The organism is Citrobacter sp. RHB20-C16 (genome assembly GCF_013890155.1).
Lineage (GTDB): Bacteria > Pseudomonadota > Gammaproteobacteria > Enterobacterales > Enterobacteriaceae > Citrobacter_A > Citrobacter_A amalonaticus.
The window spans coordinates 742,856-1,665,601 of the sequence record NZ_CP057630.1 but is presented as its reverse complement, the minus strand read 5'-3'; the positions used below and the strand labels follow the sequence as shown (position 1 = coordinate 1,665,601).

At 53.7% G+C, this 922,746-nt stretch carries 826 protein-coding genes, 15 tRNA genes, 3 rRNA genes, 1 other RNA gene, 22 pseudogenes, 2 riboswitches and 2 other annotated features (2 of these 871 only partly in view); of the genes and pseudogenes, 399 read left to right on the top strand and 468 right to left on the bottom strand.

Translation table 11 applies throughout. The features are described 5' to 3' along the window. From kdpB to potE, 7 genes are all read left to right on the top strand, one after another. Positions 1-1,399 carry the 3' portion of a potassium-transporting ATPase subunit KdpB gene (gene kdpB, locus HVX64_RS07980; protein WP_043001385.1) on the top strand. 650 nt of this gene lie to the left of the window's left edge, so only the last 1,399 of its 2,049 coding nucleotides appear in the window; the start codon falls outside the window, past its left edge; the stop codon is at positions 1,397-1,399. An 8-nt stretch (positions 1,400-1,407) separates the two neighbouring features. Further along, the gene (kdpC, locus tag HVX64_RS07975; protein WP_043001386.1) at positions 1,408-1,983 is read left to right on the top strand and encodes a potassium-transporting ATPase subunit KdpC; all 576 of its coding nucleotides are present in this window, start codon (positions 1,408-1,410) and stop codon (positions 1,981-1,983) included. After that, a complete protein-coding gene (gene kdpD, locus HVX64_RS07970; RefSeq protein WP_181825377.1) occupies positions 1,973-4,660 on the top strand; it encodes a two-component system sensor histidine kinase KdpD in 2,688 nt (895 codons plus the stop codon). Before kdpC ends, kdpD begins: the two co-directional genes overlap by 11 nt. Then, positions 4,657-5,334 carry a two-component system response regulator KdpE gene (kdpE, locus tag HVX64_RS07965; protein WP_043001388.1) on the top strand — a complete coding sequence of 226 codons (678 nt, stop codon included), beginning with the start codon at positions 4,657-4,659 and terminating at the stop codon, positions 5,332-5,334. The genes kdpD and kdpE overlap by 4 nt, the downstream gene beginning before the upstream one ends. A gap of 278 nt (positions 5,335-5,612) precedes the next feature. After that, the gene (speFL, locus tag HVX64_RS07960; protein WP_114149115.1) at positions 5,613-5,717 is read left to right on the top strand and encodes a leader peptide SpeFL; all 105 of its coding nucleotides are present in this window, start codon (positions 5,613-5,615) and stop codon (positions 5,715-5,717) included. A gap of 257 nt (positions 5,718-5,974) precedes the next feature. Beyond that, on the top strand, positions 5,975-8,173 hold the full coding sequence (speF, locus tag HVX64_RS07955; RefSeq protein ID WP_044256722.1) for an ornithine decarboxylase SpeF: 2,199 nt from the start codon (positions 5,975-5,977) through the stop codon (positions 8,171-8,173). Next, positions 8,170-9,489, top strand: a complete 1,320-nt coding sequence (gene potE / locus HVX64_RS07950; protein ID WP_044256569.1) for a putrescine-ornithine antiporter — start codon at positions 8,170-8,172, stop codon at positions 9,487-9,489. Before speF ends, potE begins: the two co-directional genes overlap by 4 nt. Positions 9,490-9,545: 56 nt before the next feature. On the opposite strand, the gene pgm is transcribed toward potE, so the two are convergent. Beyond that, positions 9,546-11,186, bottom strand: a complete 1,641-nt coding sequence (gene pgm, locus HVX64_RS07945) for a phosphoglucomutase (alpha-D-glucose-1,6-bisphosphate-dependent) (protein ID WP_043001390.1) — start codon at positions 11,184-11,186, stop codon at positions 9,546-9,548. 23 nt (positions 11,187-11,209) lie between these two features. Beyond that, a complete protein-coding gene (seqA, locus tag HVX64_RS07940; RefSeq protein ID WP_044256570.1) occupies positions 11,210-11,755 on the bottom strand; it encodes a replication initiation negative regulator SeqA in 546 nt (181 codons plus the stop codon). 190 nt (positions 11,756-11,945) lie between these two features. Here seqA and ybfF point away from each other — a divergent pair, with 190 nt between their 5' ends. The 8 genes from ybfF to tcuC all read left to right on the top strand — a co-directional run bounded on the left by ybfF (position 11,946) and on the right by tcuC (position 19,584). Beyond that, positions 11,946-12,719 (top strand): esterase, encoded by a 774-nt coding sequence (gene ybfF / locus HVX64_RS07935; RefSeq protein WP_043001990.1) that lies wholly within the window; start codon positions 11,946-11,948, stop codon positions 12,717-12,719. Between the two features lie 128 nt (positions 12,720-12,847). Further along, the gene (gene ybfE, locus HVX64_RS07930) at positions 12,848-13,141 is read left to right on the top strand and encodes a LexA regulated protein (RefSeq protein WP_043001392.1); all 294 of its coding nucleotides are present in this window, start codon (positions 12,848-12,850) and stop codon (positions 13,139-13,141) included. A gap of 149 nt (positions 13,142-13,290) precedes the next feature. Then, a complete protein-coding gene (gene fldA, locus HVX64_RS07925) occupies positions 13,291-13,821 on the top strand; it encodes a flavodoxin FldA (protein ID WP_044256572.1) in 531 nt (176 codons plus the stop codon). A 280-nt stretch (positions 13,822-14,101) separates the two neighbouring features. Next, the gene (gene fur / locus HVX64_RS07920) at positions 14,102-14,548 is read left to right on the top strand and encodes a ferric iron uptake transcriptional regulator (RefSeq protein ID WP_043001394.1); all 447 of its coding nucleotides are present in this window, start codon (positions 14,102-14,104) and stop codon (positions 14,546-14,548) included. 132 nt (positions 14,549-14,680) lie between these two features. Beyond that, entirely contained in the window at positions 14,681-15,607 is a 927-nt protein-coding gene (tcuR, locus tag HVX64_RS07915; protein ID WP_044256574.1) for a tricarballylate utilization LysR family transcriptional regulator TcuR, read from the top strand. A 97-nt stretch (positions 15,608-15,704) separates the two neighbouring features. Continuing rightward, complete coding sequence (tcuA, locus tag HVX64_RS07910; protein WP_181825376.1) at positions 15,705-17,108, top strand: FAD-dependent tricarballylate dehydrogenase TcuA; 1,404 nt, start codon at positions 15,705-15,707, stop codon at positions 17,106-17,108. Further along, positions 17,095-18,234 (top strand): tricarballylate utilization 4Fe-4S protein TcuB, encoded by a 1,140-nt coding sequence (tcuB, locus tag HVX64_RS07905; protein ID WP_044256576.1) that lies wholly within the window; start codon positions 17,095-17,097, stop codon positions 18,232-18,234. Before tcuA ends, tcuB begins: the two co-directional genes overlap by 14 nt. Before the next feature lie 54 nt (positions 18,235-18,288). Further along, entirely contained in the window at positions 18,289-19,584 is a 1,296-nt protein-coding gene (gene tcuC / locus HVX64_RS07900; RefSeq protein WP_032190702.1) for a tricarballylate/proton symporter TcuC, read from the top strand. A 52-nt stretch (positions 19,585-19,636) separates the two neighbouring features. On the opposite strand, the gene chiQ is transcribed toward tcuC, so the two are convergent. The 4 genes from chiQ to nagE form a co-directional block, all read right to left on the bottom strand. Next, complete coding sequence (chiQ, locus tag HVX64_RS07895; RefSeq protein ID WP_044256579.1) at positions 19,637-19,969, bottom strand: ChiQ/YbfN family lipoprotein; 333 nt, start codon at positions 19,967-19,969, stop codon at positions 19,637-19,639. A gap of 49 nt (positions 19,970-20,018) precedes the next feature. Next, the gene (gene chiP, locus HVX64_RS07890; RefSeq protein WP_043001399.1) at positions 20,019-21,425 is read right to left on the bottom strand and encodes a chitoporin; all 1,407 of its coding nucleotides are present in this window, start codon (positions 21,423-21,425) and stop codon (positions 20,019-20,021) included. Between the two features lie 436 nt (positions 21,426-21,861). Further along, positions 21,862-23,529 (bottom strand): glutamine--tRNA ligase, encoded by a 1,668-nt coding sequence (gene glnS, locus HVX64_RS07880; protein ID WP_043001400.1) that lies wholly within the window; start codon positions 23,527-23,529, stop codon positions 21,862-21,864. Positions 23,530-23,717: 188 nt separating this feature from the next. Next, positions 23,718-25,733, bottom strand: coding sequence for an N-acetylglucosamine-specific PTS transporter subunit IIBC (gene nagE / locus HVX64_RS07875; RefSeq protein WP_043001401.1), 2,016 nt, complete (start codon positions 25,731-25,733; stop codon positions 23,718-23,720). Between the two features lie 324 nt (positions 25,734-26,057). On the opposite strand from nagE, the gene nagB reads away from it, so the two are divergent. The 12 genes from nagB (at position 26,058) to HVX64_RS07815 (ending at position 32,989) form a co-directional block, all read left to right on the top strand. After that, entirely contained in the window at positions 26,058-26,858 is an 801-nt protein-coding gene (gene nagB, locus HVX64_RS07870; protein ID WP_043001402.1) for a glucosamine-6-phosphate deaminase, read from the top strand. 59 nt (positions 26,859-26,917) lie between these two features. Next, a complete protein-coding gene (nagA, locus tag HVX64_RS07865; RefSeq protein ID WP_181825375.1) occupies positions 26,918-28,066 on the top strand; it encodes an N-acetylglucosamine-6-phosphate deacetylase in 1,149 nt (382 codons plus the stop codon). 8 nt (positions 28,067-28,074) lie between these two features. After that, entirely contained in the window at positions 28,075-29,295 is a 1,221-nt protein-coding gene (gene nagC / locus HVX64_RS07860) for a DNA-binding transcriptional regulator NagC (protein ID WP_043001404.1), read from the top strand. Between the two features lie 46 nt (positions 29,296-29,341). Further along, positions 29,342-30,094: a ribonucleotide monophosphatase NagD gene (gene nagD, locus HVX64_RS07855; protein ID WP_181825374.1), complete on the top strand. Its 753-nt coding sequence runs from the start codon at positions 29,342-29,344 to the stop codon at positions 30,092-30,094. Positions 30,095-30,348: 254 nt separating this feature from the next. Continuing rightward, positions 30,349-32,013: an asparagine synthase B gene (asnB, locus tag HVX64_RS07850; protein ID WP_043001405.1), complete on the top strand. Its 1,665-nt coding sequence runs from the start codon at positions 30,349-30,351 to the stop codon at positions 32,011-32,013. Positions 32,014-32,236: 223 nt separating this feature from the next. Continuing rightward, positions 32,237-32,313 (top strand) — tRNA-Met (locus HVX64_RS07845). 8 nt (positions 32,314-32,321) lie between these two features. After that, a tRNA-Leu gene (locus HVX64_RS07840) sits at positions 32,322-32,406 on the top strand. Positions 32,407-32,429: 23 nt separating this feature from the next. After that, positions 32,430-32,504: transfer RNA gene (locus tag HVX64_RS07835), tRNA-Gln, on the top strand. Between the two features lie 36 nt (positions 32,505-32,540). Beyond that, positions 32,541-32,615: transfer RNA gene (locus tag HVX64_RS07830), tRNA-Gln, on the top strand. A gap of 15 nt (positions 32,616-32,630) precedes the next feature. Then, positions 32,631-32,707 (top strand) — tRNA-Met (locus HVX64_RS07825). 47 nt (positions 32,708-32,754) lie between these two features. Further along, positions 32,755-32,829: transfer RNA gene (locus HVX64_RS07820), tRNA-Gln, on the top strand. 85 nt (positions 32,830-32,914) lie between these two features. After that, positions 32,915-32,989 (top strand) — tRNA-Gln (locus HVX64_RS07815). 95 nt (positions 32,990-33,084) lie between these two features. On the opposite strand, the gene ubiF is transcribed toward HVX64_RS07815, so the two are convergent. Then, the gene (ubiF, locus tag HVX64_RS07810) at positions 33,085-34,260 is read right to left on the bottom strand and encodes a 3-demethoxyubiquinol 3-hydroxylase (RefSeq protein WP_044256585.1); all 1,176 of its coding nucleotides are present in this window, start codon (positions 34,258-34,260) and stop codon (positions 33,085-33,087) included. 145 nt (positions 34,261-34,405) lie between these two features. Between ubiF and miaB the strand changes: the two genes are divergently transcribed. From miaB to rihA, 10 genes are all read left to right on the top strand, one after another. Beyond that, the gene (gene miaB / locus HVX64_RS07805; RefSeq protein ID WP_043001407.1) at positions 34,406-35,830 is read left to right on the top strand and encodes a tRNA (N6-isopentenyl adenosine(37)-C2)-methylthiotransferase MiaB; all 1,425 of its coding nucleotides are present in this window, start codon (positions 34,406-34,408) and stop codon (positions 35,828-35,830) included. A 209-nt stretch (positions 35,831-36,039) separates the two neighbouring features. Beyond that, complete coding sequence (locus HVX64_RS07800) at positions 36,040-37,089, top strand: PhoH family protein (protein ID WP_043001408.1); 1,050 nt, start codon at positions 36,040-36,042, stop codon at positions 37,087-37,089. Continuing rightward, positions 37,086-37,553 carry an rRNA maturation RNase YbeY gene (gene ybeY / locus HVX64_RS07795; protein ID WP_044256587.1) on the top strand — a complete coding sequence of 156 codons (468 nt, stop codon included), beginning with the start codon at positions 37,086-37,088 and terminating at the stop codon, positions 37,551-37,553. Before HVX64_RS07800 ends, ybeY begins: the two co-directional genes overlap by 4 nt. Before the next feature lie 97 nt (positions 37,554-37,650). Continuing rightward, positions 37,651-38,529: a CNNM family magnesium/cobalt transport protein CorC gene (gene corC / locus HVX64_RS07790; RefSeq protein ID WP_043001410.1), complete on the top strand. Its 879-nt coding sequence runs from the start codon at positions 37,651-37,653 to the stop codon at positions 38,527-38,529. Between the two features lie 23 nt (positions 38,530-38,552). Beyond that, a complete protein-coding gene (gene lnt / locus HVX64_RS07785; protein WP_044256589.1) occupies positions 38,553-40,091 on the top strand; it encodes an apolipoprotein N-acyltransferase in 1,539 nt (512 codons plus the stop codon). A 379-nt stretch (positions 40,092-40,470) separates the two neighbouring features. Continuing rightward, positions 40,471-41,379 carry an amino acid ABC transporter substrate-binding protein gene (locus HVX64_RS07780; RefSeq protein ID WP_043001412.1) on the top strand — a complete coding sequence of 303 codons (909 nt, stop codon included), beginning with the start codon at positions 40,471-40,473 and terminating at the stop codon, positions 41,377-41,379. A gap of 163 nt (positions 41,380-41,542) precedes the next feature. Continuing rightward, a complete protein-coding gene (gene gltJ / locus HVX64_RS07775; protein WP_044256590.1) occupies positions 41,543-42,283 on the top strand; it encodes a glutamate/aspartate ABC transporter permease GltJ in 741 nt (246 codons plus the stop codon). Continuing rightward, complete coding sequence (gene gltK / locus HVX64_RS07770; RefSeq protein WP_043001414.1) at positions 42,283-42,957, top strand: glutamate/aspartate ABC transporter permease GltK; 675 nt, start codon at positions 42,283-42,285, stop codon at positions 42,955-42,957. The genes gltJ and gltK overlap by 1 nt, the downstream gene beginning before the upstream one ends. Continuing rightward, positions 42,957-43,682 carry a glutamate/aspartate ABC transporter ATP-binding protein GltL gene (gene gltL / locus HVX64_RS07765; protein WP_043001415.1) on the top strand — a complete coding sequence of 242 codons (726 nt, stop codon included), beginning with the start codon at positions 42,957-42,959 and terminating at the stop codon, positions 43,680-43,682. Before gltK ends, gltL begins: the two co-directional genes overlap by 1 nt. A 116-nt stretch (positions 43,683-43,798) precedes the next feature. Continuing rightward, positions 43,799-44,734, top strand: a complete 936-nt coding sequence (rihA, locus tag HVX64_RS07760) for a pyrimidine-specific ribonucleoside hydrolase RihA (protein ID WP_044256591.1) — start codon at positions 43,799-43,801, stop codon at positions 44,732-44,734. A gap of 90 nt (positions 44,735-44,824) precedes the next feature. Here the strand turns inward: rihA and HVX64_RS07755 are convergent, their stop codons facing one another. Continuing rightward, positions 44,825-45,307: a zinc ribbon-containing protein gene (locus HVX64_RS07755; protein WP_181825373.1), complete on the bottom strand. Its 483-nt coding sequence runs from the start codon at positions 45,305-45,307 to the stop codon at positions 44,825-44,827. Between the two features lie 234 nt (positions 45,308-45,541). Here HVX64_RS07755 and leuS point away from each other — a divergent pair, with 234 nt between their 5' ends. Genes leuS through nadD form a run of 4 tightly spaced genes read left to right on the top strand, consistent with a single transcriptional unit; the run spans position 45,542 to position 50,403 of the window. Further along, positions 45,542-48,124, top strand: coding sequence for a leucine--tRNA ligase (gene leuS / locus HVX64_RS07750; protein ID WP_044256724.1), 2,583 nt, complete (start codon positions 45,542-45,544; stop codon positions 48,122-48,124). Between the two features lie 14 nt (positions 48,125-48,138). Next, positions 48,139-48,729 carry an LPS assembly lipoprotein LptE gene (gene lptE / locus HVX64_RS07745; protein ID WP_043001418.1) on the top strand — a complete coding sequence of 197 codons (591 nt, stop codon included), beginning with the start codon at positions 48,139-48,141 and terminating at the stop codon, positions 48,727-48,729. Further along, complete coding sequence (gene holA / locus HVX64_RS07740; protein ID WP_044256594.1) at positions 48,729-49,760, top strand: DNA polymerase III subunit delta; 1,032 nt, start codon at positions 48,729-48,731, stop codon at positions 49,758-49,760. The genes lptE and holA overlap by 1 nt, the downstream gene beginning before the upstream one ends. Before the next feature lies 1 nt (position 49,761). Next, entirely contained in the window at positions 49,762-50,403 is a 642-nt protein-coding gene (gene nadD / locus HVX64_RS07735; protein ID WP_080343225.1) for a nicotinate-nucleotide adenylyltransferase, read from the top strand. Here the strand turns inward: nadD and cobD are convergent. Beyond that, the gene (gene cobD / locus HVX64_RS07730) at positions 50,378-51,463 is read right to left on the bottom strand and encodes a threonine-phosphate decarboxylase CobD (RefSeq protein WP_043001421.1); all 1,086 of its coding nucleotides are present in this window, start codon (positions 51,461-51,463) and stop codon (positions 50,378-50,380) included. The genes nadD and cobD overlap by 26 nt on opposite strands. Positions 51,464-51,560: 97 nt before the next feature. On the opposite strand from cobD, the gene HVX64_RS07725 reads away from it, so the two are divergent. The 11 genes from HVX64_RS07725 to lipA all read left to right on the top strand — a co-directional run bounded on the left by HVX64_RS07725 (position 51,561) and on the right by lipA (position 62,292). Further along, a complete protein-coding gene (locus tag HVX64_RS07725) occupies positions 51,561-52,172 on the top strand; it encodes an adenosylcobalamin/alpha-ribazole phosphatase (protein ID WP_181825372.1) in 612 nt (203 codons plus the stop codon). Positions 52,173-52,430: 258 nt separating this feature from the next. Next, positions 52,431-52,748, top strand: coding sequence for a ribosome silencing factor (rsfS, locus tag HVX64_RS07715; protein WP_012904988.1), 318 nt, complete (start codon positions 52,431-52,433; stop codon positions 52,746-52,748). A gap of 3 nt (positions 52,749-52,751) precedes the next feature. Continuing rightward, positions 52,752-53,219 (top strand): 23S rRNA (pseudouridine(1915)-N(3))-methyltransferase RlmH, encoded by a 468-nt coding sequence (gene rlmH / locus HVX64_RS07710; protein WP_003022725.1) that lies wholly within the window; start codon positions 52,752-52,754, stop codon positions 53,217-53,219. A gap of 29 nt (positions 53,220-53,248) precedes the next feature. Beyond that, entirely contained in the window at positions 53,249-55,150 is a 1,902-nt protein-coding gene (mrdA, locus tag HVX64_RS07705; protein WP_043001424.1) for a peptidoglycan DD-transpeptidase MrdA, read from the top strand. 2 nt (positions 55,151-55,152) lie between these two features. Beyond that, positions 55,153-56,265: a peptidoglycan glycosyltransferase MrdB gene (gene mrdB, locus HVX64_RS07700; protein WP_043001425.1), complete on the top strand. Its 1,113-nt coding sequence runs from the start codon at positions 55,153-55,155 to the stop codon at positions 56,263-56,265. Positions 56,266-56,275: 10 nt separating this feature from the next. Then, positions 56,276-57,391, top strand: coding sequence for an endolytic peptidoglycan transglycosylase RlpA (gene rlpA / locus HVX64_RS07695; protein ID WP_043001426.1), 1,116 nt, complete (start codon positions 56,276-56,278; stop codon positions 57,389-57,391). Positions 57,392-57,539: 148 nt separating this feature from the next. Next, positions 57,540-58,751: a D-alanyl-D-alanine carboxypeptidase DacA gene (gene dacA, locus HVX64_RS07690; RefSeq protein ID WP_043001427.1), complete on the top strand. Its 1,212-nt coding sequence runs from the start codon at positions 57,540-57,542 to the stop codon at positions 58,749-58,751. A 107-nt stretch (positions 58,752-58,858) separates the two neighbouring features. Beyond that, positions 58,859-59,122, top strand: coding sequence for a DUF493 family protein YbeD (gene ybeD, locus HVX64_RS07685; RefSeq protein ID WP_042320704.1), 264 nt, complete (start codon positions 58,859-58,861; stop codon positions 59,120-59,122). A 102-nt stretch (positions 59,123-59,224) separates the two neighbouring features. Then, on the top strand, positions 59,225-59,866 hold the full coding sequence (gene lipB / locus HVX64_RS07680) for a lipoyl(octanoyl) transferase LipB (protein WP_044256602.1): 642 nt from the start codon (positions 59,225-59,227) through the stop codon (positions 59,864-59,866). Between the two features lie 298 nt (positions 59,867-60,164). Continuing rightward, complete coding sequence (locus HVX64_RS07675) at positions 60,165-61,118, top strand: YbeF family transcriptional regulator (RefSeq protein WP_044256603.1); 954 nt, start codon at positions 60,165-60,167, stop codon at positions 61,116-61,118. 208 nt (positions 61,119-61,326) lie between these two features. Then, complete coding sequence (gene lipA / locus HVX64_RS07670) at positions 61,327-62,292, top strand: lipoyl synthase (RefSeq protein WP_042320707.1); 966 nt, start codon at positions 61,327-61,329, stop codon at positions 62,290-62,292. A 97-nt stretch (positions 62,293-62,389) separates the two neighbouring features. Here the strand turns inward: lipA and tatE are convergent, their stop codons facing one another. Both tatE and HVX64_RS07660 read right to left on the bottom strand, forming a co-directional pair. Then, the gene (tatE, locus tag HVX64_RS07665) at positions 62,390-62,593 is read right to left on the bottom strand and encodes a twin-arginine translocase subunit TatE (protein WP_043001430.1); all 204 of its coding nucleotides are present in this window, start codon (positions 62,591-62,593) and stop codon (positions 62,390-62,392) included. A 129-nt stretch (positions 62,594-62,722) separates the two neighbouring features. Further along, on the bottom strand, positions 62,723-63,511 hold the full coding sequence (locus HVX64_RS07660) for a deaminated glutathione amidase (protein ID WP_044256605.1): 789 nt from the start codon (positions 63,509-63,511) through the stop codon (positions 62,723-62,725). Between the two features lie 90 nt (positions 63,512-63,601). Here HVX64_RS07660 and crcB point away from each other — a divergent pair, with 90 nt between their 5' ends. After that, positions 63,602-63,985, top strand: coding sequence for a fluoride efflux transporter CrcB (gene crcB / locus HVX64_RS07655; RefSeq protein ID WP_043001432.1), 384 nt, complete (start codon positions 63,602-63,604; stop codon positions 63,983-63,985). A gap of 53 nt (positions 63,986-64,038) precedes the next feature. Here the strand turns inward: crcB and cspE are convergent, their stop codons facing one another. Next, positions 64,039-64,248, bottom strand: coding sequence for a transcription antiterminator/RNA stability regulator CspE (cspE, locus tag HVX64_RS07650; protein WP_000034826.1), 210 nt, complete (start codon positions 64,246-64,248; stop codon positions 64,039-64,041). Between the two features lie 173 nt (positions 64,249-64,421). Then, positions 64,422-65,000, bottom strand: a complete 579-nt coding sequence (gene pagP / locus HVX64_RS07645; RefSeq protein ID WP_043001433.1) for a lipid IV(A) palmitoyltransferase PagP — start codon at positions 64,998-65,000, stop codon at positions 64,422-64,424. Positions 65,001-65,446: 446 nt separating this feature from the next. Between pagP and dcuC the strand changes: the two genes are divergently transcribed. Continuing rightward, positions 65,447-66,832: an anaerobic C4-dicarboxylate transporter DcuC gene (gene dcuC / locus HVX64_RS07640; protein WP_043001434.1), complete on the top strand. Its 1,386-nt coding sequence runs from the start codon at positions 65,447-65,449 to the stop codon at positions 66,830-66,832. 56 nt (positions 66,833-66,888) lie between these two features. Here the strand turns inward: dcuC and dpiA are convergent, their stop codons facing one another. Beyond that, on the bottom strand, positions 66,889-67,566 hold the full coding sequence (gene dpiA / locus HVX64_RS07635; RefSeq protein WP_043001435.1) for a two-component response regulator DpiA: 678 nt from the start codon (positions 67,564-67,566) through the stop codon (positions 66,889-66,891). Next, positions 67,535-69,196 (bottom strand): sensor histidine kinase DpiB, encoded by a 1,662-nt coding sequence (gene dpiB / locus HVX64_RS07630; protein WP_043001436.1) that lies wholly within the window; start codon positions 69,194-69,196, stop codon positions 67,535-67,537. The genes dpiA and dpiB overlap by 32 nt, the downstream gene beginning before the upstream one ends. Before the next feature lie 389 nt (positions 69,197-69,585). Here dpiB and citC point away from each other — a divergent pair, with 389 nt between their 5' ends. The 8 genes from citC to rna all read left to right on the top strand — a co-directional run bounded on the left by citC (position 69,586) and on the right by rna (position 77,245). Next, entirely contained in the window at positions 69,586-70,662 is a 1,077-nt protein-coding gene (gene citC, locus HVX64_RS07625; protein WP_044256608.1) for a [citrate (pro-3S)-lyase] ligase, read from the top strand. After that, positions 70,659-70,955 (top strand): citrate lyase acyl carrier protein, encoded by a 297-nt coding sequence (gene citD, locus HVX64_RS07620; protein ID WP_044256610.1) that lies wholly within the window; start codon positions 70,659-70,661, stop codon positions 70,953-70,955. The genes citC and citD overlap by 4 nt, the downstream gene beginning before the upstream one ends. Beyond that, positions 70,952-71,860, top strand: a complete 909-nt coding sequence (gene citE / locus HVX64_RS07615; protein WP_044256612.1) for a citrate (pro-3S)-lyase subunit beta — start codon at positions 70,952-70,954, stop codon at positions 71,858-71,860. Before citD ends, citE begins: the two co-directional genes overlap by 4 nt. Positions 71,861-71,870: 10 nt before the next feature. Next, complete coding sequence (gene citF / locus HVX64_RS07610) at positions 71,871-73,403, top strand: citrate lyase subunit alpha (protein WP_043001440.1); 1,533 nt, start codon at positions 71,871-71,873, stop codon at positions 73,401-73,403. 3 nt (positions 73,404-73,406) lie between these two features. Further along, positions 73,407-73,958: a citrate lyase holo-[acyl-carrier protein] synthase gene (gene citX, locus HVX64_RS07605; protein WP_044256614.1), complete on the top strand. Its 552-nt coding sequence runs from the start codon at positions 73,407-73,409 to the stop codon at positions 73,956-73,958. Then, on the top strand, positions 73,930-74,838 hold the full coding sequence (citG, locus tag HVX64_RS07600) for a triphosphoribosyl-dephospho-CoA synthase CitG (RefSeq protein WP_044256616.1): 909 nt from the start codon (positions 73,930-73,932) through the stop codon (positions 74,836-74,838). Before citX ends, citG begins: the two co-directional genes overlap by 29 nt. 25 nt (positions 74,839-74,863) lie before the next feature. Continuing rightward, on the top strand, positions 74,864-76,327 hold the full coding sequence (citT, locus tag HVX64_RS07595) for a citrate/succinate antiporter CitT (RefSeq protein WP_043001443.1): 1,464 nt from the start codon (positions 74,864-74,866) through the stop codon (positions 76,325-76,327). A 111-nt stretch (positions 76,328-76,438) separates the two neighbouring features. Then, the gene (gene rna / locus HVX64_RS07590) at positions 76,439-77,245 is read left to right on the top strand and encodes a ribonuclease I (RefSeq protein ID WP_044256618.1); all 807 of its coding nucleotides are present in this window, start codon (positions 76,439-76,441) and stop codon (positions 77,243-77,245) included. A 38-nt stretch (positions 77,246-77,283) separates the two neighbouring features. On the opposite strand, the gene HVX64_RS07585 is transcribed toward rna, so the two are convergent. Both HVX64_RS07585 and HVX64_RS07580 read right to left on the bottom strand, forming a co-directional pair. Then, a complete protein-coding gene (locus HVX64_RS07585) occupies positions 77,284-77,907 on the bottom strand; it encodes a flavin reductase family protein (protein WP_043001445.1) in 624 nt (207 codons plus the stop codon). A gap of 96 nt (positions 77,908-78,003) precedes the next feature. Then, positions 78,004-78,840: an alpha/beta hydrolase gene (locus tag HVX64_RS07580; RefSeq protein ID WP_043001446.1), complete on the bottom strand. Its 837-nt coding sequence runs from the start codon at positions 78,838-78,840 to the stop codon at positions 78,004-78,006. 274 nt (positions 78,841-79,114) lie between these two features. Between HVX64_RS07580 and rnk the strand changes: the two genes are divergently transcribed. From rnk to uspG, 3 genes are all read left to right on the top strand, one after another. Continuing rightward, positions 79,115-79,525: a nucleoside diphosphate kinase regulator gene (gene rnk / locus HVX64_RS07575; protein WP_043001447.1), complete on the top strand. Its 411-nt coding sequence runs from the start codon at positions 79,115-79,117 to the stop codon at positions 79,523-79,525. A 147-nt stretch (positions 79,526-79,672) separates the two neighbouring features. Further along, on the top strand, positions 79,673-79,762 hold the full coding sequence (yldA, locus tag HVX64_RS24265; protein WP_272482625.1) for a small membrane protein YldA: 90 nt from the start codon (positions 79,673-79,675) through the stop codon (positions 79,760-79,762). Positions 79,763-79,872: 110 nt separating this feature from the next. Beyond that, the gene (gene uspG / locus HVX64_RS07570; protein ID WP_043001448.1) at positions 79,873-80,301 is read left to right on the top strand and encodes a universal stress protein UspG; all 429 of its coding nucleotides are present in this window, start codon (positions 79,873-79,875) and stop codon (positions 80,299-80,301) included. Positions 80,302-80,378: 77 nt separating this feature from the next. Here uspG and ahpF read toward each other — a convergent pair whose 3' ends face one another. Further along, a complete protein-coding gene (gene ahpF / locus HVX64_RS07565) occupies positions 80,379-81,944 on the bottom strand; it encodes an alkyl hydroperoxide reductase subunit F (protein WP_044256621.1) in 1,566 nt (521 codons plus the stop codon). 243 nt (positions 81,945-82,187) lie between these two features. Further along, a complete protein-coding gene (gene ahpC / locus HVX64_RS07560; RefSeq protein WP_004859485.1) occupies positions 82,188-82,751 on the bottom strand; it encodes an alkyl hydroperoxide reductase subunit C in 564 nt (187 codons plus the stop codon). Positions 82,752-83,127: 376 nt separating this feature from the next. On the opposite strand from ahpC, the gene dsbG reads away from it, so the two are divergent. From dsbG to HVX64_RS07545, 3 genes are all read left to right on the top strand, one after another. Then, positions 83,128-83,874, top strand: a complete 747-nt coding sequence (gene dsbG, locus HVX64_RS07555) for a thiol:disulfide interchange protein DsbG (RefSeq protein ID WP_181825429.1) — start codon at positions 83,128-83,130, stop codon at positions 83,872-83,874. 332 nt (positions 83,875-84,206) lie between these two features. Further along, positions 84,207-85,430, top strand: a complete 1,224-nt coding sequence (locus HVX64_RS07550) for a phosphoadenosine phosphosulfate reductase (protein ID WP_043001451.1) — start codon at positions 84,207-84,209, stop codon at positions 85,428-85,430. Then, positions 85,415-86,032, top strand: a complete 618-nt coding sequence (locus HVX64_RS07545; RefSeq protein WP_043001452.1) for a ParB/RepB/Spo0J family partition protein — start codon at positions 85,415-85,417, stop codon at positions 86,030-86,032. The genes HVX64_RS07550 and HVX64_RS07545 overlap by 16 nt, the downstream gene beginning before the upstream one ends. A 48-nt stretch (positions 86,033-86,080) precedes the next feature. On the opposite strand, the gene HVX64_RS07540 is transcribed toward HVX64_RS07545, so the two are convergent. The 7 genes from HVX64_RS07540 to entC form a co-directional block, all read right to left on the bottom strand. Continuing rightward, positions 86,081-86,278: a YbdD/YjiX family protein gene (locus tag HVX64_RS07540; protein ID WP_043001453.1), complete on the bottom strand. Its 198-nt coding sequence runs from the start codon at positions 86,276-86,278 to the stop codon at positions 86,081-86,083. 57 nt (positions 86,279-86,335) lie between these two features. Further along, positions 86,336-88,441, bottom strand: a complete 2,106-nt coding sequence (cstA, locus tag HVX64_RS07535) for a pyruvate/proton symporter CstA (RefSeq protein ID WP_044256623.1) — start codon at positions 88,439-88,441, stop codon at positions 86,336-86,338. A gap of 185 nt (positions 88,442-88,626) precedes the next feature. Continuing rightward, the gene (gene entH / locus HVX64_RS07530; protein WP_043001455.1) at positions 88,627-89,040 is read right to left on the bottom strand and encodes a proofreading thioesterase EntH; all 414 of its coding nucleotides are present in this window, start codon (positions 89,038-89,040) and stop codon (positions 88,627-88,629) included. Between the two features lie 2 nt (positions 89,041-89,042). Then, on the bottom strand, positions 89,043-89,798 hold the full coding sequence (gene entA / locus HVX64_RS07525; protein WP_044256624.1) for a 2,3-dihydro-2,3-dihydroxybenzoate dehydrogenase EntA: 756 nt from the start codon (positions 89,796-89,798) through the stop codon (positions 89,043-89,045). Then, a complete protein-coding gene (locus HVX64_RS07520) occupies positions 89,798-90,655 on the bottom strand; it encodes an isochorismatase (RefSeq protein ID WP_044256625.1) in 858 nt (285 codons plus the stop codon). The genes entA and HVX64_RS07520 overlap by 1 nt, the downstream gene beginning before the upstream one ends. A 13-nt stretch (positions 90,656-90,668) precedes the next feature. Continuing rightward, positions 90,669-92,276, bottom strand: coding sequence for a (2,3-dihydroxybenzoyl)adenylate synthase EntE (gene entE, locus HVX64_RS07515; protein WP_044256626.1), 1,608 nt, complete (start codon positions 92,274-92,276; stop codon positions 90,669-90,671). Between the two features lie 9 nt (positions 92,277-92,285). Further along, the gene (gene entC / locus HVX64_RS07510; RefSeq protein WP_044256627.1) at positions 92,286-93,461 is read right to left on the bottom strand and encodes an isochorismate synthase EntC; all 1,176 of its coding nucleotides are present in this window, start codon (positions 93,459-93,461) and stop codon (positions 92,286-92,288) included. 184 nt (positions 93,462-93,645) lie between these two features. Here entC and fepB point away from each other — a divergent pair, with 184 nt between their 5' ends. After that, positions 93,646-94,584 (top strand): Fe2+-enterobactin ABC transporter substrate-binding protein, encoded by a 939-nt coding sequence (gene fepB, locus HVX64_RS07505; RefSeq protein ID WP_044256628.1) that lies wholly within the window; start codon positions 93,646-93,648, stop codon positions 94,582-94,584. A 49-nt stretch (positions 94,585-94,633) separates the two neighbouring features. On the opposite strand, the gene entS is transcribed toward fepB, so the two are convergent. Beyond that, entirely contained in the window at positions 94,634-95,872 is a 1,239-nt protein-coding gene (gene entS / locus HVX64_RS07500; protein WP_043001461.1) for an enterobactin transporter EntS, read from the bottom strand. Between the two features lie 111 nt (positions 95,873-95,983). On the opposite strand from entS, the gene fepD reads away from it, so the two are divergent. The 3 genes from fepD to fepC are packed head-to-tail and all read left to right on the top strand — an operon-like array spanning position 95,984 to position 98,768. Further along, positions 95,984-96,988: a Fe(3+)-siderophore ABC transporter permease gene (fepD, locus tag HVX64_RS07495; protein WP_044256630.1), complete on the top strand. Its 1,005-nt coding sequence runs from the start codon at positions 95,984-95,986 to the stop codon at positions 96,986-96,988. Next, entirely contained in the window at positions 96,985-97,977 is a 993-nt protein-coding gene (gene fepG, locus HVX64_RS07490; protein ID WP_043001463.1) for an iron-enterobactin ABC transporter permease, read from the top strand. The genes fepD and fepG overlap by 4 nt, the downstream gene beginning before the upstream one ends. Next, a complete protein-coding gene (fepC, locus tag HVX64_RS07485) occupies positions 97,974-98,768 on the top strand; it encodes an iron-enterobactin ABC transporter ATP-binding protein (RefSeq protein WP_043001464.1) in 795 nt (264 codons plus the stop codon). The genes fepG and fepC overlap by 4 nt, the downstream gene beginning before the upstream one ends. A 37-nt stretch (positions 98,769-98,805) precedes the next feature. On the opposite strand, the gene wzz(fepE) is transcribed toward fepC, so the two are convergent. The 4 genes from wzz(fepE) to fes form a co-directional block, all read right to left on the bottom strand. Then, positions 98,806-99,939 (bottom strand): LPS O-antigen length regulator Wzz(fepE), encoded by a 1,134-nt coding sequence (wzz(fepE), locus tag HVX64_RS07480; RefSeq protein ID WP_044256634.1) that lies wholly within the window; start codon positions 99,937-99,939, stop codon positions 98,806-98,808. 211 nt (positions 99,940-100,150) lie between these two features. Then, positions 100,151-104,047 (bottom strand): enterobactin non-ribosomal peptide synthetase EntF, encoded by a 3,897-nt coding sequence (gene entF, locus HVX64_RS07475; protein ID WP_044256636.1) that lies wholly within the window; start codon positions 104,045-104,047, stop codon positions 100,151-100,153. After that, a complete protein-coding gene (locus HVX64_RS07470; RefSeq protein ID WP_044256638.1) occupies positions 104,044-104,262 on the bottom strand; it encodes an MbtH family NRPS accessory protein in 219 nt (72 codons plus the stop codon). The genes entF and HVX64_RS07470 overlap by 4 nt, the downstream gene beginning before the upstream one ends. 30 nt (positions 104,263-104,292) lie before the next feature. Further along, positions 104,293-105,495, bottom strand: a complete 1,203-nt coding sequence (fes, locus tag HVX64_RS07465; protein WP_043001992.1) for an enterochelin esterase — start codon at positions 105,493-105,495, stop codon at positions 104,293-104,295. A gap of 243 nt (positions 105,496-105,738) precedes the next feature. Between fes and HVX64_RS07460 the strand changes: the two genes are divergently transcribed. Together HVX64_RS07460 and entD are read left to right on the top strand one after the other, a co-directional pair. Then, complete coding sequence (locus HVX64_RS07460; protein ID WP_044256641.1) at positions 105,739-108,012, top strand: TonB-dependent siderophore receptor; 2,274 nt, start codon at positions 105,739-105,741, stop codon at positions 108,010-108,012. 51 nt (positions 108,013-108,063) lie between these two features. After that, complete coding sequence (gene entD / locus HVX64_RS07455) at positions 108,064-108,687, top strand: enterobactin synthase subunit EntD (RefSeq protein WP_044256643.1); 624 nt, start codon at positions 108,064-108,066, stop codon at positions 108,685-108,687. Between the two features lie 3 nt (positions 108,688-108,690). Here the strand turns inward: entD and HVX64_RS07450 are convergent, their stop codons facing one another. Further along, positions 108,691-109,626 carry a transketolase C-terminal domain-containing protein gene (locus HVX64_RS07450; RefSeq protein WP_044256645.1) on the bottom strand — a complete coding sequence of 312 codons (936 nt, stop codon included), beginning with the start codon at positions 109,624-109,626 and terminating at the stop codon, positions 108,691-108,693. Further along, a complete protein-coding gene (locus HVX64_RS07445; protein ID WP_044256647.1) occupies positions 109,619-110,449 on the bottom strand; it encodes a transketolase in 831 nt (276 codons plus the stop codon). The genes HVX64_RS07450 and HVX64_RS07445 overlap by 8 nt, the downstream gene beginning before the upstream one ends. A gap of 361 nt (positions 110,450-110,810) precedes the next feature. Between HVX64_RS07445 and HVX64_RS07440 the strand changes: the two genes are divergently transcribed. The 8 genes from HVX64_RS07440 (at position 110,811) to HVX64_RS07405 (ending at position 119,674) form a co-directional block, all read left to right on the top strand. Further along, positions 110,811-111,761 carry a sugar-binding transcriptional regulator gene (locus tag HVX64_RS07440; RefSeq protein WP_043001472.1) on the top strand — a complete coding sequence of 317 codons (951 nt, stop codon included), beginning with the start codon at positions 110,811-110,813 and terminating at the stop codon, positions 111,759-111,761. Positions 111,762-112,111: 350 nt separating this feature from the next. Then, complete coding sequence (locus tag HVX64_RS07435) at positions 112,112-113,632, top strand: FGGY-family carbohydrate kinase (RefSeq protein WP_044256649.1); 1,521 nt, start codon at positions 112,112-112,114, stop codon at positions 113,630-113,632. A 139-nt stretch (positions 113,633-113,771) separates the two neighbouring features. Next, complete coding sequence (locus HVX64_RS07430) at positions 113,772-114,707, top strand: D-ribose ABC transporter substrate-binding protein (protein ID WP_043001474.1); 936 nt, start codon at positions 113,772-113,774, stop codon at positions 114,705-114,707. A 43-nt stretch (positions 114,708-114,750) separates the two neighbouring features. Next, entirely contained in the window at positions 114,751-115,371 is a 621-nt protein-coding gene (locus HVX64_RS07425; RefSeq protein ID WP_044326852.1) for a DUF2291 domain-containing protein, read from the top strand. A 1-nt stretch (position 115,372) separates the two neighbouring features. Continuing rightward, the gene (locus HVX64_RS07420) at positions 115,373-116,917 is read left to right on the top strand and encodes a sugar ABC transporter ATP-binding protein (RefSeq protein ID WP_044256653.1); all 1,545 of its coding nucleotides are present in this window, start codon (positions 115,373-115,375) and stop codon (positions 116,915-116,917) included. Positions 116,918-116,934: 17 nt separating this feature from the next. After that, the gene (locus HVX64_RS07415; RefSeq protein WP_044256655.1) at positions 116,935-118,002 is read left to right on the top strand and encodes an ABC transporter permease; all 1,068 of its coding nucleotides are present in this window, start codon (positions 116,935-116,937) and stop codon (positions 118,000-118,002) included. A 53-nt stretch (positions 118,003-118,055) separates the two neighbouring features. Further along, on the top strand, positions 118,056-118,853 hold the full coding sequence (locus HVX64_RS07410) for an SDR family oxidoreductase (RefSeq protein WP_043001478.1): 798 nt from the start codon (positions 118,056-118,058) through the stop codon (positions 118,851-118,853). Positions 118,854-118,888: 35 nt separating this feature from the next. After that, the gene (locus tag HVX64_RS07405; protein ID WP_044256658.1) at positions 118,889-119,674 is read left to right on the top strand and encodes an SDR family oxidoreductase; all 786 of its coding nucleotides are present in this window, start codon (positions 118,889-118,891) and stop codon (positions 119,672-119,674) included. Positions 119,675-119,805: 131 nt separating this feature from the next. Here HVX64_RS07405 and HVX64_RS07400 read toward each other — a convergent pair whose 3' ends face one another. Then, a complete protein-coding gene (locus tag HVX64_RS07400) occupies positions 119,806-121,839 on the bottom strand; it encodes a choline transporter (RefSeq protein WP_043001480.1) in 2,034 nt (677 codons plus the stop codon). A 126-nt stretch (positions 121,840-121,965) separates the two neighbouring features. On the opposite strand from HVX64_RS07400, the gene betI reads away from it, so the two are divergent. The 3 genes from betI to betA are packed head-to-tail and all read left to right on the top strand — an operon-like array spanning position 121,966 to position 125,736. After that, positions 121,966-122,556, top strand: a complete 591-nt coding sequence (gene betI / locus HVX64_RS07395; protein WP_044256659.1) for a transcriptional regulator BetI — start codon at positions 121,966-121,968, stop codon at positions 122,554-122,556. Positions 122,557-122,573: 17 nt separating this feature from the next. Continuing rightward, a complete protein-coding gene (gene betB, locus HVX64_RS07390; protein WP_044256660.1) occupies positions 122,574-124,046 on the top strand; it encodes a betaine-aldehyde dehydrogenase in 1,473 nt (490 codons plus the stop codon). Between the two features lie 13 nt (positions 124,047-124,059). Then, positions 124,060-125,736, top strand: a complete 1,677-nt coding sequence (betA, locus tag HVX64_RS07385) for a choline dehydrogenase (protein WP_044256662.1) — start codon at positions 124,060-124,062, stop codon at positions 125,734-125,736. A 5-nt stretch (positions 125,737-125,741) separates the two neighbouring features. On the opposite strand, the gene HVX64_RS07380 is transcribed toward betA, so the two are convergent. After that, positions 125,742-126,443: a GNAT family protein gene (locus tag HVX64_RS07380; protein WP_044256664.1), complete on the bottom strand. Its 702-nt coding sequence runs from the start codon at positions 126,441-126,443 to the stop codon at positions 125,742-125,744. A gap of 144 nt (positions 126,444-126,587) precedes the next feature. Here HVX64_RS07380 and HVX64_RS07375 point away from each other — a divergent pair, with 144 nt between their 5' ends. The 3 genes from HVX64_RS07375 (at position 126,588) to HVX64_RS07365 (ending at position 128,794) form a co-directional block, all read left to right on the top strand. Continuing rightward, a complete protein-coding gene (locus HVX64_RS07375; protein WP_043001485.1) occupies positions 126,588-127,703 on the top strand; it encodes a YbdK family carboxylate-amine ligase in 1,116 nt (371 codons plus the stop codon). Positions 127,704-127,772: 69 nt separating this feature from the next. After that, the gene (locus HVX64_RS07370; protein WP_043001486.1) at positions 127,773-128,021 is read left to right on the top strand and encodes a DUF1158 domain-containing protein; all 249 of its coding nucleotides are present in this window, start codon (positions 127,773-127,775) and stop codon (positions 128,019-128,021) included. A 269-nt stretch (positions 128,022-128,290) separates the two neighbouring features. Continuing rightward, positions 128,291-128,794, top strand: coding sequence for a fimbrial protein (locus HVX64_RS07365; protein WP_052443898.1), 504 nt, complete (start codon positions 128,291-128,293; stop codon positions 128,792-128,794). 122 nt (positions 128,795-128,916) lie between these two features. Here HVX64_RS07365 and HVX64_RS07360 read toward each other — a convergent pair whose 3' ends face one another. Beyond that, entirely contained in the window at positions 128,917-129,258 is a 342-nt protein-coding gene (locus HVX64_RS07360; protein WP_043001487.1) for a RamA family antibiotic efflux transcriptional regulator, read from the bottom strand. Beyond that, positions 129,255-130,388, bottom strand: coding sequence for an MBL fold metallo-hydrolase (locus tag HVX64_RS07355; RefSeq protein WP_043001488.1), 1,134 nt, complete (start codon positions 130,386-130,388; stop codon positions 129,255-129,257). The genes HVX64_RS07360 and HVX64_RS07355 overlap by 4 nt, the downstream gene beginning before the upstream one ends. A 191-nt stretch (positions 130,389-130,579) precedes the next feature. Here HVX64_RS07355 and HVX64_RS07350 point away from each other — a divergent pair, with 191 nt between their 5' ends. The 6 genes from HVX64_RS07350 (at position 130,580) to HVX64_RS07325 (ending at position 138,893) form a co-directional block, all read left to right on the top strand. After that, positions 130,580-131,161 carry a TetR/AcrR family transcriptional regulator gene (locus HVX64_RS07350; RefSeq protein WP_043001489.1) on the top strand — a complete coding sequence of 194 codons (582 nt, stop codon included), beginning with the start codon at positions 130,580-130,582 and terminating at the stop codon, positions 131,159-131,161. Next, the gene (locus HVX64_RS07345; RefSeq protein WP_044256666.1) at positions 131,161-131,529 is read left to right on the top strand and encodes an MmcQ/YjbR family DNA-binding protein; all 369 of its coding nucleotides are present in this window, start codon (positions 131,161-131,163) and stop codon (positions 131,527-131,529) included. The genes HVX64_RS07350 and HVX64_RS07345 overlap by 1 nt, the downstream gene beginning before the upstream one ends. 98 nt (positions 131,530-131,627) lie before the next feature. Continuing rightward, positions 131,628-132,281, top strand: coding sequence for an oxygen-insensitive NAD(P)H nitroreductase (gene nfsB / locus HVX64_RS07340; protein WP_043001491.1), 654 nt, complete (start codon positions 131,628-131,630; stop codon positions 132,279-132,281). A gap of 398 nt (positions 132,282-132,679) precedes the next feature. After that, positions 132,680-135,295, top strand: a complete 2,616-nt coding sequence (locus HVX64_RS07335) for a filamentous hemagglutinin N-terminal domain-containing protein (RefSeq protein WP_044256668.1) — start codon at positions 132,680-132,682, stop codon at positions 135,293-135,295. Positions 135,296-135,394: 99 nt separating this feature from the next. Continuing rightward, positions 135,395-137,074 carry a ShlB/FhaC/HecB family hemolysin secretion/activation protein gene (locus HVX64_RS07330; protein ID WP_044256669.1) on the top strand — a complete coding sequence of 560 codons (1,680 nt, stop codon included), beginning with the start codon at positions 135,395-135,397 and terminating at the stop codon, positions 137,072-137,074. 58 nt (positions 137,075-137,132) lie between these two features. Further along, a complete protein-coding gene (locus tag HVX64_RS07325; protein WP_044256670.1) occupies positions 137,133-138,893 on the top strand; it encodes an O-antigen ligase family protein in 1,761 nt (586 codons plus the stop codon). A 638-nt stretch (positions 138,894-139,531) separates the two neighbouring features. On the opposite strand, the pseudogene HVX64_RS07320 reads toward HVX64_RS07325, so the two are convergent. After that, positions 139,532-140,566 (bottom strand): annotated as a pseudogene (locus tag HVX64_RS07320) (IS481 family transposase). Between the two features lie 397 nt (positions 140,567-140,963). Here HVX64_RS07320 and HVX64_RS07315 point away from each other — a divergent pair. Together HVX64_RS07315 and HVX64_RS07310 are read left to right on the top strand one after the other, a co-directional pair. Then, complete coding sequence (locus tag HVX64_RS07315) at positions 140,964-141,572, top strand: helix-turn-helix domain-containing protein (RefSeq protein WP_082010066.1); 609 nt, start codon at positions 140,964-140,966, stop codon at positions 141,570-141,572. Positions 141,573-141,638: 66 nt separating this feature from the next. Continuing rightward, positions 141,639-142,886, top strand: a complete 1,248-nt coding sequence (locus HVX64_RS07310; RefSeq protein ID WP_043001497.1) for a mechanosensitive ion channel family protein — start codon at positions 141,639-141,641, stop codon at positions 142,884-142,886. Between the two features lie 44 nt (positions 142,887-142,930). Here the strand turns inward: HVX64_RS07310 and pheP are convergent, their stop codons facing one another. From pheP to HVX64_RS07295, 3 genes are all read right to left on the bottom strand, one after another. Then, positions 142,931-144,322, bottom strand: coding sequence for a phenylalanine transporter (gene pheP / locus HVX64_RS07305; RefSeq protein ID WP_043001498.1), 1,392 nt, complete (start codon positions 144,320-144,322; stop codon positions 142,931-142,933). 116 nt (positions 144,323-144,438) lie between these two features. Next, the gene (locus HVX64_RS07300) at positions 144,439-146,622 is read right to left on the bottom strand and encodes a TonB-dependent siderophore receptor (RefSeq protein ID WP_181825371.1); all 2,184 of its coding nucleotides are present in this window, start codon (positions 146,620-146,622) and stop codon (positions 144,439-144,441) included. A gap of 63 nt (positions 146,623-146,685) precedes the next feature. Further along, entirely contained in the window at positions 146,686-147,771 is a 1,086-nt protein-coding gene (locus HVX64_RS07295; protein WP_044256678.1) for a YncE family protein, read from the bottom strand. 296 nt (positions 147,772-148,067) lie between these two features. On the opposite strand from HVX64_RS07295, the gene HVX64_RS07290 reads away from it, so the two are divergent. The 3 genes from HVX64_RS07290 (at position 148,068) to HVX64_RS07280 (ending at position 159,880) form a co-directional block, all read left to right on the top strand. Further along, the gene (locus tag HVX64_RS07290) at positions 148,068-149,243 is read left to right on the top strand and encodes a DnaJ family molecular chaperone (RefSeq protein ID WP_181825370.1); all 1,176 of its coding nucleotides are present in this window, start codon (positions 148,068-148,070) and stop codon (positions 149,241-149,243) included. A gap of 554 nt (positions 149,244-149,797) precedes the next feature. Next, positions 149,798-150,370: a LuxR C-terminal-related transcriptional regulator gene (locus tag HVX64_RS07285; RefSeq protein WP_044256682.1), complete on the top strand. Its 573-nt coding sequence runs from the start codon at positions 149,798-149,800 to the stop codon at positions 150,368-150,370. A 195-nt stretch (positions 150,371-150,565) separates the two neighbouring features. Further along, positions 150,566-159,880, top strand: coding sequence for an autotransporter outer membrane beta-barrel domain-containing protein (locus HVX64_RS07280; protein WP_044256684.1), 9,315 nt, complete (start codon positions 150,566-150,568; stop codon positions 159,878-159,880). Between the two features lie 108 nt (positions 159,881-159,988). On the opposite strand, the gene HVX64_RS07275 is transcribed toward HVX64_RS07280, so the two are convergent. The 6 genes from HVX64_RS07275 to HVX64_RS07250 all read right to left on the bottom strand — a co-directional run bounded on the left by HVX64_RS07275 (position 159,989) and on the right by HVX64_RS07250 (position 168,029). Beyond that, positions 159,989-160,576: a LuxR family transcriptional regulator gene (locus tag HVX64_RS07275; RefSeq protein WP_044256686.1), complete on the bottom strand. Its 588-nt coding sequence runs from the start codon at positions 160,574-160,576 to the stop codon at positions 159,989-159,991. 15 nt (positions 160,577-160,591) lie between these two features. After that, entirely contained in the window at positions 160,592-161,287 is a 696-nt protein-coding gene (locus HVX64_RS07270; protein ID WP_044256689.1) for a PilZ domain-containing protein, read from the bottom strand. Positions 161,288-161,822: 535 nt separating this feature from the next. Continuing rightward, a complete protein-coding gene (locus tag HVX64_RS07265) occupies positions 161,823-164,969 on the bottom strand; it encodes a CusA/CzcA family heavy metal efflux RND transporter (RefSeq protein ID WP_044256692.1) in 3,147 nt (1,048 codons plus the stop codon). A gap of 11 nt (positions 164,970-164,980) precedes the next feature. Beyond that, positions 164,981-166,243, bottom strand: coding sequence for an efflux RND transporter periplasmic adaptor subunit (locus tag HVX64_RS07260; RefSeq protein ID WP_044256694.1), 1,263 nt, complete (start codon positions 166,241-166,243; stop codon positions 164,981-164,983). Positions 166,244-166,275: 32 nt separating this feature from the next. Further along, on the bottom strand, positions 166,276-166,620 hold the full coding sequence (gene cusF, locus HVX64_RS07255; RefSeq protein WP_044256696.1) for a cation efflux system protein CusF: 345 nt from the start codon (positions 166,618-166,620) through the stop codon (positions 166,276-166,278). A 26-nt stretch (positions 166,621-166,646) separates the two neighbouring features. After that, positions 166,647-168,029, bottom strand: coding sequence for an efflux transporter outer membrane subunit (locus tag HVX64_RS07250; RefSeq protein WP_043001509.1), 1,383 nt, complete (start codon positions 168,027-168,029; stop codon positions 166,647-166,649). A gap of 170 nt (positions 168,030-168,199) precedes the next feature. Here HVX64_RS07250 and cusR point away from each other — a divergent pair, with 170 nt between their 5' ends. Continuing rightward, positions 168,200-168,883 carry a copper response regulator transcription factor CusR gene (gene cusR, locus HVX64_RS07245; protein WP_044256698.1) on the top strand — a complete coding sequence of 228 codons (684 nt, stop codon included), beginning with the start codon at positions 168,200-168,202 and terminating at the stop codon, positions 168,881-168,883. After that, positions 168,873-170,312, top strand: coding sequence for a Cu(+)/Ag(+) sensor histidine kinase (locus HVX64_RS07240; protein ID WP_044256700.1), 1,440 nt, complete (start codon positions 168,873-168,875; stop codon positions 170,310-170,312). The genes cusR and HVX64_RS07240 overlap by 11 nt, the downstream gene beginning before the upstream one ends. Before the next feature lie 137 nt (positions 170,313-170,449). On the opposite strand, the gene HVX64_RS24280 is transcribed toward HVX64_RS07240, so the two are convergent. Then, positions 170,450-170,548 (bottom strand): DUF4942 domain-containing protein, encoded by a 99-nt coding sequence (locus tag HVX64_RS24280; RefSeq protein ID WP_323135229.1) that lies wholly within the window; start codon positions 170,546-170,548, stop codon positions 170,450-170,452. 183 nt (positions 170,549-170,731) lie between these two features. Here HVX64_RS24280 and HVX64_RS07235 point away from each other — a divergent pair, with 183 nt between their 5' ends. The 3 genes from HVX64_RS07235 (at position 170,732) to HVX64_RS07225 (ending at position 180,682) form a co-directional block, all read left to right on the top strand. Then, complete coding sequence (locus HVX64_RS07235; protein WP_231622283.1) at positions 170,732-171,067, top strand: HAD hydrolase-like protein; 336 nt, start codon at positions 170,732-170,734, stop codon at positions 171,065-171,067. Between the two features lie 3,085 nt (positions 171,068-174,152). After that, positions 174,153-180,386: an autotransporter outer membrane beta-barrel domain-containing protein gene (locus HVX64_RS07230; protein ID WP_228530477.1), complete on the top strand. Its 6,234-nt coding sequence runs from the start codon at positions 174,153-174,155 to the stop codon at positions 180,384-180,386. Positions 180,387-180,487: 101 nt separating this feature from the next. After that, on the top strand, positions 180,488-180,682 hold the full coding sequence (locus HVX64_RS07225; protein WP_044256733.1) for an Hha/YmoA family nucleoid-associated regulatory protein: 195 nt from the start codon (positions 180,488-180,490) through the stop codon (positions 180,680-180,682). 326 nt (positions 180,683-181,008) lie between these two features. On the opposite strand, the gene HVX64_RS07220 is transcribed toward HVX64_RS07225, so the two are convergent. Then, positions 181,009-181,398, bottom strand: coding sequence for a S24 family peptidase (locus HVX64_RS07220; protein WP_174578803.1), 390 nt, complete (start codon positions 181,396-181,398; stop codon positions 181,009-181,011). 178 nt (positions 181,399-181,576) lie between these two features. On the opposite strand from HVX64_RS07220, the gene HVX64_RS07215 reads away from it, so the two are divergent. After that, entirely contained in the window at positions 181,577-182,626 is a 1,050-nt protein-coding gene (locus HVX64_RS07215) for an acyltransferase (RefSeq protein WP_181825368.1), read from the top strand. A 13-nt stretch (positions 182,627-182,639) separates the two neighbouring features. Here the strand turns inward: HVX64_RS07215 and HVX64_RS07210 are convergent, their stop codons facing one another. The 45 genes from HVX64_RS07210 to HVX64_RS06990 form a co-directional block, all read right to left on the bottom strand. Next, on the bottom strand, positions 182,640-184,733 hold the full coding sequence (locus HVX64_RS07210; RefSeq protein WP_181825367.1) for a hypothetical protein: 2,094 nt from the start codon (positions 184,731-184,733) through the stop codon (positions 182,640-182,642). A gap of 57 nt (positions 184,734-184,790) precedes the next feature. Further along, positions 184,791-187,295 (bottom strand): host specificity factor TipJ family phage tail protein, encoded by a 2,505-nt coding sequence (locus tag HVX64_RS07205; protein WP_181825366.1) that lies wholly within the window; start codon positions 187,293-187,295, stop codon positions 184,791-184,793. After that, positions 187,255-187,674: an NlpC/P60 family protein gene (locus tag HVX64_RS07200; RefSeq protein ID WP_181825365.1), complete on the bottom strand. Its 420-nt coding sequence runs from the start codon at positions 187,672-187,674 to the stop codon at positions 187,255-187,257. The genes HVX64_RS07205 and HVX64_RS07200 overlap by 41 nt, the downstream gene beginning before the upstream one ends. After that, positions 187,667-188,137 carry a hypothetical protein gene (locus HVX64_RS07195; protein ID WP_046401571.1) on the bottom strand — a complete coding sequence of 157 codons (471 nt, stop codon included), beginning with the start codon at positions 188,135-188,137 and terminating at the stop codon, positions 187,667-187,669. Before HVX64_RS07195 ends, HVX64_RS07200 begins: the two co-directional genes overlap by 8 nt. After that, positions 188,137-188,631 (bottom strand): hypothetical protein, encoded by a 495-nt coding sequence (locus HVX64_RS07190; protein WP_181825364.1) that lies wholly within the window; start codon positions 188,629-188,631, stop codon positions 188,137-188,139. The genes HVX64_RS07195 and HVX64_RS07190 overlap by 1 nt, the downstream gene beginning before the upstream one ends. Next, positions 188,631-191,573, bottom strand: coding sequence for a tail protein (tape measure) (locus tag HVX64_RS07185; RefSeq protein WP_181825363.1), 2,943 nt, complete (start codon positions 191,571-191,573; stop codon positions 188,631-188,633). The genes HVX64_RS07190 and HVX64_RS07185 overlap by 1 nt, the downstream gene beginning before the upstream one ends. 12 nt (positions 191,574-191,585) lie before the next feature. Beyond that, the gene (locus tag HVX64_RS07180; RefSeq protein ID WP_181825362.1) at positions 191,586-192,257 is read right to left on the bottom strand and encodes a DUF6246 family protein; all 672 of its coding nucleotides are present in this window, start codon (positions 192,255-192,257) and stop codon (positions 191,586-191,588) included. 57 nt (positions 192,258-192,314) lie between these two features. Continuing rightward, positions 192,315-193,058, bottom strand: a complete 744-nt coding sequence (locus tag HVX64_RS07175; RefSeq protein WP_181825361.1) for an Ig-like domain-containing protein — start codon at positions 193,056-193,058, stop codon at positions 192,315-192,317. Positions 193,059-193,120: 62 nt separating this feature from the next. Continuing rightward, the gene (locus HVX64_RS07170) at positions 193,121-193,504 is read right to left on the bottom strand and encodes a hypothetical protein (protein ID WP_032648620.1); all 384 of its coding nucleotides are present in this window, start codon (positions 193,502-193,504) and stop codon (positions 193,121-193,123) included. Continuing rightward, complete coding sequence (locus tag HVX64_RS07165) at positions 193,501-193,965, bottom strand: HK97 gp10 family phage protein (protein WP_181825360.1); 465 nt, start codon at positions 193,963-193,965, stop codon at positions 193,501-193,503. Before HVX64_RS07165 ends, HVX64_RS07170 begins: the two co-directional genes overlap by 4 nt. Before the next feature lie 2 nt (positions 193,966-193,967). After that, on the bottom strand, positions 193,968-194,318 hold the full coding sequence (locus HVX64_RS07160) for a hypothetical protein (RefSeq protein ID WP_181825359.1): 351 nt from the start codon (positions 194,316-194,318) through the stop codon (positions 193,968-193,970). A gap of 1 nt (position 194,319) precedes the next feature. Then, positions 194,320-194,553 (bottom strand): hypothetical protein, encoded by a 234-nt coding sequence (locus tag HVX64_RS07155; protein WP_063137172.1) that lies wholly within the window; start codon positions 194,551-194,553, stop codon positions 194,320-194,322. Between the two features lie 152 nt (positions 194,554-194,705). Next, complete coding sequence (locus HVX64_RS07150; RefSeq protein WP_044856865.1) at positions 194,706-194,876, bottom strand: hypothetical protein; 171 nt, start codon at positions 194,874-194,876, stop codon at positions 194,706-194,708. Then, positions 194,876-195,256 carry a hypothetical protein gene (locus HVX64_RS07145; protein ID WP_181825358.1) on the bottom strand — a complete coding sequence of 127 codons (381 nt, stop codon included), beginning with the start codon at positions 195,254-195,256 and terminating at the stop codon, positions 194,876-194,878. Before HVX64_RS07145 ends, HVX64_RS07150 begins: the two co-directional genes overlap by 1 nt. A gap of 2 nt (positions 195,257-195,258) precedes the next feature. After that, positions 195,259-195,486: a hypothetical protein gene (locus HVX64_RS07140; RefSeq protein ID WP_152960162.1), complete on the bottom strand. Its 228-nt coding sequence runs from the start codon at positions 195,484-195,486 to the stop codon at positions 195,259-195,261. A gap of 11 nt (positions 195,487-195,497) precedes the next feature. Beyond that, positions 195,498-196,580 carry a major capsid protein gene (locus HVX64_RS07135; RefSeq protein ID WP_181825357.1) on the bottom strand — a complete coding sequence of 361 codons (1,083 nt, stop codon included), beginning with the start codon at positions 196,578-196,580 and terminating at the stop codon, positions 195,498-195,500. Between the two features lie 11 nt (positions 196,581-196,591). Then, complete coding sequence (locus HVX64_RS07130) at positions 196,592-197,023, bottom strand: hypothetical protein (protein ID WP_181825356.1); 432 nt, start codon at positions 197,021-197,023, stop codon at positions 196,592-196,594. A gap of 3 nt (positions 197,024-197,026) precedes the next feature. Continuing rightward, on the bottom strand, positions 197,027-198,412 hold the full coding sequence (locus HVX64_RS07125) for a DUF2213 domain-containing protein (protein WP_181825355.1): 1,386 nt from the start codon (positions 198,410-198,412) through the stop codon (positions 197,027-197,029). A gap of 59 nt (positions 198,413-198,471) precedes the next feature. Next, on the bottom strand, positions 198,472-198,648 hold the full coding sequence (locus HVX64_RS07120; protein WP_181825354.1) for a hypothetical protein: 177 nt from the start codon (positions 198,646-198,648) through the stop codon (positions 198,472-198,474). Positions 198,649-198,713: 65 nt separating this feature from the next. Beyond that, positions 198,714-199,709, bottom strand: coding sequence for a phage minor head protein (locus HVX64_RS07115; RefSeq protein ID WP_181825353.1), 996 nt, complete (start codon positions 199,707-199,709; stop codon positions 198,714-198,716). Next, a complete protein-coding gene (locus HVX64_RS07110; protein ID WP_181825427.1) occupies positions 199,636-201,093 on the bottom strand; it encodes a phage portal protein in 1,458 nt (485 codons plus the stop codon). The genes HVX64_RS07115 and HVX64_RS07110 overlap by 74 nt, the downstream gene beginning before the upstream one ends. 28 nt (positions 201,094-201,121) lie before the next feature. After that, positions 201,122-202,597: a terminase gene (locus tag HVX64_RS07105; RefSeq protein WP_181825352.1), complete on the bottom strand. Its 1,476-nt coding sequence runs from the start codon at positions 202,595-202,597 to the stop codon at positions 201,122-201,124. After that, complete coding sequence (locus HVX64_RS07100) at positions 202,597-203,112, bottom strand: hypothetical protein (RefSeq protein WP_181825351.1); 516 nt, start codon at positions 203,110-203,112, stop codon at positions 202,597-202,599. Before HVX64_RS07100 ends, HVX64_RS07105 begins: the two co-directional genes overlap by 1 nt. 3 nt (positions 203,113-203,115) lie before the next feature. Then, positions 203,116-203,322 carry a hypothetical protein gene (locus HVX64_RS07095; RefSeq protein WP_181825350.1) on the bottom strand — a complete coding sequence of 69 codons (207 nt, stop codon included), beginning with the start codon at positions 203,320-203,322 and terminating at the stop codon, positions 203,116-203,118. A 111-nt stretch (positions 203,323-203,433) separates the two neighbouring features. Continuing rightward, a complete protein-coding gene (locus tag HVX64_RS07090) occupies positions 203,434-203,898 on the bottom strand; it encodes a lysis protein (RefSeq protein ID WP_181825349.1) in 465 nt (154 codons plus the stop codon). Continuing rightward, positions 203,895-204,389: a lysozyme gene (locus HVX64_RS07085; RefSeq protein WP_275943505.1), complete on the bottom strand. Its 495-nt coding sequence runs from the start codon at positions 204,387-204,389 to the stop codon at positions 203,895-203,897. The genes HVX64_RS07090 and HVX64_RS07085 overlap by 4 nt, the downstream gene beginning before the upstream one ends. Then, positions 204,361-204,564 (bottom strand): phage holin family protein, encoded by a 204-nt coding sequence (locus tag HVX64_RS07080; protein ID WP_063812804.1) that lies wholly within the window; start codon positions 204,562-204,564, stop codon positions 204,361-204,363. Before HVX64_RS07080 ends, HVX64_RS07085 begins: the two co-directional genes overlap by 29 nt. Before the next feature lie 186 nt (positions 204,565-204,750). After that, positions 204,751-204,828, bottom strand: a tRNA-Met gene (locus tag HVX64_RS07075). Between the two features lie 97 nt (positions 204,829-204,925). Then, on the bottom strand, positions 204,926-205,615 hold the full coding sequence (locus HVX64_RS07070) for a bacteriophage antitermination protein Q (protein ID WP_181825348.1): 690 nt from the start codon (positions 205,613-205,615) through the stop codon (positions 204,926-204,928). Continuing rightward, positions 205,612-205,752: a YlcG family protein gene (locus HVX64_RS07065; RefSeq protein WP_181825347.1), complete on the bottom strand. Its 141-nt coding sequence runs from the start codon at positions 205,750-205,752 to the stop codon at positions 205,612-205,614. The genes HVX64_RS07070 and HVX64_RS07065 overlap by 4 nt, the downstream gene beginning before the upstream one ends. Further along, positions 205,749-206,354: a recombination protein NinG gene (locus tag HVX64_RS07060; RefSeq protein WP_181825346.1), complete on the bottom strand. Its 606-nt coding sequence runs from the start codon at positions 206,352-206,354 to the stop codon at positions 205,749-205,751. The genes HVX64_RS07065 and HVX64_RS07060 overlap by 4 nt, the downstream gene beginning before the upstream one ends. After that, complete coding sequence (locus HVX64_RS07055; RefSeq protein ID WP_181825345.1) at positions 206,347-207,015, bottom strand: metallophosphoesterase; 669 nt, start codon at positions 207,013-207,015, stop codon at positions 206,347-206,349. Before HVX64_RS07055 ends, HVX64_RS07060 begins: the two co-directional genes overlap by 8 nt. Further along, a complete protein-coding gene (locus HVX64_RS07050) occupies positions 207,012-207,182 on the bottom strand; it encodes a NinE family protein (RefSeq protein ID WP_181825344.1) in 171 nt (56 codons plus the stop codon). Before HVX64_RS07050 ends, HVX64_RS07055 begins: the two co-directional genes overlap by 4 nt. Next, positions 207,175-207,612 carry a recombination protein NinB gene (locus tag HVX64_RS07045; protein WP_181825343.1) on the bottom strand — a complete coding sequence of 146 codons (438 nt, stop codon included), beginning with the start codon at positions 207,610-207,612 and terminating at the stop codon, positions 207,175-207,177. The genes HVX64_RS07050 and HVX64_RS07045 overlap by 8 nt, the downstream gene beginning before the upstream one ends. Positions 207,613-207,978: 366 nt before the next feature. Beyond that, a complete protein-coding gene (locus HVX64_RS07040) occupies positions 207,979-208,236 on the bottom strand; it encodes a DNA polymerase III subunit theta (RefSeq protein ID WP_181825342.1) in 258 nt (85 codons plus the stop codon). 505 nt (positions 208,237-208,741) lie between these two features. Beyond that, positions 208,742-209,023: an ASCH domain-containing protein gene (locus HVX64_RS07035; protein WP_181825341.1), complete on the bottom strand. Its 282-nt coding sequence runs from the start codon at positions 209,021-209,023 to the stop codon at positions 208,742-208,744. Further along, complete coding sequence (locus HVX64_RS07030; protein ID WP_181825340.1) at positions 209,023-209,772, bottom strand: hypothetical protein; 750 nt, start codon at positions 209,770-209,772, stop codon at positions 209,023-209,025. Before HVX64_RS07030 ends, HVX64_RS07035 begins: the two co-directional genes overlap by 1 nt. A 3-nt stretch (positions 209,773-209,775) precedes the next feature. Next, the gene (locus tag HVX64_RS07025; protein WP_181825339.1) at positions 209,776-209,949 is read right to left on the bottom strand and encodes a hypothetical protein; all 174 of its coding nucleotides are present in this window, start codon (positions 209,947-209,949) and stop codon (positions 209,776-209,778) included. Next, complete coding sequence (locus HVX64_RS07020) at positions 209,949-210,527, bottom strand: ead/Ea22-like family protein (protein WP_181825338.1); 579 nt, start codon at positions 210,525-210,527, stop codon at positions 209,949-209,951. The genes HVX64_RS07025 and HVX64_RS07020 overlap by 1 nt, the downstream gene beginning before the upstream one ends. Next, on the bottom strand, positions 210,524-210,943 hold the full coding sequence (locus HVX64_RS07015; RefSeq protein WP_181825452.1) for a hypothetical protein: 420 nt from the start codon (positions 210,941-210,943) through the stop codon (positions 210,524-210,526). Before HVX64_RS07015 ends, HVX64_RS07020 begins: the two co-directional genes overlap by 4 nt. Then, positions 210,940-211,353, bottom strand: a complete 414-nt coding sequence (locus tag HVX64_RS07010) for a hypothetical protein (RefSeq protein WP_181825337.1) — start codon at positions 211,351-211,353, stop codon at positions 210,940-210,942. Before HVX64_RS07010 ends, HVX64_RS07015 begins: the two co-directional genes overlap by 4 nt. Further along, positions 211,350-212,204, bottom strand: coding sequence for an ATP-binding protein (locus tag HVX64_RS07005; RefSeq protein WP_181825336.1), 855 nt, complete (start codon positions 212,202-212,204; stop codon positions 211,350-211,352). Before HVX64_RS07005 ends, HVX64_RS07010 begins: the two co-directional genes overlap by 4 nt. Positions 212,205-212,206: 2 nt before the next feature. Continuing rightward, positions 212,207-213,076, bottom strand: a complete 870-nt coding sequence (locus tag HVX64_RS07000) for a replication protein (protein WP_181825335.1) — start codon at positions 213,074-213,076, stop codon at positions 212,207-212,209. 85 nt (positions 213,077-213,161) lie between these two features. After that, a complete protein-coding gene (locus tag HVX64_RS06995) occupies positions 213,162-213,704 on the bottom strand; it encodes a toxin YdaT domain-containing protein (RefSeq protein ID WP_181825334.1) in 543 nt (180 codons plus the stop codon). Positions 213,705-213,721: 17 nt separating this feature from the next. Then, on the bottom strand, positions 213,722-213,955 hold the full coding sequence (locus HVX64_RS06990; protein ID WP_181825333.1) for a transcriptional regulator: 234 nt from the start codon (positions 213,953-213,955) through the stop codon (positions 213,722-213,724). Between the two features lie 41 nt (positions 213,956-213,996). Here HVX64_RS06990 and HVX64_RS06985 point away from each other — a divergent pair, with 41 nt between their 5' ends. Together HVX64_RS06985 and HVX64_RS06980 are read left to right on the top strand one after the other, a co-directional pair. Then, a complete protein-coding gene (locus HVX64_RS06985) occupies positions 213,997-214,749 on the top strand; it encodes a LexA family transcriptional regulator (protein WP_181825332.1) in 753 nt (250 codons plus the stop codon). 73 nt (positions 214,750-214,822) lie between these two features. Then, entirely contained in the window at positions 214,823-215,203 is a 381-nt protein-coding gene (locus HVX64_RS06980; protein ID WP_181825331.1) for a hypothetical protein, read from the top strand. Positions 215,204-215,230: 27 nt separating this feature from the next. Here the strand turns inward: HVX64_RS06980 and HVX64_RS06975 are convergent, their stop codons facing one another. After that, positions 215,231-215,443 carry a hypothetical protein gene (locus HVX64_RS06975; RefSeq protein WP_181825330.1) on the bottom strand — a complete coding sequence of 71 codons (213 nt, stop codon included), beginning with the start codon at positions 215,441-215,443 and terminating at the stop codon, positions 215,231-215,233. Between the two features lie 645 nt (positions 215,444-216,088). Between HVX64_RS06975 and HVX64_RS06970 the strand changes: the two genes are divergently transcribed. The 23 genes and pseudogenes from HVX64_RS06970 to HVX64_RS06860 all read left to right on the top strand — a co-directional run bounded on the left by HVX64_RS06970 (position 216,089) and on the right by HVX64_RS06860 (position 227,933). Further along, positions 216,089-216,388, top strand: coding sequence for a regulator (locus HVX64_RS06970; protein ID WP_125339844.1), 300 nt, complete (start codon positions 216,089-216,091; stop codon positions 216,386-216,388). A gap of 140 nt (positions 216,389-216,528) precedes the next feature. Then, positions 216,529-216,777, top strand: a complete 249-nt coding sequence (locus HVX64_RS06965; protein WP_181825329.1) for a hypothetical protein — start codon at positions 216,529-216,531, stop codon at positions 216,775-216,777. Further along, positions 216,774-216,983, top strand: coding sequence for a hypothetical protein (locus HVX64_RS06960; protein ID WP_180252633.1), 210 nt, complete (start codon positions 216,774-216,776; stop codon positions 216,981-216,983). Before HVX64_RS06965 ends, HVX64_RS06960 begins: the two co-directional genes overlap by 4 nt. Beyond that, positions 216,980-217,138 (top strand): hypothetical protein, encoded by a 159-nt coding sequence (locus tag HVX64_RS06955; RefSeq protein ID WP_177205267.1) that lies wholly within the window; start codon positions 216,980-216,982, stop codon positions 217,136-217,138. The genes HVX64_RS06960 and HVX64_RS06955 overlap by 4 nt, the downstream gene beginning before the upstream one ends. Then, entirely contained in the window at positions 217,135-217,344 is a 210-nt protein-coding gene (locus HVX64_RS06950) for a cell division protein FtsZ (RefSeq protein WP_181825328.1), read from the top strand. Before HVX64_RS06955 ends, HVX64_RS06950 begins: the two co-directional genes overlap by 4 nt. Before the next feature lie 69 nt (positions 217,345-217,413). Next, entirely contained in the window at positions 217,414-217,809 is a 396-nt protein-coding gene (locus HVX64_RS06945) for a hypothetical protein (RefSeq protein ID WP_181825327.1), read from the top strand. Next, complete coding sequence (locus tag HVX64_RS06940) at positions 217,803-217,958, top strand: hypothetical protein (RefSeq protein WP_171862468.1); 156 nt, start codon at positions 217,803-217,805, stop codon at positions 217,956-217,958. The genes HVX64_RS06945 and HVX64_RS06940 overlap by 7 nt, the downstream gene beginning before the upstream one ends. Further along, positions 217,942-218,598 (top strand): exodeoxyribonuclease X, encoded by a 657-nt coding sequence (gene exoX / locus HVX64_RS06935; protein WP_181825326.1) that lies wholly within the window; start codon positions 217,942-217,944, stop codon positions 218,596-218,598. Before HVX64_RS06940 ends, exoX begins: the two co-directional genes overlap by 17 nt. 3 nt (positions 218,599-218,601) lie before the next feature. Then, on the top strand, positions 218,602-219,267 hold the full coding sequence (locus tag HVX64_RS06930) for an ATP-binding protein (protein WP_115614604.1): 666 nt from the start codon (positions 218,602-218,604) through the stop codon (positions 219,265-219,267). 11 nt (positions 219,268-219,278) lie between these two features. Beyond that, the gene (locus HVX64_RS06925) at positions 219,279-219,992 is read left to right on the top strand and encodes a hypothetical protein (protein WP_181825325.1); all 714 of its coding nucleotides are present in this window, start codon (positions 219,279-219,281) and stop codon (positions 219,990-219,992) included. 22 nt (positions 219,993-220,014) lie between these two features. Beyond that, a complete protein-coding gene (locus tag HVX64_RS06920; RefSeq protein ID WP_181825324.1) occupies positions 220,015-220,179 on the top strand; it encodes a hypothetical protein in 165 nt (54 codons plus the stop codon). After that, on the top strand, positions 220,176-221,237 hold the full coding sequence (locus tag HVX64_RS06915) for a DGQHR domain-containing protein (RefSeq protein ID WP_181825323.1): 1,062 nt from the start codon (positions 220,176-220,178) through the stop codon (positions 221,235-221,237). The genes HVX64_RS06920 and HVX64_RS06915 overlap by 4 nt, the downstream gene beginning before the upstream one ends. A 53-nt stretch (positions 221,238-221,290) precedes the next feature. Then, entirely contained in the window at positions 221,291-221,704 is a 414-nt protein-coding gene (locus tag HVX64_RS06910; protein WP_181825322.1) for a hypothetical protein, read from the top strand. After that, a complete protein-coding gene (locus HVX64_RS06905; RefSeq protein WP_181825321.1) occupies positions 221,701-222,831 on the top strand; it encodes a site-specific DNA-methyltransferase in 1,131 nt (376 codons plus the stop codon). The genes HVX64_RS06910 and HVX64_RS06905 overlap by 4 nt, the downstream gene beginning before the upstream one ends. Further along, positions 222,828-223,904 (top strand): DNA cytosine methyltransferase, encoded by a 1,077-nt coding sequence (locus HVX64_RS06900; protein ID WP_125339851.1) that lies wholly within the window; start codon positions 222,828-222,830, stop codon positions 223,902-223,904. Before HVX64_RS06905 ends, HVX64_RS06900 begins: the two co-directional genes overlap by 4 nt. Next, positions 223,901-224,119, top strand: a complete 219-nt coding sequence (locus HVX64_RS06895) for a hypothetical protein (protein WP_125339852.1) — start codon at positions 223,901-223,903, stop codon at positions 224,117-224,119. The genes HVX64_RS06900 and HVX64_RS06895 overlap by 4 nt, the downstream gene beginning before the upstream one ends. After that, positions 224,116-224,307: a DUF1382 family protein gene (locus tag HVX64_RS06890; RefSeq protein WP_022650956.1), complete on the top strand. Its 192-nt coding sequence runs from the start codon at positions 224,116-224,118 to the stop codon at positions 224,305-224,307. Before HVX64_RS06895 ends, HVX64_RS06890 begins: the two co-directional genes overlap by 4 nt. A gap of 91 nt (positions 224,308-224,398) precedes the next feature. Next, positions 224,399-224,620 (top strand): TraR/DksA family transcriptional regulator, encoded by a 222-nt coding sequence (locus HVX64_RS06885; protein ID WP_181825320.1) that lies wholly within the window; start codon positions 224,399-224,401, stop codon positions 224,618-224,620. Between the two features lie 11 nt (positions 224,621-224,631). After that, complete coding sequence (locus tag HVX64_RS06880) at positions 224,632-225,372, top strand: hypothetical protein (protein ID WP_181825425.1); 741 nt, start codon at positions 224,632-224,634, stop codon at positions 225,370-225,372. Next, entirely contained in the window at positions 225,350-225,589 is a 240-nt protein-coding gene (locus HVX64_RS06875; RefSeq protein WP_129318017.1) for a DUF4222 domain-containing protein, read from the top strand. The genes HVX64_RS06880 and HVX64_RS06875 overlap by 23 nt, the downstream gene beginning before the upstream one ends. 9 nt (positions 225,590-225,598) lie before the next feature. Further along, on the top strand, positions 225,599-226,303 hold the full coding sequence (locus HVX64_RS06870; RefSeq protein WP_249418898.1) for a hypothetical protein: 705 nt from the start codon (positions 225,599-225,601) through the stop codon (positions 226,301-226,303). Between the two features lie 239 nt (positions 226,304-226,542). After that, a pseudogene (locus tag HVX64_RS24090) lies at positions 226,543-226,605 on the top strand (DNA-binding protein); the annotation flags it as partial. 164 nt (positions 226,606-226,769) lie between these two features. After that, positions 226,770-227,933 carry a site-specific integrase gene (locus tag HVX64_RS06860; RefSeq protein WP_249418897.1) on the top strand — a complete coding sequence of 388 codons (1,164 nt, stop codon included), beginning with the start codon at positions 226,770-226,772 and terminating at the stop codon, positions 227,931-227,933. 15 nt (positions 227,934-227,948) lie between these two features. Here the strand turns inward: HVX64_RS06860 and HVX64_RS06855 are convergent. After that, a tRNA-Arg gene (locus HVX64_RS06855) sits at positions 227,949-228,025 on the bottom strand. Between the two features lie 242 nt (positions 228,026-228,267). Here HVX64_RS06855 and folD point away from each other — a divergent pair. The 5 genes from folD to HVX64_RS06830 all read left to right on the top strand — a co-directional run bounded on the left by folD (position 228,268) and on the right by HVX64_RS06830 (position 232,796). Next, positions 228,268-229,134, top strand: a complete 867-nt coding sequence (folD, locus tag HVX64_RS06850) for a bifunctional methylenetetrahydrofolate dehydrogenase/methenyltetrahydrofolate cyclohydrolase FolD (protein ID WP_043001513.1) — start codon at positions 228,268-228,270, stop codon at positions 229,132-229,134. Position 229,135: 1 nt separating this feature from the next. Next, positions 229,136-229,348, top strand: coding sequence for a ribosome-associated protein YbcJ (gene ybcJ / locus HVX64_RS06845; protein WP_043001514.1), 213 nt, complete (start codon positions 229,136-229,138; stop codon positions 229,346-229,348). Between the two features lie 250 nt (positions 229,349-229,598). Further along, positions 229,599-231,098 carry a PTS transporter subunit EIIC gene (locus HVX64_RS06840; RefSeq protein WP_043001515.1) on the top strand — a complete coding sequence of 500 codons (1,500 nt, stop codon included), beginning with the start codon at positions 229,599-229,601 and terminating at the stop codon, positions 231,096-231,098. A gap of 84 nt (positions 231,099-231,182) precedes the next feature. Beyond that, positions 231,183-232,199, top strand: a complete 1,017-nt coding sequence (gene malI / locus HVX64_RS06835) for a Mal regulon transcriptional regulator MalI (RefSeq protein WP_043001516.1) — start codon at positions 231,183-231,185, stop codon at positions 232,197-232,199. A gap of 72 nt (positions 232,200-232,271) precedes the next feature. Continuing rightward, on the top strand, positions 232,272-232,796 hold the full coding sequence (locus HVX64_RS06830) for a metal-dependent hydrolase (RefSeq protein WP_044256702.1): 525 nt from the start codon (positions 232,272-232,274) through the stop codon (positions 232,794-232,796). A gap of 91 nt (positions 232,797-232,887) precedes the next feature. Here HVX64_RS06830 and cysS read toward each other — a convergent pair whose 3' ends face one another. Beyond that, positions 232,888-234,273 carry a cysteine--tRNA ligase gene (cysS, locus tag HVX64_RS06825; protein ID WP_044256704.1) on the bottom strand — a complete coding sequence of 462 codons (1,386 nt, stop codon included), beginning with the start codon at positions 234,271-234,273 and terminating at the stop codon, positions 232,888-232,890. 174 nt (positions 234,274-234,447) lie between these two features. Between cysS and ppiB the strand changes: the two genes are divergently transcribed. The 7 genes from ppiB to mnmH all read left to right on the top strand — a co-directional run bounded on the left by ppiB (position 234,448) and on the right by mnmH (position 240,387). Further along, positions 234,448-234,942: a peptidylprolyl isomerase B gene (gene ppiB / locus HVX64_RS06820; protein ID WP_042324369.1), complete on the top strand. Its 495-nt coding sequence runs from the start codon at positions 234,448-234,450 to the stop codon at positions 234,940-234,942. Between the two features lie 2 nt (positions 234,943-234,944). Next, positions 234,945-235,667: a UDP-2,3-diacylglucosamine diphosphatase gene (gene lpxH, locus HVX64_RS06815; protein ID WP_044256707.1), complete on the top strand. Its 723-nt coding sequence runs from the start codon at positions 234,945-234,947 to the stop codon at positions 235,665-235,667. Between the two features lie 90 nt (positions 235,668-235,757). Further along, on the top strand, positions 235,758-236,594 hold the full coding sequence (locus HVX64_RS06810; RefSeq protein WP_125339516.1) for a hypothetical protein: 837 nt from the start codon (positions 235,758-235,760) through the stop codon (positions 236,592-236,594). Beyond that, positions 236,591-237,532, top strand: coding sequence for a DUF1848 domain-containing protein (locus tag HVX64_RS06805; protein WP_044256710.1), 942 nt, complete (start codon positions 236,591-236,593; stop codon positions 237,530-237,532). The genes HVX64_RS06810 and HVX64_RS06805 overlap by 4 nt, the downstream gene beginning before the upstream one ends. Positions 237,533-237,646: 114 nt before the next feature. Next, positions 237,647-238,156, top strand: coding sequence for a 5-(carboxyamino)imidazole ribonucleotide mutase (gene purE / locus HVX64_RS06800; RefSeq protein ID WP_043001520.1), 510 nt, complete (start codon positions 237,647-237,649; stop codon positions 238,154-238,156). Next, positions 238,153-239,220 carry a 5-(carboxyamino)imidazole ribonucleotide synthase gene (gene purK, locus HVX64_RS06795; protein WP_044256713.1) on the top strand — a complete coding sequence of 356 codons (1,068 nt, stop codon included), beginning with the start codon at positions 238,153-238,155 and terminating at the stop codon, positions 239,218-239,220. Before purE ends, purK begins: the two co-directional genes overlap by 4 nt. Before the next feature lie 96 nt (positions 239,221-239,316). Continuing rightward, on the top strand, positions 239,317-240,387 hold the full coding sequence (gene mnmH / locus HVX64_RS06790; RefSeq protein ID WP_044256715.1) for a tRNA 2-selenouridine(34) synthase MnmH: 1,071 nt from the start codon (positions 239,317-239,319) through the stop codon (positions 240,385-240,387). A gap of 66 nt (positions 240,388-240,453) precedes the next feature. Here the strand turns inward: mnmH and HVX64_RS06785 are convergent, their stop codons facing one another. The 3 genes from HVX64_RS06785 to ybbA form a co-directional block, all read right to left on the bottom strand. Next, positions 240,454-241,587 carry a porin gene (locus HVX64_RS06785; RefSeq protein ID WP_044258905.1) on the bottom strand — a complete coding sequence of 378 codons (1,134 nt, stop codon included), beginning with the start codon at positions 241,585-241,587 and terminating at the stop codon, positions 240,454-240,456. A 177-nt stretch (positions 241,588-241,764) separates the two neighbouring features. Further along, positions 241,765-244,179 (bottom strand): putative ABC transporter permease subunit YbbP, encoded by a 2,415-nt coding sequence (gene ybbP / locus HVX64_RS06780; protein ID WP_044258907.1) that lies wholly within the window; start codon positions 244,177-244,179, stop codon positions 241,765-241,767. Next, on the bottom strand, positions 244,176-244,862 hold the full coding sequence (gene ybbA, locus HVX64_RS06775; RefSeq protein WP_044259018.1) for a putative ABC transporter ATP-binding protein YbbA: 687 nt from the start codon (positions 244,860-244,862) through the stop codon (positions 244,176-244,178). Before ybbA ends, ybbP begins: the two co-directional genes overlap by 4 nt. Here ybbA and tesA point away from each other — a divergent pair. The 3 genes from tesA to HVX64_RS06760 are packed head-to-tail and all read left to right on the top strand — an operon-like array spanning position 244,830 to position 247,169. Next, positions 244,830-245,456 carry a multifunctional acyl-CoA thioesterase I/protease I/lysophospholipase L1 gene (gene tesA / locus HVX64_RS06770; protein WP_125339513.1) on the top strand — a complete coding sequence of 209 codons (627 nt, stop codon included), beginning with the start codon at positions 244,830-244,832 and terminating at the stop codon, positions 245,454-245,456. The two genes, ybbA and tesA, sit on opposite strands and share 33 nt — an antisense overlap. Before the next feature lie 28 nt (positions 245,457-245,484). Beyond that, complete coding sequence (ybbO, locus tag HVX64_RS06765; protein WP_043001525.1) at positions 245,485-246,255, top strand: NADP(+)-dependent aldehyde reductase; 771 nt, start codon at positions 245,485-245,487, stop codon at positions 246,253-246,255. Between the two features lie 59 nt (positions 246,256-246,314). Then, positions 246,315-247,169, top strand: coding sequence for a co-chaperone YbbN (locus HVX64_RS06760; RefSeq protein WP_043001526.1), 855 nt, complete (start codon positions 246,315-246,317; stop codon positions 247,167-247,169). A 50-nt stretch (positions 247,170-247,219) separates the two neighbouring features. Here HVX64_RS06760 and fetB read toward each other — a convergent pair whose 3' ends face one another. Both fetB and fetA read right to left on the bottom strand, forming a co-directional pair. Further along, positions 247,220-247,999, bottom strand: a complete 780-nt coding sequence (fetB, locus tag HVX64_RS06755) for an iron export ABC transporter permease subunit FetB (RefSeq protein WP_043001527.1) — start codon at positions 247,997-247,999, stop codon at positions 247,220-247,222. After that, the gene (gene fetA / locus HVX64_RS06750) at positions 247,992-248,663 is read right to left on the bottom strand and encodes an iron ABC transporter ATP-binding protein FetA (RefSeq protein ID WP_044258908.1); all 672 of its coding nucleotides are present in this window, start codon (positions 248,661-248,663) and stop codon (positions 247,992-247,994) included. The genes fetB and fetA overlap by 8 nt, the downstream gene beginning before the upstream one ends. A gap of 145 nt (positions 248,664-248,808) precedes the next feature. Here fetA and HVX64_RS06745 point away from each other — a divergent pair, with 145 nt between their 5' ends. Genes HVX64_RS06745 through HVX64_RS06730 form a run of 4 tightly spaced genes read left to right on the top strand, consistent with a single transcriptional unit; the run spans position 248,809 to position 253,037 of the window. After that, positions 248,809-249,723, top strand: a complete 915-nt coding sequence (locus HVX64_RS06745; RefSeq protein WP_043001529.1) for an SPFH domain-containing protein — start codon at positions 248,809-248,811, stop codon at positions 249,721-249,723. Next, positions 249,723-250,181 (top strand): NfeD family protein, encoded by a 459-nt coding sequence (locus HVX64_RS06740; RefSeq protein ID WP_043001530.1) that lies wholly within the window; start codon positions 249,723-249,725, stop codon positions 250,179-250,181. The genes HVX64_RS06745 and HVX64_RS06740 overlap by 1 nt, the downstream gene beginning before the upstream one ends. A 22-nt stretch (positions 250,182-250,203) precedes the next feature. Next, positions 250,204-252,351 (top strand): hypothetical protein, encoded by a 2,148-nt coding sequence (locus tag HVX64_RS06735; RefSeq protein WP_044259021.1) that lies wholly within the window; start codon positions 250,204-250,206, stop codon positions 252,349-252,351. Then, a complete protein-coding gene (locus tag HVX64_RS06730) occupies positions 252,321-253,037 on the top strand; it encodes a DUF3142 domain-containing protein (protein ID WP_044258910.1) in 717 nt (238 codons plus the stop codon). Before HVX64_RS06735 ends, HVX64_RS06730 begins: the two co-directional genes overlap by 31 nt. On the opposite strand, the gene cueR is transcribed toward HVX64_RS06730, so the two are convergent. Then, positions 253,034-253,444, bottom strand: a complete 411-nt coding sequence (cueR, locus tag HVX64_RS06725) for a Cu(I)-responsive transcriptional regulator (RefSeq protein ID WP_044258912.1) — start codon at positions 253,442-253,444, stop codon at positions 253,034-253,036. The two genes, HVX64_RS06730 and cueR, sit on opposite strands and share 4 nt — an antisense overlap. A 374-nt stretch (positions 253,445-253,818) precedes the next feature. Here cueR and HVX64_RS06720 point away from each other — a divergent pair, with 374 nt between their 5' ends. From HVX64_RS06720 to ybaK, 7 genes are all read left to right on the top strand, one after another. Continuing rightward, positions 253,819-255,213: an MFS transporter gene (locus tag HVX64_RS06720; protein WP_044258914.1), complete on the top strand. Its 1,395-nt coding sequence runs from the start codon at positions 253,819-253,821 to the stop codon at positions 255,211-255,213. A 104-nt stretch (positions 255,214-255,317) separates the two neighbouring features. After that, positions 255,318-256,349, top strand: coding sequence for a LacI family DNA-binding transcriptional regulator (locus tag HVX64_RS06715; protein ID WP_043001534.1), 1,032 nt, complete (start codon positions 255,318-255,320; stop codon positions 256,347-256,349). A gap of 10 nt (positions 256,350-256,359) precedes the next feature. Next, a complete protein-coding gene (locus HVX64_RS06710) occupies positions 256,360-257,343 on the top strand; it encodes a nucleoside hydrolase (protein WP_044258917.1) in 984 nt (327 codons plus the stop codon). Between the two features lie 61 nt (positions 257,344-257,404). Beyond that, positions 257,405-258,118 (top strand): MgtC/SapB family protein, encoded by a 714-nt coding sequence (locus HVX64_RS06705; protein ID WP_043001536.1) that lies wholly within the window; start codon positions 257,405-257,407, stop codon positions 258,116-258,118. Positions 258,119-258,214: 96 nt separating this feature from the next. After that, positions 258,215-260,716: a copper-exporting P-type ATPase CopA gene (gene copA / locus HVX64_RS06700; protein WP_044258920.1), complete on the top strand. Its 2,502-nt coding sequence runs from the start codon at positions 258,215-258,217 to the stop codon at positions 260,714-260,716. A gap of 98 nt (positions 260,717-260,814) precedes the next feature. Beyond that, positions 260,815-261,609: a TraB/GumN family protein gene (locus tag HVX64_RS06695; RefSeq protein WP_044258922.1), complete on the top strand. Its 795-nt coding sequence runs from the start codon at positions 260,815-260,817 to the stop codon at positions 261,607-261,609. Between the two features lie 202 nt (positions 261,610-261,811). Beyond that, positions 261,812-262,291: a Cys-tRNA(Pro)/Cys-tRNA(Cys) deacylase YbaK gene (gene ybaK, locus HVX64_RS06690; protein WP_043001540.1), complete on the top strand. Its 480-nt coding sequence runs from the start codon at positions 261,812-261,814 to the stop codon at positions 262,289-262,291. Positions 262,292-262,399: 108 nt separating this feature from the next. On the opposite strand, the gene ushA is transcribed toward ybaK, so the two are convergent. Next, entirely contained in the window at positions 262,400-264,052 is a 1,653-nt protein-coding gene (ushA, locus tag HVX64_RS06685; RefSeq protein WP_043001541.1) for a bifunctional UDP-sugar hydrolase/5'-nucleotidase UshA, read from the bottom strand. 225 nt (positions 264,053-264,277) lie between these two features. Between ushA and fsr the strand changes: the two genes are divergently transcribed. Together fsr and ybaL are read left to right on the top strand one after the other, a co-directional pair. After that, positions 264,278-265,498 carry a fosmidomycin MFS transporter gene (gene fsr, locus HVX64_RS06680; RefSeq protein WP_043001542.1) on the top strand — a complete coding sequence of 407 codons (1,221 nt, stop codon included), beginning with the start codon at positions 264,278-264,280 and terminating at the stop codon, positions 265,496-265,498. 213 nt (positions 265,499-265,711) lie between these two features. Further along, positions 265,712-267,388, top strand: a complete 1,677-nt coding sequence (gene ybaL, locus HVX64_RS06675) for a YbaL family putative K(+) efflux transporter (protein WP_043001543.1) — start codon at positions 265,712-265,714, stop codon at positions 267,386-267,388. A 119-nt stretch (positions 267,389-267,507) separates the two neighbouring features. Here ybaL and gsk read toward each other — a convergent pair whose 3' ends face one another. After that, the gene (gene gsk, locus HVX64_RS06670; protein ID WP_044259024.1) at positions 267,508-268,812 is read right to left on the bottom strand and encodes an inosine/guanosine kinase; all 1,305 of its coding nucleotides are present in this window, start codon (positions 268,810-268,812) and stop codon (positions 267,508-267,510) included. Positions 268,813-268,953: 141 nt separating this feature from the next. On the opposite strand from gsk, the gene aes reads away from it, so the two are divergent. After that, complete coding sequence (gene aes, locus HVX64_RS06665) at positions 268,954-269,925, top strand: acetyl esterase (RefSeq protein ID WP_044258924.1); 972 nt, start codon at positions 268,954-268,956, stop codon at positions 269,923-269,925. Here the strand turns inward: aes and hemH are convergent. The 8 genes from hemH to HVX64_RS06625 all read right to left on the bottom strand — a co-directional run bounded on the left by hemH (position 269,922) and on the right by HVX64_RS06625 (position 277,985). Further along, a complete protein-coding gene (gene hemH / locus HVX64_RS06660) occupies positions 269,922-270,884 on the bottom strand; it encodes a ferrochelatase (protein ID WP_043001546.1) in 963 nt (320 codons plus the stop codon). The two genes, aes and hemH, sit on opposite strands and share 4 nt — an antisense overlap. Before the next feature lie 163 nt (positions 270,885-271,047). After that, entirely contained in the window at positions 271,048-271,692 is a 645-nt protein-coding gene (gene adk / locus HVX64_RS06655; RefSeq protein WP_043001547.1) for an adenylate kinase, read from the bottom strand. A 185-nt stretch (positions 271,693-271,877) separates the two neighbouring features. After that, positions 271,878-273,752, bottom strand: a complete 1,875-nt coding sequence (htpG, locus tag HVX64_RS06650; protein ID WP_044258926.1) for a molecular chaperone HtpG — start codon at positions 273,750-273,752, stop codon at positions 271,878-271,880. Between the two features lie 110 nt (positions 273,753-273,862). After that, positions 273,863-274,468: a recombination mediator RecR gene (gene recR / locus HVX64_RS06645; protein ID WP_043001549.1), complete on the bottom strand. Its 606-nt coding sequence runs from the start codon at positions 274,466-274,468 to the stop codon at positions 273,863-273,865. Beyond that, positions 274,468-274,797: a YbaB/EbfC family nucleoid-associated protein gene (locus tag HVX64_RS06640; protein ID WP_001515903.1), complete on the bottom strand. Its 330-nt coding sequence runs from the start codon at positions 274,795-274,797 to the stop codon at positions 274,468-274,470. The genes recR and HVX64_RS06640 overlap by 1 nt, the downstream gene beginning before the upstream one ends. 53 nt (positions 274,798-274,850) lie before the next feature. After that, positions 274,851-276,779, bottom strand: coding sequence for a DNA polymerase III subunit gamma/tau (dnaX, locus tag HVX64_RS06635; protein ID WP_044258928.1), 1,929 nt, complete (start codon positions 276,777-276,779; stop codon positions 274,851-274,853). Continuing rightward, positions 275,454-275,518 (bottom strand) — a sequence feature (DnaX frameshifting element). Its footprint overlaps the gene before it by 65 nt. A 112-nt stretch (positions 276,780-276,891) precedes the next feature. Next, a complete protein-coding gene (apt, locus tag HVX64_RS06630) occupies positions 276,892-277,443 on the bottom strand; it encodes an adenine phosphoribosyltransferase (RefSeq protein WP_043001551.1) in 552 nt (183 codons plus the stop codon). A 164-nt stretch (positions 277,444-277,607) separates the two neighbouring features. Continuing rightward, entirely contained in the window at positions 277,608-277,985 is a 378-nt protein-coding gene (locus HVX64_RS06625; protein WP_043001552.1) for a DUF454 family protein, read from the bottom strand. A gap of 69 nt (positions 277,986-278,054) precedes the next feature. Between HVX64_RS06625 and priC the strand changes: the two genes are divergently transcribed. Then, positions 278,055-278,582 carry a primosomal replication protein N'' gene (priC, locus tag HVX64_RS06620; protein WP_043001553.1) on the top strand — a complete coding sequence of 176 codons (528 nt, stop codon included), beginning with the start codon at positions 278,055-278,057 and terminating at the stop codon, positions 278,580-278,582. A gap of 14 nt (positions 278,583-278,596) precedes the next feature. After that, positions 278,597-278,758 carry a pleiotropic regulatory protein RsmS gene (gene rsmS, locus HVX64_RS06615; RefSeq protein ID WP_043001554.1) on the top strand — a complete coding sequence of 54 codons (162 nt, stop codon included), beginning with the start codon at positions 278,597-278,599 and terminating at the stop codon, positions 278,756-278,758. Between the two features lie 119 nt (positions 278,759-278,877). Here rsmS and mscK read toward each other — a convergent pair whose 3' ends face one another. Beyond that, positions 278,878-282,237, bottom strand: coding sequence for a mechanosensitive channel MscK (mscK, locus tag HVX64_RS06610; RefSeq protein ID WP_044258930.1), 3,360 nt, complete (start codon positions 282,235-282,237; stop codon positions 278,878-278,880). Positions 282,238-282,356: 119 nt separating this feature from the next. Continuing rightward, a complete protein-coding gene (acrR, locus tag HVX64_RS06605) occupies positions 282,357-283,010 on the bottom strand; it encodes a multidrug efflux transporter transcriptional repressor AcrR (RefSeq protein ID WP_044258933.1) in 654 nt (217 codons plus the stop codon). Positions 283,011-283,151: 141 nt separating this feature from the next. Between acrR and acrA the strand changes: the two genes are divergently transcribed. From acrA to HVX64_RS06575, 6 genes are all read left to right on the top strand, one after another. After that, on the top strand, positions 283,152-284,345 hold the full coding sequence (acrA, locus tag HVX64_RS06600) for a multidrug efflux RND transporter periplasmic adaptor subunit AcrA (RefSeq protein WP_043001556.1): 1,194 nt from the start codon (positions 283,152-283,154) through the stop codon (positions 284,343-284,345). Positions 284,346-284,367: 22 nt separating this feature from the next. Then, on the top strand, positions 284,368-287,517 hold the full coding sequence (acrB, locus tag HVX64_RS06595) for an efflux RND transporter permease AcrB (protein ID WP_043001557.1): 3,150 nt from the start codon (positions 284,368-284,370) through the stop codon (positions 287,515-287,517). Positions 287,518-288,028: 511 nt separating this feature from the next. After that, a complete protein-coding gene (gene tomB / locus HVX64_RS06590; RefSeq protein WP_042324455.1) occupies positions 288,029-288,403 on the top strand; it encodes an Hha toxicity modulator TomB in 375 nt (124 codons plus the stop codon). 27 nt (positions 288,404-288,430) lie between these two features. Then, positions 288,431-288,649, top strand: a complete 219-nt coding sequence (locus tag HVX64_RS06585) for an HHA domain-containing protein (protein WP_001280991.1) — start codon at positions 288,431-288,433, stop codon at positions 288,647-288,649. A gap of 176 nt (positions 288,650-288,825) precedes the next feature. Then, entirely contained in the window at positions 288,826-289,377 is a 552-nt protein-coding gene (gene maa / locus HVX64_RS06580; RefSeq protein ID WP_044258934.1) for a maltose O-acetyltransferase, read from the top strand. Between the two features lie 113 nt (positions 289,378-289,490). Then, positions 289,491-289,961, top strand: coding sequence for a YlaC family protein (locus tag HVX64_RS06575; RefSeq protein ID WP_043001559.1), 471 nt, complete (start codon positions 289,491-289,493; stop codon positions 289,959-289,961). A gap of 49 nt (positions 289,962-290,010) precedes the next feature. Here HVX64_RS06575 and ykgO read toward each other — a convergent pair whose 3' ends face one another. Further along, entirely contained in the window at positions 290,011-290,151 is a 141-nt protein-coding gene (gene ykgO, locus HVX64_RS06570; protein ID WP_003859006.1) for a type B 50S ribosomal protein L36, read from the bottom strand. 222 nt (positions 290,152-290,373) lie between these two features. On the opposite strand from ykgO, the gene HVX64_RS06565 reads away from it, so the two are divergent. Continuing rightward, a complete protein-coding gene (locus HVX64_RS06565; RefSeq protein WP_181825318.1) occupies positions 290,374-291,924 on the top strand; it encodes an EAL domain-containing protein in 1,551 nt (516 codons plus the stop codon). A 39-nt stretch (positions 291,925-291,963) separates the two neighbouring features. Here HVX64_RS06565 and HVX64_RS06560 read toward each other — a convergent pair whose 3' ends face one another. Continuing rightward, on the bottom strand, positions 291,964-292,317 hold the full coding sequence (locus HVX64_RS06560; protein WP_043001561.1) for a DUF1428 family protein: 354 nt from the start codon (positions 292,315-292,317) through the stop codon (positions 291,964-291,966). 82 nt (positions 292,318-292,399) lie between these two features. Further along, positions 292,400-292,996: a hypothetical protein gene (locus tag HVX64_RS06555; RefSeq protein ID WP_181825317.1), complete on the bottom strand. Its 597-nt coding sequence runs from the start codon at positions 292,994-292,996 to the stop codon at positions 292,400-292,402. A gap of 84 nt (positions 292,997-293,080) precedes the next feature. Here HVX64_RS06555 and HVX64_RS06550 point away from each other — a divergent pair, with 84 nt between their 5' ends. Continuing rightward, positions 293,081-294,508: a PLP-dependent aminotransferase family protein gene (locus HVX64_RS06550; RefSeq protein ID WP_181825316.1), complete on the top strand. Its 1,428-nt coding sequence runs from the start codon at positions 293,081-293,083 to the stop codon at positions 294,506-294,508. On the opposite strand, the gene HVX64_RS06545 is transcribed toward HVX64_RS06550, so the two are convergent. The 3 genes from HVX64_RS06545 to ffs form a co-directional block, all read right to left on the bottom strand. Further along, positions 294,505-294,723 carry a hypothetical protein gene (locus HVX64_RS06545; RefSeq protein ID WP_043001564.1) on the bottom strand — a complete coding sequence of 73 codons (219 nt, stop codon included), beginning with the start codon at positions 294,721-294,723 and terminating at the stop codon, positions 294,505-294,507. The genes HVX64_RS06550 and HVX64_RS06545 overlap by 4 nt on opposite strands. Beyond that, on the bottom strand, positions 294,720-294,971 hold the full coding sequence (locus HVX64_RS06540; protein WP_043001565.1) for a hypothetical protein: 252 nt from the start codon (positions 294,969-294,971) through the stop codon (positions 294,720-294,722). The genes HVX64_RS06545 and HVX64_RS06540 overlap by 4 nt, the downstream gene beginning before the upstream one ends. Before the next feature lie 199 nt (positions 294,972-295,170). Next, an RNA gene (gene ffs, locus HVX64_RS06535) (signal recognition particle sRNA small type) lies at positions 295,171-295,267 on the bottom strand. Between the two features lie 162 nt (positions 295,268-295,429). Between ffs and HVX64_RS06530 the strand changes: the two genes are divergently transcribed. After that, positions 295,430-295,741, top strand: coding sequence for an MGMT family protein (locus HVX64_RS06530; RefSeq protein ID WP_043002001.1), 312 nt, complete (start codon positions 295,430-295,432; stop codon positions 295,739-295,741). 31 nt (positions 295,742-295,772) lie between these two features. Here the strand turns inward: HVX64_RS06530 and HVX64_RS06525 are convergent, their stop codons facing one another. After that, on the bottom strand, positions 295,773-296,342 hold the full coding sequence (locus HVX64_RS06525; protein WP_043001566.1) for a YbaY family lipoprotein: 570 nt from the start codon (positions 296,340-296,342) through the stop codon (positions 295,773-295,775). Between the two features lie 212 nt (positions 296,343-296,554). On the opposite strand from HVX64_RS06525, the gene tesB reads away from it, so the two are divergent. Next, positions 296,555-297,418, top strand: a complete 864-nt coding sequence (gene tesB, locus HVX64_RS06520) for an acyl-CoA thioesterase II (protein WP_043001567.1) — start codon at positions 296,555-296,557, stop codon at positions 297,416-297,418. A gap of 73 nt (positions 297,419-297,491) precedes the next feature. Here tesB and amtB read toward each other — a convergent pair whose 3' ends face one another. The 5 genes from amtB to decR form a co-directional block, all read right to left on the bottom strand. Continuing rightward, the gene (amtB, locus tag HVX64_RS06515) at positions 297,492-298,778 is read right to left on the bottom strand and encodes an ammonium transporter AmtB (RefSeq protein ID WP_043001568.1); all 1,287 of its coding nucleotides are present in this window, start codon (positions 298,776-298,778) and stop codon (positions 297,492-297,494) included. Between the two features lie 31 nt (positions 298,779-298,809). After that, on the bottom strand, positions 298,810-299,148 hold the full coding sequence (glnK, locus tag HVX64_RS06510; protein ID WP_002891893.1) for a P-II family nitrogen regulator: 339 nt from the start codon (positions 299,146-299,148) through the stop codon (positions 298,810-298,812). Between the two features lie 222 nt (positions 299,149-299,370). After that, a complete protein-coding gene (locus tag HVX64_RS06505; protein WP_044258949.1) occupies positions 299,371-301,149 on the bottom strand; it encodes a SmdB family multidrug efflux ABC transporter permease/ATP-binding protein in 1,779 nt (592 codons plus the stop codon). Next, a complete protein-coding gene (locus HVX64_RS06500) occupies positions 301,142-302,914 on the bottom strand; it encodes a SmdA family multidrug ABC transporter permease/ATP-binding protein (protein WP_044258950.1) in 1,773 nt (590 codons plus the stop codon). Before HVX64_RS06500 ends, HVX64_RS06505 begins: the two co-directional genes overlap by 8 nt. Positions 302,915-302,959: 45 nt before the next feature. Continuing rightward, positions 302,960-303,418 carry a DNA-binding transcriptional regulator DecR gene (gene decR / locus HVX64_RS06495; RefSeq protein ID WP_043001571.1) on the bottom strand — a complete coding sequence of 153 codons (459 nt, stop codon included), beginning with the start codon at positions 303,416-303,418 and terminating at the stop codon, positions 302,960-302,962. 112 nt (positions 303,419-303,530) lie between these two features. Here decR and HVX64_RS06490 point away from each other — a divergent pair, with 112 nt between their 5' ends. After that, positions 303,531-304,586 carry a PLP-dependent cysteine synthase family protein gene (locus HVX64_RS06490; protein ID WP_082010111.1) on the top strand — a complete coding sequence of 352 codons (1,056 nt, stop codon included), beginning with the start codon at positions 303,531-303,533 and terminating at the stop codon, positions 304,584-304,586. 43 nt (positions 304,587-304,629) lie between these two features. Here the strand turns inward: HVX64_RS06490 and cof are convergent, their stop codons facing one another. Next, positions 304,630-305,448 (bottom strand): HMP-PP phosphatase, encoded by an 819-nt coding sequence (cof, locus tag HVX64_RS06485; RefSeq protein ID WP_043001573.1) that lies wholly within the window; start codon positions 305,446-305,448, stop codon positions 304,630-304,632. Positions 305,449-305,547: 99 nt separating this feature from the next. On the opposite strand from cof, the gene HVX64_RS06480 reads away from it, so the two are divergent. Both HVX64_RS06480 and queC read left to right on the top strand, forming a co-directional pair. Then, positions 305,548-307,248, top strand: coding sequence for an SgrR family transcriptional regulator (locus HVX64_RS06480; protein WP_044258954.1), 1,701 nt, complete (start codon positions 305,548-305,550; stop codon positions 307,246-307,248). Positions 307,249-307,438: 190 nt separating this feature from the next. Continuing rightward, positions 307,439-308,134 carry a 7-cyano-7-deazaguanine synthase QueC gene (queC, locus tag HVX64_RS06475; RefSeq protein ID WP_043001575.1) on the top strand — a complete coding sequence of 232 codons (696 nt, stop codon included), beginning with the start codon at positions 307,439-307,441 and terminating at the stop codon, positions 308,132-308,134. A gap of 64 nt (positions 308,135-308,198) precedes the next feature. On the opposite strand, the gene fadM is transcribed toward queC, so the two are convergent. The 9 genes from fadM to bolA form a co-directional block, all read right to left on the bottom strand. Beyond that, a complete protein-coding gene (gene fadM / locus HVX64_RS06470; protein WP_043001576.1) occupies positions 308,199-308,597 on the bottom strand; it encodes a long-chain acyl-CoA thioesterase FadM in 399 nt (132 codons plus the stop codon). 103 nt (positions 308,598-308,700) lie between these two features. Next, positions 308,701-309,075 (bottom strand): helix-hairpin-helix domain-containing protein, encoded by a 375-nt coding sequence (locus HVX64_RS06465; protein WP_044258956.1) that lies wholly within the window; start codon positions 309,073-309,075, stop codon positions 308,701-308,703. A gap of 150 nt (positions 309,076-309,225) precedes the next feature. Further along, positions 309,226-311,100 (bottom strand): peptidylprolyl isomerase, encoded by a 1,875-nt coding sequence (gene ppiD, locus HVX64_RS06460; protein WP_044258959.1) that lies wholly within the window; start codon positions 311,098-311,100, stop codon positions 309,226-309,228. A 267-nt stretch (positions 311,101-311,367) separates the two neighbouring features. Then, positions 311,368-311,640, bottom strand: coding sequence for a nucleoid-associated protein HU-beta (gene hupB, locus HVX64_RS06455; RefSeq protein ID WP_042324500.1), 273 nt, complete (start codon positions 311,638-311,640; stop codon positions 311,368-311,370). A 208-nt stretch (positions 311,641-311,848) separates the two neighbouring features. Beyond that, positions 311,849-314,203, bottom strand: coding sequence for an endopeptidase La (gene lon / locus HVX64_RS06450; RefSeq protein ID WP_042285905.1), 2,355 nt, complete (start codon positions 314,201-314,203; stop codon positions 311,849-311,851). A gap of 184 nt (positions 314,204-314,387) precedes the next feature. Continuing rightward, a complete protein-coding gene (clpX, locus tag HVX64_RS06445; protein ID WP_042324505.1) occupies positions 314,388-315,662 on the bottom strand; it encodes an ATP-dependent protease ATP-binding subunit ClpX in 1,275 nt (424 codons plus the stop codon). A gap of 127 nt (positions 315,663-315,789) precedes the next feature. Then, complete coding sequence (clpP, locus tag HVX64_RS06440) at positions 315,790-316,413, bottom strand: ATP-dependent Clp endopeptidase proteolytic subunit ClpP (protein WP_002891804.1); 624 nt, start codon at positions 316,411-316,413, stop codon at positions 315,790-315,792. A 245-nt stretch (positions 316,414-316,658) separates the two neighbouring features. Continuing rightward, positions 316,659-317,957 (bottom strand): trigger factor, encoded by a 1,299-nt coding sequence (gene tig, locus HVX64_RS06435; protein ID WP_043001579.1) that lies wholly within the window; start codon positions 317,955-317,957, stop codon positions 316,659-316,661. Positions 317,958-318,298: 341 nt separating this feature from the next. After that, positions 318,299-318,616 carry a transcriptional regulator BolA gene (gene bolA / locus HVX64_RS06430; RefSeq protein WP_042324511.1) on the bottom strand — a complete coding sequence of 106 codons (318 nt, stop codon included), beginning with the start codon at positions 318,614-318,616 and terminating at the stop codon, positions 318,299-318,301. A 307-nt stretch (positions 318,617-318,923) separates the two neighbouring features. Here bolA and HVX64_RS06425 point away from each other — a divergent pair, with 307 nt between their 5' ends. From HVX64_RS06425 to HVX64_RS06390, 8 genes are all read left to right on the top strand, one after another. Next, positions 318,924-319,502, top strand: coding sequence for a lipoprotein (locus HVX64_RS06425; protein ID WP_043001580.1), 579 nt, complete (start codon positions 318,924-318,926; stop codon positions 319,500-319,502). Between the two features lie 47 nt (positions 319,503-319,549). Then, on the top strand, positions 319,550-321,025 hold the full coding sequence (gene ampG, locus HVX64_RS06420) for a muropeptide MFS transporter AmpG (protein ID WP_044259025.1): 1,476 nt from the start codon (positions 319,550-319,552) through the stop codon (positions 321,023-321,025). Between the two features lie 457 nt (positions 321,026-321,482). Beyond that, positions 321,483-322,439 (top strand): cytochrome o ubiquinol oxidase subunit II, encoded by a 957-nt coding sequence (cyoA, locus tag HVX64_RS06415; protein WP_043001581.1) that lies wholly within the window; start codon positions 321,483-321,485, stop codon positions 322,437-322,439. Between the two features lie 11 nt (positions 322,440-322,450). Beyond that, positions 322,451-324,442: a cytochrome o ubiquinol oxidase subunit I gene (gene cyoB, locus HVX64_RS06410; RefSeq protein ID WP_043001582.1), complete on the top strand. Its 1,992-nt coding sequence runs from the start codon at positions 322,451-322,453 to the stop codon at positions 324,440-324,442. After that, on the top strand, positions 324,432-325,046 hold the full coding sequence (locus HVX64_RS06405; protein ID WP_043001583.1) for a cytochrome o ubiquinol oxidase subunit III: 615 nt from the start codon (positions 324,432-324,434) through the stop codon (positions 325,044-325,046). Before cyoB ends, HVX64_RS06405 begins: the two co-directional genes overlap by 11 nt. Further along, the gene (locus HVX64_RS06400; RefSeq protein WP_043001584.1) at positions 325,046-325,375 is read left to right on the top strand and encodes a cytochrome o ubiquinol oxidase subunit IV; all 330 of its coding nucleotides are present in this window, start codon (positions 325,046-325,048) and stop codon (positions 325,373-325,375) included. The genes HVX64_RS06405 and HVX64_RS06400 overlap by 1 nt, the downstream gene beginning before the upstream one ends. Positions 325,376-325,386: 11 nt before the next feature. Beyond that, the gene (gene cyoE, locus HVX64_RS06395; protein WP_080343218.1) at positions 325,387-326,277 is read left to right on the top strand and encodes a heme o synthase; all 891 of its coding nucleotides are present in this window, start codon (positions 325,387-325,389) and stop codon (positions 326,275-326,277) included. Between the two features lie 148 nt (positions 326,278-326,425). Continuing rightward, a complete protein-coding gene (locus tag HVX64_RS06390; RefSeq protein ID WP_043001586.1) occupies positions 326,426-327,790 on the top strand; it encodes an MFS transporter in 1,365 nt (454 codons plus the stop codon). A 36-nt stretch (positions 327,791-327,826) separates the two neighbouring features. Here HVX64_RS06390 and HVX64_RS06385 read toward each other — a convergent pair whose 3' ends face one another. Further along, positions 327,827-328,318 (bottom strand): YajQ family cyclic di-GMP-binding protein, encoded by a 492-nt coding sequence (locus HVX64_RS06385; protein WP_043001587.1) that lies wholly within the window; start codon positions 328,316-328,318, stop codon positions 327,827-327,829. Between the two features lie 113 nt (positions 328,319-328,431). On the opposite strand from HVX64_RS06385, the gene panE reads away from it, so the two are divergent. Both panE and yajL read left to right on the top strand, forming a co-directional pair. Beyond that, on the top strand, positions 328,432-329,343 hold the full coding sequence (gene panE, locus HVX64_RS06380) for a 2-dehydropantoate 2-reductase (RefSeq protein WP_044258965.1): 912 nt from the start codon (positions 328,432-328,434) through the stop codon (positions 329,341-329,343). Further along, positions 329,306-329,896 (top strand): protein deglycase YajL, encoded by a 591-nt coding sequence (gene yajL, locus HVX64_RS06375; RefSeq protein WP_043001589.1) that lies wholly within the window; start codon positions 329,306-329,308, stop codon positions 329,894-329,896. The genes panE and yajL overlap by 38 nt, the downstream gene beginning before the upstream one ends. Positions 329,897-329,971: 75 nt before the next feature. Here yajL and HVX64_RS06370 read toward each other — a convergent pair whose 3' ends face one another. From HVX64_RS06370 to HVX64_RS06360, 3 genes are read right to left on the bottom strand one after another with little or no spacing between them, the layout of a single operon-like run. Continuing rightward, the gene (locus HVX64_RS06370) at positions 329,972-330,760 is read right to left on the bottom strand and encodes a DmsC/YnfH family molybdoenzyme membrane anchor subunit (RefSeq protein WP_044258967.1); all 789 of its coding nucleotides are present in this window, start codon (positions 330,758-330,760) and stop codon (positions 329,972-329,974) included. A gap of 10 nt (positions 330,761-330,770) precedes the next feature. Then, complete coding sequence (locus HVX64_RS06365; protein ID WP_044258969.1) at positions 330,771-331,316, bottom strand: 4Fe-4S dicluster domain-containing protein; 546 nt, start codon at positions 331,314-331,316, stop codon at positions 330,771-330,773. A gap of 4 nt (positions 331,317-331,320) precedes the next feature. After that, the gene (locus HVX64_RS06360; RefSeq protein WP_043001591.1) at positions 331,321-333,654 is read right to left on the bottom strand and encodes a molybdopterin-dependent oxidoreductase; all 2,334 of its coding nucleotides are present in this window, start codon (positions 333,652-333,654) and stop codon (positions 331,321-331,323) included. Between the two features lie 170 nt (positions 333,655-333,824). Between HVX64_RS06360 and HVX64_RS06355 the strand changes: the two genes are divergently transcribed. Further along, on the top strand, positions 333,825-334,520 hold the full coding sequence (locus HVX64_RS06355; RefSeq protein WP_044258972.1) for a helix-turn-helix domain-containing protein: 696 nt from the start codon (positions 333,825-333,827) through the stop codon (positions 334,518-334,520). 36 nt (positions 334,521-334,556) lie between these two features. Here HVX64_RS06355 and thiI read toward each other — a convergent pair whose 3' ends face one another. Continuing rightward, a complete protein-coding gene (gene thiI, locus HVX64_RS06350) occupies positions 334,557-336,005 on the bottom strand; it encodes a tRNA uracil 4-sulfurtransferase ThiI (RefSeq protein WP_043001593.1) in 1,449 nt (482 codons plus the stop codon). 320 nt (positions 336,006-336,325) lie between these two features. Here thiI and xseB point away from each other — a divergent pair, with 320 nt between their 5' ends. The 4 genes from xseB to HVX64_RS06330 are packed head-to-tail and all read left to right on the top strand — an operon-like array spanning position 336,326 to position 340,389. Beyond that, on the top strand, positions 336,326-336,568 hold the full coding sequence (gene xseB, locus HVX64_RS06345) for an exodeoxyribonuclease VII small subunit (protein WP_042324547.1): 243 nt from the start codon (positions 336,326-336,328) through the stop codon (positions 336,566-336,568). Further along, positions 336,569-337,468, top strand: coding sequence for a (2E,6E)-farnesyl diphosphate synthase (ispA, locus tag HVX64_RS06340; protein WP_043001594.1), 900 nt, complete (start codon positions 336,569-336,571; stop codon positions 337,466-337,468). It abuts the gene before it with no gap. 27 nt (positions 337,469-337,495) lie between these two features. Continuing rightward, the gene (gene dxs / locus HVX64_RS06335) at positions 337,496-339,358 is read left to right on the top strand and encodes a 1-deoxy-D-xylulose-5-phosphate synthase (RefSeq protein WP_043001595.1); all 1,863 of its coding nucleotides are present in this window, start codon (positions 337,496-337,498) and stop codon (positions 339,356-339,358) included. 56 nt (positions 339,359-339,414) lie between these two features. Continuing rightward, positions 339,415-340,389, top strand: a complete 975-nt coding sequence (locus tag HVX64_RS06330; RefSeq protein ID WP_043001596.1) for an aldo/keto reductase — start codon at positions 339,415-339,417, stop codon at positions 340,387-340,389. Between the two features lie 98 nt (positions 340,390-340,487). Here HVX64_RS06330 and pgpA read toward each other — a convergent pair whose 3' ends face one another. The 6 genes from pgpA to nrdR form a co-directional block, all read right to left on the bottom strand. Continuing rightward, the gene (gene pgpA / locus HVX64_RS06325) at positions 340,488-341,003 is read right to left on the bottom strand and encodes a phosphatidylglycerophosphatase A (RefSeq protein ID WP_043001597.1); all 516 of its coding nucleotides are present in this window, start codon (positions 341,001-341,003) and stop codon (positions 340,488-340,490) included. Continuing rightward, a complete protein-coding gene (gene thiL, locus HVX64_RS06320; protein WP_043001598.1) occupies positions 340,981-341,958 on the bottom strand; it encodes a thiamine-phosphate kinase in 978 nt (325 codons plus the stop codon). Before thiL ends, pgpA begins: the two co-directional genes overlap by 23 nt. A gap of 77 nt (positions 341,959-342,035) precedes the next feature. Beyond that, complete coding sequence (nusB, locus tag HVX64_RS06315; protein WP_042285962.1) at positions 342,036-342,455, bottom strand: transcription antitermination factor NusB; 420 nt, start codon at positions 342,453-342,455, stop codon at positions 342,036-342,038. Between the two features lie 19 nt (positions 342,456-342,474). Beyond that, a complete protein-coding gene (gene ribE / locus HVX64_RS06310; RefSeq protein WP_001021161.1) occupies positions 342,475-342,945 on the bottom strand; it encodes a 6,7-dimethyl-8-ribityllumazine synthase in 471 nt (156 codons plus the stop codon). A gap of 95 nt (positions 342,946-343,040) precedes the next feature. Continuing rightward, positions 343,041-344,144, bottom strand: coding sequence for a bifunctional diaminohydroxyphosphoribosylaminopyrimidine deaminase/5-amino-6-(5-phosphoribosylamino)uracil reductase RibD (ribD, locus tag HVX64_RS06305; protein ID WP_044258978.1), 1,104 nt, complete (start codon positions 344,142-344,144; stop codon positions 343,041-343,043). A gap of 3 nt (positions 344,145-344,147) precedes the next feature. Further along, positions 344,148-344,597, bottom strand: a complete 450-nt coding sequence (gene nrdR / locus HVX64_RS06300) for a transcriptional regulator NrdR (RefSeq protein ID WP_042324561.1) — start codon at positions 344,595-344,597, stop codon at positions 344,148-344,150. Between the two features lie 152 nt (positions 344,598-344,749). On the opposite strand from nrdR, the gene HVX64_RS06295 reads away from it, so the two are divergent. After that, positions 344,750-345,289 (top strand): DUF3251 domain-containing protein, encoded by a 540-nt coding sequence (locus tag HVX64_RS06295; RefSeq protein ID WP_043001600.1) that lies wholly within the window; start codon positions 344,750-344,752, stop codon positions 345,287-345,289. A 298-nt stretch (positions 345,290-345,587) separates the two neighbouring features. Beyond that, positions 345,588-346,472, top strand: coding sequence for a nucleoside-specific channel-forming protein Tsx (locus tag HVX64_RS06290; RefSeq protein ID WP_044258980.1), 885 nt, complete (start codon positions 345,588-345,590; stop codon positions 346,470-346,472). A 43-nt stretch (positions 346,473-346,515) separates the two neighbouring features. On the opposite strand, the gene HVX64_RS06285 is transcribed toward HVX64_RS06290, so the two are convergent. The 7 genes from HVX64_RS06285 to queA all read right to left on the bottom strand — a co-directional run bounded on the left by HVX64_RS06285 (position 346,516) and on the right by queA (position 353,207). Then, complete coding sequence (locus HVX64_RS06285; RefSeq protein ID WP_043001602.1) at positions 346,516-347,208, bottom strand: YafY family protein; 693 nt, start codon at positions 347,206-347,208, stop codon at positions 346,516-346,518. A gap of 15 nt (positions 347,209-347,223) precedes the next feature. Next, positions 347,224-347,589, bottom strand: a complete 366-nt coding sequence (locus HVX64_RS06280; RefSeq protein ID WP_044258981.1) for a VOC family protein — start codon at positions 347,587-347,589, stop codon at positions 347,224-347,226. A 153-nt stretch (positions 347,590-347,742) separates the two neighbouring features. After that, the gene (gene secF, locus HVX64_RS06275; protein WP_043001604.1) at positions 347,743-348,714 is read right to left on the bottom strand and encodes a protein translocase subunit SecF; all 972 of its coding nucleotides are present in this window, start codon (positions 348,712-348,714) and stop codon (positions 347,743-347,745) included. A 10-nt stretch (positions 348,715-348,724) separates the two neighbouring features. After that, positions 348,725-350,572, bottom strand: a complete 1,848-nt coding sequence (gene secD / locus HVX64_RS06270; protein WP_071888433.1) for a protein translocase subunit SecD — start codon at positions 350,570-350,572, stop codon at positions 348,725-348,727. A 27-nt stretch (positions 350,573-350,599) separates the two neighbouring features. Continuing rightward, positions 350,600-350,932, bottom strand: coding sequence for a preprotein translocase subunit YajC (yajC, locus tag HVX64_RS06265; RefSeq protein WP_042324569.1), 333 nt, complete (start codon positions 350,930-350,932; stop codon positions 350,600-350,602). A gap of 22 nt (positions 350,933-350,954) precedes the next feature. Then, entirely contained in the window at positions 350,955-352,082 is a 1,128-nt protein-coding gene (gene tgt, locus HVX64_RS06260) for a tRNA guanosine(34) transglycosylase Tgt (RefSeq protein ID WP_012133574.1), read from the bottom strand. Positions 352,083-352,136: 54 nt separating this feature from the next. Beyond that, positions 352,137-353,207, bottom strand: a complete 1,071-nt coding sequence (gene queA, locus HVX64_RS06255) for a tRNA preQ1(34) S-adenosylmethionine ribosyltransferase-isomerase QueA (RefSeq protein WP_044258985.1) — start codon at positions 353,205-353,207, stop codon at positions 352,137-352,139. A gap of 92 nt (positions 353,208-353,299) precedes the next feature. Here queA and acpH point away from each other — a divergent pair, with 92 nt between their 5' ends. From acpH to fba, 7 genes are all read left to right on the top strand, one after another. Continuing rightward, positions 353,300-353,881, top strand: a complete 582-nt coding sequence (gene acpH, locus HVX64_RS06250) for an ACP phosphodiesterase (RefSeq protein WP_044258986.1) — start codon at positions 353,300-353,302, stop codon at positions 353,879-353,881. 204 nt (positions 353,882-354,085) lie between these two features. Further along, positions 354,086-354,688 (top strand): peroxiredoxin, encoded by a 603-nt coding sequence (locus HVX64_RS06245; protein ID WP_043001608.1) that lies wholly within the window; start codon positions 354,086-354,088, stop codon positions 354,686-354,688. A 460-nt stretch (positions 354,689-355,148) separates the two neighbouring features. Further along, the gene (locus HVX64_RS06240) at positions 355,149-355,592 is read left to right on the top strand and encodes a PTS sugar transporter subunit IIA (RefSeq protein WP_044258989.1); all 444 of its coding nucleotides are present in this window, start codon (positions 355,149-355,151) and stop codon (positions 355,590-355,592) included. A 5-nt stretch (positions 355,593-355,597) separates the two neighbouring features. Next, positions 355,598-355,885 (top strand): PTS sugar transporter subunit IIB, encoded by a 288-nt coding sequence (locus tag HVX64_RS06235; RefSeq protein WP_004099415.1) that lies wholly within the window; start codon positions 355,598-355,600, stop codon positions 355,883-355,885. Between the two features lie 20 nt (positions 355,886-355,905). Beyond that, on the top strand, positions 355,906-357,297 hold the full coding sequence (locus tag HVX64_RS06230) for a PTS ascorbate transporter subunit IIC (RefSeq protein WP_044258993.1): 1,392 nt from the start codon (positions 355,906-355,908) through the stop codon (positions 357,295-357,297). 66 nt (positions 357,298-357,363) lie between these two features. After that, a complete protein-coding gene (locus HVX64_RS06225) occupies positions 357,364-358,326 on the top strand; it encodes a PfkB family carbohydrate kinase (protein ID WP_044258995.1) in 963 nt (320 codons plus the stop codon). A 29-nt stretch (positions 358,327-358,355) separates the two neighbouring features. Beyond that, on the top strand, positions 358,356-359,216 hold the full coding sequence (fba, locus tag HVX64_RS06220; protein WP_044258997.1) for a class II fructose-1,6-bisphosphate aldolase: 861 nt from the start codon (positions 358,356-358,358) through the stop codon (positions 359,214-359,216). Positions 359,217-359,316: 100 nt separating this feature from the next. Here the strand turns inward: fba and HVX64_RS06215 are convergent, their stop codons facing one another. The 5 genes from HVX64_RS06215 to HVX64_RS06195 form a co-directional block, all read right to left on the bottom strand. Beyond that, positions 359,317-360,711, bottom strand: a complete 1,395-nt coding sequence (locus tag HVX64_RS06215; RefSeq protein WP_044259000.1) for a DUF3999 domain-containing protein — start codon at positions 360,709-360,711, stop codon at positions 359,317-359,319. Then, positions 360,708-363,380: a DUF2339 domain-containing protein gene (locus HVX64_RS06210; RefSeq protein WP_044259003.1), complete on the bottom strand. Its 2,673-nt coding sequence runs from the start codon at positions 363,378-363,380 to the stop codon at positions 360,708-360,710. The genes HVX64_RS06215 and HVX64_RS06210 overlap by 4 nt, the downstream gene beginning before the upstream one ends. A gap of 114 nt (positions 363,381-363,494) precedes the next feature. Beyond that, positions 363,495-365,363, bottom strand: a complete 1,869-nt coding sequence (locus tag HVX64_RS06205) for an amidohydrolase (protein WP_044259004.1) — start codon at positions 365,361-365,363, stop codon at positions 363,495-363,497. 21 nt (positions 365,364-365,384) lie between these two features. Continuing rightward, positions 365,385-365,930 carry an antibiotic biosynthesis monooxygenase gene (locus HVX64_RS06200; protein WP_043001615.1) on the bottom strand — a complete coding sequence of 182 codons (546 nt, stop codon included), beginning with the start codon at positions 365,928-365,930 and terminating at the stop codon, positions 365,385-365,387. Between the two features lie 139 nt (positions 365,931-366,069). Next, positions 366,070-366,711, bottom strand: coding sequence for a hydrolase (locus HVX64_RS06195; RefSeq protein WP_044259006.1), 642 nt, complete (start codon positions 366,709-366,711; stop codon positions 366,070-366,072). A gap of 269 nt (positions 366,712-366,980) precedes the next feature. Here HVX64_RS06195 and HVX64_RS06190 point away from each other — a divergent pair, with 269 nt between their 5' ends. After that, the gene (locus HVX64_RS06190) at positions 366,981-367,883 is read left to right on the top strand and encodes a LysR family transcriptional regulator (RefSeq protein WP_044259007.1); all 903 of its coding nucleotides are present in this window, start codon (positions 366,981-366,983) and stop codon (positions 367,881-367,883) included. Here the strand turns inward: HVX64_RS06190 and malZ are convergent. From malZ to phoB, 5 genes are all read right to left on the bottom strand, one after another. After that, positions 367,877-369,694: a maltodextrin glucosidase gene (gene malZ / locus HVX64_RS06185; RefSeq protein ID WP_043001618.1), complete on the bottom strand. Its 1,818-nt coding sequence runs from the start codon at positions 369,692-369,694 to the stop codon at positions 367,877-367,879. The two genes, HVX64_RS06190 and malZ, sit on opposite strands and share 7 nt — an antisense overlap. Positions 369,695-369,831: 137 nt before the next feature. Beyond that, on the bottom strand, positions 369,832-371,205 hold the full coding sequence (gene proY, locus HVX64_RS06180; RefSeq protein WP_090048874.1) for a proline-specific permease ProY: 1,374 nt from the start codon (positions 371,203-371,205) through the stop codon (positions 369,832-369,834). A gap of 77 nt (positions 371,206-371,282) precedes the next feature. Then, on the bottom strand, positions 371,283-372,602 hold the full coding sequence (gene brnQ / locus HVX64_RS06175) for a branched-chain amino acid transporter carrier protein BrnQ (RefSeq protein ID WP_044259012.1): 1,320 nt from the start codon (positions 372,600-372,602) through the stop codon (positions 371,283-371,285). A gap of 406 nt (positions 372,603-373,008) precedes the next feature. Further along, positions 373,009-374,304 (bottom strand): phosphate regulon sensor histidine kinase PhoR, encoded by a 1,296-nt coding sequence (gene phoR, locus HVX64_RS06170; RefSeq protein WP_043001621.1) that lies wholly within the window; start codon positions 374,302-374,304, stop codon positions 373,009-373,011. A gap of 41 nt (positions 374,305-374,345) precedes the next feature. Then, on the bottom strand, positions 374,346-375,035 hold the full coding sequence (phoB, locus tag HVX64_RS06165; protein WP_043001622.1) for a phosphate response regulator transcription factor PhoB: 690 nt from the start codon (positions 375,033-375,035) through the stop codon (positions 374,346-374,348). 196 nt (positions 375,036-375,231) lie between these two features. On the opposite strand from phoB, the gene sbcD reads away from it, so the two are divergent. Together sbcD and sbcC are read left to right on the top strand one after the other, a co-directional pair. Continuing rightward, the gene (gene sbcD / locus HVX64_RS06160; RefSeq protein WP_044259028.1) at positions 375,232-376,434 is read left to right on the top strand and encodes an exonuclease subunit SbcD; all 1,203 of its coding nucleotides are present in this window, start codon (positions 375,232-375,234) and stop codon (positions 376,432-376,434) included. Continuing rightward, a complete protein-coding gene (gene sbcC, locus HVX64_RS06155) occupies positions 376,431-379,574 on the top strand; it encodes an exonuclease subunit SbcC (protein WP_044259015.1) in 3,144 nt (1,047 codons plus the stop codon). The genes sbcD and sbcC overlap by 4 nt, the downstream gene beginning before the upstream one ends. A gap of 39 nt (positions 379,575-379,613) precedes the next feature. Here the strand turns inward: sbcC and mak are convergent, their stop codons facing one another. Continuing rightward, on the bottom strand, positions 379,614-380,522 hold the full coding sequence (gene mak, locus HVX64_RS06150) for a fructokinase (protein WP_043001624.1): 909 nt from the start codon (positions 380,520-380,522) through the stop codon (positions 379,614-379,616). Between the two features lie 125 nt (positions 380,523-380,647). Between mak and rdgC the strand changes: the two genes are divergently transcribed. After that, complete coding sequence (rdgC, locus tag HVX64_RS06145; RefSeq protein WP_044259030.1) at positions 380,648-381,559, top strand: recombination-associated protein RdgC; 912 nt, start codon at positions 380,648-380,650, stop codon at positions 381,557-381,559. Between the two features lie 37 nt (positions 381,560-381,596). Here the strand turns inward: rdgC and ppnP are convergent, their stop codons facing one another. The 5 genes from ppnP to HVX64_RS06120 all read right to left on the bottom strand — a co-directional run bounded on the left by ppnP (position 381,597) and on the right by HVX64_RS06120 (position 384,286). After that, on the bottom strand, positions 381,597-381,881 hold the full coding sequence (ppnP, locus tag HVX64_RS06140; protein WP_042324593.1) for a pyrimidine/purine nucleoside phosphorylase: 285 nt from the start codon (positions 381,879-381,881) through the stop codon (positions 381,597-381,599). 70 nt (positions 381,882-381,951) lie between these two features. Then, the gene (locus HVX64_RS06135) at positions 381,952-382,629 is read right to left on the bottom strand and encodes an AroM family protein (protein WP_043001625.1); all 678 of its coding nucleotides are present in this window, start codon (positions 382,627-382,629) and stop codon (positions 381,952-381,954) included. A 253-nt stretch (positions 382,630-382,882) separates the two neighbouring features. Next, complete coding sequence (gene yaiA / locus HVX64_RS06130; RefSeq protein ID WP_043001626.1) at positions 382,883-383,074, bottom strand: protein YaiA; 192 nt, start codon at positions 383,072-383,074, stop codon at positions 382,883-382,885. 25 nt (positions 383,075-383,099) lie between these two features. After that, a complete protein-coding gene (gene aroL, locus HVX64_RS06125) occupies positions 383,100-383,645 on the bottom strand; it encodes a shikimate kinase AroL (RefSeq protein ID WP_061070480.1) in 546 nt (181 codons plus the stop codon). Positions 383,646-383,827: 182 nt separating this feature from the next. Beyond that, on the bottom strand, positions 383,828-384,286 hold the full coding sequence (locus tag HVX64_RS06120) for a YaiI/YqxD family protein (RefSeq protein ID WP_043001628.1): 459 nt from the start codon (positions 384,284-384,286) through the stop codon (positions 383,828-383,830). A 148-nt stretch (positions 384,287-384,434) separates the two neighbouring features. Between HVX64_RS06120 and proC the strand changes: the two genes are divergently transcribed. Further along, on the top strand, positions 384,435-385,244 hold the full coding sequence (gene proC, locus HVX64_RS06115) for a pyrroline-5-carboxylate reductase (protein WP_043001629.1): 810 nt from the start codon (positions 384,435-384,437) through the stop codon (positions 385,242-385,244). A gap of 15 nt (positions 385,245-385,259) precedes the next feature. Here the strand turns inward: proC and adrA are convergent, their stop codons facing one another. The 6 genes from adrA to HVX64_RS06085 form a co-directional block, all read right to left on the bottom strand. Then, on the bottom strand, positions 385,260-386,360 hold the full coding sequence (gene adrA, locus HVX64_RS06110) for a diguanylate cyclase AdrA (protein ID WP_044259042.1): 1,101 nt from the start codon (positions 386,358-386,360) through the stop codon (positions 385,260-385,262). Between the two features lie 116 nt (positions 386,361-386,476). Next, complete coding sequence (gene psiF / locus HVX64_RS06105) at positions 386,477-386,797, bottom strand: phosphate starvation-inducible protein PsiF (protein WP_043001631.1); 321 nt, start codon at positions 386,795-386,797, stop codon at positions 386,477-386,479. A 127-nt stretch (positions 386,798-386,924) separates the two neighbouring features. After that, positions 386,925-388,340, bottom strand: coding sequence for an alkaline phosphatase (gene phoA, locus HVX64_RS06100; protein ID WP_181825315.1), 1,416 nt, complete (start codon positions 388,338-388,340; stop codon positions 386,925-386,927). A gap of 99 nt (positions 388,341-388,439) precedes the next feature. Next, positions 388,440-388,700: an anti-adapter protein IraP gene (gene iraP, locus HVX64_RS06095; RefSeq protein WP_043001633.1), complete on the bottom strand. Its 261-nt coding sequence runs from the start codon at positions 388,698-388,700 to the stop codon at positions 388,440-388,442. 254 nt (positions 388,701-388,954) lie between these two features. Next, positions 388,955-390,160, bottom strand: coding sequence for a multidrug efflux MFS transporter (locus HVX64_RS06090; RefSeq protein WP_044259047.1), 1,206 nt, complete (start codon positions 390,158-390,160; stop codon positions 388,955-388,957). 168 nt (positions 390,161-390,328) lie between these two features. Next, positions 390,329-390,988, bottom strand: a complete 660-nt coding sequence (locus HVX64_RS06085; RefSeq protein WP_082010113.1) for an extensin family protein — start codon at positions 390,986-390,988, stop codon at positions 390,329-390,331. A 128-nt stretch (positions 390,989-391,116) separates the two neighbouring features. Between HVX64_RS06085 and ddlA the strand changes: the two genes are divergently transcribed. Then, positions 391,117-392,211 carry a D-alanine--D-alanine ligase gene (gene ddlA, locus HVX64_RS06080; protein ID WP_043001636.1) on the top strand — a complete coding sequence of 365 codons (1,095 nt, stop codon included), beginning with the start codon at positions 391,117-391,119 and terminating at the stop codon, positions 392,209-392,211. 42 nt (positions 392,212-392,253) lie between these two features. Here ddlA and HVX64_RS06075 read toward each other — a convergent pair whose 3' ends face one another. Next, positions 392,254-392,460: a DUF2754 family protein gene (locus HVX64_RS06075; protein ID WP_043001637.1), complete on the bottom strand. Its 207-nt coding sequence runs from the start codon at positions 392,458-392,460 to the stop codon at positions 392,254-392,256. 257 nt (positions 392,461-392,717) lie between these two features. Here HVX64_RS06075 and HVX64_RS06070 point away from each other — a divergent pair, with 257 nt between their 5' ends. Further along, entirely contained in the window at positions 392,718-393,026 is a 309-nt protein-coding gene (locus HVX64_RS06070; RefSeq protein WP_043001638.1) for a YaiY family protein, read from the top strand. 11 nt (positions 393,027-393,037) lie between these two features. Here HVX64_RS06070 and HVX64_RS06065 read toward each other — a convergent pair whose 3' ends face one another. The 3 genes from HVX64_RS06065 to HVX64_RS06055 all read right to left on the bottom strand — a co-directional run bounded on the left by HVX64_RS06065 (position 393,038) and on the right by HVX64_RS06055 (position 396,019). Further along, positions 393,038-394,132, bottom strand: a complete 1,095-nt coding sequence (locus HVX64_RS06065) for a DUF1615 domain-containing protein (protein WP_043001639.1) — start codon at positions 394,130-394,132, stop codon at positions 393,038-393,040. A gap of 14 nt (positions 394,133-394,146) precedes the next feature. Continuing rightward, positions 394,147-395,367, bottom strand: coding sequence for a peptide antibiotic transporter SbmA (sbmA, locus tag HVX64_RS06060; protein ID WP_043001640.1), 1,221 nt, complete (start codon positions 395,365-395,367; stop codon positions 394,147-394,149). A gap of 118 nt (positions 395,368-395,485) precedes the next feature. Next, the gene (locus HVX64_RS06055; RefSeq protein WP_044259052.1) at positions 395,486-396,019 is read right to left on the bottom strand and encodes an isochorismatase family protein; all 534 of its coding nucleotides are present in this window, start codon (positions 396,017-396,019) and stop codon (positions 395,486-395,488) included. Positions 396,020-396,220: 201 nt separating this feature from the next. Between HVX64_RS06055 and ampH the strand changes: the two genes are divergently transcribed. After that, complete coding sequence (gene ampH, locus HVX64_RS06050) at positions 396,221-397,378, top strand: D-alanyl-D-alanine-carboxypeptidase/endopeptidase AmpH (protein ID WP_044259053.1); 1,158 nt, start codon at positions 396,221-396,223, stop codon at positions 397,376-397,378. Here the strand turns inward: ampH and iprA are convergent, their stop codons facing one another. Further along, positions 397,379-398,002: a hydrogen peroxide resistance inhibitor IprA gene (gene iprA / locus HVX64_RS06045; RefSeq protein ID WP_044259056.1), complete on the bottom strand. Its 624-nt coding sequence runs from the start codon at positions 398,000-398,002 to the stop codon at positions 397,379-397,381. It abuts the gene before it with no gap. Positions 398,003-398,090: 88 nt separating this feature from the next. Then, positions 398,091-401,012, bottom strand: coding sequence for an autotransporter adhesin EhaB (gene ehaB / locus HVX64_RS06040; RefSeq protein ID WP_044259058.1), 2,922 nt, complete (start codon positions 401,010-401,012; stop codon positions 398,091-398,093). Between the two features lie 512 nt (positions 401,013-401,524). Here ehaB and hemB point away from each other — a divergent pair. Both hemB and HVX64_RS06030 read left to right on the top strand, forming a co-directional pair. Further along, a complete protein-coding gene (hemB, locus tag HVX64_RS06035; RefSeq protein WP_043001645.1) occupies positions 401,525-402,499 on the top strand; it encodes a porphobilinogen synthase in 975 nt (324 codons plus the stop codon). A 120-nt stretch (positions 402,500-402,619) separates the two neighbouring features. Beyond that, positions 402,620-404,341, top strand: coding sequence for a GNAT family N-acyltransferase (locus HVX64_RS06030; protein WP_044259060.1), 1,722 nt, complete (start codon positions 402,620-402,622; stop codon positions 404,339-404,341). Between the two features lie 42 nt (positions 404,342-404,383). Here HVX64_RS06030 and tauD read toward each other — a convergent pair whose 3' ends face one another. From tauD to tauA, 4 genes are read right to left on the bottom strand one after another with little or no spacing between them, the layout of a single operon-like run. Then, on the bottom strand, positions 404,384-405,235 hold the full coding sequence (gene tauD, locus HVX64_RS06025) for a taurine dioxygenase (protein ID WP_043001647.1): 852 nt from the start codon (positions 405,233-405,235) through the stop codon (positions 404,384-404,386). Further along, on the bottom strand, positions 405,232-406,059 hold the full coding sequence (gene tauC, locus HVX64_RS06020) for a taurine ABC transporter permease TauC (protein ID WP_044259061.1): 828 nt from the start codon (positions 406,057-406,059) through the stop codon (positions 405,232-405,234). Before tauC ends, tauD begins: the two co-directional genes overlap by 4 nt. Continuing rightward, complete coding sequence (gene tauB / locus HVX64_RS06015; protein WP_044259062.1) at positions 406,056-406,823, bottom strand: taurine ABC transporter ATP-binding subunit; 768 nt, start codon at positions 406,821-406,823, stop codon at positions 406,056-406,058. The genes tauC and tauB overlap by 4 nt, the downstream gene beginning before the upstream one ends. Before the next feature lie 11 nt (positions 406,824-406,834). Then, the gene (gene tauA / locus HVX64_RS06010; protein ID WP_043001650.1) at positions 406,835-407,797 is read right to left on the bottom strand and encodes a taurine ABC transporter substrate-binding protein; all 963 of its coding nucleotides are present in this window, start codon (positions 407,795-407,797) and stop codon (positions 406,835-406,837) included. An 878-nt stretch (positions 407,798-408,675) separates the two neighbouring features. Between tauA and HVX64_RS06005 the strand changes: the two genes are divergently transcribed. The 6 genes from HVX64_RS06005 (at position 408,676) to fbpC (ending at position 416,539) form a co-directional block, all read left to right on the top strand. Further along, positions 408,676-409,305 carry a response regulator transcription factor gene (locus tag HVX64_RS06005; RefSeq protein WP_044259064.1) on the top strand — a complete coding sequence of 210 codons (630 nt, stop codon included), beginning with the start codon at positions 408,676-408,678 and terminating at the stop codon, positions 409,303-409,305. Beyond that, positions 409,305-410,846: an MASE1 domain-containing protein gene (locus HVX64_RS06000; RefSeq protein ID WP_044259065.1), complete on the top strand. Its 1,542-nt coding sequence runs from the start codon at positions 409,305-409,307 to the stop codon at positions 410,844-410,846. Before HVX64_RS06005 ends, HVX64_RS06000 begins: the two co-directional genes overlap by 1 nt. Before the next feature lie 84 nt (positions 410,847-410,930). Then, complete coding sequence (gene uhpC / locus HVX64_RS05995) at positions 410,931-412,235, top strand: MFS transporter family glucose-6-phosphate receptor UhpC (RefSeq protein ID WP_044259066.1); 1,305 nt, start codon at positions 410,931-410,933, stop codon at positions 412,233-412,235. After that, positions 412,232-413,263, top strand: coding sequence for an ABC transporter substrate-binding protein (locus HVX64_RS05990; protein WP_043001654.1), 1,032 nt, complete (start codon positions 412,232-412,234; stop codon positions 413,261-413,263). Before uhpC ends, HVX64_RS05990 begins: the two co-directional genes overlap by 4 nt. 139 nt (positions 413,264-413,402) lie before the next feature. Further along, positions 413,403-415,481, top strand: a complete 2,079-nt coding sequence (locus HVX64_RS05985; RefSeq protein ID WP_044259080.1) for an iron ABC transporter permease — start codon at positions 413,403-413,405, stop codon at positions 415,479-415,481. An 11-nt stretch (positions 415,482-415,492) separates the two neighbouring features. Beyond that, complete coding sequence (fbpC, locus tag HVX64_RS05980; protein ID WP_044259069.1) at positions 415,493-416,539, top strand: ferric ABC transporter ATP-binding protein; 1,047 nt, start codon at positions 415,493-415,495, stop codon at positions 416,537-416,539. 40 nt (positions 416,540-416,579) lie between these two features. Here fbpC and mmuM read toward each other — a convergent pair whose 3' ends face one another. Further along, entirely contained in the window at positions 416,580-417,512 is a 933-nt protein-coding gene (mmuM, locus tag HVX64_RS05975) for a homocysteine S-methyltransferase (protein ID WP_044259070.1), read from the bottom strand. Between the two features lie 352 nt (positions 417,513-417,864). After that, entirely contained in the window at positions 417,865-421,638 is a 3,774-nt protein-coding gene (locus HVX64_RS05970; RefSeq protein WP_052443936.1) for an autotransporter outer membrane beta-barrel domain-containing protein, read from the bottom strand. Positions 421,639-422,221: 583 nt separating this feature from the next. On the opposite strand from HVX64_RS05970, the gene HVX64_RS05965 reads away from it, so the two are divergent. The 3 genes from HVX64_RS05965 (at position 422,222) to HVX64_RS05955 (ending at position 427,164) form a co-directional block, all read left to right on the top strand. Then, positions 422,222-422,998, top strand: a complete 777-nt coding sequence (locus HVX64_RS05965; RefSeq protein ID WP_044259072.1) for an MBL fold metallo-hydrolase — start codon at positions 422,222-422,224, stop codon at positions 422,996-422,998. Positions 422,999-423,017: 19 nt separating this feature from the next. Then, positions 423,018-423,986 carry a helix-turn-helix domain-containing protein gene (locus HVX64_RS05960; RefSeq protein ID WP_043001658.1) on the top strand — a complete coding sequence of 323 codons (969 nt, stop codon included), beginning with the start codon at positions 423,018-423,020 and terminating at the stop codon, positions 423,984-423,986. Between the two features lie 100 nt (positions 423,987-424,086). After that, complete coding sequence (locus HVX64_RS05955; protein WP_044259074.1) at positions 424,087-427,164, top strand: beta-galactosidase; 3,078 nt, start codon at positions 424,087-424,089, stop codon at positions 427,162-427,164. Between the two features lie 89 nt (positions 427,165-427,253). Here HVX64_RS05955 and prpE read toward each other — a convergent pair whose 3' ends face one another. The 4 genes from prpE to prpB form a co-directional block, all read right to left on the bottom strand. After that, complete coding sequence (gene prpE, locus HVX64_RS05950; protein WP_044259075.1) at positions 427,254-429,140, bottom strand: propionate--CoA ligase; 1,887 nt, start codon at positions 429,138-429,140, stop codon at positions 427,254-427,256. A gap of 39 nt (positions 429,141-429,179) precedes the next feature. Beyond that, positions 429,180-430,631, bottom strand: a complete 1,452-nt coding sequence (locus tag HVX64_RS05945) for a bifunctional 2-methylcitrate dehydratase/aconitate hydratase (protein ID WP_044259076.1) — start codon at positions 430,629-430,631, stop codon at positions 429,180-429,182. A 40-nt stretch (positions 430,632-430,671) separates the two neighbouring features. Beyond that, positions 430,672-431,841, bottom strand: coding sequence for a 2-methylcitrate synthase (gene prpC, locus HVX64_RS05940; protein WP_043001662.1), 1,170 nt, complete (start codon positions 431,839-431,841; stop codon positions 430,672-430,674). A 79-nt stretch (positions 431,842-431,920) separates the two neighbouring features. Continuing rightward, a complete protein-coding gene (gene prpB / locus HVX64_RS05935) occupies positions 431,921-432,799 on the bottom strand; it encodes a methylisocitrate lyase (protein WP_044259078.1) in 879 nt (292 codons plus the stop codon). 250 nt (positions 432,800-433,049) lie between these two features. Here prpB and prpR point away from each other — a divergent pair, with 250 nt between their 5' ends. Then, the gene (gene prpR, locus HVX64_RS05930; protein WP_044259079.1) at positions 433,050-434,645 is read left to right on the top strand and encodes a propionate catabolism operon regulatory protein PrpR; all 1,596 of its coding nucleotides are present in this window, start codon (positions 433,050-433,052) and stop codon (positions 434,643-434,645) included. Positions 434,646-434,723: 78 nt separating this feature from the next. Here prpR and yahO read toward each other — a convergent pair whose 3' ends face one another. After that, on the bottom strand, positions 434,724-434,999 hold the full coding sequence (gene yahO / locus HVX64_RS05925) for a DUF1471 family periplasmic protein YahO (RefSeq protein WP_043001665.1): 276 nt from the start codon (positions 434,997-434,999) through the stop codon (positions 434,724-434,726). 879 nt (positions 435,000-435,878) lie between these two features. Between yahO and HVX64_RS05920 the strand changes: the two genes are divergently transcribed. The 3 genes from HVX64_RS05920 to HVX64_RS05910 all read left to right on the top strand — a co-directional run bounded on the left by HVX64_RS05920 (position 435,879) and on the right by HVX64_RS05910 (position 442,297). Continuing rightward, complete coding sequence (locus HVX64_RS05920) at positions 435,879-438,383, top strand: autotransporter outer membrane beta-barrel domain-containing protein (RefSeq protein WP_228530476.1); 2,505 nt, start codon at positions 435,879-435,881, stop codon at positions 438,381-438,383. A 90-nt stretch (positions 438,384-438,473) separates the two neighbouring features. Continuing rightward, on the top strand, positions 438,474-441,536 hold the full coding sequence (locus HVX64_RS05915) for an autotransporter outer membrane beta-barrel domain-containing protein (RefSeq protein WP_249418896.1): 3,063 nt from the start codon (positions 438,474-438,476) through the stop codon (positions 441,534-441,536). Between the two features lie 128 nt (positions 441,537-441,664). Continuing rightward, positions 441,665-442,297: a LysE family transporter gene (locus HVX64_RS05910; RefSeq protein WP_044258897.1), complete on the top strand. Its 633-nt coding sequence runs from the start codon at positions 441,665-441,667 to the stop codon at positions 442,295-442,297. A gap of 121 nt (positions 442,298-442,418) precedes the next feature. Here HVX64_RS05910 and HVX64_RS05905 read toward each other — a convergent pair whose 3' ends face one another. From HVX64_RS05905 to HVX64_RS05890, 4 genes and pseudogenes are all read right to left on the bottom strand, one after another. After that, positions 442,419-445,361, bottom strand: a complete 2,943-nt coding sequence (locus HVX64_RS05905; RefSeq protein WP_249418895.1) for an autotransporter outer membrane beta-barrel domain-containing protein — start codon at positions 445,359-445,361, stop codon at positions 442,419-442,421. 598 nt (positions 445,362-445,959) lie between these two features. After that, positions 445,960-447,504, bottom strand: a complete 1,545-nt coding sequence (locus HVX64_RS05900) for a peptide MFS transporter (protein WP_043001668.1) — start codon at positions 447,502-447,504, stop codon at positions 445,960-445,962. Between the two features lie 517 nt (positions 447,505-448,021). After that, positions 448,022-448,861, bottom strand: a pseudogene (locus tag HVX64_RS05895) (class I SAM-dependent methyltransferase); the annotation flags it as partial. Positions 448,862-448,967: 106 nt separating this feature from the next. Beyond that, the gene (locus tag HVX64_RS05890) at positions 448,968-449,657 is read right to left on the bottom strand and encodes a cyclic nucleotide-binding domain-containing protein (RefSeq protein WP_043001670.1); all 690 of its coding nucleotides are present in this window, start codon (positions 449,655-449,657) and stop codon (positions 448,968-448,970) included. A 331-nt stretch (positions 449,658-449,988) separates the two neighbouring features. Between HVX64_RS05890 and HVX64_RS05885 the strand changes: the two genes are divergently transcribed. Then, positions 449,989-450,303: a PTS cellobiose transporter subunit IIB gene (locus HVX64_RS05885; protein WP_044258851.1), complete on the top strand. Its 315-nt coding sequence runs from the start codon at positions 449,989-449,991 to the stop codon at positions 450,301-450,303. Positions 450,304-450,398: 95 nt separating this feature from the next. Here the strand turns inward: HVX64_RS05885 and HVX64_RS05880 are convergent, their stop codons facing one another. The 6 genes and pseudogenes from HVX64_RS05880 to proB form a co-directional block, all read right to left on the bottom strand. Next, the gene (locus HVX64_RS05880) at positions 450,399-451,295 is read right to left on the bottom strand and encodes a PHP domain-containing protein (protein WP_228530473.1); all 897 of its coding nucleotides are present in this window, start codon (positions 451,293-451,295) and stop codon (positions 450,399-450,401) included. A 364-nt stretch (positions 451,296-451,659) separates the two neighbouring features. After that, positions 451,660-455,760 carry a S6 family peptidase gene (locus HVX64_RS05875; RefSeq protein WP_044258840.1) on the bottom strand — a complete coding sequence of 1,367 codons (4,101 nt, stop codon included), beginning with the start codon at positions 455,758-455,760 and terminating at the stop codon, positions 451,660-451,662. Between the two features lie 418 nt (positions 455,761-456,178). Beyond that, a pseudogene (locus tag HVX64_RS05870) lies at positions 456,179-456,518 on the bottom strand (IS3 family transposase); the annotation flags it as partial. A gap of 211 nt (positions 456,519-456,729) precedes the next feature. Then, positions 456,730-456,805 (bottom strand) — tRNA-Thr (locus HVX64_RS05865). 114 nt (positions 456,806-456,919) lie between these two features. Continuing rightward, positions 456,920-458,173: a glutamate-5-semialdehyde dehydrogenase gene (proA, locus tag HVX64_RS05860; protein ID WP_044258819.1), complete on the bottom strand. Its 1,254-nt coding sequence runs from the start codon at positions 458,171-458,173 to the stop codon at positions 456,920-456,922. A gap of 11 nt (positions 458,174-458,184) precedes the next feature. Continuing rightward, positions 458,185-459,288 (bottom strand): glutamate 5-kinase, encoded by a 1,104-nt coding sequence (gene proB / locus HVX64_RS05855; RefSeq protein ID WP_042324793.1) that lies wholly within the window; start codon positions 459,286-459,288, stop codon positions 458,185-458,187. 287 nt (positions 459,289-459,575) lie between these two features. Between proB and phoE the strand changes: the two genes are divergently transcribed. Beyond that, positions 459,576-460,628 carry a phosphoporin PhoE gene (gene phoE / locus HVX64_RS05850; RefSeq protein WP_042997818.1) on the top strand — a complete coding sequence of 351 codons (1,053 nt, stop codon included), beginning with the start codon at positions 459,576-459,578 and terminating at the stop codon, positions 460,626-460,628. Between the two features lie 79 nt (positions 460,629-460,707). Here phoE and crl read toward each other — a convergent pair whose 3' ends face one another. The 3 genes from crl to gpt form a co-directional block, all read right to left on the bottom strand. Next, complete coding sequence (crl, locus tag HVX64_RS05845; protein ID WP_042997819.1) at positions 460,708-461,109, bottom strand: sigma factor-binding protein Crl; 402 nt, start codon at positions 461,107-461,109, stop codon at positions 460,708-460,710. Between the two features lie 57 nt (positions 461,110-461,166). Continuing rightward, entirely contained in the window at positions 461,167-462,411 is a 1,245-nt protein-coding gene (gene frsA / locus HVX64_RS05840; protein ID WP_044258817.1) for an esterase FrsA, read from the bottom strand. Positions 462,412-462,510: 99 nt separating this feature from the next. Further along, a complete protein-coding gene (gpt, locus tag HVX64_RS05835) occupies positions 462,511-462,969 on the bottom strand; it encodes a xanthine phosphoribosyltransferase (RefSeq protein WP_042997821.1) in 459 nt (152 codons plus the stop codon). Between the two features lie 294 nt (positions 462,970-463,263). Here gpt and pepD point away from each other — a divergent pair, with 294 nt between their 5' ends. Continuing rightward, positions 463,264-464,721 carry a cytosol nonspecific dipeptidase gene (gene pepD / locus HVX64_RS05830; RefSeq protein WP_044258815.1) on the top strand — a complete coding sequence of 486 codons (1,458 nt, stop codon included), beginning with the start codon at positions 463,264-463,266 and terminating at the stop codon, positions 464,719-464,721. Between the two features lie 67 nt (positions 464,722-464,788). On the opposite strand, the gene dinB is transcribed toward pepD, so the two are convergent. Together dinB and lafU are read right to left on the bottom strand one after the other, a co-directional pair. Next, positions 464,789-465,844: a DNA polymerase IV gene (dinB, locus tag HVX64_RS05825; RefSeq protein WP_044258813.1), complete on the bottom strand. Its 1,056-nt coding sequence runs from the start codon at positions 465,842-465,844 to the stop codon at positions 464,789-464,791. 96 nt (positions 465,845-465,940) lie between these two features. Further along, entirely contained in the window at positions 465,941-466,801 is an 861-nt protein-coding gene (lafU, locus tag HVX64_RS05820; RefSeq protein ID WP_172961318.1) for a putative lateral flagellar export/assembly protein LafU, read from the bottom strand. On the opposite strand from lafU, the pseudogene HVX64_RS05815 reads away from it, so the two are divergent. Next, a pseudogene (locus tag HVX64_RS05815) lies at positions 466,782-468,485 on the top strand (flagellar biosynthesis protein FlhA); the annotation flags it as partial. The gene lafU and the pseudogene HVX64_RS05815 overlap by 20 nt on opposite strands. A gap of 105 nt (positions 468,486-468,590) precedes the next feature. Further along, on the top strand, positions 468,591-468,830 hold the full coding sequence (locus HVX64_RS05810) for a hypothetical protein (RefSeq protein WP_042997826.1): 240 nt from the start codon (positions 468,591-468,593) through the stop codon (positions 468,828-468,830). Here HVX64_RS05810 and HVX64_RS05805 read toward each other — a convergent pair. Next, positions 468,827-469,576, bottom strand: a complete 750-nt coding sequence (locus HVX64_RS05805; RefSeq protein WP_071888436.1) for a C40 family peptidase — start codon at positions 469,574-469,576, stop codon at positions 468,827-468,829. The genes HVX64_RS05810 and HVX64_RS05805 overlap by 4 nt on opposite strands. 348 nt (positions 469,577-469,924) lie before the next feature. On the opposite strand from HVX64_RS05805, the gene dpaA reads away from it, so the two are divergent. Next, entirely contained in the window at positions 469,925-470,665 is a 741-nt protein-coding gene (gene dpaA / locus HVX64_RS05800) for a peptidoglycan meso-diaminopimelic acid protein amidase (protein WP_044258808.1), read from the top strand. Here the strand turns inward: dpaA and HVX64_RS05795 are convergent. Both HVX64_RS05795 and lpcA read right to left on the bottom strand, forming a co-directional pair. After that, positions 470,636-471,403: a class II glutamine amidotransferase gene (locus HVX64_RS05795; protein WP_044258806.1), complete on the bottom strand. Its 768-nt coding sequence runs from the start codon at positions 471,401-471,403 to the stop codon at positions 470,636-470,638. The genes dpaA and HVX64_RS05795 overlap by 30 nt on opposite strands. A gap of 45 nt (positions 471,404-471,448) precedes the next feature. Then, positions 471,449-472,027, bottom strand: a complete 579-nt coding sequence (lpcA, locus tag HVX64_RS05790) for a D-sedoheptulose 7-phosphate isomerase (protein ID WP_028017728.1) — start codon at positions 472,025-472,027, stop codon at positions 471,449-471,451. A gap of 239 nt (positions 472,028-472,266) precedes the next feature. Between lpcA and fadE the strand changes: the two genes are divergently transcribed. Together fadE and HVX64_RS05780 are read left to right on the top strand one after the other, a co-directional pair. Beyond that, positions 472,267-474,711 carry an acyl-CoA dehydrogenase FadE gene (gene fadE, locus HVX64_RS05785; RefSeq protein ID WP_042997831.1) on the top strand — a complete coding sequence of 815 codons (2,445 nt, stop codon included), beginning with the start codon at positions 472,267-472,269 and terminating at the stop codon, positions 474,709-474,711. A gap of 109 nt (positions 474,712-474,820) precedes the next feature. Further along, positions 474,821-475,591, top strand: coding sequence for an amidohydrolase (locus HVX64_RS05780; protein ID WP_044258802.1), 771 nt, complete (start codon positions 474,821-474,823; stop codon positions 475,589-475,591). A 62-nt stretch (positions 475,592-475,653) separates the two neighbouring features. Here HVX64_RS05780 and HVX64_RS05775 read toward each other — a convergent pair. Together HVX64_RS05775 and dnaQ are read right to left on the bottom strand one after the other, a co-directional pair. After that, positions 475,654-475,730 (bottom strand) — tRNA-Asp (locus HVX64_RS05775). A gap of 133 nt (positions 475,731-475,863) precedes the next feature. Beyond that, positions 475,864-476,592 carry a DNA polymerase III subunit epsilon gene (dnaQ, locus tag HVX64_RS05770; protein WP_044258800.1) on the bottom strand — a complete coding sequence of 243 codons (729 nt, stop codon included), beginning with the start codon at positions 476,590-476,592 and terminating at the stop codon, positions 475,864-475,866. A gap of 64 nt (positions 476,593-476,656) precedes the next feature. Here dnaQ and rnhA point away from each other — a divergent pair, with 64 nt between their 5' ends. Next, entirely contained in the window at positions 476,657-477,124 is a 468-nt protein-coding gene (gene rnhA, locus HVX64_RS05765; protein WP_042997834.1) for a ribonuclease HI, read from the top strand. Here the strand turns inward: rnhA and HVX64_RS05760 are convergent. Continuing rightward, entirely contained in the window at positions 477,121-477,843 is a 723-nt protein-coding gene (locus tag HVX64_RS05760) for a class I SAM-dependent methyltransferase (protein ID WP_042997835.1), read from the bottom strand. The two genes, rnhA and HVX64_RS05760, sit on opposite strands and share 4 nt — an antisense overlap. A 37-nt stretch (positions 477,844-477,880) precedes the next feature. Here HVX64_RS05760 and gloB point away from each other — a divergent pair, with 37 nt between their 5' ends. Together gloB and mltD are read left to right on the top strand one after the other, a co-directional pair. Further along, on the top strand, positions 477,881-478,636 hold the full coding sequence (gene gloB / locus HVX64_RS05755; protein ID WP_044258798.1) for a hydroxyacylglutathione hydrolase: 756 nt from the start codon (positions 477,881-477,883) through the stop codon (positions 478,634-478,636). Between the two features lie 71 nt (positions 478,637-478,707). Further along, on the top strand, positions 478,708-480,075 hold the full coding sequence (mltD, locus tag HVX64_RS05750) for a murein transglycosylase D (protein WP_042997837.1): 1,368 nt from the start codon (positions 478,708-478,710) through the stop codon (positions 480,073-480,075). Positions 480,076-480,123: 48 nt separating this feature from the next. On the opposite strand, the gene HVX64_RS05745 is transcribed toward mltD, so the two are convergent. From HVX64_RS05745 to HVX64_RS05735, 3 genes are all read right to left on the bottom strand, one after another. Then, on the bottom strand, positions 480,124-480,894 hold the full coding sequence (locus HVX64_RS05745; RefSeq protein WP_042997838.1) for a class I SAM-dependent methyltransferase: 771 nt from the start codon (positions 480,892-480,894) through the stop codon (positions 480,124-480,126). Positions 480,895-480,971: 77 nt separating this feature from the next. After that, positions 480,972-481,772 (bottom strand): endonuclease/exonuclease/phosphatase family protein, encoded by an 801-nt coding sequence (locus HVX64_RS05740; protein ID WP_042997839.1) that lies wholly within the window; start codon positions 481,770-481,772, stop codon positions 480,972-480,974. Positions 481,773-481,903: 131 nt separating this feature from the next. Beyond that, entirely contained in the window at positions 481,904-483,082 is a 1,179-nt protein-coding gene (locus HVX64_RS05735) for an MFS transporter (RefSeq protein WP_044258796.1), read from the bottom strand. Positions 483,083-483,186: 104 nt separating this feature from the next. On the opposite strand from HVX64_RS05735, the gene yafC reads away from it, so the two are divergent. Beyond that, a complete protein-coding gene (gene yafC / locus HVX64_RS05730; protein WP_044258795.1) occupies positions 483,187-484,101 on the top strand; it encodes a DNA-binding transcriptional regulator YafC in 915 nt (304 codons plus the stop codon). A gap of 21 nt (positions 484,102-484,122) precedes the next feature. Here yafC and dkgB read toward each other — a convergent pair whose 3' ends face one another. The 7 genes from dkgB to gmhB form a co-directional block, all read right to left on the bottom strand. After that, positions 484,123-484,926 (bottom strand): 2,5-didehydrogluconate reductase DkgB, encoded by an 804-nt coding sequence (gene dkgB / locus HVX64_RS05725; protein WP_181825313.1) that lies wholly within the window; start codon positions 484,924-484,926, stop codon positions 484,123-484,125. A gap of 164 nt (positions 484,927-485,090) precedes the next feature. Continuing rightward, positions 485,091-485,167 (bottom strand) — tRNA-Asp (locus HVX64_RS05720). Between the two features lie 54 nt (positions 485,168-485,221). Continuing rightward, positions 485,222-485,337: ribosomal RNA gene (rrf, locus tag HVX64_RS05715) — 5S ribosomal RNA — on the bottom strand. Positions 485,338-485,433: 96 nt separating this feature from the next. Beyond that, a 23S ribosomal RNA gene (locus HVX64_RS05710) occupies positions 485,434-488,339 on the bottom strand. 196 nt (positions 488,340-488,535) lie between these two features. Further along, positions 488,536-488,611, bottom strand: a tRNA-Glu gene (locus tag HVX64_RS05705). An 86-nt stretch (positions 488,612-488,697) separates the two neighbouring features. Continuing rightward, positions 488,698-490,239, bottom strand: a 16S ribosomal RNA gene (locus tag HVX64_RS05700). The 16S, 23S and 5S rRNA genes sit together here with 2 tRNA genes alongside, the layout of an rRNA operon. Before the next feature lie 370 nt (positions 490,240-490,609). After that, on the bottom strand, positions 490,610-491,176 hold the full coding sequence (gene gmhB / locus HVX64_RS05695) for a D-glycero-beta-D-manno-heptose 1,7-bisphosphate 7-phosphatase (protein ID WP_042997843.1): 567 nt from the start codon (positions 491,174-491,176) through the stop codon (positions 490,610-490,612). Positions 491,177-491,365: 189 nt separating this feature from the next. Here gmhB and metN point away from each other — a divergent pair, with 189 nt between their 5' ends. The 7 genes from metN (at position 491,366) to HVX64_RS05660 (ending at position 497,833) form a co-directional block, all read left to right on the top strand. Next, on the top strand, positions 491,366-492,397 hold the full coding sequence (metN, locus tag HVX64_RS05690; RefSeq protein ID WP_042997844.1) for a methionine ABC transporter ATP-binding protein MetN: 1,032 nt from the start codon (positions 491,366-491,368) through the stop codon (positions 492,395-492,397). Next, the gene (locus HVX64_RS05685; protein ID WP_042323638.1) at positions 492,390-493,043 is read left to right on the top strand and encodes a methionine ABC transporter permease MetI; all 654 of its coding nucleotides are present in this window, start codon (positions 492,390-492,392) and stop codon (positions 493,041-493,043) included. The genes metN and HVX64_RS05685 overlap by 8 nt, the downstream gene beginning before the upstream one ends. Positions 493,044-493,082: 39 nt before the next feature. Beyond that, positions 493,083-493,898: a methionine ABC transporter substrate-binding lipoprotein MetQ gene (metQ, locus tag HVX64_RS05680; protein WP_042997845.1), complete on the top strand. Its 816-nt coding sequence runs from the start codon at positions 493,083-493,085 to the stop codon at positions 493,896-493,898. Between the two features lie 118 nt (positions 493,899-494,016). Then, complete coding sequence (gene rcsF / locus HVX64_RS05675; protein ID WP_042323642.1) at positions 494,017-494,421, top strand: Rcs stress response system protein RcsF; 405 nt, start codon at positions 494,017-494,019, stop codon at positions 494,419-494,421. Beyond that, on the top strand, positions 494,418-495,125 hold the full coding sequence (gene tsaA, locus HVX64_RS05670; protein ID WP_044255345.1) for a tRNA (N6-threonylcarbamoyladenosine(37)-N6)-methyltransferase TrmO: 708 nt from the start codon (positions 494,418-494,420) through the stop codon (positions 495,123-495,125). The genes rcsF and tsaA overlap by 4 nt, the downstream gene beginning before the upstream one ends. A gap of 111 nt (positions 495,126-495,236) precedes the next feature. Next, entirely contained in the window at positions 495,237-496,955 is a 1,719-nt protein-coding gene (gene proS, locus HVX64_RS05665) for a proline--tRNA ligase (protein ID WP_042997847.1), read from the top strand. A gap of 53 nt (positions 496,956-497,008) precedes the next feature. Then, the gene (locus tag HVX64_RS05660; protein ID WP_044255351.1) at positions 497,009-497,833 is read left to right on the top strand and encodes a YaeF family permuted papain-like enzyme; all 825 of its coding nucleotides are present in this window, start codon (positions 497,009-497,011) and stop codon (positions 497,831-497,833) included. A gap of 78 nt (positions 497,834-497,911) precedes the next feature. On the opposite strand, the gene nlpE is transcribed toward HVX64_RS05660, so the two are convergent. Genes nlpE through HVX64_RS05645 form a run of 3 tightly spaced genes read right to left on the bottom strand, consistent with a single transcriptional unit; the run spans position 497,912 to position 499,604 of the window. Further along, positions 497,912-498,610 carry an envelope stress response activation lipoprotein NlpE gene (gene nlpE, locus HVX64_RS05655; RefSeq protein WP_042997849.1) on the bottom strand — a complete coding sequence of 233 codons (699 nt, stop codon included), beginning with the start codon at positions 498,608-498,610 and terminating at the stop codon, positions 497,912-497,914. Between the two features lie 32 nt (positions 498,611-498,642). Continuing rightward, positions 498,643-499,062, bottom strand: coding sequence for an alternative ribosome rescue aminoacyl-tRNA hydrolase ArfB (gene arfB / locus HVX64_RS05650; RefSeq protein ID WP_044255354.1), 420 nt, complete (start codon positions 499,060-499,062; stop codon positions 498,643-498,645). Next, the gene (locus tag HVX64_RS05645; protein ID WP_044255357.1) at positions 499,059-499,604 is read right to left on the bottom strand and encodes a YaeQ family protein; all 546 of its coding nucleotides are present in this window, start codon (positions 499,602-499,604) and stop codon (positions 499,059-499,061) included. The genes arfB and HVX64_RS05645 overlap by 4 nt, the downstream gene beginning before the upstream one ends. Positions 499,605-499,791: 187 nt before the next feature. On the opposite strand from HVX64_RS05645, the gene HVX64_RS05640 reads away from it, so the two are divergent. Next, positions 499,792-499,992 carry a YaeP family protein gene (locus HVX64_RS05640; protein WP_042323658.1) on the top strand — a complete coding sequence of 67 codons (201 nt, stop codon included), beginning with the start codon at positions 499,792-499,794 and terminating at the stop codon, positions 499,990-499,992. After that, positions 499,979-500,239 (top strand): Rho-binding antiterminator, encoded by a 261-nt coding sequence (rof, locus tag HVX64_RS05635; RefSeq protein ID WP_042323659.1) that lies wholly within the window; start codon positions 499,979-499,981, stop codon positions 500,237-500,239. The genes HVX64_RS05640 and rof overlap by 14 nt, the downstream gene beginning before the upstream one ends. A 28-nt stretch (positions 500,240-500,267) precedes the next feature. On the opposite strand, the gene tilS is transcribed toward rof, so the two are convergent. The 20 genes from tilS to rpsB all read right to left on the bottom strand — a co-directional run bounded on the left by tilS (position 500,268) and on the right by rpsB (position 524,139). After that, positions 500,268-501,575, bottom strand: coding sequence for a tRNA lysidine(34) synthetase TilS (gene tilS / locus HVX64_RS05630; protein ID WP_044255360.1), 1,308 nt, complete (start codon positions 501,573-501,575; stop codon positions 500,268-500,270). Between the two features lie 61 nt (positions 501,576-501,636). Next, a complete protein-coding gene (locus tag HVX64_RS05625) occupies positions 501,637-502,026 on the bottom strand; it encodes a VOC family protein (protein WP_042997853.1) in 390 nt (129 codons plus the stop codon). Between the two features lie 64 nt (positions 502,027-502,090). Continuing rightward, positions 502,091-504,229 carry a lysine decarboxylase LdcC gene (gene ldcC, locus HVX64_RS05620; RefSeq protein WP_044255363.1) on the bottom strand — a complete coding sequence of 713 codons (2,139 nt, stop codon included), beginning with the start codon at positions 504,227-504,229 and terminating at the stop codon, positions 502,091-502,093. A 98-nt stretch (positions 504,230-504,327) separates the two neighbouring features. Then, on the bottom strand, positions 504,328-505,287 hold the full coding sequence (gene accA, locus HVX64_RS05615) for an acetyl-CoA carboxylase carboxyl transferase subunit alpha (protein WP_042997855.1): 960 nt from the start codon (positions 505,285-505,287) through the stop codon (positions 504,328-504,330). 12 nt (positions 505,288-505,299) lie between these two features. After that, the gene (gene dnaE / locus HVX64_RS05610; RefSeq protein ID WP_044255366.1) at positions 505,300-508,782 is read right to left on the bottom strand and encodes a DNA polymerase III subunit alpha; all 3,483 of its coding nucleotides are present in this window, start codon (positions 508,780-508,782) and stop codon (positions 505,300-505,302) included. A gap of 24 nt (positions 508,783-508,806) precedes the next feature. Beyond that, positions 508,807-509,403, bottom strand: coding sequence for a ribonuclease HII (gene rnhB, locus HVX64_RS05605; RefSeq protein ID WP_042997857.1), 597 nt, complete (start codon positions 509,401-509,403; stop codon positions 508,807-508,809). Next, a complete protein-coding gene (gene lpxB / locus HVX64_RS05600; protein ID WP_042997858.1) occupies positions 509,400-510,548 on the bottom strand; it encodes a lipid-A-disaccharide synthase in 1,149 nt (382 codons plus the stop codon). The genes rnhB and lpxB overlap by 4 nt, the downstream gene beginning before the upstream one ends. Further along, the gene (gene lpxA / locus HVX64_RS05595; protein WP_042997859.1) at positions 510,548-511,336 is read right to left on the bottom strand and encodes an acyl-ACP--UDP-N-acetylglucosamine O-acyltransferase; all 789 of its coding nucleotides are present in this window, start codon (positions 511,334-511,336) and stop codon (positions 510,548-510,550) included. The genes lpxB and lpxA overlap by 1 nt, the downstream gene beginning before the upstream one ends. A gap of 3 nt (positions 511,337-511,339) precedes the next feature. Continuing rightward, positions 511,340-511,795 (bottom strand): 3-hydroxyacyl-ACP dehydratase FabZ, encoded by a 456-nt coding sequence (gene fabZ / locus HVX64_RS05590; RefSeq protein WP_003018528.1) that lies wholly within the window; start codon positions 511,793-511,795, stop codon positions 511,340-511,342. A 103-nt stretch (positions 511,796-511,898) separates the two neighbouring features. Beyond that, positions 511,899-512,924, bottom strand: a complete 1,026-nt coding sequence (lpxD, locus tag HVX64_RS05585; RefSeq protein ID WP_042997860.1) for a UDP-3-O-(3-hydroxymyristoyl)glucosamine N-acyltransferase — start codon at positions 512,922-512,924, stop codon at positions 511,899-511,901. A 3-nt stretch (positions 512,925-512,927) separates the two neighbouring features. Continuing rightward, a complete protein-coding gene (skp, locus tag HVX64_RS05580; RefSeq protein WP_042323679.1) occupies positions 512,928-513,413 on the bottom strand; it encodes a molecular chaperone Skp in 486 nt (161 codons plus the stop codon). Positions 513,414-513,538: 125 nt separating this feature from the next. Continuing rightward, entirely contained in the window at positions 513,539-515,968 is a 2,430-nt protein-coding gene (gene bamA / locus HVX64_RS05575) for an outer membrane protein assembly factor BamA (RefSeq protein WP_044255371.1), read from the bottom strand. A 31-nt stretch (positions 515,969-515,999) separates the two neighbouring features. Beyond that, positions 516,000-517,352: a sigma E protease regulator RseP gene (gene rseP / locus HVX64_RS05570; protein ID WP_044255374.1), complete on the bottom strand. Its 1,353-nt coding sequence runs from the start codon at positions 517,350-517,352 to the stop codon at positions 516,000-516,002. A gap of 11 nt (positions 517,353-517,363) precedes the next feature. Further along, complete coding sequence (gene cdsA / locus HVX64_RS05565; RefSeq protein ID WP_042997863.1) at positions 517,364-518,221, bottom strand: phosphatidate cytidylyltransferase; 858 nt, start codon at positions 518,219-518,221, stop codon at positions 517,364-517,366. 12 nt (positions 518,222-518,233) lie between these two features. Then, the gene (ispU, locus tag HVX64_RS05560; RefSeq protein WP_042997864.1) at positions 518,234-518,992 is read right to left on the bottom strand and encodes a (2E,6E)-farnesyl-diphosphate-specific ditrans,polycis-undecaprenyl-diphosphate synthase; all 759 of its coding nucleotides are present in this window, start codon (positions 518,990-518,992) and stop codon (positions 518,234-518,236) included. Positions 518,993-519,305: 313 nt separating this feature from the next. Continuing rightward, positions 519,306-520,502 carry a 1-deoxy-D-xylulose-5-phosphate reductoisomerase gene (gene ispC / locus HVX64_RS05555; RefSeq protein WP_044255378.1) on the bottom strand — a complete coding sequence of 399 codons (1,197 nt, stop codon included), beginning with the start codon at positions 520,500-520,502 and terminating at the stop codon, positions 519,306-519,308. A gap of 92 nt (positions 520,503-520,594) precedes the next feature. Beyond that, positions 520,595-521,152 carry a ribosome recycling factor gene (frr, locus tag HVX64_RS05550; RefSeq protein ID WP_042323692.1) on the bottom strand — a complete coding sequence of 186 codons (558 nt, stop codon included), beginning with the start codon at positions 521,150-521,152 and terminating at the stop codon, positions 520,595-520,597. A 272-nt stretch (positions 521,153-521,424) separates the two neighbouring features. Then, entirely contained in the window at positions 521,425-522,150 is a 726-nt protein-coding gene (gene pyrH, locus HVX64_RS05545) for a UMP kinase (RefSeq protein ID WP_042997866.1), read from the bottom strand. Positions 522,151-522,302: 152 nt separating this feature from the next. Beyond that, complete coding sequence (tsf, locus tag HVX64_RS05540; RefSeq protein ID WP_042323696.1) at positions 522,303-523,154, bottom strand: translation elongation factor Ts; 852 nt, start codon at positions 523,152-523,154, stop codon at positions 522,303-522,305. Between the two features lie 259 nt (positions 523,155-523,413). Then, on the bottom strand, positions 523,414-524,139 hold the full coding sequence (gene rpsB, locus HVX64_RS05535) for a 30S ribosomal protein S2 (RefSeq protein WP_012133990.1): 726 nt from the start codon (positions 524,137-524,139) through the stop codon (positions 523,414-523,416). Positions 524,140-524,461: 322 nt separating this feature from the next. Between rpsB and map the strand changes: the two genes are divergently transcribed. The 4 genes from map to HVX64_RS05515 all read left to right on the top strand — a co-directional run bounded on the left by map (position 524,462) and on the right by HVX64_RS05515 (position 529,388). Then, positions 524,462-525,256: a type I methionyl aminopeptidase gene (gene map, locus HVX64_RS05530; RefSeq protein ID WP_044255381.1), complete on the top strand. Its 795-nt coding sequence runs from the start codon at positions 524,462-524,464 to the stop codon at positions 525,254-525,256. A 108-nt stretch (positions 525,257-525,364) separates the two neighbouring features. Then, positions 525,365-528,037 carry a bifunctional uridylyltransferase/uridylyl-removing protein GlnD gene (glnD, locus tag HVX64_RS05525; RefSeq protein ID WP_042997868.1) on the top strand — a complete coding sequence of 891 codons (2,673 nt, stop codon included), beginning with the start codon at positions 525,365-525,367 and terminating at the stop codon, positions 528,035-528,037. Between the two features lie 30 nt (positions 528,038-528,067). Then, complete coding sequence (dapD, locus tag HVX64_RS05520; RefSeq protein ID WP_042997869.1) at positions 528,068-528,892, top strand: 2,3,4,5-tetrahydropyridine-2,6-dicarboxylate N-succinyltransferase; 825 nt, start codon at positions 528,068-528,070, stop codon at positions 528,890-528,892. A gap of 109 nt (positions 528,893-529,001) precedes the next feature. Next, positions 529,002-529,388 carry a DUF3461 family protein gene (locus HVX64_RS05515; protein ID WP_042997870.1) on the top strand — a complete coding sequence of 129 codons (387 nt, stop codon included), beginning with the start codon at positions 529,002-529,004 and terminating at the stop codon, positions 529,386-529,388. A gap of 94 nt (positions 529,389-529,482) precedes the next feature. Here HVX64_RS05515 and cdaR read toward each other — a convergent pair whose 3' ends face one another. The 3 genes from cdaR to dgt form a co-directional block, all read right to left on the bottom strand. Further along, the gene (cdaR, locus tag HVX64_RS05510) at positions 529,483-530,640 is read right to left on the bottom strand and encodes a DNA-binding transcriptional regulator CdaR (protein WP_044255383.1); all 1,158 of its coding nucleotides are present in this window, start codon (positions 530,638-530,640) and stop codon (positions 529,483-529,485) included. 150 nt (positions 530,641-530,790) lie between these two features. Then, positions 530,791-532,218 carry a serine endoprotease DegP gene (gene degP / locus HVX64_RS05505; protein WP_044255385.1) on the bottom strand — a complete coding sequence of 476 codons (1,428 nt, stop codon included), beginning with the start codon at positions 532,216-532,218 and terminating at the stop codon, positions 530,791-530,793. A 129-nt stretch (positions 532,219-532,347) separates the two neighbouring features. Then, the gene (dgt, locus tag HVX64_RS05500) at positions 532,348-533,865 is read right to left on the bottom strand and encodes a dGTPase (protein WP_181825312.1); all 1,518 of its coding nucleotides are present in this window, start codon (positions 533,863-533,865) and stop codon (positions 532,348-532,350) included. Positions 533,866-533,947: 82 nt separating this feature from the next. On the opposite strand from dgt, the gene mtnN reads away from it, so the two are divergent. Genes mtnN through HVX64_RS05485 form a run of 3 tightly spaced genes read left to right on the top strand, consistent with a single transcriptional unit; the run spans position 533,948 to position 536,099 of the window. Then, entirely contained in the window at positions 533,948-534,646 is a 699-nt protein-coding gene (gene mtnN, locus HVX64_RS05495; RefSeq protein ID WP_044255386.1) for a 5'-methylthioadenosine/S-adenosylhomocysteine nucleosidase, read from the top strand. Further along, positions 534,639-535,439, top strand: coding sequence for a vitamin B12 ABC transporter substrate-binding protein BtuF (btuF, locus tag HVX64_RS05490; RefSeq protein ID WP_044255387.1), 801 nt, complete (start codon positions 534,639-534,641; stop codon positions 535,437-535,439). The genes mtnN and btuF overlap by 8 nt, the downstream gene beginning before the upstream one ends. A 36-nt stretch (positions 535,440-535,475) precedes the next feature. Beyond that, positions 535,476-536,099: a TRIC cation channel family protein gene (locus tag HVX64_RS05485; protein WP_042997876.1), complete on the top strand. Its 624-nt coding sequence runs from the start codon at positions 535,476-535,478 to the stop codon at positions 536,097-536,099. 66 nt (positions 536,100-536,165) lie between these two features. Here the strand turns inward: HVX64_RS05485 and erpA are convergent, their stop codons facing one another. Further along, complete coding sequence (gene erpA, locus HVX64_RS05480) at positions 536,166-536,510, bottom strand: iron-sulfur cluster insertion protein ErpA (RefSeq protein WP_042997877.1); 345 nt, start codon at positions 536,508-536,510, stop codon at positions 536,166-536,168. Positions 536,511-536,591: 81 nt separating this feature from the next. Further along, positions 536,592-538,013, bottom strand: coding sequence for a H(+)/Cl(-) exchange transporter ClcA (gene clcA / locus HVX64_RS05475; RefSeq protein ID WP_044255388.1), 1,422 nt, complete (start codon positions 538,011-538,013; stop codon positions 536,592-536,594). Positions 538,014-538,181: 168 nt separating this feature from the next. Here clcA and hemL point away from each other — a divergent pair, with 168 nt between their 5' ends. After that, on the top strand, positions 538,182-539,462 hold the full coding sequence (hemL, locus tag HVX64_RS05470; RefSeq protein ID WP_042997879.1) for a glutamate-1-semialdehyde 2,1-aminomutase: 1,281 nt from the start codon (positions 538,182-538,184) through the stop codon (positions 539,460-539,462). Between the two features lie 111 nt (positions 539,463-539,573). Here the strand turns inward: hemL and fhuB are convergent, their stop codons facing one another. From fhuB to hrpB, 6 genes are all read right to left on the bottom strand, one after another. Continuing rightward, positions 539,574-541,556, bottom strand: a complete 1,983-nt coding sequence (fhuB, locus tag HVX64_RS05465) for a Fe(3+)-hydroxamate ABC transporter permease FhuB (protein ID WP_044255389.1) — start codon at positions 541,554-541,556, stop codon at positions 539,574-539,576. Continuing rightward, entirely contained in the window at positions 541,553-542,443 is an 891-nt protein-coding gene (gene fhuD / locus HVX64_RS05460) for a Fe(3+)-hydroxamate ABC transporter substrate-binding protein FhuD (RefSeq protein ID WP_044255391.1), read from the bottom strand. Before fhuD ends, fhuB begins: the two co-directional genes overlap by 4 nt. After that, the gene (gene fhuC / locus HVX64_RS05455) at positions 542,443-543,240 is read right to left on the bottom strand and encodes a Fe3+-hydroxamate ABC transporter ATP-binding protein FhuC (RefSeq protein WP_044255394.1); all 798 of its coding nucleotides are present in this window, start codon (positions 543,238-543,240) and stop codon (positions 542,443-542,445) included. The genes fhuD and fhuC overlap by 1 nt, the downstream gene beginning before the upstream one ends. 47 nt (positions 543,241-543,287) lie before the next feature. Beyond that, positions 543,288-545,540, bottom strand: a complete 2,253-nt coding sequence (gene fhuA / locus HVX64_RS05450) for a ferrichrome porin FhuA (RefSeq protein ID WP_044255396.1) — start codon at positions 545,538-545,540, stop codon at positions 543,288-543,290. Between the two features lie 283 nt (positions 545,541-545,823). Further along, on the bottom strand, positions 545,824-548,352 hold the full coding sequence (gene mrcB / locus HVX64_RS05445) for a bifunctional glycosyl transferase/transpeptidase (protein ID WP_181825311.1): 2,529 nt from the start codon (positions 548,350-548,352) through the stop codon (positions 545,824-545,826). Positions 548,353-548,476: 124 nt separating this feature from the next. Next, positions 548,477-550,906 (bottom strand): ATP-dependent helicase HrpB, encoded by a 2,430-nt coding sequence (gene hrpB / locus HVX64_RS05440; protein ID WP_044255399.1) that lies wholly within the window; start codon positions 550,904-550,906, stop codon positions 548,477-548,479. 73 nt (positions 550,907-550,979) lie between these two features. Between hrpB and thpR the strand changes: the two genes are divergently transcribed. The 9 genes from thpR to panD all read left to right on the top strand — a co-directional run bounded on the left by thpR (position 550,980) and on the right by panD (position 558,029). Next, a complete protein-coding gene (gene thpR, locus HVX64_RS05435) occupies positions 550,980-551,510 on the top strand; it encodes an RNA 2',3'-cyclic phosphodiesterase (RefSeq protein ID WP_044255404.1) in 531 nt (176 codons plus the stop codon). A gap of 15 nt (positions 551,511-551,525) precedes the next feature. After that, on the top strand, positions 551,526-552,230 hold the full coding sequence (sfsA, locus tag HVX64_RS05430; RefSeq protein WP_042997887.1) for a DNA/RNA nuclease SfsA: 705 nt from the start codon (positions 551,526-551,528) through the stop codon (positions 552,228-552,230). A gap of 177 nt (positions 552,231-552,407) precedes the next feature. Next, entirely contained in the window at positions 552,408-552,863 is a 456-nt protein-coding gene (gene dksA / locus HVX64_RS05425; protein WP_003829221.1) for an RNA polymerase-binding protein DksA, read from the top strand. Between the two features lie 64 nt (positions 552,864-552,927). Then, on the top strand, positions 552,928-553,824 hold the full coding sequence (gluQRS, locus tag HVX64_RS05420; RefSeq protein ID WP_044255407.1) for a tRNA glutamyl-Q(34) synthetase GluQRS: 897 nt from the start codon (positions 552,928-552,930) through the stop codon (positions 553,822-553,824). 80 nt (positions 553,825-553,904) lie between these two features. After that, positions 553,905-555,302 (top strand): polynucleotide adenylyltransferase PcnB, encoded by a 1,398-nt coding sequence (pcnB, locus tag HVX64_RS05415; RefSeq protein ID WP_205685287.1) that lies wholly within the window; start codon positions 553,905-553,907, stop codon positions 555,300-555,302. Then, complete coding sequence (gene folK, locus HVX64_RS05410; RefSeq protein WP_044255410.1) at positions 555,299-555,778, top strand: 2-amino-4-hydroxy-6-hydroxymethyldihydropteridine diphosphokinase; 480 nt, start codon at positions 555,299-555,301, stop codon at positions 555,776-555,778. Before pcnB ends, folK begins: the two co-directional genes overlap by 4 nt. Positions 555,779-555,897: 119 nt before the next feature. Then, the gene (panB, locus tag HVX64_RS05405) at positions 555,898-556,689 is read left to right on the top strand and encodes a 3-methyl-2-oxobutanoate hydroxymethyltransferase (protein ID WP_042997890.1); all 792 of its coding nucleotides are present in this window, start codon (positions 555,898-555,900) and stop codon (positions 556,687-556,689) included. An 11-nt stretch (positions 556,690-556,700) separates the two neighbouring features. Beyond that, on the top strand, positions 556,701-557,555 hold the full coding sequence (panC, locus tag HVX64_RS05400) for a pantoate--beta-alanine ligase (RefSeq protein ID WP_181825310.1): 855 nt from the start codon (positions 556,701-556,703) through the stop codon (positions 557,553-557,555). A 93-nt stretch (positions 557,556-557,648) separates the two neighbouring features. Next, complete coding sequence (gene panD / locus HVX64_RS05395; protein ID WP_042323756.1) at positions 557,649-558,029, top strand: aspartate 1-decarboxylase; 381 nt, start codon at positions 557,649-557,651, stop codon at positions 558,027-558,029. Between the two features lie 5 nt (positions 558,030-558,034). Here the strand turns inward: panD and HVX64_RS05390 are convergent, their stop codons facing one another. From HVX64_RS05390 to HVX64_RS05375, 4 genes are all read right to left on the bottom strand, one after another. Beyond that, a complete protein-coding gene (locus tag HVX64_RS05390; protein WP_042997892.1) occupies positions 558,035-559,261 on the bottom strand; it encodes a polysaccharide deacetylase family protein in 1,227 nt (408 codons plus the stop codon). Between the two features lie 64 nt (positions 559,262-559,325). Further along, positions 559,326-559,766 carry a PTS sugar transporter subunit IIA gene (locus HVX64_RS05385; RefSeq protein WP_044255413.1) on the bottom strand — a complete coding sequence of 147 codons (441 nt, stop codon included), beginning with the start codon at positions 559,764-559,766 and terminating at the stop codon, positions 559,326-559,328. A 106-nt stretch (positions 559,767-559,872) separates the two neighbouring features. Then, positions 559,873-560,643 carry an ABC transporter permease gene (locus tag HVX64_RS05380; protein WP_042997893.1) on the bottom strand — a complete coding sequence of 257 codons (771 nt, stop codon included), beginning with the start codon at positions 560,641-560,643 and terminating at the stop codon, positions 559,873-559,875. Continuing rightward, the gene (locus tag HVX64_RS05375) at positions 560,640-561,566 is read right to left on the bottom strand and encodes an ABC transporter ATP-binding protein (RefSeq protein ID WP_042997894.1); all 927 of its coding nucleotides are present in this window, start codon (positions 561,564-561,566) and stop codon (positions 560,640-560,642) included. The genes HVX64_RS05380 and HVX64_RS05375 overlap by 4 nt, the downstream gene beginning before the upstream one ends. Before the next feature lie 108 nt (positions 561,567-561,674). On the opposite strand from HVX64_RS05375, the gene can reads away from it, so the two are divergent. Continuing rightward, positions 561,675-562,337: a carbonate dehydratase gene (can, locus tag HVX64_RS05370; RefSeq protein WP_042997895.1), complete on the top strand. Its 663-nt coding sequence runs from the start codon at positions 561,675-561,677 to the stop codon at positions 562,335-562,337. Positions 562,338-562,402: 65 nt separating this feature from the next. Here the strand turns inward: can and hpt are convergent, their stop codons facing one another. Next, positions 562,403-562,939, bottom strand: a complete 537-nt coding sequence (gene hpt / locus HVX64_RS05365) for a hypoxanthine phosphoribosyltransferase (protein ID WP_042997896.1) — start codon at positions 562,937-562,939, stop codon at positions 562,403-562,405. Between the two features lie 205 nt (positions 562,940-563,144). Between hpt and HVX64_RS05360 the strand changes: the two genes are divergently transcribed. Continuing rightward, complete coding sequence (locus HVX64_RS05360) at positions 563,145-565,535, top strand: pyrroloquinoline quinone-dependent dehydrogenase (protein WP_044255416.1); 2,391 nt, start codon at positions 563,145-563,147, stop codon at positions 565,533-565,535. A gap of 107 nt (positions 565,536-565,642) precedes the next feature. Here HVX64_RS05360 and HVX64_RS05355 read toward each other — a convergent pair whose 3' ends face one another. Next, a complete protein-coding gene (locus HVX64_RS05355) occupies positions 565,643-566,164 on the bottom strand; it encodes a hypothetical protein (RefSeq protein WP_044255419.1) in 522 nt (173 codons plus the stop codon). 159 nt (positions 566,165-566,323) lie between these two features. Continuing rightward, positions 566,324-567,883 carry a multicopper oxidase CueO gene (cueO, locus tag HVX64_RS05350; protein ID WP_044255421.1) on the bottom strand — a complete coding sequence of 520 codons (1,560 nt, stop codon included), beginning with the start codon at positions 567,881-567,883 and terminating at the stop codon, positions 566,324-566,326. Between the two features lie 165 nt (positions 567,884-568,048). Here cueO and HVX64_RS05345 point away from each other — a divergent pair, with 165 nt between their 5' ends. From HVX64_RS05345 to speD, 3 genes are all read left to right on the top strand, one after another. Next, on the top strand, positions 568,049-568,396 hold the full coding sequence (locus HVX64_RS05345; RefSeq protein ID WP_000846617.1) for a YacC family pilotin-like protein: 348 nt from the start codon (positions 568,049-568,051) through the stop codon (positions 568,394-568,396). A gap of 104 nt (positions 568,397-568,500) precedes the next feature. Next, positions 568,501-569,367, top strand: a complete 867-nt coding sequence (gene speE, locus HVX64_RS05340; protein WP_042997900.1) for a polyamine aminopropyltransferase — start codon at positions 568,501-568,503, stop codon at positions 569,365-569,367. Positions 569,368-569,382: 15 nt separating this feature from the next. Then, on the top strand, positions 569,383-570,177 hold the full coding sequence (speD, locus tag HVX64_RS05335; protein ID WP_044255425.1) for an adenosylmethionine decarboxylase: 795 nt from the start codon (positions 569,383-569,385) through the stop codon (positions 570,175-570,177). Between the two features lie 46 nt (positions 570,178-570,223). On the opposite strand, the gene HVX64_RS05330 is transcribed toward speD, so the two are convergent. The 7 genes from HVX64_RS05330 to acnB form a co-directional block, all read right to left on the bottom strand. Beyond that, positions 570,224-570,469 carry a YmjA family protein gene (locus HVX64_RS05330; RefSeq protein WP_042997902.1) on the bottom strand — a complete coding sequence of 82 codons (246 nt, stop codon included), beginning with the start codon at positions 570,467-570,469 and terminating at the stop codon, positions 570,224-570,226. Between the two features lie 31 nt (positions 570,470-570,500). Then, positions 570,501-571,268: a DeoR/GlpR family DNA-binding transcription regulator gene (locus tag HVX64_RS05325; protein WP_042997903.1), complete on the bottom strand. Its 768-nt coding sequence runs from the start codon at positions 571,266-571,268 to the stop codon at positions 570,501-570,503. A 9-nt stretch (positions 571,269-571,277) separates the two neighbouring features. Further along, positions 571,278-572,261 carry a D-threonate 4-phosphate dehydrogenase gene (locus HVX64_RS05320; protein WP_080343246.1) on the bottom strand — a complete coding sequence of 328 codons (984 nt, stop codon included), beginning with the start codon at positions 572,259-572,261 and terminating at the stop codon, positions 571,278-571,280. Next, positions 572,251-573,522, bottom strand: coding sequence for a D-threonate kinase (locus HVX64_RS05315; protein WP_044255431.1), 1,272 nt, complete (start codon positions 573,520-573,522; stop codon positions 572,251-572,253). The genes HVX64_RS05320 and HVX64_RS05315 overlap by 11 nt, the downstream gene beginning before the upstream one ends. Continuing rightward, positions 573,519-574,472, bottom strand: coding sequence for a 2-keto-3-deoxygluconate permease 1 (locus HVX64_RS05310; RefSeq protein ID WP_042997906.1), 954 nt, complete (start codon positions 574,470-574,472; stop codon positions 573,519-573,521). The genes HVX64_RS05315 and HVX64_RS05310 overlap by 4 nt, the downstream gene beginning before the upstream one ends. A gap of 180 nt (positions 574,473-574,652) precedes the next feature. Beyond that, on the bottom strand, positions 574,653-575,015 hold the full coding sequence (gene yacL, locus HVX64_RS05305) for a protein YacL (protein WP_042997907.1): 363 nt from the start codon (positions 575,013-575,015) through the stop codon (positions 574,653-574,655). A 174-nt stretch (positions 575,016-575,189) separates the two neighbouring features. Then, a complete protein-coding gene (gene acnB / locus HVX64_RS05300; protein ID WP_042997908.1) occupies positions 575,190-577,787 on the bottom strand; it encodes a bifunctional aconitate hydratase 2/2-methylisocitrate dehydratase in 2,598 nt (865 codons plus the stop codon). 398 nt (positions 577,788-578,185) lie between these two features. Between acnB and HVX64_RS05295 the strand changes: the two genes are divergently transcribed. Beyond that, entirely contained in the window at positions 578,186-579,838 is a 1,653-nt protein-coding gene (locus tag HVX64_RS05295) for a DUF3300 domain-containing protein (protein ID WP_044255437.1), read from the top strand. A 12-nt stretch (positions 579,839-579,850) separates the two neighbouring features. Next, positions 579,851-580,642 carry a DUF2950 family protein gene (locus HVX64_RS05290; RefSeq protein WP_044255440.1) on the top strand — a complete coding sequence of 264 codons (792 nt, stop codon included), beginning with the start codon at positions 579,851-579,853 and terminating at the stop codon, positions 580,640-580,642. Positions 580,643-580,697: 55 nt separating this feature from the next. On the opposite strand, the gene lpdA is transcribed toward HVX64_RS05290, so the two are convergent. From lpdA to pdhR, 4 genes are all read right to left on the bottom strand, one after another. Next, positions 580,698-582,125 (bottom strand): dihydrolipoyl dehydrogenase, encoded by a 1,428-nt coding sequence (gene lpdA / locus HVX64_RS05285; RefSeq protein WP_042997911.1) that lies wholly within the window; start codon positions 582,123-582,125, stop codon positions 580,698-580,700. A 199-nt stretch (positions 582,126-582,324) separates the two neighbouring features. Further along, positions 582,325-584,214, bottom strand: a complete 1,890-nt coding sequence (gene aceF, locus HVX64_RS05280; RefSeq protein ID WP_181825309.1) for a pyruvate dehydrogenase complex dihydrolipoyllysine-residue acetyltransferase — start codon at positions 584,212-584,214, stop codon at positions 582,325-582,327. Between the two features lie 14 nt (positions 584,215-584,228). After that, entirely contained in the window at positions 584,229-586,892 is a 2,664-nt protein-coding gene (gene aceE, locus HVX64_RS05275; RefSeq protein ID WP_044255445.1) for a pyruvate dehydrogenase (acetyl-transferring), homodimeric type, read from the bottom strand. A gap of 288 nt (positions 586,893-587,180) precedes the next feature. Beyond that, the gene (gene pdhR / locus HVX64_RS05270; RefSeq protein ID WP_042997914.1) at positions 587,181-587,945 is read right to left on the bottom strand and encodes a pyruvate dehydrogenase complex transcriptional repressor PdhR; all 765 of its coding nucleotides are present in this window, start codon (positions 587,943-587,945) and stop codon (positions 587,181-587,183) included. Positions 587,946-588,534: 589 nt separating this feature from the next. Between pdhR and aroP the strand changes: the two genes are divergently transcribed. From aroP to HVX64_RS05255, 3 genes are all read left to right on the top strand, one after another. Further along, positions 588,535-589,908, top strand: a complete 1,374-nt coding sequence (aroP, locus tag HVX64_RS05265) for an aromatic amino acid transporter AroP (RefSeq protein WP_086512694.1) — start codon at positions 588,535-588,537, stop codon at positions 589,906-589,908. A 158-nt stretch (positions 589,909-590,066) separates the two neighbouring features. Next, complete coding sequence (locus HVX64_RS05260; protein ID WP_044267419.1) at positions 590,067-591,473, top strand: MFS transporter; 1,407 nt, start codon at positions 590,067-590,069, stop codon at positions 591,471-591,473. After that, a complete protein-coding gene (locus tag HVX64_RS05255) occupies positions 591,473-592,423 on the top strand; it encodes a family 43 glycosylhydrolase (RefSeq protein WP_044255448.1) in 951 nt (316 codons plus the stop codon). Before HVX64_RS05260 ends, HVX64_RS05255 begins: the two co-directional genes overlap by 1 nt. 47 nt (positions 592,424-592,470) lie before the next feature. Here the strand turns inward: HVX64_RS05255 and ampE are convergent, their stop codons facing one another. After that, positions 592,471-593,325 carry a beta-lactamase regulator AmpE gene (ampE, locus tag HVX64_RS05250; protein WP_044255451.1) on the bottom strand — a complete coding sequence of 285 codons (855 nt, stop codon included), beginning with the start codon at positions 593,323-593,325 and terminating at the stop codon, positions 592,471-592,473. Continuing rightward, on the bottom strand, positions 593,322-593,885 hold the full coding sequence (gene ampD, locus HVX64_RS05245) for a 1,6-anhydro-N-acetylmuramyl-L-alanine amidase AmpD (protein WP_044255453.1): 564 nt from the start codon (positions 593,883-593,885) through the stop codon (positions 593,322-593,324). Before ampD ends, ampE begins: the two co-directional genes overlap by 4 nt. Positions 593,886-593,972: 87 nt before the next feature. On the opposite strand from ampD, the gene nadC reads away from it, so the two are divergent. The 4 genes from nadC (at position 593,973) to hofC (ending at position 598,103) form a co-directional block, all read left to right on the top strand. Next, positions 593,973-594,872 (top strand): carboxylating nicotinate-nucleotide diphosphorylase, encoded by a 900-nt coding sequence (gene nadC / locus HVX64_RS05240; protein ID WP_042997920.1) that lies wholly within the window; start codon positions 593,973-593,975, stop codon positions 594,870-594,872. A 206-nt stretch (positions 594,873-595,078) separates the two neighbouring features. Next, positions 595,079-595,516, top strand: a complete 438-nt coding sequence (gene ppdD / locus HVX64_RS05235; protein WP_042997921.1) for a prepilin peptidase-dependent pilin — start codon at positions 595,079-595,081, stop codon at positions 595,514-595,516. Between the two features lie 9 nt (positions 595,517-595,525). Continuing rightward, positions 595,526-596,911, top strand: coding sequence for a type II secretion system protein GspE (gspE, locus tag HVX64_RS05230; RefSeq protein ID WP_042997922.1), 1,386 nt, complete (start codon positions 595,526-595,528; stop codon positions 596,909-596,911). Continuing rightward, positions 596,901-598,103, top strand: coding sequence for a protein transport protein HofC (gene hofC / locus HVX64_RS05225; RefSeq protein WP_042997923.1), 1,203 nt, complete (start codon positions 596,901-596,903; stop codon positions 598,101-598,103). Before gspE ends, hofC begins: the two co-directional genes overlap by 11 nt. Before the next feature lie 56 nt (positions 598,104-598,159). Here the strand turns inward: hofC and HVX64_RS05220 are convergent, their stop codons facing one another. Continuing rightward, on the bottom strand, positions 598,160-599,203 hold the full coding sequence (locus HVX64_RS05220; protein ID WP_042997924.1) for a GMP reductase: 1,044 nt from the start codon (positions 599,201-599,203) through the stop codon (positions 598,160-598,162). Positions 599,204-599,428: 225 nt separating this feature from the next. Here HVX64_RS05220 and coaE point away from each other — a divergent pair, with 225 nt between their 5' ends. The 3 genes from coaE to yacG are packed head-to-tail and all read left to right on the top strand — an operon-like array spanning position 599,429 to position 600,996. Then, the gene (coaE, locus tag HVX64_RS05215) at positions 599,429-600,049 is read left to right on the top strand and encodes a dephospho-CoA kinase (RefSeq protein WP_044255456.1); all 621 of its coding nucleotides are present in this window, start codon (positions 599,429-599,431) and stop codon (positions 600,047-600,049) included. After that, positions 600,049-600,792 (top strand): cell division protein ZapD, encoded by a 744-nt coding sequence (gene zapD / locus HVX64_RS05210; RefSeq protein WP_042997926.1) that lies wholly within the window; start codon positions 600,049-600,051, stop codon positions 600,790-600,792. The genes coaE and zapD overlap by 1 nt, the downstream gene beginning before the upstream one ends. A 9-nt stretch (positions 600,793-600,801) precedes the next feature. Beyond that, positions 600,802-600,996, top strand: a complete 195-nt coding sequence (gene yacG, locus HVX64_RS05205; RefSeq protein WP_042997927.1) for a DNA gyrase inhibitor YacG — start codon at positions 600,802-600,804, stop codon at positions 600,994-600,996. Between the two features lie 68 nt (positions 600,997-601,064). Here yacG and mutT read toward each other — a convergent pair whose 3' ends face one another. From mutT to leuO, 23 genes are all read right to left on the bottom strand, one after another. Continuing rightward, on the bottom strand, positions 601,065-601,457 hold the full coding sequence (gene mutT / locus HVX64_RS05200) for an 8-oxo-dGTP diphosphatase MutT (protein ID WP_044255459.1): 393 nt from the start codon (positions 601,455-601,457) through the stop codon (positions 601,065-601,067). A 63-nt stretch (positions 601,458-601,520) separates the two neighbouring features. Next, complete coding sequence (secA, locus tag HVX64_RS05195) at positions 601,521-604,226, bottom strand: preprotein translocase subunit SecA (protein WP_042997929.1); 2,706 nt, start codon at positions 604,224-604,226, stop codon at positions 601,521-601,523. A gap of 63 nt (positions 604,227-604,289) precedes the next feature. After that, the gene (gene secM, locus HVX64_RS05190; RefSeq protein ID WP_181825308.1) at positions 604,290-604,796 is read right to left on the bottom strand and encodes a secA translation cis-regulator SecM; all 507 of its coding nucleotides are present in this window, start codon (positions 604,794-604,796) and stop codon (positions 604,290-604,292) included. A gap of 276 nt (positions 604,797-605,072) precedes the next feature. Further along, on the bottom strand, positions 605,073-605,990 hold the full coding sequence (gene lpxC, locus HVX64_RS05185; protein WP_000595473.1) for a UDP-3-O-acyl-N-acetylglucosamine deacetylase: 918 nt from the start codon (positions 605,988-605,990) through the stop codon (positions 605,073-605,075). Positions 605,991-606,090: 100 nt separating this feature from the next. Beyond that, complete coding sequence (ftsZ, locus tag HVX64_RS05180; RefSeq protein ID WP_044255470.1) at positions 606,091-607,242, bottom strand: cell division protein FtsZ; 1,152 nt, start codon at positions 607,240-607,242, stop codon at positions 606,091-606,093. Between the two features lie 61 nt (positions 607,243-607,303). Further along, positions 607,304-608,566, bottom strand: a complete 1,263-nt coding sequence (gene ftsA, locus HVX64_RS05175; RefSeq protein ID WP_003018755.1) for a cell division protein FtsA — start codon at positions 608,564-608,566, stop codon at positions 607,304-607,306. Then, a complete protein-coding gene (ftsQ, locus tag HVX64_RS05170) occupies positions 608,563-609,393 on the bottom strand; it encodes a cell division protein FtsQ (protein WP_042997932.1) in 831 nt (276 codons plus the stop codon). The genes ftsA and ftsQ overlap by 4 nt, the downstream gene beginning before the upstream one ends. A gap of 1 nt (position 609,394) precedes the next feature. Further along, positions 609,395-610,315 carry a D-alanine--D-alanine ligase gene (locus HVX64_RS05165; RefSeq protein WP_042997933.1) on the bottom strand — a complete coding sequence of 307 codons (921 nt, stop codon included), beginning with the start codon at positions 610,313-610,315 and terminating at the stop codon, positions 609,395-609,397. Then, a complete protein-coding gene (murC, locus tag HVX64_RS05160) occupies positions 610,308-611,783 on the bottom strand; it encodes a UDP-N-acetylmuramate--L-alanine ligase (RefSeq protein ID WP_044255474.1) in 1,476 nt (491 codons plus the stop codon). The genes HVX64_RS05165 and murC overlap by 8 nt, the downstream gene beginning before the upstream one ends. 52 nt (positions 611,784-611,835) lie before the next feature. Further along, positions 611,836-612,903, bottom strand: coding sequence for an undecaprenyldiphospho-muramoylpentapeptide beta-N-acetylglucosaminyltransferase (gene murG / locus HVX64_RS05155; protein WP_044255477.1), 1,068 nt, complete (start codon positions 612,901-612,903; stop codon positions 611,836-611,838). After that, on the bottom strand, positions 612,900-614,144 hold the full coding sequence (ftsW, locus tag HVX64_RS05150) for a cell division protein FtsW (protein ID WP_044255480.1): 1,245 nt from the start codon (positions 614,142-614,144) through the stop codon (positions 612,900-612,902). The genes murG and ftsW overlap by 4 nt, the downstream gene beginning before the upstream one ends. Then, positions 614,144-615,460, bottom strand: a complete 1,317-nt coding sequence (gene murD, locus HVX64_RS05145; RefSeq protein ID WP_044255483.1) for a UDP-N-acetylmuramoyl-L-alanine--D-glutamate ligase — start codon at positions 615,458-615,460, stop codon at positions 614,144-614,146. The genes ftsW and murD overlap by 1 nt, the downstream gene beginning before the upstream one ends. Positions 615,461-615,462: 2 nt before the next feature. Then, complete coding sequence (gene mraY / locus HVX64_RS05140) at positions 615,463-616,545, bottom strand: phospho-N-acetylmuramoyl-pentapeptide-transferase (RefSeq protein ID WP_042997938.1); 1,083 nt, start codon at positions 616,543-616,545, stop codon at positions 615,463-615,465. Continuing rightward, positions 616,539-617,897, bottom strand: a complete 1,359-nt coding sequence (gene murF, locus HVX64_RS05135) for a UDP-N-acetylmuramoyl-tripeptide--D-alanyl-D-alanine ligase (RefSeq protein WP_044255486.1) — start codon at positions 617,895-617,897, stop codon at positions 616,539-616,541. The genes mraY and murF overlap by 7 nt, the downstream gene beginning before the upstream one ends. Continuing rightward, positions 617,894-619,381 carry a UDP-N-acetylmuramoyl-L-alanyl-D-glutamate--2,6-diaminopimelate ligase gene (gene murE, locus HVX64_RS05130; RefSeq protein ID WP_044255489.1) on the bottom strand — a complete coding sequence of 496 codons (1,488 nt, stop codon included), beginning with the start codon at positions 619,379-619,381 and terminating at the stop codon, positions 617,894-617,896. Before murE ends, murF begins: the two co-directional genes overlap by 4 nt. Next, positions 619,368-621,134: a peptidoglycan glycosyltransferase FtsI gene (gene ftsI, locus HVX64_RS05125; RefSeq protein ID WP_042997941.1), complete on the bottom strand. Its 1,767-nt coding sequence runs from the start codon at positions 621,132-621,134 to the stop codon at positions 619,368-619,370. The genes murE and ftsI overlap by 14 nt, the downstream gene beginning before the upstream one ends. A 15-nt stretch (positions 621,135-621,149) precedes the next feature. Continuing rightward, positions 621,150-621,515, bottom strand: coding sequence for a cell division protein FtsL (gene ftsL, locus HVX64_RS05120; protein WP_012904474.1), 366 nt, complete (start codon positions 621,513-621,515; stop codon positions 621,150-621,152). Beyond that, a complete protein-coding gene (gene rsmH, locus HVX64_RS05115) occupies positions 621,512-622,453 on the bottom strand; it encodes a 16S rRNA (cytosine(1402)-N(4))-methyltransferase RsmH (RefSeq protein WP_044255494.1) in 942 nt (313 codons plus the stop codon). Before rsmH ends, ftsL begins: the two co-directional genes overlap by 4 nt. 1 nt (position 622,454) lies before the next feature. Further along, a complete protein-coding gene (gene mraZ, locus HVX64_RS05110; RefSeq protein WP_044255498.1) occupies positions 622,455-622,913 on the bottom strand; it encodes a division/cell wall cluster transcriptional repressor MraZ in 459 nt (152 codons plus the stop codon). 610 nt (positions 622,914-623,523) lie between these two features. After that, positions 623,524-624,528, bottom strand: coding sequence for a catabolite repressor/activator (gene cra, locus HVX64_RS05105; RefSeq protein ID WP_042997944.1), 1,005 nt, complete (start codon positions 624,526-624,528; stop codon positions 623,524-623,526). 180 nt (positions 624,529-624,708) lie between these two features. Beyond that, positions 624,709-625,200 carry an acetolactate synthase small subunit gene (gene ilvN / locus HVX64_RS05100; protein WP_042997945.1) on the bottom strand — a complete coding sequence of 164 codons (492 nt, stop codon included), beginning with the start codon at positions 625,198-625,200 and terminating at the stop codon, positions 624,709-624,711. Between the two features lie 2 nt (positions 625,201-625,202). Beyond that, the gene (gene ilvI / locus HVX64_RS05095; protein ID WP_044255501.1) at positions 625,203-626,927 is read right to left on the bottom strand and encodes an acetolactate synthase 3 large subunit; all 1,725 of its coding nucleotides are present in this window, start codon (positions 626,925-626,927) and stop codon (positions 625,203-625,205) included. A gap of 318 nt (positions 626,928-627,245) precedes the next feature. Continuing rightward, positions 627,246-628,196, bottom strand: coding sequence for a transcriptional regulator LeuO (leuO, locus tag HVX64_RS05090; RefSeq protein ID WP_042997947.1), 951 nt, complete (start codon positions 628,194-628,196; stop codon positions 627,246-627,248). A gap of 658 nt (positions 628,197-628,854) precedes the next feature. Between leuO and leuL the strand changes: the two genes are divergently transcribed. From leuL to leuD (HVX64_RS05065), 5 genes are all read left to right on the top strand, one after another. Then, positions 628,855-628,941, top strand: a complete 87-nt coding sequence (leuL, locus tag HVX64_RS05085; RefSeq protein WP_042323878.1) for a leu operon leader peptide — start codon at positions 628,855-628,857, stop codon at positions 628,939-628,941. Positions 628,942-629,030: 89 nt separating this feature from the next. Next, positions 629,031-630,602: a 2-isopropylmalate synthase gene (leuA, locus tag HVX64_RS05080; RefSeq protein WP_044255506.1), complete on the top strand. Its 1,572-nt coding sequence runs from the start codon at positions 629,031-629,033 to the stop codon at positions 630,600-630,602. Next, on the top strand, positions 630,602-631,693 hold the full coding sequence (gene leuB / locus HVX64_RS05075; RefSeq protein WP_042997949.1) for a 3-isopropylmalate dehydrogenase: 1,092 nt from the start codon (positions 630,602-630,604) through the stop codon (positions 631,691-631,693). Before leuA ends, leuB begins: the two co-directional genes overlap by 1 nt. A gap of 2 nt (positions 631,694-631,695) precedes the next feature. Then, a complete protein-coding gene (leuC, locus tag HVX64_RS05070; RefSeq protein WP_044255509.1) occupies positions 631,696-633,096 on the top strand; it encodes a 3-isopropylmalate dehydratase large subunit in 1,401 nt (466 codons plus the stop codon). A gap of 10 nt (positions 633,097-633,106) precedes the next feature. Then, positions 633,107-633,712, top strand: coding sequence for a 3-isopropylmalate dehydratase small subunit (gene leuD / locus HVX64_RS05065; protein WP_044255511.1), 606 nt, complete (start codon positions 633,107-633,109; stop codon positions 633,710-633,712). Between the two features lie 89 nt (positions 633,713-633,801). Here leuD (HVX64_RS05065) and HVX64_RS05060 read toward each other — a convergent pair whose 3' ends face one another. Beyond that, positions 633,802-634,980 (bottom strand): sugar efflux transporter, encoded by a 1,179-nt coding sequence (locus tag HVX64_RS05060; RefSeq protein ID WP_044255514.1) that lies wholly within the window; start codon positions 634,978-634,980, stop codon positions 633,802-633,804. 109 nt (positions 634,981-635,089) lie between these two features. Beyond that, positions 635,090-635,212 carry a glucose uptake inhibitor SgrT gene (gene sgrT, locus HVX64_RS05055; RefSeq protein WP_042323887.1) on the bottom strand — a complete coding sequence of 41 codons (123 nt, stop codon included), beginning with the start codon at positions 635,210-635,212 and terminating at the stop codon, positions 635,090-635,092. Positions 635,213-635,307: 95 nt separating this feature from the next. Between sgrT and sgrR the strand changes: the two genes are divergently transcribed. From sgrR to thiQ, 4 genes are all read left to right on the top strand, one after another. Beyond that, complete coding sequence (sgrR, locus tag HVX64_RS05050; RefSeq protein ID WP_044255516.1) at positions 635,308-636,963, top strand: HTH-type transcriptional regulator SgrR; 1,656 nt, start codon at positions 635,308-635,310, stop codon at positions 636,961-636,963. A gap of 33 nt (positions 636,964-636,996) precedes the next feature. Then, positions 636,997-637,216: riboswitch (TPP riboswitch) on the top strand. A 32-nt stretch (positions 637,217-637,248) separates the two neighbouring features. Then, positions 637,249-638,232: a thiamine ABC transporter substrate binding subunit gene (thiB, locus tag HVX64_RS05045; RefSeq protein ID WP_044255518.1), complete on the top strand. Its 984-nt coding sequence runs from the start codon at positions 637,249-637,251 to the stop codon at positions 638,230-638,232. Next, entirely contained in the window at positions 638,208-639,818 is a 1,611-nt protein-coding gene (gene thiP / locus HVX64_RS05040) for a thiamine/thiamine pyrophosphate ABC transporter permease ThiP (RefSeq protein WP_044255520.1), read from the top strand. The genes thiB and thiP overlap by 25 nt, the downstream gene beginning before the upstream one ends. After that, positions 639,802-640,500 carry a thiamine ABC transporter ATP-binding protein ThiQ gene (gene thiQ, locus HVX64_RS05035; RefSeq protein WP_044255522.1) on the top strand — a complete coding sequence of 233 codons (699 nt, stop codon included), beginning with the start codon at positions 639,802-639,804 and terminating at the stop codon, positions 640,498-640,500. The genes thiP and thiQ overlap by 17 nt, the downstream gene beginning before the upstream one ends. 40 nt (positions 640,501-640,540) lie before the next feature. Here thiQ and HVX64_RS05030 read toward each other — a convergent pair whose 3' ends face one another. From HVX64_RS05030 to araC, 3 genes are all read right to left on the bottom strand, one after another. Beyond that, complete coding sequence (locus tag HVX64_RS05030; RefSeq protein ID WP_042997957.1) at positions 640,541-641,308, bottom strand: DedA family protein; 768 nt, start codon at positions 641,306-641,308, stop codon at positions 640,541-640,543. Positions 641,309-641,791: 483 nt separating this feature from the next. Then, positions 641,792-642,748, bottom strand: coding sequence for a hypothetical protein (locus HVX64_RS05025; protein ID WP_228530472.1), 957 nt, complete (start codon positions 642,746-642,748; stop codon positions 641,792-641,794). Positions 642,749-642,845: 97 nt separating this feature from the next. Next, positions 642,846-643,691 (bottom strand): arabinose operon transcriptional regulator AraC, encoded by an 846-nt coding sequence (araC, locus tag HVX64_RS05020; RefSeq protein ID WP_044255526.1) that lies wholly within the window; start codon positions 643,689-643,691, stop codon positions 642,846-642,848. Between the two features lie 340 nt (positions 643,692-644,031). On the opposite strand from araC, the gene araB reads away from it, so the two are divergent. The 6 genes from araB (at position 644,032) to rluA (ending at position 654,127) form a co-directional block, all read left to right on the top strand. After that, positions 644,032-645,741, top strand: coding sequence for a ribulokinase (gene araB, locus HVX64_RS05015; RefSeq protein ID WP_042997959.1), 1,710 nt, complete (start codon positions 644,032-644,034; stop codon positions 645,739-645,741). A 10-nt stretch (positions 645,742-645,751) separates the two neighbouring features. Then, a complete protein-coding gene (gene araA, locus HVX64_RS05010) occupies positions 645,752-647,254 on the top strand; it encodes an L-arabinose isomerase (protein ID WP_044255529.1) in 1,503 nt (500 codons plus the stop codon). 29 nt (positions 647,255-647,283) lie between these two features. Continuing rightward, positions 647,284-647,979 (top strand): L-ribulose-5-phosphate 4-epimerase, encoded by a 696-nt coding sequence (gene araD, locus HVX64_RS05005; RefSeq protein WP_044255532.1) that lies wholly within the window; start codon positions 647,284-647,286, stop codon positions 647,977-647,979. Between the two features lie 84 nt (positions 647,980-648,063). Then, a complete protein-coding gene (polB, locus tag HVX64_RS05000; protein WP_044255535.1) occupies positions 648,064-650,415 on the top strand; it encodes a DNA polymerase II in 2,352 nt (783 codons plus the stop codon). Positions 650,416-650,549: 134 nt separating this feature from the next. After that, the gene (rapA, locus tag HVX64_RS04995; RefSeq protein ID WP_044255538.1) at positions 650,550-653,456 is read left to right on the top strand and encodes an RNA polymerase-associated protein RapA; all 2,907 of its coding nucleotides are present in this window, start codon (positions 650,550-650,552) and stop codon (positions 653,454-653,456) included. A gap of 11 nt (positions 653,457-653,467) precedes the next feature. Next, complete coding sequence (gene rluA / locus HVX64_RS04990) at positions 653,468-654,127, top strand: bifunctional tRNA pseudouridine(32) synthase/23S rRNA pseudouridine(746) synthase RluA (RefSeq protein ID WP_044255541.1); 660 nt, start codon at positions 653,468-653,470, stop codon at positions 654,125-654,127. 163 nt (positions 654,128-654,290) lie between these two features. On the opposite strand, the gene djlA is transcribed toward rluA, so the two are convergent. Next, positions 654,291-655,106 carry a co-chaperone DjlA gene (djlA, locus tag HVX64_RS04985; protein ID WP_042997965.1) on the bottom strand — a complete coding sequence of 272 codons (816 nt, stop codon included), beginning with the start codon at positions 655,104-655,106 and terminating at the stop codon, positions 654,291-654,293. A gap of 255 nt (positions 655,107-655,361) precedes the next feature. On the opposite strand from djlA, the gene lptD reads away from it, so the two are divergent. The 6 genes from lptD to apaH are packed head-to-tail and all read left to right on the top strand — an operon-like array spanning position 655,362 to position 662,102. Further along, on the top strand, positions 655,362-657,716 hold the full coding sequence (lptD, locus tag HVX64_RS04980) for an LPS assembly protein LptD (RefSeq protein ID WP_044255544.1): 2,355 nt from the start codon (positions 655,362-655,364) through the stop codon (positions 657,714-657,716). A 53-nt stretch (positions 657,717-657,769) separates the two neighbouring features. Continuing rightward, positions 657,770-659,056: a peptidylprolyl isomerase SurA gene (surA, locus tag HVX64_RS04975; RefSeq protein ID WP_042997967.1), complete on the top strand. Its 1,287-nt coding sequence runs from the start codon at positions 657,770-657,772 to the stop codon at positions 659,054-659,056. Next, entirely contained in the window at positions 659,056-660,045 is a 990-nt protein-coding gene (pdxA, locus tag HVX64_RS04970; RefSeq protein WP_044255550.1) for a 4-hydroxythreonine-4-phosphate dehydrogenase PdxA, read from the top strand. Before surA ends, pdxA begins: the two co-directional genes overlap by 1 nt. After that, positions 660,042-660,863 carry a 16S rRNA (adenine(1518)-N(6)/adenine(1519)-N(6))-dimethyltransferase RsmA gene (gene rsmA / locus HVX64_RS04965; protein ID WP_044255552.1) on the top strand — a complete coding sequence of 274 codons (822 nt, stop codon included), beginning with the start codon at positions 660,042-660,044 and terminating at the stop codon, positions 660,861-660,863. The genes pdxA and rsmA overlap by 4 nt, the downstream gene beginning before the upstream one ends. 2 nt (positions 660,864-660,865) lie before the next feature. Beyond that, on the top strand, positions 660,866-661,243 hold the full coding sequence (gene apaG, locus HVX64_RS04960) for a Co2+/Mg2+ efflux protein ApaG (protein WP_042997970.1): 378 nt from the start codon (positions 660,866-660,868) through the stop codon (positions 661,241-661,243). A gap of 10 nt (positions 661,244-661,253) precedes the next feature. Next, entirely contained in the window at positions 661,254-662,102 is an 849-nt protein-coding gene (gene apaH / locus HVX64_RS04955; protein WP_042997971.1) for a bis(5'-nucleosyl)-tetraphosphatase (symmetrical) ApaH, read from the top strand. Between the two features lie 92 nt (positions 662,103-662,194). Here the strand turns inward: apaH and folA are convergent, their stop codons facing one another. The 9 genes from folA to HVX64_RS04910 form a co-directional block, all read right to left on the bottom strand. After that, positions 662,195-662,674, bottom strand: a complete 480-nt coding sequence (folA, locus tag HVX64_RS04950) for a type 3 dihydrofolate reductase (protein ID WP_042997972.1) — start codon at positions 662,672-662,674, stop codon at positions 662,195-662,197. Between the two features lie 197 nt (positions 662,675-662,871). Further along, positions 662,872-664,734, bottom strand: coding sequence for a glutathione-regulated potassium-efflux system protein KefC (gene kefC / locus HVX64_RS04945; RefSeq protein WP_044255555.1), 1,863 nt, complete (start codon positions 664,732-664,734; stop codon positions 662,872-662,874). Further along, the gene (gene kefF / locus HVX64_RS04940; RefSeq protein WP_044255558.1) at positions 664,727-665,257 is read right to left on the bottom strand and encodes a glutathione-regulated potassium-efflux system oxidoreductase KefF; all 531 of its coding nucleotides are present in this window, start codon (positions 665,255-665,257) and stop codon (positions 664,727-664,729) included. The genes kefC and kefF overlap by 8 nt, the downstream gene beginning before the upstream one ends. 103 nt (positions 665,258-665,360) lie before the next feature. Further along, positions 665,361-665,594, bottom strand: coding sequence for a YgdI/YgdR family lipoprotein (locus tag HVX64_RS04935; RefSeq protein ID WP_044255562.1), 234 nt, complete (start codon positions 665,592-665,594; stop codon positions 665,361-665,363). Between the two features lie 102 nt (positions 665,595-665,696). Continuing rightward, positions 665,697-667,028 (bottom strand): MFS transporter, encoded by a 1,332-nt coding sequence (locus tag HVX64_RS04930; RefSeq protein WP_044256030.1) that lies wholly within the window; start codon positions 667,026-667,028, stop codon positions 665,697-665,699. A 138-nt stretch (positions 667,029-667,166) separates the two neighbouring features. Continuing rightward, on the bottom strand, positions 667,167-667,454 hold the full coding sequence (fixX, locus tag HVX64_RS04925) for a ferredoxin-like protein FixX (protein WP_042997977.1): 288 nt from the start codon (positions 667,452-667,454) through the stop codon (positions 667,167-667,169). Next, complete coding sequence (locus tag HVX64_RS04920) at positions 667,451-668,737, bottom strand: FAD-dependent oxidoreductase (protein ID WP_044255566.1); 1,287 nt, start codon at positions 668,735-668,737, stop codon at positions 667,451-667,453. Before HVX64_RS04920 ends, fixX begins: the two co-directional genes overlap by 4 nt. 22 nt (positions 668,738-668,759) lie before the next feature. Beyond that, the gene (locus HVX64_RS04915) at positions 668,760-669,701 is read right to left on the bottom strand and encodes an electron transfer flavoprotein subunit alpha/FixB family protein (RefSeq protein ID WP_044255569.1); all 942 of its coding nucleotides are present in this window, start codon (positions 669,699-669,701) and stop codon (positions 668,760-668,762) included. 12 nt (positions 669,702-669,713) lie between these two features. Beyond that, positions 669,714-670,487, bottom strand: coding sequence for an electron transfer flavoprotein FixA (locus tag HVX64_RS04910; RefSeq protein ID WP_044255572.1), 774 nt, complete (start codon positions 670,485-670,487; stop codon positions 669,714-669,716). Positions 670,488-670,965: 478 nt separating this feature from the next. Here HVX64_RS04910 and caiT point away from each other — a divergent pair, with 478 nt between their 5' ends. From caiT to caiE, 6 genes are all read left to right on the top strand, one after another. Then, positions 670,966-672,483 (top strand): L-carnitine/gamma-butyrobetaine antiporter, encoded by a 1,518-nt coding sequence (gene caiT / locus HVX64_RS04905; protein WP_044255575.1) that lies wholly within the window; start codon positions 670,966-670,968, stop codon positions 672,481-672,483. A gap of 32 nt (positions 672,484-672,515) precedes the next feature. Beyond that, positions 672,516-673,658 (top strand): crotonobetainyl-CoA dehydrogenase, encoded by a 1,143-nt coding sequence (gene caiA / locus HVX64_RS04900; RefSeq protein ID WP_044255578.1) that lies wholly within the window; start codon positions 672,516-672,518, stop codon positions 673,656-673,658. 84 nt (positions 673,659-673,742) lie between these two features. Continuing rightward, a complete protein-coding gene (gene caiB / locus HVX64_RS04895) occupies positions 673,743-674,960 on the top strand; it encodes an L-carnitine CoA-transferase (RefSeq protein WP_044255581.1) in 1,218 nt (405 codons plus the stop codon). Between the two features lie 62 nt (positions 674,961-675,022). Continuing rightward, a complete protein-coding gene (gene caiC / locus HVX64_RS04890; RefSeq protein WP_061070536.1) occupies positions 675,023-676,576 on the top strand; it encodes a crotonobetaine/carnitine-CoA ligase in 1,554 nt (517 codons plus the stop codon). A gap of 52 nt (positions 676,577-676,628) precedes the next feature. Continuing rightward, complete coding sequence (gene caiD / locus HVX64_RS04885) at positions 676,629-677,414, top strand: crotonobetainyl-CoA hydratase (RefSeq protein WP_042997985.1); 786 nt, start codon at positions 676,629-676,631, stop codon at positions 677,412-677,414. A 49-nt stretch (positions 677,415-677,463) separates the two neighbouring features. Further along, positions 677,464-678,060: a carnitine operon protein CaiE gene (gene caiE / locus HVX64_RS04880; RefSeq protein WP_181825307.1), complete on the top strand. Its 597-nt coding sequence runs from the start codon at positions 677,464-677,466 to the stop codon at positions 678,058-678,060. A 44-nt stretch (positions 678,061-678,104) separates the two neighbouring features. On the opposite strand, the gene caiF is transcribed toward caiE, so the two are convergent. The 5 genes from caiF to HVX64_RS04855 form a co-directional block, all read right to left on the bottom strand. Further along, positions 678,105-678,494 carry a carnitine metabolism transcriptional regulator CaiF gene (gene caiF / locus HVX64_RS04875; RefSeq protein ID WP_042997987.1) on the bottom strand — a complete coding sequence of 130 codons (390 nt, stop codon included), beginning with the start codon at positions 678,492-678,494 and terminating at the stop codon, positions 678,105-678,107. Positions 678,495-678,744: 250 nt separating this feature from the next. After that, entirely contained in the window at positions 678,745-681,969 is a 3,225-nt protein-coding gene (gene carB, locus HVX64_RS04870) for a carbamoyl-phosphate synthase large subunit (protein WP_044255587.1), read from the bottom strand. Between the two features lie 18 nt (positions 681,970-681,987). Then, positions 681,988-683,136 carry a glutamine-hydrolyzing carbamoyl-phosphate synthase small subunit gene (carA, locus tag HVX64_RS04865; RefSeq protein WP_044255590.1) on the bottom strand — a complete coding sequence of 383 codons (1,149 nt, stop codon included), beginning with the start codon at positions 683,134-683,136 and terminating at the stop codon, positions 681,988-681,990. 457 nt (positions 683,137-683,593) lie between these two features. After that, on the bottom strand, positions 683,594-684,415 hold the full coding sequence (dapB, locus tag HVX64_RS04860; RefSeq protein ID WP_042997990.1) for a 4-hydroxy-tetrahydrodipicolinate reductase: 822 nt from the start codon (positions 684,413-684,415) through the stop codon (positions 683,594-683,596). A gap of 133 nt (positions 684,416-684,548) precedes the next feature. Further along, positions 684,549-685,556 carry a LacI family DNA-binding transcriptional regulator gene (locus HVX64_RS04855; RefSeq protein WP_044255593.1) on the bottom strand — a complete coding sequence of 336 codons (1,008 nt, stop codon included), beginning with the start codon at positions 685,554-685,556 and terminating at the stop codon, positions 684,549-684,551. A gap of 187 nt (positions 685,557-685,743) precedes the next feature. On the opposite strand from HVX64_RS04855, the gene HVX64_RS04850 reads away from it, so the two are divergent. The 5 genes from HVX64_RS04850 to HVX64_RS04830 are packed head-to-tail and all read left to right on the top strand — an operon-like array spanning position 685,744 to position 690,057. Next, positions 685,744-687,489: a class I mannose-6-phosphate isomerase gene (locus tag HVX64_RS04850; RefSeq protein ID WP_044255596.1), complete on the top strand. Its 1,746-nt coding sequence runs from the start codon at positions 685,744-685,746 to the stop codon at positions 687,487-687,489. 4 nt (positions 687,490-687,493) lie between these two features. Continuing rightward, entirely contained in the window at positions 687,494-687,922 is a 429-nt protein-coding gene (locus HVX64_RS04845) for a PTS fructose transporter subunit IIA (RefSeq protein WP_044255599.1), read from the top strand. A gap of 11 nt (positions 687,923-687,933) precedes the next feature. Continuing rightward, positions 687,934-688,428 (top strand): PTS sugar transporter subunit IIB, encoded by a 495-nt coding sequence (locus tag HVX64_RS04840; RefSeq protein WP_042997994.1) that lies wholly within the window; start codon positions 687,934-687,936, stop codon positions 688,426-688,428. Positions 688,429-688,438: 10 nt separating this feature from the next. Further along, positions 688,439-689,239, top strand: a complete 801-nt coding sequence (locus HVX64_RS04835) for a PTS sugar transporter subunit IIC (protein ID WP_044255602.1) — start codon at positions 688,439-688,441, stop codon at positions 689,237-689,239. Beyond that, a complete protein-coding gene (locus tag HVX64_RS04830; protein WP_042997996.1) occupies positions 689,239-690,057 on the top strand; it encodes a PTS system mannose/fructose/sorbose family transporter subunit IID in 819 nt (272 codons plus the stop codon). Before HVX64_RS04835 ends, HVX64_RS04830 begins: the two co-directional genes overlap by 1 nt. A gap of 40 nt (positions 690,058-690,097) precedes the next feature. On the opposite strand, the gene HVX64_RS04825 is transcribed toward HVX64_RS04830, so the two are convergent. The 9 genes and pseudogenes from HVX64_RS04825 to HVX64_RS24085 all read right to left on the bottom strand — a co-directional run bounded on the left by HVX64_RS04825 (position 690,098) and on the right by HVX64_RS24085 (position 698,543). Then, complete coding sequence (locus HVX64_RS04825) at positions 690,098-690,880, bottom strand: glucose-6-phosphate isomerase family protein (RefSeq protein WP_181825306.1); 783 nt, start codon at positions 690,878-690,880, stop codon at positions 690,098-690,100. Further along, positions 690,873-691,436 (bottom strand): glucose-6-phosphate isomerase family protein, encoded by a 564-nt coding sequence (locus HVX64_RS04820; protein ID WP_042997998.1) that lies wholly within the window; start codon positions 691,434-691,436, stop codon positions 690,873-690,875. Before HVX64_RS04820 ends, HVX64_RS04825 begins: the two co-directional genes overlap by 8 nt. Positions 691,437-691,534: 98 nt before the next feature. Further along, positions 691,535-692,449, bottom strand: a complete 915-nt coding sequence (rihC, locus tag HVX64_RS04815) for a ribonucleoside hydrolase RihC (protein ID WP_042997999.1) — start codon at positions 692,447-692,449, stop codon at positions 691,535-691,537. Between the two features lie 66 nt (positions 692,450-692,515). Continuing rightward, positions 692,516-693,466: a 4-hydroxy-3-methylbut-2-enyl diphosphate reductase gene (gene ispH / locus HVX64_RS04810; protein WP_044255605.1), complete on the bottom strand. Its 951-nt coding sequence runs from the start codon at positions 693,464-693,466 to the stop codon at positions 692,516-692,518. 1 nt (position 693,467) lies between these two features. Then, on the bottom strand, positions 693,468-693,917 hold the full coding sequence (fkpB, locus tag HVX64_RS04805; RefSeq protein ID WP_042998001.1) for an FKBP-type peptidyl-prolyl cis-trans isomerase: 450 nt from the start codon (positions 693,915-693,917) through the stop codon (positions 693,468-693,470). A gap of 122 nt (positions 693,918-694,039) precedes the next feature. Next, entirely contained in the window at positions 694,040-694,528 is a 489-nt protein-coding gene (lspA, locus tag HVX64_RS04800) for a signal peptidase II (protein ID WP_042998002.1), read from the bottom strand. Further along, positions 694,528-697,344, bottom strand: coding sequence for an isoleucine--tRNA ligase (gene ileS, locus HVX64_RS04795; protein WP_044256032.1), 2,817 nt, complete (start codon positions 697,342-697,344; stop codon positions 694,528-694,530). The genes lspA and ileS overlap by 1 nt, the downstream gene beginning before the upstream one ends. A 34-nt stretch (positions 697,345-697,378) precedes the next feature. Next, on the bottom strand, positions 697,379-698,317 hold the full coding sequence (gene ribF / locus HVX64_RS04790; protein WP_042998003.1) for a bifunctional riboflavin kinase/FAD synthetase: 939 nt from the start codon (positions 698,315-698,317) through the stop codon (positions 697,379-697,381). A 7-nt stretch (positions 698,318-698,324) separates the two neighbouring features. Further along, a pseudogene (locus HVX64_RS24085) lies at positions 698,325-698,543 on the bottom strand (DUF2575 domain-containing protein). A gap of 102 nt (positions 698,544-698,645) precedes the next feature. Here HVX64_RS24085 and rpsT point away from each other — a divergent pair. Next, positions 698,646-698,909 (top strand): 30S ribosomal protein S20, encoded by a 264-nt coding sequence (rpsT, locus tag HVX64_RS04785; RefSeq protein ID WP_003018940.1) that lies wholly within the window; start codon positions 698,646-698,648, stop codon positions 698,907-698,909. A 60-nt stretch (positions 698,910-698,969) separates the two neighbouring features. Here the strand turns inward: rpsT and nhaR are convergent, their stop codons facing one another. The 8 genes from nhaR to dnaK form a co-directional block, all read right to left on the bottom strand. Then, a complete protein-coding gene (gene nhaR / locus HVX64_RS04780) occupies positions 698,970-699,869 on the bottom strand; it encodes a transcriptional activator NhaR (RefSeq protein ID WP_042998004.1) in 900 nt (299 codons plus the stop codon). A gap of 64 nt (positions 699,870-699,933) precedes the next feature. Next, positions 699,934-701,100: a Na+/H+ antiporter NhaA gene (gene nhaA / locus HVX64_RS04775; RefSeq protein WP_042998005.1), complete on the bottom strand. Its 1,167-nt coding sequence runs from the start codon at positions 701,098-701,100 to the stop codon at positions 699,934-699,936. A 132-nt stretch (positions 701,101-701,232) separates the two neighbouring features. After that, positions 701,233-702,495 carry a cytoplasmic protein gene (locus tag HVX64_RS04770; RefSeq protein ID WP_181825305.1) on the bottom strand — a complete coding sequence of 421 codons (1,263 nt, stop codon included), beginning with the start codon at positions 702,493-702,495 and terminating at the stop codon, positions 701,233-701,235. A gap of 24 nt (positions 702,496-702,519) precedes the next feature. Further along, positions 702,520-703,719 carry an anaerobic sulfatase maturase gene (locus HVX64_RS04765; RefSeq protein ID WP_082010059.1) on the bottom strand — a complete coding sequence of 400 codons (1,200 nt, stop codon included), beginning with the start codon at positions 703,717-703,719 and terminating at the stop codon, positions 702,520-702,522. A 96-nt stretch (positions 703,720-703,815) separates the two neighbouring features. Next, the gene (locus HVX64_RS04760) at positions 703,816-705,309 is read right to left on the bottom strand and encodes a sulfatase-like hydrolase/transferase (protein ID WP_044255612.1); all 1,494 of its coding nucleotides are present in this window, start codon (positions 705,307-705,309) and stop codon (positions 703,816-703,818) included. A gap of 20 nt (positions 705,310-705,329) precedes the next feature. Further along, entirely contained in the window at positions 705,330-706,094 is a 765-nt protein-coding gene (locus tag HVX64_RS04755; protein ID WP_181825304.1) for an outer membrane protein OmpK, read from the bottom strand. A gap of 352 nt (positions 706,095-706,446) precedes the next feature. Next, positions 706,447-707,580, bottom strand: a complete 1,134-nt coding sequence (gene dnaJ, locus HVX64_RS04750) for a molecular chaperone DnaJ (protein WP_042998009.1) — start codon at positions 707,578-707,580, stop codon at positions 706,447-706,449. Positions 707,581-707,665: 85 nt separating this feature from the next. Beyond that, positions 707,666-709,582 (bottom strand): molecular chaperone DnaK, encoded by a 1,917-nt coding sequence (gene dnaK / locus HVX64_RS04745; protein WP_042998010.1) that lies wholly within the window; start codon positions 709,580-709,582, stop codon positions 707,666-707,668. 355 nt (positions 709,583-709,937) lie between these two features. Between dnaK and satP the strand changes: the two genes are divergently transcribed. Next, on the top strand, positions 709,938-710,504 hold the full coding sequence (satP, locus tag HVX64_RS04740) for an acetate uptake transporter (RefSeq protein WP_042998011.1): 567 nt from the start codon (positions 709,938-709,940) through the stop codon (positions 710,502-710,504). Positions 710,505-710,539: 35 nt separating this feature from the next. On the opposite strand, the gene HVX64_RS04735 is transcribed toward satP, so the two are convergent. The 3 genes from HVX64_RS04735 to tal all read right to left on the bottom strand — a co-directional run bounded on the left by HVX64_RS04735 (position 710,540) and on the right by tal (position 713,618). Beyond that, the gene (locus HVX64_RS04735; RefSeq protein WP_044255624.1) at positions 710,540-711,847 is read right to left on the bottom strand and encodes an MFS transporter; all 1,308 of its coding nucleotides are present in this window, start codon (positions 711,845-711,847) and stop codon (positions 710,540-710,542) included. 119 nt (positions 711,848-711,966) lie between these two features. After that, entirely contained in the window at positions 711,967-712,554 is a 588-nt protein-coding gene (mog, locus tag HVX64_RS04730; protein WP_044255626.1) for a molybdopterin adenylyltransferase, read from the bottom strand. Between the two features lie 110 nt (positions 712,555-712,664). Next, entirely contained in the window at positions 712,665-713,618 is a 954-nt protein-coding gene (gene tal / locus HVX64_RS04725; protein WP_042998014.1) for a transaldolase, read from the bottom strand. A 283-nt stretch (positions 713,619-713,901) separates the two neighbouring features. Between tal and HVX64_RS04720 the strand changes: the two genes are divergently transcribed. Then, positions 713,902-715,332: a sodium:alanine symporter family protein gene (locus HVX64_RS04720; protein WP_042998015.1), complete on the top strand. Its 1,431-nt coding sequence runs from the start codon at positions 713,902-713,904 to the stop codon at positions 715,330-715,332. 69 nt (positions 715,333-715,401) lie between these two features. Continuing rightward, the gene (gene yaaA, locus HVX64_RS04715) at positions 715,402-716,175 is read left to right on the top strand and encodes a peroxide stress protein YaaA (protein ID WP_042998016.1); all 774 of its coding nucleotides are present in this window, start codon (positions 715,402-715,404) and stop codon (positions 716,173-716,175) included. Between the two features lie 96 nt (positions 716,176-716,271). Here yaaA and thrC read toward each other — a convergent pair whose 3' ends face one another. The 6 genes from thrC to yjjY all read right to left on the bottom strand — a co-directional run bounded on the left by thrC (position 716,272) and on the right by yjjY (position 722,660). Next, positions 716,272-717,555, bottom strand: a complete 1,284-nt coding sequence (thrC, locus tag HVX64_RS04710) for a threonine synthase (RefSeq protein WP_044255627.1) — start codon at positions 717,553-717,555, stop codon at positions 716,272-716,274. A 3-nt stretch (positions 717,556-717,558) separates the two neighbouring features. Then, positions 717,559-718,488: a homoserine kinase gene (gene thrB, locus HVX64_RS04705; RefSeq protein WP_042998018.1), complete on the bottom strand. Its 930-nt coding sequence runs from the start codon at positions 718,486-718,488 to the stop codon at positions 717,559-717,561. A 1-nt stretch (position 718,489) separates the two neighbouring features. Beyond that, positions 718,490-720,952 carry a bifunctional aspartate kinase/homoserine dehydrogenase I gene (gene thrA / locus HVX64_RS04700; RefSeq protein ID WP_042998019.1) on the bottom strand — a complete coding sequence of 821 codons (2,463 nt, stop codon included), beginning with the start codon at positions 720,950-720,952 and terminating at the stop codon, positions 718,490-718,492. A 25-nt stretch (positions 720,953-720,977) separates the two neighbouring features. Further along, positions 720,978-721,098, bottom strand: a sequence feature (Thr leader region). Next, the gene (thrL, locus tag HVX64_RS04695; protein WP_001386572.1) at positions 721,034-721,099 is read right to left on the bottom strand and encodes a thr operon leader peptide; all 66 of its coding nucleotides are present in this window, start codon (positions 721,097-721,099) and stop codon (positions 721,034-721,036) included. Its footprint overlaps the feature before it by 65 nt. Before the next feature lie 336 nt (positions 721,100-721,435). After that, positions 721,436-722,122, bottom strand: a complete 687-nt coding sequence (locus HVX64_RS04690; RefSeq protein ID WP_042998020.1) for a tRNA/rRNA methyltransferase — start codon at positions 722,120-722,122, stop codon at positions 721,436-721,438. Between the two features lie 397 nt (positions 722,123-722,519). Then, positions 722,520-722,660, bottom strand: a complete 141-nt coding sequence (yjjY, locus tag HVX64_RS04685) for a protein YjjY (protein WP_042998021.1) — start codon at positions 722,658-722,660, stop codon at positions 722,520-722,522. A 95-nt stretch (positions 722,661-722,755) separates the two neighbouring features. On the opposite strand from yjjY, the gene arcA reads away from it, so the two are divergent. Continuing rightward, on the top strand, positions 722,756-723,472 hold the full coding sequence (arcA, locus tag HVX64_RS04680; RefSeq protein WP_001194359.1) for a two-component system response regulator ArcA: 717 nt from the start codon (positions 722,756-722,758) through the stop codon (positions 723,470-723,472). A 66-nt stretch (positions 723,473-723,538) separates the two neighbouring features. Here arcA and creD read toward each other — a convergent pair whose 3' ends face one another. Genes creD through creA form a run of 4 tightly spaced genes read right to left on the bottom strand, consistent with a single transcriptional unit; the run spans position 723,539 to position 727,564 of the window. Next, on the bottom strand, positions 723,539-724,906 hold the full coding sequence (creD, locus tag HVX64_RS04675) for a cell envelope integrity protein CreD (RefSeq protein ID WP_044264842.1): 1,368 nt from the start codon (positions 724,904-724,906) through the stop codon (positions 723,539-723,541). A 58-nt stretch (positions 724,907-724,964) separates the two neighbouring features. Next, positions 724,965-726,389, bottom strand: a complete 1,425-nt coding sequence (gene creC, locus HVX64_RS04670) for a two-component system sensor histidine kinase CreC (RefSeq protein ID WP_044255633.1) — start codon at positions 726,387-726,389, stop codon at positions 724,965-724,967. Beyond that, complete coding sequence (gene creB, locus HVX64_RS04665) at positions 726,389-727,078, bottom strand: two-component system response regulator CreB (protein WP_042998024.1); 690 nt, start codon at positions 727,076-727,078, stop codon at positions 726,389-726,391. Before creB ends, creC begins: the two co-directional genes overlap by 1 nt. Positions 727,079-727,090: 12 nt before the next feature. Continuing rightward, the gene (gene creA / locus HVX64_RS04660) at positions 727,091-727,564 is read right to left on the bottom strand and encodes a protein CreA (protein WP_042998025.1); all 474 of its coding nucleotides are present in this window, start codon (positions 727,562-727,564) and stop codon (positions 727,091-727,093) included. Between the two features lie 211 nt (positions 727,565-727,775). Between creA and robA the strand changes: the two genes are divergently transcribed. Beyond that, on the top strand, positions 727,776-728,645 hold the full coding sequence (robA, locus tag HVX64_RS04655) for an MDR efflux pump AcrAB transcriptional activator RobA (protein ID WP_044255635.1): 870 nt from the start codon (positions 727,776-727,778) through the stop codon (positions 728,643-728,645). Here the strand turns inward: robA and gpmB are convergent. Then, a complete protein-coding gene (gene gpmB / locus HVX64_RS04650; protein WP_042998027.1) occupies positions 728,642-729,289 on the bottom strand; it encodes a 2,3-diphosphoglycerate-dependent phosphoglycerate mutase GpmB in 648 nt (215 codons plus the stop codon). The two genes, robA and gpmB, sit on opposite strands and share 4 nt — an antisense overlap. 49 nt (positions 729,290-729,338) lie before the next feature. Here gpmB and yjjX point away from each other — a divergent pair, with 49 nt between their 5' ends. Then, a complete protein-coding gene (gene yjjX, locus HVX64_RS04645) occupies positions 729,339-729,854 on the top strand; it encodes an inosine/xanthosine triphosphatase (protein ID WP_042998028.1) in 516 nt (171 codons plus the stop codon). Positions 729,855-729,947: 93 nt separating this feature from the next. Here yjjX and trpR read toward each other — a convergent pair whose 3' ends face one another. Together trpR and sltY are read right to left on the bottom strand one after the other, a co-directional pair. Next, entirely contained in the window at positions 729,948-730,274 is a 327-nt protein-coding gene (gene trpR / locus HVX64_RS04640) for a trp operon repressor (RefSeq protein ID WP_042998029.1), read from the bottom strand. A 57-nt stretch (positions 730,275-730,331) separates the two neighbouring features. Beyond that, the gene (sltY, locus tag HVX64_RS04635; protein ID WP_044255636.1) at positions 730,332-732,269 is read right to left on the bottom strand and encodes a murein transglycosylase; all 1,938 of its coding nucleotides are present in this window, start codon (positions 732,267-732,269) and stop codon (positions 730,332-730,334) included. Positions 732,270-732,606: 337 nt separating this feature from the next. Here sltY and ettA point away from each other — a divergent pair, with 337 nt between their 5' ends. Continuing rightward, positions 732,607-734,274 carry an energy-dependent translational throttle protein EttA gene (gene ettA, locus HVX64_RS04630; RefSeq protein ID WP_044255637.1) on the top strand — a complete coding sequence of 556 codons (1,668 nt, stop codon included), beginning with the start codon at positions 732,607-732,609 and terminating at the stop codon, positions 734,272-734,274. Between the two features lie 50 nt (positions 734,275-734,324). Here ettA and HVX64_RS04625 read toward each other — a convergent pair whose 3' ends face one another. The 8 genes from HVX64_RS04625 to HVX64_RS04590 form a co-directional block, all read right to left on the bottom strand. Beyond that, the gene (locus HVX64_RS04625) at positions 734,325-735,068 is read right to left on the bottom strand and encodes an oxidative stress defense protein (protein WP_181825303.1); all 744 of its coding nucleotides are present in this window, start codon (positions 735,066-735,068) and stop codon (positions 734,325-734,327) included. 116 nt (positions 735,069-735,184) lie between these two features. Next, complete coding sequence (gene argO / locus HVX64_RS04620; RefSeq protein WP_044256038.1) at positions 735,185-735,820, bottom strand: arginine exporter ArgO; 636 nt, start codon at positions 735,818-735,820, stop codon at positions 735,185-735,187. Between the two features lie 144 nt (positions 735,821-735,964). Continuing rightward, positions 735,965-736,825 (bottom strand): small-conductance mechanosensitive channel MscS, encoded by an 861-nt coding sequence (locus tag HVX64_RS04615; RefSeq protein ID WP_042998033.1) that lies wholly within the window; start codon positions 736,823-736,825, stop codon positions 735,965-735,967. Between the two features lie 125 nt (positions 736,826-736,950). Then, the gene (allS, locus tag HVX64_RS04610; protein ID WP_042998034.1) at positions 736,951-737,886 is read right to left on the bottom strand and encodes an HTH-type transcriptional activator AllS; all 936 of its coding nucleotides are present in this window, start codon (positions 737,884-737,886) and stop codon (positions 736,951-736,953) included. A 14-nt stretch (positions 737,887-737,900) separates the two neighbouring features. Then, complete coding sequence (locus HVX64_RS04605; protein WP_042998035.1) at positions 737,901-738,677, bottom strand: DUF2877 domain-containing protein; 777 nt, start codon at positions 738,675-738,677, stop codon at positions 737,901-737,903. A gap of 100 nt (positions 738,678-738,777) precedes the next feature. Continuing rightward, complete coding sequence (locus tag HVX64_RS04600) at positions 738,778-740,040, bottom strand: DUF1116 domain-containing protein (protein WP_042998036.1); 1,263 nt, start codon at positions 740,038-740,040, stop codon at positions 738,778-738,780. Positions 740,041-740,055: 15 nt separating this feature from the next. Then, positions 740,056-741,717 carry an acyl-CoA synthetase FdrA gene (locus tag HVX64_RS04595; protein WP_044255640.1) on the bottom strand — a complete coding sequence of 554 codons (1,662 nt, stop codon included), beginning with the start codon at positions 741,715-741,717 and terminating at the stop codon, positions 740,056-740,058. A gap of 12 nt (positions 741,718-741,729) precedes the next feature. Further along, complete coding sequence (locus tag HVX64_RS04590) at positions 741,730-742,953, bottom strand: MFS transporter (protein ID WP_042998038.1); 1,224 nt, start codon at positions 742,951-742,953, stop codon at positions 741,730-741,732. A gap of 335 nt (positions 742,954-743,288) precedes the next feature. Between HVX64_RS04590 and HVX64_RS04585 the strand changes: the two genes are divergently transcribed. After that, on the top strand, positions 743,289-744,194 hold the full coding sequence (locus HVX64_RS04585) for a carbamate kinase (protein ID WP_181825302.1): 906 nt from the start codon (positions 743,289-743,291) through the stop codon (positions 744,192-744,194). Positions 744,195-744,290: 96 nt separating this feature from the next. On the opposite strand, the gene fbaA is transcribed toward HVX64_RS04585, so the two are convergent. From fbaA to tkt, 10 genes are all read right to left on the bottom strand, one after another. Further along, positions 744,291-745,370: a class II fructose-bisphosphate aldolase gene (gene fbaA / locus HVX64_RS04580; RefSeq protein ID WP_042998040.1), complete on the bottom strand. Its 1,080-nt coding sequence runs from the start codon at positions 745,368-745,370 to the stop codon at positions 744,291-744,293. A 90-nt stretch (positions 745,371-745,460) separates the two neighbouring features. Continuing rightward, the gene (gene pgk / locus HVX64_RS04575) at positions 745,461-746,624 is read right to left on the bottom strand and encodes a phosphoglycerate kinase (RefSeq protein ID WP_042324055.1); all 1,164 of its coding nucleotides are present in this window, start codon (positions 746,622-746,624) and stop codon (positions 745,461-745,463) included. Between the two features lie 51 nt (positions 746,625-746,675). After that, positions 746,676-747,695, bottom strand: a complete 1,020-nt coding sequence (gene epd / locus HVX64_RS04570) for an erythrose-4-phosphate dehydrogenase (RefSeq protein WP_042998041.1) — start codon at positions 747,693-747,695, stop codon at positions 746,676-746,678. Between the two features lie 287 nt (positions 747,696-747,982). After that, positions 747,983-748,693: a nucleoside/nucleotide kinase family protein gene (locus HVX64_RS04565; RefSeq protein WP_044255644.1), complete on the bottom strand. Its 711-nt coding sequence runs from the start codon at positions 748,691-748,693 to the stop codon at positions 747,983-747,985. Continuing rightward, the gene (locus tag HVX64_RS04560) at positions 748,690-749,199 is read right to left on the bottom strand and encodes an MltR family transcriptional regulator (RefSeq protein WP_042998043.1); all 510 of its coding nucleotides are present in this window, start codon (positions 749,197-749,199) and stop codon (positions 748,690-748,692) included. The genes HVX64_RS04565 and HVX64_RS04560 overlap by 4 nt, the downstream gene beginning before the upstream one ends. A gap of 15 nt (positions 749,200-749,214) precedes the next feature. Beyond that, entirely contained in the window at positions 749,215-750,186 is a 972-nt protein-coding gene (gene glpX / locus HVX64_RS04555) for a class II fructose-bisphosphatase (RefSeq protein WP_042998044.1), read from the bottom strand. Then, positions 750,183-751,460: a zinc-binding dehydrogenase gene (locus HVX64_RS04550; protein ID WP_044255646.1), complete on the bottom strand. Its 1,278-nt coding sequence runs from the start codon at positions 751,458-751,460 to the stop codon at positions 750,183-750,185. Before HVX64_RS04550 ends, glpX begins: the two co-directional genes overlap by 4 nt. Before the next feature lie 23 nt (positions 751,461-751,483). Further along, positions 751,484-752,863 (bottom strand): PTS mannitol transporter subunit IICB, encoded by a 1,380-nt coding sequence (locus HVX64_RS04545; RefSeq protein ID WP_042998046.1) that lies wholly within the window; start codon positions 752,861-752,863, stop codon positions 751,484-751,486. A gap of 27 nt (positions 752,864-752,890) precedes the next feature. Then, entirely contained in the window at positions 752,891-753,334 is a 444-nt protein-coding gene (gene cmtB / locus HVX64_RS04540; RefSeq protein ID WP_042998047.1) for a PTS mannitol transporter subunit IIA, read from the bottom strand. Between the two features lie 318 nt (positions 753,335-753,652). Continuing rightward, entirely contained in the window at positions 753,653-755,644 is a 1,992-nt protein-coding gene (tkt, locus tag HVX64_RS04535) for a transketolase (RefSeq protein WP_042998048.1), read from the bottom strand. A 278-nt stretch (positions 755,645-755,922) separates the two neighbouring features. Here tkt and HVX64_RS04530 point away from each other — a divergent pair, with 278 nt between their 5' ends. Continuing rightward, positions 755,923-756,681 carry a M48 family metallopeptidase gene (locus HVX64_RS04530; protein WP_042998049.1) on the top strand — a complete coding sequence of 253 codons (759 nt, stop codon included), beginning with the start codon at positions 755,923-755,925 and terminating at the stop codon, positions 756,679-756,681. Between the two features lie 196 nt (positions 756,682-756,877). Here HVX64_RS04530 and speB read toward each other — a convergent pair whose 3' ends face one another. The 4 genes from speB to HVX64_RS24260 all read right to left on the bottom strand — a co-directional run bounded on the left by speB (position 756,878) and on the right by HVX64_RS24260 (position 760,295). Continuing rightward, positions 756,878-757,798: an agmatinase gene (gene speB / locus HVX64_RS04525; protein ID WP_042998050.1), complete on the bottom strand. Its 921-nt coding sequence runs from the start codon at positions 757,796-757,798 to the stop codon at positions 756,878-756,880. Positions 757,799-757,941: 143 nt separating this feature from the next. Further along, positions 757,942-759,918, bottom strand: coding sequence for a biosynthetic arginine decarboxylase (gene speA, locus HVX64_RS04520; protein WP_042998051.1), 1,977 nt, complete (start codon positions 759,916-759,918; stop codon positions 757,942-757,944). Positions 759,919-759,926: 8 nt separating this feature from the next. After that, positions 759,927-760,058 carry an acid stress response protein YqgB gene (gene yqgB / locus HVX64_RS04515; RefSeq protein ID WP_043001726.1) on the bottom strand — a complete coding sequence of 44 codons (132 nt, stop codon included), beginning with the start codon at positions 760,056-760,058 and terminating at the stop codon, positions 759,927-759,929. A gap of 93 nt (positions 760,059-760,151) precedes the next feature. Beyond that, a complete protein-coding gene (locus tag HVX64_RS24260; protein ID WP_269460499.1) occupies positions 760,152-760,295 on the bottom strand; it encodes a hypothetical protein in 144 nt (47 codons plus the stop codon). Positions 760,296-760,712: 417 nt separating this feature from the next. Between HVX64_RS24260 and metK the strand changes: the two genes are divergently transcribed. From metK to ruvX, 8 genes are all read left to right on the top strand, one after another. After that, entirely contained in the window at positions 760,713-761,867 is a 1,155-nt protein-coding gene (metK, locus tag HVX64_RS04505) for a methionine adenosyltransferase (RefSeq protein ID WP_044255648.1), read from the top strand. A gap of 367 nt (positions 761,868-762,234) precedes the next feature. Then, entirely contained in the window at positions 762,235-763,629 is a 1,395-nt protein-coding gene (galP, locus tag HVX64_RS04500; protein WP_042324088.1) for a galactose/proton symporter, read from the top strand. 78 nt (positions 763,630-763,707) lie between these two features. After that, a complete protein-coding gene (locus HVX64_RS04495) occupies positions 763,708-764,208 on the top strand; it encodes a SprT family zinc-dependent metalloprotease (protein WP_044255652.1) in 501 nt (166 codons plus the stop codon). A 91-nt stretch (positions 764,209-764,299) separates the two neighbouring features. Further along, complete coding sequence (gene endA, locus HVX64_RS04490; protein WP_042998054.1) at positions 764,300-765,007, top strand: deoxyribonuclease I; 708 nt, start codon at positions 764,300-764,302, stop codon at positions 765,005-765,007. A 79-nt stretch (positions 765,008-765,086) separates the two neighbouring features. Then, entirely contained in the window at positions 765,087-765,818 is a 732-nt protein-coding gene (gene rsmE, locus HVX64_RS04485; RefSeq protein ID WP_042998055.1) for a 16S rRNA (uracil(1498)-N(3))-methyltransferase, read from the top strand. A gap of 12 nt (positions 765,819-765,830) precedes the next feature. Continuing rightward, on the top strand, positions 765,831-766,778 hold the full coding sequence (gene gshB / locus HVX64_RS04480) for a glutathione synthase (protein ID WP_181825301.1): 948 nt from the start codon (positions 765,831-765,833) through the stop codon (positions 766,776-766,778). Between the two features lie 174 nt (positions 766,779-766,952). Then, positions 766,953-767,516: a YqgE/AlgH family protein gene (locus HVX64_RS04475; RefSeq protein ID WP_042998057.1), complete on the top strand. Its 564-nt coding sequence runs from the start codon at positions 766,953-766,955 to the stop codon at positions 767,514-767,516. After that, positions 767,516-767,932, top strand: coding sequence for a Holliday junction resolvase RuvX (ruvX, locus tag HVX64_RS04470; RefSeq protein ID WP_042998058.1), 417 nt, complete (start codon positions 767,516-767,518; stop codon positions 767,930-767,932). The genes HVX64_RS04475 and ruvX overlap by 1 nt, the downstream gene beginning before the upstream one ends. A gap of 13 nt (positions 767,933-767,945) precedes the next feature. Here the strand turns inward: ruvX and HVX64_RS04465 are convergent, their stop codons facing one another. Beyond that, positions 767,946-768,926 carry a type IV pilus twitching motility protein PilT gene (locus HVX64_RS04465; protein WP_044255660.1) on the bottom strand — a complete coding sequence of 327 codons (981 nt, stop codon included), beginning with the start codon at positions 768,924-768,926 and terminating at the stop codon, positions 767,946-767,948. 17 nt (positions 768,927-768,943) lie between these two features. Between HVX64_RS04465 and HVX64_RS04460 the strand changes: the two genes are divergently transcribed. Genes HVX64_RS04460 through hemW form a run of 5 tightly spaced genes read left to right on the top strand, consistent with a single transcriptional unit; the run spans position 768,944 to position 772,250 of the window. Further along, positions 768,944-769,648, top strand: a complete 705-nt coding sequence (locus HVX64_RS04460) for a YggS family pyridoxal phosphate-dependent enzyme (RefSeq protein ID WP_044255662.1) — start codon at positions 768,944-768,946, stop codon at positions 769,646-769,648. Between the two features lie 18 nt (positions 769,649-769,666). Further along, positions 769,667-770,233 carry a YggT family protein gene (locus tag HVX64_RS04455; protein WP_042998061.1) on the top strand — a complete coding sequence of 189 codons (567 nt, stop codon included), beginning with the start codon at positions 769,667-769,669 and terminating at the stop codon, positions 770,231-770,233. Beyond that, positions 770,230-770,520, top strand: a complete 291-nt coding sequence (gene yggU / locus HVX64_RS04450) for a DUF167 family protein YggU (RefSeq protein ID WP_044255664.1) — start codon at positions 770,230-770,232, stop codon at positions 770,518-770,520. Before HVX64_RS04455 ends, yggU begins: the two co-directional genes overlap by 4 nt. A gap of 7 nt (positions 770,521-770,527) precedes the next feature. Further along, the gene (locus tag HVX64_RS04445) at positions 770,528-771,121 is read left to right on the top strand and encodes an XTP/dITP diphosphatase (RefSeq protein ID WP_042998063.1); all 594 of its coding nucleotides are present in this window, start codon (positions 770,528-770,530) and stop codon (positions 771,119-771,121) included. Beyond that, positions 771,114-772,250, top strand: a complete 1,137-nt coding sequence (gene hemW, locus HVX64_RS04440; RefSeq protein ID WP_042998064.1) for a radical SAM family heme chaperone HemW — start codon at positions 771,114-771,116, stop codon at positions 772,248-772,250. Before HVX64_RS04445 ends, hemW begins: the two co-directional genes overlap by 8 nt. A gap of 31 nt (positions 772,251-772,281) precedes the next feature. Here hemW and HVX64_RS04435 read toward each other — a convergent pair whose 3' ends face one another. The 5 genes from HVX64_RS04435 to trmB all read right to left on the bottom strand — a co-directional run bounded on the left by HVX64_RS04435 (position 772,282) and on the right by trmB (position 776,476). Further along, complete coding sequence (locus HVX64_RS04435) at positions 772,282-773,289, bottom strand: DUF1202 family protein (protein ID WP_044255667.1); 1,008 nt, start codon at positions 773,287-773,289, stop codon at positions 772,282-772,284. Between the two features lie 133 nt (positions 773,290-773,422). Continuing rightward, positions 773,423-774,469 (bottom strand): L-asparaginase 2, encoded by a 1,047-nt coding sequence (gene ansB / locus HVX64_RS04430; RefSeq protein ID WP_042998066.1) that lies wholly within the window; start codon positions 774,467-774,469, stop codon positions 773,423-773,425. Positions 774,470-774,658: 189 nt separating this feature from the next. Then, positions 774,659-775,378, bottom strand: coding sequence for a DUF2884 domain-containing protein (locus tag HVX64_RS04425; protein WP_042998067.1), 720 nt, complete (start codon positions 775,376-775,378; stop codon positions 774,659-774,661). Between the two features lie 52 nt (positions 775,379-775,430). After that, complete coding sequence (locus HVX64_RS04420) at positions 775,431-775,757, bottom strand: YggL family protein (protein WP_181825300.1); 327 nt, start codon at positions 775,755-775,757, stop codon at positions 775,431-775,433. Next, positions 775,757-776,476 (bottom strand): tRNA (guanosine(46)-N7)-methyltransferase TrmB, encoded by a 720-nt coding sequence (gene trmB / locus HVX64_RS04415; protein WP_042998069.1) that lies wholly within the window; start codon positions 776,474-776,476, stop codon positions 775,757-775,759. The genes HVX64_RS04420 and trmB overlap by 1 nt, the downstream gene beginning before the upstream one ends. A gap of 162 nt (positions 776,477-776,638) precedes the next feature. Between trmB and mutY the strand changes: the two genes are divergently transcribed. The 4 genes from mutY to HVX64_RS04395 all read left to right on the top strand — a co-directional run bounded on the left by mutY (position 776,639) and on the right by HVX64_RS04395 (position 780,620). Further along, complete coding sequence (gene mutY, locus HVX64_RS04410; protein ID WP_044255672.1) at positions 776,639-777,691, top strand: A/G-specific adenine glycosylase; 1,053 nt, start codon at positions 776,639-776,641, stop codon at positions 777,689-777,691. Between the two features lie 27 nt (positions 777,692-777,718). Then, positions 777,719-777,994 (top strand): oxidative damage protection protein, encoded by a 276-nt coding sequence (locus HVX64_RS04405; protein ID WP_042998071.1) that lies wholly within the window; start codon positions 777,719-777,721, stop codon positions 777,992-777,994. A 73-nt stretch (positions 777,995-778,067) separates the two neighbouring features. Continuing rightward, a complete protein-coding gene (gene mltC, locus HVX64_RS04400; protein ID WP_072040062.1) occupies positions 778,068-779,150 on the top strand; it encodes a membrane-bound lytic murein transglycosylase MltC in 1,083 nt (360 codons plus the stop codon). 213 nt (positions 779,151-779,363) lie between these two features. Further along, on the top strand, positions 779,364-780,620 hold the full coding sequence (locus tag HVX64_RS04395; RefSeq protein WP_044255678.1) for a nucleoside permease: 1,257 nt from the start codon (positions 779,364-779,366) through the stop codon (positions 780,618-780,620). A gap of 95 nt (positions 780,621-780,715) precedes the next feature. On the opposite strand, the gene HVX64_RS04390 is transcribed toward HVX64_RS04395, so the two are convergent. After that, positions 780,716-782,851, bottom strand: coding sequence for an ornithine decarboxylase (locus HVX64_RS04390; protein ID WP_044255681.1), 2,136 nt, complete (start codon positions 782,849-782,851; stop codon positions 780,716-780,718). Positions 782,852-783,278: 427 nt separating this feature from the next. On the opposite strand from HVX64_RS04390, the gene HVX64_RS04385 reads away from it, so the two are divergent. Then, complete coding sequence (locus HVX64_RS04385; RefSeq protein WP_044255684.1) at positions 783,279-783,986, top strand: DUF554 domain-containing protein; 708 nt, start codon at positions 783,279-783,281, stop codon at positions 783,984-783,986. A gap of 105 nt (positions 783,987-784,091) precedes the next feature. Continuing rightward, positions 784,092-784,167 (top strand) — tRNA-Phe (locus HVX64_RS04380). Positions 784,168-784,708: 541 nt separating this feature from the next. Here the strand turns inward: HVX64_RS04380 and HVX64_RS04375 are convergent. From HVX64_RS04375 to tssM, 5 genes and pseudogenes are all read right to left on the bottom strand, one after another. After that, positions 784,709-785,188 carry an Hcp family type VI secretion system effector gene (locus tag HVX64_RS04375; protein WP_044255689.1) on the bottom strand — a complete coding sequence of 160 codons (480 nt, stop codon included), beginning with the start codon at positions 785,186-785,188 and terminating at the stop codon, positions 784,709-784,711. Between the two features lie 23 nt (positions 785,189-785,211). After that, positions 785,212-786,546 carry a type VI secretion system ImpA and VasL domain-containing protein gene (locus tag HVX64_RS04370; RefSeq protein WP_044255692.1) on the bottom strand — a complete coding sequence of 445 codons (1,335 nt, stop codon included), beginning with the start codon at positions 786,544-786,546 and terminating at the stop codon, positions 785,212-785,214. A 1-nt stretch (position 786,547) separates the two neighbouring features. Next, positions 786,548-787,072, bottom strand: a complete 525-nt coding sequence (locus HVX64_RS04365; protein WP_044255695.1) for a DUF1240 domain-containing protein — start codon at positions 787,070-787,072, stop codon at positions 786,548-786,550. A gap of 9 nt (positions 787,073-787,081) precedes the next feature. Continuing rightward, positions 787,082-787,987, bottom strand: a complete 906-nt coding sequence (locus tag HVX64_RS04360; RefSeq protein WP_044255698.1) for a membrane protein — start codon at positions 787,985-787,987, stop codon at positions 787,082-787,084. A 142-nt stretch (positions 787,988-788,129) separates the two neighbouring features. Beyond that, positions 788,130-791,033: pseudogene (gene tssM / locus HVX64_RS04355) on the bottom strand (type VI secretion system membrane subunit TssM); the annotation flags it as partial. A 21-nt stretch (positions 791,034-791,054) separates the two neighbouring features. Here tssM and HVX64_RS04350 point away from each other — a divergent pair. The 4 genes from HVX64_RS04350 to HVX64_RS04340 all read left to right on the top strand — a co-directional run bounded on the left by HVX64_RS04350 (position 791,055) and on the right by HVX64_RS04340 (position 795,334). After that, the gene (locus HVX64_RS04350) at positions 791,055-792,917 is read left to right on the top strand and encodes a hypothetical protein (RefSeq protein WP_249418894.1); all 1,863 of its coding nucleotides are present in this window, start codon (positions 791,055-791,057) and stop codon (positions 792,915-792,917) included. Between the two features lie 23 nt (positions 792,918-792,940). Then, a complete protein-coding gene (locus HVX64_RS24080; protein WP_249418893.1) occupies positions 792,941-793,936 on the top strand; it encodes an RHS repeat-associated core domain-containing protein in 996 nt (331 codons plus the stop codon). 2 nt (positions 793,937-793,938) lie between these two features. Beyond that, complete coding sequence (locus HVX64_RS04345; RefSeq protein WP_046401887.1) at positions 793,939-794,175, top strand: hypothetical protein; 237 nt, start codon at positions 793,939-793,941, stop codon at positions 794,173-794,175. 214 nt (positions 794,176-794,389) lie between these two features. Then, positions 794,390-795,334, top strand: coding sequence for an RHS repeat protein (locus HVX64_RS04340; RefSeq protein ID WP_181825299.1), 945 nt, complete (start codon positions 794,390-794,392; stop codon positions 795,332-795,334). Here HVX64_RS04340 and HVX64_RS04335 read toward each other — a convergent pair. Next, positions 795,314-796,424, bottom strand: a pseudogene (locus tag HVX64_RS04335) (IS3 family transposase). The gene HVX64_RS04340 and the pseudogene HVX64_RS04335 sit on opposite strands and share 21 nt — an antisense overlap. A gap of 169 nt (positions 796,425-796,593) precedes the next feature. Then, positions 796,594-797,133 (bottom strand): hypothetical protein, encoded by a 540-nt coding sequence (locus tag HVX64_RS04330; protein WP_044255706.1) that lies wholly within the window; start codon positions 797,131-797,133, stop codon positions 796,594-796,596. 350 nt (positions 797,134-797,483) lie between these two features. Between HVX64_RS04330 and HVX64_RS04325 the strand changes: the two are divergent. Continuing rightward, positions 797,484-798,003 (top strand): annotated as a pseudogene (locus HVX64_RS04325) (replication initiation protein); the annotation flags it as partial. 563 nt (positions 798,004-798,566) lie between these two features. Here HVX64_RS04325 and gss read toward each other — a convergent pair. Beyond that, complete coding sequence (gene gss / locus HVX64_RS04320) at positions 798,567-800,426, bottom strand: bifunctional glutathionylspermidine amidase/synthase (protein ID WP_044255709.1); 1,860 nt, start codon at positions 800,424-800,426, stop codon at positions 798,567-798,569. A gap of 195 nt (positions 800,427-800,621) precedes the next feature. Between gss and yghU the strand changes: the two genes are divergently transcribed. Continuing rightward, the gene (gene yghU, locus HVX64_RS04315) at positions 800,622-801,488 is read left to right on the top strand and encodes a glutathione-dependent disulfide-bond oxidoreductase (protein ID WP_042998136.1); all 867 of its coding nucleotides are present in this window, start codon (positions 800,622-800,624) and stop codon (positions 801,486-801,488) included. Positions 801,489-801,538: 50 nt separating this feature from the next. On the opposite strand, the gene hybG is transcribed toward yghU, so the two are convergent. The 11 genes from hybG to yghX all read right to left on the bottom strand — a co-directional run bounded on the left by hybG (position 801,539) and on the right by yghX (position 811,383). After that, positions 801,539-801,787, bottom strand: coding sequence for a hydrogenase maturation factor HybG (gene hybG, locus HVX64_RS04310; RefSeq protein ID WP_042998137.1), 249 nt, complete (start codon positions 801,785-801,787; stop codon positions 801,539-801,541). Between the two features lie 30 nt (positions 801,788-801,817). Next, positions 801,818-802,159, bottom strand: coding sequence for a hydrogenase maturation nickel metallochaperone HypA (gene hypA, locus HVX64_RS04305; RefSeq protein ID WP_042324177.1), 342 nt, complete (start codon positions 802,157-802,159; stop codon positions 801,818-801,820). Next, complete coding sequence (hybE, locus tag HVX64_RS04300) at positions 802,152-802,640, bottom strand: hydrogenase-2 assembly chaperone (protein WP_044255712.1); 489 nt, start codon at positions 802,638-802,640, stop codon at positions 802,152-802,154. Before hybE ends, hypA begins: the two co-directional genes overlap by 8 nt. Next, positions 802,633-803,127 carry a HyaD/HybD family hydrogenase maturation endopeptidase gene (locus tag HVX64_RS04295; protein ID WP_042998139.1) on the bottom strand — a complete coding sequence of 165 codons (495 nt, stop codon included), beginning with the start codon at positions 803,125-803,127 and terminating at the stop codon, positions 802,633-802,635. The genes hybE and HVX64_RS04295 overlap by 8 nt, the downstream gene beginning before the upstream one ends. Beyond that, positions 803,127-804,830 carry a hydrogenase 2 large subunit gene (gene hybC, locus HVX64_RS04290; RefSeq protein WP_042998140.1) on the bottom strand — a complete coding sequence of 568 codons (1,704 nt, stop codon included), beginning with the start codon at positions 804,828-804,830 and terminating at the stop codon, positions 803,127-803,129. Before hybC ends, HVX64_RS04295 begins: the two co-directional genes overlap by 1 nt. Further along, complete coding sequence (hybB, locus tag HVX64_RS04285; protein ID WP_042998141.1) at positions 804,827-806,005, bottom strand: Ni/Fe-hydrogenase cytochrome b subunit; 1,179 nt, start codon at positions 806,003-806,005, stop codon at positions 804,827-804,829. The genes hybC and hybB overlap by 4 nt, the downstream gene beginning before the upstream one ends. Next, entirely contained in the window at positions 805,995-806,981 is a 987-nt protein-coding gene (hybA, locus tag HVX64_RS04280; protein WP_042998142.1) for a hydrogenase 2 operon protein HybA, read from the bottom strand. Before hybA ends, hybB begins: the two co-directional genes overlap by 11 nt. Positions 806,982-806,983: 2 nt before the next feature. Next, positions 806,984-808,102 (bottom strand): hydrogenase 2 small subunit, encoded by a 1,119-nt coding sequence (hybO, locus tag HVX64_RS04275; protein WP_181825298.1) that lies wholly within the window; start codon positions 808,100-808,102, stop codon positions 806,984-806,986. Positions 808,103-808,291: 189 nt separating this feature from the next. Then, positions 808,292-808,579: a DUF2623 family protein gene (locus HVX64_RS04270; RefSeq protein ID WP_042998144.1), complete on the bottom strand. Its 288-nt coding sequence runs from the start codon at positions 808,577-808,579 to the stop codon at positions 808,292-808,294. Positions 808,580-808,663: 84 nt separating this feature from the next. After that, positions 808,664-810,304, bottom strand: a complete 1,641-nt coding sequence (locus tag HVX64_RS04265; RefSeq protein ID WP_044255716.1) for a methyl-accepting chemotaxis protein — start codon at positions 810,302-810,304, stop codon at positions 808,664-808,666. Between the two features lie 194 nt (positions 810,305-810,498). Next, the gene (gene yghX, locus HVX64_RS04260; protein ID WP_042998146.1) at positions 810,499-811,383 is read right to left on the bottom strand and encodes a YghX family hydrolase; all 885 of its coding nucleotides are present in this window, start codon (positions 811,381-811,383) and stop codon (positions 810,499-810,501) included. An 81-nt stretch (positions 811,384-811,464) separates the two neighbouring features. On the opposite strand from yghX, the gene HVX64_RS04255 reads away from it, so the two are divergent. Next, the gene (locus HVX64_RS04255; RefSeq protein ID WP_044255719.1) at positions 811,465-812,505 is read left to right on the top strand and encodes an aldo/keto reductase; all 1,041 of its coding nucleotides are present in this window, start codon (positions 811,465-811,467) and stop codon (positions 812,503-812,505) included. 43 nt (positions 812,506-812,548) lie between these two features. Here the strand turns inward: HVX64_RS04255 and HVX64_RS04250 are convergent, their stop codons facing one another. After that, positions 812,549-813,043, bottom strand: a complete 495-nt coding sequence (locus HVX64_RS04250) for a TIGR00645 family protein (protein ID WP_042998148.1) — start codon at positions 813,041-813,043, stop codon at positions 812,549-812,551. A 71-nt stretch (positions 813,044-813,114) separates the two neighbouring features. Next, a complete protein-coding gene (locus HVX64_RS04245; protein ID WP_042998149.1) occupies positions 813,115-813,618 on the bottom strand; it encodes a hypothetical protein in 504 nt (167 codons plus the stop codon). 104 nt (positions 813,619-813,722) lie between these two features. On the opposite strand from HVX64_RS04245, the gene HVX64_RS04240 reads away from it, so the two are divergent. Together HVX64_RS04240 and HVX64_RS04235 are read left to right on the top strand one after the other, a co-directional pair. Then, positions 813,723-814,130: a hypothetical protein gene (locus tag HVX64_RS04240; protein WP_042998150.1), complete on the top strand. Its 408-nt coding sequence runs from the start codon at positions 813,723-813,725 to the stop codon at positions 814,128-814,130. Next, positions 814,130-814,561: a hypothetical protein gene (locus HVX64_RS04235; protein ID WP_043001747.1), complete on the top strand. Its 432-nt coding sequence runs from the start codon at positions 814,130-814,132 to the stop codon at positions 814,559-814,561. The genes HVX64_RS04240 and HVX64_RS04235 overlap by 1 nt, the downstream gene beginning before the upstream one ends. A gap of 63 nt (positions 814,562-814,624) precedes the next feature. Here the strand turns inward: HVX64_RS04235 and exbD are convergent, their stop codons facing one another. Together exbD and exbB are read right to left on the bottom strand one after the other, a co-directional pair. Then, positions 814,625-815,050, bottom strand: a complete 426-nt coding sequence (gene exbD / locus HVX64_RS04230; protein WP_042324207.1) for a TonB system transport protein ExbD — start codon at positions 815,048-815,050, stop codon at positions 814,625-814,627. A 6-nt stretch (positions 815,051-815,056) separates the two neighbouring features. Beyond that, positions 815,057-815,791 carry a tol-pal system-associated acyl-CoA thioesterase gene (exbB, locus tag HVX64_RS04225; protein ID WP_044255722.1) on the bottom strand — a complete coding sequence of 245 codons (735 nt, stop codon included), beginning with the start codon at positions 815,789-815,791 and terminating at the stop codon, positions 815,057-815,059. Positions 815,792-816,040: 249 nt separating this feature from the next. On the opposite strand from exbB, the gene metC reads away from it, so the two are divergent. Both metC and yghB read left to right on the top strand, forming a co-directional pair. Further along, entirely contained in the window at positions 816,041-817,228 is a 1,188-nt protein-coding gene (gene metC, locus HVX64_RS04220; RefSeq protein ID WP_044255725.1) for a cystathionine beta-lyase, read from the top strand. A 139-nt stretch (positions 817,229-817,367) separates the two neighbouring features. Continuing rightward, the gene (gene yghB, locus HVX64_RS04215) at positions 817,368-818,027 is read left to right on the top strand and encodes a DedA family general envelope maintenance protein YghB (RefSeq protein ID WP_042998153.1); all 660 of its coding nucleotides are present in this window, start codon (positions 817,368-817,370) and stop codon (positions 818,025-818,027) included. A 51-nt stretch (positions 818,028-818,078) separates the two neighbouring features. On the opposite strand, the gene HVX64_RS04210 is transcribed toward yghB, so the two are convergent. Both HVX64_RS04210 and HVX64_RS24225 read right to left on the bottom strand, forming a co-directional pair. Next, complete coding sequence (locus tag HVX64_RS04210; RefSeq protein WP_181825297.1) at positions 818,079-818,978, bottom strand: AraC family transcriptional regulator; 900 nt, start codon at positions 818,976-818,978, stop codon at positions 818,079-818,081. 14 nt (positions 818,979-818,992) lie between these two features. Next, positions 818,993-819,121 (bottom strand): hypothetical protein, encoded by a 129-nt coding sequence (locus HVX64_RS24225; protein ID WP_099433653.1) that lies wholly within the window; start codon positions 819,119-819,121, stop codon positions 818,993-818,995. Between the two features lie 49 nt (positions 819,122-819,170). Between HVX64_RS24225 and yqhD the strand changes: the two genes are divergently transcribed. Further along, positions 819,171-820,334, top strand: coding sequence for an alcohol dehydrogenase (yqhD, locus tag HVX64_RS04205; protein ID WP_044255728.1), 1,164 nt, complete (start codon positions 819,171-819,173; stop codon positions 820,332-820,334). A 104-nt stretch (positions 820,335-820,438) separates the two neighbouring features. Beyond that, positions 820,439-821,266 (top strand): 2,5-didehydrogluconate reductase DkgA, encoded by an 828-nt coding sequence (gene dkgA / locus HVX64_RS04200; RefSeq protein ID WP_042998156.1) that lies wholly within the window; start codon positions 820,439-820,441, stop codon positions 821,264-821,266. A 47-nt stretch (positions 821,267-821,313) separates the two neighbouring features. On the opposite strand, the gene HVX64_RS04195 is transcribed toward dkgA, so the two are convergent. The 5 genes from HVX64_RS04195 to HVX64_RS04175 all read right to left on the bottom strand — a co-directional run bounded on the left by HVX64_RS04195 (position 821,314) and on the right by HVX64_RS04175 (position 828,927). Next, complete coding sequence (locus tag HVX64_RS04195) at positions 821,314-823,485, bottom strand: YgiQ family radical SAM protein (RefSeq protein ID WP_044255731.1); 2,172 nt, start codon at positions 823,483-823,485, stop codon at positions 821,314-821,316. A gap of 109 nt (positions 823,486-823,594) precedes the next feature. Further along, on the bottom strand, positions 823,595-825,007 hold the full coding sequence (ftsP, locus tag HVX64_RS04190) for a cell division protein FtsP (RefSeq protein ID WP_042998158.1): 1,413 nt from the start codon (positions 825,005-825,007) through the stop codon (positions 823,595-823,597). A 122-nt stretch (positions 825,008-825,129) separates the two neighbouring features. Next, complete coding sequence (gene plsC, locus HVX64_RS04185) at positions 825,130-825,867, bottom strand: 1-acylglycerol-3-phosphate O-acyltransferase (protein ID WP_042998159.1); 738 nt, start codon at positions 825,865-825,867, stop codon at positions 825,130-825,132. A 278-nt stretch (positions 825,868-826,145) separates the two neighbouring features. Beyond that, positions 826,146-828,404, bottom strand: coding sequence for a DNA topoisomerase IV subunit A (gene parC / locus HVX64_RS04180; RefSeq protein ID WP_061070588.1), 2,259 nt, complete (start codon positions 828,402-828,404; stop codon positions 826,146-826,148). Between the two features lie 130 nt (positions 828,405-828,534). Further along, positions 828,535-828,927, bottom strand: a complete 393-nt coding sequence (locus HVX64_RS04175) for a YgiW/YdeI family stress tolerance OB fold protein (RefSeq protein WP_042324346.1) — start codon at positions 828,925-828,927, stop codon at positions 828,535-828,537. Between the two features lie 151 nt (positions 828,928-829,078). Here HVX64_RS04175 and qseB point away from each other — a divergent pair, with 151 nt between their 5' ends. The 4 genes from qseB (at position 829,079) to HVX64_RS04155 (ending at position 832,117) form a co-directional block, all read left to right on the top strand. After that, positions 829,079-829,744: a quorum sensing response regulator transcription factor QseB gene (gene qseB, locus HVX64_RS04170; RefSeq protein ID WP_044255734.1), complete on the top strand. Its 666-nt coding sequence runs from the start codon at positions 829,079-829,081 to the stop codon at positions 829,742-829,744. Further along, on the top strand, positions 829,735-831,084 hold the full coding sequence (qseC, locus tag HVX64_RS04165; RefSeq protein ID WP_181825422.1) for a quorum sensing histidine kinase QseC: 1,350 nt from the start codon (positions 829,735-829,737) through the stop codon (positions 831,082-831,084). The genes qseB and qseC overlap by 10 nt, the downstream gene beginning before the upstream one ends. A 106-nt stretch (positions 831,085-831,190) precedes the next feature. After that, positions 831,191-831,772: an NAD(P)H-dependent oxidoreductase gene (locus tag HVX64_RS04160; protein ID WP_044255742.1), complete on the top strand. Its 582-nt coding sequence runs from the start codon at positions 831,191-831,193 to the stop codon at positions 831,770-831,772. 30 nt (positions 831,773-831,802) lie between these two features. Then, complete coding sequence (locus tag HVX64_RS04155) at positions 831,803-832,117, top strand: putative quinol monooxygenase (protein ID WP_042998164.1); 315 nt, start codon at positions 831,803-831,805, stop codon at positions 832,115-832,117. 54 nt (positions 832,118-832,171) lie between these two features. Here HVX64_RS04155 and HVX64_RS04150 read toward each other — a convergent pair whose 3' ends face one another. From HVX64_RS04150 to nudF, 6 genes are all read right to left on the bottom strand, one after another. Further along, positions 832,172-833,356, bottom strand: coding sequence for a PLP-dependent aminotransferase family protein (locus HVX64_RS04150; protein WP_044255745.1), 1,185 nt, complete (start codon positions 833,354-833,356; stop codon positions 832,172-832,174). 176 nt (positions 833,357-833,532) lie between these two features. Next, complete coding sequence (gene parE / locus HVX64_RS04145) at positions 833,533-835,425, bottom strand: DNA topoisomerase IV subunit B (protein ID WP_044255748.1); 1,893 nt, start codon at positions 835,423-835,425, stop codon at positions 833,533-833,535. Between the two features lie 27 nt (positions 835,426-835,452). Beyond that, complete coding sequence (yqiA, locus tag HVX64_RS04140; protein WP_042998167.1) at positions 835,453-836,034, bottom strand: esterase YqiA; 582 nt, start codon at positions 836,032-836,034, stop codon at positions 835,453-835,455. Continuing rightward, positions 836,034-836,861, bottom strand: a complete 828-nt coding sequence (gene cpdA, locus HVX64_RS04135; protein WP_042998168.1) for a 3',5'-cyclic-AMP phosphodiesterase — start codon at positions 836,859-836,861, stop codon at positions 836,034-836,036. The genes yqiA and cpdA overlap by 1 nt, the downstream gene beginning before the upstream one ends. 24 nt (positions 836,862-836,885) lie before the next feature. Further along, positions 836,886-837,308: a DUF1249 family protein gene (locus HVX64_RS04130; protein WP_042998169.1), complete on the bottom strand. Its 423-nt coding sequence runs from the start codon at positions 837,306-837,308 to the stop codon at positions 836,886-836,888. Then, positions 837,305-837,937: an ADP-ribose diphosphatase gene (gene nudF, locus HVX64_RS04125; protein ID WP_042998170.1), complete on the bottom strand. Its 633-nt coding sequence runs from the start codon at positions 837,935-837,937 to the stop codon at positions 837,305-837,307. Before nudF ends, HVX64_RS04130 begins: the two co-directional genes overlap by 4 nt. A 204-nt stretch (positions 837,938-838,141) precedes the next feature. On the opposite strand from nudF, the gene tolC reads away from it, so the two are divergent. The 3 genes from tolC (at position 838,142) to HVX64_RS04110 (ending at position 841,607) form a co-directional block, all read left to right on the top strand. Continuing rightward, positions 838,142-839,626 carry an outer membrane channel protein TolC gene (gene tolC, locus HVX64_RS04120; RefSeq protein ID WP_042998171.1) on the top strand — a complete coding sequence of 495 codons (1,485 nt, stop codon included), beginning with the start codon at positions 838,142-838,144 and terminating at the stop codon, positions 839,624-839,626. Between the two features lie 149 nt (positions 839,627-839,775). Beyond that, positions 839,776-840,441 (top strand): DUF1190 family protein, encoded by a 666-nt coding sequence (locus tag HVX64_RS04115; protein WP_044255752.1) that lies wholly within the window; start codon positions 839,776-839,778, stop codon positions 840,439-840,441. Between the two features lie 5 nt (positions 840,442-840,446). Further along, positions 840,447-841,607, top strand: coding sequence for a glutathionylspermidine synthase family protein (locus HVX64_RS04110; RefSeq protein WP_042998173.1), 1,161 nt, complete (start codon positions 840,447-840,449; stop codon positions 841,605-841,607). Between the two features lie 41 nt (positions 841,608-841,648). Here the strand turns inward: HVX64_RS04110 and ygiD are convergent, their stop codons facing one another. Next, positions 841,649-842,437 carry a 4,5-DOPA dioxygenase extradiol gene (gene ygiD, locus HVX64_RS04105; RefSeq protein WP_044255755.1) on the bottom strand — a complete coding sequence of 263 codons (789 nt, stop codon included), beginning with the start codon at positions 842,435-842,437 and terminating at the stop codon, positions 841,649-841,651. Between the two features lie 132 nt (positions 842,438-842,569). On the opposite strand from ygiD, the gene zupT reads away from it, so the two are divergent. After that, a complete protein-coding gene (gene zupT / locus HVX64_RS04100) occupies positions 842,570-843,343 on the top strand; it encodes a zinc transporter ZupT (RefSeq protein ID WP_042998175.1) in 774 nt (257 codons plus the stop codon). A 19-nt stretch (positions 843,344-843,362) separates the two neighbouring features. On the opposite strand, the gene HVX64_RS04095 is transcribed toward zupT, so the two are convergent. Together HVX64_RS04095 and ribB are read right to left on the bottom strand one after the other, a co-directional pair. Next, a complete protein-coding gene (locus tag HVX64_RS04095) occupies positions 843,363-843,539 on the bottom strand; it encodes a hypothetical protein (RefSeq protein ID WP_042998176.1) in 177 nt (58 codons plus the stop codon). A 212-nt stretch (positions 843,540-843,751) separates the two neighbouring features. Continuing rightward, positions 843,752-844,405: a 3,4-dihydroxy-2-butanone-4-phosphate synthase gene (ribB, locus tag HVX64_RS04090; RefSeq protein WP_042998177.1), complete on the bottom strand. Its 654-nt coding sequence runs from the start codon at positions 844,403-844,405 to the stop codon at positions 843,752-843,754. A gap of 105 nt (positions 844,406-844,510) precedes the next feature. Then, positions 844,511-844,660, bottom strand: a riboswitch (FMN riboswitch). A gap of 132 nt (positions 844,661-844,792) precedes the next feature. Here ribB and ubiK point away from each other — a divergent pair. Further along, entirely contained in the window at positions 844,793-845,089 is a 297-nt protein-coding gene (gene ubiK / locus HVX64_RS04085) for a ubiquinone biosynthesis accessory factor UbiK (protein ID WP_042324283.1), read from the top strand. A 33-nt stretch (positions 845,090-845,122) separates the two neighbouring features. Here the strand turns inward: ubiK and glgS are convergent, their stop codons facing one another. The 4 genes from glgS to HVX64_RS04065 form a co-directional block, all read right to left on the bottom strand. Continuing rightward, positions 845,123-845,329, bottom strand: coding sequence for a cell surface composition regulator GlgS (gene glgS, locus HVX64_RS04080; protein ID WP_080343280.1), 207 nt, complete (start codon positions 845,327-845,329; stop codon positions 845,123-845,125). Between the two features lie 164 nt (positions 845,330-845,493). Continuing rightward, entirely contained in the window at positions 845,494-846,927 is a 1,434-nt protein-coding gene (hldE, locus tag HVX64_RS04075) for a bifunctional D-glycero-beta-D-manno-heptose-7-phosphate kinase/D-glycero-beta-D-manno-heptose 1-phosphate adenylyltransferase HldE (protein ID WP_042998180.1), read from the bottom strand. Between the two features lie 47 nt (positions 846,928-846,974). Further along, a complete protein-coding gene (gene glnE / locus HVX64_RS04070) occupies positions 846,975-849,803 on the bottom strand; it encodes a bifunctional [glutamate--ammonia ligase]-adenylyl-L-tyrosine phosphorylase/[glutamate--ammonia-ligase] adenylyltransferase (RefSeq protein ID WP_044255763.1) in 2,829 nt (942 codons plus the stop codon). Positions 849,804-849,910: 107 nt separating this feature from the next. Further along, the gene (locus HVX64_RS04065) at positions 849,911-851,212 is read right to left on the bottom strand and encodes an inorganic triphosphatase (RefSeq protein ID WP_044255766.1); all 1,302 of its coding nucleotides are present in this window, start codon (positions 851,210-851,212) and stop codon (positions 849,911-849,913) included. Between the two features lie 241 nt (positions 851,213-851,453). On the opposite strand from HVX64_RS04065, the gene HVX64_RS04060 reads away from it, so the two are divergent. Together HVX64_RS04060 and HVX64_RS04055 are read left to right on the top strand one after the other, a co-directional pair. Continuing rightward, on the top strand, positions 851,454-852,074 hold the full coding sequence (locus tag HVX64_RS04060) for a TIGR04211 family SH3 domain-containing protein (RefSeq protein WP_042998183.1): 621 nt from the start codon (positions 851,454-851,456) through the stop codon (positions 852,072-852,074). Between the two features lie 65 nt (positions 852,075-852,139). After that, positions 852,140-853,381 (top strand): multifunctional CCA addition/repair protein, encoded by a 1,242-nt coding sequence (locus HVX64_RS04055; protein WP_044255769.1) that lies wholly within the window; start codon positions 852,140-852,142, stop codon positions 853,379-853,381. Between the two features lie 47 nt (positions 853,382-853,428). Here HVX64_RS04055 and bacA read toward each other — a convergent pair whose 3' ends face one another. Both bacA and folB read right to left on the bottom strand, forming a co-directional pair. Continuing rightward, positions 853,429-854,250: an undecaprenyl-diphosphate phosphatase gene (gene bacA, locus HVX64_RS04050; RefSeq protein ID WP_044255773.1), complete on the bottom strand. Its 822-nt coding sequence runs from the start codon at positions 854,248-854,250 to the stop codon at positions 853,429-853,431. Positions 854,251-854,400: 150 nt separating this feature from the next. Further along, a complete protein-coding gene (gene folB, locus HVX64_RS04045; RefSeq protein ID WP_042998186.1) occupies positions 854,401-854,766 on the bottom strand; it encodes a bifunctional dihydroneopterin aldolase/7,8-dihydroneopterin epimerase in 366 nt (121 codons plus the stop codon). A gap of 106 nt (positions 854,767-854,872) precedes the next feature. Between folB and plsY the strand changes: the two genes are divergently transcribed. Further along, positions 854,873-855,490: a glycerol-3-phosphate 1-O-acyltransferase PlsY gene (plsY, locus tag HVX64_RS04040; RefSeq protein ID WP_042998187.1), complete on the top strand. Its 618-nt coding sequence runs from the start codon at positions 854,873-854,875 to the stop codon at positions 855,488-855,490. 32 nt (positions 855,491-855,522) lie between these two features. On the opposite strand, the gene HVX64_RS04035 is transcribed toward plsY, so the two are convergent. Further along, complete coding sequence (locus tag HVX64_RS04035; RefSeq protein ID WP_042998188.1) at positions 855,523-856,455, bottom strand: LysR family transcriptional regulator; 933 nt, start codon at positions 856,453-856,455, stop codon at positions 855,523-855,525. Positions 856,456-856,667: 212 nt separating this feature from the next. Between HVX64_RS04035 and ttdA the strand changes: the two genes are divergently transcribed. The 10 genes from ttdA to ureG all read left to right on the top strand — a co-directional run bounded on the left by ttdA (position 856,668) and on the right by ureG (position 864,748). Next, complete coding sequence (ttdA, locus tag HVX64_RS04030) at positions 856,668-857,579, top strand: L(+)-tartrate dehydratase subunit alpha (protein ID WP_086512708.1); 912 nt, start codon at positions 856,668-856,670, stop codon at positions 857,577-857,579. Continuing rightward, positions 857,576-858,181 (top strand): L(+)-tartrate dehydratase subunit beta, encoded by a 606-nt coding sequence (ttdB, locus tag HVX64_RS04025; protein ID WP_042324302.1) that lies wholly within the window; start codon positions 857,576-857,578, stop codon positions 858,179-858,181. Before ttdA ends, ttdB begins: the two co-directional genes overlap by 4 nt. 48 nt (positions 858,182-858,229) lie before the next feature. Then, positions 858,230-859,693, top strand: coding sequence for an anion permease (locus HVX64_RS04020; RefSeq protein ID WP_042998189.1), 1,464 nt, complete (start codon positions 858,230-858,232; stop codon positions 859,691-859,693). 123 nt (positions 859,694-859,816) lie between these two features. Beyond that, on the top strand, positions 859,817-860,641 hold the full coding sequence (locus tag HVX64_RS04015; protein ID WP_192926940.1) for an urease accessory protein UreD: 825 nt from the start codon (positions 859,817-859,819) through the stop codon (positions 860,639-860,641). A gap of 9 nt (positions 860,642-860,650) precedes the next feature. Next, positions 860,651-860,953 (top strand): urease subunit gamma, encoded by a 303-nt coding sequence (locus HVX64_RS04010; protein WP_044255776.1) that lies wholly within the window; start codon positions 860,651-860,653, stop codon positions 860,951-860,953. A gap of 9 nt (positions 860,954-860,962) precedes the next feature. Further along, positions 860,963-861,283 carry an urease subunit beta gene (locus tag HVX64_RS04005; RefSeq protein WP_042998191.1) on the top strand — a complete coding sequence of 107 codons (321 nt, stop codon included), beginning with the start codon at positions 860,963-860,965 and terminating at the stop codon, positions 861,281-861,283. Further along, positions 861,276-862,979, top strand: a complete 1,704-nt coding sequence (ureC, locus tag HVX64_RS04000) for an urease subunit alpha (protein WP_044255779.1) — start codon at positions 861,276-861,278, stop codon at positions 862,977-862,979. Before HVX64_RS04005 ends, ureC begins: the two co-directional genes overlap by 8 nt. A gap of 9 nt (positions 862,980-862,988) precedes the next feature. Beyond that, positions 862,989-863,447, top strand: coding sequence for an urease accessory protein UreE (ureE, locus tag HVX64_RS03995; RefSeq protein WP_042998193.1), 459 nt, complete (start codon positions 862,989-862,991; stop codon positions 863,445-863,447). Further along, the gene (locus HVX64_RS03990) at positions 863,447-864,121 is read left to right on the top strand and encodes an urease accessory protein UreF (RefSeq protein ID WP_044255781.1); all 675 of its coding nucleotides are present in this window, start codon (positions 863,447-863,449) and stop codon (positions 864,119-864,121) included. The genes ureE and HVX64_RS03990 overlap by 1 nt, the downstream gene beginning before the upstream one ends. Before the next feature lie 9 nt (positions 864,122-864,130). Next, on the top strand, positions 864,131-864,748 hold the full coding sequence (gene ureG, locus HVX64_RS03985; protein WP_044255783.1) for an urease accessory protein UreG: 618 nt from the start codon (positions 864,131-864,133) through the stop codon (positions 864,746-864,748). A 123-nt stretch (positions 864,749-864,871) separates the two neighbouring features. Here ureG and tsaD read toward each other — a convergent pair whose 3' ends face one another. Further along, on the bottom strand, positions 864,872-865,885 hold the full coding sequence (gene tsaD / locus HVX64_RS03980) for a tRNA (adenosine(37)-N6)-threonylcarbamoyltransferase complex transferase subunit TsaD (RefSeq protein ID WP_042998195.1): 1,014 nt from the start codon (positions 865,883-865,885) through the stop codon (positions 864,872-864,874). A 227-nt stretch (positions 865,886-866,112) separates the two neighbouring features. On the opposite strand from tsaD, the gene rpsU reads away from it, so the two are divergent. The 3 genes from rpsU (at position 866,113) to rpoD (ending at position 870,384) form a co-directional block, all read left to right on the top strand. Beyond that, positions 866,113-866,328 (top strand): 30S ribosomal protein S21, encoded by a 216-nt coding sequence (gene rpsU / locus HVX64_RS03975; protein ID WP_001144069.1) that lies wholly within the window; start codon positions 866,113-866,115, stop codon positions 866,326-866,328. A gap of 232 nt (positions 866,329-866,560) precedes the next feature. Next, positions 866,561-868,306 (top strand): DNA primase, encoded by a 1,746-nt coding sequence (gene dnaG / locus HVX64_RS03970; RefSeq protein ID WP_044255787.1) that lies wholly within the window; start codon positions 866,561-866,563, stop codon positions 868,304-868,306. Between the two features lie 233 nt (positions 868,307-868,539). Beyond that, entirely contained in the window at positions 868,540-870,384 is a 1,845-nt protein-coding gene (gene rpoD, locus HVX64_RS03965) for an RNA polymerase sigma factor RpoD (RefSeq protein WP_042998197.1), read from the top strand. 47 nt (positions 870,385-870,431) lie between these two features. Here rpoD and mug read toward each other — a convergent pair whose 3' ends face one another. Beyond that, a complete protein-coding gene (mug, locus tag HVX64_RS03960) occupies positions 870,432-870,938 on the bottom strand; it encodes a G/U mismatch-specific DNA glycosylase (RefSeq protein ID WP_042998198.1) in 507 nt (168 codons plus the stop codon). A 125-nt stretch (positions 870,939-871,063) separates the two neighbouring features. Here mug and HVX64_RS03955 point away from each other — a divergent pair. Beyond that, a tRNA-Ile gene (locus tag HVX64_RS03955) sits at positions 871,064-871,139 on the top strand. A gap of 161 nt (positions 871,140-871,300) precedes the next feature. Here HVX64_RS03955 and HVX64_RS03950 read toward each other — a convergent pair. The 10 genes and pseudogenes from HVX64_RS03950 to HVX64_RS03905 all read right to left on the bottom strand — a co-directional run bounded on the left by HVX64_RS03950 (position 871,301) and on the right by HVX64_RS03905 (position 882,378). Beyond that, positions 871,301-871,641: pseudogene (locus HVX64_RS03950) on the bottom strand (TA system toxin CbtA family protein). 20 nt (positions 871,642-871,661) lie between these two features. Next, on the bottom strand, positions 871,662-871,979 hold the full coding sequence (locus HVX64_RS03945; protein ID WP_181825296.1) for a type IV toxin-antitoxin system YeeU family antitoxin: 318 nt from the start codon (positions 871,977-871,979) through the stop codon (positions 871,662-871,664). A gap of 18 nt (positions 871,980-871,997) precedes the next feature. After that, a pseudogene (locus HVX64_RS03940) lies at positions 871,998-872,219 on the bottom strand (DUF987 domain-containing protein). Positions 872,220-872,228: 9 nt separating this feature from the next. Beyond that, the gene (locus HVX64_RS03935) at positions 872,229-872,705 is read right to left on the bottom strand and encodes a RadC family protein (RefSeq protein WP_134769035.1); all 477 of its coding nucleotides are present in this window, start codon (positions 872,703-872,705) and stop codon (positions 872,229-872,231) included. 15 nt (positions 872,706-872,720) lie between these two features. Continuing rightward, positions 872,721-873,199, bottom strand: a pseudogene (locus HVX64_RS03930) (antirestriction protein). A 289-nt stretch (positions 873,200-873,488) separates the two neighbouring features. Next, a protein-coding gene (locus HVX64_RS03925) for an IS3-like element ISKpn34 family transposase (RefSeq protein WP_117093564.1) occupies positions 873,489-874,609 on the bottom strand; the annotation gives its coding sequence in 2 pieces (ribosomal slippage) (positions 873,489-874,357 and positions 874,357-874,609; 1,122 coding nt in all). A 675-nt stretch (positions 874,610-875,284) separates the two neighbouring features. Then, complete coding sequence (locus tag HVX64_RS03920; protein WP_181825295.1) at positions 875,285-877,480, bottom strand: DEAD/DEAH box helicase; 2,196 nt, start codon at positions 877,478-877,480, stop codon at positions 875,285-875,287. Next, positions 877,477-878,793, bottom strand: coding sequence for an ATP-binding protein (locus HVX64_RS03915; RefSeq protein WP_015063045.1), 1,317 nt, complete (start codon positions 878,791-878,793; stop codon positions 877,477-877,479). The genes HVX64_RS03920 and HVX64_RS03915 overlap by 4 nt, the downstream gene beginning before the upstream one ends. 3 nt (positions 878,794-878,796) lie before the next feature. Continuing rightward, positions 878,797-881,106, bottom strand: a complete 2,310-nt coding sequence (locus tag HVX64_RS03910; protein ID WP_181825294.1) for a TerB N-terminal domain-containing protein — start codon at positions 881,104-881,106, stop codon at positions 878,797-878,799. A 483-nt stretch (positions 881,107-881,589) separates the two neighbouring features. After that, complete coding sequence (locus HVX64_RS03905) at positions 881,590-882,378, bottom strand: sulfite exporter TauE/SafE family protein (RefSeq protein ID WP_048232744.1); 789 nt, start codon at positions 882,376-882,378, stop codon at positions 881,590-881,592. Positions 882,379-882,486: 108 nt separating this feature from the next. On the opposite strand from HVX64_RS03905, the gene HVX64_RS03900 reads away from it, so the two are divergent. After that, a complete protein-coding gene (locus HVX64_RS03900) occupies positions 882,487-883,254 on the top strand; it encodes a helix-turn-helix transcriptional regulator (RefSeq protein WP_181825293.1) in 768 nt (255 codons plus the stop codon). Positions 883,255-883,527: 273 nt separating this feature from the next. Here HVX64_RS03900 and HVX64_RS03895 read toward each other — a convergent pair whose 3' ends face one another. Together HVX64_RS03895 and HVX64_RS03890 are read right to left on the bottom strand one after the other, a co-directional pair. Next, a complete protein-coding gene (locus HVX64_RS03895) occupies positions 883,528-883,893 on the bottom strand; it encodes a hypothetical protein (protein ID WP_181825292.1) in 366 nt (121 codons plus the stop codon). Between the two features lie 19 nt (positions 883,894-883,912). After that, the gene (locus HVX64_RS03890; RefSeq protein ID WP_181825291.1) at positions 883,913-884,566 is read right to left on the bottom strand and encodes a TetR/AcrR family transcriptional regulator C-terminal domain-containing protein; all 654 of its coding nucleotides are present in this window, start codon (positions 884,564-884,566) and stop codon (positions 883,913-883,915) included. 79 nt (positions 884,567-884,645) lie between these two features. Here HVX64_RS03890 and HVX64_RS03885 point away from each other — a divergent pair, with 79 nt between their 5' ends. From HVX64_RS03885 to HVX64_RS03870, 4 genes are all read left to right on the top strand, one after another. Continuing rightward, complete coding sequence (locus HVX64_RS03885) at positions 884,646-886,091, top strand: efflux transporter outer membrane subunit (RefSeq protein WP_181825290.1); 1,446 nt, start codon at positions 884,646-884,648, stop codon at positions 886,089-886,091. 2 nt (positions 886,092-886,093) lie between these two features. Beyond that, the gene (locus tag HVX64_RS03880; protein WP_181825289.1) at positions 886,094-887,236 is read left to right on the top strand and encodes an HlyD family secretion protein; all 1,143 of its coding nucleotides are present in this window, start codon (positions 886,094-886,096) and stop codon (positions 887,234-887,236) included. 2 nt (positions 887,237-887,238) lie between these two features. Further along, positions 887,239-888,774 (top strand): MFS transporter, encoded by a 1,536-nt coding sequence (locus HVX64_RS03875; protein WP_181825288.1) that lies wholly within the window; start codon positions 887,239-887,241, stop codon positions 888,772-888,774. A gap of 313 nt (positions 888,775-889,087) precedes the next feature. After that, the gene (locus HVX64_RS03870; protein WP_346010953.1) at positions 889,088-890,011 is read left to right on the top strand and encodes an IS5-like element IS903B family transposase; all 924 of its coding nucleotides are present in this window, start codon (positions 889,088-889,090) and stop codon (positions 890,009-890,011) included. A 237-nt stretch (positions 890,012-890,248) separates the two neighbouring features. Here HVX64_RS03870 and HVX64_RS03865 read toward each other — a convergent pair whose 3' ends face one another. The 3 genes and pseudogenes from HVX64_RS03865 to HVX64_RS03855 form a co-directional block, all read right to left on the bottom strand. Next, positions 890,249-890,719, bottom strand: a complete 471-nt coding sequence (locus tag HVX64_RS03865; RefSeq protein WP_004883378.1) for an RES family NAD+ phosphorylase — start codon at positions 890,717-890,719, stop codon at positions 890,249-890,251. Further along, positions 890,716-891,159 (bottom strand): antitoxin Xre/MbcA/ParS toxin-binding domain-containing protein, encoded by a 444-nt coding sequence (locus tag HVX64_RS03860; RefSeq protein WP_032413443.1) that lies wholly within the window; start codon positions 891,157-891,159, stop codon positions 890,716-890,718. Before HVX64_RS03860 ends, HVX64_RS03865 begins: the two co-directional genes overlap by 4 nt. A 100-nt stretch (positions 891,160-891,259) precedes the next feature. After that, a pseudogene (locus tag HVX64_RS03855) lies at positions 891,260-891,489 on the bottom strand (DUF4113 domain-containing protein); the annotation flags it as partial. A gap of 71 nt (positions 891,490-891,560) precedes the next feature. On the opposite strand from HVX64_RS03855, the gene HVX64_RS03850 reads away from it, so the two are divergent. The 8 genes and pseudogenes from HVX64_RS03850 to HVX64_RS03820 all read left to right on the top strand — a co-directional run bounded on the left by HVX64_RS03850 (position 891,561) and on the right by HVX64_RS03820 (position 899,399). Next, positions 891,561-892,729 (top strand): IS3 family transposase gene (locus tag HVX64_RS03850; protein ID WP_181825286.1). Its coding sequence is split into 2 segments (ribosomal slippage): positions 891,561-891,810 and positions 891,810-892,729, totalling 1,170 coding nucleotides; the frame shifts between segments, so codons are not numbered across the junction. A 40-nt stretch (positions 892,730-892,769) separates the two neighbouring features. Further along, a pseudogene (locus HVX64_RS24075) lies at positions 892,770-892,862 on the top strand (hypothetical protein); the annotation flags it as partial. A 346-nt stretch (positions 892,863-893,208) separates the two neighbouring features. Beyond that, on the top strand, positions 893,209-894,441 hold the full coding sequence (locus tag HVX64_RS03845; protein WP_023288221.1) for an MFS transporter: 1,233 nt from the start codon (positions 893,209-893,211) through the stop codon (positions 894,439-894,441). Between the two features lie 129 nt (positions 894,442-894,570). Beyond that, positions 894,571-896,007, top strand: a complete 1,437-nt coding sequence (leuC, locus tag HVX64_RS03840; RefSeq protein ID WP_023288222.1) for a 3-isopropylmalate dehydratase large subunit — start codon at positions 894,571-894,573, stop codon at positions 896,005-896,007. Further along, a complete protein-coding gene (leuD, locus tag HVX64_RS03835; RefSeq protein ID WP_023287222.1) occupies positions 895,994-896,617 on the top strand; it encodes a 3-isopropylmalate dehydratase small subunit in 624 nt (207 codons plus the stop codon). Before leuC (HVX64_RS03840) ends, leuD (HVX64_RS03835) begins: the two co-directional genes overlap by 14 nt. A 16-nt stretch (positions 896,618-896,633) precedes the next feature. Then, entirely contained in the window at positions 896,634-897,503 is an 870-nt protein-coding gene (locus HVX64_RS03830) for a fumarylacetoacetate hydrolase family protein (protein ID WP_023287223.1), read from the top strand. Positions 897,504-897,513: 10 nt separating this feature from the next. Continuing rightward, positions 897,514-898,428 carry an alpha/beta hydrolase gene (locus HVX64_RS03825; protein ID WP_023287224.1) on the top strand — a complete coding sequence of 305 codons (915 nt, stop codon included), beginning with the start codon at positions 897,514-897,516 and terminating at the stop codon, positions 898,426-898,428. 32 nt (positions 898,429-898,460) lie between these two features. Continuing rightward, complete coding sequence (locus HVX64_RS03820; protein WP_023287225.1) at positions 898,461-899,399, top strand: LysR family transcriptional regulator; 939 nt, start codon at positions 898,461-898,463, stop codon at positions 899,397-899,399. A gap of 267 nt (positions 899,400-899,666) precedes the next feature. Here HVX64_RS03820 and HVX64_RS24070 read toward each other — a convergent pair. From HVX64_RS24070 to HVX64_RS03800, 5 genes and pseudogenes are all read right to left on the bottom strand, one after another. Next, a pseudogene (locus HVX64_RS24070) lies at positions 899,667-900,020 on the bottom strand (transposase); the annotation flags it as partial. Between the two features lie 36 nt (positions 900,021-900,056). After that, positions 900,057-900,218, bottom strand: a pseudogene (tnpB, locus tag HVX64_RS24065) (IS66 family insertion sequence element accessory protein TnpB); the annotation flags it as partial. Between the two features lie 296 nt (positions 900,219-900,514). Next, positions 900,515-901,371 (bottom strand): annotated as a pseudogene (locus tag HVX64_RS03810) (IS3 family transposase). Between the two features lie 27 nt (positions 901,372-901,398). Further along, on the bottom strand, positions 901,399-901,611 hold the full coding sequence (locus HVX64_RS03805; protein WP_142861279.1) for a transposase: 213 nt from the start codon (positions 901,609-901,611) through the stop codon (positions 901,399-901,401). Between the two features lie 343 nt (positions 901,612-901,954). Further along, on the bottom strand, positions 901,955-903,106 hold the full coding sequence (locus HVX64_RS03800; protein WP_181368273.1) for a serine hydrolase domain-containing protein: 1,152 nt from the start codon (positions 903,104-903,106) through the stop codon (positions 901,955-901,957). A gap of 86 nt (positions 903,107-903,192) precedes the next feature. Between HVX64_RS03800 and HVX64_RS03795 the strand changes: the two genes are divergently transcribed. Then, positions 903,193-903,675 (top strand): MerR family transcriptional regulator, encoded by a 483-nt coding sequence (locus HVX64_RS03795; RefSeq protein WP_080966873.1) that lies wholly within the window; start codon positions 903,193-903,195, stop codon positions 903,673-903,675. A gap of 191 nt (positions 903,676-903,866) precedes the next feature. Here the strand turns inward: HVX64_RS03795 and HVX64_RS24060 are convergent, their stop codons facing one another. Then, entirely contained in the window at positions 903,867-904,064 is a 198-nt protein-coding gene (locus HVX64_RS24060) for a hypothetical protein (protein WP_244140992.1), read from the bottom strand. Between the two features lie 1,605 nt (positions 904,065-905,669). Between HVX64_RS24060 and HVX64_RS03780 the strand changes: the two genes are divergently transcribed. Both HVX64_RS03780 and HVX64_RS03775 read left to right on the top strand, forming a co-directional pair. After that, a complete protein-coding gene (locus HVX64_RS03780) occupies positions 905,670-906,032 on the top strand; it encodes a VOC family protein (protein WP_117064106.1) in 363 nt (120 codons plus the stop codon). Continuing rightward, a complete protein-coding gene (locus HVX64_RS03775; RefSeq protein ID WP_220186616.1) occupies positions 906,029-906,889 on the top strand; it encodes a class I SAM-dependent methyltransferase in 861 nt (286 codons plus the stop codon). Before HVX64_RS03780 ends, HVX64_RS03775 begins: the two co-directional genes overlap by 4 nt. 227 nt (positions 906,890-907,116) lie before the next feature. On the opposite strand, the gene HVX64_RS03770 is transcribed toward HVX64_RS03775, so the two are convergent. The 3 genes from HVX64_RS03770 to HVX64_RS03760 all read right to left on the bottom strand — a co-directional run bounded on the left by HVX64_RS03770 (position 907,117) and on the right by HVX64_RS03760 (position 909,353). Next, positions 907,117-907,962, bottom strand: coding sequence for an MOSC N-terminal beta barrel domain-containing protein (locus HVX64_RS03770; RefSeq protein ID WP_220186615.1), 846 nt, complete (start codon positions 907,960-907,962; stop codon positions 907,117-907,119). Positions 907,963-908,015: 53 nt separating this feature from the next. After that, on the bottom strand, positions 908,016-908,570 hold the full coding sequence (locus HVX64_RS03765) for an ATP-binding protein (RefSeq protein WP_220186614.1): 555 nt from the start codon (positions 908,568-908,570) through the stop codon (positions 908,016-908,018). A 162-nt stretch (positions 908,571-908,732) separates the two neighbouring features. After that, positions 908,733-909,353, bottom strand: a complete 621-nt coding sequence (locus tag HVX64_RS03760) for a hypothetical protein (protein WP_117064107.1) — start codon at positions 909,351-909,353, stop codon at positions 908,733-908,735. A 987-nt stretch (positions 909,354-910,340) separates the two neighbouring features. Between HVX64_RS03760 and HVX64_RS03750 the strand changes: the two genes are divergently transcribed. Further along, entirely contained in the window at positions 910,341-910,967 is a 627-nt protein-coding gene (locus HVX64_RS03750) for a LysE family translocator (protein ID WP_064188136.1), read from the top strand. Between the two features lie 31 nt (positions 910,968-910,998). Here HVX64_RS03750 and HVX64_RS03745 read toward each other — a convergent pair whose 3' ends face one another. Together HVX64_RS03745 and HVX64_RS03740 are read right to left on the bottom strand one after the other, a co-directional pair. Beyond that, entirely contained in the window at positions 910,999-911,352 is a 354-nt protein-coding gene (locus HVX64_RS03745; protein WP_064175111.1) for a VOC family protein, read from the bottom strand. A 35-nt stretch (positions 911,353-911,387) separates the two neighbouring features. After that, a pseudogene (locus HVX64_RS03740) lies at positions 911,388-911,788 on the bottom strand (transposase). 245 nt (positions 911,789-912,033) lie between these two features. Between HVX64_RS03740 and HVX64_RS24055 the strand changes: the two are divergent. Continuing rightward, positions 912,034-912,135, top strand: a pseudogene (locus HVX64_RS24055) (IS630 family transposase); the annotation flags it as partial. Positions 912,136-912,155: 20 nt separating this feature from the next. On the opposite strand, the pseudogene HVX64_RS03735 reads toward HVX64_RS24055, so the two are convergent. Together HVX64_RS03735 and HVX64_RS03730 are read right to left on the bottom strand one after the other, a co-directional pair. Continuing rightward, positions 912,156-912,853: pseudogene (locus tag HVX64_RS03735) on the bottom strand (IS1 family transposase). 57 nt (positions 912,854-912,910) lie between these two features. Then, positions 912,911-913,177: pseudogene (locus tag HVX64_RS03730) on the bottom strand (transposase); the annotation flags it as partial. 62 nt (positions 913,178-913,239) lie between these two features. On the opposite strand from HVX64_RS03730, the pseudogene HVX64_RS03725 reads away from it, so the two are divergent. Beyond that, positions 913,240-913,494: pseudogene (locus HVX64_RS03725) on the top strand (transposase); the annotation flags it as partial. 106 nt (positions 913,495-913,600) lie between these two features. Here HVX64_RS03725 and HVX64_RS03720 read toward each other — a convergent pair. The 7 genes from HVX64_RS03720 to HVX64_RS03690 all read right to left on the bottom strand — a co-directional run bounded on the left by HVX64_RS03720 (position 913,601) and on the right by HVX64_RS03690 (position 918,451). Beyond that, complete coding sequence (locus tag HVX64_RS03720; RefSeq protein WP_346010953.1) at positions 913,601-914,524, bottom strand: IS5-like element IS903B family transposase; 924 nt, start codon at positions 914,522-914,524, stop codon at positions 913,601-913,603. Positions 914,525-914,570: 46 nt separating this feature from the next. Then, positions 914,571-915,017 (bottom strand): hypothetical protein, encoded by a 447-nt coding sequence (locus HVX64_RS03715; RefSeq protein ID WP_181825284.1) that lies wholly within the window; start codon positions 915,015-915,017, stop codon positions 914,571-914,573. A 23-nt stretch (positions 915,018-915,040) separates the two neighbouring features. After that, complete coding sequence (locus tag HVX64_RS03710) at positions 915,041-915,484, bottom strand: YfjS/YafY family lipoprotein (RefSeq protein WP_105547579.1); 444 nt, start codon at positions 915,482-915,484, stop codon at positions 915,041-915,043. Beyond that, positions 915,484-915,720, bottom strand: a complete 237-nt coding sequence (gene ypjK / locus HVX64_RS03705) for a protein YpjK (protein WP_134769025.1) — start codon at positions 915,718-915,720, stop codon at positions 915,484-915,486. Before ypjK ends, HVX64_RS03710 begins: the two co-directional genes overlap by 1 nt. 36 nt (positions 915,721-915,756) lie before the next feature. Further along, on the bottom strand, positions 915,757-916,458 hold the full coding sequence (locus HVX64_RS03700) for a WYL domain-containing protein (RefSeq protein ID WP_134769024.1): 702 nt from the start codon (positions 916,456-916,458) through the stop codon (positions 915,757-915,759). A 216-nt stretch (positions 916,459-916,674) separates the two neighbouring features. Beyond that, complete coding sequence (locus HVX64_RS03695) at positions 916,675-917,496, bottom strand: DUF932 domain-containing protein (RefSeq protein ID WP_130954727.1); 822 nt, start codon at positions 917,494-917,496, stop codon at positions 916,675-916,677. A gap of 91 nt (positions 917,497-917,587) precedes the next feature. Further along, the gene (locus tag HVX64_RS03690) at positions 917,588-918,451 is read right to left on the bottom strand and encodes a GTPase family protein (protein WP_181825283.1); all 864 of its coding nucleotides are present in this window, start codon (positions 918,449-918,451) and stop codon (positions 917,588-917,590) included. A 408-nt stretch (positions 918,452-918,859) separates the two neighbouring features. Here HVX64_RS03690 and HVX64_RS03685 point away from each other — a divergent pair, with 408 nt between their 5' ends. The 4 genes in view from HVX64_RS03685 to HVX64_RS03670 are tightly spaced (at most 3 nt apart) and all read left to right on the top strand, a layout consistent with a single transcriptional unit that may run on beyond the window. Beyond that, positions 918,860-919,930, top strand: a complete 1,071-nt coding sequence (locus tag HVX64_RS03685) for a nucleotidyltransferase (RefSeq protein WP_181825282.1) — start codon at positions 918,860-918,862, stop codon at positions 919,928-919,930. Continuing rightward, positions 919,927-921,663: a ThiF family adenylyltransferase gene (locus tag HVX64_RS03680; RefSeq protein ID WP_181825281.1), complete on the top strand. Its 1,737-nt coding sequence runs from the start codon at positions 919,927-919,929 to the stop codon at positions 921,661-921,663. The genes HVX64_RS03685 and HVX64_RS03680 overlap by 4 nt, the downstream gene beginning before the upstream one ends. After that, a complete protein-coding gene (locus HVX64_RS03675) occupies positions 921,656-922,126 on the top strand; it encodes a Mov34/MPN/PAD-1 family protein (protein WP_181825280.1) in 471 nt (156 codons plus the stop codon). The genes HVX64_RS03680 and HVX64_RS03675 overlap by 8 nt, the downstream gene beginning before the upstream one ends. A gap of 3 nt (positions 922,127-922,129) precedes the next feature. Beyond that, positions 922,130-922,746, top strand: the 5' portion of a protein-coding gene (locus tag HVX64_RS03670; protein WP_181825279.1) for an SAVED domain-containing protein. It continues 457 nt past the right edge of the window; only the first 617 of its 1,074 coding nucleotides appear in the window; the start codon lies at positions 922,130-922,132; the stop codon falls past the right edge of the window.

Here is a 922,746-nt window from a genome sequence, read left to right as displayed (position 1 = left end):
CGAGATCGCCCTGACCATTCTGCTGGTAGCCCTGACGATTGTCTTTTTGCTGGCAACCGCCACGCTGTGGCCGTTTTCTGCCTGGGGCGGTCACGCGGTCAGCGTCACGGTGCTGGTCGCCCTGTTGGTTTGTCTGATCCCAACGACAATCGGCGGGTTACTCTCCGCGATTGGCGTCGCCGGAATGAGCCGTATGCTCGGTGCGAACGTCATCGCCACCAGTGGCCGTGCGGTGGAAGCCGCAGGCGACGTGGACGTATTGCTGCTGGACAAAACCGGCACCATTACTCTCGGTAACCGTCAGGCCTCGGACTTCCTGCCTGCGCAGGGTGTCGACGAAAAAACGCTGGCCGACGCCGCACAGCTTTCGTCGTTAGCCGATGAGACGCCGGAAGGTCGCAGCATTGTGATCCTCGCCAAGCAGCGCTTTAATCTGCGCGAACGTGACGTGCAGTCGCTGCATGCCACCTTCGTCCCCTTTACCGCCCAGAGTCGTATGAGCGGTATTAACATCGACAACCGGATGATTCGTAAAGGTTCCGTCGACGCCATCCGTCGCCACATTGAGGCCAGCGGCGGCCAGTTCCCGGCGGATGTCGAGCAGAAAGTGGACAGCGTCGCCCGTCTGGGCGCCACGCCGCTCGTGGTGGTGGAAGGTTCCCGGGTGCTAGGCGTGATCGCGCTGAAAGATATCGTCAAAGGCGGGATAAAAGAGCGTTTTGCCCAGTTGCGTAAAATGGGCATTAAAACGGTGATGATCACTGGCGATAATCGCCTGACCGCCGCCGCCATCGCCGCCGAGGCGGGTGTGGATGACTTTCTTGCCGAAGCGACACCGGAAGCCAAGCTGGCGCTCATCCGCCAGTATCAGGCGGAAGGCCGCTTAGTGGCGATGACCGGTGATGGTACCAACGACGCCCCGGCGCTGGCCCAGGCCGATGTCGCGGTAGCAATGAACTCCGGTACGCAGGCGGCAAAAGAAGCGGGCAACATGGTCGATCTCGACTCTAACCCCACCAAGCTTATCGAAGTGGTGCACATCGGCAAACAGATGCTGATGACGCGTGGTTCACTGACCACGTTCAGTATCGCCAACGACGTGGCGAAGTATTTTGCGATCATTCCGGCCGCGTTCGCCGCGACCTATCCGCAACTGAATGCGCTGAACATCATGCGTCTGCATTCGCCGGACTCGGCCATTCTGAGTGCGGTGATCTTTAACGCCTTGATTATTGTCTTTCTGATCCCGCTGGCGCTGAAAGGCGTGAGCTACAAACCGCTTTCCGCCTCCGCCATGCTGCGCCGTAACCTGTGGATTTACGGTCTGGGGGGGCTGGTGGTGCCGTTTATTGGCATCAAAGTAATTGATTTGCTGCTGACCCTGCTGGGTCTGGTGTGAGGTGTCTGATGAGTGCTTTACGTCCGTTGTTTTCAACACTGATTTTCCTGCTGCTGCTGACGGGCGGTGCGTATCCGCTGCTGACCACCGCGCTGGGGCAATGGTGGTTCCCGTATCAGGCCAACGGTTCACTGATTCGGGATGAGCATGGGGTGCGGGGTTCTGCGCTGATCGGGCAGAACTTTACCTCTGAAGGCTATTTCCAGGGACGGCCTTCGGCCACCGCTGAAATGCCCTATAATCCCATGGCATCCGGCGGCAGTAACCTCGCCGCCAGTAACCCGGAACTGGATAAACAACTGCAAAACCGGGTCGCCACCCTGCGCGCCGCCAACCCGCAGGCCAGTCGTAACGTACCGGTGGAACTGGTTACTGCCTCCGCGAGCGGTCTGGACAACAACCTGACACCCGCTGCGGTGGCATGGCAAATCCCCCGCGTGGCGCAGGCTCGTCATCTGACCATTGAACAGGTGACGCAACGGGTTGCAGAATACACGCAGAAACCACTGGTGAGCTTTATCGGTCAACCGGTCGTAAATATTGTCGAACTCAATTTAGCGCTGGACAGCATGAATGGCGAATAGTGAACCAGTACGCCCCGATCCCGATCGCCTGCTTGAGCAGGCGGTCGCCCCCCATCGGGGAAAACTAAAAATCTTCTTCGGCGCCTGTGCGGGCGTCGGGAAAACCTGGTCGATGCTGGCTGAAGCCCAGCGCCTGCGCGCACAGGGACTCGACATCCTGATTGGCGTGGTGGAGACCCATGGACGCAAAGAGACCGCCGCTCTGCTGGATGGTCTCAGCTTTCTGCCGTTGAAACGCCAGGCGCGCCACGGACGTCATATCAGTGAATTCGATCTCGATGCCGCGCTCGCACGCCGTCCGGCGCTGATCTTAATGGATGAACTGGCGCACAGTAATGCACCGGGTTCACGCCATCCCAAGCGCTGGCAGGACATTGAAGAACTGCTCGACGCCGGTATTGATGTCTTTACCACCGTCAACGTGCAGCATCTCGAAAGCCTGAACGATGTGGTCAGCGGCGTGACGGGGATTCAGGTGCGCGAAACCGTGCCGGATCCGTTTTTTGACGCTGCCGACGAGGTGGTGTTGGTCGATTTACCACCTGACGATCTGCGCCAGCGCCTGAAAGAGGGCAAAGTCTATATTGCGGGACAGGCCGAGCGTGCTATTGAACACTTTTTCCGTAAGGGTAATTTAATCGCGCTACGCGAACTGGCGCTGCGCCGCACCGCCGATCGGGTGGACGATCAGATGCGCGCCTGGCGCGGTCGTCCGGGTGAAGAGAAGGTCTGGCATACCCGCGACGCCATACTGCTCTGCATTGGTCACAACACCGGCAGTGAAAAACTGGTGCGTACTGCCGCACGACTGGCGTCGCGACTGGGCAGCATCTGGCACGCCGTCTACGTCGAAACCCCCGCGCTGCATCGCTTGCCGGAAAAGCAGCGGCGCAATATTCTGCACGCCCTGCGACTGGCGCAAGAGCTGGGCGCGGAGACCGCCACGCTATCCGATCCCAGCGAGGATAAAGCGGTGGTCCGCTACGCTCGCGAGCATAATCTGGGAAAAATAGTGCTGGGGCGAACGTCAACGCGACGCTGGTGGCACCGGGAGTCGTTTGCCGATCGGCTGGCGAAACGCGCCCCTGAGCTGGATTTGATGGTGGTCGCCCTCGATGAGCCGCCGGTGCGGACGCTGTCGTCCCTGCCCGATACCCGCGCCTTTAAAGACAAGTGGCGGGTGCAAATTCAGGGCTGTCTGGTTGCCGTTGCACTCTGCGCTCTGACAACGTTTATCGCCAGCCAGTGGCTGGCCGCCTTTGATGCCGCAAACCTGGTGATGCTCTATCTGCTCGGTGTGGTGGTCATCGCTCTCTTCTATGGTCGCTGGCCATCGGCGTTTTCCACCTTTATTGGCGTGGTCAGCTTTGATCTGTTCTTCATTGCGCCGCGCGGCACGCTCGCCGTCTCGGACGTGCAGTATCTCCTCACCTTCGGCGTCATGCTGACGGTTGGACTGGTCGTGGGTAACCTGACGGCGGGCGTGCGCTATCAGGCTCGCGTTGCGCGCTACCGGGAACAGCGAACTCGTCATCTTTATGAGATGTCGAAAGCGTTGGCGATGGGGCGCAGTGCGCAAGACATCGCCAGTACCAGCGAACAATTTATTGCCTCCACCTTTCATGCCCGCAGCCAGATTTTATTGCCGAATGAAGAGGGCAAACTGGCCGCCCTCACCCACCAGCAGGGAATGACCCCCTGGGATGATGCTATTGCCCGCTGGAGCTTTGATAAAGGGTTACCGGCAGGCGCTGGCACCGATACCCTGCCAGGCGTGCCGTACCAGATCCTGCCGTTACGCAGCGCCGACAAAACCCACGGCCTGGTAGTTGTCGAACCCGGCAATCTGCGTCAGTTAATGATCCCCGAGCAGCAGCGACTGTTGGAAACCTTCACTTTGCTGGTGGCGAATGCGCTGGAACGTCTGACCTTAACGGCCAGCGAAGAGCAGGCGCGGCTGGCCAGCGAACGGGAAAGCCTGCGCAACGCTCTGCTCGCGGCACTTTCTCACGACCTGCGCACCCCGCTGACCGTGCTGTTTGGTCAGGCGGAAATCCTCACGCTCGACCTCGCCAGCGAAGGCTCGCCTCATGCCAGACAGGCCAGCGAAATACGCCAGCATGTACTGAATACCACCCGTCTGGTGAATAACCTGTTGGATATGGCGCGGATTCAGTCTGGTGGTTTCAACCTCAAAAAAGAGTGGCTGACGCTGGAAGAAGTAGTGGGCAGCGCGCTGAAAATGCTGGAGCCAGGCCTGGTTCATCCGGTAAACCTTTCCCTGCCCGCGCCGCTGACCCTCATTCACGTCGATGGCCCCCTGTTCGAACGGGTACTGATTAATCTGCTGGAGAATGCCATTAAATATGCCGGACCGCAGGCGCAGATCGGCATCGACGCGCACGTTGAAGACGAACATCTGCAACTCGACGTCTGGGATAATGGGCCAGGCATTCCACAAGGACAGGAGCAGCGCGTGTTCGATAAATTCTCACGGGGGAACAAAGAGTCAGCGGTGCCGGGCGTCGGGCTGGGGCTGGCCATTTGTCGGGCGATAGTGGAAGTGCATGGCGGGTCAATTGCCGTCTATAATCGCCCTCAGGGCGGTGCCTGTTTCCGTGTTACACTGAGGCAAGACGCTCCACCAGAACTTGAAGATTTTCATGAGGATATGTGACAAACGTTCTGATTGTTGAAGATGAGCAGGCCATTCGCCGCTTTCTGCGTACCGCGCTGGAAGCCGATGGGTTGCGCGTGTACGACGCCGAGACGCTTCAGCGTGGTTTGCTGGAAGCGGCAACGCGCAAGCCCGATCTCATTATTCTCGATCTCGGCCTGCCGGATGGTGACGGCATCGATTTCATTCGCGACCTGCGACAGTGGAGCGCCGTCCCGGTGATCGTGCTCTCTGCACGTAGCGAAGAGAGCGATAAAATTGCCGCGCTCGACGCCGGTGCCGACGACTACCTGAGCAAACCGTTTGGCATTGGCGAGTTACAGGCACGTCTGCGCGTCGCCCTGCGCCGTCATTCTGCAACGCCCTCTCCTGAGCCGGTGGTACGCTTTTCCGATGTGGTCGTCGATCTCGCTGCGCATCTGATTCATCGCGGAGAAACAGAAATCCATTTAACACCGATTGAGTTTCGCCTGCTGGCCGTGTTGCTCAACAACGCCGGGAAAGTGCTGACCCAGCGCCAGTTGTTGAACCAGGTCTGGGGACCGAACGCCGTCGAGCACAGCCATTATTTGCGTATTTATATGGGTCACCTGCGACAGAAACTGGAGCGTGATCCCGCGCGCCCCCGCCACTTTATTACCGAAACCGGTATTGGCTATCGTTTTATGCCATGAATGGTTATTCATTATTTTTAAATAAATCTTAAAATTAATTTTTATTATTCTTACTTAGTCGAAATTATATTATTTCGGGTATTTAAGATTTTCCACAAAATTAAAAAATACAGAATTATAACAAATAATAAACAAAACGATATCTTATCGCCAGCCATGCATAAAAAACGACTAAATATTTTGCGAATGATCGTTTTTTATTGATCTCCTTCACGGATTAGGCCGTTTTCCTGGATAAAATACCTTCACCTTCTACTGATAAAGAAAAGGTAATCAAAATGGAAAACAATAGCCGTACTATGCCACATATCAGGCGGACAACACATATTATGATGTTTGCCCACCGTAATAGTTTTGACTTTCATTTCTTTAATGCCCGTTAGTCTTTCGACTATGGGCACTCCAGCATACAGGTCTTCCTGACTCGCTGTATCGCAGGCTCACGCCTGTATTCCTCAGTGCTCACTCTGCTTAAGCCTTGATTTGCCTGTGACCGGACAGGTAAGGTTTTTTGCATCCTGAAAAAAAGCAATTTACTGATTTATTTATCAGGGGACACACTTTGCTTTTATTCCGGCGTTATCAGTTTCTCATTCGGGAAATTGAGGACCTGCTATTATCTGAAAATAAAGAGATGAAAATGTCTGAATTAAAAATTGCCGTGAGTCGTTCTTGCCCTGACTGTTTTTCTACACAACGCACGATTGTGAATGTTGATGAAAGTAATTTTATTGATGTCGCTGCCGTCGTGTTGTCTGTCAATGATATTGAACGTGGGAAGCTCGATGAAATTGACTCGACCGGATACGGTATTCCGGTATTTATCGCAACCGAAGAGGAAGAGCGCGTTCCGGCAGAACATCTGCCGCGCATTTCGGGCGTATTCGAATGCAATGAAGCCCGTACCGCTTTCTACGGTCGTCAGTTAGAAACGGCAGCCAGTCATTACGAAACACAATTACGACCACCGTTCTTCCGCGCGCTGGTTGATTATGTAAACCAGGGAAACAGCGCCTTCGACTGCCCCGGACATCAGGGCGGCGAGTTTTTCCGCCGTCACCCGGCAGGTAACCAGTTCGTGGAATATTTCGGCGAAACGCTTTTCCGCTCCGACCTGTGCAATGCTGACGTGGCAATGGGCGATTTGCTGATCCATGAAGGCGCACCGTGCATCGCCCAGCAACATGCCGCGAAGGTTTTTAACGCCGATAAAACCTACTTTGTGTTAAACGGAACCTCTTCGTCTAACAAAGTGGTGCTGAACGCACTGCTGACTCCGGGCGATCTGGTGCTCTTCGACCGTAACAACCACAAGTCAAACCACCACGGCGCGTTATTGCAGGCGGGCGCAACGCCGGTCTATCTGGAAACCGCACGTAACCCGTACGGCTTTATCGGCGGGATCGATGCCCACTGCTTTGAAGAAAGCTACCTGCGCGAACTGGTCAGCGAAGTGGCACCGCAACGGGCTCGTGACGCACGTCCATTCCGTCTTGCCGTTATCCAGTTGGGCACCTACGACGGCACGATTTATAACGCCCGTCAGGTGGTGGATAAAATTGGTCACCTTTGCGATTACATTCTGTTCGATTCCGCCTGGGTGGGCTATGAGCAGTTTATCCCGATGATGGCGGATTGTTCTCCGCTGCTGCTGGAACTGAACGAAAACGATCCGGGTATTCTGGTAACGCAGTCCGTTCACAAACAGCAAGCGGGCTTCTCCCAGACCTCGCAAATTCACAAAAAAGACAGCCATATCAAAGGTCAGCCGCGCTATGTGCCGCATAAACGCATGAATAACGCGTTCATGATGCACGCCTCCACCAGCCCGTTCTATCCGCTGTTTGCCGCACTGGATATTAACGCCAAAATGCACGAAGGCGTCAGTGGCCGCAACATGTGGATGGACTGTGTCGCCAACGGTATCGACGCCCGTAAGCTGATCCTTGATAACTGCCATCATATCCGTCCCTTTGTTCCGGAACTGGTTGATGGCAAACCGTGGCAGTCTTATCCGACTGCGGAAATCGCCAACGATCTGCGCTTTTTCCACTTCGTCCCTGGCGAACACTGGCATGCGTTTGAAGGTTACGCCGAGCATCAATACTTTGTTGACCCTTGCAAACTGTTGTTGACCACCCCGGGTATCAACGCACGCAATGGCGAGTACGACACCTTCGGCGTCCCGGCGACTATTCTTGCCAACTTCCTGCGTGAAAACGGCGTGGTCCCGGAAAAATGCGACCTCAACTCGATCCTGTTCCTGCTGACCCCGGCGGAAGACATGGCGAAACTGCAACAACTCGTCGCCCTGCTGGTGCGCTTCGAGCGCCTGCTGGAATCTGACGCACCGCTGGCGGACGTTCTGCCGTCTATCTACAAACAGCACGAAGCGCGTTATGCCGGTTACACCCTGCGCCAGTTGTGTCAGGAGATGCACGACCTGTATGCGCGTCACAACGTAAAACAACTGCAAAAAGAGATGTTCCGCAAGTCCCATTTCCCGCGCGTCAGCATGAACCCACAAGATGCCAACTACGCCTATCTGCGTGGTGAAGTGGATCTGGTGCCGCTGCCTGAGGCCGAAGGCCGTATTGCCGCTGAAGGCGCGCTCCCTTACCCGCCGGGTGTGCTGTGCGTGGTTCCTGGGGAAGTCTGGGGCGGTGCGGTACTGCGTTACTTCAGCGCACTGGAAGAAGGGATCAACCTGCTGCCCGGTTTCGCGCCGGAACTTCAGGGTGTGTACATCAACGAGTGCGATGGTCGCAAACAGGTGTGGTGCTACGTGATTAAACCGCGTGAAGCACAAAGCGACCTGTTGAAAGGAGAAGCATTATGAGTAAAGCCAAATCCAATAAAATGGGCGTGATGCAGCTCACCATCCTGACCATGGTCAATATGATGGGCTCCGGGATCATCATGCTGCCGACCAAACTGGCTGAAGTCGGCACCATTTCGATTATCTCCTGGCTGGTGACAGCCGTCGGGTCCATGGCGCTGGCCTGGGCGTTCGCCAAGTGCGGAATGTTCAGCCGTAAAGCCGGCGGGATGGGGGGCTACGCAGAATATGCGTTTGGTAAATCCGGTAACTTTATGGCGAACTACACCTATGGGGTATCGCTGTTGATTGCCAACGTCGCCATTGCCATCTCCGCCGTGGGTTACGGTACCGAACTTTTCGGCGCCACCCTCTCCCCGGTGCAAATCGGTCTCGCCACCATCGGTGTACTGTGGATCTGTACGGTCGCGAACTTTGGCGGTGCGCGCATTACCGGACAGATCAGTAGCATTACCGTCTGGGGGGTGATCATTCCGGTGGTCGGTCTGTGCATTATCGGCTGGTTCTGGTTTAGCCCGACGCTGTATGCCAACTCATGGAACCCGCATCATGTACCGTTCTTTACCGCCGTCGGTTCCTCTATCGCCATGACGCTGTGGGCGTTCCTTGGTCTGGAATCCGCCTGTGCGAACGCGGAAGTGGTGGAAAACCCGGAGAAGAACGTACCGATTGCCGTACTGGGCGGGACGCTGGGCGCGGCGGTGATCTACATCGTCTCTACCAACGTGATTGCCGGGATTGTGCCTAACATGGATCTGGCTAACTCCACCGCACCGTTTGGTCTGGCGTTCGCGCAGATGTTCACACCGGAAGTGGGTAAAGTGATCATGGCGCTGATGATCATGTCCTGCTGTGGTTCATTGCTGGGCTGGCAGTTCACCATTGCGCAGGTCTTTAAATCCTCTGCCGATGAAGGCTATTTCCCGAAAATCTTTTCTCGCGTGACCAAAGTCGATGCGCCGGTTCAGGGGATGCTGACGATTGTTATCATCCAGAGTGGCTTATCGCTGATGACCATCAGCCCGTCGCTGAACAGCCAGTTTAACGTGCTGGTCAACCTGGCCGTGGTGACGAATATCATTCCGTATATTCTGTCGATGGCCGCACTGGTGATCATCCAGAGAGTGGCGAACGTTCCGCCGTCAAAGGCGAAGATGGCAAACTTTGTCGCCTTCATCGGTGCGATGTACAGCTTCTATGCGCTCTACTCGTCAGGTGAAGAAGCGATGTTGTATGGTTCCATCGTGACCTTCCTCGGCTGGACGCTGTACGGCCTGGTATCACCACGCTTTGAACTGAAGAATAAGCACGGTTAAGGCTAGCCAAACAAAAAAGGAGCCTTTCGGCTCCTTTTTTAATTCAGTGGTACAACTCAGGCGTTTTTCAGCACTTCGCTGACGATTTCGACCGCTTCTTTCTCGATCTGCTTGCGATGTTCTTCGCCAAGGAAGCTCTCGCAATAGATCTTGTACGCATCTTCCGTACCCGAAGGGCGTGCCGCGAACCAACCGTTGTCGGTCATGACTTTCAGACCGCCAATCGACGCACCGTTACCGGGAGCCGCCGTCAGACGTGCTGTGATCGGGTCACCGGCCAGCGTACTGGCGCTGACCATCTCCGGAGACAGTTTAGACAGCGCCGCTTTCTGTGCCGATGTTGCGCCAGCCTGCAGACGGTTGTAGCTCGGCGCACCAAAACGGGCGGCAAGCTCGTTGTAGTGCTCCTGCGGGTTCTTCCCGGTGACGGCAGTAATTTCTGCTGCCAGCAGACACATGATGATCCCGTCTTTATCAGTAGACCACGGCGTACCGTCGAAACGCAGGAAGGATGCCCCCGCGCTCTCTTCGCCGCCAAAGCCGAAGCTGCCGTCAAACAGACCATCAACAAACCATTTAAAGCCCACCGGAACTTCAACCAGTTTACGCCCCAGATCGTTAACCACGCGGTCAATCATTGCCGACGAAACCAGCGTCTTACCGACAGCCACGTCTTTGCCCCACTGCGGACGATGCTGGAACAGGTAGTTGATAGCTACCGCCAGGTAGTGGTTTGGATTCATCAGCCCCGCCGGAGTGACAATACCGTGACGGTCATAATCCGGATCGTTGGCGAACGCCAGGTCAAACTTATCACGCAGCGCCAGCAAACCGGCCATGGCACATTCAGACGAGCAGTCCATACGGATTGCGCCATCTTTATCGAGATGCATAAAGCGGAAAGTCTGATCAACCTGATCGTTTACGATGGTCAGATTCAGTTTGTAATGCTCTGCGATACGCTTCCAGTATTCAATACCGGAGCCGCCCAGCGGATCCACACCCAGCGTCAGACCGGCTTTCTGAATCGCCGCCATATCGACGATATCAGCCAGCCCCTCAACGAACGGCTGTACCAGGTCCTGCTCTTTGACATGACCGGATGCCAGCGCCGCATCCAGAGAAATGCGCTTCACGCCTTTCAGATCGTCAGCCAGCAGCGCATTCGCGCGATCTTCCACCACTTTCGTGACGTTGGTATCTGCCGGGCCACCATTAGGCGGGTTGTATTTAATGCCACCATCTTCTGGCGGATTGTGGGACGGGGTAATCACAATACCGTCAGCCAGCGGACCGCCTTTTTTGTTGTGAACCAGAATGGCATTTGACACAGCGGGTGTTGGGGTAAAACCGTTGCTCTCCTGAACAATCACATCAACACCGTTCGCGGCGAGCACTTCCAGCACGGAGATAAACGCCGGTTCAGACAGTGCATGGGTATCTTTTCCCACGTAGCATGGACCCGTAATACCATTTTTCGCACGTTCTTCCGCGATAGCCTGCGCAATCGCCAGAATGTGGGGTTCGTTGAAGCTATGACGGCCTGCACTGCCACGGTGTCCGGAGGTGCCGAACTTCACCGCGTGTTCCGCATTTCCTTTTGCGGGCTTCAGTACATAGTATTGTGACGTCAGTTGCGCGACGTTAATCAAATCACTCTGTTGCGCAGGTTTACCTGCACGGTCGTGGATTGCCATTGCCTGGTCCTTTTCTGCATGGATTAAATTGTTCCGCAAACCTTTTCAATCAATTCCGCCGGGAATTGCATTGACTGCATGATGTGCTCAATCATGCTGCATTTACGGCCGGTGTTGGTGTTGGTGATCACCCAATACGGCGTGCCGGGCACGTGTTTTGGTTTGGTTTGGTTACCGTTTTTCAGTAGCGTCTGTTCATCAGCCGCGAAGTAGACACGCGTACGGCCATGCAACGATTCCGTTGCCTCAGCAAACGCGTGCTGATCCAGTGTATAGAGTGTAGTCAGCACCAGCATAAAGCGGTTAACGGCCTTCTTCTGTTCCGCATATTCATCGGACAGAAGCAGTTCACGCATAGCGCGCACTTTATCTTTGACAAGATTGACGGGTTTCGCCTCAGCAACAACCGGTTGCGCAGCGCGAACCTCTTTTGTCACTGGCGTGACGGGCAGTGATGCGGCGGAAAACTTCAACATACGCCGTAAAATCTCGGATGCGCTCTCGCCAATATGCTTCGTGTGGCTGGCAATATAGCTGTAGAGTTCATCATCAACTTCAATCGTTTTCATCTTAATCCAGTGCGGTGTCTTATCTGATCTGAAATACAAATCGTTGGGAGTATAGGAGCAAATCCCAACAGCGAATAGCGTCAAACCCGGCTGAACAAAAAACTCGGAGAAAACCGAAGTGGTTGCAGCCCAGTGGCAGAATGGTCAACATAATACCCTAACCCGACAGAGCGAAAAAAAGAACTTTGCCATGAAATTGAATATCCGAGCGCAATCCGCACAAAACCTGCACAATAATTCTCCCATCGTACTGGTTCACGGTTTATTTGGCAGTCTGGACAATCTGGGCGTGCTTGCTCGTGACCTGGTGAACGACCATGACATCATCCAGGTCGATATGCGTAACCACGGTCTCTCTCCTCGCGATCCGGTGATGAACTACCCGGCGATGGCGCAGGATCTACTGGATACGCTGGATGCGCAACACATCGAAAAAGCCACCTTCATTGGCCACTCTATGGGGGGTAAAGCGGTGATGGCGCTCAGCGCGCTGGCACCGGAACGCATCGATCGCTTAGTGGCTATCGATATCGCCCCGGTGGATTACCATGTCCGCCGCCACGACGAAATTTTCGCGGCTATCAACGCGGTGACGGCATCAGCGGCAAAAACTCGCCAGCAGGCGGCAGCGGTCATGCGCGAACATCTTAATGAAGAAGGCGTGATTCAATTTTTGCTGAAATCGTATGTTGACGGCGAGTGGCGCTTCAACGTGCCGGTACTGTGGGAACAATATCCGCATATCGTCGGCTGGGAGACAATACCCGCCTGGAATCATCCGGCGCTGTTTATCCCCGGCGGCAACTCCCCATACGTCACCGAGGCGTATCGCGACGATTTACTGGCACAGTTTCCGCAAGCACGTGCGCATGTGATTGCCGGGGCCGGTCACTGGGTGCATGCCGAAAAACCGGAGGCGGTGTTGCGCGCCATCCGTCGTTATCTTAATGAAACAGCTAACTGATTAAAAACTCAGCGTCCGTGCGCGATTACGCGTGTGAACGTTGGCGCGCCTCATTCGCTGATGTATGATGGCGCGCTATCCATCCGGGCAGAGGCCTGGCTGATTGTTTCCCCGAAGTCACCAATATCATGGCCAAAGAACAAACGGACCGTACGACACTAGATCTGTTCGCGCACGAGCGTCGCCCGGGACGACCGAAAACCAATCCGCTTTCACGCGATGAACAGCTGCGCATTAATAAGCGTAATCAACTCAAACGCGACAAAGTTCGCGGTCTTAAGCGTGTCGAACTCAAACTCAACGCAGAAGCTGTTGACGCGTTGAATGAGCTGGCGGAATCCCGAGAGATGAGCCGCAGTGAACTGATCGAAGAGATATTGATGGCCCAACTGGCAACGCTACGCGGCCAGGATCTCGCCTGAAATTATCCTCTCTCCCACTTTCGTGTAGCATGGAGTGCACTCGTATGCGTTTGCTATTTCCGCATACCTGACTGTTCTGCTATGATTGCCCTTATCTGTGGGCAATTCGCCACCACCATTTCAATAAGTTTCAAGAGGTTACTTTACTCATGGCAATCACTGGCATCTTTTTCGGCAGCGACACCGGGAATACCGAAAATATCGCAAAAATGATTCAAAAACAGCTTGGTAAAGACGTTGCCGATGTGCATGACATTGCAAAAAGCAGCAAGGAAGATCTCGAAAGTTATGACATTCTGCTGCTTGGCATCCCAACCTGGTACTACGGTGAAGCGCAGTGCGACTGGGACGACTTCTTCCCTACCCTCGAAGACATCGATTTTAACGGCAAACTGGTCGCACTGTTCGGCTGTGGCGATCAGGAAGATTATGCAGAATACTTCTGCGACGCGTTAGGCACAATCCGCGATATCATTGAGCCGCGCGGTGCAACCATCGTGGGTCACTGGCCGACCGCTGGCTATCATTTTGAAGCCTCCAAAGGTCTGGCGGATGATAACCATTTTGTCGGTCTGGCGATTGACGAAGACCGTCAGCCGGAACTGACCGCCGAGCGCGTGGAAAAATGGGTGAAGCAGATCTCTGAAGAATTGCACCTTGATGAGATCATCAACGCCTGATGTACGGCGGCGCAGACAAGGTTTGCGCCGCATCAATAGACAGAACCAATCAAAATAATTGCTACAAATTTGTAACTTTCTTGCCCATCCCTGTACAATGTGCGGGAGTTTTTAGGTGGCGCTCTCATTTCCAGGCAATACCGACTATTTATTAACATTTGCCAGAGGCTTGCAGTTTTCATTTAGACACGGCAGTCCTATAATGAAACGCATTATCCCGAGTGCAATTTCTGTCACTTCTTGTATGAAGTGAATCGTTTAGCAACAGGACAGATTCCGCATGACTGACAACAATACCGCATTAAAGAAGGCTGGCCTGAAAGTAACGCTTCCACGTTTAAAGATTCTGGAAGTTCTTCAGGGACCGGATAACCATCACGTCAGTGCGGAAGATTTATACAAACGACTGATCGACATGGGTGAAGAAATTGGTCTGGCGACCGTGTATCGCGTGCTGAACCAGTTTGATGACGCCGGTATCGTAACCCGCCACAATTTTGAAGGCGGCAAATCCGTTTTCGAGCTGACCCAGCAGCATCATCACGATCACCTGATTTGCCTTGATTGCGGCAAAGTGATCGAATTTAGCGATGAGTCTATTGAAGCGCGCCAGCGTGAGATCGCGTCGAAGCATGGCATTCGTCTGACGAACCATAGCCTCTACCTCTATGGCCACTGCGCTGAAGGCGATTGCCGCGAAAACGAACACGCGCATGACGCGAAATAATCTGCATTATTCTGAAAAGCCAACCTGCCGGTTGGCTTTTTTTATGCCTGCCATTCCCTACTCAGCGCTTTCTTCTGCCTGCATGTTGCTTTAATGTAAAATATATCACCCTGCTTCGTCCGGAGAATCGAAATGGAACTTCGCCAGCTACGTTACTTTGTCCGTATTGTAGAAACCGGCAGTATGGGCAGCGCGGCGCTCGATCTCGACATCGGCGTGTCCGCCCTGAGCCAGCAGATGACGCGGCTGGAAAACGAACTCGCGATCCGCCTGTTGCAGCGAACCTCGCGCGGCGTCACGCCCACTAACGCCGGTCTGGCCTTTTACTCGCAGGCACAACTGGCGCTACGCCACGCCGATGATGCGATCCTGGCCGCTCGCGAGGCGCGTCTTTCGGGACACGTCAGCGTCGGCATGGCCCCCAGCACCGCCTCCATCCTGGGAATACCGTTTATTCATGCCATGCGGGAACATTACGCCGACGTTCGCCTGCATGTGGTGGAAAGCCTGTCGGGTAATCTGGAACGGATGATCAACACGCGCCAGATTGATCTGGCGGTCGTGTTTCAAAAAGAGAAAATCCTGCGCTGGAGCGCCAGACCGGTTCTTGAGGAGCGCCTGTTTCTGATTGGCACACACGAGCTGCTGGCGGATATTCCGGATGACACCATAACGCCTGCTCAACTGGCGAATATTCCCCTGATCATGCCAAGCCAGGGACACGGCCTGCGTGGCAGACTGGAAGCCATCTGTCAGGAACACGGACTGAAGGTCGATATTGCCACGGAAATTGACGGCCTGACGTTACTGATGCGCGCCGTTGGCAGCGGACTCGGCGCCACGCTGCAACCCGGTGCAGCCATTTCGCATCTTGAGAGGGAAGCGCTAAGAGTGATCGGCGTCCATAATCCTGTCCTCAGCCGCCCCAATTTTCTGGTCAGTCTGTCGGACGATGAACTCACCCCTGCCGGTCTTGCAGCCCGCGTAATACTCACAAAAGTCATGCGTGAACTCGTTGAAACCGGTCATTGGCCGGGCGCAACCCTTTACGCTCCCTAAACCCCTCTTTAGCTATTCGTCATAGCGCCCATACAATCAGCACGTATACATTTCAATTACAAATTTAACAAATAGTTAAATGGTAATGGAGTAGACGATGGTTGATGTACTGGTGATTGGCGGTGGTAATGCCGCGTTATGTGCCGCCTTAACCGCCCGTGAGGCAGGAGCTTCCGTGCTGCTGTTAGAGGCTGCGCCCCGGGAATGGCGCGGCGGGAATTCCCAACACACGCGCAATTTACGCTGTATGCACGATGCGCCACAGGATGTGCTGGTCGAGAGTTATCCCGAAGAGGAGTTCTGGCAGGATCTCTGGCGTGTCACCGAAGGCAATACCAATGAAGCGTTGGCGCGACTGGTGATCCGGACCTCTTCCCAGTGTCGCGACTGGATGCGTCAGCACGGCGTTAATTTTCAGCCTCCGCTCTCTGGCGCGCTGCACGTGGCGCGTACCAATGCCTTCTTCATGGGCGGCGGTAAAGCCCTCGTGAACGCCTATTACCGCAGCGCAGAAAAGCTGGGGGTACAGATTCGCTACAACACGCCGGTACAGGCACTTGAATTGCGCAACGGCGAATTCATCGCAGCCCTGGCAGGTCACGAGCGCATTGAGGCGAAAGCCTGCGTACTCGCCGCCGGTGGATTTGAATCCAACCGCGAATGGCTGCGCGACGCCTGGGGAGAGAACGCTCGTGGCGAATGGCCAGCCGATAACTTCCTCATTCGCGGCACCCGCTTTAATCAGGGCGTCTTGCTCAAGTTTATGATCGATGCCGGTGCTGACATTATCGGCGATCCGTCTCAGTCCCACTGTGTAGCGATTGATGCCCGGGCCCCGTTGTACGACGGCGGCATTTGTACCCGCGTGGATTGCGTCTCACTGGGTGTGGTAGTCAACCGGGACGCGGAGCGCTTTTACGATGAAGGCGAAGATTTCTGGCCGAAACGCTATGCCATCTGGGGGCGTCTGGTTGCCCACCAACCGGGGCAGATTGGCTACTCCATTATCGACAGCAAAGCGATCGGTCACTTTATGCCGCCGGTTTTCCCCGGCGCACAGGCCAATACGCTGAGTGAACTGGCCCGCCAGTTGGGGCTGGATCCCGAACGCTTTACCCATACCTTGGAGCACTACAATCAGGCCTGTCAGCCGGGTCAGTTTGATCACACGAAGCTGGACAACTGCGCGACGCAGGGTCTGACGCCACCAAAAACGCACTGGGCGCGGCCTATTGATACGCCCCCCTACTACGGTTACGCCCTGCGACCAGGGATCACCTTTACCTATCTGGGACTGAAAGTGAATGAACACGCTGCAGTCCACTTCGCAGGCACCCCCAGCCGTAACCTGTTCGTTGCCGGTGAGATGATGGCTGGCAACGTACTGGGCAAGGGCTATACCGCCGGTGTCGGCATGTCCATCGGCACCACGTTTGGTCGCATCGCAGGTAAAGAAGCCGCGCAGGCAGCACGTAAGGAGGCGCATCATGAAGCAGCTTGAAAAACTGATCATCGAGGCCAAAATTCTCACCGAGCCAGAAGCTGAAGTCGAGCGGGTGATGCAGGTGTGTAACGCCTGTCGCTATTGCGAAGGATTTTGCGCCGTGTTCCCGGCGATGACGCAACGGCTGGAATTTGGCAAAGCGGACATTAACTATCTGGCAAACTTGTGCCATAACTGCGGCGCCTGCCTGCACGCCTGCCAGTATGCGCCGCCCCATGAGTTTGCGATCAACGTGCCGAAAGCAATGGCGGAAGTGCGTCTGGAAACGTATCAACACTACGCGCAACCGGCGGCCTTCGGGGCGCTGTATCGCCAGGCTGGCGTCACCGTGACGCTGGCACTGGTCTTTAGTCTGATCCTCTTTTTACTCCTCGCGATGGGGCTGAAGGGATCGCTACTCCATCCGCCGCTGGCCGGTGATTTCTACCAAATCTTCCCGCATAACCTGCTGGCATGGATGTTTGGATCGGTTTTCATGCTGGCGATCGGTTTACTAATGGCAGGGGTGATCCGCTTCTGGCGCGAGATCTCTCCCGTCGGGCCGCGTCCGGCGGAAATTGCCGAAGCGTCGCACAACGCGCTGACGCTGAAATACCTCGACGGCGGACATGGCAAAGGCTGCAACGAGGCGGACGATGCTTTCACATTGATGCGTCGTCGTTTCCACCATTTCACCTTCTACGGCTTTATGCTCTGTTTCGCCGCGACCGTGGTGGCGACGGGTTACCACTACTTCGCCGGTTGGGAAGCCCCCTACCCGTTCTTCAGCGTGCCGGTCATGCTTGGCACGCTCGGAGGAATCGGTTTAATTGTCGGCCCGGCAGGCCTGCTGTGGTTAAACCTTAAGCGCTCGCCACTGCATGGCGACGCGCGACAGAAACCGATGGATCGCGGTTTTATTTTACTGCTGCTCCTGACCAGCCTGACCGGTATAGGTTTGCTGGCGGGAAGAGACACCTCATGGATGGGGATCCTGCTTGCCATCCATCTTGGCGTGGTCATGGCGCTTTTTTTGACCATTCCATACGGAAAATTTGCCCACGGATTTTACCGCTGCGCGTCTTTACTCAAATGGGCGATTGAGAAGCGACGTGGAAAACAGGCGGGGGTCGCAGGCGACTAACCCGCAAACTCTTACCTCTATACATAATTATGATAAGACAGTGGAGCAACTTCAATGACTCAACAACCATCGCGCGCTGGCACGTTCGGCGCAATACTGCGTGTGACCAGCGGTAATTTTCTCGAACAGTTCGATTTTTTCCTGTTTGGTTTTTACGCCACTTATATCGCAAAGACGTTTTTTCCTGCCGAAAGTGAGTTTGCCGCATTAATGCTTACTTTTGCCGTTTTTGGCTCCGGATTTTTAATGCGCCCTATCGGGGCCGTGGTGTTGGGCGCATATATCGACAGGATCGGCCGACGGAAAGGGCTGATGGTCACCCTGGCGATTATGGGCTGCGGCACGCTGCTCATCGCCCTCGTGCCGGGTTATCAGACTATCGGCCTGCTGGCTCCCGTGCTGGTCCTGGTGGGGCGTCTGCTACAGGGATTTTCTGCTGGCGTCGAACTGGGCGGCGTCTCTGTTTATCTTTCTGAGATCGCCACGCCAGGCAATAAAGGCTTTTACACCAGTTGGCAATCGGCCAGCCAGCAGGTGGCGATTGTCGTCGCCGCGCTGATCGGCTACGGTCTGAATGTCACGCTGGGACACGATGAAATCTCCGAATGGGGGTGGCGAATCCCGTTCTTCATTGGCTGCATGATTATTCCGCTGATTTTTGTTCTTCGACGTTCGCTACAGGAAACTGAAGCCTTTTTACAACGTAAACACCGTCCGGACACCCGGGAAATTTTTACCACTATTGCTAAAAACTGGCGCATCATCACCGCGGGTACCCTGCTGGTGGCGATGACGACCACGACCTTTTATTTTATTACTGTCTATACCCCCACTTACGGGAGAACGGTGTTGAACCTGAGCGCGCGTGACAGCCTGGTAGTCACCATGCTGGTAGGGATTTCTAACTTCATCTGGCTGCCGATTGGCGGCGCTATCTCTGATCGGATCGGGCGACGCCCGGTGCTGATGGGCATCACCTTGCTCGCCCTCGTCACCACCTGGCCGGTGATGAACTGGCTTACCGCTGCCCCTGACTTCACCCGCATGACGCTGGTGCTGCTCTGGTTCTCGTTCTTTTTTGGCATGTATAACGGCGCGATGGTGGCGGCCCTGACCGAAGTGATGCCGGTTTATGTCCGAACCGTGGGTTTTTCGCTGGCCTTTAGTCTTGCGACAGCGATTTTCGGCGGCCTGACGCCTGCTATCTCCACCGCATTGGTCCAGTTGACCGGCGATAAGAGTTCTCCGGGGTGGTGGCTCATGTGCGCGGCGCTGTGCGGACTCGCCGCAACGGCAATGCTGTTTGTTCGTCTCAGCCGTGGCTATCAGACAGCAGAGAATAAGCTCTGAAACGCAAGCGGGCGGAGAGATATCTCCGCCCGCTTTATGTTGTCTCTGACGTTTACTTCGCCGTATTGTTACTGCGAATTTCCTGCCAGATCTTATCGCAATCGGCTTTGACAGCCTGATCGTTACCGGTACGTGTCGCCTGAATACACTGCTGGTAATCCAGCACACGAACACTTTCCTGATTTGCAAACTGTTGATGTTGTTTTTCTTTTTTCAGCACATCCAGCACGCTCTGGCAGGCTTCGATTTTCTCGGGCGATCCCTGTGCCGTGTTGATACAGGCGCTATACGCCTCTTTCAACCGACTATCTTCTTTCGGCGCCGTTGACGGTGCGCAGGCCACCAGTCCCGAGGCCATTACGGCGATGAGTATCAGTTTTTTCATAGCATGGTCCTCAACGAGGCGGCAGGCACAAGGCCTGCCGCTGTTGGCATTAGAAGATGGTGAACGGTGCAATCACAATGAACTTCACGTCGCGCTCATCCTGGAAGATGTTGCCGTAACCGCCGCCCCAGCTCGGGATGTTGGAGTGGTTGTCATATTCGGTGAAGTGCAGTTTAAACATGGTGCCTTTCGCACGACCGTCCTGCAGGGTGTAGACCGCATCCAGGCTGTATGACGATTCTTCAATGGTACGGTTTTTGTCGTAGTACGCATCCGGGTTGCTCTGCCAGGTAGACGGTTTCGCGTCCCAGGCATATACATAAGAAGCCCCGACGGCCCAGCCTGGCAGGTTCCAGTTCTTCAGGTCATACATCGCGCCAAAGAAGACCGCTTTTTCGCCGTTGGCGTTGAAGTCTGAACGGTTATCCCACCAGATATCCAGACGACCGTTGGATGACGCATAGGTCGGCGTCATACGTTGCAGGAAGAACCCTTGCTGCCCTTCGGCCTTAACCCAGGTCCCTTCCAGACGCAGGTCAACCACTTCCGCCACTTTATAGCCGAAGGTCAACGCTTGCAGCCAGGCGGTTCCGTCATAGATATCGCTGGCGCTGCGGTCATCAACTTTGTCACGCGCACCGTAGAACTGGTAGCTGGTGGAGAACGGATTGCCACCTAAATCAAACTTGTAGCTGGCTTTGGCGAAGTACTGATCGACATAGCCTTCGGACTGACCAAAGGCGGCTTCCAGCACCAGGTCATTTTTGAAATCATACTTTGCGCCGACAGAATGGAGATAATCGACTTTGGTCTTTTTATCGCCCTGGTAGAATTTATCAACCTCAGTGTGCCATGGCGCTTTATATTCGTTGGCCCACATGTAGGAGAAACTCAGTGCGCCTGCATCGCCGTAGTCAAAGTTTGCGCCCGCTTCAGCACCCTGATAGGTACCTGGCATAAAGCTCCAGTGCGGTGCTAACAGCGTCTGACCAGTAGGCTGAATATAACCGGCACGCGCCCAGGCTGGGCCGTATTTGAATTTCGCGGCGGCCTTGTACAAACTGATTCCGCTCTTATCACCGGAGTAGTCTTCATCGTAGCCTTTGTTCTTTTTCGAGAACGCGATTTCGTTTGGATGGCCGCTGTCGCCGTTTTCTGCCATTTCAATTGCCGTAAACGCCGCCACATCGAGACCGAACATATCTGCTGCATAGCCGGACTGGAAATCCAGGTTGGCGTTCCAGGTCGCGTGAGAAAGGTTGGTTTTGTACTTATCTCCGTCGGTGACATCTTTACGGTCGCGTTCACGCTGCCAGTAATAAATGCCGCCCGTCAGGGTTGAATCATCGATAAAGCCTTCGGCCTGTGCCTGCGGAACAACGACCAGACCTGACAGTGCTGTGATACCGGCGATAGCCAACGCCAGCGCACTACGTTTGCCACTAAACGTACGCATATGTTAATCCTCTTTGACGTATAAATTGCTGTTGCCAAAGGCAAAACAGCGAAAAAATAAAAAAGTAAAAGTAGCACTGAAAAAAACCTCACTGACTACAGTGATAGACTATTTTTCGCGACGCGAATTATCAATATCTTTCTGTAACGAGAATGTAAGAGTATGAGCAACCGCACATAATTCATTGCTTCCTGTTACATTTTATTCATCCATCAAAAAATACCATAAAAGATGCAAATTCTCTTTGTTTTCCAGAAAGATGAACGCGATTTCATGACACTATCTGTTTTTTGCGAGTGTTATCGATAACAGACGGTTGTTAATGGCATTATTTTGTGAATGGGAATTAATTCGCTTCGCAAAGCGAGATTTTTCGTTGAACAGAAGATAAAAAAACGCCGCAGAATGCGGCGCTTGAAGGTAGCATCGCGGCAGTTTATTCGCCGACTTTCGCCCAAGTGTCACGCAGGCCAACGGTGCGGTTAAACACCAGCTTCTCTGCGCTGGCGTAACGGCTGTCCAGGCAGAAGTAGCCTTCGCGCTCAAACTGGAACGCTTTCCCTGCTACTGCGGCTTTCAGCGACGGTTCAGCAAACCCCTGTTTGATCACCAGCGATTCCGGGTTCATCACGGAGAGGAAATCTTCCGCCGCGCCTGGGTTTGGTACGCTGAACAGACGATCGTAGAGACGAATTTCGACTGGCAGCGCGTGTGCGGCACTAACCCAGTGGATCACACCTTTCACTTTACGGCCATCTGCCGGATCTTTGCTCAGGGTATCTGCATCATAGGTACAGAAGATGGTGGTAATAGTGCCTTCCGCATCTTTTTCCACGCGTTCTGCTTTCACCACGTAGGCGTTGCGCAGACGCACTTCTTTACCCATCACCAGACGTTTGTACTGCTTGTTGGCTTCTTCGCGGAAATCAGCGCGATCGATCCAGATTTCACCGCTGAAAGGAACTTCACGCGTGCCCATTTCCGGTTTGTTCGGATGGTTAGGCATGGTGACCATTTCGCTTTCACCCTGCGGGTAGTTCTCGATAACCAGTTTCACCGGATCAATAACCGCCATCGCACGCGGGGCGTTTTCGTTCAGGTCTTCGCGGATACAAGATTCCAGCGACGCCATTTCGATCGTATTGTCCTGCTTGGTCACGCCAATGCGTTTGCAGAATTCACGGATCGCCGCTGCGGTATAGCCACGACGACGCAGACCAGAGATCGTCGGCATACGCGGATCGTCCCAGCCTTCAACGTGCTTGTCAGCCACTAGCAGGTTCAGCTTACGCTTGGACATCACCGTGTATTCCAGATTCAGGCGCGAGAATTCATACTGGCGCGGATGAACCGGAATCGTGATGTTATCGAGCACCCAGTCGTACAGACGACGGTTGTCCTGGAATTCCAGGGTACACAGAGAGTGGGTAATACCTTCCAGCGCATCACTGATGCAGTGGGTGAAGTCGTACATCGGGTAGATGCACCACTTGTTGCCGGTCTGATGGTGCTCGGCAAATTTAATGCGGTACAGAACCGGATCGCGCATCACGATAAACGGCGACGCCATGTCGATCTTCGCACGCAGGCAGGCTTTACCTTCTTCAAAACCGCCGGTACGCATTTTTTCAAACAGCGCGAGGTTCTCTTCGATGCTGCGATCGCGGAACGGACTGTTTTTGCCAGGCTGAGTCAGCGTGCCACGGTATTCGCGGATCTGCTCCGGCGTCAGCTCATCGACATACGCCAGACCTTTGTTGATCAGTTCAACCGCATAAGCGTGCAGTTGATCAAAGTAATCTGAGGAGTAGCGAACGTTGCCAGCCCAGTGAAAACCTAACCACTCAACGTCGTTTTTGATCGAATCAACGTACTCGATATCTTCTTTTACCGGGTTGGTGTCATCGAAACGCAGGTTGCACTGGCCCTGGTAGTCTTGCGCAATACCAAAGTTCAGGCAGATGGATTTCGCGTGGCCAATGTGCAGATAGCCATTTGGCTCCGGCGGAAAACGGGTATGGACTGTGGTGTGCTTACCACTGGCCAGATCTTCATCGATGATCTGACGAATAAAGTTACTCGGGCGGGCTTCAGCCTCACTCATCGTGGATTCCTCAAAGCGTAAACAACGTATAACGGCATATGATCTTATAAGCCGGACTGACTGACAACCTTTAGTTACTGAAAAAGTGGCGTTGAAGAAAAATAGGAGGGATTTTGCTGCAAAAAAAAGCGGCGGAGGTTTCCCCCGCCGCTTCATGTTGCCGGATGGCGTCTTATACCTTATCCGACCTACCCTTTGATCTCATACAGTGGCGTTTGACCGGCAACAACGTGACCGTCGGCTTTAATCACCAGGCCGCTGAAATCGTCGATGTTGCTGCACACCACCGGACTAATCATAGAGCGCGCGTTTGCGTTCAGGTAATCCAGATCCATTTCCAAAATCGGCTGACCCGCGGTCACTTCCGCGCCCTCTTCTACCAGACGCGTGAAGCCCTGGCCGTTCAGCGCGACGGTATCGATCCCCATGTGGACAACGATTTCCGCGCCTTTCTCGGTTTCCAGACAGAACGCATGATTGGTATTGAAGATTTTCACAATCGTGCCCGCAGCCGGAGAAACTACGGTTTTATCCGTTGGTTTTACCGCAACACCATCACCCACCGCTTTGCTGGCGAACGCTTCGTCAGGCACCTGCTCCAGCGCAACCACATCACCGGTTACCGGAGAAACCAGTTCGGCAATGGTCACCGCATTTGGAACCGCCTGCGGTTTAGCTGCTGCCTGGGCAACAGGCGCAGCAGAGGCTTCAGCCGCCGCAACCGGACCGGTGGTTTTCATCGCGTTGGCGATTTTCTCAGCCACGAAGCCGACGATAATCTGCACGCTGGTTTTGTTCAGACGAATCACACCAGAAGCACCCAAGCGTTTCGCCAGACCTTCATTCACCAGCGACGAGTCTTTTACGCTCAGACGCAGACGGGTGATGCAGGCGTCAATACCGGTGAGGTTATCAGAACCACCGATGGCGGCGATGTACTGACGCGCCAGGGCAGAAACGTCCTGCTCTTTATCGCTGCTCACGTTGAGGTCCTGACCGTCCGCTTCGCTGCCAGCCACAGCCAGTTCGCGACCCGGCGTCATCAGGTTGAATTTGGTGATAACGAAACGGAACACCACGTAGTAGATGGCAAAGAACACCAGACCCTGCGGGATCAGCATCCACCACTGGGTCGCCAGCGGGTTACGGGAAGAAAGCACCATATCCACCAGACCCGCGCTGAAGCCGAAGCCAGCAATCCAATGCATGCTCGCTGCGATGAATACAGAGATCCCGGTCAGGACGGCGTGAATCACATACAGAACCGGCGCAACGAACATGAAGGAGAATTCCAGCGGTTCAGTGATACCGGTAAAGAATGCCGCAAACGCACCGGCCATCATAATACCCAGCACTTTCGCCTTGTTCTCAGGACGCGCGCAGTGGTAGATAGCCAGCGCCGCACCCGGCAGACCAAACATCATGATTGGGAAGAAGCCCGCCTGATAACGACCGGTAATCCCGACAACTGCTTTACCCGATTCAATAGACTGGGCACCGCCGAGGAAGTTAGGAATGTCGTTAATCCCCGCAACGTCGAACCAGAATACGGAGTTCAGGGCGTGATGCAGACCCACCGGAATCAACAGACGGTTAAAGAAGGCGTAGATACCCGCACCGGTTGAGCCCAGTTTTTGAATGTGTTCACCGAAGTTAACCAGACCGTCGAAAATTACCGGCCAGATGTACATCATGATGAACGCCACAACGATCATCACAAAAGAGGTGAGGATCGGTACCAGACGGCGCCCGCTGAAGAAGGAGAGCGCTTTCGGAAGCTCAACGCTACTAAAGCGGTTGTACAGTTCAGCAGAGATAATACCCACAAGGATACCCACAAACTGGTTGCTGATCTTTCCGAAAGCAGCAGGCACCTGGTCTGCAGGGATCTTCTGAATCATGGAAACCGCCGCCGGAGAACAGAGCGTGGTCAGCACCAGGAAGCCCACAAAACCGGTCAGCGCCGCAGCACCGTCTTTATCTTTAGACATACCGTAAGCCACACCGATAGCAAACAGTACGGACATGTTATCGATAATGGCGGAACCGGACTTAATGAAGAACGCCGCAAGGGCGTTATCTCCACCCCAACCTACCGGGTCGATCCAATAGCCGACCCCCATCAATATTGCCGCCGCAGGCAGCGTGGCGACCGGCACCATTAGCGCACGGCCTACCTTTTGCAGATAACCTAGAATACTCACTTTCTTCCCCCTTTGAGACCCCGTTAAGGCTCGCTTTAAGCTGTGTTTTTATTTTGTCACTAACTTATTGAAATTCAGTTGTTGCTTTACTGGCATTGTGAGTGTGTAAAAATTTAATTCGTACCGCAAATTAAAAGCGTGTTTTTTGTGAGTTTAGTCACCAAATATCGTTATATTCACTCCCTTTTACTGGCTATGTGGGAAAACTTATTTTATCATTCAAAAAATCAAGACAGATTGACCCAACTGATGCATGCCAGGTTACGCTTTGCCATGCACCTGCACAATCCGTCAACGGCTTACATTTACTTTCTGAGGTGAAGAATGAGACTGATTCCCCTGACTTCCGCTGAACAGGTCGGCAAATGGGCGGCACGCCATATCGTTAATCGCATCAACGCGTTCAAACCGACAGCCGATCGTCCGTTTGTTCTGGGTCTGCCGACAGGCGGCACGCCGTTGACAGCGTATAAAGCCTTAGTCGAAATGCACAAAGCGGGCCAGGTTAGCTTCAAACACGTCGTGACGTTCAATATGGACGAATATGTCGGCTTGCCAAAAGAGCATCCGGAAAGCTACTACAGCTTCATGCATCGCAATTTCTTTGACCATGTTGATATTCCAGCAGAAAATATCAACCTGCTCAACGGCAACGCGCCGGACATCGACGCCGAATGCCGTCAGTATGAAGAAAAGATCCGTTCCTACGGTAAAATCCACCTGTTCATGGGGGGTGTCGGCAATGATGGTCATATCGCCTTTAACGAACCGGCTTCGTCGCTGGCTTCTCGTACCCGTATCAAAACCCTGACGCATGACACCCGTGTGGCAAACTCCCGTTTCTTTGACGGCGACGTGGATCAGGTACCGAAGTACGCGCTGACCGTTGGCGTGGGTACCCTGCTGGACGCTGAAGAAGTGATGATTCTGGTGCTGGGTTCGCAGAAAGCGCAGGCGCTGCAAGCTGCGGTGGAAGGCAATGTGAACCACATGTGGACCATCAGCTGTCTGCAACTGCATCCGAAAGCGGTTGTGGTGTGCGATGAGCCGTCCACAATGGAACTGAAAGTTAAGACACTGAAATATTTCAACGAGTTAGAAGCCGAAAATATCAAAGGTCTGTAATGTAGTCTCCGCCCTGTTTTATGTTCAGGGCGGCATTTTTTTTGAAATCGGGGGTCGGAATGTATGCTTTAACCCAGGGCCGGATCTTCACCGGTCACGAAATTCTTGATGACCATGCGATTGTTGTCGCCAATGGCCTGATTGACCGCGTTTGTCCTGTGGCAGAACTGCTGCCAGAGATCGAACAACGTTCAGTGAACGGGGCCATTCTTTCCCCCGGCTTTATCGATGTCCAGCTCAACGGCTGCGGCGGCGTGCAGTTTAACGACACGGCAGAAGCCGTCACCGTTGAAACGCTGGAGATCATGCAGAAGGCCAACGAGAAATCGGGCTGCACCAACTACCTGCCTACGCTGATTACCACCAGCGATGATCTCATGAAGCAAGGCATTCGCGTGATGCGTGAATACCTGGCCAAACATCCGAATCAGGCGCTGGGTCTGCACCTGGAAGGCCCGTGGCTGAACCTGGTGAAAAAAGGGACGCACAATCCGAGCTTTGTCCGTCAGCCTGACGCTGCGCTGGTCGATTTCCTGTGCGATAATGCCGACGTAATCACCAAAGTGACGCTGGCGCCGGAAATGGTTCCTGCGGAAGTGATCAGCAAGTTGGCGAATGCCGGGATTGTAGTCTCCGCCGGGCACTCCAACGCCACGCTGAAAGAAGCGAAAACCGGGTTCCGTGCAGGTATCACCTTTGCTACACATCTGTTCAATGCGATGCCTTATATCACCGGACGCGAACCGGGCCTGGCAGGTGCGATTCTGGATGAAGCTGATATCTATTGCGGCGTGATTGCCGACGGTCTGCACGTTGACTATGCCAATATCCGCAACGCCAAACGGCTGAAAGGCGACAAACTGTGCCTGGTGACGGATGCGACTGCGCCGGCAGGGGCAAATATTGAACAGTTCATTTTTGCTGGTAAAACAATATACTACCGCAATGGACTCTGTGTAGATGAGAACGGGACGCTGAGCGGTTCATCACTAACCATGATTGAAGGCGTGCGTAATCTGGTTGAACATTGCGGTATCGCACTCGACGAAGTGCTGCGCATGGCGACCCTCTACCCTGCGCGTGCCATCGGTGTTGAGAAACACCTCGGCAGTATCGAGGCGGGTAAAGTGGCGAACCTGACCGCTTTCACACACGACTTTAAAATCATCAAGACCATCGTTAATGGTAACGAGGTCGTTACTGAGTAAGAGAAAGTATGACACCAGGCGGACAAGCTCAAATAGGTAATGTTGATCTCGTAAAACAGCTTAACAGCGCGGCCGTTTACCGCCTGATTGACCAGCATGGGCCAATCTCGCGGATCCAGATTGCCGAACAAAGCCAGCTTGCCCCCGCCAGCGTAACCAAAATTACGCGTCAACTGATTGAACGCGGACTGATCAAAGAAGTCGATCAACAGGCCTCCACCGGAGGCCGCCGCGCCATCTCTATCGTCACCGAAACCCGCAGTTTTCACGCCATTGGCGTGCGTCTTGGCCGCCACGACGCGACCATCACCCTGTTCGACCTGAGCAGCAAAGTGCTGGCGGAAGAGCACTATCCTCTGCCCGAACGGACGCAGGAAACGCTGGAACACGCGTTGCTCAATGCCATTACCGCTTTTATTGACAGCAATCAGCGCAAAATCCGCGAGCTCATCGCCATTTCCGTGATTCTGCCGGGGCTTGTCGATCCGGAAAGCGGCAAGATCCACTATATGCCGCATATTCAGGTGGAGAACTGGGGACTGGTTGAGGCACTGGAAAAGCGGTTCCTCGTCACCTGTTTTGTCGGTCACGATATCCGCAGTCTGGCGCTGGCAGAGCACTACTTTGGTGCAAGTCAGGATTGCGAAGACTCCATTCTGGTGCGCGTCCACCGCGGAACAGGCGCCGGAATAATCTCTAACGGGCGAATTTTTATTGGTCGTAACGGCAACGTTGGCGAGATTGGTCACATCCAGGTTGAACCATTGGGCGAGCGCTGCCACTGCGGCAATTTCGGTTGTCTGGAAACCATTGCTGCAAACGCGGCGATTGAACATCGCGTTCTTAATCTGCTCAAGCAAGGTTACCAGAGCCGTGTTCCGCTGGAAGACTGCACGATCAAAACCATCTGCAAGGCGGCAAATAAGGGCGACAGCCTGGCTTCTGAGGTGATCGAGCACGTCGGGCGTCATCTGGGCAAAACCATTGCGATCGCCATCAACTTGTTTAATCCACAAAAAGTCGTGATTGCCGGTGAGATCACCGAAGCCGATAAAGTGCTGTTACCCGCCATTGAAAGCTGCATTAATACGCAGGCGCTGAAGGCGTTTCGCACGAATTTGCCCGTGGTGCGTTCTACGTTGGATCACCGCTCAGCCATCGGTGCGTTTGCGCTGGTAAAACGCGCTATGCTCAACGGTATTTTGCTCCAGCATTTGCTGGAAAACTGATGCGCTCTTATAGTATCGGATTAATAACACATCTCCTGGGTAGTTCATGACCATTAAGAATGTCATTTGTGATATCGACGGCGTGCTAATGCACGACAACGTCGCCGTACCGGGTGCGGCGGAATTTTTGACTGGCGTAATGGAAAAAGGCCTGCCGCTGGTGCTGTTGACCAATTACCCGTCGCAGACCGGCCAGGATCTGGCGAACCGTTTCGCGACGGCTGGCGTCAATGTGCCGGTCAGCGTGTTTTATACCTCGGCCATGGCGACCGCCGATTTCCTGCGTCGTCAGGAAGGGAAAAAGGCATATGTGGTCGGCGAAGGCGCACTGATCCACGAATTGTATAAAGCCGGTTTCACCATTACCGATGTAAACCCGGATTTCGTTATCGTTGGCGAGACCCGTTCCTACAACTGGGACATGATGCACAAAGCAGCTTACTTTGTGGCAAACGGCGCACGCTTTATCGCTACCAACCCGGACACTCACGGTCGCGGGTTTTATCCGGCCTGTGGCGCGCTCTGTGCAGGTATCGAAAAAATCTCCGGTCGTAAACCGTTCTACGTTGGTAAACCCAGTCCGTGGATCATTCGCGCGGCGTTAAATAAAATGCAGGCGCACTCGGAAGAGACGGTCATTGTCGGCGATAACCTGCGCACCGATATTCTCGCGGGCTTCCAGGCGGGACTCGAAACCATTCTGGTGCTCTCCGGCGTTTCCACGCTGGATGACATCGACAGTATGCCGTTCCGCCCGAGCTGGATTTATCCCTCCGTCGCTGAAATCGACGTTATTTAAAACGAACCACGTCTCAGGACGTGGTTCTTCATTTCTGCCTCATGAAAAAACCACCCCGTTCAACAAAAGTGGCAAAAAAATGATAATCCATCAATGAATATGCTCAATACGTAATCTTTTTTCACCATTCAGCAATAGCAATTGCGTTTTTTCTTTTTCAGACCGCAAACCCCTTGCGCCTCTTGTTTCTTTGCGGCATTTTCTTTAGCAAGCAAACACAAAAAGCATTACGCAACAGGTTAACGGAGAAGGTTATGTGTTCAATTTTCGGCGTATTCGATATTAAGTCAGATGCAGGTGAACTGCGTAAAAAAGCGCTTGAGCTGTCACGCCTGATGCGCCATCGCGGCCCGGACTGGTCCGGTATTTATGCCTGTGATAAGGCCATTCTGGCCCATGAACGTCTGTCGATTGTCGACGTCAACGCCGGTGCGCAGCCGCTGTATAACGAAAAGAAAACCCACGTGCTGGCCGTCAACGGTGAAATCTATAACCACCAGGCGCTGCGTGCAGAATATGGCGATCGCTACGCGTTCCAGACCGGCTCTGACTGCGAAGTGATCCTCGCGCTGTATCAGGAAAAAGGCGTAGAGTTTCTTGACGACCTGCAAGGGATGTTTGCCTTCGCGCTGTATGACAGCGAGCAGGATGCATATTTGATTGGTCGCGACCATATCGGCATTATCCCGCTGTATATGGGCTACGACGAATTCGGCAACCTGTATGTGGCGTCAGAAATGAAAGCGCTGGTGCCGGTGTGCCGCACCATTAAAGAGTTCCCGGCGGGGAGCTATCTGTGGAGCAAAGACGGTGAAATCCGTCAGTACTATCAGCGTGACTGGTTCGATTTTGACGCGGTAAAAGATAACGTTACCGACAAAAACGAACTGCGTCAGGCGCTGGAAGATTCCGTCAAAAGCCACCTGATGTCAGACGTGCCTTACGGCGTGCTGCTCTCTGGCGGCCTGGACTCTTCCGTTATCTCAGCGATCACCAAAAAATTCGCCGCCCGTCGTGTCGAAGATGACGAACGTTCTGAAGCCTGGTGGCCGCAACTCCACTCCTTTGCCGTCGGTCTGGAAGGCTCTCCGGATCTGAAAGCCGCGCAGGAAGTGGCGAACCATCTGGGGACCGTACACCATGAGATTCACTTTACGGTACAGGAAGGGCTGGACGCGATCCGCGACGTGATTTATCACATCGAAACCTACGATGTCACCACCATTCGCGCCTCCACGCCGATGTACTTAATGTCGCGTAAGATCAAGGCGATGGGCATCAAAATGGTGCTGTCTGGCGAAGGGTCGGATGAAGTGTTCGGCGGCTATCTCTATTTCCATAAGGCGCCAGACGCCAAAGAACTGCACGAAGAGACCGTACGTAAACTCCAGGCGCTGCATATGTTCGACTGCGCCCGCGCCAACAAGGCGATGTCGGCCTGGGGGGTGGAAGCACGCGTCCCGTTCCTGGATAAAAAATTCCTCGACGTGGCGATGCGCATCAACCCGGAAGATAAAATGTGCGGCAACGGCAAGATGGAAAAACATATCCTTCGCGAATGTTTTGAATCCTATCTGCCGGCAAGCGTCGCATGGCGTCAGAAAGAGCAGTTCTCCGACGGTGTGGGTTACAGTTGGATCGACACCCTGAAAGAGGTGGCCGCTAAGCAAGTTTCCGATCAGCAACTGGAAACCGCCCGCTTCCGCTTCCCGTACAACACGCCGTCCTCAAAAGAAGCGTATCTGTACCGCGAGATCTTCGAAGAGTTGTTCCCGGTACCAAGCGCCGCAGAATGTGTACCGGGTGGCCCTTCCGTCGCCTGCTCTTCTGCTAAGGCGATCGAATGGGACGAAGCGTTCAAAACCATGAACGATCCATCCGGTCGCGCAGTGGGTGTTCACCAGTCCGCTTATCAATAAGCCACGCTGATGAAAAAGGGCCTTTCGGGGCCCTTTTTTGATCCTGAAAAACGGTTCAGAAAGCGATTAATAACCAATAATTGCCGAATATTGCGCCACGCTGTTCGCAACCTAACCAAACAGTCACATTCCGGGCGTTTTCGATGAAAAAGGGGTTGACGCTTCAAGGCTCAATACGCATAATGCGCCCCGCAACGCCGATAAGGTAAGCGCGAAAAAAGAGGGCTACGTAGCTCAGTTGGTTAGAGCACATCACTCATAATGATGGGGTCACAGGTTCGAATCCCGTCGTAGCCACCATCTTTTTTGCGGGAGTGGCGAAATTGGTAGACGCACCAGATTTAGGTTCTGGCGCCGCAAGGTGTGCGAGTTCAAGTCTCGCCTCCCGCACCATTCCCATAAAAGCGTTGCACGGATGGGGTATCGCCAAGCGGTAAGGCACCGGTTTTTGATACCGGCATTCCCTGGTTCGAATCCAGGTACCCCAGCCATTTTTCTTCGAGTTTGCGGATTACCGCGACGGTCATTGGGGTATCGCCAAGCGGTAAGGCACCGGTTTTTGATACCGGCATTCCCTGGTTCGAATCCAGGTACCCCAGCCATCGAAGAAACACCCTGGCTACGTAGCTCAGTTGGTTAGAGCACATCACTCATAATGATGGGGTCACAGGTTCGAATCCCGTCGTAGCCACCATATTCAGAACACGTTAGTTTCTTTAAACGGGTTCAAAAACAATTTGTTGGGGTATCGCCAAGCGGTAAGGCACCGGATTCTGATTCCGGCATTCCGAGGTTCGAATCCTCGTACCCCAGCCAAATTTCAAGATGTACTGCACTATTGAGGTATCTCCAGGCTGTAAAGCACCAGGCTGAGTCCGGCACGAGATAACCGACATACCATTGGGGTATCGCCAAGCGGTAAGGCACCGGATTCTGATTCCGGCATTCCGAGGTTCGAATCCTCGTACCCCAGCCACATCAGAAAAGCTCGCTTCGGCGAGCTTTTTGCTTTTCTGCTAGTGACCAACGAACAGGCCTGATAAGCGTACCGCCATCAGGCCTTTATCAACACTACAGCCCTAATGCGTATTTCAGCGCCTGACGTTTTAACACGCCAGCGCGTTCAGCCGCCATTAGTCCAAGGTTACGAATAATCCGCAGCGGCTGCATATCATTACTGAATCCGGCGTAGAACAGATCCATCCCGCTTTGCATGATGAAGTTATCTGCCATGCGCCGGGTCTGGTAACGTTTCAGAACCGGCTGACTCGCCCAGGACTCGCCATAACTGCGGGCATTCACCAGCACATCAATCAGCGCATCCACGTCGCGATAGCCCAGGTTTACCCCCTGCCCGGCCAGCGGATGAATGGTGTGCGCCGCATCACCAACCAGCGCCAGCCCCGGCTGCACATATTGTAGGGCATGACGGCGCGTCAGCGGAAACGCACCTGCCGCGACGGGCATCACCTGTCCCAGACGCGCCGGGAAATGCTTCGCGATCTCCGTCTGAAGCTGCGACATACTTAGCCCCTGCAACTGACGGATCCGCGCCGGTGAGTCATACCACACCAGCGATGCCCAGTTATCGAACAACGGCAGAAACGCGCGCGGCCCCTCCGGCGTAAACTGCTGCCAGGTGCTGTCACCAGGGTCATTCTCGCACTGAACGGTAATCAGCATACAGGATTGCGCATACTGCCAGGCGTGAATGCCAATGCCGGCCATCTGCCGCACCTGCGAATTTGCGCCATCCGCGCCAATCACCAGTTTTGCGGTGATTCGCTCGCCACCGGCCAGTTCCAGCTCATGACGTTCGTTATGGCGATGCAGCGCAATCAGCGAAGCCGGAACCCGCAGCGTCACTTTCGGATGCGCTTCCAGCGCCTGCCAGAGCGCCTGTTGCAGAACGTTGTTTTCAACCATATACCCAAGTAGCGGCAGCTTCAGTTCGCTGGCGTCAAACACCACATGTGCGTTTTCCCACTCCCAGGTTTCCAGTCGACGATAGGGATGACTGCGCATCCCCTGCACGGCATCCCAGACGCCGAGTCCCTTCAGCAGTGAAACCGAGGCGGCGCTGATCGCCGAAATACGCACGTCCGGCTGGCTGTGTGCAACAAACGGCGCAGGCGCGGCGTGTTCAATCACCGTTACTGTGAAGCCGTGTTGTGCCAGTCCCAGCGCCAGTGCGCCACCGACCATTCCCCCGCCGACAATGGCAATTTCCGTTGGTTGATTTGTCATGGTCAATCATCCTGTTGCATGAATAAGACAAGTTTACAGGATTTTTTACCCCTTGAGGCTGATAACGGTCATACTGGTCACCAGGGCAGCAAAGCATTACACTATGCGCCCTGCAATTCAGCCACTATTTCGCAAGAGCAAGTCGATGACCAAAAAACTCCATATTAAAACCTGGGGCTGTCAGATGAACGAATACGATTCATCGAAGATGGCCGATCTGCTGGATGCCACTCACGGGTATCAACTGACCGATGTGGCGGAAGAAGCGGATGTGCTGCTGCTGAATACCTGCTCAATCCGCGAGAAGGCTCAGGAAAAAGTCTTCCATCAGTTGGGCCGCTGGAAGCTCTTGAAAGAGAAAAATCCCGATCTGATCATCGGCGTCGGCGGGTGTGTGGCGTCTCAGGAAGGCGATCATATCCGCCAACGCGCGCACTATGTCGACATTATCTTCGGGCCGCAAACGCTGCATCGCCTGCCGGAAATGATTAACTCCGTTCGCGGCAACCGTAGTCCGGTTGTTGATATTAGCTTCCCGGAGATCGAGAAGTTTGACCGCCTGCCAGAACCGCGTGCGGAAGGTCCGACCGCGTTTGTCTCTATTATGGAAGGCTGCAACAAATATTGTACTTACTGCGTGGTGCCTTACACCCGCGGTGAGGAAGTCAGCCGTCCGTCTGATGACATTCTGTTTGAAATCGCCCAGCTTGCCGCTCAAGGCGTCCGTGAAGTCAATCTGCTTGGCCAGAACGTCAACGCCTGGCGCGGACAAAACTACGACGGTACCACCGGTTCGTTCGCCGACCTGCTGCGTCTGGTTGCCGCCATTGACGGTATCGATCGCATCCGCTTCACCACCAGCCATCCGATCGAGTTCACCGACGACATTATCGATGTCTATCGCGACACGCCGGAACTGGTGAGCTTCCTGCACCTGCCGGTACAGAGCGGTTCGGATCGCGTACTGAATCTGATGGGACGTACCCACACGGCGCTGGAATATAAAGCGATCATTCGCAAGTTGCGTGCGGCACGTCCGGACATTCAGATAAGCTCCGACTTCATCGTCGGCTTCCCAGGTGAAACCACCCAGGACTTCGAGCAGACCATGAAGCTGATTGCTGACGTTAATTTCGACATGAGCTACAGCTTCATCTTCTCTGCACGTCCGGGAACGCCAGCCGCCGATATGGTCGATGATGTGCCGGAAGAAGAGAAGAAACAGCGTCTGTATATTCTTCAGGATCGCATTAACCAGCAGGCAATGGCCTGGAGCCGTCGTATGCTCGGCACCGTTCAGCGTATTCTGGTAGAAGGAACGTCGCGTAAGAGCATCATGGAATTGTCTGGTCGTACCGAAAATAACCGCGTGGTGAACTTCGAAGGCACGCCGGAGATGATTGGTAAATTTGTCGATGTGGAAATTACCGATGTCTGGACCAACTCACTGCGCGGGAAAGTGGTGCGTACCGAAGACGAAATGGGTCTGCGCATTGCAGAAACCCCGGAATCGGTGATTGCGCGAACCCGTAAAGAGAACGAGATTGGCGTCGGGTTCTGGCAGCCTTAATTCTGCTGAAAACGTCAAAATGCCCGATAACGCTGCGCTTATCGGGCCTACAAAGCACGACGCTTCACAGGCCCGATAAGGCTCTTGTATTTCCTCTCTGCGCCCCCATCTTTATTCCAGTGCTTGCGCCTTTCACCCGTGGCGTGAATAATTTCCTGACAGGCCGGTGAATGTTCGCCTTCCGGCTCCCTATGCATAAGAGGAACAGTTTGAACACAGACACTCGCGAAATTACCCTTGAGCCCGCAGACAACGCCCGCCTGCTGAGCCTTTGCGGCCCGTTTGACGACAACATCAAACAGCTGGAACGCCGTCTCGGCATCGAGATTAACCGCCGTGACAACCATTTTAAACTGACCGGTCGCCCGATTTGCGTCACCGCTGCGGCAGATATCCTGCGCAGCCTGTATGTGGATACTGCGCCGATGCGCGGCCAGACGCAGGATATCGAACCGGAACAAATCCACCTTGCGATTAAAGAAGCGCGTGTGCTTGAGCAGAGCGCTGAGAGCGTTCCCGAGTACGGCAAAGCGGTCAATATCAAAACCAAGCGTGGTGTGATTAAACCGCGTACACCTAATCAGGCGCAGTACATCGCCAACATTCTCGACCATGACATCACCTTCGGCGTCGGTCCTGCCGGTACAGGGAAAACCTACCTCGCCGTTGCCGCTGCCGTGGATGCCCTTGAGCGCCAGGAGATCCGCCGTATTCTACTGACCCGTCCGGCGGTTGAAGCCGGGGAAAAACTGGGCTTCCTGCCAGGCGATTTGAGCCAGAAGGTCGACCCGTATCTGCGCCCGCTGTATGACGCCCTGTTCGAAATGCTCGGCTTCGAGAAAGTTGAAAAGCTGATTGAGCGCAACGTGATTGAAGTGGCTCCGCTGGCCTATATGCGCGGACGTACACTGAACGATGCCTTTATCATTCTTGATGAAAGTCAGAACACCACTATCGAACAGATGAAGATGTTCCTGACCCGTATCGGCTTTAACTCGAAGGCGGTGATTACCGGCGACGTCACGCAGATTGACCTGCCGCGCAACATCAAATCGGGTCTGCGCCATGCCGTTGAGGTGCTGGCAGAGGTCGACGAGATCAGCTTTAACTTCTTCCACAGCGAAGACGTCGTGCGCCACCCGGTGGTAGCCCGTATCGTTAACGCCTATGAAGCCTGGGAAGAAGCCGAACAAAAACGTAAAGCCGAGCTGGCTGCCGAGCGCAAGCGTGAAGCTCAGGAACAACAGGAACAGAAATGAGTCAGGTGATCCTTGATTTGCAACTGGCGTGTGAGAACAACAGCGGTTTGCCGGAAGAGAGCCAGTTTCAGGCCTGGTTGAATGCGGTTATCCCGCAATTTCAGGAAGAATCAGAAGTGACGATTCGCCTGGTGGACGAGGCCGAAAGCCACGACCTCAATCTGACCTATCGTGGGAAAGATAAGCCGACCAACGTGCTCTCTTTTCCGTTTGAAGCGCCGCCAGGGATTGAAATGCCGCTGCTCGGTGATTTGATCATCTGCCGTCAGGTAGTTGAACAGGAAGCCCAGGATCAAGGTAAGCCGCTGGATGCCCATTGGGCGCACATGGTCGTCCACGGCACCCTGCATTTGCTGGGTTACGATCATATCGAAGACGACGAGGCAGAAGAGATGGAATCCCTCGAGACAGAGATTATGCTTGCTCTGGGCTATGAGGATCCGTACATTGCCGAGAAGGAATAAGCGACCGGCGAATGCCCGGTGGTTTCTGGTGATGCCATGCGCTGAGTTTGCGCGCATTGAGCAAGAGATTAACTAACAAGAGAACCCATACGACGCCATGAGCGACGACAATTCACACAGTAGTGACACGTTAAACAGCAAGAAGGGATTTTTCTCCCTGTTACTGAGCCAACTTTTCCACGGTGAACCGAAAAACCGTGATGAATTGCTGGCGCTGATCCGTGATTCCGGGCAGAACGACCTTATCGATGAAGATACGCGCGATATGCTCGAAGGGGTGATGGACATTGCGGACCAGCGCGTTCGCGACATCATGATTCCCCGCTCCCAGATGATTACCCTGAAACGCAACCAGACGCTGGACGAATGCCTCGATGTCATCATCGAGTCCGCCCACTCGCGTTTTCCGGTGATCAGCGAAGACAAAGATCACATTGAAGGGATTCTGATGGCCAAGGACTTGCTGCCGTTTATGCGCAGCGATGCCGAAGCCTTCAGCATGGAGAAAGTGTTACGCCAGGCCGTTGTCGTCCCGGAGAGCAAGCGCGTTGACCGTATGCTCAAAGAGTTTCGCTCTCAGCGTTACCATATGGCTATCGTCATCGACGAATTCGGCGGTGTCTCTGGTCTGGTCACCATTGAAGATATCCTCGAACTGATCGTCGGTGAAATCGAAGATGAATACGACGAAGAAGATGATATCGACTTCCGTCAGCTCAGTCGCCATACCTGGACCATTCGCGCGCTCGCGCCGATCGAAGACTTCAATGATGCCTTCGGCACCAGCTTTAGCGACGAAGAAGTCGATACCATTGGGGGTCTGGTGATGCAGGCGTTTGGTCACCTGCCCGCACGGGGTGAAACCATTGATATCGATGGTTACCAGTTCAAAGTGGCTATGGCCGACAGCCGTCGTATTATTCAGGTTCACGTCAGAATTCCGGATGACTCCCCCCAGCCAAAACTGGACGAATAACACCGAACGGGAAGAAGAACTCAATGGCTTTTGCCTCATTACTTGAACGCCAGCGCATTCGCCTGCTGCTGGCGTTATTATTCGGTGCCTGCGGTACGCTGGCTTTTTCTCCTTATGACATCTGGCCCGCTGCGATTGTGTCGCTGATGGGCTTGCAGGCACTCACCCTGAATCGTCGCCCGCGTCAGTCAGCTGCTATCGGCTATTTCTGGGGACTGGGACTCTTCGGTACAGGTATCAACTGGGTTTACGTCAGCATCGCGCAGTTTGGCGGGATGCCAGGCCCGGTGAACGTCTTCCTTGTGGTGCTGCTCGCGGCATACCTTTCGCTGTATACCGGACTGTTTGCTGGCGTACTTGCGCGTCTGTGGCCAAAAACCAGCTGGCTGCGGGTTGCCATTGCCGCACCGGTGGTCTGGCAGCTAACGGAATTTCTGCGTGGCTGGGTGCTGACCGGATTTCCATGGCTGCAGTTCGGCTACAGTCAGATCGACGGCCCGCTGAAAGGGCTGGCACCGGTAATGGGTGTCGAAGCCATAAACTTCCTGTTGATGATGGTCAGCGGATTGCTGGTTCTCTCGCTGGTCAGCCGTAACTGGCGTCCGCTGGTGGTCGCCATCGTTCTTTTCGCGCTCCCTTTCCCACTGCGCTATATCCAGTGGTTCACCCTGGAGCCGGAAAGAACAACCCGCGTGTCGCTGGTTCAGGGCAATATCCCGCAGTCGTTGAAATGGGACGAAGGCCAGTTGATGAATACGCTCAAGATCTATCTGGATGCGACGCAGCCCGAAATGGGGAAATCGCAGCTGATCATCTGGCCGGAATCCGCCATTCCGGATCTGGAAATCAACCAGCAGCGCTTTCTGGGCATGCTGGATGACCTGTTGCGTTCGAAGAACAGCTCGCTGATTACCGGTATTGTCGATGCGCGACTGAACAAGCAGAACCGTTACGACACCTACAACACCATCATCACGTTGGGGAAAGACAATCCTTACCGTTATGACTCCACCAACCGCTACAACAAAAACCATCTGGTGCCGTTTGGTGAGTTTGTGCCGCTGGAATCCATTCTTCGCCCCTTAGCGCCGTTCTTTGACCTGCCGATGTCCTCGTTCAGCCGTGGCCCGTACATTCAGCCGCAGCTGCATGCGCACGGTTTAGCACTGACTGCCGCGATTTGCTACGAGATCATTCTGGGTGAACAGGTACGCGATAACTTCCGCCCGGACACGGACTTTCTGCTAACCATCTCCAACGATGCGTGGTTTGGTAAGTCGATTGGTCCTTGGCAGCATTTCCAGATGGCGCGGATGCGCTCGCTGGAGCTGGCACGCCCCCTGCTGCGCAGTACTAACAACGGTATTACAGCGGTGATTGGTCCGCAGGGCGAGATTCAGGCGATGATCCCGCAATTTACGCGCCAGGTGTTAACCGCCGATGTAACGCCAACAACAGGCTTAACGCCATATGCTCGCACTGGCAACTGGCCGCTGTGGTTCCTGACCGCGCTGTTCGGTTTTGCCGCCGTGTTAATGAGTTTGCGTCAACGTCGTAAATAATCGATTTCTCCCTGCATCAGGCCGGATAACCGCGCTTACGCGTCTTATCCGGCCTACCATTCTCCATCCTCTTCTTCCATTCTGGCACGCCTATTGCTTTGTTAACAAAGGCAAACCTGTTTTTGGCGTTCAGCGCAACGTCGTCGCACTAAAGCAGTTCACCGGTAGCACCGAAACGGTGCAACGAGGGATTTTTGCCTCTAAACGGTGCGGCGCACTTCGCAAAAATAAACAATAACGCAGCAATATCTTTACATTAAGCCAGACTAAATGTTAACAAACAGGTAAAACACTGCACGCTTAAGTTGCAGGTGATAACAACACAGACACTCACAATAGGTATCACTGCGTCGACGGCGCAGACGATAAGGAGTTGGATATGCAATTACGTAAGCTAGCCGCAGCAATGCTGGTAATGGGAATGTCAGCCGGTCTGGTACATGCGGAAGATGCGGCCCCTGCCGCAGGCAGCACGCTGGACAAGATCGCCAAAAACGGCGTTATCGTCGTCGGTCACCGTGAATCCTCCGTGCCGTTCTCTTATTACGACAATCAGCAGAAAGTGGTGGGTTATTCTCAGGATTACTCCAACGCCATCGTTGAAGCCGTGAAGAAGAAGCTGAACAAGCCCGATCTGCAGGTGAAGCTGATCCCGATTACGTCGCAGAACCGTATTCCGCTGCTGCAAAACGGCACTTTCGACTTTGAGTGCGGGTCCACCACCAACAACCTTGAGCGCCAGAAACAGGCCGCTTTCTCTGACACCATCTTTGTCGTCGGCACCCGTCTGCTGGCGAAAAAAGGCGGCGACATTAAAGACTTCCCGGACCTGAAAGGCAAAGCGGTTGTTGTCACCTCAGGTACCACCTCTGAAATTCTGCTGCACAAGCTGAACGACGAGCAAAAAATGGATATGCGTATCATCAGCGCTAAAGACCACGGTGACTCTTTCCGTACCCTGGAAAGCGGTCGCGCCGTTGCCTTTATGATGGATGATGCCCTGCTGGCCGGTGAACGCGCGAAGGCGAAGAAACCGGACAACTGGGAAATCGTCGGCAAACCACAGTCTCAGGAAGCTTACGGCTGCATGCTGCGTAAGAACGATCCTGAGTTCAAAAAGCTGATGGATGACACCATCGCCCAGGCGCAGACTTCAGGCGAAGCCGCGAAATGGTTTGATAAGTGGTTCAAAAATCCGATCCCACCGAAAAACCTGAACATGAACTTCGAACTGTCGGACGAAATGCAAGCGCTGTTCAAAGAACCGAATGATAAAGCACTTAACTAACTAGAACGAAATGGGGCGGGAACTCCTTGCCCTCTCGATTGCTATGCAGCACGGACAGACTATATGCCTGATGGTCGTTCCCCATCAGGCCTGAAAACCGAAGTACGCTGGATAACAATCTTCGAGGGTAGCGCTGCTACCCTTATTTTTTCGGAGTAGATGTATGTCAATAGACTGGAACTGGGGCATTTTTTTACAACAGGCCCCATTCGGCAACACCACCTATCTCGGCTGGCTCTGGAGCGGTTTCCAGGTTACCGTCGCACTTTCCATCACCGCCTGGATCATTGCCTTCCTGGTCGGTTCTTTATTTGGCATTTTACGCACCGTCCCGAATCGCTTCTTTTCCGGGATCGGCACCCTGTATGTAGAACTGTTCCGTAACGTACCGCTGATCGTCCAGTTCTTCACCTGGTATCTGGTGGTGCCTGAACTGCTGCCAGAAGATCTTGGCATGTGGTTTAAGGCAGAACTGGATCCCAATATTCAGTTCTTCGTTTCGTCCATGCTCTGTCTGGGGCTGTTTACCGCCGCGCGCGTTTGCGAACAGGTTCGTGCCGCCATTCAGTCACTGCCACGCGGTCAAAAAAACGCAGCGCTGGCGATGGGACTGACCCTGCCGCAGGCCTACCGCTACGTGTTGTTGCCTAACGCCTATCGCGTGATCGTCCCGCCAATGACCTCTGAGATGATGAACCTGGTGAAAAACTCCGCCATCGCCTCGACCATCGGTCTGGTCGATATGGCCGCGCAGGCCGGGAAGCTGCTCGATTACTCGGCGCATGCCTGGGAGTCATTTACCGCCATTACCCTGGCGTACGTGTTGATTAATGCCTTCATCATGCTGGTGATGAGTCTGGTGGAACGTAAAATCCGCCTGCCTGGCAATCTGGGAGGCAAATAATGTACGAATTCGACTGGAGTTCAATTGTCCCTTCCCTGCCCTATCTGCTGGATGGGCTGCTCATTACGCTGAAAATTACCGTCACCGCGGTGATTATCGGTATTGTCTGGGGCACTATTCTCGCCGTTATGCGCCTTTCCAGTTTTGCGCCTGTCGCCTGGTTTGCTAAAGCGTACGTTAACGTCTTCCGCTCCATCCCGCTGGTGATGGTACTGTTGTGGTTCTATCTGATTGTGCCGGGGCTATTACAGGACGTACTGGGGCTGTCGCCGAAAACCGATATTCGCCTGATTTCAGCAATGGTCGCATTTTCGATGTTTGAAGCCGCCTATTACTCCGAAATTATCCGTGCGGGCATCCAGAGTATTTCCCGCGGACAGTCAAGTGCGGCGCTGGCGTTGGGGATGACACACTGGCAGTCAATGAAGCTCATCATTTTGCCGCAGGCGTTTCGCGCGATGGTACCGCTGCTGCTGACGCAGGGCATCGTCCTGTTCCAGGATACGTCTCTGGTGTACGTCTTAAGTCTCGCGGATTTCTTCCGCACTGCGTCTACGATTGGCGAGCGTGATGGTACACAGGTCGAAATGATCCTGTTTGCCGGTGCCGTTTACTTTGTTATCAGCCTGAGCGCGTCGTTGTTGGTCAGCTATTTGAAGAAAAGGACAGTTTAATGATTACCCTGAAAAATGTTTCTAAATGGTATGGTCACTTTCAGGTGCTGACCGACTGCTCCACGGAAGTGAAAAAAGGCGAAGTGGTGGTCGTCTGCGGCCCGTCAGGTTCCGGAAAGTCGACGCTGATCAAAACCGTTAACGGCCTGGAGCCGGTGCAAAAAGGTGAAATCACCGTGAACGGTATTATGGTCAACGACAAAAAAACCGATCTGGCGAAGTTACGCTCACGCGTCGGGATGGTGTTCCAGCACTTTGAGCTGTTCCCGCATCTGTCGATTATTGAAAACCTGACCCTGGCGCAGGTAAAAGTGCTTAAGCGTGATAAAGCCCCGGCGCGTGAAAAAGCGCAGAAGTTGCTGGAACGCGTGGGCCTTGCCGCGCATGCCAATAAATATCCAGCGCAGCTTTCCGGCGGCCAGCAGCAGCGTGTGGCGATTGCCCGCGCGCTGTGTATGGATCCTATCGCCATGCTGTTCGATGAACCCACTTCGGCGCTTGATCCAGAGATGATCAACGAAGTACTGGACGTTATGGTTGAACTGGCCAACGAAGGGATGACCATGATGGTGGTGACCCATGAAATGGGCTTTGCCCGCAAAGTGGCGAATCGGGTGATCTTTATGGACGAAGGGAAAATCGTTGAGGACTCACCGAAAGAAGAGTTCTTCGCTAACCCGAAATCCGAACGCGCAAAAGACTTCCTCGCCAAAATCCTGCATTAATCTTTTCGGCGCGCATGTCAGAGTGCGCGCCATCTCACGCTTTCTTGCCTCGCTCCTCGAATCATTTTCACCCCAGCGTTACCCTTGCCACAATGTAGCATTCATAAGGAGCAACAATGGCACTGCCAATAATCATAGATTGCGACCCGGGTCATGATGACGCGATCGCACTGGTTCTCGCCCTCGCCTCACCGGAACTTGACGTTAAAGCCATCACCTCATCCGCAGGAAACCAGACACCCGATAAAACGCTACGCAACGTATTGCGAATGTTAACGCTGCTGAACCGCACGGACATTCCAGTGGCGGGCGGCGCGCCCAAGCCCCTGATGCGTGAACTGATCATTGCCGATAACGTCCACGGTGAAAGCGGACTGGATGGCCCGGCGCTACCGGAACCCGCCTTTGCGCCGCAGCCATGCACCGCCGTTGAGCTGATGGCAAAGACGTTGCGCGAGAGCACACAACCGGTCACCCTTGTCTCAACCGGGCCGCAAACCAACGTCGCACTGTTGCTGAACAGCCATCCTGAACTGCGTGACAAAATCGCCCGTATCGTGATCATGGGCGGCGCGATGGGGTTGGGCAACTGGACGCCTGCCGCCGAATTCAATATCTATGTCGACCCTGAAGCCGCAGAAATCGTCTTCCAGTCGGGGATTCCGGTGGTGATGGCCGGTCTGGACGTCACGCATAAAGCACAAATTCATGTCGCAGATACCGAACGCTTCCGCGCCATTGGTAACCCGGTTTCCACGATCGTTGCTGAACTACTCGACTTCTTCCTCGAGTATCATAAAGACGAGAAATGGGGATTTATCGGCGCACCGCTGCACGACCCGTGCACCATCGCCTGGCTGTTGAAACCCGAACTGTTTACCACCGTTGAACGCTGGGTTGGGGTGGAAACTCAGGGGAAATACACTCAGGGGATGACCGTGGTGGACTATTACTTCCTGACGGGCAATAAACCGAATGCCACCGTGATGGTGGATGTCGATCGTCAGGGATTTGTAGACCTGCTGGCAGAACGGCTACAGTTTTACGCATGACCAATGCCGGACGGTGCTGACGCTTATTCGGCCTACGTAATGAGTCACCGTAGGCCTGATAAGATGCGTCAACCTCGGCATCAGACTAGATTACGGTTCAAACGGACGACGCTGAAACTGGTCGTGTCCACATTTTGGGCACAATGGCAACACATCCGGCGTATACACCGCCAAGTGAAAATGACACTTTTCACAGACCAGATTGCCCAGGCCCACCACTTCGCCGCTGTGATATACCCCGTGATGACTTAGATCCTGAAACACTTCACGCCATTCGAGCTGCGTTTTGTCGGTGATATCCGCCAGTTCCTGCCACAGGCTCTCTTTGATTACCCGCATAAAGACGCTGTCGGACTCCTCTTCCAGACTCTCTTCGTAGCTGATGGCAAACTCTTCCAGGTCACGTCTGACAGCGCGCGTCAGTTCGTCCACTTCGGTTCGCGTTAACTCCCCGGCCTGCAAAACCCGCTGCCGCGCCTGTTCCACCAGCGCATCGATATCACGCTCGCCATTGCGCAGACGTTCACTTAATGACGCCACCAGTTCACGGTAATATTGAGCAACCTTGTTCATCGTTTCGCCTCCTGGGTCGTTAACTGTCTATAATAATAGACGTTATTTGGGTTGCGCTTTGCAAGACTGTCCACAGAGTATGTAAATTCGTGCAAGGATTACCGTGGCGTGAATTCGAACCTGAATGCGCGAAAGGCTGTTTTGACGCAGGCGTTTGGGCTATGCTATGCGGATCTGAAACACCACATCGAAGCTACGTTTGTAGCTGTATTGAAAACAGGACCACTGGCTGCCATGCAAGAGCAATACCGCCCGGAAGAGATAGAATCCAAAGTACAGCTTCACTGGGATGAGAAGCGCACATTTGAAGTTACCGAAGACGAGAGCAAAGAGAAGTATTACTGCCTGTCTATGCTTCCCTATCCTTCTGGTCGACTACACATGGGCCACGTACGTAACTACACCATCGGTGACGTGATCGCCCGTTATCAGCGCATGCTGGGCAAAAACGTGCTGCAGCCTATCGGCTGGGACGCATTCGGTCTGCCTGCAGAAGGCGCGGCGGTAAAAAACAACACCGCGCCGGCACCGTGGACCTACGATAATATCGCCTACATGAAGAACCAGCTCAAAATGCTGGGCTTTGGCTATGACTGGAGCCGCGAGCTGGCGACCTGTACCCCGGAATACTATCGCTGGGAGCAGAAATTCTTCACCGAACTGTACAAAAAAGGTCTGGTCTACAAAAAGACCTCTGCGGTCAACTGGTGCCCGAACGATCAGACCGTACTGGCGAACGAACAGGTTATCGACGGCTGCTGCTGGCGCTGCGACACCAAAGTTGAGCGTAAAGAGATCCCACAGTGGTTTATTAAAATCACCGCCTATGCCGATGAACTGCTCGACTCCCTGGATAAACTGGATCACTGGCCTGACACCGTGAAAACGATGCAGCGCAACTGGATTGGTCGTTCTGAAGGCGTGGAAATCACCTTCAACGTGAACGATTATGACAACACGCTGACCGTTTACACGACCCGCCCGGACACCTTTATGGGTGCCACCTACCTGGCGGTTGCCGCTGGTCACCCGCTGGCGCAGAAAGCGGCAGAGAACAACCCTGAACTGGCAGCCTTTATCGACGAATGCCGTAACACCAAAGTGGCCGAAGCTGACATGGCGACCATGGAGAAAAAAGGCGTCGACACCGGTTTCAAAGCGGTTCACCCGCTGACCGGTGAAGCAATCCCGGTCTGGGCGGCTAACTTTGTGCTGATGGAATACGGCACTGGCGCGGTCATGGCCGTACCGGGTCACGATCAGCGCGACTACGAATTTGCCACCAAATACGGCTTAACCATTAAACCGGTTATCCTGGCAGCCGATGGTTCAGAGCCGGATCTTTCCGAACAGGCGATGACCGATAAAGGCGTTCTGTTTAACTCTGGCGAATTTGACGGTCTGGCCTTCGACGCGGCCTTCAACGCCATTGCCGATAAGCTGGCCGCCAAAGGCGTGGGCGAGCGTAAGATCAACTACCGTCTGCGCGACTGGGGCGTTTCCCGTCAGCGTTACTGGGGTGCGCCGATCCCGATGGTCACGCTGGAAGACGGCACCGTGCTGCCAACGCCGGAAGATCAATTGCCGGTGATCCTGCCGGAAGATGTCGTGATGGACGGCATCACCAGCCCGATCAAAGCCGATCCTGAATGGGCAAAAACCACCGTTAATGGCCAGCCTGCACTGCGCGAAACTGACACTTTCGACACCTTTATGGAGTCATCCTGGTACTATGCGCGCTACACCTGTCCGCAGTATCAGGAAGGGATGCTGGATTCCAAAGCGGCAAACTACTGGCTGCCGGTAGATATTTACATTGGCGGTATCGAACATGCCATCATGCACCTGCTCTACTTCCGCTTCTTCCACAAACTGATGCGCGATGCCGGCATGGTGAACTCTGACGAACCGGCGAAACAGTTGCTGTGTCAGGGGATGGTACTGGCGGATGCGTTCTACTATGTGGGCGAAAACGGCGAGCGTAACTGGGTTTCTCCGGTGGATGCGATCGTTGAACGCGACGAGAAAGGCCGTATCGTGAAGGCGAAAGACGCGGCGGGCCATGAGCTGGTGTATACCGGCATGAGCAAAATGTCCAAGTCGAAAAACAACGGTATCGACCCGCAGGTAATGGTTGAGCGTTACGGCGCGGATACCGTGCGTCTATTTATGATGTTCGCCTCTCCGGCTGATATGACGCTGGAATGGCAGGAGTCCGGCGTGGAAGGCGCTAACCGCTTCCTGAAACGTGTCTGGAAACTGGTGTATGAACACACTTCCCGTGGCGATGTTGCGTCGCTGAACGTTGACGTGCTGACAGAAGATCAGAAAGCGCTGCGTCGCGATGTACACAAAACGATCGCTAAAGTGACCGATGATATCGGCCGCCGTCAGACCTTCAACACCGCGATTGCCGCCGTGATGGAGCTGATGAACAAGCTGGCGAAAGCCCCGCAGGATGACGAGCAGGATCGCGCGCTGATGCAGGAAGCGCTGCTGGCGGTAGTCCGGATGCTTAACCCGTTCACCCCACACGTCTGCTTTACGCTGTGGCAGGCGCTGAAAGGCGAAGGCGACATCGACAACGCGCCGTGGCCAGTTGCGGACAATGCTGCAATGGTCGAAGACTCCACCCTGGTCGTGGTTCAGGTTAACGGCAAGGTGCGCGGTAAAATCACCGTTCCGGTGAATGCGACAGAAGAGCAGGTTCGTGAACGTGCTGGCCAGGAACATCTGGTCGCTAAATATCTTGATGGCGTTACCGTGCGTAAAGTGATTTACGTACCGGGTAAACTCCTCAATCTGGTCGTTGGCTAAGCGCGGGAGGAAGCGTGCGATATCTGGCAACATTGTTGTTATCTCTGGCGGTGTTAACCACCGCCGGATGTGGCTGGCACCTGCGCAATACCACGCAGGTTCCGGACACCATGAAAACCATGATTCTGGACACGGGGGATCCGAACGGTCCGCTAAGCCGTGCGGTGCGTAACCAACTGCGTCTGAACGACGTTGAGCTACTGGATAAGAGTACGCTGCGTAAAGACGTACCGTCTCTGCGTCTGGGTCGGGTCAGCATTTCGAAAGATACCGCATCTGTCTTCCAGAATGGGCAGACAGCGGAATATCAGATGATTATGACGGTTAATGCGTCAGTATTGATTCCTGGTCACGATATTTATCCTATCAGCGTCCGGGTATTCCGTTCGTTCTTCGACAACCCACAGATGGCGCTGGCGAAGGATAACGAGCAGGATATGATCATCAAAGAAATGTACGACAGAGCGGCGGAGCAATTAATTCGTAAGCTGCCAAGCGTACATGCTGCGGATCGTCTCTCATCGCAAGAAGAGGTTGCCGTTGACGATAAAGAAGCGGCTCCCGCTTCCTCTTCAACGCGTGTCTCCAGCACGCTGGGTAACTGATGATTCGGTTGTACCCTGAACAACTCCGCGCGCAACTCTCTGAAGGGTTGCGCGCGGCGTATCTGCTCCTTGGAAACGACCCATTGTTGTTGCAGGAAGGCCAGGATGCCATCCGTCAGGTTGCGGCAACGCAGGGGTTCGACGAACACCACACGTTTACTCTCGACAACAATACCGACTGGAACGCATTATTCTCGCAATGCCAGGCGATGAGTCTGTTCGCCAGCCGTCAGACGCTGTTGTTGCTACTGCCCGAAAACGGTCCGAATGCCGCGATTAATGAACAACTGGCAACGTTGGTTCAGTTGCTGCATGACGATCTGCTGCTGATCGTACGCGGTAACAAGCTCAGCAAAGCCCAGGAAAATGCCGCATGGTTTAAAGCGCTGACCGATCGAAGCGTACAGATCAGTTGTCAGACGCCGGAGCAGGCGCAACTTCCCCGCTGGGTGGCGGCGCGCGCAAAACAAAATAATCTGCAGCTGGACGACGCAGCAAATCAACTGTTGTGCTATTGCTATGAAGGTAACCTGCTGGCGCTGGCGCAGGCGCTGGAACGTTTGTCCTTGTTGTGGCCCGACGGTAAGCTCACCCTGCCTCGCGTCGAGCAGGCCGTTAATGATGCCGCCCACTTCACCCCATTCCATTGGGTGGATGCGCTGATCATGGGCAAAAGTAAGCGCGCACTGCACATTCTTCAGCAGTTACGTCTGGAAGGCAGCGAACCGGTTATTTTGCTGCGAACCCTGCAACGTGAACTGTTGCTGCTGGTTACGCTGAAACGCCAGTCGGCCCATACCCCGCTGCGCACGCTTTTTGATAAGCATCGCGTCTGGCAAAACCGTCGGGGCATGATTGGCGACGCGCTGAATCGACTGAGTCCGGCGCAGTTACGTCAGGCGGTCCAGTTACTGACACGTACGGAAATCACGCTGAAGCAGGACTATGGCCAGTCGGTCTGGGCGGAGCTTGAAGGGCTCTCACTGCTGATTTGCCACAAAGCGCTGGCTGAAGTTTTTATTGATGGCTGATATGAAATCGTTACAGGCACTCTTTGGCGGCACCTTTGATCCGGTGCACTATGGTCACCTCAAACCCGTGGAAACGCTGGCCAATCTGATTGGTTTATCACGGGTCATCGTGATGCCTAATAATGTTCCCCCTCATCGCCCGCAGCCAGAGGCGACGAGTGAACAGCGCAAAACTATGCTTGAACTGGCAATTGCCGACAAGCCGTTGTTTATCCTTGATGAGCGCGAACTAAAGCACGACACCCCTTCCTATACGGCGCAAACGCTAAAGGCCTGGCGTGAAGAGCAAGGTCCAGATGCCCCACTGGCGTTTATCATCGGCCAGGACTCGTTGCTGACCTTCCCGACCTGGCACGACTACGAAACCATTCTCGACAATACCCATCTGATTGTCTGCCGCCGTCCGGGCTATCCGCTTGAAATGGCGCAGGAACAGCATCAGCATTGGCTGGATCAACATCTGACGAATACGCCGGACGATCTGCACCAGCTACCGGCAGGGAAAATTTATCTCGCCGAGACGCCGTGGTTCAATATTTCCGCCACGATCATCCGCGAGCGGCTGGAAAACGGCGAACCGTGTGATGATCTGATGCCGCACGCGGTGCTGGACTATATCAATGAGCATGGACTGTATCGCTAAGTACTTCGGTTAACGCCGCCAGCAGGCGGTTGTTCTCTTCCTGACTGCGTATTGCCACGCGGAAATAGCGTCCATCAAGACCTGGGTAATTGGCGCAACTGCGGATCAGAATATGTCGCGTCAGCAAAGCGCGCTGGAGATCGGTTTCGCAACGCAGCAGAAGATAATTCGCCTGACCGGGATAGACCGTCAGTCCCGACAGCGCACACAGCTGCTGATAAAAACGTCCGCCCTCTTCCCGCAACCACTGCCATGTCGCCTGTTGATACGCGGTATCCTCCAGCACCTGTTCCCCTGCCAGTGCAGCAAAAGCGTTGATCGACCACGGCATCTGGCGCGCCCTCATCGCCGCGACCGCCTGCACATCGCTGTTAAGGAGATATCCCAGCCGCAGTCCCGGGATGGCATAGAATTTTGTCAGTGAACGCAGAACCCAGATATGCGGGTTATCCTTTAACAGCGGAATAAATCCCGCTTCGTCTGCGATAAAATCGATAAATGCTTCATCAAGAATCAGCGCAATATTTAGCGCCTGACAGCGCCCGGCAATCGCCTCGAGTAACGCCCGCTCCGGCAGTAATCCGGTGGGATTGTTAGGCGTGCACAAAAACAGACAGTCCAGTTCTGCCGTTAACGCATCAAGAATCGCCCCGGTCAGTTGCCAGCCATCCTCTTCACGCAGCATGAACGTATCAATCGCGCATTCGCTCCACTGCAACGCGCGGCGGTATTCGGCAAATCCCGGCGCGACGATCATCGCTCGCCGCGGTTTCAAACCGTTCACCAGAGTAAAGATCGACTCCGTCTCACCGTTTCCGGCGAGGATCCATTCGACGGGAACCTGATGATGTCGGGCCAGTGCCTGATGCAGATGGCGGTAATCGACGTCAGGATAGCGCTCGGCAAGGTGTAAATTGTCGACAATGGCGCGTTTTACCGTTTCAGGCATACCCAGTGGATTAATATTCGCGCTAAAATCCAGCAACTTCTCGGGCGAGATCCCGAGAAACTCAGCCGCCTCACGGATATTACCGCCGTGGGCGCTTTGGAATAGAGACATCGTGCCGCTCCTGGCAAAAGAGGCTATTTTAGAGAAATTAGCGCGCGCATTCAGGGCGAATATCATGTTTTGCGCGAATACGTATCACGAGGGATAAATGCGACTCTGGTTAGTTCGTCATGGTGAAACCGAGGCTAATGTGGCGGGATTGTACAGCGGTCATGCCCCCACACCGTTGACCGGGCGCGGCGTGGCGCAAGCGCAAACGCTGAATACACTGCTTCGCCAGGTTCCCTTTAAGCAGGTGCTGTGTAGCGAACTGGAGCGCGCGCAGCACACGGCGCGCTTAGTGCTTCAGGGACGTGAACTGCCGCTACAGGTGAAGCCTGAGCTCAATGAGATGTTTTTTGGTGACTGGGAGATGCGTCATCACCAGGATCTGGCCCGCGAAGATGCCGAAAACTACGCGGCCTGGTGCAACGACTGGCAAAATGCCGTTCCCACCAATGGGGAAGGATTTCAGGCTTTCGCCCAGCGCGTTGAGCAGGCAATTTCGATCCTCGCTGACTATCAGCACCATGATCATGTGCTGATAGTCAGCCATCAGGGTGTTCTCAGCCTGTTAATCGCCCGGTTGCTTGCCATGCCCGCCGCGGCGATGTGGCATTTTCGCGTTGAGCAAGGCTGCTGGAGTGCCGTTGATTTTACTGGCGATTTTGCCACGCTTCGGGTTCTCAACAGCAGAGCGATATGGACGCCCGGCGAGTAAAATATCTGTTTTTTACTGCCAGCAACGCTCCGCCCATTGACACCCCCGGACAGGCTGCTATTCTCCGCTGCCAGACTTTTCCCGCCCTTCAGCGTTTTGCAGAAATTGTTTTACAAAAATGGCGATGCATTCTGTTGCATGGGGTGGGATGATAGCCCACTTTCCAAAGTCGCCCGGTGACATTTGTCCCGAAAAGCCGGTGGGTTCAGGTATACTGACAGGCTTATTAATACTCATTCATGCACCCAGGGGGAAAACTTGCAGGGTAAAGCACTCCAGGATTTTGTTATCGACAAAATTGATGACCTTAAAGGTCAGGACATCATCGCCTTAGACGTTCAGGGCAAATCCAGTATCACCGACTGCATGATCATCTGTACCGGTACTTCCAGCCGTCACGTTATGTCTATTGCTGACCACGTTGTGCAGGAATCTCGCGCTGCGGGAATGCTGCCGCTGGGCGTGGAAGGTGAGAGCGTCGCCGACTGGATCGTCGTTGACCTGGGTGAAGTGATTGTCCACGTTATGCAGGAAGAGAGCCGTCGCCTGTATGAGCTGGAAAAACTCTGGAGTTAATGCGTGAAGCTTCAACTTGTCGCGGTAGGCACGAAAATGCCCGACTGGGTACAAACCGGTTTTACCGAGTACCTGCGGCGTTTTCCCAAAGACATGCCTTTTGAGCTGATCGAAATTCCGGCCGGCAAACGCGGCAAGAACGCGGATATCAAGCGTATTCTCGACAAAGAGGGTGAGCAGATGCTGGCTGCCGCTGGCAAAAATCGCATCGTCACCCTGGATATTCCCGGTAAGCCCTGGGACACGCCGCAACTGGCGACCGAACTGGAACGCTGGAAACTGGACGGTCGTGATGTCAGCCTGTTAATTGGCGGGCCGGAAGGATTATCCCCTGCCTGCAAAGCCGCGGCAGAACAAAGTTGGTCGCTCTCTGCACTCACGCTTCCCCATCCGCTTGTCCGGGTGCTGGTGGCAGAGAGCCTGTATCGGGCGTGGAGCATTACCACTAATCACCCTTATCACCGTGAGTGATCATTGAGCTTGAGTAGACTAAGCAGCGGATGAAATTACAGAATTCTTTTCGCGACTATACGGCTGAGTCCGCGCTATTTGTGCGCCGGGCGCTGGTCGCTTTTTTGGGTATCTTACTGCTCACCGGCGTGCTTATCGCCAATCTGTATAACTTGCAGATCGTCCGTTTTACCGATTACCAGACTCGCTCGAATGAGAACCGGATTAAGCTGGTGCCTATCGCCCCCAGCCGCGGCATTATTTATGACCGTAATGGCATTCCTCTCGCCCTGAACCGCACCATTTATCAGGTCGAAATGATGCCCGAGAAGGTTGATAACGTGCAGCAAACGCTGGATGCCCTGCGCAGCGTTGTCGATCTGACCGATGACGATATTGCCGCCTTCAAGAAAGAGCGCGCACGTTCCCACCGCTTTACCTCTATTCCCGTCAAAACCAACCTCACCGAAGTACAGGTTGCGCGTTTTGCCGTGAACCAGTACCGCTTCCCGGGTGTGGAAGTGAAAGGGTATAAGCGCCGGTTCTACCCATACGGTTCCGCACTTACCCACGTCATTGGCTACGTGTCGAAGATTAACGATAAAGACGTTGAGCGACTGGATAAAGACGGCAAACTGGCCAACTACGCCGCGACGCATGACATCGGGAAACTGGGGATTGAGCGCTACTACGAAGATGTGCTGCACGGTCAAACCGGCTACGAGGAAGTCGAGGTCAACAACCGTGGTCGCGTCATCCGTCAGCTCAAAGAAGTCCCCCCACAGGCCGGACACGACATCTACCTGACGCTGGATCTCAAACTTCAGCAGTATATCGAGACGCTGCTTGCCGGTAGCCGCGCGGCCGTGGTGGTCACCGACCCGCGCACCGGCGGCGTGCTGGCGCTGGTTTCGATGCCCAGTTACGACCCGAACCTGTTCGTCGATGGTATCTCCAGTAAAGACTATTCCGGTTTGCTTAACGATCCGAACACGCCGCTGGTCAACCGCGCAACGCAGGGGGTTTATCCACCTGCGTCGACGGTGAAACCGTATGTCGCGGTGTCTGCATTAAGCGCCGGCGTTATCACCCGTAATACCAGCCTGTTTGACCCTGGCTGGTGGCAGTTGCCCGGCTCGGAAAAACGCTACCGTGACTGGAAGAAATGGGGTCACGGACACCTGAACATTACTAAATCACTGGAAGAATCGGCGGATACCTTCTTCTATCAGGTCGCCTATGACATGGGGATCGATCGCCTCTCCGAGTGGATGGGCAAATTCGGTTACGGTCACTATACCGGTATCGACCTGGCGGAAGAGCGTTCCGGCAACATGCCTACCCGCGAATGGAAGCTCAAACGCTTTAAAAAACCCTGGTATCAGGGCGATACCATTCCGGTCGGCATCGGTCAGGGCTACTGGACGGCAACGCCGATTCAGATGAGTAAGGCGCTGATGATCCTGATTAATGACGGCGTCGTGAAGGTGCCTCATCTGCTGATGAGTACCGCAGAAAACGGCAAGAAGGTTCCCTGGGTACAACCGCAGGAGCCACCGGTCGGCGATATTCATTCTGGTTATTGGGAACTGGCGAAAGACGGCATGTATGGCGTCGCCAACCGTGGCAACGGGACCGCGCATAAATATTTTGCCAGCGCGCCATATAAAATTGCCGCTAAATCCGGTACCGCACAGGTCTTTGGCCTGAAAGCCAATGAAACCTATAACGCGCATAAAATTGCCGAGCGTCTGCGTGACCATAAACTGATGACCGCATTTGCACCGTATAACAACCCGCAGGTGGCCGTCGCCATCATCCTGGAAAACGGGGGGGCGGGTCCGGCGGTGGGGACCATTATGCGTCAGATTCTTGACCACATCATGTTGGGCGATAACAACACCGATCTGCCAGCGGAAAACCCGGCGGTTGCAGCGGCGGAGGATCAATAACCATGACGGATAATCCGAACAAAAAAACATTCTGGGATAAAATCCATATTGATCCCACCATGTTACTGATTTTGCTGGCGCTGTTGGTTTACAGCTCACTGGTTATCTGGAGCGCCAGCGGCCAGGACATTGGCATGATGGAGCGTAAAGTCGGTCAGATTACGATGGGGCTGGTGATCATGGTGGTCATGGCGCAGATCCCGCCGCGCGTCTATGAAGGTTGGGCGCCGTATCTCTATATTTTCTGTATTATTCTGCTGGTGGCGGTCGATGCATTCGGGGCAATATCCAAAGGCGCGCAGCGTTGGCTGGATCTCGGCATTGTACGTTTTCAGCCTTCTGAAATCGCCAAAATCGCGGTTCCTCTGATGGTCGCACGCTTTATCAACCGCGACGTCTGTCCGCCGTCCCTGAAGAACACGGCCATCGCGCTGGTGCTGATTTTTATGCCGACGCTGTTGGTGGCGGCACAGCCTGACCTCGGGACCTCGATTCTGGTCGCGCTTTCCGGCCTGTTCGTGCTGTTCCTCTCGGGTCTGAGCTGGCGTTTAATTGGCGTCGCTGTGCTGCTGCTCGCGGCGTTCATTCCGATCCTGTGGTTCTTCCTGATGCACGATTATCAGCGTCAGCGTGTAATGATGTTACTCGACCCGGAAACCGACCCGTTGGGTGCCGGTTACCACATCATTCAGTCTAAAATTGCGATTGGTTCCGGCGGTCTGAGCGGTAAGGGATGGTTACACGGTACCCAGTCGCAACTGGAATTTTTACCCGAACGCCACACCGACTTTATCTTCGCTGTCCTGGCGGAAGAGCTGGGTCTGATTGGGATACTGATCCTGCTGGCGCTGTATATACTGCTGATTATGCGTGGCCTGTGGATCGCCGCCCACGCACAAACCACCTTTGGTCGCGTGATGGCTGGTGGCTTAATGTTGATTTTATTCGTTTATGTCTTCGTTAATATTGGTATGGTGAGTGGGATTCTGCCTGTTGTAGGCGTTCCGCTTCCGTTGGTCAGTTACGGAGGCTCAGCACTGATCGTGTTGATGGCCGGGTTCGGGATTGTCATGTCGATCCACACCCACAGAAAAATGTTATCGAAAAGCGTGTAAGGGGTGCGCAATGCGTAAGCAGTTGCCTGGAGTCTGCGTCGTAGCAGGAATTATGCTGCTCGCGGCATGTACGAGTGATGATGGTCAGCAACAGAACACCGTCGCGCCGCAGCCGGCGGTATGTAATGGGCCCGTCGTTGAAATCAGCGGAGCCGATCCGCGTTTTGAACCTCTCAACCCGAGCGCTAATCAGGATTATCAGCGAGACGGGAAGAGCTACAAGATAGTGCAGGATGTCTCGCGCTTTAGTCAGGCAGGGTTCGCGGCGATCTACGATGCCGAGCCCGGTAGCAATCTGACCGCCTCAGGCGAAGCGTTCGATCCTATGCAGCTCACCGCTGCGCATCCGACGTTACCGATCCCGAGCTATGCGCGGATCACTAACCTCGCCAATGGACGGATGATCGTGGTGCGCATTAACGATCGAGGTCCCTATGGCAACGATCGCGTGATTTCGCTGTCGCGTGCCGCTGCCGACCGTCTGAACACCTCCAATAACACCAAAGTGCGTATCGACCCAATTATTGTCGCACAGGATGGTTCATTGTCTGGTCCGGGTATGGCCTGTACCACCGTGGCCAAACAGACTTATGCCCTGCCCTCACGTCCGGATCTGAGCGGCGGCATGGGCAGCGCCTCCTCCGCACCGGAAGCGATGCAGCCTCAGGGTGACGTTCGCGCCATCAGCAATTCCACCTTGCAAAGTGAAGATAATGCCGGCGCACCGGTTCAGAGTAGTGGGTTCCTGGGTGCCCCGACGACTCTGGCAGCAGGTGTACTGGAAGGCAGTGAACCGACGCCAGCGCCACAGCCCGCGGCTGCAGCTCCCGTTAGCGCACCAGTCAGTGCACCGGCAGCAACACCCGCTGCGACGGCTGCGCCTGCCGCCGCTTCGGCCAGCGGCAGTTACGTAGTCCAGGTCGGCGCGGTGAGCGATCAGGGGCGTGCCCAACAATATCAACAGCGCTTAGGCCAGCAGTTTGGCGTACCTGGACGCGTCACGCAGAACGGCGCCGTGTGGCGTATTCAGCTCGGGCCGTTCGCCAGTAAAGCACAAGCCAGTGCGCTGCAGCAGCGCTTACAATCTGAAGCCCAATTACAGTCCTTCATTACCGGCGCACAGTAACGTAACAAGGGCATCTGAAGTGTCAGTTTCTGTAAATGACGTTAACTACGTTAACAAAGTCATGCGGAAAGTCAGATGCCTGCCGGTATTGCATTTGCTATAGTAGGGCACTTTTTTTAATTCCATCACGGACGTCGTAGTTCAGACCATGAAGACCACTTTTTCCGCTCGTTTCCTGCAGCGCATGGCGCTCACCACGGCTCTTTGTACAGCCGCTATTTCAGGCGCGCATGCCGATGACCTGAATATCAAAACCATGATCCCGGGTGTTCCGCAGATCGACGCGGAGTCTTACATCCTCATTGACTATAACTCCGGTAAAGTGCTGGCCGAACAAAACGCCGATACGCGTCGCGACCCGGCCAGTCTGACCAAAATGATGACCAGTTACGTTATCGGTCAGGCAATGAAAGCGGGCAAATTTAAAGAAACGGATCTGGTCACTATCGGTAATGATGCCTGGGCCACGGGTAATCCGGTCTTTAAAGGCTCATCGCTGATGTTCCTGAAGCCAGGCATGCAGGTTCCGGTATCGCAACTGATTCGCGGGATTAACCTGCAGTCTGGTAATGACGCCTGCGTCGCGATGGCTGACTTTGCGGCGGGCAGTCAGGATGCGTTTGTCGGTCTGATGAACAGCTATGTGAATGCGCTGGGTCTGAAAAATACCCATTTCCAGACGGTTCACGGTCTGGATGCCGACGGTCAGTACAGTTCCGCTCGTGATATGGCGCTGATTGGACAAGCGCTAATCCGCGACGTTCCTAACGAATATTCCGTCTATAAAGAGAAAGAGTTCACCTTTAACGGCATCCGTCAGTTGAACCGTAACGGTTTGCTGTGGGACAACAGCCTGAAAGTAGATGGCATCAAGACTGGTCATACCGATAAAGCAGGCTACAACCTGGTGGCCTCGGCGACCGAAGGTCAGATGCGTTTGATCTCCGCGGTCATGGGCGGGCGTACCTATAAAGGACGTGAAACGGAAAGCAAAAAACTGCTGACCTGGGGTTTCCGTTTCTTCGAAACGGTTAACCCGCTGAAAGCAGGCAAAGAATTCGCCTCTGAACCGTCCTGGTTTGGTGATACCGATCGCGCCTCCTTAGGGGTTGATAAAGATGTGTATCTGACCATTCCGCGTGGCCGTATGAAAGACCTGAAAGCCAGCTATGTACTGAACAGCACGGAGCTGCATGCGCCGCTGCAGAAAAATCAGGTGGTCGGTACCATCAACTTCCAGCTTGACGGTAAAACCATTGAGCAGCGCCCTCTGGTCGTGCTGCAGGAAATCCCGGAAGGTAACTTCTTCAGCAAAATCATTGATTACATTAAGTTAATGTTCCATCACTGGTTTGGTTAAAAATTGAACACTTGAAAGTGTGATTTCCATCCCCATATACTAAGCATCAGTAAAACTCCCGCCCTCTGGCGGGAGTTGTTATTTATTTACGTTACGCCGGAGCTGACATGAAAACCAAACTTAACGAACTGCTTGAATTCCCTACTCCTTTTACTTACAAAGTTATGGGGCAGGCGTTACCTGAGCTGGTTGAACAGGTGGTTGAAGTGGTACAGCGCCATGCGCCAGGTGATTACTCTCCGACGGTAAAACCCAGCAGCAAAGGCAATTACCACTCGGTCTCGATTACCATCAACGCGACCCATATTGAGCAGGTTGAAACGCTGTACGAAGAACTCGGTAACATCGAAATCGTCCGTATGGTTCTGTAATACAGGTTCGGGCCCCGACCATGTTCGGGCGCCCACCTCGCCTCCTCTTCACTGTGATATACTTCCCTCCCCCATTGATTACTTCTCTACGGAGATGCTGTTTTGTCTCAGGATAAAATACTGGTCCGCCAGCTCGGTCTTCAACCCTACGAACCCGTCTCCCAGGCCATGCACGACTTTACCAACACCCGCGATGAACAGACTCCCGATGAAATCTGGCTGGTTGAGCACTATCCGGTTTTCACCCAGGGTCAGGCAGGGAAAGCGGAACATGTTTTAATGCCCGGCGATATTCCGGTCATTCAAAGCGATCGCGGTGGGCAGGTCACTTACCATGGGCCAGGTCAACAGGTTATGTACGTTTTGTTGAACCTGAAGCGACGTAAACTGGGCGTGCGGGAATTGATCACGTTGCTGGAACAGACTGTCGTGAATACTCTGGCTGAACTGGATATTGACGCTCACCCGCGTGCAGATGCCCCTGGCGTTTATGTCGGTGAAAAGAAAATATGTTCCCTCGGTTTGCGTATTCGTCGCGGTTGCTCATTCCATGGACTGGCATTAAACGTTAATATGGATCTCTCGCCTTTCTTACGAATTAATCCCTGCGGTTATGCCGGCATGGAAATGGCAAAAATATCTCAATGGGATAGCCAGGTCACGACAGATAATATCCAACCACGATTATTAGCCAATATTTTAGCACTGCTAAATAATCCCCCTTACGAATATATTTCCGCTTAACTTATTGAATGCAATGGCCCAAAAAATCGGGGGCCATTGTCACCCTTCCGGCTCAAATGCTTTACAATGTCTCCTGGTTTCTATATTTTCTGTTTGTCTTAGTTTGAATTTTTAACGAGTTTTCTCCGTCATAAAAAACGACGTAGGATTTTTCTTTATACGAACGTTAAACCTTCAATCCATTGCTATAAAAAGGTTATCGATACCGCGAGATGAACAATAGTGGTGCAAAACGCATGCTTACAACAAATACAAGCATCACTATTATTTATAAAGTGAATTAAATTGGAGTTAGAACGTGAGTGAAAATAGTAAGCCGAAAGGACATTTCTACGAACACCGACCCGAAGATAAGCCGCAAATTTTCAGAACGCTGAGAAATATAGACCTGAACCTGCTGACTATTTTTGAAGCCGTTTATGTTCATAAAGGAATCGTCAACGCCGCGAAAGTTCTCAATCTGACTCCTTCAGCGATCAGCCAGTCCATTCAGAAACTGCGCACAATATTTCCCGATCCCCTGTTTATTCGAAAAGGCCAGGGCGTGACGCCCACGACTTATGCCACCCATCTGCATGAGTATATCAGCCAGGGGCTGGAATCCATTCTCGGCGCGCTGGATCTCACCGGCAGCTACGATAAACAACGGACGATAACTATCGGGACCACTCCGTCTATCGGCGCGCTGGTCATGCCGACAATTTATCACGCCATCAAAACGAGCCATCCACAACTGCATCTGCGTAACATTCCCGTCCATGATGCCGAAACGCAACTCAGTCAGTTTCAGAGTGATTTGATTATTGATAACCACATCTACAGCAACCGCGCAGTAGAGAACCATGTTCTGTTTTCTGACAAAATCGAACTGGTCTGCCGCCAGAATCACCCTTCCCTGACGCGTACCCTGACCCCTGAAGCCCTCGATGACGCTGAACATAGTCTGCTGATGATCGAAGGACAAAGCTTCACGCTCCTGCGCCAACGTATCCAGGAATTGTTCCCCGATCGGCAAATCAGCTTTAGCAGCTACAATATTTTCACGCTGGCATCACTCATTGCTCACAGCGATCTGGTGGGTATTATGCCCGCGCGCTTCTTCACGCTGTTCAGCCACTGCTGGCCGCTTCAGCGGATCCCCCATCCATCCCTGAACCATGAGAAAATCGACTTCTCACTGCACTACAACAAGCTGAGCTTACGCGATCCGGTACTGGAGAACGTCATCGCAGTGATCCGCGACGCCTTCTGAAAAAGAAATGTTGCGACCCGGTCAAAACTGATGCCAGGCAAATGGCACAAAACAACAACTATTTTACATTTTGCCGGTCACTCAGGCTGCTTTCAGGCCCGTTTAAATGATATACTGCGTGTAGTGAATTCAAAAATAGTTGATAAATACAACATTCCCTTGAATCGAAACGCTTTCCCTCGTTATTCGCAACTGGAACACGCACGCTATGAGTAAACCCATTGTGATGGAACGCGGTGTTAAATACCGCGATGCCGATAAGATGGCCCTTATCCCGGTCAAAAATGTGGCAACAGAGCGCGAAGCCCTGCTGCGCAAGCCGGAATGGATGAAAATTAAGCTTCCAGCGGACTCCACTCGTATCCAGGGCATCAAAGCAGCAATGCGTAAGAATGGCCTGCATTCTGTTTGTGAAGAAGCCTCTTGCCCAAACCTGGCGGAGTGTTTCAACCACGGTACCGCCACGTTTATGATCCTCGGCGCTATTTGTACCCGTCGCTGCCCGTTCTGTGATGTGGCCCACGGCCGCCCTGTGGCGCCGGACGCCAACGAACCGGTTAAGCTGGCACAAACGATTGCCGACATGGCCCTGCGCTATGTCGTTATCACCTCAGTTGACCGTGATGACCTGCGTGACGGTGGCGCTCAGCACTTTGCCGATTGCATTACCGCTATTCGTGAGAAAAGTCCTACGATTAAGATTGAAACGCTGGTCCCCGACTTCCGCGGTCGTATGGATCGTGCCCTGGAGATTCTGACCGCCACTCCGCCGGACGTTTTCAACCATAACCTTGAGAACGTGCCGCGCATTTATCGTCAGGTTCGCCCGGGCGCTGACTACAACTGGTCGCTCAAATTACTGGAACGCTTTAAAGAAGCGCATCCGGAGATCCCGACCAAATCCGGTCTGATGGTGGGTCTCGGTGAGACGAATGCGGAAATCATTGAAGTGATGCGCGATCTGCGTCGTCACGGCGTGACTATGCTGACGCTGGGACAGTATCTGCAGCCGAGCCGTCACCACCTGCCCGTTCAGCGCTATGTCAGCCCGGACGAATTTGAAGAGATGAAAGCGGAAGCCATGGCGATGGGCTTTACCCATGCGGCCTGCGGACCGTTCGTCCGTTCGTCTTACCATGCTGACCTGCAGGCGAAAGGGATGGAAGTGAAGTAATTTCGAAATAAATACTTACATTTCGCCTATAAAAAACCCGCTTAATCGCGGGTTTTTTCTCATCAGGGTAAAACGGACAGGCATTTAGCTCCGGGTATTACTCTTTATGAGAGAGTTTCTCAGCCTGAATGCTGCCGTCTGCGTCTTTTTTCGCGCCCGCATCTTCATCATTCATCGCTTTTTTGAACCCCTTAATCGCCGTGCCCAGGTCTCCACCCAGTGTACGTAACTTCTTGGTACCAAACAGCAGAACGACCAGTGCGGCCACCACCAGCAGTTTGGTAATACTAATCTCACCCATAGATACCTTCTTAACTTAAAACAGGCAGCGTAGCGCGCCCTTAGTAACCTGAGAATATTAACGGTCATTTGACGCGCGCACACAATAGCAATCTGTAACAAGGTGAATCAAGCAGTGTTTAAAAAAACGTCATGATAATTGCGGTGGCACAAATCTGCGGTTGCGTAATACCGGTAATTGCGTCCGTACCTGGCGAATTCGCTCAGCGGTGATCTCCGCCATGATAAGCGTCGGGACGTCTGCTGCAGCCGCAATCGTCACACCAAGGGGATCGATAATACGACTCTGCCCGATATTTTTGTTACCACACTCCCCTGCGGCAATCATATAGCAGGTGGTATCGAGCGCGCGGGCAGCCAGTAGTGTCGACCAGTGATGTTCCTTCAGCGCCCCTCTGACCCATGCCGCCGGTAGCACCAGCACTTCAGCGCCCTGCAACGCAAGCGCCATCGACAGTTCAGGAAAACGCAGATCGTAGCAGGTCATCAGCCCCACTCTGAGTCCATCCACGTCAAGCAGCGGTGCGATTACGTTACCCGCATCAACATTGCGGGACTCCTGAATGGAGAAAGCATCATAGAGGTGTAGCTTGGCGTAGCTTGCCACAATTTTCCCCCCACGCAGCGCCACCAGCGTGTTTACCGCACGACCGGGACGCGAAGGAACGTGAACAGTGAGAATAGTGGTCATCGTATTCGACGCGCTTTCCCGCAACAGTTGTTGCAGGAAATCCCCCTCGAGAGACTGGGCGGATTTCACCGACAGGTCGGGATCCGTATCGTCTCGCGCCAGTAATGCCTCAGGCAGAACCAGCAATGACGCGCCGTTTCCCGCCGCCTGCGACATGAGCATGACGCAGGTCTCTGCGTTTTTTTCCCACACAGGACTGACGGCAAATTGCCCTGCAGCAACTAGCATAATTCCTCCGGTCAGGTTTATCAGGCTCGCCAACGATGATTATTCAGCGTTACACTTATCTTATATACCAACCAAAAGCAGGATTATGCAGTGTTACAACTTCTTTTAGCGGTTTTTATTGGCGGTGGCACAGGAAGTGTAGCGAGATGGATGCTCAGTATGCGGTTTAACCCCATGCATCAGGCGATTCCGATAGGAACCCTGACCGCAAATTTACTGGGTGCATTCATCATTGGTGTGGGACTGGCATGGTTTAGTCGAATGACTAATATCGATCCAGTATGGAAAGTCTTGATCACAACCGGCTTTTGTGGCGGCCTGACAACCTTCTCTACCTTTTCGGCGGAAGTGGTCTTTTTGCTGCAGGAAGGTCGGGTGGGCTGGGCAATGCTAAATGTGTTAGTCAACCTGTTGGGATCATTTGCGATGACGGCGTTAGCATTCTGGCTATTTTCCGCCTCCAGCGCGCACTAAAGACCAAAAAAAACCCGCTAATAAGCGGGTTTTGAAATCTTGCTGACGTAAGCTTACAGAGCAGTTACGTTTGCAGCAGAAGGGCCTTTGGCACCGTTAGTGATTTCGAACTCTACACGCTGACCTTCAGCCAGAGTTTTAAAACCATTGGTCTGGATTGCAGAGAAGTGTACGAACACGTCTTTGCTGCCATCTTCCGGAGTAATGAAACCGAATCCTTTGGACTCATTAAACCACTTAACGTTACCTTTAATCTTAGACATCAAAATTACCTTTACATGAAAAATAGACACAAATGCTGTGTCGGGTACCAGTACACCAATTGTGGTTCACTTTGTCCAGTCGAACTTTGGCAAAAAGTGATAAATGTCGCGTTATTTTTTGACACTATCTTATATCACTTTGTTTTATATGAATTTTATTGCCATTAAACAGTTCAAAACTGAAAACGCATCCACGCAAAGTATACGTTACCGTTGTTATAAGTACCGGGGATATAGGTCATCTGAAACGTTGCCGGACCGTAACCGATGGAAGCCAGCGGCAGCAGGACAGGAAGAGGAATATAGTTCCAGTTATCACGCGCCGTCACTCCGGCGGTAAAACCTAACCCCAGGTGGAAATTGTCATCCGGCAGAGGTCGCCAGGTGCTCTCCCAGCCATAACCACCGATCGGCTCCCATTTATTCCATGAATCTTTGAAAGCCATGATATAAAGGCCGTGCCAGTTTCCCTTTTCATCCCAGCGCGACTGGCCAAAACCACCGCCCCACGGACGCTCGTTATAACGATCGGTTTTTTCTTTGTCATAGGCAAAACGCGCATGCCAGGTTATCGCGGGAATATATAAATCATAGTGCTCAGGTTGCTGCCAGGTTTCGGCAACATTGTCTGTAAAGGTATTAAACCACCCTTTTTCTTCTGCCACTGCACGCGGCAGCATCGCTAACTGAATAAAAAGAAATGAAAAAAGGAGAAAATATTTTTTAGCTGTACTCACAACGTTTATTACCATTCTTAAGTTCAGTCTTGATTATACCAAAAATAACTTGAATGAAACCTTAACAGCGGCAATGCTGACCTGAATCAGATTGTTCTAAGATTTTGAATGCTGCAATTAAACCCTATCTTTTGCAGTATTATTTATCGCTGAATTATCAGTCAGATATTGTATGCTTTTCACTCTCTTACGTTGAAAGCACTCTTTCGCCGCCACTCATTAACAACAGCGCTGCATAAACAAAACAAAAATGAAACAATAAGGAATTTTCCTGGAGACTGGAAAATTAAATATTTCACCTTCATCACGGCAACGAAAAAAATAGCCGCCGACCGACGGTTAATCGTTCTGTTTATTGATTTTAATCAGCAAGTAGCAAACACTTATTCGGCACATTTTTACACCAACTTATTGGTATTATCTTAATTTCACTTCTGGGTGTCTACGCGACAGGGGAAACAATGTTGACATTTATCGAACTCCTTATTGGAGTTGTGGTTATTGTGGGTGTAGCGCGCTACATCATTAAAGGGTATTCGGCAACCGGCGTGCTCTTTGTTGGCGGTCTGGTGCTGCTGATTATCAGCGCCCTGATGGGCCATAAAGTGCTGCCTTCCAGCGAGACCACGACGGGTTATTCCGCGACGGATATCGTTGAATACATCAAGATCCTGCTGATGAGCCGTGGTGGCGACCTTGGCATGATGATCATGATGCTCTGCGGATTTGCCGCTTATATGACCCACATCGGCGCGAACGATATGGTCGTGAAACTGGCGTCGAAGCCTTTGCAGTACATCAATTCACCTTATTTGTTGATGATTGCCGCCTATTTTGTTGCCTGTCTGATGTCCCTGGCAGTGTCATCCGCTACCGGACTCGGCGTATTGTTGATGGCGACGCTTTTCCCGATCATGGTCAACGTAGGAATCAGCCGCGGTGCCGCGGCGGCCATTTGCGCCTCGCCTGCCGCAATTATCCTTTCCCCTACCTCCGGTGACGTCGTGCTGGCTGCCAAAGCAGCCGAAATGCCACTGATCGATTTTGCCTTTAAAACCACACTGCCGATCTCCATTGCGGCAATCATCGGAATGGCGATAGCCCACTATTTCTGGCAACGTTATCTGGATAAAAAAGAGAACGCGGCCCACGAAATGCTGGACGTAAATGAAATCACCACCACGGCGCCGGCGTTCTACGCCATTCTGCCATTTACGCCGATTATCGGAGTGCTGATTTTTGATGGTAAGTGGGGACCGCAATTGCACATCATTACGATTCTGGTGCTCTGTATGCTTATTGCGGCAGTGCTGGAGTTCGTCCGGGGTTTCAACACCCAGAAAGTGTATTCAGGTCTGGAAGTGGCGTATCGCGGTATGGCCGATGCGTTTGCGAACGTGGTGATGCTGTTAGTTGCGGCGGGTGTTTTCGCACAGGGTCTGAGCACGATTGGCTTCATCCAGAGCCTGATCTCCATCGCCACTTCGTTTGGCTCAGCGAGCATCATTTTGATGCTGGTACTGGTGATTCTGACCATGCTGGCAGCGATGACCACCGGTTCCGGTAACGCGCCGTTCTACGCTTTCGTGGAAATGATTCCTAAGCTGGCACAATCATCGGGTATCAACCCGGCGTATCTGTCGATTCCGATGCTACAGGCATCCAACCTGGGCCGTACGATCTCCCCGGTCTCCGGCGTGGTCGTGGCGGTAGCCGGGATGGCAAAAATCTCGCCTTTTGAAGTGGTAAAACGCACCTCCGTACCGGTCATGGTCGGGCTGTTGATCGTTATCATTGCGACCGAAGTGATGGTGCCGGGTACCTCTTCCGCAGTAACGGGAGGCTGATTCAGAACCCTTGCCGGATGAGGGCGCGCTATGTCTCATCCGGCCATACGCCGCCATTAACCGTGGTAAATTCGCTGCGGTCTCCCCACCTTGCCGTGCACAATTTCCGCAATAACCAAATGCCGACTGGCACAATATTCGAGGTACCGTCTGGCGGTCGTACGGCTGATGGTCAGCGCCTGCGCGACGGTTTCGGCGGTGTGCTGTACCTGAGGATCAGCAAACAGCTTTTTAACCGCATTCAACGTTAACGCATCAATCCCGGTGGGCAGCTCATCTTTCGGCTCGCCTCGCGCATAGGCATTAAACATCTCATCAATTTGTCGCTGACTGGCGCTGTCGTTTTCTGCCAGCATCCGTCTGCGCTGTTGGTAACGGGTGAGCGTCTGCCCCAGACGCTCATAGGCGATAGGTTTGATCAAATAATCAAACGCCCCGCTGCGTACCGCGTCGGCCACCGTTTCCATATCGCTGGCCGCCGTGGTAAAAACCACCCCGCCGGGATAATGCGACGCCGTCAGCTCATGCAGCAGCGTGATCCCCTTCCCGTCCGGAAGGTAGTTATCCAGTAAAATGAGGCCCGGTTTAAACCGTTCAATCATCATTCTCGCCTGCGCCAGATTACCGGCTAACCAGATCTGATTAAAACCGGGAATATGGCGGATGTACTCTGCATGCATCTCGGCAAGCAGCATTTCATCTTCAACGATTAATAGGGTTAATGGTTCCGTCATTGTTCTTTTTCACTTTCGGAATAAAAAGAGAGAATAAGGTGCCGCAGGGATCGTTATCTTCCAGAGTAATCGTTCCACCACAGCGCCCCACATAACTTGCAATCAGGTACAGTCCGATGCCGTGCTCACCCGGCTCATCGGAACGGGTGCTTACACCCTGTTCGAATATTTTTTCACGCAGTGCCTCAGGGACGCCGCATCCCTGGTCGGCCACTTCTATCACCACATCATCGCCTTCATCGCTCAGATACAGTTCCACGACCTTATTCCCCTGCTCGGTACGCAAACTGGCGTCAAACGCGTTGTCGAGAAGATTTCCGACAATCGCCGCAAATTCGGTACTGTCCAGCCCTTCCGGCAACTGCTGAAGCTGACTGCCAGGAACGATCGTCATTTTGAGCCCCAGTTCGCGCGCGCGCTGAACCTTACCAAACAGCAGGCCCGCCACCTGGCGATCGGCAAACGCCTCGCGCAGGCTATCAATCAACTGTTGCTGCGCCTGCGATTCCCCCTGCACCATCTCCCTGACCCGATCGTACTCTTTCATTTGCAACAGGCCATTGAGCGTTGACATCCAGTTTAGATGCTCATGGCGCAACGTTCGCAGACTCTCCACATATTGCTTAATCTGTGTCAGTTGCGCGTTCAGGGTGGCGATCTCATCTTTGCTGCGAAAGCTGATAATCGCGCCCAGCAACTCATCCCCTGAACGGATCGCCTCACGGTTGGCAATAACGCTCAGACCATTGAAGTTGACCATCGCGTCCACACGCCTTTCGGCAATCTGTTCGGTAAAGAAATCGGATGGGTTAACCACCTCATGAATCGGTTTGCCCAACCATTGTCGACCTGGCGAACGCAGGCCGAGCATCTTTCTCGCACTACGGTTAATGGCCGTAATATAGCCGTCGGGATCCACGGCAATCAGCCCTTCATAAACAGAACTGAACAGCGCTTCCTGCTGACGAACTACCCGGGCAATTTGCTTCGGTTCCATCCCCATCATCTGACGGCGAATATGAGCGGCAAAAAACCAGGAAAGCAACATCAGTACCACCAGCAGCAAAACAAACACGCCGGCCATCGGTAGAATGAAGTCCAGCCGCCAGCTGTCAATTTTGCTGACCAGATAACCGATGGAGACCACGCCAATAACGTTGCCGTCATCATCAAAGATTGGCGTTTTCGCCCGCATTGCCAGGCCGATGGAGCCCGTCCCGGTAATGAAATAGCTTTCTCCCCTCTCCAGCGCGCCAGGCTTGGTAAACTGCATCGGGTAGCCAATTTTCTCCGGGTTAGGATGATAAAGCCGGATAGAGTGACTATCGCCGATCACCACATAGTCAAAATCAGTATCGCTCTGCAGTTTTCCGGCAATGGTTGCCAGCCGTTTGTAATCGCGATCCTTCACCGCCGCAATGATGCTGTCGTTGGCGGCAATAATCTTCGCCTGGTTCATCGCCATATCGCGAACGTGCGTACTCAAGTAATCTTCAAAGCTCGCGGAAAAATACTGTGCCAGCGCGGCAATAATGAACACCGAAAAAACGAGAATAAGCAGAAAAATGCGCAACGGAAATGCCAGTCGGCGAAAAAAAGAAAACGGCTTTTTATTTTTTTGAACCAACATGACGGTTCCTTAATGGGCATAATTCGGTAAAAGCCGCCAGCATATGTAATGAAATTGTTTTATACAGACAGGCAGCAAATAAAGACAATCGTTACAGATTCACCACATTAAATCAATTAAGTCATTTAACACCACGTCACAATCTGTAATAAGAATAATTAAAAAACTTAAAACCATTAAACTCATAAAAACCATCTAAGTGTTTGTGAAATAAATCAAAATTTACCTCGAAAATACTCCTTACGATGTATGCATTCCGGAAAAAAAGAAATAGGTCGTTGCAAAATCGTCTTTTTCCCGGAATGAAAACAAAACGTTATAAAATCGTATTTCCGTACAACATACATACAAAACCGGCAACAATAATATATCTTCAGGACTTATCCACTATGTTTGGTAATAATGTGTTCACGCGAGTCAAACGCTCAGAAAATATAAAGATGGCGGCGATCACGCAATTCCTGAAAGAAAATGATCTGAGCGTCGATACCACCGTTGAAGTTTTTATTACCGTGACTCGTGATGAAAAAATCATCGCCTGCGGCGGTATCGCCGGAAATATCATCAAGTGTGTGGCCATTAGTGAATCGGTACGCGGCGAGGGGTTAGCGCTCACGCTGGCGACAGAACTTATCAATCTCGCCTACGAAAGGCACTGCACGCATCTCTTCATTTATACCAAAACTGAGTATGAATCGTTGTTCCGCCAGTGCGGATTTTCAACGCTGACCCGCGTTCCCGGCATCATGGTGCTAATGGAAAACAGCACCACACGTCTGAAACGCTATGCAGAGTCATTAAGCAAACTGCGTCATGACGGCAAGAAAATCGGCTGCATCGTGATGAATGCCAATCCGTTCACCAATGGACACCGCTATTTAATCCAACAGGCGGCAGCGCAGTGCGACTGGCTTCATCTGTTCCTGGTGAAAGAAGATACCTCCCGTTTCCCGTATGAAGACCGACTCGACCTGGTGCTCAAAGGCACCGCAGACATCCCGCACCTCACTGTTCATCGCGGGTCGGAATACATCATTTCGCGCGCCACGTTCCCGTGTTACTTCATTAAAGAACAAAGCGTCATCAACCATTGCTACACCGAAATCGATTTAAAAATTTTTCGTCAGTATCTGGCACCTGCGCTGGGGATCACCCATCGCTTTGTCGGTACGGAACCGTTTTGCGGCGTAACCGCCCAGTATAACCACGACATGCGTTTCTGGCTGGAAACGCCGACTCTTCCCGCCCCGCCCATTGAACTGGTGGAAATCGAGCGACTGTGTTTCCAGGGGACGCCGATCTCTGCGTCTCTGGTGCGCAAACTGCTCGTGAAAAAAGATCTCACGGCTATCGCGTCGCTGGTGCCTTCAGCCACTTTGCACTACCTGCAAAGCATGCCTGAGCGCACACCCGCTCACGCGACAGTCCGCCAAAAGACCCCCGCATTAGTAACAGGTGAAAAATGAAAATAAACCAGGCTGCCGTCGCAGGCACACTTGAGTCCGGTGATGTGATGATACGCATCGCCCCTCTCGATACGCAGGAGATTGACCTGCAGATCAACAGCAGCGTTGAGAAACAGTTTGGCGAGGCCATTCGCGCCACCATTCTGGAGGTTCTGACGCAGTATGACGTGCGCGGCGTGCAATTGAATGTCGATGATAAAGGCGCACTGGACTGCATTTTACGTGCACGACTGGAAGCATTACTGGCGCGCGCCAGCGGTATCCCGGCCCTGCCCTGGGAGGATCGCCAATGATTTCCGCTTCTCTGCAACAGCGCAAAACGCGCACTCGCCGCAGCATGCTGTTTGTTCCCGGCGCCAATGCCGCGATGGTCAGCAACTCGTTTATCTATCCGGCAGATGCCCTGATGTTTGACCTGGAAGACTCCGTCGCGCTGCGTGAAAAAGACACCGCTCGTCGTCTGGTCTACCACGCACTGCAGCATCCGCTGTATCGCGACGTCGAAACCATCGTGCGCGTTAACGCACTGGATTCCGAATGGGGGATCAACGATCTGGAAGCCGTCGTTCGCGGCGGCGCTGACGTAGTTCGTCTGCCGAAAACCGATACCGCTCAGGATGTTATCGATATCGAAAGCGAAATTCTGCGCATTGAAAAAGCCTGCGGTCGCGAGCCGGGCAGCACGGGTCTGCTGGCCGCCATCGAGTCACCGTTAGGCATCACTCGCGCCGTGGAAATCGCCCACGCCTCTGAACGTCTGATCGGGATCGCGCTGGGCGCGGAAGACTATGTACGCAACCTGCGCACGGAACGTTCGCCGGAGGGGACTGAATTACTGTTTGCCCGTTGTTCTATTTTGCAGGCCGCGCGCTCTGCCGGGATTCAGGCCTTCGATACCGTCTATTCCGATGCCAACAACGAAGCGGGCTTCCTGCACGAAGCCGCCCACATCAAACAGCTGGGTTTTGACGGCAAATCGCTGATCAACCCTCGCCAGATTGACCTGCTGCACAACCTGTATGCCCCGACGCAAAAAGAAGTGACGCACGCGCGTCTGGTCGTGGAAGCCGCAGAAGCCGCCGCCCGTGAAGGCCTCGGGGTGGTCTCCCTGAACGGCAAGATGGTCGACAGCCCGGTGATCGAGCGCGCACGTCTGGTGCTCTCCCGTGCAGAACTTTCCGGCATCCGCGAAGAATAAGGCAAAAACAATGACCCAGAAAAACGAACAGTCTCAACGACAGGAACGGGTAGCAGCCTGGAGCCGCCTGGCTGAAAGCGACCTTTCCACCTATACCAGCGCCGCAAAGCAGGCCCTGCAGGAACAGAAACCGCGCGACCAGAAACTGTGCGCCAGCCTGGAAGAGGCAATCCGCCGTTCCGGTTTGCAGGATGGCATGACTATCTCCTTCCACCATGCGTTTCGCGGCGGCGACCTGACCATTAACCTGGTGATGGCAACCCTCGCCAGCATGGGATTTAAAAACCTGACGCTGGCTTCCAGCTCCCTGAGCGATTGCCACGCGCCGCTGGTCGACCATATCCGTAACGGCGTCGTTAACCGTATTTACACTTCCGGTCTCCGCGGACCGCTGGCAGAAGAGATCTCTCGCGGCCTGCTCGCCGAACCCGTTCAGGTTCACTCCCACGGCGGCCGCGTGCATCTGGTTCAGAGCGGCGAACTTAACATTGATGTGGCCTTCCTCGGCGTCCCGTCCTGCGATCCGTTCGGTAACGCTAACGGCTACACCGGTAAAGCATGCTGTGGCTCACTCGGCTATGCCCGCGTTGACGCTGAAAGTGCTAAACAGGTGGTGCTACTGACGGAACAACTGCTGCCTTATCCGCACAACCCGGCCAGCATTACCCAGGATCAGGTTGATCTGATCGTCCAGATAGACCAGGTCGGCGATGCCGATAAAATCGGAGCTGACGCCACCCGAATGACCACCAACCCGCGCGAACTGCTGATTGCCCGCAGCGCGGCAGAGGTCATCGCCCACTCCGGCTATTTCAAAGAAGGTTTTTCACTGCAAACCGGTACTGGCGGCGCCTCACTGGCAGTCACGCGCTTTTTGGAAGACAAAATGCGTCGCCGCGATATCCGCGCAGACTTCGCGCTGGGCGGTATCACGGCCACCATCGTCGATCTGCATGAAAAAGGGTTGATTCGCAAACTGCTGGACGTACAGAGCTTCGACCGCAATGCCGCAGAGTCACTGGCGCGCAACCCGAATCACATTGAAATCAGCGCGAACCAGTATGCCAACTGGGGTTCAAAAGGCGCCTCCGTTGACCGTCTGGATGTGGTCGTGCTGAGTGCGCTGGAAGTCGACACCCAGTTTAACGTCAACGTGCTGACCGGTTCTGACGGCGTCATTCGCGGCGCGTCCGGCGGACACTGCGATACCGCCGTCGCCGCTGCGTTGTCAATCATCGTCGCACCGCTGGTGCGGGGTCGCATTCCGACGCTGGTGGATAACGTGTTGACCTGCGTCACGCCGGGTTCCAGCGTCGATATTCTGGTTACCGATCATGGTATTGCGGTTAACCCGGCACGTCCGGAACTGGCGGAACGCCTGAAAGAAGCCGGGATGAAGGTGGTCTCCATCGAGTGGCTGCGTGAACGTGCGCAACAGCTCACTGGTGAACCCCGTCCCATCGAATTCACCGACCGTGTGATTGCCGTGGTGCGCTATCGCGACGGTTCAGTGATCGATGTTGTTCATCAGGTGAAGGAATAAGCCATGCACCTGCTCCCTGAACAGGCCACCCGCCACGCCGTTTCAATTCCCGAGCTGCTCGTCAGCCGGGATGCGCGACAAGCACGGCAACACGTCTGGCTAGCGCGCCATCCCATTCCACTGGTCTCCTTTACCGTGGTAGCACCTGGCCCGATTAAAGACAGCGAGCTCACCCGTCGCCTCTTTAATCATGGCGTGACTGCGCTGCATACGCTGGCGGCACAGGCGGGCTGGCATATCAGGGAGCAGGCTGCACTGGCCTCAGCATGCGGGCCGGAAGGCATGCTCTCGATTGAGGCACCGGCCCGTGACATCAAGCTCGCGACCATTGAGCTCGAACATACCCATCCTCTGGGACGTTTGTGGGACATCGATGTGCTCACACCCGGAGGCGACATTCTCTCCCGCCGTCATTTCGCCCTTCCCGCCCGCCGCTGCCTGCTGTGCGAGCAGAGCGCTGCCGAATGCGCGCGTGGGAAAACTCACACGCTCTCCGATCTGATCGCCCACATGGAGGCGCTGCTGCATGCTGCCGATTCCCAATATGCCCGTTGAAACGACCGCTCTTCCTCGTACGCTGTTTGACGCATACGGCCATCTGGCGTGGCGTGCAATGCTGACGGAAGTCAATCTGTCGCCAAAACCCGGGCTGGTCGATCGTCTGAACTGCGGCGCGCATAAAGACATGTCGCTGACGGATTTTCATCGCAGCGCGCTGGCGATTCAGGCCTGGCTTCCGCGTTTTATTGAATACGGTGCATGCAGTGCGCAGATGCCGGCCGATGCCGTATTAACCGGCTTACGCCCGTTAGGTATGGCCTGTGAAGCGGACATGTTTCGCGCCACCGCGGGTGTGAACACCCATAAAGGCAGCATTTTTTCTCTCGGTCTGCTGTGTGCCGCCATTGGCCGACTACATCAACAGCAGCAGCCCATCACCCCGGAAACGATCTGTACCACCGCCGCCCACTTTTGCCGCGGCCTGACCGAGCGCGAACTGCGCAACAACAACCAACAACTCACGGCAGGCCAGCGACTTTATCAGCAACTTGGGTTAACCGGCGCACGTGGCGAAGCCGAAGCGGGATATCCGTTAGTCATCCGCCATGCGCTTCCGCACTATCGCGCCCTGTTAGCCGAGGGACGCGATCCCGAGCTGGCGCTGCTGGACACCTTACTCCTGCTGATTGCGCGCAACGGCGATACCAACGTGGCCTCGCGCGGCGGTGCGGCAGGACTGCGCTGGATACAGCAGCAGGCAAACGCATTGTTACAACAAGGGGGCATCCGAACCCCCGCCGATCTCGATCATCTGCATCAGTTCGACAGCCACTGCATTGAACGCAATCTCAGCCCTGGCGGCAGTGCCGACCTGCTGATCGTCACGTGGTTTTTAGCCCAGATTTCTCAAGTTAAACATTTACACAATTATTGAAAAGATCCTTTCCGGAGAATCACTTATGTCTTTATCGAAAGATAGTATATGGAAGTTGTTGGCTCCCCTGGTCGTCATGGGTGTCATGTTTCTTATCCCTGTCCCGGACGGCATGCCCCCGCAGGCATGGCATTACTTCGCCGTTTTCGTGGCGATGATCGTCGGTATGATCCTGGAGCCGATTCCGGCTACCGCGATCAGCTTTATCGCCGTGACCATCTGCGTCATTGGTAGCAACTACCTGCTCTTTGATGCCAAAGAGCTGGCGGACCCGGCATTCGATGCCGGTAAACAGGCGCTGAAATGGGGTCTGGCGGGGTTCTCCAGTACCACCGTCTGGCTGGTGTTCGGTGCGTTTATCTTCGCGTTGGGCTACGAAGTTACGGGGCTTGGCCGTCGTATCGCGCTGTTCCTGGTGAAATTCATGGGCAAACGCACCCTGACGCTGGGCTATGCGATTGTCATCATCGATATTCTGCTGGCGCCGTTTACGCCATCTAACACCGCCCGTACCGGGGGCACCGTGTTCCCGGTAATCAAAAACCTGCCGCCGCTGTTTAAATCGTTCCCGAACGATCCGTCCGCACGTCGTATCGGCGGTTACCTGATGTGGATGATGGTCATCAGTACCAGTCTGAGTTCTTCGATGTTCGTTACGGGTGCTGCGCCAAACGTGCTGGGTCTGGAATTTGTCAGCAAAATCGCCGGTGTGCAGATTAGCTGGCTGCAGTGGTTCCTGGGCTTCCTGCCGGTCGGTATCATTTTGCTGATCGTTGCGCCGTGGCTCTCGTATGTTCTCTACAAGCCTGAAATCACACACAGTGCGGAAGTCGCAGCGTGGGCGGGTGACGAACTCAAAACTATGGGTACCTTGACGCGTAAAGAGTGGACGCTGATCGGTCTGGTTCTGTTGAGCTTAGGGTTATGGGTCTTTGGCGGTGAAATGATCGACGCCACCGCCGTCGGTTTGTTAGCCGTTTCACTGATGCTGGCGCTGCATGTGGTGCCGTGGAAAGACATTACCAAATACAACAGCGCCTGGAACACGCTGGTGAACCTTGCCACCCTCGTGGTCATGGCAAACGGTTTAACCCGCTCCGGTTTTATTGACTGGTTCGCCAGTACTATGAGCACCCATCTGGAAGGGTTCTCGCCTAACGCGACGGTAATTGTGCTGGTGCTGGTGTTCTACTTTGCCCACTACCTGTTTGCCAGCCTGTCGGCGCACACGGCTACCATGCTGCCGGTGATTCTGGCGGTCGGTAAAGGAATCCCAGGCGTGCCGATGGAACATCTGTGTATCCTGCTGGTGCTGTCCATCGGGATCATGGGCTGTCTGACGCCGTACGCAACAGGCCCAGGGGTCATTATCTACGGCTGCGGCTATGTTAAATCCAAAGACTACTGGCGTCTTGGCGCCATCTTCGGGGTGATTTACATTGCGATGCTGTTGCTGGTTGGCTGGCCGATTCTGGCGATGTGGAACTAGTTCTGACGTAAAACACTGAATGGATCAAGGCCCGCAGGGTAAAGACACCTCGCGGGCTTTTTTTATGGTTAAATAGATACTATTCAGATTTTATATAAGTTCAGAATCATCATGAAACCGACCTGGCAAAAATGGGTGTGGCTCGCCGCCCCACTCCTCCCCCTTTCTACCGCAACCGCCAACGAATTACAGGCAACGCAGTACGGTGACTTTGACCGTTATGTGCTGGCGCTCTCCTGGCAGACAGGCTTCTGTCAGAGCCAGCACGATCGGGACCGCCGTGAGCCTGACGAGTGTCGCCTGCAAAAAGAGACCGCCAACAAAGTCGATTTTCTGACCGTTCACGGATTGTGGCCAGGATTACCGAAATCGGTCGCTTCACGCGGAGTCGATGAACGCCGCTGGATGCGCTTTGGCTGCGCCACGCGTCCGATCCCTAATCAGCCGGAAGCTCGCGCCAGTCGCAAATGTTCTGCGCCTGAAACAGGACTTTCGCTGGAAACCGCCGCGAAACTCAGTGACGTTATGCCAGGAGCAGGCGGACGTTCTTGCCTCGAACGCTATGAATACGCGAAACACGGCGCCTGTTTTGGCTTCGACCCGGATGCGTACTTCGGCACCATGGTGCGGTTGAACAAAGAGATCAAGGCCAGCGAATTAGGGGCATTTCTGGGCGAGAATTACGGTAAGAGCGTCAGTCGCCGCGCCTTCGATGCAGCGGTGGCCCAACGCTGGGGAAAAGAGGCCGTCAAAGCAGTAAAACTGAGTTGTCACGGCAATCCGGCTTATCTGACGGAGATCCAGTTCTCGCTGAAGGCCAGTGCCATTAACGCGCCGCTCTCCGCCGACTCGTTTGCTCCGCAACCCCATCCGGGAAACTGTGGTAAGCAGTTCGTCATCGACAAAGTAGGTTACTGATCTTTTGACCCGACGTGAAATCCGCGCCGGGTCAAAAATCAACGTTTCGCACGCGCATCCGGGCGCACCAGATCAAAACGGTGCGACTCGCTGATCGCATAGTAGGCCGTAGGGCCGCCAGCACGCAGCACGGGCTGTGCTTTTGCGGTCTGGTAAATCCCCTCTTCCAACAGCGTTTCGGCAATATGAATCCCGACAACTTCACCGAGGATCAGCCAGGTTTCGATGGCTTCACCTTGCGCGGTCGTCAGTTGAATACTCTGCGACAGGCGACATTCAAAATTCACCGGGCTTTGCGCAACGCGTGGCACTTTTACCAGCCGACTTTCCGCCTTCGTCAGACCGGCAGCGAAAAATTCATCTTCGCCATGCGGCAGACTGGCAGAGGTTTCATTCATCGCGCTGGCTAATTCTCGGGTGGTCAGGTTCCAGACAAACTCTCCGGTTTCCATGATGTTACGCACGCTGTCTTTCCAGCCGGTGCTGGCAAAACCGATAATGGGCGGCTGATAATTGAAACAGTTAAAGAAGCTATAAGGCGCCAGATTATCCCGGCCTGCGGTGTCCTGAGAAGCGATCCAGCCAATTGGCCTGGGGCCAACAATGGCATTCAGCGGGTCGTGCGGCAGGCCGTGTCCCTGCGAGGGTTGATAGAAATACATAGTATTCTCTGATGAATTTAACGTCGGCGAAGCACGAAATGCGCTCCGCTCATCCCCCTGATGGAAGAGGATCAGCGTAGAGCAATCCGTTAAAGATTACGACTGAATAAAGTTGAGCAGATCCTGATTTATCTGCTGCTTATGGGTGGTGCAGATGCCGTGGGAACCGCCCGCGTAGACCTTCAGTTGCGCGTCGGGCAAGATTTCCGCCGCCACTTTGCCGCAGGTTTCAAGCGGGACAATCTGATCGTCATCGCCATGAATGACCAGCGTCGGAATGGTCATTTTGCGCAAGTCTTCGCGCAGATCTGTTTCCGAGAACGCCTTGATGCAGTCGTACAGCGCTTTTATTGAGCCCTGTAATCCCTGCTCAACAAAACTCTCGCGCACGGCTTTCGACTCTTTCGCTCCCGGACGGTTATAGCCGTAGAAGGCGGCAGTGAGTTCATAGAAAAAGGCGGCACGGTCATTGACAACGCCTTCGCGGATACCGTCGAACACCTCTTTTGGCACGCCGTTTGGGTTGAAATCCGTTTTCACCATGATAGGCGTCACCGCGCCAATCAATACCGCTTTCGCCACGCGCTGCGTCCCGTGTCGCCCAATATAACGCGCCACTTCGCCACCGCCCGTCGAGTGACCGACGTGCACCGCATTTTGCAGGTTCAGGTGTGCGGTCAGTTCAGCCAGATCGTCGGCATACTGATCCATCGTGTGCCCCTCCCACGGTTGCGCGGAACGTCCATGCCCGCGCCTGTCGTGGGCGATCACCCGATATCCTTTCGACCCCAGAAAAAACATTTGATCTTCAAAGGCATCTGCCGTTAACGGCCAGCCGTGGCTGAAGACAATGGGCTGTCCACTGCGATCACCCCAGTCCTTAAAATACAGATAGCTGCCATCTTTGAGAGTAATTTTGTCGTACTGGCTCATGAGATCTCCTGTAACGGAACGCTGAGAAAGTGACGCGCTCGCGGCGCGCGCTTAAAAAGCATAATGCAAATTTGAGAACGATCACGTTTATCCAATAAAATTCATACCAGCGATGCTTTTTTAGCTATTTACCCGAATGTGAACTAAATCACTTCAAACCCAGGGTAAGTCTCAGTATCATCGGGAGAGTTAAACCCTTGCCGCCAGACGGTGAGGGTTTTCTTTTGGGAATATTACCTGCGGCAAAACGCAGTACTGACGACATGGAGTAAAAATGTCCAGACCAACTATCATCATTAACGACCTTGATGCAGAACGCATCGATCGCTTACTGGAGCAACCCGCGTATGCAGATTTACCCATTGCCGACGCGTTAAATGCCGAGCTGGATCGTGCCCAAATGTGTTCGCCAGAGACCATGCCGCATGACGTCGTGACCATGAACAGTCGTGTTAAATTCCGCAATCTGAGCGATGGCGAAATTCGCGTGCGCACGTTGGTTTATCCTGCGGCGATGACCGACAGCAGTACGCAACTTTCAGTGATGGCGCCAGTGGGGGCAGCGCTGTTGGGCGTGCGTGTGGGCGACACCATTCACTGGGAACTTCCGGGCGGCGTATCCACCCACCTCGAAGTGCTGGAGCTGGAATACCAGCCAGAAGCTGCTGGCGACTTCCTGCGTTAATCCCATCTGCATAAGCGAATTTCCGCTTTACCCAGAGGATGCACTCGCATCCTCTTTCCGGCATCTTCCGTAAAATCACCCTTTCTTCCTGGTTCGCCTTTTTCCTGACTCGTCCACACTGAATCGGTTTCATTGGCAGGTGCGGTCATGAACGATACATTCAGCATATTACTGGGATTCTTCATTATGGCGGCGATCATCGTCGGCGCCGTGCTTTACCTGGAGAATCACTGGTAGCGAATGAACAAGGAATCGCCGCACATGCGAAAAATACCCTGCAGAAAGCAGACAGAATTATTATTATATGCTTGAATGATTTAAGTATTAATTAACAGGGAGAAACGGGTATGTATAAGACAATCATTATGCCGGTTGATGTTTTTGAAATGGAACTCAGCGATAAGGCGATTCGCCACGCTGAATTTCTGGCGCAGCAGGATGGCGTCATTCATCTTTTGCATGTGCTGCCTGGTTCTGCCAGCCTGAGCCTGCATCGCTTCGCCGCCGACGTTCGTCGTTTTGAAGAACACTTACAGCATGAAGCCGAAACCCGACTGCAAACGATGGTCGGTCACTTCAGTATCGATCCTTCCCGTATTAAGCAGCATGTCCGCTTTGGCAGCGTCCGTGACGTGGTCAATGAGCTGGGTGAAGAACTGAATGCTGACGTAGTGGTCATTGGTTCACGTAATCCGTCAATTACCACACACCTGCTGGGTTCTAACGCCTCAAGCGTGGTACGTCATGCCACGCTGCCGGTACTGGTTGTGCGTTAATCATCTGATGACTGACAAAAAAAGAGGTGCCAGTCGGCACCTCTTTCATTTTGCAGGTGTAGTCTTACTTTCTTTTTTTATGCCGTCTTCGTACGAATCAGGTAATCAAAGGCGCTCAGGGAGGCTTTCGCCCCTTCGCCGGTCGCGATGATAATCTGCTTGTACGGTACGGTGGTGCAGTCGCCCGCCGCAAATACGCCCTTCACACTGGTTTCGCATTTCGCGTCGATGATGATTTCACCCATCCGGTTGCGTTCAATCGCCCCTTCCAGCCAGGTGGTGTTTGGCAACAGGCCAATCTGGACGAAGATCCCCGCCAGTTCAACGTTGTGAACGTCGCCGCTCACACGGTCGCGGTATTCCAGACCAACCACTTTCGTGCCATCGCCTTTCACTTCTGTCGTCTGCGCGTTCAGAATAATATCGACGTTTTTCAGGCTGCGAACTTTGTCCTGCAGTACCTGGTCCGCCTTCATTTCCGGGGCAAATTCCAGCAGGGTCACGTGTTCCACAATCCCTGCGAGATCAATCGCCGCTTCTACGCCGGAGTTACCGCCGCCGATCACCGCCACACGCTTGCCTTTAAACAGCGGACCATCGCAGTGCGGGCAATAGGTGACGCCTTTGGTACGATACTGATCTTCGCCCGGAACGTTCATGTTGCGCCATTTCGCACCGGTAGCAATGATAATGCTGCGCGCTTTCAGTACCGCACCGGAAGCGGTTTCAATCTGATGCAGACCGCCTTCGCTGGCCGCTGGCACCAGTTTGCTGGCGCTCTGGCTGTCGATGACATCCACGTCATAATCATCGACGTGCGCCTTCAGTGCACCAGCCAACTTCTGCCCTTCCGTTTTCGGGACAGAGATGTAGTTTTCGATATCCACAGTATCGAGTACCTGGCCGCCAAAACGCTCACCCATCAGGCCGGTACGAATCCCTTTACGTGCGGAGTAAACCGCTGCGGCTGCACCCGCAGGACCGGAACCGACAATCAGAACATCATAAGCATCACGCTGGCTCAGCTCTTCTGCGGCGCGTTTTTCAGCGCCAGTATCCACTTTCGCCACGATTTCCGTCAGCGTCATCCGACCCTGACCAAACTCTTTCCCGTTAACGTAGACAGCCGGTACGCCCATCACGTTACGCTCAGTGATCTCGTTCTGGAACGTGCCGCCATCAATCGCCGTATGCTTGATACGCGGGTTCAGCACCGCCATCAGGTTCAGTGCCTGTACCACGTCAGGGCAGTTATGGCAGGAGAGTGAGTAATACGTTTCAAATTCAAAATCGCCGTCAATATCGCGGATCTGCTCGAGCAGAGACTGCGCTTCTTTTGACGGGTGTCCACCGGTCCACAACAGCGCCAGAACCAGCGACGTAAATTCGTGTCCCAGCGGAGAACCTGCAAAACGCGGCCCCTGCGTTGAACCCGGATTGGTGATCAGGAAAGAGGGTTTGCGCACCGACAGGCTGTTGTCTTCTTTAAAGGTGACTTTCTCTGACAGTCCAGCGATTTCAGCCAGCAGTTCCTTGATTTCCGCCGATTTAGCGCTGTCATCCAGCGTCGCAATCAGCTCAACAGGTTTCGTCAGTTTCTCAAGATAAGCCTTGAGCTGGGTTTTCATATTTGTGTCGAGCATTGTTCTTCCCTCTCTGAAAACATCATCATGCAAGCTGATTTGGCTGAGTCTGCATTAATACAACTTGCGTCATGGTGCTGAATAAAACGGGCACCCATAAGCACCCGTATGTGAGGTAAATTCCCAGTATTTCTTGTCACAGGAAGGCAGCAAGCTTATGAATCCCCGGGAGCTTACATAAGTAAGTGACCGGGATGAATAAGCGCAGCCAACACACCTGTGGCATGAAAAACGCCGGAATTTTTAGATTTTACCGACCAGATCAAGGGATGGAGCCAGCGTCGCTTCGCCTTCTTTCCACTTAGCCGGGCACACTTCGCCTGGGTGAGAAGCAACATACTGAGCGGCTTTGATTTTACGCAGCAGGTCAGAAGCATCACGGCCGATACCTTCAGCGGTAACTTCGATCGCCTGGATGATACCCTGCGGGTCAACAACGAACGTCGCGCGGTCTGCCAGACCTTCGTCTTCACGCATGTTGTCGAAGTTACGGGTCAGGGCGCCAGTCGGGTCGCCGATCATCGCATATTTGATTTTGGCGATGGTGTCGGAGCTGCTGTGCCATGCTTTGTGGGTAAAGTGGGTGTCGGTAGAGACGGAGTAAACGTCTACGCCCAGCTTCTGCAGTTCTTCGTAATGGTCTGCAACGTCACCCAGTTCGGTCGGGCATACGAAGGTAAAGTCAGCCGGATAGAAGAAGAAGACGCTCCAGCGGCCTTCGGTATCTTTCTCGGTCACTTCGATGAATTCACCGTTTTTGAACGCCTGGTTTTTAAAAGGTTTAATTTTGGTATTAATCAAAGACATCTGTACTTCCTCCATGTTTTCGTTGAGAGATAAGTTACCGAAGATTGACTGACAGGGCTAATGCGTTTCCTTTATCAAATCAATAAGCGTTAGCTAACAAACCTCTCAATTCAACGTTGTGAACGTGCTACGACGCAAAGTAAAAAGGGCCACCTTTGCAGGCAGCCCCGTTACCTGAACTACCCGTGGGTAACTTCAGCGCCAGTGAAACTGGCTATGTGTTGCGCTCTACATTACCTTAACAAAGGCTGTAACAGCGAGAATGATTACACCACCCCACTCCTCAAAGGGCAACGTTCCAGCCTGAGGTCTTATCTATGGCTGTGATAGGTTTCCCCACCGTTCTCGCAATCGCTCTGATTTATAAGGATAAATGATGTTAAAACGTACGCTTTTGCTCTCCCTGCTCCCTCTTTTTGCCTGGGCCGAAGACCTGCCCGCGCCCGTTAAAGCGATAGAAAAACAAGGGATTACCATTATAAAGTCGTTCGATGCACCCGGCGGGATGAAAGGCTATCTTGGGAAATATCAGGATATGGGGGTCACTATCTACCTGACGCCTGATGGCAAGCAGGCCATTTCAGGCTACATGTACAATGAAAAAGGCGAAAACCTGAGCAATCAGTTGATAGAGAAAGAAATCTATGCGCCTGCCGGACGGGAAATGTGGCAGCGCATGGAAAAAGCCGACTGGCTTCTCGATGGCAAAAAAGAGGCTCCGGTGGTGCTGTATGTTTTTGCTGATCCTTTCTGTCCGTACTGCAAACAGTTCTGGCAACAGGCCCGCCCATGGGTGGAGTCCGGCAAAGTCCAATTGCGAACGCTACTTGTCGGCGTCATCAAACCAGAGAGCCCAGCTACCGCTGCTGCCATTCTGGCATCGAACGATCCGGCAAATACCTGGCATGATTATGAAGCCTCTGGCGGAAAAATGGCACTCACGGTACCCAAAGCGATTTCTCCGGCACACATGAAAATCCTCAATATGAACCAGAAAATCATGGATGATTTAGGCGCAAACGTCACGCCCGCAATTTATTATATGAATAAAGATAACGTTCTTCAGCAGGTCGTTGGCTTGCCTGAAAAAGCGCAACTGGATGCCATGATGACACATCCATAAGTACTACGGGTAATTATATGCCATTAGATATAATTACCCTGAATATTTCTCATAACACGTTGTAAAAATCACTTCGTCATTTAAGCTTTACTTAAGTAACACTCAAACCAGAAAGAAACATTTCTTTGCAAAAACCCTTTGTTTTTAACCACACCAGCTTGTATAGCAAGCATGTAATATCATATTAAAATATATTCAAAACGGATATATGTAAGATAATTTAATTAATTCATTGAATTTATTTAAGTATTGCACGATCCCAAAAAAGTCTTATATTATAGAGGGATATCTATTTCAGGCGAATGACTTTAACGTTTAAGGATAAGCGATACATGTCCGTTTATAAAATATCATTAAACCAAAATGTTCTTGAAGCCGCTGAAGAACGCATCACCTGGACTCTCGAAAATCTTCCCCGCGTATGCGTCTCCTTTTCCGGTGGTAAAGATTCTGGCTTGATGTTACATCTGACGGCCAATATTGCCCGTAAGCTACACAAAAAAATCAATGTGTTGTTCATTGACTGGGAAGCGCAATTTTCCTGTACCATTAGCTATATTACCGCGCTGCGCGAAATGTATGCCGATGTCATCGACCATTTCTATTGGGTTGCCCTTCCGCTCACCACCCAAAACTCACTGTCACAGTTTCAGCCTGAATGGCAGTGTTGGGAACCCAATGCCCAGTGGGTTCGTCAACCGCCGCCAGACGCCATCACCGATCCGGGTTATTTTCCCTTCTATCAATCCGGCATGACCTTCGAACAGTTTGTACGTGAATTTGCCGACTGGTTTTCGAATAAACGCCCGGCAGCGATGATGATCGGGATTCGGGCCGATGAATCCTATAACCGTTTTGTAGCAATCGCCAGTTTACGTAAACAGCGTTTTGCCGATGACAAACCCTGGACGACCGCCGCACCAGGCGGACATACCTGGTATATCTATCCATTGTATGACTGGAAAACAGCCGATATCTGGACCTGGTTTGGTCGCACCAATTTGCCCTGTAATCCGCTCTACAACCTGATGTATCAGGCCGGTGTTCCGGCCCGTTACATGCGTATTTGTGAACCATTTGGCCCTGAACAGCGCCAGGGATTATGGCTCTATCATGTTGTTGAACCGGAAAGATGGGCCGCGATGTGCGAGCGCGTGAGTGGCGTCAGGAGCGGCGGGATCTACGCCGGGCAGGATAATCACTTCTATGGCCATCGAAAAATTCTCAAGCCCGATCATTTGAGCTGGCAGGACTACGCCATGCTGTTACTGCTCAGCATGCCCATCTCCACGGCAGAGCATTACCGCAACAAAATCGCCGTCTATTTACAGTGGTACAAAAAAAACGGCCTCGGTGAGATCCCGCAAACGCAGACGGGTGATATCGGTTCAAAAGATATTCCCTCCTGGCGACGCATCTGCAAAGTGTTATTGAACAATGATTACTGGTGTCGGGCGCTCTCTTTCAGTCCAACTAAACCGAAAAGTTACCAGCGTTATAGCGAACGCATGAAAGCGAAACGCAAGGAATGGGGAATTTTATGCAACAACGATTAACTCAGGACCTTCTTAGCTATCTTTCTGGCTTATCTGATGACGAAAGAATTAAAGCCATCAATGAGTTCAGAAAGGCGATTCACAGCGTCAGTCCATTTCGCAACGAGCCGGTTGACTGTGTGCTATGGATAAAAAACGATCGCATTTCGCCTAACGATTACAATCCTAATAACGTCGCACCACCGGAGAAAAAGCTGCTGCTGAAATCCATTGAGGCGGATGGCTTTACCCAACCCATTGTTGCCACCCAATCCAGTCCGGAAGAGTATGAGATCGTCGACGGTTTTCACCGCCATGAACTGGGGAAAAGCAAAGCCTCGCTTAAATCCCGTCTCAAAGGCTATTTACCCATTACTTGTCTGGAAGGGGAGCGGCATGACCGCATGGCAGCAACTATTCGCCATAACCGTGCTCGTGGCCGTCATCAGATCCACGCGATGTCAGAGATCGTACGTGAACTGGCATTACTGGGATGGGAAGACGAAAAAATCGGTAAGGAACTGGGGATGGACGAGGACGAAGTCCTGCGCCTGAAACAGATCAACGGTCTTCAGGAGCTGTTTGCCAGTCGTCGGTTTTCAAAAGCGTGGACGGTGAAATAACCTGATTATGCCGGATGACGTGCTTATCCGGCCCGAAGATCCTTGAGTTCAACAGCAGCGCGCCCCGCCCTTTCCGCCATAGCGCGCATCCTGACGCTCACGGAAAAACTCCTCATAGGTCATAGGCGTCTGATCCGGATGGGTGATCCGCATATGCTCGACATAGTTATCATAGTCCGGCACGCCAATCATGAGTTTCGCGGCCTGGCCCAGATATTTCCCGGCTTTCGAAAGCGTATCAAACATCATTACCACCTGTCAGAAAATCCCCTCTCCCGATCGGGAGAGGGGTATAATTACACGTTAGTGTGCGCCTTTGGCCTGCGCAACGATCTCTTCCACATTTTCCGGCATCGGCTCATACGGCGTCTCTTTTGCCGTTGGCTTCTCCTCTTTCAGCGCCGCCAGGGCGGTCTTGATGGAGAACAGCGCCAGCACCACCACGACCACCATAAAGAAGATGGTCAGCCCCGCATCCAGACGGTTGTTAAACACCAGTTGCGCCAGCTGCGATTCCGTATACTGCGGCGGGATATTGCCGCTGTCGATCATCGCCTGGAACTTATTGGCAATCGCCAGGAAGCCCACTTTTGTATCCGGGCTGAAGGATTTCTGCCAGCCCGCCGTCAGGGTACAAATCAGCAACCATGCAGTCGGCACCAACGCCACCCACGCATAACGCTGACGTTTCATCTTGAACAGGACAACCGCGCAGAGCATCAGTGCCATACCTGCCAGCATCTGGTTAGCGATACCAAACAGCGGCCACAGGGTGTTAATGCCGCCTAACGGATCCACCACGCCCTGATGCAGGAAGTAGCCCCACGCCAGCACGCACAGTGCGGTCGCCAGCAGGTTAGCCGGCAATGAGTCCGTACGTTTAAGGCCTGGAGAAACGACACCCAGCAGATCCTGCAACATGAAGCGCGCGGCACGCGTCCCCGCATCGACCGCCGTCAGAATAAACAGCGCTTCGAACAGAATGGCGAAGTGATACCAGAAGGCCACATCCATCATCCCACCCAGCGCGCCGTGCAGGATATAGGCCATCCCCACCGCCAGCGTAGGCGCACCACCCGCACGGGAGATAATCGACTGCTCACCCACCTCGTTAGCAATCTGATGCAGCGTGTCCGGCGTAATCGCAAAGCCCCAACTGCTGACCACCTGAGCGGCAGACGCCACCACATCCGCCGTGCCGGCAGGCGCCAGCACGGCCATTGGGCTGTTCATGGCGAAGTAGACGCCCGGATCGATGATACAGGCAGAAACCAGCGCCATGATGGCAACAAACGATTCCATCAGCATACCGCCGTAGCCAATGAAGCAAGCCTGACCTTCGTTTGCCAGCATCTTCGGCGTCGTGCCGGAGGAGATCAGCGCGTGGAAACCCGAAACGGCGCCACAGGCGATAGTGATAAACAGGAACGGGAACAGGTTACCTGTCCACACCGGCCCGGTACCATCGACGAATTTAGTCAGCGCAGGCATCGTCAGCGTTGGACGCATGATCAAAATGCCAACCGCCAGACCAACAATGGTCCCGATTTTCAGGAAGGTCGAGAGGTAGTCACGCGGCGCCAGCAGCAGCCACACCGGCAATACCGCCGCCACGAAGCCGTAACCCACCAGCATCCAGGTTAACTGAACCCCAGTGAAGTCAAAGTACGGCGCCCAGGTAGGACTTTCCGCGACCCAGCCGCCGGAAATAATCGCAAACACGAGGAACACCAGACCGATAACCGACACTTCGCCGATACGACCCGGACGCAGATAGCGCAGATAGATCCCCATAAAGATCGCCAGCGGAATCGTAAACGCGACGGTGTAGGTTCCCCACGGACTGTGGGTCAGCGCTTTCACCACGATCATCGCCAGCACCGCAAGGATAATCACCATGATCATGAAACAGGCCACCAGCGCAATCACCCCTGCGGTTGGGCCCATCTCTTCTTTGACCAGTTCACCCAGCGAGCGGCCATCGCGACGCGTCGACACGAAGAGCACCATGAAATCCTGTACCGCCCCGGCTAAAACCACGCCAGCCAGCAGCCAAATCATGCCCGGCAAATAGCCCATTTGCGCCGCCAGAACCGGCCCGACCAACGGACCCGCGCCGGCAATCGCCGCAAAATGGTGACCAAACAAGACTTTTTTATCGGTGGGGACGTAGTCGAGCCCGTCGTTATGGCGTACTGCAGGCGTCATCCGCGTCGGGTCAACCGCCAGCACATTTTTGGCGATGTACAGACCGTAAAAACGATAGGCAATAAGATAGACACAGACCGACGCCACGACTATCCACAGTGCGTTGATCTGTTCCCCACGGTTTAGCGCAATATAACCCAGAGCAAAGGCACCCATTACCGAGAGCACTGTCCAGATGAGGTATTTCCCTGATTTATTCATGGTTGTTATCCGTTTGCGTGTTCCAGAGAAGAGAGATGTTACATTTTGTTTCTATAACATCTTTTCTGGTTTTAACAACCTGACAACCCAATAAACCTGAAGTATCACCGACTATTTACATTGCATTGTTAACTGGATCACTCCATTCACCCGTTAACGCTGCAATCACATAACATTAAGCGTGCTCAGCCCAACACTGCGGTTCCCAGTCGGCAAGTACAGCAACGCCGCCCTTGCTCATCAAACACCACGATTTCCCAGCTCTGGCTTTGACGCCCCAGATGCAGCGGCTGGCAGACACCGCGCACCTTACCCTGCGAAACCGCCCGGTGATGAGTGGCATTCAGTTCTGTCCCAACCACGCATTGCCCGTCGCGGGTCATCAGATAACCCGCCATTGAGCCTAACGTTTCGGCCAGCGCCGCTGAGGCTCCGCCGTGCAGTAAACCAAAGGGCTGGTGTGTGCGGGTATCCACCGGCATTTCGGCTTCCAGCACGTCGTCACCAAGTCGGGTATAGATAATACCCAGATGCGCCACCATCGTGTTCTGACTGGTGGCGTTCAGTTCATCAAGCGTGAAATGACGTTTCCAGATCATCGTTACGCTCCCAGCGTAGAGCCGCCGTCCACCACGATGTCCTGCAACGTAATGTGGCTGGCCAGATCGGAGGCAAGGAACAGAATGGTGTTAGCGATCTCCTGCGGTCGGGCAATTTTGCCTAAAGGAATACCGAGCTTAAACTGCTCACCAAAGCCGCGAATGCGCTGCTGTTCCGCATCATCACTGACCCACAGCGTGCGCTGCATGTCAGTATCCGTTGATCCTGGCGACACCAGATTACAGCGCACTCCGCTGCCCGCTAGTTCCAGCCCGACGGTCAGCGCCAGACTTTTCAGCGCCGCCTTCGACGCCCCATAGGCGCTCATGCCTATACGTGGCGTATGCGCGGCGTCTGAAGCCACGGTCACTATCGCCCCACCCCGCTGATGGCGAAACTGCGCCATCGTCTGCTGGAACAGATTAAAAGCACCACCAACGTTAACTGCAAACGTCTGCTGCCAGTCGTGCGGACTCAGCGCGTCGGTCGCGCCCATGCGTAAAATCCCGGCAGCATTCACCAGCACGTCCAGCCGGTCGGTTTGCACCAGCAGGCGCTGACAGACCTCAGCTACCTGTCCGGCATCCGCCACATCCATCACTTCGGTAACAAACGGGTAATCCTGCAAAGTGAACTCACGATCAAAGCCCGTGACCTGTGCTCCAGCCTCAACAAACGCCAGCGCCGTAGCATAACCAATGCCTTTACCTGCGCCGGTGACCCACACCGTTTTGCCGTGAAAATCGAATCCAGCCATCAGCGCACCTCACGAGAGAGTAGCGCCCACCAGGCATCAATGGTCGGGTTTTTCGCCAGCATCACGAAGTCGATATCACCATGCACTTTCCGCCAGCGTGCTGCCAGCGCCATCATCCGTACCGAGTCGAGACCGTAATCGATCAGGTTCTCGTCATCCATCGGTTCATCGGACTCATCGAGCAGCGGTAAAATCAGCGCGCGCAGTTCATCTTTGCTGGTTGGTACCGGCGCGGGCAACAACTCCTGAGTCATTACGACCCGACCTGAACGTCCCGCAACATACTTCAGCGACATCAGGTGTTCTTCACGGCTAAAGTCGGCCAGCGCGTCCGCTACCATGAACGGCTTGATATCGCGCATAAAAGCGTCCGTCGCGGTGGTCATGCAACCAATGTGTGCATATACCCCGGTGATAATCAGCTGATCGCGACCGGTTTCTTTCAGCATCAGTTCCAGCGGGGAACGGTGAAACGCGCTGTAACGCCATTTCACCAGTACATTATCAGCTTCATCCGGCGCCAGCGCGGCAACCACTTTTTGCTGCTCTGGTGAGCGTGTCAGTCCGGGCCCCCACATGTCGTTAAGCAGGGCACGATCTTCATCGCTCTGATCTTTCGGCTGTGCGGTGTAATAAACCGGAATATTATGGGCTTTACAGTAGTTGCGCAGCGCGGCGATATTGGAGATCACCTGTTCCATCATCGGACAGTTTTCACCCCAGAAGCTGACGAAGTAGTCCTGCATATCGTGGATCAGCAGCGCTGCACGGTCCGGCTCGAACGTCCAGTTGACCTTATTGACCGGAATATCGAGCGCGGTTGGCAGCGCGTAAGCCTGCAGTTTAGGAATTGCCATTGCGTGTTCTCCTTCAGGCCGAACGTGTTGCCAGCCACTGACGTAATTGTTTTTTATCGACTTTACCCACCGGGGTCAAAGGCAGCGCCTCAACGGTTTCCACCCGGTCCGGTAACTTGAATTCAGCGACGCCCTGCTCACGCAGAAAGCGGCGAACCTGTACCGCGCGCAGCGGTTCTTTCACCACCAGATACGCGCAGCTTTTCTCCCCCAGCAGCTCGTCTTCCATACTGACCAGCGCCGCATGGATCACCGCCTGATGACGCAGTAACAGGTTTTCGATCTCTTCCGCGGCAATCTTCTCGCCGCCACGGTTGATCTGATCTTTCTCTCGTCCCTGAACGGTGATGTAGCCATCCTCGTCGATGGCGATCAGATCGCCTGAGCAGTAAAAACCGTTGTCGTCAAATGCGCTGGCGTTATGCTGCGGGCTTTTGTAATAACCGCGGAAGGTATAGGGACCACGTGTCATTAGCCGTCCCGTTTCCCCTTGTGGCAGCGGGTTGCCGTCGGCATCTGCCACCCACACTTCATCATCCGGACACATCGGACGCCCCTGGGTATTGATTACCCGCTCCGGGCTGTCGTCGAGACGGGTATAGTTCACTAAACCTTCCGCCATGCCGAAAACCTGCTGCAACTGGCAGCCGATTTCGGCTGGGATCCGCGCCGCCAGGGATGCAGAGAGGCGCGCACCACCAACCTGCAACAGCTTCAGCGAAGCCAGCTGCGCATTGCTGCCCCATTCATTAATCGCCTGTAACCACAGGCTGACCGCTGGCGGCACCAGCGCCGTCGCGTTGATCTGATGTTTTTCAATCAGCGGGAAGCACAGCGTGGCGCTCGGGTCCGCGGCCAGTACGACCGTTCCCCCCGCCAGAAATACGCCCAGCGATCCGGGTGAACTCATGGCGTAGTTATGCGCAGCAGGGATGGCGCATAAAAAACGCGTATCGGCGGTGAAGTGACAGATTTCATTACTACGACGCACGCTGTAGTAATAGTCGTTGTGGGTTCGCGGGATCAGCTTCGGCGTCCCGGTCGTGCCGCCAGAGAGCTGGAAGTACGCCACCTCATCCGCAGGCGATGGCGTAGCGGTAAACGCGTCTGCCGGCTGGTTTATCGCCGCTTGCAGGCAGTGCTCGCCGCTGTCATTGAGCAGATGCACCACGCGAATAGAATTATGCTGAGCAATAAACGTATTCAGAAAATCATTGTCGGCAAACAGCGCGTGCTGACGATCGGCAATCAGCAGCGCGGGCTCGATCTGCGTCGTATACGCGGTAAGTTCGGTGCGTTGATGACTGAACAGCGCAAGCACGGGCGCGACGCCAAGCTTCAGCAGCGCAAAGAACGTGATATACAACTCCGCCACGTTGCCCAGTTGTACCAGCGCGGTTTCGCCGGATTTGATCCCCTGACGGCGCAGCGTACAGGCGAGGTTATCCACCGCCTGGTTCAGTTCACGATAGCTCAACTGGCGCTCACCCTCGATGACCGCCGTATGGTCGCTTTCTGCATGGCGGGTCAAAATATCCGTCAGCGGCAGATCCTGCCAGTAGCCTTTTTCGCGGTACCGACGGGCAAATTCGTCAGGCCACCGGGTGAAAGGAATGCTCATCATCGCTCCTTAATGCAATCCAAAAACGTTCAACATGGTGGAAAGTTTGACGCCGGTTTCACGCCATTCCCCCACCGGTGAAGAGGCCGGGACGATCCCTGCGCCTGCAAACAGACGCACCTGGTTTTTCCGTAATGTCGCGCAGCGGATGGTCACTACCCACTCTCCGTTGCCTTCGGCGTCACACCAGCCGACGATGCCACCAAACAGTTCGCGATCAAACGGCTCCAGTTCGGCAATCAGTTGTTTTGCCACCTGATGCGGGAAACCGCTCAACGCAGGCGTCGGGTGCAGCAGACAAGCCAGCGTCAGGGCGTTTTCTCCGGCATTGGCTGTGCCTTCAAACGGCGTGCCGAGGTGCCAGAGCGTGGGCGTGGTGATGAGCTGCGGTGAAGACGGTAGTTGTAGATCCTGACAGCGATCGCGCAGTACGGTTTTCATCGCCTGCGTAACCAGCTCATGTTCATGGCGATCTTTTTCAGAGGCCAGCAGGCGGTTTCCGGCTTCCCGATCCAGTACGTCATCAGGCTGACGGCGCGCGGAGCCCGCCAGCGGCAGCGAGCTGAAGCGATCGCCTTCTTTGCGCAGCAACAATTCTGGGCTCGCGCCGAGCAAAATGCCGCCATCGCGCAGTGGGACATGGAAGTTGTAACTAACCGGGTTTTGCGCCACCAGACGTTCCAGCAGCGCACCGCTGTTGATCTCAGCGTCGGTGGTGATGTCAATCAGTCGTGACAGCACCACTTTGTCGACTTCAGGCGTCGCTGTCAGCGCAGCGGCGCGCGCGACCATCGCTTCGAACGTCTCCTGCTCGGGAATCGCGTTACGCGCCGTGACGTTGAGTGTTTGATGATCGGTAAAGTAACGTGATGATCGCTGCTTTTCCTGACGAGAAAAGGTCTGCCAGCGCTGAGGAATAAACAGCGACGATGGCTGGCGAGTATCGAACGGAATCGCCCCCACCATAACCGGGTTTGCGATACCCTGCGCTTTGGCATCGGTGAACAGTGTGTGTAATTTTTGTTGGAAGGGGCTGTCTGGCGAATCACCGTTAATGGCGGGTTCATCGAAGCGGGCGAAGCATCCTGACGTCGTGAAACTCCGATACGGCGACATAAAGAAAAAACGCTGGGGTGCAAGTGTTGCCATGGTCTGCTGAACTTCCTCGGCCAAAGACGTATCCATATCATCCTCCAAAAATGATAAAGGTTTTAATAATGATTATCATTTATATTTTCGGGCGCTAACCTAAAAGCAAACAGGCGACATGTCAACTCTTGAGGTAGCACAATGTGCGACTAACGCTTGCATCCCTTACGCTTAATAATGAAAATGAGAAGCATTAATAACTCAGCACAGGAATTGATTTGTGAGACTGCCTTCCCTGCTCGTTACGCTCTTCGTTTTCGGATTCTCCTCAGCTCATGCGGCGGACTGGCCGCGTCAGGTGACCGACGTTCGCGGCAACCATACGCTGGAACACAAACCTGAACGCATCGTCTCTACCAGCGTCACGCTGACCGGTTCATTACTGGCGATTGATGCACCGGTGGTCGCCAGCGGGGCGACAACCCCCAATAACCGCGTGGCTGACGATCAGGGATTCTTACGTCAGTGGGGCGACGTGGCAAAAGCACGCAAGTTGACGCGCCTGTATATTGGTGAACCGAACGCCGAAGCGGTGGCAGCACAAATGCCCGATCTCATTCTGATTAGCGCGACCGGCGGCGACTCCGCCCTGGCGCTGTACGATCAGCTCTCGCCTATTGCCCCGACGCTTATCATCAATTACGACGATAAAAGCTGGCAGTCGCTGCTGACGCAGTTGGGCGAGATTACCGGCCAGGAGAAACAGGCCTCCGCACGTATTGCCGAATTTGATAAGCAGCTAACCATCGTTAAGCAGCAGTTGACGTTGCCGCCACAACCGGTGAGCGCGCTGGTCTACACCGCCGCCGCCCACAGAGCCAATCTGTGGACGCCAGAGTCTGCGCAGGGAAAAATGCTGGAGCAACTCGGCTTTACGCTGGCAACGTTGCCTGGCGGACTGCAGCCCAGCCAAAGCCAGGGGAAACGTCACGATATCATTCAGCTTGGCGGTGAAAATCTGGCGGCCGGACTGAACGGCGAGGCGCTGTTCCTGTTTGCCGGTGACGAGAAAGATGAGCAGGCGATCTACGCCAACCCACTGCTGGCGCACCTGCCTGCAGTACAGAACAAGCGCGTCTACGCCCTGGGCACCGAGTCTTTCCGTCTGGATTATTACAGCGCGATGCAGGTGTTAAACCGTCTCGCCACACTGTTTTAATTGTCATTGCCGGATGGCGGCGATAACGCGTTATCCGGCCAGTCTCACACTAAGCGGGTTCCGGCGGCGTCTGCCGGAATCGACGTAATTCACTGAGTAACAGCAGCAGTAGTAGTCCCACAATCACCAGACCAAAGCCGCTAACGCTCGCCGAAGCCACCGGTGTCATGATCGCTCCCAGACCGCCTAATAACGCCGCACCAATGGCGTCCCCGGTGACGTTTTGCGCCGTCCACAACCCGTTGATGCGCCCTAACATATTTTCCGGCGTCTGCGTTTGCAGCATCGTGTACTGTAACAGCGAACTGATGGCGCTCAGCCAACCAAACAGTGCGAGACACACCACGCCTAACGCCCAGACAGGCATCAGGGCAAACAGGCCAATGGCCAGAAACGACCCGATGGTCGAGGCCAGCATAATTAACCCCGGACGCAGGCTGTGCGCCAGTTTCCCGCTGGTGAGCGCGCCAACCGCCGCCCCAAGCGGGATGGCGGCGTACAACATGCCAATCTGCGCCGCTGACATCTGCCAGCTAATCGCCAGTGCCGGATAGAGTACGCGCACAGCGCTTGCCATCGTCATCAAGCCGCCGAGCAGCGCAATACCGCCGACAAGCGGACTGGCAAGCAGGAAGCGAAACGCCGCGAGTAGCGATTTCAGCGGATGTTCACGCGGTTGTGGCGGTGGCGGCAGTGCCGGAAGACTCAATAGCGGCAGTAAGGTGATAAAGGTACCTGCCGCCGCCAGACCGAAGTTCCAGGCCACACCGCCGGTGGCGAGCAACAGCCCACCCAGCATGGGCGAAATCACCGAGCCCAGACGCACGGTCAGCATGGTAATCGCCCCTGCCTGCATCAGGTTTTCACGCCCCACCAGCGCAGGCGTCGCCGCCAGCAATGCCGTCACGCCCAGCGAGGCAAAAAAGCCGTCCCACAGACCCAGCAGATAAATGGCAATCAACGAAGGCTCCGGCAGCATGGCGTTCAGGCATAAACCGATGAAGCCAATACCGCAGGTACCGCGCGCAAGCAGGATCACTTTTTTACGTTCATAGCGATCGGCGAGGACGCCACCGACCATCAGCCCGACAAACATCGCGCTGCCGGTCAGCGTTACCGAAAGCCCCACCTGCCAGGTGGAATGCGTCATCATCTGGATCTGTACGGGTACCGCGACGCCAAGCAGTCCGAGCGAAACAATAGAGATAAAACGGGCCAGGAAGACCGCGCGAAATGCCGGGTGTGTCTTCAGCAAACTGAGGTTCAGCAGCCAGGATTGTCGATTCATTACAACGCCTTAATGCGATCTTTTTTTCATTATCCATTCAATGGCTGCACATGCTAACATAATCAAATAAGATCGATAACGATAATTACTATCATTATCAGGGAAGTTGATATGTCATGTTCTGTTTCCGTGACGCGTGCCCTTGCCGTGCCCGGATTGTTGTTATTACTGGTTATTGCCACGGCATTAAGTCTGACCATCGGTGCAAAATCCTTACCCGTCTCCGTGGTGATGGAAGCGCTCACCGGCACTTGTCAAAGTGCCGATTGCACTATCGTGCTGGACGCCCGCCTGCCGCGAACGCTCGCAGGATTGCTGGCCGGAGGCGCGCTGGGACTCGCCGGGGCGTTAATGCAAACGCTCACCCGCAATCCGCTGGCCGATCCTGGGCTGCTTGGCGTCAATGCCGGAGCCAGTTTTGCCATCGTGCTGGGGGCAGCGCTGTTCGGCTTTTCCACACCGCAGGAACAACTGGTGATGGCCTTTATCGGCGCGCTGGTGGCGTCACTGATTGTGGCGTTTACGGGCAGTCAGGGTGGCGGTCAGTTGAGCCCGGTACGTCTGACGCTGGCGGGCGTCGCGCTCGCCGCGGTTCTGGAAGGTCTCACCAGCGGTATTTCCCTGCTGAATCCTGACGTCTACGATCAGCTTCGTTACTGGCAGGCCGGTTCACTGGATATCCGCAATCTGCAAACCCTCAAGGTGGTTATTCTGCCGGTGCTGATAGCCGGTACCACTGCGCTGATGCTCAGTCGGGCGTTGAACAGCCTGAGTCTGGGAAGTGATACCGCCACCGCGCTTGGTAGCAAAGTCGCGCGTACGCAACTGATTGGTCTGTTAGCCATCACCGTCCTGTGCGGGAGTGCCACGGCGATTGTTGGGCCGATTGCATTTATCGGCCTGATGATGCCGCATATGTCGCGCTGGCTGGTTGGTGCCGACCACCGTTGGTCGCTCCCGGTGACGCTTATCGCCACGCCTGTTCTGTTGCTTTTTGCCGATATCATTGGCCGCCTGATTGTTCCCGGCGAGCTGCGCGTGTCAGTCGTGAGCGCCTTTATTGGCGCTCCGGTGCTGATCTTTCTGGTTCGTCGTCGTCCGCGAGGTGCCGCATGATGTACGTATCGCGTCGTCTGCTGATCGCGTGCCTGCTGCTGACGGTTGGCTGCCTGAGCTTCGCACTCTGGGGTCTACGCAGTGGCGCAGTGACACTGGAAACCTCGCAAATTATTGCTGCTTTTACCGGCGATGCGCCGCGCAGCCTGACGATGATAGTGACCGAGTGGCGCTTGCCACGCGTGTTGATGGCACTGTTGATTGGCGCGGCACTCGGCGTCAGTGGAGCAATTTTTCAGTCCCTGATGCGTAACCCGCTCGGCAGCCCTGACGTGATGGGCTTTAACACCGGCGCCTGGAGCGGCGTACTGATCGCGATGGTGCTGTTTGGCCAGCATCTGACGGCTATCGCACTCGCAGCGATGGCTGGCGGGATTCTGACGTCACTGGTGGTCTGGCTGCTGGCCTGGCGCAACGGTATTGAAACCTTCCGCCTGATCATTATCGGCATCGGCATTCGTGCCATGCTGTTTGCGTTTAACACCTGGCTGTTGTTGAAGGCTTCGCTGGACACGGCACTGGCTGCCGGATTGTGGAATGCCGGATCGCTTAACGGTTTGACCTGGGCGAAAACCTGGCCCTCCGCGCCGATCATTATTCTCATGCTGGCAGGCGCTGCACTGCTGGTACGGCGCATGCGTCTGCTGGAAATGGGGGATGACAGCGCCTGCGCGTTGGGAGTCAGCGTAGAGCGCTCGCGGCTCGCCATGATGCTGGTCGCCGTAGTGTTAACCGCAGCCGCCACTGCGCTGGCCGGACCGATTTCCTTTATTGCGCTGGTTGCCCCACATATTGCCCGTCGCCTGAGCGGCACCGCGCGTTGGGGATTAACCCAGGCCGCGCTCTGCGGCGCACTGTTACTGCTGGCAGCCGATTTGTGCGCACAGCAACTGTTTATGCCTTATCAGCTTCCGGTGGGTGTCGTCACCGTGAGTATCGGCGGTATTTACCTTATCGCCTTGTTAATTCAGGAGTCCCGCAAAAAATGACCGAATCAGTAGCCCGTTTGCGTGGCGACCAGTTAACGCTGGGTTATGGAAAGTTCACCGTTGCCGAAGACCTCAACGTCACTATTCCCGATGGTCATTTCACGGCCATAATCGGACCCAATGGCTGCGGGAAATCGACGCTGTTGCGGACTCTCAGTCGGCTGATGACCCCGGCAAACGGTCACGTCTGGCTGGACGGCGAGCCGATTCAGCGCTATCCCAGCAAAGAGGTCGCTCGCCGCATCGGATTGCTGGCGCAAAATGCCACGACGCCGGGCGATATCACCGTGCAGGAACTGGTGGCGCGTGGGCGCTATCCGCATCAGCCGCTGTTTACCCGTTGGCGCAAAGAAGATGAAGATGCCGTGACGCAGGCCATGCGCGCCACTGGTATTACGCATCTGGCCGGGCAAAGTGTGGATACGCTATCCGGTGGTCAGCGTCAGCGCGCGTGGATAGCGATGGTTCTGGCGCAGGAAACGTCAATCATGCTGCTCGATGAACCGACTACCTGGCTGGATATCAGTCATCAGATTGATTTGCTGGAATTACTGAGCGAACTGAATCGCGAGAAAGGCTACACCCTCGCCGCCGTGCTGCATGACCTCAACCAGGCCTGTCGCTATGCCACTCATTTGATCGCGCTGCGTGAAGGAAAAATTGTCGCAGAGGGCGCGCCGAAGGAAATTGTCACCGCAGAATTAATTGAGAAAATCTATGGGCTGCGTTGCATGATTATCGACGACCCGGTTGCGGGCACACCGTTGGTGGTGCCACTGGGCCGCCGTTAACCGTTGGCCGGAAGGCGCAGAACCTTCCGGTCGGCAATCAGACCAGACGTTCGTTGATCGTGGCGTCATCCCGTTTACGCGATACCATTGCATGCTGGAGAAGTACGCCACCGCAGGCCACAATCCCTCCCAACAGTGCCGCCAGCACGACCACGATCATTCTACCCGGCCCCTGTTTTTTCACCGGTAATGAAGGCTTAAGCTGATATTTGAACGGCGAAAATTTCACGTCCTGAACATTGACGGACTCCAGTTGTTCAACATAATACTGCCGGTTTTTTAGCTCCGCATTCAGTTCAGCCACATCCGTGACTGATTTTTCAATCTCCAGCTTTCGCTGGATCCCATCAGCGCCCAGAGAAATAGAAAAATCAGGATCGTCTTTCACCGCCTGGCCATTACTGTAAACCGGCTTTTTAATTCCGGCGGCATTTGCAATCTCCAGAGAATAATTGAGTCGTTGAATATTGGTATCCAGCTGATTTTTAAGTTTGACGCGCTCCAGAGCCAGACGCTCTTTCTCAAAGCGGGTTTTAACCTCCAGCTGATTGCGAATATTTTCCAGCGAGTCCTGCACGACTATCTCAGAAATAAACTGGATATAGCCCGCCAGTACCTGTTGCGCCTCTTCTTTGGCTGGAGCCGTAAAACTCAGCACCCATGACGTGTACAGTGCTGTTTCATTTTTCTTTCCGACATTGCTGTCTACCGCGCTCATCTTTTCGCTCAGCGCGACAATGGCCCGATGCAGATCCAGTTCATCGATTTTCGCCCCTTTTAACTGCTCCATCACATACGGTGACGAGCGTAAATATTGCTCCAGCAGTGAAGTAGACTGAAATTTCTTGATGAAGAGATTGAAGGTACTGTTACGATCCACACTGACATCGACATCCAGAACCCGTAATCCCGTCAGCGTTCTTTGCAGATCCTGCCACTGAATTGACTCAGCTGGCGTCACCACCGCTTCGCTGGTCCAGCGTTGTGGCAAAAAGAAAGTGACAAATAACCCCACGCACGCAAAGGCGAGCGTGCACACGATAATGCGTTTTTTAGCCTGCCATAAAATATCAATCAGATTTACTAAATCGATTTCATTATGCTGAGTGTGAGGCAACGGAAAATCAGTAAGTTCCGTATTTTTACCCTGCTGAATATTAAGTGACGGCATACTAAATGTCCCGCTACATGTTCCATGACTATATTCCCTATTAACAGCGTAACAAACACTCTGACCATTCCGAAATGTTAATTCAATAATGAGGCTAATTTCGGAATTTAACCTCTGGAGATAATATTCCGAATGCAATAAACTAATATTATAAATAACCCCCGTGTCCATGAACCGTCGTCACGGGGGAAATAGTTAATCAAAACATTAATCAGCGATGTGCATATTTATTACAGCATGCGGCAATGATCGGACCAATATTTTCAAAGGCTGACGGAGAGATAATCTCCACATGCGCGCAGTCCTGGCGATACACATCCAGTTCCGCGATCCACGGCGCCCAACTACGCTCCGGACTTACGCCTTCCGGCAGGGTGCGCTCAGCAACAAACAACGTCGCGCGCCCATCAAAGGGAACGCTGTGCGCGCTGGTCAGTAAGCGAACCGCATCAGCGTAGTTCCCTTCAATAGTGCTAAACAATTCGCCAGAGGCGTTCCCCTGCTGCGCGGCCAGAAAGGCTTCCCGCTCGCGATCAATCTCCGCCAGCACTTCCGGATCGAGTCCATTGGCCTCTTTCTCTGACCAGTTTTGCGTTTCCGGCGGCCAGGTATCCAGCAGGCCGAGGAAGGCGACGGTTTCCCCCCGCATCCGCAGACGTGCGGCAATGCCGTGTGCCAGCGTGCCACCGAGAGAATAGCCCAACAGGTAATACGGGCCATGCGGTTGTTGTTCAAGGAGCGTCGCCAGATGGTGTTCGCAGACCGCGTCCAGATCGGCTGCCGTCTGCATCGGCCCTTGCGGACGCGGCGACTGAATACCGGTAATGGCCCATTGCGGACTGAGATAGCGCGACAGTACGCTAAACTGCCAGGCAAACCCTGATGCCGGATGGAAACAAAATAGCGTTGGGCCGTCGCTTTTGCGTAACGGTAGCAGCGTTTCAAACCCCAGACGCTGTGCCTCTGCGTCATCGTCTGTATCCAGCAGCGCCGCCAGTTGCGCGACCGTCGAGGCCACCATGACCTGCCCCGGCGTCACCTGACGGGAGAAAGTCCGACTCAATTGCGCCGCCAGCTTCATGGCCAGTAGCGAATGGCCGCCCAGCGCAAAGAAATCGGCCTCAACGTCATTGACGTCACAGTCCAGCAGCTCACTGAATGCCTTCGCCACCGTTGTTTCACTGCCTGGCTGCGGGGCTCTTCCTTTGGTTCGTGACGTTAATTCCGGCATCGGTAGCGCTTTACGATCCAGCTTACCGTTGGCGCTGAGCGGCAGTTGCGCCAGCTGCAACAGCACCACTGGCACCATATGCGGCGGGAGTTTTTCCCGCAGCTGTGCCTGGAGCGAGGGGATATCAAGCGGAAGCCCTGACTGCGAGACCAGATACCCCACCAACTGGCGGGCATCGCCCCCTGTTGCCGCCGCCTGATTAAAGACGCAGGCGTGAACCACCGCCTGTTCAACATCAGGCAATGCCTGCATCACACGATCGATCTCGCCCAGTTCGATACGCTGACCGCGGATCTTGAGCTGATTGTCACTGCGTCCCAGATACTCAACAGCACCATTATCCAGCCAGCGCGCAACGTCTCCGGTACGGTACATCCGCTCTCCCGGCGCAAATGGATCGGCGATAAAGCGACTTGCCGTGAGGTCCGGTCGGCCAAGATAGCCCTGCGCGAGCTGGATGCCGGTCAGATAGAGATCGCCCGCCACGCCAACAGGAACCTGATGCATCATCGCGTCGAGGATACGCAACCCGGTATTCCATACCGGGAAACCAATCGGTACGCTGCTACCAGTAACATTTGCCAGTTCATCCCCCCAGGCCGGATACCAGCTGACATCAACTGCTGCCTCCGTTGGACCATACAAATTATGTAACGGCGCATGCGTCAGCCGTGCCCATTCGCGGCATAAATCAGCAGGTAAGGCTTCTCCGCTGCAAAAGACATGCTGTAACGTTGCGCAACTTTCACCGGCGCTCTCAGGCGTCAGCGACGCGACGAATGCCGCCAGCATCGACGGCACAAAATGGGTCGTCGTCACCCCGTAATGGGCAAAGAAACGCTGCATGGCCAGCGGATCGCGATGCGCTTCCGGTTCCGCCATCACCAGCTTCGCCCCGGCGATAAACGGCCAGAAGAATTCCCACACCGAGACGTCAAAGCTGCACGGCGTTTTTTGCGCCACCACATCCTTCGCCGTCAGTCCATACTGGTTTTGCATCCACAGCAGACGGTTAACAATGGCGGTTTGCCCGACCATCACTCCTTTCGGTCTGCCCGTTGAACCAGAAGTAAAGATGATGTACGCCGTATGCTGCGGTTGCGATAACCCCAGCGGCGCGCTATCGCCTGCCGATAGCGGTTCGCTATAGCAGAGGCTTTCCAGCCCCGGAATATCGCTAAAGCGTGGTAACTGTTCCACTGTGGTGATCAGCAGTTTCGGCTGCGCGTCTTCCAGCATCATTCGCAGACGATCGTCCGGATAACCGGTGTCTAATGGCAGCCATGCCGCACCAGCTTCAACAATTCCGTGCAGCGCCAGCGTCAGAAATACAGAGCGCGGTAAGGCCACCGCGACGCTGTCGCCCGGCTGCACGCCGTGTTCACGCAGCACACCGGCGAGCGCCACCACCTGCTCGCGCATTTCGCGGTAGCTGAAATCATAGCGGGCATCCGCCAGCGCGGGCGCGTCCGGCGTTCTGCTCGCCTGTTCCGCCACCAGCGCACTGAGCGTCGTGGACGGGACCTCAACCGCCGTGGCGTTGATCTGCGCCATCTGCTGATATTCAGCTGGAAGCAGCAGATCGGCATCACCACAGCACAGGGCTGGGTTGGCGGCAAATTGTTCGATCAGCGCCATCAGACGCAGCGCATGCTGTTTGAGCGTTGCTTCATCATAACGTTGTTGGTTGGCGAGAAGCTCAATGCTCAGCCCGCCGCCTTCATCCGGGAACAGTGCCAGTTCAAGATCGTTAACCGGTCCCGTCGCCAGCGTATGAGTTTGCGCCGTGACGCCCGGGATCTCCAGTTGATAATCGAAAACTTTGACGTTAAGCACCGGGCCAAACAGCGGCTCTTCTCCGGCCGCCCGGCCACTGTCACGGACGATTTGCTCCGCATCATAGCGCTGATGACGGCGCATTTTCTTAAGCTGAGCGGACAGTCGTTTTGCCAGTTCTGGCAGTTTTTCTGCTGCATCAATACGCACGCCCAGCGGTAACACGTTGAGCACGGGGCCGGTGGCGGTCAGCGCCGCCGATCCCATGCGACGCATAAAGATAAAGCCTGCCGCGTATTCCATCCGGCTGCACAGCCGTCCCAGCCAGAGCGCTACCAGCGCCAGCGCCAGATCGGTTCGCTGCACGTCTGGCAGTTGCGCCGCCAGGTGGCGAAACGCGCCTTCCGCAGCGTTAAACTTCATGCGGTAAATGTCAGACGTCGCCGCCCGTCCCGGCAACGGTGCGGGTGAAAGCGACGCTGGCGGCGGAAGCTGTTTACGTTGCTCGGCCCAGAACGCACCGTCCCGTTGCCAGGCCTCACTCTGACGATACTGCTGATACTCTTCCACCACCCCGGCAAACGGCGTGAAGGATGAGTCAGGTGTCGCGTCACCCCGAAGCCATGCGCTGTAAATCGCAGCTATCTGGCGGGTAATTGCCGGGAAACTGAAACCATCGACCAGTAAATGATGATAGCGCTGATACCAGTACCACTGGTCGTCACCAACCTGGATCAACTGATGATGCACCAGCGGCTTGCCGCCATCGACGCGCAGATTTTGCTGCAGATCGGCCTGCATCAGCGCCAGCGCGGCGTCATGCGGGTTCGCCGCGGTGCGGAGATCGCAAATCTGCGGCTCAGCAAACGTAAAGGCGTCATCAACCCATTGCCAGACGTCGCCGTTATCCTCAGTAAAACGCATCCGCAAGGTATCGGCCTGCTGTAGACCGGTGACGACTGCACGCGCCAGTCGTTGCGCATCCAGTTCACCGGTTAACGCCACATAATGTGCGACGCTCCAGGCGGAAGGTAATGTGGAGAGTTTTTCGGCCATCCAGATGCCGGGCTGTGCGGCGACAAGCGGTAAACGACGGCTCATTGCGCCTCCTGCGAAACGGCATAATAACCGGGAATTAACGTGGTCCAGTGACGCGCCAGCCACTGCTGGCAGGCTTCCTGAGACTGCGGTTCGCATACCACCAGCCAGCCAGCAGGTAATGCGCAATGCTGCGGCCAGAGGCTAAACTGCTGCTGCGAATTTTGCAGAATGTAAAACTGTCCCTGCGGATTATCGAAGGGATTACTGAATTCCATACTCAACTCCTGTCGTGGAAAATCGCTCGCTCAGAGCAGCGGCGTCCAGAGGTCGATCAACCCCTGCGTCAGTCCGCCACGCCAGCAAAGCGCATCATGTCCGCCGTCAACCTGACGCCAGAAAACCGACTGCTGTGTCGTCTGTAGTTGTGTGTAGAGCGCCTGATTCGCGCGCAAGATAACCGGCTCGCGGACTCCCGCCTCGAGAACAATCCGTAGTCCCTTCGCGGACAGCGTGCCGGCGCGGAGTTGCTCAATAATCAGCCCGTTCTGTTGACCGCCACGATGGGGCCACCAGTAAGAACCGGACTGGCTGAGCACGCAGCCAAAGCGTTCCGGCCAGTGCAACCCGGCAAACAGCGATGACAACCCGCCAAAACTTTGCCCTGCAACGATCGTGCGTTCAGGACGATCGCTGAAGGGTGCGGCGCGCCGGACCTGCGGTAATAACTCGTGTTGAACCGCCAGCCAGAAATCCGCGTTGCAGGGAAGTTCACGGCTGCGATGTGTGGTATCGATGGCATCAATAAGCAGATACACCGCCGGTGGAAGTTGCCCCCGCTGAGTGAGTGAAGTGAGCGCAGGCCAGACGGGCATGCTCTGCGCCCAGAATTGCCCGTCGAGGAGAACCGCCAGGGGGCGTTCATCCGGCTGCGCATCACCGGTCGTAAAGACCCATACCCGACGCGTATTACCCAGACGCGCGCTATTCCATTGCAGAACCACCGGCGACGACACTGGCGTTTGTGGGGAGTCCCAGCCCGGTTGCGCAGGGGCGTGCGGCATCTCAAGCGCAGATACGGCGTGCCCTCGTCCCCCTTTCCAGCTCAACGGATTAAGTGGATCGGCAATCGCCTGTGGCAGCAGCTGCCGCCAGCCTTCGCGCAACGCCGCGCGATCCAACACGCCATCAGTCTTCAACGAGGCAAATGACTCCTCCTGCGTTGAGGGAATAAAGCAGTAGCTGCCGCGCCAGTTAGCGCTTAACACGGTCTGCCACTGCCAGACATCCGTTCCGGCAATACGCTGCATCGTCTGAGGAAAGACATTCTGGTGATGATCGGTAACGCCCGTGATGTATACCCAGACTCGCTGAATGGCTGAGTGAAATTCACTCCCCTGCGGATCGCGCCACCAAAAGGTCACCCGGTAATTTCCGTCTGCTTCACGCGTCCATTGCGGACCGTTTTTTGACTGCCACCAGGCCTCGCTGCCTACCGTTAACGCCGTCACCGTCATAACCTCATGTTTATTGTGATTTTTTTCATTGTTTTATGAAATATATTGATAATATTATTGATAACTATTTGCATTTGCAATAGCGTATTGACGCGCCGTGGGAAGCGCGAACAGTTTTTAACCAACCGCGCTGCGGGCTTTTCTGGAACGGAGGGTTTTCGCAGAGGCGGGCGACATCGGGCCGGATACCGATCTCAGGTGTCTGGTACACGTGGCTAAAGAAAAGCAGGAAAGACAATGAACAAGAAGATTCATTCCCTGGCCTTATTGGTCAACTTAGGGATTTACGGGGTAGCGCTGCCCGCAATGGCAGAAGAAACCGCTGATAGCACCGCCGTCTCTCATGAAGATACTATTGTGGTTACCGCCGCCCAGCAGAACTTGCAGGCGCCTGGCGTGTCGACTATCACCGCAGATGAAATTCGCAAAAACCCTCCCGCTCGCGACGTCTCTGAAATCATTCGTACCATGCCAGGCGTTAACCTGACCGGTAACTCGACCAGCGGCCAGCGCGGCAATAACCGTCAGATTGATATTCGTGGGATGGGTCCAGAAAACACCCTAATCCTGATTGACGGTAAACCGGTGACCAGCCGTAACTCCGTACGCCTTGGCTGGCGCGGTGAACGCGATACCCGTGGCGATACGTCCTGGGTGCCGCCGGAGATGATCGAACGCATTGAAGTCCTGCGCGGGCCTGCGGCTGCACGTTACGGTAATGGTGCCGCCGGCGGCGTAGTAAATATCATCACCAAAAAAGGCAGCAACGAGTGGCACGGCTCCTGGAATACCTATTTCAACGCACCGGAACACAAAGAGGAAGGCGCAACCAAACGCACTAACTTTACCCTCAACGGTCCGCTGGGCGGGGATTTCAGTTTCCGCCTGTTCGGTAACCTGGATAAAACGCAGGCCGATGCGCGCAACATCAACCAGGGCCATCAGTCTGAACGTACCGGTACTTATGCCGACACGCTGCCAGCCGGTCGTGAAGGCGTTATCAACAAGGACGTTAACGGTGTGGTGCGTTGGGACTTCGCGCCGATGCAGTCTATTGAACTGGAAGCCGGCTATAGCCGTCAGGGTAACCTGTATGCCGGGGACACGCAGAACACCAATACCAACCAGTTGGTGAAAGATAACTACGGCAAAGAGACTAACCGTCTCTACCGTCAGAACTACTCGCTGACCTGGAACGGCGGTTGGGATAACGGTGTCACCACCACCAACTGGGTGCAGTACGAACATACCCGCAACTCCCGTACGCCGGAAGGGCTGGCGGGCGGTACGGAAGGGATCTTCGATCCGAAAGCGTCACAGAAATATGTTGATGCCGACCTGAACGACGTCACGTTGCACAGTGAAATCAGCATGCCGTTCGATTTGCTGGTTAACCAGAATCTGACGCTGGGCACTGAATGGACCCAACAGCGCATGAAGGATATGCTCTCCAACTCGCAAACCTTTATGGGCGGGGATATTCCAGGCTCCAGCAGCACCGACCGCAGCCCTTATTCAAAAGCGGAAATTTTCTCGCTGTTCGCTGAGAACAACATGGAGCTGACTGACAGCACCATGCTGACGCCGGGCCTGCGTTTCGATCACCACAGCATCGTGGGCGACAACTGGAGCCCATCGCTGAATCTGTCACAGGGTCTGGGCGATGACTTCACCCTGAAGATGGGCATTGCGCGGGCGTATAAAGCGCCAAGCCTGTATCAGACCAACCCGAACTACATTTTGTACAGTAAAGGCCAGGGCTGCTATGCCACGGGTGCCGCGACCGGTATCGGCTGTTACATGATGGGTAACGACGATCTGAAAGCAGAAACCAGCATCAACAAAGAGATTGGCCTTGAGTTCAAACATGATGGCTGGCTGGCAGGGGTGACCTGGTTCCGCAACGATTATCGCAACAAGATCGAAGCCGGTACGGTACCGATGAGCCGTACGTCTATCACCAACAAAGGCAAAACCACCTACACCGATATCTATCAGTGGGAGAACGTACCTAAAGCGGTCGTGGAAGGGCTGGAAGGGACGCTGAACGTACCGGTTAGCAACACCGTTAACTGGACCAACAACATCACTTACATGCTGCAGAGTAAAAACAAAGAGACCGGCGAACGCCTGTCGATAATTCCGGAGTACACGCTGAACTCAACGCTGAGCTGGCAGGTACATCAGGATGTTTCTCTGCAATCCACCTTTACCTGGTACGGCAAACAGGAGCCGAAGAAATACGATTATCAGGGCAAACCGGTGACCGGTTCAGATAAACAGTCTGTCAGCCCCTACAGCATTGTGGGTCTGAGCGCGACCTGGGACGTGACCAAAAATGTCAGCCTGACCGGCGGCGTGGATAACGTCTTCGACAAACGTTTGTGGCGTGAAGGTAATGCGCAAACGACCGGTAGCACGACCGATGTCTCTTATATGCGTGGCGCTGGCGCGCACACCTATAACGAACCGGGTCGTACGTGGTACATGAGCGTTAACACCCACTTCTGATGTCCACTCCCCTCCTCCGTGCGGAGGAGGGGTTTCGGTTTTAATGACACGATGCAGACAACGCACTCCTCTCTCATTCTGGCTCACCACACCTTGCATGGTGTGACGTTTGAACCAGACACCTTCCACGAACACGATCTGCTGTGGCTGCCTCATCATGCGCAACTGGCACGTGCCGGACGTAAACGTAAAGCCGAACACCTGGCCGGTCGTATTGCCGCCGTTCAGGCGCTACGTGAGTGGGGTCATAAAAACGTGCCGGGAATGGGTGAACAACGACAACCGTTATGGCCGGAAGGTCTGTCTGGCAGCATCAGCCACTGCGCCACTACCGCGCTGGCGGTGGTTTCCCACCAGCCAGTGGGAGTTGATATAGAAGCGATATTCACAGCGCAAACGGCGGCTGAGCTGGCAGGCAGTATCGTCACAGAAGCAGAAAAAGTTCGGCTGGCAGGGAGCGGATTACCCTTTGAACAGGCGCTCACGCTGGCATTTTCCGCCAAAGAGAGCGCCTTTAAGGCAACCCCAAAACGCTCGCAGGCAGGCTGCGGATTCATGCATTATCACATTCTCGACGTTCAGCATGACCAGATGAGGTTACAGGCCTTCGACCAGATCTGGCATGTGCAGTGGCTCGTAAAAAATAGCCATGTCATTACCGTGGCAACGGGTTAACCCTCACAGCATTTCCCGGGCCTGGGCCGCAATCGACTGGGCATCGAAACCGTGGTGCTGGCGCATCCAGTTGCGATCTGCTGCCGCAGCGTATTCACCATCCGGGATCCCTAAGCGCTTCAGAACCGCCCCTGTGCCGCCTTCCGCCAGGACTTCCGCCACCAGGCTTCCCAGTCCACCGTTGATATTATGTTCTTCAACGGTAATCACCGCTTTACAGTCTTTCACTGCTGCTAACAAAGCTTTGGTATCGCACGGACGAATGGACGGTACACTCACCACCGTCGCCTGAATACCGGAGTCGGCTAACAGCGCGGCGGCATCGACAATTTCGTGGACCGTAGAGCCCGTCGCCACCAACGCCAACACATCGCCTTCACGTAACGTCACCACGGCACCCGGCACAAACTGATAGCTCTCGTCATGCAGTTCCGGGAGCGCCTTTCCGTCCATGCGAATATACACCGGCCCCTGATAGCCAATGGCATAGTCGATAATCTGCCGACATTCTCGTGGTGAAGAGGGGGCGAAAATCTGAATATTGCCAAATCCACGCATAATAGCGATGTCGTCGATCGCGTGGTGCGTACTCGCCAGCGGACCATAGCTGGCCCCCGCGTTCAGACCAAACAGCTTCACGTTGGTATTGTTGTAGCAAACGTCAACTTTGATTTGCTCATTAGCGCGAGAAATCAGGAAAGGCGCCGCGTTACAGGTGACCGCAACCTTGCCGCCGAGCGCAAGCCCTGCCGCTGTCCCGACCATACTTTGTTCGGCAATCCCCACGTTGACCAGTCTGTCAGGGAACTGCTTAATGAAGGGGCCAATTTTCGCGGTGGAGGTTGAGTCAGCCACAACCGGCACCAGATCAACACCCTTTTCAACTGCATCGATAAACGCCTGAACCATGACGTTCGCGAGATGTTCTGCATTACTCATCTTTCAACTCCTCCAGCGCCAGTTCAATCTCTTCGCCTTTCGGCACCCGGTGGTGCCACTCTGGACGCCCCTGGATAAACGAAATACCCGCGCCTTTTATGGTATTGGCAATCACCACATTAGGTTTCCCTTCCTGTTTCAGTCCTTCCAGCGTACTGACGACCGACGCCATATCATTTCCCTGACATTCGGTTACCTGCATGCCGAAGGCACGCCATTTATCCGGGAGCGGATCGGTATTCATGATTTCACGCGTGGGTCCGGCCAACTGGAGATTATTCTTGTCATTAATGATCACCAGGTTATCGAGTCCATAATGCGCAGCCGCGAGCGCAGCCTCCCAGTTGCTGCCTTCCGCCAGTTCACCATCGCCGGTAATTAAAAAGATACGGCGTGCACTGTTGCTTTTCTTCGCGGCCAGCGCCAGTCCCACCGCAACAGGCAAACCGTGGCCCAGCGCGCCGGTGTTCAGTTCAATACCCGGCGTTTTCTGCCGTACCGGGTGGCCCGGAAGATGAGAGTTGGCGTGCTGGTAGGTGCTCAGCCAGTCAACAGGGAAAAAACCGGCCTCAGCCAGAACACAGTAGTAGCAACCTACCGCATGACCTTTGGACTGGATGTAAATGTCCCGTTCCGCATCGTCGATACGATCCGGCGCGACATTCAAAATTCGGAAATAGAGCGCGGTGAGCAATTCAACCTGGGAGAGGTCCGCACCGGTATGCCCTCCTGCAGGGCTGTAGGCGTTTAATTTGACGATGTGACGGCGCACCGCTCGCGCAGTGCGCTCAAGAGTCTGGATATCATAGTGCCAGGGATTCATTTAACACCTCTGAATTTATTTTCAATATGGAATATTTATTCCACCAGGGACTAAAAAAACCAGAAATCCCTTTGCTTCGCATCACACGGCTTACGCCACGGCATCTTACTCAGGAACATTCTGCCTCCTCACCGCGACCACATTGACGTCGGGAACAATCAGTTGACCTGAAATCACCATGAATATATATTCACAAATGATTCTTTATTCAATTATGCAACCACATTCTCGTATTTGTCCATCCCTGTTTTTGAGGATTGACTAAAGTTAGAGCTTTATCACACTTACCTGCCTTTTGTTTTCGCGTATGATAAAAGTCTCTAAGATAATGGCTGTACGTAAATGATTTTCGGGGAAATATATGGCTAAGCAGGACGAACAACGGCTATTGGTTAAAATCGCCACCCTTTACTATCTTGAAGGACGCAAACAGTCCGATATTGCTCAACTTCTCTCGCTTTCTCAGTCGTTTATCTCCCGAGCCATCACCCGCTGTCAGAAAGAAGGGGTGGTAAAAATCAGCGTCGTACAGCCCTCAAATATCTTTCTGAACCTTGAGAAAGGGATCGAAGATCGTTACGGACTCAAACAGGCAATCGTGGTGGATACCGAAGACGATGCTACGGACCATAGCATCAAACGCGCCATTGGTTCCGCCGCCGCCCACTATCTTGAAACCCGCCTGCGGCCCAAAGATCTGGTGGGCGTCTCCTCATGGAGTTCAACCATCCGGGCGATGGTTGACGAAGTGCATACCCAGAATCTGAAAGCGGGTGGCGTGATCCAACTCCTCGGTGGCGTCGGGCCAAACGGCAATGTGCAGGCGACTATTTTAACCCAGACGCTGGCACAACATCTTAACTGCGAGGCCTGGCTGCTCCCTTCACAAAGTATTGAGGGATCGGTTGAGGAGAAAAATAGGCTGATCGCCAGCAAGGATGTCGCCGAGGTGATCTCGCGTTTCGATAATGTCGATATCGCCATTGTGGGGGTGGGAATTCTGGAACCATCCCAGTTGCTTAAGACGTCGGGTAACTACTACCACGAAGATATGCTCCAGGTATTGGCCGATCGCGGTGCCGTGGGAGATATCTGCCTGCACTACTACGACAAAAACGGTGAGCCGGTCTTACAGGATGATGAAGATCCGGTCATTGGCATGGCGCTCGAGAAAGTCAAAAAATGCCCCAACGTCGTGGCACTGGCGGGGGGAACGGACAAAGTTGCCGCCATCAAAGGGGCGCTTAACGGCGGTTATATCGACGTGTTGATCACGGATTATCCTACCGCGCGCATGCTAGTCACAGCCTGAACTCTCTTCCTCTTCGGTCTTTGCGTAAAACGGACTCAACGCAAAGACCGTGTAAAAATCCCTATATTTCAATAAACTGAAAGGATTCACCTCTGCGTTAATTTCGTACAAACCTGATATTCTTCCCGTTGTGTAAGTGTGATTCCCAGCACAATTGATGATTTTTTCTATAGCCCAACTGAAAGATTCTGGCTAAGGTATTAAATAAATAGTCAGCATCGAATATATATTCAAGACATTAAAAATACACGATGTCACAAACAAGCCTGATTAAGTAAAGACGCGACAGCAAGGGAGTCCCTCTTCCCTTCAACGCCGGGACGCAATGTGACTCAGGAGATAATCAATCTATGTGTGCAGCAACGAAAGAGTTCATCATTGCGCTGGATGAAGGGACTACCAACGCGAAAGCCATAGCACTGGACGCACAGGGTCAGGTGGTCGCCAAATTTTCTCAACCGCTGGCCATTCAGACGCCGCGTGAAGGTTGGGTTGAGCAATCCGGCGAGGTATTGATTGATGCATCACTCGATGTGATTGCGAAAGCGATCAATCATGTTGGCGCCGATAACGTCGCGGCTCTGGCAATCAGTAATCAGCGTGAAACCGCCATTGGCTGGTATCGCCAGACGGGCAAACCGCTGAATTCCGCCATCACCTGGCAGTGCACGCGCAGTGCGGCGTACTGTGAAGAACTACGCCACGCCGACAAAGAACACCTGATTAAAACAACGACTGGCCTGCCGATTGCACCGCTTTTTTCCGCCTCTAAAATGCGCTGGCTGCTGGAGTCGGTAGCCGATGGCTCGCGGCTCGCGGCCCAGGGAAAAATCTGTCTGGGGACCATCGACAGTTGGCTGCTGTGGAATTTAACCGGCGGCGAGGCTTTCTGCTGCGACTACTCTAACGCGGCCCGCACCCAATTGCTCAATCTGCACACCGGGCAGTGGGATGACACCATGCTGGAACTGTTCCACATCCCCCGCGCCGCCTTACCGGAAATTAAACCCTCCAGCGGATTATTTGGCTATACCCGCGGCTTGAACGGTATTGCGGATGGTATCCCGGTGATGTCGATGGTTGGTGACTCGCACGCCGCGCTGTTTGGTCACGCCCTCGGCGAGATGGGGTGTGTCAAAGCCACTTACGGCACCGGATCCTCCGTGATGGCGCCGGTGACCTCAGCCCAGTGCGATAGTGGCGCGCTGGCGACGACCATTGCCTGGCACGATGGTGAGAAGATTATTTACGGCCTGGAAGGCAACATTCCACACACGGGCGATGCGGTGGCGTGGATGGCTGATAGTACCGGGCTGAGCGAACTGTCTGACGCCGAACTGGCTCATGAACTGAATACGCTTCCCGCTTCCGTTGAGTCCACCCTGGGCGTGTACTTCGTCCCGGCATTAACCGGGCTCGGCGCCCCCTGGTGGGATGACAGCGCGCGCGGCGTGATCTGCGGGCTGAGTCGCGGCGTTAAGCGTGCCCATCTGATCCGCGCCGCCCTGGAGTCGATTACCTATCAAATCGCCGATGTCGTGGTCGCCATGCAACAGCATGAGGACTTTAGCGTGTCGGCACTGATGGTCGACGGCGGCCCGACAAAGAATGACTGGTTAATGCAATACCAGGCAGACCTGCTGGGCTGTCCGGTGATGCGCAGCGATGTGCCTGAGTTGTCGGCTATTGGCGCCGCGTTACTGGCACGCAAAGCGCTCCATCCCGGCTCGCTCACTGATTTAAAAGCCTTTTTAACCGTACACAGCGCATTTCAGCCCGACATGGCTCGCCATCATCGCCTGCAAAAAAGATGGCAGGAGTGGCGCAATGCGGTGAACAGAACACGATGGAAACCGGCCCCGTCCGCCTGACGCCTCACCAGGGAAGATGCGTGACACCCCTATTCATTAACAGAAGGAGAACCCCGGACCATTAGCCCTGTTTTACAAGAATTCATGCTTTACGTTGTTTCACCGTACCCGACAATAACAACACAGAGAGAACATTGTCATGAAATTACGTTTAACGCTGTTAACCGCTGCAACCCTGACTGCTTTGTCTTTTTCTGCCCATGCGGCAGAAAAAGGGACAATTATGATTATGGTGAATTCACTGGATAATCCGTATTACGCGTCAGAAGCCAAAGGCGCCAGTGAAAAAGCCCAGGAGTTAGGCTACAAAACCACCATTTTGTCGCACAGTGAAGATGTCAAAAAACAGAATGAATTGATTGATACCGCTATCGGCAAAAAAGTTCAGGGCATCATTCTGGATAATGCGGATTCAACGGCCAGCGTCGCCGCCATTGAAAAAGCGAAGAAAGCCGGTATTCCCGTCATATTAATCAACCGCGAAATTCCCGTAGATGATGTGGCGCTGGTGCAAATTACCCATAATAACTTCCAGGCAGGTTCTGAAGTTGCCAACGTTTTTGTTGAGAAAATGGGGGAAAAAGGGAAATACGCCGAGCTGACTTGTAACCTCGCCGATAATAACTGCGTTACCCGTTCTAAATCTTTCCACCAGGTGATTGACCAGTTCCCGGATATGGTCAGCGTCGCCAGACAAGATGCTAAAGGGACGCTTATCGACGGTAAGCGAATTATGGACAGTATTCTGCAAGCCCACCCGGATGTGAAAGGCGTCATCTGCGGTAACGGTCCTGTTGCGCTGGGTGCTATCGCCGCGTTGAAAGCCGCAAACCGCAATGACGTTGTGGTCGTCGGTATCGATGGTAGCAACGATGAACGCGATGCGGTGAAAGCCGGTACCTTACAGGCTACTGTCATGCTGCAGGCACAGGCGATCGCCGCACAGGGCGTGACCGATCTGGATAACTACCTGCAAAAAGGCGTGAAACCAGAGAAACAACGCGTCATGTTCCGCGGCATTCTCATCACCAAAGATAACGCAGATAAAGTACAGGATTTCAATATCAAGTCCTGATCTCGGGTAGTTGCGCCTCTGCGGAGGCGCAGAGGAGAACATTATGTCTAAAAAAGCCTGGCTGGCGCTGGTGGTATTGACCGTGGGCGGATGCCGCATTGTCTCGCAGCAGGAGCTTGCGGATCTGAAATCTCCGCCAAATCCCCATATGGCCAATATAGACCAGACGTGGCAAAACAAAATTGTGCCGCAAATTGTTGGGCAGGCTCGTCCGGTGGCAGATTTAATGGCTGCGTTACAGGCCGAGAAAGACTTCGATAGCGCCTGTAAAAAACTGGGCTATCGTTCTCAGGAAGAGAACCCCTGCATTTTTTACGTAAAGGTTGAAGGCAATATTGGCACGATCGATACCGCTTCCCGGAGTGGAAAAATGACCATCGCGGACAAAAGCGGCAGCAATATTATTGTTCAGATTGGTCCAACATTACGCGGTACGCAATTACGTGATGCTTATAAGGGCGCGACTTACGGCGATTTTAACGACCAGGTGTTATTTGGCGAGTATGGTCGCGCCATTAACGACCAGGCGATAAAAATGATTCAGACGGCCCAACTTAAAACCGGCGAATCGGCGCAAGTGTACGGTGTATTTTCCGCCTGGGATATTCCTCAGACGGTCCCTGATATTACGCCCGCAAAAATTGAACCTGCAGGAGGACAATAACATGCAACAGCAAGATATCGTCACTCCCCAACCCGTCGAATCGGAAGTCATTATCGAAACCCGCAGCCTGTCTCGTGTCTATCCTGGCGTGGTGGCATTAGATAACGTCAATTATCGGGTATATCGGAATAAAGTGAATGTTCTGATCGGAGAAAATGGTGCGGGTAAATCCACCATGATGAAAATGCTTGCTGGTGTCGAAACTCCATCCTCCGGTGAAATTTTTCTGGATGGTACGCCTGTTTCTATGAATTCGACGCATCAGGCTGAAAAATTGGGTATCAGTATTATTTTTCAGGAGTTGAATTTATTCCCGAATATGAATGTCATGGATAATATTTTCATGGCTAACGAGTTTTTTCAGAAAGGGAAAATTAACGAAAAATACCAGTACGCGTTGGCACAAAGCCTTCTAAAGCGACTGGAACTGGATGTTGATCCATACACGCCCTTAGAAGAACTGGGGATCGGCCACCAGCAACTGGTCGAGATTGCCCGCGCGCTCTCAAAAGATACGCGCGTCTTAATCATGGATGAACCCACCTCTGCGCTGAGTCAGTCTGAAGTCAAAATCCTGTTCAACGTGATTGAGCAACTCAAACGACGCGGCGTCACCATTATCTATATTTCCCATCGGCTGGAAGAGCTCATGGAAATTGGCGACTACATCACCATTTTCCGCGACGGTCACTTTATCAGCGAGCGTCCGGTCAGTGATGCCAGCATTCCGTGGATCATCGAACAGATGGTGGGCGATAAGAAAAAACACTTCGATTATCAACCGGCTCCGCAAGGCAATACGGTTCTCGACGTGCGAGGGCTGACCGCGCTTCACTCCAGCGGCGGCTATAAGCTCAATGACGTGTCGTTCAGCCTGAATAAAGGCGAGGTGATTGGGATCTACGGTCTGCTGGGTGCCGGACGCACCGAGTTGTTCAAAGGACTGGTGGGTCTGATGCCCTGCCAGAGCGGTAGCATTCAACTCAACGGTGAGTGTATCGATAAAGCCCACTTTCAGTCTCGACTTAAGAAAGGGCTTGCGCTGGTGCCGGAAGATAGACAGGGCGAAGGCGTCGTTCAGATGATGTCGATTCAATCCAATATGACGCTCTCTGACCTCAGTCTGCAGGGTTTTCGTCGGGCCTGGAAATGGCTGAATCCGCATAAAGAGCAGACCAGCGTGAAGGAGATGATTCAGCAACTTGCCATCAAAGTCAGCGATCCTGCATTGCCCATCACCTCACTCAGCGGTGGAAACCAGCAAAAAGTGGTACTGGGTAAAGCATTGATGACACAGCCGCAGGTAGTGTTCCTCGATGAACCGACCCGCGGCATCGACGTAGGGGCGAAAACCGACGTGTATCACCTTATCGGCAAAATGGCGCAACAGGGGCTGGCAGTGATGTTTTCTTCATCAGAGCTGGACGAAGTGATGGCGCTGGCGGACCGTATTCTGGTGATGGCTGATGGCCGGATCACCGCTGATGTCCCCCGTCATGCAGTCACCCGCGAGAAGTTGATCGCGGCTTCTACACCGCAAGATTAATCAGGCTGGAATCCATCATGAACCAGAAATATATGATTTACATGTACCTGCTGAAGGCCAGAACGTTTATCGCGCTGCTGCTGGTCATCGCATTCTTCAGCGTGATGGTACCGAATTTCCTGACCACATCTAACCTGCTGATTATGACCCAGCACGTTGCGATTACCGGCTTACTGGCAATTGGAATGACGCTGGTGATCCTCACCGGGGGCATTGACCTGTCGGTCGGCGCCGTTGCAGGCATCTGCGGCATGGTGGCGGGAGCATTACTCACCAATGGCTTGCCCATCTGGGGCGGTAACATCATCTTCTTCAACGTAGCGGAAGTGATCCTCTGTGTCGCCATCTTCGGCGTTCTCGTCGGGTTCGTAAATGGCGCCGTCATCACCCGCTTTGGTGTGGCTCCTTTCATTTGTACTCTCGGCATGATGTACGTTGCCAGGGGATCTGCCCTGCTGTTTAACGACGGTAGCACCTACCCCAACCTTAACGGTATGGAAGCGCTGGGAAATACCGGTTTTGCTACGCTGGGTTCCGGCACGCTGCTCGGGATTTACCTGCCAATCTGGCTAATGATTGCCTTCCTGGTGTTGGGCTACTGGATCACCACCAAAACCCCGCTTGGCCGCTATATCTACGCGATCGGCGGTAACGAATCCGCAGCGCGTCTGGCCGGTGTGCCGATCGTCAAAGCGAAAATTTTCGTGTACGCCTTCTCCGGGTTGTGCGCTGCCTTTGTTGGGTTGATTGTCGCGTCTCAGCTACAAACAGCGCACCCGATGACCGGCAACATGTTTGAGATGGACGCCATCGGCGCCACCGTCCTGGGCGGAACCGCGCTCGCTGGCGGTCGCGGACGGGTATCCGGTTCTATCATCGGGGCCTTCGTCATCGTCTTTCTGGCCGATGGCATGGTGATGATGGGCGTCAGCGATTTCTGGCAAATGGTCATTAAAGGTGTCGTTATCGTCACCGCCGTGGTTGTCGACCAGTTCCAGCAAAAGCTACAGAACAAAGTCATTCTGATGCGTCGCCATGAAGAAAAGCAGACGACAGCACCCTCAGCGAATACCGTATCCAGTTAAGTAGCATCACTCCGCCGGGCATCACCTGTCCGGCTTATACAGGGGAAAGAAATATGCAACGTGATTTTCATGGTAAGACGGTCGTCATCACCGGGGCATGCCGGGGAATTGGCGCAGGTATCGCCGAACGTTTCGCCCGGGACGGCGCAAACCTGGTGATGGTCTCCAACGCGGAGCGCGTTCACGAAACGGCAGAGCAACTGCGCCAGCGCTACCAGGCTGATATTTTATCTTTGCAGGTTGATGTCACTAACGAAGAGCAGGTACAGGCGCTGTATGAGCAAGCCGCTGCGCGCTTTGGCACGATTGACGTCTCCATCCAGAACGCTGGTGTGATCACCATCGATTACTTTGACCGGATGCCAAAAGCTGATTTTGAAAAAACCCTTGCCGTCAATACCACAGGGGTGTGGCTCTGTTGCCGGGAAGCGGCGAAATATATGGTGAAACAGAACCATGGCTGTCTGATTAACACCTCTTCCGGTCAGGGACGTCAGGGCTTCATTTACACCCCGCACTATGCCGCCAGCAAAATGGGGGTGATTGGTATCACGCAGAGCCTGGCGCATGAACTGGCCCCGTGGAACATCACCGTTAACGCCTTCTGTCCAGGGATCATCGAAAGCGAAATGTGGGATTACAACGACCGCGTATGGGGCGAGATCCTCAGTACCGATGAAAAACGCTATGGCAAAGGTGAACTGATGGCGGAGTGGGTTAAGGGCATCCCCATGAAACGCGCCGGTAAACCCGAGGACGTCGCCGGACTGGTCGCCTTCCTGGCCTCTGACGATGCGCGCTATCTTACCGGACAAACCATCAATATTGATGGTGGCCTGATTATGTCGTAATACCCGCCAGGGTATTGATGAAGAGAGTTATCACTATGATCGCAAAAGATTTTTCTCAACAACTGTTTAACCTGCAAGGACGCGTCGCTTTCGTCACGGGCGCTGGTAGCGGCATCGGTCAGACCATTGCCTGGGCGCTGGCCAGCGCGGGTGCACGGGTCGTCTGTTTTGATCTGCGTGAAGACGGCGGATTGAAAGAGACCGCTAATCATATCGACGCGATGGGGGGGCAGTCGGCGCTCTATACGGGAGATGTTCGTCAGCTTAGCGACCTTCGCGCCGCCGTTGCCCTGACCAAAGAACGGTTTGGTCGTCTGGATATCGCGGTGAACGCCGCCGGTATTGCCAACGCTAACCCGGCCCTGGAAATGGAAAGCGAACAGTGGCAGCGCGTTATCGACATCAACCTCACGGGCGTCTGGAACTCCTGCAAAGCGGAAGCGGAACTGATGCTCGAATCCGGCGGCGGATCTATCATCAACATCGCCTCCATGTCCGGGATCATCGTCAACCGAGGCCTTGAACAGGCGCATTACAATAGTTCTAAAGCGGGGGTTATTCACCTTTCGAAGAGCCTGGCAATGGAATGGATTGAGAAAGGCATTCGTGTGAACTCCATCAGCCCGGGATACACCGCCACGCCGATGAACACCCGTCCAGAGATGGTTCATCAGACACGTGAATTTGAAAGTCAGACACCAATACAGCGCATGGCAAAAGTGGAGGAGATGGCAGGTCCGGCGCTGTTCCTCGCCAGCGATGCGGCTTCGTTCTGTACTGGCGTCGATCTCGTTGTGGATGGCGGATTTATCTGCTGGTAGACAGATAATCGCCCGCAGCCAGGACGGACTGCGGGCGAGGTGCTTAAGCGGGTGCCGTCTCATCCAGACCTGACTCGCGGATATGCGGGGATAACTCCCCGCATAACGGCTACTTCTTCGTTTAGCTCGTCCTACATGCCCGGGAACAACACGCCATTTCCTGGCGCTTCGCGATCCAGATGAATGAAGTTCAGATGACGTTCGTACTGGTCGAGGATATCGGTAATCACCTGCTCTTTGCTGTAGTCCATCAGGTCATTGCCCTGGCTGCCTTCCAGCAGGAAGGTCTCCAGCCGGTAATAGGTCGATTTCCCGCTGCGCGCACGGTAGGTGAAACCAGGCACGGCATACTGCTGAGGCCAGATCTGGTAGATAAAGTTACGTTCATCGCCCATATGCACCAGCAGGTCGAGGTGACCAAGATTGTCCCCTTCTTCTGGCGGCATACTTTGCAGTTCCACCCTCGCGCCACGCAACCGCAGCTCCTGCGCGACCTCTTCCATCGCCGGATAACAGACTGTTTTCATCATCTCGCGGGTGTAGCGTGTGCCGGGATAGTTCATCAGGCGTGACAGACGTTTTTTCCAGCTCAACCGATCCTGCACGCCCATGGGACGCGGCGCGGTATGGCGGCTGGCGCTCTCGCGGCGATAATCTTCTACCTTGAGCGATTTATACAACCCGGCCATCACAAAGAAAATCACAAAGCTGAACGGCAGGCCCATGATCACCGTGGTGTTCTGCAGGGCTGAAATTCCGTTCGTCATCAGCATTCCCAGGGTCAGCAGCCCGATGGCCACCGACCAGAAGATACGGATCCAGTTTGGCGCATCGCTGTTGATATCCTTCAGCTTCGAGGTGAAGTTTCCCAGCACCAGCGCGCCGGAATCGGCTGACGTCACATAAAACAGCAGACCGGTAATGGTAGCGACGGAAGCGCTAAACGTGAATGCCGGATATTGTGCCAGCAGGCTATAGAATCCGCGCTCCGGATGCACCATCGCTTCCTGGGCAAATCCCGCATCGCCGTGGATAATTTCATACAACGCGCTGTTGCCGAACACCGACAGCCACAGCAGAGTAAAGGTGAACGGAATAATCAACGTACCGAAGACAAACTGACGGATGGTACGCCCACGTGAGATCCGCGCGAGGAACAGACCGACAAACGGCGACCATGCCACCCACCACGCCCAGAAAAATAGCGTCCAGTTATTCATCCACTCAACCGGACGATCAAAGGCAAAGCTGTTGAGCGTCATCCCCATAAAGCGATTCACATAGTCGCCCACATTGAGCACCAGCGCGTTGAGCAGGAACGAGGTGTCGCCCATAAACAGCACAAACAGGATCAGCCCCAACGCCAGCAGAACATTAAGCTCTGAAAGTACGCGGATGCCCTTATCCACCCCGGAAGTGACCGAAATCGTGGCGATCACCACCGACAAGACAATCAGCGCTGCTTTCGCCGCCATCGAATCCGGGATATCAAACAACACGCTCAGACCGTAGTTGAGCTGAACCACACCAATACCCAGCGTCGTGGCGATACCAAAAATAGTTCCGATGACAGCGGCGATATCGACACTGTGTCCAATCGGTCCGTTGATGCGTTTACCGAAGATCGGATACAGCGCAGAACGGATGGTCAGCGGCAGGTTATAGCGGTAGCTGAAGTAACCCAGCGCCATGCCCATCAGGGCATACATCGACCAGCCGGTCAGGCCGTAGTGGAACAACGTCCAGACCATCGACTGGCGCGCCGCTTCAATGGTCTGCCCTGCCCCTTCTGGTGGCTGCATATATTGCGTCACCGGCTCCGCCACAGAGAAGAACATCAGGTCGATACCAATCCCGGCGGCGAAGAGCATGGCCGCCCAACTGAGCAGGCTGAACTCCGGTTTCGACTGTTCCGGGCCGAGCTTTACCGAGCCAAAACGCGAACAAGCAATGAAAACAACAAAGACGATGTACAGCGTGGCCGCCAGCAAATAGTACCAGCCAAAGGTTTGCGAGACCCAGTTCAGGGTCCGGCCAATCCAGACGGCGGAGAAATCACTAAAAAAGAGGGTGGTCAGGGAAAACAACAAAATCAGCCCGGCGGAGGTGTAAAACACCACCGGATTGATTTTGTCCTTTTCTCTGCTCTGCGGAAGGTCTGACATCAATTATCCTCACTTTTCTTGTAACTATTTGAAATCAAATTCGCAACAATTAAGACACATTTATATTGAACGTTCAATCAATAAAAGGTTAAATACATAAACATTACTGATGAATGGAGCCGCAACATGCCCAAACTGGGGATGCAAACCCTTCGGCGCAGACAGCTGATCGACGCTACGCTGGAAGCGATTAATGAAGTCGGGATGCACGATGCGACGATTGCGCAAATCGCCCGTCGTGCCGGTGTTTCAACCGGGATCATTAGCCATTACTTTAAGGATAAGAATGGATTGCTGGAGGCAACGATGCGCGACATCACCAGCCAGCTGCGTCATGCCGTTTTGCATCGACTCCATGCATTACAGGGAGCACGCGCCGAGTTGCGATTGCGCGCCATCGTGGCGGGAAACTTTGACGAGACCCAGATAAGCCACGCCGCAATGAAGGCCTGGCTGGCATTCTGGGCCAGCAGCATGCACCAGCCGATGCTGTATCGCCTGCAACAGGTCGCCAGTAAACGTCTGTTGTCGAACATTGTGTACGAATTTATGCGCGAACTGCCGCGTGAACAGGCGCAGCAGGCAGGCTATGGCCTCGCGGCGCTGATCGACGGGCTGTGGCTACGCGCCGCACTAAGCGGTAAGCCGTTTAATCTCAGTCTTGCGCAGGCGCTGACCACCCATTTCATCAGTCAGCACTTACCCAAAAGCCACTGACTCACCGAGGAGAATGCATGTCCCGAATGGCAGAACAACAGCTTTACATTGATGGTGGCTATACCGCCGCCACCAGCGGTCGGACTTTCGAGACGATCAACCCTGCCAGTGGCGAGATTCTGGCTACCGTACAGGCCGCAGGCCGTGAGGATGTCGACCGCGCGGTAAAAAGCGCTCAGCGCGGACAAAAAATCTGGGCGGCGATGACCGCCATGGAACGCTCGCGCATTCTGCGCCGGGCAGTGGAGATTCTGCGCGAACGCAATGATGAACTGGCGAGACTGGAAACGCTGGATACCGGCAAACCGTTCAGCGAAACCGCCAGCGTCGATATCGTCACCGGCGCAGACGTACTGGAATACTACGCCGGGTTGATTCCCGCGCTGGAAGGGAGCCAACTCCCGCTGCGCGAGACCGCGTTCGTCTACACCCGCCGCGAGCCGCTGGGCGTTGTCGCCGGGATTGGCGCATGGAACTACCCGATTCAAATCGCGCTGTGGAAATCCGCACCGGCGCTGGCGGCGGGTAATGCGATGATCTTCAAACCCAGCGAAGTCACCCCGCTGACTGCCCTGAAGCTGGCAGAAATCTACAGCGAAGCCGGCCTGCCGGACGGCGTCTTTAATGTCCTGCCGGGCGAAGGCGCAGAAACGGGCCACTATCTGACTGACCATCCGGGCATCGCCAAAGTGTCCTTCACCGGCGGCGTCACCAGCGGTAAAAAAGTGATGGCAAACGCGGCCGCCTCGTCGCTGAAAGCGGTGACGATGGAGCTGGGCGGCAAATCGCCGCTGATCGTTTTCGAGGATGCTAACGTTAATCTCGCCGCAGACATCGCGATGATGGCAAATTTCTATAGCTCCGGTCAGGTCTGCACCAACGGAACCCGCGTGTTCATTCCGGCGCGGATGAAAAGTGCGTTTGAGCAGACCATTTTGTCCCGCGTGGCGCGGATCCGCGCAGGCGATCTGTTTGATCCCGCCACCAATTTTGGCCCGCTGGTCAGCTTTGCGCATCGCGAAAACGTCCTGCGCTATATCGAAAGCGGTAAAAAAGAAGGTGCAACGCTGCTGTGCGGCGGAGAGGTACTGACGGGAAACGCGTTCGATGAGGGAGCCTGGGTCGCGCCAACGGTGTTTACCGACTGCCGCGACGACATGACCATCGTGCGCGAGGAAATCTTCGGACCGGTGATGTCCATTCTGACATACGAGAGTGAAGACGAAGTTATTCGTCGCGCCAACGACACTGATTACGGTCTGGCGGCGGGTGTGGTCACTCAGGATCTCAACCGCGCCCATCGCGTCATCCACCAGCTTGAAGCAGGGATCTGCTGGATCAACACATGGGGGGAATCCCCTGCCGAAATGCCGGTTGGCGGCTACAAACATTCCGGTATTGGCCGCGAAAATGGCCTGATGACGCTTCAAAGCTACACCCAGGTGAAGTCCATCCAGCTCGAGATGGCCCCCTTCCAGTCCGTATTTTAACCAGGAGGTTTCATTGCATTTTGACTACATCATTATTGGTGCCGGCTCTGCCGGTAACGTACTGGCTACACGACTGACAGAAGACAGCAATACCACCGTCCTGCTGCTGGAAGCGGGTGGCCCGGATTACCGTGCGGATTTCCGTACCCAGATGCCGGCGGCACTCGCCTTTCCGCTACAGGGAAAACGCTACAACTGGGCCTACGAAAGCGAACCCGAACCGCATATGAACTACCGCCGGATGGAATGCGGACGCGGAAAAGGGCTCGGTGGCTCGTCTTTGATTAACGGCATGTGCTACGTGCGTGGCAATGCGATGGATCTCGACAACTGGGCGCAAGCACCCGGGCTCGAACACTGGAGTTACCTCAACTGCCTGCCCTATTACCGTAAAGCAGAAGCGCGCGATATTGGTGCCAATGACTATCACGGCGGCGACGGCCCGGTCAGCGTGACCACCTCAAAACCGGGCGTGAATCCGCTCTTTGAAGCGATGATCGAGGCGGGCGTTCAGGCAGGCTATCCGCGGACAGACGACCTGAACGGCTATCAGCAGGAAGGTTTTGGCCCAATGGATCGTACCGTCACGCCTCAGGGACGGCGCGCCAGCACCGCGCGAGGCTACCTGGATCAGGCGAGAAAACGCCCTAACCTCACCATTGTGACCCATGCGCTGACTGACCACATCGTCTTTGACGGCAAAAAAGCCGTCGGCGTGGAGTGGCTGGAAGGCGACAGCACGATCCCGACCCGCGCCAGGGCAAACAAAGAAGTGCTGCTGTGCGCAGGGGCGATTGCTTCGCCGCAGATCCTGCAACGCTCCGGCGTGGGTGATGCTGCGTTACTAAAGGCTTTTGCGATCCCGCTGGTTCACCACCTGCCCGGCGTCGGGGAAAATCTGCAGGATCATCTTGAAATGTACCTGCAATATGAGTGTAAAGAGCCCGTGTCGCTTTACCCCGCTCTGCAATGGTGGAATCAGCCGAAGATTGGTGCTGAATGGCTGTTTGGCGGAACCGGTATCGGCGCGAGTAATCACTTCGAAGCCGGAGGATTCATCCGCAGCCGTGAAGCCTTTGCCTGGCCGAACATTCAGTACCATTTCCTGCCGGTGGCGATCAATTACAACGGTTCTAATGCAGTGAAAGAACATGGTTTCCAGTGCCACGTCGGGTCAATGCGCTCGCCGAGCCGCGGTCACGTCCATCTGAAATCCCGCGACCCACGCGAACATCCGGCAATTCTGTTTAACTACATGTCAACAGAACAAGACTGGCAGGAGTTCCGCGATGCGATTCGTATCACGCGGGAAATCATCAACCAGCCGGCGCTGGATAAATTCCGTGGACGAGAGATCAGTCCCGGCATCGCGTGTCAGACTGACGAACAGCTGGACGCATTTGTGCGCGAACATGCGGAGACGGCGTTTCACCCCTGCGGCACCTGTAAAATGGGCTTTGACGAGATGGCAGTGGTCGACGGTGAAGGGAAAGTGCATGGCGTTGAGAATCTGCGCGTCGTGGATGCGTCGATCATGCCGCAAATTATCACCGGCAATCTGAATGCAACGACCATTATGATTGGCGAGAAAATTGCCGATGCCATTCGCGGACGCGCTCCGCTGGCGAAAAGTACAGCGCGTTATTACATGGCAGGCGACGCGCCGGTACGCAAACCGGCGCGACGGTAAGCGTATTACTGTCGACACTGGGCCAGCGTTTTAATCTGCTGGCCCTGCGCGTCAAAATTCTCCGCCGCTAACCAGCGCTGCAATGCGCGGTCACACTCAGGCCACTCGCCATCAATCATCGATAGCCAGTCACTGTCCCGGTTGCGGCCTTTGCGGACAATTTTCTGGCGAAAGCGGCCTTCAAAGACAAATCCCAGGCGCTCTGCCGCGCGACGCGACGCCAGGTTGAGAGAATCACATTTCCACTCCACGCGGCGATATCCCTGTGCGAAGGCGTAGCGCAACAGCAGCCAGACGGCTTCTGTGCCCAGTACGCTATTTTTCATCCGCGGCGACCAGGTGACATGGCCGATTTCAACGCTGCCGTGCTCGCGTTCGATCGCCATAAAGCAGACTAACCCCACCGCACGTTCTGCGCGGATATCCACCACGGTGAAAGGTACCAGCGCGTCATCATTCGCTTTTCCACTGAGCCAGTGGAACGTCGCCGCAACGCTATCGGGTCGACGGCTTGCCAGCCACGTCCAGTCTCGCTCGTCGTCTGCCTGCGCATAAGCGTCGAACAAATCGGCGGCATGACGTTCAGGATCGAGCGGCTCAAGGCGACACCAGCGACCTTCCAGCACCGTCCGTTGCAGAACGGACGCGCCATGCCAGTCCGGTAGCGCATCGCCCACCGTCTGGCCGTATTCATTGATTTCCGGCACCGATTACTCCTTACACAAGGATAAAAATTGGTTATAGCAGTTCCCGATGCGCCTTCAAAGCACCGGATTCAGATTTCTTCCACCACGCTGAAACCCGCACTCACTTCTATACTCATCTGACAAATCAAAGGAGAAGCGAACACTATGCCACTACCCGATTTTCACGTCTCTGAACCGTACACCCTCGGCATTGAACTGGAAATGCAGGTGGTTAATCCGCCGGGATATGATCTGAGCCAGGACTCTTCGACGCTGATTGCCGCAGTGAAAGACCGGGTACACGCCGGCGAAGTGAAGCACGATATCACCGAAAGCATGCTGGAGATGGCGACTGACGTTTGCCACAGTATCGATCAGGCGGCGGCGCAGTTTTCCGCGATGCAACAGGTGATCCTGCAAGCGGCGGCTAACCATCACCTCGAAATTTGCGGCGGCGGTACGCATCCGTTTCAGAAATGGCAGCGCCAGGAAGTATGCGATAACGAACGCTATCAACGCACGCTGGAAAACTTTGGCTATCTCATTCAGCAGGCCACCGTATTTGGCCAGCATGTTCACGTCGGCTGCGCCAGCGGAGATGATGCAATTTACCTGCTGCACGGGCTGTCGCACTTTGTCCCGCATTTTATTGCGCTCTCGGCGGCTTCACCTTATATGCAGGGCTCCGACACCCGCTTTGCCTCGTCGCGGCTGAATATCTTCTCTGGTTTCCCGGATAACGGCCCCATGCCGTGGGTGAGCAACTGGCAGGAGTTTGAAGGGTTATTCCGTCGTCTCAGCTATACAAACATGATCGACAGCATTAAAGATTTGCACTGGGATATTCGCCCCAGCCCGCATTTTGGCACGGTCGAAGTGCGGGTGATGGATACGCCGCTCACCCTCAGCCATGCGATCAATATGGCCGGTTTAATTCAGGCTACCGCGCACTGGCTACTGACGGAACGACCGTTTAAACATCAGGAGCGTGACTATCTGCTGTATAAATTCAACCGTTTTCAGGCCTGTCGCTACGGGCTGGAGGGGATTCTGACCGACGTGCATACCGGCGACCATCATTCGCTTTCAGAGGACACGCTGCGCCTGCTGGAAAAAGTTGCGCCGTCCGCTGATAAAGTCGGTGCCGCAAGTGCGATTGAAGCCCTGACCCGGCAGGTTAAACAGGGGGCCAGCGAAGCGCAAAAAATGCGTGAGTTTGTCAGCGATGGCGGATCGCTCATCGGGCTGGTGAAAAAACATTGTGAGATTTGGGCCGGGTAAGCGGCGCCGGTTTGCGTTAACGGTGAAGATCCCGGACAATGCCTTTTTTAACTCACGTTTAACATTGCCATGAAACACCCGCTTGAATCACTGATGACCGCCGCCGGTATTCTGCTGATGGCCTTTCTCTCCTGCCTGCTGCTTCCCGCGCCTTCGCTGGGGCTGGTGCTGGCACAAAAGCTGGTTGCGACCTTCCATCTGATGGATCTCAACCAGTTCTACACGCTGCTGTTCTGCCTGTGGTTCTTAGCGCTTGGCGCTGTTGAATATTTCGTGATTCGCTACGTGTGGCGTCGTTGGTTTTCGCTGGCTCACTAAGCCGGTGAACCAACCGGGCGCCACTTCTTTTGGCGCTCACTAACAGGAACCCGAGAGACTCACCACATTACCAATCAGGCGTGATTTGTTAATTTAAATATTAAAACAATAAATATTCTTATCTATGCGCCTTCCACACATTCCATCTTTCCGGCACAGAGATCATTTACTAATAAACCCGAAAGCAAGATACGCCTGCGGGCACCGTCCTGAAAGCCCATTATCTGACGTTCCCGGAAGTGATCGCGTATTGTGATAACGGCATGATAATGAGCTGGGCAGTGGGCGATGGTCCCGGCTCTGCCTATACCCTGCCAATGGGGAAATGGAATCTTATCAATGGCAGTATCACTGCGCTCGCCTGTGCCATACAGTCCGGTAACAGCCTCGCGTTCCCCATTGGGGATGTGCAGGCCGACCAGTTTACCCAGTTGGGTACCCATTCACAGCAAAGCAGCACGGCCAACCTGAAACTCGACTGTGACTCGGACGCCAATATCAATGTGACGTTAACCGGCGCACAAAACCCTGATACCACGGACGACAGCGTGCTCGAGCTCAGTAACCAGGGCGACGACAAGGTTGCCGCGGGGATCGGCGTGCAGTTACTGTACAACGATACGCCACTGGAACTGAATAAGATGCTTAATCTTAAACGCTCGGCTGGCGGCCAGGAGTCGTTCCCCATTACCGCCCGTTATATTCAGACCAAAGATAAAGTACGGGCCGGACAAGCAAATGCGACGGCGACACTCAATCTGACGTATCAATAAAACCCCACAGGCTATATATAGTAAATCGCCCATTATTGGCAAAAATCCTTCATACCCCTCACCTATGTTTTTTAATCCACAGTGAGGAGATGTTTTGCCAAAGAAAGCGTTTTTCCGGGAGATCAGTGTGCCCGACTGTGATTTTCTTTGCGGTAGGCGCCCGGCGGCTGGTTAAACGTGCGGGTGAAAATGCGGGTAAAGGTCTGTTGAGAGTCAAACCCGTAGCGCAGACAAATGTCATACACTTTTTCGTCGGACTCGCGCAGATCCCGCGCCGCGAGCAGCAGTTTACGCTCACGAATATAACGTCCCAGACTCTCCCCTTTGTACTGTAAAAACAGACGCTGCAGATGCCATTTGGAATACCCCGCGTGGCGCGCAATGTCGTCAATGCGCAGCGGCTGATTCAAATTATCATCTATCCACTCGACAATCGTGTCGATAACCTGAGCAGAAATGGTCATTCGGAACTCCTCTCCTGCAAATGTGAGGTCTGCTCCCACCAGACGGTGAACGGCTGCGCCAGATCGTCCAGTTTTACCGGTTCACCCTGCATTGGCGTGAGCAGACGGTACGCTTTATGTCGACTGGCCAGCGCCAGCCGTTTGTAAGGGTCATCCCAGGTATGTTTAGCCAGCACAAAGCGTCCGGCATGACCGGGCAATATCGCTTTTGCCCGCAAATCCTGAGCGGCCTGAGCGGTCTCTTCTGGCATCATATGGATGTACTTCCAGTCCTGGTCATATTGACCGTTCTCCATAATGGCAAGATCGATGCCGCCAAACTGCTCGCCGATGGCCCGGAAATGAGGCCCGTAGCCGGAGTCACCGCTGTAATAAATTTTCTGTTCCGGCGTTTCGAACAGAAAACTGGCCCACAGCGTCTGGTTGCGCTTAATGCCGCGGCCAGAAAAATGCCGCGCAGGCAGAACGTGAATCATCAGCGAATCGTCAATTCGCACGGACTGATTCCAGTCGCGCTCTTCAATGATGTCGCTATTCATTCCCCAATAACGCAGATGCGAACCGACACCCAGCGGTGTAAGCACGCGCTTCACTTTGGGCATTAACGCCTTGATGGTGGCGTAGTCCAGATGGTCATAGTGGTCGTGCGAAATGATCAGCAGATCGATCGCCGGCATCGCCTGCGCCGTCCACGGATAGTCGCCTGCGAAAGCCTTATTGAGGAAGGAAAACGGCGCGGCATAACTGCTGAGCACAGGGTCAATCAGAATACGTTTGCCGTCCAGTTGCAGATACCACGACGAATGCCCGAGCCAGATTAGGATGTCTTCAGTGACCGGCAGACTGGCAAGATCGGTCGCAACCAACGGCAGGGGCTGATCGGGGCGCGCATTCTCACGCTTCGCGACCAGAAACTCCCACCACGCCGCGAGCATACTTTTGTTTCCGGTATAGCCCGGCGTCGGTATCTGATTATGGAATTGCCCGTCCCGGTAGTTTGCAGATTGTTCAACCTGGCTAAGCTGAGCGCCCTGTGGCGCCTGGCCGAAGCCAGCATTGAGGACAAACGGTAACGTTGCTGCACTGGTAATGAGCATAATAACAACCACGCAAACTGTGAGACGCTTCATATCCTGACCTGAAAACGCGCGCCTGTCCGATGGTTTGCGCGACGCACCCTTGATTATGAGTGAGTAAGCACTCATTATAGAAATCAGACGTTTCTCGTCAAGATGATTTTCAATCTTTGACATTCACCGTTGCGGCGCTGCATACGCCGTGTTTCAATCACATTTTTAGACCACATTAAGGGTAAAGTGTAGTGGCTCGTCCGAAGAGTGAAGACAAAAAAAAGGCATTACTGGAGGCAGCAACCACGGCGATTGCGCAGTCCGGGATCGCGGCGTCAACCGCAGTGATTGCCCGCAATGCTGGCGTGGCGGAAGGGACATTGTTTCGCTATTTCGCGACCAAAGACGAGTTAATCAACGAACTGTATCTTCATCTTAAACAGAGTCTCTGCCAGTCGATGATCGCCAATCTGGATCGTTCACTGACCGATGCCAAAGCGCTGACCTTTTATATCTGGCGCAGCTATATCAGTTGGGGGATAAACCACACGCAGGGGCATCGCGCGATACGCCAACTGGCCGTCAGCGAAAAAATCACCAAAGAGACGGAACAAAAAGCCGACGATATGTTTCCTGAACTGCGCGATCTCTGTCACCGCTCAGTGCTACCGGTCTTTATGTCCGATGAATATCGCGCCTTCGGCGATGCGCTGTTTTTAACGCTGGCAGAAACGACAATGGAATTTGCCGCCCGTGAACCGGCTCGCGCTGAAGAGTTTATTTCTCTGGGTTTTGAAGCCATGTGGCGCGCCCTCACCCGCGAGGAAAAGTAATGGACGAAAAAACGCTGCACGAGTGCGCAAAACGCCTGGCATTAGCCTTCCCCTTTACTGAGCACTGCTGGCCGTTCGGCCCGGAGTACGACGTGTTTAAGGTCGAAGGAAAGATTTTTATGATCGTCACCGAATTTAACCGCCGTGCGGTAATAAACTTGAAAGCCGACCCGGAAAAATCCCTGTTAAATCAGCAGATTTACCCCAGCATAACCCCCGGTTATCACATGAACAAAAAGCACTGGATTTCCGTCGCGCCCGGTGACGATATTACCGAGTCGTTACTGGAAGAGCTGGTGAACGACTCGTGGAATTTAGTGGTCGATGGCCTGCCTAAACGCAGCCAGAAACGAATCCGTCCGGTCTGATTAGTCTCAAATAACGAAAACTGTGTTCGCCATTTCTCTCTTATCATCTCCGGGAGAACCCTGTAACCTGCGAAGATTAAAACCAACCGGGAGTCGTTATGGATATCGTTTCAGTTGCCTTAAAACGTCATTCAACCAAGGCATTCGACCCAGCTAAAAAGCTGACCGCTGAAGAAGCCGAAAAAATCAAAACACTGCTGCAGTTCAGCCCGTCCAGTACTAACTCTCAGCCGTGGCACTTTATCGTCGCCAGCACAGAGGAAGGCAAAGCGCGCGTGGCGAAATCTGCCGCCGGTAACTTTGTCTTCAACGAGCGAAAAATGCTTGATGCCTCGCATGTCGTGGTGTTCTGCGCCAAAACGGCAATGGATGATGCATGGCTGGAACGCGTGGTTGATCAGGAAGAGGCCGATGGGCGTTTTGCTTCCGCGGAGGCGAAAGCCGCTAATCACAAAGGTCGCACGTTTTTTGCCGACATGCACCGTAAGGAGCTGAAAGACGATGCACACTGGATGGCAAAGCAGGTGTATCTGAACGTGGGTAACTTCCTGTTAGGCGTCGCCGCACTGGGTCTGGACGCGGTGCCAATCGAAGGTTTCGACGCCGCCATTCTTGATGCAGAATTTGGCCTGAAAGAAAAGGGCTTCACCAGCGTGGTGGTGGTGCCTGTCGGTCATCACAGCGTGGAAGATTTTAATGCCTCGCTGCCAAAATCTCGCCTGCCGCTGAGCACGATTATTACTGAGTGCTAATGTCTTCAGGCACGTTGCTTCGCGACGTGCCTGTTCTCATTACCCTTCCACTCGTTAAGGTTTTTTCAAGTTTCTTACACATTGTGTAACACCTCAGAAATATCTTGAACAGAAATTATCCATATCATTTATCAATCGATTTTCCCATTTTCGACGACGCCTCTCTTTCATATTAATGAATTACCTAATAAACACATTTTTATAATAAATAATTGCGATATTTTTTTGTGCAATTATCAATGTGTTACTTTTCACACCCAGCCAACAATTGCTGTTAAAAAAAAACGAATCGTTACAAGTCCTTTTCTGGATTAAAGGGATTGCATGGTTTCATATCCCCCCCATTTTTCACCAATGAAATGGGGAATTTATATTCAAGGAAATACAAGGATCAGTAAATGAAAAGCAAAAATATTAATATCGTGCGCAATAATCGTCAGGTTTTACACGCAAAGCTGGCTCCAACCTGCTTTGCAACGATGCTTGCGCTTGGAATGATTATGCCAGCTCACGCTGCGGTTGTAGCAGGTAATACTAACCAACCGGGTATTCATACCAACGCAAATGGCACTACCGTTGTTGATATTAATAAAGCCAGTGCGGGTGGCGTTTCACATAACGTTTATTCTGAGTTCAACGTAGACAGTAACGGCGTTATTCTGAACAACAGTAGCAGCAATTCGAACACTCAGTTAGCCGGCCAGATTAATGGCAACGCTAATATGGCGAGCGGCAGTGCAAAAGTGATTCTTAACGAAGTGCGCTCCTCCGATCCGAGCCAGCTTAACGGCATGATCGAAGTCGCCGGTCAGTCCGCTCAGGTCATTATTGCTAACCCATCAGGCATTACCTGTGACGGTTGCGGTTTTATTAACACCAACCACGCAACGCTAACCACGGGGACCGCCACCTACGATAATCAGGGCAACGTAACCGGACTGGACGTCAGCAAAGGCCAGGTGTCTATTACCGGTAAAGGTATGGACACCCGCTCCACTCAGTACACCGACATTATCGCTCGCTCCGTGAAGGTCAATGCGAAACTGCAGGCGAATGAGCTGAACATCATTACCGGTAATAACCGTATTGATAAGAATGGTCGCGTACAGAAAAAATATGACGACAGCACCAGCCCGGAAGTCGCGCTGGATGTATCTGCGCTGGGTTCCATGTATGCCAATAAAATATACATGGAAGGGACAGACAGTGGCGTCGGCGTGCGTATTGATCACGCAGACCTGACCGCGACGGATACCTTGTCTCTCAATGTTGATGGCGTGATTGAAAACAACGGCGGCCATATTAGCGGTAAAAACTCCACTGCTGTAATGGGATCATCTGTTCTGAACCATAATGGCCAGATCACGTCTGATGGGATGGTCTCCGTTTCTGCCGACGAATTACTGGACAACAGCAATGGTCAAATCAAAGGCAATTATGTTGATTTGTCTGGCAAAAACACAGTAAACACCCATGGCAAGATTCAGGGAAACCAGCAGACCACCATCATGGCGGATTCGCTGAATAACACCCAAGGTGAAATCACCAGCGAAGGCGCCCTGAGCATCGCTCGCTCTTCTAACAGCTATAACTCCTGGGGAGCGACCGGCGTCAATAATACAAACGGTCGTATCAATGCTAAAGGCTCGCTGACCGTGGACTCAGCAAATCTGGACAACACGTCTGGCAGCCTGACAAGCAACGGCTCGATGAGTGTTAACGTCGATACGCTGACCAACAATAACGGGGTTATTTCTGCAGGTAATGGCTGGAATATGATTAACGCCTCCATGTTGAATAATGATAACGGCGTTATTCAGACTCAGGGACGTGACAGCCAGTTGCAGGTAAGCGGCAATAACATGCTCTCTAACCATAACGGCACAATTCATAGCGACGGTTCCGTTTCTATCAATGGCGCACTGGATAACATGTCCGGCACGATTTCAGCCGGCAATGATATCTTCATGTATGGTTCGTCTTATTATTCTGATCTTGCCAGCAAGCTGGAAGCGGGTCACAACATTGATATGACGGTGACAAATACTTTCCAGAACGCAGGGACTCTCGCTGCGGGACAGGATATGTCCTTAACCATCGGTTCCAATGGTTGGGGCAGCTACGGTGGCCCAGCCCAGAACAGTGGTTCTATTACCGCCGACGGTAATCTGAATCTGCAGATGAATAGCAGCGTGTTTAATAACAGCGGTGCAATCCACGCTAATCAAATGAATCTGCAACTGTCCGATCTTGCTAACAGCGGTACGATCTCCAGTAACAATGACATCAACGTTAACGCCAACAATGTCTATAACCTGATGTATGGCAACATGACTGCTGGCCATAACATCTACATCACAACCTCTTCTCTGATGACTGACGCAGGAAGCGCTATTCAGGCAGGGGAAGATGCTAGCCTGTCTGTGATGAGCAACCTGAACAATACCGGTGATATCCGTGCCGCGCATGATATCAACCTCAATGTGATGGGAAGTTACGGTTATTCACAGAGCACCTCTTATAACAACGGTACCATTGCCGCTGGTAATAAATTGAATGCCCAGATGGATCGCGTAACGTTGATGAATAGCGGTACGCTGAGCGCAGAAAACGGTATTACGCTGACCACTAATTACCTGAACAACAGCGGCAACATCTCCAGCACCGGTGATGTTAAGCTGAATACGTCTAACGGTATGTTCAACGAAAGCACCGGTACGATTACGGGCGATCACGTTTATACCACGGGTTATGTCACTAACATGGGCGTTATTAATGAAACGGGTTCGGCCAATCAGGATGATGGCGCGAATACCCCTGACAACAATAATACCGATAATGGTGGTTCGACCAATAACGATGATAACACCGTGGTACAGCCTAATGGAACACCTGCAGGTAACGGTGTTTGGGAAAATGGCGTCGTTTATAAACCAGGTGACATGTATTACGGCTACGTCGTGGTAGATATCATCTATTATCCTGGCGGTTATGTTATCTGTACTGGGATTTAATATATTTTAGTTCCAAAGCCCCATGAAGTTATGGGGCTTTATTAATTTATTTTAGAAATGCTTCTGAGGTTCAGTACCTACAGGGAAGAGTTAAATATCATGATTGTTTATCGTACCAGCCTCAGTCTCATTCTTTTCTCACTGTTCGCGATACGCCCTGGCATCGTGGAAGCTGAGCCCGTCTCAGGCCAAGGTGCCACCAGTCAACAACAGGATCAGGCAAGGCATAATCAGCTTGCTCCTCAAAGTAAGACATTGCTCACGGCAGAAAATGTACAGGATAGCGATACACTGATCCTGCCCAAAGAATCCGTCTGCTATGACATGAAACACGTAGTTATCGATAAAACGGTCGCCCTCCCCCACTGGCTGACCTTTAACGATCTTATTCGCCAGGTTGAAAAGCATTGTATCGGAATACAGGGGATCACGGCTCTACATAAAGCCGTCCAGAATCGGTTAATCTCCCATGGATATATTACCAGTCGGGTGTTAGTTCCAGACCAAAATTTAAAAGAGGGAACATTAACCCTGCGAATTTTGCCCGGTCGTATCAGTGAATGGCTGTTACAAAATCAGGAAGGCCGCACCGTTCATCGCTGGAATAACTTCCCGGAAGCTGAAGGCGACGTTCTTGATTTACGCGGTCTGGAACAGGGACTGGAAAATTTGCAGCGTATTCCCGGATCGCAGGCAAGTATTCATCTTGTTCCCGGTGAACATCCTGGCGATACTCGCGTAGAAGTCAGTCGCAGCCAGAATAAAGCATGGCGTCTGGGGACGTGGATGGATGACGCCGGAAGTAAAAAAACGGGGCGTTATGAAGGCGGTCTGGCCTTTTACCTTAATAACCCCACGACGCTGAATGACATTTTTTATGTTGCTTATGGCGGCGGTTTTAAAAATGAGTATGGACGTCGCAACGACAACACTTCCGCCTTCTACTCCGTCCCGTGGGGCTACTGGCTGCTTGAACTCTATGGCAGTAAATATCGCACGGTTCAGACAATCCATAGCGGTGATTACCACTATCAGTACAGCAGCAGTGAAAAATTACTGACTGCAGAAATCAAACGCGTTATCTACCGCAGCGCCAGCCAAAAAACAACGCTGGGTTTTAAAGGCATTAAACGTGATTCACACTATGAGCTCAACGATGTTGAAGTGGAAGTACAGCGCCGGGACACCAGCAGCTGGCAACTCAACCTGGAACATTTAGCTTATCTGCCCTTTGGGCAACTCACCTCCCGACTGGGCTATCAACATGCCGCGCACTGGTTTGGCGAACAAGCCGATGCCGAAGAAATGGTAGGTAGTGCCGATCCCCTGGCACGCATTATTACCCTGAGCGTCGACGGCACATTTCCGTTTAAGGCAGGCGATCTGTCGATGAGCTATGAGCCGCATTTCATGCAGCAAACGTCACCGGATAAACTGACGCAGCCGGATAAATTTACTATCGGTAACCGCTGGACGGTACGTGGCTTCGACGGTGAATCTTCCATTTATGCTGATAAGGGTTGGTATCTGCGTAACGACATTAACCTGAATCTCCCCAGGTGGGGGATGCAGCCCTATCTTGGCTTTGATTACGGGGAAGTCAGCGGTTCGAAAAATGACTACTGGAGCGGCACACGCATCGCCGGTGCGGTTGCCGGTGTGCGAGGTGTTAAAGGCAACGTTGGCTATGATCTTTTCGCCGGCGTTCCGGTGATGAAACCTGATGATATGCAGACCAGTCCGTTTACACTTGGTTTTTCAGTGCAATGGCAATATTAAATCGATGCCTGAATGGATCAGTCTTAGAATGGACAGGACTTAAATAGCGCCATCTTGAGTGGGTAAATACAACATCGATTTACCCACTCAAGAATATTATGCCCGCCCGAATGCTCGCGTTTTGCAAATCTGGGGAAACCTTCACGTCTTCCCGCCTTATGCCGATTTTTTATACTTCCTGCTCAGTTTTTACTGGTTAGTGCTGATACATATTCCCTGGCCAAACAGCGGCGATTACGGCATGAATTTACCGATGAACCTGCTGTCGTGGGCTGCGATTTTGCTTCAGGCGCTGATCGTCTGGCTATCGCTGCAAGCGGATAAAATACGTCTGACACCCACGTTTTTATGCCTGCTATTCAGTGCGATAGCATTTACGTTACCCGTCTTCTGGTCGCCTGATCAGGGACTCGCCATCGCTCTTCCTCGACTAACAGGGATCTGGGGAGGCGTGTTTACCTATCTCACCTTACTTCAGTACCCACCGCGGGAAAAAGAAATTGTTGCTCTGAGCTATATGATCGCTGCGGCAGCTTGCATTGAAACCGTTTATTCTCTGATGGGTTTCTGGTGCCCACAATGGCTTCCCTTCCCGCTTAACGCACTGGCTGAAAATTATTCCGGTGGCGCACCGGGTATTTTTCAACAGCGTAATGTCACCGCCACATTTCTGGCGACAGGTTTATCTCTTCTGCTGGTGTTGATGGCGGACAGGCAGCGAACGCTTAAATCGTTTCGTGCGGAAACTGCGCGGAGGTTCGCAATCTGTTTTGCAATTATCCTCATCTCTGCGACGCTAGTATTATGTCGTTCCCGAATTGGCTGGCTGGGCGGTCTGTGTGGAATTGCCTGCGCGTCGCTTCTTTTCTGTCAACAATGTTGGCGAGATAGAACCACGGCTTGCCAACGCCTTGCGATTATTTTCTTACCGTTCATCGGTGGTCTGTTGGGTTCGGTTTTACTCCAGGGTTCCGTATTAAATTCGTTGGCTCATGAAGGGTCAAATCAACAACGACTCCTGACGCTGGAATACACCGTGCGCCTTATCATGACGCATCCCTGGAAAGGGATTGGTTTAGGCATGTTTGAATCGGTGTATCAAAATTTTATGGCCGATCTTCCTTTCGCGAATCCTGGCCGGGAAATGATGCAGCATCCACATAATGAGACGTTATTTATTCAGGCGGAAGGCGGAATTGTCGCCTTCCTGGGCGGGCTGATTCTTTTATGGGGTTGGATTATTTTATTTCTCCGCCCAAAAAGCTTGTGGCAGTGGGTGACACTGTTAACCACCCTACCGATTTTGTTACACACTCAGGTCGAGTTTCCTCTTTATTACTCCGTTGCGCACTTTTTTCTCATCCTGCTACTGATGAGTGCAACTGAAAGCCGTAAATCCACGTTCACCTTGCCGGTAAAATATCTGCGTCCAGCCCTGGCCGCGACCGCACTGTACGGTATTGTGCTGTCAATGCAGCTCTTTCGCGCCAGTGTGACACTGGGAGAATTCGAAACGGGCCGACTTGAACCACCGGAAAGTATTCGTCAATTATCCGTGCCCTGGCTGATGCAAATACGCTGGCAGCGGGATCTCTCCCGCTTACATCTGATGCATTTTAATCAAAGCGGTAATATTAATGAGCTAGATTTATTTGCTCAGGAGAATGCCAAGTGGATCACAATGCATATGGAAGAAGATGCCTGGAGCGACCAGATTAATATTCTGATGTTTCTGCAAAAGCGGGAAGAGGCACTGGCGCTAAGGCTGCGGGCTCATCGCTTAATGCCATGGGATGAGCGCTTTAATCCGGGTGAGTAAAAATAAAAGAAGCTGGCATCATAGTCGGCTTCCTGCATCATTTCACTGATAAGTCAGGTTTAGCATTGCCGTGGCGTTGGCAGTAGCGGCTTTCACTTTATCTTTAGTCTGAATATCACTGACCGCAACTGTCGCCATCATCGTCGTTGATACAGTTGATTAAGAGTGACAATCTACGCTGGATTCATACACTGTCAGCGCCTGTCAGATAGGTTGATCGCGCTGTACAATTATCTGGGAGCGTTTATCTGTAACGAAGAATGGAATAAGTGCAGGTTATCGATATGGTCGCATAACAGTTTGTGGCACCCAAAAAGAGCATGTCCAACAGAAGGTTCATTCTTCGCCCCCAAACTGATTTTAAAATTGTGTACACACCGAACCTATCTACACACAGTTTTTATCAGGCATAGTTCACCACAAAGGTCACAGAAACATTTGCCCTTCCTGGCGTCACATCATCAACTACAGACTGATAACTCGCTGAAAATTTAAGTTCAACGGAGTCCTCACCTCCTTTTAAGGGGATGCCTTCAGAAGGTTTATCGGGGGGGAGTAATTTCCCCTTACTGTCATAAATTGTATTAGCTCAGACCTGATCTGACAGTTACCGGTTATTTATACAGGTATCTGTCAGATTACATCTGGTTTAAGTTTTTCTCAGCCCAGATGCGTTTTCCATCAAGTAATGTTTCCACTGGCGTCCGGCCACAGCACATTTTCCCTGATGAGTTCGCTCTTTATTATAGTGAGCCAGCCATTCATCAAGATCCGATTGTAATGAAGCAAGATCACCATATAACTTTTTGCGGAACGTTACCTGATAAAACTCGTTCAGGATCGTTTTATGGAACCGCTCGCATATACCATTGGTTTGCGGTGACATTGCCTTCGTTTTCGTATACTCAATGTCATTTATCGCCAGATAAAGCTGGTAATCGTGCTGCTCCACTTTACCGCAGTATTCGGTGCCTCTGTCAGTATCCTCAGCATCGGCAGGCCATGAGACTCATAAAACGGGCAGTACACGATCATTCAGTAAATCAGCCGCTGTAATCGGCGTTTTAGTGACATAGAGCTTGCAGTGGGCCACTTTCGAGTACGTATCAACGGACGTCTGCTTATAGATACGCCCGACGCCTTTCAGATTGCCCACATAGAACGTGTCCTGTGACCCCAAATAACCCGGATGAGCGGTTTCAATCTCACCACAGGCCTCGTCATCGCTGGCTTTACGTTCCAGCGCGGCGATCTGGCTGTCGGTCAGTTCAATACCATGGCGGGCCATTTTCTCTTCCAGCGCATGCAGGCGTTTTTTGAAGTTCTCAAGGTTATGGCGTAACCAGACGGAACGGACACCACTGCCGGAGATAAAACGCCCTGTTTACGTAACTCGTTACTGGTCCGGTGCTGACCGTGAGCCAGGAATTCGACAGCATAATCAACAACGCTCGCTCAGTGGCCTCATCGGTACGGTTCTTTAGGTTAGGAGCACGACGGCTACGATTTAGCAGTGCATCCACGCCACCTTCATCGGCCAGTTCGCGATAACGGTAAAATGTATCGCGCGAGACGCCCATGATTTTGCAGGCTTTCGACACGTTACTGAGTTCTTCAGCCAGATTGAGCAAACCGGCTTTGTGTTTGATGACGGGATTGGTAGTATGAAGCATGAGAGTTACCTCGTGTTTTGTATAAGGATTCGACACCCATATCAAAACCGGTAACTCTCAACCTTTCAAGGCCATGTGTCAGATCAAGTCGCGACTAATACAACTTACTTTTGTGAGAACTGATACTATTGAGTCAGCGCTGTCGGTTGCTTAACTCTGCAGCATGAATGCTGAGGTCAGTTATTTGCGACCTTTTAGACTCATAATCCGTACGTACAAATCCGTACGTACAGCACGTACTACGATCTGTACAACTTTATCAATTTTAATTAGTTTCATGAATTATTCGCAGTCGTAAACTTTAACGCCAAATAAGCTCTTACACTTTCCTCATATAATATTCACCTTATAATATAATATAATCTTCAGATACCTTAATTAGAATTGCTATGCCATTATGAAGCCAGACACTCATGTCATCAATATAATCAATGCCGTTTCCGACACTTCTCGCATTTTGCATGCCCGGGAGCGGCAAATCATATCTCTCGGACACCATGCCGAATCGATGACTTTTGTATTACATAAAGGCACGGTAAGTGTTTACCGTAGCCACGACCAACTGCTACTTAAGCATCTTAAAGCACCTATGATTGTTGGCATGAACTCGTTAATGAATACGAATGCTGATTTCTTCTACAAAGCCAACGGGGAAATCCTTTTCGAAATCATTCCGACATTACACGTAATGAATGTCATTGCGGAGAAAAACCTTTGGCTGGACGCATCCTATACCTATATGTATGCCATAGATAAACTTCTCGAAGCACATCGTACCTCTGCTGGCCTCTCAACCTACGAACTGATCCGCACCAATCTTATTGCATTGATGGCAGAGAAAGAAGAACTGCGTCTTGCGGTTAACGCGAGTGACTACATCCAGGAAAAAACGCATCTTTCGCGTAGCCGCGTGATGAAGATTTTGAGCGACTTGCGGCTGGGTGGCCATATCGAGATGGCGCGCGGTATTCTTACTAAGATCAATCGTCTTCCCGAACAGTACTGACCTGGCTCATTTGCATAATTTCCTTACAGCAGTCATCATAGGTCACTGTTTTGTAAAGGAGAGGTTATGCAGGAATTAATTACTCAGGTCGAGGATTTAGCGGGTATTGAAATGAATCACACCACCTCGCTGGTGATGATTTTCGGTATTATTTTTCTCACAGCCATCATTGTGCATATTATTTTGCACTGGGTGGTATTGCGCACCTTTGAAAGGCGCGCTGTTGCCAGCTCCCGTCTGTGGCTACAAATTATTACGCAGAATAAGTTATTTCACCGTCTGGCATTCACCCTGCAGGGTATTATCGTCAATATTCAGTCCGCACTGTGGTTGCAAAAAGGCAGCGAAGCCGCAGAGATTCTTACTGTCTGCGCACAATTGTGGATCATGATATATGCCCTGCTTTCATTATTTTCGTTACTCGATGTCATATTAAATCTGGCGCAAAAGTTCCCCTCTGCCTCTCAGCTTCCTCTCAAGGGGATATTTCAGGGTATAAAACTCATCGGCGCGATTATTGTCGGTATATTAATGATATCGCTATTAATCGGCCAATCGCCCGCGATTCTGATTAGCGGCCTGGGCGCAATGGCCGCCGTGCTGATGTTGGTATTTAAAGACCCGATTCTGGGGCTGGTTGCGGGCATTCAGCTTTCTGCTAACGACATGCTGAAACTGGGTGACTGGCTGGAGATGCCGAAATACGGTGCTGATGGCGCGGTCATTGATATTGGTCTGACGACGGTGAAAGTCCGCAACTGGGACAATACTATCACTACGATTCCGACCTGGTCGCTGGTCTCTGATTCGTTTAAAAACTGGAGCGGCATGTCGGCATCAGGTGGTCGGCGCATTAAACGCAGTATCAATATTGACGCCACCAGTATTCATTTTCTGGATGATGATGAAAAGCAGCAACTGTATAAAGCGCGCCTGCTGAAACCTTATCTGGAGACGCGCCATCAGGAGATAGATGAATGGAATCAACAACTGGATGCGCCGGAATCGGTATTGAACCATCGGCGGATGACCAATATTGGGACTTTTCGCGCCTACCTGAATGAATATCTGCGCAACCATCCACGCATTCGCAAAGATATGACCTTAATGGTACGTCAGCTGGCGCCAGACGATCACGGTCTCCCCCTCGAAATTTATGCTTTTACCAACACCGTCGTCTGGCTGGAATATGAAAGCATTCAGGCCGATATTTTCGACCATATTTTTGCTGTCGTAGACGAGTTTGGATTGCGCATTCACCAGTCACCTACGGGCAACGATATTCGCTCGCTGGCGGGAGTATTTCAACGATAACGCAAAAGCGCCGATCTCATTACGCGAATGAGATCGGCTTCCTCTCAGCGTACTTTGCGAGAAAGTTTAAACGCAACAAACAGGAAGATGACCCATACCGGCAGCAACATGGCTGACAAACGCATGTCGTCGATGGTGCACATCAGCACAAGGATCATCGCCAGGAAGGCGATGCAGATATAGTTTCCTGCCGGGTAGAGCAACGCTTTGAACTGGGTATCACGCCCTTTGCGACGCATCGCGGCACGAAAACGCAGATGCGCCAGACAAATCATGATCCAGTTCAACAGCAGCGTCGCCACCACCAATGCCATCAGCAGACCGAAGGCCTCTTTCGGCAGCAGGTAGTTGATGAGCACCACCAGCGAAGTGATCGCACCAGAGAGCAGTAATGAATTCACCGGCACGCCACGACGGCTGACACGGGTCAGAAACTTCGGTGCATTGCCCTGGACTGATAGACCAAACAGCATACGGCTGTTGGAGTAAACGCCGCTGTTATAAACCGACAAGGATGCCACCAGAATCACGAAGTTCAGCGCTGAAGCCACGACGTTACTGTTCAGATCGTGGAAAATCATCACGAACGGGCTGCTGTCGGATTTCACTTCCACCCACGGGTAGAGCGCCAGCAAAACCACCAGCGAACCGATGTAGAACAGCAGGATACGGTACACCACCTGATTAACCGCTTTCGGAATGCTTTTGTGCGGGTCACGCGCTTCCGCTGCGGTGATGCCGATAAGTTCCAGCCCACCGAAGGAGAACATGATCACCGCCAGCGACAGAATCAGCCCTTTCCAGCCCGTCGCCAGAAAACCACCATGCTGCCACAGATTATCGATGGTCGCCCGCTCACCGCCGTTCCCCGAGAACAGCAGCCATAAACCAAAGCCGATCATGCCGATGATCGCCAGCACTTTGATGAGCGCAAACCAGAATTCGGTTTCACCGTACAGACGGACGTTCACCAGGTTGACGGCGTTAATGATGATAAAGAAGGACGCGGCCCAGACCCAGGTGGGAACCTCGGGTAACCAGTACTGCATGTAGATACCGGCGGCCGTCAGTTCAGCCATCCCGACCAGCACAAACATGACCCAGTAGTTCCAGCCTGACAGGAAGCCCGCAAACGGTCCCCAGTATTTATAGGCAAAGTGAGCGAAGGAACCCGATACCGGCTCTTCGACAACCATTTCGCCGAGCTGGCGCATGATCAGAAAGGCAATAACCCCGGCGATGCCGTAACCCAGCAGCACCGCTGGACCCGCCATCTGAATCGCGGGCCCGATGCCGAGAAACAGCCCGGTACCAATCGCGCCACCCAGGGCGATTAATTGAATATGTCGATTTTGCAAACCACGTTGCAGCGTCGGACTCTGTTCCGACGACGCTTCAAAACGGCCGTTGTCTGAAGCGGATGACGCGTCTTTCACGCCCTACCCCTGTCTCTTTTTTAGAAGGGGCACGTTTTAACACTTCATGCTGGAGGTAGCAAGTTAAAGGCACTGGAATGGAGGGGGCATCCTTGCCCCTGATAACGAGGTGGAACTCAGAACTCGTAACCAACGGACACTTTAAAGGTGCGCGCTTCTCCCTGGGTGACGTACGTGCCGGAATCATCAACACTGGCCCAGTAGTTTTCGTTGGTAATGTTGTCGATGCCCGCGCGAACGGTCATCTGATTTTGGTTCTGGTTAAGCGCGAAGCGATAGCGCATACCCAGATCCAGAGTAGTGTAGCTGTCGAGCTTTTTGCTATTAGCCAGATCCGCATACTGAGAACCGGAATGGTTCACGCGCGCGGTAGCGGTCAGACCCTCAATCTGCTTGATGTCATACTCGGCACCCAGCACGGCGTAAAAATTCGGCACGCCGATCGCATCATTGCCCTGGTTCAAACCGTTGTTGGTTTTGGTCATCTCGGCTTGCAGCCAGGTGGCGCTGGCGTTCAGACGCATGCCCAGCATCGGTTCGCCGAAGACGTTCAGCTCAACGCCACGGTTACGCTGCTCGGCATCCAGACCATAATGTTTGGTTTCACTGTCAAGAATTGCCGATGGCATCTTGATCTCAAACAGCGCCAGCGAGCCGCCAACACGCCCGAAGTCTACCTTCACGCCCACTTCATTCTGCTTAGAATGGACGATACCGGTGCTCTGACCATAGTTGGTTGCCGTGTTGGGCGCTGTTTTACCCGGCTGTAACGCTTCGGTGTGGTTGGCATAGAAAGATATCTCTTCCCACGGCTTGTAGACGACGCCGTAAGTTGGCATCCAGCGGCTACCGTCAAAACCGTCGGCGGCGTTTTCCGCGCCGGTGATTTTGTCATAACCCCGAATCACCACTTTCTGATGACGTGCCCCGACGGTAAACAGCAGTGTGTCATCCAGCACGCCCAGCGTATCGCTCAGCAACCAGCCCTGAGTCCGGGTACGCCCGCTGGTCAACGGATCGCTGTAGTTACCGCCTTTACCATTCGAGTTAGTACTGGCCGGCGCGTCAACGCCACGGTTGTGATAGATGTTGGTATACGGGTTATCCGCCGCTTTAGACATCTTCCACGCGATTTTTTCGTTTTTGCTTTGTGCCGAGTAGCCAACGTTCACTTTGTGCGAGACAAAGCCGGTCGCGAAATTACCACGAATTCCCGCCATGCCGCTGACCGTGTCGCTGATGCGATTGGTATCAAGGCGACTGACGGTGGCCGTCCCGCTCTTATCCAACAGTTTCGGCGCGCTGTAGAGACCTTCCTCATGCGCGTGCTGTGCGCCAAGTGCTGTGTAGGCAGTCCAGTTGTCAGTGATGTCGTATTCGCTACGCCACATGCCGAACTCATTTTCAATGTCGCTATACGCCCATTTCTGCGAGAAGTTGCGGTCATTTTTTGGCGGCGTTGGAACGAAATCAACCGCAGAAATGTTGACGCTGGTTGGGCTGCCGTGGAAGGTTTTCTTCTGATAACCCACGTCCAGTGAGGTGCGGAAGTTATCGCCTCTGTAGTCCAGACCGGTGGAAAGCAGCGTAGTACGACGGCGATCGTCCTGAATCCGGGTTTCGCCTTCACGGTGGACCAGATTCACCCGCGCACCAAACTGATCGTTGTCGCCAAAGCGACGACCGGCATCCAGCGTGGTGCCAATCTGTGAATCCGACGTGTAGTCCACGCCGACTTTAGCCTGCGGGATGTCGCCTGCATGTTTCGGTTCAAGGTTGATCATCCCGCCGACGGCAGAACTCGCGGCGCCGTTCATCAGGGCGTTTGCCCCTTTGAAGATTTCGATGCGATCCACCATCTGCGCATCCACCACCTGACGCGGCAGAACACCAGACAGCCCGCCAAAGGTCATATCATCGCCATCAAATTTCAAACCACGAATTCGAAAGCTTTCCGCGCTGTTGCCGTAGCCCTGGACATACTGCACGCCCGCATCGTTTGCCACGACGTCGGCGATGGTTTTCGCCTGTTGATCTTCAACCAGTTTAGAGGTGTAGCTGATGACGTTGTACGGTACGTCCATCGCACTTTGTTGACCGAGCATGCCGAGTCTGCCGCCGTTGGCGACTTGTCCATCAAGAAACGCCGGCAGCGGCGTGTCGCCACCCGGTTTGAAATCATTTTGGGTTGTCGCCTGGACCACAATGGTGTCCTCCGCTTTTTTCGCGGTGTCTGCCGCCCAGGCCGAGCCAGAGATTGCGCCCATCGTCAGCGCCAGAATAGTTTTGGTGTTGTTCATGTGAATGCCATCAAAAAGAGTCAATGTGGCGGGGGACAACATCCGTCCCCCGACTGATTTTTATTATTTATTCAGCTCAATACGTACAACGCTGTCCGGCGCATTGGTTGAGTGGTCTTTATTAAATTTCTGTTTCACAGTGACATACAGCGTCTGGCCGTCAGCAGAGAGCAACAGGCTGTTTGGATTCGGCGGCAGGTCCCAGCTTTTTTTCACGCTGTAATCGCTCGCGTTGAGACTGAGCAGCTTCCCGGAATCACGCTGGGTGATGTAAATTTCGTTGCGTTTGGCGTTGAATGTCACCGCCAGAGAATCCCCAACGTCCAGTTGCTTCAGCACCTTGCCGGTGTGGATATCGAGCACCAGCGTGGTTTTCGCTTTGGCGTTATCGGTCACGAACAGACGTCCGGTTTGTGGGTCTTCCGCCATATTCAGCAGCAGCGCCGGCTTGTCGCCCAGCGGCTTCCAGCGTTTCTCAACGTGCTGGTTACGCGGGTTGATTACCAGGATTTCACCACCGCCATTCACGGCGTAGATGCGCTGGGTCGTTTCGGAGTAGTGCAGACCGGTCATCCATTTGCCCGTATTTTTAATGCGCGTTTTCAGCTTCAGCGTTTCGGCATCAACCACCCAGATCACCGCAGGATCGGCGACCGCGCCGATATACAGCAGGCCGTTATGCAGCAACACCTGACGAGCGCCATACGGGAAACCTTCCGCGTTCCGCTCAGGAAACAGGACGCGATTTTTAACTTTGCCATCCGCAGTGTTCAACGCGCTCAGGCCACCGTCCAGCGAGTTGGTGACGTACACCGTTTTGCCATCAGGCGAAATCGCCATACCAAAGTTTTTCAGATCCGTGTGGCTGCGACCGATCGTCTTAAGGGTTTTGGCATCCAGTTTGTAGATCACCCCGCCCTGAACATCTTTAAAGCCTTCGGCACTGGCGACATACAACGCGTCCCCGGCAGGATTTAATGCCATCTCATACAGGCCATCCGCCAGATCGCGTTTTAACGTATCGGTCGCCACCGCGGGCATCGCCGCTTTTTCAACGGTATTTGACGGTGTAGTAGCGGGCGTAGTGGTCGCGCAACCGCTTAATGCCGCCGCGATCAGCACGGCCAGCGCCGTAATATTTTTTTCCATCCTGGGTTCCTTACCAAAAAAGACACGCATTAAATAATAAAGAGAATGAGAACTATACTTATTCTCTTTTTCGAAGCAAGCGTCTTTCGCGCAAAAAATACCCTTAATGAAACAGAGGTTCGAATTGTGAGAGCGCAAACGAAAATGGCGAGTGAATGATAATTTCTGCGAATTATTCTGGACGAACAGGCCCCGCAGGCCACAGAATGCGATTTGCACTTTTTTTATATTTTTCAAACGAATGACTTAACCTAAATATCGTCATTCATGTGTCGGTCACGCCAGGCAACGGTGTCATGAATAAAATCATCAAACGACTCGAAATCATTAAAAGCGCCATCGAACTTGAGGATGAGGAGATCATCCAGCAGCAGCTTGTGCATCTGCAGCGGGAATCTGGCGATCCTGTAATAACGGCAATTGCCCAGGCTATCGAGACGCGCCGCTTCAGTGATGCAATGCGTGAAATTGCTACCTGGCTACAAAATCAGCGCGCCGTAACCAACTGGCAGGATCCGGCGATTGCCGCCAGCAAGCTGGAACTTAAGGCGCTGGAAAATCAGTTGCGTGAGCTGATTGACACCCGTAATACCCGCATTCAGATTCTGGATGAGTTTAACGACCAGTATCATCTGCGCCTCGGGCCATTAATGAGCCGTATTCTCGAGCTGCGTAAACAGCTCGCAGCCAGCGCCCTGCGTCGGCAGGAAGCAGAACGCAGACGTCGCGAGAAAGATTACCTCTCCTGTCAGCAGTACATCTCACTGGCGGTCGATCGGTTAGCCCAGCTTAAACAGCAATGGATGGGCATGGATTCAGCCTCTCGTGCCGCAGTCGACATCCGTCAGCGCATCCAACAGCAAACGGAGCTGATTACCGACCTGCTCGCCGAGATCCGTGAACTGGAAGCAGATTTTTCCCGCCAGGATGACAGCGACACACGGCAGGCACAGGAAGAGGCTGCGCATGAATATGAGGAGTATCAGGAACAGCAGCAGGATGCTCAGCACCGTTTCGCACGCGGTCAGCGCCTTTCACCGGATGAGCGTAATGAGCTTAAGCGCCTGTGGCGTCAGGCCAGCCGTTTGTGTCACCCGGACGTTGTCGCTGATGAACTGAAAGAGAAAGCGCACCAGATGATGGTGCAGCTCAATCTGGCGCGGCAAAACGCCGATCTGGCGGCCATTCGCGCCCTGCTCACTCAGTTGCAAAGCGGTCTGGAGCCAATGATGGCCAGCGACCGGTTGAACAATCTCGACCATCTGCGGCAGAAAATTCAGCAGTTGCGGATCCAGATTGATGCGCTGATAAAAGAGATCGCCGGGCTGGAAGCAGAAAATGCCTGGCGTCTGGCGACCTCGGTTCGCGATAAAGAAGCGTACTTTTCAGAACAAGAACGCGCGCTGGCTGAGCTTCGCGATACGCTGGAGACCCAGGTTAAACATGTTGAACAGGATCTGCTGGCAGGTTAAGTTTTTTTGTAACAAAAGGGTGGCGAAGGAGTGCTGGCCAGTTGCCCGCCCATAAACAGCACAAAAAATCAAAAATAACACTTAATAACGTTAACTGAAAAACTCATAGAGTTTAATTCCACATAAGCATCAATAACCCAGATTTATTCACTTAAAATACGTTAACCTCAAGAGCATTACGCAGAGGGAGTGTTTTTACGGTGACATTACCCAGGAATATTCTTAACTCACGATTCCGCACATCATCACGTTTATCCCCTACCTCCACACCGCATGCCTTTACCTCCGATGGTCTCCGCTATTTTTTAAGACTTTCCCGCAAACGCTCCATTATTTTCCCAGCCGTTTTCATCAATCCATAAGTGAAATCTATCAATCATTCTTCAGGAGGTGAAATAAACGATTTATCTTAAATTTTAACAAAGCGTAATATTTCAATTGAGAATAACCCCAATACAGGTTGTGGATTTAAACAGATTCCCAGACTGGGAAAGAACCCTTTTTTAAAATGTTAAAGAGGGGCAGGATGCTATTGCCGACTCAAGGAGAATTTAATGTCAAAAGCTATTTTTATGGGTGATGATTATTACACCTGGCTTGGCATGAAAAATATTCTGCGCGGCACATCACTCTATTATGGCATACAATATTATGCAACCAGTTCACCGCCCTCTTCTCTCCCGGTTGTTCAGAATAATGATTACCTCATTATTCATCCCGAAGAGACGGATATTCTGAAATACGCCAGCATCATTCGCCGTCTCTCCTCGCGTGCGTCATTGATGCTTTTTGTGCTGACGAATGTCGAAACCTTTGCGGTATTCCAGACCATTTGCGGCATGCAGATGCACTTTCTTGACCGCACATTGAGCCTTGACGCACTACACGGCCGGGTGATTCAACTCATCAACTGCAAGAACACAAGTGTGAACCGACCGCTGGATAATGCCATGAGCGTTAATGAATTTAACGTCATGATGATGTATTCCCGTGGCTGGTCACTGTCCAGAATTGCCACTATTGCGCATAAAAGCGAAAAAACTATCGGTACCTATAAAAGCAATATTGCCAAAAAGCTAGGGCACAACAACACCCATCTGAAATATATATTCTCCCACTATCGCTAACAACCTACTAAGGAAATACAACACGGACGACTGAGCATTAATTAAGACGTTATCAATCACTAAAAATTATTCCGCCCTGCGGAAGGGACTCCTGTTTTCGAAATTTGACAACCCAGGCCAACTCATCGTGAGCCACCCCTAACCACAAACGCAACGTGTCAACCAACTAAAAACAGAAATGCAGACGAGGTTATTATGAATAAGGTTTACAACATCATATGGAATGCGACACTCGGGCTTTGGGTTGTCGCCTCCGAATTATCAAAAGGGAAGAAAAAAAGCAGCTCGCGTAAAACAGGACTGCGTGTTGTTTCCGGTTTAGTTGCTGGCGTTTCTTTCACGGCCGCCGCCATACCGATCGTGACCGATGGCACACGCGATATCACCGTGGATTACCCGAATGTCATCTCCGCCGGTGTCCATCAGAACGTATTCAACTACGGTTTTTTATATGAAAACAAAAACAACGCCAGCGAACTGAATATCACCGGCGCAATCCCCAACATCGCCTACGGACAGACCGGCATTGTGGAATCGTCTACCATCCGGGATCTGTTGGAAAGCGGCAAAATTATTATTACCGCGACCAACCTCGCCCACGAGCAAAAATCTGTCACCACCATTGAAGAACTGGCGGAATACCTAAGTCATACACAGTCGTCTACGCCGCAGCAAAGCGTGGAATTTCAGGTGATTGACCCGGCCGATCCCGAAACAACCTCCACACTGAAGGTGTTTGATACCACAAGCCTGGCAAACTTTATTAGCGTTTCGCAGATTGGCGATGCAGTGCTCAACACGTTTGATGCCAATGTGTCGCAAATCTATAAGCAGTTTGGCTTTGCCCTTGCCAAAGATGGCGCAACCGCCAATCTCAATATTGGCGATAATTCACTGAACGTAAGAGAAAATGCTATCCGTCTGCTGGCAAAAGACTCTTCTCTGCTCAAAGCGCAAGACCCGAACAGCAAGGTCAACTGGCAATCCGATAACTATATCCAGTTTGGTGCTGCGCCAGTCGTTCCGAGCAAAATCTTTGCGGGTTCGAAACAGACCACCGTATTTGGCAAAGACATTACCTTAATGACCTACGGCTACGACGAAGAGGGGAATGTCGTTGAAACGGGTAACCGCACCTTTTCCATCAAAAACACGGCGGATCTGGCGAATTTCAACAACTGGCTGATTGGCGCCGGCAGTGAGAGCGCCAAAACACCCGACGGGCAAGATATCAGCCAGATCCAGCTATGGCTGGATTCTGGCGCTATCAGTAAAGTTTCTGACGCACAGACCTACTACGCGAGCCTGATCAACCAATTGCTGACCTCCAGCACCAATGCCGACCTGCTGACCTGGGATTACGATGTCTGGACTGACGGACAGGCGCACACCAATAACACCACAGCGGCCACTGGGGAACTGCATGCCATCTATGCTAACGGACAAGGCACCACCGGTACATTGGTTGCGGGCGCGACTCTGGCTGTCGATGGCAGTATCAATGGGGCAATGAAGGCCGATGGCGGTGGTTCTGTCGTCAATGAAGGCGCCCTGAACGTGCTGCGAACGTCTACCGGACAGGGGCTGGCGATTGGCATGTTGGCCAGTGATGCCAGCGCCATTAACCACGGCACGATCAACTCCGGTTTGTTTATCGATAAGGATGGGAATCGGAAGGTCAACAGTTACGGTGCCTACGGTATGCAGGGGCTGGGAAACAGCACCGTCGTGAACGAAGGGACCATTAACCAGGCCATCACGACCAACAACTACGGTACGGCGGCGGCGGCCGATCCGTGGTCAACGGATAAACCGGACAGTTCTCTGACGCTCGCTATCGGTATGCAGTTGTCCGATCAAACCAGCGGGATCAACAGGGGTGAGATTAACGTCGTGGACGGACGCAGTAACGACGACTCATTTGGTAAGGGAACGGCTTACGGCGTTGAAGTGTCCGGTGAGGCCACCTTCACAAACACCCTTGATGCCGCCATCTATCTTGGGCGTAACGCTAACGATCTTACACAGGATGTCGATATGGCAGGTGGCGCCAGCCCCAGCGCCGGGATCCTGACCCGCAGTTCAGGCGATGTCACCAATGACGGGACAATCACCCTTGGAACAGGTGTACGTAACGCGGCGGGGATCCTGGTTGGCAACGCCACCGGGAATGTGACCAACACCGGTAAAATCACCCTCAACGGCGACTCGTCATCCGGCACCAGCCATAACTTCGGTATTTCCGTGCGCGACAGCGGCAGCGAAAACGGCCAGCAGATCCGTAACGACGGTGAGATTAACGTCAACGGCCACAACAACATCGGGATCCATCTGACCGCCAGTTCGAAGAACGCGCATGTGACATCCAGCAATACAGGGGCAATCACGGTCGCGGGCGACGGTGGCACGTCGAACCGTAACTATGCAATCTGGGCAGAAGGGAGTAACACTGCTCAGGCCACCGTTGACGTGTCTTCTTCGATCACACTCAAAGAAGTCGGCAATATTGGCGTTCATGTCCGCGATAATGCGGTGGCTAACGTTAACAGTACCAGCAGTCCGCTATTCAAAAATAGCGATCAAATTGGCTACTATCTGTACGGCAAAGGTGCGACCGCCAATATCGGCGAAGCCGTGATGAACGATAACGGTCAGGCGCGCACCACGTTGTTCCGCATTGCTAATGGCGCAAACTTTGCCGGCAATACGTTCGACCCGCTGACGCTCCAGCCATCTAAACTCGAGATGACCTTAACGGGCGAAAAATCGATTGGCGTCTTTGCGACCGGTAAAGGCAGCACCGTGGATACGGGTGAAGCGACATTTACGGTAAGCGGCGACGGCGCGGCGGCGCTGCTGCTCGAAGGGGGTGCAGAAGGCACCATCAGCGATAAGACTCTTATTGAACTGACCGGATCAAATACCACAGCCGGGATTGTCGATGGTCAGGCGCACCAGTTGAACGGTAATAAACAGGGCACCCCTGTCGAAACCATTCTTAACTCCAGCGCCATCATTAAATCCCTGGATACCGGGCTGAACGTCATCGCCTATGTGGCGAAGAATCTTGGCAACATTGTTCTGCAACAGGACGCGGTTATCGATCTCGCCAGTAAAGACAGTATCGGTGTCGACGTGCAGGAAGGAGGACGGTTAACCAACAACGCATCCCAGGCATTGCATGTCAGCAATGGGATTGGCGTTCGCGCCTCTGGCAAAGATGCGCAGATCAAAAAGCTGGGCACCATTGTGGTCGATGACGGTACCGCAGGCGTGCTGCTGACCAATGGCGCAACGCTGAATATCACGACGGGAACCGGTGGAGTAGCCGATACCATTACGACCAACGGCACGGCGGATGGAATTCGCCTTGCCGTTGGTGCGGGGTCGCTGACCGCCAAAGGCGTCACCATCAGCGCATTGGGCAGCGGCGCAGGGATTCAAAACCATGCAGAAAGTTCGGATATCACGCTGAACAACGTAACGATTAACGCCAACGACGGTCCGGGGATCCGCACCAGCGTGGCGCTGAATGTGAAAGATGGCGCCAACAATCTACTCAACGTTACCGGCGCGGGTTCAGGCTTTGCCTTCATGAAAGAGAACGGCGACAACGCGACCGGCGATTTGGTTATCGGCACCGGTTATACGGTGCTGGTGCACAACGATGCCGGAAACGCCACGGGGAACGGGATCGATGCCCGCACCAACGGCAGACTGACCACCCGCGCTGATATTACCATTCAGGACGCAACGGGCGGTTCAGCGATTCTGGCAAAAGACGTTTCCGCCATCACCAACAGCGGCAACATCACCTCCAACAGCGTGAACGGTCCGGTGGTGGATGCCAGTGGCGACAGTAGCAAAACCATCAGCAACACCGGGACGATCCTCGCCGCTACCGACAGGGATGTCGCGATTCAGTCTGGTAAAGGCAATGACACTATCAACATCAGCGGCGGCAATACGCGGGGCGTCATCAATACTGGCGCCGGTAGCGATCGTTTTATCTGGAACAGCGGAACGTTCGCCGGGGAGGTGAACTTCGCCGGGACAACCAACAACAAAGCCAACATCGACAACGTATCGCTGGCGAACACGCGTCACATCACCACGCTCGCCGGTACGGGTAACGCCCTCACCTTCACAAACACCCGGGGTAATATCGGTACGCTGCTGGCGGATGACCTCAGTCTGGGAACCCACATCGGCAGCGGCTGGAATACCTTAACGCTGACGGGCGCACAGGCGGATATGCGCATTGTGGATAGCCTGACGCTGGCTGACGGCACCCTGGCTGTTAACGATGGCGCGACGCTGCGCACGGGCGACCATCGCGATGCCAGTAATACCAGCGCGACTATTGGCAATTACAGCATTACCACCAACGGTATAGCCAGCAACATCATCTTTGATACGCAGGGCAATGACGCTGACAGTCAGATTTATCAGGGCACCATCAGCGGTAGCGGCAACTTTGTCCGCGCAACGGGTGGCACGACGGTGTTCACCACTGACAATAGCTACAGCGGTTCTACGACGATCAAACAGGGCGGGATTTTACATCTTGGTCAGGGCGGTACAACGGGCGGTATCAACCCGGTTTCGCAGATCATTGATGACGGTATTCTGACCGTGAATCGCAGCAATAACGTCCTGCTTAACGGGGTGATTTCCGGTATCGGCGCACTGGAGCAAATCGGTAAAGGTATTACCCGTTTAACCGGCGCCAACAGTTATAAAGGAGTGACTACCGTCGACAACGGCACACTGCTGGTCAATGGCGATCAGTCTGCCGCGACGGGCATGACAACCGTGAACGGCATTGCAACCCTGGGCGGTACCGGCACCCTCGGCGGTGACGTCGTGATGAATGACGCCACCACTCTTAGCGCAGGCGACGGCGGCGCGGGGACGCTGAAGATCAACGGGAGTCTGCAACTGGGCAGCAAAACCACCTCCGCGTTTGAACTGGGAGAAGCCTTCGTGCCCGGTGGCGCACAAAACGATCTGGTCGATGTCACCGGCAATCTACTGCTCGATGGCACGCTGAACGTCAGCCAAAGCACAGGCGGCACGTTTGGCCCAGGCGTCTATCGTCTCTATAACTACGGCGGCACCCTCGACAACCAGACGCTGGAATTAGGCGACGTTCCGGCGGGTCAGGATAAGCGCAATATTTTCGTCCAGACGGTGCTGGATAAGCAGGTCAATCTGGTTAACGCCAACGGCGTCACGCTGCAGTTCTGGGACGGCGCGCAGACGGGTGAAAACCACGGTAAAACCGGGATTGAAGGCAACGGTAAAATCGATGGTGGCGATGGCAAATGGATGGCTATCGGCAGCCTGGGCGATAACAACTGGACGCAGCAGGACGGTATCGGCAACGCGCCGTGGGCGCAAAAAGCCTTCGCGGTTTTTACCGGCAACGCCGGTACGGTCGAGGTCGATCAGAGCGCAGGCAACGTTCAGTTTTCCGGCGCGCAGTTTGACACGGACGGCTATGTCATCAAAGGCGATGCGCTGAACGCATGGGAGACCACCGCAGGCAGCAATGAGCTGATGCTCCGCGTCGGTGCTGGTGGCGCAGGCGAAAACTTCACCGCAACGATCGAATCGACGATCCGCGAAGGTGACAGTACGGATAGCCTGACGCTGGTCAAGACTGACCAGGGGCGTCTGATCCTGAGCGGTGATAATACCTATCATGGCGGCACGCGCATTGACGGCGGTACGCTGCAAATATCGGCGGATAACAACCTGGGCCAGTCCGGAACCGGCGTCACTATCAACAACGGCTCAACGTTCCAGCTGGGCGCGGATTTCACCACTCAGCGCACCCTCACCCTGGGGACGTCTGGCGCGGATGCGGTGTTCGATCTGAATTCGCACCACTTCTCCCCTGTCGGCGATATCACGGGCGCGGGTAACCTGAAAGTCACCAGCAGTACCCATGATGCGGCCAGCACGCTGTCGCTCGATCGGGCAAACCGCTATCAGGGCACGACGCTGATTGAAGGTACCGGACAAGCTCACAACGTCACGGTCAATGCCAGCCAGACGGGAACATTTGGTAGCAATGCCAGCAGCACGGTGAGCGTAACGAAAGGCGCGGCGCTGAACGTCAGCGGCGCGGCAACCAGTCTGCAATCCCTGACGATGGAGTTTACCGACAGCCTGTTAACGCTAAAAGACACGGTCACTGCCGCCGACGCGACGCTGAATCTGAACGGCACCGCAAAGGCGCTGATTGCAGACAATGCAACGGCCGGACAATCCACGATTAACGTCTCAGAAACGAGCACGCTGGCGCTGGAAGAGGATGCCAGCGGCGGCAGCGCAACGGTCACCAACAGCGGGCTGATGTCCTTTGCCGATAGCGCACTGGCGCAAATGACCACGGTGAAAAACCTCTCCGGCGGTAGAGTGGATATCAGCCATGTCGACAGCGCGACATCCGTCGGTTCGCTGTCCGGCGCGGGTAACGTTGAGCTGGGCGATAAAACCCTCTCCCTCGGTAATCTGGGTCTCAACGACACCATCAGCGGCATCATCAGCGGTGACAGCGGCAATCTGGTGAAAATCGGCGACGGCATACTGACCTTAACCGGTGACAACACCTGGACCGGCACCACATCGGTCGATGAGGGCGTACTGCTGGTCAACGGCAATCAGGCGGCGGCGACCGGTGACGTAACGGTCAAGGCAGGCGCGACGCTGGGCGGCAACGGCATTATTGGCGGCGCGGTAAATGTTGCGGATAACGGCCATATTACCGCCGGTTCCACACTGAACAGCGTCGGCAAACTGACCACCGGCGCTCTGACGCTGAATGACCTGTCGCAACTGGATTATCAGTTTGGCCAGGCATATACCCCGGGCGGTGCCTTCAACGACCTGATTAACGTCAACGGCGATCTGGTACTCGACGGCAAGCTCAACATTGAAACCTCACCCGGCGGCAGCTTTGATGTTGGCGTCTATCGCGTCATTAACTACTCCGGCACGCTGACCAACAACGTGATGGACATTGCCAACACCCCAGCGGCGGCAGACAGTCTGTACGTGCAGACATCGGTTAACAATCAGGTCAATCTGGTGAACCACGGCGGTCTGACCCTGCGCTTCTGGGACGGCACCGGCGGTGAAAATGGCGAACTGAAAAACAACGGCGTGATCAACGGCGGCGATGGTATCTGGCAATCCAGCCACGGCAACGATAACTGGACCACCGATGAATCCACGCCAGAAGGCGCGCTGAACGCCCCGTTCACCGATGCCGCGTTCGCCGTTTTCCAGGGGGTGGCAGGCAATGTCACCGTGGATAACAGTCTGGGCGATGTGATCATCAGCGGCGCGCAGTTTGCCACCGATGGCTACCGCGTAGCGGGCGATGCCATCACCACCAACACCGCCAATACGCTGATTCGCGTCGGCGACGGCACCATCGATGGCGCAGGGTATATCGCCACCATCGACAGTGAGATCCGCGGCTCCGGTGGCGTCAATAAGAGCGACCTCGGCACGCTGATCCTGACCGGCGAGAACAGCTACAGCGGCGGTACAACGATTACGGCAGGGACACTACAGGTTTCCGGCGATAAAAACCTCGGCGCAGCCAATACCGGGATCACCTTTAACGGCGGCACGCTGAAGTATGGCGATGCGTTTAATACCGCCCGCCAGGTGACGCTGGAATCCGGCGGCGGGACCTTCGACACCAACGGCTTCAACGTCGAACTATTGACCGACGTTGAAGGCAGCGGCCAGTTAACGAAAACCGGTCAGGGTACGCTCATGCTCACGCTCGACACCTCCTACACTGGCGGCACCCACGTCGAGCAGGGCACGTTGCAGTTGGGTAATGGCGGTGAGATCGGCAGCGTACAGGGCGATATCATCGCTGACGGCATACTGGATGTGAAACGCTGCAACAGCTACACCCTGAGCGGCAATATCAGCGGCGAAGGACAGCTCCACCACACCGGTAGCGGCATCACCACGCTGGAAGGCGCGAACAGCTACAAAGGCGCAACGCTTGTCGCCAACGGGGTTCTGCAGGCCGGTGGCGCCAATACGTTGAGCGCAGCGTCCCATCACATTGTGGCGAGCGAAACCACGCTGAAAACGCAAGGCTACGACCAGACGGTCGCCGGATTAACCAACGGCGGCAATGTGTCGCTGACGGGGGCGGCGATCGGTTCCGCATTGACGGTGAAAGGCGATTACAGCGGCAAAAACGGGACGCTTGAATTAGCCGCAGCGCAGAACAGCGGCGGTCAGGGCATTGCGGACCGACTGGTGATCGATGGCGGTAAGGTCAGCGGCAGCACGCTGCTGAAAGTAGACGGTTCAGGGCTGGGTGCGCCGACGGTGGGAGACGGGATCGAAGTGGTGACGGCGAAAAACGGCGCCACCACCACGGCACAATCCACGCGTGACGGCTTCTATCTGGCGAATAACCGGATGTCTGCCGGGGCGTTTGAATACCAGTTGTATGCCGGCAACGCGAAAGGCCTGGGCGAAAACTGGTACCTGCGCAGTGAATATCGCCCGGAAACCATGCTCTACTCCGGTCTCGCCAGCGTAGTGCGTCAGGGCGACCTGAGCCTGTTAGGCAATATGCACCAGCGAATGGGGGATGACGTACGACCGGGTCTCGATGAAGACCACCGTGCATGGGCGAGAATGATTGGCTACTCCGCTAAAACCAAACTGGACGACATCACCGGCACACAGACCACCAGCCACACGATGGGGATTCAGGCAGGGGTTGACCTTTACGCGGATACCAGCTGGAAAGCCGGTGTCTACACCAGCATTCTGGATATCGACAGCAGCGTCAAAGGCAGCCATGCGGGTAGCGCGGGTAAAGGCGGTAACATCGATGACAACGCGTTTTACCTGGGCGGTTATGCTACCTGGTTCTCCACCGATGGCATGTATGTGGATAACGTCCTGCAATACGGTAACCATGACGCTCGCCTGTCGGCATCCGGAAACAAGGGTTCCCATACCGTGAAAGGCCATACGCTGACCGCCTCGACGGAGATCGGCAAAGCGTTCCGCTTAGGAGCAAGCGCATGGAGTCTGGAACCCCAGGCACAGCTGATCTATCAGTACAGCGATTTTGATGACAGCACGCTGGGCGGCGCGACGAAGACGAAGGTCAGACTCGATACTGCCGATGCCTTTACCGCCCGTGTCGGGTTGCGACTGAAAGCTGACTATGACACCCGTCACGGTAAGATTCAGCCATATGGTCGCGTCAACCTGTGGCAGGGACTGGGGTCAAAAGACAAAACCCACTTCAGCAATGCGGTTGCCACCACAACGCTGGAATCTTCGCAGCAGTACTCCAGTACCGAAGTGGCCGCAGGTCTGAGCTGGAGCATCGACCGCGATCTGCAGGTGTACGGCGAACTGGGAACGCAGTTCAACAACGGTGGGCATAAATCGCAGGTGGAAGCGCCAGTGAATGCCTCCATTGGCTTTAAAAAGTCATTCTGACAACCGCTGAGGGGATCAGGCCGGGTGAAGGCAATGCCTCACCTGGCCTACGTTGTTCAGGACAGCTGTAGGCCTGATAAGCGAAGCGCCATCAGGCTGATGACAAACTCAGGATAAAAAAGAGAACGGATGGTTGAATCTGACAATCAGTTTATTCAGTTCAGTCGAATGGGCCAGACCCAGCTTCGTGATGATTCGCATTTTATGCGTCTGTATCGTTTTATAGCTCACACTGATCAGATCCGAGATTTCATTTGGTGAATATCCACTCACCAGCAAACTGAGGATTTGCTGTTCACGATCGCTCAGCCGTTTTTGTGAACGGAATAAGCGGGGATTCCAGCACTCCCCCGTCAGGGTCGTCAGTCGGCCAAAATCACGCAGCGGTGATTTATCGGTCAGCACAATCACTTTTTCGACATACAGTAACTCAATGCACAATTTCGCCAGACGGTCATCGGCAATCACCACCACGGCATTATCGTAAACTTTAAAGCGATTCTTATTTAAATAGCTGACAAAATCAGCGTAGGACTGTTCGTGGCTGATGATATTAAAAATCATCATCCGATGGCGATAGCGTGCAGAGTAATCTATCATCACCTGCCAGGGGACATCCGTCACCTCAGCATTTTTACTTTTTAAATACGTTGAGACACTGCTACCGACAAAATCTTCATTTCCGCACATCAACATAAAGTTCACCTTCCTTTATAAACTTTTTAATTTATTACTCATCAAAAAATGAATAATGACCTTTTCGACATCCAACGCGTCGCGTGGATGTTTGAATTCGAACTTGCAGGAGATCTGCTGACAGGAATAAAGCTGATTGTTTTCATCAAATTCGTTGATAGCAACAACGTTGACGACCCGGAGATCGCAATGCAAACGACCAAACTGTTCAAAATCCAGAGATGCCCCTTTAATCAGCGCATTTTTATAAAGAAAGCGGGTGTTTATTTTCTGTGAGATCAGCGCGCAACCGCCGCGAGAGATATTCTTAATCTGCAGCAAGTAATTCTCACCATTTTTATAGCGTCCAGAACAGTAGAAATGATACCCCTTTAAAAAGGAGAAACGCTGATGCTGGCGGCGCTGAACCAATAAGATCACTTCAGGTATGCGATACGCCAGTCCGCACTCCAGTTTATCGGTCAGCGACTGACTGAACCGGGCATTGAACCGGATAATGCCGCTGTCGCTGTGCAAGATAAAAGACTGGATAGAAGAGTGTGGGATGTCGCTGTTGTTGGTAATCACGAAGTAGTCGAAGTCAACCTTTTCTAATTGAGTGACCACGCTGGCGTCTTTAAATTTCAGTTCTACCTTCGTTTTTCTGAGAAGCTCTTCGCGAATAATGGCCACGATCTCAAATTTATTGTCCTTTGCCATCCCAAATCCCATAGTAAAATCCTTATTTTATATTTCAGATACTTCTCATTCGTGTTTAATGATAAAAGGCTAAAACTGGCTCCCGCAGATGGTTTTTTGATTACCATAAGGGATTACCTTTCAGATATTTCGCATGATATTAAGTTTTTGACTATTTTTACTGATTAATTGATATGTAAAAACATTCAGTGAAGTGTAAAAGTGGCCCGCATTATGCGTAAAAGAGAATGAACTTAACGAAAACTTGATAACAAAAATGAATAAAATGCGATTAACTGCACGATTCTGAAATATAAAACTGATGTTTACACTATTTGCAACACAAGGATGCGGGCTGTGCTTTTTATGCACAACCCGCTGAGAGGTAACGGCAAAATTAAATATCAGACGGAACGAATAGCAATAACGGGAGATTCATAAAGGGATAACGCTTATCATCAGAAAAAGCATTTTACAGTATTGCAGAATATGTCAGAAAGAATGAAAAATCACCGTTAAAATGATTTTTCCGGCCCGCTTCATTTCAGCAGGCCGAATGATGAAGATGTTAACGGGATATTTTACGGTGACGATGTATCCACATCAACTTATAAGCCGCAGGGATAATAAACAGTGACAGTAGCGGCGCCGTAATCATACCGCCGATCATGGGCGCAGCAATCCGACTCATCACTTCCGAACCGGCTCCTGTCCCCCACAAAATCGGCAGAAGACCGGCAATGATCACCGCTACGGTCATCGCTTTGGGTCGTACCCGTAGCACCGCCCCGTGATACAACGCGTCATCCAGTTTCTCTGTGCTGAACGTCTGCGAGTTGTCCAGTGAAGGATCGGACTCAATGGCATGGCGCAGGTACATTAGCATGACCACGCCAAATTCCGCAGCGACCCCCGCCAGAGCGATAAACCCGGTTCCCGTCGCCACCGACAGATGAAATCCCATCCAGTACAGGAACCAAATCCCGCCCACCAGCGCAAACGGCACGCTGGTGATGATCAGCAGCGCTTCTCCGACCCGGCGGAACGCCAGATACAACAGGACGAAGATGATCATCAGCGTCATGGGCACCATCAGCTTCAGCTTATGGTTCGCCCGCTCCAGCAATTCAAACTGACCAGAAAACGCGACGCTGGTACCGGGCTTCAACTGAACGTTATCGGCAATCGCCTGTTTCAGATCGTTAACCACAGAGACCATATCCCTGTCGCGCGCATCAATGTAGATCCAACTGGTGGGCCGTGCGTTCTCCGTTTTTAGCATCGAGGGCCCCGGCGTGATGTTGATTGTGGCGACATCCCCCAGCGTAATTTGTTGCTTCATCGGCGTCAGGATTGGTAACTGGCGCAGCGCCTGCGGGCTGTCCCGGAAGCTCTGCGGATAACGCAGATTGATCGGATAACGGGCAATCCCCTCAACGGTCTCCCCGACCATCGCCCCACCGACGGCAGAGGTAATAAACAACTGCACGTCCCCCACCGTCATGCCGTAGCGGGCTGCTTTCTCACGGTTGATATCGATGTTGAGATAGCGACCGCCTTGCAGACGCTCAGCCAGCGCAGATGTTACGCCAGGGACGGTGCGGGCAACCTCTTCAATCTGCTCGGCCATCGCGTCGATATCGGCCAGTACGTTACCAGAGACTTTAATCCCAATCGGACTCTTAATCCCGGTAGAGAGCATATCAATACGGTTACGAATCGGCGGCACCCACAGGTTTGCCAGCCCCGGCAGACGAACGGTGTTGTCCAGTTCCTCGATGATTTTTTCCATCGTCATTCCCGGACGCCACTGATCCTGCGGTTTGAGCTGAATCGTGGTTTCCACCATCTCCAGCGGTGCCGAATCCGTGGCGGTTTCCGCTTTCCCGGTTTTGCCAAAGACCCTGGCGACTTCCGGTACGGTCATGATCAGCTTATCGGTTTTCTGTAACATGCTTGCCGCTTCTGCCGCCGAAATCCCCGGCAGCGTGGACGGCATGTACAACAGATCGCCTTCGTTAATCTGCGGTAAGAACTCGCCCCCCACTTTACTCAGCGGCCAGGCCACCGTCAGGATCGAGAGCCCCGCCACCAGCAGCGTGATTTTCGGCCAGTGCAATACTTTCAGCAGTAGCGGATGGTAAATACGGATCAAAAAGCGGTTAAGCGGGTTGCTGCTTTCCGCCGGAATTTTCCCGCGGATCCACAACCCCATCAGGATCGGGATCACCACGATCGCCAGAAACGCCGCCCCCGCCATCGCATACGTTTTGGTGAACGCCAGCGGCCCGAACAGGCGTCCTTCCTGCCCTTCCAGAGTAAAGATGGGAATAAAAGAGAGCGTGATGATCAGCAAACTGATGAACAGCGCCGGACCAACCTCTACAGAGGCATTGGTGATCACCGTCCAGCGCGTTTCGTTATCCGGCACTTCGCCAGGATGCTGGTTTCCCCACTCTTCCAGCCGTTTATGCGCATTTTCTATCATCACAATGGCGGCATCCACCATCGCCCCCACGGCGATAGCGATCCCGCCAAGCGACATAATGTTGGCGTTCAGCCCCTGAAAATGCATCACGATAAAGGCGATACACAATCCCAGCGGCAGCGAGATGATCGCCACCAGCGCGGAACGCACGTGCCAGAGAAACAGTGCGCAGACCAGCGCCACGACGATAAACTCTTCCAGTAGCTTATAGCTGAGGTTATCGATGGCGCGGTCAATCAACTGACTGCGATCGTAGGTGGTCACCACTTCCACGCCTTCCGGCAGACTACTTTTCAGCGTCTCGAGTTTATTTTTAACCGCCGAGATCACCTCACGCGCGTTTTTACCGGAGCGCAAGATAACCACCCCGCCGGCCACTTCTCCCTCGCCGTTAAGTTCGGCAATCCCCCGGCGCATTTCCGGGCCTGTCTGCACTCTTGCCACATCTCGCAGGTACACGGGTACCCCGTTTTCCCCTGACTTCAGAACGATGTGATTGAAGTCATCCAGCGTTTGCAGATACCCGCTGGCGCGGACCATGTATTCTGCTTCCGACAGTTCCACCGATGAGCCACCCGCCTCCTGGTTAGAGGCATCCAACGCACCTTTCACCTCCGACAGGTTGATGCCGTACTGAGCGAGTTTCATTGGGTCGATCACCACCTGATACTCTTTCACCACGCCGCCCACGGAGGCCACTTCCGACACATTCGGGATAGTTTTTAACTCATATTTCAGAAACCAGTCCTGCAACGAACGCAGTTCCGCCAGGTCGTGCTTACCGCTGCGATCAACCAACGCATACTCGAAGATCCAGCCCACGCCGGTGGCGTCTGGCCCCATTTCCGCGCTGACGCCCGCCGGGAGCTTACCCTGTACCTGGTTGAGATATTCCAGCACGCGAGAACGCGCCCAGTACGGATCGGTGCCATCTTCAAAAATAACATAGACATACGAGTCGCCAAACTGCGAGAAACCGCGCACAGTTTTTGCGCCGGGTACGGACAGCATGGTGGTGGTCAGCGGATAGGTCACCTGATTCTCGACAATCTGCGGCGCCTGCCCCGGGTAGCTGGTTTTGACGATCACCTGCACGTCGGACAGGTCGGGCAGCGCATCCACCGGCGTGTTAACGATGGTCCAGGTCCCCCAGACGCTGAGAAAGAGCGCGCCAATGATCACCAGAAAACGGTTGGCAACCGAGCGGCGAATAATCCATTCAATCATCTGCGTTCTCCTCAGTGCGCATGGGCCGCAGGATCGGGCATCGCCGACGGTTGCTGCGTGCGCATCCGGTCTAACGCCCCCGAGATGTTGGCTTCTGAATCAATCAGGAACAGGCCGCTGGCAACCACCTTCTCGCCTTCAGCCAGCCCGGAACGGATCGCCGTTACCCCCTGCGAGGCCTGGAAGACAGAAACGGGTTTAGGGACAAAACGCCCTTCACCGTCCACCGTGATCACCCGCTGCTCGCTGCCGGTATCGATCAGCGCTTTAGACGGGATCAGCAACATCGGCTCACTTTCTGTTTTCAGATTAAGATAAGCGTTCATCCCCGGTTTCAGCGCTTCGTCGGGGTTATCGACTTCCAGGCGCAGTTGCAGCGTTCGGGTGGTGGCGTCGGCGCTGGGCAACAGCGTCCACTTGCGCACGGTGAAGGACTTGTCCGGACGCGCCGGAACGGTCAGCGAAAACGGCGACGCGTCTTTAATCAGCCACGCGATGGATTCAGGCACCGCAGCGGTTACCCATACTGGATCTATCCCCTGAATTTTCGCGACCACGTTATCTTTGGCGATGTTCATGCCAGCACGTAAATCAAAAGCGGTAATTACTCCGTCAATGGGTGCAGTAAGGATAAAGCGGGTCTGAATTTTGCGCGTTGCGGTCAAACGCCGAATATCTGCTTCTGGCATTCCGGCCAGGCGCAGCCGCTCCAGAATCCCCTCAACCTGGGTTGCCGTGCCGCCAGTTTCTTTCAGCAGCAGATATTCACTCTGCGCTTCCACCCAGTCAGGGATCGTGAGTTCAAGCAGCGGTGCGCCTTTTTTCACCTTATCACCCACGGTGAGCGGCCAGACTTTCTCGACAAATCCGGCGGCACGCGCCTGCATAATGACAAACTGATACTCGTTATAGCTGACATTAGCCGGGAACGTCTGGGCAAAAGTGAGGGGTCCGCGACGCACAGCCTCAGTTTTCACACCGAGGTTTTGCGTTTGCGTCGGATCGATACGGACGCCCGGCGCAGTAGCGCTGGCAGACTCTTCATCGGCATATTTCGGCACCAGATCCATATCCATAAAGGGCGATTTGCCGGGTTTATCGAAGCGGGTATTCGGGTACATCGGGTCGTACCAGAACAGCACCTTGCGGGCTTCTTTTTCCGTGACTGGCGGTGTATTCGCCGACGGGTGCGCCGCGGCGAAATACGCGTAGCCGCCCACGGCGATAATGCCGCCCGCCATCATGCTGCCGATAATCAGCGCGATATTTTTCATGAGGTCATGCTCAACGTTAAAATAAGAGAGAATTACTGGCTTTTAATATCCTGCAATAAAGAGAGATTGCCCTGCTGGATAAATGTAAACGCCACGTTGTCACCGGGTTTAATATCGTTGAGCTGCGTTTGCGGTGTGATGGTAAAACGCATGGTCATTGCCGGCCAGTTCAGCGCGGGGATCGGCCCATGTTCAATGGTGACTTTTTTGCTTTGCGTATCAACGCTTTTTACTACGCCAGTGGCGCTGATCGCCGGGCTTTGTTCGGCGGCAGGCATGGCGCTCATCATATCGCCGTGATGGTGTTCATTGGCCTGAGCGTTAATTGCCAGCGTAGAGAAAATGGCGAATACCACCGCTTTACATACTGTGTTCATGTCAATCTCCTGTGATGTGTTTCGGTTTATTCCAGCCAACCACCGCCAAGCGCGGTATAGAGCGTAATTTCGTTAACCTGTCGGGCGTAATTAAGGTCAAGCAGGGTTTGTTGCGTCGCAAATAGCGAACGTTCAGCGTCCAGTACGTTGATATAGCTCACCGCTCCGTTGCGATAGAGCGCTCTCGCACGCTGAAGCGTGATTTGTAGCGAAGTCAGGTATCGCTGCTGACCGCGAATCTGATCGGTAAGGCTCTGGCGTAGCGCCAGCGCGTCGGCAACCTCTTTGAACGCGTTCTGGATCTTCTGCTCATAATTGACCACCGACTGCTGCTGGCGGATTTCAGCCAGATCGAGGTTGGCCTGATTACGTCCAGCATTGAAGATCGGTAGCTCCACTTTCGGAATGAAATTCCACATCCCGCTTGCTGTCGAAAACAGACTCGAGAGATCGCTGCTGCTGCCGGAGATCCCGCTGGTCAGCGTGATGGAGGGGAAAAACGCCGCCCGTGCCGCGCCGATATTGGCGTTTGCCGCCATCAGCGCATGTTCGGCTTCCATGATGTCCGGACGCTGCAACAGGATTTGCGATGACAGCGATGGCGGTAACGTCACGCCGTTGATATCGCCGACATTCTGTCGCGCATCGTCCGGCAGCTTAGCGTAGCTCCCCAGTAACAGCTGCAACGCGTTATTCGCCTGCGCCAGTTCCCCCTGACGTTTCGCAATATCACTGCGGGTACTTTCAATCACGCCACGCGCCTGTTCCAGCGCCAGCACGTTAGTACTGCCGGTAACCAGTTGTTTTTCCACCAGCGCATATGCACGCTCATAATTGCTCAGCGTTTCTTGTGCCACCTGAAGTTGCGCGAAGGCCAGACGCTGATTGAACCAGCTCTGTGCAACGTTGGACACCAACAGGATATGCACCGCCCGGCGCGCCTCTTCGCTGGCGAAAAAGGTCTGTCGATCGGCTTCGCTCATGTTTTTCAGCCGACCAAAGAAATCCAGATCAACGCTCAGGTTCAGCCCGGCCTCATATACACGCGTACTGCGGGTGTCGCCTTTCAGTTTCCCGCTCCAGTTTCCGCTGCTTTCCGCATTCAACTGCGGATAGCGATCGGCATCAGTCACCCGATATTGCGCCCTCGCCTCCTGTACTTTCAGCGTCGCCATACGTAAATCGCGATTGTTACGCAGCGCCTCGTCAATCAGCACTTTCACCTGCGGATCGACAAAAAACTGCCGCCAGCCGCTGTCCTGATAACCTGTCGGTGATGTCACCAGTTGGTTCTGACTGAGAGAAAACTGCTGCGGTACCGGAAGCGCCGGGCGCTGATAGTCCGGGGCGAGTGAACATCCTGCCAGCAGTAACGCCATTGAGAGCGTGAGACGCTTAAAATTACGCATAAGCCTGATTTACATGTGGGTTGATATCAGCCACTTTACCTGGCGCTCTCTGTTCAACCCGTGACAGCAAAATGACAAAGCTGTCATTTTCCCAGAATGCGATTGCTATCCGATCTGGCTTCTCTAGAATTGAGAGGCCCCATGACCGTCGCGTGGCGAAGGAGAATGTGTTGAAAATTTTGATCGTCGAAGATGAGAAAAAAACCGGTGAATACCTGACTAAAGGGCTGACGGAAGCGGGCTTTGTTGTCGATCTTGCTGACAACGGTCTGAACGGCTATCACCTGGCGATGACCGGTGATTACGACCTGCTCGTTCTTGATATCATGCTGCCCGACGTCAACGGCTGGGATATCGTCCGGATGCTGCGTGCCGCGAATAAAGGCATGCCGATTCTGCTGCTTACCGCGTTGGGAACGATTGAACATCGGGTAAAAGGGCTGGAATTAGGGGCGGATGATTATCTGGTTAAGCCGTTTGCCTTTGCCGAACTGCTGGCGCGCGTCAGAACCCTGCTACGCCGGGGGGCGGCGGTAATCGTCGAAAGCCAGTTTCAGGTGGCCGATCTGATCGTTGACCTGGTGAGCCGCAAAGTGAGTCGTAGCGGTACCCGCATCACGCTCACCAGCAAAGAATTTACCCTGCTGGAGTTTTTCCTGCGCCACCAGGGAGAAGTATTACCCCGCTCGCTGATTGCCTCTCAGGTGTGGGACATGAATTTTGACAGCGATACCAACGCCATTGACGTGGCCGTGAAGCGCCTGCGCGGCAAAATTGATAACGACTTTGAGCCTAAGCTGATTCAGACCGTGCGTGGCGTGGGATATGTGCTTGAGGTGCCAGATGGTCAGTAAGCGGTTATCCCGCCCTTTTTCGCTGGCGACGCGCCTGACCTTTTTTATCAGCCTCGTGACCATTGCCTCCTTTTTTGCCTTTGCCTGGATCATGATTCAGTCGGTAAAAGTGCATTTTGCCGAACAGGACATCAACGACTTAAGCGAAATCAGCGCCACCCTCGAACGTATCCTTAGCCCCTCCGACGAGCCGGAATCCCGCCGTCTGGAGATCCTGAAAAACGTGGTAGCCGGTTACTCAAACGTCATTATTTCGCTGGAAGATGCCAACCAGCAGGCGCTCTTTCATTCCCCTCATATGCCGGATATCCGCCAGTTTCTTGCCCGCGCCACGGTGGATAAAACCGTTCCGGGCGGCAACGTCTATTTGATTAATGGTCCGTCGATGCAGATGGCTGGCCACGGCCCCCATTCCAGCTGGCGCATGATCCGCCTGCCGGTCGGGCCGCTGATCGACGGAAAACCGGCCTATACCCTGTATCTGGCGCTGTCGATCGATTTTCACCTGCATTACATTAACGATTTGAAAAACAAGCTCATCATGACCGCCTCGATCATCAGCATGTTGATCATTTTCATCGTGCTGTTTGCCGTGTATAAAGGCCACGAACCGATCCGTAGCGTCAGCCGACAGATTCAGAACATCACCTCGAAAGATCTCGACGTCCGACTGGATCCCCGGTCGGTGCCTATTGAACTGGAACGGCTGGTGCTCTCGTTTAATCACATGATCGAGCGTATCGAAGACGTTTTTACCCGCCAGTCCAATTTTTCAGCTGATATTGCCCATGAGATCCGTACCCCTATCACCAACCTGGTGACGCAAACAGAAATTGTCCTCAGCCAGCCCCGTAGCCAGAAGGAGCTGGAAGAGGTGCTCTATTCCAACCTCGAAGAATTTAGCCATATGGCGAAAATGGTCAGCGATATGCTGTTTCTGGCGCAGGCCGATAACAACCAGCTGATCCCGGAGAAAAAAACGATCAATCTGGCGGATGAAGTCAGTAAAGTATTCGACTTTTTTGAGGCGCTGGCGGAAGAACGGGAAGTCGGGTTGCATTTTGAAGGGCGTCCATGCCTGGTATCCGGCGATTCAGGTATGCTGCGCCGGGCGATCAGCAATCTCCTCTCCAACGCGATGCGCTACACGCCATTGGGCCAGAGCATTACCGTCCGGCTGACAGAGGCGGACGAACAGGTGCACATCATCATTGAAAACCCGGGAACACCTATCCCTGCCGAACATTTACCACGGTTGTTTGATCGCTTTTATCGCGTGGATCCATCCCGCCAGCGTAAAGGCGAAGGCAGCGGCATCGGACTGGCGATCGTGAAATCGATTGTGACCGCACACCACGGAAAAGTGTCGGTGACTTCGGATGTAAACGTGACCCGGTTTACGTTGAGTTTACCGAAAGAGTGGGTCTGAGATCCTACCGGATTCGAATACAGGCCATATAACCATTGTTATTACAGCATTTTTAGCAGTTCGAAAAACGCCGAAGCCCACAATCGTATTTCGCTAAAAACACCCGTGATTTCGAGCCCGGTTATGGTAACAATGAACTATCGCGCTACCAGTATCCCCGGATAATGCTTAGTGAAAATGTCATTCAGTTTTTCTACAAGTTCTGACCGCTTAAAGGTAATGTGCGCAGTCGTCATTCATTCGCGTTGCCCCCGCCAATGCTGTCGGTGAGTGCAAAAATATCACTGAGCTGATGAATAAGGATTTCTGTCAGGCTCAGCGCAGCATTACGTCCGGTGATGATGCGTTCAATGCTGGTGGAGCAAATCACGTCAGTGTAATCGGTTAACAGGGTCTATTCTGAGCTGATGGGATTAAGTGTGGTCACTAACTGTTCGGCGCGCCTCAGGCGAATTGCTGCGGATCTTGTCGGCGTTCCCTTCGATGTCGTCGTGACTTCCGAACAGGCTGATTTTTACAAGCCGCATCCTGAGCCGTATCGTCTGGCGTTGTGTAATACAGGCTTTGTTCCTGCCGAGGCTATATTTGTCGCAGGCTCTGCTTATGACATGCTTGGGACGCAAAAAGTGGGAGTGCCCACGTACTGGCATAACAGGGTTGGGCTGACAGCACCTGAAGGTGCGCCAGAACCTTTCACAGAGCGCGCCACGATCGACACGCTGTTGCAGGATATTGAATCCCTTGGCCGTTCTTAGGCTTCACCCTTTCTGATTGCAATAGGGATTGTCTCCCTCTCGCGCGGATCCGGACGTGTGCTGTTGGCCTGCAAAGAACGGGATCCGGTGAACCGCACCGGCTTTTTTGTCCGAGGTTTCTGACTTGATAATCCATCCATTTATCTAACGGAATGGAAATGTTCTGGGTTGCAGCGACACGAAACAATGAGAAACGCTTGATACACAAAAAATGGGCATGGCATAAGGCTAATTTACTGATACGTCCCCCTTTATCAGGTTATTGTTCAGAAAGAAAAATCTGAATTTTATAAAATTTACCCGGTCAGATTACGAATTACGGCTGCCACCCTCTCGTAACACTGTTTTTTTAACAAATTTTCATATCTAACGAAAAAACAAAAAAAGAATAATACAATCATAACGTTGTGTTTTTTACATGATATAAAAATGGAGATTATTAATTCATAACAACAACTTAGAAAAATATCATTATATACAATCACTTAAATTAAAATTACAAACCACGCCCATTACTTTTTAGCAAATTGTGCTCTCGAGTGACTACTTCCAGCCTCATCTAATGTTTGTAATATTCTTATTGTCAGATGCAAATATCTCAACCTCAAAAGAGCAAGTGAGTGATATTTCCAGAAAAGACGCCCCTCATTTAAAACGACCACCAGGAATTATATAACTGGTTTGTCCAGCTGCGTTAATATTACTTTTTTAACATTTTAGCGCTGCTTGACTCTCTTTTAACACAGTGCAAAACTGCTATTGGGGAATAGCAAAAGGACAGATCCATAAAACCATTTCAACTGATAGTGTGTCGATATCATAAACAGAAAAAGAAAATGTCTTTATGATACTTTCTTATTTGTTCCCTTGTTGTTTTATTTTACAGAGGTCGTAGAAATGTAGACCATTCTCCGAGAATGCAGTTTGTCAGCAGACTGCAATACGTAATGAGTAGTTATATTTGCCGACCAGGCACCGTTCAGGTGCCTGTAAGGGCAGTAATGTCATTTCATTACCCCTTATATAAAACCTTAATGTAGGTAATAGGAAATATAACTACCCTCTCTAAGATTATTTTTTTTCGTGCTTCAGATATTGAGAGGCACCGGAAGTCTTTTATCGCTCTTACGGAAAAGAAAGCATTCGCTTGAACAACAAAAAAAACATAAAAAATCACCAACGAGTATATAGCATGGAACAACTAAAAATTCGCAATATCAATAATTCTTGGGGGCTGATTTCAGTACCGGAGAATTACTCTGGAAGAGGCAATAATCTCATCCGGACAAATAAAAAGACTGCGCCAATGATGCGTAGTGGTACAGGGAAGGCTCAGTACAGTGACAGAGCCGACACCTGTGTAGTCAGTATTGGCACGGTATAAGAGGTGTCCATTATGAACAAAATTTATCGCGTTATATGGAACAGCACGCTGATGCAGTGGGTTGTCACCTCTGAGTTAGGCCGTGGAAAAATTAAACGTGCAGTTAATAAGTCAGTGAAAGCGGCGGGTTTGATGGCTGCAATGTCAGCGGGAGCTTTTGCTGCCACCTGTGATGTTGCCACCTTTAATTGTCAGCTTGGTGCTGCATGGACCCCAACTACAGATAATAACCAGAACGGGGCTGCTGTCATTTCTGACGGGAATACGTGGTCTGTTGCCGGTGTAAACACATGGACAGCAGGAGGCGCCACATTTCAGATAATTTCCACCCTTCAAGAAATTATTGACGCTGGTTATAACGTAACGCTCGGCGGTTCTGCGGTAACGTCATTACCTTATGTCGGAAACAAACTTATTTATCCCGGTTTGACCACCGCAGTGACAGTGTATGATCCTATTACCGCAAGTAACAAAACTGTCATGGTTTACAGTTCTGAGGCATTTAACGAACGGGATGCCTATACCTTTAGTCCAGGTATGAGGTTTGTTTTGCCGAATGCAACCCCCTATATTGATACCCGACTGGCAACGGTCACCAATGGCGTTGCAAATATTGCATTGAATCAGAATGAGTATAACATTGGCGAAGTAAGGGACAGTTCCCTCGTCTTTGTTGACGGTACTACAGCAAATAAATCTACTGCTAACTGGGTTTCACAACAGAAAATCCAGGCCAGATTTGTAGATGATTTATCTGGGTATTCGACACCGAGCATAGTAGACATTCAGAGCGACAGTTATTCAGGTACTTTTACCGCGTTTGATGGTACATCACATACTGTCAGTTCCCTGTCGGACTTTAAAGTATGGAATGACTGGCTTGTCAGTAAATTGTCATCAGGAGAATTAGCCTACGCCAGTTATCAGAGTGAACTGCAAAAAGCATACATATCCACCACGCAGTCTTACCAGGTCTCCCAGTCTCCGGATGGATTTGATGTTTCTGTTTATGGAAACCCTGATACAGCGTTCTTCCGTGCAGATGGTCAGAATGCTCTAATTACTATTGCTGAAGGAGGCTCGATCGATGTGAGTGTTAGTAGCACTCCTGCGTTTAAACTTATTCAACTGGATCATAACGCCACATTTATCAATAACGGCACGGCGATGAGCACCAGTAAAATCGCCCAAGTCAATAGTGGTTCATCCTTTATTAACAATGGTTTCTTGAGTCTGGGTGGTAATGTCTTAACTGGTGAATATCAAAATGTTAGTATCCAGGTTGATGGCACTAATAGTCAGTTTAAAAATAGTGCGCAAGGGATATACACTGTATCTCCACGTTATAACTATACGAATAAAGCCCAGAACTCTTATGTATCAGGAATAACGACAACAAACGGTGCCTCCGCTGAAAACGAGGGAATCATTAATACTGGTTACTGGGCGAATTCAATCGACAAGCTCCAGTCCGGTAATGTTTATGTTGCCAGAACGTTCAACGGAACTACATTCGTTAATACCTCGACGGGCCATATCAATTTAGGTTATACCCAGGACGGAAGTAGCAAAGCCTATCTAAATACTGAAAGTGCCGGTATTCGTACCGAATCTGGAGGCAGTGGCGAAAACCAGGGGACGATAACACTTAGTACTACCGCCAATGGTGTTTATGGCCTGTATGCGGTCAATGGAACGACATTGCTGCAAAATAGCGGCGTGATTGACGTTAACAGCAACGGCGGTGACGGTGAATTTGTTCCTTCTGAAAGTATTGGTATTTATTCCCTCAGTAAAACTGCAGGTACCGTAGCCAGCTCAGGTACTATCAACCTAAACGGCGTTAATAATACCGGTATTAAAGCGCTTACCGGCGGTAAAGCTTCTTTATCAGGCGATATTAATATTGCTGGCGGAGCAGATACCTCAACCGGCCTGCGCAACTATGGCGTCTGGTCAGAAGGTAACGGTTCTCAGGTCGATATTTCTGGCCAGATCAATATGAGCGGTGATGGTGCAATAGGTGTTCATGCCCGTGATGGTGGCTCTGTTACGTTATCCGGCAGCGGAGATATTAACTTTGCCAGTGGCACCAACCAACTCGGCTATTATGTCTACGGCCCCACTGCCTCTATCATCAACAACGGCACTGGTGCCCAGAATGTCAGCACCCAGGATTCCGTGCTGTTCCGCGTGGACGGCGGGGCTGACTTCACCGGTGGTGCGGGTGCAGCCTCGGAACTGACTGCCTCTGGTCAGGGGTCAACCACGATTGTTGCCAATGGTAAAGACGCGACCAGCGGCAATGTGTCTGCCTTTAATTCCGGCGGCATGACCCTCAACCTGTCCGGTGAAGACTCCACCGGCGTGCTGGTCCAGGGCGGTGCGCAGGGCAAAATCACTTCGAACGCCATCATCAACATGACTGCCGAAGGCGCAGTGGCGGGGATTGTTGACGGCCAGGGCTATGATATCAACGGTAACGCGCTGGGCACGCCTGTTTCCGGCGTACTGGCCAATGCGGCGCTGGCAGCAGGGGCCGCGGGCTTCGGGACCGGCACCCTGCTGGTCACGGAAGCCGCACTCAACTCCGCGCTGGATGCGGTGACCGGGTTTATTGCCCGTAATGGCGCTGAAATCAGCAACGCCGGCAACATCACCTTCACCGGTGAAGACACCACCGGCCTGCTGGTTGAAGCGGGTGCCCGTGGGGGGAATACCGGCAGCATCACCATCGGTGCAGGCGGCACCGGTATCGTGGCGAAGGATGCAACCGGCACCCACACCACCGTGGTCAACAACTCGGGCAATATTGTGCTTAACGGCGGCAATGTAGCAAACCGTACCACCGGCATCCGTGCCAGCGGCGCACAAACCACCGTGAATATGACCGGCGGCACCGTGACCCTCAACGGCGACGGCGCCATCGGGGTCCGCGCCTCTGACGGGGCGACGGTGAACCTGTCCGGCACCGCCACGCCGGACTTCTCTGAGTCGGCCACCGACCAGATCCTGTTTGCCATTTCCGGTGCTGGCTCCACCATTAATACTGATGTACCGGCCAGTACCATCCTGGATGCATCCGGAACGCGTTCCACCCTGTTCCGTCTCGAAGACGGGGCGACAATGGACGGCGATATCCAGGTGGCGGCCAGCGGCCAGGAAGCGACGGCGCTCTATGCCACCGGCCCCGGAACCCACGCCACGATCGGCAGCGGCAGTGCGCTGGATATCAGCGGCGCAGGCGCCACGGGGGTGATTGCCTCCGGCGAGGCCACCATTGACATCGAAAGCGGTGCCTCGCTTGCCCTGACCGGCACCGGCGCACGCGCCGGGATTGTGGACGGCAACACCTACGGTTCTGACGGTTCGCTGATTTCCACCAACAGTGGGGCAGTACTGAACAACGCGGCCACCATCACCTCTTCGGTCAACGGTGCCACTGCCTTTACCGCGCAGAACAGCGGTACCCTTGATAACAGCGGCGACATTGTCCTCACTGGTACCGAATCAACGGCGGTGAAGGTGCTGGGCGGTGAAGTCGGTAACAGGGGCAATATCACCGCTAACGGTACCGCACTGTATGTCGGTGCCGGTGACCAGGGGCAGGCCTCTTCGGTGACCAACAGCGGCACCGTGCTGGCAACGGACGGGACTGCGGCCATCAACCTGGCCGCCGGGGTGCTGAACCTGGTCGGCAGCGGCGTGGGCACGGTTGAAGCCCGCGGCACGGCTGATGGTGTGCTGGTAAGCACCGGTGCCACCGGGCTTGATGTGAACGGGGCACACATTATCGTTAACGCGGCAGGCGCCACGGGGAACGGTATTGAGAACGCCGCGAACCTGACCGACCTGCAACTGACGAACACCACCATTGACGTGGCGAACGGTGCCGGGGTACGTACCGCGGTCACCATCGACAAAACCAACAGCGGTCTCATCACCGTCAGCGGTAACGGTGAGGGGATTGCGTTCGAAAATGCCGACGGCAGCGCCACCACCGGTAACCTCGACCTGTCCGGCTCCTCCGGCCTGACCATTAACGTCACCGGCGCGGGCGGTACCGGCATTTATGCCAACACCACCGGCACTGTGGACACGGCGGCGTACGTCACCGTGGGCAACGCGGCGGGCGGCCCTGCCCTGAAACTGGGCAGCGGCGTCACGTCTGCCACCAACCGCGGCATACTGGAATCGGCCAGTGCCACGGCCTCCACGGTTGATACGGCGAATGCCACCACCTTCACCAACGCGGACACCGGGGTGATTACCGCCTCCGCCGCCGGCACACCGACGCTGGCGATGAGCGCGGCAAATGCCACGATGAACAACGCCGGGCTGATTAACGGTGACGTGGTGATGAACGGGGCGAATGCCACGGTGAACAACACCGGCACCGTCAGTAACAACATCACCACAAGCAGCGGCAATAACGCGGTGACGGTGGACGACGGTATCGTGGGCGGCAACATTGCGCTCAACGGCAACGGCACCAACACTGTCCTGCTGACAAACGGCGCGGATGTGAACACCGTCAGCGGCTCTGCGGGTGTGGATATGGTCACCGTACTGGGCAACGGCAACACCTTTAACGCCCTGAACGGCGGTAGCGGTAACGCCACTGTGTTCTTTAAGGGGGTGACTGAAGGCTTCACCATGGACGGCACCGGTACGCAAATCAACAACTACAACCTGGTGAACCTGCGTGAGGCGTCCCTGTTCACGCTGAATAGTGGTTATGCGCTGGGCGGTAAACCCACCGGTGGCGCAGCGTTTGATATCGATGCCACCTCGGTTCTGGCGGTGAACAGTCCCGTTGACCGCACCTTCACCAACAGACTGACCGGCACCGGAACCATGGCGGTGAATGCCAGCGGGGCGGCGTTTAACTTTGCCACCACCACCGGCAGCACCTTCGCCGGGACCGTGGACCTGAGCAACGCGACCCTGTCGCTTGACGGTGTGAACACCACGGCCATGACGAATGCCACCCTGAACGTGAATACCGGCAGCTTCACCACGGTGGGTGACGGTGAACAGGCGATTGGCGGGCTCAGCTTTGAGGGCGGCTATATGGCCTTTAACGCCACCGCGCCGCATGACATCGTGGCCGCCAGCCATGTGACGGTGAACACGCTGGATGCCTCAGGCAGCGGCACGGTACAGGTGAACATTCCCGACCCGTATGTACCGGAAATAGCGACGGACACCACCTCGTCCCTGATGACCCAGGATGACGCCAACGTTGGTGTACAACTGGTCAGCGCAGCGAACGTCACCGGCAGCGGGGGTAACCTGACACTTGTGGACCAGTACGGCCTCGACATCCCGGCTGCGATGCAGGTCGATATTGCCCAGGGCGGGAACACCGTGGCGAAAGGTACCTACGATTACCGCCTGACCACCGCACCAGGTGACGGCCTGTACGTGAACTACGGCCTGACAGAGCTTGAGTTGCTGCAGGACCAGACCCTGACCCTTGACGGAACCCCGGGGGCCACCGGCGCGGCAGCAGACCAGTCTGCCCGCATCACCGGCAGCGGTAATCTGACTGTCATCACCTCCGACAGCGACGTGCTGTCGCTGTCGAACAGCAGCAACGATTACACCGGCAGCACCACCGTGGTGGGCGGCACCCTACGTACCGACGTGGACGGCGCGCTGGGCGACACCGCAAAACTGGCGATTAACAGCGACGCGAAAGCGGACCTGAACGGCACTGTGCAGATGGCAGGTCAGCTGGCAAGCGATGTTAATTCCGTCCTCGACGTGAACGGCGGCTCGCTGAGCCTGGCAAACGGCGGCTACAGCAATGGCAGCCTGACCGGCAGCGGTAAGCTGAACGTGGACGGCGGCGTGCTGTCCATCGACGGTGCCAACAGCAATCTCAGCGCCACCACCACCATCAGCAGCGGTGCGGAAGTCGTCATCAACGATGCTCAGGGTGCGGGTACCGGGGCCATCGCCGATGAAGGGACCCTGACGCTGGACGGTACAACCGGTATGCTGGCGAACAGCATCAGCGGCACCGGTAACGTCGATGCGACGAACAGCACGAATGCGCAGCTGTCCGGTGACAACAGCGCCTTCAGCGGGCTGTTTAACATCGACAGCGGCAGCAACCTGACGGTGAGTGAACAGAACAACCTCGGCACCGCCGCGGTGAATGATGAGGGTAAACTGACGGTGAACACCGCCAGTGACTGGACGCTCAGTAACAGCGTCAGCGGCAGCGGCGACCTGGCGAAGTCCGGCACCGGCACCCTGACCCTGACGCAGGACGCTGCGGCCTACACCGGCACCACGGATATCAACGCCGGCGAACTGGCGCTCGGCAGCGACGCGGCCTCTGCGGTGGACATGGCGAGCGGGCTGGTGAACGTGCACAACGGAGGCACCTTCACCGGTTACGGCAGCACCGCCGGGAACGTTGATGTCATGCAGGGCGGTACCATGCAGATGACCGATTTTCTGGTCGGCGGCAGCCTGACCAACAGCGGCTCAGTCCTGCTGACCCGTGAAGACGGAACGCCGGGTAACACCCTGACGGTGAACGGCAACTACACCGGGAACAACGGTCTGCTGGCGCTCAACACCGTACTTGGCGATGACAGCTCAGTGACGGACAAACTGACGGTAGAGGGCGACACGGCTGGCAATACCCGTGTCAGCGTGACCAATACCGGCGGGACCGGTGCACAGACGGTGAACGGTATCGAGGTCATCCAGGTCGACGGCAACTCAGCGGGGAGCTTCTCCCTGACCACCGGGACCGTGGAAGCCGGGGCCTACGTCTATACCCTGGCGAAAGGGGCCGGAGCAGCGGCGAAGAACTGGTACCTGACCAGTAAATGGAAAGACAGCACACCGCCGCAGGATGAGCCAGATCCGATTGACGTTGACCCGTCGGAACCGACACCACCGGTAGTCGATCCGACCGCCCCGGACGCGCTGCGCCCGGAAGCCGGCAGCTATATCAGCAATATCGCGGCAGCCAACACGCTGTTTCACCACCGCCTGCATGACCGTCTCGGTGAACCGCAGTACACCGATGCGCTGTATAACGGTGAGGAGAACGTCAGCAGCATGTGGATGCGCCACGTCGGCGGTCACGAACGTTCATCTTCCGGTGACGGCCAGCTGCAAACACAGAGCAACCGCTATGTGCTGCAGATTGGTGGCGACATCGCGCAGTGGAGTTCTGACGGACTGGACCGCTGGCACCTGGGCGTGATGGGCGGCTATGCGAACGAGCACAGCAACACCCGCAGCGACCGTGTTGGCTACGGCTCTGACGGACGCGTCAGCGGCTACAGCGCCGGTCTGTACGGCACCTGGTACCAGAACGATGCGGACAAAACCGGCATGTATGTGGACAGTTGGATGCTGTACAACTGGTTTGACAGCAGCGTGGAATCAGACCACCGGGACAGCGACAGCTACAAATCGAAAGGTCTGACCGCATCCGTCGAAGCGGGTTATACCCTGAAAGCCGGAGAGTTTTACGGCAGCGAGGGCACACTGAACACCTGGTATGTGCAGCCGCAGGCGCAGGTCACCTGGATGGGCGTGAAGGATGATGCGCATCGCCGTAAAGACGGAACCCGCATCGAAACGCAGGGCGACGGCAATATTCAGACTCGGCTCGGGGTGAGAACGTATCTGAGCAGTCACCACAAAATGGATGACGGTAAACAGCGTACCTTCCAGCCATTCGTGGAAGTGAACTGGATCCACAATACGGAAACCTGGGGCGTGAAGATGGACGGGACAAAAGTCAGCCGCGATGGCGCGCGTAATCTGGGCGAAGTCCGCACCGGGGTGGAAGGCAAGCTGAGCGACCATCTGAGCGTGTGGGGCAACGTGGGTGTGCAGATGGGCGATAAAGGCTACAGTGATACCCAGGGCATGGTGGGGGTAAAATACAGCTGGTAAGTCATGTGTCTGAAATAGGCGGAGCCGGGAAACCCGGCTCCGTTTTTCGTGAAATCACCGGAGCCGTAATCAGGAATATGCATTTATCAGGAAGAGAGATGATGTCAAAAACAAAGCAGGAATGGCTTTTCCAGTTAAGGAAATGTACCTGTCAGGCAACGCTGGATAAAGTCATCGAAAAAAATAACGATGAACTGGTGAATTTTTACGCAGCAGCCGACCATCGACTGGCGGAGATAATAACGAACACCCTGTATGACAAAGTGCCGGCAGCCGTATGGTCGCTGGTTCGTTAAAAAAGAGGTGATCTTTTTATACCTTCCGGGCGTCCTCTCGCTTCAGGCGAGCCTCATCCAGAGATATATCAGGATTAACACCGACAGGGAGTTTTTTCTCATTTCAGGGAATATAACGGATAAAAAGCGAATTCAGTAGAGGTACATTGACTTCGAAATGGCGCCCCCTACAGGATTCGAACCTGTGACCGACGGCTTAGAAGTTCCTAGGACTATCTAATATAACAGTAACTTACCCCATCACCACGGCGCTCACACGTCCCACCTTCTAAAAAGATAGAAATCGGTCGAAAGGCATATAAAAGCCTTTGCGTCCCATTTTTGTCTCACATCACCGGACAATCATCAAACTCACCTGATCGCGCATCGTTGATGATGTAGGTGATCACTCCGAATACCGGAGATGACACATTGTAGTCTCCAGTCTGCCCTGGTATATCTTCACGCTTTCCGTTCTCCAGATTCACCAGGTGCGGTTTTGGGTGAATACGGTAACGCTTTATCCTTAACTCATCATCTATCCTACAGACGAGCAGAGAACCATCACATGGTGTTAGTGAGCTATCCACGACCAGCAAGGCACCATTCTGGATGCCTTCTCGCCAGTATGTTTGCCCTGCTCTCATGAAGTATGTAGATGCTGGATGTTCAACGAATTTTTCGTCAAGCGATATGCTTCGCTCTACGTAGTCTGCTGCTGGTGATGGAAATCCCATGGCATGCACCTCCATATACTGTTTATTTATACAGTATTACCAATCTGCGTTACAGATCAAGTAGCAGGTGATTGGAACTGAAAAAATATTTCACACTATTATCTATAATTGACTAACGAAGCATTGAATTTCATATGGTTACTGCTAATATTGTGCTGATTTTTTTATGGATACTATAATGATTAAGTCTATACATTACATGCGCGGAATAGCAGCTCTAATGGTTTTCTTCTATCATGAAAGAGCTATGCTGAATGGCGTTTATGCGCAATCTAATTTGGGTAGCTTACTGTTTAGTAATGGCTATTTTGGTGTTGACCTTTTTTTTATGATTAGTGGGTTTGTTATTTTGCTATCAACTGAAAAGGATGGTTCGGCATCATCATTTGCATTGAAGCGTTTTTTTAGAATATTTCCAACATACTGGTTTGGAATATTTCTAATGATGGGTGTTACTATGATTACAGGAGCAAAAGAAATTAATGCTTCCGTGGTGTTAAAATCATTATTACTTATTCCATACGATTCAACAGCCGTCCCGCCATTTTTTGGGTTTTCATTAATAAGCACGGCATGGACTTTAACTTTTGAAATTTTATTTTATTTTATCTTTATGGTGTCAATGACGTTTAGTCATAAATACAGAGCTGAGATTTGTGGTGCAATAATAACTATCACATTCATAGTATTATTTATGCTGTCAGACAGGGAATCAATACTGTCAGCATACGCTAGAAATAACGGTATAATATTCGACAATATTATTGTACTTAAAATACTCGCATCTCCAATGATGCTTGAATTTGTATTTGGCATGTTCGTATTTAAGATCAGAAGACATTTATCATTTATAAGCCCATTTATTCTATATACATCCTCTCTTGTTGCTGTATCAATGCTTTACCAACTGACAGGTCACGGTCCTTTAGGGGTTGCCATCCCTTGTTCGATTATATTTATTTCTGCGATACTAATTGAACAGAAATCGCCTATAAACAACAGCAAAGTGCTAAATAAACTTGGCGACTTATCTTATACATTTTATATAACGCATCCAATTACCTTGCTATTTTTGCATTCATTCAAGATGCCGTTTTACTCAAATAAAGGTGTTGCAAGCATGTTGCTTGTTCTTTCAATTTGTTTATTTGTATCGTGGGTCATACATGTTGCAATAGAGAAAAGAGCCATTTATCTGGCAAGGTATTTAAAGAAAGCCCACATATAGTGGGCTATTATGTTTAACTGACTATTGTCCACGTTGTGCCATTCGATATATACGACGGCATAGATCGTCTGTATCTATTATTAGCTCCTGATTCTGAGTTTCTCTGGAGGGTTGCTGTTCCTGTTGCTGAGCTTGATATGTGTATGTTTTCAATTATCGGGCAGGTTGGTACTTGTAATGTTTGCGTATTATCAATAGCCCATGAATCAGGAAACTGAAATATAATGTTTCTCAATATTGAGCTATTAGCCGCTCCTGTTAAAGATATACGACCACAGTTTGCAAAACCTCCTTGTCTAGACATTTCTACATTATCAATAATTGTTTTATTACCACCAGTAATGCTAATGTCACCACCCCAAAAAGAATCCCTGAAGCGTACATCACCATTACTATTGAACAGGTTTCTGTTTGTTGGTGCGTAAAGATTGCGTATTTCGCTTCCGCGAGTAAAAGGCAGTTTTATACCTCCTGAGTTAGAAAACATTCGATCGCCATCGCTAATCCACTTTCCATTGCCAGCGACAGTGATATTGTTAACATGGTTCTGCCATGAACAACCCTCTGTTGTTATCTGAGCGTTAACACCAGAAACCATGAAGTGACCCTGAGAGAAGTTAGCGGCATTGGCATGCTCAGAAACCGCATTGTCTCTTCGAGATGTAACGCCTTTTACAATAACAGATAGATCGCTCTGCATGTCAGTTGTAACACCGTTATAAACCAGTATTGACGTATTGCAGTCCTGCAATCTACCGCCAATGATATTAACCGCATCCATTCTGAAACCAACAGTCTCGATATGAATTCCGCGATCGTATCCGACGATTCGTGGGCTTATAACTGTACCACCTACCATATCAACTGACGTACCTTCATACACTATTCCAGCCCTGCCGCCTTCTGTCGTAACGATAACTGGGTTCTCAATTGTCACATTCTTAGCGCCAATATAAACCCCGTCACCAAAATTGTCATAAGAGCCAGCAGGAGAAGTAACAAGAAGTTGACCATTGCAGTTATATAAATCTGCGTAGACAATGCTGTTATCACTGTTAGCAAGAAACACGCCGTATCCGTAGTTATTTTTACCTCTAGCCTTAATTACAGAGTTTTTAGCTGATGTGTGTCGAAGTGCTGTATAGCGAATGTTTTTCCCTGGAAATCGCCCCATGCCAATGTTATCGAAATTATAGATAGTATGGATGGGTGTATTCCCTGACAGGTCTTCAAGTTTGAGGATGATCTCAACCACGTCATCAGTAGCACCATTGGTGAAATCATAAGCAAACTTATGTAGCCCTTCGGCAATGAAGCTAACCGCCCCGCCGGTCCAGTCAGCAGGAACCTGAAACAACAGAGGGAAAGTGAACGTCATTTCGCCTTTCTGGAAGGTTTCGTACCGGGTACATCCGTTTGCAAAACCCCACGCCCAGACAGTTTCACACTGCGATTTTGTAGGCGCTACCGGCATGCCTGGAAGAATTCCGAAGTCTGACCAACGACATACACCATCTAAAGTTCTCTTGATTCGTTGTCCAGTAGCGTTTACAAATACAGTCCCGCCATTATCTGATGTAACCGAATCTGACTCATCAACATAAAATTCCCCACCGCCACCTTCAACGCCAAGGTAGTATCCAGAAAGCAGGACAGGAATATTAACATTAATATTTTTTGAGCTTCTCAGACTTGCCACGTCAGTGAATACATTATTCAACTGGCTTCGCAAGGTCGCATCACCTACGCTAAGCCAGGCTCCTGCACCAATTCCTCCCGTTGTATCAGGGGTGGATCCTGGAGGCACAACTTTTGGAAACGCACCATCCCAGCGATAGTATTCTCCGTTTTCCTCTAAGCGAAGAACCTGATTTGGCAACGTCAGAGTATTGCCATCTTCAAAGCTATCCATTGTTATATAACCGAATTGCGCGATAGCCTGTTGAGCCAGCCACCTTAATCCCTCTATGGTGTAATGCTCGGCTCCGAATCGGTCCGTGTACGTCCACCCCATCGAAGTGGCGAACTCATCAATCTTCCCTGCGTTAAACTTCAGGTCGCGCGGAGATTCACTTGGAACTGGCAAATCAGTTGGTTGGGTAGCCATATTTTTTCCATAAAAAAACCCGGCGCAATGGCCGGGTTGTGGTTGTCGGGATTGGTTTTACGAGTAAATCAGGTCGCTGTACTCAGCGAGGGTAATTGCTGTGCCGCCCTGTCCATCAGGTTGCTTGGCGGTGATGGTCCATTGCCCAGCGTCCAGTTCCTCGGATGTGGCAATCACATACCGTGATGGCGACTGAACGTCGAACCCGTCGTAAAGGTTCAGTGGTATGACGGGAACTGCTGCGGTAAATCCAAACTGTGTATCTGAACGAGGTGAAGCCGGAAAACGGGCCGTTGTAGCGCCGGATGAATCTGTGATCTGCACATACATCGAGCCAGAGAAATTAATACGCTCACTGGTTTCGAAGTCGTTACCTGATCGAGAGACAATGTAACCGGCCTGCTGATTGGTATCGTAAGTGTCCGGGACCTGAACCATATCTCCGACGTTCACCCACTCACCGTCTGCCATAGCTGTGATAGCCATAGTCATCCTGGAATAGATGAGACGCTTACACTCACGCAGAGCGCGCTCATTGGCCTGATACCTGTTCCTGATGTATAGCATCTCGAACTTTTTGGCCTTCGTCGGCATCCCTTCCACAATGCTATTTCCAACAATGCGGTAACGAACGAAATCCTGCTTGTTCGTGTCCGGGTTACGGAACTGCACTTCTACGCCGTCATATCCACCAGGTAGCGTCATGTCGTATGACAGTGAGTACCGGTCTGACTTTGTGTTGGAGCGGTTGAAGATTGTCGCTGCTGAGGTTTTCTTACTGTCACGGGTAAACGACAAAACGCCGTTGTCATCATAGACAGTGACGCTGGCAGCATCGCAGATGGTTTCCATCCTTGAACCAAGGGAAACGTCTTCATCATCGAAAGTGTAATCGAAGTACCCAAGGCGCGGATCGATAGCATCAATCTCTGCCTGAATCTGATACAACCCATAAATATCAATGCTTGACTCAGACTGTCCGCCAACCATCAGCCAGTTATGCAACGCGATATCGGCGAACTTACGTGAAGGACGGATCGTATAATCGACCTGTCTGGTCGTCATGTTGTAGCTGATAACGTGCCGGGTGATTAGAGCATTGTATTTCCTGTCCCTGCTGCCTGTGGCGTTTTCAGTTGCCCGAACCCTGATCATTACAGTGGTATCATCAGGATGAACAACGTTACTCCTGATGTTGACAGCATGAATTTCTTCAAGCTGTAGTTTGTTATTATTTGAACTATTATTCACACGACGTACAGAAACAGCGTATCGCCCATATCCAGCAGTTGGGACAACCTTAAAAGTGCGGTAATAAGTTCGTGATACACCCTTTGACCCCGCTTTTATTTGATATGCTATGGTTTGACTGGTCCCTGGAATTTGCCCATTCTCATCATCAACCTGCCATAGAGTCATCTCGAAATTTGCAGTTTGCCCTCCCACGAACCCAGCCTGAATATGTGCCCATATCTGACTTGATCTAATCGGTGAAATAAATGGACCAACGACCAATGCTCCGTTATCGTTTAGTATGAATTTCGTCGTGTTGATGGTTGCATTCTCTACAGGTACTGTCGTTCCTGAGAGTTCATTGAATGTGAATGTGTAATAGTAAACAGGGTTTACTACGGCCCCATTGTTGGTTTCTGCAAACTCAGACAGGCTTGCCGTAATAGTCACATCTTCCGTTTTTGTTCCATCTGGAATCGGATACGTCACATTTATGGTGAAAGTAACTGGATGAGGCAAAATCAATCCAGTGAAATAGTCAAAATCTGACTGTTTCACGATTTTTATCGCTATCTCGCCACCCGCATATGTGCCACTGATTACTGTATTTGCGCTGGCTGACTCGACAGGAACTGCATCATTTTCATTCGGCCCAGGCATTTCCTGACCGTCAACATCGTCAAACTGATACCCTTCTGTTACAGAGGGAATAACCTGCCCAGGTTGATAAATGGTATAGGTAGCGCCAGCCATTGACCCAAGATTTGTTTCTGAAAACCTGACAGAGGAAATGTCATAAACCCCTATTCCGAAATTCATCATCTCTGTTACATATTTAATTCCTGAGTTATCTTGGCCTCCAAGAACATATTCGAACATTGACTCCTGAACCAAATCTGGAAACGCGCGCACCTGTCCGAAATTATCAGGTTTAGCCTCACCGTTACGTGCGGTATTTGTTTGCCCTTTCAGGCTGTTATTCGGTGATGTTTTGCTGTTGCTACTTGATGCGCTCGTATTAGGTTTTGGCATCAGACCGGACAGTATTTTTTGCGTGAACTTTATAGGGTTGAAGTGCTCAAGTGGGTTAAGTATTGTCCCGATCAGCCCGCCGCCTCCTTTAGGCTGATCAAAGATGATTACTCTGTCATTTTCCTGCAGTGGAAATGCAAGTTCATCATCAGGTCCTAGTTCAGTTCCATTTACGCGGATGCGTATGTCCCGGTGAAAACTTTCCTGCTCCAGCCATTCAGAAAACACCGTCCCAGCTTTGACGACATCCCGGTCTTTAGGCAGCCCTGGTACTCGCTGAATTTCGATTACCGGCATAAGAATAGAACTCCACTTTGGTGAATAGTTTCTGAATGGTGCGGATCGCGTCTGACCTGACATGACCATTTTCACCGCGGCTATGTAATACTCGCCCGTCGACAATCATGCCGACATGTACTGGTTGGCTGCCGACCCAGGCGACGAAAATACCGTCATCACAGAAAGACTCCGTGCGGCGCCAGAACACAACATCACTGTCGTAACAGGTCAGGAAGTCACTACCGCTTTCGTAGTCAGCCGTCTGATGTATCTCAATGCCGAGAACGTACCGGTAGTAAAGCACCACTAACCCCCAGCAATCCGCGGCTTCGAAAGAGCAGGCTCGGTTCTGCCAGGGGATACCGGTTACGCGTGAAAGGAAGTCGTCTTTAGACATTCTGAAGCCCCGGATATTCTTCGACGGTGTACAGGCGGCCGACGTTGCGGTTAAGCGGATTGATACGCGTCAGACTGCATGTGACGTCCTTGTCATCCATCGAACAGTCAGACACATAGAGCGTCCATGTTTTAATGGCTGTACTCATATCTGCGGAATCAAACACCTGGTAGGTTGCGGAGATCGGCGTGATGCGCGCATGCGCTTTCCAGAGTTTCAGCTTCTGCTTGAAGTCCTGAGCAAGTCTGCTGAACTTAACCGTGCTGTCGAGTACCGGCGTATTGCTCTGCTGGCTTTCCGTCAGTTCCATCCGGCACGGCGTGAACACCTGCCCGCCAAGAGTTTTGGGGAATATCTGGTTATTCACCAGACGCACATACCCGAATGTCTCGTTGTAGAAGGTGATGGTTTCATACAGGATCCGGTTCGGTCGCTGGCTTTGAAATTCTCGCAATGTAGGCATTACGGCGCCCTCGGGAGACTTTCCGGGTCGCGATCGTCAGGATACCCGGTAACGATAATGTCCAGCCATGACGCCCACGGAGGCGGAAGCTCAACAATGATGTCGTCGAAGTCGTCATCAGAGTTAACCAGTTCACGTGCGATAACGTCACCGCTCCATGTGAAGATTGAACCTGATTGCGACCATGATGGCCAGGCGATGAAGTGCAACTCCTGCACCTCAATACCTGTATCTCCGGTTCCGGTACCTACAGGCATCGTGAACCACTGGTTGCAGTTGTCCAGGTAGTTCGGACTGCGCAACCACTGCATAAACGCCCGGTGCTGGTCGCGCGTGAATATCCATGTCAGCGAGAACGACGTTTTCAGGTCATCAGTCAGTTTCTGGAATATCGGCGCACCGACCGTTGGCTGATCCGTGCGAAAACCAGTATCGGTTGTTGGTGACTTTCCTTTTTGCGCCAGCGGTAGCCAGTCTGGATATGGTATTGCCATTACTCCCTCGCTTTACGTGGTGCCTGATGATTTCGTTGAATTGCCTGACTTGCCGGGCCTCCGTTATCCATGTCGTAAATGAACGCTTCAACCGTCCATCCACCATTACCATCAGGAGTAGCCTGAGCGTCCACAGAGGCACCGGTATAGTTGTTGATATTCACAACCACACCTCCACTTTCTCCACCACCGGAACTCATTTGTTTATTGCTAATGACACGCCCATTATCTCCGGGGATCATGTACTGTTTTCCGGTACTGGCACGGTAGATTTCAGGCATGCCGCCCTCACCTACCTGGTACATCGAGCCGGCTGCAACAGGGCCGCCGTTTTTACGCTTACCAGCCAGACCTCCAGCCAACGCCATAGCCGCGATAAGGGCAGCAATACCGATCGCCGCAGCTCCGCCGAAAGAACCGATTGAGGCGACGGCTGCAGCTGGCGTCCAGACTGCCATTGTTGTCGTGGCCGCCGCGGTGCTTGCCGCAGTGGTTGTCGCTAAACCAGCAGTTTGCGCCGCAGTAGTTGTGGCAATGGCTGAGGTTTGTGCAGCCGCACCCATCACGGCAGATTTAACCCAGTCTACGCCCATCTGAACGAAGCCGTTAATCAGGCTATTCAGGGCGTTGCTGGCGAGAGATTGCATTGCCTCCTGCGCCGACATGCTACCGGTGATGATGCCGGTTAAGGCATTGGAAGCGTTGCCTGCGAGAGAGTCAAAGCTCGCGGCCAGCAACTCATTACCCATACTCTGGTTGCGGAAAATCTCCCACTGGGCAGCGATGCGCGCCTGCTCATACTGCGTGTCAGTTGCAGCACGTAATGCCATGGCATTCTGGTGAGTAATCAGCCCTTGCTGCTCGTATGACTGTATAAGCGCGAGTTTCTTGGCGTTCTCGTTAGCCAGCTGCTGAACAGGGTCAACTCCGCCGACAGCCTCTTGCTGTGGCGTTACAGCCTGTTGTGCCTGTATTTTCGCGAGGTTAGCCTGGTGCGTTGCCGCCAGTCGTTCTGAGGTCTGGTTGTACTGCTCCTGGCTGATTTTCTTCGCTGCCAGCGCCGTATTCAGATCCTCAACATCCTGTTTGTAACTGGCGTTCTCAGCCGCTTCAGGGAGAAGCTTCTGGGCTGCAGCTTCAGCTTTGATGGCGTTGGCTGTATCCCATTTTTTTGCCGCATACTGACCGGCTAGCGCTATCTGCTCTTTAGTGGCTCCTTTCCCGAGCGACTGCTGCGCAGTCAGGATGGCCTGCTCGCGACTCAGCTTATTCGTTGAGTCAGCGGCAAGCTCTGATTGCTGTTTCAGGTTCGCCAGCTTCTGGGCAATAGAATCAGCCTGTGACGCGCCCTTCTTCTGCTCTGACTGAAGCGACTTCTGCGCCTGCGTATTTTTGTACGTAGCTGCAGCATCGTCTTCCATTTGCTTCGCGTGCGGATCATCCTTCGCAAACCCGGCATCTTCGGCGGCGTATTGCGCCTGCAAGCGTGCGCGGGCCTCGCCCTGTAGTTTCGACAGAGCAAGGTTTCGCTCAGACTGCTTGATGAGGTTCTTCTGCCCGGCCGTGAGGTTGTCAGTGGACTTGTTCAGGCTGTCGACGTTTATCTTCGCGTTGGCTGCTTCTCTCGCCAGATCGACAAGTTTACCAGCCAGCTCAGCAATGGCTGACTGCCCATCTTTGGATGAGGACTGCATTTCCTGGAGTTTTTTCGCCAGTTCCTGAAGTGCTTCCGGTGAAGGGTTATTGCTCAGGTCTGATAGTTCTCTTGCCAGATCAAACGCTGACTGCTTGCTGATGCCCAGACGAGAAGAAAGCGTGCTCACCGTTGAGGACAGCGAGTTCACAATACCAGAGGCATATTGACCCTGGCTGTTGGCCTGTTGAATGGCCTGGCTCCAGTCTGTGGTGGTAACACCAAGCGCAGAAAGCTCATCGTTGAATTTCTTGATGCTTGGAGACGCCCCGCCGACCGCCGCGAGTGCGCGATCGCCTAACGTAATGAATGCATCAGACGCGTCACTAATGGCCTTAGGTATCTTCGAGATGGCCTGGTTATACTCCAGCAGTGCCTGATTCCGCAACAAAGTAGCCACGTCAGCATTTACGCGCGCCAGTGCAGCATACTTGTCTGAAAGCGCGGCCACGCCTTGCGAGGAAATGGTGATCACCTTATCCATCGCCTCAGCTGCGTCTTTCAGCGCGTCCATGGCGTTCTTTCCGCCATTCAGCGAAGTAATCAGCACGCCAGCCAGGACTGAACTAAGCGCTATTATGGCCCCAACCACGGCACCGCCAGGACCAAATGCGCCAGCTAGTTGCGAGCCCTGCTGGGCGAACGCCACCAGCGCAGACTGTCCACCCTGCACCTGTACGATGAAGTCCTGAACCTGGTACCCGGCCTGTTGCATGCTGGTTTTCCAGTTGCCAGTTCCCTTTGCGCCATTTTCAACGCCAGTCTTCATGTCATACAGACGGCCGGTCAGCTCGCCGATTTTCTGCTTTTCTTCGTCTGTCGCTTTCGACCCGGCACGCAACTGCGCAGCCAGAACTGCGGCACTACGCGCGCCATTCTCCTGCGCTTCGTCCAGCACAGCCAGCTGGTTACCCAGCGCTTCGATGATGGATTCTGCTCGACTGAATTCACTGCTCGCGCCGCCGGTACCGCTGCGGGCCTCTTCCATTGCGCGGGCGATGCCGCTCACGTTGGTGTTCAGCTTCCGTAGCTGGTTGTCCATGGAGTTGGCATAACCGGCCAGTTCAGTAAACGCGGACCCGGTCTGTGATGCGCTCTGATCGAGGTTATCCATTCCCTTGCCGGACTGCTGGGCTGCAGCATCCAGTTTGTCCAGAGCATCAATGGCCTGTTTTCCGCCCTGCAGCAGCGGCTCAACGTCGGCGCTGATTTCATAAACGATGCTACCGGCGTTCTTCTCACCTGCCATGTCATTCTCCGGTTATTGCTTTGCTTTTGCCCTGCGTGCGGCCTGTTTAGCCAGGTACTCGTCGGCGATGCTGTCGTACTCTTCGCGAGTAAAGCCTTTCTGGTCAGGATATTTCGCCGCCAACAGCATCTGAAATTCGGTCATCGTTAACTGCGAGGCTTCTGCGCGGTTCATTTCAAAGTGGCTCCGTGCCGCGCTGATGTAGTCGAAGGCTTTAAATTCGTTCGTTCTGGCGCCTGTTTCGTGGCGCTGCAGCTGGCGAACCTTGGCTTTTCCGACGACGCCGTGCTGCATGAGGTGCTGCGCCAGCACGATGATGTCGTTCTTCGGCATCTGGCCCGGACGGTAAACAACGCAGTGTCGCCAACCCTTCCACTCGCCAATCATCGGCGTCAGATCGTCATCGCAGCACGCCTGCAGCACCAGCATGCACGTTGATAACAGCTTCTCAGCAGCGCGGTTGAATGATGGAGAAAGCCAGTCAGGAAAACGCCCCAGCGCGCCTGCGCACACCTCAATGAGCTGAGCGACATCATTGCCGTGGATGGTGGCGTACGCCTGCACAATCTCTTCCGGAGTGCCGATCCTGGTCATCGCCTCGAATGAAGGTCGAAGCAGGTAATCTTTCCCGCCTTCGCGGCTGTCGCTGATAGAGAGTTCGCCAATATCGGTTAAAGCGGTCATAGGGCTTCCAGTAAACGGTCATTATCAAGGGCAGCACGCCGCCCTTTTGAATGTCCGTTAGGTAACAGTAACCGTATGCACGGCCACAAAGTTGCCGTCTTCGGTGTTGATGATGATCTGCGCGCTGCCTGTGGCGACACGCGTCACGGTAACGGTGTTGCCTGAGGCGGTAGCCGTTGCCTTAGTCGCATCGGTAGTCGCTACAGTGAAGTCTTTGTTGGTAGCGCCAGTTGGTGCGATATTCACCGTGAAGGTGCTGGTACCGCCTGCCGTACCGGTGCTGGTTGTCGGGGTTACCGTCACGCCAGTCACCGCAACAGCAGTGATTTCGTTCACTTCGATAGTGCTCGCGTCACCGACTTTGAACTCGGTAGAGAACGTTACGATATCGTTGGTACCGCCGTCAGAGCTCAGCGCCGTGATGTTCATGTAGCCGATGAATTCGACCGGGCCGTAGTCCATACGCACCCAGATGCCTGGCTGGCGCTTGGCCTTCAGCTCGTCAGCGAAATACTTGATGAACTTGCCAACACCGTACTGATCAAGCTTGTCCTTCTTGCGCACCTCACCTTCAAAGCTCAGGGTGAAGTCACTGTTGGTGATGATGGTCTCGACATAGCCGCCGCCGTCATCCGCATCAGAGGTAACCGAGTTCGGGTTGAAGTCGAAGCCTTTCGACGTACCAGCGGCCAGCGCCATCCACTCAGCTTCGAGTGGTTTGACGTCCGGGCAGCCATCGGCAACTTCCAGCACGACTGCGCCACCGAAAAGGCGTTCGTTCGAGTTCTGGCAATCAGCCATGTGAAACTCCTCTTTGACGTATAAAAGAAAACCTGCCGTAGCGGGTTATTTGGTTGGTATGGCTATTCGCCGTAAGTGCAGGCGAACTGGAGTCGGAAGACTATTCGCCCTTCTTCTGTGAGCACCGGCGCGGGAATTGCGCCCATGTTCTGGATGTAGCCGACACACTCGTCAGCCATGGGGTTGGCCTGGACGTAATCAACGATTCGCTGCACGGCATTGAGCGCGTCTTTGCGCTTGTCCTTCGCGCCGACGACATCAACCAGGACGTGATACTCAGAGCCGAGATCAGTCCGAATATTCGACCCGCCGTTAGGCCTGAACACCATGATCGCCTTCGACAGATCTCCCGGGTCGTCGTACATCAGCTGCTGCACCGTGAACCCGGCCGTTAGCCCGGCGTCGCCGAACATGTTGCGCACCCGCTCGTGCATCATGGGTGTCATAGCGAAAGCTCCTTGCGCATCACCGCGTCAACGTTATCGCGCTCGTCATTTGCGCCTTTGGTCAGGAATTGCGGCTCACCATGCGGATCCCAGTAGTTGCCCTTTCCGGTGCCTCCGCCGAACTCTTTCGGTTTCTGCGGGCCGAACTCAGACCTGTTGCTGGTCACGCCGAAGTTCGCGCGCGGCTGGCCTTTCAGTTTGCCTGATGCCTCATGAACGTACGCGGCATAGTTGGCTGAGTAACCGATGCGCCCGGTGATGAGCACGCCGCCAGCGTCGATTTCCCGGAACTGACTGTTAATCAGCGTTGAGGTGTCGATCGGGGTGTAATATGCCGCCCGGGTACCGATAAGCATCATCGCTGACTGCAACGCGCGGATTACCTTGCGCCCCTTAACGTCGTTGATGACATCGTTCAGGTGCTTCTTCGCCTGGCTGATGCCCTTTACTTTGATGCCCATGGCTACACTCCCGTCAGAATGGCGTAATCATCCGCCACTCGCTCGAACGTGTCTGCGTAACGGATAACCTGCCGTACCTCGTCGGCACCGGCCACAACCGGGTCGGATTCGGTAGACACGCCAATCAGCAAGTAATCACCCGCAGCCGCCAGCGCGAACTCTGTCCAAACGGTGTTCTTGACGACGATTTCAGCGCCAAGGCTGGCTAACTTCTTGCTGAGCCCGCCCTCGTAATCACAGAGGATTTGCTCTGGCTCGGCATAGCCCAGTGGATCGCCGTATTCGTCATTGCCTTCCAGCTTTCGCCAGATGGTCGCCGTGGCCGTGTATGACCAGTTCGCGGTTGCCGACATATCAGTCCTCAAGCAATTTCGTGATGAATATTGATTCGATGGTTTTGACGCTTATGTAGCGGTCGTTTCCGACAGGAATAAATACCGAGGATGGGTTGCCATTGGTGATACTCAAAAACAGTTCGATGTAATTAGGATTGCTTGTCTCCCCGGTAAACTGCTCATCCTTCCCAGCGATACAGCATTTAACATCGTAAGCAATTCCTTTAATCTTCCTGGCCCTGATAGTTGCCATATTTCACTCCTTCCAGCGCAGCACAACCGTTACACTTCCACCATGGTCTTTAAATCTCTCACTGCGTTTAATGGCGCCCGGTGGGATGCAAGAGTCCATGACCACCTCGCCAACACGATAAAGTCGGCTGCTTTTCAGTAACCCGCCTCGCTTCATTCTTTCCACCTCAGCACCTTCGCGCCCGTCGCCCGGATGCGCGGGCAGTTAATAAACCACTCCCCATCCGATTTCACGTAGCCGGTAGTCTCCCGCCCGGTGTCTGTCATCACCCAGACGCGGACAAATGAACGCGGCAGCCCGTGCTTAACTGATTTGTACGTCATCAGCAGCCTCCGACCACCATGAACAGGCCGACGCTATTACCGGCACTGATTGGCAGCTCACCGGTGCAACCGCTGGTATCGAGACGGGCCAGCGAGTCGCGCAACCAGGTGATGCTGTCGTCGCCATATTCAAACGAACGAGACGCACCCGAAGGAGCGCCCTGCGATTTGATGCGGCGTGCACCAGAGGACGTAGCCATAAGAGCAGCGGCATACATCAGGATCAGCTTCGCGGTGCACTCGTCATACCCCGCGCCATCGAGGCACGGGATAATCTTGTTCACCACGCAGAGAATCGGCTCCAGCAGCGCGCCCGGAATGGAGTAACCCAATTCACCGAGGAGCGCCTGCACGTCTGCCGCTGTGATTTGGTCAGCCATGGTTATTTCGCCTTCTTCGATTTAGCGGAGGTGTCTGCCTGCTCTGCAGCATCATTGTCAGGAGTGGCCACTTCAAGCACGCGATCTTCATCAGTGATGATTTCGACCAGTCCTGCCTTCTTCCAGCGGTGAGCTGTGCTGCGGTCAACCTCCACCTCTGAGCCAACCTCCAACTTGCGGAGATTGGCACCAGAGAACAGGTTATTACCCGTTACTTTAACCAGTGCCATTCACTTTCTCCTTAGCTTCTCGCGAAGAGAACGCCGTGTTTGAGGTTGATGTCCTGCTTAACCATCAGCCCTGCGGCTCCCCAGGTGCGCCAGACGTAGTCGCTGTTATAGAACTGACGAGGATCCGCAACGGTACCCACTGCCTGACCAACCACTGGCGCAATAACGCCTGCCGCCAGCGGCACAACCAACACCTGGTTGCCTGTCAACTCAGCATCTTCTTTCACAGCAGCGATGCCAGAAAGTTTCAGGATCTCATCCAGGACTGTGCGGGTCTTGTTCTGGGTATCAAAGTACTGCTCCCAGTTCGACATGATTTCGCTGGATACGTACCATGTCTGCTGGCCGTACTGATGATTCTGAAGCTTCAACACATCGCGCAGTGCAATAGCGCCTTTACGCATCGCATCAGGATCAGTGCTTGTTGCAAAGTTGATGTTCAGGCCTGAAGCGCCGAGATCGACCAAACCAACACGATCATCAGCCTTAAGCCCTTTCCAGGTCTTGCCGTCAAAGGTTACGAAGTTACCTTCCGAATCGCGGAAGCCATTGAACATGTAATCCACGATTTTACGGCGAACATCATCAACCGAACCCCGTTGAGAGTCAGAAAGAGAGGACAGTGCCGACCCTTTATTGAAAATCGGATCACGCCAGTGAAATTTGAAACCCGAGTCATGAATCGGAACCATGGTGCCGTCAAAGGTGTAGGCTCGTGCATCCAGCGCTGCACCAATCTGTCCGGACATGGAAGTGTGCGCCCAGCCACGGCCGCCAGTACGCGCGTATTCATACACGGACTCTTCCAGACGCACAGAGCGCGACAGAGGCATCAGATCGTTGAACAGGGTAAACTCGGTGTTCGGCTCGAACTGCGCCAGCACGGTCTGGTCATAAGCACGGTACATGCGACGAATGTCATCGACGGCGTTCACTGCGTCCAGGTGACCATTCTCACCGAAACGGGCTCGGGCGATGAAGTCAGCCACGGCCTGAGCGCTCATGTTGCGCGCCATCTCCAGTTCACGGAACTGAGCCTGGTTGACTTCGAGGTTACCGGTGCGTTCACCGATAGAGCGAGAAAATACAAGCATTCAGGTGCTCCTTATTTGAACACAACGCGAATCAGATCGCCTGCCACCGCAGTGACTGCTACATCTTCTTCGACATAAGCGAATACGGCTGCGTCTGCTACAACCGCAGTGATCTGACCATTGGCGACTGCTACCGGTTGACCTTTTTTGTATGTCCCTGCCGCAGCACGTACGTTCAGGAACAACCCTGGGAGCGGATGAATGCCAACCACCAACTCATTAACCGGGATACTGTCATCTACCGTCTGGCAGCGCAGATAGTCAAAATCAGCGACATAGAGGATCGCCGCTTCTGCGCCTGCTACTGATGCAGTGAACTTACCGGCCGTAATGAAGCCAACCGTACCAGGCAGTGTTGCCGCTGCCGCTGCACTCTCACGGTTAAGTAGCGGATTAGGGAATACGCCACCGGCGTGGATTACGTGTTTTCCGTCTTTAGCCATTTTTTACTCCGGCATTTCGCTGACTGATTGGGTGTTAGTAGCCTGGCGGAATGCACCGTTCAGGCCGAAAGAGGTCTGGCACTTGGCATACATGGCGTCGAGCGCCTTGCCGTCCAGATCTGCGACTTCTTCATCGCTCATGTTCATCGCCAGCTTCACAGCTGCGCGCTTTTCGCCTTTCTCTTTGCCAGAGTTGGCATTGATCTGGCTGTTAAGTGCGGTAACCTGCTCAGTAAGGACTTTCGCCCACGCTGGCATCTCTTCGTTATTGGCGGCCTGCTCTTTTTTCTTGGGCTTGCCGGTTTCCGGGTCGATTTCTTCATCGCCTTTTTTCTTGGCGGTGGCTTCTTCGGCCTTCATCTGGTTGTATGCGTCCATCAGCTCGGCGTCGGACTTGCCTTCAGTCGGCTTACCAGCGGCTTGCAGCGCATTGATAATCAGTTCTTTCATCGGATCGTTCTCTCCGTTGGTTTTAATCTCGTACTCAGTGGGTTTGCGCACGACTTCTACAGGTTCGCCGACGAACACGGCCTTGCCGTCATCATCGATGAGGTACTTCTGTTTCAGGTATTTGGTGTCGTCCCGGTAGATGAAGCTGTCCGGCCACACCGTTTCAGGCCAAAGCCACTTATCTTTGGTGTCACCCTCGCGCAGCTTGTCGCTGATAGCGCGGGAGATGTCGTCGAAAGAGAAGTTGGAGGCATTGGTGAAGAAGAATTTGGTTTTGTTGAACAGGCCGTCGCGGGTGCAGTCAATTCCGTCAGCAAGGCGGGCAACTTCGATCTGCTGCTCATCACCTTCTGAGTTAACGAAAATGCCCACGCCCTCTTCCGGCGTACCGGCGCCAGGCTCATCGAGCAGTACCGCCACATGGTCAAACATCATGTTGGTGGCGATCACGTTGTACTTCTTGCCCTTCGACTCACCATTGGCAGCGATACCGGAATACAGCAGGCCGGTGGAGATGTGGATCGGGTCTGAATTGGTACCGGCCAGCATCTCATCCAGGCGGTTGATCAGGCGCTTGCCCTTATCGCTGGATTCGGCGAACTGACGGTTAACGTACATGTCGCCCGTCACCTTCCCGTCTTTGTGGGTGACGTTCTGTAGCCAGGCGCCGACGTGGTACTCGTTCACCGCCCGGACATCGCGTGCTGACACATGCTTGCCATCCACTTTCGGGTGGCCCAGCGGCATCGGGTTACGCTCAAGCGTGTTGTAGGCCTTTTCGATTTCTGCTGCCGGGTACAACTTCCGGTTCATCACGATATCGTCCACGACAGGCGTGATGCCGCGAACCACGATATGTGGCTTGCCGTCGATGGTTTCAGTGGTGATGTTTGAAGCGGAGTTGACGACGGACAGCACGTTAACGCGGTTGCGTTTCATGCTGGGTCCTCATTGGTGGATTTCAGGCAATAAAAAAGGCCGCCGTGGCGACCTTGTTATTATTTTTTATAGCTTACTAGTTCAATCCCTTCTTTGGGGTATCGTTTCTTTAATTCAGCAATTAATGCTGATTCGGTGTCACCGTTAATCGTCAGAAAAGCTATGTGCGTTCGGTGCTTAGCTTTAGTGACTGGCTGCACTCTATCAAAGCGAATATCTTTAAATTTTGATTGCATGTCATTTTCCATTTAATTAAGGAGTCGTTAATTAATAACGGCAAAAATAACATGAACTTTATTGATTATTTAACCCAGTCTTTTCTCTCTTTTGCAAGATTATCAGCCAGCCCCTCGTTGAAGATGCTGCCGTCGTCGTTGAGCAGCACCGGAATCTGGCTGCAGTAGCAGTTGTACCGGTTGCCGTTCTCGGCGTAGAAGTCCCGCACCTCTTCGGTGGTGTAGACCTTGCCGTGACGGCTGGCGTGCCAGCTGCGCGTGGTAGGCTTTAGCGCAGATAGCCACAGAAGACCGGTATTCAGCCCAAGCCGATCCGCCGCCCAGTCCGTTTCGTTCCACTGGGCCTGCCGCAGCGCGCCGACCTGCTCAGTCTGAGCGATGGTCTTGGCCTTCGACATCGACACATCGAGGCGCTTACTGATTACGCTGGCAGTCTCGCGAGGATTCACGCCGCGCGCTACCGCATCGGTGATGATATTGGTCAGATCGCCGCGGGCGGTGTCGCTGATCACCTTCCAGTCACTGAACGTTGTCAGCCTGGACGCCGATATCTGGTTCAGATAACCGGGGCTGCTTAAAAGATGCTGCAGCGTCGTCTGACTGGCGTACACCTGCGACTGCTGCGAGAGGTTGTTGAAGGCCTCCAGCGTGCCGCGCTGTGCTTCTGCGACGACGTAATCCATCGCCCACAGGTTTTGCTCGCCACCATCCAGCAGGTAATCGTCGAGAATGCCCTGCACAGCCTCAAGCAAACCCGCCAGTTCCTGCGCCGACATATCGTAGATGAACTTGCCGGCATTGACCTGGTAGAGCCGCATATCAGCGCCATTGTCGTGGCAGAGGAAGTGCCAGTTATGGCTGTTAACCTCACGCTCTCGCCCGGTCAGGCGCTGGTCGAACAGATCTTTCAGTGCACGCTTGATGCCGAGATACCGATCCTCGATATCCCGGAACATCGCGGTTACCTGCTTTGCCGATCGGGTCGGGTCAACCTTGCTGCGCGGAACTACTGGTGTCCCGACTTTCGCCTTTTGCTCCGGTGTCATCGGAAAGAGGATCATCAGTCGTTACCTTTTTATTTGGATCAGGCGGCTTAACATCTTCACGCGGCTCAAGTTCTCCCGCTTCCCTGACCTCGTTCTCATCAACAGCAGGTGTGCCGTAGGCTTGCTGGGTATCCTTCGCCACCGCAGCCATTTCCTTCATGTTGGCAATCTTCTCTTTCTCGCTTGGAGCGAGTAGATCAGACCATGTCAGAGTGATTTCACCAGACCTCGGCGGCTCGATTACTTCAACAGTCCACAATCGCTCAATAACAGCGGTTACACGACCAGTCTGGAATCCACCACGACGTCCGTTACAACGCTTCGCAAAGTCGTTTTTATCTTGATCTGACGCCAGGCGGCCAGTCTGCTGACCAAAAATAATGGTGAAAGGTATCTGTACGGATGAAGAGAACTGATTTGCACTTACCGTCCATGTAGGGCTCGGGTCGGCAGCGGCCACAGACAGAACCTTAGCCTCTCCGTCCTGAGTAACCAGTGCTGAGTCAGTACCTGAGTTCAGTTTCTGTATGGCGGCGTTCAGAGCTTCGGCAAGACCTGAATATCCTGCTTTCTTGGCTTCATCGACAATAGTCTTGAGGTTTGTATCCTTCGACATGTTAATGCCGAGCTGCCTGCTGGCGTTTTTCAGGAAGCCCTCGGCGCTACCACCGGAGGTCTTTGCCATGTCGAGCAGGTCGTTATAACCAGCACGCAAGAAAGGAATCCCAGCCAGTGAAGTCTCGTCTTCTGAGCCCTCACAGAACATGATGATGCGTTCAGGGTGGATCTTAATAGACCGCATCGGCCCGGAAATATTTCCGTTATCGCCGACCTGCTGTTCCTGGAAATAGTAGAACTTCGGCATGCCGTAGTCTGGAGACTTTTGGTCCTGCTCAAGCTCACCGGGTTTAACCTGCGCTTCCCATGCGGGGATCATCTTGACCAGGCCGCGCTCGCGTGTGTTTCGCATTACACTGCGGTCGACTGGCTCCCACCATTCTTTGCTGTCTGCAAACTGAAGGATAAGTGCTGAATAATGCCCAACCAGATTTCGCCGATCCGCATCCTTCACTTTCGCCCAATGTTTCTTCATGAGCTTAGTGACTTTCTTTTCCCACGGCGTCGACTTTTTGGACTTCTTCGTCTCATCGCCGTCGACGATTACTGGGGTATCAGTCCAGCATGCATCGAGCAACTTATGCACCGCGCCGAACGCAGCGCCGTTACGCTCATACATGTTGTAGAAGTTGTCGAAGTCGAGTCGCTCCGGGTAACCAAATTCGCACCACAGATGGTGACGCTTCGTGTTACCGGATTTCCCAAGCCCTGATGCATACAACTGTCGTGCGCGGCCAACCTCGTTAAGGCTGTTCACAATTAGCCCAGCGAGGACTTGCATTTCTGTAGTGTTACTCACTGAGTTGTCCTTATGTGAAGAATATTGCGCCGACCTGCTTGTGGTTGTTCTTCGCTACCGCAAAGTAGCGGAAGCCGTCAGCACCGTGTGATGTGAAGTCATGAAGCGGTTTATCTTTCCAGCATCCGCGCTTGTCGTCCCACTCCTTGCGGTAGCCTTCGAGGTGAGATATGCCCTCTGCACACTTCTCCTCATCGAAGACGCAAGACGGGAGAATTTCACGTACCGACTCAATGCCGGTATCGACACCAGTTTTAGGCACAACGTTGAAGGTCATCGAGTAAACCTGGCCGTCGATTTCATAGCCTTCCTGCGCAAGTTCTTTACGCGATTTGGCATCAGCGCCGAATTCACGGTTCTCAATGTCGTGCGGCCCCCAGTGCTCTCCGTACTCATAGCCACGGTCTTTCAGCACCTTCATGTAGTGCCTCAGCCCCTCTCCGGAGTTTTCGTAGTAGTCGATGATGTGGAACTCTTCGCCAACCTCGCGAACGAACCAGATCGCAGTGGAGTCGCCAACGCCGATATCCCAGAACGTGTGTACCGGCAGGTGTGAGTTATCCGGGATTTGGCCGATCCGCTTGTTGGTGTAGAGCCAGCGGAACTGTTTGGCGTAGTACGCGCCCTCGACCGACTGCTGGAACGCCTCGGCCGGAATGGTCGGGTATTCGCGCTTCATGTCATCGCCGAGCGTTTTCTCTTTGGCGTAGTACCAGGCTTTCTGGCGCTCATTGACTACTACGCCGTGCTTCGCCTCCATCTCAGCAAAGTATTCAAGCAGGCGTACCGGAAGCGGCTCAACCGGGTCGATGGCGTACTGCGGGTTCTTCCACCAGGAGAAGAAGAAAAACTTCCAGTCCAGCGCGGATAGCGTTTTACCCTGCAGCAGCGCTTTCTCTGCCGTCTGGCAGTAATCGAAGAAGTAACCCGCCCGGCCCTCTGCTGTGCTCTCGATAGTAGAGAAGCATCCGGTCGATACCGCCTCAAACGCACCAGTGACAATCTCACGGGCTTTGTCAGGATACTTGGCGCATATTTTCCCGAACTCGGAAACGTGCAGGTAACGTAACGTGCCGCCACGAAATGACGTGCTGACGTAGAGTGATCCGCCCTTCTTAAAGACGAGTTCTCCGGATGAATCGTTGCTTGCCGGGTTGGCCGCCTTTATCTCTGCTGGCAGCTTGTCGTATGCGTACTTCACCTTTTCGCGGAACAGGCGCTTTGCGTCATTCAGCGTATGGGCGATCAGCGCGCACTTAGCCGACTCGAACAGGGCCGCGTCGAGTTGGATGATACACACCTCAGTCGTGAAACCGAGTTGACGTGCTTTCAGGATGATGTTGCGGGTGTGGATCCCTTCGAAGTATTCCCGCTGCTCAGGCGTCATCCTGAACCGCGTTGGCTTACCCTCTTTGTCGGTGATCCAGTAAAGATTGTTCAGCCGCCAGTCTTTATTCGACAGCAGCTTAAGGTGCTCAGGTTTCATTAAGCCCCCTGAGACAATGAATCCATCAGGTTAGACAGGTCATCAACCGTCTTATTGCCTTCTTCGGTGTCAAGGTTATACGCCTTGCGCTCAGCGTTTATCACTTTGATTTGAGCATCAACACCGGCAGTAATCGAACGAGACATTGAGGCGTGATTATCTTCCGTGATCTCTGCGTCTTCAAGGAAGTCGCGCAGCTTATTAGTGATGCCTCGCCATGCCGCCAGACCTTCACGATGAGCCATGACTACAGCGGCGGCCTCGTCGGATGCCTGGTCAATAATTTGCTCATCAGTAACCACTGGTGACTGGTTACCGTCTTTGGTTACCGACTTGGTTACCTTGGCCTTGGTTGCCGCTCTGACCTTTTCTGTCAGGTCGCGCTGCCATCCTTCTTTGTTCGCTCTCTTCAGGATGGTGGCGTGGTTAACGCCATGCTTTTCACCGATGGCCCTGACTGACAATGAACCAGCCCGGTAAGCCGATTCAATGGCCTCCCAATCTGGTTTGCTCATTAGTTACTCCGTTGTTTGTTCGGTCTGCTCTGCCGGTACTGGCGTGAACTGCACGCGCTTCACATCGGCAGGTGCGAAATACAACCACTCGCCCGTTTCAGTCGCAAGCGGCACAAAGCCGTTAACCAGTTCAGGCTGACTCCTGGTCATCTTTCCTGTGAAGGTTTCGCCTGTTTGGGTAGTGAGGGTGATTTTATAGATGACTGGCATGATTACCTCTTAGCCGTGTCGCAGCGTTCGCTCTGCTTCTCAGATGTGCTTAGCCACTTACGGCTTACCCGTCAGCAAGATGTGATCACCATCCTTGCGGGGTTACACAAATCATTTCAGGCACTGCGCTCTGATGTAGTCCTGCATGCCGCGAATCATTTTGTCAGCGGTTGCGATTCCGTCCCGGTGATAGAAATAATTCCGTCGAGCGTCTGGAGTAAGTTCGGGGGTTCCTGCATCATCCACGCCGGTGGCGGAGGTGGCTTTTGACACTCCAGGGCAGGTTGCGGCGATGCGCAGCCGTTTAACGCCAGAATCGACATCCCGACGCAAATCGTTAATGGTTTTTTTCGCATCGGACAATTCCTTCGTGTATTTGGCATCCAGCGCAGCGACATCTCTCTGGCGGGTTGTCATGTCTGCGATGGTGGCGTTAGCCAGATTTAACGCCTGAGTTTTCTCATCGCGCTGCTTCTTGTATTCGGTAGCGTTGTCGCGGTAGTGATTAACAGCCCAACCAAGCGACACGATGATGCAGACAACCACAGCGATGATGATTGCGGTTAACCTGCTCATTTCTGACTCCAGGTACAAACCTCATATTCAACATCTCGCCGGTTCATTAGCCCCTTCCACTTCTTGCCACCTGCATATACCCAGCGCTTAAGCTCAGAGCATGCTCCGGCGTAATCTTTCGCATTGAGTTTCTTCAGCAGAGTGGAGTTGATGGTTGCGGTAGCGCCGACGTTGTAAGCAAAGCTGTAGATTGCTGCTCGCTGCGTTTCGGTAGTGGGAACCTTGATGTGCGGGTCGACTCGAGCTGCGATGCGCTGCATATCTTTTCTGGTCAGGGCGTCACACTCCTTATCAGAGTAACGCTTGCCCCAGATTATGTCTGAGCCGGTGTGACCATCGCATACGGTGATAACGCCAACGACATCCCGGTATGGAGTGTACTCACGGCCCTCAAGGCCAGCCTTCCCGGAAACCATGACGGTAGCAATGCCAATAGCACCAGTACCCAGGGCACCTATAATGCTATTTCTGAGCGCCGGAGACATTGCCATTTAATCTATCCTCGCGCTCTTTGCGCTTGTAGTACCAGTTCACGCCAAAGGTTCCGATGGTGCAGGCGATACCGATGATGATTGCCCAGTCGTTCAGGGAAAGAACGCCACCCATGGTTGTTAAGCCTCCAACCCAATAACTGAGCCATTCTCTGATTTTATCCATGCGTTGCATGCTCTCACCTCGCGTTGTTAGCGGGTGCTGTGTGTGTTTGAAAGGGGTCAGGCTTCACGGGCTGGATTTTCAACAAAGCACGTAGTGATTGATTCCCGTGAGCCTGAAATAAAAAACCCGCTCGCGGCGGGAATGTGAGGGTGTGGCAATGTCAGCTCTGCGGCTGAAGATACCCTGGCTGGGTTTTGGTGGGCCGTGAAGGATTCGAACCTGTCTACCCTTCCCTTATGAGGGGACCGCTCATACCAAATGAGCTTCCGGCCCGGAAACGAAAAAGCCCCGCATTTAGCGAGGCTCTTAATTCTTTGTCGACCTACGAAGCTATGGCGACGATATCAGATTTACATAAAATATAGGCGTTTCAGTTCGGTTTTGCAAGACTTACATCTAAATTTGTCGCCTTTTGTTGTGAACGTGATCGCGTTACTGAGATAAGCGAGCCGTTATCGAGTCGCTTAAAGCTGTCACGCATAGCTAGCCAGTGGGGCAGATACGTTTCTGTCCAGGTGGATTTCGCCACGCCCGCCAGTTCTGCCAGCGCCTGGTATTCGTACGTTTCACGCCCCGCCAACTCTGCTTTCACGTCCTGCGCCGCCAGCCATATAAGTTTCTTCAGGCGCTCCATCGTCTTGCCCGCCACCTTCTTCGCGCCGAGTTGCTCCCGGAACTCAGTCCACGCCCACTGGGTAATCGTCTCCTGGTGTTCCCAGCGGATATTGTCGCTGTAGGTCCAGAGCAGCCAGGCTTTCTGATGCTCATCCAGCGACAGGACTGCGCGGCGCCACGATGCGGTGCCAAACTCTACCGGGCTTACCAGCGCGATGGATGATCCCTTGGCGCGGGATTGGCTACCGCTCATCGGCGGGCCGTCGGGGTTAACCATGCGCTTTTTCTGCACGTCATAGACTTTCTTCCGGCCCCGGCTACGCGCCGTCGCCTCAAACGTCGCGTTTTCAGCAAATGCGACAAGTTGCCCCTTCGTCGCCCCGCTCAGATCTGCGGTCGCCACAATGAGCTGCTGACGTACATATTCCAGTTGCTGATTGTTCATTGTGTGGCTCCTGCAAGGTGATAAATGCGAACGAAGTTGCGAAGGATGCGGTAATCCACCAGCACGGATCCCGGGCGGCGGTAGATGCGGAGGCGCTTCCAGCGCACGCGGAGTATCTCGATCGTTTTTGGCTTCATGCTGCCTCCTGCTTTTTAAGCTCGCGTAAATCTGCCAGAGCGGTAAGCCTGATTTCTTTCAGCTCTTCAACCGTCCAGCGGTGCGGGATGTTATTGTTCTCGAGTGCCAGCACCAGCTCTTCGCCGTAGCGCTCCACCAGCGCTGCCCGGTATGCCTCGATGTTTCCGGATTTGTAGACGTTGCAGACGTCGCACTGAAGATGAATGTTGATTCGGGTGAAGCGCAGATGTCCGGCGGCAGCCGTGGTTCGGTAATGACCAGCATGCCAGGTGAATGCCTTTTTCGTTCCACAGGAAATGCAGCCAAGTCCCTCTGCTAGTTCGGCCTCGCGGCAAATGTCGTTTACGGCGCGCTGCGTAAGGTCAACCCAGTGTTTCAGAGGTTTAGCTGCGGCTTTACGCTGGCGCCATGCGGCACGCTCTTTCTTCTCGGTGGCGCGCTGATGGATTTGCTCCTTGCGTTGCGCGGCTTCGCGAGCTTTTCTAGTTTGTTCTTTGCCGATCGCGCTGGCGCACTCGAATGAGCAAACTACCTGCCCTTCGCGTACCGGGTGAAACCATTCTCGGCAGTGGGTGCATTTGCGGCGCGCTGGCTTACGCATGGTCACCACCTTGAACCTGTACCAGTGTGAGGTTTCCGCAGAACACGGCACCGGTATCGATGTACATCTGGTTGGCATACTTCAGGGGCTGGCGCGCAGGGGTGTGACCGAAGATAAACAGATCAGCACCGGCTATCGGCGAGACAATGCCGTCCTGAGCGTCGCTAACCCGTTCGCGATTCCAGATGACCATATCTTTCGGGACCGGCTTGTCGAACGCATATTCGTTATGCGGGTAGTCAGCGTGGCAGATAACGATTTTACGTTCAGCGGTAACCAGCTCGATGACGAGTGGCAGATCAGCCGCTTTGTGAACCAGAGCCTTAGCCAGCACTTCTTTGTCATAGTCGAGATTGAAGAACCAACCGCCACCATTCACCAGCCAGTGATTGACGTTTCCATACTCCGACAGACCATCAATCATCATCTGCTCATGGTTGCCACGAACAGCCCGGAACCAAGGCATAGTAATCAGTTCCAGGCACTCGACGTTTTCCGCACCGCGGTCAACAAGGTCACCCACCGAGATCAGCAAATCACACGCAGGGTCGAAGGAGACCTTTTCGAGCTCATTCATCAGCAGCGTGTAGCACCCATGCAGATCGCCAACGACGAAGATATTGCGCCAGTCAGCGCCGTTAATGCGTTGATAGATGCTCATGCAGATTTTCTCCTCGCTGCGAGGCGCAGCCATTTCTGATCCACCAGGTGGGATGTGTAATCTTTGAGAGTGGGTATTTCTGACGGACTCAGTTCCGGCTTGCGCTTGCTGCGAGTCGGTACTTTGTAGATGCCGCTATTCATGACGCGGTTGATGAGGTTAGCCACGGTGACCTCCTAAGCGGGAAGCCCATTCCATAGCCAGGCGAGATTCATCACCCCAGCGAACGTTGCGCTCAGCACCAAAGGCATGAATGAGCTCGATAAGGTCACGCATCTGGCTGACAGTCATCTTGCTGGTTGATTGGCCCAGCACCACGAAGCCGTCACCAGCCAGGTTAGGAACTACTTCCTGCTTAACAAGTGCGGCGGTGAAGATATGTTTCCACGATTCAGATGAGAGCTTGCGTCCATGCCATTCGACCTGGCTGCTGACGTCGCCCAAAATGGCCCAAAGTTTGGCGTTCTGGTCGATGGAACGCGTCATCTCTTTTATCTCAATGACGACCGGGCGCTTCTCATCGAGCTGTAACTGGTTAATCGCATTGATGGCATTGGCGCGGATGTTGGTGTTGCGGAGGAGATATTGCTGCTTCATACGCCACCTCCTGGAGGTAACGCAGAATGCAAAAAATCGCAGGTGCATTTCTGCATCTGTGACTGGAGAAGTGACTTCAGATTTTGTGTGCGCATAAACGTCCCCGTTTAGCGCAACCCCATCGCCGGGTGTTCAGGCCGACGATGGTTAGATTATGGCTTATTGATTATGGAAAATCAAAGGTGGGAGCTTAGTTACTCTCGTCGGAAAGCTCGTCTTCTTTCTCAGGCTGTTTAAATGCTTCAGGCATGTTTGCATAGCCGCAATCGTCGCACTTACAGTCGCCTGTGCTTCCATTCGGTCCTGTTTCTCTGCTTACTTTACCAGAGCCACAGTCTGGGCAAATTCCTCTTCCCATATTGCCTCCTATTTTTTGGCGTTTTGGTCTGCCATTTCAACGTATCTCGGATCATTTGATTTAGGAAGTTGTAAGCTTTTCTCCCGGTAGTACCGGACACGCTCCATGAAATACTCTCTCAGGTGTTCAGGCTGCTCACGAGCCACCTGCTCAGCGATTACGGGCATATTCAGGCGTTCTTTGTACGCGACACCAGAAGCGGCAAGGTCAACATTAACCTTGTCACGGTCTTCCTGGCTCTTTGCTGCTATGTTGAACCTTGACATAAATTAACCTTAAGGTTGCCATCCCATGCCGCAATTTCCAGTTTCGTGCATCCATTTATGTCCGCACTCTCTACAAACATAGTAGCTTTCCTGGGTTGCACGTCCATTCAGACTCATGTACTCGCCTTGCTCTTCAGGGATATACTCCATGCATTCTAGAGGGGGTTGACGGCGCCCTCTGGGCTGTTTTTCACATACCTTACATGTCATAAAAACCTCCACATAAAAAAGCGAAGGCCATACAGTAGCATGGCCTTATACGTTTATCTTTGTATAACATCACTTATATGCGCGGCTTTGCGCTCTGCTGGGGATTTAGCCATTGATCACCTTCCCGCAGCGCTTGCAGTAGATGCCATGAAATGTCTCTGGCCTTGTTTTATCTATCAACCTGATGATGACCGTACCGCTACCTTCCATTGCTCCAAGATTTGCGGCAGGTGCACCTTTGGTGATTGCAGGACGATATGAGTGCCCGAACAGAAAGCCTAAAACACCGCGACATTTATCCATCTATTTTCACCTTAATCGCGAACACCTTAACCGGCTTGTCTCCGAAGTGCGGATGAGTGATCTCCTTGATTTCGTAACCGTCATACGGGACATCGATTCGTCGGCTTGCATCATCACGCTTCGGATAACCGCGAGTGATAATCAGGCGGTCATAGTCCTTACCATGAATGCGGCGACCCCAGTACGGATTCACCAGGCGATACTCTTCTGTCTTCTCGCCTGACTTCATCTGGTCGAAGTATTCACCGTTAACTGCGAGTTGCAGGTTAGCCATTATTCAGCCTCCTGCTTTGGTGCTGCTGCAACTGACACATCCCAGAACTCACGGAATAAAGCATAAGCACCTGACAGGTTCGCAGCAGCGTATGAACCAAGCTCGGATTTAATCTGAACCGCGCGCATTTGCTCTGGCGTCATGTCAACCGGAACCATCACCCAGCCATCCGGAATCACCGGAGAGTTGCCAGACAACGGGATGTATTTCACTCCCCAGGCTTCTGATGGATCATTGCTACCCAACATAAACAGCGGGGCATTCGGATCGCGTTTGTCGTCACTGTTGTAATCACTACGCAGCCAGCCTATGACCGGCAACTCATCACGATTACTTACATGTTCTGCACCCTGAAGCATTGCAGCGCGGCAGGCGTTCCAGCCAGCTGTTCGCCCAAGCGCGTAAACTTCAGATGGCTCAAGATAATCAATGTCATGCCCGTCCTCATCGTCGTTCTCAGGTAATGCAGCAGGTACTACCGGTACTGGCGGAGCGGCGTAGAGCGGAATAACCGCATCACCCATTGGCTCTGATAAGCAGGTAAGGTGAAGCTCACCCATATTAGCGTAAGCAAGCGTTTCCTCTGCTGCGTAAAGAGCAGGCTCCGCTTCGAGCGATGCCAGCGCGATACGCGCCATAGCAACAATTTCACCGGTTTTAATCGAGCCAAATACTTCTTCGTAATCGCATGGCTCAAGCCCAGCGGCGTGAATGATTTCTGCAACTCTTTCTTTGGTAATAGTGGTCATGGGTTAGTCCTCATACCGCGCAAGCTCAGCGCACATAAAACCGAAAATCATTACGCCTGCATGTCCTGCAATTAGCAGCCAGGGCGATACATAAACATTTGCTGCAACCAGGCTTATCGGAATGACTGTCAGGGCAAGGAATGCTATTAGTGCATAAATTGTCCAACGTTTAGCCATCACTCCCCCTTACCGATGCCAGCGGCGCTAAGTTTGGTATTCACATCGCCTTCAAAAATAGGTAGTACGCCAATAGCAGCAGCCCAGTTTTTAGCTAACTCAGGGTCTGATGTCTCATCGGTGTAATCTGACGCCCGCCACCCAATAAGCCGTTTCTGACAAGAAGTCTCAGCTATGCGCTGCTGTCGTTCGAATGACTCTTGCGCAAGTCCTAAATTCCAGTCTCTCAGTTCTGCTATGCGCTTCTCTGCTGCTGCCAACTTGCGTTTTACTTCCTCGTTTTCCTCAACCAAAGAACATGCCGCTTCATGGTCTACTGCTGCCGTATGCTCTGCGGCTTCCAGATCATCCAGCAGCGCCAGCGCAGTTGCCGGGCTGAATGCCGCGATAAAGGCCGCGATTTTTCGCTCGGATATTTCATTAGAAACTGGCTGGTAAGAACGGTAGGTTTCCCCTTTTTCAAGGCTCCCTTTGACGATAACCTGATATTCATCATCGCCATTATCAAGAACCTCCCATTCTTCGCGCTCAATGCTTTCTGCGATATCACGCAGCGCCTGTTTGCCGATGTTGCTCATTGGGTGGACTCCTGACTTACAGTTTCAGAGAACGACTGCAACTCATTGAGAATTGTTTCGGTCTTCTCTGGATTGCATTCGTTACGGATAATCCACTCTATGCGACCGATGAAGTCAGTACGCGCCTGCGCCCGCACTTCTGCCAGGAAAGACTGGTACGCAGGAATCTGCAGCACAGCCAGAGCGCCGACAATCTTCTGTACTCCTGGAGGGCATTGCTCGTAATGAGAATCGGTGATGAACACCGCGTCATTGTGAATGGCATCAATAGCGCTGAGTTCGGCTGCAATCTGAACCAGTCTCGCATTTGACGCTTCCATGCCCTTCTTGTAGCAGTCGGCGTCAATCTTGCTTTGCTTCAATTCCGCAGCCAGCGCAGCGCATCTGGCTTCCAGTTCTTCGTATGTTGGTTTCATGCCCCTACCCTCCCGTAAACCATCATCAGGCGCTGATGCGCTTCGCTTTTCATGAACTCTGCAACCACTCCGTTTTTATCTGGATTGTAGGGCATGAACATCTTCGGTTCGTCTTTGTCAGCCGGCGCATTAGCGATGCCTTTGGCTTGCTGGCCAGCCGCATTTGCCTCGACTGCTCTACGGGAGATCGCTTCCCTTCCGCCGTGTTCTAACCAGGTCTGATGGTCTTCCTCGCTGGCGAATACACCGATGCCGGATACGCTACGCAGCATGCCGAGTCTTCTCAGCGCTTTGGCTTCCTCGTAGTAACGGGATCGACCGATACTCAAATCGCGGATCATGTCTGCTACGCTGACAGGCTGATTGGCTTTCACATAACTGACGATGCGTTGTTTTATGCTGTCCATCATGCTGCCCCTTTTGAACGGTAAGAGTCCCAGGTGAATGACAGCGTGCACCCGCCACCGTCGCTCATGCGGTCAATGACGCGCTCCCCGATAAATGCGGCCAACTCGTCTTTGGTCTGGTTGCTGATCAGGATGGTCGGCTTCATCCGCTCGTACCGGGTGTTGATGATTTCGAACATGATCAGCTTCTCGGCCTCACTGCCGAACTGGACGCCAACCTCGTCGATGATCAGCAGATCAGCGCGGGTGAAATGCGCAATCACATCGTCTTCACAACGGGTTGCTGTTTTCGACCAGGTTGATTTGAAATCACGGGCAATTTTCAGCGCCGTTGTGAAAATAACTGTGCTCTGATACTGCTCAATGACGTGACGGGCGATCGCCAATGCAAGATGGTTTTTCCCGGTTCCAGGCTTACCGCACATCACCAGTCCACCGCCCTGCTTCAGCCGATCAGGCCATTTTGCGGCGTACGCCTGGCAGACACGCAAAGCTTTCTCTGAATCCTTCCCAACAGGCAGGTAGTTATCCAGAGTGCATGACACAAATCGTTCAGGTATTTCCAGCTTACACAGCAGCAGATCAACGTTTTGCTGGCGGGTGCGCTCATCCCATCGAATTTTCTCTTCTCTCAGGAATGCAAGCTCATCGCGCAAGCACCCAGGGCAGCGAGTCGGCATGGAAGGAATCTTAATTTTCCCAACCATAGACTGCCGTTTACGCTGTTCGTATTGACCATGTTTTTCGCAGTTCACCATCTCCAGAAATACCTCGCTATGTTCGATATCTGCAGGCGGCTTACTAAGTTCGGCCAGGTGTTTTTCAATCAGTGCAATTTTTTCTTCCAGTTCCATGATCAATCCCTCGCCCATGATGGAATTTCTGTCTGACCGTAGTCTTTGCCAGCGAAGTTTTCCGATACTCGAGGCGGAACACGAGGAGGCTGTTTAGCACCCTTCGGCTCAAACAACCCCTGCCAGCCATTAGCAATGCTCTGGTTGATGATTTCTTCAGGTTGGTATCCGCTGCACTTACAGCGCTCAAGCAGGTTGATGGCCTGGGTAACCGTCAGTTGAGACTTGATCGGTTTTTTCAGGTCACGACGGTAATCGACCCATGACCTCCAGACTGAAACTGACAGCCATTCAGGAAGGTCAACACCAGCCGGATCGAAAGATGCCGGTTTGGGGGATTTAGGGGGTTTATTAATATTGTCTTTATTGTCTTTTGTAATAGTGTCTTTTGTGTGTCCCCATTTTGGTGACATGGCTGTCACTGTTTTGGTGACACTTTTTGTCACTATCTTAGGGACATTGTCACTATTATGGTGACAGTCACTACTGTGGTGACATTTTGGCGCAGGCTTAGTTCCTGGAATCACCCACTCGCTCAAGTTTTTGTTGGGGCCGATGAGCATGCCCTCGGACACCAAAACATTCATCGCAATGAGTTCGTTTTTGGCAGTGTTAACCTTCTGGCGAGGTAGTCTGGTCAACTCAGAAAGTTGTGAGTCTGCTATGCGGTCCATTTTCTTGTTGAACCCATAGGTTTTGCGGCAAACAGCATGAGCTACCTTGGCCTGATTTTTGGTCAGGTTCGCGCCGATAAGCTCCTCATACAACTCGTTTGCCAGACGTGTGTAACCATCGTCTGTATCGGCCACGCGTTGCTCCTGTATTCCCGAAACAACATCAGGAAAGTTGAGAATTTCTGCGGTATTTGACATACTTACTCCTGCAATGAGTCCACACGATTTGCACCAGAAAGTCGGATCTGTTTGCGCAGACCGGCTTTCGCCATTTCTGAAGTCTTCACATAACCCCCAGCATCGAAGTGACCATCGTCATCAGCGGTCCTACCTGCTCCGGCATGAGGCGGAACAGCGAAGCTATACCCTCGCTTACCTCTTTCAGCTTCTGATGCTCTGGAGCGTCCAGCAGCACAGCTTGCTTTGCTTCTGAACATTCCTTCATGGCAGATGCGATCAGCGACATGGTGTCGTTCTGTGGCGCCAGGCGTGTACGAAACTCAACAGGAAGAACAGCCATGATTGCCGGGGTCAGTTCTCTAACGTTCTCGCGGTACTGATCGGAGTCGAAGCGGTTATCCAGGAAGCGAAACAGCTTCTGACGCGCCCGGCTGATGTCGTCCGGGAAGTTGATGGCGGTCCCGCCCTGCTCCCGGTATTCGTTAATGATCAGCGCCGAGACAACGTCCTGATTGTCCAGCGCCGACGACCATGCCCGCACCGCATCGCGGATCTTTTCGTGGTCTGGTGCCACCTTCGGTTGAGCGCGGTTTATCATCGCTCCCGGAATAAATCCGGTATTGTGTTGATACGCAAGTGAATGCATTGCTTTCCCTTTCGTGGTTAGGCCGCTGAATTACGCGGCGATGAAAATACCAGGCTTTCTTTAAGAACCGGGGCCTGGCGGTGAAAATACTTAGTGGCATCTTCAATAGCCGATGCCATTTCTGGGGATGCCCGACGATTGCCGTAGGCAATCTGGTCCAGGTAACCTGGCGTCGTATTAGCGAGTTTTGCAAGCTGCGCCCATTCTTCGGTTGTGGCGCTCTTACGCCAGCGATGCAGTTCAGTGCTCATTGATGTCTCCGGTTGAGTCGTTTGATTTGGAGTTTAGCGTTATGCTAAATACTACGCAAGCAACATTTAGCAATTTGCGCATTTATCATTTTGCTAAAAGCGGTAACAATGCAGGGATGGAAAATAAAGAAATCAGAAAGGCCAACCTGGAATCGCTGTACGAAAAGCGCCAGAACGAATCTGGAATGACTAAGGCACAGTTCGCCGAACTCATCGAGACAAGTCCTGCTGCGCTTAGCCAGCTTCTTGGACCAAATCCTAACCGCAATATTGGCGATAGGATGGCTCGAAAAATTGAAACTACGCTTAATCTGCCTTTTGGCTGGATGGACGTTTTACACACCAGTGAAAAAACTTCTAATGTTTCCTTTCGAGAAATCAACGATGCGAAAGGTAGCTATCCTGTAATTAGTTGGGTTAGTGCGGGGCAGTGGATGGAAGCTGTAGAACCTTATCATCGCAGGTCAATAGATCGCTGGTATGACACCACCGTAGAGTGTTCAGAGGATTCTTTCTGGCTTGATGTGAAGGGAGACTCTATGACTTCACCTGTTGGGCTAAGTATTCCTGAAGGTGCGGCAATTCTTGTCGATCCTTTAGTGGAACCCAGAAACGGAAAGTTGGTGGTTGCCAAGCTCGAAAGTGACAACGAGGCAACATTTAAGAAGCTCGTTATTGATGCCGGTCGTCGATTTCTTAAACCACTTAACCCGCAATATCCGATGCTTGAGGTAAACGGTAACTGTAAAATTATAGGCGTTGTTGTTGACGCAAAAATTCTGAATATCCCATAAAAACTACCAATTATATTTTTGGCAAAGACGCCGTGTTAGGATGCTTACGATTACAAACAATGGGAATAACATAATGAAAAAAATGGCGATAGTAATACTTGTAGCGTTAACCGTGGCTGGTTGTGCTTCTTCAGGTAATCAGCAGCTTAAGAATGAGACTGAAACCAGCGTACAGACTAAAATCCAAGAAGGTAAAACCACCAAGGCAGAGGTGAAAACTACCTTTGGATCACCTGATGCCGTCTCTTATACTGACGGCGGAAATGAGATCTGGAAGTATTCGTTTGCCAAGGTGAAGGTTAACGGAACCAGCTTTATCCCCTTCTACGGTCTTTTCCACAATGGAACAAATGGTACGAAGAAAGAGCTAACCATCTTGTTTAAGGACGACAAAGTGCAGAAATATACAATGGCAGAGTCTGCTATTAACACTAAATCAGGATGGGCAGACTAAGCTATATCCCCGGTAATGCGCCGGGGTTTATTTCCCTTTCCTCATAAGCTCTGCAGTATCGCGTAATAATCCTTTATGAATGGTGTTCTTCACCGCCTTACGCTTCCCCTCAAGAAATCCAACTATGTTGTCGCGATTGATTTCTATGCTGTTATAAATCAACTCAATTACCACTACCCCGATCTCGCCAGCCATGAAGGCAATGCGATCCTCCTTTAGATCATCCACTTCCTCTTTCATTTTTCTCACCGTATCAATTGTTCAACGTTTTTCCAGTATAGCACCAACCTCATGCATAAAATTTATTCCTTTATTAATCAATACGCTAAATAAAATACGATAATTATTTAGCATTTTGCTATTGCGGAAAATTTAGCATCACGCTAAATTCAACCCATCGAAACGAAACATCGACAGCTGAGCGAAGTTAGCCAGCGGCGAAGTGGAGATTCGGTCAGTCGAACGGCGCGACAGTAAACCATGCGTCGGGAGTGCGGCGGGTTCAGGATGAACGGCAATGCACTTAACGGATTTACCAGCTGGTATTTACGAGTGCCATCCGGCAAATCAACCACCAACTAAGGAGAGCATATGCGACGGCGAATGTTATCAATCGGAGAAGACTAAGACTGCCTGGCGCCGATCAAGATTGATCTAAGCGTGTACTCCCCCGCGATGCGGGGGTTTACACATCAGGAGTGCTTTGGGGTGTGGTGAAGCTCAACGGCGATCTAGGGAATAGGCTTGCGGCAAAAATTCGCGATGAAAACCGCAAGGCGCGCGTAACCCAATCGGCAGCGCACCGATGGAAGCTGGTTCGACTCCAGCCGCCACACCACCAAAGCATTTCTCCCGCATCAGCGGGTAACGACAGAGGGTAAGGCGATGATTGAAGACAAGATAAAGCGGATTGATTCCGCAATATCACTTCTACGCAGCATGAAAACAGACATAACGCGGCTCAGCAAACTTAGCGCCAAAGACTTTCGCGATATGACCCCAAAGCAATGCTCGAAGCGAAACGCAGACGCTGATTGGATAGCAATGGAGTTAATAAAGCGCGGACATGAACTTCATGCACTGGCAGTAGAGCTTGGTTTTGCGGAGCGCCGAATTAGCTATGAAGAAATTGAACTCACAGATAGTTGGCATCGATTTAAATACAAGCCACGGGAACCACAGTAGCCGCTGATCAGCGGCTTTTTTCATACCTCACCGTTCTCGATGAGTGCGGTTAGTTATGACAACCGGCGGCCATCCACCGCCAGATATTGCGCAACCCCATTATTAATGTTCCGTTCGCCGCGATAAGGCCAAGAGGATTTATGAGTAACCCAATCACAGTAGGTTTTTCAGGCCTGACTAAGCGAATTTTCGCTGGCCGATCAAAGCCAAGCAAATTGGCGCCCGGGGTTCGCGAGTTCACCGGTGAGAAATTTGATGTCACTGACGAGGCACTATTTGCAGTGGCCAATCTTCTCGCGGTTCGTGATGACATCCTGATATTCCAGGCAGCTGATGGGAAAGAGATTCACCTCCGCGCCGACATCAAAGAAAAGCGGGAGGCATCATGAGCAAACTCAAACCGGGAAACGTCTATATCGAAATATCCCACAACCAATCTGGTGGCCTATCCCTGTGCGTCAGCAATGACGATTTCGGGTGTCGTATTTCCGGTGACAAGGTTGGCGGGTGCGACACTTTGAAGCGCTTTGAGGTAGATGCGGAAAAGTTGATTTCTGAAATTCGAGAGCACCTCAACGACCGGGAGGCCTCATGACAGTCACCCACAACGGAAAGCAGTACACCGCCAAAAAGCTCAACGATAACGAGTGGCAGCTGACGTCTGTATCGGCACCGCGTGAAAAGCTGACGCTTAACCGCTGGCAGATGCATATCGCTGGCCTCCTGGAACAGGTTGAGGTGAAGGTATGATTTCCCACTACGGCACTACCCCGCTCATTCGCCAGTGTGTAATGCCTGGCATGATGGCATTGCATGAAGGCCGAACCTATCGCGTCTCAGCAGTCATTCAGGAGCGCAAATGGGTTTACCTGCACACCGATGCAGAAATCATCCGCCTTAGTAACTGTGTGATTGACGTCCTCCTGGACGGTCACGGTAACCCTATCCAGCACTAACCATCCTATTCAACCTACCAGGCAGGCTAGACGCTGCCGGGATTTGCTCGCACTTTTTAAGGAGTTTCCATGCAACCTTATGAACGATTAACCGCTGATCGCCTGGCAAGTTTGCCAGAAGGTTCACGCCTCAAACTCGGTGGTCAAATTATCAAACTCACCGGGCGCGGATCATTCACCAACAGCGCCGGACAAACCGAGAATATGATTGAGTACGTCGATTCTCGCGGCGTGCCTGGTAGCTTTTCTGAAAGTATTTTCCTGGAATCAGCAACTGAGCATCTCAATTCTGTGATGTGCGATAACTGCGGCGCCAGGCGGCATCCAAAAGACTGTGTAGTCCGTTCTGTATCCACATACATGTCAACTCGCCAGTCTCACTTTTGTGAAGACAAAGGATGCGCTGACCTCTACTTCCTGAAGCATCCAACCCACCATAAAACAACGCGGAGAACTCAATGGTAATTCAGCAAAACGGATTGCTGATGGTTGCCCTGCTCTGCCTGCTGTATGACCTGCAGCCGGCAGACCTCGAATCTCTGGCCCACCAGCTCGCAGAGTTTGACGCAGTTAACGATCACCTTACGGAGATGAAGCATGTTGCGAGTAATTGATACAGAAACAACCAGCCTGGAAGGCAGCGTACTGGAGATTGCCAGCGTGGATATCGTCGACGGCGTTATCTGCAACCCGATGAGCGACTTTGTGAAGCCCACTGAGGCGATAAGCTTCGAGGCGATGGCTATCCATCACATCACCGAAGATATGGTTGCCGACGCTCCACTGATTAGCGAGGTTATCCATCGTTACCTGGGCGCCCAGGCTTACGTTGCGCACAACGCAAAATTCGACAAATCGAAATTGCCTCAAATCGATGCGCCGTGGATCTGTACTGCAAAGCTGGCTCGTGTCCTTCTCCCTGACCATCCAAGTCACAGCAACCAGTACTTACGTTACAGCCTGGGGCTGAAGCCTGAACTGCCTGAAGGTTTGTATGCGCACCGCGCGCTGTATGACTGCTACGTCACCGCAGAGCTTCTCCTGTATATGGGCCGCCTTGCGAAGTGGACGTTTGGCGAAATGCGCACTATTTCAAACAACCCATCACTGATTAAGGCGATCCGCTTTGGTAAGCACAAGGGGCTAACGTTCGAAGAAATCGCAAAAATCGACCCTGGTTATCTCCGCTGGCTGTCCAGTAACAGCGACGACGAAGACATTCTCTTCACCATCAAACACTGGCTTAAGGGGTGATTTATGGCGGTGATGACACTCATCCTTGCCGACTCCGGGTATGGCAAGACGTACAGCATCCGCAACGTGAACCCGGAAAACGCTATTCTCGCTCGCTGTATTCGCAAGGCCCTGCCATTTCGCAACACTGGATGGAAACTCCACGGCAAACGCCTGCCGGACAACTCCATCCAGCGCGGGAACGTCGTAGATATCCGTAACGGAAGACATCTTCTTGATGTCATTCGTAACGCAGCTCAAAGCAGCCGAAAGATGCTGATCATCGATGATTTTCAGGCTGTCATGCAGCACGAAAACATGGACCGGGCTTACGAGACTGGCTACACCAAGTTCACCGAAATGGCAGAGCACGCCTGGCGCATCATTGAAGCAGCCACCCAATTACCTGACGACTTCCGCGTCTATTTCCTCGCTCACACCGAAGAGAGCGAAGGAAAAATCAGGATGAAGACAGTCGGCAAGATGCTTAACGAAAAGCTCACACCCGAAGGCTACTTCCCTATCGTGCTGCGCATCATCAAGCGCGACGGCAAACACCTTTTCCTGTTGAAGGGCGACGACAACGACACCGTGAAATGTCCACCTGACCTGTTCGGGCCGGAAGTGACTGACATGGATAACGACCTGGCGGCGTTCGACAACGCAATTTCTGAATTCACTGACTTATAAGAGAGATAACGATGAACCAACCAATCAGTTTTACCTGGAATCAGCAGTCTGCAGAAGCAGCGCTCAAGGCTGGCTCCTCCGCTGGCATTTCTGAAACCGGCGCATACGAAGGTGTAATTACGTCTGCTGTGTATGAATTCGGCAAGGATGGCTCACAATCGCAGGCGCTGGTTCTTTCACTCGACGCTGACGGACAGAAAGCAAACTTCCTGCGCATTAACTTCCTCGGTCGCGATGGTAGCCAGACGTTCGGCATGGGCCTGATCGCCGCCATTATGTGGGCTGCGCAGGTAAAAGACGCACAAGCTCAACAGCGACAAGGTCAAAGCGGCCCTGAATGGTGCCTACCTGCTTTAGAGGGTAAACGGGTCGGACTCTTCCTGCAGAAGATCCTCACAACTAAGCAGGATGGCAGCGGTGACAGCTACAAATTCGAGGTTCGCCACGTTTTCCAGCCAGGTTCGCGCCTGACCTACAAAGAGTTCACCGATAAAACACCAGCAGAAGCGATCGCCACGCTCGAGCGCACCATGAAAGACAAAGATGACCGCAAACCTCACGACTCTTCCCGCGGCGGGTGGGGTGCGCCAACACATAGCGGCGGCGGATGGGGCGGTAATCAGCAGGACCCTAACGCGGTTCCTGAGTCTCGACTGCAACAGGCCAATCGCCAGGTATCGCAAAACAATCAGCATCCTCAGTTCGATGACGATATCCCCTTCTAGGATTTAGCCTACGGAGCGCCTTATGAGCTGGACAAAAAAAGAACTGGCGCTCCTGTGGCGCCACACAAACGCAGAAGTCGCTGAGATGACCGGTCGCAGTATCGAAGAGGTCGGAGATAAGCGGCTGCAAACCAATATAGAGCGTAATGGCTGGGATGTTAACGATCCGGAGCGGGAGGATGCATGAGCAAAGTAGGCGATTATTTCTTTGAGTTCCCGGCGTCGCGCGGCATGCAGGGTAGCACGGCGACTTACATGATCACGGCACCTGCCCGCGCGCTGACGCGCATACTTGCCTCCGACAATCACGGCAGCACGCTCGAGCGCTCTCAACGCGAAATCAATCAGGCGCGCGTGAAGAAGTTTTACCAGTACTTAGTCAATGCATACCAAAATAAAGAGCCCTTCATCATCCCGCCGCTGGTCGGCAACTGCGACGCGGATATTGAGTTTGAAGAGTTCGGCAATACGAATGTGGGCGTCGCACGCTTCCCTATGGATGCAGTGATCAAGCTGTTCGACGGCCAGCACCGCGCCGCCGGGTTAGCTGAGTTCTGCCGGACTTACGGAGAGCCAATCAGCATCCCGCTGATGCTGACCCATAATCTCCCACTGAAGGCACGCCAGCAGTTCTTCTCCGATATCAACAACAACGTCTCGAAACCTTCCGCTGCGATCAACATGGCCTATGACGGGCGTAATGAGGTGGCCCAGGGGATGGTGTCGTTCCTGTCTCAGCACGACACCTTCTCAGAGGTTACAGACTTCGAGCACAACGTCGTTCCGGCGAAAGGTAAGTTATGGGTGAGCTTCAAGGCGCTTAGCGACGCGACGGCTAAGTTTGCCAATGCGGGCAGTAAGCCGCTGGAAATGGGCGACATCGAATCCATCTGGGAGGCCTGGTTGGCCCTGACGCAGATCGAAGCGATTCGCCACGGCACCAGCCAGGCAGACTACAGGCGTGACTACATTCAGTTCCACGCGGTAATGATCAATGCCTTCGGCTACGCCGTTAAGCGGCTGATGGCTGACCACTCAATTGTCGATATCGTCCAGATGATTGAGGAACTGGCGAGCAGTGCGGGCTCCACTGAGATGGAAGACTTCTTCCTGATTTCGCGCTGGGGCGGTATCTGCGTGAATGCAGAAAAAGACCGTCCAACGATTATTGCCTCCGTTCCGGCGCAGAAATCTGCTGCTGAGCGGCTCGTCAAAGTTATCCAGGCGAAAAGACTCGGGGAATAGTTATGACAATGCAGATGCACTCAATGCCATGGCCTGAATCTCAGGCCATTTTTTTGTCCAAAACTTATCTGTACATGGATATGGATGAACTGTGCGCAACGTTACAGCGCACCAAAGCGTCTATCCAGATGAAGGCCAGCAGCATGGGGCTTTACCGTTGTGGGAAATTAGCCATCGACGATCTGCAGCTGATTGAAGCCCTGCTTGATGCCGGTCTTGAGCATGCGGTTATCGCCAGAAAGTTCGAGCTCTCAGAGCCTCAGCTAATAAGGGTTCTGGAAACGGGAGCCTTTCATTGCGATATCTGCGCCACGTTCTCCGCGTCTATGCGTTCCTCTTACTGGAAATTCGACGGAGAGCCGCAAAGGACTTATAGCTGCTGTCCGGCGTGTTGCCGGGCGATGGTTGAAAGCTTTAACGCAGGACACGACGGACCGTTGCTGGCACGCAGACGGGAGGCGGCATGACCTATCAACTACACGTCGGGCGTTGCGAGGACGCCCTGAAAACGCTGCCGGATAACTCAGTTGACGCCATCGTGACGGATCCTCCGTACGGGCTCAGCTTCATGAATCACAAATGGGATTACGACGTCCCAACAGTTGAGCAGTGGCAGGAATGCCTGCGCGTTCTCAAGCCTGGAGGACACCTGCTGGCGTTCGGCGGATCGCGAACTTATCACCGACTTGTCGTCAACGTTGAGGATGCCGGGTTCGAAATACGCGACCAAATCCTCTGGATTTACGGCAGCGGCTTCCCCAAGTCGCATAATCTTGATGGCGATTTTGATGGCTGGGGAACGGCTCTTAAGCCTGCGCACGAACCGATCGTCATGGCTCGAAAGCCATTCAAGCAAACCGTGTCCGCCAACATGAACGAGCACGGTACCGGAGCAATCAATATCGACGCCTGCCGGATACCGACCGATGAGGCGCTTAATGGTGGCTCCGGCGGGCTGCTTTCGCATCAGCGTGACGGTACTAAACCGGTTGCAGACTACGAGCAGGCACCGGAAGGACGCTGGCCAGCCAACATCATTCACGACGGAAGTGATGTTGTCGTGTCAGCGTTCCCTGATGCGAAAGGCCAGCAAGGAGCGCTTACCGGCAATGAGCCAAGCTCTAAAATGGGTGCGGCGAATTGCTATGGGCAAATGGACCGGCGGCACGAGTCAACTCCACGTATCGATAGCAGCAAGAGCGCCGCCAGGTTCTTCTACTGCGCAAAAGTGAAACCGAAGGAGCGCGACGAAGGCCTCGAGAGATTCATCGCGACGTCGGCCAGCGACATGACCGGCGGACGTAAAGAAGGAAGCGTCGGCATTAACGATCCGCGCGCCGGTGCCGGGCGAACCAGTGGCGCGAAAAACAATCACCCCACCGTTAAGCCGATCGCTCTGATGAGTTATCTCTGCAGGCTGATTACTCCGCCAGGCGGTACCGTGCTTGATCCGTGGATGGGAAGCGGGAGCACTGGACGGTCGGCTATCGAGGAAGGTTTCAACTTCATCGGCATCGACCTTAACCCTGATTACGTAACCATTGCTTCTGCGCGAATTGCTTACTCCTTCAAAAAGACGACGGAGGCCGCATGACGCCAGCAGCCTATTACAACGAAATCGACCCGTTCGCTGCGCAGTGGCTGCGTAACCTGATCGCCGGCGGTCATATCGCTCCGGGCGAAGTTGATGAAAGGAGTATTGAAGATGTCACACCTGACGACCTACGAGGCTTCACGCAGTGCCACTTCTTCGCCGGAATTGGCGTCTGGTCCCATTCCCTGCGCCTCGCCGAATGGCCGGACGATAAACCCGTCTGGACCGGGTCCTGCCCGTGCCAGCCTTTCAGCGCGGCAGGCAAAGGAGATGGGTTTGCTGACGAGCGGCACCTTTGGCCCCACTTCTTCCACCTCATCAGCGAGCGCAGACCTCAGCATGTCTTTGGCGAACAGGTTGCAAGCGGTAACGCAAACACATGGTTCGACCTTGTACAAGCTGACCTGGAAGGAATGGGATACGCCTTCGGGCTTGTGCCGTTTGCGGCAGCGGGCGTCGGTGCGCCGCACATCAGAGAGCGGGCTTATTGGGTGGCCAACTCCACAGGTGAGCAATATTACCAACGCAACGACAGTGCAGATGAGCGGGGATGGTCGAGAAACTCCGAACAAAATAGGTTGGGCAGCAGCATTGACGGGATGGGTAACGCCGACGTCACGAGACTGGAAGGACTCAGCAGGCATGACTGCGCTGCGGGAAGGGAAGGATCGTCTGAACCAACTACCACGACAAACGTTCATGACAGGCTGGCCTACACCGACAACAAACAACACTCGATCGCCATCAGTGGATGCGGCAATGAACATGTATCGACAGGACGGCAGCAAGACCCAGCAGCGTTTGCAGGACTTCGCGGGGATTACCGGGCCCTTGAGGTTAACGGTTTTTGGCGAGATGCGGACTGGCTCTTATGTCGAGATGGCAAATGGCGTCCGGTTGAACCCGGCACATTCCCGCTGGTTGATGGGGCTGCCGCGCGCCTGGGACGAGTCGAGCCCGGGGTGGCAAGAGTGGCAGGCCGCAACCGCACAGGCCGACTTAAGGGTTACGGCAACGCCGTAAACGCACAGGCTGCGGCTGAATTTATCCGGGCCTATATGGAGGGGTTATGACGCCAGAACATCAAAACATCATCCGATCCCAGGCACGCAAATGCATCGTTGAATGCAAGGCTGCCATCGCCGCTAATCCGGGGAATCGCGATTCAGTGACTCGACCAATCATCCTTCGTCATTACGACCAGATAAAAACCATCTGCCAGCCATTCTCCCTATTCCTTGTAACTATCGGCCAGATTAACGGCATTCTGAAGGAACGTTCCTCATGAACAGAGCCTCACCAGTTGATTTGAGAAAAAGCCTCGAAATAGCCAACCACCTCGCACACATCGGGATTCGCTTTGTGCCGATCCCGGTGGCGACCGAGGAGGAATTCCAGACGCTGGCCGCCGAGTTATCGCGACGGCTTGAGCAGATGGCGGTCGAAGCCGAGAAGAATGAAGGCGGTGCTGCATGAAGGCACTAATCACCCGGGAGCTTAAGGCTCCTTTTTTATTGCTGGCGTTCACCTTCAACCGAATTAACCGACAGTTCTGGGAGCATTGACCATGGCCGATATCATCGATACCGCAGCAGAGATTGAAGAGCTTCAGCGTAACGCTGCCCTTTCAGCTCACCGCATCGACCGCAACGCCGTATCAGCAGAGCACTGCGAAGAATGCGGAGAGGATATCCCCGAGCCGCGGCGCGCTGCCGTTCCCGGCTGCCAGACGTGCGCGGAATGCCAAGGAGCTATTGAGTTGAGGAATAAGCAAAGGGGGATCCAGTGAAAGAGCGTGGAATGATTTTTAATGGCGAGATGGTGCGCGCCATCCTCGAAGGCAGGAAGACGCAGACGCGGCGCATCATGAAGGTTCAGCCGTCTGATGGTTTTCACCCAACGCATAACGGTTACGATCTGGATTTAAACGCCCACTGGTACACGCCCGGCGTGGTCGATAAAAACGGATACCTGCAGCCTGCAAAGAAAGATGTATTTGGAGTTGCTGATGAGAATGAAGGCTACACCTGCCCGTTCGGTGCAGTCGGCGATCGCATCTGGGTGCGAGAGACGTGGGCCCAATTAGGCAATGAAGACGGGTGCCCAATTGACTGGAACGACAACCTTGTCAAAGGCGGCGGGCCTGAAGCAGCACGTATTTATCGAGCCAGTTGCGAGCAGAAAGAAGGTAATTATGGCCTGTGGTCGATTCCCGATGATGCCTACTGGAAACCACATACTGACGATCTTCAGTACGATGGGACATGGTGCCCATCAATTCACATGCCACGCTGGGCCAGTCGCCTAACGCTTGAGATAACCGGCGTGCGAGTGGAACGCTTAGCCAGCGTCAGCGATGAAGACGCGGGAAAAGAAGGTTATCCGGCAAATCCTGCGCCTTACGGCGGGACCATGGATAAATGGCTGTGGTTCCGCGGATTATGGGACGGCATCTATCCGGATCAAAGCTTCAAACACAACCCATGGGTTTGGGTAATCGAATTTAAGGTGGTGCCCAATGTTCAGGATAATCCAGCCTAATACCTGGTACGCCGATCCCCACGGCGCGCCATGCAAAATCCTCCGCGCTACCCACGAAGTAATCCACTACATCCGCAACGGCCGCACCTGCATTGCCAGCATGGGACGCTTTAATCAGGATTTCGAGCCGCTGACCAAAGCACAGGCCGAGCGGATCGCCGAAGAAATCGAAACAGCAGAACATCTGAAGAAGCTGCGCGCCCAGCGTGCGGCGTAAGGAGAAAGAATGCCAAACCACGTAACAAACGAAATCCGCGTTATCGGTGGAACCAATAAACAGCGCCTCGCGTTTATCAGATCAATCACCAATAAGCGCGGGAATATTGATTTCAACAATATTTCTCGCATGCCAAAGAGCCTGATGATTGACGAAAGTTCCTGGGTGGAAAAACTTGCCAGTGCTATCGCTGGCGAGCACATGGGCCGCTTCGCATTCGAGGAAATTGAAAGCCCATCAGCAGTAATCGAAATGATGCGCAAGCACGGAAGCACGGACAAATACATAAAAAAGGTGAAGCAGCACGCATTAATGCGCATCGAGAATAAGCGCCGTTACGGGTTTTATTCCTGGTACGACTGGTCATGCGCCAAATGGGGAACAAAGTGGAATGCCTACAGTGTAGAAATGCCGATCGACAGGTCGCGTGAACGAGTTAAGCGAGGCTACCAGCATCGACCAACGCACGTGCGGGCATACGATAAACGTGTTTTCAAAAAGAAGCTAGCACGTCATGCAGCGAGCGGCGCCCCTCTGGTGATTCGTTTTGAGACGGCATGGAGTTGCCCTGAGCCTGTTTACCATGAGCTCGCCAGCAGATTCCCGCACCTCGAGTTTCATATCCGTTATGCGGATGAAGATATGGGTAGCAACTGCGGAACAGTCCTGCTGAAAGATGGTGCATGGTCAGCAGATGACATTGCTCCGCGCTGAAGTGAACAGACAGAAGAAGAGCATTTCAAATGGCGAAAGTTTGCTTTTCAGGTTCGCTACCCAGGCGACACGCCACAACAGCACGGCATGAATGACCTGTACAAATACGACGAAGACGAAGACGACTGACGCAACTGATAGCCAGTTATGAGCTGGCTATTGGGTGCGAAAGCACTGCTCCGTTATCCCTTGATGTTATTGCCCACTCCGGTGGGCTTCTTTTTGCCTGGAGAAAGCCAGTGGAACAATTCAGCCTTACCCTCGATGAAGCATGCGCCCTGCTCGGCATATCCAGACCAACTGCAACAAACTGGATCCGTTCAGGAAGGCTACAAGCTACACGTAAAGACCCATCAAAACCTAAATCCCCTTACCTCACAACCAGGCAGGCCTGCATTGCGGCACTCAGATCGCCGTTGCATACTGTCGTGGTGAGCGCGGGTGATGCACATAAAGAGGATCGCAAATGTCCATCTTCCGCAGAGGTGAAATATGGTACGCCTCGTACTCGCTCCCGGGCGGGAAGCGAATTAAGGAATCTCTTGGCACAGCGGACAAACGGCAAGCGCAGGAGTTGCACGACAAGCGAAAAGCCGAACTCTGGCGAGTAGACAGACTCGGTGACTTTCCTGATGTGACTTTTGAGGAAGCATGTTTACGCTGGATTGAAGAGAAATCAGATAAGAAATCGCTCGATACAGATAAAGGCCGGATGGGATTCTGGCTTGAGCAATTTGAAGGAGTGAGACTGAAGGATATTACTGAGGCAAGGATTTACTCAGCAGTCAGCAGGATGCATAACCGGAGTCATCTGGAGATATGGAAGGCAAAAGTGGCAGCAGCCAGGAAGAAAGGAAATCCAGAACCGGAGTATGTCGCTAAGCCTGTCACAACCTCTACCAAAGCCAAACATCTTGCATTGATGAAAGCCATTCTGAGATCGGCAGAACGCGACTGGAAGTGGCTGGAGAAAGCACCAGTCATCAAGATACCGGCAGTGCGAAATAAGCGAGTGAGATGGCTGGAGAAGGATGAGGCAAAAAGGCTGATTGATGAATGTCCGGAGCCGTTAAAGTCAGTCGTCAAGTTCGCGTTGGCTACAGGTTTACGGCGTTCGAACATCATCAATCTTGAGTGGCAACAGATAGACATGCAGCGACGGGTGGCATGGGTTAACCCGGAGGACAGTAAATCAAATAGAGCTATTGGCGTAGCGCTGAATGATACCGCATGTAAGGTTCTGCGAGATCAGATAGGCAATCATCATAAATTTGTGTTCGTACACACAAAAGCAGGAAGAAGGCCTGATGGTTCTGTCACTCCTGCGGTCAGGAAAATGAGAGTAGATGATGGTCGCGCATGGAAATCGGCATGCATGCGAGCGGGGATTGAAGATTTCCGGTTCCACGACCTGCGACATACATGGGCAAGCTGGCTTATTCAGTCAGGTGTACCGTTGTCTGTTCTTCAGGAGATGGGTGGCTGGGAGTCGATAGAAATGGTGCGTCGGTATGCCCACCTCGCGCCTAATCATCTGACCGAACATGCGAAGCAAATAGACTCGATTTTTAACGATGATGTCCCAAATATGTCCCACGAGGGAAATATGGAGGCTGGCGGAAATGGTTAACTCGTTGATTTCTAATGGCGCCCCCTACAGGATTCGAACCTGTGACCGACGGCTTAGAAGGCCGTTGCTCTATCCAGCTGAGCTAAGGGAGCATTGAACAGCAATGCGGGTGATACAAAACTGGTCGGTATTATACGTTCACAACCTTAGCGGTCAATGGCTTTCCTCTCAACTGCTTGAGTTATGAGCATCCCGTCTGTGTGCAGGGCAAATCCCCTTCAGATAACCCTCTAAAACAACGCCAATAGTAAGCGGTAACTGACAACCGCCTTCACTTCTGACAAAATAGCGCCATCCCCTTTGACGTGAAGTAACAGATGGAATCCTCTCTCTGATGGCAGCAAAGATTATTGACGGTAAAACGATTGCGCAGCAGGTGCGCTCTGAGGTTGCTCAAAAAGTTCAGGCGCGTATTGAGGCCGGGCGTCGAGCTCCTGGCCTGGCGGTAGTGCTGGTAGGCAGCAACCCGGCTTCGCAGATTTATGTGGCAAGCAAGCGTAAAGCCTGTGACGAAGTGGGATTCGTCTCCCGCTCGTATGACCTGCCGGAAACCACCAGCGAGGCGGAACTGCTTGAGCTGATTGATACGCTCAACGCCGACAACACTATCGACGGTATTCTGGTGCAGTTGCCACTTCCGGCAGGCATCGATAATGTCAAAGTGCTGGAACGAATTGATCCTGATAAAGACGTGGACGGTTTCCATCCTTACAACGTCGGTCGCCTGTGCCAGCGCGCCCCGCGTTTGCGCCCCTGCACGCCGCGCGGGATTGTCACCCTGCTCGAACGTTACAACATCGATCTCTATGGTCTGAATGCGGTCGTGATCGGTGCCTCTAACATCGTGGGTCGTCCCATGAGTATGGAACTGCTACTGGCCGGTTGCACCACTACGGTGACCCACCGCTTCACCAAAAATCTGCGTCATCACGTTGAGCATGCCGATCTGCTGATCGTTGCCGTCGGGAAACCGGGCTTTATTCCAGGTGAGTGGATCAAAGAAGGCGCTATCGTGGTTGATGTCGGCATCAACCGTCTGGAAAATGGCAAAGTCGTCGGCGACGTGGTATTTGAAGACGCTGCCGCACGTGCCTCGTACATTACGCCCGTACCGGGCGGCGTGGGGCCAATGACGGTCGCCACACTTATCGAAAACACGCTACAGGCGTGCGTTGAATATCACGATCCTCAGGACAATTAATATGGCAACCTTTTCTTTAGGCAAGCATCCTCACGTTGAACTGTGCGATTTGCTGAAACTGGAAGGCTGGAGTGAAAGCGGCGCCCAGGCGAAAATGGCGATTGCCGAAGGTCAGGTAAAAGTTGACGGCGCGGTAGAAACCCGCAAGCGCTGTAAAATCGTGGCCGGCCAAACCGTGAGTTTTGCCGGACAGACCATCACCGTAACAGCCTGAGCGGTCTGACACCTCAACCCGATCTCTCTTTCGGAGATGTCGGGTTGAGGCTCCCCTTCTCCTCCCCTGTCACCCTACGACCATAGCGGTTAATTATCGATCAACTTCAAAGAATCACGATTTCATTTGATGAAGCGTGAAATTTCAGTTGCGCAAAATCCACGCCTTCATCACGATAAGTAGAACGTTCTACTATAACGTTCTACTTACAATAACAGCGTCAATATAAACGCTACTCGGGGGAATCAGCATGAGTCTGATATCAGGGTTTGTTAAATCGTTGTCTAAATTATCAATGATTGGTCGCGCTTTAATGCTGCCAATTTCACTACTTCCTGCTGCGGGCCTGCTGCTGGCCTTCGGAGATAAATTCCATCTGCCGCTGATGATGAACGCAGGCGGCGTTATCTTTGATAACCTGCCGATGTTGTTTGCTATCGGCTCTGCCGTCGGTCTCGCTTCAGAATCGGGTATTGCCGCGCTGTCGGCGGCGGTCTCCGTGTTTGTCACCAATATCACCATCAGTACGGTGCTGAGCATCACGCCGGAGATGGCCTCCCAGGGCGGTAAATACGCGATGGTGGTCGGAATCCCGACCCTGCAGATGGGCGTCTTTGGCGGTCTGATCTGCGGTATTCTCGCCGCCTGGTGTTACAACCGCTTTCACACCATGCAGTTGCCGGAATTCCTCGGTTTCTTCTCTGGTAAACGTTTTGTGGCCATCGCCACCGCGTTTCTCTCCTTCGTACTCGGTCTGCTGCTGCCCTACGTCTGGCAACATATTCAGTCCGGTATCGATGCGCTCTCGGTGGTGGTTAACGGCGATAATCAAGCGGTCTCAACCTTTATCTTTGGCCTGGTTGAACGCGCGCTGATCCCGCTCGGTTTACATCACATCTGGTATCCCTCTTTCTGGTATTCCTTTGGAGATTACACCACTCAGGCCGGCCAGGTGATCCACGGCGATCAGACCATCTGGTTCAAAATGCTGGAGGAAGGGGTCAAATCCTTCAGTAGCGATACCTATCAAAACGCCGGTAAGTTTATGCAGGGCGAGTTCCCGCTGATGCTGTTCGCGCTGCCTGCGGCATGTCTGGCGATGTATCACGAAGCACACACGAAGAATAAGAAAATTGCCGCCGGTATTCTGTTCTCGGCGGCACTCACCTGCTTCCTGACAGGGATCACCGAGCCGGTTGAGTTCACCTTTATCTTCGTGGCACCGATTCTGTACGTCTTCAACGCCGTGATGGCGGGTCTGGCCTATATGACCATGTACCTGCTGCATGCGCATATTGCCAAATCGTTCTCCGCCGGTTTCATCGACTACCTGTCGTTTGGCATTCTGCCGTCCTTCAATGGTTATCAGACCAACTTCCTGAACGCCATTATCATCGGTGTGCCGATGGCGCTGATTTACTACTTTACCTTCCGCTTTGTCATTCGCCGTTTCGATATCAAAACGCCAGGTCGAACCGAAGTGACCGCCAATGCCAACGACAAGACGGATACGGAAATTGCCACTGAAATCATCGGCCTGCTGGGCGGTGCGCAAAATATCGACTCCGTCGGCTCCTGCATCACCCGTCTGCGTCTGGAAGTGGCGAAAAGCGACGTGGTCGATAAAGACGGTCTCAACGGCCTCGGCGCGCGCGGCGTGGTCTTTGTCGGCGACAACGGTATCCAGGTGATTTTCGGTGCCAGAGCACAGTTTATCGCCCAGACCATGTCCACGATGATCGGCAAATAATAAGATGTCTGAGTGACACGTCTCCTGTACGCTGGGAGACGTTGTTGTATCAGGCTGATAACCGGTAATTTTCAGGGAGCGATTTTGAAGAAAGTCAGCATTATTGATGTGGCAAAGCTGGCGGGCGTTTCGGTCTCAACCGTTTCGCTGGTGTTACGCCAGAAAGGGAAAATCTCAGAGGCAACCATTGAGAAGGTTCATGCCGCCATCAATACGCTTGGCTATGTCCATAACATCGCCGCGGCGAATCTTCGCGCTAACACCTCTAATTTGATCGGCCTGATCCTGCGCGATTTTAGCGACAGCTTTTCCATCAAGGTAATGGCAAGCATTGTTCAGGAACTGGAAAAAAACGGTTTTATGGTTTTTCTCGGCCAACCGCTTAACGATGGCGATCACCTGGAGCGCTGTCTGCTGTCGTTTAAGCAGCAGGGCGTCGCCGGGGTGATTTACCTCGCCTCTGATAATCGCGCCTCAACATTGCCAGAGAAAATCCGCCACTGCCCGCTACCGCTGGTGGTGGTGTCTCAGTCGCTGCTGGAAGACAAATGCGATCTGGTGATGCGCGATAATCGCCAGGCCGCGAATCTGGCGACCCGCTACCTCATCGAGCGCGGGCACCGTAATATCGCCTATATCGGCGGTCAGGAAGGCTGCCACATTCGTGAGCAACGACTGCTGGGTTTTCGCAGCGCGATGACGCAGAACGGCCTGGTGTATCGCGAAGAGTCCGCACCAGCCTGTAGTGACGACACTCAGGCGGCGGGGCTCGCCACACGCCAGTTACTGGAAAAAAACAACACCTTCACCGCCCTGCTTTGCCATTCTCCCGCCGCGATGATTGGCTCGTTCTCCGGCATTCATCAGGTTGGGCGCACGGTCGGGAAAGATGTTTTCCTCACGCAACAGGTTGCCCTGATTGGGTTCGAAGACATGCTCCACGTGAATCTGACCTCGCCGTCATTGACCTATGTTTCATCCGCCAGTGAAGAGACCGGACGCCAGGCGGCAGTCCTTATGATGCGCAAACTGAAAGAGCCGGCGCTACAAATCCAGCGCATTACCCTTTCCGGTCAACTGGTCGTGCGCGAATCGGCGTAAATTCGGAATTCACCCGCCTCCTCTCCCCGCTTGCCACTGCTATATTGCTATGATTTGCCAGGGATAATGACAATGCCTACCGTTATCACGCACGCCGCCGTCCCGATTTGCCTTGGGCTGGGTCTGGGACTGAAAGTCATTCCTCCACGTTTACTGTTTGCCGGGATCGCGCTGGCAATGCTACCAGATGCCGACGTCCTTTCATTCAAACTCGGCGTGTCCTACGGGAACGTGTTCGGACACCGAGGGTTTACCCATTCGCTACTGTTTGCGTTGGTGGTTCCGCTGCTCTGCGTGTGGATGGGGCGGCGATGGTTTAAAGCCGGGTTAATGCGCTGCTGGTTGTTTTTGACGGTTTCGCTGCTGTCGCACAGTCTGCTGGACGCAATCACTACCGGCGGCAAAGGAGTTGGCTGGCTGTGGCCGTGGTCGGACGAGCGCTTTTTCGCACCATGGCAGGTGATAAAAGTCGCGCCGTTTGCCCTGTCGCGCTACACCACGCCGTACGGGCATCAGGTCATTATTTCCGAGTTACTGTGGGTGTGGTTGCCGGGTGTACTGCTGATGGGGATGCTGTGGTGGTACCGGAAGCATTGAATTGCCGGATAACGACGCAAAACGTTTTATCCGGCACGGCTCAGGTATATTGTCGGCCGGATAAGGCGTTAGCCGCCATCCGGCAAGAACGTTACTTACGACGCCAGGTCGTCCCCTGCGGGCCATCTTCCAGCACGATGCCCATTTCGTTCAGACGGTCACGCGCCGCATCCGCCGCCGCCCAGTCTTTGGCTTTACGGGCATCCAGGCGCTGTTGAATCAGCGCTTCAATTTCCGCAACTTCACCGTCATCCGCCTGCGCACCGCTTTGCAGAAACGCTTCTGGATCCTGCTCCAGCAGTCCCAGCACGCCAGAGATCTTACGCAGATGTGAGGCCATCGCGTTCGCGGCAGCCATATCTTCGCTCTTCAGACGGTTCACTTCACGCGTCATGTCGAACAGTACGGAGTAGGCTTCCGGGGTGTTGAAATCGTCATTCATCGCCTCAACAAAGCGCGCTTCAAACGCCTCGCCACCGGCTGGCGCGACCGACGTATCCGTCCCGCGCAGCGCGGTGTACAAGCGCTCCAGCGCAGAACGCGCCTGCTTCAGGTTCTCTTCACTGTAGTTCAACTGGCTGCGATAGTGGCCGGACATCAGGAAGTAGCGCACGGTTTCCGCGTCGTAATACTTCAGCACGTCGCGTACGGTAAAGAAGTTACCCAGCGATTTGGACATCTTTTCGCGGTCAACCATCACCATCCCGGAGTGCATCCAGTAATTCACGTACTCACCGTCATGCGCACAGGTGGACTGGGCAATTTCGTTTTCGTGGTGCGGGAACATCAGATCAGAACCGCCGCCGTGGATATCAAAGTGATTACCCAGCTGTTTGCAGTTCATCGCGGAACATTCAATATGCCAGCCAGGACGGCCTGCGCCCCACGGTGACGGCCAGCTCGGCTCGCCCTCTTTGGACATTTTCCACAGCACGAAGTCCATCGGGTTACGTTTCACATCGACCACATCCACGCGCGCGCCGGCCTGCAGTTGGTCCAGATCCTGGCGCGACAACTGGCCGTAGTTTGGGTCGGTCGGGACATCGAACATCACGTCGCCGTTATCCGCCACATAGGCGTGACCTTTAGCAATGAGCTGTTCAGTGATTTCAATGATTTCAGCGATATGGTGAGTCGCGCGCGGCTCCAGGTCCGGACGCAGAATATTTAGCGCATCAAAGTCGTTGTGCATTTCGGCGATCATACGATCCACCAGCGCCACAAAGCTTTCGCCGTTTTCATTTGCGCGTTTAATGATTTTATCGTCGATATCGGTGATGTTACGCACGTACTTCAGCTTGTAGCCCAGAAAGCGCAGATAGCGCGCCACCACGTCAAACGCCACAAACGTACGGCCATGACCAATATGACAGAGATCGTAAACGGTAATACCACACACGTACATGCCGACTTCCCCGGCATGAATGGGTTTGAATTCCTCTTTTTGGCGCGTCAGTGTATTAAAGATTTTTAACATCGAAGATTCCGTGTAAGACGTGTGTGGATAACAAAGTCTGTATAATACCCATAATTCGGACGGGAAGCAGCACACTTTGCGAGGTGATCGCAGCGTGCGGTTATGCTATAACACCTCCCTAACTCTGACCCTTAGTTGGGTTAAAGCACTACTATATCGGAACAGGATGCAAAAATGGTTACTTTCCACACTAATCACGGCGATATCGTAATCAAAACGTTTGATGATAAAGCGCCTGAAACAGTTAAAAACTTCCTGGACTACTGCCGCGAAGGTTTTTACAACAACACCATTTTCCACCGTGTGATCAATGGTTTTATGATTCAGGGCGGCGGTTTTGAGCCTGGCATGAAACAGAAAGCCACCAAAGACGCTATCAAAAACGAAGCCAACAACGGTCTGAAAAACACCCGTGGTACGCTGGCAATGGCGCGTACTCAGGCTCCGCACTCCGCAACGGCGCAGTTCTTCATCAACGTTGCCGACAACGACTTCCTGAACTTCTCCGCCGAAAGCATGCAGGGCTGGGGCTACTGCGTCTTTGCGGAAGTGGTTGAAGGGATGGACGTGGTTGACAAAATCAAGGGCGTTTCTACCGGTCGCAGCGGCATGCACCAGGACGTACCGAAAGAAGACGTCATTATCGAAAACGTGACCGTCAGCGAGTAATCGTGACGACACTGTTTATTGCAGATCTTCATCTCTGCACGGAAGAACCGGCGATCACCGCCGGTTTTCTGCGTTTTTTAGCGGGTGAAGCCCGTCAGGCTGACGCCCTGTATATCCTGGGCGACCTGTTCGAAGCGTGGATTGGCGATGACGATCCCAACCCGTTACATCGTGAAATCGCCACCGCCATTAAAGCGGTTGTTGATTCCGGCGTCCCCTGTTTCTTTATTCACGGTAATCGTGACTTCCTGATTGGCAAACGCTTCGCCTGCGAAAGCGGCATGACGTTGCTCCCCCAGGAAAAAGTGCTCAATCTGTACGGTCGCCGGGTGCTTATCCTGCACGGCGATACGCTGTGCACCGATGACGCGGGTTATCAGGCATTTCGCGCAAAAGTCCATCAACGCTGGCTGCAAACGCTGTTCCTCGCCCTGCCGCTGTGTATTCGCAAACGCGTGGCCGCCCGAATGCGTGCCGACAGTAAAGCCGCTAACCGCAGCAAATCGCTGGAAATCATGGACGTCAACCCACATGCGGTGATCGCGGAAATGGAAAAACATCATGTCCAGTGGCTGATTCACGGCCATACTCACCGTCCTGATGTCCACCCGCTCACGGCTAATGGCGAACCCGCCTTTCGCGTCGTGTTAGGTGCCTGGCATACGGAAGGATCGATGGTTAAAGTCACGCCGGACGATGTGGAACTGATCGCTTTCCCGTTTTGAGAAAAACATTCTCATTATAAAATCATGATTCAGATCATTACCCTCTAAGTTTGGTTGGTTATGCTAAAACAAATTTAAAAAGTAAGGGCAATGATGAATATCGATCAAGATTTTATTCGTACAACTGTGCTTAGTTTTCATCGGAGCTTAATGAGGAATGGTTTTTTATGTGACCATTCCGAATTTTTACCTTTGAATGATAACTATGATGACGAAGTCTACCAAAAAATATATGCGTTAAAATACCTTCCCGCCTACTATTTTGAATATTGTATTTTAGCCAATTTGCTTCTGAAAAGGCTAAATAACAATAACGTAACCGACATAAACATTGCCTCTATGGGGTGTGGTTTATACCCCGATTACTTTGCCCTCCTTCATAATCTTACGGGCATCAACTTTAACTATTATGGTTACGATGTATGTCACTGGAAAACAAGACAACTGCTTCCACAAGGAAAAGACAACTTATATCTGACATCACGTGCTGTTAACCAAATCAGCTCGAAGACTCTGGGCAAATTTGATGTGTTTATTTTTCCCAAATCACTTAAAGACATTGAACAGTCATCAGATATTCAACAACTTGCCCATGATATTGTAAAAACCAAGAAAAACAAACTCTACTTTCTCAACTCTTATATAAATACTTCTTTTGAGCAGTCAAGTACACATGTAGGTATTTTCAAAATTATTCATGATGCATTAATAAATAATGGTTTTTCAACAATTGACAAGCATAATGTTACTCAATATATGGGGAACGCTGGCCAGGGCCTGAAAGCGCTAGACATTCATTTTGAATATCCACAGGAATGCCTGATGCTGTGCCTTGAAAAAGACGATAGCTGTAAGTGTAAAATAACTGATAACCCTATATTAACTAACAGATATCTTGACTACCAAATACTGGAATACTCGCGATGATCATTAGTGCCAGCCGTCGCACCGATATACCCGCTTTCTACAGCGAGTGGTTAATGAACCGCATTCGCGAGGGTTTTTTGCTGACCCGCAATCCCTTTAACTATCACCAGATCTCTCGGGTGTCATTGCGGCCTGAAGATGTTGATGCGATCGTATTCTGGACACGCAACCCGACGAAACTGCTTCCCTATATCGATGAGCTCACTGACATCGGTCACCGTTTTTATTTCCAGTTTACCCTCACCGGGTACCCGCGCTTGATTGAGTCTAAAACCTTAAATCCGCATAAAGCACTCGACGTATTCAAACGACTGTCAGCAAAAGTTGGCGCTGAAAAAGTCATCTGGCGCTATGACCCTATTTTGTTTTCAAATCTCCTTCCGTTTGACGAACATATCCGCCTGTTCAGTAAAATCGCCACCGAATTAGAAGGCTATACCCGGCGCGTCGTGATTAGCTTCGCTGATTTCTATCAAAAAACAGAAAAAAACCTGAAGGCGATTGATTCGCTCATTTACAGCGATATCACACAGAACCAGCCACTCTGCTTAGCGCTGTCGCAAAAATTGGCGGATATTGCCCGGCAACATGGGCTGGATATTTACTCCTGTGCAGAAGAAGTCAATCTTACCGGGCAGGGTATTCAACACGGTAAGTGTATTGATGAGGCGCTTATTAATGACTTGTTTGGCTTATTAATACCCAACAGCAAAGATACAGGTCAACGTGAGGCCTGTGGATGTGTCAAAAGTATAGACATCGGTGCCTACAACACCTGCCTGCATGGATGTCAATATTGCTACGCGACTTACAATCAACATCAAGCCAACAGCAATTTCAAAAAGCATGATCCACAGAGTCCCTTTTTGTCAGGGGGCACAGAGGGGGTTGATCCGCTTCTGTTAGAACCGGTACGTTTCCAGCGAAATCTCTTTTGACATCGCAGGAAGCCTTAAAATCCAGCTACGCAACCGTTTTCCTTGGCGTTGTATCGTGCTATTCTCTGTGGCCTCAAAAGCAGCGTGTCCCGCACCACAGGAGTTTTCAGACGCATGTCTTCCCGCAATAATCCGGCGCGTGTCGCCATCGTGATGGGGTCCAAAAGCGACTGGGCTACCATGCAGTTCGCCGCCGAAATCTTTGAAATCCTGGATGTCCCACATCACGTAGAAGTGGTTTCTGCCCACCGCACCCCCGATAAACTGTTCAGCTTTGCCGAAAGCGCCGAAGAGAACGGCTATCAGGTAATTATTGCTGGCGCAGGTGGCGCTGCCCATCTTCCAGGTATGATTGCGGCGAAAACGCTGGTGCCGGTATTGGGCGTTCCGGTACAAAGTGCAGCGCTGAGCGGCGTTGATAGCCTGTACTCAATCGTGCAGATGCCGCGCGGTATTCCGGTCGGTACACTGGCAATTGGTAAAGCGGGCGCGGCTAACGCGGCGCTGCTGGCGGCGCAGATTCTGGCGACGCATGATAAGGCATTGCATCAGCGCCTGAACGACTGGCGCAAGGCGCAAACGGATGAGGTGTTGGAGAATCCGGATCCGCGAGGTGCGGCATGAAACAGGTTTGCGTACTGGGCAACGGGCAGTTAGGCCGGATGCTCCGTCAGGCCGGTGAACCGCTGGGTATCGCCGTCTGGCCGGTGGGGCTGGATGCGGAACCGGCTGCCGTGCCTTTTCAGCAAAGCGTGATTACCGCAGAAATCGAGCGCTGGCCGGAAACCGCGTTAACACGTGAACTGGCGCGTCATCCGGCTTTCGTTAACCGTGATGTATTCCCAATTATTGCTGATCGCCTGACGCAAAAACAGCTTTTCGATAAGCTCGGCCTGGCGACCGCGCCATGGCAGTTGCTGACCGACAAAAGCGAATGGCCTGCTGTCTTTCACCGTTTAGGCGAACTGGCGATCGTGAAACGTCGTGTCGGTGGTTATGACGGTCGTGGTCAGTGGCGTTTACGCGCCAGTGAAACCGATCAACTGCCTGACGATAACTACGGCGAATGCATTGTTGAGCAAGGCATTAATTTCTCGGGTGAAGTGTCGCTCGTTGGCGCACGCGCGCATGACGGCAGCACGGTGTTCTACCCGTTGACGCGTAACCTGCATCAGGACGGTATTCTGCGCACCAGCGTCGCCTTCCCTCGAGCCGACGCGAAGCAACAAGCGCAGGCCGAAGCCATGCTTTCGGCCATCATGCAGGAGCTGGGTTACGTTGGCGTGATGGCGATGGAGTGTTTTGTTACGCCGGAAGGTCTGCTGATCAACGAACTGGCCCCGCGCGTGCACAACAGCGGTCACTGGACGCAAAACGGCGCCAGCATCAGCCAGTTTGAGCTGCATCTGCGGGCGATTACCGGCCTGCCGCTGCCGTCACCGGTGGTGGACAGTCCGTCGGTAATGGTGAATCTGATTGGCAGCGATCTGAACTACGACTGGCTGAAACTGCCGTTAGTGCATCTGCACTGGTACGACAAAGAAGTGCGTCCGGGGCGTAAAGTGGGTCATCTGAATCTGACCGACAGCGATACCGCGCGCCTGAGCGCCACGCTGGAAGCCCTCGCGCCGCTGCTGCCGCCGGAATACGCCAGCGGTATCCTCTGGGCGCAAACTCAGCTCAAGTAAGCCTAAAATGCGGGGAAGTTTAACTTATACTTCCCCGCCCTCTCGTTCCGCGCGTAAAATCCCGTCCATTGCTGTTTGTCTTCTTCAGGATTTCTCATGAACGATGGAACGGACTATCGCGCGATACTTACCGCCGATACGCCCTTAATCGATGTCCGCGCGCCGGTTGAATTTCAGCAAGGTGCCATACCGGGCGCGATAAATTTACCCTTAATGAATGATGACGAGCGTGCCGCCGTGGGTACCTGCTATAAACGCCAGGGGCCAGAAGCTGCACTTGAGCTCGGCCATCAACTGGTCAGCGGCGAGATTCGCCAGCAGCGTCTGGCTGCCTGGCGCAAAGCCTGCCAGCAACACCCGCAGGGCTATCTCTGCTGCGCCCGGGGCGGTCAGCGTTCGCACATTGTCCAGCAGTGGCTACGTGAATCCGGCGTGGATTACCCGTTGATCAACGGTGGCTACAAAGCGCTACGCCAGGCCGCGATTGCCGCCACGGAAGAACAGGTCCAAAAACCGATCGTGCTAATTGGCGGCTGTACCGGCAATGGCAAAACACAACTGGTGCAAAAGCAGGAAAACGGCGTAGATCTTGAGGGATTAGCCCATCATCGCGGCTCCTCTTTTGGGCGCACGCTGGAACCCCAGCTCAGTCAGGCCAGTTTTGAAAATCTGCTGGCGGTGACGCTGCTCAAAAAGCAGGCCACGCGCTGGGTGCTGGAAGATGAAGGCCGGATGATTGGCGCTAACCATCTGCCGGAATGTCTGCGCGAGCGCATGACGCAGGCCGCTATCGCCGTGATTGACGATCCGTTCGGGCGCCGTCTTGAGCGTCTGCGGGAAGAGTATTTCGTGCGGATGCATCATGATTTCACCCATGCGTATGGCGAAGAGCCGGGATGGCAGGAATACAGCAACTATCTGCATCATGGGCTTTTTGCAATTCAACGGCGTCTGGGTTTGCAGCGGTTTAACGAGTTAACCGCCAGGCTGGACGTGGCACTGGAGGCACAGCGTCAGACCGGCAGCACCGAAGCGCATTTCAGTTGGTTAGTGCCGCTGCTGGAAGAATACTACGATCCGATGTATCGCTATCAACTGGAAAAGAAAGCCGGACAGATTGTCTTTCGTGGAACATTTGAAGAGGTTGAGGCGTGGTTGCGCGGTTGAAAAACGCCGGAGGGTGATGATTTGTAGGCCCGGTAAGCGTTAGCGTCACCGGGCACAGCATCAGACTCAGAAGTCGTAACGCAGACGCACCAGGTTCATATCACCCAAGTTATCGGTGCTGGAGGTAAAGACGTGTTCGTAATCAACACGGAAGCCATAATCCAGCTGGAAGCTGATACCCACGCCGTTGTCGGTACGCAGGTAGTTGCGACCATTCACGTATTCAATACGGTCACCCATGAAGTACGGCTGAACGGATTTCAACGCATACTGGTTGATTGGGAATGTATAGCCCGCAAAGTATTCCAGACCCCACGCATCACCGGCAAAGTAGTCGTTAACAGACACTTTTTTGGTGGTCATAAAGTTCTGGTACCAGCCGCCGCCCAGTGAGAAGGTCCAGTTATCCGGGGTCCAGCTCAGGGCAGTACCCACGATGTTCTGATCGTACGTTTTGCTGCCGTTACCGCGCATTTCCGCACGGGTGTAGTTCCACGCCGTACCCCAGCTCAGATCGTCAGTAATGTGATAATCCGCACCCAGTGAACCACCGCCTTTACGCTTGTAGTTCAGGCCATTATTCGGGTTGTAGTCGTCGCTGAACAGATAAGATGCGTAGAGATCAACATCACCAACCGTTTTCTTATATTTCAGCATTTTGCGGGAACGGTAAGAACCATCATAGTCGCCGTTAATCCCGTTACCCGGTGCCTGACCAATCATGTCGTAGTCCCAGATATCGGTTTTCGCACCGACCACATCGTAGTAGATGCTGTTCTGTTGACCGAAGGTCAGCGTACCCCAGGTATCGCTCTTCAGACCGGTGTAAAGCATACGACGCGTGGTGTCATGCGCGCCGTCAGCATAGTGATTGTCCCAGTTGAACTGCGCCGGAATGTTAACGCCCAGCTCGTAGAAGCTGATCCAACTGATGTCATCAAACAGATAGTAATCTGCCGCGAAGCGGAAACGGGTACCGCCGTCGAAGCCATTACGTTTATAGCCATTTGCGCCGTCATCGCCCGTCATGTTCTGGAACTGAGGACGAATACTCCCGCCAACGGTAAAGTTGAGACGGCTCAGCGGATTGCCCGCCTGCGGATCTTGTTTCAGAACGGTGATTTCCGCCTGAGAGGCGAAAGACGTTAATGCCACTGCTGCGCCGATCGATGCCGCCAGCGCTGTTGTTTTTATAGTCATTATTTTTCCTTGATAGATTTCCTGCTAATTATTCAGCGCTTGAATATTAACTGGTATTAACACTGACGTGTTGGCGGGTTTTTAATGATTTGTGCCGTTAAATAGCGAGGGGTTATCAATTTATGCTACTAAGAAAGTACGCGCCAGCATAAAAACCGGCGCGTCATTATCACGGGATTAAACAGTAAACTGACGGAACAACGCTTTCCCTTTTAGCAGACGGACACCGAGCCAGCCCCCGCAAAGAGAAAGTAAAAGCGCGCCGCAAAGAGGCAGGACAATCCACAAGCGCCAGTCAGGTTCCCACGGGAAGTCAAACACCTGCGTTTGCAGCACCGCCAGCGCGGTTTCCGCGCCGATGGACGCCACCAGCCCGGAGACCAGCCCCAGCATGGCAAATTCACACCACAGCGTAGTGCGCAGGAGTTTTTTGCCCGCGCCTAACGTACGCCAGACTACCAGTTCCTGATGGCGCTGGCGCATGCCGACCTGCACCTGCGCCAGTAGCAACAGCATGCCGCAGGCGGTTACCAGCACAACCATGACCTCCAGCGCCCGGCTAACCTGCTCCAGCACCTGCCCTACCTGCTTAAGGATCGCGCCGATGTCTAACAGGCTAATCGTCGGGAACTCACGATTAAGTTGCGTCAGCATGCCGTTGCCGTTTTCCCAGCGGAAGCTGGTCAGCCAGCTTTGCGGCTGACCATCCAGCGCGCCGGACGGAAAGATAAAGAAAAAGTTAGGGCGCAGGCTTTCCCAGTCGACCCGGCGCAAACTGGTCACCTTCGCACTGAACGCCTGAGTGTCACCCATAAAAGTGACGCTGTCGCCGAGTGAAACGTTCAACCGTTTTGCCAGCCCCTCTTCCATCGATACCTCGCCTTTTCCTGGCGGCCAGTTACCGGCGGTGATGGGGTTGTGATCCGGACGGGTATCCTGCCAGGTCAGATTCAGCTCACGATTCAGAGACTCATCTTGTCCCCCTTCTGTCGGCGTGTTGTTTATCGCCGTCAACCGCGCCCGCACGATCGGGTAGAACGCTTCCGGGATCACCTGATGCTCGGAAAGAAATGCCTTCACCTGCGGCACCTGCTCCGGGGCAATGTTGATCAGAAAATAATTGGGACTTTCCGGCGGAAGCTGCTGCTGCCAGCGATCCAGCAGATCACCGCGTAAAACCAGCAGCAGTGCCAGTAGCATAAACGACAGCGAAAACGCTGACAGCTGGCTCAGCGTCGACCACGGCTGACGTAACAGACGACTGACCGCGAGGCGCAGCGGCAACGACGACAGCGTCATCCCACGCAGAACGTTCAGCAGCATCCAGCCCAACACGCCGCACAGCAGCGCCAGCACGACCGCCCCCGCCAGCACCGCCCACAGCAACGGACTGCCCCCCATTAACCCGGCCAGTAACACCACCACCACCACGGTCACGATCGGCAAATAGAATTTCAGCGGCCAGACGTTGGCCACCACGTCACGACGCAAGACGCGCAGCGGCTGGGTAGCTAATAACAAGCGATAGGGACGCAAACCGACCAGCAGCGAGATCACCGTCATGGTGCCCAACGCCCAGATCCACGGCCAGAAACTGGCAGGCGGCAGCGCGGCGGGCAGCACCGGTTTAAGCAGTACCATTAGCATCTTTTCGAATAACAGGCCGATCGCCCCGCCCGTCACGGCGGAAAGCGCCAGTACCATCAGCCACTGCCCGACAATCAGTTTTCGCAGTTGTGCCCTGCCCGCACCGAGCGTTTTCAGAATCGCCACCAGATCATAACGACTGCGACAGTAGTGATTCATCGCCACCGCCACGGCAGCGACGGCCAGTAGCAGTGTTAACAGTGCCGAAAGAAGAAGAAATTGTTGCGAACGCTCCAGGGATTTGCCCAGCGCGCCGTCGTCCTGTTCAAGTCCGTACCAGCGATGTTCCGGCTTCAGCTGCGGTAGTAGCCACTTTTCATAGCCGTCAAGCTGTTGCGGCGTGCCACCAAATTTATAGCGCCACGTGACGCGACTGCCGGGCTGCACGGCACCGGTTTTCGCAACATCCGCTGTATTCATTAACAGACGCGGCGCCATCTGGAAGGGGTTAAAGCCGGAGTCTGGCTCCTGCACCACTTCCCCAGCAATGCGCAGCGTGGCGTCGCCGACATCAATAGTGTCGCCGATTTTCAGGTTCAGCAACGCCATCAGTCGCGGCGCCAACAGTACCGTTCCCTGCTGTGGCTTGAGCCCCGGCGGATTGGTTTCCAGCTCGCCGTACATCGGATAGATGTCATCGACCGCTTTGACGTTCGCCAGCTGTGGCGTATCGCCAGCAAAGGTCATGGTGGCAAAGGTCAGTTGTTCTCCGACCTTCAGACCGCGCTGACGCGCATCGTCAATCCACGCCTGCGGCACCTCGCGTGAGCTGCGCAGTGCCCGGTCCCCCGCCATGAACTCGCGGCTTTGCTGACTTAACCCTTTTTCCATCCGGTCGCTGATGTTGCCCAGCGCCAACACGCAGGCCACCGCCAGACTCAGCGCCAGCCAGACAATCAACAGCGACGGCGAGCGCCATTCGCGCCAGAACCAGCGTGCGATCATGCCTCCTCCTGCAACTGTCCATTCACCAGGCGCAGTCGTCGGTTGCAGCGCGCCGCCAGTTGCGGATCGTGAGTCACCAGAATCAGCGTGGTGCCGTGTTCGCGGTTAAGCGAAAAGAGCAGATCGGCAATTTTTTCACCGGTCTGCCGGTCGAGGTTCCCCGTTGGTTCATCGGCAAACAGGACGTCCGGGCGACCATTAAAAGCGCGCGCCAACGCCACGCGCTGCTGCTCACCACCGGAAAGCTGCGCCGGAAGATGGTCCAGACGCTTGCCCAGACCCAGTTGTTCCAGCAGGGCTTTCGCTCCCGCTTTACTTTGTCCGCTGTTTTCGCCGCGCAGTAGTGCGGGAAGTTCGACGTTTTCCAGTGCATTCAGCGTGGGAATCAACATAAATGACTGAAAGACAAAACCGACATGCTGTGCACGCAGTTGAGCCCGGGCCTCTTCATCCATCTGATGCAACGGTTTCCCCACCAGATTGACGGCGCCGTCGGTGCCATCGTCCAGTCCGGCGAGGATCGCCAGCAGCGTAGATTTCCCCGAACCCGACTCGCCAATCAGCGCAATGGTCTCGGCGCGTTTGACAACCAGGTCAACTCCGGTAAGGATGGAAAGCTCGTGCTCCCCCTGACCGACGGACTTCTTAAGATGATGAACTTCAACAATGTTTTCCGCTGGCATTTGCCTTTCCTGTTCCTGATCCTGTTTACCTGTCGGGCCGCTGCGGCTGACACGTTGTTAATCCTCGGCGACAGCCTGAGCGCCGGGTACCGAATGTCCGCCAGTGCCGCCTGGCCTGCACTGCTCAACGACAAATGGCAGAGCAAAACCACCGTGGTGAACGCCAGCATCAGCGGCGACACCTCCCAGCAAGCGCTGGCGCGCCTGCCTGCGCTACTCAAACAGCATCAACCGCGCTGGGTGCTGGTTGAGCTGGGCGGCAACGACGGGCTACGCGGCTTTGCGCCGCAACAGACCGAACAAACGCTGCGTACCATCGTGCAGGACGTGAAGGCGGCGAACGCCGAGCCGTTGCTGATGCAAATTCGCCTGCCCGCAAACTATGGCCGTCGGTATAATGAAACCTTTAGCGCGCTCTATCCAAAGCTCGCCAAAGAATTTGATATTCCTCTGTTACCCTTTTTTATGGAAGAGGTCTATCTAAAACCGCAGTGGATGCAGGATGATGGTATTCACCCTAACCGCGATGCCCAGCCGTTTATCGCTGACTGGATGGCGAAGCAGCTGAGTCCTTTAGTAAAACACGAGTCTTAACTCAACGGAGATCCTGACAGGTAAAGTTATGCAAAAATCGGTCTTAATAACAGGATGTTCCAGCGGTATCGGCCTGGAAAGCGCGCTTGAGCTGAAGCGTCAGGGTTTTCAGGTTCTCGCCGGCTGCCGCAAACCCGACGATGTCACGCGCATGAATAATATGGGATTCACCGGCGTATTGATCGACCTCGACTCGCCTGAGAGCGTGGATCGCGCCGCTGACGAGGTGATCGCCCTGACCGATAACTGCTTATACGGGATCTTTAACAATGCCGGGTACGGCGTCTACGGTCCGCTGCCCACCATCAGCCGCGCGCAGATGGAGCAGCAATTCTCCGCCAATTTCTTTGGCGCTCATCAGCTCACGATGCGTCTGTTACCGGCCATGCTGCCGCACGGCGAAGGTCGGATCGTGATGACCTCCTCGGTGATGGGGCTTATCTCCACACCCGGACGCGGCGCCTACGCGGCCAGTAAATACGCGCTGGAAGCCTGGTCAGATGCGTTACGCATGGAGCTACGTCACAGCGGAATTAAGGTCAGCCTGATTGAACCCGGCCCTATTCGCACGCGCTTTACGGAAAACGTTAACCAGACCCAGAACGACAAACCGGTGGAAAACCCCGGTATTGCGGCACGTTTTACGCTCGATCCTGAAGCCGTCGTCGCCAAAGTGCGCCATGCTTTTATCAGCGATAAACCCAAACTCCGCTATCCCGTCACGCTGGTAACCTGGGCCGTCATGCTGCTCAAACGTCTGCTGCCGGGACGCCTGATGGACAAAATTTTGCACGGATGAGTTGAAGCGCACGCGTCAGCCCCCATGTAAAAAAGAAATCGACACAAGAGAGTGACTCCATGTCCACACAGAATATTGTCAACATTAACGAAGCGAACCTGCAGCAGACCTTAGAACTGTCGATGACCACGCCGGTCCTGTTCTACTTCTGGTCTGAACGCAGCCAGCACTGCCTGCAACTGACGCCGGTGCTGGAAAGCCTTGCCGCACAGTACAACGGCCAGTTCATTCTGGCGAAGCTCGACTGCGATGCCGAGCAGATGATTGCCTCTCAGTTCGGTCTGCGCGCTATTCCAACCGTCTATTTGTTCCAGAACGGTCAGCCGGTTGACGGCTTCCAGGGACCGCAGCCTGAAGAGGTGATTCGCGCCCTGCTCGACAAAGTGCTGCCGCGTGAAGAAGAGCTAAAAGCGCAACAGGCCATGCAGCTGATGCAGGAAGACAACTACATTGAAGCGCTGCCGCTGTTGAAAGACGCCTGGCAGCTATCTAACCAGAGCAGTGAAATCGGCCTGCTACTGGCGGAAACGCAGATTGCCCTCAACCGCTCTGAAGATGCAGAAGCCGTGCTGAAAACCATTCCGCTTCAGGATCAGGACACCCGTTATCAGGGGCTGGTCGCGCAAATTGAACTGTTGAAACAGGCGGCGGATACGCCAGAGATTCAGCTACTGCAACAACAGGTGGCGGAAAATCCGCAGGACGCCGGACTGGCCGCACAGCTGGCGCTGCAACTGCATCAGGTGGGACGCAACGAAGAAGCACTGGAACTGCTGTTCAGTCATCTGAAAAAAGATCTTGCCGCCGCAGACGGTCAGGCACGTAAAACGTTCCAGGAAATTCTTGCCGCGCTGGGTACCGGCGACGCGCTGGCGTCGAAATATCGTCGTCAGCTCTACGCGCTGTTGTACTGATTTACGTTGCCCGATGGCGCTACGCTTATCGGGCCTACGCAAGTCGCTGGTTACGATTTCTTCAAACGCGTCACCACCAGTTGGTGGCGCGAGTTGTAAAACTTCCGATAGGTTAAATAGCAAGCAATGATGGTCGACAGGCTCGCCGTTGAGAGCAACATAAAGGTCACCATAATCTGATATTTAATCGCTTTGACCGGATCGATACCGGCAAAGATCAGCCCTGACATCATCCCCGGCAAACTCACCAGTCCGACCGTTTTCGCGGAGTCGATCGTTGGGATCAGCGAGGCGCGAATACTGTCGCGGATCAAGCCCGCAGACGCCATTTTCGGCGTGGCGCCAAGACTGAGTTTTTCCTGAATCTGCTGTTGTTCGCTGCTGAAACGCTGACCGAGATTGTTGTAGCACAATCCGACGGCCACCATCGCATTACCAGCGATCATCCCGGAAATGGGGATCACCTGCATCGGGATAAATTCAATCGACCCCGACAGCACCAGCACCGCCAGCGTTAACCCTGCCCCCGTCGTGATGGCAATAAACGAGGAAACAAACGCTTTATCAATATATTTACTGCGCTTCTGCGCGTTATACGCGGCGTTAAAACAGATGAATAACACCATCACTAACGTCAGGACAGCATGATTGACCGCGAAGATATATTTCAGGACATAGCCGACGATAATAAGTTGAACCACGGCGCGAGCGACGCTCCAGAGAATATCTTTCTCCAGCGCCAGTTTCTCTTTATGGCTTATCAGCATCGCCACCACCACCAGCATCATCGCTAATGCCAGTGACTCGTTAGTAATATTATGTTCATTCATTACGCGCTTCCTGCATTTCTCCGGCATGCGGCATCAGAGTGATTATTTCATCCGCATGATTAATTTCGTCTTTATCGTGAGTCACCCACAACACCCCTATCTGCTTATCGCGAGCATAGTGATGAATAATCTCATTCACATTGCGCTTATTGCTTTCATCCAGTGCGCTGGTGATTTCATCAAGCAGTAAAACCTGAGGCAAAAACTGTAAATTGCGGATCAGGGAAATGCGCTGTTTCTCTCCGCCGGAGAGCGCATTGATATTTTTCGCCAGAATCGACTCCGGCAGTTGAAAGCGGGCCAGGTCCGCCAAAAAAGCCCCAGGATCAGGACGCTGGTTACGGATTTGCCAGGGGAAGATCAGATTATCGTAGACCGTATCGCCAAACAGCGCGGGCGTCTGGGCGCAATACGAAACCTGTTGACGATAATGCTCCGGGTTGAGAGTGGCAATATCCTCCCCGCCAAAGCGGATCTCACCGCTATTCGGACTGAGCAACGACGCAATAATCTTCAGTAAGGTACTTTTTCCGCAGCCGGAAGGGCCGGTGATTAATTTAAATTCACCAGGACGTAAGTCAAAACTGATGTTATTCAGAATTTTGATGGTCCCGACCTGGTAACCCACATTGTTTACCTGCAACAACCTGCTATTTTCACGCATTATCTATCCTGTTTTCGCGTTTTATCGCAAAATAGTGTATCCCTCTAATTAACAGGAGGGGAACTCTCTTTAATGAATCAGGTATAATTTCAAGAGTAACATCGCCAATCTCGACATCATGGACAGTTCAACAGGAGGTTTTTCAATGCTTATTGTTATTCCTATTCTCATTTTTGTCGCGCTGGTCATCGTCGGCGCCGGCGTGAAAATTGTTCCCCAGGGGTATCAGTGGACGGTAGAGCGATTTGGCCGCTATACCAAAACGCTGCAACCGGGCTTAAGCATCGTTGTGCCGTTCATGGACCGGATTGGACGCAAAATCAATATGATGGAGCAGGTGCTGGATATTCCCTCGCAGGAAGTGATCTCGAAAGATAACGCCAACGTCACCATTGATGCCGTCTGCTTTATTCAGGTGATTGACGCGCCGCGTGCGGCCTATGAGGTCAGCAATCTGGAACTGGCGATCATCAACCTCACTATGACCAACATCCGTACCGTTCTGGGGTCGATGGAGCTTGATGAAATGCTCTCCCAGCGTGACAGCATCAATACCCGACTGCTGCATATCGTCGATGAGGCCACCAATCCCTGGGGCATTAAAGTCACGCGTATCGAGATTCGCGATGTCCGCCCACCGGCTGAACTGATCTCCTCCATGAACGCCCAGATGAAAGCGGAACGTACTAAACGTGCGTATATTCTGGAAGCCGAAGGGGTGCGCCAGGCAGAAATCCTTAAGGCCGAAGGGGAAAAACAGTCGCAGATCCTGAAAGCTGAAGGGGAGCGTCAATCCGCCTTCTTACAGGCAGAAGCCCGCGAACGTTCCGCTGAAGCGGAAGCCCGCGCGACCAAAATGGTGTCTGAAGCGATCGCCTCCGGTGATATTCAGGCGGTGAATTACTTTGTGGCGCAGAAATATACCGAAGCGCTACAGCAAATCGGCTCGTCCAGTAACAGTAAAGTGGTGATGATGCCACTGGATGCCAGCAGCCTGATGGGTTCCATTGCCGGGATCACTGAACTGATCAAGGACAGCGCCAGCGAACGGAATAAATAATGATCGAGATGATTGTGGGGCATCCCCATATTTTCTGGCTCAGCCTTGGCGGTCTGCTTCTGGCCGCTGAGATGTTGGGCGGCAACGGTTATCTGTTGTGGAGCGGCGTCGCGGCGGTCATTACCGGCATTCTGGTCTGGCTGTTGCCCGTCGACTGGGAATGGCAGGGTGTTATCTTTGCCGTCTTAACGCTGCTTGCCGCCTGGTTCTGGTGGAAGTGGATGGCGAAACGCGTTCGTGAACAAAAACCGGCAGACAGTCAGCTCAACCAGCGCGGCCAGCAACTGGTCGGCCGTCGGTTTGTCCTGGAGTCGTCTCTGGTCAATGGTCGTGGACACATGCGGGTTGGCGACAGTTCATGGCCGGTCAACGCCAGCGACGATCTGCCCGCCGGCACGCACGTTGAAGTGATTGCCGTTGAAGGCATCACGCTCTATATCAGACCCCTTACCCGATAAAACCGATGACAGGAATCGCATGATGGTCAGGAAGACGCCTCTGGCATTTAGCTTTTGTGCATTACTGGCGAGCGCCGCCCCTCAGGCATTCGCCTCGTTTGATATCGCAAACTGCACCTGGAGCGACGCGCGCTGTCTGCTAAAAGGCGCCCCTGTTCTGACGCCCGATAATGATTCACGCGATAACCTGTTGCGCCTGCTGAGTGAGGCAAAGTCGTTTGCTGTGCCCGTTCAGTCGATGCCTGCGGATATCACCCGCTCACGCGATTTCTATTTTGCTTATCACCCGCAGTGGGATGACGATGATGTCCGCACGGACTCGCCTGCACAAACGCAGAATGCACCCAATACACTCGCCCAGCAGATGGCAACGCTGCAGGTAGCGGCGGTTGAATTCAACCACGACGGTGAGCAGGAAAACCGTTTTGTCTCCAATAATGCCGACAGCGTCAGTCAGTTTTTTGCCGCGCTACTGAGCGATGCTACGCTGACAGCAGAACAAAAGCAGGCGCTGGCGCAGGCACGTCTGGGACTCTATTCCGGGGCCAGCGCAGAGCAAATCACGGCCTCTCTCACTACGCTCCCGGCGGACTCACCTGCCCTGGCGTATAAAACCTATCTGAACGCCGCAGCCCATTTTTACGCGGGTGAATACGAAAGCGCGGCGCAGGTCTTCACGTCGCTGCTTAAGAGCGATCGCCCGTGGCTGGCGGAAACCGCGCAATATATGCTGATGCGCACGGCGCTGAACAAAAGCAGCCAGAACAGCGTCGGCGAATATGGCGATTTTGATATCGCGCGAATAAACCGTGAAGACGCCTTACTCGCGCAAAAAGAGGCGCACACCTATCTCCAGTGCTGGCCTGAAGGCCGCTATGCCGATTCCGCACACGGCATGCTGCGTCGCATCCACTGGTATTTGCAGGACTGGGCGTCGCTTGCAGGATTGTATGAGCAGGCATTCCGGCAGGCCGCCGATGCGCAGACGCTGCGAAACCGGGTGATTGAATACGATAATGTCTATGGCAGGCAGTTTTACGATCAATCGGTACAGGAGGCGTTCGCCGACGCCCCTCTCGTCAGCTATACCGAGATGCTACGCGCCCTTCGTCTGAACAGCGACCAGAAGCCAACCCTGACGCAGGCTAACCTGGATGCCAGCAAACCGGTTTTTGAAAAAAGCGGAAAACTGCCGCTGTGGCGCGATCTGCAACTCAACCTGTGGCTGGCGACAGAAAACAATGCTGCGATTCTTCAGGCGGTTACCCCGGCAAAACAACTTCCGGCTCACGATATCCTCGCTTTCAGCGAACAGGTTCTCTACGGTAACGCGCTGATGGGTCAAAAGCAGTGGTCAGAAGCGCGTGATTTCTGGTCGACATTGCTGAAGCTGAGCCAGGATAACGAACAGCAGCAGTATGTGCAGGCAAAACTGACGGCCACGCTGGTGTACAGTGGCGATACGGAGGCGGTTTTTGCCCCGGACAGCGCGGTCACCAACCTGCGTTATCGTTCCCGGGTACTGAAAACCGTGGCGACGCCTGAACAGTTGCGTCAGCAGGTCAGCCAGGGACCGAATAACGAAGAACGCACTATCGCGCTGCATACGCTGCTGGTGCGCGATCTCACAGAAAACCGCTTTAGCGACTGGCTGCAGGACCGCAAACTCGCCAGCGCCATCACACAGCCGGTGATCGGCGAAGCATTCGACGACGTCAATCTGAGCACGTTTGACTGGAACGGTGACGCCGCTGAAGTCGGTTACGTGTGCCGCAGCCTCAATGAGACCGTCGGCACGCTGAGCAAAAATCCCGATGATGCCCATGCGCTGAACTGTCTGGGTGAGTTCTTCCGCACGTCACAAACCCATGCCGATTTGTGGAAAGACAGCGCAGGGAATGGCGTGCTGGAGACCGCTATCGACCGCAAGCGTCCGGTTGGGCAGTATGATCGCCAGAGTTACTACCAGCAGGTCATCACCTCGCCAAAAGCCGAGCACGAAGACAGAAGTTACGCACTGTATCGCGCCATCATGTGTTACGCCCCGTCCGGCACGAATGAGTGTGGCGGAGAAGAGGTGGACAAACAGCAGCGCAAAGGCTGGTTCACGCAGTTGAAAACCCAGTATCCGGGCAGTCCGTGGGCGCAAAAACTCAAATACTACTGGTAATCGCGCTACTGGCGGGACAGGCGCAGGCGGATGAGACGGTTATCGCCCGTGAACATCCCGCCTTCTGGCTCTGGTCAGGGGTGAAAGCCAGCGATGAACTGAGAGGCGCCCAAACGGTCTATCTGCATCAGGGGGAAGTATTGATGCGGGCAAAGGGCGTGGAGTTTCAGCGTCTGGGGCTTCCCGTCAGCCGCCTGACGTTTCCGTCCATCTGGCTTACCGTGCGCTTTACCACGCTCGACGTTCCGGACGCGATTCCGGCACGCATCGTGCGGCTGATGCAGCGCTGGCAGGGGGCGGGAAATCAGGTGGTAGGGCTACAGGTCGATTTTGACGCCGCGACGCATCAACTCGCCGACTACGCCCGCTTTCTGCGGGTATTGCGCCAACAACTGCCACCCGATTTTGCTCTTGGGGTAACCGGATTGCTGGACTGGGCGAAAACCGGTGACATTGCAACGCTGAACGCGCTGCCAATCGATGAACTGGTAGTGCAGAGCTATCAGGGACGGCACACGGTGACGAATTATCAGGACTACCTGCCCGCCCTCTCCCGCCTGCGAATTCCCTTTAAGCTTGGTCTGGTACAGCACGGTAAGCGGGACAGCCAGGCGGAAGCGCAGTTACGCACATCCCCGTGGTATCGCGGCACGGTGGTCTTTATGCTTAATCCCGACGCGCGTTAAGCCTGCGCCTTGTGGTGGCAACAGCCAGAAAGGTTATCAATAATAGGGCATTCCGCGCTGTCATCGCCCGGACACGACTCCGCCAGCGCCAGCAACTGTACGCGCATTGACTGTAATTCGCTGATATGGCGCTCAATTTCAGCCACTTTCTCCAGCGTCCGCTTTTTGACATCCGCGCTGTGACGCCCCGGATCGTTGAACAGATTTACCAGTTCACCGCACTCTTCAAGGTTGAATCCGACCTGGCGCGCCTGGCGCAGCAGCGTCAGTTCATTGAGATGCTGTTGCCCGTAGGTGCGATAACCGTTTTCACCACGCAGCGGCGGCGTGACCAGCCCTTTTTCTTCATAAAAGCGGATCGCTTTACTGGTTAAACCGGTTTTTTTTGCTACATCGCTGATATTCACACGTCCTCCGCACCTTAAGCTGTGGCATGGTGTCATTATAACGTACTTGTGGCTGACACCACACACCCATCCAATAGATGCCAGTAACCTCCTGTCACTTCACAGGTCGCGGGCGTTACCACTGCCACTTTCACATTTCCGGAACCGTCGAACGTTCGTACTTCATAAACAGTGAAGAACATCGAAGCAGGCGTACCTTTTTTTGTAACAATTGCCTGTTATAAGTGATCGCTTTCGCAATTTTAACTCTTTTACTTGATCATTCTACGCGGGTAGATTTATTAATCTCCGGTAAAAATATAATATCTACGCGAGTAGAACGTGAAGAGCACAAGCCTGCGACGTATGTCGACAGATAACTTCAAGGAGTTCTTATGAACACGCATTCATCCTCTGTTCCCCTGACGGATAACCAACAAGCCGCTCAGGAGCGGCTGGAAACCCCCGAAGGACGCCGCGAATTTTGGCGAGCGACATTTTCCTGCTGGTTAGGCACCACGATGGAGTATGCCGATTTTGCCCTGTACGGTCTTGCCGCAGGCATTATCTTTGGCGATGTCTTTTTTCCGGAAGCGACACCTGTCATGGCGTTACTTTCCAGCTTTGCCGCCTATTCCGTTGGGTTTATTGCTCGCCCCATCGGTGCGCTTCTGTTTGGCTGGATAGGCGATAAACATGGTCGGAAGATTGTCATGGTTATCACGATTGGATTGATGGGCTTGTCGACCATGTTAATAGGTTTGATCCCCAGCTACGCCCAGATTGGCGTCTGGGCGCCGGTATGCCTGGTTATCCTTCGATTTTCTCAGGGCCTGGGGGCCGGAGCGGAACTTTCAGGGGGTACCGTGATGCTCGGTGAATATGCTCCCGTTAAACGCCGTGGGCTGGTTTCCTCGATTATCGCGCTGGGCTCAAACAGCGGAACATTACTGGCTTCGTTGGTTTGGCTCATCGTCCTGCAAATGGACAAAGATGACTTATTAAGCTGGGGATGGCGTATTCCTTTTCTTTGCAGCATTCTTATCGCCGCTGCTGCGCTATTCATTCGTCGCCATATGCGTGAAACGCCCGTTTTTGAACGTCAAAAGGCCCTCCTGCAGGCCGAGCGAGAAAAAGTTCTTCGCGAGGGAAAAGCGCAGCAACAGCATGATACACGTAGTTTCTGGAAACGGACCCGTGCGTTCTGGACCATGGTCGGCTTACGCATTGGCGAGAATGGCCCCTCCTACCTGGCACAGGGATTTATCATTGGCTATGTCGCTAAAGTGCTGATGGTGGATAAATCAGTGCCGACCGTGGCGGTGTTTATCGCATCGGTTCTGGGATTTGCCATTATTCCTCTGGCGGGCTGGCTTTCCGATCGATTCGGCAGACGTATCGTCTATCGTTGGTTCTGCTTGTTACTGATCCTGTATGCTTTTCCGGCATTCATGCTGCTGGATTCTCGTGAGCCATGGATTGTCATCCCAACGATCATTACCGGGATGGGAATCGCGTCACTGGGTATTTTTGGTGTTCAGGCTGCATGGGGCGTTGAGCTTTTCGGTGTCAAGAATCGTTATACCAAAATGGCATTTGCAAAAGAGCTCGGTTCGATTATGTCTGGCGGGACAGCGCCACTTATCGCCTCGGCATTGCTCTCGTTTTATGGGCACTGGTGGCCAATCGCTCTCTATTTCGCTCTGATGGCCACAATTGGACTGGTAACCACGTTCTTTGCACCAGAAACCCGTGGACGGGATCTTAACTTACCCGAGGATGCAATTTGAGGCCAGAGAACGTGAGATGCGCGTTCTTTACCAAAGATTTTTGGGTCATAACGCCTTATGCTGTCTGGAAAAAATCACTCTGAACGCAATCAGGTAGGTGCCTCGTGACTCAATCACATTCGCAACGCGTAACACGTTCTGACGTGGCAAAAGAAGCGGGAACGTCCGTCGCTGTCGTTAGTTACGTTATTAATAATGGTCCACGTCCCGTTGCCGAAGCGACCCGGCAACGTGTACTACAGGCCATTAAGAAAACCGGCTATCGACCCAATGGCATCGCGCGTGCGCTGGCTTCAGGGAGTACACAAACTTATGGGCTTGTCGCACCGGATATCTCGAACCCGTTTATCGCCTCTATGGCTCATGCTCTGCAACACGAAGCATTTGCTGATGGCAAAGTACTCCTGCTGGGTGATGCGGGCGACAGCAGCTGCCGTGAACGTGAACTGATTAATAATATGTTGCACCGCCAGGTTGACGGGCTGATCTACACCAGTGTGGATCGCCATCCTTATATCAATTTGATTCAGGAGAGCGGTACGCCCTGCGTTATGCTCGATCGCGTGGATCCTGGACTTAACGTCAGCGTTATCCAGGTTGATGAACAACAGGCGGCGATGCAGGTAACCCAACATCTGATTGATCACGGATATCGCGACATCGGCATCATCTGTGGCCCGCGTGAAATGCTGAATACTCAGGATCGTATCCGGGGCTGGCAGCAGGCGCTGGAAGCCTCATCGCTAATGGTCAATCCTTCATGGATTTTTTCGACCAACTATACCCGCGCCGGAGGTTACGAGGCGACAAAACGTATGCTGCAACGCCAGCCACCGCGCGCGTTGTTCGCGACGAATGAACAGCAGGCACTGGGTTGCTTACGCGCCCTGGCGGAACATGGGCTGCGCGTCCCTGAAGATGTTGCACTGGTCTGTTTTAACGCAACACATGAATCGGCTTACAACGTCCCTTCTTTGACCGCCGTTCTGCAACCGGTCGATAAGATGGCCCGTGCGGCAATTGACATGCTGAAAAATTGGGATGGAGAGGTTCGCCGCGTTGAATTTGAGTTTTATTTACGAACAGGAGAATCGTGTGGCTGCCAGGGACATGAAGTACAACCCGAGACAACGTGAAAATACATCGATGCGTATCATAATTGACTGCGATCCAGGCAATGGCATTCCCGGCGCGAATATTGATGACGGCCTGGCGCTAGCGCTGGCGATTGCCGCTCCGCAAATCACTCTGGAAATGATCACTACTGTCGCAGGAAATACGCCAGCAGATGTGGGATATGCCGTCGCTAAAGATCTCATTGCGCAATTGGCTATTCCCGTTTCTGTTTACCGTGGAGCCTCGCGTGCGCTCCGGGAAGATCCGCTTCCCTGGCGTGAAAAACTGGATCAGGGTGTCGATCAGTTTGGCTTACGGAAACTCTGGTCGGAAGTTCCTGCCCCGGCATTGTGCCAGCAGGTGCCCCCCCATGCACCCGAGGCGATAGGTGAACTCATCTGTAATAACCCTGGTGAAATCACGTTGGTTGCTACCGGTCCACTCACCAATGTGGCCATTGCCCTGCAGCTTTACCCGCAGATTGTTCACGCGGTCAAAAATATCGTTGTTATGGGCGGCGTATTCAATGTGCCGGGCTACCTGAAAGATACCAATTTTGGTCTGGATCCTGAGGCGGCTCATGCGGTGCTTACCAGCGGCGCGCCCGTCACGCTGGTCCCGATGGATGTGACAACGAAAACTCAAATGCTTCACGCCGATTTGGATCGTCTGGCAAAAACAGAAAACGGGCTTAGCCGTTATCTGGCGCAAACCATTCGTCCGTGGATCACCTACTCTATGCAAACCCGCCATCTGCCCGGATGTTGGATCCATGATGCGTTAACCGTTGCCTGGTTACTGGATCCCTCTCTGGCAACAATGGAGGAAGATTACCTGGATGTCTCTCTGGAAGGCATCACGCGCGGTATGACCTGTCGCTATGGACGTGACACGTTGCGTCTCAATGTAGGGATCCCTGAACCAAAAGGTGCGCGGGTAAAAATTCTGCAGAGCATCGATAACCGGCGTCTTCTTTCGCTGATTGAGCACTATATCCATACCTACCGCGCCTAGCGTTACGGGTCAGAAAAGGAGACCTTTTTACGCTGTTTGAGGTGAGTTTTCCGGAGGAAATATGAATACGTTATCCTTCCTCTTATTCGGTGAAGGAGAATCTCTGTTAATTACGCTGGGCAAAATTTGCGTCGCTTTTATCCTCGGCGGGATCATCGGTCTTGAAAGGGAATCGAAAGGAAAGCCTGTCGGATTTAAAACGTGCGTCATTATTTCCGTCGCCAGTTGCGTTCTGACCATCGTCTCTATTCAGTCAGCAGAGTATTACGCGGAAATCTCGATGAATATACGTAGCGATCCGATGCGCCTGGCCGCACAAATTATCAGCGGCGTAGGCTTTCTCGGTGCAGGTGTTATCCTTCATCGCCATGACGACGCCATCTCCGGGCTGACAACCGCAGCCATTGTATGGGCTTCTGCGGGAGTGGGAATTACCAGTGGCGCCGGTTTTTATATGCATGCGCTTCTTGCCACAGGCCTGTTCCTGCTGGCCATAAAGCTCAGCTATTTTGTTATCTTTTTACAAACTAAAAATCAATTGCCCGGTAAAGTTAAGATTCGCATTATTCTTGACGAAAAATCAGGACTACAAACGCTGGTGGAAAGTATTAATCAGCAAAAAAACATTATTGAAGCTATCACCATCCGCGATGTCAAAAAGGGGAAAATAGAGGTTAATCTAAAAGTCGTGATTAGAAAAAAAATGACCTTACCGGAACTTTACAACAACCTTTCCACCCTCGAACATGTCTGCGCCATCGCACTGGAACATTAAAAAAACAGGGTGAAAACAAATCCCTTGACCTTCCCCTTGCTGGAAGGTTTAACCTTTATCACAGTCAATTAATCCCTGTAATAAAGGAGTGAAGTGATGTCTCACACTATCGACCTGACCCTGGACGGCCTGTCCTGCGGTCACTGCGTCAAACGCGTAAAAGAGAGTCTTGAACAACGCCCGGATGTTGAACAGGCTGAGGTTACCGTGACTGAAGCGCACGTCACCGGTACCGCCAGCGCCGAAGCGCTTATCGACACCATCAAACAAGCCGGTTACGGCGCAGAGTTAAGCCACCCAAAGGCTAAACCGCTGGCGGAGTCATCAATCCCGTCGGAAGCACTGGCAGCGGTCCCTCCTGAGCTTCCGGCAGCGACGGCTGAAGATGAGAGCCAACAGCTGCTGTTAAGCGGCATGAGCTGCGCCAGCTGTGTTTCCCGGGTACAAAATGCGCTGCAAAGCGTTCCCGGGGTCACGCAGGCACGGGTAAACCTCGCGGAACGTACTGCGCTGGTGATGGGCAGTGCGTCCGCCGCCGATTTAGTCCAGGCGGTGGAAAAAGCCGGCTATGGCGCGGAGGCGATTGAAGACGATCTCAAACGCCGTGAGCGCCAGCAGGAAACCGCCGTCGCGATAATGAAACGCTTCCGCTGGCAGGCGATTGTCGCCCTGCTGGTGGGTGTGCCGGTGATGGTCTGGGGGATGATGGGCGATAACATGATGGTGACCGCCGACAACCGCAGCCTGTGGCTGGCGATAGGTCTGGCGACGCTCGCCGTGATGGTTTTTGCCGGCGGCCATTTTTATCGCAGCGCGTGGAAGAGCCTGATGAACGGCACCGCCACGATGGACACCCTGGTGGCGCTGGGCACCGGCGTAGCCTGGTTGTACTCGATGAGCGTCAACCTGTGGCCGCAGTGGTTCCCGATGGAAGCGCGTCATCTTTATTATGAAGCCAGCGCGATGATCATTGGTCTGATTAACCTCGGACACATGCTGGAAGCCCGCGCGCGTCAGCGCTCGTCTAAGGCGCTGGAAAAATTACTCGATCTCACGCCGCCAACGGCGCGAGTGGTGACAGAAGACGGTGAAAAGAGCGTACCGCTGGCAGAGGTTCAACCGGGGATGCTGTTGCGTCTGACCACCGGCGACCGCGTACCGGTTGACGGTGAAATCACCCAGGGCGAAGCCTGGCTGGATGAGGCGATGCTTACCGGCGAACCTATCCCACAGCAAAAAGGGGAAGGCGACAGTGTGCATGCCGGTACCGTTGTGCAGGATGGCAGCGTGTTGTTCCGCGCCAGCGCAGTCGGCAGCCATACTACGCTGTCGCGCATTATCCGTATGGTGCGCCAGGCCCAGAGCAGTAAGCCGGAAATCGGTCAGATGGCCGATAAGATTTCCGCCGTGTTTGTTCCGGTTGTGGTCGTGATTGCGCTGGTCAGCGCGGGTATCTGGTACTTCTTTGGCCCGGCACCGCAAATTGTCTACACCCTGGTGATTGCAACCACAGTACTGATTATTGCCTGTCCGTGTGCGCTGGGTCTGGCAACTCCAATGTCTATTATTTCCGGCGTGGGTCGTGCGGCTGAGTTTGGCGTACTGGTGCGTGATGCCGATGCGCTGCAGCGCGCCAGCACTCTGGATACCGTGGTCTTCGACAAAACCGGGACACTGACCGAAGGCAAACCCCAGGTGGTGGCGATTAAAACCGTAGGCGAGACTGACGAGGCGCAGGTGCTGCGTCTGGCGGCGGCGCTTGAGCAAGGCTCCAGCCACCCTCTGGCGCGAGCGATTCTCGACAAAGCCGGTGATGGTGCACTGCCGCAGGTCAACGGTTTCCGCACCCTGCGTGGATTAGGCGTTAGCGGTGAAGCCGAAGGGCATACGCTGTTGTTGGGCAACCAGGCCCTGCTGAACGAGCAGCAGGTTGACACTCGCGAACTGGAAACCGAGATATCGGCCCAGGCTTCTCAGGGCGCTACGCCGGTGCTGCTGGCGATTGATGGTAAAGCGGCAGCGCTGCTGGCCGTGCGCGATCCGTTGCGTAGCGACAGCGTGGCCGCCCTTCAGCGACTGCACCGCGCCGGCTATCGTCTGGTGATGTTAACCGGCGATAACCCGACGACGGCTAACGCCATCGCCAAAGAGGCGGGAATTGATGAGGTGATTGCCGGCGTTCTGCCGGACGGTAAAGCCGATGCCATTAAACGTCTGCAAAGCCAGGGGCGTCAGGTGGCGATGGTCGGTGACGGCATCAATGATGCACCGGCGCTGGCGCAAGCCGATGTCGGGATCGCAATGGGCGGCGGCAGCGATGTGGCTATCGAAACCGCTGCAATTACCCTGATGCGTCATAGCCTGATGGGCGTGGCAGATGCACTGTCTATTTCCCGCGCAACGCTTCGAAACATGAAGCAAAACCTGCTTGGCGCATTCATCTACAACAGCATCGGTATTCCTGTTGCAGCCGGTATTCTGTGGCCGTTTACCGGTACGTTGCTGAACCCGGTGGTTGCCGGTGCGGCGATGGCGCTCTCGTCCATTACCGTGGTGAGCAACGCGAACCGACTGCTGCGCTTTAAACCGAAAGAGTAAGCGATGCCGGATGGCGTTTTAGCGCCGCCATCCGGCAATTCACACATTGCACACCCCTGGGCCACGCGTTAGCATGGGCTTCTGATTAGGGAGGTCGCATGGATCTGTTTTACCGGGTAAAAACATTCTTCGCTACGCTATCCGGCAATCGCTATACCTGGCCCGCCATTGATGTTTCGTTGCCCGGCAACCGCCATTTCCACCTGATTGGCAGTATTCATATGGGCAGTCGCGATATGTCCCCTCTCCCTGCCAGACTGCTCAAAAAGCTTAACAGCGCCGATGCACTAATTGTTGAGGCCGACGTCTCCGGCAATGACAGCCCTTTTGCCGATCTACCCGAATTTGCCGCACTGGAAGAGCGCATCAGCGAGGAGCAGTTGCGCAATCTGCATCGCGCGACCGATGAATTGGGGATCTCTCCGACGCTGTTTTCCACACAACCGCTGTGGCAAATCGCGATGGTGTTGCAGGCCACCCAGGCGCAACAGTTGGGATTACGCCCGGAATACGGTATTGATTATCAGCTGTTGCAGGCCGCGAAAAAGGCAGAAAAACCGGTGATTGAACTGGAAGGTGCCGCCAGCCAGATTGCACTGTTGTGTGAACTGCCAGACAACGGCCTGGCACTGCTGGAGGACACACTAACGCACTGGCACACCAACGCCCGGTTACTGCAACAGATGATGAGCTGGTGGCTTGACTCCCCGCCGCAGGACAATCACCTGACGCTTCCCAACACCTTCAGTCAGTCGCTGTACGATGTGCTGATGCATCAACGCAATATCGCCTGGCGGGATCGTCTGGCGGCACTGCCTGCGGGTCGCTATGTGGTGGCCGTCGGCGCGCTGCACCTTTATGGAGAGGGAAATCTGCCGGAGCTGATGCGATAAAAAAAGTGGCCAATATTTCTATTGGCCCGTCAAAGAGGAATTTCATCATTATTATTATGCCGCCGCTTAATGCGACGGTGTATGTCGATTGTCGCTCAAACTCTGCATCCTGCCAACATAATTGCGCAAGATGGTACTATATTTCGAACATTCGTTAGAGATATGCTTGACTCGTCATTTGGTTTAGCCAGGAAAAATAGCTATGACACCCGCCGTTAAATTACTCGAAAAAAACAAAATTACGTTCAGGATCCATACCTACGACCACGATCCCGCCGAGACCAACTTCGGCGATGAGGTGGTGCGCAAGTTAGGGCTGAATGCCGATCAGGTGTACAAAACGCTGCTGGTGGCGGTGAATGGCGATATGAAACATCTGGCGGTTGCAGTCACGCCCGTGGCCGGACAACTGGATCTGAAAAAAGTCGCCAAAGCACTCGGCGCGAAAAAGGTCGATATGGCCGATCCGCTGGTTGCGCAACGCACGACCGGGTATCTGGTCGGCGGCATTAGCCCACTGGGACAAAAAAAACGTCTACCGACGCTGATTGATGCGCCAGCCCGGACGTTTGACACCATTTTTGTCTCTGGCGGCAAACGCGGGCTGGATATTGAACTGGCGGCGGTTGATTTAGCCGCGATTCTGGAGGCTGAATTCGCCGATATCGCCCGCCGGGATTAAGTGATTATAGAATGATGGCCTGATAGCGCGACGCTTATCAGGCCAGGAAACCGCACTAACCTGTAGGCCGGATAAGGTGCCCGCACCGCCATCCGGCACTCCGCCCTGTTACTGCCAGCTAACTTCCCCCTTCGGCTCATACGCACTGGCATCCAGCGGTGAGTTTTTCTGAATGTATTCCTTCAGCACTTCCGCATCAATAAACCCGGTGTTGACGTACCCCGGTTTGTTATCAATACGCGGATATCCGTCGCCGCCGGTCGCGTTAAAGCTGAGCGTCGCCATACGGTAGGTTTTTGCCGGGTCAACCGGCTCGCCGTTGATTTTCAAATCGTTGAGCTTGCCCTCTTTTGCCACAAAGCTAACCCTGGCAAACTGCGGATAGGCACCGGAGTCCGGTTTCATTTGCGCCACGGCCGTCAGATAATCCGTCACATCCTTACCGTTCATGTCGGCATATACGACAACGTTGCCGAATGGCTGAACCTTCAGCACGCTTTTATAGGTGATATCCCCGCCGTCAATCGAGTCACGAATGCCGCCGCCGCTCATAACGCCAAAATCGGCACCGGTGCGCGCCATTTGCGCAGCCAGAATCAAATGCCCCATGTTGGTTTGTACAAAACGGACCTTGCTGCGATCACCTTCCAGTCGGTCATTCACCGCACCAATTTTCACATCCAACTGCGCTTTTCCTTTATTCTGGAACGGTGACAACAGCGAGAGCATCTGCGCATTCTCCGCGATTTCCGGGGTGTAAAGTACGTGCTCACTTTTCCCGTCTTCCCAGGTCACTTTCTTCTTCAGGTTCACCGGAATCAGCTGATAGTTGACCATTTTCATCTCGCCGTTACGGAACTCAAAGTCCGCGCGACCCACGTATTTCCCCCACTCATGAGCCTGCACGATCCAGATACCATTCTGTTTGTCCGGTGCACACGGCGTACCGGGAACGTAATCCACCTGTTTCTTATTTTCCGCCGCCATGCACACCGGGTCCTGTGAGTGACCACCCACAATCATCGCCAGCGCGCCCTCTGGCAGACTGCGCGCCATTTCAACGTCGCCCGGCGCGTTCGATCCGTGGTTGCCGTTGTCGTAATGCCCCATATGAGTGGTGGCAATCATGACGTCCGGCTTTTCATTCATCTGCAATTCCTGAATCACCACCTTTGCCTCTTCCGCTGGTTTGCGAAATTCAATATCGGTGAAGAACTCAGGGTTACCGATTTTCGCCGTGTCGTCGGTGGTCAAACCGATCACCGCGATTTTCAAATCCTGGCGTTTAAAAATGGCCCAGGGTTTAAACAGGCGCTCGCCGGTACTTTTCTGGTAAATATTGGCTGAGAGAAACGGGAACTTCGCCCACTTCTCCTGCTGACGCAGGACGGTGAGCGGATTATCAAATTCGTGGTTACCGACCGCCATCGCGTCATAACCAATCAGGTTCATCCCGCGAAAGTCGGGCTCAGCATCCTGTAGATCCGATTCGGGTACGCCAGTGTTGATGTCACCGCCGGACAGCAGCAGGACGCTGCCCCCTTCGGCAGCCACCTCGCGACGAATCCCGTCCACCAGCGTTTTTTGCGCTGAGAGACCGTACTCGCCGTATTCGCTGCGCCAGAAATGGCCATGGTGATCGTTGGTATGCAGAATGGTGATTTTATAGGTTTTATCTTTTTCATAAGCCTGAGCAGGCTGACTTGCCAGCGTGAATGCAGCGAACAGTGCCAGCGCCACACCCCGTTTTAAAAATTTCATGTTTCTCTCCCTGATTCCTTCACTCGGCTGAAATTACAATTATCTGAAATAATAGTCGAATAAGTTTTCAGAATTGAGACTTCCTTCAAACCTCGTCCGCAGGTATGTTAGTCAGGTAATAATCACAATGACGATATTCCCCTGTGCGCAACATCATTCACGTTGCATCCGGGTAGCGTGAAGGATAAAGCGCATACATCGCAAATCAGACAGAAGTGACTTTCTATGGCAATGAGTGAACAAACCCAGCCAGCACCTGGTGCGTCCGCGCCAGTCGCTAAGGCACGCACGTCGTTCGGCATTTTAGGCGCGATCAGCCTTTCACATCTGCTTAACGATATGATTCAGTCGTTAATTCTGGCGATCTATCCGCTATTACAGTCCGAATTTTCACTGACCTTTATGCAGATAGGGATGATCACCCTGACCTTCCAGTTGGCCTCTTCGCTACTACAACCGGTGGTTGGCTACTGGACCGATAAGTACCCGATGCCGTGGTCGCTGCCGATTGGCATGTGCTTTACGCTAAGCGGTCTGGTGCTGTTGGCAATGGCCGGCAGTTTTGGCACCGTGCTGTTGGCTGCCGCGCTGGTCGGCACCGGTTCTTCGGTATTCCACCCGGAATCGTCCCGTGTGGCGCGTATGGCCTCAGGCGGACGCCACGGTCTTGCCCAGTCCATCTTCCAGGTGGGAGGTAACTTTGGTAGCTCCCTCGGTCCGTTGTTGGCGGCAGTGATTATCGCCCCTTACGGCAAAGGTAATGTGGCCTGGTTCGTTCTTGCGGCGCTGCTGGCCATTGTTGTGCTGGCGCAAATTAGCCGCTGGTATGCCGCGCAGCATCGAATGAGCAAGGGGAAACCAAAAGCAACGATTATCAATCCACTGCCGCGCAATAAGGTGGTGCTTGCGGTCAGCGTCCTGCTGATCCTGATTTTCTCGAAATACTTCTATATGGCGAGCATCAGCAGCTATTACACCTTTTATCTGATGCAAAAATTCGGATTATCGGTACAAAACGCGCAATTTCACCTCTTTGCTTTCCTGTTTGCGGTTGCTGCAGGAACGGTAATTGGCGGGCCTTTAGGCGATAAGATTGGCAGAAAATATGTCATTTGGGGCTCTATCCTCGGCGTCGCGCCGTTTACGTTGATTTTACCTTATGCCACCCTGCACTGGACCGGCATTTTAACGGTGATCATTGGTTTTATTCTCGCCTCGGCGTTTTCCGCCATTCTGGTGTATGCCCAGGAGCTACTGCCGGGTCGTATCGGCATGGTTTCTGGTCTGTTTTTTGGTTTTGCCTTTGGGATGGGTGGCCTGGGAGCCGCGGTGTTAGGTCTGCTCGCTGACCATACCAGCATCGAGTTAGTCTATAAAATCTGTGCTTTCCTGCCACTTCTGGGGATCTTGACCATATTCCTACCTGATAACCGGCATAAAGCCTGAGTTTTTGCGGCTAAAGCTAAACTTTAGCCGCCCTCTCAGCCTGCTGCCATAAGCCTTTGCTCTGTCTACAACCCATTCGTTTTCCGATCCGTGCTTTTTTCAGCTCAAATTGCAGTTTTCTTCAAAATTCAATAATTATTCATAAACATAATAGTCAAAATTGTCATAAACTATTACCTGGAATTTTGGAAATCAGCTACCAAAGGAGACGGAATGCATCACGCCACCCCGCTTATCACCACCATTGTTGGCGGCCTTGTGCTCGCTTTTATACTCGGCATGCTTGCCAATAAACTGCGTATTTCTCCTCTGGTGGGATATCTGTTAGCGGGCGTTCTGGCCGGTCCTTTTACGCCAGGCTTTGTGGCTGATACCAAACTTGCGCCGGAGCTCGCTGAGCTTGGCGTTATTCTGCTGATGTTCGGCGTCGGTTTGCACTTTTCACTGAAGGATTTGATGGCGGTAAAGTCGATAGCCATTCCCGGCGCGATCGCCCAGATAGCCGTGGCGACGCTGTTGGGTATGGCCCTTTCCGCCATGCTGGGCTGGTCGCTGATGACCGGTATCGTCTTTGGTTTATGTCTTTCAACCGCCAGTACCGTGGTGCTGCTGCGCGCGCTTGAAGAACGACAACTGGTCGACAGTCAGCGAGGGCAGATTGCCATCGGCTGGCTGATTGTTGAAGATCTGGTAATGGTACTGACGCTGGTTCTGCTGCCAGCCGTCGCCGGAATGGTGGAAAAAGGTAACGTCGGCTTCGCCTCGCTGGCCGTCGACATGGGCATTACCATCGGTAAAGTTATCGCCTTTATCGCCATTATGATGCTGGTTGGCCGCCGTCTGGTACCGTGGATTATGGCGCGCAGCGCGGCAACCGGCTCCCGCGAACTGTTTACCCTTTCCGTACTGGCGCTGGCATTAGGTATCGCTTTCGGCGCGGTGGAACTGTTTGATGTCTCCTTCGCGCTGGGCGCGTTCTTTGCCGGGATGGTACTGAATGAATCGGAACTGAGCCACCGCGCGGCCCACGATACCCTGCCGCTGCGCGACGCGTTTGCCGTCCTGTTCTTTGTCTCCGTCGGTATGCTGTTTGATCCGCTGATTCTGATCCAACAACCGCTGGCCGTGCTGGCAACGCTTGCCATCATTATCTTTGGTAAGTCGGTCGCCGCCTTTTTCCTGGTGCGTCTGTTTGGCCACTCGCCGCGCACCGCACTGACCATCGCCGCCAGCCTGGCGCAGATTGGTGAATTCGCCTTTATTCTCGCCGGTCTGGGGATGGCGCTGAACCTGCTGCCGCAGGAAGGGCAAAATCTGGTGCTGGCAGGGGCGATTCTGTCGATTATGCTCAACCCGGTGCTGTTTGCTCTGCTGGAAAAATATCTGGCAAAAACCGAGACGCTGGAAGAACAAACGCTGGAAGAGGCTATCGAGGAAGAGAAACAAATTCCGGTGGATATCTGCAACCACGCGCTGCTGGTCGGTTTTGGCCGTGTCGGCAGTCTGCTCGGTGAAAAACTGATGGCGGCCGGGATGCCGTTAGTGGTTATCGAAACGTCGCGGACACGAGTGGATGAACTACGCGAGCGCGGGATCCGCGCGGTGCTGGGGAATGCCGCCAATGAAGAGATTATGAATCTGGCGCATCTGGACTGCGCCCGCTGGCTGATCCTCACGATTCCGAACGGCTATGAGGCCGGTGAAATTGTTGCGTCTGCCCGCGAGAAATGCCCGAATATTGAGATTATTGCTCGTGCGCATTATGACGATGAGGTCGAGTACATTACCGAACGCGGCGCTAATCAGGTCGTGATGGGCGAGCGTGAAATCGCCCGTACGATGCTGGAATTGCTGGAAACACCCCCTGCGGGTGAAATCGTGACCGGGTGATCGTCGTGGCATCGGCTCGTTTGCCTGATGGCGCTTCGCTTATCAGGCCTACATGATGACACAGATAATGGTTACGCCAGGCCGGATAGGACGTTTACGTCGCCATCCGGCATAATGACTTAACGATCCCAGTACGACTCTTCGAGGCTATCCTCACGCTCCGGCAGTCCACGCGTCAGACGCGGAGAGTGCTGGTTCAGTACCTGATAACTCACACGATTGGCATATTTACACACCTGAGCTAATGACGAATAGGTCAGCCAGGTGAACTTGTGCTTACTGGAATTCGGCACGTTCGAACGGTGATAGCTGTTGGCGGTAATATCGTGCAGCAGCGCCGCCAGCGCGCCGTCACCTGCGCCATTGGTGTTCATGATCTTTTCCGGACCGCCCATATACGGCGCGATATGGGAATAGACGCGCAGCGGATTGCGACAGTCTTTATGGCGCATCGCGCGGCTGAACTCATATTGGTTAAATTCGGCAATCGCCCCAGGCAACAACGGGTGTTGAGTTTTGCGTTTGGCTTCCTCTTCGGTAAAGCCCGCCATGTACAGCCCTACCGGTCCGGCGGTACACAACACCAGATCGACCCAGTCCAGCGCTTTATCAGATGCCAGCAGCGGATCGTTTTCACCGGTCAGCGCTTCGGCCTCTTCTTCATTCATTGCCAGGATTGAGACGTTCTCTTTCAGGAAACCCTGCCACCATTGCGGGTTATCGGCGATCACGAATTTGGTCCCAAGCGTCAGCACCACGGGCACATTGTGCTTTTTAGCGTACTCAATGGCCTTCATGGTGGCTTCCGGCATCGGCTCGCCCGGCTTGCAGCGTACCAGATAGGAGGTCAGCACCAGCGCCGATGCCCCGGCAATCACCGTTTCCGGAATGCTTTCCGCGCGCAACTGGTTCATGTGCCCTGGGCTGATGGCGAAGGTACGCTCACCGGATTCGCCTATCAGGGTAAAGCAGCGGCCAATCGGCCCGTCAACGCCCTGCAGATAGTTGAGGTCGGTCCGGCTGGAGGTGTTGCACAAATAGCGGTAAGCGTAGCTGCCAATTTCGATGTTGCTGCACATCACGCCCAGCAACACCGAACGGTCATCGGCCAGCACGGAGTAGTTGTGCATGGTGTTACCAATCGTGCCACCGGCAAACTGATGGGTGATCAGATTGTCACGCACCAGTTCCTGATACAGCGCTTCGGCCACATCGTCTTCAATCACCAGTGAATGCCCGGCACTCAGTCCATAACGTTGTACAAACGCGTCATCCACTTTCGCTTCAATATCGACCAGCGTTTGATCGATCCCCACCACCCATGCGGCGCTGGTTTCATTTTCAGGCTGGATTTGTTGCAGCAGTGGATCGCGTGCGTTGACAGGGAAATAGTGTTTGGATTTGCGTTTACCGGGAAATTTCATAGCTGTTTTTACAGGTGGATAACTGAGCGGTGCATGGTAGCACATTCCCCTCTGGACGACAGAGTTTCAATAACAGACGAACGGATCGCAGTTTCCACGACGGAAGCTTTTACAATGGGTCGATTTCACAAGGAGCGTTTTATGAAACCAGAGAATAAACTTCCCGTACTGGCAAGCATTTCAGACGAGATGCGCGCAGTGCTGAATATCCGGCAGGACGATTTACCTCCCTGGCCTGCCGCCGATGATGTGCCAGCGATGCGCCAACACTACATTCTTGAACGACGCTTCTGGAATGCGGATGCACCGCAAATGCCAACGCGGGAATATGCCCTCCCTACGCGCTGGGGAGAGGTGACAACGCGCCTGTACAGCCCAACGCCAGACAGTCAGGCCACGCTGTTTTACCTGCACGGTGGCGGTTGTATTCTCGGGAATCTGGATACCCATGACCGAATCATGCGCCTGCTGGCAAGCTATACCCAGTGCACGGTAATCGGCGTCGACTATTCACTCTCACCTGAGGCGCGCTTTCCGCAGGCCATTGAAGAGACCATTGCCGCCTGTCAGTTCTTTTATCAGCAGGCGGACGACTATCAGTTGAACATGACGCACATTGGCTTTGCCGGTGATTCCGCTGGCGCGATGCTGTCGCTCGCCAGCGCGCTGTGGCTGCGCGATAAGCACATATTTTGTGGAAAGGTGGCGGGCGTGCTGTTGTGGTATGGACTGTACGGCTTACAGGACTCAGCAAGTCGACGACTGATGGGCGGCGACTGGGACGGTCTCAGCCGTCAGGATTTGGAAATGTACGAAAAAATGTATCTGCGTGATGCCGACGATCGCGAGTCGCCGTACTATTGCCTGTTCAACAACGACCTGACGCGCGATGTGCCGCCCTGCTTTATCGCCGGTGCGGAGTTTGACCCGCTGATCGACGACAGCCGTCTGCTCTTCGAGACGCTTCAGGCGCACCAACAGCCCTGCGAATACAAAATGTATCCCGGCACGCTGCACGCCTTTCTGCACTACTCACGCATGATGAAATCTGCCGATGACGCCTTACGCGATGGTGCGCGTTTCTTCACTCAGCAGATTAACGCTGCACGTTAGCGGTACGGGGCCGTCAGTTTCAGCATCATATCGATATGTTCCGGCGCGGCATTTAGCGCCGGAATATATTCATACTTTTTACCGCCCGCTTCGAGGAAGATCTCTTTATTCTGCACCGCAATTTCTTCCAGCGTCTCCAGACAATCCGCCGCGAAGCCCGGACACATCACCTGAATATGGCCCGTTCCCTTCTCGCCTAACATCTTCAGCGTTTCATCCGTGTAGGGCGTCAGCCACGGTTCACGACCAAAACGCGACTGGAAGGTCATCATTACTTTTTCTGGCGGCAGACCGAGCGCAGAAACCAACTCACGGGTCGTGTCGCGACAGCGTTGCGGATAGTCGTCACCTTCATCAGCAAAACGCTGGGGGATACCGTGATACGACAACAGCAGCAAATCCGGTTCGCCGTGTTCGGCGAACGAAGCCCGCGCACTGTTCGCCAGCGCGTCAATATAAGCGCGATCGTCGGCGTAATCGCGAATAAACGAAATGCCGGGAATACGACGTTTACGCGCCAGAATGCGCGCCAGCTCATCCCAGACCGCAGCAACCGTTGAGCAGGAATATTGCGGGTACAGCGGCAGCACGACGATATGATCCACGTGGTTTGCCAGCAGCTCGTCCACCGCGCTTTCCAGTGACGGCGAGCCATAGCTCATGCCCAGCGCGACGGGCGTGTCCGCCAGGCGCGCAGCAAGCGCCTGCTGCTGTTGACGGCTGTAGACCATTAGCGGAGAGCCGCCTTCCATCCAGACAGACTGATAAAGCTTTGCCACACGCGGGGCGCGAAGCGGCAAAATCACGCCGCGCAGCAGCGGCCACCACAATACACGGGGCGTATCGACAACGCGTGTATCGCTTAAGAATTGCCGGAGATAGCGTGTTACTGCCGCCGGAGTGGGGGCATCGGGAGTACCAAGATTTGCCAGCAGGATACCGGTTTTCGTCTGACGCATTACCGCCTCTTATCGATTCAAATTGTTGATAATTGTAGCGGAAAAGTGAGTAAGAAGAACTAATTGCTGTGAGAGGTAAAACGAGAATTTGCCTGATGGCGCTACGCTTATCAGGCCTACGCGATAATGGCAGGCCTGATAAAAGGTTCACTACGCGAAAAACTTAACCGAGGATTTTTTCCAGCGCGGCGCGCACGTCAGCAACGGCCTGAGTCCCGTCAACTTTCGCGTATTGCGTGTTACCTGCTGCCGCTTCTTTCTGGTAGTAACCAATCAGCGGTGCCGTCATCTGATGGTATTCCACCAGACGCTTACGCACGGTCTCTTCCTGGTCGTCTTTACGGGTGGTCAGCTCTTCGCCGGTCACGTCGTCTTTACCTTCAACCTTAGGCGGGTTGAATTTGATGTGGTAAACGCGGCCAGACGCAGCGTGTACGCGACGACCAACGATACGGTCAACGATCAGCTCATCCGGTACGTCGAATTCGAGAACATAATCCACCACGATACCGGCTTCTTTCATGGCGTCAGCCTGCGGAATCGTGCGCGGGAAACCATCTAACAGAAAACCGTTACGGCAATCTTCCTGCGCGATACGCTCTTTTACCAGCGCGATCACCAGCTCATCCGTCACCAGCTTACCGGCGTCCATGATGTCTTTCGCTTGTTTGCCCAGCTCGGAGCCAGATTTCACGGCGGCACGCAGCATATCACCGGTGGAGATTTGCGGAATACCATACTTCTCCATGATGAACTGAGCCTGAGTTCCTTTACCCGCGCCCGGAGCGCCAAGCAGAATGATACGCATTACGAAAATCCCCTTAAAGGTTGTCGATATTTTTAAAAAAGCGCTAAACGATACCACCATCACGCATTTGTCTCAAGGAAGGTGCCAGCGCTGAAACGGTTAATGAGGGAAAATTTAGAAAAGAGAGGCGATTAAAAGAAATGCCGGATAGCAATCACGCTTATCCGGCATTCACATCGCAGTTATCAGGAAACCAGCAGTTGGTTCATGCGGCGGATGAACTGGTTTGGATCTTCGAGCGTGCCGCGCTCAGCAAACAACGCCTGATCCAGCAGCAGTTCAACCCACTCGTTGAATTGCGCTTCATCCTGGGTATCCGCCGTGCGTTTCACCAGCACGTGGTCCGGATTGAGTTCAAAGATGTATTTCACTTCCGGTACGTTCTGACCCGCTGCGGCAAACAGTTTTGCCATCTGGGTGCTCATTTCGTCCGCGTCGGTGGTGACAATCGCCGGCGTATCGGTCAGACGGTGCGTCAGACGTACGTCTTTCACCCGGTCGCCCAGCAGGTTTTTCACGCGCTCAACAAACGGTGTCAGCGCTTTTTCCGCTTCTTTCGCGCTTTCATCAACCTCATCGGCCAGCTTGTCGATAGACTCGTCCGCTTTGGCGACGGACTGGAACGCCTTACCGTCAAACTCGGTGAGGTAGTTCATCATCCACTCGTCAATGCGATCGGAGAGCAACAGCACTTCGATGCCTTTCTTACGCAGCAGTTCCAGGTGCGGGCTGCTCTTCGCTGCCGCATAGCTGTCAGCGGTAATGTAGTAAATCTTCTCCTGCCCTTCTTTCATGCGAGAGACGTAGTCTTCCAGAGAGACGGTCTGCGCAGAAGAGTCGGTATGCGTCGACGCGAAACGCATCAGTTTGGCGATGGTTTCCTGGTTAGCATGATCTTCCGCCGGCCCTTCTTTCATCACCAGACCAAACTGCTGCCAGAACGTCTGGTATTTTTCCACATCCTCTTTCGCCAGTTTTTCCAGCATCTGCAGAACACGCTTAGTCAGTGCGCTACGCAGGTTGCGGGTGACGGTGCTGTCCTGCAGGATCTCACGAGAAACGTTCAGCGGCAGATCGTTGGAATCAATAAGCCCTCGCACGAAGCGCAAATAGTTCGGCATGAACTGCTCGGCGTCGTCCATGATAAAGACGCGCTGGACGTACAGCTTCAGGCCATGTTTGTGATCGCGGTTCCACATGTCCCACGGTGCCCGCGACGGGATGTACAGCAGACTGGTGTACTCCTGCTTCCCTTCTACGCGGTTGTGGCTCCAGGTCAGTGGATCGGTAAAATCGTGCGCGATATGCTTGTAAAACTCGTTGTACTCGTCATCTTTGATTTCCGACTTGTTACGGGTCCACAGCGCCTGCGCCTTGTTGATTTTCTCCCAGGTAACGACGGTTTCACCGTCTTTCTCTTCCTGTTTTTCTATCTCAACCGGCAGGGCGATATGGTCGGAATATTTGCTGATGATGGAACGTACGCGCCAGTCATCGAGGAACTCGTCTTCGCCTTCACGCAGATGCAGCGTGATTTCCGTTCCGCGATCGTCTTTGGTGATATCGGCAACGGTGTATTCACCTTCGCCCGCTGATTCCCAGAACACGCCGTTCTCCGGCTTGTCGCCTGCGGCACGAGTGCGGACTGTGACTTTATCCGCGACAATAAAGGCCGAATAGAAGCCTACGCCAAACTGACCAATCAGTTGGCTGTCTTTCGCCTGATCGGAGCCCATGGATTCAAGGAAGGATTTGGTCCCGGACTTCGCGATGGTCCCCAGATGATCGATCACGTCATCACGGTTCATCCCCACGCCGTTATCGGCGATGGTCAACGTACGCTTATCTTTATCGAAGGAGACGCGTACACGCAGTTCACCGTCGCCTTCATAGAGGTCCGGGTTCGACAGCGCGCGAAAACGCAGCTTGTCTGCCGCATCGGAGGCGTTAGAGATAAGCTCACGCAGGAAGATTTCTTTATTGGAATACAGAGAATGGATCATCAGATGCAGAAGCTGTTTTACTTCTGACTGAAAACCACGAGTTTCTTGTCCTTTCATGTAGATCTACCTCAACAATGCCATTTTCAATGGTAAAAACACGTTGAGGGTGAAATGGGGACAACCGGGGGGGATTTCAAGCGGAGGCCGCGAGCACAGCCTCCGTTTGTTCAGAATTTAATCTTGTGGCGTCCTGCCAGAGAATGCGACAGCGTGGTGCCGTCCACCATCTCCAGTTCACCGCCGACCGGCACGCCGTGTGCGATACGGCTGGCGTCAACGCCATATTGCGCGCAGAGTTCAGCAATGTAGTTCGCCGTGGCTTCCCCTTCGACCGTCGGGTTGGTCGCGAGGATCACTTCACTGAGTTGCTCGCAGGACAGGCGCTGCTCAAGTCTGTCGAGACCGATATCATCTGGCCCGATGCCGTCGAGCGGCGACAAATGCCCCATCAGCACGAAGTAGCGCCCGGAAAACTGCCCGGTCTGTTCAATCGCATAGATATCCGCAGGACTCTCGACCACGCAAATCTGGCCGTTTTCCTGACGACGCGGATTTGAACAGATATTGCAAACCTCTTGCTCGGTGAAGGTGCGGCAATCGGCGCAGTGACCGATTTCCGACATCGCCCGGGTGAGCGCTTGCGCCAGACGCATCCCGCCGCTGCGGTCACGCTGAAGCAGCGTAAACGCCATGCGCTGCGCCGACTTCGGGCCAACGCCCGGCAGGCAGCGCAGTGCTTCCATAAGCTGAGTTAACAGCGGGCTGGTTTGCATCAGAACGGCATCTTAAAGCCTGGCGGCAGTTGCATACCGGAGGAGACAGAGGCCATTTTTTCTTTCTGGGTCTCTTCAATGCGACGGGCAGCATCGTTAAACGCAGCAGCAACCAGATCTTCCAGCATCTCTTTGTCATCTTCGAGCAGGCTTGGGTCGATCTCCACGCGACGGCAGTTATGCGCGCCGTTAATGGTCACTTTCACCAGACCCGCACCGGATTCACCGGTCACTTCCAGCTTCGCGATTTCTTCCTGCATCTGCTGCATTTTTTCCTGCATCTGCTGGGCCTGCTTCATCAGGTTACCCAGACCGCCTTTACCAAACATAGGCTTCTCTCTCAATCACGTTAAGGGATGACAATCATAAGCGTCGCTTACGATCAAATGGGGCGGATACTCTCTTCATCCAGATCCGCATCGAAGAACCGACGCAGGGTCTGGATGTTGTTATCCGCAACTATCGACTCACGCGCCTGCGCAAGTTTCTCTTCATAAATCGCCTGACGCCACTCCAGCGGCGTTCGCACCGCCGGATTATCATCTTCTACGATGGTCAGTTCAACCGTTGAGCCCGCAAGCTGACTCAGTGCTTCCGCCAGCTTTTGTTGTGCACCGCTGGAATTCAGGTGACGCTGGCTGGAACGCAAATGCAGACAGACCGCATTATCGTTCTCTTCTTTCCAGGCGTTGAGCGCGACCTGCTCAACCAGTTTTGGCAGCGAAAGCTGGCTGACCTGTGCCGCCCACGGATCGCGTTCAATCGCTTCTGCGGCAAGCTTAGCTGCCAGTTCCGGCGTTTTCTCATGCTCCAGCGCTTTTTTCAGCGCCTTTGGTGTCGCCACCACCTCTTTCACTTCAGCAACCGGCGTGGTCGCCTTCCAGCGATAGGCCTCTTTCTTCGCCGGCGCCTGCTCGAGCGCAGACGGTGCAGGACGAGCCTGTACGCGTTCTGATACCGAAGCCAGTCTTTCCAGCGCAGCGTTATTCACCGGCCGCGCGCGGGGTGCGGCTGCCGGTTCACTCTTTTTTGCTTTGGTTGCTCCCTGCGCACGTTGCAGTTGGTTGCGCGCCGCCAGCACCTGACTGGTGGATTCCGGTAGCGGTGCTGCCGGGGCCGGTTGCGCGGGTGCAGACTGCTGCGGCACCTGGGTCGGCGTCATTACCGCCGTTGGCGCGACAGGGGCAAATGATTGTCGCGGAACCTCGGGTTCTGGTAGCGGCATACGCGGATGAAACGCCAGCGCCCGCAGTAAGGTCATTTCAACGCCCATGCGTCTGTCTGGCGCGTACGGCAGTTCTTTACGGCCAATCAACAACGTCTGGTAATAAAGCTGAACGTCCGCCGGCGGCACGGTGCGCGCCAGTTCACGCATGCGCACTTCGATCGTCGCCATGTCGCCGCCGAGTGCGGCAGGAGACAACTGGACCAGCGCAATACGGTGCAGCAGACCAAGCATTTCGACCAGCAGTGCTTCCCACTCAATTCCCCGCGCTGCGGCCTCGTTGACCAGCGTCATCACCCGTTCACCGTCGGCAGCGATTACCGCCTCCACCAGCGACAGCGCCTGATCGTCATCCAGCGTGCCGAGCATCGCGCTCACCGCCTGGGTGGAAACCTGGCCATCACCGCTGGCTATCGCCTGATCGGTCAGACTCAGCGCGTCACGCAAACTGCCATCGGCCGCACGGGAAAGCAGTTGCAGTGCGCGCGGCTCGTGGGCTATCTGCTCTTCGTTAAGAATGTGTTCAAGCTGATGGCGGATCTGGTCGACATCCAGCGCCTTAAGATGGAACTGCAGGCAGCGGGACAGAATAGTCACCGGCAGCTTCTGCGGATCGGTTGTCGCCAGCAGGAATTTGACGTGCGACGGCGGCTCTTCAAGCGTTTTGAGCAGCGCGTTAAAACTGTGGCGAGACAGCATATGCACTTCGTCGATCAGATAAACTTTGAATCGACCGCGCGCCGGGGCGTACTGGACGTTATCCAGCAGATCCCGGGTGTCTTCAACTTTAGTGCGCGAGGCAGCATCGATCTCAATCAGATCGACAAATCGCCCCTGTTCGATTTCACGGCAGTTATCACACACGCCGCACGGCGTGGCGGTAATGCCGGTTTCGCAATTCAGTCCCTTTGCCAGCAGACGGGCAATGGAGGTTTTACCGACACCCCGGGTACCGGAAAAAAGATATGCATGGTGAATACGCCCTAACGACAAGCCGTTCGCCAGTGCGGTCAGCACATGTTCCTGGCCGACGACGTCAGCAAAGGTTTGTGGGCGCCATTTTCGGGCTAAAACCTGATAACTCATTGGCTGGCTCTGAAACGCTGGAAGGTGGATTCATAGGGGGGAATGCTAACACAACCTCACTAATTCAGCGAGGTCATGTCTTCAGCTAATACGTCAGGTGCTGTTGAGCCGATTAGTGCCCCGGGAAAGGAACCAGGCTATAACAGTTGATGCCCTGCTGCGCCAGACGCTGTTCGCCGCCGAGGTCAAACAGGTTGATGATGAACGCCGCATCGGTCACTTCGCCGCCCAGACGACGGATCAGTTTCACGGTCGCTTCAATCGTACCGCCGGTTGCCAGCAGATCGTCAACCACCAGCACTTTATCACCGGCGTGGATCGCATCAAGGTGGATTTCCAGTTGATCGGTGCCGTATTCCAGTTCGTAGCTTTCAGCGATCGTTTCACGCGGCAGCTTGCGCGGTTTACGCACCGGCACAAAGCCAACGCCCAGACCCAACGCTACCGGCGCGCCAAACAGAAAGCCGCGAGCTTCGGTACCGACAACTTTGGTGATGCCTGCATTTTTGTAACGCTCAACCAGCAATTCGATGCTGAGTGCGTAAGCTTTCGGATCTTCCAGTAAGCTGGTGACATCACGGAAAAGAATGCCCGGTTTCGGGTAGTCCTGAATGCTTTTAATGCTATTTTTGAGAAACTCAAGCTGCTGTGCAGTTGCGGTCATAAGTTTGTGCCTGATTAATACGGTGTTACTTCACGGCGCACTATACACTTCATCCTTCAAGCGGCCTCTTTGTTGGCTGCATTAATTTGACCCAGTGCGCCTGTGCTCGAAAACGGTCGAATTTACTGGCTACCGCTCGCAATTGCAACCGCGATTATTATGCTTCAGTGCTTTTGTTGCTTTTCGTCAATCACAGGTATTCGCCACATAAATACCAGCAGGCAAGCCAGGATCACCAGCAGCAGGATCCGCACCCACCACATCGGGGTCAACCACAGCGATACGGCGAAGGTGATGAGGATCATTACTATCGCGCGGGGCTTAACGCCCGGCGGCATAGCCTTATATTTCTGCCAGAATCGCAAATAGCTGCCAAACCACGAGCGGTAGAGTAACCAGTTATGGAAACGCGGCGATGAGCGGGCAAAGCACCAGGCAGCCAGCAGGATAAACGGTGTCGTCGGCAATACAGGCAACACGACGCCCAGCGTCCCCAATACAACCGCCAGCCAACCCGTGATGATTAAAAGGATTCGTTGCATAATAAAGGCATATCGCAAACCAGAACGCTACTTTAGCATAACAGTTATCATTTTCATCGGAGTGTTACAGTGAAAACCGCCATGCTGCTGCAAAAGCTGGAAGATCAGCTCGCTCTCCTGCGCCAACGCTGTGCGCCGGTGGCGCAGCATGCCACGATCAGCGCCCGTTTCGATCGCCATCTTTTTCAGACGCGTAGCACCCTGCTCCAGGCCTGTCTGGATGAAGCTGAAGGCCACCTTCAGGCGCTACGTCAGGCGGTTGAACAGCAGCAACTGCCGCAAGTGGCCTGGCTGGCGGAACATCTGGCGTCGCAACTGGAAGCAATCTCCCGCGAAACCGCCAGTTGGTCGCTGCGGGAGTGGGACAGCGCCTCACCGGGTCTGGCACACTGGCAACGCAGACGCATCCAGCATCAGGAATTTGAGCGACGTTTGCAGGAAATGACCGCGCAACGCAAAGCGCGGCTGGCTCAGGTCACCCGTCTGGACGAACAACAAACGCTGCAACGCGAAGTGGAAATCTATGAAGGTCGTCTGGCGCGCTGTCGTAAGGCGCTGGACAATATTGAACGTGTCCTGGCGCGTTTAACTCGCTAATCCCTGGAGACGCTATGTCACTTGAAAACGCCCCGGATGAGGTCAAACTGGCCGTCGATTTGATTGTATTGCTGGAAGAAAACCATGTCGCCCCGGATACCGTCTTGAAAGCGCTGGAAATGGTTAAACGGGACTATGAAAAAAAAGTGGCTCAAACTGCTGACAAACTTGATTGATTTTTGCCGGATGGCGCTGCGCTTATCAGGCCTACATTTCTGAGCGGGTATTGGAATTTACCCTGCGTTGTAGGCCGGATTAAGACGCAAGTGACGCCATCAGGCATGCGATCGTTTGATTAAACCGCAGGCGTCGGATCGTCGCCTTTGATCTCGCGTTTCACCTCTGTGACCTCATCGCCCTTCTCGTTGCGCAGATGCACTTCAAGCTGGTTAAAGGCGATATCAATGTTGTTTTCACGGCACAGACGATCGATTGATCGGTTCAGTTCATCAACCGTGTGGCTACGATCGCGAAGTTCACGCACGTACAGACGCAGTTCATGATCCAGGGTACTGGCGCCGAAGGTAGTGAAGAACACCGCCGGCTCAGGATCGTGCATCACCTTCGGATGCTCCATCGCGGCCTGAAGCAGGACTTTCTTCACTTTATCCAGATCCGAACCGTACGCCACGCCAATGCGGATCACCAGACGGGTGGTGGTATCAGACAACGACCAGTTGATCAGGCGCTCGGTTACAAACGCCTTGTTCGGGATGATCACCTCTTTGCGATCGAAATCGGTAATGGTGGTTGCGCGGATACGGATCTTGCTGACGGTACCAGAGAATGTGCCGATCGTCACCGTATCGCCAATCCGCACCGGACGTTCGAACAAAATGATCAAACCCGAGACAAAGTTACCGAAAATCTCCTGCAAGCCGAAACCGAGACCGACCGATAAGGCCGCCGCCAGCCATTGCAGTTTATCCCACGACACGCCGAGCGAACCGAAGACCGTCATCGCCCCGACGGCAATGATGATGTAGTTCAGGATCGTGGTGATGGCGTACGAGGCGCCCTGGCGCATTTTAAGACGCGACAGCACCAGCACTTCCAGCAGACCCGGCAGGTTACGGATCAACGCCCAGGCGACCATCGACGCGATAATGGCAAACAGCAGGCTGCCCATCGTCACGCTTTTCACTACCGCTGCGCCCGCTTCGGTGCCGTTGTAGTGCCAGAGCGTAATGCTGTCGAGATAGCTGAACACGGTGATCAGATCGGACCAAATCGCCCAGAACACCACCGCAAACAGTGAAATCATCAGCAGCATCGTAATGCGTAACGTTTGCTGGTTCACCTGCTCCAGCGCGATGGTGGGTTCTTCCTGTGGTTCCGCTCCTTCGGCCCCCTCTTTCACCAGATTCTGCCGACGCGCCAGTGCACGACGCCAGGCGATACGCCGCGCCGCGACGCTTAAACCGCGCAGCACCGTCTGATAGAGCAGGTTCCAGATGATGACCAGATAAACGGTTTCAATCCAGCGGCCCGACAGGCGCAGCGTGGTGTAAAAGTAGCCAGTTGCCGTCAGCACCATCAGCGCAATCGGGATGATAGACAGGATGGTGATCGTCACCAGGCGCAGGCCATGTGACTCTTTATCACGCCAGCTTTCGCGGCACATCGGCCAGACCAGAAACGCGATCAGCAGCAGGTTGAGGAAAATCATCGCCTGCCCCAGCACATCGTCCATCAGATGCAAGGGAGAAAGCTCTGCCACGACTGACCAGAAATGCAGCGGCAGTAGCGCCAGGCTGATGCGCACAATCTGGCGACGCCAGTGGCTGGTCAGTTGCGCAGGCATACCAAAATGGCGAATCGCCACCCCGTCTTTTTCGAGCACTTTCCAGCACAGTCCGAAAACCAGCCAGAAGATTGCCAGTTTTTTACTGAATGCCCACAGCAGATCGCTGATGTTTAACTGCATGGTCAGCAAAATCAGGCCGACCGCCAGAATCAGCAGACATACTGGCAGCGCGCGAATCAGATCGATCAGAATCGCTTTCGGTGTGTTTAGCTGACTGTCATTGCGCAGCGATCCCACCGCGGCGGCAAGTTGCTGCTGCCAGGCTTTCAGCCACTTCAGACGCCAGCGAATCAACCCGGCAATGAGCAGTAGCGGCAACCCGGCCAGGAAGGCGATAAACACCGCTGGCCACGCTTTTTCCCAGTTCACCGTGATTTTCATCGACTTGAACTGATCTTTCAGCGACTGCGGGAAGGCTTTGATCCAGTCCCAGTCCATTGGCCGGTTGCTGTTTACCCAGAAGATTTGCTGGGTCAGGATCTCTTTCAGGCTTTTCGAGACACTCATTAACTGCTGCTGATTAATTTGCAGATTAATGGCCATCATGAGCTGATTACCCAGTTGCTTGTTCAACTGGTCCAGCAGTTCACGGCGCATATCGACAACCTGTAGCAGCGCATCGTGGACTTCGTCATTCACTTCGTTGCTGTGGCCTTCTTCCAGCTTAGCCACGAACGCATCGTTCTGGAACAACGCGTCACGCTGCTGGTTAATTTCGAACTGCTCCAGACGCAGGTCCGCAATGCGGTTGGTCATGTCAGAGAGTTCATCCGCCGACGGCAGCGTTTGCTGCTGTTGATAGAGAATACGCGACAGCAGCAGACTGCCCTTCAGCACCGCGATTTGTTCTTTGATATTGCGTTCAGATTGCAGCGCGCGGTCCAGCCAGTTTTTGACCCTAATGTTTTGCTGCATCAGCGAGTTGCCATTTTCCGTCGCGGTGATCAGGCGCTGGCTGAGCTGATGGTTGATTTCCAGCTCCTGTTTCACCAGTGGGTTGGCCTGGATCCGCGCGGTTTCATCCGGGGAAATGGCCTCCTGCGCCGTTTTTTCCGTTAAGGTCAGACGCTTGCTGTTGACCGCTTCCTGCAGTAACTGTAACTGGTGCTCGAGCCGGTTGCTGTTTGCCGTAATATAGTCACGCTGTTTTTGCAGGGTGTCTTGCAACACCGTATTGCCTTCCAGGCTTTTACGTTGTTGATCGATCTGGGCGTTCAGTAACGTCTGCTGGGCCTGTAAAAGCACCTGCTGAGTCGGTCGTAACGCCGCTTCGCCCACGCTGGTGCCGTCCAGTCGGTTGCGAATCTGCTGAAGCTGCTGAGAAGCCGTATACATCGCATTTTGTACACGCTCGGGCTGCGTTTGCAGGGAAACGAGCTGGCTGTTATAGGTGGCGAGATCGTTTTGCGCGTTCTGCAAATCATCCAGAACCTGCGCCACGCGCAGTTCTAACTGGCGTAATGAAAGCGTACTGAGCGTCTTACGCGTTTCATCATCATTATCCACATCGCTGAGCGCACTCAGCGCCTCTGTCGCCTGACGCATTTTTTCTGGTGCCTGCGCCACGCGCTGACGGAGCTGGGTCGTCTCGTCTTTCACCCGCTCGATTTTCTCAAGCGTTGCAATGGTCTCGACGAGATCCTGCTGAACCAGTTTATCCTGCGCGGAGAGGTCTTTTTGCTTATTGAGCGTATCCAGTTGGCTTTGCACATCCGCCTTCGAGGGCAGATCGCTGTTTGACGATGCGCGAGCAAGCGCCAGAGACTGGCAGGACAGCATTAAGATGAAAACAGCCACCGTGATAAAAACTCGGTGCTGAGCACGTTTATAGAGCGGCAACATAGTCATGTGAATGAAGGTTTCTGAACCGAAAAGACGACCGAAAATAGTCAACGCGCAAGAATATCACGGCTCTGTCAGACAGAATAGCGGCAGCGAAACCGACCAGGATTATTCCTGGAGTAGTGTCAGGATACGGCGTCAGGCCCCGTCGACTGTAAGGTGGGACAAAATGTTAACATTTCCAGCAAAACGGCGACGTAATCCCGCGCTTCTTTTTTGAGATCAAACGATTGGGGGGCAAAAAGCCAGTTTTCCATCAGACCTGAAATCATGGCGCGCATCATCACCGCCGCCCGCCGCGTAATCAAATTTGCAGGCAACATTTTTGAATGAATACAATGATCTAAAGTTTGTTCAATCCGATCATAGCTTTCGAGACAGATGTTTCTTTGCGCCTGCTGAACTATAGTCATTTCTCCCACAAATTCACATTTGTGGAATATAATCTCCATCAATAAACGTCGCCGTTCTTCTGTCACGGTAGATTCAAGGAGATGAACGAGTATTTCTCTTAACACTGATAGTGGATCGTCGGGGAATTTTGCCTGATACTCAGTCTCAAGCTCACCAATACTGGATTCTGATAGTTCCCAGATTTCACTAAATAAATCCGACTTGTTTTTGAAATGCCAATAGATTGCACCGCGAGTTACGCCAGCGGCTTTTGCAATCTCCGCCAGCGAGGTGGAAGATACCCCTTGTTGCGAGAACAACCGTAGCGCTACATCCAGGATGTGTTGTCGTGTTTCCTGCGCTTGTTGTTTGGTTTTTCGTGCCATATGTCGGTGAATTTACAGGTGTTAGATTTACATACATTTATGGATGTATGTACCATAGCACGACGATAATATAAACGCAGCAATGGGTTTGTGGACTTTTGACCATTGATCAATTTGAAATCGGACACTCGAGGTTTACATATGAACAAAAACAGAGGGTTTACGCCTCTGGCGGTCGTTCTGATGCTCTCAGGCAGCTTAGCGCTTACAGGATGTGACGACAAACAGGCCCAACAAGGGGGCCAGCAGATGCCAGAAGTTGGGGTTGTGACGCTCAAAACCGAACCTCTACAGATCACAACTGAACTGCCGGGTCGCACCAGTGCTTTCCGTATTGCGGAAGTTCGTCCTCAGGTAAGCGGGATTATCCTGAAGCGTAATTTCGAGGAAGGTAGTGATATCGAAGCAGGAGTGTCTCTCTATCAGATTGATCCTGCGACGTATCAAGCCACTTATGAAAGCGCGAAAGGCGATCTGGCGAAAGCCCAGGCCGCTGCCAGCATCGCTCAGGTAACGGTTAACCGTTATAAAAAGCTGCTCGGCACGCAGTACATCAGCCAACAAGATTACGATCAGGCGCTGGCCGATGCGCAACAGGCGAATGCCGCTGTCGTTGCCGCGAAAGCCGCCGTTGAAACCGCGCGCATTAACCTGGCGTACACCAAAGTGACCTCTCCGATTAGCGGCCGTATTGGTAAATCTGCCGTGACGGAAGGCGCGCTGGTGCAAAACGGTCAGGCGACAGCGCTGGCAACCGTGCAGCAGCTCGATCCTATCTATGTTGACGTGACGCAGTCGAGCAACGACTTCCTGCGTCTGAAACAAGAACTGGCTAACGGAACGCTGAAGCAGGAAAACGGCAAGGCGAAAGTCGAGCTGGTGACCAGCGACGGCATCAAATTCCCGCAGACCGGTACGCTTGAGTTTTCAGACGTGACCGTCGATCAGACCACCGGTTCTATCACCATCCGCGCCGTCTTCCCTAACCCGGATCACACCTTACTGCCGGGAATGTTTGTTCGCGCGCGTCTGGAAGAAGGAACCAACCCTACTGCGTTACTGGTGCCGCAACAAGGCGTGACCCGTACGCCGCGCGGCGATGCTACCGTGCTGGTTGTGGGTGCGGATGACAAAGTGGAAAACCGTCAAATCGTGGCCAGTCAGGCGATTGGCAACAAATGGCTGGTGACCAGTGGTCTGAAAGCAGGCGAACGCGTCATTATCAGTGGGCTGCAGAAAGTGCGTCCTGGTGCGCAGGTGAAAGCACAAGAGATTACCGCAGAGAACAACCAGCAAGCCGCTAGCGGTAGCCAGCCTGAGCAGTCTAAGTCTTAACTTAAACAGGAGCCGTTAAGACATGCCTAATTTCTTTATCGATCGCCCCATATTTGCATGGGTGATCGCCATCATCATCATGTTGGCAGGGGGGCTTGCGATCCTCAAGCTGCCGGTCGCGCAATATCCGACGATTGCGCCGCCCGCAGTGACGATCTCCGCAACCTACCCTGGCGCTGATGCCAAAACCGTGCAGGATACGGTCACGCAGGTTATCGAACAGAATATGAACGGTATCGATAACCTGATGTACATGTCCTCAAACAGTGACTCCACGGGTACCGTGCAGATCACCCTGACGTTTGAATCCGGTACGGATGCAGATATCGCGCAGGTTCAGGTGCAGAACAAACTGCAACTGGCGATGCCGTTACTGCCGCAGGAAGTACAACAACAGGGTGTGAGCGTTGAGAAGTCGTCCAGTAGCTTCCTGATGGTTGTCGGGGTTATCAATACCGACGGCACTATGACGCAGGAAGATATTTCGGATTACGTCGCCGCCAACATGAAAGACACCATCAGCCGTACTTCCGGCGTGGGTGACGTTCAGCTGTTTGGTTCGCAGTATGCGATGCGTATCTGGATGGACCCGACCGAACTCAACAAGTATCAGTTGACCCCGGTCGATGTCATTGCGGCTATCAAAGCGCAGAACGCCCAGGTAGCTGCCGGTCAGTTAGGCGGTACGCCGCCGGTGAAAGGCCAGCAGCTTAACGCATCGATTATTGCCCAGACCCGTCTGACGTCAACCGACGAGTTCGGCAAAATCCTGCTGAAAGTGAACCAGGACGGCTCTCAGGTTCGCCTGCGTGACGTCGCGAAAATTGAACTGGGCGGCGAGAACTACGACATCATCGCGAAGTTCAACGGTAAACCGGCCTCCGGTCTGGGGATCAAACTGGCGACCGGCGCGAACGCGCTGGATACCGCCGCGGCGATCCGTGCCGAACTGGTGAAGATGGAACCTTTCTTCCCGTCAGGCCTGAAAATCGTTTACCCGTATGACACCACCCCGTTCGTGAAAATCTCTATTCACGAAGTGGTGAAAACGCTGGCGGAAGCGATCATCCTCGTGTTCCTCGTGATGTATCTGTTCCTGCAGAACTTCCGCGCGACGCTGATCCCGACTATTGCAGTACCGGTCGTTCTGTTGGGGACCTTTGCGGTGCTTGCCGCTTTTGGCTTCTCGATAAACACCCTGACGATGTTCGGGATGGTGCTCGCCATCGGCCTGTTGGTGGATGACGCCATCGTGGTGGTCGAGAACGTCGAACGTGTCATGTCCGAAGAAGGGTTACCGCCGAAAGAAGCCACGCGTAAATCCATGGGCCAGATTCAGGGCGCACTGGTGGGTATCGCGATGGTGCTGTCTGCGGTATTTATCCCGATGGCTTTCTTTGGCGGATCTACCGGTGCGATTTATCGTCAGTTCTCCATCACCATTGTGTCCGCAATGGCGCTGTCCGTACTGGTTGCGTTGATCCTGACGCCGGCGCTGTGCGCCACCATGCTTAAACCGGTTGCTAAAGGCGACCACGGTGAAGGCAAGAAAGGCTTCTTCGGCTGGTTTAACCGCATGTTCGATAAGAGCACGCACCATTACACCGACAGCGTGGGTAATATTCTGCGCAGCACCGGTCGTTATCTGCTGCTGTATCTGATCATCGTCGTCGGCATGGCGTTCCTGTTCGTCCGTCTGCCAAGCTCCTTCCTGCCGGACGAAGACCAGGGCGTATTCCTGAGCATGGCCCAGTTGCCTGCGGGGGCGACCCAGGAACGGACGCAGAAAGTGCTTGATGAGATGACCGACTACTTCCTTACCAAAGAGAAGAACAACGTTGAATCGGTGTTTGCGGTTAACGGCTTCGGCTTTGCAGGTCGTGGTCAGAACACCGGTATCGCGTTCGTCTCATTGAAAGACTGGGCTGACCGTCCGGGTGAAGAGAACAAGGTTGAAGCCATTACCCAACGCGCTTCTGCCGCCTTCTCGCAGATTAAAGACGCCATGGTATTCGCCTTTAACCTGCCCGCGATTGTGGAACTGGGAACCGCGACTGGTTTTGACTTCCAGTTGATTGACCAGGCGGGACTCGGTCACGAAAAACTGACCCAGGCGCGTAACCAGTTGTTCGGCGAAGTGGCAAAACATCCGGATCTGCTGGTCGGCGTTCGTCCGAACGGTCTGGAAGATACGCCGCAGTTCAAGATTGATATCGACCAGGAAAAAGCACAGGCGCTGGGTGTTTCCATTAGCGACATTAATACCACGCTGGGTGCCGCATGGGGCGGAAGCTATGTGAACGACTTTATCGACCGCGGTCGTGTGAAGAAAGTTTACGTCATGTCCGAAGCCAAATACCGTATGTTGCCGGAAGATATCGGTAACTGGTATGTGCGCGGCAGCGATGGTCAAATGGTGCCGTTCTCAGCCTTCTCGTCTTCACGCTGGGAATACGGTTCACCGCGTCTGGAACGCTATAACGGTCTGCCTTCTATGGAGATCTTAGGTCAGGCGGCACCGGGTAAGAGTACCGGTGAAGCGATGGCAATGATGGAGCAGTTGGCCAGTAAGCTGCCATCCGGTATCGGCTACGACTGGACGGGGATGTCCTACCAGGAACGTCTGTCCGGTAACCAGGCCCCTGCCCTGTATGCCATCTCACTGATTGTCGTCTTCCTGTGTCTGGCGGCGTTGTATGAGAGCTGGTCGATTCCGTTCTCCGTTATGCTGGTGGTTCCGCTGGGGGTAATTGGTGCGCTGTTAGCGGCCACTTTCCGCGGTCTGACCAACGACGTTTACTTCCAGGTGGGCCTGCTCACCACCATTGGGTTGTCGGCGAAGAACGCGATACTGATCGTCGAATTCGCCAAAGATCTGATGGATAAAGAGGGCAAAGGCCTGATTGAAGCGACGCTGGATGCGGTTCGTATGCGTTTACGTCCGATCCTGATGACCTCTCTGGCGTTCATTCTGGGCGTTATGCCACTGGTTATCAGCTCCGGTGCCGGTTCCGGCGCGCAGAACGCCGTAGGTACCGGCGTTATGGGCGGGATGGTTACCGCAACGGTTCTGGCTATCTTCTTCGTCCCGGTCTTCTTTGTGGTGGTACGCCGCCGCTTCAGCCGGAAAAGTGAAGATATTGAACACAGCCATTCCGTAGAACATCGCTGATGCTCATCTGATAAAAGGCCGCGCAAGCGGCCTTTTTTTCGAATGAAATCAGCAAAAGGGCTTATTGATACCTTGTTGACTTTTGGTTGTAGATAATAAAGGTTATAATCCACAAGAGGATGAAGGCTATTTCTGGCCATTTGGCTTATGGCTTATTCCCTGCTTAACCACTCATTATTAAGACAATTCCTGGGGGGCATCCGTTTCTGGTTTCGTGCCGGAGGTAAGCGACGAGGATGGAAAGAGAGGATAATCTGATGAATTTCAAAATAATCACGTAATTATCTCATTTCGGTATGGGTTGGCGACATGCTATAATGAGAAAAATCCACAAACCTTCACTTTCTCTCATATTACATTAATTGTAATTTTTCGTAATATAACGATGAAATCTTTTTTAGAGTAGATTATAGTTAAATCATCAAGCGTAGAAGGCAAGTACCAGGTCAGTTAGTTGTACCCATCCCGAAAGGTGTTCGGTTAGTTCAAGCCACTAAGAAGGGGATGCGTTATGGATGAATACTCACCCAAAAGACATGATATAGCGCAGCTTAAATTTCTTTGTGAAACGCTTTATCACGACTGTCTTGCAAACCTTGAAGAAAGCAATCATGGCTGGGTTAACGACCCAACCTCGGCGATCAACCTTCAACTCAACGAACTGATAGAGCATATTGCAACCTTCGCACTTAATTATAAAATTAAGTATAATGAGGACAATAAGCTGATTGAGCAGATTGATGAATATCTGGACGACACATTTATGTTGTTCAGCAGTTATGGCATTAATGCGCAGGATCTGCAGAAATGGCGGAAATCAGGTAATCGCTTGTTCCGTTGCTTTGTGAATGCCACCAGAGCTAACCCTGTTAGTTTGTCTTGTTAAAAATTATTACAATCATAGGTAAGATTTATGTCCGATAAACCATTAACTAAAACTGATTATTTGATGCGCTTGCGACGCTGTCAGACAATTGACACACTTGAACGCGTGATTGAGAAAAATAAATATGAATTATCTGACAATGAATTGGCTGTATTTTACTCAGCCGCCGATCACCGTCTTGCAGAATTGACGATGAATAAACTTTACGACAAGATCCCCTCCTCCGTCTGGAAATTCATTCGTTAATTTGATTACTGAATATCAGGAAATACGGATGTTTTCCTGGGGAACATTTATCTTATTTGCAATAACAATAGCATGGCTATTGTGACTTCTGTCACGGTATAGTTCAGGGATCGTTCCCTGATTAACGCAGACCCTCTACTGTATTGCCTCACCAGTGAACAGGTAGAGAGCGCAGAATGAGTGAAGAGAAGCGTAAAATGATAGCGGGTGAACGGTATCACCCGGCAGATGAGACTCTGCGCCATGACCGATTGCAGGCGCGTCGGTTCGTTCACCGCTACAATCACACCGCCCCGGATGAAAAGGCCGAACGCCAGGCTATTCTCCACGCCCTGTTAGGTCAGTGCGACCGCCCCTACATCGAGCCTTCATTTCGCTGTGACTACGGTTACAATATCTTCCTGGGTAAAGACTTCTACGCCAACTTCGACTGCGTCATGCTCGACGTCTGCCCCATTATTATTGGTGATAACTGCATGCTGGCTCCCGGCGTTCATATCTATACCGCCACGCATCCGCTGGATGCGACAGAACGCAATAGCGGACTGGAGTTCGGCAAACCCGTCACGATTGGCAATAATGTCTGGATTGGTGGGCGTGCGGTCATTAATCCCGGCGTCAGCATTGGTGACAATGTGGTGGTTGCCTCCGGCGCCGTAGTGACCAAAAGCGTACCCGCCAACGTCGTGGTGGGAGGTAATCCAGCACGGATTATTAAAACACTGTAAATAGAATTGTAACTGTTATGCTAAATTGTGGTTAATCTGTTACTTTTTTCAGGCTAATCGCCCACTTAAAATAGGGCGTTCCCCTGTAAGTTGCGAAATCACGAAGGCAAAAAATGACAGAAATACAACGCCTGCTCACTGAAACCATCGACGATCTGAATGTTCGTGAGAAGCGCGATAATAAGCCCCGCTTTAGCATCAGCTTTATTCGTAAACATCCAGGCCTGTTTATCGGGATGTATGTTGCGTGGTTTGCCACGCTGGCGGTCATGCTGCAATCAGAAACGCTGGTTGACTCCGTCTGGCTGCTGGTGGTGCTGTTTGTCATCCTCAACGGTTTTTTCTTTTTTGATGTCGCCCCGCGCTATCGCTATGAAGATATCGACGTACTGGATTTCAGGGTGTGTTACAACGGCGAGTGGTACAACACCCGGTTTGTGCCCCCTACACTGATTAGCACCATCCTTCACTCCCCGGACGTTGACGATGAACGTAAGGCGCAATTACAGAAGATGCTGACGCGTAAAGGCGAACTGTCGTTTTACGATATCTTCACTCTTGCCCGCGCAGAAGCCACACCATAGCCAATTGGTATTGCCGGATAGACTTTCCCTATATCCGGCCCTCTTCTCTCTAACGTCGTTTTTTCCTTCCCTGTACCGCTTTGAAACGCGGGTTGCTCTTACAAATCACATATAAACGCCCTTTCCGCTTTACGATCTGACAGTCGGGATGGCGCTGCTTTGCGCTACGTAATGAATTTAAGACCTGCATGATATCCTCATCAGCGTTGATATTATGTTATAGTATAACATTACTTTATCGCTGAACGCATGACAGTTCAATCCTTTCCGCATTAACGCGCGTTCTTTTGCATTGAAGACGGCGAAAAGTCGGACTCCCCACAAAAAATTCTGCAGATTAACGACATCATTTACAGGGCTTTTTTCCCGATCGGATATACTTTCTCTACAATGCGTTATTAAGGATATTTGCGTGAGAACACGACATCTGGTCAGTCTGGTAACAGGAGTGCTTATCCTCGCCGTATTGGTTCCGGTCGGTTTGAGTGTCTGGCTCGCTCATCGCCAGGTCGAAAAGAAATTCATCGAGGAGCTGGATACCTACTCATCGCGCGTCTCTGAACGTACTGAACGCGTGGTGGCCCAGGCAAAACAGGCATTACAGCAGATTAACGCCGTGAACAGCGCACCGTGCTCGCGTGAACACTTACTGGCGATGCGGAGACTTTCCTTCAGCTATCGCTATGTCCAGGAAGTACTGTATCTGCGAAACAACATACCACGCTGTTCCTCTCTGGAGCAGGAAAGTTATACCTCGGCCTTCCCGCCACCCATGAAAATCACTAACGATGGCTACCGCGCCTGGTTTACCGCGCATAACGATCTGGGGATCGAGCGTTACATGGCAGCACTGGGCTATGGCGACTATATCGTGATGATTGATCCCGCCTCTTTTATCGACGTGGTTCCTTTTGGCGCCTGGCAGATCGATGTCGCGATTATTGGCGTAAAACGCAATACCGTCATTGCCAGCAGCAGCGCGCTCGCACCGAATATTCTGCAATTTACTCAGGAAACCACGCCTCGCCACATGGAAAGTCATGGCATTATTTATGAGATTCGCCCTTTCCCGGAGATGGGCATTACCATTGTCAGTTGGGCGTCGACCCTCCCACTACAAAAAATCTGGTACCGGCAGGCGCTGATCTGGGTTCCCGCCGGCACTCTGATCGGTCTGCTGGCCGCCGCCTTTATTTTGCGCATTCTGCGCCGTCTCCAGTCACCCCATCACCGATTGCAGGATGCCATCAATAACCGCGATATTAAGGTCCATTATCAGCCTATTGTGTCACTCAGCACCGGCAAAATCGTAGGGGCGGAAGCGCTGGCGCGCTGGCCGCAAACTGACGGCAGCGACCTGTCGCCCGACATTTTCATCACTCTGGCCGAAGAGACTGGTCTTACCGAACCTCTCACCCGCTTAATCATTGAAACGGTATTTGAGGATATGGGGAAATGGCTGAAGCAGCATCCCGAACAGCATATTTCCATTAATATTGAAGCGGCGGATCTCGCCTCTGAAAAGCTCCCGACGTTGCTCAGTAAACAGCTTAACCGGTATCAGCTTGCCCCCTCACAGATTGCGCTGGAACTGACGGAACGGGGATTTGCCGATCCGAAAACCAGTTCACCCATTGTCGCCCGCTATCGTAAGGCGGGGCATGCTATCTATATTGATGATTTTGGCACCGGCTATTCCAGTCTTAGTTATTTGCAGAATCTGGACGTAGATATCCTGAAAATCGACAAATCGTTTGTCGATGCGCTCGAATATAAAAACGTGACGCCGCATATCATCGAAATGGCCAAAACGCTGAAGCTGAAAATGGTGGCGGAAGGAATTGAAACGGCTAATCAGGAAGACTGGTTGCGCCAGCACGGCGTCCATTATGGGCAGGGCTGGCTTTACAGCAAAGCGCTGCCCAAAGAAGCATTTATTCTGTGGGCGGAAAAACGCTTATAACGCAAAGATGGCTGGCGGCACGCCGCACAGCCAGTCACGCTAGTCGTCGATAATGGGGGAGAATCCGCCGTAAATCATGCGTTTACCATCAAACGGCATCGACTCACTGAACGCTTTCATGCGCGGATCGTTCATCATCTTCTGATTCGCCGCATCCCGCACTTCTTTCGACGGGTATTCAATCCAACTGAATACCACTTCTTCGTGCTCCTCGGCTTTCACCGCCATACGAAAATCGGTGAGTTTGCCATCGGGCACATCCTCGGCCCAACATTCCACAATGCGGAGCGCGCCAAATTCCTTGAACAGCGGTGCTGCTTTTGCCGCCATCGCCTTATAAGCCTCCTTGTTTTCGGCAGGTACGGCAAGGACAAATCCATCCACGTACTTCATGAGAAAAACCTCCGAAGTCCACCGCGCGACAAGCCTATTCCAGCCGCGTCAGTCGTGAATAAGTTTAGTCGCCCTCTCCTGTCTACGCCGTCTGAATCCGCGCCCTGGGTTTGTAGCGAAACCACGGCAGGCAGATCTGGATCAGCGGTCCAATCGCCAGCGCATACAGCACGGTTCCGACGCCAAGCGTACCGCCGAGCAGCCAACCGCTCAGTAAAACAGAAACTTCAATCACCGTTCGGATCGTACGCACCGACCATCCCGTGCGGGCGTGAATACCGGTCATCAGACCGTCTCTCGGCCCGGCGCCAAACCCCGCGCCAATGTACATCCCCGTCGCCAGGGCGTTCACTACCACGGCCGCCACCAGCACAAGGCTACGCACCGCGAGAGAGGAAAACGTTGGTATCATCGCCAGCGCGGCATCGGCGGCAAGCCCGATCACAATCACGTTACTGAGCGTCCCCAATCCTGGGCGCTGACGCAGGGGGATCCACAGCAGGAGTACCAGCGCGCCGACAATAATCATCACCACGCCAATCTTCATCGACAACAGATTCGCCAGCCCCAGATGGAACACGTTCCACGGATCGGCACCTAAATCCGCGCGCACAAACATCGCGGTTGATACCCCATACAGAGCCAGCCCAAAATAAAGTTGAACCAGACGACGCCCCATTTTCACCCTCCCCGTTCAGATAGTCTTCATCATCGCTGTAATTGGCACTATGATTAATGACCAGTTTTGAAAAAGTGGACTGCAATGTCATCACGTCGTTATGGAAGTCAATCTCTCCAGCGCCTGATTGGGCACTGGCAGGACAGCGCCGCAAGAACTCCGCTCTGGCGGCAACTGGCAGAAGCGTTGCGTCTGCTGATCCTCGACGGGCGTCTGGCACTCGACAGCCGTTTGCCCGGAGAACGCGAACTGGCTGCGGTACTCGACATCAGCCGGACCACCGTGGCCAGCGCGCTGGCGCAATTGCGGGAAGAGGGATATCTGGAGAGTCGGCACGGCAGTGGGTCGCGTGTGGTTCTGCCAGGTCATATCCGCGAAGTGCCGACGCGAACCGGTACCACGATGGCATTGGATCTCTCCACCGCTGCCCTCAGTGCGGGACCTGAAATCCATCAGGCTTATCAACAGGCGCTGGTTGCGATGCCACCGCATTTGCTGACGTCGGGCTATCAACCACAGGGATTACTCGGCTTGCGTGAATCGCTCGCCCGTCATTACTGTGCGCGAGGCCTGCCGACAACGGCGGATGAAATCATGGTGGTCAACGGCGCGGTCAGTGGTCTGGCGCTGATCCTGCGCTTATTGACTGGCCCCGGCGATCGGGTAGTGGTCGATCATCCGACGTACCCGCTGGCAATTGCGGCCATTCAGGGCGCCTCCTGTCGACCGGTGGGCGTGTCATTACCCGAACAGGGTTGGGATACGGATGGACTGGCCGCAACCATCGCCCAGACCTCACCGAGAATGGCCTATCTGATGCCGGATTTTCATAATCCCACCGGGCGGTGTATGGATGATGAGACGCGGCACGTCATCGTGGATATCGCTGCCCGTACGCGTACAACGCTAGTGATTGACGAAACGATGGTGAACCTCTGGTACGACGCCCCACCGCCCCCGCCACTGGCGGCGTATCACTGCGACGCCCCGGTAATTATGCTGGGTTCAGCGGGCAAGAGTTTCTGGGGAGGACTGCGTCTGGGCTGGGTGCGGGCGCCATCACGTACCATCGCCGCGCTGGTGCAAACACGGGATACGGTCGATTTGGGCTCGCCGGTCATCGAACAACTTGCCACCACGTGGCTCCTTGATAATGCTGATTCATTTTTGCCGCAGCGCAGACAACAGCTCGCCGCGCGGCGCGCACTCTGCGACACCCTGATGCGCAAACACTTTCCCGAGTGGCGCTATCAGCAACCACAGGGCGGATTATCCTTCTGGGTTGAACTGCCGGATACGCTGGCGACGCTTTTCGCCACGCGGGCGGAAAGCGTCGGGATCCAACTCGGAACAGGCACCCGTTTTGGGCTCGCGGGCGCGTTTGATCGTTTCTTACGTATGCCGTTTGCCTTACCGGAAGAGCCTCTGCGCGCGGCGTTTAACACCCTGGAACCGATCTGGGAAACACTGCGTCTGCAGTCCGGCAACGCTAAGGTGCGTAAGATTATTTAATGCTGACGAGGAACCGGAAACCCCTTGAGGGAAATCACAAAATTATCGCCCTCTTTCTTTATTTTGGCACCGGCATCGCACCAGTCAGAGGCTATACGGAAAAATTCATCACTACCGACGTTCCAGCTCAGGCAAACATGCTTAACATAACCCGAGCGGAGCAGTTCACAGGCTTCGCCATAGTTACTGGCGATGGAGAGCGTTTGCTGTTTCATTTTTTCTTCTTCAGTAGTCTGCGCAATGCTTTGATTTCTTTAGGAGTAAGTGGCTCAACAAACGACTCTTCCGTGTGTTGGCTATCGATATCGCCAGCCGAGACCCCCGCCTCTGCCGCAACGTCGAAGGCAATCAGCAGCAGTTTTTCTGTCGTGACGCTTAAATTCTCATTATTCAGTTCAGCGTAATGACGAAGTTTTTCTTTTAACGTCTCATCAATTTTGACATTCAGTACTGCAGTAGCCATCGTAAGAATCCTTGTGGACAGGCAAAAGCACGGTTCCGGCGACGACAGGATCGCCATGGCGTGATAAGCGAATTGAGCGCCAGGATTTAACATCCCAAAAACACTTTGCCAGCATTTGATGACAAAAAAATGACAAAACTATGACAACAACAAGAAGAAAAACGAAGATGTGATGCCAGATGGCACAAATGGGTGGGGGCCCTGCCAGCTACATCCCGGCACACGCGTCATCTGCCTTGGCTGCTTCCTTCCGGACCTGACCTGGTAAACAGAGTAGCGTTGCGGGAGAACCAACAGAGCCCCCATTGAGAGCGTTGTTAACCAACGCGCAGGCGCATTATCACTGCTGCCCCCTGTAATTGCAAGCCATCGGCAGTCAGATGCTGGTTTCTTGCGCAATGGAACTTCCCGCGCCCGCCATTCCAGATTATGCTGAAGGATTACCGCAGGAAGAGACCATGGACAGACAAGACACTTTCCCTCAGCGCGTCTGGCAAATTGTTGCCTCCATTCCCGAAGGCTGTGTCACCACTTATGGCGACATCGCATTGCTCGCAGGTTCTCCGCGCGCGGCCAGACAGGTCGGCGGCGTACTCAAACGTTTACCCGAAGGCAGCACCCTGCCCTGGCATCGGGTGGTGAATCGGCACGGCGCGATTTCACTCACCGGTCCCGATCTACAGCGACAACGGCAGGCATTACTGGCGGAAGGTATTGTGGTATCAGGGAGCGGGCTGATTGATTTGCAACGGTATCGCTGGAATTATTGACCCTCTCCGGATGGAGAGGGTCAGACAGGCCTTAGTACTGTGTCGGAGCAGGCACCGCTGAAGACGGGTTGACCTGCGTTGGCGAAGTTGAAGGCACCGTTGTCGCTGCCCCACCGCTTGCCTGTACAGGCACTTCCGTTTGCTGGACCGGCACCAGAGTCAGATCGGCTTTCGTGCCGCCCTGGTTGATGACCGGCTGAACGGTATCGGTAATGAACACCAGTTTGTCATTCACCGTAATTGCCGCACTCAGCAAAATGCGGGCATTCGGCTGCACGTCAGCCGGGTTAAACGGCAGAACGAAGCTAAATGGCGCCTGTTTCCCTTCGGTACGAACCGCTTTCTGGGACAACACTTTCGACGGGGCGTCGGCGAGCGACGCATCCGACAGGGTCACGGTAAGCACGGCGTCAGGCGGCAATGCCACTTTCTGACGGATCCATACGGTACCCGAGACATTAGGTTGCTGAATAGCAGGCTGTGTGGCCGTTGTTGAAGTGTTTGGGTTTGGCGCTGGCGTCTGGATATCCGCGCTTTTATCCGCGCAGGCGGCCAGAGCAACCGCAACCGCTAAACCACTTACCATGTGCATGAGCTTCATTAAATTCTCCTTATCATCTCTGCACCAGCGGGTTTTCCTCCCGCCGGAAGAGTGGTTAACAAAAACGTAACGTAGCTAAGTGTGGCACATATCACTTATTTTTGCCTGGAATTGGCCAGTTTTTCAGACTATTGCACCCATCGGACCACTTCTAAAATTGCGTTATACTCTGCCTATCTCGCTTCGGCGTCGTTGTTACCTGGAGAGCATGTATGAGTCAGGCACTGAACAATTTGCTGACATTGTTGAATCTGGAAAAAATTGAGGAAGGACTCTTTCGGGGCCAAAGTGAAGACTTAGGGCTGCGTCAGGTATTTGGTGGACAGGTCGTCGGTCAGGCGCTGTATGCAGCGAAAGAAACGGTACCAGAAGAACGCCTGGTCCACTCGTTTCATAGCTATTTTTTACGCCCTGGTGATAGCCAGCGACCGATTATTTATGACGTGGAAGTTCTGCGCGACGGCAACAGCTTCAGCGCCCGCCGCGTTGCCGCTATTCAGAACGGAAAGCCTATTTTTTATATGACCGCTTCATTCCAGGCGCCAGAGCCCGGTTTCGAACATCAAAAAACCATGCCGCACGCCCCCGCGCCGGAAGGATTAACATCAGAAACCGACATTGCCCGGTCAGTCGCGCATCAGTTGCCGCCGATTTTAAAAGATAAATTTCTCTGCGATCGCCCGCTGGAAGTGCGTCCCGTTGAGTTTCATAACCCGTTAAAAGGCCATGTGGCAGAACCCACGCGCCAGGTGTGGATCCGCGCGAACGGTACGTTACCCAACGACATTCGCGTCCATCAGTATCTGTTGGGCTACGCCTCCGATCTCAATTTCCTGCCGGTTGCCCTGCAACCTCACGGCATTGGTTTCCTGGAAAAAGGGATTCAGATTGCCACGATCGACCATTCCATGTGGTTCCACCGTCCGTTTGATTTGAATGAATGGCTGCTGTACAGCGTGGAAAGCACGTCGGCCTCCAGCGCGCGCGGATTTGTTCGCGGCGAGTTCTACACGCAGGATGGCAAACTGGTGGCCTCGACCGTGCAGGAAGGGGTAATGCGTAATCACAACGAATAAAAAACCGGATGGCATTGCTGCGCATCCGGCGATATCCCGTGTTGCCCGGTTAAGTTCACCGGGCATTTTTCTGTTATGCGTTGTAGGCATTCTCGCCGTGACTGTTCACATCCAGCCCTTCGCGCTCTTGCTCTTCCGGGACGCGCAGACCAACGGTCATATCCGCCAGCTTGTAGCCGATGAAGGCCACGACGCCAGACCAGACGATCGTGATGGCGATGCTCTCAAGCTGAACCAGCAGCTGATGCCCCATCGTCACCCCTTCAGCAAAGCCCACACCGCCCAGTGCGCTTGAGGCAAAGACCCCGGTAAGAATACAACCGACAATCCCGCAGACACCGTGAACGCCAAACACATCACACGGGTCATCAACGCGCAGCAGACGTTTGAGCATTGTCACGCCCCACAGCCCGGCCACGCCAGCCACCACGCCAATGATTAACGCGCCACCGACACCGATGTAACCACAGGCAGGCGTCACGCCGACCAGACCGGCAATCGCCCCTGAGCATGCCCCCAGCAGAGACGGTTTACCGCGCAACGCCCACTCGCCGAAGATCCAGCCGAGGATCGCGGCGGCCGTGGCAACAACGGTGTTCACAAAGGCCAGCGCAGCAATTTCGTTCGCCGTCCCTGCGGAACCGGCGTTAAAGCCGAACCAACCGATATAGAGGATCGCCGTACCGGTAAAGACCATCGGCAGGTTATGCGGTTTGAACGCCTCTTTGCCGAAACCCACACGTTTGCCAATCAGGTAAGCCCCCACCAGGCCAGCGATGGCGGCGTTGATATGCACGACGGTACCGCCGGCAAAGTCCAGCGCACCGTGCGATCCCAACAGGCCGCCGCCCCACACCATATGGGCAATCGGAATGTAGGAGAGGGTCAGCCAGACCACCACGAAGATCAGGACGGCAGAGAAACGGATGCGTTCCGCCAGCGAACCGACGATCAGGCCGACAGTAATACAGGCAAACGATCCCTGGAAAGCAACGTGAATATACTGGTAGATACTGCCCATTACGGCGGTCAGTTCAATGTTTTTCAGCATCACCCAGTTGAAGTTACCGAAGAAGCTGTTCCCTTCGCCGAATGCCAGTGAATAACCAAACACCACCCATATGATGCACACCAGCGCAAAGGTGACGGTGACCTGCGTCAGCATCGACAGGACGTTCTTCCCGCGGATCAAACCGCCGTAAAACAGGGCGATACCCGGTATGGTCATAAACAGCACCAGCGCGGTACAAATCATCATAAAGGCGTTATCGGCTTTATCCGCCACTGCCGGAGCAGCCATCGCGAGACCTGGCAGCAGCGCCAGCGAAGCAAGGCCCGTTTTCATCGTTGCTATCTTCATTTTGTCGTTTCCCGTTACTGTGTGCCAGGCTTTACAGCGCCGCTTCGTCAGCTTCGCCGGTGCGAATACGAATGACGCGTTGCAGCTCCGCGACGAAAATTTTGCCGTCGCCAATTTTTCCGGTGTAGGCCGCCTTGCTGATGACATCGATCACTTCATCCAGTTGGTCGTCGGCAATGGCCACATCAATCTTCACTTTAGGCAGGAAGTTGACGCTGTACTCTGCACCCCGATATAACTCGGCATGACCCTTCTGACGTCCGAACCCTTTCACTTCGGTGACGGTCAGCCCTTGAATACCAATAGAAGAGAGCGCTTCGCGAACGTCTTCAAGTTTGAACGGTTTGATTACCACGGTAACCAGCTTCATAGATCCCCTCCAGTCAGAATTCGGCATATGGTGCGACTACACGACTGAGGTATTGCAAGGGGTATGCCAGAATTGAAAAAGCGGGCCGATGTCTGTTCTACAGGCCGTCTGACGGGCGATTCAGAATGGAAAACGGAACGGGAAAAGAAAAACGCACCATGACAGTGCATGATGCGTTACATTTTTGCACCACCGCCGAAGTGACCCGGCAGTGGCGGTGCATCAGGCGGGAAGCGACTCCTCGCGAACGCTGGCGGCAAGCTCTTCGCCAGCGAGCTGGAGCTGATACATCTGCCAGTAGCGCCCTTGCGCCGCAAGCAGTTGCTGATGAGTACCACGCTCTACCGCCTGTCCACGATGAAGCACCAGAATGGTGTCCGCCTCAACAATGGTCGACAGTCGGTGCGCAATCACCACCAGCGTGGTGTGTTCGCGCACGGCGGCCAGCGCATGTTGAATGGCCTGCTCGGTACCGGAATCGATACTGGCGGTCGCTTCGTCGAGGATCAAAATTTGCGGCGTTGCCACCAGTACCCGCGCCAGCGCCAGCAGCTGTTTCTGCCCGACGGAGAGATTGTTCCCCTGCTCACCAAGTTGGGTATGAATGCCTTCGCTCATCCCGCGAGCCAGTTCCGCCAGTTGCACCGTCTCCAGGGCTTGCCACACTTGTTCTTCAGAGATATCCCGCCCCAGCGTCACGTTTGCCAGGAATGAATCCGCCATGACCACCGGATCCTGTTGCACCATCGCGACGCCCTGACGCAACGCGCTGTGACTCAGTGAACGTAATGGACGCCCGTCAAGGCGAATCTCCCCCTGACTCAGTGGGTAATAGCCCATCAGCAGACTGGCAAGCGTACTTTTACCGCTGCCGGTATGCCCAACCAGTGCAACAAAACTGCGGGACGGTACGGAAAGGCTGACATTTTGCAGCACCAGATTATCATCGCGGTAGGCGAACGACACATCCTCAACGTCAATCTGCCCGGACGCCAGCGGTCGCGGGTCCTGCCCGTAACGCTGGCGCGGCCCGTCCATCAGTTCAAACACGCGCTCCCCGGCCACCACGGCCTGTTGCAGCATCGACTGCTGAGTGGTCAGTTCGATCAGCGGTTCATTCAGGCGTCCCAGATAACTGATAAAGGCGTAGAGCACCCCGACTTCTATTGTCCCTGCCGACGTAAAACTGAACAACATCAACAGACCGCAGAGAATGAGCGCGGAAAACAGGCTCAGCAGAGGCCGTAATAAGAAGCCATCTAAACGCAACGTCTGCATACGCGCCAGATAATGCGAGCGGCTGGCTTCGCCCATCCTCTCACCAAAGCGCGCCTGCTGGCGAAACTGCTGGATCACGCTCATGCCGTTAATCACTTCGTTGAAGCCGTCATTGATATCGGCGAGATAAGCCCGCACACGACGGACTATCGGCGTGCTGTAACGCTGATAGATAATCATCACCACCAGCACCGCCGGGAAAATCAGGATCGCCACCAGCGCCATGCGCCAGTCGAGACTGAACATTGCCACCAGCATCGCGCCAATCAGGGCCGCGCTGCGCAGAACTGTCGCGACTACCGTGACATACAGATCGCGGATCACTTCGGTATCGTTGGTGACGCGCGAAATGAGCTGTCCGACGGGCTGCGTGTCAAATTCACTCAACGGCTGGCGCAGCGCGGCATCCATCACGTCGGTACGCAATTGCTGCACCACGCCGACCGCAGCGCGGTTAAACAACAGCGACTGAGCATAGTGCAGACTGGCGGCGAGAATCTGCAGCCCAAGATAGGCGGCAATGAGTCCGGTCACCCTCCCCAGCGGCAGATTATTTTTAGCCACCATGTTGTCGATGAAGTAGCTTATCAGTAGCGGCCCGCTGACTTCTGCGGCCGCCGCGACCCACAGCATAATCACTGCAACGCCTAACGGTTTTCGCCACGGCGATCCATAGGCCAGCAGGCGTTTGAGGGTCGGCCATAACTGCCCAAAACTACGCATTTGCCGCCTCCTCGTTATTTTCCGGTGCATCATCAAGCGCCGCTTCCAGTTGCTGATAACGGTACATATCGCGATACCAGCCCGCCTGCTGCACCAGCGCCTCGTGATCGCCGCGCTGCGCGATATGCCCATGCTGCATCACGATGATTTCGCTCGCTTCAGTCAGCGCCGAGAGGCGGTGCGCGCTGATAATCACCGTTCGCCCTTCTCCCCACTGGCGCAGATTGTGCAAGATCTGATGCTCCGTTCGCCCGTCCACCGCCGACAGGGCGTCGTCCAGGACCAGGATTTCGGCATTCAGCAACAGCGCCCGCGCAATGGAGATACGCTGTTTCTGTCCGCCAGAAAGCATCACGCCGCGCTCGCCGACCTCGGTATCGTAGCCCTGCGGCAGACGAAGAATATCCTCATGTACGCTGGCTAAACGCGCCACATGTTCAATATCCTGTTGCGTGGCGCTGGGGCAGCCCAGCGCAATGTTATTCGCCACGGTATCTGAAAACAGGAATGGCGTCTGACTGACCACCGCCAGCCGACTGCGCCAGCTATCCAGTTGCAGGCGTGGCAGAGGGATGTCATGAAAGCGGATATCCCCCTCGGTGATATCGAAATGGCGCTGAATCAGCGACAACACAGTACTTTTACCCGCGCCTGTCGGCCCGCAGATGCCGAGCATCTGCCCAGGCTTAAGCTGAAAATTGACGTTTTCCAGCGTCGGGTGCGTGGTTTGCGGATAGCAGAACGCACGGATCGCCACCGCCAGTTCGCCCCGCCCTTCCGGCACCGGTTCGCTGCCATCATTCACCACCGGCGCTTCGGCCAGCATCGCGCGAATACGACCGTAAGCGGCGCTACCGCGTTCCACGATGTTAAACATCCACGCCAGCGCCAGCATCGGCCAAATCATCAGCCCGAGGTACATCATGAAGCTGGTCAGTTGTCCCAGCGTCAGCGAACCTTGTACGACCATCCAACTGCCGCCACCGATAGCCAGCAGGTTCGCCGTGCCGATGGCGATATAAATCGTCGGATCAAAACGGGCATCAATACGCGCCACGCGCATGTTTTTCTTCCCGGTATCTTCCGCATCAGCCGCAAACAGTGCGGACTGCCGATCCTCCAGACCAAAGGCTTTGATCATACGAATACTGGTCAGGCTCTCCTGGGTACGGTCATTGAGACTGGAGAACGCCGCCTGTGCCAGTCTGAAACGATCATGCAGACGATCGCCGTAGCGTTTGATCATCAGCGCCATTACCGGCATCGGCAGTAGAGCAAACAGCGTAAGCTGCCAGCTGATCTGCGTGGACATCACAATCAGCACCGCACAGCCCATCACCAGCGAATCCACCAGCGTCAGAACCCCTTCCCCGGCGGCAAAGACCACGCGGTCGACATCATTGGTGGCGCGCGCCATGAGATCACCAGTGCGGTGGCGCAGATAAAATTCAGGATGCTGGCGGCTGAGTTGGCGGTAATAATCTTCGCGTAGCTCCACCGCCAGTTGGTAAGACGCACCAAACAGCAGCACGCGCCAGACGTAGCGCAGCAGATAGACCACCACGGCAATCAGGGCGATGGTGCCAATCCACAGCATGATCTGTTGCGGCGTAAAGCGTTGTGTAGATACGCCATCCACCACAATACCGACCACTTTTGGTGGAATGAGTTGCAGAATAGCGATGAGGATAAGCAAGGCAACCGCCCCGAGGTAGCGACGCCACTCCCGGCGAAAATACCAGCTTAATTGAGCAAATAATCGCACGTATTATGTCCTGACCTGATTTTCCGGCAAATCGTGCCGGGAGAGTTATTCGATTGGCAGCGCAGTGGTGTATTTAATCTGTTCCATGGCAAAGCTCGACGTGACGTCCGACAGACCGGGAACGCTATTGACCAGACGTTTATAGAAGTCGTCATAGCGCTTCATGTCGGCCACCTGAACCCGCATCAGGTAGTCGTACTCCCCGGCCATGCGCCAGAAGCCCAATACCTCCGGCATCTCACTGACCACCGTCACGAAGCGGCAATACCAGTCACTGCTGTGATGCTGGGTTTTAATGAGCACAAAGGCAGTTAATCCCAGCCCCAGTTTTTCCGGATCCAGCAGTGCGACTTTACCGACCAGAATCCCCTCATCTTCCAGTCGTTTGAGGCGTTTCCAGCAGGGTGTGGTGGTCAGATTAACGGCATCCGCCAGCGCCTGCAAAGAGAGGGTGCAGTCCTGTTGCAACAATGCAAGCAGCTTACGGTCAATTTTATCTAACATACCGGCACCTCAGAGAAGAATTTTCTCCTTACATTCTATTTTAAAGGCTAAATGGCAACAATTTTTTCCGTGCTTTTCGCTACTCTTGGCACAAAATGACAAATGGATATTAATGATGAACAGCACCTGGGTTAAAAATGCCATCAATGAGATTAACGCAGATTATCAGCGCTCGGCGGATACTCATCTTATCCGCCTGCCATTACCGGTATTTCCAGATATCCAGCTCTATCTGAAAGATGAAAGCACCCACCCGACCGGTAGCCTGAAGCACCGGCTGGCGCGTTCGCTGTTCCTCTATGGGTTGTGCAATGGCTGGATTAAGGAAGGCACGACGATTATCGAATCCTCTTCCGGTTCAACGGCAGTCTCCGAAGCCTATTTCGCGCGCCTGCTGGGGCTGCCGTTTATCGCCGTCATGCCCGCCTGCACGGCCAAACGGAAAATCGAACAGATTGAATTTTACGGTGGTCGCTGTCATTTCGTGGACAGCGCCTGCGAGATTTATGCGGCGTCAGAACAACTGGCGCATGAGTTGAACGGCCATTATATGGATCAGTTCACCTATGCCGAACGCGCCACCGACTGGCGCGGTAACAACAATATCGCCGACAGCATCTTCCGCCAGATGCAGTGTGAACCGCATCCCGTACCGAAACACATTGTGATGAGCGCCGGAACCGGCGGGACCTCCGCGACCATTGGCCGCTACATCCGCTGCCAGGGTTACGATACAAAATTGATGGTGGTGGACCCGGAAAACTCCGTCTTCCTGCCTTTCTGGCAGTCGCGTGATGCTACGCTGCGCAGCCCTGTCGGCAGCAAAATTGAAGGAATTGGACGCCCGCGCGTCGAACCGTCATTCATTGCCGACGTGGTCGATGAGATGCTGCGCGTACCGGATGCCGCCAGCGTGGCGACCGCGCACTGGCTGGAAACGCAACTGGGCCGCAAAGTCGGCGCCTCTACGGGCACCAATATGTGGGGAATGTTGCAACTGGCCGCCCGCATGCGCGAAGCCGGAGAAACCGGTTCGCTGGTGACGCTACTGTGCGACAGCGGCGAACGCTATCTGGACACCTACTACCATGCTGAATGGGTGAGCGCCCATATTGGCGATCTTCGCGCGGCGAAAGCAGAGCTGGTGCGGTTGCTGAATACGCATTAAATCAAAAAAAACCGGGCTGAACGCCCGGTGCTGGTAGGGTCTCTCATTCGGGGGAATAAGGAAGATTTGGATAGTCCAGCCAATGTGTCAAAAAGTGTGATACCGCCTGGTTGCGACAATGACCAATCACCGGTAAATGGGGAAGTTCGGCAATAAGCTGCGGCATGGCATTGCCCATGATCAGGCCACGGCCGACGCTGCCAAGCATTTCGCGATCGTTCATCGCGTCACCAAACGCCATACATTCCGCCAGCGACAGCCCCAGATGTCCGCTCAGGACCTCCAGTGCAGAACCTTTGTTACAGCCTACCGGCAGTACTTCCAGGCAATCGATCGCCGAGTAACAAAGATGGGCTCGTGCGCCCAGTACCTCTTCAAGCTGAATTTTCAGCCTCGTCAAATCGTCATGATCGCCACAGAAGCAAACTTTAGTCACCCGATCTGCCGGAATACGCGCGACATCCACAATCTGATAGCGAAAACCGCTATAGACGTGGGCGTGCAGCATCTCGGGGATCTCTTGTCCGGTAAACCAGCCGTTATCGTTGAAGACATGCATACTCGCCTGTGTGTCCCAGTGCTGATGCAGGACGATCTCAGCAACAGCCGGATCCAGATCCTGACGGTGTAGCACCTCGCCTTCCAGCGAGTGAATGCGTGTCCCGTTACCGGTGATCAGAAAAGCATCGAGAGAAAAAGTGCCGAGAATATGGCGCATTTCCAGTACATGGCGTCCGGTGGCAAACGTCAGGGTAATGTCACGTTCACGCAGACGCGCCAGAGTAGAGAGCGTTTCATCACCCAAAAGGTGATTTGGCATCAACAGGGTGCCATCCATATCAAATGCAGCCAGGCGTGCCATCTCTTTCTCCACTCGGTGACGGATTAACTTGTGATTCAGTATTACCTGAGATATACGGAAGTAATAGTGAATAGATAAAAGAAATTGTTCCGGGTTTATATGCGACTTCTCAATCGGCTTAATCAGTACCAGCGACTCTGGCAGCCTTCTAACGGCGAACCGCAGCACGTGACCGTCGGGGAACTGGCTGAACGCTGCTTCTGTAGTGAGCGGCACGTCCGCACGTTGTTGCGCCAGGCGCAGGAATCGGGTTGGCTGGTCTGGGAGGCGCAGTCCGGACGCGGTAAGCGCGGGCAACTGCGTTTTCTGGTAGCCCCGGAATCATTGCGCACGGCGATGATGGAACAGGCGCTGGAGAAGGGCCAACAGCTTAGCGTACTGGAGCTGGCGCAACTGGCACCCGGTGAACTGCGGGCCATGCTGCAGCCCTTTATGGGGGGTCAATGGCAAAACGACACGCCCACGCTGCGTATTCCCTATTACCGTCAGCTTGAACCGCTGCATTCTGGTTTTCTTCCCGGTCGCGCCGAGCAACATCTCGCAGGGCAGATTTTCTCCGGACTGACCCGTTTTGACAGCCAGACGCAGCGGCCCTGTGGGGATTTAGCCCACCACTGGGATATTTCCGCCGACGGGTTGCGCTGGGACTTCTATATCCGCTCGATGCTGTTCTGGCACAACGGTGACGCGGTAGAAACCACACAGCTTCATCAGCGACTGCTGATGTTGCGCAAACTCCCGGCACTGAACCGGCTGTTTATCAGCGTAAAGCACATTGAGGTGACGCATCCGCAGTGCCTGACGTTTATCCTGCACCGCCCGGATTTCTGGCTGGCGCACCGGCTGGCAAGCTACGGCAGCCTGCTGGCACATCCGGAACACCCCGTCATCGGAACGGGACCTTTTCGTCTGACGCTGTTTACGCCCGAACTGGTACGTCTGGAAAGCCATGACCATTACCATCTCGTACATCCACTGCTCAAAGCCATTGAATACTGGATCACCCCTCAGCTTTTTGAGCAAGATCTCGGCACCAGTTGTCGCCATCCGGTGCAGATAACCATTGGCAAACCCGAAGAACTCGCCACGGTGAGCCCGGTAAGTACCGGCATCAGTCTCGGCTTTTGCTATCTCGCGCTGAAAAAAAGCGCCCACCTGACGCCACTGCAGGCTCGTCGGCTGGTCAGCCTTATTCATCGTTCTTCACTGCTGCAAACGCTGGATGTGAGAGAAAACCTGATTACGCCCTGCAACGAATTGTTGCCTGGCTTGGCCATTCCGCAGTGGGAGGGGCTGGAATCGGTTGAACTACCGAAAAAAATGACGCTGGTTTATCACCTGCCGGTGGAACTGCATACTATGGCAGAACACCTGCGCCACACGCTGGCCGCCCTCGGCTGCGAACTGACGCTGATTTTTCATAACGCGAAAACCTGGGACGGCTGCCAACGGCTTGCCGAAGCGGATCTGCTGATGGGAGACCGCCTGATTGGCGAAGCGCCCGAATATACACTCGAACAGTGGCTACGCTGTGATTCACTTTGGCCGCACGTGCTTGATGCACCAACATTCTCACATCTTCAGGCCACGCTGGATGCGCTGCAAATCAGACCGGAAGAGGATCATCGCTATGCCGCGCTGCGGCAAGTTTTCGCCAGCCTGATGGATGACGCGACGCTGACGCCGCTGTTTAACTATCACTATCGCATCAGCGCACCACCTGGTGTGAACGGGGTGCGGTTGAATCCGCGCGGCTGGTTTGAGTTCACCGAAGCCTGGCTACCACCACCCGCGTCGTGAAGAAGCTGGTCGCCAGGCAACTCTGGCGCTACCATAGCGGCTTTATACACGTCATTCTTCAAACTGCCTCTTTGTCGGCTACGTCTGTTCACCCCTGTCATTTACTTATGTAAACTCCAGGAGATTCTCAGACTTTTCGTCTCGATGCAATTTGAATGGCTTTGTGTACAGTAACTTATCAGGATTAACCATGAAACGTGCCGTCGTAGTATTCAGTGGAGGCCAGGACTCCACCACCTGTCTGGTGCAGGCACTGCATCAGTATGATGAAGTGCATTGCGTGACCTTTGATTATGGTCAGCGCCATCGCGCGGAGATTGATGTTGCACGTGATCTGGCCCTGAAACTGGGTGCACGTGCACACAAAGTACTGGACGTGACGCTGCTGAGTGAACTGGCAGTCAGCAGCCTGACCCGTGACAACATCCCGGTTCCGGATTATGAACCGGATGCTGATGGGATCCCGAATACCTTTGTCCCTGGACGTAATATTCTGTTTCTGACCCTGGCGGCGATTTATGCTTATCAGGTAAAAGCAGAAGCGGTGATTACCGGCGTCTGCGAGACCGATTTCTCTGGTTACCCTGACTGCCGCAATGATTTTGTCGAGGCGCTGAATCACGCCATTAAACTGGGGATGGCGAAAGATATCCGCTTTGAAACGCCACTGATGTGGATTGATAAAGCCGAAACCTGGGCGCTGGCAGATTATTGGGGCAAGCTGGATCTGGTACGTGAAGAAACGCTGACCTGCTATAACGGCATCAAGGGCGACGGTTGCGGCCACTGCGCGGCCTGTAATCTACGCGCAAATGGCCTGAATCATTACCTGGCAGATAAACCGGTCATAATGGCGGCAATGAAGCAGAAGACCGGTTTGAAATAATTGCGGGTTTCGCCGGATGGCGGTGCCTGGCACCTTATCCGGCCAACAGTTGGATCATCCACCCCTACTTCACCATCTGCTCCAGCTTTTCGCGTAACTCCCCTTCCAGCGGCAGCGCTTTTTGCGATTTCAGATCAATACAGACGAACGTAATAAGCGCATCAGCCACCACCTGTCCTTCCGGTTCCAGCGTAATCACCTGGCTTAGAATACCGCTTTTCCCGTTTAGCTGTTGCACCTGACTGGTGACGGTTAGCAGATCACTCAGAACCGCCGGACGGCGATAGTTAATATTGATGTTGACCACCACGAAAGCGATATTGTGGGCAGTCATCCATTGAAAGCTATCGCTGCTCTCCAGGCCATCCCAGCGGGCTTCCTCCAGAAACTCAAGATAGCGGGCATTATTCACGTGCTGGTAGACATCAAGATGATAACCACGAACCTTAATCTGTGTTTGCATAGCGCAGAGACCTTACGTTTTTGTTATAGAGAGACAGGAGTAGAGAGGCCATAACTGGTATGACCTCTCTCAGTCTGGCAAATATTTGCCAGTGCGCAAGTGATTAAAGTGTTAAAGCAGACAGATTGCGCTCCACTAACGCGTTGCCCATCCCCGGTACTTGTTTGAGATCTTCCACCGTTTTAAACGGGCCGTACTCATCACGATAGCTGACGATCGCCTGTGCTTTCTTCAGGCCAACACCGTTCATCGCGCGCGCCAGCTCTTCTGCCGATGCGGTATTGATGCTGACCCTGGTGCCCTCTTCGGTGCTGGCTTTCGCCGGAACCGCGGATTTGTTTTGCCCTGCAACCGGTGCTTGTGCGCTGGTCTCCACCGCTGGGCTTTTCGCTGTCGATGACGCCGCCAGCGCGCTTTGCGTCATACCCGCGCAGGCGAAGGAAAGGGTGATAAGTAACGCTTTGATTCCATGTTTCATACTGTTTTCTCCTTGTTAGTGAACAGTGGAATCACGATAACGAGGTTAAAACCAACGAACAAATGGCAAATGTCAGAAATGGAAAAGGCCGCGAAAGCGGCCTTCAGGTGTTACAACGGTTGTGCAATGATTTGCGAGACGTCTCGACGATTACGGCTGTTGATCCATCGCATCGCCGATTTTGATTTTCGCCGATTTACGCAGGTTACTCATCAATGCCTCAAAGACAATCTGCGCATTGTTCTGGGTGATCCCCTGAACCATCGCTTTCTTCTGATCTTCCGGCATGGAGCCCGCTTTCACGTCGTCCAGAGCCAGCAAAACCACATTGCCCTGCATATCGTTGGCAATGCCATAGCTCGGCTTATCTTTCGCCGGCAGGCTCAGACCAAACGCCGCCTGGCTAACCGGATCCTGGCCCGTACGGCTCAGCGTTTTAGACTCGCCAAAGCTCAGACCAGCGGCTTTCATCGCTTCTGCGCCTTTACCCGCCTTCAGCTCAACCAGCAGTTTTTCCGCATCCAGTTTAGCCTGCTGCTCTGCCTTGTTGTGCTTAACCAGCGCCGTAACCTGATCTTTCACCTCAGACAGTGGCTTCACGGCCTCTGCCTTGTGATCGCTGATACGCAGAACAAACGCGCGATCGCCATCGACGGTGATGATATCGGAGTTTCTGCCCGGCGCGCCGTTTTCACCCACCAGAGCACCATCAAAAATGGCGTCTGATACCGGTTTGAAATTCAGCTCTTCCGGCAGGTTCTCGTGACTGAACCAGCCCGTCTGTACCGCTTTCGCGCCAGCTGCCTGTTCGGCACCCGCCAGAGATTCCGTATCATTGTTCGCCGCATCGCTCACTTTCTGCTGTAAAGCAAAGTAAGCATCCAGCGCTTTTTCCTGTTTCACTTTCGCTGCGATGTCATCACGGACTTCGTTCAGCGGCTTCACAACCGCCGGCTGAATGTCGTCCAGACGCACAACCAGAAAGCCAACAGAGGATTTAATCACGCCAGAAAGCTGGCCCTTCTCTTTCAGCCCGGCATTTTTCAGCTCTTCCGGCGTGGTGGCGTCTTCCAGCCAACCCATATCGCCGCCGTTGCGGGCAGAGATGATGTCGGCCGATTTCTCTTTCGCCAGCGCAGCAAAGTCACCACCTTTGTTCAGCGCGTCGAGTACCGCTTTCGCTTCATCTTCCGTTTTAGTCTGGATGATGCTGTAACGGCTACGCTGTGCCTGGGTGAACTGATCCTGATGCTGATCGTAATAAGACTGGATATCTTCATCGCTAACCGGCTTTTGCATCGAGGCGGCGTCCAGCTTGATGTAGCTGACGCGGAACTGTTCCGGAGTCATGAAGCTGTTTTTGTGCTGCTCGTAGTAGCTGGCCACTTCCTGATCCGTCACCGACTGCTTCGCTGCAAGAGCATTGACGTCAATCGTGGCTTCACGGACGACACGCTGCTGTGCAACCAGCGCCGCCAGCTCATCAGTCTCACCCTTGAGCATAAAATCGGTGCCCGCGACGCCGCTGATAAGCTGCTGTGTAGTCAGTTGGTTACGCAAGGCTTGCGCATACTGGTCAGCGGTCATCCCCATCTGATTAACAATCGCGTTATAGCGGTTGTTATCAAATTTGCCATCGACCTGGAATGCCGGCGTGGAGAAAATCGCCTGCTTCACCTGCTCGTCGCTGATGCCCAGTTTGAGTTCGCGGGCATACTGATCAAGCAGCGCTTCATCAATCAGACGATTAAGCGTCTGCTGGCGCAGGGTTTTCATGTAACCTTCGTTTGCCGCAAGCTCAGAGTACTGATCGCCCAACTGTTGCTGCATGCGATTACGTTCGCTGTTGAACGCATTCTCAAACTGCCCACGGCTGATTTCCTGGTCATTCACTTTAGCGGCGTAGTTGTTGCCTCCGCCAATCAGGTAACCACTCACGCCGGTCAGAATGAACGACACGATAATGATTCCGAAAATAATCTTGAGCACGAGACTGTTAGCAGCCGTGCGTAAGCTGTCCATCATGGTGTAACCACACTCCGCTGTAGGTGACTATACACGGCATCTTTCACGCGGCCTCGTCGTTAACTGCCCCGATGAAACGTGAATGCCTTGTGTATATACGCGTTACGCAGCATAGCGTTTCCTGAACGCTGCGCATAAAGGCCTATTGTGACAAGAAACAGGGGCGATTGTCAGCCCACAACATGTAGAAAATCGCTGCAAAAACAAAAAAGGCACATCAATTGATGCGCCCTTGTACTGAGTCCTGTCCCCGGAAGGGGATCACGCTTAGTTTACTGCGTCTTTCAGTGCTTTACCTGCACGGAAACCAGGTACTTTGGCGGCAGCAATGGCGATCTCTTTACCTGTTTGCGGGTTGCGGCCAGTACGGGCAGCACGCTCTTTAACAGCAAAAGTACCAAAACCTACCAGCGCAACGTCATCCCCTTCTTTCAGAGATTCGGTAACAGAAGCAATAATTGCGTCTAACGCACGCCCTGCCGCAGCTTTGGAGATATCAGCCCCTGCAGCAATTTTGTCGATCAGTTGAGATTTATTCACTCTTCTCTTCCTCATTATAATTTATATCGCACCAGAATCCTTCAAAGTGCGACCGCGCAGCAGTTATATCAGGCCTGCCATGCCCTTACAACACCCGATAATGATGGCAAGCCCAATCCGTCATCTAAATTAGCTATACAAAAAAAGGCTGGCAAGTACGAAATGGCCTGCCAGCCCTGTTTTTATTAGTGCTCTTTGCGCGAGGTCACTATTTTGCCGTCACAACCTGCATTCCAGAGGGTTCATTTTGCAATGCGAGCGTCAGAACCTCTTCAATGCGTTTCACCGGATGGATGTCCAAATCGGCAATAACATTGTCCGGAATCTCTTCCAGGTCGCGTTTGTTTTCATCCGGAATTAAGACCGTTTTAATACCACCACGGTGCGCAGCCAGAAGTTTTTCTTTTAACCCACCGATCGGCAGCACCTGACCACGCAGGGTGATCTCACCGGTCATCGCCACATCGGCACGCACCGGGTTACCGGTCAGGCAGGAAACCAGTGCGGTACACATCGCAATACCGGCGCTCGGACCGTCTTTCGGCGTCGCCCCTTCCGGAACGTGAACGTGAATGTCGCGTTTTTCGTAAAAGTCCGGATTAATACCCAGTTTTTCCGCACGCGCACGCACCACGGTCAATGCAGCCTGAATGGACTCCTGCATCACTTCACCCAGCGAACCGGTGTAGGTCAGCTTGCCTTTGCCAGGCACGCAGGCGGTTTCGATGGTCAGCAGATCGCCGCCCACTTCCGTCCACGCCAGACCTGTCACCTGGCCTACGCGGTTTTCATTGTCCGCGCGACCATAGTCAAAGCGCTGTACACCCAGGTAGTCGTGCAGGTTATCGCCATTGATCACAATGTGTTTCAGTGACTTATCCAGCAGCAACTGCTTAACCGCTTTCCGGCACAGTTTGGAAATTTCACGTTCCAGACTACGCACGCCAGCCTCACGAGTGTAGTAACGAATAATGCCGATAATGGCGCTGTCGTCGACCGTCAGCTCGCCTTTCTTCAGCGCATTACGCTCAATCTGCTTCGGCAACAGGTGCTGTTTGGCAATGTTCAGCTTCTCGTCTTCGGTATACCCGGACAGACGGATCACTTCCATACGATCCAGCAGCGGCGCTGGAATGTTCATGGAGTTGGAGGTCGCGACAAACATCACGTCGCTGAGATCGTAGTCCACTTCCAGGTAGTGATCGCTGAAGGCCACGTTCTGCTCGGGATCCAGCACTTCAAGCAGTGCGGATGCCGGATCGCCACGCATGTCGGAAGACATTTTGTCGATCTCATCGAGCAGGAACAGCGGGTTTTTCACGCCCACTTTCGCCATTTTCTGGATCAGTTTACCCGGCATTGAACCGATGTATGTCCGACGGTGGCCACGAATTTCCGCTTCATCACGCACGCCGCCCAGCGCCATACGGATGTATTTACGCCCGGTCGCTTTGGCGATGGACTGACCCAGAGAGGTTTTACCTACCCCCGGCGGTCCCACCAGGCACAGGATCGGCCCCTTGATTTTGTTCACACGGCTCTGTACCGCGAGATACTCAAGGATGCGGTCTTTCACACGCTCCAGACCATAATGGTCGGTATCAAGGATTTCCTGCGCCTGACGCAGGTCTTTTTTAACCTTGCTACGCGCATTCCACGGCACCTGAACCATCCAGTCGATGTAACCACGCACGACGGTCGCTTCCGCTGACATCGGCGACATCATTTTCAGCTTCTGCAGTTCAGCTTCGGCTTTCTCTTTCGCCTCTTTCGGCATTTTTGCCGCGTCGATCTTCCGCTTCAGCGCTTCGTTTTCGTCCGGCGCGTCGTCCATTTCGCCGAGTTCTTTCTGAATCGCCTTCATCTGCTCATTCAGATAGTACTCACGCTGAGATTTCTCCATCTGCTTTTTCACGCGGTTGCGAATGCGCTTCTCAACCTGCAGCAGATCGATTTCAGACTCCATCATCGCCATCAGATATTCCAGACGCTCGTTCACGTCTGACATCTCCAGCACGGACTGCTTATCCGCCAGCTTCAGCGGCATATGGGCAGCGATGGTGTCCGCCAGACGCGCCGGATCGTCAATGCTATTGAGCGACGTCAGTACTTCTGGTGGGATTTTCTTGTTCAGCTTGATGTAGCCTTCGAACTGGCTGATCGCCGTGCGTACCAGCACTTCCTGTTCGCGCTCGTCAATAGCAGGCGAATCAAGGTATTCCGCTTTCGCAGAGAAGTGCTCGCCGTTATCAGACAGCGCAGAAATACGCGCACGCTGTAACCCTTCGACCAGCACTTTGACGGTGCCGTCAGGCAGTTTCAGCATCTGCAAAATAGAGGCCACGGTCCCGACGGTGAAAAGATCGTTTACACCCGGCTCATCCGTTGATGCTTCCTTCTGGGCGACCAGCATGATTTTTTTATCATGGTCCATAGCCGCTTCCAGACAACGGATAGATTTTTCCCGCCCTACAAACAAGGGTATGACCATGTGCGGATAAACCACCACATCGCGCAACGGCAATACGGGGATTTCAATGCGTTCAGAACGCTCAGGATTCATAGAGCTCTCTCTTAGTTTAGTGTCCGCCAGGTAATCAGATGGCATAGCTGTGCTTCATGCCACCTTTAACATGTATGTCAGTATATGGGGATGTTTCCCACACATTCAACGCCATGATTACGGAAAAAGTAAAGGGGAGATAAAATCCCCCCTTTTTGATTAACTGATTGTATGGATTGGCTAATTATTCACCAGATGCCTGCTGGGCTTCCGGCTTGCCGTAAATCAGTAATGGCTTGCTCTGACCGCCGATCACCGACTCATCAATCACCACTTTTTCGACGTCTTCCATCGAAGGCAGATCATACATGGTATCCAGCAGCGCGGCTTCTACGATGGAACGCAGACCACGGGCACCGGTTTTACGCGCCATGGCTTTTCGGGCAATCGCATCCAGCGCTTCGTCGCGGAACTCCAGGTCAACGCCTTCCAGATTGAACAGCGCCTGATACTGCTTGGTCAGCGCGTTTTTCGGCTCTTTCAGGATCTGGATCAGCGCTTCTTCGCTCAGTTCGCTCAGCGTTGCCACAACCGGCAGACGACCAATAAACTCAGGAATCAGACCAAACTTGATCAAATCTTCCGGCTCAACCTGCGAGAGCAGTTCGCCTTCGCTGGCCTTGTCGGATTTCGCTTTCACCGTTGCACCAAAACCAATGCCGGAGCCGGTTTCAACGCGGTTGGCGATCACTTTATCCAGGCCGGCAAACGCACCGCCACAGATGAACAGGATCTTAGAGGTATCCACCTGCAAGAATTCCTGCTGCGGATGTTTACGTCCACCCTGCGGCGGAACGGCAGCAACCGTCCCTTCGATCAGTTTCAGCAGCGCCTGCTGTACGCCTTCACCGGAAACGTCACGGGTGATCGACGGGTTGTCAGACTTACGGGAAATCTTGTCAATTTCATCGATATAGACAATACCACGCTGCGCTTTCTGCACATCGTAGTCGCACTTCTGCAACAGTTTCTGGATGATGTTCTCAACGTCCTCACCCACGTAACCCGCTTCGGTCAGCGTGGTGGCATCCGCCATCGTGAACGGAACATCCAGCAGGCGCGCCAGCGTTTCCGCCAACAGCGTTTTACCGGAGCCGGTCGGACCGATCAGCAGAATATTACTTTTGCCCAACTCGACGCCATTACTGGTGTCGCCGTTGCGCAGACGTTTGTAGTGGTTGTATACCGCGACCGCCAGCACTTTCTTGGCCTGTTCCTGACCGATGACGTAATCGTCAAGATGGTTACGAATTTCGTGTGGCGTCGGCAGCGCACTGCGTTCACGATGCGGTGCTACTTCCTTAATCTCTTCGCGAATGATGTCGTTACACAGATCGACACATTCATCGCAGATATACACGGATGGACCGGCGATGAGCTTACGCACTTCATGCTGGCTTTTGCCGCAAAAAGAGCAGTACAACAATTTGCCCGAGCCATCTTTGCGTTTATCTGTCATGAGTCAAAACCTCTTCTTTGTTCTTTGTGCCGCACACGACGACGCAAAATGCCATTCTCAGGCGCAACTCGCTTTGTCGCGTTGTGCCGCCCCTGGTAAGTATAGCGGCAGAGTTGCGCCCCGGGCATCAATTACGATGGGTCAAAATCGAGTCGACTAAGCCATACTCAACTGCCTCAGCGGCAGAGAGGAAGCGATCGCGCTCAGTATCACGCTCAATCTGCTCAAGAGATTGACCCGTATGGTGTGCCATAAGTTCGTTCATGCGCCCTTTAACTTTCAGGATTTCACGGGCGTGAATTTCAATATCCGTTGCCTGGCCCTGGTAACCGCCCAACGGCTGATGGATCATTACGCGGGAGTTCGGCAGGCAGAAACGTTTACCTTTCGCCCCGGCCGTCAGCAAGAACGCGCCCATTGAGGCCGCCTGGCCCATACAAATGGTACTGACGTCTGGCTTAATAAACTGCATGGTGTCATAAATCGACATGCCTGCGGTAATTACGCCGCCCGGAGAGTTAATGTACAGGTAGATATCTTTTTCCGGGTTTTCAGCTTCCAGGAACAGCATCTGCGCCACAATCAGGTTAGCCATATGATCTTCGACCTGGCCGGTCAGAAAAATGACACGTTCCTTAAGTAGACGAGAGTAGATATCAAAAGAGCGCTCACCACGTGAGGTCTGTTCAATGACCATCGGCACCAGCGCCATATGGGGTGCAAAGTTATCTCGTTCGCCGCTGTATGACATTTCCGTCTCCTGGATAAAAAATGAAAAAACCTGCTGTACCGATTGTAACCTTATGGACGGATTATCAGCTAGTCCCTCTGTTATGGGTACGGCATCGCCATAATTCAAGCATAACAATCTTTTGCCTGAACGCTAACACCGAAAAGGGCTTTTTCGCACGCTTCCATGCAAAAGTCATGACAAAAAAAAGACCCGCCACCTGACGGTGACGGGCCTTTGAGCGAAATTCGCGCGTTTAAGCGGAATTACGCCTGCTGGTTCATCAGCTCATTGAAGGTCGTGGCTTTTTCAGTCACTTTGGCTTTCGCCAGAACCGCTTCAACCGCCTGCTCTTCCAGAGCGACGTTACGCATGTTGTCCATCAGCTCTTTATTTTTGCTGTAGAACTCGATCACTTCTTTCGGATCTTCGTAAGCAGAAGCCATTTCTTCGATCAGGCCCTTCACGCGATCTTCATCCGCTTTCAGTTCATTGGTACGAATCACTTCGCCCAGCAGCAGACCCACAACTACGCGACGCTTAGCCTGTTCTTCGAACAGTTCACGCGGCAGTTCCAGCGCTTGTTTCTCGTTACCACCGAAACGCTGAGCAGCCTGACGACGCAGAACGTCGATTTCGCTGTCAATCAGTGCAGCAGGAACGTCGATATCGTTCGCTTTCACCAGACCGTCGATTGCCTGAGATTTAACACGGTTACGCACCGCGCCTTTCAGCTCGCGTTCCATGTTTTTACGGACTTCAGTACGCAGACCGGCAACGGAACCATCTTCAACGCCAAAACGTTTGATGAATTCTTCAGTCAGTTCCGGCAGCTCACGCTCTTCCACTTTCTTCAGGTTGATGGCGAATTTCGCCGCTTTACCTTTCAGGTTTTCAGCGTGGTAGTCTTCCGGGAAAGTCACGTCGATGGTGAACTCTTCGCCCGCTTTGTGACCTTTGATACCGTCTTCAAAGCCCGGGATCATACGACCCTGGCCCATCGCCAGTACGAAATCAGACGCTTTACCGCCTTCGAACTCTTCGCCGTCTACAGAACCGGTGAAGTCGAGGGTAACGCGGTCTTCTGCATCCGCAGCGCCGTCTTTATCTTTCCAGGTCGCCTGCTGTTTGCGCAGGGTATCCAGCATCACGTCAACATCCGCATCGGTGACTTCAACAACCGGTTTTTCAACTTCGATTGTGTCCAGGCCGGTCAGTTCAACTTCCGGATAGACTTCGAATTCTACCGCGTAGGTGAAATCTTCACCCAGTTTGTATTCGCCCGGAACGTAGTTCGGTGCGCCAGCCGGATTGATTTTTTCTTTGATGATGGCATCAACGAAGTTGCGGCTCATCAGGTCACCCAGAACGTCCTGGCGAACGGACGCGCCATAACGCTGAGCAACAACATTCATCGGTACTTTGCCTTTACGGAAGCCGTCAATACGCACTTTCTTCGCTACGTTGACCAGCTCGCTTTTAACAGCGGTCTCGATGCTGTCAGCAGCGATAGTAATCGTTACACGGCGGCCAAGGCCTTGAGTGGTTTCAACTGAAACTTGCATCTTGTTACCTCAAAAAATCACAGTGCTCGGTCAACTCTACTCCGCAAGCACAGATTATTAGCTTCGCGGAACCGGGATGTTCTCTTAATCAATCACATTCCCTGTCGTCAGAATCATCCCGAAGACATTCAAATAAGACGCGGCATTATAGCGGCATCACTTTTATGAGTCGAGAACGGTTATTACGCGTTGCTGCGGCATTTTTCACAATTCCCGGCTATTCTTGCCCTGAAAAGGGTTTGACTCGTGCAAAATTCAGACAAAACAAAACGGCCCGCAGGCCGTTTTCACATAATCTTTAGCAACATACTGGAAAAACGCCAGCAGTTGCAAATGCGTTTTTACGCGATGCTTCCCGCACCACGACAGGGAGGTGACGCAAAGATCGTATCCTGCAACCCTTCCCACTCTTTAATGGTATAAGTATGCAGAGCCAGCGCGTGGACCGTCGTAGACAGTTCTGCGGTTAATGTACCGTAGATCATCCGATGACGATTCAAAAAACGCTCGCCGGTAAAGCGATCGCTAACCAGAACGACCTTAAAGTGGCTTTCTGAGCCAGCCGGGACATTATGACGATAGCTTTCATCCACGACCTCGAGGAACACGGGTTGGAACGCTGCCCTTAATTTTTCTTCTATTTGCTCACGTATCATCATGATATATCTCCTCAAACGGCGCTGAGATGTCACCCATCCCTTTAAATATTAGCCGCTTTTACCGGTTCCATTGCGCCATTACAACAAAAATTTAGCCTTCGTCTGATTTTCGCCATCAACGCGATGAAGTTTACTGATTCAACCCGTTGGGGGATGGCATAAATGCCCAATTTGGTCTCTATAACTTCATTATTCCGACAACATGATGAATTTACATGCGTTACCCACTTCCCCTCGCCGTTGGCGATGTTATGATGGCGGGAATTTTTCTCTATCCATATGATTAAGAGTTACTGAGAGCACGAACATGTTAAAAAAAATCCTCTTCCCGTTAATCGCGCTTTTCATGCTGGCGGGCTGTGCGACACCACCAACCACGATTGACGTTTCGCCTAAAATCACGCTCCCGCAACAGGATCCTAGCCTGATGGGCGTGACCGTTAGCATCAACGGCGCCGATCAGCGTCCGGACCAGGCGCTGGCGAAAGTGACCCGCGACAATCAGTTGGTGACACTGACGGCCTCCCGCGATCTGCGCTTCCTGTTACAAGAAGTGCTGGAAAAACAGATGACCTCGCGCGGTTATATGGTTGGCCCGAACGGTGCGGTGAACCTGCAGATCATTGTTAACCAGCTATACGCGGATGTGTCTCAGGGCAACGTGCGTTATAACATCGCCACCAAGGCCGATATCGCGATCATCGCGACGGCGGCCAACGGCAACAAGATGACCAAAAACTACCGCGCCAGCTACTCCGTTGAAGGCGCGTTCCAGGCGACCAACAAGAATATCGCCAACGCGGTTAACAGCGTGCTGACCGATACGATTACTGATATGTCTCAGGACACTAGCGTCCACGACTTCATCAAACAGAACGCTCGTTAATTTCTGCCCCCTGACCCGGCTCCGCGCCGGGTCAGCTTTATATGCCCATGCCTAGTCACTACTTACGCATTTTTCAACAACCGAAATCAGCCATTTTGCTGATGTTAGGTTTTGCCTCCGGCCTGCCGCTCGCGTTGACCTCCGGTACGCTTCAGGCATGGATGACCGTCGAGAATATCGACCTGAAAACCATCGGTTTCTTTTCGCTGGTCGGTCAGGCTTACGTCTTTAAATTTCTCTGGTCTCCGGTCATGGACCGCTACACTCCGCCCTTTTTAGGCCGTCGTCGTGGCTGGTTGCTGACGACGCAATGTTTGTTGCTGGTCTCCATCGCCGCGATGGGTTTTCTGGAGCCCGATAGCCAGTTGCGCTGGATGGCGGCGCTGGCGGTAGTGATCGCCTTTTGTTCAGCGTCGCAAGATATTGTGTTTGACGCCTGGAAAACGGACGTCTTAGCCGCAGAAGAGCGCGGAACCGGTGCGGCAATCAGCGTGCTCGGCTATCGCCTCGGCATGCTGGTGTCCGGTGGACTGGCGCTGTGGATGGCCGACCGCTGGCTCGGCTGGCAAGGCATGTACTGGCTGATGGCAGCATTACTGATCCCTTGTATTATTTCCACTCTGCTCGCCCCCGAACCGACCGACAGCATTCCGGTGCCAAAAACGCTGGAGCAGGCAGTCGCAGCCCCGCTACGCGATTTCTTCGGACGTAACAACGCCTGGCTGATTTTGCTGCTCATCATCCTTTATAAGCTGGGTGATGCCTTCGCCATGAGCCTGACCACCACCTTTTTGATTCGTGGTGTGGGCTTTGACGCCGGAGAAGTGGGCGTCGTCAATAAAACGCTGGGGCTTATCGCCACGATTATTGGCGCGCTGTACGGCGGGGTGTTGATGCAACGGCTGACGCTGTTTCGCGCTTTACTGATTTTCGGCATTCTGCAGGGCGTCTCTAACGCCGGATACTGGCTCCTGTCGGTGACCGACAAGCACATGTTCAGCATGGCTGCGGCGGTGTTTTTCGAGAACCTGTGCGGGGGAATGGGGACGTCAGCGTTCGTCGCGCTACTGATGACGCTGTGTAATAAGTCATTTTCCGCCACCCAGTTTGCCCTGCTGTCAGCGCTTTCTGCCGTGGGGCGCGTCTATGTTGGCCCGGTTGCCGGTTGGTTTGTCGAGGCGCATGGCTGGTCGACGTTTTATCTTTTCTCCGTCGTAGCCGCCGTTCCGGGCCTGATATTGCTGCTGGTGTGTCGGCAAACGCTGGAGTACACGCGACAGAGCGAAAGTTTCCTGCCGCGAACAGAATTCCGTTCGGCCTACCGTCTGGCGTTATGGATTTTGATGGCGGGATGCGTGTTGCTTGCCGTCTGGTTGCTGTTGCTGTCGCTGAACGCGCTGGCGTTCACTAACTTCTCCTTCCTCGCCGGACTGCTGGAAGTCGCAGTGACTATCGCCATTTTCGGCATCGTGTTTGGCGGCTTGCTCGACTATCTGGCGCTACGCAAAACGCGGCTGGTGTAAGCGCCCCTTTATTTAGCCGTTGTAATCACCCTGCGTAATTATATCGGCTAAATAAACAACAACTGAAAAAATTAATATTTGTTGTTTTGTGCGCAATAGAATCTGGAAATTATTGACGCCTTTTATAGGTTTTATTTTCCTTACTCGATTCAGCCGAAACACATTTATTTTTTGTATTTTATTTGTCTCTTTATTGATAATCACTTGTTAACCAATTGTTTTATTTTTGCATTGGTTATACCAATTGCCCTCGCGTCGCCTTCCTGAAGTCCCCTTTCGTTATAACGTGATGTTGCAACAGGTTCTTAATGCTGAAACGACATATCTTGCAACATATGTGACACGGGCGGCAGAACCCGGTAACACAGATCCAATGATGTTTACAGTAATGTAACCTTCCCGTAAAATGCCCACACACTTTAAACGCCACCCGGTCCCGTGGAATTGAGGTCGTTAAATGAGACTCAGGAAATACAATAAAAGTTTGGGATGGTTGTCATTAATTGCAGGCACTGCATTACTCAGTGGCTGTAATTCTGCGCTGTTAGATCCCAAAGGACAGATTGGACTGGAGCAACGTTCGCTGATACTGACGGCATTTGGCCTGATGTTGATCGTCGTTATTCCTGCAATCTTGATGGCTGTAGGTTTTGCCTGGAAGTACCGTGCAAGCAATAAAGATGCGAAGTATAGCCCGAACTGGTCACACTCCAATAAAGTGGAAGCGGTGGTCTGGACGGTTCCTATCTTAATCATCATTTTCCTTGCCGTGCTGACCTGGAAAACCACTCACGCTCTTGAGCCAAGCAAGCCGCTGGCGCATGACGAGAAGCCCATTACCATCGAAGTGGTTTCCATGGACTGGAAATGGTTCTTCATCTACCCGGAACAGGGCATTGCTACCGTGAATGAAATCGCCTTCCCGGCGAACACTCCGGTGTACTTCAAAGTGACCTCTAACTCCGTGATGAACTCCTTCTTCATCCCACGTCTGGGCAGCCAGATTTATGCCATGGCCGGTATGCAGACTCGCCTGCATCTGATCGCCAATGAAGCCGGTACCTATGACGGTATCTCCGCAAGCTATAGCGGACCTGGCTTCTCCGGTATGAAGTTCAAGGCTATCGCAACAGAGGACCGCGCCGCATTCGACCAATGGGTTGCTAAAGCGAAACAGTCACCGAACACCATGAGCGACATGGCTGCGTTCGAGAAAGTGGCTGTGCCAAGCGAATACAACCAGGTGGAATACTTCTCCAACGTGAAACCCGATTTGTTTAAAGACGTGATTAACAAATTTATGGCTCACGGTCAGAGCATGGACATGACCCAACCGGAAGGTGAGCACAGCTCGCACGAAGGAATGGAAGGCATGGACATGAGCCACGCGGAAGCCGCCAACTCAAGGGGCTGAGGAAGAATACGATGTTCGGAAAATTGACACTGGATGCAGTTCCGTTCCATGAACCCATCGTCATGGTTACGATCGCTGCTATTATCATCGGTGGTGCGGCTTTACTTGGCCTGATTACTTACTTTGGTAAGTGGACCTACCTGTGGAAAGAGTGGCTAACTTCGGTTGACCACAAACGCCTTGGCATCATGTATGTCATCGTCGCTATCGTCATGTTGGTTCGTGGCTTTGCTGACGCCATCATGATGCGTAGTCAGCAAGCGCTGGCGTCTGCAGGTGAAGCGGGCTTCCTGCCGCCTCACCACTACGATCAGATATTCACGGCTCACGGCGTGATCATGATCTTCTTCGTGGCAATGCCATTTGTTATCGGTCTGATGAACCTGGTGGTTCCACTGCAGATTGGTGCGCGTGACGTTGCGTTCCCGTTCCTGAACAACCTGAGCTTCTGGTTCACCGTTGTCGGCGTTATCCTGGTTAACCTGTCTCTGGGTGTGGGTGAATTCGCGCAGACCGGTTGGCTGGCGTACCCGCCGCTCTCGGGAATTGAGTACAGTCCAAGCGTCGGGGTCGACTATTGGATATGGGCAGTCCAGTTGTCCGGTATTGGTACAACCCTGACCGGTATCAACTTCTTTGTGACTATCATTAAGATGCGCGCGCCAGGCATGACCATGTTCAAGATGCCGGTCTTTACCTGGGCATCGCTATGCGCAAACATCCTGATTATCGCCTCCTTCCCGATTCTGACGGTTACCGTCGCGTTGCTTACCCTGGATCGTTATCTGGGCACCCATTTCTTTACCAACGATATGGGCGGCAACATGATGATGTACATCAACCTGATTTGGGCCTGGGGCCATCCGGAAGTGTACATTCTGATTCTGCCGGTATTCGGGGTGTTCTCGGAAATCGCCGCGACCTTCTCACGTAAACGTCTGTTTGGTTACACCTCGCTGGTGTGGGCAACCGTGTGTATTACCGTATTGTCGTTCATCGTCTGGCTGCACCACTTCTTTACCATGGGTGCCGGTGCGAACGTTAACGCCTTCTTCGGTATTACCACCATGATTATCGCCATCCCGACCGGGGTGAAGATCTTCAACTGGCTGTTCACCATGTATCAGGGCCGTATCGTATTCCACTCAGCAATGCTGTGGACGATCGGCTTTATCGTGACCTTCTCAGTCGGCGGGATGACCGGCGTACTGCTGGCGGTCCCGGGCGCGGACTTTGTACTGCACAACAGTCTGTTCCTGATTGCGCACTTCCATAACGTTATTATCGGCGGCGTCGTATTTGGTTGCTTCGCGGGTATGACCTACTGGTGGCCAAAAGCGTTTGGCTTCACGCTGAACGAAACCTGGGGTAAACGCGCATTCTGGTTCTGGATCATCGGCTTCTTCGTTGCTTTCATGCCGCTGTATGTGCTGGGCTTTATGGGGATGACTCGTCGTCTCAGCCAGCAGATTGACCCTCAGTTCCATCCGATGCTGGTTGTTGCTGCCTGTGGCGCCGCGCTGATTGCGGTCGGTATCCTGTGCCAGTTCATTCAGATGTATGTTTCTATTCGCGACCGCGAACAGAACCGTGATCTGACCGGTGACCCATGGGGTGGCCGTACGCTGGAATGGGCAACGTCTTCTCCGCCTCCGTTCTATAACTTTGCCGTTGTGCCACACGTTCATGAGCGTGATGCCTTCTGGGAAATGAAAGAAAAAGGTGAAGCGTACAAGCAACCTGCGCACTATGAAGAGATTCATATGCCGAAGAATAGCGGTGCCGGTATCGTCATTACCGCCTTCGCTACGCTGTTTGGTTTCGCCATGATCTGGCATATCTGGTGGCTGGCTATTGCAAGCTTCGCAGGCATGATCATCAGCTGGATTGTGAAAAGCTTTGATGAAGATGTGGACTACTACGTGCCGGTCCCGGAAATCGAAAAACTGGAAAACCAGCATTTCGATGAGATTACTAAGGCAGGGCTGAAAAATGGCAACTGATACTTTAGCGCACGCGACTGCCCACGCGCACGAACACGGGCACCACGATGCAGGCCAGAACAAAATCTTCGGATTTTGGATCTACCTGATGAGCGACTGCATTCTGTTCTCTATTCTGTTTGCTACCTATGCCGTTCTGGTGAACGGCACCGCAGGTGGCCCGACAGGTAAGGACATTTTCGAACTGCCGTTCGTTCTGGTTGAAACTTTCCTGCTGTTGTTCAGCTCCATTACCTATGGCATGGCGGCGATCGCCATGCACAAGAACAACAAGAGCCAGGTGGTTTCCTGGCTGGCGTTGACCTTCTTGTTTGGTGCCGGCTTCATCGGGATGGAAATCTATGAATTCCATCATCTGATTGTTAACGGTATGGGCCCGGATCGCAGCGGCTTCCTTTCTGCGTTCTTCGCGCTGGTCGGCACCCACGGTCTGCACGTGACGTCCGGTCTTATCTGGATGGCCGTGCTGATGGTTCAGATCGCCCGTCGCGGCCTGACCAGCACCAACCGCACCCGCATCATGTGCCTGAGCCTGTTCTGGCACTTCCTGGACGTGGTGTGGATCTGTGTGTTCACTGTTGTTTATCTGATGGGGGCGATGTAATGAGTCATTCTAACGTGAACAGCGGCGCGTCCCATGGCAGCGTAAAAACCTACATGACAGGATTTATCCTGTCGGTCATCCTGACGGTCATTCCGTTCTGGATGGTAATGACAGGTGCTGCCTCTCCGGCCGTAATTCTGGGGACTATCCTGGCAATGGCAGTGGTGCAGATTCTGGTGCATCTGGTGTGCTTCCTGCACATGAACACCAAATCTGATGAAGGCTGGAACATGACGGCTTTTGTCTTTACCGTGCTGATCATCGCCATCCTGGTTGTCGGTTCCATCTGGATCATGTGGAACCTCAACTACAATATGATGATGCACTAAGAGCGGCGGTTATGATGTTTAAGCAATACCTGCAAGTAACGAAACCAGGCATCATCTTTGGCAACCTGATCTCGGTGATCGGGGGGTTCCTGCTGGCCTCCAAGGGCAGCATCGACTATCCCCTGTTCATCTACACGTTGGTCGGAGTGTCACTGGTTGTGGCGTCGGGTTGTGTATTTAACAACTACATCGACAGGGATATCGACAGAAAGATGGAAAGGACCAAGAATCGGGTGCTGGTAAGAGGCCTGATCTCTCCTAAAGTCTCGCTGGTGTACGCCACCCTGCTGGGTATTGCTGGCTTCATGCTGCTGTGGTTTGGCGCGAACCCTCTGGCCTGCTGGCTGGGGGTGATGGGCTTTGTGGTTTATGTGGGCGTTTACAGCCTGTATATGAAACGCCACTCGGTCTACGGGACGCTGATCGGCTCTCTCTCCGGCGCGGCGCCGCCGGTGATCGGCTACTGCGCAGTCACCGGAGAGTTCGACAGCGGCGCGCTGATTCTGCTGGCGATTTTCAGCCTGTGGCAGATGCCGCACTCCTATGCCATCGCGATTTTCCGCTTTAAGGATTATCAGGCGGCTAACATCCCGGTTCTGCCGGTGGTGAAAGGCATTTCCGTCGCCAAGAACCACATTACGCTGTACATCATCGCATTTGCCATCGCGACGCTGATGCTCTCTCTGGGCGGCTATGCCGGATATAAATATCTGGTGGTGGCGGCAGCGGTGAGCGTCTGGTGGTTAGGCATGGCGCTGCGCGGTTACAAAGTGGAAGATGACAGAGTCTGGGCGCGCAAGCTGTTCGGTTTCTCCATCATCGCCATTACCGCGCTCTCCGTGATGATGTCCGTCGACTTTATGGTGCCGGATTCACACAATCTGCTGACCTACGTCTGGTAAGCCAGATAACGGTATTAAAAGGGTGCTTCGGCACCCTTTTCTATTTCTGTCACAAATCTCTCTTCCGGTAATATTTACTCAATAACCTCATGTTTACCCCGCCTGCTTAGCGCTTTACACTAGGCGCGAAATTGAGACAGAGGTGGGAATGAACGATTATAAAATGACGCCGGGTGAGTTGCGCGCCACCTGGGGTTTAGGGACCGTATTTTCGCTGCGCATGCTTGGCATGTTTATGGTCCTGCCGGTTCTGACCACATACGGTATGGCGCTACAGGGCGCCAGTGAAGCCTTGATTGGACTCGCCATCGGCATCTATGGTCTGGCGCAGGCTATTTTTCAGATCCCCTTCGGACTGCTTTCCGACCGTATCGGTCGTAAGCCGCTGATTGTCGGCGGGTTAGCGGTGTTTATTCTCGGCAGTATTATCGCCGCGCTGTCAGACTCCATCTGGGGCATTATTCTTGGCCGCGCGTTACAAGGTTCGGGCGCGATTGCCGCCGCGGTGATGGCGCTGCTGTCAGATTTAACCCGCGAGCAAAACCGCACGAAAGCGATGGCGTTTATTGGCGTAAGCTTTGGCATCACCTTCGCGATCGCCATGGTGCTTGGGCCAATCATCACCCACGCCCTGGGTCTCAACGCCCTCTTCTGGATGATCGCCGTCCTGGCGACGCTTGGGATCGTCCTGACGCTGTGGGTGGTGCCAGACAGTGACAACCACGTGCTCAATCGCGAATCAGGAATGGTGAAAGGCAGCTTCAGCAAAGTGCTGGCGGAACCGAAACTGCTGAAACTCAACTTTGGCATCATGTGTCTGCACATTCTGCTGATGTCCACCTTCGTTGCCCTACCCGGCCAGTTGGCTGATGCCGGGCTACCCGCAGCGGAACACTGGAAAGTGTATCTGGTGACGATGCTGATTTCGTTTGGCTCGGTCGTCCCGTTTATTATCTACGCCGAAGTGAAGCGGCGGATGAAACGGGTGTTCCTGTTTTGCGTCGCGCTGATTGTGATTGCCGAGATTGTTCTCTGGGGCGCGGGCAGCCATTTCTGGGAACTGATTATCGGTGTGCAATTGTTCTTCCTCGCCTTCAATCTGATGGAAGCCCTCCTCCCTTCGCTCATCAGCAAAGAATCTCCGGCGGGCTATAAAGGCACGGCGATGGGCGTGTATTCCACCAGCCAGTTCCTCGGCGTCGCGCTGGGCGGGTCACTGGGCGGTTGGGTCGATGGGATGTTTGACGGTCAGACGGTTTTCCTTGCCGGAGCGTTTTTAGCCGTTGTCTGGCTTGCCGTCGCCAGCACCATGAAAGAGCCGCCGTATGTCAGCAGCCTGCGGGTGGTCATTCCACCGGAGATTGCAGCCGATGACGTGCTGAAGCAGCGTTTACTGGCAACAGAAGGCGTCAGTGAAGTGTTGATTGCACAGCAGGAACATTCCGCCTATGTGAAGATCGACAGCAAAGTGACCAACCGCTTTGAGGTTGAACAGGCCATCAGCCAGGCGTAAAAAAGAAAACGGTCCGGAAAGCCGGACCGTTAAAGATTAATCGCGGAAGTTTTTAAACTGGAACGGCTGTCCCAAATCGCCGCCGCGCACCAGCGCCATCACGGACTGGAGGTCATCGCGGGATTTCCCGGTCACGCGAATCTCTTCGCCCTGAATCTGCGCCTGCACCTTCAGCTTGCTGTCTTTAATCAGCTTAACGATCTTCTTCTGCACGGCGCTCTCGATGCCCTGCTTCAGCTTCGCTTCGACAAACCAGGTTTTCCCGCTGTGCACGAACTCTTCCGGTACATCAAGCGATGCCCCTTCAATGCCGCGCTTAAGCAACTTGGCACGCAGAATATCCAGCAACTGGTTGACCTGGAAATCGGATTCGCTCAGCACCTTGATGGTTTTATTGGCATCATTGAGCTCAATGGTCGCTTCAACGCCGCGAAAATCAAAACGTGACTCAACTTCCCGAATGGCGTTATCTACGCCGTTACGAGCTTCCTGAAGATCAACTTCAGACACAATATCGAAAGATGGCATCTTTTCCTCTCCCTTCATTTTTGATGCGAAGCATAATACCTGCAAAGTGACTCAACAGACAGCGCTATACTATGTTAGCAAACACCTGGTGCTGTTGCGGGTGAGGAGGAAGAATGAAAATTACCGTACTGGGATGCGGAGCCTTAGGACAGTTATGGCTTTCGGCGCTGTGCAAACAGGGACATGAAGTACAAGGTTGGCTGCGCGTTCCGCAGCCCTATTGCAGCGTGAATGTGATTGAGACGGACGGGTCGATATTTAACGAATCCCTGACGGCAAACGATCCGGAGTTTTTAGCCACCAGCGATTTGCTATTGGTGACGCTCAAAGCGTGGCAGGTCTCCGACGCGGTCAAAGCGCTGGCGTCAACGCTGTCGGAAATGACGCCCATTCTGTTGATCCATAACGGCATGGGAACGATTGAAGAATTGCACGCTATCCACCAACCCTTGCTGATGGGAACGACCACCCACGCTGCACGTCGCGATGGCAACGTCATTATCCACGTCGCGAACGGCACCACGCGTATCGGTCCGGCGCGCGAGCAGGATGGCGATTTCAGCTATCTCGCCGATTTGCTGCAATGCGTGCTGCCTGACGTCGCCTGGCATAATAATATTCGTGCTGAGATGTGGCGCAAGCTGGCGGTGAACTGTGTGATCAATCCCCTGACCGCGCTGTGGAACTGCCCGAATGGCGAACTGCGCAACCATCCTGAAGAGGTCAATCTGATTTGCCAGGAAGTCGCGGCGGTCATTGAGCGCGAAGGTCACCATACCTCGGTGGACGACTTACGCTATTATGTCGAGCAAGTTATTGACAGCACAGCAGAAAACATCTCGTCTATGCTGCAGGATATCCGGGCCATGCGTCATACCGAGATAGACTACATTACCGGCTATCTGTTGAAACGCGCCCGTGCCCACGGGATTGCGGTGCCGGAAAACAGCCGCCTGTTTGAGTTAGTAAAACGTAAGGAGAGTGAGTATGAGCGCATCGGCACTGGTATGCCTCGCCCCTGGTAGTGAAGAAACCGAAGCGGTTACCACTATCGACCTGCTGGTTCGTGGTGGAATCAACGTCACCACCGCGAGCGTCGCCAGCGACGGCAGTCTGACCATTGTCTGTTCACGCGGCGTAAAACTGCTGGCGGATGCGCCGCTGGTTGCCGTGGCCGATGGCGACTACGACATCATCGTCCTGCCGGGCGGCATTAAGGGCGCCGAGTGTTTTCGCGACAGCACGCTGCTGGTTGAAACCGTTAAACAGTTTCACCGTTCCGGACGGATTGTCGCCGCCATTTGCGCGGCAGCCGCTACCGTACTCGTTCCGCATGACATTTTTCCCATCGGCAATATGACCGGTTTCCCGGCGCTGAAAGATAAAATACCCGCAGAACAATGGCAGGATAAACGCGTGGTGTGGGACCCGCGGGTCAAATTACTTACCAGCCAGGCCCCGGGGACCTCAATCGATTTTGGCTTAAAGATTATCGACCTGCTGGTTGGGCGTGAGAAAGCCCATGAAGTGGCGTCACAACTGGTGATGGCGGCAGGCATTTATAATTACTACGAGTAAGATGACGCCACACATGTCAGTCTCCAGGCCGGATAAGACGCTTTAGCGTCGCCATCCGGCCTGGAGACCAATCATTCAAAACCAGGGCGCGGAACTCATGACATTGCTGTAAAACAGCATTCTACCGGCCAGTTCTCCCGTGATGATGAGTGCCACCCATAGCCAACTGCGCATCCCGCTGTTCAGACGTGATACTCCCCACACTGCGACGCACACGCTGGCGAACAGCTGCCACCAGAGCAGAGGGCTGGATGCATCGGCACCCGGAACCTGATAGCGAAGGCCCAGTGCGCCTGCACTCAGTACAATGCCCGCCACAATCCCCGCATTACAGACCGTAGAAGGTGAAAGGTGCCAGTACGCTCTGGCAATGGCGACACTCATAAACCCCGTCAGCAGCGCCGTTCCCAGGAAAGCGGCAGGCGTCGCAGCGTTGTGCCAGAGCGGGTGTAACGGCATCTGGTAATAGACCTGCGACGTCACCAGAATAGTGCCCAATCCCACCAGTGCCGTCACACCGCCCAGCAGCGTCACTCCGCGCGGCGCAGGCCTGAACCAGCACAGCAGTAGCCAGCAAAACATCACGCCATTGAGCACAATAAACGCGGCCACTTCCCGACTGAGCCAGGAGCTTCCCAGTCCAGTCAGAGAGCGGTAAGCACCTTCAGGCGCGCCCAGATGCGCCAGCGACGCACAGGACCCCAGCACGGTAATGATCCAGAACCGAAGCGCCAGCGTACGACACTGCATTGCGCTGAATTTCTGTGTGCTGAAAGCCTGGCATAGCGTCAGCGCCAGTACCCCGCCAGTCCCCCACTGAGCAAAGACGGTGAAGAAGACCAACGGCAATTCATACTGTTCCATGTTGTTCTCCTTAATCCCGCGGCGGAATAATGACAATGTTAGGCTGGCTAATCGTGTGATCGGGCAGGTTGTAGCGTTTTTCCAGCACCGTCCATGGCGTCGTATGCTCCTTACGCAGCTCTGCGATCTCGCCAAAACGTAATACGCCTGCAGGACAGGATTCTACGCAGCGCGGCTGCAATCCTTCATCGAGACGTTCAGCACACAGATTGCACTTACTGGTTTTCCCTTCTGCGGGATCGTACACCGGCGCACTCCACGGACAGGCCATGATGCACATCCGGCAGCCAATGCAGCGATCGTGATCCTGCACGACAATGCCGTCGGCGCGTTTGCTGTACGTCCCCGCCGGGCAGACTTTCATGCATTGCGGGTCATCGCAGTGGTTGCACGACATACTGATGAAGGCTTGCGTATTGGGTTCATCCGTATGGCGTTCACGAACCCGACGCCAGAGAACGCCCATCGGCGTCATGTTTTCTGATTTGCAGGCCATGCTACAGGTTTTACAACCGTAGCAATTTTGCATATCAATAAGAAATCCATACTGTTTCATGCAATTAAGCCTCCCTTCTCACATCGACGAGCGTACTGTTGCAACAGTGTCCATTGCCCAACACTTCCACCTGATCGTTAGTCACATGGCTACTGCTTCCGCCCTGCTGCTCCCACCAGCCGTTATCCAGACTCACCACTCCGCGTTTGATATGGGTGGTCACGTCGGCAATCGCCCGATGCTGACCGCGGTGATTGAACACCACGACCCACTCTCCGGACTGAATCTTTCGCTGACGGGCATCTTCCGGGTGGATCATCACATTCGGGCGGTTACGCTGAACCTCCAGGATCCACTCATTCATCCCGTGGCTGGAGTGCACGCTGCGCGCCAGTTTGCGCTGCACCGCCATTAGCGGGTAGGTTTGAGCCAGTTCAGGCGATCCTTTAACCGATTCTTTCACCTGCTTCCAGGTCACCACCGGCAGGAAATCTTTCTTCGCCCACTCCTCAATGTACAGATGCGCTTTGCCGGTCGAGGTGAGGAACTGGCCGTCTTTAAACGGGATCCAGTCATCTTCGACGGGACATACCGGTCCCTTTTTCAGCATGTCGCGGGTAATGCCCGAGCCTTTCAGACAGGTGTCGATATAGTGCTCAATAGGCTGGTTAAAAACCTCGCCAAAACCAAAGCGTTCGGCCAGCCGGGCAAAAATCCAGTAATCGGGTTTGGCTTCTCCCGGCGGCTCCACGGCCTTCTCCATCAGTTGCACATAGTGACTGCGCACTCCCGCCATAAGGCTGACATCCTCAAAAATGGTCGTGACGGGGAGCACCAGATCGGCGTACAGCGCAGACGAACTCATCAGATTGTCGGCTACTACCACAAACGGTACCTTTTTAAAGGCCTCTCTGACCTGGTTGGTGTTGGGTAACTGGGTCATCGCACCCAGCGTCATATTCCACCAGAACTTAATCGCATGCGGTTTTTCATTAACGACCCAGTCACCAATTTTAGGAATAGGAATGGCGGGAATTTTGGCCGCATTTGGCGCCGGAGGAACGATGGGCGAGAATTTTGCCATCTGTCTGACGCCACCCGCATCGCAGACCCCCGCCCCGGCTTTGCCGATATTGCCGGTGATCAACGCCAGATAGAACTGGCTGGCAGCGACGTAAGTCCCAAACTCGGTTCTCTGTGCCCCCGACATGTTCTGAACAATCATCGCCGGTTGCGTTGCAGCGTAATCTCGTGCCAGACGGAGCACCGTCTGCGCGGGCACGTCAGTCTCCTCCTCCACTCTCTGTGCTGTCCAGGGTTTTGCCTGCGCCCAGACGTTATCCAGCACGGTGGTGAATTCACTGTTGGCAGGTAATTCCTCGCTGAGCAATGCGGGTATTACGCCGGGCGCATCATGGCGTTTCAGGGTCTGACTCTGGGTATCAAACACCAGATAGCTGTCCGCGTCATTTGGGTCGGCACGCATCAGTTGCTGCTGCGGATCCACCAGATAAACCGCACCGGTATGCGCGCGCAGGAAATCCGCGTCATAGCGTTTCTCCTGCATGATGATGTTAATCATCCCTAATGCCAGGGCGATATCCGTACCCGGCACGATCGGCACCCATTCGTCGGCTTTGGCCGCCGTTTCGTTAAATCGCGGATCGATCACCACCAACCGTGCGCCGTTTCTCTGCGCCTGTGAGTAGTTTTTAAAATAGGCATGCATGGTGACCGCCGGGTTATTCCCCCAACACAAAATGTAGCGGCTGTCTGCAATGGTATCGCGGGTATCGGCATAGCGCAGGCCAACCATCGGCATCATCGCCGCAGTGACCGCCGCGCAACAGAGCGACCCCGCGGTTTTGGTACTGCCACCAAGATAATCGAAAAAGGCTTTGGCCATATCGTTCTTGATGGAGTCCATGTTCCCGGAAGCGGCAGTGAGCAGTAACCCTTTATTGCCCTCAGTGGCAATGGTCTCCCGGATGTTCTTTTCAATGAGATCCAGCGCGGCGTCCCAGGTGATCGGTTTAAATTTCCCCTCGCCTTTTTCTCCCGTCCGCAACAATGGCTGCGTTAGCCGTAATGGGTGATAGACCCATTTGGTACGGCTAATTCCCCGTAAACAGCACTTCACATTGAAGCCTTTCGTCGCTTCAATTTTCATTAACCGGTCTTTCCAGACGTACGCCGTCAGGTTGCAGTGCAAACATTCCATCGCACAGGTCGAGCGGAACGTCTGGTAGTCCGATTGCTTAAGACGAAATCGGGGTAAAGGCGCACCGTTAGCCTGACGTAGCGTCAGAAACGTCGGTGCTAATGAAGATAACCCCACCACACCGAACCCTTTTAACAGGGTTCTTCTTTTTAAGCGGATATTGCTCAATGCGTCCATGTTCTTGCCTCTAAAATAGTTCATTATTAGTTAACCCAGGTTCACCAGTAATTAACCTGACCCAGGTCAACATCTAACCATTTAGGCGTAGTGCACTTTTTAAATTGCGAAGGCAGTACTGATTTCAGCCGCGATGGTATACTCGCGAAGAATCAAAAAAGAGAACGCATATGGCTGAAACATCGCAAGGGGTCAATTCGGTTGATATCGCCGTCAATATTCTGGCGTTTGTTGCCAGTCAAAACGGCCAGACACGGGCCATCGATATCGCCACGGGATGCAATCTGTCGAAAAGTCGTTTACACAAGTACCTGGTCTCACTCTGTCGAACCGGTATGCTGGGGCAAAACGAAAAAGGACTTTACTGCCTGGGGTCAACCCTTCTTCAGATGGCGGGGAAACCAACGGCAGCACGCGATCCGGTGAGTGAACTCAATACGGCGCTGATCGCGTTTCGCGATACCTTTAACCACTCTACCGGCGTGGTGGTTGAGACGGACGGCGGATTAGTGCTGAAGCACTACAATCGCAGCTTCCGTAATGTAGATATCGATTTTCTACCCAACACGCCCGTTCCGCTTCACGCCAGTTCAGCGGGTCAGGTATTCATGAGTTATTCCACTTATCAGCCGCAAAACCAGGCGCAGGCACAACTGATCGAGCAGATACGCTCTCGGGGCTACGCGGTGCGTCACCATCCGACACAGGGGATCCCTGGCGCACAGTCGATTGCCTGTCCGCTACGGAATAAAAAGGGAGAGCTGGTGGCGATTGCCGTGACGATGGGGTTCTTCAGTGCAGACGACATGCCGCAGATTGCCGGACAGTTAGTGAGAAGCGTCGAAGCGCTTCATCTGCAGGAGTAAGATTCCCCCGGCGCGGATGGCCGGGGAAAATCGCGATTACGGGCGATACACCTTCACATTCTCAAAGCCCTGTTCGCGCAGATACAGCGCCTGCAGACGACTCATCACGCCGCGCTCGCACCACAACAGCCAGGTTTTATTCTGGTCGAGATCGCCGAATTGAGTGCTCAGCTTGTAGAACGGCAGTGAAACCACATCGACACCTTCTACCTTCAGCGGCTTATCGTCCTGCTCGTCGATGGAGCGGATATCCAGAATCACGTCGTTCGGGCCAAAACCGCTGACGGTTTCAACTTCCACCACGTCCTGCTGGGTCTGCTGCGCGATGTCGCGAATATCGATATTACTGGCTTCTTCGACCACTTTGTCGAGGATGCTGAAGTCAAAGTTCTGTTCTTCCGCTTCAATCTTCGCCTTGATGGCTTTCACCGTTGGGCTTTTTGAAATCACGCCGCAGTATTCCGGCATGGTGCGGGCAAAATCTTCAGTCCCAATCTGGCGCGCCAGATTGATGATGTGCTCTTTATCGTAAGAGATCAGCGGACGCAGAATCAGCGTATCGGAGACGTTATCGATCAGACGCAGGTTGGTCAGCGTCTGGCTGGAGACCTGTCCCAGCGCTTCGCCGGTGACCAGCGCCTGCACGCCATAGCGCTCCGCCACTTTCGACGCCGCACGAACCATCATACGTTTCAGTACCACGCCCATCTGCCCGTCATCCACTTTCTCGAGGATCTCGCCGACCACCGGTTCAAAGTTGATAGCGACAAAACGCACGCGATGCGAACTGCCGAAGCGGTTCCACAGATAGTGCGCCACCTGACGAACGCCGATTTCATGGGCCGCGCCGCCGAGGTTAAAGAAACAGTAGTGAACGCGGCAGCCACGACGCATCAGCATATAGCTGGAAACGCCGGAGTCGAAGCCGCCGGAGATCAGCGACAGTACGTCTTCCTGGGTCCCGATCGGGAAACCGCCGATCCCTTCGTAACGGCCTTTGATCAGCAACAGACGATCATCTTCCACTTCCAGATGCACAGTAACGTCTGGATTGGTCAGCTTCACGCGCGCCGATTCAATATGCTGATTTAAACCGCCGCCTACGTAACGTTCCACGTCAATAGAGCTAAACTCGTGTTTACCGCGACGTTTAACGCGCACGCAGAAGGTTTTGCCTTCCAGTTGATCGCGGTACTGTACCAGCGCCTTCTCGAAAATATCGTGCATATCGGTAAACGGCACGTCTTCAACTTCGAGAATGTGGTGAATCCCCGGGATACGGGTCAGCGCGTCGCGGATCGCCAGACGCTGGTTTTCATCTTTCGCGCGAACTTCGATGTTATCCCAGTGACGGACCACGGCGAGGGTCTCATCATAGTGCTTTAAAACGTTACGAATGTTCCCGGTCAGCATTTTTATAAAGCGCAAACGCACAGATTGGCTTTTGATGGTGATTTCCGGGAACAATTTAATGATAAACTTCATGGCGGCAATGGTTCTTTAGCAAGCCAGTTACGGCTTGTCGTGGAGAAATAGTACAGCAACCCCGTTAAGCGGCTGCATCCAGGCGCGGAAGTATACCACTATCACGCGATTCCTGTGCACATTGCGCGTTATACCCTCAATAATTCAAGTTGCAGGCGGGCGGCAAAGGGGAATATCCCCTGGCGCTAAACACGTAAGCGGCTGGAGTGAGCGAATGCGGCCAACGTACATGCAGCCTGAAGTTGGGTGGGTAAATTTGATAATTGCTCTGAGTCCGTTACCATATCAGGGCTGAAAATACTGAGAGTCCGACATTTATTATGGCGAAGAAAAATGAGGCGCCGGTCAGCTTTGAAACGTCGCTGAACGAGCTGGAGCAAATTGTAACGCGTCTGGAAAGTGGCGATCTGCCGCTGGAAGAGGCGCTGAACGAATTCGAACGTGGCGTGCAGCTGGCACGTCAGGGTCAGGTGAAATTGCAACAGGCTGAACAGCGTGTGCAAATTCTGCTGTCTGACAATGAAGACGCATCCCCTACGCCTTTTACAGCGGATAACGAGTAAATGGATTTTTCGCAGCAGCTTCAGGCCTGCGTCGAGCAGGCCAACCAGGCGCTGAGCCGTTTTATTGCCCCACTGCCCTTTCAGAACACTCCCGTGGTCGAAACCATGCAGTATGGCGCATTATTAGGCGGTAAACGTCTGCGTCCGTTTCTGGTGTATGCCACCGGTCAGATGTTTGGTATCAGCCTGAACACGCTGGATGCCCCGGCAGCCGCCGTTGAGTGCATTCATGCTTACTCGCTGATCCATGACGATCTGCCTGCAATGGACGATGACGATCTGCGTCGCGGCCTGCCGACCTGTCACGTCAAGTTTGGCGAGGCCAATGCGATTCTGGCGGGTGATGCCCTGCAAACGCTGGCATTCTCGATTATCAGCGACGCCCCGATGCCGGAAGTTGCTGACCGCGATCGAATCGCAATGATTTCCGAGCTGGCGAGCGCCAGTGGCATCGCCGGAATGTGCGGTGGTCAGGCGCTGGATCTCGACGCCGAAGGTAAACAGGTGCCGCTGGAGGCGCTGGAGAAAATCCATCGTCATAAGACGGGCGCGTTGATTCGCGCCGCGGTTCGCCTGGGGGCGTTAAGTGCCGGAGAAAAAGGCAGAAATGCACTGCCAATACTCGACAAATACGCAGAAAGTATCGGTCTGGCATTCCAGGTTCAGGATGACATTCTGGATGTGGTGGGCGATACTGCAACGTTGGGTAAACGTCAGGGCGCCGATCAGCAGCTTGGCAAAAGTACCTATCCTGCACTTCTGGGCCTTGAGCAAGCCCGGAATAAAGCCCGGGATTTAATCGCAGAGGCTCGCCAGTCGCTAAACCAACTGGCCGCACAGTCACTCGATACCTCGGCACTGGAAGCGCTAGCGGACTACATAATCCAGCGTAATAAATAAACACTCTGTCTTACTTAAAGGCCTCTGATGAGTTTTGATATCGCCAAATACCCTACCCTGGCACTGGTCGACTCCACCCAGGAGTTACGACTGCTACCAAAAGAGAGTCTGCCGAAACTCTGCGACGAACTGCGCCGCTATTTACTCGACAGCGTCAGTCGTTCCAGCGGACACTTCGCCTCCGGGCTGGGCACGGTCGAGCTGACTGTGGCGCTACACTATGTCTATAACACCCCGTTTGACCAGCTCATCTGGGACGTGGGTCATCAGGCTTATCCGCACAAGATTTTGACCGGTCGTCGCGATAAAATTGGCACTATCCGCCAGAAAGGCGGCCTGCACCCGTTCCCGTGGCGCGGTGAAAGTGAATACGACGTCCTGAGCGTGGGTCACTCCTCCACCTCGATCAGCGCAGGCATCGGCGTGGCGGTTGCTGCGGAAAAAGAGGGTAAAGATCGCCGTACCGTCTGCGTGATTGGCGACGGGGCGATTACCGCCGGGATGGCATTCGAGGCGATGAACCATGCGGGCGATATCAAACCCGATATGCTGGTCATCCTCAACGATAACGAAATGTCGATATCTGAGAACGTCGGCGCGCTGAACAATCACCTCGCGCAGTTGCTCTCCGGTAAACTTTACTCTTCCCTGCGCGAGGGCGGAAAAAAAGTATTCTCTGGCGTACCGCCGATTAAAGAACTGCTCAAACGCACCGAAGAACATATTAAAGGCATGGTCGTGCCCGGCACGCTGTTTGAAGAACTGGGCTTTAACTACATCGGCCCGGTCGACGGTCACGATGTCCTGGGACTTATCACCACGCTGAAAAACATGCGCGACCTGAAAGGTCCGCAGTTCCTGCATATCATGACCAAGAAAGGTCGGGGTTATGAGCCGGCGGAAAAAGACCCCATTACTTTCCACGCCGTACCGAAATTCGATCCGTCCAGCGGTTGTCTGCCGAAAAGCAGCGGCGGTCTGCCGAGCTATTCGAAAATCTTCGGCGACTGGTTGTGCGAAACGGCGGCCAAAGACAGTAAGCTGATGGCGATCACCCCAGCCATGCGCGAAGGATCCGGCATGGTCGAATTCTCGCGTAAATTCCCGGACCGCTACTTTGACGTGGCGATTGCCGAGCAGCACGCGGTGACCTTCGCTGCCGGACTGGCGATTGGCGGTTACAAGCCGGTTGTCGCTATCTACTCAACGTTCCTGCAACGCGCATACGATCAGGTGATTCATGATGTGGCGATCCAAAAGCTACCGGTCATGTTTGCGATTGATCGTGCGGGGATTGTCGGGGCTGACGGACAAACGCACCAGGGGGCGTTCGATCTCTCCTATCTGCGCTGCATCCCGGACATGGTCATCATGACCCCGAGCGATGAAAACGAATGCCGCCAGATGCTGTTTACCGGTTATCACTACAGCGATGGCCCAACGGCGGTGCGCTATCCACGCGGAAATGCCGTCGGCGTTGAGCTGACACCGCTGGAAAAACTACCGATCGGAAAAGGCGTGGTGAAGCGTCGCGGCGAAAAGCTGGCGATCCTCAACTTCGGTACGCTGATGCCAGATGCGGCGAAAGTCGCGGAATCCCTCAACGCCACACTGGTCGACATGCGCTTTGTGAAACCGCTGGATGAAGCCCTGATCCTTGAAATGGCAGCGTGTCATGAGGTGCTGGTGACGCTGGAAGAAAACGCCATTATGGGCGGGGCCGGTAGCGGCGTGAACGAAGTGCTTATGGCGCACCGCAAACCGGTTCCTGTCCTGAATATTGGCCTGCCGGACTTCTTCATTCCGCAAGGAACTCAGGATGAAGCCCGTGCCGGGTTGGGTCTGGATGCCGCAGGCATTGAGGCCAAAATCAAGGCCTGGTTGGCATAATCACCACTTCGCTCCTGCTATGCTTACTGAATAACGAGCATAACAGGAGCGAAATAATGCAATACAACATCTTAGGAAAAACGGACCTCCGGGTTTCCCGCCTTTGTCTGGGCTGCATGACGTTCGGCGAGCCGAATCGTGGAAACCACGCCTGGACGCTTCCCGAAGAGAGCAGTCGCCCTATCATCCAGCGCGCCCTTGAGGGCGGCATCAACTTTTTCGATACCTCGAACAACTATTCAGCCGGCAGCAGTGAAGAGATTGTCGGTCGCGCACTGCGCGATTTCGCCCGTCGTGATGAGGTGGTGGTCGCCACTAAAGTGTTTAATCGGGTGGATGACCTGCCGGAAGGATTATCCCGCGCGCAAATCCTGCGTTCTATTGATGACAGTCTGAGACGGTTGGGGATGGACTACGTCGATATCCTGCAAATTCACCGTTGGGATTACAACACGCCGATTGAAGAGACGCTGGAAGCGTTAAACGATGTGGTCAAGGCCGGTAAAGCGCGTTATATCGGCGCGTCATCAATGCATGCGTCGCAGTTTGCCCAGGCGCTGGCGCTGCAAAAACAGCACGGCTGGGCGCAGTTTGTCAGTATGCAGGACCACTACAATCTCATCTACCGCGAGGAAGAACGCGAAATGCTGCCGCTGTGCTATCAGGAAGGTGTGGCGGTGATCCCGTGGAGCCCGCTGGCCCGCGGGCGTCTGACGCGTCCGTGGGGAGAAACCACGGCGCGCCTGGTTTCTGACGAAGTGGGGAAAAAGCTGTATAGCGAAAGCGACGAAAATGATGCGCAAATTGCCGCCCGGCTGGCCGGCGTGAGCGAAGAGCTTGGCGCAACGCGTGCCCAGGTGGCGCTGGCGTGGCTGTTAAGCAAACCAGGGATTGCCGCGCCGATTATCGGCTCATCGCGGGAAGAACAGCTTGATGAGTTGTTGAACGCCGTGGATCTCACGCTGAAACCCGAGCACATCGCCGAGCTGGAAACACCGTATAAACCGCATCCGATCGCCGGATTTAAATAGCCTCACATTGCCCGATGGCGATTCGCTTATCGGGCTCAGGCACACGATCCCTGGCCGGATAAGGCGTTAACGCCGTCATCCGGCACCGACATCACCCGTCAAATAATCCCGATCGGCCAGTGATGTCCGATGAAATAGAGGATCCCCGCGGAAATCACTCCGGCGACAATATCGTCCACCATGATCCCCATCCCGCCATGTACATTGCGATCGAACCAACGGATCGGCCACGGCTTCCACATATCCAGAATACGGAAAATCACAAACCCGGCGGCGACCCACCGCCAGTCGAGGGTCGGCAGCGCCATCAGCGTGATCCACATTCCGATGAATTCATCCCAGACGATACTGCCGTGATCGTGCACGCCCATGTCTTTTGCCGTCTGATGGCAAAGATAGACGCCGATACAGATGCCCAGCATCACCACCAGTGAATAGAGTTGCCACGGCAGAAATGTCATCAGATACCAGAAGGGAATCGCCGCCAGCGATCCCATCGTACCTGGAACAATCGGACTGAGGCCGCTACCAAACCCGGTCGCCAGTAAATGCCACGGGTTAAGCAGATTCAGGCGGCTTTTGGCGACATCTTTATGGCGTGGCAAAATGGTCATATCCTTTCCAGTCAAAAGTGACAGACGTTCCGTCACGCATGAAATGAATCCCTTCCACATCCGCGCTCATCTGCCCAATGCAGGTAAAGGCAACGCCAAGCTGTCCCATAGCCACCTCCAGCGCGCCGCGGTTCAGTTCCGGTACCGTAAAGCATAACTCATAGTCTTCACCACCGGACAACGCCCAGCGCAGCGCCTGTTCGGGCTCGACGTGACGCGTCATCGCGCCTGACCACGGCAGCGCATCGAGATCGACGCGCGCGCCACAGGCGCTGGCTTTAACAATATGCCCAAGATCGGAAATCAGTCCGTCAGAGAGATCAATCGCTGAACTGGCCAGATCGCGCAGCGCCTGGCCCTGCAAAATACGCGGCGTCGGACGCAGGTGACGTTTGAGCAGATATTCGCGGTCACCCTCATCGGCAACCTGCAAACGGTTCTGCAAAATCGCCAGACCTGCGGCGCTATCACCCGGCGTGCCGGTCACGTAAATCCAGTCACCCGGTTTCGCCCCAGAGCGTTTCAGTGCGCGCCCGGCAGGAACAAAGCCGTGGATACCCAATGTCATCGACAGCGGCCCCCGCGTGGTGTCGCCGCCAATCAGTTGCATATCGTAGTAATTCAGGAGATCAAACAGACTGTCGCTGAAGGTTTCCAGCCAGCGTTCGTCCACCTCAGGCAGGGTGATTGCCAGCGTCAGCCACGCCGGATCGGCCCCCATTGCCGCCAGATCGCTTAAGTTCACCGCCAGCGCTTTGTACGCCAGATCGGCTGGATCAATGTCGGTCAGGAAGTGGTTGCCCGCCACCAGCGTATCGGTGCTGATTGCCAGCGTCTGTTTATCAGGGATGTTCAGAAGTGCACAGTCGTCGCCAATACCGGTTTCGACGTCAAGACGAGAGCTTCTGACACGGTCAAAATAACGGGCAATCAGGGAAAATTCGCCGCATGCCATACGTTATGCCTCAGCAGAAAAAAAGAAAAAGCCGCCAGGGGAGAGGAATCGCTTCCACTTCACTGACGGCCTGGAGATTACTTTTTGTTGGGGCGAATCGCAGGCGCTGCTTTATCCAGAACGCCATTGACGAACTTGTGGCTGTCTTCCGCGCCGAACGTTTTTGCCAGTTCAATCGCTTCGTTGATGGCCACTTTATATGGCACATCACTGCGTTTAGACAGCTCGAACAGCGCAATACGCAGTACGGCTTTTTCCACCTGACCCAGCTCTTCCAGCAGACGAGACAGGTAAGGCTTCATCAGGCCATCCAGGTACGCGCTGTTAGTCGCCACCCCGGACAGCAGTTCACGGAAGTACATGACGTCAACATCTTTCACGTCCTGTTCTGCCAGGAACTGGTATTCAACATCAGCGATGTCGTTCTGGGACAACTGCCAGGAGTAGAGCGCCTGAACGGCACACTCACGAGCGCGGCGACGAGCAGCAGGTTTCACGGATTTCCCCTTACAAAAATCAGGCCTTGATGGCTTTCAATACATTAATCATTTCAAGCGCGGTCAGTGCAGCTTCCGCGCCCTTGTTGCCAGCTTTGGTGCCAGCACGTTCGATAGCTTGTTCAATGCTTTCGGTGGTCAGGACGCCAAAGGCGACCGGAATTTCGCTGTCCTGAGCGACATGCGCCAGGCCGTTGCTTGCACCGCCAGCGACATATTCGAAGTGAGCTGTGCCGCCACGAATAACCGTACCCAGTGCAATCACCGCGTCATATTTACCGGTTTTCGCCAGCGCGCCTGCTGCCAGCGGCAGTTCGTAGGCACCTGGAACCCAAACGACGGTAATGTTTTCATCTTTGACCTGACCAATACGTTTCAGGGCGTCAATCGCACCTTCCAGCAGGCTGTCATTGATAAAGTTGTTGAAACGCGCAATGGTGATGGCGACGCGAGCGTCCGGAGTAGCAACGTTAGCTTCAATAATGTTCATATTCTTCCTTCGGGTTCGATATGGCCCCGTAAGGGGGGCGGATTTTATCATAATATTCTGTGCGCTGCTTCCAATAATTCGATAATTCGAAAGCCTCACGCAGGGGTTAAATGCAGGCAAACGTCCGGGCCCACCTGGCGTATCTCATTGAATTTGAAATGGGGGGCGTCAGCCAGTTTCTCAAGCCCTGGCAACACACATAATCCCCTGGCGTCACTGCCTAACAGTTTAGGCGCAAGATAGACGATAAGCTCGTCAACCACTCCGGCCTGCAAGAGCGCACCGGCGAGCGTCGGCCCGGCCTCCACCCACAGGCTGTTAATTTGCTGTTTGCCGAGCAACATCATCAGCACCACCAGATCCAGATGCCCGTTATGCTCCGGCACCAAAATCGTGCGAACCGAATCGGGCCAGACGCGTGCGTCTTCTTTGGTGCGCGCAATCCAGGTTTCTCCTGGCTGCTGTACCAGGCGCTGCTCCGGCGCTACGCGGTTCTGACTGTCTATCACAATTCGCACCGGCTGACGCACGGCATCCTGCGGATAAAGAGCTTGTGTCGCCTCGCCGAGTTCTGACCAGCGCACGGTGAGCTGCGGATCATCCGCCAGCACCGTCGCGCTGCTGGTTAAAATGGCATGGCTTTGCGCGCGTAGACGCTGAACATCACGTCGCGCCTCGGGAGAGGTAATCCACTGACTTTCGCCGCTGGCCATCGCTGTACGGCCGTCCAGCGAAGCGCCGAGTTTCAGTTGCACATACGGAAACCCGGTGCGCATCCGTTTGAGAAAACCTTTATTTAACGCTTCGACTTCACTCATCATCAGCCCGTGGCTGACGTCAATGCCCGCCTGCTGCAAACGGTATAATCCGCGTCCCGCCACTTGTGGATTCGGATCCTGCATCGCCGCCACCACGCGAGAAACGCCCGCGGCGATCAGCGCGTCGCAGCACGGCGGCGTGCGGCCATGATGACTACAGGGCTCAAGCGTGACGTACGCAGTGGCCCCTTTGGCCTTTTCGCCCGCCATGCGCAAGGCATGCACTTCCGCATGCGGTTCGCCCGCACGATGGTGATAACCTTCACCGACAATCTCGCCGTTATTGACGATCACGCAGCCGACGTTAGGGTTGGGATGGGTGGTAAACCGCCCGCGCTGCGCCAGCTTCAGCGCTCGCGCCATGTATAACTCATCCTGCATGGCTTAATCCTGTAGGCGAGCGATCTCTTCGCCAAATTCTTTGATATCTTCGAAGCTGCGGTAAACCGAGGCAAAGCGGATATAGGCGACTTTATCGAGTTTTTTCAATTGTTCCATCACCAGATTGCCAATCATCTTACTGGGGACTTCACGTTCGCCGGTGGCGCGCAGTTGCGACTTAATATGATTCAACGCCATTTCGACGTCATCGGAACTCACCGGACGCTTTTCCAGCGCGCGTTGCATTCCACTGCGCAGCTTTTCTTCATTAAACGGTTCGCGCACGTCGTTGCTTTTCACAACGCGTGGCATTACCAGTTCTGCCACTTCAAAGGTAGTGAAACGTTCATTACAAACCAGACACTGCCGACGGCGGCGTACAGAAGAGCCCTCGCCCACAAGACGAGAGTCAATTACCTTAGTGTCTACGGCGAAACAGAATGGGCAATGCATACGGCGTCCTGACCAGGTGGTTAACAGAAATCTATTTTAACCTGAACTGACGTGACAACAAAGGCGCAACGCTTTTGAGACAATGGATCGATGTCTTTGATCATATTACGAACTACCATTATGGTATCGCGACTATTCAGGAAATAAGAGAGATGACAAGACGTTACCTAAGAATTCTCCTGGTGGGAAGTCTCTTTAGTCTGAGCGCCTGCGCGCAACAAAGCGAAGTGCGCCAGATGCATCAAAGCGTTTCAACGCTGAATAAAGAGATGAATCAGCTTAATCAGGAAACCGTGAAGATTACTCAGCAAAACAGTCTGAACGTTAAATCCACCCGTGGTGTTTACCTGCTCCCAGGCTCCAATACGCCCGCACGGCTGAACAGTCAGATAGGCACACTGCGCATGTCGCTTATCAACATTGCGCCGAATGCCGCTGGCACCCGGGTGACGCTGCGCATTCAGGGGGAATCCAACGATCCGCTGCCGGCCTTTAGCGGCACCGTTGAATATGGGCAAATTCAGGGAACTACTGACAATTATCAGGAAGTGAATGTGCAGAATCAGTTGATCAATGCCCCGGCCAGCGTGCTGGCACCGAGCGATGTGGACATCCCGCTGCAACTGAATAACCTCACCCCAGACCAGTTAGGATTTGTGCGTATCCACGACATCCAGCCTGTTACGCAATAAACCTCCTTGCGGAACGTTTTGTGCGTTCCGCAACATCCCTCCGCCTCTTTTTGTGACTCCACTGACATCCACGTCAGTTTTTGTCAACGTTGGCAATCAGCATGAAAGTCAGTACAATCGCCGCGCTAAAATACACAAACGTGAACGCAATCGATTACGTGAATGATAGAACTGTGAAACAAGACATATTTTTGTGAGCAATGATTTCTATAATAGGCTCCCAGAAACATGAATTATTCAGAAACGCTATTTGCGCCTTTTTCACTCCCGTCAGGGATTTCAAACAGTGGCATACAATATGAAAAAAACATTACTTGCAGCCGGTGCCGTGCTCGCGCTCTCCTCGACATTCACCGCAAATGCTGCGGAAAATGACAAACCGCAGTATCTTTCAGACTGGTGGCACCAGAGCGTCAACGTCGTCGGTAGCTATCACACCCGTTTCGGACCGCAGCTCCGTAACGATACCTACCTGGAATATGAAGCTTTCGCGAAGAAAGACTGGTTTGACTTCTATGGCTACATGGATGCGCCGGTTTTCTTCGGTGGTAACACCGACGCGAAAGGGATCTGGAATCACGGTTCTCCGCTGTTTATGGAAATCGAACCGCGTTTCTCCATCGACAAACTGACCGGCACTGACCTGAGCTTCGGTCCGTTTAAAGAGTGGTACTTCGCCAATAACTACATCTACGACATGGGTCGTAACAAAGATGGCCGTCAGAGCACCTGGTACATGGGTCTGGGTACCGATATTGATACTGGCCTGCCGATGAGTTTGTCTCTGAACGTATATGCGAAATATCAGTGGCAGAACTATGGCGCCGCTAACGAAAACGAGTGGGACGGCTACCGTTTCAAAGTGAAATACTTTGTTCCGATTACCGAACTGTGGGGCGGTAACCTGAGCTATATCGGTTTCACCAACTTTGACTGGGGTTCCGATCTGGGCGACAACGACTTCTCCGATCTGAACGGCAACAAAGCGCGTACCAACGATTCCATCGCCTCCAGCCATATTCTGGCGCTGAACTACGACCACTGGCACTATTCAGTCGTAGCGCGTTACTGGCACAACGGGGGTCAGTGGAACGACGACGCAGAGCTGAACTTCGGCAAAGGTAACTTCAACGTGAAATCTACCGGCTGGGGTGGCTATCTGGTTGTCGGCTACAACTTCTGATAACATTCCTTTCCTGCAAAAGCCAGCCAGAGCGCTGGCTTTTTTATGCGTGCGTTTCGTCGCGGATCTTACGTAAAAAATCACTCAGCGATCGATCGGCGCACTCGCTAAATCGCCTGTCGAGCGGCGTGATGCTTAAACAGCGATCGACACGAAAACAGCGATAGTCCTCGCGCCGTTCGCACCAGGCTACCAGCAGCCAGAACTCTCCCTGGAAAAAAATCCCTAACGGCTGCACGTCCCGCCAGGTGAGCTGCCCCGCCTCATCACGATAATGTAACGCCAGCACCTGTTGCGTGCTCACCGCCCGGTGGATCATATCGAACGCGCTACGTGAATGCTGTTGCCTGCCAAAATCCGGCGCGAAAATACGTGCCTGCTCGGCTTTACGTCGGCTTTCTTCCGGTAATATCGCCAGCACCTTTTCCTGCGCCGACTCCAGTTCTCTGGAGAGCAGATCACCGCCCCAGGTGTGCAGCAGACGAATGGCGGCAATCAGCGCTTCCGATTCCCGGTGCGTTAGCATCAGCGGCGGGAGATCAAACCCCGCCATCAGCCGATAGCCGCTTCCCGCCTCCCCTTCGACCGGCACGCCGGAGAGCGAAAGGTCACGGATATCACGATAGATCGTCCGCTCTGACACCTCAAGCCGTTCCGCCAGCAGCGCTGCCGTTGTCAGCCGCCTGCCACGCAGGATCTGGACTATCTGAAATAAACGGTCAGCGCGACGGGTCATAGTTGCTCTCTGTGATTAAGCCGGTTGATGTAACCCCACACGATTGCCTTCGCTGTCAGTAAACAGCGCGATGGTACCAATCTCTTTACCGAGATCGAGCGGACCAAAAACGCAGTTGCCACCGGCACTGGCGACGCGATCCAGCGTGGCGCTGAGATCGTCCGTATGCAGATAAATAATGGCGCCCTGTAATGAAGGCGCGATGCCATCAAACTTCGCCAACGCCCCACCGGCGGCCGGTTCGTCATACGGGAAAACCGCCAGATCGGCAAAATCCATTTTTTCACGACGCAGCGACAGCCCCATGACCGGCTCATAAAACGCAATCGCGCGTTCCATATCCGTTACGGGAATTTCAAACCAGTTAATAATGCTTTTCATCGTTCCTCCTGCCTGTGTGGGTAAGTTCAGGAAGAGGATAAAACAGGGCTCCTGACAGCATAGTGTCAGGAGTGATTGCAGGACAAGAGAAAGGAAGAAAAGAAAAATCCCGATCGAATGACCGGGATTTCTGAGCGTGAACTGAAAATCGGGTTACGGCAGAATTGACGGCTGATCCGCCCCTTCTTTCTCGACTTTCTGTTGCAGCATATGCTCGCGCTTCATACCAAGTTTCAACGCCAGCGCCGATGCCACATAAATGGACGATGCCGTACCGATGGACACCCCGATAAGCATAGTCAGCGAGAAGCCTTCCAGCACCGGACCACCAAACAGGAACAGCATCAGGATAACCATTAACGTCGTACCGGAGGTAATCAACGTACGGTGCAGCGTCTGGGTCAGTGACACGTTAAAGATTTCGTAAGGCGTCCCGCGACGAATTTTGCGGAAGTTTTCACGAATACGGTCAGACACCACGATGCTGTCGTTAAGCGAGTAACCGATAACGGACATCAGCGATGCCACGATAGTCAGGTCGATCTCGATATGGAATAACGACAGGATCCCCAGCGTAATGATGACGTCGTGCGCCAGCGCGATAACCACGCCCGCCGCCAGTCGCCATTCGAAACGGATACCAACGTAAACCAGGATGGAGATCAGCGCTGCCAGCAGCGCCATCGCACCGGTTTGCGCCAGATCGGCACCTACGCTCGGTCCGACGAATTCAATACGCTTCACCGCTGCGTTCTGGTTGGTGGATTCATTAATCACACTCAACACTTTGCTGCCCAGCACCTGGCCGCCGTTGGCCCCTTCGGTCGGCGGCATACGGACCATGATGTCGTGACTGCTGCCGAAGTTCTGTAAAAGCGGATCAACAAAGCCCGCTTTTTCCAGCGCGTCGCGCATCACGTCCATCTCAGCCGGTTTTTCCAGCGTGATTTCAATCACCGTACCACCGGTGAAATCGAGACCCCAGTTAAAGCCGCGCACGCCCATCACGATGATGGCCAATACCAGCAACAGGCCTGAGATGCCGAAAGCCCAGTAGTCCCAGCGCATAAAGTCCCAGACTTTACGGCCGTGGTTCAATTGTTCAACAGTATATTCCTGTGCCACTTCGCACTCCTCAGATTGACAGCTTTTTGACGCGCTTGCCGCCATACAACAGGTTTACGATGGCACGAGTACCGACGATCGCGGTAAACATCGACGTCGCCACACCGATACCGGTAGTAATCGCGAACCCTTTAATTGCCCCGGTGCCGACGGCGTACAGGATAATGACCTTAATCAGCGTCGTAATGTTCGCATCAAAGATGGAACTGAAGGCGCCCGCATACCCTTCGTTGATCGCCTGCTGCACCGAACGTCCGTTACTCAACTCTTCTTTGATACGTTCGTTGATCAGGACGTTCGCATCGACGGCGACGGCAAGGGTTAAGACGATCCCCGCAATCCCCGGCATACTCAGCGTTGCCCCCGGCAGCAGCGACATAATGCCAACAATCAGTACCAGGTTAGCAATCAACGCGCTGGTCGCAATCAGACCAAACTTCTTGTAGAACAGAATCATGAACAGGATGGACACCGCCAGACCGGCCAGACACGCTTCCAGGCCCTGCTTGATGTTCTGCATCCCCAGCGTTGGACCGATGGTCCGCTCTTCAACAATCTGAATCGGCGCAATCAGCGCACCGGCACGTAGCAGCAGAGAAAGCTGACGCGCTTCGTTCGGGTTGTTGATCCCGGTAATACGGAAGCTGTTACCCAGACGAGACTGGATGTTGGCGATGTTAATCACCTCTTCCTGTTTCACCAGCACCGCGCGACCGTTAGCGTCTTTTTTACCGCTGTCTTTGTACTCCACAAACAGGGTCGCCATCGGTTTACCGATATTGTCCTTGGTGAAGTTAGACATGATGTTGCCACCTGCGCTATCCAGCGAGATGTTTACCTGCGGTTGGTTGTATTCGTCCTGGCTTGAAGTGGAGTCAGTGATATGGTCACCGGTCAGGATAACGCGTTTGTACAGCACAACCGGCTGACCTTCACGCGTCTGTTTCACTTCGGAATCACCTGGAACACGCCCGGATGCCGCCGCAGACTGATCAACGTTGGTGTTGACCAGACGGAATTCCAGCGTCGCTGTCGCGCCAAGAATCTCTTTCGCACGCGCCGTGTCCTGAATACCCGGCAGCTCGACCACGATACGATCCGCGCCCTGGCGCTGTACCACCGGTTCGGCGACGCCCAACTGGTTCACACGGTTACGCAGGATATTGATGTTCTGTTGTACCGCGTATTCACGCGCTTCGCTCAGACGTGCATCGGTCATCACCGCGCGCAGCGCATTGCTGCCCTGACTTGAGATAACCAAATCCGGGTGACGCTTGCTGAGATAAGCAATCGCTTTATCACGTGCGTCAGCATCACGGAAGTTGATGCTCAGGCCGTAATTGTCTTCTTTACGAACGGTAGTATACGGGATGCCTTCTGTACGCAGATCGCTGCGCAGGCTATCGATATTTTGTTCCTGCAGTTTACCCAGTGCGGTATCCATATCCACTTCCATCAGGAAGTGAACGCCGCCGCGCAGGTCAAGACCGAGTTTCATCGGTTCTGCTTTGATGGCCGCCAACCAGCGCGGAGTTGCCGGAGCAAGGTTAAGCGCCACGACGTATTTATCACCCAGCACGTCCACCAGCGCTTCACGTGCACGCAGTTGGGTGTCGGTGGTGTCGAAGCGCGCAAGAATCGCGCCCTCTTCCAGTGCCACAGACTTAGCGGTAATTTTTTCTTTTTGTAACGTATTCTGGACCTGGATCAGCGTTTGCTCACTGGCGGCGACACCGCGCGCGCCAGTGATTTGAACGGCCGGATCCTCACCATACAGGTTGGGAAGCGCATACAGCAGGCCGACGACAATGACGACGATCAGCATGATGTACTTCCACAAAGGATAACGGTTTAACACGGCAGTTCCCTTAGGGAAAAGTTACTATTACAGCGCCTTCATGGTGCCTTTCGGCAGAACGGCAGCTACGAAATCACGTTTGATAACCACTTCAGTGGTATCGTTCAGTGCGATAGCGATGTAACCAGATTCTGCAACTTTGGTCACTCGGCCTACCAGGCCACCGTTAGTCAGGACTTCATCACCTTTCGCGATGGAGGCCATCAGGTTTTTATGCTCTTTAGTGCGCTTCTGCTGTGGACGCAGGATCATGAAATAGAAAATCAGACCAAACACCACCAGCATCAGAATCAGAGACATCGGGCTGCCCTGCGCCGGAGCACCTGTTGCCGCTACCGCATCAGAAATAAAAAAGCTCATTCAAATTCCCTCATTATTAAAATTAATCAACGTTCAAAGGTGGAACCGGTCGACCCTGACGTTGGTAAAAATCGGTCACGAAGCTCTCTAATTTACCCTCTTCAATAGCCTTGCGTAAACCCGCCATCAAACGCTGGTAGTAACGCAGGTTATGAATCGTATTGAGTCGCGCGCCCAATATTTCGTTGCAACGATCAAGATGATGCAAGTAGGCACGTGAATAATTGCGACAGGTGTAGCAATCACACTCAGCATCGAGTGGGCTGGTATCGCTCTTATGCTTCGCATTGCGAATTTTCACCACGCCATCGGTCACGAACAGGTGACCATTACGCGCATTGCGGGTTGGCATCACGCAGTCAAACATATCGATACCGCGACGCACGCCTTCAACCAGATCTTCAGGTTTACCGACGCCCATCAGGTACCGCGGTTTATCTGCCGGAATTTGCGGGCAAACATGCTCAAGGATGCGATGCATATCTTCCTTCGGCTCACCCACAGCCAGACCGCCGACAGCGTAGCCATCAAAGCCAATCTCTACCAGACCTTTCACAGAGATATCACGTAAATCTTCGTAAACACTGCCCTGAATGATGCCAAAAAGCGCATTTTTGTTGCCCAGACCATCAAAACGGTCGCGGCTACGCTTCGCCCAACGCAGTGACATCTCCATCGATCGTTTAGCATAGTCCCAGTCCGCCGGGTACGGCGTGCATTCGTCAAAAATCATGACAATATCGGAACCGAGATCGTACTGAATCTCCATCGACTTTTCTGGATCAAGGAAAATCGGATCGCCGTTGATCGGATTGCGGAAGTGTACGCCCTGTTCGGTGATCTTACGGATATCACCCAGGCTGAAAACCTGGAAACCGCCGGAGTCCGTCAGAATCGGGCCTTTCCACTGCATGAAATCATGCAGGTCGCCATGCAGCTTCATGATCTCCTGGCCTGGACGCAGCCAGAGATGGAAGGTATTACCAAGGATAATCTGCGCGCCAGTGGCTTCAACTTCTTCCGGCGTCATGCCTTTAACAGTGCCGTAGGTCCCCACCGGCATAAAAGCAGGCGTTTCCACAACGCCACGATCAAACACCAGGCGGCCACGGCGGGCGCGTCCGTCGGTGGTATCCAGTTCGAATTTCATTTTTTCTCCAGTACGTCAGAAAAACAGTCCAACGTGTCAACCTGCGCCGCGGATTTACTCCCCGACGCGCTCAGAAATAGCCTGCGGATTGTACGTGATAAACATCGCGTCCCCGTAGCTAAAAAAGCGATAATGTTGTTCTACCGCAGCCTTGTATGCATTCATCGTGTGCTGATAACCGGCAAATGCCGAGACCAGCATAATCAATGTCGATTCAGGCAGATGGAAGTTAGTCACCAGCGCATCAATCACTTTGTATTGATAACCTGGATAGATGAAAATTTGTGTGTCGCCAAAGAACGGTTCAATAAGCGCGTTCTTCGCCGCCTGCGCCGCGCTCTCCAGAGAACGCACTGAGGTCGTGCCAACCGCAATCACCCGGTTGCCGCGCGTTTTCGCCGCCAGCACCGCGTCCACCACCTCTTGCGGCACTTCCGCATATTCGGAGTGCATGATGTGATCTTCAATGGTGTCCACACGCACCGGCTGGAATGTCCCCGCGCCGACGTGCAGCGTTACAAACGCCATCTCGACACCTTTCTCGCGCAGTTTTTCCAGCAGCGGTTCGTCAAAGTGCAGCCCCGCGGTCGGCGCGGCAACGGCACCGGGCTTTTCGCTGTATACCGTCTGGTAAAGCTCGCGATCGGCTTCTTCATCCGGGCGCTCAATGTACGGCGGCAGCGGCATATGGCCGATGGCGTTCAGGATATCGAGCACCGTGCGCGCGTCATCAAACTCCACCTCGAACAGCGCGTCGTGGCGCGCGGTCATGGTCGCTTTGATGCTCTCATCATCGCCCAGCAGCAGCTCCGCACCCGGTTTCGGCGCCTTAGAAGCGCGAATATGTGCCAGAATACGTTTATCATCGAGCATACGTTCGACCAGCACTTCAATCTTACCGCCGCTGGCTTTACGGCCAAACAGACGCGCCGGGATCACGCGGGTATTATTAAACACCAGCAGATCGCCTGGGTTGAGCTTGTCGAGCAAATCGGTGAACGTGCCGTGCGTCAGCTCGCCCGTTGGCCCATCCAGTGACAGTAAGCGACAGCTGCTGCGCTCAGGCATGGGATAGTGAGCAATCAGGGATTCAGGTAGTTCAAAGGAGAAATCGGCGACGCGCATGACGTATACTCGTGACTTAAAAACAGGCGGCATAGTCTAGTGCTCACACCCTCTTGCTGCAACAACTAGCCGCTTCTGGAAAAATAAAACGCATGAATTTTCTCGCTCATCTGCATCTCGCTCATCTCGCTGACAGCTCTCTTTCCGGCAATTTGCTGGCCGATTTTGTGCGCGGCAACCCCGCAGAGGACTATTGCCCGGAGGTTGTCGACGGTATTTTTATGCATCGCCGCATCGATGTGCTAACCGATAACCTGCCCGAGGTAACGGAGGCCAAAGCGTGGTTTCGCCCAGAAACGCGCCGTGTTGCGCCGATCACGCTCGACGTGATGTGGGATCATTTCCTGTCGCGCCACTGGTCACAGCTGTCCCCGGACATGCCGCTACCGGCGTTCGTGCGCTATGCCCATCAGCAGGTGTCGGTTATTCTGCCCGATTCGCCGCCGCGTTTTGTCAATCTGAACAACTATCTGTGGTCGGAAAAGTGGCTGGAGCGTTATCGCGATATGGATTTTATTCAGAATGTGTTGAACGGAATGGCGAGTCGCCGACCGCGTCTGGATGCGCTTCGCGATTCCTGGTATGACCTGGACAACCATTATGATGCCCTGGAAGCGCGCTTCTGGCGGTTTTATCCGCGCATGATGGAACAAGCCAGGCAGAAAACGCTCTGATACCCGTAGTTCAGTCGACCGGATAAAGCAAAGCCGCCTCCCGGCGATTTGCCCGGTGGCGCTTTCGCTTACCGGATCCCCTGAGAATATTGATAGGTAAAAGCTCACTGAACGATTGCCAGTGCCTCTTTGTCTTATTCGCCTTCACCTTCTATACTGGCCCGCGTTGCGTTCTAAAAACCCTTAACTTTGCAGGAGAATAATATGGTACTGGTGACTCGTCAGGCTCCGGATTTCACAGCAGCTGCGGTACTCGGTAGCGGTGAGATTGTTGAGAACTTCAATTTCAAACAGCACACCAACGGCAAAACGACCGTTCTGTTCTTCTGGCCAATGGATTTCACCTTCGTTTGCCCGTCTGAACTGATCGCGTTCGACAAACGTTATGAAGAATTCCAGAAGCGCGGCGTTGAAGTGGTTGGCGTTTCTTTTGACTCTGAATTCGTCCACAACGCATGGCGTAACACCCCTGTCGACAAAGGCGGCATCGGTGCAGTGAAATACGCAATGGTTGCTGACGTTAAGCGTGAAATCCAGAAAGCCTATGGCATCGAACATCCGGAAGCGGGCGTTGCGCTGCGTGGTTCTTTCCTGATCGACGCAAATGGCGTGGTTCGCCACCAGGTGGTTAACGACCTGCCGCTGGGTCGTAACATCGACGAAATGCTGCGTATGGTTGACGCGCTGCAGTTCCACGAAGAGCACGGTGAAGTTTGCCCGGCACAGTGGGAAAAAGGCAAAGAAGGTATGAACGCCTCTCCGGACGGTGTTGCAAAATACCTGACCGAAAACGTCTCCAGCCTGTAATCGGCATGAATTAACGAAAAGGCTCGCCACGGCGAGCCTTTTTTGTTTCTGACCGCCTGACCCTACCATCACGCAACATCTTTTTAACGCATCGCCATACAAATATTGATGTCATCAATGAGTAGGATCGCCCTCGAGCCTGATTTTTGCCAACTCGTTCAAACTTTGTGAAAAAAACGCCCCATTATTTGTGATAAAAATCGCATTTCTTCATTTTAAATTCAGACATTTGACTGCTTATCTTTCCTTTCCATTTCTTCCACGCCAAAAAGGTAAACTCTAACGCATTGATATAAAACAAAATAAAAAATAAAACGTTTGTCGACAAAATAACGCCAACATTCCCCTGATGTGATCGGCTTCAACATTTAAAAATCCATATGTGATCTGTCCCATAATTTTTGTTGCTATATTTGGCCATGATCATATTCAGGAATATGAACGCATTAAGGATCGGATGATGGACATTATTTTTAACCCTGGACTGATCACGCTTAAGCAGAATATTTCCAGCCCCGAGCAGGCTATCGAACTGGCTGGCTCGTTACTGGTCCGACAAAATATTTGTCGCCCGGAATATGTCAGTGAAATGGTTAAGGTCTACCGGGATTTCGGCTCCGCTATTGTTATCGACTATGGCCTGGCGATGCCCCATGCCCGGCCAGAAAAAGGCGCATTGCTGACCGGATTTTCTTTAGTCACCAGTCAACAACCAATTGCCTTTGACCATGAGGAATTTGATCCGGTTAACGTCATCATCGCCATTGCAGGCGCGGATGCCGATAGTCATATAAAAATGATCCAGCTGATCGCCTCATTGATTGAGTCCGATATCGTGACCTTTCTTCAGCAGGAAAATGACATTCATTCAGTATTACATTTCATCCAAAAACAAATGGAGTAGTCATTATGTTAGTTATCAGAACGGTTTGTGGTAACGGTATTGGCAGTTCATTAATGGCTGCGAATAATGTCAAAAAAATATGTGATGAATTAGGCATCAAAGCCGACGTTGCTTCCGTTGATTTCGCTAACGCTGTAGGAGAAAAAGCCGATCTTTATGTCACGATTAAAGAGCTGGCAAACCAGTTTCCTGCGCATTGTAACGTCGCCATTATTCGCAGCTACGTGCATAAAGCGAAAATTGCTGAAGATATTACCGAAGCACTTACCAAAATTGCTGCGACTCACTCTTAATCATTATTGAGGGAACGATCATGCAGGCTATTCTTAGTTTCTTATCAGAAATATTTAGCCAACCCGCATTCCTGATGGGGATTATCGCCTTTGTCGGCTTAGTGGCGCTACGCTCTCCTGGGAATAAATTGCTCACCGGTACCTTAAAACCTATTTTAGGGTATTTAATGTTAAGCGCAGGTGCTGGCGTTATCGTTGCCAACCTGAACCCGCTTGGTGGAATTATCGAAGCCGGATTTAATATTCGCGGCGTAATCCCTAACAACGAGGCCATTGTTTCCGTCGCACAGAAGGTGCTGGGTGTGGAAACCATGAGTATTTTGCTGTTAGGTTTTATTTTTAACCTCATTATTGCTCGCTGTACCAAGTACAAATATATCTTTCTGACCGGCCACCACTCGTTCTTTCTGGCGTGCCTGTTTTCGGCGGTTCTCCAGGCCGCGGAATTCCGCGGCTGGATGTTGGTTTTAATTGGCGGATTCTTGCTCGGCTCATGGTCGGCCATTTCTCCGGCAATCGGCCAGCGTTATACCAAACAGGTGACCGAAGACGGCGGTATCGCGATGGGACACTTTGGCTCCCTGGGCTATTACATCTCAGCCTGGATCGCCACCAAAACCGGTAACCCGGCAAACTCATTCGCCGATACTGAAATCTCAGAAAAGTGGGGTTTTCTGCGCGATACCACGGTCACAACCGGGATTGTGATGTTCATTATCTACTTTGTATGCAGCGCCGTCGCTGGCACTGAATATCTCCGTACGATAACGGATCAGAACATGTTGATCTTCTCTATTCTTACCGGTCTGCAGTTTGCGGTTGGCGTCGCCATCGTCTACAACGGCGTGCGGCTGATCCTCGGCGATCTGGTTCCGGCATTCCAGGGGATTAGCCAGAAGCTGATTCCTGACTCGATCCCTGCTGTTGACTGCGCGGTCTTCTTCACCTTCAGCCCAACGGCAGTCGTCGTAGGCTTTATCAGCTCATTTGTTGGCGGTCTGGTCGGTATGCTCATGTTGGGCGGACTGGGAATGGCGCTGATTATTCCGGGCATGGTACCGCACTTCTTCTGTGGCGGGACTTCCGGGGTATTCGCCGACAAGCTTGGCGGTAAACGCGGCTGCATCATCGCCTCCTTTATCGGCGGCATATTCCTTGCTTTCCTGCCAGCCATGCTGCTTCCGGCATTGGGGAACCTGGGCTTTGAAAACAGCACCTTCGCTGACTTTGATTTCGCAGTGTGGGGAATTATTATCGGTAACGCCTTCACCCAGTTTGGTCAGATCACTATCTACCTGATTTGTCTGGCGCTTATCGTCGCGCTGCTGGTGCCATTCTGCTTCCGTTCGGTTCGCGTAGTCGGTGACACGCTCAGCTATGAGGAGCTCACTGCGGATAAGAAAAATGAATAAGCCGTTTCATTTTTCCCTGCGGGAAGGGATGTCTTCCCGCAGCTGACAAAATAATCAGGAGTTGTTATGGCTATCTTGTCCATCGGGTTTTCATGTTTTGATCAGTTTTTCTTTTTGAACGAATGGCCGCAGGAAAATACCAAAAATTTCTGCCATGACTTTATTGAAAGTGGCGGCGGCCCGGCAGCAAATGCGGCGTGGTTGCTGGGATTATGGGGTGAAGATGTTTATTACATTGGCCATCTGAACCAGGACCTTTACGGTCAGCGTATTATTGATGAGTTTGCCCAGGCGGGTGTCGATACCAGTCAGGTCGTGTTCTCTGATGAAATGATCACACCGCTGGCATCGGTGCTGGTAAACCGCTTAACGGGGTCGCGGACGATAATTACCCGTAAAATGCAAACGCCACCTTCGCTGACTTATGACCAGAAGCTCAAGCTTGATGATTTGGCTGAACGGTTGATTGCGTCAGACGAGCCCGTAACGCTATTAATTGATGGTCATGAAGCCGAAATCAGTGAATATTTAATTAAGAAACTGCCATCGGCACGGGTGGTCATGGACGGCGGTTCATTACGTGACAGTAATATTAAACTAGCGGCCTGGACCGATTATTTTGTGGTCAGCGAGCATTTTGCCCGTGACTATATGGGATATCGTGCCCTGAGTACCGAAGCGGGAATTAAAGCAGCGCTAATTGAGTTAAATAAAATTTGCCGTGGGGAAGCCTTTATTACCCTCGGGGAAAAAGGCTGCGCGCTATTAAAAAATGGTATGCTGCAAATTGTGCCTGCCTGGCTGTGCAATGCCGTTGATACCACTGGCGCAGGAGATGTATTCCACGGTGCCTTTACTTACGGCGTTCATTATTCATGGCATATTGATAATATCATTTTATTTGCCAGCCTGACTGCCGCCATTTCCATAGAGAAAAAAGGTGTCCGCGAATCTATGCCGGACCTTGCCGTTGTCCACAACTCGTTAAATAGCTACGAAAGAAACTTAAAGCAATATTTTGGCGAGTAATTGCTTTTAATGAATATCAAGAGGTGATTATGTTAGTTTCTATGAAGGACATGCTTCGGCATGCCCTACGGGACGGTTATGCCGTAGGACAATTCAATATCAATAATCTGGAATGGGTCGGTGCGGTATTAAACACCGGACAACAGCTACGCTCTCCGGTTATTTTAGGCGTTTCCGGCGGTACAGTTAAACATATGCTGGGATTAAAATGTATTCATGACATCGTGGTGAATGCGATGGATTATTTAAACATTGATATTCCGGTCGCACTGCACCTGGATCATGGGACCACTCGTGAAGCCTGCGAAGCGGCTATCGACGCCGGATTCAGTTCTATTATGTTTGATGGTTCGCACCTGCCGTTTAACGAGAACCTGGCCATTACCCGTCATCTGGTTGAACTGGCCCACAGCAAAGGCATTTCGGTTGAGGCTGAGCTGGGCACCATCGCCGGCAGTGAAGATGGTATTGTCAATTCCGAGGTTATCTACGCCGACCCACAGGAGTGCTATACCCTGGTCAAAGAAACCCAGGTCGATTGCCTGGCGGCAGCGCTGGGTTCAACCCATGGACTGTATAAAGGCAAAGCTAAACTAGGGTTTACGGAGATGAAAACCATTTCCGAGTTGGTGAAAGTCCCCCTGGTATTGCACGGCGGCACCGGTATTGCAGACGATGACATGCGTAAAGCCATTGCCTGCGGGACGGCAAAAATTAACGTCAATACCGAAAACATGTACGCCTGGTGCCAGGAAGTGAAAGCGATATTTGCTGCCGATACCGGTCACGACGTCAATGACCCGCGGAAAGTGATCAATCAGGGGCTAAAACCGGTACGCGAGATGATTGCGCGGCGCATCGAACTGTTTGGCTCGCAAAACCGCTATTAGAAACGTTTGGCCTCATCGTGTGACGCCATCTCAGGGAAAACCCGCCGCCGGTCAACGCCGGGGCGGGCGATATCGTGCTGACGGCGAGCCTTTTTATCGCTTACTGCGTCCCATCCTTTTTGACTTCCCGCCAGATACGCCAGGCCATTAGCGCCAGAATGGCAACACCCAGTATCAGCGCCACCCACACCAGCACCGTTTTCCACTGGCTTTGTTGCTCGGCAGCCGATGTTGCCGTCAGTCGCGCCTCGCCGCCGAGGGCGACCTCATTCTGCGGCGTGGCTCGTGGCAGAGCGTCTATCTCCTGCGTTTTACGCAGCGACACTGGAATCAACAGATCAAGACCGATATCCGCTTTTTGCGCCGCCCGGTTGCCCCAGGCCAGCATGTAAGGCCCTTTTCCCTGAGTATTAAACACCAGTTGATAGCTGTCGCGCGCGCCGCTCAGCGCAGGCAGTCTCTCCGGCAAGCGAGCGTTAATGGTCGTCATCCGAACGGCGTCAACCAGCCCACCGGAAAGACGAATATCCTCCGAACGCTTGCCGTTCAGGCGATAAAGCACGGTTTTCGTCAGTGGCTGCCAGGGCGCTTTTTCAGCGCTACGCCACGCCAGCTCTACCGGTAAAACGCCTTCATCATCCAGAACGATGCTGAGCGAAGTCAGAGGCTGCGGCTGTGTCCAGCGCCAGATCGCTTCGTCATTGGACACCTTTTCCTCTTGCGCGCCGATCTCGATTCGTGCAGATTCCGGCGCGCTGTTTTCGGCAATGGCGGTGACGCTGTTTAACGTCAGCGCCGGGCTTTGCGAATCGAGGATCACCAGCAGATAACGATTCCCATCGGCAGAAAGTCTCAGACTGGCGCTGATGGTATCCATTTTCAGCCGATCGTTATCACGCGTCAGCGCCAGCAGCGGCGCCTCTTCCTGTACGGACCGCCAGTAGCGTAAATCACGACTGGCATAGACCGACGCTTTCCCCTGCCAGTTGCCCGTCGGGGTCTCCCAGTTCAGACGCAGTTGCTCCAGGAAAAAGTCGTCTTTCATCTCCTCCGGCAGCATCAGTAAATAGCTCTGTCCAACCGTTTTAACGTCATCACTTTCCAGATGAATTTCAATGCCGGTCTTCGAGCGTAAGACAAAAGATTCCCCGCTACGTCTCCCCTCCTCACGCGGCGGGACGGGCGACATATCCAGCGGGAAGAGTCTCAGCGTGACCGTTTGCGGTGTAACGGGTTGGGTTTTCTGCGCCACCAGCGTAAACGGCACCGTCTCCCCCGCATGATTAAAAACGCGGACGTCGCGCAAATCTGGCCAGGCGGTCCCCAGGTACACCGCCTGCGGGAGCGACACGCGATACCACGGCGATGTGCCGAGCGTTTCCAGCATAACGCCCGTCGCGTAATCCCTCGGTGACTCCTTCACGTCATCACTGCCGATGGCGGTGCCTGCCACGCCCAGTAGCACACTACATAATACCGCTTTCATCCATTTCATTTTTCTTCTCCAGTTTTGGGCGGTAACGGTGAAAAATACCCGACAATGAGCACCAGTATAGCCACACCGATAAACGCAACCGCACGCGCCAGGCCGCCGCCACGCGCGCTGTCCACCAACATCAGTTTCACAATCACAATCCCTAACAATGCCGCCCCGCACAGCCATTCCCGGCGTGAACGATAGCGAGTCGCGCGCAGCATCACCACCAGCGCCACCAGCATCCAGAACAGCGCAAAACAGGTCTGAATCAGCCGCGAATGCCACAGCGCTTCCATGTTCCACGCCACGTCGCTATACCAGGCCAACGCGCGCAACAGCATACCGTTCAGCCACCAGAAGCCAAGTGCGACCAGGGCAACCACTGGCCACGGACGACATACCGACACCTGCACCGGGAAAAAGCGCAGGCAGGCGCGATAAAACACGATCAATCCCAGTAATGCAAAAGCCGCCCCTTCTTCCAGCGGATTGAGCAGCGGTAGCCAGGTCTGACGGTAGACTACGCCGTCCTGCAAATTGGTCAGCACTAACAGCCCGACCAATGCCGCCGCGACGGGAATCAGCGCCTGACAGGCATACAGCGCGGGCCAGACCCGGAACGGCCAGAACTGACGACGAACGGCCATTGCGACGAGGAAAATCAGCGCACCGCCTGCCGCCATTGCCACACCGCTGCCCCAGGCCGCCATGCCCCACGGCAGGTCGCGGGCAAACCAGAACAGTTCCGCCGCCAGCGCCAACAGAATCATCCAGAAGAATGAGAGATGCGCCAGCCTGGAAAGACGCGGCGGCAACGCCTCAGCATCACGCCAGAGCAACGCCACCGCCGCCGGCAATGCCAGACACCAGGCCAGATTCTGCCAGCCTGCGGCAAAAATCTGCTGCTGAGAAATCTGAAACAGCAGCGCCACCAGCATCATCGGCCACAGCAACCATTTGCAGGCATCCAGCGCCTGCCACGTCAGGCGTGCGGCGGCAAATCGCCAGCCCCAGACCGACACGGCCATCAGCGCCAGCACGCCCGCCATCACCTGCGAATCGGAGGTCAACTGCCACTGCGCCGCGCCCGCGAGCGCCACAATCCAGAATATCACCCCGCCCGCCAGCAGTCCCATGCTGCCGCGCAGATGAATCTTGCGCCACAGCCACGCCCCTGCCAGCCAGCAAACGCTAAGGACGGCAAAGATCAGCATCAGCGAAAGCGCAGTGGTGCCGTTCGCCTGCGCCCACAGCGCGCTGCCGAGCGCCAGCACCAGCAGTGCGGTACCGCTGTAACTCATGCGTCGCTGCTGCTGTTGTACTCCCAGCCACAGGATCCCCACCCCTTCCAGCGCCCAGGCCATGGCCGTCCACTGCGCCGACAGCGCCAGCGGTATCGCCAGCGTGGTAAACGCGCCGCCCAGCGCCAGTGCCGCCAGCACCAGCGGTCGGCCCAACGACGGGTAGCGACGTAATGCCAGCCAGGCCAGCACCAGATAAAAACCGCCGTAGCCCAACGCGCTGAGCGCCGGACCATATTCCCAGTGGCGGATAATGGCGTACTGCATGCCAAAACCGATCAGCGGCGGCGCAAACAACAAAACGCCATCAATAATCTGTTTGCCCTTCGTCTGCGCTCGCAGCGACAGCGCCACGCTCAGCACGCCAAAAAGCAGAATGTTGGCTATCAGGAACAATTGGCAGTTCAGGTAATACGCTGGCTGATAGTCATCCAGCCCCCAGAGGCCGCCAACGCCAAAGGTAAAAAGCAGCCCGAGCAGATTAAGCTCGCGCCAGTGTTGCCAGGCGCTGATCGCCAGAATGCCGACAGAAAGCAGCAAATAGAAAGAGAACAGCGCGACATAGTTACCGCTTCCCGTCGAAAGCAGCAGTGGGGCAAGATAGCCACCGAGGCTTGCCAGCATCGCCAGACTGAGCGCTTTTTGCAGAATCGCCAGTCCTACGCTTGCTGCGCAGATAACCACCAGCAGCACAAAGGCCAGCGTCATCGGCAACATTTGCCAGAGGCGAAACGCGCCAAAGACGGTGAGATAGAGCGCACCTGTCGCCCCACCCTGCAAAATGAGAGCATAGATCGGCTGTTTATGCCGCAGACGCCAGCCTATCGCCAGCAGGACAATCGCAAACAGCGCCGCCGCAACCAGACGCAGCTCAAGCGGGAACAGGGAGTGCTCGACCGTATAGCGCAACAGGAAAGAGAGACCGAGGAAGAGAAGCAGGATCCCCAGCTTAGCCAGCGGATTGCCCTGCATAAACCAGCGCACCAGCGATGACATCACGCCGCCAAAAGCGGAGGGTTGCGCGGCGGCAACAGGGACGTCTCTTTCGACGATTTTCTCGGCGCTTGCCGTGTTCTGCGGCGTATACGAGCGCCAGGGGTTGACGTGAGCCGGTTTGGGTTCAGGTTCAGGTTCTGGCGCCGCCACCGGAATCGGGTCTGGGTCGCGCTCCATAACCGTCTCCGCAGGCTGAACCGGTGCCGCTGCCGCTGGTGTTATCGCAGGGGCAACAACGCCACGTTGTTCAAGCTCCTCTACCCGACGGCGTAAGCGGGCAAGCTCATCACGCGTCGTTGAACTTCGGCTGATGGCGACAATCGCCAGAACAGGCACCACGACCAGTGCGAAGAACAAAATGATGCAGCCGAGGATTAAAAGGTCGTCCATGTATTCACCTTCACTGTACGGGATCGACTAAGATTGACACAAATTGTTGCATTCGCGCTATCTCTGAAGGTGAAAATGCCGGATATGCCGTTAACGACACATCCGGCTGGCGCGTTAAAATGCGAAGCACGAACAGCCGAGCGCGCCCCAGAAGGCTCGATCGTCAGACACCGGGATCCCCGACTGGCGGGCAATATCATGCTGATGACCGTGTACGCCGCAGCTCCCGCAGCACTGGTGCATCTGCACCACGGCGCTTGCTTTCGCGGCGGCTGGCGGCGCCGCGCGATAGTGCCCCGGCACTTTCACCACCGGAGACCAGTCCGGGACGACCGGGATCGCTGGCGGCGCGAGCGGAGTAAACGGTCCGGCGGCATACACCACTTTGCCATCGACAATCGTCATCACCGACTCAATACCTTTGATCTCCTCTTCCGTGACGCTGAAGTAGTCTTTTGACAGCACCACCAGGTCGGCCAGTTGATCTTTGACAATGCGCCCTTTTTTGCCTTGCTCGCTGGAAAACCACGCGCTCCCTGCCGTCCACAGTTCCAGCGCCACGTCGCGCGGTAAACGGTTGTTGTCGTCATACATCGCCGTACCGCCGACCGTGCGCCCGGAAACCAGCCAGTACAGCGCCGTCCATGGGTTATAGCTGGCGACGCGGGTGGCATCCGTTCCGAGCCCCACCGGCACCTCGGCGGCCAGCATTTTCGCCACTGGCGGTGTCTGTTTCACCGCTTCTTTCCCGTAGCGGTCGATAAAGTATTCGCCCTGGAAGGCCATACGATGCTGTACCGCAATGCCGCCGCCCAGCGCTTTCACGCGATCGATATTGCGCTCGCTGATAGTCTCGGCGTGGTCGAAGAACCAGTGCAGGCCATTGAACGGAATATCACGGTTCACTTTCTCGAACACATCCAGCATCCGGCTGATCGATTCATCGTAAGTGGCATGCAGACGGAACGGCCAGCGGTGCTCCACCAGGTGGCGCACCACGCGCTCCAGTTCATCCTCCATGCCTTGCGGTAAATCCGGGCGCGGTTGCAGGAAGTCTTCGAAATCCGCTGCGGAGAAGACCAGCATCTCCCCGGCTCCGTTCGCACGGTAGAAATCGGTCCCCTGGCCCGGCTTGAGCATATCGGTCCAGCGCTCAAAGTCTTCCAGTTCCTGCTTCGGTCGCTGCGTAAACAGGTTATAGGCAATGCGCACCGTCATCTGATTGTTGGCATGCAGTTGCTCGATGATCTCGTAATCTTCCGGGTAGTTCTGAAAACCGCCACCAGCGTCGATGGCGCTGGTCAGTCCGAGACGGTTCAGTTCACGCATAAACTGGCGGGTGGAGTTCACCTGCATCTCCAGCGGCAGTTTTGGCCCTTTCGCCAACGTCGAGTAAAGGATCATGGCGTTAGGTTTGGCGATAAGCATCCCGGTAGGGTTACCGTTACCATCACGGACGATCTCGCCGCCTGCCGGATCGGGTGTCGCTTTGGTGTATCCCACGGCTTTCAGCGCCGCGCGGTTTAACAGTGCACGATCGTACAGATGCAGCACGAAAACGGGAGTATCCGGCGCGGCGTCGTTAAGCTCTTCCAGCGTCGGCATCCGGCGTTCGGCAAACTGAAATTCACTCCAGCCGCCCACCACGCGAACCCACTGTGGCGAAGGCGTTCGGTCGGCCTGTTCTTTCAGCATACGCAGCGCATCGGCCAGCGAGGGTACTCCTTCCCAGCGCAGTTCCAGATTGTAATTCAGCCCACCGCGGATCAGATGCAGGTGGGAATCATTAAGCCCCGGAATCACAGTGTGACCTTTCAGATCAACCACCTGTGTACCGTCTGCGGCAAAACGCATCACCTGGTCGTGCGTTCCCGTGGCGAGAATTTTTCCGTCCTTGATCGCCACGGCTTCCGCCTGCGGGCTATGGCTGTCGAGGGTATGTATTTTTCCGTGGGTCAGAATCAATGAGGCAGTTTGAGACATAACGTTCTCCTGATAAGCCGATCAGGCTTTTTTTAGCCAGCCGGCAAACAGACGGGTTACGATGGGCATCCACAACCAGACCACCAGCGCAACCACACAGGCATCGTTAATCAGATGCAGTAACAGCGTTCCCTTCAGCGACGGCAATAGCATGCCGGTCAGCCACGGCACCAGATTAGTGCTGGGAAAAATAACCAGCAAAGTGATCAGGAATTGCTTCCAGCGCAGCGGTTGACGGACGTGTGGCGCGGGGGGCGTAAACCAGAATGCCGCTTCGGTGTGGATCTCGGTTTTATCGCCTTCCGCCAACAGCGGAGCGATCTCTTCGACCAGGAGCCGTCGCGTATCTGATTGCGTCCAGTTATAGAGATGCTCGAGCGTGTCGAAACGAATGATGATGCTCCACAGATTGTGCCCGTCCGTCGGGCGAATGACGTTCGCGCCAAGGTGTCCGGGAAATTCCGCCGCAACCGGCATAATTTTCCCCAGCCATTGTTCATATCGCGCCGCCTGATTGGGCTGCAAAGTATGCGTAATCACCAGCGTCACAGGTTTATTCTGCGCCATGTCGGGTTCCTTGCTGAAGGTTAATGGCGGGTTACCCCGCCATCAGACTGCTGACAAAGAAGGAAAAAGGTGGTTTTCCCTTCTTTGTGGTTATCAGCCGAGAATCAATGAATTGATTTTCCTGGTTTTTAATTCAGAATCAGGCCTTACGTTCCGGTGCGCCATGCACCATCGTGTAGGCATAATCCACGCCCATGCCGTAAGCGCCGCTGTGTTCACGAACCAGATCCATCACCGCGTCATAGGTCTCTTTGCGCGACCAGTCACGCTGGTACTCCAGCAGAACCTGCTGCCAGGTCACCGGTACGGCACCGGCCTGCACCATGCGATCGATCGCGCGCTCATGCGCATCAACAGAGGTACCGCCGGAGGTATCCGTCACCACATACACTTCGTAACCGGCTTCCAGCGCCATCAGTGCCGGGAAGGTCAGGCACACTTCAGTCCATAGCGCAGAGATAATCAGCTTTTTACGCCCGGTCGCCGCCACGGCGTTCACAAAGGCCGCGTCTTCCCAGGAGTTCATGGAAGTACGTTCGATAGGTTTCACATCCGGATGCACCGCCAGTAACTCAGGCCAGATGTAACCACTAAAACTTTTTGTTTCGACTGAAGTATAAATGACCGGCACATTAAATATTTTGCCTGCTTTCGCCAGTGCGACGGTATTATTTTTCAGCGTCTGGCGATCAATATTCGCAACCCCAAATGCCATTTGCGGCTGATGATCAATAAAAATGAGCGTCGAGTTAGAGGGATTAATCAGTTCCCGAATAGACATAATATACTTCCTTAATCAATGAGTTAGAAATTGACGTCTGGTATCCGCCGTCAGCCATCAAATCCTGAATCAGAAAGCCTGTTTAGTATAGTTGGAAATTTCTAACGACTTATTAAAGAAAACTTACCAGCGTATGAAATAAGCCTTTTCCGGCGATATAGTCTGGCACCTTCAAAAAAATGCGGATCTTCCGTCTAATTTATTCACTGGTTTTGTTTATCGCTATTCGGTACAACAGTGAGGTTTACTTTCAGGGATATATTCAGCCTATGCGCATTAATCTGGACGTTCTGCTTATCCTGGACGCTATCGACAAATACGGTACTTTTGCCGCCGCTGCCGAATCGTTGTTTAAGACGCCCGCGGCGCTCAGCTATATGATTCAGAAGCTGGAAAAAGACCTGAACATCGAGCTGCTTGACCGCTCCGGGCATCGGGCCAAATTCACCGACACCGGACTGATGATGCTGGAAAAGGGGCGTTTGCTGCTCAGTGCGGCAAAAGATCTGGAAAAGCAGGCGCTGCAACTGAGCTCCGGTTGGGAAAAAGAGCTGGTCATTGCGCTGGATGTTTCCTTCCCCTTTGAGGTGGTGTTACCTCTCATCGACGCCTTCCACGCGCTGAACAAACAAACGCTGCTTAAATTTTCGTATCACACGCTGGCAGGGTCATGGGAAGAGCTCACGCATAATGGCGCGGATATCATTCTTGGCGCGATTAACGAACCACCGACCTCTGCCGCGTGGTCCTACAAAATGTTAGGGACTCTGGATAATGTTTTTGTGGTGGCGCCCAATCATCCGCTGGCCGCACTCTCTGACAGACTGACGAATGAACAACTCTGCCTGCACCGCGCCATTGTCATCAGCGACAGCGCGCGTTTTTGCCATCCGCTGCAAACCAACCTGATGGAAGAACAGCCGCAAATCCATGTTGACGATTTTCACAGTAAAGTGGCGCTGCTGCGCGCCGGGATGGGCTGCGGTTTTCTCCCGCGGCATATCGCCAGCCCGTGGCTTGCCACGGGCGAACTGGTCGAAAAAAGCGTCATCTCTTTTCGCGAAAAAGATGTCGCCTATATGGCATGGCGCGATGGTAGCCACGGGCTGGCGCAGCAGTGGTGGCGGGAAACGCTGCTTGCCAGCCGCGACATCGCGCAGTTGTATCAGTGATTCAGCCAGAGGGTGGCGGAAATCGTCGGCAGCGACAGGACGTCCTCAACCAGCTGCCCTTTTCCTTCTTTACAACGCCATTCTGTTACGTTCAGCAGCGGTGACGCCGGGAGCACCACCTCACACGCCTCGCCGCGGTTAATGGCTACCAGCACGCGCTGCTGCTGGTAGACGCGCAAAAATACCACTACGTTGTCTTCCGCATAAACCACCTGGCACCCACCGTAGCGTAACGCCGGGATACTATGCCTCAGTTTCGCCATCCGCTGGTACAGGGCAAGCAATGTGACATCCTGTTTTTCCGCCTGCCAGGGAAACGTCTTGCGGCAGAACGGATCGTTATCGCCATCCAGTCCCACCTCATCGCCATAATAGATACAGGGCACGCCAGGCCAGCTAAACAGCCAGACTACCGCCAGCGGCAGGCGGGCGACATCGTTGCCCAGTAGCGACTTGAAACGGGCGGTATCATGACTGTCGAGCTGGTTGAACATCCTCAGTTGCTGCTGATGAGAGAGCCCGGCGCGATAGTTTTCCATCCACGCCATGCAGGTCTGCGCGTCAATCTGCTGAGGATCGTAAGAGATATCGGTATTGGCAAGAAACCCCCACAGCGGAAAGGTGAAGCCACGATAGTTCATCGCAGCATCTTCTGCATCCGCCTGCAGCCACTGTCGCGCGTCACCAAAGTGTTCGCCAAAGACGTAGGCTTCTGGCTGCGTTTCCTTCGCCGCCTGAACGATCCCGGCGACATGCTTAAGGTTGTTACGCGCTCCGCCCGCTTCACCCAGCATATGCACGACATCGAGCCGCCAGCCGTCCATGTTCCACGGCGCTTTCAGCCAGTGACGAACGATGCTGTCTTCGCCGCGATATATTTCGTTGACCAGACTTTCGGACTGATAATCCAGCTTCGGCAGACTGGCGTATCCCAGCCAGTCCAGCGCAACGCCGTCTGGCGAAAAGCTGTACCAGTCACGCCAGGGGGATTCTGGGTTATGGCACGCGCCGCCGGAGCCGCGCTGATAACGATCGAACCATGTATGAGAGTCGCCGCTGTGGTTAAACACGCCGTCCAGCACCAGCCGCATTCCCTGCTGCTGCGTTTTCTGGCGCAGACGCATTAACGCCTGATCGCCGCCAAACTGCGGATCAACATGACGATAATCTTCGGTGTCGTACTTATGCACGCTCGGCGCAGTAAACACAGGGTTCAGGTACAGCGCGGTGACGCCCAGTTTTTTCAGGTACGGCAGCTTTTCGCTGATACCGTCGAGGTCGCCGCCATAAAACGTGGAGCCGCCAGCCTGCGCAGTCACCGGTTCATCCCAGTCACGTAGCACAATCTCCTGCCCGGCGGCGTGATGGTAATAAACCTTATCCTGCTCTGCGTCGCGTGACGAACTGCGGGCAAAACGGTCAGGAAAGATTTGGTAGAAAACCTGATCGGCCACCCACTGCGGCCCGCTGTCCGGTGCATCTACGGCAAATTGCTCCAGACGAGCAGGCGGAAAACGGCTGAACCCAAGCGGTGTAAACCACAACTGGCGATCGATCCAGAGCAGTTTGAAGCTGTAGCGCCGACGCGGCTGCCCGCTGCGAAGATCAATCGCCGCACGCCAGGCGGTCACGCCCGGGAACGGCTGCGTGCGTAATTTATGCATCGCCAGCGCAATTTCTTCGTTGTCATTCTCCGCACGCAGCGTGACGCGCTGCGGCAGGTTCTCCCCCGTCAGCCAGAGCGTAATGGCCAGTTGGTCTTTGTTTTGCTTAACAAATGGGGCAACCGGTAGGTGCCAGGCGTTCAACATCACGTATCCCCTTTGATGAAAATGAGCACACCTTGCCATAGCGATTTACAGGATAACTCATCATCTGAAGGTTTATTGGGGGAGGAGTTCGGGGGAGGAGAAATGACCGGATGGCATTCACGCCACCCGGTACAATCTTACTGCGCTTGCGCCATCTGGCGATCGTGGCGACGCTTGAACATCCAGCCAATCATCAGCAGAACAATCCAGCCACAACCCACGTACAGCGAGATGCGGGTGTCGGGATGATAGCCAATCAGTCCGATGATAAAGACGAGGAAAATCAGGCCTACAATGGTTGTTGCCACGCCGCCCGGCACTTTAAACTTCAGCGCTTTCACCTCTTCCGGCGGCAGACGACGACGGAACGCGATTTGCGACAGCAGGATCATAATCCACACCCAGACCGTCGCGAAGGTCGCCAGCGACGCAATCACCAGGAAAACATTCTCCGGCATGATGTAGTTCAGATACACCGCAAACAGCAGAGCGATAGTCATCACCATCACCGTGACCCACGGGATCCCCCGACGCGAGGTTTTGGCGAACACTTTTGGCGCACTGCCCTGCTCCGCCATCCCGTGCAGCATACGACCGACGCCAAAGACGTCAGAGTTGATCGCCGACAGTGACGCCGTCAGCACCACAAAGTTAAGAATGCTGGCGGCAAAGGTAATACCGAGATGCTGGAAGGTCAGCACAAACGGGCTGCCATCGGTTCCCACCTGGTTCCACGGGTAGATAGACATAATGACAAACAGCGTCCCCACGTAGAACACCAGAATACGCATCGGCACCGAGTTAATCGCGCGCGGAATGGATTTCTCCGGGTCTTTCGCTTCGCCGGCAGTGATACCAATAATTTCAATACCGCCGTAGGCAAACATCACCATCTGCAACGACATCACCATCCCCAGCCAGCCGTTGCTGAAGAAGCCGCCGTTGCTCCACAGGTTATGGATCCCGGTCGGTTGTCCACCGTTGCCAATCCCCCAGATGATGATACCGAAACCAGCCACGATCATGATGATGATGGTGGCGACTTTAAAGAAGGAGAACCAGAATTCCAGTTCACCAAACACTTTCACGCTCATCAGGTTGATGGCACAGATGATCAGCACCACGCTGAGCACCCAGATCCAGTGCGGCACCGTCGGAAACCAGACGCCCATATAAATGCCGAACGCGGTCACGTCGGCAATGGCGACAATCAGGATTTCAAAACAGTAGGTCCAGCCGGTAATGTAACCGGCGAGCGGGCCGAGGTTTTCCTGCGCATAGCGCGAAAAGGAGCTGGCAGAAGGGTTGTGTACCGACATTTCACCCAACGCACGCATAATGATATAGGCCGCCACCCCGCCAATAATGTAGGCCAGCAGCACGCTTGGCCCGGCCATTTTAATGGCATCCGCAGAGCCATAAAACAGCCCGGTGCCAATGGCTGAGCCCAGGGCCATAAAGCGAATGTGTCGGGTGCTTAGCCCACGCTTCAGCTTGTTATTACTTTCCATCGATTCCTAACCCATCAACACAATAAAAAACCACGGGGCCAGTAATAGCCCCGTGGTTAAAACACTTTTCCGCAATCTTAGTGTGCGCTGGAGGTCACCTGTCGACCTGCTGCGCGATCCCAGACAACCGCCAGGACCACCATCACGACAGTGGGCATTAACCACGCCAGACCTTGTTCCGCCAGCGGTAAGCGCTGGGTCCAGGCTGGTAACACGTCGCCGATTGCCGATGCTTTAATACCATCAAGGATACCAAAAATCAGGCTGATAAACATTGCCGGAGCAATGACGCGGGTCGAATTATGCCACCATGAGCGGGTAAAACTTAATACAACCAGTGCGATACACGGCGGGTAGATCGCCGTCAGCACCGGAATAGAGATCTGAATCAGATGGCTGAGCCCCAGGTTGGATACCACCATTGAGAAGCCGCCAAGAATAAACACCAGCGTGCGGTAGGAGAGCGGCACATACTGAGCGAAGAATTCCGCACAAGCGCAGGTCAGGCCGACCGCCGTTACCAGACAGGCGATAAAGATCAGTGCCGCCAGCAGCAGGCTGCCTGCACCGCCAAAGGTATGCTGAACATAGGCATGCAGGATCGCCGCGCCGTTCGCCGACTGATCGACCAGCGTAGCGCTGTCAGATCCGAGACGGAACAGCGCCAGGTACAGCAGCGTTAATCCGACGCCCGCCATCAGGCCAGCCCAGACGGTGTAACGGGTCAGCAGACGCGCTTCGGTTACGCCGCGAGAACGCGCGGCGTTAACAATAACGATACCAAAGACCATCGCGCCCAGCGTGTCCATCGTCAGGTAGCCATTAACGAAACCATTGGAGAACGCGGCGGTCTGGTACGCTTCCATCGCATGGCTGATCGGACCGGCAGGCCAGATGATGGCCGCAACGGAGAGCACAATCAGCGCCAGAATCTTCAGCGGCGCCAGGAAGTTACCCACGGTATCCAGCAGTTTGCCCGGATAGAGCGAGACCAGAATGACAATGGAAAAATAGACCACGCTGTAGATAAGCAGCGGCATGGCCGAATCGCCGGTCAGCGGGGCGATCCCCACTTCAAAAGAGACCGTCGCGGTGCGCGGCGTGGCGAATAACGGCCCGACGGCCAGATAGCAGACAGTCGCCAACAAAACGCCAGCGACTTTACCGATAGGGGTACTCAGACTATCAACACCACCACCGACTTTCGCCAGCGCGATAACGGTCAACACCGGTAGCCCAACAGCGGTGATCAGAAAACCGAATGCCGCCATCCAGACGTTTTCGCCTGCCTGCAAACCAACCATTGGAGGAAAGATGATGTTCCCTGCGCCGACGAACAGCGCAAAAGTCATAAAGCCCAGCGCAATAATATCGCGCGATTTTAACTGATGGGTCATAAAGCTTACGGCCTGTGGATGTGGTGTTGATTAAATTAACGTAGTGTCTTTCCCAGCGGGAAGAAACAGCGGTTTTTTTAAGCTATTCCAGAGGGATATCTCCCATAACCTGGAAAGCAGAGAATAGTTTTTCGATTTACCGCCTGAATACAGTCAGTCTGACAGCATCTGGGGCGCAATTTAAACGCTTATAACGTTTTAAAGCAAGGAGGGATCCAAAAACCGGAAGATTATAGTGATATCAAATCTCATACCAGTGTAAAACACCATACTACAGAAAAAGTCATGGCTTATCATGCGAACAAAAAACAACCAGACGTTGATAAATTCAGCAGACTTATCTTAGCCGCAAAGAAAATAAGCCAGCATTGGCTGGCTTATGGAAAGAAAACCTTACGATTGCACTTTAAGCACTTTTTTTGGCAATTAATCGTTCCGGCAGCACAAAACTAAAGCGCGTCCCTTTACCCAGTTGACTGTCGATCATCAGGCGACTTTCATGATGATTCACCGCGTGTTTGACGATAGCCAGCCCCAGTCCACTGCCGCCCGTTTGCCGCGAACGCGCTTTATCAACGCGATAAAATCGCTCCGTTAACCGCGGGATATGTTCCGGCGCAATGCCCGGTCCGTTATCCTCCACGCTAAACTCCGCGCCGTGCGGTACCGTCTGCCAGCGGACGGTGATATGGGTTCCCGCTGGCGTATGGTTCACCGCGTTATACACCAGGTTGGACATCGCGCTACGCAGTTGTTCTTCATTCCCCAGCACTTTCAGCTGGTTATCCACCTCAAAGCTAAAAGTGTGCTTCTGCTGACTGAGCGTCTGCGCCTCGCGTTCGACCATGCGCAATATCATCGGCACATCGACCTGTTCATTGAGCAAAAGCGTCGGTGCGGCTTCAATTTTCGACAGCGTGAGCAACTGTTTTACCAGTCCTTCCATGCGCGAGGTCTGGTCGCGCATCGTTAACAGCGCTTTTTCGCGCGTTGCCCCTTCCAGCGTCTGCTCGTGCATCATTTCAAGATAGCCCTGCAACACCGTAAGCGGGGTACGCAGCTCGTGGCTCACATTGGCGAAGAAATTACGTCTTGCACCTTCGAGCTGGTGCATCTGGGTCATGTCGCGCGCCACCATCAGCAGTTGCTTATCGGTATACGGCATAACGCGAATTTCCAGATGTCGCCCAGTATTAAGCACCAGATTCAGCGGCCGACTGAAGTCCCGCTGCTTGAGGTACTGCGTAAACTCCGGGTAGCGTAGCAGGTTAAGGATGTTCTGTCCGCTATCGTCCGGCCAGCGTAAGCCCAGCACCTGTTGCGCCAGACCGTTACACCAGAAGATCCCCCCCTCTTCGGTGGTCAATACCACCGCATCGGGCAGCGACTCCGCCCCGCTGCGAAAGCGTTTAATCAGATTGCCCAGCTCGCGACGACGCTTTTTATTGCGCAGTTGCATCTGATGCAAACCGTACAGCAGCGGTTCCCAACTGCCTCGTCCCGGCGGCGGCGTCATGCTTCTGTCGACCCACAGCCACCATGAGAGACGTAATAAATTCCAGAAATGCCAGATAAGCAGTCCTGTTACCGATGCCAGTAAAAACCACGGCAGGTAACCAAAAAATGCACTTAGGATGAAGGCCGGGATACAGCAAAGTATCAGCTCCAGCACCAACCTTTTCCATGACAGCCGTTCCAGCACGGGTCACTCTCCCTTCAGAGCCAGGCTCTTGTTCTTGCCTTTCAGAAACGGGTCGAAAAACGATACCCTGTCCCGCGAACCGTCTGCACCATCCGATCGTGGCCGCTGGCTTCCAGCGCCTTACGCAGACGGCGAATATGCACATCAACCGTGCGATCCTCAACGTAGACATTGGTGCCCCAGACGTGATTCAGCAGTTGTTCACGGCTGTAAACCCGCTCGGGATGCGTCATAAAGAAATGCAGGAGTTTAAATTCTGTCGGCCCCATGTCGAGTGGGTTGTCGCCGGTCATCACGCGGTGCGATGTGGGATCCAGGCTTAACCCCTGCATCTCGATGACCTCTTCCACCGCCATCGGCGAGATCCTACGCATCACCGCTTTGATACGGGCAACCAGCTCTTTCGGCGAGAACGGTTTGGTAATGTAATCATCCGCGCCAGTTTCCAGGCCGCGTACGCGATCCTCTTCTTCCCCTCTGGCGGTCAACATCATGACCGGAATATCCCGGGTCATCGCTTCACGCTTGAGGTGTTTAATAAACTGTAGACCAGAACCGCCGGGCAACATCCAGTCAAGGAGGATCAAATCCGGCCAGGGTTCATTAAGCTGGTTCACCGCACTGTCATAATCTTCAGCTTCAACGGGTTGAAAGCCATTTTGCTCAAGCACGAAACAGACCATTTCGCGAATTGGAGCTTCATCTTCTACGACCAGAATACGTCTCGCCATGATTTGCCCTGTTATATAAGTTGCTTATCATCATCTGTCTTAATGCGGCGCCATTATGCGTCAGTTTTATGACAGATTTATGAAAATGTATGCTGACGTTAACCTTAGGTTGTTGATTTATGACACCCGAGAAACGAGATATTACAGCTCCCGAATGGTTATAATCCCCTTTATGCTTTTTTGCCATGGAACCGTTATGCGCATCCTTCACACTTCTGACTGGCATCTGGGACAAAATTTCTACAGTAAAAGCCGTGCCGCTGAACATCAGGCTTTTCTTGACTGGCTGCTGGAAACGGCGGTTGAGCAGCAGGTGGACGCGATCATCGTGGCAGGCGATATTTTCGATACCGGCTCACCACCAAGCTATGCCCGCGAGCTCTATAACCGTTTTGTGGTCAACCTACAGCAAACGGGCTGTCATCTGGTGGTATTAGCGGGAAACCATGATTCCGTCGCCACGCTGAATGAATCCCGTGAGATTCTGGCGTTTCTCAATACCACGGTGGTGGCCAGCGCCGGTCACGCGCCACAGTTCCTGCATCGTCGTGACGGTCAGCCCGGCGCGGTGCTGTGCCCGGTGCCGTTTTTACGCCCGCGCGACATTGTCAGCAGTAAGGCGGGACTCTCCGGTCAGGAAAAACAGCAGCATCTGCTGGGTGCCATCACCGACTATTATCAGCAGCAATACGAGGCCGCCTGCGCGTTACGTGGCGATCTCGCCCTGCCGATTATCGCCACCGGCCACCTGACCACCGTTGGCGCCAGCAAAAGTGACGCTGTGCGTGACATTTATATTGGTACGCTGGATGCTTTCCCGGCGCAGAACTTCCCGCCTGCCGATTATATCGCGCTGGGCCACATCCACCGGGCGCAGAAAATTGGCGGTACGGAGCACATCCGCTACTGCGGCTCGCCCATCGCGCTGAGCTTTGACGAATGCGGCAAAAGCAAGTACGTGCATCGGGTGGACTTCCAGGACGGCGCGTTAGCCGGCGTTGAGGAACTCATCGTTCCGGTTACGCAACCGCTGGCAATATTAAAAGGCGATTTCGCCGCCATTACCGAACAGCTGGAGCAGTGGCGTGACAGCCCTCCGGCCCCCCCGGTCTGGCTGGATATCGAAATCACCACCGATGAATACCTGCATGATATGCAGCGGAAAATTCAGACGCTGACGGAAACGCTGCCCGTTGAGGTACTGTTAGTCCGACGCAGTCGGGAGCAGCGCGAACGCATGTTGTGTAACGAACGCCGGGAAACGCTGAGCGAGCTGAGCGTGGATGAGGTATTTACTCGCCGTCTGGCGCTGGAAGAACTTGAGCCGCCGCAGTGCGAACGCCTGACAGCACTTTTTCACCGCACACTACAGACACTGTCCGGGGAGCATGAGGCATGAAGATTCTCAGTCTGCGCCTGAAAAACCTCAATTCGCTGAAAGGGGAATGGAAGGTCGATTTCACGGTGGAGCCCTTTGCCAGCAATGGCCTGTTTGCCATTACTGGGCCTACGGGGGCGGGTAAAACCACTCTGCTCGACGCGATTTGCCTGGCGCTGTACCACGAGACGCCACGCCTGAATACCGTGTCGCAATCGCAGAACGATCTGATGACCCGCGATACGGCGGAATGTCTGGCGGAAGTGGAGTTTGAAGTCAAAGGCGAAGCGTATCGTGCGTTCTGGAGCCAGAACCGGGCGCGCAACCAGCCCGACGGTAATTTACAGGTTCCGCGCGTTGAACTGGCGCGCTGTGCCGACGGGAAAATCCTTGCCGACAAAGTGAAAGACAAACTGGAGATGACGGCGGAACTGACCGGTCTGGATTATGGTCGATTTACCCGTTCGATGCTGCTCTCGCAGGGGCAGTTCGCCGCCTTCCTCAACGCGAAGCCGAAAGAGCGTGCGGAACTGCTGGAAGAGCTGACCGGCACGGAAATTTACGGCCAGATCTCTGCACAGGTGTTTGAACAGCACAAAACCGCACGCACCGAACTGGAAAAATTACAGGCGCAAGCCAACGGCGTCGCGCTGTTAGCCCCCGAGGCGTTGCAGACGCTGACAGAAAGTTTGCAGGCACTCACTGACGAAGAAAAACAGCTGGTCGCCCAGCAGCAGACTGGACAGCAGCAGTTGAACTGGCTGACGCGACAGCACGAACTGCAGACCGACGCGAACCAGCGTCAGCAGATGCTGCAGGTTGCCCAGGAAGCGCTGGAAAACGCCCAGCCACAGCTGGCAACGCTCAGCCTCGCACAGCCTGCCAGAGCGTTGCGACCATTGTGGGAGCGCATTCAGGAGCAATCCGCTACCGTTTCCCGCACTCGCCAGCAGATTAACGAAGTAAATACTCGCTTACAGAGTATATTTACGCTGCGCAACCACATCCGACGCCAGGCAGAGCAACAGTCCACCGCCCTGCTCGCTACGCAACAGACGCTGAGCGAGTGGCTAAACGAACACGATCGCTTTCGCCTATGGAGCAACGAGTCAGGAGGATGGCGCGCCCTTTTTGCTCAGCAGGCCAGCGATAACGTTCAGCTGGCAAAATGGCAGCAACAGCAGGTCAACGATAGCCGTAAGCTGGAATCGCTGCCGCCGGTGACGCTCAATCTGACGGCAGAGGAAGTCGCAGCGGCGCTGGTGCAACATGCGCAACAGCGTCCTCTGCGCCAGCAACTGCTTTCGCTCCATGGTCAGATTGTTCCCCGACTGACGCGTTTGAGTCAGCTTCAGGCGACGATAACGCATAACAAACAGGAACTGGCCCGACTCAATACCCTGCTGGAGGCAAAGCGCCAGCAGTATAAAGATAAATATCAGCAGTATCAGGATGTTAAAACACTCTGTGAGCAAGAGGCGCGGATCAAAGATCTGGAAAGCCAGCGTGCGCAGTTGCAGTCCGGCCAGCCCTGCCCGCTTTGCGGTTCCACCACCCATCCTGCTGTCGCGGCATATCAGGCACTCGAACCTGGTGTTAATCAGGCGCGACGCGATGCGCTGGAAAAAGAAGTCAAAATGCTGGCCGACGAAGGCGCCACCCTGCGTGGACAGTCCGAGGCAGTCAACCAGCAGCTACAGCGTGACGAAAGCGAAGCGCAGACGCTGGCTAAAGAAGAGCAAGCGCTCACTCAACAGTGGCAAACGACGATCGGTGCACTGAACCTCACGTTACAGCCGCAGGAGGATATTCAGCCCTGGCTGAAGGCGCAGGACGAACACGAGCAGCAACTCTACCAGTTGAGCCAGCGCCATGACCTACAGGCGCAAATTACCGCCCATGCACAGCAGGTGGCGCAGTTCCGCCAGCAAATCGACCAGCGCCAGGCGACGCTGGCAGCACAGTTAAGCCGCTATACGTTGTCACTTCCTGAGGAAGGCAGCGAGGAGGCATGGTTAGATGCGCGCGCGGCAGAGGCACAAACATGGCAACAGCGGCAGACGGAGTTGACGGCGATACAAGCGCGCATCGCGCAGCTCACCCCGCTACTCGAAACGCTGCCCGCCGTTGATACCGACGCTGAAGATGATGCAAGCGTGACGCTGGAAAACTGGCGTCAGGTTCATGACGAATGCGTGTCGCTGCGCAGTCAATTGCAGACATTACAGCAGCAGGAGAAACAGGAAACTCAGCGCGCTGCCGATGCGCAGGCGCAGTTCGATGCCGCGCTGTCGCACAGTTTGTTTGCCGATCAGGCAGCATTTCTTGCCGCGCTGCTGGATGACGAGGCGGTCACGCGTCTGGAACAGCTAAAACAGTCGCTGGAAAACCAGGTTCAGCAGGCACAGACGCTCGCCGCACAATCGGCGCAAGCGCTGGAGGCACATCAGCAACAGCCGCCAGCGGGTCTGGATCCCACGCTGTCGATTGAGCATGTTCAGCAAACCGTGGCGCAGCTTAACGATCGGGTACGCGATAACGCTACGCGTCAGGGCGAAATACGCCAACAGCTAAAACAGGACAGCGACAATCGCCAGCAGCAGCAGACGTTGATGCAAAAAATCGACAACGCGATGCAACAGGTTGAGGACTGGGGCTACCTGAATGCGCTAATCGGCTCTAAAGAGGGGGATAAATTCCGCAAATTCGCCCAGGGGCTGACGCTGGATAACCTGGTCTGGCTGGCGAACAACCAGTTGACCCGCCTGCATGGTCGCTATTTACTGCAACGTAAGGCCAGTGAAGCGCTGGAACTGGAGGTGGTCGATACCTGGCAGGCCGACGCCGTACGCGATACCCGTACCCTTTCCGGTGGCGAAAGTTTCCTGGTCAGTCTCGCGCTAGCGCTGGCGCTCTCCGATCTGGTCAGCCACAAAACGCGCATTGACTCGCTGTTCCTTGATGAAGGCTTCGGCACGCTCGACAGTGAAACGCTGGATACCGCCCTTGATGCGCTGGATGCGCTCAACGCCAGCGGCAAAACCATTGGCGTGATTAGCCATGTAGAAGCGATGAAAGAACGGATTCCGGTGCAGATCAAGGTGAAGAAAATCAACGGACTGGGCTACAGCAAACTCGACAGGATGTTTGCCGTAGAATAACAGGTACGACAGGCCGGATAGCGCCGGCCTCTCCTGGCATTATTCCTGCGGCCACAGCCACGCCGCACCGCGCACGCCGCTGGAGTCACCATGCAGAGCCTTACGTACCGGCGTTTCACACTCACCACCAAACACAAACTGTTTAATTAGCGGCGGTATCGTTTTGTACAGGCGGTCAATATTGCTCATTCCGCCGCCGAGAACGAAAACGTCCGGGTCAAGAATATTCACCACATGAGCCAGCGATTTTGCCAGCCGCAGCTCATAGCGGCTGAGCGCCAGTTCGGCCAGCGCATTTTGCTCCTCCACCAGACGGATAATCTCACTGCCTTTTAAGGCGTTACCGCTCAGGCGCTGGTAATCGGTGGCGAACCCGGTACCGGAAATAAACGTCTCAATGCATCCCTGTTTTCCGCAGTAGCAGGGGACTTCTTCACGGTAGCGAAGCTCATCCTCATCCATCCACGGCAAAGGGTTGTGACCCCATTCGCCCGCCGTCCCATTGCCGCCGATGTGCGCCCGACCGTTGAGCGCCACACCTGCGCCGCAGCCGGTACCAATAATCACGGCAAAAACCGTCATTGCCCCGGCAGCCGCTCCATCAACGGCCTCAGAAACGGCCAGACAGTTCGCGTCATTCGCCAGACGAACGTCACGCTGCAGACGGGTGCTGAGGTCTTTATCAAACGGCTGACCGTTCAGCCACGTGGAGTTGGCATTCTTCACCACGCCGGTGTAAGGCGAAATGGAACCCGGGATCCCTATCCCTACCGTCCCCGTTTGTCCGGTGGTCTGCTCCGCCATCGCCACCAGCGTGGCAATGGTTTCGATGGTTTGCTGATAGTCATTTCGCGGCGTCGGCAGACGATGGCGGAACAGTTGTTCACCAGCCTCACTGAGCGCGATCACTTCCGTTTTGGTGCCGCCTAAATCAATACCAATACGCACACGGTGTTCCTCTTTTTTTGGGAATATCAACAGAGTAGAGCGAGGTATAGGGAATGGCAATGCAAGCCTGCCGACAATTCGTTACTATACGCGCTGGATTTAACGACAAGGCCGTGGAAATTATCATGCTGTGGTTCAAAAATTTAATGGTTTACCGTCTTAGCCGCGATATTTCATTGCGTGCCGAGGAGATGGAAAAACAGCTAGCCTCGATGACGTTTACCCCTTGCGGTAGCCAGGATATGGCAAAAACGGGCTGGGTGCCGCCAATGGGATCGCACAGCGATGCGTTGACGCATACTAACAACGGCCAGATTTTGATTTGCGCGCGTAAAGAAGAGAAGATCCTGCCCTCTCCGGTGATCAAACAGGCGCTGGAAGCGAAGATCGCCAAACTGGAAGCCGAACAGGCGCGTAAGCTGAAGAAAACCGAGAAAGACTCGCTGAAGGATGAAGTGCTGCATTCGCTGCTGCCGCGCGCCTTCAGCCGCTTTAGTCAGACCATGATGTGGATCGACACCGTGAACGGATTGATCATGGTGGACTGCGCAAGCGCAAAAAAAGCGGAAGATACGCTGGCGCTGCTGCGTAAGAGCCTCGGCTCTCTGCCGGTGGTTCCGCTGGCGCTGGAAAACCCGATTGAGCTGACGCTCACCGAGTGGGTGCGTTCCGGCACCGTGGCGCAGGGCTTCCAGTTACTCGACGAAGCCGAACTGAAAGCCATGCTGGAAGACGGCGGCGTGATCCGGGCAAAGAAACAGGATCTGGTGAGCGACGAGATCGCCGTGCACATTGAAGCCGGTAAAGTGGTGACCAAACTGGCGCTCGACTGGCAGCAGCGTATTCAGTTTATGATCTGCGATGACGCGTCGATTAAGCGCCTGAAATTCAGTGACGAACTCCGCGATCAAAACGAAGACATCGACCGGGAAGATTTCGCCCAGCGTTTCGACGCGGACTTTATCCTGATGACCGGCGAACTGGCCGCGTTGATTCAGAATCTGGTGGAAGGTTTAGGCGGCGAAGCGCAGCGCTAAACGAAGATTCCCTCTCCGCACGGAGAGGGAAAAAATATTACAGATAGCGGCAAAGATAAGAGGTCGGTTCTGCGACCTGTAAATGAAACTCGCTATGGCCCGGGACGTTAAATACTTCTCCTGCGGCATACACTTTCCATTCGGTGGTATCCGGCAGTAACACATTCAACGCGCCGCTTACGACCGTCATCTCTTCAGGCTCTGCGGTACCGAAGGTGTATTCACCTTCCAGCATCACGCCTACACTGGCACGGCCAGTACTGCTGCTGGTAAAGCCGATTGATTTTACTTTGCCGGAAAAGTATTCGTTACTTTGAAGCATAAACGGACCCTGTCTCGTTGGTAAATTGACAACCAATATAGGGGGCAGCCCTTTGGCCTGTCACGCAAAATTAAACCAGCAATTCTGAAGCCAGTCGCGCAATCAGCACATTAGAGAGCAGTACCGGGACATCGAGCGATTTTTGCAGGACATCGCGGTGGCGCTGATGAAAACCCAGGGAGTCCAGCATGATGACATCCGCCCCTTGTTCCAGCAGGTCTTTACCGGCTTCAATCAACTGCTGGGTACTGCCGTGAACCGGATTCGCCAGCGAGAACAGCGGCGGCGACTGTAAAACCTGCCATTTTTCCGCTTGATCGGCCATCAGATCTTCAACCGGCACAATCACCCCCACCTGATGGCCATCGACAATTGAGGCCACCAGCGGTGGAATAATACGCAGCGGCTCAAGCAGAATGCTGTTACGGGCGGTCATGCTGGCAATCGACACAGTGCTCATCAGTAAAATGACGTCGTAGCCCTGGTTATCCAGCACTTCGATGACGCTTTGCAGATCGCGTTCTACTTTCTGCCGCGAAACATAAGCCAGTTCATTATCGTTAAGCAGGGTTAACAGCGGGTCTTCGTCGGACTCCAGCGCATATTCCGCCAGGACGTCATCACGACTCATTTTTCCGAGCAAGCTGTGATGGGTGATATGTTGTTCGTCGATGTACTCAGTCAGAAGCGGTAAGACTTCACTCATGGGTACAACACCGATTGTGAGGATAGCCAACGACGCACTCATTTTTTCCACCTTCTTTTTTACTTCGTCGTTTATTCCCGGGCAAATGCGCTGCACCACTGCCGACACTTACCTTTTGCAAATGCAAAAAAGCGTAGCAGGCGCAGCGCAAATCGCTGTGTAAAGATTCCAGATCATTCCAGTAATAGGTTGTTATTGTTTGATGTTAGTTTTCAGGTACAACGATTCATCGGCGAAAAATGTGACGCAGGTTGGGTTTACACTCGCTCAGATTCCATTCCGAGCCGTTCAGTCGTCAGGTTTTATCAGGATCTTCGTAACGGGCTTTCGCATCCATCGCTTCCTGCGCGCTGGGATGCTCGCTGATTAACGAATCCGGTTTCGGGTGATCGGCGCGCAACTGGTACCAGGTGACCGTCTGTCCCGGCGTCCCTTTCTCAATGGTGACAATATACGCTTCGCGTGGATATGGCGGTTTGGTTGGCATAGTGCTTCCTTCTGTCGAATGAAGTTTAAGTATAGACCCCGCCTTGCCTGCAGCGCGCGCGCTGCGCCAGCCTGCGCTGAATTTCAGAAATCACCTGGTCAGGTGAATTCGCCGCATCAATGATGAAATGGGCCGCTTCGCGATACAAAATATCCCGCTGTTGCAACACCTCCTGCACCTCTTCGCTCAGGGGTTTACCGGTCAGCGTGGGGCGCAACTCCTCTTCAGGCGAGGCCTCAAGACGATGAACCAACGTGGAAACCGGCGCGCTTAAATAAATGACGATGCCGTTATCACGCATAAAGTGGCGGTTATAATCAGTGAGAATGATTCCCCCGCCGGTCGCGATGACGGTTGACGGTGCAGTCACCGCCGCCAGTGCAGCCGTTTCTCTGGCGCGAAAACCCGGCCAGCCTTCACGCTCGACGATCTCCGCGACGGTCATTTGTACCTGCGACTGCAGCCATTGATCGGTATCGACAAACCGACAACCAATTGCCGTAGCCAGCGCCATGCCAACCGTTGTCTTTCCACAGCCGCGTGGGCCAACAAGATAAAGCGGTTGCGTCATAGTGGTCGTTCCCCAGAAGGCCGCAAAGCGGCAGGATCAGATGTCATTAAAGGAATAATCATACCATCAAACTAGTACAGCGTTAAGTGTAAAGTATTTATTCCATAAAAAGTGAAAATATCAATGTACGCCCTACTATATCAAGAAATAGCGCCGAGGAAAGTGTAAAAAATAAATTACATTCACGCATTTCTGCGCTGAACTTCCAGCCACCACTTTTCCAGTTCCGCCGCAAAATGCTGACGATCGCGGGCAGAGAGGCTATCCGGACCGCCCGTCTGGATCCCGCTGGCGCGCAATGTATCCATAAAATCGCGCATTGTCAGACGTTCGCGAATGGTCGATTCGGTATAGCGCTCACCGCGCGGATTAAGCGCCGACGCGCCTTTCGCCAGCACCTCGGCGGCCAACGGGATATCGGCCGTGATGACCAGATCGCCCGCCGCACACTGGCGCACAATCTCGTTATCCGCCACGTCAAAACCCGCAGGTACACGCAGCGTACGGATATACGGCGACGGCGGCACGCGCAGGCTCTGGTTCGCTACCAGAATCAGCGACATTTGCATGCGCCCGGCGGCACGATAGAGGATCTCTTTAATTACGTTCGGACACGCATCCGCATCCACCCATATGGTCATACTGGCTCCCGTCTCTTGTGCAATCGGCTATTGTCTCGTGCTTTTGCGCTGCGGCAAAGTGCTGTTTACCCTTCATGCGTCTTTCAATCCGCGCTAAGCTAGGCTTTATCAAACAAAACAACAACTATCACCCATAGGGAGTGACGAGATGGAGAAGAAAATCGGTTTTATCGGCTGCGGTAATATGGGGAAAGCAATCCTCGGCGGCCTGATTGCCAGCGGTCAGGTGCTTCCAGGCCAGATCTGGGTCTACACCCCTTCCCCCGATAAAGTTGCCGCGTTGCACGATCAGTATGGGATCAACGTCGCGCAGTCCGCCCAGGAAGTCGCCCAGGTGGCGGATATTGTTTTCGGCGCCGTGAAGCCGGGCATTATGATCAAAGTGCTCAGCGAGATAACCTCCAGCCTCAACAAAGAGTCGCTGGTGGTCTCTATTGCAGCAGGCGTGACCCTCGATCAACTCGCCCGTGCGCTGGGACACGACCGGAAAATCGTACGCGCAATGCCGAACACGCCGTCACTGGTTAATGCCGGGATGACCTCAGTGACGCCAAACGCGCTGGTTACCCCGGAAGACACCGCGGATGTGCTGAATATTTTCCGCTGCTTTGGCGAAGCCGAAGTGATTGCCGAGTCGATGATTCATCCTGTGGTTGGCGTCAGCGGCTCCGCCCCGGCGTATGTCTTCATGTTTATCGAAGCGATGGCTGATGCCGCAGTACTGGGCGGTATGCCGCGCGCACAGGCTTACAAATTTGCCGCTCAGGCGGTCATGGGTTCCGCGAAGATGGTACTGGAAACGGGCGAGCATCCTGGCGTACTGAAAGATATGGTTTGTTCGCCTGGCGGCACGACGATTGAAGCGGTCCGCGTACTGGAAGAGCGAGGATTTCGTGCGGCGGTGATTGAAGCGATGGCGAAGTGTATGGAGAAGTCAGACAAACTCAGTAAATCCTGAGTGAACAACCGGACGTCAGGCCGCCACTTCGGTGCGGTTACGTCCGGCATTCTTTGCTTTGTAGAGCGCCAGATCGGCCGATTTCAACCATTCCCGATAGTGACTGAACTGCGGCGTTAACGGTGCAACGCCTACGCTGATATGTAAAATGACCTGCGGCGCGCAGGCCAGACGTAACCCGCGTAGCCCCTCATGAATCCGTGACATCGCCGCGATGGCGCTCTCGGCTGGCGTACCGCACATAATCACCGCAAATTCATCACCGCCAAAACGCCCGATCACATCGCTCCCGCGCAAGGTGATTCTCAGCTGTTGGGTTAGCGCCAGAATAGCTTCATCGCCAACATCATGACCCCAGGTGTCATTAATACTTTTGAAATGGTCGATATCAATGATCAGCAGCGTGGCCTCCCGATGCTGGCGACGGCAGTGCTCAAATTCGTTGCGCAGTAATATTTCCCAGTGTCGCCGGTTGTAAACGCCTGTCATGCCATCACAGGTACTCATCACCTGTAACCGACGCTTATGTTGCGCCAGCCTGGTCGCGGCCTGATAGCTAATCCAGGAGAATAACAGCGGATAAATCACGATGACCGGCAGCGTCAACACCCCTTCCAGCGGCGCGCTTCTTAAAGCCAGAGAGGTTCCCGTTAACTGCAATGTGACCAGACAGGCAACCACCATCAGGGCCAGTCCGGTAACAAACAGTCGCACACCGCCTGCGCCCATCAGATTCATACAGATGATCATCAACAACGCGGCGGAAGGCAGCGCATTGACGCCCATCAGTCCCATCCACATTCCGGCGAGTACCGCATCCGTTTTTAAATTGGCAAATTCCCGACTCATCGGGTCGACGGCTCTGCTGGCGATTTGCCAGGCCAGATGAGGCCAGACGAACGCCCATCCCACCAGCAACAACCACCAGACGCCGGGGACAGGATTCGCGACCAGCGCGGCGGCGACAGGGAAAAACATCCCTCCCAGCGCCACTGCGCGCGGCACTCTTACTCGCCGGGCGAATCGCAGTCCAGAACGTTGATGGTCGTTTTGCTGCGATGAAAGAGAGGTTTCATCGAGATCGACCGCTTGTTTGTAAAAGTTTTCGTCGTTCATTATTTTTTGGGAACATTCTGAAACAATTTTCCCAAATTATAGAGACTGGTCAGGCGGGGAAAGTATGATATTTCGGGTGAGCGTTTTTCTTTGCTCACCCGTAAGCACTAGGTCGGCTAGGCTGCTTTCTTCAGGCAGGCACTCATAAACTTACTGCGGTCGTCACCTTTTAGCGATTGTTCCGTCGCCTGGACGTTGCACTCGCGCATTTTTTGCTGTTGCGGCGTCAGGCTTTTTTCACCAGGAGCTGACTTGCTGTTTTTAAGGCAATCGCTCATGTACGTCTTACGGGCATCTCCTTTCAACGCTTTCGCCGTCGCCTGTTGATTGCAGGTGGTCATGCGCTGCTGCTGCGGGGTTAACGTTTTCTCAGCCGCACCAACGGTCGTTAAAAAGATCAAACCAAACAATAGGGTAACCAGTAATGTTATTTTCATAGCACCATCCTTTTTTGAGTATTCACTCGACTATCTCCCGCGAATAAACGCCGGGAGATTCAGATAAGTCTGGCTGCTAACGATAAAAAAACCACCCGACAGCAAAAGTTATCCTGCCGGGGGTGGATTATTTCAGGCCGAGTGCCGCTTTCATGGTATAGAACAGGTCGGTTTGATCGGTCAGCCCCACCACGTTGGCCGCATGAGGGCCGTAGGCCGCAATACGCAACTGGCTGCCGGTATGCTCCTGCGATTCCTCTTCGGAGTTGCCATAGCTGATCACCATCACGGCGCCATCTTTGGTGTTTAATGCCTGGGTCAAGCCCGGCGCTTTTGTCTCTGGTGCGACGATCTGGCTGGCGTGAGCGTGATCGGCAGTGACGATCACCAGCGTGTTACCTTCTTTTTTCGCAAAGGCCAGCGCGCGCTGCACCGCTTCGTCCAGATCCACCGTCTCGCCGATCTGTCCGCAAGGATTGGCGGCGTGATCCTGTTTATCGATGGAAGCCCCTTCCACCTGCAGGAAGAATCCCTTCTCATTTTTGCTGAGCAACTCAATGGCTTTGTCGGTCATTTGCGCCAGCGTGGGTACGGTCTCATCGCGTTTTGGATTCGGCGTACAGGTTACGGCAGGCTTATCAATATTGCCGTGATAAGACGCTTTTGGGCCTTCCCAGCGCACAGGCATGTTGCCGTCAGAGAACAGGCCCAGCAACGGTTTGTCCTGACTGGCTTCGCCGATCGCCGCCAGCGAAGCCGCATCGCCGACCAACTGGTAACCCCGGGCCTCGGCCTGTTCACGCAGCGTTTTGCCCTGCCACTCGCCGGCGGTTGCGGTTTCGGCGAACGTTTTCGCACCGCCGCCCAGCGTGACATCCGCGCGGGCATTCAGCAGTTGTTCGGTGATCGAGCCTTTACCGCCATTTTCCAGCGCATTCGACGGGCATTTCTCGCTCGTTACGCTCGGGCCATAGCATTTACGAGACGTCACGTGCGCTACCAGCGCGGCTGGAGTGGCATCCTGCAGCTCGGCGGTTGAGACGTTACCCGTCGCCAGCCCCGCCGCTTTCGCCATTTCCAGCAGCGTCGTATGATCTTTTTCGTGAATATCGACGCCCAGCGCGCCATTGTAGGTTTTCACGCCGGTTGTCCATGCGGTTGCTGATGCCGCAGAATCCGTCACGTAATCCGGTTTACCGTTTTTTTTATTCAGCGCATAGTGGGTGTATTGGCCAGTCAGCGGTAAGGCATCAATCCCTTTAAAATAGCCACCCGCGCCTTCAGCATAATTTCGCGCGGCCGTAATTTCCGAATCACCCATACCATCGCCAATCAATAAAATAATATTTTTAGCCGGTTTATCATTCAGTGATTCGCGCAATGCTTGTGTTTGATCGGCCGATAATCGGCGTGCTCCGCCTGGCGTTGTAATATCACCCTGTGCGGCACGATTGTCCAGCACCGCCATTGACGACGTTTCAGAATGACTCACAGGCATATACAACAGTGGTAACAATGCAAGAGCAATAGCGCTTTGTTTCACTTTATTTTCTCCATGTACTTAATACACTTAAAATAAAAAACAAAGCGACTATAGGTCTCTGATATGACAGGTTTATGACAGCATAGAAACGAAATAAAACTAGTAACGAGGATGCCTCAACAGCTTTTGTACGTACTGGCGCAGCAACTCCGTATCGTTATCCGGAACGCTGGCATCGGGCTTTACGTCATCAAGTGCGCCCTCTACCTGATGAATCAGCATTTGCTGCTCGTTCTGAGCCATATTGCGCAGCATCGCTGTAACGATAATCTCTAATGCTTCTACCTGAGCAACCAGTTCTTTCGACTCTTCCTCTTTCTGGGCAAGCTTAAGCAACAACTCAGCTATTAGATTTTTCATGACCGCATTTCCTTATCCAAAGAAGGCTGACGGTATCACTATGAATCCATGCTGCCTAGAGTCTGAAAGTAGTATTTTTATAAAAAAGGAAAGACTTTGCGTAAATAATCACAGAATACGGTGAGCGAAACGTTTCTCGCGCGAAAACCGAACGCTAAATTAAAAGCCAGGAATAAAATAGTCACCCCTGGCCATAATCAAAAGTTATGCTAAAAAATGACTAATTTCACTTAAGTCATTTCTTTTTAATCGCTTCACACCCGCTTGCGGATATTTCGCCGCTGACGCAGAACCAGGGCTAACTGACAAATGTTAATCATCACGATAATGGCAGTGGCAATAAATACCCAACGAAATCCTGCCATGGCTGAAACCGTTGCGCCCATCAGCGGGCCAGCGACATTGCCAAGATACATAAACGATTGGTTATAACCAAATATACGCCCGGTTATTTGGTCACTGGAATATTTGACCAGTAGCGTCTGAACCGCGGGTAGCATGGCGCCATCGGCAAAACCGAGCAGAAAACGTAATACCCCGAGCTGGAAAGGCGTCGTCACCCACGACATGGCAAAAAACAACACGACCGCACAAATCAGCGTTGCCATCAGGATCCTTTCGGTGCCGATGCGATCCCCAAGTTTACCCAGCCGGGGCGCGGAGATAAGCGCGGAGACCCCAGGCACCGAGGCAATTAATCCACTCAGAAAAGCAATATTATTACTATCAGGGGCCATCGACTTAATAAATAGCGCCAGGATCGGGCTGATTGAGCCATTACATAACTGAATCACCAGCGTGGTGAAAAACAGGCTGATCACCAGCGCCGGATAAGGTAGCGACGCAAATACGGCTTTTCCGCTCAATCGTTCGCTCTTTTTCAGCGTCGGGCGCACGCCTTCTTTAATCAAAAAGAGCGTGACCATAAAGCTGACGATCAGCAGCATTGCAGTGATAAAAAAGACCGGGCGTAAGCCCACGTGATCGGCAATAAAACCGCCCATCAGCGGGCCACCAATCACACCGCTGATTTGCGCGGTCGCCAGCGTACTGAGCGCCCAGCCACTTCGTTCACGGGGCACCTGAGACGCCACCAGCGCCATCGCATTAGGAATATAGCCGGACGTTAACCCCATGATGCCGCGCAGCAGGAAAAGCTGCCAGACGTTGGTAGCAAAAGCCTGCAGCAGTATCGCAATCGCCATGCCGAGCGAGGCGCGTAGCAACATCAGCTTGCGACCTTTACGGTCTGCCAGGCTACCCCAGAGCGGAGAAACAATCGCGGAAATTAAGAATGTGACACTGAATGTCAGACCGGACCACATTGAGAGCGCTTCGTGGGAGTTCACCCCAAGCTGCGAAATATAGAGTGGCAAAAACGGCAGGATTTGACTGATTGCCAGACCGGTAAAAAAGCAGCCGAACCAGACGGAAATGAGATTAACTTTCCAGGATTCCATAAACGCTCATCGTGATAAATAGCAGAAAACGCCGGCTAGTTTAGCAATCTCCACGTCTGTCAGGGGATCCGCAGGTGCGGTGGCGCGCAATTTGCTATTTTATCTTCCCGTTCACCACATTTGTGATACACATCACATTAAAACTCAACAAGCCACAGGGCTTTATGCTTAGCGACAAAGGCCAATTCCCCGTATTCCCAGGTGAAAATGGTTGGCGTGAGCGGCGTTGTAGTCCGGCCCCAGGCCGTTGCCATAATATTGACAGCTCGCGCTGAGCAGCACCCGCAGCCACGTTGCGTTTTCTTCCTGCTTCCAGCCGCGCAGAACGGTAACGTGTCGCCCGTCGGCGAGAATAAAGCCGCTGATATCCAGGGCTTCTGCGCTCGCATGTTCGCTACGGCGTGCATCAGGGCGATGGTAAATGTTGCGGCAGGCATAGCTGCCGAGATGCTCGATCCGGGTCAGCCGGCTTTCCATCATACGTTCCGTTAAGGGTGCAGCCTGCTGAGCGACATACAGCGCGGAACGCAGTGCTAACGGACAGGAGGCAAGGAAGCTGCTGCTCAGTTTGACTGCGCCAAAATCCCGCACCCGTACTACGTCGGTTAAGGGACATTCGCCAGCGCTGTCGGCTACGGACTGCGACGTGATCAGCTTCTGCTCGTTTGCCTGTTGCAACAGCGTCTGACAGCGCGCTGGCGTCAGACGTTTAAGCTTAAATTGGGTAAGCCAGTTGGGTGGATCGGATAACTCAAGCGGGGCGAGCGGGTCATAATAAGACGGCAGATAGTGATATCCCACGCCACACGCCACGCTCAGAATGATCATCGTCAGCCAGACTTTTCCTCTCACGCTTCCTCCCGTGTAATTCTCCCTAACATTATGGCAGAAGCCCGCGAATCCCTCGTTTTGTCGTGGTAATGTATACGCTTTGCGTTCGAAGGAATGGGTTTAAGATGGCAAAGTTGCGGGTAGGAATCGTATTTGGTGGTAAATCAGCGGAACATGAAGTGTCATTGCAATCGGCAAAAAATATTGTCGATGCCATCGACAAGACCCGCTTTGAAGTCGTGCTGTTAGGCATTGATAAGCAAGGACAATGGCACGTCAGCGATGCCAGCAATTATCTGCTCAATGCCAACGATCCTGCGCATATTGCGCTGCGTCCTTCTGCGACCAGCCTTGCGCAGGTTCCGGGCAGACACGAGCAACAGTTGATTGATGCGCAAAATGGTCAGCCGCTGCCGACCGTAGACGTGATTTTCCCGATTGTGCACGGCACGCTGGGTGAAGATGGCTCACTGCAGGGAATGCTGCGCGTGGCGAATCTGCCCTTCGTGGGTTCCGACGTGTTGGGTTCAGCCGCGTGTATGGATAAAGACGTCACCAAACGCTTGTTGCGTGATGCCGGACTGACTATCGCGCCGTTTATTACGCTGACGCGAGCCAACCGCAACACGATAAGCTTTGCCGAGGTAGAAGCCCGTCTTGGCCTGCCGCTGTTCGTTAAGCCCGCCAATCAGGGATCGTCTGTCGGCGTTAGCAAAGTCACCAGCGAAGCGCAGTACGCGCAGGCGGTCGCCCTCGCCTTCGAATTCGATCACAAAGTGGTGGTGGAGCAAGGGATCAAGGGGCGCGAGATCGAGTGCGCAGTGCTGGGCAACGATCATCCGCAGGCCAGCACCTGTGGCGAGATCGTGCTCAACAGTGATTTCTATGCCTACGACACCAAATACATTGACGATAACGGCGCGAAAGTGGTGGTTCCTGCGGCGATTGATCCGCACATCAACGACAAAATCCGCGAGATCGCCATTCAGGCGTATCAGGCGCTGGGCTGCGCTGGCATGGCACGCGTCGATGTCTTTTTAACCGCCGACAATGAGGTGGTGATCAATGAGATCAACACCCTGCCAGGCTTTACCAACATCAGCATGTATCCGAAACTCTGGCAGGCCAGTGGCTTAGGTTACACCGACTTGATCACCCGTTTGATCGAACTGGCGCTGGAACGCCATGCTGCAGATAACGCGCTGAAAACGACGATGTAATCTGCACTCCCCGATAAGCCTGACAGCGGTTTGTTGTCAGGCTTACGCCGCGTCATCCTCCACGCGACGACGAATAATCAATCCTGCCAGCCAGAAACTGACGATCCAGGTCACCAGCCCCACGGCATAGGTTTGCCAGCCCCTGGCTTCAAACCCCAACAGCCCGACAACGCCGTTCAGAATGAAAATCAGGCCGATAGCAAAGGCGTAGTAGTGCCAGTCACGGCGAATTTTTAAAGGCAGGTTCATGGAAACTCCGCAGCGAAAAAAACGTATCGTCGCATATTACGGGAAACCGGTCTGTGTCGTGTGCGGAATTTCTTAAATGTTGCCAAATTTAATTTAAGGTAACCAATTTGTGACAACTGACAAAAATCTGCAATCCAGGATTCATCCCAGACTGAAATTACCATCATTCTGATATTGACAAACGCGATGACCTGTCACACTCACGGTAAGTTACTGGCATGGTGTCAGAGATGCAGAATTACTCGCGGAGGTCATTTATGGCTGATTTCACTCTCTCAAAATCCTTGTTTAACGGGAAACATCGAGAAACCGCCTCTACGCCAGGCAATATCGCTTATGCCGTGTTTGTTCTGTTCTGTTTTTGGGCCGGGGCGCAGATCCTGAACCTGCTGGTTCACGCGCCTGGCGTATATGAACATCTGATGCAAGTGCAAGAGACAGGACGCCCGCGCGTAGAGATTGGGCTGGGCGTCGGCACCATCTTTGGTCTGGTGCCGTTTCTGGTCGGCAGTCTGATTTTCGGCGTCATCGCCGCCATTCTGCGCTGGCGCTACCGCCGCCAGTAATGGCCAGGCGGTTATTGCCCCATGCACTTCGCACGACGATCGTCGACCCGTTTTGCAAACCATGCCGTGGTGAGATTACGGGTGATTTTCGGGCTTTCCAGTTGAATACCGGGCAGCATTTCACGCGGTAATCTCTTCCCTGTCTTTGCTTCAGCAAGCGTAAACACCTTTTTGTAAAGCGCCGTTTCTTCAAACGCCAGACTGTCGCCTTTCTCCAGCTGGCGACGGATCGCGCTTTCGCTGAGATCCAGTTTTCCCGCCAGTTTACGCACCGCCAGCTCCGTTTTACCGGCGTCTTTACTGCCGTAGGCGATCAGGTCGCCATCCAGCGCCAGTTTGACGCCGCTGGCTTTACTGACTGCGTTCTGAAACGCGGCGTTTCGACTGGCATACCATCCGGCGTTGAAGTCGGCAAAGCGGAAAATCGGCGCGCTGTAGTTGGCCGGGTAATTGAGCAAATGGTAGGTTCCGAACCAGAGTCCACCGCGACGGCTGAACACTTCCTGGCGCACCGTTCCCTCCATCTTCCACGGATATCCTTTGCTGTGCTGCTCGGCAAACGCAATGCTGACCTGCATCGGACCACCGGTATGGACCGGATTCAGCGAACCGAACAGCGTCTGCCCCATCGGCACCATATTAATAAAGTCATCGAAAATGGCGCTGAGCTGTTTTTCCGTTTTTACTGTGTCCAGACGCTCGCTATAGCTCTTCCCGTTCGGGGAGGTGATTTTCAGCGCGGTATGCACCAGGAAAACCGGAATATGCATCCGTTCGGCGCGCCGGTCTATCTCCTTCCAGGCAATGTTGTTCAATCCCGGAACGGCGGGATCGGCCTGATAGTTGGACTCCTGCTGCGCGACCGCCAGCACCGAACAGATATTTTCCACCGTCGGTGCCAGCTTCTGGCTTTCAAAGGTTTTGGCGATATCCTGCGCCCAGGCGTCCCGATCCTTCACGCTGGCCGGCATTTTCTGGCGCACCACGCTCGCGACATCGACCGGTTTCTCGCCTTTTTTGAGCGGTTGCGAAGGCTGACTGCTACATCCCGCCAGCACCAGTCCGGCCAGCAATGACAAAGGGTAAAGACGAGACACCGCCGACATAACGTTTCCTTTTGTTAACCAAGTGTGTGGGTGACAGCCTGAATATCCCGCTCGTCCAGTTCACGCTCAAAACTGCGCAGACGTTTATAGATAGACATCAGTTCAACCAGCGTTGTCCAAGAGTTGATTAGGTACTGGAACGCGCCCCGCACCTGGCTAAAGACGTTGGTAATTTGCGTCATCAGACCCAGGGTAATCGTACCGGCAACAATCGACGGAAACAGCAGGAACAACCCGAAAACGTTGTCCACCTGCAGGTAGAGAATGCGCGCGATATTAAAATACATGTAGTGGAAATAGAGACGGAAATAGTTCTGGCGAACCGCACTGAACAGCTCACGAACCGTCGGCGGCGTGGCACGGTTGGCATCATCTTCCCCGTATACCAGCTCTTTACGATAAGCCGCTTCCACCCGCTGATTTTTAAATTCCAGTCCCGGGAGCTTGATCCCGACTACCGCCAGCATACCGGTGCCCATCAGTGACCAGACGATCGCCGCAATCACCAGGCCATAAGGCACATGACCGACTATCGGCAGTTCGGGCACGTGCGGAGAAAGCGCAACCAGCACCGGCAGGAAGGCGATTAGCGTCATGATAGCGTTAATAAAGCTCACGCCCATGCTTTCCAGCGTTGAGGCAAAACGCATGGTGTCTTCCTGCACACGCTGCGCGGCCCCCTCGATATGGCGCAAATGCTGCCACTGCGCCATGTAATATTCGTTCATCGCCGTACGCCAGCGGAACACATAGTGGCTGACAAAAAAGTTGTTCAGCACGCTAATCACCACGGCAATCAGCGCGATACCAAGAAAGATCCCCAGTTCGTTATAGAACTGGCTCATGGTGACCTTATGTGGTGCGCTGAGGGCGGTCTGGATCAGATCGTAAAATGGCGCATACCAGGCGTTGACGGCCACCCCGACTTCAACGAGAAACCAGGTGACGAAGATAATCAGCGAGGTGCCAAGAATTGACCAGTACTGCCAGCGATGCGGACTGTAGAGAAACCAGAACAGCGCAAACAGCCCGACGCAGAGCACGTAGTAGGCATAAAAAATCAGGTAGCTCGGCGACCAGAAACGGGCGGCGCTGATAGGCACGGCGCCCGTTGCACCAGTCATCCGCGCAACCCAGTCCCCACCACCGGCTTGCCAGAAAATAACCGCGACTATTGCCCAAATAAAAGCCGAAAGGAAAAAAGGACCCGGCTTGGGGAAAAAAGACTTAAACATGATGCTCTCCTGCTCACTTCTTATCGTTATGACAACTGCTGTGCTTCTGCCGCTGTGCGGACTAAAAATAAACGATCACAACAGGCGAAACCGCCCATTGTGACCAACATGGCGACGCTTAGTTCGTTTTCCAGTCCTGAAGAATTGTTTCGACGGGTTTCACACGTACCGGATTGCCCGGCACGATCAGATTGCGCCAGACATCATTATGGTGCGCAATCAGCGTCTGGGCAGGTGCAGCCGCGCGATGTGCGGTGGTGTGGGCATCTTCCGCAACCGTAATGCGATAACTCCGGCTGGCACCGTTTCTGATGGTGGTATCGACACAATAGTCCGTCGCACAGCCGCAGATGACAACGTGTGAAATCGCCTGCTCGCGGAGCAACTGTTCGAGCGCCGTTTTGTAAAAAGCATCACAGGCGGTTTTCGTGACATATTTGGCGTTCACGGGTGTCTCCAGTTCAGGCAGCAGCGCAAACCCCGCGCTCCCCTCCTCCAGGCCACCCGCCTCGGTGTGTTGAATAAAAATCGTGAGATCGGCTGCCCGCGTCAATTGATTGATACGTTCCACACACGCATCCCGATTAATACGCGGCGTGGCAAACACGCCGATTTGCATATCAACAACCATCACAACCCGTTTTTCAGACATCGTCAGCCCCATCCAAGAGTGGTAATGAAAGATTATTGCACGCCCCGGATCACAAAAGCGGACTTTCTTTCGCGGCAAAAACGCTACGTTTACGCGTCGTTACGTTTTTCTCACTATCCTTGCTCTAATTAGCGCTTTGCAACAGGCGGTACAGTAGTATAAATACGCTTAGTTTTTTACTCTCATTCATGGACACCACCGTTGAAACGTAGTCTGCTTTTTTCTGCCGCGCTGTGTGCGGCGTCATTGACCTCAGTCCAGGCGGCTCAGCCTGTTGCCGAACCGGTTTTTGCGTCTGATATTGTCGAACGTTACGCCGAACATATTTTTTATGGCAGCGGCGCGACGGGGATGGCACTCGTCGTGATCGACGGAAACCAGCGTGTTTTTCGCAGTTTCGGTGAAACCCGTCCGGGCAATAACGTTCGTCCGCAGCTGGATTCGGTGATTCGCATTGCATCACTCACCAAACTGATGACCAGTGAAATGTTGGTCAAACTGCTCGATCAGGGCACCGTAAAACTGAACGATCCGCTGAGCAAATATGCCCCCGTCGGCGCGCGCGTACCGTCGTATGAGGGAAAACCGATCACGCTGGTCAACCTGGCGACGCACACCAGTGCACTGCCCCGTGAACAACCCGGCGGCGCGGCAAAGCGCCCGGTATTTGTCTGGCCGACGCGTGAACAGCGCTGGAGCTATCTCTCCACGGCGACGTTAAAAGCCGCTCCGGGTTCACAGGCGGCCTATTCCAATCTGGCGTTCGACCTGCTGGCGGATGCGCTGGCAAACGCCTCCGGCAAACCCTATGCCCAGCTTTTTGAAGAGAAAATCACCCGCCCGCTGGGCATGAAAGACACGACCTATACTCCCTCTCCCGATCAGTGCAAACGTCTGATGGTCGCGGAGAAAGGGGCCAGTCCGTGTAATAACACGCTGGCAGCCATCGGCAGCGGCGGGGTTTATTCAACGCCGGGGGATATGATGCGCTGGATGCAGCAGTATCTTTCCTCTGATTTTTACCAGCGCAGTAATCAGGCCGACAGAATGCAAACGCTGATTTATCAGCGCGCGCAGTTAACGCGGGTAACCGGTATGGATGTCCCCGGCAAGGCCGATGCGTTGGGCTTAGGATGGGTCTATATGGCGCCGAAGAATGGACGCCCGGGCATTATTCAAAAGACCGGCGGTGGCGGAGGGTTCATTACCTATATGGCAATGATTCCGCAAAAAAATGTGGGTGCGTTTGTCGTTGTCACTCGCTCTCCGCTCACCCGCTTCACAAGCATGAGCGACGGTATTAACGAACTGGTGGTTGAACTGAGCGAAAATACACCGCGCGAGGTTCCTGCGTCTTAATTAATAATCAGAAGGCAAACGGTTTATTCCCACCAGTTTGCCTTTATTCATTTCGATGTAGCCGCCTTTTCGTAACGCCGCAAGGACCTCTGCTACCACGGAACGCGAAATTTGCGTGCGCTGATGAATATAACTCATCACCCCAATTTTTGAGCGTAAACCTTCATCCCACTCAATCATCGAGAAAAGGGTGGTTCGGATCTGTTCGTAGGAATTATTACCAATTAACTGGCGATCGCGCTGCTGCAGGATACGGTTCTGCCAGGTTAGCCAGTAAAACGCCTCACGCCATAGCTTATATTCTTCAATAATCTCAATAGCTTGTGACGACGGCAGATGATAACCTGAACATACTCCCTCGCTGATGAGATCATAATGAGCATCATTTTTCATCACCCCATTGCTCAATCCCATAATGAAAGGGGCCTGGGCGATACCCACAAGAATATGTTCATTACGTCTTAATGAGATAATCCCTTCCAGAATCACTACCGTCGTGTCGGGATTCTTTTCAGTGGAATAAAGAAGATGTTTTGCATGGACATATTCAAAACGTGTCCCAAATTTTGACAACGACTTATCAAGCTGAGCAAATTCTTTTAACGGTTTATTCAGAGATAACATCTGCGCGTTCCTTGCAGTAATGCCCGCCAAATTCTTGACGGGCATTTTTTAGATTAACGACGCGATATCCATTTCCGTAAGGGAATGATTACCAGGTATATTTAACGCCTGCGTTAGCCGACCAGTCCTGATCAACATCGCCGCCGCCAAGGTAGTTCGCATCGGTATACGCGCTGAAGTTCTTGGTAAAGCTGAACTGCGTACCCAGCCCAACGCGAACCGCTGAACCTTTGGTGCCATTGTCGATTGAATCGCCGTTGACATCCGCATGGTTGCCCTGATCGTCATACACGTACGCCAGTTTGAAGTAAGGCGTCAGAGCCTGATCCTGGCTATAGGTGAAGGTATAGCCCGTATCTACACCCAGTTCATAACGCATGCTGTCGTAAGACTGACCATCAAGATGCATGTCGTTGCTCAAACGATAGTCGTCACCAGACTGGAACAGACCTGACACGCTGCCATACGGCGTAACATAACCCGCGTCACCCACTTTCCAGTCGTAGCCCACTTTCAAACCGAAGCCCCAGGCATCTGTTGACGTGTTGCCATCGACATACTGACCGTCACTCATATTGGCAGACAGATCGTTGTTGAAGTGAGAGTAGCTCAGGTTGCCATCCACAAAGACGTCATTGGCAAATCGGGCAGAGGAGTACAGGTAAGCAGACTGACTATCCTGATCTACCTGGCCGGTATGGTCGCTCATGTCGCCTTTAGCGAAACCGGCTGCCGCACCAACAATCCATTTAGCGTTGTTTCCATCAACTTTAGTATCCACACCCACCATGATGCCGTTGACATCCTGGTCGTAATTGATGGTGCCATTGTCGCCGCTGAAACCGCCGCCGAAGTAGCTTACCCATGCGCCGCCGTTATCCGCCAGACCGTGGCGAGAGTTGGTCAGACGTGTTCCAACGGTATCCTGCTCCAGGTTCCAGGTATTGGTGTTCGCAGACGGGATGCTCAGCGCCATATTGGCATAGTCAGTCAGCTCCATCTGTTGCATAACAACCGTATTACCCTGCTGCTGAGCCTGGTACGTGTACGCCCCCAGGTCTGCTTTATTGGCCGCAGAGAAAGTCGCGGTGCTGTTCTTATCGTTAACGTAGATCAGCTCTTTGCCTTTGTAATCGGCAATGGAGCCTGCACCCGTGGCGTTATCGATACGCACTTTGTAGTTACCGGTTGCCGCCGCAATGCCGTCGCCCGCGTTATCCACTTCAGACAGATCAGCGGTGTAAGCATCACCGTTACCATTAATCGTCAGGTGACCATCGGAATTCATGCCGATAACACCGTAACCATAGTTTGACTTGCTGGTGTCTGCAGTGCGATCGTTGACCAGATCAGCGTTCAGAACGTAGTTGTTGCTGTGAATGTCAAATACACCGGCATGCACATTGCCACCCGCATCGGTGGTGCTGGTCAGATTCAGGGTATCCGTCTGCAGCGCATAGTCCGCGCTGTTACCGACATCCAGAACACCGTCGTTTGTGACCTTAATGGTGTTGGCATACAGCGCAGCATCACCCACGCTCCAGCCTGAAGCCACATCATCAGCAATAGTCACGGTACTGTTGTCTACCGTCAGGGTATCTGTCGCGACATGACCATCTTCGTTAATGTTCAGCGCTGCGCCACCGGTCAGGCCAATGGTGTCAGAAACCAGCGATGAATCGCCGACGTTCACCACAGAACCGCTGTTGATGCTCAGCGTATCAATCAGAGAGGTTTTGGTGGTATCCCACTGTGAACCATTCTTCAGCGTGACGTTGAACAGACCGCTTTGATAAACCTCTTTCCCCACAACATGACCATTTTCGTCATAGGCGGTGTCGCCGTTATCAATGCCATACGTTGAGGTCGGCCACAGGCTGTTAGACGCGATATCAATCAGCGTAGCAGTCGCGTCAGTACCCGCAGCAACGCTGTCATACACACCGTCGCCATCGGTATCGACCTGGTGGACGGACATCGCCGCACCCACCCATTTACTACCGTTATCTAATGTCAGATCCAGACGATCGGTGCCATCCCAGCCGTTGGTATCCACATTTGCATCGGTATCACGATAGCTATCAGCGCCGTTCGGGAAGAAGTTTTCGTCAAAGTTGCTGGAGAAAACCACATCGCCCATCAGCGTAGAATTACTGAAAGTTGCGGTGGTCTGCATCGCATTGTCTGCCGCCGGATTTGCAATCACAGCTAATGCAATATCATCTGCGGTGTTTGTACCGCTGTAATCGCTGGCGTTACCGTTATTGCCGAACCAACCCGTGGTGCCTTCGTCAGACAATGAGCCTGAGGTCACGGTAGAGTCCTTCACCGTAATGGTGTTATTGAACACTTCATTGCTGTTTACGCCAGTGCTGACGGTATTATCGTCAACATCCTGCCATTCATAACCCTGAGTCAGGGTAATACCGGCAACATGGGAGTTGTTGCTGATAGCCAGGTCAACTTCCTGATCCAGGGTGATCGCGGTGCCCAGGTTGTAGACATCAACAACATGCGTATCTGCAGTGCCGTCGGTATGGGTGCCGTTGTAAGTATAATGTTCGTAGTTGTCGTCGATAGTTGAGTTATCAACGGTCAGCGCCAGACGATCATAAACATAGCCGGTCGCATCACGTCCGGCACAATCCTCCGTCATGCACTGTGAGGTAATCATTCCGTGAACAGTACTGTTTTTAATCGTCAGGCTGTTACTGTTGGTGTTGGTCGTCAGACCATCATCCAGATAGTACGTTGAAATCACACCGTTAACGGTCGCGTTATTGATGACCGGATAGATGTCTCCGTTATACACGCTATCGGTGCCGTAGTTATTCCAGCCGACATAGCCATCGTAGTACACACCATCCGCATAAGTCGCGTCGTTAAGGTGTTCAAAGGTGGTGTACGTCTTGCCAGAAATATCAGTTGAAGCATTCGCCTGAGAAGTGATTGCCAAAGTGCAGGCTAATGCTAATTGTGAGACTACAAGTTTCTTTTTCCAGGAGTGCATTTGTCATCCCTCCTCAGGGACGTAATAGTGTTGATCCATCAATATCAATGCATAGAAAACATTATGTTTCGCGAAGAGGATTATGCGGTGTCCACAATGAAAGGTTCAATTATTCTTTATCCGTAGTCCGAAAACGGACAATAACAAAAACCAGGGAAACACTCAGTTGAAAAATAAAAAATAACTTATAAATCAATACAATAAAAAGGAAAAAGACAAGGATACATATAATAAATCAATACTTAATACAGCGAGCATTGATAATAACGAAAAAAAATAAAAAACCAGCCAACCTAAATACATAAAAACTCAAATAAATAGATATTTAAAATAACCAAACGAATAACAATCACGCTTTCAAATATGAATTTTTAGCTATTCATATTAAAAAATTGCCATGCAATTTCTTTTATTTATTAATAAAACAAAACCATAAGGCCCATTTTCGTAAAACACTCGCCCGCGGCTTCAGGTATACTATGGCCTTCACTTTCACAAGCATCAGGCATCCCATGACAGACTTAATCCATCGCCCTCGCCGTCTGCGCAAATCTGCAGCGCTACGTGCCATGTTTGAAGAGACAACACTCAGCTTGAACGATCTGGTGTTGCCGATCTTTGTTGAAGAAGAACTCGACGACTACAAAGCGATTGAGGCCATGCCCGGCGTCATGCGCATCCCGGAAAAACACCTGGCGCGCGAGATTGAGCGTATTGCCAACGCCGGTATTCGTTCCGTCATGACCTTTGGCATCTCACACCATACCGATGACACCGGTAGCGATGCCTGGAAGGAAGACGGTCTGGTGGCGCGGATGTCGCGTATCTGCAAGCAGACCGTACCAGAAATGATCGTGATGTCAGACACCTGCTTCTGCGAATATACCTCCCACGGTCACTGCGGCGTGCTGTGTGAACACGGCGTCGATAACGACGCCACGCTGGCAAACCTGGGTAAACAGGCGGTTGTCGCGGCCGCCGCAGGCGCAGATTTCATCGCCCCTTCCGCGGCGATGGATGGTCAGGTGCAGGCGATTCGCCAGGCGCTGGATGCCGCAGGCTTTACCGACACCGCCATCATGTCCTACTCCACCAAATTTGCCTCGTCGTTCTATGGTCCGTTCCGCGAAGCGGCGGGCACGGCGCTGAAAGGCGATCGCAAAACTTACCAGATGAACCCGATGAACCGCCGTGAAGCGATTCGCGAATCGTTGCTTGATGAAGCACAGGGCGCGGACTGCCTGATGGTGAAACCGGCGGGGGCCTATCTTGACGTACTGCGTGACATTCGTGAGCGCACAGAGCTGCCGCTCGGCGCGTATCAGGTCAGCGGCGAATACGCGATGATCAAATTTGCCGCTATGGCAGGCGCCATTGATGAAGAAAAAGTGGTACTGGAAAGCTTAGGCGCTATCAAACGCGCAGGCGCGGATCTGATCTTCAGCTACTTCGCACTGGATCTGGCAGAGAAAAAAATCCTGCGTTAAGTTTTCCCTGAACATGCCGGGTGGCCTCGCCATCCGGCCTTTCCCCAAAACGTCACCCAAACGTCATACCAGCGACACTTACCGCTTCTACTGTCAGCACAGGAAGAAGGAGGTGTTGTGATGTTCAGTCTCGATAACGTACTCAGCGACCTTTGGCCCGAGGCGAGAACCACGCCCTGGCAGAAAAAGGTGTTACAACGCGTATTGTATGAAAAAGAGTTCCAGCTGTTTGCCGCCCGCCATTGCCATCTGAAAGGCGTGGATATGGTGGAACAAGTCCTGGAACATCTCCAAATACGTTGTGAAATCCCCGAGCACCACATTGAAAACATCCCCGAAAATGGCCCTCTGATCATTATTGCCAACCACCCTACCGGGGCGCTGGATGGACTGGCGCTCATCTATGCCCTCTCCCGCGTACGGCGCGACATCAAAGTGGTGACTAACCGGCTGCTCTCCCATCTGGAACCTCTGAGTTCGTTGTTTATCCCGGTCGATAATATTCAGGGACGCACGCCCAAATCGTCGTTACAGCAAATGGATAGCCATCTGCAGACCGGCGGCGCGCTGGTTTTCTTCCCGGCAGGGGAAGTTTCGCGTCTGACGCTAAAGGGAATCGCTGAACGCCGCTGGCACTCCGGGTTTATCCGCATGGCAGAAAAGTACCGGACGCCGCTACTGCCGGTACATATTCAGGCCTATAACAGTCCGCTGTTCTATGCCAGCGGACTGGTTTCTTCCCGCGCCACGCTGCTGCTGTTAATGCAGCAAATGTTTCGCCGCCGTGGCAGCAAGCTACCCGTACGTATAGGCCAACAAATTGCCTGGACGCAATGGTCTACCAGCAAAAGCAGCGTGCGCGAGCAGGCGGAAAAGTGCCGGGAGCACGTGATTGCGCTGGGCAAAGGCCGACCAGGTCTCTTTCGTACCGAATCGACAATCGCCCCGCCGGAAAACAGAGCGCGACTGAAACGCGAGCTGGCACAGGCGGAATGTCTGGGAATAACCGCCGACGGTAAGCACATTTATCTCTGGCAGCGCAACGGGCAAGAGGAAGCGACGGTCCTGCGCGAGCTGGGACGACTGCGTGAAATCGCCTTTCGCGCTGTGGGTGAAGGGAGCGGCAAGCGCAGAGATATCGATCGCTACGATGATGACTATCTGCATCTGATCTTATGGGACGAGGAGGATCTTGAGATCGTCGGCGCTTACCGGTTTATCCCCTGCGCACAACAACTGGAAAAGCAGGGGCTGGATGGACTCTACAGTCACAGTCTGTTTGATTACGATGAGCAGATGGCGGACATCATGAAACACGGTATTGAACTGGGACGTAGCTTTATTCAGCCGCGCTACTGGGGACGTCGCGGGCTGGATTATCTCTGGTCAGGAATCGGCGCATACCTGGCACGTTACCCGCAGTATCGTTACCTGTTCGGACCCGTGTCTATCTCCGGAGGATTACCGCCGGATGCGCGCGATCTGCTGGTTGCCTTCTATCGTCTGTGGTTCCCGCCCACGCATCCGCTGGCCGTCTCACGCCAGCCGTATCCCGCTTCGCTACCGGATGTGCTGGCGCAGTTTACCGGTAGCGACTACGCCGACGATCTGACGCGGCTGAAGTCGCTGCTGGGAAATCTGGGCTGCGGTATTCCCCCACTCTATAAGCAATACTCAGAGCTCTGCGAACCCGGCGGCGTACAGTTCATCGATTTCGGCAGCGATCCGGATTTTAACCACTGTGTCGATGGCCTGGTATTGGTGGATTTGAGCCGTCTGAAGGCCAACCGTTATCAGCGCTATATTGAGGCACATTTATCACGCCATTGCCCGGTGACGTGACGCGTACCGGGCCGACAATGACATACCGGCCCGAGGCGGAAATTACGGCGCTCGATAAAACGGTTTATCCCCTAAAATCGTGGCACGGTGCATAATACGCCGCTGCGGCAGGTAATCGGCGTTCGCATAATGCTGCGTCACACGATTATCCCAAATCGCCACATCATTCGGCTGCCAGCGCCAGCGCACCTGGAATTCCGGTTTCGTAATATGCGCAAACAGAAAGCCAAGCAGCGCCTCACTCTCTTTCTCCGTGACGTCAACAATGCGCGTAGTGAAGCCTTCATTCACAAACAGCGCCTGCTTACCACTGATCGGATGGGTTCTTACCACCGGGTGCACCAGCGGCGGATGCTTTGCCACCGCTTCACGCCAGCGCTGATGCCCTTCCTCTGTTTTGCGGTATTTGTATTCCTGGAAGGACTTGCGGAAGTCATGCTCCGCCCGCAAACCGCTCAGCAACTGACGAAACGGCTCCGACAACGCCTCATACGCCGCAATGCCGCTGGTCCACAACGTGTCGCCCCCGGTTGACGGCAACGCTTTTGCCGCCAGAATCGCCCCGGCAGGCGGTGTCTCAATAAACGTCACGTCGGTGTGCCAGTTGTCATTATCCGGCGGATTATCATTGTGGGTATCCAGCACGATAATCTCCTCGACGCCCTCCGCATGCGGATAGACCGGATGGATATGCAGATCGCCAAAGCGCTGGGCCAACGCCCGTTGCTGTTGTGGCGTAATGGCCTGTTCGCGCAGGAACACCACCTGATGGCGCAGTACCGCGTGATAAAGCTGCTCAAACTGATTGTCGCTCAGCGGACGGGTCAAATCCGCCCCGGCGATCTGTGCGCCGATGTACGGCCCCAGCGGGGTAATGCTCAGACGTTCACTCATTGGACTTCTCCATGCCAGGGCGTCAGACGGCGCTGAAGCGCACGCAGACCCAGTTCTAAAATAAAGGCGATAATCGCAATCACCGCGATCCCCGCCAGCACCACGTCGGTCGCCAGAAACTCACCGGCCGACTGCACCATAAACCCTAACCCCCGCGTTGCCGCAATCAGCTCCGCCGCCACCAGCGTCGACCAGCCCACGCCAAGTCCGATGCGTAATCCGGTGAGGATCTCCGGCAGCGCGCCTGGCAGGATCACCAGCCACAGTACCTGCGCCCGGCTCGCGCCCAGCGATCGGGCGGCGCGGATCCGTACCTGCTGCGCGCTCTTCACCCCCGCCAGCGCCGACATGGCGACCGGGGCAAAAATTGCCAGGTAGATCAACAGGATCTTGGACGTTTCGCCAATCCCGAACCAGATAACCATTAATGGCAGATAAGCCAGCGGCGGCACCGGACGATAAAGCTCGATGATCGGATCGAGAATGCCGCGTAGCGTCGGACTGAGCCCCATCGCAATCCCGACCGGAATACCGAACGCCACCGCAGCCAGCAGCGCCAGCACGATGCGGGTCAGGCTCGCGGCCAGATGTTGCCACAGCGTGGCATCCATAAATCCTTGCGGACCGGCGATGGTGATAAGCTTTTGCAACACCTGGTCCGGCGGCGGCAAAAACAACGGGCTTATCAGCTGCAGCGCGGCAACCGTCCACCACACCGCCAGAATCACCGTTAGCGTCGCCAGGCTCAGCGTAATCTGGCGCGAGAACGGCCAGCGCCATCTCAGTGGCCGTTGGCGCGGTTTGTCGTTGATCACCACACTCATGAGAAGGCCTCCCGTTGTTCAAAGACGCGGCTTAAGACATATTCGCGGGTCGCGATAAACTGCGGATCGGACTTAATGCTGCGGCTCGCTTCGCCTGCCACAAAGCGCCAGGCAAAGGTCAACGGCAGACGCTCCAGCACCCGGCCAGGTCCTGGTGACAACAGCAACAGTTCGGTCGCCATAAACACTGCTTCTTCAATATCATGTGTTATCAGCAGCACCTGCTTGCCGGTCTCATGCCAGAGTTTCAGCAGCAGGGTTTGCATCTGTTCACGAGTAAAGGCGTCCAGCGCGCCAAAGGGTTCATCCAGCAGCAACAGCCGTGGGTTCGCCGCCAGCGCGCGGGCAATGCCAACGCGCTGGCGCTGACCGCCGGAAAGCTGCCAGATGAAGCGTTTTCCCGCGCCTTCCAGCCCCACTTTTTTCAACATATTCTGAGCGATGCTGACACGCTGCGCTTTCCCGATGCCCGCCAGTTGCAGACCCAACGCGACGTTATCCTGCACGTTGCGCCACGGCAGCAGCCCTTCGTGCTGAAACACCACGCCGCGCTCTGCCCCCGGCCCGTCAACGCGTTTTCCCGCCAGCTGAATGCTGCCGTGTTGATACGGTACAAATCCGGCAATCAGGTTCAGCAGCGTTGTTTTGCCACATCCCGAAGGCCCCAGCACCACCAGCAGTTCACCGCTGTCGAGCGTCAGATTGATATCTTCCAGCGCCGGTTTACCACCGTAATCGGCGTAAAGATGAGAAAGTTGCAGCATCAGCGCCTCCTTTATTGCACGAAGCGGTCGGTGACGTACTGGCTGTAATCGCTTGCCACCGCAGGCACCTTGCCCTGCTCTTTCAGAAACTGCGCGGTGTCGATAATCGCTTTGTTCACCGGTCCGGTTAGCTCAGCCGTCTGCTGCTGGGGAGTGAGATAGGTATTGCCTTTTACCAGTCCCGGCACATCGGCTTCCGGAACGCCGCTCAGACGCGACAGCTTGCTGATGTTCTCCGGTTGCTTCAGCCATTCGTCGGGATTGGCGATATAGGACTGCTGCGCGTCGATGGCGCTTTTCGCGAAGGCTTTCACTACCTCCGGATGCTTCTCGGCAAAGTCTTTGCGCACGACCCACACATCCAGCGTCGGTGCGCCCCACTCACCGACTTTTTCCGAGTCGGTCAGCACCTTGCCGTCTTTTTCCAGCGCGTTAACGGCAGGTGCCCAGACGTAGGCACCATCAATATCTCCGCGCTGCCAGGCGGCGATAATCGCTGGCGGCTGCAGGTTCACAATCTCCACCTGACCGGGTTTAATCCCCCAGTGTTTTAACGCGGCCAACAGGCTGTAGTGGGTGGTGGAGATAAACGGCACCGCGATGCGTTTGCCGATCAGATCCTCGGGTTTACCAATCGTTTTTTTCACCACCAGCGCTTCGGAGTTACCGAGTTTTGACGCCAGCAGGAAAACCTCGATCGGCACCTGTTGACTGGCGGCGACCGCCAGCGGACTGGAGCCGAGATTACCGATCTGTACGTCGCCGGAGGCCAGGGCGCGCACAATACTCGCGCCGCTGTCGAATTTACGCCAGTCGACGGTGGCCCCGCTTTCTTTGGCGAAGGTGTTATCCGCCTGGGCCACTTTTGCCGGTTCAGCGGAGGTTTGATACGCGACGGTGACGTTCACCGCCTGCGCCTGAAAGGTGATGAATGCCAGTGCGGCAAGAAGTGTATTACGCGATGAAACGGCCATAGTGTCTGCTCCCCTGTCTTGTTATGGAGGCAGTATTTCGTTATGGCCGGATTTGATAAAGGAATTAAAAATTCTTGCTAAGAACAAAGCGTTTTTAGAAAAAAAGTGGGAATGGTTAGTTGGGATATGACTTTCATGTCACCGTATCAAACGGTTCCGTTCGCCTTGTATTTCTAACCGTGGAACAGACGTTTTCATGTCACTTCATCAAAGGGTTCCGTTCGCCCTACGAACCGTGATTCTCTGGACGTAAATTTTCCGCGAACGTGTTAAGGAGGCTCGTCGCCGCCTCCTTAACAATCCTGGCTCCCGGCAGGAAAATTGTCGGCAATTTTCAGCCGGACCCATCCACACCTGACCATCTCTGCGGTTTGCTTTTTTTACAGCGAAATGAATTTACCTGAAGAGCAGAGAATCGAAGCGGTGCCATTGGTCCGGCGTGAAAATCGATGAGCCGTTGACGGCTGCCCGGGTCCGCCCGCAGGGAAGCGGGCGGAGGGGTCGGCCTGCAGGGATGCAGGCTCGACCCCGACCCGAAAGGCAGACGACATAAGGCGAATGGACCACGAAGTGGCGATTTTCCTTGCCGGGAGCCGGGATTGTTAAGGGCGTGGCGGAGAACGCCCTTAACACGTTCGCGGGTGAGTAAGTTCCAAAGAAGCAATAGTCATAAAGCGAACGGAACCCTTTAAAGAAGTGACATGGAAATGCCTGAAATCTTGCCCGGGCCCCTTTAATGAAATGACATGAAAACACATACCACCAGCGCCCCCAAATATTGCCATTTTGTTACATTCATTCCATAACTGTACCTGATTGATTGCCAGCGCAGCGGCGCCAGGCATCATAGGATCATTATCCGGCAAGAGAGCAAAATCATGATACGTGTGGTGCTGGTGGACGACCATGTGGTGGTGCGTTCCGGCTTTGCGCAGTTACTCAGTCTCGAAGAAGACCTCGACGTCGCAGGCCAGTACAGCAGCGCGGCGGAAGCCTGGCCTGCGTTGTTGCAGGACGACGTTAACGTTGCGGTGATGGACATCGCCATGCCGGACGAAAACGGTCTGAGCCTGCTGAAACGCCTGCGGGCACAGAGGCCGCAATTTCGCGCCATTATTCTTAGCATCTATGACACACCAGCCTTCGTGCAGAGCGCGCTGGATGCGGGAGCCAGCGGTTATCTGACCAAACGCTGCGGGCCGGAAGAGTTAGTGCAGGCCGTCCGTTCCGTTGGACTCGGGGGACATTACCTCTGCGCGGATGCGCTGCGGGCGTTGCGTTGTGGAGAACCGTCATCACCGGTACTGGAGGTTCTGACACCACGCGAACGGGAAGTGTTTGATTTACTGGTCAAAGGCGACAGCGTTAAGGAGATTGCCTTCAAACTCGATCTCAGCCATAAAACGGTCCATGTCCATCGCGCCAACGTGCTGGGCAAGCTGAACTGTCACAGCACTATCGAGCTGGTTCATTTCGCTCTCGACCATCAGTTACTGGCGGGGCATTGATGTCGCACATCCTCCGTCACGTCGTCATTTCACTGTTTATTGTGCTGGCCTGGGGCACCGGTTGGCTGATGTTGTGGACGCTCGGTTTTTATCTGACCCACAACGGCCAGCAGGCGGCCCTGTTCCTGCCGCACGGCGTCTACCTGGCGCTGTTGATCCTGCTTTCACGCCGTTACTGGCCCGCGCTGGTGCTGCCACCGATGATGATGATGTTCTGGCTGCACAGCGAGCAACTGCTCAATGGTTATATTCTGCTGACCACACCGCTTATCAGCATGATTCCCGCCAGCCTCGCACAGACTTTCTGGTACCGTTTCCCTCTTTACTGGCAGCGGCTGACGCTGCTGCTGGCCACGGTAACAGCCGCCTCATTGCTCAACGCCGCTCTGCTGTCGCCGTTTGTTAAAAGTCCGGCGATGCTGCTCGGGCTGGCGTCGTTTACCGGTGGCGTGCTGCTGACGCCGTTCGTTTATCTGATCTTCGAGTTTCTGCGCCAGCAGCATCGCTACCACCTGCTGGGTCTGGACACCAATAACCCGCCGCTGCGTACCTCGCTCATCATCTGGTGCAGCCTGTTTTTTATCATTGGCATTGGCACCCAGATGGTGCTGTCGCCAGAGATTGAACGCCTGCTGTTGATTGTGGTGTTTCTGCCCAACGTGGTGATGGCGTGGAAATTTGGCTGGCAGGGGGGCGTGCTCTCGGGGCTACTCGGCAGCATGATGATCACCATCGCCCGCCAGATTGGCGTGGGCTTCAGCAATCTGATTGAACTGGAGATTTTTCTCGCGACACAGTCACTGCTCGGTATTGGTCTGGGGATCGCCATCAGTCGTCAGCAGCATCTGGCGCAAAACCTGCACCATTATCGCCGGCGTCTGGAAGCGGAACTGGCGGCGCGGCGCGCGCTGGCCGAGAAACTGGTGCATACCGAAGAGGATACGCGCAAGAGTCTGGCGCGCGAACTGCATGACGAGATTGGGCAAAACATCACCGCCATTCAGATCCAGTCGCAACTGGTAAAACGGGCGCACGATCCGGCGCAAGCCCAGGCCGCCGCCAGCCAGATCAACGATCTCGCCCGGCGAATCCATCACTCCACCCGCCAGTTGTTGCGCCAGCTTCGCCCACCCGCGCTGGACGAACTGTCGTTCAAAGAGGCGCTGCTCCACCTGCTCAACGAGTTTGCCTTTACGGAACGTGGCATTCACTGCCAGTTTGACTATCAGCTTACCACCATGCCCGAGAATGAAACGGTGCGCTTCACTCTCTATCGACTGTTACAGGAGTTGCTCAACAACATCTGTAAACACGCCGGGGCCAGCGAAGTACGAATTGTTCTGCGTCAGCAGGGAGATATGCTGCATCTGGACGTGTCCGACAACGGCGTGGGGATCAGTGCAGACAAGATAGCCGGTTTTGGCATTCAGGGAATGCGCGAGCGGGTCAGCGCCCTCGGGGGTGAACTGGCGCTGGAATCGCGGCACGGTACGCGGGTAAGTGTTAACTTGCCCACAAATTTGCAACAAATCGCCTTCTGACCAGGAAAAAGTCTTAGTCACTCCGGACTTTCTCTCATCCCCTTTCGGTTTCTCTTTCTTATAGTCAACAAAACGGAGACGGCTATGCACGCAGGCGCAGCAACTGACATCACACAACGTTACCGGACGCTGCGTCCCCGGCTGCTGATGTACATGGTCATCGGTTACGCCGCGTTTTACCTGACGCGTAAAAGCGTTAACTACGTGCTGCCAGCGCTGCAAACCGATCTCGGGCTGGATAAAAGTGACATCGGTCTGCTGGGTTCCTTGTTTTATCTGACCTACGGCCTGTCGAAATTTACCGCCGGGTTGTGGCATGACAGCCACGGACAGCGTTGGTTTATGGGCGCGGGACTGTTCACTACTGGCCTGTTGAACGTGGTGTTTGCTTTTGGCGAGTCGCTGACGCTGCTGTTGGCGGTCTGGACGCTGAACGGATTTTTTCAGGGCTGGGGATGGCCGCCCTGCGCTCGCCTGCTGACCCACTGGTATTCGCGTAACGAACGCGGCTTCTGGTGGGGCTGCTGGAATATGTCTATCAACATTGGCGGGGCGATTATCCCGCTGATTAGCGCCTTCGCCGCCCACTGGTGGGGCTGGCAGGCCGCAATGCTGATGCCAGGGATAATTAGCATGGCGCTGGGAATGGGGTTAGCGCTGCAACTGAAAGGCACGCCCCAGGAAGAGGGGTTACCGTCCGTCGGCAACTGGCGTAACGATCCGCTGGAGCTGCGCCAGGAGCAACAGAGTCCACCGATGGAACTGTGGCAAATGCTGCGTACCACGATGCTGAAAAACCCGATGATCTGGCTGCTGGGCGTTTCGTATGTACTGGTCTATCTGATCCGCATTGCGCTTAACGACTGGGGCAACATCTGGCTGACGGAAAGCCACGGCGTTAACCTGCTCAGCGCCAACGCCACGGTGATGCTGTTTGAAGTCGGCGGACTCCTCGGCGCGCTGTTTGCCGGTTGGGGGTCGGACCTGCTGTTTAGCGGTCAGCGGGCGCCGATGATTTTGCTGTTTACACTGGGCCTGATGGTTTCTGTCGCCGCGCTATGGCTGGCACCCGTTCATCATTACGCCCTGCTCGCTGTCTGTTTCTTTACGGTGGGCTTTTTTGTCTTTGGTCCACAAATGTTGATTGGTCTGGCGGCGGTGGAATGCGGACACAAAGCGGCTGCAGGCTCAATCACTGGTTTTCTCGGCCTGTTCGCCTATCTGGGGGCAGCGCTGGCGGGCTGGCCTCTGTCGCTGGTCATTGAACGCTACGGCTGGTCGGGGATGTTCAGTTTGCTCTCGGTCGCCGCCGTACTTATGGGTTTACTGCTGATGCCGCTGCTGATGGCGGGCATCACCACCACTCTCAGTCAAAGGATAAAACAATGAAAATGACCCTTACCTCTACTCTGATTGCCTCCGCCGTTGCGCTGGCGACCTTATCGGGCGCCGCACACGCGAAAGGGCGTCTGGTGGTGTATTGCAGCGCCACCAACGAGATGTGCGAAGCGGAAACCAAAGCCTTTGGGGAAAAATATGACGTGAAAACGTCGTTTATTCGCAACGGCTCCGGCAGCACGCTGGCAAAGGTTGATGCCGAGAAGAAAAACCCGCAGGCTGACGTCTGGTACGGCGGCACGTTGGATCCACAATCTCAGGCCGGTGAAATGGGTCTGCTGCAGCCGTACAAATCCCCTAACCTGGAACAGGTCATGGAGAAATTCCGCGATCCGGCGAAAGTGAAAGGCAACCTCTCGTCAGCGGTCTACGTGGGGATCCTCGGTTTTGGCGTCAACACTCAACGCCTGAAAGAGAAAAACCTGCCGGTGCCGAAATGCTGGAAAGACCTGACCAAACCGGAATACAAAGGTGAAATTCAGATTGCCGATCCGCAAAGCTCCGGTACGGCCTACACCGCACTGGCCACTTTCGCCCAACTCTGGGGTGACGATCAGGCCTTTGATTACCTGAAACAACTGAACGCCAACGTCTCGCAGTACACCAAATCCGGTATTGCCCCGGCGCGTAACGCGGCTCGTGGCGAAACCGCCATCGGCATTGGCTTCCTGCATGACTACTCGCTGGAAAAAGAACAGGGCGCACCGCTGGAGCTGATCTCTCCGTGTGAAGGTACCGGTTATGAAATCGGCGGCGTCAGCATCCTGAAAGGGGCACGTAACCTCGACAACGCCAAACTGTTCGTCGATTGGGTACTGTCAAAAGACGCCCAGGAACTGGCGTGGAAGAAAGGCAAGTCCTATCAGATCCTGACCAATACCACCGCCGAAACCTCGCCGAACTCGCTGAAGCTCGACGACCTGAAGCTTATCAACTATGACATGGATAAATACGGTTCAACGGATGTCCGTAAAGCGTTGATCAATAAATGGGTCAGCGAAGTGAAGATGGGTAAATAAGCCCACACGATGACTTCCTGACGTTAAGGTTACGTAGGCCGGGTAAGGCAACGCCGCCCCCCGGCAATCATCGTCACCCTGAATGCCGGATGGCGCTCACGCGTATCCGGCCTACTCGGGATTGAACACCGGAAAACGTATGTCACACACACTTGCACTCCATCCTGTGAAAAAGCGGGATGCGATATTCCTTTGGGTTTTACTCGGCTGGCTGGCATTCGTTCTGCTGCCGAGCTGGAGCCTGGATTACGGTCTGCTGGAGTCCACGAGCGATGAAATCCTCGAGGCCTACGGCTGGTCACGGTTCAATATCAGTTGGCTCTGGTATCTGCTGCCGAGCCTGCTGCTGGTACGCCCGTTCCACGAAGCCAGACGCGAACAGCGCAGCCGCCACACCCTCGATGCGGGCTGGGCGCTGTTGTGTATGGCGTTTATCGTCATCAGCGCCACCGTTGAAGGGCGCGGTTTAGGCTACGCCACTATCGTGCTGTTTGTCGCGCTGGGGGCGATCATGACGCTGGCGCTGACCCGCCTCGAATGGCTGGGCGGCGACCGGTTTGTGATCGGTTCGCTGGTCACTATCGTGGCGCTCATCGGCATCTTTATCGTCTGGCCGAGCATCGCCATTTTCATCCCAATGTTCACCAACGACGCCGGGGAGTTCGCGCCGCTGGCGTTTATGAATGTGCTGTCGCAGGCGCATATCATTCAGGTGATCCTCAACTCTATCGCCCTGTCGATTGCGGTAGGTATCGGCTGTACTTTCTTCGGTCTGGTACTGGCGATTTATACTACCCGCATCGCTCAGCGAAGCGCCATTATTGGGCGTATCTTTTCGATTCTGCCGATCGTCACACCGCCGTTTGTGGTGGGGCTTGGCGTCACGCTGATGATGGGCCGTTCCGGCTATGTGACCGAATTAATGGTCGACTGGTTCGGGTTGACGAACACCAACTGGCTGTACGGATTTACCGGCATCTGGCTGGCACAGGTGCTGGCGTTTACCCCAATGGCGTTTATGATCCTCGACGGCGCGATCAAAACCATTCACCCGTCGCTGGAAGAAGCGTCATATACCCTGCGCGCCAGCCGCTGGCAGACGTTTAACGGCGTGTTTGTCCCACTGCTGAAACCGGCGCTGGCGAACGCCTTCCTGATTGTCATCGTGCAGTCGCTGGCCGACTTCAGTAACCCGTTGGTGCTCGGCGGGAACTTCGACGTGCTGGCAACGCAAATTTACTTCTATATCACCGGCTCACAGCTTGATTACCAGGCCGCCAGTACGCTGGGTGCGTTCCTGCTGCTGTTCTCGCTGCTGGTGTTCTGCGTACAGTACATGTGGATTGGCAAGCGCTCTTACGTCACCGTTTCCGGGAAATCGTACCGTGGCGACGTCCAGCCGCTGCCGGTGACGCTGGTCTGGAGCGTGGTGGCTATTCTGGCGATATGGATTGCCTTTAACGCCCTGCTCTATGGCAGCATTTTCTACGGCAGCTTCACCGTGAACTGGGGCGTGGACTACACCCTGACGCTGGATAACTTCATCAAACTGTTTGGTCAGGGGATGAGCGACGGCGCATGGCCTTCCTTGCTCGACACCCTGCTCTATGCCGGCATTGCCGCGCCGATCACCGCCGCCTTCGGTCTGCTGATCGCCTGGATTGTGGTACGCCAGCAGTTCAAAGGCAAAAAGACCATCGAGTTCACCACCATGTTGTGCTTTGCCGTACCGGGCACCGTGGCGGGCGTTTCGTACATCCTTGCCTTTAACAGCGCTCCGGTATACCTCACCGGCACGGCGGCGATTGTCATTATCTCGATGGTGATGCGTAACGTCCCGGTCGGTATTCGCGCCGGGATCGCCGGACTCGGCCAGATCGATAAATCACTGGACGAAGCCTCGCTCAGTCTGCGTGCCGGGAGCTTACGCACCATCACGCACATTCTGTTGCCGCTGCTGCGCCCGGCCATTCTCTCGGCGCTGATCTACAGCTTCGTGCGCGCCATCACCACCGTCAGCGCGATTGTCTTCCTCGTTACACCGGACACCCGCGTAGCAACGGCCTACATTCTGAACCGCGTGGAAGACGGCGAGTACGGCGTGGCGATTGCCTATGGGTCGATTCTGATCGTGGTCATGTTGGCGATTATTTTCATCTTTGACTGGCTGATTGGGGAAGCGCGTATTTCCCGGTCTAAAGCCAAAAACCAGGCGTAATGGAGCGCACTATGAGTCAGAAAAATTTCGTTGAACTGCGCAACGTCACTAAACGATTCGGCAGCAACACGGTCATCGACAATATCAATCTCACCATCCCGCAAGGGCAGATGGTGACGCTGCTTGGCCCGTCCGGCTGCGGCAAGACCACCATTCTGCGCCTGGTCGCCGGTCTGGAAAAACCGAGCGAAGGTCAAATTTTTATTGATGGCGAAGACGTCACTCATCGTTCTATTCAGCAGCGCGATATTTGTATGGTGTTCCAGTCGTATGCTTTGTTCCCGCATATGTCGCTGGGGGAAAACGTCGGCTACGGTCTGAAGATGCTGGGCGTGTCGCGCGCCGATGTGAAGACGCGGGTGAAAGAGGCGCTGGCAATGGTCGATCTGGAAGGATTCGAGGACCGCTATGTTGATCAGATCTCCGGCGGTCAGCAGCAGCGCGTGGCGCTGGCGCGCGCGCTGATCCTCAAACCGAAGGTGCTGTTATTTGACGAACCATTGAGTAACCTCGACGCCAACCTGCGCCGCAGCATGCGCGATAAGATCCGCGAGCTGCAAAAGCAGTTTGATATCACCTCGCTGTACGTTACCCACGATCAGAGCGAAGCCTTTGCGGTTTCCGACACCGTGCTGGTGATGAACAAGGGGCATATCATGCAGATAGGCTCTCCGCAGGATCTCTATCGCCAACCCGCCTCCCGTTTTATGGCGAGCTTTATGGGTGACGCCAACCTGTTCCCGGCGACCTTCAGCGAAGCCTCTGTTGATATCTTTGGTTATCGCCTGCCTCGCCCGACGCACTTTGTGGCTCAGGGCACCGGCACCGTTGGCGTCAGGCCGGAAGCGATCACCTTAAGCGATCGCGGAGAGGAGAGTCAGCGCTGTGTGATTCGTCATGTTGCCTATATGGGACCACAGTATGAAGTCACGGTGGAGTGGCACGGACAGGAGATCCTGTTACAGGTCAACGCTACACGCCTGCAGCCGGATGTCGGTGAGACGTACTATCTGGAAATCCATCCGTACGGCATGTTTGTGTTAGCGGATGCGGCATGATGCAATGCCGGGTAAGGCATCAGCCACACCCGGCACAAACTCAACGTTGCGCGTTCAGCGCGGCGATATCCTCTGGCGTGGTGCGACAGCACCCGCCAATCAACTTCGCCCCGGCCGCCTGCCACTGCGGCAGGTAATCCGCCAGGCGCGCACACGATTCATCATGATGATGCCAGCTTTTGCTGCTCGCATCGTAATGCTCTCCGCTGTTCGGATAGACCACCAGCGGCAGCGCCGTTAACCCGTGCAGATGCTGCAAAGCGGCGGTGGCCTGTTGTAGGGCAATACAGTTGATCCCCACCGCCACCGTCTGCGGATAGTGTTCGAGAAACGTCACAACCTCGCGTAGCGGCGTGCCGTCGCTCAGATGCTCGCTGTCGCGCAGGGTAAAAGAGTACCACGCTCGCGCACGCGGATATGCGGTTAACAACGCCGCCAGTGCCTGAATCTCGGCAAAATTTGGTAGCGTTTCGCAGGCCAGCAGATCAACTCCGGCATCCAGCAACGCCTCCACGCGCGGACGGTGGAACGCCTGAAAATCTTCGCCGCTCAGCGTGTAATCTCCGCGATACTCCGAACCATCAGCCAGAAACGCGCCGTAAGGCCCAACCGAACCGGCGACCAGCAGCGTGCCCGCCTGCGGATTTTCTGCCAGATACGCCTCACGCGCTTTACGCGCCAGCTCGACACTTTTCCCAATCAGCGCTTTCGCCTGCGCCTCATCAAAGCCGCAGGCGGCAAATCCCGCTGGCGTCGCCTGATAGCTGGCGGTGATGGCGCACTGCGCCCCCGCCCGAAAATAGTCAAGGTGCACTTCGCGGATAAGCTCCGGGTTTTCCAGCAAAATTTTCGCTGACCATAGGCTGTCGGCTAAATGGCACCCACGCGCTTCCAGCTCCGTCGCCAGTGCGCCATCCAGCAACAGGAAATCCTGCTTATCCAGGAGGGCACTTAACGGATTATATTGCGACATGATAAGGCTCCTGTTTTGCGAACGAGAACAGTCACCATAACACAGCGTCAGCGACGGGGATCCGCGCTCACACGCAATTCCAGACATACCGTCAGCGTTGCACCAGTCGTAAAAACCCGCGCCGGGCGCTTAATGCAGGATCAGGGGTCACAATCAGATACAGAATGGGTCGCCAGCTCATAACGCCTCCACTTCATGGGGTTATCTACACTCTGGCAGGGGCAAAGCAGCCTGACACTAAGACAAAAGTAGGAATGCTGTGCTATTGCTCATACCACAACGTGCGGGGCAAGTAAGAGAGAAACAGCCCTCCCGGCAAAAAAGCCGGGAGGGCTGGAGGCACATCATAAGGCTAGAACTGGTATTTGATTCCCAGCACGCCGCTCGTATCGCGAAAACCGTTATGACCCATTTGTTGCGCAACGTTGCCCCAGACGCTCAGGTCCCGGGTCAACCGCCCCTCGACGCCCACTTTCACCTCACCGACGTTTCGACTTCCCTGCAGGGAGGTGCTCGTGTCATTCATCCTGACACCGTACTGCTTCGAGTTGTGTATCCAGTTCGCCTCGATAAAGGGTTCAAACTCGCGTACGGTTCCTTTTTCCGCAGCGCTTTTACCATTGACGTAAAGACGCATGCCCAGACGGGTCTGAATATTGTTGTCGCCCTGCCCCTGAACCCGCGTGCCGTTTTTCTCTGTATGGTCGTTAGCTTTCACCCCCATCCAGGTGACCTGTGCCTGTGGGCGAAGATACACGTTGCTTTCTATGTCGTCTGCTGCCATGAATGACCCCAGATGGAAGGCGTAACCCGATTCCAGCGACGCCGTCAGCCCCTTGCTTTTATAGCTTTCCTGAGCAATCTCATCACCTTTAACCGTATTGTCAAACCAGTTATAGAGTACCCATGAATCGACATACAGGCCGGTTTTATCCACGGCGTTCTGATACCAGGTTCCGTACAGACCCGCGCTGTAGCCGCTCACCTCACCACGAGAATCGTAGCCTGACAGGCTGTTATGGATGTCGTTATCCTGCTTACCATAGCCTGCCATTACGCCCAACTGATAGCTATCCGTGCCGTTCACACTCCCCTGCAACAACGCGCCGCCGATCTGCACAACAACGCGGTTAGAAGACAATGTGTTCTGATCGTCCGACATCCGCCCCTTGCTGTGCCCGCCTGACGTACGCAGCCACAGACTGGTCATATGCCGTTCCCCGGTAGCAGGGTCGGTATACCAGGAACCTCCCTGACGGTCCTGCAGTCGGGTGTTAAACAGCGTATTCGCTGCCGCCAGGTTGCTGGCATAGCTTCCCCCCTCAGGGCGATAGAGGTTGACCGCATCCGAGGGTTCGCCCGGCGCAGGCCGATCGTTATCAATGACATCAGGGGAATCATCAGGAACAGGCGTGTCTGCCAAATGGGTTAAATACCAGTTATTCCTGTCACTGCCGGCAGCCGTTCCCTGCTTCACGTGATATTCATAGCTTCCCGCCACGATACGACCTCGTTGCACAAAAGCCTCTGGCGTTGAACTGCCGGTCTCAATAATTTTAATCCCTTCATGCAGCAAGGCCCCTGAGCCATTCTCATTGTTAACATGCAAATAGGTCGTGCCGGTCGCGTTGCCGGTAATCACCAGCTTATCCGTCAAGCTGTTGTCGCCGCCGAGAACGGTGCCCAGCGAAAGCGTACCGCCATTACCCGCATAGTCACCATTGATGGTTAATGTATTCCCGGCGCTGGTCACGCTGTTGTTAAGAATGATATTGCCGCTATTCGTCACATCGCCCGTCAGCATGACGTTGAGAGGTGAGGAAGGCGGAACACCATCATCATCAATCAGCAAGGTGCCACGGTTATCCAACGCGTTGACGGTCTGGCTGTTGCCGTTAAGGTTAAGCGTCCCTTCCTCGCCGACGATGACGCCGGAGGTACTGGCAAATGCATTCGACGTGGTCGTCTTCAGCATGCCTTCACTGACAAAAGTCGACCCCGTATAGGTATTTTCCGCTGACAGTATCAGCGTGCCTTCTCCCGCTTTGGTCAGGCTTTTACCGTCCCAGGCCGGATTGACCTGCACCGTATTGTCCGCCAGCGCGACGCCGAGATCGAAGGTTCTGCCCTCATCAAGCGTGAACGTTCCGTGCGCATCCGAATCCAGCCCGTTCCAGTACAGAGAGTACTTAATGACTCGAGAACCTGCGTTGATATAAGCAAAGTCCGGCTGGTTCATGCCTGCCACGAGGGCATTACTGTAAGAAAAAGCGCCCGTAATCCCGTTTGTGGTTTCAACCAGAAGAATGTCCTGCATATCCCAGTGGGTAATGTTGGCGTTAAGCGAGGCGTTGTCGCCAACAGTAAGCGATGCCGCCTTGAGGCTGACGTCACTGCCAAGGGTGAGCGCTGCCCCATCGGCAAACGAAGCATTACCGGAAAATTCAATCGGCTGTTCAGCCAGCGTCACGCTGGCCGACTGACCCACCGTCAGATTACCGTTGATGGCTCTGTTTGCTTCATCATTACTGACGATCTGCAACGTTGTCGCGCCATCGGCCAGCCTGATATCGCCGGTGATAGTCGAGTCGGTATTCAGTGTCAGCATGTTGTTGCCGCCGCTAAGACTGATAGCCGCGCCAGCTTCGCCACCGCTCGAGTACGGAGCGCCGCCGGTAATCACGCGGTTATTGATTATCGTCAGGTTACTGCCGGATATCGCTGCGCCACCTGCACCGTTAGTGCCACCGTTTCTGCCATTGCTGGCTCGCCCTCCTACAATAGAGCCGTTATTCATAATCGTCAGACTGTCGCCGACGATTCCGGTACCACCGTTACCACCGTTGTTGCTATCACTGCCAGCGCCACCGTAGGATCCCTCGCCACCGACGATCGAACCGCTGGCCATATTGGTTATGGTCAGATGATTACCATATATGCCTGCACCACCGTCTGCGCCGTCGGGGCCTGTTGTCTGACCGCCAGAAAAACCCCCATCACCACCGGTAACCGATCCCGCATTGGTGATTGTCATATTATTACCCAGTATTCCCGCGCCCCCTGCGCTGGGCATCCCGGCACCGCCGGCATCGTCCAGACCGCCATAGCCGCCTTCACCGCCGGTCACGGAACCACCGGCTAAATTGTTAATGGTCATATTGCTGCCGGATATTCCCGCGCCAGCATTGCCGGCATTCTCTCCGTAGCCAAACCCTCCTTCGCCCCCGACAATGGATCCGCCGTTGGTGATTCTCAGGTCGGTACCCGATATCGCATCGCCACCTGCGCTGCCGGATTCGCCTCGACCACCCGTAATTGACCCACGGGCAATATTATCAATCACCATATTACTGCCGGATATTCCGGCGCCGGCATTGCCACCTTCAGCCCCATCATAGCCATAGCCCCCTTCGCCACCAAGAATAGCGCCGCTGTTGGTTATGGTCAGCGCAGAACCCGAAATGGCATCGCCTCCCACGCCACTGGAATCGCCTTCACCACCGGTAATACGGTAAGTATTGATAATCGTCAGGTCAGTGCCGGATATTCCAGCACCGCCAATACCGCTCCTACCGCTGTAGTCATCATAACCGTAACTGCCATCGCCTCCGGTGATAGCACCATCGTTGGTGATCATGAGGCTGTTACCTGAGATACCCGCACCGCTAGCGGAATATCTGTCCCCTTCGCCACCGGTGATAGAGCCAGTACGAGAATTGGTTATCGACAGGTCAGAACCCGAGATTCCCACCCCCCCTGTGCCACTGCCGCTAACGCTATAGCTCCCATCACCGCCCGTAATTGCTCCGCCGTTAGTGATGGTTACATTATTACCGGTCATTCCGTCAGCACCGTCGCCGCCAGCGTAGCCATTACCGCCTTTAATCGTGGTGCCGCTGCCAACGCTTACGCTGTTATCCGCCGCGGTCGTTTCCGGGTTCGGCGATAAGACATACCCGGCTCCGGCGCCTTCACTGCCGCCGCTAATCCCGTGAGTCCCTGTGTTGGATTGCGCCGTATAAGGAAATGAGCCATCAACATGAATCGTGGCACCGATTACCAGTCCAGGGGAAATAAAGAGTGAAGCAAGCAATAACGCTATTTTATTTTTATTAAAATGTTGCATAAATAAATCCTTTGTTAGTTTCTACAACATTTAATTCATTTCAATGCATTATTTAGATAATAAATAAGCCTGAAAAAACTAACGAGTAAGAAAAACAGTGAATATTTAAATTATGGAATTTTGCTTAACACTGAATGGGTAGCAAGCATAGTATTTGAAAACTACCGAACTTCCGTTATAGAGTAAATAGCAAAAGAAAAGTAACGAATAATTCTTAAATAACTTTATGCTTTAATAAATAAGAACATTAACAACACAAAATCAACAAGTTAGTTAGAATTCAAATCGCCATGGCATTAATATAGAGACAATCACTTAAGCAACAGCATCAATTTAATTCTTGATAAAACAGGCTGTTACCTCTCGTACTCGACAATATAAATCGGTACGTTTATAAATCCTTAAATTTCTTTATTTCATCTGCAACCAACAAATAAACTGGGAAATGTAGAAGCGGTATTCGGATTTGGCACAAATTCCCTCTATTGGCCCAATCCCATCGGTATTCGCCCATTTGCCCACATTCAGCTTCTGGTCAACACTCTACGATGACACCACTGGCCCCCTCACGTGGAGTATCACCATGAACATTACCCATATTCGCAACGCCACCCAGTTGATTACCTTTGGCGGCAAAACCTTTCTGGTCGATCCTATGCTCGCCCCGCAGGGCGCGTATCCCGGTTTTCCCGGCACAGCGCGAGCCGACATCCGTAATCCGACGGTGGAACTTCCGTGCGACATCGACACCCTGTTACAGGCCGATGCCCTGATCGTCACCCATCTCCATGCGGATCACTGGGACGAGGTCGCCGCAAAGGTCGTGCCGAAAGAGAAGCCGATTTATGTGCAAAACGACAAGGATGCGCAAATCCTGCGGGACCAGGGTTTCAGCCAACTCACCGTACTGACGGACGAGAGCCGATTGGGTGAGGTAACCCTGCGCAAAACGGGCGGTCAGCACGGTTCCGACCGGCTGTACGCCATTCCCGTCATGGCCGAGCGGATGGGCGATGCCTGCGGGGTAATCTTCCAGCATCCGCAAGAAAAAACGCTGTATCTGGTTGGCGATACGATCTGGCGCGATGAGGTTGAAAGCAACTTCATCACCTTCCAGCCGGATGTGGTGGTCCTGAACGCCGGGTTTGCCCACGTGATCGGTTTTGGCGCGATTATCATGGGCGCAGAAGATGTGCTGAAAACCCACTTCGTTCTGCCCGACGCGCAGATTGTGGCTGTTCACATGGAGGCGATAAACCACTGCCTGCTAACACGCGCGGCGCTCAGGGAATACGCGCGCGATAACCAGATTGCAGAATGTGTCCGGGTGCCGGAAGATGGAGAAACCCTGACGTTTTAATCCCCAGTCGAGGAGTGGTATGCGCCCTGTTACCGTCGCGATCGTCGCCGTTGAAGATTTTAGTCCGTTTCACTTCTCAGTGCCGTGCATCATGTTCAGTGAAAAAGCGGCAACGAAGAAACGCTTTGAGGTGCAGATTTGCGCAGAAGTCCCCGGCGTGGTCACCTCTGTTGAAGGCTTTTCCGTTACTGCCCGCCAGGGATTTGCAGCGCTGACGGGGGCTGATATCGTGATTGTTCCCTGGTGGGGGACGACCGCGATTCGCCCACCGCAGTCGCTACTCGATGCGCTGGTTCAGGCCCGGCAAAACGGCGCCCAGGTGGTCGGGTTATGCCTTGGCGCATTTGTTCTCGGTTACGCAGGACTGCTCGACGGCAGACGCGCCGCTACCCACTGGGAGTTTGAAGCCGATTTTCAGACGCGTTTTCCCGCCGCGCGCCTGGATATCAACGCCCTGTACGTCGACGATGATGGCATCATCACCTCGGCCGGTACCGCCGCTGCGCTAGACTGTTGTCTGTATCTCATTCGCCAACGGTTTGGCACTTCGGTGGCGAATCAGATTGCGCGCCGGATGATTGTGCCACCGCATCGCGAGGGGGGGCAGGCGCAGTTTATTGCCCAACCGGTGGCGAAAAACACCCAGGATCAACGGATTAACGGCCTGCTGGAGTACCTTCGCCAGCATAGCCACGAACAGCACGATCTGGACTCGCTGGCGCAAAAGGTGATGATGAGTCGCCGCACTCTGACCCGTCATTTTATGAAAGCCACTGGCTCAAGCGTTGCTGAATGGCTGATTGCTGAACGTCTACGCCGCAGCCAGGAACTGCTGGAATCCTCCCGGCTGCCCGTCGAGCGTATCGCCACAGAGGTCGGTTTTCTGTCTCCGGTGACCTGGCGACAGCATTTTAAGTCCCGCTTCGGCGTCAGCCCGGCAGAATGGCGAAAAACCTTTCAGGGTGTGACGCAAGCAGATTCTGAGTGAGAGACCTCACTCATTCCTCTTTCTCACCTTTACAGGCTTTCACCGCACACCGTATCTTCAGCAACCTGTGAACGAACAAACTGCGCAACAGGATGCCTCCATGACCTTCAGCACGAATTCACTCGCCGCCGTACTGGCCCGACGCGACTGGGAAAATCCCGGCGTCACGCAGCTAAACCGTCTGGAGGCGCATCCTCCTTTTGCCAGTTGGCGCAACGCGACTGATGCGCGTCACAATACCGCCTCATCTTCCGTTCGCAGTCTGAACGGCGCGTGGAAATTTATCTGGTTCGCCTCGCCGGAAGCGGTGCCGGAACGTTGGCGTCTGGGCGATCTGGACGATGCCGATACGATCGCGGTGCCATCAAACTGGCAGTTGCTCGGCTATGACGCCCCCATTTATACCAACGTGACCTATCCGATCCCGGTGGATCCGCCGTATGTGCCGCATGAAAATGCGACAGGATGTTATTCGCTCACCTTTACAATCAGCGAAGCTGAAATACGTGATGGACAGACGCGAATTATCTTTGATGGCGTAAATTCCGCTTTTCATCTCTGGTGCAACGGGCTTTGGGTGGGCTACGGTCAGGATAGTCGCCTGCCGTCGGAATTTGATCTCAGTGAGTTTCTGGTCAGCGGTGAGAACCGTCTGGCGGTGATGGTGCTACGCTGGAGCGACGGCAGCTATCTGGAAGACCAGGATATGTGGCGAATGAGCGGCATTTTCCGCGATGTCTCCCTGTTAAACAAACCCGCCACGCAAATCAGCGACTTACGCATCACCACCCACCTCAACGAGGATTTCAGCCGGGCAATCTTTGCCGCCGAGGTCAGAATGCGTGGAGAATGCCGTGACACTCTGCGCGTGACCGTTCAACTGTGGGATGGCGACGAGCTGACGGGCGAAATCACCGCGCCTTTTGGCAGCGAGATCGTTGATGAGCGCGGAGCCTATGGCAATCGCACGACGCTGCGTCTGCATGTCGATCAGCCTTCACTGTGGAGCGCCGAAACACCGCATCTTTATCGCGCAGTTGTGCTGCTCCATACGGCGGATGGCACACTGCTTGAAGCCGAGGCCTGCGATGTCGGCTTCCGGAAGGTGTGCATTGAAAATGGCCTGCTGTTGTTGAACGGTAAGCCACTGCTGATTCGCGGCACCAACCGTCATGAACATCATCCTGAAAACGGTCAGGTGATGGACGAAGAAACAATGGTGCAGGACATCATTCTGATGAAGCAGAACAACTTTAACGCCGTGCGCTGCTCCCACTATCCGAATCATCCGCGATGGTACACGCTCTGCGATCGCTATGGTCTGTATGTGGTGGATGAGGCCAACATCGAAACCCACGGCATGGTGCCGATGAATCGCCTGAGCGACGACCCGACCTGGCTGCCCGCCATGAGCCAGCGCGTGACGCGCATGGTGCAACGCGATCGCAACCATCCGAGCATTATTATCTGGTCGCTGGGGAATGAATCGGGTCACGGCGTCAACCATGACGCGCTGTATCGCTGGCTGAAATCAGACGATCCGTCACGCCCGGTGCAGTATGAAGGTGGCGGCGCGGACACGGCGGCAACGGATATAATTTGCCCGATGTATGCGCGCGTCGATCAGGATCAGCCGTTCCCGGCAGTGCCGAAGTGGTCAATCAAAAAATGGCTGTCGCTGCCCGGCGAACAGCGCCCGCTGATCCTCTGCGAATATGCCCACGCGATGGGTAACAGCCTCGGCGGATTCGCCAAATACTGGCAGGCGTTCCGCCAGTACCCGCGCCTGCAGGGCGGCTTCGTCTGGGACTGGGTCGATCAGTCGCTGATTAAATACGATGACGAAGGCAACCCCTGGTCCGCGTACGGCGGCGACTTTGGCGACACGCCTAACGATCGCCAGTTCTGTATGGACGGGCTGGTGTTTGCCGACCGCACGCCGCATCCGTCGTTGTTTGAGGCGAAGCACGCACAACAGTTTTTCCAGTTCACGTTGCTGCCTGGCGCGCAACGTCAGATTGAGGTCACCAGCGAATATCTGTTCCGCCATAGCGACAACGAGATCCTGCACTGGACCCTCGCTCTGGATGGCAACCCAGTTGCCACCGGGGAGGTCACGCTGGATATCGCGCCGCAGGGTCGTCAGCGCATCACCCTGCCGGACATCACACAGCCTGACGCGGCAGGTCAGCTCTGGTTGACGGTGCGCGTGGAACAACCGCAGGCAACCGCCTGGTCGCCTGCCGGACACATCAGCGCCTGGGAGCAGTGGCCGCTGGAGGAAAAACTGAGCGTCGTATGCTCACCGCGCGCCAGTACTGCGCCACAGCTCAGCGTCAGCGACGCCGCGTTTACCGTCACGCTCGGCCATAAGCGCTGGGAATTCTGCCGCCAGCAGGGCACGTTAACGCAATACTGGATTGGCGATGAAGCCCAGTTACTGACGCCACTGCACGATCAATTTACCCGCGCGCCGCTGGATAACGATATTGGTATCAGTGAGGTGACAAGGATCGATCCTAATGCCTGGGTTGAGCGCTGGAAAGCCGCCGGGCATTACCAGGCGCAGGCGGTGTTGCTGCAATGCGAAGCCGATACCCTTGCAGACGCGATTCAGGTAGCCACCGTTCACGCCTGGCAGTATCAGGGTGAAACCTTGTTTATCAGCCGTAAAGCCTGGCGCATCGACGGCCACGGCGAAATGCAGATCGCCGTTGATGTCGATGTTGCCAGCGGCACGCCGCATCCGGCACGTATCGGTCTGACCTGCCAACTGGCGCAGGAAGCAGAACGGGTGAACTGGCTGGGGCGTGGTCCGCATGAAAACTACCCGGATCGCCTGTCTTCGGCCTGTTTTGACCGCTGGGATTTATCACTGGATGAGATGTATACCCCTTACGTTTTCCCCAGTGAAAACGGCCTGCGTTGCGGTACGCGTGAACTGAAGTACGGTGCGCACGTCTGGCGCGGTGATTTTCTTTTCAACATCAGCCGATTCAGCCAGAAACAACTGATGGAGACCAGCCATCGACATCTGCTACAACCGGAGGCCGGGGCCTGGCTGAATATTGATGGTTTCCATATGGGCGTCGGCGGCGACGACTCCTGGAGTCCTTCGGTGTCGCCGGAATATCAGCTGAGCGCCGGGCGCTATCACTATCATGTTAGCTGGAGCTAAGTGCCTGATGGCACGACGCTTATCAGGCCTACATGTTGAGTCATTGTAGGCCTGATAAGGCGTTTACGCCGCCCTATCGGGCCATCAGATTACTCCTCCATCGCCTGGCGGATTTGCTGCAGCGCCGCCGGATCGTCAAGCGTGGTGAGATCGCCCGGATCGCGGCCTTCGCAAATGGCCTGGATCGTGCGGCGGAGCATTTTGCCGGATCGGGTTTTCGGCAGTTGCGAAACAAACCAGACGTGGGCAGGACGACCAAAATTGCCAATCTGGCTGTCCACCAGCGCCATGATCGCCTTCTCTTCCGAATGCGCCACATCGCGGTCTTCCAGACTGTCGCTCTGTTTGGGAATGACAAATGCTACCGCCACCTGCCCCTTCAGCGCATCTTTTACCCCGACCACCGCCACTTCCGCCACGTTCGGATAGCTGGAGATACTCTCCTCGATTTCCCGCGTGCCCAGGCGATGCCCGGCGACGTTAATCACATCATCCGTGCGCCCCAGAATGAAGTAGTAGCCGTCGGCGTCACGAATACCCCAGTCAAACGTGGCGTATACCTGACGATTGAACAGCGACCAGTAGGTATTCACAAACCGTGCATCGTCGCCCCAAATGGTCTGAATACAGCCGGGTGGCAGCGGCCCTTCGATCACCACCATCCCCTTCTCGTTGGCGCCGCAGGGTTCGCCGGTCATCTCATTGAGCAACTGGACGTTATAGCCATACATGGGCACGCCGGGGCTGCCGAGGCGCGACGGTCGGTCATCCAGTGCCCGGGCCAGCGCCATAATCGGCCAGCCGGATTCGGTCTGCCAGTAATTATCAACAACCGGCACGCCCAGTGTTTCCGTTACCCAGCTTGCGGTCGGTTCGTCCAGCGGCTCGCCTGCCAGATAGAGCACCTCCAGCGAGGAGAGATCGTGATTGCGGATCTGCGCGGTCGGGAATTTTTTCAGCACGCGAATAGCGGTCGGTGCCGAGAACATCCGGTTGACCTGATATTTCTCGACGATCTTCCACCACACGCCGCAGTCCGGATACGTCGGCAGTCCTTCATACACAATGGTTGCCATCCCTGCCAGGAGCGGTGCGTAGACAATGTAGGAATGCCCGACAACCCAACCGATATCCGACGCGCAGAAGAACACGCCCCCCGCTTTGCCGCCAAAAATGGTCGCCATTGAGGTCGCCAGCGCCACGGCATAGCCGCCGACATCGCGCTGCACGCCTTTGGGTTTTCCGGTGGTGCCGGAGGTATAAAGAATGCAGGACGTTTCATTGGATTCCAGCCACGTCACCGGCACCGTGGCGCCGAGATGCTGCTGGCGCAACGTCGCAAAGTCGAGATCGCGACCAGCCACACGCGCCATTTTCGCCAGCCCGCGATCCACCAGTAACACCTGTTTCGGCTGATGTTGCGCCTGCTCGATCGCATCATCGAGCAGCTTTTTATAGGGCAACACTTTACCGCCGCGCGCCCCCGCATCGGCGGAGACAATCAGCACCGGCTTCGCGTCATCGATGCGCGCCGCCACGCTGTGCGAAGCAAAACCGCCGAACACTACCGAGTGGATCGCGCCAATCCGTGCGCAGGCCAGCAGCGTGATATGCGCCTCAGCGATCATCGGCATGTATACCAGAACCCGATCGCCGCGCTGCACGCCGAGCGATTGCAGCATTGACGCCACCACGTTCACTTCGTCATAGAGCTGACGGAAGGTAAAGGTGCGCTCCTCTTCGGTCTCGGATGAGACAGCGATCAGCGCCAGCGCATCCGGTTGTTTCTCCAGCCAGCGGTCAATGGCGTTATGACACAGATTGGTGGTACCGCCGCAAAACCAACGGGCAAACGGTGGATGGCTGTGATCCAGCGTGCGGGTAAACGGCTGCTGCCAGTCAATGCGCCGGGCCTGCTCGGCCCAGAATGATTCCGGTTGCGTAACAGAACGCTGATAAAATTCGCTAAAAGACATAACGCTCTCCTGTTGAACTTACGCCTGATGAAGCGGGTTCTAGATGACATAAAGGTCCATGTACTCATTGACCGGCATCTGCTCCAGGCGAGTTCTGTCCAGGGAGACCTCCAGGATGCGCTGCTGTTGGCGAGTCGGGAACTGGCGCGCCAGGTTAATTTTGAATTTTTCGATCAGTTTCGGGATCCCGTCGGTACGGCGACGTGCATGGCCAATCGGGAACTCCACGACCACCTCGTCAAACTGTGAACCGTCAGTGAATTCCAGGGTGATCGCATTGGCGATGGCGCGTTTTTCCGGATCGTGATAGTCCGCGGTAAACGCCGGATCTTCAACACAACGGATCTTCTCGCGCAGGGAATCGATTCGCTTGTCCTGTGCCACGCCGTCCTCATAATCCGCCGCCGTTAAGCGTCCGAACAGCAGCGGGATCGCCACCATATACTGAATACAGTGGTCGCGATCGGCCGGGTTATTCAGCGGCCCCTGCTTATCAATGATGCGAATGCAGGCTTCGTGGGTGCGAATGGTCACTTTTTCGATATCCGCAGCGCTTTTACCTGCTGCCTGCATTTGCGCATACAGCGTCATTGCCGCTTCAACCGCCGTCTGAGAGTGGAACTCCGCCGGGAACGAAATTTTGAACAGCACGTTTTCCATTACGTAGGAGCCGTATGGACGCTGGAAGCGGAACGACTCGCCTTTGAATGAGACGTCATAAAACCCCCAGGTTTTCGCCGTCAGCGCTGACGGATAACCCATCTCACCGGTTTTCGCCATCAGCGCCAGACGCACCGCGCGCGAGGTCGCATCGCCCGCCGCCCAGGATTTACGCGTGCCGGTATTCGGCGCATGGCGATAGGTGCGCAGCGACTGTCCGTCGACCCACGCCAGCGACACCGCGTTGAGGATCTCATCACGCGTTAGCCCCAGCATTTCAGCCACCACGGCGGTGGAGGCCACTTTGACCAGCAGAACGTGGTCAAGCCCCACGCGGTTAAAGGCGTTTTCCAGCGCGATACAGCCCTGAATTTCATGGGCCTTGATCATTCCGGTCAGCACGTGTTTCATGGTCAACGGCACTTTACCCGCCGCGACCGCGTTGCGTGAGAGCCAGTCCGCTGTCGCCAGGATCCCGCCGAGGTTATCGGAAGGGTGGCCCCACTCCGCCGCCAGCCAGGTGTCATTGAAGTCGAGCCAGCGGATCATCGCGCCAATGTTAAACGCGGCCTGTACCGGGTCGAGCTGAAACTGGGTACCCGGCACGCGCACGCCGTTGGGCACCACGGTCCCCGGAACAATCGGCCCCATCAGTTTTTTACAGGCCGGATATTCCAGCGCTTCCAGACCACAGCCCAACGTATCAAGCAGGCAGTAGTGGGCGGTGTCATACGCCACCGTTGACGCTATCTCGTAGTTGACGACGTAATCCACGATATCAACGATTTCACGATCGAATTCCGGGCGAACATTTAAAATTTGAGCGGACATAAGGTACGTTTCCTGTTTTTTTATCTTTAGAGGTAATGAATTACTGACGCTGATCGATCGGCACAAACTCACGATCGTCCGGGCCGGTATAGTTGGCGGAAGGACGAATGATTTTGTTGTCCTGGCGCTGTTCAATAATGTGTGCCGCCCAGCCGGTGACGCGGGCGATGACAAACAGCGGGGTAAACATTTCGGTGGGAACGCCCATCATGTTGTAGGAGACCGCCGAGAACCAGTCGAGGTTAGGGAACATCTTCTTCGTCTCCCACATCACCTCTTCCAGACGATCGGCAATGTTGTACATCTTCAGCGAGCCCCCCTCTTCGGAAAGCTGCTTCGCCACACGTTTGATGACCTGATGACGCGGATCGGCAATGGTATAAACCGGATGACCAAAACCAATCACCACTTCTTTGTTTTCCACGCGCTTACGGATATCGGCTTCGGCTTCGTCCGGCGTTTCGTAGCGCTGCTGAATCTCCAGCGAGACCTCATTCGCCCCGCCGTGTTTCGGACCGCGCAGTGCGCCAATCGCGCCGATAATGGCCGAGTAAACATCCGATCCGGTGCCGGCAATCACGCGGCTGGTAAAGGTGGAGGCGTTGAACTCATGCTCGGCGTACAACACCAACGAAATGTGCATTGCTTTTTCCCAGCTCTGCGTCGGTTTTTCGCCGTGCAACAGGTGCAGAAAATGGCCGCCGATAGAGTCGTCATCGGTTTCTGGCTGAATACGCTCGCCGTTGTGACTGTAGTGATACCAGTAGAGCAGGATGGAACTGAGCGAGGCCAGCAGCTTATCGGCAATATCACGCGCGCCGGAAACGGTGTGCCCCTCTTTTTCCGGCAGCGTACAACCCAGCGCCGATACGCCGGTGCGCATCACGTCCATCGGATGCGATGCCGCTGGCAGCGCTTCCAGTACGGTACGGACGTTAGCCGGTAATCCGCGCAGCGCTTTGAGTTTACTTTTGTATGCCTGAAGTTCGTCACGGGTCGGGAGTTTGCCGTGAATCAGCAGATGCGCGACTTCTTCAAATTCGCACTGCCGGGCGAGATCGAGAATATCGTAGCCGCGATAGTGCAGATCGTTGCCGCTTTTGCCGACGGTGCACAGCGCGGTATTGCCCGCCGGTACGCCGGACAGCGCGACGGATTTTTTAGGCTTAATAACATGGGTATTATTTTGCAGGATCGTTGTGTCGCTCATGTTGTCCTCATCATTATTGTCATATGTAGGGTACTGAGGGTTTTCGTCCAGGCCTGATAAGGCGTAGCCGCCATCCGGCCTACTTGATATACAACGCGTCGAGCTTCTCTTCGTACTGGTAGTAATTGATGCTTTCATACAGTTCGTTACGGGTCTGCATGATGTCGATAACGCTCTTTTGCGTCCCTTCCTGGCGCAGCACGTTGTAGACCTTTTCAGCAGCCCGGTTCATGGCGCGGAATGCCGAGAGCGGATAGAGCGCCATCGCCACGTTCGCACTGCGCAGTTCGTCGGTCGTGAACAACGGCGTAGCGCCAAATTCGGTGATATTGGCAAGAATCGGCACCTGGACTGCATCGACAAACTGGCGGTACATCGAAAGCGCCGTGATCGCCTCCGGGAACAGCATGTCGGCGCCCGCTTCGACATAGGCCTGCGCACGATCGATCGCTGCGTCTAACCCTTCCACCGCCAGGGCATCGGTACGCGCCATGATCACAAAGTGGGGATCGGTACGGGCATCCACTGCCGCACGAATGCGATCGACCATCTCCTCTTTCGAAACAATCGCTTTATTCGGACGATGGCCGCAGCGCTTGGCGCCAATCTGATCTTCGATGTGTAGCGCCGCCGCCCCGGCTTTGATCATCGACTTGACGGTGCGCGCAACGTTAAACGCCGACGAACCAAAGCCGATATCAGCATCCACCAGCAGCGGGAGCGGACAGACGTCGGTGATGCGGCGAATGTCGGTCAAGACGTCGTCCAGGGTGGAGATGCCCAGATCCGGCAGTCCCAGCGAACCGGCCGCGACGCCGCCGCCCGAAAGATAAATCGCCTGATACCCGGCGCGCTGGGCCAGCAACGCATGGTTGGCGTTGATGGTGCCGACGATTTGTAAGGGGTTTTCTTTGGTGAGTGCAGCGCGAAATGCCTGACCCGGAGAATCCAGAGACATAGTCCATCCTCGTGTTATCAACTTGTAACTAACCGTTGATTCACATAAAGCAAGGGCTATGCCAAAGGCGCTTTGAAAGAGAGTGTTTTAAATAACCATCGATATAACAATAAGATAAACCACAGCATACCGCGATAAGCGAAAAAAAGCGTGTCAGCTAACGTTTCATGAAACGTCCCGACCGGTTTCATTGCAACAATTATGAAACAAGACTACACCCATTACTCTGTCCTTTTATTTTGGGTTGGCTATGGCGACGACAACGCTTCCCCCGCGGGTGAATGATGACAAACCGGTTATCTGGACGGTCTCGGTAACGCGACTGTTCGATCTGTTTCGCGACATCAGCCTGGAGTTTGATCATCTGGCGACCATCACCCCCATCCAGCTCGGTTTTGAAAAAGCGGTCACCTATATCCGTAAGAAGCTGACCACCGAACGCTGTGATGCGATCATCGCCGCCGGATCGAACGGCGCATATCTGAAAAGTCGCCTGTCGATACCGGTTATTCTGATCAAACCCAGCGGGTTTGACGTTCTGCAGGCGCTGGCAAAGGCCGGAAAACTGACCGCCTCCATTGGCGTGGTGACCTACCAGGAAACGCTGCCCGCGCTGATGGCTTTTCAAAAAACCTTCAACCTGCAACTGGAACAACGCAGCTATATCACTGAAGAAGACGCGCGCGGGCAGATTAACGAGTTGAAAGCAAACGGCATTGACGCGGTGGTTGGCGCGGGACTGATCACCGATCTGGCGGAAGAGGCAGGCATGACCGGTATCTTTATCTATTCCGCCGCCACGGTTCGTCAGGCCTTTAGCGATGCGCTGGACATGACCCGCCTGACCCAGCGTCGCCACGGTCATTATGCCTCCGATCAGGCGCTGCGCACCCGCTATGGGCTGGGGGATATTCGTGGCGAGTCCGCACAGATGGAACAGGTGCGCCATACCATTATGCTGTATGCCCGTTCACCCGCCTCTGTCCTGATTCAGGGGGAAACCGGCACCGGGAAAGAACTGGCAGCCCAGGCCATTCACCGCGAGTTTTGTACGCGTCCTGGCACGCGCGGCGACAAAACGGCGCATCCGTTCGTCGCGGTGAATTGCGGGGCGATCGCCGAATCGTTGCTGGAAGCGGAGCTGTTTGGCTACGAGGAAGGCGCCTTCACCGGATCGCGACGCGGTGGTCGTGCCGGGCTGTTTGAAATCGCCCACGGCGGAACGCTGTTTCTCGATGAAATCGGCGAAATGCCGTTGCCGCTGCAAACCCGACTGCTGCGCGTGCTGGAAGAAAAAGAGGTCACCCGGGTGGGTGGACATCACCCCATTCCGGTGACAGTGCGGGTGATTAGCGCCACCCACTGCAATCTGGAAGACGAGATGAAACGCGGGCAGTTTCGTCGCGATCTGTTTTATCGCCTGAGTATTTTACGTCTGTCGTTACCGGCTCTACGGGAGCGCCCCGCCGATATCCTGCCGCTGGCGGAAGGTTTTTTAAAACAATCGCTGGCCGCGCTCTCCGTACCATTTACCGAGTCGGTGCGCGCCGGACTGGCGCAGAGTGCCGGTGCGCTGTTGCACTATCAGTGGCCGGGAAATATTCGCGAATTGCGCAATATGATGGAACGGCTGGCACTGTTTTTAAGCGTTGAACCGATGCCACAACTGAATGAACATTTATTACAGCAGATACTGCCGGAACTGGCGGAGAACGAATCGCCGTCATCCCCTTCGCCTTCCGCTACGCCACAGCAGGTGCTGGCGCAGTTTAACGGCGATAAGCGCGCCGCCGCGCGTTATCTGGGGATCAGCAGAACCACATTCTGGCGACGGCTGAAGGAATGAACGGCCGGATGGCGACACACAGCGTCTTACCCGGCCTACACATTTCACCAGGCCAGCGCCATCCGGCACGCTTACGAATTACTTTTTCTTGTAGATATTGGCAGTGCCATGAATTTTGTTGTCGGTTTGACCGGAAGTCAGCACGACCACATCAGCCCCTTTCTCATCCGCTTTTTTGAGCAGATCTTCTTTCGCATCCTGAGTGGACGTTTCATTGCTGGTATTGATGTTGCCAATCAGGGTGTACTGCGACTCCACTTTCTCAAACTCAGCTTTTGTTAACAGCTCCGCTGCAAACGCATTTGTCGCCACAAAAGCCAACGCACCAATCAAGAGTTTATATCCAGTTTTCATAGAGAAGCTCCAGGTTATGTTATGACGCTATCATCACCGCTGAATCCATGCCGCTGTTCAGGGATGATTAATAACTAGTTCAGCTTCCAGAAAAAATCCAGAGCCCTTTCAGTGATAGGTTGCTTTTGTGATTTCGGCCTGCTCAGTCCTTTTTTGCATACTACGGTAAAGTTAAGTCACTTTCTGCATATAAATAAAATAATGACCGATACCCCTGTCTTTTAATAAATCTCTCATTATTGCGTAAATATGCATAACCCTGTTCAGAACAACTCCACTTAAGATTATTATCAAAACCCTTTCCAACTTATTGGCAATAATCTTAACATCGACAAAAAACATTCAGATTAATACCAATGTAAAAATTGACGGTCATCAAAACAATGATAATTAGCCAGCCTAAAATTCTTAAAAAACATTATTCCCGTCCGCAATTAAACATATTAAAGCGACACTCACACTAATGTTAATCCTTCGCATCTATTCAGTCTATCTTATCAAAATCCTCGCCTATCCTGTTGTTTTCCGCCTTATATTTGCATTATTCCTGGAGGGATAGCCAAAAACAATAAACATTTGTAATCAAATAATTAGCCATCACTTAAATATTTTCACTCTGTTAACGACGGTTAATAGACTCAGCCTATCAATATCGAATGCAAGCCTGCGGCAAAACGATTACGCTATATCGCCAACGGCAAATAATATTAAAAATCATCAGAATTTTATTTGCATGAGCAACCCGACAAATAGCCGTGTATTCAGCACTGGCTTTTCTGGCTTATGCCTGGATGTAATATTTAAATCTTAAGGAAGAGTCAATATATGAAAATAAATGCACAGTGTTTCCCTGAAACTCTATTAGCCATTGCAATTTCCATGGCTTTAACGTCCACTGCAGTAGCCAATAATAATATTTCCCCACCAACAGGTGTGGGGGATACTGTCATTATTAATAATGGACAAAATATTACGCTTTCCGCCACGGAAAATACCGACCCCGCATGGAATAACTTCCGCAGTCTTTGGGTGGGTGATAACTCCGACGGCTCACTGCTGATCGATGGTCGGGCTATCACCACCGCCGCCGGTATGATCGGTAATGGCGCAAACGGCAGCGTGACGCTGACGAATGGTGCGACCTGGACACTGGGCAATTTGAATCTGGTACTCGGGACCCATGATGGTTCAGGTACGCTGCTGGTGAATAACGGTAGTAAAATCAGCGGCATTGATGAATTACGTATTGGAGAATATGCTGCAAAAGCGCAGGGAACGGTTACCATCGATGGCGCAAATTCGTCCGTCTCTTCCGTCTGGAGCGTGGTCGGCGATCAGGGGCGCGGTAACCTGGTGATTACCCGCGGCGGAACCCTCTCCTTAAGCGAACACATGAACATTGGCTACGTCGGCAATACGAGTAACACCAGTCGTAATGGCTACGGTGTCGCCCTCGTGGACGGTGAAAACTCGCTGCTGGATGTGACGGAAGGTATTTACCTCGGGGGGTTCGCAACAACACCCAATGACGCCACCGGGATCCTCACCATCAGTAACGGCGCAACGGTCCGCTCGGGTAACTTAATCTGGCTGGCAGTGGGAGAAGGCAGTACCGGCATCCTGAATATTGGCGGCGCAAAGGGCGAAGCACAACAGGCTGCGGGAACACTGGACCTGCCGTGGATCTACCTTGGCAACACCAGCGGTATGAGCACGGCAGAGCTCAACTTTAATCACAACAGCGACGACTTCGTACTCTCGGCCAAAATCACAGGTATTGGCGAAGTCAACCATTTCGGCTCCGGGACGACCACGCTGACAGGCGCTAACACCTATCAGGGCCCTACCCACGTCGCAAATGGTACATTGCGCGCCGGGGCAGAAAATACCCTGAGTGCAAGATCCGATTACCGCGTGGACAGCGGCGCGCAGCTGGATCTTAACGGCTATTCACAGACGCTGAATTCGCTGGAGCTGGCAGGCACAGCGATACTCTCTTCCCCGTCGCAAGTGCAAGCAGCCTTTAGCCCAACCCTGTTGACAATTAACGGTGATTACACCGGAAACAACGGCTTGCTGGCCTTGCGCACTGTGCTGGGTGATGACCTGTCGCCAACGGATAAGCTGATTGTGAAAGGTGATACCCACGGCATCACGCGCGTCAGCGTCAGTAACGCGGGCGGTAACGGAGCCGCGACGATTGAAGGTATCCGTATTATCGACGTTGAAGGGACTTCAAACGGTACCTTTGTGAAAGAAGGCCGTATTGTCGCAGGCGCATATGACTACGATCTTGTGAAACGAGACAACCAGAACTGGTCGTTGACCAGCCTGGCCTTGCCAGAACCGGTTCCACCAAATGAGCCGAAAGAACCCGTAATTCCAGAGTCTCCGACACCGGAAGGTCCGCACCAGTATCGCCCGGAAACCGGCAGCTATCTGGCGAACACCCTTGCCGCCAACACGCTGTTCACCACCCGGCTTCACGATCGTCTGGGTGAAACCCAGTCCACCGACGCGTTATCCGGCGAGCAGAAAGTCACCAGCCTGTGGATGCGCCACATCGGCGGACATCACCGCTTCAAGGACGGTTCCGGACAGATCAGCACCCAGAGCAACCGCTACGTGATGCAACTGGGCGGGGATATCGCGCAATGGAGCACCGACGGTCTGGATCGCTGGCATCTGGGTCTGATGGCCGGTTACGCCAACAGCAAGAGCCGCAGCCACTCCAGCCTGACCGGATACACCTCTCGCGGGGAAATCAGCGGCTACAGCGCCGGTCTGTACGGCACCTGGTATGCCAACGACGCCGATAAAACCGGTGCGTATGTCGATGGCTGGCTGCTCTATAACTGGTTTGATAACACCGTGTCCGGACAGGGTCTGGCGTCTGAAAAGTATGACTCGGACGGCATCACCGCCTCTGTCGAAACAGGCTACACCTGGAAACTGGCCGAACTCAGCGAGCGTAACGCGCTGTACATCCAGTCTAAAGCGCAAATCACCTGGATGGACGTGCAGGCTGATACGCACGTTGAGAAAAACGGCACCCGGGTGGTGGATAAAACCGACGGCAACCTGCAAACGCGTCTTGGCGTCAAAGCCTACCTGCAAGGCCATAACGCCATGGATGACGGCAAAGACCGCACCTTCCAGCCGTTTGTCGAAGCCAACTGGCTTCACAACACCCGTAGCTACAGCGTGAAGATGGATGACATCAGCAACGACGTGAAAGGCAACCGCAATATTGGCGAACTGAAAGTGGGCGTTGAAGGCCAGCTTAGCCAGCGTCTGCAACTGTGGGGCAACGTCACCCAGCAAATTGGCGACAACGGCTACAGCGATACTCAGGGAATGTTAGGCATCAAATATAGTTTCTGATCGCCCAAACAAAAAATGTCCTGCAAAGGCCGGACATTTTTTTCTTTATTACAAATAAAAATAAGTCGTTAATCTCACGGAGAGTCATAAATGACATATATAAAATGGAAATGTCTTGTACCTGTCGTGGTGGGAAGTTCGTTTCTCGCCTCACCTTTTGTCTTATCGGCCGAGTTGGAAAATAAGACCTTCACCAGTTCGATTTCGTCTATTAGCAGTGGAACCCACACCGTTAGCCTCGGTGATGTAACCCTGGACGCCAGCGGTTACACGGGCAGCGCCAGTTACCAACGCGCGCTAATCAATACCCTGAACGGTGCAGTGAACATTAATATCAGCGACGGGAATACCCTGACACTAAGAGGTTTTAATAATAACACGACAGACGAACGTGCAACGCTGCATGCTTACAAGCGAGATACACTCAGCGGCACAATGACATTCACTGGCGGCAATATTGTCGTCAGTAATGAGGTCAAAAATAGTTACGCCGATATTTACGGTTTATTTGCCGGGCCAGGTGGTAAATTTGATTTCAAAAGCGACGGCGATAATAAAGTTAATTTGACTGTACTGATGCCGCAGGCGGGATATGTCAGCACCCACCGCTGGGGGATTGGTTTGTATAACGGTGAGCTGGCCTTTGATGGTGGAAACTTTGTCATCAATGTTGACGGCGATCCGGGCGACAACTCTATCGACCGTCGCGTGGGGATGGTTCTTGCCGCAGGAAGTGATGTGGATATCAAAGCCGATCGTATTGATATCGATGCCAATGAACTGGCATTACAGTTTGCCGCAAGGGCCGGCGCGAGCACGAGTAACACTGCTTATAACGTGATTAATACTGCCAAATTTGAAGCTGACTACATCACTCTGAAAGGCAGCCAGGGTATCCTGGCGGCGCTCCCCTACGCCACTTACGGGACGAGAAATAGCATCGAATTTACGGGGCTGACGAAGATTGAAGCGCTCTCACGTGGTGATGAAAATAATCTCTTTGGTGAGGCTGGCGGTGGCCGGGCACTTGACCTGATGGCAACGGATATCACCTTCAACAGCAATGCAATCATCGTCGGCGAGAACCTGACTTACCTGGGCAACCGACCCGGTTACGAGCATGAATTCGCAGGTTGGATCGACCCGTACTGGATGCGAACCATCTCCCTGACTGACCAGTCGTCGCTTATCGCAAAAGGCGATTTTCTGCTGACCAGCAACGGTGGATATTACAACACAGGCCTTTACCTTTGGAAAAGTGAGGCGCAGTTTCAGGGTAAAACCGCTATTACTATGCAAAATGGCGTCGATACCGCACGAGCGGTTTATGCTTATGATGGCGGCAGTAACACCACAAAAGTTGAATTCCAGGATGATTTAGGCATCTCACTGTCTGATACGCACGCCAACTATGTGGCGGGTATCGAAGCCGCGGCAGGTGGTATTGTCGATGTGCAGAAAGGTCTGCTGATGACGGATAACAGCGATCCCACCTGGTCCCTGCTCTCCCGTGGAGCAAACAGCCTGATCAACGTGAATTCATTAGAAACCGGCACGGTACAGGTCATTGGCGACATTGGCGCAATTAACGATGCCACGCTCAATATGGTACTGAATAACGAAAACTCATTCCTGACGGCCACCAGCTATACCGCTACGTCTGGCTCAACCAGCAACGGTATTGTTAACCTGGATCTTTCCAACCAGGCCGTGTGGAATATGACCGGTAGCTCTCATGTCACCGACATCACCTTAGATAATGGGACTGTCAATTTCCTGCCTCCGGAAAGCAGCGGTGTGTTTAAGACTCTGACTGTAGAAGGTAATTTCTACGGCGGCGGAACACTGAAAATGAACACGACACTGGGTGGCGATGATTCTCCCACCGATAAACTTATCGTGGAAGGCGACACGTCCGGTAATACGCTGGTTGCGGTGAATAATATCGGCGGTACGGGCTCGCAAACGGTGAACGGTATTGAAATTGTCGAAGTGTATGGCGATTCCGCAGGTACTTTTGCCAAAGCCGGACGTATTGTCGCGGGGGCTTATGACTATGATGTGGTGAAAAAAGGCAGTAACTGGTATCTGACCAACACCTTCATCACTGACCCAGTGCCGGAGCCTACTCCCGATCCCGCCCCGACACCGGCCCCAACGCCACAGCCGGAAGGAGAGAAAACCTATCGCCCGGAAACCGGCAGCTATCTGGCGAACACCCTTGCCGCCAACACGCTGTTCACCACCCGGCTTCACGATCGTCTGGGTGAAACCCAGTACACCGACGCGTTAACCGGCGAACAGAAAGTCACCAGCCTGTGGATGCGCCACATCGGCGGACATAACCGCTTCAAGGACGGTTCCGGGCAGATCAGCACCCAGAGTAACCGCTACGTGATGCAACTGGGCGGCGATATCGCGCAATGGAGCACCGACGGCCTCGATCGCTGGCATCTGGGTCTGATGGCCGGTTACGCCAACAGCAAGAGCCGCAGCCACTCCAGCCTGACCGGATACTCATCCCGTGGGGAGATCAGCGGCTACAGCGCCGGTCTGTACGGCACCTGGTATGCCAACGACGCCGATAAAACCGGTGCGTATGTCGATGGCTGGCTGCTCTATAACTGGTTTGACAACACCGTGTCCGGACAGGGTCTGGCGTCTGAAAAGTATGACTCGGACGGTATCACCGCCTCTGTCGAAACAGGCTACACCTGGAAGCTGGCCGAATTCAGCGAGCGTAAGGCGCTGTACATCCAGCCTAAAGCGCAAATCACCTGGATGGACGTGCAGGCCGATACGCACGTTGAGAAAAACGGCACCCGAGTGGTGGATAAAACCGACGGCAACCTGCAAACGCGTCTTGGCGTCAAAGCCTATCTGCAAGGCCATAACGCCATGGATGACGGCAAAGACCGCACCTTTCAGCCGTTCGTCGAAGCCAACTGGCTCCACAACACCCGTAGCTACAGCGTGAAGATGGATGACATCAGCAACGACGTGAAAGGCAACCGCAATATTGGCGAACTGAAAGTGGGCGTTGAAGGCCAGCTTAGCCAGCGTCTGCAACTGTGGGGCAACGTCGCCCAGCAAATTGGCGACAACGGCTACAGCGATACGCAGGGAATGTTAGGACTGAAATACAGCTTCTGACTTTCTACCACCCGTGGTAACACGGGTGGTTTTTTTCACTCGCCTCCCTTTGTGATCCCATTCGCATCCCTCAGATTTTGTTGTAAATAAGATGGAGTGACGTTATCCAGCTCAGGGAAATGTGGTTTATGGAACCTCTACATGCGGTTTTCCTCACCGTCAGCCTGTTCGTGTTAACCTTCTTCAACCCCGGCGCCAATCTGTTTGTGGTCGTGCAAACCAGTCTGGCCTCCGGACGGCGCGCAGGAGTATTAACCGGTCTGGGCGTTGCGTCAGGTGACGCTATCTATTCCGGGCTGGGGCTGTTTGGCATGGCGACACTGATCACCCAGTGCGAGGCGGTATTTTCGGTGATCAAAATTGGCGGCGGCGCGTATCTGCTGTGGTTTGCCTGGAACAGTATGCGTCACCAGGCCACACCGCAGATGCCAACGCTGCAGCAACCCGTTAGCGCGCCATGGACTGTGTTCTTTCGTCGTGGCTTACTGACCGATCTGTCAAATCCGCAAACCGTCCTGTTTTTTATCAGTATCTTCTCCGTTACGCTGAGTGCCGACACACCCATGTGGGCAAGGATGATGGCCTGGGCCGGGATTGTGCTCTCTTCGGTTATCTGGCGCGTCTTTCTGAGCCAGGCCTTTTCGTTGCCTGCCGTGCGTCGGGCATACGGCAGAATACAGCGCGTCGCCAGCCGCATCATCGGCGCGATAATTGGCCTGCTGGCGTTACGTTTAATTTATGAAGGGATTACGCATCGGTAACATACTGTTTAGAGAGAGGATTTCATGCCCATACTGCCGGATGGCGACGCGTTGCGCCTTATCCGGCCTACAGGTTTTTTGCCTGGCCGGGTAAAGCGAAACCGCCTCCCGGCACTTGGCATCAGAACGACGCTTTAATACCGATCATCGCTGAAGTGTCGCTGTAGCCGTTGTTACCAACCTGCTGTGCGACGTTGCCCCACAGGGCGACATTCTTCGTCAACTGGCCTTCAACCCCGGCTTTCAGTTCGCCAATATTGCGGGCGCCTTTCAGATTCACATTTTCACCGTTCATTGAGACGCCAAAGTCTTTGCTGTTGTGGATCCAGTTGGCTTCGACAAACGGCTGGAAGGTGTGGTCTTTGCCGTCGTCCAGTGTGTTGTGGCCCTTGCCGAACAGACGGACGCCGACGCGGGTCTGGAGGTTGCCATCACCGTTACCTTCAACGCGGGTACCGTTAACTTCTTTGTGCTCATCTGCCTTCACGCCCATCCAGGTGATCTGGGCTTTTGGCTGAATATACAGCGCGTTACGCTCGCTGAGTTCGGCCAGTTTCCAGGTGTAGCCAGATTCGACAGAGGCGGTGAAGCCCTTAGAATCATACTCTTCAGATTCGACATCACGACCAGAAACGGTGTTATCAAACCAGCTGTACTGCGCCCAGCTATCGACATACGCGCCTTCGTGCGTCGCGTTGTCCTGCAGCCAGGTGCCGTACAAACCAACGCTGTAACCACTGATGCGGCTGTCGGCCCGGTTACCGTTACGCTGGTTTTCGGCACGCGCTTTCTGGTTCGCATAACCGGCCATCAGACCCAGATGGTAGCGGTCGGTGTTGTCCGAAGACCACTGCGCAATGTCGCCGCCCAGTTGCATGACATAACGGTTGGCCTGCATATCCAGTTGACCACTGCTGTCTTTCTGACGGGTATGACCGCCCACGTTACGCAGCCACATACTGGTGACGGCTTCTTCGCCGGTCAGCGCGTCCACGTAATGCGTTTCGCCCAGACGATCCTGCAAACGGGTATTGAACAGCGTGTTCGCCGCCTGCAGGTTCATGCCGTACAGACCGGCTTCCGGACGCACCGCGTGTTCGCGCGGCGTCGGAGCTGGCGGCTGCGGATCGGTAGGATTCAGAGGATCCAGCGGAGTAACCGGAGACAGGGCGCTGCTCAGATACCAGTTTTTATTATTCTCGCCTTCACCGCGATGCAGGGTGTAGTCATACGCACCGGCCACGATACGGCCATTTTGTTTAAACACACCGTCAGAATTGCCGCCAACGCTAATCAGTTCGATGCCCGACGTCGTCAGACCGCCCGCGCCCCCGGCGTTCAGTACTTTAACGTGCGTGGTGCCGGAGGTGTTGCCCGCAACGATCATCCGGTCCGTTGGCGAGCTGTCATCGCCCAGTTGGGTGTTCATCACGAGATTACCGTTAGTGCCTGTGTAATCACCGTCCACCGTCAGGGTTTTGAAGCTCGCGCTATCACGCGTCAGCATACGACGCTTTGCGGCGGTCGGCATAAAGGTCAGCGTGGAGTCATCCAGCGTCAGGTTGGTGAGCTGAGAACTTTTAGTCATGTTCCAGGCCGAGCCGTCGGCCAGCGACAGGTTATTCACCGCATTGCCGCGGGTGACCATCCCGCCGACGAAACGCGACTGGTTAATCGCATTCACATCAACCACGGCGGAATCCAGGGCTTCAATCGTCCCGACAACGTCGATTTTCTGCGGGTTAATCGTCACGCGGGAGTCGGCGTTTTCCGCCAGAATGGCAGTGGCATCCGGGTCGTTGTAGTTAACCCCCAGTTGCACTTCACCGTTTAGCGTGATCTCGCCGCCTTTATTCGCCTGAACGTATTTCCAGCTCCCACTGCGGGTGGTATCGATAACATCAATGTTCAGACGACCGTTAATGTCGATTTTACCCGCCGTGAGCGCATCTTCTTTACTGGCCCGAATGCCGGTACCGGTTGTTTGCTGATGCCCCTGAGTGTCCAGCGTGATATTCAGGTCGTTACTGGTAAACTGCGAAGCGCCCACGGACTCGACACCACTGAGAACCGTACTCTCCGCGCCTGACTTCAGCAACAGGCTCGTCTTCCCTGCCATGGTCACATGTGCATCCAGATCAACGCCGGTGAGACCATCTGAAACCCAGATCCCGGAAATCACGCCATTCGCATCGTTCACGGTGACATCAATAGCGGTGTCGCCCAACGCTTCAACGTCAGCCCCGTTAGAACTGATGCCGTCCGCATACTGATCGGCGACGGATGTAATCGTGGCATTTTTATAACGAATCAGTGAACGGTCGGCATCCACACTGGATTCCGAATCGAGGCCGACGGCGTAGAATGTCCCCTTACTATTGACGATCAAATTTTCAGCGTTGATTTTCGATCCCGACTTTGCATAGATCGCGAAATTCTTCCCATTCGCCCCGGTCACCGCAGAATTAACCGTGGTGGTGCCGGTTAAGGTAAAGACGCCATTGTGTTTATTGCCCAGAATGCCCGCAATATCTTTGCCATCACGCTTTTGACTCATATTTATCGTCAAATTATCGGCAACGATCGAGCCTTTTTGCGCGAGATAGGCTGCACTGTTACCACCCACCTGAACGATACCCACCGCATACATGAACTGATAATCATTATCCAGCGGAATATCTGGTCGCCCCTCGACGGTGCCTGGAATGACATCGCCGATGATATGATTCACGGTAGTCCCTGAACCTAAATTAATGGTTCCGCTGTTGGCAACAATCACTGTCCCGTTGGAAATTAAAAAGTCACCGTTTTCAAATTCGCCCCCACCCGAGACCGTGGGCGTTCCGCCTGGGTTGGTAATGGTTACACCACCATTATTCGCCACGGAGATCGTATTGTTTTCCCCTGCGGTGCTAATGATTTTATATTCCTGATCTTTAGCGATGATCCCGCTTCCGCTAATAATACCATCTACATCATGAATGACTGCACCGGCGTTATTTGCCATTAACAGACTACTGATTAACAACGCCATGGTTGTTAATTTAAATTCTTTTCTCTTCATATCAATTCCACTGTATCGAAATAACAGCACGCTATACATCGCATGATTAAATGCAGTGTATTTGTGAATGCGTTAAGTAAAAGTCACGGCAATGTAACGTATGTCCTTCCGACCCAAACGCCCTGAGTCTCATTGCGGTATTTAGGCAATATTTTCCAGATATCAGGCGTGAGAACAAATGAAATGATCTTAGCCATGATGACAATTCAATCATCTTAAAAACAAAACAAAAAAAGAATATAATCCCTTAAATAACATTATATACAGCACATTATTTCATTAAATGCGGTTCAGAAATGAGGTGTTTAAGAATAATTTATCTCCACTTAAGATCTTTCCTCATTAATCAGACATAAAGGATCATGTGAAACCTCATTTTGTGAGGAAGAGTGATGGTATTTCGCCGATCATCTCCGGCAACATAGCGACAACAGGCCGACGTTTTTTCAGCCTGAAGCATGTTCTGGTGGGAATAGCATTAACGATTATGAGACGGGCGTTTGTTCGTCAGAATAAAGATTTTACCTGGCAAGAAAAAATAAAACCGGCGCATCAGGCACCGGTTTTATCTGTGAGTGTTAATTATCGGTCAGGCATTTTACGCCGGTTTTTGCTCCGTTTTCGTTTGCGCGTTTTCCAGCATCCGACGCACCGGAACAATCAGCACAATCAGTACTGCCGCACAAATCAGCAATGCAATGGAGCAGCGGGCGAAGAGATCAGGCAGCATGTCCAGTTGGTCAGCCTTAACGTGCCCACCAATCAGACCCGCCGCCAGGTTACCTAAAGCGCTGGCACAGAACCACAGGCCCATCATCTGACCCCGCATTCTTTCGGGCGCTAACAGCGTCATGGTCGCCAGACCAATCGGGCTCAGACACAGCTCACCCAGCGTCAGCATCAGGATGCTGCCCACCAGCCAGAACGGCGATACGCCTGCTCCACCGTTGCTCAGGACATTCTGCGCCGCCATCATCATCAGGCCAAAGCCCGCTGCCGCGCACAGAATACCGATAACAAACTTGGTGATACTGCTCGGGCGCACATTTCGGCGCGCCAGTGCCGGCCAGGCCCAGCTAAAGACCGGAGCCAGCAGGATGATAAACAGGGCGTTGATCGACTGGAACCAGACGGCTGGAATTTCGAAATCTCCGATCATGCGGTTGGTATAGTCGTTCGCAAACAGGTTGAACGAGGTTGGTTTCTGCTCAAACGCCGACCAGAAAAAGGCCGCAGAAACCAGTAAAATAAAGCAGACCAACAGTCTGGCGCGCTCTTTGCGGGTCAACCCGGCAAACACGAACAGATAGATAAAGTAGAGCGCCACAGACGCGGCAATAACGTAGACCAGCATGCTGGCAACGGCGACCGGATTAATGACAATCACGCCCTGGGCAATCAGCGTCACAATGATAGCAACACCAACGGCCAGCGCCAGCAACCAGCGTCCCACGCCGTTTCTCTTCACCACCGGGCTGTTCCAGGTCGAATCAAGCCCCACTTCGCGGTCATAGCGTTTCATGGAAGGAACGGCAAACACGCGGAAGATAATCAGCGCGACCAGCATCCCGATCCCACCGATACCAAAGCCCCAGTGCCAGCCGTGAGATTTGATTAACCAGCCAGAGATCAACGGGGCAATGAATGACCCCATGTTAATCCCCATGTAGAACAACGAAAAACCGCCATCGCGGCGGGCATCGCCTTTCTTATAGAGGGTTCCCACCATGACCGAGATACAGGTTTTGAACAGACCCGACCCCAGCACGATAAACATCAAACCGATGAAAAACAGGTTGTCGCCCATCCAGGCCGACAGGGCAATCGACAGATGGCCGAGCGCGATCAGGATCGAGCCGTACCACACCGCGCGTTGCTGCCCGAGCCAGTTATCCGCGAGCCAGCCGCCCGGCAGCGCTGCCAGGTACATACTGCCGGCAAAAATACCGACGATAGCAGACGCATTTTCCCGCGCCAGTCCCATGCCACCGTCGTAGACGGTCGCGGCCATGAACAGAATCAGTAACGGACGAATGCCATAAAACGAAAACCGTTCCCACATCTCCGTGAAGAACAGTGACCCCAGCGGATAGGGATGGCCGAAGAACGTTCGGCTTTCGTTTTTATTAACAGAGGAATGCATAATTTCTCCCGAAATGGTGTGTTGTATTGCTTGTAGCCGCTGAATAACCCGCCGACCATTCATCTATCTGGTCGATCATTCACATCCAGCGAAATATTATTTAACCATTTGATAACCATAAGACAGTTTTGTCTAGTGCCAACATCGGGACTTTAAGATGAAAACTCGATAGATGTCTAGTTTTGTAGATTTTCTGTTTGATAAACAAGGATAATGATTGACTTTAAAGGCCTGCAAATAATTGCCTATCAATTTTTTAATAAACAAGGTGTTATGCTCAAACATTATCCCGGGAAGCGCGAAAGGATCGAGCTGTATCTTTCAGGGCATTTTTTACTGAGATACTTGCACGGGAGGTTGAATCGCTTCGCCGTCGCCCGAATGACATGGCTGAGTCCTGAGGATGAATCATGCCCTTGCCAGGTAAGGTTCCCCGTTATAGCGAAAAAGCCCGACAGCGTAAGCCATCGGGCATCGGTTTTCTCTGGTTGCAGCACAGAGCAATTGTCGTTTATACCGTCTCTCGACGTGCCATCAGGGCGTAGAGCTTGCCGGCAAAGGTTTCACTGACCGGCCACTCTTCAGCGGCAATACGGGTCGTCGTGTGAAAACCGCACTGCGCCAGCAACTGCAAATACTCGTCATCCCGCCAGGCCCGCGTCTGGCTGCTAAAATGCACAACGCTGGCATCGGCCTTGAGCGCCCAGAATGTCGTGGTGCTGGTTTGCGTTTCTTCATTCCAGCGATTTTCGCTCAATAACAGATGCGGTTCGGCGAGAAAAAGCCCCTCTGGACACCGCTGCCAGGACGCGGGAGCCATCCCCTGTCTTTTGACCTCGTCAAACGTATGCACTTCAATCAGCAACTTGCCCCCCGGCTTCAGCCAGGCTGCACTACGCGCCACCAGCCGTTGCGCATCCTCAAAACTGAAGACATTGATTTCACCGAAGGTCATCATAACGAAATCAAACGTGCCATCAGGCTGGTAGTCGCGGACGTCCTGTTCCTGATAATCAATATCCAGCGCTGCGCTCTGCGCCTGTTCTCGCGCCCACTGCACAGAGGCCGGAGAAAAATCGACGCCAGTGCAATCAAATCCGCGCTGCGCGAGACGTTGAGTATAAAAGCCGGGGCCGCATCCCAAATCAAGTATTGTTGCGCCCACGGGAAGCTGGCGGGCGATCCAGTCGACCTGTTGTTCAATGACCGAGAGTTTACGACTGGCCCAGTCGTGTTCCTGCGACAAATGGTTTTCCAGCATCCTGCGGCTGAAATCCGGATCATTCCACGGGATCTTTCCGCCCGTTTCACGATCGTTGTATTGTCCACTCAGAAGTGTCAGTTCAAGAAGATTCATCCGTTGATCTCATCGTAATGTACCTGGTGGCTGAAATATCGCTCCAGCCTGCCTTCACAACGGGCGCATTATCTCATGCTTCCGGGATTATTTACCCCACACCAACTCACACCAATTCAGATTTGTCAGCAGGAAAATCTGATAAGCGAACAGGATTAATCACCTTCAGGGTTTTATTTTTGTGTTGAATAATCCCTTGCTGCGCAAGTTTTATCAGCGCACGATTGAGTTGCCTGACAGAAACACCCAACATGGCCGCGAGCGACTCTCTTTTCTCCAGTTGAATTGTGGCGCCTTCGTTTTGCGTTTTAATAAGTAAGAATTTACGCAATTTAGATTCCACCGAAATCGCGCCACTGGAATGGATCAGTGAATTATGCAGTAGTTTATGACTTAAATTCTGGCACATAAAAAGAAGAAAGGCGGGATCGTTCATCGCGTGTTCTTTTACGGCCTCGACCGGTAGGGTCAGTAACCATGAGTCCGTTAATGCCTGAACGGAACCGACGGCCTTACTTTTCTTAATGGAGAAAAGTTCCATTTCGCCAACCACCGAAAAAGGCGTTTCAAAAGAATAAACCGCGTGCGTCCCGTTTGGATTATGGCGCTCGACCTGCAGTTTACCGTCAACCAGGAAATAGAGATGCGTCAAATAGGTGTTTTGCGTCATCAGATACTCCCCGGCATCAATTTTGACCAGACGCAGTGTCGCTAACAGGGAGGGGTTAATTATCGCCGATAACCTGTTCGTTAAAATAAACCGCTCTTTTAAGGCACTGTCATTGATATTTTTCATCTTCCCCTCGACGCAATCCCATTTTCCCTTTATGGGATAGCACAATAAAGTGAGCGCGGCGATAACAAAAAGGACATCTGTCTCTTTTACTATCGCCAACTCCCTGTGTTGTCACATTGATGCGAATTGACTGCTGTGCGTACCACACCTTTTCATGACGTGTTCAGGAACTCAGTTCCACTTAAGTGTCATCGACTTGTCTTCACGGCAGGAGGCACCAGAGGTCTGTGCTACCGACGCTGAATATATTTGTTATGCAAATAAGATGTGGCGCTCATTTTTTGAACACAGCCAGCCCTATTCTGTGAACCGTTTTCAGGAGGTCAAAAACATGAAAAAGCTTCTGATAGGTTGTTTGTTCGGGAATACGGCAAATTCTCTTGCCAAAAAGATGCAGGTACTGGCTGAAAGCTGCGGCTATCCTCTCATGATAAGCGCGGTGGGGCTGGATAATTTCGAAAGCGTGGCGCCCGCTTTCGACGGTTTTCTCATAGCGCCGCATATTCAGTACAAGCTCAATGAAATTTATGACATTGTCGGAAATGCACGCCCTGTCGCCATTATTGAAAGCCTGCCCTACGCATCGCTGGATGCGGAGAAAGTGTTAAACTTTGTGAAGGAGAAAATGCCTGAGCTGGCAGCCTGATGCCGCAACGTATTAGCCGCTTCCGCTCATGAATAAGAATAACAGGGGCAATCTCAAATAATTAAACCCGGTGCGTTACGCCGGGTTTGTCTATGTTAATAAAGCGTCACCCTTTCAAGAATTTCCAGCGTCTTCGGCAGTGCGGCTGCCCAGGGCTGGCTGCTGCCCATCTTGATGTTGGGCTTGTTTTTACCGTGGAAATCGCTGCCGCTGGTCGCCAACAACGCTTTATCCAGCGTGAACTGATAAAGTTCGCGACGAAGTGCTTCATCATGATAGCTGGAAAAAACCTCCACGCCCTGTACGCCGAGCGGCAACATTTGCTCAATCGCCGACAACGGCTTTTCCTTTACGTTGGCGCCGATATGCGCAATCACCGGAATACCGCCGTTATCAATAATCATCGACGCCATCTCTGCCATGGGCGGCAGTTCAACCTTCACATGACAGGGTTTGTCGCGGCCAAAAAAATCCCAGAAGAAGTTAATCAACGGCATGTCGCTGCGAGAGTTCCCTGCCCGGTACGGCAGCAACAGTTCATGATTCGCATTACGCGCATCCTCTAAAATTAACTCCGCCATCTGCTCTTCCTGCGGAACGCGATCGCCCGCCAGGGCATACAGGCGATCGACGTCAAGCTGGAACCCGAGCGCCCGAAGTTTCGCCAGTTTCAGCGGGGTCGCGACGCTTTCCAGATGGTGGAAATTCTGCTCGACGACGTCAAAATCCCGACAATCACGACGAAAACCGTAGCCCAGCAGATGATAGTTATTACCCGCAAACGAGCAGTCAATTTCAATGCCCGTCATCACTCTCACAGCGTTTTCATTGCCATAGTGAATAGCTTCCTCAACGGACCGCGCCGAGTTGTGATCGGTTATCGCCAGCACCGCCAGGTTCGCCGCTTTCGCCATTGTCAACAGATCGCTGACAGGGAAATCCGCATCGTCGCTGTATACCGAATGCATGTGCAAATCGATACGCTTCATCATCTTCTCCTTAAGCTGATATTCAGGTACTGCAGGCACTATATGACCAGGCAGGGGATTAATACAGCGCCGCGCGCGCGAAAATTCTGAGTTTGAAAATCAGTAGAAATATCGGTGCGGGTTAATCCGTTTCTCATAAGGAGAACCCGAGGGGAGCATTACGTTCGTCCCCTCATTGTGAAAACGATTAATTTTCCGAATAAAGGAAATAATCAAAATCGGCATTAATGTGCTCGCCGGTGAAATCCAGGCAACAAAAAATGAAAAATCAACAAAGGGATATCTCTATGATTGATAATCTGGAGACCTCATCGAAGACTTCCGACTTTAGTGGAGAGTGTCTCATGACACTCTCCACTAATATCTGTCAGAACATATAACGGAAATTCGCGTTTATCGCGTTATCCACGTTGTATTTACCAAAGGCGGATTTCTCAAACTCCAGCCCGAAGCGCATGTTGTCCTTTATCTGCGCGTTCATGCCGACATTGAACAACATCCGGCTGTCCTTCTCCCCCTTAATCCGTTTCTCTCCGGACGCATCACGAAGTACGGTCTCGCCGTTATTCAGCAGGTCGAACTGCCAGCTGGTGCCGGCCCGGGCCGTCACGCTCCAGTCCTTACCGCTAAAGGTTTTGCCCAGCTCCACACCTGTCCGGCCGACCAGTGGACTGAAGTCCTTGTTCTTCATGCTCAGGTCCATATTTCCCTCTTTCCAGCGGAACGTTTTGCCGGACACCGCGCCATAAACCAGTTCGGCCTGCGGCTCAATAAAGGTGTCCTCCGTCAGGTGATAACGGTAACCCGTTTCTGCACCGGCATACCAGGAGTGCGTACCGTAATGCTTCGTCCCCAGGCCGGCAAAGTTGCCCGTGTAATCATTGTCATGGTGAATATATTTACCAATCAAATCGATATAGGCACCGGAATTAAACAGCGCTGAAGCATACAGACCGCCGCCCACGGATTTTGTCTTCCCGCTGAACGCATCACTGTCTGCGCTGCTGTCGGTATAGGTCATCGTGACACCAGTGAACAGGTCCACACCGTCCAGCGTATGTTTTTTGTCAAAACCGACCTGAACGTGAGTGTAGTTATCACTGTACCCGCCGTCTGCTGAACCAGCGCCGTTCATGATACGGGCCCAGGCTCCGGCATCACCTTTCGTGTCACGCAGTTCCCCCATACGTTTATTCAGATTGTTCACTTCCGTCATGAAGTTTTTGTAGCCGGCATTCATGAAACTGTCCGCCTTCGCCGCCGCGGCTTTGTCAGCCTCTGCTCTGAAACCATCCAGAATCCACTTCGTACTGCCGCCGGTGGTGTCGACATGCAGCGTCGGTGTCACCCGGCTGAACCCCGTGACCCGGGTACCGGCCTTAAAGACATTCTCTGCCGTGCCGGCCGGGGCGCTGACCAGCGGGATGTTCAGTGACTGCCCCGGAGTCGGATTCTTCATAAAGCTGACATTCAGGGTGTTGTCTGAACCGCTGGCTTTCCCCGTCACGCTGATTTTATCGGCGTTTTTCAGGTCAGTACGCAGGACAAAGTCACTGCCCGTGGCATCAAGCGAGTTTACCGTCAGGGTGCGGAAGGCACCCTTTTCTTCAGACTGTACCCGGCTGTTACGGGCCGTCAGGTTGTTGACGGTGGAATCTCCGGTCAGCTGCCACAGACCACTGTTCATGCTGACGTTTCCCTTACCGCCGGTGATGGCACCGTAGTATGCCGCGTTATATCCACCAAACATTCCTTCAGCCAGTGCGGACGAAACGGAGGAAGACAGCGTCCCGGGCGCATCCGTTCCAATACGGACAGCGGACGGGCTGGTTGCATGAATGTCCCCGGAAACATGTGCCCAGTTGCGGATGTCCAGAGTGGCATTGTTGCCGGTCAAATCGTATCCTTCTGTCATAGACAACATCGGCGTGAACTGACCGTCTGAGCCGGTAACCGGCGTTCCGCTCAGGGAAAGCGTACCATTCTTCCCAATCTGAACCCGGCCGTCACTGTAGAGCCCTTTCTGTGCTTTCAGATGACCGCCGTCACGAACAGAGAGAGCAGAGTTCACGAAGATACCGCTGTCCTGCAGCACGGCCTCAGATGAGGTGACGTTTACCTGACTGTCATGAGCCTCAATCCCGCCGGTGAAGCGGTTGTTAATGTCCAGCGTGGAGCCTTTCTGCAGCGTGATATTGCCCTGATACTGGCTTTCCACCGGAGAAGATGTACCTTCCTCCGGATTGACGTAATTACCGGTACTGTCATTTTTATCAATAATGACCTTATTACTTCCCAGCGTGATATGGCTGTTGTCCGACTGTATGTCACCGTTCAGGACAGCATTACGTGAAAGATGGAAGTCAGCATTCTTCAGCGACAGCGTTTTCAGTGTGAACTGACGGTTCTCCCAGTCTTTCTGGGTCAGGGAGACGGGGGCACTGCCGTTGACTGAAGCATGGATAACCGGATGCCCCTGGAAAATCAGACTACCCCCCTCTTTACTCAGGTTTCCGCCAGGCAGATTTACGGAACCATCCATCACCACCTTACGTTCACCCGGCAATTGCGGGATAGTAACATCCATATTCCCGGTCAACTGGCCATGATAGATAACGGGCTGTTTTGCCCGTTCAGCCAGGACCCGGTCTTTTACTGTCTGAATGGCTTTGTTTTTATCAGTACCGACAAATTCCCATTGTTTCGGGTCATTCAGGCTGTTCCCCCACAGGGTATTATCATAGGTGGCGGATTTAAGAATATAGTAGGATGTCTGTCCATTCAGATTACGGCTGTATAAGCTTCCGGGTGTACCTTTTCCGCCAAACGGATTAACAGTACCAATCGGGACGCTGACTTCTTCATTATTAGCTGTAGACAAATTCAGTGACAGGTGGGATTTATTCGCGGCCTTGTTTGCAATGACCGCACCATAATCAGACACCCGCAGACGAGTGAAAGTGATATCGTTACCGTTCAGGTCAAGCACCCCTCCCCGATAACCCCAGGAGATATTATCCGGGTTAACCTGTCGTGAATCCGCAAGCACAACGGTCGGACGTCCACTGGCAAGATTGACTGAGCTGAAAGCCTGGACATTTCCTGCGGCATCAGGCTTTTGAGCCAGAATGACAGTCCCGTCCCCGGTTTTAAGCCCGCCGGGATTAACCCCGATACCGCTTACGGTCAGCGTCCCTTCACCAAGTTTATGCAGGTTGTCACCGGCAACGCCGTTGACCTTCCAGGTCACATTGGTCCCCTTGTCTGTAATAATACCTGCACCTGTCCATGTTTTTCCGGCGTCAGCGGACACGGTGTAACTGTCTTTAAATTCCAGATAGCCGGCCCCCTGCGTTACGCTGTCTTTCAGGAGAATTGTGCCGTTCTGTCCACTGAACACCAGATTTTTGCCCGAATTGAGGTCTTTTCCTTTCTGACCGTGCATATCCCAGGTTGTTGTCCCCTGAGACAATGTGCCAGTACCGGTATTCTGGTCAAAATGCCAGGCAAGAGGTTCTTTACCAGAGACAGCAGCGACAGGGGTATCGAAATCCTCTTCCATAACCTTATTCAGATAATCGGTCGGAATAACGTTCCACCAACTTGTTGCTCCAGTAAGGCCAGCATAGGATCTTAAAACACCAACCATGACCCATTTTTTTTGCAATGAGTCGTAAGCAAAAAGCGGTGAACCACTGTCTCCGGGAACGCCATAACTTGGTATGATCCCATTAACCGGATTGAAAGTCTGGCCGGGGTTGGTAACAATGGTTCCGTTTGAAATGAGGGGAGTACCAATTGTTCCCCCTGTTTTAAAAGCATATCCGCCTGCAATCCTGGTTAATTTTCCATCCCTGTCTTTTGTATATTGCGCTCCACTCCCCACACGATAAAACTCCGTATAACGTTCAGTATTTTTATAGGCATTAACTTTGGTACCTTCAGCTGTAACGCTCACAGGGGCAACTTCAGTGACCAGTTTATTCAGGCGTGGTGCATGGAAATCAGTAGAGGGGTGATCATTACGATCGACTATCGTATAAGTATTTTTCCCATCACCGAAACTGACACTTTGATAACCACTGTTATGTTTCACACTGGCCAGATACTGCGGCGAAATCAGTGTGGCCACCCCACTGGTACTTACGCTACTGAAATCCGCCATTGGTGCTTTATCCAGACGACCTACAAGCTGACCATTTTTATCATAGACGGGGATATCAGTAGCACCGGGAACAAAGAGTCCTTTATTCTCTGCAAAGTCGCGAAATAACTGATAAGAAATATCGTCTCGAACAATACCAGCCTGTGACATCATCGGATAAGATAAACAAGTAACAGAGATGCTAATAAGTGATATTTGCTTTAATTTCCGGCTTGTTCGTTTAACCACCCGGCTGGCCAGCTCAGATACAGCAATGAGCCCTTGCGTAACAGGGCAATATTTAAGTGAATATATTTTGTTCACAGCAAACTCTCCACGACCCTCATAGATAACATCAACAATTAAACTAATTTATATTCAGCTAATAAAAAAGGATATGTTAAACATGACAAAAGAAAATAAAGTATAATTATTTTAAATTAACACCTCCGCCAATCAATAAAGTCCCGACACTTCACTTTTTGAAAACATCATTTTCCTGATCTGGTGTTAACTTTTATATCATAAAATTATGCATATTCATGTCGATTTATCTAAAAATTCATTTAATTATCATTTTGTGATATTTTACTGCCATCCAAAAAAATCATAAACATCAAATATTAGCATCAATAGAATTACACCAATCAACAAATCAGTTTTTCCTTATTGACCTTGCGTAAGAGGCTGCTTATATCGAAATTATTTTGATGCGTGAATCGCCACGGATAATCCAGACACTTCAGAGCCGTTGATAATATTGATTTTCACTTTCTGCCGGTGGCATCCGATCGCCAGAACCATACCGACGTTTATTGTTATAAATATTTCGATGTAATCAAAAATATCACTGCGGCTTCTTCACGCGTTCCGTAGAACTATTTCTTTATCCGTTCACGCTTCAATAGCGGGAAAAACTTTCTGCAACGGCGTTGTCGTGGCATTTACCACGACGACTCATACTACAACCCTTTAGTCCGTGTGATTTCGGAAACGACTGTCACTCATAGCTTGTGTATGACGACCTTGATCAGAATGAACCAGCACCTGTTTTGAGGATTACGTCGCCAGACGGCCATCAGAGGCGTATTTATCTCTGGATATAGCAACCCTGTCGCGTATGAAGCTTGATCGGGGGCATCTTCCTGGACCGAACACAGAATGCCCCCACTGATGCCCCCGACTGTGACTTGATTCCGGTTGAGTCCCGTTGATAACAAGAGATAAGATCGGGCTATAAACCGCAGTATATGGGCTTTAGTTGATTTCTGTAGGCCTGGGAAGCGTTTGAAATGGTGCCGATAATAGGAGTCGAACCTACGACCTTCGCATTACGAATGCGCTGCTCTACCAACTGAGCTATATCGGCCCTGAAGAGGACGTGACCACGAGTGTGAACACGGGGTAGAAGGTTAAAACTAACCGGGCGATGCGTCAATAGCCTTGCGAATCAAGTGGCTGATTTTGCATCACCCGGCGTTATTTAGGCACGAATCGTATCGTCACCAAAGCCGATCCACTTATAGGTGGTCAGCGCTTCCAGCCCCATAGGACCACGGGCATGTAATTTTTGCGTACTGACGGCAACTTCCGCACCGAGACCAAACTGTCCGCCATCGGTAAAACGGGTCGAGGCGTTGACGTATACCGCAGACGAATCCACTTCGTTCACAAAACGGTTCGCGTTGTGCATGGTGCGCGTCAGGATGGCGTCGGAATGCTGAGTGCCGTGCTCGCGAATATGCGCGATGGCGTCATCCAGGTCCGCGACGATTTTGACGTTCAAATCCAGCGACAGGAACTCGTCGTCAAATTCTTCCGCTTTGACTGCCACCACGTTTGCCGGGCCTGATCTCAACAGGGCAAGCGACCGTTCATCCGCATGCAGCGTTACACCGCTCTCCGCCATCTGCTGACTCAGCGCAGGCAGAAAACGCGCCGCGATGTCCTGGTGCACTAACAGCGTCTCTACCGTGTTACAGGTACTCGGACGTTGCGTTTTCGCATTGACGATAATCTTCAGCGCCGGGGCAATCTCTGCGCTGTCGTCGACAACGATATGACACACCCCAATCCCACCGGTGATCACCGGAATGGTCGACTGCTCGCGGCACAGCTTATGCAGACCCGCGCCGCCACGCGGAATCAGCATGTCGATATATTTGTCCATGCGCAGCATCTCATTCACCAGCGCACGGTCGGGGCTTTCAATGGCCTGTACCGCCGCTTCCGGTAGCCCGCAGGAGATTAACGCCTGCTGGATCACGCGAACGGTGGCGGCATTGGTGCGATATGTCTCTTTACCGCCGCGCAGAATCGCCGCATTGCCCGTTTTCAGGCACAAAGAGGCGACATCGACGGTGACGTTCGGGCGGGCTTCATAAATCACGCCAATCACGCCCAGCGGCACACGGCGACGTTCCAGACGCAGCCCGCTGTCCAGTAGCCCTCCGTCAATCACCTGCCCAACCGGATCCGCCAGATTGCAGACCTGACGGACGTCATCAGCAATCGCTTTCAGGCGCGCCGGCGTCAGCGCCAGGCGATCAAGCATCGCCTCGCTCAGACCGTTCGTACGCGCTTCGGCCACGTCCTGCGCATTAGCGTTCAGGATAGTTTCCGTTTGCGCTTCAAGCGCATCAGCTATTTGTTCCAGCACGCGATTTTTTTCGCGGCTGGAGAGTTGCGCCAGTTTGTACGACGCGGCTTTGGCAGCAATGCCCATTTGTTCCAGCATTTATCTGCTCCTTAACGGGTAATCATATCATCGCGATGAACGGCGACCGGGCCATATTCGTAACCCAGAATCGCGTCAATCTGCTGAGAGTGGTGTCCGGCAATGCGGCGCAGCGCGTCGCTGTTGTAGCGGCTCACGCCGTGGGCAATATCACGCCCCTCCAGATTACAGATGCGGATCACTTCACCACGTGAGAAGTTGCCTGTCACGCTTTTAATGCCTTTCGGTAGCAATGAACTGCCGCGTTCCAGAATCGCCGCCGTCGCGCCTTCATCGACGGTGATTTCACCAGCAGGCGGCGCGCCAAAGATCCAGCGCTTGCGGTTCTCCAGCGGAGAGGCCTGTGCATGGAAGCGGGTACCGACAGAGATGCCTTCCATCACATCACCAATCACGCCCGGCTTGCTGCCAGCGGCGATAATCGTGTCAATCCCGGCGCGGCAGGCGACGTCAGCGGCCTGCAACTTAGTGCCCATGCCGCCCGTTCCCAGCCCCGATACGCTGTCGCCGGCGATTGCGCGCAACGCGTCATCAATCCCGTAGACATCTTTAATCAGTTCGGCCTGCGGGTCGGTACGCGGATCGGCGGTGAACAACCCCTGTTGATCGGTCAGCAGCAGCAGTTTGTCTGCCCCGGCGAGGATCGCCGCCAGCGCGGAGAGATTGTCATTGTCGCCCACTTTAATTTCCGCTGTGGCAACTGCATCGTTCTCATTGATCACCGGAACGATATTGTTATCCAGCAGGGCACGCAGAGTGTCGCGCGCATTCAAAAAGCGTTCCCGGTCTTCCATGTCCGCCCGCGTCAGCAGCATCTGCCCGACGTGAATGCCGTAAATCGAAAATAGCTGTTCCCACAGTTGGATCAGTCGGCTCTGCCCGACCGCCGCCAGCAGTTGCTTGGTGGCAATGGTCGCCGGCAGTTCCGGATATCCGAGATGTTCACGCCCGGCGGCGATAGCGCCCGACGTGACGATAACAATACGGTGTCCTGCGGCATGCAACTGCGCGCACTGACGAACAAGTTCTACGATGTGGGCACGGTTCAGGCGGCGCGATCCGCCCGTTAGCACACTGGTGCCGAGTTTTACCACCAGCGTCTGGCTGTCACTCATGATTCTCTGCCGTTCAAAATAGGGAAAATGATAGTAAACGAACGTTTTAGCAGGACTGGCCCCGGTTGCCAACAAGCAGCGCACAAAGCATGGAATTTTGTTGTGCTGGATCAGCAAGCGTAGCGGCAATTTTTGACGTTTTTATTACTGAAACAGAAAAACATCCTTTTTTAAAATTATTCTTACGTTGTCATAAAACCTTCACTCCAGAACGTTAAAACCCTCCTGTCTTTCAACGGGGATCACACCCAGTAAATAATAGCGCGTACGTTAAATCAGGACTGAAAATGAAAAAGAGCACTCTGGCATTAGTGGTGATGGGTATTGTGGCATCGGCATCCGTGCAGGCAGCGGAAGTGTTTAATAAAGACGGTAATAAACTGGATGTGTATGGCAAAGTCAAAGCGATGCACTATTTCAGCGACAATGACAGCAAAGACGGCGACCAGACCTATGTTCGCTTTGGTTTTAAAGGCGAAACGCAGATTAACGATCAACTGACCGGTTACGGTCGTTGGGAAGCGGAATTTGCGGGCAACAAAACCGAAAGCGAATCCGGTCAGAAAACGCGTCTGGCGTTTGCCGGGGTCAAGCTAAAAGATATCGGCTCTTTCGATTATGGTCGTAACCTGGGCGCACTGTATGACGTTGCCGCCTGGACCGATATGTTCCCGGAATTTGGTGGTGACGGCCTGGCGCAGACCGATAACTTTATGACCAAACGCGCCAGCGGTCTGGCGACATACCGGAACACCGACTTCTTCGGCGTGATCGACGGTCTGAACATGACCCTGCAATATCAGGGCAAAAACGAAGACCGTGACGTGAAGAAACAAAACGGTGACGGGTTCGGGACATCACTGAGCTACGACTTCGGCGGCAGCGATTTCGCGATCATTGGCGCCTATGCCAACTCTGACCGTACCAATGAGCAAAACCAGCAGGCGCGCGGTCATGGCCAGAATGCTGAAGGCTGGGCGACCGGTCTGAAATACGATGGCAACGACATCTATCTGGCGACCATCTATTCTGAAACCCGCAACATGGCGCCGATCTCCGGTGGTTTTGCCAACAAAGCGCAAAACTTCGAAGCCGTCGCACAATATCAGTTTGATTTCGGCCTGCGTCCGTCCATCGGTTACGTTCAGTCGAAAGGCAAAGATATTGAAGGTATTGGTGATGAAGATATCGTGAAATATATCGACGTCGGCGCGACCTATTATTTCAACAAGAATATGTCGGCGTTTGTTGATTATAAAATCAACCAGATTGATGACAACAACAAACTGGGCGTCAACAGCGATGACATCGTGGCGCTGGGTATGACCTATCAGTTCTGATGCCAGAATGGTCCGGATGAGTTGACTTATCCGGCTAAAAACAGAGAGGCCGGATGATTCATCCGGCCTCTTTTTTGGATTACGCCGTTAGCTTCACCGGCTCATCACGGAAATCGTCTGCGGGCTCCAGTGACAAATGCAACGTGTTTAACAGCTCACGCAACTTCTCGTGAAACTCGCGCAGGGTATATTCCAGTCGCTCAACGACTTCTTTATCTTTGATCGCCACAGTCTTCCAGTCGCCCGCTTTGTCGAACAGACCAAATTTGTAGCTGTAGGTAAAACGCTTTTCGTGCGCTTCCAGTTCCATCCACCAGCCCCAGAATTCGCGCAGTTCAGGCGCGGGCTTCACGTTGACGCAAACAGCCAGACAATCGAAAAAGAATCGATTATCTTCGCACTTTCCTTCGCGGATATAAGGGCCAAGCGCGGTGAATTTCTTGATCAATCTGCTCTTCGGGTGTCCACTCGGTAACGTCATTGCGATCTCCTGTTGTGAAGCAACTGTTTTACCAAAACAGTAGAATTTAGCAAATTATTAACACAATCTCTTTTCAATCCAGCGGGTGATTTCCTGTAACGCGTTGTCAAAATTGCGATACACCGGATTGAAGGGAATCTCCAGCAGCTTACCGTCAGAAGATGAAGACGTGATTAAACGCGACTCCTCTTCCGGACTGAACGGATCGTTCTTCCAGAAGCCCGACAGCATTGGCGTCGGGCAGCGTCTGCCAAGCAGTCCCTGCACCTTCAGCGAATAGCGATTAAGCTCCACGCGCAACGCTTCATCGGACGCATCGTGCATCCCCAGTCGACTTGCCAGAACGTCAAGATACATTTCCGGTACCGCTCCCTGACGTAACGGATCGCTCAGCAACGCATGGACTACCGGACCGAGGCAGGCCACCGCTTTCAGACGCGGAGATTCAAGATAGGCCAGGCGCACCGCCACGTTGGCACCAAAACGAAATCCGAACGCCGCCACCCGGGTATGATCCACCCACGGCACATTCGGCAGCGCTTTCAACACATGCTGGTGCAACAGGCTGGAGTCCTGAGAGAGCTTCCACTTTGACGAGAAACCGACGGAAGGCATGTCCAGCGTCAGCATGGCGATGCCGCGCGGCGCGAAATAGCGCTCATACAGGGTGTAGTAATCGGTTTGCATTGAATCCAGACCGCCGCACATCAGCACCGTCGGAAACGGGCCGTCGCCTTTTGGCATATGCAAGAACCCGGTGACGGGCGAGCCGCCAGGCACGCTAAATTCCATCTCACGCAGCGTACCGGGCAGTCGCTGCGCGGCTTCTTCATAGGCACGGTTAGATAAGGCCTGCGCCTGTTCCGCCAGATCGTCCCCTTTCAGGTGCGGATAGGCAGCGATGTTGTACAGCGTCGAAGCGTGTAGCCAGTAGCGACCACTGCGCTCAGGGTCCGTTTCCTGGCAGGCTTTCTGCTGCCAGTCCATCGCCTGTTTTGCCCATTCATAAATCCAGTTGCCGCCACGGTAACCGATCACCGTATCGTAAAGATCGGCATCGGTGCGCTCGGCGTCACTCATCACGATGCGCGCCTGAACATCCAGAATTTCTCGCGGATCCACCCCGCGCCAGATCCACATCAGGCGGTTAATCATGCGATACCAGTGGGGAATATTCTTGCCATCCAGCGCCGATTGCACAGGCGGCTGCATCCCGGCATTAAAACGGCGGACCAGGGTCGACGTTTCGGGGTGTTTGAAACGGGGTTTGAACAGGATTTCGCTTAGATTAGCCTGTGACATGCGTACAGCCTCCTGAAGTACTCACTGAGGCTTATTGTAACCCGACACCGGCTAAATAGAACAACGCCCGGCTGTGCCAGGCGTTGAAAAAGTCAGAGATTAGCGGCCAGAAATCGGCGGAACGAAGGTCACGCCCATGTCCCACGGTTGCTCAATCCAGGTATCCTGCGGGATATCAATCACGTAATCATCGACTAACGGACGACCCGCCGGTTTCGCGAAGATAGTGACAAAGTGCGCTTTTGGGTACATTTCACGGATAGCCACGGCGGTACCACCGGTATCCACCAGATCGTCGATGACGATAAAGCCTTCACCATCGCCTTCAGCGCGTTTCAGAACTTTCAGTTCACGCTGGTTGTCGTGATCGTAGCTGGAAATGCATACGGTATCGACATGACGAATGCCCAGTTCACGTGCCAGCAATGCGCCCGGCACCAGACCACCACGACTAACGGCAATGATGCCTTTCCACTGTTCTGAAGGCATCAGGCGGTTTGCCAGTTTGCGTGCATGGATCTGCAGCATGTCCCAGGTGACGACGTATTTTTCGCTCATGTGAAGTGTCCCAGCCTGTTTATCTACGGCTTAAAAAGTGTTCGAGGGGGAAATAGGTTGCGCGAGATTATAGAGATCTGAGCCACCAAAAACCAGTGTTTCGCGGAATCGGGCCCTCTTTTTACGTGCTTTATACTCGCAGCGGGCGCAGAAAGTGGTATTCTCAAGCGCATCTCGCAAGCCAGACTTGTGGTAATAATTAACCTGCTAACCCTGTGACCTGCAAGCCTGTTTGCAGCGCATCTATACCCCGAATACCACCTAAAGTATGACGGGTATACAAGGAGAATTATCGTGTCTGAACTATCTCAACTCTCCCCGCAACCGCTGTGGGATATTTTTGCAAAAATCTGTTCAATTCCTCACCCGTCCTATCATGAAGAGCAGCTCGCTGAGCACATCATCGGCTGGGCAAACGAGAAAGGTTTCCACGTCGAGCGCGACCAGGTAGGGAATATCCTGATTCGCAAACCGGCCAGTGCGGGAATGGAAAACCGTAAACCGGTGGTTCTGCAGGCGCACCTGGACATGGTGCCGCAGAAAAACAACGACACTGTGCACGATTTCACCAAAGATCCGATCCAGCCTTATATTGATGGCGAATGGGTGAAAGCGCGTGGTACCACACTGGGCGCCGATAACGGCATCGGGATGGCTTCCGCATTAGCGGTTCTGGCTGACGACAGCGTCGTTCACGGACCGCTGGAAGTGCTGCTGACCATGACCGAAGAAGCGGGGATGGACGGTGCATTTGGTCTGCAGGCCAACTGGCTGCAGGCGGATATTCTGATCAACACCGACTCGGAAGAAGAAGGTGAGATCTACATGGGTTGCGCAGGAGGGATCGACTTCACCTCTAACCTGCCGCTGACCCGCGAAGCCGTTCCGGCAGGTTTCCAGACCTTTAAGCTGACGCTGAAAGGGCTGAAAGGCGGTCACTCCGGTGGCGAAATCCACGTTGGTCTTGGCAACGCGAACAAACTGCTGGTTCGTTTCCTGGCCGGTCATGCTGAAGAGTTGGATCTGCGTCTGGTCGATTTCAACGGCGGTACGCTGCGTAACGCAATTCCACGTGAAGCCTTTGCGACCGTTGCCGTTGCGGCAGACAACGTAGAGGCGCTGAAAGCGCGGGTTAACGCTTATCAGGACATTCTGAAAAACGAACTGGCTGAAAAAGAGAAAAACCTGGTGGTTCAGCTGGAGAGCGCCGCGAGCGATAAAGCCGCACTGACCGCACAATCTCGCGATGGCTTTATCCGTCTGCTGAACGCCACGCCGAACGGTGTGATCCGCAATTCCGACGTCGCAAAAGGCGTGGTTGAAACCTCACTGAACGTGGGCGTCGTCACCATGACCGACGACAACGTCGAAATCCATTGCTTGATCCGTTCGCTGATCGACACCGGTAAAGACTATGTCGTTAGCATGCTGGATTCGCTGGGGAAACTGGCAGGCGCGAAAACCGAAGCGAAAGGGAGCTACCCTGGCTGGCAGCCGGATGCGAACTCACCGGTGATGCATCTGGTGCGCGAAACCTATCAGCGTCTGTTCAACAAGACGCCGAACATCCAGATTATCCACGCGGGTCTGGAGTGCGGTCTGTTTAAGAAACCGTACCCGGATATGGATATGGTCTCTATCGGGCCAACCATTACCGGTCCACACTCACCGGATGAGCAGGTGCATATCGAAAGCGTCAGTCATTACTGGACGCTTCTGACCGAACTGCTGAAAGCGATTCCGACGAAGTAAGTTACGGCTGTCGTGCTATAAAAATGCCGGATGGCGGCGCGTTGCGCCTTATCCGGCATTTTGCTCTTTATAACCCCAGCAATAACTGCGGTTCCAGTTGCGGATCGAGTAGCGTTACGTGCAGCCCCACCAGCCTTACCCCCCGCCCTGCCCGCCGCTCATCCCAGGTTTTATGCGCAGTAGAAATCAGGTCTTCTTTATTCAGCTTCGGCCAGACGTGTTCCTGGGTGGTTTGCTGAAAGTCATTGAACTTGAGCTTTACCCCCTGGCGAGCAATGCATAAATCGGGTTTGACTTTCGCCAGTCGCCGTTCGAGTTCCGGATATAACTGCTCAATGATCGCCTCACAGTCAGACCACTGATGAATATCTTCCGCCATGGTGCGTTCCACGCCGACCGATTTGCGTAAGCGTTCATTATTGACATCCCGTTCGTCGATTCCCTGGCTACGCTCCCACAATACCCGCCCAAACTTACCGAAGCGCTTAAGTAATGTCGCCAAATCGCACTGCTGGACATCACCGCAGGTGCGTAGCCCCATGCTTTCCAGTTTTGCCGCAGACACTTTACCGACGCCGGGAATTTTCCCCAGCGGCAACGTACTGAGGAACGCCGGCACATCATCCGGCGTAATGACATACTGTCCGTTGGGTTTATTCAGATCGGAGGCAATTTTGGCCAGAAACTTCACTGGCGCCACGCCCGCCGAGGCGGTAAGTTGCAGCTCGTTGAAAATCGTCTGGCGTATTTCCTGAGCGATAAGCGTGGCTGACCCATGACAGTGTGTACTGTCCGTGACGTCCAGATACGCCTCGTCCAGTGACAGCGGCTCAATTAATGAGGTATAGCGGGCGAAAATGGACTGGATTTGGCGGGAGGCTTCTTTGTAGGCCTCATAACGGCCCGGTAATAACGTGAGGTGCGGACACAGTTTCAGCGCCATACCGGTCGGCATCGCGCTGCGCACGCCAAATTTACGGGCGGGATAGTTGGCGGTGCTGATAACGCCTCTGCGCTCACGGCTGCCGCCAATGGCAATAGGGATGTCGCGCAACGCCGGGTTGTCCCGCATCTCAACCGCGGCGAAAAAACAGTCCATATCAACATGTATGATTTTACGCATCACCCACCTCCCGAAACACTGTTTAAGTATACAGTGAAATCAATAAATGGGAAGCGATCGCTCATCCGAACAACGCGACGAATTCCAGCGTCGTGACTACTGTGGTATCGGGTTGCGATGTAATGCAGCGAGGTGCTGTTTTTTATCCAGTTTCTCCACTAACGGTTGAACCACTTTTTCACCATGCTGACCAAAATATTGATACAAAGTATCGGCTGCGCTCTGGGTCAGAATCATGATTTCGATGCGTCGGTTTCCTGCGCTTTCCGGATTATTGGTATCCAGCAGCATCTGGTCAGCCATCGCACTAACCTGCATCACTTTATCCTCCGGCATCCCTGCTTCTTCCAGTACGCGACGTGCGGATAACGCTCTGTCCCCTGACAGGTTCCAGTTGTTATAAATATTATTTTTATAACCCATGGCATCCGTATGCCCGGTAATAATGATCTTATTGTCCAGCGAGTCAAAAACCGGCGCCAGCTCAACCAGAAGCGATTTAAAGAACGGCATGATCCGTGCACTGCCACGCTCAAACATACTGCGGTTTTGGTCGTCTTTAATCAGCACACGTAACCCCTGGGGCACTATCTCCATTTCCAGGTTAGTTTCCATGTGCGCATTTCGCGCAACAGTATTAATACTGGTGGCCAATTCACCTAATTCTGAGGCGGATTTTCTTTTCAGCAGCGCCGTTTTCTCATTCACATCACGCGCTTTTCTCTCGGTTGCCTCACTCACTTTTATCCGTTCTTTTGCTGAGTTCGTTTCCTCGGTGGTGGACTTATTACGCGGGGTGCTACTCCTGCTTGCCATCGCGGTAATCGGCTTTTGACCAATTTTATTCAGCGCCGTTAAGCCCCCGCCATTAAAGATCGACTGGCCATGCAACGCCGCCACAATGTTTTCTCGATCGGATTTACTGACGCTGTTCACAATCAACTTCATCGTCGTCACCAAAGGCGCTGAACGTATCTCCGAAGTATCCGCCCGCTTTACCCTTGATGCGATGCCAGGCAAACAGATGGCGATCGACGCCGACCTGAATGCCGGGCTTATTAACCAGCAGCAGGCGCAGACGCGACGTAAGGACGTCGCCGGCGAAGCCGATTTCTATGGCGCGATGGACGGGGCCTCGAAGTTCGTGCGCGGCGACGCCATCGCCGGGATGATGATTCTGGCGATCAACCTGATCGGCGGCGTGTGCATCGGGATTTTTAAATACAATCTCAGTGCCGAAGCGGCATTCCAGCAGTACGTGCTGATGACCATCGGTGACGGTCTGGTGGCGCAGATCCCTTCCCTCCTGCTCTCTACCGCCGCCGCGATCATCGTGACCCGCGTCAGTGACAATGGCGATATCGCCACCGATGTTCGCGCACAGTTACTGGCCAACCCGTCGGTGCTGTATACCGCCACCAGCATTATGTTTGTACTGGCAGTGGTGCCGGGAATGCCACATTTCCCGTTCCTCGCGTTCAGCGGCCTGCTGGGCTTCACCGCCTGGCGGATGAGTAAACGCCCGAAAGCCGCTGAGGCTGAAGAGAAAAACCTCGAAACGCTGACGAAAACAATCGTCGAAACGACCGAGCAGCAGATTACCTGGGAAACCATCCCGCTGATTGAGCCAATCAGCCTGAGCCTGGGGTATAAGCTGGTCTCACTGGTGGATAAATCAAAAGGCAATCCGCTGACACAGCGTATCCGTGGCGTGCGCCAGGTGATCTCCGATACCAACGGCGTGCTGCTGCCGGAAATTCGCATTCGTGAAAATTTCAGGTTAAAGCCCAGCCAGTACGCGATCTATATCAACGGGATTAAGGCCGATGAAGCCGATATTCCCTCTGACCGCCTGATGGCTCTGCCTTCCAGCGAAACTTACGGCGAGATAGATGGCATTCTGGGTAATGACCCGGCGTACGGGATGCCGGTGACCTGGATCCAGGCAGCGCAGAAGGCGAAAGCGTTGAATATGGGGTATCAGGTGATCGACAGCGCCAGCGTGATTGCCACGCACGTGAATAAGGTGGTGCGCAACTATATTCCCGATCTGTTTAATTATGATGACATTACGCAGCTGCATAACCGTCTCTCGTCAATGGCACCGCGCCTGGCGGAAGATCTCAGCGCCGCGCTCAACTACAGCCAGTTGCTGAAAGTGTATCGGGCGCTGCTGACTGAAGGCGTATCACTGCGCGACATTGTGACTATCGCCACCGTGCTGGTTGCCAGCAGCAGCGTAACGAAAGATCCCATTCTGCTGGTCGCTGATATCCGCCTTGCGCTGCGTCGCAGCATTACGCACCCGTTTGTCCGCAAGCAGGAACTGGCGGTCTATACGCTGAATAACGAACTGGAAAACCTGCTTTCTAACGTGGTGAATCAGGCGCAGCAGAGCGGTAAGGTGATGCTCGATAGCGTGCCGGTGGATCCGAACATGCTCAATCAGTTCCAGAGCAATATGCCGCAAATTAAGGAGCAGATGAAAGCCGCAGGCAAAGAGCCGGTGCTGCTGGTCGCGCCGTCGCTACGTCCGCTGCTGGCGCGCTATGCCCGACTCTTCGCGCCGGGTCTGAACGTTCTGTCTTATAACGAAGTGGCAGATGAACTGGAGCTGAAAATTATGGGGGCACTGAGTTAAATAATTACCCGGCTGTTTAAGTCGGCGTTTTTTCTGCCGCTTTATAAAGATGACGCGACAAGGAGGTTGCATTTCAAATGCCTGCTCAAGTTAAAGGATTGATGAGTGACCATTCAACAGAATATCCCATCCCCTTCAGAAAACGACGCTCAGCATGATGACGCCAGATTGTACTGGCGCACATACCGGGAGTTTGTGCGCCAGCAAGAGTTGCAACAACATAATGAAACGCAATCAACAGATGACGCGATGCCCGCGCACGTCGCGCTCATCGAACCCGTCGATCTGTTGCTGGCAGGCACGATGATGCTTGTCTTCATCATCCTGCTGCTGCTTGCCTGTTAGATGATGGTATTTTCCTTGAGGATCCGGCGTGCGCCGAGGAAGTGATCCTGCCAGAACGGATCGGTCAATTGGCTCACCCGGATGGTTTCGCCCGTACGCGGGGACTGGATAAACTGTCCATCCCCCAGATAAACACCCATATGGTCGGCGATATCCTGACTGTGTATATGGAAGAACAGCAGATCGCCACGGCGCAGGTCACGGTTAGCGACAATGGTTGCCCGACGGTAATGATACATTTCATTTGCCGTGCGCGGTAATTTGGCCGCCAGGATTTTATTGTAGGCGTAGAAAACCAGCCCACTACAGTCGAATCCGCGATCCGGATTGACGCCTCCCCATACGTACGGTTTCCCCAGTTGCGCCTCAAGGCGATGAATCGCCACTTCCGTGATGTTCTGCAAATGGTCGCTAGTGAGGAACGCCTTATTTTCTGCCAGTTCCTGCCAGCGATGGTTGTCCGCGCGCAGCGGCCCCGGGAACCATTCTGGATGCTGTTCAAGCAACTCACGGTTGTGCTGGCGCAACGCTCTCTTGCTCTGCGGGGTTCCGGAAACAATGTAATGCGCCTGCCTTCTGCGCTTCGCCTGATATTTACTGAGCAGACGTTCACGGTTATGCATCCGCAACGTCGCGGCATAGCTAAACGTCTGATGTGAAGAGACGGCTGCAGATAACGGTGAATAAAGGAGACATAACGAGAGTAGCCCCGGCAGAATGGCGCGCGGAGCACCTGATAAAAACATAAAAAAACATAACCTAAATAAACAGTGAGGCGACAGTTTAACCAGGCGAGGAACTGACCAGGCTTAATAATCAATAATTAAAAAATTAATGGTTTATTATCAGTGAATTGTATCCGCCATGCCCCTGGCAACGAGCCTGACATCCGTTCTGCGGAAATGGACAAAATCGGGCCGGTTCTGACAGCCAGTGTCGCTAACGTTCTGTATAAATTGTAAACGCACCACGAGGGGCTTGCGAAAAACTGTCGTGGTGTTAATGTGAGCGTTCCAAATCCAGATTAGTCCGATTTGGGGATCTTATTTTTGCCGTTCTGGCGTGTGCAATCGTTTTATCAAGGAACAAGCAGTATGCGTAAAATCGCATTATTTATTGCGATGCTTTTGATCCCGTGCGTGTCATTCGCCGGCTTGCTGAGTAGCAATAGCTCCACAACCCCCATCAGCAAAGAGTATAAGCAGCAATTGATGGGATCGCCGGTCTATATTCAGATCTTCAAGGAAGAGCGCACGCTCGATCTCTACGTCAAGATGGGCGAACAGTATCAACTTCTCGACAGCTACAAAATTTGTAATTACTCCGGCGGATTAGGTCCAAAACAACGCCAGGGCGATTTTAAAAGTCCTGAAGGTTTTTATAACGTCCAGCGTAGCCAGCTCAAACCTGACAGCCGCTTTTATAAAGCCATTAATATAGGCTTCCCCAATGCCTATGACCGTGCTCATGGTTATGAAGGCAAATATCTGATGATTCACGGTGCCTGCGTCTCGGTTGGCTGTTACGCCATGACCGACAGCGGCATTGATGAGATTTTCCAGTTTGTCACCGGTGCGTTGGTCTTTGGTCAGTCGAGTGTGCAGGTCAGTATTTATCCCTTCCGCATGACCGATGCCAATATGCAGCGTCACAAGTATTCGTATTACAAAGAGTTCTGGGCGCAGTTAAAACCGGGATACGATTATTTCGAGCAGACCCGCAAGCCACCGACCGTGTCGGTTGTCGATGGCCGCTATGTCGTCAGCAAACCGTTGAGTCATGAAGTGGTTCAGCCGCAGCTGGCGTCAAACTACACGCTCCCCGAGACAAAATAACGCCCACTCGCCTGGCATAATCTTTTGCCAGGTTTCGTTGCCTGTCAGTGGTTGCGTGGCAATGACGGTGACCACATCGTTCGGTGTGGTCTCTTTCTGAAAATCTATCTCCACATCCTGATCGAGCAACGTGGCGACGCCAAACGGTGCACGGCGCGTGATCCAGAACAGATTCGTTGAGCAGAATGCCATCACATAACGACCATCTGACAACAGCATGTTAAAGACCCCTTTCTCACGCAGTACGCCCGCCAGCGTTGCGATATACCTGAACACCGCCGTCATGTTGCCAGGCGTGCGCGGGTAGCGCTGAGTGAGTTTGTGCAGCAACCAGCAGAATGCCTTTTCGCTGTCGGTTTCACCCACCGGGCGAAAATTGCCGGTTTCCAGCGTTTTATAGCCCGAAAGCTGACCATTGTGCGCGTAGGTCCAGTGGCGGCCCCACAGTTCACGCGTGAAGGGATGGGTGTTCTCCAGCGCCACTTCGCCCCGGTTCGCCTGGCGAATATGGGCAATCACGGAACAGGATTTGATCGGGTAGTCCTGTACCAGTCTGGCGATGGGGGAGTTAAAGCTGGGTTGCGGATCTTTGAACGTCCGGCAGCCTTTGCCTTCATAGAAGGTGATGCCCCAGCCGTCTTTGTGCGGTCCGGTTCCCCCTCCACGCTGAACCAGCCCGGTAAAACTAAAGCAGATATCGGTAGGCACATTGGCGCTCATCCCGAGCAGTTCGCACATACATCACCTCCACAACTGCGGGGGCGCAAAACCCCCGGCGAAGACTTACTTAACCATCTCTTTTTCGATCAACTGAATCAGGATATGAATCACTTTAATATGAATTTCCTGAATACGGTCAGCATAGCCGAAATGCGGAACGCGGATTTCGATATCGGCAGTACCGGCCATTTTGCCGCCGTCTTTACCGGTCAGGGTGATGACCTTCATTCCCTTCTCGCGTGCCGCGGCGATGGCTTTGATCACGTTACCCGAATTGCCGGAGGTTGAGATGCCTAACAGCACATCGCCTTCGCGCCCTACCGCTTCCACATAACGGGAAAAGACGTAGTCGTAACCGAAATCATTGCTGACGCAGGAGATGTGGCTAACGTCGGAAATCGCAATGGCCGGATAGCCCGGACGGTTTTCGCGATAACGCCCGGTCAGTTCTTCGGCAAAGTGCATGGCGTCACAATGAGAGCCGCCGTTACCGCAGGACAGTACCTTACCACCCGCTTTAAAACTGTCTGCCAGCAGGACCGCCGCGCGCTGAATGGCGTGAATATTGGCATCATCTTTTAAAAAATTCGCCAGCGTTTCCGCCGCTTCGTTCAGTTCGTTACGAATAAGATCCTGGTACATGAGGATATCCTTCAGCATGAATGTAAATGACAGGATGCAGTGTACCGGATAGCACTGGCAGCGAGAAGCATAAGCCACATCAATGGCGACGGCTTTTGATTTTTCGTGCCGCAGAAATCGGCAACAATGTGAGCTTTGTTGTAATTATTTTGTAAACACATTGCTAAAAGAATTCACATCCACTACAACCATATCATCACAAGTGGTCAGACCTCCTACAAGCAAGGGAGCTTTTCGTTATGATGATTTTGAGTATTCTCGCTACGATTGTTCTGCTCGGCGCGCTGTTTTATCACCGCGTGAGCCTGTTCCTCAGCAGCCTGATTCTGCTCGCATGGACGGCCGCGCTTGGCGTGGCCGGACTGTGGAATATCTGGCTGCTGGTTCCGCTGGCCATTCTCCTCGTCCCGTTCAATGTGACGCCGATGCGTAAATCGATGATCTCCGCGCCGGTGTTCCGTGGCTTCCGTAAGGTGATGCCGCCGATGTCACGTACGGAGAAAGAAGCGATTGATGCCGGTACCACCTGGTGGGAAGGCGATCTGTTTCAGGGCAATCCGGACTGGAAAAAACTGCACAACTATCCGCAGCCGCGTCTGACCGCCGAAGAGCAGGCGTTCATCGACGGCCCGGTGGAAGAAGCGTGCCGCATGGCGAACGACTTCCAGATCACCCACGAGCTGGCCGATCTCCCGCCGGAACTGTGGGCGTTTTTGAAAGAACATCGCTTTTTCGCGATGATCATTAAGAAAGAGTACGGCGGGCTGGAATTCTCCGCTTACGCCCAGTCTCGCGTGCTGCAAAAACTTTCTGGCGTCTCCGGGATCCTGGCGATTACCGTGGGCGTGCCGAACTCCTTAGGCCCAGGCGAGCTGCTGCAACATTACGGTACACAAGAGCAGAAAGACCATTACCTGCCTCGTCTGGCGCGTGGTCAGGAGATCCCTTGCTTTGCGCTGACCAGCCCGGAAGCGGGTTCTGATGCGGGTGCCATTCCGGATACCGGTATTGTTTGTATGGGCGAATGGCAAGGCCAGCAGGTGCTGGGGATGCGTTTGACCTGGAACAAGCGTTATATCACCCTCGCGCCTATCGCCACCGTCCTGGGACTGGCATTTAAACTTTCTGACCCGGATAAGCTGCTGGGCGGCGAAGAAGAACTGGGGATCACCTGTGCGTTAATCCCAACCTCGACGCCAGGCGTGGAAATTGGTCGTCGTCACTTCCCGCTGAACGTCCCGTTCCAGAACGGTCCGACTCGCGGTAACGATGTATTTGTTCCGATCGATTACATCATCGGCGGCCCGAAAATGGCCGGTCAGGGCTGGCGTATGCTGGTGGAATGTCTGTCGGTGGGCCGCGGGATTACCCTGCCGTCTAACTCGACCGGCGGCGTAAAATCCGTTGCGATGGCTACCGGTGCTTATGCCCACATTCGTCGTCAGTTCAAAATCTCTATCGGTAAAATGGAAGGGATTGAAGAACCGCTGGCACGCATTGCCGGTAATGCCTACGTGATGGATGCCGCTGCGTCCCTCATCACCTACGGTATTATGCTCGGTGAGAAACCGGCAGTGTTGTCGGCAATCGTCAAGTATCACTGTACTCATCGTGGTCAGCAGTCAATTATTGACGCGATGGATATCACCGGTGGCAAGGGCATTATGCTGGGCGAAGGTAATTTCCTGGCGCGGGCCTATCAGGGCGCGCCGATCGCCATCACCGTGGAAGGCGCGAACATTCTGACCCGTAGCATGATGATCTTCGGTCAGGGGGCAATTCGCTGCCATCCGTATGTCCTCGAAGAGATGGCGGCCGCACAGAATAACGATGTGAATGCGTTCGACAAACTGCTGTTTAAACATATCGGCCACGTCGGCAGCAACAAAGTGCGCAGCTTCTGGTTGGGTCTGACGCGTGGTTTAACCAGCCAAACGCCCACCCGCGATGCGACGAAGCGTTATTATCAGCATCTTAACCGCCTGAGCGCGAACCTGGCGCTACTCTCTGACGTGTCGATGGCTGTGCTGGGCGGAAGTCTCAAACGCCGCGAGCGCATATCTGCTCGTCTGGGTGATGTACTGAGCCAGCTGTATCTGGCCTCTGCGGTTCTGAAACGTTACGACGACGAAGGCCGTCATGAAGCGGACCTGCCGCTGGTTCACTGGGGTGTGCAGGATGCACTGTATAAAGCGGAACAGGCAATCGACGATCTGCTGCAGAACTTTCCGAACCGCCTGGTGGCTGGCCTGCTGAACGTGGTGATCTTCCCGACCGGTCGTCACTACCTGGCCCCTTCCGACAAGCTGGATCATAAAGTCGCGAAGATATTGCAGGTACCGAGCGCCACCCGTGACCGTATCGGCCGTGGACAGTATCTGACGCCGAGCGAGCATAACCCGGTGGGATTACTGGAAGAAGCGCTGCTGGATGTGATGGCCGCCGACCCTATTCATCAGCGTATTTGCAAAGAGATTGGCAAAAACCTGCCGTTCACCCGTCTGGATGAACTGGCGCAAAATGCGCTGGCCAAAGGGCTCATTGATAAAGACGAAGCGGCGATTCTGGTCAAAGCGGAAGAAAGCCGACTGCGCAGCATCAATGTGGACGATTTTGAACCCGAGGAGCTGGCGACAAAGCCGGTAAAGCTGCCAGAGAAAGTGCGTAAAGTCGAAGCCGCGTAACGCTTACGCATGACCTTTTAGCCTCGCTTCGGCGGGGCTTTTTATCATCCGCGTTTCCTGAAATCACGTGCTACAGTGTCAGAATGCTGTTCAACAAGGAGACCCTACCGTGCCTGGTTTGAAAATTACGCTGCTGCAACAACCGCTGGTCTGGATGGATGGACCCGCCAATTTGCGTCACTTTGACCTTTTACTGGAACCGGTAACGGGGCGCGATCTCATCGTCTTACCCGAAATGTTCACCACGGGGTTTGCGATGGAGGCTGCCAGAGAAGCGCCCACTCAGGAGGAGGTGATTTCATGGATGCAAAAACAGGCGCAGCGAACAAACGCTCTGATTGCCGGTAGCGCCGCGCTTCAGACAGAACGTGGCGCGGTGAACCGTTTTTTACTGGTCGAGCCAGAAGGTAACGTGCACTTTTATGATAAACGCCACCTGTTTCGAATGGCTGACGAACATCATCATTACCAGCCAGGCAACCGCCGCGTGATCGTGGAATGGCGCGGGTGGCGCATTCTGCCGCAGGTCTGTTATGACCTGCGTTTTCCAGTATGGTCACGCAATTTGAATGATTATGATCTGGCGCTGTATGTCGCCAACTGGCCGGCGCCTCGTTCTCAGCACTGGCAGACGTTGCTGGCGGCGCGCGCGATTGAAAATCAGGTCTGGGTGGCTGGATGTAACCGCGTCGGCACCGACGGCAACGGGCATCACTATCGTGGCGACAGTCGGGTTATCAGCCCGCAAGGAGAAATCATTGCGACAGCGGAAGCCCATCAGGCTACTCGCATTGACGCGGAACTTTCTTTGAGTGCGCTGAAAGCGTATCGGGAGACGTTTCCGGCCTGGCAGGATGCCGACCCGTTTATTCTGCGCTGATTTTTTGACGAGATAAAAACGACGAAAGCCTGAATCATTACTGACTCAGGCTTTCTGAATAGTGGCGGAACGGACGGGACTCGAACCCGCGACCCCCTGCGTGACAGGCAGGTATTCTAACCAACTGAACTACCGCTCCGCGATGTGTTCCACTTGGGAACGAAGCGCATATTACGGATTGCCACACACCTCGTCAACGCTTTTTCTCACGTTTTTAATCGTTTGCTCTAAAAATCACCCGAGCGGCGGTTTTTACCCCATTTGCCGACTTTCTACGCCCGCCAGAGGCAACTTCCCCCTTTCTTTTCCACCAGGTCGAGGCGCGATTCATGGGCCGCCACTTCCTCATCGGTGGCGAAAACGACGCGTAGCCTGCTGGCCTGACGTACAAGCCGCTGGATCCCCGTATTGCCCTGCTGCTGAGTTTCCCCTTCCATCGAAAACGCCATCGTCGTCTGACCGCCGGTCATCATCAGATAAACATCAGCCAGAATCTGGGCATCGAGCAATGCGCCGTGCAGCGTACGCTTGCTGTTGTCTATCTCATAACGCGAGCACAATGCATCCAGGCTATTACGCTTGCCAGGGAACATCTTCCTCGCCAGCGCCAGACTATCGGTAACTTTACAGAAGGTATTGGTTTTCGGGATATCGCGGTTGAGCTTGCTGAACTCGTAGTCCATAAAGCCGATATCAAACGACGCGTTATGAATGACCAGTTCCGCCCCGCGGATATAATCGAGAAATTCATCCGCCACCTCGGCAAATGTCGGCTTGTCCAGCAGGAACTCATCCGCAATTCCGTGGACGCCAAACGCTTCCGGATCCACCAGCCGATCAGGCTTCAGATAGACATGGAAGTTATTCCCCGTCAGACGGCGGTTCACTACCTCTACAGCACCGATCTCAATGATCTTGTGCCCTTCGTAGTGCGCGCCGATCTGGTTCATACCGGTGGTTTCGGTATCGAGGACGATCTGTCGTGTAATTGCAGTGCTCATAGCGGTCATTTATGTCAGACTTGTCGTTTTACGGTTCGATTCAATTACAGGAAGTCTACCAGAGATGCTTAAACAGGTAGAAATTTTCACCGACGGTTCGTGCCTGGGCAATCCAGGTCCGGGCGGCTACGGGGCAATTTTACGCTATCGCGGGCGCGAAAAAACCTTTAATGAGGGCTATATCCTCACGACCAATAATCGCATGGAGCTGATGGCGGCGATCGTCGCCCTGGAAGCCCTGAAAGAACATTGTGAAGTCATTTTGAGCACTGACAGTCAGTATGTGCGCCAGGGGATCACCCAATGGATTCATAACTGGAAAAAACGCGGCTGGAAAACTGCCGACAAAAAACCGGTAAAAAATGTCGATCTCTGGAAGCGTCTTGATGCCGCCCTCGGGCAGCATCAGATCAAATGGGAGTGGGTAAAAGGCCATGCCGGCCATCCAGAAAACGAGCGTTGCGATGAGCTTGCCCGTGCCGCCGCCATGAATCCAACTCAGGAAGACGTTGGTTATCAGCCCGAAGCTTAAACGTCCGGCTTGCGATATTGCCGGGTCGCGCCAACGGCCTGCGGTATGCGCGCTTTCGCCTTGTTCTGTTTCATCGGATTGAGCGTAAGCGGAATCGTTCGCTTACGCGCCACAATCATCTGCATACAGCCCAGCGCAGGAAGGTGTGCACTCAACATCTTTCCTCCTTGCTTTTTCCACGGCAGGACGTGAAAACGGCTATAGTTCAGCACTTCAAAATTCAGCAGCGACAGCCAGTCCAGTTGGCGCATCAGCGTAAACATACGACTATTATAAGGCGACGATTTACGCAGCACCGGCACCAGCTTGCGCAGCCCCATCAGGCTCACCGGGTTGAATCCGCTCAGTACCAGCCAGCCATCATCAATAAGTACCCGATCGGCTTCACGTAACAAGCGGTGGGGATCGGCGCACCAGGGTAGCGTGTGCGCCAGTAGACAGACGTCGACCGATTTATCGGCAAAAGGGAGATGAAGCGGATCGGCCTGAACCTGAACCGGCGAGCCTTTGGCAGAAACGTTAACCTGATGCGAAACCGCACAGGCTTCCGAGTTGATTTCTGCACTTAAATTGCCCACCTTAAGCAGGTGAAAACCATACATTTTTGCAAACCACGGGTTAAGCTGTTTTTCCAGCGCCTCACGATAGTACTCTCCCCAGGGCAAATCGCTCCAGCGATCGGGTGCTACGACTGTTTGAGGGTTCCTTGCCGGTTTCATCACAACCATCCGTTATGCATAGACAGAGAGGTAATTTATGAATCTTAACAGTATTCCGGCGTTTCAGGACAATTACATCTGGGTTCTGAGTAATGATGAAGGACGTTGTCTGATCGTGGACCCGGGCGACGCCGCGCCGGTGTTAAAAGCGATTGCCGAAAACCAGTGGCAGCCAGAGGCTATTCTACTCACTCATCATCATCAGGACCATGTGGGTGGCGTGAAAGAACTGGTACAGAACTTTCCTAAACTAGTGGTTTACGGACCAGCAGAGACACAAGATAAGGGGGTCACTCATATAGTCGAAGATGGCGATTCCGCCCTCATTTTGGGGCATGAATTTAGTATATTTGCTACACCCGGTCACACTTTAGGACATATCTGTTACTTTAGCCATCCTTATCTTTTCTGCGGAGATACGCTGTTTTCGGGTGGTTGTGGACGCCTGTTCGAAGGCACAGCGAGTCAGATGTATCAATCAGTTAAAAAAATATCCGCACTTCCAGACGATACACTCATTTGTTGCGCCCATGAGTATACTTTAGCAAATATGAAGTTTGCTCTGAGCATCCTGCCGCACGATTCGTTCATAAATGATTATTATCGTAAAGTTAATGAGTTACGGGTAAAAAAACAAATGACACTCCCCGTTATTCTGAAAAATGAGCGGCAAAATAATATTTTTTTGAGAACGGAAGATATTGATTTAATTAATGAAATTAACAAAGAAACAATATTGCAACACCCTGAAGAGCGATTTGCCTGGTTAAGGTCAAAGAAAGACAGCTTCTGATAATTGCAGGTTGCCTTTTCAAAACTTCGCCGTTATGATCGGTCGTCTTTTAAGCAACTATTGACACACACATGAAGGCAAAAGCGATCTTACTCGCCTCTGTCCTGCTCGTGGGTTGCCAGTCGTCTCAAAACGCCGGTAATGTCCAACAGCACGCACAGAGCCTTTCTGCAGCTGGTCAAGGGGAAGCAGGAAAGTTTACGAGTCAGGCTCGATGGATGGACGATGGGACGTCCCTCGCGCCGGATCAAGACTTGTGGGCTTTCATTGGCGACGAGCTAAAGATGGGAATTCCGGAAAACGACCGGATTCGCGAACAAAAACAGAAGTATTTACGCAATAAGAGCTATCTCCACGATGTAACTTTACGGGCAGAGCCGTATATGTACTGGATAGCCGGGCAAGTTAAGAAACGTAACATGCCAATGGAACTGGTACTACTACCCATAGTGGAGAGCGCTTTTGATCCTCATGCGACGTCTGGCGCCAATGCCGCAGGCATCTGGCAGATCATTCCGAGCACGGGGCGCAATTATGGTTTAAAACAGACCCGCAGTTATGACGCGCGTCGCGATGTGGTGGCTTCCACAACCGCAGCGCTCGACATGATGCAACGTCTGAACAAAATGTTTGACGGCGACTGGCTGCTGACCGTTGCGGCTTATAATAGCGGTGAAGGTCGGGTCATGAAGGCGATTAAAACGAACAAAGCGCGTGGGAAATCCACCGACTTCTGGTCGTTGCCGTTGCCTCAGGAAACGAAGCTGTACGTGCCAAAAATGCTGGCCCTGAGTGATATTCTCAAGAACAGCAAACGTTATGGCGTACGTCTGCCAACCACAGACGAAAGTCGTGCACTGGCGCGTGTTCGTTTAAGCAGTCCGGTTGAAATGGCGCAGGTTGCCGATATGGCGGGGATTCCCGTCAGCAAGCTGAAGACCTTTAATGCTGGTGTGAAAGGCTCCACGCTGGGCGCAAGCGGTCCGCAATACGTAATGGTACCAAAGAAGCATGCAGAGAAACTGCGTGAATCTCTGGCCTCTGGCGAAATTGCTGCCGTACAGTCCACTCTGGTGGCTGATAACACCCCGCTGAACAGTCGTAGTTACACCGTTCGCTCTGGCGATACGCTTTCAGGCATTGCTTCACGTCTCGGCGTGAGCACGAAGGATCTGCAGCAGTGGAATAAGCTGCGTGGTTCAACGCTGAAAGTGGGCCAAAGTCTGACGGTGGGTGCCGGTAACAGTGCACAGCAACTGGCTAAAAACAGCGACAGCATTACCTATCGTGTACGTAAGGGCGATTCGCTTTCGAGCATTGCTAAACGTCACGGCGTTAACATCAAAGATGTCATGCGCTGGAACAACGATACGGACAATCTGAAGCCCGGCGATCAACTGACGTTGTTTGTGAAAAACAACAACACGCCAGACTCCTGATAGCTCACAATATTAAAAGGCACCGATTTCCCCCGGTGCCTTTTTTCTTTATGCCGCTTTGTGCGCTTCGGCCATGATGGTATCGCTGGTAAACGATCCCTCGTCCTGTAAAGCGAAGTAAGCTTTCACCTCCGCAGAGGCGCTTACCTGATACAGACGAATCGCATCTACCAGTTCAGCGGGCGTGCGCATTCTCGTCACCCATGAACTAAACTCCAGCGGCAAACGGTCGGTTATCAACGAATCAACAATCAGGTTTGCATCATTCATCAGCGCCAGCCATTCGCCGCTGGAATAGTTGCGAACGTGCGAGGTGTCGCGCAATGCCTCCACCGTCTGTAACCAGATATCGCGGACCGGATGCCCTGGGGACATGACATCCATAATAATCAGGACTCCGCCCGGTTTTAATACCCGATTAACTTCGCGCAGCGCTCTGCCCACATCATGCCAGTGATGCGCGGAATAACGACTGATAACAACGTCAAAGGCAGCATCTTCAAACGGCAGGCTTTCGGCATAGCCCTGCTTTGTGGTGATGTTGGCTAATCCCTTCTCTTTTGCCGCCTGCGCCACAACGTCAAGCATCTGCGAAGATAAATCGTAAGCCACCACTTGTTTCACATTCTGCGCGGCGATAAAGCTTGCATGCCCGGCGCCACAGCCCATATCCAGTACGCTGGCATGAGGGAACGCAGACAGGCGCTCAGCCAGACGCTGCAAGTCGCGACCGGTTGCATGCACGGCACTGGTTAAATAGGCATTTGCCTGGGAGCCAAACTGCTTTTCGACGTTATCGTGGTGGGAGTGTGTTGTCATTATGCTGTCCTTTGGTTGTTTGCAAGATAAAGGGCAGCACCACTACAGGTCTGCCCCAACGGCAGACCTGACACACCTTACTGCACAGGTTTGCCGGGACTGAATTCAACGAGTAGCGGATTGTGATCGGATGCGCGTGTGACCAGTACTGAAGCCTCACTGACGTTCAGACCTCGATAAAAGACAAAATCCAGGGGGCGACCAAACGCGCGACGGCGCTGATCGTCAGTAAAACGAACCTGTCGCAACGACATTTCGCGCGCGAAGCGATACAGCGCATTCATGCGGCGTCGGCTCCAGGCATTAAAATCTCCGGCCATAATCACCGGGCCGCTGTGATGCGCAATCTGGTCACCGATTGGAAGTAACTGCTTACTATACACATCGACCCCCAGACTAAAGTTAACCGCATGGATATTAACGACCATCAACAGTCGCGTATCGGGCAACGGATAGACGGTAACCAGCGCCGATTTTGCCAGGCGCAGGATAGGCTCTCGCTCACGAAGTGGGCAACAGTATACGGGATGCGCGGATGAGAGCGTCATCACCCCTGACGGATGCTGTGGCAGAACAAATGCCGGCACCTGATCGGCCGCCAGGTAATTCGCCGTCGCAAACTTCACCAGCTCCGGCGTCGTTTGCGCTTCCTGTAACAACACCAGGTGCGCATCTTTGCCAAAATTCTTCAGCACCGAAAGCCATTCCGCTCGCTGCTGCTTAAAGATATTCCACACCAGGATACGGATCCGATCTTCACTGCTTAACGGCGCCCCGGCGGGTAATGCCTGGCCGATGCTCGAAAATGACCCGGGCGGCAAAATCCGCTCAGCGGGTTGTCCGGCAACATAGCGCATGGCATAGGTGTTTTTTCGCACTTTTGACTTTCAAACCTCTGTAACGTCAACCAGCCCGGTGCCGGACTGGTTCTTCTGTTATAGGGATTTTAGCTCACACTTTCAACGACCAATTGCAGATTGTTTTGTAAGCACACACTTACTTCAAGTACTTAACCCAGCACGGCTACGCGTGCGGGTTTATCCAGTCGACCACTAATCCCCATCAACAGGAAGGCTCCCAACACAATCAATGCCCCAATCCACGGTGTTTGCGCCAGGCCGAAGTGCTCCACCGTCTGTCCGCCGACAACAGAACCGATCGCAATCCCGATGTTAAAAGCCGCGATGTTGAGGCCGGATGCCACATCTACCGCATTCGGCGTAAATTGTTCGGCTTTTTGCACCACATAGACCTGCAAACCCGGTACATTGCCGAAAGCAAAGATCCCCATCACCAGTACCGTTGCCAGCGCGGCGTACTGCATAGTGGCGGTAAACTGAAAGACGAGCAACAGTACAAACAGTGCGGCGAAAATAAACTTCAGCGCAGGCACCGCCCCATGTTTATCCGCCAGTTTTCCGCCCCAGATGTTACCTACCGCGACGGATACGCCATAGCCTAATAAGATCCAACTCACTGCGGCAGGCGAGAAACCCGCCAGATCCTGCATCATCGGCGCCAGAAAGGTAAATGCGGTAAAGACGCCGCCGTAGCCCAATGCCGTGATCGCATAGATGATCAACAAGCGTGGATGCGTTAAGACACTCAACTGGTCACGCAGCGTCGCCGCGGCGCGTCCCGGAATGTTCGCCGGAATGAGCCACTGACTGCTGATCAGCGCAATCACGCCCAACACAGAAACGGCCAGAAAGGTTTCGCGCCAGCCAAAATACTGACCGATGAACGTCCCCAGAGGAACCCCGGTTACCAGAGCAACCGTCAGACCACCAAACATGATGGCAATGGCAGAAGCCGCTTTTTCTTTTGCTACCAGACTGGTGGCAATGGTGGAGCCAATCGAGAAGAACACGCCATGAGCCAGACCGGTCAGTAAACGGGCCGCAATCAGCGTCATATAGCCAGGAGCCTGCCATGCCAGCAGGTTGCCCGCCGTGAACAGGACCATCAGCGCAACCAGCAACGGCTTACGCGGCAGACGTCCAGTCAATGCCGTCAGTACTGGCGCGCCAATCGCCACGCCGAGAGCATAGATGGAAACCAACATCCCCGCAGAAGGCAGAGAAATGGCCAGTTGTTCGGCAATTGTCGGCACCAGGCCTACAATCACAAATTCGGTTGTGCCAATAGCAAAAGCACTTATTGTCAGCGCAAATAACGCGAGAGGCATAAATCACTCCATATCATCAGTATTCGGATGACACGCAGTATGCCGGGATGGTTTAATAACAAAAATATCCAAAATCTCAATACAATTTTGCTTCGGGTGCAAAAATGAAAGCAACTTCAGAAGAACTCGCCATTTTTGTTTCAGTGGTAGAAAGCGGAAGTTTCAGCCGGGCGGCAGAACAGTTAGGTCAGGCAAACTCAGCGGTAAGCCGGGCAGTAAAAAAGCTGGAAATGAAGCTTGGCGTGAGTTTACTCAACCGCACAACCCGGCAGCTCAGCCTGACAGAAGAAGGTGAACGCTATTTTCGCCGCGTCCAGTCTTTGTTGCAGGAGATGGCGGCGGCAGAAACGGAAATCATGGAGACACGCAGCACTCCACGCGGGGTGCTCCGTATCGATGCCGCCACGCCGGTGATGCTGCATTTTCTGATGCCGTTGATAAAGCCTTTCCGCGAACGTTACCCGGAAATTACGCTTTCTCTTGTTTCCTCTGAAACCTTTATCAATTTGATCGAGAGAAAAGTGGATATTGCAATCCGTGCAGGCACATTGACGGATTCCAGTCTCCGCGCCCGACCGCTCTTTAACAGCTATCGGAAGATTATTGCCTCGCCGGACTATCTTGAACGATACGGGAAGCCGGAAACAGTGGAAGAGCTAAAAGCACACCTGTGCCTGGGTTTCACCGAACCCGTATCCCTCAACACCTGGCCTATCGCTTGTAGCGATGGGCAACTTCACGAGATTGTCTGTGGAATTTCGTCAAACAGCGGCGAAACGCTTAAACAGCTCTGCCTCAGCGGAAACGGCATTGCCTGCCTGTCGGACTACATGATTGATCGGGAAATTGCGCGAGGTGAACTGGTGGAGCTGATGGCCGATAAACGCCTGCCGGTAGAGATGCCGTTCAGCGCCGTCTATTACAGCGATCGTGCCGTGAGTACGCGTATTCGGGCATTTATCGATTTTCTGAGTGAATATATAAGAACAGCTCCCGGAGGAGCTGTTAAAGAGGGTTAAAGGCATTCAGGGGTTAACGCATTAATCCCACTGCGGAGCCAGTCCTTCCGGGCTTACCAGGCGATTGTTGCAATCCAGAGCAGCGATCGCTTTTTTATCTTCGGCATCTAACGTTAGATCCAGCGCCAACAGGTTGCTTGCCAGGTTTTCTCGCTTAGTGGAAGAAGGAATGACCGAGTAACCTTCATCCATCGCCCATGCCAGGATCACCTGAGCTGCGGTGGCGTTGTGTTTCGCCGCGATGCGGGTAATCACTTCATCTTTCAGTGCCTTACCATATGCCAGCGTCATGTAAGACGTGATGTGGATACCGTGTGCTTTCGCCCAGTCAACCACTTTGCCATTTTGCAGGTAAGGAGACAGTTCAATCTGGTTAGTCGCGATATTTTCAGCACCGACCGCTGCAATGGCTTTTTCCATCAGCGGGATAGTGAAGTTAGAGATACCGATTTCACGCGTCAGTCCCTGCTTTTTCGCTTCCAGCAGCGCCTGCATGAATTCCTCAACCGATACAGCATCATTTGGTGATGGCCAATGGATCAGCGTCAGATCAACATAATCAGTACGCAGTTTTTTCAGGCTCTCTTTCAGGCTAGGGATCAGCTTGTCTTTGCTCAGATTCTCAATCCAGATCTTGGTCGTAATGTACAACTCATTGCGCGGAACGCCGCTCTCTGCAATTGCCTGGCCAACTGCGGCTTCATTATCATAGATTTGTGCAGTATCGACAGCACGGTAACCGAGCTCCAGAGCCGTTTTTACGGATGCAATAACAACATCGTCCTTAAGACGGAAGGTACCTAAACCGAATGCCGGGATAGTCATAATAATTCCTCTTTGATTCATCATGTTCGTTAACTGAGAGGATTATGACGTTTTGCGTTTTGTGGAAAAAGAGCGAAAAATGCAGAGGATTTTTGCGTTTTTAGCAACAATTAGATTTAAGGCAAAGAAAAAGCCCTGAGTGTTAACTCAGGGCTCTTAATAAGTGGCGGAACGGACGGGACTCGAACCCGCGACCCCCTGCGTGACAGGCAGGTATTCTAACCAACTGAACTACCGCTCCACCGAATTTTTCTACAACCACTGATTTTTACATCAGTTTACTGCTTAATTTGATGCCTGGCAGTTCCCTACTCTCGCATGGGGAAACCCCACACTACCATCGGCGCTACGGCGTTTCACTTCTGAGTTCGGCATGGGGTCAGGTGGGACCACCGCGCTACGGCCGCCAGGCAAATTCTGTTTATTAACCCGCCTTTCGCCGGTTAATCTAATCTGTAATCACGCTGAAAATTTTCTCTCAATCCGCCAAAACAGCTTCGGCGTTGTAAGGTTAAGCCTCACGGTTCATTAGTACCGGTTAGCTCAACGCATCGCTGCGCTTACACACCCGGCCTATCAACGTCGTCGTCTTCAACGTTCCTTCAGGACCCTTAAAGGGTCAGGGAGAACTCATCTCGGGGCAAGTTTCGTGCTTAGATGCTTTCAGCACTTATCTCTTCCGCATTTAGCTACCGGGCAGTGCCATTGGCATGACAACCCGAACACCAGTGATGCGTCCACTCCGGTCCTCTCGTACTAGGAGCAGCCCCCCTCAATTCTCCAGCGCCCACGGCAGATAGGGACCGAACTGTCTCACGACGTTCTAAACCCAGCTCGCGTACCACTTTAAATGGCGAACAGCCATACCCTTGGGACCTACTTCAGCCCCAGGATGTGATGAGCCGACATCGAGGTGCCAAACACCGCCGTCGATATGAACTCTTGGGCGGTATCAGCCTGTTATCCCCGGAGTACCTTTTATCCGTTGAGCGATGGCCCTTCCATTCAGAACCACCGGATCACTAAGACCTGCTTTCGCACCTGCTCGCGCCGTCACGCTCGCAGTCAAGCTAGCTTATGCCTTTGCACTAACCTCCTGATGTCCGACCAGGATTAGCTAACCTTCGTGCTCCTCCGTTACTCTTTAGGAGGAGACCGCCCCAGTCAAACTACCCACCAGACACTGTCCGCAACCCGGATTACGGGCCCACGTTAGAACACCAGCCATTAAAGGGTGGTATTTCAAGGACGGCTCCACACGAACTGGCGTCCGCGCTTCAAAGCCTCCCACCTATCCTACACATCAAGGACCAGTGTTCAGTGTCAAGCTATAGTAAAGGTTCACGGGGTCTTTCCGTCTTGCCGCGGGTACACTGCATCTTCACAGCGAGTTCAATTTCACTGAGTCTCGGGTGGAGACAGCCTGGCCATCATTACGCCATTCGTGCAGGTCGGAACTTACCCGACAAGGAATTTCGCTACCTTAGGACCGTTATAGTTACGGCCGCCGTTTACCGGGGCTTCGATCAAGAGCTTCTCCTTACGGATAACCCCATCAATTAACCTTCCGGCACCGGGCAGGCGTCACACCGTATACGTCCACTTTCGTGTTTGCACAGTGCTGTGTTTTTAATAAACAGTTGCAGCCAGCTGGTATCTTCGACTGATTTCAGCTCCACGAGTAAATCGCTTCACCTACATATCAGCGTGCCTTCTCCCGAAGTTACGGCACCATTTTGCCTAGTTCCTTCACCCGAGTTCTCTCAAGCGCCTTGGTATTCTCTACCTGACCACCTGTGTCGGTTTGGGGTACGATCTGATGTTACCTGATGCTTAGAGGCTTTTCCTGGAAGCAGGGCATTTGTTGCTTCAGCACCGTAGTGCCTCGTCATCACGCCTCAGTGTTAAAGTGAACCGGATTTACCTGGAACACACACCTACACGCTTAAACCGGGACAACCGTCGCCCGGCCAACATAGCCTTCTCCGTCCCCCCTTCGCAGTAACACCTGGTACAGGAATATTAACCTGTTTCCCATCGACTACGCCTTTCGGCCTCGCCTTAGGGGTCGACTCACCCTGCCCCGATTAACGTTGGACAGGAACCCTTGGTCTTCCGGCGAGCGGGCTTTTCACCCGCTTTATCGTTACTTATGTCAGCATTCGCACTTCTGATACCTCCAGCATGCCTCACAGCACACCTTCACAGGCTTACAGAACGCTCCCCTACCCAACAACACTTAGTGTCGCTGCCGCAGCTTCGGTGCATGGTTTAGCCCCGTTACATCTTCCGCGCAGGCCGACTCGACCAGTGAGCTATTACGCTTTCTTTAAATGATGGCTGCTTCTAAGCCAACATCCTGGCTGTCTGAGCCTTCCCACATCGTTTCCCACTTAACCATGACTTTGGGACCTTAGCTGGCGGTCTGGGTTGTTTCCCTCTTCACGACGGACGTTAGCACCCGCCGTGTGTCTCCCGTGATAACATTCTCCGGTATTCGCAGTTTGCATCGGGTTGGTAAGCCGGGATGGCCCCCTAGCCGAAACAGTGCTCTACCCCCGGAGATGAATTCACGAGGCGCTACCTAAATAGCTTTCGGGGAGAACCAGCTATCTCCCGGTTTGATTGGCCTTTCACCCCCAGCCACAAGTCATCCGCTAATTTTTCAACATTAGTCGGTTCGGTCCTCCAGTTAGTGTTACCCAACCTTCAACCTGCCCATGGCTAGATCACCGGGTTTCGGGTCTATACCCTGCAACTTAACGCCCAGTTAAGACTCGGTTTCCCTTCGGCTCCCCTATTCGGTTAACCTTGCTACAGAATATAAGTCGCTGACCCATTATACAAAAGGTACGCAGTCACCCCATAAAGAGGCTCCCACTGCTTGTACGTACACGGTTTCAGGTTCTTTTTCACTCCCCTCGCCGGGGTTCTTTTCGCCTTTCCCTCACGGTACTGGTTCACTATCGGTCAGTCAGGAGTATTTAGCCTTGGAGGATGGTCCCCCCATATTCAGACAGGATACCACGTGTCCCGCCCTACTCATCGAGCTCACAACACATGCAATTTTGTGTACGGGGCTGTCACCCTGTATCGCCGGCCTTTCCAGACCGTTCCACTACCACACATGCTGATTCAGGCTCTGGGCTGCTCCCCGTTCGCTCGCCGCTACTGGGGGAATCTCGGTTGATTTCTTTTCCTCGGGGTACTTAGATGTTTCAGTTCCCCCGGTTCGCCTCGTTAACCTATGGATTCAGTTAACGATAGTGCAACGAATTGCACTGGGTTTCCCCATTCGGACATCGCCGGCTATAACGGTTCATATCACCTTACCGACGCTTTTCGCAGATTAGCACGTCCTTCATCGCCTCTGACTGCCAGGGCATCCACCGTGTACGCTTAGTCGCTTAACCTCACAACCCGAAGATGTTTCTTTCGATTCATCATCGTGTTGCGAAAATTTGAGAGACTCGAACACACCATTAACAGTGTGTCGTTTCAATTTTCAGCTTGATCCAGATTTTTAAAGAGCAAATATCTCAAACATGACTCGCTGAGTCAGTTTTGAGATACAAAGGCCGGCGACTTTCACTCACACAAACCAGCAAGTGGCGTCCCCTAGGGGATTCGAACCCCTGTTACCGCCGTGAAAGGGCGGTGTCCTGGGCCTCTAGACGAAGGGGACACTGAAGTCTGCTTCGGCAAGACGCCTTGCTTTTTACTTTTCATCAGACAATCTGTGTGGGCACTACAAAGGCAGGTTCTTTAAGGTAAGGAGGTGATCCAACCGCAGGTTCCCCTACGGTTACCTTGTTACGACTTCACCCCAGTCATGAATCACAAAGTGGTAAGCGCCCTCCCGAAGGTTAAGCTACCTACTTCTTTTGCAACCCACTCCCATGGTGTGACGGGCGGTGTGTACAAGGCCCGGGAACGTATTCACCGTGGCATTCTGATCCACGATTACTAGCGATTCCGACTTCATGGAGTCGAGTTGCAGACTCCAATCCGGACTACGACATACTTTATGAGGTCCGCTTGCTCTCGCGAGGTCGCTTCTCTTTGTATATGCCATTGTAGCACGTGTGTAGCCCTGGTCGTAAGGGCCATGATGACTTGACGTCATCCCCACCTTCCTCCAGTTTATCACTGGCAGTCTCCTTTGAGTTCCCGGCCTAACCGCTGGCAACAAAGGATAAGGGTTGCGCTCGTTGCGGGACTTAACCCAACATTTCACAACACGAGCTGACGACAGCCATGCAGCACCTGTCTCACAGTTCCCGAAGGCACCAAGGCATCTCTGCCAAGTTCTGTGGATGTCAAGACCAGGTAAGGTTCTTCGCGTTGCATCGAATTAAACCACATGCTCCACCGCTTGTGCGGGCCCCCGTCAATTCATTTGAGTTTTAACCTTGCGGCCGTACTCCCCAGGCGGTCTATTTAACGCGTTAGCTCCGGAAGCCACACCTCAAGGGCACAACCTCCAAATAGACATCGTTTACGGCGTGGACTACCAGGGTATCTAATCCTGTTTGCTCCCCACGCTTTCGCACCTGAGCGTCAGTCTTCGTCCAGGGGGCCGCCTTCGCCACCGGTATTCCTCCAGATCTCTACGCATTTCACCGCTACACCTGGAATTCTACCCCCCTCTACGAGACTCAAGCCTGCCAGTTTCGAATGCAGTTCCCAGGTTGAGCCCGGGGATTTCACATCCGACTTGACAGACCGCCTGCGTGCGCTTTACGCCCAGTAATTCCGATTAACGCTTGCACCCTCCGTATTACCGCGGCTGCTGGCACGGAGTTAGCCGGTGCTTCTTCTGCGGGTAACGTCAATTGCTGCGGTTATTAACCACAACACCTTCCTCCCCGCTGAAAGTACTTTACAACCCGAAGGCCTTCTTCATACACGCGGCATGGCTGCATCAGGCTTGCGCCCATTGTGCAATATTCCCCACTGCTGCCTCCCGTAGGAGTCTGGACCGTGTCTCAGTTCCAGTGTGGCTGGTCATCCTCTCAGACCAGCTAGGGATCGTCGCCTTGGTGAGCCGTTACCTCACCAACTAGCTAATCCCATCTGGGCACATCCGATGGCAAGAGGCCCGAAGGTCCCCCTCTTTGGTCTTGCGACATTATGCGGTATTAGCTACCGTTTCCAGTAGTTATCCCCCTCCATCGGGCAGTTTCCCAGACATTACTCACCCGTCCGCCACTCGTCAGCAAAGCAGCAAGCTGCTTCCTGTTACCGTTCGACTTGCATGTGTTAGGCCTGCCGCCAGCGTTCAATCTGAGCCATGATCAAACTCTTCAATTTAAGTTTGATGCTCCTAGAATTAAACGTCGTAATGAATTACGTGTTCACTCTTTGAGACTTGGTATTCATTTTTCGTCTTGCGACGTTAAGAATCCATGTCACTCTGAGTGCCCACACAGATTGTCTGATAAATTGTTAAAGAGCAGTTGCGACGCGCTTTAGCGCTCTGTCGCGAGGTGGCGTATATTACGCTTTCCTCTTTCAGAGTCAACCCTGATTTTCAGGATTTTTCTCTTCAACCGAACCGGCTGTTTGTGTGAAGTGATTCACATCCGCCGTGTCGATGGAGGCGCATTATAGGGAGTCGACTCAGGAAGACAAGCGGAAAAATGCAGTTTTATTTCAACCGCTCACCTTTTAACCACAATGCTTATTTTTGCTGCTTTTTTATCGCCGATGGCAGATCAGCAAGACTATTTAATACCCAATCTGCCGCATTTTCTGCTTCCGCAGTAATGGGCTTGCCGGTTCGCACTAACACTTTTGTCCCGACTCCTGCCGCAGCCGCAGCCTGCATATCTTCTAATTTGTCGCCCACCATATAAGACGCGGCCATATCAATGTGCAGGAAATCGCGGGCCGAGATCAGCATACCGGGATGCGGCTTACGACAATCACAAACCTGGCGATACTCTTCCACACTGCCTTGCGGGTGGTGTGGACAATAATAGATACCGTCGAGGTCGACATCGCGATCGGCCAGTGACCAGTCCATCCACTCTGTTAATGTTTCAAACTGCGCTTCGGTAAATTTGCCGCGCGCAATCCCTGACTGGTTGGTGACAACTACCAGCGCATAGCCCAGTGTTTTAAGCTCGCGCATAGCATCAATAACACCGTCGATAAATTCGAACTCGTCGATTTCGTGTACGTAGCCGTGATCAACATTAATTGTGCCGTCACGGTCGAGAAAAATAGCGGGTACGGACTTTGCCACCTTTTATAGCTCCTGAATAAGGCATGTGGCGCTAGTATCGCATGTTTCGGCAGGCAAGAAAGTGCTCATCGTAGAAACCCTGATTGATTTAGACGTCTGGATGCCTTAACATCCATTTTGTTGACGGCTTTTGACCGCATCAGACAGACGAAAATGCCACGGTAACTTCATTACGATAATAAATAATCAATGATTAAACTTTCGAATATCACCAAAGTGTTCCATCAGGGGACCCGCACCATTCAGGCGTTGAATAACGTTAGCCTGCATGTTCCTGCCGGACAAATTTATGGCGTTATCGGTGCCTCAGGCGCAGGTAAAAGTACGCTGATCCGCTGTGTAAACCTGCTGGAGCGCCCGACAGAAGGAAGCGTTCAGGTTGGCGGACAGGAACTGACGACGCTATCAGAATCTGAACTGACTAAGGCGCGTCGTCAGATTGGCATGATTTTCCAGCACTTCAACCTGCTGGCCTCCCGAACCGTTTTTGGTAACGTCGCGCTGCCGCTGGAACTCGATAACACCCCAAAAGAAGAAATTAAGCGCCGCGTGACGGAACTGCTCGATCTCGTTGGCTTGGGTGATAAGCACGACAGCTACCCTGCGAATCTGTCTGGTGGTCAGAAACAGCGTGTCGCTATCGCCCGTGCACTGGCAAGTCAGCCAAAAGTGTTGCTGTGTGATGAAGCGACCAGTGCGCTGGACCCAGCCACTACTCGCTCCATTCTTGAACTGCTGAAAGACATTAACCGTCGCCTTGGCCTGACCATTCTACTGATCACGCACGAAATGGACGTGGTGAAACGCATCTGCGACTGCGTAGCCGTCATCAGCAACGGTGAGCTGATTGAGCAAGATACCGTCAGCGAAGTGTTTTCCCACCCGAAAACGCCCCTGGCGCAGAAATTTATTCAGTCCACACTGCATCTGGATATTCCGGAAGATTATCTGGCACGCCTCAAAGCGGAATCGACGACCGACAGCGTCCCGATGTTGCGCATGGAATTCACCGGTCAGTCGGTGGATGCGCCGCTGCTTTCCGAAACAGCGCGCCGCTTTAACGTGAATAACAACATTATTAGCGCGCAGATGGATTACGCCGGCGGCGTGAAGTTCGGCATCATGCTGACTGAAATGCACGGCACACAAGAAGAAACGCAAGCCGCGATCGCCTGGCTGCAGGAACACCATGTAAAAGTAGAGGTACTGGGTTATGTCTGAGCCGATGATGTGGCTGCTGGTTCGTGGCGTCTGGGAAACGCTGGCGATGACCTTCGTATCCGGGTTCTTTGGTTTTGTGATTGGTCTTCCCGTTGGCGTGCTGCTGTACGTCACGCGTCCCGGGCAAATCATTGAGAACGCGAAGCTCTACCGCACACTGTCTGCGGTTGTGAACATCTTCCGTTCGATTCCGTTCATTATTCTGCTGGTATGGATGATTCCGTTCACTCGTGTGATTGTCGGGACATCAATCGGTTTGCAGGCTGCCATTGTTCCGCTCACCGTCGGCGCGGCGCCGTTTATCGCCCGTATGGTGGAAAACGCCCTGCTGGAAATCCCGACCGGCCTGATTGAAGCGTCCCGCGCAATGGGCGCAACACCGCTGCAAATTGTACGTAAGGTGCTGCTGCCAGAAGCCCTGCCAGGGCTGGTAAACGCTGCGACAATTACGCTGATTACCCTGGTTGGTTATTCCGCCATGGGCGGTGCCGTGGGTGCCGGCGGTCTTGGACAGATCGGCTATCAGTACGGCTATATTGGATACAATGCTACTGTTATGAATACGGTACTGGTATTACTCGTTGTTCTGGTTTATTTAATTCAGTTCGCGGGCGATCGCATCGTCCGGACTGTGACGCACAAGTAACGTTCTACAAAACACAATTATCACATTAAGGAAATAAGCATGGCGTTCAAATTCAAAACCATTGCGGCAGTCGGCGCCCTGATTGGTTCTCTGGCACTCGTGGGTTGCGGTCAGGATGAAAAAGATCCAAACCACATCAAAGTCGGCGTGATTGTCGGTGCGGAACAGCAGGTAGCTGAAGTCGCACAAAAAGTTGCGAAAGAAAAATACGGTCTGGACGTCGAACTGGTGACCTTCAATGACTACGTTCTGCCGAACGAAGCGCTGAGCAAAGGCGATATCGATGCCAACGCCTTCCAGCACAAACCGTATCTGGATCAGCAGATCAAAGATCGCGGATACAAGCTGGTTGCCGCAGGCAATACCTTCGTTTATCCGATTGCGGGCTACTCTAAAAAAATCAAATCTCTGGATGAGCTTCAGGATGGCGCACAGGTAGCGGTTCCGAACGATCCAACCAACCTGGGCCGTTCTCTGCTGCTGCTGCAAAAAGTCGGTCTGATCAAACTTAAAGATGGCGTGGGTCTGCTGCCGACCTCACTGGATATCGTCGGGAACCCGAAAAATCTGAAAATTGTTGAACTGGAAGCCCCTCAGTTGCCGCGTTCTCTTGACGATGCGCAAATTGCTCTGGCGGTAATCAACACCACTTATGCCAGCCAGATCAACCTGACGCCGGCGAAAGACGGTATCTTCGTTGAAGATAAAGATTCCCCGTACGTCAACCTGATCGTGACCCGTGAAGATAACAAAGACGCGGAGAACGTGAAGAAATTCGTTCAGGCCTATCAGTCTGACGAAGTTTACGAAGCCGCCAATAAAGTCTTCAACGGTGGTGCTGTTAAGGGCTGGTAATTTTTAGGCGCTTTTCACAATCTGTAATATCATTCAGGACGGGCGTTTGCCCGTCTTGTCATTTATGCAAGCTCCTGATTCAATATGTGACAGTTAGATCATTCATTGAGGAAATATTATGCGTGCTTTACCGATCTGTTTATTGGCACTCATGCTGAGCGGCTGTTCCATGCTAAGCAGATCCCCTGTTGAACCCGTTCAAAGCACCGCAACCCCGCCAAAAGCGGAGCCGGAAAAACCGAAAGCGCCGCGCGCTGTTCCCGTCAGAATTTACACCAATGCTGAAGATCTGGTCGGCAAGCCGTTCCGCGATCTCGGTGAAGTGACCGGTGAATCCTGTCAGGCCTCTAACCAGGACTCTCCGCCGAACATCCCGACAGCACGTAAACGCATGCAGATTAATGCGTCAAAAATGAAAGCCAATGCCGTGTTACTGCATAGCTGTGAAGTCACCAGCGGGACGCCGGGTTGTTATCGTCAGGCTGTCTGCATTGGTTCTGCGCTCAACATCTCGGCTAAATGAGTCATTTTCAGTTTGAGCAAATCGGTGTCATTCGCTCGCCTTACAAAGAGAAGTTCGCCGTTCCCCGCCAGCCAGGGCTGGTAAAAAGCGTCAACGGCGAACTGCACCTGCTGTCTCCTTACAATCAGGCCGATGCGGTACGCGGTCTTGAAGCATTCAGCCACTTATGGGTGATCTTTGTTTTCCATCAGACGATGGAAGGGGGATGGCACCCCACCGTGCGCCCGCCTCGTCTTGGCGGCAATGCGCGGATGGGCGTATTTGCTACGCGCTCAACATTTCGCCCCAATCCCGTCGGCATGTCGCTGGTTGAACTGAAAGGCGTTGTCTGTCAGAAAGATCAGGTCATTCTGCAACTGGGCAGTCTGGATCTGGTTGACGGTACGCCGGTCATCGATATCAAGCCTTACCTGCCGTTCGCGGAATCGCTACCGAATGCGACCGCCAGCTACGCGCAACAGGCACCGCAAGCCGAAATGTCGGTGAGTTTTACCGACGAGATTGAGCAACAGTTTCCCGCGCTGGAAAAACGTTATCCCCTGCTGAAGACGTTTATTCGTGATGTGTTGGCGCAGGATCCGCGTCCTGCCTATCGAAAAGGGGAAGAGACCGGTAAAAATTATGCTGTCTGGCTGCATGATTTCAACGTGCGCTGGCGCGTAACCGAGACGGGTTTTGAAGTCTTTGCGCTTGAACCCCGCTAATTTCACTCCCTTCTCTTTTGACATCCCTTTCTCGCTGGTAAACTGAGTTACTTTTTTTTGTGTCAGGCTCACATTGAGCCTGTTCGATCGTTCAACTGGAACCGTAACAACATGCGTACTAGCCAATATCTGCTCTCCACTCTGAAGGAGACACCTGCCGACGCCGAGGTGATCAGCCACCAGCTGATGCTACGCGCCGGGATGATCCGCAAGCTGGCCTCCGGGTTATACACCTGGCTGCCGACCGGCGTGCGCGTCCTGAAAAAAGTTGAGAACATCGTGCGTGAAGAGATGAACAACGCCGGTGCGATCGAGGTGTTAATGCCGGTGGTTCAACCTTCTGAACTGTGGCAAGAGAGTGGTCGTTGGGAACAGTACGGTCCGGAACTGCTGCGTATTGCTGACCGTGGCGATCGTCCGTTCGTACTTGGCCCAACGCATGAAGAAGTGATCACCGATCTGATTCGTAACGAGCTCAGCTCTTACAAACAGCTGCCGCTGAACTTCTACCAGATTCAGACTAAATTCCGTGACGAAGTGCGTCCGCGTTTCGGCGTGATGCGCTCCCGTGAATTCCTGATGAAAGATGCGTACTCTTTCCATACTTCTCAGGAATCTCTGCAGGAAACCTACGACGCGATGTACGCGGCTTATAGCAAGATCTTCAGCCGCATGGGGCTGGATTTCCGCGCGGTACAGGCTGACACCGGTTCTATCGGCGGCAGCGCCTCGCACGAATTCCAGGTACTGGCACAGAGCGGCGAAGACGATGTGATCTTCTCTGATTCCTCTGACTACGCGGCCAACATTGAATTTGCGGAAGCCGTTGCGCCAAAAGCGCCGCGCGCCGCTGCAACGCAAGAAATGACGCTGGTTGATACGCCGAACGCAAAAACTATCGCCGAGCTGGTTGAACAGTTTAGTCTGCCAATCGAGAAAACCGTGAAAACCCTGCTGGTGAAAGCCGTGGAAGACAGCAAGTCTCCGCTGGTCGCACTGCTGGTTCGCGGCGATCACGAATTGAACGAAGTCAAAGCGGAAAAACTGCCGCAGGTTGCCAGCCCGCTGACGTTTGCAACCGAAGAAGAGATCCGCGCGCTGGTGAATGCCGGTCCGGGTTCTTTGGGCCCGGTAAACATGCCAGTGCCGGTGATTATTGACCGTACCGTTGCCGCAATGAGTGATTTCGCGGCAGGCGCTAACGTGGATGGTAAGCATTACTTCGGCATTAACTGGGATCGCGATGTCGCAACCCCGGAAGTCGCTGATATCCGTAACGTCGTCGCCGGCGATCCAAGCCCGGATGGAAAAGGCACGTTGCTGATCAAACGCGGTATCGAAGTCGGTCATATCTTCCAGTTGGGCACCAAGTACTCGGAAGCAATGAAAGCCGCCGTCCAGGGTGAAGATGGCCGCAACCAGATCCTGACTATGGGTTGTTACGGTATCGGGGTCACACGCGTGGTAGCAGCGGCTATTGAGCAGAACTACGACGAGCGCGGGATCGTATGGCCTGACGCTATCGCGCCGTTCCAGGTGGCGATTCTGCCGATGAACATGCACAAGTCCTATCGTGTGCAGGAACTGGCGGAAAAACTGTATGCCGAACTGCGTGCGCAGGGCATCGAAGTGCTGATGGACGACCGTAAAGAGCGCCCAGGCGTGATGTTCGCCGATATGGAACTGATCGGTATTCCGCACACTATCGTGCTGGGCGACCGTAACCTCGACAACGACGATATTGAATACAAATACCGTCGCAATGGCGAGAAACAGTTGATAAAAACCGGCGACATCGTCAACTATTTGGTTAAACAGATTAAAGGCTGATGTCATAAGAGGCTCTGATTTTCAGGGCCTCTTTTTTACATGGATTGTATAAAATGGCTAAACTCACGGCGTATTACCGCCTGTTCCTCCCTTGCCTTCTTTTGCTTTCGGCCTGCACCGTTGACGTCAGCCCACCGAATAAATCCGCCGCCGCCATTGATGCACAATCCAAAAAATGGGCGGTTACATTCCAGCGCCAGAGCTCATTTACGAATAAAGCACTCGTCGAAATTACCGATACCGACCTTAAGCCAGGCGATCTGTTGTTCTCCTCCAGCCTCGGGGTGACCTCATTAGGCATCCGCGCGTTCAGCAATGCTTCCGTAAGCCATGTTGCCGTCTATCTGGGCGATAATGAAGTCGCAGAAGCCACCGGTGCTGGGGTACAAATCGTGTCACTCAAACAGGCGATGAAACACAGTGATAAACTTTTTGCCCTGAGAGTCCCGGAGCTGACTCCGCAACAGGCCGCTGAGATCAAAACCTTCGCCTATAAAATCAAAGACAGCGGCTATAACTATCGCGGTATCGTGGAATTCATTCCGTTTATGGTGACTCGCCAGATGTGTTCGCTAAACCCCTTCTCTGCGGATTTCCGGCAACAGTGCGTCAGCGGGCTGGCGAAAGCGCAGTTGAGCGATCCCCGCGAGGGAGAAAAAACGGCGTGGTTTTGCTCCGAATTCGTCACTGATGCGTTTACCAAAGCGGGACATCCGCTAACCCTGGCGCAATCGGGCTGGATCAGCCCTGCTGACCTGATGCACATGCGGGAAGGCGACGTTGCCGCATTTAAGCCAGAAACGCAGCTACGCTATGTCGGTCATTTGAAGTTAGGGATTTATATCAAGACGGGACGTTTTGTAGGACTGACGCGTTAAGCGCGATACACAATAGCAAAACTGCGGGTAAGACGATAACTGTCCAGTCACCCGGACAGCTATCATTGAGTCCATCACTCAGTCGGTGCAGCTCTTACCCGGAATAAATTTAATCTCTTTATCGGCCATCAGCGTTTTCACCGGCTCATGGGTATCCGGATTCGCCTCCAGCGTGAAGTGCCCTTCGACGGACAACAGCACCGGTTTCTCACTGGTGCCACGCGCCGCAAGATAACCGCGTTCCAGTTCTGCGTTACTGGCAACAGAAACCTGCTTTCCGGTTGCGCAGTCGGTAAAGGTCGCGGCATCCGCCATATAGAAATACATGCCACGCATCGCCATTGGCGTTACCGGCAAACTGGATTTCACCGGTTCAAGCGTATAGTTAAACTGTGATTCAACCGGATTGCCTTCCCGATCCAACATCTCCAGCGCTTCGCCTTTCGCGCGATAATAAGACTTCTCACCCTGACTGTCGGTCAGCACCAGTTTATCGGCCGTGCGCGCCCAGGTGCCGTAGGAAGCAAAAGAAGACGGCTCTTCACGCACGCCCTGATAGCGTTCGTTCATTACCCATGTGCCATCTTTCTCCAGAAACAGTGAGGTCTCAATACCCTCGCAGTCGGCACAAGGCAGAATGCCCCGCCAGCTTTGCTGCATCGGTTTTAATTCTGCAACCTGAGTCGGCTGGATAACATCAACCTCTGAACGGTTGTTACAGCCAATCAATGCGAAGAGCGTAAATGCCGCCATCGCTGAAAGTAGTGTTTTTTTCACCCTGACTCCCTATCACATTTTATTCCTGCCCGTCAGTCATCACGACGGACTTTACCGCGAAGGGCTTTTACTGAGGATTTCTGCGCCTTCGAGTTTAATCTTCGCTCTTTCGATGCCCGCGTCGGTCGGGTTGCGCGTCGGCTTTTTTGTACTGCGGTGAGCTCTTTTATAACCGCTACCAGTCTGGCAATCGCCGCTTCCCGGTTAAGTTCCTGGTTGCGGTACTCCTGCGCCTTAATAATCATCACGCCATCAGCGGTAATCAGATGATGGCTGGCAGCCAGCAGACGGTCCTTATAATACTCTGGCAGGCTGGAGGCCCGAATGTCAAAACGCAAATGTATCGCCGTTGAGGTCTTATTGACGTGCTGTCCTCCTGCGCCCTGGGCGCGAATGGCGGTGATCTCCAGCTCATCGTCGGGGATCGAGACAGTCCGCGAAATGACGATCATACCGGTTGTTGCCACGGCGTCAGATGAATTTCCAGATTATTCTGAGAATCAGACAGCCAGATCTCCCCGTCCTGAATTGTCGCCTGTAGCGTCATGGTACGGCTCGCAAAGGCGCTTAGCTGGGCCAGTTGTTCATCATCCAGATACCAGACAGTGAGATTCGAAAACTGCGCGCATTTGCTTTGATTCTGCTGCCACCAGATCTGCGCCGCCCGGCTATTGTAGGCAAACAGCGCCACATCAGCAGCCTGCGAACACGCTTTCTTAATACGGCGCTCATCCGGTAGCCCCAGTTCAACCCACAAGTCGATACCCAGATGATCGTTACGCAACCACGCTTCCGGTTCATCCTCTGCGCTTAAGCCACGCGTAAACTGGAGACGCTCATCCGCATACTTAATCCACGCCAGCAGACGCAACATCATTCGTTCCTGGGTTTCAGAGGGGTGACGCGCCAGCGTCAACGCCGCATCAAGAAACTGGTTGCGGTCAAGGTCAGCCACGTTGACGACGGCTTTATAAATTGTCGCTTTAAGCGCCATGGAAAAACTCCTTTCGAATCAGGCAGCCATTGTAGCGAAAAAGGAGCCAAAAGGCTGTCCGGGGATCATCAATCAGGCGCTGATATTGCGTGAATGGCTGTGGTATAGTCACCTTGCTAAACAGAGTTTATCTTCGTAGGCTTAGACTTGCATCCACGGTTAAGTCAGAATGCTGACAGGAGGGCATGTGGAAAAATATTGTGAGTTAATACGCAAGCGGTATGCGGAAATCGCCAGCGGAGACTTAGGGTATATCCCGGATGCGCTGGGTTGCGTATTGAAGGTGCTTAATGAAATAGCGGCAGACAGTGCCCTTTCAGAGTCGGTCAGGGAAAAGGCGGCGTATGCTGCGGCGAACTTACTGGTGAGCGATTATGTCAATGAATGATACATACCAACCCATCAACTGTGATGACTACGACAACCTTGAGCTCGCCTGCCAGCATCATTTATTACTGACGCTGGAACTGAAAGATGGTGAAGTTTTGCAAGCGAAAGCCAACGATTTGGTTTCACGGAAAAACGTGGAATACCTAATCACCGAGGTTGCGGGTGAAACGCGCGAGCTTCGTCTCGATAAAATTGTCAGCTTCAGCCATCCGGAAATCGGTACCGTGGTGGTTAGCGAATCCTGAACCCATATTGCCTGGTGGCGCTGCGCCATCAGGCATTTCCACCGATTTGATCCCACACCAGTCTCACCCCCGACTCCTCACCCGCCGCGCCGTCACGCGTGACAAATACGCCTGCAGCCGCAATCAGCGTTTCGCCGTAAAACAGCAATGGCGTGGTATCTCGTCGCCAGGAAGGTACATTCAACTCCTGCCAGATTTTCTTGAGCTTGCGGCCACCGCTACGGCCAACGATATGCAGCATTCCCGGCGCTTTAAAACGGATACTGACACGCTCATCCTCATGAGGCGCGCGTAATTCGTCCCCCACCAGTAACCGCAGATGGCCCAGCCCGGCAGGCAACGTGAGCGGTAACTGCCAGCGAGGCCAGGGCAGTATTGTCTCACTTTGTCCGACAACAGATTTAATCCACCACAACTGTCCCTGAAAGCGCCGCACCTCGTACTCGCCGAAACGCAGGCACGGTGACGCATCTTCACGCGCCAGCGCCACCTCCTGCCAGAGACGTTCCAGTCCATCGCGTGAAGGCATCGGCGCATTTTTCGCCGCCAGCCAGCGGCGAAGTAGCGCAGCGCGCCGGACACGGCTCATCGCCATGAGCGGCGTTAACTCCAGCGTGCCGTTATCTGTGGTGCAAGAAGACAGTTCATCGGCAAGCAGTTCATCCAGCAGACTCTCTTGTTCAGCACACAGCGCTGCGCTGCGTGCCGTGGCGTCAGCGAAATGCTGCCAGCGCTGTTGCAGAAGCGGCAGAACCTGCAAACGCAGGAAGTTGCGATCGTAGGCGTCATCCTGATTGCTTTCATCTTCAATCCAGCGAAGCTGATGTTGCCTTGCCCATTGCTCCAGTGCCGCACGGGGTTGTGTCAAAAACGGACGAATGAGTAACGTGCCCGCAAACGCAGCACTCTCCGCCATTGCAGACAGCCCAGCCGGTCCGCTGCCGCGTTTGAGCGCCAGCAAAAAGGTTTCACACTGATCGTCAAGATGCTGGGCAGTCACCAACACCTCACCGGGCAATAGCGCATCGGCAAATGCCTGATACCGCGCCTGCCGGGCCTGCGCTTCGATTCCCAGCCCGGCGTCCACCAACGTGACCCGCTCCACCACCAGCGGAACCTGCCATTGCGCGCAGATGGCTTCACAGTGTGCCACCCACTCATCGGCGTGAGCGCTAAGTCCATGATGGATGTGCATGGCGCGAAGCGAGAGGGTCGGTTGTTGCATCCGCCATTGCACCAGTTGGTGTAAAAGCACGGTAGAGTCCAGACCGCCGCTAAAGGCGACCAGTATCTGTCGGGAAGTGATAAGCGAGGTGTTCAGCGTGAGTGTTGTCATAGCGGTTATTTACAGTGACGTTGCCCGGCACGTTACCGGGCAATCGTCACAATAACAAGCCTTACTGCTCATACAATTCGAGCGGCAGGCCATCCGGGTCTTTAAAAAAGGTGAAGCGCTTGTTGGTGAAGGGATCAATGCGGATGGCTTCACAATTTACGTGATTCGCTTCCAGATGCGCTACCGCATTATCCAGGTTATCCACGCTGAACGCCAGATGGCGCAAGCCACAGGCTTCCGGATGCCCTGGACGCGCCGGCGGGAAAGGAAATGAAAAAAGCTCAATCACATATTGTCCATTCAGCGCCAGATCGCCCTTCCACGAGTCTCGTTCTGCGCGATAGGCCTCGCTCAGCAGCGTAAACCCCAAAATATCGCAATAGAAGGACTTACTCGCGGCATAGTCTGTCGCAATAATCGCAATATGGTGAACCTGTTTTAATCCCAGCATAGTGTCTTCACTCCGTTATTTATCATCAGCACGTTACCCGCCCGGGAGCGCTGAAGGCAAGTCGTCATGCCGTTTTTAAGACTCGTACGAGGTATACGCCGTCGTCATCCTGTTTCGCCCCGTGAATATCCGTTTCAAAGCCCGGATAACGCTGACCAACAGAACAGAGCATCAGCAGAAAATCGAGTACGGCGCGACTCTGCTCGGTGAGCATTTCTCCCGGCATCAGCAGCGGCACGCCGGGAGGGTATGGCAGGATCATATTCGCCGACACACGTCCCACCAGTTGATCGAGGGGGACCGTTTCGACTTCGCCTTTGATCTGTCGCTGCCAGGCCTGATGCGGCGTCATGATCATTTCCGGCAATGTATCAAACGCACGCAGCATCAGACCGGAAAGATCGTGTTGGCGGATGAGCTGGTGGATCCCTTGCGCCAGATCCTGAATACGCATGTTGCGATAAAAATCAGGATCTTCTGCATACAGATCCGGCAGCATATTCTTCACGCGCAAATTGAGATCGTAAGAGCGTTTAAATTCGGTCAGTCCACGCAACAGCCCCATTGCCCGGGTTTTATCGATACCAATACTGAAGAGAAACAGCAGATTGTACGGCCCGGTTTTCTCCACCACCACGCCGCGCTCATCAAGGAATTTCGCCACCAGCGCGGCGGGGATCCCCTCGTTACTCATCTCCCCTTGCTCGTTCATACCGGGCGTCAGGATCGTGACTTTTACCGGATCGAGGAACATATGGTCATCGTCGGCATCGGTAAATCCGTGCCAGTCTTCACCGGGTGCCACCGGCCAGCACGCGGCTTCATCAACCTCTTCCGGCTGCCAGATATCAAAGAACCAACCGTCAGACTCTTCACGTAGCCGCTGCACTTCTTTGCGAAAATGTAACGCGCGCTCCACAGAGCGATTGATTAATCGCTTACCGGAATTTCCCCGCAGCATCGCTGCCGCCGTCTCGATGGAGGCGACAATCGGATAACTCGGCGAGGTCGAGGTGTGCATCATAAACGCTTCGTTGAAGGTCTCTTCGTCATAATCCCCTTTAATATGAATCAGCGACGCCTGCGATAGCGCCGCCAACATTTTGTGGGTGGATTGCGTTTCGAAAATCACCTTGCCAGGCACCCGTTCACCGCTCATCCCGCTTTTCCCCTGATAAATGGGATGAAAGTGGGTATAGGGCACCCAGGCAGAATCGAAGTGGATAGAGGGGACATCCAGCGTCTGTTTGATCCAGTTAGTGTTATACAGCAGGCCGTCATAGGTTGAGTTAGTGATCACGGCATGAACTGGCCACTGCGCCTGCGCCGTGGTGGCAACTTTGTTCGCAATACTCTCGCGCGTGAACTCACGCTTCGGAATGCCGCCCAGAATACCGAGCGCATTACGCGTTGGTTTCAGCCAGATCGGCACGACGTCGCTCATCATCAACAAATGCGCGAGCGACTTATGGCAGTTACGGTCAATCAACAGCGTACTGCCGGTTGGCGCGGCATACATCCCCACAATTTTGTTTGAGGTGGAGGTGCCGTTAGTCACCATATAACTCTGCTCTGCGCCGAACGTTCGGGCGATATACTCTTCAGCCTCCAGATGTGGCCCGGTGTGATCGAGTAACGAACCCAGTTCAGTGACTGATATCGACACATCCGCTTTCAGGGTATTGCCACCGAAAAAGTCATAGAACAGGCAGCCAACCGGACTTTTTTGATAGGCCGTTCCGGCCATGTGACCCGGCGTGCAGAAGGTGTATTTCCCCTCTTTCACATAGGTGAACAGCGCTCTGGTAAAAGGCGGCGTGATATTGTCAAGGTACTCGTTGGTGTACTGGCGAATGCGCGTCGCGATATCTTCCGCCTGCCCGAGCGCATACTCGAAAAACCATAGCGCCATGCGCATGTCGTGAACGCTGACATCCATCGTCGAATGCGTGTTGATAAACGCATACAGCGGTAAATACTCATTGAGCTGGTTAATCTCACTGCACAAATCGAGACTGTACTCATCCCAGTCAAAAATCACCCCACAAATGCGCGGGTTGTGTTCGATAAATTTCAGCAGGTCGACGCTGTTTTGCGGCCAGATAATCTGAAATCCCTGTGATTGCAGCGCACGCTCAAGCTCGTTAATGGGCTCGTCTTTATAAAAAACCCCGTGCGGCCCCATAATGGCGATGATATTCATGCGTTCCTCCTGGAAAAACCTTAGCTAATCATAGCCTGTTCAAACCGCAGGTAAAAAAAAGGGCCACAAATTGTGGCCCTTTTCGGAATGGTCAACGCTTACGCGTAGCCGTAGCTCATCAGACGCTGATAGCGACGGTTTTTCAAATCTTCTGTGCTCAATACATCGAGATCCGCGAGGTCCGCCAGCAGCTGCGCTTTCAGCGAAGCCGCCATCGCTTCCGGATTACGATGCGCGCCGCCCAGCGGTTCCGGGATGATGGAATCAATCAGCTTCAGCTCTTTCAGACGTGGCGCAATGATCCCCATCGCTTCTGCGGCCAGCGGCGCTTTGTCCGCACTTTTCCACAGAATGGAAGCACAGCCTTCCGGAGAGATAACGGAATAGGTGCTGTATTGCAGCATATTCACTTTATCGCCCACGCCGATCGCCAGCGCGCCACCGGAACCGCCCTCGCCGATCACGGTGCAGATAACCGGCACGCTCAGACGTGACATTTCACGCAGGTTACGGGCGATAGCTTCGGACTGACCGCGCTCTTCGGCACCCACGCCTGGGTAAGCCCCCGGAGTGTCGATAAAGGTAATGATCGGCATGTTGAAACGCTCGGCCATTTCCATCAGACGCAGCGCTTTACGATAGCCTTCCGGCGCCGGCATCCCGAAGTTACGACGGATTTTCTCTTTGGTCTCGCGGCCTTTCTGATGACCAATGATCATCACCGGACGACCGTCCAGACGCGCAATGCCGCCGACGATAGCTTTATCGTCCGCATAAGCGCGATCGCCCGCCAGTTCGTCAAATTCATCAAACGCCAGGCGAACATAATCCAGGGTGTAAGGACGCTGCGGATGGCGTGCCAGTTGGGCAACCTGCCATGCGCCAAGATCGGCGAAGATTTTACGCGTCAGTTCTACGCTTTTTTCACGCAGACGATGCACTTCTTCATCGATGTTAATATCCAGTTTCTCGTCCTGACGGCTCACCGCAGTCAGAGAATCGATTTTTGCTTCCAGCTCTGCAATCGGCTGTTCAAAATCAAGGAAATTCAGACTCATAGTATTCCTGTATTAGTCAAACTCCAGTTCCACCTGCTCCGAACCAATGAGGCCACGGAGATCGTTAAGCAAACGATCGCTCGGAGAGACACGCCACGTCGCGCCAAAACGCAACCGCGCGCGTGCATCCGCCCTCTGATAGTAGAGATGTACTGGAATTGTCCCCGAGCGGTGGGGTTCCAGAGACTGACGGAGTCGGTTTAAAAGCTGGTCATCAATTTGCCTGTCCGTCAGCGAGATAGCAAGCCCGCGAGCATATTTTTCCCGGGCTTCGTCAATATCCATCACTTCGCGGGCGGTCATTTTAAGCCCCCCGCTGAAGTCATCAAAGCTGACCTGTCCGCTGACGATAAGTATGCGGTCTTTTTCCAGCAATTGCTGGTATTTATCCAGGGCGTCGGTAAATAACATCACCTCCAGACGTCCGGAACGGTCATCCAGCGTACAGATGCCGATACGATTGCCGCGCTTGGTGACCATAACCCTTGCGGCAATGACGAGCCCCGCAGCCGTGGTCACTTTACCACGTTCTGTCGGATGCATGTCTTTCAGCCGGTAGCCTCCGACATAGCGCTCAATTTCTTTCAAATACTGGTTGATCGGGTGACCCGTCAGGTACAACCCCAACGTTTCGCGTTCCCCATCTAACACCACCTGCTCTGGCCACGGCTGGCAGCTGGCGTAGGATTGTTCAATTTGCTCCGGCTCTTCCGCCAGCACGCCGAACATATCTGCCTGACCAATCGCTTCTGCTTTCGCGTGCTGATCGGCGGCTTTCAGCGCATCGCCCAGCGAATTCATCAGCGCAGCACGATGCGGCCCCAGCCTGTCAAAGGCCCCGGACATGATCAATTTTTCCAGCACCCGCCGGTTGAGCTTTTTGGTATCGGTGCGCGCGCAAAGATCAAACAGCTCACGGAAATAGCCGCCGTTGTTACGCGCCTCAATGATCGCCTCGATCGGGCCTTCACCCACGCCTTTGATCGCGCCGATACCGTAGACAATCTCGCCATCGTCGTTGACGTGGAAGTGGTACAGCCCGGAGTTGATATCCGGCGGCAGGATTTTCAGCCCCATGCGCCAGCATTCATCCACCAGCCCTACCACCTTCTCGGTGTTGTCCATATCGGCAGTCATTACCGCCGCCATAAACTCAGCAGGATAGTGCGCTTTCAGCCACAGCGTCTGGTAAGAGACCAGCGCGTAGGCAGCAGAGTGCGATTTGTTAAACCCGTACCCGGCGAATTTCTCCACCAGGTCGAAGATTTTCATCGCCAGTTCGCCGTCAATACCGTTTTTCTTCGCGCCGTCTTCAAAGATGGAGCGCTGTTTGGCCATCTCTTCCGGCTTTTTTTTACCCATCGCACGACGCAGCATATCCGCACCGCCAAGAGTATAGCCAGAAAGCACCTGGGCAATCTGCATGACCTGTTCCTGATACAGGATGATGCCGTAGGTTGGCTCCAGTACTGGTTTCAGGCTTTCGTGTTGCCACTGCACATCCGGATAGGAGATCTCTTCGCGCCCGTGCTTACGGTCGATGAAGTTATCTACCATCCCAGACTGCAACGGCCCCGGACGGAACAGGGCCACCAGGGCTATCATATCTTCGAAGCAGTCAGGCTGTAGACGCTTAATCAGGTCTTTCATGCCGCGGGATTCAAGCTGGAAGACCGCCGTGGTTTCCGAGCGTTGCAGCATATCGAAGCTTTTCTTATCGTCCAGCGGGATAGCGGCAATATCCAGCGGCGGCTCACCGTTCTTTTCACGGCGGGCGTTAATCATCTCCAGCGCCCAGTTAATGATAGTGAGTGTACGCAAGCCAAGGAAGTCGAACTTCACGAGGCCGGCATATTCCACGTCGTTTTTATCAAACTGGGTAACCGGGTGCAGCCCCTGTTCATCACAGTACAGCGGCGCAAAATCGGTGATTTTCGTCGGGGCGATAACCACACCACCAGCGTGTTTACCGGCGTTTCGGGTCACGCCTTCCAGCTTACGCGCCATGTCGATCAGCGCTTTAACCTCTTCATCTGCCTCGTAGATTTCTGGCAGTTGCGGTTCAGCCTCGAAGGCTTTCGCCAGCGTCATCCCCGGATCGGGGGGCACCAGTTTCGAAATACGATCGACAAAGCCGTACGGGTGGCCCAGTACGCGACCCACGTCGCGGATCACCGCTTTCGCCGCCATCGTACCGAAGGTAATAATCTGCGATACCGCATCACGGCCATACATGTCGGCCACGTGTTCAATCACCTGGTCGCGTTTCTCCATACAGAAGTCAACGTCGAAGTCAGGCATCGAGACACGTTCCGGGTTAAGGAAACGTTCGAACAGCAGGTCAAATTCCAGCGGGTCGAGGTCGGTAATTTTCAGCGCGTAAGCCACCAGCGAGCCCGCACCGGAACCACGGCCTGGCCCTACCGGCACGCCGTTATCTTTCGACCACTGGATAAATTCCATCACGATGAGGAAGTAACCCGGGAACCCCATCTGGTTGATCACCTGCAGTTCAATATCCAGACGTTCATCGTAAGGCGGCCGCTTTTCTTTTCGCACGGCTTCATCCGGGAATAAGAAGGCCAGACGCTCTTCCAGCCCTTCTTTCGATTTCTGGACCAGAAAATCTTCCGTGGTCATATCGCCTGTCGGGAACTGCGGCAGGAAATACTCGCCCAGACGTACCGTTACGTTACAGCGTTTGGCAATTTCAACGGCGTTTTCCAACGCTTCCGGAATATCAGAGAAGAGTTCGCACATCTCCTCTTCCGAGCGCATATATTGCTGCGGCGAGTAATTACGCGGACGTTTGGGATCGTCGAGGGTGAAACCATCGTGGATAGCAACGCGAATTTCATGCGCGTCAAAGTCATCACTGTTGATAAAGCGCACGTCGTTGGTGGCGACCACCGGCAAACCGCGCGCTTCCGCCAGCGCAACGGCAGCATGAAGATAGTTCTCTTCATCGGGACGACCAGTGCGGATAAGCTCAAGGAAGTAACGATCCGGGAAGTGTTCTTCATAGAACGCGACACACTCATCAACCAGCGCGCCGTTACCGCGAAGCAGACTGCGCCCGACGTCACCCATGCGCCCGCCGGAAAGCAGGATCAACCCTTCTTTCAGTTCGATCAGCCAGTCACGGTCGATGATCGGCCCCGCCGCGCCATAGCCGCGTTGATAGGCTTTTGAAATCAACAGCGTCAGATTTTGGTACCCGGTGTTATTGGCGGCAAGCACTGTCAGATGCGTCAGTTCATCCCCCATCAGCTCGCTCTGAACATGGAAATCAGCGCCAACAATGGGTTTAATCCCTGCACCATGACCCGCTCCGTAGAACTTCACCAGACCACAGAGGTTAGTAAAATCGGTGATCGCCAGCGCAGGCATGCCCAACGCGGCCGCCTTTTTCACCAGCGGCCCGGTTTTTGCCAGCCCATCGATCATGGAGTAGTCGCTGTGCACCCGCAGGTGGACGAAACGAGGTTCAGACATCTTCAGATTCCTTCGACACAAGAATCAGGACGCGAGTCCCAGTGCGCGTTTAACGGGAGCAAAACTACGTCGGTGATGCTCCGTTGCGCCATGTTCAGCCAGTTTTTCCAGATGGAAAGCGGTTGGATACCCTTTGTGCTGGGCAAAACCATATTGCGGGAAAACGCTATCCAACGCGGCCATTTCGGCGTCACGCGTGACTTTTGCAAGAATAGACGCGGCGCTGATCTCCGCCACCCGACTGTCGCCCTTCACTACCGCCAGAGACGGCACAGGTAATGCCGGACAGCGATTACCATCGATCAGCACATATTCCGGCGCAATATGTAACCCCGCCACCGCTCGCTGCATGGCCAACATCGTGGCGTGGAGTATATTCAGCTCATCGATCTCGTGCGGTTCCGCACGACCGAGGCTCCAGCTCAACGCTTTTTCTTTGATTTCGTCATACAGCGCCAGACGGCGCTTTTCAGATAATTTTTTGGAATCGTTAAGACCCACAATCGGGCGAGCCGGGTCGAGGATCACGGCTGCGGTAACGACCGCGCCAACCAACGGACCACGTCCGACTTCATCCACACCCGCCACTAAGTGCGTGTGTGGATAAACAAATTCGATCATCGTGCTAACTCCAGGACCGCATCCGCCGCCTGCTCATCAGCATTACAGCGGATCTGCTGATGCAGTTCGCGGAAAGTATCGTGCATCGCATGACTGGTTTTACCGTTCGCCAGTAAAGGGAGAAGCGCCTCAGCCAGCTTTTGCGGCTCGCACTCTTCCTGCAACAGCTCTTTCACCAGTTCCCTTCCCGCCAGCAGGTTTGGCAGCGAGACATAATCTGTCTTCACCAGTCGCTTCGCCAGCCAGAACGTAAAGGGCTTCATGCGATATCCCACCACCATCGGGCATTTGGCCAGCATGCACTCGAGCGCAGCGGTACCGGATGCCAGCAACGCGGCATCGCTGGCAATCATCGCTTCTCGCGCCATCCCATCCAACATATGGACGGAAAGCGTCGGGGCGACTTCTGCTTTGATCTGCTCAAACTGCTCGCGCCGTTTGGCGTTCACCAATGGCACCACCACCTCAAGATCAGGATAGGTCTGGCGCAACAATTGGGCCGTTTTCAGGAAGTCGGCACTGAGCATTTCGACTTCCGCACCGCGACTGCCGGGTAATAACGCCAGACAGTGCGCGTCACGGGGGATCCCCAGCACATCTCGCGCCGCGTTTTTATCCGGGTCCAGAGGCATCGCGTCCGCCATGGTGTGACCGATAAAACGGCACGGCACGTTGTACTTGTCGTAAAACGCTTTTTCGAAAGGCAGAAAAGCCAGAACCATATTGGTGGATCTGCCTATTTTGAAAACGCGTTTCTGTCGCCACGCCCAGACGGACGGACTGACGTAATGAATCGTTTTGATACCCTGTTTTTTCAGATTCCCTTCGAGGGTGATATTGAAATCGGGTGCATCTATACCAACGAAAACATCGGGCTGCAGCTCAGTGAATCGACGAGTCAGATCGGCGCGGATATGCAGCAGACGACGCAGGCGTCCAAGCACTTCCACAATGCCCATCACCGCCAGTTCTTCCATTTCATACCAGGCTTCACAGCCTTCGGCCTGCATACGTGGGCCTGCGACGCCGACAAAACGCGCGTCGGGAACACGCGCCTTCAGCGCCCGGATTAAGCCAGCACCAAGAATATCGCCGGAGGTTTCTCCGGCGACCAGGGCAATCGTTAAGGGGCGCTGCTCAGCCATTAACGAATCAGACCGCGCGTTGAGCGGGCAAAGAAATCGCTGAACGCCTGTACTTCCGGATACTGCTTCGCCAGTTCGGCGATTTCCGGTTTTACGTCTTCCAGCGTTTTGCCGCTACGGTACAACGCTTTGTAAGCATTGCGGATGGCGGTGATTGCTTCGCGAGTAAATCCGCGACGCTTCAGCCCTTCGATGTTGACGCCAAACGGCGTCGCGTGGTTGCCCTGCGCAATAACGTACGGCGGAACGTCCTGAGCAACGCCAGAACAGCCGCCAACCATCACGTGTGCACCAATAATGCAGAACTGGTGCACAGCGGTCATGCCACCGATGATGACATAATCATCCAGGGAGACGTGACCCGCTAGCGTGGCGTTATTAGCCAGAATACAGCGATCCCCTATTGTGCAATCGTGTGCCACATGAGCATTGATCATCAGTAAGTTATCGCTGCCCACCTTCGTCAATCCACCGCCCTGCACTGTGCCACGATGAATGGTAACGCTTTCGCGAATGCGGTTACGATCGCCAATTTCCACACGGGTCGGTTCACCAGCATATTTCAGATCCTGGTTCACTTCGCCAATGGAGGCGAACTGATATATCTCGTTATCGCGGCCAATTTTGGTATGACCATTCACGACAACGTGAGACTTCAGTACGGTACCCTCACCAATTTCAACATGGGGTCCAACAAGGCAAAAAGGACCAATGTGAACGTTAGCGCCAAGTGAAGCGCCCTCTTCCACAATGGCGGTCGGATGAACAAAGGCGGAATTATCAATCACGTATCAGGCCTCCCGGCTACGAGCGCACATCATCGTTGCTTCGCAAACTACTTTACCGTCGACCAGAGCAACCCCTTTGAAGCGGGTCAGGCCACGGCGCGTTTTCTCGAAAGTGACTTCCATGATCATCTGATCGCCTGGCACGACAGGACGCTTAAAGCGCGCTTCATCGATACCGGCGAAATAATAGAGTTCTCCCGGCTCCAGTTTACCAACGCTTTTAAACGCCAGAATACCGGTAGCCTGTGCCATGGCTTCCAGAATCAGCACGCCAGGGAAAATCGGTTTACCCGGGAAATGCCCCTGGAAAAACGGCTCGTTAACGGAGACATTTTTCACTGCGCGCAGAAAACGACCTTCTTCAAAGTCCAGCACGCGATCAACCAGTAAAAACGGAAAACGGTGCGGCAGAAGTTCTAAAATCTCTTCAATATGCAGAGTATGAGTGTTAGTAGTCAAAATACTCTTCCTGTCCAAATATGCTAAAAGCCAATAATAACACGGCCTGCCGCAATCGTATGAATGCCGACAGGCCGTAAAGTATGTGTGACCGGGTGAGAGTTTAGTCTTGTTGATTAACCTTGCGCTCAATGGCTTTGAGGCGCTTGCTCATATCATCAATGTTCATCACCAGTGCGGCTGTCTTACGCCATACTTTGTTAGGTTGCAGCGGAATGCCTGAGGAATAGACGCCTGGTTCAGTGATGGGACGCATCACCATCCCCATGCCCGTCACGGTCACCTTATCGCATATTTCCATATGCCCGTTGATCACGCTGGCACCGCCGATCATACAGTAACGGCCAATCTTCAGGCTGCCCGCCATAATGACGCCACCGGCAACCGCCGTATTGTCGCCAATCACAACGTTATGTGCAATCTGGCACTGGTTATCAATGATAACCCCATTGCCGATCACAGTGTCATCCAGTGCGCCACGATCAATAGTGGTACAAGCGCCGATCTCCACACGATCGCCAATAATAACGCGACCTAACTGCGGGATCTTCACCCAGTTGCCGCGATCGTTGGCATAGCCAAAACCGTCAGCACCAATGACCGTACTGGACTGGATCAGGCAATTCTCACCGATCTGAATGTCGTGGTAAACCGATACATTCGCCCACAGACGCGAACCGGCCCCAATTTTCGTATTTTTCCCGACGAAGCAGCCCGGGCCGATAACCACGTTATCGCCAAGCTCCACGCCAGACTCAATCACCGCATTTGCGCCAATTGAAACATTGCTACCCAGCGTTGCCGTCGCATCAACTACTGCACTCGGTGCAATGTTCTGTGCCGGCTGCGGCGTGGTATCTAAAATTTGCGCCATTCGCGCGTACGTCAGGTAAGGATTTTTCACAACCAACGCAGCACTCTTAGCAAAAGGAAGATCGTCCTGCGTCATGACAACGGCAGACGCCTGGCATAAGGCCAGGTGCTCACGGTATTTTGGATTCACCATGAAGGTGATGTGACCCGTTTGCGCAGATTGCATGGACGCAACGCCGGTGATGACGATATCGCCATCACCGTGTAATTCTGCATCCAACTGTTCTGCTAAATCAGCCAGTCGAATTGAAGGCATTACTTATTTAACCTGTTTCAGTACGTCAGCGGTGATGTCTTTTACATCGCTGCTGTTATAAGCAACGGTGTTTGCGTCAACGACCAGATCGATGCTCTGGCTGCTGGCAACAGATTTCACTGCAGTCTGGATACGGGTAACCAGTTTGCCACGTTCTTCGTTGGAACGACGTGCACGATCCTGCTCAAAAGCCTGCGCTTTCTGAGAGAAGGTCTGGCGCTGAGCCATCACGTCTTTTTCCAGCTTAGTACGATCGCTGCCCGCTTTCATGGACTGCAGACGCTGCATTTTAGATTGCAGATCGGATTCCATACGCTGCAGTTCGCTCGCGCGGCCTTTAAACTCATTTTCCAACGTGTTGGAAACACCGGTCTTCTGTGCAACCTGCTGGAACAGGCTACCCATGTTGACGATAGCAATTTTGTCAGCAGCCTGTGCAGACGTAACCATTGCTAAACCGAGACCTGCCGCTAATAACCACTTTTTCACAATAAACTCCTTACCATCCCATTTGCACCCGAAGGTGCAGTTCTTTGCGTGGCCAGGCGATCCCATGCAAGATGATCGCCTTAAGTCATCGCTACACTACCATTACATTCCTTTGCGAAGAACAATTACCAGGTTTTACCAATGTTAAACTGGAACTGCTCTTTTTTGTCTCCATCGTAATCCTTAAACGGCTGGGCGTAGGAGAAGACCAACGGCCCCAATGGGGACATCCATTGTAATGCGATACCAGCAGACATACGGATATTGCTTGGATCACTGTAGTCTGGATAACCGGAATATGCACTTGAATCCCAGTTAGTATCCCAGACGGTACCCATATCCCAGAAGAACGAAGTACGTACCGAGTTGGCGTATTTATCACTGATGAACGGCGTTGGGGTAATGAACTCCAGGCTGGCGACAGCCATGGCGTTACCGCCCACTGCATCATCCGATTTACACGGCGCCGATTGCGTGCTTTCACATTCGTTATCGTAGTCGCTATCGCCATCATGACGACTGCTGGATGGATAATAAACGGCTTTCGGACCAATGGTATTGGACTGGAAGCCACGCACGGTGCTGGAGCCACCGGCATAAAAGTTCTCATAGAACGGCATCTCTTTACCGCCGATTCCATCCCCATAACCCCAACGGGTACGACCGAGGACCACCCACTTATGATCGTCGTCGATCGGTACGTAGGTTGCGGTATCCAGTGTCGCTTTGTAGAACTCGTTATCAGAGCCAGGGATCGTCACCTTACCGTTCAGGTTGATACGCGTCCCTTCCGTCGGGAAGAAGCCACGGTCAAGCTTGTTATAAGTCCAACCATAGTTGAAGGTGAAGTCGTTGGCGCTAAAGGAGTTGCGGTCATTCGATTCACTCGGGTATTCACCCACGGAGTTCAAATAACGCCACATCGCGACCTGCGGCTGCATATTAGACAGGGAGTTATGCACATACCCTAAACCCGCACGCAGAGTGTTGTATTCGTTGACCGGGAAGCCCAGCGTGACGTCTGTACCATAACTTTTGTTGGTATAGTCAGACAGATCCGCATCGTTCGCATCAAAGTCGTTATAGAAGATGCGCCCACCCAGACTCACGCCATCAACGGTGAAGTACGGGTTGGTGACGGACAGTTCGCTGTAGGTCTGGTAATCGTTCTTGGTACCGTTAATCCCTACCGCGTAACCCGTGCCCAGCCAGTTATCCTGCTGAACACCGGCCTGGAAGCTTACCCCGCTTTCCGTACCGTAACCGACACCAAAGTTAAAGCTACCGGTGTTACGCTCTTTCACCTTATAGACCACGTCTACCTGGTCCGGGCTGCCCGGAACACGCTGCGTGTCGGTGTCGACCGTTTCAAAGTAACCCAGACGGTTCAGACGCTCTTTACCCTGATCAACCATATCACTGCCCAGCCATGCCCCTTCCATCTGGCGCATTTCGCGACGCAGGACGGCATCTTTGGACGTGTCGTTACCTTCAAAACGGATCTTACGCACGTAGAAACGGTTACCCGCATCAACGTTTACGCGCAGCATAACGGTTTTGTCAGTATCGTTGATTTCCGGCTGTGACTGAACACGCGGATAGGCGTAACCATAGCGACCCAGAAGCTTCTTAATATCATCTTCCATTTTGGTCACTTTGGTGCCGTTATAGAGTTCGCCCGGCTCAATTTTGGTCAGGCTTTCGATCTCCGCAGAGTGCCCCGCCAGGTTCCCCGTTACCTGAACGCCAGAAAGCTTATACTGCTCGCCTTCCGTGATGTTCACGGTAATGTAGATCCCTTTCTTATCCGGGGTCAGGCTGACCTGCGTTGAGTCGATGTTGAAACGCGCGTAACCGCGATCCAGGTAGTAACTGCGCAGGGTTTCAAGGTCACCCGCCAGTTTCTGCTTCTGGTATTTGCGATCGCCAACAACGTTCCACCACGGAACTTCATCACGCAACTGGAAGTGAGAGATCAGTTCATCCGTGCTGAAGGCATGATTACCGACGATATTGATCTGCTGGATCTTCGCCGATACCCCTTCCTGGAACACCAGTTTAAGGTCAACACGGTTGCGCGGCAGTGGCGTGACAACGGCTTTCACGCTGGCACTGTATTTACCGACGCTGTAGTAGAAGTCTTCCAGACCTTTCTCGATATCGGCAATGGTGGTGCGATCCAAAGATTCGCCAACACGCACGCCAGAAGCCTCGAGGTTTTGCTTCAGCATGTCATCTTTCACCGATTTGTTACCGGAGAAGGTGATGCTGGCAATAGTCGGACGTTCTTTTACCTGAACCAGAAGCGTATCGCCATCGCGAAGGACACGAACATCCTCAAAGTTGCCAGTGGCAAACAGTGCGCGAATGGTATTACTGATATCTTCATCATTAACCGTGTCGCCTGTGCGCACCGGCATACTGAGGAGGGCCGCACCAACGGCGACACGCTGCAGGCCTTCGAAATGAATGTCCTTCACTACGAACCCTTCAGCACCGTATACGGTCGCGCTGCTAAACAGCAGCGACGCTATGAGCAACTTTTTCATCGCCATCGTTATTATGCGTTCTTCCTAACTAACTCTCTTACAACCGAGAGAAATCATTGAAAAGTGCAAGCCCCATTAACAGCACCAGCAATATCGAGCCAATGCGATAACTAAAGTCTTGAACCCGCTCGGATACCGGTCCGCCCTTAAGCTTTTCAATCGCCAGGAACAGCAGATGCCCCCCGTCAAGAACGGGCAACGGAAACAGGTTGATTATCCCTAAGTTCACGCTAATCAGCGCAAGGAACATCAGATAATAAATCACCCCGAACTCCGCTGACATCCCAGCCCCCTGAGCGATAGAAATCGGCCCACTGAGGTTGTTCAGTTTCACATCACCGGTTATCAATTTTCCCAGCATACTGACCGTCAGCTTCATCAACTGCCACGTTTTATCCGTGGCCTGTGCAATGGCGCTGAATGGCCCATACTGGCGTACTGTCTTGTACTCATCCGGCAGAGGAATGATTTTCGGCACAACACCGGCAAACCCTTCTGCCTTCCCATTACCCGGTTTCGAATCCGGAATTAATGTCAAAGACAAGGCACTGCCCTGCCTTTCAATTTCCAGCGCTAACGGCTGACCCGGATTATCGCGCACCAGGTTCACGAACGTCATCCACTGCGTTAGCGGTTGACCATCGACTTTAACGATCCTGTCGCCAGCTTGCAAACCCGCCTTACTTGCGGCGGACTGAGCCTGGACTTCTGACAGCACCGGTTCAATCTGTGGTCCGCGCGGTCGAATCCCTAAAGAAGATACAGGATCTTCCTTATCAGGCTCAAATGCCCACTGCCGCAAATCCAGCGTTTTTTCCTGTCGCTGGTTGCTGCCGAAAGGCGCCACGCTGATTGTCGTCTGTTCGTCGCCAATTTTTGCGACCAACTGTAAACGCACTGCGTCCCAATCAGGGGTTTCGATACCATCAACGGCTTTAAGTTCCGTGCCAGGAATAATTTGCGCCTGAGCGGCAATCGAGTTGGGCGTAATTTCACCAACAACCGGACGAACACCGGGGACGCCGATGATAAACACCAGCCAGTAAGCGAAGATGGCAAAGAGGAAATTGGCAACCGGACCGGCGGCAATGATCGCGGCGCGCTGGCCGACGGTTTTATTGTTGAAAGCGTGGTGGCGCAGCTCCGGGATCACCGGTTCCGCGCGCTCATCCAGCATTTTGACATAGCCGCCCAGCGGGATCAGGGCGATGACATATTCGGTCCCAGACCGATCGGTACGGCGCCAGAGCGCTTTACCAAATCCAATGGAAAAGCGCTCGACACGGACACCGCAGCGCCGGGCAACCCAGAAATGACCAAATTCATGCACGGTGATCAGCACACCCAGTGCGACAATGAATGCAGCCAGATTCCAGAGAATACTCAGCATAAAACCTTCCGTTAAAGCGTCTTGAATACCAGTAACAACAGGCAAGCAAAGACCGGTACTGCCGCCGTCAGGCTGTCAATACGGTCCAGAATACCACCGTGTCCTGGAATCAAATGACCGCTGTCTTTAATTCCTGCTTCACGCTTAAACATGCTCTCAGTCAGATCGCCCAGCACGGAGGCCAGCGCAGCGACAATAGAACAGATTAATAAGGTGACAGGCGCAACATCCAGATTCGCCCACATGCCGTAACCCCAGGAGATCACAGCCGCTGTGGCAAGGCCACCAAAAAAGCCCTGCCAGGTTTTCCCCGGCGACACTTTCGGCGCCAGTTTATGTTTGCCAAACAGTTTGCCAAACATATACGCCCCGGAGTCCGCCCCCCAGACCAGGATCATGACATAGAGCAGCCATATTGCGCCACTGTAATGATTCTCGTCATAGTGCCATGCACGCAGCGCCAGCATTCCCCAGAAGAAGGGAACGATCGTGAGCACGCCAAAAATTATGCGTAATGTCTTCGAATTACGCCAGATCGTCGCCGAGTCGGGGTAAAAAAACACCAGCACTAACGCAACAACCCACCAGCCCAGCGATGCCCACAACGAGGCTTCGACCATCGGCTGATGAATATTATGATGATATTCCGGCAACAGAAACAGCATCAGTGCGAGCAATAACCCACACAGCACCGCCAGCCAGACGCGTTGCGTGCGCGTGGCAAAACCGCTTAACTGTCCCCATTCCCACGCGGCCAGCATACAAACAACCAACGTCACAATGGCGAACCCCACCGGCGGCAGCAGAAACAGCGCCGCGATGACCACGGGTATTAAAACGAAAGCAGAAATTAGGCGATACTTCAGCAAAAGCGACCCCCATCAGGCTTTGTCATCACCGGGCTCGGTGCCGCCGAAACGACGCTCTCGATTAGCAAAGGCATGCAGTGCACCTTCAAAGTCTTGTTCATCGAAATCGGGCCAAAGAACATCTGTAAAGTAAAGTTCGGCATAGGCAATTTGCCAAAGCAAAAAGTTACTTATTCGATGCTCTCCCCCAGTCCTAATTACTAAATCCACCGGAGCCAGCTCATGCATACAGATTTGTTGGTTGAGCATGTCTTCATCAATCTGATCAGGACGCAGTAAACCTTCCTGCACCTGTTCTGCCAGTTGTCTGACTCCCTGGACAATGTCCCAGCGTCCGCCGTAATTCGCCGCAATATTCAGCGTCAGCCCGGTATTCTGGGCAGTAAGCGCTTCAGACTTACGAATACGTTCTTGCAAACGCGAGTTAAATCGACTGGTGTCGCCAATAATGCGCAGGCGGACGTTATGGCGATGCAGGCTTTTCACTTCACTATCAAGCGCCCACACAAATAGCTCCATTAACGCACTCACTTCCTGCGCCGGTCGGTTCCAGTTTTCACTACTAAAGGCATACAGCGTTAACGCATCAATACCATTGTTGGCAGCAAAAGAGACGGCACGGCGGACGGATTTCGCTCCGGCCTTATGCCCAAATGCGCGAATCTTCCCTTGCTTTTTCGCCCAGCGACCATTGCCATCCATAATGATCGCGACATGGCGACAGCCATGTGCAGGCAAATTTTCGCTTACTGGTTGAGTTGCAGACAACATAACGCGTTTATAGTCCCTGAAAGGATTTAGCGGTACTCAGGAATACTGAAGCCTTTTGCTCTTCATCCTTCAGGCTGCCTCTTCGTTGGCTGTGATCATTCGCCTCAGTCACATACTCTTTGTATGCGCCTGGAAACTCATTCACTTGCCACCTTGATGCAACCTGAATGATTTTGTGCATCCACAAAAAAGCCGTGTCAAACCACGGCTTACCTGACCGAAAAAAGCCAAATACCTGCGATCAGGTGGCGCAGACTATATCACTGAAGCACAACGCTAACAAATAGCACGATCTCCTCCGGGAGGATAATCCTCAGCTTGCGAGTCGCATCACTTGTTTTCTGGCGACTTCTCGCGCAATCGCATCGACCTTAAGTACGTCATCGACGCTCTGCGGTTCTTGTAGATCCATCTGCTCCAGCACGGCTAAATTGAGATCGGCGATATCGGTAAAGCGTATTTCTTCAGCAAGAAATGCAGCAACGACAATTTCATTGGCTGCATTCAGCGCGGTTGTAGCGGCCTGCCCCTGCTCAAACGCCTCCATCGCCAGTTTCAGGCACGGGTAACGTTGGTAATCCGGCGCGCTAAACGTCAACGCACTGAGTTTGCAGAAATCGAGCGGTGCAACGCCAGAGGTTACGCGATTCGGCCAGGCCATCGTATGTGCGATAGGCGTGCGCATGTCTGGCTCACCCAGTTGCGCCAGAACGCTGCCGTCCTGATAACGCACCATCGAGTGAATCACCGACTGCGGGTGAATCAGCACTTCCATCTGACGGGCACTGGCGTTAAACAACCAACGCGCTTCAATGTATTCCAGACCTTTATTCATCATAGTGGCTGAGTCGACGGAGATCTTACGTCCCATCGACCAGTTCGGATGACGGCATGCCTGATCGGGCGTCATCGACACCAGTTCATGCAGCGGCGTTTCCCGGAACGGGCCACCAGACCCGGTAAGCAAAACGGACATCACGCCATTCTGCTCCAGGTCAGCGTATCCCAGATTGTGTTGAATGGGTTGGGGCATACTCTGAAAAATAGCGTTATGTTCGCTGTCTACCGGTAAAAGTCGGGCTTTACTGTGCTTCACGGCGTCCATGAACAGGCGTCCACAGGTCACCAAAGATTCTTTGTTTGCCAGCAGAATGGTTTTCCCCGCGCGAATGGCGGCAAGCGTTGGCAGCAGGCCCGCCGCGCCAACGATGGCCGCCATGACCTGATCGACCTCATCAAGCGCCGCCATATCACAAGCCGCCTGTTGCCCGCTGAGAACGTCCGTATGGCTACCATGCTGCTTTAGCGCGTCATTGAGAAGGCGCGCGCTGGCGTCATCGTCCATCACGGCATAACGCGGGGAGAATTCCAGGCACTGCTCCACCATACGGCTGACATTTTTACCTGCCACCAGCGCGATAACGCGGAAGTGCTCAGGGTTTTGACGCACCACGTCCAGCGTGCTGCAACCGATAGAGCCGGTCGAACCCAGAATGGTTAATTGCTTCATCAAACATCCGAAAAAATGAGACAGGATAAAAAGCAAAACGCCGCCAGCCGATCGTATGATCTTCTGAGCGGCGTTTTGAGCGTACAGCGGAATCAGAACTGCATCAGTTCTGCTTCTTTATCTGCCAGCGCCGCATCCACTTTCTTGATGGCGGCATCCGTCATTTTCTGTACGTCGTCCTGAGAACGGCGATCGTCATCTTCGCTGATCTCTTTGTCTTTCAGCAGTGCTTTCACTTTGTCGTTCGCGTCACGGCGGACGTTACGTACGGCAACACGCGCCTGTTCAGCTTCGCCACGAACGATTTTCGTCAGATCTTTACGACGCTCTTCCGTCAGCGGAGGCAGCGGAACGCGAATATCGCTGCCTGCGGAGCTCGGGTTCAGACCGAGGTCAGAAGCCATAATCGCTTTCTCAACGGCCGGGCTCATGGAGCGATCAAACACGTTGATTTTCAGGGTACGGGAATCTTCTACCGTTACGCTTGCCAGCTGACGCAGCGGCGTTGGCGTGCCGTAATATTCCACGACAATGCCATCCAGCAGGCTGGGAGAAGCACGACCCGTGCGTATTTTGCTGATTTGGTTTTTGAACGCTTCTACGCATTTTTCCATGCGTACTTCAGCATCTTTTCTGATATCGCTAATCACGTTACGAATCCTTGGATACTAGTCTCAGTCAGACCAGACAGCACACAATACACTTCATCCTTCAAGCTGCCTCTGCGTTGACTGCAAGCGTTCACTCCAGTCACGTACTCAGGTACGCTCCTGGAGATTCACGCTCTTGTCGCCTTGACGCAGCATGAATGACTTTGTGTATTCAGAATGTGCTCAGTATAGTCTCGTTTAATTTATGACACAGGATATAAAAGTCCCGCCGGGTAAAGGCAAATCTTACCCGTAATTGGCCAATACGGGAATTATTCCGTAATTAATGTGCCTTCTTTTTCACCCATGACGACGCGACGCAGTGCGCCAGGTTTGTTCATGTTAAAGACACGAATCGGCAATTTGTGGTCACGCGCCAGCGTAAACGCCGCCAGATCCATCACTTTCAGTTCTTTATCCAGAACTTCATTGTAGGTCAACTGCTCGTACATCGTAGCAGCAGGATCTTTCGCCGGATCGGCAGTAAAGACGCCATCGACTTTCGTCGCTTTCAGCACCACGTCGGCTTCGATTTCAATGCCACGCAGGCACGCCGCAGAGTCAGTGGTGAAGAAAGGATTACCGGTACCCGCAGAGAGGATAACCACGCGGTTATTACGCAGCAGGCTGATAGCCTCTGCCCAGCTGTAGTTGTCGCATACGCCATTCAGTGGGATAGCGGACATCAGGCGGGCGTTCACATAGGCGCGGTGAAGCGCATCGCGCATTGCCAGGCCGTTCATCACGGTGGCCAGCATGCCCATGTGGTCGCCCACAACGCGGTTCATACCCGCTTTCGCCAGACCAGCACCACGGAACAAGTTACCGCCACCAATCACCACACCAACCTGAATACCCAGTTCAACCAGTTCTTTGATTTCCTGAGCCATACGATCCAGTATGCTTGCGTCAATACCGAAGCCTTCCGAACCCTGCAGAGCTTCGCCACTTAACTTAAGCAGAATGCGTTTATAGACGGGTTTTGCATTGGTAGCCATGTTTCTTTCCTGAGACTGTCAACGATTAAAAATGGGGGTAAATTCTGGCGACAATGATATGTCGCTACTCAGTACAACGAAATAAGAGCCATACTGATTTTGCGAGACGGGTGACAAAAAGAAGCCGCCCTCAGGCGGCTCCTTTTCGACAATTAAGACTGCTTGGACATCGCAGCAACTTCTGCTGCAAAGTCAGTCTCAACTTTCTCGATGCCTTCGCCCACTTCGAAGCGGATGAAGCCAGTTACGTCAGCGTTGTGCTCTTTCAGCAGCTGACCAACAGACTTGCTTGGCTCCATAACGAAAGGCTGACCCGTCAGAGAAACTTCGCCGGTGAATTTCTTCATGCGGCCTTCAACCATTTTCTCTGCGATTTCTTTCGGCTTACCAGACTGCATCGCGATGTCCAGCTGAACCTGGTATTCTTTTTCTACCACTTCAGCAGACACGTCTTCCGGCTTAACAAATTCAGGCTTGCTTGCAGCAACGTGCATTGCCAGCTGCTTAACCAGCTCTTCGTCTGCGCCTTTAGCAGCAACCAGAACACCGATGCGCGCACCGTGCTGGTAGCTACCCAGAACGTCACCTTCCAGGGAAGCGATACGGCGGATGTTGATGTTCTCACCGATTTTCGCTACCAGCGCAACGCGCTCTTCTTCGAACTGCGCTTTCAGCACTTCAACGTCAGTGATTTTGCCAGCAACAGCGGCATCCAGCACTTTGTCAGCAAATGCCTGGAAACCACCATCTTTAGCAACGAAGTCAGTCTGGCAGTTAACTTCCAGAATGAAAGCGATGTTGCCGTCGATTTTGGTTTTGATCACGCCGTCAGCAGCAACGTTGCCTGCTTTTTTCGCCGCTTTGATAGCGCCGGACTTACGCATGTTTTCGATTGCCAGCTCGATGTCGCCATTAGCTTCAGTCAGTGCTTTTTTGCAATCCATCATGCCTGCGCCAGTACGCTCACGCAGCTCTTTTACCAGGGATGCGGTAATTTCAGCCATTCTAAAATCCTCGGAAGATTTGATCTGCCCGGCGTCAAACCGCACAGATTTAAAAGTGAAAAAGGGGGCCATATACAGGCCCCCTAACCAAACATGATACTACCTGGTTTATAAGGGCTCTTCCCCTTCATATTCCGAACCGCAGGAGCGTTTTCTTCGCTCGCTCATCCCAGTCACTTACTGATGTAAGCTCCCGGGAATTCTCGAGCTTGCCGCCTTCCTGCAACTCGCACTATTTCAGGGAAGTTATCAAGCCTTATTATTCAGCTTCTACGAAGCTTTCTTCCGCCTGGGAAGCCAGATCCTGAGAACGGCCTTCACGAACGGTTGCAGCAACAGCGCCCAGGTACAGGCTAACAGCACGGATTGCGTCGTCGTTACCCGGGATAACGAAGTCAACACCATCCGGATCAGAGTTGGTATCAACGATAGCAAATACCGGAATACCCAGGTTGTTTGCTTCTTTGATAGCAATGTGCTCGTGGTCAGCATCGATGACGAACAGAGCGTCCGGCAGACCGCCCATGTCTTTGATACCGCCCAGGCTGTTTTCCAGTTTCTCAAGCTCACGAGTACGCATCAGCGCTTCTTTCTTGGTCAGCTTTTCGAAAGTACCGTCCTGAGACTGAGTTTCCAGGTCTTTCAGACGTTTGATGGACTGACGAACGGTTTTCCAGTTAGTCAGCATACCGCCCAGCCAGCGATGGTTCACGAAGAACTGGTCGCAGCTGTTAGCAGCGTCTTTCACCGCTTCGCTTGCAGCGCGTTTAGTACCAACGAAAAGGATTTTACCTTTACGAGAAGCAATCTTGTTCAGTTCAGCCAGCGCTTCGTTGAACATCGGTACAGTTTTCTCAAGGTTGATGATGTGAACTTTGTTACGCGCACCGAAGATGAACGGCTTCATTTTCGGGTTCCAGTAACGGGTCTGGTGACCGAAGTGAACACCAGCCTTGAGCATGTCGCGCATGGAAACAGTTGCCATGATTAAAACCTCTATAGATAAAGTTGGGGTTATGCCTCCACGTATCCCATATTACCGACCCCAAAGGGCACCCCGGAATATGTGCCGATACGTGTGTGTTGTTACACAAAGTGAGATTTGTCGCTTCCGTCCATTCTGTGTATACGAAATGAGATCGGAAGTCCGGCGCGCTTTATACCACAAATACGCCGTGGACACCAATAATTGTTGGCTTGCTGTGCTGTTAATGATTCTCAATTTGGCAGCATGTATGCTGGACTGATACCATTGACAGCACTTACACAATTATTGTCGAAATAATCGACACTGATGGACAGAATTCATGGCTATCTCAATCAAGACCCCTGAAGAAATCGAAAAAATGCGCGTCGCGGGCCGTCTGGCCGCGGAAGTGCTGGAGATGATCGAACCGTATATCAAACCGGGCGTTAGCACGGGTGAACTGGATCGTATCTGTAACGACTACATCGTTAACGAGCAGCATGCGATCTCGGCCTGCCTCGGCTATCACGGTTATCCGAAATCCGTCTGCATCTCTATTAATGAAGTGGTGTGTCACGGGATTCCGGATGATGCCAAGCATCTGAAAGATGGCGATATCGTCAACATCGACGTAACCGTCATTAAAGACGAGTACCACGGCGATACCTCCAAAATGTTTATCGTCGGCAAACCGACCATTCTGGGCGAGCGTCTGTGCCGCGTCACCCAGGAAAGCCTGTATCTGGCGTTGCGAATGGTGAAACCAGGTATCCGTCTGCGTACGCTCGGTGCGGCGATCCAGAAATATGCGGAAGGAGAAGGTTTCTCCGTGGTGCGTGAATACTGCGGACACGGCATTGGTCGTGGCTTCCACGAAGAGCCGCAGGTGCTGCACTATGATGCGGATGACGGCGGCGTGGTGCTGAAACCGGGCATGACCTTTACCATCGAACCGATGCTCAACGCCGGTGATTACCGTATCCGCACAATGAAAGACGGCTGGACGGTCAAAACCAAAGACCGGAGCTTGTCTGCACAATACGAGCATACTATTGTGGTGACCGATAACGGCTGTGAAATTCTGACGTTACGTAAGGATGACACCATCCCGGCGGTCATTACGCACGACGCATAACTTTTTTGCCTGATGGCGCTCTCGCTTATCAGGCCTACAAATGGCACTATTCCGTAGGCCGGATAAGGCACTTTCGCCATATCCGGCTTTTTTAATGGGTGGCGCATAATGAATACACTTCCTGAACAACACGCGAATACCGCACTCCCCACCCTCCCCGGTCAGCCGCAGAACCCGGGGACCTGGTCTCGCGACGAACTCACCGTCGCCGGAATCAAAACGCATATCGACGCGTTCCAGCAATGGCTGGGCGATGCCTTCGACAGCGGGATTTCCGCCGAACAGCTGATTGAAGCCCGGACCGAGTTTATCGACCAGTTGCTGCAACGTCTGTGGATCGACGCCGGTTTTGGACAGATTGCCGATCTGGCGCTGGTCGCCGTCGGTGGCTACGGACGCGGTGAGCTTCACCCGCTTTCCGATATCGACCTGCTCATCCTGAGTCGTAAAAAATTACCGGACGATCAGGCGCAAAAGGTCGGCGAGCTGCTGACATTGCTGTGGGACGTCAAACTGGAGGTCGGGCACAGCGTACGTACGCTGGAAGAATGCCTGCTGGAAGGGTTGTCGGACCTGACCGTCGCCACCAACCTGATTGAAACCCGTCTGTTGATTGGTGACGTGGCCCTTTTTCTGGCACTGCAAAAACATATCTTCAGCGAAGGTTTCTGGCCCTCCGACAAGTTCTACGCCGCCAAAGTGGAAGAGCAGCATCAGCGCCACCAGCGCTATCACGGCACCAGCTATAACCTCGAGCCGGATATCAAAAGTAGCCCCGGCGGTCTGCGCGATATCCACACGCTGCAGTGGGTCGCCCGTCGCCATTTCGGCGCTACCTCGCTCGACGAAATGGTCGGCTTCGGCTTTTTGACTCAGGCAGAGCGCGCTGAGCTCAACGAGTGCCTGCACATTCTGTGGCGCATTCGTTTTGCCCTGCATTTAGTGGTCAGTCGTTACGATAACCGCCTGCTGTTCGATCGCCAGTTGAGCGTCGCTCAGCGCCTGAATTACAGCGGCGAAGGCAACGAGCCGGTTGAGCAGATGATGAAGGATTATTTCCGCGTCACCCGCCGCGTCACGGAACTCAACCAGATGCTGCTGCAGCTGTTTGACGAAGCGATCCTCGCGCTGTCCGCCGACGAAAAGCCGCGTCCTATTGATGACGATTTTCAACTGCGCGGCACGCTGATCGATCTGCGTCAGGACGATCTGTTCATCCGCGAACCGGAAGCGATCCTGCGGATGTTCTACACCATGGTACGCAACAGTGCGATCACCGGGATCTACTCCACCACCCTGCGCCATCTGCGCCATGCGCGCCGCCATCTGAATCAGCCGCTGTGTTATATCCCGGAGGCGCGATCGCTGTTTCTCAGTATGCTGCGCCATCCTGGCGCAGTCAGCCGTGGCCTGCTGCCGATGCACCGCCATAGCGTGCTGTGGGCCTACATGCCGCAGTGGTCACGGATTGTCGGGCAGATGCAATTTGACTTGTTCCATGCTTACACGGTGGACGAACACACGATTCGCGTGATGCTGAAGCTGGAAAGTTTTGCCAAAGAAGAGACCCGTCAGCGCCACCCATTGTGTGTGGATCTCTGGCCACGTCTGCGCCAGCCTGAGCTCATTTTTATCGCCGCGCTGTTCCATGATATTGCCAAAGGACGCGGCGGCGACCACTCGGTGCTGGGCGCACAGGACGTGCTCAAGTTTGCGGAACTGCACGGCCTGAACTCGCGCGAAACGCAGCTGATTGCCTGGCTGGTTCGCCAGCACCTGCTGATGTCGGTGACCGCTCAGCGCCGGGATATTCAGGATCCCGAAGTGATTAAGCAGTTCGCCGAAGAGGTACAGACGGAACATCGCCTGCGCTTCCTGGTTTGCCTGACGGTGGCGGATATATGCGCCACTAACGAAACGCTATGGAACAGCTGGAAGCAAAGTTTGCTGCGCGAGCTGTACTTCGCCACGGAAAAACAGCTGCGTCGGGGAATGCAAAACACGCCGGATATGCGTGAACGCGTGCGCCATCACCAGTTGCAGGCGCTGGCGCTGCTGCGGATGGATAACATTGATGAAGAAGCGTTGCACCATATCTGGTCGCGCTGTCGCGCCAACTACTTCGTGCGCCACAGCCCGAACCAGCTGGCCTGGCATGCGCGTCATCTGTTGCAGCACGATCTCAGCGAGCCGCTAATTCTGCTCAGCCCGCAGGCAACACGCGGCGGGACGGAAATCTTCATCTGGAGTCCGGATCGCCCGTATCTGTTTGCCGCCGTTTGCGCCGAGCTGGACCGACGTAACCTCAGCGTCCACGATGCGCAGATTTTCACCACCCGCGATGGCATGGCGATGGATACCTTTATCGTACTGGAACCGGACGGCAGCCCGCTGTCGTCAGACAGGCATGAAGCCATCCGCTTTGGGCTGGAACAGGCAATCACCCAGCGCAGCTGGCAGCCGCCGCAGCCGCGCCGACAGCCGGCAAAATTACGCCACTTTACCGTCGATACCGAGGTCACATTCCTGCCCACGCACACCGACCGCAAATCGTTCCTCGAGCTTATCGCGCTCGATCAGCCAGGGCTGCTGGCGCGGGTCGGGCAAATTTTTGCCGATCTGGGAATTTCGCTTCATGGCGCCCGAATTACAACCATTGGTGAGCGAGTAGAAGATTTATTCATAATCGCTACAGCAGACCGGCGTGCACTTAATAATGCGCTGCAGCAGGAAGTGCATCAACGGTTGACAGAGGCCCTCAATCCAAACGATAAAGGGTAGTGTGTTTATTTATAGGGAAAGAGTTTAACAATGCAGCAGTTACAGAACGTTATTGAGACCGCTTTTGAGCGCCGTGCCGACATTACTCCGGCCAATGTGGATACCGTGACCCGTGAAGCGGTGAATCAGGTGATTTCCCTGCTGGACTCCGGCGCGCTGCGCGTGGCAGAAAAGGTAGACGGTCAGTGGGTGACTCACCAGTGGTTGAAGAAAGCGGTGCTGCTCTCTTTCCGTATCAACGATAACCAGGTGATCGATGGCGCGGAAAGCCGCTACTTCGATAAAGTGCCGATGAAATTCGCCGACTACGACGAAGCACGCTTTCAGAAAGAAGGCTTCCGTGTGGTTCCGCCTGCGGCAGTTCGTCAGGGTGCGTTTATCGCCCGTAACACCGTGCTGATGCCGTCCTATGTCAACATCGGCGCTTACGTTGATGAAGGCACGATGGTCGATACCTGGGCAACCGTCGGTTCCTGCGCGCAGATCGGTAAGAACGTTCACCTGTCCGGCGGTGTCGGCATCGGTGGCGTACTGGAGCCGCTGCAGGCGAACCCGACCATCATCGAAGATAACTGCTTTATCGGCGCGCGTTCTGAAGTCGTAGAAGGCGTGATTGTCGAAGAAGGCTCGGTGATTTCGATGGGCGTTTATATTGGTCAGAGCACCCGCATTTACGACCGTGAAACCGGTGAAGTCCATTATGGTCGCGTTCCGGCAGGCTCCGTTGTCGTTTCCGGCAACCTGCCGTCGAAAGATGGCAAGTACAGCCTGTACTGTGCGGTAATAGTGAAAAAAGTCGACGCCAAAACCCGTGGCAAGGTCGGCATCAACGAGTTATTGCGTACCATCGACTAACGGCGATTTGAAAAAGCGGGCTTAGCCCGCTTTTTTTACATCTGCGAGTGGCAGAAACAGGGCTTTTCGTTAATTATTCAATAGTTATAGTGAGCTTAAGGGTACCGCTATGTATGACAATCTGAAAAGTCTGGGCATTACTAATCCTGAAGAAATCGATCGTTACAGCCTGCGGCAAGAAGCCAATAACGATATCCTGAAAATCTATTTCCAGAAGGATAAAGGTGAGTTCTTTGCCAAAAGCGTGAAGTTTAAATACCCCCGCCAGCGCAAAACCGTGGTTGCCGATGGAGTGGGTCAGGGATACAAAGAGGTACAGGAGATCAGTCCCAACCTGCGCTATGTGATCGACGAACTCGATCAGATCTGCCAGCGCGATCGCACGGAAGTGGATCTGAAACGTAAGATCCTTGATGATTTACGCCATCTGGAAAGCGTGGTGGCGAATAAGATCACCGAAATCGAAGCCGATCTGGAAAAACTGACGCGAAAATAAGCAGTTTGTTGCCGGATGGCGGCGTCATACGCCTTATCAGGCCTACAGGCACATCCGCGTAGGCCTGATAAGCGTAGCCCCATCAGGCAATGAATCAATGCTGCTCATCCAGCTGTAACGCCACGTACAGCAGCAGCCGATCGTCGAAATTCCCCAAATCCAGCCCGGTCAATTCCGAGATGCGATTCAGTCGATATTCCAGCGTATTCCGGTGAATAAACAGCGCCTTAGAGGTCGCCAGCGGCTGCACGTTGTGGCGAAACCACGCCGCCAGAGTGCGGCGCAACAGGCCGTTATTGTCCATCGCCTTCAGCCGCACCAACGGACGCGCCAGCTCATTGGCCTGCCAGCCGCCGCGCAGACTGTCGAGCAGTACCGGCAGCATTAAGTCCTGATAAAAGTAGCTGCGGCTTTCCGGCATTCGTTGTTTGCCGACCATCATCGTCGTGCGCGCAGTACGGTACGAACGCGCGATACTGCCAGGCCCGGTAAAATAGTTGCCCAGCGAAACGCGAAAGCGCAACTGCCCGTTCTCTTTCATGCGCGCAATCAGCTGCTCAACGCGCTTGCGGTGATCTTCGGCATCCCAACGGCCAAACGAATTCAACGCCGGTTTTAACACCACCATCTCGGTCAGCGAAACGATCGCAATCAGGTTATTACGCTCCGGGGTGGTCAGTGCGTTCTGTAACTGCTGCAACTCCGCCATAGCGCTGTCCACGCCGAGTTGTCCGCTGTCCACTTCCACCACCGCCACCACGCGCGGCTGGTTGAGGTCGATCCCTAAACGTTGCGCCCACTCGGTCAACGCTGGCGTGTTCTCTTCCGCCTGAATCAGGTTCATCACCAACTCTTCACGCAGGCGACTGTCCTGGGCCAGCAGATGCATCAGGCGCGACTGCTCCAGCATCATCTCCGCCGTCATGCACACCAGTTCGCCATATTTGCGCAGATGTTCCGGTTCGCCGGTCAGGCCGATCACGCCCACAATTTCGCCTTCCAGGCGCAGCGGCAGGTTGATCCCCTGACGAACGCCATGCAGATGACGCGCAACGGCATCATCGATGTCCACCACGCGGCCCTGAGAGAGGACTAACAGCGCGCCTTCGTGCAATTCCCCAATTCGCTCGCGATCGCCGCTACCGATGATCCGTCCACGGGCATCCATCACGTTGATATTGGTATCAATAATGCGCATCGTGCGTGCCACGATATCCTGCGCCATTTTGGTATCAAGATGCCAGCCAGCCATAAAGCCCTCCTGTGAGCAGAGCTCCAGCATAAAGAAGATAACAAACGCTGACATTGTGCAGATGCACAAAGCAAAGGGAAGAAGTATGGAGTTGTGGGAAATATCACAAAAAGAAACCCCTTCCTGTGACAGGAAGGGGTTTTAGGGAGATTACTGCATCAACAGGTAGATATTGCTGTCGCCACGCTGAATGTTCAACGCCAGGACAGACGGTTTGCTGTCGAGGATTTTACGCAGTTCGGCGATGTTTTTCACCGGCTGCTGGTTAGCGCCGACAATCACATCCCCTTTCTTGAGGCCAATCTGCGCCGCCGGGGTGTTCGCTTTCACGTTGTTCACCACGACGCCTTTATCCTGACCTTTGTTACTCATTTCAGCCCCTTCAATACCGCTGAAGATGGAGCTGGAATCAACCTGAGTCTGGCTGCTCTGCTGCAGTTCCAGATTCACGGTAACCGGCTTACCGTCGCGCAGCAGGCCGAGGGTAATTTTGCTGCCCACCGGCATGGTGCCAACCTGCGCACGCAGTGCGGCAAAGCTGCTGATCGGCTTACCGTTCAGGGAGGTGATCACATCCCCAGCTTTAATTCCAGCCTTCGAAGCGGACGAGTTCGGCATGACCTGGCTGACAAAGGCACCGCGCTGTGCATCGACTTTCATCGCTTTCGCCAGTTCGGAGCTCAGTTCGGTACCCATGATACCCAGTTCGCCGCGTTTCACCTGGCCGAATTCCACCATCTGAGAGGTCAGGTTTTTCACCATATTGCTCGGGATCGCAAAACCGATACCGATGTTGCCGCCGTCCGGCGCGAGGATCGCCGTGTTAATACCGATCAACTCGCCGTTCAGGTTAACCAACGCGCCGCCGGAGTTACCGCGGTTGATCGCCGCATCAGTCTGAATGAAGTTTTCATAGTTCTGCGCATTCAGGCCGCTACGACCCAACGCAGAGACGATACCGGAAGTGACCGTCTCGCCGAGACCAAACGGGTTACCGATGGCGACAGTGTAATCCCCCACTCGCAGAGTGTCGGAGTCAGCCAGCTTAATCGCCGTCAGGTTTTTCGGATCCTGAATCTGGATCAGCGCAATATCAGAGCGCGGGTCTTTGCCGACGATCTTAGCGTCGAATTTACGGCCATCGCTCAGTTGAACCTTAATCACCGTGGCGTTATCCACCACGTGGTTGTTGGTGACGACATAGCCTTTCGCGGCATCAATGATGACACCGGAACCCAGCGCCATAAACTTCTGCTGCTGGCCGCCGCCATTACCGCCCTGTGGGCCGCCCTGGCAGAAAGGCGAACTCTGGAACGGGGAACCGTCCTGGCAGAACGGGGAATCATCACCAAAGAACTGCTGGAAATTACGCGGCATCCGCGGCGTATTGACGGTTGTGCTACCTTCCACGTTAATGCTGACCACCGATGGCATCACTTTTTCGAGCATCGGTGCCAGACTTGGCATCTGCTGTGCGGTCGTCGCTGATGCAGTTTCAGCCGCCGTTGCAGAAAGCGGGGATAACGCCAAACCTAAACTCAGAGCCAGTGCACTCATTGCTAATGTGGTTTTTTTCATGTGTCTCAATCTCAATTAACAGATAACGCAAAATTGCTGTGTACGTCAGATTCATTTTATAACGCTAAGTTCCGGACAGAAGTTTATGGAAAAGGTAAAAATTTATTGTCCGTCTTTACAAAACTCAGTCTATTGTTCGACCGCCATCAGGCGGCGGTATTCATCCCATGCATAGAGGTCTGTCATGCCGCTGATATAATCCTGGATCAGCCGGCAACGATAATAATATTCCAGCAAGGGATACTCAGGCGAATCTGGTGTTAATTTACCCACGGCCTCCACATAGGCCAGTCGGTGACGCGTTGACAATTTCTGAAATAAGCGGGATTCGATAGGAAAGCGCTGCAGGCGTTCTTTTTCCACCAGCTCACTGAAATCCGCAAGCGGCAGGCTTAATAAAGGACGGTAGATATCGAGTAAGCCACTGATCACCCGATAGCCCTGTAATTCGAGTTGCTCCACATCAGGATGGCTAAACACATGTTTCATCGCAACATTTTTATAGATTTTCAGCAGGCGACTAAAGCTGCTGCCGTCTTCCAGCAATGCCTGATTAAACCTTCCGTCAAAGATTTGTTCCAGGTTATCAATAAAACGCTGCGCGGCGTAGGGCACCAGTTTATTAAGTGTATTCACCCGCAAATACATGAAAAATTGATCTTCAGTACTGCGGCTCAGATAATTCGCCCGTGATTTGTCCCAGGCATTTTCGACAACCTGCGCAAAGAGCGAACCTTTCTCATGCTCCCCCCAGGCCTCATATAAATGATGATAGAGTTGCTCAACGCTGAAGATTCTTTTCTCTACCGCATCTTCCAGATCGGCGACGCAATAAGAGATATCGTCGGCGGCTTCCATTATCCACGTTAACGGAAAGCGACTGTAAACCGCGAGATCGAGTTCTTTACGTAACCTCGCAATATACGGTTCTTCAGAAAGGTAATAGCCGGGTTTTTTCATTAAATAGTTGTGCGTCGCGGGCGTTTCTCCCCGCCACCATGCCGGACGGGTATATTTTAAGATCCCGCCGACCTGGGCCCATGTCAGGTTCATTCGCATCAAGGTATGTACCAGCCGAATCCCCTGAGCATTCCCTTCGAAATGACACAGGTCCTGGCGTACTTTACGGCGGATATCGTTCAACGACTCCTCGCCTTCGCGCAGACGCAACGTCGCCACAATGCAACGATCTTCGGTTAAGGGTTGGCTTTCCGCATCCGCCGGATGTAAGCGCTGGCGAAACCAGTCGTTGATCGCCGCCTCGCCAAAATGCCCAAACGGCGGGTTGCCAATGTCATGCATCAGGCAGGACATTTCGACGATGCTCTCAAACGGTCCCGTTAACTCATCCAGGCCGTATGGTTCCAGCAGTTTTTGTTCTTTGAGGCGGCTTAAAATCTCTTTGGCGATATAACGCCCCACCTGCTGAACTTCCATCGAATGGGTAAGGCGCGTACGCACGGCGGCATTACGCTCAAGGGGAAACACCTGGGTTTTCTGCTGCAGGCGACGGATCGCCGGAGAGTTAATAATGCGTCCACGGTCGCTTTCAAAAATGCGCAGGATCTCATGCTCGGTTTTGACCCCTTGCGGTGAACGAAAACGACGGTGCCAGTTTATTTTTTTCCGGAAATCAATCTGTGACATGTCCTCTCCCGCGTGAGAATGCACTTCGCCTTAAGCGCATGATAGACTATGCCTTTAAATCTCACCTGGCGCGAGTAAATCTATGAAAATCGGCATCATTGGTGCAATGGAAGAAGAGGTTACGCTGCTGCGTGACAAAATCGAAAACCGTCAAACTCTCACCCTGGGCGGTTGTGAAATTTACACCGGTCAGCTTAACGGAATCGACGTTGCGCTGCTGAAATCCGGTATTGGTAAAGTGGCGGCGGCGCTGGGCGCTACGCTGCTGCTTGAACGCTGCAAGCCGGACGTCATTATTAACACCGGTTCCGCAGGCGGCCTCGCTCCAACCCTGAAAGTGGGCGACATTGTGGTCTCTGATGAAGCGCGCTATCACGACGCTGACGTCACCGCATTTGGTTATGAGTTCGGCCAACTTCCGGGCTGCCCGGCCGGTTTTAAAGCCGATGAAAAACTGATTGCCGCAGCGGAATCCTGCATCGCTGAGCTGAACCTGAACGCGGTACGCGGCTTGATTGTCAGCGGCGATGCCTTCATTAACGGCTCCGTGGGGCTGGCGAAAATCCGTCACAACTTCCCGCAGGCCATTGCCGTTGAGATGGAAGCCACCGCGATTGCGCACGTTTGCCATAACTTCAAGGTACCGTTTGTGGTGGTCCGCGCGATCTCGGACGTTGCCGATCAGCAGTCCCATCTCAGCTTTGATGAGTTCCTGGCCGTTGCCGCGAAGCAATCCACGCTGATGGTTGAATCGCTGGTACAGAAACTGGCGCATGGCTAAATCCTTCTCCAGGGCGCTTGTCGCCCTGCTGTTAGCCCTCCCGGTGTGGCTGCATGCCGCACCGCGCGTGATTTCACTCTCTCCCGCCAACACGGAACTCGCCTTTGCCGCCGGGATCACCCCCGTTGGCGTCAGCAGCTATTCAGACTATCCGCCACAGGCGCAACGTATCGAGCAGATCTCGACCTGGCAAGGCATGAATCTGGAAAGGATTGTGGCGCTGAAGCCGGATCTGGTCCTCGCCTGGCGCGGCGGTAATGCCGAACGGCAGGTGAATCAACTCTCCTCGCTAGGCATCAAGGTCATGTGGATCGATGCCGTCACCATCGAACAGATTGCCGACACGTTGCAGACGCTGGCCGACTTTAGCCCGCATCCCGAAATGGCAAAGCACGCCGCGCAAACCTTGCTGGACGACTATTCGCAGCTAAAATCTCAATATGCAGGCAAAACGAAAAAACGCGTGTTTTTGCAGTTTGGTATCAATCCGCCCTTTACCAGCGGAAAAGGATCGATTCAAAACGAGGTTATTGAGCTCTGCGGGGGAGAAAACATCTTTGCCGGCAGTCGGGTTCCCTGGCCGCAGGTCAGTCGTGAACAGGTGCTGGCGCGCGCGCCGCAAGCGATCGTTGTCGCCGGCGATGCAGGTGAAATTCTCAAAATTAAGCAATACTGGGGTGATCAACTACAAATTCCGGTAATTCCTCTCAACAGTGACTGGTTTGAACGCGCAAGCCCGCGTATTATCCTCGCCGCAAAACAACTCTGTAATGCGCTTTCCCTGGTGAATTAGCGCCTGCCCCAACAGGTGTGTTGTGAGGATTTGATCATGCTCGTCTATTGGCTGGATATTGTAGGCACAGCAGTATTTGCTATCTCTGGCGTGTTACTGGCCGGGAAACTGCGTATGGACCCGTTTGGCGTGCTGGTATTGGGCGTCGTTACCGCCGTGGGCGGCGGGACGATCCGTGATATGGCATTAGATAACGGTCCCGTTTTCTGGGTTAAAGACCCAACCGATCTGGTGGTGGCGATGGTCACCAGCATGTTGACGATCCTGCTGGTGCGTCAGCCCAGACGCTTGCCTAAATGGATGCTGCCGGTGCTGGACGCCGTCGGCCTGGCGGTGTTTGTCGGGATCGGCGTCAACAAAGCATTTATAGCAGGGACGGGGCCGCTGGTGGCTATCTGTATGGGTGTCATCACCGGCGTGGGCGGCGGTATTATTCGCGATGTGCTGGCACGAGAAATCCCGATGATCCTGCGTACGGAAATCTACGCAACGGCCTGTATTATCGGCGGGATTGTCCACGCAACCGCGTATTACACCTTCGCGATGCCGCTGGAAGCCGCCAGTATGATGGGGATGGTTGTGACGCTGGTCATTCGCCTCGCGGCGATCCGCTGGCATCTGAAGCTGCCGACATTTGCGTTAGATGAGAATAGCCGTTAAATCCAGGCCGGATTAGGCGCTTTGCCCGGTAGCGCCTGCGCTTACCGGGCGCATTACAGACAGCACTCAGATGCTGAAGGAAGAGCCACACCCGCAGGTGCTTTTCGCATTCGGGTTGGTAACTACAAAACGAGAACCTTCCAGACCTTCGGTGTAGTCAACGGAACCGCCGACCAGATACTGCAGGCTCATAGGGTCAACCACCAGGCCAACGCCCTGTTTCTCGATGGTCATATCGCCTTCGTTGACCTGGTCATCAAAGGTAAAACCATACTGGAAACCGCTGCAACCGCCACCGGTGATATAGACACGCAGTTTCAGGTTCGGGTTTTCTTCGTCCGCGATCAGGCTTTTTACTTTATTGGCTGCTGCTTCAGTAAATTGCAGTGGCAGCGCTACGTCATCACTCATATTTTTGCTCCAAACGACATCGGCAATTGGGCAAATTCTGACCCAATATTAACGCCATTATCTAATACCCTGGTATTTCATTCAAGTATTCTCGCCAGCGGTGGTCGTCTGACTTTTTGCCGCCTGCTCCGCTTCCTGCTTCGCCAGCGTGCGGGCAAGGATAGTGGAGTATAGCGGTTTTCCGCCCAGGAATTGTGCTAATAGTGTTGCGCCAAGACAGGTAATAATCATTGGCAAAATGAGCTGATAGTTATCGGTCATCTCCAGCACCAGCACAATCCCGGTCAACGGCGCGCGCACCGATGCCGCCAGCAACGCGCCCATTCCGGCAATGGCGAACGTTCCGGCCTCAAGCTGATAATGCGGAAAGCCTGCCGCTGCTGCCATACCAAATGCGGTGCCCAACAACGTACCCAGCGCCAGCATCGGCGCAAAGATCCCGCCGGGCGCACCGGAAGAAAAACAGAGCAACGTGGTGATCACTCGCGCGATAAAGATAAACAGCAACAGTCCGACGCTAAAATTGCCCGCCGCCGCAATAGGGATAAGGTTAAAACCGCCGCCAGCCGCCGCTGGTTCAATCAACCCCAAAATGCCACACAGACCGCCAATCGCCCCGCCCATCAGCACCCATTTAGTGGTGTTTCCATGGTGAAAGCGCTGGAACATATCCTGAGTACGCAGCACCAGCTTATTGAAAACCGGTCCTACACAGCCAAAAATCATCCCGAGGATCAGATACAGCCACAGCGTATTGACCGGTGCGTTGGACAGTTTCCCCACTTCGATAATCGGCGATTCACCGTTGAAAATGCGGAAAACAATGCTCGACATGATCACGCCGGTAAAGACGGCTTTGATCGAGATAAGGTTATAGCGAAACTGCGGGCGCATCTCCTCGATGATAAACAGAATACCCGCCAGCGGTGCGTTGAAGGCGGCAGAAAGCCCTGCCGCTGCCCCGGTTGCCAACAGCGTATGGCGCGCTTCGGCGCTACGCATGCGGAAGATATCCAGCACCATGCGGCCAATATTTCCGCCGATTTGTACCGTCGGCCCTTCGCGTCCCAGCACCATCCCTGCACCCAGCGAGCCCATCCCACCGATAAACTTTACCGGCAACACACGCCACCAGCGGACGGGGCGAAGCTCTTCCAGCGCCCCTTCGATCTCCGGGATCCCCGACCCGCCAGCTTCCGGCGCAAATTTACGCACCAGAAAATAGCCGACCATCGCCAGTAATGCAGAGAGAATAAACGCCAGCGGCCAGAGCAGCATCGGATGGTCAGCCACATTCACTAGCGCACCGATACGCAGGTTTTGCACCCAGCTCACCGCTTTTTCGAACGCCACGCCTGCCAGACCGGTAAGCGTCCCCACCACTGCCGCCATCATTAAGATCGCCAGCGGTGTTTTATCTCGTTCCAGCAGTCGACGGATTTGGTCCCTGCGCCGTAAGCGCACAATTTGCTGTGCTTCAAAAGAGGGAGTTTCTGTCTTCATCAGATGATCATTAATTGGTAATACAAATGCAGAGGCGGCATTGTACTCGCCTCTTACCCGAAAATCCCCTGCAAATCGTAATGTTTCAAATGCGCAAAACTTTCATAACCTTCTCTGAATAACTAGAATAGCGGGCATTCACTTTTTCTACGAACCAGGAACCCATCCATGAGTAAGTCTGAAAACCTCTACAGCGCAGCACGCGAGCTAATCCCCGGCGGCGTTAACTCCCCTGTTCGCGCCTTTACTGGCGTGGGTGGTACTCCGCTGTTTATCGAAAAAGCGGACGGCGCATATCTGTACGATGTCGATGGCAAAGCCTATATCGATTACGTCGGCTCCTGGGGACCGATGGTGCTGGGACACAACCATCCGGCGATCCGCAACGCGGTGATCGAAGCGGCTGAGCGCGGCCTGAGCTTCGGCGCGCCGACCGAGATGGAAGTCAAAATGGCGGAGCTTGTGACCGAACTGGTACCGACGATGGACATGGTACGAATGGTCAACTCCGGTACCGAAGCGACCATGAGCGCCATTCGTCTGGCGCGTGGTTTCACTGGCCGCGATAAGATCATCAAATTTGAAGGCTGCTACCACGGCCACGCGGACTGTCTGCTGGTAAAAGCCGGCTCCGGCGCACTGACGCTGGGCCAGCCGAACTCTCCCGGCGTGCCGGCAGATTTTGCAAAGCATACCCTGACCTGTACTTATAACGATCTCAATTCCGTGCGTGCCGCGTTCGAGCAGTTCCCGCAGGAGATCGCCTGTATCATCGTTGAGCCAGTGGCAGGCAATATGAACTGCATCCCGCCGCTGCCGGAATTCCTGCCGGGTCTGCGCGCACTGTGCGATGAGTTCGGCGCGCTGCTGATTATCGACGAAGTGATGACCGGCTTCCGCGTGGCGCTGGCTGGCGCACAGGATTACTACAGCGTGGTGCCGGATCTGACCTGTCTGGGCAAAATCATTGGCGGCGGTATGCCTGTAGGAGCGTTCGGCGGTCGTCGCGACGTGATGGACGCGCTGGCCCCGACCGGCCCGGTTTATCAGGCGGGCACCCTCTCCGGCAATCCCATTGCCATGGCGGCCGGTTTTGCCTGTCTGACCGAAGTGGCGCAGCCGGGCATTCACGAAACGCTGGATGAACTCACGACGCGCCTGGCGGAAGGTCTGCTGGAAGCGGCAGAGGAAACCGCGATCCCGCTGGTCGTTAACCACGTTGGCGGCATGTTCGGGATTTTCTTCACCGACGCGAAAACTGTCACCTGCTATCAGGACGTGATGGCCTGTGACGTGGAACGCTTCAAGCGCTTCTTCCACATGATGCTGGACGAGGGGATTTACCTTGCGCCATCCGCGTTTGAAGCGGGCTTTATGTCCGTAGCGCACAGCATGGAAGACATCAATAACACTATCGACGCCGCGCGTCGGGTGTTTGCAAAGCTGTAACAGAGTACGTTTTAAACCGTAGGCCGGGTAAGGCGAAGCCGCCACCCGGCTTTTTTATTGCCGGATGGCGACGCGAAGCGTCTTATCTGGCCTACACGAAAAACATCCGAATCAACGACTCTGCTTACGTAACAGATAAATAAAGTACGGCGCACCGATAAACGTCGAGAGTATCCCCGCCGGGATCTGATACGGAAACAGCACCATCCGCCCGCACCAGTCGGCAAAGATGAGCAATAATCCTCCCGCCAGCGCCGACATCACAATATGCGGCATCGTTCGACGAAAACCTAACATCCGCGCGATATGCGGCGCCATCAGCCCGACAAAACTCAGTGGGCCGATTGTCATTGTGGCGGCAGCCGTCAGACTGGCTGCCAGCAGCAGCAGGCCAACCCGCGACGGTGTCAGCGCGATACCGACTGCACGGGCGGTATCACCGCCCAGCGGCAAAATCGTCAACCAGCGACGGCACAGTGGCGTGATCGCCAGCAGGATCGCCATCACCACCCCGGTATGCAGCACCTGCTGACCCGTCGCATTATAGGTCGAACCGGAGATCCAGGTCAGTACCCCGGCCATGCGCGGATCGCCGCTTGCCTGTAGCATCATCAGCAGCATGGTGAAGGCCGTGCTGAGCGCCATCCCGGCCAGCAGCATACGGTGGGGGGAGAACCCTCCTCGTCCGGCGGCAATCATAATGATCAACAGCGTGGCGGCAGCACCGAGACTCCCGGCGGGCAACAGCCAGCCAAACGCATCGCCCGGCACCAGAAACAGCATCAGCACAACGCCGAACGCCGCGCCGGAGCTGATCCCCAGCACTTCAGGACTCGCCATCGGGTTCCCGGTCAGCCGCTGGATGATACACCCCGCCACCGCCAGTATCACCCCGGCGATCATCGCCGCCAGAATGCGCGGCCAGCGCCAGGGCATCAGTTCTTCCAGTTGCACGCCGCTGGCCAAGCTCCAGCCCTGCGCGTCACGCCCCAGCGACAGCGCTACATATGCCCCGATCAACAGCAGCACGCCGCCGATCAGCGCATAACCCAGCACATGCTGACGTTCCGTCGTCACCCGGTCGCTGACGTTCATGTCCGGCGCGCTCATACTACGCAGGCGCGGTAGCAGCCACAGCAGCAGCGGTGCGCCGATCAGTGCCGTCACAGAACCGGTGGACACTTCCATCCATACGCGGGTCAGCCAGAGAATAACCTGATCGGACAGCCACAGAATCAGCGCCCCAATCAGCGGAGCCAGCATCAGGCGCGCCAGCAGACGACGCGCGCCCAGCATTTTCGCCAACAGCGGCGCAAACAGACCGATAAAACCGATAATCCCTACCGCATTGACCAGCAGTGCGCTAAGTACAATCGCCAGCGTCAGCGCCGCCAGACGCGCCAGCGACAGCGCCAGCCCTAAGTTGCGCGCAACGCCATCATCCAGCCCCATCAGGGTTAGCGGGCGCAACAACAACAAAGTGAGCATGACGCCGCCCAGCAGCTGCGGCCACAGACGCTGCACACCGCCCCAGTCAGTTTGCGTCAACGTTCCGGTACTCCACAGGAACATGCTCTGCAACTGATCGTGGTGAAAGATGACTAACAGTTGGTTGATGGCCCCGCAGTACAGACTGACCACCAGACCGGCGAGGATCAGCGTGACGGGAGAAAGTCGTTTTCCCCAGGCGACGCCAAACACCAGCGCCCCGACAATACAGGCGCCCACCAGAGCGGCAAACTGCCCGGCCATCACGCCCGGTATCGCCCACAATGTCGTGACCGTCATCCCTAACTGTGCGCCGGTCGCCACGCCCAGCGTGGTCGGTTCGGCCAGCGGGTTACGCAGCACCTGTTGAAAGAGCACGCCAACCAGACCCAGCCCGGCCCCAACCAGCAGGGAGATCACCAGACGAGGGAGAAGGCTGTAATGGAAAATCATCTGCTCGATGACGTCGATATCCGGTGACCACAGCGCCTGCTGCCACTGGGTACGCGGTAGCGCAACGGTGAAATTCGTCCAGGTTAACCCTACGGCGACGATAAACAACAGCGCCAGCAATAACGCCGGGAAACGTGCAATACGTTGACTCACGCCTTGCCCCCCAGCGCATTATCCAGAATACGGACAAAATTCATGGTCGACAATGTGGCGCCATAAAACCACACGGGCGGTACGCGCTGGAAACGCCCTTCACGTACGAACGGCATCGCCTGCCAGAGCGGCGTTGCCATCAGCGTGGCCATTTCTTTGTTATTCCCATGATCAAAGCAAAGCACATCGGCATCTTTGTAGGCTGCAAGGCGATCGATCCCGACCACCGTACTGCCCCAGAAATTGGTTTCTCCCTGCCAGGCGTTGCGAATCCCGTATTCATCCAGCACGTCCTGGAACAGGCAGTTCGGGCCGAAAACCAGCATATGGCGAGGATCGAGGAGAGTGATCAACAGCAGCGGGCGCTCTCCGCGCTGCACAAAGCGCGATTTCCGGCTGGCAATAAACTGGTCGTATTCCGCCAGATGTCGCTCAGCCACAGATTCCAGATTCAGCATCTGCGCCATGTCGATCAGAGATCGACGCGCCACGGCTAAGGGCTGTTTGCCATCGCTGAAGTTGAAGCCACGTCCGGGCGCAATTCGCGCCAGCGTTTCGGGAGAAGGGCCGTACCCTGTCGACCAGAACATATAGGAGGGTTTCATTTCGGTCAGCAGCTCAAGGTTCGGCTCGGTGCGTAATCCGACATCAATCACCGACGCAGGCAGCGGCGGCTCATTCACCCACAGGCGGTAGTTAGGAATATCTGCCACGCCATAGGGCGTCACGCCAAGCGCCAGCAACAGCTCAACCGGCAGCCACTCCAGCGCCACGATACGATGTGGATCGACAGCGGCTGCGCGCGCCGGTTTCATCTGCCAGAGCAGCGGGGAAAGTGCCATCGCCTTTAATAAACGACGACGTGTTATGTGGTGTAAGCCGCTCATCAATACACAAAACTCACAGGTGCAGCGCCTGCCGGATGCGGCAGGATCCCCATAGGGATGCCATAAATACGTTCCAGGGTTTCGCTACGCATCAGGTCGGCGGGCGTTCCCTGGGCAATCATTTCGCCCCCGCGCAAGGCGACTAAGTAGTCACAGTAGCGGGCAGCCATGTTGATATCATGCAGCACAGCGATCACCGTCAGGCCACGCTCCTGGCTGAGTCGATGAACCAGCGCCAGCACATCCACCTGGTGGGCAATATCCAGCGCCGAGGTGGGTTCATCGAGCAGCAGACAGCGACTGTCCTGCGCCACCAGCATCGCAATCCACGCGCGCTGACGTTCACCGCCGGAAAGACTGTCGACCAGACGATGCGCCAGGGGTTTTAACCCTACCAGCGCGATCGCCTCTTCCACTTTTTCTCTGTCCGCGACGCCAAAACGGCCCAGCGCCCCGTGCCACGGATAGCGACCAATCGCCACCAGTTCACGTACGGTCATCCCTTCCGCCTGCGGCAACTGCTGCGGTAAATACGCCACCTTACGGGCAAACGCTTTGCTGTTCCAACTGTTCAGCGGTTGTGCATCGAGCAGGATATCCCCTTCTGACGGCGGCTGATGGCGACCCAACATTTTTAACAACGTGGATTTACCTGAACCATTGTGACCAATCAGGCCAGTCACTTTACCGACGGGAAAAGTTAACGACAGAGGGTGCAGAAGCGTGCGACCTGGCACGCGAAAGGAGACATCACGCAGTGCAAACGTGGTATCGGGATGATGAGTCTGTTCCTGCATAGCGGCCAACTTGTAAAGCGGGCACGCAATGCGTGCCCAAAGAAAAATTAGAAACGGAATGTTGCGGTAGCAACGACCTGACGTTCCGCGCCCCAGAAGCAGCCATAGGTGTTAAAGCAGCTGGCGACGTATTCGCGGTCAAACAGGTTGTTGACATGCAGCGCGACGTTGGAACCTGCCATGCCAAGGCGTGCCAGATCGTACCGAACCAGCGCATCCACCAGGGTGTAGCTGCCGACTTTAAAGGAGTTAGCCGGATCGCCATAGCTGGAGCTGGTATAGCGAACGCCGGTGCCCAGAGTCAGACCGGAAAGCAGGCCGTCAAACATCGTGTAATCGCCCCATAGCGACGCCATATGTTTTGGCACCTGCGCCGGGGTGTTGCCTTTGTAGTTGGTGTCGGTAGTGTATTCCGCATCCGTATAAGTGTAGGAACCGACCACGTTAACGCTGGCAGACAGCGCCGCTTTTGCTTCCACTTCAACGCCGCGTGAACGAATCTCACCGCCTTCAACCGAGAAGAACGAACCGTTAGGATCGGCCATCAGGTTGTTGGTTTTGGTCAACTGATAGACCGCACCGGTGATCACGATCGGACGATCGTTCGGGACATATTTCACGCCCGCTTCGTACTGCTTGCCTTTAGACGGCGCAAAGATGCTGCCGTTCGCGCCCACGGTAGAAGCCGGTTCGAACGACTCGCTGTAGCTGAAGTACGGAGTCACGCCGTTGTCGAACAGGTAGTTTACGCCGCCGCGCCAGGTAAACTCGTTATCATTACGCGAGTGCTGAGTATTCGCTTCACGATCCAGAGTATCCTGCTGCGCCCAGTCATAACGTCCGCCCAACGTCACCAGCACTTTATCCCACTGCATCTGATCCTGGGCGTACACGCCGGTCTGCTTCTGCTTGTTCAGCACGCGATAGGCGGCGCCAGGCCCTGGATGGGATCCGAAGTCGAAATCGCTGCGATCAAGGTTGTAGATGTCAGATGGCGCAACTGAACCAGCCCAGCCAAACCAGGAGTCGATGTCGTTACGCATACGCATAAAATCAACGCCGGTCAGCAGGGTATGATCCAGAGAACCGGTCGCAAACTTGCTTTGCAGTTGGGTATCCACAGAGAAGTTCTGCAGTTTTTCGTTATCATCCACATACTGACGGGTCAGCGTATGCCCCCACTGTGACTGCGGTACGCTGGCGCAAGGGCTGGTGCTCGGGTTGCTCGAATAGAGCGGATCGGAACACATGCCGTAACCATATACACTGTTCTGCGACACTTTGTTTTCCGCGTAACGCAGGTTCTGACGCACGGTAAACGTATCGTTGAATTCGTGGTCGAAGCTATAACCGACCATCTTCTCATTACGAGAGTAGGTATTGTTTTTCGCGCCTTCGTTGAAGTCTGTCGACAGACGCTTACCGTTCGGCAGCGTGCTGACAGTCCCCTCTTTCGGCAACCAGCCGTAGTAACCGGTCTCAGGTTCGTTCTGGAAGTAGGACAGGAACGTGAAGTTGGTTTTGTCATCCGGACGCCAGCTAAAGGACGGCGCAATAGCATAACGCTGTTCTTCCGCCCCCTGCTGCTGCGCATTCGCCGAGCGGGCCAGACCCGTTAAGCGATAAGAGTAAACGCCGTCGTCATCCAGCGCATCGCTGAAGTCAAAACCGGTCTGGAACAGGCTGTTAGTGCCCATTTTAAACTGAACCTCTTTCAGCGGCTCGGTGGTTGGACGCTTGCTGACCATGTTCAACAAACCGCCTGGGTTGCTCTTACCGTACAGAACAGAAACCGGCCCACGCATCACTTCCGCGCGTTCCAGCATATAAGGATCAATCACCGCATCGTTGTAAAAGTTCCCCTGCATCTTCAGGCCATTCAGATAGTTATTCTGACTTTGGCCGTCGGCAGCGAAACCGCGAATGATCAGGTAGTCATAGGTGTTAGATGCGCCACGCGTGCCCACGGCAACGCCTGGGGTATAGCTGAGCGCCTCTTTCACGGACTTCGGCTGGTGTAGCGCCATCTCTTCGGCAGTCACCACAGAAATAGACTGGGGAACTTTCTGAATCGGGGTATCCGTTTTGGTCGCGGTGGCTGACTGGCGTGCCGCGATGGTTGCCGCCGGTCCCCATGCACTTTCCTGCGGAGCAGGAGCCGCGGTGACGGTGATAGTGTCTTCTTTTTTCGGTTCAACCGCCGCCTGTGCATAGACAGACATGCCGCTAACCGCTGTGGCTACTACGACTGCAATTTTACGCAGCGAGTGTTTTGGCTGAGCAGTTTTTTGACGCGCCATTGGTATATCTCTGATGGAAAGTGAATGATAACGTAAACGAGAATTATTATTATGACGGCAGAATAATATTCGAAACGCGGCCGCGATAGCAAGCGATACGCGTCCCTACCAAAACTGAGGGGTTAAGAAATATCCAGATGAAAAGAAAGGGTTAAAAAGAAGCCGGAAATGTTTCTGTGAAGGCATTGCCGGATGGCGGCGAAAACGCCTTATCCGGCCTACCAACCCAATACTTGCATGAGCCCAGTAGGCCGGATAAGCGAAGTGCCATCCGGCACGGCGGTTAGTTACCGCCAAACATATCCTTAATCCATCCCGCCACGCCATCGCTGTCTTTCTTCTCTTCCTTCGGCGGCTGATGCTGCGGTTGCTGTGGCTGAGAAGATTGATCGAACGGGTTCCCGGTCGGCTGCTGCATCATTTCGCCCTGCTGGCAGAGCGAGTCGGGATCGGAGGTCCAGACTGGCAACGTGCGCATACCGCCACTGCAGACAAAGTTGCCGTCATAGTCGACGCCCATCTCCGCAATATCTTCCGGTGGCGTCAGCGTGAGCGGCGTTGGCGTCTGGTTAGCCAGATAGCGCTGATAAATCGACATCGCCCCGCTCGCCCCGTACAGCTTCGTCGGCTGGTTGTTATCGCGACCCACCCAGGTGATGGTCACCTGACTACCGTCAATACCGGCAAACCAGGTATCGACGTTGTTGTTGGTGGTCCCGGTTTTACCCGCCAGATGCAGATTCGGGTACTTCGCGCCCAGCTGACGACCAGTACCACGCTGCACCACCTGCTGCATCGTCCACAGCGTCATATAGGCGGCCTGCGCCGGAACGGCACGCTCCGCTTGCGGGAAGCTCTGATACAGCACAGTGCCGTCTTCAGCGATGACCGAACGCAGCGCGGAAAGCGGCGCACGATTACCGCCGCTGGCAATCGTCTGGAACGCCTGTGCCACTTCGATCGGCGTCAGGTTCAGTGCCCCCAGCAGCATAGCCGGAACCGGATGCAACTGCTCTTTCGGCACGCCCAGCTTCAGCCAGGTGTCGGTGACAGCCGGCAAGCCAAGCGCCATCCCCAGATTGACCGTCGGCACGTTCATAGAACGCGTCAACGCATCCACCAGCATCACTTTTCCGCTTTCGCTGTAGCGACGGTCATCGTTCTGCGGCGACCACACCTGGCCGTTTGGTTGACGCAGCGCAATCGGCGCATCGGCAATCCAGGTGTTCAGGCGATAGATTTTCGGCTGGCTCAGCGCGGTCAGATAGGTTGCCGGTTTGGCCAGTGAACCAATCGAGCGACGTGCCTGCATCGCGCGGTTATAGCCTGCAAACTGCGGCTCAGCGCCGCCGACCATAGCGCGGACTTCGCCACTGAAGCGGTCTACCACTACAATCGCCGTTTCAAGATCGCTCAGTTTGCGCTGTTTCTTCAGTTCCGGAATGCCATCAACGGCGGCTTTCTCAGCGGCATCCTGGGCGACAGAGTCAAAGGTGGTGAAGATCTTCACGCCGGAGAGATCTTTTACTTTATCACCCAGCTTCGCCTGCAACTCCTGACGCACCATCTGCATAAACGCGGGCTGTGGTGAGATCACCCCACCGCGCGGCTGCACGCCTAACGGACGCGCGCTCAGCATGTCGTAGAGTTCCTGATCGATCACCTGTTGTTGTTGCAGCAGGCGCAGCACCAGGTTACGACGTTCAAGCGCCAGTTTCGGGTTGCGCCAGGGGTTGTAGATTGAGGCCCCTTTCACCATCCCTACCAGCAGCGCCTGCTGATCAAGGCTCAGTTCCTCTACCGGACGGCCAAAGTAGTACAGGCTCGCCAGCGGGAATCCACGGATCTCATTATCACCGCTCTGACCGAGATACACCTCGTTCATATACAGCTCAAGAATACGATCTTTGCTGTAGCGCGCATCCATCAGCAGCGCCATATAGGCTTCGTTAGCCTTACGCCAGTACGAACGTTCGCTGGAGAGGAACAGGTTTTTCACCAGCTGTTGGGTCAGGGTACTTGCCCCCTGTACCGTGCGTCCGGCGGTCAGGTTTGCCAGCACGGCGCGACCGATGGAGTACAGACTCACCCCGTCATGTTCATAGAAATGACGGTCTTCCGTCGCCAGCAGCGTATCCACCAGCAGATCCGGGAAGCCACTACGCGGGACAAACAGACGCTGTTCACCGTTTGGCGACGACAGCATGGTAATCAAACGCGGATCGAGACGGAAGAAACCGAACTGACGGTTGTTGTCCATGTTGACGATGGTATCCAGGCGGCCGCCATCGAACGTCAGACGCGCGCGCACCTGACCCTCCTTGCTGTCCGGGAAATCAAACGGACGGCGGATCATCTCAATACTGTTCGCCTGCACGGTAAACTCGCCAGGACGCGTCATTTTGCTGACCTGACGGTACTGGGTGGCTTCCAGCAGCTTAACCATTTCGTTTTTGCTGACCGACATCTCCGGCTCAAGGTTGACCATCCGGCCATATACCGCCGCCGGCAACTGCCAGACTTTGCCATCGATACGGCTACGGATTTTTTGATCCAGATAGACGCCGTAAATGGCAAGCAGTACCGCAAAAACAATCGCAATTTTCAGCAGCAGCCACAACCAGCCGCGCTTACCACGAGGCTTACGCCCTTTGCCTTTACCTTTACGCGGCATCGGTTCTTCATCCTCATAGTCATCATCATATTCGTCGTCGTACTCATCATCTCTGAGTTGGCGACGGCTCACCTTTTGTTTCACCGGACGCGTGGGTTTCCCTTTGCGTCCAATTGGCTCGCGGTCATTCCCGGCCATGCTTTTTCTCCGCAACATTCAGGCGCAAAGGCCTGATTCTCTGTTCTTCCGTCAGAAGACAGAAGAAGAAATCTCTCAATTTTACTGCTCTTTTGCCGGATGCGGCATAAACGCCTTATCCGGCCTACGAATACTTTTTGGTTCGCCGCGTCGGCGCCGTGTTCGCCGGATCGTCCGGCCAGACATGTTTGGGGTAGCGCCCTTTCATCTCTTTTTGCACGTCGCGATACGACCCTTGCCAGAACGCGGCCAAATCCTGAGTAATCTGCAACGGTCGCTGCGCGGGGGATAAGAGCTCCAGCACCAGCGGCACGCGGCCCTCCGCAATAGTCGGCGTTTTGGCCTCGCCAAACATCTCCTGCATTCTGACCGCCAGCGCCGGCGGGTTATCTTCGTGATAACGAATGGCTATCCGACTTCCCGTCGGCACAGTGTAATGTGTGGGTAACGAACTCACCAGACGTTGCTGCAGGGAATAATCCAGTAATCCGCTCAATGCCTGGTGAACATCCAACGATTTCAGGCCGCGCAGCGAATGCACGCCGCTCATATGCGGCAGCAGCCAGTTCTCCAGCGTGGCCAGCAATGTCCTGTCGTCCACCGCAGGCCAATCATACTCCGGCAGCCATTTCGCCGCACAATGCAAACGTAACCGCAGTTGTTCTGCCGCAGGCGTCCAGTTGAGCACGCTCAGGCCTTTATCGCGGATACCGTTAAGCATCGCCAGATGCAACTCGTCTTCAGACGGTTTTGCCAGCGGCTGGACTTTAACCGTCAGTTCGCCTATCCGCATTCTACGCCAGGCTTTCAGCGTCCCCTGCGCCTCATCCCACTCAATGGTATCAGACTGCTGTAGCAGTTCAGGACAACGCGAGATAAGCGCGTCGATATCGAGCGGCAGCGCCAGCAGGATCCGCGCATCCGGCGACGCGCTCCCCTGCAGCAACAGAGGCGCAATCAACCATTCGTGCCGCCCCAGCGCATCATCGACATCCAGCGCCGCGCCCATACCGTTCGCCAGTTGATAACGCCCGTCCTGGCTGCGTCGACGCGCGATGCGATCGGCAAAGGCCTGGGCCAGCAGTGGGGCGATGCGCGACGCATCCGCTTCGCCGTTACGAACATTCAGACGTTTGAGAAGTTGCTGACTGCGCTGCTGCCAGGCAGGCTGATGGCGGGAAAACGCCACTCCCAGATCGGTATTGCCCATCCGCGGCGGCTCCTCAAGAATGGCTGCCAGCTTTGCTGCCGTAGCTGCATCGTCGGGCGTGGCAGCACTGACTAGCATCGCGGCCAGGCGCGGATCGTTACCCAACGCCGCCATTTTTTGCCCTATCGCACTGAGCTGCTCGCCATCCAGCGCGCCCAGCATGTGCAGTAATCGTTTCGCCGCCTGTACGTTGACGGCGGGTGGCAAATCCAGCCAGGTGAGTTGCGCGGGATCGCGACATCCCCACTGCAACAACTCCATCAGCAAACCGGAGAGATCGCTGTGCAACATCTCAGGATCCCCCTGTGCTGCCGCGCGTTCCGCCTGCTCTTTCGCCAGCAGATGCAGACAAATCCCCGGCTCCAGACGCCCGGCACGCCCGGCGCGCTGGGTCATTGAGGCCTGGCTAATGCGCTGAGTGATAAGCCGGGTCAACCCGGTTCGCGCATCAAACCGCGCCACCCGCTCCTGCGCGCAATCCACCACCAGTCGAATCCCCTCAATGGTCAGACTGGTTTCCGCAATATTGGTTGCCAACACAACTTTGCGCATCCCGTCCGGGGCCGGCAAAATCGCTTTGCGCTGATCGTTGAGCGACAGCGCGCCATACAGCGGACACAGCAGCACATCGCTGCCGACTCGCGTACTTAATTGCTCCTGTACGCGCAGGATCTCCCCGACACCGGGTAGAAACAGCAGCAGCGAGCCTGGCTCTCTGCGCAGCAGCTCGGCGCAGGCGACCGCCACGGCTTCGTCGAAACGCAATTGCGACGCCAGCGGTTGATAACGCCGCTCAACGGGAAAGGCGCGCCCTTCGGAAACGATCACCGGCGCATCCGGCAGACACTGTTGCAGGCGATCGTTATCCAGCGTGGCGGACATAATCAACAGTTTGAGATCGTCGCGCAGCCCTTGCTGCACATCCAGCAGCAGCGCCAGTGCGAGATCCGCCTGCAAACTGCGTTCGTGAAATTCATCGAGGATCACCAGCCCAACGCCACTGAGTTCCGGGTCACGCTGGATCATACGCGTCAGAACCCCTTCGGTAACCACCTCAAGCCGTGTTGCTGGCCCGACGCAGGATTGTGCCCGCATCCGGTAACCGACCGTCTCACCGGGCTTTTCATTGAGCAGTTCCGCAAGCCTTTGCGCCACGTTTCGTGCCGCCAGACGACGCGGTTCCAGCAGGATAATCCGCCCTTCGAACCCTTTATGTGCCAGAAACTGTAGCGGTAACCAGGTTGACTTACCGGCACCCGTCGGCGCGCTCAGCAGAACCTGCGGCGCAGAATCCAGGACGGTAAGCAATTCAGGCAGTACAGCGGCAACAGGTAACGACGTCACAAATGGCTCCAGAGGGTTAACATTCTTCGCGCCGCATTGTAGCATCGCGTTAATTCATAACCGAGTACCTAAGATGTCTGAGCCGAAACGGCTGTTTTTTGCCCTCGAACTCCCCACCACCGTGCGCGAAGAGATAATACAGTGGCGAGCGGCGCATTTCCCCCCTGAAGCGGGGCGACCGGTCGCGGCCGAAAATCTGCATTTAACGCTGGCGTTTTTAGGCGATGTGAGCGCAGACAAACAACAGGCGCTGATCGCCCTTGCCGGGCGCATTCGCCAGCCCGGTTTTACGCTCAATCTCGATGATGCCGGGCAGTGGTTACGCTCTCGTGTGGTCTGGCTGGGGACGCGTCAGTCCCCACGTGGGCTGCTGCAACTGGCCAATATGCTGCGAGCCCAGGCGGCGCGCAGCGGTTGTTATCAGAGTCCGCAGCCGTTTCACCCTCACGTCACGCTACTGCGCGATGCAAGCCATGCGGTGGCGATCCCGCCGCCGGGCTTTTTCTGGTCCTTTCCGGTGACAGAATTTGCCCTCTATGCCTCGACCTTTGCACGCGGTCGCACGCGTTATACGGAACTTCAGCGCTGGACGCTCAGCGACTAATTAAGGAAATGCGCGATGCAATTTACTCCTTCTCTCCAGCGCGCGACGCTGGTTCAGCGGTATAAACGCTTTTTAGCCGATGTGATCACACCTGACGGGACTGAACTCACGCTACACTGCCCTAACACCGGGGCGATGACCGGGTGTGCAACGCCCGGTGATACGGTCTGGTATTCGACGTCGGAGAATAGTAAACGCAAATATCCGCACACCTGGGAATTAACGCAAACCCAGACGGGCGCGTTAATTTGTGTGAATACGTTATGGGCTAACAGGCTGACGAAAGAGGCCATTGAACAGGGGCGAGTTTCAGAACTTTCAGGTTATTCCACGCTGAGAAGCGAAGTAAAATACGGAGCCGAACGGAGCCGCATTGATTTTATGTTACAGGCAGATTCGCGGCCTGACTGCTATATTGAAGTGAAATCGGTAACGTTAGCGGAAAAGGATTTTGGTTATTTTCCCGATGCCATCACTGAACGAGGTCAGAAACATCTTCGGGAACTGATGAGCGTAGCGGCTGAGGGCAAACGCGCAGTGATTTTCTTTGCCGTCCTGCACTCCGCCATTACACGGTTTTCACCCGCGCGCCATATTGACGCGAAATATGCGCAACTATTGTTCGAAGCACAGCGTAAGGGGGTAGAAATTCTGGTTTATAAAGCGGAACTTTCTGCCGATAGTATGACTCTGATAGAGCCATTAACTGTCACTTTATAGTGTTGTAAACAATTGGTTATTTAGTATTCTGGTCGCGTGCGCAAATACGCTTTTCCTCACAGGGTTGTCAAGTGTTACGTTTAGTTAATTGCTATCCGGAAAAGCATCTGCTATTTATAGCGACCTGATTTTTCCCCCGAACATGGGGATCGATAGTGCGTGTTAAGGAGAAGCAACATGCAAGAAGGGCAAAACCGTAAAACATCGTCCCTGAGTATTCTCGCCATCGCTGGGGTGGAGCCGTACCAGGAGAAACCGGGCGAAGAGTATATGAACGAAGCCCAGCTGTCGCACTTCAGGCGTATTCTTGAAGCATGGCGTAATCAACTTAGGGATGAAGTCGATCGCACCGTTACTCATATGCAGGATGAAGCTGCCAACTTCCCGGACCCGGTAGACCGTGCCGCACAGGAAGAAGAGTTCAGCCTCGAACTGCGTAACCGTGACCGTGAGCGCAAACTGATCAAAAAGATCGAGAAAACGCTGAAAAAGGTTGAAGACGAAGATTTCGGCTACTGCGAATCCTGCGGTGTGGAAATTGGTATTCGTCGCCTGGAAGCGCGTCCAACAGCCGATCTGTGCATCGACTGCAAAACGCTGGCTGAAATTCGCGAAAAACAAATGGCGGGCTAAGGCCTGGCGTTTGAAACGTTTACAACAGGCGGGGCTTTCCCCGCCTGTTCATTTTTACATAAAGATGACTGACTCACACTACATTGGCCGATTCGCTCCATCGCCTTCCGGTGAACTGCATTTTGGCTCCCTCATTGCTGCGCTGGGCAGCTACTTACAGGCTCGCGCCCGTCAGGGAGTATGGCGAGTACGTATAGAAGATATTGATCCCCCTCGTGAAGTTCCCGGTGCCGCTGACACTATTCTGCGTCAACTGGAACATTACGGCCTGCACTGGGATGGCGACATTTTATGGCAGTCACAACGCCATGACGCCTACCGCGAAGCGCTCGCCTGGTTATACGACCGGGGGCTGAGCTACTACTGCACCTGTACCCGTGCGCGGATCCAGAGCATTGGCGGAATATATGATGGTCATTGCCGTGAGTTACATCACGGGCCGGAACAGGCGGCGGTGCGGATTAAACAGCGGCATCCTGTCACCCGTTTTCACGATCGGCTGCGCGGAGACATTCAGGCTGACGAGCGACTGGCGAGAGAGGATTTTATTATCCATCGCCGTGATGGGCTGTTCGCCTATAACCTGGCGGTGGTGGTGGATGACCATTTTCAGGGGGTCAGCGAAATCGTGCGCGGCGCCGATTTGATCGAACCGACGGTGCGACAAATTTCACTGTACCAGCAGTTCGGCTGGACGCCTCCCGACTATATTCATCTACCGCTGGCGCTCAATGAACAAGGCGCTAAACTTTCCAAACAGAATCATGCCCCTGCCTTGCCGCACGGCGATCCACGCCCTGTTCTTATCGACGCGCTACGCTTTCTCGGGCAACAGAGCGATTTGCCGTGGCAGGAGATGTTCGTCGATGAGATCCTGGCATCCGCCGTGGCAAACTGGACGCTTTCGACGATACCTGAATCGGCGATTGTAAATCCGGCATTCTCAAATACGTCGTGCTGAGCTATGATTAGCCGCTATTTTTACACAGCCAACGATTTGAACTGAATTCTGAATATTGTTTGACACTACCGAGGTGCACTATTTTTACCCGAGTCGCTAATTTTTGCCGCAAGGTGCTAAGCCGCGAGGAGAGCGAGGCCGAAATTGCCGTCGCCCGTCCGCGTATGACGGTCATCCCGCGCGAGCAGCACGCTATTTCACGCAAAGATATCAGTGAAAATGCCCTGAAGGTAATGTACAGGCTGAATAAAGCGGGATATGAAGCCTGGCTGGTTGGCGGTGGCGTCCGCGACCTTCTGCTCGGCAAAAAACCGAAAGATTTTGACGTCACAACCAATGCGACGCCGGACCAGGTGCGCAAGCTGTTCCGCAATTGCCGTCTTGTTGGCCGCCGTTTCCGTCTGGCGCACGTCATGTTTGGCCCTGAAATTATTGAAGTCGCCACCTTTCGAGGTCACCACGAAGGCAGCGAAAGCGACCGCACCACGTCCCAGCGCGGACAAAACGGCATGCTGCTGCGCGACAACATTTTCGGTTCCATCGAAGAAGACGCCCAGCGCCGTGACTTCACCATTAACAGCCTTTATTACAGCGTCGCCGATTTCACCGTTCGCGACTATGTCGGCGGCATGCAGGATCTGGAAGATGGCGTGATTCGCCTGATCGGCAATCCGGAAACCCGCTATCGCGAAGATCCGGTGCGGATGCTGCGCGCCGTGCGTTTCGCAGCCAAGCTCGATATGAAGATCAGCCCGGAAACGGCAGAGCCGATCCCGCGCCTGGCCACGCTGCTCAACGATATCCCGCCTGCGCGTCTGTTTGAAGAGGCGCTGAAGCTGCTACAGGCGGGCTACGGCTATGAAACTTATAAAAAGCTGCGCGAATACAGCCTGTTCCAGCCATTGTTCCCGACCATTACGCGCTATTTCACCGAGAATGGTGACAGCGCAATGGAACGTATCATCGCGCAGGTACTGAAAAATACCGATAACCGCATTCATAACGATATGCGCGTTAACCCGGCCTTCCTGTTTGCCGCGATGTTCTGGTATCCGCTGCTGGAAATGGCGCAGAAAATCGCCCAGGAAAGCGGTCTGGCCTACTATGACGCGTTTGCGCTGGCAATGAATGAAGTGCTCGATGAAGCCTGCCGTTCGCTGGCAATCCCGAAACGCCTCACGTCGCTGACCCGCGATATCTGGCAGCTACAGCTGCGCATGTCCCGTCGTCAGGGTAAACGCGCGTGGAAGCTGATGGAGCATCCGAAATTCCGCGCCGCATATGATTTACTCGCTCTGCGTGCTGAAGTGGAAAACAATGCCGAACTGCAGCGTCTGGCGCAATGGTGGGGAGAATTCCAGGTTTCTGCGCCACCCGAGCAGAAAGGCATGCTGAACGAGCTGGATGAAGATCCATCGCCGCGCCGTCGTCACCGTCGTCCGCGCAAGCGTGCGCCGCGTCGTGAAGGAACGGCATGACCCTCGTTTATATCGCACTGGGCAGTAATCTGGCCTCTCCTCTGGAGCAGGTCAATGCTGCCGTCAACGCGATAGGCGAGATCCCCGAAAGCCAGATTGTCGCCATCTCTTCTTTTTATCGAACCCCGCCGCTGGGCCCGCAGGATCAGCCCGATTACCTGAACGCCGCCGTGGCGCTGGAAACAACGCTCGAACCAGAAGCCCTGCTCGACCACACCCAGCGCATCGAACTCCAGCAGGGCCGGGTACGCAAGGCCGAACGCTGGGGACCGCGCACGTTAGACCTGGATATCATGCTGTTTGGCGATCGCGTCATCAACAGCGAACGCCTGACCGTGCCGCATTACGATATGAAAAATCGCGGTTTTATGCTCTGGCCGCTGTTCGAAATCGCCCCTGACCTGCACTTCCCTGACGGTATCTCACTGCAACAGAGACTCACTCATCTTGGTGCAGAAAAACCCGCACACTGGTAATGGCCCTCACCTCATTTCCTGTTTATTGCTTTCGCGCAAACAGTTGCTTAAAACAATTGCCCCCCTGAATGTGACTGTTAGAATGCCGGTAAATATGACGTTCACCATCAGGAAATGTTATGAAACCGACCACCCTCTCGCTGTTGCAGAAGTGCAAACAAGAGAAAAAACGCTTCGCCACCATTACTGCTTATGACTACAGTTTCGCCAGACTGTTTGCCGACGAAGGGATCAATGTGATGCTGGTCGGGGATTCCCTGGGGATGACAGTACAGGGGCATGACTCCACCCTGCCGGTGACGGTTGAGGATATCGCTTACCATACGCAGGCGGTGCGTCGCGGCGCGCCGAATTGCCTGCTGCTCGCCGATCTGCCGTTTATGGCTTACGCGACGCCGGAACAGGCCTTTGAAAATTCGGCCACCGTCATGCGCGCGGGCGCGAACATGGTCAAGATTGAAGGTGGCGCCTGGCTGGTGGAGACCGTGAAAATGCTCACCGAGCGCGCGGTCCCCGTCTGCGGACACCTGGGCCTGACGCCACAGTCGGTCAATATTTTCGGCGGCTATAAAATTCAGGGCCGTGGCGATGCCGGACAGGTTTTGCTGGACGATGCCCTGGCGCTGGAAGCCGCAGGCGCGCAGCTCATCGTGCTGGAATGCGTTCCGGTTGAACTGGCCAAACGCGTGACGGAGGCACTCTCCATTCCGGTTATCGGTATCGGTGCCGGCAACGTGACCGACGGACAAATTTTAGTCATGCACGACGCCTTTGGCATCACCGGCGGCCATATTCCGAAATTTGCCAAAAATTTCCTTACACAAGCAGGCGACATGCGCGCCGCGGTACGGCAGTATATTGCCGAGGTTGAGTCCGGCGTCTATCCGGGCGAAGAACACAGTTTCCATTAAGGAGTCTTGTTGTGCTGATTATTGAAACCCTGCCGCTGCTGCGCCAGCATATCCGCAGAGCCCGTCAGGAAGGGAAGCGCATTGCGCTGGTGCCGACGATGGGCAACCTGCATGATGGTCACATGAAGCTGGTGGATGAAGCCAAAGCCCGTGCGGACATCGTGGTGGTGAGTATTTTCGTCAACCCAATGCAGTTTGACCGTCCGGACGATCTGGTGCGCTACCCCCGCACGCTGCAGGAAGACTGCGAAAAACTGAACAAGCGTAAGGTGGATTTCGTCTTTGCTCCCGCACCGGACCAAATCTATCCTCAGGGCACCGACGGGCAGACCTACGTGGATGTCCCCGGCCTTTCGACGATGCTGGAAGGCGCCAGCCGCCCGGGCCATTTCCGTGGGGTTTCAACCATCGTCAGCAAGTTGTTCAATCTGGTACAACCGGACGTCGCCTGCTTTGGCGAGAAAGACTTCCAGCAACTGGCGCTGATCCGCAAAATGGTTGCCGACATGGGCTACGACATCGAGATCGTCGGCGTGCCGATTATTCGCGCCAAAGACGGTTTAGCCCTGAGTTCGCGTAACGGTTATCTGACGGCCGAACAACGCAAAATCGCCCCAGGTTTGTACAAAGTGATGGGCCGCATCGCGGAGAAACTGCAGGCCGGCGAGCGTGAACTGGAAGAGATTATTGCCATCGCTGAACAGGAGCTGACGGAAAAAGGCCTCCGCCCCGATGACATTCAGATCCGCGATGCTGACACGCTGCTTGAGCTAACCGAAAGCAGCCAGCGTGCGGTGATTCTGGTTGCCGCATGGCTTGGCCAGGCACGGTTAATTGACAATCAGACGGTTGCATTAACCCAGTAGACAGGGGTTAAAAATCGGGCAATACTGCCTGAGAAATTTCTCAAAGCAGGTTTCGACCTGCTTCGTTATCGATACGAGTTTAAGGTAGACGTTATGATTCGCACTATGCTGCAGGGCAAACTCCACCGCGTGAAAGTAACTCAGGCGGACCTGCACTATGAAGGTTCCTGCGCCATCGATCAGGATTTTCTGGATGCCGCCGGGATCCTTGAAAATGAAGCCATCGATATCTGGAACGTGAGCAACGGTAAACGCTTTTCCACCTATGCGATTGCCGCCGAGCGCGGTTCCAGAATCATCTCCGTCAACGGCGCAGCGGCACACTGTGCCAGCGTGGGCGACATTGTGATCATCGCCAGCTTCGTGACCATGTCTGACGAAGAAGCGCGCCGCTGGCAGCCAAAGGTCGCTTACTTCGAAGGCGACAATGAAATGAAACGCACCGCGAAAGCCATTCCGGTTCAGGTTGCGTAAGCGAACTACCCCTGCGGCTGATTGCTAATCAGCCGCGACATCGTCTCCAGAGAATCCGTTCTTAAGATATACAGGCGTTTCAGTAAAAACGGATTATCCCCCGGCTTCACCTTCCCTTTCATCGTAGTCACCGCCAGGTGAAATCCAGCCTCTTCCGCGGCTTTTACAGCCGTCGCGTTATAACCGCCAAACGGATACGAAAGATAAAGGACATGGGGATTAAACGGGGCCAGCGCACGCCGGGAGCGTGCAAAATCAAACAGAATATTGTGATGGCTGCGGCTGAGCAGGATTGGCCGGTGATAGCCGTCGACCCGATGTAAAAAGTGCGTATGGGACTGAAAGTCAAACACGTCGCGGATACCATTAAGCTCTGAAATGCTCATGAACTGCAGCGATTTGGGGTCCCATTTTTGTGGGCGAACTTTAATTCGCGACGAAATAATAAACGCCGTGGCCTTCATCCCATACTGCTTCAGCACCGGATAAGCATAACGACTCACTGACTTCAGGCCGTCATCAAAGGTAATCACCACCGCTCGCGCGGGCAGATTCATATTGTTACGCACATAGCCTTCCAGTTGCGCCATCGTCAGCGTACGGTATCCGCGATCGCGCAGCCAGGTCATCTGGTTGCTGAAGGCGCGAACTGACGTGGTGGTGGAGGTATGACGAAAACGGGTGTTCTCTTCATCGCGCAGAATATGGTGATAGGTCAGCACCGGCAATCCACGGTCTTCCTGGGCATCGAGGGCACTTATCCAGGCCAGCCGGTCGCCAATGCGAATCTGATACCAGGTTTGATTCAGCCGGTCTTTCAGTTTACTGATGATGGGATAACGCAGGTTATCCGCCAGTACGCCAAACGGCGCACTACCAATATTCGGTGCGTTATAAACGGGAGTGGCTTGCCAGGTGATCAGATTCTGATTGCTGAGCGGTTTATTAAGATCGCCGAGGCTGTCCTCAACGCGTTGTTTACCCTGCACCGGTTCCAGATGGCCTTTGTCAATAAACCCGGTACCGAAGCCGAATTTGAATTCGTAATAATCCGCCGCGACCGGAATGACAGAAATAATCTGTCCGGCGCGAATATTTCCCACGGTCACCATGTCATCGCCTATTTGCGCCCAAATAGCCGCATCTTCAGTGGTTTGCATATAGCGAGCAGGCAACGCCGCACTGACGACTGTAGAGAGGGACAGCAGCAGCAGAAACAGATATTTCATCATTAACCATAACCGGGGCAAGAAACAACGCAGCGATTGTATCAATTCACCTCATTAATAAGAATGATCAATACTCATACAAATCGTGCAGCAGAACAAAGGGAGGATTTTTCTGTTGCTGATGCCAAAGACTGGTCACCTCTGGCCCACCAAGAGCAACTATCTGGTCGCGAAACGCCTGACTACTCATGGATTCTCGTGTTGGGAGCATTTGCTCCAGCAACGTTACAGAAATGCCGGAAATGACTTCACACTGCGGATGTTTATGGCTCAGCAGTGAAGCCACACGATACGGCGCCGCACCGGGCTGGTCGGTCAGAAAGATGACGCCATCACCGGAATCCGTAGCATGCAATGCGTCGCACATCATCCGACTCAGCATGTTCGCGCTCAATCCACGCCAAAAATTCACCGCCCGGCATTGCGCCAGTGGGCCGTGTTTTTTTTCCAGAAGGCTCAGCAGTTCCTCAGCCTTATCGTCATGACAGGTTATGACCCAGCCTAGCATTTCTCACCTCATTAGCAGGCAAGTAGTTTATCAGAGTGACAAATGGAGAATGATGACAATGGTCAACAATCACCCTCTCCTCACCGGGAGGAGAGGATGAAAACGGTCAGCTACGCAACCCGCGACCGCGCTGGATTAAAGACCAGCACAGCAGATAAAACACCACAATAAAGACCACCAGCACGCCAAACGTAGTCACTAACGGCACATCGTGAATGCCGAGGAAGCCGTAGCGGAAGCCGCTAATCATATAGACGATGGGGTTCAGTTGCGATAAGCCCTGCCAGAACGGCGGCAGCAGCGTCAGGGAGTAAAACACCCCACCGAGATAGGTCAGCGGCGTCAGGACAAACGTCGGGATCAGGCTGATGTCATCAAAGGTTTTCGCAAATACGGCGTTCAACAGCCCCGCCAGCGAAAACAGAATCGCCGTCAGAACCAGCGTCAGCGCCACAAACAGCCACGAATGCACCTGGAACGGAACAAAGAACAGGGAAATCGCCGTCACCAGCACCCCAACGCACAGTCCGCGCGCCACTCCGCCGCCGACAAAACCGGCGATAATCACGTGTGTCGGTACCGGCGCAACCAGCAGCTCTTCAATGTTGCGCTGGAATTTGGCGCTAAAGAATGACGACGCCACGTTCGCATACGCGTTGGTGATGACCGCCATCATGATTAGACCCGGCACGATAAACTGCATATAGCTGAAACCGTGCATCTCGCCAATGCGGGAACCAATCAGGTTACCGAAGATAATAAAATAGAGCGTCATGGTGATGACGGGCGGCACGAGCGTCTGGATCCAGATCCGCATAAAGCGGTTAATTTCTTTCGCCCAGATGCTTTTCAGCGCGACCCAGTAAAGCTGCATCATGCGCGATCTCCTTGTTTTTCATGAACCAGTGACACAAACAGCTCTTCAAGGCGGTTCGCTTTGTTACGCATACTCAATACCTGAATGCCCTGCGCGCTGAGCTGGCTGAACACGCTGTTAATTCCCTGCTCACGCAACACTTCCACTTCCAGCGTTGAGGTATCCACCAGCCGATAGTGATAGCCCTCCAGCTGCGGCAACGGACTTTTCGCTGCCAGATCGAGAATGAAGGTTTCGGACTTGAGCTTAGAGAGCAGGTTCTTCATCGAGGTGTTTTCGACCAGCTCGCCGTGCTGAATAATCCCGATGTTGCGGCAGAGCATTTCTGCCTCTTCCAGATAGTGAGTGGTCAGAATGATCGTGGTGCCTTTGTCGTTTAAATCCTTCAAAAACCCCCACATTGAGCGGCGAAGTTCAATATCGACACCCGCTGTCGGTTCATCGAGAATCAGTAGCTTCGGCTCGTGCATCAGCGCGCGGGCGATCATCAGACGGCGCTTCATCCCGCCGGATAACATCCGCGCACGTTCGTTGCGTTTTTCCCACAGATCGAGCTGTTTTAAATACTTTTCGCTGCGCTCAACCGCCTCTTTTCGCTCCACACCGTAGTAGCCCGCCTGATTGACCACAATCTGCTGTACGGTCTCAAACGGGTTGAAGTTAAATTCCTGTGGCACCAGCCCGAGTTGACGTTTGGCGTTGACGACATCTTTTTCGAGATCGTAACCAAAGACGCTGACGCGCCCGGACGATTTATTCACCAGCGAGCTGATGATACCGATAGTGGTCGACTTGCCTGCCCCGTTCGGCCCCAGAAGCGCGTAAAAATCTCCCGCTTCGACCTGTAAATCTATCCCGCGCAGTGCCTGAACACCGCCAGGATAGGTTTTTTTAAGTTGTTGAAGTTCCAGTGCAATGGTCATAAATTTTTACTTACCTTACGTACTTACACTTTATATGTGGTTTAAATAATCCCGGAGTTGCCCTATATTAGCCCAACGCACTTATTTGGTTACAGGTCGTTAACCTCCATGAAAGACATAGATACACTCATCAGCAACAATGCACTATGGTCAAAAATGCTGGTGGAAGAGGATTCCGGATTTTTTGAGAAACTGGCGCAAGCGCAAAAACCGCGCTTTCTATGGATTGGATGTTCCGACAGTCGCGTTCCCGCAGAACGTTTAACCGGTCTTGAACCGGGCGAATTATTTGTCCACCGTAATGTGGCCAACCTGGTCATCCACACCGACCTCAACTGCCTCTCTGTTGTTCAGTATGCCGTTGATGTCCTCGAAGTTGAACACATTATTATCTGTGGTCACTACGGGTGTGGCGGCGTACAGGCTGCGGTCGATAACCCGGAACTGGGCCTCATCGACAACTGGCTGCTGCATATCCGTGATATCTGGTTCAAACATAGCTCATTGCTGGGTGAAATGCCGCAAGAGCGCCGTATGGACACGCTGTGCGAGCTGAACGTGATGGAACAGGTGTATAACCTGGGCCACTCCACCATCATGCAGTCAGCCTGGAAACGGGGTCAAAAAGTGACCATCCACGGCTGGGCATACGGTATTCACGACGGCCTGCTGCGCGATCTGGAAGTGACCGCGACCAGTCGCGCCACCCTGGAGCAGCGTTATCGTCAGGGCGTGTCTAACCTCAGCCAGAAGCACGTCAATCACAAATAAAAATCCCCGGTCATACACCAGGGATGTATCCAGTCAAAGCCGGGATTTTCCCGGCTTTTTTACGCTTATTCGTCCAGCAACACCACTTTGCCGACATACGGCAGATGACGATAGCGCTGCGCATAATCAATACCGTAGCCCACCACGAACTCATCCGGAATGGAGAACCCGATGAACTCGACCGGAACGTTCACTTCACGGCGGGAGGGTTTATCCAGCAGGGTGCAAATCGCCAGAGATTTCGGTTCACGCAGGCTCAGGATTTCACGCACTTTCGACAGCGTGTTACCGGAGTCGATAATGTCTTCCACAATCAGCACGTCCTTGCCGCGAATGTCTTCATCGAGATCTTTGAGGATCTTGACGTCACGGGTGGTGGACATGCCGCTACCGTAGCTGGAGGCGGTCATAAAATCGACTTCATGAGATACCTGCACTTCACGGCACAGGTCCGCCATAAACATGAATGAGCCACGTAGCAGACCCACCAGCACCATATCACTGCCGCTGTCTTTATAACGCTCAGTAATCTGACGACCCAGTTCAGCGATACGCGCTTTGATCTCCGCTTCGGGGATCATGACTTCTACAGTATGTTTCATATCTCTAACCATATGATTTAAAAACAAATCACTCAATGCCTGCTCTTGATAAGTCAGCATCTAAGCGCAAGGCACGCAGTATACCAGTAAAAGTATTTATTCGCGGCATCTCTTAATAAAGCTCATTTTGTGATGACGATCACACATGTTAAATCCTATAATTAATTGCTACTAAAAAATTAACAAATTGAGATGGTGTATTTTTATGGCAGATAACAACGCACGTTCGCCACGGTTACTCGTGACGCTAACGGCCCTCTTTGCAGCGCTATGCGGGCTTTATCTTTTGATCGGCGGAGGCTGGCTGGTCGCCATTGGCGGCTCCTGGTACTACCCGATTGCGGGACTGGTGATGCTGGGCGTTGCCGTATTGCTCTGGCGCAGCAAACGTTCCGCACTCTGGCTGTACGCCGCCCTGCTCCTCGCCACCCTGATTTGGGGCGTGTGGGAGGTCGGGTTCGACTTTTGGGCGCTGACGCCGCGCAGCGATATTCTGGTCTTCTTCGGCATCTGGCTGATTTTACCGTTCGTCTGGCATCGCCTGATCGTCCCTTCCCGCGGTGCCGTAGCTGCTCTGGTGGTGGCCCTGCTGATCAGCGGCGGGATCCTCACCTGGGCGGGCTTTCATGATCCGCAGGAGATCAACGGCACGCTGAGCGCCGACGCCACACCAGCCGAACCTATCTCCGCCATTTCGGACAACGACTGGCCCGCGTATGGTCGTAATCAGGAAGGCCAGCGCTTCTCGCCGCTCAAACAGATCAACACCGATAACGTTCACAACCTGAAAGAAGCGTGGGTGTTTCGCACCGGTGACCTGAAGCAGCCGAACGATCCGGGTGAAATCACCAATGAAGTGACGCCGATTAAGGTTGGCGATACGCTGTATCTTTGTACCGCCCATCAGCGTCTGTTCGCGCTGGATGCCGCTACCGGTAAAGAGAAGTGGCATTTCGATCCGCAACTCAATACCAACACCAGCTTCCAGCACGTGACCTGCCGTGGCGTGTCGTACCATGAAGCGAAAGCCGATAACGCTTCCCCGGAAGTGGTTGCCGACTGTCCGCGCCGTATCATCCTGCCCGTCAACGACGGTCGTCTGTTTGCGGTGAATGCCGAAACCGGCAAGCTGTGTGAAACCTTTGCCAACAAAGGTATTCTGAATCTGCAGACCAACATGCCGGACACCACGCCGGGTCTGTATGAGCCAACATCGCCGCCAATCATCACCGATAAAACGATTGTGATTGCTGGTTCAGTAACGGATAACTTCTCCACGCGCGAAACCTCGGGCGTGATCCGTGGTTTTGACGTCAATAACGGCAAACTGCTGTGGGCGTTCGATCCGGGTGCGAAAGACCCGAATGCAATCCCTTCCGATGAGCACTCTTTTACCTTTAACTCGCCGAACTCCTGGGCTCCGGCGGCCTACGACGCGAAGCTGGATCTGGTCTATCTGCCGATGGGGGTGACTACGCCGGATATCTGGGGGGGTAACCGTACGCCAGAGCAGGAACGCTACGCCAGCTCGATTGTGGCGCTGAACGCGACCACCGGTAAACTTGCCTGGAGCTATCAGACCGTCCACCACGATCTGTGGGATATGGACATGCCGTCCCAGCCGACGCTGGCGGATATCACCGTCAACGGTGAGAAAGTCCCTGTTATCTACGCGCCAGCGAAAACCGGTAACATCTTTGTCCTCGACCGCCGTAACGGTGAACTGGTCGTTCCGGCACCGGAAAAACCGGTTCCGCAGGGTGCCGCGAAAGGCGATTACGTCAGCAAAACGCAGCCGTTCTCTGAACTGAGTTTCCGCCCGAAAAAAGATCTGACCGGAGCGGATATGTGGGGCGCCACCATGTTCGATCAACTGGTGTGCCGCGTGATGTTCCACCAGATGCGCTATGAGGGCATCTTTACTCCGCCGTCTGAGCAGGGCACGCTGGTGTTCCCGGGTAACCTCGGGATGTTCGAATGGGGTGGTATCTCGGTCGATCCGAACCGTCAGGTGGCGATTGCCAACCCGATGGCGCTGCCGTTCGTCTCGAAGCTGATCCCACGCGGTCCGGGTAATCCGATGGAACAGCCGAAAGATGCAAAAGGCACAGGCACCGAATCCGGTATCCAGCCGCAATATGGCGTGCCGTTTGGCGTCACGCTGAACCCATTCCTGTCGCCGTTTGGTCTGCCATGTAAGCAACCGGCCTGGGGTTATATCTCCGCGCTGGATCTGAAGACCAATGAGGTAGTCTGGAAAAAACGCATTGGCACGCCGCAGGACAGCATGCCGTTCCCGATGCCGGTTCCAGTACCGTTCAATATGGGGATGCCAATGCTGGGCGGTCCTATCTCAACGGCGGGCAACGTGTTGTTTATTGCCGCCACGGCGGATAACTACCTGCGCGCCTATAACATGAGCAACGGTGAGAAACTGTGGCAGGGGCGTCTGCCAGCCGGTGGACAAGCCACACCGATGACCTATGAGGTGAACGGCAAACAGTATGTCGTGATTTCAGCCGGAGGCCACGGCTCGTTTGGTACGAAGATGGGCGATTATATTGTCGCTTACGCCTTGCCTGACGACGCGAAATAAAACCATTTTGTTCTGAGCAGAGACAGCGTGGAAATCCCACGCTGTCTTTTTTTAACGCAAAATGCCCGCAATACTTGCGGGCGCTTATCGATATTTAGCGATAATAATTAGTCAAACTTAAGCGACATTAATGACGCTTTTGCGACATTCTGATACTGGTCAACTAAATCCTTCGTCATATTAAAGGCAACCTGCACAGCTTTATTATCCTGACTGGTAATCAGCATCAGATTCAGAATTTCGCTATCCGCAGCCTGAGAGCGGAAAGTCACTAGCCATGCCTTATGCCCATCAACCGTAACGGCTTCTGCCTCTGGTTTGTAGTTAGCTAACATTTTCAACATCGCATCTTTCATCATATCCAGCTGCGCCGCAGGCAGTGCGTTGCGACCCGCCGTCACGCCCAGTGAGGCTTTACCTCTCTCGTCGCCATAAATGATCTGTGGACGATTCTCAGACGGGTATTTAATTTTCGCCATTTCCGCCGACATAGGCGTCAGCGTTTGCGGAATTTCGATGCTTAACTTCAGCTCAGGAAAGTGTTTACGCTCCATGTCCATTCCGGCATGAGCAGAAATCGCCACTAACATAGCAAAAGAAGCCGCCACAATTTTACGGAAAATATCCATTTTTCACCTCAGGTTTGATGGTCAGATTCCGCGAGTATATCCCGAAAGAGGAATAAAAATACGGCCTTAATCTATTTTCAGAAATTAAGGATGAGAGTGGTATTATTCTTATTACTGATGGATGGCGATTCCGGGAAAACCGACATCGCCATCCGTCGCTTATACCGTAAAGCCTAACATCATGCCGGTATCTTCATGTTCCAGCAGATGACAGTGCGCCATATAGGCATGCTCTTTGGGCGCGACGTGATCAAATTTCACTAACACCTCGCTGACGCTGCCTTCCACCCGAACGGTATCTTTCCAGCCCGCACGATGGGCCGCAGGCGTCTGGCCGTTCTCCGACAGGATGCGGAACTGCGTACCGTGGATATGGAACGGATGCAGCATCATATCGCCCACCCCGGAGATGACCCAGCGTTCATATTGACCTTTGCTGGCCGCGAACATCGGCTTGTTCATATCGAACGCCAGGCCGTTTATCTTATTCGCGTTATGGAAATCAAACTGACCGCCGTGGTTCATATGGCCCATGTCGCCATGCTGCATGTTGCCCATATGCCCCTGCATCTGCCCGTGATGCATGCCCGCCATCGCCTGATCGCCATACTTTTTCATCAGCATCTGCATTCCCATCATGTCGAGCATCGGATCCATCGACAGTTGCAGATTACGCACCGTCAGGCCGTCAACCGCAGGTAGCGCAGGCATGGTACTTAGGGTGTCCGGCAGCGTACCGGAGGCATTCACGGCAACCGGCTGAATACGCATGACCGGATGCGGCTTATCAAACGGCGCAATCGCCATCCCCATCTGGCTGACCGGCAGGGTAACCAAATCAAACGGTTTACCGTCACTGACGTCCACCAGTACTTCAAAACGCTCGCCCATCAGCATGGGCAGTTCGTTTACTTTTACCGGTTCCGCCAGCAGCCCGCCGTCGCTGGCAATGACGTACAGTGGACGCTTATCGCTGGCGGCAAAATTGAGTGAACGGGCGTTACAACCGTTAAGCAACCGCAGACGTAACCAGCCGCGCGGCGCAGCATGTTGAGGATAAATGGCGCCATTGGTCAGTAGCGTATCGCCAAACCAGCCTACAGCAGCCGTCATCACATCAAGCTGATAATCAATCTGCCCGGCCGCGTTAAACCGTTTGTCCTGCACGATGACCGGGATATCGTCGATTCCCCACTGCTTCGGGAGCAGCAGCTTATGAATTTCTTCATCCTCAATCAGAACCAGCCCCGCTAAGCCCATCGCCACCTGATGCCCGGTTTTCCCATGCTGATGGGGATGAAACCAGCAGGTCGCCGCTCGCTGATCCGGCGTAAACGTGACGGTACGTTTTCCGCCCGCCGGGATAATCCCCTGCGGCCCGCCATCCACCTCGCCCGGCACCTCCAGCCCATGCCAGTGCAGTGTGGTCTCTTCCTGAAGCTGGTTGTGGATATCCACCGTCACCGCTTTGCCTTTTTGCAACTTCAGCGCAGGCCCGAGCAGATTACCGTTATAGCCCCAGGTGGTTGCCGCTTTTCCGGCAAAGGTCGACTGACCCGCTTTCACCATCAGCGAGATCTGGTTACGTGCGTCGGCGGTGAGAAGCTCGGGAATGGGCAACGTGGGGCGTTGGGCGGCAAAAACGGTGCGGCTCCAGAGCGGTAAGGCTGACGACAGCCCCAGAGCCACAGAATATTTTAAGAAATCACGTCGTTGCATAATTATTTCCTTATTTTGCTGCAGGCGAAATAACGCTAATCTCTGAGCATAGACCCTCCCCTTACGGCAAGGTCAAGCCAGGGATATCACTTAATAGATAATAAAAGTCGTCGCTTCGCCTCCAGTATGCTAACGTTGAATTTCCGTAATGCAGTGGTAGAAGCAATGAAGACGTTTTTCAGAACCGTGTTGTTCGGCAGCCTGATGGCCGTATGCGCAAACAGCTATGCGCTCAGTGAATCTGAAGCCGAAGATATGGCCGATTTGACGGCCGTTTTTGTCTTTCTGAAAAATGACTGCGGCTACCAGAATTTACCCAACGGGCAGATTCGTCGCGCACTGGTCTTCTTTGCTCAGCAAAACCAGTGGGACCTCAGCAATTACGACACCTTCGATATGAAATCCCTCGGCGAAGACAGCTATCGCGATCTCAGCGGTATCGGTATCCCTGTCGCCAAAAAATGCAAAGCGCTGGCGCGCGACTCCCTGAGCCTGCTGGCTTACGTCAAATAACCTCCCGTCCCTGTTGCTGAAACAATGACCGTGCATCAACGGTCATTGTTAGCTATGATGTTGCGCCCTTTTTTTACGGGTGTTAACAAAGGAGGCATCACCCTATGGCCGAAAAACCACAGTGGCATGAAACGCTACACGACCAGTTTGGGCAGTACTTTGCCGTCGATAACGTTCTTTATCACGAGAAGACCGCGCATCAGGATCTCATCATCTTCGAAAACGCCGCCTTTGGTCGCGTAATGGCGCTGGACGGCGTGGTGCAGACCACCGAGCGCGATGAGTTTATCTATCATGAGATGATGACGCACGTTCCGTTGATGGCTCACGGTCACGCGAAACACGTACTGATTATCGGCGGTGGCGACGGTGCGATGCTGCGCGAAGTCACCCGGCACAAAAACGTTGAAACTATCACGATGGTGGAAATCGATGCTGGCGTTGTCTCGTTCTGCCGCCAGTATCTGCCCAACCACAACGCCGGTAGCTATGACGATCCGCGCTTTACGCTGGTGATCGACGACGGTGTGAATTACGTCAACCAGACACAGAACACGTTTGATGTGATCATCTCCGACTGCACCGATCCGATCGGTCCCGGTGAGAGTCTGTTCACCTCGGCATTCTACGAAGGTTGTAAACGCTGCCTGAATCCGGGCGGGATCTTTGTCGCGCAGAACGGCGTCTGCTTCCTGCAACAGGATGAAGCCCTCGACAGCCACCGTAAGCTCAGCCATTACTTCGCCGACGTTGGCTTCTACCAGGCGGCGATCCCCACCTACTACGGCGGCATAATGACTTTTGCGTGGGCGACCGATAACAAAGCGTTGCGCCACCTGTCGACTGAAATCATCCAGGCGCGTTTTCACACCTCCGGCCTTAAGTGTCGCTATTACAACCCGGCAATCCACACGGCAGCGTTTGCCTTACCCCAGTATCTGCAAGACGCGCTGGCGACAGCATCGTCCTAAGGAGAAGATAAGAAATTGAAAAAACTGAAACTGCATGGCTTTAACAACCTGACTAAAAGTCTGAGTTTTTGTATTTACGATATCTGCTATGCCAAAACCGCCGAAGAGCGCGACGGATACATCGCCTATATCGACGAACTCTACAACGCCAACCGTCTGACCGAAATTCTGTCAGAAACCTGCTCTATCATCGGCGCCAATATCCTGAATATCGCCCGTCAGGATTACGAACCTCAGGGTGCCAGCGTCACCATTCTGGTGAGTGAAGAACCTGTCGATCCGCAGTTGATTGATAAAACCGAGCATCCCGGCCCGCTGCCGGAAACGGTGGTCGCCCATCTTGATAAGAGCCATATTTGCGTGCATACCTATCCGGAAAGCCACCCGGAAGGCGGATTATGCACCTTCCGCGCCGATATTGAGGTTTCAACCTGCGGTGTGATTTCTCCCTTGAAGGCGCTGAATTACTTGATCCACCAGCTTGAATCCGACATCGTGACCATCGATTATCGCGTGCGTGGCTTTACCCGTGATATCAACGGGATGAAGCACTTTATCGATCATGAGATTAACTCCATTCAGAACTTTATGTCCGAGGATATGAAGTCGTTGTATGACATGGTGGATGTGAACGTGTATCAGGAAAATATCTTCCATACCAAAATGCTGCTTAAAGAGTTCGACCTTAAGCACTACATGTTCCATACCCGACCAGAAGACTTGACCGACGCAGAGCGTAAAGAGATTACCGCTGCGCTGTGGAAAGAGATGCGAGAGATTTACTACGGGCGCAATATCCCGAGCGTGTAAGAAAAATGCTCAGGCACTCTGCGGAGTGCCTGAGCCGAATCCGAGACTATTCATTTCCCCATCGATTCAGGAATTCTGCGATATCATCGATGCGTTGCGCGTCAATGCCAGCGTCGACCGCCATCTCCTGCTGCGCTTCTTCGCTGATCTCTTCGTTATTTGTTAAGCGAGCAATCAGTAGCTGGAAATAGCGAGCAAGAGGATCACGCTCCGACGCGTTAACCGGTTCTGCGGATTCCGTCGAATACTCATCCACAATGTCATAATATTTCAGTGGTATTTCATTACCCATCACTCATCTCCTGGGGTTATCCCAACGTTAATTACTCAGGCTGTACCAGCGTCAGGGCGACGGATTGCGCTTTCAGTTCGGCCTGTACGGCTTGCGGTAAATTAACATCGGTAATGACGTCGGTAAAGCGACTGAGAGAAGCCACATTAAATAGCGAATGCGCGCCGTATTTGCTGCTGTCGGCCAGTAGCACTTTTCGTTGCGCATTGGCGATAATTTCCTGCTTCAGTCCCGCTTTGTCCTCAGTCGGCGTGGTCACGCCCTTTTCCATACTCCAGGTATTACAGCTCATAAACGCGATATCAGGATAGACGCTGCGCAGCATTTTGCGGCCAAACTCGCCGATGCATGACTGGCTGCTGTCATCAATTCGCCCACCGACAATAGTCACCTCTATCTGGCGAAACTCGGATAAAAACAGGGCGATGTGCAGATCAACGGTAATGACTCTGAGGGGAAGATGGGTTAAACATTTTGCCAGCTCCAGCATCGTGGTTCCGGCATCAAGCACCACGGCATCGCCCGCATGCACCATCGAGGCCGCATAACGCGCAATCGCCCGTTTTTCGGCGGGCGATCGCAGTTGCTTCTCGTTGGTGGTCGGTTGCACTGCTTCAAAACGCCGTAACGCCACACCGCCGTGGCTGCGACTGATCACCCCCTGTTCATCCAGTTTGATCAGATCGCGGCGGATCGTTGCCGGAGAGGCCTCAACGGCATCCACCAGTTGTTCCACGGTCACCAGCGTATGATTTTTCAAATACGCCACAATCTGATCCAGACGGTGTTGTCCTTTCATAACAGGAAATTATGCCAGTTGCATTGCCAGTTTAATCGATACGGCCATGCTCTCAGATTTTGCTTTTCCCGTCCAGGCGATATCAAATGCCGTCCCGTGATCGGCAGAGGTGCGAATAAACGGCAAACCGGCAGTGATGTTGACGCCGTCATAAAAACCCAGCAGCTTCAGCGGGATATGGCCCTGATCGTGGTACATCGCCACCACCATGTCATAGTGACCTTCATACGCCTGCAAAAATACAGTGTCCGGCGGGCATGGGCCGTAAACATCCATCCCCTTTGCCTTCATGTTCTCAATCGCCGGACCGACGATGCGAATCTCCTCATCGCCGAACAGCCCGTTCTCACCAGCATGTGGATTCACCCCCGCCACGGCTATACGCGGCTGCGCATAACCCACACGCTTCAGGAAGGTATCGGCGATACTAATAACAGTCTCCACGCGCTGACCGTTCAGGGTATCTAGGAACTTACGCAGGGCGATATGGGTGGAAACGTGAATGACTTTCAGCTTATCGGTATAAAGCACCATCGCGTAGTCGCGACTTTCCGTCAGCGTCGCCAGCAGCTCGGTGTGTCCGGGGAAATGGTGCCCGCCAAGATGCAGGGCTTCTTTGTTCAACGGCGCAGTGGCGATAGCATGAACGTCGCCTTTCATCGCCAGTTCCGTTGCCCGTTTTACGCAGCGATAAGCCAGATCGCCTGCCTGAGCCTGCACTTTACCCGGCTCCAGTGCGTCCGGGTCCGCCAGCGGTTCATCAATCACATGAATCACACCAGGCACGAAGCGGGCGTCCGCCACCTGCGTAATGGCGCGAAACGTCACGCCCTCCGCCAGACCGTTGGCCTGTAACCGCTTCAGGGTTTGCAGGCATCCCACTACCACCAGCGGCGCGCCGTTAAGTTCATCTTCACTGAGCGCTTTAACAATAATTTCCGGGCCGATCCCCGCAGGATCGCCCATCGTAATCGCGACGGTTTTAGTTACCACTGTACATCTCCTCAATAAAATAAAGCGCATCACAAAGGGTACTGTCGGAGCCGAATCCTCCTGCTTTGGTGATCACCGGCAGATCGTCAATCTCGCTGTTCACGAACGTTCCGCACGGAATGCACGGCGCAACCTCGCTCTGAATGCGATAGCCTTCCGCGCCCAGCGCACTGGCAACGGCGGTCGCAATATCCCCTCCGGTCAGGAACAGGCCGCCAATACGCGCCTGCTCAATAATGCGTAACGTGATGATTCCAAGACGCTGGCTTAATCGTTCGCCAAGCGCCTGACGGCTCATCCCCACGCTGGCACACAGCGTGTCGATCATCTGTCGGTCGTCCGCACTACGACTGGTACGTAAAATCGTATGGTGGTGACGGCTCAGTAACGCGCAGGCCTGCTCCACCACCGACGCGATTTCCTGTTCAAAAGCGGCAGAGGCCAGTCGTGAGGCATCGATATCGACAACCCTTGCCCGGTCCTGACACAGCGCCTTGTCTACCTGACGTCGCGTGGCTTCACTCATCGAACCCGCCACCACCAGCACTGGCAACGCTTGCTTTTCCTGCATAAACAGGCGGACCGGCAGGGCATTGGCGAGGCCAGCCGCGCCGACCAGTAACGGCAGCGTCTCCTGCTCACAGATAGCATGCGCAATCAGCGACAAATCACGGTCCTCAACGGCATCCACCACCACCATGCACTCACCTTCAGCAGCGAAAGCGGCTAACAGCGCGCTCAGTCGTCCGAGACGGACATCGTCGAGCGACACTTCATGCACCGGAATGTCACTTTGCAACGAGACCAGTTCCGCAATGCGCGAAGAGATAATCGGCGTTTTGGGATCGCTGGCAAATTCGGTCTCCAGTAATGGCGTTCCGTTGACCAGGCACAGTCCATCGCGTGTTGTGCGCCCTGCGGCGGGGATCGCCGCCGCAATCACGGCCAGCGTCCGGTTAGCGGCGCGCATCGCCGCCGTCACCTCGGCGCCGACGTTGCCACGAAACGTAGAATCAATTTTTTTATACACCAGCGGCGCGGTTTCCCCTTCACACCAGGGGGCTAACGCTTGTTGTACCGCCTGCGCGGCTTGCGCCGACGGGATTGCCCGGCTCTCTGTGTTGATCACCAGCACATCAGCACGACGGGAAGGCTTCTGCGTCGGGGTGAGCATTACCTCTGTGCGTGCGCCTTTTTTCGCCAGTTGCACGCCGGTATCGTTAGAGCCCGTAAAATCATCGGCAATGACGATCATTTTCATGCTTTATTCTCCTGAGTAACCTGACGAGCCTGTTTTTTGGCAACCCACGAGGTCAGGATCGGCGTCAGGATCGCGGTGGTGATCACGGAGGCGGCAATCAATGGCGCGGCAGCAGCAGCGACTTCCGCCAGCGAAGGGTCAGCCTGGGCTATCGCCAGCGGCGTTGCAACGGCATTACCGGCAGTACTGGAGGCCGCCGCTCCGGCAATCCCGGTACCGCCCACCAGACGGTCTGCGCGGATGTTAAAGAAGCCGCCGACGAACGTGGTTAACACCCCCAGCAGGATGCCCGCCAGACCGCCCTGCAATAGCATTTCGAGGTTGATGCCAGCCCCCAGCGCAAAGGCGAAGAACGGGATCAACAGCGGTCCGCCTTTGGTCAGGAAGTCACGCATGTTGTGATCGAGGTTACCGAGGATCATGCCAACCACCAGCGGGACCAGGACCGCCACCAGTGCCATGATCGGAATGTTGGCCATTCCCGCAGCACCCAGCGCGATCATGGTAAAGAATGGACCGTCATTAAGAGACAGAATAGAGATTGCGCCGACGTCACGCTCGTTACCGAACTCGCCGACTAATGCCGCGTACAGCCCCCCATTCGAGTTACTCATGGCAGCAATAATCGCCAGTCCGCTTAAGCCAAAGATCCCTTCAGTCCCGAACAGGTGCTCAACGCCAAGACCGAGCGCAATGGCGATCAGCAGTTTGGTCAGGGTAATCGTACCGCCCTGCAATAAAGCCTGAGGTGCCGCCTTCACGCTGATCCCTGCGCCCATGCACAACAGGAATGCACCGATTAGCGGCGCGGCGCCGTTTTTAAACAGCGCGGTAGTAAATCCGCCGATCTCCAGCGCCTGCGGGGCAAAGGTATTGATAATGGCACCGATAACCAATGGCACGACCATCATGCCGCCGGGTACGCGTTCTATTGCCTTCTTGATGTTCATGGTCTTCCCGCCTGTTGTTGTGTTGTGATTAAATAAAATCACAACGATTATATTTAATCAATTTTAGATCACAAATGGGCCAGATCACAGTTTTAAAATGATTAATAAAAATCAAACAATCATTTTTCGGTAAAAAAAAGCCGGACGCAGACGCCCGGCTCCACTGATGATTGAAATTATTCAGGATTGACGCAGAAATTCCCGATAGGCGTTTACCACCTGCAGGAAATCCTCGACGCCGCACAGCGACAGGCTTTCTTCATCGTAGTAATTCATCCCTTCTTCCATTTCGTCGCCGGTAAACTCCAGCTGATTGGCGCGGATCATCACCTCTTCGCCGTCCATCCAGAGCGTATATTCATGCCCCGCCCGTTGCCAGGAACGTTCGCTGCCTTTCACCGCGTGAGCCGCCTGTTCCACTTCGTCCAGCAGGGCCAGGTTTTCTTTCACTTCTTCATTAAACCAGTGCCCGACCACTTCGTGACCCATGGACATGCGCACCAAAACCCGACCGGTAACATCGCGCAGAAATTCGTAATCCATAATGTAGTCCTCTGCTCCCGGCAATGCGCCATTACCGCATTGCGCCTTGTCTTAATTATCGCAGCCTGGACGCAGAAAAAAAGCGGATCGCGTATAAGGAATGGAAATAAAAATGCCCGGAGAAGCACGCTTCACCGGGCATTGATGCGTTTTTACGCGAAAGGCGTTAGCGCATTACACGGCGGTCTGGAAAATCACACCGTCCGCTTTCTCAGTGTATTGAGAGAGCTGGTCAAAGTTCAGATAGCGGTAGGTGTCTACAGCGGTTTTATCCACCTGCGCCACATAGGTCTGGTACTCTTCCGGCGTCGGCAATTTACCGATCAGTGCCGCAACCGCCGCCAGCTCCGCAGACGCCAGGTAGACGTTCGCACCGGTACCTAAACGGTTCGGGAAGTTACGCGTAGAAGTCGATACCACCGTCGCGCCGTCTGCGACACGCGCCTGGTTACCCATGCACAGTGAACAGCCCGGGATTTCAATACGCGCACCGCTCTTACCAAAGACGCTGTAGTAGCCCTCTTCGGTCAGCTGTGCCGCATCCATACGGGTTGGCGGCGCCACCCACAGACGCGTCGGCAACTGGCCTTTGTGCGCATCCAGCAGCTTGCCGGCCGCACGGAAGTGACCAATGTTGGTCATGCAGGAACCAATGAACACTTCGTCGATTTTATCGCCCTGAACATCAGAGAGCAGACGCGCATCGTCCGGATCGTTCGGTGCACAAAGGATAGGCTCTTTGATATCCGCCAGATCGATGTCGATCACCGCCGCGTACTCTGCGTCAGCATCGGCTTCCAGCAGTTGCGGATCGGCCAGCCATTTTTCCATCCCCTGAATACGACGTTCCAGCGTACGACGGTCGCCGTAGCCTTCTGCGATCATCCACTTCAGCAGAACGATGTTGGAGGTCAGGTATTCCACGATCGGCTCTTTGTTCAGCTTGATGGTGCAACCTGCCGCAGAACGCTCGGCAGATGCATCGGTCAGCTCAAACGCCTGCTCGACTTTCAGATCCGGCAGACCTTCGATTTCGAGAATACGACCAGAGAAGATGTTCTTCTTGCCTTTTTTCTCAACGGTCAGCAGACCCTGTTTGATCGCATACAGCGGAATGGCGTGTACCAGATCGCGCAGGGTAATACCCGGCTGCATTTTGCCTTTGAAGCGCACCAGCACCGATTCCGGCATATCCAGCGGCATCACGCCGGTCGCCGCAGCAAACGCCACCAGGCCCGAGCCCGCCGGGAAGGAGATACCAATCGGGAAACGGGTATGGGAGTCACCACCCGTACCGACGGTATCCGGCAACAGCATACGGTTCAGCCAGGAGTGGATCACGCCATCACCCGGACGCAGCGAAACACCGCCGCGGTTCATAATAAAGTCAGGCAGCGTGTGGTGCGTGGTGACGTCAACCGGCTTCGGATAGGCGGCGGTGTGACAGAAAGACTGCATCACCAGGTCCGCAGAGAAGCCCAGGCACGCCAGGTCCTTCAGTTCGTCACGGGTCATCGGGCCAGTGGTATCCTGAGAACCTACGGAGGTCATCTTCGGCTCGCAGTACGCACCCGGACGGATACCGGCTACGCCGCACGCACGACCCACCATTTTCTGCGCCAGCGAGTAACCACGGCTGCTTTCCGCCACATCTTTCGCCTGACGGAAAACGTCTGAGTGCGGCAGACCCAGCGCTTCACGCGCTTTGGTGGTCAGACCGCGACCGATGATCAGCGGGATACGGCCACCGGCACGCACTTCATCAATCAGCACGTCAGTTTTCAGTTCAAAGCTTGCCAGCAGTTCGCCGGTTTCATGGTTACGTACTTCACCTTTGAACGGGTAAACGTCAATCACATCACCCATGTTCAGGTTTGACACATCCACTTCGATCGGCAGTGCGCCTGCATCTTCCATGGTGTTGAAGAAGATAGGGGCGATTTTACCGCCGAGGCACAGACCGCCGCCGCGCTTGTTCGGCACGTGCGGAATGTCGTCGCCCATGAACCACAGCACGGAGTTGGTGGCGGATTTACGTGAAGAACCGGTCCCGACGACGTCACCGACGTAAGCCAGCGGGTAACCTTTACTCGCCAGGGCTTCGATCTGTTTGATTGGGCCAACGACACCCGGCTGATCCGGCTCAATGCCTTCACGGGCGTTTTTCAGCATCGCTAACGCGTGCAGCGGGATATCCGGACGAGACCACGCATCAGGTGCCGGAGACAGGTCATCGGTATTGGTTTCACCGGTGACTTTGAAAACGGTGACAGTCATTTTTTCAGCCAGCGGCGGACGGCTCAGGAACCATTCGGCCTCCGCCCAGGACTGCATCACCTGCTTCGCATATTCGTTCCCTGCTTTGGCTTTTTCTTCTACGTCATAGAAGTTATCGAACATCAGCAGCGTATGGGAGAGCGCTTTGGCGGCAATCGGCGCCAGTTTTGCATCGTCCAGAGCGTCAATCAGCGGATGAATGTTGTAACCACCCTGCATGGTGCCGAGCAGTTCAATCGCTTTTTCAGGCGTAATCAGTGGGGAAGTCGTTTCGCCTTTCGCGACGGCAGCGAGGAAACTGGCTTTGACATAGGCGGCTTCATCGACGCCCGGGGGAACACGGTTGATCAACAGGTCTAACAGGAATTCTTCTTCGCCCGCAGGCGGTGCTTTCAGCAGCTCAACGAGCGCGGCCATTTGGGTTGCATCTAAGGGTTTGGGCACAATCCCCTCGGCGGCACGTTCTGCTACGTGCTTACGGTATTCTTCTAGCACGACGGTTCTCCTCGCTCTCATTGTCATAGTGCGGCGCTTTATCGATGGGCGATTCTCTTCACGCTCCTGTGAGACAGCAGTTTGTAGGGTAAATGCCCGGTACCGCAATGGGCAGAATAACAGGATTTTAGTGAGGTGTTAATCTGTTTACAAAAAAGCAACATAAAAAAGTGGCTGAATCGTTAAGGATGGTCTAATGCCCTTTTCGATTTCAGAAGCGGGAAATTTATCGCTGTTACGAATCGTCACACTATTTCGCATTCTTATAATCACTCTACTGTACCGATCCCAAGATTAGTCAAAAATTAAACTATCGTCTCTTTATACTCACGCAACACTGCACCTGCGGGTGGCAGCACTTCGACCATTGCGATTTCCAGGAAATCGGGAGTAAGAATATGACGTTGCCCTTTAAACCCCACGTGCTTGCGTTGATCTGTAGCGCCGGACTACTTGCTGCTTCAGGCGTGCTGTATGTCAAAAGCCGCACACCGGAAGCCCCTACGCTGCCCACGCCCCCCATTGCTGCGCAACCGCTCGCGCCAGCCGAAGCGACTCCCGTTGCGAAAGTGAGCTTTACCACGGCGCAAATCGATCAATGGGTCGCGCCGATCGCCCTCTATCCGGACCCGCTGCTTTCGCAGGTTCTGATGGCCTCGACCTATCCGGCTAACGTCGTCCAGGCAGCACAATGGTCGCGCGATAATCCGACACGGCAAGGCGATGCCGCCATTCAGGCTGTCGCAAACCAGCCGTGGGATCCCAGCGTGAAGTCGCTGGTCGCCTTTCCGCAACTCATGACGCTGATGGGGGAAAACACGGAGTGGGTGCAAAACCTCGGTGATGCATTTCTGGCGCAACCGCAGGATGTGATGGACTCCGTGCAACGCCTGCGCTTACTGGCCCAGCAGACCGGCTCGCTGAAATCTACGCCGCAGCAGACGGTGACCAGCACGCCGAAAAAGAGCGTCGCGGCAGCCCCCTCAACCACCTCCTCCGCAACAAAATCCAGCGCCGTTTCCGCCGCCCCAGCCTCCACGGTAATTAAAATTGAACCTGCAGATCCGCAGGTGGTGTACGTCCCCAGCTATAATCCCGCTACGGTTTATGGCACCTGGCCCAACACCGCATACCCGCCGGTGTATCTCCCGCCTACGCCAGGCGAGCAGTTCGCTGGCAGTTTTGTTAAAGGGTTCGGCTACAGCCTGGGCGTCGCCACCACCTATGCGCTGTTCAGCAATATCGACTGGGATGACGACGATCATCACCACGATGACGATCACCATCATGATGACGATCATCACGACGGTCACGGTTATCAACACAATGGCGATAACATCAATATCAACGTCGATAACTTCAACCGCATCTCCGGACAGAATCTGAAAACACAGAACATGACCTGGCAGCACAACCCGGCCTGGCGCGGCGGCGTTCCGTATCAGAATGGCACGACCGCCCCGCGTTTCCACCCGACCGACGTCAGCGGCGGTCTCAGTGCTACACAGCAGCCTGCTGCGACGGCATCCCGCGACAGCCAGCGTCAGGCAGCGATGGCACAACTGCAACAGCGTCATCCGGATGCGTCTAAAGCGCTGGCTCAGCAACCGACAGCCACAACGCGTGATGCCCAGCGCAAAGCGGCCGCTCAACAGTTGAATCAGGTTGCCCAACGCAATAATTATCGCGGCTATGACGACAACAGCAACAGCGCGCGTCGTCAGAACGCGCAACAGACCTTGAAACAATCGACTACGACAGCGCAACAACTGCATCGTGACGATCTCAGGGCCAAAGCGCAGCAACGCCCGATTTCACAACCGCAGCGGGAGACGGTACGTCAGCGCGTCGAATCCTCCTCGCCACAGCAGCGTCAGGCGTTTCAGCAAAACCATGCGAATGTATTTAGCGGTAACGACAGCCGTTCGCCGAACTGGCAATCGCAGCAGCAGCGCGGTCAGGAAAGCCGCCGTCTGAGTAACATCAGTAATGAGCAACGAGCCCACATGCGCGAACGCGCATCTGAACACCATGAATTTCGCCGTCGTTAACGGGAGCCGATAATGAAAAAAGTACTGTTAAGCACCCTGCTGCTCTCGCTTCCGTTAATGAGCTACGCCCAGCAGATGTTCGCCACGCCAGACGAGGCCGCCAGCTCTTTTGCCCGTGCAATTGCCGACAATAACGATGCGCAACTGACTACCCTGTTAGGCGATAACTGGCGACAGTTTTTGCCCCCTGAAGGCGCGGACCCCGAAGCCATTGCGCGCTTTAACCGCGACTGGAAAGTCAGCCACCAGATTGTGCAACAAGGTAACGTCGCTCACCTGAACGTCGGCCAGGAGAACTGGCAGTTGCCCATCCCCATCGTGAAGGCGAGTAAAGGCTGGCATTTTGATATGTCTGCCGCGCAGGATGAGATCCTCACGCGCACGATTGGCCGCAATGAACTCTCGGCGATACAGGCCATGCGTGCCTATGTCGACGCCCAGTATGACTACTGGCAGCGCAAACAAGCATTTGCCAGCCGAATTATCAGCCACGCAGGTCAACAGGACGGTCTCTACTGGCCGGTAAAACCAGGTGAAACGCCCAGTCCCTTAGGGCCGGCTTTCAGTCCTGAGTCACCTGGCGAAGGGTATCACGGCTATTATTTCCGCATTATTGCCAGCGATAACGCGAAAGGATTTGCGCTGCTTGCCTGGCCGGTGACCTGGGGCGAAACGGGTGTGATGAGCTTCATGGTAAGTCAGGACGACCGGGTGTATCAGACGAATTTAGGGGAAGATAGCGGGCTAAAAGCTATCGCCATAGAGAAATTTACGCCACACGAACCGTGGAAGCCGGTGGAGTAACAGGCATAAAAAAAGCGGCATTTACGCCGCTTTTTCGTTACCGGAAGGCTGAAGATTATTTCTTCTTCTTCGCTTTTGCGTTCGGCAGGTCAGTGATGCTACCTTCGAACACTTCTGCCGCCAGGCCCACGGACTCGTGCAGAGTCGGGTGCGCGTGGATGGTCAGCGCGATGTCTTCCGCGTCACAGCCCATTTCGATTGCCAGACCGATCTCACCCAGCAGCTCGCCGCCGTTGGTACCGACAATCGCACCACCGATGACGCGGTGAGTTTCTTTGTCGAAAATCAGTTTAGTCATACCGTCTGCGCAGTCGGAAGCGATAGCACGGCCAGAAGCAGCCCACGGGAAGGTGGCGGTTTCGTAGCTGATGCCTTTCTCTTTCGCTTCTTTCTCGGTCAGACCTACCCATGCCACTTCTGGTTCAGTGTAGGCGATTGATGGGATCACTTTCGGATCGAAGTAGTGCTTCATGCCTGCGATAACTTCAGCGGCAACGTGGCCTTCGTGAACCCCTTTGTGCGCCAGCATCGGCTGACCGACGATATCGCCGATAGCAAAGATGTGCGGCACGTTGGTGCGCAGCTGTTTGTCAACGCGGATAAAGCCACGATCGTCCACTTCCACGCCTGCTTTGCCAGCGTCGAGGTTTTTACCGTTCGGCACACGACCGATTGCCACCAGCACGGCGTCATAACGCTGCGCTTCAGCAGGGGCTTTTTTGCCTTCCATGGAAACGTAAATACCGTCTTCTTTCGCTTCAACGGCAGTCACTTTGGTTTCCAGCATCAGGTTGAATTTCTTGCTGATGCGTTTGGTGAAGACTTTAACGATATCTTTGTCCGCCGCCGGGATAACCTGGTCGAACATTTCAACCACGTCAATCTCTGAACCCAGCGCGTGGTACACAGTACCCATTTCCAGACCGATGATACCGCCACCCATGACCAGCAGACGCTTCGGTACGGATTTCAGTTCCAGGGCGTCGGTGGAATCCCACACGCGCGGATCTTCATGCGGAATGAACGGCAACTGGATCGGACGGGAACCCGCCGCGATGATCGCGTTGTCGAAGTTGATCACGGTTTTACCGTTCTCACCTTCCACTTCCAGGGTGTTCGCCCCGGTGAATTTACCCAGACCGGTAACCACTTTCACTTTACGGCCTTTCGCCATGCCAGCCAGACCGCCGGTCAGCTGAGTGATTACTTTTTCTTTCCAGGTACGAATCTTGTCGATATCGGTTTTCGGCTCGCCGAAGACGATACCGTGTTCTGCCAGCGCTTTGGCCTCTTCGATAACTTTGGCTACGTGCAGCAGTGCTTTAGAAGGGATACAGCCGACGTTCAGACAAACACCACCGAGGGTGCTGTAACGTTCAACGATTACGGTTTCCAGACCTAAATCAGCGCAACGGAAGGCTGCAGAGTAACCTGCGGGGCCTGCCCCAAGTACCACGACCTGAGTTTTGATTTCAGTACTCATCATGACCTCTTAATTTATTTCCGGCGATCCCTGGTCTTGTCGCCCATCGTCCACCGGGTCGTTCTATCCGTCCGTATTTTACAAAATTGTTAACAATTTTGAAACAACAAAACGGCAACGATTTATCTTTAGCACTAATAACCCCAAAACCATCATGAGATTACCAGAAAAAAGCCGGCCGTCGGGCCGGCTTTTTTGCTTACATCACCAGGCGGCGAATGTCAGACAGCATATTGTTAATGATGGTAATGAAACGCGCACCATCAGCACCGTCAATCACGCGGTGGTCGAAGGACAGAGAGATCGGCATCATCAGACGCGGTACGAACTCTTTACCATTCCACACTGGCTCCATCGCGGACTTGGAGACACCCAGGATCGCGACTTCAGGCGCGTTCACAATCGGTGCAAAGTGGGTCGTACCCAGGCCGCCGATGCTGGAGATGGTGAAGCAACCGCCCTGCATTTCGCCAGCCGTCAGCTTACCGTCACGCGCTTTCTTAGAGATAGCCGTCAGTTCACGAGACAGCTCGGTCACGCTCTTCTTGTTCACGTCTTTAAAGACCGGAACCACCAGACCATTCGGGGTATCTACCGCCACACCGATGTTGATGTATTTCTTCAGCGTCAGGCGCTGGCCGTCTTCGGACAAGGAGCTGTTGAAGCGTGGCATCTGTTCCAGAGCCGCAGCAACCGCTTTCATGATGAAGACCACTGGGGTGAATTTCACGTCCAGTTTGCGCTTCTCAGCCTCAGCGTTCTGCTGTTTACGGAACGCTTCCAGGTCGGTGATATCGGTTTTGTCGAAGTGGGTAACGTGCGGGATCATCACCCAGTTACGGCTCAGGTTAGCACCAGAAATTTTCTGGATGCGGCCCAGTTCCACTTCTTCGATTTCACCAAACTTGCTGAAGTCGACTTTCGGCCATGGCAGCATGCCCGGGATACCGCCACCTGCTGCGGCTGCCGGAGCGGCTTCCGCACGCTTGATAGCGTCTTTCACGTAAGTCTGAACGTCTTCGCGCAGGATACGACCTTTACGGCCTGTGCCCTTCACTTTCGCCAGGTTCACGCCGAACTCGCGCGCCAGACGGCGAATCAGTGGGGTCGCATGAACGTAAGCATCGTTCTCAGCAAACTCAGATTTGCCTTCGGCTTTTGCGGCCGGAGCAGCGGCAGCTGGCGCAGGTGCAGCAGCTGGAGCCGGTGCGGCAGCCTGCTGTGGCGCGGCAGCAGCAGGTGCTGCGCCTTCCACTTCGAAGACCATAATCAGAGAGCCGGTTTTCACTTTATCGCCGGTGCTGATCTTGATTTCTTTAACGGTACCCGCGAACGGCGCCGGCACTTCCATAGAAGCTTTGTCGCCTTCAACGGTGATCAGTGATTGCTCAGCGGCCACTTTATCGCCCACTTTCACCATCACTTCGGTCACTTCAACTTCGTCACCGCCGATATCCGGTACGTTAACGTCTTTCGCGCCAGTGGCTGCTGGTGCAGCAGCCGGGGCCGGAGCAGCGGCCTGTGCAGGCGCGGCAGCAGGTGCAGCACCCGCCACTTCGAAGACCATGATCAGGGAGCCGGTAGACACTTTGTCGCCGGTGTTGATCTTGATCTCTTTAACGGTACCGGCGAACGGCGCCGGCACTTCCATAGAAGCTTTGTCGCCTTCTACGGTGATCAGGGACTGTTCAGCCGCAACGGTATCGCCCACTTTGACCATGATCTCAGTCACTTCAACTTCGTCACCGCCGATGTCGGGTACATGGACGTCTTTCGCTGCTGCAGCTGCAGGTGCTGCTGCCGGAGCGGCTTCTTTCTTCTCTTCTGCCGGAGCAGGTGCAGCGGCTGCTGCACCGTCAGCGGAATCGAAAATCATGATCAATTTGCCAGTCTCGGTTTTGTCGCCAACAGAGACTTTAATCTCTTTAACGATGCCAGCCTGCGGAGACGGGACTTCCATAGAGGCTTTATCGCCTTCTACGGTGATCAGCGACTGTTCGGCTTCTACCTTGTCGCCTACTTTGACCAGGATCTCGGTGATTTCAACTTCATCTGCCCCGATGTCCGGTACTTTGATTTCGATAGCCATTATTCTTTTACCTCTTACGCCAGACGCGGGTTAACTTTTTCTGCATCGATGTTGAATTTGGTAATTGCATCCGCAACCACTTTCTTATCGATTTCGCCACGTTTAGCCAGTTCGCCCAGTGCCGCGACTACCACGTAGGAAGCATCCACTTCGAAGTGGTGACGCAGGTTTTCACGGCTGTCAGAGCGACCGAAACCGTCGGTACCCAGTACGCGATAATCATCAGCCGGTACATAAGTACGAACCTGTTCGGCAAACAGTTTCATATAGTCAGTTGATGCTACAGCCGGCGCGTCGTTCATCACCTGAGCGATGTACGGAACGCGCGGGGTTTCCAGTGGGTGCAGCATGTTCCAGCGTTCACAGTCCTGACCATCACGTGCCAGTTCGGTGAAGGAGGTGACGCTGTACACGTCAGAACCCACGCCGTAGTCTTTCGCCAGGATCTGCGCGGCTTCACGAACGTGACGCAGGATAGAACCGGAGCCCAGCAGCTGAACTTTACCTTTGCTACCTTCCAGGGTTTCGAGTTTGTAGATACCTTTACGGATACCTTCCTCAGCACCTTCCGGCATGGCTGGCATGTGGTAGTTTTCGTTCAGCGTGGTGATGTAGTAGTAAACGTTCTCTTGTTTTTCACCGTACATACGCTCCAGACCATCGTGCATGATGACCGCAACTTCGTAGGCGTAAGACGGATCGTAAGAGATACAGTTCGGGATAGTCAGAGACTGAATATGGCTGTGACCATCTTCGTGCTGCAGACCTTCACCGTTCAGCGTTGTACGACCAGACGTCCCGCCAATAAGGAAGCCACGCGCCTGCTGGTCACCCGCTGCCCAGCACAGGTCGCCAATACGCTGGAAACCGAACATGGAGTAGTAGATGTAGAACGGGATCATCGGCAGATCGTTGGTGCTATAGGAAGTCGCCGCGGCCAGCCAGGAAGACCCTGCGCCCAGCTCGTTGATCCCTTCCTGCAGAATCTGACCTTTCTCGTCTTCTTTGTAGTACGCAACCTGTTCACGGTCCTGCGGGGTGTACTGCTGGCCGTTCGGGCTGTAAATACCAATCTGACGGAACAGACCTTCCATACCGAAAGTACGCGCTTCGTCGGCGATGATCGGAACCAGACGATCTTTGATCGATTTGTTCTTCAGCATCACGTTCAGGGCACGAACGAAAGCGATGGTCGTAGAGATTTCTTTGTTCTGCTCTTCCAGCAGCGCGCCGAAGTCTTCCAGGGTCGGCAGTTCCAGCTTCTCAGTGAAGTTCGGCTGACGGCTCGGCAGGTAGCCGTGCAGCGCCTGGCGGCGTTCGTGCAGGTATTTGTGCTCTTCAGAACCTTCCGGGAAGGTAATGTAAGACAGTTTTTCAACCTGCTCGTCAGTAACCGGAACATTGAAACGGTCGCGAATGTAGCGCACGCCATCCATGTTCATTTTCTTCACCTGGTGAGCGATGTTTTTACCTTCGGCGGTGTCACCCATGCCATAACCTTTGATGGTATGGGCCAGGATGACGGTGGCTTTGCCTTTGGTTTCCTGCGCTTTTTTCAGTGCAGCGTAGACTTTCTTCGGATCGTGACCACCACGGTTCAGCGCCCAGATCTGCTCATCAGTCCAGTCGGCAACCAGTGCTGCGGTTTCCGGATATTTACCGAAGAAATGCTCACGAACGTATGCGCCATCTTTGGATTTGAAGGTCTGGTAGTCGCCGTCAACGGTTTCGTTCATCAGTTGGATCAGTTTACCGCTGGTGTCTTTACGCAGCAGCTCATCCCAACGACCGCCCCACATCACTTTGATTACGTTCCAGCCAGCACCTTCGAAGATACCTTCCAGCTCGTTAACGATTTTGCCGTTACCGGTGACCGGGCCGTCCAGACGCTGCAGGTTACAGTTGATGACGAAGACCAGGTTATCCAGTTTTTCACGGGTCGCAATGGTGATAGCACCCTTGGATTCCGGCTCGTCCATCTCACCGTCGCCAAGGAAAGCGTAAACGGTCTGTTTAGAGGTGTCTTTCAGGCCACGGTGTTCCAGATATTTCAGGAACTTAGCCTGATAGATCGCACCGATTGGGCCCAGACCCATAGAAACGGTCGGGAACTGCCAGAATTCTGGCATCAGTTTCGGGTGCGGGTAGGAAGACAGGCCATTGCCATGAACTTCCTGACGGAAATTGTCCATCTGCTCTTCAGTCAGACGGCCTTCCAGGAATGCACGTGCGTAAATGCCCGGGGAGATGTGGCCCTGGAAGTACACCAGGTCGCCGCCATCCTGCTCATTGCGGGCACGGAAGAAGTGGTTGAAGCACACATCGTACACGGTCGCAGAAGACTGGAAGGATGCCATGTGGCCGCCCAGCTCGAGGTCTTTTTTAGACGCACGCAGCACGGTCATGATGGCGTTCCAACGGATAGCAGAACGAATACGACGCTCCAGCTCCAGATTGCCCGGATATTCCGGCTCATCTTCAACGGCAATAGTGTTGATGTAATTGCTTGCCCCTGTACCTGCCGCTACTTTCACGCCGCCTTTGCGGGCTTCAGAAAGAAGCTGGTCAATCAGATACTGAGCGCGCTCAACACCTTCTTCACGGATGACCGATTCGATCGCCTGTAGCCAGTCGCGAGTTTCGATCGGATCCACGTCATTTGGGAAACGTTCTGACATGGGGGTATTCCTTATCTATCTAATACGTTGAGTTATCTGGAACCTGTCCCATTGCGCTCTTTGTTCTTCATTCTTCAGGTTGTCTCTTTGTTGGCTGCGCTTCCTTGCGCCAGTCACATAGTTCACTATGCTCCTGGCGACTCGCGCGCTTGCCGCTGCGATACAAGCCGAATTATTTTGAACAACTAAAAGTGCAATAAGACAGGTTCTGCGTTTAGTTGCCGCGCTTTTCATTCATTAGCGCTTGATTTACAACATCTTCTGGCTAACGAGCTACCAGAAAAATCACTAATTCTTTCGCTGCTCCAGACGACGTAAGGCGCGTTCACGACGGCTCTCCTCACGGCTGCGGTCGAGCAGTATCTCTTCGATAAATGCCAGATGGCGATGTGATGCTTCACGCGCCTCTTCTGGCTTACCGGCAATAATCGCTTCGAAAATACGGGTGCGGTGACCACTCACCAGCGGAAGCATCTCGCGACGCGAATAGAGCAACTCGAAGTTCTGACGTACGTTCTGGGCCAGCATGGGCTCCATACACCTTAGCAGATGAAGTAACACCACATTGTGCGCAGCTTCGGTGACAGCAATTTGATACTGGAGGACCGCATCGGACTCGGCATCGCGGTCACCCGACTCTTGCGCCAGTTCAATGGCATGATGCAATTCACGAATACGTGTTTTGTCTTCATCCGTACTTCGCAATGCTGCGTAGTATGCAGCAATGCCTTCCAGCGCATGGCGCGTCTCAAGCAGGTCAAACTGGGATTCAGGATGGTCGGAGAGCAGTTCTACCAGTGGATCGCTAAAGCTCTGCCACAGGCTACTCTGAACAAAAGTGCCGCCGCCCTGGCGACGAAGCAGCAATCCCTTCGCTTCGAGACGTTGAATCGCCTCACGCAAAGAGGGACGGGAGACGTCGAACTGTTTCGCCAGTTCGCGTTCCGGTGGGAGTTTTTCGCCCGGGCGTAGTGTGCCCTCAAGAATCAAAAACTCCAGCTGTTGCTCAATCACATCGGATAATTTTGGTTGGCGGATTTTGCTGTAGGCCATGATGTCCTGTCTTAAGCCATTTGCCCGAAGTCAATTGGTCTTACCAATTTCATATCTGTGACGCTAAAGTAACAAAGTATTCACCTTATGTCCATACAGGTTTTGATTGAAATCAGTAAAGCAGGCACATTTTAACAACATCACAGAAATATCGTTTCAAACATGTAACTATGCACAAATGTTAAATTTACCACCCGCGAGGTAGTTTTAACCTTATTGAAACGAAGAAAAATCCTGGTTGAACCGATTCAGATGCATTTTTATGCATATTTTATGTATAGGTAATCACTTTATATCTTACAGAAGTGTTATCAGGGAATAAGAGGCGGGATAGACAACTGCTCTCTTTTTATTCAACTCGTCATCATCCATTCACAAAGCAGGTGCATTCCCTGCCACATACCATTATTCTGTTCCGGACAAAAGAGTTTCGGCGACATTTTAAAATTCATTGCTGTAAACATAATAATACAACAGACGGAATTGCAAACTTACACGCATCTCTGCGTAGGACAAATAATAATTACTCAAATTGCCCGGTCGCCGTCACGCGGCCGGGTACTGAAGGGTAAACCACTCACGAGGTTTCATGATGGACAGTCAGCAGCACGGCGAGCAGCTAAAGCGCGGCCTTAAGAACCGCCATATCCAGCTTATCGCGCTGGGCGGCGCGATAGGAACAGGCCTGTTCCTGGGAAGCGCCTCCGTAATTCAGTCCGCGGGCCCCGGTATTATTCTGGGTTATGCGATAGCCGGTTTTATTGCCTTCCTTATTATGCGTCAGTTGGGTGAAATGGTGGTTGAGGAGCCGGTCGCCGGTTCATTCAGTCACTTTGCCTACAAGTACTGGGGGAGTTTTGCGGGATTTGCATCGGGCTGGAACTATTGGGTGCTGTATGTGCTGGTTGCAATGGCGGAATTGACCGCCGTCGGCAAGTACATTCAGTTCTGGTGGCCGGAGATCCCCACCTGGGTTTCGGCAGCCGTTTTCTTTATTGCGATCAACGCCATCAACCTGACCAACGTAAAAGTGTTCGGTGAGATGGAGTTCTGGTTTGCGATCATCAAAGTCATCGCCGTGGTCGCGATGATCCTGTTCGGCGGCTGGCTGCTGTTCAGCGGCAACGGCGGCCCGCAGGCGACCGTGCGTAACCTGTGGGAACAGGGCGGCTTCCTGCCTCATGGCATGACCGGGCTGGTAATGATGATGGCGATCATCATGTTCTCTTTCGGCGGGCTCGAGCTGGTCGGTATCACCGCAGCTGAAGCCGATAACCCAGAGCAGAGCATTCCCAAAGCCACCAACCAGGTAATCTATCGTATTCTGATTTTCTATGTGGGTTCACTGGCCGTTCTGCTTTCCCTGCTGCCGTGGACGCGTGTCACCGCTGACACCAGCCCGTTTGTCCTAATCTTCCACGAGCTGGGCGATACCTTCGTGGCGAACGCGCTGAATATCGTGGTTCTGACGGCGGCACTGTCGGTATACAACAGTTGCGTTTACTGTAACAGCCGCATGCTGTTTGGTCTGGCGCAACAGGGTAACGCCCCGAAAATCCTGCTCACTATCGACAAACGCGGCGTGCCGGTGAATACCATCATCGTTTCGGCGCTGGTGACGGCGCTGTGCGTATTGATCAACTACATGGCGCCAGAATCCGCCTTCGGCCTGCTGATGGCGCTGGTGGTCTCCGCACTGGTGATCAACTGGGCGATGATCAGTCTGGCGCACATCAAATTCCGCCGAGCGAAGCAGCAACAGGGAGTGAAAACCCGCTTCCCGGCACTGTTCTACCCGCTGGGTAACTGGGTCTGTCTGGCCTTCATGGCGGCGGTGCTGGTAATTATGCTGATGACGCCGGGTATGGCGATTTCGGTTTACCTGATCCCGGTATGGCTGGTTGTTCTTGGCATCGGTTATCTGTGCAAACAGAAATCCGCGAAGACGGCGAAAGCCCATTAATTCCTTGAACCCTCACCCGTCATGGGTGAGGGTTGTTACCTGCCTCACACTTTCTCCCCAACAGCCATTTCGTCCATATCAGCGGCGCTATCCTGCAACGCAATTAAAGGCTTACAGACGAATAATTCTTTCCATCACCTTGATGGGGAGACATCTCAATGGATACAGGTAAGCTGTCGGTAAGAGAAAAGATTGGTTATGGCATGGGCGATGCCGGATGCAACATCATCTTTGGCGCTATCATGCTGTTTGTTAACTATTTTTATACGGATGTTTTTGGTCTCGCCCCGGCTCTGGTAGGGGTGTTATTACTGTCAGTACGCGTGATCGACGCCGTTACTGACCCCATTATGGGCGCTATTGCTGACCGAACCCAAAGCAAATATGGCCGTTTTCGTCCATGGTTATTGTGGATTGCCTTCCCTTACGCGCTGTTCAGCATTCTGATGTTCACCACCCCGGAGTGGACTTATAGCAGCAAGGTTATCTATGCGTTTGTCACATACTTCCTGCTGTCGATTACTTATACGGCGATCAACATTCCTTATTGCTCATTGGGCGGCGTGATCACCAACGATCCGAAAGAACGCGTGGCCTGCCAGTCTTACCGCTTTGTACTGGTCGGTATCGCGACGTTGCTGCTGTCGCTCACTCTACTGCCAATGGTCGACTGGTTTGGCGGCGACAACAAAGCGAAGGGCTATCAACTGGCGATGACCGTGCTGGCCATTATCGGCATGTGTATGTTCCTGTTCTGCTTTGCCACCGTTCGTGAACGTGTGCGCCCTGCCGTTCCCACGCACGATGACATGAAAAACGACTTCAAAGACGTGTGGAAGAACGATCAGTGGGTACGCATACTGCTGCTGACGCTGTGCAACGTCTGTCCGGGCTTTATCCGTATGGCGGCAACCATGTACTACGTCACCTGGGTCATGGGACAAAGCACCCATTTCGCCACGATCTTTATCAGTCTCGGCGTGGTCGGCATGATGATCGGTAGCGTGTTGGCGAAAGTGCTGACCGACCGCTGGTGCAAGCTAAAGGTTTTCTTCTGGACCAACATCGCGCTGGCCCTTTTCTCCTGCGCGTTTTACTTCTTCGATCCCAAAGCCACGATGATGATTGTCGTGCTCTACTTCCTGCTTAACATTTTGCACCAAATCCCGTCGCCGCTGCACTGGTCGCTGATGGCAGACGTTGACGACTACGGCGAATGGAAAACCGGCAAGCGCATTACCGGCATAAGCTTTTCCGGCAACCTGTTCTTCCTGAAACTCGGTCTGGCGATTGCCGGGGCGATGGTTGGCTTTCTGCTCTCGTGGTACGGCTACGATGCCGGGGCGAAAGCGCAAAGCGACTCCGCGATCAACGGCATCATGCTGCTCTTTACCGTGATTCCGGGAGTCGGCTACCTGATTACCGCCGGCGTGGTGCGTCTGTTGAAAGTCGACCGCGAACTGATGAAACAGATTCAGGACGATCTGGAAAAACGCCGCGCTAACTACCGCGAACTCAATGATTATCAGGAACTGAAAGCCACTGAAACCGTAAGGAAAGCCTGATGCAAAACTGGCCTAACCCGTTTATTGAACAACGCGCCGATCCGTTTATCCTGCTCGACGGCAGCGACTATTACTTTATTGCCTCAGTGCCAGAGTACGACCGACTGGAAATCCGGCGGGCGGATTCGCTGGAAGGATTACGTACAGCGTCACCCGTTGTCGTCTGGCGCAAACCCGAACACGGCCCGATGAGCGAGCTGATCTGGGCACCGGAAATTCATCACCTCGATGGTAGATGGGTCATCTACTTTGCCGCCGCGCCTACTCAGGCGCTCGACAAACTGGGCATGTTTCAGCATCGGATGTACGCGCTGGAGTGTACAGATCCCGATCCGCTCACCGGCAACTGGGTCGAAAAGGGTCAGGTGAAAACACCGTTTGATACCTTTGCACTCGATGCCACAACATTCCACCATCAGGGAAAACAGTGGTATCTGTGGGCGCAAAAATCCCCAGATATCGCCGGTAACTCCAACATTTATCTGGCGGAGTTGGAAAATCCCTGGACGATTAAAGGCCAGCCGGTGATGCTCAGCAAACCGGAGTACGACTGGGAGTGTCGGGGTTTTTGGGTCAACGAAGGTCCGGCAGTATTAACCCACGGTGACAGGCTGTTTATCAGCTACTCCGCCAGCGCCACGGATGAAAATTACTGCATGGGACTGTTATGGATTGATATTCACGCCGATCCGCTGAATCCGGCAAACTGGCATAAATCCCCGCGGCCGGTGTTTACCACCAGCAATGAAAATCGCCAGTATGGACCCGGGCACAACAGCTTTACCCAAACGCCGGAAGGCGATGACGTGCTGGTGTACCACGCGCGTAACTACACCGAAATTGAAGGCGATCCGCTCTACGATCCCAATCGGCATACCCGTCTGAAGCTGATTCACTGGGATGACCACGGAATGCCAGACTTCGGCATCCCGCCCGCAGATACGCTTTGACATCATTGCCCGGTAACACGCAACTTACCGGGCGTCCTGCCAGGACGTTAAATCAACGTGCCATAAATGGTGAGCACGGCGATCACCACCACTAAGGCAAACGACGTTTTCTTCGCCATGGAAACGGCCGCTTTTGGCGTTTCAACCTTATCGGTATGCGACTCACGCGCCAGCGAGAACTGCGCCAGGCGTGTTAACACCTGATATTGCGAAGTACGCAGATCCGCCAGAGAGGCAAACCACGCGGGCAACGCTTTTTCTCCATGACCGATCAGGGCATACACCACGCCCGCCAGACGCACCGGGATCCAGTCGAGAACATGAAGAATGGCATCGATGCCGGACTGTAAGCGCTCATGCGGCGTCTGGTAACGCGCCAGCCAGGACTGCCACGAACGCAGGAAGGCATAGCCCACCAGCAGTACCGGTCCACATGGACCACCGACGATCAGCCAGAACAGCGGTGCGATATAGAAACGGAAGTTAATCCACAGCAGCGCATTTTGCAGTTCACGCAAAAACTCACGCTCATTGCAATCCGGTGGAACGCCATGAATCAACGTCAGTTCGCTGGCCATCGCCGTTCGGGCATGCGCATCATCGCGCGACGCCGCGTTAAGGTAAGCGTGATAGTGCATCCGCACTTTGCCCGCGCCAATGCACAGCAACCCAATCAGGATCCACGCCACAATCGTTGGCACATTAAACAGCAGTCCATCGAGCGCTCGCAGCAACAGGAATGTGACCACCATTGCGATGATCATCATCCCGAGCGTACGCGCCATTGAGAAGCGTTTGACCCGGCGAAAAAAAGTTTCTAAACGGTGATCGAACTGCCAGTGTTCGCCCAGCTTAAACAGGCGCTCGACAAGCAGCACCAGTAATGTCGTAAATAGCGTCATGTCATCTCCTTATCTGACGAGGCGGTGACCAGGGCGCGAAACTTTGCCCAGTCAAAAGCCGGACCGGGATCGGTCTTACGCTCAGGCGCAATATCACAGTGTCCGGTTATGTTTTCGGCAACGGCCGGGTAAATCTTTATTAATGCACACGTGATGGCAGCCAGTTGTTGGTACTGGACATCGGTGTAGGCCAGCGTATCAGTCCCTTCCAGCTCAATACCAATCGAAAAATCATTGCAGCGTTCACGTCCATGATAATTCGACACGCCGGCATGCCATGCTCGCTTATCAAAAGGAACATACTGAACGATTTCGCCATCACGGCGAATCAGACAATGAGCGGAAACGCGAAGATGCGCGATTTCGGCAAAAAAGGGATGGGCATTGGGATCAATTGTTCCAGTGAATAGTGCGTCAATCCACGGACCGCCAAACTCGCCGGGCGGCAGGCTGATATTGTGCACCACCAGTAACGAAGGGACTTCATCATCCGGGCGGCAATCGTGGTGCGGAGAAGGAACGCGTCGCGCTTCCGCCAGCCAGCCCTTGTCTAACAACATGCTGAATCTCCTTTTGAGTGGTGCTTATAGCCGCTTCAGAGTAGCATGTTTCTACCTTATGATTCGTTAGCAATTTGGAGTTTTATCATGCCGCCTCGCCGCTATAACCCTGACTACCGACGTGACGCGCTGTTGGAACGTATTAACCTGGATATCCCAAACGTTGTCGCCCAGGCGCTACGCGAAGATTTAGGCGGTCAAGTGGATGCCAGCAACGATATTACGGCTCAACTTTTACCGGAGAACAGCCGTTCTCATGCCACGGTCATCACCCGTGAAGACGGCGTTTTTTGTGGCAAACGCTGGGTTGAAGAGGTCTTTATTCAACTGGCTGGCGACGATGTCAGCATCACCTGGCACGTCGAAGACGGCGACAGCATCAAGGCGAACCAACCGCTGTTTGAGCTGGACGGTCCCTCGCGCGTGTTACTGACCGGCGAGCGTACCGCGCTGAACTTCGTGCAGACCCTGTCAGGTGTCGCCAGCGAAGTGCGTAAGTACGTTGATATCCTGGAGGGCACAAAGACCCAACTGCTGGATACGCGTAAAACCCTGCCTGGGCTGCGTACCGCGCTGAAATATGCCGTACTCTGCGGTGGCGGCGCGAATCATCGCCTGGGGCTTTCGGATGCCTTCCTAATCAAAGAGAACCACATTATTGCGTCTGGTTCCGTGCGTCAGGCGGTGGAGAAAGCCTTCTGGCTGCATCCGGATGTGCCTGTAGAAGTCGAAGTTGAAAACCTCGATGAACTGGACGACGCGCTGAAAGCCGGTGCCGACATCATCATGCTGGATAACTTTGAAACGGAACAGATGCGTGAGGCGGTAAAACGGACCAACGGCCAGGCGCGCCTGGAAGTTTCCGGCAACGTGACCAACGAAACGCTGCGGGAATTTGCCGAAACTGGCGTCGATTTTATCTCCGTGGGTGCGCTAACCAAGCATCTCCGGGCGCTGGACCTGTCCATGCGCTTCGCTAACGCGTAATCATTATACGGCCTGATAACGCGCTGCTTATCGGGCCTGTTTATTCCTTTCAATCACTAAAATCCTCGTCGAGCCTCGCAATCTCATTGCTTGCGGCTGCAAACCGATAACATTCCTCTGAACCCGCCTTCCTGATTCATTTTTTGCTGCTCGCCTGGCGTGCCGGCGTTTGCCAAAGTGACGTCCACTCACTCAAGGAGCGAACAATGGATAAACAACGCGGATTTACCCTTATTGAACTGATGGTGGTGATCGGCATTATTGCCATCCTCAGCGCCATCGGCATTCCGGCCTATCAGAACTATCTGCGCAAAGCGGCGCTAACGGATATGCTGCAAACCTTTGTCCCCTACCGCACTGCTGTAGAACTCTGCGCCCTGGAGCATGGTGGCACAGACACCTGCGACGCAAGCGTCAACGGGATTCCCTCTCCCACAACAACGCGCTATGTCTCAGGAATGAGCGTCGAAAATGGGGTGGTTTCGCTTACTGGCCAGGAAAGTCTGAACGGGCTTAGCGTCATCATGACCCCTGGGTGGGACAAAGCAGAAGGCATTACGGGCTGGACGCGTAACTGCAACATCCAGAATGACAGCGCGTTAAAACAGGCCTGCGAAGACGTCTTTCGCTTCGATAGCCATTAAGGAAGCGCCATGAACACGACGCAACTCAGCGCGCTGTGCCAACGCTACCAGGGGATATTACTTGATGCCAATAACGATGTGGTACACATTGCCGTCGAAGATGCCCCTTCTCATGAACTGCTGGACGCCCTGCATTTTGCCACGACTCGCCGCATTGAGATTGCCTGCTGGACGCGCCAGCAAATGGAGCAACACCAGCATCACGCCTCACCCGCGCTGCCGTCCGTGGTGCCTGAGAGCAGCGTCAGCGCGGCGGTTTTACTGGATAACACATTACAAAGCGCGCTGGCGAAACGGGCCTCAGATATCCACATAGAACCTGCAGAGCATCACGTCCGTCTCCGCTTTCGCGTGGACGGCGTGCTATATAGCTTACCCAATATCGCCAAAGAGACCGGTATCGCCCTGACAGCACGTTTGAAAGTGTTAAGCCATCTGGATATCGCGGAACACCGCTTGCCGCAGGACGGGCAATTTACCATTGAGTTGAACGGCGCTGCCGTCTCGTTTCGTATCGCCACCCTTCCCTGTCGTTATGGCGAAAAGGTAGTGCTACGGTTGCTGCATCAGGTAAATCAGGCACTGGATGCCTGCACGCTGGGTATGCACGACACGCAACTCTCTACCTTCCTCCATGCCCTGCAACAACCTCAGGGGCTGATCCTCGTCACTGGCCCCACGGGTAGCGGTAAAACGGTAACGCTTTATAGCGCGCTGCAAACGCGAAACGCACCGGAGGTTAATCTGTGCAGTGTTGAGGATCCGGTGGAGATTCCCCTCGACGGTATCAATCAGACGCAGATCCATCCCCGTGCCGGGCTGACCTTTCAGGGCGTCTTGCGGGCACTGCTACGCCAGGATCCGGATGTCATCATGGTAGGTGAGATCCGCGACGGCGAAACCGCAGAAATTGCTATTAAGGCCGCACAGACCGGGCATCTGGTGCTTTCCACGCTGCATACCAACTCAACCTGCGAAGCGCTGGTACGCTTACAGCAGATGGGGGTGGCGCGCTGGATGCTCTCTTCCGCGTTAACCTTAGTGGTCGCGCAACGGCTGGTCAGAAAACTGTGTCCGCACTGTCGACGGCTGAGTGACGATCCCCTTCGCTTACCGCCCGCATGGTACCCAACGCCGCTACCCCGCTGGCAGGCGGTTGGCTGCGAACACTGCTATCACGGCTTCTATGGTCGTGCAGCGTTGTTTGAATTACTTGCGATCACCGCTGAACTGCGTCATCAGATTGCCAACGACGCCTCAGCCGCAACGCTGGAAGCCCATGCAAAACAGGCAGGAATGAGCACGCTCTTTGAAAGCGGATGCCGCGCCGTCGATCAAGGGCTGACGACGTTTGAGGAACTGGTGCGCATTCTGGGTATGCCAGATGATCACTAAAAAGCTGTGGTACTGGCAGGGAATGAATCACGATGGCCTGCCCGGAGAGGGAACCCGTTGGGCGGAAAACCGACTCGTGTTGATGCAGGAACTTGAACAGCATCAGATAATACCTTTGCGCGTGAAATCCTTACGCGTAAAGCGTGCGCTCTGGCGCCATGACAAATCCACGGAAGTGATTCACCAGCTCGCTACGCTGCTAAAAGCGGGGCTAACGTTGTCTGAAGGGCTGGAATTGCTTGCCGGACAGCAACCAAGCAAGCAGTGGCAAGCCCTGTTAGGGAGCCTTGCAAACGAACTGGAACACGGTACGCCGCTCTCCAGCGCGCTGGCGCAGTGGCCTGACGTGTTTCCACCGCTGTATCAGGCGATGATACGCACCGGAGAGTTAACCGGGAAACTGGATGAATGCTGCTTTGAACTCGCCCGGCAGCAGAAGGCGCAAAAACAGTTAACCGATAAGGTCAAAAAAGCACTGCGCTACCCCATCATTATTTTAACGATGGCGGTCATGGTGGTGGTGGCGATGCTCCACTTTGTCCTGCCTGAATTTGCCGCCATTTACCGGACCTTTAACACGCCGCTACCTGCTCTCACTCAGGGGATCATCGCGTTTGCCGACTGGAGTCATCGCTGGAGTGGGCTGATTGTCCTGATGCTCGTCATGCTAATTGCAACCAACAGCCTGCTGAGCCGAAAGCCCGGCTGGCAAATGCTGCGCCAGAGAGGATTACTCCGCATGCCCGTGATGGGCCAGTTGATAAGGGGTCAGAAGCTCACACAAATTTTTACCATCCTCGCGCTAACGCAGACGGCGGGGATCGCATTTTTACCCGCGCTTGAGAGTGTGAAAGAGACGATTCAGTGCCCTTACTGGGCACTGCGCCTGGCCCAGGTACAGCACGATATCAGTACCGGTGTGCCCGTCTGGCAGGCACTCAAAAATGCGGAAGAATTTAGCCCATTATGTCTGCAACTGGTCAGGACCGGAGAAGCCTCTGGCTCGCTGGATATCATGTTGCGCAGCCTTGCCCGTCATCATGATGAACATACTCAGGCGATGGCTGACAACCTGGCGGCACTACTGGAACCCGCGCTGCTGGTGATTACAGGGCTTATCATCGGCACACTGGTCGTGGCGATGTATTTACCGATTTTCCATCTGGGCGATGCGATGAGTGGCGTGGGATAACGAAGGAAGTCGACAGCAGAACTGGCGCTCAATGCAGCGCCAGTTCCTGAGGAGGGTTACAGGCTATTGAAAACGCGGTTTTCTTGTTCCTGAACCCGGATAAACGTCGTACGTTTGGTCAGCTCTTTCAAACGAGAGGCACCGACGTAGGTACAGGCTGAACGCAGGCCGCCGAGAATATCACGCGCGGTGTTCTCCACCGGGCCACGCAGCGGCAGCTTGACGGTTTTCCCTTCCGCAGCGCGATACTGCGCAACGCCGCCGACATGACGGGTCATGGCGGATTCAGAGCTCATGCCGTAGAACAGCATGAATTTTTCGCCGTTTTCTTCAACGATTTTACCGCCACTCTCTTCGTGACCGGCCAGCATACCGCCAAGCATCACGAAATCAGCGCCGCCACCGAATGCTTTCGCCACATCACCAGGCATGGTACAACCGCCATCGCTGACAATCATTCCACCCAGACCGTGCGCCGCATCAGCACACTCGATCACCGCAGACAGTTGCGGATAACCAACACCGGTTTTCACACGCGTAGTGCAGACAGAGCCCGGACCAATACCGACTTTAACGATATCCGCGCCAGACAGAACCAGTTCCTCACACATTTCGCCCGTGACCACATTACCGGCGCAGATGGTTTTGGTCGGCCAGGCTTCACGCGCTTTCGACACGAACTGAACAAAGTGTTCGGAGTAGCCATTGGCAACATCGATGCAGACAAAGTTCAGTGCCGGATCCAACGCCAGAATCTGTTTGGTCTTCTCGAAATCCGCATCGGACGTACCGGTAGAGACCATGACGTGCTTGAGTACATCGGCTGATGCCGAGCTCACAAAAGCCGTCCAGTCTTCAACGGTGTAATGCTTATGAACGGCGGTCAGCACATCGAAAGAGGCAAGAGCCGTTGCCATCGCAAATGTCCCGACGGTATCCATGTTGGCAGCAATAATAGGTACGCCGGACCAGGTCTGACCTGAATGTTTAAAGGTGAATTGACGTTCCAGCTCAACATCGGAACGACTTTTAAGGGTAGAACGCTTAGGGCGGATAAGAACGTCTTTAAAACCTAACTTCAGATCTTCTTCAATACGCATGTGCGGATTCCTGGGGTTAAGGGCTATTAGTATGAGAGCGCAACTCCAGTGACGCTATCATACGCACTAATCAATGCCGCGCAAGACTGCGAAATTCTCTTTTTTTACGCTACAATCCCATAAATTTACCTGGCGAATAGCGGGCACGCCCAGAGTCATCATCGCCAGTGTACGTTCAACTTTCAACCAATTGATTATCATAATGAATTCCCGGGAACCGAGCTTATGAGGTATACAGTAGCCTTAACTGGCGGCATTGGCAGTGGTAAAAGCACCGTTGCGAATGCCTTTGCTGACCTCGGAATTCAGATAATTGACGCCGATATTATTGCCCGCCAGGTGGTCGAACCGGGCAAGCCTGCGCTGGATGCGATTGCGGCACATTTTGGCCCTGAACTGATTGCCGCAGACGGCACGCTGCATCGTCGACTGCTTCGCGAACGGATTTTTGCTGATCCGCAAGAGAAGGCCTGGCTCGGTGCCTTGCTTCATCCGCTCATCCAGCAGGAGACCCAACGTCAGTTGCAACAGGCGACGTCTGCATATGTGCTGTGGGTGGTGCCATTACTGGTTGAAAACGGCCTTTATCGCCAGGCCAATCGCGTGCTCGTGGTGGATGTCACCCCCGAGACGCAGCTTGCCCGGACCATGCAGCGCGATGACGTTACGCGCGCACACGTTGAACAGATTCTCGCTGCTCAGGCGACGCGTGAAGCACGCCTTGCCGTGGCAGACGATGTTATTGATAATAATGGCGCACCAGATTCCATCATGTCGGATGTCGCCCGCCTGCACGCACGTTATCTCCAGCTTGCGTCGCAGTTTGTCTCACAGGAAAAACCGTAATGCACACCCAGGTCCTTTTTGAACACCCTCTCAATGAGAAGATGCGCACGTGGTTGCGCATTGAGTTTTTGGTTCAACAACTCTCTGCACGCTTACCGATTGCAGAGAGTTCAGATGCTCTGCATTTCTTTCGCAATGCCGGAGATTTGTTGGACGTATTCGAACGTGGTGAAGTGCGTACAGAATTACTGAAAGAGCTTGAGCGCCAGCAGCGTAAACTTCAGGCATGGACAGAAGTCCCGGGCGTCGACCAGAGCCGTATTGATGCTCTGCGCCAGCAGTTAAAAACGGCCGGCAGTATTTTGATTTCCGCGCCGCGCATGGGACAATTTTTACGTGAGGATCGGCTGATTGCCCTGGTCCGCCAGCGTCTGAGTATTCCCGGCGGTTGTTGCAGCTTTGATTTACCGACGCTGCATATCTGGCTGCATATGCCACAGGCACAGCGCGATGCGCAGGTCGATAGCTGGCTTGCCAGCCTGCACCCGCTGACTCAGGCGCTGACTCTGATCCTTGATTTAATTCGTAACTCGGCACCGTTTCGTAAACAAACCAGCCTGAACGGCTTTTATCAGGACAACGGGGAAGACGCAGACTTACTGCGCCTGCAGTTGCCGTTGGGTTTACAGCTTTATCCGCAAATTTCCGGCCACAAGAGCCGTTTTGCGATCCGTTTTATGCCGCTCGATAGCGACAATGGCGTGGTGCCTGAGCGCCTCGATTTCGAACTGGCCTGCTGTTAAGGAGTTAAGATGTCTGAGACGATCACCGTAAATTGCCCCACCTGTGGCAAAACGGTTGTATGGGGTGAAGTCAGTCCATTCCGTCCGTTTTGTTCCAAACGTTGTCAGTTGATCGATTTAGGTGAATGGGCCGCTGAAGAGAAACGCATTGCCAGCAGCAGCGATCTTTCCGACAGCGACGACTGGAGCGAAACGAAAGAGTAAACAGAGACGGTCTGGGGGATCATACGCCCCACCGCGCGTTACCGGATGTCGGCGTCGCCTCATCCGGCCTACAGGTTTTGTTTTAACTTCGCAATCACGGGCGCATTCGCCGGAGGGAAATCCTCCGCCTGTAACATCCCGGCGGCAATCCATTTTCCAGGCTGCCCCTCTTTTCCCCACGGTTCACCTTTCCAGCTTTCCACCAGCCAGAACCACAGCGTGATATGCCTGTCCGGAAACTGATACTCCAGCTTCTCGAAAAGCGTGGCACCTACCGGCGTAATGCCCACCTCTTCCTGTAGCTCGCGGCTCAGCGCCTGCTCCGGCGTCTCTCCCGCCTCAATCTTTCCGCCTGGAAATTCCAGTTTATTCGCCATATGCGCGTCGGCCGCACGCTGGGTGATAAAGATTTCGTTATACGGATTACGAATAATCCCGACCGCGATGTTCAGTTTTTTCATATTGTCGTACCCATAAAAAAGGCGCAGTTTCCTGCGCCTTCAGACATCGTTATTATGCAGATCTTAGCTCAGACGGCCGTGGCACTGTTTGTATTTTTTACCAGAACCACACGGGCACGGATCGTTACGACCTACTTTACGCTCGCCCGTTTGTGCCGCCAGATCGGCCGCCGCAGCGCTGTCGTCGTCCTGATGGCTGAGCTGTTGCATCTGCGCTAAACGCTCCGCCTCTTCACGACGCTGCTGCTCCATGGCTTCAACTTCTTCCGGCATGCGAACCTGAACTTTGCTCAGCGTACTGATCACTTCGTATTTCAGTGATTCCAGCATAGAGGCAAACATCGAGAAGGATTCGCGCTTATATTCCTGCTTCGGATCTTTCTGCGCATAGCCACGCAGATGTATGCCCTGACGCAGGTAATCCATCGCCGCCAGGTGCTCTTTCCACAGGGAATCAAGCGTTTGCAGCATGACGCCTTTTTCGAAGTGACGCATCATCTCTGCGCCAACCACTTCTTCTTTGCGCTGATACACGTCGATGGCCTGCGCCAGAATACGCTCACGCAGTGTCTCTTCATGCAGTTCTGGTTCTTTATCCAGCCATTCTGCGATCGGCATCTCCAGATCGAAGTCATTTTTCAGGCGTTCCTGCAGACCCGGGATATCCCACATTTCTTCCAGAGACTGCGGCGGAATGTAAGCATCAATCGTGGCTTTGAACACGTCTTCACGAATGCTGTTGATAGTTTCACTAACGTCGCTTACATCCAACAGTTCGTTACGCTGGGTATAGATCGCACGACGCTGATCGTTGGCAACATCATCGTATTCCAGCAGTTGCTTACGAATATCGAAGTTGCGGCTTTCCACTTTACGCTGCGCGTTAGCAATCGCTTTGGTGACCCACGGGTGCTCAATGGCCTCGCCCGGTTTCATCCCCAGTTTACGCATCATGCCGGACACGCGGTCAGAGGCAAAAATACGCATCAACGCATCTTCCATTGACAGGTAGAAACGCGAAGAACCCGCATCACCCTGACGACCGGAACGACCACGCAACTGGTTATCGATACGGCGAGATTCATGACGCTCAGTACCGATGATGTGCAGACCACCGGACGCCAGCACCGCTTCGTGGCGAACCTGCCAGTCGGCTTTAATCTGTGCAATCTGTTCTGGCGTTGGGTTTTCCAGCGCGGCCACTTCAGCCTGCCAGCTACCGCCCAGCACAATATCGGTACCACGACCAGCCATGTTGGTGGCGATGGTCACCGCCGCCGGATAGCCCGCCTGCGCGACGATGGCCGCTTCGTTGGCGTGGAATTTTGCGTTCAGAACATTGTGCTTGATGCCCGCTTTGGTCAGTTCGTTAGAAACCACTTCGGATTTCTCAATGGAGATAGTCCCCACCAGTACCGGCTGACCATTGGCGGTACGCTCTTTAATATCTTCAATAATGGCCTGAATTTTTTCCGCTTCGGTCATGTAGACCAGATCCGGCATATCTTTACGGATCATCGGACGGTTGGTCGGCACCACTACGGTATCCAGTTTATAGATTGAGCTAAATTCGAACGCTTCGGTATCTGCCGTACCGGTCATACCGGCCAGTTTTTCATACAGACGGAAGTAGTTCTGGAAGGTGATCGAGGCCAGCGTCTGGTTCTCGTTCTGGATATCCACGCCCTCTTTCGCTTCAACAGCCTGGTGCAGACCATCAGACCAGCGACGGCCCTGCATGGTACGACCGGTGTGTTCGTCAACGATGATAACTTCGCCGTCTTTTACGATGTAGTCAACGTCGCGGGTGAACAGCGCGTGCGCGCGCAGCGCTGCGGTCACGTGGTGCATCAGCATAATGTTGCCCGGAGAGTACAGAGACTCGCCTTCATCCATGATGCCTTCTTTCACCAGCAGTTCTTCAATCAGTACCAGACCACGTTCAGTCAGGTTAACCTGGCGCGCTTTTTCATCCACAGAGAAGTGACCTTCACCCTGGAAGCTGTCAGAATCTTCTTTTTCCTGACGAATCAGGTGCGGGATGATTTTGTTCACTTTCTTGTACATTTCCGAGCTGTCTTCAGCCGGGCCGGAAATGATCAGCGGCGTACGCGCCTCATCGATGAGGATGGAGTCGACCTCATCCACCAGCGCATAGTGCAGTTTACGCTGTACGCGTTCTTCAGGGCTGAACGCCATGTTGTCACGCAGGTAGTCAAAGCCATATTCGTTGTTGGTGCCATAAGTAATGTCGGCGGCGTAGGCTTCGCGCTTGGCTGGCGCAGGCATACCCGGCAGGTTGATCCCGACGGTCATACCGAGGAATTCGAACAGCGGACGGTTGTTTTCGGCGTCACGCTGCGCCAGATAGTCGTTCACGGTAACCACGTGAACACCTTTGCCGCTTAGTGCGTTCAGGTAAGCTGGCAGCGTTGCAGTCAGGGTTTTACCTTCACCGGTACGCATTTCCGCGATGCAGCGATCGTTAAGGACCATCCCACCGAGCAACTGAACGTCGAAGTGACGCATGCCGAACACGCGCTTACTGGCTTCACGTACGACAGCAAACGCTTCCGGGATTAGACTCTCCACGCTTTCGCCTTTTTCCAGACGCGCACGGAATTCACCGGTTTTCGCTTTCAGTTCGTCATCGGAGAGTTTTTCCATCTCCGGTTCCATGGCATTGATCACTGCAACCGCTTTACGCATACGACGTAACGTACGATCGTTACGGCTACCGAATACTTTCGTTAATAATTTGATTAGCATATTGAAATCTCAAACGCCCCGCGATGTGGGGTCATAATAATGTATTGAAGTTTATTGGGTTTTTTAGCTGAGGCGTTGAGGGCCGGCACGGATCCCCTGCGCCTGGCTGATCCAGGCGGGAACGGTGAATACGGCCTGAGGCGTAAAATGGGCATACGTTACGCGCGACACACTTGCCGGAGGCGTACCTTCCTGCGTCAGCATCGCGCTGAGCGTGTTCAGTAAGGCTAAATGGTGTGCCTGAAGCGGTAACGGTTCTTCAGCAACGGGCAGCGCCTGCGGTGCCATTGCGAAGGAAAGATGACGGATGACCGTACGAATAGCATGCTGATGCCAGTAATCGACGGTGAAATTGGGCCGACGATTGCTCGCTTCCAGCAGCGCCAGTTGGCTGAAATTAACTCTAACGCGCTGTTCATGGCTACTGGCTGTCGCCTTTGCCGACGTTGTTGGCTCAACGGTATTTCCGAGCGCGGGCAAGCCAAAACTCGCCGCGACCATCCCAAATAAGAGATGCGGCCAGAAGTAGCGTCTACCTAACTGTCGCCAGCGCGTCAGTATTCCACTCACGTTATTGCCATCCCAATCGTGTTATTCAAAACGTTTTTTGCGCACAAATCTTATCATTAATGCGCAGGCACTACAGCAGTATTGATGAGAAGTTACAGGCAAAAGTGCTTAAGAAAGCAGCGTTCGAACGGCATCGCGATTCAGTACGCGAAAGAACACAACCGAAAGGCACTTTTGCCAACAGGCAGGGAAGAAAATGTCAAAAAAAACGACTGGCTTATTTGGCCGGAGAGAGTGCCAGATTAACCAGTCGAATTTATGCGACAACCTGTGTCGTTATGCCAGTACGGTAGAAGGCGCTTTGAAAGCCAACGGCAGTTCTGCGTCGTCCTGGAAGGTCACATATTCCCAGGCTTCCTGTTTTGCCAGAACAGCCTGTAGCAGTTTGTTATTCAGCGCATGTCCGGATTTGTACGCGGTAAATGCACCGATAATGTTGTGACCACACATGAACAGGTCGCCAATGGCGTCGAGCATTTTGTGACGAACGAATTCATCTTCAAAACGCAGGCCGTCTTCGTTCAGTACGCGATAATCGTCAACAACGATGGCACAATCGAAGCTGCCGCCCAGGCACAAGCCACGGGACTGCAGATATTCGATATCACGCATGAAACCGAAAGTACGCGCGCGGCTGATCTGGCGCATGAACGCATCAGCAGAGAAATTCATCGCATAGCGCTGAGTGCTGGAGTCGATCGCCGGATGGTTAAAGTCGATGGTGAAATCCAACGTAAAACCATTGTACGGTCTGAACTCAGCCCACTTGTCGCCATCTTCGACCCGAACGGTCTCTTTGATGCGAACAAATTTCTTGGCACTGTTCAGTTCTTCAATACCGGCATCAAGCAGCAGGTAGACGAACGGAGCAGCACTGCCATCCATGATCGGGATTTCCGGAGCATCGACTTCGATAACAATGTTATCGATACCCAAACCCGCCAGAGCAGCATTAAGGTGCTCAACGGTTGAAATCCGTACATCATGCTCATTAACCAGACATGTACAGAGCATGGTATCACGCACAGATTTGGCATCGGCCGGGAAATCTACCGGTGGATTCAAGTCGGTGCGACGATAGATGACCCCGGTGTTGGCCGGCGCAGGGCGTAATGTCAGGGTGACTTTCTTGCCGGTATGTAAACCGACACCAGTCGCCTGAACGATACGTTTAAGTGTCCTTTGTTTGATCATCGTATAATCTCGCCAAATTACCTATCCAACCGAAGTGTACTATACATTCGGTGGGCCAGTTTAGCACAAAGAGCCTCGAATCCCAAATTCCAGCCAATTCTTAATCGGCTTGCTTGCGCAGGAACGCAGGGATATCCAGATAATCCGGCTCTTTCGCGGTTTGCGGCGTATTATCGTTCACCACTTTCGCGACCGGTTTCTGCTCTGGCGTCAACGGCGCCATGCCATGCTGCTGGTAACGATCCATCACCGGCTGCTGCACCTGTTTGTTGGTGACCAGGGTGATTTCAGGACGCTTGTCCATACCGATACCGGTAGCAACAACGGTCACGCGCAACTCGTCGTTCATATCCGGGTCCAGAGAGGTACCAATCACCACGGTCGCGTTATCCGATGCAAAGGCACGGATGGTGTTACCCACGGTTTCGAACTCATCCAGACGCAGGTCGAAGCCCGCCGTGATGTTGACCAGTACGCCACGCGCGCCAGACAGATCGATATCTTCCAGCAGCGGAGAAGAGATCGCCATTTCAGCAGCTTCTTCTGCACGGTCTTCACCGCTCGCCACACCAGAGCCCATCATTGCGTAGCCCATTTCGGACATCACGGTGCGCACGTCAGCAAAGTCGACGTTCATCAGGCCCGGACGGGTAATCAGTTCCGCGATGCCCTGAACAGCGCCTTTCAGCACGTCGTTCGCCGCGCCAAACGCGTCGAGCAGGGAGATACCACGACCCAGCACTTTCAGCAGTTTGTCGTTCGGGATGGTGATCAGCGAGTCCACATGCTTGGACAGCTCAGTGATCCCCTGCTCCGCGAAAGCCATACGCTTTTTGCCTTCAAAATTGAAAGGCTTGGTCACGACCGCAACGGTCAGGATCCCTAAATCTTTAGCTACTTCAGCAACCACTGGCGCTGCACCGGTACCGGTACCGCCGCCCATGCCTGCTGCGATAAACACCATGTCTGCACCGTCAAGCGCTGCACGCAGAGCTTCACGATCTTCGTCTGCTGCATTGCGACCGACTTCCGGGTTCGCACCTGCACCCAGACCTTTGGTAATACCGCTACCGATCTGAATAGTCTGGCCAACCGCCGTCTTGCGCAACGCCTGAGCGTCGGTATTTACCGCGAAGAATTCAACACCCTCAATGCGCTCGCGCACCATGTGTTCAACGGCGTTACCGCCGCCGCCACCGACGCCGATGACTTTAATCACCGCGTCGTTGGTCAGTTCCATAGGTTCAAACATAGTTTCTCTCTCCGTTGTGCCTGTCGCCTGAGGCCGTAATTTTCGCCGGCCTCATAAAAAATTAAAACTCTTTTCGCAGCCAGCTATTAAGACGTTTAATCCAAGAGCCAACTGAAGCCGTAACACGCTTTTCTACTTCAGCTTCACCACTTAAGTGGGACTCTTTCCCGTAGTGAAGCAGCCCCACCGCCGTTGAGTAATACGGCTCCTGAGCGTAATCCGTCAGACCGGTAATATTCAGCGGCGCGCCGATACGCACTTGCGTATGGAACACGCGCTGGGCACAGGCGGCAAGACCTTCAATTTGCGCCGCGCCACCGGTCAGTACAATCCCCGCCGCCAGATGATGTTTCACACCCTGCTGGCGAAGCTGTTCCTGTAATTGCAATATCTCTTCGTTGACCAGGTTGAGCAGTTCGGTATAACGCGGCTCAATCACCTCTGCCAGCGTCTGTCGTTGCAGACTGCGCGGCGGACGCCCGCCCACGCTTGGCACTTCAACGCTTTCGTCTTTCCCGACGATGGATCCCAGCGCGCAGCCGTGGCGAACTTTAATCGCTTCGGCGTCGCTCGGCGGCGTACCGAAGGCATACGCGATGTCGCTGGTGACCACATTCCCTGCATAGGGGATCACTTTGGTGTGGCGCAACGCCCCGCCAGTATAAACGGCGATGTCCATTGTACCACCACCAATATCGACGACGCAGACGCCCAGTTCACGTTCATCTTCCGTCAAGACGGAATAACTGGCCGCCAGTCCGGCGAATATCAGTTGGTCAACTTTCAGGCCACAACGTTCCACAGCTTTAACAATGTTCTTCGCCATATCGTTGTGGCAGGTGATCAAATGCACTTTTGCCTGCATACGAACACCGGAAAGACCGACCGGGTTTTTAATCCCTTCCTGATAGTCAATCGCATATTCCTGCGGGATGACGTGCAACACACGGTGCTCATCGCGAACGCGCACTGATTTCGCGGTATGCACGACGTTTTCCACGTCTTCCTGCGTCACTTCTTCTTCCGAAATCGGCACCATGCCGATTTCATTCTGACAGCTAATGTGTTTGCCCGAAAGCGCCAGATAGACCGAGGAGATTTGGCAATCTGCCATCAGTTCTGCCTGGTCAATGGCGCGCTGTACGCATTTCACCACGGATTCGAGGTCGTTCACCCCGCCTTTATCCATCCCCCGTGATGGGCAACTGCCCACGCCAATGATATTGACCATACCGTCGGGCAGAACTTCCCCTACTAAAGCGGCGACCTTCGCGGTGCCAATCTCCAGTCCAACTACCAGTTTTCTGTCCGTCGCCTTGATCATTGTTGTTCTGCCTGTACCTGATTCTGTTGCTGATTAGATTCCTCAGGAGGCAAGGGAACCCACCCTACTGCCGCTCCTGAGTCATAACGCAAATCAACGTAGCTAATCCGTTTGCCATCGGTTTGCGCCTGCTGCTGTAAAACCGGATACAGTTCTACAAAGCGAGCCAAACGTTTCATCGTGTCACCCCTGCCAAGATTGAGCTTAATATCGTTATTAAGCGTCAACTGCCAGGAACGACGAGCGGTCATTGCCGCCTCCTTCAGGGTAAACCGGTCCTTCGCCAACACCTGCGACATGTCACGATACCCCTGCAACACTTCACTCGCGCTGCCTTCGGGGCCAGATAACATGGGTAAAACCTGCTTGCTGGTGCGATCGGCCGGCACGCTGAAGGCATTTCCTTCGGCGTCCACCATATGCTGATCATTCCAACGCGCAATCGGCACATATTCAACCAGATGAATCTTCAATTCATCGGGCCATTGCTTTCTGACGCTGGCCTGCTTGATCCACGGCAAGCGTTCGATCTGACTCTGGATGATATTCACGTCCTGGGTCATAAAGGTGCCGGGCGCACCCAGCGCCAGAATCGACTGGCGAATATCATCATTCTTCGTGTAATGGCGCTCACCGGTTAACACCAGCTTTGACAGCGGCAAACGCTGTGCATCTTCCATCCACCCCAACACCACCCAGCCGCTGACCAGCACGGTACACAGCACCGTCAGCAGGAAGAAAATACCTGCAAGACGCGTTCCATTATTGCGACGTGAGGAAGAAACCTCTTCATCACTGTTTCGCGTGTTCAGCGCAGCCTGCGACATATCAGTCCGCCAACTCCAGAATTCGTACCACCAACTGCGAGAAACTCATCCCCGCCTGACGCGCCGCCATCGGCACCAGGCTGTGGCTGGTCATACCCGGAGAGGTATTCGCTTCCAGCAGATAAAACTGGCCATCGTTATCCAGCATGACGTCAATGCGACCCCAGCCTTTACAGCCCAGGGTTGTCCATGCTTTCAGCACGACTGCCTGTAAAATATCTTCTTGCTCGCTTTCCAGACCTGCAGGGCAGAAATACTGTGTCTCATCAGACAGATACTTCGCCTCATAATCATAGAAGGTTCCGGCAGGTTGGATACGAATTGCGGGTAAAATTTCTTCACCCAGTATCGCGACCGTAAATTCCGGACCGCTGAGCCATTTCTCGATCAGAACTTCTTCATCATGCTGAAATGCCAGCGTTAATGCATCCTGTAAAGCGTCATATTCTGACACTTTCGACATTCCCACACTGGATCCTTCACGGCTGGGCTTCACAATCAGCGGTAAACCCAGCGCAGAAATTTGCTTAACCAGTTCTTCATCAAGACCTTTTTCAAACTGAGATCGCGTCAGCGCGACCCATGGCGCGACAGGTAATCCCGCCCCCTGCCACAGCAGCTTGCTGCGCAGTTTATCCATGGAGATCGCCGATGCCATCACGCCGCTGCCGGTATAAGGCAAACCAACCAGCTCCAGCAGTCCCTGTAAGGTTCCGTCTTCCCCACCACGGCCATGCAGGGCGATAAAGACTTTCTGAAAGCCCATTGATTTCAGCAGCGTCACGTCGACCTCTTTCGGGTCGACCGGATGTGCATCCACGCCGCCTTCCCGTAATCCGGCCAACACTGCCGCGCCGGAATTCAGCGACACATCACGTTCAGCAGAGGTACCGCCCAGCAGGACCGCGATTTTATCAGCCATGTTGTTCGTCCTCCTGAATTTGCGGCTTCAGTTTGATTTCGGCTAAGGAACGCGCGATTTTGCCGATATTTCCCGCGCCCTGTACCAGAATCAAATCGTTGCCGGTTAATACCGGTGCCAGCATTTCTGCGACCTGCGCCGGATCGGAAACCAGAATCGGGTCGATTTTACCGCGACCACGAATAGTGCGGCACAGCGAACGGCTGTCCGCTCCTGGAATCGGCGCTTCACCCGCTGCGTAGACATCCAGCATCAGCAACGCATCAACCTGGGTCAGCACGTTGGCAAAGTCGTCATACAGATCACGCGTACGCGTGAAACGGTGTGGCTGAAACAGCATCACCAGATTTTTGTCCGGCCATCCCGCCCGCGCCGCTTTAATGGTCGCATCCACTTCCGTCGGGTGATGCCCGTAATCATCCACCAGCATTGCCGTACCGGCTTTACCGTTCACCGGCTCGAGCGGGTACTCACCGAGGAAGTCGAAGCGCCGCCCGGTCCCCTGGAAGCTTTCCAACGCACGCAGGATCGCATCGTCTGCAATACCTTCTTCCGTCGCAACTGCCACGGCCGCCGCCGCGTTCAGGGCGTTATGGCGACCTGGCGCATTCAACGTGACGCGCAGGTTTTGCATCCCCTGGCGCAGCAGGGTGAAGTGCCCTTGCGGGCCCACCTGCTGATAATCTTCGACGCGAACGTCTGCGTCATCGCTAAAGCCATAAGTAGTGGTCTGACGGCCCACGCGCGGCAAGAGCTCGCGGATCACCGGATCGTCAACACACATCACCGCACGACCATAAAACGGCAGGTTGTGCAGGAAATTAATAAACGTCTGCTTTAAATTTTCGAAATCGCCATGGTAGGTATCCATGTGGTCGGCTTCGATGTTGGTGACAATCGCCACCATCGGCTGCAGATGAAGGAATGACGCGTCGCTCTCATCCGCTTCCGCAATTAAGTAACGGCTATGGCCCAGACGCGCATGCACGCCTGCCGCTTTCACCAGACCGCCGTTAACGAAAGTGGGATCCAGTCCCGCTTCCGCGTAAATACTGGAGACCATCGCGGTGGTGGTCGTTTTACCGTGCGTCCCGGCAATCGCGATGCCATGACGAAAACGCATCAGCTCCGCCAGCATCTCCGCGCGGCGGATCACTGGGATGCGCGCTTCATGCGCCGCCACAATCTCCGGGTTATCAGCCGAGATGGCGCTGGAGACCACAACCACACTCGCATCTCGCACGTTTTCCGGGCGATGGTTGAAATAAATCGTTGCTCCCAGGTTCGTCAACTGCTGCGTCACCGGGTTAGGCGCTAAATCTGAACCACTGATCTGATACCCTTCATTGGCCAGAACTTCGGCAATACCGCCCATCCCGGCACCACCGATGCCGACAAAGTGGATGTGCCGAACGCGACGCATTTCGGGCACGATAGAACGCAGTTTTGCCAGTTGTTGTGTATTCATTCTTTACGCCATTCACTTCTCAATTCAGGCGATGCAAAAGGCACCGCTACAATTACGCCCGGGCAGCCCGGATCACTTCATTTGCGACACGCTCGGTGGCATCCGGAATGGATGCAGCGCGGGCACGTTCTGCCATGGTTAACAAACTTTCTCGCGACCACCCGCACAGGGTGCTGGCGACGGCATCCACAGTAAACTGCGGCTGCTCGAGAATTTTGGCTGCGCCCGCTTTTTCCAGCGGCAGCGCATTCCAGTACTGCTGTCGGTCTTTATGTTGAAACGGCACAAACAGCGCCGGTAAACCGGCGGCGGCAATCTCACTTACCGTCAATGCGCCAGAACGACAGACCACCACATCGGCCCACGCGTAGGCGGCCGCCATGTCATCAATAAATTCCGTTACCTTATGCTGGGGTTGCCCCACGTCGGCATAGGCCTGTTCTACAGTCTGCTGCGCGCCTTTCCCGCTCTGATGCCAGATAGTCACCGCATCACCCAGTCTGGCGGCAACCTGCGGCAGGGTCTGGTTCAGCACGCGAGCGCCCTGCGATCCGCCGACCACCAGCACACGAATCGGACCTTCGCGTCCGGCAAGACGATCCTGCGGCAACGGCAGCGCCAGCACGTCTGTACGTACCGGGTTCCCGACCACTTCCGCATTCGGAAACGCGCCAGGAAACGCCTGCATGACCTTGGTAGCAATTCTCGCCAGCCATTTATTCGTTAACCCGGCGATACCATTTTGCTCGTGCAACACGACTGGAATGCCCAGTGACCACGCGGCCAGACCGCCGGGACCGGAAACATACCCGCCCATCCCCAGCACCACATCGGGGTTAAAACTTTTCATGATTGCGCGCGCCTGACGCCATGCGTTGAAAATACGCAAAGGGGCGGCCAACAGCGCTTTCACGCCTTTTCCGCGCAATCCGGAGATACGGATGAAGTCAATATCGATGCCATGCTTAGGGACTAAATCCGCTTCCATACGATCTGCGGTACCCAGCCAGCGAACTTCCCAGCCCTGGGACATTAAATGGTGCGCGACCGCCAGTCCCGGGAACACGTGCCCGCCGGTACCGCCCGCCATCACCATTAACCGCTTCGCTTGACCACTCATCGTGAACCTCGTGTAAACGCCTGTGCTTTTTCCAGGCGCGTTTCATAATCAATTCGCAACAAAAACATGATGGCCGTCGACATAATCAGCAAACTCGAGCCACCATAACTGATGAGCGGCAGTGTCAGACCTTTAGTTGGCAGCATGCCTGCCGCCGCACCGACGTTCACCAGAGCCTGAAAACTAAACCAGATACCGATGGAACAGGCCAAAAATCCGGAAAAACGGTGGTCGATCTCCAGCGCTTTGCGGCCAATCGACATCGCGCGAAAAGCGACGAAGAATACCATTAAAAGCGCCAATACCACACCGATATAACCCAGTTCTTCCCCAATGATGGCGAAGATAAAGTCCGTATGCGCTTCCGGCAGATACTCCAGTTTCTGTACCGAGTTGCCCAGCCCCTGCCCCCACATTTCACCGCGACCGAATGCCATCAGTGACTGGGTAAGCTGGTATCCGCTACCAAACGGATCTTCCCACGGGTTCCAGAACGAGGTTACGCGGCGAATACGATACGGTTCGGCGAGAATCAGCAGTACGACCGCAGAAATCCCCATGCCGATAATGGCAATGAACTGCCACAACTTTGCCCCAGCCAGAAACAGCATCGCCAGCGTGGTCACGAACAACACAACCACCGTACCGAGGTCAGGCTGCGCCAGCAGCAGGATCGCCAGTACCAGAATCACACCCATCGGCTTTAAAAAGCCGCGCAGGTTATTACGAACTTCGTCAACCTTGCGCACCAGGTAGTTTGCCAGATAGCAGAACAGCGACAGCTTGGTAAATTCCGCAGGCTGAATACGCAGAGGACCTAATGCAATCCAACGCGATGCCCCGTTCACCGAACTCCCCACCACCAGCACGATCAACAGCATAATGATCGAGGCGATCAGCATCGTGGTACTGTATTTCTGCCAGAACTCCATCGGCAGACGCAGCGTGATCAGCGCCAGACAAAATGCCAGAAAAATATAGAGCGCATCACGCTTGGCAAACAGAAACGGATCGCCCGCCAGACGCTGCCCAACGGGCATGGATGCCGACGTCACCATGATGAAACCGATCGCCGCAAGGCCTAACGTCAGCCATAGCAGCACGCGATCGTACATGATCAGACTGTCAGAATCTTTGTCCCGTGAGGCCATCACCCAGCCTTTAAGCGCCGCAAAGATCCATCCCAGGATGCCAAATCCTGGCAGGCGCGGCAGTCTCAGGCGAGGGAGAGATAAACGCATCAACCCAGCTCCTTCGCCAGACGGGTAAAGACATCACCCCGTTGCTCAAAATTCTTAAACTGATCGAGGCTGGCGCAGGCCGGAGACAACAGCACCATATCGCCTGACTTCACGCGCGGCGCCAGCAGGCGCATCGCCTCTTCCATCGTCTCGGTTTGTTCCGCAATTTCCGGGCGCAGCGCCGCCAGTTGCGCGCCATCGCGACCAAAACAGTACAACCGCACGCGATCGCCTTCCAGATAACGACTCAGCGAAGAGAAGTCCGCCGATTTACCATCGCCGCCCAGCAACAGATGCAGCGTGCCATCAACATGCAGGCCGTTCAGCGCCGCTTCGGTGCTGCCGACGTTGGTCGCTTTCGAGTCGTTAATCCAGCGCACACCGTTATGATCCAGCGCTAACTGGAAGCGATGCGCCAGACCGGTGAACGTCGTCAGCGCTTTCAGGCTGCTGGCGCGCGGTAAACCTGCCGCATCCGCCAGCGCCAGCGCCGCCAGGGCGTTGGTGTAGTTATGCTGGCCGGAAAGCTTCATCTCTTTCACGTTCAGCACTTTCTCACCCTTCACCCGCAGCCAGGTCTCGCCCTGCTGACGGTTAAGGTGATAATCGCCCATGTTGACGCCAAAGCTCACACAGCGCGCATCGGCTCCACGAATCGGCATCGTCAACGCATCATCGGCATTGACCACACAGACTTTCGCATTCTCGTAAACGCGCAGTTTTGCCGCGCGATACTGTTGTAAACCAAACGGATACCGGTCCATGTGATCTTCAGTAACGTTCAGAATAGTGGCCGCGGCCGCCTGCAGGCTGAACGTGGTTTCCAGCTGGAAGCTGGAGAGTTCAAGGATATACAGTTCGCGTTCTGCATCCAGCAGCATCAAGGCGGGCAGGCCAATGTTGCCGCCAACGCCGACGTTCACACCTGCCGCTTTCGCCATTTCACCTACCAGCGTCGTGACGGTGCTTTTCCCGTTCGAACCGGTGATCGCCACAATCGGTGCCTGCGCTTCACGGCAAAACAACTCGATATCGCCAACAATCTCAACACCCGCATCAGCCGCTGCGCTCAGTGACGGATGCGCGAGGGCGATACCAGGGCTTGCCACAATCAGATCCGCCGCCAGCAGCCAGTCGTCATTCAGACTGCCGACATGACGCTCTACTGCCTCCGGTAACTTATCCAGTCCCGGCGGTGTCGCACGGGTATCCATCACGCGAGGGGTTACGCCACGAGCGAGGAAAAAGTCCACGCAAGAGAGTCCGGTTAATCCCAGACCGATAATGACGACGTTTTTACCCTGGTAATCAGCCATGATTAACGTACCTTCAGCGTTGCCAGGCCAATCAGGACCAGCATCAGCGAAATAATCCAGAAGCGCACAATCACGCGCGGTTCCGGCCAGCCTTTCAGTTCATAGTGGTGATGAATCGGTGCCATGCGGAAGATACGCTGACCGCGCAACTTGAAGGAACCGACCTGCAATATCACCGACAAGGTCTCCACGACAAATACCCCACCCATGATCACCAGCAGGAACTCCTGACGTAGCAGCACGGCGATAATGCCAAGCGCGCCGCCCAGCGCCAGCGATCCGACGTCGCCCATGAAGACCTGCGCCGGATAGGTGTTAAACCACAGAAATCCTAAGCCCGCGCCGACAATCGCCGTACAGACGATTACCAGTTCGCCGGCATGACGTAAGTACGGAATATGCAGATAGTTGGCAAAATTCATGTTACCGGTAGCCCACGCCACCAGCGCGAATCCCCCCGCGACGAAGACGGTTGGCATAATCGCCAGACCATCCAGACCGTCAGTCAGGTTCACCGCATTACCGGTGCCGACAATCACGAAATACGCCAGCAGAACGTAGAACAGCCCCAACTGCGGCATGACGTCTTTGAAGAACGGCACCACCAGCTCTGTCGCTGGCGTGTCTTTCCCGGCGAGGTACAGTGCGAAAGCAACACCCAGCGCAATGACCGACATCCAGAAGTATTTCCAGCGCGCAATCAGGCCTTTGGTGTCTTTGCGGACCACTTTGCGGTAGTCATCGACGAAGCCGATAATGCCGTAACCAATCAACACCACCAATACGCACCAGACGTACGGGTTTGACGGGTAGGCCCACAGCAGAACGGAAATAACGATCGCCGTCAGGATCATGATCCCACCCATCGTCGGCGTGCCGCGCTTGCTGAAGTGGGACTCCGGACCATCGTTACGTACAACCTGACCGAAGGAGAGTTTTTGCAGACGGGCGATCATGCGCGGGCCCATCCACAATGAGATGAACAGTGCGGTCAGCAGGCTGACAATGGCGCGAAACGTCAGATAGGAAAAGACGTTAAAGCCGGAATAATATTTGACCAAATGTTCGGCCAGCCAAACTAGCATGATCCTTTCTCCTGTAATGCGCGTACGACCTCTTCCATGGCGGCACTACGTGAACCTTTCACCAAAATGGTAATTATCTGTTGCTCTGCAATCAGCGTCTGCAGACGCGCGATCAGCGCGGCTTTATCCGCAAAATGTTCGCCGACGCCACTCGCATCGCTGATAGCCTTGCTCAGTTTCCCTGAACTCAATACGCAGTCGATGCCTGCCGCTTTCGCCGCCTCACCGACCTGCACGTGGCAGGCTTCGCTTTCTGCGCCCAGTTCGGCCATATCGCCGACAATCAGCACACGGTAACCCGGCATTTCGGACAGCACCTGTACCGCGGCGGTCATTGACCCGACGTTGGCGTTATACGAATCATCAAGCAGCAGTTGGTTTTCCGCTAACTGGACAGGGAACAGACGGCCCGGTACCGCTTTTAAATTTGCCAGACCGGTTTTGATCGCCTCCAGCGTCGCGCCAACAGCCATCGACAACGCTGCCGCCGCCAGGGCATTGGCGATATTGTGACGTCCGGGCAATGGCAGCAGTACATCAATGCTTCCACCAGGCGTTTGCAGTAAAAATTCGGTGCCATGTGACGTCACATGGACATTGGTGGCAGTGAAATCGCTGTTGGTAGCATTCGGTGAAAAACGCCAGACTTTTCGATCGCCGATAATGTTCTGCCAGTTCAACCAGTCATTGTTATCGGCATTCATAATGGCAATGCCGTTTTCAGGCAGACCGGTAAAAATTTCGCCCTTCGCCTTCGCCACTCCCGCCAGCGAACCGAAGCCTTCCAGATGCGCCGCCGCCAGGTTGTTGACCAGTGCCGCTTCCGGACGCGTCAGGCTGACGGTCCAGGCGATTTCGCCCTGGTGGTTGGCACCTAACTCAATGACCGCATAGTCATATTCCTGGGTTAAGCGCAGCAGCGTCATCGGTACGCCAATGTCGTTATTCAGGTTGCCTGCGGTATAGAGCGTATTGCCACACTGGCTGAGAATCGCCGCCGTCATCTCTTTCACAGAGGTTTTACCGGACGAGCCGGTTAACGCCACCACGCGTGCCGGAACCTGAGCGCGAACCCACGCAGCCAGTTCGCCGAAGGCCAGACGGGTGTCTTGCACAATCACCTGTGGCAAATCAACCGCCAGCGGACGGCTAACCAAGAGTGCGCCCGCCCCCCCCTCTTTTGCCTGTTCGGCAAAATCGTGAGCATCAAAACGTTCGCCTTTGAGCGCCACAAACAGGCAGCCCGGCGTCAGCTTACGCGTATCGGTGGTGACGGCATCAAGGGACAGATCGCCCCCTTTCAGTTCGCCGCCGAGAATACCGGCGAGTTGGCTGAGCGTTACGCGAATCATGCGATCACCCCCAGCAGGCGCGCCGCAGTTACGCGGTCGGAATAGTCGAGACGCTGCGTACCGACAATCTGGTAATCCTCGTGCCCTTTACCTGCCACCAGCACGACATCGTTATCTTTCGCCTGCATAATGGCGTTGGTCACCGCTTCGGCACGGCCTTCCATCACTTTTGCACGACCAGCATCCAGCATACCTGCCAGAATGTCGTCGATAATGGCGCGCGGCTCTTCAGTACGCGGGTTGTCGTCCGTTACGACCACAACATCAGCGAACTCTTCGGCAATCGCCCCCATCAGTGGGCGCTTCCCTTTGTCACGATCGCCGCCGCAGCCAAAGACGCACCAGAGTTGCCCGGTGCAGTGCAGACGCGCCGCCTGTAGCGCTTTTTCCAGCGCATCAGGGGTATGGGCATAATCGACAACCACGGTGGTTTTACCCGGCGCGCTAAAGACTTCCATACGCCCGCAAACGGGTTGCAGACGCGCAGCAGTTTTCAACAAGTCAGCCAGTGGATAGCCCAGCGCCAGCAGCGTGGCCAGCGCCAGCAACAGATTACTGACGTTAAACGCGCCCATCAGACGGCTTTCAATTTCACCCTCGCCCCAGCTTGAGGAGAAGCGGATGGTCGCGCCGCTGTCGTGATAATTCACCTCGACGGCCTTCAGCCACCGGCCATGACAGTTAGGGTTGATATGATCTTCCATTGAGACGGCCACGGCATCCGGCAGTTTCGCCAGCCAACGGCGACCGACTTCATCATCCGCGTTGATAATTGCCTGCCCACAACGGTGCGTGGAGAAAAGTAGCCATTTCGCGGCTTCGTAATGCTCCATATCGCCATGATAATCCAGATGGTCACGGCTTAAATTGGTAAACACCGAGGCGGCAAATTTCAGTGCCGCGACGCGATGCTGCACCAGACCGTGGGAAGAGACTTCCATCGCGCATAAGGTCGCGCCCTGCTCGACCAGTCCCGCCAGCACCTGCTGAACGTCTACGGCCGAGCCGGTGGTATTTTCCGTTGGGATCACTTTACCGAGCAGGCCGTTGCCTACCGTGCCCATCACTGCGCTAGTTTCGCCGAGCAGTTGGCTCCACTGCGCCAGCAGTTGGGTCGTGGTGGTTTTACCGTTCGTGCCGGTGACGCCGACCAGACGCATGTTTTCAGATGGCTCGTGATAGAAGCGGCCCGCCAACGCAGATAAACGCTCGTTAAGCTGGCTGAGATAGATAACCGGTACGCCGTGCATTTCACGCACTTCACCGTCGGTTGCCTCGTCTTTTGCCTCTGCAATAATGGCAGCCACACCTTGCGCTATCGCCTGCGGGATATATCGACGCCCGTCCGCCTGATGACCTTTCACTGCCACAAAGAGATCGCCCGCCGCAGCCACACGGCTGTCGAGTGTCATCTCTCGCAGTTCTCGCGCAGGTAAACCTGATACCCACGGAGCAAGAAGGTCGCGCAAATTACGATCTGCCACCTGTTCCCTCGCCTTGATTAATTACGAATTCACTTTTTTCGCCCGTTGCCAACGCATCCGGTTCGATGTTCATGGTGCGCAGAACGCCGCCCATGATGGCACCGAATACCGGCGCGGAAACGGCGCCGCCGTAGTATTTACCCGCCTGCGGATCGTTGATAACAACAACCAGCGCGAAGCGCGGCTGACTCGCAGGCGCAACGCCTGCGGTATAAGCAATGTATTTGTTGATATAGCGGCCATCCGGACCAACTTTCTTCGCGGTACCGGTTTTAATGGCGATGCGATAACCTTTAATCGCCGCCTTCACCCCACCGCCGCCCGGCAACGCCACGCTTTCCATCATGTGCACAACGGTACGTACGGTCGATTCCGGGAAAATGCGCTCGCCGGGAACCGGGGGATCCACTTTGGTAATCGACAGCGGACGATAAACGCCATAGCTGCCAATCGTTGCGTAGACTCGCGCTAACTGTAACGGGGTTACCATTAGCCCGTAGCCGAAAGAGAAGGTGGCCCTCTCTATGTCAGACCACCGTTGTTTTTGAGGATATAAGCCACTGCGTTCTCCGACCAACCCCAAATTGGTCGCCTTTCCTAGCCCAAAACGTGAGTAAGTATCTACTAACGCTGAGGACGGCATCGCTAACGCCAGCTTAGAAACACCGACGTTACTCGACTTCTGTAAAACCCCGGTCAGGGTCAATTCGCTGTAGCGCGCCACGTCTTTGATTTCGTGGCCGTTAATTCGGTAGGGAACGGTATTGAGCACGCTGTTTTCCCGCACCACGCCGCGCTGGAGCGCGGTCATCACCACCATCGGTTTGACGGTAGAACCCGGCTCGAAAACGTCGGTAATGGTACGGTTACGCATCGCGTCTTTTGGCGTGCCGCTCAGGTTGTTCGGGTTGTAGGACGGGCTGTTCGCCATTGCCAGCACTTCGCCGGTACTCACATCAACCAGCACCGCGCTCCCGGATTCTGCCTTGTTAAACGCCACCGCATTGTTCAGTTCGCGATACACCAGCGCCTGTAGGCGTTCATCAATGCTCAGCGCGAGGTTATGCGCCGCCTGGCTGTCGGTAGAAGAGATATCTTCAATGACGCGACCGTAGCGGTCTTTACGCACAATACGCTCGCCCGGTTGACCGGTGAGCCATTTGTCAAAACTCTTCTCAACGCCTTCAATCCCCTGGCTATCCACGTTGGTAAAACCAATGAGGTGAGCGGTCACTTCGCCGGAAGGATAGTAACGACGGGACTCTTCGCGCAGATAAATACCCGGCAGCTTTAGCTTTTTGATGTAATCCGCCATATCCGGGTTTAACTGACGCGCCAGATAGATAAAACGCCCTTTCGGGTTGGCGTTGATCCGGGCAGACAGTTGATCGAGGGGAATATTCAGGGCGGTGGAGAGCGCTCTCCAGCGGTCGCCAACGGTAATGCCCCCGGCTTCATGCACCTCTTTTGGATCGGCCCAGATAGCTTTCACCGGTACGCTGACGGCCAGCGGACGGCCCGAACGGTCGGTGATCATACCGCGCGACGTTGCCACTTCCTGTACGCGAAGCGAACGCATGTCGCCCTGACGGACCAGCATGTCCGGCGCGATAATCTGCAGCCAGGCGACGCGGCCCAGCAAGAAACCCAGCGCCAGTAAAATGCAGCCGCACAGCAACGCAAAACGCCAACTGATAAAGTTGGCCTGTTCTTCCTGACGTTTTGGTTTTAGCGTTTTTGCCGCTGCTTTCATGCGTCGCGTTTTTCCTTATTTTTGCACTACGATATTTTCTTGTGAGGGATCAACATGCTGCATTTGCAGCTTCTCCGTTGCGATCCGTTCAACCCGGCTATGATCGCCGAGGGCATTCTCCTCAAGAATCAGGTTGCGCCACTCGATATCCAGCGCATCGCGCTCCAGAACCAGTTGTTCGCGTTGCGCAGTCAGTAATCGTGTGTGGTGCGCGGTTGTTACCACCGTCACCGCCGTCACAATGATGCAAATGAACAGGCAGAGTGGCAGCTTCCCAAATCGCAAAAGATCGTCACCGATCACGCCAGGCAAAGCATGGCGCTCGTTGCTTCCAATCGATCCCTTAACTTTGCTGAGGGCCTCTGTCACTCTGCTGATCATGCGTTCGTCCTCTCTGCAATACGCAGAACTGAACTACGGGCACGAGGATTCTCTGCAACCTCTTCTTCACCCGGCATCAACTTGCCTAATGCTCTTAGCTCACGACCGCCCAGTTTTTTGAGCTGCTCTTCCGTCATCGGTAATCCTGCCGGAACCTGCGGACCACGGCTTTGCTCACGCATAAAGCGTTTCACAATGCGGTCTTCCAGCGAGTGGAAACTGATGACAGAAAGCCGCCCCCCCGGGGCCAGCACGCTGAGCGAGCTTTTTAGCGCCTGCTCTATCTCCTCCAGTTCACTGTTCACCCAGATGCGCACCGCCTGGAAGGTACGGGTCGCGGGATGTTTGAATTTGTCTTTCACCGGCGTTGCCGCCGCGACCACTTCCGCCAGTTCTTTCGTGCGGGTCATGGGCTGTTCGCGGTTGCGCTCAACGATGGCGCGGGCAATACGTTTGGCAAAACGCTCTTCGCCAAAGGTTTTCAGCACCCAGGCGATATCGGCTTCTTCTGCGGTTTGCAGCCATTCAGCAGCCGACTGGCCGCGAGTGGGATCCATGCGCATATCCAGCGGGCCGTCACGCATGAAAGAAAAACCGCGCTCAGCGTCGTCAAGCTGCGGTGAAGAGACGCCAAGATCGAGAAGAATCCCGTCGATCTTGCCGGTCAGTTCGCGCTCGCCAACATAGTCAGCCAGCGCGGAGAAAGGTCCATGAATGATGGAGAAGCGAGGATCATTGATGGTCTGGGCGACGGCGATCGCCTGCGGATCGCGATCGATTGCCAGCAGACGTCCCTCTTCGCCAAGCTGCGAGAGAATGAGACGCGAGTGACCACCGCGACCAAATGTTCCATCAATGTAGATGCCATCAGGACGAATATTGAGACCGTTTACGGCCTCGTCCAGCAGCACCGTGGTGTGTTTAAAATTTTCCATCATCTTATAGAGACAAGTCCTGCAGGCGCTCCGACAACGTCCCGGTCGCACTCTGCTCAGCGTCGATATCTTCCTTGACCTGTTGATACCAGGTCGTTTCATCCCACAGTTCAAACTTATTGAACTGTCCAACCAGCATCACTTCTTTTGTCAGCCCGGCATGTTGCCGCAGGACAGGCGCCACCAACAATCGCCCGGCACTGTCCATCTGACATTCACTGGCATGCCCCAACAGTAAACGCTGCACACGGCGTTCTACCGGGTTCATGCTCGACAGACGCGATAATTTTTGCTCGATAATTTCCCATTCAGGCAGGGGGTAAAGCAGCAGGCACGGGTGATGGATGTCAATGGTACAAACCATTTGACCGGTAGCACTCTCGATCAGTTGATCCCGGTAACGGGTAGGCACAGATAAGCGCCCTTTACTGTCGAGATTGACTAACGTTGCTCCCCGGAACATGCCAGTCTCTCCCCTCATTACCACTTTGCCCCACAAATTCCCACTCAAAGGAGTTTACGGAGCGGAGGAAAAGCTTGTCAAGCGAGTCACAACGCTTACCTGAGTAAAAAACCCAATGTTTACGGCTAATATCAGCGTTGATTAAATTCTGTCCAACGAACGAAGCAAATTAACGTCATGAATATTTGTAAGAAAAAATCCCAAAACTCATCACCGCTTTAAAACGAACAATTATTCTCAGGAGGGAATATAAAGTGTCAGTTTGCGACGCGAGCGGCATTTTAGGACATATTGCATCATGAATACAGTCCCTGTTTATGGCTGCAAACACCGCGCACCAACAAGCCCGCCGAGACATTCGTGCTGGGGCGACAAAAAGTGTTTGTTAATTCGGCAATTCACGACAAGCATGTAACAAAATAATACATATCTAACCTGCCGTTACGTCTCAATAACCTGAAACCGCCTCTGTTTCGTTTAAATACGGATTATTTCGGTAAAGTTGAGAAAATTATAAGGAATAATCTTAATTATGGTGAGGGTATTGTGGAGAGGGGAGCGTTAAGTTGCGCCAGAAAAATTGTCTTCTGGCGCAGAATTCAAAAATTGACTAGCTGCGGCTTAATACGCCACGACGATAGAGATTACGTTTAATGCGCGTTAAACCAGGTTTTGGTTTACGCGGCTCATCCAGACTCGCCAGGACAATTTCCAGCACGCGCTCTGCAACATCACGATGGCGCTGCGCCACGGCCAGAACCGGGCACTGTAAGAAATCCAGCAGTTCGTTGTCGCCAAAGGTCGCAATCGCCAGGTCGGAAGGCAGCTTACCATCACGACGCAACGTCACATCCATCACCCCCTGCAACAGGGCAAATGAGGTGGTAAACAGCGCCTGCGGCATCGGATGCGTCTCCAGCCATTTTTCAAATAGCTGTGCCGCCGCGTCACGCTCATAGCTGTTGGCATACAGAAAATTCACTTCACGCGGATCGTCTTTCCAGGCAGCACGGAAACCCTGCTCGCGCAGGAAGCTCACAGACAACTCCGGCAGCGCGCCCAGATAGAGCACGGTGTCAGCCGGGAACTTACGCAACTCTGCGGCCAGCATTTCGGCATCGTCCTGATCGGCACCCACGACACTGGTAAAATGTTCACGATCTAATGCACGATCCAGCGCCACAATTGGGAAGGTATCATTGGCCCAGCGTTGATAGAACGGGTGTTCCGGCGGCAACGATGTGGAGACAATGATCGCATCAACCTGACGCTGTAAAAGATGTTCAATGCAACGCATTTCGTTATCAGGCTGATCTTCCGAACAGGCAATCAGCAGTTGATAACCACGCTGGCGCGCCTGGCGTTCAAGATAATTCGCAATACGGGTATAGCTCGTGTTCTCCAGATCCGGGATCACCAGACCGATAGAACGTGTGCGTCCAGCACGCAGCCCGGCAGCCACAGCATTCGGGTGGTAATTATGCTCACGCACCACCGCCATGACTTTTTCGACAGTCTTGTCGCTCACGCGGTATTGCTTTGCTTTTCCGTTAATTACGTAGCTTGCAGTCGTTCGCGATACACCAGCCAGCCGAGCGATTTCATCCAGTTTCACAATTGCCCCTTGCGTAAAATGTACAAACCATAACCATTGTAACGGCATGGGTTAAAATCGGTAACATCTAAGCGCAGAATAGTTACTGCGGCAACCGCTTTTATTCCGGGTTACCACGGATTTCGCAAAAAAATGCCCAGCGGAGGACGTTGGGCATATGAATTAACGAAAAGAGAATGATTAGCGCATTATTTTGTCGCCGCGCGATAGTCCCACCACACCGGAACGCGCAACCTCAACGATTTTCGCCACTTCGCGCAGCGTTGCCAGAAAAGCGTCCAGCTTATCGCTGGTCCCCGCCAACTGAACGGTATAGAGGTTTGGCGTGACATCAATAATCTGCCCACGAAAAATCTCCGTGTTGCGTTTCACCTCTTCCCGACCATAGCCGCTGGCCTGAATCTTCACGAGCATGATTTCGCGCTCGACGTGCGCGCCGTGCCCAAGTTCGCTGACCCGCAACACATCCACCAGCTTGTGCAGTTGCTTTTCAATTTGCTCCAGTACTTTCTCATCGCCTACCGTCTGGATGGTCATACGAGAGAGCGTCGGATCGTCCGTCGGCGCGACGGTCAGGCTCTCAATGTTGTAACCCCGCTGAGCAAAAAGGCCGATCACGCGCGACAGCGCACCGGATTCGTTCTCCAGCAGTACTGATAATATCCGGCGCATAATCAGGTCCTCTCCGTTTTACTTAACCACATTTCATCCATCCCGCCGCCGCGAATCTGCATCGGGTAGACGTGTTCGCTGCCATCGACGGTAACATCAACAAACACCAGACGACCGTTTTTCACTTGCGCCAGCGCTTCACTCAATTGACTTTCCAGTTGATCAGGACGAGAAATCTGAATGCCGACATGTCCGTAGGCTTCCGCCAGGCGAACAAAATCAGGCAGCGACTGCATATACGATTGAGAGTGACGACCCGAGTAGATCATGTCCTGCCACTGCTTCACCATGCCCAGATAACGGTTGTTCAGGTTTAGCACCAGAACCGGCAGTTTATACTGCAGCGCAGTCGACAACTCCTGAATGTTCATCTGAATACTGCCGTCACCGGTCACACAGACCACCGTTTCCTCCGGCAGCGCCATTTTTACCCCCAGTGCCGCAGGCAGGCCGAAACCCATCGTACCGAGACCACCAGAGTTGATCCAACGGCGCGGTTTATCGAAGGGGTAATAAAGGGCGGCAAACATCTGATGCTGACCCACATCCGACGTCACATACGCATCGCCATTGGTCAGACGCCAGATAGCCTCAATGACCGCCTGCGGTTTGATACTTTCGCTGTGCGTGTCATATTTCAGGCACTGACGCGCGCGCCAGCGTTCAATCTGTTGCCACCAGTCACGAATATCATCCAGCGGCTGCTGAGCGGATTCCTGCGGCAATAATTCCAGTAACTGCTCCAGCACCTGACGTGCATCCCCGACAATCGGGATATCCGCTGTCACCGTCTTGGAAATGGATGTCGGGTCGATATCAATATGCAGCACCGTTGCATTCGGGCAATACTTGGCCAGATTATTCGTTGTGCGATCGTCAAAACGTACCCCAACGGCAAAAATCAGATCGGCGTTATGCATCGTCATGTTGGCTTCATAAGTACCATGCATGCCCAGCATCCCGAGCGACTGACGGTGCGTTGCGGGAAATGCCCCAAGCCCCATCAGCGAAGAGACCACCGGCAGGTTAAGCATTTCGATGGTCTGACGCAGTTGCTCATGGCACCCCGCCGTCACCGCCCCGCCGCCGACATAGACAACCGGTTTTTTTGCCGCAACCAGCGTTTGCAGAGCGCGCTTAATCTGCCCTTTATGGCCCGCTGTGGTCGGGTTATACGACCGCATGCTGACTGATTCTGGCCAGGAATAAGGCAGTTTTTTGCCGGGATTAAGAATATCCTTCGGCAAATCCACCACCACCGGTCCCGGACGACCGCTCGCCGCCAGCCAGAAGGCTTTTTTCAGCACCTGCGGAATATCTTCCGTCTGCTTCACCAGAAAACTGTGTTTCACGACCGGGCGGGAGATCCCCACCATGTCGCACTCCTGAAAGGCGTCGTAGCCAATCAACGAGGTCGCGACCTGACCGGAAAGAATCACTAACGGAATAGAATCCATATACGCCGTCGCGATTCCAGTAATCGCATTGGTGGCGCCTGGGCCGGAAGTTACCAGCACCACGCCCACTTCCCCCGTTGCCCGCGCCAGACCATCGGCCATATGCACGGCCGCCTGTTCATGGCGGACGAGCACATGATCGATCCCACCGACCGTATGCAACGCATCATAAATATCGAGGACGGCGCCCCCGGGATAACCGAATACCTGCTTAACGCCCTGATCGATAAGCGATCGGACGACCATTTCGGCTCCAGACAACATCTCCATGGCTTGCCTCACTGAATGACGATTAATGATGTGTAAAACACCTTAACCGCTCCCCAGGACGCAGGCAATTCAGAGAAAGGGGGAAAGACGCCGGAAAATAAGCATAAAAGAGAGGTAAGCGACGAAGAAACGGTGAATTAAACTAAATTTTTCTCAGGTAATGATAATTAATCGGTTGAAAATGGGCGCATACAGCGAATCATCAATTTTTACGCGAATGAAAGAAAGATAGCCAGACTCAATTCAAAATAAAATGCCAATAAATAAAAAACAGACAGGATAAACCGGATGTCTGCACCCGGTTTATCTCATTCATGCCTAACGCTTGCAGACGGAAGCTAACAGTTCTTCCATCCATTGGTGCCCTTTGTCCCGACCCGCAGCTTCATGCCATGACAGATAACAAGTTCTGCTATTCAATTTTAAAGGTAACGGTAATATTTGTAGATCCAGAGAGGGTGCAAACTCTTCAGCTAACCAGCGAGGGGCAATAGCCACCAGATGCGTTTGCGAAACAACATTAAGCACACTGATTAATGCCATCCCCTGATAGGCTACACACGATTGCGAATCAACCGAGTCATACCAGGGCCGACTAAACGAGTCAAAACGGTCAAGTGAAACGACCGCATGCTGTTCATTATAAACATCGCTTTCCACCAATGGTCCGTTAATGCGTGGATGCTTACGACTGGCGACCAGCACCATTTCGTCATTAAACAATGGAATACTTGTAAATTCAGGACGACGGAATTCTTCATAACTAATAACGAACTCAGTTTCCTGATAACGTAATTGGTGTTCAGTATCCTTATTTAAAGAGGACTTAAATACAACATGAATATTAGGGGCGATTTTTTCAATACGATTATAAATTAAAGAGGTCAGAATATTATCCAGCGGACTGCAAACGCAAAGATGAAACACACGCTCACTGCTGCCAGGTTCAAATCCTGAACCGGGCAATTCATTCTGCACTAATTGCAGCGCCTGGCGGACGGAACCGAAAAGCTGGAAGGCCCGCGCGGTGGGTTGAATACCGCGACCGTAGCGAACAAAAAGTTCGTCATTAAACATCACTTTAAGACGCGCCACGGCGTTACTTACGGCTGGCTGCGACATGCCGAGAGCATGCGCGGCACGGGTAATATTCTGCTCCTGCATTACCGCATCAAATACAGTCAATAGATTAAGATCAACCATACGAAGTTGCGGTTTATCCATCTCTAAATGATGGGGATTAGGTTTATCAACGGTTACTTCTGGCATACTTAACTCCACTGTCACGCTTAACTCCCTTTTTGCTTGCCGGAATGCAGAGAAATAATCTCGGAAAATATGATTTACCATGCATATAAAATAAGAAAAAGGGCAGCGATAAAATTTCGGAAAACATAAAGGTGCGGGAAGATCGCCGTAAAAACCCCGCATCAGCACGATGTGGAATCCTTCCCCGCACGATAAATCATAAATTTCAATGACGGGGGCAATATAAACATAAGCGACACCAATAAACAATCATGAGCTTTATGAATAAAATGCTGGCATTCAATTAAATTTTTATATTACTCACGCGTTAATTCTTAACATTAGCTTATCAATTGCCATATTCACCCCCATTATTAATTTATTATTAATTACCATAAAATCTTCAAAATCATATGGATAACTAATTTATTGCGTTCGTGACTTATCAGACTGCCGTGACAGCATTTGAAAAAAAGCGTGCTTAAATATGTCAAACGATGAAAAGTGTAAGCCCTCCGCCGTTTTTTCATCGGCAATAACAGAAAAAGTTCAGCACAATTAGCTAAATCAGCCCCTCCCTTTTCTTCTGACTGGGGCGGTGTTTTCAGCGGTGGGGTTGACATCAGTCATCGTATCCAGTACCACTAAAAGCATATCGCATTCGCCTGGAGTTGATTTAATGATTCGTATCGCTCGCTTTAACGGTCTACTACTACTAAACGCATCTTCGTTGCGCGGTAGACTGGTGAGCGGCATTCAGCATTAAGTCGTATCCAGTAAGATAAAAAACCCGCGCCGTTGCGCGGGTTTTTTTATGCTCGAAGCAAGGCGCCCTAAAGACTAAGGACCTAAAACATGAGCCAGCAAGTCATTATTTTCGATACCACTTTACGCGACGGTGAACAGGCGTTACAGGCAAGCCTGAGTGTGAAAGAGAAGCTGCAGATTGCGCTGGCCCTTGAGCGTATGGGTGTTGACGTGATGGAAGTCGGCTTTCCGGTCTCCTCTCCCGGCGACTTCGAATCCGTACAAACTATCGCTCGTCAGGTCAAGAACAGCCGGGTTTGCGCATTAGCCCGCTGTGTGGAAAAAGATATCGACGTCGCGGCTGAGTCGCTGAAGGTTGCTGAAGCCTTCCGTATTCATACCTTTATCGCCACCTCACCGATGCATATCGCTACTAAACTGCGCAGCACGCTGGACGAGGTGATTGAGCGCGCGGTCTATATGGTGAAACGCGCACGTAATTACACCGACGATGTTGAATTCTCTTGTGAAGATGCTGGCCGTACGCCGATCGCCGATCTGGCCCGCGTTGTGGAAGCCGCCATTAATGCTGGCGCTAAAACCATCAACATTCCGGACACCGTCGGCTACACCATGCCCTTCGAGTTTGCGGGCATTATCTCCGGTCTGTATGAGCGCGTACCAAACATCGATAAAGCGATCATTTCCGTCCACACCCATGACGACTTAGGTCTGGGCGTCGGCAACGCGCTGGCTGCGGTTCACGCTGGCGCCCGTCAGGTTGAAGGCGCGATGAACGGCATTGGCGAGCGTGCCGGTAACTGTTCGCTGGAAGAGGTAATCATGGCGATTAAAGTTCGCCAGGACATCCTGAACGTCAACACTCGCATTAACCATCAGGAGATCTGGCGTACCAGTCAGTTGGTCAGCCAGATCTGCAACATGCCGATCCCGGCGAACAAAGCGATTGTCGGCAGCGGTGCGTTTGCCCACTCCTCAGGGATCCACCAGGACGGCGTGCTGAAGAACCGTGAAAACTACGAAATCATGACGCCGGAATCCATCGGTCTGAATCAGGTGCAGTTGAATCTGACCTCCCGTTCCGGGCGCGCAGCGGTAAAACACCGTATGGATGAGATGGGTTATAAAGAGAGTGAATACAGCCTGGACAATCTGTACGACGCCTTCCTGAAGCTGGCCGACAAGAAAGGCCAAGTGTTTGATTACGATCTGGAAGCGCTGGCGTTTATTGGTAAGCAACAGGAAGAGCCTGAGCACTTCCGCCTGGATTATTTCAGCGTCCAGTCTGGCTCTAACGATATCGCCACTGCCTCCGTCAAGCTGGCCTGCGGCAGTGACGTAAAAGCCGAAGCGGCTAACGGTAACGGCCCGGTCGATGCCATTTACCAGGCGATCAACCGCATTACCGATTACGACATTGAACTGGTGAAATATAGCCTGTCCGCCAAAGGACATGGCAAAGACGCACTGGGTCAGGTCGATATCGTCGCCAACTATAACGGACGTCGTTTCCACGGCGTCGGTCTGGCGACAGACATTGTTGAATCTTCCGCGAAAGCGATGGTGCACGTGCTGAACAACATCTGGCGTGCGGCAGAAGTCGAAAAAGAGTTGCAACGTAAAGCTCAGAACAACGAGAACAACAAGGAAACCGTGTGATGTCGAAGAATTACCATATTGCTGTTTTGCCGGGCGACGGTATTGGTCCGGAAGTGATGACGCAAGCCCTGAAAGTCCTGGACGCTATTCGCCATCGTTTTGAGATGCGCATTACCACCAGCCATTATGATGTCGGCGGCGCGGCGATCGACAACCACGGTCAACCGCTGCCGAAGGCGACGGTGGAAGGCTGCGAACAGGCCGATGCCGTTCTGTTTGGCTCCGTCGGCGGCCCGAAATGGGAACATCTGCCGCCGGACAGCCAGCCGGAACGCGGCGCGCTGCTGCCGCTGCGCAAGCACTTCAAACTGTTCAGCAACCTGCGTCCGGCAAAACTGTATCAGGGACTGGAAGCATTCTGCCCTCTGCGCGCCGACATCGCCGCGAATGGCTTCGACATTTTGTGCGTCCGTGAACTGACCGGCGGGATCTACTTCGGTCAGCCAAAAGGTCGCGAAGGCAGCGGCCAGCATGAAAAAGCGTTCGATACCGAGGTCTATCACCGCTTTGAAATTGAACGTATCGCGCGCATTGCGTTTGAGTCTGCGCGTAAACGCCGCCGTAAAGTGACCTCCATCGACAAAGCTAACGTTCTGCAAACGTCTATTTTGTGGCGCGAAATCGTCAATGAAATTGCCAAAGAATATCCGGACGTTGAGCTGGCGCACATGTACATCGACAACGCCACCATGCAGTTGATTAAAGACCCGTCCCAGTTTGACGTGCTGCTGTGCTCCAACCTGTTTGGCGACATTCTGTCTGATGAATGCGCGATGATCACCGGCTCGATGGGGATGTTGCCCTCCGCCAGTCTGAACGAGCAGGGTTTTGGTTTGTATGAACCGGCGGGCGGCTCCGCACCGGATATTGCCGGCAAGAATATTGCTAACCCGATTGCGCAAATTTTGTCGCTGGCGCTGCTGCTGCGCTACAGCCTGGATGCCGATGACGCGGCATCCGCCATTGAACGTGCGGTTAACCGCGCATTAGAAGAAGGTATCCGCACTGGTGATTTAGCCCGTGGCGCGGCTGCCGTCGGTACCGATGAGATGGGCGACATCATTGCTCGTTATGTCGCACAAGGGGTGTAATCATGGCTAAAACGTTATACGAAAAATTGTTTGATGCGCACGTCATCTATGAAGCGCAAAACGAAACCCCGCTGCTGTATATCGACCGACATCTGGTGCATGAAGTGACCTCTCCGCAGGCGTTCGACGGCCTGCGTGCGCATGGTCGCCCGGTTCGCCAGCCGGGTAAAACCTTTGCCACGATGGATCACAACGTCTCCACGCAGACCAAAGATATCAATGCATCCGGCGAGATGGCGCGTATCCAGATGCAGGAACTGATTAAAAACTGTAACGAATTTGGCGTTGAGCTGTACGATCTGAACCACCCGTATCAGGGCATCGTTCACGTGATGGGGCCCGAACAAGGCGTCACCCTGCCGGGAATGACCATCGTCTGCGGCGACTCGCATACCGCGACCCACGGCGCCTTTGGCGCGCTGGCGTTCGGTATCGGCACCTCCGAAGTCGAGCACGTGCTGGCTACCCAGACCCTGAAGCAGGGCCGCGCCAAAACCATGAAGATTGATGTCAAAGGCACCGCAGCGCCGGGAATCACCGCCAAAGACATCGTACTGGCGATTATCGGTAAAACCGGTAGCGCCGGCGGTACCGGTCATGTCGTTGAGTTTTGTGGCGATGCCATCCGAGCCCTGAGCATGGAAGGCCGCATGACCCTGTGCAACATGGCGATTGAAATGGGTGCCAAAGCCGGATTAGTCGCCCCGGATGAAACCACCTTTAACTACGTCAAAGGTCGTCTGCACGCGCCGAAAGGTAAAGATTTTGATGACGCAGTCGCGTACTGGAAAACGTTGCAAACCGACGCCGACGCACGCTTTGATACGGTTGTCACCTTACAGGCTGAAGAGATTGCTCCTCAGGTGACCTGGGGAACCAACCCGGGCCAGGTGATCTCCGTGACGGACAACATTCCCGATCCGGCGTCGTTTACCGATCCGGTTGAGCGCGCCAGTGCTGAAAAAGCGCTGGCCTATATGGGCCTGAAACCGGGTGTACCGTTAACGGAAGTGGCGATCGATAAAGTGTTCATCGGCTCGTGCACTAACTCGCGTATTGAAGATTTGCGCGCCGCCGCAGAGGTCGCCAAAGGTCGTAAAGTCGCGCCGGGCGTCCAGGCGCTGGTGGTTCCAGGATCCGGTCCGGTCAAAGCGCAGGCAGAAGCGGAAGGGTTAGATAAGATCTTTATCGAAGCCGGATTCGAATGGCGTCTGCCGGGGTGCTCCATGTGTCTGGCGATGAATAACGATCGCCTGAATCCGGGCGAACGCTGCGCGTCAACCAGCAACCGTAACTTTGAAGGGCGTCAGGGCCGCGGTGGGCGTACCCATCTGGTCAGCCCGGCGATGGCCGCGGCTGCCGCCGTTACCGGTCATTTTGCCGACATTCGCAGCATCAAATAAGGAGACTCCCATGGCAGAGAAATTTACCCAACATAACGGCCTGGTTGTCCCGCTGGATGCCGCCAACGTCGATACTGACGCCATCATTCCTAAGCAGTTTTTGCAGAAGGTTACCCGCACCGGTTTTGGCGCGCACCTGTTCAATGACTGGCGTTTTCTGGATGAAAAAGGTCAGCAGCCGAATCCGGAGTTCGTCCTGAACTTCCCTGAATACCAGGGCGCCTCGATTCTGCTGGCGCGTGAAAACTTCGGCTGCGGCTCTTCTCGTGAGCACGCGCCGTGGGCGTTGACGGATTACGGCTTCAAAGTGGTGATTGCGCCGAGCTTCGCGGACATCTTCTACGGTAACAGCTTTAACAACCAGTTGCTGCCCGTGAAGTTAAGTGATGAAGAAGTCGACGAGTTGTTTACGCTGGTACAGGCGAATCCGGGTATTCACTTCGAAGTGGATCTGGAAGCGCAGGTCGTGAAAGCAGGCGAGAAAACGTATCACTTTAACATCGACGCCTTCCGCCGCCACTGCATGCTGAACGGTCTGGACAGCATCGGGTTGACGCTGCAACACGAAGACGCGATCGCCGCCTACGAAGAGAAACAACCGGCGTTTATGCGCTAAGTCCGCCATGCCGGGAGCACTGTGCTTATCCGGCCTACGGATTTCTGTAGGTCGGATAAGGCGTTAGCCACCATCTGGCAATCCATAAATCAAACGTCTTTCACCCGCCCGGTCATCACCAGCGTAACCAACGAAATCGCCGCAATCACCCAGTATACTGCGAAGTGACCATAGCTCTGAGCAACCGCGCCCTGGATCACCCCCGCCAGAATTACGCCGGTCGAAATACTGTTGGTAAATAGCGTCGTCGCCGATCCGGCCCTGCCCGGCATCAGATCCTGAAACCAGAGCATGCCAATACCGGCAATGATCCCGATAAACGCCGCATTAAACAGTTGCAATATCAGCAGCGCCTGATGGCTGTGGAAGAAAATCAGCCCGAGATAAAACAGCACGCCCGCGGTGACGGCAATAAGCATCATCCGGCGCTTACCGAAGCGTTTTACGTAAAAGCCGGCAAGGATCATGATCGGAATTTCCAGTCCTGCGGCGGTGCCCATCAGGATCCCGGCAAGCTTATCCGGCAGTCCAAGCTCCGCGCTAATCCATAACGGCATATCGATGATATACATGGTGTTGCAGGTCCACATCAGCGTGGAAGCGATAAACAACATGCGTACGTTTTTATCCTGCCAGCCACCAGCCTGGATCACCGGCGCATCCGCCGGTTGTTCAACGCGGGCGACAGACGGCAGCATAAAGGCAATCAGGATGAAACTGAGCGCAAAAATCGCGGCGGCAATCGAAAACATCACGGTAAAACCGTAATTCAGCGCCAGCATAAAGGCCATCGGCGGGCCAATCACCCACGCCAGTGAAAGCTGCGCACGCATTACAGAGCTGAACATCACCACTTCTCGCGCCGAGCTGTCGGCATATTCCCGCGCCAGCGCGAACAATTGCGGCATCGCGGTATTTGCCAGCGACGCCAGCAGTACGCCGCAGGTGATCAGCGTCAGGTAGTGGCGATTAAAGGCAAACAGCAGCGCATTACCGATGGCCATCAGGCAACAAAACAGAATCAGCTTGCGCCGGTCTCCCTGGCTGTCCGAGCGTTTTGCCAGAACAAGGCTTACGCCAATCCCGGCGATGGCGTTAACGGTGTAAAACAGCCCCACCCAGAACGGCTGCGCCCCGACCTCGCGACTGAGAAACAGGCTCAGCGTCGGCGCCTGTAGCGCCCCCGCCACGCCCATCATAAATGCGACGAGCATAAACGCCGCGTAAACACCGTTGAGACGTCGTCCCATCGTCATTAACCAGAGCATATCTTTCCTTAGTCAGCGCAGCCGAAACGAAAAAAGCCAGCAGATAATACCTGCTGGCGCGGTGATTAACACCAATACTCAGTCACACATGATGTCTGCTACTCCAGGGTCAGGCTGTCACCTCCCACTGCATCAGTTCTTCCAGCATCTTTAAGCGCTGCGGCGCGCTCAGGCAAGCCAACCAGGACAACCCTTCTGTCGCGGCAAAGTACTTCTGATAAAACTGGCGCATATAGATGACCCCGTCATAGTGCTTCATCGGAATGTATTATTGGCCTAATATAGGGATAATAAAATTGCTGAGTTTTCCGCAGGAGTTCCCCTTTTATGTCTTCTGGCCGTCTGCAACAACAGTTCATCCGCTTGTGGCAATGCTGCGACGGCAAAACACAGGACACCACGCTCAACGAACTGGCGGATCTGCTGAGCTGCTCGCGCCGTCATATGCGCACGCTGCTCAATACCATGCAGGAGCGCGGCTGGCTGACGTGGGAGGCGGAAGTGGGACGCGGAAAACGTTCACGCTTAACCTTCCTGTATACCGGACTGGCGCTCCAGCAACAGCGCGCGGAAGATCTGCTGGAGCAAGATCGCATCGATCAACTGGTGCAACTGGTCGGCGACAAAACGGCCGTGCGGCAGATGCTGGTTTCCCATCTGGGCCGCAGCTTCCGTCAGGGCCGTCACATCCTGCGCGTACTTTACTATCGTCCAATGCAAAATCTGCTGCCCGGCAGCGCACTGCGTCGCTCAGAAACCCACATTGCCCGCCAAATCTTCAGCGCCCTGACCCGCGTAAATGAGGAAAATGGGGAACTGGAAGCCGACATAGCCCACCACTGGCAGCAAATCTCCCCCCTGCACTGGCGCTTTTTCCTGCGTCCGGGGATCCATTTTCACCACGGTCGTGAACTGGAAATGGACGATGTGGTGTCGTCACTGACACGCATTAACGTCTTACCGCTCTATTCGCACATCAGCGAGATCGTTTCACCCACGCCCTGGACGCTGGACATTCATCTTTCGCAACCCGATCGCTGGCTCCCGTGGCTGCTGGGCCAGGTCCCGGCGATGATCCTGCCGCGCGAATGGGAAACCCTGAGCAATTTTTCCAGCCATCCGATTGGCACCGGCCCATACGCGGTGATACGGAATACTCGTAATCAGCTGAAAATTCATGCATTTGATGATTTCTTCGGTTATCGGGCCCTGATTGATGAAGTGAACGTCTGGGTTCTGCCGGATATAGGCGACGAGCCAAACGGCGGCCTGACGCTGAAAGGTCCCACGGAAGATGAGAAGGCTATCGAAAGCCGCCTGGAAGAGGGATGCTATTATCTGTTGTTCGACGCCCGCACCCATCGCGGCGCCAATCAGGAGGTTCGGGAGTGGGTCAGTCGCGTACTGTCACCAAGTAACCTGCTTTACTATGCCGATGAACAGTATCAACGTCACTGGTTCCCGGCCTATGGCTTACTGCCCCGCTGGCATCACGCGCGACCGGGTCACGGCGAGAAACCTGCCGGGCTGGAGACGCTCACGCTGACCTATTATCACGAACACATCGAACATCAGGTGATTGCACAGATCATGAGTCAGCTTCTGGCTGAACATCAGGTGAAGCTAGAGATTCAGGAGATCGACTACGATCAATGGCATGCCGGGGAAATTGAAAGCGACATCTGGCTTAACAGCGCCAACTTCACCCTGCCGCTCGACTTCTCTTTGTTCGCGCATCTGTGTGAAGTCCCGCTGTTACAGCACTGCATTCCGCTGGACTGGGAAGCCGACGCCGCGCGCTGGCGCACCGGCGAAATGAATCTGGCCATGTGGTGTCAGCAATTGCTTGCCAGCAAAGCCATTGTCCCGCTGATCCACCACTGGCTGATTATTCAGGGCCAGCGCAGTATGCGCGGCCTGCGCATGAACACCCTCGGCTGGTTCGACTTTAAATCTGCGTGGTTTGCGCCGCCGGATCCATGATTGCCGCAACGCGGCAAAATCACTACACTAACGCCGTTCTCAACGGGGTGCTAATAAACATACACAAAATCATTCAAGCTGCAGCAAGGCGGCAAGCGAGTGAATCCCAAGGAGCATAGAACACTATGTGACTGGGGTGAGCGGACGCAGCCAACACAGAGGCTGCTTGAATGATGAAGCGTATGGGCTGAGATAATACCCGTCGAACCTGATCCGGATAACGCCGGCGAAGGGATTTGAGGCTACTGCTCAAAATCCTTTGCCACCCATCTTTTGAGGTGCAAAGTGTTGAAAAAATGTCTTCCCCTTTTACTCCTGTGCGCAGCGCCTGCCTTCGCAAAACCGGTTCTCACCGTCTACACCTACGACTCGTTCGCCGCAGACTGGGGCCCTGGCCCGGCGGTGAAAAAAGCCTTTGAAGCCGACTGCAACTGTGAACTGAAGCTGGTGGCGCTGGAAGATGGCGTGTCGTTACTTAATCGCCTGCGAATGGAAGGGAAAAACAGCAAGGCCGACGTGGTGCTGGGACTGGATAACAACCTGCTTGAAGCGGCGACGCAAACCCAATTGTTCACGAAAAGCGGTGTCGCCAGCGAGGCGGTCAATGTCCCAGGCGGCTGGAAGAATGACACCTTCGTCCCGTTTGATTACGGCTACTTCGCTTTCGTGTATGACAAAAACAAACTGAAAAACCCACCGAAAAGCCTGAAGGAGCTGGTCGAGAGCGATCAGAAATGGCGGGTGATTTATCAGGATCCGCGCACCAGTACGCCAGGACTTGGGCTGATGCTGTGGATGCAGAAAGTGTATGGCGATAAAACGCCGCAAGCGTGGCAGAAGCTGGCGGCCAAAACCGTCACTGTCACCAAAGGCTGGAGCGAAGCTTATGGCCTGTTCCTGAAAGGTGAAAGCGATCTGGTGCTGAGCTACACCACCTCTCCGGCGTATCACATCATCGAAGAGAAAAAAGAGAACTACGTGGCGGCCAACTTTAGCGAAGGCCATTACCTGCAGGTGGAGGTCGCCGCGCGTACTGCAGCCAGTAAGCAGCCTGAGCTGGCAGAAAAGTTCCTCAAATTCATGGTGTCACCCGCGTTCCAGAATGCTATCCCGACCGGCAACTGGATGTATCCGGTGGCAAATGTCACCCTGCCTGCCGGATTTGAACAACTGACTCAACCCGCAACGACCCTGGAATTCACGTCAGCGGAAGTGGCAGCACAACGCCAGGCATGGATTAGCGAATGGCAACGCGCCGTCAGCCGTTAATTGCCGGCTGGCTGATCCCAGGCCTTTGTGCCGCCACGTTGATGGTGACGGTGGCGCTGGCCGCATTTCTGGCATTGTGGTTCAACGCGCCGCAGGCGGCGTGGTCCTCGCTGTGGCAGGACAGCTACCTGTGGCACGTGGTGCGTTTTTCCTTCTGGCAGGCCTTCCTGTCGGCGGTGCTTTCTGTTGTTCCAGCCATCTTCCTTGCCCGTGCACTGTACCGACGCCGTTTTCCGGGGCGTCTGGCCCTGCTGCGCCTGTGCGCCATGACGTTGATCCTCCCCGTGCTGGTTGCGGTGTTTGGTATTCTCAGCGTCTATGGACGCCAGGGGTGGCTGGCTTCGCTCTGGCACGTGCTTGGACTGGAGTGGACCTTCTCGCCTTACGGGTTGCAGGGCATCCTGCTGGCTCACATCTTTTTTAATCTGCCGATGGCAAGCCGCCTGCTGTTGCAGTCGCTGGAGAATATCCCTGGCGAGCAGCGTCAGCTTGCCGCCCAACTGGGTATCCGCGGTTGGCAGTTCTTCCGCTTTGTCGAGTGGCCATGGCTGCGTCGCCAAATCCCACCGGTCACTGCGCTGATTTTTATGCTCTGTTTTGCCAGTTTCGCCACCGTGCTGTCGCTGGGCGGCGGACCGCAGGCGACCACCATTGAGCTGGCGATTTATCAGGCGCTGAATTTCGACTACGATCCTGCCCGTGCCGCCATGCTGGCGCTGATCCAGATGGTGTGCTGTCTGGCGCTGGTGCTCCTCAGTCAACGATTGAGTAAAGCTATTGCTCCCGGCACAACCCTGGTTCAGGGATGGCGCGATCCGGACGATCGGCTGCACAGCCGTTTAACCGATGCCCTGCTGATCGTCCTCGCGCTGCTGCTGTTGCTTCCACCGTTGTTGGCGGTGATGGTCGACGGGGTGAATCGCCATCTGCTGGACGTGCTCGCGCAGCCCATTTTGTGGCAGGCGGTGTGGACTTCGCTACGTATTGCGCTGGCAGCGGGTCTGCTGTGCGTGATCCTGACGATGATGCTGCTGTGGAGCAGCCGCGAACTGCGCGCCCGTCAGCAGTTGTTGGCAGGACAAGCGCTTGAGCTAAGCGGGATGCTTATTCTGGCGATGCCAGGCATCGTGCTGGCCACCGGCTTCTTCCTGTTGCTCAACAACAGCATCGGCCTGCCGGAGTCCGCTGACAGCATCGTGATTTTCACCAATGCGCTGATGGCCATTCCCTACGCGCTGAAAGTGCTGGAAAACCCGATGCGCGATATTACCGCCCGCTACACCATGCTGTGTCAGTCGCTGGGGATTGAAGGCTGGCAGCGGCTAAAAGTGGTAGAACTGCGGGCATTGAAGCGTCCGCTGGCGCAGGCGCTGGCCTTTGCCTGTGTGCTGTCTATCGGCGATTTTGGCGTGGTGGCGCTGTTCGGCAACGATGATTTCCGCACCCTGCCGTTTTATCTGTATCAGCAAATTGGCTCTTACCGCAGTCAGGACGGTGCCGTCACTGCGCTCTTATTGCTGATCCTGTGCTTTATTTTATTTACCGTTATTGAGACGTTACCGGGGCGAAATGTTAAGACTGACTGATATCACCTGGCTCTACCACCATTTGCCCATGCGCTTTACGCTGTCCGTGGCGCGCGGTGAACAGGTGGCGATTCTGGGGCCAAGCGGCGCAGGGAAAAGTACGTTACTGAGTCTGATTGCCGGTTTTCTCACGCCTGCCCGCGGCACCCTGTTGATCGAAGGGGAAGACCACACCACCACGCCGCCATCACGTCGTCCGGTTTCGATGTTGTTTCAGGAGAACAATCTGTTCAGCCATCTAAACGTTGAGCAAAACATCGGTCTGGGGTTGGATCCAGGACTGAAATTAAGCGCCGAACAGAAAGAGAAGCGCCTGCATATCGCGCAACAAATGGGGATCGAGACGCTGATGGCCCGCCTGCCCGGAGAGCTTTCCGGCGGTCAACGCCAGCGTGTAGCACTGGCGCGCTGTCTGGTGCGCGAACAGCCGATCCTGCTGCTTGACGAGCCCTTTTCAGCCCTCGATCCCGCGCTACGCCAGGAGATGCTGACCCTGGTAAGCGATATCTGCCATGCCCGGCAACTGACGCTACTGATGGTGTCGCACAGTGTCGAAGATGCGGCGCGCATTGCCCCGCGCTCTGTCGTCGTGGCCGACGGTCGCATCGCGTGGCAGGGCGAAACGGATGAATTGCTGAGCGGTAAAGCCAGCGCCTCAGCGCTGTTGGGGATTAAAAAATAATGGATTACCGGATGGCGCTTACGCTTATCCGGCAGGAATATCAGTAGCCCACCACTTTTTGCAGAATATCGAGATACATCGGCATCAGCGGGTGGCGAAGCAACGTCACCAGCGCAACAATCCCCATCCCCAGCACGATCGGCGCCAGCCAGAGCAGGCGTCTTTTTGGCAGGTAATGCGTTAAGCGGTCCGTCGCGGCTTTTCCACTACGCCACAGGCGCCAGCACAGCCAGCCACCGAACCACAGCAGGATGGCTGTCGCCAGCAGCAGCCACTTAAACTCGCCACTTTGCATACCCGCCGGAATATCAATTGCCGCACCAGCCAGAATCCCCGGCAGAAAATAAAATGGCGGCCAGAGCAGGCAGCCAATAATGTTGGGCGTGATGAATTTCGCCACCGGCAGATCGAGCATTCCGGCGACCATCGGCACCAGCGGGCGCGTTGGACCAACAAAGCGTCCCACCAGAATCGTGAACATACTGTGCTGATGCAGTGCGTGCTCGGTTTTATCGAGCAGCGCTTTGTTCTTTTTCATGAACGACCAGCGGTGCAGCGGTTTTTTGAAGCGCCAGCCCAGCCAGAACGAGATCCAGTCGCCAAGCAGACAGCCGATAATTCCCGCCAGCCATGCATGCCAGAAGTTGAGTTCCCCGCTGCCGATCAGAGCACCCAGCCCGGCCATCAATACCGTTCCCGGTAAAATCAACCCCACCAGCGCCAGCGATTCCAGGAAGGCCACCAGCGCCACAGCAATCAAAGCGTACATGGCGGACTGGAGAATAAAGTGTTCCAGCAATGCTTGCATAATGCGTCCGTCAGTTTTACGAAACAGGGATTCTGCAAACCCATCCCTGCGACGTCAAGCGACCAATCATCTGAATAGTTACAGGTTATGACATCTTCACGGGCACATCATTCACTTTTTCTTCACAACCGCACGACGGCATGCTGTAAGGCCAGGCATTTGAGTCATCTCACGGTTTCGTAGTATTCCAGTTCAAGGGCATCCCTTTTTTGGTGTACACAATACCGTTGGTAGTTATCAGCGTAATCACGCTGATCGTGATACACCCACAAACAATTATATTTCACAGAAGGACTTAATTGCTGCAAAAAATCTAATAAACATTTTTTTTTAGCAATAATATCATTAATATTGCTCCACTTTATGACAACATAGGTATGTTGATCATCCAGGTCATAATAATGTTCATATTCAACTTCTTTTGATAGTTGTGGTACCTTTTTCAGAATATCAGGGGTATATAACCAGTAAGAAATAATGTCATCACGTCTGTAATGATGATCCCCTGACATCAGAGCAAAACAACCAAAGAAGACGATAAAAGGGAACAGAAGCAATGACAATAATAGTAAAATCCATTTTTTCATGTTCACCATTGCCTCTGTGGTGAGTGAGAGTGAAGAAGAAAAAAAGTGGACGTTCAAAGGGAGAGTCAGCATAATTTGTCGTATCAGATACTGACACTGAACCATAAAGCTCATGGTTTATCCTGTCTTTGTTCTTAAAAAAACCATTGACAGGACTATTATGAAACTGATTATATAATACACCGGGAAATGAACCATCCAGAGGTTTTATATAACTTAACCATTCTGGAAGAAGTTTTTTGATAGGTTCACCATATTTAAATGGTGATATCGTCGAAAATAGTTTGGGCGAAAACTCTTTATTCTTAAAAGTACCTATCGGATCATGAGCATCCCATATTTGTATGGCTGTTTCATAGGATACGGGGTTCGCCAGCCAAAGTGGATCTGGGCCAGTGCCAAAAACACGATAAAAACCAACTAAATCAGAAAGTAAGTCCTCAACGCTAAAACCACTATCGGTATACCAGTTGAAGAGAATTGAGTCTTGCCATGCTTCAAATCTTTTTGCAGTTCCATACATAATGGTTAAGGCAACCTTTGCCTTAAGGGCAGGAGAAAGGCATGAGCGAACCATAACCTGCGTATGTACACCAGTATGAAAATTCAGGTCAACACCAAATAATCTTCTCCTTACTTCCATTTCCTGGTAATAATTTACCGGGAAGTACCAGTCATTGAATTTTTCATAGTATTTAGCAAAATGTTCTTGTTCCAGTTTTCTCTTTAACACTCTGGCATCATTCCCTTGCGCATGACCTAAATCAATCCATCCCAATTCCTCAGTATAAACAAGCCCATAATTTTTTGTTGTGGCAAACATACCATCAGTAATATCCATACGCTTACTCATCTGATACCTCCTTATATGAAAATTTTTATAGCAGATGAAGTTTTACAGAACAAATACAATGTTCTTATTTTTTATAGCGAACGATACACGAAATATATTATTCACAACCGGCACGGAACTCGCTCGGACTGGCACCAGTACATTTTTTAAAGACGCGGGAGAAATAGAGCTGGTCGTCGAACCCGACATTGCGTCCAACGGTAGCAATCGGCATGCGTGTTGTACTGAGCAGCAGCTTCGCCTGGCTGATCCGCTGATCCTCACGCCAGCTCAACACGCTGATACCCAACTGTTGACGGAACAGGTGCGACAGGCGCGATGGCGACAGGCAGACATGCTGAGCAACGCTGGCAATATCGAAGTGGCTGTCCGCCAGATGATCGCTGATGTACTGACAGGCATCGCGCACGCGGTTATCCATCGGCGGATGCAGCGAAGCGTTGATCGCCTCCATGCGCCTCAGCAGTAACTGCTCCAGCAGGTTGATCGCCAGCAGTTCAGAGTAGCGCCCTTCCCCCTGTCCGGCGTGAATAATCTGGCCGAACAGCTCATTAAAGTGCGGCTGATGCGCTTCGTCCGGACGGAAAAAACCGGTCTGCGCAAAAATGGACGGCCAGGTGAGCCACTCCTGCCAGTAGGCGCGGGGACGAAAGTAAACCCACTGGTGATACCACTCGCTGGCATCCGGATGGCGTCCGTAGTGATGAATTTCACCCGGCGGGAACAACAAAATGTCACCGGGTCGGCAGACAAACTCCCGCCCCTGATTTTTAATCACCCCTTCCCCCCGAATCGTGAGGTTAAGGATATAGCCTTTCATCCCCAACGGCCTGTCGATAAAAAAATCCAGATATCCGTTGGCGTCTATCGGCGTTAAACCGGCGACCAGATGCGCGTTAAACGAGTACCCTGGCAGGAGAGGGTCATTTTGCGGTTCAGCCATAATTTCACGACTCCCGAGGTTCAGTGAGGAAACAAATTGTCCATATTACGCAGGACAGTATGGTTTGCGTCCTGCCTTGTTGCCGCACCATCACGGGCGGACCCATCAACCCCGCTTGTGAAAAGCATTATGTCACGACTCAGTACGATGACTGCCACAAAAACGGGTAACAAAAGTGTCTATAACCAGAGCAGAAATGTCCACATTGATTATTTGCACGGCGTCACACTTTGCGATGCCATAGCATTTTAATCCATAAGATTAGCGGATCCTACCTGACGGTTTTTATCCCCACTCACTACTGTTTCTCCATACCCGTATTTCTGGATGGAGCAAGAGGATGGCAATTGCAATTGGCCTCGATTTTGGCAGTGATTCTGTGCGCGCGCTGGCTGTGGAATGCGCCACCGGCGAAGAGATCGCCACCAGCGTTGAGTGGTACCCGCGCTGGCAGGAAGGACGTTTTTGTGACGCCCCGAACAACCGGTTCCGCCATCATCCCCGCGACTACATGGAGTCGATGGAAGCCGCACTGAAAAGCGTATTGGCGGAACTCAGCGCGGCGCAACGTGCCGAGGTCGTTGGGATTGGCGTCGACAGTACGGGCTCAACGCCAGCGCCGATTGACGCCGATGGCAACGTGCTGGCACTCCGGGAAGAGTTCGCGGAAAACCCAAACGCGATGTTCGTCCTGTGGAAAGACCACACGTCAGTGGAAGAAGCCGAAGCCATTACCCGTCTGTGCCATACGCCGGGCAACGTCGATTACTCCCGTTACATCGGCGGCATTTACTCCAGCGAATGGTTCTGGGCCAAGATCCTTCATGTCACCCGCGAAGACCGCGCAGTTGCCCAGGCTGCCGTCTCGTGGGTTGAGCTGTGCGACTGGGTGCCAGCCCTCCTTTCTGGTACTACGCGCCCGCAGGATATCCGCCGGGGTCGTTGCAGCGCCGGGCACAAATCATTATGGCATGAAAGCTGGGGCGGTCTGCCGCCTGCCAGTTTCTTCGATGAGCTCGATCCGCTGATTAACCAGCATTTGCAATACCCCCTGTTCACCGACACGTTCACTGCCGATCTGCCAGTTGGTACGCTGTGCGCCGAGTGGGCGCAGCGCCTTGGTCTGCCGGAGAACGTCGTCATCTCTGGCGGCGCGTTCGACTGCCACATGGGTGCCGTCGGCGCGGGCGCACAGCCCAATGCGCTGGTGAAAGTCATTGGAACCTCCACCTGCGACATCCTGATTGCGGACAAACAGAGCGTCGGCGAGCGCGCCGTGAAAGGCATTTGTGGGCAAGTCGATGGCAGTGTGGTCCCCGGTTTTATCGGTCTGGAGGCCGGACAGTCTGCCTTTGGCGATATCTACGCGTGGTTTGGTCGCATTCTCGGCTGGCCGCTGGAGCAACTCGCCGCGCAGCATCCGGAACTGAAAGCGCAGATCAGCGCCAGCCAAAAACAACTGCTGCCCGCGCTGACCGACGCCTGGGCGAAAAACCCATCGCTGGATCACCTGCCGGTGGTGCTTGACTGGTTTAACGGCCGCCGCACGCCGAACGCAAACCAGCGTCTGAAAGGGGTGGTGACCGATCTGAATCTGGCCACGGATGCCCCGGCGCTGTTCGGCGGTCTGATAGCCGCAACCGCCTTTGGCGCAAGAGCCATTATGGAATGCTTTACCGAACAAGGTATTGCGGTTAACAACGTCATGGCGCTGGGCGGCATCGCCAGGAAAAACAAGGTCATTATGCAGGCCTGCTGCGATGTCCTGAACCGTCCGCTACAAATCGTCGCCTCCGATCAGTGCTGTGCGCTGGGCGCGGCTATCTTTGCCGCCGTGGCTGCCGGGGTGCATGCCGATATTCCTGCGGCGCAGCAGAAAATGGCCAGCGCGGTGGAAAACACGCTGCAACCTCGCCCCGACCAGGCACAACGTTTCGAACAGCTTTATCGCCGCTACCAGCAGTGGGCGGTAAGCGCTGAGCAACATTATCTTCCGACTGCCACCCCGGTTAATACTGCGCCGGCTGACCAGGCAACCCTGACTCACTAAGGACACGACAATGACTATTTTTGATAACTATGAAGTGTGGTTTGTAATTGGCAGCCAGCATTTGTACGGCCCTGAGACGCTGCGTCAGGTTACTCAGCACGCGGAGCACGTCGTCAAAGCGCTGAATACCGAAGCGAAACTACCCTGCAAGCTGGTGTTAAAACCACTGGGGACCACACCGGATGAAATCACCGCCATTTGCCGTGACGCGAACTATGACGATCGTTGTGCGGGTCTGGTGGTCTGGCTGCATACCTTCTCTCCAGCCAAAATGTGGATCAACGGCCTGACTATCCTCAATAAACCGCTGCTGCAATTCCACACCCAGTTCAATGCGGCCCTTCCGTGGGACAGCATCGACATGGACTTTATGAACCTCAACCAGACTGCGCACGGCGGTCGTGAGTTCGGCTTTATCGGCGCACGCATGCGCCAGCAACATGCGGTAGTCACCGGTCACTGGCAGGATCAACAGGCTCATGCCCGTATCGGTTCCTGGATGCGTCATGCGGTGTCGAAACAGGATACCCGTCATCTGAAAGTGTGCCGCTTTGGCGACAACATGCGTGAAGTGGCGGTTACCGATGGCGATAAAGTCGCCGCGCAGATCAAGTTCGGCTTCTCGGTCAACACCTGGGCAGTGGGCGATCTGGTGCAGGTGGTGAATTCCATCAGCGACGGCGACATCAATGCCCTGATTGACGAATACGAAAATAGCTACACCCTGACCGCCGCCACTCAGGTTCACGGTGAAAAACGCCAGAACGTGCTGGAAGCGGCGCGTATTGAACTGGGTATGAAGCGCTTTCTGGAGCAGGGCAGCTTCCACGCCTTCACGACCACCTTTGAAGATTTGCACGGTCTGAAACAGCTTCCGGGTCTGGCCGTACAACGCCTGATGCAGCAGGGCTATGGCTTTGCTGGCGAAGGCGACTGGAAAACTGCCGCTCTGCTTCGCATCATGAAAGTGATGTCAACCGGTCTGCAGGGCGGCACCTCCTTTATGGAGGATTACACCTATCACTTCGAGAAAGGCAACGATCTGGTGCTCGGCTCCCACATGCTGGAAGTGTGTCCGTCGATCGCGGTGGACGAAAAACCGATCCTTGATGTTCAGCATCTCGGCATTGGCGGTAAAGACGATCCTGCCCGTCTGATCTTCAATACGCAGACCGGTCCGGCGATCGTGGCCAGCCTGATCGACCTAGGCGATCGCTATCGTCTGCTGGTCAACTGCATCGACACCGTGAAAACCCCGCATGCGCTGCCGAAACTGCCGGTCGCCAACGCGCTGTGGAAAGCCCAACCGGACCTGCCGACCGCGTCTGAAGCGTGGATCCTGGCCGGTGGCGCGCACCATACCGTCTTCAGCCATGCGCTGGATCTCAACGACATGCGTCAGTTCGCCGAAATGCACGATATCGAAATCACCGTGATTGATAACGATACCCGCCTGCCCGCCTTCAAGGACGCGCTGCGCTGGAACGACATGTATTACGGCTTTAAACGTTAAGCAAAGCGCCATCAGGCAGGGAGAAAAACATGCTAGAAGATCTCAAACGCCAGGTACTGGCAGCGAATCTGGCGCTGCCAAAGCACAACCTGGTCACGCTCACCTGGGGGAACGTCAGTGCCGTCGATCGCGACCACGGCGTCTTTGTCATTAAACCTTCCGGCGTGGATTACAGCGTGATGACCGCTGACGATATGGTGGTTGTCAGCATCGCGACGGGTGAAGTGATTGAAGGTCAGAAAAAGCCCTCGTCCGATACGCCGACGCATCGTCTGCTGTACCAGGCTTTTCCCACCATTGGTGGTATTGTGCATACCCATTCGCGCCACGCGACCATCTGGGCGCAGGCCGGACAGTCCATTCCGGCAACGGGCACCACGCATGCCGACTATTTCTACGGCCCCATCCCTTGCACCCGCAAAATGACCAGCCACGAGATCAACGGCGAGTATGAATGGGAAACCGGCAAGGTGATCGTCGAAACCTTTAAGATGCATGGAATAGACGCCGCGCAAATGCCAGGCGTACTGGTGCATTCACACGGTCCCTTTGCGTGGGGGAAAAATGCCGAAGACGCGGTGCATAACGCCATCGTCTTAGAAGAGGTTGCCTACATGGGCATTTTCTGCCGCCAGCTCGCGCCACAGTTACCCGAGATGCAGCAAACGTTGCTGGATAAGCATTACCTGCGCAAGCACGGAGCGAAAGCCTATTACGGGCAGTAGCAGCGCCAATAACTGTATAAAACCCCAGCGCAACACGTTGAACCAGGCTATAATCATGCCTGGTTTTTTTGATGGATAAACAGCGTGGCGCAGGCAGGTTTTATCTTAACCCGGCACTGGCGGGATACGTCGCAGGGAACTGAAGTCTCCTTCTGGCTGGCAACAGACAGCGGGCCTTTGCAGGTCACGCTTGCGCCGCAGGAGTCCGTTGCGTTTATCCCTACCGCGCTAACCGCCCGCGTCACGTCGTTATTAAGCAGTGAAAATGGTTATCGTCTGACGCCGCTCAACCTCAAAGATTTTCATCGTCAGCCGGTTTCGGGTCTTTACTGCCGTTCGCATCGCCAGTTGATGCGACTGGAAAAGCTGTTGCGTGAGAATGGCGTGACGGTTTATGAAGGCGATGTCCGCCCGCCTGAACGCTATCTGATGGAACGCTTTATCACCTCGCCAGTGTGGGTCGAAGGTGAGACGCGCAACGGTGCGATCGTCAATGCGCGATTAAAGCCCCATCCCGACTATCGTCCACCGCTCAAATGGTTGTCTCTGGACATTGAAACCACCCGCCACGGCGAGTTGTACTGCATTGGGCTTGAAGGCTGCGGGCAGCGCATTGTCTATATGCTCGGCCCCGAAAATGGCGATTCAGCAGCGCTCGATTTCCAGCTTGAGTACGTCAACAGCCGCCCACAACTGTTGGAAAAGCTTAACGAGTGGGTTGCCCGCCACGATCCCGACCTCATCATCGGCTGGAATCTGGTGCAGTTCGACCTGCGCGTGTTGCAAAAACATGCTGAGCGCTACCGTATCCCGCTGCGTTTTGGCCGCGATAACAGCGAACTCGAGTGGCGTGAGCACGGTTTTAAAAATGGCGTTTTTTTCGCCCAGGCGAAAGGTCGGCTGATCGTTGACGGCATTGAGGCGCTGAAGTCTGCCTTCTGGAATTTCTCGTCGTTTTCGCTGGAGACCGTTTCGCAAGAACTGCTGGGGGAAGGTAAATCGATCGATAATCCCTGGGATCGCATGGATGAGATCGACAGACGTTTTGCCGAAGATAAACCCGCGCTCGCCACCTACAATCTGAAAGATTGCGAGCTGGTGACACGAGTCTTTCATAAAACCGAGATCGTGCCGTTCCTGTTAGAACGATCCACGGTTAACGGATTACCAGTCGATCGTCACGGCGGTTCGGTCGCCGCGTTTGGCCATCTCTATTTTCCACGTATGCATCGCGCCGGTTACGTTGCGCCGAACCTTGGTGAAGTACCACCCCACGCCAGCCCCGGCGGTTACGTGATGGATTCGCGTCCCGGCTTGTATGATTCGGTGCTGGTGCTGGATTACAAAAGCCTGTACCCCTCGATCATTCGCACCTTTTTGATCGACCCAGTCGGACTGGTGGAAGGGATGGCGCACCCGGATCCCGAACACAGCACCGAAGGATTTCTCGACGCCTGGTTCTCGCGGGAAAAACACTGCCTGCCAGAGATCGTGACGTCGATCTGGCAGGGGCGTGACGACGCCAAACGGCACGGTAATAAACCGCTTTCTCAGGCGCTGAAGATCATCATGAATGCCTTTTACGGTGTGCTCGGCACGACGGCCTGCCGCTTTTTCGATCCGCGCCTGGCGTCGTCGATCACCATGCGCGGTCACGCGATCATGCGTCAGACCAAAGCGCTCATTGAAGCCCAGGGCTATGACGTGATTTATGGCGACACCGACTCCACCTTCGTCTGGCTGAAGCGCGCCCACACAGAAGAGGAAGCGGCGAAAATTGGTCGCGCGTTAGTGGCACACGTCAACGCCTGGTGGACGCAATCGCTTCAGGAGAAGAACCTTACCAGCGCGCTGGAACTGGAGTATGAAACGCATTTCTGCCGCTTTCTGATGCCCACCATTCGTGGCGCGGATACCGGCAGCAAAAAACGCTACGCGGGTTTGATTCAGGAAGGAGAAAACCAGCGGATGGTGTTTAAAGGGCTGGAAACCGTGCGTACCGACTGGACACCGCTGGCGCAGCAGTTCCAGCAAGAATTGTATCTGCGCATATTTCGTCACGAACCGTATCAGGATTACGTACGTGAAACCATTGATCGGCTGATGGCGGGCGAACTGGACGAGCGTCTGGTCTATCGCAAGCGTCTGCGTCGACCATTAAGCGAGTACCAGCGCAACGTTCCGCCACACGTACGCGCCGCCAGACTGGCTGATGAAGAAAACCTGAAGCGGGGACGCCCGGCGCAGTACCAGAACCGCGGCACCATTCACTATGTCTGGACCCTGAACGGCCCAGAGCCAAAGGATTATCAACACTCGCCGCTGGATTACGAGCATTACCTGACGCGACAGCTCCAGCCCGTCGCGGAAGGAATTCTTCCCTTCATTGATGATAACTTTGCTACACTACTGACAGGCCAATTAGGGTTATTTTGACGCGTGACGAATCCATCGCCATCCATTACCATAGCGCCCTTTCCATTCCTGGACCCCATTTACCGTTCTGCCATAGCATCTCCCTGGCAGAGGGTGGTTATTGCCTGCAATTAAAGATATAGAGCCGAACAAATATGCCTTTTACACTTGGTCAACGCTGGATCAGCGATACAGAAAGCGAACTGGGACTTGGAACCGTTGTCGCCATGGATGCGCGCACCGTCACTTTGCTTTTCCCCTCCACCGGTGAAAACCGTCTGTATGCGCGCAGTGACTCCCCCGTGACCCGCGTGATGTTCAACCCTGGCGATACCATTACCAGCCATGAAGGCTGGCAGCTGCAAATCGATGAAGTAAAAGAAGAAAATGGTTTGCTTGCCTACATTGGCACCCGTCTTGATACCGAAGAAACCGGCGTCACGCTGCGTGAAGTCCTGCTCGACAGCAAACTGGCGTTCAGCAAACCGCAGGATCGCTTGTTTGCTGGTCAGATTGACCGCATGGATCGGTTTGCGCTGCGCTACCGCGCACGTAAATTTCAAAGTGAACAGTACCGCATGCCATGGAGCGGTCTGCGCGGCCAGCGCACCAGCCTGATCCCTCATCAGCTCAACATCGCCCACGATGTGGGTCGCCGTCATGCGCCGCGCGTACTGCTGGCAGATGAAGTGGGTCTGGGCAAAACCATTGAAGCCGGGATGATCCTGCATCAACAACTGCTTTCTGGCGCGGCAGAACGCGTGCTGATTATTGTGCCAGAAACCTTGCAGCATCAGTGGCTGGTCGAAATGCTGCGCCGTTTCAATCTGCGTTTCGCCCTGTTTGACGACGAACGCTACGCCGAAGCGCAGCACGATGCGTTTAACCCGTTCGAAACCGAACAACTGGTGATCTGTTCTCTGGACTTCGCCCGCCGTAACAAGCAGCGTCTGGAACACCTGTGCGATGCCGAATGGGATCTGCTGGTTGTCGATGAAGCCCACCACCTCGTCTGGAGCGAAGAGGCGCCGAGCCGTGAATATGTGGCGATAGAACAACTGGCGGAACGCGTGCCAGGCGTACTGTTGCTGACCGCCACCCCGGAACAACTGGGTATGGAAAGCCACTTTGCGCGTCTGCGCCTGCTGGATCCCAACCGTTTCCACGATTTCGCACAGTTTGTTGAAGAGCAGAAAAATTATCGCCCGGTTGCCGACGCCGTCGCTATGCTGCTGGCCGGTAACAAGCTCAGCAATGAAGAGCTCAACATGCTGGGCGAACTGATTGGCGAGCAGGATATTGAACCGCTGCTGCAAACGGCAAACAGCGACCGCGACGGTGCGCAGAACGCACGTCAGGAGCTGGTTTCCATGCTGATGGACCGCCACGGCACCAGCCGCGTGCTGTTCCGTAACACCCGTAACGGCGTAAAAGGCTTCCCGAAACGCGAACTGCACACCATTAAGCTGCCGCTGCCGACGCAGTATCAGACTGCCATTAAAGTGTCTGGCATCATGGGTGCCCGCAAAAACGCCGAAGACAGAGCGCGCGATATGCTCTATCCGGAACAGATTTATCAGGAATTTGAAGGGGATACCGGCACCTGGTGGAACTTCGACCCACGCGTTGAGTGGCTGATGGGCTACCTGACCAGCCATCGCTCACAGAAAGTGCTGGTGATCTGTGCGAAGGCGGCTACCGCCCTGCAGCTGGAGCAAGTGCTGCGCGAGCGCGAAGGTATCCGCGCGGCGGTCTTCCACGAAGGGATGTCGATTATCGAACGTGACCGCGCCGCCGCCTGGTTCGGCGAAGAGGACAGCGGTGCACAGGTGCTGCTGTGTTCAGAAATTGGCTCGGAAGGTCGTAACTTCCAGTTTGCCAGCAACCTGGTGATGTTCGACCTGCCATTTAACCCGGACCTGCTGGAACAACGTATTGGTCGTCTCGACCGCATCGGCCAGGCGCACGATATCCAAATCCATGTCCCGTATTTAGAGAAAACCGCCCAGTCGGTGCTGGTTCGCTGGTATCACGAAGGTCTGGATGCGTTCGAACATACCTGCCCGACCGGTCGTGCTATTTATGACACGGTTTACAGCAACCTGATTAACTACCTGGCGGCGCCCGAAGAGACCGATGGCTTTGAGGATCTGATCAAAAGCTGTCGCGAACAACACGAAGCGCTGAAAGCGCAGCTGGAACAGGGCCGCGACCGTCTGCTGGAGATCCACTCCAACGGCGGCGAAAAAGCGCAGCAACTGGCCGAAAGTATTGAAGAGCAGGACGACGACACCAGCCTTATCGCCTTTGCCATGAACCTGTTTGATATCGTGGGGATTAACCAGGACGATCGCGGTGAAAACCTGATTGTACTGACCCCATCCGATCACATGCTGGTGCCGGACTTCCCGGGGCTGCCGGAAGACGGTTGTACCATTACCTTTGAACGTGACGTGGCGCTGTCGCGTGAAGACGCGCAGTTTATTACCTGGGAACATCCGCTGATCCGTAACGGGCTGGATCTGATCCTCTCTGGTGATACCGGTAGCAGTACCATTTCCTTGTTGAAGAATAAGGCGCTGCCGGTCGGTACGCTGCTTCTGGAGCTGGTATACGTTGTGGAAGCCCAGGCACCGAAGCAGTTGCAGCTTAACCGCTTCCTGCCGCCGACGCCGGTGCGCATGCTGCTGGATAAAAACGGCAACAACCTCGCGGCGCAGGTGGAGTTTGAAACCTTCAACCGCCAGTTGAGTGCCGTAAACCGCCACACCGGCAGCAAACTGGTTAATGCGGTGCAGCAGGATGTTCATGCGATTCTGCAACTGGGTGAAGCGCAGGTTGAGAAGTCCGCCCGCGCCCTGATTGACGCGGCGCGTAATGAAGCGGATGAAAAACTGTCTGCAGAACTGTCGCGCCTGGAAGCGCTGCGCGCCGTCAACCCGAACATTCGTGATGATGAACTCGCGGCCATTGAAAGCAACCGTCAACAGGTGCTGGAAAGCCTGAATCAGGCAGGATGGCGTCTGGATGCGCTTCGTCTTATCGTCGTCACGCATCAGTAACGGAGTCAAATATGGCGATGGAAAACTACAATCCGCCGCAGGATCCCTGGCTGGTGATCCTGTATCAGGATGAGCACATTATGGTGGTCAACAAGCCAAGCGGCCTGTTATCCGTGCCGGGGCGTCTTGAGGAACACAAAGACAGCGTGATGACGCGTATCCAACGCGACTATCCACAGGCTGAATCTGTGCATCGTCTGGATATGGCAACCAGCGGCGTAATTGTAGTGGCCCTCACCAAGGCGGCAGAGCGAGAGCTGAAGCGTCAGTTTCGCGAGCGCGAGCCGAAAAAACAGTATGTGGCGCGGGTATGGGGACATCCTGCGCCCGCAGAGGGACTGGTGGATTTACCGCTCATCTGCGACTGGCCGAATCGTCCGAAACAGAAAGTGTGTTATGAAACCGGCAAAGCAGCGCAGACCGAATATGAAGTGGTGGAGTTTGCGGAAGATAACACCGCGCGAGTAATGTTGAAGCCCATCACCGGACGTTCGCACCAACTGCGCGTACATATGCTGGCGTTAGGCCACCCCATTCTCGGCGACCGTTTTTATGCCCCGCCTGAGGCGCTGGCGATGGCCCCCCGACTGCAACTGCATGCCGAGATGCTGACCATCACCCATCCCGCATACGGCAACAGCATGACGTTTAAAGCGCCAGCGGATTTTTAATCTTATAACGTAGCCCCTTTGAATTACGCTCGCGAATAGACACAAATCATTCGAGATGCTTCGAGGCGGCAAGCGAAGAAATCCCCAGGAGCATAGATAACTATGTGACTGGGGTTTCACAGCGCGGCCAACAAAGAGGCAGCTTGAAGGATGCCGTGTAAATTTATTTAAAGCCTTTCTGCTCTTTGATCAGCTCGTAAGCCTTCTGAATTTCCTGCGCTTTTTGCTTCGCCATTTCCATCATTTCCGGCGGCAGACCTTTCGCCACCAGCTTATCCGGATGGTGCTCGCTCATCTGCTTACGATAAGCACGTTTAATGGTAGTCGCATCGTCAGTAGGTTTAACCCCGAGGACGTTGCAGGCGTCCTCCAGCGTCGGGCCGCGTTGCGCCTGCTGCCAGCCACCGCCGCCGGACTGCTGCTGATAACCACCGCCAAACTGGGCTCCCCCTTGCATCATGCGCAGGAACTGATCGAACTGAGTGCGGGAAATGCCCAACTCTTCGGCAATCACATACAGCACTTCACGCTCGTTGGGATGCAGTGAACCATCGGCAAACGCCGCCTGAATCTGAATTTCAAGAAACATACGAATAAGATCGAAGCGACCAAAACAGACGCTACGAAACTGGCGCATTTTTTCACGTAACGGGTAATTATCTGATTTTCCGATACGAAACGCATTTTGCGCAGCCGATCGCGATTCACCGTGCAAATTCATCCTGTCCATCAGCACATTGGCGACATGGATATCGGCTTCGGTAACCCGTCCTTTCGATTTGGTTAAGTGCCCCATCACCTCAAAGGTGGTGGCAAAAAACAGCGCCTGACGCTCACGCTGGTTGGCAAACCACGCCATTTTGCGGCTGCGGGCTTTGTCGAACATGTGGCCAACCAACAGCCCCAGCACCACGCCCCAAAAGCCGCCGCCCATGAGCAGAGCCACGGCCACACCAATTATTTTTCCCCAGTACTGCATAGACTCCCCAATTTGTCTCACTCTCGGTGAGGCCAGGTCCCACAAAATAAGCGGCTTTTAACGATCTTTCGGCTACGGTCAATTGTGGGACATCGCCTATAATTTGCATTATCATACCTGTCATTCACAGCCGTGACTAACACCACAGACGCTATAGCGGCAGGATTAACACTAGCGCTACGAACATGAGTAAGTTAGGCTGTGGCGGTTTGTCACGCGCGACGCTACTGATGATGGAACAATAAAATACAACGTATGAAAAAACGTATTCCCACCCTCCTGGCCACCATGATTGCCACTGCCCTTTACAGTCAACAGGGTCTGGCAGCCAGTCTCGCCTCACAATGTATGTTAGGCGTGCCAAGCTATGACCGTCCTCTGGTGCAGGGCGAGACAAATGAACTCCCCGTCACGATTAATGCCGATCATGCGAAAGGAAATTATCCTGACGACGCGGTGTTTACCGGCAATGTGGATATCATGCAGGGCAACAGCCGTCTGCAGGCCGACGAGGTGCAGCTTCATCAGAAAGAGGCTCAGGGTCAGCCTGAGCCTGTACGTACCGTCGATGCGCTCGGCAACGTCCATTACGATGACAACCAGGTTATCCTGAAAGGACCGAAGGGCTGGGCGAACCTGAACACCAAAGACACCAACGTCTGGGAAGGCGACTACCAGATGGTGGGCCGTCAGGGCCGCGGTAAAGCGGATCTGATGAAACAGCGCGGCGAAAACCGCTATACCATTCTTGAGAACGGGAGTTTCACCTCTTGTCTGCCGGGTTCTGATACCTGGAGCGTCGTCGGTAGCGAAGTGATCCATGACCGTGAAGAACAGGTCGCAGAAATCTGGAACGCCCGCTTTAAGCTGGGCCCGGTTCCTGTCTTTTACAGTCCGTATTTGCAATTGCCGGTCGGGGATAAACGCCGCTCCGGTTTCCTGATCCCCAACGCCAAGTACACGACAAAGAACTATTTTGAGTTCTATCTGCCGTATTACTGGAACATCGCGCCAAACATGGATGCGACCCTGACGCCGCACTATATGCACCGTCGCGGCGGCGTAATGTGGGAGAACGAATTCCGCTACCTGAGCCAGGCGGGCGCCGGTATTATGGAATTCGACTATCTGAACTCCGATCGCGTCTACGACGATGAGCATCCGAACGATGACAACTCGCGCCGCTGGCTGTTTTACTGGCGACATGCGGGGGTGATGGATCAGGTGTGGCGTTTCAACGTCGACTACACCAAAGTGAGCGACTCCAGCTACTTTAATGATTTCGATAACAAGTACGGTTCAAGTACCGACGGTTACGCGACGCAGAAATTCAGCGTCGGCTATGCGGTGCAGAACTTTGACGCCACTGTCTCAACCAAACAGTTCCAGGTGTTCAGCGATCAAAACACCAGCAGTTATTCCGCTGAACCACAGTTAGACGTCAACTTCTATCAGAACGACCTGGGTCCGTTTGATACCCGTATTTATGGCCAGGCCGTGCATTTTGTGAATACCAAAGACAACATGCCGGAAGCGACGCGCCTGCACCTGGAGCCGACTGTCAGCCTGCCGTTGTCAAACCAGTGGGGCAGCATCAACACCGAAGCGAAACTGCTGGCAACCCATTATCAGCAAACCAATCTGGACTGGTATAACAACCGTAATACCACTCAGTTGGATGATACCGCCAACCGTGTGATGCCGCAGTTCAAAGTCGACGGCAAGATGGTGTTTGAACGGGATATGAACATGCTCGCGCCGGGTTATACCCAGACGCTGGAGCCGCGCGCGCAGTATCTGTACGTGCCGTATCGCGACCAGAGCAACATCTACAACTACGACTCTTCCCTGCTGCAATCTGACTATACCGGCCTGTTCCGTGACCGCAGCTATGGCGGTCTGGACCGCATTGCCTCCGCCAACCAGGTCACGACGGGCGTCACATCTCGCGTATATGATGAGGCAGCAGTTGAACGTTTTAACGTTTCTGTTGGTCAAATCTACTATTTCACGGAGTCTCGCACTGGCGATGACAACATCCAATGGGAGAATGATGACCAGACGGGTTCATTAGTATGGGCGGGTGACACTTACTGGCGTATTTCGGATCGTTGGGGGCTGCGTGGCGGTATTCAGTACGACACCCGTCTGGATAGCGTCGCGACCAGCAGTTCCAGTATCGAATATCGTCGTGATGAAGACCGTCTGGTTCAGTTGAACTACCGTTACGCCAGCCCGGAGTATATTCAGGCGACATTGCCAGCAAGATATTCCACGGCAGAGCAGTACAAAAACGGGATTAGCCAGATCGGTACCGTCGCCAGTTGGCCGATTGCCGATCGCTGGTCGATTGTGGGTGCCTACTACTTCGACACCAACGTGAATAAACCCGCCGACCAGATGTTAGGTGTGCAGTACAACTCCTGCTGTTATGCGATCCGCGTCGGTTACGAGCGTAAGCTGAACGGTTGGGATAGCGATAAAGAACACGCGGTGTATGACAACGTGATTGGCTTTAACATTGAACTTCGTGGTCTGAGTTCCAACTATGGTCTCGGCACGAGCGAGATGTTACGTTCCAACATTTTGCCGTATCAAAACTCTTTGTGATCTGATTGATTTACCACGTAATCCGCAGTGCGGTTAATTGAAATGGAAAAAGTATGAAGAACTGGAAAACGCTGCTTCTCGGTATCGCCATGATCGCGAATACCAGTTTCGCTGCCCCGCAGGTAGTCGATAAAGTCGCAGCCGTCGTAAATAACGGTGTGGTACTGGAAAGCGACGTTGATGGCCTGATGCAGTCTGTCAAATTGAACGCCAACCAGGCAGGTCAACAGCTTCCGGACGACGCTACGCTGCGTCATCAGATCCTGGAACGTCTGATCATGGATCAGATTGTCCTGCAGATGGGTCAGAAGATGGGCGTAAAAATCTCTGACGAACAGCTTGATCAGGCGATTGCCAATATCGCTAAACAGAACAACATGACGCTGGACCAGATGCGAAGCCGTCTGGCTTACGATGGTCTGAGCTACTCAACCTACCGTAATCAGATCCGTAAAGAGATGACCATCTCTGAAGTGCGTAACAACGAAGTGCGCCGCCGCGTGACGATCCTGCCGCAGGAAGTGGATGCGCTGGCGCAGCAGGTTGGCAATCAAAATGATGCCAGTACGGAGCTGAACCTGAGCCACATCCTGATCCCACTGCCGGAAAACCCAACGTCTGACCAGGTGAACGAAGCAGAATCTCAGGCGCGTTCCATTGTCGATCAAGCCCGTAACGGCAGCGACTTCGGCAAACTGGCGATCACCTACTCTGCTGACCAGCAGGCGCTGAAAGGCGGCCAGATGGGTTGGGGTCGTATTCAGGAACTGCCAGGCATTTTTGCTCAGGCGCTGAGTACCGCGAAGAAAGGCGACATCGTTGGTCCGATTCGTTCCGGTGTCGGCTTCCATATCCTGAAAGTGAATGATATGCGCGGCCAGAGCCAGAGCATCTCCGTGACCGAAGTTCATGCCCGCCATATTCTGTTGAAGCCGTCGCCGATCATGACCGATCAGCAGGCGCGTCTGAAGCTTGAGCAAATCGCCGCTGATATTAAGAGCGGTAAAACCACCTTTGCTGCCGCAGCGAAAGAGTTTTCTCAGGATCCCGGCTCGGCTAACCAGGGCGGCGATCTGGGCTGGGCGGCTGCGGACATTTTCGATCCGGCATTCCGTGATGCGTTAACCCGCATGAACAAAGGCCAGATGAGCGCACCGGTGCACTCCTCTTTCGGTTGGCACCTGATCGAACTGCTGGATACGCGTAACGTCGATAAAACCGACGCCGCGCAGAAAGATCGCGCTTACCGTATGCTGATGAACCGGAAGTTCTCAGAAGAAGCAGCAACCTGGATGCAGGAACAACGTGCCAGCGCTTACGTTAAAATCCTGAGCAATTAATGACGGTTGCTCAACGCGTAGTGATCACTCCCGGCGAACCCGCCGGGATAGGTCCGGATCTCGTCGTTCAACTTGCCCAGCGCGACTGGCCGGTTGAACTGGTGGTCTGTGCCGATGCCACGGTATTGACTGACCGGGCGGCAATGCTCGGTCTTCCCCTCACGTTACGCCCTTACTCCCCGCAAAGGCCTGCTAAACCGCAGACTGCCGGCACGCTGACGCTGTTACCGGTCTCGCTTCGTGCGCCCGTCGTTCCTGGGCAGTTGGCCGTGGAGAATGGTAAGTATGTGGTGCAGACGCTGGCCCGTGCCTGTGACGGTTGTGTAGAGGGTGAATTTGCGGCGCTGATTACGGGCCCTGTGCATAAGGGCGTTATCAACGACGCTGGCGTGCCTTTCACCGGTCACACCGAGTTTTTTGAAGAGCGCTCGCAGGCGAAAAAAGTGGTGATGATGCTGGCGACGGAGGAGTTACGCGTCGCACTGGCAACGACCCATCTGCCGCTGCGTGATGTCGCCGATGCCATTACACCAGCACTGCTGCACGAAGTGATTGGCATTCTGCATCACGATCTGCGCACCAAATTTGGCGTGGACGATCCGCACGTGCTGGTCTGTGGTCTGAATCCGCATGCCGGTGAAGGGGGGCATATGGGCCGCGAGGAGATCGACACGATCGTTCCGGTGCTCGATACGCTCCGCGCGCAGGGAATGAAATTGACAGGTCCATTACCCGCCGACACGCTGTTTCAGGCCAAATATCTGCAACATGCTGATGCGGTGCTGGCGATGTACCACGATCAGGGTCTCCCCGTGCTAAAATACCAGGGATTTGGTCGCGGCGTGAATATTACGCTGGGCCTGCCCTTTATTCGTACCTCGGTGGATCACGGTACCGCGCTTGAACTGGCGGGTCGGGGTGAAGCTGATGTCGGCAGTTTTATTACGGCGCTTAATCTCGCCATCAAAATGATTGTTAATACCCAATGAATAATCGAGTCCATCAGGGCCACCTAGCCCGTAAACGCTTCGGGCAAAACTTCCTCAACGATCAGTTTGTGATCGACAGCATTGTCTCCGCCATTAACCCGCAGAAGGGTCAGGCGATGGTCGAAATCGGCCCCGGTCTGGCTGCGTTGACGGAGCCGGTTGGCGAACGTCTGGATGCGCTGACGGTCATTGAACTTGACCGCGATCTGGCCGCGCGTCTGCAAACGCATCCCTTCCTGGGCCCCAAGCTGACTATCTATCAGCAGGACGCCATGACCATGAATTTCGGCGAATTGTCTGAAAAGATGGGTCAACCGCTACGCGTGTTCGGTAACCTGCCTTATAACATCTCTACGCCGCTGATGTTCCACCTGTTTAGCTATACTGATGCCATTGCCGATATGCACTTTATGTTGCAAAAAGAGGTGGTGAATCGTCTGGTTGCAGGACCAAACAGTAAGGCGTATGGTCGCTTAAGCGTCATGGCGCAATATTATTGCAACGTGATCCCGGTGCTTGAAGTGCCGCCGTCCGCCTTCACGCCGCCGCCAAAAGTCGATTCCGCCGTGGTGCGCCTGGTGCCGCACACTACGATGCCCTATCCGGTCAACGATATTCGCCTGTTGAGCCGCATCACCACAGAAGCGTTCAACCAGCGCCGTAAAACGATTCGTAACAGCCTCGGCAATCTGTTCAGCGTTGAGGTCATGACGGAACTGGGTATTGACCCGGCAATGCGAGCGGAAAATATCTCTGTCGCGCAGTACTGCCAGATGGCGAACTATCTGTCAGAACACGCGCCATCGAAGGAGAGTTAAGCATGATCAATTCGCCCCGAGTGTGTATTCAGGTCCAAAGCGTCTATATTGAAGCGCAATCCTCACCTGAAGATGACCGTTACGTTTTTGCCTACACCGTAACCATCCGCAATCTGGGGCGAGCGCCCGTGCAGCTACTGGGACGCTATTGGTTGATCACCAACGGTCATGGCCGAGAAACTGAAGTCCAGGGAGAAGGTGTGGTTGGCGTTCAGCCGCACATTGAGCCTGGCGAAGAGTACCAGTACACCAGCGGCGCTGTTATCGAAACGCCGCTGGGCACGATGCAGGGTCATTACGAAATGATTGATGAGAACGGCGTCGCCTTTACCATCGATATTCCGGTTTTCCGACTCGCCGTTTCCACTCTCATTCACTAAAACAATAGCTATGGCAACATACCTTATTGGCGACGTTCACGGTTGCTACGACGAACTGATCGCATTGCTACAACAAGTCAATTTTACCCCTGAAAGCGATACCCTGTGGCTGACGGGGGATCTGGTTGCCCGTGGCCCAGGTTCTCTGGACGTGCTGCGTTATGTGAAATCACTCGGTGACTGCGTGCGCCTGGTGCTGGGTAATCACGACCTGCATCTGCTGGCGGTCTTCGCCGGTATCAGTCGTAACAAACCGAAAGACCGCCTGAGTCCGCTGCTGGAAGCGCCGGACGCAGACGAACTGCTCAACTGGCTGCGTCGCCAACCGCTGTTGCAGATAGATGAAGAGAAAAAATTGGTGATGGCGCATGCGGGTATCACACCGCAGTGGGATTTGCAGACTGCCAAAGACTGCGCGCGCGATGTTGAAGCGGTGCTGTCGAGTGACTCTTACCCCTTCTTCCTCGACGCCATGTATGGCGACATGCCAAATAACTGGACGCCGGAACTGACCGGGCTGGCACGCCTGCGCTTTATCACCAACGCCTTTACCCGGATGCGTTACTGCTTCCCGAACGGGCAACTGGATATGTACAGCAAAGAGTCCCCGGAGGATGCCCCGGCACCGTTGAAACCGTGGTTTGCCATTCCCGGACCGGTCAGCGAAGCCTACAGCATTGCGTTTGGTCACTGGGCGTCTCTGGAAGGAAAAGGAACGCCGGAGGGAATCTATGCGCTGGATACCGGGTGCTGCTGGGGAGGAAATTTAACCTGCCTGCGCTGGGAAGATAAGCAGTACTTTGTGCAGCCGTCAAACCGGCAGATGGATCTGAATGAAGGCGAAGCTGTTAACGCCTGATCTGTTTGCCTGATGGCGCTACGCTTATCCGGCCTACAAACCATCTCGTAGGCCGGATAAGACGCTAAGCGTCGCCATCCGGCACTCATCGCTTAGCGACGTTCCAGAATTTCGAAGCAATAGCTGTGTGAATTCTGCCCGTCAGCGTCGTGAAACTCGCTGAACACCGATTCCCAGTCGTCCGGCTCGTAGTCCGGGAAATGCGTATCCCCTTCCACTTCCGCATCGATGTGCGTCAGATACAGTTTCTGCGCTTTAGGCAGGAACTGCTCGTACACGCGACCACCGCCAATCACCATAATTTCTGGTGCATCACCACAGGCGGTAATCGCTTCATCAACCGATTTCACCCACTGCACGCGATCGTCAGTACCCGGCTGGCTGCTGATGACGATGTTCTTACGTCCCGGCAACGGTCGGCCGATGGATTCCCAGGTATGGCGTCCCATAACGACAGGTTTATTTAACGTATTACGTTTAAACCAGGCGAGATCCGCAGGCAGATTCCACGGCATGGCGTTTTCCATGCCAATAACGCGATCTACCGCTAACGCAGCAATCAGACTGATCATTGAATATTTCCCGGAGCAAAAAAAATTGTCGCCACTATACGGAAAGAGCAATCTTTCGTCGACTAACGAACAGAAGAAGAGCACGAAAATTTTCCGATCTGCTGGCGAGTCCACGACTTGTCAGTGGACTCCCGGCATTACAGTAGTTCAAAAACAATTGGTTAACAGTAAAGTTTGCAGTACATCACATTTTTGACTTAGGTTGACGGTTTAACTTCTGGCTCATCGGCAACGTCTCCCGTGTGTTTGCCTTCCTCAGTCCCCTGCCAGCCATGACGCTGAATCAACGACAGATGTTCGCGATCCTCGGTGATGATTTCGCTCAGCATCGCGCTGGTCCGTTTATAGACTGCCGCACGGGAGGTGGCATCATCCTCACCTTTCGCCATCTCTTCTACCATTTGTGTATTAAAGCGACGGAACAGGTCCGCGCGTTCACGCGCTTCATAGCGGCCAAGCCCAAGACTTTCCAGCGCCAGACGCCCGGTTTTAAGCGCGCCTTCAAACGTTTCACGTTCCGGTTGCTCGACGCCCGCCTGGCGCAAACGAATGTAATGATCGACATCGCGTGCCCGGGCAATAATTTGCAGGTTCGGGAAATGGTCTTTTACCATCTCTGTCAGCTCCAGGTTGGTTTGCGGATCGTCAATGGCGTTGATCAGCACTTCCGCTTTCGCCGCCCCGGCGGACTCCAGCAGGTCCATCCGCGTCGCATCACCGTAGAACACCTTCATGCCAAATTTACGCAGCGTCTCGATGTGGTCCGGATCGTGATCGAGAACGACCATCTTCACACCGCTGGAGAGCAGTAAACGACCGGTGATCTGCCCGAAGCGGCCAAATCCGGCAATAATCACCCGCGGCTGTTCTTCATCAATTTCATCGGCTTCCCGCTCTTCACCGGAAGCGGATTTCTCCATTCGCGTAAGGATGACCAGGAAAATCGGCGTCGCGGCCATCGACAGTGCCACCGCCAGCGTCAGCGCCTTCGCCCATTGTGGATCGAGCACGTTCGCCATCTGCGCCGCGCCAAAGACCACAAACGCGAACTCACTGCCCTGTCCGAGGAGTACCGCAAACCAGCGGCGCTGCTTATTCGGCACCTGTAAAGGACGGGCAATCAGCCATAGCATCCCGGTTTTAATCACCAGGAAACCGACCAGCAGAATGATGATACGGAGTGGATTATCGATAAGCGTCCCGAAGTCGATAGACATGCCGACACCGATGAAAAACAGCCCCAGCAGCAGCCCCTTAAACGGCTCGATGTCGCTTTCCAGCGCGTGGCGATACTCAGAGCTTGCCAGCAATACGCCAGCCAGGAACGCCCCCATCGCCATCGACAGCCCAACTTCTTCAAGCAACAGCCCGAAGCCAAAGACCAGAAACAGCGCCACGGCGCTGAAGACTTCGCGCAGGCCAGAACGCGCAACGAAACGCAGCGCCGGGCGGGTCACATAGCGCCCCAGCAGTACCACCAGGACTAACGCACCAGCCACTTTCAGTGCCGACAGCGCGAATGCGCCAAGCGTGGTTGACGCCCCGCTGGTCGCCAGTAGCGGAATCATTGCCACCAGCGGAATCGCCGCGATGTCCTGGAACAGCAGCACAGCAAAGGCGCTGCGTCCCATCTGCGAAACGGTCAGGTTGCGCTCATTCATCGCCTGCATAGCTATCGCCGTGGAGGAGAGCGCCAGCGTCATACCAATCAGTTCCGCCACCTGCCATCGCAGACCGAGGAACATACAAAACAGACCAATCAGGCCGCCGCAGACCACCATCTGTAGCGCGCCGCCGCCAAACACTGAAGCGCGCAGTTTCCATAGCCGCTGGGGATCAAGCTCCAGGCCAATGACAAACAGCATCAGCACCACGCCGATTTCAGCAAAGTGCAGAATAGATTCGGCATCGGTCACCAGTCGTAACCCCCAGGGGCCGATGATGCACCCCGCAATGAGATAACCCAGCACCGAGCCTAAGCCCAACCGGACGGCAATCGGCACGATCAGCGCCGCCGACCCAAGATAAATCAGCGCCTGTATGAGCGTATGGCTATCCATTGTGCGCCTCCTGCCATGCCATCAGTCGTTGCTTGTAATGACGCGCCTGCGCCTGCAGCGTTTCGTCGTCGCAAATAAACGTACAGTGCATTGCAAACGGCGCAAGCCAGTTGAGCCCGCAGTAGATGGCTGTCGCCTGGAGCGGCTGTGAGAGTACGTCAAACCCCGGATGCGAGCCGATATCGAAGTGATTATCGCCGCCGCCAGTAGTCACCGCCCACATGACTTGCTTACCGCGCAGCGCGGTCCCGCCGTGACCATAGGCCCAGCCGTGGGAAAGCACTTTATCCATCCACAGTTTGAGTAGGGGGGGAACGCTGTACCATTGCATGGGATGCTGCCAGACGATCAGGTCAGCGCGAGAAAGCGCCTCTTGTTCCGCAGCGATATCGATATTGAAATCAGGGTAGAGTTCATAGAGAGAACGAACTTCGACGCCTTCCAGCGTCCTTGCCTGCTCAAGCATCCGTTTATTCGCATGCGAATGCTGCGGATAAGGATGCGCATAAATGATAAGAATCATGATTAGCCTGTTATTTTACCACTCTGTTTTATAAGAGAGTGTAGTCAGTAAACCAACAGGCTAATAGTGAATATTATTGAGCGGATGAATGGGGAAAATTGAACTAGTTATCCAGCTCGCTCATATTTTTCACCTGATCGCGGTTAATTTGCTCCGTCTGACCCGTTTCGGCATTTTTGTAAGAGACCAGGCCCGTGTCATCGTCTACCTGCGGTTTACCGTCGGTGACAATGGTTCGGCCATCGGTCGTACGCACAGCCTGGTTCGAGGAGCAGCCTGCGAGAGTAAAGACGGTTGCTGCGGCGAAAAGGGAAGCGATTAATAGTTTCTTTTGCATGGTGTTCTCCCTGCTTTTCAGTCATTTTCAGTGATATACCCATTAACTGTAGACGCACTGACTGAGGTTGAGGGGAAATACAGAACACTCTGAAGACTCACCTTAACACAACGGTTTCCTGCGAATCGTCATCGTACTGGTCTGGGCAAGCGTCAGACCGCGCGTTTCTGGCGCGAAGGCAATGGAGACCAGCAACCCGACCAACGAGATCCCCGCCCCCATCAGCATCACCTGACTAATACCATATTTAGTAATGAAAATAGGCAGCGCCCAGGTCGAGAGGATGGTACCGATACGACTCAACGACATGATAACCCCCACTGCGGAGGCGCGGATGTCGGTCGGGAACAGTTCATTGGGATAGAGCCATTGCAAATTCCCCGGTCCGCCAGAGAAAAAGGCGTACACCGCGAATGCCGTCACCACCAGCCAGATCCCCATTTCCGGGATCAGCCCCAGCACCGCCAACGCCAGCGTCATCATCACGAAGCTGCCAATCAGCAGCGGCCTCCGCCCCGCGCTGTTCAGCCAGAACATTGGCGGAATACAACCCAGCATAAAGAACAGGCTGATCACCACATTCCCCAGCGCTGCGCTCTTCCCGGCCCCCAGTCCCAACAGGCCGACGATCTGCGGACCAAAGGTGTAAATGGCAAACATCGGGATCACCTGACAGGTCCAGATCGCGGCGACAAACAGCACAAACGGGAAGTGGCGACGATTAAACAATTGTAAAAAGCGCGTCTCCTGCGCTGTGTCTTCATCGAACGCAACCGGCTCGCCGAACAGCTTGATCATCATCGCTTCACACTCTTTGACCCGGCCTTTACGCAACAGCCAGCGCGGAGACTCGGGCAGATCGAAGCGACCAATCAGGATCAACAGGCAAGGGATCGCCGCGCTGCCCAGCATCCAGCGCCAGCCGCCCTCGACGTCATAGAGCCAGTAACCAACCAGATCGGCACAGGTCGCGCCGACGTACCACATCGCCGCAATAAAGCTTATAGAGAAGGCACGTTGGCGGGTACTGGAAAATTCGGTGATCATCGAGGTGGCAATGGGATAATCCGCACCAATCACCACGCCAATCAGCACCCGCATCACCAGCAGTTCAACCGGAGATGAGACAAACATAGTGGCCACCGATATCACCCCAATAGCGATGATATCGATAAGAAACATTTTACGCCGCCCCACTTTGTCCGAGATATAGCCAAACAAAGAGGTGCCGACAAACAGCCCGGCCAGCGTCCCCGCGCCCAACAGGCCAATCCACTCAGCATCCAGCTTCAGCGCAGGCGTGAGCTGTTCCAGCGCGACGCCAATCATCACCAGCACATAACCGTCCAGAAACGGTCCACCGCTTCCCCACAGCATGATCCTGCGGTGAATAGAGGAGAACTGGATGTCATCAAAGTTCCTGGGCTGTTGCATGGCAATGTCCTGTTTGCCGACATTCGGCATTAGTGCTTAACTGCCTGATGGCGCTGCGCTTATCAGGCCTACTTATCCCCGTAGGCCGGATAAGGCGTTTTCGCCGCCATCCGGCAGTGGAGCGTATACCTGTACTCATTAACCGTAACGAAACTCCACGCCAAAGGTGCCGCGTGGGTACTCCCATTTTTCCAGCGCCGTATCAAGTCCGAGAATTCGACACGTTCCGCACTCCAGGCATCCGGCATAATCAAAGCGCACGCTGCCGTCATCCTGCTTTTTGTATAACCCGGCCGGACAGGCTTTGATCAACACTTCCAGCACCTGCTTATCCGGCGCAGTTTTCATGATGATGTGCGGATGCTCTTCATCGACATTGAATTTGTTGACGCCCAGCTTGACGTCTACGTTGACGGGAGAAGTCATAATACGGTCACTCCTTTAATGCCATCCTTCATCAGGTTGATGAAGCCCACTTTCTTCGCATGGCGCAGGATCGTCTTACGCATCGGCACCGGCGCACTACCATCGACGGTAAAGAGGTCACGGGCGATACCAACAACCATTTCCGGGTAGCGGGTGAACATGCGCGGGTTATCGAGGAACGCCGGCAACCGCTGGTACATACGCATATCGCGCATCGGACCGTTGTCGAGATGCTGGCGATATTCCGCCAGCCCCTGACGGCTAAAGTCGTTGCTTTGCATGGCGGAAAGCACCGTTTTCGCCGCCGCTTCACCTGCTGCCACCGCGAGATCCATCCCGCGAATCGTGAAGCCGAGATTCATACACATACCCGCCGCGTCGCCCGCAATCAGCACGCCGTCGCCCACCAGCTCAGGCTGCATGTTCATCCCTGCTTCCGGCACCACGTGTGCCGCGTACTCCACCAGCTTGCCACCCGCGATCAGCGGGGCAACGGCCGGATGCTGTTTGAAATCTTCCAGCATTTGCGGGACCGATTTTTTCGCCTCTTTCAGATGATGAAGCCCGCATACCAGCCCCAGTGACAGGGTGTTTTCGTTGGTATACAGGAAGCCACCGCCCATCAGGCCATCCGTGGGCGATCCCGCGAACAGACAGGCCGCCCCTTCGTTACCCTGCAACTGGAAGCGATCTTCAATCACCGATTTCGGCAGTTCGATCAGCTCTTTCACGCCGACCGCCACGTGCGCGGCCTCAACGCGTTTTGCCATTCCCAGTTTTTCCGCCAGCAGGGAGTTAACGCCATCGGCGAGGATCACCACTTTCGATTCGATGATGTCGCCGTCCGCTTCTACACCAACGACTTTGCCATCGCGCTGCACGACGTTATCCACGCGGATCCCGGTGATCAACTGCGCGCCCGCCTCTTCCGCCTGCTCCATCAGCCAGGCGTCAAATTTACTGCGCAACACCGAATAAGAGACCTGCGACGGGCCAGCCTTTTCACCGTTGAGATAGTCCACGGTCATCGCCCCGTTATCGGTCATAAAGGCGAGCTTTTCATGGGTAATGACCCGTTCAACAGGGGCCTGCTGAGCAAAGCCTGGAAGAATGCGCTCCAGACTGTGAGCATAGATGCGCCCACCGGTGACATTCTTCGCGCCAGCGGAATTTCCGCGCTCGATAACCAACACCTGAGCCCCTTCGCGGGCGAGCACCAGGGCCGCGACGGAACCGGCAAGCCCCGCGCCCACGATGATGGCATCAAAGATATCTTCGGACATACGTACTCCCTGCCTGAATGGTTTAGCGTGCCAGTGCGGTCGTCAGCGCGGGCAGGATTTTCAGCGCATCGCCGACAATGCCGTAATCCGCGTACTGAAATATCGGCGCATTTTTGTCTTTGTTGATGGCAAAAATAGTCTGCGCGCCGTTTGCCCCCACCATGTGCTGGATCTGCCCGGAGATCCCCACCGCCAGGTACAATTCCGGCTTGAGCATCAGATTCGAGATCCCGACATAGCGCTCATGCTCCATCCACTTCTCGTTTTCGGCGACCGGACGCGAGCAGGCCAGCTCCGCGCCAATGGCCTGACACAGCGCTTGCGCCAGTGAGATATTCTCTTTGCTGCCGATACCGCGTCCCACGCTGACCACCAGCCGGGCTTTGTCGAGATCGACGCTGTTACTCTGACGTGGCTGCGTGGCAGTGCGCGTGACGGTAATTCCCGGCGCCTGCCAGGCTACGCTGTGCGTCACGCCGCTGCGGGTCGCATCAGGCTGTTGCGCCTCAAAAGTGCCGCTGCTGAGTGTCAGTACCGCAAACGGCGTGGAGAGCGTCTCTTCGCCCATCGCCAGGCCGCCATACACCATGTGTTTGACCGTCGCCCGGCCATCCTGCTGCGTCACGGTGCTGGCATCATTAGAAACCGCTGCGGCAAGGCGATAGCCCAGTTTTGCCGCCAGCAGTTTGCCGCGACGGGTGTTGGGCAGCAGCAACAGGCCAGAATCACCCTGTTGACGAACGGTCTGTGCCATCACGTCCGCATAATCTTCCACCATACGATCGTCCGGCTTGCCGCTCAGTTGCCAGACGTGATGTGCGCCCAACTGAATGGCCGTGGTTGCCTCATCGGCGCTTTGCACAAATGCGTTAATCTGTTCACCTAAAATCTGCGCGCCGCTCATCAGTTCCGGCAGGCGAGACACGGTATCGCTGAATACCCAGACGCTGGAAAACTTGCTCATAACATCCCCTTCTTAATTAATGATTTTGCGCAGACTATCGGCAAACGCAGCGATCTGTTCTTCACCATCGCCTTCAATCACAATGCGCTGGCGCTCACGTTGTTTCGGTGCGGCCACCGTTTGCGTGGACCAGACATCCCCGGCGCTAAAGCCAATGTCCGCCGCTGACCAGACCTGAACCGGTTTTTTCGCCGCCCCCAGAATGGCTTTCATCGATGGTATTTGTGGAGAGTTAATATCGGTGGAAACGGCCACGACCGCCGGCAGCGGAATGCTCAGCGTTTCAATTTCATCTTCCAGTTCACGTTCAACGGTCAGCGTACTTTCCGTCAGTGAGAGGATCTTGCTCACGCCGTTGATGGCGGGAATGTTCAGCGTTTCGCCTACCAGCAGGCTGACCTGCTGGGCGTAGAGATCGGAGGAACCATCGCCGCAGAGAATCAGATCAAAACCCGACTTTTGCGCGGCAGCAGCCAGCGCTGCGGCGGTTTGCTGTGGCAATGCCTGCTCGAACCGATCGTCAATGACGACCACCAGTTCGTCCGGGCCTCGGGAGAGGACATCCTTACGCCCTTTCGCGTTGGTTAACGCCTTGCCGCCCACGCTCAGGGCGATCACCTGCGCGTCGCTGGCCTGCTGTTTCAGTTGACAGGCCGCTTCTATCGCATTCAGGTCGTACTGGCTGATTTTGCCATCTGCTTTGCTGAAATCTAATGAACCATCTGCGTGATTGACGACAATATCCTGTTCATCAGGTACGCACTTGTAGCAAGTAATTATCTTCATTGCATCTCCAGAAATCATGAAGGAAACGTATATATATCGGCGGTGTTAAATACAGATATCACGCTCTTTAATTCGGAAATAAAACCATAATCACCAATATTGAAAATGTCACACACTGATATTCGCAACTTTCAATATTGTTAAGCACCTCACCAATATTGAAATCCGACGTCAAAAAGAAATATTTTCAATATTGCCTGGCAGATCACCAATATTGAACGCAAAACGGTGGAAAACCCAACAAAATAGAATGTAACCAAATGATAAATATACATTTTTAAGAGCTGTCCGCACCAAAACACCCCAAACAAAAAGTGTGACGAAGATTACAGAATGCCGCAAAACGAATACCCATTATGAGTTACTCGCCAACGCGTCCTGAGGTTAAACGGGTATCAACAAATATTTAATAAAAATAAACAAAAATAAAACAAACGGGAACGCTAAATAAATTTCGTTTTCAACCTGGAATTCACTCATGAAAAATGAAAAGAGAAAGTCTGGAATTGAGCCAAAGGTTTTTTTCCCGCCGCTAATAATCGTCGGAATACTTTGCTGGCTAACGGTACGCGATCTCGATGCCGCAAATGTCGTTATTAATGCCGTCTTTAGTTATGTCACCAATGTCTGGGGATGGGCATTTGAGTGGTATATGGTCATTATGCTCATCGGCTGGTTCTGGCTGGTGTTTGGTCCCTACGCGAAAAAGAAATTAGGTGACGAGAAACCGGAGTTCAGCACCGCCAGCTGGATCTTCATGATGTTCGCCTCCTGTACCTCTGCCGCCGTGCTGTTCTGGGGATCGATAGAGATTTACTACTACATCTCCACGCCGCCGTTTGGCCTGGAACCTAACTCTACCGGAGCGAAAGAGATTGGCCTCGCTTACAGCCTGTTTCACTGGGGACCGCTGCCGTGGGCGACTTATAGCTTCCTCTCCGTGGCCTTCGCCTACTTCTTCTTTGTGCGCAAGATGGACGTCATTCGTCCCAGCTCCACGCTGGTGCCGCTGGTCGGCGAAAAACACGCCAAAGGTCTGTTAGGCACCATCATTGATAACTTCTATCTGGTCGCACTGATCTTCGCGATGGGCACCAGCCTTGGGCTGGCGACGCCGCTGGTCACCGAATGTATGCAGTACCTGTTTGGTATCCCGCACACGCTGCAACTGGATGCGATCATCATTACCTGCTGGATCATTCTTAACGCCATTTGCGTGGCCTGCGGCCTGCAAAAAGGGGTCAGGATCGCCAGTGACGTGCGCAGCTATCTGAGCTTCCTGATGCTCGGCTGGGTGTTCATCGTCAGCGGCGCCAGCTTCATTATGAACTACTTCACCGACTCCGTCGGGACGCTGCTGATGTATCTGCCGCGCATGCTGTTCTACACCGACCCGATCGCCAAAGGCGGTTTCCCACAGGGCTGGACGGTCTTCTACTGGGCGTGGTGGGTGATTTACGCCATTCAGATGAGCATCTTCCTGGCGCGTATCTCTCGCGGTCGTACCGTGCGTGAACTGTGCTTTGGCATGGTGCTGGGCCTGACGGCCTCCACCTGGATCCTGTGGACGGTACTGGGCAGTAACACTCTGCTGTTGATGGATAAAAACATCATCAACATCCCGCAACTGATTGCCGATCACGGCGTGCCGCGCGCGATTATCGAAACCTGGGCCGCCCTGCCGCTCAGCACCGCCACGATGTGGGGATTCTTTATTCTCTGCTTTATTGCCACCGTTACGCTGATCAACGCCTGCTCTTACACCCTGGCAATGTCGACCTGTCGTGAAGTGCGCGATGGCGAAGAGCCGCCGTTACTGGTGCGTATCGGCTGGTCGATATTGGTCGGCGTGATTGGCATCGTGCTGCTGGCGCTCGGCGGCCTGAAGCCAATACAAACCGCGATTATCGCCGGGGGCTGCCCGCTGTTCTTCGTCAACATTATGGTGACGCTCTCCTTTATCAAAGACGCCAAAGTGCACTGGAAAGATAAATAAACCTAATTACCCCATGACATAGAGGTTAGAAGATGGATTTCAATTTCAATGATGAGCAGGAACTGTTTGTCGCCGGTATTCGTGAACTGATGGCCAGTGAGAACTGGGAAGCCTATTTTGCCGAATGCGATCGCGACAGCGTGTATCCGGAGCGTTTCGTGAAAGCGCTGGCGGACATGGGCATCGATAGCCTGCTGATCCCGGAAGAACATGGCGGCCTGGACGCCGGATTCGTCACCGTGGCTGCCGTCTGGATGGAACTGGGACGCCTCGGTGCGCCTACGTACGTGCTGTATCAGCTGCCGGGCGGGTTTAATACCTTCCTGCGCGAAGGCACCCAGGAGCAGATCGATAAAATCATGGCGTTCCAGGGAACCGGTAAACAAATGTGGAACTCCGCCATCACCGAACCGGGAGCGGGATCGGATGTTGGTAGTCTGAAAACCACTTATACCCGCAAAAATGGTAAGGTTTATCTTAATGGTAGTAAGTGTTTTATCACCAGTAGCGCCTACACCCCTTATATCGTGGTGATGGCAAGAGACGGCGCTTCCCCGGATAAACCTGTCTATACCGAATGGTTTGTCGACATGAGTAAACCCGGCATCAAGGTCAACAAACTTGAGAAGTTGGGTCTGCGCATGGACAGCTGCTGTGAAATCAACTTTGACGATGTCGAGCTGGACGAAAAAGACATGTTCGGTCGGGAAGGTAACGGCTTTAACCGCGTAAAAGAAGAGTTCGACCACGAACGTTTCCTGGTAGCCCTCACCAACTACGGTACAGCAATGTGCGCCTTTGAAGATGCGGCGCGCTACGCCAACCAGCGCGTGCAGTTTGGCGAAACGATCGGTCGTTTCCAGTTGATCCAGGAGAAGTTCGCCCATATGGCGATCAAATTAAATTCCATGAAAAACATGCTGTTAGAAGCGGCATGGAAAGCCGACAACGGTACCATCACCTCGGGTGATGCGGCGATGTGTAAATACTTCTGCGCCAACGCGGCGTTTGAAGTCGTGGACACCTCCATGCAGGTTCTCGGTGGTGTTGGGATTGCGGGTAACCACCGCATCACCCGCTTCTGGCGTGACCTGCGCGTTGACCGCGTATCCGGCGGCTCTGACGAAATGCAGATCCTGACGCTCGGTCGTGCCGTGCTGAAACAATACCGTTAAGACAGCGACATGCCCGGTGGCGCTGTGCTTACCGGGCCAATGCTTTGCGTCTTATCAGGCCTACAAATTTATCAGGAGCATTTTATGGATCGTCTACCAATGCCTGCTTTTGGGCCGCTTGCCGGGCTGCGGGTTGTCTTCTCCGGGATCGAAATCGCCGGGCCGTTCGCCGGTCAGATGTTTGCCGAGTGGGGCGCTGAAGTTATCTGGATTGAGAACGTCGCCTGGGCCGATACCATCCGTGTTCAGCCAAACTATCCGCAGCTGTCGCGGCGTAATTTGCACGCGCTCTCGCTGAATATTTTTAAAGATGAAGGTCGGGAAGCGTTTCTGAAACTGATGGAAACCACCGATATCTTCATTGAAGCCAGTAAAGGTCCGGCGTTTGCCCGTCGTGGAATTACCGATGAGGTCCTGTGGCAACATAACCCGAAACTGGTTATCGCTCACCTGTCCGGCTTCGGCCAGTACGGTACCGAGGAGTACACCAACCTTCCGGCCTATAACACCATCGCTCAGGCCTTCAGCGGTTACCTGATCCAAAACGGCGACGTTGATCAGCCGATGCCAGCCTTCCCGTACACCGCCGACTACTTCTCCGGCATGACGGCCACCACAGCCGCGCTGGCGGCACTGCATAAGGTGCGGGAAACCGGCAAAGGCGAAAGTATCGATGTGGCGATGTACGAAGTGATGCTGCGCATGGGTCAGTATTTCATGATGGATTACTTCAACGGCGGTGAAATTTGCCCGCGCATGACCAAAGGTAAAGACCCCTATTACGCCGGTTGTGGGCTGTATAAATGCGCCGACGGTTACATCGTGATGGAGCTGGTCGGGATTACCCAGGTCACCGAATGCTTTAAAGACATCGGTCTGGCGCACATTCTCGGTACGCCGGAAGTGCCGGAAGGAACACAACTGATTCACCGCGTCGAGTGCCCGTACGGACCGCTGGTCGAAGAAAAACTGGATGCGTGGCTGGCCGCACACACCATCGAGGAAGTGCAGGCGCGTTTCGCCGAGCTGAATATCGCCTGCGCCAAAGTGCTGACCATTCCGGAGCTGGAAGGCAATCCGCAGTACGTTGCCCGCGAATCCATTACCCAGTGGCAAACGATGGATGGCCGCACCTGCAAAGGGCCAAACGTCATGCCGAAATTCAAAAACAATCCGGGGAAAATCTGGCGCGGCATGCCGTCGCACGGCATGGACACTGCCGCCATTCTGAAAAATATCGGTTACAACGACGCAGACATTAAGGAACTGGTCAGTAAGGGTCTGGCCAAAGTTGAGAACTAAATGCGAAATGCTGACCGGCTCGCCCGGTTAGCACAACGCCTGTGAAAATGGACAGGAGTGCAATGGATATCGTTGGCGGACAACACTTACGCCAGATGTGGGACGATCTGGCCGAAGTTTATGGCAGTAAAACAGCGCTGATTTGCGAATCCAGCGAAGGGGACGTGCGCCAGTACAGCTACGCCTCGCTTAACGAGGAGATCAATCGGACGGCAAACCTTTTCCACTCGTTGGGCATTCGCAAAGGTGATAAGGTCGCCCTGCATCTGGATAACTGCCCGGAGTTTTTCTTTTGCTGGTTCGGGCTGGCGAAAATTGGCGCGGTCATGGTGCCGATCAATGCCCGTCTGCTGCGTGAAGAAAGCGCGTGGATCCTGCAAAACAGTGACGTTCAGTTGCTGGTAACCAGCGCCGCTTTTTATCCGATGTATCGGCAGATCCAACAGGCAAAGACGACGCCGCTTAGCCATATCTGCCTGATTGGTGAGGCGTTGCCGATCGCTGATGGCGTAAGCCATTTCACGACGCTGAAGGATCAGCAGCCGACGACATTGCGCTATACCCCACCGTTGTCCACGGACGACATGGCCGAGATCCTGTTTACCTCCGGCACCACTTCCCGCCCTAAAGGCGTGGTGATCACCCATTACAACCTGCGTTTTGCCGGCTACTACTCGTCGTGGCAATGCGCCCTGCGTGATGACGATGTTTACCTGACGGTCATGCCTGCGTTTCATATCGACTGTCAGTGCACTGCCGCCATGGCCGCCTTCTCGGTGGGCGCAACCTTTGTGCTGATAGAGAAATACAGCGCCCGCGCTTTCTGGGGACAAGTGCGTAAATACCGCGCGACCGTCACGGAATGCATCCCGATGATGATCAGAACGCTGATGGTTCAACCCGTATCACCGCTGGACAGAGAGCACTGTTTACGGGAAGTGATGTATTACCTCAACCTGTCAGTGCAGGAAAAAGATGCATTTGTTGAACGCTTCGGTGTGCGTCTGCTGACCTCTTACGGCATGACGGAAACCATTGTCGGCATCATCGGCGATCGCCCCGGTGATAAGCGACGCTGGCCCTCTATTGGACGTCCCGGCTTTTGTTACGAAGCAGAAATTCGCGATGAGCAAAACCGTGCGCTGCCCGCCGGTGAAATTGGGGAAATCTGTATTAAGGGCGTGCCGGGTAAAACGATTTTCAAAGAGTACTACGGCAGGCCGGATGCCACCGCCAAAGCGCTCGAGCCGAACGGCTGGCTGCATACCGGTGATTCCGGCTATCGCGACGAAGACGGTTTTTTCTATTTTGTCGATCGCCGCTGCAACATGATTAAACGAGGGGGAGAAAACGTCTCCTGCGTGGAGCTGGAAAATATTATTTCGGCACACCCCAAAATTCAGGACATCGTCGTTATTGGAATTAACGATTCAATTCGTGACGAAGCGATAAAAGCCTTTGTAGTTCTCAACGAGGGTGAAACGCTCAGTGAAGAAGAGTTTTTCAGCTTCTGCGAAAAAAATATGGCGAAATTTAAAGTCCCTTCAATTATGGAGATTAGAACCGACCTGCCGCGAAATTGTTCAGGAAAAATAATCAAAAAAAACCTGAAATAACCCTACAGGCAGGAATAACCCCTGCCAGACATCCTATTTTTGGAGATGAACCATGAGTGAATCTTTACATTTAACCCGCAACGGATCGATTCTGGAAATTATATTGGATCGACCAAAAGCAAATGCGATCGATGCCAAAACCAGTTTCCAGATGGGTGAGGTTTTTCTTAATTTTCGTGACGATCCCGAACTGCGCGTGGCGATTGTCACCGGCGCAGGCGAGAAGTTTTTTTCCGCCGGTTGGGATTTAAAAGCCGCGGCGGAAGGTGAAGCACCAGACGCCGATTTTGGCCCTGGTGGATTCGCTGGCCTGACTGAAATCTTCAATCTCGACAAACCGGTGATCGCTGCCGTCAATGGCTATGCATTCGGCGGTGGCTTTGAACTGGCGCTGGCCGCAGACTTTATTGTCTGTGCCGATAACGCCAGCTTTGCCCTCCCTGAAGCCAAACTCGGCATCGTACCGGACAGCGGCGGCGTCCTGCGTCTGCCGAAAATACTGCCCCCGGCCATCGTCAATGAAATGATCATGACCGGCAGACGCATGGATGCAGATGAAGCGCAGCGCTGGGGGATCGTCAATCGCGTGGTCAGCCAGCAGGAACTGATGGACAGCGCGCGTGAACTGGCACAACAGCTGGTGAACAGCGCACCACTGGCCATCGCCGCGCTGAAAGAGATTTACCGCACAACCAGTGAAATGCCGGTGGAAGAGGCTTATCGTTTCATCCGTAGCGGCGTGCTGAAACACTATCCGTCCGTACTGCACTCCGAAGATGCGCTCGAAGGGCCGCAGGCGTTTGCTGAAAAACGCGATCCGGTCTGGAAAGGACGCTAATGCCTTATGGTGCTGCGCTTATCCGGCAAAAAACAATTGAGGAATGCCGATGAGTTTTTACGCCTTTGAAGGCTTAATTCCCGTGGTTCATCCCGAGGCGTATGTGCATCCCAGCGCAGTACTGATTGGTGATGTCATCGTAGGGGCTGGCGTATACGTCGGTCCACTCGCCTCACTGCGCGGGGACTATGGCCGCTTAATCCTTGAAGCGGGCTCCAACCTTCAGGATGGCTGCATCATGCATGGCTACTGCGATACGGACACGGTGGTACGTGAGAATGGACACATCGGACACGGTGCTATCCTGCACGGTTGCGTGATAGGCCGGGACGCACTGGTCGGCATGAACAGCGTGATCATGGACGGTGCGGTGATCGGCGACGAAAGCATTGTCGCCGCCATGAGTTTCGTCAAAGCCGGATTTACTGGCGCCGCACGACAGTTGCTGGTCGGCACGCCAGCCCGCGTTATGCGTGAGGTCAGCGAACAGGAACTGCACTGGAAGCGGCTGAATACGAAGGAATATCAGGATCTCGCCGTACGCTGTCGGGCATCGCTACGGGAAACGTCGCCATTAACGGCGGTTGAAGCAAACCGGCCGCGCCTGAAGGGCACAACGAAGGTGAAGCCTAAATCGGCCATGTAATCATGCCGGATGGCGGCGCAAGGCACCATCCGGCAAAACCGAACTTATCGACGCATACTTTTTGACAACATCATCTGCCATTTTTGCTCGCGGTTTAGTTCTGATGGCGGCACCGCCGACATCCGCGGCGATTTGCTGACCATCTTCACCTGCGCGCTATGCCCAAGGCGGGCATACAGCTGTGGATCAATATGCGTCACTCTGACCAGACGCTGACACTGACATCCACGACCTTCCAGTTGATTAGGGATAGTCTTAGTCTCGCAATTAATCTCCCCGACCTCAGCGAGAATATAAGAGACGGTATTGATCGCTTTGCAGTGATCCATATTAAAGTGCTTCGCGATCTCTTTCGCACTTACCCAACGCTTTTCTGCCATCACCCAATCGGCAATTAACAGATAAAGCGGCTTTTCAACATATTTTTCACACATAAGCACACCATTTCACAAATTAAAAATCTTGTTATGCCCTGTCCGTAAAAATACAAAACAAGACCCTATTTAAATTGTGGGATTCAATGATAGTAAGCAACTTAGGGGCGCATTAGTGTGAGCCAAATCTTGCTTGTTACAATGAAATTTGTCCTGTTGCGCAATATATCTCCAGGAATGAACTGAGTGCATAAAAAAACGGCTCCGTTTCCGGAGCCGTTTTTAAAACCGGGGCAAATGATGCCGCCGCTTATTTTTTAATTTGCGCGTGCATTTCCTGAACAGAGATGACTTTCTCTGTTGCATCGGCATTCAGCGCCATCGCGGTGGCAAAGCCGCCGTTCAGCGTGGTGTCGTAGTGCACTTTGTACTGTAGTGCGCTACGGCGAATCACCCTGGAGTCTTCAATGGCGCGACGCCCTGCGGTGGTGTTGATGATGTAGGTGTATTCGCCATTCTTGATACGGTCCTGAATGTGCGGACGACCTTCATGCACCTTGTTCACCAGACGTGGGTTGATACCGGCTTCACCCAGCACAATCGCGGTACCGTGGGTGGCGTCCAGTTCAAAGCCCTGCTTCAGCAGTTTCGCCGCCAGGTCAACCACGCGCTCTTTGTCGCCTTCACGTACGGAGAGCAGCGCACGGCCCTGTTTTTTCATGGTAGAACTGCTGCCCAGTTGCGCCTTGGCGAACGCTTCCGCAAAGGTACGCCCCACGCCCATCACTTCCCCGGTGGAGCGCATTTCTGGCCCTAACAGCGGGTCGACGCCCGGGAATTTGTTGAACGGCAGCACCACTTCTTTCACCGAGTAGTACGGCGGGATAATTTCTTTGGTCACGCCCTGTTCGGTCAGCGATTTACCGGCCATCACACGCGCCGCCACTTTCGCCAGCGGTACGCCGGTCGCTTTAGAGACGAACGGTACGGTACGCGCCGCACGTGGATTCACTTCAATCAGGTAGACTTCGTTATCTTTCACCGCAAACTGGACGTTCATCAGACCGCGAACCTGCAGTTCGAAGGCCAGTTTCTGTACCTGCTGGCGCATCACATCCTGAATTTCCTGGCTCAGCGTGTAGGCCGGCAGAGAACAGGCAGAGTCACCCGAGTGGACGCCCGCTTGTTCGATGTGTTCCATGATGCCGCCAATCAGCACCATTTCGCCGTCGCAGATGGCGTCAACGTCCACTTCAACCGCGTCATCCAGGAAGCGGTCGAGCAGAACCGGCGCGTCGTTGGAAACGCTAACGGCGGTCTGGAAGTAGCGGCGCAGGTCAGCTTCGTCGTAGACGATTTCCATCGCCCGGCCGCCCAGCACGTAGGACGGACGCACCACCAGCGGATAGCCAATCTCTTTCGCTTTTTCGACAGCCTGTTCGATGGCTGTCACGGTGGCGTTGGCCGGTTGTTTCAGCTTCAGACGGTCCACCGCATGCTGGAAACGCTCACGGTCTTCTGCGCGGTCAATTGCGTCCGGGCTGGTACCAATAACCGGTACGCCTGCTGCTTCCAGCGCACGCGCCAGTTTCAGCGGAGTCTGGCCGCCGTACTGCACGATCACGCCCTTCGGCTTCTCAATGCGCACGATTTCCAGCACATCTTCCAGCGTGACCGGCTCAAAGTAGAGGCGGTCGGAAGTGTCATAGTCAGTAGAGACCGTTTCCGGGTTACAGTTGACCATGATGGTTTCGTAACCGTCTTCACGCAGCGCCAGAGAGGCATGTACGCAGCAGTAGTCAAATTCGATCCCCTGGCCGATACGGTTTGGACCGCCGCCAAGCACCATGATTTTGTCGCGGTCAACGGACGGGTTCGCCTCGCACTCATCTTCATACGTGGAGTACATGTAGGCGGTATCGGTGGCGAATTCTGCCGCGCAGGTGTCCACACGCTTGTAGACCGGGTGCAGATTGTACTGGTCGCGCAGTTTGCGAACTTCCGCTTCACGGACACCGGCCAGTTTAGCCAGTCGCGCATCGGCGAAGCCTTTGCGTTTCAGCTGGCGCAGGAAGTCTGGAGTCAAGCCGTTAATGCCCAGCTCTGCCACTTTCTCTTCCAGACGCACCAGCTCTTCAATTTGAACCAGGAACCAGCGGTCAATGTTGGTCAGGTTAAACACGCCGTCAACGGAGAGGCCCGCACGGAAGGCATCGGCGATATACCAGATACGCTCAGCGCCCGCGTCTTTCAGTTCGCGGCGGATTTTCGTCAGCGCTTCCGGGTCATCCAGGCTCACTTTCGGGTCAAAGCCGGTGGCGCCCACTTCCAGACCGCGCAGCGCTTTTTGCAGAGATTCCTGCTGGCTGCGGCCAATCGCCATCACTTCGCCGACCGATTTCATCTGGGTCGTCAGACGGTCGTTAGCACCAACGAATTTTTCGAAGTTAAAGCGTGGGATTTTAGTGACCACGTAGTCGATGGACGGTTCGAACGATGCCGGGGTACGACCGCCAGTGATGTCATTCATCAGCTCATCAAGGGTGTAACCCACCGCCAGTTTCGCCGCCACTTTCGCAATCGGGAAGCCGGTGGCTTTTGACGCCAGCGCGGAGGAACGGGATACGCGCGGGTTCATTTCGATCACAATCAGGCGACCGTTTTTCGGGTTCACCGCGAACTGCACGTTTGAACCGCCGGTTTCTACGCCGATTTCACGCAGTACCGCCATCGAGGCGTTACGCATGATTTGATATTCTTTGTCGGTCAGCGTCTGGGCCGGAGCCACAGTGATGGAGTCACCGGTGTGAATGCCCATGGCGTCGAAGTTCTCAATAGAGCAGACGATGATGCAGTTGTCGTTTTTATCACGCACCACTTCCATCTCGTACTCTTTCCAGCCAATCAGCGATTCATCAATCAGCAGCTCGTTGGTTGGGGAGAGATCCAGACCGCGAGTACAAATTTCTTCAAACTCTTCGCGGTTGTAGGCGATACCGCCGCCGGTGCCGCCCATGGTAAAGGACGGGCGGATGATGCACGGATAGCCGACGTCAGCCGCTACCGCCAGCGCCTCTTCCATCGTATGGGCAATGCCCGAACGCGCGGTGTCGAGACCGATTTTCTTCATCGCGATATCGAAGCGACGACGGTCTTCGGCTTTATCAATCGCATCGGCGGTCGCACCAATCATGGTCACACCGAATTCGGCCAGCACACCCTGGCGCTCCAGTTCCAGCGCACAGTTCAGCGCCGTCTGACCGCCCATGGTCGGCAGCACCGCGTCCGGGCGCTCTTTCTCAATAATCTTGCGCACGACTTCCCAGTGAATCGGCTCGATGTAGGTCGCATCGGCCATTTCCGGGTCGGTCATGATGGTCGCGGGGTTGGAGTTCACCAGAATGACGCGGTACCCCTCTTCACGCAGCGCTTTACACGCCTGCGCGCCGGAGTAGTCAAACTCACACGCCTGACCGATAACAATCGGACCCGCGCCCAGAATCAGGATACTTTTTATGTCTGTACGTTTTGGCATGGCTCTCTTAACTCCTGATTATTTCGCGGACTGACGGTAAAGCTCAATTAACTCGATAAAGTGGTCGAACAATGGCGCGGCATCGTGAGGACCCGGGCTCGCTTCCGGGTGGCCCTGGAAGCTGAATGCCGGTTTGTCGGTGCGATGAATCCCTTGCAGGGTGCCATCGAACAGCGATTTGTGGGTCACACGCAGATTGGCCGGCATGGACGCTTCATCCACCGCAAAGCCGTGGTTCTGGGCCGTAATCATCACCGTATTGTTGTCGATATCTTTGACCGGATGGTTACCACCGTGGTGACCGAATTTCATCTTCACGGTTTTTGCCCCACTCGCCAGCGCCAGCAGCTGATGGCCTAAGCAAATGCCAAACACCGGAATATCGGTCTCGAGGAATTTCTGAATTGCGTCGATAGCGTAATCGCATGGCGCCGGGTCACCAGGGCCGTTCGACAGGAAGATCCCGTCCGGATTCATCTTCAGCACATCTTCTGCCGACGTTTTTGCCGGGACAACCGTCAGGCGACAGCCTCTGTCCACCAGCATGCGCAGAATGTTGCGCTTGGCGCCAAAGTCATAGGCGACAACATGGAACGGCAGTTCGTCTTCTTTCTTTGCTTCCGGCAGGTCGCCCGCCAGCGTCCAGCTCCCCTGGGTCCAGCTGTAAGATTCCGTGGTGGTCACTTCTTTGGCAAGATCCATGCCGTTCAGGCCCGGGAAGGCTTTCGCTTTTTCCAGCGCCAGCGCCGCATCCGGGTTATCGCCCGCGATAATGCAACCGTTTTGCGCCCCTTTCTCGCGCAGCAGACGCGTCAGCTTACGGGTATCGATATCGGCAATCGCCACAATGTTATGGCGTTTCAGGTAAGAAGAGAGGTCTTCGGTATTGCGGAAGTTGCTCGCAATCAGCGGCAGGTCACGAATGACAAGGCCTTGCGCATGGACCTGGGAGGATTCTTCATCGGCGGCATTGGTGCCGACATTACCGATATGGGGATAAGTAAGAGTAACGATTTGGCGGGAATAGGAAGGATCAGTGAGGATTTCTTGATAACCGGTCATTGAAGTATTGAAAACGACTTCCCCAACCGCCGAACCTGTTGCCCCTATGGCCCGACCGTGAAACTGGGTTCCGTCTTCCAGAACCAATAGCGCTGACTTAATCAAAACACCCTCCAGAGAATATTCACTCACTTTATTTGCATATTAATGCATTCGCATAGCATGAATCAATGCAAATTTGCTTACCCGTGGATTTCTGGCAAACGGCGGCATTCTGGAGATAAGGCAGGCAAAAGTCAACTTAAAGGCGGTATTTTTTATATTCTTTTGCGACCCAGGATGAAATCAACGGATTTAACAGGCAAAAAGATCAGCTAACCCTGGCAGGAAAACGCTTGCGTGAACAATTATGCGTAGAAAATAGTCTCAGGCTTCGAAAAAGTGGACCACTTGGTCAAAATTTACATTCAGGCAACGTAAAAAAGAGAGAAAAGATAGATTTTTACGCCATTTGTAATGAAAGCAATCTGTAACAGGTAAAATAAAAGGGCAATAAAAATATTGCCCCATGTAATCAATGCATTGAGATTACAATAACCACATCACGAAAGGTAATAATTAACTATAAATTGTTGAGATCAAGGACATCTCGCATATCAAAAAGACCATTTTTCTTTGCACTAACCCAAAGTGCCGATCTCACCGCACCATTGGCAAAAGTCATACGGCTGGACGCTTTGTGGGTGATTTCGACACGTTCGCCGATATCGGCAAACATGGCGGTATGTTCGCCCACAATGTCCCCGGCGCGGACGGTGGCAAAGCCAATTGTTCCCGGCACGCGTTCGCCGGTGTAGCCTTCGCGACTGTAGACGGCGCATTCTTTTAGATCTTTATCCAGCGCATGGGCAATCGCCTCCCCCATCGCCAGCGCGGTGCCTGACGGCGCGTCAACTTTATGGCGGTGGTGAGCTTCAATGATTTCAATGTCGGTATAGTCGCCCATCACCTTCGCCGCCTTTTCCAGCAGCTTAAGCATCACGTTGACACCGACGCTAAAGTTCGCCGCGAAGACAATGCCAATGTCCTGCGCGGCATCGCGAATCGCCTGTTTTCCCGCATCGTCAAAACCGGTAGTGCCAATGACCATTCCTTTGCCATGCTGACGACAAAACGCCAGATGATTCAGCGTGCCTTCCGGACGGGTAAAATCGATGAACACATCGAAATCATCTTTTACTGCCTCAAGGCGACTTTGCACGGTAACGCCGGTTTTCCCGACACCCGCCAGTTCTCCGGCATCGCTGCCCAGCAGTGACGATCCCTCGCGCTCAAGCGCCGCACCAAGCGCAACGCCATCCATCTGCAGCGCTGCCTGAATTAACTGGCGGCCCATACGGCCACCCGCGCCCGCTATCGCGACACGGACCTGTGCATCATGCATAGTTATTCTCTTACGTTAAAATGATGTAAATCGTTTTCAGATTAACCAGCACGTCGTCATGCCGCTAGCCAAAAACGTCGATAATTAGAATTTAATGATAAACAGCGAGAGATATCAGTAAAAAACATGACGATCAGCGAAAACCACATGATTCTCTGACCACCAGTGCCGGAGGCAGAATAATGCGTTTCGCCGGCTCATCGTTCCCCTGAATACGACTGTAAAGTAACTCTCCCGCCTTACGACCAATCTCTTTTGCCGCGACCGACACGGTGGTCAGCGCAGGCTGAACCAACGCCGCTTCGGTAATATCATCGAACCCGACTAATGCAAAGTCGCGCCCGGGTTCACGCCCCATTTTACGTAGCGCCTGCATTACCCCCAATGCCACAATATCCTGATAACACACCGCGGCAGTAATTTGTGGACGTTGCATCAGCAGAGACTCCGCCACTTTCGCGCCATCAATCTGGCTGGCCTGAGTGGCAACGATCCACTGCGGATTCGGTGAAATGCCATATTCCAGTAGTGTGCTGGTAAATCCGCCAATGCGCTGCGCCCGGCTCCCTGAATTCGGGCTGCCGCCGATGAAGGCGATATTTTTGTGCCCCAGTTTAACTAAATGGGTCGTTGCCATTTGCGTCCCGAGAAAATTATCGGTGCCGACAAAATCAAAGTCCGGATCGCTAAGCGGGCGAACCACCATGATAGCGGGAATATTACGCCGTTTAAGCGCTTCAAAGAACGAGGTCGGCGTTTCCCGCGCCGCGCAGAGCACCATACCGCAGGCGTTATTGCGCATCAGGGAATCAACAAACTTTTGCTGGCGCTCGCCGGACTCTTCGCTGTTCGCCAGAAACAACAGCAGATCGTGCCGCTCCATTTCATGACTGAGCCCCGCCGTCATCTCGCCATAAAATGGGTTAGTAATGTCATGCAACAAGAGCCCGACCTGATTGCTGCTGCGATTACGCAAATTCGCTGCGGTCTGGTTATAGACATAGCCAGAATCATCCAGCGCTTTAAGTACGCGTTCACGCGTTGCCTGTGAAATACGCCCCCGATTACGCAGTACCATCGACACGGTCGCCGTGGAGACGCCAGCGCGTTCCGCAACCTGCGCCAGGGTAATGGTTGTCATGACTTCTCCTGTTTCTCGCAAAGGTTAATCGAATAACCTCACTAATGTGCCAGTACGTGTGATTCTCATCACGCTGATGAGCTTTTTACCGCCCTGGTTTCTGATTATGGCGGGTTAATCGCGTTAACCACCCTATGAAAATAAGGTTAATCGATTAATCTTTAATTAGCCAACACGGAGAGAGAAAATGCGTACAACCTATAATAAATTCCCTGAGGTTTATGTGCAGGGCTATGACGACGAGGCCTGGCAAGGCTGGGCGTCGGTCCATTCGGTACTTCGCAGCCGGGTTTCTGAATCGCCTAAAACCGTACTGATTATCGATTGTTATCCGGGCGTGCGACTGGATGAGCTGGAGCAACACCTCTTCGCCGCGCTAAACGCCACCGTAGTGATTAATGTTGAATCCGCGCGACGTGATGAGCAGGCGCTGCATGAATTGTTGGCGCGTAATCTGACCGATGACCGCGTCTTTGGCGTTCTCTCCTGTCACCATCTTGATGAGTTTTTTGATCCCGACAAGCTCAACCGGATGCGTCAACAGATTGAAGCCATCCCCGAAGGTCTCGTGGTGGTATATGGGCCAGGCGCGGCGCTGGCGCATCCCGGCGATGTGTTGGTGTATGCCGATCTGCCGCGCTGGGAAATTCAACAGCGTATGCGTCATGACGGTCTCGGTAACTGGGGCGCAAAAAACCAGAATGAAGATATTCTTCGTCGCTATAAACGCGCCTTTTTTATTGAATGGCGGGTCTTTGACCGGCACAAAACGCCGCTGCTCAAACGCGCTGATTATTTGCTGGATACGACGGTCGCAGGCGCACCCGCAATGGTCAGCGGCGAAGCGCTACGCGCCGGGTTGCAACAAACCACCACGCAACCGTTTCGCGTCGCCCCCTTCTTTGACCCTGGCGTCTGGGGCGGGCAGTGGATGAAACAACAATTCGATCTCGATCCCTCAGCGCCCAACTACGCGTGGTGTTTTGATTGCGTGCCCGAGGAAAACAGCCTGTTACTGCGTTTTGGTCATGTGCGGATCGAGATCCCCTCTCAGGACCTGGTGCTGACGTATCCCCGCGCCCTGCTTGGCGAGAAAGTTCATGCTCGTTTTGGCGCGGAATTTCCGATTCGTTTTGACTTTCTCGATACCATTGGCGGTCAGAACCTGAGCTTCCAGGTTCATCCGGTTACTGAATACATCCAACAGCAATTTGGTATGCACTATACCCAGGATGAGAGTTACTACATCCTTGAAGCAGAGCCAGATGCGGTGGTCTACCTGGGCACAAAAACCGGGATCGTACCAGGCGAGATGCTGGACGATTTACGCGCGGCGGGACGAGGCGAGAAAGCCTTTGATGACGAGCGGTTTGTCAATCAATTCCCTGCCCGTAAGCACGATCATTTTCTCATCCCTGCCGGAACCGTCCATTGCTCAGGCGCCGGGACAATGGTCCTGGAGATCAGTGCCACGCCGTATATTTTCACCTTCAAACTGTGGGACTGGGGGCGTCTGGGTCTGGACGGATTGCCGCGTCCTGTCCATCTTGACCACGGTCAACAAGTCATTGACTGGCAGCGCGATACACAATGGGTTCAAGACAATCTGATCAACCGTATTGAGCCCATCGCTGAAGGGGACGGCTGGCGGGAAGAAAGAACCGGGATGCACGAACGTGAGTTTATCGAAACCCGCCGTCACTGGTTTACTGCCCCAGTGACACACCATACTCAGGGTGGTGTGAACGTTCTGAACCTGGTCGAAGGTGCGCAAGCCGTGGTCGATAGTCCGAGCGGCGCATTTGCTCCCTTCATCGTTCACTATGCAGAGACCTTTATCATCCCGGCAGCCGTTGGGGAATACCGAATTTCACCTTCAGGCGACAGCGTTGACCAGCCTCTGGCGACGATCAAAGCCTGGGTAAGAGGATAAGCCGATGATCCACATTATTGTTGCCAGTCACGGTCCTCTGGCGGAAGCGCTTCTTACCAGCGGACGCATGGTTTACGGCGAATTACCGCATGTTTACGCCGTGACACTAAGCGAACAGGCCGGTATCGAAGGGTTTAAAACGCGCTTTGGCGAAGTGCTGGCACAGGCGGGACAACACGCTGACGGAATACTGGTGCTCTGCGACATGCAAAGTGGCACGCCGTGGAACGTCGCCTGCCAGCATGCTTTTTCACCACAAACGTTGCCTCCCGTCGCCGTTGTGGCAGGAGTGAATCTGCCGATGCTGCTGTTAAGCGAGGAAGTGCTTCCATTCATGGATGTCCATGCCGCAGCCGATACCCTGCTGGCGTTAACTGCCCCCACGTTGACGAAGGCTGCCCCGGTTTTTTCCGTGCAGTCAGATGATTTTTAAAGGAAACCGCTATGAGTATTTCTTTTGTCCGTATCGATGACCGCGTTATTCATGGGCAGCTCGTCACACGTTGGGCCAAAGAGCTGCCCTGCGATGGCATTGTCGCCATTGACGATGCCGTCGCGGCCGATCCCCTGCTCTCCTCGGTGATGAAAGGCGCCGTGCAGGACACCAAAGTCTGGTTGTTTGATACCGCCACCGCGATTGAGAAACTGCCCAAAGTCATCGCCAGTGAGAAACGTTATTTCGTGATTGGCAAATCGCCAGTCACGCTGATGCGCATCGAAGAAGCGGGTATCAGTCTGCACAACGCCAACGGCAAAATTAACGTCGGTCCAATGAGTGCGCGCGCCGACACCACGACAATTGGCCCTAATCAATCAGTCAATGCACAGGAGATCGCCGCCTTTGACTGGCTGACGCAGCGCGGGCATCAGGTTGAATTCCGGCTGGTGCCGGATGCCAGTTGCTACAGCTGGCAGGATGCGCGCCAGAAGCTGAAATAAGGAGCGGATGATGATTATCGAAGCGATGTTGATTGGCATTCTGTGTTATCTCGGCGCCCTCAGCAGCCCCTGGCTGTTGGGACTGACGGGCGGCTGGTATTTAATCACTCGACCGCTGATTTCCGGCACGTTGGTCGGGATTATTCTCGGTGACATGAAAACCGGGATCATGATTGGCGTTGCGGTTCAGGCAGTATATATCGCGATGGTCACGCCCGGCGGCTCAATGCCTGCCGATCTCAACTTTGTGGCTTACCCGGCCATTGCATTGGGGATCCTCTCAGGCAAAGGCCCGGAGGTCGCGGTCGCCTTAGCCGCTACCATCGGGATTGCCGGGACCATCTTATTTAATGCGATGATGGTACTGAACTCTTTCTGGAACCATCGTGCCGATGCGGCACTGGATCGGGGCGATGAGCGGGGAATTTACCTGAACAGCGCCATCTGGCCTCAGGTGACAAACTTTGTCCTGCGTTTTGTGCCCACCTTTATTGCGGTTTACTTTGGCGCACAGTACATCAGCGGTTTTATGGACAACCTGCCGAAGATGGTGTTGTCGACAATGAACGTACTGGGCGGCATTCTGCCCGCCGTCGGGATTGCAATTCTGCTCAAGCAGATCATCAAAAATTACACCATGTTGATCTACTTCCTCGTCGGTTTCGTCTGCATCGTCTTTTTAAAACTCAACATGGTCGCGCTGGTGATCGTCGGTTCACTGTTGGCGCTGATCCACTATAACTACAAGCCGGAACCGCCGCAGGCTGCAAACGCGACGTCGGTTACCCGCGATGATGAGGATGAATTCTGATGGAAGAACGTACGCTGACCCGTAAAGATCTTCGCCGCTGCTGGCGGGCCTGGATGATGCATAACTTATCGTCGATGAGTTTTGAACGTCTGGAATCTTTTGGATTTTGTCTGAGCATGTTGCCGGTGGCGAAAAAGCTCTATCCCGATGCCGCACAACGAACCGAAATGTTGCGTCGACACGCCTCGTTCTACAACACCGAACCCCAGATTGGCGCCATTGTGAATGGAATGGCGCTGGGGCTGGAAGAGAAAAAAGCGAACGGAGAGCCGATCGACGGAGAGACGATCAACACCCTTAAGGTGGGTTTAATGGGTCCCATTGCCGGGATCGGTGATTCCATGATCCCTGGGATGTTGATCCCCATCCTGCTCAGTATCGGCATGGCGCTGGCGGCAGGCGGCAATATCCTCGGTCCCTTGTTTTATACCGTTGCCTGGCTTGCGATCATCATTCCCGGCTCATGGTTCTTGTTTCTGAAAGGCTACAAAATGGGCTCCGGCTCGGTAGAAATACTGGTGAGCAGCAAGTCCACTCGTCTGCGCGAAGCCTTATCGCTGTTAGGCGTTTTCGTTATGGGGGGCGTCGCAGCCAGCTACGTGAAGCTTGGAACCGGGATGGAGTTTATTACCAAAGATGGTGTGAATATCCATGTTCAGCAGATGCTGGATGGCATTTTCCCGCAATTGCTGCCGCTGGTCGTCGTTCTCGGTACCTGGTATCTGATGGCAAAACGCGGTGTCTCACCGGTAAAAGCGATGGTTTTACTGCTGATACTGGCCGCGCTTGGCGTCGCAACAGGTCTGTTTGCAGGTTAATCGCGAAAAGACGGAACTACCGGGGCAATGCCCCGGTTTTTCATGGATGGAAGTTCTGCCACAGCCCTGCGCATTTATCCGGGCGAGAGATAAACTGAAAGCGCCCCGGGTCGGATATAAATTGCTGATAGATTGGCGCTGAAGTCAGTGAAAACTCCGTATACTGACGAGGCGTGACGGCCTGCAATCGCCCGGCAATATAGCGCGGGTTGTGCTGCCAGATGACGTGGTCACCCTGTAATAACGGATACCACGCCAGCCCTTTATGCGCCCGCACAGCCTCATATTCAAAACCATATTCCCGATCGCACCACGCGCCAAAGGTTAACGGCTCATTCGGATCGGCGGATATCGTCGCATGTCCCCAACCGGGCGGCACCAGCACTTTTTCACCGGGTCCTGCGATCACCGCAAAGCAGCGACCAGGATCGTCCCCAACATATTCCTGCATGTAGATGATCGCTTTCCCCTGCCAGATCTCATACAACTCTGGCGGAGACCACCCGCTGTGCTGACTCACACGATGCACATGTCCCTGACTACGAATCGGTTCTTCACCCAACCGACCCGCGGCATAGGTCACCACACCGAACAACAGCATGCGTTTTTTTAGCTCCTCGCGATCCTGCAGACGCGCCACGTCCATCGCGATAGCGTATACCTCTTCCGGTCCCTCACACTGCGGATCACGCAGCGAAGCACGAATCTGATCGAGTCGGCAAATTTCCGGCATAGGCCCGGTCACGTCATCCCCATAACTGAACCCAAGCGGATGACGATGCACGGTCATATCCAGACCATAAAGAGAGGCAGAGTCAACCATTCTGCACCTCCCTTACTTGAATCTGCTGATTTTCCTCAAAGACCCTGAGGGTGAACCCCTTCGCCAGCGCCGCATAATCATGTCCGGCGATAGCAGGCCAGACTGCAAGCGCGGAGAGCACCTCATTTCCGGTGTTGATTAAGCGGTGTGCGGTAAAACCTGGGATGATATGAATGGATCCGGCGAAAACGTTTTCCAGTCGCGCCTGCCCGTGCTCATTTTGCAGCAGCAAAAGTCCCTTTCCGCGCAGGCCAAAATAGACTTCGCCCTGTTCACGGCGCGCATGGAAATGCCCGCGGGTCATAAAGTATTCACCGCCGACATGTCCGGGATAAAGATGCGTCACGCCCGTATAGAGTTCGCCTTCCGCCGAAGAAGTCGCCAGCATCTCAACGTCATACACCACGTGTTCGCCCGCCAACTGTTGCCGGGCAGGCTCATCGGCAAAAACCTCAATGAGATCCTGAATGCGGGTTGATTTACGTAACAGCGGCCCTTTTGCCAACGCGCCGCTCGCCCATTCCACCTGCGGTGGCTGGATAAAAGTAAGATTCATATGTGTCTCCGGCCCGAGGAGAACAACAGAATCAGATTAGCAGATTAATCGATTAACCTACCAGTTCCGTCCACAGAGTGCGGTGCGCATCACACTCCTTACGGTGCCAGTGCCAGAACTTCTGCCACCCACTGCTGGAACCCTGCAACATTAATTTCCAGAGCGACCTGCACGTTTGCTGGTCTGTTCATCCGCCCTTCAATATCCACCACGGTCGTCCCGGCGGTATAATCCCCCCGGGTTTCAACCGCGACAAAGCACGGCTTGACGGTAAACAGATCCGGACGCACCAGCCAGGCAATCGCGCAGAGATCGTGCATTCGCACGCCGGTGCGCATTGTCCCGCTGCGATAGTGGCTGAACAAGGCATGTAACATCTTTCCAGTGCGATTGAGGGTGGGCAGCGAGGCCAGATAATCCGGCGTCAACATCGCCTGGTTTGTGACATCCAGCCCACACATCACAATCTCAATGCCACTTTCGAATACGCGCGCTGCGGCTTCCGGATCGACGGCGATATTGAATTCAGCGTTAGGGGTGAAATTTCCCCGTCCGGCAGAACCGCCCATGATCACCAGACGGCGGATGTTGAAGGTGCACTCCGGATAGTGCATCAGCAGCAGCGCAATATTCGTCAGCGGACCAATCGCCACCAGCGTGATCGGCTCCGGGGCGCTGATCAGCGCGTCACGAAGGGCGATAAACGCCGGTTTCGCCAGCGGTTGTCGGTCATGCTCGACAAAATCATAGCCTTCCATGCCGGATTCGCCGTGAACATAGGCGGCATCGCGTAGCGGACGTAACAGCGGCGTGGCGGCCCCCTGGGCGAGGGGAATGTCGGCATTCCAGAAATGCAGCAGTTGCAGGGCGTTGCGGGTGGTCTTTTCCACGGAAACATTACCGGCGACCGTGGTCATCAGTTGCAGATCGAGCTGAGGGGCAAACAGCGCAGCAGCAATCGCCGCAGCATCATCAATGCCCGGATCGGTGTCGAGAATAATGGGCAGACGCATGATTTCTCCATAAAAAAATACCGGGTATCAGACCCGGCATCTTCGCACAGATTAGCGTGAACTAAATCATTCTACTTCACGAACATCCACACGCAGCTCTTTCGGCACTTCGAAAACGATGTTCTCTTCACGCCCTTCCAGCGGAACCGCTTCGCCGCCGCCGAGTTCCTGCAGGCGGGCAATCACGTTTTGCACCAGAATATCCGGCGCGGATGCCCCGGCAGTCACGCCAACGCAGCTGGCATTGTTCACCCACTCTTCCTGAATGTCGGTCGCATCGTCAATCAGAAATGCCGCTTTCCCCATCCGCTGCGCCAGTTCAGCCAGACGGTTGGAGTTCGATGAGTTTTTTGAGCCCACCACCAGCACAACATCCGCCTGCTCCGCCAGCGCGCGCACCGCTTCCTGACGGTTGGTAGTGGCGTAGCAAATGTCATCTTTACGCGGTCCGACGATTTTCGGGAAGCGCTGACGCAGTGCGTCAATCACGTCTGAGGTATCGTCCACGGAGAGCGTGGTCTGGGTCATAAAGGAGAGCTTGCCTTCGTTTTTCACCTTGAGCGAAAAAACATCTTCCGGCGATTCCACCAGGTACATGCCCCCTGCCGGGTTGCTGTACTGCCCCATTGTGCCTTCCACTTCAGGGTGTCCGGCGTGACCAATCAGGATCGACTCTTCGCCACGACGACTGGCGCGCGCCACTTCCATATGCACTTTGGTTACCAGCGGACAGGTCGCATCAAAGACAGTGAGGTCACGGCCTTTCGCTTCGTTGCGCACCGCCTGAGAGACGCCGTGCGCGGAGAAGATCAGGATCGCGCCGTCTGGCACTTCGCTGATCTGCTCGATGAAAATCGCCCCGCGTTCGCGCAGGCTGTCGACCACGTAGCGGTTATGTACCACTTCATGACGAACGTAAATCGGCGCGCCGTAGATGGCCAGCGCGTTTTCAACAATGCTGATAGCGCGGTCTACACCAGCGCAAAAACCGCGCGGGTTGGCCAACAGGATCTGCATGTTACGCCTCCAGTGCCGGATCGACTTCCAGCACTTCAATATCAAAATGAACGGTATGCCCGGCCAGCGGATGGTTAAAATCGACGGTGATCGAGTCACCGTTGATTTCGCGGATCACACCAGGCATCTCACTGCCGTCCATTGCGGTAAAGAGCATAATAGCCCCGATTTCAGGTTCGCCGGCGTCCATAAATTCGCGGCGCGAGAAATACTGAATCAGGTCAGGCGTCGTGATGCCAAACGCGGCATCCGGCTCCAGGGAAAAAGTGGTTTTATCGCCGTCTTTCAGTCCGAGAAGATGTTGCTCCAGTCCTTCAGACAGAGAGCCATCCCCCAGGCGAAAAAGCGCGGGCTTGCCGTTATTACGGGTTGACTCTGCGGTGGAGCCATCGTCGAGTTTTAAGGTGAAGTGCACCAGCACCGCACTGTTACTCTGTACTGATTTAGACATGCAGGTTGCTCACTTGTTGTGACTCACCAGTTAGCCCGATGGCACTTGCACTTATCGGGCCTACAAGGATCGCGCTATTTTATAGGCCGGATAAGGCGATTACGCCACCATCCGGCACTGTATTACGCCTGCTTTTTCGGCAGGAATCCTTCCAGGACAATCATTGCGGCGCCGATACAGATCGCACTATCGGCGAGGTTAAACGTAGCAAAATGCCAGTCCCCAACGTAGAAATCGATCATATCGACCACGAAACCATGCCACAGGCGATCGAACAGGTTCCCCAGCGCGCCGCCAATGATTAGCGCATACGCGATGTTATTCAGCTTTTGCGTCGCGCTGGAGCGATACATCATCACCGCCAGAATGACACAGATACCGATCGCGATACCGGCAAAGAACCAGCGCTGCCAGCCGCCGCTATCGGCGAGGAAGCTAAATGCCGCACCATAGTTACGCGCATAATGCAGATTAAGCGACGGGAACAACGGCACCGTATCCCCCAGAGCAAAATTCTGGAGGATCAGGTACTTGCTGCCCAAATCGATAATCAGCACGACTACCACCAGCCACAGCCAGCGTAGCCCTGTTGAACAAAGAGGCTTACTCATCAGGCAAACTTACGTTTTTCGCCATCACCGGCGATGTTGCTGACACAGCGTCCGCAAATTTCTGCGTGTTCCGCTACCTTGCCGACATCCGTCGTGTAATGCCAGCAACGCGGGCACTTATCACCTTCGGCTTTACTCAGGGCGATTTTCAGCCCTTTGAGCAGTTCGCTCTGCTGCGCATCTGCAGGAGCCCCGGCATAGTCAGCGACTTTCGCCCCGGAGGTCAACAGGACAAATCGTAATTCATCGCCCAGTGCGGTCAGCTTCGCAGCCAGTTCAGGTTCGGCGTACAGGGTGACTGCCGCTTCCAGAGAACCGCCCACTTTCTTATCCGCACGCGCCTGTTCGATCACTTTGTTCACTTCGCCACGCACTTTCAGCAGCTCGTCCCAGAAGCTATCGTTCATCGCTTCGCTGTCCGCCAGACCAAACAAGCCTTCGTACCACTCACCGGTGAAGACATACTGCTCACGAGAACCCGGCAGGTAGCCCCAGATTTCATCTGCGGTGAAGGACATGATCGGCGCCATCCAGCGTACCAGCGCTTCCGCGATATGGTACAGCGCGGTCTGACAGCTGCGACGCGCCCGGCTTTCCGCTTTCGCGGTGTACTGACGGTCTTTGATGATGTCGAGATAGAACGACCCCATTTCGACGGAGCAGAAACGCATCAGGCGCTGTACCACTTCGTGGAAATCGTAGGCTTCGTACGCTTTCAGAATATCTTCCTGCGCCGCTTTCGCGCAGCCCACCGCCCATCTGTCCAGTACCACCATCTCTTCCGGTTTCACCATGTCTTTAGCCGGATCAAACCCGTTCAGGTTCGCCAGCAGGAAGCGCGCGGTGTTACGGATACGACGATAGCTGTCGGCAGCACGTTTGAGGATCTCATCCGATACCGCCATTTCACCAGTGTAGTCGGTTGATGCCACCCACAGACGCAGAATGTCAGCGCCCAGTTTGTTCATCACATCCTGCGGCGAAACGGTGTTACCGATAGACTTGGACATCTTGCGGCCCTGACCATCGACGGTAAAACCGTGCGTCAGTACCTGGCGATACGGCGCTTTGCCTTTCATCGCGGTGGAGATCATCAGAGACGACATGAACCAACCACGATGCTGGTCGGAGCCTTCCAGATACATATCCGCAGCATGACCGGCGAACTCCGGGCGGACATCCACGACGGAGGAGTGCGTTGAACCAGAGTCAAACCAGACGTCCAGGGTATCCGGCACTTTCACGTACTGATCGGCTTCGTCACCCAGAATGTCTTTCGGGTCGAGATCCCACCAGGCCTGAATACCGTCAACTTCAACGCGTTTTGCCACTTCTTCCATCAGTTCGATGGCGCGCGGGTGCAGCTCTTCAGTGTCCTTGTGAACGAACAGAGACATCGGCACGCCCCAGGTACGCTGACGAGAAATACACCAGTCAGGACGGTTCGCTACCATCGATTCGATACGCGCCTGACCCCAGTCCGGGATCCACTGCACGCCTTTGATCTCTTTCAGAGACTGCTCGCGCAGACCTTTCTGATCCATGCTGATGAACCACTGCGGGGTTGCACGGAAGATGATAGGTGATTTGTGACGCCAGCAGCACGGATAGCTGTGCTGCATTTTCTCAACGTGCAGCAGCGCGCCTTTTTCGGTCAGCAGCGCAACCACAATATCGTTCGCTTTAAAGACGTTCACACCGTCCAGTGTCGGATAAGTACCCGGCAGATAAGCGCCGTCCGGACCTACCGGGTTAGCAACTTCCAGACCGTATTTCTGGCCGATGACATAGTCATCCGGACCATGGCCTGGCGCGGTATGTACCGCGCCAGTACCGGCATCCAGCGTCACGTGATCGCCGAGGATCGCCGGAACGTCGAAGCCCATAAACGGATGGGTAAAGCGCAGCAGTTCAAGCTCCGCCCCTTTTACGGTGGCGAGAACGGTATAGCCTGTCGCGCCAATGCGCTGCATCACGCTTTCAACCAGATCTTTTGCCAGGATCACCGCCTGACCGTCGATTTGTACCAGCGCGTAGTCAAAGTCCGGCGCCACGGAAATCGCGCGGTTTGCCGGCAGCGTCCACGGTGTGGTGGTCCAGATGACCAACGAGATTGGCCCGTTGACATTCGCCACGCCAAATTTTGCCTTCACCGCGTCCTGATCCGCAGCAACAAAGGCCACGTCGATCGACGGAGAGGTTTTGTCGTAGTATTCCACTTCCGCTTCTGCCAGCGCAGAACGGCAGTCTACGCACCAGTGCACCGGTTTCGCGCCTTTATGCAGATGACCATTACCGATGATTTTGCCCAACGCGCGGATGATGTTGGCTTCCGTTTTGAAGTCCATCGTCAGATACGGATGCGACCAGTCGCCGAGCACGCCCAGACGGATAAAGTCTTTACGTTGCCCATCAACCTGAGTTGCAGCGTACTCACGGCACTTCGCACGGAACTCCGCCGCGGTGAATTTTTCGCCCGGCTTGCCGAATTCCTGCTCCACTTTCAATTCGATCGGTAGACCGTGACAGTCCCAACCCGGAACGTAAGGCGAGTCATATCCCGCGAGTCCTTTGGACTTCACGATAATGTCTTTCAGAATCTTGTTAACCGAGTGACCAATATGAATGCTGCCATTCGCATAAGGAGGGCCATCATGCAGAATGAAGGTTTTTTTGCCTTTTTTGGCCGCACGAATGATGCCGTACAGGTCATCATCAGTCCAACGCGCCAGCATTCCCGGTTCACGCTTGGCGAGATCGCCGCGCATCGGGAACCCTGTTTCCGGCAAATTCAGGGTTGATTTATAGTCACTCATCAGATTCTCGGTTCCGTATTGATTACCCAGGCCTTTAAGCCGGTTTTGATAGCCCAAAAAAATCACGGGCAGTTAATTCATCTCGCGCAATCTGCGCTTTGAGTTCATCCAGCGAAGCAAATCGCTGTTCATTGCGTATTTTTTTACGCAGCACTACATCTATATGGCGACCATAGAGGTCCATTGCAACATCCAGCAGATGCACTTCCAGTTGCTGGCGCACGCCCGAAACCGTCGGACGGGTCCCGATGTTCGCCACGCCGGGCAATGGCTTCTCGCCAAGCCCCATCACTTCTACCGCATAGACCCCTTTTACCGGGGAAACCTGACGACGCAGCGGTAAGTTTGCCGTCGGGAAACCAATGGTGCGCCCGAGTTCATCACCGTGTACAACACGGCCTGAAATGGTAAACGGATGGCCCAACAGGCTTTCGGCGAGGGCCAGGTTGTCCTGTGCCAGCGCCTGACGCACGGCGGTACTGCTGATACGCACGCCGCCTTCGCAGAAGGTTTGGGTGCTGGTAATATCGAAACCATATTCCACACCCGCCTTCTGTAATAACAAGAAATCGCCTTCGCGACCAGCGCCAAAGCGGAAATCATCCCCCACCGCGAGAAATTGCACCCCAAGACGATTCACCAGCAGTTCGCTGATAAAGGTCTGTGCCGTCAGGGCGGCGAAACGGCGGTCAAAGCGCACGCACAGCACGTAATCGACGCCGCATTGCGCGAGATAACGCAATTTTTCACGCAGGCGGGTCAGCCGCGCAGGGGCTTTGTCTGTCGCAAACAGTTCGAGCGGCTGCGGCTCAAAAATCATCACCATCACCGGTAAGCCACGCCTGCGCCCTTCTTCCTGCAAACCTTGCAGCAGCGCACGATGACCACGATGCACGCCGTCGAAATTACCAATAGTCAGCACACACCCGTGTGGGGCCTGACTGAGATTATGTATGCCGCGTATCAGCTTCATGTCTGGCTCAAAACAGTGAAAATCGCCAAAGTATACCTTGTACGGCGGTCAAGGTTAACCGGCGATTGATGTGGCGAAACAGAAAGCAGATGGATTTCATTACCCTGAGGCAAATACCGACCACAAACTGACAAAGCAATTCAATTTTTATCGCTGAAAAGCTGTATTCACAGACCGCAAGCTGGTAGAATCCTGCGCCATCACTACGTAACGAGTGCCGCTAGATTAACGGCGCTTATTTGCACAAATCCATTGACAAAAGAAGGCTAAAAGGGCATATTCCTCGGCCTTTGAATTGTCCATATAGAACACATTTGGGAGTTGGACCTTGGCTAATATCAAATCAGCTAAGAAGCGCGCCGTTCAGTCTGAAAAGGCTCGTAAGCACAACGCAAGCCGTCGCTCTATGATGCGTACTTTCATCAAGAAAGTATACGCAGCTATCGAAGCTGGCGACAAAGCTACTGCACTGAAAGCATTTAACGAAATGCAACCAATCGTGGACCGTCAGGCTGCTAAAGGTCTGATCCACAAAAACAAAGCTGCACGTCATAAAGCTAACCTGACTGCACAGATCAACAAACTGGCTTAATCGCCTGTTGATTGTTGCTTTGTGAAAAAACCCGCGCAAGCGGGTTTTTTTATGTCTGGACTATTTGTTCTGGGGCGTAAATAACGCCGAATAGTTCGTATTACAGATACGCTGTACCGCCGGATGCTGAATCATCCTCTCGGCAAAGATGGCATGGTATTCCTCCATCACATTCTCCACGCGACCAATTTCAACCACCGAATCGTCTGCGTAAAAGTCATGCGCATAGAGCGTCGGGGCCACGAAAATCGCGTTGTGCGTTGCGCCAAAGGCTTTCATCAATGCGGCGTCATCGAACTCTCCCAGAATCTCGACCTTCAGCCCCTGGGAATTAATCCAGTTCAGCAACTTGCGTCCTAACATCGAACGCCGGCCGGGGATCAGCAAACGTCGCTCTTCCAGACAGGCCGGGAAGGATTTTTCCGGTAACGGCTGGGTACACCAGAAGCTCACGCTACACTCGCCAATCTTCACCGAAAACAGCCCTTCCTGTTGCGTCGAGTCAATCGGGCAATCCGAGATAATCATATCCAGCTTATGCTGGCTGAGCTGTTCCAGCAGCATTTCGTGGGTTGATTCAAAACAGCGCAGGTGGATCTGTTCCCCTTCAACGACGGCGGCATCCAGTACGTTGCTGACCAATCGCTTCGACAGCGCATCCGCCACCCCCACATCAAATAACAGATTGGACTCTTTGCGGTAATTCACGATATCCAGCATCTCCTGGCTGAGAGTAAACATTTTATCCGCATAGCGAAAAACCAGCTCACCGAGCTCGCTGGGCTCCAGACCTCGCCCCTTACGCTTGAAGAGTTTGCCCTGCAGGCGTTCCTCAAGCGCTTTAATCTGTCCGGTGATAGTTTGCGGCGTTAAATAAAGCGCTTCCGCCGCACCGACCACGGACCCCTCCTTATAGACGTGCCAAAAGTAATAGAGATGGTTGTAATTAATGTGGGACATACACTCTCTCTGATAAATATCACAAAGGGGGAGCCGAACGAGGCTCCCCTGCTAACTCGCCCAATCAGACTGACGGGCGTAAACGTGCGCGCAGCAAGCTGTAGCCAATCACCGCTGACAGCAAGGAGCCAATCAGGATCCCCAGCTTCGCCCAGTTAATCAGCTCCGGATCCACGCTGCCAAAGGCCAGGCTGGCGATAAAGATCGACATCGTAAAACCAATGCCGCACAGGATGCCGACCGCCATGATTTGCGGGAATGAGGTTCCTTCCGGCAGTTGCGCCAGCTTCAGACGCAGCGCCAACCAACAGAACAGGCTGATCCCCAGCGGCTTACCTACCAGCAGGCCCGCAATAATGCCGAGCGGCAGAATGGACGTCAGTCCGTCCATCGTCACGCCCTGCAATGAAACGCCCGCATTGGCAAAAGCAAACAGCGGCAGGATCAGATACGCCACCCACGGATGCAGAACATGTTCCAGACGCTTTGCCGGGGAACGCCCGTGTTTCTCTTTCAATGGAATGAAAAAGCCGACGATCACGCCCGCCAGCGTCGCATGGACGCCGGATTTCAGCACCGCGGTCCACAGTATTGCGCCAATGAGGATGTACACCCCCGTGCGCCGGACGCCGCACAGATTCAGAATCGCCAGCAATGCTATGGCAAACGCCGCAACGCCCAGCGAAACCATCGACAGATCGTTGGTATAAAACAGAGCAATAATGACTATCGCGCCGAGATCGTCGATGATCGCCAGCGCCATCAGGAAAATTTTCAGCGCCAACGGCACCCGACTGCCGAGCAGCGCCAGAACGCCCAGCGCAAACGCAATATCCGTGGCGGCCGGGATCGCCCAGCCTTCGCGAGTGATCGGATCGGCATAGTTAAAGGCCAGGTACAGCAGCGCCGGGACAATCATTCCGCCGATGGCGGCAATCACCGGGAAAGCCGCCTGACGCAAACTCGCCAGTGAGCCCTGCATCAGCTCACGCTTAACCTCAAGGCCAATCAACAGGAAAAACACCGCCATCAGGGCGTCATTGATCCATAACAGCATGTTTTTATTGATCTCAAGCGCACCAACGCGCAGTTGGACAGGCGTCTCGAGAAAGGCGTGGTACCATCCACTGGTTACACCCATGTTGGCCATCAGCATGGCCAGTGCGGCGGCGATGATAAGAATGATGCCCCCAGAGGCATCACTGCTGAAGAAACGATGCAGATGTTTCACTTTTTATTCTCTCTATAAGGTGAATACTTCGTAATTACTATTATACTCCCCACAACTCATCGTTAAAATTAGATTATATATGGTTAAACGATCGGTTTTTTCGAGTAAATTGTATCATGAAGTATGACGGAATCAGCGATCGTACTGTTCGTTGCACAGACGATTGAAGGTGTAGCGGAGGTAGTCCAGCGTGGCGGTGACATTGGCTGGGGACATACGATTAAGCTGCGGTAGAAACGGATGATTATTGATGTATTGAATGAACGCCGTTGCGCCAGCAAGCGTGGCATAGCGCAACATGCTCGTTTTTTTAGTACCGGTGAGATTACATATCGCCAGTGCATAATCCCGGTTAGAAAACGTGCGCCAGACATTGTTACGAATACCGCCACTCTGAAACATTCGGTATGGGATGTCGTTTTGCCGCGGTGAACACCCTCTTTCTCTCACAAAGGAAATATGGCAACGGCCTTGCTGAACATGCTGCAAATTCGCCATCAGGCATCCACCAAAGATAAAACATTCCTGTTCTATGTAGTGTTGAACGTTGAGGGAACGTTCATCCGTCAACGCTTTCACTAACTCAAAATGTCGGTAAGCAGGCAGAACCGGTTTGACCAACATCCCTGGATCGTTTTTATGCAGCGACGCGGGGCCATAGTCCACATCGAATAAGATATTGCGGCGCATGATGATCAGCTCTTTACGCTGGACGAGATGCGTTAATGTGCCGGGTGCGAGGCGCTCTTCATAATAAGATGTGTACCGGTATTCGTCTTCTACAGGCAGCATTGAATAATTCGTGGTGACGGCAATCACCCTGCCACTGTTCTCCTCAGCCGTGACCAGAACATACAAACAGCCGTCGCCGCCGTTAAACTTTACCCGAAAAGCACAGGTACTCATGATTAAATCCAATTTTTGGAAAATATACGCACGTTCCACCTGATTCGACTGGCGGGATAATTTTTGTAATACCCGGTTCAGGCCCGTGCTATCGAGCGTTAACGAGGTACGAATATCTGCCAGCGAGTGTCCTTCTTGAATAAGCCTGGCGAGCGCTTCCTGGCGAGGATCGGTTTTATCCCCAACGGGAGAAATAAAAGTTTTATGGCACTGGAGACAATAGAGCCGCGGCGCTCCCTGAGCGGAAAAGCCATATTTCTTTAATGTGGCCCCTCCACAGCCCGGGCAAACTTTAATCAGACCTGACCATAGCTGATTAGCCGATTGGCGAAAAAGGTTCAGTGAACGTTCAGAAATCAGAGGGAACAAAAATCCACACGCACGACACAGGACATATTTCCCCTGCACCGAATAGTCAGGGCTATTCAACACGCCGAGGTTTTTACAGCCTGACGTTTTGCATGCATCGACATTAATACGTGAAAACATATTCACTCCCTGCGAATATCGCCTTCAAGCGAATAACGATTTTATCTCTGAAGGTGAAATACCTTTTTCATAGAGCGCTTTCATTGATTTCATTGCGGGTGCGGTGTGGGCAAAAAAGGCCTGGTAGCCCGCGCACAGGTAGTTTTGTGCAAAAGAGCCGAAGTCGGTCGGCAAAAAGCGGTGCTTAGGACAGCCGCCGTGACAGGCAAACTGCCACGGACAGGAATGGCACTCCTGCGCCATGGTTCGACGCTTCTCATCGCCAAACCGCATATTTTGCTCACTGTTATTCATCGCACGCAGTGTCGTGTTCTTAATATTTCCCAACGCGTACTGCGGATAAACAAAGTGATCGCAGTTATAGACATCACCGTTCATTTCCATTGCAAAAGCACTGCCACACGTTGGAGAAAATACGCATACCTGCGGCGGCAACCCACACCAGGCCGCCAGCGTCTGCTCAAATAACTGTATACCGATATCGCCAATATCCTGACGGAGCCAGACATCAAAAATGGCATTAAGAAACTGGCCAAATACCAGGGATTCAACAGACCATGGCATCACTGCGGCTTGCTTATCCGCAGGCGTCGCCAGCATCGAATTATTACTGGCAGACCTTCGTTCGACCAGTGGAATAAACTGCATATAGCGACTCCCGATACTTTTCAGAAACTGATAGACCAGGAGTGGATGGTGCATATTCGTGCCGTTCACCACCGTGAGCGTATTAAATTCAACATCATGGCGCACCAGACATTGAAGCGCCCGGACAACGTTAGCATGCGTCGATTTGCCGGCACGCGTCACCCGCCATTCATCATGCAATGCAGCATCACCATCAATAGAGATGCCGACCAGAAAATCCTGTTGCCTGAAAAAACGCGCCCATGCATCGTCGATCAAAATGCCGTTCGTCTGAAAGGTATTAATGATTGTTTTTCCGGCCGCATAACGCTGCTGGAGTTCAACGGCCCGCCGATAAAACGCAATCCCCATCAGCGTAGGCTCTCCTCCCTGCCACGCAAAAATAACGTCATCCACATCCTGTGCGGCGATATGCTGTTTGACGAATAATTCAAGCATCTCATCTGACATTCTGTAATGACTTTTTCTATCGGGATAGAGCTTCTCTTTCTCCAGATAAAAACAGTATTTACAGTCCAGATTGCAGACCGATCCTGTTGGTTTCACCATGACCTGACAGCTTTTTCTTTGCATCACCAGACCCATTAATAAAAGGACCTGATTCAGCACGATGTACTGAATCAGGCGGGCAGCGCCCTATGTGGCATACTTACTGTTCTTATTATTCGTCCATTAACTCCAGGTAACCGGTGTCGGTTTATCACCGCGAGCCTTCATTAAAGAATCATTATCAATGTTCTGTTTATATTTCAGGAATTCGCCATACATTCTTTTTTCGATTTCAGGCTGTTTACCCAACTGATTAAGCGTCTCGGAACGATCCTTTTTCAGGTTATAGAGATACTTGGGTTTATTTTCACGATCGATGATCATTTTCCAGTCGCCATCCCGAATCGCCCATTCATCGGTCGGATCATCCTGTAAAGGCATATCAATACCAAAGATCATCGGTTTTTCGCGTTTTAAGGTTTTATTCGCCAGTACGGGAGCCAGGGATTGCCCGTCATAAGTACGATCGGTTGGCAGTTTAAAATTCATCATGCTTGCCAGCGTCGGCAGCCAGTCAAGACCGTAAGCCGGTGTATCCGTGACCATTCCCTGTGGAAGATGATTGCCATACTTAATGATTGCCGGAACACGAATCCCACCTTCCCACAGGTTATCTTTACGGCCACGTAACCCATCCGTCTCACCCGCGAGATTCAGTTCATATATTTTACGCGCCTCACGCGTCACCGGGCCGTTATCGCTGGTAAAAATCACAATGGTGTTCTCTTCTTCACCCATTGCTTTTATCTTATCCAGCACTTTACCGACCTGGGCATCCAGGTAACTGATGTTCGCGTAATATTCTCCCGTGCCGCGCCAGGGTTTATCCGCCCAGTCACCGTAGAACTCCTCCGGATGCTGTTTCTGATAAGCGCTCATATACTGCGAATACATATCGAGGTATTTTTTCGGAGAAGCCAACGGGCTGTGGACCTCCGTAAAGGCGACATACAAGAAAAACGGATTATCATCTTTTTTGTTATCCAGCCAGTTAACCGCTTCTGAACTGACCAGTTCACCGCTGTAAGTTTCCGCTCGACCAATGGGTTTGCCATTACGCAAAAATCCGGTCGGATACACCATGCCGTTACGCGGTCGTTCTTTTGCATTATCTAACGTGGAATCTGTCACGAACCCCGCCGCATTCACCAGACTGTAGTCAAAGCCCATATCTTTTGCCTGCGGCTGATCGGTACGCTCACCTCCCGCATTGAGGTGTAATTTCCCCATCATCGCCGTGTCATAACCCTGCTGCTTTAACAGGTTGGCAATCGTCAGTTCGTTACGGCCCAGTGCGACATTTTTTCCTTCCGGGATCCAGGAGCGGATCCCGGTGCGAAATGGCATTCGTCCGGTTAATAACCCGGCCCGAGAAGGAGAACACAACGGAGCGGGCGCATAGTAGTCGGTGAATTTCACCCCGTCCTGCGCCAGTTTGTCGATATTAGGAGTTTTTACGATTTGATGTCCATAAGTGGCCAAATCACCATAGCCCAGATCATCAGCCATAATAATGACCAGATTAGGCCGTTTATCCAACGCCGCCTGCACGGTTTGCAATGTGCTTCCGGCACATAACGCCAGACCAATCATACTGGCAACGATTGTTCTTTTCATTTCAACTCCTTTGCCTTTTATTAAAATTCATATCCGACCATATAAATCATCTGGTCACCGAAACCGTCGAAACCTAATTTATTTTCGAAATAACGCCAGGTGACCGTCGCCTTCCAGCAGGGATAGAATTTCCATGCCAGCGTCAGACCGCCATTAATGCCATAGTCACCATATTGCTGTTCCGCGTAAGCGTTATTGCGATCGAATTCAATTTCATTCCAGTTTGAGAGAACGAATTTCTCCTCAAGAAGCGTAAAATTATAGGCCGCAGTCCATCCCAGCACATAACCGTTCCAGCCACTGGTTTGCCCGTATTTCTGCGAAACATAATCGCCAGATTGATTATGTAATCCAATATACGGTTTAAAGAACCCCCAATTACCTGTCCAGCCGAGATAGCCCAGGCCATAAAACATATCAAGGTCATCGCCCCAGGTGTTTTCCCACTGACCATAAAGTTTGCCGAAGAAGGTATAGTTGGAATCAAACAGGCGGACATGGGTCATGGCTGATACCGTATGGTTACGCCCGGCAACAGAGTGATTTAAGACATTGCTTTCATAAAATGAATAAAACTCAGCCTCTTTAAAATTGATACCGAAATCTGCTGTCGCTTTCCAGACTTCGCCACGATGAACATTGACAAACCCGCTATTCCAGTCAGCATAACCCGCATTAATTGAACCGAACGCATTTTTATATTCCAGCGCCTGTGCGGAGTGGCTAAAAAGAGAAGGCGCAGCCAGCACCAGACTGGTTAATAATACGTTTTTTATCCGAGGCATTTAATCTATTCCTCATAGCTATATTTTATTCCGCAGTAAAACCCCTTTACTACGGCGACAAATACTAACTGAACAGAATCGAAGAAGAGTGATGTAAATCTCACATCAGAAGATGTTAAAGCCTGCCAAAAACAAGGTGTCAAAAAATGTTGTTTTAGAGATGCTAAGTCCATCACTTTTAATAAAGACTCATCTATTATTTTATTCTGGTGCCGTATACCTGTTTATTCAGCTTGTTATAAAAATCACATTCATTTTTATAAACAAACAGTGGGGTCCAGATAATAAAAAACCGGTATCCCCTCACAGGGAATACCGGTTTTTACTCAATGAGAACGTCGTTAGCCAGTGATTAGCGGGTCAAATCGTCAAAGAACTTTTTCACACCGTCGAAGAAACTCTTGGAGCGCGGGCTGTTATTTTCGCCGGTTGGGCCGCCAAAGCTTTCCTGCAGGTCTTTCAGCAGTTGTTTCTGCTTCTCGTTCAGACCGACCGGTGTTTCGACCACGACGCGGCACAACAAATCGCCCTGCGCGCCACCACGGACTGACTTCACGCCTTTGCCACGCATGCGGAACAGTTTTCCGGTCTGCGTTTCGCTGGGCACTTTCAGCTTCACGCGGCCATCCAGCGTCGGAACTTCAATCTCACCGCCAAGTGCAGCCATCGCAAAGTTAATCGGCACTTCACAGTACAGGTTGTTACCTTCACGTTCGAAGATCGGGTGCTGTTTCACCTGAACCTGAACGTACAGGTCCCCTGCCGGTGCGCCGTGCTCGCCAGCTTCACCTTCGCCTGAAAGACGAATGCGGTCGCCGGTATCCACGCCAGCCGGGATTTTAACCGACAGCGTTTTGCTCTTCTCGACGCGACCATGGCCGTGGCACTTGTTGCACGGATCTTTGATCAGCGTACCGCGTCCCTGACAGTGCGGACAGGTTTGCTGAACCGCGAAGAACCCCTGGCGCATCTGCACCTGACCGGAACCATGACAGGTCGGACAAGTCTGCGGCTGAGTCCCCGCTTTCGCGCCACTGCCGTGGCAAACATCACACTCTTCCAGCGTCGGAATGCGGATCTCTTTGGTCACGCCACGTACGGCTTCTTCCAGGGTGAGATCCATGTTGTAACGTAAATCGGCCCCACGCGCAGCACGTTGACGACCCCGACCACCGCCAAAGATATCGCCAAAAACGTCACCAAAGATATCGCTGAAGTCAGCGCCGCCGCCAAAACCGCCGCCGCCACCCATACCGCCTTGCTCAAACGCAGCATGTCCGTACTGGTCGTAAGCGGCGCGTTTTTGCGAGTCGGTCAGGACTTCATACGCTTCTTTGATCTCTTTAAACTTGGCTTCGGCCTCTTTATCACCCTGATTACGGTCCGGGTGAAATTTCATGGCCAGGCGCTTGTAGGCCTTTTTGATTTCACGCTCTTCCGCTGATTTGGAAACGCCTAAAATCTCGTAATAGTCTTGCTTAGCCATCTCTTTTTATCTGCCCTTAACATGCGTGCACGGGCGGAGAGGAAACCTCTTCGCCCGTGCCAGTAATTACCCGTTCAAAGGGCGATTATTTTTTGTCTTTCACTTCTTCAAACTCAGCGTCGACAACATCATCATCTTTCGCGTTGTTTGTGGAAGCGTCAGCGGAACCTGCCTGCTGCTGTGCGTGCTGCTGTTGAGCGATTTCCATCAGTTTCTGGGAAACCTGCGCCAGCTCCTGCATCTTCGCTTCGATAGCCGCTTTGTCTTCACCTTTCAGAGCCGTTTCCAGTGCGCTCAGTGCAGACTCGATAGCGGTTTTGTCGTCAGCTGGCAGTTGTTCGCCGGCTTCCTCAACCTGCTTGCGAGTGCTGTGCAACAGATGGTCACCCTGGTTGCGGGTCTGAACCAGCTCTTCGAACTTACGGTCAGACTCGGCGTTCGCTTCCGCTTCGCGAACCATTTTCTGAATTTCTTCTTCATTCAGACCAGAAGACGCCTTGATGGTGATCTTCTGCTCTTTACCGCTGTTTTTGTCTTTCGCGGAAACGTGCAGGATACCGTCAGCATCGATATCGAAGGTCACTTCGATCTGCGGCATGCCGCGCGGTGCCGGGTTGATCCCATCCAGGTTGAACTGACCCAGAGATTTGTTATCAGACGCACGTTTACGTTCACCCTGCAGCACATGGATGGTTACCGCAGACTGGTTGTCTTCCGCAGTAGAGAACACCTGGCTGTGCTTGGTCGGGATAGTGGTGTTTTTGGAGATCAGCGCCGTCATCACACCACCCATGGTTTCGATACCCAGAGACAGCGGGGTAACGTCCAGCAGCAGTACGTCTTTCACATCACCGGTCAATACACCACCCTGAACGGCAGCACCGATCGCCACGGCTTCGTCCGGGTTCACGTCTTTACGCGGTTCTTTACCAAAGAACTCAGCTACTTTCTTCTGCACCATTGGCATACGCGTCTGACCACCCACGAGGATAACGTCGTTGATATCAGATACGGACAGGCCAGCGTCCTGCAGAGCGACTTTCAGCGGCTCGATGGAACGGTTCACCAGATCTTCGACCAGGCTTTCCAGTTTCGCGCGAGTCACTTTGATATTCATGTGTTTCGGACCGGTGGCATCTGCAGTGATGTACGGCAGGTTCACGTCGGTCTGCTGCGCAGAAGAAAGCTCGATTTTCGCTTTTTCTGCCGCTTCTTTCAGGCGCTGCATGGCCAGCGGATCGTTACGCAGGTCAATGCCCTGATCTTTCTTAAATTCTTCAACCAGATAGTTGATCATACGGCTGTCGAAGTCTTCACCACCCAGGTGGGTATCACCGTTGGTTGCCAGAACTTCGAAGGTTTTTTCGCCATCAACTTCGTCGATTTCGATAATAGAGATATCGAAAGTACCACCACCGAGGTCGTAAACCGCGATAGTACGGTTACCGACTTCTTTATCCAGACCGTATGCCAGCGCAGCGGCAGTCGGTTCGTTGATGATACGTTTCACTTCCAGACCTGCGATACGACCGGCGTCTTTGGTTGCCTGACGCTGAGCATCGTTAAAGTAAGCAGGTACAGTGATAACCGCTTCCGTTACCGGTTCACCCAGGTAATCTTCAGCCGTTTTCTTCATTTTCTTCAGCACTTCAGCCGAGATCTGCGGCGGTGCCATTTTCTGACCTTTCACATCCAGCCATGCGTCGCCGTTGTCGGCGCCAATGATTTTGTACGGCATGATGGAAACATCACGTTGAACTTCTTCGTCCTGGAAGCGGCGGCCAATCAGGCGTTTAATCGCAAACAGGGTGTTTTGCGGGTTTGTCACTGCCTGACGTTTAGCCGGCTGACCAACCAGAGTTTCACCATCCTGGGTATAAGCAATGATAGAAGGCGTGGTGCGATCGCCCTCGGCGTTCTCCAGCACACGTGCAGTAGTGCCGTCCATAATCGCTACACAAGAGTTGGTAGTACCCAGGTCGATACCAATAATTTTACCCATCTAAACGTCTCCACTAAAAATTCGGTCAACATGTGGTTGTGAGTCTGTAATAAGGGCGAAACGTGCGGTTTCAACTACCCTGATTCGTTTTTTTTCAGACTCACCACTGCGGTTGACTACTAAGTGGGGTCGTAACCCACTTCATCAAGGGGGGAATGAAAAAAATTTTTGCTTTTGTTGAAATAAATCGCCTGGATGATGTGTGATGGCGATCACGGCAAAAATTCACTCTTTTCCCCCGATGAGATCATAGACAGCCCCTTCTCTCCTGATTATTATGCCGCGCCCCGAACGGCGTCATGTTTTAGCGGGGATAACTATTTCACCATTCAATTAATGATGATCTTGAGGATTTATGGGCAACACTAAGTTGGCTAACCCGGCACCGCTGGGCCTGATGGGCTTCGGCATGACCACCATTCTGCTTAACCTGCATAACGCGGGTTTCTTCGCTCTTGACGGTATTATTCTCGCGATGGGAATTTTCTACGGCGGTATCGCGCAAATTTTTGCCGGCCTGCTGGAATACAAAAAAGGGAATACCTTCGGTTTGACCGCTTTCACCTCTTACGGCTCGTTCTGGCTGACGCTGGTCGCGATCCTGCTGATGCCGAAAATGGGTCTGACAGAAGCGCCGAATGCCCAGTTCCTTGGCGCCTACCTGGGCCTGTGGGGCGTATTCACACTGTTTATGTTCTTCGGTACGCTGACGGGCGCACGCATGCTGCAGTTCGTGTTCCTGAGCCTGACGGTTCTGTTCGCTCTGTTGGCTGTGGGTAACATCGCGGGTAACGAAGCCGTGATCCACTTTGCCGGCTGGGTTGGCTTAGTGTGTGGCGCCAGCGCCATTTACCTGGCGATGGGCGAAGTGCTGAACGAACAGTTTGGCCGTACCATTCTGCCGATTGGTGAAAAACACTGATTCATCAGTATCCCCCCGCTAAGGGGGGATCATTATTACGGCTGTTGTAGCTCAGCCTGCATTTCCGTATCGCGATAATACATGTCCTGTCGCAACCAAATTCCCAGTCCCAATCCCACCAGCGACAACGCCAGCACATACCAGCCTGGAGCCATCGGCGAGACGCTCATCAGCAATGTGACGACAATCGGCGTCAGCCCACCGAAAATGGCATAAGAAACATTGTAGGAAAATGAAATGCCGGTAAAGCGGACTTCCGCAGGAAACGCGCGCACCATCACGTATGGCACTGCGCCCACCACTCCCACACACAGCCCCACCAGCCCATAAAGCAGGAACAGATATTGCGGATGTGTGCCCGCCAGGTGGTAGAACAACCCGCTCGAACAAGCCAATAACAGGCTGCCAACAATAAAGGTTTTGCTGGCGCCAACGCGGTCGACAATAAAGCCCGCCAACAGGCAACCCATGCAAAGCATAATGGTCGCCACGCTGTTTGCCTGCAACGTCAGGGCTGGGGCTAGTCCGTACTGCTTTTGCAGCCAGACTGGCGACATTAAAATCACCACCACGATCCCTGCGGAGAGCAGCCAGGTCAGAAGCATGGAGATCACCACTGCCTTCTGATGTTTCACTACGACCGACTTCACCGGCAGTTCCTGCGCCAGCGTCTTACGCTGCTGCATCTCCAGAAAGATCGGCGTTTCCTGTAACCAACGGCGTAAATACATCGCCACCAGCCCAAAAATCCCACCCAACAAGAACGGAATTCGCCAGCCATAGTCATGCACGGCCTGTTGCGTTAAAAGGGTATTCACCTGAGTGGCTACTACGGAACCCAGCAGGATCCCCACCGTCAGACCCGCCGTTAGCGTTCCGCAGGCAATGCCGATACGACGTTCGGGAACGTGCTCGGCCACAAACACCCATGCACCCGGAACTTCACCGCCAATCGCCGCCCCCTGCAAAATACGCATCAGCAGCAACAATAGCGGCGCAATAATTCCCATAGAGGCGTACGTTGGCAGCAGACCAATCGCCAGCGTGGGAACCGCCATCAACAAAATGCTCAGGGTGAACATCTTTTTGCGCCCAACCAGATCGCCAAAGTGCGCCATGATGATGCCGCCTAACGGACGCGCCAGATATCCGGCAGCGAAGATGCCAAAGGTTTGAACCTGACGTAGCCATTCGGGAATATCAGCGGGGAAAAACAACTCACCTACCACTGCAGCGAAAAAGACAAAGATAATAAAATCATAAAACTCAAGCGCGCCGCCAAGGGCGGCCAGCGTCAGCGTTTTGTAATCCTGGCGATTCAGGGGGCGTGTATGTTGTGACATAGCGAACCATAAGTCAGTGGAGCATTGTTATGAACGACATATGTAAAGTAAAACTTACTATATCGTAAACAAATCAACACGCCACTTTCACCGCCGCTTATCTTACGAAAAGGCTAATTTCAGGCGTTTATTTCACGTCTTGCGCTTTTCGGGCGAAAAGATGCTACGATTTTCGGCGCGGTTTCCACATACGGCCCTTCGAGAAGCTGTATACAATACGGTACACTTGCGAAGATACCCGCCACAACGACATTCCCTTCGGCATCCTTCACGCCTTCCAGAGTCTCTTTAATGGATTTCGGCTGGCCCGGTAAATTGAGGATTAACGCCTGCTTGCGAATCACCCCGACCTGGCGCGACAGGATCGCCGTCGGTACAAAGTGCAGGCTAATCTGCCGCATCTGTTCGCCAAAACCAGGCATCTGGCGATCGGCAACTGCGAGGGTCGCATCCGGCGTCACATCACGACGCGCAGGACCGGTGCCGCCGGTGGTCAGCACCAGATGGCAACTCATCTCGTCCACCAGCTCACACAGCGTTTGTTCGATGATGGCCTGCTCGTCAGGAATCAAGCGTGTCTGCACCTCAAAAGGGGTGGTCAGCGCCGTCGATAGCCACTCTTCCAGCGCCGGAATACCTTTATCCTGATAGACACCGCTGGAGGCGCGGTCAGAAATGGAAACTAAGCCAATACGTAAGGTGTTCATGATTATTCCATTTAAACAGTCTCGTTAAACAGAATGATACACTGCGAAGGGAAGGACAGACAGGGTTGAGAAGAGGTAGCGTGACCGGCGTACCGGTCACGCATCAATGATTACAGCAGGTCGCCGATCATTTTTTCCAGTTTTTCCTGGTCAACAGCAAACTTACGGATACCGTCCGCCAGCTTGTCTACCGCCATGGGATCCTGGTTGTGCTGCCACAGGAACTCAGACTCGGTGATGCGTTCCGGACGCGCTTTCACTTCGCCAGAGAAGGACAGTTTACGCTCGATAGCCCCTTCGCTTTCCGCCAGCTCTTTCAGCAGCGCCGGTGCGATGGTCAGGCGATCGCAGCCCGCCAGCTCAAGAATTTCACCGATGTTACGGAAGCTTGCGCCCATCACAACGGTCTCGTAGCCGTGCTGTTTGTAGTATTCGTAGATCTCCGTTACAGAAACCACGCCCGGATCTTCCGCCGGCGCATACTCTTTCTTGTCGGTATTGGATTTATACCAGTCAAGAATACGGCCCACGAACGGAGAGATCAGGAATACGCCCGCTTCAGCACAAGCTCGCGCCTGCGCAAAGGAGAACAGCAGCGTCAGGTTACAGTTGATGCCTTCTTTTTCCAGCTGCTCAGCAGCGCGGATGCCCTGCCAGGTTGAAGCCAGTTTGATCAGAATGCGATCGTTACTGATGCCTGCGTCGTTATACAGCTTGATGATGCGTTTCGCTTTGGCGATAGAGGCATCGGTGTCATAAGACAGGCGAGCATCCACTTCCGTGGAGATACGACCCGGGACCAGTTTCAGGATCTCCAGACCGATGTTTACGGCCAGTTTGTCGGTAGCGTCAACAATCTGCTGCGCGCGGTCATTGCTCTGCTGCTTAGCCCACGTCACGGCGTCATCAATCAGCTTACGGTATTCCGGGATCTGCGCTGCGTTAAGAATGAGAGAAGGGTTGGTTGTGGCATCCTGCGGCTGATACAGCTTCATTGCCGCGATGTCTCCGGTGTCGGCCACCACGGTGGTGAACTGACGAAGGGAGGTCAATTTGTCCGTCATGATAGTGTTTCTCTTTAAACAGCTTGTTAGGGGGATGTAACCGGTCTGCCCTGATGATAACACGACGTTGTGACAGCGCAACCGCAGACAATGCGCTTATCCCCATGAGGGCATCTGCGGACAATTTCTGGTCCGGGCTTGATGTGACGCGCCATTCCGGTACACAACCTCATGTATACTACTCGGCCGCTATCAATTGTCCGGCAGCGTATATACTATTCGACAATTGGTAACGCTTACACAGGGTTGTTACAGCGTACCGGCAGCAACAAGAGGGATGTTAATGCCTGATTTTTTCACGTTCATTAATGATGTGCTCTGGGGATCGGTAATGATCTACCTGCTCTTCGGAGCAGGGTGTTGGTTTACCTGGCGCACAGGCTTCGTCCAGTTTCGCTATATCCGCCAGGTTGGCAGAAGTCTGAAAAACAGCATTAACCCGCAGCCGGGAGGGTTAACCTCTTTTCAGTCACTCTGCACCGGCCTTGCCGCCCGTATCGGTAGTGGTAACCTGGCGGGTGTGGCGCTGGCCATTACCGCAGGTGGACCAGGTGCGGTGTTCTGGATGTGGATCGCCGCCATCATTGGGATGGCGACCTCATTTGCTGAATGTGCCCTCGCACAACTCTACAAAGAACGCGATCGCCACGGTCAGTTTCGCGGCGGCCCCGCCTGGTATATGGCACGTGGTTTAGGCATGCGCTGGATGGGCGTGTTATTCGCCATCTTTTTGCTGATCGCCTACGGCCTGGTGTTCAACAGCGTGCAGGCCAACTCCGTATCCCGTGCTCTCAAATTCGCGTTTGATTTCCCTCCGGTTGCCACCGGTATTGTCATGGCGATTGCCGCCCTGTTGGTTATCGTCCGCGGGATCAAAGGCGTGGCGCGGATGATGCAATGGTTTGTCCCTGTGATGGCGTTGATGTGGGTGGTCACCAGCCTGGTGGTTTGTCTGATCAACATCGACCAACTGCCGGACATCATCATTTCTATCGTCAAAAGCGCATTTGGCTGGCAAGAAGCGGCGGGCGGCGTGGCGGGGTATACGCTGAGTCAGGCGATCACCAGCGGTTTTCAACGCAGTATGTTCTCCAATGAAGCCGGAATGGGCTCAACGCCTAACGCTGCTGCCGCAGCAGCATCCTGGCCGCCGCACCCTGCGGCACAGGGGATCGTGCAGATGATCGGCATTTTTATCGATACGCTGATCGTCTGTAGCGCAACGGCAATGTTGGTTTTACTGGCCGGTAACGACGCCACCTATGCGCCGATGGAAGGGATCCAACTGGTGCAGAAAGCGATGAATACACTGGTCGGAGAGTGGGGCGCGGCATTCGTCGCAGTCATTGTGATTCTGTTTGCCTTCAGCTCTATTGTGGTTAACTACATCTATGCGGAAAACAATCTGTACTTTCTGAAGCTGGACAATAAGCGCTTCATCTGGGCTTTACGCATTACCTCCTGTTCAACCGTCGTGGTCGGCACCTTGCTTAGCTTCCCGCTGCTGTGGCAACTGGCGGATATCATCATGGCCTGCATGGCGATCACTAACCTGACGGCAATATTGTTGCTCTCTCCGGTGGTGCGTACCCTGGCCAGCGACTACTTGCGTCAGCGTAAACTCGGCGTTCGCCCGGTCTTTGATCCACTGCGTTACCCGGACATCGGACAGCAACTGGCACCAGATGCCTGGGATGACATACCGCGAGACTAATCGCAACTATCGATCAACTCAGTCGTGTTTTTTGCTACAGTCGCAGTAAATTTCCTGCAAGGACTGGATATGCTGATTCTGATTTCACCTGCAAAAACGCTCGACTACCAGAGCCCGCTGGCAACAACGCGCCATACGCTACCTGAATTACTGGATCACTCGCAGCAACTGATTCATGTGGCGCGTAAACTTTCAGCCCCGCAAATCGGCAAGCTGATGAACATCAGCGACAAACTCGCCGATCTAAACGCCACCCGTTTTCATGACTGGCAGCCGGACTTCACGCCAGAAAACGCGCGTCAGGCCATTCTGGCTTTCAAAGGCGATGTCTATACCGGACTACAGGCCGAAAACTTCAGTGAAGCCGATTTCGATTTTGCCCAGCAGCATTTGCGTATGCTCTCAGGTTTATATGGCGTGCTGCGCCCGCTGGATCTGATGCAACCTTATCGTCTGGAAATGGGTATCCGTCTGGAGAACGCCAAAGGGAAGGATCTGTATCAGTTCTGGGGCGATATCATCACGGATAAGCTTAATGAAGCGCTCGCCGCACAGGGCGACCAGGTGGTGATTAACCTGGCATCGGATGAATACTTCCGCGCCGTGAAACCGAAGAAACTGAATGCCGAGCTGATTAAACCTGTCTTCCTCGACGAGAAAAACGGTAAGTTCAAAGTCATCAGTTTCTACGCCAAAAAGGCGCGCGGCCTGATGAGCCGCTACATCATTGAAAACCGCCTGACGGAGCCTGAACAGCTCACCGGCTTTAACAGCGAGGGTTACTTCTTTGATGACGCCGCGTCTGGCAACGGCGAACTGGTGTTTAAGCGTCACGAGCAGTAATGCGCATTTCGCCGGATAGCGGCTACGCCTTATCCGGCTTTCTCATCTCCACCGCCTGACAGGCCCGGTAAGCGATAGCGCCACCGGGCAGACGGTTTAGCGCGTCATCATCAGCTTACGCAGGGCGGCAAAATCCGCCGGCAGATGTTGCGAAAGCAGCGGTAGATCCGCACGTTCTGCCAGTTCTTTCGGCAGATCCAGCGTTTCATTGAGGATCGCTTCCACGCTCTCTTTAAACTTCGCCGGGTGCGCAGTGCCGAGGAACAGACCGTACTCGCCCGGATTGAGCTGATCACGCAGAGCGCGGTAGGCCACGGCGGCATGAGGCTCAGAAGTGTAGCCCTTCGCTTTCAGTTCGCGCATCGTTTCCTGTGTGGTTTCATCATCTACAGCCGCATAACCCAGCTCATTCAGACGCCAGATTTTACGGCGGAACAACTCCTCAACGCGCGGCCAGTTGTTCGGCTGACTCACATCCATCGCGTTAGACAACGTCGCCTGGGTCGCTTTTGGCGCCCACTGCCCGTCCTGCAGGAAGCGTGGCACTGTGTCGTTAACGTTGGTGGCTGCGATAAAACGCTTCACCGGCAGGCCGAGAGATTTCGCCAGCAGGCCCGCCGTCAGGTCGCCAAAGTTACCGCTTGGAACAGAAACCACCAGCTGATTCCGCGCCTCCTGCGGCAATTGGGCAACGGCTTCAAAGTAGTAGCAAATCTGTGCCAGCAGGCGGCTGATGTTGATGGAGTTCGCCGAGTTCAACCCCAGCGCCACTTTCAGTTCTTCATCATCAAACGCCTGTTTGACCAGCGCCTGGCAGGCATCAAAATCACCATCGATGGCAACAGTTTCAATGTTACCGCCCAGCGTGCAGAACAGTTTTTCCTGCAACGGGCTGATTTTACCGTTCGGATAGAGGATCACCACGCGCACGTTCGGCAGACCATAAAACGCATGCGCCACGGCCGCGCCGGTATCACCAGAGGTTGCCGTCAGAATGGTCACTGGTTTTTCGCCGCTGATGTGGGTTAACATCTGCGCCATAAAACGACCACCGAAATCTTTAAACGCCAGCGTCGGGCCATGGAACAACTCCAGACAGCCGACATCCCCTTCCACCTGAGCAACCGGCGCCGGGAAAGCAAAGGCTGCGCGCACACGTTCTTCGAGGATCTCCTGCGGGATTTCATCGCCGATGAACGCCGAGAGGATCTTTGTGCTACGGCTGACGAAGTCCTGGTTCAGCATCTCATCCACTTCTGTCAGGTTGAATTCCGGCAGATCGTGCGGGAAAAACAGCCCCTGATTCTTGCCCAGCCCCTGCGTGACTGCCTGTGCAAAACTAACCTGTTCGTTGTGATCTTTAAGATTGTAAAGTTTCATCAATTATCCCAGTACTCGTGCGCCCGCCGTGTCCAGCCGGCAAATATGAACAAAGCCTTCCTGATTTTGCAGGTAGTGACTGCCCAGCCAGTCCGCCACGCGCTGCGCGGTCTCCGTTTTATCGCAGAGCGCAAACAACGTCGGCCCTGAACCGGAAATACCGCTGGCCAGCGCGCCAATTTCCGCGACGGCCTGACGCGCCTGAGCAAAACCAGGCAACAGACGTTCGCGATACGGTTCGGCAATCACATCCTTCATCAGTTTCGCCGCAAGCCCAGGCTGACGGGAATAGCAGGCGTGAATAAACCCGGCCAGGTGACGCCCGTGGGCAATGCAATCCTGGCGACGATACTGCGCAGGCAGGATCGCCCGCGCTTCTGCCGTGGAGACTTTAATGCCAGGATAGGCCAGTACCCACAGCCACTCATCAAAGCCTGGCACCTGCTGGCTGATAATGCCGTTTTCTTCAATCATCAACTGCATACCACCGAGAAAACATGGCGCGACGTTATCGTAGTGAATGCTGCCGGAGATACGCCCTTCCAGCTCGCCCATTATTGCCAGCAGACGCGTGTCATTGAGCGGCTTGCCGCAGTACTCATTCATCGCGACCAGTGCCGCCACCACCGAGCAGGCGCTGGAACCTAATCCGGAGCCGATCGGCATATTCTTTTCCAGGGTCATCGCCACCGGAATTTGCTTACCCAGTTCCTGACAAAAACGCTCCCAGCACTGGTAAACAATATTTTCTCGCGGTTCTGGCGGTAGCTTGTCGGCAAAGCGGCCCAGATTATTCAGGCTGAAACTGTCCGCCGCCTCAACCGACACCACGTCGCCCAGCAGTGAGCCATCAACGGGCGTCACCGCCGCCCCAAGCACATCAAATCCAACGCTCATATTGGCACTGGAAGCCGGGGCATAAACTTTAACCATGTTAGACTCCTAGCTTCCATGAGAGAGTACGCAGCAGGTCAGCAAACACCCCTGCCGCCGTGACGTCGTTACCCGCGCCATAACCGCGCAGAACCAGCGGCAGCGGCTGATAGTAGTGGCTGTAGAACGCCAGCGCGTTTTCGCCGTTTTTCACTTTGTACAACGGATCGTTACCGTCCACTTCAGAAATCTTCACCCGACAGACGCCGTCTTCTTCGATGTTGCCAACATAGCGCAATACTTTGCCCTCATCACGGGCTTTTGCCACCCGAGCGGCAAAGGCATCGTCAAGCTGCGGCAGATTCGCCATAAACGCCTCAACGTCGCCTGAATCATCAAACGCTTTCGGCAGCACCGGTTCAATGACGATGTCTGACAGTTCCAGCTCGCGCCCGGTTTCACGGGCGAGGATCAGCAGCTTACGCGCCACGTCCATTCCCGAAAGATCGTCACGCGGATCGGGTTCGGTGTACCCCATTTCACGCGCGATACGAGTCGCTTCAGAGAGACTCATACCCTCGTCGAGCTTACCGAAAATAAATGACAGCGAACCGGACAGGATGCCGGAGAACTTCAGCAATTCATCGCCCGCATTCAACAGGTTTTGCAGGTTTTCGATCACCGGCAGACCGGCACCCACGTTAGTGTCATAGAGGAATTTGCGCCGTGACTTCGCGGCAGCGAAGCGCAGCTGATGGTAGTAATCCATTGACGAGGTATTCGCCTTTTTGTTCGGCGTGACCACATGGAATCCTTCACGCAGGAAGTCCGCGTATTGATCGGCCACCGCCTGACTGGATGTACAATCCACAATCACCGGGTTCAGCAGGTGATATTCCTTCACCAGACGGATTAAGCGACCAAGATTGAACGGCTCTTTCGCTTCAGCCAGTTCAGCCTGCCAGTTTTCCAGATTCAGGCCATGCACATGGGTCAACAGCGCTCTCGAGTTCGCCACGCCGCACACGCGCAGATCGATATGTTTTTTCTTCAGCCAGGTTTGCTGGCGCTTAAGCTGCTCCAGTAACGCGCCGCCTACCCCGCCAACGCCAATGACAAACACTTCAATTACCTGATCGGTATTGAACAGCATCTGATGGGTGACGCGTACGCCCGTCGTGGCATCGTCGTTATTGACCACGACCGAAATGGAACGCTCGGAAGAGCCCTGCGCGATAGCCACGATATTGATATTCGCGCGCGCCAGTGCGGCAAAGAATTTCGCCGAAATACCCCGCAGTGTACGCATGCCATCCCCAACGACGGAGATAATCGCCAGTCGTTCAGTGACCGCCAGCGGTTCCAGCACGCCCTCTTTCAGTTCGAGATAGAATTCATCCTGCAAGGCACGCTGCGCGCGGGCGCAGTCGGCCTGCGGCACGCAGAAGCTGATACTGTACTCAGAGGATGACTGGGTAATCAGTACCACGGAAATGCCTGCGCGGGACATCACCGCAAACACGCGCGCCGCCATCCCCACCATCCCTTTCATGCCAGGACCGGAGACGTTGAACATCGCCATATTATTAAGGTTGGAAATCCCCTTCACTGGCAGATCGTCTTCATCGCGGCTGGCGCCGATCAGCGTGCCTGCCGCCTGCGGGTTACCGGTATTTTTGATGAGGCAAGGGATCTGGAACTGCGCGATGGGGGTAATGGTACGAGGGTGAAGCACTTTTGCGCCGAAATAGGAGAGCTCCATCGCTTCCTGATAAGACATCGATTTCAGCAACCTGGCGTCAGGTACCTGGCGCGGGTCACAGGTATATACACCGTCGACATCTGTCCAGATCTCGCAACAGTCGGCGCGTAAGCAGGCCGCCAGAACCGCTGCGGAGTAATCGGAGCCATTGCGCCCCAGCACCACCAGTTCACCCTTCTCATTACCGGCGGTGAACCCGGCCATCAGCACCATGTGATCGGCGGGTATACGCCCGGCGGCGATGCGGCGAGTCGATTCGGCGATATCGACGGTAGATTCGAGGTAGTGCCCCACCGCCAGCAGTTTTTCGACCGGGTCAATAACGGTAACGTGGTGGCCGCGGGCTTCCAGTAACCCCGCCATGATGGCGATCGACATCTTTTCGCCACGGCAGATGAGCGCAGCGTTAATGCTGTCCGGACACTGTCCTAGCAAGCTGATCCCATGCAGCACATGTTTGATTTGGGCAAATTCCTGCTCAACAAACACTTTCAACTGCGCCAGCGGAAAGCCCGGCTGGGCGTCGGCGAGTCCGGTCAGAAGTTCGGCAAAAATACGTTCGGCATCACTGATATTGGGTAATGCGTCCTGACCTCCGATGGTTTTTTCAATCATCGCCACCAGATGGTTGGTAATTTTAGCGGGGGCAGAAAGAACGGTCGCTACCTGCCCCTGCCTGGCATTGCTTTCCAGAATATCGGCAACCCGCAGAAAACGTTCTGCATTTGCCACTGATGTACCGCCGAACTTCAACACTCGCATGGTTGTTACCTCGTTACCTTTGGTCGAAAAAAAAGCCCGCACTGTTCAGGTGCGGGCTTTTTTCTGTGTTTCCTGTACGCGTCAGCCCGCACCGTTACCTGTGGTAATGGTGATGGTTGTGGTAATGGTGGTGCTGATGCGTTTCATGGATGTTGTGTACTCTGTCATTATTTACCCTAAATAATTCGTCTTGCAGGAAGGCGGCAATTGCGTGAAGCCCCTGGCGCATAGAAAACGATGTGACTGGGGTGAACAAAAGTCGCCAACGCAGATGCAACTCGAAGTATGACGGGTAATCTGTCTGTGCTGTATGTCTATATTGGTTAAAGTATATGGTGAGCTAAGTCAATAAATATTTGATTTACTCACCTGACGAAACTTGTTCATGAGCTGCTGGCGAAAGGTTTATTTTCAACCAAACCTGCAGGAAAACCCCTCTTGAAATCAGCAGTTATCACCATAAATATAACTAAAGTAAAATTATTATTTTGTGACTTTTTTTTCGATATCATGGACCAGGCGGTGCAACATTGCCGTGTCTCGCTGCCCTAATTGCCCCAGACGCTGTTGCAGCCAGTCGACCAGTTTGCTGTCATCTGCAACCTCCAGAGTGGCCAACAGGCTCATGATGCGTGAGCGTAATGCCTGTAACTGAAATTCATCAGATGAATCGACTTCTTTAGCAGGTTGTTGCATTAAATTTGTTAATTGATAGCAGTAAACCATCACCGCCTGCCCCAGATTCAAAGAAGGATAATCTGCAACCATTGGCACACCGGTCAGAACATCCGCCAGTGCCAGTTCATCGTTGGTCAGTCCGGAGTCTTCACGACCAAAAACCAGCGCGGCGTGATTCATCCAGGCCGATTTTTCTTCCAGCAGCGGAACCAGTTCCGCCGGCGTCGCGTAGTAGTGAAATTTTGCTCGACTGCGCGCCGTGGTGGCGACGGTAAAATCAACATCGACAAGCGCGTCCGCAAGCGTCGGAAAAACAGTAATATTATCAATAATATCACTGGAGCCATGCGCCACCCAGCGCGTGGCGGGTTCAAGATGCGCCTGACTGTCAACGATACGCAACTGAGTGAATCCCATGGTTTTCATGGCGCGAGCCGCGGCACCAATGTTTTCCGCTCTGGCGGGAGCGACGAGGATAATAGTAATGCGCATTTTTTACTCTTTATGCCTGTCCGCGGGCAATTGTGTGAACTATGTCAAGATATTACGCGGAGCGAATTTACAAAATTTTAACCAAAATCAGTGGAAAACCGTTTCACCTTTCATAAAAGGCGCTAAACTGTTTCCTTACTTTACTAATGTTTTTTATGTTAACAGAAACAGTATATCCTTCTGTTTATCAGAGATAATTTGATTTAAAATGAATCTCATTCATAGGATTCGCCGTGTTAATTAGTTATCCTGTGCAACTAGTTGGATTATTGCAATTTTGTGATGAAAGCTAGCATTTAGATACGATGATTTCATCAAACTGTTAACGTGCTACAATTGAACTTGATATATGTCAACGAAGCGTAGTTTTATTGGGTGTCCGGTACGTCTTAGCCTGTTATGTTGCTGTTAAAATGGTTAGGATGACAGCCGTTTTTGACACTGTCGGGTCCAGAGGGAAACTACCCACGACCAAGCTAATGATGTTGTTGACGTTGATGGAAAGTGCATCAAGAACGCAATTACGTACTTTAGTCATGTTACGCCGATCATGTTAATTTGCGACATGCATCAGGCAGGTCAGGGACTTTTGTACTTCCTGTTTCGATTTAGTTGGCAATTTAGGTAGCAAACATGCAGACCCCGCACATTCTTATCGTTGAAGACGAGTTGGTAACACGCAACACGTTAAAAAGTATTTTCGAAGCGGAAGGCTATGATGTATTCGAAGCGACTGATGGCGCGGAAATGCATCAAATCCTCTCTGAATATGACATCAACCTGGTGATCATGGATATCAACCTGCCAGGCAAAAACGGTCTTCTGCTGGCGCGTGAACTGCGCGAGCAGGCTAACGTTGCGCTGATGTTCCTGACTGGCCGCGATAACGAAGTCGATAAAATCCTCGGCCTCGAAATCGGTGCAGACGATTACATCACCAAGCCGTTTAACCCGCGCGAACTGACTATCCGTGCCCGCAACCTTCTGTCTCGTACCATGAACCTGGGTACCGTCAGCGAAGAACGTCGTAGCGTTGAAAGCTACAAGTTCAACGGTTGGGAACTGGACATCAACAGCCGTTCTCTGATCGGGCCTGATGGCGAACAGTACAAACTGCCGCGCAGTGAGTTCCGTGCCATGCTTCACTTCTGCGAGAACCCAGGCAAGATCCAGTCCCGTGCTGAGCTGCTGAAGAAAATGACTGGTCGTGAGCTGAAACCCCATGACCGTACCGTTGACGTGACCATCCGCCGCATTCGTAAGCATTTCGAATCCACGCCGGATACGCCGGAAATTATCGCGACTATTCACGGTGAAGGTTACCGTTTTTGTGGCGATCTGCAGGATTAATCGGGTTACCACCGTCAAAAAAACGGCGCTCAATGCGCCGTTTTTCTTATATGCTTTTTGCTGAATTTACTTCCACACGCGTAGCGCATCGTCCACGGGTGCGGACGGTTTCGGCGCCGTTGGTGTTGGTGTCGGTTTCGCACGCGAGAATGCATACCAGTCAAGATGCCGCGTCAGGAACATCACGCTCCCCAGCGCCAACAGCAGCACACTCGTCCCCAACAGCAGCGCGCTGTCTTCCGAGCGCAACAGTACCCACATCACACCATCCAGCGCTAACAATGCCAGAGTGAAAACCACGCTGCTACGCCAGCCCTGTAGCACTGCCTGGAGATAAACCCCGTTCATCAGCGCGCCCACCAGGCTTGCGACAATCCATGCCAGGGTGAAACCAATATGTTCTGAGAGCGCCAGCAACAGCAAATAAAACATCACCAACGACAGCCCCACCAGCAGATACTGCATCGGGTGTAATTTTTTACCCGTCAACGTTTCGAACACAAAGAAAGCCATAAATGTCAGTGTAATCAGCAAAATGGCATATTTCGTCGCCCGATCCGTCAGTTGATACTGATCGGCAGGAGTGGCAACCGCGACGCTAAACGACGGCAGGTTATACCACCCGTCTTTTCGCGCATCCACAAACCGATCGCCCAGGTTAGTGGCAAACCAACTGCTTTGCCACTGTGCCTGAAACCCTGACTCGCTGATTTCGCGCTTGTCGGGTAGAAAATCACCGAGGAAGTTGGGATGCGGCCAGTTGCTGGTGAGCGTCATTTGGCTGCTACGTCCGACCGGAACCACCGAGAAAGCGCCGGTTCCGCTTAAATTGAGTGACATCGCCAGGTTCACATCGCGCATCGCCCATTGCGCATCCGGAAGCGGAATGTGGAGCCCTTCTCCGCGGTCTGTTAGCCCCGTCCCCGGTTCGACAGCAAGCGCCATTCCATTCACCTTCGGTGCTTTCACCACGCCAATCCCTCGCGCATCACCCACGCCCACCACGATAAACGGTTTCCCAAGGGTTATGTTGGGCCGGTTCAGTTCACTCAGTCGTGCAACATCAAACTCCGCTTTCAAGGTAACATCGGTATGCCAGACCTGCCCTTCGTAGATGCCCACTTTTCGCGGTTCGACGTTCTGGTTCCCCTCCACCATCAACGACTCCGGCAGCCAGAAGTGGATAAAACTGCGCCTGTGCTGCACCTCTTTCTCGTTTTCCAGCACGGTGTATAACTCGGTCACAGGTACAGCAATGAGCGGGCCGACCACTTTTTGCGGTCCGCTGGTACTCTGCCGAATCGCATCCTCCACCGCATCACGATAATCAGCACGTTCCACAATAATCTGCCGGACCATCATCAGGGGGATCAGCAGCAACACAATCGCGCCACCTAAGGTGACGATTTTCCAGAACAGGGGGGATTTCAACATAGCGTTCTCCTTATGCAATACCCGCAGAGTACGCACGCTATGTGGGGGGAATTTGAAGTTATGTGAAGTGACGGTGAAGTGTGAGCGTGGCCTCGACGCCGCCCTCAGGCCGGTTACGTAATTCTGCACTCCCCTTCAGCAGTCGCGCCACTTCGCGAACGAATGCCAGTCCCAGACCGCTGCTTTTGAGACCATTCTCACGCGGCAGTGAGTAAAAGCGGTCAAATATCCGCGGTAAGGCAAAATCAGGAATGCCTGTACCCGTATCGGTCACCGTCAGCGTCACCGTCTCTGCATGCGCTTGTGCACTGAGGGTGATCGCTCCGCCTGCCGGGGTGAAATCAATGGCATTGTCCAGCAAGTTGCCCAACGCCTGTTCCAGCAGCGCCGGCTCCGCAGAGACGCTTAACGCCGAGGGGACAATCTCCAGCGATATCGCCTTCGTCGCCAGTTGAATCGCGCGCGCGTCGCTGATTTGCGCAAGCAGTTCATCGACCGCAACCGGGGAGAGGGCAATATCCTGACGGTTTTCCAGTCGCGCCTGGCGCAGCAAGGTTTCAACCAGCGCCTGCATTCGCGCATTTTGGCTGAGAATATTGTCGGTAAAGCGCTTAACAATGTCCGGAGGCGGATTTTCCCGCAGAATTTCCGCCGCGCCGCGAATGGCCGCCAACGGACTCTTTAGCTCGTGGGTGAGCGCGTATACGTACTGTTCAATGTAATTTTTGCCTTCCAGCTTCAGACGCATACTCTCCAGCGCCTGCGCCAGTTTGCGCAACTCACTGCTGCCCAGTTCAGGCAGCGGCATCGGCTGGTTTTCGGTCACGGAATCCGCATAGCGCGTCAGGCGGGCAATGGAACGGTTTATCCACCAGACCATCCCGGCGCCAATCACCAGCGCAATGCCAAGCAGAATCGCGCTGGCCCAAAGGATCCGGCGCTCGCTGCGTTTAATCACCGGTGCCATCGCGGCATTGGGTTTTCCCACGCTGAGCACGCCGATGATCTTTCCGTTGTCGACAACCGGCGCAGCAACATACATGACCGAGCTTTCCGGATCGGCGGGATCCTGCGGCGTACTGCGCGCGCCATACTGTCCACGCAGCGTTAGCCAGACATCGTTCCAGCGAGAGTAATCCTGCCCGACCGCTTTATTGACGGAATCAAACACCACTTTGCCCTGCGCATCCGTCATGTAAACATGGTACTCATTGCGGACTTTATTGATTCCGCTGATGTTGGCGCGAAAAGGACGGTTATGCAGTTGCGTAAACGCCTGCGCCAGTTGGCCATGCGCCGGGTTACCCGACAGGAGATCGTCACGCGCCAGCGCCGCCAGCAGCGTGGCAGTATCGATCAGCGTCCCTTCCGTTGCGCGCCGTACGCCAGGTTTAATCTCCTGTACAAAAATAGAAAGAACAAACCACGCAGCAACAGCGACAATCAGGAAATAGCCCAACAGCAAACGCATGCCAATGCGCATCAGAGGCTCCTCAGGCTGTAGCCCATCCCACGATGCGTGTTGATCGGCGAAAGCGTCGGGTTGATCGCGCGCAGTTTGGCGCGCAGCGTTTTGATGTGCGTATCGACCGTCCGGTCGTATGTATCCTGCGCATCGGCCCAGACGATATCCATCAGTTGCTGGCGCGAATAGACACGCCCTGGAGATAACAGCAGCGTTTTCAGCAGCAAAAATTCATAGCGCGTGAGTGACAGGGGCGTACCAAACCAGGCCACTTCAGCCGCAGGTTCATTCAGCTCAAAATGGCCGGTTTTGACAACAGGCGACGGCGTGGAAAACTTCTTCACCCGACGTAGCAGCGTGCGGACTCTGGCGCAGACTTCCCGCGGTGAAAACGGTTTGGCGACGTAATCGTCGGCACCGATTTCCAGACCCAGCAAGCGATCCACCTCATCGCTGCGCGCCGTCAGAAAGAGGATTGGTAACGCCGGATGGTACTCAAGCAATCGCCGGCACAGCTCAAAACCGCTGATATCCGGCAACCCGACATCGAGAATCGCTACATCCGGACACTGATGACGTGCTTTCTCCAGCGCGGGCAACCCGCGCTCAAAGGCTTCCACGCTAAACCCTTCCTGCTGGAGCATATAAATCAGGGTATCCGCGATACCCTGCTCATCTTCCACCAGCCAGACCGACACCTGCTGCATAATGCTTCCCTGTTATTCGCGCCACGGCATGATAGGTACCGCGCTAATGGCATTTTTCGGCGACCCATCGACCACCTTGTCGGAATAGGCCAGATAAGCCAGCGCGTTGCGTTTGGCATCATAGAAGCGCACGACCTGTAATGATTTGAAGACCAACGAAGTGCGTTTCTTAAAGACCACTTCGCCCTGTGCTTTACCGTTCTTGATTCTGTCGCTCAGTTCTACCGGTCCTACCTGCTGGCAGGAGATGGCGGCATCAGAAGTATCTTCCGCCAGCCCCAACCCGCCTTTAATGCCACCGGTTTTGGCACGGCTGACGTAGCAGGTCACGTTTTTAACATCGGGGTCGTCAAACGCCTCCACGACGATTTTATGATCCGGCCCAAAGATCTTAAACACCGTATCGACGGAACCGATCTGCTCAGCAGATGCCAGCGGCGCCAGCATAAGCAACAGAGTGGACAGAACTAAACTCTTGTATTTCATATTGTTACCATTCTTTAAAATGACGCTGCGCAATTATTCAGCATTGTAAAAGAAACTGTTTACAGATCACAGGATTACAATAATCACGTTTTATTGGGTTCAAAAAAAGCATTAATGCGCAAAAAAAACACTGAATGCTAAAACAACAAAAAATGCTATTATCCAATAATCTGATGTCAGGTGTTTGTAGTTGAAAGGATGAGGATATTTTATGGATCAGGCCGGCATTATTCGCGACCTATTAATCTGGCTGGAAGGTCATCTGGATCAGCCGCTGTCGCTTGACAATGTGGCGGCAAAAGCGGGTTATTCCAAGTGGCATCTGCAGAGAATGTTTAAGGACGTGACGGGTCATGCGATTGGCGCGTATATCCGCGCACGCCGCTTATCGAAATCTGCCGTTGCGCTTCGCCTGACGGCTCGCCCGATTCTGGATATTGCCCTGCAGTACCGCTTCGACTCTCAACAAACGTTCACCCGCGCCTTTAAGAAACAGTTTTCCCAGACGCCTGCACTGTATCGTCGTTCACCGGAATGGAGCGCATTCGGTATTCGTCCGCCTCTGCGTCTGGGCGAATTTGCCATGCCTGAGCATAAATTTGTCACTCTGGAAGATATGCAACTGCTGGGTGTCACCCAGAGTTACTCCTGTTCGCTGGAGCAAATTTCCGATTTCCGCCACGAAATGCGCTATCAGTTCTGGCACGATTTCCTCGGCCACGCGCCAACCATTCCGCCTGTACTCTATGGCCTGAACGAAACGCATCCCAGCCATGAAAAAGATGACGAGCAGGAAGTGTTCTACACCACCGCGCTGCCGCAGGATCAGGCCAACGGCTACGTACAGTCGGCACAGCCGGTGCTGTTGCAGGGCGGCGAGTATGTGATGTTTACTTACGAAGGGCTGGGAACGGGCGTTCAGGAGTTCATCCTGACGGTCTATGGTACCTGCATGCCGCTCCTGAACCTGACGCGCCGCAAGGGCCAGGATATCGAGCGGTACTACCCGGCTGAAGATGCCAAAGCCGGTGACCGCCCCATTAACCTGCGCTGCGAATTCCTGATTCCGATTCGCCGTTAGCGCTGTAGCTCATCCAACGCAGGGGCGTCCAGATGCGAGATGTCCCCTGCCGTTTCGACCACCCATCCCGGCGCCAGCCACAGGCTTTCCTGATAATCTACCCGCGAAATCGAGCAGTTACGCAGGCGTAAGCGGCGTTCAGCGTAGGCAGGAAGTCCCAGAATCGTACTGACCAGACAGCCCAGCGCAATGCCATGACTGACCAACAGCGGACGACTCCCCTGCGGCAAATCCAGGCACGCAGCGAGCGCGCCATGAACGCGATCGCTTAACTCCTGCATCGACTCCCCTTCGGGAATACGTCCGTCGACGGTGCCGTTGACTAACTGACGACGCCAGTTCTCTTCTTCTTCAGTCAGGGTATCAATATGACGTTTTTCCAGCACGCCCATGTGCAGCTCGCGCAGGCGAGCATCTAAGGTGATATCACAGCCACAGGTCTGGGCGATGATTTCAGCGGTGCGGCGGGTACGTCCCAAATCGCTACTAATGACGTGGGTGATGCCGAGACTTTTCGCGCGGTCACCTACCTGCATAGCTTGTTGCTCACCTTTAGCGGTCAGCGGACTGTCGGACTGGCCTTGAATGCGTCGCTCGGCGTTCCACTGCGTTTCACCGTGGCGAACAAGGTATACCTGTAACATGCTATTTTTCCGTATACTGCAAAGAGTTTTTATAAAATCGAGCTTAATTATGCACCATGTTGTCTCAGCAACCACCAATCCCGCCAAAATTCAGGCAATTCTGCAGGCATTTAACGAGATCTTCGGTGAAGGATCCTGCCATATTGAGTCTGTGGACGTCGATAGCGGCGTACCGGAACAACCCTTCGGAAGTCCTGAAACGCGTGCTGGCGCACGGAATCGGGTCGAAAACGCCCGTCGTGCGCGCCCCGATGCCGACTTCTGGGTAGCCATCGAAGCGGGTATTGATGAAGATGCGACCTTCAGTTGGGTGGTTGTCGAAAACGCCACCCAGCGTGGCGAAGCGCGTTCTGCGACGCTGCCGCTGCCTGCGGTGATCCTTGAAAAAGTGCGCGAGGGTGAAGCGCTGGGTCCGGTAATGTCACACTACACAGGTATTGATAAGATTGGCCGAAAAGAAGGGGCGATTGGCGTGTTTACCGCCGGGAAACTGACGCGCGCCAGCGTTTACCACCAGGCCGTGATTCTGGCGCTCAGCCCGTTTCATAACGCGATTTATCGTTGAGTTCGTAAGCCGGATAAGACGAAATTGTCATCCGGCGATAGTGCGGTTGCAAGCCTGATGGCGCTACGCTTATCAGGCCTACGAAATCACTTTTCAGGCGTTTTTCAACAATATGGTTTCCAGCCACTGCCGCAGTTCGACGGGCGCCGATTTCAGGCTGTTAGAGCCGCGGGTGATCGTCGCAATCCCCGCGCCCAGCTCGTTTTTAAGCTCGCGCTGGCTCATTTCGCCACGTAATAACTCTTCGATAATGCGTACACGCGTCCCCAGCGCTTCGCGCTCATCCGGGGTCAGCATCAGTTGCAACAGCGGTAAGTGCAGATCCTCTGCATAAGACTGGCGGAGCAACTCCACAAAACGAAGCCACTCCTGATTACGTTGTTCGGCCATCGCCGATGAATAAGGGGAATGCTGGGTCATGTTATGCCGCCCTGTTGTACTCATACACGAGTACAAATCATAACATAACCCACCGGATTAATAACGTCTCTGCCACTCAGAATCGCTCATCAGGGTGTCTTTCTGCCCCATGAAATAGCGATAGTAAGCGTCGTAGGCCAGCACGTTCTTCACATAGCCACGCGTTTCCGAGAAGGGAATACTCTCGACAAACGCCACGGCGTCGATCCGTCCCGCGCTGTTGCCAAGCCAGGTGCGCACGCGCCCTGGTCCGGCATTGTAAGCTGCTGACGAGAAGATCCGATTATTGCCAAACTGCTGATAGACGTACTGCAGGTAGCTGGTGCCGATATTGATATTGGTTTCCGGATCCAGTAACTGATTCTGACTGCTGTAACCCGGAATAGAGAACATCTTCACCGTGTGCGTCGCGGTGCCTGGCATAATCTGCATCAGCCCGCTGGCGCCGACCGGCGATTTCACCTTCGGATTCCAGGCGCTCTCCTGACGCGCGATCGCCATCGCATAGCTTTGCGGAATATCTTTGCCACGGGTATAGCGGGTAAAGAGATCCTGATACGCCAGCGGGAAGCGCTCCTCCAGATGATCCCAGAGTTTACCGGCGATCGTCGCCTGCACGCTCAGATCCCACCACTGATTGTTGAAGGCATAACGCGCCAGCTGCGCCTGCTCCGTCTTCGTCCGGCTGGTGACCAGGTTCGCCCATTCGCTGCGGGCGGTGTTATCCATATTCCAGTACATCAGTTCGCGAACGCGGGCCATTTCCGCTCCCTGAGTCAGCGCGTTATTCACATCGCCAGGCGCTTTATCAATTTTCAGAACGTACTCTTCTCCCAGACGCTGCGCTGCCACCATCGGGTAGAAACCGCGCTGTTGCATCAGCGCATGCAGGATCTCTTTTGCTTCCGCTTCACGCCCTCGTTCCAGCAGCAAATCGGCCTGCCAGTATCGCCATTCGTCCTTTTCCTTCGCCTCCATCGGCAGACGCGCCAGCCAGGTGTTCAGGCCACGACGATCGCCAGTCCCGAGCGCCATGCGCACCCGACGCTCCACCAGCGTGGTGGACTGCGAGCGCATAATCGCGTCGTCTCGCCATTTCGCCTGCTCGTCGGTGACGTCGTTGCCCATTAATCGCCAGGCGACGATATCGCGCAGCTCCTGGGTTTGATCCTCATTCAACTGCTGCGCCTGTACCAGTGACGGAATCATCAGACGCGCGTTTTCCGCATCCTGACGAGCGACGCTGGCAAAGGCCACAGCGGCCATCTGACGAGTGAAATCGGTCGCGCCGGTGGTGCGCGCAAAGGTCAGGACGCTGTTCGGGTTGTTCGCCAGTGAGATAATCGCTGACGCGATAGTCTGATACTCCGCCGGCATCTGCCCGGCCAGTACCGTCACCAGTCCAGTGTTGCCCGCTTTCATCGCCAGGCGAATGCGCTCCAGGTAAGAGAGCGGATCCTGGGTGCCAGACGCGCGCCAGACGCTGAACAGTTTGTCACAGGCATTAGGTTGGCTTTTACCGGTCAACCACAGCTCTTTCGCCCCCTGCCAGGCTTCTTCCGTTTGCCCGGTATTCCACTTCGCGTAATAGTAATTGCACTGCGCCTCGGTGGTTCTCGGCTTCTCCGGGCTAAACGCTAATAATCCGCGCCAGTCTTCACGCCGCGCCAGTTCGTTAACGAAACGCGATTCCAGCGTACGCGCTGGCGGCAGGGTTGGGTTGGCACGTACAAAGTTGGTCACCGTGACGGTCGGCTGATTCATCAGATCATCGGTGATTTGCCGATATTCCAGATAGGGATACAGGGGGTAATTCTTCAGGCCCGGCATCATCTGCTCCACGACATCCATCTGTCGGTTATCCCAGGCCTGCTTAATCTGTGCGTAACGGTTACGCTGCTCATCCAGTGAATCGGCTCGCGCTGCCTGACTTAACGTCACCAGGCACACACCGGCGGCAATAAGACGCCAGGTAAATCGTTGGGCTTTGTCCACAAGCTCTTCCTCTAAATATGATACGTCGCTGCAGCCTCATGCCGCCTAATGATTTCATGCTAACCAGTCATTGGCATTTACGCCACGTCGCGGACACTTTTTTACTTTTACTGCGAGTGAGATCTGCTGGCTGGGATTGAGAGGGGAAAAAGGCTACACTTCGCCTTTGAATACATCTATACCCTAAATAATTCGAGTTGCAGGAAGGCGGCAAGGGAGTGAACTCCCCAGGAGCTTACATAAGTAAGTGACTGGGGTGAACGAGTGCAGCCAACGCACATGCAGCTTGAAGTATGACGGGTATATTCATCACGATAAATACAGAGGCGAGTCCAACGTGGCCCAATTCGTTTATACCATGCATCGTGTCGGCAAAGTCGTTCCGCCGAAACGTCATATTCTTAAAAACATCTCGCTGAGCTTCTTCCCTGGCGCAAAAATCGGCGTACTGGGCCTTAACGGTGCCGGTAAGTCCACCCTGCTGCGCATCATGGCGGGCATTGATACAGATATTGAAGGCGAAGCCCGCCCGCAGCCTGGCATCAAAATTGGTTACCTGCCGCAGGAACCTCAGCTTAATCCTGAACACACCGTACGCGAGTCTGTTGAAGAAGCAGTGGCGGAAGTGGTCAACGCACTGAAAGGTCTGGATGAGGTTTATGCGAAATACGCAGAGCCAGATGCCGACTTCGATAAACTGGCCGCGCAACAGGGCAAGTTCGAAGAGATCATTCAGGCGCACGACGGTCATAACCTGAACGTGCAACTGGAGCGTGCGGCCGACGCCCTGCGTCTGCCAGACTGGGACGCCAAAATCGCGACCCTCTCCGGGGGTGAACGTCGCCGTGTCGCACTGTGCCGTCTGCTGTTAGAAAAACCTGACATGCTGCTGCTTGACGAACCGACCAACCACCTGGATGCGGAATCCGTGGCCTGGCTGGAACGCTTCCTGCACGACTTCGAAGGCACCGTGGTGGCGATTACCCACGACCGTTACTTCCTCGACAACGTCGCAGGCTGGATCCTTGAACTTGACCGCGGCGAAGGTATTCCGTGGGAAGGTAACTACTCTTCCTGGCTGGAGCAGAAAGATCAGCGTCTGGCGCAGGAAGCCTCTCAGGAAGCGGCACGCCGTAAATCTATCGAGAAAGAACTGGAGTGGGTTCGTCAGGGCGCGAAAGGCCGTCAGTCTAAGGGTAAAGCCCGTCTGGCACGCTTTGAAGAGCTGAACAGCACGGAATACCAGAAACGTAACGAAACCAACGAACTGTTTATTCCACCTGGACCGCGTCTGGGCGATAAAGTCATTGAAGTCAGCCACCTGCGTAAATCCTACGGCGACCGCGTGCTGATTGACGATCTGAGCTTCTCTGTACCGAAAGGCGCCATCGTCGGCATCATCGGTCCGAACGGCGCGGGTAAATCCACCCTGTTCCGTATGATGTCCGGTCAGGAACAGCCAGACAGCGGCACCATCACGCTGGGTGAAACCGTTAAGCTGGCCTCCGTCGATCAGTTCCGTGACGCCATGGATAACAGCAAAACCGTGTGGGAAGAAGTGTCCGGTGGGCTGGATATCATGAAGATCGGCAACACCGAAATGCCAAGTCGCGCCTATGTTGGCCGCTTTAACTTCAAAGGCACCGACCAGGGCAAACGCGTCGGCGAGCTGTCCGGTGGTGAGCGCGGTCGTCTGCATCTGGCGAAGCTGCTGCAGGTTGGCGGTAACGTTCTTCTGCTCGATGAACCGACCAACGACCTGGATATCGAAACCCTGCGCGCGCTGGAAAACGCCCTGCTGGAGTTCCCGGGTTGCGCAATGGTTATCTCGCACGACCGTTGGTTCCTTGACCGTATCGCCACCCACATTCTGGACTACCAGGATGAAGGGAAAGTGGAGTTCTTCGAAGGTAACTTCACCGAATACGAAGAGTACAAGAAGCGCACGCTGGGCGCTGACGCGCTGGAGCCAAAGCGTATCAAGTACAAACGTATCGCGAAGTAATCAACAAAATTGCCGGATGGTGGCGCACATGCCTCATCCGGCCTGGAAGGTTATTGCGCTTTGGCGGTTGCCGCAGATTGTTGACCCGCCGCAGGTTCCAACTGGAACACCACATCGACCTGATCATCAAACTGAATCGCCGCCTGCTCGTACGTTTCCTGCGCTGACACCGGTGCCGCGTCCGCTTTCATCATCCGCACCATCGGGCTTGGCTGATAGTTCGAGACATGGTAGCGCACGCTGTAAACCGGACCCAGTTTGCTGTTAAAACCGGCCGCCAGTTCCTGCGCCTGGTGAATTGCATCATCAATCGCTGCTTTACGCGCTTTGTCTTTATAAGCATCCGGTTGCGCCACACCCAACGAAACGGAACGAATTTCGTTCAGCCTCGCTTTCAGCGCGCCGTCCAGCAGTGGGTTGAGTTTATCTAACTGACGCAGCGTCACTTCGACAGTACGCACCGCACGATACCCTTTCAGAACGCTTTTGCCGTTCTGATAATCGTAATCCGGTTGGGTGCGCAGGTTCGCCGAACTAATGTCTTTTTTCGCGATCTGATTTTGCTCAAGGAAAGAAAGGTATTGCGCAACGCGCTCATCAGCCTGTTTCTTCGCCGTCGCAGCGTCTTTCGCCGCAACATTAACCTCGATTGCCAGCGTGGCAATATCAGGTGCAGCGTCCACGCTTGCCGTCCCGGAAGTCACGATGTGCGGTCCGTCAGGCAATTCGCCTGCCTGCACCGACATTGCACTGAATCCCACTAATGCCGCCAGGGCCATCACTTTGAACTTCACTGTCGCTCCTCCATGTTACGTGAGTTGCCCCAAATTTCAGGGCGCATGCAGGCAAGCTTAGCGCGAAATAGTGTGTTGTCCATCAGACAACGCTTAGAGCGCTAATGGACTGGCTCTTAATTGAACAAGGCGTGAACATGCGCAACGCCTTCTTTTGCCAGTTGAAAAGCGATGAACCACATCACCAGCCCCACCAGCGTATTGATAATCCGCTGCGCTTTTGCGGTACGCAGTCGCGGCGCGAGCCACGCCGCCAGCAGCGCCAGGCCGAAGAACCACAGGAAGGAGGCACTGACGGTGCCGAGCGCGAACCAGCGTTTGGGTTCGACATCCAGTTGTCCGCCCAGACTGCCAAGCACCACGAATGTATCCAGGTAGACGTGCGGATTCAGCCATGTCACCGCCAGCATGGTGGCGATGATCTTCCAGCGTCCCTGCTTCATCACTTCCGCGCTGGCCAGTTCCAGATTGCTACTCATTGCCGTCTTTAAAGCGCCAAAACCGTACCACAGCAAAAAAACCACTCCGCCCCAGGTGACCAGCGCCAACAACCACGGCGACTGCATCAGTAATGCGCTACCGCCAAAAATCCCGGCGCAAATCAGCAACAGATCGCTGATGGCGCACAGGAGCGCAATCATGATGTGATACTGGCGACGTATTCCCTGATTCATCACAAACGCATTCTGTGGGCCGAGCGGAAGTATCATGGCTGCGCCAAGCGCAAGACCTTGAAAATAATACGATATCACGGTAATCATCCTGAGTGTTGTCTCTATAGCGCAGACTATAGCGCGGGATGATTATTAGCGGAAATGGATAATATTAATCGTAGATTAGGGAAATTAATGAAGAGGGGATTTTGCCGGATGCTGCGATGCGCATCCGGCATAGCATTATTCTGCCGTGACTTCTTTCACGCGTTTGAAATTCACGTCCATCTGCGGATACGGGAAGCTGATTCCAGCGGCATCAAATTCACGCTTAATCCGCTCCAGTACGTCCCAGTACACGTTTTGCAGATCGCCGCTGTTGCTCCAGACGCGCACCACAAAGTTAATCGACGACGCGCCCAACTCATTCAGACGAACCGTCATTTCGCGATCTTTCAGAATGCGATCGTCTGATTCGATAATCCCGGTGAGGATCTGTTTCACCTTATCGATATCAGAGTCGTAAGCGACGCTAATAATAAATTCATTACGGCGTACCGGCTCACGGGAAAAGTTGATGATATTGCCGGCAATGATTTTACCGTTCGGGATGACGACAATTTTACCGTCCACGGTGCGCATGGTGGTGGAGAAAATCTGCACATTCAGCACCGTCCCGGCAACGCCGCCCAGATCCACATACTCACCCGCACGGAACGGACGGAACATGACCAGCAGAACGCCTGCGGCAAGGTTAGACAACGATCCCTGCAACGCCAGACCGACCGCTAAACCGGCGGCACCGAGCACCGCAATCACCGACGCCGTCTGTACCCCTACCCGACCCAGTGCGGCAATCAGCGTGAAAGCAATAATTCCGTAGCGCACCAGCGCGGAAAGAAAGTCTGCCACGGTAGCATCGATATGCCGCGCCACCATCAGGCGGTTAACCGTATTCGACACCAGACGCGCCACGATCATCCCGACAATCACAATGGCCACTGCCGCCACGATGTTGACGGCATAGCTCAACAGCAATTCCTGGTTGCGGACCAGCCAGCTCCCCGCACCGTTGATGCTGTCGACAACATTCAAATCTTCCATTACATATTCCTTGGTCATAACAAATCAGAGCAAATGAGATCAATCTCACGAAAACACCCCGTTAAAGGTAAACAATAATGGGTGAATATGCCATTTTCGTTATGTTTCAATTCTGGATATCACGGCTATTGCCGTTCTGCAGGACGATCCACCATCCGCAAAAATCCCCCCACCAGCCCATGTTTTTGTTTAAAAATTGCGGCAATTTCGCTGACCACTTTTCCACTTCCGGCATTCTTCCAGGCGATAGAAAGCGGTGACGGCTGGCGAGGATTCACCACCGAACGAGCCACCAGTGCGCCGGATTCTACGTAAGGGCGACACAGACGTTCCGGTAAAAAACCGACGCCCAGGCCACTTAAGTGACAGGCCAGCTTGGTGCTGAGATCCGGAACCTTAATCTCCTTTTGTCCGCTCAGCAGCCAGGCCACGCGACGGGTGAGCGTGCGCGACGTATCTTCAATATTGATGGCGGGGTAGCGACGCAGCATGTCGTCCGATAACACCGTTGCCGGATGGCTGGCCAACGGGTGATTCTGCGCGACCACAAACTGCCAGCTAATGTCCCCCAGTGGCAGCAGTGAAATGTTGTTTGACAACGATTCGGAACCGGTCACGCCAATCGCCAGTTGATAGTCGTCATACAGCAGCGAATCCCACACGCCCATATAGACCTGGCGGGAGATCTGGAAACGGGTGAAGGGAAATTGTTGATGCAGCCACGTCAGTAAATCAGCGGTCGTCTGCGGCTGATAGAGCAAATTATTGATAACAATATTAACCTGACGCTCAACGCCCGCATTAATCTGCTGCAACTCATCAGGCATGGCGTCCAGCCAGTTAAGCCACTGGCGACAATGTTCGAGCAGATGCTGTCCCGCCAACGTCAGGCTGACGGAACGCGTGGTTCGTAAAAAGAGCTGCGTACCCACCTGCTCTTCCAGCGTTTTGATGCGGTAACTGATTGCCGCAGGCGTTTTATGCAGTGAGCTGGCCGCACGGGAAAAACTCTCCGTCTCAGCTACCCGAATAAATGTACGTATTGTTTCCTGATCGAGCATGCTTTCCCCTTGAATCAGCCATCAGCCATCAGCAACCAGCGTTGCGCCAGCGCAATCCCTAACACCATGTCAGCGCCGGAGGTGTGCCCCACCGTGAGCAGACGACGCAGTGCGTGGCCTGCGTCACGCCCGGTTTGCAAGCTGCGCATCACCCCCAACACCGGCGTCGAAAATTCGCCCACTCTGGCACTATTAAGATAGCTACAGCTTACCGAAGTTGTCAGTTGCGCAAGTTGATCCGCCGGGGGTAAAAAAAGGTGAACCGGTATCCCGGCTGCAATAAAGACCGCCAGCATTCCCGTAAGCATATCATCACCGCTGGGCGTGAGTCCGGGACCTCGTCCAATCAGCCAGCGCCAGTCTGGCACGGCACCATTCGCCCAACGCTCCAGCCCGGCGACGATCTGCGGATAACACGCCACGGTATTGAGTGGCTGGTTGAGCGCGCCTCCCAGACCGGTTTGCTGAACACAGGAAGACAGGTCGAGCAGTGCGATAGCAGAAGGAGTCAGTTGCAGCCTGAGCTGACGCTGAGGGCGAAGGGTCACCCCCTGCCCGGTCAGCAGATCCCCGGTTTTGCACAAGCGTGAAACCGTCGTCAGGCGGGAGAACTGTGCACGACTCAACAGCACGCCGGTCGGCCCCATGCCTTTACCGTAGCGGTATAACGTCAGTAATTCGCCGTTAGCATGGCTGAAATTGATCGCCTGTGAGAAGCGACTGTGCAGCGTCCATTCACCCTCTGGAAGTCGATAAAGCCCGGCGCAGGCCAGGGCATTGAGAATGAACATAGGTTACTCCGAAATGCCGGATCGCGGCGCCACCTTATCCGGCCCACGAGTGACACCGATCCGTAGGCCCGGTGAGCGTTAGCGCCACCGGGCATTTCTGTTACGCCGTGATGTGATGCTCTTCCGCCAGCGCTTCCAGCGCTTTTTCAAAGCACAGCAGCGGTGCACGTACGGTCCCCGCACCAACCTGGCCGATTCCGGCTTCGCGGTGAGCGATACCGGTGTTGATCAGCGGCGTAATCCCCGTTTCCACGACACGACGGATATCCAGCCCCAGACACGCCCCTTTGAAATCCCAGGACGGGATCTGGAACAAAGGGTTGTTGGCGAGGTAGATTTCCGCCATCTCCTCAGAGGTTTCCAGCGCGGCCCCCATACCGCCCGCACCGACGAAACGCGTCACGCCAGGTGCAGCAATCATGGCTGCGCCACCAATGCCCAGCGTCTCGGTAATGGCGCTATCACCGATATCCGGGTTAGCGTCAGCCTGACTGTAGCCGGTAAAGAACAAGCCCTGCGGCGTATTCACTGGCGCGGTAAACCAACGGTCGCCGGTGCCACTGACGCGAATCCCGAACTCACGCCCGTTGCGCGTCATTGCGGTCACCACCGAACCGGCTTTAATCACTGCCGCCGCATCCATCACCGCTTTGCTGTAGGCCATCGCCAAGTTAAGGAAGAACTGATCGGTCACGCTCAGGAACTGCAGCACCTCAATGATTTCGGCTTTCGGACGATCAAGACCGGCGATCACAGGGGATAGCGTGCGCAGCAGTAACGACGAGGCCGCGATATTACGCTGATGGAATTCGTCCCCCATCGTAATCGCCTGAGCCATCATCGCCGTCAGATCCACGCCGTTCTCCATGCGCGACAAGGCCTCCTGTAACACCGGTGCCAGCGTATCACGCATCCAGCGCAGACGCGTCTGCACATCCTCACCGTAGGCGCCGAAACGCATGACTTTGCCGATCCCTTCGTTCAGGTTGCAACAGGACTGATTGCCATGCACCACGTCACGTACGACCAGCACTGGCATGTTTGCAGAGGTGATACCGCCCATCGGGCCGACGGCGCCAACATGGTGGCACGGGATAAATTCCACTTCGCCCTGATTCAGGAGACTGACAGCTTCCTCTTCACTGGCCGCCCACCCCTCAAACAGCGATGCGCCGATACAGGCACCGCGCATAGGCCCCGTCATCTCTTCCCAGGCAATCGGCGGGCCGGCGTGCAGCAATTTACGCCCGGAGGACAATTCAACCACCGCCTCTTTCGCAGGACGGACAGCGACCCAATGTGGGCGGGCGGCTTTGATGCGTTCAATAATGGCGTCGTTGGCCTGTGCAATTGATGAATACATATCGGTACCTCTGAATTAATGTAACTGCTTGAGTAAACTGGCGAGACGCGCATTGCCACCGGCAATCGGCGCCCACTGATAATACACAACCGGCGTGCCGCTGCTTTGCAGATCCAGCGCGAAGCTGCGCAGTCCGGCATTGATCACCTGTACGCCATCCAGCAAGGGGTTAGGTTCAACGGATGGGCGAGAGTCCTGATGATGTGTCAGGCTGATGGCGAGCAACACGGCCTCTTCCAGGGTTTCCACCACGGCGATGCCTGCATCACGCAGGATGTCGGTTTGTCCACTGCGTCCCTGTGGGTCGGCATCGGTTCCGGTGAGGGTGGCGATGGTGACCAGCGGCGCGTTTCGCGTTGCGCGAACCTGCTCGACAGCCTCAACAACGGCGCCCGCCGGATCAGCACAGGCGCCATAGCCCAGCACCACATCCAGCAGCAGCACGCCCACGTCCGGCATCGCTGCCAGCTTTTCGATTTCAATGCTGCGAGTTGTCGGGTCAATCATCGGGTGTGGTCTGCCCAACGTGTAGCTGTCATCTCCCAGATCGACAATGCGATGGCCCTGCGCGTCGAGCATGACGCCAGCAGCGTGGCTTTCACTCACTGGCACACCCAGCCCGGCCGAAAGCAACATCGCTGCTTCAGCCGCGAGCGTCCCGCCGGCATACAGCCCATAAATGCCTTTGCCAGCCACCTCGGGTTGAATCAGGCGCTGCTGAGCCACTCGCATCAGCAACACGGCCAGTTGGGCGGCATCTGAGAGCGAATTCGCCAGCCAGACATTCCCCTCACAGCGTTGTTCCGGTTTATTCCCGAGAAAGAGCGCGACCACCGGTTTACCGACCTTTTGCATCGCATTGATAATGCGGGTTCTGACCTGCGGCGACGGCGGTTTAGAGACAAACGCGATCACCCGCGTGGCATCATCAGCAGCCAGCATCTCCAACGCCGTTAACGCACTGATGCCTCCCACTTCCGCACTCAGATCGCGTCCCCCCAAACCGATGGCATGGCTGATCCCCTGTTGGTGCAGCGCAATCTGAGAGGTGACCTCCTGAATGCCCGTTCCGGACGCCCCGATTACACCAATTCCACCGTCGGGCAACACGTTCGCGAATGCCAGTGGGCTACCGGCAATCATCGCTGTCCCGCAGTCCGGCCCCATCACAATCAGCCCTTTTTCGCGAGCCAACGTTTTCAGCTCAACTTCCTGCTCAAGCGGTACGTTATCGGAAAACATCATCACGTTTTTACCGGCCAACAGCCCCTCTTTCGCTACGGAGGCCGCATACTCCCCGGCAACCGAAACCAGCAGCAGATTAGCCTGCGGTAATTTCTGGCACGCGCTCTCCCAGCGACGCGCCTTCAGCAGTTGCTGTGAACCGCCCGAGGCGCTGGCAATTGCGCTTAACTCTTTTTCCAACTGTTCGCGGATTAATTCGAGGATCTCCGGTTGCTCGTCATGCGTTCGTACCGCCACACAAATATCGTTCGGTGTGGCCTCGACAAAATCGTCATGCCAGAAGCCCGTAGAATCCAGCATCGCTTTATTCGCTGGCGTTCCCATCATGACGGAAACCTGGTCAACTTCCGGTCGCTCACTTAATTTCCGGGAAATGATCATCAGGCTGACGGAGTCCTGAAAGCTTCCCTTTTTAATAAAGGCGTAAATCATTACCGCTACCTCTTATGTACGTTTTTCTTTCAAAAACAGCATCGCAACCAATCCAATCGCTAACAGAATGGCTGACACATAAAAACTGGATGCCAGGCTGCCCGTAATATCGCGCGCCGCGCCAGCAATAATGGGAGCAAGAATAGAAGAGCTCATGCCGATAAAATTAAATAAGCCAAACGCGGTGCTGTAATTATTTTCATCAACGCTATCGGCAACCAGCGCAACCAGCACGGGATCCAGTGCCAGTTTGCCGACGAGACCGTAAATACACAGGGCGACAATCACGCCAGTCATGTTTGGCATCCAGACAATGGACAGCATGCTGATGATCGCCACCGGGACGAGGAACATAATTAACGGTTTGCGCTTACCTAATTTGTCAGACAGGCTGGAGAATAACAGCGCGCCGGGGATTGAAATCCAGGCGACCAGCGAAGAGATAAATCCAGTTTCGCTACCGGCAATACCACGTTCATTTTGCAGATAATAGGGAAGCCAGGTCAGAATAACGAAGAAACCAAACAGGCTACAGAACACCATGATATAGGTCAGAACGAGGTTGCGGTTTTTCAGAAGATCGCTGAATTTGCCTTTTTTTACCGGCTGTCCGTCGGTATCTACAGTGCGTTTCTTTTCTTTCACAAACAGCCAGATCGCAATCCCCACCAGTACTGAAGGAACCGCCATCGCGTAGAACGGCATCCGCCATGAATGGCCCTGATCGTACACCAGCCAGCTTGAGGTCATCAGTCCCAGCGCAATACCGAAGGCCATGCCGCTATTGATGATTGCGCTGCCGAGCGAGCGATATTTTTTAGGGATTTGCTCGGAAGAAAGGCCGTACTGTGGACCGTAATAGGTCCCTTCTCCCGCGCCCGTGACAACGCGGGCAAACAGCAGCGTGTACCAACTTTTTGCCCAACCGGTAACGGCCGTGAAAACGCCAAAGAGAATAAACCCAGGCACCAGCACTTTTTTCTTACCGATTTTATCACCCAGTATTCCGGCCGGGACCTGTAATAACGCATAAGAAAAATAAAACACAGAATTAAGAATGCCTAATTGCGTTCCACTTAGGCCAAACTCTTTTTCCAGCTCGCCCATCACCGGGTTCAATACCGTCCGGTCGGCGTACATGAAAATCCACCCCAGCCAGAACAGGAAAATGGTCACCCACCAGGCCGGTATTCCTTTTTTCTTCGTGACCTCAGTCACTTCACATGATTCAGACATAAGCAATCTCCCGGTAATATTTACCGTTGAACACCTCATATTATCTGACGATTGATGAGGCTTGATGTTTTAACTCTGCTCACCATATCGGGCCGCGACATCATTTCGTTTGAGCAAAGTCACACAAAATCCATTGTTATAAATTCCTGGGAACTGACCGCAACATTATTAAAAAAAGTCTAACAATCATTTTTTAAATATTTTAAACAAAGTAATTAAAAACAATCCTAATTAACGCGTTATTTTTATCAGTCAATAAGCTGTCGAATAAGTCACATTATAAAAAAACCGGAACGTTATTTTGACCACGAGATATTTTGCACATTGAGGTCATAATGAAAAAGAAACTGGTCATTGCACTGGGTGGGAATGCATTATTACAGCGCGGAGAGATATTGAGTGCGGAAAACCAACAACGCAGCATTCAGGTTTTTGCGCAACGGGTAGCGACGCTGGCTCGCGATTATCAACTGGTGATTGTTCACGGAAACGGGCCTCAGGTCGGGTTGCTGGCGTTGCAGAACGCGGCCTACACGGAATCACCCGCCTGGCCGCTGGATATACTGGTGGCTGAAAGCCAGGGAATGATTGGCGCCGCCATCGCCCAGGCGCTGACGCAAAATACGGGGGGTTGCCCCGTGACCACGCTGATGACACGGGTAGAAGTAGACCCGCAGGATGAGGCGTTTGCCGCTCCGGGTAAGTACATAGGGCCCGTCTATCAACCGGATCAACAAGCTGAACTGGAACAACGCTATGGCTGGACGATGAAGGCGGATGGACAATACATTCGACGGGTCGTTCCCTCACCGATACCGCAAAACATCCTCGACGGCGAGTCCATCCAGATGCTGATGGAAGCAGGGCATACGGTGATTTGCTGTGGCGGTGGCGGCGTTCCGGTGGTGGCTCAGGGTAACGGATACGTGGGAACTGAAGCGGTGATCGACAAAGATCTGACAGCTGCGGTGTTGGCGAATACCATCAACGCCGATCATCTGCTGATCCTGACCGATGCCGATGCCGTCTATGAACACTGGGGTACTCCACAGGCGCGCGCGTTACGACATGTCACAACCGAAGAGTTGGCGCCGTTTGCGGCACCGGATGGCGCAATGGGACCAAAAGCGGCGGCGGTGATCCAGTTTGTTAAGCAAACCGGGCGTTCGGCGTTTATTGGCGCGCTGAAAGATGCACCGCAGATACTCACAGGCGAGAAAGGTACCTGCGTGACGCAGTAACCCCCTGCCGTTTGGCATTGTCGGATGGCGAGATTCTCCGGCAACCACGCAAAAAAGGCTTCCCGAAGGAAGCCTTTTTACAATCAGCGGACCAGATTACAGAACGTCAATTGCGTTCAGTTCTTTGAAAGCCTGTTCCAGACGCGTGATCATGGAAGTCTGGCCAGCACGCAGCCATACGCGCGGATCGTAGTATTTCTTGTTCGGCTGATCTTCGCCTTTCGGGTTGCCCAGCTGACCCTGCAGATACGCTTCATTCGCTTTGTAGTAGTTCAGAACACCTTCCCAGGTCGCCCATTGGGTATCGGTATCGATGTTCATTTTGACTACACCGTAGCTTACGGAGTCTTTGATTTCCTGAGCGGTAGAACCGGAACCACCGTGGAAGACGAAGTTCAGGCTGTTGTGCGGCAGGTTGTGTTTCTTAGAAACATAGTCCTGAGAGTCGCGCAGGATGGTCGGGGTCAGAACCACGTTACCCGGCTTGTAAACGCCGTGTACGTTACCGAAAGAAGCCGCGATAGTGAAACGCGGGCTGATTTTGCTCAGCTCGGTGTACGCGTAATCCACGTCTTCCGGCTGGGTGTACAGGGCAGAAGCGTCCATGTGGCTGTTATCCACACCATCTTCTTCACCACCGGTGCAACCCAGTTCGATTTCCAGGGTCATGCCCATTTTGGACATGCGCGCCAGGTATTTGGAGCAGATTTCGATATTCTCTTCCAGTGACTCTTCAGACAGGTCGATCATGTGAGAAGAGAACAGCGGTTTACCGGTCGCCGCGAAGTGTTTTTCACCTGCGTCCAGCAGACCGTCGATCCACGGCAGCAGTTTCTTCGCGCAGTGGTCAGTGTGCAGGATAACCGGAACACCGTAGTGCTCAGCCATCTGATGTACGTGGTGCGCACCAGAGATCGCGCCCAGGATTGCCGCACCCTGAGGAACGTCAGTTTTCACGCCTTTACCCGCGATGAACGCAGCGCCACCGTTGGAGAACTGTACGATAACCGGCGCTTTAACTTTTGCAGCGGTTTCCAGAACGGCGTTGATAGAGTCGGTACCGACGCAGTTAACTGCTGGCAGAGCGAAGTTGTTTTCTTTTGCTACCTGGAAAACTTTCTGTACGTCATCACCGGTGATAACGCCAGGTTTTACGAAATCAAAAATTTTAGACATGTTACGAGTCCTGTATCTTCGGCCTTGGAAAGGGGTGCGTGCCACTTAAGCGCGCTGAAAATTGGGCAGGTTTCCCTGCCCATGAGTGTCTTACTTCTTAGCGCGCTCTTCGAGCATCGCTACTGCAGGCAGAACTTTACCTTCCACGAATTCGAGGAATGCGCCGCCGCCAGTGGAGATGTAGGAGATTTTGTCAGCAATACCGAACAGATCGATAGCCGCCAGCGTGTCACCGCCGCCTGCAATAGAGAACGCGTCGCTGTCAGCAATTGCGTTAGCTACGATTTCAGTTCCTTTACGGAAGTTCGGGAATTCAAACACGCCAACCGGGCCGTTCCACAGAATGGTTTTTGCATTCTTCAGGATTTCAGCCAGCTGCTGTGCAGAAGCGTCGCCGATATCCAGGATCTGCTCGTCTTCTTTCACGTCGTTGACGGATTTCAGCGTGGCGGCAGCGCTTTCAGAGAACTCGGTCGCGACGCGAACGTCAGTCGGAACCGGGATATCGCACGTGGTCAGCAGACGTTTGGCTTCGTCAACCAGATCTGCTTCGTACAGGGATTTGCCCACATTGTGGCCCTGAGCGGCAACGAAGGTGTTCGCGATGCCGCCGCCAACGATCAGCTGATCAGCGATTTTGGACAGGGAATCCAGAACGGTCAGTTTGGTGGAAACTTTAGAACCGCCCACGATAGCGACCATCGGACGAGCCGGCTCTTTCAGCGCTTTACCCAGCGCATCCAGTTCTGCAGCCAGCAGCGGACCGGCACATGCGACGTCAGCAAATTTGCCGATACCGTGAGTGGAAGCCTGTGCACGGTGAGCCGTACCAAATGCGTCCATCACGAACACATCACACAGCGCAGCGTATTTTTTGGACAGCGCTTCGTCGTCTTTCTTCTCGCCTTTGTTGAAGCGAACGTTTTCCAGCACCACCAGCTCACCGGCAGCGACTTCAACGCCGTCGAGGTAATCTTTTACCAGGCGAACCGGGTTAGACAGTTTGTCTTTCAGGTAATTAACAACCGGCAGCAGAGAGAATTCTTCGTTGTACTCGCCTTCGGTAGGACGACCCAGGTGGGAAGTCACCATCACTTTAGCGCCTTGTTTCAGGGCCAGTTCGATGGTCGGCAGAGAAGCACGGATACGCGCATCGCTGGTCACTTTCCCTTCTTTAACTGGTACGTTCAGATCCGCACGGATAAAAACACGTTTACCAGCAAGATCCAAATCGGTCATCTTGATTACAGACATGGTGAATCCTCTCGTTGATTCTTGATAAAGTTTTGCAGACGCCCTTGCGCCCTACCTGAAACCTTTTGCAGCCATCGCTAACGTGGTGTCGAGCATTCTGTTAGCAAAGCCCCATTCATTGTCACACCAGACCAGTGTCTTAATAAGGTGCGCGCCACTGACCCGCGTTTGTGTACCATCAACAATGGCGCTATGCGGGTCGTGATTAAAATCGACGGAGACCAACGGTAATTCCGTATAGTCAACTATATCATGAAATGCACCTTGTGCCGCTTTTTGCAGCAACTGGTTGACTTCATTGGCTTTTACTGGCTTCATCACCGTAACGCTTAAGTCGATTGCCGTGACGTTTATCGTCGGTACCCGCACCGCAATCGCTTCAAAACGATCGTTAAACTGCGGGAAAATTCGGGTGATACCTGCCGCCAGTTTGGTATCGACCGGAATGATCGACTGACTCGCCGCGCGCGTCCGACGCAGGTCAGAATGGTACGCATCAATCACCTGCTGGTCGTGCATCGCGGAGTGAATGGTCGTCACCGTACCGGACTCTATGCCATAGGCATCATCCAATAATTTGATAATGGGAATAATACAATTCGTGGTACACGAAGCATTGGAGACGATGCGGTGGTCCGCGCGCAGTTGATCCTGATTGACGCCAAATACCACTGTGGCGTCGAGATCGTTGCTGCCAGGATGTGAAAAGAGCACTTTCTTCGCGCCAGCGGCGATATGCGCCTCGCCGTGTTCGCGGTTCCCGTAGACGCCCGTACAGTCCAGCACGATATCAACGCCGAGCTCGCGCCACGGAAGCGCCTCAAGCGAAGACTCATGCAGAATGCGAATCGCGTCGTCGCCAACTATGAGCTGCTCGCGCTCCTGGCGAACGTCCCATGCAAAACGTCCATGGCTGGTGTCATATTTCAACAAATGCGCCATGCCTGAAGCATCCGCCAGTTCATTGATTGCCACCACGGTGATTTCCGCCCGACGTCCGGATTCATATAAAGCACGAACCACATTACGTCCGATGCGACCGAAGCCATTAATCGCTACGCGTACGGTCATAGATCTCCTGCAAGGCTATCCCGATTCAGATGTGGCTGACAGAGTAATCCAGCGCATCGTTCAGGGGAACCTTACCTGTCGCAAACTGCGACTGATTGATTATTTGTCGAACATTTAATCGACTGAAACGCTTCAGCTAGAATAAGCGAAACGCGGAATAAAAGGAACGATTGTCCAGACGATTAAGCCAGCTATATGACCTGCATCACATTTTACCCGCTGCGAACGAGGGTAATTATTCCAGTAAACCGTAATAATCATCACGCATTAGCTGGAATAATTTATCATCAGGCGAGACGGTATTCCCCAGTGGCGTTCATCTCCAGTAGTAGACTCGCAGGACGACTTTCGCGCAGCACTCGCTCAACATTCGGTCCGTCAGTGCGTTCGTAAAACGCCTCGGCATCGGCTGGCGATAATCCTCCAGCCAGCTTGCGCCCCACCAGTCGCGCACGCAGGGCCTCCGCTGGCGCGCGAATAAACAGGGAAAAATCGCAGAACGCCGCCAGCGCCCGCCATCTCTCGTCATCCCGCAGCAGCCAGTTTCCTTCCACAATGACAATCGGCGTGCTCACCACAATCGCGTCTTCGACCGGATCGTGTTTTTGCCGATCATATTGCGGCCAGGTCCCTTCGCCTTCTCTAATCTGTCGCAGATTCTGCGCCAGTTTTTCAACGTCAAACGTCTCTGGCGCTCCTTTGTACGCACGCAGATGGTGCGTGTCCAGCCAGTCATTGTAATGATGGAAACCATCCATCGGGAGCGTTTGGATCGCCGGCAAAGAGGGCTCCTGACGAGAAAGCCACTCCCAGAACGTGGTCAGTGTGGATTTTCCGGTCCCGGGCGGCGCACTCAGAAACACAACGGTGCGTCGTCTGGCGTTCGCGGAATGGACGTTCGCCAGGTGCTGTAATAACGGCTTATGAACGTTCTCTATCTCATCATCATGATAATGGGCTTCAACCCGCAACCCATTGACCATCAGTCCGATTTTCACGGTGTTAATTCCTTTAAAATTGACGTTACCGCCAGCGTCATTGCCGTCTTGACCATGCCGGAAAAACGCACCTCAGACCACGCCGCAAAGTCGGCAAATTTCATCGACTCCAGCGCGCTATATAAGGTCGTATTGCGGGTAATACTGTTGACGTTGCTGATAAAATCCCAGGTGATGTCGTCGGCAAATCCCGGGATCTCATCCCGTTCGCTGACGTACTGATAAAACTGCGAAAAATGCGTAATATCGGCATAAAGCCATTTATCCATTTTTCCCAGCGCATAAATCAGGCGCAGCGCAACGTCAATATCATCAAGCGGCCCACTCTGGGCAAGTAACGGCTTCACTGCATATTCCACAATCTCTTCATCGTTATCGACAAATAGCGACGGCAGAAAGCGCTTAATGCCCTGTAGCAAAATGGAATGTGCCGTCGTCATAAACGAAAGTAAGTTATTTTGAGCATCCAGTTGCTCCAGCACATCGTCTTCTGTCAGCGTCGTCATTTGTTTCCCGATCAATCACCATGAATGCAGAGAGTCTATTATATTACACGTTCGATCCGCGCCGCCGATCAGTAAAGTTTGCGTACGCACCCCCTTTGCAACCTGTTGGATCCCATTCACAAGATCGCCGCCGGTCACTCCGGTCGCGCTGAAGAGAACGTCATGTCCCGCTACCAGTTCGTCGAGCGTATAGATCCGATTGACCTCGACGCCCATTTCCGCGCAGCGCTGGCGCTCCTGGGCAGAGATAACACGATGCTCCGCGGTGTCGCCTTTCGCTTCACAAAAATCAATCAGCTCGGCCTGCATATCCCCCCCCAACGCTTTCACCGCACAGGCGGAAATCACGCCTTCTGGCGCACCGCCAATGGTATACATCAGGTCATAAGGGTTATCCTGCAAACAGGCCAGAACACTGGCGGCCACATCACCATCAGGCAGGGCAAAGACTTTCACCCCCAACTGCGTGGCTTCGGCAATGGCTGGCTGAAGCCGCGGTTTATCCAGCGTGGCCATGCGCAGTCGATCCAGCGGTTTGCCCAGCGCTTTCGCCACCTGACGCAGATTATCCGCCAGGGGCCGCGCCAGGTTAATCACCCCTTTCGCCTGCCGGTTAACAACCAGCTTTTTCATGTACATATCAGGGGCATGTAACAAGCTTCCCCGCGGCGCAAACGCCATCACCGCCAGCGCATTGCTCTGCCCCATCGCAACCATCCGGGTGCCTTCAATAGGATCGACCGCGATATCAACCTCTGGCCCGCTGCCGCTGCCAACCTCTTCGCCAATCCACAGCATCGGCGCGTGATCAATCTCGCCCTCACCAATGACGATGCGCCCGCGAATGGCGATGTCATTCAAGGCCGTGCGCATCGCACTCACTGCCAGTCCATCTATTTTGTTCTTATCGCCGCAGCCGGTTTGCGGCCAGGCAGCCAGCGCTGCCTGCTCCGTGATGCGAAACAGCGGCCATGCCAACGACTTCATGCCGCCGCCTCCCCGATATCCACGCCAAACTGCGCCAGCAGATACTTTTCTGCTTTCTCATTCCAGATTCCGTGTGTCTCCTCCACAAGACGTGCCAGTTCTCTGAATAACGGATCGGTTTTGCCTTTCTCAGCGAAATCAGCAATTGCCGTCAGCGGCATCGTCACACCGTTATAGATAAGCTTCTTGCCGCCTGGAATATCCGGCAAATTCAGAACGGTATCGGGCACCGCATCGAGACCACCAATATGGGTCACCATAAACGATGGCTGAAGCTGCCCCGTCGCGCTCAGTGCAATCGCCTCTTTCATGTCCTCAGTGGAACCGCCAGAGGTTCCGACTACGTGAGTGCTGTTGTAATGCACGTTGTAGAAATTAAACGGCACCTTGAAACGGCTATCCGTCGGACCGGCAAAGAAGTTCAGACAGCCATCTTCTGCCAGAAGATCGTCAGCCATCTCCACGACGGCTGGCACGGCGGCATAGACAAAAACGTCATCGAACCCGGCGCCGCCCGTTAATTCGCGCAGTTGCGTCGCGGGGTCGACCATACCGGACGAATTCACATAGGTGAGTTCGATTCCCTTGCGCGCGGCCAGTTCGACCGGCAGGAGTTTTTTAGCCTGCTCCAGACGCGTTTCATCAATATCCACCACCACCACGCGTGCCGGTTGGATCCCGCCGTTAATAGCATAATCAATCGCACCGATCCCCATTGGCCCGGCGCAGGCTAAAAGCGCAATATTGCCGCCGGGCTTAATCCCCATTCGGTGCTTATACACATAAGGCGTCGTATGATAATTCGCCTTATAGGCACCGATGATGCAACACATCGGTTCCGCCAGCGAGGCGGCCGCAAAATAAGAACCGTGGTATGGCAATACGCAACCCAGCTTTATCGCAATTTCAGGGATAATCATATACGTGGCATTACCACCGAAATATTCGTAGCTGTATCCTGCGGAATAACCGCTGGGTAATCCCATTGCGGGTTGTAAAACAAAACGTTGCCCTTTTTTATATTTCCCGGTTAAGTTTTTACCTACTTCAACAATGATCCCGGCACATTCGTGACCGGTAATCACCGGATGATTTTCCAGATCATCAGGAACACGTTTATGTTCACTGGCTAATGTCGCAGCCTTCCAGGTGGATAAGCATACGCTGTCGGAAATCACACTGACTAACAGTTCATTATCCGTAATTTCAGGTAATTCAAACTCACGGATACGCACATCCTGTTTGCCATATATTGCAGCCACTTTCGTTTTCATATTAACTCCAGGAACCAGAAATGCTAATTCGACGTTAAGTGATTAAATAAATCGTCAAGCAGCGGGTCGCCAATATAATTTTTAATCAACACCAGAGGCTTATGACTGACTCGTTTAACGCGGCCCTCAAGACTGGCGTGCGTCACGATAATATCGGCATCGTCAGGGACATTTTCGATGGCGTAATGTTTGACATCGATAGACAACCCGGCTTTTTCCAGGCGCTTACGAAACGTCGTTGCCCCCATCGCACTGGACCCCATTCCCGCATCACACACAAAGGCGATACGTTTGACATGGCGATATGAAAAACTGCCTTCCTGCTTCATGGCTTTAACAGCTTTGGCGGAATCACTGAACGTCTCTTCACTCTCGGCCAGACCATTTCTTTCCATTTTCAGGATCAATGAGGTGATGATAAAAGTCACTACGGTTCCCGCCGTGACGCCCGCAATCGTGGCAAGGAAAGAGCCTTTTGGCGTCAATGCCAGGTAAGCGAAAATCGACCCTGGGCTCGGACCCGCAACCAGGCCACCGCCTAACAGGTTAAACACCCATGTTCCGCTCATTCCCCCGGCAATCATGCCCACCAGGGTCAGTGGCTTCATCAGCACGTACGGGAAGTAGAGTTCGTGAATGCCGCCCAGAAAATGGATAATCATGGCGCCGGGTGCAGATTTCTTCGCCATCCCTTTACCAAAGAAGGTAAACGCCAGCAGTAAACCTAAACCGGGGCCAGGGTTTGAGGCCACCATGAAAAAGATGGATTTTCCTGTCTCCGAGGCTTGCTGCATTCCCAGCGGATAATAGACCCCCTGATCGATGGCATTATTCAGAAAGAGGATTTTCGCGGGTTCATTAATTAGTGAAAGCAGCGGTAGATAACCTGCATGTACCAGTGATTCAATACACTCTTTCACAAAGTTATTGGCAATGAGGACCGCCGGGCCAATGACTTCAAACCCCAGCAGGCACAACATCATTCCGGCAATGCCTAATGAGAAGTTATTAATCACCATCTCAAAGCCTGCGGGAATACGCTGGTCCAGCAGTCGGTCAATGTATTTAATCACCAGACCACCCAGTGGCCCCATAATCATGGAACCGAGGAACATCGGGATATCTGCGCCAATAATCACGCCGATGGTACCGATCCCCCCCATCACCGCCCCGCGCTTCCCACCCACCAGATGTCCACCGGTGGAGCCAATCATAACGGGTAATAAATAGGTAATCATCGGACCGACTATTTTGGCGAAATGCTCATTGGGCATCCACCCTGTCGGAATAAATAATGCAGTAATAAAACCCCAGGCAATAAAAGCACCGATATTAGGGATGACCATTGCAGTCAAAAATCCCCCAAAAGCCTGGACCTTTGCACGAGCAGACTTGTGTTCCATGATAATATCCTGTCGAGGAGAAAATGATTATGCGCGGGCGATAATATCCGCCAGCTGTTTTTCTGATTTAGCAGCAAATAATGCTGCGAGGTTTTCCTCTTCACATAATAGTTCGCTTAAAGCCTGGATAGCGCCGATATGTGAATCGGCATTTGCCGCTGATAACCCAATAAGTAATTTTACGGGTTCGTCATCGTCGGCAAATTGTACTTCCTGTTTAAGTAGCGTTAATGACATGCCTGTTTTTAGCGCGCCGCATTCCGGACGAGCATGAGGCATCGCCACACCGGGAGCCAGAATATAATAAGGACCATTGTTGATCGTCGAATCTTTTATAGCCTGGATATAATTGGCATTCACATAATGATTTGCCAGCAACGATGCCATGGAAAAATCAATAGCTTCCTGCCAGTTCTTTGCCACCGCTTTTATTGAAATAGAAGCTTCAGGAAAATAGTCAATCAACCGCATAAATTGTCCTTATTTTATTTTTAGGGTACAGCGTCTCGCTAAAAACAAAATACGCGTGCGGCAAAATGAAAGCAATCGAGGGTAAAACAGAGACAGGGAAAAGGGGGAATAATTTAAATCATTAAAAAACAATCAATTACAAATAGAAATAAAAATAGCAAGAGCAATTATGTGACTCACATTACAATTTTGGTAATACACAAAATGTCAGTTTTGTGAAGCGGATCGACAATAACCCCTTGCCTGAGTAAAAATAAATACCGTTCCAGATGATAACGGGCCGCCGAAGCGACCCGTTAGAGACTGTTGTAATGATGATTACAGCAGTGCTTTTGCTTTCGCGACAACGTTGTCGACGGTGAAGCCGAACTCTTCGAACAGCAGCTCTGCCGGAGCAGATTCACCGAAGGTGGTCATCCCGACGATCGCGCCGTTCAGACCCACGTACTTGAACCAGTAGTCAGCGATACCGGCTTCCACTGCCACGCGAGCGGTAACCGCTTTCGGCAGTACGGATTCACGGTAAGCCGCATCCTGCTTGTCGAACGCGTCAGTAGACGGCATGGAGACCACGCGCGCTTTCACGCCTTCTGCGGTCAGTTTGTCCCATGCGGCAACCGCCAGCTCAACTTCAGAACCGGTCGCGATGAAGATAAGCTCAGGCTGGCCTGCACAATCTTTCAATACGTAGCCACCGCGCGCGATGTTCGCCAGTTGCTCTTCAGTACGTTCCTGCTGTGCCAGGTTCTGACGGGAGAGGATCAGCGCGGTCGGGCCGTCCTGACGCTCAACGCCGTACTTCCACGCCACGGCGGATTCAACCTGGTCACACGGACGCCAGGTGCTCATGTTCGGCGTGACGCGCAGAGAAGCCACCTGCTCTACCGGCTGGTGAGTCGGGCCATCTTCGCCCAGACCGATGGAGTCGTGGGTGTAAACCATCACCTGACGCTGTTTCATCAGCGCAGCCATGCGTACCGCGTTACGGGCATATTCCACGAACATCAGGAAGGTGGAGGTGTACGGCAGGAAACCACCGTGCAGGGAGATACCGTTGGCAATCGCGGTCATACCGAATTCGCGTACGCCGTAATGGATATAGTTACCGGCAGCATCTTCATTGATCGCTTTAGAACCCGACCACAGCGTCAGGTTAGACGGCGCCAGGTCAGCAGAGCCGCCGAGGAATTCTGGCAGCAACGGACCAAACGCTTCGATCGCATTCTGAGACGCTTTACGGCTGGCGATTTTCGCCGGATTAGCCTGCAGCTTAGCAATAAACTCGTTCGCTTTTGCGTCGAAATCAGACGGCATTTCACCTTTCATACGACGGGTGAACTCAGCAGCTTCCTGCGGGAAGGCTTTCGCGTAGGCGGCAAATTTCTCGTTCCAGGCAGACTCTTTCGCCTGACCGGCTTCTTTCGCATCCCACTGAGCGTAGATTTCAGACGGGATTTCGAACGGCGCGTATTTCCAGCCCAACTGCTCGCGGGTCAGTGCGATTTCTGCGTCGCCCAGCGGCGCGCCGTGGGAGTCGTGGGTACCCGCTTTGTTCGGGGAACCGAAACCGATGATGGTTTTGCACATCAGCAGGGACGGTTTGTCGGTCACCGCACGCGCTTCTTCTACTGCGCGTTTGATGGCGTCAGCGTCGTGACCATCAACACCTCGTACGACGTGCCAGCCGTACGCTTCGAAACGTTTAGCGGTATCGTCAGTGAACCAACCTTCAACGTGACCGTCGATAGAGATACCGTTGTCATCGTAGAACGCGACCAGTTTGCCCAGCTTCAGCGTACCGGCCAGAGAGCATACCTCGTGAGAGATACCTTCCATCATGCAGCCGTCGCCCATGAACGCATAGGTGTAGTGGTCAACGATGTCATGGCCCGGACGGTTAAACTGTGCAGCCAGTGTTTTTTCAGCGATAGCCATACCGACCGCGTTCGCAATACCCTGACCCAGCGGACCGGTAGTGGTTTCCACACCGGCGGTGTAACCCACTTCCGGGTGGCCCGGAGTTTTGGAATGCAGCTGACGGAAGTTCTGCAGCTCAGACATCGGCAGATCGTAACCGGTGAGGTGCAGCAGGCTGTAAATCAACATGGAGCCGTGGCCGTTAGACAGTACGAAACGGTCACGATCGGCCCAGGACGGGTTGCTCGGGTTGTGGTTCAGGAAATCACGCCACAGGACTTCGGCAATGTCAGCCATACCCATCGGGGCACCCGGATGACCGGATTTGGCTTTCTGTACTGCGTCCATGCTCAGCGCACGAATAGCATTGGCAAGCTCTTTACGTGAGGACATTTTGACTCCAGATCGGATGATGAAGGCCATACCCGCAACGACTTGACGACAGCGCGTTTTGGGCTACGCCGGAAAAAAGTGCCAACAATGTAACCCAAGCCGCGTGTCATGTACATGGAGCATCCTTTTGCCGCTTCAGAAATCTCCGGATCACACTCGCATGTTGCGCAATCTGCTCGCCCGCTTGTTGTTCTTTTCTTTATACTTAGCGAGAGCGCGGATTCATCTGTAAATCGCGCACTTTTAGAACAATCCTCATTTCGTGTGGAAGAAAAAACATGAAGATTCGCGCGTTACTGCTTGCTATGGGCATGGCGACGGTGTTGACCGGCTGCCAGAATATGAATTCCAATGGACTGCTCTCCTCAGGGGCCGAGGCTTTTCAGGCCTACAGTCTGAGCGACACGCAGGTTATCGCGTTAAGCAACCAGGCCTGTACGGAAATGGATGGTAAAGCGACTATCGCGCCAGCCGGCAGCGAGTACGCGAAGCGCCTGAACAAAATCGCCACGGCGCTCGGCGATAACATCAACGGACAAGCGGTCAACTACAAGGTCTACATGGCGAAAGACGTGAATGCCTTCGCGATGGCGAACGGCTGTATTCGTGTCTATAGCGGCCTGATGGACATGATGACGGACAACGAAGTCGAAGCAGTGATTGGCCATGAAATGGGTCACGTTGCGCTCGGACACGTGAAGAAAGGTATGCAGGTGGCGCTGGGCACTAACGCCGTTCGTGCAGCCGCAGCCTCAGCGGGTGGGATCGTCGGCAGCCTGTCGCAATCACAGCTCGGCGATCTGGGGGAAAAACTGGTGAACTCGCAGTTCTCCCAGCGTCAGGAAGCGGAAGCGGACGACTACTCGTACGATTTGTTGCGCAAACGCGGTATCAGCCCGGCGGGTCTTGCCACCAGCTTCGAAAAACTGGCGAAACTGGAAGAAGGTCGTCAAAGCTCAATGTTTGACGATCACCCGGCCTCCGCAGAACGTGCGCAACATATTCGCGATCGTATGAAAGCAGACGGGATTAAGTAACATTCAAGCGTGCCGGATGATGGCGTAAGCGCCTTATCCGGCCTACAGAACTACAAATTTAGTCCGGTGATCGGGCGTTATTGGCGAAGCCAGTTTGAGTCTGGGCAGCGCACAGCCACCGGAGCGTACACGGAGTACGTGAGGATGGCGAGCACTGCCCGGATTCAAAATGGCGAGTAAAATAGCCCGAAACCCGTTACTCGCCTTTCTTCGCTGCCTGAATGTACAGCATCTCCAGCGCCAGCGTTGCCGCCGCCAGGGCGGTGATTTCTGACTGATCGTAAGCCGGCGCCACTTCCACCACGTCCATCCCTACGATGTTCAGATCTTTCAGGCCGCGCACCAGCTTGATGGCGCGATCGGAAGTCAGACCGCCAATCACTGGCGTACCGGTCCCCGGCGCGAATGCCGGATCCAGGCAGTCGATATCAAAGGTCAGATAGACCGGCATGTCGCCGACAATCTGTTTCACCTGAGCGATGATGTCATCAACGCCGCGATCGTTCACCTGGCAGGCGTCCAGCACGGTAAAGCCGTTGTCTTTGTCGAATTCTGTACGAATGCCGATCTGCACGGAGTGATTCGGATCGATCAACCCTTCGTTCGGCGCAGTGTAGAACATGGTGCCATGGTCGAACTCACAGCCATTCGCATAGGTGTCGGTGTGGGCATCGAAATGGACCAGCGCCATTTTGCCAAAGTGTTTCGCGTGCGCGCGCAGCAGCGGCAGCGTCACAAAGTGGTCGCCGCCAAAAGAGAGCATACGCTTACCGGCAGCCAGCAGTTTCTCTGCATGCGCCTGCAGTTTTTCACTCATTTCACGCGCATCGCCAAAGGCGTAAACCAGATCGCCGCAGTCCACCACGTTCAGGCGCTCACGCATGTCGAAATTCCACGGGAAGCGGTTGTGTTCCCACGCCAGATTCGTTGACACCTGACGGATCGCCGCCGGGCCGTGACGCCCACCCGCGCGACCGGACGTCGCCATGTCAAACGGCACGCCAGTGATCACCCAGTCGGCATCGCTGTCATACGGCTGGAAATTCAGCGGCAGACGCAGGAAGCCAAAGGCGTTAGAAACCAGGGAGTTATCGTACTGATGACCTAAGGTGCTCATGGCAAAAACCTCATATTCGTCAATATAAAAAAACCCTCCCGCGTCGTTAGGCCCGACGAGAAAGGGTTTGATTCGTAAACACAGTAATTGAGTAAATTATCGCTGCTTAATTGCCCAGGTTCAAGTCGCCCGGGCATCAGCCATTATTCATCTTCAAGATACGTATAGCCGTACAGACCCGCTTCGAACTCTTCGAGGAACTGCTGCTGCAGCGCATCGTCCAGGCCGGTTTGTTTCACCTGATCGCGGAAGTGTGTCAGCAGCGTTTTCGGATCCAACTGCACATATTGCAGCATGTCCGCCACGGTATCCCCTTCATCCGACAGCTCAACTTCTACACTACCGTCCGGGAAGACAAACACGTCCACCGCTTCGGTATCGCCAAACAGGTTGTGCATGTTGCCGAGGATCTCCTGATATGCGCCGACCATAAAGAAACCGAGCATCGGCGGGTTATCCGGATCGTACTCTGGCATCGGCATGGTGGTCGCAATGCCATCGCCGTCGATGTAGTGATCGATAGCGCCGTCGGAATCACAAGTGATGTCCAACAGAACCGCACGACGTTCAGGTACCTGATCCAGTCCTTCCAGCGGCAGGACCGGGAACAGCTGATCGATCCCCCACGCATCCGGCATTGACTGGAACAGCGAGAAGTTGACGTACATTTTGTCCGCCATACGCTCTTGCAGTTCATCAATGATCGGACGATGCGCGCGGTTTTGCGGATCCAGCTGTTTCTGCACTTCGTGACACATGCTCAGATAAAGCTGTTCCGCCCACGCACGTTCCTGCAGGCTAAAAGTGCCGGAGGAGTATCCGATGTGGATATCGTGCAAATCCATCTGGCTGTCGTGCAGCCATTCGCGCAGCGAGCGACGGGTGCCCGGCTCGTGCATCTCCTGCCAGGTTTCCCACATGCTTTGCAGCGCGCGCGGCGCGTCGTCAGCCGGAGCAACAGGCACGGTATATTCGTTACGCTCAACGCCGATGATGTTGGACACCAGCACCGTGTGGTGCGCGGTCACCGCACGACCGGACTCGGTGATCACCGTCGGATGCGGCAGGCCATTTTCTTCACAGGCATCGCCAATCGCCCAGATAATGTTGTTGGCGTATTCGTTCAGGCCGTAGTTCACCGAGCAGTCAGACTGCGAGCGGGTTCCTTCGTAGTCAACACCCAAGCCGCCGCCCACATCGAAGCACTGAATGTTGACGCCGAGCTTATGCAGCTCAACATAGAAACGGGCAGACTCACGCACACCGGTGGCGATATCACGGATATTCGCCATCTGCGAACCAAGGTGGAAATGCAGCAGTTGCAAACTATCGAGACGCCCGGCTTCACGCAGCGTTTCCACCAGTTGCAGAACCTGCGTTGCCGCCAGGCCAAATTTGGATTTTTCGCCGCCGGAGGACTGCCATTTGCCAGACCCCTGCGAAGCCAGACGCGCACGCACGCCAAGACGCGGAATGACATTCAGACGTTCGGCTTCATCCAGCACAATGGCGATTTCCGACATCTTCTCGATGACCAGATAGACTTTATGGCCCATCTTCTCGCCAATCAGCGCCAGGCGAATGTACTCACGGTCTTTATAGCCGTTACACACAATTACCGAACGGGTCATCCCGGCATGCGCCAGGACCGCCATCAGTTCCGCTTTGGAACCGGCTTCCAGACCCAGCGGTTCGCCAGAATGGATTAAGGATTCGATGACGCGACGATGCTGGTTAACCTTGATGGGGTAAACCAGGAAATAGTCACCGTTATAACCGTACGACTCACGCGCGCGTTTGAACGCCGCGTTAATAGAGCGCAGGCGGTGTTGCAGGATCTGCGGGAAGCAAAACAGCGCCGGCAGGCGTTGCCCTTGCGCTTCACGTGCTTTCACCAGCTTAGCGAGATCGACGCGCGCTTCGGGGACGTCAGGGTCCGGGCACACGCTAATGTGACCCAACTCATTGACGTCATAGTAGTTATTGCCCCACCAGGCAATATTGTAAGTACGCAGCATCTTGCTGGCTTCCTGGGAGCTCATTGCAACCTCCTGCATGGAGCGTAGTACACCCTGTTCGCCTGCTGACGAAGGCGAACCCAAAGACATGTCGTCAGACATAGCGAACCTCAAATTTTATTAACAAGTGTAAAACAGTTGACTACTATCGCAATCCGAAGAGGCGATAACAACCCATAAACAGTCGGATTTTCCAGCAGAAAGTGCTGGTACTCCGCCTGCGCGACCGGTTTCTTTTTCATATCATTGTAAAACACGTAACCGAACTTACGTATGACGGTTCGGCGAAACCACGAGAAAACTCTTGTTTCCACAAGAGCGCCCTTGTTCAGTCCTTAGTGCCAGTTACCGGCTCTGGAGTCCTGAGAAGCGCCGAGATGGGTATAACATCGGCAGGTATGCAAAGCAGAGATGCAAATTGTGGAGGACATACGCACACCAGAACGGTGCGACAGATTCAGCAAAATACAACGGTTCATTATCTCTTATCACCTCCATGGTCGCTCCATCAGGAACGCACCCACAAGCCAAAGCTAACGTTTTAACCCGGCTGGAAGTGGCGACACGAAGAAAACGTCGTGTGCTTTTTGTATGAGCCGCGCGCCGCGTTTTATACCGACAACAGAATGAAAAAGCAAAACATAAATGCGCAGATTGTCAGCAGTGTTTGTAAAAATTTCCCCTCATGTTTTCAACATAGTGAGAGCTGATTCAAAAAACAGTGGAAATCGGGTGAAGAAGTGACCTAAAATAGCCATCCAGATGTTAATCCATCCATACCGATTAACACTCAGACTGCCAGTGTCACTAACCTGCAGGCCTTGGTAGAATCTTCTGCTTTGGCTTTTCCGCACAACAGTTTGAGCTAACCAAATTCTCCTTAGGTGAAATAAAACATGGCAAAACACCTTTTTACGTCCGAGTCCGTATCAGAAGGGCATCCTGACAAAATCGCAGACCAAATCTCTGATGCCGTGCTCGATGCTATCCTGGAACAGGATCCGAAAGCGCGCGTCGCGTGTGAGACCTACGTGAAAACCGGCATGGTTTTAGTTGGCGGTGAAATCACCACCAGCGCATGGGTCGATATCGAAGAGATCACACGTAATACCGTGCGCGAGATTGGCTATGTGCATTCCGACATGGGCTTTGATGCCAACTCGTGTGCTGTCCTGAGCGCCATTGGTAAACAGTCTCCGGATATCAACCAGGGCGTTGACCGTGCCGATCCGCTGGAACAGGGCGCTGGCGACCAGGGCCTGATGTTTGGCTATGCCACCAACGAAACCGACGTGCTGATGCCTGCGCCGATCACCTACGCGCACCGTCTGGTGCAGCGTCAGGCTGAAGTGCGTAAAAATGGTACCCTGCCGTGGCTGCGCCCGGATGCGAAAAGCCAGGTGACCTTCCAGTACGACGACGGCAAAATTGTCGGCATCGACGCCGTGGTGCTCTCCACCCAGCATGCGGAAGAGATCGATCAGACGACGCTGAAAGAAGCGGTGATGGAAGAGATCATTAAGCCGGTTCTGCCGACCGAATGGCTGAACTCTGCCACCAAATTCTTCATCAACCCGACCGGCCGTTTTGTTATCGGCGGCCCAATGGGTGACTGCGGTCTGACCGGTCGTAAGATCATCGTTGATACCTACGGCGGCATGGCGCGTCACGGTGGCGGCGCATTCTCCGGTAAAGATCCATCGAAAGTGGACCGTTCTGCAGCTTACGCAGGACGTTATGTCGCGAAAAACATCGTTGCCGCAGGCCTGGCTGACCGTTGTGAAATTCAGGTTTCCTACGCGATCGGCGTGGCTGAACCGACTTCCATCATGGTGGAAACCTTCGGTACCGAGAAAGTGCCTGCTGAGCAGTTGACGCTGCTGGTTCGCGAGTTCTTCGATCTGCGTCCGTACGGTCTGATTCAGATGCTGGATCTGCTGCACCCGATCTACAAAGAGACTGCTGCGTACGGTCACTTTGGTCGCGAACATTTCCCGTGGGAAAAAACCGACAAAGCGCAGGTTCTGCGCGAGGCTGCCGGTCTGAAATAAGCGACCGACATCCATGACGTAAGGCCAGCCTCGTGCTGGCCTTTTTTCTTTATACCTCGCCTGAAATTCCTCCGCACGCCATTAATTGAAACCGCTTACACCATGGGGTGAAAGTACTCGTTTCAGAATAATCACTTTGCATGTTCTGACTTTCTCTGCTGTTACATTTTATTTCAGCTAAGTCTTAAATCTGATCAAACGTGATACACCTCAGTTTAATTAATCTATAATTTTCAATTTGTTAATGTAAATGACGATAAACGGGTAGTGTAACCGATTACACTTACGTGATAACAATCACATATTTTTGCGGTGTACTCACCTACCCTAATTATCAACAAAACTGATAACCCAACCGGAGGGCATAATGCCTGACAATAAAAAACAGGGGCGTTCCAATAAGGCCATGACATTTTTTGTCTGCTTCCTTGCAGCCCTGGCAGGATTACTTTTTGGCCTGGATATCGGCGTTATTGCTGGCGCATTACCGTTTATCACCGATGAATTCCAGATCTCCGCACATACTCAGGAGTGGGTCGTCAGCTCTATGATGTTCGGTGCAGCAGTCGGTGCGGTCGGCAGCGGCTGGCTCTCTTTCAAACTCGGGCGCAAGAAAAGCCTGATGATCGGCGCGATCCTGTTTGTCGCCGGTTCGCTGTTCTCCGCGGCAGCGCCGAACGTTGAAGTGCTGATCCTTTCCCGCGTCCTGCTGGGTCTGGCCGTTGGCGTGGCGTCTTACACCGCCCCGCTGTACCTGTCTGAGATCGCGCCGGAAAAAATTCGCGGCAGCATGATCTCTATGTACCAGTTGATGATCACCATCGGGATCCTCGGTGCCTATCTGTCGGATACCGCCTTCAGCTACAGCGGCGCATGGCGCTGGATGCTGGGCGTGATTATCATCCCGGCGATTCTGTTGCTGATCGGCGTCTTCTTCCTGCCGGACAGCCCGCGCTGGTTTGCAGCAAAACGGCGCTTTGTCGATGCTGAACGCGTATTGCTACGCCTGCGTGATACCAGCGCAGAAGCCAAACGCGAGCTGGATGAAATCCGCGAAAGCCTACAGGTGAAACAGAGCGGTTGGGCGTTGTTCAAAGAGAACAGCAACTTCCGTCGCGCAGTGTTCCTCGGCGTGCTGTTGCAGGTGATGCAGCAGTTCACCGGGATGAATGTCATCATGTACTACGCGCCAAAAATCTTTGAAATGGCGGGTTACACCAACACCTCAGAGCAGATGTGGGGCACCGTGATTGTCGGTCTGACCAACGTGCTGGCCACCTTTATCGCTATCGGTCTGGTTGACCGCTGGGGTCGTAAACCGACACTGACGCTGGGATTCCTGGTGATGGCGGCCGGAATGGGGATCCTCGGAACGATGATGCATGTTGGCATCCACTCCCCGTCCGCGCAGTACTTCGCTATCGCGATGCTGCTGATGTTCATCATTGGTTTTGCGATGAGCGCCGGTCCGCTGATTTGGGTGCTGTGTTCTGAAATCCAGCCGCTGAAGGGCCGTGATTTTGGTATCACCTGCTCGACGGCAACCAACTGGATTGCCAACATGATCGTCGGCGCGACGTTCCTGACCATGCTGCAAAACCTCGGTAATGCGAATACCTTCTGGGTTTACGCTGGTCTGAATGTGCTGTTTATCCTGCTGACGCTGTGGCTGGTGCCGGAAACCAAACACGTCTCGCTGGAGCACATTGAACGTAACCTGATGAAAGGTCGTAAACTGCGCGAAATCGGCGCACACGATTAATCTGCCCTTTGCGTCCTCCCCCACGGGAGGACGCCTTCCTCTTGCAGTCCCATCCCTGTCGCACTATTCTCTGCCGTTATGAAAACCGCCCGTCTCCCTATTGCTGTCCAGCAAGCCGTCATGCGTAGTCTGCGCGATAACCTCGCTCAGGCTAACCTGAAGCTCGGCTGCAGCTATCCCGAACCCACGTTGGTGTATCAACAACGTGGCACCTCTGCCGGCACCGCCTGGCTGGAAAGTTACGAAATTCGCCTAAATCCGGTGCTGCTGATGGAAAACGTCGAAGCGTTTATCAACGAAGTGGTGCCGCACGAACTGGCGCATTTACTGGTGTGGAAGCGATTTGGTCGGGTTGCGCCGCACGGTAAAGAGTGGAAGTGGATGATGGAAAGCGTGCTCGGTGTCCCCGCACGCCGCACGCATCAGTTCGAACTGCAATCGATACGCCGCAACACTTTCCCATACCGCTGCCGGTGTCAGGAGCATCAACTGACCATCCGCCGCCATAATCGCGTGGTGCGCGGCGAAGCCACCTACCGCTGCGTCCACTGCGGCGAACCCTTAGTGCCGCTTAAATAACCAGAACTATCAGGAACTTTCCTGATCTGACTGATTGCATCACACATCAACTTTCGTTACGTTGCGGGCTCGCTTTGATACGGAGTTCATGATGTACCGTCCTCTTTTTTTGGCTACCGCCTTTTTTACGGTAGCCCTTTCGGGCCAGACGTTGGCCGCTGGCATTAACAGTTTCTCACAGGCAAAGACCGCAGGCGTCAAGGTTAACGCCGATGTCCCTGGCGACTTCTATTGCGGATGTAAAATCAACTGGCAGGGCAAGAAGGGGGTCGTCGATCTCGACTCCTGCGGCTACAAAGTGCGAAAGAACGAGAATCGCGCCAGCCGAATCGAATGGGAACACGTCGTTCCGGCATGGCAGTTTGGCCACCAACGCCAGTGCTGGCAGGAAGGCGGACGGAAAAACTGCGCCAAAGATCCGGTCTATCGCAAAATGGAAAGCGACATGCATAACCTGCAACCCGCCGTCGGTGAGGTGAATGGCGATCGCGGTAACTTCATGTACAGCCAGTGGAACGGCGGCGAAGGTCAATATGGGCAGTGCGCCATGAAAGTCGATTTCAAAGAAAAGATCGCCGAACCACCCGCCCGCGCGCGCGGTGCGATTGCGCGGACCTACTTTTATATGCGCGACCAGTACAACCTGACGCTATCCCGCCAGCAAACCCAGCTTTTCAATGCCTGGAACAGGCTGTATCCAGTTACCGACTGGGAGTGTGAGCGCGACGAACGGATCGCGAAGATTCAGGGTAACCATAACCCTTACGTGCAACGCGCTTGCCAGGCGCAAAAGAGCTAACCTACACTAGCGGGATATTTGATTAACCCCTTACCCCGCGCGGCGAGCCTGCGTGGGGAGATGACGCGGATTTATAACTATGCGCATTCCCCGCATTTATCACCCAGAACCCATCACCGCCGGCAGCCAGATTTCCCTGTGCGAAGATGCTGCCAACCATATCGGACGCGTTTTGCGGATGGGGCCAGGTCAGGAACTGCAGCTGTTTGATGGCAGCAATCAGGTTTTCGCCGCTGAAATCACCCGCGCCAGCAAAAAAAGCGTCGACGTAAAGGTGCTACATGGCGAGATTGACGATCGTGAATCGCCGCTGCACATCCATCTTGGCCAGGTCATGTCGCGCGGCGAGAAGATGGAGTTCACCATTCAGAAATCGATCGAACTGGGTGTAAGCCTCATTACGCCACTTTTTTCTGAACGCTGCGGCGTTAAACTGGACAATGAACGTCTGAACAAGAAGCTCCAGCAGTGGCAGAAAATCGCCATTGCCGCCTGCGAACAGTGTGGTCGTAATCGGGTGCCGGAAATTCGCCCGGCGATGGATCTGGAAGCCTGGTGTGCAGAACAGGACGAGGGGTTGAAACTGAACCTCCATCCCCGCGCCAGCGACAGTATCAACACATTGCCGCTTCCGGTTGAGCGCGTTCGTTTGCTGATTGGCCCGGAAGGTGGGCTGTCAGCAGAGGAAATTGCCATGACCGCACGCTATCAGTTTACTGATATTCTGTTAGGACCTCGCGTTCTGCGTACTGAGACAACTGCGCTCACCGCCATTACCGCGCTTCAGGTGCGATTTGGCGATCTGGGCTAACGGAGAAGAATAATGATCAAGCTCGGCATCGTGATGGACCCCATCGCAAGCATCAATATCAAGAAAGACTCCAGCTTCGCTATGCTGCTGGAAGCGCAACGTCGTGGTTACGAACTTCATTATATGGAGATGGCCGATCTTTATCTGATTAACGGTGAAACCCGCGCCCGCACGCGTACCCTGAGCGTCGAGCAGAACTATGATAAATGGTATGAGTTTACCGGCGAGCAGGATCTGCCGCTGGACGCCCTCGACGTCATTCTGATGCGTAAAGATCCGCCGTTTGATACCGAGTTCATCTACGCCACCTATATTCTGGAACGCGCGGAAGAAAAAGGGACGCTGATCGTCAACAAGCCGCAGAGCCTGCGTGACTGTAACGAAAAGCTGTTCACCGCCTGGTTCTCTGACCTGACGCCGGAAACGCTGGTCACTCGCAACAAAGCGCAACTGAAGGCGTTCTGGCAGAAGCACAGCGATATTATTCTCAAGCCGCTTGACGGCATGGGCGGCGCGTCGATCTTCCGTGTTAAAGAAGGCGATCCGAACCTCGGCGTGATTGCGGAAACCCTGACCGAACATGGTACCCGCTACTGCATGGCGCAGAACTATTTGCCAGCCATTAAAGATGGCGACAAACGCGTGCTGGTCGTTGATGGAGAACCGGTTCCGTACTGCCTGGCGCGCATTCCGCAGGGCGGCGAGACCCGTGGCAACCTGGCCGCAGGCGGTCGCGGTGAACCACGTCCGTTAACCGAGAGCGACTGGGAAATCGCGCGCCGTATCGGGCCGACACTGAAAGCCAAAGGACTGATTTTTGTCGGTCTGGATATCATTGGCGATCGTCTGACCGAGATTAACGTCACCAGCCCGACCTGTATCCGCGAGATTGAAGCCGAATTCCCGATCTCCATCACCGGGATGCTGATGGACGCCATCGAAGCACGTTTGCAAAAATAATCAGCCATGAACCAGTGCTGTAGGCCTGATAAGCGTAGCGCCATCAGGCATTAAGACACCGATGCCGGAGGGCGACACAGGCGTCTTATCCGGCCTACAGTAGTGACATCCGTGCGCTTTACCCACATACTGACCCCTGTTGCTTTTTTGAACCAGGAAACAGAACCTCTGACAATGAATTTACAGCATCACTTTCTTATTGCCATGCCTGCTCTCCAGGATCCGATTTTCCGCCGTTCAGTGGTGTACATTTGCGAACATAACGAAGATGGCGCAATGGGGATTATTGTGAATAAGCCTCTGGAAAATCTCCAGATTGAAGGGATTCTGGAAAAACTAAAAATCGCGCCAGAACCGCGCGATCCGGCGATCCGTCTGGATAAAGCAGTGATGCTTGGCGGCCCGTTAGCGGAAGATCGCGGGTTTATCCTGCACACGCCGCCGTCGCGTTTTGCCTCCAGTATCCGCATCTCGGATAACACCGTCATCACCACGTCTCGCGACGTGCTTGAAACCTTAGGCACGAATGAGCAACCTGCCGATGTGCTGGTCGCGCTCGGTTACTCCTCCTGGGAGAAAGGCCAGCTTGAACAAGAGCTGCTGGACAACGCCTGGCTGACTGCCCCTGCCGATCTCAATATCCTGTTTAAAACACCGATTGCCGATCGCTGGCGTGAAGCCGCCCGACTGATCGGTATCGACATCCTGACGATGCCCGGCGTGGCGGGGCATGCCTGATGAGTGAAACATTACTGGCCTTTGATTTTGGCACCAAAAGTATCGGCGTGGCGATTGGTCAGCGGGTAACCGGCACAGCGCGCGCCCTGCCCGCGATTAAAGCGCAGGACGGTACGCCGGACTGGAACCTGATCGAACGCCTGCTCAAAGAGTGGCAACCGGATGAGATCATCGTTGGCCTACCGCTGAATATGGACGGCACCGAGCAACCGCTCACTGCGCGCGCGCGCAAGTTCGCCAACCGCATTCATGGGCGTTTCGGCGTTACGGTCACCTTACACGATGAGCGACTCAGCACCGTCGAGGCACGCTCCGGCCTGTTTGAGCAGGGCGGCTATCGCGCGCTGAATAAAGGTAAGATCGATTCCGCCTCCGCCGTTATCATTCTCGAAAGTTACTTCGAGCAGGGCTACTGATCCCATACGTTGCTTAAAGCCGTCCTTGTGCCTGTCGCTGTTGCAGGCTCTGGGCAAAGGTCATCATCCCCATCTGCTGCCCGGTCTGAATGACATGGGGTAACTGATGGGACTTCCCTTCCCGAATCAAATTCCCCGCTGCCGGCGTGTTGATCAGCAGTTCATACAGCGCAACGCGCCCCTCCTGCTTGTCGGGTTCCAGTTTCTGCGACAGTACGGCGCGCAGACTGCCTGCCAGTTGGCTGCGCACCGGGTCTTTTTCCTGCGCCGGAAAAGAATCAATCAGTCGCTCGATCGCCTGCGCGGCACCGCGCGTATGCAGCGTCGCCAGCACCAGATGCCCCGTTTCCGCCGCCGTTAGCGCCAGACGAATGGTCTCGCTGTCGCGTAGCTCTCCCAGCAGAATCACATCCGGATCTTCACGCAGCGCCGCGCGTAATCCGGTGGCAAATGAGGCGCAGTGCAGTCCTGCTTCACGCTGCTGAATCAGGCAGCGCTGGCTGGTGTAGATATACTCGATGGGATCTTCCAGCGTCAGAATATGTCCATCGATATGCTGATTCAGCCACGTGACCATCGCCGCTAGGGTAGTTGATTTTCCGCTGCCTGTCGCCCCAGTCACCAGAATCAAACCATTCTCGCTGCGGAGCAGTTCGGGCAGCACAGAAGGCGTCCCCAGCGTTTCCAGCGTCGGGCACTGCGTCGGCAGCAGCCGTAGCGCCAACGACGTCCCCTGCCGCTGGTGAAAGGCGCTGGCCCGCAGGCGCTGGTTATCCGCGAGCGAAACCGCGAAATCCAGTTGCCCATTTTGTCGTAACGCCGCCTGCTGCCCCTCATCCAGCCAGTCCGCCAGCTGTCCGGTAATGTCGGTTGCGGTAAAGGGTGCACGCTCCATGCGTCCCCGTTTTCGCCAGCGTGCAGGCCACGCATTGCTTAGGTGTAGATCCGAGACGTTATGCTTTACACTAAGGGCCACAATTTCTTCCATATTCATAGACAGATCCTCGGAAAATGAACGATATCGCGCATAACCTGGCACAGGTCCGGGACAAAATCTCAGCCGCCGCATCGCGTTGCGGGCGCGCTTCAGAAGAAGTTACGTTACTTGCAGTGAGTAAAACTAAACCTGCGAGCGCCATCGAAGAAGCCATCGCCGCTGGTCAGTTGGCCTTTGGTGAAAATTACGTGCAGGAAGGGGTGGAGAAAATTCGCCACTTTCGCGAGAAAGGCATTGCCGGCCTGCAATGGCACTTTATCGGCCCGTTACAGTCCAACAAAAGCCGTCTGGTGGGCGAGCACTTTGACTGGTGCCATACCCTCGACCGCCTGCGCATTGCTACCCGGCTGAACGAACAGCGTCCGGCAGAACTGGGACCGCTGAACGTGCTGATTCAAATCAACATTAGCGATGAAAACAGCAAGTCCGGCATTCCACTGGAGGAACTGGACGCGCTTGCCGCTGAGGTCGTCGAATTACCGAATCTTCGTCTGCGCGGTCTGATGGCGATCCCTGCCCCTGAGTCAGATTATGTAAGGCAGTTTGAAGTTGCCCGCCAAATGGCTGTAGCATTTGCCGGGCTGAAAACGCGCTATCCTGACGTCGATACCCTGTCGCTGGGTATGTCGGATGATATGGAAGCCGCCATTGCGGCGGGTAGCACGATGGTACGTATCGGCACCGCCATTTTTGGTGCACGTGATTACACAAAAAATTAAGGAAATCTGAGGAACGCCATGAATACGTTGACCTTCTTGCTCTCAACGGTAATTGAGCTGTACACCATGGTGCTGTTATTGCGCGTGTGGATGCAATGGGCTCGCTGTGACTTTTATAACCCTTTCTCCCAGTTTGTGGTGAAAGTGACGCAACCGATTATTGGGCCGCTGCGCCGCATTATTCCCCCGATGGGACCGGTCGACAGCGCATCGCTGCTGGTTGCGTTTATCCTCAGCTTTATCAAAGCGATAGTGCTGTTTAAAGTGGTGACGTTCCTGCCGATCGTCTGGATCGCCGCTGTGCTGATCGTGCTCAAAACCATCGGGCTGTTGATCTTCTGGGTGCTGCTGGTGATGGCCATCATGAGCTGGGTAAGCCAGGGCCGTAGCCCGATTGAGTATGTGCTGATTCAACTGGCCGATCCGCTGCTGCGCCCGATTCGTCGCATTCTCCCGGGTATGGGCGGCATCGATTTCTCGCCAATGATTCTCGTCCTGCTGTTGTACGTGATCAACATGGGGATTGGCGAGGTTCTGCAGGCAACCGGTAATATGCTGCTGCCGGGGCTGTGGATGGCGCTATGAGTGCCGTAACCCGCTGCGATGACGGACTGGTTTTACGGCTCTATATTCAGCCGAAAGCCAGCCGCGACAGCATTGTCGGTTTACATGGCGACGAACTGAAAGTCGCCATTACCGCCCCGCCGGTGGATGGCCAGGCGAACAGTCATCTGGTGAAGTTTCTCGGTAAGCAGTTCCGCGTGGCAAAGAGCCAGGTTGTTATTGAAAAGGGCGAACTTGGCCGCCATAAACAGGTTAAAATCATTCATCCGCAACAGATCCCGCCAGAAGTCGCGGCATTAACTGATTAGGTATCCTATGCAAAAAGTAGTCCTCGCAACCGGCAATGCCGGTAAAGTGCGTGAGCTCGCGTCGCTGCTCAGCGATTTCGGGCTTGATGTGGTAGCGCAAACGGATCTCGGCGTCGATTCTGCCGAAGAGACCGGGCTAACCTTTATTGAAAACGCGATCCTGAAAGCGCGCCATGCCGCACAAATCACCGGTTTACCGGCGATTGCCGACGACTCCGGTCTGGCTGTTGACGTGCTGGGCGGCGCGCCGGGCATCTACTCCGCGCGCTATGCCGGTGAAGACGCGAGCGATCAACAGAACCTGGAAAAGCTGCTGCATACCCTGAAGGATGTGCCGGACGAACAGCGTCAGGCGCGCTTCCACTGCGTGCTGGTCTATCTGCGTCATGCTGACGATCCTACACCGCTGGTGTGTCACGGCAGTTGGCCGGGCGTGATTGCGCGTACGGCATCAGGCAACGGCGGCTTTGGCTATGACCCAATCTTCTTCGTGCCTTCGGCAGGTAAAACCGCTGCCGAACTGACGCGTGAAGAGAAAAGCGCGATTTCCCACCGTGGACAGGCGCTGAAGCTACTGCTGGAAGCCTTACGTAATGGTTAAGTTGCCGCCGCTGAGTCTTTACATTCACATCCCGTGGTGCGTGCAGAAATGCCCGTACTGCGATTTCAACTCGCATGCATTAAAAGGTGAAGTCCCGCACGATGATTACGTCCAGCATCTGCTGAGCGATCTCGACGCGGACGTCACGTATGCGCAGGGCCGCGAAGTGAAGACGATTTTCATCGGTGGCGGTACGCCGAGCCTGCTTTCCGGCCCGGCGATGCAAACGCTGCTCGATGGCGTGCGTGCGCGCCTGAATCTGTCAGCGGATGCGGAAATTACGATGGAAGCGAATCCGGGTACGGTCGAAGCCGATCGCTTTGTCGATTATCAGCATGCCGGGGTAAACCGTATTTCTATCGGCGTGCAGAGCTTTAGCGAAGCAAAACTGAAGCGTCTGGGACGCATTCACGGCCCGCAGGAGGCCTGCCGCGCGGCGAATCTCGCCAGCGGTTTAGGCCTGCGCAGCTTTAATCTCGATTTAATGCACGGCCTGCCGGACCAGTCACTGGACGACGCCCTGGATGACCTGCGCCAGGCAATTGCGCTGAATCCGCCGCATCTCTCGTGGTATCAACTGACGATTGAACCAAATACGCTGTTTGGTTCCCGCCCGCCGGTGTTACCGGACGATGATGCACTGTGGGACATCTTCGAACAGGGCCACCAGTTGTTAACCGCCGCAGGTTATCAGCAGTATGAAACCTCAGCCTATGCCAGACCGGGCTACCAGTGTCAGCACAACCTGAATTACTGGCGCTTTGGCGATTATCTCGGCATCGGCTGCGGCGCACACGGTAAAGTCACGTTCCCCGATGGCCGCATTCTGCGCACCACCAAAACGCGCCATCCGCGTGGCTATATGCAGGGACGTTATCTGGAAAGTCAGCGCGATGTGGAGCAGGTCGATAAACCGTTTGAATTTTTCATGAACCGATTCCGTCTGCTGGAAGCCGCCCCCCGCGCTGAATTTACGCAGTATACGGGACTGAGTGAAGAGGTAATTCGTCAGCAGATCGATGACGCCATAGCCCAGGGGTATCTGACCGAATCCGCTACGCACTGGCAGATCACCCGGCACGGAAAACTGTTTTTAAATTCGCTGCTTGAGCTGTTTCTCCCCGAATGATTCTGGATGCGCCGGTGGCGCATCCCTCCCATTACCGGAGAACTCCGTGGCGTCGTAATTCATCGGTCTCTTTTTTCCAGCGATCATAGCCTTCATTGATATCGTCAATCTTGATATGCAGATCCGTCTGCTGCATACGAAGTTTAGAGGCAGCTATGTTCAGCGGATACTGTCCTTTTTCATACGCGATCCAGTCAGCTAGCGCTTTTCGGCTGAGTTCTTGCGATTTCAGAAAGACCTGCCGTCTTTGCTCTTGTATATCGAAATCTCTCTTTTGCTGAATGGGCGTTTCATAACAATTGTCACTCTTTTTATGACATGCGTCTAACGCTGGCTGATACACTTCTTTTGCATATTTCTCGGCAAACGCACTGCTGTCGTTCGCTTTGACAAAGTCATCGCGCGCTTTAAACATCTTGTGGAATGCCTCTTCCCGGGTCAGTGTTTTACCATCAGACGCTTTACCCCAATAGTCATCGGCCTTTCGTTGAGCAACAGCTATTTGTTTATCCAGCGTTTTTATTTGTTCTTCGAGGTGGGCGATCGACTTTTTCTGCGCGATATATGAAGCATCAATTTGGCTGAATCGGTAGTTAAAATCATCTCCATTTACGATGAGATATTTATCGTTGGTTTTAATATCAGTAATAACCCGCCCTTCATTGCTGGCTGCCGCTTGAAAGGAATAGAAATTCACCCTCCAGCCGGAAGCAGGTGTCCCTGTACTGGTTAACATCGCGGAAAATTTAACCGGTCGATCTTTTATCCAGGTACGTTCCACAAAGTAATAATCCGCAGCCATACCGATACCGGTATAAAGATCATCACTGGAAGAGACGTCGCCCTCCGCAGACCAGGTGGCCTGATTACCAGTGGAATCAAGATTTTTTAAGGTGACAGAATTCAGTTTAAGCACGCCGTGGTACTGCTTACTAAACGCATCTTTCAAGACGCAATCGCCAGGTTGAGCGACTTCTGCCCAGCTATAACCTGAAACCAGCGTAAAAAACGCCGCACCTGCTATCCATTGTCGAAACATTTGCGGACCTCCCGTCCAGAATAATGCTAACCGCCACCATCATAATTAAAATGATCGTTAGCAGATTAATGATTCACTGGTCAGAGAGATATTTCAGAAAACTGCCCCAGCCGCTTGACTGGGGCATCAGCGATTAATACTGATTAAACATCGTCTGGATCTGTTTCGGATCTTTAGTCTGAGTCAGCGCCAGTTGCAGCAGTACGCGTGCCTTCTGTGGGTTCAGAGAACCAGAGGCAACGAAACCGTACTTCGCATCATCGATTTCAGCATCCTGCGTGGTTGAACCAGTCGGTACGCGGGAAGAACGCACTACAACAGTTCCTTTATGCGCTGCGGTTGCCAGCGTATCGAAGACCGTTTTGTACAGGTTGCCGTTACCCACACCAGCGCTCACAATCCCATCATAACCGGCATCCACCAGCGCTTTTGCCGGCAGATCGGAAGCATTCGCGTAGTTATAGACGATACCGACCTTCGGCAGTTCATTCAGCTTAGAAACGTCGAACGGCGTGGAGGTGGTGTGCTTACGCGCAGGCGTACGCTGGTAGTCGATTTTACCGTTATGAATGTAGCCCAGCGGTCCGTAGTTAACGGATTTGAAGGTCGCCACATCGGTGGTGTTGGTTTTGGTCACGTCGCGCCCGTCAAGCACGGTGTCATTCATCACGACCAGCACGCCACGGTTGGCAGAGGCTTTATCCGCCGCTGTCACTACCGCGTTATAGAGGTTGAACGGACCGTCCGCGCTCATTCCGGTAGACGGACGCATTGCGCCAACCAGCACTACCGGCTTGTTGCATTTCACGGTCAGATCGAGGAAGTAAGCGGTCTCTTCCATGGTGTCAGTACCGTGGGTAATCACGAAGCCGTCGGTGCTGTCACACTCGTTATTGATCTTTTTCGCCAGGGTTAACCAGACGTCGTCGTTCATATCCTGCGAACCGATATTGACAACCTGCTCACCCTTAACGTTAGCGATATCCTTAAGTTGAGGAACGGCTTTGACCAGATTCTCTACGCCAACTTTGCCCGCCGTATAGTTAGATTTGGTTGCGGAGTCACCGCCACCGGCAATCGTCCCGCCGGTCGCTAAAATGGTAACGTTCGGTAAGGCGAGTGCTGCACCGCTGAAACCCATTACCAGTGCTGCCAGTGCCGTTTTCCTGAAAAACTCCATGTTATTTCTCCAGTTACGTGAATTTGCCGCATTATCCCAATGCCAGAGCTGAATAATGTGATTTCATCCAATTAACCAGACAAATGTATCTATCAGATTGTTAAATTTAGAGGTGGATATCAAAACGAAGCGGAAAGGCAAAAGAAAATGGCACAGAGGCGATCTGTGCCATTGTTTTATATGAAAAGTTTATTTAAGCGTGCTGACCAGCGCCTTGCGGTTATCTTCCAGCGTCACCACGCGGCTGCAGACATCTTTACCGAACTGCTGGAAATCTTTTTCCTGATTCTTCCATTCGGTCTGGATCGCGGATTGTAATCCGCCGAGACTGCCCAGCACGCCCTGCAGTGGATTTCCACCGCCTTTCAGAACGGCTTTCGCCCCCATCTCGTTGATGCTGTCCTGCAAAATGCCGCCCATCGCCTGATTCACCAGTTGCTGACCGTCGGCACGCACCTGATCGATAGCTTTATAGTGGAAGGTCAGACCGTCGGTACGATGCTCGATAATCCGGTTCATCTGCTCTTTCAACTGGGCATCTAGTTTCGTCAGACGCCCCCGCATGTTACTGCTCTCGCCCACTTCTTTGGCGATAATTTTATCCAGCGCCACGCGCCCTTTTTCGACACGGTTTCTGGCACCTTCATCAATCCACGGCAGCGCGCTGCGCAGTTCGGCCTGGTAATCTTTCGCCTGCTCGCGCTGTGCGGCGCTCAGCGTGTACTGCTTACCGTTGTACATCACATTGCCGTCCGGCGTGATCACCAGGTTGCCGTTTTCACCCTTCACCTGCACCGTTTGCGGGCTCAGAATCACATCGTCACGCGGCGTGACGCTGCACTGGTAGTCTGCATGAGCGGTCATCGCCGTTACAGAAAGGGCTGCCGCCAGCAGCGTTTTGCGCATCATAACTTTCCCTCAAGACAAATCGGGCCAGCAAATGCTGGCCCCGTATGCGTAGTTAGTCCCACCAAACGTCGAAAAGTTCGCTGGTACGCACTTCTTCAAGTTTGTGTTCTTCCAGCCACTTACGCACAATCGACTGATGTTCTTCAGTGCATTTGCCGATTTCCTGCATGCAGATCAGACCTTCCCAGGCCTGATAACCGCTGCCGTCAAAAGCCAGTTTGTTCGGTTCAATAACGTCATTGATAAAGTCATCAACGGTTTTATCAACCTGCTCTTCAGATGTACCTTCCGGGAAACGCCATGCTACCGAAAATCCTAATTCCTGGAATTCGTCGATATGCATTTTTTTACGCAGACGACGGCTACGGTTCTTTGCCATTATTTCACCCTCTCGAACATTAAGTCCCATACGCCATGACCAAGACGATGGCCACGTTGTTCAAATTTGGTTACCGGGCGCGATGGTGGGCGCGGTACGTAATCGTGACTCTCTGACAGGTTTTTATATCCGTCAATGGAGGACATCACTTCAAGCATGTGCTCGGCATAGGCTTCCCAGTCAGTCGCCATGTGGAACACGCCGCCCAGCTTCAGTTTGCTTTTGACCAGCTCGGCAAACGGTACCTGAACGATACGGCGTTTATTATGACGTGCTTTGTGCCACGGGTCAGGGAAAAAGAGCTGAACCATCGTTAAAGAATTGTCAGGAATCATTTTATGCAGCACTTCGACTGCGTCATGGCACATCACACGCAGGTTCTCAACGCCCTCGTCATGGGCCGACGCCAGACATGCGCCCACACCAGGCGAGTGAACTTCAATACCGAGGAAATTTTGCTCCGGACGCGCTTTCGCCATTGCCACCAGTGAGGCGCCCATACCGAAGCCAATCTCCAGCGTAACCGGCGCTTCACGGCCAAACAACGTCGCGAAATCCACCGGCTCTTCGCTGAATTCAACGCCCATCACCGGCCAGTAGTTTTCCAGCGCGTGCTCCTGCCCTTTAGTCAGCCGCCCCTGGCGACGAACAAAACTACGAATCCGGCGCAGTGGACGGCCGTTTTCATCAAATTCCGGTGAGATGACGTCGTTTTTCATAAAAGTTAAGTCTGCTTGTGATTAAGGTCTGAAAACGGGCATTATCCAAAGTTAGTTGCCGGATGCAAGTAAAGGAAGCGCTCACGCTGCGGAAAGTTCCGGTTTACACCCTGTTGCCTCTGTGCTGCAATCTTGCCCCCAACAATAATGAATTCGGTGACCATGCAAGCGTCTCAATTTTCAGCCCAGGTTCTGGACTGGTACGATAAATACGGGCGAAAAACCCTGCCCTGGCAAATTGATAAGACGCCTTACAAAGTATGGCTCTCAGAAGTGATGCTGCAACAGACCCAGGTGACGACGGTCATTCCTTACTTTGAACGGTTTATGGCCCATTTCCCGACGGTGACCGATCTCGCCAACGCGCCGCTGGACGAAGTGCTTCACCTGTGGACGGGGCTCGGTTACTACGCCCGGGCTCGCAATCTGCACAAGGCGGCGCAACAGGTAGCCACGCTGCATAACGGCGTATTCCCTGAAACCTTTGAAGACGTGGCGGCGCTCCCCGGCGTCGGGCGTTCAACCGCCGGCGCCGTGCTGTCACTCTCGTTGGGTCAACCTTTTCCGATTCTTGACGGCAACGTTAAACGTGTGCTGGCGCGCTGCTATGCTGTTAGCGGCTGGCCGGGTAAAAAAGAGGTTGAGAAAAAACTCTGGGATCTGAGCGAGCACGTTACACCGGTGAAAGGTGTGGAGCGTTTTAACCAGGCGATGATGGATTTAGGCGCGATGGTGTGTACGCGCTCAAAACCGAAATGCTCGCTGTGCCCGTTGCAGAACAGTTGTGTCGCCTGTGCGAATGACAGCTGGTCACTTTACCCTGGCAAGAAACCGAAACAGACGCTGCCTGAGCGGACAGGCTATTTTCTGCTGCTGCAACATCAGGACGAGGTCTTACTGGCTCAACGCCCGCCAAGCGGATTGTGGGGTGGGTTATTCTGTTTCCCACAGTTTGCCAGTGAAGAGGAATTACGGGAATGGCTGGCGCAACGACATGTGAACGCTGATAATTTGACCCAACTTAACGCGTTTCGCCATACCTTCAGCCATTTCCATCTGGATATTGTGCCTATGTGGCTTACTGTGTCTTCATGCGGTTCATGCATGGCTGAAGGCAACGCGCTCTGGTATAACTTAGCGCAACCGCCATCTGTTGGCCTGGCGGCTCCGGTGGAGCGTTTATTACAGCAGTTACGTACCGGTGCCCCCGTTTAACGCACCGGACGATGAAGAGGATAAGTTATGAGCAGAACGATTTTTTGCACTTTCCTGCAGCGTGAAGCAGAAGGACAGGATTTCCAGCTGTACCCGGGCGAACTGGGAAAACGCATTTATAACGAGATTTCAAAAGAAGCGTGGGCGCAATGGCAGCACAAGCAGACTATGCTTATCAATGAAAAGAAACTCAATATGATGAACGTCGAGCATCGCAAGCTGCTGGAACAGGAGATGATCAACTTCCTGTTTGAAGGCAAAGACGTGCATATCGAAGGTTATACGCCGGAAGATAAAAAATAAGCACGTTGCCGGATGGCTCAACGCTGTCCGGCAACACCGCACAACGACAAACACAACACGCACTCCCGGAATGATGAAAAAATTTCTCGCGCTTGCCGTTATTGCGCCGTTGCTTATCTCCTGTTCCAGTTCGACCAAAAAAGGCGATTCTTATAATGAAGCCTGGATCAAGGATACCAACGGTTTTGACATTCTGATGGGGCAGTTTGCCCACAACATTGAAAATCTGTGGGGCTATCAAGAAGTGCTGATCGCCGGTCCAAAGGACTACGTGAAGTACACCGATCAGTACCAGACCCGCAGCCATATTAACTTTGACGACGGGACCATTACCGTTGAGACCATCGCCGGGACTGAACCTGCGGCACATTTGCGTCGCGCCATCATTAAAACCTTGCTGATGGGTGATGATCCCACCTCCGTCGACCTCTACTCTGATGTCGATGACATTCAGATCTCCAGAGAGCCGTTCCTGTACGGCCAGGTGCTCGATAACACAGGTCAGCCGATCCGCTGGGAAGGCCGGGCGACGAAATTCGCCGATTACCTGCTGCAAACGCGGATGAAAAGCCGCAGCAACGGGATCCGCATGATTTTCAGCGTGACAATTAACCTGGTGCCGAATCACCTGGATAAACGTGCGCATAAATACCTCGGCATGGTGCGCAAGGCATCCCATAAATATGGCATTGATGAGTCGCTGATTCTGGCGATTATGCAGACGGAGTCATCCTTCAACCCATACGCAGTAAGCCGTTCCGATGCGCTGGGGCTGATGCAGGTGGTTCAGCATACCGCCGGAAAAGACGTTTATCGTTCCCAGGGCCGCTCCGGTATCCCGAGTCGCAGTGAACTGTTCGATCCAGCCAGCAACATAGATACCGGCACCGCCTATCTGGCGATGCTCAACAATGTCTATCTGGGCGGCATCGATAACCCAACGTCACGACGCTATGCGGTGATCACCGCTTACAATGGCGGGGCGGGCAGCGTACTGCGCGTCTTCTCCAGTGATAAAGTGCAGGCCGCGAATATCATCAACAGCATGACGCCAGGGGATGTGTACCAGACGTTAACCACGCGTCACCCCTCTTCTGAATCGCGCCGTTATCTGTATAAAGTCAATTCCGCGCAAAAAACCTATCGGCGGAACTGATGCTTCTCTTCCCCGCTCCCGGTAAAACGGCGAGCGGGCGACACAAAAACGTGACAAAAGTCACTTTTTCGCATTGCAAAAAGGTATTGTTTTGCAATTATTTGTCACAGGTAACAAAAAATCACCCATCGTCGTTGATAGAATCACATCATACAGTCACGGCATTTGTGCCAATCGAAACATTCATTCGCCTTCCTGTGTGAGGAAATTAACATGAATCTTAAGCTGCAGCTGAAAATACTCTCCTTTCTGCAGTTCTGCCTGTGGGGAAGTTGGCTGACCACCCTCGGCTCCTATATGTTTGTCACCCTCAAATTTGACGGTGCTTCTATTGGTGCTGTCTATAGCTCGCTGGGGATCGCGGCGGTTCTGATGCCGACCCTGTTGGGGATCGTGGCGGACAAATGGCTCAGTGCAAAGTGGGTTTACGCCATCTGTCACGTGGTGGGTGCAGTGACGCTGTTCATCGCCGCTGAAGTCACGACGCCGGGTGCGATGTTCTTTGTGATCCTGCTTAACTCACTGGCATATATGCCAACGCTTGGGCTTATCAACACCATTTCCTATTACCGCTTGCAGAACGCAGGCATGGACATCGTTACTGACTTCCCGCCGATTCGTATCTGGGGCACCATCGGTTTCATCGCCGCCATGTGGGCCGTGAGCTTCTCCGGTTTCGAACTGAGCCATATGCAGCTGTATATTGGCGCGGCGCTCTCTGTGATGCTGGTGCTGTTTACGTTGACCCTGCCGCACATTCCGGTGGCGAATCAGCAGAAGAATCAAAGCTGGACTTCTATGCTGGGTCTGGATGCCTTCGCGCTGTTTAAAAACAAGCGTATGGCTATCTTCTTCATCTTCTCAATGATGCTCGGCGCAGAACTGCAAATTACCAACATGTTCGGGAACACCTTCCTGCACAGCTTCGACAACAACCCGCTGTTCTCCGGAAGCTTTATCGTTGAGCACGCGTCGGTGATGATGTCGATCTCGCAGATCTCCGAAACCCTGTTCATCCTGACCATTCCGTTCTTCCTCAGCCGTTACGGGATCAAGAACGTCATGCTGATCAGTATCGTGGCGTGGATGTTGCGCTTCGGCTTGTTCGCCTACGGCGACCCGAGCCCGTTTGGTACCGTGCTGCTGGTTCTGTCGATGATTGTTTACGGCTGCGCCTTCGACTTCTTCAACATCTCCGGTTCGGTGTTCGTTGAGAAAGAAGTTCGTCCGGAAATCCGCGCCAGTGCGCAGGGCATGTTCCTGATGATGACCAACGGCTTCGGCTGTATCCTCGGCGGCGTGGTAAGCGGGAAAGTGGTAGAGCATTACACCCTGAACGGCATTACCGACTGGCAGACCGTGTGGCTGATTTTTGCCGGCTACTCACTGGTTCTGGCCTTTGCCTTCGTGGCGCTGTTTAAGTACAAGCACGTTCGCGTCCCGACCGGCACGCAGACCGTCGCACATTAATCTCTCTGCCGGATAAGACGCTTTCGCGTCTTATCCGGCCTACTCCGATACACCTGGCCGGATAAGCGCAAGCGCCATCCGGCATTCTCTTTCGATTATTTCAACACATATCCGTATAACCGTTTAATGCCATCGGCATCGGTTTCACTATAAACGCCCTGCAACTCCGGCGAGAACCCAGGCAGCATATTCACCCCCTCTTCCAGCGCCAGGAAATAACGCTGTACCGCACCGCCCCAGACTTCGCCCGGCACTACGCACAGCACGCCCGGAGGATACGGCAGCGCCCCTTCCGCCGCGATACGGCCTTCGGCATCACGAATGCGCACCAGTTCAACATCACCACGAATAAAGGCGCTGTGGGCATCCTGTGGGTTCAGCGCCACCGTCGGGAAACTCTCCTGACGGAACATCGCTTTTTGCAGATCCTTCACGTCAAAACTGACATACAGATCGTGCATCTCCTGACACAGTTCGCGCAGGGTGTAGTCGCGATAGCGCACCGGATATTTATTGAAGATAGTCGGAAGCACCTGTGCAAGCGGCGTGTCGTCTTCGATATGCTGTTCAAACTGTGCCAGCATCGCCGTTAAATGCGCCATTTTTTCCGGACTCTCGGCGGGCGTCAGCAGGAACAGAATCGAGTTGAGATCGCACTTCTCCGGCACAATACCGTTTTCACGCAGGTAATGGGCCAGAATGGTGGCCGGAATACCAAAATCAGTATAACGTCCGGTCTGCGCATCAATACCCGGCGTGGTGAGCAGCAGCTTGCACGGATCGACAAAATACTGATCGTCGGCATACCCTTCGAAGCCGTGCCATTTCGCGCCCGGCGCAAAGCTGAAGAAACGCCGCTCGCGGGCAATCACCTCGGTGGGATACGACTGCCACGCCTTACCCTCCACAACCGGCGGAATGAACGGCACAAGCAGCTTACAATGGGTCAGGATAGCCTTACGCGCCTCAATCCCCAGCGTCACGCACTCTGCCCACAGACGTCGACCACTCTCCCCTTCGTGGATTTTGGCATTGACATCCAGCGCGGCAAACAGCGGGTAGAACGGACTGGTTGAAGCGTGCAGCATGAACGCATTGTTCAGCCGCTTATGCGGACAGAAACGCGCCTGGCCACGAATGTGATTATCTTTCTTGTGGATCTGCGAGGTCTGTGAGAACCCGGCCTGCTGTTTATGCACCGACTGGGTGACGAAAATACCCGGATCGTTTTCATTCAGCTCCAGCAGCAGCGGCGAGCCGTCGGCCATCATCGGGATAAACTGCTCATAGCCGACCCAGGCAGAGTCAAACAGAATGTAGTCACAAAGATGACCGATTTTGTCGATCACCTGACGGGCATTGTAGATCGTGCCGTCGTAGGTTCCCAACTGGATGATTGCCAGCCTGAAGGGACGCGGCAACTCTGCCTTTTCTGCGGCTATGTCGCGGATCTGTTCGCGCAGATACGCTTCATCAAAGCAGTGTTCATCGATCCCACCGATAAAACCAAACGGGTTACGGGCAGCCTCCAGATATACCGGAGTCGCCCCCGCCTGAATAAGCGCACCGTGGTGATTCGATTTGTGGTTGTTGCGATCGAACAGCACCAGATCACCCCGCGTCAGCAGCGCATTGGTGACCACTTTATTCGCCGCTGACGTGCCGTTCAGGACAAAATAGGTTTTATCGGCATGGAAGACTTTGGCGGCAAACTTTTGCGCATCTTTGGCTGACCCCTCGTGAATCAGCAAATCCCCCAATTTCACGTCGGCATTGCACATGTCGGCACGAAAAACATTTTCACCAAAGAAGTCATAGAAATGACGCCCGGCTGGGTGCTTTTTAAAGAATGCGCCGTGCTGATGTCCCGGACAGGCGAACGTGCTGTTTTTCATTTCCACATACTGCGTCAGCGTGTCGTAAAACGGCGGCAGAAGGTCTTCCTCATACAGGCTGGCGGCAGATTCCAGCTCCAGCCACTCCTGCGCAGTACCGCGAATAACGGCGGTCGCGCCTGCGGGTAGAGCTATGTTCTCTTCGGTGAGAATAAAGACCGGCAGATGAAAGCCCGTGCGTTTGAGTAACGCAAGAATGCCGCTACGGCTATCGGTAACGGTCATGACGACGGCAGCGACATCGGTAAAGTCGGTACTGTCCAGCGCCACAACGCCGCGATGAGTAGATAAACGAGAAACCAGTTCACTACTGGCGGCAATGTTCATTGATTTCATAAGCGCAAAAACCCGTTTCGGGAGAATAAGAGTCCCGGACAAGGCTCATTGCCCTGCCCCACGAGATGTTTAGGTCAAACTGGTCACCAGCTCCGACCGCCAGACATCAGTAAAAGCAGACCGTTTCTGATTTTACTGTTGTCCTGCAGTGAGCATACGTTGCCCTCACCGCATGGTGAGTAAAAGGGAAGGAATAACGAGAAGGGGCAGCCATCGCGCTAACCGGCGATGCGAAAGGCGATGTGAAGGTGTTGCGTTCATCCCATGCGGCCCCGAACAGACTGGAGAAAATTCGCGCAATCATGGCACCTTTAACCAGGAGGGGCAAGATTTAATTCTTATGCACACTTGTTGCGGTTAAACAACACTGTAAATGAGAACCAGGTCATAATAATGCACTTTGACAACATAATGAGCAGGAGCTTACGTGGTAATTGGACCTTTTATTAACGCCAGCGCCGTTTTGGTGGGTGGTGTTATTGGCGCCCTTCTTAGCCAACGTTTGCCGGAACGGATTCGTCTCTCCATGACCTCTATTTTCGGTCTCGCGTCACTTGGCATTGGGATCTTACTGGTGGTCAAATGCGCCAATCTTCCGGTTATGGTGCTGGCAACGCTGGTCGGCGCGCTAATTGGTGAGTTTTGCTATCTGGAAAAGGGGATCAACACCGCCGTCGCCAAAGCGCAGACACTCTTTATGCGGTCGGGTAAAAAGCAGCCCCATGAATCGTTTATCCAGAATTATGTCGCCATCATTGTCCTTTTCTGCGCCAGCGGGACGGGGATTTTTGGGGCTATGCGCGAAGGAATGACCGGCGATCCGAGCATCCTGATTGCTAAATCCTTCCTCGATTTCTTTACCGCCATGATCTTCGCCTGCTCTCTGGGTATCGCCGTGTCGGCTATCGCGGCTCCGATGCTGCTCATCCAGTTTTCACTGGCAACCTGCGCGGCGCTGATATTGCCGCTCACCACCCCCGCAATGATGGCCGATTTCAGTTCGGTCGGGGGATTATTGCTGGTCGCCACTGGTTTACGCATCTGCGGGATTAAGATGTTTGCCGTGGTCAATATGCTCCCGGCGCTGCTCCTCGCCATGCCGCTTTCCGCCGCCTGGACCGCGTATTTCGCTTGAGAATGCGTGCAATAACAGCAAAGTGGTGATAGATTGTGCAGTCTGCGTTGAATTGAAGAAATTTCGTTGACGAAACGAGGCGGATCGGTTTTAATGCGCCCCGTTGCCCGGATAGCTCAGTCGGTAGAGCAGGGGATTGAAAATCCCCGTGTCCTTGGTTCGATTCCGAGTCCGGGCACCACTTATTCAGAGAACCCGCCCAAAAGGCGGGTTTTTGCTTTTAGCGAACCGGACTCTTCATCGAACTCCGTTCGATTATTCGCCGCAAGCGGCTCACCCCTTCGGGGCCAGCGCGACAAGCGCGCTGTTCAACGCCTGCGGCGTTAGTCCGAGTCCGGTAACCACTATTCTAAAGAACCCGCCCAAAAGGCGGGTTTTTGCTTTCAGGACTACGGTCGATTTCTGGTCGGTGCAACACATTATTGATGTGCTGGATCTCTCGCCATTTTTGCAGATACTTGCTCTTTTTAAAGGCATCGATGCTCTTTAATTGGTTTTCTCTTAATTTTCACCATGAGCTGTCTGCGTTCAGTTTAGGATCATCATATTTCTAATTATTCCTGGAGATTAAAACCTAAGGGAATATCTGACTTGGCTGTAAACAGAAGATATTAGTATTATATGGGTAAATAACACTAATATTCTCAGTCAGGAATACCCCCCTACTAACCGGATACTTTCAACAGCGGCCTAATTATTAAAAAAAAGCAGATCAATTCACACTAAAAAAGTCGCTCTTCCCATAGGCTGTAGGCGCTGGTTCCGGCAATACAGTGTTCCTGAGTGAGACTTTCATAAGTGAACGATACCGTTTCCTCTGGCTGACCACCGCTGTCGGCAATGGTATGAGGAACTGACAGGTGGATATCTGAAATTCGTGCCTTAATCAGTTTCACTTTGTAATACAGTTCATTGATACCGAAACGGTTGGTACGATAAAATTCAAAATCACACGTCAGGCATTCGTTTTCGGTAATAGCTTTGCTCAGTAACGGCGTAGATTTATCCACCGGCTTATGGATGTTAAGGCTAAGATGATTCACGTTCTGTGCGCGGGTAAGCCCATGAGACAACCCCAGCACCATAATCTGATCCGTATGCGCAATCTGTGCCTTATTACCAATAGAAGCCTGGGAAGAGCAGCCTGCTGAGATCAGTCCCTGAAGGTCGCCGTTCAGTGTCAGATAAACCGGATTTGCCATGATAAACTCCTTTTATTCCGTTGCTATTTTTCGGGTTTAGTTTTCTTTTCCGGCATTTCGCCGTTTTTCAATAGCAGCCAGCGGCTTAACACACCGTCCAACCGTTCATTAATCTGTTTTTCCTGGGCCTCAGCATTCTGTCCCTGCGCGCGGGCGTCCTGGTACTGCGTCAACATTGACTCCAGCGGTGCCTCCTGACCCAGCCCCCGCTCAGCCTGCCAGATGACGTTCTTTATATAAGAAAGAGTCAGCCCTTCTTTCTCGCGCTGCATCACCAGGTCAGCAAAGGCGTGTAAATCCTGGCGGGTCTGCAACCAGCCCCGTAGCTGTGGACTGTTCTGCGCACGGTTTTTCAGAATATCGTTCCACTGTGCGGTTGCCTGCTGCTGTTGCAGGCTCTCCGGCCAGTGACTCTCCGCCGTTCGCATCATCTGCATTCCAGTTTCCAGCAGTTGCAGCGGCGACGTTTCGGGAAGTTGTTGCAGGCGCTCTCCATAACTGTCCAGTTCAGGGGAGACCAACCAGATGCTGGCTGCTCCCTGAGCGGTATCACGAACTTGCACGAGTTGACGTTGCAGGGGATGTACCAGCCACCACCAGAGTGCGATCGAAATAACAGCAGTAAAGGCAACACCGGATACGAAACCTTTCAGCAGATTGTTTGTCTTTGCGTTGCCAGCGTTATCCGACATACCACGCACTATCACCCGCATTTCTGGCAACTCGGGGATTGGCGGCACAGACTCTGCCGTGGCGGAAAGAGTACTTTCTGGCGCATAGACCAGCGTTCTGACCATCGACTGAGAGGAAGTATCAACACTACTTTTGGGCAGGGGCTCAAGGCGCTTTCTTGTATTTTGAATAAAATATAATAGGTTATCCACACGCGGCTGGCGCTTCAGCTCCACCTGCTGGAGCTTGTCACTGATCATCTGTAAAGCACGTTCAGTACGATGCAGCAGCGGCAGATCGTTTTCCGCAAAAGATATCTGCTGGCGCAGAATATTCCCGGTACGGGTATTGAACCAGTCCAGCATCTCTGTCCGTGCAGAACCGCCCTGCGGCCAAAATTTATCCCATTCATGCGTAATCATCGCCGCCAGCAATTCGGTTCCTTCGCAGAAACCCACCAGCCCCTGCGTGCGGGTGCGTGCCAGCGTATAGTATGTCGCAGTGTGTAGATCCACTCCGTTGGTTTTGAAAATAGCCAGTGCCAACGATTCCACCAACCTCCAGTTCAGCTCCGGTTGCGACGGATGGCTGGCCTTGTTGATTTCCTCGCGAATCGCGATAAATTCCGGCAGGTTACGTGGGTCAACCCCCGTAGTAATGGTCTGAGTATAATCAGATGAATTCATTTTATTTCTTATCCACTGATGTTACAGGTGCTGAGGTATTATCAGGCTTATCATCCTCAGGATGATATTCAAATTGTTCGCACATTTTGAGATCTTTCACATAGTGAGCGCCTGAAAGGGGGCCTCTAAGTCCACAAGAAAAGTACTTCCCCAAAGGAAAAAAAGAAATATACAATGATAGAGGGAGAGTAAGGATAAATGCGATAATAATATAGCCGAAGATAACCTTTGAGAGTTTACCCCATAATTTCGCGAGGCGAAAAGTAAAAGGGAGGAACAAAAATAAAAACACCAATACATCAAAGTACCCTATAACAGGGAGATATAAAAATGCGAGCACGTCCCTCCAACTGTAGTAAACGGTATCCGCACCTGCAATAATATATATTATTGCAGTACCAGAAACATCGGCAAAAAAAACCAACGCACCAGTTAGTACCGTAATGGAAAATAAACACAAAAGAATAAATTTCATTTTTTCTTTTAATGGCATTTTTCTCGCTGCTATTTCCGGTATTTTTTGCATAAAAATTCCTTACCAGCGTGCATTCATCAGGCCAAATGTAAAGGGATCGGCATGTTCAAAATTCCACCTATTGATGTCCTCCTGGGCCGTCATCCCCTCTCGGATTACTGCAATTAACTTGTCAGATAAATGATATTTACTGTCCAGATAATCTAACGCAAGAGTAATTAAGAAACCTATAGCCACAATCAGCACTATCCCCGCCACAACAGGAAATACAATACCAGCAGAAGCAGCAACTGTAGAGAAAAGCCCACCGGCCATAACCAGAATTTTTGTCACAAAAATCGTAACAATAATTTTTGCAACATCCATCGTAATATTACCAATAAAGGCCGCCACATCATGGTCTGATTTAAAAATGAGTTCTACCGTGTGCCAGGCAAGTGAAAACCAGAGACAAAACTTCGCACCTTCGATGATACCGCTATTAATGCCTGCTTTGCCAATCCCCAACTCCAGCACCCGGGGATTGTTAATTTTATAGCGAGTCCCCTGAAGAATACGCCGCAGCGACGCATAACCGGTAATTTTAACGTACACCTGTCCACCATGCTTGAACTGAATAGCTTTAATCCCGAGTCCCTTTAACCGGTAAATGATTTTATCCGCCTCAGCATAACTTATCAGTTTGCTGATATTCTTCCCCCCGGTCGCAACATCTTTGATATTTCCTGCGTAAGTAGTGGCAAGCTTCACCGGACCACTGCTACACAAATCATCCACTACACCCTGAGCCTCTTCCAGTGTCAGTAACATAATATGCTGCGTATTCTTCTCAAACGCCTCTGCCAGTCCCAATGTGTCAAGAATATAGGGATGCTGCGGAATTAACTGATTGATCGGGACATTACCACGCAGTGTATCACCGAGATAATCCGCCCATGACGGATTCTGGTCACTGAATTTAGACATTCCTGCCTCCATAAATTCTGGATATGAAAGGTGCTGGCAAACGTTGGGGCGTTTTTTGCCCCTGCCGTTGCAACCTGTACATCCACATGTTGAAATGCATCATCATCACGTCCTGTATCTTCAGCATCCGACAATTACCTCCTCAGTACAGCGTATCCGGCAGCCGGAACTGGCTGAACAGCCCGCCGCTGAATGGGTTGTCTTCAGTGTCAGCGTGTATCCGGTAGACCATCGCGCCACCGTCAACGTTAAAGCGCACGCTGAATGTTCCCTCTTCCACGCTGGTTAGCTGTCCGGCTCCGAACAGGCGGAACTGCGCCCACGGCCCGTTGAAACTGATACTGCGCGGTGCGCCACCGCTGGTACCCACCAGCGTCAGCTTGCTTTCATTGCCTTCGCGCATGTTGTTCGGCCAGACCAGATGCGCGGTGTAGTTACGACCCTGGCTGTAGTCCACTAACTGACCGTCGAGGTTCAACACGCTACGGCGTTTGTTGCCGGAAAGCGAAACGGTCTCCACCGCAAACTGCGTTCCCAGGCCATTCTGTTTACTGAAGAAGATGTCGCGGATTTTCTGTGCGGTATCCAGTTGCCGGATGACATCCTCACGGATAATGACACCGTCGCCCCCGTCACGGCTCAGGTCATTTTCAATGAACAGTTTCAGGTTTTGCTGCCAGAAAGTATCCAGCACGCCATCCGGTTTAAAGAAGCGCTCAAATGCATCCAGAGACACATCCTGCGAAGAACGAGGATTAAATGGATAACTATTTGCCAGTTGTTCGTTAAACGGTTTTACCACGTTGTCGCGCCAGTCAATTTCCATATAGTGAACCGCTTCTACCATCACCACATGCCAGGCCTGATCTGCCAGTTTTCCCACCCAGCGGTTAAGCGGCGCAGGCAGAGTTTTCGCCATCTGCCGGGTCGCAAAAATAGGGTCGCTGCTGTTCTGGTCAAGGCGTAACTGAACGGCTTTGAGTGCCGATTTACCGGGTACCGGTGCGTTCTGGATAGCCAGCAGATAGCGGTGCAATTCCGTTAACTGCTGATAGACCGCTTGCAGGGTATTTTCTTTATTATTCTGAACCGCCAGCGTGCTGTTTTCCGGCGCAAACTCATGACCGAGACGGGTCAGCAGACGATAATCCGGCTCTCCCAATGCTTCTGCGCGTTCTTTATCAGATAGCTTTTCGGAAAGAACGGTCGGCTGTGTGTTATCCCGCAACGCCGTCAACGCTCGTTGTAGAGGCTGGTCGCCGCTGATAATCTGCTCCAGCGCGGCGGTTAACTGCGCAATGGATTCATAATCGCGTACGTTAAGGTTATCCATCCCTGACCGCCAGGTGGCGGTGTAGTCACTAATATACTGTTCGGTTAACTGGCGCTGGATTTCAGCACGGTCTGCGTCACTGTATTTAACACTGTGAATAATATTCAGTACCCAGGAATCCATTGCCGTCAGTTCCACCAGTTCATCACGCTGCTTCACAAAATAACTCTGGAGCCCATAGCGGGTAAGAAACTGCGGGACAACCAGCTTGTTGTCATCTGAGGAAACAAATACCTGTTCGAATGTTGGGCCAACCTGATCGCGCAGGTTCAAATCGGCGGGCAGTACTCCCAACGCCCGGGTTTTAAGGCTCTGGTAGACCCGCTGGTAAACGGGCAGTTTGCTTAACTCTTTCTGTGCTGACACCACCGGTTTGTCATACGGTGCCCAACGACCGATCGCGTCCCCATCACCCGCAGCACGTTCAGCATGCCAGTCGGTATGTTTCAGCGCATAGTCGAGATGAGACATCAATTGCACTTGGGTATCGCGCTGGCCGTGGAACTTATCACTCCAGCGCTTCGCCATGTATTGCTTCACTACGTCATTATTACGTCCGCTTTTGTCCTCCAGCATTCTCATCACTCGCAGCACGGCGAGTTTTTCTTCGCTCTCCGGTGGGGCAGCATCCATTTCTTTCACCAGACCGTTGAACAAGGCGGGCAGATAACGCTGCTCCAGTAGTTGCAGATAGGTTTGCTCCACATACGGCCCGACACGCCTTCCCTGGTACAACCCCATATCGGCCAGTCGACTGCGATCGTCCCAGTCGCCGTAGGCCAACGTCGCATCGCGTACCGGATTGAGTAATGGCAATTGTAGATCACCGTAGTCATCCATCCCCTGGGGTGGCCTGATCGCCATAAAGGCCTGAGCTTGTTTCAGTACCTGGATACCGGAGGCGTAGTTAACATCGTAATAATGGTGCCAGCCGATGATGAGCAGTAGCGCCAACGCCCCACCCGCGGCAGAAAAGACGGTAAGACGTCTACGGCTGCTTACCAGCCAGGCGCGGCTTTCGCCAGCCAGGTTCGGCTCCGACAGAAGTACCTGGGGAAACAGATTGCGGGTAAAGTAAGGTACGGTATCCACCAGTGGCCAGGCACTTAGCGGATTACTGCCGAGCCGGTATTGCCGGGCGGCAGACTGTGTAAAGATGTCATCCATCTGACCGCGTTGCAGTGATGACGTCAGATACACGCCACGCAGCATCACGTCCATATTTTCACCGTCCAGAAGACCATCAAGCAGGGTCACCAGAGACTCCCTGCTTCCCTGCATCTGGCGAATAAAACTGAACAATGAACTGCGCATATGGCTCTGCGCCAACATCAGATCGGGCATGGACTGGTTCATCCGTTCGCACCAGTCCTGCCAGAAAGCGTTCAGTTCGGTACGCCAGTCTTCACTTTCATGGGCGCTGAGAGTAAACGTAACCCCGAGGATGGTATCGCGATCTTTTTTGTTCAGCGACTGAAACAGGGCTGCAAAACCGTACAATAAGTCCAGCCGGGTCAGCACCACGTAAACCGGTAACTGGCAGTGAAGATACTGACGTATATCCTGCAAACGGCTACGCAGCGTCTGCAACAGATGTTCGCGGCGGCGTTTGTCGGCCGTCAACAGGTCGGGTAAATCGAGGGTGAGAATGATCCCGTTCAGCGGTTGGCGGGCACGTTTTTCCACCAGCCATCCCAGTAGATGTTCCCATAGCGGGACACCGATAAAACCTGTGTGGATATCGTCTATGACACGCAGGGGCGCGCGGTTAGCACCCTGTCAACAGAAGGCTACTTTGATGACCGGTTTATTTATAACGATGAAGAGAAATGTACCACCTATCTGGATGCCGAAGGTGGCGAAACCCGTTACTGGTACAACGAAGATGGTCTGGTCACGCTCAGTATTGATCCGCTGGGCAGAGCGGAAAAGACCCTCTGGAATAACACCCGCCTTCTCTCCCGCACCGATGCGCTGGGACGCACCACGGAATATGACTACAACAGCGAAGGTGAAATAAGCCGTGTATCCCTGCCGGGCGGCTACAGTCTGTTTTATGACTATAACGAGTCCGGGCAGTTAACCCGGCTGACCACACCCGGCGACCAGCTGTGGCAGTGGGATTACGACGATAAAGGCAGCATGGTCTGCCTGACCGACCCGCAGGGGCGCAAGCAGCAGTTCAGCTACAGCGAACAGGGTGATTTGCTGGCGCGGATTATGCCGGGCGGCGCCACCTGGCGCTGGAGCCACGATGCGCTGCACCAGGTCCGTGAAGCTGTTGCGCCGGATGGCGGCGTGACGCAGACCGGACAGGATTTTCTCGGTCGTCTGTTAAGCGTCAAAGACCCGCTGGGATTCACCACGCAGTTCCGCCACAGTAAAAAGCATGCCGGACTACGGGGCAGCGTGGAGGAAATCAGCCGCCCGGACGGTGTCCGCGAGCTGATGCGCCAGAACAGCGAAAAGCTGCCGGAGAGCTTCACCGATGGCGAAGGGAAAACCACCCGTTACGAATACGGTGCCTTTGACCTGCTGATCGCCGTCATCCGCCCGGACGGCCAGCGGCTGGAATGCCGTTACGATAAACTCACCCGCCTGACCGAAATCATCAACGCAGAAGGCGAAAGCTACCGGCTGACGTATGACAGGGCCGGGCAGCTTATCGCCGAAACCGATTTTACCGGGCGCACACTGCGCTACGAATACGATGCCGCAGGGCGCTGTATCCGCACCAGCTTCCCGGACGGCACGCACCTGCACCGCCGCTATAACGTGACCGACCAGGTGACGGATGAAGATGTCACGCAGGGTGACAGTGACCGTATTCTCAGCACCACCACCTTCCGCTATGACACGCTGTGCCGCCTGGTGGAGGCGAAAAACAATGATGCCACCGTCACCTGTGAATACGATGATGCCGGCCGGATAACCGCCGAAACCATTAACGGCAGACGCACGGAATACCGCCCCGACGATAAACTGGATACGGTGGCGCAACGTACCACCGGCGAAATAACCGAGCAGTTCACCCGTAACCTGATGGGGTATCTGACGTCATGGCAGATAGCAGACCACGCACCACTGCTGTTTGAGCACGACCTGTGTGGCCAGGAGACATCCAGACGAAGCGAAGCCGGGTTTTACCAGACACAGGGCTACACGCAGACGGGGAGGCTGACCACACAGCGGGCCGGGAGCCAGTCAGAGCCACAGGCCAGGGACACAGACCTGCAACGCCAGTGGCTGTACGACAAAGCCTATAACCTGTCGATGATATCGGACTCGCTGCGCGGGACGATGGTCAACAGCATGACGGCGAATGACCAGATAAGCCATGCCACCTGGACGGGCAGCGGCAGTACCCAGATGCGCGAGGAGCGCTTCACATACGACAGCAACCTCAACATCACCCGCCGCCAGACGTGGGTGAACGCGGTGATGGAGAGTGAGGCGTACCAGCATCAACAGCATGGCCGGGTGACGTCACGGGAATATAAAGAATGGCGGCACTCAACGCACCGGATTAACCCGGACACCGGCAAACCGGAGGAAGGGAAATTTGTCCGGGTGGTTAATGCGCATGGCATCACCTGAAATACGATATTAACGGTCGTCTGGTGGAAAAGCTCGTCGACAAAGGCGGCTACCGCCCTCTCCTCTGGCGCTACCGCTGGGATGCCAGAAGCCAGTTAACCGGGCTGGAAACACCGGAAGGCGAACGCTGGGAATACAGATACGACCCGTTCGGCAGGCGCATCAGCAAACGCTGTACCAACCGGGACAAGCCCGGTATGGATTTTCACTGGAATGGCGACCAGTTAACGGAAGAAATCCCGGTCGGCACGGATGGCACACCAGAAGACGAAAACGCGATTCGCTGGATATATGAGCCGGGAAGTTTCACGCCGCTGGCGCGTTATGAAAAGGGACAACTGCACTATGCAGTAACGGATACGGTGGGCCGTATTCAGGAACTCCTGACCGGAGACGGCGAAATCGTCTGGCGGGGTAAGCAGCAGTTATGGGGCCGGGAAGAAAGCCGGAACAAGGAAGATGCCCCTTCCTGCCACCTGCGTTTTCCTGGGCAATACGAGGATGCCGAATCAGGGCTGTACTACAACCGTTTCCGGTACTATGATTGTGAGGCGGGACAGTATCTTTGCGCAGATCCGATAGGGCTAAAAGGCGGGTTAAATGCGTATGGATACGTTGGTAATCCACTAAAATATATAGATCCGCTTGGGCTATGTAAGGAACATATAGAAACACCTTATGGTTCGGCGTATCAGTCTAATTCTCCAGAAGCTTTAGCAGCGAGAGAAAAAGTTGAAAATGGAGCGACTCTTTATCGTATGGGAACAACAGGGCGTAGTGAAACAACTGGGGCACAATTTTGGGCTTTAGAACACCCCTCAAGCCCAGGATATGCGGGAAGATATGGCATACCGCAGGAAAACATTGATCGTAGTGATTTCATAATGACTGCGAAACTAAAACCGGGAAGCGATTTTATTACCCGTCCGGCTCCCGGCATAGGGGATAATCTTGGCGGAGGCATTGAAGTTGTTGCTCCTCCAGATGCTGTTGATATTATTACATTTAGTAAGCATTAAACATGAGTATAGATTTTCATAAAGAGATCAATGAATTAAATTCATCTATCAAGGATCTGGTGAATGCAGATATCTATGACGGTATTGATGATGCGGTGAATTATAGTTCAACCGCTACAGAAATGTTACTCAAATTAAAATTTTATTTTTCCAAAATAAATATAGAAGTTTTGAATGATGAAAATCTTATTACTAGGATTGAAACTATAAAAAATAAAATTGATAATTTATTAACATAATACTTGATAAAAAGGAAGCCGGGAAGAATACTTAAACCTTCCCGATATTTTATTATTTAATTACCGTTAAATTCACTAAACAAGCATGACCTTCATCTCCCTGACTACCTGTTCAGCCTGATAAAGCTATTCGTGCAGCGCCTGCACCTCATTGGTGTCAGCAATGATAGTCAGGCGCCCTCCGTAATCTTCACCATCACGGCACTCGCGGTAAATGGCTGATGATCTTACCCGCCTGACCGAAATCATCAACGCTGAGGGCGAAAGCTACCGGCTGACGTATGACAGGGCCAGGCAGCTTATTGCCGAAACCGATTTTACCGGGCGCACGCTGCGCTACGAATACGATGCCGCAGGGCGCTGCATCCGCACCACTTTCCCGGACGGCACGCACCTGCACCGCCGCTATAACGTCACCAACCAGGTGACGGATGAAGACGTCACGCAGGGTGACAGCGACCGCATTCTCAGCACCACCACCTTCCGCTATGACACGCTGTGCCGCCTGGTGGAGGCGAAGAACAATGATGCCACCGTCACCTGTGAATACGATGACGCCGGCCGGATAACCGCCGAAACCATTAACGGCAGACGCACGGAATACCGCCACGACCCGGACCTGGACTCTGTTTCACAACGTACCACCGGCGAAATCACAGAGCGATTCACGCGTGGGTTAATGGGCGAACTCACTTCGTGGCAGATAGCAGACCACGCTCCACTGCTGTTTGAGCACGACCTGTGTGGTCAGGAGACCACCAGAAAAAGCGAAGCCGGGTTTTACCAGACGCTGGGCTACACGCAGACGGGGAGGCTGACCACACAGCGGGCCGGGAGCCAGTCAGAGCCACAGGCCAGGGACACAGACCTGCAACGCCAGTGGCTGTACGACAAAGCCTATAACCTGTCGATGATATCGGACTCGCTGCGCGGGACGATGGTCAACAGCATGACGGCGAATGACCAGATAAGCCATGCCACCTGGACGGGCAGCGGCAGTACCCAGATGCGCGAGGAGCGCTTCACGTACGACAGCAACCTCAACATCACCCGCCGCCAGACGTGGGTGAACGAGGTGATGGAGAGTGAGGCGTACCAGCATCAACAGCATGGCCGGGTGACTGTAAATAGACCCGTTTTAGTTCCAGGCATTTTTTGAGATCCCGGCCAAATGATTGTGTTGCCGATATTCCTCCGGCGTCATATTGTTCAGTGATTGATGAGGGCGTTCACAGTTATATTCTGACACCCATCTTGCCGTGATTTCCCGCACTTCATTCAGCGTTCTGAACAGATAAAATCGAGTATTTCTGTACGGTATGTTCGGTTAAAGCGCTCAATAAAAGCGTTCTGCGTCGGCTTATCCGGCTGAATAAATTCCAGTTTTACTGCATGTTGCTCTGCCCATTCAGCCAGTACAAGTGAGATAAATTCCGGACCATTATCCATGCGTAGCATGACCGGATAGCCGCGATTTGCCGCGATCCTGTCGAGTACCCGGACGACGCGCAGAGCTGGCAGATTCAGATCGATTTCAATCGACAACGCCTCACGGTTAAAGTCATCAACGACATTGAACGTGCGAAAACGACGACCACAGACCAGGGCATCATGCATAAAATCGACAGACCAGCTCTGGTTCAGCGTTTCCGGTGTGGCCAGTGGCGAGGGATTACGCACTGGCAACCGTTGTTTGCCTTTACGGCGAAAATTCAGCTTCAGCAGACAATAAATACGATGGATCCTTTTGTGATTCCACGGGTATCCCTGCCGCCGCAGAACCTGGAAAAGTTTTGGAAAACCGTACCGTGGGTATCGCTCTGCCATTGCCTGCAACGCGACAATAACGGGTTCGTCACGCGTGGTATCCGGACGGTAATGGTAAACCGTTCTGCTCAGGTTCAGACTCCGGCAGGCCTGACGGATACTGAGTCCAGATGTCATTATCAGATGAGTGACCAGCTCACGCTTAAAGGCTGGCTTTAAAGCTTTTTTTCGATAACATCTTTCAGCGCCCGGTTCTCAAGGCTCAGGTCGGCAAACATCTGTTTGAGACGCCGATTCTCGTCCTCAAGATCCTTGATCTTTTTAATATCAGAAGCCTCCATGCCGCCGTATCTGGACTTCCAGTTGTAGTAGGTAGCTTCAGATATACCGGCCTCCCGGCAGACATCCTTAACAGTTCGTCCGGCTTCAACCGATTTAATGACGGCAATGATCTGATGCTCAGTAAAACGGGCTTTACGCATAGCGATCTCCTTTGTTGGCAGATTGATTATGCCGGAGGATCTCTAAATGTGAATGGCACGATTATGCGGGATACTTACAATATAAACTTGTAATGGATGATGGTTCACGTAGTGGGCCATCACCCTGTTAGAAAGATTTTTATTTTTTTCATGGCGCGAGAATATTTGTTTATCGATCAATGAGTCTCACTTGCCGGACTTCATAAACGAACTCTGGTTCATTTATATATTGTATAGCTATATCCCAAAGTGGATTAGTCCTGTCATTTAGGTTTTCCGCAAGTACCTTGATTTCTTCCGGCGCGTCGTCTCGGAAATATCCTTTTTTATCTTTGTTCTTATCATAACTGACTCCTGTTATCTCGAACTTTAATGGCTTTACGCGCTTAGATTTTTGTTGCTCTATGTCTTTGTGCGCGGTTTCCCATGTTAAGGCGCGAACCATCAAGTAATAGCTATGCTCATCAAACCTGCTATTTATGATGTATGAAGATTTCGGTGGATATTGTGGGTGAATTTTCCTCTTGTATAGCCCACCCGTGACAAACTTGAAGTGCAGATCGTCTGATGACATCTCATAGCGTCGACAGTTAGATATGTCTATCCAATATCCTTTTGATTGAGCCAAATTTTTTTTCACAAAGAGGATTGCACAGGCTTCCTCGGTATGAGCATATTCGCGGTATCTTTTAAGGAGTAAGTTATCCATGTGTGAGCCAACCTCGAAGTATTCATATTGCACAAATTTTAGTGTCTTTGAGACTATATAACATATGCACACATCTTCTTGTCAAGATAATAAACATTAATTTTTACAGATCTAGTTTTACTTTATTTCTTATTAGTACCATAACCATAACGTATCTTTAGACTATAAAGATAGCCTCACTGAATAACATTTACAACCAAATAACACACAATATCTGATATGGCTTTTAGTCACTTGACAAAAACTTTAAATGTATTATTGATTTATTAACGAGCATAAATATAAAAATAAAGCTCCTGTTTTGATAGCCGCCAAACAATTACAAAAAGGAGCACTGAAGGAAGGTAAAAATGTTGTTTGAAGATAATATCTTTAATATGGAAAACTATAAAAGTCAAATACAAAAATACGCATTATGCTGCGATGACTTCAATGATGGTGTATATAGAAACCTAAAAGAAAGGGCGTTATTAAAAATATATATAGGGTTTAATAACAGATGGTTTGTGAATGGTTTTGTTTTCGACATAGACCATGATAATGGCGCAATCGTCTGGGATCTTGTAGGTTTACCGAAGCCTGACACGATAATACAGAGTACAAAAAATGGTCATGCGCATTTGCTCTATGCCTTAAAAAAGTCCAGTTCTAAAAACTGACTCGACAAGAATAAAACCGTTAAAGCTGGCATCAATTGTTCAATGTGGGTTTACAGAAAGATTAGATGCTGACAGAGCGTATGCAGATATTTTAATGAAAAATCCTTTAAATACTAAAGAATGGCATACAACGTGGACAGATACTACGGCATATGACTTAAGCTATTTAGCTGATTTTATTCATGATACTGTTAAGATAAAATTCTCAGAAAAAGCAAGTATAAAACTGAATGGAAAAATGTTAACATTAAAGCGGATACAATCAGATAAAACCACATCTACTTTCAAAAACAATGATATTTCAATTACGACGATACAATCTTCATTACAAAAATCAAATACGGAAGAAGAAGGTAACGATGTCAAATTAAGCATCACCATCAGGGCAAGAAACAGTGAGAAGAAATTTTATCTGTCTGGATACTGTGGTATTTAGAAGAGTGCGTTAAGCATTCTCTTTCACATTAAACAGCCTACTGCGTCATTACAATTCCACTACCCAACTTAATAACTAAACATCGTCTATGACCAAATACCTTCTGGATAATAAAGAGAGCAGATTATGGTTTTTGAAAAACCAAAGGTTAGGAAAGTATTATTCAGATGACAAAATTAGTGTGCCACAACAACCGCAAATCGACAGTACTGAGAACCAGGTTGAGAAGCAAAAAAATCCGTAATCCCTGGGAGATTACGGATTTTTACACATCGACTGCATCGGTCAGCTTTCGGCTTTAGAAACATGCCCGGCTATAACCGTATCCTGCTGAGAGCTCATCCCTTCACCACAATCAACGGTTCAATGTCGCTCTCTTTCTTAATAACCAGCGATTCGTCGCCACGCAGGCAGGTGCCGCCGTAGTTGCCGCCAACGGTAAAAGTGCACACCTGAATATACTTACCGGCAACGTTTGGCAGACACCAAAGCTGCTGATAAATGTTCTTCTGTGCCGCAAATTTCCCGCTGGTTTTGTCCAGCAGTTCTTCCTGATGGCTGACCAGGTCGATATTGCTGCCACAGCGACCCGCAATCGGTTTCACCGCATAACCGGTTTGCGCCAGTTCATCATTGACGACAAAATCGGTATCCAGCAGATAGCGGTGGTGCGGGAAAAGTTGCCACAGGATCGGCAGGATCGCTTTGTTACCCGGGATCACCGTCCACAGCGGCTCAAAGACCAGCACTTCCGGGCGCAGTAGCACATCGATCAACCGCACATCCTGATGGGTATGTCCGGTACGAATCGGCACGGCGGCATACTCGGTTTCGCTGACTTCACGCACCTGCTCAATCGCCGTTTCCCATGCCCAGGTTTTCCAGACGCAGTTCACCAGGCGTCCGTCACCGTCAATGAGTTGTCCGGCATCGTCCCAGCGCAGTTCATCCAGCCCACGCAGGATCTTACTTTCAAACCCGGCCTGATGCAGCGCCTGCTGCATAAACTGGGCATGATAGTTCTCCTCAATATCCTTATCCTGCATGATGTGCACGAATGGACGTGCGTGGCTGTGTTTCCAGGCCCCCGCCAGCTCATTGATCAGGCCTTCCGCCGGGTTATGTCCTTTACCGGTATAGCCTTGCTCCGCCCAGCGTTCGAGGATCAGCCCCGCTTCGGTATGGCACGACGCGGAATCGGCGTTGTATTCGTACACCTTCAGCCCGCGCTCATCCATGCAGAAATCCATACGACCGGTGATCATATGGTGGCGACGGCGCTGCCAGGAGAGGCGCAAACGCGGCCAGAGGATTTTGGGAATGTCGAACAGCGCCAGCAGATTGTCGTCTTTCAGCACCTTGTCTGTAGCGTGCAGATACATCAGATGCAACTCGTTGGTCGCTTTGATCAACTCCTGTTCGGCACTCTCGGTCATCGTGAAATACTGATACGGATCCTGATTGATCACGTGACCGTTCGCTGTCACATAGGCTTTTTGCAGCGGATCCTGTTCATCCAGCCATTTACCGTCAAACTGGCCGTTTTCTTCCAGTCTTGCCGCGCCAATCTTCAGCGAATCATTGGCGATCTCCGGCTGTGGCAGGCTGTGCCGGGTATCGTCGGTCTGGATCATCCAGCCCAGAATAGTAGTGTCGTCAAAGGTGTCTTTCAGGGTATAGCAGCCATTTTCCACCACCATCTCCAGCTCACGCGTCCACTGCTGTCCGGGAGGAAGCGGCGTGTGAATGACGTTCTGCTCGGCAATGCGGATTTTGTTATCCAGCAATTGAGTGATAATCGCGACATGGCCGGTGTCTTTAAATTCTCCGCCTTTCTGCCAGATCAGCAGCGCCCCGGCGACCGGTGCGCGAGGCGACCCGTTAGGAAACGCCTGTAGCGGCAGAATGTTGTCGTTCACCACTTCGCGCAGGAAACGCAACGAGAAAATCTCCCACGCCATGCCGACATCGGTGAACACCGCACCATAATTCAGGAAGAGGAAACGACGCGCGAATTCGACGCACTGCCATTTGTGGCCCATGTATTCGTTGTCGATATAGCTGCGAAACGCGGCGTCATCGTCATAGTCCCGCGGGTCGAGGGAGCTGTAATCTGAAGAGTAGATCGCTACACCACCGGGGGCATAGCCCAATAATGTCCCGAACGGGGCATCCTGACTGGTCGTTCCTTTGCTCATGCACCTTACCTCAAAACTATACAGCTGGGCAGCTTCTGCTTGCCTGCCCTACACCGCCGACCATCATACACCTCAACGCAGCGGGTGCGTGCGCAACAACGAAAAATAGACAGGTGTAAATGTGCCGATCTGTTAAAGGTACGGATGGCGACCTGCTACACTGCTTCAACACAACCACTCAGAAGGCAGGTCAACATGTCAGATAACACTTATCAGCCCGCGAAAGTCTGGACGTGGGAAAAATCCAATGGCGGTGCGTTCGCCAACATCAACCGTCCTGTCTCCGGTCCGACGCACGACAAAACGCTGCCGGTCGGTAAACATCCGCTTCAGCTCTATTCACTGGGTACGCCGAACGGTCAGAAAGTGACGATTATGCTGGAAGAGCTGCTCGCGCAGGGAGTGAGCGGTGCGGAATATGATGCCTGGCTGATTCGCATTGGCGAAGGGGATCAGTTCTCCAGCGGCTTTGTGGAGGTGAATCCCAACTCGAAGATCCCGGCATTGCGCGATCATTCGCAAAATCCACCGGTGCGTGTGTTTGAGTCGGGCTCGATCCTGCTATATCTGGCAGAAAAATATGGTTATTTCCTGCCACAGGATTTAGCAAAACGTACAGAGACATTGAACTGGCTGTTCTGGCTGCAGGGTGCAGCGCCCTTCCTCGGCGGTGGTTTCGGTCATTTCTACCACTACGCGCCGGTGAAGATTGAGTACGCGATCAACCGCTTTACGATGGAAGCCAAACGCCTGCTGGACGTGCTGGATAAACAGCTGGCGAATAACGCTTACGTGGCAGGCGATGAGTACACCATTGCCGATATGGCTATCTGGCCGTGGTTTGGCAACGTGGTGCTGGGCAATGTGTACGATGCGGCAGAATTCCTTGATGCGGGCAACTATAAAAATGTGCAGCGTTGGGCAAAAGAGATAGCGGAACGTCCGGCAGTTAAACGCGGGCGAATCGTGAACCGGACCAACGGACCGTTGAATGAGCAGCTTCATGAACGTCATGATGCCAGCGATTTCGAGACCAATACCGAAGATAAGCGCCAGAATTAACGCTAAAAAATGCCGGACAATGCCGGACAGAACCTATCCGGCATTCACTCTCATGCGCTGGTGACGTCGTACTCCATACGGCGTAGTGCATCCAGCGTGGCTTTGGCTTCTTCTTCATCGATGATGCTCATCGCAAACCCCACATGCACTAACACCCACTGCCCGACCAGTTCCGCAGGACTGCCTTCACAAATCAGCGCAATATTCACATCACGCTTGATGCCGCACACTTCCACCTGCGCAAGCTGGTGAATATCTTCACCGACGGCCAGAACCTGGCCTGGAACGCCTATACACATGTCTGACTCCGCCCCATGTCACATCATAGGTTATTCAACTTCAATACTTTTCACTTTCAGCGAATCGCCGGTATCAACACGCAGTCGGTCGCCATGACAACGCGGACATTGCGCATCGTGTTGGGTGATTTCAACCGCCTGACTGCAATCCCAGCACCATGCCTGCGCCGGTTTGTAATCGATGTGCAATTCACAGCCTTGCGCCACCGTCCCCTGGCAGACAATATCAAAGCTAAAACGTACCGCGCTCTCTTCAACACAGGACAGCGCGCCAATCTCCAGCCACACGCCGGTGACGCGCTTTACGCCATGCTGTTCAGCCTGCTGTTGAATGATTTCAACCGCACTCTGGCAAAGAGACAGCTCATGCATTATGCAAACCCCGACGCCCGAACAGCAGCGCGCGACGGCTTGTCTGCGGCGCATCCGGATCGCTGACCGGCAGCGACAACAGCATGCGCGCGCAGTCATCAGCCAGACGTACGCCCTCTTCAGACGACATACTGTGATTGAGCGGTGACATCAGCGAGCAGGAGAGGTATTGCGATACACCATCCAGTTCGCCCACCGTGAATGTCATCGTGCCATACGGCAGACGCAACCCAAGCTTTTCACTGACTTTACGCACTGGCCAGAGCTGGTCTGGTCCGGGGAAAATCAGCGCGCTCAGCATCCACGGCGTAATCACACATCCCGTCCACTGCCCTTCAAACAATGTAAAGTCAGAGACATACACTGGCATATCAGGATGTAGAAAGGACAGATCGTGCATTGAACGCTGCGCAATCGCTTCAAACGCAGCCTGAACCTGTGCTTTCGGAGCAGTCTGGAACCCGGAAATCTCCTCAGACATGCGTCGCCTCCCGAGGGATCGCTTCAACGCCCGACTCACGCAGCGCAGCCAGAACCTGCGCAAGCGCAGGTTCAATCATCGCTTCAACCGTTGGCGTTAAACCAATGTTCGGCTCCAGCGATTCCGGAATGACGCCAATTAGCGTCAGTTTTTTCGGAAACTCGCCGGTAAAGCGAAGGGCCGACAGAACGTCGGCCAGGCCCAATTGATGCGGGGAGATTTTGTTGGTAAACAGCGCCGGCACTTCATCATCCCGCAGGACCATGATCGTACCCGGGGTGTTTTTTCTCGAGACAATGGCGTCCGCGATGATCAGATGATCCCGGTTCGCCATGTCGCCGAGCAACTCCATACCCGCCGTACCGCCATCGAGGATTTCAACGAAATCCGGCAATTCATATCGCTGCTCTAAGGCTTCAACGATACGAACGCCGATGGCTTCATCGGTCAGCAAAATATTGCCGACCCCTAAGACTAAAATCCGCATTACAGAACCTTCACAGAGACAACTTCGTTCCCGTCAGCGTCAACAACGTGTACCGCACACGCCATACAAGGATCGAAGGAGTGAATAGTACGTACTACTTCAAGCGGTTTTTCCGGATCGGCAATCGGCGTACCTACCAGCGACTGTTCGTACGGACCGACGTCATCGTTGAAGTTACGCGGGCCGGAGTTCCAGGTTGACGGTACAACCGCCTGATAGTTACTGATGATACCGTCTTTAATCACCATCCAGTGAGAAAGCATCCCGCGCGGTGCTTCAAGGAAACCCACACCTTTAAATTCGCCTGTCGCCGGAATATTCGGTTTCACGAACGTGGTGTGGTCACCTTTGCCGATATTGGCAATCAGCGCGCTGTACTGATTCTGCAGGATACCCTGTAGTTCACAGCAGTGAACGGTACGACCAATAATACGCCCCAGCGTAGAGTGCAACTGCGCCACTTCCAGCGTTTTGCCCGTCAGCTTCTGATAAATCGCGATGATTTCATTCAGTTTCGCTTTCGTGGCCTCACGTCCGGACGCCAGTTTAACCAGCATATTCGCCAGCGGCCCCACTTCGACGGTTTTACCGTAGAAGGTCGGAGATTTCACCCATGAATATTTGCCATCATCCGACCAGCCGTTATATTCCGGAATGGTCGTCCCTTCCCACGGTGCCTGCGGAGCTTCGTCTTTATACCAGGCATGTTTGGCGCTCTCCTGGATCCCTTTGATCAGGTACTCGTCGGAGTGAGAGGAGATCGGACGATAGCTCGCCAGATCGGCATTCTCAATATAACCGCCAGGGAACAGGAAGCTGCCGTTTTTACCGTCGGTCGGGAATTCCGGTGCAGCCAGATAGTTAACCGCCCCCTTACCGCGCTCCAGCCATTCTGGATAGAACGCGGCGATAACCGCAGTATCGACCTTGTACACCTGTTCAACAAAGTCGCTCAGCTTGTCGATGAAGGACTTGATGTACATCAGGCGTTCCAGGTTCAGTACGCCCAGACCGTCGAGGTTGATCGGGTTGGCAACACCCCCCACCGCCAGGTTCTGGATGTGCGGCGTTTTACCGCCCAGCAGTGCCACCACGCGGTTAGCATCACGCTGGCATTCCAGCGCCTGCAGATAGTGAGCTACCGCAATCAGGTTCACTTCCGGCGGCAGTTTCATCGCCGGATGTCCCCAGTAACCGTTGGCGAAAATCCCCAACTGGCCGCTGGCGACCAGGTCTTTGATCTTGTTCTGAACTTTCGTGAACTCTTCCGCGCTGTTCAGATGCCAGGTCGACACGCCGTTCAGCATCGCTGACGCTTTTGCCGGATCGGCTTTCAGCGCCGAGGTAATATCCACCCAGTCCAGCGCCGAAAGCTGATAGAAGTGAACGATATGGTCATGAGTGGTATGCGCTGAAAGAATGATGTTACGGATGTATTGTGCGTTAACCGGAACGTCAATGTTCAGCGCGCTTTCTGCCGCACGAACCGAGGAGATCGCGTGCGTAGTCGTACAAACGCCGCAAATACGTTGCACAATCATCCACGCATCACGCGGATCGCGATTTTTCACGATCTCTTCCATGCCGCGCCACATGGTACCGGAGGCCCATGCTTTTGATACAACGCCGTTTTCGATTTCGCAATCGATACGTAAGTGCCCCTCAATACGGGTTACGGGATCAATAGTAATTCTCTGGCTCATGCTTTGCTCGCCTCATGACGATTGTGATCGTTTTGTTTTAAAGGAGGAAGTATCGGCAGTAGACGAATGAGTACGATGTAAGCGCAAATCTCAATAGCCACAAAACCAATAGAAATCAACAGTTCTTCCCAGGTTGGGAAGTAGTGGTAACCGCCGCCTGGATTAAATGCCACCAGCGAATAGGACAGACGCCATGTCGCGCAACCCAGCAGCGCGCTGAGCGCAGACAGGTACAACATGCGTGAATCATTACGCCATTTAGCAACGCGCAGGACGACCAGCGGGAAGACCATCAGCACGACTTCAAGCCAGAACATTGCTGAGTAGAAATCGCCGGCAAAGGCATACGACAGCTTGCCCCGGTAAACCAGCTCACCAAAGCGCAGTACGACAAAAATCGCCAACATCACGCTGATGGTGTTCGTCAACTTGATGAACAGGTTCTTCTCATCCGGGCCTTTTCCTCTCAGGCCAGCCTGAACCAGAGAGCCTTCGAAGATGACGATCGAGAAGCCCATAATAAAGGCGGTCAATACCGAGAACAGCGGCAGCATTTCATAGCTTTGCCACAGCGGATGCACTTTGTAGCCTGCCGAGATCATCAGCGAGCCCATTGAGGACTGGTGCATGGTCGGCAACAGCGCTCCGAGAGCGATGATGAAGAACATCAGCTTATTCAGGCGTTTCAGCGACACCTTCCAGCCCAGACGTTCAAACAACGCAGGGGCAAATTCCAGCGCCATCACCCCAATGTAGATGGTCATACAGACCGCCGTCTCGAACAACACCGAGTTCACGTTGAAGTGACCCGGAATGTAGAAGTACGGCAGGTTCCAGTAACGACCCACATCAATGGTAATCGACAAGCCACCCAGAGAATAACCAAACAGACTCGCCAGCAGCGCCGGACGCACCAGCGGATGGTATTGTCCCCGGTTGAAGACATACACCGCCCATGCCAGCGCCCAACCGCCACAGGCAAAGCCGGTGCCGATTAACAGGTCAAAGGCAATCCAGACGCCCCATGGGAAACCGCCGTTCAGATCGGAGACAGACCCCAATCCAAATACCAGACGCTTCACGATCAGGAGCATACAGAGGATGATTAACGGCCCGAAGATGATGACCGGTTTGCTGATAATTTTGCCGCCCAGCGGTTTAGGATCATGACTCATGATCGTCTCCTCCGTCGTGATGGTCGTTTTTGGTATTACGACGAACCAGCACGGTCAAGCCCGCCAGCACGGCCAGTGGTAGCATCATGCCTTTATACAGGGTGTGTTGAACATGTTCGGAACGCGCGCCGGTTGAAATCTCATCCAGCTTCGGCAGATCCAGATTCTCGTAAGGCACCCCGGTCAGTACCAGCACCTGAGTCCCACCGCCCTCTTTTTCACCGTAAAGATGTGGATAGTACTTCGGCACAGTATGCACGTAGGTATCGCCCGTTTTCAGGGTTTGACGCGGATAGTGGTATTCGCTGCCAGGCTTCAGCGCCAGACGCTTTTGCGCCTCGGCCATCAACTCTTCACGGGTACCAAAAATGACCGCACCGGCAGGACAAACCTCAACACAGCCCGGCAAGCCGCCCTTATCGAGACGCTCAACGCCTTTCTGGTTACACAATTCACATTTGTGAAGCGCACCAAACGGGTTGTTGTAGTCATACTTCGGCACGTTGTACGGACAGGCAACCATGCAGTAACGGCAGCCGGTACAAACGTCTTTGTTGTAATGAACGATGCCGGTTTTCGGATCTTTTTTCAGTGCGGAAACCGGGCAGACGGAAACGCAGTTGGGATCGACGCAGTGCATACATTGTTTCTTGATGTATGCATAGCCGTTCTCTTCCTGATCTTTATTCACGCCTGTACCGCTACGCCACACCTGAATGATGTTATTGGTGTACGGCGACAGTTTGTCGTTGTTCGACCAGGTCTGCTCCCCTTCCGGGTTACGCGCCGGGAAGTTGATATCCTGACACTTGGTCACACAGGCCTGACAGCCCACGCACAGCGTCGAGTCATACAACATACCCAGAGAACCGGGGATGGGCGGGCGATTTTCTGCAGCCGCGTGGCTGATAGACGGCGCAGCGCCTAACAGCAACGCCCCGCCGGAGGCTGCTTTGATAAAGTTACGTCTGTTCACGGTTATTCTCCCCGTGAGTCAGCGTTATCTTTCTTTTGCTGACGCCCCAGTTCACGTACCGCTATCACGCTGACGCCGGCCACCAGACCGACAACGCCGCCAAGCAACCCAATAGCGCCGGCAGAAATGTTGCCGCCCTCTTTCATGTTCACATCAGGTTTTTCGGAGCGGGGTGTCTGATTTTCCACGTGAGCAAGTTGGTGAATGCCCTTATGGAAACCAACGCCTTCTTCGTTGCAGCCGTAGCATGGGTGACCAATCGCCACCGGCCAGACGCCGCCAACGTCGCAAAATTGCAGTGTGGAGCAGTTGCCCCAGGTCTCAGGCCCTTTACAGCCGAGGTGGTAGAGGCACCAGCCTTCGCGGTGACCTTCATCGCCGAACTCTTTCGCAAAGCGACCCGCATCGAAGTGCGGACGACGTTCGCAGTGCTCGTGAATCAGGCGGCCATAAGCGAAGGTCGGACGGTTTTTCGCATCCAGCTTCGGCGGCTTGCCCCAGGTGATGATATGGGCGACGGTCGCCAGGAAGTTATGCGGGTTCGGCGGACAGCCCGGAATGTTGATGATGGTTTTACCCGGCAGAACTTCCTGCAGGCCAACCGCACCGGTCGGGTTCACGCCAGCAGCGGCGACGCCGCCCCATGCAGCGCAGGAACCGATAGCGATAATTGCCGCCGCGCCTTCTGCCGCTTTGCGGATATGATCCACAATGGGCTCACCGGCAACCATGCAGTAAATACCGTTATCTTTTAGCGGGATGGAACCATCAACGACCAACACATACTGCCCTTTGTATTTCTCGAGCGCATTGTGTTTGTTCTCTTCAACCTGGTGGCCGAAGGCGGCGGAAAGCACCTCATGGTATTCCAGAGAGATGGTCTCCAGGACAAGGTTTTCTACCGTAGGGTGGGTCGCGCGAAGCAGGGATTCGGTACAGCCCGTGCATTCCTGAGCACCAATCCAGACAACCGGCGGGCGCTGCGGACGGGATACCGACTCAGCCATTTCGGCGGCGGCTTTGCTGCTAAGCCCCATTGTGGCGGCGAGTGCTGCACAAAGCTTCATGAAATCACGGCGGTTGACGCCATGGGAATTGATGAGAGTGTTATCTCCAGTCATTTTATAGTTATTCCGTTACGAAGACCTGGCTCTTATTTTGCATCAATCGCAAAACCGTAACTGCGATCGGTGCGCCATTTACCACACTTTTGTTATGGTTATGTAGTCTATGATACTGCGAGGGGATACTAAAACGAAGGGAATAGCCGGTAGTGTAATTAATTAAAGCAAGATAATACCCCCTTTGGATCAACCTTCGAGTCGATAGCCGGCCATAAAAAAACGAATCGTGATGCTGGACTGATTTTCCCGAAAGAAATCCATCACCATTTCTTTATCTAACCCATAGCGACGCGTCAGGATCCCCGCTTCCCAGGCGCTGAGTTGCCTGTCGCCGGTTTTTTCAAACATGCGATGCGAGAATCCTAGTACGAAGCCACGTTTATAATCCGAACAAAATTTCGCTACGTTTCGGGCGCTGTCAGCCTGCGTGGCGTTTAATCCGGCCATCAGACCCTTGCCAAAATGATTATTCATGACCTCTCCTTAATCGCTATACAATAAATTATATAGCGATATTTTAAGCAAAGGCCAGAGGGTTCAGCGACTTTTTACTGGGCCTTAGAATGCCACCCATTCATCGCCTGCCGCTGTGGGAGTCGGGCGTCGCTGCCCGGCGGGAGCGGCACCTTTTCCGGGGAGACTGGAGGCGTCATTTTGCGATAACCGGAACTGTTGCACAGAACGTTGTAAATCTTCCGTTTGTCTCTCCAGCGCCGCAGCCGCGGCGGAAACCTGCTCCACCAGCGCGGCGTTTTGCTGCGTAACGCCATCCATCTGAGTAATCGCAACGCCCACCTGCGAAATCCCTTTGCTCTGTTCTTCAGACGCCGAGGCAATTTGTTTCATGATGGTGTTCACTTCCGTCACGCCACGCAGGAGCGCCTCCATCGTTGAGCCGGTATCCTTCACCAGCGTCGCGCCGTGGTCGACGCGGCGCACGGATTCGGCAATCAGTGTTTCAATCTCTTTTGCCGCGTTTGCACTGCGGCTTGCCAGATTACGCACTTCACCTGCGACGACGGCAAATCCACGCCCTTGCTCACCCGCACGCGCCGCTTCGACCGCAGCGTTCAATGCAAGAATGTTGGTCTGGAAGGCAATGCTATTGATGACGGTCGTAATTTCCGCAATCTGCTTCGAGCTGGCGGAAATTCCGTCCATGGTCTCGACCACTTCGGACACCAGCGAACCGCCTTTTCCTGCTGTGCGTGATGCCGCATCAGCCAGAAGACTTGCCTGACGGGCGTTATCCGCATTCAGTTTCACCGTTGCGGTGAGCTGCTCCATGCTGGCAGCCGTCTCTTCCAGCGCCGCAGCCTGCTCTTCCGTTCGCGATGAAAGATCGTTGTTGCCGCTGGAGATTTCAGTGGCGCCGCGCCAGATATTATCGCTGCCAGAACGGATAGTATTCACGGCGTCGCGCAGACTGTCCTGCATCGCCCGTAATAAAGGCACTAATTGGCCGACGCAGTTGCGGCCAATATCGTCAATCGGCTGACTGAGATCGCCCTGAGCAATCTGGCGAAACTGTTGGCGGATCCGCGCCAGCGGTTTCACCAGCATGGTCACCAGATAGCGATCGGTGAAGAAGAGAATTGCAATGCCCAGGATCACCGCGCCAATGATTAGGGTACGGATGATCGACGTTTTGCCATCTACCATGACGCGGGTTTGATCGAGCATCACACCTGCGGCCTTATTAAAGCGTTCTGCACTGGCACCAAACGCCCGGCTCAACGCAGGCGTCACATTATTCGCCTGCTCACTCCATGCACTCTGCGTGCCCTGCTGCGCCAGTTGCATTTGCGGCGTGACGCCTTTATCGAGCAGATCCTGCCAGCTCGCCAGCACCGCAGCGGCAACCTCAGGATCCATCGGCCCTGGCGAGAGCGTTTTCATTTCCTGCAACTTTTTGCTCATGTTATCCAGCGCCTGCTGCACGGGAGCGAAATCCGGCGTGCCGCCACTGGCTTTCAACTCCATCGCACGACTGAGGCGGGTAACAAAGCGGAAATATTGATCGTTGCCCTGGCTGAGCACCGTCATCTGGCGAACAAGATGGCGATCGACTTCGTTGCCTTCTGACACTTTTGACAGCGCGTGAACGCTATATAATCCCACTCCTGACCAGAGAAGACAAAAGACGCCCAGTATTGTCAGCATGACAAGACGAATGGTGAAGTTTTGCAAAAGTCGCATAGATATATCCTTGCCATATTAAAGGGATTCGCCATCTGGCGAGACTCACCTTCGTTATCGGCAAAGAGTGAAGAATATATACTTACTTTTAGTTTTTTTACTCTCGCAAACAATATCCTTGGTCGCTGTATACATATAAAAGATAATGAAAAATGCCAGCAGTATTAATCAATCGTTTATTTTCCTTTTTTTTATCATAAATATTTATCAAACCATCCCAACGTTCGTTTCCATGCTAATTCGGCGGCAGCCTCGTCATATCGCGGTGTGGAATCATTATGAAATCCGTGGTTTACACCGGGATAGATCCAGGCTTCATAGACCTTATTGTTGGCCTTCAGCGCGGCTTCATAGGCGGGCCAGCCTTCATTGATATTTTTATCCAGCGCCGCGTAGTGCAGTAGGATCGGCGCTTTTATCTTCGGCACATCCGCAGCGGCAGGCTGGCGACCATAAAACGGCACCGCACACGCCAGTTCAGGATAGGCCACGGCAGCGGCATTTGAGACGCCACCGCCGTAACAAAATCCGGTGATCCCCACTTTCCCGCTGGCGTCCGGGTGTTGCTTCATAAACTCGACGGCAGCGAAAAAGTCATTCATCAGCTTTGTCGGATCCACTTTCTGCTGCAAGACCTTCCCTTCTTCATCATTTCCTGGATAGCCACCTACCGAGCTTAAACCGTCGGGCGCCAGCGCAATGTAGCCCGCTTTTGCTACCCGCCTTGCAACATCTTCAATATAAGGATTCAGCCCCCGGTTCTCATGCACCACCACCACGGCGGAGACCTTGTCCGTTGTGTTGGCCGGTTTCACCAGATACCCGCGCACGCTGCCATGACCGTTTGGTGACGGATAATGAATATACTCAGGCAATATATCGGGATCGGTAAATTTCACCTGTTCCGCCAGCGCGTAGTTGGGCTTGAGCATATTGAAGAGCGCCAGCGCCGTCACCCCGCCAACGGCGTACTTTGCCGCAAGATTGAGGAACTCCCGTTTTGAGATTTTCCCGTGGGCGTAGTAGTCATAATAATCGAGTAATTCTTGCGGAAAATCTTTGGCTGTCAGACGCGTCATCGCATATCTCCGGGATTTGTGATTCTATAAGCATAGAATGAAAACGCTGTTTCGAAAATTCATCACAAGAAAGGAGACATCATGTCCTGGAACGCCTCCCCTGACCGCTATGAGAATATGCAGTACCGCTACTGCGGTAACAGCGGCCTCCAACTGCCTGCGCTATCGCTCGGTCTGTGGCACAACTTCGGTCACGTACAAGCCCTCGACTCGCAGCGCGCACTGTTGCGAAAAGCCTTTGATTTAGGCATTACTCACTTTGATTTAGCCAATAACTATGGGCCGCCTCCGGGCAGCGCCGAAGAAAATTTCGGGCGTCTGCTGCGCGAAGACTTTGCCCAGTATCGTGATGAACTGATTATTTCGACCAAAGCCGGTTACGACATGTGGCCAGGTCCTTATGGTTCCGGCGGCTCGCGTAAATACCTGCTCGCCAGTCTCGATCAGAGCCTGAAACGGATGGGCCTGGATTACGTCGATATTTTCTATTCTCATCGCGTGGACGAAAACACGCCGATGGAAGAGACGGCGTCTGCGCTGGCACACGCTGTGCAAAGTGGGAAAGCGCTGTATGTTGGTATTTCGTCATACTCGCCGGAGCGGACACAAAAAATGGCTGAGCTTTTGCGCGAATGGAAGATCCCGCTGCTGATCCATCAGCCCTCTTATAACCTGCTGAACCGCTGGGTGGATAAAAGCGGTTTGCTGGATACGTTGAAAGCCAATGGCGTGGGCTGCATCGCCTTTACGCCACTGGCGCAGGGATTGCTCACCGGGAAGTATTTGAACGGCATTCCGGACGGTTCACGTATGCAGCGCGAAGGGAAGAAAGTGCGCGGTCTGACTGAGAATATGCTGACGGAAGCTAACCTCAGCAGTCTGCGTCTGCTTAATAAGATGGCGCAACAGCGCGGTCAGTCAATGGCGCAAATGGCGCTTAGCTGGCTGCTGAAAGACGATCGCGTCACTTCCGTGCTGATTGGCGCAAGCCGCCCGGAGCAACTGGAAGAAAACGTTCAGGCGTTGCAAAATTTGTCGTTCACCACAGAAGAATTGACGCAGATTGATAAGCATGTCGCTGACGGCCAACTGAACCTCTGGCAGGCATCGTCCGATAAGTAACGTTCAGCGCCGGGTAGCGTTAAGGGCTGCCCGGCCTGTTCTGTCAGTGCTTATGGCGGTTTAACCGGTCGAGGCAGCCCATCAAAAACGCCGACAAGACGAAAGTGAGATGGATAATGACGTACCACATCAGCTTGTTATCCGGCACGTTTTTCGCATCCATAAATACACGCAACAGATGAATGGAAGAGATAGCAACAATCGAGGCCGCAACTTTGTTTTTCAGTGAGGTCGCATCCATCTTCCCCAGCCAGTTCAGTTTTTCCCGTCCCTCAGCGATATCGAGTTGCGAGACGAAATTCTCATAGCCGGAAAACATCACCATTACCAGCAGTCCCCCGACCAGCGTCATATCCACCAGGGACAGCAGCACCAGAATCAGGTCAGCTTCTGCCATCGAAAAGACATTGGGCAGAACATGAAAAATTTCCTGAAAGAATTTTAGCGCCAGCGCAACCAACGCCAGCGACAAACCAAAGTAGACCGGGGCCAGCAGCCAGCGAGACGCATACATAACGTTTTCGAGAAAGCGTTCCATAAATTCCTGTGATGTTGCAAAAACCGGGCGACAGTATATCCCAATTGCGCAACATCAGATCAACATCCTCCTTAAACTTCGTCGGGATTGATCCACGGGCGCTGATACTCGGGCCACACCAGCGCCACCAGCGATGGATACGCCTCGACGCTAAACTCCCGGAAGCACTGGCGTAAGTTCAGCACATCGAGATCGGAATGGGGAACTTTTTCGCCGTTGAGACAGCGTTTTTTTATCGTGTCGTAGTATTTATACACCGCTGAATTGAGATCGCTGCAGCGTCGCTGGGCGTCAAACAGTCCTGGCGTGTCATTCAATTGCGCCATCGTCATGCGTTTTATTGTTGCGTGAAGGAAATCAATATATTCGTGATTGACGCGCCAGTACCATACCGGTGTAATAGCATTCATCAGCGCGGAGAAATGGTCCTCCCCCTCTTCTTTAGTCAGCGGTATTGATTGAGTCTCAGAGGGCAGTTCTTCAGCGTTGCGCGGTTTATTAAACTCGCGCATTAATAAAAGCACGCCGCCGGTCAACAATAGCAAGGTAATGACAGAATAAAAAATACTGTTCATAGAATGACTCCATTTTTTTTGATTCTAAAATTACCCCATGTTATTGTCAACGCGACCTGCCAAATAAAAATAACTATACATTTGATATTAAAGGATATTGTGACATGCTGCCTGAGCACCTTGTCCCACCGCGTTTTCATCTGTCAGCGTCAGGTCAGACGGAAGAAACAGTAGAAAATAATGATAATTTTACTCAGGGAAAAACAACCCTCAGTGATTATGAGGCCGATATCTTAATTAGCACAACCGCCACCGGGCAATCTAAAAATATCCTACTCGAAGAACGTGACCGTCATTTTAAAGAACGTCTTGAGCGGGTAGCGAAAATTGAGACTTTCGCTCGGGTTATTAATGCGTTACAGGCTGAAGGCGATATCGATGCCCAGACCTTAAGTAAAATAATCACTGAAATGACCACGCATATAAATGAAAACGGCAACGAAATTTGGCTTAACTTAATTACCCGGGAGAAAGACTCACCCCTTTTCTATTCTCTGGACGACGAACAATGATTAAAGATGTTGAAGATAACAATGTCTATTTGGCTTTAGATGAGAATAAAAGCGATCAATTTATCTTAAAGCAGAATCTTGCCGCACTCATCGCCAATAAAAATGCGGTCCTCGAAAGCGTGGCGCAAGAAGTGACTTCTATTCCTGCGGCGCTGGTTCGTCTGAAATGGCAAAACCGGCGGGAAATATACGCGCTTCAGGTGAAGGAAGAGATTTATGGCGCGGCGATCAACGCCATTATCAAACAGAACCCGGCGCTGGGTGACAAAATCATGGCGCGACTGGAGAGCACCTGGCAGCATTTGCTGGCTCGTGAGACCGCCACGCTGCGACTGACGCGCAAACTGGCCGAAGGAAACACCCGCACGATTACCATCACTACCGTTGCGCTCAATGAACGTCAGGTGCAAACCCGGCGCGATGGGCAATAAAAAAGCCGGGTAGCGATAACGCCGTACCCGGCCTTTCTTTCATTGTGCCCATGGCGACAACGATTATTTCGCTTTCGCGACCTCTTCGCCGACCAGACCGATCTTCAGATAACCAGCCTGATGCAGCGTGTCCATCACCTTCATCAGGGTTTCATAGTCGACGGTTTTATCCGCACGGAAGAAGATCGTGGTGTCTTTCTTCCCTTCGGTCAGCGCGTTCAGTTCTGCCACCATGGTCTCGTCCGTCACCGGATCGTTACCAATGAACATGCTGTTGTCCGCTTTGACCGACAGATAAACCGGTTTTTCCGGACGCGGTTGCGGCGTACTGGAGGACGCGGGCAGATTGACCTTCACATCCACTGTCGCCAGCGGCGCAGCCACCATAAAGATGATCAGCAGTACCAGCATAACGTCGATAAACGGCGTCACGTTGATTTCATGCATTTCACCGTTATCGTCCAGATTTTCATTAAGACGCATTGCCATGAAACATTACCCTACACGTAATTTCTGCGCGGTACGCACCGGACGGGCAGATGCGCTTGCATCCAGATCCAGGTCGCGGCTTTGCAGTAACAGCACCTGTGCCGCTACATCGCCCAGCATCGCTTTAAGACCGCCAATCTGACGGGCAAAGATGTTATAGATAACCACCGCAGGAATGGCCGCAACCAAACCGATGGCTGTCGCCAGCAGCGCTTCAGCAATACCGGGGGCGACGACGGCGAGGTTAGTGGTCTGCGTTTGTGCAATCCCGATGAAACTGTTCATGATACCCCAGACCGTACCGAAGAGACCGACAAATGGCGAAATCGCCCCGATGGTCGCCAGGTAGCCATTTCCGCGCCCCATCTGACGTCCCGCTGCCGCAACGCGACGCTCCAGACGAAAACCGGTACGCTCTTTAATGCCTTCGTTGTCTTCACTGCCCTGGGACAGTTCCAGTTCGTTCTGCGCTTCATTGAGCAATTGGGTGCTTAAGCTATTGGCGCCAAAGTTTGCTGCGATATCGCTTGCCTGATCCAGAGAGCGGGCGTCCGCCAACAGCTGATGTTCGCGTTTAAGCCGACGCTTCAGGGAGAAGAACTCAACGCTCTTACTGAAGAAGATAGCCCAGGTGACCACTGACGCCAGAATCAGACCAATCATCACGCACTTAACCACGATATCGGCGTGCTGATACATACCCCAGACGGAAAGATCCGTCTGCATCAAATTATTACCCACTCTGTATCTCCAGGACGCAAATCACAAATTCTGAGCGTAATAATATCAAAACGACGTCGAATTGATAGTCGTTCTCATTACTATTTACATAGTGCCGCACCTTTGGTTTCTTTTCCTTGCGCTTACGCAGTAAAACGTCACGGGAGGCGATTTTGATAAAATATTGTGCTTTATCCCGTTCCTGGGGATGCGCATTTTTCCATTCGTGATAGTTTAGACGTCCAGACGTATAAAAACAGGAAACCCAACATGGCAGATAAACAACTGGACACCCGACTGGTCGGCGCAGGGCGCAGTAAAAAATACACGCTGGGCTCAGTGAATAGTGTGATTCAGCGCGCTTCTTCGCTGGTTTTTGAAACGGTCGAAGCCAAAAAGCACGCCACCCGCAACCGCGCCAACGGCGAACTTTTTTACGGGCGCCGCGGCACATTAACCCATTTCTCGCTGCAGGAAGCGATGTGTGAACTCGAAGGCGGCGCTGGCTGTGCGCTCTTCCCCTGCGGCGCGGCGGCCGTCGCCAATACGATTCTGGCTTTTGTCGAACAGGGCGATCACGTGCTGATGACCAATACGGCCTATGAGCCGAGCCAGGATTTCTGCACCAAAATCCTCGGCAAACTGGGTGTGACCACTGGCTGGTTCGATCCGCTGATTGGCGCTGACATAGTTAAGCATCTTCAGCCCAACACCAAAGTCGTTTTCCTCGAGTCTCCGGGTTCCGTGACCATGGAAGTCCACGACGTCCCGGCAATTGTCGCCGCTGTCAGACGCGTTGTGCCGGACGCCATCATTATGATCGATAACACCTGGGCGGCGGGCATATTGTTTAAAGCCCTCGACTTCGGTGTTGATATTTCGATTCAGGCTGGGACCAAGTACCTGATTGGTCACTCGGATGCCATGGTCGGTACCGCCGTTTCGAACGCCCGCTGTTGGGATCAACTGCGCGAGAATGCCTATTTGATGGGACAAATGGTCGATGCCGATACGGCCTATATGACCAGCCGCGGGCTGCGCACCCTGGGCGTGCGTCTGCGCCAGCATCATGAAAGCAGTCTGAAAATTGCCGAATGGCTGGCAGCCCATCCACAGGTCGCGCGGGTCAATCATCCGGCGTTACCAGGCAGTAAAGGACACGAATTCTGGAAACGTGACTTTACGGGGAGCAGCGGCTTGTTCTCGTTTGTGCTGAATAAAAAGCTCAATAATGACGAGCTGTCCGCTTATCTGGATCACTTCAGCCTCTTCAGCATGGCCTATTCGTGGGGCGGTTTTGAGTCGCTGATTCTGGCCAATCAGCCTGAACAGATTGCAGAAATTCGCCCGGAAGGGGGTGTGGATTTCAGCGGCACACTGATTCGTCTCCACATTGGTTTAGAGAATGTTGACGATCTGATTGCAGATTTAGCCGCCGGATTTTCCCGCCTCGTGTAAAATTGACGCCAATGGACATCTATGCAGACACGTCGAACGAATTTGTCTGCATTTGTTGCGCCCGGGATCAAGTCATCCGGGTCCGTTCAGGAGTACAATAGGATTATTAAGGCGTAAACGCTGTTCCACAGGAAAGTCCATGGCTGTCATTCAAGATATTATCGCTGCGCTCTGGCAACATGATTTTGCCGCGCTGGCGGACCCACATGTTGTTAGCGTCGTCTACTTTGTGATGTTTGCCACGCTGTTTTTAGAGAATGGCCTGTTACCGGCCTCATTTTTGCCCGGCGATAGTCTGCTGCTCTTAGCAGGCGCATTGGTCGCGCAAGGCGTCATGAGCTTTGTTCCTACCCTGCTGATCCTGACGACAGCGGCCAGCCTCGGCTGTTGGCTCAGTTATATTCAGGGACGCTGGCTGGGCAATACGCGAACGGTAAAAGGCTGGCTGGCGCAACTTCCGGCGAAATACCACCAGCGCGCGACCTGCATGTTTGACCGTCACGGTCTGCTGGCGCTGCTGGCAGGCCGTTTTCTGGCGTTCGTGCGCACACTACTGCCAACCATGGCGGGGATTTCCGGGCTCTCTAACCGTCGCTTCCAGTTTTTCAACTGGCTGAGCGGGCTGCTGTGGGTCGGCGTGGTCACCAGCTTTGGCTACGCACTTAGCATGATCCCGTTTGTGAAGCGCCATGAAGATCAGGTCATGACCTTCCTGATGATCCTGCCCATTTTTCTGCTGGCGGCGGGGTTGATCGGCACGGTGGTGGTAGTGATTAAGAAGAAATACTGCAGCGCCTGACCTGAATCCAGCCGGATGACACGTCGTTCATCCGGCTGACTCACAATAACGTTAACTCCCCTGCATAGTGCGGATCCGCGCCGCATCTTCCCCCGGCGTCACCCCGAAATAGCGCTTAAATTCACGACTAAACTGCGACGCGCTTTCATAACCCACCCGCATTGCCGCCGCGCTGGCCTTCATGCCGTCGTGAATTATCATCATCCGCGCTTTATGTAACCGATAGGTTTTCAGATACTGCAACGGCGATGTGCTGGTCACTGACTTAAAATTATGATGGAACGCAGAAACGCTCATATTGGCTTCGGCCGCCAGTTGCTCGACGTTGAGGTTTTCGGTGTACTTATTTTCAATGCGTTTGAGCACACGGCTAATCAGGCTGAAATGGGTCTGGCGACTCACCAGCGCCAGCAGCGCGCCGCCGCGTGGCCCGGTCAGAACGTGATAGAGGATTTCACGGATAATCTGTTTACCGAGGATCCGTGCGTCCAGCGGTCGCTCCATGACGTCGAGCAGACGTTCCGCCGCGCAGAGGATCTCTTCTGAGAGCGTGGCGGAGTTGATCCCACTTGCCGCCATCGACGGCTGAAAGTGTTCGTCTTCGCCAATGTCCATCAGCAGTTCCTGCAATTGCAGGATATCGACATTGATGCGAAATCCGGCGAGCGGTACGTCCGGAGTCGCATAGGTTTCACATTCGAAGGGTAAAGGTACGGTCAGCAGCAGGTATTCATTGGCGTCATAACGGAAAACCCGCTCATTGATGTAACCGATTTTATGACCGGAAAAGAGAAATATGATGCCGGGGTCGTACATCACGGGTGTCCGTAAACCCGGTTCAGTACCGTACAGCAGACTGATGTCCGGCAGCAGCTCATTGAGCTTATGTTCATTGTTTTTCAATTGCTTAACTTTATCTGTCAGCAGTAAACAGATCTCTTCGCGGTTCATAACGGGTTATTTTCTCAACGAATGACGACGCCTTGATTGTGCGCAAATTTATCGCTTTTCTCCAGCGCCCTGGAGAAATGGGCAAGACATTGGCAGAAATGAGCATTGAGAGGATAGCCGCGCACGACCACAATGTTCTCCATCCGGCAGACCCTCCTGCCCTCTTTTTTTACCCACATAAGGGAACGAGCAATGAATAACTTTAATCTGCATACCCCGACCCGCATTCTGTTTGGTAAAGGCGCAATCGCTGAACTGCGCGCACAAATCCCACAAGACGCACGCGTGCTGATCACCTACGGCGGCGGCAGCGTGAAAAAGACGGGCGTACTGGCGCAGGTCCAGGAGGCGCTGAAAGGCCTGGACGTGCGCGAATTTGGCGGCATTGAGCCTAACCCGTCGTATGAAACGCTGATGAACGCAGTCAACATCGCCCGTGAAGAGAACATTACCTTCCTGCTGGCCGTCGGCGGGGGTTCTGTTCTTGATGGCACCAAATTCATCGCTGCTGCCGCCCACTATGCGGATGGCGTTGACCCGTGGCATATCCTGCAAACCAGCGGTAGCGATATCAAAAGCGCAATCCCGATGGGTTCTGTGCTGACGCTGCCGGCGACCGGTTCTGAATCCAACAAAGGCGCGGTTATCTCGCGTAAAACCACCGGCGACAAACAGGCCTTCCATTCTGCCCATGTGCAGCCGGTCTTTGCGGTACTGGATCCGGTTTATACCTACACCCTTCCGCCACGTCAGGTGGCGAACGGTGTGGTTGATGCGTTTGTGCATACCGTTGAACAGTACGTCACATATCCGGTTGATGCCAAAATTCAGGATCGCTTCGCGGAGGGCATTCTGCTGACGCTGGTGGAAGATGGCCCGAAAGCGCTAAAAGACCCGGAAAACTACGATGTACGTGCGAACGTTATGTGGGCAGCCACCCAGGCGCTGAACGGCCTGATTGGCGCAGGCGTGCCGCAGGACTGGGCAACCCATATGTTGGGCCATGAACTAACAGCGATGCACGGTCTGGATCACGCTCAGACGCTGGCGGTCGTTCTGCCCGCACTGTGGAATGAAAAACGCGATACCAAACGCGAAAAACTGCTGCAATATGCAGAGCGCGTGTGGAACATCACCGACGGTTCTGAAGATGAGCGTATTGATGCCGCGATTGCAGCCACCCGTAATTTCTTCGAGCAACTGGGCGTCCCGACTCGCCTGTCTGGCTATGGCCTTGACGGCAGTTCAATCCCGGCTCTGCTGGCGAAACTGGAAGAGCACGGCATGACGCAACTGGGTGAGCGTAAAGACATTACCCTGGATGTCAGCCGCCGCATTTACGAGGCAGCGCGCTAAGCTTTTTTCACCTCTGACTTTCGTTTTTGGGCATTTCGTCCAGACTTAAGTCACCTTACATCACCGGAGTCCCCCTCCGGTGATGAGCACATGAAGGAGGAAAAATGGCAAACCAAACCGTAATTAAGCTTCAGGATGGCAATGTAATGCCCCAACTGGGGTTAGGCGTATGGAAAGCCGGTAACGACGAGGTCGTCTCCGCCATTCATAAAGCACTGGAAGTCGGCTATCGGTCCATAGATACCGCCGCCGCCTACAAAAATGAAGACGGCGTCGGCAAAGCGTTAGCCAGCGCAGGTCTCCCCCGCGATGAGTTGTTCATCACCACCAAGCTGTGGAATGACGATCAGAAACGCCCCCGCGACGCGTTGATGGAGAGTCTGGAAAAACTCCAGTTAGATTATCTCGACCTGTATCTGATGCACTGGCCGGTTCCGGCAATCGATCACTATGTTTCCGCCTGGCAAGGCATGATCGATCTGCAAAAAGAGGGGCTGATTAAGAGCATCGGTGTGTGTAATTTCCAGGTCAACCACCTCCAGCGCCTGATTGACGAAACGGGCGTTACGCCGGTGATTAACCAGATCGAACTGCATCCGCTGATGCAACAGCGCCAGCTACACGCGTGGAATGCGACGCACAAAATCCAGACGGAATCCTGGAGTCCGCTGGCACAGGGTGGCGAAGGCGTTTTCGATCAAAAAATCATTCGTGATCTGGCGGATAAATACGGTAAAACACCGGCGCAGATTGTCATTCGCTGGCATCTGGATAACGGTCTGGTCGTGATCCCGAAATCCGTCACGCCATCGCGTATCGCCGAGAACTTCGACGTCTGGGATTTCCGACTCGACAAAGACGAACTTGGTGAGATTGCGAAGCTCGATCAGGGCAAGCGCCTGGGGCCCGATCCGGATCAGTTCGGCGGCTAATTCCCTTCTCTTTTAATAAGCCCGGTGTTTACCACCGGGCAACCCCATTATCGCCCGGCGACTTTGGTACGCTTTTTGTTGGCGGCTGGCGTCTGACGCTGATGCGCCACCGGCGTATGCTTGGTCAGCGCCGGACGGGTGTTACGGTTCTGACGGCGCGCTTCGCGCATCTCTTCCAGCGTCGGCGCCGGTACCAGACACTCGCGACGTCCACCAATCAGATGTTTTTTCCCCATCTCTTCCAGCGCCTGACGGATCATCGGCCAGTTAGCCGGATCGTGGTAACGCAGCAGCGCTTTATGCAGACGACGCTGCTTATCTCCCTTCGGCACCACCACATCTTCACTCTTATAGCCAATCTTACCCAGCGGGTTTTTGCCGGTGTAATACATGGTGGTCGAGTTGGCCAGCGGCGACGGATAGAAGTTCTGCACCTGATCGAGACGGAAGCGATGTTTCTTCAACCACAGCGCCAGATTCACCATATCCTCGTCACGCGTTCCCGGATGCGCGGAGATGAAGTACGGGATCAGATACTGCTCTTTCCCGGCCTGCTTCGAGTAGAGATCGAACAGTTGTTTGAAGCGGTCATAGCTGCCCATACCCGGCTTCATCATCTTCGACAACGGCCCTTCTTCGGTATGTTCCGGCGCAATCTTCAGATAACCGCCGACGTGGTGGCTCGCCAGCTCTTTGATATAGCGCGGATCTTCCACTGCGATGTCGTAACGCACGCCGGAGGCAATCAGGATCTTCTTGATGCCTTTCAGATCGCGCGCGCGGCGATAGAGGTTGATCGTCGGCTCGTGGTTGGTATCCATATGCGGACAGATATCCGGATAAACACACGACAGACGACGACAGGTCTGTTCTGCGCGCGGTGACTTACAGCGCAGCATATACATGTTGGCCGTCGGTCCGCCGAGATCGGAGATCACGCCGGTAAAACCCGGCACGGTATCGCGGATCGCTTCAATCTCATTGATGATTGAATCTTCAGAACGGCTCTGAATAATGCGTCCTTCGTGTTCGGTGATCGAACAGAACGAGCAACCACCGAAACAGCCGCGCATGATGTTGATCGAGAAACGGATCATCTCGTAGGCCGGGATGCGGCTGTTGCCGTATGCCGGGTGTGGCACGCGCTTATACGGTAGGGCAAAAACGCTGTCCATCTCTTCAGTAGAGAGTGGGATCGCCGGCGGGTTGATCCAGATGTAGCGATCGCCATGCTTTTGCATCAGCGCACGCGCACAGCCTGGGTTGGTTTCATGGTGCAGGATCCGCGAAGCGTGCGCATACAGCACTTTGTCGCCCTTCACTTTTTCAAAGGACGGCAGCAGAACGTAGGTTTTTTCCCACGGTTTCGGACGCGCGGGCTGCACGGTAATGGCTTTCGCTTCCTGCTTTTTCGGGGCAACCGGTTTGTTGTCGGCGCACGGCAAATCTTCACCATACGGATGCGGGATCGGATCGATTTTCCCCGGCGTATCCAGACGCGTGGAATCGACGCCGCTCCAGCCAGGCAGCGCTTCTTTCACCATAATCGCCGTGTTACGCACATCGCGGATCTGATCGATGGTTTCACCCATCGCCAGACGGTGCGCCACTTCCACCAACGGACGCTCGCCGTTGCCAAACATCAGCATATCGGCTTTAGAATCCACCAGCACGGAACGGCGCACGGTATCAGACCAATAATCGTAATGCGCGGTACGACGCAGGCTCGCTTCAATACCACCGAGGATCACCGGCACATCTTTCCACGCCTCTTTACAGCGCTGGGTATAGACCAGCGTGGCGCGGTCCGGGCGCTTGCCCGCGACGTTATCCGGCGTGTAGGCATCGTCATGGCGCAGGCGGCGATCGGCAGTGTAGCGGTTGATCATCGAGTCCATGTTGCCAGCGGTTACGCCAAAGAACAGGTTCGGTTTGCCCAGACGCATAAAGTCGTCTTTGCTGTTCCAGTCCGGCTGCGCAATGATGCCGACACGGAAGCCCTGTGCTTCCAGCATTCGACCACAAATCGCCATACCAAAACTCGGGTGATCGACATAGGCGTCGCCGGTTACCAGAATAATGTCGCAGCTATCCCAGCCAAGTTGATCCATTTCGTCGCGTGACATCGGCAAAAAAGGAGCGGGACCAAAACAGGCCGCCCAGTACTGAGGCCAGGAGAAGAGATCTCTGTCTGGCTGGATCAGGGATATTGCGCTCATAGTGCTTCCAAAAATGGTAAAAAAATAATCAAAGGCCGGCGATTATATGCCGGAACGAATGAGAAATCGAAGGATAATCTCTCTCGCATCGTCGCGAGAGAGAGGAGGATTACGCCGCCGGATTCACCAGAATCTGACCGATTGAACCACGGTCCGCCATTTCCAGCGTCTGGCTGTGGAAGTAAAACGGGAAATGCGCCCAGGACGGCTGTCCGTAGTAAACCAGCAGCTCTACCTGCCCATCCACCCAGACGGTATCTTTCCAGCCACGATCTTCCGGGAATGGCATCGCGCCGTTGACGTTACGCACGAGGAACGACACCCCTTCAATATGGAATGACTGCGGCATATCGGCCCGCACCGTCCAGCGCTCCCAGGAACCCTGCTGCGCAGTGATATCAATGCGGTTGACGTCCCATAACTGGCCGTTGATGCCTGGATCGTCGCCCAGACTGATGTCGCGACTGCGAATTGGCGTACCGCTCATGATCTCGGTCGGCAGCAGACGCATCGGCAGGCTGTCGGTCACCAGTGGCAACAGACCGGTTGGGCGCAGCGTTAACACCAGCGTGGACACCAGAATGCTCGACGGTTCAAAGAACCCCCGGATCCGGTCGACAATGCTCGCTGCCTCACCGCAGGTAATCGACACTTCATCGCCATTGGTCATATCAACCAGAATTTCGCGGCGCTCGCCGGGTGCCAGCGACAACTGTTTTACTGACACCGGTGCCGGCAAAAAGCCCTGGTCGCCGGAGATAACATGCAGCGCGCGACCGTCGCTCATCTGCAACTGATAACGACGGGAGTTAGAGGCATTCAGCAAACGCAGACGCACCCAGCCGCGGGACACTTCCACGTAAGGGCTTTGGACGCCGTTGACCAACAGCGTATCGCCGACAAAACCGCCGCTGCCAGGCTCGCTGTATTCCGGCGTGCCGAAGTTATCCAGCCGCTTGTCCTGAATAATAATCGGGAAGTCATCGACACCGTAATGGTTGGGGATCGGCAGCGATTTACTGACCTCATCTTCAACCAGCCACATCCCGGCCAGGCCATTATAAACCTGCTGCGCGGTACGGTTCGGCGTATTGGCGTGGTACCACAGCGTGGCGGCGTTCTGGCGGATGGGCAGTACCGGCGCCCAGTCCGCGTTTGGCGACATCATGCGCGCCGGACCGCCCATCAGCGGACCCGGCACCTGAAGACCGGCGATAGTCATCGAGACGTTTTCTGCCAGACGGTTACTGTAGATCAGCTTAACGTCATCCCCTTTCCAGACGCGGATCGTCGGCCCGAGATAACGCCCGTTAATCCCCCAGACCGGCGCTCGCGTGCCCTGGGTAAAGGACCAGTGCGAACGCTGCAGCGTCATAAACAGCGGCTGGCCCCGGCGGGACTCCAGTAGCGGCGGAACGGGCAGCGGCTGTTGCTGACCGGCAGCATGGGCCCTCAGCGGAACGGCACCTGCGCACAGCGCGATCCCCGATGCCTGAATGAACTGACGCCGACTGAGTGACATATAAGCTCCATGTAAAACTGGCTAAATTACGGGCAGGAACTCGTTTCCTGCAAAAACTCGTCATACTCCAGGCTGCATGCGCGTTGGCTTGCAGCACGAATGAGTAAGCATTTATCGCTGAATCACACTTTTCCGGCGGCTTCGCGCTCGGCGACTTCTTTATCCAGTTCAGCGATCTTTTGTTCCATCAACGAGCGGCAGTGCGCGGCTAGTTCACGAACCTGATCTTTACCATACTGACTGATATCCACCGGCGGCAGCATCTCCACAATCACCAGACCATTCTTCAGGCGATTCAGATTAATTTTATTCGAGGTATTGGAAACGCACACCGGAATAATCGGGACGCCAGCCGCAATCGCGGCATGAAACGCCCCGGTTTTAAACGGCAGCAGGCCACGACCCCGGCTGCGGGTGCCTTCCGGAAACATCCAGATGGAGATACGACGCTTTTTAAAATGATTCACCACTTCAGCAATCGTGCCGTGCGCTTTTGCGCGGTTATTACGGTCGATCAGCAGGTTCCCTGTCAGCCAGTAAAGCTGACCAAAAAACGGGATCCACAGCAGGCTCTTCTTCCCGACGGTCACGGTGGGCGGCTGCACGATATTCGCGGCGGTCACCATATCGTAGTTATTCTGATGGTTAGCGATATAGATAGCGTTGCCGTAGCTTTCCGCATCCGCGGGTTTACGGCACTCTACCTTCAGGCCGAACAACGGTGCCAGGCGACCAAACATATGCCCGAAGGTCGCGACGTGTTTTGGGTTACGCGGGCTGAGCAGGCAGTAAAGAGAACCGAAAACACAAACCAGAATGGAATAGATAACGGTAATAATAAGTCGAAAAATAAATAGCATAACAACCTCTGAAGGCCTAAGAGCCCGGGATTCTACGTCACCTGCTATCAGGTTAGGGTATTGTTAATGTGGCTCTCTGGAAAACTGTATTGTTAATCGCGACTCACGAATAAACAACGGTTTTACGGGAAATTTTACTGTCATCCGGCCTGGCGGTATCGTTACAACCGCAGGCCGGATAAGGTATTAACGCCGCCATCCGGCACGATAGTGTTGCCTGATGGCGGCGCGTTGCCTCTTATCAGGCCTACTTATGCCTTCAGGCGTTTAACAGCATTTTACTCTTCGCTGTCGCCACTGCTGGCACGACGCGGCGAATCAATGTCGATGCGATCGATGCGTTGCAAACCGCGCATCAACGTCCCGCGACGGCCGCGCTCGCCGGTCACTTTCTGCAATTCCTCAGGGCGCAGCTTGATTTTGCGTTTCCCGACGTGAATCGTCAGCGTACTTTGCGGCGGCAGAACATACAGTAGCGCCAGCGCATCGTCACCACGCGCCGCATCCGCAGACGGAATGTTGATGATCTTATTCCCTTTGCCTTTCGACAACTGCGGCAGATCGCTGACCGGGAACATCAGCATACGTCCGGCCGTCGTTATCGCCAGCAGCATATCCGTTTCATCTTCAATCACCACCGGCGGCATCACGCGGGCGTTTTCCGGCAGCGTGATGAGTGTCTTACCGGCACGGTTGCGCGCCACCAGATCGTTGAACGTACAGACAAAACCGTAACCCGCATCGGATGCCATCAACAGTTTCTGCTCATCGCCTTCCATCAGCATGTGCTCAACGGTCGCGCCTGGCGGCAGCGTCAGTTTGCCGGTCAACGGTTCGCCCTGACCGCGCGCCGACGGCAGCGTGATCGGATCAATGGCGTAACTACGTCCGGTGGTATCGATAAACACCACTGGCTGGTTGCTCTTCCCTTTCACAGCGGATTTAAAGCTGTCGCCCGCTTTGTAGTTCAGTCCCTGTGCGTCGATGTCATGACCTTTGGCGCTACGCACCCAGCCCATCTGCGACAACACGATCGTCACAGGCTCAGACGGCAGCATGTCGTGTTCGCTCATTGCTTTCGCTTCTTCGCGCTCGCGAAGCGGTGAACGACGATCGTCACCATAGGCGTCGGCATCGGCCTGAAGTTCTTTCTTCAGCAGGGTATTCATTTTGCGTTCAGACGCGAGGATCGCCTGTAGCTGATCGCGTTCTTTCGCCAGTTCATCCTGCTCACCGCGAATCTTCATCTCTTCCAGTTTGGCGAGATGACGCAATTTCAGTTCGAGGATCGCTTCGGCCTGCGTTTCGGTAATACCAAAACGCGACATCAGCGCGGGTTTCGGCTCATCTTCCGTACGGATGATCTCAATGACTTCGTCAATATTGAGAAACGCCACCAGCAAACCTTCCAGGATATGCAGGCGTTTGAGGACTTTCTCGAGGCGATAGTTCAGGCGACGACGCACGGTATCGCGACGGAACGCCAGCCATTCGGTGAGGATCTCCAGCAGGTTTTTCACCGCCGGACGCCCGTCAAGACCGATCATATTAAGGTTAATGCGATAGCTCTTTTCCAGATCGGTGGTGGCAAACAGGTGGTTCATCACCTGTTCCATGTCCACGCGATTGGAACGCGGCACCACCACCAGACGGGTCGGGTTTTCGTGGTCTGACTCATCGCGCAAATCGTCTACCATCGGCAGCTTTTTATTGCGCATCTGGGCGGCGATTTGCTCCAGCACGCGCGCGCCGGAAACCTGGTGCGGCAGCGCGGTAATTACCACCGCGCCGTCTTCTTTCTTCCACACCGCGCGCATGCGCACAGAGCCGCGCCCGTTTTCATAAATTTTACGAATCTCGGCGCGCGGGGTAATGATTTCCGCTTCGGTCGGGTAGTCCGGGCCGTGGACAATATCCAGCACCTCGTCCAGCGTGGTTTTCGGCTGCTCAATCAGGGTGATCGCGGCTTTTGCCACTTCACGCAGGTTGTGCGGCGGAATATCGGTCGCCATGCCGACCGCGATACCGGTTGTACCGTTAAGCAGGATGTTCGGCAGACGCGCAGGCAGCATTTTCGGCTCCTGCATTGTTCCGTCGAAGTTTGGCACCCAGTCAGCGGTTCCCTGGCCGAGTTCACTCAGCAGCAGTTCGGCGTATCTGGACAGGCGGGATTCGGTATAACGCATCGCCGCGAAGGATTTCGGATCGTCCGGCGCCCCCCAGTTCCCCTGGCCATCAACCAGCGGATAACGGTAAGAGAACGGCTGCGCCATCAGCACCATGGCCTCATAGCAGGCGCTGTCTCCGTGCGGGTGATATTTACCCAACACGTCGCCGACGGTACGGGCGGATTTTTTAAATTTGGCGCTGGCATTCAGCCCCAGCTCTGACATCGCATAGACGATGCGGCGCTGAACGGGTTTCAGACCATCACCAATAAACGGCAACGCCCTGTCCATGATGACGTACATGGAGTAATTCAGATAGGCGTTTTCCGTGAATTCATGCAGCGCAAGGCGCTCTGCCATATCGCTCATTAATCGTGATTCCTCAACTGTAAGCCCGCCTGATACCCGGTATCTTTTCAGGCAATATTGCCGCAGATACTACCTTATCTGACGCGTTGAGTCACAAAGAAAAGGGCCGCGAACGCGGCCCTGACAGGGATTATTTGCTGACTTTACTGATTTGCTTCACGTCAATTTCAACGGAATTCCAGTCTTTATCCACTTCACCCTGAATTTCAACGGTATCCTGCGGGGTAACCGTCACGCCATTCCAGCGTTTGTGGTCGATATCGACATTGATGGTGCCTGTCGCATCTTTAAACAGATAGAGGTCATCGGAAATACGTTCAACGATGTTGCCGCGCAGCGTCACCCAGGTGTCATCACGCAAGGATTTCGCACTTTCTACCGTCGTGCTACTACCGTTAGGCCCCTGGAAGCCGCCGCTCTGCGTTTGCGTCGCGGACGGGCCAGAAAAACCACCCTGCTGCGCGGCCAGAACCGGTGCGGAGCAGAGCGCCATGACGGCAACAATTGCAGCCAGTTTTTTCATGATCATTTCTCCCTTTGATGTCATTTCACATCCATTAAATACGGTAATCCTTAACAAGTTCTTAAGGCAAAAAAAGTCTCTTTTTTGCTGTACATCACGTGCAACATCGCGGTTTACTTGCCTTTATCACAGCGGGTGCAGGGATGAAAATATGCGAATTTTACTGGTTGAAGATGATGCGTTGATTGGTGACGGCATTAAAACCGGGCTGAGTAAAATGGGCTTTAGCGTCGACTGGTTTACCGAAGGTCGTCAGGGAAAAGAAGCGCTCTACAGCGCGCCTTACGACGCGGTGATCCTCGATCTCACGCTGCCGGGAATGGACGGGCGCGATATTCTGCGCGACTGGCGCGAACAGGGAAAGCGCGAGCCGGTGCTGATCCTCACCGCGCGCGATGCGCTGGCCGAGCGTGTGGAAGGCCTTCGACTCGGAGCCGATGATTATCTGTGTAAGCCCTTTGCACTGATAGAAGTCGCCGCCAGACTGGAGGCTCTGATGCGTCGCGCCAGCGGTCAGGCCAGCAGTGAATTACGCCACGGGCGGGTGAGCTTACGTCCCGGCGATCGGGTCGCGACGCTGGCGGGTGAGCCATTGATACTCAAGCCAAAAGAGTTCGCACTTCTGGAATTACTGATGCGTAATAAAGGTCGCGTGCTGCCGCGCAAGCTCATTGAAGAGAAGCTGTATAACTGGGACGAAGAGGTCACCAGCAATGCCGTTGAAGTGCACGTCCACCATCTGCGACGCAAGCTGGGCAGCAATTTCATTCGCACCGTTCACGGCATCGGCTATACGCTTGGCGAGGTATCATCGTGACCCAGCGACTCAGCCTGCGCGTCAGGCTTACCCTCATTTTTCTGATTCTGTCAGCCATTACCTGGGCGGCATCGAGTTTTGTCGCCTGGAAAAAAACAACGGATAACGTTGATGAACTGTTTGATACCCAGTTGATGCTCTTCGCCAAACGCCTGGTTACGCTCGATATCAATGAACTGCACGCCACCGAACGGATGGCGCATACGCCAAAGAAATTCAAACACGGTCATGTTGATGATGATGCGCTGACCTTTGCCGTCTACACCACGGACGGCAAGATGGTGCTGCACGACGGCGATAATGGTCAGAACATCCCCTATAGCTACTGCCGGGAAGGCTTTGATGACGGCAAGTTAAATGGCGATGACGATAAATGGCGTTTTATCTGGCTGACTTCCTCCGATGGTAAGTACCGCATCGTGGTCGGTCAGGAGTGGGAATACCGTGAAGATATGGCGCTGGCGATTGTGACGGCGCAACTGATTCCCTGGCTTATCGCCCTGCCGCTGATGCTGCTGTTGTTGATTATGCTGCTGCATCGGGAGCTCATGCCGCTTAAAAAGCTGGCGCAGGCGTTGCGTCTGCGCGATCCGGAATCCAGCGAGCCGCTCAGCTCACACGGCGTCCCGAGTGAAGTGCGCCCGCTGGTCGAATCGCTCAACCAGCTTTTTACCCGTACCCATAAGATGATGGTGCGCGAACGGCGCTTTACCTCAGACGCCGCCCACGAACTGCGTAGTCCGTTAACGGCGCTAAAAGTCCAGACGGAGGTGGCGCAGCTTTCTGATGATGATCCGCAAGCACGCGAGAAAGCGCTGATGCAACTCCATACGGGCATCGATCGTGCCACGCGTCTGGTCGACCAGTTGCTGACGCTTTCCCGTCTCGACTCGCTGGATAACCTGCAGGACGTCGCCACGCTCTCTCTTGAGGAAGTGCTTCAGTCTGCGGTAATGGACATCTGGCAACCCGCGCAGCAGGCGCAGATTGATGTGCGTTTGCAGATCAACGCTCATAATGTGACGCACACCGGGCAACCGCTACTGCTCAGTTTGCTGGTGCGCAATCTGCTGGATAACGCCATCCGCTACAGCCCCAAAGGTAGCGAGGTGGATGTCACGCTTGACGCCCGGCAGTTTACGGTCAGAGACAACGGCCCCGGCGTCACGGCAGAAGTCTTGCCTCACATTGGCGAACGCTTTTATCGCCCGCCCGGACAGCAGGTTACCGGCAGCGGACTGGGCCTGTCGATTGTCCGTCGCATTGCAGCCCTGCACACAATGACAGTGTCGTTTGACAATGCGCCAGACGGGGGTTTTATCGCGACAGTGAAGTGGTAATCGTCGATTATTGCGCCAGATGCAAAAGACTTTGCACATTTTGCTAATTTCACCCTACCGGCTGTTGACGTAAAATTAGCCTCAAACGCATTTCAGAGGATTAATAATGAGCAACATCCTGATTATCAACGGCGCGAAAAAATTCGCACACTCCAATGGCCAATTGAACGACACCCTGACGGAAGTCGCTGACGGCACTCTGCGCGACCTCGGGCATAACGTCAAAATGGTCCGCGCTGACAGCGATTACGACGTGAAAGAAGAAGTGCAGAACTTCGTCTGGGCGGACGTGGTTATCTGGCAAATGCCAGGCTGGTGGATGGGTGCGCCGTGGACCATGAAAAAATACATTGATGACGTGTTCACCGAAGGCCACGGCACACTGTATGCCAGCGATGGTCGTACCCGCTCAGATGCTTCGAAGAAATACGGCTCCGGCGGTCTGATTCAGGGGAAAAAATACATGCTTTCTCTGACCTGGAACGCACCGATGGAAGCCTTCACCGATAAAGATCAGTTTTTCCACGGCGTGGGCGTTGATGGCGTTTATCTGCCGTTCCATAAGGCGAATCAATTCCTTGGAATGGAAGCGCTGCCGACCTTTATTACCAATGACGTCATTAAAATGCCGGATGTACCACGTTCTGTTGCAGAATATCGCGAGCATCTGCAGGCGATTTTTGGTTAACTGGTAACCTGGAATTAGAAGGAGTTAACCATGCTTACAGTTATTGCTGAAATCCGCACCCGTCCGGGACAACATCACCGTCAGGCCGTCCTCGATCAGTTTGCGAAAATTGTTCCAACCGTACTGAAAGAAGAAGGCTGCCACGGCTACGCGCCGATGGTAGATCATGCGGCAAACGTGAGTTTTCAGACCATGGCGCCTGATTCAATCGTGATGATTGAGCAGTGGGAAAGCATCGCGCATCTTGAAGCGCACCTGCAAACCCCGCATATGAAAGCCTACAGCGAAGCCGTTAAAGGCGATGTGCTGGAGATGAATATTCGTATTCTGGAATCCGGTATTTAAACATACCGCGTTGCGCCGGGTCAGCCATTAGTGTCAGACCCGGCAACAGCGACCTCAGGGCAACGCTTTTTTCAATCTCCGTACCGCTTCTTCAAGCTCATCCGCCGTTGGCGTCGCAAAAGACATCCGTAGCGTCCGTTTGTCCGGCTTATCACAGAAGAAGAACTCTCCCGGCACGAATACCACTTTTTCCCGCAGTGTGCGGGAAAGCCATGCCGTGGTATCAAAATCATCACGGAACGTCCCCCACAGGAACATCCCACCCTGCGGCATATGGAATGAGATATGCTCGCCCAGTTCACTGCGAATCGCGTCCGCCAGCAAATAGCACTTCTCACGGTACGCCTGACGAATGAGCTGAATTTGATCGTCCAGACGACCTAACGTCAAATAGCTGGCGGCCATTGCCTGCGAATGCGCGCTGGTATGCAGATCGGTCGCCTGTTTAACGATGGTCGCTTTTTGTCTGATCCATTCCGGCAGTACCACCCAACCCACACGCAGGCCTGGAGCCAGAATCTTGGAAAAAGTCGAGGTATAAATCACCTGCTCAGGACATCCGCTCTCTCGGGCATGCTGGAACAGCGTTTTATAGGTCTCGCCGGTGAAATTGATTTCACCGTAGGGATCGTCTTCGATGATGGCAAAGTCATGCTGTTTCGCCAGTTGAACCAACTTCTGACGACGGGAATCACTAAGAACCACGCCACCGGGGTTACCGAACGTCGGCACGATGTACACAAACTTGATCGTGTTGTTCTGCAGCAAAACTTCCAGATCGTCTACGATCATGCCGTCTTTATCGGTACCAACAGACAGAATATCCGCCTGAGACAGTTGCAGCACCTGCAAGGCGGCAAGATAGGTCGGACGTTCGACGACCACTTTGTCGCCCGGATTGATCAGCGTTCTCACCAGAATATCCAGCGACTGCTGGGACCCATTGGTCACCAGAATGGCGTCGGACGCGGTCTGAATGCCTCGCTTCTGACACAACTGAGCGATCGCTTCCCGCAGAGGCGGAAAACCTTCACTCAGACCGTACTGGAACGCATCCAGAAACTGGTTTTCCATCATGTTACGCGTGGCCATTTCCAGCCCTGTATTATCAAACAGTTCCGGGCTGGGAATACCGCCGCCCAGCGATATCACACCAGGCATTTTGCTATGTTTGAGTAATTCCCTGATAGCGGAGGGTTTAAGGGCGTCGACGCTCTTAGACAGATGTGTGTTGTTCATCCTGTTTCCTTATTATGTATTTTTGGCGTCCATCCCCGGTCAGTGCCATAACGTCAATCCGCGTTCTCGCCTCGATTGAGCCTAATAGACCTCTCTGGCAAGATCAATCAGATATCCTGAAAGCAAAAGGGTAAGCCATGATGGCTTACCCTTTTTATTAACAATGAAACGTATAATTACCCGTCGATATCTGCGAGGTCGCCTTTTTCCTGCAACCAGTTACGGCGATCTTCAGAGCGTTTCTTCGCCAGCAGCATATCCATCATGGCGTTAGTGCGCTGATCGTCCTCATCATCAATGACGAGCTGGACCAGACGACGCGTGTTGGGATCCAGCGTGGTTTCACGCAACTGCATCGGGTTCATTTCACCCAGTCCTTTAAAGCGCTGTACGTTTGGCTTGCCTTTCTTGCGCTTCAACTGTTCCAGTACGCCCGCTTTCTCTTCTTCCGTCAGCGCGTAATAAACCTCTTTGCCGAGGTCAATTCGGTACAACGGCGGTAGCGCGACGTAGACGTGTCCATGTTTCACCAGCGTGCGGAAATGCTTCACAAACAGCGCGCACAGTAGCGTGGCGATGTGCAGACCATCGGAGTCCGCATCCGCCAGGATACAGATCTTACCGTAACGTAACTGGCTCAGATCGTCGCTGTCCGGATCGATGCCGATCGCGACAGAAATATCGTGCACTTCCTGTGAGGCCAGTACTTCATCAGAAGAGACTTCCCAGGTGTTCAGGATCTTACCCTTCAGCGGCATGATCGCCTGATATTCACGATCGCGCGCCTGCTTGGCGGAGCCGCCCGCCGAGTCCCCTTCCACCAGGAACAGTTCGGTACGATTCAGATCCTGCGCGGTACAGTCCGCCAGTTTTCCCGGCAGCGCCGGACCGCTGGTCAGCTTTTTACGCACCACTTTTTTCGCCGCGCGCAGTCGGCGCTGAGCGCTGGAGATCACCATCTCCGCTAACAGCTCGGCTGACTGGACGTTCTGGTTCAGCCACAGGCTGAAGGCATCTTTCACCACACCAGAGACGAACGCTGCACACTGACGCGACGACAAACGTTCTTTGGTCTGTCCGGCAAACTGTGGATCCTGCATTTTCACCGACAGCACGTAGGCGCAGCGATCCCAGATATCTTCCGCTGAGAGCTTCACGCCGCGCGGCAGAATGTTGCGGTATTCGCAGAACTCACGCATCGCGTCGAGCAGCCCCTGACGCAGACCATTGACGTGCGTCCCGCCCTGCATGGTCGGGATCAGGTTCACGTAGCTTTCGGTCAGCAGTTCGCCGCCTTCCGGCAACCACAGCAGCGCCCAGTCGACCGTTTCCGTGTCACCGGAAAAATTGCCGATGAACGGTTTTTCCGGCAGCGTCGGCAGGCCGTTTACCGCTTCGCGCAGATAATCGTTCAGGCCATCCTGATAGCACCAGCGCTGTTCGCTGTTATTAACTTCATCTTTAAAGGTGATTTCAACGCCAGGGCACAGCACAGCTTTGGCTTTCAGCACGTGCGTTAAGCGCGAGACAGAAAAACGCGGGCTGTCGAAAAAGGTTTCGTCAGGCCAGAAATGGACGCTGGTGCCGGTATTACGCTTGCCGCAGGTGCCAACAACCTGCAAATCCTGAACCTTGTCGCCGTTCTCAAACGCAATGTTATACACCTGACCATCACGACGCACGTTCACTTCCACGCGCTTCGACAGGGCGTTGACCACGGAGATCCCTACGCCGTGCAGGCCGCCGGAGAACTGATAGTTCTTGTTCGAGAACTTGCCGCCCGCGTGCAGCCGACAGAGGATCAGTTCAACCGCCGGAACGCCCTCTTCCGGGTGAATGTCCACGGGCATGCCGCGACCGTCGTCGATAACTTCCAGAGATTGATCGGCATGTAAAATCACATCCACGCGTTTCGCGTGGCCCGCCAGTGCTTCATCGACACTGTTATCAATCACTTCCTGCCCAAGATGGTTAGGGCGGGTCGTATCGGTATACATCCCTGGGCGACGGCGTACCGGCTCAAGCCCAGTGAGTACCTCAATGGCATCAGCGTTATAAGTTTGCGTCATGGTTTTAATAGCAATTCGAAATGATTGTCAGCAACTGTGCAGTCCAAGGAAATCGACAATCGGGTTGAAATAATCTTCGAAGCCCGTGAATGCATGGTTTCCACCTTCAATAACAGTCTGGCGGCATGAGGCGTAATACGCCACTGCCTGGCGGTAGTCCAGCACTTCATCTCCCGTCTGTTGCAGCAGCCAGATTAAATCCGACGCTTCCAGCGGGTCGATCTGCATGACTTTAAGATCGTAAATATGGCGTGACTCTAGCACATATTGCTGCCCCGTGTAGGGGTTCTCGTTCTGACCGAGGTAGTCAGTCAACAGTTCAAATGGCCGGACAGCCGGGTTGACGACAACCGCGGGCAGCATAAAGCACTGTGACAGCCAGGTGGCGTAATAACCGCCTAATGATGATCCCACCACGCCCAGCGCCTCGCCGCCATGCTCCAGTACGATAGACTCCAGCATCTCTGCGGCATCGGCCGGATACGGCGGCAGCTGCGGCACAACCATCTCGACATGAGGATAGTGTTCGTGCAGCCAGTTTTTCAGCAGGCAGGCCTTCGCCGAACGGGGCGAGCTATTGAAGCCGTGCAGGTAGAGAAGCGTAGACATCAGTAGCCTTCAGAAGCGGTATCAGGTCGGAACTCAGTCCCTTGCAAACGACAGACGTCTGTTTTCAACGTACCGTCGGCAAACAGCTCCAGCGTACGCCAGCCAGGGCCGATGCTATCAAGGGTAAAGTTCGCACAATGGGGTTTGAACTGAACGCAGGTGGAGGGCGTCGCCAGCAGACGGCGGCCATTCCAGTCGAGATCCAGTTCCTGATGAATATGCCCGCAAAGCAGATATTTCACGCGCGGATAATTCACCAGCACGTTGTCCAGTTCCGCCGCGTTACGCAGGCTGTGTTGATCCAGCCAACTGCATCCCGCAGGCATGGGGTGATGATGCAGAAGCAACAGAGTGTGACGCTCAGGGGCCGCAGCAAGTTTACGCTCCAGCCACTCGAGCTGAAATTCGCTCAGTTCACCGTGAGGTACGCCGAAGACCTGACTGTCCAGCAGCAGAATTTGCCACTGCTCGCCAACCATGACGCATTTTGCAGGGGAGATCCCCGCCTCTTGTAATGCGCTATACATCGCAGGCTGGAAGTCATGATTACCGGGCAACCAAACGCAAGGCGCACGAAAGCTTGCGATGCCTTCAGCAAAATGCTGATAAGCCGCAGCGGTTTGATCCTGAGCTAAATCACCTGTCGCCACGATCAGATCGTATTCCTGCCCCTCGGCATGAATGGCATCCAACACGGCCTGGTAGCTTTCCCAGGTGTTTACGCCCAATAGCGTTTCGTGCTTTTCGGCAAACAGGTGAGTATCAGTAATTTGTAAGATCCTGACCCTGGCCTCACCAGCCAGAGAAAGGTTTAACAGGCTTTCCAAATGGTGTCCTTAGGTTTCACGACGCTAGTAAACCGGAATCGCCATCGCTCCATGTGCTAAGCAGTATCGCAGCCAATCGGCCAGAAACTGATTAATTTGATGCTTTTCGTCGCGTTGATGCAACTTTTTATTTGGATAATCATACCGTGCTTTGAAGCGAAAGATCTGCTGACTTGAACACACTTCGGCGACCATTGCGTCATGGTAGAGCCGTACAGTCAGTGACGGCAGGCTCCAGTAGGTGATGGTCGGCGCCGTCTGCTCGATGGTCACCAGCGTGGTGTATCGGGTCGATTCAACGATCGTAATCCGATATTGTGCGTTGCCCACCTGGTAACTCACCGTTTCGCCAGGCGCATCATTACGCGGCAGCAGACGTCGCAGTTGCGAAAAGTTCGTTTCGCAAAGACGCATCATTTCAGGGAAGTCAGGTGTATAGCGCTTCATTTTTTCCACTCGTTTATTAGCTCTTTATAGTGCAGTTGCAGCCATTGCAGGGCGATGACCGAAGCCGCGTTATCAATTTTCCCCTCTTCTACCCAACGGTAAGCCTGCTCCCGGCTTACCACATGAACCCGAATGTCTTCGTTTTCATCAGCCAGACCGTGAATCCCGTTTGCGGTCGTGGCGTCCACTTCACCCACCATAATTGACGAGCGCTCACTGGTGCCGCCAGGGCTTGCCAGAAAACTGAGCACCGGTTTCGTCCGTTTTACCTCAATGCCGGCCTCTTCCATCGCTTCACGGCGGGCCACATCCTCAACGCTTTCACCCTCTTCGATCATCCCGGCCACCATTTCCAGTAGCCACGGCGTTTCACTGGTGTCATAGGCCGCGATGCGCACCTGCTCAACTAACACCACTTCATCCCGCTCAGGGTCAAAGGGTAGCAAGACTGCCGCATGGCCGCGCTCAAAAATTTCTCTACGCACTTCCTGGCTCATTTCACCGTTGAACAAACGGTGGCGAAAGCGATAAAGATCCAGCGAAAAAAAACCGCGATATAGCGTTTCTCGTGCAATAATTTCTACATCGTTTTTGGCGAAAGTTACTGGCGAGTTGCCTGATTTGCGCATTGTGCCGTCCTGTACCAATAGTGATTTAAATGTGAATTTCAAGGGCGTTTGACTGCCGTTTCATCGACCTTGTGGTAAATTGGTGCAAATTAACGCCTGATGGCACAGAACGCCAACTTTTTGCGGTGGCGGATTCTGCTAGAATCAGCAATTATTTTTAAAATTTGATCAGCGCTAAATACTGCTTCACAACAAGGAATGCAAATGAAGAAATTGCTCCCCATCCTTATCGGCCTGAGCCTGTCGGGGTTCAGCACACTGAGCCAGGCAGAGAACCTGATGCAAGTTTATCAGCAAGCACGCCTGAGCAACCCGGAATTGCGTAAATCCGCCGCCGATCGCGATGCTGCATTCGAAAAAATCAACGAAGCACGTAGTCCTTTACTGCCTCAACTGGGCTTAGGTGCCGATTACACCTACAGCAACGGCTACCGCGATGCTAACGGCGTGAACTCAAATGCCACCAGCGCGTCCTTGCAATTAACGCAGACCCTTTTCGATATGTCGAAATGGCGTGCGCTGACCCTGCAGGAAAAATCGGCGGGTATTCAGGACGTGACTTTCCAGACGGACCAGCAGACGCTGATCCTCAACACCGCGAGCGCCTATTTTAAAGTGCTGAACGCCATTGACGTTCTCTCTTACACCCAGGCGCAGAAAGAGGCGATTTATCGTCAGTTGGATCAAACCACCCAGCGTTTCAACGTGGGTCTGGTGGCCATCACTGACGTGCAAAACGCCCGTTCGCAATACGATACCGTGCTGGCCAACGAAGTGACCGCCCGTAACGATCTCGACAATGCGGTTGAAGAACTGCGTCAGGTTACCGGCAACTACTATCCGGAGCTGGCATCGCTGAACGTTGACAGCTTCAAAACCGACAAGCCGCAGGCGGTGAACGCCCTGCTGAAAGAAGCCGAAAACCGCAACCTGACGTTGTTGCAGGCGCGTCTGAGCCAGGATCTGGCACGTGAGCAGATTCGCCAGGCGCAGGATGGTCACCTGCCAACGCTGGACTTAACTGCCTCTACCGGCGTATCTGATACCTCCTACAGTGGTTCGAAAACCCGCGGCAGCGCGGTAGGCTCCCAGTATGACGACAGCAACATGGGCCAGAACAAAGTCGGCCTGAGCTTCTCGCTGCCGATTTATCAGGGCGGGATGGTGAACTCGCAGGTGAAACAGGCGCAATACAACTTTGTTGGCGCCAGTGAGCAACTGGAAAGTGCCCACCGTAGCGTAGTGCAGACCGTACGTTCTTCCTTCAACAATATCAATGCGTCAATCAGCAGCATTAACGCGTACAAACAAGCGGTGGTTTCCGCCCAGAGCTCATTAGACGCGATGGAAGCAGGCTACTCCGTGGGTACACGTACTATCGTTGATGTATTGGATGCGACCACCACGCTGTACAACGCCAAGCAGCAACTGGCGAATGCGCGTTATAACTACCTGATCAACCAGCTGAATATCAAGTCAGCGCTGGGTACGTTGAACGAGCAGGATCTGGTGGCGCTGAACAACACGTTGGGCAAACCGATCTCCACCTCGCCGGAACACGTCGCGCCGGAAACCCCGCAGATGGACGCGAACGCTGACGGCTATGCCGCCAACGCGACAGCGCCCGCCACGCAACCGGCGTCGGTACGTTCTTCCAGCAGCAACGGTAAAAATCCGTTCCGTAATTAAACGCGATGACGGGGCTGCGGCCCCGTCTGAACGTAAGGCAACGTAAAGATCCCGCCATTGTTCCGCATTCCCGCCTCTTCTCGCTTCATTTTCAACCACTCATCCTCTATCCTGAGCAGTAATAACCACTGGGTCCAGGAAAGACGAAAATGAAACGGACAAAATCCATCCATCACGCCTCGTTCCGCAAAAGCTGGAGCGCACGCCATCTGACGCCTGTGGCGTTAGCCGTTACCGCTGTGTTTATGCTGGCGGGCTGTGAGAAAAGCGATGAAACCGTATCGCTGTATCAGAATGCGGATGACTGCTCGGCAGCCAATCCGGGTAAAAGTGCAGAATGTACCACCACATACAACAATGCGCTGAAAGAAGCGGAACGTACCGCGCCGAAATATGCCACTCGCGAAGATTGTATCGCTGAGTTCGGTGAAGGCCAGTGTCAGCAAGCCCCTGCTCAGTCAGGCATGGCGCCAGAAGCGCAGGCACAGCAGTCCAGCGGCAGTTTCTGGATGCCGCTGATGGCGGGTTATATGATGGGCCGCATGATGGGCGGCGGCGCGGGCTTTGCGCAGCAACCGCTGTTCAGCTCGAAAAACCCGGCCAGCCCGGCTTACGGTAAATACACCGATGCGGGTGGTAAAAACTACGGCGCCGCACAGCCTGGTCGTACGATGACGGTTCCTAAAACCGCCATGGCGCCGAAACCGGCAACCACCTCTACCGTAACGCGCGGCGGCTTCGGTGAATCTGTAGCCAAACAGAGCGCCATGCAGCGTAGCGCAAGCGGCACCTCCACGCGTTCAATGGGTGGCTGATACGCATGGAAAGAGTCAGTATTACCGAACGCCCGGACTGGCGCGATAAAGCCACGGAATACGGTTTTAATTTTCACACCATGTACGGCGAACCGTACTGGTGTGAAGATGCCTATTACAAACTCACGCTGGCCCAGGTTGAAAAGCTGGAAGATGTGACCGCTGAGCTGCACCAGATGTGTCTCAAGGTGGTCGAGAAAGTGATCGCCAGCGACGAACTAATGACCAAATTCCGTATTCCTAAGCACACCTGGGGCTTTGTTCGTCAGTCCTGGCAGACAAACCAGCCGTCGCTCTACTCGCGTCTTGATCTGGCGTGGGATGGCTCTGGCGAACCGAAGCTGCTGGAGAACAACGCCGATACTCCGACCTCGCTGTACGAAGCGGCGTTTTTCCAGTGGATCTGGCTTGAAGATCAGATCAATGCGGGCAATCTGCCGGAAGGCAGCGACCAGTTTAACAGCCTGCAGGAAAAGCTCATCGAGCGCTTCGCCGAGCTGCGTGAGCAGTACGGCTTCCAGCTTCTGCATCTGACCTGCTGTCGTGATACGGTTGAAGATCGCGGCACCATTCAGTATCTGCAGGATTGTGCAGCGGAAGCGGAGATCGCCACTGAATTCCTCTATATCGAAGATATTGGGCTGGGTGAAAAAGGTCAGTTCACGGATTTACAGGATCAGGTGATAGCCAACCTGTTCAAACTCTATCCGTGGGAGTTTATGCTGCGCGAGATGTTTTCCACTAAGCTGGAAGACGCTGGCGTGCGCTGGCTGGAGCCGGCCTGGAAAAGCATTATCTCCAACAAGGCGCTGTTGCCGCTGCTGTGGGAAATGTTCCCGAACCATCCGAACCTGCTTCCCGCTTATTTCGCCGAAGACGATTATCCGCAGATGGAAAAATTCGTCGTGAAACCGATCTTCTCGCGTGAAGGCGCAAACGTCTCCATTATCGAGAACGGTAAAACGATCGAAGCAGTGGAAGGACCGTACGGTGAAGAAGGCATGATCGTACAGCAGTTCCATCAACTACCGAAATTTGGCGACAGTTATATGCTGATCGGTAGCTGGTTGATCAACGATCAGCCTGCCGGGATCGGTATTCGCGAAGACAGAGCGCTGATCACTCAGGATCTGTCCCGCTTCTACCCGCATATTTTTGTCGAGTAATTGAGAACGCCGGGTGGCGACTCCGCCTTACCCGGCATTAATCATCCCACCTGTACCGACAGCATACTCAGGCTGCCCATCTCGATACCATCAACCGGGAGCGTCATCGGTTCTTTACCATCCCATGCGCCCAGCACATACAGCAGCGGCAGATAGTGATCCGGTGTCGGGTTCGACAGTGAGCCGCCTTCATGATCGAGATAATTGACCAACGGATGCTGCTCAACCGGTCCCTGCCAGCTCAGGTTCGCTTTGACAAAATCATTGAACGATGTCGCCCACGGATACGGGTTATTATCGCCGTGCCAGCGCGCCGTGCGCAGGTTATGCACTACGTTGCCGCTGGCCACCAGCATGATGCCTTCATCACGCAGCGCCGCCAGTTTACGCCCGATTTCAAAATGCCAGGCCGCCGGTTTGGTGCTATCAATGCTCAACTGCACCATGGGGATATCGGCATTCGGGTACATCTTTATCAGCACACCCCAGGAACCGTGGTCAAAGCCCCAGGCTTCTTTGTCGAGCGCAACCGGCACCGGTGCAAGCAAATCAACCAGGTGCTGCGCCAGTTCAGGTGAGCCGGGCGCCGGGTAATGCGTGTCGTACAACGCCTGCGGGAAACCGCCGAAATCATGAATGGTCTTAGGCGCTTCCATCGCGGTGACGCCGGTACCTCGGGTGTACCAGTGGGCAGACACCACCACAATCGCTTTCGGACGCGGCAGTGTCTCCCCAAGCTGCTGCCAGGCGCGGGTATACAGGTTATCTTCCAGAACGTTCATCGGACTGCCGTGTCCCAAAAACAATGCTGGCATACGAATTGAAGACATGATGATATCCTTACTCAGGGAGTCATTTTGATGGTCTTACAATACCCTCTTTCGATGAATGAAGAACTCTGATAACCATGATGATGATCATCAGTTATTTTGAAGGTCAGCGAGATGTATAAGGAGTCATTGATGTCAGTACCTTTAATTCTGACCTTACTGGCGGGGGCCGCCACGTTCATTGGCGCGTTTCTTGGCGTACTGGGGCAAAAGCCCTCTAATCGCCTGCTGGCGTTTTCGCTCGGATTTGCCGCCGGGATCATGCTGCTGATCTCTTTGATGGAGATGCTGCCCGCCGCGCTGGGTACAAAGGGAATGCCGCCAGTTCTGGGCTACGGCATGTTTATCATCGGCCTGCTGGGTTATTTTGGTTTGGATCGTCTGCTTCCACATGCCCACCCGCAGGATCTGATGCAAAAAAGAACGCAGCCGATTCCTGGCTCGATTAAACGTACCGCCATCCTGCTGACGCTGGGGATCAGTCTGCACAACTTCCCGGAAGGAATTGCCACCTACGTCACCGCCAGCAGTAACCTGGAGTTAGGATTCGGCGTCGCGCTGGCGGTTGCCCTGCATAATATTCCGGAAGGTCTGGCAGTCGCCGGGCCGGTCTATGCGGCCACCGGTTCTAAACGAACCGCGATTTTCTGGGCGGGCATTTCCGGGATGGCAGAAATATTGGGCGGTGTGCTGGCGTGGCTAATTCTTGGTAGCCTAGTGTCACCTGTCGTTATGGCGGCGATTATGGCCGCAGTCGCCGGCATTATGGTTGCGCTGTCGGTGGATGAACTGATGCCGCTGGCAAAAGAGATCGATCCCAACAACAACCCCAGCTATGGAGTTCTGTGCGGAATGTCGGTGATGGGGCTGAGTCTGGTCATACTTCAGACGATGGGGATCGGGTAACAGAGAGGGCAGGAAGCGGTTATTCCTGCTCTTTAGTCATGACGCGTTCTTCATCATCACGACGAAGTAATTTATTGCGGATTTCCATTAGCGCATCACGATCCTGCCGAAACGCCTTACAGTAGCGTTTCATGTGGCAAACATATCCCACGACCACCAGAACAATTAATACAATCCAGTACCAGGCAATAAACATCCTTTTACCCTTAAAATTTAACATTAACAGATATTTAGCGTTAAAATTTAACATACCTATAAGTAGGTAGGATTATATACTGGCATAGTATGAAATCGAAAAGATGATTTCGATCATAGAGAAAAAGATTGGATGTTTATTAACCGACAGGATGTTTGAAAAAGCGAAATTTGCCGGATAAGGTGCTTGCACCACTATCCGGCAAGGCAGAGTTAGCTGGCTTTACGTTCGTGCGCCTGTCGGTAAGCCACCAGGTCTTCGATCGTCACAACAGCCATATTGTGTTTGCCTGCAAAGTCGATGCACTCCGGCGCACGCGCCATGCTGCCATCATCATTGGTCAGTTCACACAGGACACCCGCCGGTTTGAAGCCCGCCAGCGTCACCAGATCGATGGTCGCTTCGGTGTGGCCACCGCGGGTCAATACGCCGCCCGGCTGAGCGCGCAATGGGAAAACGTGTCCCGGACGGTTCAGATCGGAAGGTTTTGCGCCATCGGCGATCGCCGCACGAACGGTGGTCACGCGATCGGCTGCGGAAACGCCGGTTGTAACACCTACCGCCGCTTCAATAGTCACGGTAAAACCGGTGCCATAAGCGCTGGTGTTATTTTCCACCATCATCGGCAGATCGAGTTGTTTACGACGATCTTCGGTGATGCACAGGCAGACAATACCGCTACCGTGACGGATGGTCAGTGCCATCTGCTCAACGGTCATGGTTTCTGCCGGGAAAATCATATCGCCTTCGTTTTCACGATCTTCGTCATCCAGCACCATCACACCGCGGCCTTCGCGCAGCGCAGACAGAGCGTGTTCGACACGTTCAAAAGGCGTACCAAAAGAGGAAAGTAGCGTCTGATTCATGGTAAAAAAACCTCACTAAAATTATGGTTACCAGAATCAGGGCAGTCTTAGGAGTACCGACAAGCGGCAAAAAAATAACGTGAGCGGGTCCATGCCCGACTGGATCGTTACTCTCTCCCATCCGGACTCTAACCGTCGGCCCCGGAATTACACCGGATCTGCTGACCTTTAGGTTTGCACCCAAAGCGCTCGCGGGCTTTCAACCTGAGTTGATTTACCGCCGGTGGGGAATTTCGCCCCGCCCTGAGAATAAGCGGATTAACTATAACGCTATTGATTACCTTCATCAACGCCTTTACCTGCATTAACATCACACAATTCTGGTTTATGCCTTACGCAGATCGCACTACAATGAGCGTTAACACTTACCAGTTCAGGGAAACCACTATGATTGACCCGAAAAAAATTGAGCAGATCGCTCGCCAGGTTCACGAGTCGATGCCGAAAGGGATCCGGGAGTTCGGGGAAGATGTCGAGAAGAAAATCCGTCAAACGCTGCAATCTCAGCTGACGCGTCTCGATCTGGTGAGCCGCGAAGAGTTTGATGTTCAGACCCAGGTACTGCTACGCACCCGTGAAAAGCTGGCGCTGCTGGAGCAACGTTTGAGCGAGCTGGAAGCGCGTCAGGCCACTGAAGAAGTCAAACCTGCGCCCGCCATCCCACCAGTAGAACCGCAAGCGTAAAAACAGCAACGGGCCGCAAGGCCCGTTGACATATCAATGTTCCACTTCTAACTTTCTGGCGTTCATTGCCTGCTGGCAGTAGTGCGCGTAGCGTTTGCAAAACCAGCTGCGGTGCTCTTCATCCATATTGCCGGTAACCGCCTGGATATCAACAGGGCGACCTTCAGCCTGCATTCTGGCAAAACTCCGCGCCAGGAAATCGAAATTGTTCATCGAATAAACACTGTTGTTCATTAGCATATCCTCCAGTCGGTGAATCTCTGTTAAGGTCATATGCTTTTTTCTGATACCAGTATTTACCGGGAGGCGTAGCAGGTTTGTACATATTGTGCGCAAATCAGTTGCCTGATGTCACACTTTGGGAACACGGGTGATGCCCGATTTCCAGACATCACCGCCAGTGGTTATTTATCGCTGTCTTTCTGAATTTTTTTGATGATATTGGTGGTGGAGCAACCGTCTTCAAAGTTGAGCACCAGCACTTCGCCGCCGTTGGCCCACACCTCTTCACTACCGGCAATCTCTTCTGGCTTATAGTCACCACCTTTCACCAACAGATCCGGTAATACGCCTGCAATCAGGCGCTGCGGCGTATCTTCTTCAAAGGAGACCACCCAGTCAACGGCTTCCAGCGCGGCCAGCACGATCATCCGCTGTTCGAGCGGATTCACCGGGCGCGTTTCCCCTTTCAGCCGTTTCGTCGATGCATCGCTGTTGACCGCGACAATTAAGCGATCGCCCAGCTTACGTGCGTTTGCGAGATAGGAGACGTGACCGGCGTGCAGAATGTCAAACACCCCGTTGGTCATGACGACTTTCTCACCACGCTTACGGGCACTGGCAACGGCCTGCTTCAGCTCGTCTTCTGTCATCACGCCAAAGCCGGTTTCCGCACGGCCGCGTACCGCGTTTTCCAGTTCAATAGGAGACACAGTGGAGGTCCCCAGCTTACCGACCACCACACCCGCCGCCGCATTGGCGAAGAAGCAGGCTTCTTCCAGCGAATTACCGGCAGCCAGCGTCGCCGCCAGCACACCAATAACCGTGTCGCCCGCACCGGTCACGTCATACACTTCCTGCGCCTGCGTCGGCATATGCAGCGGGGCTTTGCCCGGTTGCAGCAGTGTCATCCCTTGCTCGGAGCGGGTGACCAGTAGCGCGGAAAGCTCGAAATCGGCAATCAGCTTCATGCCACGTTCAACAATTTCTTCTTCGCTTTTGCATTTTCCTGCCACCGCTTCGAACTCAGAGAGGTTTGGCGTCAGTAGCGTCGCACCGCGATAGCGGGCAAAATCAGTCCCTTTCGGATCGATCAGCACCGGCACTCCGGCTTTACGCGCCAGCGCGATCATCTGCTGAACGCTGGCTAACGCGCCTTTCGCATAGTCAGACAGCACCAGCGCCCCAATCGAGCTCAGCGCCTGGTTGATACGCTCATGCAGCGGTTGCGGATCCACACCTTCAAAACCTTCTTCGAAGTCGAGACGAATCAGTTGCTGGTTGCGCGAAAGCACGCGCAGTTTGGTGATAGTAGGATGGGTCGGGACAGAAACAAAGTCGCATTTCACGTTCACGTCCGCCAGCGTTTTGCTGAGCGCGCGCGCGGCATCGTCAATACCGGTCAGTCCGACCAGGCGCGAATTTGCGCCCAGAGAGGCAATGTTCATCGCCACGTTCGCCGCACCGCCCGGACGTTCTTCGATGGTATCGACTTTCACCACCGGTACCGGCGCTTCAGGTGAAATACGGCTGGTGGGCCCGTACCAGTAGCGATCCAGCATCACATCACCGACAACCAAGACTCCTGCACGTTCAAACTCTGGCAGCGTTACTTTCATTCCTGTCTCCTGAGAGATTCAAAATTTGCGCGCGATAATAGCACACTTCATTCTTCAACCAGCCACTTCTGCCAGCTTGCCCGCACCAGCGTACGTTCCGCCTCAAAACACGTTTGCGTCACATGGCCTGGCAGCTCCTGTAAGGCAAGGTGATGTAACTCATCGCGCAGCGTGGTGTAGGCGTGGGTCAACGCCATCGCCTCCTGCTCGTCCATAATGTCGTTTTGCGCTAACAGTTCCAGAATGCGCACATTATCCGACCAGCGGGTCAGTTTGGGTTTGTCATGGGCATAACGTAGCACCAGATATTGCGTGATAAATTCGATATCCGTAATACCGCCTTCATCAGCTTTAATATCAAAGCGATCGCGATGTTTATTGCCCAGATGCGCGCGCATTTTTTCACGCATTTCGCGCACCTCGTTCTGCAACGTTTTGCCATCGCGAGGCTGCGTCATAATATCGCGACGCACCGAATCAAACTGCGAGGTCAGTTGCGGGTCGCCGTAAACCACTCGTGCGCGCACCAGCGCCTGATGCTCCCACGTCCAGGCCTCATTTTTCTGATAATCCGCAAAGGACTCTGTGGAAGTCACCAGCATCCCCGCCGCCCCTGACGGACGCAACCGGGCATCCACTTCATACAGGATACCCGAGGAGGTGCGGGTGCTGAACAGATGCATAATGCGCTGCGCCAGCCGCAGATAGAACTGCCGCCCGTCAATTTCCCGTTCACCGTCGGTCATCACGTCAACGGGGCAGTCATGCAGGAAGATCAAATCGAGATCGGAGCTGTAGCCCAATTCCCAACCGCCCAGCTTGCCGTAGCCCACCACCGCAAAACCGCGCCCTTCCCGCTCGGCAAGATGCGTCGGCTGGCCGTAGCGCGCCACCATTTGCAGCCACGCTTGTTGCACAACGGCGTCAATCATCGCCTCCGCCAGCCAGGTCAGGTGGTCGCTGACTTTCATCACCGGCAGCGTACCGGCAATATCCGCGGCGGCAATACGCAGCAGTTGCGTTTGCTTAAACTGCCGCAGAGCTTCCAGCTGTTGTTCTTCATCATCTTCCGGGACGCGCAGTAAATACTGACGTAACTCATCACGATACGCGTCGGTCGCCGTCGGCTGATAGAGCGTATTCGGATCGAGCAGTTCATCGAGCAGCAGCGGATAGCGCGCCAACTGACTGGCGACCATCGGCGACGCTGCGCAGAGCGAAATCAGATGTTTCAGTGCGCCGGGGAATTCACTCAGCAGCTCCAGATAGGTGGTGCGGGTGACAATCCCCACAAGCAGCGGCGTAATGCGCGACAGCGGGAGAGAAGCGTCCTGGCGCGTGCAGACATCACTCAGCAGGTGCGGCATCAGGTGGTCGAGCACCTGGCGACCGCGCGGGCCTATCGTGCGTTTATCCAGTTCTTTACGGAAATCGGCAATCAACGCCAGCACGCGCAGGCGATCGTCATCCGTAAGATGCGACAGCACCGGCGGCGTGTCATCTTCCTGCAAAGCATCCTGCCACAGTTCGCGCCACTGTTCCGAGAGCGCATCTTCCTGCGTGTCAGTTTCGTCATCGCCTATCAGCTCGTTAAACACGCGCCGAACGTTCGCCATGTGCCCTTCCAGCGTTTCCATCAGCTGCGACCAGTTATCCGCATTCATTCCCCAGGCCAGCCGCGCCCGGTTAAGTTCATCGCCCGGCAGCGTCTGCGTCTGTTCATCGTTAATGCTTTGCAGCAGGTTTTCCAGTCGACGCAGGAAGAGGTAGGCCAGTCGCAACTGTTCGGCATCGTTTTCCGGCAGCAAATGCAGTGCGGCGATCGCGCTTAACGTCGGCAGCAGTGAACGCGATTGCAGCGACGGCTCACGCCCGCCGCGAATCAACTGAAATACCTGCACAATAAATTCGATTTCGCGAATGCCGCCCGCGCCGAGCTTGATGTTATCTTTCAGCCCCCGGCGACGAACTTCACGCGCAATCATCCCCTTCATATTGCGCAACGACTGGATCACACTGAAGTCGATATAACGGCGGAAGACGAATGGGCGCAGCATGGCGCGCAGTTCATCGACATAACGACCGTCGGTATCGCCCATGATCCGCGCCTTGACCATCGCGTAGCGCTCCCAGTCGCGCCCTTGCTCCTGGTAATAATCTTCCAGCGCCGCAAAACTCAGCACCAACGGGCCGCTGTCGCCAAACGGACGCAGCCGCATGTCCACCCGATAGACAAAACCATCCTGGGTAGGCTGATCCAGAACCTTGATCAGCCGCTGCCCCATGCGTGTAAAAAACTGCGCGTTATCGAGTTCGCGGCGTCCCCCCTGGGTAGAGCCGTGCTCAGGCCAGGCAAAGATCAGATCGATGTCCGAAGAAAAATTCAGCTCACCGCCGCCCAGTTTGCCCATGCCTAAAATCAGCAGCGGCTGTGGGATACCGTCCTGACTGCACGGCGTTCCCCATTCCCGACAGCAGGCGTCGTACAGCCAGTCGCGCGCGCTGACGATCAGCGTTTCGGCCAGATGGCTTAACTGTTGCAGAATGTCGGTATCGTCCACCAGCGACAGCGCCTGCGCCCAGGCAATGCGCACCATCACGCGGCGGCGAAACAGACGCAGCTCATGCATCAGCGCCGCTTCATCATTCACCGTTGCCAGCGCCGCCTGTAACCATTCGCCGTACTGTTGCCATTCATCGGCCTGCGGCGGCGCGCTTTCCAGTTCCGTCAGCCAGCGAGGATGCGCAATGATGCTGTCCCGTACAAAATCACTGAATGTAAGTACTGACTTCGCTTGTACGCCAGATACGGATTCAGGTAACTGCTCTGCAATGGTTTGCCAGTACTGCTGTAACGGTGACGAAAGCGGCTTCATTAAAAGGTTCCTTGTAACGTTGCCGGATGTGGGCATTACGCCTTATCCGGTCTACAAAACATGTCGATCCGTAGGCCTGATAAGCGCAGCGCCATCAGGCACTCCGGTTATCGTTTCCCGCTGTGCAACCAGAACGGTTGCTGGTTGTTCGCCTCATTGCGGAAATGTTCAATTTCAATGTGTTGGCCGTTGGCAATAGCGTGATACAGCCCTTGCCAGTTCTCCAGCCAGGTCTGAACCACCGGCGTATCGTAATACCCCGCCAGCAGCAAAACGGTGTCGATATCGCGGCGTAAACGCGGCAACTGATCGCGATACTGGTCACCCAGCGGTTGTCCAAAAACGCTTTTCAGCTCAGCGGCGGTACGCGAAAGATGGATATCGGCGAAGCGCTTGAAAGAATCCGCCATTTTGGCCTGCGCCTTTGCATCCAGAAACGGCTGCCAGGCTTTGGTCACCAGCCACTCAGTCAGCGCCAGTTTCGCCATCGCCGTTTGGGTGGTATACACCGCCGTCACGGCAGAAACCGCAGAAGCGATGGTCGCTTCCGACTGGGTGAGCAGATCACGTAAGTGAGCGCTCGCTTTACGCGGAACGATGCCGCCAAACAGCATCAGGGTGTGACGCACCAGGCCCATCGCGGCCAGCACATGCGCCTTCGCGGCCTTATTGTCGCGAACCCAGAGTTCTTCGTGGTACTGCCATTGTGCCAGCGCCAGCTCCAGAGCGGCTTCCAGCCCGTGTTCCACGCTGGCTTTCGCGGGTGCTTTCAGCACCGCAGTCGGTTTGATCTCGCGTGGAGGATTCCCCTGCGCCAGATGATATCCACGCGCCGCTTTACTCAGGCTGCCCTGGCGCAGACCCGCCTGGTTCACCAGCTGATTCGCCAGCTTCAGAACCGCCCGGGTGTCGCCGCTCAGCAGTTCAAGCTCCAGCTCGCAAATCGGCTCCGCCAGTTCACCTGCTTTCACTTCGCCTAAATCGAGGGCGATTTCAATCTGGCTGCCATCCACGGTCAACAGCCATTTTTCACGTTCAAAATCGGTGCTGAACAGCGGCTGCACGCGGGAGAGGAGATCGGCAGGCAGCTCACCGTTGGGCCACACCTCCGGCGGAAATTGCGTTAAATCCAGCGTGGGCTCATTCAGGGGAACATTGTATTCCGGTCGCTGGTGTAAACCGCCGGTCACTCGTCCGGCAATTTTTAGGGTCATCTCATAGCGACCTTTCTCCCCACGAATACGCAGCCCCATATCGTGACCACGCAACCACTTATCCTCGGTCTCGTAGTAAATATTCAACAACGGGCTGGGTGCATGATGCTCGCCTCCGAGCGTATTCAGATGGTCACGCAGCGCGTTCACGGCGTCGTGATTAACGATAAATTTTAATTCAATTTCCTGAGCCATGGCCTTGTACTTACCGGTTATGTCACATAAGAGAGAATCACGACGAACTTACGGTGATCTTTTTTGTCAGTAGATAGTATTTTGCGCCAAATTGCCATGCAACGAGCAATTTGACGGGCGTAAAAGTTTTGAAGTAGCGGTAAACCGGACACAGATGATTCCGATTGATGTTGAATGCTTTGCGTAGAGACACTGATACCACTACTATCGTTCCACTTTCTATGACAATAACGACAGCCTGATGCCAAAATTACGCCTGATTGGATTTATGTTACTCGCACTTAGCGCTACTGCCGTGTCTCACGCCGAAGAAAAGCGCTATGTCTCTGATGAACTGAACACCTGGGTCCGCAGTGGTCCGGGGGATAATTATCGCCTCGTTGGCACGGTCAACGCGGGCGAAGAAGTCACACTGTTACAAACTGACGCCAACACAAACTACGCGCAGGTTAAAGACAGCACCGGGCGGACGGCCTGGATCCCGATGAAAGAGCTGAACAGCACGCCCAGCCTGCGCACCCGCGTGCCGGATCTGGAAAATCAGGTCAAAACGCTGACCGATAAGCTCAACAATATTGACACCACCTGGAATCAACGCACGGCTGACATGCAGCAGAAAGTGTCGCAGAGCGACAGCGTGATCAATGGGCTGAAAGAAGAGAATCAGAAGCTGAAGAACGAGCTGATTGTGGCGCAGAAGAAGGTCAGCGCCGCGAATTTGCAGCTTGATGATAAGCAACGCACCATCATCATGCAGTGGTTTATGTATGGCGGCGGCGTGCTGGGGCTTGGCCTGCTGCTCGGTTTGATCCTGCCGCACATGATCCCAAGCCGAAAACGCAAAGACCGCTGGATGAACTAAATCGCCTTCTCCGCCACACTGTCATATGATTAAGGGATTGTATTTCCCTGGAGAGGTGGTGTGGCGTGAAGATTTATCTGGTCGGTGGTGCGGTTCGGGATACGCTGTTAGGGCTACCGGTTAAAGATAAAGATTGGGTGGTGGTTGGTGCCACGCCGCAACAAATGCTCGACGCGGGCTACCAGCAGGTAGGTCGCGATTTTCCTGTTTTTCTCCATCCGCAAACCCACGAAGAGTATGCCCTGGCGCGTACCGAGCGTAAGTCTGGCTCGGGCTATACCGGATTCACCTGTTATGCCGCGCCGGACGTCACGCTGGAAGACGATCTCCAGCGCCGTGACCTGACCATTAATGCCCTGGCGCAAGATGGTGACGGTGAGATCGTCGATCCCTATCACGGTCGGCGCGATCTGGAGCAACGCCTGCTGCGCCATGTTTCACCAGCCTTTAATGAAGATCCGCTTCGCGTCCTGCGGGTGGCGCGTTTTGCCGCCCGCTATGCGCATCTGAGCTTCCGCATTGCTGACGAAACCATGGCCCTGATGCGCGAAATGACGCACGCCGGTGAACTGGAACACCTGACGGCAGAGCGCGTGTGGAAAGAGACCGAGAACGCGTTAACCACGCGTAACCCGCAGGTCTATTTCCAGGTCTTACGCGACTGTGGCGCGCTACGCGTGTTGTTCCCGGAGGTTGATGCGCTGTTTGGCGTCCCTGCTCCGGCGAAGTGGCATCCGGAAATCGATACCGGGATTCATACCCTGATGACGTTGTCGATGGCGGCGCTGCTCAGTCCGGAAGTTGACGTGCGTTTTGCCACGCTGTGTCATGACCTCGGCAAAGGCCTGACTCCGCCGGAGCTCTGGCCGCGTCACCACGGGCACGGCCCGGCGGGCGTCAGACTGGTCGAACAGTTATGCCAGCGCCTGCGCGTCCCGAATGAAATCCGTGATTTAGCCAAACTGGTGGCGGAGTTCCACGATCTCATCCATACCTTCCCGATACTGCAACCTAAAACTATCGTGAAACTGTTTGATTCAATCGACGCCTGGCGCAAACCGCAACGCGTGGAGCAAATTGCGCTCACCAGCGAAGCTGACGTACGCGGACGGACGGGGTTTGAAGCGGCGGATTATCCGCAGGGGCGTTTGCTGCGGGAAGCGTGGGAAGTGGCGCAATCGGTGCCCACCAAAGACGTTGTCGAGGCCGGATTTAAAGGTATTGAGATTCGCGAGGAGTTGACCCGACGCCGAATTGCGGCGCTGGCCCGCTGGAAAGAGACTCGCTTCCCGAAGGCGACCAATTAAGGTGTGAATGCCGGATGGCGCTGCGCTCATCCGGCATGAGAGGTCGGTCAGAAAAACACCACGTAGACCGCCGCGGCGACGATAAAGCGATAGATCGCGAACGGTATGAAGGAGATCCGCTTAATCAATTGCAGGAAGGTTTTGATGGCAACCAATGCAACTACGAAGGCGGTGACAAAACCGACGGCAAACATGGGGATATCAGCCGCCGTCAGAAACGACCAGCTTTTGTAGAGATCCAATGCGGTGGCCCCCATCATCATCGGTACGGCCAGCAGGAACGAAAATTCAGACGCGGCATAACGGCTCACACCCATCAGCATCCCGCCGGAAATGGTCGCCCCGGAACGGGAGAAACCCGGCCACAACGCCAGGCACTGGAAGCAGCCAATCATGAATGCCTGACGGTAAGTCATGTCGTCCAGCCCCGGTGCGCGCGGTTCTTTCGGTTTCAGACACTCTGCAGCGATCAACAGTAAACCGCCCACCACCAGCGCATACATCACATTAACCGGGTTAAACAGCGATTTGATCGTATCGTGGAAGACCAGTCCCAACACCACCGCCGGGATCATCCCCAACAGAATATGGAGAAGCGTTAAACGGCCTTTACTTTCCCCTTCACGCTGCAACGGACGACCAAAGTGAATACCGATCAGGCCAAACAGACGCCGCCAGAACATCACCACTACCGCGAGAATGGACCCCAACTGGATCACCACTTCAAACGTCTTTGCCGTATCACCCTCAAATCCCAACAGGTGGCCCACAATGATCATGTGTCCGGTGCTGGAAACGGGTAAAAACTCCGTCAATCCTTCGACCACACCCAAAATTGCCGCAATCAGCAGCGAGTGCATATCGCTCATCAATAAACCCCTAAGTAGAAAAATTTACAGCGCAAAATGATCCAGCTTCATACCCTCAATAATTTGCGTGCAGCCAACGCACATGCAACCTGAAGTATGACGGGTATAGGACTCTTTTATATCCGTTTGGTTTAACAAATATGAAGATAATTATTTTTCTTTCAGATTATTGCTACGCTCAATGATTACGCCCACATTGGCCGCGCGCGCCACCGCGCCGGGCTTACTGAGTTTGATGCGCACCCACGGCGAATTAAAGCGCGTCAGCAGCAGTTCGGCCACCTCTTCGGCAACGCGCTCCACCAGCGCGAAACGCCCGCCTTCTACATGATTAACAATCGTCTCGGCGATATCCGCATAGCTCAGGCAATCGGCGACATCGTCACTTTTTGCTGATTTTCGGTTATCCCATGCCATTTCGATATCGAACACCAGCTTCTGTTCAATCGTCTGTTCCCAGTCGTAAACACCAATAGTGGTGATTACCGAAAGTTGCTCTATAAATACAATATCCATCACGACCTGCCTGCTTTTTGGCTAACCCGGATACCACTTCCGGCGAAATATGCGTATTATCCACAGAAGTAGCGTTTTACACGACATTTTCAAAACGGAACAGCTTATGAGTGCAATCGCGCCTGGAATGATCCTCTTCGCGTACCTCTGCGGCTCCATTTCCAGTGCCATTCTGGTCTGCCGCATTGCTGGCTTGCCCGATCCGCGTAGCAGCGGCTCCGGCAACCCTGGCGCGACCAATGTGTTACGAATCGGTGGCAAGGGAGCAGCCGCAGCGGTCCTGATTTTCGACGTCCTGAAAGGGATGTTGCCCGTCTGGGGCGCGTATGCGCTGGGCGTTAGCCCGTTCTGGTTGGGTCTTATCGCCATCGCCGCCTGTCTGGGGCATATCTGGCCAGTCTTCTTTGGCTTCAAAGGAGGAAAAGGCGTGGCAACAGCCTTTGGCGCTATCGCGCCTATCGGTTGGGATCTCACCGGCGTAATGGCGGGCACCTGGTTGCTCACCGTTCTGTTAAGCGGCTATTCATCGCTGGGAGCGATCGTCAGCGCGCTGATTGCCCCGTTCTATGTCTGGTGGTTCAAACCGCAGTTCACCTTCCCGGTCTCCATGCTGTCGTGCCTGATTTTGCTGCGCCATCATGACAACATCCAGCGCCTGTGGCGCCGCCAGGAAACGAAAATCTGGACCAAACTGCGCAAGAGACGCGAGAAAGATCCCGAGTGAAGTTGGCCGGAAATGGCGTTGTCCAGCCCGGCCTACAGCACCTGATAGCCCTCGTCCGGCTTGCCTAAGCGCTGCTGGCACCATGCTGCCAGAAACTCCACACAGACTCTGAGCTTCACGCTGCGGTACAGTGGTTCCTGATATACCGCCCAGATGTTGGCGCTCTGCGCATATTCCGGCAACACTCGCACCAGTTTGCCGCTTACCAGAAACGGCTGCACATCCCACTCTGAACGCAACATGATGCCTTTGCCTTCCAGCGCCCATTGCAGAACGACTTCACCGCTGTTGGAAGAGAGATGCCCGCTCACTTTGACCGATTTTTTCGTCGTGCCATTTCCCAGTTCCCATATTCCGTGCGTCATGTCACGCTCTTTTGTCACCAGGCAATCATGGTGACTTAATTCCTGCAAGGTTTTGGGTTCAGGATATTTTTGTAAATATTCTGGGGAGGCACACAATATTCTTTTATTCTTTGTTAACAAATGCGCAATATAATAATCCGGGATCTCATCGTTAATACGAATATCGAGATCGATATTATCCTGAACCAAATCAATTTGCCGATCGAAGAGTTCAAAATGGACCTGTAACTCAGGATAATTGCGCATCAATTCGGTAATCGCAGGTGCAATATGACTGCGGCCAAATCCGAAGCTACAGCCAATACGAATCATCCCTTCCGGGCGCGTTTTGATTTGCGTCACATCATCAATCAGGCGCTGATATTGCGTCAGGATCACCAGTGCCTGTTCATAACAACGCTGACCGCTTTCCGTCAGCGCCACCCCGCGCGCCGAGCGGTTAAGCAGCGTAGTGCCGAGCGTAGTTTCCAGAATCTGGATCCGCTTCGTCACAAAGGCAGGCGTTTGTCCGAGGGCGCATGCTGCGGCGCTAAAACTGCCCGTATGGACGATTTCCACCAGCACCTGAAGGTCTTTGGCTAAGGGCCAGTTTTTGAGCATTTTTCGGGGTGTCCATGATAATTGATACCTGAAGTGTAATTCTCAATCTAAGGTTAATCTCTGCCTTTGCTCAATTTTCATCATCTTTCTTCAACATCATTCACGAACTGTTAATTGCATATACACAGTGGCAAATAATATAAAACCACACATTCAATGGTAGTTTGTGAGGGAGAATTTATTTCCAGACAAATAAAAGAACTGGAGTTGACATGATGAGCAATCAAAATAATCAAAATGCGGTTAATACGCTGACGGAAATAGTCGCCAATTTTACCGCCATGATTTCCACGCGCATGCCCGACGATGTGGTGGACAAATTAAAACAGCTACGGGATGCCGAAACCTCAAAGATGGGGCAAATCATCTACCACACGATGTTCGACAACATGCAGAAGGCTATCGATCTTAACCGTCCGGCTTGCCAGGACACCGGTGAGATCATGTTCTTCGTGAAGGTTGGCTCCCGTTTCCCGCTATTGGGTGAGTTGCAAAGCATTCTCAAGCAAGCGGTGGAAGACGCCACGGTGAAAGCGCCGCTGCGCCACAACGCGGTAGAAATTTTTGACGAAGTGAATACCGGTAAAAACACCGGTAGCGGCGTACCGTGGGTGACATGGGACATTGTCCCTGATGGCGAAGACGCGGAAATTGAAGTTTACATGGCCGGCGGCGGCTGCACGTTGCCGGGGCGCTCCAAAGTGCTGATGCCTTCCGAAGGCTACGAAGGCGTGGTGAAGTTCGTCTTTGAAAACATCTCGACGCTGGCCGTCAACGCCTGCCCGCCGGTGCTGGTCGGTGTGGGGATCGCCACCTCCGTTGAAACCGCCGCCGTGCTGTCCCGTAAAGCGGTACTGCGTCCGATCGGCACCCGCCATCCGAACCCCAAAGCGGCAGAGCTTGAATTGCGTCTGGAAGAAGGGTTGAACCGGCTGGGCATTGGCCCGCAGGGGCTCACCGGCAACAGTTCGGTGATGGGCGTGCATATTGAATCCGCCGCGCGTCACCCGTCGACCATTGGCGTCGCTGTCTCTACCGGCTGCTGGGCGCACCGTCGCGGTACGCTGCTGGTCCATTCTGACCTCTCCTTCGAAAACCTGTCTCACACCCGGAGCGCGTTATGAAAAAGATCCTCACAACCCCGATCAAAGCCGAAGACCTGGAAGACATCCGCGTTGGCGATGTGATCTATCTGACCGGTACGCTGGTGACCTGCCGCGACGTCTGCCACCGCCGCCTGATCGAACTAAAGCGCCCGATCCCCTACGACCTCAACGGTAAAGCGATTTTCCATGCCGGACCGATCGTGCGTAAGAACGGTGAAAAATGGGAGATGGTCTCCGTCGGCCCCACCACCAGCATGCGCATGGAAGCCTTTGAAAAAGAGTTCATTGAGCAGACGGGTGTCAAACTGGTGGTGGGTAAAGGCGGCATGGGGCCGCTAACGGAAGAAGGTTGCCAGAAGTTCAAGGCGCTACACGTGATCTTCCCGGCAGGCTGCGCGGTGCTGGCAGCCACTCAAGTGGAAGAGATCGAAGAAGTGCACTGGATGGAGCTCGGTATGCCGGAATCGCTGTGGGTTTGCCGGGTGAAAGAGTTCGGTCCGCTGATTGTCTCTATCGACACCCACGGCAACAACCTGATCGCCGAAAACAAAAAACAGTTCGCCGAACGTCGCGGTCCCATCGTCGACGAAATCTGCGAACACGTGCATTACATCAAATAACCCTTCCGGAGAGGCCTCGGCCTCTCCCTCTTTCGCAGGGATACGACAATGGCACCTTTATCTGGTTGGTGGCGATATCTGGCTCCGCTGGTGGTCATCGCCATTATTGCTGTTTTGCCCGTCCCCACCGGTCTTGAGAGCCACACCTGGCTCTACTTTGCGGTCTTTACCGGGGTTATCGTGGGACTCATTCTGGAACCGGTACCCGGCGCAGTCGTGGCGATGATTGGGATATCAATTATCGCGGTTCTCTCGCCGTGGCTTTTGTTCAGCCCCGAACAACTCGCCCAGGACGGATTCAAATTTACGTCCAAAGCGCTCTCGTGGGCAGTTTCTGGTTTTTCTAACTCGGTGATCTGGTTGATTTTCGCCGCCTTCATGTTTGGCACCGGCTATGAAAAAACCGGCCTCGGTCGGCGTATCGCGCTGATGCTGGTGAAAAAAATGGGGCACCGCACGCTGTTTCTCGGCTACGCGGTGATGTTCTCCGAGCTGATTCTTGCTCCCGTTACACCGTCTAACTCCGCACGCGGCGCAGGGATCATCTACCCGATTATCCGCAACCTGCCGCCGCTCTATAACTCAAAACCCAACGATCCCAGCGCCCGTTCCATTGGTTCTTATATTATGTGGATGGGGATCACCGCCGACTGCGTGACCAGCGCCATTTTCCTGACGGCGATGGCACCGAACCTGCTGCTAATTGGTCTGATGAAGACCGCGTCCCATACGGCGCTGAGCTGGGGCGACTGGTTCTTAGGCATGCTGCCGCTGAGCATTCTGCTGGTTCTGTTGGTGCCGTGGCTCGCCTATGTGCTATATCCGCCCGTGCTGAAGTCGGGCGATCAGGTGCCACGCTGGGCGGAATCGGAACTCAAAGAGATGGGGCCGCTCTGCTCACGTGAGAAAAAGATGCTGGTGCTGATGGTAGGCGCCCTGGTGCTGTGGATCTTCGGTGGGGACTACATCGATGCCGCGATGGTCGGTTACAGCGTCGTTGCCCTGATGCTGGTGCTGCGCATCATCTCCTGGGATGACATCGTCAGTAATAAATCGGCGTGGAACGTCTTCTTCTGGCTGGCCTCGCTTATCACCCTCGCAACCGGACTGAACAACACCGGCTTTATCACCTGGTTTGGCAAACTGCTGGCGAGCGGATTGAGCGGCTACTCACCGGTGATGGTGATGATCGCGCTGATCGTGGTGTTCTGGCTGTTGCGTTACTTCTTTGCCAGCGCCACGGCGTATACGTCCGCGCTGGCACCGATGATGATCGCCGCCGCGCTGGCGATGCCGGAAATTCCCTTACCGGTCTTCTGCCTGATGGTCGGTGCGGCTATTGGTCTGGGCAGCATTCTCACTCCGTATGCGACCGGACCAAGCCCTATCTACTATGGCAGCGGTTATCTGCCGACCGTGGATTACTGGCGGCTGGGGGCAATTTTCGGCCTGATTTTCCTGGTGCTGCTGCTGGCGACCGGGCTTATCTGGATGCCTCTCGTTTTGCTTTAACCCCGTTGGGGCGGCAGGGCTGTCGCCCCTTTTTTCCATAAGCGTCTCATATGACCGTTTTCCCGCCGCGCTGAGGCATACTTTTTGCTATGCACACACCCTCACGCTGAGAAGGGAAACGCTCTGGAAACCCTTGCGCACAAGACACCGACACGGGGCTGGCAGGCCGAACTCGACCTGCGGTTTAGCCATACCGCGCACAAAACGGTGCTCACGCACGCACGCCACGTCGGTCCCCTGACGGTTCAACGGCCATTTTATCCGCAAGACGATGTTTGCCACCTCTATTTACTCCACCCGCCCGGCGGAATTGTCGGCGGTGATGAGCTGCACATTTCCGTCACGCTGGACGAAAACAGTCACGTATTAATCACCATGCCCGGCGCGGGTAAGTTTTATCGTAGCGCAGGCCCACAGGCGTGCCTGCATCAGACGTTCACGCTGGCCCCAAACGCGACGCTGGAATGGCTGCCGCAGGATACGATCCTGTTCCCCGGCGCTAACGCCAGCCTCCGCTCCGTATTTCATCTCACCGCTGAAAGCCGCCTGCTGGGCTGGGATCTGCTCTGCCTCGGGCGACCGGTTATGCAAGAAACGTTCAGCCACGGCACGCTGCATAACCGTCTGGAGATCTGGCGCGACGGGCAGCCGCTGCTCATTGAACGCCTGACGCTGAGGGATGGGGATCTCTCGGCCATCGCCAGCCAGCCGTGGTGCGGTACCCTGCTCTGCTATCCGGCTACGGAACAGATGCTCGACGGTGCGCGGGAACGTCTTGCTCCGCTCGGTGATTATGCCGGGGCAACGCTCGTCGACTCACTGCTGACGGTTCGTTTTCTGGCTGACGACAACCTGATTGTTCAGCGCGTCATGCGCGAAATCTGGCAGTTTTTACGCCCGCTGTTAACCCAAAAACCACCGCACCTGCCGCGCATCTGGCAAACCTGAGAGACGCTTATGGAACTGACCCCCAGAGAAAAAGACAAACTGTTGCTCTTTACCGCCGCACTGGTCGCAGAACGCCGACTGGCGCGGGGTCTGAAACTGAACTACCCGGAATCGGTGGCGCTCATCAGCGCATTCATCATGGAAGGCGCGCGCGACGGTAAAAGCGTCGCCTCGTTGATGGAAGATGGCCGCCACGTTCTGAACCGTAAGCAGGTGATGGAAGGCGTTCCGGAAATGATCCCGGACATCCAGGTGGAAGCGACCTTTCCGGACGGTTCGAAGCTGGTCACCGTTCACAGCCCGATCGTCTAAGGAGAACCCATGATTCCAGGCGAATACCGGATCGCAGCGGGAAACATTGCGATCAACGTAGGGCGCGAAACGCGCACGATCGTGGTAGAAAACCATGGCGATCGCCCTATTCAGGTGGGATCGCACTACCACTTTTACGAGGTCAACCCGGCGCTCCGCTTTTCCCGCGAATCCGCGCTGGGTTTTCGGCTGAATATTCCGGCGGGAACGGCGGTACGTTTTGAACCGGGCCAAAAGCGAGAAGTCGAACTGGTTCGAGTGGCGGGCGCACAGCGTATTGTTGGCTTTCGCGGCGACGTCATGGGTGCGCTGGAGGTGAAGCATGGCTGAGATTTCCCGGCAGGCTTACGCCGACATGTTCGGCCCGACCACCGGCGATAAAGTGCGTCTGGCGGACACGGATCTGTGGATCGAAGTGGAAAACGACCTCACCACCTATGGCGAAGAGGTGAAATTCGGCGGCGGCAAAGTGATCCGCGATGGTATGGGCCAAGGACAGATGCCGTCTCAGGAATGCGTGGACCTGGTAATCACCAACGCGCTGATCGTCGATCACTGGGGGATCGTCAAGGCGGATATCGGCATTAAAGACGGCAGGATCTTTGCCATCGGCAAAGCCGGGAATCCGGATATTCAGCCTGACGTAACGATCCCGATCGGCGTCGCCACCGAAGCGATCGCCGGTGAAGGCAAGATCGTGACCGCAGGCGGCGTGGATACCCATATTCACTGGATCTGCCCGCAACAGGCGGAAGAGGCGCTGGTCTCCGGCGTGACGACAATGATTGGCGGCGGTACCGGACCGGCAGCCGGCACCAACGCCACCACCTGTACGCCGGGGCCGTGGTACATCGCCCGGATGCTACAGGCGGCGGATACGCTGCCCGTCAATATCGGTCTGCTGGGTAAAGGCAATGGCTCCCACCCCGATGCACTGCGCGAGCAGGTTGCCGCCGGTGCCATCGGCCTGAAAATTCACGAAGACTGGGGCGCGACGCCTGCGGCTATCGACTGTGCGCTAACCGTGGCCGATGAGATGGACATTCAGGTGGCGCTGCACAGCGATACTCTGAACGAGTCAGGCTTTGTCGAAGATACGCTGGCGGCGATTGGCGATCGTACCATACACACCTTTCACACCGAAGGGGCCGGCGGCGGGCATGCGCCAGATATCATCACCGCCTGCGCGCATCCGAATATCCTGCCCTCCTCCACTAACCCGACGCTGCCCTATACCGTCAATACCATTGATGAACACCTCGACATGCTGATGGTTTGCCATCATCTCGATCCGGATATTGCCGAAGACGTGGCCTTTGCCGAATCACGGATCCGTCGGGAGACCATCGCCGCCGAAGATGTGTTACACGATATTGGCGCGTTTTCTCTGACCTCATCGGATTCACAGGCGATGGGGCGCGTGGGAGAAGTGATCCTGCGCACCTGGCAGGTGGCACACCGGATGAAGGTCCAGCGCGGTCCGTTGGCCGAGGAGACGGGGGAGAACGATAATCTGCGCGTGAAGCGCTATATCGCCAAGTACACCATTAACCCGGCACTGACCCACGGTATCGCTCACGAAGTCGGCTCCATTGAAGCCGGAAAGCTGGCGGATCTGGTGCTCTGGTCACCGGCCTTTTTCGGCGTGAAGCCTGCAACGATCGTGAAAGGCGGCATGATCACCTGCGCACCAATGGGGGACATCAATGCTTCCATCCCCACGCCGCAACCGGTGCATTACCGCATGATGTTTGGCGCGCTCGGCGCGGCGCGTCATCATTCCCGGCTGACCTTTCTGTCGCAGGCGGCGGTGGAAAACGGTGTCGCACAGCAGCTCAATTTGCAAAGCCAAACCGCCGTGGTGAAAGGCTGCCGGACGGTGAAAAAAGCCGACATGATCCACAACAGCCTGCAACCGACTATCACCGTGGATGCCCAGACCTACGAGGTCCGCATCGACGGCGAACTCATTACCAGCGACCCCGCTGACGTTCTGCCGATGGCGCAACGTTACTTTTTATTTTGAGGAGCCGAGATGCTGTTATTGACGCAACGCGTTGACACCCCAGCGCACATCACCGCCACGCTGACGCTGCCGATTGATATCCGCGTGAAGAGCCGGGCGAAAGTACAGCTCAATGACGGGCGCGAGGCGGGGCTGATGCTGCCCCGAGGCTTGCTGCTGCGCGGCGGTGATTGCCTGAGCACTGAAGATGGCACGGAGGTGGTAGAAATTATCGCTGCCAGCGAAGCGGTATCGGTGGTGCGTTGCACCGATCCGTTCCTGCTCGCGAAAGCCTGCTACCACCTCGGCAACCGTCACGTCCCATTGCAAATTTTGCCGGACGAACTGCGCTATCACCACGATCACGTTCTGGACACCATGCTGCGCCAGTTCAGGTTAGAGGTGACCTTTGCCCATCTGCCGTTTGAGCCCGAGGCCGGGGCGTATGCCGGTGAATCCCACGGCCATCACCACAGCCATGCGCACTGATGCGTGACGCACAACAGCAGTTGCGTTTGCTACAACTCGCCAGCAGCAGCCTGCCGGTGGGCTCGTTTACCTGGTCCCAGGGGCTGGAGTGGGCGGTTGAAACCGGCTGGGTGAACAGCGTGGACACCTTCGAATGCTGGCAAACCCGACAGATGGAAAATAACGTTTTCACCGTCGACCTGCCGCTGTTTGCCCGTCTGTATCACGCCTGTGAGCAGGATGATATTGACGCCGCACGCCGCTGGACCGCGTATCTGCTGGCCTGCAGGGAAACCCGCGAGCTGCGGGAAGAAGAACGTAGCCGGGGTGTCGCGTTCACCCGACTGGTGGTCGACTGGCAGCCAGAGTGCCCGCAGCAATGGCGCGCACGTTTTGCCGACAGTCAGCTCTGCGGTATGGCCTGGCTCGGCATGCAGTGGCGCATTCCGCTGCATGACCTGGCGTTAACGCTCGGCTACAGCTGGATCGAGAGCGCCGTGATGGCCGGCGTCAAGCTGGTGCCGTTTGGCCAACAGGCCGCGCAACGGCTGATTATTTCACTTTGCGCGCAATACGCCAAAGGCATGGCGCAAGCGCTGGCGTGTCCGGACGACCGTCTGGGTTCCGCCACGCCGCTGGCGGCCATCGCCTCTGCACGCCATGAAACCCAATATTGCCGTTTATTTCGCTCCTGAGGAGAGACAATGAGTGAGTACAAACATCCCCTGCGCGTTGGCGTAGGCGGCCCGGTCGGTTCCGGTAAAACCGCCCTGCTGGAAGCGTTATGCAAAGCAATGCGCGATCGCTGGCAACTGGCGGTGGTCACCAACGATATCTACACCAAAGAGGATCAGCGGATTCTCACCGAAGCGGGCGCACTGGCGCCGGAACGTATTGTCGGTGTAGAAACCGGCGGCTGTCCGCACACCGCCATCCGCGAAGACGCCTCGATGAATCTGGCCGCGGTGGAAGCATTAAGCGAAAAATTTGGCAATCTGGATTTGATTTTTGTCGAGAGCGGCGGCGACAACCTGAGTGCTACCTTCAGCCCGGAGCTGGCGGATCTGACGATCTATGTGATCGACGTCGCCGAAGGGGAAAAGATCCCGCGCAAGGGCGGACCAGGGATCACCAAATCGGATTTCCTGGTGATCAACAAAACCGATCTCGCCCCCTATGTCGGCGCGTCGCTGGAGGTGATGGAGCGCGATACGTTGCGCATGCGCGGCGAGCGCCCGTGGACATTTACCAATTTGAAATCGGGTGACGGTCTGGCGACGATTATTGCGTTTCTGGAAGACAGAGGAATGTTGCGGATGTAGTGCGGTGTATTGCTGAGTGGCGGCTTCGCCTGACCCGGCCTGCGGTCTTGTCGATCCGGTAAATGCAGAGAATAGATTCGTAGGCCCGGTAAGCGTAGCGCCACCGGGCAGGACAAACCCTACTTAAGCTGCTGGCAGTTCCGCCAACGGCCAGCGTGGACGCACGGTCACGCCGAGATCCGCCGTGGCGCCCGCTTTAAAGCGCACCATACCGGCATAGGCAATCATCGCCCCGTTATCGGTGCAAAATTCCGGACGGGCATAAAACACCTCACCACGACGTTTTTGCATCATCTCCGCCAGCTTCGCGCGCAGCGTGCGGTTGGCGCTGACGCCGCCTGCCATCACCAGACGCTTAAAGCCGGTCTGATCCAGCGCACGTTTACACTTGATCATCAGCGTATCCACCACCGCGTCTTCAAACGCCCGGGCGATATCAGCACGGGTTTGATCATCGCCGCCGTTATTGCGGATAGTATTCGCCGCAAAGGTTTTCAGCCCTGAGAAGCTGAAATCCAGCCCCGGGCGATCGGTCATGGGCCGTGGGAAAACAAAACGTCCAGCGGTGCCCTGCGACGCCATTTTCGACAGCATCGGGCCGCCTGGATAGTCAAGCCCCAGCAGTTTGGCGGTTTTATCGAACGCTTCACCGGCGGCATCATCAATCGACTCACCCAACAGTTCATACTGTCCGACACCAGTCACGCTGATAAGCTGGGTATGTCCCCCCGACACCAACAGCGCCACGAAGGGGAATTCCGGCGGGTTATCTTCCAGCATTGGCGCCAGCAGATGTCCTTCCATGTGGTGTACGGGGATAGCGGGCACATTCCACGCAAACGCCAGAGAACGACCGACAGTTGCACCGACCAGCAGCGCGCCAACCAGACCCGGCCCTGCGGTATACGCCACCGCATCAATCTCTTTTGCACTCAGTCCCGCCTCTTTCAGCGCCGCCTGGATCAACGGCACCGTTTTGCGGACATGATCGCGGGAGGCCAGTTCAGGCACGACCCCGCCGTAGTCAGCATGTAATTTCACCTGACTATACAATTGGTTGGCTAACAGACCTTTTTCGTCGTCGTAAATGGCGATGCCGGTTTCATCGCAGGATGTTTCAATTCCCAGTACACGCATGACTTGTTTCTACCTCACTTTAATACCGCGCAGTGTAGGTCGAATGCGGGTAGATGTATACCCTCACTCCCGATTTCGTGTATACTCTCCCCCCTTATAAAAGTCCCTTTCAAAATCGCATCGGTGCTTTACAAAGCAGCAGCAATTGCAGTAAAATTCCGCACCATTTTGAAATAAGCTGGCGCTGATGCCAGCAGCAAACCGAATTTATTAAAGGTGAGAGTTACATGCCGGTAATTAAAGTACGTGAAAACGAGCCGTTCGACGTAGCACTGCGTCGCTTCAAGCGTTCCTGCGAGAAAGCAGGCGTTCTGGCGGAAGTTCGTCGTCGTGAGTTCTATGAAAAACCGACTACCGAACGTAAACGCGCTAAAGCTTCTGCTGTGAAACGTCACGCGAAGAAACTGGCTCGCGAAAACGCACGCCGCACTCGTCTGTACTAATCTCTGTCGGGGGCTGAGGCTCTCGATTCAGACCGAGTTGTAGTTGTAAGGCCGTGCTTCCGAAAGGAATGCGCGGCTTATTTTCGTTTATATACGTCATCATTCAAGCTGCCTCTGCGCTCGCTCACCCCAGTCACGTACTGATGTACGTTCCTGAGGATTCGCTCTTTTGCCGCCTTGATGCAACCTGAATGATTTTGTGTATATGAGTCATAAAAAATAAACGGGGCATATGGCTGGACGAATCCCACGCGTATTTATCAATGACCTGCTGGCACGAACCGACATCGTCGATCTCATCGACGCGCGGGTAAAGCTGAAAAAGCAGGGCAAGAATTATCATGCGTGCTGTCCGTTCCATAACGAAAAAACCCCCTCTTTCACCGTAAACGGTGAAAAACAGTTTTATCACTGCTTCGGATGCGGTGCGCACGGCAACGTCATCGACTTCCTGATGAACTACGACAAGCTCGAGTTCGTGGAAACCGTCGAAGAACTGGCGGCCATGCATAATCTTGACGTCCCGTTTGAAGCAGGCACAGGTCCCAGCCAGATAGAGCGCCATCAACGGCAAAGCCTTTATCAACTGATGGATGGCCTGAACACGTTTTATCAGCAATCTCTGATGCAACCCGCCGCTACCCCTGCGCGCCAGTATCTGGAAAAGCGAGGACTCAGTAGTGAAGTGATCGCGCGTTTTGCTATTGGCTTTGCGCCCCCCGGTTGGGACAACGTCCTGAAACGGTTTGGCGGCAATAGCGAAAATCGCCAGTCACTGGTGGATGCGGGCATGTTGGTCACCAACGATCAGGGACGCAGTTACGATCGCTTCCGCGAACGGGTGATGTTCCCCATCCGCGACAAGCGTGGCCGGGTGATAGGTTTTGGTGGTCGTGTGCTGGGTGATGCCCTGCCGAAGTACCTTAACTCCCCGGAAACCGATATTTTCCATAAGGGCCGCCAGCTGTATGGCCTTTATGAAGCGCAGCAGGATAACGCCGATCCGCAACGTCTGTTAGTAGTGGAAGGCTATATGGATGTGGTGGCGCTGGCGCAGTATGGCATTAACTATGCCGTGGCTTCGCTGGGTACTTCAACTACCGCCGATCATATCCAGCTCCTGTTCCGCGCCACGAACAACGTCATATGCTGTTATGACGGTGACCGGGCAGGACGAGACGCCGCCTGGCGCGCGCTGGAAACCGCTTTGCCGTACATGACAGATGGTCGTCAGCTACGCTTTATGTTTTTACCTGATGGCGAAGACCCCGATACGCTGGTGCGGAAAGAGGGGAAAGAGGCATTCGAAGCCCGGATGGAGCAGGCCCTGCCGCTCTCCGCGTTTTTGTTTAATAGCCTGCTGCCACAGGTGGACCTGAGCACTCCAGACGGGCGTGCGCAGTTGAGTACGCTGGCGCTGCCGCTCATCACACAGGTACCGGGTGAAACGCTGCGCATTTATCTGCGCCAGGAATTGGGAAACAAGCTTGGCATTCTGGATGACAGCCAACTTGAACGATTGATGCCAAAATTGTCTGAAAGTGGGGCTTCCCGACCCGCTCCGCAGCTAAAACGCACGACCATGCGTATACTGATAGGACTGTTGGTGCAAAATCCGGAACTGGCGCCGCTGGTGCCGCCGTTAAGCGGTCTGAATCAGAATAAACTGCCCGGACTTGGTTTATTTGCCGAACTGGTCAACACGTGTTTGTCCCAGCCCGGCCTGACTACCGGACAGCTTTTAGAACACTATCGTGGCACAAATGATGCGGCCACTCTTGAAAAACTGTCGATGTGGGACGATATAGCAGATAAGGATATTGCTGAAAAAACCTTCACTGACTCACTCAACCATATGTTTGATTCGATGCTTGAGCTGCGCCAGGAAGAGCTAATTGCCCGCGAGCGCACACACGGTTTAAGCAACGAAGAACGCCGGGAACTCTGGACATTAAACCAGGAACTGGCGAAGAAATAACTGAAGCAGACAAAATCATTCGAGTTGTATCAAGGCAGCAAGAGAACGCCGCTAGCGCAGAGACAACTTGAAGGGTGAACTATTTAACGGCTTAAGTGCCGAATAGCGATCGGGAAGCCCCCGACAGCCGCACTGAGAGGCAGCGGCACAAATATAAGTACGCCCTCGCTTTAAATGTTGGCAGCAACGGCTTGCTGACGCTAATCAAACGAATTAAGTGTGGATACCGTCTTATGGAGCAAAACCCGCAGTCACAGCTGAAGCTTCTTGTCACCCGTGGTAAGGAGCAAGGCTATCTGACCTATGCCGAGGTCAATGACCATCTGCCGGAAGATATCGTCGATTCAGATCAGATTGAAGATATCATCCAAATGATCAACGACATGGGTATTCAGGTGATGGAAGAAGCACCGGATGCCGATGATCTGCTACTTGCTGAAAACACCACCAGTACCGACGAAGACGCGGAAGAAGCGGCCGCGCAAGTTCTGTCCAGCGTAGAGTCTGAAATCGGTCGTACCACTGACCCGGTTCGCATGTATATGCGTGAAATGGGTACCGTTGAACTGTTGACCCGCGAAGGCGAAATCGATATTGCGAAACGCATCGAAGACGGGATCAACCAGGTTCAGTGCTCCGTTGCCGAATATCCAGAAGCCATTACCTATCTGCTTGAGCAGTACGATCGTGTTGAGGCTGAAGAAGCCCGTCTGTCCGATCTGATCACCGGTTTTGTCGATCCGAACGCGGAAGAAGATTTGGCGCCGACCGCCACTCACGTTGGCTCTGAGTTGTCTCAGGAAGACCTGGATGACGACGAGGACGAAGACGAGGAAGAAGACGACGACAGCAGCGATGACGACAACAGCATCGACCCTGAGCTGGCGCGCGAGAAGTTCGGTGAACTGCGTACGCAGTACGAAGTCACGCGTGACACCATCAAAGCGAAAGGTCGTAGCCACGCCGATGCTCAGGCCGAGATCCTGAAGCTGTCTGAAGTGTTCAAGCAGTTCCGTCTGGTGCCGAAGCAGTTCGACTACCTGGTGAACAGCATGCGCGTCATGATGGACAGGGTTCGTACCCAGGAACGTCTGATCATGAAGCTCTGCGTTGAGCAGTGCAAAATGCCGAAGAAGAACTTCATCACCCTGTTCACCGGCAACGAAACCAGTGAAACCTGGTTCAACGCGGCTATCGCGATGAACAAACCGTGGTCCGAAAAACTGCACGATGTGGCCGATGACGTTCACCGTGGCCTGCAGAAACTGCAACAGATTGAAGAAGAGACCGGCCTGACTATCGAGCAGGTCAAAGACATCAACCGTCGTATGTCCATCGGCGAAGCGAAAGCGCGTCGTGCGAAGAAAGAGATGGTTGAAGCCAACTTACGTCTGGTTATCTCTATCGCCAAGAAATACACCAACCGTGGTCTGCAGTTCCTGGATCTGATTCAGGAAGGCAACATCGGTCTGATGAAAGCGGTCGATAAGTTCGAATACCGTCGTGGTTACAAGTTCTCCACCTACGCAACCTGGTGGATCCGTCAGGCGATCACCCGCTCTATCGCGGATCAGGCGCGCACCATCCGTATTCCGGTGCATATGATTGAGACAATCAACAAACTCAACCGTATCTCTCGCCAGATGCTGCAAGAGATGGGTCGCGAGCCGACGCCGGAAGAGCTGGCCGAGCGCATGCTGATGCCGGAAGACAAGATCCGTAAGGTGCTGAAGATCGCTAAAGAGCCGATCTCCATGGAAACCCCGATCGGTGACGATGAAGATTCGCATCTGGGTGATTTCATCGAGGATACTACCCTCGAGCTGCCGCTGGATTCTGCGACCACTGAAAGCCTGCGTGCAGCAACACACGACGTACTGGCCGGTTTGACCGCGCGTGAAGCGAAAGTCCTGCGTATGCGTTTCGGTATCGATATGAACACCGACCACACGCTGGAAGAAGTAGGTAAACAGTTCGACGTGACCCGCGAACGTATCCGTCAGATCGAAGCGAAGGCACTGCGTAAACTGCGTCACCCGAGCCGTTCTGAAGTCCTGCGTAGCTTCCTGGACGATTAATCCCGTCGCATAAACTGCAAACGCCACCTTCCCGGTGGCGTTTTTTTTTACATTCCGCGCACGATCAGCGCCTCATCCAGTTCTCTGAAGGCTTCCACCAGTTTATCCAGGGTAATACGGCTTAGTCCGCTGGTATTCGGCAACACCCACACCTGCGTTGCGCCAATCGTTATGCTCTGCTTTCCCCACTCTACGCCGCGCTGGCTGAAGCCTTGTTCAAACGCCTGCTTACCTAATATCGCCAGGGCATGCGGTTGATAATCTTCAATTTTGGCAATCAGTTGACGCCCACCATCATGCAGTTCTTTACGCGAAACCTCATTAGCCTGCACCGTCGGTCTGTCGACCAGTTTGGTCACACCACAGCGAAAATCCAGCAAGTGTTCTGCTTCTTCCGGTTTGAGTTGGCGATCGGTAAAACCGGCCTGATGAATCACTTTCCAGAAACGGTTTGCCGGATGCGCAAACGGAAACCCCGTCCCGGCAGAAGAGAGCCCCGGATTGATGCCGCAGAACACGACCCGCAGCCCCGGCGCTAAAATATCTTTTACCATGAATACCTCACAACGATACGTCATGAGAAAAGTATAACGGATTGAAAATACGTTGTTTAATAAAACAGCATACGTACGGTTATGGCTGGATTGCGCGCAGGAGTTACTTTATAATTCACCGCCACGGCCCCTTAGCTCAGTGGTTAGAGCAGGCGACTCATAATCGCTTGGTCGTTGGTTCAAACCCAACAGGGGCCACCAAATAAAACAAGGAGTTAGATGATAAATCGTCTGACTCCTTTTTCTTTGGATGCAATTTGGGTCAGGTAATGGGTCAGGTAAGGAATTGCTACCCGGCCCTCTTCATCTCGTTGCAAGCCCTTCCGGATAGTGATGAAAGTCAGTAGCACTGCCTGTAATATTCACCGTACCGAATTTTTACGGCTTTGCCGCAACAAGCCAGTTACCTGCCGCGCTCGCAGAATATCGACAGCCCGAAGGTAAGGGGATTGTTCCTGCCAGCTAAATCTCTTCCTGTCGATACGCACCAGTTCGTATTTTTCCATCAGAAAATTCACGGCATCAGCCAGGTGATCCCAGTGTCGATATGTTCCTGTATAACACGTTCCTCACTGAACAGTGTGTCGTTGAGGGTGAGACCATAGTGCTGTTCCAGCAGGCGTGTCAGTAACATTTGCCAGACAGCCACGGGTGACAGGCAGGGCTTCACCGCCCGCTGAGTTGTTGCAGGTAAAGTTTTCATATTTGCTCTCGTGAAATTCGTTAGCGTTGAGTGGGATAGACGGCGATGTATACATAGCCGCAACTGCCAAGGGTGTCGGCTTCGCAGGTGAAATCATTGTGGTACAGGGTGACACAGTGGGCATGGCGAGGATTCATTTCACCAGTAGTCAGCATCGATTCCATCTGGCTGATAAAATGCGGGAATACCACATCCAACTTAAGACATTCTGCTTCGCTGAACTTACCGGTGATACTGGCCCGGTCAGCTAAATAATGCTGCCGGTTCCCCTCCTGTACCAGACGGGCTCCCAGGCGTGGCGTGATATCCCGCTGCAGGCCCCATGTGATGTTGCTCATTGATAACCTCCTTTATTGTCAGTTCAGGGTAATACTCATCAGGCAGGCATACGGCCCGTAGCGGTCCTGGCGGCGTTCGGCGTATACCGCCAGCACACCGGGAACATCCGGGATGTCTTTACCGAAGTAATGACGGATGCTGCCATGCTACTGGTATTTGCCGGTGCAGTAACGAAAGATTCGGGACTGTGGATGCTGGTGGTGAAGTCGCATGGCATCAGATTTACTGATTATTTTCATGAGGCTTCCTCACAGCAGACCGTGTTCTGCGAACGAATAGATTTGCCTGCCACCAACAATCAGATGGTCAGGGACGCGGATATCCACCAGCTGAAGCACCTGCACCAGTCGCTGCGTGAGGGCTTTATCGGCCTGGCTGGGTGTCGTCTCGCCGGAAGGATGGTTATGGGCCAGTATCACTGCTGCCGCGTTAAAGTACAGGGCACGTTTAACCACCTCCCGGGGATGCACCTCGGTGCGGTTAATCGTGCCGGTAAAGAGCGTCTCATGGGCAATCAGCTGATTCTGGTTGTCCAGATACAACACCCGGAACTCTTCCCGCTCAAGCGCGGCCATATGCAGTCGCAGCCATTCACGGACAGCGTGTGTGGAGGTGAAGGCCACCCCGGGCTCATGCAGATGTCTGTCCAGAACCCTGAGTGCCCGCTGGATGAGACACCGGTCCTGTGGCGTTATCTCGCCGGGTAAAAAGGAAAGCTGTTTCATTCGTTGTTCCTCCGGTCAGTCAATGATGCGCAGAATGGCGTGGGCTTCTGGATGCTGCAGGGCGTAGTCCCGCAGACGGTAATAGTGCGCGGTCATCGCGTCACACTCTGTACGGCAGGCGTGAGGCTGTATTCAATCAGGCAGACGGCAATACCTGCGGCTTCTGCGCTCATTTCCACGCCATTACCGTTCAAGTTATTGAACAGACTCCATGTCTCATTGCGGTCAGCATCGGGTGCCATAAAGGCCCCGCCGTTGCTCAGCGTGTAAAACTGCCAGATGCCACCGCTGTAATCCGCGCAGAAGCGGTTCATCCAGGCGAAGATGCGGGGCTCCAGGGTTATCCACTGCGGAATAGTGCCGAAGTGCTGCGGCCAGAAGCTGATACGCATTCCATCAGGCATCACAGTGGCATGAAGTAATTTATCTCCGGTCGGCTCTTTCTGGCTGTGATTATGATGATCATTGTGTTTTGACGTTGTGTCGTTATACATAGTGATTTTCCTTTCGGTTATTACAGCCGCAGATATGCCGCAGGCGGGTTTCCTGTCAGGGCTTACAATGCGGTATATGAGAAATTCCCGCGAACGGGATATGGATTTGGAGAGAATGGAGAGAATGGAGAGCGTAAAGTCAGGCTATCTGGCCCAAGTACCGGTGTGTTTTTTGCCTGCAGCTGACTGAACAGAACGAGCATGTTCTCCGTCATCAACCACAGTGCACTATTGAGCTTCACATCCCCGTCGATACGCCATGACCTGCCCCCAGAGTTAGATACAACCTTCAGTTAGTAATGTCGGTTGGTTTTTCTTCATATTTCCCGTTTCGCCAGCCCGCTGCAAATTCAGCCGGCGTCAGGTAATTCAGTGATGAATGTGGTCGACACTCGTTATAATCCAGTCGCCAGTCATTAATGATCTTCCTGGCGTGAACAATATCGCTGAACCAGTGCTCATTCAGGCATTCATCACGAAAGCGTCCGTTAAAACTCTCAATAAATCCGTTCTGCGTTGGCTTGCCGGGCTGGATAAGTCGCAGCTCCACACCATGCTCAAAAGCCCACTGATCGAGTGCGCGGCAGGTAAACTCCGGGCCCTGATCGGTTCTTATCGTAGCCGGATAGCCGCGAAACAGCGCAATGCTGTCCAGAATACGCGTGACCTGCACGCCTGAAATCCCGAAGGCAACAGTGACCGTCAGGCATTCCTTTGTGAAATCATCCACGCAGGTCAGGCACTTGATCCTGCGACCTGTGGCCAGTGCGTCCATGACGAAATCCATTGACCAAGTCAGATTGGGCGCCATCGGGCGGAGCAGCGGCAGACGTTCTGTTGCCAGCCCTTTACGACGTCGTCTGCGTTTTACACTCAGGCCATTAAGTTGATAGATGCGGTAAACCCGCTTGTGGTTAACGCAAAGACCTTCACGTCGCAGAAGCTGCCAGATACGCCGGTAACCAAAACGGCGGCGTTCAAGTGCCAACTCTGTGATGCGTAGAGACAGCTGCGCGTCAGCAGGCGGACGCTGAGCCGAATATCGGCAGGTTGACAGGGACAGACCTGCCAGCCTGCAGGCACGACGTTGCGACAGACCCTTAGCCTCGCACATGACTTCCACGGCTTCCCGCTTCTGGTCTGTCGTCAGTACTTTAGCCCAAGAGCCACCTGAAGCGCCTCCTTATCCAGCATGGCTTCAGCAAGCAGCTTCTTGAGTCTGGCGTTCTCTTCCTCAAGAGACTTCAGGCGCTTAACCTCAGGCACCTCCATACCGCCATACTTCTTACGCCAGGTGTAAAAGGTGGCGTCGGAAATGGCGTGCTTACGGCAGAGCTCACGGGCAGAAACGCCGGCTTCGGCCTCGCGGAGAATACAGATGATCTGTTCGTCGGAAAAACGCTTCTTCATGGGATGTCCTCATGTGGCTTATGAAGACATTACTAACATCGCGGTGTATTAATCAACGGGGAGCAGGTCAGCCAGCGTGACGTTACGATAAAGTGTTTATCCACCGACAAGGGGCGATCATCGGCTCGTACTGCTTAGGGTGTGAGGTATCGAAGTCAGCAATTGCTCAAAGGCCTGAGTGCAGCCAGACTTTTGCATACGGAGATCTCTGCGTGAAAAATAAAAAACCTCGCAACCAATAATGGATGCGAGGGATTCACAGAGATAATATCTATATGAAATAATTTATAATTCAAGCAGATAACTTAAAGCTGTAGTTGCGTCAATTATAAATTTCAGATCGTGGGTGACTGGCAGCCATGTGCCAGAAGCGGACACTGTTCACAATATCGAGTTAATCATTGGATATGTTGCTCGCTCCCATTGAAAAATTTCACATTATCCAATATATCAATGTTGAGGCTTCCCTCTTACACCTCTAAAGGATAACTATCATGGGTCTTAAACCTGGTCCAAAACCAATTGCTAAATCGACAGGAAAACCGGATCAACGTCGACGTGATAATAAAGATACTCCTGGTAATACCCCGGGACTAAAGCCTAGTAAATCTACAGGGAAATAAAAAATTCAGGGTATATATGTCTTATTTATACCCTGATTACATATCCAGATTACTAAAGATGTTTCTGCAACCAGATGCGCGTACCTTCTGTTTCATACGCCTTTGCACCATACCCTTTCGCAAGAAGGGACTCTGGTAAATACTCGTCATATTTATCTAAGTACTTTTCTGGAACATCTGTGGCAAGATCAAATGCAGATGGCAAGCCTGACAACAGCATTTCTTTGAGCGCGTGCTGAACGGAAGCTACACTGGAGTTATCGATTTCTATAACGCCAGCAAATGAATTTGCTTTAAAACCACAACGTATGAGCAAGGCTGTAATCGTATTGACAACTTTATCCCCCATCCAGGGTATTACGTAACAGTGTTGTCCACTCGTAATAAAACACTCATTTTGAAGTTTAAAACGCTGAAAGTTACTACAGCCTTCCGCAAATAGGTTTCTGGCGGCAGTATCGGCATAATCTACTTTCTTGCTACCTATTGCTATGCGGTAATCACCTTCCCTATAGATAGCGAGCATTTCCTGACGAACGGCATCATGAACAGACATACCTCCCCCACTAAATTGTGGTGGCTGACCGCCTTTGGTTGCCTCTACATAGATAACTTTTTTCTCTGTCTCGATCTCTGTCACTTTCCAGCGCCGCCCACCGAAGATGATGTGTTGGTCTGGTAGCAGTGGGGAGTCCACAGGCACTGTTCCAAGGGTTCTGTTTCCGGTGACAATGCGGAACTCTTCTGGTGTATTGAACACGGCATAAAAAGTGTAATGGTTAGTCAGTTTCTCCCCCTCTGCCCCAACAACTATTTCACCGCTAGCAAGTTGAGTGAGCAGGCCACATGCTCCCATATGTTTAAGCAGGCTTTTGAAATCGTTTAAATCTACATTTCTGAACGGCCCTGTCTGGCATAGTTGTGACCAGAGCTGGTCGGCACGAACTCCACCCCATTGTGCGGTAATTGCAAGAATTTGGTGTAGCAGCGTGGAGTAATGCATCTGCCGGGAATCGGCAGGCTCAAACCATTGTTTAGAGATCATCAACCTGATCATTGCCATCGACTGCACCAACTGGAGTCGTAGGTGATCAACGATACTGCTACTCACAGTAAGCTCATTTTCTGTAATTAGCATTCTGAGTACTGACGGGGAATCGCGTCGCCCAGAACGCCCCATACGCTGGCGCAAACTGGAAACAGAATGCGGAGGCGTAACTTGGATAACCGACTTAACCTTACCGATATCAATTCCCAACTCAAGCGTCATTGTACAAACAGCTGTTGTGGGCAAATTTCCTTTCTGAAGACGAGATTCAAGCGCCTCACGTAATTCCTTGGCAAGGGAACCATGGTGGGGGAAAAATTCATTCGGAACAATTTGTTCCTCACACATGTCGCTCAGCGTTGCCGCAATGCTTTCAGTGCGTTTTCGGCTGTTTGCAAAGACCAAATGAGAATCGCCACGGCAAAGTCTAAAAATGTCAGCGCAAACGTCATGTTCAGCTGAACTCTGAAGTTCTTCCTCTTTTTGGATCACTCGCTCCAGGTACCCTTTGACCTGTACCTGAAGAGTGGCCGTGCTATTACTATCTGTAACAGTTACGCAGGGGAGTCGTTTGTCCGGGCGCAACATTTCGGGCACTTTCTCCAGTTCCCCCAGCGTGGCACTCAACGCAACGCGGGGAATTGGATTTACCTGGCATCCTAGCACATGGTCAATTCTATTGAGCAGAGAAAGCAGCTGTACACCACGCTCTGAGCCAATAAAAGCATGAAACTCATCAATAACGATGTATGCGACTGAAGAAAATGCCTGTTTGAGCCAGCCCATTGAATTTATGAGCAAAGACTCAAGTGACTCAGGTGTAATCAGTAAAATGCCAGCAGGGTTCGTCCGAGCCTTCTTCTTTTTGCTTTGTGGTACATCCCCGTGCCAGGGAGTCACTGGCATTTCCAATGCATCTCCAAGGCTCCCAAGACGACGGTACTGATCGTTAATCAATGCCTTCAACGGACTGATATAGACGATGCCAAATCCATTCGTGAGATCTGCAACTGCCGAACAGGCAGGAAGAAAGAAAGCCTCTGTTTTACCCGCTGCTGTACCTGCACTGATTAGCACGTCTCGATCACGGGCTAAAATTGCCGGGATAGAACTCTCCTGCAAGGGCCTTAATGTCGACCACCCCTGCTTGTAAACCCACTTACGGACGCGGGGATCGAGGCTATCGTAGGCACTGCTCATAGTTTGAAGTTCGCCAGTCCGTCGTCGTCATCGCTTTCCTCCGTAGTGGTGTCATCCATATCGCTGGGCCGGTCCTCTTCAATCGCCACACCCTCGATTAGTGTTTGCCAGTTCATCGTTCTGTTTTGTTCCAGCACGGCCAGCATGTCCAGGAAACCTTTTATGGTATTACGGGGGGTACGGAAGTAAGCGTCTCCAATGGTTTTACTACAGTGATGCAGGAATCCAGTCAGTGCCTCATCTGGTACCAGATAATTCTCTGGATCTCCACCTGCATAAACATGACGAAGATTTCTCAGCAAAATATACAGTTCCTCAGGGGTGAGGCTGGCAAGATGCAAAGTGGGGGATGAGTAGTCAATCACTCCTGCTTTTTGCGCGAACCGGTTTTCCGCCAGACGCGACTGGAGCGCCTCATAGCTGTAAAGACCTTTACGCGGATCGAAAAGAAACTCTGGCGTACCCCCGAGGATAAAACCAATGTTCTCGGCTGAGCCTTGCAGGCAGTCATTCAGGATCCGCAAAATCTGTTCGTAGTTCGCTGTTCTTGCTTGCGTATTATTCAGCTTAAAGAGGTTCACCATTTCGTCGAGGCTGACCAAAAGACCGGCATAGCCTGCCTGGCGGACAAAAAGGCTCATCAGCTTCAAAGAATCATAGAATGATGCGTCTGAGATAATAGTCCGAACGTCGAGATCGTTACGGGCATCAGTTTTGGTGGTGTACTCTCCCCGCAACCAGCGAATAGCATTGGATTTTAGCGTTTCGTTATCCTGCTCATGCCCGCGCCAGAATGCATCAATGACCTTCGCAAAGTCATATCCACCCACCATATCTGACAGAGCTGCCAGGCGTTTATGAATAACTGATGAAACCTCGGAGCCGTCCGTGTCCGCTTCCTTTCTTGCCTCCGTAACGAATCTTTCAACAACGCTAAGTAACGCATTACCATCTGGCTTGTTTCTGGTGGACATGTTTTTCATAAGCTCAGAATAGAGATTACGAGCCTGACCTCCCGATGAGTGAATGCGTCTGTCAGGAGAAAGGTCTGCACTGACTGACACCAGCTTCTTCTCTAGCGCAATAGAGCGCACAACACTCAGAAAGAACGTTTTACCAGAACCATATTCACCGATGATAAGTCTGAAGCTTGCACCACCGTCAGCAGTCCTCTCAATATCTTGGTGGAGAGCGGTGATCTCATTCACGCGGCCAACCTGGATATGCTGAATGCCTATCCTTGGCGTTACACCTGACTTAAGTGACTGAATAATAGCGTCACGTTCTTTCACTCTTATACGTGTTACAGACATTCACTATCCCTCTAATTCTTTGGCAATTTCCAGGTCAACCCAGATATCATCATCGGCATCGTCCAGTACTGGAGCATCAACCACCGCATAGGACCAGTCATTGATCACCTCAAGCGCACCGCCGAGCATCAAATTCAAATTTCCGCACAATTCTGTCGCCTCTTTTCGGGACCACTGTTCTTTCTCCAGCAAACTGCGATAAAGCTGGCTATGTGCGGAGTCAAGCCCCCCCGCCTCCGTTGATGAGGCTGGAGCGCTTTCTGGCTCTTCCGGTTCTTCTTCGGTGAAAATTGTGTTCAGCAATTTACGAACATCATCCGTGGCAGATTCGTGGCGGGCAAGTACATTAGCATCCAGTGTGAACCCTGCTGCTGGCTGATCAGTTGGTACAGACGAGACGAGATCATGTTCAGTTGCGGAATGCTGATGGATATTGCTCGAGACAGATGAGGGATCCAGCCCCAAACTTGAATAAATCTTCTCAAGCTGTTTGATTTCGGCAGGCGCTATTGTCCCATCCGAACAGGCAACACTAACGATAACCTTACCCACAGCAGCTTTTTCTGCGGCCCCCATCAACTCAATCCTACTTTTCATTCCTGTCATATTAGCTGGGGTATGAAGTTGCCACGTTAAATACGCATGTAGAGAGCGTTTTTCATCATCGGTGAAGCCAGGATTGTTGTTGATGGCATTCTCAAGCACTTTCTGTTCAGCTTGATCAAGAGAATCGTCAATCAAGGCGACCATCGCCCCTAATCTGAGCGTCATTACGGCTGAGATAAATTCAAGAGAAGGTGAGAAGCGTCCACCTTCGGCGGCAGGAAATAGAACAAGTGTCCCATCAACATCCGCCTTCACATGGTGATAATACGGGTCAGGTGCCAGACCGTAACCCATCTTCAGAGCAAAGGCCTGCATCAAATCGGCCTCTTTTTTATTGATCTTATTGGGGCAACTGGCATTCATATGTGCCCAAAAGTCAGCAACTGAGACTAACCCCTCCTTGACGAGGATCGCCTCATCAGCCCAGCGTTTGAATGAGCTTAATATTTTTTCTGCGCTTTCATTAACGATCTCTGAAGGGAGCAGCATAATTGCAGCCGTATCATTGACTGACGTACCTTTCCTACCAAGGTAGCGACTATAAGCATCAAGTTCATCTGTACATATATCGGCAAGAGCCATAATTTTCTGGACAGGGCTCTTCAACGCACTTGGATCAGGCAGGTCGGGAACAGGAAGTCGAACACCTCGCAAACTAGGACTTGCTGGTGTGTAATCTAACCTTAGGCGCGTTTTATTCGCCTTAACGACCATCCCTTCACCATATTTGAGGGTGTAACGCCGTTTGAAAAGCGCAGCAAACTCTTTAGCACAGCGGCGAGCCGGGGTACGCAGCGAATACTCGGTGTGGTTTATTACCCAGTTCAACGCCAGTTCAGCTGATACAGCAACTCCTTCATGTACAGTTTTTGCCAGAGCCAGCTTAAATTGCATGCTGTTGCTGAAACCTGAATTGCCATCGAGCTCAGTGGCTAAGCCCATGTTCGGGCGCAGAATAGACATGGCTTCGAGTAATTGGGTCGAATATCCACGGAAGGAGCGGTTCTCAATGAATACCGATCTTAACCGAGCGACTTCATTGAACAGATTACGGAACTCAGCATCAGGGAATTTTGGATCAGTGGAATCTACGAGCGCTTTTCTTTCCAGGCCGTAGAGGTAGATAAAAACATAGCCGATAGGACACAATGGATCAGACCTATCGCTGGCAAGCCAACTGACATACGCACCGCGGGCTTCTGGGGAAAGAGAGGAAAAACTGGGCCAATATCCTAATGAACTGTCCTCGTAAAGATAAGAAGTAGGTTTTATCTTACATGTGTCATCAATTAATGATGCCTCACTTCCATCGTCATAATAGCCGCCTGATTCCTGACCGGAGGGCTTCATACGTTGCCCCACGTAAATGTGGCCACCGCTAATTGCTACACCAGCTACAGTTATCATCTCACCCGGAAGTACCCATCGAGCTAGTGCACCTGCTGACTTTGAGGTGTTCCGGTAATGATTGGTTGTCACCCGAAGTTCAACAGCCCGGCCACCGCTCAATGTAAAAGTTGCAAGGTTATCGTCTTCACTATCATCGTTTCGCACAACCGCCTCTTTTTTCTTGATGTCAGCGAGCCATTCTTTTGGCGGTGCTTTCACGGGGTCTGAAGCATAAGACTTTGGAGATTTACGTTTTTTCTTTCTAAAAAACAACAAGTAAATGACAAAAATCGCCGCCAAAAACTTCAATAACTCCATGATATATAACCTTAAAATTATTCTTCACGCATATTTACAAGCAGTGATGAAGGCAGGGCAAGTGGATTAATCTCAAAATAATACTTCTAAATTGCGAGGGTTAAAAGCAAATCACAATTAAAATTAACCCAATGATTTAAATGATAAAAATCATTTAATAATGTGTTTAACCAGCAGTGAAATTTTAAGGTGTTAAAACCTGTTAGGCTATTCGTCTCTAAATGATGTTGTACTACTGCTACGTTAACATGCGAGCAAATGTACTGCGGATGCACATCTGACCACTGTATGATGATACTTACCTATTCGCTGAGAATGTCGGCAACTTTATGGCAGGGAAGCTTTTAGAGACTATACCGTCTCGAATTTCCGTTTATCGCTCTAAGCGGACCTTGACTACGGCCCTCCACTTTGTGCCAGAAACGGACGTTCATGCAGATATTGCCGCTGTAAAAGCAACTAAATTTGCAAAGCAGGATTTGCTTAAAGCAACATAGCCACCAGTACCATGCACAACAGCATCACGTAGATTCGCGCATGCCAGACATCAGGGACGGCGGGGATCGCCCGGCGGCTAAATACTATACCCACCCAGCCAGCCACCAGGAGCAGGCCCAGAATCTTCAGGCTGATAAAACCTACAAAACCGCCTGCCGAAATTTTGTGCCAACCGCTTATCGCATAGGTCACCGCACCGCACAACGCCACCGGCAGGGAAAGCGGGTTGGCCGCGCTAATACACTCTCGCATCGTATGACCGTGTCGCCGCAACAACGGCACCGTCATTACGCTGCCACCCACGCCCAGCAATGCGGCAATCGTGCCGATTAGCATACCGCCACCGGTGACCGTCAAAAGCGACAAACGACGCGGCGCATTGCCGCTTAAGAAACCTTTGCGCAACAGACAGTCCCCAATCGTCATCAGCATATAAAAAATAAACAGCTCGCGAATCACCACCTCGCTTAATATTCCCGCCAACCACGAACCGGCCACTGCGCCCACGGCGATAAACCACAACAGCGGGAATAAGATGGGCAAAGAAAGCCTGCCCGCACGCCAGTTTTGAAAGCTGACCCAGCCCGCGTTAAAAATCATCACCGCCGTTGAAGTGGCCACGGCGATATGCATCGCATCACCTGCCAGCGGTGGCTGCCGCACCAGCAGCTGGTAAACAAAGGGCACCACTACAAAGCCGCCGCCAAAGCCAAAAAGTACTGTTGTCATGCCGGTAGTAAAACCGGCCAGTGCGATAATCATCAGATCGTTCAAAGAAATATCCCGTTGTGAAAATGAGCCAGCAGCTTATCGTGCTTGCGTCCCGCTTCCCATTTGCATGGCGCTCAATTATCCTTTCAAACCGGTCAGAAGGAGGCGGATGTGCGAAACGGAAAAATTGACGATTTTGATCAGCTGAATCGGGAGGTAGTAGCGCTAGGAAACGACTATGCGAAGGGATTTTTCCTGCCGCCACACCAGCACCGCCGCGCGCAGCTTCTGTATGGCGCAACAGGACTGATGCACGTTTCAACCCGTGACGGAGAATGGGTGGTACCGCCCCAGCATGCGGTATGGATCCCTGCCACAACACTGCATGCCGTAAAGTTTGTGGGCGTCACTACGCGCAGCCTGTATATCGAACCCGCCTGCGCGGACAAATTACGTAACAGCAGCCGGTGCGAAGTGATCAGCGTATCGCCGCTGTTGCGGCAGCTACTGCTGGAGGCGGTGGATCTGCCGCCATGCTATGACAGCGTACGCGATCGGGCGCTGACGGATTTGATGCTGCTGGAACTGACGGCGATGCCGGTGCGCGAGTTCGATATCCCTTTGCCACAGCAGCCGGCGTTGTTGGCGCTGTGTCAGGCTTTTTTACTCGCCCCAGCCATCCACGATCCGGTCGAGCGCTGGGTCAGCGCGCTATTTATGAGCGCCAGCACCTTTCGTCGCTATTTTCGACAGCAAACCGGCATGTCGTTTTCCGCCTGGCGCCAGCGAGCCTGTGTGGTTAGTGCGCTGGCATTGCTGATAACAGGCAAACCCGTGAATGAAGTGGCTTTGTCTCTTGGATATGAGAGTGCCTCCTCTTTCGCAACGATGTTCCGCCGCGTTACGGGGCAGCCGCCGTCATATTACCATCCTGCTTGATTTCAAAAGTTACACAGGGTTACGGGCATCGCGGCAGCTTTGTGTCAGAAGCAAACATAGCCAGTAAACTGGCACTATAACAATTGGAGACCCTATCGGAATATAGCGGCTCCATTGATGTCGAGACGAAATTAATTTCACAGGACCGGTCAGCTTGAACTGTGTGAATGCTGCGAAAGCAGGAAATTGACCTGCATTAAAGCCTCCTCATTAATCCGGCTTCCCTGTTGCGGAATGTTAATAACCGCCATATCCGGTCGCTATGACCGCGCATCAACATTCGCCAATCAGATTGGCTATTTCGCCATCAAGACGTTCTTCTGTCACGACCCGAACCGGGTAACCGAACACCCTGCACAACGGCGCTACCAGAGGAACCAAACCAGTCGCAACCATTTCGTTGGGGACGATAACAATGCTGCCCGCGCAAACCTCGGCAAGCCGTTTCCGATTGCGTTTAAACCACAGAGCGAACGCTTTTTTCTCTGTGCTACTGGAGTGCTCTTTATCAGGCAGGTTGCGGGTCAATAAGACAAAACGTTCGCCCCGGCTTAGCAAAGCATCCAGTTCGGCCTCCCAGGTGGATGAAGGCGCGGCGGATACCCATACTTGCGGGAATTGATCGAGCAAAATGTGCATGAGAAAAATCCTTGTCACGTCAGGCAGGCGGACAGGTGCCTGCATGAATGCGCAGTTGTATCCCGTCGATTAACAAATCCAGCCCGACCAAGAACCTCCCCGCGAACTCTTCCGAAAATATCGCGTCACGCGCACGCCAGTTGTGGGGATATTTCTTTTGCGCCAGTTCGATGAATGCCTGCTTTCTCGAAGGAAGATCAAGCGAACTGCCTGGTCCCAGGGCCTGCTCTTCCATCACGAAACCCAGCACGTAATAGGTCACGCTGAAACTGCCCGTCACTGCAAGCTGAGCGTCTGCTCCAGCTTGGACAAAAGCGGAAATCAACGCTTCGCTGGTTCTCAGCACATTATCTGTGACGACGTATGTGCCAGCGAATACCCGCGCGCCGTCACGATGTTGCAGTAGCGCCTGACGCAGTTCTCCGGCGACTTGTCGGATGCGGTCTGCCCATGTTTGCTCGTCGACAAAGTGAAGGGCGACGTCCTGCACCAATGCATCGGCCATGCCGTCGATCAGCGCCTGTTTACTTCCGAAATGCCAGTACAGAGAGGGCGCCTGGATGCGCAATGCCTGTGCGAGCTTGCGCAGGGTCAACCCTTCGAGGCCATTCTCATTCAGCAGTGCCAGAGCGGTCTGGATAATTTGCTCTCTTTGTATTCGTGGGGCTTTCATTCTCTCATCCCTTACGGGGTTGCAAACTAACAATGTTAGTGTATCATCCAGCCCAAAGACTAACAATGTTAGGTTTGAAATGAAACACCATCTTTTGATCGGTTTACTGACGGCAAGCCTGACAGGGTGTGCCGGTATGGGGGGGCTGGATCGCAGCACACCCAGGGCAAAAATGCTCACAACGACGGCAGTGGGCACCGTCAGCGATACGCCCTGGCGATGGCCATCCCCTCACTGGTGGGAGCGTTATCGTGACCCGGAACTGAACAGCCTCATGGATCGCGCCCTGTCGTCGAGTCCGGATGTGCGTCTGGCCCGGGCCCGTCTGGTACAGGCCGCCGCCATCGCTGAACAGGCCGGTGCGCAGCGATGGCCGACGATTAGCGCAGATGCTAATGCGGTACGCAAGCGCTACGCGCAGGCGTATGACGCGGCCCCGCCACTCGCAGGAAATTTCGGCACGACGTTTACGCTGAGCGCGGACGTGCAATATACCTTTGACTTCTGGGGGAGGCAGCGTGCGGCGCTGCGGGCGGCACTGGGAGAGACGGCGGCGCAAGAAGCCGAGGTCGGGGCCGCCCGGCTGATGTTGACCAGCCGTATCGCCAGCGCCTGGTTTGAATTATCCCATCTGTTTGCCATGCGGGATTTGGCACAGCAGTCACTGCAATTGCGGCGTCAGACCTTGCAGTTAGTCGAACAAAGAGTTCGCGCTGGCCTGGATACCGAAGTGGAGCGTCAGCAGGCCCAGGGCGACCTCCCGGTGACCGAGCGCGACATCCTGCAACTGGATGAGCAGATCGCCTTGCAACGGCATGCCTTATCAACTCTGGCAGGACTACCGCTGGATGCGCTGGAGAATGCGCGACCGGACTTGATGACGGCGGCGGTGGACGGCGAGCTTCCTGACTCGATACCCGCAGAGTTGCTCGGGCATCGTCCAGATGTTGTTGCTGCCCGCTGGCGAGTGGAAGCTGCCACACAACATGCCGAAGTCGCCAGGGCGGATTTCTACCCCAATATCAGCTTGCGTGCGTTCGCGGGATTGGCACGCACAGGGTTGACTGTCGGTTTGTCTGACTGGCTGACCGCAGGCAGCCGCACCTATGGTGTGGCTCCTGCCATCAGCTTGCCCATTTTCGATGCCGGCCGATTGCGGGCGCAGTATAAAGGCCGGGCGGCAGAGTTGGATGCCGCCATTGAGACTTACAACTCGGCGTTGCTGAACGCCGTGCGCGATGTGGCGGATCGGCTGGTGTCTCTGGATGCCCTGCTACCGCAACTTAACGCGCAAAAACAGGCACTGGCGGCCAGGCAGGTTGCTTTCAGCCTGGCACGAAGACAATACGAATCCGGACTGACCGACTACCTGACAGTTCTGAACGCCCAAAACGCGCTGCTGTATGAGCGTCGTGAGCAGTTAATCCTGAAAAAACGCGCGCTTGTTCTGGACGTGGAGCTCAATCGCGCTTTGGGCGGTGGCTTTAGTGCAACCGATGCAACAAGCAATATCCCGTGGAAATAATCATGAGCACACCTGAAAAAGCAACTGAACGACGCCCTCTTGCGCTACGTATTGCGCCCTGGCTGGGGTGCATTGCCGTCATCACCTTCGTATTCCTGGCAACGACGCAATGGTCTGAATGGACGAGCAGCCACAGAATCCAGACGACCCAGAATGCGTATGTGAAAGCGGATTACGCGGTACTAAGTGCCAGGGTATCCGGTTATATCAAAAACCTGCCAGTGGGCGACTATGAAAAAGTACACGCAGGCGACCTGATCGCGCAGATAGATGACAGCGAATATGGATTTGCGGTAGCGGCGGCACAGGCTGCCCTGGCTAAGGCACAGGCGAACCTGGATAATCTGGACGGTGAAATTGCTCAGCAACGTGCGCGCATCAAAGCGTCGCAAGCCAATGTCAAAACGGCAGAGGTAAGGGTGATCCAGTACAAGAACGATCCGGCCCGGCAGGCGGAACTCGTCAGGGCTGGCGCATTGTCACGTCAGCGTTTCGAAACAGCTCAGGCAGACTTCGATCAAGCCGTCAGTCAGCGTGACGCGACTGCGGCTGAACTGGAACTGGCACTCCATTCTATGAAAGTCCTGAAGGGCCAGCGTGCCGTGCGACAGGCTGATATTGATGCCGCCCGCGCTCAGCTGGAAACCACACTCAAAAATCTGGCCTATACGCGTATTGTCGCCCCCTTTGACGGCATGCTGAACAAACGCCATGTGCAAGTGGGCAACCTGATCGGCAATGGAGCACAGATTGTGTCGATCGTCCCGGACTCGCAGTCCTACGTGGTTGCCAACTATAAGGAAACCCAGCTTGCCCATGTCAAAGCGGGACAACCTGTGTCACTGACGGTGGATGGCTTGCCAGGTAAAGTATTCCGGGGCCGCGTGTCTGAAATAGCACCCATGAGCGGTGCAGAGTCCGCTCTGCTGCCCGCAGATAACGCATCGGGCAACTTCACCAAGGTGGTACAGAGGATCCCCGTGCGTATCGAATTGGAGCCGGGCCAGCATAATCTGAGCCGCTTGCGGGCCGGCATGTCGGTGGAAACACGCATCGATACCAGGGGGGAGATTATTGCGCCTTATGCGGCGGGCATGCCGAAAACAGCGCAACTTGCTGCCGGCCCTGGCCGTGCAGGAGGCTGACGGTGGCGCTGACCAACTTTTTTGCTAACACGACGCGTCCGCGCCCTATACTGACGGTCGCGACAATTTTTCTTGGCGCTGTGCTCACCACATTTCAGGGGCGCTTATTTTCGGCGGCCCTGCCCGACTTACGCGGGCAGTTCGGCCTGGATGTGCTGGAAGCCGCCTGGCTGGGTACGGCATTAAATGGTGCGCAACTTGTCACAATGCCGATCGCTCCCTGGCTTGCCACGGTAATCGGGCCAACCCGTCTGCTGGTTGCGCCCAGCCTCATGCTCGGTCTCGTCGCCTTCCTGATCCCCGCATTCGCCCACCACTATCCGGTGCTGGTCACACTGCACGCCATTGTCGGGTTGTGCCTGGGTATTTATCTGCCGTTAACCATTTCGCTGGCGCTGCGAAGCGTGCATCCCCGTTTCTGGTTGGTAGTCATGGGGGCATACAGTCTGCGCGTGTCTACGGGCATGGACGCCGGCTATGGCACCTCCGCTTTTCTGGTCGAGGAGGTTGGCTGGCATTGGGTGTACTGGACAACTGCCTTTGTCAGCCCGGTCATTGCTTTTCTGGCATGGAAGGCGTTGCCGTTGTCACCGCTCGACCGCTCCCAGTTACGGCAGGGCGACTGGGCTGGATTGACCCTGTTCTGCTCGGCGCTGGTTCTGGCTTTCATTGGCATCGACTCGGCCGAGCGACTGGGCTGGAGCGATTCCGGACTCGCCATGTCCACGCTGGCCGGTGGAGTCGTCCTGTTCTGCGCATCCGTGTTACGCGCCCTCATCCAGAAAGACAGCTTTTCAAGTCTCATTGCCTTCGGCAACCGCAATATTTGCATCTGTCTGGTGATCGCCTGCCTGTTCGGCGTGCTGATGACCCCCACGTCTCTGCTGATCCCGACATTCCTGACGCAAATGGGGAACCTGAAGCCAATGCAGACCGGCACCGCGACGTGGATTGCTTTCGGTGCCTACCTTGCTGCGACACCACTGGCCATTTACCTGGCAAGACGAATAGAACCCCGGCTCCTTATCATCTGCGGCCTGATCGTCATTGCCCTGACCGCCTGGCAAGGCACCTACGTCAGCCATGACTGGAGGGTGGATCAATTCGTCACGATCCTTGGTATGCAGTCGTTAGGCGAAAGCATCATGCTTACCGGTCTTATTGCCGCTTTTGTCACAAATCTCAATCCACTGCACGGCGTGGCGCTGGGGGCATATGTATCCATCGCCCGCGTGCTGATGCCGGTTGCGGCCGGTACAGTCATGTCAACGTGGCTGCGAATATCCGGTGACACCAGTCGCGCAAGCCTGAGCAATTATTTTTCGGCTGGCGATCCCTGGGTAGTGGAACGTGCTGAACCAGGGGTGGCGGGAATCGCTCAATTGCTGGCGCGAGAAGCGCACGTTGCCGCACATATCAGCGGTTATCACCTCGTTTTCTGGTGCAGTTTGCTGGCGCTTAGCCTGGCCGTCTTCATACGTCCATCCCCGCCTAATCAGATTGAGCCTCCATTATTGAAAGGTGCCAGTGGTACGTAACAGGCAGCCGACACTGGTTATTCCTGATGATGACTGGATGAGCTTCGGGATAAGGGCATGCGCTGAAAACGATTCCTCCTGTTAAGCCAGGCCATCTATCGGCGCAACGCACTTCACCGACTATTCACTTTCGCGAGCGTCACAGATACTGCGAGCCGGTGGTTGACCGAACATACGCGAATACTCACGTGTAAACTGCGTCACGCTCTATTATTCCCGGTATTTATCTTCTCACCGGCTTTGTTGAATAAATCGAACTTTTGCTGAGTTGAAGGATCAGATCACGCATCTTCCCGACAACGCAGACCGTTCCGTGGCAAAGCAAAAGTTCAAAATCACCAACTGGCCCACCTACAATAAAGCCCTCATCAACCGTGGCTCCATAACTTTCTGGCTGGATGATGAAGCTATTCAGGCCTGGTATGAGTCAGCAACACCTTCTTCACGAGGCAGACCTCAGCGCTATTCTGACCTTGCCATCACGACTGTGCTGGTCATTAAACGCGTATTCAGGCTGACCCTGCGCGCTGCGCAGGGTTTTATTGATTCCATTTTTACACTGATGAATGTTCCGTTGCGCTGCCCGGATTACAGCTGTGTCAGTAGGCGGGCAAAGTCGGTTAATGTCAGTTTCAAAACGCCCACCCGGGGTGAAATCGCACACCTGGTAATTGATTCCACCGGGCTGAAGGTCTTCGGTGAAGGCGAGTGGAAAGTCAAAAAGCATGGCCAGGAACGCCGCCGTATCTGGCGTAAGCTGCATCTCGCCGTTGACAGTAAAACACATGAAATCATCTGCGCTGACCTGTCGCTGAACAATGTGACGGACTCAGAAGCCTTCCCGGGTCTTATCCGGCAGACTCACAGAAAAATCAGGGCAGCATCGGCAGACGGCGCTTACGACACCCGGCTCTGTCACGATGAACTGCGGCGTAAGAAAATCAGCGCGCTTATCCCACCCCGAAAAGGTGCGGGTTACTGGCCCGGTGAATATGCAGACCGTAACCGTGCAGTGGCTAATCAGCGAATGACCGGGAGTAATGCGCGGTGGAAATGGACAACAGATTACAACCGTCGCTCGATAGCGGAAACGGCGATGTACCGGGTAAAACAGCTGTTCGGGGGTTCACTGACGCTGCGTGACTACGATGGTCAGGTTGCGGAGGCTATGGCCCTGGTACGAGCGCTGAACAAAATGACGAAAGCAGGTATGCCTGAAAGCGTGCGTATTACCTGAAAACACAACCCGCTACGGGGGAGACTTACCCGAAATCTGATTTATTCAACAAAGCCGGGCATTATCTGAACATAAAACACTATCAGTAAGTTGGAGTCATTACCACGTTTACGAAGAAACTGCCTGAATCATCCTGTAATAGCTGTGTGTAGTCTTTGCCCGCCGCTGGCGGGCTTTTTTTATGTGACACCGGACAGGAGCGCCAGGCATCATGACAGCGCCCTATCATCTCTTGCTTCACTTCCTGTCAGGTTTAAGACGACTATCAAACCGGAACGGTATCTGTTGAGCCTTCAGCACGATCCCGTAAAACTCAGGGTGCTCAGGATTTAACAGATAATTGAACTCTACCGGCGATAAGGCTGAGGGAACACGCAGTGCAACCGAGCTCCTGGTAAATGACCAGGCATCTCCGTAATCAGCCAGTTCCTGAGGCGCATCCTCATCAGCCCAGTTGCCCGGTAATTCATCCATGTTTGCGCTTTGGATCAGTTCATCAGGCACATCGATACTCAATAGCGTGAAAGAGTCCATTATCTGTGCCGCATGCAGGTGTACCAGCGTCTCCAGCATCGTTAGTGAAGCCGTTTCGGAGACATATACCATTGACACCCCCACGCTATTCCAGCGCCCACCAGCCTCTTTCGCACCATATCCGGTCCAGGCCGTAGAAAGATACTTTGTTTTCGTCAGCCTGTAGAGGATCACGAGTACACCCCATGCTCCAGACGCGTAATCAGCTTAATGACCTCATAGGCTCCCGTTTCGGATGCCATCAGGTCTGCTGGCACTTTCCAGCTCAATGCCCGGTTAGGTTCGTTCAACCACTTCTGTGCGGCTTCCCTGTCGCCTTCAAACAAATCTACCGCCCGATCAATGACGCGGATAATACGTACCAGACGTTCACTTTGTTCCGGGTTAAAACGTGCCTTCACACTGCGGCTAAATGTGGTTGACGGGATACCGGACATTTTTCTCAGGTCATTCTGGGTTATTCTGGCCCAGTCAGTGATCCGGTTCGCCACCTTCCCGTCCAGGCCTTCATTGATTTGGCCCAGAAGCGCTACGCCATCAGCATTATTTAACCCGGCAACCTGCCAGAGGCGCTGTGGTCTGGCTGGAGTTGAGGACAAACTAAAAGTTTTCATAGCAAACCTCCATTTGGTCATTACATTATACCCAAATGGTAACACCAGAGCAAATATCAACCACCAGCAGACGGAAGGCATTTTTCCTGATTGCGATACCTCAGAGTGTAGCGATCGGTATCGAGTCCCATCTCGTTGTGTAGGCTGGAGAGAGCATATCTCTCTTCATTGACCACGCCGGTGCGATGCCCCGACCGGCAAACCATACTTTACCTTTGCCTGAGTTGTTTATCGTATCCAGTACATTCATGAGCGCGTCACTGTTTGCATACGACCTACCTCATCAAATAACGATAGCTGGGTAACTCCGCAGGGACGGAAATCGTTGATGAAGTGGTTTACTGAATTTGGCCACCTGAACAGAGGTGATATGCTCACCTCAGAACAACACAGGTGCCATAATGAAAAAAAAAAATTTCAGCGCAGAGTTTAAACGCGAATCCGCTCAACTGGTCGTTGACCAGCACTATACCGTGGCAGATGCAGCCAGCGCTATGGATGTCGGCCTTTCCACAATGACGCGATGGGTGAAACAATTACGTGATGAACGGCAGGGCAAAACACCAAAAGCCTCCCCCATTACCCCGGAACAAATTGAAATCCGTGAGCTCAGGAAAAAGCTACAACGTATTGAAATGGAAAATGAAATATTAAAAAAGGCTACCGCGCTCTTGATGTCAGACTCCCTGAACAGTTCTCGATAATCGGGAAACTCAGGGCGCGTTATCCTGTGGCCACTCTCTGCCATGTGTTCGGGGTTCATCGCAGCAGCTACAAATACTGGAAAAACCGTCCTGAAAAGCCAGACGGCAGACGGGCTGTATTACGCAGTCAGGTACTTGAACTGCATGGCATCAGCCAGGGCTCTGCCGGAGCAAGAAGCATCGCCACAATGGCAACCCAGAGAGGCTACCAGATGGGGCGCTGGCTTGCTGGCAGACTCATGAAAGAGCTGGGGCTGGTCAGTTGCCAGCAGCCGACTCACCGGTATAAGCGTGGCGGTCATGAGCACGTTGCTATCCCGAATCATCTTGAGCGACAGTTCGCCGTAACGGAACCAAATCAGGTGTGGTGCGGTGATGTGACCTATATCTGGACAGGTAAGCGCTGGGCGTACCTCGCCGTTGTTCCCGACCTGTTCGCAAGAAAACCAGTGGGCTGGGCCATGTCGTTCTCGCCGGACAGCAGGCTCACCATGAAAGCACTGGAAATGGCATGGGAAACCCGTGGTAAGCCAGTCGGGGTGATGTTCCACAGCGCTCAAGGCAGTCATTATACGAGCAGGCAGTTCCGGCAGTTACTGTGGCGATACCGGTTCAGGCAGAGTATGAGTCGGCGTGGAAACTGCTGGGATAACAGCCCAATGGAGCGCTTCTTCAGGAGTCTGAAGAACGAATGGGTGCCGGCGACGGGCTATGTAAGCTTCAGCGATGCAGCCCACGCAATAACGGACTATATCGTTGGATATTACAGCGCAATAAGACCGCACGAATATAATGGTGGGTTACCACCAAACGAATCAGAAAACCGATACTGGAAAAACTCTAACGCGGTGGCCAGTTTTTGTTGACCACTTCACAGCAGAAGAGGCTCTGAAACGGATCGGTGATTACCTTCGCCATATACTGAGTGTGCTACCGGAGTGGCCGTCGAACAAAGTCGCCGAGCTCCTGTCATGGAAGGCAGATCCCACCAATAAATAGTCGTCAATACGGCGATCACTTTACGCTTACCACTAACTTAAGTGATACCAACTGTCTGGAGATTCAGGGGGCCAGTCTATCCGCCATCTGCTGTCTGTCATATTTTTACCTTCAGAAATTATCAGTTGAGACACTCTGATAATCCCTTCTAGGATAGTTTAAATTGGGCTGGGTAAATTTTTCTAGTGCATCAAGATGTCTTATTGGAAATTAGTAAAACACATTTGTGAAATATTGCTAAGGCTAAAGCGTGATGGCTATCACCCTACATAATTTTTTTATTCACTACCTTAGATGCTGAATCCTGACCTGAGGTTGTGTCAGGAAATAAATACTGGAGATAGCAATGGGGAATATAATAAAAGACGGAAGTGGCAGTTATTTTCCAATGTTGTTTATTCTGCCACTTGCCGGACTGGCTGAACTTGCATCACTGTACTCTATTCAGGCGCTGCTACCAAAACTGAGTGAGGTTTATCATATTCCGCTGAATCAGGTTGGCATGATATTATCTGCCGAAGTAGGGTTCCTGGCATTTGCCATGTTGTTCAGCGGTTCGTTATCGGATCGCTTTGGTCGCAAACCTGTAATATTTGCATCCCTTTTTGCCGGAGGTGTTTTGACGTTACTGTGCGCGCTGGCACCATCATGGCAGGTTTTAGTTATCTTCCGGGCACTGCTGGGTATTGCGGTCAGCGGTGTTACTGCAGCAATTACGGTATATATCAGTGAAGAGGTCTCTCCGGGTATGGCCGGGATCATCACCAGTTATTTTATCTTTGGCAATTCTCTGGGAAGTATGTCAGGGAGGGTTATTGCGACCCAGATGATGGAGCATTTTTCTGTTGAAGTTATATTTTCTCTTTTTGGTTGTGTCCTGATTATTATTGCTCTTGCGGTGAAATTCCTGTTACCGGCATCGAGAAATTTTAAAGCATCCTCATCACTACAGTTATCGGTTGTCTTCCGGGGGGGACTGAACCATATCAGAAACATTAAAGTTTCGTTATGTTTCATAACAGGTTTTATTCTGTTCGGTTCATTTACGTCCATCTTTAATTTTTTAGCTTTTAATTTACACAATGCTCCGTACAACCTCGACTATACATGGATTGGGCTAATACCACTGAGTTTTTCCCTTACTTTTTTCATTGCACCTTATGCTGCTCGTCAGGCAATCCGATATGGATCAATGAATGTTTTAAGTTTTTTAATTAGTTTTATGATGGTTGGGGTGTTTATTACATTTATTGCTGAGTCTGTCTGGTTATTTATATCTGGCGTGGTGCTCCTTTCAGCTGCATTCTTCTCATCACATTCAATCATTCTTGCCTGGGTCAGTGCCAGAACATCCAGTGCAAAAGGACAGGCCACCTCTTTTTATTTACTCTCTTATTATTCCGGTGGTGCGGTAATGGGGTATGTCAATGGCTGGTTGTTCGCCATACAAGGGTGGGGCGGTCTGGCGATATCCTGTCTTGTTATGCTGGGCATTGGGCTTATGATCACACGGGTGATATCAGCGAAATACGAGTATCAAAAAGCAGCCGAGAAAAACAGTCTTTCCGAAATTATTTAGTTCAATACACACTCTGTAATGCAGTACTTTTCTTTATAGAAATAATGTATTGCCAGATTTATGGCATGATACAAAAGCGACGTATTTATCACCCCTGAGCCTGTAGCATTAGTTACTCTGGATAAGTCAATGTTAGCCAAAACACTTTACGAAAAACTGATTGAAACACATACAGTGCGGGAACTTGATAAAGAAGGGCATGTCCTTCTTTATATAGACCGTTCTATCCTTAATGAATATACAAGCCCGCAGGCTTTCAGTGGCATACGGGAGCATCATCGTACGGTACGCCATCCGGAGGCTTTTCTGCTTAATATCGATCACGTTAATCCCACCAGACCAGACAGGGATGCGTCCATGACCGATCCCGGCGGACAACTGCAGGTGGATTATTTTCGCAGGAATGCCCGGGACTTTGGAATTGAGCTATTCGATGTGATGGATCCGCGTCAGGGAATTGAACACGTCGTAGCGCATGAACAGGGATTGATTATGCCTGGTATGGTTATTGCCGCAGGTGACAGTCATACCACGACATATGGTGCGTTTGGCGCGCTTGGATTTGGCATTGGTACATCGGAAATAGAACATCTTCTGGCGACGCAGACGCTCATATATCGTCGACTAAAGAATATGAAGGTCATGGTTAGCAATACATTACCCTGGGCCTGCTCAGCCAAAGATATCATTCTACAGCTGCTTGAAAAAACCGGTGCATCTGGTGCTACAGGCTATGCCATAGAATTTCAGGGTGAAGCAATCCGTTCCCTCAGTATGGAAGGACGCATGACCCTATGTAATATGGCTGTGGAAGCAGGCGCCCGTGGCGCAATTATTGCCCCGGATCGGAAAGTGTTTGATTACATTCAGGGGAAACCTCAGATACCGAATGGCGAGTTATGGGACCAGGCATTAGCCCGGTGGTCAACCCTGTACAGCGATCCTGATGCGGTATTTGACAAAACAGTGGAAATTGACTGCCGGGAAATTGAACCCAAAGTGACCTGGGGAATAAGCCCCGACCAGACCGGTTCAATTGGCGGTTCAGTTCCTTTTCCCGGAAAAGAACCGGACCCCTTAAAGCAGCAGGCTATAAAGAAGGCTCTGCAGTATATGGAGCTTGCACCCGGTACACCATTTCGCGATATCCGGATCTCCCATGCATTTATTGGCTCCTGTACGAATGGAAGGATTGAAGATCTCAGAGCCGCAGCCCGTGTGCTGGCAGGCAGAAAAATTGCGCCCCACGTAAGAGGCATTATTGTTCCCGGTTCCACGCAGGTCCGGAAGCAGGCAGAAAACGAAGGGCTGGCGAGAATATTCATTGATGCAGGATTTGAATGGCGGCAGTCCGGCTGTTCAATGTGTCTGGCCATGAATGAGGATGTACTTCTACCGGGGGAGCGCTGTGCATCCAGTACTAACCGCAATTTTCCCGGCAGACAAGGGGCAGGTGCCAGAACACATCTGATGAGCCCCGCCATGGTCGCAGCAGCTGCCGTTGCCGGACACCTTGAAGATGTACGCCTTTTGCTTGATTCCGGAGAAGAAAATGGACGAGTTTAATCAGATTACAGGTGTTATTGCTCCCATGCCTGACGCGAATATTGATACCGATGTCATTATGCCAAAGCAATTCCTTAAGGGAATTGATCGTGCCGGTCTGGATAAAGGCGTGTTTTTTGATCTCCGTTTTACCCCGGACGGGCAACTGAATGAGGACTTCATCTTAAACAGGCCTGGCTGGCAGAATGCTTCTTTTTTGCTGACAGGTCCAAATTTTGGATGCGGTTCCAGCCGGGAGCATGCTGTATGGGGTCTGAAACAGCTCGGTATCCGGGCGCTGATCGGCTCTACTTTTGCCGGTATTTTTAATGATAACTGCCAGCGTAACGGCATACTGACCCTCTCCCTGGACGATGCTTCAGTAAAACAGTTAAGCCGGATTGCAAACGATCCTGAAATGAACCGTATCACCGTTTCTCTCACGGACGGGGAGATCATCACACAAAATGGTGTATTTCCTTTCCATGTCAGTCAGATGGTTCGTGAGATGTTATCTGCTGGAGGGGATGCTATTGGCTGGACGTTAAAATATCAGCAGGACATAACGCGGTTTGAAAAACAGTATTTTTCCCGCTCCCCCTGGCTGAAACCACAACCTGTAACGGACTGATAACAGGAGATAAATAATGAAACTCGTTCAGTACAGTATTCATAACCGCAGACGTTACGGCATCATCAAGGAGAATACCGGTATTATTGATCTCTTTCTGAGACTGGGGGACAGATATCCGACCCTCAAATCCTTGCTGGAAAATAATGCCCTGCCGGAAGCCGCAACATTTCGGTATGACAATCCGGATCACGATATTCAGGCTATACCGTTTCTTCCCGTCATTGATGAGCCTGGGAAAATTATTTGCGCAGGTATGAACTACGCGGAAAAGCGAAAGGAATTTAATGAAATAAATCCGGCACCCACCTTATTTATTCGTTTTCCGGATACTCAGGTCGGTCATAATTCGGTATTGCTCAAACCCAATAACACTTGTGAGTTTGATTATGAAGGCGAACTTGCTGTTGTGATAGGTCGGCGTTGTTCACATGTTTCTGAAGAACAGGCTTTAAGCTTCGTGGCCGGATACAGCTGCTATATGGATGGTTCTGTAAGAGACTGGCAGCACACCTGGTATACAGCAGGGAAAAACTGGCCATCAACGGGGGCTTTTGGTCCTTGGCTTGTTACGGCAGATGAAATCCCGGAACCACAAAATATACAGCTTGTTACCCGATTAAATGGTCGCGAAGTTCAGCGGGACTCCACGGCGAATATGATACACAGCATCGCATTTCTCATTGCTTATATCAGCACATTTACCGTTCTTTCTGCCGGTGATGTCATTCTTACCGGATCTCCCGGTGGGGTCGGGAAGAAACGTACGCCGCCACTTTTTCTGCATGATGGTGATGTTGTGGAAGTGGAAATTGAGCATATCGGGGTACTGCACAATGTCGTTCGGGATGCAGGATATACAGATGCTGCGGCTATGCTGGTATAAGGACAAGGTCATGAATACAATCTATGAACGTGGTGCATCCCCTTTCATTCCTGGCTTTGAACTCAGGGATGTTGTCCTGGAAAATGGTATCATGCTCCGGGTTGCGATAGGGGGCAGCGGAGCTCCTCTGGTGATGCTGCATGGGCACCCGCAAAACCATGTTACCTGGCGTAAGGTTGCGCCGGAACTGGCAAAATATTATACGGTTATCCTTCCCGACCTGCGCGGATATGGTGACAGTTCAAAACCCGCCAGCGATGAGACACACCGCCCGTATTCAAAACGTGTCATGGCAAATGACATTGTCATGCTGATGAATGCACTCCAGATCCAGACTTTTTCCTTTATTGGTCATGATCGGGGGGGGCGGGTGGGGCACAGGCTTGCTCTTGATTATCCCCACCGGGTTACAAGCTGTACTTTCATTGATATCGCCCCCACTGCCACCATGTATGCACGGACCGATAAAGCTTTTGCCACTCGTTATTTCTGGTGGTTTTTTTTGATCCAGCCGGAGCCATTGCCGGAAAAAATGATTGCGCATGACCCGGAGTTTTTCTTGCGAAAACATATCGGAGGTCAGCTCAAGACCCCAGGGGCTACTGAAGATAAGGCATTTAATGACTATCTGAGGTGCTACCAGAATCCGGATATGATTCACTCAGTCTGTGAGGATTATCGGGCTTCGGCTTCCATAGATCTGGATGATGATCAACAGGATCGACACAAGCGTATCGAGTGTCCGCTGCTTTTACTGTGGGGGGCAAAAGGCACAGTAGGTCAGTTATATGATGTTGTTGAGACCTGGTCCGGAAAGGCAAAAGATATCAGGGGAGAAGCGCTTCCCTGCGGGCATTCTCCTCATGAAGAGATCCCGGAAATTTTTCTTCACCGTGTTCAGTCTTTTCTCGGAACAGTGCTATAACGCTCCTGTACTCCTGAATTTTCTGACTGATTATGAAAAAAAATATTGTTGGTAAATATTACCGTCAGCCTCATGAAGGCTGGCCTTCTGTTGAAGATTTACAAGTGTTTATCACCGTTGCCCGAAACGGTAGTTTCTCCCGGGCAGCGCTTGAGCTTGGGCAATCGGCTTCCTATATCAGTAAACGGATCGCACTGCTTGAAAAAAACCTGAATACCCGCTTATTTTTTCGCAATAACCGGATGGTACGTCTGACCGTTGACGGTGAAAATGCCCTCTCCGGAGCGATACAGCTGGTTGAGCAGATGGGTGATTACGTCAGCAGCATTACAGAGCCGGATGATATGCTCAGCGGCAATATCACCATCAGTTGCTCTTTCGGTTTTGGAAACGAGTATGTTGCCGGGGCGCTGTCAGGGCTGATACGGTCGTATCCAGGGCTTAAAGTAAAATTACTGCTCAGCGATCGCGATGTTGATCTGGTTGAAGAAGGGATAGATATTGAGATACACGTCGGGAATGATTTTAAAGAAATTTATATAGCGAAAAAACTCGCCACAAACCGTCGTATTTTGTGTGCCTCCCCGGATTACCTTCATCAGGCTGGTATGCCATCATCAATTGATGAGCTTGTTGATCATCATTGTCTGATGCTCCAGGAGCGTAATGCTGTTCTTGGAAACTGGGTGTTGACGGATGGACAACAGGAATTTACCTGCCGTCTGAATACGTTTCATACGTCAAACAGCGGCAGTGTTGTGCTGACCTGGGCATTACTGAACCACGGAATTGTATTACGTTCTACCTGGGATGTGGAGAAGTATATCGAAAATGGCAAGCTCATTCATATCCTCCCTCAATGGTATCAGGAAGCGGATATCTGGGCTGTGTATCCTCAGCGTCCGTCTACCAGCGGGAGAATTAAAACGTGCATTACTTATCTTACCCGGTACTTTTCTGAGCGATTTTAGCTCCCCGAATTACTGAACCAACGGCACTATATAAAATGCCCCCTGCATTACGCCAGTGATGCCCGGTACGAATTGTCATCGATTGAATAGCAGAAATAGTGATCGATGACAATGCGAATACACAACGTAGCCGCACTAATTTTGCAAAGCTATTAAGCATGTTGCGGACACTTTTACGTTGCTGTTTGGCGTTAGAAAGAGAGGTTGCTGGCTAGGACCCCAGTTCAATGGTAAGCATCCAGCGAGAACCGTATTGATGGGGATAGGTTATTCAGTTGGCAGTGTGATGCGCCAGGGGAGCAGTTCGCTGACCCGGTTGACCTTCCAGTCCGCTATGACGTCAAGCACATGGCGGAGGTAGCCTTTCGGATCCACTCCGTTCAGTTTGCATGTCCCGAGCAGACTGTACAGCAGCGCTCCACGTTCACCTCCGTGGTCTGAGCCGAAGAACAACCAGTTTTTACGACCCAGGCTGACCTTCCGTAGGGCATTTTCAGCGATGTTGTTATCTGCTTCGACCCAGCCGTCCTCCGCATAGTACGCCAGCGCTGGCCACTGGTTCAGGGCGTACGTGAAGGCCTTCGCCAGCTCCGAGTGTCGCGATAGCGTTTTCATCTCTTTACCATCTCGGGCTGACGGCCAGGCGAAGCGGCCGCGCTCCAGCCGTTTGGTCAGCAGACACAGTCCATCGCCGGTAGACCAGAGGAGCTTTACCTGACTACCATTACGCCCACGGAAGATAAAAACGTGACCTGACATCGGATTGTCTTTCAGCGTCGTCTGCACCTTTGCCGCCAGTCCGTTAAAACCGTTTCTCATATCGGTGATATCAGCGACCAGCCAGATCTTTGTCCCTGATGGTAATGGAATCAGCGTTTAAGCTCCCGTATTTTCGCTGATGGCACCATTCAGACGGAGTGATCCGTGCCGGAACGTCACTTCACAGCAGATATTGAGTGATTCAGGTGCTGCAGCAGCTACAGGTTCTAACAGTGAGGAGGTCGCAGGAACAACATCTTCGGCATCAAGTGTTATTGGGAGCAGCTCAGGTACGCTGTTTTCTGTTGTTGAAGGAGGACGTAGTTTGATCCTACCCGCGTAATATGGACACAACCCTAAGCGAGGTTCTGGTTTTCAAATTGTTCCGGACTAAGACCGCCACAGGTACCGTGACGACGCCACCGATTGTAATCACACTCAATATAATTAAACACTGTTGTCCGCATGATTTCCCGGCTGACAAAGTCCTCTCCGTGGATACATTCCACCTTCAGCGTATGGAAGAAGCTTTCCGCACAGGCATTGTCGTAACAACAACCTCTGGCGCTCATACTCCCCCGCAGATTATGGCGTTTCAGCAAGCTCTGGTAATCCGTTGAACAGTACTGACAGCCTCTGTCTGTATGCACGATGACGTTTTCCGGACGTTTACGCCGCCACAGCGCCATCTGTAACGCATCGCAAGCAAGCTGTGCTGTCATCCGTGAGGACATCGACCAACCAATGACTGACCGCGACCACAGATCGATAACCACGGCCAGATAAAGCCAGCCTTCACCAGTGCGAAGATACGTGATGTCACCCACCCACTTCTGATTCGGGCCGCTGGCGTAAAAGCCCTGCTTCAGCAGATTCTCTGAGACTGGCAGACCATGTTCGCGGTAACTGACCGGACTGAACTTTCGTGAAGCTTTCGCCCGTAGCCCCTGACGACGCAGGCTGGTAGCCACGGTTTTCACGTTGAACCGGTAACCCTGGGCACGAAGCTCATCCGTCAGGCGTGGCGCGCCATAGCGTTGTTTTGCGTCACTGAATGTTTGCTTCGCCAGTTGTAGAGCTGTGATTCATACAGGTTAAGTTCGCGGGCGGCAGCTGCCACCCCAATGCGTTCAGCCAGTTTCAGGGCTTCCTGACGAAATTCAGGAGTGTGCTGCTTGTGTGGCTTTTTGGTGGTTGATGTTGGTTTTGTCATGCGAGTCACCTCTGGTTGAGAGTTTACTCACTTAGTCGCGTGTCCACTATTGCTGGGTAAGATCAGTTTTCCTTCGCGCCAGTACTGACGCCACTTGAACAACGGATTATCGTTGATCCCATGCTGACGAGCGAGTTGCGCTACGGAGATCTCTGGTTGATGTGAGAGTTCAACCATTTTGGTTTTGAACTCAACGGGATAATAAGGGCTTTTTTTACGCACTGCGGTTAATGACTTCATGTATAGCGTCCACCATATTTGATGTCCACTATCCTCGCAGGAATTTCAGGATCTGCCAGACGGTGCTGAGACGACGATTACGCATAATCCGCACTGTCAAACCATCTTCGGTTTGCTAAAAAGGATGCACGCACCTACGATAAAAGTCATCTCAGTTTCTGAGATGACTTTTATATATACATCGTAAAAAAATGGCCTTATATGACCGCAGATGCAATGATATTGTGTCCTTCCAAAATCTCAAAATCTCAAAATCTCAAAATCTCAAAATCTCAAAATCTCAAAATCTGGGAATTCGGGGAGGGCTTATTATCTGTACACTCCCATCCTCGTAATTTAAGAATTATTGTCCTATCGCAGCATAGAGCGCTTTTACCAGACGATCATTTTCAGGAGCCTGAGCATTCGGGAAAGGGAATCGCCTGCGCGTATATCCATAAGCCAGACCATTCCGGGGATCGGCAAAAGCCTGTTGTCCCCCCGCTCCGCTATGACCAAATGCCCCCTGACCGAGGGACGGATAGTATTCAGACGTGGCGTGGAAGCCGACAGCGAAAGCTTTAAAATCCTTAAGAACAACATCATGTCCGATAGACTGTATCTGGCTGAATGATGAAACGGTTTCAGGATTAAGTAGCGGTGCTTTGTTATCAACAGAAGTGATCGAAACGGCGTACATTTTCGCCAGGCCACGTGCTGAGGCGACACCTCCAAATGAGACAGTCCCGGAACGTCGAACTATATCCAGGTTCGTTAGCTCCCATACAGCAGGGTTCTGTGGATGATGCCTGTTAAAAGCAACCCCCGTAATGCTGTCAGGTGCAGTTGCTCTTGCAGCCAGTAATGCCACCCGTTCAGGCGTGGATATGTGTGGGCGCGAGTGAAGATATCGACTGTCAAGCGCTTCCGTCAGCCCCAAATAAAAGTCAATATTATAAGGGATTCTCACCCGCTCAGAGAAAATCTCCTGCACAGTTTTCCCTGTGGCACGATATACGACTTCATTTTCGAGAGCCCCCATAACCAGAGCATGGTAACCGAACGCTGAACCGGGTTGCCAGTAGGGACGTTGTGCGCCAAGGCGTGCCGCAACATAACGGTCATCAGCAAGCTGTTCAATAGTGAATCCCTCATCCGAACCAACCAGACCCGCCTGATGGCTCATCAACTCACGTAAAGTGATATGGGCTTTACCATTTACAGCAAATTCTGGCCAATAGTGGCTCACCTTTTCTTCAAGGTTAAGTATTCTTTCCTGTGTAAGCAGTGCGACAATTAATGCGCCCGCCCCCTTACTTGCAGAATAAGCGCCAAGAAGAGAATCACCCTGGATCTCTGGTCCCGTCCACAAATCAACAACAAGTTTCCCATTATGGTAGGCTGCCAGTTGTGCGCTGAGGGAGCCGCCCTCTGCCGCTGCAACCGCTGCAAACTCCTCTTTTACGCGCCCGAATCCCGGGGCTACATTGCCATGTATAGTGCTTTCACTGTTCATGCATTACTCCTTATGTACTGGAAAGTTTGAAATGTAGTGGTACAGACCGGGAAAGTAGCCGCGGCGTGTACACAGTGAAAACGCTAATGGTTCAAGTCAACTTGAAGTCAAGGTTAATTTTGCATAAAATCCGTACTATGAATGAAAAAACATTGTTCCTGTCAATTGGCGAAGTTTCCAGATTATTCAACATTCGCCCTTCTGCTCTTCGCTATTATGAAGAAATTAACCTCTTGCTGCCTGCGTCCCGGCATGCAGGACGTCGTTATTACGGGGAAAAGGAGCTGAAACGGCTGGTGTTGATACAACTCTTACAGCATTCCGGGCACCTTACACTGTCCGATATTTCAGCAGTTATCGGTAAAGAATCAAAAGGCGGAACGAGGGGTATACTCCAGGAACGGATTGAAGGTCTGGGTAAACAGATTGAGACGGCTCATGCTGCAAAAAGGTATCTTGAGCATCGCCTTACCTGTCCGAGACAGGATCCAGTAACAGAATGCCCCGTTCTTGATGCAGAAGTCAGTGGATGGCTGGTAAAAACTCTGGCAGATTCTTTGCCTGGATAAACTCAAACGGAAAAAATCTGCAATCTATCATCAGCTTAATACTCTGGCTATTGACGAACATATCCGTCTGCAAAGGGAAAACAAGACGGAAAGCCAGTGGTTAATGAAAAGTGGGACGTATGAGTGGGCCTACGATACGGCTGGAAGACGGGGCTGTAAACTGACAGAACTAAATTATCCAGATCAAAAAATCACTTATAATACTTTGAAAAATAATATGCTAGAAGTTCGTCTTGTTTTTTATATTGTTCTGTAGACGAATTTTCTGGATGCATGACATGCATCAACAGAGGATCTTGCCATGCTTGATAGCTGTAATCCCAAGGGCCGAAAATCACACCGACCAGCGGTGGGGCATGCTGCATCATCATGTGGAAACCTGCGGTCATCAAATTCGTTCGGCCATCTGTCCCCCTCGTGGACACCAGAATAACGGGACCAGCTTCAAGAATACCTGATGACTCGACCATGTCCCGGCGCAGCTCGGACAATTCGTCGGGGGACAACTCCACAACGTGCCGGCAGGCCAATTCCGCATGCGGTTCCTTCGATAATTAGGAGGGGCAAGATTAACTACAGAAGCCGCGATTTTTCCTCACTCACTACACGGCAATGCCTGCGCGCTTATGCACCGAGATTACGATACCGAGTGCGAACGTCGCCGCAATACCACCAATCAGAAACGCCGACGTATAGCTTGATCTATCAGCCAACAATCCGACTGCCGGTCCCGTTACGGCATACGCAAGATCTTGGAAGTCCGCGAATCCGCCAAACGTTGTCCCACACAGATGAGGCGGCACCAGCTTGGCGACTTCAGCTCTCATCGCCGGGAACACCATCGAACAGCCAAAGCCCGTCAAAAGAGCACCGGCCAATGCAGGATATGGACCATGAGCCATTCACAAAAGATACTGGCCGCACACTTCAATAATGAGCGAAACGGCAGCGACAGGCGTTCCACCGCTTCGATTTGACAGGTGACAGCAACAAAGCTAACGCCAACACCAACTCCAAATAAGGTGAGGCCCCAACCTGCATAGGGCCAGCCACATAGTGGGACGAGAAAGCGTCAAGGCCAGCAAATCCAATGCTCTGAAGACCTAGAGCCGTACCCGGACGCCAAATGCGACCGATTATCCGCCAGAAGGACTCCCGGTAACCCGCATATGGTGCCACCGCTGGCAGCCGATAGAGGCAGCTAACCCGACGATTGGCAGCACCGTGCAGGCAACCATCAGCCAAGCGAAGCCTATTCAGAAGCACAAGTTCCAATGGACCACCGACTGCGTAGGCACCGTACTTGAGTGACATGACCAGCCAGTTCTCGCCTGCCCCATCACCCTAATGGCCTAGCTTATCATGACCACGTTAGCAACGTTCTCGCCGGTACCAAACAGAAGGCGACCAACGATCAGCACCGTGTAGCTGCCGCCCATGAGAAGTTGAGGCCAACTCGCGGTGAAGCAGATCAGCCCGGCCGCAGCATAAAAGAGCAGGCCCCGCTGCGTACAATGTTAGCCTCCGAGTCGATCATCAGCTACGCGTTGGGATCGTCGATACAAAGAAAATCCTGATAGCTAGCCCCCCACAGGTGTTATCCAGTCCCTGGCCGTCCACAACTTGGACCGGCACCGCCGGCAGCGACATTGCAACAGTAAGATACTAGAGAAACATTGCCGCTGTAAGGGCCAGAATCTGGCGATAAGCTAATTCGGGCTGTTCAACATCGGACATGGCACACACTCACCAGCAGGGTTGTTTTTATTATAGTTTGCTAGCATACTAGCTTCTATGACTAGCAAAGATGTCAAGCAGTTCAACGTTTACCTCCCGGTAAGCCTGATCCGAGAGATTAAACATCATGCGATTGAAGCCGAAATGTCACTCTCGGCGCTCGTTGCCGATGCGCTACGCGCGTATCTGGACGAGAAGACCAATAAGAGGGACATTCTTTCGCGCAGCCAAAACAGACGTAGAAAAGGAGATGAGCAATGAAGACTAAAGGTGTGAAAGCAATCTTCCTGACGACCCATAACTGGGGAAAGTCCGTAAAGTTCTTTCAGTCCTTGGGATATGAGCTTGACTTTGAAACCGATCATAATTCTGGACAATTGCGCAACGAGGCGGGCCCGTATCTTTTCATCGCCGAAGTGCCAGAGAACGAGCAGCCTGCAATCCAAATGGTGCTAAAGATTCGAGATGGCGAAACCCTTGACCTTGCCCCCCCGGTTGAAGTCGTTTCGCCGTTCGCAGATACCCATTGGGGTACGCGGGAAATGACTGTCCGCGATCCGGATGGGCGGATCTGGAGCCTGGAAGCCCCGGCACAGTCAAAAGCCGGCGCATCAACATGATGCAACGCAAGGCGAACTTGGCACCGGAGAGCACGGCAGAACGTACCGCACTGTGGCGTGCCCTGCACGTCCAGATCGATGCAGCGCCTTACGTCTTTGAGGACAGGGTTGGGCTTCGACTTCTGGCACCCGGCGCGGAGTGGCGGCGTCGTCCCGACATGGATCCCGATTTTACTAAGACCTTCCGTGCGTCGATGGTTGCCAGAGCGAGGTTTGTCGAAGATCTGGTCATTGAACAAGCCGATCGCGGCGTTGCGCAGTATGTCATTTTAGGTGCCGGTCTTGACACCTTCGCCCAACGCAGGACAGACGTTGCGTGTCGGATGCGCATCTTTGAAGTCGATCAGCCGGCGCCCCAGGAATGGAAACGCCAAAGGCTGACCGCGCTTGGCTATGGCATTCCTGAATGGTTGCGCTTTGTCCCGGTTGATTTCGAAGCAGGAGGCTCTGTCTGGCAGGCACTTGCGGAGGCGGGCTTCGATGCGAAGCAGTCGGCCATCATAGCTTCCACCGGCGTCAGCATGTACCTGACCAAAGAAGCAACTCTGGCAACTTTCCGTCAGGTCGCGGCGCTTGCGCCAGGATCGACACTCGCCATGACGTTCATGTTGCCGCTCTATCTCATGCCGCCTGATGTTCGGCTACAGCTTGGGCAGGCGCTTGAGGGTGCACGCGCAAGCGGAACACCATTCATTAGCTTATTCGCGCCTGAAGAGATAATGGCCATGGCTCGGGGTGCCGGCTTTCAGGATGTTCGGCATGTCCCTCCGAGCGCACTTGCACAACGCTACTTCACGAACCGGAAGGATGGCTTGCAATTATCGTGCGCGGAAGAGTTCTTGGTCGCGAAGACCTAGAACTCTGGTTGACGAGGCCCTTTCAGCCGGTCTTCAAACTCAGACAGGCTGGTTACGCCGTATTCGAGTACAGCTTCATAAACTTGAAAGCTGGACGGGCTTCTACTATAGAGCGGCGCCTACTCGGTTTTAGAGCCGGTTAGCTGACGCCACGACTGACCATTGGAGCAGCTGTTCCAACGATGGAGGCTTCTGTGACGCAGATGGCTAATGCTCGCCCACCCGGATCAGTCATCTACGAAAAGCACTGAATCTCCCGGCCCTATTTCCCCAGTGTGAAGAATCTTCGCGTAGACGCCAAGGCATGAAAACGTCCCGGCATCAGGTATGTCCACGCGATTGTTCGCATGGATTGCTCGTAATACATCTGGTTTTGGCGCAAGTCCGAGGCCGTGAGCCAAAGTCGGCACAGCACATCTTGGCGTGGGTACCATGATTTCCAGTACCGCGCTGCCGATCTGCAATTTCTGACCTTTCCAACTATTTTCAACGAAGGGAGTGGTGTCGGAACTCTCGATCACAATGTTGGGCCGATATCTTTCTGCCTCCAGCCCATCGAGGTCAGCCTTGCGCGAAATTTCTTCCAAGGAAGCGATAGTGACGAGATGCACGGGTGCAAAGTCATAAAAACCTCCTTCCGGGGCGGCTGCGCCGATTTCCCCCACGTCCATGCCAACATCGGCATCAAGGCCGTGAGCCAGCACTTCTTCCGGTCGTGAGCGTTCAAACTGCATTCCGGGCCGGCGCTCGGATACCAGAGAAACGGGGCGTCCAAGGAGTTGGGACAGAGCTGAGTCAATATCCGCCGAGTTCGAATGAATAGTGTGGCCATCGGGTAGGGAGATTGCCAATGTGCGAGTGTCTTCCAAAAGCTGAGCCGTGAGCGATAAAAGGGAACGCCAGAGCTTTGGCCTTTTCGCACTGGCGATTTTCCCGCTTTCCCTATCCAACACGGCAAATGCCCGGTCGCCATATATACCTGTCTTTGTCAGCACCGCGTGCTGAAGCTCTTCACCAAGGGCTGATTTCAACGGATATCGACGAAGGCGTCCTACTTTTCCAATTTCTTTCACTTCTCCGACTACCCCGAGATTTTTCCATGAGCATGGCTTATAAGCGCTGTCTTCTATTGGACTATCCACGCTTCTTTGTCAGATGGTGGTTCAAACCCCCGGATGTAGCGCTGCAAACGTTCCTCTGTAATTGGAAAGGCAGCATTAGCATCGTGACGAGAGGCACGTTTGATTAAGCGTTCACGCAAGACTTTCTCTGGAACGTTCATATACACAAGTTGGCAGTGATGACCGTTGCGTCGCAAAAGCTCACGGTAATCGGCCCGTGCTTCGGCGTTCCAGAAGCTAAAGTCGATTACCGCCTTGGTTCCTTTCTCCAACATTTCGACAAGCTGCCGGCGCAGGCGCTTCTCTGCTGACGCTTGTAGGCTCGGATAGTCATGCTCCGAATAGTCCACGCCAAATCGACCATTAGCGCGCCAAATCTCCTCATCTATGGATAATCGCTGGCAGCCCATCTTCTCAAGCGCTTGGGCAAAAGTAGTCTTCCCTGAACCTGCCAGCCCGCACATCATGAAGACGATACGGGGGTGGGCATGAATGAGCCCACGAGCACAATCCAGCGCTTCCTGATAGTCCATAGTTTCCTTGTCTTCTTCGACGCTCATCAACGTTCAACCTTTAAAGCATATATGCGCCATGCAGCCAAGTTCGCCGTGGTCAAAAGACTCTGGAACTCACACTTCCCTCGTGGCAATAGGGCATCGATAGCCGATTCGTAATTGATATTGTAATGGCAGTACTGCCTCCTCGGCAATTGGGAAAAGCAGCTAAGACTCTGATCGATGCATATCGTTAAGCCAATCTCCAAACTCGGAGAGGCTTGTTACGCCGTGTTCAAGTACAGCTTCGTAGATCTTAAAGCTGGACGGACGTCCAGCTGCGAAAGAGCCATTCGCAAGCGCGGTTTTGAGGGCCAAAATCGACTGACGAGCGGAAGTGGTCAGCATTGGCGGAATTGTGCGAAGATGTTTGAGATCAGGCTGCCTCTCCGGCTCGTCGACAAACCAGATGTCAAAGGTCCAGTCTTGGTCAGACTCGTCACGATAGGTTACCCCCAGATACAAGCCATCAGGATATTCTTCGACTGCTCTGTTCCAGATGCCTGTATCATTACGGAAACGCACAGAGCCAATAGAAGCATGCATGGCCAGCTTCCCGCCAAGTTCAACTACCGCGCGGTGCGTCTCCTCTTTCAGCTTTTTGCATATAACGGTGATGTCGATATCGCGGTGAACCATTAGACCCAGTGCGGAACTTCCGACGCGCGTCGGACTTCCGATATCTGCCAGCAAACTATCTAACCCAAGGGCGTCTACTATTGCGTCCGCTTTGGCCTGCAGCTTCGCTTGATGAATTAGTAATTCTGATAACTCATCAGTTTTCGACATCTATACCCCCCCTTTTACCGCTTATCAGCGCTGTCGTTTTGAGTTTCCAGGTTTCTAAGACTTCTAACGAAATCGCTCGCGATCTCTGCGCTGCGTTCTGTAAAATCTATGAGCAGGTTCAATTATGCCGCCGAGTACCGATCGAGCAGACGTTCCGTCGCCGCTTGGAGAAGGTGATAGATCGCTGCGAGCTCGCCTATATCCTCGGCCCGCAGCCGGACGTAGACACGTCGACGATCTTGCGGATCACGCTCACGAGTAACGTAACCGCCCCGCTCTAACCGATCGATCAGGCTCGTTACGGCTCAGGTCGTCAATCCAGTATGCTGCGCCAGGTCACCTGCGGCGGCACAACCGCGTAATTGAATCAGATCCAAACACTCAAGGGCCGTAGGAGTTAGGCCAACTGCGTCGGCGACCGCCAGGCTGATCAAGGTACTTTGTAAACTAGTCATCTGGTCCGCCCGCCGCTGATCTGACTCCGCCATTAATTTCCCTTGCTAATCAAGATAATTGATTGCTACTATATCATAGTGGGAGGCATACGCAATGCATGGCGTGCTCGCTTCCTTCGCAGCCTTTACCGCGCTTGCTCTTGCCGCCATGAGCCTAGGCGGCGCGTTGTACGAGAGCCTGTTGGTAGATCGGATATGGCCTGCGAATATTCACTTGATCCAGCCGGCACAGGGTGGGCTCAACCAGAAGCTCTTCTGGATGCCTATGCCTTTTCATTGCAACGGCCAGCCATCTCCTTACGCGTGCCTTGTCAGGTATCGTTTCATCCCCCCGCGCACTCGAGTCCGAACGAGCGAACCTAATCACGCCGGCTATGCAGGAGAATGCAAAGAGATGGGGGCGGCTGAGCATTCGCGCGTACCTCTAGACTTTGCGACATTGCTAGCGTTGTGTGCCGCAGTCATTGCCCTGCTGATTAGCCGATAGCTGCATGCCTGACCTCTTTGATATTATTCTTCCGGAGAAAATAACATGATTGACATGACGACAATGGTTACGTACTGCGCAGTTGTTCTAGGCTTTGTCTTTATTCCGGGGCCAGCCACGCTGCTCACCGTGGCGCGGGCTACAACTTCTGGAACGAAGGTCGGGATAACCACCGGAGCCGGGATTGCCGCTGGCGACCTGGTGCACACGCTCATGGCCGTGGTCGGTATCTCGGCAGTTATAGCCGCCTCTGCCATGCTCTTCAGTATCGTCAAATATATCGGCGCTGCTTATCTCATTTATCTCGGTATACGCGCGCTTCGGGAAAAAACCTCAGTCAATCCGTCGGCCAGAGCGCTGCCGATTTCCGCTGGTCAGGCTTTCAGACAGGCCATTTTGGCGGAAGTCCTTAATCCCAAGACAGCATTGTTCTTTCTTGCATTCCTCCCGCAATTCGTTCGGCCAGAGAACGGGTCGATAACGCTTCAACTCATCATTCTAGGGATCATCTTTGTTGGCCTAGGCTTCGTCAGCACAATCGTATTCGCAGTGGGCGCTAGCGGGCTGGGCAATTTCCTGCGCCGAAACCCGTCGGTGACTAAATGGCAGGGTAAAGTGGTCTGCTGCGTATACTGTGCTCTAGGGGTTCGACTAGCGCTTCAAGAGCGCTAGGGTTCAGACTCAATCGAGGAAGCTATATGACCTATGAGTGGCTGAGGACGTTGATAAGGCGTCCGAACGGGTCGCGGACATAGAAGCGCCTGACTCCCCAAGGTTCGTCGGTCGGACCATACTCGACTTTCATTCCGGCTTTTTCGGCGCGCTGCTGGACTTCTTCGAGGTTATCGACTTCGACCGATAGATCGGGAACAGCCGTTCCAGAACCTCCTTCGCTGGCAATGCTGACCTGAGGACTGCTATCTATAGCGGGCGCAGCAAACGTAATGATCCAGCCATGATCCATGACGGCTTCGAGGCCCAATATGTCACAATAGAATGTCCGAGCGGCTTCAGGATGGGGCGTAGCGATATTGGCGATAATCCGTTTGACGGCCATGGCTCTCTCCTCGGTTGAATAAGAAGTATACGTTTTCAAAGCCAGAAGGCGACGACCGTCGTAAGGCTCACGGCTGAAAGAAAGTTGCGCGCGAACTTATCGTAGCGGGTGGCTATCCGGCGAAAGTCCTTTGCGCCTTTATATAGCCGCTGTCGATCTGGCCGGTCTCCGCAATCAAGCCCTCCTCGGTAAGTGCCGCCAGAATATCGGTCCAGATGCCTCAGCGGCTCCATATATTCCAGTGGTTGTAGGCTATCGTGGCCGGGCCGTATTCGACAGGGCAGTGCGACCAGCGGCCCCCGCACTTAAGCATGTGGACGATGCCGGAGATCACCCGCCGGTCGTCAACTTTCCGGGCGCCAGGCTGGTTCTTAGGCAGGGGCGGCTCAATCGCAGCCCAAGCTTCATTGGATAACCAAAATAACGAATGCGACATTGCCAAGCCTCCTCTGCTGGAAGCTATTGAATCACTGCATCGACCAGTTTTCAATAGGATGATTGGGTTTGGACCCTAGGATAGCTCCTCCTAAAGGTCTGCTCGCGCCCGATCTTGCTGAGCTCATCGCATGTAAAGAAATACTAAATAATTTCGCATAATAGTAGATCACTCGAGGGAACTCAGCCCGGATTGCGCGATCTGATCAATCGCCAAAAATCACAAATCACCAACCGGACTGAGCGATGACGATCATAGCAGCAATTCCCGATGAAGAACGACAACTTATGATCAGAGAAGTCCTGCAGACTCGTGATAAACATTATGCCAGACGGCTCATGCCAATTTAGTTGGTAATGACTCCAACTTACTGATAGTGTTTTATGTTCAGATAATGCCCGATGACCTTGTCATGCAGCTCCACCGATTTTGAGAACGACAGTGACTTCCGTCCCAGCCTTGCCAGATGTTGTCTCAGATTCAGGTTATGTCGCTCAATGCGCTGAGTGTAACGCTTGCTGATAACGTGCAGCTTTCCCTTCAGGCGTGATTCATACAGCGGCCAGCCATCCGTCATCCATACCACGACCTCAAAGGCCGACAGCAGGCTCAGAAGACGCTCCAGTGTGGCCAGAGTGCGTTCACCGAAGACGTGCGCCACAACCGTCCTCCGTATCCTGTCATACGCGTAAAACAGCCAGCGCTGACGTGATTTAGCACCGACGTAGCCCCACTGTTCGTCCATTTCAGCGCAGACAATCACATCACTGCCCGGTTGTATGCGCGAGGTTACCGACTACGGCCTGAGTTTTTTAAGTGACGTAAAACCGTGTTGAGGCCAACGCCCATAATGCGTGCACTGGCGCGACATCCGACGCCATTCATGGCCATATCAATGATTTTCTGGTGCGTACCGGGCTGAGAGGCGGTGTAAGTGAACTGTAGTTGCCATGTTTTACGGCAATGAGAGCAGAGATAGCGCTGATGTCCGGCAGTGCTTTTGCCGTTACGCACCACGCCTTCAGTAGCGGAGCAGGAAGGACATCTGATGGAAATGGAAGCCACGCAAGCACCTTAAAATCACCATCATACACTAAATCAGTAAGTTGGCAGCATTACCGCCTTTTGGAGGATAGTCAACTCCTCGGCCTGTTCCGCCAGCTGGCGCTTCAGGCGCGCATTTTCAGCAGCCAGCTCATTCTCCCGTTCGGAGGACGTTCTCTGCTGCTGAATTTTGCTGCGCCAGGCATAAAGCTGAGACTCATAAAGGGAGAGTTCGCGGGCAGCCGCAGCAACGCCGATTCGCTCAGCAAGCTTCAGGGCTTCGCTGCGGTATTCAGGCGAATACTGTTTTCGTGGCTTCTTAGTTACGATTGCTGATTTAGTCATATGAGTCACCTCTGTCTGAGAGTTTACTCACTTAGTCGCGTGTCCACTAATCGCGGGTAGGATCAACGTTCTTCGCTTACCCGGCAGATGTCCGCAAAGTCATCTACACAACCAACGCCATCGAGTCGCTGAACAGCGTAATCCGGCATACCATCAAAAAACGCAAGGTGTTCCCGACGGATGACTCAGTGAAAAAGGTCGTGTGGCTGGCAATCCAGGCAGCCTCACAGAAATGGACGATGCCACTGCGGGACTGGCGTATGGCAATGAGCCGCTTTATTATCGAGTTCGGTGACCGCCTGGACGGTTACTTCTGAGAAAAGGCATTTACACAGAATCGTGTACAGGGTTATTTTGAATCGCCACGGGCTTTGTTGAATAAATCAGATTTCGGGTAAGTCTCCCCCGTAGCGGGTTGTGTTTTCAGGTAATACGCACGCTTTCAGGCATACCTGCTTTCGTCATTTTGTTCAGCGCTCGTACCAGGGCCATAGCCTCCGCAACCTGACCATCGTAGTCACGCAGCGTCAGTGAACCCCCGAACAGCTGTTTTACCCGGTACATCGCCGTTTCCGCTATCGAGCGACGGTTGTAATCTGTTGTCCATTTCCACCGCGCATTACTCCCGGTCATTCGCTGATTAGCCACTGCACGGTTACGGTCTGCATATTCACCGGGCCAGTAACCCGCACCTTTTCGGGGTGGGATAAGCGCGCTGATTTTCTTACGCCGCAGTTCATCGTGACAGAGCCGGGTGTCGTAAGCGCCGTCTGCCGATGCTGCCCTGATTTTTCTGTGAGTCTGCCGGATAAGACCCGGGAAGGCTTCTGAGTCCGTCACATTGTTCAGCGACAGGTCAGCGCAGATGATTTCATGTGTTTTACTGTCAACGGCGAGATGCAGCTTACGCCAGATACGGCGGCGTTCCTGGCCATGCTTTTTGACTTTCCACTCGCCTTCACCGAAGACCTTCAGCCCGGTGGAATCAATTACCAGGTGTGCGATTTCACCCCGGGTGGGCGTTTTGAAACTGACATTAACCGACTTTGCCCGCCTACTGACACAGCTGTAATCCGGGCAGCGCAACGGAACATTCATCAGTGTAAAAATGGAATCAATAAAACCCTGCGCAGCGCGCAGGGTCAGCCTGAATACGCGTTTAATGACCAGCACAGTCGTGATGGCAAGGTCAGAATAGCGCTGAGGTCTGCCTCGTGAAGAAGGTGTTGCTGACTCATACCAGGCCTGAATAGCTTCATCATCCAGCCAGAAAGTTATGGAGCCACGGTTGATGAGGGCTTTATTGTAGGTGGGCCAGTTGGTGATTTTGAACTTTTGCTTTGCCACGGAACGGTCTGCGTTGTCGGGAAGATACGTGATCTGATCCTTCAACTCAGCAAAAGTTCGATTTATTCAACAAAGCCGAGTCAGCACTGAAAGAGCCCGCTTTGCGGTCATTGACGTAGACCTCAAACTGTCGGGCTTTGCGGATATCGCTGATGAAGTCATACCAGGCGTTATCCCCATTTCGCCAGCCTAGTCTGGACGGAATAACGTACTGCTGGTGATTCATTACCACGGTGATCGTGGTGCCGTCATCGTGCGAACTGACCATCCTGTTATCCGTCTGGGTCAGAAAAACAGAATGCTGGTAGAAACCGTTCTGGTCCGGATTTCCCGTGCAATTGATGGTAAACATTTTCCCACTGGCATCCGTCACGTTGTATTCCGTATTGCCCTGGCCATAGCCCTGCTGCCAGAGTCCAGGAACCGCAGAGGCTGTAAAACTGGTAAACAGTGAACATGCCAGTACAAACCGGCTTAGTGAACCTATTGTCATTTCTGTCTCCTTTATCGTTGTTTTTATTCGTGGTTCTCAGGGTTTGAGGGTATCAGCAGTCGACCCATCAGTTTTCCGTCATGGGAGTACTCAAAGTATTTTTCCTTCGTATACCGGTCCGTAACCTCGTGGTATTCCAGTTTGATATTGTCGGCAATACAAAGCGCATTCATCAGCGGCTGGACGGTTTTTTCCTGCATATCCACGAGGTAGTAGTAACTACCGCCCTCGCAGCCATCGGGCGACTGGCGGGTACGTAAGACCTGCAGGGTGAGACCGGATGAGAAGCCAACCTGTGACCATTCTTCGCTGACATCATCCTGACGGCTGACAACATCGCTGAAGCGCGGAGGCGTGAGGTCCTTGAATTTGCTGATGGCCTTCAGGTCATCACTCCTGTCATCGCAGGCGCTCAGAAACAGAGTGGCGGCAACCAGCCCCAGCAGAGGTAGTGTTTTACGTTTCATTATTTTTTTCCTGAAATCAGACGAACCACTTTGGCAAAGACATAAATCCCCACAAAAATACCCACCGGCACACCGACGAACGGCGTCAGTGCGACACTGGCCGCACCGGCTGCACCGCCGCCCGTCAGCAGAGCGGCAACGGTGGCAAGCGTCAGGGCTATGAGGCTGTCGGACACCCCGGTTTTGTTCAGAATGATGACGATGACAACAATGGCGATAATGGCAATGAATGGCATAGGCTCTCCCTGTGGGTGAGTTGAGATAGACCTGCACTATTCCGGTGGGCTGTCGGCCGGAATAAACGCAAGCAGTGACTGCTGGATAAAGCGAAAATGGGGTAGGGCCTGAATAAACACCGGGTCTTCAACCAGACTGCACAGACTGTCGTTGCGACGGAAAGTCTCCTGCAGGGGCTGAACCAGATGGATTTCATCCAGGGTGAATACGGCGATATGTCCGTCGTGCTCTGCCACCAGATACCAGGCCTGCTGGTGGATGAGTAACCGGCAGGGAGCCAGGCGCTCACAGCGTCGCCCCTCCGCAATCAGCGTCACCCGCCTGCGCCCGGTAATGGCCTGAATCAGTCTCCAGAAAGACAATGCTCCTGAAGGCGAAGGAACCGGACTAGCTGGTGCTATCACGCAGGGAGACTCATCGCACATCAGCAGTGCGTTCACCAGACGGCGGTCAAGGCCGGGGAAAAGTCCGGCCAGCCCGCTGCGGTGGGCAAAGATAAGCACGTCGGGCACCATCTGCATCTCGCTGCCAGCAGTGCGTAAGCGGCAGTATCCGGACTGATACTCCAGGTCCAGATACATCAGTCGCTCACGAAAATCACGCCGCAGCGTGCGCACTGACACGCCAAACTCAGCAGCCAGTTTGCGCACACTCAACGTTTCACCCGCCACCAGACGGCTGATTATCAGTGACAGCCTGACAGCCAGCCGGTCATGGCGGCGTTCTGCCTGTGTCATGGGAGGTTCTCCAGGAAAGTTAACTGACTGAAAATGATGTGATTACTTTAAAGAGGGGGGCGGACAGGGTATGGACAACGCAGAAACTATTTTTTATTTCTGCAAAAGCCAGATGTAACGGGGGTTACAGGCTATTACCGGGAGATTGAGGCACACGAGCACGTAGCAATTCGGACAGGTGGTGTCCGATAATAACAATGTGGCAACATAAAACGTCTACTGCAGTTGTGTGAGCAGTGTTTCAGCCATCACCCAAAGCGCACGGTTAAGCTTCACGTCCCCGTCAATGCCACGCACGGCACGAGTATGCGTTCGTTCGCCTTTAACATTACGCCCGCTGAGTCCGCCCTTAATCAGGTTTTCCTGAATCCGCTGATAGGTAGTCCACAGGTCATTGCTCTCATCCTGCCAGCGGCGCGGGGAGAGTATCTGCGATTCAGTAACCGGCTGGTGGTCCTCACCAAAGCGATACGTTAGCGCGGCTTTTGCCAGCGCCTGCTGCGCAGGTGGCGGTAAAAGCAACGACTGCATGACATCCCGCTTTTCTTCCACACGCTCAAAAATCCCCAGCACCTCATAGGCCCCCTCAATAACCTGACTCACCACGTCCCCCTTGTGTGGCACCCGCACCTCGCCAAACGACTCGCCGCAGACCAGACCGTTCTGGCACACCGCCCTGAACAGGCCCGGCAGCATCTGGTACGAACTGGTGCCATCGTGAGAGTTAAGCAGGATAATTTCCGGCACCTGTTTACCGGTAATTTGCCCCTCCCGACGCAGGCGCAGCATATGCTTCGTATGCTCACGACGACGGGGGTCACGTACCCGTGTCTGACAGGCAAAAAATGGCTGGAAGCCTTCCCGCTGCAGGCTGTCCAGCAGGGAAATGGTCGGAATATAGGTATAACGTTCACTGCGGGATTCGTGTTTGTCCTCGCTGAATACACTGGGCACCACGCGAAAAAGCTCTTCACGGGTCAACGGACGGTCACGACGGATAAGATTTGCAGCGCCAAAGCGCGAAGCCAGACGGGTCATAAGCAGACTCCTCAATATAGGTAAAACAAATAGAGAAAGCCCTGCCGCACTGGCGACAGGGCTCGGAGAATAACAGGGCAGAATTAAGCACTCAGAAGAAGAAATCCCAGACAGCGCGGGCCACTGACACCACAGTGGAGCGCACGGCCTGAATAATGGTTCGCACCGGGGCGGGAACAAGGTGAAAGGTGCTTACCGTATCGAGTATGGCACCTACGGTTTCACCGAAATCGGCTCGGGCCTGTTCCTGAACTACCATTGTGCGAAAGGGATGCTGCAGTTGCGCTACCACCGGGCTACTGGCCTCGCGTGGCAGATACTTAATCATCCTCTCAGCCATCACCCGCAATCCCCACTGCAGACGGACCGATACGGCACACACCGGATGCACAGGCTGAAAAATCTCATGCAGCAGGCAGATTTTACGGCTGATGTTTTGTTTTTGCTCTGTGGACAATCTTTCTCCACCGCTTGTGGGCTCGGTCTTGTCCGACTGGCTGATAACAAACAGCACCTTATGTCGGTATGCCTCACCAATCACCTTTCGGTAAAAATACTCATCCACCGCCAGCGCACGGTCATCAGCTTTAATCAGCCACAGTACCAGGTCGAGCCGGGGTAGCTGATCCCGATACAGCACAGCATATTCGGTATCGCGGGCACTGTTTTCGCCCACACCGGGCAGGTCCATGATGGTCATAAACCGTTCACCAACTTGCAGACGAAATCGCAAAGGTTCACGGGTGCAGGCGGCCACATCGCTGACCGGAGATACTTCACCGGCAAACAGGGCATTGCAAAGGCTACTCTTTCCCGCCCCGGTTTTACCCATAATGCCGATCATTGGCTCGTAATGGGTTAACTGATTTATCTGCTGTAATATGCGTTCAGACACCCATTGTGGCAGGCTGGAAAGCGAGTGCTGCAGGGGCTGAAGACCTTCAGAATGACTCATAAATGTTCCTCTGAAAAAGAAAACAAAAACGGCAGAACCGTGAGGTTCTGCCGTTAATGGGATGTATTCATGAGAATGATATATATCTTAAATTTATTATGTTGCTAAAACCCATCTTGCGAGGTGTAAACATTATGTCTGTATAAAATCGGCCCGCTATCATACGAACAGAGTTCTGGCTGATCATGGTTGAAAAGCGAACATTTTAAGACATCTGGTTTTGCTCTCCTTCAAAGAGTTTTGTCTCCATGATTGCCGAAGTAGTTCACTTTCATGTGCATGCTTATAGTTACATCTTCATACCAATTTTTTTGTCAATCAGAATGAGATTATTTTTTTGAATGTAACTTGAAAACAAACGAAGCGGCCCCAGATTAAATTGTGCTCACAACAATTGCGGGGTTTTTTATGAGTCTTCAGAATAAATTCTTCAAATTTCACGATGCGATACTGCTAGGCATAAAGGACGTGGCATACAATAATGCCCGCCTTAAGGACGATAGTATCCTCAAGGATATCAAAGTTCGCTTCAAAGAGGATGGATTTCCAGTCATCGATGATTTCATACAGGGTTCGATGGCAACCGATACAGGGATCCGTGAGAATGGGCAAGATTTTGATATCGATCGCGCAATAGTTATTGAAGCGTCACTAGCGCCAGAAAACCCAATCACACCCAAAAAGGCGGTCCTAGAAGTACTTGAAGCCCGTGGTTTCAAGAATGCCAAAATCAAAAAACCTTGTGTTACGGCTGATTACAAGACTGAAGATCTTCATATTGATATTCCTATTTACCGTCGATATGAAAATGGACAGTACGAACTCGCGGTAGGTAAAACACACTCTGATGAAGAAAATCGTCAATGGTCTCCTTCAGCTCCACGTGAGTTGATTGATTGGGTGGCTGCGTACGATAACAGTGCTGTTTATGCTTCTAAAAAGAACGACCAGTATCGTCGCATCGTTCGATACCTCAAACGATGGAGAAATTTCACTTTCAGTGAAAATGTTCGTCGCAAAATTTATTCGATTGGCATCACTGTGATGGTTAAAGAATCATTGGTCGCTTCAATCAATGATGAAGGTTTCCCAGATGATCTGTCGGCCTTACGCGCAACTATTCATCACATTTTGAATGATGGTGGTTATTTCAGCTTAGTAGAGGCTGAGAAATACAAAGTTAAAGTAGATATCCCTGTAAGTCACACAAGGGATATTTTCGATAACAGTAGCATCACAACTGGCACTCAATTCCGTAACCAGCTTGCAGCTTTGCTAAAAACTCTTGACAAGGTTGCGGATGAAAATAGCGAATCTAAGCAGTGTGAATTGCTTAGAAAGGTTTTTGGCGAAGATTTTCCTGAGCATGCTTCGACATCTACTGCATCGGCGGTATCTACTGCATCCGTAGTGGCAAGTGTTGGTACCAACACAGTCTATGCTTCCTCGGGAGCTGTGGGGACATCACAGGGCGCATGAACTATTCAGCCATCACGGATTACTTAGCCAAACGCGGATACAAGGTATTCGCGTACCCTGCTGAAACTGACCAGATTGAATTTTTCAGAATTGAACTGGAGATAGGTGATTTTCCGGTTACATTAATCCATTACCCTGTCAAAGAAATTATCGGTTTGCCCATATTTCTCCTTGTAAACCCTTCAGCTTTGCCAAGGTTGGCGCATACAACAGTTTATGAAGAGATCGGCTTTGCTACTATATGTGTAAATGTCCCAGATGCTGTTTCAGTTAACTACGAGTGCCCTGAACTGGCGTTTGAGGAGTCACTTAAACGACATATTACATTACTCTCACGTGCCTTAACGGACCGGGACTGGAATACTCAGGAACTGTTGAGAGAGTTTGAAGCGGGATGGGGAAGTATCATTGAGCCGGAAACGACACCATTTCTTTGCTTGTCGGATGAGGGGGAGGCCGAGTCTCTTTCTGTTTTTAAGCCTCGTAAAAACGCCAAAGCTGGGCTTAATACATATTTTTTAGGCTATAGAGAAGGCTGGAATCCTGACGCCCTCTTTTCGCCTTTAAGCCAGATTTTGAAAGAGCGCGAAGAAACTAAAGGAAATGGATTTGTCATACCACTTGGTACAATTATGCCCTCCCCCTGGCAGAAGGAAGAATTGGCTCAGTGGTACTTAGAATTGATACAGGATTTGCCACAGGATTTATTTACCACGCTGATACAACGCTTCGGTCAGCAACGAGCCCGCGAATTTTGGCTTATTTTTAATGCCCAGACCCCTTCTGGAAAAACATGGTTTGGGATCCATTTTGCGTTAAAAAATGCAGTTCAGGGCAAAAAGCATCTTCCCTTTAAAGCTGGTCACATTGAGGATTGGGTTCTAAAAGCCTTACCTGTTTTAACATTCAATAAAGAGCGTTTGATGCCAAGAAGCGGAGCTAACCAGTCCTTGCTAGGCAAGAAGATCATGCTCGTAGGCTGCGGATCAGTTGGCGGAGAAGTTGCAGATAAGCTGGCTGCATCAGGTGTCGGTCACATCCATTTGTGCGATCCTGATTCGCTCTCGCTCAACAATCTTTATCGGCATATCCTGCCTCCAGCATTTGTGTCATGTCCAAAAACAGTCGCATTATGGTTAAGTCTAAACAGTAAATATCCTTGGTTAGAGATTACAGGCGACATGACAAAACTACTTGCTCTAAGAGATCGCAATACTCTTTCTTCATTCGACCTTATCATTATTGCTATAGGGTCCCCCACACAAGAACGCATGTTTCATGATTATCTGATTAAAGAAAAAATCAAAGTTCCCGTCATCAATACATGGGTAGAAGGTTATGGAGTTGGAGGGCATGCTGTTCTTGATATACCAGAAACACCTGGTTGCTTACGATGTGCATACGTAGATTCCGACAATTTTTCTCGCGGGTTATCATCTAATCTTAACTTTCTTGCCACAAACCAAGATTTAACAAGAAATCATGCTGGATGTGGAGATGCATTTCTTCCTTACTCCTATACATCATCAACCATGACAGCGCTTGTTACAGTGGATCTGGCAGTAAAATATCTCAGTCATAGAGTAAATATCTCATCGAGAGTTAGTTGGAAGGGCAGCTCCGAAGATGCGATTGAGTATGGCTTTATACTGAGCGAAAGGTATCACGCGTTCAATCGCTCCTTGGAAGTATTACCCTTGTACAATCCTGAATGTGATATATGCAATGGATAATTCAGAACATCTCAAAATAGAAACAGAGAATTTCAGAATCAACATTTTAAAGAATGTGGATGATATTTGGTTTGGATATCGACAAATAAATAAAAATATGCCAGAGGCTTTTGGTGTATTGATTGGTAGTAAAGACCTTGTGGCAGAACATTTTAAAATCGTCGATGTAACAGTTCCACAACAAGGGGATCGTTGCTCAAGAATGAGTTTTACTCTGATGGATCCCGAACACCAATGTATAGTTGACCGCTATTATCAAGATTCCGGAGGGGAATTAGTTTATCGCGGTACATGGCACACCCATCCCGAAGGTATTCCTTATGCTTCAAATGTTGATGTCAGAGACTGGAAAAAATGTAAGGAGAGAAATCAAGATAAACAACTTTTCTTTATAATAATAGGCACAGAGAAAAAGGCTATTTATTATTTTGTAGGTGAAAGTCTTCTACGGCATGAGTTTTGAGGGATGACTATGAATAAAACAATTTTTTTATATATACTGAAATTGGTTTTCAGGCCCAAGGATATACTCACTCGTATTGGATTCGGTCTGTTTAGTGGAGGGATAGCAGCTTCAGCCGGTGGGTGGGGTATGAACTTAGATTTTTCAGAGCAATTACTTAAAAAATATATCAATATTTTTGATGGCATCTCCATTAGCTATCAAAAATGTTCTGAGGCTGTTCTATACATTGGGATCTTTGCATCCATTTTAGGACTGTTAGTACTAATGTATTGCATATTCCTGGCTGTTCGCGATGTCCAGAAACGTGATATTGCCTTTATTCGTGCGTATGGGTTTGAAAATATTGATCCACATGCAGCAGAAAAAATGCTTTCGGCCAGAGAAAAAGTCAAAACACTCCCCGTAGACTTAAAAGCATTTGATTCTAGGAATAAAAGCAATGTAATAGAGGAATCTACATTTATCAGACGGATGATAAAGGACAGAACACAACACTCTGAAGCCACTGTAGCCTATGTTGCAGCTCTGGGGAGTATTCCTTATTTGTATATGATTGGTAGCTCAATGCGTGACGGTCACTTGCCTCTAAGACTATCCGATTTTGATCGTAATAAAAA

Bases quoted from the DNA above. Each gene is read 5' to 3' on its own strand.
- kdpC (WP_043001386.1), top strand. From the start codon at position 1,408: ATGAGTGCTTTACGTCCGTTGTTTTCAACACTGATTTTCCTGCTGCTG.
- kdpD (WP_181825377.1), top strand. From the start codon at position 1,973: ATGGCGAATAGTGAACCAGTACGCCCCGATCCCGATCGCCTGCTTGAG.
- speFL (WP_114149115.1), top strand. From the start codon at position 5,613: ATGGAAAACAATAGCCGTACTATGCCACATATCAGGCGGACAACACAT.
- speF (WP_044256722.1), top strand. From the start codon at position 5,975: ATGTCTGAATTAAAAATTGCCGTGAGTCGTTCTTGCCCTGACTGTTTT.
- potE (WP_044256569.1), top strand. From the start codon at position 8,170: ATGAGTAAAGCCAAATCCAATAAAATGGGCGTGATGCAGCTCACCATC.
- pgm (WP_043001390.1), bottom strand. From the start codon at position 11,186: ATGGCAATCCACGACCGTGCAGGTAAACCTGCGCAACAGAGTGATTTG.
- seqA (WP_044256570.1), bottom strand. From the start codon at position 11,755: ATGAAAACGATTGAAGTTGATGATGAACTCTACAGCTATATTGCCAGC.
- ybfF (WP_043001990.1), top strand. From the start codon at position 11,946: ATGAAATTGAATATCCGAGCGCAATCCGCACAAAACCTGCACAATAAT.
- ybfE (WP_043001392.1), top strand. From the start codon at position 12,848: ATGGCCAAAGAACAAACGGACCGTACGACACTAGATCTGTTCGCGCAC.
- fldA (WP_044256572.1), top strand. From the start codon at position 13,291: ATGGCAATCACTGGCATCTTTTTCGGCAGCGACACCGGGAATACCGAA.
- fur (WP_043001394.1), top strand. From the start codon at position 14,102: ATGACTGACAACAATACCGCATTAAAGAAGGCTGGCCTGAAAGTAACG.
- tcuR (WP_044256574.1), top strand. From the start codon at position 14,681: ATGGAACTTCGCCAGCTACGTTACTTTGTCCGTATTGTAGAAACCGGC.
- tcuA (WP_181825376.1), top strand. From the start codon at position 15,705: ATGGTTGATGTACTGGTGATTGGCGGTGGTAATGCCGCGTTATGTGCC.
- tcuB (WP_044256576.1), top strand. From the start codon at position 17,095: ATGAAGCAGCTTGAAAAACTGATCATCGAGGCCAAAATTCTCACCGAG.
- tcuC (WP_032190702.1), top strand. From the start codon at position 18,289: ATGACTCAACAACCATCGCGCGCTGGCACGTTCGGCGCAATACTGCGT.
- chiQ (WP_044256579.1), bottom strand. From the start codon at position 19,969: ATGAAAAAACTGATACTCATCGCCGTAATGGCCTCGGGACTGGTGGCC.
- chiP (WP_043001399.1), bottom strand. From the start codon at position 21,425: ATGCGTACGTTTAGTGGCAAACGTAGTGCGCTGGCGTTGGCTATCGCC.
- glnS (WP_043001400.1), bottom strand. From the start codon at position 23,529: ATGAGTGAGGCTGAAGCCCGCCCGAGTAACTTTATTCGTCAGATCATC.
- nagB (WP_043001402.1), top strand. From the start codon at position 26,058: ATGAGACTGATTCCCCTGACTTCCGCTGAACAGGTCGGCAAATGGGCG.
- nagA (WP_181825375.1), top strand. From the start codon at position 26,918: ATGTATGCTTTAACCCAGGGCCGGATCTTCACCGGTCACGAAATTCTT.
- nagC (WP_043001404.1), top strand. From the start codon at position 28,075: ATGACACCAGGCGGACAAGCTCAAATAGGTAATGTTGATCTCGTAAAA.
- nagD (WP_181825374.1), top strand. From the start codon at position 29,342: ATGACCATTAAGAATGTCATTTGTGATATCGACGGCGTGCTAATGCAC.
- asnB (WP_043001405.1), top strand. From the start codon at position 30,349: ATGTGTTCAATTTTCGGCGTATTCGATATTAAGTCAGATGCAGGTGAA.
- ubiF (WP_044256585.1), bottom strand. From the start codon at position 34,260: ATGACAAATCAACCAACGGAAATTGCCATTGTCGGCGGGGGAATGGTC.
- miaB (WP_043001407.1), top strand. From the start codon at position 34,406: ATGACCAAAAAACTCCATATTAAAACCTGGGGCTGTCAGATGAACGAA.
- ybeY (WP_044256587.1), top strand. From the start codon at position 37,086: ATGAGTCAGGTGATCCTTGATTTGCAACTGGCGTGTGAGAACAACAGC.
- corC (WP_043001410.1), top strand. From the start codon at position 37,651: ATGAGCGACGACAATTCACACAGTAGTGACACGTTAAACAGCAAGAAG.
- lnt (WP_044256589.1), top strand. From the start codon at position 38,553: ATGGCTTTTGCCTCATTACTTGAACGCCAGCGCATTCGCCTGCTGCTG.
- HVX64_RS07780 (WP_043001412.1), top strand. From the start codon at position 40,471: ATGCAATTACGTAAGCTAGCCGCAGCAATGCTGGTAATGGGAATGTCA.
- gltJ (WP_044256590.1), top strand. From the start codon at position 41,543: ATGTCAATAGACTGGAACTGGGGCATTTTTTTACAACAGGCCCCATTC.
- gltK (WP_043001414.1), top strand. From the start codon at position 42,283: ATGTACGAATTCGACTGGAGTTCAATTGTCCCTTCCCTGCCCTATCTG.
- gltL (WP_043001415.1), top strand. From the start codon at position 42,957: ATGATTACCCTGAAAAATGTTTCTAAATGGTATGGTCACTTTCAGGTG.
- rihA (WP_044256591.1), top strand. From the start codon at position 43,799: ATGGCACTGCCAATAATCATAGATTGCGACCCGGGTCATGATGACGCG.
- HVX64_RS07755 (WP_181825373.1), bottom strand. From the start codon at position 45,307: ATGAACAAGGTTGCTCAATATTACCGTGAACTGGTGGCGTCATTAAGT.
- leuS (WP_044256724.1), top strand. From the start codon at position 45,542: ATGCAAGAGCAATACCGCCCGGAAGAGATAGAATCCAAAGTACAGCTT.
- holA (WP_044256594.1), top strand. From the start codon at position 48,729: ATGATTCGGTTGTACCCTGAACAACTCCGCGCGCAACTCTCTGAAGGG.
- nadD (WP_080343225.1), top strand. From the start codon at position 49,762: ATGAAATCGTTACAGGCACTCTTTGGCGGCACCTTTGATCCGGTGCAC.
- cobD (WP_043001421.1), bottom strand. From the start codon at position 51,463: ATGTCTCTATTCCAAAGCGCCCACGGCGGTAATATCCGTGAGGCGGCT.
- HVX64_RS07725 (WP_181825372.1), top strand. From the start codon at position 51,561: ATGCGACTCTGGTTAGTTCGTCATGGTGAAACCGAGGCTAATGTGGCG.
- mrdA (WP_043001424.1), top strand. From the start codon at position 53,249: ATGAAATTACAGAATTCTTTTCGCGACTATACGGCTGAGTCCGCGCTA.
- mrdB (WP_043001425.1), top strand. From the start codon at position 55,153: ATGACGGATAATCCGAACAAAAAAACATTCTGGGATAAAATCCATATT.
- rlpA (WP_043001426.1), top strand. From the start codon at position 56,276: ATGCGTAAGCAGTTGCCTGGAGTCTGCGTCGTAGCAGGAATTATGCTG.
- dacA (WP_043001427.1), top strand. From the start codon at position 57,540: ATGAAGACCACTTTTTCCGCTCGTTTCCTGCAGCGCATGGCGCTCACC.
- ybeD (WP_042320704.1), top strand. From the start codon at position 58,859: ATGAAAACCAAACTTAACGAACTGCTTGAATTCCCTACTCCTTTTACT.
- lipA (WP_042320707.1), top strand. From the start codon at position 61,327: ATGAGTAAACCCATTGTGATGGAACGCGGTGTTAAATACCGCGATGCC.
- tatE (WP_043001430.1), bottom strand. From the start codon at position 62,593: ATGGGTGAGATTAGTATTACCAAACTGCTGGTGGTGGCCGCACTGGTC.
- HVX64_RS07660 (WP_044256605.1), bottom strand. From the start codon at position 63,511: ATGCTAGTTGCTGCAGGGCAATTTGCCGTCAGTCCTGTGTGGGAAAAA.
- cspE (WP_000034826.1), bottom strand. From the start codon at position 64,248: ATGTCTAAGATTAAAGGTAACGTTAAGTGGTTTAATGAGTCCAAAGGA.
- pagP (WP_043001433.1), bottom strand. From the start codon at position 65,000: ATGGTAATAAACGTTGTGAGTACAGCTAAAAAATATTTTCTCCTTTTT.
- dcuC (WP_043001434.1), top strand. From the start codon at position 65,447: ATGTTGACATTTATCGAACTCCTTATTGGAGTTGTGGTTATTGTGGGT.
- dpiA (WP_043001435.1), bottom strand. From the start codon at position 67,566: ATGACGGAACCATTAACCCTATTAATCGTTGAAGATGAAATGCTGCTT.
- dpiB (WP_043001436.1), bottom strand. From the start codon at position 69,196: ATGTTGGTTCAAAAAAATAAAAAGCCGTTTTCTTTTTTTCGCCGACTG.
- citC (WP_044256608.1), top strand. From the start codon at position 69,586: ATGTTTGGTAATAATGTGTTCACGCGAGTCAAACGCTCAGAAAATATA.
- citD (WP_044256610.1), top strand. From the start codon at position 70,659: ATGAAAATAAACCAGGCTGCCGTCGCAGGCACACTTGAGTCCGGTGAT.
- citE (WP_044256612.1), top strand. From the start codon at position 70,952: ATGATTTCCGCTTCTCTGCAACAGCGCAAAACGCGCACTCGCCGCAGC.
- citF (WP_043001440.1), top strand. From the start codon at position 71,871: ATGACCCAGAAAAACGAACAGTCTCAACGACAGGAACGGGTAGCAGCC.
- citX (WP_044256614.1), top strand. From the start codon at position 73,407: ATGCACCTGCTCCCTGAACAGGCCACCCGCCACGCCGTTTCAATTCCC.
- citG (WP_044256616.1), top strand. From the start codon at position 73,930: ATGCTGCCGATTCCCAATATGCCCGTTGAAACGACCGCTCTTCCTCGT.
- citT (WP_043001443.1), top strand. From the start codon at position 74,864: ATGTCTTTATCGAAAGATAGTATATGGAAGTTGTTGGCTCCCCTGGTC.
- rna (WP_044256618.1), top strand. From the start codon at position 76,439: ATGAAACCGACCTGGCAAAAATGGGTGTGGCTCGCCGCCCCACTCCTC.
- HVX64_RS07585 (WP_043001445.1), bottom strand. From the start codon at position 77,907: ATGTATTTCTATCAACCCTCGCAGGGACACGGCCTGCCGCACGACCCG.
- HVX64_RS07580 (WP_043001446.1), bottom strand. From the start codon at position 78,840: ATGAGCCAGTACGACAAAATTACTCTCAAAGATGGCAGCTATCTGTAT.
- rnk (WP_043001447.1), top strand. From the start codon at position 79,115: ATGTCCAGACCAACTATCATCATTAACGACCTTGATGCAGAACGCATC.
- yldA (WP_272482625.1), top strand. From the start codon at position 79,673: ATGAACGATACATTCAGCATATTACTGGGATTCTTCATTATGGCGGCG.
- uspG (WP_043001448.1), top strand. From the start codon at position 79,873: ATGTATAAGACAATCATTATGCCGGTTGATGTTTTTGAAATGGAACTC.
- ahpF (WP_044256621.1), bottom strand. From the start codon at position 81,944: ATGCTCGACACAAATATGAAAACCCAGCTCAAGGCTTATCTTGAGAAA.
- ahpC (WP_004859485.1), bottom strand. From the start codon at position 82,751: ATGTCTTTGATTAATACCAAAATTAAACCTTTTAAAAACCAGGCGTTC.
- dsbG (WP_181825429.1), top strand. From the start codon at position 83,128: ATGTTAAAACGTACGCTTTTGCTCTCCCTGCTCCCTCTTTTTGCCTGG.
- HVX64_RS07550 (WP_043001451.1), top strand. From the start codon at position 84,207: ATGTCCGTTTATAAAATATCATTAAACCAAAATGTTCTTGAAGCCGCT.
- HVX64_RS07545 (WP_043001452.1), top strand. From the start codon at position 85,415: ATGCAACAACGATTAACTCAGGACCTTCTTAGCTATCTTTCTGGCTTA.
- HVX64_RS07540 (WP_043001453.1), bottom strand. From the start codon at position 86,278: ATGTTTGATACGCTTTCGAAAGCCGGGAAATATCTGGGCCAGGCCGCG.
- cstA (WP_044256623.1), bottom strand. From the start codon at position 88,441: ATGAATAAATCAGGGAAATACCTCATCTGGACAGTGCTCTCGGTAATG.
- entH (WP_043001455.1), bottom strand. From the start codon at position 89,040: ATGATCTGGAAACGTCATTTCACGCTTGATGAACTGAACGCCACCAGT.
- entA (WP_044256624.1), bottom strand. From the start codon at position 89,798: ATGGCTGGATTCGATTTTCACGGCAAAACGGTGTGGGTCACCGGCGCA.
- HVX64_RS07520 (WP_044256625.1), bottom strand. From the start codon at position 90,655: ATGGCAATTCCTAAACTGCAGGCTTACGCGCTGCCAACCGCGCTCGAT.
- entE (WP_044256626.1), bottom strand. From the start codon at position 92,276: ATGAGCATTCCTTTCACCCGGTGGCCTGACGAATTTGCCCGTCGGTAC.
- entC (WP_044256627.1), bottom strand. From the start codon at position 93,461: ATGGATACGTCTTTGGCCGAGGAAGTTCAGCAGACCATGGCAACACTT.
- entS (WP_043001461.1), bottom strand. From the start codon at position 95,872: ATGAATCGACAATCCTGGCTGCTGAACCTCAGTTTGCTGAAGACACAC.
- fepD (WP_044256630.1), top strand. From the start codon at position 95,984: ATGTCATGTTCTGTTTCCGTGACGCGTGCCCTTGCCGTGCCCGGATTG.
- fepG (WP_043001463.1), top strand. From the start codon at position 96,985: ATGATGTACGTATCGCGTCGTCTGCTGATCGCGTGCCTGCTGCTGACG.
- fepC (WP_043001464.1), top strand. From the start codon at position 97,974: ATGACCGAATCAGTAGCCCGTTTGCGTGGCGACCAGTTAACGCTGGGT.
- entF (WP_044256636.1), bottom strand. From the start codon at position 104,047: ATGAGCCGTCGTTTACCGCTTGTCGCCGCACAGCCCGGCATCTGGATG.
- HVX64_RS07470 (WP_044256638.1), bottom strand. From the start codon at position 104,262: ATGGAATTCAGTAATCCCTTCGATAATCCGCAGGGACAGTTTTACATT.
- HVX64_RS07460 (WP_044256641.1), top strand. From the start codon at position 105,739: ATGAACAAGAAGATTCATTCCCTGGCCTTATTGGTCAACTTAGGGATT.
- entD (WP_044256643.1), top strand. From the start codon at position 108,064: ATGCAGACAACGCACTCCTCTCTCATTCTGGCTCACCACACCTTGCAT.
- HVX64_RS07450 (WP_044256645.1), bottom strand. From the start codon at position 109,626: ATGAGTAATGCAGAACATCTCGCGAACGTCATGGTTCAGGCGTTTATC.
- HVX64_RS07445 (WP_044256647.1), bottom strand. From the start codon at position 110,449: ATGAATCCCTGGCACTATGATATCCAGACTCTTGAGCGCACTGCGCGA.
- HVX64_RS07440 (WP_043001472.1), top strand. From the start codon at position 110,811: ATGGCTAAGCAGGACGAACAACGGCTATTGGTTAAAATCGCCACCCTT.
- HVX64_RS07435 (WP_044256649.1), top strand. From the start codon at position 112,112: ATGTGTGCAGCAACGAAAGAGTTCATCATTGCGCTGGATGAAGGGACT.
- HVX64_RS07430 (WP_043001474.1), top strand. From the start codon at position 113,772: ATGAAATTACGTTTAACGCTGTTAACCGCTGCAACCCTGACTGCTTTG.
- HVX64_RS07425 (WP_044326852.1), top strand. From the start codon at position 114,751: ATGTCTAAAAAAGCCTGGCTGGCGCTGGTGGTATTGACCGTGGGCGGA.
- HVX64_RS07420 (WP_044256653.1), top strand. From the start codon at position 115,373: ATGCAACAGCAAGATATCGTCACTCCCCAACCCGTCGAATCGGAAGTC.
- HVX64_RS07415 (WP_044256655.1), top strand. From the start codon at position 116,935: ATGAACCAGAAATATATGATTTACATGTACCTGCTGAAGGCCAGAACG.
- HVX64_RS07410 (WP_043001478.1), top strand. From the start codon at position 118,056: ATGCAACGTGATTTTCATGGTAAGACGGTCGTCATCACCGGGGCATGC.
- HVX64_RS07405 (WP_044256658.1), top strand. From the start codon at position 118,889: ATGATCGCAAAAGATTTTTCTCAACAACTGTTTAACCTGCAAGGACGC.
- HVX64_RS07400 (WP_043001480.1), bottom strand. From the start codon at position 121,839: ATGTCAGACCTTCCGCAGAGCAGAGAAAAGGACAAAATCAATCCGGTG.
- betI (WP_044256659.1), top strand. From the start codon at position 121,966: ATGCCCAAACTGGGGATGCAAACCCTTCGGCGCAGACAGCTGATCGAC.
- betB (WP_044256660.1), top strand. From the start codon at position 122,574: ATGTCCCGAATGGCAGAACAACAGCTTTACATTGATGGTGGCTATACC.
- HVX64_RS07375 (WP_043001485.1), top strand. From the start codon at position 126,588: ATGCCACTACCCGATTTTCACGTCTCTGAACCGTACACCCTCGGCATT.
- HVX64_RS07370 (WP_043001486.1), top strand. From the start codon at position 127,773: ATGAAACACCCGCTTGAATCACTGATGACCGCCGCCGGTATTCTGCTG.
- HVX64_RS07365 (WP_052443898.1), top strand. From the start codon at position 128,291: ATGAGCTGGGCAGTGGGCGATGGTCCCGGCTCTGCCTATACCCTGCCA.
- HVX64_RS07360 (WP_043001487.1), bottom strand. From the start codon at position 129,258: ATGACCATTTCTGCTCAGGTTATCGACACGATTGTCGAGTGGATAGAT.
- HVX64_RS07355 (WP_043001488.1), bottom strand. From the start codon at position 130,388: ATGAAGCGTCTCACAGTTTGCGTGGTTGTTATTATGCTCATTACCAGT.
- HVX64_RS07345 (WP_044256666.1), top strand. From the start codon at position 131,161: ATGGACGAAAAAACGCTGCACGAGTGCGCAAAACGCCTGGCATTAGCC.
- nfsB (WP_043001491.1), top strand. From the start codon at position 131,628: ATGGATATCGTTTCAGTTGCCTTAAAACGTCATTCAACCAAGGCATTC.
- HVX64_RS07335 (WP_044256668.1), top strand. From the start codon at position 132,680: ATGAAAAGCAAAAATATTAATATCGTGCGCAATAATCGTCAGGTTTTA.
- HVX64_RS07330 (WP_044256669.1), top strand. From the start codon at position 135,395: ATGATTGTTTATCGTACCAGCCTCAGTCTCATTCTTTTCTCACTGTTC.
- HVX64_RS07315 (WP_082010066.1), top strand. From the start codon at position 140,964: ATGAAGCCAGACACTCATGTCATCAATATAATCAATGCCGTTTCCGAC.
- HVX64_RS07310 (WP_043001497.1), top strand. From the start codon at position 141,639: ATGCAGGAATTAATTACTCAGGTCGAGGATTTAGCGGGTATTGAAATG.
- HVX64_RS07300 (WP_181825371.1), bottom strand. From the start codon at position 146,622: ATGAACAACACCAAAACTATTCTGGCGCTGACGATGGGCGCAATCTCT.
- HVX64_RS07295 (WP_044256678.1), bottom strand. From the start codon at position 147,771: ATGGAAAAAAATATTACGGCGCTGGCCGTGCTGATCGCGGCGGCATTA.
- HVX64_RS07290 (WP_181825370.1), top strand. From the start codon at position 148,068: ATGAATAAAATCATCAAACGACTCGAAATCATTAAAAGCGCCATCGAA.
- HVX64_RS07285 (WP_044256682.1), top strand. From the start codon at position 149,798: ATGTCAAAAGCTATTTTTATGGGTGATGATTATTACACCTGGCTTGGC.
- HVX64_RS07280 (WP_044256684.1), top strand. From the start codon at position 150,566: ATGAATAAGGTTTACAACATCATATGGAATGCGACACTCGGGCTTTGG.
- HVX64_RS07275 (WP_044256686.1), bottom strand. From the start codon at position 160,576: ATGTTGATGTGCGGAAATGAAGATTTTGTCGGTAGCAGTGTCTCAACG.
- HVX64_RS07270 (WP_044256689.1), bottom strand. From the start codon at position 161,287: ATGGGATTTGGGATGGCAAAGGACAATAAATTTGAGATCGTGGCCATT.
- HVX64_RS07265 (WP_044256692.1), bottom strand. From the start codon at position 164,969: ATGATTGAATGGATTATTCGCCGCTCGGTTGCCAACCGTTTTCTGGTG.
- HVX64_RS07260 (WP_044256694.1), bottom strand. From the start codon at position 166,243: ATGAAAAATATCGCGCTGATTATCGGCAGCATGATGGCGGGCGGCATT.
- cusF (WP_044256696.1), bottom strand. From the start codon at position 166,620: ATGAACACAGTATGTAAAGCGGTGGTATTCGCCATTTTCTCTACGCTG.
- HVX64_RS07250 (WP_043001509.1), bottom strand. From the start codon at position 168,029: ATGCGTAATTTTAAGCGTCTCACGCTCTCAATGGCGTTACTGCTGGCA.
- HVX64_RS07240 (WP_044256700.1), top strand. From the start codon at position 168,873: ATGGTCAGTAAGCGGTTATCCCGCCCTTTTTCGCTGGCGACGCGCCTG.
- HVX64_RS24280 (WP_323135229.1), bottom strand. From the start codon at position 170,548: ATGACGACTGCGCACATTACCTTTAAGCGGTCAGAACTTGTAGAAAAA.
- HVX64_RS07225 (WP_044256733.1), top strand. From the start codon at position 180,488: ATGTCAAAAACAAAGCAGGAATGGCTTTTCCAGTTAAGGAAATGTACC.
- HVX64_RS07220 (WP_174578803.1), bottom strand. From the start codon at position 181,398: ATGGGATTTCCATCACCAGCAGCAGACTACGTAGAGCGAAGCATATCG.
- HVX64_RS07215 (WP_181825368.1), top strand. From the start codon at position 181,577: ATGATTAAGTCTATACATTACATGCGCGGAATAGCAGCTCTAATGGTT.
- HVX64_RS07210 (WP_181825367.1), bottom strand. From the start codon at position 184,733: ATGGCTACCCAACCAACTGATTTGCCAGTTCCAAGTGAATCTCCGCGC.
- HVX64_RS07205 (WP_181825366.1), bottom strand. From the start codon at position 187,295: ATGCCGGTAATCGAAATTCAGCGAGTACCAGGGCTGCCTAAAGACCGG.
- HVX64_RS07200 (WP_181825365.1), bottom strand. From the start codon at position 187,674: ATGTCTAAAGACGACTTCCTTTCACGCGTAACCGGTATCCCCTGGCAG.
- HVX64_RS07195 (WP_046401571.1), bottom strand. From the start codon at position 188,137: ATGCCTACATTGCGAGAATTTCAAAGCCAGCGACCGAACCGGATCCTG.
- HVX64_RS07190 (WP_181825364.1), bottom strand. From the start codon at position 188,631: ATGGCAATACCATATCCAGACTGGCTACCGCTGGCGCAAAAAGGAAAG.
- HVX64_RS07185 (WP_181825363.1), bottom strand. From the start codon at position 191,573: ATGGCAGGTGAGAAGAACGCCGGTAGCATCGTTTATGAAATCAGCGCC.
- HVX64_RS07180 (WP_181825362.1), bottom strand. From the start codon at position 192,257: ATGACCGCTTTAACCGATATTGGCGAACTCTCTATCAGCGACAGCCGC.
- HVX64_RS07175 (WP_181825361.1), bottom strand. From the start codon at position 193,058: ATGGCTGATTGCCAGAACTCGAACGAACGCCTTTTCGGTGGCGCAGTC.
- HVX64_RS07170 (WP_032648620.1), bottom strand. From the start codon at position 193,504: ATGACACCCATGATGCACGAGCGGGTGCGCAACATGTTCGGCGACGCC.
- HVX64_RS07165 (WP_181825360.1), bottom strand. From the start codon at position 193,965: ATGGGCATCAAAGTAAAGGGCATCAGCCAGGCGAAGAAGCACCTGAAC.
- HVX64_RS07160 (WP_181825359.1), bottom strand. From the start codon at position 194,318: ATGTCGGCAACCGCGAACTGGTCATACACGGCCACGGCGACCATCTGG.
- HVX64_RS07155 (WP_063137172.1), bottom strand. From the start codon at position 194,553: ATGGCAACTATCAGGGCCAGGAAGATTAAAGGAATTGCTTACGATGTT.
- HVX64_RS07150 (WP_044856865.1), bottom strand. From the start codon at position 194,876: ATGACGTACAAATCAGTTAAGCACGGGCTGCCGCGTTCATTTGTCCGC.
- HVX64_RS07145 (WP_181825358.1), bottom strand. From the start codon at position 195,256: ATGGCTGACCAAATCACAGCGGCAGACGTGCAGGCGCTCCTCGGTGAA.
- HVX64_RS07140 (WP_152960162.1), bottom strand. From the start codon at position 195,486: ATGGCACTGGTTAAAGTAACGGGTAATAACCTGTTCTCTGGTGCCAAT.
- HVX64_RS07135 (WP_181825357.1), bottom strand. From the start codon at position 196,580: ATGCTTGTATTTTCTCGCTCTATCGGTGAACGCACCGGTAACCTCGAA.
- HVX64_RS07130 (WP_181825356.1), bottom strand. From the start codon at position 197,023: ATGGCTAAAGACGGAAAACACGTAATCCACGCCGGTGGCGTATTCCCT.
- HVX64_RS07125 (WP_181825355.1), bottom strand. From the start codon at position 198,412: ATGAAACGCAACCGCGTTAACGTGCTGTCCGTCGTCAACTCCGCTTCA.
- HVX64_RS07120 (WP_181825354.1), bottom strand. From the start codon at position 198,648: ATGCAATCAAAATTTAAAGATATTCGCTTTGATAGAGTGCAGCCAGTC.
- HVX64_RS07115 (WP_181825353.1), bottom strand. From the start codon at position 199,709: ATGATCCTCTTTCCGATGACACCGGAGCAAAAGGCGAAAGTCGGGACA.
- HVX64_RS07110 (WP_181825427.1), bottom strand. From the start codon at position 201,093: ATGCAAGTCCTCGCTGGGCTAATTGTGAACAGCCTTAACGAGGTTGGC.
- HVX64_RS07105 (WP_181825352.1), bottom strand. From the start codon at position 202,597: ATGAAACCTGAGCACCTTAAGCTGCTGTCGAATAAAGACTGGCGGCTG.
- HVX64_RS07100 (WP_181825351.1), bottom strand. From the start codon at position 203,112: ATGAGCAAACCAGATTGGGAGGCCATTGAATCGGCTTACCGGGCTGGT.
- HVX64_RS07095 (WP_181825350.1), bottom strand. From the start codon at position 203,322: ATGCCAGTCATCTATAAAATCACCCTCACTACCCAAACAGGCGAAACC.
- HVX64_RS07090 (WP_181825349.1), bottom strand. From the start codon at position 203,898: ATGAGCAGGTTAACCGCAATCATCATCGCTGTGGTTGTCTGCATCATC.
- HVX64_RS07085 (WP_275943505.1), bottom strand. From the start codon at position 204,389: ATGGCAATGTCTCCGGCGCTCAGAAATAGCATTATAGGTGCCCTGGGT.
- HVX64_RS07080 (WP_063812804.1), bottom strand. From the start codon at position 204,564: ATGCAACGCATGGATAAAATCAGAGAATGGCTCAGTTATTGGGTTGGA.
- HVX64_RS07070 (WP_181825348.1), bottom strand. From the start codon at position 205,615: ATGAACAATCAGCAACTGGAATATGTACGTCAGCAGCTCATTGTGGCG.
- HVX64_RS07065 (WP_181825347.1), bottom strand. From the start codon at position 205,752: ATGAAGCCAAAAACGATCGAGATACTCCGCGTGCGCTGGAAGCGCCTC.
- HVX64_RS07060 (WP_181825346.1), bottom strand. From the start codon at position 206,354: ATGCGTAAGCCAGCGCGCCGCAAATGCACCCACTGCCGAGAATGGTTT.
- HVX64_RS07055 (WP_181825345.1), bottom strand. From the start codon at position 207,015: ATGAGCATCTATCAACGCATTAACGGCGCTGACTGGCGCAATATCTTC.
- HVX64_RS07045 (WP_181825343.1), bottom strand. From the start codon at position 207,612: ATGAAGCAGCAATATCTCCTCCGCAACACCAACATCCGCGCCAATGCC.
- HVX64_RS07040 (WP_181825342.1), bottom strand. From the start codon at position 208,236: ATGTCAAGGTTCAACATAGCAGCAAAGAGCCAGGAAGACCGTGACAAG.
- HVX64_RS07035 (WP_181825341.1), bottom strand. From the start codon at position 209,023: ATGGCTAACCTGCAACTCGCAGTTAACGGTGAATACTTCGACCAGATG.
- HVX64_RS07030 (WP_181825340.1), bottom strand. From the start codon at position 209,772: ATGACCACTATTACCAAAGAAAGAGTTGCAGAAATCATTCACGCCGCT.
- HVX64_RS07025 (WP_181825339.1), bottom strand. From the start codon at position 209,949: ATGGCTAAACGTTGGACAATTTATGCACTAATAGCATTCCTTGCCCTG.
- HVX64_RS07020 (WP_181825338.1), bottom strand. From the start codon at position 210,527: ATGAGCAACATCGGCAAACAGGCGCTGCGTGATATCGCAGAAAGCATT.
- HVX64_RS07015 (WP_181825452.1), bottom strand. From the start codon at position 210,943: ATGAAACCAACATACGAAGAACTGGAAGCCAGATGCGCTGCGCTGGCT.
- HVX64_RS07010 (WP_181825337.1), bottom strand. From the start codon at position 211,353: ATGATGGACAGCATAAAACAACGCATCGTCAGTTATGTGAAAGCCAAT.
- HVX64_RS07005 (WP_181825336.1), bottom strand. From the start codon at position 212,204: ATGGAACTGGAAGAAAAAATTGCACTGATTGAAAAACACCTGGCCGAA.
- HVX64_RS07000 (WP_181825335.1), bottom strand. From the start codon at position 213,076: ATGTCAAATACCGCAGAAATTCTCAACTTTCCTGATGTTGTTTCGGGA.
- HVX64_RS06995 (WP_181825334.1), bottom strand. From the start codon at position 213,704: ATGCATTCACTTGCGTATCAACACAATACCGGATTTATTCCGGGAGCG.
- HVX64_RS06990 (WP_181825333.1), bottom strand. From the start codon at position 213,955: ATGAGCACTGAACTGCATCGCTGGCGTAAGAGCGCCACAACCGAAGAA.
- HVX64_RS06985 (WP_181825332.1), top strand. From the start codon at position 213,997: ATGCTAAATACTACGCAAGCAACATTTAGCAATTTGCGCATTTATCAT.
- HVX64_RS06980 (WP_181825331.1), top strand. From the start codon at position 214,823: ATGAAAAAAATGGCGATAGTAATACTTGTAGCGTTAACCGTGGCTGGT.
- HVX64_RS06975 (WP_181825330.1), bottom strand. From the start codon at position 215,443: ATGAAAGAGGAAGTGGATGATCTAAAGGAGGATCGCATTGCCTTCATG.
- HVX64_RS06970 (WP_125339844.1), top strand. From the start codon at position 216,089: ATGATTGAAGACAAGATAAAGCGGATTGATTCCGCAATATCACTTCTA.
- HVX64_RS06965 (WP_181825329.1), top strand. From the start codon at position 216,529: ATGAGTAACCCAATCACAGTAGGTTTTTCAGGCCTGACTAAGCGAATT.
- HVX64_RS06960 (WP_180252633.1), top strand. From the start codon at position 216,774: ATGAGCAAACTCAAACCGGGAAACGTCTATATCGAAATATCCCACAAC.
- HVX64_RS06955 (WP_177205267.1), top strand. From the start codon at position 216,980: ATGACAGTCACCCACAACGGAAAGCAGTACACCGCCAAAAAGCTCAAC.
- HVX64_RS06950 (WP_181825328.1), top strand. From the start codon at position 217,135: ATGATTTCCCACTACGGCACTACCCCGCTCATTCGCCAGTGTGTAATG.
- HVX64_RS06945 (WP_181825327.1), top strand. From the start codon at position 217,414: ATGCAACCTTATGAACGATTAACCGCTGATCGCCTGGCAAGTTTGCCA.
- HVX64_RS06940 (WP_171862468.1), top strand. From the start codon at position 217,803: ATGGTAATTCAGCAAAACGGATTGCTGATGGTTGCCCTGCTCTGCCTG.
- exoX (WP_181825326.1), top strand. From the start codon at position 217,942: ATGTTGCGAGTAATTGATACAGAAACAACCAGCCTGGAAGGCAGCGTA.
- HVX64_RS06930 (WP_115614604.1), top strand. From the start codon at position 218,602: ATGGCGGTGATGACACTCATCCTTGCCGACTCCGGGTATGGCAAGACG.
- HVX64_RS06925 (WP_181825325.1), top strand. From the start codon at position 219,279: ATGAACCAACCAATCAGTTTTACCTGGAATCAGCAGTCTGCAGAAGCA.
- HVX64_RS06920 (WP_181825324.1), top strand. From the start codon at position 220,015: ATGAGCTGGACAAAAAAAGAACTGGCGCTCCTGTGGCGCCACACAAAC.
- HVX64_RS06915 (WP_181825323.1), top strand. From the start codon at position 220,176: ATGAGCAAAGTAGGCGATTATTTCTTTGAGTTCCCGGCGTCGCGCGGC.
- HVX64_RS06905 (WP_181825321.1), top strand. From the start codon at position 221,701: ATGACCTATCAACTACACGTCGGGCGTTGCGAGGACGCCCTGAAAACG.
- HVX64_RS06900 (WP_125339851.1), top strand. From the start codon at position 222,828: ATGACGCCAGCAGCCTATTACAACGAAATCGACCCGTTCGCTGCGCAG.
- HVX64_RS06895 (WP_125339852.1), top strand. From the start codon at position 223,901: ATGACGCCAGAACATCAAAACATCATCCGATCCCAGGCACGCAAATGC.
- HVX64_RS06890 (WP_022650956.1), top strand. From the start codon at position 224,116: ATGAACAGAGCCTCACCAGTTGATTTGAGAAAAAGCCTCGAAATAGCC.
- HVX64_RS06885 (WP_181825320.1), top strand. From the start codon at position 224,399: ATGGCCGATATCATCGATACCGCAGCAGAGATTGAAGAGCTTCAGCGT.
- HVX64_RS06880 (WP_181825425.1), top strand. From the start codon at position 224,632: ATGATTTTTAATGGCGAGATGGTGCGCGCCATCCTCGAAGGCAGGAAG.
- HVX64_RS06875 (WP_129318017.1), top strand. From the start codon at position 225,350: ATGTTCAGGATAATCCAGCCTAATACCTGGTACGCCGATCCCCACGGC.
- HVX64_RS06870 (WP_249418898.1), top strand. From the start codon at position 225,599: ATGCCAAACCACGTAACAAACGAAATCCGCGTTATCGGTGGAACCAAT.
- HVX64_RS06860 (WP_249418897.1), top strand. From the start codon at position 226,770: ATGTCCATCTTCCGCAGAGGTGAAATATGGTACGCCTCGTACTCGCTC.
- folD (WP_043001513.1), top strand. From the start codon at position 228,268: ATGGCAGCAAAGATTATTGACGGTAAAACGATTGCGCAGCAGGTGCGC.
- ybcJ (WP_043001514.1), top strand. From the start codon at position 229,136: ATGGCAACCTTTTCTTTAGGCAAGCATCCTCACGTTGAACTGTGCGAT.
- HVX64_RS06840 (WP_043001515.1), top strand. From the start codon at position 229,599: ATGAGTCTGATATCAGGGTTTGTTAAATCGTTGTCTAAATTATCAATG.
- HVX64_RS06830 (WP_044256702.1), top strand. From the start codon at position 232,272: ATGCCTACCGTTATCACGCACGCCGCCGTCCCGATTTGCCTTGGGCTG.
- cysS (WP_044256704.1), bottom strand. From the start codon at position 234,273: ATGTTAAAAATCTTTAATACACTGACGCGCCAAAAAGAGGAATTCAAA.
- ppiB (WP_042324369.1), top strand. From the start codon at position 234,448: ATGGTTACTTTCCACACTAATCACGGCGATATCGTAATCAAAACGTTT.
- HVX64_RS06810 (WP_125339516.1), top strand. From the start codon at position 235,758: ATGATGAATATCGATCAAGATTTTATTCGTACAACTGTGCTTAGTTTT.
- HVX64_RS06805 (WP_044256710.1), top strand. From the start codon at position 236,591: ATGATCATTAGTGCCAGCCGTCGCACCGATATACCCGCTTTCTACAGC.
- purE (WP_043001520.1), top strand. From the start codon at position 237,647: ATGTCTTCCCGCAATAATCCGGCGCGTGTCGCCATCGTGATGGGGTCC.
- purK (WP_044256713.1), top strand. From the start codon at position 238,153: ATGAAACAGGTTTGCGTACTGGGCAACGGGCAGTTAGGCCGGATGCTC.
- mnmH (WP_044256715.1), top strand. From the start codon at position 239,317: ATGAACGATGGAACGGACTATCGCGCGATACTTACCGCCGATACGCCC.
- HVX64_RS06785 (WP_044258905.1), bottom strand. From the start codon at position 241,587: ATGACTATAAAAACAACAGCGCTGGCGGCATCGATCGGCGCAGCAGTG.
- ybbP (WP_044258907.1), bottom strand. From the start codon at position 244,179: ATGATCGCACGCTGGTTCTGGCGCGAATGGCGCTCGCCGTCGCTGTTG.
- tesA (WP_125339513.1), top strand. From the start codon at position 244,830: ATGATGAACTTCAACAATGTTTTCCGCTGGCATTTGCCTTTCCTGTTC.
- ybbA (WP_044259018.1), bottom strand. From the start codon at position 244,862: ATGCCAGCGGAAAACATTGTTGAAGTTCATCATCTTAAGAAGTCCGTC.
- ybbO (WP_043001525.1), top strand. From the start codon at position 245,485: ATGCAAAAATCGGTCTTAATAACAGGATGTTCCAGCGGTATCGGCCTG.
- HVX64_RS06760 (WP_043001526.1), top strand. From the start codon at position 246,315: ATGTCCACACAGAATATTGTCAACATTAACGAAGCGAACCTGCAGCAG.
- fetB (WP_043001527.1), bottom strand. From the start codon at position 247,999: ATGAATGAACATAATATTACTAACGAGTCACTGGCATTAGCGATGATG.
- fetA (WP_044258908.1), bottom strand. From the start codon at position 248,663: ATGCGTGAAAATAGCAGGTTGTTGCAGGTAAACAATGTGGGTTACCAG.
- HVX64_RS06745 (WP_043001529.1), top strand. From the start codon at position 248,809: ATGCTTATTGTTATTCCTATTCTCATTTTTGTCGCGCTGGTCATCGTC.
- HVX64_RS06740 (WP_043001530.1), top strand. From the start codon at position 249,723: ATGATCGAGATGATTGTGGGGCATCCCCATATTTTCTGGCTCAGCCTT.
- HVX64_RS06735 (WP_044259021.1), top strand. From the start codon at position 250,204: ATGGTCAGGAAGACGCCTCTGGCATTTAGCTTTTGTGCATTACTGGCG.
- HVX64_RS06720 (WP_044258914.1), top strand. From the start codon at position 253,819: ATGAACACGCATTCATCCTCTGTTCCCCTGACGGATAACCAACAAGCC.
- HVX64_RS06710 (WP_044258917.1), top strand. From the start codon at position 256,360: ATGCGTATCATAATTGACTGCGATCCAGGCAATGGCATTCCCGGCGCG.
- HVX64_RS06705 (WP_043001536.1), top strand. From the start codon at position 257,405: ATGAATACGTTATCCTTCCTCTTATTCGGTGAAGGAGAATCTCTGTTA.
- copA (WP_044258920.1), top strand. From the start codon at position 258,215: ATGTCTCACACTATCGACCTGACCCTGGACGGCCTGTCCTGCGGTCAC.
- HVX64_RS06695 (WP_044258922.1), top strand. From the start codon at position 260,815: ATGGATCTGTTTTACCGGGTAAAAACATTCTTCGCTACGCTATCCGGC.
- ybaK (WP_043001540.1), top strand. From the start codon at position 261,812: ATGACACCCGCCGTTAAATTACTCGAAAAAAACAAAATTACGTTCAGG.
- ushA (WP_043001541.1), bottom strand. From the start codon at position 264,052: ATGAAATTTTTAAAACGGGGTGTGGCGCTGGCACTGTTCGCTGCATTC.
- fsr (WP_043001542.1), top strand. From the start codon at position 264,278: ATGGCAATGAGTGAACAAACCCAGCCAGCACCTGGTGCGTCCGCGCCA.
- ybaL (WP_043001543.1), top strand. From the start codon at position 265,712: ATGCATCACGCCACCCCGCTTATCACCACCATTGTTGGCGGCCTTGTG.
- gsk (WP_044259024.1), bottom strand. From the start codon at position 268,812: ATGAAATTTCCCGGTAAACGCAAATCCAAACACTATTTCCCTGTCAAC.
- aes (WP_044258924.1), top strand. From the start codon at position 268,954: ATGAAACCAGAGAATAAACTTCCCGTACTGGCAAGCATTTCAGACGAG.
- hemH (WP_043001546.1), bottom strand. From the start codon at position 270,884: ATGCGTCAGACGAAAACCGGTATCCTGCTGGCAAATCTTGGTACTCCC.
- adk (WP_043001547.1), bottom strand. From the start codon at position 271,692: ATGCGTATCATTCTGCTTGGCGCTCCGGGCGCGGGTAAAGGAACTCAG.
- htpG (WP_044258926.1), bottom strand. From the start codon at position 273,752: ATGAAAGGACAAGAAACTCGTGGTTTTCAGTCAGAAGTAAAACAGCTT.
- recR (WP_043001549.1), bottom strand. From the start codon at position 274,468: ATGCAAACCAGCCCGCTGTTAACTCAGCTTATGGAAGCACTGCGCTGC.
- HVX64_RS06640 (WP_001515903.1), bottom strand. From the start codon at position 274,797: ATGTTTGGTAAAGGCGGTCTGGGTAACCTGATGAAGCAGGCCCAGCAG.
- dnaX (WP_044258928.1), bottom strand. From the start codon at position 276,779: ATGAGTTATCAGGTTTTAGCCCGAAAATGGCGCCCACAAACCTTTGCT.
- apt (WP_043001551.1), bottom strand. From the start codon at position 277,443: ATGACCGCAACTGCACAGCAGCTTGAGTTTCTCAAAAATAGCATTAAA.
- HVX64_RS06625 (WP_043001552.1), bottom strand. From the start codon at position 277,985: ATGCAACGAATCCTTTTAATCATCACGGGTTGGCTGGCGGTTGTATTG.
- rsmS (WP_043001554.1), top strand. From the start codon at position 278,597: ATGTCACTTGAAAACGCCCCGGATGAGGTCAAACTGGCCGTCGATTTG.
- mscK (WP_044258930.1), bottom strand. From the start codon at position 282,237: ATGACTATGTTGCCGCTCTATAAACGTGCTCAGCACCGAGTTTTTATC.
- acrR (WP_044258933.1), bottom strand. From the start codon at position 283,010: ATGGCACGAAAAACCAAACAACAAGCGCAGGAAACACGACAACACATC.
- acrA (WP_043001556.1), top strand. From the start codon at position 283,152: ATGAACAAAAACAGAGGGTTTACGCCTCTGGCGGTCGTTCTGATGCTC.
- acrB (WP_043001557.1), top strand. From the start codon at position 284,368: ATGCCTAATTTCTTTATCGATCGCCCCATATTTGCATGGGTGATCGCC.
- tomB (WP_042324455.1), top strand. From the start codon at position 288,029: ATGGATGAATACTCACCCAAAAGACATGATATAGCGCAGCTTAAATTT.
- HVX64_RS06585 (WP_001280991.1), top strand. From the start codon at position 288,431: ATGTCCGATAAACCATTAACTAAAACTGATTATTTGATGCGCTTGCGA.
- maa (WP_044258934.1), top strand. From the start codon at position 288,826: ATGAGTGAAGAGAAGCGTAAAATGATAGCGGGTGAACGGTATCACCCG.
- HVX64_RS06575 (WP_043001559.1), top strand. From the start codon at position 289,491: ATGACAGAAATACAACGCCTGCTCACTGAAACCATCGACGATCTGAAT.
- ykgO (WP_003859006.1), bottom strand. From the start codon at position 290,151: ATGCAGGTCTTAAATTCATTACGTAGCGCAAAGCAGCGCCATCCCGAC.
- HVX64_RS06560 (WP_043001561.1), bottom strand. From the start codon at position 292,317: ATGAAGTACGTGGATGGATTTGTCCTTGCCGTACCTGCCGAAAACAAG.
- HVX64_RS06555 (WP_181825317.1), bottom strand. From the start codon at position 292,996: ATGGGGCGTCGTCTGGTTCAACTTTATTTTGGGCTGGCTCTGTATGGG.
- HVX64_RS06550 (WP_181825316.1), top strand. From the start codon at position 293,081: ATGTCATCACGTCGTTATGGAAGTCAATCTCTCCAGCGCCTGATTGGG.
- HVX64_RS06545 (WP_043001564.1), bottom strand. From the start codon at position 294,723: ATGAAACAGCAAACGCTCTCCATCGCCAGTAACTATGGCGAAGCCTGT.
- HVX64_RS06540 (WP_043001565.1), bottom strand. From the start codon at position 294,971: ATGGCTACTGCAGTACTGAATGTCAAAATTGATGAGACGTTAAAAGAA.
- HVX64_RS06530 (WP_043002001.1), top strand. From the start codon at position 295,430: ATGGACAGACAAGACACTTTCCCTCAGCGCGTCTGGCAAATTGTTGCC.
- HVX64_RS06525 (WP_043001566.1), bottom strand. From the start codon at position 296,342: ATGAAGCTCATGCACATGGTAAGTGGTTTAGCGGTTGCGGTTGCTCTG.
- tesB (WP_043001567.1), top strand. From the start codon at position 296,555: ATGAGTCAGGCACTGAACAATTTGCTGACATTGTTGAATCTGGAAAAA.
- amtB (WP_043001568.1), bottom strand. From the start codon at position 298,778: ATGAAGATAGCAACGATGAAAACGGGCCTTGCTTCGCTGGCGCTGCTG.
- glnK (WP_002891893.1), bottom strand. From the start codon at position 299,148: ATGAAGCTGGTTACCGTGGTAATCAAACCGTTCAAACTTGAAGACGTT.
- HVX64_RS06505 (WP_044258949.1), bottom strand. From the start codon at position 301,149: ATGCGTAGTTTTGGGCAGTTATGGCCGACCCTCAAACGCCTGCTGGCC.
- decR (WP_043001571.1), bottom strand. From the start codon at position 303,418: ATGTTAGATAAAATTGACCGTAAGCTGCTTGCATTGTTGCAACAGGAC.
- HVX64_RS06490 (WP_082010111.1), top strand. From the start codon at position 303,531: ATGATGAACAGCACCTGGGTTAAAAATGCCATCAATGAGATTAACGCA.
- cof (WP_043001573.1), bottom strand. From the start codon at position 305,448: ATGGCACGCCTGGCTGCATTTGATATGGATGGCACCCTGTTGATGCCA.
- HVX64_RS06480 (WP_044258954.1), top strand. From the start codon at position 305,548: ATGCGACTTCTCAATCGGCTTAATCAGTACCAGCGACTCTGGCAGCCT.
- queC (WP_043001575.1), top strand. From the start codon at position 307,439: ATGAAACGTGCCGTCGTAGTATTCAGTGGAGGCCAGGACTCCACCACC.
- fadM (WP_043001576.1), bottom strand. From the start codon at position 308,597: ATGCAAACACAGATTAAGGTTCGTGGTTATCATCTTGATGTCTACCAG.
- HVX64_RS06465 (WP_044258956.1), bottom strand. From the start codon at position 309,075: ATGAAACATGGAATCAAAGCGTTACTTATCACCCTTTCCTTCGCCTGC.
- ppiD (WP_044258959.1), bottom strand. From the start codon at position 311,100: ATGATGGACAGCTTACGCACGGCTGCTAACAGTCTCGTGCTCAAGATT.
- lon (WP_042285905.1), bottom strand. From the start codon at position 314,203: ATGAATCCTGAGCGTTCTGAACGCATTGAAATCCCCGTATTGCCGTTG.
- clpX (WP_042324505.1), bottom strand. From the start codon at position 315,662: ATGACAGATAAACGCAAAGATGGCTCGGGCAAATTGTTGTACTGCTCT.
- clpP (WP_002891804.1), bottom strand. From the start codon at position 316,413: ATGTCATACAGCGGCGAACGAGATAACTTTGCACCCCATATGGCGCTG.
- tig (WP_043001579.1), bottom strand. From the start codon at position 317,957: ATGCAAGTTTCAGTTGAAACCACTCAAGGCCTTGGCCGCCGTGTAACG.
- bolA (WP_042324511.1), bottom strand. From the start codon at position 318,616: ATGATGATACGTGAGCAAATAGAAGAAAAATTAAGGGCAGCGTTCCAA.
- HVX64_RS06425 (WP_043001580.1), top strand. From the start codon at position 318,924: ATGTTAAAAAAAATCCTCTTCCCGTTAATCGCGCTTTTCATGCTGGCG.
- ampG (WP_044259025.1), top strand. From the start codon at position 319,550: ATGCCTAGTCACTACTTACGCATTTTTCAACAACCGAAATCAGCCATT.
- cyoA (WP_043001581.1), top strand. From the start codon at position 321,483: ATGAGACTCAGGAAATACAATAAAAGTTTGGGATGGTTGTCATTAATT.
- cyoB (WP_043001582.1), top strand. From the start codon at position 322,451: ATGTTCGGAAAATTGACACTGGATGCAGTTCCGTTCCATGAACCCATC.
- HVX64_RS06405 (WP_043001583.1), top strand. From the start codon at position 324,432: ATGGCAACTGATACTTTAGCGCACGCGACTGCCCACGCGCACGAACAC.
- HVX64_RS06400 (WP_043001584.1), top strand. From the start codon at position 325,046: ATGAGTCATTCTAACGTGAACAGCGGCGCGTCCCATGGCAGCGTAAAA.
- cyoE (WP_080343218.1), top strand. From the start codon at position 325,387: ATGATGTTTAAGCAATACCTGCAAGTAACGAAACCAGGCATCATCTTT.
- HVX64_RS06390 (WP_043001586.1), top strand. From the start codon at position 326,426: ATGAACGATTATAAAATGACGCCGGGTGAGTTGCGCGCCACCTGGGGT.
- HVX64_RS06385 (WP_043001587.1), bottom strand. From the start codon at position 328,318: ATGCCATCTTTCGATATTGTGTCTGAAGTTGATCTTCAGGAAGCTCGT.
- panE (WP_044258965.1), top strand. From the start codon at position 328,432: ATGAAAATTACCGTACTGGGATGCGGAGCCTTAGGACAGTTATGGCTT.
- yajL (WP_043001589.1), top strand. From the start codon at position 329,306: ATGAGCGCATCGGCACTGGTATGCCTCGCCCCTGGTAGTGAAGAAACC.
- HVX64_RS06370 (WP_044258967.1), bottom strand. From the start codon at position 330,760: ATGGAACAGTATGAATTGCCGTTGGTCTTCTTCACCGTCTTTGCTCAG.
- HVX64_RS06365 (WP_044258969.1), bottom strand. From the start codon at position 331,316: ATGAAACAGTATGGATTTCTTATTGATATGCAAAATTGCTACGGTTGT.
- HVX64_RS06360 (WP_043001591.1), bottom strand. From the start codon at position 333,654: ATGGACGCATTGAGCAATATCCGCTTAAAAAGAAGAACCCTGTTAAAA.
- HVX64_RS06355 (WP_044258972.1), top strand. From the start codon at position 333,825: ATGGCTGAAACATCGCAAGGGGTCAATTCGGTTGATATCGCCGTCAAT.
- thiI (WP_043001593.1), bottom strand. From the start codon at position 336,005: ATGAAGTTTATCATTAAATTGTTCCCGGAAATCACCATCAAAAGCCAA.
- xseB (WP_042324547.1), top strand. From the start codon at position 336,326: ATGGCGAAGAAAAATGAGGCGCCGGTCAGCTTTGAAACGTCGCTGAAC.
- ispA (WP_043001594.1), top strand. From the start codon at position 336,569: ATGGATTTTTCGCAGCAGCTTCAGGCCTGCGTCGAGCAGGCCAACCAG.
- dxs (WP_043001595.1), top strand. From the start codon at position 337,496: ATGAGTTTTGATATCGCCAAATACCCTACCCTGGCACTGGTCGACTCC.
- HVX64_RS06330 (WP_043001596.1), top strand. From the start codon at position 339,415: ATGCAATACAACATCTTAGGAAAAACGGACCTCCGGGTTTCCCGCCTT.
- pgpA (WP_043001597.1), bottom strand. From the start codon at position 341,003: ATGACCATTTTGCCACGCCATAAAGATGTCGCCAAAAGCCGCCTGAAT.
- thiL (WP_043001598.1), bottom strand. From the start codon at position 341,958: ATGGCATGCGGCGAATTTTCCCTGATTGCCCGTTATTTTGACCGTGTC.
- ribE (WP_001021161.1), bottom strand. From the start codon at position 342,945: ATGAACATTATTGAAGCTAACGTTGCTACTCCGGACGCTCGCGTCGCC.
- ribD (WP_044258978.1), bottom strand. From the start codon at position 344,144: ATGCAGGATGAGTTATACATGGCGCGAGCGCTGAAGCTGGCGCAGCGC.
- nrdR (WP_042324561.1), bottom strand. From the start codon at position 344,597: ATGCATTGCCCATTCTGTTTCGCCGTAGACACTAAGGTAATTGACTCT.
- HVX64_RS06295 (WP_043001600.1), top strand. From the start codon at position 344,750: ATGACAAGACGTTACCTAAGAATTCTCCTGGTGGGAAGTCTCTTTAGT.
- HVX64_RS06290 (WP_044258980.1), top strand. From the start codon at position 345,588: ATGAAAAAAACATTACTTGCAGCCGGTGCCGTGCTCGCGCTCTCCTCG.
- HVX64_RS06285 (WP_043001602.1), bottom strand. From the start codon at position 347,208: ATGACCCGTCGCGCTGACCGTTTATTTCAGATAGTCCAGATCCTGCGT.
- HVX64_RS06280 (WP_044258981.1), bottom strand. From the start codon at position 347,589: ATGAAAAGCATTATTAACTGGTTTGAAATTCCCGTAACGGATATGGAA.
- yajC (WP_042324569.1), bottom strand. From the start codon at position 350,932: ATGAGCTTTTTTATTTCTGATGCGGTAGCGGCAACAGGTGCTCCGGCG.
- tgt (WP_012133574.1), bottom strand. From the start codon at position 352,082: ATGAAATTCGAACTGGATACCACCGACGGACGCGCCCGCCGTGGCCGC.
- queA (WP_044258985.1), bottom strand. From the start codon at position 353,207: ATGCGCGTCGCCGATTTCTCCTTTGAACTACCTGAATCCCTGATTGCT.
- acpH (WP_044258986.1), top strand. From the start codon at position 353,300: ATGAATTTTCTCGCTCATCTGCATCTCGCTCATCTCGCTGACAGCTCT.
- HVX64_RS06245 (WP_043001608.1), top strand. From the start codon at position 354,086: ATGGTACTGGTGACTCGTCAGGCTCCGGATTTCACAGCAGCTGCGGTA.
- HVX64_RS06240 (WP_044258989.1), top strand. From the start codon at position 355,149: ATGGACATTATTTTTAACCCTGGACTGATCACGCTTAAGCAGAATATT.
- HVX64_RS06235 (WP_004099415.1), top strand. From the start codon at position 355,598: ATGTTAGTTATCAGAACGGTTTGTGGTAACGGTATTGGCAGTTCATTA.
- HVX64_RS06230 (WP_044258993.1), top strand. From the start codon at position 355,906: ATGCAGGCTATTCTTAGTTTCTTATCAGAAATATTTAGCCAACCCGCA.
- HVX64_RS06225 (WP_044258995.1), top strand. From the start codon at position 357,364: ATGGCTATCTTGTCCATCGGGTTTTCATGTTTTGATCAGTTTTTCTTT.
- fba (WP_044258997.1), top strand. From the start codon at position 358,356: ATGTTAGTTTCTATGAAGGACATGCTTCGGCATGCCCTACGGGACGGT.
- HVX64_RS06215 (WP_044259000.1), bottom strand. From the start codon at position 360,711: ATGAAATGGATGAAAGCGGTATTATGTAGTGTGCTACTGGGCGTGGCA.
- HVX64_RS06210 (WP_044259003.1), bottom strand. From the start codon at position 363,380: ATGGACGACCTTTTAATCCTCGGCTGCATCATTTTGTTCTTCGCACTG.
- HVX64_RS06205 (WP_044259004.1), bottom strand. From the start codon at position 365,363: ATGTCTCAAACTGCCTCATTGATTCTGACCCACGGAAAAATACATACC.
- HVX64_RS06200 (WP_043001615.1), bottom strand. From the start codon at position 365,930: ATGGCGCAGAATAAACCTGTGACGCTGGTGATTACGCATACTTTGCAG.
- HVX64_RS06195 (WP_044259006.1), bottom strand. From the start codon at position 366,711: ATGTCTATTCGGGAACTGATTAATCCCTCTAACTCGACGCTCATTTTT.
- HVX64_RS06190 (WP_044259007.1), top strand. From the start codon at position 366,981: ATGCGCATTAATCTGGACGTTCTGCTTATCCTGGACGCTATCGACAAA.
- malZ (WP_043001618.1), bottom strand. From the start codon at position 369,694: ATGTTGAACGCCTGGCACCTACCGGTTGCCCCATTTGTTAAGCAAAAC.
- proY (WP_090048874.1), bottom strand. From the start codon at position 371,205: ATGGAAAGTAATAACAAGCTGAAGCGTGGGCTAAGCACCCGACACATT.
- brnQ (WP_044259012.1), bottom strand. From the start codon at position 372,602: ATGACCCATCAGTTAAAATCGCGCGATATTATTGCGCTGGGCTTTATG.
- phoB (WP_043001622.1), bottom strand. From the start codon at position 375,035: ATGGCGAGACGTATTCTGGTCGTAGAAGATGAAGCTCCAATTCGCGAA.
- sbcD (WP_044259028.1), top strand. From the start codon at position 375,232: ATGCGCATCCTTCACACTTCTGACTGGCATCTGGGACAAAATTTCTAC.
- sbcC (WP_044259015.1), top strand. From the start codon at position 376,431: ATGAAGATTCTCAGTCTGCGCCTGAAAAACCTCAATTCGCTGAAAGGG.
- rdgC (WP_044259030.1), top strand. From the start codon at position 380,648: ATGCTGTGGTTCAAAAATTTAATGGTTTACCGTCTTAGCCGCGATATT.
- ppnP (WP_042324593.1), bottom strand. From the start codon at position 381,881: ATGCTTCAAAGTAACGAATACTTTTCCGGCAAAGTAAAATCAATCGGC.
- HVX64_RS06135 (WP_043001625.1), bottom strand. From the start codon at position 382,629: ATGAGTGCGTCGTTGGCTATCCTCACAATCGGTGTTGTACCCATGAGT.
- yaiA (WP_043001626.1), bottom strand. From the start codon at position 383,074: ATGCCAACCAAACCGCCATATCCACGCGAAGCGTATATTGTCACCATT.
- aroL (WP_061070480.1), bottom strand. From the start codon at position 383,645: ATGACGCAACCGCTTTATCTTGTTGGCCCACGCGGCTGTGGAAAGACA.
- HVX64_RS06120 (WP_043001628.1), bottom strand. From the start codon at position 384,286: ATGACCATATGGGTGGATGCGGATGCGTGTCCGAACGTAATTAAAGAG.
- proC (WP_043001629.1), top strand. From the start codon at position 384,435: ATGGAGAAGAAAATCGGTTTTATCGGCTGCGGTAATATGGGGAAAGCA.
- adrA (WP_044259042.1), bottom strand. From the start codon at position 386,360: ATGAACGACGAAAACTTTTACAAACAAGCGGTCGATCTCGATGAAACC.
- psiF (WP_043001631.1), bottom strand. From the start codon at position 386,797: ATGAAAATAACATTACTGGTTACCCTATTGTTTGGTTTGATCTTTTTA.
- iraP (WP_043001633.1), bottom strand. From the start codon at position 388,700: ATGAAAAATCTAATAGCTGAGTTGTTGCTTAAGCTTGCCCAGAAAGAG.
- HVX64_RS06090 (WP_044259047.1), bottom strand. From the start codon at position 390,160: ATGGAATCCTGGAAAGTTAATCTCATTTCCGTCTGGTTCGGCTGCTTT.
- HVX64_RS06085 (WP_082010113.1), bottom strand. From the start codon at position 390,988: ATGATCATTCTGAGCGTGGCGTGTGGCGTGGGATATCACTATCTGCCG.
- ddlA (WP_043001636.1), top strand. From the start codon at position 391,117: ATGGCAAAGTTGCGGGTAGGAATCGTATTTGGTGGTAAATCAGCGGAA.
- HVX64_RS06075 (WP_043001637.1), bottom strand. From the start codon at position 392,460: ATGAACCTGCCTTTAAAAATTCGCCGTGACTGGCACTACTACGCCTTT.
- HVX64_RS06070 (WP_043001638.1), top strand. From the start codon at position 392,718: ATGGCTGATTTCACTCTCTCAAAATCCTTGTTTAACGGGAAACATCGA.
- HVX64_RS06065 (WP_043001639.1), bottom strand. From the start codon at position 394,132: ATGTCGGCGGTGTCTCGTCTTTACCCTTTGTCATTGCTGGCCGGACTG.
- sbmA (WP_043001640.1), bottom strand. From the start codon at position 395,367: ATGTTTAAGTCTTTTTTCCCCAAGCCGGGTCCTTTTTTCCTTTCGGCT.
- HVX64_RS06055 (WP_044259052.1), bottom strand. From the start codon at position 396,019: ATGTCTGAAAAACGGGTTGTGATGGTTGTTGATATGCAAATCGGCGTG.
- iprA (WP_044259056.1), bottom strand. From the start codon at position 398,002: ATGTTATCTCTGAATAAACCGTTAAAAGAATTTGCTCAGCTTGATAAG.
- ehaB (WP_044259058.1), bottom strand. From the start codon at position 401,012: ATGCACTCCTGGAAAAAGAAACTTGTAGTCTCACAATTAGCATTAGCC.
- hemB (WP_043001645.1), top strand. From the start codon at position 401,525: ATGACAGACTTAATCCATCGCCCTCGCCGTCTGCGCAAATCTGCAGCG.
- HVX64_RS06030 (WP_044259060.1), top strand. From the start codon at position 402,620: ATGTTCAGTCTCGATAACGTACTCAGCGACCTTTGGCCCGAGGCGAGA.
- tauD (WP_043001647.1), bottom strand. From the start codon at position 405,235: ATGAGTGAACGTCTGAGCATTACCCCGCTGGGGCCGTACATCGGCGCA.
- tauC (WP_044259061.1), bottom strand. From the start codon at position 406,059: ATGAGTGTGGTGATCAACGACAAACCGCGCCAACGGCCACTGAGATGG.
- tauB (WP_044259062.1), bottom strand. From the start codon at position 406,823: ATGCTGCAACTTTCTCATCTTTACGCCGATTACGGTGGTAAACCGGCG.
- tauA (WP_043001650.1), bottom strand. From the start codon at position 407,797: ATGGCCGTTTCATCGCGTAATACACTTCTTGCCGCACTGGCATTCATC.
- HVX64_RS06005 (WP_044259064.1), top strand. From the start codon at position 408,676: ATGATACGTGTGGTGCTGGTGGACGACCATGTGGTGGTGCGTTCCGGC.
- HVX64_RS06000 (WP_044259065.1), top strand. From the start codon at position 409,305: ATGTCGCACATCCTCCGTCACGTCGTCATTTCACTGTTTATTGTGCTG.
- uhpC (WP_044259066.1), top strand. From the start codon at position 410,931: ATGCACGCAGGCGCAGCAACTGACATCACACAACGTTACCGGACGCTG.
- HVX64_RS05990 (WP_043001654.1), top strand. From the start codon at position 412,232: ATGAAAATGACCCTTACCTCTACTCTGATTGCCTCCGCCGTTGCGCTG.
- HVX64_RS05985 (WP_044259080.1), top strand. From the start codon at position 413,403: ATGTCACACACACTTGCACTCCATCCTGTGAAAAAGCGGGATGCGATA.
- fbpC (WP_044259069.1), top strand. From the start codon at position 415,493: ATGAGTCAGAAAAATTTCGTTGAACTGCGCAACGTCACTAAACGATTC.
- mmuM (WP_044259070.1), bottom strand. From the start codon at position 417,512: ATGTCGCAATATAATCCGTTAAGTGCCCTCCTGGATAAGCAGGATTTC.
- HVX64_RS05970 (WP_052443936.1), bottom strand. From the start codon at position 421,638: ATGCAACATTTTAATAAAAATAAAATAGCGTTATTGCTTGCTTCACTC.
- HVX64_RS05965 (WP_044259072.1), top strand. From the start codon at position 422,222: ATGAACATTACCCATATTCGCAACGCCACCCAGTTGATTACCTTTGGC.
- HVX64_RS05960 (WP_043001658.1), top strand. From the start codon at position 423,018: ATGCGCCCTGTTACCGTCGCGATCGTCGCCGTTGAAGATTTTAGTCCG.
- HVX64_RS05955 (WP_044259074.1), top strand. From the start codon at position 424,087: ATGACCTTCAGCACGAATTCACTCGCCGCCGTACTGGCCCGACGCGAC.
- prpE (WP_044259075.1), bottom strand. From the start codon at position 429,140: ATGTCTTTTAGCGAATTTTATCAGCGTTCTGTTACGCAACCGGAATCA.
- HVX64_RS05945 (WP_044259076.1), bottom strand. From the start codon at position 430,631: ATGTCCGCTCAAATTTTAAATGTTCGCCCGGAATTCGATCGTGAAATC.
- prpC (WP_043001662.1), bottom strand. From the start codon at position 431,841: ATGAGCGACACAACGATCCTGCAAAATAATACCCATGTTATTAAGCCT.
- prpB (WP_044259078.1), bottom strand. From the start codon at position 432,799: ATGTCTCTGGATTCTCCGGGTCAGGCATTTCGCGCTGCACTCACCAAA.
- prpR (WP_044259079.1), top strand. From the start codon at position 433,050: ATGGCGACGACAACGCTTCCCCCGCGGGTGAATGATGACAAACCGGTT.
- yahO (WP_043001665.1), bottom strand. From the start codon at position 434,999: ATGAAAACTGGATATAAACTCTTGATTGGTGCGTTGGCTTTTGTGGCG.
- HVX64_RS05920 (WP_228530476.1), top strand. From the start codon at position 435,879: ATGGCTTTAACGTCCACTGCAGTAGCCAATAATAATATTTCCCCACCA.
- HVX64_RS05915 (WP_249418896.1), top strand. From the start codon at position 438,474: ATGACATATATAAAATGGAAATGTCTTGTACCTGTCGTGGTGGGAAGT.
- HVX64_RS05910 (WP_044258897.1), top strand. From the start codon at position 441,665: ATGGAACCTCTACATGCGGTTTTCCTCACCGTCAGCCTGTTCGTGTTA.
- HVX64_RS05905 (WP_249418895.1), bottom strand. From the start codon at position 445,361: ATGAAGAGAAAAGAATTTAAATTAACAACCATGGCGTTGTTAATCAGT.
- HVX64_RS05900 (WP_043001668.1), bottom strand. From the start codon at position 447,504: ATGCATTCCTCTGTTAATAAAAACGAAAGCCGAACGTTCTTCGGCCAT.
- HVX64_RS05890 (WP_043001670.1), bottom strand. From the start codon at position 449,657: ATGAAAAATATCAATGACAGTGCCTTAAAAGAGCGGTTTATTTTAACG.
- HVX64_RS05885 (WP_044258851.1), top strand. From the start codon at position 449,989: ATGAAAAAGCTTCTGATAGGTTGTTTGTTCGGGAATACGGCAAATTCT.
- HVX64_RS05880 (WP_228530473.1), bottom strand. From the start codon at position 451,295: ATGATGAAGCGTATCGATTTGCACATGCATTCGGTATACAGCGACGAT.
- proA (WP_044258819.1), bottom strand. From the start codon at position 458,173: ATGCTGGAACAAATGGGCATTGCTGCCAAAGCCGCGTCGTACAAACTG.
- proB (WP_042324793.1), bottom strand. From the start codon at position 459,288: ATGAGTGACAGCCAGACGCTGGTGGTAAAACTCGGCACCAGTGTGCTA.
- phoE (WP_042997818.1), top strand. From the start codon at position 459,576: ATGAAAAAGAGCACTCTGGCATTAGTGGTGATGGGTATTGTGGCATCG.
- crl (WP_042997819.1), bottom strand. From the start codon at position 461,109: ATGACGTTACCGAGTGGACACCCGAAGAGCAGATTGATCAAGAAATTC.
- frsA (WP_044258817.1), bottom strand. From the start codon at position 462,411: ATGTCACAGGCTAATCTAAGCGAAATCCTGTTCAAACCCCGTTTCAAA.
- gpt (WP_042997821.1), bottom strand. From the start codon at position 462,969: ATGAGCGAAAAATACGTCGTCACCTGGGACATGCTGCAGATCCATGCA.
- dinB (WP_044258813.1), bottom strand. From the start codon at position 465,844: ATGCGTAAAATCATACATGTTGATATGGACTGTTTTTTCGCCGCGGTT.
- HVX64_RS05805 (WP_071888436.1), bottom strand. From the start codon at position 469,576: ATGTTTTTATCAGGTGCTCCGCGCGCCATTCTGCCGGGGCTACTCTCG.
- dpaA (WP_044258808.1), top strand. From the start codon at position 469,925: ATGCGTAAAATCGCATTATTTATTGCGATGCTTTTGATCCCGTGCGTG.
- HVX64_RS05795 (WP_044258806.1), bottom strand. From the start codon at position 471,403: ATGTGCGAACTGCTCGGGATGAGCGCCAATGTGCCTACCGATATCTGC.
- lpcA (WP_028017728.1), bottom strand. From the start codon at position 472,027: ATGTACCAGGATCTTATTCGTAACGAACTGAACGAAGCGGCGGAAACG.
- fadE (WP_042997831.1), top strand. From the start codon at position 472,267: ATGATGATTTTGAGTATTCTCGCTACGATTGTTCTGCTCGGCGCGCTG.
- dnaQ (WP_044258800.1), bottom strand. From the start codon at position 476,592: ATGAGCACTGCAATTACACGACAGATCGTCCTCGATACCGAAACCACC.
- rnhA (WP_042997834.1), top strand. From the start codon at position 476,657: ATGCTTAAACAGGTAGAAATTTTCACCGACGGTTCGTGCCTGGGCAAT.
- HVX64_RS05760 (WP_042997835.1), bottom strand. From the start codon at position 477,843: ATGAAACCGGCAAGGAACCCTCAAACAGTCGTAGCACCCGATCGCTGG.
- gloB (WP_044258798.1), top strand. From the start codon at position 477,881: ATGAATCTTAACAGTATTCCGGCGTTTCAGGACAATTACATCTGGGTT.
- mltD (WP_042997837.1), top strand. From the start codon at position 478,708: ATGAAGGCAAAAGCGATCTTACTCGCCTCTGTCCTGCTCGTGGGTTGC.
- HVX64_RS05745 (WP_042997838.1), bottom strand. From the start codon at position 480,894: ATGACAACACACTCCCACCACGATAACGTCGAAAAGCAGTTTGGCTCC.
- HVX64_RS05735 (WP_044258796.1), bottom strand. From the start codon at position 483,082: ATGCCTCTCGCGTTATTTGCGCTGACAATAAGTGCTTTTGCTATTGGC.
- yafC (WP_044258795.1), top strand. From the start codon at position 483,187: ATGAAAGCAACTTCAGAAGAACTCGCCATTTTTGTTTCAGTGGTAGAA.
- dkgB (WP_181825313.1), bottom strand. From the start codon at position 484,926: ATGACTATCCCGGCATTCGGTTTAGGTACCTTCCGTCTTAAGGACGAT.
- metN (WP_042997844.1), top strand. From the start codon at position 491,366: ATGATTAAACTTTCGAATATCACCAAAGTGTTCCATCAGGGGACCCGC.
- HVX64_RS05685 (WP_042323638.1), top strand. From the start codon at position 492,390: ATGTCTGAGCCGATGATGTGGCTGCTGGTTCGTGGCGTCTGGGAAACG.
- metQ (WP_042997845.1), top strand. From the start codon at position 493,083: ATGGCGTTCAAATTCAAAACCATTGCGGCAGTCGGCGCCCTGATTGGT.
- rcsF (WP_042323642.1), top strand. From the start codon at position 494,017: ATGCGTGCTTTACCGATCTGTTTATTGGCACTCATGCTGAGCGGCTGT.
- tsaA (WP_044255345.1), top strand. From the start codon at position 494,418: ATGAGTCATTTTCAGTTTGAGCAAATCGGTGTCATTCGCTCGCCTTAC.
- proS (WP_042997847.1), top strand. From the start codon at position 495,237: ATGCGTACTAGCCAATATCTGCTCTCCACTCTGAAGGAGACACCTGCC.
- HVX64_RS05660 (WP_044255351.1), top strand. From the start codon at position 497,009: ATGGCTAAACTCACGGCGTATTACCGCCTGTTCCTCCCTTGCCTTCTT.
- arfB (WP_044255354.1), bottom strand. From the start codon at position 499,062: ATGATCGTCATTTCGCGGACTGTCTCGATCCCCGACGATGAGCTGGAG.
- HVX64_RS05645 (WP_044255357.1), bottom strand. From the start codon at position 499,604: ATGGCGCTTAAAGCGACAATTTATAAAGCCGTCGTCAACGTGGCTGAC.
- rof (WP_042323659.1), top strand. From the start codon at position 499,979: ATGTCAATGAATGATACATACCAACCCATCAACTGTGATGACTACGAC.
- tilS (WP_044255360.1), bottom strand. From the start codon at position 501,575: ATGACAACACTCACGCTGAACACCTCGCTTATCACTTCCCGACAGATA.
- HVX64_RS05625 (WP_042997853.1), bottom strand. From the start codon at position 502,026: ATGCTGGGATTAAAACAGGTTCACCATATTGCGATTATTGCGACAGAC.
- ldcC (WP_044255363.1), bottom strand. From the start codon at position 504,229: ATGAATATCATCGCCATTATGGGGCCGCACGGGGTTTTTTATAAAGAC.
- accA (WP_042997855.1), bottom strand. From the start codon at position 505,287: ATGAGTCTGAATTTCCTTGATTTTGAACAGCCGATTGCAGAGCTGGAA.
- dnaE (WP_044255366.1), bottom strand. From the start codon at position 508,782: ATGTCTGAACCTCGTTTCGTCCACCTGCGGGTGCACAGCGACTACTCC.
- rnhB (WP_042997857.1), bottom strand. From the start codon at position 509,403: ATGATCGAATTTGTTTATCCACACACGCACTTAGTGGCGGGTGTGGAT.
- lpxB (WP_042997858.1), bottom strand. From the start codon at position 510,548: ATGGCTGAGCAGCGCCCCTTAACGATTGCCCTGGTCGCCGGAGAAACC.
- lpxD (WP_042997860.1), bottom strand. From the start codon at position 512,924: ATGCCTTCAATTCGACTGGCTGATTTAGCAGAACAGTTGGATGCAGAA.
- bamA (WP_044255371.1), bottom strand. From the start codon at position 515,968: ATGGCGATGAAAAAGTTGCTCATAGCGTCGCTGCTGTTTAGCAGCGCG.
- rseP (WP_044255374.1), bottom strand. From the start codon at position 517,352: ATGCTGAGTATTCTCTGGAATCTGGCTGCATTCATTGTCGCACTGGGT.
- ispU (WP_042997864.1), bottom strand. From the start codon at position 518,992: ATGTTGTCTGCAACTCAACCAGTAAGCGAAAATTTGCCTGCACATGGC.
- ispC (WP_044255378.1), bottom strand. From the start codon at position 520,502: ATGAAGCAATTAACCATTCTGGGTTCGACCGGCTCTATCGGTTGCAGC.
- pyrH (WP_042997866.1), bottom strand. From the start codon at position 522,150: ATGGCTACCAATGCAAAACCCGTCTATAAACGCATTCTGCTTAAGTTA.
- tsf (WP_042323696.1), bottom strand. From the start codon at position 523,154: ATGGCTGAAATTACCGCATCCCTGGTAAAAGAGCTGCGTGAGCGTACT.
- rpsB (WP_012133990.1), bottom strand. From the start codon at position 524,139: ATGGCAACTGTTTCCATGCGCGACATGCTCAAGGCTGGTGTTCACTTC.
- map (WP_044255381.1), top strand. From the start codon at position 524,462: ATGGCTATCTCAATCAAGACCCCTGAAGAAATCGAAAAAATGCGCGTC.
- glnD (WP_042997868.1), top strand. From the start codon at position 525,365: ATGAATACACTTCCTGAACAACACGCGAATACCGCACTCCCCACCCTC.
- dapD (WP_042997869.1), top strand. From the start codon at position 528,068: ATGCAGCAGTTACAGAACGTTATTGAGACCGCTTTTGAGCGCCGTGCC.
- HVX64_RS05515 (WP_042997870.1), top strand. From the start codon at position 529,002: ATGTATGACAATCTGAAAAGTCTGGGCATTACTAATCCTGAAGAAATC.
- cdaR (WP_044255383.1), bottom strand. From the start codon at position 530,640: ATGGCTGGCTGGCATCTTGATACCAAAATGGCGCAGGATATCGTGGCA.
- degP (WP_044255385.1), bottom strand. From the start codon at position 532,218: ATGAAAAAAACCACATTAGCAATGAGTGCACTGGCTCTGAGTTTAGGT.
- dgt (WP_181825312.1), bottom strand. From the start codon at position 533,865: ATGTCACAGATTGATTTCCGGAAAAAAATAAACTGGCACCGTCGTTTT.
- mtnN (WP_044255386.1), top strand. From the start codon at position 533,948: ATGAAAATCGGCATCATTGGTGCAATGGAAGAAGAGGTTACGCTGCTG.
- btuF (WP_044255387.1), top strand. From the start codon at position 534,639: ATGGCTAAATCCTTCTCCAGGGCGCTTGTCGCCCTGCTGTTAGCCCTC.
- HVX64_RS05485 (WP_042997876.1), top strand. From the start codon at position 535,476: ATGCTCGTCTATTGGCTGGATATTGTAGGCACAGCAGTATTTGCTATC.
- erpA (WP_042997877.1), bottom strand. From the start codon at position 536,510: ATGAGTGATGACGTAGCGCTGCCACTGCAATTTACTGAAGCAGCAGCC.
- clcA (WP_044255388.1), bottom strand. From the start codon at position 538,013: ATGAAGACAGAAACTCCCTCTTTTGAAGCACAGCAAATTGTGCGCTTA.
- hemL (WP_042997879.1), top strand. From the start codon at position 538,182: ATGAGTAAGTCTGAAAACCTCTACAGCGCAGCACGCGAGCTAATCCCC.
- fhuD (WP_044255391.1), bottom strand. From the start codon at position 542,443: ATGAGCGGCTTACACCACATAACACGTCGTCGTTTATTAAAGGCGATG.
- fhuC (WP_044255394.1), bottom strand. From the start codon at position 543,240: ATGCAGGAACAGACTCATCATCCCGATACCACGTTTGCACTGCGTGAT.
- fhuA (WP_044255396.1), bottom strand. From the start codon at position 545,540: ATGGCGCGTCAAAAAACTGCTCAGCCAAAACACTCGCTGCGTAAAATT.
- mrcB (WP_181825311.1), bottom strand. From the start codon at position 548,352: ATGGCCGGGAATGACCGCGAGCCAATTGGACGCAAAGGGAAACCCACG.
- thpR (WP_044255404.1), top strand. From the start codon at position 550,980: ATGTCTGAGCCGAAACGGCTGTTTTTTGCCCTCGAACTCCCCACCACC.
- sfsA (WP_042997887.1), top strand. From the start codon at position 551,526: ATGCAATTTACTCCTTCTCTCCAGCGCGCGACGCTGGTTCAGCGGTAT.
- dksA (WP_003829221.1), top strand. From the start codon at position 552,408: ATGCAAGAAGGGCAAAACCGTAAAACATCGTCCCTGAGTATTCTCGCC.
- gluQRS (WP_044255407.1), top strand. From the start codon at position 552,928: ATGACTGACTCACACTACATTGGCCGATTCGCTCCATCGCCTTCCGGT.
- folK (WP_044255410.1), top strand. From the start codon at position 555,299: ATGACCCTCGTTTATATCGCACTGGGCAGTAATCTGGCCTCTCCTCTG.
- panB (WP_042997890.1), top strand. From the start codon at position 555,898: ATGAAACCGACCACCCTCTCGCTGTTGCAGAAGTGCAAACAAGAGAAA.
- panD (WP_042323756.1), top strand. From the start codon at position 557,649: ATGATTCGCACTATGCTGCAGGGCAAACTCCACCGCGTGAAAGTAACT.
- HVX64_RS05390 (WP_042997892.1), bottom strand. From the start codon at position 559,261: ATGATGAAATATCTGTTTCTGCTGCTGCTGTCCCTCTCTACAGTCGTC.
- HVX64_RS05385 (WP_044255413.1), bottom strand. From the start codon at position 559,766: ATGCTAGGCTGGGTCATAACCTGTCATGACGATAAGGCTGAGGAACTG.
- HVX64_RS05380 (WP_042997893.1), bottom strand. From the start codon at position 560,643: ATGATGCAGCTTTACTGGGTCGCGCTGAAAAGCATCTGGGCGAAAGAA.
- HVX64_RS05375 (WP_042997894.1), bottom strand. From the start codon at position 561,566: ATGACCATTGCACTGGAACTTCAACAACTTAAAAAAACCTATCCTGGC.
- can (WP_042997895.1), top strand. From the start codon at position 561,675: ATGAAAGACATAGATACACTCATCAGCAACAATGCACTATGGTCAAAA.
- hpt (WP_042997896.1), bottom strand. From the start codon at position 562,939: ATGAAACATACTGTAGAAGTCATGATCCCCGAAGCGGAGATCAAAGCG.
- HVX64_RS05360 (WP_044255416.1), top strand. From the start codon at position 563,145: ATGGCAGATAACAACGCACGTTCGCCACGGTTACTCGTGACGCTAACG.
- HVX64_RS05355 (WP_044255419.1), bottom strand. From the start codon at position 566,164: ATGGATATTTTCCGTAAAATTGTGGCGGCTTCTTTTGCTATGTTAGTG.
- cueO (WP_044255421.1), bottom strand. From the start codon at position 567,883: ATGCAACGACGTGATTTCTTAAAATATTCTGTGGCTCTGGGGCTGTCG.
- HVX64_RS05345 (WP_000846617.1), top strand. From the start codon at position 568,049: ATGAAGACGTTTTTCAGAACCGTGTTGTTCGGCAGCCTGATGGCCGTA.
- speE (WP_042997900.1), top strand. From the start codon at position 568,501: ATGGCCGAAAAACCACAGTGGCATGAAACGCTACACGACCAGTTTGGG.
- HVX64_RS05330 (WP_042997902.1), bottom strand. From the start codon at position 570,469: ATGGGTAATGAAATACCACTGAAATATTATGACATTGTGGATGAGTAT.
- HVX64_RS05325 (WP_042997903.1), bottom strand. From the start codon at position 571,268: ATGAAAGGACAACACCGTCTGGATCAGATTGTGGCGTATTTGAAAAAT.
- HVX64_RS05315 (WP_044255431.1), bottom strand. From the start codon at position 573,522: ATGAAAATGATCGTCATTGCCGATGATTTTACGGGCTCTAACGATACC.
- HVX64_RS05310 (WP_042997906.1), bottom strand. From the start codon at position 574,472: ATGAACATCAAGAAGGCAATAGAACGCGTACCCGGCGGCATGATGGTC.
- yacL (WP_042997907.1), bottom strand. From the start codon at position 575,015: ATGGATTACGAATTTCTGCGCGATGTTACCGGTCGGGTTTTGGTGCGC.
- HVX64_RS05295 (WP_044255437.1), top strand. From the start codon at position 578,186: ATGACGTTGCCCTTTAAACCCCACGTGCTTGCGTTGATCTGTAGCGCC.
- HVX64_RS05290 (WP_044255440.1), top strand. From the start codon at position 579,851: ATGAAAAAAGTACTGTTAAGCACCCTGCTGCTCTCGCTTCCGTTAATG.
- lpdA (WP_042997911.1), bottom strand. From the start codon at position 582,125: ATGAGTACTGAAATCAAAACTCAGGTCGTGGTACTTGGGGCAGGCCCC.
- aceF (WP_181825309.1), bottom strand. From the start codon at position 584,214: ATGGCTATCGAAATCAAAGTACCGGACATCGGGGCAGATGAAGTTGAA.
- aceE (WP_044255445.1), bottom strand. From the start codon at position 586,892: ATGTCAGAACGTTTCCCAAATGACGTGGATCCGATCGAAACTCGCGAC.
- pdhR (WP_042997914.1), bottom strand. From the start codon at position 587,945: ATGGCCTACAGCAAAATCCGCCAACCAAAATTATCCGATGTGATTGAG.
- aroP (WP_086512694.1), top strand. From the start codon at position 588,535: ATGATGGACAGTCAGCAGCACGGCGAGCAGCTAAAGCGCGGCCTTAAG.
- HVX64_RS05260 (WP_044267419.1), top strand. From the start codon at position 590,067: ATGGATACAGGTAAGCTGTCGGTAAGAGAAAAGATTGGTTATGGCATG.
- HVX64_RS05255 (WP_044255448.1), top strand. From the start codon at position 591,473: ATGCAAAACTGGCCTAACCCGTTTATTGAACAACGCGCCGATCCGTTT.
- ampE (WP_044255451.1), bottom strand. From the start codon at position 593,325: ATGACGCTATTTACGACATTACTGGTGCTGCTTGTCGAGCGCCTGTTT.
- ampD (WP_044255453.1), bottom strand. From the start codon at position 593,885: ATGTTGTTAGACAAGGGCTGGCTGGCGGAAGCGCGACGCGTTCCTTCT.
- nadC (WP_042997920.1), top strand. From the start codon at position 593,973: ATGCCGCCTCGCCGCTATAACCCTGACTACCGACGTGACGCGCTGTTG.
- ppdD (WP_042997921.1), top strand. From the start codon at position 595,079: ATGGATAAACAACGCGGATTTACCCTTATTGAACTGATGGTGGTGATC.
- gspE (WP_042997922.1), top strand. From the start codon at position 595,526: ATGAACACGACGCAACTCAGCGCGCTGTGCCAACGCTACCAGGGGATA.
- hofC (WP_042997923.1), top strand. From the start codon at position 596,901: ATGATCACTAAAAAGCTGTGGTACTGGCAGGGAATGAATCACGATGGC.
- HVX64_RS05220 (WP_042997924.1), bottom strand. From the start codon at position 599,203: ATGCGTATTGAAGAAGATCTGAAGTTAGGTTTTAAAGACGTTCTTATC.
- coaE (WP_044255456.1), top strand. From the start codon at position 599,429: ATGAGGTATACAGTAGCCTTAACTGGCGGCATTGGCAGTGGTAAAAGC.
- zapD (WP_042997926.1), top strand. From the start codon at position 600,049: ATGCACACCCAGGTCCTTTTTGAACACCCTCTCAATGAGAAGATGCGC.
- yacG (WP_042997927.1), top strand. From the start codon at position 600,802: ATGTCTGAGACGATCACCGTAAATTGCCCCACCTGTGGCAAAACGGTT.
- mutT (WP_044255459.1), bottom strand. From the start codon at position 601,457: ATGAAAAAACTGAACATCGCGGTCGGGATTATTCGTAATCCGTATAAC.
- secA (WP_042997929.1), bottom strand. From the start codon at position 604,226: ATGCTAATCAAATTATTAACGAAAGTATTCGGTAGCCGTAACGATCGT.
- lpxC (WP_000595473.1), bottom strand. From the start codon at position 605,990: ATGATCAAACAAAGGACACTTAAACGTATCGTTCAGGCGACTGGTGTC.
- ftsZ (WP_044255470.1), bottom strand. From the start codon at position 607,242: ATGTTTGAACCTATGGAACTGACCAACGACGCGGTGATTAAAGTCATC.
- ftsA (WP_003018755.1), bottom strand. From the start codon at position 608,566: ATGATCAAGGCGACGGACAGAAAACTGGTAGTTGGACTGGAGATTGGC.
- ftsQ (WP_042997932.1), bottom strand. From the start codon at position 609,393: ATGTCGCAGGCTGCGCTGAACACGCGAAACAGTGATGAAGAGGTTTCT.
- HVX64_RS05165 (WP_042997933.1), bottom strand. From the start codon at position 610,315: ATGGCTGATAAAATCGCGGTCCTGCTGGGCGGTACCTCTGCTGAACGT.
- murC (WP_044255474.1), bottom strand. From the start codon at position 611,783: ATGAATACACAACAACTGGCAAAACTGCGTTCTATCGTGCCCGAAATG.
- murG (WP_044255477.1), bottom strand. From the start codon at position 612,903: ATGAGTGGTCAAGCGAAGCGGTTAATGGTGATGGCGGGCGGTACCGGC.
- ftsW (WP_044255480.1), bottom strand. From the start codon at position 614,144: ATGCGTTTATCTCTCCCTCGCCTGAGACTGCCGCGCCTGCCAGGATTT.
- murD (WP_044255483.1), bottom strand. From the start codon at position 615,460: ATGGCTGATTACCAGGGTAAAAACGTCGTCATTATCGGTCTGGGATTA.
- mraY (WP_042997938.1), bottom strand. From the start codon at position 616,545: ATGCTAGTTTGGCTGGCCGAACATTTGGTCAAATATTATTCCGGCTTT.
- murF (WP_044255486.1), bottom strand. From the start codon at position 617,897: ATGATTCGCGTAACGCTCAGCCAACTCGCCGGTATTCTCGGCGGCGAA.
- ftsI (WP_042997941.1), bottom strand. From the start codon at position 621,134: ATGAAAGCAGCGGCAAAAACGCTAAAACCAAAACGTCAGGAAGAACAG.
- ftsL (WP_012904474.1), bottom strand. From the start codon at position 621,515: ATGATCAGCAGAGTGACAGAGGCCCTCAGCAAAGTTAAGGGATCGATT.
- rsmH (WP_044255494.1), bottom strand. From the start codon at position 622,453: ATGATGGAAAATTTTAAACACACCACGGTGCTGCTGGACGAGGCCGTA.
- mraZ (WP_044255498.1), bottom strand. From the start codon at position 622,913: ATGTTCCGGGGAGCAACGTTAGTCAATCTCGACAGTAAAGGGCGCTTA.
- ilvN (WP_042997945.1), bottom strand. From the start codon at position 625,200: ATGCGCCGGATATTATCAGTACTGCTGGAGAACGAATCCGGTGCGCTG.
- ilvI (WP_044255501.1), bottom strand. From the start codon at position 626,927: ATGGAGATGTTGTCTGGAGCCGAAATGGTCGTCCGATCGCTTATCGAT.
- leuO (WP_042997947.1), bottom strand. From the start codon at position 628,196: ATGCCAGAAGTAACCGTTGATAAACCTAATCCCCATCATTTAGAGATG.
- leuL (WP_042323878.1), top strand. From the start codon at position 628,855: ATGATTCGTATCGCTCGCTTTAACGGTCTACTACTACTAAACGCATCT.
- leuA (WP_044255506.1), top strand. From the start codon at position 629,031: ATGAGCCAGCAAGTCATTATTTTCGATACCACTTTACGCGACGGTGAA.
- leuB (WP_042997949.1), top strand. From the start codon at position 630,602: ATGTCGAAGAATTACCATATTGCTGTTTTGCCGGGCGACGGTATTGGT.
- leuC (WP_044255509.1), top strand. From the start codon at position 631,696: ATGGCTAAAACGTTATACGAAAAATTGTTTGATGCGCACGTCATCTAT.
- leuD (WP_044255511.1), top strand. From the start codon at position 633,107: ATGGCAGAGAAATTTACCCAACATAACGGCCTGGTTGTCCCGCTGGAT.
- HVX64_RS05060 (WP_044255514.1), bottom strand. From the start codon at position 634,980: ATGCTCTGGTTAATGACGATGGGACGACGTCTCAACGGTGTTTACGCG.
- sgrT (WP_042323887.1), bottom strand. From the start codon at position 635,212: ATGCGCCAGTTTTATCAGAAGTACTTTGCCGCGACAGAAGGGTTGTCC.
- sgrR (WP_044255516.1), top strand. From the start codon at position 635,308: ATGTCTTCTGGCCGTCTGCAACAACAGTTCATCCGCTTGTGGCAATGC.
- thiP (WP_044255520.1), top strand. From the start codon at position 638,208: ATGGCAACGCGCCGTCAGCCGTTAATTGCCGGCTGGCTGATCCCAGGC.
- thiQ (WP_044255522.1), top strand. From the start codon at position 639,802: ATGTTAAGACTGACTGATATCACCTGGCTCTACCACCATTTGCCCATG.
- HVX64_RS05030 (WP_042997957.1), bottom strand. From the start codon at position 641,308: ATGCAAGCATTGCTGGAACACTTTATTCTCCAGTCCGCCATGTACGCT.
- HVX64_RS05025 (WP_228530472.1), bottom strand. From the start codon at position 642,748: ATGAGTAAGCGTATGGATATTACTGATGGTATGTTTGCCACAACAAAA.
- araC (WP_044255526.1), bottom strand. From the start codon at position 643,691: ATGGCTGAACCGCAAAATGACCCTCTCCTGCCAGGGTACTCGTTTAAC.
- araB (WP_042997959.1), top strand. From the start codon at position 644,032: ATGGCAATTGCAATTGGCCTCGATTTTGGCAGTGATTCTGTGCGCGCG.
- araA (WP_044255529.1), top strand. From the start codon at position 645,752: ATGACTATTTTTGATAACTATGAAGTGTGGTTTGTAATTGGCAGCCAG.
- araD (WP_044255532.1), top strand. From the start codon at position 647,284: ATGCTAGAAGATCTCAAACGCCAGGTACTGGCAGCGAATCTGGCGCTG.
- rapA (WP_044255538.1), top strand. From the start codon at position 650,550: ATGCCTTTTACACTTGGTCAACGCTGGATCAGCGATACAGAAAGCGAA.
- rluA (WP_044255541.1), top strand. From the start codon at position 653,468: ATGGCGATGGAAAACTACAATCCGCCGCAGGATCCCTGGCTGGTGATC.
- djlA (WP_042997965.1), bottom strand. From the start codon at position 655,106: ATGCAGTACTGGGGAAAAATAATTGGTGTGGCCGTGGCTCTGCTCATG.
- lptD (WP_044255544.1), top strand. From the start codon at position 655,362: ATGAAAAAACGTATTCCCACCCTCCTGGCCACCATGATTGCCACTGCC.
- surA (WP_042997967.1), top strand. From the start codon at position 657,770: ATGAAGAACTGGAAAACGCTGCTTCTCGGTATCGCCATGATCGCGAAT.
- pdxA (WP_044255550.1), top strand. From the start codon at position 659,056: ATGACGGTTGCTCAACGCGTAGTGATCACTCCCGGCGAACCCGCCGGG.
- rsmA (WP_044255552.1), top strand. From the start codon at position 660,042: ATGAATAATCGAGTCCATCAGGGCCACCTAGCCCGTAAACGCTTCGGG.
- apaG (WP_042997970.1), top strand. From the start codon at position 660,866: ATGATCAATTCGCCCCGAGTGTGTATTCAGGTCCAAAGCGTCTATATT.
- apaH (WP_042997971.1), top strand. From the start codon at position 661,254: ATGGCAACATACCTTATTGGCGACGTTCACGGTTGCTACGACGAACTG.
- folA (WP_042997972.1), bottom strand. From the start codon at position 662,674: ATGATCAGTCTGATTGCTGCGTTAGCGGTAGATCGCGTTATTGGCATG.
- kefC (WP_044255555.1), bottom strand. From the start codon at position 664,734: ATGGATAGCCATACGCTCATACAGGCGCTGATTTATCTTGGGTCGGCG.
- kefF (WP_044255558.1), bottom strand. From the start codon at position 665,257: ATGATTCTTATCATTTATGCGCATCCTTATCCGCAGCATTCGCATGCG.
- HVX64_RS04935 (WP_044255562.1), bottom strand. From the start codon at position 665,594: ATGCAAAAGAAACTATTAATCGCTTCCCTTTTCGCCGCAGCAACCGTC.
- HVX64_RS04930 (WP_044256030.1), bottom strand. From the start codon at position 667,028: ATGCAACAGCCCAGGAACTTTGATGACATCCAGTTCTCCTCTATTCAC.
- fixX (WP_042997977.1), bottom strand. From the start codon at position 667,454: ATGACTTCTCCCGTCAACGTAGACGTCAAGCTGGGCGTCAACAAATTC.
- HVX64_RS04920 (WP_044255566.1), bottom strand. From the start codon at position 668,737: ATGTCCGAAGATATCTTTGATGCCATCATCGTGGGCGCGGGGCTTGCC.
- HVX64_RS04915 (WP_044255569.1), bottom strand. From the start codon at position 669,701: ATGAGCAAGTTTTCCAGCGTCTGGGTATTCAGCGATACCGTGTCTCGC.
- HVX64_RS04910 (WP_044255572.1), bottom strand. From the start codon at position 670,487: ATGAAGATAATTACTTGCTACAAGTGCGTACCTGATGAACAGGATATT.
- caiT (WP_044255575.1), top strand. From the start codon at position 670,966: ATGAAAAATGAAAAGAGAAAGTCTGGAATTGAGCCAAAGGTTTTTTTC.
- caiA (WP_044255578.1), top strand. From the start codon at position 672,516: ATGGATTTCAATTTCAATGATGAGCAGGAACTGTTTGTCGCCGGTATT.
- caiB (WP_044255581.1), top strand. From the start codon at position 673,743: ATGGATCGTCTACCAATGCCTGCTTTTGGGCCGCTTGCCGGGCTGCGG.
- caiC (WP_061070536.1), top strand. From the start codon at position 675,023: ATGGATATCGTTGGCGGACAACACTTACGCCAGATGTGGGACGATCTG.
- caiD (WP_042997985.1), top strand. From the start codon at position 676,629: ATGAGTGAATCTTTACATTTAACCCGCAACGGATCGATTCTGGAAATT.
- caiE (WP_181825307.1), top strand. From the start codon at position 677,464: ATGAGTTTTTACGCCTTTGAAGGCTTAATTCCCGTGGTTCATCCCGAG.
- caiF (WP_042997987.1), bottom strand. From the start codon at position 678,494: ATGTGTGAAAAATATGTTGAAAAGCCGCTTTATCTGTTAATTGCCGAT.
- carB (WP_044255587.1), bottom strand. From the start codon at position 681,969: ATGCCAAAACGTACAGACATAAAAAGTATCCTGATTCTGGGCGCGGGT.
- dapB (WP_042997990.1), bottom strand. From the start codon at position 684,415: ATGCATGATGCACAGGTCCGTGTCGCGATAGCGGGCGCGGGTGGCCGT.
- HVX64_RS04855 (WP_044255593.1), bottom strand. From the start codon at position 685,556: ATGACAACCATTACCCTGGCGCAGGTTGCGGAACGCGCTGGCGTCTCC.
- HVX64_RS04850 (WP_044255596.1), top strand. From the start codon at position 685,744: ATGCGTACAACCTATAATAAATTCCCTGAGGTTTATGTGCAGGGCTAT.
- HVX64_RS04845 (WP_044255599.1), top strand. From the start codon at position 687,494: ATGATCCACATTATTGTTGCCAGTCACGGTCCTCTGGCGGAAGCGCTT.
- HVX64_RS04840 (WP_042997994.1), top strand. From the start codon at position 687,934: ATGAGTATTTCTTTTGTCCGTATCGATGACCGCGTTATTCATGGGCAG.
- HVX64_RS04835 (WP_044255602.1), top strand. From the start codon at position 688,439: ATGATTATCGAAGCGATGTTGATTGGCATTCTGTGTTATCTCGGCGCC.
- HVX64_RS04830 (WP_042997996.1), top strand. From the start codon at position 689,239: ATGGAAGAACGTACGCTGACCCGTAAAGATCTTCGCCGCTGCTGGCGG.
- HVX64_RS04825 (WP_181825306.1), bottom strand. From the start codon at position 690,880: ATGGTTGACTCTGCCTCTCTTTATGGTCTGGATATGACCGTGCATCGT.
- HVX64_RS04820 (WP_042997998.1), bottom strand. From the start codon at position 691,436: ATGAATCTTACTTTTATCCAGCCACCGCAGGTGGAATGGGCGAGCGGC.
- rihC (WP_042997999.1), bottom strand. From the start codon at position 692,449: ATGCGTCTGCCCATTATTCTCGACACCGATCCGGGCATTGATGATGCT.
- ispH (WP_044255605.1), bottom strand. From the start codon at position 693,466: ATGCAGATCCTGTTGGCCAACCCGCGCGGTTTTTGCGCTGGTGTAGAC.
- fkpB (WP_042998001.1), bottom strand. From the start codon at position 693,917: ATGTCTAAATCAGTACAGAGTAACAGTGCGGTGCTGGTGCACTTCACC.
- lspA (WP_042998002.1), bottom strand. From the start codon at position 694,528: ATGAGTAAGCCTCTTTGTTCAACAGGGCTACGCTGGCTGTGGCTGGTG.
- ileS (WP_044256032.1), bottom strand. From the start codon at position 697,344: ATGAGTGACTATAAATCAACCCTGAATTTGCCGGAAACAGGGTTCCCG.
- ribF (WP_042998003.1), bottom strand. From the start codon at position 698,317: ATGAAGCTGATACGCGGCATACATAATCTCAGTCAGGCCCCACACGGG.
- nhaR (WP_042998004.1), bottom strand. From the start codon at position 699,869: ATGTCCCACATTAATTACAACCATCTCTATTACTTTTGGCACGTCTAT.
- HVX64_RS04770 (WP_181825305.1), bottom strand. From the start codon at position 702,495: ATGTTTTCACGTATTAATGTCGATGCATGCAAAACGTCAGGCTGTAAA.
- HVX64_RS04760 (WP_044255612.1), bottom strand. From the start codon at position 705,309: ATGAAAAGAACAATCGTTGCCAGTATGATTGGTCTGGCGTTATGTGCC.
- HVX64_RS04755 (WP_181825304.1), bottom strand. From the start codon at position 706,094: ATGCCTCGGATAAAAAACGTATTATTAACCAGTCTGGTGCTGGCTGCG.
- dnaJ (WP_042998009.1), bottom strand. From the start codon at position 707,580: ATGGCTAAGCAAGACTATTACGAGATTTTAGGCGTTTCCAAATCAGCG.
- dnaK (WP_042998010.1), bottom strand. From the start codon at position 709,582: ATGGGTAAAATTATTGGTATCGACCTGGGTACTACCAACTCTTGTGTA.
- satP (WP_042998011.1), top strand. From the start codon at position 709,938: ATGGGCAACACTAAGTTGGCTAACCCGGCACCGCTGGGCCTGATGGGC.
- HVX64_RS04735 (WP_044255624.1), bottom strand. From the start codon at position 711,847: ATGTCACAACATACACGCCCCCTGAATCGCCAGGATTACAAAACGCTG.
- mog (WP_044255626.1), bottom strand. From the start codon at position 712,554: ATGAACACCTTACGTATTGGCTTAGTTTCCATTTCTGACCGCGCCTCC.
- tal (WP_042998014.1), bottom strand. From the start codon at position 713,618: ATGACGGACAAATTGACCTCCCTTCGTCAGTTCACCACCGTGGTGGCC.
- HVX64_RS04720 (WP_042998015.1), top strand. From the start codon at position 713,902: ATGCCTGATTTTTTCACGTTCATTAATGATGTGCTCTGGGGATCGGTA.
- yaaA (WP_042998016.1), top strand. From the start codon at position 715,402: ATGCTGATTCTGATTTCACCTGCAAAAACGCTCGACTACCAGAGCCCG.
- thrC (WP_044255627.1), bottom strand. From the start codon at position 717,555: ATGAAACTTTACAATCTTAAAGATCACAACGAACAGGTTAGTTTTGCA.
- thrB (WP_042998018.1), bottom strand. From the start codon at position 718,488: ATGGTTAAAGTTTATGCCCCGGCTTCCAGTGCCAATATGAGCGTTGGA.
- thrA (WP_042998019.1), bottom strand. From the start codon at position 720,952: ATGCGAGTGTTGAAGTTCGGCGGTACATCAGTGGCAAATGCAGAACGT.
- HVX64_RS04690 (WP_042998020.1), bottom strand. From the start codon at position 722,122: ATGCGCATTACTATTATCCTCGTCGCTCCCGCCAGAGCGGAAAACATT.
- yjjY (WP_042998021.1), bottom strand. From the start codon at position 722,660: ATGACTAAAGTACGTAATTGCGTTCTTGATGCACTTTCCATCAACGTC.
- arcA (WP_001194359.1), top strand. From the start codon at position 722,756: ATGCAGACCCCGCACATTCTTATCGTTGAAGACGAGTTGGTAACACGC.
- creD (WP_044264842.1), bottom strand. From the start codon at position 724,906: ATGTTGAAATCCCCCCTGTTCTGGAAAATCGTCACCTTAGGTGGCGCG.
- creC (WP_044255633.1), bottom strand. From the start codon at position 726,389: ATGCGCATTGGCATGCGTTTGCTGTTGGGCTATTTCCTGATTGTCGCT.
- creB (WP_042998024.1), bottom strand. From the start codon at position 727,078: ATGCAGCAGGTGTCGGTCTGGCTGGTGGAAGATGAGCAGGGTATCGCG.
- creA (WP_042998025.1), bottom strand. From the start codon at position 727,564: ATGAAATACAAGAGTTTAGTTCTGTCCACTCTGTTGCTTATGCTGGCG.
- robA (WP_044255635.1), top strand. From the start codon at position 727,776: ATGGATCAGGCCGGCATTATTCGCGACCTATTAATCTGGCTGGAAGGT.
- gpmB (WP_042998027.1), bottom strand. From the start codon at position 729,289: ATGTTACAGGTATACCTTGTTCGCCACGGTGAAACGCAGTGGAACGCC.
- yjjX (WP_042998028.1), top strand. From the start codon at position 729,339: ATGCACCATGTTGTCTCAGCAACCACCAATCCCGCCAAAATTCAGGCA.
- trpR (WP_042998029.1), bottom strand. From the start codon at position 730,274: ATGACCCAGCATTCCCCTTATTCATCGGCGATGGCCGAACAACGTAAT.
- HVX64_RS04615 (WP_042998033.1), bottom strand. From the start codon at position 736,825: ATGGAAGATTTGAATGTTGTCGACAGCATCAACGGTGCGGGGAGCTGG.
- allS (WP_042998034.1), bottom strand. From the start codon at position 737,886: ATGCTCGATCAGGAAACAATACGTACATTTATTCGGGTAGCTGAGACG.
- HVX64_RS04605 (WP_042998035.1), bottom strand. From the start codon at position 738,677: ATGTTCATTCTCAATGCCCTGGCCTGCGCCGGGCTTTATCGACTTCCA.
- HVX64_RS04600 (WP_042998036.1), bottom strand. From the start codon at position 740,040: ATGTATTCATCAATTGCACAGGCCAACGACGCCATTATTGAACGCATC.
- HVX64_RS04595 (WP_044255640.1), bottom strand. From the start codon at position 741,717: ATGATTTACGCCTTTATTAAAAAGGGAAGCTTTCAGGACTCCGTCAGC.
- HVX64_RS04590 (WP_042998038.1), bottom strand. From the start codon at position 742,953: ATGTCTGAATCATGTGAAGTGACTGAGGTCACGAAGAAAAAAGGAATA.
- HVX64_RS04585 (WP_181825302.1), top strand. From the start codon at position 743,289: ATGAAAAAGAAACTGGTCATTGCACTGGGTGGGAATGCATTATTACAG.
- fbaA (WP_042998040.1), bottom strand. From the start codon at position 745,370: ATGTCTAAAATTTTTGATTTCGTAAAACCTGGCGTTATCACCGGTGAT.
- pgk (WP_042324055.1), bottom strand. From the start codon at position 746,624: ATGTCTGTAATCAAGATGACCGATTTGGATCTTGCTGGTAAACGTGTT.
- epd (WP_042998041.1), bottom strand. From the start codon at position 747,695: ATGACCGTACGCGTAGCGATTAATGGCTTCGGTCGCATCGGACGTAAT.
- HVX64_RS04560 (WP_042998043.1), bottom strand. From the start codon at position 749,199: ATGACGACGCTGACAGAAGACGATGTGCTGGAGCAACTGGATGCTCAA.
- glpX (WP_042998044.1), bottom strand. From the start codon at position 750,186: ATGAAGTCGTTGGCATGGCCGCTGTTTCGCATCACGGAGCAGGCAGCG.
- HVX64_RS04550 (WP_044255646.1), bottom strand. From the start codon at position 751,460: ATGAAAACGAAAGTGGCTGCAATATATGGCAAACAGGATGTGCGTATC.
- HVX64_RS04545 (WP_042998046.1), bottom strand. From the start codon at position 752,863: ATGGAACACAAGTCTGCTCGTGCAAAGGTCCAGGCTTTTGGGGGATTT.
- cmtB (WP_042998047.1), bottom strand. From the start codon at position 753,334: ATGCGGTTGATTGACTATTTTCCTGAAGCTTCTATTTCAATAAAAGCG.
- tkt (WP_042998048.1), bottom strand. From the start codon at position 755,644: ATGTCCTCACGTAAAGAGCTTGCCAATGCTATTCGTGCGCTGAGCATG.
- HVX64_RS04530 (WP_042998049.1), top strand. From the start codon at position 755,923: ATGAAGATTCGCGCGTTACTGCTTGCTATGGGCATGGCGACGGTGTTG.
- speB (WP_042998050.1), bottom strand. From the start codon at position 757,798: ATGAGCACCTTAGGTCATCAGTACGATAACTCCCTGGTTTCTAACGCC.
- speA (WP_042998051.1), bottom strand. From the start codon at position 759,918: ATGTCTGACGACATGTCTTTGGGTTCGCCTTCGTCAGCAGGCGAACAG.
- yqgB (WP_043001726.1), bottom strand. From the start codon at position 760,058: ATGAAAAAGAAACCGGTCGCGCAGGCGGAGTACCAGCACTTTCTGCTG.
- HVX64_RS24260 (WP_269460499.1), bottom strand. From the start codon at position 760,295: ATGAACCGTTGTATTTTGCTGAATCTGTCGCACCGTTCTGGTGTGCGT.
- metK (WP_044255648.1), top strand. From the start codon at position 760,713: ATGGCAAAACACCTTTTTACGTCCGAGTCCGTATCAGAAGGGCATCCT.
- galP (WP_042324088.1), top strand. From the start codon at position 762,235: ATGCCTGACAATAAAAAACAGGGGCGTTCCAATAAGGCCATGACATTT.
- HVX64_RS04495 (WP_044255652.1), top strand. From the start codon at position 763,708: ATGAAAACCGCCCGTCTCCCTATTGCTGTCCAGCAAGCCGTCATGCGT.
- endA (WP_042998054.1), top strand. From the start codon at position 764,300: ATGTACCGTCCTCTTTTTTTGGCTACCGCCTTTTTTACGGTAGCCCTT.
- rsmE (WP_042998055.1), top strand. From the start codon at position 765,087: ATGCGCATTCCCCGCATTTATCACCCAGAACCCATCACCGCCGGCAGC.
- gshB (WP_181825301.1), top strand. From the start codon at position 765,831: ATGATCAAGCTCGGCATCGTGATGGACCCCATCGCAAGCATCAATATC.
- HVX64_RS04475 (WP_042998057.1), top strand. From the start codon at position 766,953: ATGAATTTACAGCATCACTTTCTTATTGCCATGCCTGCTCTCCAGGAT.
- ruvX (WP_042998058.1), top strand. From the start codon at position 767,516: ATGAGTGAAACATTACTGGCCTTTGATTTTGGCACCAAAAGTATCGGC.
- HVX64_RS04465 (WP_044255660.1), bottom strand. From the start codon at position 768,926: ATGAATATGGAAGAAATTGTGGCCCTTAGTGTAAAGCATAACGTCTCG.
- HVX64_RS04460 (WP_044255662.1), top strand. From the start codon at position 768,944: ATGAACGATATCGCGCATAACCTGGCACAGGTCCGGGACAAAATCTCA.
- HVX64_RS04455 (WP_042998061.1), top strand. From the start codon at position 769,667: ATGAATACGTTGACCTTCTTGCTCTCAACGGTAATTGAGCTGTACACC.
- yggU (WP_044255664.1), top strand. From the start codon at position 770,230: ATGAGTGCCGTAACCCGCTGCGATGACGGACTGGTTTTACGGCTCTAT.
- HVX64_RS04445 (WP_042998063.1), top strand. From the start codon at position 770,528: ATGCAAAAAGTAGTCCTCGCAACCGGCAATGCCGGTAAAGTGCGTGAG.
- hemW (WP_042998064.1), top strand. From the start codon at position 771,114: ATGGTTAAGTTGCCGCCGCTGAGTCTTTACATTCACATCCCGTGGTGC.
- HVX64_RS04435 (WP_044255667.1), bottom strand. From the start codon at position 773,289: ATGTTTCGACAATGGATAGCAGGTGCGGCGTTTTTTACGCTGGTTTCA.
- ansB (WP_042998066.1), bottom strand. From the start codon at position 774,469: ATGGAGTTTTTCAGGAAAACGGCACTGGCAGCACTGGTAATGGGTTTC.
- HVX64_RS04425 (WP_042998067.1), bottom strand. From the start codon at position 775,378: ATGATGCGCAAAACGCTGCTGGCGGCAGCCCTTTCTGTAACGGCGATG.
- HVX64_RS04420 (WP_181825300.1), bottom strand. From the start codon at position 775,757: ATGGCAAAGAACCGTAGCCGTCGTCTGCGTAAAAAAATGCATATCGAC.
- trmB (WP_042998069.1), bottom strand. From the start codon at position 776,476: ATGAAAAACGACGTCATCTCACCGGAATTTGATGAAAACGGCCGTCCA.
- mutY (WP_044255672.1), top strand. From the start codon at position 776,639: ATGCAAGCGTCTCAATTTTCAGCCCAGGTTCTGGACTGGTACGATAAA.
- HVX64_RS04405 (WP_042998071.1), top strand. From the start codon at position 777,719: ATGAGCAGAACGATTTTTTGCACTTTCCTGCAGCGTGAAGCAGAAGGA.
- mltC (WP_072040062.1), top strand. From the start codon at position 778,068: ATGAAAAAATTTCTCGCGCTTGCCGTTATTGCGCCGTTGCTTATCTCC.
- HVX64_RS04395 (WP_044255678.1), top strand. From the start codon at position 779,364: ATGAATCTTAAGCTGCAGCTGAAAATACTCTCCTTTCTGCAGTTCTGC.
- HVX64_RS04390 (WP_044255681.1), bottom strand. From the start codon at position 782,851: ATGAAATCAATGAACATTGCCGCCAGTAGTGAACTGGTTTCTCGTTTA.
- HVX64_RS04375 (WP_044255689.1), bottom strand. From the start codon at position 785,188: ATGGCAAATCCGGTTTATCTGACACTGAACGGCGACCTTCAGGGACTG.
- HVX64_RS04370 (WP_044255692.1), bottom strand. From the start codon at position 786,546: ATGAATTCATCTGATTATACTCAGACCATTACTACGGGGGTTGACCCA.
- HVX64_RS04365 (WP_044255695.1), bottom strand. From the start codon at position 787,072: ATGCAAAAAATACCGGAAATAGCAGCGAGAAAAATGCCATTAAAAGAA.
- HVX64_RS04360 (WP_044255698.1), bottom strand. From the start codon at position 787,987: ATGTCTAAATTCAGTGACCAGAATCCGTCATGGGCGGATTATCTCGGT.
- HVX64_RS04345 (WP_046401887.1), top strand. From the start codon at position 793,939: ATGAGTATAGATTTTCATAAAGAGATCAATGAATTAAATTCATCTATC.
- HVX64_RS04340 (WP_181825299.1), top strand. From the start codon at position 794,390: ATGGCTGATGATCTTACCCGCCTGACCGAAATCATCAACGCTGAGGGC.
- HVX64_RS04330 (WP_044255706.1), bottom strand. From the start codon at position 797,133: ATGGATAACTTACTCCTTAAAAGATACCGCGAATATGCTCATACCGAG.
- gss (WP_044255709.1), bottom strand. From the start codon at position 800,426: ATGAGCAAAGGAACGACCAGTCAGGATGCCCCGTTCGGGACATTATTG.
- yghU (WP_042998136.1), top strand. From the start codon at position 800,622: ATGTCAGATAACACTTATCAGCCCGCGAAAGTCTGGACGTGGGAAAAA.
- hybG (WP_042998137.1), bottom strand. From the start codon at position 801,787: ATGTGTATAGGCGTTCCAGGCCAGGTTCTGGCCGTCGGTGAAGATATT.
- hypA (WP_042324177.1), bottom strand. From the start codon at position 802,159: ATGCATGAGCTGTCTCTTTGCCAGAGTGCGGTTGAAATCATTCAACAG.
- hybE (WP_044255712.1), bottom strand. From the start codon at position 802,640: ATGTCTGAGGAGATTTCCGGGTTCCAGACTGCTCCGAAAGCACAGGTT.
- HVX64_RS04295 (WP_042998139.1), bottom strand. From the start codon at position 803,127: ATGCGGATTTTAGTCTTAGGGGTCGGCAATATTTTGCTGACCGATGAA.
- hybC (WP_042998140.1), bottom strand. From the start codon at position 804,830: ATGAGCCAGAGAATTACTATTGATCCCGTAACCCGTATTGAGGGGCAC.
- hybB (WP_042998141.1), bottom strand. From the start codon at position 806,005: ATGAGTCATGATCCTAAACCGCTGGGCGGCAAAATTATCAGCAAACCG.
- hybO (WP_181825298.1), bottom strand. From the start codon at position 808,102: ATGACTGGAGATAACACTCTCATCAATTCCCATGGCGTCAACCGCCGT.
- HVX64_RS04270 (WP_042998144.1), bottom strand. From the start codon at position 808,579: ATGAATAATCATTTTGGCAAGGGTCTGATGGCCGGATTAAACGCCACG.
- HVX64_RS04265 (WP_044255716.1), bottom strand. From the start codon at position 810,304: ATGCGACTTTTGCAAAACTTCACCATTCGTCTTGTCATGCTGACAATA.
- yghX (WP_042998146.1), bottom strand. From the start codon at position 811,383: ATGACGCGTCTGACAGCCAAAGATTTTCCGCAAGAATTACTCGATTAT.
- HVX64_RS04255 (WP_044255719.1), top strand. From the start codon at position 811,465: ATGTCCTGGAACGCCTCCCCTGACCGCTATGAGAATATGCAGTACCGC.
- HVX64_RS04250 (WP_042998148.1), bottom strand. From the start codon at position 813,043: ATGGAACGCTTTCTCGAAAACGTTATGTATGCGTCTCGCTGGCTGCTG.
- HVX64_RS04245 (WP_042998149.1), bottom strand. From the start codon at position 813,618: ATGAACAGTATTTTTTATTCTGTCATTACCTTGCTATTGTTGACCGGC.
- HVX64_RS04240 (WP_042998150.1), top strand. From the start codon at position 813,723: ATGCTGCCTGAGCACCTTGTCCCACCGCGTTTTCATCTGTCAGCGTCA.
- exbD (WP_042324207.1), bottom strand. From the start codon at position 815,050: ATGGCAATGCGTCTTAATGAAAATCTGGACGATAACGGTGAAATGCAT.
- metC (WP_044255725.1), top strand. From the start codon at position 816,041: ATGGCAGATAAACAACTGGACACCCGACTGGTCGGCGCAGGGCGCAGT.
- yghB (WP_042998153.1), top strand. From the start codon at position 817,368: ATGGCTGTCATTCAAGATATTATCGCTGCGCTCTGGCAACATGATTTT.
- HVX64_RS04210 (WP_181825297.1), bottom strand. From the start codon at position 818,978: ATGAACCGCGAAGAGATCTGTTTACTGCTGACAGATAAAGTTAAGCAA.
- HVX64_RS24225 (WP_099433653.1), bottom strand. From the start codon at position 819,121: ATGGAGAACATTGTGGTCGTGCGCGGCTATCCTCTCAATGCTCATTTC.
- yqhD (WP_044255728.1), top strand. From the start codon at position 819,171: ATGAATAACTTTAATCTGCATACCCCGACCCGCATTCTGTTTGGTAAA.
- dkgA (WP_042998156.1), top strand. From the start codon at position 820,439: ATGGCAAACCAAACCGTAATTAAGCTTCAGGATGGCAATGTAATGCCC.
- HVX64_RS04195 (WP_044255731.1), bottom strand. From the start codon at position 823,485: ATGAGCGCAATATCCCTGATCCAGCCAGACAGAGATCTCTTCTCCTGG.
- ftsP (WP_042998158.1), bottom strand. From the start codon at position 825,007: ATGTCACTCAGTCGGCGTCAGTTCATTCAGGCATCGGGGATCGCGCTG.
- plsC (WP_042998159.1), bottom strand. From the start codon at position 825,867: ATGCTATTTATTTTTCGACTTATTATTACCGTTATCTATTCCATTCTG.
- parC (WP_061070588.1), bottom strand. From the start codon at position 828,404: ATGAGCGATATGGCAGAGCGCCTTGCGCTGCATGAATTCACGGAAAAC.
- HVX64_RS04175 (WP_042324346.1), bottom strand. From the start codon at position 828,927: ATGAAAAAACTGGCTGCAATTGTTGCCGTCATGGCGCTCTGCTCCGCA.
- qseB (WP_044255734.1), top strand. From the start codon at position 829,079: ATGCGAATTTTACTGGTTGAAGATGATGCGTTGATTGGTGACGGCATT.
- HVX64_RS04160 (WP_044255742.1), top strand. From the start codon at position 831,191: ATGAGCAACATCCTGATTATCAACGGCGCGAAAAAATTCGCACACTCC.
- HVX64_RS04155 (WP_042998164.1), top strand. From the start codon at position 831,803: ATGCTTACAGTTATTGCTGAAATCCGCACCCGTCCGGGACAACATCAC.
- HVX64_RS04150 (WP_044255745.1), bottom strand. From the start codon at position 833,356: ATGAACAACACACATCTGTCTAAGAGCGTCGACGCCCTTAAACCCTCC.
- parE (WP_044255748.1), bottom strand. From the start codon at position 835,425: ATGACGCAAACTTATAACGCTGATGCCATTGAGGTACTCACTGGGCTT.
- yqiA (WP_042998167.1), bottom strand. From the start codon at position 836,034: ATGTCTACGCTTCTCTACCTGCACGGCTTCAATAGCTCGCCCCGTTCG.
- HVX64_RS04130 (WP_042998169.1), bottom strand. From the start codon at position 837,308: ATGAAGCGCTATACACCTGACTTCCCTGAAATGATGCGTCTTTGCGAA.
- nudF (WP_042998170.1), bottom strand. From the start codon at position 837,937: ATGCGCAAATCAGGCAACTCGCCAGTAACTTTCGCCAAAAACGATGTA.
- tolC (WP_042998171.1), top strand. From the start codon at position 838,142: ATGAAGAAATTGCTCCCCATCCTTATCGGCCTGAGCCTGTCGGGGTTC.
- HVX64_RS04115 (WP_044255752.1), top strand. From the start codon at position 839,776: ATGAAACGGACAAAATCCATCCATCACGCCTCGTTCCGCAAAAGCTGG.
- HVX64_RS04110 (WP_042998173.1), top strand. From the start codon at position 840,447: ATGGAAAGAGTCAGTATTACCGAACGCCCGGACTGGCGCGATAAAGCC.
- ygiD (WP_044255755.1), bottom strand. From the start codon at position 842,437: ATGTCTTCAATTCGTATGCCAGCATTGTTTTTGGGACACGGCAGTCCG.
- zupT (WP_042998175.1), top strand. From the start codon at position 842,570: ATGTCAGTACCTTTAATTCTGACCTTACTGGCGGGGGCCGCCACGTTC.
- HVX64_RS04095 (WP_042998176.1), bottom strand. From the start codon at position 843,539: ATGTTTATTGCCTGGTACTGGATTGTATTAATTGTTCTGGTGGTCGTG.
- ribB (WP_042998177.1), bottom strand. From the start codon at position 844,405: ATGAATCAGACGCTACTTTCCTCTTTTGGTACGCCTTTTGAACGTGTC.
- ubiK (WP_042324283.1), top strand. From the start codon at position 844,793: ATGATTGACCCGAAAAAAATTGAGCAGATCGCTCGCCAGGTTCACGAG.
- glgS (WP_080343280.1), bottom strand. From the start codon at position 845,329: ATGCTAATGAACAACAGTGTTTATTCGATGAACAATTTCGATTTCCTG.
- hldE (WP_042998180.1), bottom strand. From the start codon at position 846,927: ATGAAAGTAACGCTGCCAGAGTTTGAACGTGCAGGAGTCTTGGTTGTC.
- glnE (WP_044255763.1), bottom strand. From the start codon at position 849,803: ATGAAGCCGCTTTCGTCACCGTTACAGCAGTACTGGCAAACCATTGCA.
- HVX64_RS04065 (WP_044255766.1), bottom strand. From the start codon at position 851,212: ATGGCTCAGGAAATTGAATTAAAATTTATCGTTAATCACGACGCCGTG.
- HVX64_RS04060 (WP_042998183.1), top strand. From the start codon at position 851,454: ATGCCAAAATTACGCCTGATTGGATTTATGTTACTCGCACTTAGCGCT.
- bacA (WP_044255773.1), bottom strand. From the start codon at position 854,250: ATGAGCGATATGCACTCGCTGCTGATTGCGGCAATTTTGGGTGTGGTC.
- folB (WP_042998186.1), bottom strand. From the start codon at position 854,766: ATGGATATTGTATTTATAGAGCAACTTTCGGTAATCACCACTATTGGT.
- plsY (WP_042998187.1), top strand. From the start codon at position 854,873: ATGAGTGCAATCGCGCCTGGAATGATCCTCTTCGCGTACCTCTGCGGC.
- HVX64_RS04035 (WP_042998188.1), bottom strand. From the start codon at position 856,455: ATGCTCAAAAACTGGCCCTTAGCCAAAGACCTTCAGGTGCTGGTGGAA.
- ttdA (WP_086512708.1), top strand. From the start codon at position 856,668: ATGATGAGCAATCAAAATAATCAAAATGCGGTTAATACGCTGACGGAA.
- ttdB (WP_042324302.1), top strand. From the start codon at position 857,576: ATGAAAAAGATCCTCACAACCCCGATCAAAGCCGAAGACCTGGAAGAC.
- HVX64_RS04020 (WP_042998189.1), top strand. From the start codon at position 858,230: ATGGCACCTTTATCTGGTTGGTGGCGATATCTGGCTCCGCTGGTGGTC.
- HVX64_RS04010 (WP_044255776.1), top strand. From the start codon at position 860,651: ATGGAACTGACCCCCAGAGAAAAAGACAAACTGTTGCTCTTTACCGCC.
- HVX64_RS04005 (WP_042998191.1), top strand. From the start codon at position 860,963: ATGATTCCAGGCGAATACCGGATCGCAGCGGGAAACATTGCGATCAAC.
- ureC (WP_044255779.1), top strand. From the start codon at position 861,276: ATGGCTGAGATTTCCCGGCAGGCTTACGCCGACATGTTCGGCCCGACC.
- ureE (WP_042998193.1), top strand. From the start codon at position 862,989: ATGCTGTTATTGACGCAACGCGTTGACACCCCAGCGCACATCACCGCC.
- HVX64_RS03990 (WP_044255781.1), top strand. From the start codon at position 863,447: ATGCGTGACGCACAACAGCAGTTGCGTTTGCTACAACTCGCCAGCAGC.
- ureG (WP_044255783.1), top strand. From the start codon at position 864,131: ATGAGTGAGTACAAACATCCCCTGCGCGTTGGCGTAGGCGGCCCGGTC.
- tsaD (WP_042998195.1), bottom strand. From the start codon at position 865,885: ATGCGTGTACTGGGAATTGAAACATCCTGCGATGAAACCGGCATCGCC.
- rpsU (WP_001144069.1), top strand. From the start codon at position 866,113: ATGCCGGTAATTAAAGTACGTGAAAACGAGCCGTTCGACGTAGCACTG.
- dnaG (WP_044255787.1), top strand. From the start codon at position 866,561: ATGGCTGGACGAATCCCACGCGTATTTATCAATGACCTGCTGGCACGA.
- rpoD (WP_042998197.1), top strand. From the start codon at position 868,540: ATGGAGCAAAACCCGCAGTCACAGCTGAAGCTTCTTGTCACCCGTGGT.
- mug (WP_042998198.1), bottom strand. From the start codon at position 870,938: ATGGTAAAAGATATTTTAGCGCCGGGGCTGCGGGTCGTGTTCTGCGGC.
- HVX64_RS03945 (WP_181825296.1), bottom strand. From the start codon at position 871,979: ATGAGCAACATCACATGGGGCCTGCAGCGGGATATCACGCCACGCCTG.
- HVX64_RS03935 (WP_134769035.1), bottom strand. From the start codon at position 872,705: ATGAAACAGCTTTCCTTTTTACCCGGCGAGATAACGCCACAGGACCGG.
- HVX64_RS03920 (WP_181825295.1), bottom strand. From the start codon at position 877,480: ATGAGCAGTGCCTACGATAGCCTCGATCCCCGCGTCCGTAAGTGGGTT.
- HVX64_RS03915 (WP_015063045.1), bottom strand. From the start codon at position 878,793: ATGTCTGTAACACGTATAAGAGTGAAAGAACGTGACGCTATTATTCAG.
- HVX64_RS03910 (WP_181825294.1), bottom strand. From the start codon at position 881,106: ATGGAGTTATTGAAGTTTTTGGCGGCGATTTTTGTCATTTACTTGTTG.
- HVX64_RS03895 (WP_181825292.1), bottom strand. From the start codon at position 883,893: ATGCACATTTTGCTCGATCAATTCCCGCAAGTATGGGTATCCGCCGCG.
- HVX64_RS03890 (WP_181825291.1), bottom strand. From the start codon at position 884,566: ATGAAAGCCCCACGAATACAAAGAGAGCAAATTATCCAGACCGCTCTG.
- HVX64_RS03885 (WP_181825290.1), top strand. From the start codon at position 884,646: ATGAAACACCATCTTTTGATCGGTTTACTGACGGCAAGCCTGACAGGG.
- HVX64_RS03880 (WP_181825289.1), top strand. From the start codon at position 886,094: ATGAGCACACCTGAAAAAGCAACTGAACGACGCCCTCTTGCGCTACGT.
- HVX64_RS03860 (WP_032413443.1), bottom strand. From the start codon at position 891,159: ATGAAAACTTTTAGTTTGTCCTCAACTCCAGCCAGACCACAGCGCCTC.
- HVX64_RS03845 (WP_023288221.1), top strand. From the start codon at position 893,209: ATGGGGAATATAATAAAAGACGGAAGTGGCAGTTATTTTCCAATGTTG.
- leuC (WP_023288222.1), top strand. From the start codon at position 894,571: ATGTTAGCCAAAACACTTTACGAAAAACTGATTGAAACACATACAGTG.
- leuD (WP_023287222.1), top strand. From the start codon at position 895,994: ATGGACGAGTTTAATCAGATTACAGGTGTTATTGCTCCCATGCCTGAC.
- HVX64_RS03830 (WP_023287223.1), top strand. From the start codon at position 896,634: ATGAAACTCGTTCAGTACAGTATTCATAACCGCAGACGTTACGGCATC.
- HVX64_RS03825 (WP_023287224.1), top strand. From the start codon at position 897,514: ATGAATACAATCTATGAACGTGGTGCATCCCCTTTCATTCCTGGCTTT.
- HVX64_RS03820 (WP_023287225.1), top strand. From the start codon at position 898,461: ATGAAAAAAAATATTGTTGGTAAATATTACCGTCAGCCTCATGAAGGC.
- HVX64_RS03805 (WP_142861279.1), bottom strand. From the start codon at position 901,611: ATGAAGTCATTAACCGCAGTGCGTAAAAAAAGCCCTTATTATCCCGTT.
- HVX64_RS03800 (WP_181368273.1), bottom strand. From the start codon at position 903,106: ATGAACAGTGAAAGCACTATACATGGCAATGTAGCCCCGGGATTCGGG.
- HVX64_RS03795 (WP_080966873.1), top strand. From the start codon at position 903,193: ATGGTTCAAGTCAACTTGAAGTCAAGGTTAATTTTGCATAAAATCCGT.
- HVX64_RS24060 (WP_244140992.1), bottom strand. From the start codon at position 904,064: ATGACCGCAGGTTTCCACATGATGATGCAGCATGCCCCACCGCTGGTC.
- HVX64_RS03780 (WP_117064106.1), top strand. From the start codon at position 905,670: ATGAAGACTAAAGGTGTGAAAGCAATCTTCCTGACGACCCATAACTGG.
- HVX64_RS03775 (WP_220186616.1), top strand. From the start codon at position 906,029: ATGATGCAACGCAAGGCGAACTTGGCACCGGAGAGCACGGCAGAACGT.
- HVX64_RS03765 (WP_220186614.1), bottom strand. From the start codon at position 908,570: ATGAGCGTCGAAGAAGACAAGGAAACTATGGACTATCAGGAAGCGCTG.
- HVX64_RS03760 (WP_117064107.1), bottom strand. From the start codon at position 909,353: ATGTCGAAAACTGATGAGTTATCAGAATTACTAATTCATCAAGCGAAG.
- HVX64_RS03750 (WP_064188136.1), top strand. From the start codon at position 910,341: ATGATTGACATGACGACAATGGTTACGTACTGCGCAGTTGTTCTAGGC.
- HVX64_RS03745 (WP_064175111.1), bottom strand. From the start codon at position 911,352: ATGGCCGTCAAACGGATTATCGCCAATATCGCTACGCCCCATCCTGAA.
- HVX64_RS03715 (WP_181825284.1), bottom strand. From the start codon at position 915,017: ATGACAATAGGTTCACTAAGCCGGTTTGTACTGGCATGTTCACTGTTT.
- HVX64_RS03710 (WP_105547579.1), bottom strand. From the start codon at position 915,484: ATGAAACGTAAAACACTACCTCTGCTGGGGCTGGTTGCCGCCACTCTG.
- ypjK (WP_134769025.1), bottom strand. From the start codon at position 915,720: ATGCCATTCATTGCCATTATCGCCATTGTTGTCATCGTCATCATTCTG.
- HVX64_RS03700 (WP_134769024.1), bottom strand. From the start codon at position 916,458: ATGACACAGGCAGAACGCCGCCATGACCGGCTGGCTGTCAGGCTGTCA.
- HVX64_RS03695 (WP_130954727.1), bottom strand. From the start codon at position 917,496: ATGACCCGTCTGGCTTCGCGCTTTGGCGCTGCAAATCTTATCCGTCGT.
- HVX64_RS03690 (WP_181825283.1), bottom strand. From the start codon at position 918,451: ATGAGTCATTCTGAAGGTCTTCAGCCCCTGCAGCACTCGCTTTCCAGC.
- HVX64_RS03685 (WP_181825282.1), top strand. From the start codon at position 918,860: ATGAGTCTTCAGAATAAATTCTTCAAATTTCACGATGCGATACTGCTA.
- HVX64_RS03680 (WP_181825281.1), top strand. From the start codon at position 919,927: ATGAACTATTCAGCCATCACGGATTACTTAGCCAAACGCGGATACAAG.
- HVX64_RS03675 (WP_181825280.1), top strand. From the start codon at position 921,656: ATGGATAATTCAGAACATCTCAAAATAGAAACAGAGAATTTCAGAATC.